This window comes from Lactobacillus helsingborgensis (assembly GCF_003173695.1).
Lineage (GTDB): Bacteria > Bacillota > Bacilli > Lactobacillales > Lactobacillaceae > Lactobacillus > Lactobacillus helsingborgensis.
Window position 1 is genome coordinate 1,038,087 of the sequence record NZ_CP029544.1, and the last position, 817,929, is coordinate 1,856,015.

Consider the following 817,929-nt stretch of genomic DNA (forward strand, 5'->3'; position numbering starts at 1 on the left):
AAATGATGGAGGAAAAAATGACTAAAGCGGATCAATTTACAGATGAAAAATACAACCAAATGAAACAGACAGAAGCAGATTTAATAAGGGATTTGCAAGCTGTAGTCAAAGAACCTGAAAAAGAAGCAGAACTTAGCGCTGAAATTTTTAAAAAGCATCGGAAGTGGCTACAAATCATTATGCCAAATTACTCACCTGAAATACATTTGGGAATTGTTAGTGCTTATGACAATGACACCCGTTATCAGTCATATTATGATGACAAGGCGGGAAAAGGTGCAACCAAAATTTTAAGCAGAATTGTCAAGAAACATTTAGCAAAATAAAAAGTTCTTCCTAACTGATGTGAACCCTAAAATTAGGACACTTTATATTAGCTATTAACTGAGGACTAACTGCCGATATTCAAGCGGAGTTAGTCCTTTTAGTTTGATTTTGATTCTTTTCTGATTGTAATACTCAATGTAGTCTCTGATTGCGTCTTCCAGTTCAGTGAGATTCTTAAACTGCTTTTCAAAGCCATAAAACATTTCTCGCTTGAGTATCCCGAAGAAGCCTTCCATTAACCCATCATCAAGCGAATTGCCCTTGCGTGACATTGACTGGCTAATGCCATGATTTTTCAGCCACGCTTGAAACTGACCATTTTGGTATTGCCAGCCTTGATCGGTGTGGAAGATCAAGCCATTCAGTGCTGGATGCTTGTCCCAGGCCTTTCTTAACATATCCATGGTCTGCTTAAGATTAGGACTGCGGGAAATGGTATAGGAAACAATCTCTTGGGTGCAGCCATCAATGATCGGTGATAAATAGGTCTTTTGCCCCTTGAGCTTAAATTCAGTTATATCTGAATACCATTTGTGATTGGGATAAACCGCACTGAAGCTGCGTTTAATCAGGTCAGGCTTAATCGGACCCTGAGTGCCGCGATAGCTGCTGTATTTGTGCCAGCGTTTACTGACTATGCCGAACAGCTTCAGCTTGTTCATTAGGCGCTGCACCTTTTTATGATTGACTAATAAACCGCGATGCCTAAGCTCTGCAGTAATGCGGCGATAGCCATAGCGGTGCTTGTGTTCTTCATAGATAGCTTTGATTTTAGCCATTATTTCTCGATTATCTCGCTCTTTGTCCTTCTTCTTTAAAGTGTAGTAGTAATTACTACGGGATAGATGGGGCAGATTGGGATTGGCATTAATGGTATCAAGAATAAAAGTTACGCTGACTTTAAGCTCACGTCTTAGTTGGGTAACTGCCTGGGCTATTTCCGCGGCTTGCGGTTCTTGGTCCGCTGGTCGACTAAGGCGCTCAATTTTTTTACGAATTCGTTCTCGATAGTCAGCTTTATGTTCTGCTGGCGTAAGCGTTCGTTCTCTTGCTTGAGTCGATGATTTTCCTGTTTGATCAGCTGTTCTCTTTTGGTCATGGGGCGGTCGTCCTCTCTGCTTGTTAACGATATTATACCCATTTTTACGATATTCGTGCAGCCAGTTGTACAACATGCCACTACTTTTTAAGCCCAAGTCAATAGATACTCGACGGGCAGGCTCATGTTCAACTATGATTCGCTTGAGAGCTTGCTCCTTAAAATTACTTGTATAAGCAGTGAAAGGCTGGTCTAAAATAGCTAGACCGTGACGGTCAATCAAAGCCAACAAGTAACTAATATTAGTCCTGCCAACCTGATAACGCTGACTTAGCTCAGCGGGGTCGATTTGATAATCATGCCAAAGATGATAGATTTCAATTTTATCTTGTTTAGATAATTTAGACATAAAAATGACCCCCAAATTTGTCCTAAATTTGGGGGTCATATCAAACAGAAGAACTTTTTTAATGGAACCAATGTGTGTGCTTATCCGTAAAAGCTAATAAATCATTGCTCAAATACAAAATGTAGGTCAAAAATAATGTCAGATTTGCATCCCCCTGAAAAGCAGTTACGCCCCAAAGTATTATTGCTAAAATCCCCTGAATAGTCCAAAAATAATATTGCTCTCTATAATGCAACATGCAAAGCATCGAACCAGTAATACCGACTGCACCTGCGGTGGCATCAATCCAGGGTCTGGGACTGATAAAAATTCGGGTATCCATTAAATAAAGCAGGCTTAAAACAACAAAGAAAAATAATAAGCTGAAAACCCAATTTTTAAAATTTAAACCGCGAATATGCTTTTCAGCATTTTTCGTCCAAGACGGCAAGAGCAAAACTGGTAAGTCTAAAAGAAAAATATAGATGGCTTGCAAAATAATGTTGGCATAATTTTGCGCAGCAACAGAAACGATAATATAAATAATACTTGAAACTAAACCCAATATGCCGTTAATCGGTCTGGCATTTGTAATAGCAAGAGTGCAAGTAAATCCCAATATGGCTGCTACCATGGTAATTAGTGAAATAAAGTTTAATGACGATGAAAAAGTGGTGCCGATGATAACACCTATTCCCAACATCAATAACATATAAGTTTTAAAACTCCAACCCCGCATTTGGTCGATATACCATTGCAATTTAAAAATTCCAGTATTTAGCTGCATTTTCATTTTTTAAATCTATCCCTCCATCAAAATTGAATGAAAACATGTTTTTAATCATACCATACTTGAAGTGTGGGAAAAGAAATCGAACTTTTATCTGATAAAAATGTGCCACCTAAAATTGGATTATTTACTCTGGCTAATTGCCCATTTTAACAAAAAAGGTGATAAAACAGTGGTCATAATAATAGCTCCAATCACAGTAGAATAAGCAGACGGCGCCAGTAAATGATTGGACAGACCTATTTGTGCAACCACCAGAGCCATTTCTCCGCGAGAAACCATTCCCGTTCCGACCAAAAAAGCGTTTGAATTGGTAAAACCAGCTATTTTTGCCCCTAAGCCAGCTCCAATTAATTTTGAAAGTATGCTCCCTACCGTTAAAAGCAAAAACAGTAAGAAATCACTGGCAATGCTTTTAATGCTCATTTCTAGGCCAATGCTGACAAAAAAGACCGGGATAAAGCTGCTGTAACCAATAGCAGTAAAATTTTGTTTTAAGCTTTTTTGAGCTTGAGTTTTGCTTAAAGCCAATCCAGTAAAAAATGCCCCAATGACATTGCTCAGACCAACCATTTCTGCTCCCCAAGCACTTAAAATGATCACTATCATAGCTATAAGAGTCTCCGAAGCTGGTAAGGTAATTTTTTGACTTAATTTAAATAGTCGCGGTATTATCTTGACGCTGATAAAAGCCAGCAAAAATAAGTAAAGAATTTGCAGGAATATCGTCAATATTAGGTTTAAACCGGCACTATTTTTTGCGGTTGTAGCCCCGATCATGCTTGTAGCAACGCTTAATAATAAAATCGAAAGTAAGTCATCAACCACTGCTGCTCCTAAAATAGTCAGCCCCTCTTTGCTGTTTAATCGACCCATTTCCTGCAAAACAGCCACCGAAATTGAAACAGAAGTTGCCGCAAAAGTTAATCCTAAAAAGATGCTTTCTAATTGTGAAAAATGAAAAAAGATGCCAGTGGCATAAGCTACTATGATTGGTATTATCATTCCGCACACAGCTACCAAAAAACTGGGACGTAATAATTTGACTAATATCTTTAGATCACTTTCTAAACCAGCTAAAAACATTAATAGAATTACTCCTAAATCAGAAAAGATTTTTATCATGTCATTTGGTTGCACAATGTTTAATACTGCCGGGCCTACTATAATCCCAGCAAGAAGTTCACCTATGACCGCTGGTAAATTTAATCTGCTGCTTAACTGGCCGCCAATTAGTGTTGCCAGCAAAATGATAAATAAAGTTTCTAAGAATTGCATTTTAAATCTACTTTCCACATAAAAAAGACCTTCAAAAATCAGACAGGCAACCCAAACCTGAAACTAATTCTTGAAAGTCTATGACTCCAACCTAATACTTATTAGTATTTATATTATAACAAACTTACCTAATAACTGCTAAATTAAGCGGATAACAGCCAATGAAACCATCCCCACTAACACAATAACCAACAATGATTTACTAATAATCGCGGCGGCAAAAGTTGGAATTGATGCTAAAACATACTCCACATTAAATTGGGGTAAGTGTCCCGGTTTTGCGAGCAACAAATTACTGAACCAAAGCGCTGACATAATCACAATTGGCACAAATGAAAGAAAATCAACCAATTTTTCTGGTAAAGAAAAATTTTTTAACAAAATGAAGGGAATTACCCTTGATAACCAGGTCGCAAGACCGCAGCCTAAAATCGTTAACAACGTATAATTAGAAGAAGACATACTTAAGCACCATTCCTAAACTACAACCAATCAGGGTTACCACTATCACAACCATATTTGCTGGTAAGACAATTGTCAGTAAATACGTCAAAACAAAAGTGATTGCTATGACAATAACCTGCAAAAGTTTCTGCAGCTTTTTATCACCAACAACTTGCAAATATAATAAGCCAATAAACATGGCTACAAGAGCAAAATCAAGTCCAAATTTCTCTGGACTAGTAACAAAACTGCCTAGGAGTGAACCAATCAGAGTGGCAATTAACCAAGTTATGTAAGACACGATATTTGCGGTATTAAACCAATCGAAGGTCATTTTGCCGGAAGTATAATTAACCTTATTCATGCTCAAGGCAAAACTCTCATCTGTCAGAAAAGTACCGATCAGAACGCCCTTACCCAACTTATCTTTTTTAAAATACCTTGCTACCGTGGTGCTCATTAAAATCATACGAGAATTGACTAAAAAAGTAGCCAAAATGATTGAAGCAATAGGACTGCCCGCAGCCAACATGCTCACAGTAGTGAATTGGGCAGAGCCAGCGTATATAATTACAGACATCAAAAAGACATTTAAAGTAGAAAAACCACTTGCTTTGCCAATAATGCCAAAAGCCATGCCAATACCAACGTAGCCAAAGATTGTTGGAATTGCGTCTATCACTGCAGCACGTTTAGTTAATGAGCTATCCATCTTACACCTCTTTATCTTGAAACATTAATATAAAATTAAATTGAAGTTAGCTTACATTAGACGATTAAAAAAGTCAAACTCCTTTCAGTCATAAAATATTTCGCCAACTAAAAACTAGCTTGCTAAAAAGTAGCAGCTAGTTTCAGGAATGAGCTTATTTATTTTTATTTGTTTTTGTAAAATCTATTCCGCGGTCTTTAAACACTTCTTTAGCGACAGTAATCGCATTCAGCACTTTGGGAAAGCCCACATAAGGAATAGTTTGAATAAAAGTTTCAATTATTTCTTCCGGCGTTAAACCAACATTCAAGGCACCATTGATATGAACATTCAGTTGCGGTTCGGTATCACCCTGTGTTAACAAAGTTGTGATGGTGATCATTTCTCTTTGCTTTAGATCTAAAACACCGCGATCGTATATATTACCAAACGCAAACTCAATAATGTAGCGCCCAACATCTTCAGATAAGCCAGCCAGTGATTTAATAACGGATTTACCACCTTCGCTGTCAACTTTTTCTAAATTTGCTAAACCCTTTTGATAGCGTTCATCATTTTTCATAGTATCTCTCCTTTTTATTCTGCAAACTTGTTTCAACAGTTATTAGAATAGTTGCTGGAGTGCAGTCCATGTCAACTACTATTTTAAAAATATTACGACATGGTAAAATATAATCATATACTGTTAAGGAAGGAAATCAGATGAAATATTCAATTGGTCAATTTGCCGAACTTAGTGGCTTTTCAATTGACACACTGCGTTACTACGAAAAGCAAAAACTGCTTTTTCCCAGTCGTGATAAAAACAACCGCAGATTTTATACCGAAAAAGATGTGGCTTGGATTAGTTTTATTTCGCGCTTAAAAAAGACCGGTATGAGCATCAAAGAAATGCAAAAATATGCTAAATTGCGCTATGCGGGTGACCAAACTATTCCTGAACGGCTGGTTTTACTGTTCAATCAACTAGATAATTTACATGAAGAAGAAAAGAAAATTAATGATAATATTGCATTTGTAGAACAGAAAATCAAAACCTATCTCAAAACAATCGGAGATTTAAAGGAAGGATGATAATTCTTTTACTTTGACTGCCTTTATAAAAACTATTGATTGACTATGAGCCGGTAAATAGCAAGCTCAGTTTTGACTAGTCTGACTAAATGCAAAGCAAGTACTCTTTTTACCGATTTATGATAAATGTCAAGTTGAAAAAATTTTCAGATACGGTATAATGTTATTCGTTATGGAGAGTTGGCAGAGTGGTAATGCACCGGACTCGAAATCCGGCGAACCAAGTTTTCCTTGGCGCGCAGGTTCAAATCCTGTACTCTCCTTAAATATATGGTCTTAAAACCTGGTATATCAACATTTTTAATTTATGTGATCGCCAAATGTTCGCAACCTTTTAATTAAAGTAATTCATTATTCAAGATAAAAGAGCAGTTTCTATAACTGCTCTTTTATTTACGATCTATCATTGTTTAAATTAAAAGGTTATTGTATTTGATTATTGTCAATGTTACTTGTGGCCGAACCAATTTTTGCCGAGCAAAACATTATAGGATATCTAGATTAAAATGCCAAAGAACAGAGATTATGACCCTATTATTCTTAGTAAAAAAGGCCACGGAAAATACTCGGGAAAGTTGTCCGTGTAGAATATGATGCTCAATAGAACTGAAAAACATATACCAATTTATTCTTTTAAGACATTTATAAAAATGGTAAATTATAAATGTATAGTTACAAGTATAATGGGAGAAGGCAAATGAAATTATTATGGATAATTGCACTAATAATCTTTGTTATTTACATAATTATTAGTGATAGAAAATTAGAAAATAACAAAGATTATAAAGAAGCATCAACGCCAAGTAAAAATCCATCAAAGGAGCTGTTAGTGAAACGTTGGTGGGTATGGGGGTTAATACTAGTTTTAATTTGTGGTTTCTTTGTCTCAAATTCAAAAGATTCCGAAAGTCATAATGAAACATACAAGACTACCACACATCATTTTAAAAAGCCATCACCTATAAAAAAGAGAAAAAAGCTTTCTGCTTATACTACCAAAAAGGTTTCCAAATTTATACCAGTGAAAAACACTGCTAAAGCAGTTACTTTAGGTGCTGGTAAGTATAAAGTCGGCAGAGATATCAAGCCAGGTAGATACGTTATTAAAGCTGTCAAGGGCAGTGGTAATTTATCTAACAGCGATTTCACTATTAACGTTATTTTAGGAAACGATGCTAATGGCGATCGGTTAACTTCTTTTACTACCAACTTAGTAAAAAACGACAAAATCAAGATAGATTGGATAGAGTCTACAAGCTTCACACCAACACCAGATAAATATACATATAAAACAAAAATAAGTGCTGGTATATGGTTAGTAGGACTTGATATTAAACCCGGGAGATATGTCATACGGCCAATAAAAGGCAGAGGTAATTTAATATCGGAAGATGGTTCTGATGATAATTTAAACGAAATATTAGGCAAAAATGCTGAAAAAGGTCAAGTCACCAAAGTAACGGCTGATTTAACTGCTGGAGAAGTTATATTGTCTACTATAGAATTAATTGGCTTAAGTAAAAAATAAGATTTAAATATTTTGAAAATAAAAAACTTCTAAGAATTCATTGCTCGAATTTAGATTTCTTAGAAGTAATACAAATGCAACAGGGGCCCTTTTACATACGCTATTATAGCAGCAAACGAATTGATTTATATGCCATTTCAAAACGTTTAGGACACTCAAGCATGACAATTACTGCAAAAATTATACCTACATGCTTGATGAGTATAAAGCACAGAAGATGATAATATCGAAAAAGTCATCGATAGCATATAAAAATGTTAGCCAACTTTAAAATTAATTTTAATTACTAATACTATCAATAATAAAAATAGACTGTACTCTACTTAATTATATATCTAATTTTATTTTCTTTAACATACAAACAGTTTAATATACATACAGATTTTCTTCAGAAACTGCTAATTGATACAATGAAAGAAAAAATCAAGCTGCTTTATTTTTAAATTTATTTAATATAATCTGTTATCTTACGTTTTTTTACTATTTTTTCCTCCTTTTTTTCCTCCTCTTTTTGCTCATATTTTTCAATTTCAGAAGCAGTAAAATTGTACATATCAAAAAAAGGAACAAATAGTGTCAATATATCAACTAAAAGTTTCGAAAATAGCCTAAATAAATTTTCTGCTGAAAGAATTGAATCAAAACAATTTAATGGAAAAAAATATATAATAACAATCCATGTAGCTAAAGCACTTAATACTGATTTAAAAACTGTAAACAAGTAAATATTTAATGCAGCTTTATTTACTTTTTCTTTAAGCACTTTCCTACAAACAGAATATCCAAAACTCCAAAATGTTAGCATACAAAAAAGCAAAAAATATGGCAGTACTAGATTAAAAGTATTTTGGAAGGCAAAAACAAATATAATTGTGAATAAGAACAAAAAGAAAGAACCAACTACAACCAAAAAATTTATAAATTTAAAAAAAGTATCTTTTGATATTTCATATTTATAAAAAAAGAAGTTTTTTACACTTTTAAAAAAAATTATAAAAGAAATTAACATTAAAATAGAAAGCAAAATTTTTATACAAAACACAGTTTCAAATATATTGTATAGAACGGATAAAAAAATTGCTATAATGCCACTCACAGAGAGACTAATAATATTTCTTTTTTCATATTTCATATTTTATAATATTCCTTTCTATGTATGTAATATAGCTAATAATATTAGATCTATTTTATATTTTTTGTTATTCCTACACTGTCATATAACAATTATACTGCTAATATATAACATATATTTTATCATTATACCTATGTTAAGATACTTAGTCTTTAATTCTATTTTATAAATATTCTGAAAAGAAAATTATTCAAGCAAAAAATTTCTAGCATACTTACTATTTAATAATTACTTAATAATTACGTAAATAATGCAATAAGTAAAAAATCACTTGAAATTGAGAGAAATTTATGAAAGTGTATTAAAAACGTAGAAATTTCATAGTTAAAAAATAATTGCAGTATTTTTTAAAAATTTTTGACTTTTTAAAGTCAGAACTTAAAGTGTTATTTTAAGAAGAATATGTGTTAATTCATTTAGCAATAATATGTAATGCCTCATATAGCTTTTATTTTTTCCATTATCTACTGCAAAAAGAATCAGTTTATTCTATTGTAAGTCAAGAGTTGATTTCCAGTAAAGCATTAAATGCATATATTAAAACAAGCTTTATTTAAATAACTATTAAAACAAAAATCCATTAAGAGAAAATTCTTTTACTAGCTTTTCTTTAGCTGTATATTTTAAAAGACTCCAACTTTTTCTAAATATCTATATTGCGATCCTGTAGCAACTACAGCAACAAATAAGCCTATCAAGTTCACAGCAAGCCAGTTAATAGCATTCCCCGAGAACAAGCATGTAGCAATCCATGGTGCAGCAATAATCAGATAGCCTCGAATTGCAGTCATAATTAAAGAGCCCCATTTAAAGCTTTTACTGATATCCTTTGCAGCAACCTTATTTCGTAAAAACTTTTGAAATACGATTGCTCCCAATGTTACTAAAAGAGTGATTAAGACAAATTGCCAAGCTTCAAATTTAACTAGGACAAATTCCTTATAAGCAATATTGTTTGAGCAAACCACAAAAGCACAAACAATATCAACCAAATAGCCACGGCTAATATAATTTTTTCTGCAACTATTAATAATGAACTTAGTAGCATTTTTAAAAGTCTGCTTAGGCGATTGCTCTTGTCTGTCAATGACTTGACGATTAATTAGATAATGATATTGCCAAGATATTCCAATTATAGCCACAACTAGACCAGCTATAATGGAAATAAAGACATTGAACTGCCCCTTAGTATAGAGGCTATAGGCTAACAAAGGAGCATTACCAATTACAAATGCCCGGACTCCTGTTGAAATCAAACTAGTATTGACAAAAAACGGAGTCATTTTTTTGCAAGTAATTTTATTTCTTAAAAAGTTCTGGTAACGAATTAAACTAATTACGGCTACTAGAGCTAGAAGTACAAAAATCCACTCAAATCTAAGCATATAGGGTTGTAAAATTGCCAAAAGATAAAGTGTGCCATAAACAGCTAGGTCACCAATATGGTTAGTAGAATTATCAGCTAAAGCAAAAGCATGTTCATGATGAGCTATATCACGTAAAGCTTCACCGACAGTTTCCTGTTTAGTGGTTTTATTATCAGCCATTTTTCTCACCTCGTAATCCAGCATATTATTGATATCATCAATTTTAAGTTGTTTTTCATCAAAGTCAAGCTTTAATTTTAAGTTATATTTTACCTTTATCATCATTAATTAAAACTATTACTTATATCGAAAAAGTCTACTAATATTGCAATTCTTAAATTTTATTCAAGAGTAAGTTTTTATTTTTATACCAAACAAAGTTGCTGTTAAAATACAAACGAGTAATAGTTATAGGTAGGGATTTAACTTTGAATATTAACTTCTGGATTGCAATTTTATCTGCAGCCATATTGTTGCTACTTATTTTCAATGTCAGAAATTCTCGTCGGTTCAACTTATTCGATCATTGGCTTCACCATAAACTACTGATTAGAAAGCACGATGGGATTGGCTGGCAGATTATAGCCTTTATAAATGATCCTAAACTACTAGTGGTCTTAGACGTATTTCTTGCTAGTTTCTTAATTAGTAAAAATAAAAATTTACTTGCTTTTTGGGTGCTATTTACTTTAGGCTTTACAGATTTAATAGGAATATTTTTAAAAAAATGGATGCGCAGAAAACGTCCGATTTTGCACTCAGACTTAGAAGAAGGCTATAGCTTTCCCAGCGGTCATGTTTTAGGCAGCACGGTAATGGCATTAATAATCTGGCAAATTTTTGCCAATCAATTAGGAAATCGGCTGTTATTAATTTTAGCTATCATTTGGCTGATGGTTGTGATATCGCGAATTAGTCTTAAAGCTCACTTTCCTTCAGACATTTTGGGAGCTACTTCTCTAGCAGTTTTATGCTTTAGTATTGCACAGCAGCTACTTTTCTTAATTATTTAATCAAAAAACATCTCTGATTTTTATGAATTCAGAGGTGTTTTTAAGTATGAGAAATTTGACTTACAGATTAATCAATATTATAAGTAACTTAACATTTTACCGGCAACAAACACGATAATACACAATACTGCAGTATACCATGCACAGTGAGGCAGAGCTTTCTTAAGAATAACCCCCTCTTTACCTTCAAGTCCGGTTGCACCAGTCGCGATTGCGATATTTTGTGGTGAAAGCATCTTACCAGCGGTAGCACCAACCATGTTAGCTGCTGCCAGCCAATACGGACTTACTTTCAGTGCATGAGCAGCTTGTACTTGTAATTCACCAAAGAGTACGTTAGCTGAGGTATCACTACCAGTAATAAAGATTCCTAGTACACCGATGATTGGTGAAATTACTGGGTAAAATGCACCAGTTAAAGTTACAAGACTAACCGCAATGACGTCAATCATTCCGCTGTAGCCCATGACTTTGGACAAAGCCACAATAGAACAAACAGTGATAATTGTTTTAACCAATTGTTTGATTGTGCTCGTTAATACGGAAAACATTTCCTTAAATGATAAGCCTTGAATAGCACCACCAATGATACTTGAAAGCAGTATTAAAGTACCTGGTGATGATAACCAGTCAATGTCAACCGGTTTGGCATTTGCACCATTGTAGAAATGGAAACTAGTTTTGACACTTGCCAGTGCATTATGAATTGCAGGAAACATTGATGAAGTGAAGATAATAAAGCAAAAGACCAAAATGAATGGTACCCAAGCTTTGATTTTTTCAGCAGTAGAAATTGGCGCTTTTTCTTCCTTTTCATCACTAGAGGATCCTGCTTCATCTTTCTTGCTGTAACCTCTAATAATAATCACCAAAAATAGCAGACAAACTAATGAACCAACAATTGAAGGTAGTTCAGGGCCTAAGTACTTAGTAATGAAAATTTCTGGTACTGCAAAAGTTAAACCAGCTACCAAAGTGCAAACCAATACACCTTTGCCTTTGAATGACTTAAGGCCTTTACCCTCAGTCATCATTACCAAAACGAATGGCACCAGCATCATTAAAACAAACAATTGTATAGCAATTAAATAACCTAATTGAGTTACTCCCAGTCCTGTTACTTTTGCCAGAGTTGTTACAGGTAAACCAACAGCACCAAAGGCTGTAGGAGCAGTATTTGCGACCAAGCACACTACAGCGGCTTTAATTGGGTTCATACCCAGCATTATTAAAATACTTGCAGGAATCGCTACCGCAGTACCGAAACCGGCAATGGCTTCCAAGAATCCGCCTAATCCCCATGCTAAGATTAATACTAAGAATCTCATATCCTTGGTAATTGAAGTTAACATAGACATTATTGTATCCATTCCGCCTGATTTTCTACTGATGTTGTAGATAAACAGAGCCGAGATGATGACATAAATTATCGGCCACAAAGCCATAATTATACCATCAATTCCCGCTGTGATACTGTTTGAAAACGAAAAGTGGAAACCGACAATGCTCAGAATTAATGATAATGCAAAGCCGATTAAACACGCCAAGTCACCCCGAATGTGAAAAACACCCAGGGAAAGTATCAGCCACACGATTGGAATGATCGCAAGGACTGTTTTAACTAAATCCATTATTATTCCTCCAACGAAACTTATTAATATGATTAAACTAAAACCTCTCATTAACTAAAAGATAGATTTTAAATAAAGATAAACTTGATAGCGCAGTTTGGTTTGTGATGAAAGCGCTATCTAATTTCATTATAGCACCATGTTCAGTACTTTAGAAGATGAATTTCATTTCACAATCTATGTAACAAAAGCGCTTTCTTTTTCTTACAAAAATAAGTCCTAACTTTATATTGTTAGGACTTAGGCTACTTTTTTCTAATCTGTTATCTATAGAACAAATAAAATCTGAGCTAAAAATCTTTAGAGGTCATCAAAACCGATCATTAAACTGCCTTCTTCAGCATAAAAGGTACATAATCCCCTCATTGGACGAATAGTTATCGCAGCTTCAGGATAAAGCTCTAAAATTTTTGCTTTTAAAGTTTCGGCATCTTTCATGTTTTTGCATTGGTCAATAATAACATGTCCACCCTGATACTTCATTTCACCCATTAATTTGATGATTTCTTTAAGCGCCCGCTTAATGCCGCGCACTTTTGCCAGTGGCTCTAATTTTCCTTCATCACTGGCAGTCCCTACTACATCAATATTTAAGACTTTGGCCACTTTGGCTACAGCCATATTGACACGTCCATTAAGCGCTAAATTGTGTAAAGATTTCAATACAACGAGCAAATGCGTATGGGTTTTGTAATCTGAAATTTTTTGCTCTAGATCAACAAAACGGGCATTACTATTAACCAACTTTTGAATTTCTTGCAAAATAACCGAAATCTCGGGTCCAGCTGTTCTGGAATCAACCACAATCACGTGGCTGTCGGGATGATCTTTTTCATATATTTGTTTTGCTTGAAACGCGGAAGAAAAGCTGCCACTTAAACCACTGGTTATGGTCATAATGATAGCTCGCTTACTTCCAGATAAAGCTTCAAGCCATTCGTTGATACTGGGACAAGAAGTTTTACCTTCTTCCGTATTCTTCTCCATACTGGCAATAAATTCCTCAATATTAAGATTCTCATTATCGACAAAATCCTTGCCAGAAATAGTCATTGTCAAAGGAACGACAGTCAAATTGCTATTTGCCTGGTCATTTGAACCAGAATCTATAATTAACCTTACTTTTGTCATATTAATATTCCTTTTTGAAATAAACCAATCTTTTTAAAAATTGTATAGCATAATAATAAATCAAACCTGTCAAAAAAGCGACAAAATTATTTTTAATATTTTTTAACATTAGAAATCGGTTACAAATGTTTACATAATCACAAACTTAGGCTAAAATTTGTCATGTAGATATGGAGCCTATGCTCCACTAATGTATGTACTTACACAAAATAGTACAGCATTTATTATTTAGGAGGTTTTTAGATGTTAAAATCAGTCATTGAAAATGTTCATGCACTGGAAATCTATGATTCACGTGGTAACCCAACAGTTGAGGCTTTTGTAACCTTATCAAACGGTGTTGTTGGTAAAGCTGAAGTTCCATCAGGTGCTTCAACTGGTGAAAACGAAGCCGTTGAATTACGTGATGGTGGCAGCCGTGTTGGCGGCAAGGGTGTATCCAAAGCCGTTGAAAACGTAAATACTGAAATTGCCAAGGCATTAAAAGGTTTGGATCCACACGATCAGGCAAACATTGACCGCGTAATGATTGAATTAGATGGTACCCCTAACAAGGCTAAGCTTGGTGCTAACGCTATCTTGGGTGTATCAATGGCTACTGCAGCTGCTGCAGCAAAAGATAGTCACCAACCTTTATACAGATACCTTGGTGGTACTGATCTTGAAATGCCTCAAACTTTCCACAACGTTATTAACGGTGGTGAGCATGCTGACAACGGTATTGACGTTCAAGAATTCATGATCACTCCAGTTAAAAAGACTTCATTCCGTGATGGTTTTGAAAAGATCGTTAACACTTACCACACTTTGAAGAAGGTTCTTGAAGACATGGGTTACGAAACTGGCCTTGGTGATGAAGGTGGTTTCGCTCCTAACATGAAGAACTCGGAAGAAGCTTTACAAGCTTTACACGACGCTATCGTTAAGGCTGGTTACAAGCCTGGTGAAGATATTGCCATTGCTTGTGACTGTGCTGCTTCTTACTTCTACAACAAAGAAGACGGCAAGTACCACTTCGAAGGTAAAGTATTTAACGATGAAGAATTAGCTCAATACTACGACAAGTTACTTGACGAGTTCCCAGAATTAATTTCAATTGAAGACCCATACGATGAAAATGATGTTGACGGCATGATTAAATTTACTCAAAGCCACAAAGACAGAATTCAAATTGTTTTGGATGACTTCATTTGTACCAACCCTAAGCTTTTGACTAAAGCTATTAAGGAAGGTGCCGGTAACGCTTCATTAATCAAGTTAAACCAAATTGGTACTGTTACTGAAACTTTGGAAACTATCCGTCTTTCACGTAAGAACGGATACAACACCATGATTTCTCACCGTTCAGGTGAAACTGGTGACACATTTATCGCTGACTTTGCCGTTGCTGTTAACGGTGGTCAATTGAAGACTGGTGCCCCAGCTCGTTCAGAACGTGTTGAAAAATACAACCGTTTGCTTGAAATCGAAGAAGAACTTGGCAAAGGTGAGCGTTTAGCTACATTCCCAGACAGTGTTGACAAAGACTAATTTGTTAATAAAAAAGCCTGCAATATTGCAGGCTTTTTTAGTGTCAAAATTTTTAAAAATGTGTTTTTAGCATAAATTCAAGATTTAAACATCTATGCTATAATTTAAGTAAACATTTAATTTCTAGAACTGCATTATCAGGACTAGATTAGCTACCTTTTTCCTGATATTGCTGCAAAAACTGGTCGTGTTTCTAATATTATTTGGTTTAATTCAACCATATTATTAAAATTTGATGATAAAACATCGGTTTTAGATGGTTGTTAAATTGATGATGATTAGAACCGATTAAGTTTGCCAACGGTGGAATTACTGGTTTTAGATGGTTGTTAAATTGATGATGATTAGAACTTCCCAACGTGGTACTTTTTTCAATGGAGTGTTTTAGATGGTTGTTAAATTGATGATGATTAGAACGCAAGTGGTGGTAGTGGTGTGCTTGGAACAGTTTTAGATGGTTGTTAAATTGATGATGATTAGAACATATCCTTAGACTGATTTTCATAAGTTTTAGTTTTAGATGGTTGTTAAATTGATGATGATTAGAACCCAACGTAATTAAAGGCTCTACCATTGCCAGTTTTAGATGGTTGTTAAATTGATGATGATTAGAACGAATGGTTTCATTTTTTTGAAACCTTCTAAGTTTTAGATGGTTGTTAAATTGATGATGATTAGAACAAATTCAAAACCAGCTTAATTCCAAAGCTTGTTTTAGATGGTTGTTAAATTGATGATGTTTAGAACTGAGTCTACCAGTGATAAACCTAGCGACTAGTTTTAGATAGTTGTTATGCAAAAGCAAAAAGTTATATTAAAGTCACAATAAAGGGCTTGCTTTTAAAGCAGGCCTTTTTGTTCCACCTATTTAGCTACCATTTAGAAAAGACAACAAATACTAGTCTTTTTACAATTTATTTTACGATATCTGTTCCTTAAATCTGTTCCTTAAATTCTTCATGCTAAATAACCAATGATTTTTAAACTATGATACAGACAATGTGGCAAGATCTGTAAATTTATTAAAACTAATTATTATTTACTTTCTTGTTGAATTCTCTCTTTGAAACATACTGAATTTTCTTAACATACTGACCTCTATGATCAATTTTGATATATTGTTTAGAAGGGTCGTAACCGCCCACTCTTCTGATCCTATATGGAAGTTTCTTACCAGTCTTGGCATCATAAGCTTGAACGTTAAAATACTTTTGCGTATTCTTTTCTACTTGAGCATAACTTTTAGTTTCGGGAATTGTAAGATTGAAACGATCGAAAATTTCATTATGAATAAAAAAGGGAAAACAAAAGAAAACTGCAATTGCTAACACAAAGACAAAAAATATTTTTCTAAAATTCATGATTACTCCTTATCCAATTTGGTTTTATAGATTTAGCAGATTAGCTAAAATAACTGCTTAATTTAAATTCTAAGTGTATTAATACACTGGTATACCTTTATTATACACTTTTCATAATTTTTTACGAGTACAGCAACAATATCTATTTTATTTGCTAGCAAAAGTCAATTATTTATGCTACTTTAAGTGCAGTATTTAAAACTAAGGAAGTAGTAATATGTCTGAAAAATTTAAGGGTCTAAGCCAAGCCGAAGCAGATAAACTTCTTCAAAAAAATGGTTTAAATGAAGTTCCTGAACCTCAATTTAACTTTTTCAAAGAATTTTTATCTAAGTTATGGAATTTATCGGCCTGGATTTTAGAAGCTGCCCTCCTTTTGGAATGCATTTTAGGTAAGTGGATTCAATCATTGTTTGTGCTTTTAATGTTGCTTTTTGCCGCATGGAACGGTGCTTCTAAGAAAAAGCAGTCACGCAAAGTATTAAACAATATTTCCCATAAGCTGACACCTTCTATTTCTGTCCAAAGAGACGGCAAGTGGCAAAATATTGATTCCAAATATTTAGTCCCAGGTGATTTAATCAGCATGCAGGCTGGTGATGTCCTAGCAGCAGATGTGAAATTACTTGAAGGTCAGATTTCTACTGACGAAAGTTCGATTACTGGCGAGGCCAAGACAGTTCGTAAAAATCCGCAGGATACAGCTTATGCAGGTACAACTGTGACTGAAGGAAACGGACTTGCTCAAGTCACAGCCACAGGAGCAAATTCGCGTTCTGGTAAAACAATTAACCTGATTAATAATTCAGCTGCTCCGGGACACCTACAACAATTATTAACCAAAATCATTTATTATCTATGTATTTTAGATGGTATTTTGACACTAGTAATCGTTGTGGCATCCTTTTTCAAAGGTGGCGACCTCAACAATTTAATTAATATGTTGCCATTTTTAGCTATGATGTTCATAGCTTCCATCCCTGTTGCTATGCCCTCAACTTTTGCACTCTCAAATTCCTTTGAGGCTACCCGTCTAAGTAAGGAAGGCGTCTTAACATCAGATCTGACCGGTATTCAGGACGCAGCTAATCTTAATCTGATTTTGCTAGATAAAACCGGAACAATCACACAAAATAAAACAGCTGTTGGTCAATGGACAAATTTTAGTTCATTAGATAATAACCAAGCCCTAGAATTTGCGACTGCTGCCACAGACCAAAGAAATAAAAAAATTATTGATACGGCGATTGATGACTATGTAACTGGTTTAGGACTTGAAGTGAAGACAGGTACTGACTTTACGCCATTTACTTCCAGTACTGGTTATTCAATGGCTAATTATAACGGGCACAATATCAAGCTGGGATCTTTTAAGCAGCTCTCGCTCATTGATCAGAATGCTAATGAAATAGCTAAAGACGTTGATTTTAGTGCGGGACGCTCAGTTGCTGTACTGATTGACGATAAATTAGCCGGGGTCTTTATTTTGCAGGATATGGTGCGTCCCGATTCTAAAAAATCTCTTGGTGAGCTTAAAAAGCGTGGCGTCAAACCAATTATGCTCACAGGTGACAACCAAAAGACTGCTGAAGCCGTAGCTAAGCAAGTCGATTTACAAGGCGATGTCATATCAATTCATGATTTTAATGATGAAACTGATACCAGTAAATTAGCGGGTATTGCGGATGTTTTACCAGAAGATAAGTTAAAGATGGTTAAGTTTTTCCAGAAAAAAGGCTATATCGTCGGCATGACCGGTGACGGTGTTAACGACTCCCCCGCTTTGAAACAAGCTGAAGTCGGAATTGCTGTTTCCAACGCTGCTGACGTTGCCAAACGTTCAGGCAAGATGGTTCTTCTAAATGATGGTTTATCTTCAATTGTTAAAATTCTTGACGCTGGTCACAGGGTCTATCAAAGAATGACAACCTGGTCGTTAACTAAATTGGCGAGAACTGCGCAATTAACTATGCTTTTGACCTTTGGTTATCTTTTCTTTAACTATATCCCTATGGCGTTAAATGCAATGGTTATTTATACAATTATGAATAATATGGTCACAATGATGATTGGTACGGATAGGACTCACATTACCTATAAGCCTGAAAATTGGAATATGGCCCGCTTAGCCAAAATTGCTTTTTCACTTGCTTTCGGATGGACGGCCATCGGCATCTTTGCTATTGCATATCTTAATACTCACGGTTATAGTCACGGTACAGTGTCAACCATGGTCTACGTCTACCTTGTCTTAAGTGCTATGTTTATTATCTTAATCACCAGAACTAAGCGCTACTTTTGGCAGGATTACCCGTCAAAGGCTGTTGGTCTAACTCAGTTAGGTGATGTAATTTTAACAGTAATATTAGCTTTATTTGGCATAGCAATGACTAAAATTACATGGACGAATCTATTACTAACGTTCGCTGCTGCTTTGATTGCCGCTATCATTATTGACCTCTTTTATCAGCCGATAATGAAAAACCGCTAGTTTATTAGTTTAATAACGCAAAAGAAAAACCTGATCTTGGACTTTCTCCAAAATCAGGTTTTTTAAGGTATACCGATGAGTTCCTGAATTTTCCATCACATCGGTAAAAAGGTTTTGTATATGCTATTTGGTATAATAATTTAGAATAGGAAAAAATAGTTAAATTAATCAGGAAAATTAATTTTGGTAAGATGCGAGTCAACAGCAAAAATAAATTTTACTTTACCAATGACCCTCATATCCCCCCTTTCGCTGGTTGTACGTTTATAACAAATGTTGCATAAACATGTAGCAAGGGCTACATTATTTATGCTTTAAATTACATTCGTTATGTTTATCTTAATACATAAAATAACTAATGTAAACTATTTAGTTTTATTTTTTTACTATGAAATCAGTAAAATTTACTGATTTTAAATGTGTTAAATAACGAAATTATTTCTTTAATTCGTACACGTATGAAGTTTCGTCTGGACGATAAACTCCGTGTAACAGACCCACTTTAGTAAATCCCATTTTTGCAATCAGATGTTGCATTGCTTGGTTATCTTCATGAGTATCAATTCTAATCGAATCTATATCAGCACGATTGTCTTTAATATCATTAATAACAGCCCGCAATAACTCAGTAGCGTAGCCTTTACCAGAATGCTGTGAGTGAATTGCCACACGATGGATAACTACATATTTATCAGTGTCGCATAGCCATTCACCATCTAAATGATCATAAATATGATCCGGTCCGTCAACAATTGCAATTGCTCCAACAGTTTCTTTATCTTCAGATACGGCTAAAAACGCCCAGCCATTTTCGATATCTTCTTTAATTTGTCCTTTTGACGGATATTCACCTTGCCACTGGTTAACACCGTGCTCAGCTAATTGATTAGCACCGTCTTTCAAAATAGCGATAATTTGGTCAAAATCGGCCATAGTTGCTTTTCTTAATTGCAAATTACTCTATTCTCCTTTTTTTGAAATACTGTACCATTATATATACTTGACCCCCAGCTTGTAAAAAATTTGCACTTCAAAAAAGAAAAAATTTTCATTTTTCAGTAAACGCTATCAAAAGAGTGTATAGACAGATTAACCCTATTTCAACTAATTTTTACTCAATAAAAAAAGCCTTGCTCTCACAAGACTTTTAACTCAAAAAACTAAAAATAGATCTTCGTTAGGCTTTTAAAAATCACTAAACAATTGATCAATTTCTTGATATTCACTTGGTGACAATTTAACTGACATGGCTTTTGCATTGCTTCTGACCTGATCAGCATTGCGCGCACCTGGAATCACGACACTAATTGCTGGATTAGCCATATACCATGCCAAAACAGTCTGGGTAACCGTTGCCTCGTGCTTGGTTGCTATCTCACGAATACCCGCAATACCCTTGATTGCTCTGTCATACCGGTCTTCGTTAAAATCACCCAGCAGTTTTCCGCCGTCAGTGCTGTTAAACTTGTTCCAGTCATCAGCGCCGTATTTACCAGTTAACAGACCTGAAGCTAAAGGGAAAAATGGTACAAATGAAATATTTTGCTCATGTAAATATTCCAATTCCTCCTTAACAGGAGCGCGACGCACCAAACTATAATGATCCTCAACGATATCAACTTTCCCATTTTTATTTGCTTCTTTAATTTGACTCAAAGAAAAGTTAGAAACACCAATAGCTCGAATTTTACCAGCTTTGCGAATTTCATCTAAAGTTTCAATTGCTTCATCTTTTGGTGTATTCTCATCTGGATAATGTAAGTAAAAAATATCAATATAGTCTGTTTTCAACCGTAAAAGTGCCTCATCAACGGCTTTTTTAATGAAAGCGGCACTATTATTAGGTGCCATATTTTGTGACTTATCTTGGGCAGCCTTAGTAGCAATAATTACTTTTGAGCGATCGTAATTTTGCAAGACATCCCCAATGATCTCTTCGGATCTGCCGAGCCCATAGACATAAGCAGTATCAAAAAAGTTGATGCCCTGCTTAAGAGCCCCGCGCAGTAAATCATATCCGTCTTCTTCATTTAAATTTTTAAATAAGTTATGTCCCCCAACTTTATTTGTTCCTAAACCCAACTTAGTTGTGTAAACATCACTTTTGCCAATTCTTATTTTATCCATATCTATTCACTCCCAAAAAGCTATCATAGCTAACAGCTTATAAACTAGCGTTGTTTTTCTAAACTAATAATGCACTATAGGGCAAGGTAACAAACTTATTAGTATACTTTTTCAGTAAATAAATTATTTAGGTTAAGCCAATTTATATTTTCACTTAGCCACTACCTATCAACTACAAAGTATGGTAACCTTTTTCAACAGAAATTACTAAATTTAGCAAGCGCTTACAGCAATGACAAAATTATACTTTAAGTAAATCTTATATCCTCCTCTTAAAAAAACGCTTTTATTACTACCGTAGTTGTATTCTAACGATTATTACAGCCAACAGTCAAGTAAGTATTCTTTTCTTATTAAAAATAGCGATTTTGTTAGTTGGACTGAGGCTAATAAAAAATTGTCAATTTAGCTACCAAAAAAGTTCCCAGAGATTGACCCTCAGGGAACTTTTTAATTGCATGTTATTCACTTAAGCACCGTGGTATTTAACTAATGAGTAAACATCAAGTCCCGGTAATTTTTCTTTTCCTTTTAGATCAGGTAATTCAATATAAAAAGCAGACCCAACTAATTCTCCACCTAAATTTTCAATTAGTTGCTTACATGCTCTCAGAGTTCCTGCTGTAGCAAGTAAATCATCACAAACTACCACACGTTGACCTGGTTTGATTGCATCTTTATGTATTTCCAAACTATTAGAACCATATTCCAAATCATAAGAAGCACGTTCCACTTCTCTAGGTAACTTATGTGGTTTCCTAGCAGGTACAAAACCAATACCCAATTCGGTAGCTACGGGACAGCCAACTATAAAACCACGGGCCTCGGGACCTACAATGACATCAGCATTTTTGCTTTTAACATATTCTGCTAATTCATGAGTAGCTGCTTGAAACAATTTGCCATCCTGTAAAATAGGAGTGATGTCACGAAAAATGATCCCCTTATTAGGGAAATCCTTAACACTTGCAATATGTTTCTCAAAATCGTTTGCCATAAGAAGAAAAAACCTCCAAAACTTAACTTTCTTGCTAAAGCTTATCCGACCCTAATATTCTAACAGATTTCAGGATTAAAAGCACTAATAATGTAAAAAATTAATGTTGCTTTAATTGCTCATTCACGTACATTAGCAATTTTTTACTAGGCATATTTCTTAATTCACGAATGAAGGCAATTTGTGACCTAGTAGCAAGATAATACCGTGAAGCCGTTAACTTACTTTTAGCAGGGTGTTTAACAGCATAGATTTTATTATCTGCTATTTTAATAAAGTGCAGCTCAGAAAATACACGTAAAATAAATAGAATATGATCATAACTCTGCTGTAGAAAAGGTCCAACCAAGCGATAATCATCAATCGATAAACCAGGATGAGTATATACGTAGCGCAATAATTTTTCAAAATCTGACTTCACAGGCATTTGCGTCACCGGTAATTGATCCAGAATAAACCGTAAGTAAAGCTGAGCATAATTATTAGTCAAGGCTGCATCTAATTCACTTTGATTATGGGGAACGTCAAGAAAGACAGCTACCTCGCCTTCACTATCGTAATCATTAATCAGCGTAATTTTTGCGGGATCAATATCATATTTTGTAGAAGCAGAGATCTTATTTTTTTCGTCAAATAAAAGATACCTATCCGCAAAACCCATTACATATTTTTCAGTTCGTAAATCAATAACTGGTGCAGGAATAGCTAATTTAGGGGCTGCAAAAACAATACCTTTAATTATACCTTGCACTTTAGTTTGATTACGAAAACAATTTTCTTGTAAGCCAATAAAAAGCTGATCAATGTATGGTAACAGGACCCTGGTTAAGTATTTTTTATTGAAACCTACCACATTTAATTTTTTATTGCTTTTACTAACAGTTAGTTTGATATGGTTCTTATCTGCACCCATGTAAAAGCAGCCAGTAATGTCAGGATGCTTAATGCTAAACACCGGCTCCACATTATCTGTGCCAAAAGGACCCGCCAATTTAATTTCCGCAATAGTCTTTAGATCAAGATTAGCAAACGGTAATTCAAAATCGTAATCTCTGATATTCTGGTTGTATGAACCATTAAAATTATTCTCAAAGGCTTTTCTTAAGGAAGGAATTTTTTCTTCAGTCATTGATAATCCGCAAGCAAAATCATGCCCACCGAATTTCAAAAATAGTTTGTCTTTTAAGGGATTTAGCGCATTAAAAATATTATAACCGACAACGGATCTTCCAGACCCCTTGATAATTCCAGCTTCATTTTTAGTTAAAACTAAGGTAGGTTTATGAGTTTTCTCAACCAGCTTATTTGCTACTAAACCCAAGACGCCTTCATGAAAATCAGGTTGATAAATTACCAGAGTTTGACTTCTGTCCCAGCCATTATTTTTAACTTGCTCAAGACATTCCTGAAAAACAGTTGCAGTCAGTTTTTTGCGTTCATCGTTTAATTTTTCAACTTTAGCAGCTATCTCCTCGGCTTTTTCATCAGTATCACATAATAGTAATTCCACTGCCAGAGAAGCATTGGCAAGTCTGCCCACAGCATTTAATCTTGGTGCAATATTAAAGCCAACATCAGTTTCGTCAATATGTCCTAATTGTAAAACTGCTTTTTTTATTAAAGCTCTTAGTCCCGGTCGCTCAGTTTCATTAAGCATTTTAAGGCCACGTTTTACTATTACATGACCTTCTCCTGACACCTTGACCATATCACCAATTGTGCCAATCATTGCTAATTCCAATAATTCAGGCATTGGCTCCTGCATTAACGCCCGACAAATAGTGTAGGCAACACCTGCCCCACAATAATCATCAAACGGATATTTTTGTCCGGGATAATTGCAGTGTACCAAAGCGTAACAGTCAGGAACTTGCTCTTGAAATTTATGGTGATCTGTAATTATTGTATCTACACCTTTACTTTTGGCAAAAGCAATCTCGTTAACCCCAGTAATCCCGTTATCTACAGTAATAATCAGTTTAGTCCCATCTGCTACAATTTTTTTGTAGGATTCAAGATTTGGACCATAGCCATCTTTAAAACGATCGGGAATGAAAAAATGTACGTCGGCACCTAAAATGCCCAGTGTTTCCACCATAATAGTGGTGGCAGTAATACCATCAGCATCGTAATCACCATAGACCGTTATTTTTTCTCCTGCATCAATTGCTTGATTAATTCTGTTAACTGCCTTTTTCATGTCATGCATTAGAAAAGGATCAGCCAAATCAGCTTCAGTGGCATTAAACCAATAATCTATTTTTTCCGCAGTATTTATTCTGCGCAAAGAAAGCAGCTTAGCCGTTATTGGGCTAAGCTGATACTTCTCAATTATAGCAGGAGCTAATTCATCACCTTTACGTTTGCGCCATTCAATCATTAATTTAATTCAGCCTTTTATCATTACTTATCTTTATTTTAATTTAAATCGTCATCATTCATTTTTAAGACAGCCATAAAAGCATCTTGGGGAATTTCTACATGACCCACTGCTTTCATCCGTTTTTTACCCCGCTTTTGTTTTTCAAGCAGCTTTGCCCTTCTATCAGGATCTCCTGTATGAATTTTCCAAGTAACATCCTTGCGGTATGGCTTAACAGTGGCACGAGAAATAATTTTTGCTCCAATTGCCCCTTGAATATCAACTTCAAAGTTCTGTCTAGGAATTAACTTCTTAAGCATTGAGGTCATTTGTCGCGCTCTATTTTGAGCTTCATCACGGTGAGCAATGAAACTAAGAGCGTCGACCACTTGTTTATTCAACAGTATATCAATTTTAACTAAATCAGTTGCCCGATAACCCGTAATTTCATAATCAAGTGAGGCATAACCTTTAGTGGAAGATTTTAAATCATCAAAAAAATCATAAATAATTTCGGCTAGCGGCATATTGTAAATTACGTTAACCCGATATTTGTCTAAATAGTCCATTGTCACAAACTCGCCCCGTTTGCGTTGACATAATTCCATCACAGGACCAACAAAATCATTCGGAACCATTACTTCTGCTTTAACAAAAGGTTCCTGCACTTCCTTATATTCACCTGCAGACGGTAAATCAGAAGGATTATCAATCACTTTGGTTGTGCCGTCATTCATAGTCGCATGATAATCAACAGAAGGGGCAGTCATAATCAAGTCTAAGTCAAATTCCTGTTCAAGTCTTTCCTGCACCACATCCATGTGGAGTAAACCTAAAAAGCCGCACCTAAAGCCAAAGCCTAAAGCAGTTGAAGTTTCAGGTTCAAATTCTAAAGCTGCATCATTGAGCTGCAATTTTTGTAAAGCTTCCTTAAGGTCATCATATTTTCCATTGTCTACGGGATACATACCTGAATAAACCATTGGTGGTATCTGACGATAACCGGGAAGTGGTTCCGCGGTCGGATGTTCTGCGGCAGTGATAGTATCACCAACACGAGTTTCACGAACGGACTTGATGTTAGCCGTTAGGTAACCAACATCCCCAGCAATTAGAATATCTTTTTTAACCGGATGTGGACTGGAAACTCCAACTTCAGTAACTTCATATTCCTTACCGGTATTCATGATTTTTATTTTATCGCCGGGTTTAACCGTACCTTCTTCAATCCGCACAGATAAAACAACACCGCGATAGTCATCATATTTTGAATCAAAAATCAACGCTTTTAACGGTGCTTGGAGATCTCCACTAGGAGCTGGTATATCTTTAACTATGCGTTCAAGCAACTCCTTAATTCCCTGCCCGGTTTTACCGGAAACTTCAACAGCGTCGGAAGCATCTAACCCCAACATTTCTGTGATTTCCTCTTTAGCCTGCTCCGGATTAGCTGAAGGCAGATCAATTTTATTTATAACAGGCAAAATTTCTAAGTCATCATCAATTGCTAAGTATGTATTTGCCAAAGTTTGGGCTTGCACACCTTGCGAAGCATCTACAACTAACAATGCACCTTCACAAGCTGCTAAGGAACGGGAAACCTCATAAGAAAAATCCACGTGTCCTGGTGTATCAATTAGATGAAAAATGTAGTCTTCGCCATCTTGCGCATGATATTTAATTTCTACTGAGTTCATCTTGATGGTGATGCCGCGTTGGCGTTCCAGCGGCATATCGTCTAACATCTGATTTTTTAATTGGCGTTCAGATACCGTATCGGTCAACTCTAAAATTCGATCGGCAATCGTAGACTTACCATGATCAATATGAGCAACAATGGAAAAATTGCGAATACGCTTCTGATAGTTTTGTAATTTTGTTATGTCCATAAATAATTTGCACCCTTTACTCTATCTTTATTATTATAACAAAGTAACTGAAACAGTTAAAAGCAATTAAGTAAAAAGTAAGGGTAGCCTAAACTATTTGATTAATTAGATTTGTTTTTTTTATTTAAACTAATTCTTTTATCAAACTTATTTTTAATTTTCTGAGACAAATTATGCGCTATCATAAAAACCGTGATAGGACTATCAACAATATTGTTAATTATTTCTGCACTACTTTCTTCATCAATTGCCGATGTACCTTCGTCTAATAGCAAAAATTGGTTTTCATGAATTTGAGATCTGGCTAGAACTATTTTTTGCCTTTGCCCCCCAGACACATTTAAATTGTTTAAGTTAATAATTGTTTCTTCTTTTTCAGCAAATTTGCTAAGATCATAATTAAAACAAGTATTTTTAATTACTCGTTTTAGATTTTCTTCTAGATCTTTATTAAACATTGTTATATTATCCTTGATACTAACTGGAAACAAAACAGGTGATTGAGGAATGTAGCCTAAATTTAAGTTTTGCGAATTAAGTTTGTTTTTATTCTGATCAAAAAAATCAACTACACCAGTTGTAGGTTTCAATTCACCTAAAAGCAATTTAAAAAGAGTAGTCTTACCACTACCAGAATCACCCATTAATAGAACTTTTTCATGGGGTTTAATAGTGATATCTGGAAAAGTTAATTTTTGACCGTTAGGAAAAATATAACTTAAATTGTGAGTTTCTAAACATATAGGCTGCATACCTTCAGGTGGACTAGTCACCGGTACGCGCTCTTTTGCAACTTTCTGATTTAATTGACCAGCAGAAGATATCTGTCCAACCTCATTTGTAAGGCTTTGCAATGCTTCTAACAAATTTGCACTAAAATTTTCGACGGTGATAATCACACCAAAAGGAATTATTTTACGAGTAATTAACAAAGCAGTTCCAACAAGTAGTACAAAATTTAACAAAACTGAACTTGCCTTATTCACAACAGATAAAAATTGCGCAGTTTTTGTTCGATTAACATTTGCTTTTTCTAGTTTCTTTGAAGCTCCTGTCATTACAGTTGAAAGTTTTTTTCCAGCCATAAAATTTTGCAATTCAGCTAAGCCATCTAACCAATTTTCTGCGGTATTTAAATATGACGCGTTAGCCAAAGATAAATTTTGCACAGCTTTGCGTAAGGGCTTTCGTAATAGACGGGGAAGCAATAAATTTAGGCTGCCTAAAAATAGTACTATTATTAAAAGGCTCCAATGAAATGACCAAAGTGCCAAAATAACAAAAAGAATTTGCGCAGCATAATAGGGAATATCGGTATAAATGCTCAAAGAAGAAGACTTAATTATATTAAGGTCATTCGTTAGTATATTTTGGACCTTATTTGGACTATGATGGACGTAATCGTTGAAAAAATGGGCAACAATTTCCGCTCTTACTTGATGATTATATTGTTGAATTTGCTTTTCAATTAAGTATTGACAAAAATTCATACCCAAATAACTTGTAAAATATAAAAATAATACGATTAGACAAAACAAAAGAAACTCATTTATCATTCTTTTGCGAATGAAAGAAAAGATATACGTATTGATATAACTTGTACCAATAACTAAGCCAGAAGTAATAAATTCTAGTAGTAAAATGACTATCATTCTAATTTTATTAGTCGCATATAATCCCTTAAAAGTCATGCTTGACCTCACCTCGATTTGTATCAATATTTATCACTCTGTCAAACAATTTTTTAGTATCTTTATTAAGATTATGTGCAATGACAATGATAGTTTGGTTACTATTCAAAAGATTACTAATTATTTTGTTTGTTGCATTTTCATCAATGGCACTAGGATTCATCGGCCAAGATTATAGGCTTGTTTTGAATCTCATTACGCGCCAATACAATCTTTTGTCTTTGGCCTCCCGAAAGGTTGTCTTTGTCAACATCAACTATTGTTTCCAGACCAGCTGAAAAACCAGCTACATCCGACTCGAGTTGAACTGATTTTACATATTTTTCAACAACCTTATTCAATTTACTATTGAACATGGTAATATTCTCTTTGATCGATACTGGAAATAAGAAATTGTCTTGTGCTAGATAACTTATCTGACTGCGGTCAACTTTAACCTTATTACCCTTTTTATCACAAAAATATATTTGTCCACTGGTAGGCTTTAATTCTGCCAAAAGCAGTTTGAATAAAGTTGATTTACCAGAACCACTTCTACCCTGCAATAGAATCTTCTCGCCCTTCTTGATAGTCATGTCAGGATAGGAAATTTCTCTATTATTTGGATATTTATACTTTAAACTTCTAGTTTTTATTACAGAAAAATTTGCTTCATTTGAATATGTGCTTGGAATTTCTCTTTGCTGTTCATTTAGTTGTTGATTGATATTCTTGGTTGATTGCATTCTTGTTAATGCAGTAGTGATAGTCAAAGCTGAATTAAAGATACTAGATGCAAAAGTTCCTGCAGCAATAATAGTACCGAAAGAAACAATTTTAGCAAAAAATAAAATTGTTGCTAGAAATGTCACAGCTACTTGAGAAAAAGAATTTGCGCACCCATTAATAAATTGAGCCAGTCCCATGACTTTTTGCCTGTCAACATAAGATTGCTCCAAATCTGTCCCCTTTTTTGTCAAATAATGACTAAAGGCATCAAATGCCAGGTACCTTCTTAATTCTGCCAGACCGTTAAACCACTGAAAAATGGTATTTAAATATTTTTTATTTTGTTCAGAAATTTTTTTGGTTGCTTTCGTTAGAGCTTTATGCGTTAGTTTGGGCACTAATAAAGTGCTAACAACTAGAGTAATCACTAAAACAGCTATCGACCAATGAAACATGACTAAAGCAATTGTCGAAGTAATCATTACAAAAAGGGAACTAAGTATACGCAAAACTTGATTAGCATATTGATCTGTTAATAGCTGCAAATTATTATTTAAATTATTTATCATTGCTGCTGTAGACACAGATTTACCATGGTAATAGTGCTTAACGAGATTTTCTCTGATCAAGCCAATATATTGTTGCAGTTGTCTACTATAAAGCCACGTTGCCACAGAATTAATTATAAAGGCAACTAATCCTGTAATTAGACTAACCAAAATAAAGTACAAAAATTGAAAGAAATGACTTTTACTCAGGCTATTATAAGCGAACTTAATAACGTATGAGCTGAAGGCAGTTCCACAACCATAGATTACGATTAAAGATACTATTATAATTGAATTTAAAATATTCGTTTTTATTAAGTTGCTTAATTTCATTGTTATTGCCTACAATATTAACATATTATTAAATATTTATTACATTATAGCGCGTAAAATATTAAATTCAATTATATATTTGAAAAATAAAAGAGTCTGGGAAAAAAGTGCTCTTTGAAGTTAAATTAAAAAATTTTACAATTAAAAAGACCGACAAATCAACGTTTTATTGACGTGATTTGCCAGCCTTTTTAGTTAGGTTAGAGTTTTTTCCCAGACTCTTCTTATTACTGTAATTTTTCTTTTAATCTTTCAAAAAAGCCTTTTTCCTGAGGGGTAATTGAGCCTCCTCCAGCTTTAACAAATTCAACTAAAGCCTGCTTTTGTTTTTCGTTAATTGATTTTGGTATTTGTACCTGAACAGTAGTAATTTGATCGCCATTACCACTGCCGCGCAAATAAGGAACACCTTGGCCATGCAAAGTAAATTCTTTATTTGGCTGAGTACCAGCAGGAATTTTTAACTTTTTATTCCCATGAACAGTTTTGACATTTATTTCATCGCCTAATGTTGCCTGGGCAAATGAAATTGGCACTGTGGTATAAATAGTCGTTCCTTTACGTTCGAATTCTTTTGAAGGCTTAATGCGGTAGCTGATATAAAGATCGCCATAAGGACCACCATTTTTACCAGCTTCGCCTTGGCCATCATAACGTAACTGCTGACCGTTATCAATTCCGGCGGGAATATTAACTTCAATGGTATTTTTACCATCAATTACTCCATTACCATGACAGGTTTGACAAGGATGTTCAATAATTACACCTCGACCATGACACTTATCACATACAGTTTGGCGCCGAATTACACCTAGCATAGACTTCTGCGTAACAGTCATATAGCCACTACCATTACACTTATCGCAAGTTATTGGGTGTGTGCCTTTTTCTGCCCCATTCCCTTTGCAAGTTGGGCAAGTTTCACTGCGAGTGTAAGAAACCTGCGTCTTTTTGCCGGTAATAGCATCCATGAAATCAATTGTCAGAGTATAGTCTAAATCTTCACCACGTGTTGGTGCTGTTGGATTAGCACGACGCTGGTTAGCTCCTGTTGCACCACCGAAGAAATCATTAAAAATATCACCAAAGTCGCCGAAGCCGCCAAAATCACCATATCCTTGGCCCGCACCACCAAAGCCGCCTTGACCATTGACTCCTGCAGAACCAAATTGATCATATTGGGCTTTCTTTTGTTTATCGTGTAAGACTTCGTAGGCTTCATTAACCTCTTTATATTTTTCTTCCGCACCCGGTTCGTGATTTAAGTCGGGGTGATATTTTTTGGCAAGTTTACGATAAGCAGAGGTAATTTCTTTATCACTGGCATTACGATCAACACCAAGCACGCTATAGTAATCTTCTTGTGCCATCTATAAGCTCCTTAACTTTACAAAAGAAAAGAACTACTTTTCTTGGCAGTTCTTTTCTAATTTATTCAATTATAAACCCTTTACTTATCTGGGTCTACCTTATGAAACTCGCCTTCACCTGCGGAACCGCTACCTGAATTACCATCTTGTGAACCAGGATTTTGGGGACCCGCTTGTGGACCGGCTTGACCTTGTGCACCTTGAGCCCCACCATTAGCTTGGTACAATTTGACTGCTAGGTCTTGAGCAACTTTGGATAATTCATCTTTCTTAGACTTCATTTCATCCAAATTGTTGTCTTTTTGTGCCTTCTTCAAAGCATCAAGTGCATCTTGTACTTTCTTGGTGTCGTCATCAGATACTTTACCTTTAACATCTTTGAGAGTCTTTTCAGTGGAGAAGATTAATTGGTCAACTTCGTTACGTAGGTCAACTTCTTCTTTCTTCTTCTTATCCTCTTCAGCATGTTCTTCAGCTTCTTTTTGCATCTTCTTAATTTCTTCATCGGATAAACCGGATGAACTCTTGATAGTAATCTTTTGTTCTTTACCGGTTCCCATATCCTTAGCAGAAACATTAACGATACCGTTCTTGTCAATATCAAAAGTAACTTGAATTTGTGGCACACCACGAGGAGCTGCTGGAATATCAGTTAATTCGAAACGACCTAAAGTCTTGTCATCAGCAGCCATTGGACGCTCACCCTGCAATACGTGCACGTCAACAGCTGGTTGATTATCAGCAGCAGTAGAGAAGATTTGACTCTTGGAGGTTGGGATTGTCGTATTCTTCTCAATTAACTTGGTAAATACACCACCCATAGTTTCAATACCAAGTGAAAGAGGAGTTACATCAAGTAAAACAACATCCTTAACGTCACCAGAAATGACACCACCTTGAATAGCAGCACCTAAAGCAACAGCTTCGTCTGGGTTAATTGAGTGATCAGGTTCTTTACCCGCCCACTTCTTAACAGCTTCTTGCACAGCAGGAATACGAGTAGAACCACCGTTTAAAATAACCTTGTCAATATCATTAACTGTTAATTCAGCATCTTTTAACGCATTGTCAAACGGAATCTTAGTCTTATCAACTAAGTCAGAAGTTAATTCATCAAATTTTGCCCTAGTTAAGTCAGCTTCTAGGTGTAATGGACCAGATTCGCCAGCAGAAATGAATGGTAATGAAATATGAGTTGAAGATACACCAGAAAGATCTTTCTTAGCCTTTTCAGCAGCATCCTTTAACCTTTGTAAAGCCATTTTATCTTTAGAAAGGTCAACACCATTTTCATCTTTAAAGTTCTTAATCAACCAATCAATAATCTTGTTATCGAAGTCATCACCACCAAGGTGAGTATCACCATTAGTTGAAAGAACTTGGAACACACCGTCACCTAATTGCAAAACGGAAACATCAAAAGTACCACCACCGAGGTCGTAAACTAAAACTTTTTCGTCTTCAGCATCTTTGTCAAGACCGTAAGCAAGGGAAGATGCAGTAGGTTCGTTAATGATTCTCTTAACATCAAGGCCAGCAATTTTACCAGCATCCTTAGTAGCTTGACGTTGGGCGTCATTAAAGTATGCAGGAACTGTAATAACGGCTTCTGTTACTTTTTCACCTAAATAATCCTCGGAGAATTTCTTGATATACTGCAAGATCATTGCTGAAATTTCTTGCGGAGTGTACGCTTTATCTCCAATCTTCACCTTATAATCAGCTTCACCCATGTGGCGCTTAATTGAAGAAATAGTATTAGGATTGGTAATTGCTTGTCTCTTAGCAACTTCACCGACTTGAATTTCTCCATCCTTGAAAGCTACTACTGAAGGAGTTGTCCGATTTCCTTCTGGGTTAGTAATAATTTTGGGTTCCTTACCCTCAAGAACAGCAACCGCTGAGTTGGTAGTTCCGAGGTCAATTCCGATAACTTTTGACATTGATATGCTTCCTTTCAATTATTGTGCTACAACAACCATTGCTGGTCTTAAAGTACGATCTTTGTATAAATAACCCTTTTGCAAAACTCGCACAACATGATCTTTTTGATCGTCATTTTCAGCAGCAACTGTTTGAACAGCCTGATGTAAATTAGGATCAAATTTTACACCTTCAGCTGTAATTTCACTAATTCCGTGATCCTTCATCGCTTTAACCAGTGAATCAAGGGTCATTTGTACACCCTTTTTAAGTTGCTTTGATGCTTCGTCATCAACTTTGGTAGCTAAAGCTCGTTCTAAATTGTCCATTGCTGGCAGAACATCTTTAGCCAAAGACTGTGATTCATATTTAATAAGTTGTGCTCTCTCGTTATTATAACGATTTTGCATATTTTGCATTTCTGCTTGACTGCGCAAGAACTTATCTTCAAGATCATCTTTTTCCGCCTGTAACTTAGTCAATTTTTCTTTAATTTTTGTTTCTGAAGTTTCAAGCTTCGTTTTCTTGTTAGCCTCAGATTTTGAATCTGTTTTTGGTGACTGGGTTTTCTCAGAATGACGTTGATTTTCATCTACGTCTTTTTTGGTTTTTTCTTCCTTACTCAAGGCTAACCTCCTTTATTTAAATCTACCATAATATTCAAGCAACTTTTTTGCTAACTCGTTTCTAAAGTATTCAAGGAGTCCTATTACTTGTGAATATGGCATGTTATCAGGTCCAAGTAAAGCTATTATGCCTTTGCCATGTGAGCCGACACTGTACTCAGCTGTAAGCAGACTGTAATCTTTTAACAAGTCATTTGAAAGTTCAGAGCCTAAACTTACTTTTACTGGGTACCTATCACTTTTTAAACTTGTTTCACTATTCAAAATACTTGAAATCAAATCATTGTGCTCAATCAACTCATATAATGAACGTAAATTAGAAACATCGCTTAAAGAAATATTATTGAGCAAATTAATCTGACCATCAACGTACATTTGCTCACTAGCAGCATCACTAATAACATCTTTTACCAATTCAATTAATTCGGCAACATGACTAACTTTAAGTTTTTTACCTAAAGTCTGTTCCAGAAATTCAGGTGTTACTTCACTTAGAGTTTTACCTGCCAATTCATCGTTAATCATTCGAACGGCACGTTCAATCTCATCACCATGAACATTATATGGTAACGTATAGACTTGATTATGAACATCACCGTCACTAGTTGCTAGAATGGCCATTATTTGTCTACTAAAAAGCGGGACTATTCTAAATCCTGAAATAGTTAAATCACTATTTTCAGGACCTTCCGCAAAAGCAGTGTAATTAGTCAAATCAGACAAAATTTTGGCAGCTTCCTGCACAATGTCATTTACCTGATGAAATGGCTGATCTAGTTGATTAATGATTCTCTTATAAACAGAAGAAGATATTTGTAAGGGCTCTACCAAGTTATCAAGGTAGTACCTGTACCCTTCAGTAGAAGGAACACGACCACTTGACAAATGGGTTTTTTCGATTAAGCCCTTTTCTTCTAAAACGGCCATTTCGTTGCGAATTGTTGCGCTCGAAACTTTAATTGGCAACTGATTCATGACTGTTTTTGAACCAACAGGATCATGTGTCTGCGTGAAATCATTGATAATTGTTTTTAAAATTAATTCTTGACGTTCGGTCAACATAAATATCGCCCTCACTTTTAGCACTCAATCTTCTCAGGTGCTAACAATTATTATGATACTAGCTTTTAGCAGAATGTCAAGCTGAGTGCTAACTTTTTTATTAAAAACCGTTATCTTTTAAGTCTGATAATATAATTACTTATGATTTACAAAATAATTTTTAATTTCTGACTTGTCCTGACTCATCTGCTCTTTTAATTCCTTCAAACTATCAAACTTAATTTCGCCACGGGTATACTTATACCATTTAATTAGCATTTCCTCATCATAAGCTTCTTGATCAAAACCAAATAAATTTGATTCAATATATAGTTTTTGACCATCATTGATAGTGACATTATAACCAACACTTGTCATAGAGTCATACCATTTTCCTCTAATTTTAGTTTTGGTGGCATAAACTCCTACTTTAGGGACTACTTTTTTGGGCTCCCAAATTAAATTTGCCGTTGGATAACCTAATTTATGCCCATTGCGCAGCCCATGTCCAATATAGCCAGACATTAGATAAGGAAAACCTAACAATTTAGCTGCTAATTCCATTTCTCCAGCACTAATCGCCTTTTTTATTTCCGTTGAACCAATTTTTTCTCCGTCATAAGACTGTTTCGGGACATCAACTATAGCAAATCTGCCTTGAGCAAATTCAGGGAAGTTTTTCATATTGGCTATATTTTTGGGCCCATAGGTATAGTCAAAGCCGGCAACGACAGTATCAGTGCGCAATTTAACAATGATTTCGTCCACAAATTCTTGTGGCGTCAGCTGGCAAAATGCGTTATTAAAGTGCATTACTAATAAATAATCGACATCAAGCTTTTGCATTTTATATGCCTTTTCCGACAAGGTATCAATGTAGGTAACGTTTTTATTTTGATAAATTTCTTTGGGGTGGCGATCAAACGTCATCACAACAAGAGGTAAATGTTTTGCTTGCGCCTTTTTTTTAGCAGCTTTTATTATTTCTTGGTGTCCCCGATGAACGCCGTCGAAAAAACCCAAAGCAAGAACTATTTTCTGGGGGAAGATATTTTTCTTAATGGGATATGTTAAATGGATTATTTCCATAATAAGACCTTCATTCACTTATTCATTTTGTAAAAGCATTAAATAAGGGCGATACATGGTACCATCTTTCTGATAAATTGCCTTAACGCTATTATTGTACCGTAATGCCACCTTTTTTGCATTCGTTTTCAAGGAAATAGCAGCGCCATTTTTGACCTTAGTCCAATCCGTTTCACTGAGATCAGAGTGACTATAGTCCTTGAAAAAAGCATCTAATGGCTGAATAAATTCAGTGACGCGTTCAGGATGCTCAATTATTGTAGACAATTTAACTGCCTGCTCCAAATCAAAACCCGAACTTGCTGTACGCCTTAAAGTCTTCATCACTGCTGGTACACCCAGCTTAGTTCCCAGATCATTAACTAATGACCTTACATACGTACCCTTACTACATTCTATTTGAAAACTAAAAGTTTCTTGACCTTTTTCGTCATCAAAAAATGGTTCCTGTTCAAGTTCATAATTAGTGATATGCACTTTTCTCTTAGGTCGCTCAACACTTATGCCGGCTCTGGCATATTCATAGAGATGTTTCCCATTCACTCTCACCGCAGAGTAGATTGGCGGCACTTGCTCGATTTCTCCGGTAAATTCCTGCATTGCTTTTTTAATTTCAGTTGCCGCAATTTTTTGAGTGAGTTTCTGAGAGCTTAATATTTTCCCACTAGTGTCACAACTATCAGTAGAAAAGCCTAGAATTCCTTGCCCAACATATTTTTTATTTTGTCGATGCATTAGTTCAATCAATTTTGTAGCCTGACCAATTGCAATAGGCAATACGCCTGTAACATCTGGATCAAGAGTCCCAGCATGACCAATTTTTTTAATGTGCAACACCTTGCGTAAATGATAGACAACATCTGCACTCGTCATGCCCTGATCTTTATCTATCACTAAAATACCGTTTATCATTATGTTTACCTTAACCATGAAAAAAGCGCCCAACAGCGCTTTTCTTACTTATTACGATTTGCATCCTGCTTTTTTACTTCAGCGATCAATTGATCAATTTTACTACCATATTTAACCGAATTATCTCTTTTAAAAATCAGCTCTGGAACTTTGTAAACAGTTAGGACTTGACCCAAAAGGTGTCTCATCATTCCTTTAGCCTTATTCAATCCGGCAGCAGCTTCTTCTTCTTTTTTAGAATCTTCTGTAAGAATGCTGTAATAGACAGTAGCATAAGACAGATCATTAGTACATTCAATCGCTGTGATTGTAACATCATTAACTCGTGGATCACGAATATTTTTGCGCAAAATTTTCGTTAATTCACGGAGGATTTCTCCTTCAACACGACCAATTCTGTGTTTCATGTTTTTCCTCCTAGTTAATCTTACTCAGGTTTAACTTCCTGCTTTTCAACCGCTTCTAATTCATCACCGATTTTTATATCATTATAGTTCTCGATGGTTAGACCACAGTCAAAACCCTGTTTGACAACTTTGGCATCATCTTTAAACCGTTTTAGAGAAGCCACTTTACCAGTATAGATAACTACACCATCACGAATTAGGTTAACTGTAGAATCTTTAGAAACATAGCCTGAGTCCACAAAAGCACCGGCAATTGTTCCTACTTTAGAAACCTTCCAAGTCTCGCGTACTGTTAAATTACCGACAACCTTATCTTCATAAGTTGGCTCAAGCATACCCTTCATGGCAGCCTTGACATCATCAATAGCTTTATAAATTATACTGTAAAGACGAATATCAACGCCATCGGCTTCTGCTTGTGACTTGGCAGTAGCTGTAGGTCTGACGTTAAAGCCGATGATGAACGCATTCGAGGCACCTGCTAAAGTAACATCTGATTCGTTAACCGCACCAACGCCGGCATGAATAATATTAACGCGGACGCCTTCAACTTCGATCTTTTCAAGTGACTGTTGCAATGCTTCAGCTGAACCTTGTACGTCAGCCTTTAAGACAACGTCAACTTCCTTCATATTTTCTTTCTTCATGGTGTCAAACAAGTTATCAAGGGTAACATGCTGCACATTTTCACGGGATTGTTGTAATGCCTGTTGTGCCCTTTGCTCACCGACACTTCTTGCCGTCTTTTCATCGTCAAAGACTACAATTTTATCAGCTGATTCAGGCACATCGTTCAAACCAGTAATTTCTACTGGCATTGAAGGAGTAGCTTTTTCAACTTGGCGTCCGCGATCATTAGTCATTACCCTGACACGACCAAAGCGATTACCGACAACAATAGGATCACCTACTTTTAGAGTTCCTTGTTGAACCAAAAGGTCGGCAACAGGTCCCCGACCACGAGAAAGTCGTGCTTCAATAACTGTTCCGATTGCTTTTTGTTTAGGATCGGCTTGCAATTCCATAACGTCTGCTTGCAATAAGATCATTTGCAGCAATTCATCAACATTTTCACCTGTTTTAGCAGAAATATTGACAAAAATAGTGTCTCCACCATAACTTTCAGGAATTAAATTGTATTTCATCAACTGTTCAGTGACGTGCTCTGGATTAGCCCCAGGAACATCCATCTTGTTGATTGCAACAATAATTGGCACCTTGGCACTTTTAGCGTGATCAATTGCTTCAATAGTTTGTGGCATTACACCGTCATCAGCTGCAACAACCAATACCACAATATCAGTTATTTCAGCACCACGTTCACGCATGTTTGAGAATGCAGCATGTCCTGGAGTATCTAAAAATGTAATAGGTTGGTTATCAACTCTTACTTGATAAGCACCAATTTTTTGAGTGATACCACCTGCTTCATGTGCAGAGACGTGCGTATGACGCAAACGATCAAGTAAAGTAGTCTTACCGTGATCAACGTGACCCATAATCGTAACTACAGGTGGACGTTTGGTCTGGTGCTTAGATTCCTTAGAAGCAGCCATTCTCTTATCATAAAGAGTATCAATATCTGAAATATCTTCATGAACTTTTTCTTTTGCATTAATATTGTATTCAGCTGCTACTAATTCAATCGCATCTTTATCAAGTGATTGATTTTGATTTGTCATCACTCCCAACATGAATAGTTTTTTAACTATTTCAGCTGGTTCCCGGTGCAATATCTTTCCTAGATCTTGGGCATTCATCCCTACTTCATAAACTAGCGTTTCTGGTAAAGGACGTTCTTTTCTTTGCGTAGGCTGCTTTTTAGGAACTTGTTCAAACTGCTTTTTCTTATTCTTACGCTTATGTTTCTCTTGGTGCTTAGTATAATTATTTGCACCATAAGCTTGATTTCTACCCTTTCTGCCAGGTTTACCAGAATTACGACCATGACCATTACCACGACGCTTTTCTTCTTTTGCTGGTTCAGGAGCTGCAGTAGTATCTAATACTTTCTCTTTATGAACAGTATTATTATCTTGCTGCTTCTTCATTCTTGCCGGAGAAGGTTTGATAATCTTAGGACCTGTCACTTTAGGAGTGGTAGTTTCTGATTTGACAACTTTATTTTCTTTTTCGGGCTTTGAAACAGTTTTTCTGCCTTCATTGCTGGTCTTTTTATTCTGCTCATTACTATAAGATTTTTGAGCTTTTTCAGTTTGACGGTTTAACGTATTTTCTTCAACTCGCTGTTTTTGTTTTAGTTGTTTAAGCAGGTCTTGTGCGACCGGCTTAGAAACTTTTTGGCTTGGATTTGATCGTTGTTTATTGCGGTCTTGCCCCTGCCTTGTCCGGTTATTTGCTCTATGCTGATTATTTCTTCTATTATTTCTGTTGCCATTATTTTCTTCATGCTTTTTTTCATTTTTGCGTATTGAGGTAACAGAAATTTTAATTTTACTACTCTTTTTTGCAGGTTTTTCTTGCTTTTTCGCGGGAGCGGAGCTACGGAAACTACCCTTTATTTGATTTACCTGTGAATCTTCAAGTGATGACATATGATTTTTAACATCGAAACCAAGTTCTTTAGCTTTATTAACGACAGCTTTATTATCGATGCCTAATTCTTTTGCCAATTCATAAATTCTTGTTTTAGTCATCAAATCACACTCCTTCATTAATTTTTTGTAATAATGCTTTGCAGAAACCGATGTCAGTTATTCCTAAAACCTTACGTTTTTTACCAATTGCTTGTGAAATTTCCGTACTATTAAATTCTGTAATAACAGAAACTTCATATTTTTGAGCCAAATTAGTAATTTTCTTGCTTGTGTCAGTTTGACTGTCTTGAGCGAGAATAACCAGTTTAACTTTTGCGGCTTTAACACCCATTGAAACAACTTCAAAGCCGGAAACTAATTTACCAGCTTTTTGACTTAATCCCAGCAAATTTAATGCTTTTTGTCTATTTTGCAAATTTAATTATCACCAAACAATTCTTTTCTAGCTTTTTGATGATCAACGTATGAATATAGCTCGTCATAAAATTCTGCTGGAATCTTAGTTCCTAAGCTACGTTCAATAAGTCCTTTTTCTTGAGCATTTTTTATTTGATCAGGATCTAGAGAAACATAAGCTCCACGACCCGGTTTCTTACCAGTTGGATCAACCGAGACATTTTTCTCTTTGTCAACTACGATGCGCACCAATTCTTTTTTTGGTTGCATAGTATCTGTTAACAGATCTTTTCTCATCGGAATTTTTCTCTTTTTCAAAAAGCTCACCTCTTATGCTAATCTTCAGTAGAATCTACTGTTTCCTCATCTGTGGCTTCTTCATGTTCATCCGGAACTTCTGCTTCTTCAGATGTCAATTCTTCATTAGTATTTTCATCATCTACAGCATCATCTTGTACTTCAGGTGAAACAGTATCATCAGTGGTAGAATTTTCAGCTTCTTTGTTCTCCTCTTCTGCTTGGGCACTGCTTTCATCAACAAATTCTACTTCAGACTCTGGTCTGATATCAATTTTATAACCAGTTAATCTAGCTGCCAAACGGACATTTTGACCTTTTTTGCCAATTGCCAGCGATAATTGATAATCAGGAACAATGACTAAAGCACTCTTTTCATCATCTTCATCTCCAAATTGCACAGCAATTACTTCCGCAGGATTAAGAGCATTGGCAATATAGTCAGACGGATCATCTTCATATTTGACTACATCAATATTTTCACCGTCAAGTTCGTTCACAACATTTTGTACCCGCGCACCTCTTTGACCAACACAGGTACCGACAGGATCAATATTAGGGTCATTAGATTTTACCGCAATTTTAGTTCTGTCTCCAGCTTCACGAGCAATCGAAACTATTTCAACCGTGCCATCATATATCTCAGGCACCTCTTGTTCAAATAGTCTCTTGACCATATCCGGTGCAGTCCGTGAAACCGTAATTTGCGCACCCTTAGAATCAGAACCAACGTGAGTTACCAATACACGAATTTGATCTTGAGGATTATAAATTTCACCGGGCATTTGATCATTTCGAGGCATTACTGCTTCAACATTACCAATTTTAACATAAACGAAACGATTATCACGTCTTTCAACAGTACCTGTGATTAATTCGTCTTCATATTGAGAATATTCATCAATGATATGATTTCTTTCAGCTTCTCGCAAATGTTGCATGATAACTTGTTTAGCAGTCTGTGCAGCTATCCGGCCAAAGTTTTTAGGTGCGACTTCGAATCTAATTTTATCACCAAGTTCATAAGCCCTATTAATGGTTAAAGCATCCTTTAAACTAATCTCCAATCGTTCATCATGAACTTCTTCAACGACAGTTTTTTCGGTCATTAACTTAAAGTCGCCTCTGCGCTCATCAAACTCAACTATCACATTAGTAGCTTGATTATAATTTTTCTTATATGCCGCTACCAGCGCTGCTTTGATGGCCTCAACAATCACATCCTGTTTGATACCTTTTGTCTTTTCTAAAGTAGCAAACGCCTCAAGCATTTCTTTAGACATAAATTTTAATCAACCTTTCTAAAACTCAATTGCAAATCTAATATTCGCAATTAATTTACGGGGAAGCGATAAAACTTTTTTCCTAGTTTTAACTTTAACAACAAGTTCGATTTCGCTGTCAGTGAATGACTTTAAAGTTCCCTCATATTCTTTTTGTTTTTCAACTTTCTGGTAAAGATTGACATGAACATATTGATTTAGAGCCTTTTGCCAATCGGCTGCAGTTTTTATTGGTCTTTCAATACCAGGAGATGATAATTCCAATACGTATGGATCTGGAAAAGGATCTGGTTGCAGCTGGTCAAGTTTAGCTGAAATTAATTCACTTAAGGCTGCAATTTCATCCATATCAATGCCATTCTCACGGTCAACGTAAATTCTTAAATAGTTTTGACCTTTTTCATTAACGTATTCAGTATCCACAAGTTCATCATTGCGCTTTGCAATAATTGGTCTTATTTCATCAAGAACAAAATCTTTAACTTTCGCCAAGTACTTTCCTCCGTAATAAAAAGAGTGAGCAGAACTGCTCACTCCGAATTATCTATTCGAACTTCTTTATCAAAGTATATCACATTTATATTATTACTGCAAAACTTAAAAGAGTGAAAGCTGATTTTGTTCCGGCATTCCCGCCAATACTTCATTTTCTTCCAAATAATCCATAATTGTTTGAGATACCTTGCCTCGGTTTGCCAGGTCTTCTTTTGACAAGAACTTTTGCTCAGTTCTGGCAGCGACTATTTGTTTTGCAGCATTATTGCCTAATCCAGGGACGGCATTAAATGGTGCCAAAATTGTATGCTGATCAATTATTTTAAAATTAGTGGCTTCAGACTGGTTAATATCAACCATTTTAATTTTAATTCCGCGCTCTAGGCACTCGTTAGCAATCTCAAGGACTGTGAGTAAACTTTTATCTTTTGCTGAGGCATCATTACCCTGATTTTGAATATCAGCCATTGCCTTTTTAACAGTATTTTTACCATGACTCATAGCCACCAAGTCGAACAAGTCAGCCCGAACTGAAAAATAAGCTGTGTAATAAATTTCAGGATAATAAACTTTAAACCAGGCAATTCTTAAAGCCATTAAAATGTAGGCAGTAGCGTGTGCCTTAGGAAACATATATTTAATTTTCAGACATGATGGAATATACCAATCAGGTATTTTATCATTTTGCTCTAATACAGCCATGTCATCGTCACTAATTCCGCGACCATGACGTACCGATTCCATTGTGGAAAAAGCTACTTCAGGTTTAACGCCCCAGTGAATTAAGTCCATCATGATATTGTCCCTACAACCAATAACATCCTTCAGTTTGCAAGTACCATTATTGACTAATTCTTCAGCATTTCCCAGCCAAACATCAGTACCATGTGATAGTCCAGAAATCTGCAGTAATTCTGAAAAAGTAGTCGGCTTAGTTTCTTCCAGCATGCCCCGGACAAATCTAGTACCAAATTCCGGCACACCTAATGTTCCAGTTTCTGACTGAATTTGTTCTGGCGTTACGCCGAGAATTTTAGGACTGGAAAAAAGTGACATCACTCCTGGATCATCAGGTGGGATAGTTAACGGATCAACTCCAGAAAGATCTTGCAACATTCTAATCATAGTAGGATCATCATGACCTAAAATATCGAATTTTAGAATGTTGTCATGGATTGAATGAAAGTCAAAGTGTGTTGTCAGCCATGCAGCATTAACATCATCTGCAGGATACTGAACAGGCGTAAAATCATAGATATCCATATCATCTGGAACTACAACAATACCAGCCGGGTGTTGGCCAGTTGTGCGTTTGACACCGCTGACACCAGCTGCAAGTCGGTCTAATTCAGCTCCACGCAAATTTAATTCTTTCTCCTCATCATAATGCTTGGCGTAACCATAGGCCGTTTTATCGGCTACTGTAGCTATTGTGCCGGCACGATACGAGTTTGCCGGACCAAACATTACGCGAATAAAGTTATGAGCTACCGGTTGATAGTCACCAGAGAAATTCAAATCAATATCAGGAACCTTATCACCATGAAAGCCTAAAAATGTAGCAAACGGAATATCTTGACCATCTTTAACCAACTTTGCGCCACAATCAGGACATTTTTTATCAGGCAAGTCATAACCTGAACCATATTCACCATTTTCAAAAAATTGGGAATACTGACATTGCGGACAACGATAATGTGGTGGTAATGGATTGACCTCAGTAATACCAGACATTGTCGCAACCAAACTGGAACCGACAGAACCCCGCGAACCAACCAAATAACCATCTTTATTTGATTTAGCTACCAATCGCTGTGAAATTAAATAAATGACAGCGTAGCCATTGGAAATAATGGAATTAAGTTCCATATCAAGCCGATCTTGCACGATTTTAGGCAAAGGATCACCATATAGTTCATGTGCTTTATCGTATGTCAAATGCTTCATTTCTTCATCAGCATTATCGATGTGCGGTGGGTAAAGTCCATCTTTTATCGGTGAAATTTCTTCAATAGACGCCGCAATTTTATTAGGATTAGTGATGACAATTTCTTTTGCTACTTCTTCACCTAAAAAACTAAAGGCGTCAAGCATTTCCTGCGTGGTATAAAAATGCATATCAGGCTGTTTTTTGTTACGATCTGGATTACTGCGTTGAGCTGAAATTAAAATTGTCCGGTAAATAGCATCGTGTTCTTCAACATAGTGTGCATCCCCAGTGGCAACAACAGGTTTATTCAGTTCTTTTCCGAGTTTATAGATATTAGTTAAAATTTCTTCCAGCTCTTTTTCATCGGCAATTAAATGATCTTCAATCATAATAGAATAATTAGCTGGTGGCTGTATTTCTAAATAATCGTAAAAACGGGCCTTTTTCCGAGCTTCATCATAACCTTTCTGCATCATTGCCACAAAGACGTCGCCTTCTGAGCAACCAGAACCATAGAGCAGACCATCATGATTTTTTACCAAATCAGATTTAGGTGTGCGCGGAATGCGGTAAAAATCTTTGGTACTGGCAATTGAAACTAAACGGTACATATTCTTTAAACCAGCCTGATTTTTAGCCAGAATAGTCATGTGCTGTGGACGTGCCCTTTTAAACACTTGACCATGAGCAGCATAATCATTCATTTTGCCTAAATCATCTTCATGGTATTTTTTGTTAAAAGCATCTAAAAGCTTAAACATTAAATATCCTGTTGCTTCCGCATCTTGATTAGCCCTGTGGTGGTGCTCAAGGACAACATTATACTTTTTAGCAAGGGAATCTAATGTATGTCTTGTCTGTTCCGGATGAAGCAAACGTGATACTTCCAACGTATCAACCACGGGCTGGATAATTTCTGCTAGATGGGCTCGTCTCAAGGCCGCGTTAACAAAGCCCACGTCAAACTGGACATTATGCCCGCAAAGAGGACGATCGCCATAGAAATCCTGAAATTGCTTAATTACTACAGCTTCATCATCAGCTGCTCCTACCATTTCATCAGTAATTGAAGTCAGGTTAATAGTTTGCTCACTTAACGGGTGATGCGGATTGATAAACTTGTCAAACCTTTCTAACACCTCTCCGTTTTTCATTTTTACGGCGCCGATTTCAATAATTGTATCGTAAACCGATGAAAGACCAGTAGTCTCAACGTCAAAAATAACAAATTCACGATCTTTGTATGTCATCGAAGCTGGATTAATAACCAGCAAAGCGTGATCGTCAATCATATTTGCTTCCACGCCGTAAATTATTTTTACGCCATTTTTTTTGCCCGCATTATATGCTTCCGGAAAAGCTTGTACGTCCGCATGATCTGTTATTGCTATTGCTTTTTGACCAAACTTTTTAGCCGCTAAGACAAAATCCGTTGCAGTATTCGTAGCATCGAGTTGACTCATATTCGTATGTAAGTGCAACTCAACTCTTTTTTCATCACCCTGAAATTTTTCAGTCCTACCTATATGCTTTACCACTTCAAATGACGAAATGTTAAATACAATATCATGGCTATACTGATCCTGTGACGCAGAGCCCTGCATTTTAGCCCAAGTTCCTGGCTTCACATCCCGCATGCTTTGAATCTGCTCATCATCAGAAATAAATTTTTTAAATGAAATTGAGTCAGTATAATCTGTTATTTCTCCAGTAAAAAGTAGTGAGCCGGTTTTAAGTTCACGACTGGAAATGTTAAAAATATTGCCTTCAATAACTACATTTCTACTTCCGTCAGTAACTTCTTTTATTTGAGAAACAGGTATACTTTCATCTAGCTTACGATTACCGTAACGGGTCTTTTTGGTTGGAAAAGAAGTAGGAGCTGGTTTTTCCTGAGGCGGTGCAGCATCATATTTTTCCTGCATATTCTGTTCATGCTGCTGCTGCAATTTTTGCAAACTGGCTAAATTATTTTGTGAATTCTCCTCGTCTACTTTTGTCACAAATTTTAAGTTAAAAAAGCCAAAATTTCTCATTTCTTCAGCTAATTGGTCAAGCATTCCTTGTTCCAACAAGCCGTCAACAATTAGATTGTCTACAGGAATGACCCAGCGACCATTTTCTTTTTCTGGTTTATGACTTGAAATAAATTCACGCGCTACCTGCTGCAATGCGTTAGAGTTTTGTACAGCAAACTGCCAGTAATCAGTTAAGTAGTCATCTGACCCATCTTGAGAACGCACAAATAAACGAGTATTGACAAATGAGGAAAAATTGGCTGTTATTGCCTTATTTAAAGCATTATAAGTTTCAAATTTTAACGGTGTAGTAAAAAGAACATGGATATCCCACCTGTGTTCTTTAGCGTAAACATCCACGTTCTCAATTTCGCCTTTTTGCAGTAAATCATTATCTGCAAATTCTTGCGGAAACTTTATCTGCTGCAATAACCTTAAAAATAGTTTATTTTTATCAGTCACGAAAATTACCTTAACTCTTTATTAATAAAATCGTCCAATTCGGACAATGTCATTTCTGTAGCTTTATCTTCAGTAGGCTTTTTAACCTCGACTACTCCTTCACTGGCTTTTTTACCAACCGTTACTCTCACTGGAGCACCTAGTAAATCAGCATCAGCAAATTTGACGCCTGCTCGTTCATTGCGATCATCATATAATACATCATACTTAGCACTATATTTTTCTTCAAGTTTTTGAGCTAAAGAAGTTTGATCATCATCTTTCATTTTCATTTGCACAATATGCAAATCAAATGGAGCAATTTCTTTTGGCCAAGCAATACCATTTGGAGTCAAATGTTGTTCAATAACAGCAGACAAAACTCTGGTAACGCCTATCCCGTATGAACCCATAATAACTGGTTGCGATTTGCCATTTTGATCCAAAAAGTTAGCGCCCATAGCTTTAGTGTAATAGGTTCCCAGTTTAAAAATGTGTCCTACTTCAATAGTAGTTGTGAATTTTAATGGTAAATGATCAATTGGATCTGGTTCACCTTCATTAGCAACACGAATATCTCCGAATAGGTCTGGAGTAAAATCACGGTTTAAATTCACATTTTTAATTTGGTAACCAGATTTATTTGCGCCTACAACAACATTATATAGATTTTTAACAGTATTATCTGCTACTACTTTATCAGCCCAATCAGCTTTAAGTGGACCAACGCTGCCTTTACCAACGCCAGTTATGTTTGCTAATTCTTCATCAGTAGCAATCCTTAGTGAGTCAACATCAAGTAAATGCTTTAATTTTACTTCATTGACCTCTTTATCACCACGAATCAAGACTAGGATGTTTTCTTTTTCATTAGCAACATAAAGCACACTCTTAACAATTCTAGTTGCTGGAATATTTAAAAATTTAACCAAGTCTGCGATATTCTCTTGTTCAGGAGTTGCAACTTCTGCTAATTGACCCGGTTCCTCTTTTTCTTGCTTGAACGTGTCAATACTGCATGCCATTTCCAAATTGGCTGAATAGGTGCCAGTCTCGTTGGTCGCAATAGTATCCTCACCAATTGCTGCGGGAGCCTGGAACTCAGTTGAGTTCTTGCCTCCCATAGTGCCGGAATCGGCTATCACAGGAGTAACCTTTAAGCCGCAACGCTCAAAAGCGGCCGTAAAAGCTTTTTTCTCATCATCAAATTGCTGATCAAGCTGTTCTTTAGTAGCAGCAAAGCTGTAAGCGTCAAGCATGATAAATTCACGCGATCTTAATAAACCAAAACGAGGTCTATTTTCATCTCTAAATTTAGATTGAATTTGGAAAAGAGCAATAGGCATTTGCTTATAGCTTTTTAAATCTTTAGCAACAATATTAGTAAATGTTTCTTCATGGGTTGGCCCAAGCAGACTTTGACGACCATGTCTGTCCTTCAATTTAAACATTTCCGGACCATACTTTTGCCATCTGCCTGATTCTTCCCATAGGGTAGCGGGTAATAAATTTGGCATTGCCATTTCGGGCACATTAATCTTTGCCATTTCTTCCCGCATTATTTGCTCGGCTTTACTTAGTACTCTGTAGCCTAAAGGCAAATAAGCATAAACTCCAGCTGTAACCTGACGAACATAGCCGCCCCGGAGCATAAGTTTATGACTTTCAGCTACAGCATCTGCTGGTGCTTCTTTTAAAGTCGGCATAAATAATTTAGATTGTCGCATTAAATTTCTCTCCCAAATTAATATTTTTATTTAATAAAGTAGCGATAGATGTCGTTACCCGTAACTGCAATAATTAAAATAAGTAGTAAGCCGAAGCCTATTAATTCAACCATTGCTTCGTGATTTTCAGAAATTGGTTTACCTCTGAAAATTTCTATAATGTTCAGTAAAAACTTGCCGCCGTCAAGACCTGGTATTGGAATTAAATTGACAATGCCCAAGTTAATTGAAATCATAGCTAAGAAAGCCAGAATATAGGTAAAACCCATTTGTGATACTTGCGAAGTCTGTGAATAAATTCCTACTGGTCCTGAGAGTTTATTTAAACTAAAATGTCTAAAAAGCCCTCCAACTGCCTGAAAAATCAAACCAGTAGTCGAAACCGCTGTATCCCAGCCACGCTTAAACTTTGCTCCTACTCTTTCATCACCTTTGGCTCCAATACCAATTTGATAAACTTTTTGTCCTTGAACTTTAACAGGATTTGGCTTTAAGGATACCGTCTTTTTTTGTGCATCTTTAGTTAACGTAACGGTCACTTTTTTCCCTTTGCTGTTATTGATTGCTGTAGAAACTTGGGCAAAAGAATTTATTTTATGACCATTAACTGCCTTTATTTGTGAACCGGGTTCAATTTGGGCATTTGCAGCCGGTGAATTGGGCAAAACTTCCGCAATTGTAGTAGTTGCTGGACCTGGTACTGTAAAAGTCCAAATCAGAAAAACTACAAATCCCAAAATAATATTCATTAAGGGACCAGCAACATTGGTTGCCAGTTTTTGCCAAACATTTGCTTCTTGGAATTGCGTATCTCTGGGTGCAATAATCAATTCTGTTTTAGATTGGTCAATAATGGTGGCATCATGGTTGACATGATAAGTGACCAGCTTATCTTCTTCACCATTTTCATATCCGGAAATTAATAGTGCATCTACCAGATCAACTTTAGTAATTTGCAAAGGAATGCCAGCAATAGGTACATCTGATTCGGATGCATCAATCCTAACTACTTCTTTTTGCTGATTAAGTTGCAAAACCACTCTCATACCGGGAGCTAAAGTTGTGTCATCATCTTTACTTGCCAAACGCACATAACCTCCTAAAGGAAGCCAGCGGATGGTATATGTAGTAGGATTGCGTCGAACTTGAAAAAGTTTAGGACCCATGCCGATAGAAAATTCACGCACTAAAATACCGCATTTCTTTGCGACGATAAAATGCCCAAATTCATGTACAAAGACCAATATTCCAAATACAACTAAAAAGATAAGTATACCTTTCACAAGAACCCTCCTAGTGTATGATTCCTAGTAAAGCTGCAAATACGGGTAAAACAAATAGCATACTATCGAAGCGATCCAAAATACCACCATGACCAGGCAAGATTTTGCCAGAGTCTTTAACACCATAATAGCGTTTATAGGCGGACTCAACTAAATCGCCCATTTGTCCTACAATTGACAAAACAAATGCAAAAATTATCATTTCAACTTGTGGATGGTGCAAGTCAACAAAGTAAACATAAATTGCGGCACAAATTACGGCACAAACTGTACCTCCGATTGATCCTTCCCAAGTTTTGTTGGGACTAATAACAGGCCATAGCTTATGTTTACCTATTTTACGTCCAATCATGTAAGCACCGGTATCAGTCAACCAAACAACTACAAAAACGTAGCATAGTAGCGCAAGTCCATTATTGGAATTTCTAATGCCTGCCATGTAATGAAAACCCGTACCAACATATAGTGAGCCTAACGTATAAACAGCTACGTCATCAAACGAAGTATTATTCTTGGTTAAAACTGTCCAAGTCAGCATCAACATGATGAGAGCAAAATAGATGCCGTATTTAGTCCAATGAAATGGCAGTGAGTTAATAAAACTATCAGGTACTGCCCAGGTTATTGTCGCTAATAAAGCTAATAAAAAGTTTACTGAAACTAATATTTGCTTTTTCATTAAAAAGAATTCACTAATTCCTACGGCTGCAAAAGCAACAGTGAGCCAGTCCATCCAGAGCCCGCCCATAACGACAATAGGAATAAATAATATTAAAGCAATTACTGCTGTGATCACACGTTGTTTCATAAAATTACCTAACTATCTGATTCATCAACTTTACCAAAACGGCGATGACGGTTTTGAAAGTCCTCAACCAATTTTACCAAATCTTCCTTGGTAAAATCCGGCCAATTTTTCTCGCTAAAAGCTAACTCAGAATATGCCAATTGCCAAAGCATGAAATTGGAAATTCTTTGTTCACCCGAGGTTCTAATGAGCAAATCTGGATCACTATATTGCCCAAGACTTGCTGTCATTAATCTTTGAGAAATCATTTTTTCATCAATATCAGCAGCAGAAATTGAACCTGTCGCAACTAAAGTAGCTAGCTCTTTAACAGCCGTCGTAATTTCTCTTCTTGAGCCGTAATTAAACGCAAAGTTTAAAACAAGTCCGCTGTTATTAGCAGTTTCAGCCATCGCTCTTTGCACAACATCATAAGTTTTAGATGGCAATTCATTCAAATAACCCATAATGTTGACTTTGACATTTTCCTTCATCAATGTAGGCATAAATTTATCAAAAAAACGTACAGGTAAATTCATGAGATAAGCTACTTCTTCTTTTGGCCTGGCCCAATTTTCAGTGGAAAATGCGTATAAAGATAAAACCTTTATTCCCAGTTCATTAGCTGCCAAAGTAATTCTTTTAACATTATTCATGCCCTCATAATGACCTGCAATGCGTTTCTTGCCTTGCCTAGTAGCCCAGCGACCATTGCCATCCATAATGATAGCCAAATGGTTCAATTGATTCTTTTTTTCTGCCATCTAATCAGCCTTGAGTAATTTCCTTACGTTTTTCCTCTGCAAGCTTGTCAACCTTTTTGGTTGCATCATCAGTAACCTTTTGTACTTGCTTTTCTAGATTACGTTGCTCATCTTCAGTTATTTCATCGTCTTTTTGCTGTTTTTTCAAGCTCGTCATTGCATCACGACGAACATTTCTAATAGCTATCTTGCCTTCTTCAGCCAATTTATTTACTTCTTTAGCAATTTCTTGGCGTCTTTCACCAGTCAATTGTGGAATTACCAACCTAATGACTTTGCCATCATTTGCTGGTGTTAAACCTAGGTTAGATGCTAACAGAGCATGTTCAATATTATCAAGACTATTTTGATCATAGGGTGTAATTAGTAAAACCCTTGGTTCAGGAATAGTCACACTAGACATTTGAGTTAACGGTGTCGGTGCACCATAATAATCAACTTTAACACCTTCAAGCAAGGCAGCATTAGCTACACCTGCTCTAATAGAGCTCAGGTTTTTCTCAAAGACGGTAATCGACTTTTTCATGTTTTCCTGAGCTTTTTTGATTGCATCATTATTCATTATTTTTTTCTCCTCCAATCATTGTGCCGATATTCTCACCCATGACAACCTTCTTAATATTGCCTTCAGTATTAACATTGAAAACAATAAGCGGTATGTTTGTATCCATTGAAAGTGAGCTGGCGGTTCTATCCATGACTTTTAAGTTTTTAGAGATAATATCTAATTGGGAAAGTTCGCTGTACTTTTTAGCATTAGGGTCAATCTTTGGATCAGCAGAGTAGACTCCATCAACTCCATTCTTGGCCATTAAAATTACATCTGCCCCGATTTCAGCTGCTCTTAAAGCTGCTGTAGTATCAGTTGAGAAATATGGGTTTCCTGTACCTCCACCCATAATCACCACTCGTCCTTTTTCCAAGTGACGAATAGCTTTTCTTCTAATGTATGGCTCAGCAATCTGTCTCATTTCAATAGAAGTTTGTAATCTAGTAGGAACACCAATATGCTCAAGACCATCTTGAAGGGCTAAACCATTCATTATTGTGGCAAGCATACCCATATAATCTGCTTGTGAGCGTTCCATACCTAGTTTGGCACCAGTCTCTCCGCGCCACATGTTACCGCCTCCGCATACGATACCGATGTCAACGCCTAAATCATGCACCGACTTGATTTCTTTTGCCAGATGCCCAATTACAGTAGGACTAATGCCAGTTCCTTCATCTCCAGCTAAAGCTTCACCAGAAATTTTCAAAACTACTCGCTTATATTTAACTTTAGTCATGACAACCTCCTCTATTAACTTTAGTTATTCTACCATATAAAGACTGCAAATGTGGACTTAGAAATAAAAGAGAGAGATTTCTTAAAAAAGGCTTTTGCTAAATCATGAAAGAATAGTAAAAAATCCTGAGGTAATTTAACTTCAGGATTAATTTTTAATAAAAGAGAAATATTAATATTTATTCTCTCTATTAATTTGTAGCAGTAAATTATAAAGAGAACCGTACAAATTCGATTCATTTCTAAAATGAGCAGAAACAATACTTGGTTTAGTCAATGTACTGCCAATTATTGGATTATATTCGTTTACTAATTTATCATACGCTTTATTGATACCATTGATTAAAAGCGGCTGTGCGCTAATTCCGCCACCAATAGCTACTTTATTAATATCAACCACAGTTTGCATATTAAGGATCAGAACGGCAATTTTAAAACAATAATCATGAAAAATTGCAACAGCTTCCGGAACGCCTTCTTTTATAACTTCAAAGGCATGTAGACCATCATTTTCATCTTGATAATTAACTTTTTGATTAACGGCTTTAACAAATTTGACTGCCGAGCCATTAACTCCAAGCGCTCCCTGCATATCTTTAGGAAGAGAAAGGTTGCTAATCATAAAACTTAATTCTCCAGCCTGATAATGCGTACCGCGCAAAAGATGTCCGTTAATTATTATACCGCCGCCAACACCTGTTCCTAAAGTGATAGCGGCACAGTTAGTCTCATCTTTCAAACTTCCGAGCCAATTTTCAGCCAAAACGCTGGCTTTTCCATCATTAATCACGGCTACAGGAATGTGGAATTTCCTGCCATAGATTTCCGCAAAATCAATACCATCTAAAAAAGGTAGTGAACCACCAAATCTAATCTTGGTATTTTCAATCTTGCCCGGGGAACAAAAAGCTATGCCTTTTACTTCATCTATGTGGTTTTTTACAATTTGATCTACATCGCTTAAAAATTGTTCTTTGTTTTGCTTAGTTGGTATCTTACTCTTTTTTATAATATTACCAGCAGAGTTTAAGACAGCAAATTTGATTTCGGTTCCACCAATATCAATAGTTAAATAATTTCTCATATATCCCTTGTAATTCCTTATCTAAAAAGCTCAATGCATTTTTGCAGCAGCAATAAAAATTATATTTTAAAAAAGTATAAATTCCAACCCCCTAATTTTGAAATTGAGATTATCAAAAAATAATTGAATAAGCTTCTTTACTTCTATCATATTTTTTAAAATAATAAATGCAAGACTTAGTATTAAATAAGGATCTGAGTAAATGAAAAAATACCCCTATCCAGCTTATAAAAAGGCTGATATTGGTGATTATCTCAAAGTATTTGCTTGCACAGCAGTCATGACTCAACCAATAATGTCTCTAATTATGGCTGAAGGGCAATCTTACTATACCCAGGACATTTTTGGCATCATGTATAACTTAGTTAAATATACAGCACCAGCATTTATTTTTGGCATACTTTATTCCACTATCCGCACTTGTGATCTAACTGGCAGTTTTTCTTATCAAAAATACCTGCGCTCAAATTGGTCAAATCTTTTTGTTCCAACTATATGGTGGACTTTAATTTACTTACTAGGAATGCCGTGGTTACAACAAGTAAATAAGTTTACCGACTTCTGGTCATTTTGTTGGCACTTTGTTAGCGGCAACGCTGCACCTCATTTATGGTACAACACCATGATGTTGCAATTTATCATTTTAATGCCTTTTTTCTGGGCCCTTAGCCGCTTTATTGGTAAAGATGTCAAACGAGGCATCACTGTAGCCATCATAACTTTTATCTTCTATTTTGTTTGGCTTAGATTCTATGATTATTTTGTTTTTCATGGCCAGCAAGAAAGAAGTTGGTACCTTCTTGATCGTATTTTTATATCATTTTTTATTTATGCGGTATATGGTGTACTCGCTTGGCAACTGCGAGATTATGTTAATGCGCTTTTGCAAAGATTTTGGTGGCTAATATTGATTGCCTTTAGCGGATGCTTTTTTTGGACTAACTTTGAATTACAAAATTTTGGTCACCCGGTACTTTTTGCTAATGCACCATATTATAAACCGTCAATGACTTTTTATTGCTTAGCAGTCATTGCCTTAATTTCGTCTTTTTGCTTGTATCAAGTCAGAAAAAATTCAAAAATTATTCTACAGGTTTTTCACTTTTTAGCCGCTTACGCCTACCGAGCTTACTTATCAAATGTCTTTTGGGACCAAATTATTTGGTATGGCTTAAATATCAAACATTATGCCATTCTCCATCCTTTTTGCAGCTTTTGGGTGACTTGGTTATTAACGTGGCTATTATCTTTTGTATCCGCATATTTTTTACATGTTTTCTGGGCTAATACTAAAAATTATTTACAAAACAAAATAAAAAGGCACTGATTAGTGCCATAAATATTTTTTAAAATGCTTTTATCTAATTAAGTAATTTCCATTACAAATGCTGCGCCTTGCGGAGTAGATAGAAAAATTGCCCCGGCAATTAAGATTAAACCAGTTAAAAAAAGCGTGACCTTAACTGATTGAGACGTGTTTTTGGCAAAACACAAATATATTAAAAATGCCCCTACTGCTAATGAAATTAGCATTACCCAAAATCCCATAAGTTTTCACCGTCCTTAAAATAATCTTAATTACAGAATAGATGATAGTTTTAGTAAGATAAAGGGAATTTGAAAAACTTAATTCTAATTAAATCACTTTTACTTTAACTTAACATTAGCAATAGTTTAATTTGGTGTAAATCTCATAAACGACAAAAAACCTTATCCTAATGGATAAGGTTTTTTATAAAGAATTATCAAAAATTATTTCATTTGTTCTTTTACTTCAGCAGCAAAGTCTTCTTGCTTCTTTTCGATGCCTTCGCCAACTTCGTAACGCGTGTAGCCAACAACTTCACAGTTTTCTGACTTAGCGTATTCAGCAACAGTCATGTCACCATCTTTAACGTATGGTTGATCAACTAAGCATATTTCGCTAAGGTACTTGTTTACTCTACCTTCAACAATCTTAGGAATAATATTTGCTGGCTTACCTTCATTTTCTGTTTCTTTAGTGAAAACAGCCTTTTGACGGTCAAAATCAGCCTTTGGCACAGAGTCCTTATCAAGATATTCCGGATTGATTGCTGCAACGTGCATAGCAATGTTCTTGGCAGCTTCTTCACTGTTACCTTTTAAAGTAACAACAGCAACAATTGCACCGCCGTTGTGCTTATAAGCACCGAAAACTTCATCATCGTTTTTGGTAATCAAATCAAATCTTCTTAAAGTGATTTTTTCACCAATAACGGCAGTAAGGTTAGTAATTTCTTCACCAATTGTGGAATTGCCCATTGGAGATTTTAATGCTTCCTCAACGTTAGCTGGTTTAGCTGCTAAAATCGCCTTAGTCACATCATCAACTAATTTGATAAATTTATCATTTGAAGAAACAAAATCAGTTTCAGAATTGATTTCGACTACAACAGCATTATTTCCTTCAAAAGCATATTCAGCTAGGCCTTCAGCGGCGATACGACCACTCTTCTTAGCAGCTTTAGCAACACCATTTTCTCTTAAAATGTCAATTGCTTTTTCAATATCGCCGTCAGCTTTAACCAAAGCCTTTTTGGAATCCATCATTCCGGCACCGGTACGGTCACGCAATTCTTTTACTTGTTTAGCAGTAATATTTGCCATTATTTATCCTTCCAAATAAAAACTTATTATTAACTAAGACTAGTCTTCATCTGATTCAGAAGTTTCTTCAGCTTCAACTGCTTTTTCAGCATCATTTTCAGCTTCAGCATTTTTATCTTCTGCACCTTTAGCCATCTCTGCTTCAGCACTGTCATCATCTTGACCTTGCTTACCTTCGATAACAGCATCAGCCATAGCACCTGAAATTAAACGAATAGCACGAATAGCATCGTCATTTGCAGGAATAACTACGTCAACTGGATCTGGATCAGTATTAGTATCAACCATAGCTACTACAGGAATTCCAAGAATGTTGGCCTCGTGAACAGCAATCTTTTCCTTCTTTGGATCAACTACGAATAAAACATCAGGGATTCTAGGCATATCTTCAATACCGCCTAAAAATCTTTCTAATTTATCCTTTTCTTTAGTCAAAAGAGAAGCTTCCTTCTTTGGCAATACATCAAATGTGCCGTCTTCTGACATCTTCTTTAAATCTTTTAATCTTTGTACTCGGCTCTGGATAGTCTTCCAGTTAGTCAATGTACCACCTAACCAGCGTTGGTTAACGTAGTATTGACCAGCACGAGTAGCTTCTTCAGCAATTGAATCTTGAGCTTGCTTCTTAGTACCAACAAATAGAATAACGCCACCATTTTGAGCAACGGCTCTAACAAATGAATAAGCATCGTCTAACATTTTAATGGTTTTTTGCAAATCAATGATATAAATTCCATTTCTTTGCGTGAAAATATAAGGAGCCATCTTAGGATCCCATCTTCTAGTTTGATGTCCAAAATGAACACCAGCTTCAAGTAATTGCTTCATAGAAACTACTGACATATTAACTTCCTCCTACGGTTTTATTCTTCTCAAGCGGTCATCTCAGTATCTCACCATTTTGTGGCACCAAAATACTGATTGCTCTTGATGTTTTTTACATATATGCAACATGGCATACGATAAAATAATACTAGATTATGGCTAAAGATGCAAGATTAAAAGTCAACTTTATGCTCTCTTAAAAATTGCTCTTTCCACTGTCGCGAATGATGTTTAAACCAATATTCTCTTTTAAGAGCCAATTTCTTGTCCTGAAATTCTTCGTGGTAAATCATTTTCACGGGTCTTCTTGATTTAGTATATTTTGCTCCTTTGCCGGTATTATGAGCTTTAAGCCTTTTGGCCAAATCATCGGTAAAGCCCCCATAAAAGCTGCCATCATGACAGAGCAGTACATAAAAATAATAAGTTTTATCTTTTCCCCGTTCTGCTTTATCGCTATCTGTTTCGCGGATGATATGTTGAATTGCTGGAAGATAATTTCCTTGCTTGTCGTGAACCTCAATTGCATCTTTGAGCACCAAGCCATCACTACCGGTATGCTTAACGGCCTCAATAATAATCAAATTGCTGTCCTCGCCGCGATGAGAAACATAGGGCTGTACGACTTTAATACTCAAATCATGCTTAAGACAAAAATAAGCAATTTCATTTAAGCGCTCGGGTCGATGCACCATAAACATTTTGCCTTTCATTTTGAGCAGTCCGCTTGCCACCGTGATTATTTCTTCTAAATTTATTAACAATTCATGACGAGCAATAGCTTTAGCTGGATCAGGATTAACCTTGTGATTTTGTGCTACTTTAAAATAAGGCGGATTAACAACGATCACATCATAAGAATCTTTACGCAAAAAGTCTGGAGCATCTTTAACGTTTTTTTGGAAAACCTGAATTCTGTTCTCCATTTGATTTAGGACTATGGAACGCCGAGCTTGTGAAACAACCTCTTTTTGGATTTCAACAGCATCATAATGAGCACGATTAAAGTATGCCATGTACATTGTCGCGGCACAATTGCCAGCACATAAATCAGCAACTTTAGAATTATCTTTAATTGCGTCTTTAGCAGCAGCAGCTAAAAGCAAGGTATCTAAAGAAAAACTAAAAGAAGTGTTATTCTGAATAATTCTCAGGTTATCGCTATACATATAATCAATTCGTTCATTTTTCAATAATTTTTCCATAAAGATTTATCCTCTCTCGCAGCTTTGCTATAATATTTTACATCAATTGGAGGAAATTATGTTTTATCATTTCATTCGTCCGGTAGCAAGATTCATAGTTTGGCTATTAAACGGACATTTACATGTTAATCACAAAGAGAGAATTCCTGACGGCAATTATATTTTGGCTGCCCCACACCGTACGTGGTGGGAACCAATTCTCTTTGCCTTAGCAGCCAGCCCGAAAGAGTTTATGTTCATGGCAAAAATAGAATTGTTCAAAAATCCAATATTAAGATTTATTTTAAAGCATGCTCATGCTTTTCCGGTTGACCGTGACCATCCCGGTCCATCAGCTCTCAAAACGCCTATTAAAGGCTTAAGAAACGGCAATTATTCATTAATCATTTTCCCCTCTGGCACCAGGCATTCTTCTGAAATGAAAGGCGGAACAATTGCAATTGCTAAGCTGTCAAATAAGCCGATTGTACCTGTAGTTTATCAAGGTCCTCTAACATTTACCGGTTTATTAAAGCGGCAACCTTTAGAAGTATGTTTTGGTGAGCCATTTATGGTTGATCGTAAAATAAAATTAACTCATGAAAATGAAGCAATGCTTGATAATAAGTTGAAAAAAGCCTGGGATAAAATTGATCACGAACAAGATCCCAATTTTCACTATCTACCCAGATAAAAATTATAGTACACAATCTCCAAGTCTTTTTTTCAAAACGAGTGTTAGAATATTATTGTAGAAAATCTAGACGGAGGAATTTAAAATTGTTGGAAAAAACTTTTTATAGGACTATGTTAAGCAAATCTTTTCCCTTTCCTGTTAAGGTGACATACTGGGATGGTAAAAGTGAAGTTTACGGAAATGGTACTCCAGATATAGAGATTATTTTCAATGAAAAGATACCGACTAGTGCTATTTCTAAAAATGCTTCCCTTGCTCTAGGCGAAGCATACATGGATAAAAAAATTGAGATCAAAGGCAGTTTGCAAAAATTAATTTGTGGTGCTTATGAAAGTGCCGGTAGTTTTATGCGCTCAAGTAAATTCCGCAAGTTCCTACCAAAAGAAAAACACACTGAGGAACAAAGTGAAAAGGATGTTCAAAGCCATTATGATATTGGTAATGATTTTTACAAGTTATGGCTTGATCCTACTTTAACTTATTCATGTGCTTATTTTGAAGACGGAAACGAAGATTTAGAAGCTGCGCAGTTGGCAAAAATTCATCATATCTTGAATAAACTACATCCTGAAAAAGGAAAAACTTTACTTGATATAGGCTGTGGCTGGGGCACTTTAATGCTAATTGCCGCTAAAGAATATGGTTTAAAAGTAACTGGTGTCACACTCAGTGAAGAACAGTATAAACTAGTCCAGAAGAAAATTTACGATCAAAATTTGCAAGATGTTGCAGAAGTAAAACTGGAAGATTACCGTGAACTGGGAAATCAGCAGTGGGACTACATTACCTCTGTAGGAATGTTTGAACATGTTGGTAAAGAAAATTTAGGAAAATATTTTGCTGATGTGGCCAAGTACCTCAAGAAGGACGGAATTGCTCTTATTCATGGCATTACTCGTCAACAAGGTGGAGCCAAAAACGCCTGGATCAATAAGTATATATTCCCGGGTGGCTATGTGCCCGGTTTGACCGAAAATGTTAACCACATTGTTGAGAATGGCATGCAGATAGATGATTTGGAAATGCTTAGAAGACATTATCAGAAAACCTTGGAAATTTGGGACAGTAATTTTAACAGCAAACGAGACGAAATTCAAAAAAATATGGGTGAGCGTTTTACCCGCATGTGGGATTTGTACTTGCAAGCTTGTGCTGCATCTTTTGAATCAGGCAATATTGATGTAGTACAGTATTTGCTAACTAAGGGTCCTTCTGGTAAAAACTTACCGATGACTCGAAAATATATGCAAGCTAAATAATAAAAAAGCTGATAAATATTTATCAGCTTTTTATTTTGCATTATATTTCAGTTTCTATTTTTAAAACTTAAGGTTTAAAAATCTTACCTGGGTTAACGATGTAGTTTGGATCAAATAACCTCTTAACCTTACGCAGTAGGTCAGTATAATCCTTACCGTAAAAGTCTTCATAGTAGTTTGCTCTAGCATAACCAATTCCGTGTTCACCAGACATATTACCATCAAGAGATTTAGCAGTTTTATAAAGTTCAGAAATAACTTTGTCACTGGTTTTAGCATATTCTTCATCTGTCATATCATCTGAGCAGAGGTAAATGTGCAAGTTGCCGTCTCCAGCATGACCAAAGTTTGGAATACGGATATTTAGTTGCTTTTCTAATTCTTCAATACGGTCCAAAACGACTGGAATATGATTAATTGGAACACAAACATCAATTTCATCCATCTTAGGTGTTGAATTTTGAATAGCGAGTAGCAACTCTTCACGGCATTTCCAAATCTTCTTAGCTTCTTCTGAGTCAGCACTTAAAACAATTGCTTTTTCTGCTTTAAATGGTTTGACAGCTTCCAAAGTTTCATTCAATTCTTCACGCCATTCATTTTCTGTGAAGGAATCTAAGCCGATAATGATAAAACCATCACCATGCTTAATTGGAAATTCATCTTTTGCGTAAGTTTCCCATAATTTAACAACTTTACGTCCCATAAATTCAACTGTAGTTGGTACCACACCTGACTTCAAAATTGCTGGTACAGATCTAATTGCATCATTTAAAGTTGGAAATGGAATGATAGCATTAATTGACTTGTGCGGTCTCGGGTAAAGACGAATTGTTACCTCTGTGACAACGCCTAAAGTACCCTCTGAACCAATAATTAGGTCACGTAACGAATAGCCAGATGAAGATTTAACTGCTTTAGAGCCAAATTTATACAATTTACCGTTAGTCAAAACTACTTTGATTTCACGGATATGTTCTCTAGTAACTCCATACTTGATAGCTTTAAGTCCACCAGCATTGGTTGAAACATTGCCGCCAATAGTAGCCCAGTGCATAGCAGGTGCCGGCATGTACATAAACGGTTTATCTGCAAGGTATTCATCAAGGTCCTTTAAGCGTAAACCTGCTTGCACAGTCATGGTCAAGCTTTCTGGATCATATTCCAAAACCTTGTTCATTTTAATCATGTCAAGTGAAATTCCGCCATCGACTGCTAAGTTAGCACCCATTAAACCAGTTGAATTACCTCTTGGAACTAAAGGTATTTTATTGTCATTGGCATATTTAACTACATGCATAACTTCTTCGTTAGTTACTGGTTGAATAACCAAATCAGGCATGGCTTTTACAGTCCCAAATTGATCATGATCCCAGTGTGTGGTTGGTTTGGTAATAAATCTCTCTGGGTCAGAAATGAATTTTCTTAAGTTATCAAGATCAGTTTGATTAATTTTATGATATTCCATTGTAATTCCCTTCTTAAAAAATCATAATTTAGCTACTGCTAACATGATAAATTTACTCTATAATGTAAACGCTGTCAATAGCTATCATAAAAAAGCACAAAGTTTTATCTTTGTGCTTTTTTTCACTTTTGGCTATTTTGCAAGGTGTATAAATTATAATAATAACCTTTTTGTGAAAGAAGTTTTTCGTGATTACCTCTTTCAACAATTTTACCGTCATTTAAAACAATAATCTGGTCTGCGTCAACAATCGTTGAAAGCCTGTGTGCAATAGCTAAAGTGGTACGACCCTTACGCAGGCGTTTCAGTCCTTGTTGAATTAATGTCTCCGTTTCGGTATCAACATTTGCAGTAGCTTCATCCAAAACTAAAATTTTTGGATCGGTTACTAAAGTTCTGGCAAAAGAAATTAACTGTCTTTGACCCTGACTGAATTCACTACCACCTTCACCAACTTTAGCATGATATTTACCTGGGAGGTTTTCGATAAAAGTATCAGCTTGAACTGTTTCGGCCGCTGCTTTTATCTGCTCATCAGTGATATTTTTGTTGTACAAACGAATATTCGAATTAATATCACCGTAAAACATAAAAGGTTCCTGTAAAACTAAGCCTAACTTTTTACGTAATTCAGCTTTAGGATATTTCTTAATGTCAACGCCGTCTATCAAGACCTCGCCTTTATAAAATTCATAAAAGCGCATCATCACGTTAATAATAGAACTTTTCCCGGAACCTGTGTGTCCGACAATTCCCAACGTTTCGCCCGGATTAACAGTGAATGAAATATCATGTAGTATTTCGTTCTTACCATCATAAGAAAAACTTACATGCTTGAACTCAATCTTACCCTGGTTAATTGTTAAACCCGCTTCAGCATTCTGTTGGGGTTCATAATCAGTATTGTCCAAAATACGAAAAATTCTTTTACCGGCAACAATTCCGTCTTGGAAGAAAGTCATTTGATCCATCATATTTGCAATTGGATTAAAGAACTGCGAAATATATTGTGAAAAGGCATAAACCACACCTGCTGGTACAAAGGTTTCTCTTAAAGGAAAACCAAAGTACATTAGGGTCAGGGCTAAAGCAAGGGAATAAAGCAAACTAGTTAACGGTGAAAGCAAGAGCGAATTAAGGTTGATCATATCAAACCTGGTTTTCATCAAAGCATGGTTTTCATTTTCAAAATTATTAGTCATGCGATCTTCCTGCTTAAACTGCTGAATTAAGGAGACTCCCTCAATCGACTCGTTTAAGTTAGTATTGATACGACTCAGTCTTTCACGATAACTACGATAAAGTTTTGAACTTCTTTTTGAATATTGCCAGATAATCACTAAGAGCAGTGGTAAAAATGCCAATACTATAAAACCGGCCGTCACATTTGTTGAAAACATTGCCACCATGGCGGAAATGATAGAGAAGAATGACATGACCACACTTGACAAAACGGTCAGGAAATTACTCAAAGTCATGGTATCATTTGTCACTCTTGAAACAATTGAACCTGCTGGAGTTTGGTCAAAATAGCGCATCCCTAGTGTGTGCAACTTTTTGTATAATTCAGCACGCAAGCCTTCAAGTGATTTTTCAGAACCTAAAGCAAAAAAATATTCATAAGTAAATTGCAAGATACCTTTAATTACTGAACCGAAGGCGTAAAGAAAACCTGCAAATAAAATGACCTGTGTTGTTACATCAGTTTTAACCAAGAAGTTATCAAGAAAATACTGTAAACCGTAAGGCAATAGCACATTAATAATACTTACAAGGAGAGCACCAATGCCCGCGATTATCATTTCATTTTTAAAATGCAAGACAAAACGCAGAAGTCGTCTAAATATGCTAAGTTGTTCTTTTACCGGAATTTCCTGAGACCAAACAGACTGGAAAGATTTTTCATCATCCATATTTATTCACCCACCTTGTCTTCTAATTCCTGTCTTTGCCACATATCAGCGTACCATCCGTTCAGTTCCAATAAATCATCGTGTGTGCCGCGTTCAACAATTTGACCATCTTTGAGAACCAAGATTAAATCCGCATTCATTACAGAAGTCAACCTATGCGTTGCAATCAATGTCGTCTTACCTTCGCGCTCTTTTCTTAAAGATTTTAATATTGCCATTTCAGTTCTGGCATCAACCGCTGATAAAGCGTCATCCAAAACCAGAATTTGACTTTGCTTAAGAAGCGCGCGGGCAATTGACATCCGTTGCTTTTGTCCTCCAGATAATGAAACACCGTTTTCACCAACTAAAGTATTGTAGCCACCTGGCATTTGTAAAATATCATTGTGCAAATCACTTTTCTTAGCTGCAGATACAATGGCACTCTCATCGCTGTTAGCTTTAGAAAAGGCGATATTTTTTTGGATACTAGTCGAAAAGAGGTAATTATCCTGCGGTACATAAGAAATTTGACGCAATAATACATTAAGAGGAATTTCTCTGATGTCATGACCATTTAAAGTAATTTCACCGTCATATTTGTCAAATTCACGCAGTAGTAATTGAATAATGGTAGTTTTTCCAGCACCGACTTTTCCTACCAGTCCTAAAGTTTGTCCTGTATGCAAAGTAAAATTAACGTTTTTTAATACTGGTACTGTTGGTTCATCAGGATAGGCAAAAGATTTAACGTGATATTCCAAATTGCCGGCAATGTCTTTGGCTGAGAGGCTCTGGTCTGCGTATTTATCCGTAATTTCTGATTTTTCATTTAGCAATTTTTCAACCCTGTCATAACTGGCGCTTCCGCGTTCCAAGATATTGAAAAGGTAGCCAATTGCAAACATTGGCCAAACCATGTTGCCGATATATGCGATAAATGAAACCAGTTGCCCGATTGTCAATACTTTATTTAAAACTAGCAAGCCACCATAAATAATAGTTATTGTGTATGTTAGTCCAATAAGTAGAGTTCCCAGAGGGTCAAACAGTGAATCCCATTTAAATACTTTTTTATTAATATTAATGGTTTCATCAATCATCTGGTCAAAGGCTTCCGTGTCTTCCCTGCCTTGACCAAAAGTTTTAAGTACTTTGATGCCAGAAACAGATTCTTGCGTTTTGTTATTCAGCTTGGAGAAAGCAGCTTGAGATTTATCAAAAGCATCGTGCAGACGATCACCTAATTTCCAAGCACCCCAAGCTAAGAATGGTAAAGGCAGTAAAGCCACAATAGTTAAGCGCCAGTCAACAAAAGCAATCATGGCAACCATGGTGGAAACACTCATAATAAGCGAGTCAACTAGCGTTAAAACGCCTTCTCCTGCAACTTCCTGAATTGCGGAAACATCGTTAGTGGCATGAGCCATTAAGTCGCCAGTCCGGTGACGCTGATAAAACGTGCGATCCATTGCCATAAAATGACTAAACAATTTAGACCGCATTTGCAGCTCCAACTCTGCAGCACCGCCCCAAATTTGCTTACGCCAAAAATAGCGGAAGCCATAAAGTAAAAGTGCGGCAAAAATAATTGCTAAAATAAGCAGTCCGTATTGCTCCCAACTAATATGACCACGGTCTAATTGATCCGCCATCAAACCCAAAATCCGAGGTGGCACTAAATTTACAATAGAAGTAAGTGCCAAAAATGTGACACCAATAAGGTAACGCTTTTTTTCCTTTTTAAAAAACCAACCTAATTTAAAAAATATTCCCATGTTTCACCTGAACATTAACAATAAAAAAACGGAGACATACGCTCCGCCTTTATTTCAATTTAGCAAAAATTTTATTTTTGGTGCTTCATCATGTTCATCACTTGGTTAACCTTCTTGGCTGAAGGTTTTTGCCCCATTTGTGACATCATAGCAACAATCATATCTTCACTAATTGGCGGATTATCCTTAAAGTATTTTTTCATATATGCTCTTGCACCATAAAAACCACCGACTAGGCCTAATAAAAGTGCTATAACAATTAAAAAAATAGCTAAACCCAATTTCATAAAAAATCACCTCAATTTGTCCAATAGGTATATCTTACCTAAAAATTAAGTAAAATTAAAGGTCAAAGTTAATCTTTTCTTAAACCTTTCTGACGTTGTGCTTTTTTGGCTTTTTCAGATGTTATTTCCTTGCCATTTTTATCAATAATGACCAAATTCTCAACATCTTGTTTAAAACCAGCTCTGAAATTTTTAATAAATTCCTGATGTAATTTTTTTCTTTCGTTTTCCTCTGCAGCCGTCAAACCACTGCTTTTTTTCTTATGATAGAGTTCATTAATACGATTAATTAATTTTTGTTCATTATCTTCTGTCATTTTCGCACCTCTCAATTATGAAAGTCTACCTTATTTTTGGTAATAAAAAAAGTTTAAGATTTTTCAGAACATTTGTTTGTAGTATCAAAATAAATCTGCTAAAATAAATAGTATCAAGAAAACGTTTAAAATACTGGAGATTACAATGACGACGAAACAAAATACCAAGCAGTTACAAATTTTACGTTATATTTATGAAACCGTGGCAGATCGCGGCTTTCCACCAACTGTTCGTGAAATTTGCCATGCAGTTGACCTATCGTCAACTTCTACCGTTCACGGACATTTATCTCGTTTAGAGCGTAAAGGATATTTAATTAAAGACGCTACGAAGCCCCGAGCTCTTGAAATAACTGAAGAAGGCAAAAAAGCTATTGGCATCAAGCCTAATGAAATTCCTGTTATTGGTGATGTGGCTGCTGGTCAGCCGATTTTGGCAGTCGAAGATATCGAAGATTATTTTCCTCTGCCGCCTGATTTAGCTAATGATGCTGGTGACCTCTTCATGTTGAGAGTTCACGGTGAAAGTATGATTAATGCTGGTATTTTAAATGGTGATAATGTCATTGTCCGCAAGCAAAGTACGGCAATTAACGGTGAGATAGTAGTAGCCATGACTGATGAAAATGAAGCCACCGTCAAACGCTTTTATAAGGAAAAAGGTCATTATCGCCTACAGCCTGAAAATGATACGATGGATCCAATTATCTTGTCCAGTGTACATATCCTGGGTAAAGTTGTTGGTCTTTATCGGAGTTCCATAGTTTAAGTTAAAAATTTGCACTATTTTTCTCTTGATTCAATAGTGCTTTTTTTCTGTAACATTTCTCCTACTTCTTCCAGTACCTTTTTCTGCATTTTTAATTTGTTAATTTTGGCAGATATAGTAGTGATTTTTTCTGCAATCAATTTTAAGTTTTGCTTACGCTGCTTTTCAGTACTACACGATTCATCGTGTAGTTTTTTTATTTCCTTAATTTCTTGCAGTGAAAAACCCAAGTCTTGAAACTCTTTAACTGCTTCAAAAATATCACATTCGTTTTCAGTAAACCAATAGTTTCTTCCCTTACGAACAGGAGTTATTAAGTTTAAGTAGATATAATGTCTAACTGTATCACGTGTAGTATTTTCCTTTTGCATAAATTCTTTCAAATACATAATTATCTCCTTGACGTAGGGTCGACCCCAGATGATTAAATTTTAGCAGGAGGTATTAAAATGTCATATCTAACAATCTCTTTAACTATTATCTATGGTGCTCTTATGATTAGCGCCAGCTTTCTGCTAATCACTAGTCTGCCAATTTGGCTGATCATGGTCAACGTTTTGTTTGCATTAGGCATTATTGCTGGAAGTATTCTAAAGATACCACTTTTAACTACTATATTTTTAGTAGCACTTTTATTTACCGCTCTAGCAAATGGTTTTTCTCTTCATCACCAAATTACTTGGATTCACTGGTTCATAAGACTCATTTTAACCGTAGCCTTAATCTGGCTAAATTTAAGGTTTCGCTAAGCTAGCAAGTATCTTTTAGTCATTTTTATGACTATCTTAAAACGGCTTAAAATACTCTTACAAAAGGAAAAAAGTAACTTTCCACAAGCAATGCTATATTTGTTTTCACAAATTTTTATAAGTAAAAACGTTGATTATTAGGCATGCATTTAGATAACTTGTGAATTATGCGGCTGTTTCACTTTAGTTCCACAGCAGTATTTTTTCACAAACTTGGTTAAATTTCACTAATGATATTAGCAGCTAAACTAATCGCTCCTTCATGAGCATCCCTGCCCCAGCCTCTTTCATCATGCTTTTCTATGTCTTTAAGAGAATCCGCTGTAAATAATATTTGTGCAAAGTCGACCCCTCTAAATTGTGCACAAGCAGCGAGCGCTGCACATTCCATTTCAACACATGAGGCGCCCAATGCTTTAGCCTGTTTTACTTTCTTGGCAGTTTCTCTAAAAAAACCATCAGTAGTCCACGTAGTTACTTCTTTAACCGTAAATCCATTTTCGTTCATTAGTTTCTTTGTTTTGTCTAAAAATGCAGATTCTAACTCGACAAATGTCCCTGGTTTTAAATAATGAAATGACGTACCTTCGTCTCTTATGGCTTTTGTAGGCACCAGAAAATAACTTTCTGGTAAATCAACCAAACAACCTGCTGAGCCAATTGCTAAAATCTGTTTAACACCATAACCTATTAACCAATCTAACAGTTGTACTGCAGCAGCGGCCCCCATTTTAGCCTGACAAAGGGTAAACTTTGCTCCATCTAAATCAACTTCATAAATGGGAGTTTTTCCTTCAAAACATTCAAAAAATCCCACTTGTTTATGAGGACGACCAACTAAAAATTTGTTGATTGAAGCTGTAGTTAAAAAGGCAAACAGCAATTTAGCTTGAAAATGAAAGTGATTAATTTCTTTTTCGTGCTCTGGTTCTAAAACTGCTTTTGGACTAGTATCAAAATTTAATAAAAATGGTTCATTCATAATTCTACCCTCCATAAAAAATATTTTGCTGAAGATTTTACCATAAACAAAAAAGAGAATCATCCCTTTACGGAATGATTCTCTTATACTTAAGCGTGAATTAGCGACGCTTTTCTGCAATTCTAGCAGACTTGCCGTGACGATCACGTAAGTAGTAAAGTTTAGCACGACGTACACGACCATGACGCAATACTTCAACCTTGGCAACACGTGGATCGTTTACTGGAAAAGTACGCTCAACACCAACACCAGATGCGATCTTACGTACAGTGTAGCTGGCACCAATACCAGTTCCCTTACGCTTGATAACTACGCCTTCAAACATCTGAATACGTTCATGTGAGCCTTCAACAACACGAACATGAACACGAACTGTGTCCCCTGCACGAAAGTCAGGAATATCGTCACGTAATTGTTCTTTGGTTAATTCTTGAATTAATGGATCCATTTTTATTTTCTCCTTCTGCGGCATTCATTAGCGTTTTCTACGTCAGCGGAATACCCCTAACTATTAGTGCAAAATAAATTCACACCTCAGTTATACTAGCAAAATTAACAGCTAAAATCAAGTTTGATCTTCTTCCTGCTCTATTTGCGCCAGCATTTTTTCTTCTTCTTTACTCAAAGTATAATTTTTAAGCAAATCTGGGCGATACAAATAAGTTGCCCGCAAGGCTTCCTTGTGCCGCCATTGAGCTATTTTTTGGTGATTGCCAGACGTTAAAACCGCAGGAACTTTCATACCCTCAAAATCATCAGGTCTAGTATATTGGGGATATTCCAGCAAGCCGTGAGCAAAGCTTTCTTCCACTGGTGAGGCATCATTGCCTAAAATTCCCGGTATCAATCTAACTGTGGCATCAATCATACTCATTGTCGGCAATTCCCCACCCGTTAGGACATAATCACCGATTGAAACAATTTCATCAGCTAGATCATAAACGCGCTGGTCGAAGCCTTCATAGTGACCACAAATAAATGTGAGATTTTCTGCTTGAGACCACTCTTGAGCCATTTTTTGATTAAAAGTTTTACCCTGAGGCGCGGTAATGATTACTTTGCCTTTATTCTTAATTGAGTCGAGTGCCTTTTTGATCGGCATAATTTGCAAGACCATGCCAGCGCCACCACCATAAGGACTGTCATCAACATGGTGGTGAACATCAGTGGTAAAATCACGAAAATTGACTAAGTTGAGCTGCCATTTACCATCCTCAAGACCACGCCCGAGCATTGAAGTCGTCAGCGGAGTAAACATATCCGGAAAAAGCGTCAATACGTTAATCTTCATTGCGTAATCCTTCCAAGAGTTCTACAAAAACTTTTTTATGTTCAACATCTATTTTTTTAACAACTTGATCTATATAGGGAATTAAATATTCATTACCGTTTTCTTCGGTAATTTCCCAGACATCGTTCGCACCAGGAGTTTCAATACCAGTTATTTGACCCAAATTAGCCCCCGATTGATTATCTATCACATCACAGCCCAATATATCGCGATAATAATAAGATCCTGCAGGCAGTTCATGTTGATTTTGCTCGCTGACAACCAAAGTTTCCCCAATTAGCTTTTCAGCACTGTTAATATCAGTAATTTCATTAAATTGAATCAGCCAAAATTGCTTAAAGGGTCTGCTTTTTCTGACTGTTAAAACCGTTTCGGGATCATTTTTGATAGCTAACTTTTTATTCAAGTCAAACCGTTCTTCAGGAAAATCGGTTATTAACGCAACTTTTACTTCCCCTTTAAGTCCGTGAGTAGACAATATCCGTGCAACATCATAAAATTGCATAATTTCTCCTAGTCAAAGAAAAAAGTTTGAAGTAGTCAACTTCAAACTTTTAACAAACGATTCACTATTTATTGAATTTGGAATCATGCAGTTTCTTCATTAAGCCTGCACCTGAAAGAAGTGAACGTACAGTATCTGAAGGTTGTGCACCTTTCTTCAACCATTCAAAAATCTTGTCTTCGTCTAATTTCAATTCCTTAGGAACAGAAACTGGGTTATAGTAACCAACTTCTTCAATAAAACGACCATCACGTGGCATTCTTGAATCAGCGACAACGATTCTATAAAATGGCTTTCTCTTAGCACCCATGCGGCGCATACGAATTTTTACTGACATAAATTTATTCCTCCTAAAAGTTACGTTAAATAATATAGCACTTATTTTTTTAGGTGTAAAGTGTTTTTACTTAACAGGTGCTTTTTTTATGAATGATATCTCTTGACCTTCATCCGTTTTTTCTTATTCTTCTTAAATTTCTTCCCCATGTGACGCATAGCCATTCGTCCCATAGGAGAATTCATTCCCGGTAAATTGTCCATTCCTTTAAAATTACCCTTGGTAATTTTGCTCATCATATCGCGGGCCTGTTTAAATTGCTTAATCATTCTGTTGACTTCAACTACCGGTCGTCCAGAACCTGCTGCAATTCTTCTTCTACGGCTAGGGTTAAGTAATTCAGGGTTCTCACGTTCTTCTTTTGTCATAGAAGAAATAATGGCTTTAACATAAACAATCTGTTTTTTATCAAAATTGACATTTTTAAGTTGCGGATTGTTAGCCATTCCAGGAATCATCTTCATTAATTGATCAAGAGGGCCCATTTTTTCAACTTGTTCCAGTTGATCGACAAAGTCGTTGAAATCGAAAGTATTTTCCTTCATCTTTTCAGCAACTTCTTCAGCCTTTTTGGCATCATAATCTTGTTGAGCTTTTTCAATCAAAGTCAGCATGTCACCCATGCCCAAGATTCTTGATGCCATGCGGTCAGGGTAGAACTGTTCTAAATCTGTTAGTTTTTCACCCTGCCCAGTATAAATGATTGGTTTGCCTGTCACTGCCCTAATTGATAGAGCAGCACCACCACGGGTATCACCATCAAGTTTAGTTAAAATGACACCAGTGATATCTAAGCGGCTATCAAATCCTCTGGCAACATCAGTTGCAGCTTGACCCGTCATGGCATCTACTACCAATAAAATGTTATCTGGCTGCGCCACCTTTTTAACTTGCTCAAGTTCTGCCATTAGCGGTTCATCGATTTCCAGACGACCGGCCGTATCGATAATGACATAATCATTTTTGTTTGTTTCAGCTTGACGCAAACCGTTTTGGACAATTTGAGCCACATCTTTTTGGTCCTTTTCGCTATAAACCGGAACTTTTAATTGGTCGCCAATTTGCTGCAACTGGTCAATAGCAGCAGGACGGTAAATATCGCCTGCGATTAATAAAGGGCGGGCTTTTTCTTTTTGCATTAATAGGTTAGCGAGCTTGCCAACAGTAGTTGTTTTACCAGTACCTTGAAGTCCCACCATCATAATTACGGTTGGAATGTGCTTAGACTTATTTAAAGTTACGGCACTATCACCCATCATCTTAGTCAATTCATCATTGACAATTTTAATAACCTGTTGACCGGGATTAAGACTTTCTTGGACTTCTTTTCCTAGTGCTTCCTGCTTAATTTTCTTAATAAAGTCTTTTACAACTTTAAAATTGACGTCGGCTTCAAGCAAGGCAAGTCTTATTTCACGACTGGCACTATCGATATCATCCTCTGATATTTTTCCTTTACCGGTTAAATTTTTTAAGGCCTTTTGAATCCTCTCACTTAAATTTTCAAATGCCATATATTTATTCTCCCCTTAGTTGTTTTAATAGATTAGTAGACAGCTCCAGAGCCTCATTTGGATTGTCTTCTTTTATTGCGGATATAACATGGTCTAAATTAAGCTCTATTTTATTGTAATCACGCTTCATATGTAAATTATCTTCGTAATTTTTTAAAAGTTTACGGCAGCGACGTAAATTATCGTAGACTGCCTGCCGAGAAACATGATGGTTGGCAGCTATTTCCCCTAAAGATAAATCATTATAATAATAATCCTCAAAATAATTTTGTTGGCTTCTGGTTAAAAGACGACCATAGTATGCGTAAAGGTCACCTAAAATTTCATTTTTTTCGAGTTCGTTCATTACTCTCACCTTGAACCAGTATAGCAAAAATGTTGGTAATTGACGATCTTGAAAACCGGTTTTTTAGTATGCAAAAGACACAAGTTCTTGCTTTTCACTATAAAAATTTGTATCATGGTTTTTAATGAATTTTTTGGATATTTATATAGCGATTATAAATTGAGTTATTCTTAAAATTTATCAAAAAGTCGGTACGAGAATTATTAATTTAGGTACCACTTTTTTTATTGAAATTGTTAATTTGCAAAAAATGTTAGTTTTGATCTTTTAATTTATATTAAAAAAGTTCACACCTTAGTCACTTACTGTGTGAACTTTTTGCTGGTTCGCTGATAAATTAATTTGTAAATTAAACACTAAACTTTAAGGAGCATAAACAGTGAATTTATGGGAAAAAATGAACCGTAAAGAAGATCCTGGCATTTATCAGGAAAAAGACGGTCATTTAGTTAGAACACTTAAAGTGCGTGATTTTTTGGCGCTTGGTGTAGGGACTATAGTTTCAACTTCAATTTTTACTTTACCAGGTGAAGTTGCAGCTTTACATACTGGACCCGCGGTGGCTATTTCATGTGTCATAGCATCAATTGTAGCTGGTTTAGTTGCATTTGCTTATGCAGAAATGGCTGCGGCGATGCCTTTTGCTGGTTCCGTATATTCTTGGATTAACGTGATTTTTGGAGAATTTTGGGGTTGGTTTTCCGGCTGGGCCCTATTAGCTGAATATTTAATTGGAATGGCCTTTATTAGTTCAGGCTTGTCAGCTAATCTGCGTGCATTAATTGCACCCCTTGGTTGGAAATTACCAGCTGCCTTAGCTAATCCATTAGGTGTCAATGGTGGTTTAGTTGATTTAGTGGCATTAATAGCAATTTTATTGGCCGCATTTTTAGTCAGTTTTGGTGTTTCAAAAGCCTCTCGCGTAGAAAATGTGTTAGTAGTAGTCAAAGTTTTAGCAATATTGCTTTTTGTTATTGTGGGCTTGACAGTTGTTAAAAAAGCTAATTTTATTCCATTTATTCCTCATTACCGCGCAACTGCAAAGGGACCTTTTGGTGGCTGGCAAGGTATTTACGCTGGGGTTTCCATGATTTATATTTCATTTTTAGGATTTGATACCATAGCGTCTAACTCAGCAGAAGCTGTTAATCCTCAAAAAACACTGCCAAAAGGAATTATTGGCTCATTGTTCATTGCTGTGGCTTTATTTGTGGCAGTAAGTTTAGTTCTGGTGGGCATGGTGCCTTATCAACAATACCTAAACTCGGCTGAGCCAGTTGGTTATGCTTTGAGAAAAACCGGTTTTACTCACATTGCTACTATTGTGCAATCAATCGCAATTTTAGGTATGTTTACGGCCTTAATTGGGCTTTGTATGGCAAGCTCACGTTTAGTTTACTCACTTGGACGTGATGGCATGTTACCTAAACAACTGGGTAAGTTAAATCGTGAACATCGCCCAGCCAATTCGTTATGGACCATCGCCATTGTTTCAATTATTATCTCGTCTTTTATACCATTTACCTTCCTAACACAATTAGTTTCTGCCGGAACTTTAATTGCCTTTATGTTCGTGTCAATTGGAATTTACCGTTTAAGACCGCGAGAAGGAAAAGACATCGTTGATCCAGCATTCAAAATGCCTTGGTACCCTGTTTTACCGCTTTTAGCATTTTTAGGTTCATTAGCTGTGTTTTGGGGCCTAGATCTTCAAGCTAAGAAATACATGTTAATTTGGTCAATTATTGGCATTATTATTTATTTGGTTTATGGCATGCGCCATTCAACTATGAACAATAACATTAAGAAATAAGAAAAGCCTGGGGCCTCCCAGGCTTTTTATTTAAGTAAAAATTGTCCTATTCAAAAAACTTTTTGGGTATCTGTCGATCATAAGATAATAAATCTTTGTACCAATAAAAAGAATCCTTTTTATATCGCTGATACGTTCCCTTGCCGTAATCATCGAGATCAACGTAAACTAGGCCATAACGTTTAGACATTTGAGTAGTTGAAGCTGAAACCATATCAGTTGTACCCCACATTAAATAACCCATTAATTCAATACCATCATTATTAACTGATTCAAGCATTTGTGCAATATGTTTTTTCAAATAATCAATGCGATACTCATCGTGAACCTTTTGGTCTTTAGTCAAAGTATCTTTAGCACCTAGTCCATTTTCAACTATAAACAAGGGCTTTTGGTATCTATCATATAAATTAATCAATGTTAATCTTAAACCGATTGGGTCTATTTGCCAGCCCCATTCACTGACAGGGAGATATTTATTAAACACTCCTGCGGTTCTGTTAGCCTTCGTGACCTTGAGTCCCTCAGTATTATAAGCAGTGCAAACGGAAGAATAGTATGAAAAGGCAACAAAATCTGCTGTGCCCTTGGCAATGGTCTGTAATTCCTGTTTCGTCATTTTTACATTAAGTTGCAATTTCTTTATTTTTTGCAATAAAACAGGAGGATATTGACCTCGTATCTGCACGTCGCTAAAATTCAAACTTTCCCGCATCACCGCTGTAGCCTGCAGCATATTTTGCGGATCACTGTTATAAGGATAAACCATCGTACTAGTGATCATACTGCCAACCATCAGGTCAGGATAATTTTCATGAATGTAATTGGTAATCGCTGCAGAAGCAGTAATTTGATTATGCAGAGCTTGATAAATTACCTCTTGAAAATTTTTCTGAGGAAACCTATCTCCAACTAAGCCTCCAGAAGAATATGGGTGGCGCAAAATACTATCTATTTCGTTGATGGGTATCCAGTATTTTACCAACCCATGATAGCGGTCAATGACTAATTTAGCGAATTTAACGAAATAATCAGCAACTTTTTTATCATACCAAGCATTATATTTTAATACTAATTGCAGTGGCATTTCATAATGGGACAAAGTGATTATAGGTTGAATTTTTAAAGCCTGCATCTTAGCAAATAAATGATCGTAAAATTTTAAGCCATCTAAATTGGGTTCTTTTTCGTCACCTTGAGGAAAAATTCTACTCCAGGCAATTGAAGTTCTCATAGCACTGATTCCTGTTTGTTTTAAAAGGGTGAGGTCGCTGTCATAACGATGATAAAAATCTACCCCATGTCTTTTACCGTAAGCAGCCGTGTTTTTATCTGCCATTGCTATTTGAATATCACTAGTCGTTATTTGGTTTACTTTTTGATAATCATTTGGGTCTTTAGCTGAATCGTACTTTTCAATATCCGCAATTGAAAAACCTTTTCCACCCTCATTCCAGGCTCCTTCAACTTGATTTGCTGAAGTTGCCAAGCCCCAAATAAAATTTGGGGGAACATTATAATAATCCATATTTTCTCCTAAACTAGTAACATGACGTTGTCGTTATCCGATACATTTTTCTTTGCTGCTTCTTTATCAATTATTGGTAATACTTGCAAAAAGTCTTTAGTATTGGTTACAACCATTAAAACCGTGGGATCATAGCCCGCTTTTTTTATTTCAGCAATATTAAATCTAATCAGCTCTTGTCCTTCTTTAACCTCGTCTCCCTTTTTGACAAACTGCTCAAAGCCGCGACCTTTTAATTCAACCGTGTCTATGCCAATGTGAATTAGAACATCCGCGTTATTTTTTAAATGCAATCCAATCGCATGTTGACTTTCAAAAACGGCGCTAACTATTCCATCAGCAGGTGCAACAATTCGACCTTCTTCTGGTATTATGGCAATGCCTTTTCCCATTACGTTGCTTGAAAATGTCGGATCACTAACTTGTGTAATGTCTTCTAGTTTTCCTTTAACAGGTGCTTTTAAGTTAAAACTTGGATGACGTTGAGAATTAACCTTATCTTGTTTACTTTCTGCCTGCTCTGTCTGAACCGGGTCATCAAACCCAATTAGCCAGGTAGCTATGAAAGTGACAATACTGGCAACTATCATAATAATGATTGCCTGAATGACAAAGTTTTCAGTCTTAGAAACCCACATTGGTAAACTTAAAATAGCGGGAGTAACATAAATAAATGCTTTTAACTTCAAGAAACTGGCTACTAAGCCGGCAATTGCTCCTCCAATCATTGCGCCATACATGGGCTTTTTTAGCTTAAGGTTAACACCAAATAATGCCGGTTCTGTTATACCACCTAAAAAAGCCGTCGCACTTGACGAAAGGGCAAGAGATTTTAACTTTTTATCTTTGCTTTTTAAGCCAACTGCAAGAGAAGCTGCCGCTTGTGAGATATTAGAACAAAGCGCAACGACACGAATAATCGGATCAAAACCCTGTTCTGCCACTAATTGAATACTAATAGGCGATAAAGCTTTATGAATACCAACTGAAACCAACCATGGATATGCGGCAGCTAAAATAGGAATTGCTATGAAGCCGGCATTATGGAATAACCACATTGAAATAAACGCAATACCTTGAGAAATCCAGTTTGAAAGTGGACCAATAAATAAAAATACTAAGGGAGCAGTAATTAACATCGTCAGCATTGGTTCCATGAAAACTTTAACCATCCCTGGTGTGATTTTCCTAACAAGCTTATAAATGTACGACATTATCCACACAGACAGAATTGCTGTGATTAAAGTCGAAGAATATTGAATTAGTGGCACTTGCAACCCTAAAAATTTAAATGGCTTATTTGCTGTTACGATGCCCACCCAATTAGGATTGACGGTAACTAAACCGATAAAGGCACCTAGCATGCTATCCGTTTTAAATATTTTTGCGGCAGAAAAGCCTACATAAGCTGGAATGAAATAATATCCCGTATCAAAAATCAAATTTAAAAGTTGGTATGTTTGACTTTTATCAGACATTACATGGGTAATTGTCAAAATCAAGAGTAAGACCTTACCCATACCAGCACCCGCTAATAAAGGTATAGCAGGGGCAATTGAACCAGTAATCGCACTGATAATAGCATCAAAGATACTTGCTTTTTTCTTCTCACCACTTGGATTTTCGGCATTAGATTGAGAGCCTTCCAGCTTAATATCACTTGCAAGTTGGTCGTATACTTCTCCCACATTATTTCCTATTACAAATTGGAATTGTCCTCCTTTTTGTATTACTTGCAGGACACCGTCAATCTTTTCGGCTTGTTTGGGATCTGCTTTTTGATCATTTTTTAAAACAAACCGCAGTCTAGTTGAACAGTGGACCACAGATTGAATATTATCTGCACCTCCAATTGCAGCTAAAATTTCTTTAATCATCTCTTCGTATTTCATTCTTTTTCTCCGTTTCTGAAGTTATTTTGTTTATGTGAATGGCTAAATACATTACTTCTTCGTTGCTAAGATCATAATTGTATGTCTTAGTGATATATTCTTTGATCTTCAAAGCACATTTATAAGCGGCAACATCACTGTTTTTTATGACTTCAAGAATTTCACTACTCAAGTCACCAAATGATTTTTTATCCTTTTGATAGACCATATATTTCCAAAAAAATTTTAAATGTATTACGAACCGGTTATAACTTAAAGATTGATAATCAATATTTATCTTAAAGTAATAACGAACAATTTTAGTAATTTCCTTAATAAAATCAACTGATTTCTTGAAATCACTAATATCGTTGCCTAACTCTCCACTAATAATATGAACGGCGATAAAACCGGCCTCATCTTCTGGAAAATTTAACTTAAACTGCTTATTTAATAACTTTAAAGCCCAAATTCCATATCTATACTCTTTCGGATAATAATTCTGAATTTCCCACAGAAAACTATTGCTTAAATAAAGTCCCTTCTTTCCCCTTTCTACGCTGGTTGCCAAGTGATCAGTCAATGTAATATAAACACTGTCTGCGAGCTCTATCCCTTCTTCCTTTTTTAACCTATCAACAATTTTTTGTGCAATTTGAAAAAAGATGGGATCTGTTTCGTGAATCGTTTGCAATAAAACTTTTCTTTGTTTATCACTTACCGGAGAAAAAATTTTATAAACTTTGTCTTTAGGAATGGTATCCCCCACCTTTTTGCCAAAAGCAATTCCTTTTCCCAAGACAACAATTTCTGCCCCATTTTTATTAGTGGTCACTACTCCGCCGTTATTCAGTATTTTTTTAATAATCATTTTCATTCCCTTTTGACAAAAAAAGACTCACTCATCCTCAGATTAAGGATAAGTGAGTCTTGCGCCACATTGTAGCTAACAAATCCACTCTTATTCACTTGCCACATTAATAATATCGCTTTCATGAATTATGTTCAAGTTTTTTTAGAGATTTTCATCCATATTAAAGGTTAATTTAGACATATTGATTGAGTCAATCATCATTTGTGCCCACAATTTTTCTGACCTTTTGCGAGTATAAGCCACTGTTTCTTGATTAGCCTTAGTCAAATATGAAGTCAATTCAGCACCAGTTTTGCCTTGAGCTTGAGCAATCACATCTTCTACACGCCTGCGATAATATTGGTTAAGTTCAGTTAAATAGTCAGTATCTAATTGTACGAATTGTGGGTAGTGACTTTCTACTAAAACAGCCAAAGATTTATAATACCACCAAGCATCATCAAGATTATATTCCAAAGAAGTATTGTTGTATGAAGGATCAGTGTCATTCATATTGGCAAAAAATGGCACGAAAGGTGTAAATGTAGGTCCGCCGATACATAACCACATGATTGCAGCCTTATCACTTTCAACATCGTTTCTTATTTGTAAAATATGTGAATTCTGCGTTCTATTCAATCCAATGGGACGGAAACGATGTTTTTCTTCTTCTGTTCCTTTGCCAAAGGGATCATAAGGTGTGTTTTGGTAATGGCTACCGAGCACAAATTCAATGTCTTCTCTGGTAATTTTCTTAGCTGCTCGACGAATAAATGGCAAATCTCCGTCAGTAGGATCTTGCTCAATTTCAGGATTAAAATATTTTTGACCGTACCACACGCGGTTAGTATTATAAAATCGATCTTGCTGACTATAGGTACCAAAAATATGACGGAAATTCCAACCCTGATGATCAACGTTTAAATGATGTTGCGCCACAAACTCTTGAATGCCTTCACTCCACATAAAGTTGTCTGAATCATCAAAGTCCACTTGTTCAATTGATACACGGTTAGCAGCTACGGCATAAGCATCATCTGGAATACGCTGTGCCACCCAATGATGACCGGTAACGATTTCCATGTACCAAATTTCATCCTTATCACCAAAAAGGACTGAATTACCTGCTGGTGAGCCATATTTGGCTATTAGTTCACCTAAATATTCAACACCATTTCTGGCGGAGTGAATATAAGGTAAAACAACAGACTGCATACAATCCTCATCAAGACCGTCTTTTACTAGTGGATCAAAAGCAAGCGCACGTTCATTACCGTATGTTGATTCAGTACATGACATTGCCACGTTTTCTTTATTAATACCACTTTCATCGTAATAACCACGGTTTTTGTAATCAACATTTGGTACAGCCGGAACAGCTTGAGCATTTTCAGGTAAGTCTAATTCAAACTTATTCAACCAAGACTTAATTTTACGACCAGATTCATTTTTAGCAGCAGGTCTGATAATAAACTTTTGCGGTGTAATGGGACGAAAAGTATCATCATTACGAGCAATCATGGTTGAACCATCAATCGAAGCTTTTTTGCCAACTAAAATAGTAGTACATGCACTGTATTCTTTCATTAATATCTCCCCTTGAAATTGTTTTATATTAAATTAAATCATGAAATAGACCCACTGCATAGTTTGCAGCATCAAAGTCGGCTAGATCGCTAGGTTTTTCGCCTAAACCAACTAATTTAACCGGTAGTTTCATTTCGTTTCTGATCGCTAAAACCACTCCCCCTTTAGACGAGCCGTCCAACTTGGTTAAGACCAATCCAGTTAGTTTCGTGGTTTTATCAAAATCTTTAGCTTGTAAAAGCGCATTTTGACCAGTTGAGCCATCCAAAACTAATAAGGTTTCTGTCGGTTCAGCAGGTGCCTGCTTCTTAATAGTGCGCTCGATTTTCTCAAGCTCACTCATTAAATTCTTTTTATTTTGCAGGCGTCCTGCAGTATCCACCAACAAATAATCATAATTTTCTTTTAGGGCTTTATCGGTTGCATCGTAAACTACTGAAGCGGGATCAGCCTGCTGCTGTCCCGTAACAACCGGCACACCAACTTTTTCGCCCCATTGTTCTAGTTGCTCAACAGCTCCAGCTCTAAAAGTATCAGCTGCTGCTAAGAGAACGGTTTTACCTTGGTCTTTGAAACGTTTCGCCAATTTGCCAATCGTGGTGGTTTTGCCTGCTCCATTGACACCTACAAAAAGATAGATGTTAGGTTTACCATCATTATGTACTTTAAGCTTTTCATTTTCAGAATTACCATTTTCGTCATAAAGATTAACTAATTTTTCTACTATGACTTTCTTCAAATCATCACGAGATTTTGCTTTTTGTAATTTTGCCTCATCTCGCAACTCATCAGTTAATTCTTCAGCTGTTTCATAACCGACATCGGATTCTATCAGTAACTCTTCCAGATCATCAAAAAAATCTTCATCAACTGTACGAAATTGAGCAAAAAACCGATTTAGTCTTGCGCCAAAGCCTTGGTTTGTTTTTTCTAAACCCTTTTCGTATAATTCAGTTTCATTCGTGGCTCTTTTTGCATCTGACTCACTCTCACCCAGCGATTCACTAGATGAAGACTCACTCTCACTGTCTTCGCTTTTTGTGATAGCAGTTGCATCCTTTTCTTCTTGTGCTGAATCATCACTTAATTTTGAATCATTTTTTGTCTCTTTGTCTAGTTGAGTTTGATCTCTATCCTGCCCTTCTTTTGAGCCCTCTTTTTCAGTCTGCTTTTTTTCTTCTGCAGTATTCTTTTCTTCATCTTCGCCAAATAAAGACTTTTTAATTTTATCAAATAATCCCAATTTTATTTCACCTCATTTTTTAATTCTTTTAAAGAAACAGACAATACTTGTGATACACCCGATTCTTGCATCACTACGCCGTATAACTGATCTGCCCTTTCCATTGTTCCCCGTCTATGTGTTATCACAATGAATTGCGTGTGCATATCATATCTTTCCAAAAATTGGGCAAAACGAGTAACGTTGGCATCATCTAGTGCTGCTTCGACTTCATCAAGTACGCAAAAAGGTACTGGTTTAACTTTAAGCATAGCAAACAATAACGTGATGGCAGTTAAAGCTCTTTCTCCACCCGAAAGCAAGCTCAATTTTTGCAACTTCTTTCCTGGCGGTTGGGCAATAATTTCAATTCCAGTTGCAAGTAAATCTTCAGGTGCGGTTAACACCAGTTTGGCATTGCCACCACCAAATACTACCGGAAATAAATCTGAAAAGCTCTCTGCCACAGCATTAAATGTTTTGCTAAAACGATTGCAAACTTCTTGATCCAACTCCGACATTGATTTTTCCAAATTATCCCGACCTTTTAACAAGTCGTTTTGTTGTCCATTGAGAAAATCATAGCGTTTTTTAACATTCTCATATTCTTCAATAGATTTCAAATTAACCGGACCAATATCTTCTAAGGACATACGATGTAATTTGACATCCCGCTCGAGTTGCGCCCTATTCTCCTTGTTATTAGTAGTTTTTGCCTGCTCAAGGGCAGCTTCATAAGTTAGGGAATAGTCTTCACTTAGTCTAGTAAGTCGCTGGTCAATTTTACTGTTAAATTGTGCAATTGCTACAGAAAATCTTTCTTGTTCAGCAGCAGCATCTTTACGCAGGTCATAGTTACGGCTTGCTACCTGATCAAGCTGATTGATCTTGGCATCAAATTGACCTAATTTTGAGCTTAATGTATTCAGTTGCTTTTGTAAATCTTGCCTTTGTGTTTCACTCTTAGTTTTTTCAGTTTCATACTTGGTCTTGTTTTCATGATCAAGATTACTGTTTTGCTCAAGACTGTGTAATTTTTCTGTTAAGACGGTAACTTGCTTTTGCTGCCGCTCCAGTTCTCGTTTTTTTTCGGATTCTTGATTAACGATGTTTTCCAGTTTATTGGCATAAACGGCGATTTGGGGGTCAAGCTGACCTAATTTATCTTGCACTTGCTCATTTAATGTAGAGAAGTTCTTGATTTTATTTTGCAAATCAGCAATCAAACCTTTTTGAGTGATTATTTCCTTTTCAAAAGTTGCTTTTTTGGCAGTAGCTGATTCTAATGCCTCTTTGGTAGAAGCAATTTCTTTATTTCTTTCTTGTTCCTGATGCTCAAATAATTTGTTTGCTTCTTTCAGTCTGTTAACTTCTTTTTCTTGATTTTGATAAGAAAGAACGGCTTCTCCTAGGTCTCGACTTAGTTGCTGTTTTTCTTCCTGTTTCTGTGCTATTTCTTTTAACAGGTTATTTTCTTGAGCGTCTATTTTGGTAAATAGTTCTTCTTCACCAGCAATCTTGCTGCGTATTTCTTTAATAGCTGCCTGCAACTTGTTAATTTCAGCAACTGTCTGCAGCGGCGAATTGCTTTTTTGATTGCGAGTACCGCCAGTCATGGATCCACCTGGTGAAATGACATCACCATCAAGTGTGACTATGCGGTAGCGGGCAACGCGCTGCCTAATTGTCATAGCACTTTCAATTGTATCAACGACTATAGTACTACCTAGCAAATAATTAATGGCAGAGTTGATATCTACTCCTGGAATACTGGCAACTAATTCACTCGCTATACCTTGATAACCTTCATAAGCTGATATAATTTTGACAGTTGAAGGGGGTATTGTATATTCTCTAAGGCCATCTAATGGTAAAAAAGTTGCTCGTCCTGCCCCCCGTTTTTTGAGCTTATTAATTGCATCGCGGGCGTCAGTTTTTGTTTTGGTAACTAGGTCTTGCACTCCGCTACCTAATGCAGTTGCCATAGCTGCTTCAAACTTAGCTGGAAAAGAAATTAATTCACCTACGGCACCAATTACCCCGGGATAATCTGCCAAATTATTGAGAACGTTCTTAACACCATAATAGTAGCCTTCATGACGTTTGCGAATATTTTCTAAAGCATCATTACGCGCTTTTAACTGGTTATATTGCTGCTTGTGACTTTCTAAAGCTTGTTTAACAGCAAACAGGCTTTTTTGCTTTTCTGTTTGTTTTTTAGTGAGACCTTCTAATTCTGTTTTTTCAGACTGATATTTTTCCTTCAGTCTCTTGCCTTCATCTCTTAAACGTTTTAGTTCATCAGTCTCATTTGCAAGTTGTTGGGCAACATCTGTAGTTTGATACTGGCTACCATCCGATATTTTCTTCAACTCAGACTTAAGATAAACTATTTCATTGTTATTTGAAGTTTGATCTTGCAACAGTTGAATGTAATCAGTTCTCTTTTTTTCAAGACGGGCATTTAATTCGTCTGGATTATCTTTTAGCTGTTGCGCAAGTTCAGCTCGCTTTTCTTGCAACCTTTTTTGTCTTTCAAGCAAATCGTCTTCTTGTTCTCTTAAAGATGAGCAATCTGTTTTTAAAGTGGTAATTTGTTTTTTTAATTCTTCTAGTTCAGACTGATACTCTTTTTTGGTTGCTTCACTGTATTGCTTGCTCTGCTCAACAACTTGCAGATTAGTATTGATATCAGAAAGTTTCTTTGTCAAAGCCAGCAAATCTTGTTGAATTTGCTCTCGTTGAGTATTTAATTTTTTATACTCTTCCCTTTTAGAGGTAACAGCATTTTGAGACTCTTTTACTTCACGGTCAAGTTTTGACAAAAGAACTTGGTTTTGATCAGCCTTTTCCTGTTCTGCTTGTTTTTGCTTATCTAGGTCCTGTATCTCAAAAGCTAACAAAGCTTTTAGTTTCTCATCTAAACCTTTTTTCTGAAATTGGTATTCCTTAGCTAAAGAACTTTGTTCATGAAGTGGTTCAATTCGTTGCGCCAATTCCTTAACTAAATCGTTTATCCTAATTAAATTTTCAGTCGTTTGCTTAAGTTGAACTGCTGCTTCTTCTTTTTGTTTTTTAAAATGCAAAACTCCTGCTGCTTCTTCAAATAATGACCGGCGCTCTTCCGGTCTGGAATTGAGGATTTGGTCCACTCGACCTTGAGATATAATAGCAAGACTGTCTTGAGAAATACCAGAATCTAAAAACAACGCGCGAACATCTTTTTGTCTGACGTTTCTCTTGTTGATTAAGTATTCGTTATCTCCTGAGCGCAAAATTCGGCGGGTCACGACTACTTTATCATCTTTAAAGTTCAGCTCACGCTTTTTATTGTCAAAAATTAGGGAAACTTCTGCATGATTAGCGGGTTTGCGAAATTCACTGCCGGCAAATATCACGTCTTTCATATTTGAGCCCCGTAATGATTTAGCGCTGGATTCACCCATAACCCAGCGAATTGCCTCAGTGATATTACTTTTGCCACTACCGTTAGGACCAACTATACCAGTAATACCGGTATCAAATTGTATCTTTGTTTTTTCTGCAAAAGATTTGAACCCGTCAATTATCAACTCTGTAAGTGGCACACACTCATCTCCTTAATTGAGTTTAGACAAGGCAAACTTGGCAGCTTCCTGTTCGGCAGCCTTCTTATTATGCCCTTGTCCTTGAGACATTATCTTACCATTAACTACCAATTGAACCGTAAAGTTTGACGGCATTTGTTCTTCTTTTAAAACCTCATACTCAATTTTAACAGGACCATCTTGTTGTAAGAACTCCTGCAAATCGGTCTTGTAATCGCGTGAAGCATCAAATTTGCCCGCATCAATTAACGGATAGACAGTCAAATTCAAAAAATGTTCGACAGCTTCCATGCCTTGATCAAGAAAAAGCGCACCGTTAAATGCTTCAAAAACATCTTCTAAAAGCGTCTTACGTGAGCGCGCACCTGCTTTTTCCTCACCATGACCCAGATTAATTTCCGCTGGAAAACCAAATTTTTGGGCAAATTCTGCAAAGCCTTCTGTATCTACAATATTAGAACGCATTCTGGTTAACTCACCCTCATTTAAACTAGTGAAGTTGCGGTAAAGGTAATCAGAAATTGCTAGCTCAAGAACAGCGTCTCCCAAAAACTCTAGTTTTTCGTAATCACGAATTCCTTCTTCTGGATGTTCGTTAGCATAAGACGAATGGGTAAAAGCTTCCTCTAATAACTTCGGATTATTAAATTTAATTTTATATTTATCATATAGACGATTAATAAATTTAGTACTAACCATTTTGTCATCCCCTTAATACAATGATTATACCAGTTTTTACTAGTAAAAAAGAAAACTATTGTCTCTAATAACAATAGTTTTCTCAACATTAGTTTTTAAGCTTTAGATTATTTCGCATAGGCAACTTTATACCATAATGGGTGGCCATTGTTCATTTCACTAGGACGTAAAGAATAGCCAGTTAAATCCTTATTAATGGCATCGATTTGGTAAGAATTGTATGTTGGAATAACATAAGCTTCATCAATCATGTACTTTTGCCATTCATGGAATTTTACAACTCTGTAATCATGATTAAATGATTTTTGTGAATCCATTTCTTTAATCAATTTGGTATTTTCAGAAGTAACAAAACGAGAATAATTTGACATAGTTCCGGCACTGTACATTTGCGCTTGCGAAGGTTCACTTGAAAGTGACCAACCTGCCATAAAAACATCTATACCTGGTGCATCATGCTGAACTTTATCATAAAATGAATTAAATTCTGTCAAACGACCGCCAACAAGTTTTACGTTTAACCCAATTTTTTCCCATTGTTGGATATAATTTTGCATAATAGGTTGCTGAATCGAATCCCCCGATTTTGCTAAAAGATTGATTTGAAGAGGCTTGCCATTTGGTTTTGTTCTCCATTTACCCTTCTTCTTATAGCCTGCCTTATCTAATATTTGATTGGCCTTTTTAAGGTTATATGAATAGCCAGCTACATCTTTATAAAAATAATCACCAAATTCAGCTGGAACTAAAGTCGGTACTTGAAAACTCAAGCCATCAGTATAATGCTTATATACAGCGTCTGTATTCATAGAGTAGGCCATTGCTTGCCGCAGCGCCTTATCGCCCATTTTGGCATTAGGATTCATAACATTTTTTGATTTCTTAGCATCCCATTTTCCCACCTTAAATGCCATATAATTATAGGCTAAAGGAATCTCTGCCACAAAATTGACCCCACTTGTGTCCTTGACTTCTTTCCACTGACTATTTACAACTCTTGCAATATCAAATTTATGATTCTTGATTGATTGAGATGCTGAATTAGGTGAAACCACTTGATAAATAATTTTATCTAATTTGGGTTGACCGCGCCAATAATATTTATTTGGTGTCCACGTCACGGATTGGCCCTGAACAATCTTTTGCACCTTATAAGGACCAAAAAATAAAGGTTTTTTCCTAATTTGATTAGATGATTCAAGTTTAGCAAAAGGGATATTTTTTAAATAGTGGTATGGGGCAGCAGCTTCCCAAATATAACCGTTACCGCTATAATACATTCCCGGCTTCAATTCTTTACAATGCAAAACTACTTTGCGACCCTCAGGTCCATCCGGCATTTCTATACCAGAAATAGCATCAGCTTTCCCCTCATGATATTCTTTCATACCATTAATAATATTAAATTGAGATGAATATCTTTGTGATTTTGTAGCTTTATTAGCAATAATTTCATAAGCAAACTCAATATCTTTGGCAGATACCTGTTTACCATCGGACCATTTCACCCCATTTTTGATAATAATAGTCACAGTTTTTGCTTTACGATCTAATCTCAACGTCGCAGGACCTTCATCATTAATCTTATAATGATCATCGGTATCAAATAATGATTCTTGACCAGGACTTGAAACATCTGCATCAGTCTGACTCATTTGTAATTCTTCATTAAATATACCGGTAAAAGGCGTATCTGTTTCTTCAGCAACCCTAATAGTGCCACCTTTTTTTGCAGTTTTAACAGGCGTTTGTACTGCAAATTTTTTAGTCGAATTCTTATTTTCGGTTTTACTGCCTTCATTTTTTCCACAGGCAGCTAAAGTCAAAACTGCTGCTGTTATAACACCCATAGAAGCCAAAGCTTTTCTTGTTTTCATAATACGAATCTCCTTAATTGACAAAGTTAAAGGTATTTTGGAAGCAAGTTAACAGATATAAATATTAGCATTTAGTATGAAATTTGCAATACTATGTTAAGCTAAAGCATAAACAAATTAAAATTTTTAGTTTTAACTTTGCGCAATATGATGTTTTAATTAATTGCTCAATAATTAATTTTTTAGAGAATAAAAAAACAGATAAAATGCTTTAATGCGAATTTTATCTGTTTTTATTGTATATAAACTATATTTTTAATTAAATAATACTATTTTACATAACCCAACTTAAAGTAAACGGTGTTGCCGTCAGAAGGCTTTAATGAATAATTTGTCAGCTTCTTGTTAACAGCAGTCACTGAGTACGAGTTCGTAGTTGGAATGACAAATGCTTGATCAAACATATACTTCTGCCACTCGTGGAACTTTTGCACACGATATTTATGGTCAAAAGCTTTTTGTGAATCCATTTCCTCAAGTAGTTTCGTATTTTCAGGTGTCGCAAATCTCTCATAATTAAATGGTGAGCCTTCGCTATAAAGTCCTTGAGGTGATGGCTCGGAAGAAAGGCTCCAGCCAGCTTCAAACATATCAACTGCTGGATCATCGTTATGAACTTTATCGTAGAATGAGTTACCCTCAGTTAATCTTCCTCCGACTAAACTAACATTTAAACCAATTTTATGCCATTGTTGTAGATAGTTTTGAATAATTGGCTCTTGGGTGGCACCACCACTCATAGCCAAAAACTTGATTTTAAGAGGTTTGCCGTTTGGTTGAACACGCCATTTACCCTTCTTCTTATAGCCGGCTTTATCTAGGATTTGGTTGGCCTTTTTTAAATTATAAGTGTAACCTTTAATGTCCTTATTAAAGTAATCACCAAATTGTGCCGGAATAAGAGTTGGCACATGGAATGATATACCGTGAGTATAGTGCTTAGTTACTTCATCAACATTCATAGCATAAGCAATGGCTTGACGTAAAGCCTTATTATTCATCTTTGATTTATGGTTCATCACTACTTTATTGGTCTTCGAGTCAAATTTACCCAATTTGAAACCAACATACCAATATCCTAACCCAATTCTGGCTACAAAGTTAACGCCTTTGGTATTTTTAACCTGTGTCCATTGGGAACTTACAACACTCGAAATATCAAATTTGTGACTTTTAATCGCTTGCGAACTTGAATTAGAAGACACTACCTGAAATACTATCTTATCTAGTTTTGGTTTACCACGCCAATAATATTTATTTGGTGTCCAGGTTGCCGCTTGACCACGAACAAGTTTAGTTAACTTATAAGGTCCAAAGTACAAAGGCTTCTTTCTAACTTTATCAGACTCCATTAACTTGTTAAAAGGCACATCTTTCAGGTAATGATACGGCTCTGCACTTTCCCAGAAGTAGTCATTACCGCTATTTGTCATACCAGGTTTTAATTGAGTAAAGTGCAAGATTACTTTTCTACCATTTTCACCATCAGGCATTTCAATTCCTGAAATGGTCTTTGCTTTACCTTCATGGTAGTCTTTCATTCCCTTAATATTCTCAAGCTGGCTTGAATATCTTTGCGACTTAGTTCCCTTATTAGCTAAAATCTCGTATGGGTATTCAACATCTTTAGCTGTCACTTGCTTCCCATCAGACCACTTGACGCCTTTTTTAACGACAATAGTCACAGTTTTGTTTTTACGGTCAAGCTTAATCGTGGCAGGACCTTTATCATTGAAACGAAATTGATCGTCTGTATCAAACAGAGATTCATTTCCCGGTCCTGAAACTTCGTAGTCTGTTGAAACCGTATATAATTCATTTGAAAAAATCCCAGTAAAGGGTGAATTACTTAGTAAAGCAATTTTTACCGTTCCACCTTGTTTAGCTTCTTTCTTTGGCACTTCTTCAGGGAACTTGCTTGCTGTCTTAGCTCCTTCATTACTGTTATTGTTATTGTTACTCTTACCACAGGCTACTAGAGTTAAAGCTGCAGCAGATAATAACCCTATAGAACCTAGAAACTTTCCTTTTTTCATAAATTCTCTTCACTTTCTTAAATTATTATTTCTGAACTGGAACAAGTTAATAATTTTATAATAACACGTTAAATTAAATTTGCAAGTTGAATATTAATCTTGTTTTAATTAGTTTTATATTTGTGTATATTAAAAATAATTTAATGACTTTTTATTATAACTAATTTTTCAAAACAGCAACACTTCAATGGTTTTTGCATTAACAATTACTTGGCATAACCAACTTGATACCAGAGACTGTTACTTTGCGATGGTCTCTTAGAATAACCGGTTAATGCACTATTAACAGCGGTAATTTCATAGGAATTGCTCAAAGGTATGACATAAGCTTCATCAAACATGTATTGCTGCCATTTGTGAAATTGCTCCACACGATATTTATGATTAAAAGCTTTTTGAGAATCTAATGAATTCATCAATTTAGTATTTTCTGATGTAGCAAAGCGACTATAGTTGGATGGTGCACCAACATCATATAATGCAGCTGGAGAAGGCTCGCTTGATAAGTTCCAGCCAGCAATAAACATATCGACTTCAGGAGCATCATGCTGCACTTTATCATAAAAAGCATTAAATTCTGTCATCCTATTGCCAACTAATTCAACATCTAAGCCAATTTTATGCCATTGTTGAATATAGTTTTGAACTATGGGCTCATCCATAGGAGTACGGCTTTTTGCCAAAAGATTGATTTTAAGAAGTTTACCATTTGGTTGAACACGCCACTTACCTTTTTTCTTATAACCGGCTTTATCCAAAATTTGATTAGCTTTTTTTAGATTATAATTATAGCCCTTAATATCTTTATTGTAATAATCACCAAACTGTGCTGGGATTAATGTAGGAACGTGGAAAGTTAATCCATTGGTATAGTGCTTTGAAACTTGTTTAACATTCATTGCATAGCCAATTGCTTGTCTTAGAGACTTGTTTGCCATCTTAGAATTCTTGTTCATGACATTTTTATTTGTTTTAGCATCCCATTTACCTACTTTTATACCTAAATAATCATATGCTAACGGAATCTTAGCTACAAAATTGACTTTTTTAGTATTTTTAATATCCTTCCAGTAAATATTAATGACATCTATCACATCGAATTTGTGGCTCTTTATTGCCTGTGTGGCTGACTTGGTGGATACAACCTGACAGACAATTTTGTCTAATTTAGGTTTTCCTCTCCAATAATATTTATTGGGAGTCCAAGTTGCTGATTGACCACGAACTAACTTAGATAACTTGTAAGGACCAAAATAAAGCGGCTTTTTTCTAATTTTGTCAGATGATTGTAATTTACTAAACGGGACATCCTTCAAATAGTGATAGGGTGCAGCTGCCTCCCAAAAGTAGCCATTACCACTGTTAGTCATACCCGGCTTGAGCTCCGTGTAATGCAAAACCATCTTTCTACCAGATTCACCATCCGGCATTTCTATTCCAGAAATTGTTTTGGCCTTACCTTCATGAAAAGCTTTCATCCCTTTGATAAATTCAAATTGACTAGTATATCTTTCCGTCTTAGTCGCTTTTGATGCCATAATTTCATAGGAGTATTCCATATCTTTGGCAGTGACTTGCTTACCATCAGACCACTTTACGCCCTTTTTGACTGTAATCGTAACCGTTTTATCTTTTTGATTAATTCTCAAAGTAGCGGGACCTTTGTCATTAATTCTATAATTATCGTCCGTATCAAAAAGAGACTCATCTGCTGGTCGAGCAACATTAGCGTCAATTTGCGTCATGGAAATTTCATCACTAAAAATCCCAGTAAAAGGTGAATCGGTTTCAATCGCAATTTTTACAGTTCCACCCTGCTTTACTGCTTTTTTCGGCACTGTTTGAGAAAACTTGTTGGCATTCTTTGCATCATTACTATTACTTTTGTTATTATCTTTACCACATGCTACTAAAGTCAATGCTGCAACACTGATTAATCCTACAGAACCAAATATTCTTGATTTTTTCATTTTCATAACTCCTTTTATTTATTTATGAAGTTGTAAAACAAACTTATTATTAAATTTATTAAATAATAGCACATAATATTAAAATTTCAATATAAACCTTTTATTTATCTAATTATTTATTATTTTTAAGCTAATGTTTAAGCGAAAAATGACAAAAATATGGATAATCTTAATTGATTCTGCTAGGTTAAATAGTTAGTTTTTCATGTTTTCTCCTTTTTCTTTGTTTACTAAGAATATAAAACCTGATATTGCTTTTGCAACATCAGGTTTTTGTAATAATTATTAATCATAATTGGTGTAATTTCCGGTCTCGGTTGAGTTTCACGTTTTTTCTTAGGAAACCGGTTTTTATTCGAGGTGGTTGTATTAAAAGCTGACCGTATGATACAAAATAAATTACATCTGTAACTGAAAGTTTTTTAATTTACTAATTTAATTTTTATCTAACATAAAAAAGCATTTTTTAACCAAAAATGCTTTTTAAGAATGAATATCTCTTAATTTTCTCTTTGTCTTGCGTCACCTGCTCTTTGAAGTGCACGACCAACATAATTTATGCTTAGTGAGATTGCCAGCAACAGAACCGTAGCAGGAACCCAAAGCCACGGCCGACTAACAACGTTAGTCGGATCATTGGCAAAACCAATCAATGTACCAAGAGACGGAACAGTAGAAGGAAGTCCGTAATTAATAAATGATAGGGTAGTTTCAATACCAATATTTCCAGCAATTGTTAAAACGACATCAATAATTAACATCGAGCCAATATTGGGTAAAACTTCCCGAAACATAATCTTGATATCAGATGATCCAGAAGTCTTGGAAGCTAAAACATAGTCCCTTTCTCTTTGAGAAAGGACAAAAGCCCTAAAATATCTAGCGGTTCCAGTCCAACCAAAAATTGAAATTATCCAAACCAAAGTTACAGAGCTATAGTGAGGAATAACTGTAACCAGTACAATTTCAATCGGCATAGCTGGTAAAACTTGAACAAAATCTACAATTCTCATTATGACAGCATCAATATAACCACCATAATAGCCAGAAACTAGACCTACAATCAGACCCACAGTTTCACAAACGAGGGTCACTCCCAATCCAATTAAAATTGAGTTACGACCACCCATAATTAGAAGTTGTAATATGTCACGGCCCCCATCATCAGTGCCGAGAAAGTGCCCGCTAGTACCCCAGCTGATATAAGCATCAAGGATTTTCGTTTCAGTTACTTGATCAGAGTGCAAAAATAGTGAACCACCAAACGTAAATAGAAATATTATGACAATCACTATAAATGCAGTTAGAGCTACTTTGTCTTTAACAACTTCTCTTGCAATTACTTTAAAACTTGAAGCAGGAGAAGAAACTTGCTGTTTTTCTTCTTTAGCAGAAGTGTCTTTTTCTTTCTTAAACATTGTTTCTTCCTCCCTTATTTTATCCTAATCCTTGGATCAACTATACTCATGATAATATCAGAAAGTAGGTTGCCCAGAAGAGTTAAAATACCAAAAATCAAAATTAATGCTGTAAGTGTAGTGTAATCACGTTGGTCTATTGAATCCAAGAAAAGTTTACCCATACCAGGATAACTAAATACTGTTTCAATAATCATGGACCCACCTAATAAACCAGTGATCACAGTCCCAAATGAAGAAGCAATAGGTAAAAGTGAATTGCGCAGGATATGTTTATTAAATACGACATTTTCTGGAACACCCTTACTGTGCGCCGTACGGACATAATCTTCAACCTTATTATCAACAATCCCTGTTCTCAAGTACTGGACAATACCAGTAGTTGTTATCAAAGCACTCAAGATAGCAGGTAAAATCATATGATAAAGTTGACTGCCGAGTGTACCCCAAAAACCAGAAGCATTAGGGGAAACAGACCCTGAAATAGGGAACCACCCTAAAGTAAAACCAAACAGCCAAATTCCTAAAATGTAGAAAACAAAGCCTGGAATAGCAAATGTCACATAATTAAATATTTGTACTGCTTGATCCTGCCATTCATCTTGATGACGTCCAGCAATGACACCTAGAGGAATAGAAATAGAATAACTAATAATTGTCGTTAATAAAGATAGCCAAAAAGTATTAACTGCCCGATCCGCAATTAACGATGTTACAGGTACGTGCTGAATATAACTGGTTCCTAAGTCGCCTCTAAACAAATTGCCTAGCCAGCGACCATATTGTACTGGTGCTGGATCATATAACCCTGCTGCTCTCTTCAAAGCTTCTATTTGCTTAGGGTCAGTATTTGGATTTATCTGACCACTAAATGGATCACCTGGCATCATTTTTGCCAAGAAGAAGACCAAAATACTTAAAATGATTATTTGCGGAATCATAACTAAAATTCTTCTTAAAACTGTTTTCCACATAATTAGTCTTCCTCCTTTTCATTCATTTGTTCTTGTTTAACCTCTTCTTTGGGAAGAGCTACCCAATGCCTTCCAGATACTTGCTGCAAAGGATATACTCGACCATCTTTGTCGTACCATTTGCTTTGGTCATTTTGAAATTCTTGTTCAACTTTTTCACGATGCTTTTTATGTTCTTCACGATGTTCAACATCAACTTGAGGAATAGCTGAAAGTAATCTTTTAGTGTATATATGAACAGGATGATTATAGATGTCTTCACGAGACCCTATTTCGACTAAACGACCTCTATGCATGATAGCCAAGTTTTCAGACATGTGCTTTACAACACCCAAGTCATGGGAAATAAAAAGATAAGCTATATTATATTGTTGTTGAATATGTTTCATGAAATTTAGCACCTGTGCTTGGACTGATAAGTCCAAAGCACTGGTAGGTTCATCAGCAACTACTAAACGGGGATTGGTGGCAACAGCACGAGCTACACCAATTCTTTGTCTTTGTCCCCCAGAAAATTCGTGCGGATATTTATAAATTGAATCACTTGGCATCCCAACAATATCCAATAATTCTTGTACCCGATCCCTTTCTTGATCTGTCGTTAGATTTTCAAAATTACGGATTGGTTCAGCGATAATATCTTCAATGCGTTTTCTCGGATTAAGACTTGACAAAGAATCTTGAAAAATCATCTGCACATCTTTGTTATAGTTTAATTTGCGCCGATTTCTTGATTTAGTAATGTCAACGCCCTTATAAAAAATGTGCCCACCAGTAACTTTTTCAACACCGACTATTGCTTTACCAGTCGTGGACTTTCCTGAACCGGATTCTCCAATCAGACCATATGTTTCACCTTCGTTGATGGTAATACTGACATCATCAACTGCGCGCACATAATCAGTAATTCTGTTCCAAAAGCCTGATCTGATAGGATAATGAACCTTTAAGTTTTTTACCTGAATAATCTCTTTAGCCATATTTATTCCCCACTTACTTCATCTTGAAAGTGGAATGTCTTCCAACAAGTACATCTTACCCAGTGACCAGGTTCAACTTCGTGCATTACCGGATTCTTTTCATGAGCACTAGCTGGAATCCATGGGATTCTAGCTGCAAACCTGTCTCCTTCTCTAGGCATATTTTGCAATGATGGAACTGTTCCCTGAATAACGTGCAAATCTTCTTCTTCATCCTCAGACTGAGGCATGGAATTAAGAAGAGAGCGTGTATATGGATGCAGAGGATGTTCAAAAATTGTCTTAACATCAGCTTTTTCAACAATTTGTCCACCATACATAACAGCAACTTGATCAGCTGTTTCAGCCACTACTCCTAAATCGTGGGTAATTAAAATAATACCAGATTGAGATTCTTTTTGAATATCTTCAAGTAAATCAAGAATTTGAGCTTGAATAGTAACATCTAAGGCAGTGGTCGGCTCGTCCGCAATAATGATCTCCGGTTTACATGCAACTGCCATAGCGATCACAACACGCTGTCTTAATCCCCCAGAAAGTTCAAAGGGATACATTGCATAAGTTTCTTGCGGCTTGGGCATTCCAACTTGATTGAAAAGTTCGATTACACGATCATGCCGTTCCCTTTCCTTCATATTAGTATGATAATATAGAGTTTCTGCGACCTGATCACCGACACGCATCAACGGGTTCAAACTAGCTAAAGGATCCTGAAAAATCATGCCAATCTTATTACCACGTATTTTATCAAAGAGTGATTCATTTAAGCCTACTAAATTCAATTCATTATAAAGAATATCACCAGTGACTTTCGTGTTTTTGTGGTCATACAAGCCAATAATACTAGATGCAATTGTACTCTTACCACATCCAGATTCGCCTACAATAGATAGAATTTCATTTCGCTTCAATGTTAAATTGATATCATCCGCAGCATCATAAAACTTTCCATTTAAACGATATGCAGTATGCAAATGCTGGATATCCAGTAAGAGATCACTTTGTTTTTCCAAAGGTCATTTCCCCTCTCAAATTTTCAAACAATTTATTAAAGATATTTAATAAATTTATTTAATTTCTAATTATAACCATGAAACTTGTCGTATGCAAATTTATAATTAAATTTTTTGTTTATTTTTTATGTGCAACAATGTAATTAACAGCATCTCCAACTGTTTTTATTTTTTCTGCATCTTCATCAGAAATCTCGGCGCCGAATTCATCTTCTAATTGCAGAATGAATTCTACCAAGTCAATGGAATCAGCGTCCAAATCACTTGTAAAGTTTGTATCCTTGGTAATTTTATCCTTATCTACTTCAAAGTTATCTGCCAACATATCACGTATTTTTGTAAAAATCTCTTCTTCAGTCATTTTAGTACTCCTTGTTAATATTATTCTTTATTTGCAAATTCAGCTTTAAACTCATCAATAATTTTTTCTTGTAGTATTTTATCAACTTGTTTAAGAGTGAAATAAACAGCACGTTCACCTGAGCGTCCATGCGTTTTTACCACTGGTGCATTAACACCAAGCAGAACCGCTCCACCGTATTTATCAACATCAAATTTTGACACTAGTCCTTTTAATGCCTTTTTGATCATTAATGCTCCTAATTTAACAAAAAGACCATTATTTAGCAAACTGTTTTTTAAGAGGTGGATTAAAACTCCCGAAGTTCCCTCAATATTTTTTAAGACAGCGTTGCCAGTAAAACCATCAGTTGCAATAACATCAGCTTTACCATCAAGGAGTTCATTTCCTTCAATATTGCCAATAAAGTTTAATTTACTGTCGAGCAGTAGCTGATAAGCTTTTTGATGAACATCATCGCCTTTATCATTTTCTGCTCCATTATTGAGTAAACCAACTCGGGGATTGTTTATGCCCCTCACCTTTTCGGCATAGTATGAAGCCATTTTGGCCCAATCAAGCAGATATTCCGGCTTGCTCTTAGCATTTGCTCCAACATCTATCATATTAAAACCATCATCAGAATTTTTAACAGGTAAAGTCGGCATTAAACCAGGACGAGCTACACCCTTAATACGGCCAATGATAAATATTCCGGAAGCTAAAATAGCACCAGTGTTGCCCATTGAAAAAAGTGCATCAGCCTTGCCTTGCTTCACAAATTGCGCTGCAACGACAAGTGAGGAATCCTTTTTTTGGCGAATGGCTTTTACGGGTTCGTCCTCATCCTTAATAACTTCAGTAGTATTCACAATTTCTATTTGACTTATATCATTACCTAATAAACTTTTTATTTTAGTTTGATCGCCAAATAAGATGAATTGAGTATGGGGCAATTCTTTCTTGACTCGTAATACTGCTTTTATAACAGCTTCAGGTGCTTTTTCTCCACCCATTGCATCAATTGCAATAGTTTTCATAGTTACCACAATCTTTTCTAAGTTCTTTTTTGTTGTAATTGTTTATATTCTAACACTTGCTTTAAATTTTCATTTGCTGGATTCTTTAATGAAGGATCAGTTCTAATTAATTTTTTAGCTTCTTTTTGCGCAACGACCATCGTTTCGTAATTATTGACTACACTGCCAACTTGAAATTCTGGTAAGCCAGACTGCGCTTTGCCAAATAAGTCCCCTTCACCACGCATCTTCAAATCTTCTTCAGCTAATTTAAAACCATCTGTAGTTGATGCCACGATTTTCATTCGATTTTTACCGGCTTGAGTATTGGGATCGGCCAAAAAAATACAATAACTTTGAGTTTTTCCTCTACCTATTCGCCCCCTTAATTGGTGCAATTGACTGATGCCAAAACGATCAGCATTAAAAATTACCATCATATTCGCATTAGCCACATCAACTCCAACTTCAATCACACTGGTAGTCACTAAGATGTTGATTTTGCCCTCCGCAAAATCACTCATAATTTCATCTTTTTTATTTCCAGGCATTTGCCCATGCAACAATTCAACTTGTTCTTGCGGAAAATCATGTCTTAATTTAGTAAAAAGCTGTTCAGCATTTTTTAAATCAAGAACTTCAGATTCTGAGATTAACGGTGTGACGGCATAGATTTGAAAGCCCTGCTTTAACTGCTCTCGCATCAACTGATATACTTGATCCATTTGTGTACTTGTTTTCCACGAAGAAATTATTTTTTTACGACCAGCTGGTAAATGATGTATTTCTGAAATGGTCATATTACCATAGACAGTTAAAGCAAGTGTTCTCGGAATTGGCGTCGCAGTCATAGCCAAAATGTCTGGGAGATTGCCTTTATTAATTAAAGCTTGTCTTTGATTGACACCAAAGCGATGCTGTTCATCAATAATCACCAATCCTAATTTTTTAAAAATCACATTTGGCTGTATTAAAGCATGGGTACCAATTACTACATTAATTATGCCCTCAGTTAACTCATGATAGATTTCTCTTCGTTCCAAAGTTTTTGTAGTACCCGTTAATAATGCGCAGCGCACACCTAAAGGCTTTAGTAATTCATCAATTTTTTTAAAATGCTGCACGGCTAGAATTTCGGTAGGCACCATAAGCGCCACTTGGTAACCAGCTGTAATTGCGGCAAAAATTGCATAGACAGCCACAATTGTTTTACCGGAACCCACATCCCCTTGCAACAGCCGCTGCATTTGAATTGGGGAAAAAAGATCAGCAAATATTTCATTAATCACTTTTTTTTGATCTGGCGATAATTCAAAGGGCAATGCTTTGGTAAGCTTGGCAATTTCTTTTAAATCGTACTTTTTGGCATATCCCTGATTACGCGGGTTAAGTTCTGTTAATTCTGCCAGTTCGGTTTGAAAAATAAAAAACTCTCGAAAAATGGCACTTCTTTTGGCTAACTTGGCTTCTGTCAGATTTTGCGGATGATGCATCTGCTGCACAATTTTTTGCTCAGGTAACAGCCGATACCTTTGCCTAATTGATAACGGAACAATGTCCGCCACATTGTCAGAAAATTCGGTTAAAGCAATATTTATTATGTCGACTAATTTTTTCTGCTTAATGTAGCGATTTACCGAATAAATTGGCGCCATGCCACTGTCATTTTCTTTAGCAGCGATAAATTTAAACGCTGCCAGACTTTGGCGCGCCACGTTATATTTGCCGTAAATTGCTACTCCTTTACCAACAATGACCTTTTCTTTTAACCACGGTTGATTAAAAAAATTGACCATGACAACATCATGGTCAATTCGTAACTTAAAGCTTAATTTGCTTTTTTTATATCCAAATCGGCTCACAAAAGCTTCAGTCGCTACAATTCCTTTCAACATTACCTTTTGCCCATCCATGATCTGGTCAAGTGGAATTGTCTGCAGTTCATCATAGCGAAATGGAAAATAATATAACAAATCATAAATACTATAAATTCCCAGACTACCCAGTGCGGCGGCGGTTTTAGTACCGACACCCTTCAAGTCAGTCACAGGAGCAAATAGTTCTTTTGCAATCATAATTATTCAACAGAAATTAAAAAGTTGTATACGGGTTGACCACCATCATGAATTTCAAATTCAAGGTCGTCGTGCTTTTTCTTAACAGCATCTACAAGTTGTTGAGCTTCTTTTTTATTAGAATCGCGCCCGTACATCACAGTAATAATTTCCGCATCTTCATCAAGCATTTTCTCAATCATTGTTGAGGTAGCAGTGATTAAATCTGTATTCGCAACTTTAATATCACCGTCTACAATGCCCAAGAAGTCATTTTGATGAATTTCAATATCATTAATAGTAGTGTCGCGATTAGCTTTGGTAACTTCTCCTGAAACAACTGTATCAAGTGCATCAGTCATGTTTGCTACGTTATCATCTAGAGAATCATCAGGATCAAATGACAGCATTGCCGTCAAACCTTGTGAAATAGTTTTTGTAGGAACTATGCCAACTGGTATATCGCTAACTTCTGCTGCTTGTTTGGCTGCCATGATAATATTACCGTTATTAGGCATTACAATAGCTTTCTTGGCACCTGATTTTTTGATGGAGTCAATAATGTCTTGAGTTGAAGGGTTCATTGTTTGACCACCAGAGATAATGCGGTTTACTCCTTCACTCTCAAATAATTTTCTAATACCATTGCCGGAAGCAACAGCAATTACTGCAAAATCAACGCTCTCCTGATTTTCTTCACTGTTGTTAACTATTGTTTCATGCTGGATCCGCATATTATCAATTTTGATTTTTCCCAGCTGTCCGAATTGACTTCCATAAGCAAAAATGGCAGCAGGATGCTCAGTATGAACATGAACCTTAGCTACTTCGTCATCAGAAACAGCTAAAAGTGAATCTCCTAGTTTAGATAAGTGATCTCGAAATTCATCTAAATTGAATGTCTTTTTATTAGGAACATCGGCAGTTAAGTCAACCATAATTTCAGTACAGTAGCCATTAGCAATATCTTGAGTTGAAAGTTGAGATTGAACTGACTGGTGGTGCATTGCATTAATCATTTCATCCATTTCACCTTCATCAGGCTGGTAGCGATCAGCAAATTCCTCACCAAGAAGACCTTCTAGAAAGCCTTCATAAATAAAGAGCAGCCCTTGACCACCTGAATCAACTACGCCAACTTGCTTTAAAACTGGCAATAAGTCTGGTGTAGTCTTCAGCGCCTTTTTTGCACCTTCAACGATTGCTTTCATAACTTCTTCAACATCATCGGTTTCATTGGCCTTATTGGCGCCTTCTTGCGCACCAACTCTAGCAACGGTCAAAATAGTACCTTCAACTGGTTTCATCACGGCTTTATAAGCTGTTGCAACACCATTAGAAAAAGCATTTGCCAACTCCTGTGCATTAAGAGTTTTCATACCCTGAGTTGCTTTATAAACGCCTCTGAAAAGTTGGGAAGAAATAACCCCACTATTGCCGCGTGCTCCCATCAACATCCCTTTAGCAAGACTTTCAGTTAAATCACCGACGCTATTACTTGTGTTTTGAGCAACCGCTTTAGCACCACTTTCAATAGTTAAGTTCATATTAGTTCCTGTGTCTCCATCAGGAACTGGGAAAACGTTCAAAGAGTTAATAAACTCTGCGTTGCGACCAAGTCTATGTGTAGCAACGCGAACCATATCTCTAAATTTCTTACTATCTATTTCCTTTAAAACCAATATTTCTAACCTCCGCTTGAGTTATTCGTCAAGCACTTTGACACTTTGAACGATGACATTGACAGCTTTAGTTTCAATTCCAAGTTGATTTTTCAAATTAAACTTTACACTATCTTGAACGTTGCGGCTGACCTCGGAAATTTTAAGACCATAGCCGACAATTATATAAACATCAACCGTAATCTTATTATCCTCAGATTTAACAACAACTCCGCGTTTATAATTTGCACGATTTAATATTCCATCGAAACCATCACGGATAGCATTTTTTGAAGCCATGCCGACAACGCCATAATTGGATGTAGCTGCGCTACCAACAACAGTTGCAATCACTCCGTTTGAAATATCAATCAAACCATTTTTTGTTTTGATTTTTACAGCCATGTTTACCTCCGTATCATTGTTCTCAATATTATGTATCTATTTTATCATAGTAATCAAGTTTAAATACAAAAATCCCTTCTTAAAAAATACTTTTGCAGTTGCAATGATCTTAAAGTTATGCTATCTTAACTTAGTATGAAAACACAACAAAGGAGGTTTAGCAAATGGCAAAAGATTATATTACTGGCAAAAAGACAACTTTTGGTAATACACGTTCACACTCACTGAATTCATCACGTCGTGCGTGGAAGCCAAACCTTCAAAAAGTTCGTATTCTTGTTGATGGCAAGCCTAAGCGAGTATGGGTTTCAACTAAGACATTAAAATCTGGTAAAGTTACCCGTGCATAATAAGTTTTAAAAAAACTAGCAGAATCAATTCTGCTAGTTTTTTGTTTCTTAAATATTTTGAAAACGATCAATATCTTTTGATTGAATAACAGCAACAGTGCCTTTTTTTAAAGATAGTTCAAGCGGCTTTTTTTCTGATAGAAATTCATTTGAACTGAAAGAAATCGGATAATCCCCGTTAAAGTCAGCTAGAGAGTATTTGGCACCGGCAATATTTAAGTGCTGTACTGCAGTTAAAGTGACAACGCCAAAATAATTGTATTCAGGTTCTTGGTATATCGTGTGTTTGCCGGCATTATAAAATTTAATTGAGTTTTGCTGGTCAATAAGTTCTATTTTTTCAGCAAAAAGATTAAATTCAGGTTTTAATACCATCAGCAAGTTAGACATAAAATGGTCTAATCTGCCCCCTGTTGCTCCAAAAATAGCTAAATGCGATACCTGATAATCACAAAATGCACACCGCATAATGAGCTCGCTATCCGTTAAGTCTTTTTCTGGAAGTGAATACCTAATATCACTAACTTTACTCTCAATTCGCTCTAACTCATCTTTTTGTAGAGAATCAAAATCTCCGACAGCTAAATCGGCAGTTAAACCCAGTTCTTCTAACAGAAGTGCGCCCCGATCGACGCCAATAATTAAATCTTTACTTTTCTTTGCTGCTAAAAGTTTTGCCTTAATATTGCTAGGCCATTGCTTCTTAGGTGCACCTAAAAGAGCCCATGCTTTCATTTTAAAATCTCCGCCAGCTCATCAACTTGCTTATTAATATCTCCCTCACAGAAAAGATAAGAACCTGCCACAAAAATATTAGCGCCAGCCATTTTTGCCTGTTTTGCAGTTTGGGCATTAATACCACCGTCGACTTCAAGCGGAAAATCAGCTTTAACTAATTCTTTAACCTGACTAATCCTTTTGACAGACTCGGGAATAAATTTTTGTCCACCAAATCCTGGATAAACCGTCATCAGTAATATTTGATCAAGTTTAGGGATAAACTTGTTTAGGACAGAAATCGGGGTATCAGGGTTAAGAACAACACCAGCCTTAACGTGATTTTGCTTAAGATAGTCCAACCAGTAATTTAGCTTTGCTTCATTCATTGCCTCATAATGCAGCAGCATTATTTGTGCACCGGCTTTAACAAAAGCAGGCACTAACACGTCTGGATTATTGCTCATCAAATGAATTTCGGCCTCTAAATGAGGAAACTCTTTTTTAAAATCTGAAACAAGCTGAGGTCCAAAAGACAAATTCGGTACAAAATGTCCGTCCATAATATCAATATGAAAACGTGTTATACCAGCCTTAGCTGCTATTTTAATATCATCTTTAAGATCAAGATTATTAATATTTAAGATTGATGGTGCAATCAATTTTTTCCTCCTTATTTTAAATATTCAGGTAATCTGCCATTTTCGATTTCTTTGCGCATTAATAAGTAATTTTCATACCGGGATTTTTTTATTTGCCCTTCTGCAACTAACTGCTTTACTTCACACTTAGGTTCATTTATGTGCTGGCATCCCCTAAACTTACAGTTTTGACTGGCCTTTTTGAACTCAATAAAATAATCACATAATTGGTTTAATTTTATCGGAGTTAGATCAATAGCAGAAAATCCCGGCGTATCAGCTAGGTAGCCGTTACCTAATTTAAAAAGTTGTACCGTCCTGGTAGTGTGTTTACCACGATTTAAACTTGTAGAGATAGCAGCAGTTTTTTGCGCTAAATCTTCCTTGAGAGAATTGATCAAAGTCGATTTACCGGCACCAGATTGACCAGCTAAAGTCCAAATTTGCTCAAAACCGATATTAACTGGTAGTGCTTTACTTACTGCTTCTTGACCTAAGTAAATTTCATAACCGATTTTTTGGTAATATGCAAGATTTTCGTTAATATCTGCAAGTTCTTCTGACTTGGTTAAGTCGCTTTTAGATAAATAGATGCTTACTGCCACATTTTGCCATGAAAAGAAAGTTAAAAACCTGTCTAAAAGTGGCAATGAGAAATCTGGTTCGACTGCTGAAATTACCAGCAGGACATGGTCAACATTGGCTAATGCAGGGCGACCAATCAAGTTTTTACGTGGCAAAACTTTCACTAAATAACTGGTACCTTGGTCATCTATTTGTATTTCAACGTAGTCTCCTACAGTAGGTTTTAATTTATTTTTGCGAAAAACTCCTCTAGCCCTAGTTCTTACAACTCGACTTTTGGTCTGCACATCATAAAAACCGGCGATTAGGCCAGTAATAATTCCTTGAGTATCTTTAGCCATTTTTGACCTTCTCACTTAAAATAGTTTGACCGTCGCGAACAACCTTAAGTGCGCCAGGTCCATCTTTAAGCTGGAACGGAATTGAAAAGTTCATATCTCGTTTAATGTATAAATCGCGATATATGTCGTCAATTGAATGATTGTCATCTGCAATGTAAATTTGGATATGATTGCCACGATTGTTATCAGAATCATCTTCATCATTATTTTCATAGCTGACTGTGAAGTTTTTAATTGCAGTAAGATTGCGCTCCTTTTTCTGCCCTTCGGAAACACTGATAGAAATTGTACTTCCACGTGGTACTTCAGTTCCTGCAGCTGGACTCATTGAAATTATCATACCCTTTTTTACCTTAGACGAGTATGCCGAACTAACCTGCAAGGTAAGTCCATGCTTGTGGGCATATTCTTGGGCATCTTTTAAGGAATAGTCTTTTAAGTCCGGCAATTTAATCATATGGTGCTTGGCACGATCGTTTTTACCTTTTGAAACGGTTAAAGTAATAGTAGTTTGTGTAGGTTTGACTTCAACATCTGCTGCAATACTCTGCCCAATAACATGATTAGGTGGCACGCTAGCAGAAAACTGATTTTCGCGAATTACTTCAAAGCCCATCTTTTCTAGTTTTTCAACTGCAATTTCATATTCATCCCCAGTCACATCTGGTACTTTAACCATGCCGGCACCGTCAGAAACATAAAGATCGATAAATCTGCCCCGCTTTATTTGTGAACCTGCTGGAGGCGTAGTCTTAATGACTTTGCCCTGATCAATACTATCAGAACTTTTATGCTTTATTCGACCAACTTTTAAGCCTACATTTTCAAGCTCATTCCGGGCTTTTTTTTCGCTTAAATTTGTTACATCAGGTATGCGCACATCCTTACGACTATTATTGGTCAGAACAAAAATCATTAACCCAGCAATTAAAACGGCAGCAAATCCGATAAACATCCACCACCATTTATGCTTGCGCATTGCCTGCGTAAAACTGGCTTTTTTGGGGCGAGAATTTTCTGTCATGTTCTCAGTGTTGGTCTGGTCCTCCTTTATTTCCTCTTTTTGCTTAGAATTAGGTTTAAAATTAGGTAAAATAATTGTTTCATCATTATTATTACCATGTGTCGGATTAAAAAGCGGTTCGTTAGCGCGGCTGGGATTAAGGCTAGTATCTAAATCATCCTGCATTTGTTTAGCAGAATGATAGCGATCTCTTGGATCTTTGGCAGTTGCTTTTAAAACAACATTTTCCAGCGCTTGAGGGACCTCGGGATCCTGCTTTCTAATTGAAGGAATTGGCTCCTGAGCGTGTTTTAAAGCTATTGAAACAGCCGAGTCACCATTAAATGGTACATGTCCAGTAATTAATTCATATAAAATTATTCCTAAAGAATAAATATCTGACTGCTTGGTAACCAGCCCGCCGCGTGTTTGTTCAGGAGACATGTAGTGCACTGAACCAATAGCAGAGTTAGTTTGAGTAACTGAATTTTGGTTTAAGGCAACTGCAATACCAAAATCAGCAATTTTAATATTGCCATGCTTATCCATTAAAATGTTTTGCGGCTTAAGATCGCGGTGAATAACATTATGTTTGTGCGCTAAAGACATTGCACTCAAAATTTGATCCATAATTTTAATTACAAGTCTTAAATTTAAGGGCGAATTTGTCCTAATATAGTCCTTTAGATCTGGACCATCGACGTATTCCATAACCATGTAAGGCAGGCCGTGATCTGCTCCAACATCAAGCACCATAACAATATTCGGATGACTTAATTCACTGGTCGCTAAAGCTTCTCTTTGAAAACGTGCTAATGTTTGCGGTTCTTTTTGTAAATCTAAGCGTAATATTTTTACCGCAACTTTGCGTTGCAGGATGATATCTTCAGCAAGATAAACATTAGCCATCCCACCTTCGCCCAACGTATCAATAATCCGGTAACGATCTCCCAGTAGATAGCCTTTATTAATCACTACTCATCACCGCCTTCATTCAAAATTAGGCAAGCAGTGATATTATCCTCACCGCCAACGCGGTTGGCTTCATCAATTAATTTTTGGCAGCGTTCTTTTAGTGATAGGTCTTTTGTAGCTAAAATTTGCTGAATTTGAGGGTCACTTAAAGAGTTGGTTAAACCGTCTGTACATAACAAAATAATATCATTTTCACCTAGCGATACTTGTCTATATTCGGGATCAATCGTACTTGAAACTCCTAGAGATTGAGTAATGATATTTTTTTGAGGGTGGTTTCTGGCCTGCTGCTTAGATATTTGGTGCAACTTTACCAGCTCATTAACAAGAGAGTGATCTTCCATTAATTGGGTAAATTCACCAGCTGAATAGCCGTAAGCACGTGAATCGCCTAAATGTGCAATCAAAGCTTCATTTGTAAAAACGATTGCCAAAACAATAGTAGTTCCCATGCCATTGAGATCTGGAAAACGGTCAGCAGTTTTCAAAATAGTTTCATTTTCACTACTTAGCTGCACGTTAAGCCATTTTTGTGCTCTATCACAGTCATAAAAATCGGTATCAACAAAATTATGACCTAAATGGCTGACAGCCATTGTAGAAGCAACATCGCCACCCTGGTGACCTCCCATACCATCACAAACTATTGCCATTAAAGCATTGTTTTTATTCTTAAAAACCTGTACGGAATCTTGGTTACTTTTGCGTATTCGTCCAATACTAGAAGCAAATGCTGTTTTAATCAAAACTTTAACCTCGCACTATAAACTTTGCAATAAAAAAGCCATCACTATCATAACTATCAGGTAAAATCTTTAACATGCCGCTAGGAGCCGATAATTTACCTGCTGTAAAAGGTTGCAGCCCAAATTGAGAATGTGTTTCTAAAAAAGATTTTACTACATCTTCGTCTTCTTCTTTTGTAATTGTACATGTTGAATAGACTAATTCACCACCAGCAGATATTAAGGAACTAATATGATCCAAAATTTCAAGTTGTATTCTTTGTAAATTAATAAGATCAGACTTTGTTTTAGTATAACGTATTTCAGGCTTGCGCCTGATAAGACCTAGACCAGAACATGGTGCATCAACTAAAATTTTAGCAAATTCACCTTTGTCAAAAACTGTATCAGCCTTTCTGGCATCAAGTGGCTTAACCAGCACCTTAGAAGCGACATTCATGCGCCTGCTGTTTGCCAATACTAAATTTAGTTTTTTCTCATGGATATCTAAAGCAGTAACTTGCCCCTGAGGTAAGTTTTCAGCGATTTGTACCGTCTTTCCGCCGGGAGCACTGCAAGCATCAAGTACTTTTTCATTTCCAGAAAAATTGAAAGCACTTACTGCCAAACTAGCAGCTTCATCTTGAATTGTCAATTTTCCTTCATGAAATAATTGCGTCTTAAAAACTCCACCATGGGCTAAAATCAATTCATCATTGGCTATTTCAGAATCTACAGGGGCAAAACCTAAATTAGTTAAATTTTCCTTAACTAAGTTTTGTTCTGCTAAATGAGAAACTCTCACAGTATTTTTTGCGCTTTTATTAATGCTGGCTAAAATTTTAGCAGCTCTCTGTTCACCCCAGTGACTAATCAAATAACTTACCAACCATTTCGGAGTACTTTCTTTTACACTAAGATAATCAATTTGATCTTTTGCACTTGGCAGAACTGAGCCCTGTCTGATTAAAGAATGCAAAATACCATTCACAATTTTATAGCCCACAGAATGTTTCTTGCCGAATTCTTTGGCTAATTTGTTGGCTTCATTCAAAACTGCCCTGTTAGGAACACTATCCATGAAAAAAATCTGGTATGCAGACAGCAAAAGCAAGGGGTAAAGGTAATTCTCCTTTAGCTTAGTTTTGATTAAACGCCGCAGTTGATACTCTAAATATATTTTCTCTTGAATAGTACCGTAAACTATTCTAGCGGCAAAATTCTGGTCAGCCTGTGAAAGGTTACTTTTTATTAAGTTATTATTCAAACTGATATTGGAATAGGAATTATCATCTAAGACACGGATAAGCGTCTGCAAAGCCACCGCTCGGGCACTTTTAAGAGTCGACAATTTTTTCACCTATCTTAAACTTTTGGCCCTGACCATTTAAAAAGCTTTTAATCGCCATTTTATTCTTACCAGCAGGTTGAACTTCAATTAAATTTAAAACAGTGTTGTCTGCAAAACTGATAGCAAAGCGGTCTTTATTAGCCACTACACAGCCTGCTGGCAAAGCAGTTTTATCTTGGGCAACTTGAGCTTGCCATATTTTAAACCTTTTGTTATCAACTAGTAGATATGCACCTGGATCAGGATTTAGTCCTCTAATTAAATTATTGGCAGCAGCTGCTGTCATATTTAAAGTGATTTGCTCCTGCTTTTTGCTAATATTAGGAGAAAAAACTACTTTACTGGTATCTTGTGCCTTTTTATTTTCCGGATTAGCAATTATTTGAGGCAATGTTTTCAGTAATAAGTCACGCCCCAGTAATGACAGTTTTTCAAATAACGTACCAGCAGTATCATTCTCATCAATATCAATAGCCTCTTGTGCATAAATATCCCCGGCATCCATTTGCTTAACCATTTCCATAATAGTTACGCCGGTTTTTTGGTCACCGTTAATAAGAGCATATTGAATTGGTGCTCCTCCGCGATATTTAGGCAAAAGTGAACCATGAACATTAACAGCAGCAATTTTAGCTGATTGCAAAAGTTTAGTTGGTAAAAATTGCCCATAAGCAGCGGTAATTACCAAATCAGCATGCATCTCAACTAATTGATTAAGTTCGTCTGATTTACTTAATTTTGCAGGTTGAAAAACAGGCAGATTTAACTTTTCAGCCAGTTCTTTTACTGGAGACTGCGTTAGTTTTTGTTTTCTGCCCACTTTTTTGTCAGGTTGAGTTACTACGGCTTTAATTTCGTAATTACTGTCCGAAAGTGCCTTTAATATAGGAACAGCAAAATTCGGCGTTCCCAGAAAAATTATTGATGTCATTAAACATATCCCCTTTACATAATGCGCTCCGGTTCATTGTCAATATAAACAGATAAACCATACTTTTTAACCTTTTGCGCAGAATCTTGAATTTGGTGTAATAATTGGTTGAGTTGATCCTCTTTTTTATATTTTACCAGTATTTGATAATAATATTGATTTTTTAAGCGAGAAATTGCGCTGGGAGTTGGTCCTAATACAATCGTTTGACGGTTTAATTGTGGCTGCAACCAATTCTTTATTTTATATGCTTCGCGAGCAGCATTTTGTTCTTTTTTAGCAGCAACTGAAATTAAAACCGTGTAAAAATAAGGTGGATAATTGCCTGCGTGGCGCACACGCATTTCATATTGATAGAACCGTTCATAATCCTGCGTTTGCGCCAGTTTGATGGCATAGTGATCAGGATTAAAAGTTTGAATGATAACTTCACCCTTTTTTTCGGCTCGGCCTGCTCTACCTGCTACTTGAGTCAAAAGCTCAAATGTTCTCTCAGAGGCATTGTAATCAGGCACCCACAGACCAGTATCAGCATTAATCACTCCTACAAGAGTAACGTTAGGAAAGTCTAACCCTTTGGCAATCATTTGTGTACCCAGTAAAATATCTGCTTCGTGATCACCAAAAGCATCCAATATTTTTTTAAAAGAACCTTTTCGTCTGGTGGTATCAACGTCCATACGTAAAATACGCGCCTCCGGTATTAACTTATTGAGTTCTGCCATGACCTTTTGCGTACCTGTACCCAAAAACCGAATATTTTTACTATGACAATTAGGACACTCTCTTGGAATAGCAGCAGTATAGCCACAATAATGGCACTGCATTTTTTGAGTATCTTTATGCATTGTTAACGATAGATCGCAATTAGGACATTTCATTACGTAGCCGCATTCTCTACAGAGCATAAAGTTGGCAAAACCACGTCGATTTAGCATTAGAATAACTTGTTCTTTATTTGCTATTCTATTTTTTATTGCCGTGACGAGTTCAACAGACAAGTCAAATTGACCGCCAGTAAAGTTGGCTTTTTTTAGGTCAATTAAGTTTACTGCAGGCAAACTTTGTTTATTTGCACGTTGTGGCAGCCGCAGTAATTGATAGACTCCCTTTTGTGCACGTGCTCTGCTCCCAAGTGCCGGCGTTGCACTACCTAATAGTAAAGGGCATGAGTTGTATTTGCTACGCCAAATAGCAACATCGCGCGCATGATAACGGGGATTATCTTCCTGTTTATAGGAAGATTCGTGTTCTTCATCAATCACGATTAACCCGATATTTGTTAATGGTGCAAATACAGCACTACGGGCTCCCACAACAACACGTACTTCACCACGTCTTATTCGGCGCCATTCGTCATATAATTCTCCTTCAGACAAGCCACTATGCAAAACAGCAACTTGTTCACCGAAATGACTTTTGACTTGTTCTACCATTTGTGGTGTTAAAGAAATCTCCGGTACCAGCATGAGTGCATTTTTGCCGATTTTTAAAGTTGCACTAATAGCATTTAAGTATACTTCGGTTTTGCCACTACCGGTCACACCTTCCAGCAGAAAAGTCTGCGCTTGTTTTTCATTAATGATCGGTATAATTTTTCTTAATGCGTTTTTCTGATCAGGATTCAAAATAATCTTTTTATTTTGATTTTCGTCTTCATCATAGTCATCTAGCGGATTACGATATATTTCCACCTGTTTTTTATTAAGCCAACCTTTTTTGACAGCATTAGTTAACGAAACAGTATTAATTTTGGCATCTTGCTCAATCTCGTTTTGTAAAAGAGGAAACTTGACATAATTTTCAATTAAAAACATGACCAGCTTTTTCTGTTTGGTGGCGTTTGAGCGTATCGCTTCATATATATTTACGTAATCTTCTTTTGTTTTTGTTAATAAATATTGGCTTTCAGTTTTAACTTTAGCGCGATTTTCCACCAGGTATTCGACTTTAGCATCATTTGAGCGTAAAAGATGGCGAATTTCAGCAATTTGCTTGTTGTTCGTCACTCTATTTAAGTCAAGTGGCTCTCCTTGAAAAAAGCCTAATTTTTTAGCTTTAGCAGATACTGGAACCAGAATTTTACGATAATTTGCGCGCATAACTCGAGGCAACATAGTTTTTAAAATTGAAATGCGATATGAATAAACGTGATTGGCTAAAGCTTGGGAGAGCGTAATTAATTCTTTGGTTAAAGGCGGCATCTCATCCACCACCAAAAGCAGGTCTTTTAATTCACCTTGATATTTACTTTTTGTACTTAGACCAATTACAAATCCTTGTACTTTCCGCGGGCCAAAAGGCACAAAAACGCGCGAACCAACCTCTACTTCGCCCAGTTCATCAGGGATATGATACTCAAAAACTCGATCTGTTTGCTTAGCAGCAACATCAACAATAACTTGCGCAATCATTAAATCACCTTGAAAAAATGACCTCCATCTCTTTTAGGATGGAGGTCATAAAATTTTATTAATTACTGATTAACCTCGCGATGATTGGGATCAACGGTAACTTTGCCAGCTTCTATTTCTTCTAAAGCTTTGCCAACAGGCTTTTGCGATTTATAATTTTTTAAAGCCTCAGGCTCACCGTCTTCCAACTCATGCGCCCTCTTAGCAGCTAAAACTGATAATGAATATCTTGAATCAACTTGAGCCAACAATTTATCTATAGATGGATATGTAACTCTCAATTTAATCCTCCCTAACCATTTTACGATATGTATCAATTACGCGTTTAACACTTACATGTTCCGCATCGACGATAGCTTTAATGTGATCAACAGCATTAGCCACGGTATCATTTACCACAGCATAATCATAATCCTGCATAACTAGAATCTCATGCCGAGCCTGCTTAATTCTGCCCATGATCACATCTTCGGATTCAGTGCCCCGATTTTCCAACCGCAAATGTAATGTATGCAAGTCAGGCGGTGTCAAAAATATAAAAACACCATCAGGCATCTTCTCACGCACTTTTTGCGCACCGTTGACGTCAATTTCTAGTAAAACATCTTTACCTTCATTAAGCATCTTCTTTACAGGTGCCAATGGAGTACCGTAAAAATTATTTACATATTGATTATACTCCAAAAGTTCACCTTGGTTGATAGCCTGCTCAAATCGCTCTTGAGTGACAAAATAATAATCTTTGCCGTTAACTTCACCAGGTCGAGGCTTTCTAGTGGTCATTGACACTGAATACTCAAACGGAAAGACTTTATTTTCCACAATTGCACTTTTAACGGTACCTTTTCCAACTCCCGAAGGTCCCGAAAGGACAAGTAACAAACCTTTTTCTGCCATGCCATACTCCCCTATCAAAAGCTATTACGTCTAGTTTGCACTAAAATGAAAATATTTTCAAGTTTTGACAATTTTATGTAATTAACTAGCAAGCAGTATATTGGATTTTACCAAAAATATTTGATTTAATACTTGTGTTTTTGAACAAATGTTCTTATAATATTGATAGTCAAACGAATGTTCGGTCTAAATTGAGGCATTTATAATGAAAAATTCACTAAGAAAAATATATCATTATTTTTTTGATTATGATGAAGATAGATTAAGCATATACAGTCAGTACAATTATGAAGTTTTGGCTGCCCTTAACAAAGCATTAATGCAACACTCTTTTGTCTTGATTTCTTATCAAGATGGTCTAAGTGAGATTGGTCAAATTACAGGACGAGTTTCTGCGGGAAGGTATGTTTTGCGCTCAGCCAATAAAAAAATAATCAAAATAATTGATCTTGATTCAATCTTTCGCATTGACTTTGCCTAAAACAACTGGACTTAATAAAAAATTTAGTCAAGAATCTTTATGATTCTTGGCTTTTTAAATACAATGTTTCGCTTAATATTTTAAAACCAGCTTTTTCATAAATATGAATAGCCGCTTTATTGGTGACGTCAGCATTTAAAGCAAAAACTCTGCTACCTTCTTTTTGCAAAATTGCAATCATTTTTTTGATAAAAAAAGTACCAAACCCTTGTCCCCGAAATGGCTTATCAATAAACAATCCGAAAAAGTAATCTTCATTATTACCATGATCAACGGCACAATAGCCAGCAATTTCATTATCTTTTAATAAAATAAAACTTTTAGTATCTTTATCCAACAAGGAATTTTTGATGTATTTAGTAGAGGTGGCAATGGCATCTCCAAAAGCGTTACTGTATGCCGTGGCAACTTGAGCAACGTAGTTCGTTGTTAAAGGCTTAACTGCTAAAACCTGCTTTAATTTGTCAGCCTTTTCAATTGATACTGGCTTTGAGGTTTGCATGTAATAATCAGAATCTTCTTTGACCACTGTTAAGTTACAATTTGCTAAAAAGTCTGGATTTTTTGCTAAAAAAACTTTTTCTGACACAAATTCCCATTTATGATAACCATATTGCAACATAATTTGTTTGGCATGCACCCACATCTTTGTAGCAACATGGTGCCTGCGAAATTCAGGATCAACTACCAAGTGAACTTCTACTTCTTCATTTGGACCGTCATCAGCATATAGCATTGTTAAACCGATTAACTTTTGTTCCTCATAAGCTAAGACAAATGTTGGCATATCACTAAAATAGTTGTATTTATTGCTTAAATAAATTTTTGAGTAGGTGTTATCAGCTTTATTTATTTTTTTATTTAAACCAATAGCCTGTTTGGTCTCCTCGTTATTTAAAGTAATTCTTTCAATAACTTTCATTCTTTTGCCTTTCAATATTATTTTTTCTTTTTTCTTTTAAAGCTCCTCATCAGATCCTTGGCATTTTGTTTAGCTGCCTGCGTCACGTCACTACCAGCCATCATTTCTGCAATTGCAGTTATTGTTTCTTCCTGAGTTAAAGGCCCGATTTGAGTATAAGTAGCACCATCTTTGACTTTCTTGGCTACCAAATATTTCTGATCTCCCGCAGCTGCTACTTGGGGTGAATGTGTAATCGCAATTACTTGTTTATTTTCACCAATTGAATGCAATTTTTGACCAATTGCCGCGGAAACGCGACCGGAGACGCCAGTATCAATTTCATCAAAAATCATTGTCCCCACTGGTTCAACTTTACTAAAAATTGCCTTCAAAGCCAGAATTAACCGTGATTGCTCTCCGCCAGAGACGATCTTAACTAGCGGCATTAATTCTTCACCGGGATTTGGCGCTATTAAGAAGACAATATTATCGGTGCCCTTCTTGGTAAAAGTCTTAGTTTTGGAAAAATCAATACTAAAACGGGCCTTAGCCATATAAAGATCTGCCAATTCCTGTTTTATTTTCTTTTCCAAAGTGGCTGCGACATTTTTCCTAATTTCATGCAAATTCTGTGCTTCAACTTTTAATTTATTTTCTAGTTCTCCCAGCTGTTTTTGCAATTTTTCTTCGTCAAGTCCGCCAGTTTCATATTGTCCCAGTTCCTTTTGTACTTTGGCATAAAATGCAAAAACATCCTCTAATGAAGGACCGTATTTTTTCTTTAAACCGTTAAGCAGATCCAGCCTATTTGAAACATACTGAAATCTTTCTTCATCAAAATCCATATCATCTAAGACATTTGACAGTTCACTACGGGCATCACTAATAGCGAAAACTCCGTCATCAATTGTCTTAGCTATATCTTTAAACTTAGACCCATACTCAGCCAATTCATTTGCAGCATTTTGCGCTTTTCCAAGTAAAGTTTCAATACCGTGATCTTCATCATCGTACATTTGCATTAAATAGTTTGCTGTATCAACAATTTTCTGATAATTATTTAACTCATCATATTCGTCTTCAAGCTCATCATCTTCATGAGGATCCTTTAAATCAGCTTTAGTTAATTCCTCATTTTGAAAAGATAAAATATCCTGCTTTTGTGCCAGTTCCTGTGCGTCTTGATGTAAATGATTAATTTGAGCAGTTAATTTTTGCCAACTACTAAAATCGGTTTGGTATTGGGCAAGCTCCTGCTTAAATTTGGAAGAGGCGTAATTATCCACCAGATCAATTTGCCTATCCTGATCCATTAAAATTTGTTGATCATTTTGACCGTGAATATCAACTAAATAATTACCCAGTTCGCGTAAAACATTAATCGTAGTCAGTTGACCGTTGATGCGCACGACATTTCTTCCTTTAGCAGCTAATTCACGGCTGATAATCAATTGCTCTTCTGAATCTGGTATACCATATTGTTCACAAAGTTCAGTAATCTTTTTAGTTTCATGATCCAGTTCAAACAGACCAGTGACCACAGCCTTTTTTTCACCACTACGGATCATTTCCTTTTGGCCGCGACCGCCCATCAATAGTGAAACTGCATCAATAATAATTGATTTACCAGCACCAGTTTCACCAATTAATACAGTCATATTTTCTTGGAAGCGAACCTTCAATGCTTTAATAATGGCAAAATTTTTAATATCCAGTTCAACTAACATATTCCTCTCCTAAAGATTGGCAACGGCCTGTGCAACAATATCTTCTGGTCTCTTAGCCCAGAGCAATTTGCCGCCATCTTTTTCATCTTTTTGTAAATGAATCAAAAATTCAATATTACCTTTACCACCTTTTATCGGCGAATAATCAAGATCAAGAACGTTAAAACCAATTTCGCGTGCTTTCTCTATGGTATGCTCAATTACGCTGCAATGGACGGCATGATCATGAACTATACCATGTTTGCCTACCTGATCAGGACCCGCTTCAAATTGGGGCTTAATTAGGCAAACAGCATCACACTGGTCTTTTAAGATCTGATACATCGGCGGCATAATTAAATCTAGTGAAATAAATGAAACATCTGTCATGGCAAAATCAGGCAAACCGTGAGTAAAGTCAGCAGGCTTGCTATAGCGAAAATTTTGCTTTTCCATCACTAGCACACGCGGATCATCACGTAATTGCCATGCCAGTTGGTTATAACCAACATCTAACGCATAGACCAATTTGGCATTATTTTGTAAGGCAACATCTGTAAAACCACCGGTAGATGCACCTATGTCTAGACAAATTTTGTTTGTTAAATCAATTTGAAAAGATTTTAAAGCTTTCGCAAGCTTAAACCCACCACGAGAAACATACTTTTTACCTGATTGTTTGACAAAAAAAGTTTCATCTATTGGAAAATTAGTACCACTTTTATCAATTCTTTGATGATTATGATCAGAAACTAATCCTGCCATAATAGCTCGCTGAGCCTGAGTTCGAGAATTAAATATTCCCTGCTTAACTAATAAAACGTCTGCTCTTTGTTTTGTCATTACAGTACCTTTTTATATAAATCAAGAAAGCCGGTCAAAATGTCTGAATCAATGTCTTTTAAGCAGTTTTGAGCATGTGCTATTAATTTATTCAATTCTACTCGGCTTTTGGTAATCCCAAGCAAGGTCAACGTGTTATTTTTACCGCTTTCCAAATCTTTATGTGTCTTTTTACCCGCTTCTGCACTGGTTTCGACTACATCGACTAAATCATCATAAATTTGATAAGAGCGGCCAAAATCTTGAGCAAACTGCAGTAGCAACTCTTTTTGAGAAGGACTGGCATTGCCATGTTCAACAGCCATTTCAACGCAGGCCTTAATTAAACAGCCTGTTTTTAACCATTCCATCTTGTTAATAAAATCAGAGTTATCAGCCACACTTTTGTTATTGGTAGAATCAATATCTAAATATTGACCACCAACCATACCGTTGGGACCAACTGCTTCAGTGATTATTGCCACTAATTTAGCTGAATTGCTTCCTTGTGCTATCCATTTTATGCCCATTGGCAGCAAGGCATCCCCAGCAAGAATCGCTTCGGCTTCACCCCATTTTTTATGGCTAGTTAACTTACCTCTGCGGTAATCATCATTATCCATAGCGGGCAAGTCATCATGAACTAATGAATAAGTATGAATAAGTTCAATCCCGCAGGCAATCCTAATTTCTTCAGCGTTTATTTGAAAATTAATGGCATCTAAAGTTGCCAAAAACAGTAAAGGACGAAGCCTTTTTCCTCCAGCCATTACGGAATAAAACATAATCTGACTAATCTTAGTATCATTAATTTCACTTTTTAAGTGATCTGCTAAATAGCTATCAATAATTGGTGTCCAAGTTGCTTTAAATTCTTTAAAAGTCATAATAATTCTTTTCTATTTTTCTGGTGCCGCAGCGTCATTTGGATCAAGTTTATGTTCAGTACCGTCACTGTCAATTAATTTAGCTACAGTTTCTTCAGCTGCAGTTAACTTTTTATTTAAATCACGACTTAGCTTTACACCAGCTTGAAACTGTTCAAGGGCATCTTCAAGCGGCACATCACCTTTTTCCAAATTATTAACAATTGTTTGCAATTCTGCTAATTCCTCTTCAAAATTATTTTTCTTCGTTGTCATTTTTATTTCTCCTAGTTGAACTAATTATAGCTTTGGCTTGTCCGTCTTTGAAATGGATATTGACTTCATCTTTAACTTTGGTCTGGCTAATTGAACTGATCGTTTTATCTGCTCTATCAGTGACATAGGTGTAACCCCTATTTAAAGTCTTAAGCGGACTATAATCATCTAGTTGCTGAGCAGTTTGTCCCAAAATATTGCTTTTTGCTTGTAAAAAATGCTTGATACTCGTAATTAGCTTTTGTTGACAAAAATCAATTTGCTGCAGTAAAGAAGTTACTTTTTTATTAGGACTAACTGCTATTAACTTTTGGTTTGTCAGCTGAAAATCGTGGCGCCCATTTTCCAACTGGTGCACCATATTATTGTGAAGCCTGTCACGCAGGATATCGAGCGTTTGGGCCTGTTCATCATAAAGTCTGGCAGGTTCGCGCATAATTACAGAATTAGTAATACGAGTTAAAGTGTCACGGCGCACCCTAATAATATTTTGTATACTGGAAACAAGAGCGTTCTGCAATTGCCTAATACTTATTAATTCATCAGGTAAATTTGGTGTAGCATATTCGGCAGCCGCAGTTGGAGTAGCTGCACGCACATCAGCCACTAAATCGCATAGGGTCGTATCAGTTTCATGACCAACTGAGGAAATGACTGGCATCTTCATGTCAAAAACCTGACGAACGACTCGTTCTTCATTAAAGGGCCACAGATCTTCAAGAGAACCGCCACCTCGACCAATAATCATGACATCGTACTTATCTTTGAATTGAGCTATTTGTTTCATAGCAGCCACTAATGAATCCGCGGCAGTATCTCCTTGAACTTGAGCCGGAAATAAATCAACTTCAGCATGAGGAAATCTTCTGTTCACTGTCACCAGAATGTCATGAATAACTGCTCCCGAGGCACTGGTTACAACAGCGATATAATCGGGATAATGCGGCAAAGGCTTTTTATATTGCTTATCAAATAAGCCTTCTTTTGCTAATTTCTGCTGCAACTGCTGTAACTGTTCGTATAACGCGCCCAGTCCAGCCGGTTCCATCGATTCTGCATAAAATTGATAAGATCCTTGCGGACTATAAACGTTTACATATCCAGTCACATAAACTTTCATACCTTCTTCTGGTTTAAATTTCACTTTATCAAAATAGGAGCGAAACATTACCACATTAATCTTAGATTTTTCATCTTTCAGAGAAAAATACTGGTGTGAATTGCGGCGAAAGCGAAAGTTTGATAATTCTCCTTGAAGAAAAACTTTATGTAAATACGGGTCATTTTTAAATTTCTGTGTGATATAGTAATTTAAATCTGAAACCGTAAGATACTTACTATTTTCCATGTTTTCTCCTTGTCAACTGAACTACCTGCTCCATTAAAGATTCAACCGTCAATGGACCTACTCCACCTGGAACAGGAGTGATATAGCTAGCGACATTGGTTACATGAGCATAATCAACATCCCCTACTATTTTGCCGTAAAAGCGATTTATTCCTACATCTATTATAACAGCACCTTTTTTTACCATATCTGCCTTTACCAGATTAGGTTGTCCCGCAGCAGCAACCAACACGTCTGCCCTCTTAGTATACTCGGATAATTTTTTAGTTTTTAAGTGCAGAATTGATACAGTTGCATCCCGCTCAAGCATCAGTGCCGCAAGGGGCTTGCCCACTATACTACTGCGACCAATAATAACCACATTCTTACCCTTCAACTCAATATGATAATAATCTAATAGTGTTAAAATGCCATGCGCAGTTGCAGGTTCAACAAAATGGTCACCGCGCCACAAGCGGCCGACATTTGCGGGAGTTAAGCAATCTACATCTTTTTCAGGGTCAATCGCAGCCAGAGCTTCATTTAAGTCAATCTGCCCGGGTACAGGCAATTGAATCATGATACCATTGACTTTTTCTTCTTCATTCAGACAATTTATCAAACTTAGCAGCTCTTTTTGTGTCACAGAAGATGATAATTGAAACAATTTTTGTTTGATGCCGATCTCTTTTGCTCGTCTTTTTTTAGTTCTTAAATAAATTTTACTACTGGGATCATTACCAATATTAATTACGCAGAATAAAGGTTGTATGCCCTCACTTTTTAAATGGGTTACCTTTTGTTTAAGTTTAGTAGCTCGTAAGTCAGCTAAGTGCTTGCCGTCCAAAAGTTGTGCCATTAAGTCTATTCCTTTTCTAAAAAAATAGCCGGCTTAAAGCCGACTATTAGTTATTTTTGAATAAAATTTGCCAACACACCATTAATAAATGGTTTACTTTTAGGATCAGCAAATTCATCACACAAGTTTAAAGCTTCATTTACTGCAGCTTTGGGCTCAATTTCTTTACTGTACTTTATTTCATATAAAGCAACTTCCAAAATTGCTAACGAAATCTGATTAATCCGATTGATACGCCAGTTTTTTTTCAAAAAACTAGCCAACTCACCTTTTAATTCATCCCGCTTTTCAATTACGCCTTCAATTATTTCTTTGGCATAAGCAGAAAGTTCTTTCAAATCAAGCATTGCAACAGTTTTAGCTTCAACTTCAGCAGCTGAATACTTAACATCCTGATTAGCCAAATACACAGCCTGCATTGCAACTCTACGACTTTGGTGTTGATTCATTTTTACTCTTTTCATCTATGTCAGAAAATAGCTGAGAAGTTCCGCTGCCATCTTCATCGTCATCGTCTGGAAATTCTAAGCCGGTAACATGAACATTAATTTCATTAAGAGTTAAGTCTGTCATCTGCAATACTTGTTGCTTTAAAGATTTTTGTAGATCCATTGCAATCTTAGGTACATTTCTACCCGCCTCAATAGAGACGTAAACATCAGCAACCAAATTGTGTTCATCGTCAATATTTACGGATACACCTTTACCGCGGTCTTCTCTTCCTAAAACGCGATTGATCCCAGACTTGACATTGCCGTGCATTCCAGCAACTCCGTCAACTTTTTCGGCAGCAATGCCCATAATAACTTCAAGAACACTTGGATCTATTTCAATTTCTTCACCGTTATTTTTATCATCTAAGACAATTTTTGAACTATCTGCCATTTTTGTTTACCTCGAATAATTATTTGTTCGCACGAGATACATAAGTACCATCGACTGTATTAATTACTAAAACATCGCCTTCATTAATAAAGAAAGGTACGTTAACGACTAAACCAGTTTCCATAGTTGCAGGCTTACCACCACCAGAAGACGTGTCACCTTTAATATTAGGCTCTGTTTTGCCAACCGTCAATTCAACAGTATTAGGCAACTGAATTCCTAAAGTCTGGCCTTCATGCATAATAACGCTAATTTCCATGTTTTCCTTTAAAAACTTAGCTTCATCTTTTATTTGTTCATTCGGAATTGCTAGCTGGTCATAAGTCTTATTATCCATAAAGACATAACTTGAACCATCATTATATAGATACTGCATAGTTTTTGTTTCAATTTCAGCAGTCTCAACCTTAGCGGTAGAACGGAAAGTATATTCCTGCACAGCACCTGTATTTAAGCTCTTCAGCTTTGAACGCACAAATGCACTACCCTTACCAGGCTTAACGTGTTGAAATTCAACTATACGCCATAAGTCATTATTATACTTAATGGTCAAGCCATTCTTAAATTCGTTAACTGATATCATTGTCATATTGAGTACCTCATCTCCATAATATTATCTTACCAATTAGTAAGCGATTTTACTATAATTATTATTTAACTTTTACAAAGAAATTAAGTTGTCTTTAGGCAAGGTTGACAGTGTTTCAGGAGTTTGATCATGAATCAGAATATCGTCCTCAATCCTTACGCCACCTTTATTAGGCAGATATATTCCTGGTTCAACTGTATGCACCATATTGTTAAGCAATTCTTGTTTGCCAAATGGTAGAGCTGGTTGGCATAATTCGTGAATTTCTAAGCCGATGCCATGACCGATACCGTGACCAAAATATTGCCCGTATCCTTGTTCAGTGATATAACTTCTTGCAGCCTGGTCAACATCACTACCATGATTACCTTTAACCGCAGCGGCAATGCCACGACGCTGTGCTTCGTGAACAATCTGATATATTTTATGCATTTCCTGGTCGACTTTGCCAACGGCCACTGTTCTGGTAATATCAGCAGCATAACCATGGTAGAAGGCACCAAAGTCAATCACTACCATATCACCATCTTCAATCACTTTGTCACTTGCAACTCCATGAGCCCAAGCAGATCTAACTCCTGAAGCAATAATGGTGTCAAAACTAGGCCCATCTCCGCCGTTAATTTTAAAATAGTAATCTAATTTAGCTCCGATTTTCCGTTCTACCGCTCCCGGTTTGATTAGCGGCAATATTTCGTTAAAGCTATCCATTGAAATATCAATTGCTTTGCGTAAAGTTTCTAACTCAAGCCAATCTTTAACGTTGCGTACTTTTTCGACTAATTCTTCACAAATCTCAAAGTCAACCTGCGGATTTAACTTTTGCAACTTGTTAAATTCAACTGCTGAAACAAATTCACCTTCAACCAAGACCTTTTTGAGATTTGCTTTCTGCAACTGCTTTGCAATTTCAACGTCTTGGTCTTCTTTTTTCATTATTACACTAATTTCGCCCGGAGCCTGCGCCTTAATCTGATCATCAAAGCGTGAATCAGAAAGAAGAATACGATCTCCTTGAGTGGTTAAAATTAACTGAGCTTCTTCACCAGTAAAGTTCGTAAGATAACGATAATTAGCCTGATTAAAAATTAGTAAGCCATCAGCATTTTGCTCTTTTATCAAATCAATTACTTTGCTTATTCGCCTATTAATTAAAGTTAATAATTCATCTTCTTCAGCCATAATTATATTCTCCTGTTAATCTTTCGTGTTTCGGTTTTATCTAAATTTTAACCCTAAAGATATTCAAATTACTATCCATTCTTTTGTAAAATAAAGCAGAAAAAAGACGAGAAGCATATGCTTTTCGTCTTCTTATTTAAGAACTAAATTACTTAGCTTCTTCTTCAACGGGAATAACAGAAACTTGCTTTCTGTATTTATCCTTCCGTTCAAACTTAACTACACCGTTAACCAATGCAAATAAAGTATCGTCTCCACCTTGGCCAACATTTTTACCTGGGTGAATCTTAGTACCACGTTGACGATAGATAATTGAGCCGGCGTGAATAGTTTGACCATCTGCAGCTTTGGCGCCTAAGCGACGACCAGCTGAATTACGGCCGTTAGCAGTAGAACCTCCACCTTTGTGGTGGGCAAATAATTTAAGATTTAAAATATTCATCATTATTTCACCTCTAGTTTAATTCAATTTTTTCAACTGTAACCTTAGTATAAGGTTGACGGTGACCATATTTTGAATGTGAGTGCTTCTTTGGCTTGTACTTAAAAGTAACTACTTTCTTTTCCTTGCCCTGCTTTTCAACTTTAGCTACAACTTTAGCACCTTTAACTAAAGGTGTACCAACTTTAACGTCTTTGCCATCAGAAGTAAGAACTACTTCGTCAAAAGTTACTTCATTACCTTCAGCAGCTTCTAGCTTTTCAACAAAAACACTATCGCCTTCAGCAACTTTATATTGCTTACCACCGGTTTTAATAATTGCGTACATTTACTACCCTCCAAAAATTACTTAGACTCGCCAATCGAGGTGCTTAAAAAGACTTATTGCCCCGAAATGTGCGGTTGCAGATGTGGAGGAAACCACAAATACAACTACTTTATAATACTACTCTGACTAATTGTTGGCAATAAAAAATACCTTCATTGTTAAATAAAATTACAATTATATTTGCCATTTACCGCCATGCACTTTAGCAATATTTTCCGTAACAATAAATGCTTCATTATCAATCGCTCGAGCTTTAGCCACCAGTTGACCATATTCATTAGTGTCAACCACAATAACCAATTGCTGTTTATCCTGGTCGCTATAGCCGCCAACCACATTATATACGGTCAGTCCATCATAATCGTGCTGTAACATTTGGCGAATTTCTTCCAACTTAATATTACTCATAATACGCACTTGGTATTTTTTATCAAAACCAGTTTCAGTGTAGCGCATAGTAATAGTCGTAATTATTTGAGAAAAGGCTGCCAATAGAAAAGCTTCAACACCGTCTACGAAAATGTTCAAGAAAATGACTGACATATCAATAACCATTAAGGACAGTGCGGGATCAACAAAGAAATATTTTTTGATGATTAATGGTGGGATTGTTGTCCCTCCCGATGAGGCATTAATCCGGTAAAGCATTGAAACACCAACGCCCATTAAAACGCCACCATAAATTACAGCCATCATATTATTTGAAGTTAATTTAAAACTAGGTGTAATCGCCATTAAAATCGGAATCAAAAAGCTTCCTAATGCTACCTTCTTTAAAGTTTCCTTACCTAAAAACACAGCAGCAAGTATCAGCATTATTGAGTTAACAACAAAAACCGAAACGGAACGGTTAATTCCCCAAACAGCTTCAATTAAGATTGAAATACCTGTAGAACCACCTGCAGCAACATTAATTGGCGCATAAAAAAAGTTAACTGATATTGTAATTATTTCTAATCCAGCTAGAAAGAATAACCAGTATTGCCATGTGTGTGACTGTTTTTTAGCTTTCATCTCATCTTCCTTCCATAAAATTGTTATTTTATATTGTACAGGAAAAACGCCAAATTATGCAAGAAATGTGGGCTTTTTGATTGGTTAAGGCTATACTTGTTATCTGTCAAAAACATAATAGTTAAAACATTTTCTTAAATTATTAAGAAATTATAAAGAAAATTTTTTCTACTTATCTGCTAAGCGATAATTAATTGTCTGGTTACCTTCATAAGCGGGAAGACCATTTTCAGCTCGATATAATGCACGTTCAAATGCTTGGTAACCTTTACTTGAACTAACTGCAAACTTAATATGATATTTATTGGCAAATTCACTGATATTCCAGGTACTGTCATGTGCCGCAAAAGCAGTTACCAATATGACAATATCTAAATCTTTTATTTGGTTTTCAATTACTTTTTTCTTGCCCTGAAAAGCATCAATTGGAATTGGTATACCATGATAGCAATTAACTACACTTTCAAGTACGGCTTCGTTTTGATTATCACCAACAGCAATTCCAACACGTTGATAATGAAGGTCCATTTCAAGTCGCGGTATTTTAGTATCTTTTGTTTCTTTCTTAGTTTTTTTCTTTCTAATTTGCGGATCTTTGGGCTGTTCAAGTTGATACACCCAGCGGATCTGAATTGCTTCTGCAGGATTTTTCTTCAAGCGCACATCACCATCATACCAAGCTAAATCTACGATAGAGCCATCAGTTAGGCGAATATTTTCATCCCAATACTTACTTGAATCAACGGGTAAAAGAATTTGCTTACCGTGAACCCGCAATTTTTTACCTTGTGCATTGCGAGTAATTGCCAAATGTCCAGACCTTCCCTGCACCACAGCGTATTTAAAAGTAGAAATGGCATCGACTTCCATACTGGGTAGATCACGAAACCCAACAACTCGTAAAATAGTCGCATCATAGTGCGAATTTTTATCTTCTGGAATCGCTTCGACAATGTCGCCGCTTTTTAAATTCAAGGAATGTATTTGTGATTCTGTTAAAGTAAAAACCGTACGATTACTATCATTAATTAAGTCACAACCCGTTAGTAAACGAATTACTGTATATCTCTTGCCTTTACGGTAGTCCCTTTGAGGCTTTTTTATGGGCGCTAGTGCTTGCTCAAAAACTTTTTTATCAATCAGGTCTTTTGTAGCCGGGGCTGAGTTGAGAGCTTTTTTTAAAGCAACTAAATTTTGTCTATACTCTTTATTAATGCTGGGAGCAAGAGTTAGTTGCTGAATAGCGGAAAGGGCTGAATTTTTGGCAGAAAGATCTGCAGTATTGCTGATAAAACGCGTCAGACTTTTTAACAGCAAATTAAGTTGTTGGAAATCGACCTCCACGTTGTTTTTAGCACTTTCTGGGCTATTATTTGTATCTGTGTCAGCGGTCATACCCAAGATTAGTTTAATTGCAGCCAGTCCGTTTTTTAAGCTTTTCTCATCTCCAGCCGTCTGATTAAGAATTCTTTTTAAATTATTACGATAATCGAACATGTTTATACCTATCTCTTTTGTAATTTACTTTAGTATAGCAAATGCAAAAAAGCCCAGCGTAGTGCTAGGCTTAAAGTCAAAAATTTTTACTAGAAAGCTCCACCACCTGAACCTCCACCGAAGCCACCGGATGAGCCACTGGAAAAACTGCTTGACCCGGTAGATATACTTTCGTTAAAGCAAGAATCAAAGTTAGCAGAAAAGCTATCTTTGCCGGTATTAGAAACAAAACCATAGTAAAAGTAATCACTACGTGCCAGTTCTTCTTGAGTGAATTCTATTTTCAGTTCTTTCATTACTTTATTGGCTAAGCCAAAAGCAACGGCATAAGGCATGATATCCTCCCACAAAATGAGATCACCAACATCCCTCATCTTAAACTTACCGATATCTTTTAGCATCTTCTTGAAACCACGTATCTTTTCAGTTTCAATTTTTCCTTTTTCTGAATAAATACCAGTCTGCCTGATAATGAAAATCAGCGCCAGCAAACTCAAAATCAGAATCAAAGCCTCGCCAAAAACTATCACTAAGATAAATTTAAGTGAGCTCATGAGAGCTACTACCGAAGCAGCGAAACTGATGACCATCATTAAAATTATGATTGCTATATTTTTATTTTTACGATTTATTAATGAATCGGGCAAATATATTTGCTTTTCTTTACTATCAAAATAATCTCCTGCCCAAAAGTCAAAATCATTGCCTAATCTCTTACCATGATATTTTTTCAAGGCTTGAGTGGTAAAACTAGTTCCATCCCCAATCTTGTTAAAGAGTGTTTTCATTAACCGGCTTTCGTCAACAATACTTTCGTCTATCGCGGTTATCCGATAATAAGTTTTAATATGGGCTTTATAATCTTCAATCCTAATTTTTTTCTGTGCTGCCAGTTCCATCAAATAAGCGGTAAACGCGCGATTATCCGGCTGTTTTGCAGTATCCAAAATCTGCACTAATATGGGATCCACATCAGGTATTTCATAGTTATGGGCTAGTTCGCGAATTTTGCGGGGCATAAAACCAATCTTTTTGGTCCTAAAACCCTTAATGATACCTAAAAGTCCTGCAATTAGACTCACAGCAATTAGCCAGAGACTTCTTCTTACCCCTTTTTTTTGCTTTAATTCCGTATTTCGCGCTAACTCTTTCTCCTGCTTTATCACTGCCTGACGGTGATTCTTATCTTTGACATTTTTATTGTTGGCAGTAATTTTAGGAGGGAAAATAGTATGAACTTCAATACCCATGTCACCAGCGAGATTTTCAGCTGTCATGACAATTTTTCCTTTTTGAGGATTAACTTGCAGATGACCATCGAGTGGTCCGTGGGCCCATGCTTTTAGACCCTTTACAGGCCCTGGAAAAATAACACTGGCTCTGACATAGTCCAAATCCCTATCCCAGCCATTGCCGATAATCTTAAAGTTAAGTTCAGCAACATCACGATAATTGGTAATAGCGTTAGTGATGCGATAAAAATAAGTAACGGTGAAAAGGCGGTTACTTTTTATTTTATGAAATACCTTAAAACGGTATCCCTTTTTATTTCTTTTAAGATCATAATCATCAGTTTTGTGTGCCTTTTTTTGACCGTCCTTGACTGTCACTTTGATATCGTCAATTTTCTGATTTGATTGCAAATTCTGACGATAATAAACACCGTTGGCAGAACTGTTAAATTTATAGGTGATTGCCCTTTTCATCGACAATGAACCATCAGAATTCACTTTAGCAGTAGTAATGTTTTTAGCAATATCATAATCAACATCTGCTTTTACTTCTTGTCCAGAAACAAAACAAAATAAAAGAATTCCTATAAGAGGTATCAGTTTTAGAATTTTATGTTTCATGCTTTTTCCTATCTTTCTCTCTTCACTTTTCTTTATTATACAGATTATAAATCACAATTAACAAATCAATTCTCCTCCTTTCTTTTTTATCATCAATATTAGCTTTAAAAATAAGTTGAACAAAAAAGAAATTTCCGGTTGCAATTGCAAAAACTTTTCTCTATAATAGTTAATGTTCTTGCGCGGGAATACGCAAAACTAACGGTCTGGTAGCTCAGCTGGATAGAGCAACGGTCTTCTAAACCGTGGGTCGTGAGTTCGAATCTCACCCGGATCACTTTGATAATAAAAAGAACTATAACAAAGTTTGTTATAGTTCTTTTTTGTTTTGTACTAATACTAGTCCTTCTTAATTTTTGAAATCAAATTTTTTTGCCGCTTGGGATTTAAACGGTAATAGCCGGAGAATATTCCTAAAAATGTTAAAACAATCGTACCAATGACCAAAAGCAAGATGCTGTCTTCATGAAGTTCGCCGATGAATTCATATAAAGATGAAACCATCTTTAACCAACCACCTAAAGAAACAAAATACCAGGCTGTAGCCTTATCGATAAAGCTCATAGCAGTACGTAAATCAGATTCATTTTTGATAATACTACCAAGAATTCTGACGGCCCGCCTTTTTTCAAGATAAATTTTGACAATAGGTATAATCCAGTACAAAGGAGAAATCTTTGGCTGAGCTTTACTTGATTGATTGAACTCTTTTAAAAACCATTCGTAATCATAAAGTTCCATTAGTCCTTGATATAGAGGAAATGCGAATAATAACCAGTCTCCCAAAAAACTAATGCAGTTGATAAATAGTGAGATAATAAACACTTCTTTCTTTGATATAAACCAATCTTTTTTTACTTTAAGATATTCTAGTCGTTACAAAATAATTATTCAAAAAGTTTATTTTGATACAAATTATCTTGTAAGCATAATATTAAAATTTGAAAAATAAAATTTAAAATTTTTAATAATTAATTTCATTAGCTAATGTAGCGAGAAAGCTTAAGATGCTTATTATCTTCGGCGCTGCCATCAAAAAATAATTTTATTAATAATTAGTCTTGCTTTTACTTCATCATTAATGTATGATATTGCTTAAATATTTATGAGAGGTAGAGATTATGACGACAATTAACAAAATTAATCAACCGCAAGTTAAATATTATTACTGGTACTTCAGTTATTTGATCTGAGTGCCTAGTTTTGTCATTGCCTTAGACACACAGTTCAACCTTCATGACAATTGTGTGTAAAGACTTAAGTACTTTCTTCTCTATGAATTCACACAGTTGTCGTCATCTGTGTGAATTTTTTATTGGGAGAAAATAATGAATACTATTAAAAAGATTACTTTAGACACCTTAAATGGTTTATCCACTGGTATCGTAGTGGCTTTGATACCAGGAGCATTAATTAACCAGCTAGTACAAGCTCTTTTACCTAGCATGCCACAATTAAGTTTTATTTTAGCATTAACTGCTTTTGCCTCAGCCTTGCTACCCGCAATTAGTGCTGTATGCGTCGGCATGACGGCTAAGTTAACGCCAATTCAGACTTCGTCATTAGCTTTAGCATCTACCGCCGGAGCGGGTAATTTTGTGATGAACAAGGGCAAAATTGCAGTTATGGGCAGCGGCGATGTTATCAATACCGCTATTACCATTATGATTGCTTACGGGCTGGTCTTATTTTTTGGTAAAAAACTTAAGGCCTACACAATTCTGTTAGTACCACTATTAGTACTTTTAATTGCTGGGGGAATCGGTTGTCTCACACGTATTCCCGTTGGTCAACTAACTACTTTGATCGGAATGGGAGTCGAAAAATTAACTGCATTACAACCAATTGTAATGGGTATTCTCATGGGAATAGTATTCGGCTTACTTATTGTTTCCCCTATTTCTTCTGTTGGTATCGCTACAGCAATCAGCATTTCTGGAATTGCTTCAGGTTCAGCTAATCTGGGCATCACAGCAGTATCTTTTGCACTGGCTGTTTTTGGCTGGAAAGCAAACAGTTTTGGTACTTCAATCGCGCATTTCCTTGGTTCTCCTAAAATGCAAATGGCTAATTTAATGACCAATCCTAAACTGCTGATTCCTCTTTTAATTAATGCTGGTATCATGGGCGGCTTAGGTGCCGTGTTCCAAATTCAAGGGACGCCAATGAGCGCTGGCTTTGGCTTTTCTGGCTTAATTGGACCCGTCGCAGCGATGGCTAATCGCCCAGCAAATGCAATTAATATTATTCTGATTGCATTTTTGTTCTTTATCCTTCCAATCGCCCTGGGATTATTGATGAATTACTTGTTTAATAATAAAGTTCATCTTTTTACGAGCAAAGATTTCGAATTAGATTTTAGCTAAATAAAAAAGCTTTTGTTTCTATTTTTCAGCCATTTTGTTAGACACTGCTATAATTGAGACAAAGGAGCGTATGAAAATGATAAAATTCTATGGCTATAAACGTTGTTCAACTTCAAGAGCGGCCCAAAAATGGTTGGAGGATCATAATGTCAAGTTTGATTTTCAAGATTTAGTGGAACTACCGCCTAAAAAATCTGACTTGGTTAAATGGCTGACACAGTATCAAGACCGTGGCCTAAAATATTTTTTTAATACTCACGGCCAAGATTATCGTAAATTGCATCTTAAAGATCAGCTGCCCCAAATGACAATAGAAAAAGCAGCCGAAATGATGTCAAAAAATGGTAAGCTAATAAAAAGGCCCCTTGTTGTTGATGATCAAAACCTAACTTGCGGTTTCAATGAAAAAACATACCAAGAAGTTTGGCTTTAAATGAAAAAATAAATTCAGTAAAGAAAGTTTTGTCAAGAAACTTTCTTTTTTATTTTCATAATTAACTTCATAATATTTTAAAGAACAGGTAAAATAATAACCAAAAAGGAGAATTTCATGAAATACAACCAGTATGCTTATGTGAAAACAGATTACAAAACACAAGTTGAAGAATTATTACAAATTAAATTTTTACCATCCGCTTATCAAAAATTATCTTTTGGTGCTCTTTTAGCTGAACTAACCGCCAATACAGTTGCAGTTATTGCGCCTGACGCAAAAAGCGCACGAAATGCAAAATTAGCCGAGTTTGCTGTATCAGATAGTGAAAGGCTCAGCGACTTTTTAGACACAGCTCCAGAAAAAATTGATTGTAGCCAATTTTATAATGTAGCATTGCAATTACTCGGCTACCACGTTGGCTACGATTATCAGTTAAGTGAGCCATTAAAATTTATGCAAAAACAAGGCTTGCCTTATGTTAAGAATATTGGTGACAAAGAACATTTAATTCAGGCGTTTTACCGTTTACTTAATACCCGCGCCAAAAATGGCCAACTTTTAATTGATGTTATGGCTGGTGAAGGTTACTTTTATAACCGTCGAAATCAATTTGCTAAGAATAAATTTCTCTTTTTTAACGGCAAAAGTATGCCTATTTTTGATACCAGTAAGGTAATTAGAGAAGTAGTTTATGTTGAAAGCGATTTGGATACTGACAGAGATGGCAAGAGCGACTTACTGCAGACAACAATTTTTCGTCCAATTGAAAGTGAAAATTTGCCGGTCCCTGCTCTTTATACTGCCAGCCCCTATTTTGGTGGCATGATTGATAACGAGCAACGCAACCATAATGTCGATGAAAATTTAAGCGATGCAACTGAGTGGACCAATCCGCAATACCAAGCTGCTCCTGTGGTAAAAGCTAAAAAACCGCTGGCAGATAGTAAAGAATTGTATAAGCCGGTGGAACAGGCTGTTGGGAAGTCTTCTTATGGCTTAAATGAATATATGTTAGCACGAGGTTTTGCCAGTGTCTCTGCTGGTGCAATTGGTACACGCGGCAGTGATGGTCTCAGAATTACCGGTGCTCCAGAAGAAACTGAAAGTGCAAAAGAAATAATTGAATGGTTACACGGCGATCGCATTGCCTATACCGATAGATCACGCCAGCATGAAACTAAAGCTACTTGGTGTAATAAAAAGATTGGTATGACAGGCAGGTCATATTTGGGAACTTTACAAATAGCAATCGCAACTACCGGTGTAGCTGGCCTAAAAACGGTCATTTCCGAAGCTGCCATTTCCTCTTGGTATGATTATTACCGCGAACACGGCCTGGTAATCGCACCTGAAGATTGTCAAGGCGAAGATTTAGATATGCTGGCAGAAACTTGCCAGTCAAACTTGTGGGATGCCGGTGATTATCTAAAAATTAAGCCTAAATTTGACGAAATGCAAAAAGTATTACTTAAAAAAGCTGACCGTAAAACTGGACAATATTCTGATTTCTGGGAAAAACGCAACTACCGCCATCATACAGCTAATATTAAGTGTTCTTGGATTAGTGTTCATGGCTTAAATGACTGGAACGTCAAGCCTAAGAATGTCTATAAAATTTGGCAAAAGGTTAAAAACCTTCCGATTGAGCATCATCTTTTTCTGCACCAAGGGCCACACTATAACATGAACAATTTGGTTTCAATTGACTTTACCGACTTAATGAATTTATGGCTGGTTCATGAACTCTTAGGTATCGAAAATAATGCCTATGAACAGTGGCCGACGGTATTAGTCCAAGACAATCTTAAAGCTGACAAATGGCATGATGAAGACGATTGGAATAATAGCATCGGCACTGAAACCGTCTACTTCCCAACAGATAACAATGAGTTGACAAAAGATGCAAACGGTATGCAAAAAGTATCTTTTACCGATATGGGAGGAACGGAGTTTAAGAAAGCTAAAATTTCAGAAAATGATTGGCAATACCAATTTATTTGTGGCAATCCCAAATGGGCTAAAGCCAGTTTGCGTTATACCACAGATGAATTTATTCATCCCGTAACCATAGTTGGTCGACCGGAAATAAGAATGCGCGTGTCATCCAGCCTTAACAAAGGACAAATTTCAGTTGCTTTAGTTGAAATGGGCGATCGCAAGCGTCTGACAGCTACTCCTAAAATTTTAATGCCTGGAGAACAAGAACTAGGTTTCCATTTTAAGGTTGATTCTTTACAGGAATTTATGCCAGATAGGCTTACTCACGCCAAATTAATCACTAAAGCACACATGAATTTGCAAAATTACCAAGATATGAAGAAACCTGCCAAAATTAAAGCTGGCGACTTTTGTGACTTACAGTTTGAATTGCAGCCAACTTACTATACGATGCCGGTAGGCAGTAAACTTTGTCTAATTATCTATTCAACCGATCAGGGAATGACAAAAAGGCCGCTAGAAAAGACGGTCTACACAGTAGATCTGGCCAAGACCGCAATTAAGTTTAGCCTCAAATAAAATCGTCCTGCTATTCTCTATCACTATATTTTGTAACAAAAAGACAACTGGATCAAAAACCCAGTTGTCTTTTTTACTTAATAAATTCTTATTTGATGTCTATTGTTGAAAACGACCGATTTTCAAGCGCAGTTAATAGTGCCCGCGCGGTGTCTAAACTCGTAATTAGCGGAATATTTTGTTGAATAGCTGTTTGGCGAATGATAAAGCCGTCAGAAGTTTTAGCTAAATCATGTCCCATCGTATTAATTACTAAATCAATTTTACCGTTTTTAAATTCAGTTAGAATATTTGTGGCACTTTGGTCATGAATTTTGTCAACATGAGTAATATGCAGGTGGTGCTGCTCTAAAAATGCAGCCGTTCCGCTAGTCGCAAAAATCCGGTAACCAATTTGCGCAAATCTTTTGGCAATTGGTAATATTTCTTCTTTATCGCGGTCTTCAATCGTCAATAAAATGTTGCCACTATCGGGTATCTGCATATTAGCACCTGAAAATGCCTTATAAAGCGCCTTAGGAAAACTGAAATCACTGCCCATGACTTCGCCAGTTGATTTCATCTCTGGCCCTAAATAACTATCAACATCCGAAAGTTTGCTAAATGAAAATACAGGTGCCTTGACGCTAATCATTTCTGGTTCTGGCGCTAAGCCGGAGGAGAAGCCTTGATCTTTCAAGCTCTCACCCATAATGACCCGCGTAGCGACTTGCGCCATTTCAATACTGGTAATTTTGCTTAAAAACGGGACCGTTCGACTAGCACGGGGATTAACTTCAATAATATAGATTTCTCCCCCGCGCTCAATTAATTGTAAGTTCATAATTCCGTGACAATTGAGCTTTAAAGCTAATTTTTTGGTAATATCAGCTATTTTTTGCTTTATTGCAGGTGAAAATGTTTGAGCAGGATAAACAGCCATAGAATCGCCTGAGTGAACCCCGGCATGTTCGATATGTTCCATTATTCCGGGAATCAGCACTTCTTCCCCGTCACAAATGGCATCAACATCACACTCGCGCCCATCAAGGTAGTCATCGACCAAAATAGGATGACTGCTGGCAATATCCACATGATTGTGCAGGTAATCTTCAAGTTCGGCTTGATTATAAACTATTTCCATAGCTTTACCGCCCAAAACATAACTTGGTCTGACCAGAACAGGATAGCCAAGCTTCTGCGCCGCCTTAATTACACCATCATGTGTAGTTGTGGTAATTCCTTGCGGCTGTTTTAAACCTAGTTCTTTAACTACTTGATCGAATAATTCGCGGTCTTCAGCTCGGTTGAGGTCTGCTACACTGGTGCCCAAAATCTTGATCCCATGTTTCTCTAACCCAGCAGCCAAATTGATTGAAGTTTGACCACCAAACTGAATGATTACGCCTTCAGGCTGCTCAAGATCACAGACATTTAATACGTCTTCCAAAGTCAAAGGTTCAAAATATAATTTGTCAGATACAGAAAAGTCAGTGGAAACAGTTTCGGGATTAGAGTTAATAACAATAGCCTCATAACCCATTTTTTGCAATGCTTTGACACAGTGAACGGTAGCATAATCAAATTCCACACCCTGACCTATACGAATCGGGCCTGATCCAACTACTAAAACTGATCTCTTTGTCGTCTTTTGGCTCTCATTTTCAGCGTCATAAGTAGAGTAAAAATATGGTGTTTCAGAAACAAATTCTCCTGCGCAAGTATCTACCATTTTGTAAACTGGCACTAATTTATGGTCTTTCCGAAAGTTTCGTACTTCATCTTCTGTTTCGTGCCACAGGTTGGCAATAGTATGGTCACTAAAACCATATCTTTTGGCATTTTTAAGGACAGTTATATCATCAGGATTAGCTGCAATAGTTTTTTCTAGATCGACAATATGCTTTACGATATCTAAAAAATAAAAATTAATTTTGGTTAATTCATGCAAATCAGACATTGTATAACCGCGCCGGCAAGCTTCAGCGAGGTAAAAAAGCCGATCATCTTGGGCTTTAACCAATTTATTTTCCAAATCCTCGTCGCTGGCCTCGTGCGCCTCAAGAGAATAAAAGTCTTTTTGGTCAATTTCAAGCGAGCGCACAGCCTTTTGAAATGCTTCTTCTGCAGTTCTCCCAATTGCCATGACTTCCCCAGTTGCTTTCATCTGTGTACCAAGTTCACGATTTGCTTTAGCAAATTTATCAAAGGGCCAACGAGGTATCTTGCAGACCACATAATCCAAAGCAGGTTCAAATTCGGCAAAGGTGGTACCAGTGACTGGATTTTTAATTTCATCTAAAGTCAGACCTACAGCGATTTTAGCCGCCATTTTGGCAATCGGATAGCCGGTAGCCTTAGAGGCCAGAGCAGAAGAACGGGAAACCCGGGGATTAACCTCAATGACATCATAATTGAAACTATTGGGATCAAGAGCCAGCTGCACATTGCAACCACCTTCAATTTTTAGTGCTCGAATAAGTTTCAAGGAGCAGTCCCGCAGCATTTGATATTCTTTATCAGATAAAGTTTGTGATGGTGAAAAAACAATTGAATCTCCAGTATGGATACCAACCGGATCAAAATTTTCCATACAGCAAACAATCATGGCATTATCGTCATGATCTCTCATTACTTCAAATTCAATTTCTTTATAACCCGCTATTGAACGCTCAATTAAGCATTCGGTAACTGGTGATAGTTCCAATCCGTTTTTAGCTATTTTAGCTAATTCTTCACGGTCATTGCAGATGCCGCCACCGGTACCTCCCATAGTAAAAGCAGGACGAACAATAATCGGATAGCCAATTTTATCTCCAAAATCTAGTGCTTCCTGCACCGTTTTCACACTCGTTGAAGGTGGGACCGGTTCACCCAGTTCTTGACAAAGTTCTTTGAACTTTTCCCTGTCTTCTGCTTGTTCAATTGAATCAAGCTTTGTACCCAGGAGTTCAATATTTAGTTCATCTAGAATGCCACTTTTAGCTAAAGACAATGCCATATTCAATCCCACTTGTCCGCCTAACGTAGGTAAGATTGCATCAGGAAATTCTTTACGAATAATGCGGGAAACTGATTCCAAAGTTAAGGGCTCTATATAAACCTTATCGGCGATAGTCGTATCAGTCATGATGGTAGCGGGGTTAGAATTGACTAACACTACTTCGTAGCCTTCTTCACGTAAAGCTAAACAAGCCTGTGTTCCGGAATAATCAAATTCTGCTGCTTGACCTATAATAATTGGACCTGAACCAATTACCATGATTTTTTTAATATCAGTTCTTTTAGGCATCGTTCTCATTTTCCTTTCTTTGGTCAATCATTTGCATAAAGTAATCAAATATCCCTTCTTCGTCATGTGGCCCCGGTGTACTGTCTGGATGAAATTGCACCGAAAAAGCTGGATATTTTTTATGCCGCAAACCTTCAACAGTGCCATCATTAACTTCAACGTGCGTAACCATTAAATTTTCTGGATCAATTGAATCGCGGCTAACAGCATACCCATGATTTTGAGAAGTAAATCCAATATTTCCTGTAGCAATTTCACGTACGGGGTGATTAAATCCCCGATGGCCGAATTTCATTTTATAAGTCTTAGCACCGTTTGCCAGAGCAAAAACTTGATGACCCATGCAGATACCCATGAGTGGTATATGCTGCTCGACTTCTTGCACCATCTTAATTGCCTTTCCCATTTCCAGCGGATCTCCTGGGCCATTGGATAATAAAACACCATCTGGTTGCAAAGATAAAATCTTGGCAGCCGAAGTAGTATAAGGAAGAACTATGCAATTGCAGCCCCTTTGGCTTAGTTCACGTAAAATACTGTTTTTTATACCAAAGTCAACCACCACAACATTTCGCTTTGTACCAGGTACAGGATAGGATTTTGCTGTGGAAACCCTATCCACTGCACCCCTGGTTATTTGACTGGACTGCAACTCTTTGGCAATTTCTGCCGCGTTCTCCTGAGAATCACAAATTTGACCGCGCATAGTTCCATGACTGCGCAGCTTTTTTACTAATTGCCTAGTGTCTACACCCTGAATACCTGGAACATTGATACTTTCTAAAAACTGGGGTAAAGTGGTTTGCATACGCCAATTATCTGGGTGACGCGCCACTTGATGACAAATTACCCCTTTTATACCCGGTTCAAGTGATTCATAATCAGCCAGTGTAATACCATAGTTGCCAATTAAGGGATTGGTAAAAACTAAAATCTGATCAGCATAGGATTGATCAGTAATCGCTTCTTGATAGCCAGTCATACCGGTAGTAAAAACCACTTCTCCCCTAGTTGTTTTGTCGGCTCCAAAACCTGAACCCGCAAATATACTGCCATCTTCTAAAATTAAATATCTCATTTATTTTCCTCTATTTGAAAGACAACTTTGCCATCAACCATTGTTAATACTGGTTGACTGTAAACCGTGTCACCATTAAATGGGGTGTTTCTTCCCTTAGATTTAAAATCAGCAGTATTAATGGTTATTTTTTTACCAAGATTAAAAATTACTATATCAGCTGGTTGACCAATCGCAATTTTTCCTGCTTTTTTCAGTCCAAAAGACTCAGCTGGTGCGATTGTTAGCCAAGTTAATAACTGACTCAAAGTGAAAATACCAGTTTTAACAAACTTGGTATATAGTTCACTAAAAACTGTTTCGCTACCAACTATCCCAAAAGCTGCTTTAGCAAAACCGCCTTGTTTATCAGCAGCGGTATGAGGCGCATGGTCAGTAGCTATCATGTCAATCGTGCCGTCAAGCAATCCAGCAATTAAAGCTGCTTGGTCTCTTTTCGTTCTTAATGGGGGATTCATCTTAAACTTAGCATCATCGCCAGTAATATTTTCTTCTCCTAACAGAAGGTGGTGAGGAGCAACTTCACAAGTAACATTGATACCCTTGGATTTAGCAATTCTAATTAGTTCAACACTGGTAGCAGTTGACACGTGACAAACATGATAGTGAACGCGAGTTTTTTGCGCCAGTAAGAGATCACGTGCAATTTGTGTGGTCTCAGCTAATTCAGTAATAGGAGCTAAATGTAATTTTTTTGCTTTTTGACCTTCATTAATCACACCATGATTAAATAGTGCATCATCTTGTGCATGTTCAGCAATGATTAAATTATTCTCTTGTGCTTTTTGCATTGCCAAATACATGGTACGAGCATTCTGTACCCCTTTGCCATCATTACTTAGCGCCACACATCCGGCTTTTTTAAGTTGAGCATAATCGGGAATTTCATCAGTATCTTCATCAATAGTTATGGGGCCATATTGCAAAATATGCACTAAACCATTTTGGTCATTATTGTGCACCATTTTGGTCATTAATTCCGGTGTGTTAGGGACAGGTACCACATTAGGCATTGCACAAACCGTAGTAAAGCCACCATGCGCCGCTGCCAGCGAACCAGTCTGAACATTTTCTTTTTCAGTTTGACCTGGATCTCTATAGTGGACGTGAACATCAACTAGACCTGGACTTACCAGCTTATCTTCCGCGTTAATTACGCTGTCGCCGGTTAAGCCGGTCCCAATTGCTGCTATCAAGCCATCTTTAACTAAAAGATCAGCCTGCATAATCTGACCGCCAACAAAAAGATAGCCATTTTTAATCACAGTTGTCATTAAGACAGACCTCCTAATTTACGGCCGCGCATGACCGCTTCAATCATTGCCATGCGCATAAAAACTCCGTTCTCCATTTGCCTTACAAAACGACATTTCGGAGCTTCAACTAAATCACCGCTTAGTTCAACATCATGGTTAATTGGACCTGGATGCATGATAATGGCATCATCTTTCAGTTGGTCATATCGTTTTTGATTAATCCCATATTTTGCATGATATTTTTGAGCATCAAATTGGGCTTCATTTGGATCACCAGCATGCCTTTCATGCTGCACTCTCAAAAGCATCATTACATCCATTTGACTAACCAGATCATCAATCGGCTTATACTCGCCAAATTTGTCAAACTGTCTGTCATACCAATATTCAGGACCCGAGAAATAAACTTTTGCACCCAGCCTAGTTAAAAGATCCATGTTACTTTTGGCAACTCGTGAATTGGTAATATCTCCGACGATAGCTACTTTAAGATTTTTAAAATGACCAAATTGTTCGTGAATTGTCATCATGTCCAATAAACACTGTGACGGATGCTGACCACTGCCATCCCCAGCATTGATTACCCCAATGTTAAGGTGCTGGTTTTGCTTAGGACGGATCAATTGGTTGTAGTATTCGTTTTCTGAATGCCTGATTACTTCAAGATTAATGCCCAGAGCTGCCATAATGAGTGATGTGTCATAAAGGGTTTCACCTTTTTTAGTTGAACTATGTGCTGGATCAAAAGGAATAACCTTTAAGCCTAGTTTTCGTTCAGCCATTTCAAAACTGGTATGAGTTCTGCTGGAATTTTCAAAAAACATATTAGTAACATAGACTGGACAAGTTAAATGCGGGCGGGCACCACCATTTTTAAAATATTCTGCTCGTTCAATCAGTGCCATTACTTCCTCAGCTGTTAGGTTTTCGACGCTAACAAATGATTTTAAAGTGACAAAATTTGTATTTTTCATTTTTACTCTTTTCTAAAAAAATAAACCTGCAGCTTTTCAGCTCCAGGTTTAGCAAAAGGGTTTTTAGTTTAGTCCAAGACTTAACAAAAAGAACTCATACCCTTCTGACCCTCTCTGGAGCCAATTAAACGGTTGAATTGATTCTATTATTGCGGCAATGGCTTTAATTCCACACTGTCTTTATTATCAATTTCTTCAACATGAACCGCTATTTCTTCATGCGAAGATGTTGGGATATTTTTACCAACGAAATCTGCGCGAATCGGTAATTCACGGTGGCCACGGTCAACTAGCACTGCAACAGCAATTGAGCTAGGTCTGCCTTTATCCATTAAAGCATCCATTGCTGCTCTAACTGTCCGACCAGTAAAAAGTACATCATCGACCAAAACAACGTGTTTATTGCCGATTTCAACACCTATTTCCTTAGAATTAACAACAGGGTCTTGCTTTAACGATGCATCATGACGGTCATCGCGGTATAAAGTAATATCAAGTTGACCCAGTGGCACATCGACCCCTTCAAGTTTTTGAATGCGGTCATGGATTCGCTGAGCTAAATAAACGCCACGAGTTTTAATCCCTACGAGTACCAAATCTTCAGTACCTTTATTGCGTTCAATGATCTCATAAGTAATTCTGGTTAGCGCTCTCTTCATTGCTGAAGCGTCCCAAATTTCTTTTGTCATCTTTTTCTCCTATTGCTACTTTACCCATGAAAAAACACTTAATCTACTGAGACTAAGTGCTGTGTAAAAGTCAATACTTAATTGAGCTTTCCTTGCTAGCCTCACGGGACTAATTTTAAAGGACATCTATTTCAATATAATGGTTAAACGAGCAGTTGTCAACACTAAAGTTATGTATCAGGCAACTATTCTGTCTAGCAAAAATTTTTAAGTTTAAAAAAATATTTGCTAGTTATATAAACCAGGTCTAACTTTTATTTTAAAGCCACCACACATAATAAACAAACTAATTCAGTTCAATTTGACCAACAAGATCATTGATATCAGCAACACCCATTTTTGCTAAAATTGCGGGCAACTCATCTGCTATGTGGGGACATATTAATGGATCCTTAAAATGAGCACTTCCCACTTCGACCGCATTGGCTCCAGCTAACATAAATTCAATTACATCTTCAGCTGACTCAATACCGCCCATACCAATTATGGGTAATTTGGTTGCTTTTCTCACCTGATTAATCTGATAAATGGCAATAGGTTTCACTCCCGCACCTGAATAACCACCAAAATTATTACCTAACAGTGGCTTACGTGTCTTGATATTGATGCGCATTCCCATTACCGTATTTATTAGTGACAGACCATCTGCACCACCAGCTTCTGCTGCTCGGGCAATTTCACCGATGGCAGTAACGTTAGGTGTTAACTTAATAAAAATCGGAATTGTGACTGCTGCTTTGATTGCAGCAGTTAGTTTTTCAACTAATTCCGGATGAACGCCAAAACTCATTCCACCTTGAGCAACATTGGGACAAGAAAAATTTATTTCCAGAGCATTAACCATCTTAGAGGCAGCTAATTTTTGGGCCACTTCGACATAGCCGGCACTACTTTCACCACCAACACTGGCAATAATGGGCAAAGCAGGATATTTCTTTTTAATGTCAGGTAACTTGGTACTAACTACTTGATCAACTCCCGGATTAGTTAAGCCGACAGAATTTAATACTCCATTTTCTAAAACTGCAATTTGGGGTTGAGGATTACCAGTCCGCGGTTTAGGTGTAGTAGTTTTTACAACCAGCGCCCCCAATTCATTTAAATCAAATTTCTCAGCCGCAGATACATCACCAAATCCGAAAGTACCACTTGCTGGCATTAACGGATTTTTTAAGCTTAGACCCGGTAATTTTACTTTGATGTTAATCATATTATCCTCCAAAAATTGCTGTTCTTTTGCTCATAAATATTTTTGGGTATATTTTACACGTTTTTGACCATTTTAAAAGTAAAATTTTTAGTTGTATTTTATTAGCAAAAATGTTAATCTCAATGTTAATGAACTTTAAACGGTACAGAGAGACCGCAAGTTGAACATGGCTTAATTTTTTTAAAAGTCTATTTTGATGCACTCTCGTACCAAAATAGGCTTTTTTATATGTGGAGGCGTTAATGAAAAAAGCGGTATTTGTAGCATTGGACTATGACAATCAGAAGGATGTTGAAAATCTGCTTCAGAAATTAGGTGATCCCCAAGAAACCTACTTAAAAATTGGCATGGAACTATATTATCATTATGGTCCGAACTTGGTAAAAACTTTAGTTGAACAAGGATACCATATTTTTCTAGATCTCAAATTACATGATATTCCTAATACAGTTTACCAAGCTGCCAAACAGATAGGAAAATTAGGAGTTTTTTGTACCACCGTTCACGCACTTGGTGGTAGTGCAATGATTGCAGCAGCTAAGAAAGGGCTGGTTGATAGTACCCCTAAAGGTAGCGAAGTCCCTAAACTCTTAGCTGTGACGGAACTGACCTCCATTTCAGCTGCAACTTTGGCAAATGAGCAGAATTGTTCATTGTCAATGGCTGAAGAAGTGGTTAGTCTAGCTCAGACTGCTAAAAGTGCCGGTGCTGACGGTGTAATATGTTCACCGCTTGAAGTACAAAATTTGCGGGAAATAGTTGGCCAAGATTTCTTATATGTTACACCGGGAATTAGATTATCAGCTAAAGCGAATGATGATCAAAAGCGCACTGCCACTCCCTTAAAAGCAAAAGAATTTGGCTCAAGTGCGATTGTAGTCGGTCGACCAATTACCAAAGCTGAGAGTCCCGCACAGGTTTATCAAGAAATTAAAAAGGAGTTTGAATAAATGTATCAGGAACAAATTATCAATAAACTAATCGCCGAAAAAATAATTACATTTTCTCCGCAAAAACCATATCAATATGCTAGCGGAATGCTATCACCCATTTATACAGACTTACGTTTAACTGTTTCTTATCCAGACTTGCGCGACTGGATTGCGACAGACTTGGCAGCGTTAATTAAAAGCAGATATCCTGCTGTAACTGTAATAGGCGGTGTGGCAACTGCTGGTATACCACATGCAGCATGGGTTGCTGCTAAGCTTAACCTGCCCTTGATTTATGTGCGGCCAAAGCCTAAGGTTCACGGCAAAGGCAAGCAGATTGAAGGTCGCTTTAATAAAGAAGACAATATCGTGTTAATTGATGATTTAATAACCACAGGTGGCTCTGTAATCAATGCCGTTGATGCCACAAAAAAAGAAGGTGGTAATGTAATTGGCGTTAGCTCAATCTTTACATACTATTTAAAAGATACGAAAAATAATTTTGCTCAAGCTGGCGTCGATTTTAGTCCTCTACTTTCTTATCCTGAGTTATTGCAAAAAGAAAAAGAGTTGAACTACATCAGCTCTGAAGAATATGAGGCTTTAAAGACTTGGCACGAAGATCCGTGGAAATGGGGCAAAAAGTTTCAGTAAATAAGAACTGACAAAGATTGCTACACAGCAAAAATTTGTCAGTTTTTTTATATTTAAAAGAACCAGCAGCTGATTTCTGACAATTACTCTCAAAAACTAGACAGGAATAATTATTACTCCAGTTACCAGACCAGCAAAAAGTTATTTGCGCCTAAACTTTTAACATAGTTCTTTATTAGGTAGTCACAAAAGGTGTGTGAAACATAAAAATACAGCAACCATTACTAATATTATATCCTTACTGAAAATCGATTGTTCTTCATTCTTAGCCCTCACTTACACTAATTTATTTGAACAATAAAAGTTTACTCAAAATCTCGCCCACGCATCAAAAAAGACTGATTTTTTCAAACCAGCCTTTTTTGATGTGTATATACGATTTAATTATAGATATCATTAGAAAATTGTTTAATTATTATCTACTTCTTTTTTACTATCAACAAAATTGAGAAAACAGTTGCTAATATCAAATTTATTTGAATATTGCCTGATCAATTTTTCTGACATGTAAAAGAATTTAATCACTCTAAACTTTTTCTGTGGTATTATTAATCATAGTAGTGAGAATAAAATTATTTTTATTCTCACTACTACTTTTAAATGTTAAGCAAAAGTCCGAACTTTAGCATAATTCAAAAACCATTGGATTTTTCTTAACATTATTCGACACAACTTCAATGTATGCCAACATCGGAGTTGTGTTTTTTTAATTGACATTAACTATCCTCTCTTTTGCTAATTTTTCGGTAAATACTAGTTTTCCTATATTTATTTTTATTATTTCCAGAAAAGCATTACCCCTTTCATTCATAGCACCTAATTTAAACTATGTGAATTATATAATAATCGTAATCAAATTTTTAAAAATTGTCAATAAACTATTGAATATTTTTTAGTTACTGTATTAAATTATATCTGCTTTCACATTTTGTTATCTAGATTTATAAATAACAATCGAAAAAGCTGTGATTTAAAGGTCTAAGAAATAGGTTCTTTTTCATCTAATTTAAATAACAATTAAAAATACTATTTTGGTTTATATTTTTCGCTATTCAAAATTATTTAAATAACTAAAATATTATAAAGTTGATTGGTTTCTTTCAAAATTACGATTCTTTTCTTTTATTTTAGACTATAATATAACAGTTTTACTTACTGGCACTTTGGAAAGCTTTCTTTCAAATTTTTGTTTAACTATTAATATATTAAAATAAAAAATAGAATGATTAAAATATATAAAAATATTACATTAAGTATTATATATTTTGCTTTCCCAATAAATAAGACCAATAAAAAAAGTAACATAAATTTCTTATGCTACTTTTTTATTTTTATAACTAGATTATTTAATAACCCATATAACGATTTCTTTCCCAATCAGATACTGTTTGGGTATATTGAGACCATTCTAATTCTTTAGAATCAATAAAGCTTTGAGTTAAATGCTCACCTAAAGCATCTTGAATTAATTGATCCTTCTTAAAGGCTTTTAATGCGTTATGCAAGGTTGAAGGAAGTGGTTTAATTCCCATTTCATTACGTTGCTTCTCACTTAAATCAAATAAGTTACAAGTTACTGGCTCCATTGGCATTTTTTCTTCCTTAATACCAGCTAGACCGGCACTTAAACATGCAGCTAAGAGCAAATACGGATTAGCAGTAGGGTCAGCAGAACGCATTTCTAAACGGGTATTCAGTTCTCCTGCAGATGGTACTCGAACCATTGGTGAACGGTTCTTTGAAGCCCAAGAAATATAAACTGGGGCTTCAAATCCTGGAATTAAACGCTTATAGGAATTGACAGTCGGATTACCAACAGCTGTAATTGCACGGGCATGTTCCAAAATACCATTTAAAAAGTACAGAGCTGTTTTTGACAAATGGTACTTATTATTCTTATCATAAAAGGCATTTTTGCTACCTTTAAACAAGGACATGTTAGTGTGCATTCCATTTCCTGCTTGACCTTGCAAAGGTTTAGCCATAAATGTGGCAAATAAACCATGCTGCTTAGCTATTTCACGCACAATCATTTTAAATGTTTGCACACGATCAGCCGTTGTTAAAGCGTCATCAAATCTAAAGTCAATTTCCTGCTGTCCGTCACCTACTTCATGGTGAGCAGCTTCTACTTCAAACCCAATGCTTTCTAAAGTTTCAACTATATCTCTCCTACAACTGGCACTTTCGTCATTTGAGGTTAAATCAAAATATGAGGCATGGTCTGGGACCTGTGTGGTCCAATTGCCATTTTCGTCAAGTTTTAACAAATGAAATTCGGCTTCAAAACCAATATCAAAGGCTGTAAAACCCATATCCTTCATTTGTTCAATTATCCTTTTAAGATTATTGCGTGGATCCCCTGCAAAAGGTTTGCCATCAGTTGTATGAACTGAACAAGTCAGGCAGCCAATTTTGCCGCCTGTAGTATCGCTCCAAGGTAAAACGGACCAAGTCGAAAAGTCGGGGTAAAGTACCATATCACTTTCTTCCAAACGAACAAAGCCGTCAATTGAAGAACCATCAAAGCGTACGTCATTACTTAATACTGTTTCCAATTGACTATTTGGAACTTCAACTGCTTTAAGAGTTCCATTAATATCTGTAAAGGCTAGTCTAATAAATTTGACATCGTCTTCTTTTACGCTTTTTCTAATGTCATCTGCTGAAATTTTCTTTGTCATGATTCTCCACCTAAAAATCTTAAAATAATTGGTATGGTTTAAACTAGAAATACCTTCTTGTCTAAACTAGATTAAAGATTAGCAAATCCTTAAATAAATGTAAAGTGGTCTAACAAAAAAAGTAATAATTTTACCAAAGTTTTACCTTACTTTTATAAATAGTATTACCTATTTAAAGAATAATTCATTGACAGCATTAGTAATCGCAATTTTAACGTGGGCATAAGTCAGACCGCCTTGCATATACAACGCATAAGGTGGTCTAATTGGTCCATCCCCAGAAAATTCAATACTGGCACCTTCAATAAACGAGCCGTCTGCCATAATCACTTGATCTTCATATCCCGTATCGTTACTTGGTATAGGATCCACAAATGAATTAATTGGTGAGTTTTCTTGTAAAGCCTTGGCAAACCTAATCATTTTATCTTTATCATGGAAAATTACCGTCTGAATTAAATCGGTTCTATCTTCATTCCATTTGGGAGAAACTTCTAATCCCATTCTTGCTAAAAGTGCAGAGGAATAAATTGCGCCTTTAATTGCATTACCGGTAACACTTGGCGAAATAAATAAACCTTCGAAATAATCAAGATTGTTATTTAAGCTTGCGCCTTCTTCGCGACCTATTCCTCCAGCAGTGAGTCGTGCAGCCGTATTTTCAATTAGCTCATGCTTACCAACAACATAGCCACCGATTTTAGCTAAACCTCCGCCAGCGTTTTTAATTAACGAACCAGCCATAAGATCTGCTCCAAATTCAGTAGGCTCGTGTTGTTCGGAAAATTCGCCATAACAATTATCAACAAAAACTATACTTTCAGGGGAAACTTCCCTAATCAGCGCAATCATCGGTTTAATCTTGGCGACAGTAAAACTTGCTCTGGTATTATAGCCACGTGAGCGCTGAATAACTACCATTTTCGGTTGATGTTCTCTTAATAATTTTCGTGCCGCTTCAAAATCAACACTGCCATCAGACAACAGCTCTACATAAGAAAATTTAACGCCGTATTGCTTCAAACTGCCTCGACCATCACCAGCAATACCAATAACCTGTTGTAAAGTGTCATAAGGCATCCCTGTAAGATACATCAGTTCGTCACCCGGAAGTAAATTACCAGCCATAGCTGTAGCAAGAGTATGAGTACCAGAGACAAACTGCGAACGCACTAAAGCATCTTCAGTGTGAAAAATTTGGGCATAAATACGGTCAAGTTTATCGCGACCACTGTCATCTGAGCCGTAACCAGTACTGCCAATTAAGTCTGATTCAGCTACAGCCTTATCTTTAAACGCTTGTAAAACCTTATTTTGATTAAAAAGAATATTTTGATCAATTTTTGCCAGTTGTGGTGCAATTTCCTGATCAATTTCTGCTACAATTTGTTGTAATTTTTCTGGCCAATTATTCATTTAACCATTCCCCGACTTTCATTAAAATTTTTTTCATACATTCTGGATCCCTTAGGGGATCAAACCAGTAAACAGGTAATTGATGATGAAAATATGTTAATTGCCTTTTGGCATATCTTCTAGAAGCTGTCTTTAAATTCTTAACGCAACTCGCTAGACTATCTTCTTTAGCAAAATAAGGGAAAAATTCCTTATAGCCAATGGCTTGCAAGATCGTATATTCTTGCGCCCTATTCTGATATACGTATTTTGCTTCATGAAGAAGCCCTTGATCAAGCATCTGATCAACACGTTGATCAATTCTACGATAAATTTCTGCACGGTCAGAATTTAACCCCATAATCAAATAATCATACCGGGGTTTTATTTCCTTTTGTTGCTCGGAAAATTTTTGCCCGGTGCGCATAATTACAGTTAATGCGCGTAAAACCCGACGTGAATTATTTGGGGGGATTTTCCGAGCTGCTACTGGGTCACGACTATTTAACTCAGCCCATAACTTTTTTTTACCATTTTCAGCTAAATAATTTTCCCATTCGGGGGCAACTGCCTTTTGTTTCTTTTTTGGTTCACCCAGTTTCATTTCATTTAGCAATGCATTGACGTAAAAGCCAGTGCCTCCAACTAGCATGGGAATCTTTTTCTTAGCAGTAATTTCATCAACTGCTTTTTCAGCCTGAGTGACAAAGTCGGCAACAGAATATGGTTTAAAAATAGATTGAGTATCAACTAAATAATGAGTAACTAATTCTTGCTCCGCTTTCGTTGCCTTGGCAGTTCCAATGGCTACTTCCTTATAAACTTGCATTGAATCACCCGAAATTATTTCGGCATTAATTTTTGTGGCAAGCTCAATAGCCAGTGTAGTTTTACCAATTGCTGTTGGTCCGACTATTGCTAGCACCTTTTGCATTTTTGTGTCCTTTTTCTGTATTTAATATAGAAAAAACACGTTTGAATGGCTTAACAAACATGTTTTCAATTTAATATTTAGATTTCTTCGTCCGTCCATCCCAGTCCTCAAAACCAGTTTTCAACCATTTGATTGATGAAAAATTCTTCTTTTGTAAGAATCTGGCAGCGCGCAACGTTACTGATAAAGAATCGGAGTACAAATAAACGGGTAAGTCTGTTCTTAACTCCGTATATTGATATTTGAGCATTGTATAGGGCAAATTTCTGGCACCATCAATATGCTTTCTTTTAAATGGTGCTTTTTCACGTAAGTCAACCACTTGCGCTTTCCGCATTCCCTGATTAAATTGCTCATTAGTTAGATCTCCGCCACCTAAAAGTTTTGTTTGTATCTTATGCCATAGCCATACTGCAACAAAGGCTAGAATAACTATAATTAAAATTGCGTCTATAATAACTAAAAAAGATGACATAAATTTTCTTCTCTCCCATTATTAGTTTTTAAACCAAAATAATTCCAAATCGCTCTAAGAGTCGTGTTTGTCCTTATTTTGACGTTCTTCATATTCGTACTCACGTCGCAATATTAGCTTTGCTACTAAATAATCGTGCTGGTCTATTAAATGCGAGTGATTGATGTTATCGAGTTCAAGCGCCATGAGCTCAATATCCCATATTCTTTTACCTACATGAACAAATATACCATACTTTTCTAATAGCTGTTGCACATCGTATAGAGTTTTCATTATAGCTTAATTACCATGCCCATTCTGACAGTTGCTACACAATAAATAATTAAAATGCAGGTAGCAACCACACGTTTTTTAAAAGAATATTTTCTATAAGTTCTATCTCCAATTATCACAGCAATTAAAAAACCAGTCACTAAGCCGCCAATATGCCCTTGAATATCAATATTAGGTGCAAATAGATCTAATGCTATGTTTATTAAAGCTAACCAAAAGGATTGTTTCCCCAAATAGACTAAGACAGGATTATTCCTATTTTGTAATGCTGTCGCTGTCATTGCTCCAAACAAGCCAAATAAAGCAGTAGATGCGCCAGCACTAATAGCACTATCACTACCCCAAGCTAGGCTCAATAAATTTCCTCCGACACCTGAAAGTAAATAAACTACTAGAAAGCGCCAATGACCCAATATTGGTTCCATATAAATACCAAGATAATAGATCATTACGGCATTAGAAATCAGGTGCATAATTCCAATATGTAAGAATTGCGCAGTAAATAAACGCCACCATTGGTTGCCAGCTACAATCGCATAGTTATTCATTGCACCCATTTTAATTAATACATAGGTATTTTGTGAACCACCAATGAAAGTTTCTATTAAAAATACCACGAAAAGAATGACTAAAATACATATTGTTATATAGCTATTTCTATATCTTTGTCGCTGATCCATTATAACCTCATTTATTTGCTAAAACCGCATTAGGAGTGATAATCGTTTGAATTGCAATATCAGTAGGTTCAACTTGCCACGAAGCTGTTTCAAAAATCATTTTCGAATTAACTAAAGCAACGGTTTTTGATTGTGGATGTTTAGCTAAAAAGCGATCATAATAACCGCCACCAAACCCAAGGCGTTGATGAGAGTCTAAAGCAAAAGCCAGTCCCGGAACAATGATCAAATCTAAGTCGTTGTTAATTTGTGCATCTGGTTCACTAACTTCTGCAACCCCGAATTTTGACTTAGTCAGCTTGGTCATGTAGCTATAGTAAATAAAATCCTGTGACCGTTCGGCATTATCATTAGCCCGGGCAAGATATACATCTTTACCCATATCCCATAATTGAGCTATCAATCCTGATGTATCAACTTCATAAGTCAAAGAGGATGTGATTCCTACAGTTTGACATTCATTGAGCCACTGCAAGTTCATTATTTTTTTCAACAAAATTTGATCTTCAGCATCTTTTTCTGGTGTTTCAGCAAAATTGCTCAACTTTTCTATTTGTTGTTGTCTAATTTCTTTCTTTGTCATAATTCTTCCATATAAAAAATAGCAGGAGCATAGGCTCCTGCTATATTGGTTTATTACTTAGTTTCACGATGAAGAGTAGTATGCCTTTCAACTGGGCAATACTTCTTCAAACTTAAACGTTCCGGATGCTTACGCTTGTTTTTCTTAGATAAGTAACTTCTATCGCCACATTCGGTGCATTCCAAAATGATGTTGTCTGCCATTTCTTTCACCACCTACGCTTTTATTCTGACTGTATTATCTTAGCATTTTTCTAATATTATTGCCAGCAATATTGTCACTTTTCTATTTTTTATGTAATTTAAAATAGTTTTGTACCATTGCTTTGGTCATCTGCAAAGTATACGAACCTTCTAGTTCGGGATCAAGTCCTGGAAAAATTACAGCAGTAGCTATCTCAGGATTTTTTGAAGGGGCATAACCGACAAAAGTAGCGTTTACTAACTCAGGCGGATCTTTTTGGTTAGGATTATCCGGATCATAGTAAAATGTCTGCGCAGTGCCTGATTTACCTGATATAGCAGGTTTGACGTTTTTCAACTTATGAGCTGTACCCCAAGAGTTAGTGCCGTGAACAACACGCCAAAACCCTTGTCTGACAATATTGAGTTCAGCTTGAGTCCACGGAATTCGAAGCTGGACGTTAGGCTTTCTATTATAATCAATATAGATTTTTTTACCATTATTTGAGGTTCTGCCAATCGATTGCACGACATAAGGCTGCATCCGGTAACCACCGTTAGCAATTGTAGAAACATATTGCACCATTTGAATTAAAGTGTATGCATCATAGTTGCCATAAGACAAGTCTAATACTGAACCGGGCAATACTAATCCTTGCTCATTAAACGATCTACCTTGAATACCCGATATCTCTCCCGGTAAATCAATACCCGTCTTTTGACCTAATCCAAACATATTGAAATTCTTACGTATTGGTTCAAAGGCAGTTTGCGGCATGTGAATTGATTTTTTAGGAACATAAGATGCCTTCACCCATTTCATTGCCAAGTGCATCATATAGATATTACTGGAAACCTCGAGTGCAGTTTCTGCATCTAATGCGCCAAAAGTACCGATTGGATAGACAGATTTCTTAACAGGTGTACTTGGTAAATATACCGGTGTATCAGGCATCACGTTGTTTGTGGGACTAATAACTTTGTTAATTAAGCCACCACTTACCATTGCTCCCTTAACGGCAGACCCCATAACAAAAGACTGGTTAATAACGCCTAATGCGTTATTAGTAGTTTTATTTTTTTTAGGATCACGGCTAATTCCTGCCATAGCCAAAATTGCACCCGTTTTAGGGTTCATGGCGACGGCATACGCACCGTTTGAATAATGGGCAGCCCCTGAACTAATGGCCGCAGAATAGATTTTTTCTAAAGAATTTTGGACTTCTTTTTGATACTGGGCATCCAGAGTCAAGACTAAACTGGAGCCAGCCTGACCTGAATAAACAGATTTTGACTGTTCAATATCTCCTGAATTTTTAGTCCAAACTTTGCTGGTTGCTTTAGTTCCCTTTAATAATGGTTCATATTTTTCTTCTAAATATGAGGTGCCAACCCGGTCGTTTCTGGAATAGCCGTTAGTTAAATAATATTGTAGATTATCGCTAGGTAAACCTGCTTTTTCGGTAGAAACCGAACCGATAATACTCTGAATTGAGGAACCGTTTGGGTAAGACCTTTGCCAATCAGTACCAATTCCAACGCCAGGCAAATCTGAAAGATGCTCACCTACGCTGGCGATTTCCTTGTCAGTTAAATGATTATTTTTGATATAGATTGTAGAAAGCGTGTACGCTCCAGAGATCTTGTTATAAATTAAAGCCGCAGTTCTTTCCCGCTTATTTAGTTTAATATGCTCAGCACTCACTTGCTGTTGGATTCTCTTATTGATTAATTCATCATCTTGAGTTTGCCGGACAGATTTTGGTACCTTGGCAGACTCCTTGGCACTATTTTTTTTATTAGCTAAATAATAATCAATTACTTGCTGCTCAGTCGGTTTTTCATCGTTAATTGTAATATAACGACTAAGAGCATTAGAAATGGCATAAATATCCTCTGTGGTAGTTGAGACGCTTTTGGTATAAGTAATGGCATTTTTAGCCCTGTTACCAACTAAAACGCGACCTTTAGTATCATACATTACTCCACGAGGAACCTGACTGGAAACCACAGCAGAATTGGATTTTTGGACTTCAGCTTTAAAGCGGGAGCCATAGCCAATTTGTAAATACGCTAGTTGTCCAATTAGAGTAGCAAAAAGCACAAAAATAATTACTAAAATTATTTTCATCCTGACCGGAGTAGAAGCCTGTTTTTTTGAATTATCGTTCTTTGTCTTCAATTTTTTCTTAAAAAAATTCACGTAGCCTCAACCTCACTAAACTAGTGTAATTTTATCAGAAACCAACAGACAATTCTATTGATTAAAAGGCCTTTTGCCAAAATTTTAACAGTTATAAAATAAGTAAAGCAAATAAAGTGTTCGTAAGCACTTTAATAAAAATCTTCTGTATTTTGCTAAAGTGTAATAAAATAATGTTAGTTGATTAAATAGAAAGAAGAAAGGTTATGACACTTAAATATCAGATTGGCGTTGATGCCGGAGGAACGCATACTACCGCTATTGCCTATGATCTTAACGGTGAAGAAATAGAGCGTTCTCAAGCCGGTCCTGGCCAAGTAAACACAAATTATACCAGCGCAATTTCAAATATTACTGAAGCGATTAATAAATTAATAGACCAAATTGATGGTGACTGCCAAAGAATACTTTGTGGTATGGCTGGCTTATCCGTCATTGGACATGCTCCTGAAGTAGCTGCTGAAATTTCTGCTAAAGCCGAAAATCTACCTACTAGAGCAATTACAGATTCACTTCTGGCATTATACAGTGGTCTTGAAGGAGAAGACGGTGGTCTTGTTATTGCCGGCACGGGTTCTGTCTTTAATGGCCTGCAAAAGGGCAGAATAATCACAACTGGCGGTTATGGCTCCATTTTAGGAGATGAAGGTTCCGGCTATGCAATCGCACTTTCCGCACTAAAATCTGCTTTACTCAGTTGGGATAAACGAGAAGATAATGAGTTGATTTCCCTTTTTAATCGACTTTTTAAAGTAGATAATTTGACTGACGCAACTGCTAAATTTTATAAAACCAGCAATGCGGATTTTGCCTCAATGGCAGTAGAAGTGGCAAAATTGGCAGACAAAGGCAATAATTTTGCCATAGCTGTGATCAAGGAGCAAGCTGAATTACTTGCAAGAGATATTATCATCGGTATGGACAGATATGATGAACCTAAGCCAATGAAAATTGCACTGACTGGTTCCGTCTTAGCTAACAATGGCATGTTACGTGATTTCTTGGAGAATAAAGTTCATGAGAAATATCCACACGCACAATTTTCGATTTCCAACGGTGAAAATGCCCGCGGAGTAGTTTTTGATAGAAGTAAAGATTACCGCTATTTCACTAGTCATTAATTTTTTAGAATAAATAAAGACCAGAATTTTGCTTTTTAACAAAATTCTGGTCTTTTACTTGTTACTTAACTAGAGCAAATCTGCTTATCTGACTGTGTTATTCTTCAACTTTATTAATAACTACGTCAAATTTACCGCCAGGTGTCGAAATAGTCACTGTTTCGCCCTTTTTCTTGCCCAAAATTGCTTGAGCAATTGGTGAATCATTAGAAATCTTGCCATTCATTGGATCAGATTCATCACTACCAACAATAGTGTAAGTTTCCGGCTCGTCTTCGCCCACTTCAGTATAGGTAACTGTCTTACCTACAGCTACTTCATCTGGATCACTAGCATTAGCATCAACGACATGAGCATACTTAAGCATTTCTTCAACAACGCTAATACGATCCTCTAAATGACTTTGTTCATCCTTAGCTGCATCGTATTCGGAGTTTTCAGACAAGTCACCATAAGAGCGGGCAACCTTAATTCTTTCAATTACTTCTGGTCTTTTTACTACTTTTAAATTCTTTAATTCTGCCTCTAGCTTTTCTTTACCTTCAGCAGTCATTGGATATGATTTTTCAGGCATAAAATTTTCTGCTCCTTAAAGTTAAAATTCCTTTTGCACTGGTATATGATATTAACTTAATTGTTTAAAGTCAACTATTAACGTATTTCCGCTTTCAGGTGCTTTTCCAAGGCACTATTAATTGAGTTCATAGCTTTGGAAACAGTTTCATCTGTTAGAGTGTCATTTTCATTTAGGAAAATTAAACGATAAGCAAAACTCTTTTTGTTCTCAGCAATATGAGAGCCACGATAGACATCTATAATACGCAAACTATTGAGGTATTTCCCACCATTTGCTTTAATTTCATCTTCAACAGCTTGGTTTGTAATTTCCTGATCTACTAAGATTGAGAGATCACGTTCAACAGCAGGGAACTTCGGTGCAGTTTGTGCTGTGGTATGAGGATTTATGATTAATGGCACCAGGGTTTCAAGATCTAATTCGTATCCGTAAAGCTCACTGCCCCGCATGGCTTTGCTCAAATCTGTTACCGCACGACCGATCATGCCAATCATGCCTACATAATTACCTTTAATGTAAATGCCTGCGGTTCTAGTAGGATGCATATGCACTACTATTTCAGCTTTATATTCAACATCTTTCAAATCAATTCCCAAAGCTAAGAATAAATTGGTCAGTTGCCCTTTAACATAGTAAAAATCAATTTTTTCATTATCATGTTGCCAGTTTTCAAAATAAACATTGCCGCTATACAAAGTAGCAAGATGTTCATGTTCATTATAAGTATTATTCTCAAAATCATAAACGCGGCCCTGCTCAAACATTGCTAATTGATTTTGCTTACGTGCCATATTATAGCTGGCGGCATCAACCAAACCTGTCATTAAATTTTGTCTTAAAGCTGACCGATTGGAATTTAAAGGCATTTGAATTTTAACCAGTTTTTTAGGTTTCTTTGTGAAGGCTATTGCTTTTTCTGGAGAAGTTAAAGAATACGAGATAGCTTCTATTAAGCCTTGTCCTTGAACGATATTTTTAATGCGCCTAATAGTTTCTTCAACTTTAGAATAGCCACCATGTGTTTCTGCCAGCACTGGCTGAGTTGATTTAATATTGTCATAGCCATATAAGCGCCCTACTTCTTCCACTAAATCAGCTGGAATAGCAATGTCCCAGCGACGCGCAGGAACATCAACAATTAAATTATCATGATTAATTTCAACTTTAAAGTTCAGACGGGCAAAAATGGCGGCAATTTCCATTGGAGAAATCGCAGTACCCAATACTTTATTAATATAAGAAATAGTTGTTTTGATTTGAACAGGCTGCCGCTTTTCAGCACTACCGGTAATGACACCCTCATTGATCTCTCCAGCAGCATCGTTTCGTAGAAGTAAAGCTGCCATATCTAAGGCTCTAGTTGTTGCATCCCAGTTAACGCCCTTTTCATAACGACTAGATGCTTCTGTCCGATTAGCGTGACGCAAAGCAGCTTTTCTAATTAAGGCAGGATCAAAAATTGCAGACTCTAACAAAACATCCGTGGTATCAGCTTCTATTTCTGAATTAAGACCACCCATAACTCCAGCCATCATTACTACGTCTTCACCGTTAGTGATTACGATGTCGTTAGGGTCAAGATTAACTTCTTTATTATTTAACAAAGTCAGCTTTTCATCTTTAGCAGCTTTCCTAACAACCAACTTATTTGTATTAAAAGCACGAGCATCATAACTGTGCATTGGCTGACCAGTTAAAAGCATAATATAGTTCGTAACATCGACAACATTATTAATTGGTCTAATGCCCGCATTCCACAGCCGTCTTTGAAGCCAAAGAGGGCTATCGCCTATTTTCACATTACTAATTTTGCGTAAGTAAAATTTGGGTGCCAGCTTCGGATCAACGTCTACTGTAAAATCGTTAGTCCAATCCGGACCATCTTCTTTAAGGGTTACATCTTCAACTTTGACTGGTGTATCAGTAATAGCACCAACTTCATAAGCCGAACCTTCCATAGATAAGGTGTCTGCACGGTTAGGGGTAATGTCAAAATCAAAGATATAATCATCCATCCCTAAAAGCTCAAATGCAGATTGTCCTGGTTTGATGTCTGCATTTTTGGGGAAAACAAAGATGCCGTCAGAGTATTTTTCAGGCACCACGTTATCAGGGAAGCCAATTTCTTGTAAACCACAGATCATCCCATTTGATTCAGTACCGCGTAATTTACTTTTTTTAATTTTAACGTTATCAGCGATTCGGGCACCGGGCAAAGCCACAACCACATCTTCTCCAGCAGCAACATTGGGGGCTCCACAAACAATCTGATGGGGTTCTTCAGCGCCAACATCAACATGAGTAATATTCAGGTGCGTACCAGCTATCGGCTCACAATCAATAATATGACCTACAACCAGCTTTGTCATACCCTCTTGGGGATGATTGACTCCCGCTATTTCAACGCCTGTACGCGTTATTTTTTCAGCCAAATCCTTAGGATCTCGGTCTAACTCAATAAAATCCTTTAACCAATTATATGAGACAAGCATTATCTCTCCTCCTTGCTGAATTGTTCTAAGAAACGAACATCGTTGGTATAGAAATCACGAATATCATCAATACCGTATTTAAGAATGGCAAAGCGGTCTAATCCCACGCCAAAGGCAAAACCACCGTATACATTAGGATCAACACCAGCATTTTTTAAAACATTAGGGTGGACCATTCCAGCTCCTAAGACTTCAATCCAGCCGGTATACTTACAAATGGAGCAGCCCTTGCCATCGCAATTAAAGCAGGAAACGTCCATTTCTACAGATGGCTCGGTAAAAGGAAAGTAACTAGGACGCAAGCGGGTTTCACGGTCTTGACCAAAAGTGTGCTTGGCCATCAGTTCTAAAGTTCCCTTCAAATCACCCATCGTAATGTTCTTGTCCACTACCAGACCTTCCATTTGCATAAATTGGTGTGAGTGAGTGGCATCATCATCATCGCGCCGATAAACTTTACCCGGCCCAACCATTTTCAAAGGGCCTTTAGCAAAATCATGCTTTTCCAAAACGCGTGCTTGGTCTCCTGAAGTTTGAGTACGCAATAAATCTTCAGAATCAATATAAAAGGTTTCTTGCATATCCCTTGCTGGGTGGTCTTTGGGCAAGTTCATCATTTCAAAACAATAATGATCAGTTTCAATCTCTGGCCCTTGAACTACTTCATAACCCATGCCGATAAAGTATTTTTCAAGATCATCCAAAATAATATTAATAGGATGCTTTGTTCCATGGTGCAGCTCACGACCTGGCAATGTAACGTCAATTTTTTCTTTAGCTAATTGCTCTTCAACTAGAGCCTCTACTATTTCATTCTTAGCATCATCAAGTTTATTATTGAAAAGGTCACGCAACTTATTAACGCGTTGACCAACTTCACGTCTGTCACTGGGATCAATATCCTTCATAGAATGCAGAATTTGAGTCAATTCACTTTTACGTCCAGTTAATTTGACCCGAACATCATTTAACATTTTCTCATTCTTAGCTTTGTCGATCTCAACTAGACCTTTTTCACGGAGCTCTTTTAATCTGTCAAATAAGTCCATTATTCTTTCCTTTCAAATCAAACAAAAAAGCTTCATCCCAAAAGGGACGAAGCTTCGCGGTACCACCCTAGTTTGGACATAAAATGTCCACACTTTGAATTTCGCTAACGGTGAATACCGGAATGGATTAGATTCTACTAATAAGATGAAATTCACAGTTCCGTTTAAACTTTTCTCTCAGCTCAATAAAAAAGTTTCTCTGATTAAATGATTGCTGCTACTAGTCTTACTCTTTGTAATTAGTTACTAGAATATATCATTTCTCAAAAACTTGCAAGTGTATACGAAATTTATACCCATTTATCTGCCCAGGTATGAATTTGATCAAAAACAGGCTTTAATTCCTCTCCCTTTTTGGTCAAACCATAAGAAATAATTTTGGTTTTATCATCAACTGAGCGCTCTACAATATCTTCCTTTTCAAGTTCTTTCAGTCTTTCAACCAAAACACGATCTGAGCAAGCCATAACACAACGAGCTAAGTCCTTAAAGCGCATATAATCTCCGGCACAAAGCGAACTAATAATTAGTCCATTCCATTTTTTACCGATAATTTTAAACGCGTTAATGAAATGTTTGCAAGATTCATAATCAGGAGCACCACAATCCGCACAGCGTTTTTCCTTAATACCTTGAGTCATGATACCGTCCTCCCACAACAAAGTGTTTATTTCGTCTTTTATTATATTAAATATACTTACTAAAAACAAGTATAATCGTCTAGGAGAAGTAATAAATGATTATCCCTGCTGCGACTGCCGCATTTAATGATTCTGCTTGGCCCTTGATAGGAATATATAACTTTTCATCGCTTATTTTTGCTATTTCTGTAGTAACACCATGAGCTTCGTTGCCAATAACAATGCCTACTTGCGGTACTTTTTCAAACTCGGGTAACCGTTTGGCATTTTGATCTAATAAACTAGCATACACTGGGATTGCATTATCTTGCATTTCTTTAATAACAGCTGGTAAATTTTCCATGATTAAATTAACATGGAATTGACTGCCCTGCATTGCTCGTTGAGTTTTAGGATTATAAATATCAACGCTTTCTGGCGCGAGCACAACACCGTCAAAACCTGCCGCATCAGCTGTTCTGACAATAGTGCCTACATTACCGGGGTCAGCCAGATGATCCAGTAGAACCCATTTACCGAAATTAAAATGATAATTTTGTGGTTGTGAAATCTTGAGGATCATAAAAATATCCTGCGAATTTTTTGTACTTGTAAGATGACTGGCAACGAGAGTATTAATTTCAAGCACATTTTTACTTTCCAGATTAATAGAAAATTTTTTTGCCAAGTGCAGTAAGGCTTCTTCAGCACCCAAAAGATAGATAAATTTTTCCCCAGCTTTTAATGCTTCTTCAACAAGATGGAAGCCTTCAATTAAATATAAACCAGTTTTTTCACGGTATTTTTTTTGCTTTAATTTAGCTAAATTCTTAATAACATTATTATTTACAGAACTTATTTTTTTTGACATCAAATCAGCTTCTTTCATCTTAATTAATATATTGTTTTAATTTCAACCAAATAAAATGTTAAAATCAAGAAAGCAATGTAAGAAAGGACTATTATGGGATTTTTTAAGCGACACAAACAGGAAAACAAAAATACTTCTCAAAAAAATTCCGCAGAGACTTGGCAGCTAACTGTATCGGGCATTGTTCAAGGTGTTGGCTTTCGCTGGAGTGTATTAAATTTGGCCCAGCAAATGAAGATTGCAGGCAATGTCCGTAATAATAACGATGAAACGGTCACAATTACTTTGCAAGCGGGCTTAAACCAAGTCAATCAGTTTTGCTCTGAACTGCCCCAAAACATTTCACCGTTTGCTAGAATATCAAACATCAAAAAAGAAAAGCTGTCAAATGTAGCCAAAATGAGTGGTTTTCATGTATTATATTAGTTATTGGCAAAAAATAATAATTGGGTGAATTGAATGAAAAAATTTCGTAAATATATTGGATTGATTATAGTTTGTTTGGCAGTAATGTTAATTGTTACTGCCTGCGCTCAAAATGGCAGAAAGCCACCTACAGATTTTCTTTATGGCACAATTTACAAGTTTATCGGCAAGCCTTTACAAAACATTATGCTCTATTTTTCTCACGTAATAGGTGGGGAAAATGGTGCAGGTTGGGCTATTATCCTGATGACCTTCGTAGTCAGAATGGTACTTTTACCACTAATGCTTAACCAGCAAAGAAAAGCCACAACACAACAAGAAAAAATGGCAAGACTGCAACCGCAGATGAAGTTGATCCAGGAGACGATGAAACGCAAAGACTTGACTCAGGAGCAGCAAATGACTGTGGCAGGATGGCAACGTCAGCTTTATTCCCAAAACAACATTTCTTTAACCGGTGGAATGGGTTGCCTACCGTTAATTATCCAATTCCCAATCATGCTGGGAATTTATGATGCTGTGATGTATTCCAACACATTAGCCAGTTCCAGCTTTTTTGGAATTTCATTAAGTAACAGATCGGTTTTAGTAACGATTTTTGCAACGGTCTTTGCTTTCTTGCAAGGCTATATTTCCTTAGTGGGCATCCCTAAAGAACAGAAAAAGCAAATGCAGTCAATGATTTTAATGAATCCCATTATGACTCTCTTTATTTGCCTATCTGTTTCAGGCTCGGTTACCTTATACTGGGCAGCCGGAAACTTCTTTTCCGTTATTCAACAACTGATAGTAACGTTTATTATCATGCCCAAAGTTAAAAAAGAGGTTGATGAAGAATTAAAACGGGAACCTATGACCCAAGTCGTTACTAAAGAGAAAGTCGCTGAATTGATTAATAATCAGGCTGCTAGCCCAGCTCAATCTGAACAGACTAAAGAATTACATGAAAATCTCCGCAATCGTAATAAAGGCAAACAGCAAAAACGTCCATAATTATGAGCGCTAAGCAAAAGACCTTTAAGTCGTGATCATCGACTTAAAGGTCTTTTTGTTATTCTTTGTGCTCTTTTGAGGCTTGTTCATTTTCTTCGCGCTGGCGCAGTTTTTTTGCTTGGGATTCAGACAGTGCAGGAAAGACCATGATAAATTGGCTTCCTTGACCTTCAACAGAGTCGACACTTATATTACCGTGATAACTGGTCACAAGTTTTTGAGCTATTGATAGCCCTAAACCATTACCGCCTTTTTCACGAGTGCGTGCTTTATCAACCCGATAAAAGCGATTAAAGATTTTGCCTTGTTCTTCTTTTGAAATGCCTTCACCAAAGTCTTGGACTATAATATGGACCTCATCTTGGGATAATCCGGCTGAAACATTCATTTCTTTACGATCGGTAGAGTATTTAACGCCGTTATCTATTAAAATTACCAGCAGCTGCTCTAAATGTCCCTGGTAAATCTGAATTTCTGTCTCAGCTGGCAAATCGTCCATGTCTAATCTAATTGTAAAATCTTTGTGAACTAGTGACATATCACCAACAACACGTTTCAGGACTTCAGAAACTTTAGTAACTGCATAAGGATACTGCACATTAATTTGTTCTGCACGCGTTAAGTCCAACATTTCTTGAATTAAGTGCTGCATTCTCTTTGCTTCCTGCAGTGAGGCATCGATTGACTCGTCTAAAATTTGCGGGTCATCTTTTCCCCAGCGCTTTAGCATACTCAAGTGCCCTTCAATTACAGCTACTGGTGTGCGAAGTTCGTGAGAAACATCACCCACAAATTCTTTTTGCTGGTCAATATAACGCTGCATGCGATCAAGCATTTGATTAAAGGAAACAGCTAATTCTTGTAATTCATCGTGCCGGTGAAAATCTCTAATCCTGATAGTACTATTAGGATCGTCATTTACTTCCAAAGCAACGTGCGACATCTCTTTTATTGGTTTCACAATGTCCCTGACAATTATAAAAGCCACTAAAGTGAAAAATATTATTGCAGCAACAGAAATCCGCGCCATCCATTTAAGGAGATTTTTCATCAACCCGTTATAGTAAGTCATTTTATTTGCCACAACTATATAGCCAGTGACTTTGCCTGAACGGGCCGACCGAACTTTTTGATATGTAATCAATTCTTCACGGTGATGTTTAAAAACATGAACTACCTGATGATCACCTTTAATCTTTTTAAAAGGCGGAATTACATTTCCATTATCAAAGACGTCTTCTTTACGCAGATTATAGACTACCACGTTTAGATCTCGATTAGTTAGTGAAGACAGCAGATCGTCATTAAAAGCACTCCTATTGGGCTGATCCGAACTAATTGGCGGATTGCCTTTTAAAACTTCTCTGGTAGAGGGAGTTAATGCGGGTACAACATTAGAGATTTCTAATTGAGTTGGTATTCTATTCAAAGTACTATTGAGTTTAGAAACAATTTCATTTGAGGTCTCTTTTTGTTGCCCCATTGATTGCTGACCAATGAATGAATAAATTATGAATGAAAAAACAATAAAAGAGACCATGATCGTCAATGCAACGACGCTTACCCACCGTACAACAAGTGACGAATGTTTGGTCTCTTTTTTGTTTTTCTTTTTATTTCTTTTCATCATCCTCATCTCTTACCATATACCCAGTTCCACGAACCGTCTTAATATAAGATTGTTTACCTGGAACATCAATCTTGTTTCTCAGATAACGAACATATACTTCTACCACGTTTGTTTCGATATTTGAACCTGGGCCCCAAATCTTTGATAATAACTGGTCACGGCTAACAACGTTATTCTTATTCTTAATTAATGTCATTAGCAAATTGTACTCGCGTTTAGTTAAATCAACTGCTTTACCATCACCACGACGAACAATTCTATTTGCAGTTTCAATAGTAAGGTCTTTAAATTTAACCACTTTCTTCTCAACTGAATCATCGGAAGCATCTTTTTCAATCTTGACACGACGTAAAACTGCACGTAAACGAGCTAGCAGTTCTTCAATGGCAAAAGGTTTAACGATATAATCATCGGCACCATGATCAAGGCCGGAAACCCGATCGATGACTGAATCACGAGCTGTCATCATAATGATTGGTGTACTTTTAACTTGGCGCACTCTCCGGGCAATTTCTAATCCATTCAGATCAGGCAGCATCAAGTCCAATAAAATTGCATCAAAATCTTCTTTTAAAGCTAGATCAAGTGCCTTGCGGCCATTACTTTCGACAACTGTGTCATATTTTTCATGCTTTAATTCCAATTCAACGAAACGAGCCAAATTCTTTTCATCTTCAACAATTAATATTCTTGCCATTTTTGTTCATCCTTTTTTAAAATTTAATTTCGGTTTATTTAATTCATATCTTAATCAACAATTAAAGCATACTTTAAAAATGCTTTTAAAACAAGATTAAAAACCAGCATTTCAACAATACTGATCTCATAACTTATTTAATTATTTTTATTTTCATTATTCAAGTTTTTATTATTTTTCGTAAACAAATCTTTTAATTTAGCAAAGGCGGGATTAACTTGTTCTTTTTGCTCTTTAACGAAATCATCTTCAGAAATTACCGACCAGCCTTTTCCTCGAGGATAAAGATTTTCCTGCTCCTCTTTTTTGGTTAAAATCGTTGTTGGAATGTGTAATAAAATATTATCTTCAATCGCCTTTTGCAAATCAATAATTTCATTTTCTACCTTGACAATGGGGATCTCGCTTTCAGCGCTCTCGTCTTTTGCCACATCAGTATCAGTATAATTCTCGCTAAAGTTAAAGTCTTCTTGGAAATCAACCGGTTCTAGACTGCGACTGGAAGGGACAACTAGCTGGGCTACAACGTGGAAATTCCCTGTAACATAGGGCTGATTATAAAAGACAGCGCCAGATAGCTTAATATTTTTTACCTGATAAACTAAATTCTGGCTACGCTTTAGAAATTCTTTTTCTGGTTGCACCTCACACTCAATATGAGTCAATGGCTCTTTACTATTTTTAATCTGAGCAAAATTAAGTGTTAACATTTTAAACCTCCAGCGGTTTACGACCAAAGTTTTGATCAACTTGCATCAGTTGTTCAAAGAAACGATCAACACGTATTTGCAAATTCAGCGATCCACTTTTAGTGTTTTTTTGATCAACTTTAGAAATCACGTCCGCAGTCGTATCTTTTCTAATTTTCTTAAGATACTTTCGTCCTAGTTTGCTATAACCTAAAAGGAGCAGCGATTCATGGTTAAAACTGTTAACCATATCATCTTGAGTCACATTTAATAACGTATACAGACTAAGCCGGCGCAGACGAGAATAAGTATATCTTTTAGACTTGATCATACGTAAAAATTCGGTAAACGATTGTGCGTTATGAATTTCATGTTTCATTTTATACTCAAGTCCTTCGCTCATTTGGTAAACTTGCTGCAAATCTTCTAAAGAAGAAGATTCAAGCCGATATTTAAGAAATGGAAACAATAGATTCCAATTAGGATAAGCTTTTTGCTTAAAAAGCAGCTGTACCTCTTTTTTCGGCAGCCATTGTTCTAACGTACAATTATTTTCATTATGCAGAATTAAATTACGAATTGCACTGGCACTTTGAACAACCTTGTTATTTTGCAAAACATCATCATGTCCTGCCCCAATACGATTAATTGGGTGTAAAACTAGCGGTGTACCCAAATTATGATTAGCTACAGCATACGCCAGTGCCAAAATAGCATTAGGTTCATTTACTTCATGTCCAACCTCACGAGCCACCATTTGATTATACTGAGTTGAGTATGTTTGACTGTAATCATTAAAATCCATGTGACTTTGAGGTATTTCAGCAATTTTACTACCCAAATAAGCAAAGTTTTGCGTAGCATCTTCAACACCAAAGATTAGATCGGTAACCCCGACTTTAGCTAGTTGGTCAATGCTGCCAAGAGCAAACAAGTCAGCTGGCTCAACGGAAGTTGAAAACGGCAATTCGAATACTAGGTCAGCGCCGCTTTCAAGAGCAGCCTGCGCCCGAGTCCATTTATCCATGATTGCCATTTCGCCTCGTTGGACATAGTTACCGGACATGATCACAACTATTGGGTCTTTATTTCCAGCTATATAGCGCGCCTGATTCATCAGAAATTCATGCCCACTATGGAAGGGATTATATTCCGCGATGATCCCTACAACACTCATAGTCAGTTAATCTTCCTCTAATTCCAATTTTTTACCGTTGGCCCATAATTTTTCTACATTATAAAAATCTCTGGCTTCTTCGGTAAAAACATTTACTACTACATCACCTAAATCAAGTAAAAGCCAATTTGATTCGCTCGTACCCTCAACGCGGTAGTCATAATAATCCGCTTTATGAGCTTCATCTATGATCGCATTAGCTATAGCATGTAACTGTCTATTTGATCCGGCACTGGTGACAACATAATAATCAGCTAAAATACTATGCCCTTGCATATCAAAAGCAGCTGTATTTTCGCCGTGACGATCACTAATTGCTTTTAAGGTAAAACTTAATATTTCTTTACTAGTCATTTTTCTCCTTATTTTTTTATACTCCAAACATTGTAAGCATTTAAAGTTCGTGGATAAATCTTATTCCTTTTTTCAATTAAAAATTCAAGGGTATGTGCTAATTGGTAACCGACACCTTCATTAAGATTAGCATAAGTTATCTTACGCGCTTCTTCAACTCCGGGAAATGATCTGCCGGGTTCAATAAAATCTGCCATATACACAATTTTGTCCAAAGTTGTCATCTCAACGTCAGCAGTAGTATGTCTGCTTACAGCCGTTAAGATTTCCTCATCATTAATTTTTAAATCACGTTGAATAAAATAAACACCAACAATTCCATGCCAAATGCTCCGGTTCCAATTTAGTAAATCTTGATCAAAACCTTGAGTTTTAATTACTTCACGGTATTCAGAAACAGGAACCTGCTTGGCATAATCGTGAACAAAGCCTGCCAAAGCCGCTTTATCCTGATCATAATGGTTAAGTTCAGCCAATCTAACTGCTGTTTGACTAACACCAACGCAATGTTCAAAGCGGTCAGCTGTCATGTTGTTTTGCTCTCTAGCAATTATTTCAGCACTGCTTAGAGGAGAATAGGTTTTTGCAAAAAATAAATCACTCATGATATAGACCTTTTTTCTGAATATAATTTCTGACTGTATCAGGTACTAAATACCTAATTGAACCACCAATTGTAATTGTCTGCCTAATTAGTGTAGAACTAACTTCAATTTCAGGAATATCAACCCAAATCATTGGCAGTTTTGCTTTTTGAGGATAACCTGCTCTTTGAACTCCAACCAGTGTAGCTAATTGTGCTAGCTTGGTTGGTTCCTTCCATTCATTTAAATTATTAACCTGATCACTGCCCATAATTAAATAATAATGATTTTCGGGTTGAGTTTCATGCAAATATCTCAAAGTGTCAATCGTATAGGAAACGCCTCCACGGTATAATTCGAATAATTTCACTTGAAACCGAGGGTTGTCTTGAGTTCCTAATTCAAGCATATTTGCACGATCTTGCGCAGACGCAATTGGCTCATCTTTTAAAGGTGGCACATTAGTAGGGATAAACCAAATTTCATCCAAATGCAATTTGGTTAGTACTTGTTCAGCCACTATTAAATGACCAATATGAATTGGGTTAAAAGTCCCACCAAAAATACCAATTTGACGACCTTTCTGGGGTGCTAATTTTTCTTCAGCTACAGCCACTGTAGGTGTTTTTTGATAATTTTTTGCAATAGCGATCATTATATCCTCTATATTAACGCACGTCTAATTCCCAAGCCAATCTGACCAGGTGTATAAATTTTAACTAAACAATTTGCAGGAACAGTGATAAAACCGATCCCGCCAAAAAGCAAGTCACTTTTATTACTAGTATGATATTCCTGCCCCTTTAATGGCGGCAAATTATCTTCTTTAGTCGGTGGACTCAATAATTCACCAATGTGCTTGGTATAAAAAGCATCAGCATTTGCCGTCTTGGTTCTGTGAATGTATAGACCACGAGCCGCATAAACTGTGAAACTAGCTTTTTCACCTTTTAAGAAGTCTACTCGTCCTAAACCTGCTAGAAAGAGACTATTACCGGGGCTCAACTGAAACGTTACCGGCTTAAGCTGCTTTTGCGGTGATACTACTGCTAATTCTTTGGTATTCAAATGTGTAACCAATTGATTTTGGGTCAATATGCCAGGAGTATCTATTAAGAAATGACCATTTGCCAAAGGAATTTCAATTTTATCTAAAGTTGTTCCCGGAAAACGTGAGGTCGTGATTAGATTTTTAACATCTCCCATTTGGTCAATAATCGCATTCAAAAGAGTTGATTTTCCTACATTGGTCATTCCCACAAAGTAAACATCTTGCTCACGTGATTTCTGATCTAAATACGTTATCAACTCAGTTAGATTTTTCTTGTTTTTAGCGCTGACTAAAAATATTTTTTTAGGAAACAGTCCTGCTCTGTTAGCTTCTTGTCTCATCCAATCCTTAATTTTATTTTGACGAGAATTGTCGGGAAACAGGTCAAATTTATTACCCACCAGTATAAAATCATTTTCACCAATAAAACGTTTAAGTGATGATAGTAAAGAATTAGTGAAATCAAATAAATCAACCACATTGACGACTAAAGCCTTCTTTGTAGCCAAAGAATTCAAGAGCTTTAAAAAGTCATCATTATCGGCATTGACAGGCATAATTTCATTATAATGACGCAGCCGAAAGCAACGTTGACAATAAATATCGTTGCCCTCATCTCCACTTTCTATTGCCTGCTGCAATCGTGAAAGTGGCAGATAACCAGCTTCTTGCGGGTTATCTGATTGAAGAACAGCACCACAACCAATACAAACAATTTGATCATCCATTTTTTAACGTCTCCTTAAATGTAACTGGGTGCGAAAAGTTGAGAAAAAAGAAAATAATTTTTTCAAAAAAACGATTGATACGGGTATTCCATTTATCAGTTTGAATAAGAGGCTCAACCAAGACCGATTTGACACCAGCTAAATTGCCAGCTTGAATATCGGTAATCAACTGATCCCCCACCATCATTACCTGTCCTTTTTCTAAGCCCATTGATTTCCTTTTTTTACTAATCGCAAATGGTAACGGCTTTTTAGATTTAGCAACAAAATCAATGTGATAGGGATTTAAAACTTTTCCTACCCGTTCAGCATTATTATTGGAAATTACCACCAACTTAATTTGAGCTTGTGCTAATTTTTTATTAAAGCTATCCATTTTTTGAGCAGTTTCAAATTCGTTCCAAGCTAAAAGAGTATTATCTAAGTCAGAAAATACAGCTTTAATATTCATTTGCTGCAGCATATCTGGATCTAAATGATAAATCGTATCAATAGTATAGCGTGGCCTGAATAACATCCAATTTACCTTTCATCTATTATTGCACTAGTTTAATATATCAAATTATTAGCTGCAAGTGCTAAATTTTGACATAAAAAAACGGCGCCATAAGCGCCATTTCAAATTAATTTAAAGCCTTTTTAGCAGTTTCTGCTAATTTCGCAAAGGTCTTTGAATCGTTATAAGCAATATCAGCTAACATCTTACGGTTAATGTCAACACCAGCTAATTTCAAGCCGTGCATTAACTTAGAATATGAAATATCATTTTGTCTTGCTGCAGCATTAATTCTGGCAATCCATAACTTTCTGAAGTCGCTCTTACGTCTTCTTCTGTCACGGAACGCATATCTGTAAGATACAAATAATTGAGTACTTGCAGCCTTAAATTGCATATGCTTTGCGCCACGGTAACCCTTGGCAAGCTTCATAATCTTCTTACGACGTTTACGTGTAACTGTTCCACCCTTAACTCTTGGCATCTAAAATTCCTCCTAAATATCGTTTTATTTGTTTAATTAACGCATTTGAGAGAGCATCTGTTTGATGCGCTTCAAGTCGCTGCGTGAAACCATTGCAGCCTTTCTCAAATGACGACGTTGTTTCTTAGTCTTGCCGTGGAAACGGTGGCCGGTAAAAGCGTGATGACGCTTTAATTGACCAGAAGCAGTTCTCTTAAAACGCTTTGCAGAAGCGCGGTGGGTTTTCATTTTTGGCATTTTCTAATTCCTCCAAATTAACTATTTATTTTTGTCACTCTTCGGAGCGAGCATTAAGAACATTGAACGGCCTTCCATCTTAGGCTTGCTAGTAACAGTAGCAATATCAGATGTGGCTTCAGCCATTTTTTCCAACACTTCACGACCCAGTTCCTTGTGAGTGATTGCTCGACCTCTGAACCTGATCGAAACGCGTACTTTGGCACCTTCTTTAGTGATAAACTTACGCGCGTGCTTTAATTTAGTGTTAAAATCGTTACCCTCAATCGTTGGGCTCAAACGAATTTCTTTAACACTGACCGTTTTAGACTTTTTCCGAGATTCTTTAACCTTCTTTTGTTGCTGGAAACGGTACTTACCATAGTCCATGATACGAGCAACAGGTGGCTTGGCATTAGGCGAAATTAGAACTAAATCTAAATTTGCAACACTTGCTTGGCGCAAAGCCTCAGTCTTGGTTACAACACCAACTTGTTCACCATCTTCATTAATTAAACGAACTTCGCGTGCGCGAATTTGGTCGTTTAATATCAAATTCCTTGGAATAATCATTCACCTCCATGTTAATCTGAGGACAAGAAAAAGACGGGTATAGTTCTACCCGCCCATAATCAACAGAAAATATCGATCAGCCCAGAGGTTTACTTAACTTAGGCGAGAAGCGGGAAGCTTCTTCTTGTTCTCAACTAAAACGATTATACTCGCATTTACTATTTGTGTCAACGAGATATATTTTAAATCTCATTGCAAAATTATGCTAACTTTTTGTTCAGTTTATTACCAATTAAAGATAAAGTAAAGCAAACAATAAAATAGAGCAATGTTAGAGCGGCAAACATAGGCACAATATAATTAGCATTTTGCCCGTATATTACCTGTGCGTGTTGCATCAGTTCTGGAACAACAATAATAGTTGCTAAGGAAGTATCTTTAATTAAAGAGACAAACTGACCAATTATAGTAGGTATCATGTGCCGGTATGCCTGCGGTAATACAACGTGCCATAATGCTTGCACAAAAGACATGCCTGTCGATCTTGCCCCTTCAATTTGCCCAATAGCTACTGACTGAATACCAGAACGGACAATCTCTGCAATCATGCTGGATTCAAAAATTGTCATCGCGATAATTGCTGACAAAATTGCACCGGGTCTTAAACCAATATTGGGTAAGCCAAAATAGGTAAAAAAGATAATTAATAGCAAAGGTAAATTTCTAACGATGTCAATAATAAAACCAACAATTGCTGAAATGAATTTAAGTTTAGCATAGCGAATAATTCCGAGAATTGACCCTAAAATGAAACTTAAAATAATTGCAAAAACTGAAATAAATAATGTGACTGCTAAGCCTTTTAACAGAAAACCGAAGTTTAACCAAGATAAGGCATTAACCCATGTTTGCATTTTAGTTCGCCTCCCTATGCCAATTTCTTTTCCAAATGCCGCATATAGTAGCTCAGTGGCATTGTAATCAACAAGTACAAAACACCTATTACCAAATAACTGTTAATCGTATCAAAAGTAACAGAAGCAATGGCGTTTGCTTGGTACATTAAATCAAAACCCGCAACAAAAGCTAAAATTGACGAGTCTTTAATCAAATTGACAAATTGATTGCCTAACGGTGGAATAACTATTTTAAAAGCTTGCGGCAACACTATATAGCGCATTGCCTGCTTATAAGTCATACCTGTTGACCGTGCACCTTCCATTTGACCGGAAGACACCGATTGTATACCAGAGCGAATAATTTCAGCAATAAATGCAGAAGTGTAGAGAAATAAACCAATTGTACCAGCAGTAAAACCATCAATTTGTACAAAATATTTTGGTACTATTAAGTAAAAAAACATTACGATGATTAATAAGGGAATATTACGGAAGATTTCAACGTAAATTCGACCAACTTTATTGGCAAGTTTATTGGGAATAACCTCCAATAATGCTAATAAAACTCCGAAAATAAGACTAAATATTAAAGTTAGCAAGCTTGACAAGATAGTCCAACCAAATCCTGAAAATAATTGACTACTAAAATTATTGAAGATATGGATCATTTAATATACATCTCCTTATAGTTAAATCCAGGAACCTGACCGAACCATTTTTTAATTAAGAGATTGTATTCTCCGCTTTTTTGAATCTTATGAATTGCTTGATTTATGGCTTTATGAAAAGGTCCTTGATTTTTATTTACTGCAATACCATAAGGCTCTTTAGTATAGGTTCCTCCGGTTACTTCAAGGCTTCCAGAACTTTGTGCTGCTAAACCATATAAAATGCCATTATCACTAGTCAAAGCATCACCTTGATGCGACTTTAAAGCAGAGACTGCTTGACCATAGTCTTGCATTGCAACAACTTTGGCTTTGGGAGCCACTTTTTTTATTGCTTCAACAGAATTATCGCCGACAATGCCGATCACAGTTTTGCCGTTCAGGTCGCTTGGCTTTTTAATTTTTGATCCTTTAGGGACAAGAAACGATTTACCTGCCTGAAAGTAAGGCTTAGAAAAGCTAATAACTTTTGCCCGTTCCGGTGTAATTGTCAAAGTTGCGATAACTGCATCCACATTGCCGTTTTTCAACAAGGGTATTCTTGATTGGGAGGTGGCAAGAGTAAAATGAGCTTGACCTTTTGGACCTAAAATTTCTCTCGTAATGGCTTTAGCCATATCGATATCAAAGCCTTTTTCTCTATCATCTCTAATATCTATTAAACTAAATAGTTTTTTGTCACCTTCAACTGCCCAAGTAATGGTATTAGTCGAATGTACATTTTTCAAAGCAGATTGGTCAGTGACTTTATTGCCACAACCCGACAAAAGAAAAATTCCTAAAAATAACGAGATTGAGCAAACAAGTTTTTTCATGATATTTGCCCCTTCCTTAATGTGTAATTATTTTACTTAAGAATTGCTGGGCACGCTCAGTTTTTGGCTGCTCAAAGAAAGACTTGCTGTCGTCATCTTCAACAATCTGACCTTGATCCATGAAGATAACTCGGTTAGCTACTTCTTTGGCAAAACCCATCTCGTGAGTCACAATCAGGGAGGTCATATCACTTGCCGAAGTTATTTTTTTGATTACCTGTAAAACTTCATCAATCATTTCGGGATCAAGTGCTGAAGTTGGTTCATCAAAAAGTAATAATTTGGGGTGCATTGCTAAAGACCGCGCAATTGCCACACGCTGCTTTTGACCACCAGATATTTGTGCTGGCATATTACGTGCTTTATCAGCGACTCCTACCATATCAAGTAAATGCAGTGCCTGCTTTTTATTTTCTTCTTCAGGCATATGACTGACAATTCGAGGAGCAAGCATTACGTTTTCTAAAACATTTTTATTTTTGTAAAGATTAAAATGCTGAAAAACCATGCCCACGTCTTGACGCAATCTATTTGAATCTGTTTTGGGATTGGACAAATCCTGGTTATTAACAATTAATTTTCCGCCTTGGATTGACTCTAAACGATTAATGGTTCTAATTAGAGTACTTTTGCCTGAACCGGAAGGCCCGATTAAGACAACTGTTTCACCCTGATCAATTTGCAAATTGATATTATGCAACGCGTGAAATTTGCCATAAAATTTCTGCACGTCACGAAATTCTACCATTGACATATATATGCTCCTTTTTAGCAGTCTTAATTTAACTATCTAAACCAAGCTTTTTTAACAATTGATTAATTAATCAAAAGTGCATCCCGTCAACACTACATTTTGTTACTCGACGTGCAAATTTTAGCGGTTTCTACATTTAAGGTTTAGCCATTAAATTATTTTGCCTTTTCTATAAATAACAATTTTTATCCTTTACGTGAATATGATTTAACATCTTGATCGATTTCGTTAATGAATTCGTTAAAGTCCTTAGCCACTTCTTCTTCTGTACCATAGCGACGAACGTTGACACTATTGTCCTTGAGCTCTTTATCACCTAAAACAAGAGTGTATGGTACTTTTTGTGTTTGCGATTCACGTATTTTGTAACCTAATTTTTCGTTACGTAAATCTGCTTCTGCTCTGAAGCCGCGCTTATTCAATTCATCGCGAACTTTCTTAGCATAGTCAGAATGGGCATCAAGGTTAACTGGGATCACTTCTACTTGAACTGGCGCCAGCCAAGTTGGAAAGGCACCCTTGTAAATTTCAATCAGGTAAGCAATGAAACGCTCCATAGTACCGACAATACCGCGGTGAATCATAACTGGACGATGTTCTTCACCATCTTGACCTACATAACTTAAGTTAAAGCGTTCTGGAAGCATAAAGTCCAACTGGATTGTGGACATAGTTTCATCAGCACCTAACGCCGTCTTAGTCTGAATATCAAGTTTAGGACCGTAAAAGGCAGCTTCACCTTCAGCTTCGACATAGTCAAGACCCATGTCGTCCATTGCCTTCTTCAGCATTGCCTGACTTCTTTCCCACATCTCGTCATTAGCAAAATACTTTTTAGTATTCTTTGGATCACGGTATGAAAGTCTGAAGTAGTAATCCGTGATATCAAAGTCTTTGTAAACGTCTAAAATCAAAGTCAAAATCTTAGAAAATTCACTTTGTACTTGGTCCAACGTGACAAAGGTATGACCATCATTTAAAGTCATTTCCCGTACACGTTGCAAACCTGATAACGCACCCGATTTTTCATATCTGTGCATCATACCCAGCTCTGCAATTCTAATTGGCAGTTCACGGTATGAACGGATATGGTGCTTGTAAATTTGAATATGTGACGGACAATTCATTGGGCGCAGTTCAAGCATTTCTCCATCGCCCATATCCATTGGTGGAAACATATCATCACGATAATGTGCCCAGTGTCCAGATGTCTTGTATGCGTCAACATTCATTAAAACTGGAGTATATACATGTTGGTAACCGTCAGCCACTTCTTTGTCGATAATATAGCGTTCAACTACTCGGCGAATTGTGGCTCCTTTTGGCATCCAATAAGGTAAACCAGCACCAACCTTAGGATCAACAAAGAATAAATCAAGGTCGCGTCCGATAGTTCGGTGATCACGTTCTTTAATTTCTTCACGACGCTTAATATCTGCATCTAAATCAGCTTTTTTAAAGAACGCTGTTCCGGAAATTCTCTGAAGCATAGGATTTGATGATTGACCTTGCCAATAAGCACCGGCAACCGATAACAACTTAAATTGTTTAATTTTGCCCGTATTTGGCAATAGGGCTTCAAAGCCAAAATCAACAAAATTACCTAATTTAAAGACATGCACTTGATCGTCTTTTTCATCTTTTAGCAATGCACTCTTATACGGGTCATTCTTAAAAATCTCGGCAAGCTCAGCTTTTGGCAAAAAAGAAGATTCAATCTTATCTCCAGCTTTGATTACTTTTTTGATTGCTTTTTCAAGTTCTGGCAGTTCACTAACTTTGATTTGATTTTCTTTGTCAGTGTCAACATAAAAACCATCATCATCTGCTGCGTGCTCACCAAAGTGAATCTCTGGATATGCTTTCTGCGCAACTGCTTCAAAAACAAAGGCTACTGTTGCTCTTAAAATATCTAGACCAGCTTCATCCCTATCAGTAATAATAGCAACACTGGCATCTTGGTCTAATTTGTAATCTAAACCAACAATTTGACCATTTACTTTTGCTCCGAGAGCTGCTTTACCCAGAGATGTACCAATACCATGTGCTAGTTCTGAAACTGTGACTGCCTCAGTAAAATCTTTTTTTGAGCCATCAGGCAATGTAATTGAAAAACTCATTTTTTCCTCCGAAAATTTAAGAAATAAAAAAGTCCCAGTGCAATTAAGCACTGGGACGTTAATTAACGTGGTTCCACCCAAAATTTAGTCCAAAAATCTGGACTATCTCGTTGTAGATTGTTAACGGATCTAACCCATTTTAAAATTTTAGGTACGAATGAGTGGGTTGCAAACGCTAATGGGAGCTTCCAGAATACTGCCCCTCTCTCTGTGGTGCGTAACAACATGTTCATTCATTGCAGTTAATTATAGCCCAATAATTTTTTAATGCAAGTTTATTTTCATAGATTTACAGCAAAATATTCTTATTGGTGTCTTCTATTTGGTCCAGAAATTACTACTTCAGTCGCTAAAGACTGGATTCTTTCCATTAATCTCGCTGCTTTTACAGGATCAATAGAATTTTTGGTTTCTTTGAAATGATCTGCCAGATCGCTCATTGCAAAATTTGACGAGAAAAATGTTGGCAGCACATTATCCATTCTGGCCTGCAGAATTACCGCCAAGACCTCGTCACGCGACCATTGACTCAAACTTTCAGCTCCAATATCATCTAGTATTAAAAAATCAGCGTTAGCAATTTTTTGTACTTCATCCTGAACACTATTATCACTAAAATGACTGGATAAACCTGCAATAAATGTCGGAACATGCAAGAAAACAACATACTTGTCCATGGCAGCAACTTGATTAGCAAGTCCCGCCAATATATATGTTTTGCCGATACCAAAATTGCCCGACAAATAAAGTCCCTTCTGATGAACATCTTTAGCATATCTTGATAAAAATTGCTGAATGCGGGTCATCACTTCGGCTCTTTCCGGGGTCATTTCAATCTGGCTTAAGCGAACATCATGCAACCCATCAGGTAAATTAATCAGGCGCAAATGTCTTTTGATATATATTTCTCTATCATGAATAAGCTTGCTGTCTTCGGGCACAAATTTCAAGCTGATCGCATTTTTATTCATTATCAAATCAGGATAATAGCCTCTGGTGACAGGATCTTTTTTATGCTGGCTCAGATAATAGCCGTAAAGAGTGGGCAGACTTTTATTAATAATGCTGTCATTTAATTGATCTTGATGCTGCGCGATAAAGTTTTGCACCTTAGGTTCAGCCAGTACCCTTTGTTTAATAGCTTCAGGGCTTTGCTCCTCAGCATTACCTGATTGTCCTTTAGCAATATATTTTTTAATGGGTCGCATATATTTCACCTACTTCATGCCATTCTTATTTTCAAAATTCTCAAAAAACTTTTTTAGTTCTTCACTAGAAACTTCGGAATTTATTTTTGGTTTATTTTCAGTCCAATCCGTGCCCTTTTCAATTGACTTACGCGAATTATAACTGCCAAACTGCTTTCTTTTCTGCTCTTGGGCCTTTTTCCTATTGTCCATGTATTCTAAAGCTTGACCACCGGTTTTTACTCCGTGCTGCAGCCAATCATGTAAAATTTTATTTGCCAAACGAAAAGACACATTAGGACCACTTTTCAAGCAGGCATAAGTCAAGATATTGAGTAGTTCTGCTGAAATACCTTTTTCATTATATAAACTATCAAGTACGCGATATTCACTAGCATCCACAAAATCATCCCGGCTGGTCTTAAGCTGATACAAAAATTGTGCCGGTGAGTTCGCTTTTGCGCTTTGTAATAATTCTTGTTCACTGTTACTTAAGTGCTCGTTTTTTACTTCAGAATTGTCCTTTGCACGTGTCTTTTTTTGTAACTGACTTCGAGTAGTTGCTGCATGAATGTTATTAGCAATAGCCTGTTTAATCCGGTTCATATTTAGATGGTAATCACCATGCAAACAGGGCAGTGTTTCATCTACAAATTCCTGTTCAGACAAACCATAAGTTCTCATAATTGCACGAATTGCTTCTCTGTTTTGGTCAATTTCGCTGCCTGCAATTTGGTAAATTTCAAATTGCTGTTTCATAAAGTCCCAGTCAATCTGGCCCTTTTCATTGATAGTGGCAGTATTACGGGTAACAATATTATTTTCTTGGGCAGCCTCTTTAACCTCAATTGAAGGGTCTATTGCTTCTTGGTCTGGTAAGTGAAAGACATCCATAAACGAGGCAGAAATATTTGGTGCTGTTTTCACACCATTAACAAAGTTTTGATTTTGTTTAGTTTCCCGGGCAAAATCATGACTTAATTTATGAAAAGCGCTAATACCCACTTTTTCTTTTAATAAGCTTGCTAACAGCGCAGTCCCAAAAAATTCACTGCTGGACGGGATACTTTTAAGTTCAAAACATAGAATTTTGCCCATTATTTGATTGTCAAGTAGTCGGGTCTCGATTAACCCCACCGCCTCAATCTTGTGCAGAGCCGCAAATAATTTTTTAATATCACAGTCAACTTGTTCTTGCAAACGGTAAATCCCCTGTGAATCTGACAGCATAGCTTGGGCAGAATAATCCTCATTCAGACTTAAATAAAGTGCCACCGCCAAAGAACCAACTAAAGGCTGATATAGCTTAATTAAAACACGCAAATCTGTTGGGTAGAGCTCTACTCTGTTTGTAATATAAAAAGGCTGTTTGGGATTGTTAGTCTCAAACATAATTAATTTCCTTTCTCTCTTCTGGCAATCATATCTTCCATAGTTTTCATGAAGCTAGACATATCTTTAAACTCACGGTAAATTGACGCAAATCGAATATAAGCCACATCATCTATTTTAGCCAATTCATCCATTACCAATTGACCAATTTTTTTGGAAGAAATTTCACTAACTCCTTCCTGCCTGATTTTGTTTTCTACGTGATCAACTAATTCTTCAAATTGCGAACTTGAGATTGGTCTTTTTTGACCAGCTGCCATCACTCCACGCAAAATCTTTTTTCGGTTAAATGGCTCACGTGTGCCATCATTTTTGATTACTAATAAAGGCGTGGTTTCAACACGTTCAAATGTAGTAAAACGAAAGCCACAGTTTTCACATTCGCGCCTACGTCTGATAGCACGATTTTCATCACTCGGACGCGAATCAATTACTTTTGATGCATTTTTATGACAATTAGGACATTCCATTTTAGTCCTCCCCTTTGATTTCAAGTAACAATTCTTCTAATTTAGTCTCAAGGTCTTTTTTTGAACCAGTATTAGTAATCACATAGTCAGCCAATTTTTCCTTTTGCTTAAGTGGCATTTGACTATTGATGCGCTTTAAAGCCGCACCCTGACTAAGGTGATCTCTTTGCATTAGTCTTTCTAGCTGCAATTTTTCTGGTATAGCAATCAGTAAAGTCCGATCACAATATTTTTGACCATTTGACTCAAACAGAACAGGAGCATCAACAACTATTATGGGGCTTTTCTTAGCCTTGTTTAGCGCAATTTTAGCTTGTATTTCTGTAAAAATCAATGGATGAGTAATTTCATTCAAAATTTCAAGTTGTTTTTCATCATTAAAAACTATTTGTCCCAACTTTGAACGATTAAGTGAACTATCCGTATTTAAGACTTCACTTCCAAATTGTTTGATAACTTTTTCATATCCCTGATTACCGGTCTTTAAAATATCATGGGCTATTTGATCGCAATCAATTACTGGAATTTGCATTTTTTCAAAAAAAGCATCTGCAGTGCTTTTACCGCTTGCAATTCCACCAGTCAAGCCTAATATCATTGTCATTTATAAATCACCTGACATTCAGGACAAAAAGTAGTTCCTCGTCCATTGACCTTAATTTTTTCAAGTGGTGTACCACAACGCACACATGGTTCACCTTTATGACCATAAACCTGCAACATTTTTTGAAAGCCACCTGTTTTGCCGTTTGCATCCAGATAGGTATGAATTGTAGTACCTCGTTCAGCAATTGCCAATTCTATTAACGAATTAATGTTATCGTGCAATTGTGCTACCTTTTCTGCGGGAATGGTATTGGCTTGACTTAATGGGTGAATTTTTGTCTCCCACAAAACCTCGTCAACATAGATATTGCCCAAACCTGCAACAACAGATTGGTCAAGGAGTGTGTTTTTAATATTTTTCTTTTTACGTGCTAAACCATTTTGTAAATAAGAAACGGTAAAAGCTGCTGAGTTGGGTTCTGCACCTAATTTGCTAATACCCGTCTTTTCTTTTTCAGTTCCTGTTTTAATTAACTGCATGCGCCCGAACTTACGCACATCATTATAACGCAATGCCGAATTATCACTAAAAACAATTTGCACGTGGTCGTGTTTATCCTTTTTAGTATTTATTTTGACTAAACGATACTTACCCTCCATGCGCAAATGTGACACTACTGTTAAATTGCCGCTAAGCCGAATTAACAAATATTTAGCATAACGATCAATTGTGGTGATTTTTTTACCAACTAACTGCCGTTTAAATTCCTTTGCATCACCAGTTATAATCTTTGGATACCAGACTGTTACTTCTTTGATTGTCTTTCCTTTGATAAGAGGAAGGAGTGTCCGTCTCACAGTCTCAACTTCTGGCATTTCCGGCATTACAAGTTACTCCTTACTTAGCATCAAACCAATTATGACCATATCCGGAATCAGCTACAAGAGGTATGTCTAGTCTTACAGCCGACTGCATAACTTCCGGTACGATCTTTTTAATTGTTTCCAATTCATCCTTTGGCACATCAAAAATCAGCTCATCATGAACCTGGACTACCATCTTGGTCTTAAGATGCATGTCATCTAATTTTTTCTGCATGTTAATCATCGCTATCTTGATAATATCCGCGGCAGAACCTTGAATTGGCGAATTAATTGCTGTTCTCTCAGCAAATGAACGCACATTAAAGTTTTTAGCATGAATATCTGGCAAGTAACGTCTTCTGTGCATAATTGTTTCGGCATATCCTTTTTCACGGGCTACCTGGACTGCTTTATTCATGTAATCTTTAATTTGAGGATATTGCTCAAAATAATTATCTATGAATTGCTTGGCCTGCTTGCGACTAATATTAAGGTTTTTAGATAAACCGTAATCAGAAATGCCGTAAACAATACCGAAATTCACAGCTTTGGCCCTGCGGCGCATTAAAGGAGTGACATCGGCTGTTGATTTTAAGTGAAAAATTTTCATTGCGGTATGAGCGTGAATATCGTAACCGGTTCTAAAAGCTTCCTGCATCTGTTCATCGCCAGAAACTTGTGCCAAAACACGCAATTCAATTTGTGAATAATCACAGGAGAAAATGTAGCCATCAGGTTCACTAGGAACAAACGCTTTTCTAATTTGCTTACCTTCCTCGGTTCTGGTTGGAATATTTTGTAAATTAGGATCAACTGAGGACAAACGACCGGTAGCAGTAAGAGTTTGCATGTATCTGGTATGAACCCGACCGTCTTTTTGAATGACATCCAGTAAACCATTAACATAAGTTGACTGGATTTTAGCAATTTGCCGGTAAGTGAGAATTTGTCCAATAATGGGACTTTCATCTTTTAGCTGATTTAAGACATCAACTGATGTGGAATAACCGGTTTTGGTCTTTTTAATTGGCTTTAAGCCCATTTTTTCAAACAAAATATGACCTAATTGCTTAGGAGAATTAATATTAAATTCTTCACCAGCTTCATCATAAATTTGCTTTTCCATTTTTTTTAGCTCAACTGCAAACTCATCTTGAAGCTGCGTTAAAGTCTCAGCTTGAACTTTGATGCCATTGATTTCCATAACAGACAGAACTCTGGCAACAGGGATTTCAATATTGGCAAAAAGATCGTCTTGCTCGTGTTCTTTTAGTTTAGCTAACAATGTCTCTTTTAAGTTCTCGATTGCTTCTATCTTGCCAGCCAAATGATTAAATAACACCTGATCGTCTTCTGGAATGTGGGCACTTTTACCTTTACCATAAACGTCGTAATCACTTTTAACCGAATTATCACCGTACATCCGACATATCTCGCCCATATCATCCGAATTATTTTCATTATTAATCAAATACGAAGCAAGAAGCATGTCATAGTCAATGCCGCGAGCATGAATACCTAAACGATTTAAGCCAACTGTTGTCCGCTTTAAGTCAAAAACATTTTTAGTAATTTGCTTATTTTCCAGAATATTCTTAAGTTGCGGCTCTTTTAACAGGTCAACATTACGGCTTACATATATTTGCTTATCGATCTTAATGGCAAAACCAACAAAATCAGCTAAGTGGTAGTTCGCGCCCAGCATTCCTAAATAAAAAGTAATAGTTTGACCTTCTTTAACTGCAAAGTTGTTAATGTCATTTTCTTTAAGCTCTGTAAAAGCAACTGCTTTATTATCTTTTACTGGTTGATCCTTTTGCCCAGCAGCACTTTCAGGGTCTAACTGGCTTAAAAACTTGCGAAAGTTCATTTTTTCATAGAATCTGCGCAATTTTTGATAGTCCACATCGCGCCACTTAATATCATCAATCCCAATAGTCAAAGGAGTGTGGCGATCAATAGTTGCCAATTTTTTGCCTAAAAGAGCCTTATCTTTGTCATTGATGAGATTCTCTTTCATTTTTGAAGGTTTCATATCATCTATATGATCATAAAGGTTTTCTACAGAACCATATTCTTGGATAAGTTGTGAAGCCTTTTTTGGACCAATCTTAGTCACACCAGGATAATTGTCAGAATTATCACCCATTAAGGCTTTCATATCAATAAATTCAGTTGGTGTAACACCATTAACTTCCTTCATGTGTTCAGGCGTATAAGCTTCCAAGTTCAATACGCCGGATTTAGTGACCATTACTGTTGTTTGAGGTGAAGCTAGTTGCGTTAAATCCTTGTCGCCTGTAACAACTGTCACTTTGAAACCCTCTTTTTCACCAATTGTAGCAAAAGTACCGATAATATCATCGGCCTCATAATTGTCGAGTTCATAGGTGGATATGCCCAGATCATGTAAAAGTTCTTGAATGTATGGTAACTGTTCAGACAATTCAGACGGTGTTTTCTGTCTACCGCCTTTATAATCGGCATACATATTATTCCTAAAAGTAGTTTTACCCGCATCAAATGCGACTAAAACATGGTCAGGTTTGACATCATTTAAGACGACATCAAGCATGTTTTTAAACGTATAAATGGCATTGGTATGCAATCCTTCAGGATTTCTAAAATTTTCAAGTTGACGGAACAGTGCATAAAAAGCACGAAAGGCAACTGAATTACCATCAATCAAAAGTAATTTTTTATCAGCCATTAGTTCTCCTCATAATTAAACCAAGTTTCTTAATTCAACTACCATTTTAACAGTTTTTGCTCACATCTTGCACAATACTGATTTATTTGCATTCTGAGGTAATTGGTTCGCGTTTTTTTAAGTAAAAAGACCAAGTTTTAAAAACTTGATCTTTAACTAAAAATTGCAATTATTTTAATAACTTTTCCAAAGCGTCTTCATATTTGGTAATATCACCGGCACCCATGAAGACGATCACACTATCTTTATTTTGAGCCAAATCGGCAATATTATCAAGGTCAATTACCTCTGCTCCGGGAATTTTGGCTACTAAGTCATCACTAGTAATATCACCGCTTTTTTCTCTAGCGGAGGCATAGATTGGAGTAATATAAGCCTTATCAACTCCGCGCAAAATTTCTTCAAAATCACTGGCATATTTTTTGGTCCTGGAAAAAGTATGTGGTTGAAATACTACTACCAAGCGTTTATCAGGAAATTTTTGTCTTGCTGCTTGAATTGTTGCCCGCATTTCTGTCGGATGATGGGCATAGTCATCAATGATATTAATATCTTTAAAATCTTTTTCTGAAAACCGTCTTTTGGCTCCTTGATATGTCAATAAACCTTGTTGAATATCTGCTAACGGAATTTTTTCAGTGTAAGCAACAGCTATCACCGCAGTAGCATTCAAAATATTATGATCACCAAAAAGATGAATTGTAAAGTGACCGATATTTTGTCCGTGATTTAACACAGTAAAACTGGACCCTTGAGTTGATCTTGTGATTGCTACGGCTTGAAAATCATCGTCACTGTCAAAACCATAAGTATATTTGGAGCAATCTGCTTTAAGCTGCTTTAAACGGCTGTTTCCGCCCCAGACAAAAAGTCCTTTTTGCGTTTGTCGAGCAGCTGTTTGAAAAGCGGAAGTATAATCTGATTGATCTTTAAAATAATCTGGATGATCAAAATCAATATTGGTCATAATTTGGTAGTCAGGATGATACGCCAAAAAATGACGCCGATATTCGTCAGCTTCATAAACAAAGAAGCGGGAGTTCTTAACACCCTTGCCCTCACCATCTCCTATTAAGTAAGATGTTGGTGCAGCTTCTCCTAACACGTGAGCTAAAAGACCTGTAGTAGAAGTTTTCCCATGAGTCCCCGAAACACCAATGCTAGTGTGCATCTTAATTATTTCTTCTACAGTATCAGGATAACTTTGCCAAGTAACATTTTTACTTTCACAAGCCTGCACTTCAACATTATCAGCTTTAAAAGCGTTGCCCTTAACAATTACCTGACCATTATCCTTAATGTTATCGGCCGCAAATGAAGATATTTTTATACCTGCTTTAATCAGCGGTTCTTGCGTGAAAGTATACTTTGCGATATCACTGCCGGCCACATCAAAACCCAGGTCTTTTAAAACTAGAGCAAGAGCAGCCATTCCAGTTCCTTTAATTCCGATAAACCAAATCTGTTTATTTTTGTCTAACATTTTTCTGAACTCCAAAATCTTTTATCATTGCTATTTATTTTACCATTACTATCGCAAAATGAGCAGGACCATTACAAAACCATGATGAAATTTAAAATTCAATTATATGCGCAAAAAAAGACTTTACCTTTTTGTTGGTAAAGTCTGCTACTTTTATAAAGTGATTTGTCCTTCGGCTAAAAGCTGATCGCACTTTTCCGGATCAAATTCATCGCCAGCATTAAAATCAGCCGGAACTACCAAAATACCCCTTTTTTGCGGAGCATGTTCAAGACCCAATTCACGAGCTGAACAAATCATACCATAAGAATCAACATGGCGTAGTTGACCAGGCCAAATCATTTGACCATTAGGCATCAAAGTACCAGGCAAGGCGACTACGACTTTTTGTCCCTGTGCAATGTTAGGTGCACCACAAACAATTTGGTGTTCTTCGCCGTTACCTACATCAACAGTAGTGACATGAAGGTGGTCAGAGTCAGGGTGTTTTTCACAAGTTTTGACATAGCCGTAAACTAAAGTTGGTTTGCCATATGCCAGTTTATCCGTAAAACCAGCTTCTGCTAATTTTTTATTTAAAGAGGCTAAATCTTCTTCATTTAGTTTAACCTGACCATTAGGCAAACTATCATAATCAATAACTTCGTTGACATTGAAAAAATTATAACCTGTGACATTCCCTTTTTCATCAGTGATACGAGTAATGTCATCTTTTTCCTCATACTCACTTTTACCCTTATCTTGGCCCAAAATCACAATCAGGGTATTAGGATAACTTTCTTTATTAATACTTGTAATCATGAATCACAATCCTCTTTCACTTAGTCAAGCGACCGCAAAAAACTTTCAACCTCATCCTTAGTTTTACGATCCTTATTAACTAGTCTACCAATTTCTGCGCCATCTTGGTAGACCACAAATGAAGGAATGCCCATGATATTCATTTCTTTAGCTATATCCACAGAGCCGTCACGGTCTATTTGATAAAATTTACTATCAGCAAAATCTTTTTCAATTTCAGGCATAAACGGATCCAAAAAACGGCAATCTGGGCACCAACCAGCAGAAAATTCTAAAACAACACGACCATTTTTGGTAATATCTGCTAATTTAGCTTTGTTTAATTCTTTTATTTGTTCCATTTTTGAAAAAACCTCTCTTTTCTCTATCTATTAAATTATTTTACTCCAAAATCAGCATGCAAAGCATAAATCGGGTTGCCCTGAGCCGCAAATTTATGCTCATATTCAGTTTCAATATTAGCTGCAAGAACTTCTTCCTTCTCATTATGAAGGTCCACGGAAACAAAATCAAAATTCATGCCAAAATTATTCATACTTTGAAGAGAATAGGCAAAAAGACCTGCATTATCAGTTTTAAACTCTACTTGACCGTTTGCACGCAAGACCGTTTGGTATTTTTGTAAAAAAGTTTTATAAGTTAGCCGTCTTTTCTCATGTCTGGTCTTAGGCCAAGGATCGCTGAAATTTAAATAAATTTTGCTAGCAATGTGAGCGCTAAAAAATGCGTCAATATTGGCAGCATCCGCACAGAGAATTTGTAAATTAGACAAATCTTTTGCTAGTTTCGTCCGCAAAATCATGCCTGCAGCGGTCATTTGCAACTCAAGAGCAACAAAATTTTTCTCAGGGTGTTTCTCAGCCATTGTGGTAATAAATTTCCCTTTTCCAGGACCTACTTCAATTTCCAGTGGTCTTGAAATATCAGCAAACCGCTTTGACCAATCAATTTTCAGACTTGGATCAGGTCGATCAATCACACTTTCTGGATGCTCATGGACAAGCTTTACAGCCCACGGTTTGTTTCGTAATCTCATCTATTCTACGACTTCCTTTTCTTTACTTTTGCTGGTAAGTATAACCTTAATACGACCCAGCTGAAAACAACTAGGCACCCCATTGCTTCAAACAGGTGCAAATTGGCTGGCAAGGTAAGCAGCCAGGAAATACTGATAATCAACCATTGCATTAACATCATCCCTGCTAAAGCCGAGACCATATCCAAGCCACGGTTAGTGTGCTCAATCGGATAGACTCGATACATAATGTTATCATCAAATTCATCAACCATCGGTACTAATTGGTAAATTGTTAAAAATACTACTAGGCACGATAAACCTAACGCCCAGAGCCAATTTTGCACTAACCAAGAAACCAATACAGCAAATGCAGTCATTCGCACTATTAAATTGATATTTTCAGGATTCCTAAGAACTGAACGGCGATATAAAAACTTATTAGGATTTTCCAATGTCATCTTCTTAGGTAATAAAAAGTCTAAATATTTTCTCCTTTTAACATTGGTTTGTCTTTCTTTGACATCAGTAAACATACTAAAAGCGTTAAAAACAACATTTTTGCGCTTTTGTTCTTGATCGACGGCATATTGCCAGTCAAACAAAGCTGCGTGTTGCGGCTTTAAAACAAAAATTATCAGATAGATAACTAATAAACCGGCAATTATCAGTAAACTTTTGGGCTTAAACATTCCCAAACCAAACAAAAAAAGGAAAAAGATATTTACTAGCGAGATGGAAATCTTACGGTTAAAAAACAAATTATGTTCCATAATTTTAAGCTGCAGCAGCTTAGCTAAAAAAACAGCCAAAACAGCAAAAATATAATCTATTGGTTCAATCCTTGCCTTAATCGTAGCAAAAGGAAATAAAATTCCTGCCGTTAACACCAAGCAAATTGTAGGTACAATCAAGCTGTAATTTAGCATTGGTTTCAAATATAATTTTATATTTTCATCTTCAGGCAGTAAAAATTGTAAATCAGCTGGTTTTAACAAAGTTACCAGTTTGCCTATTAAAAGTGGCAGCCATAGCAAAATACCAACTAGTGGACGGTAGTACCACAGATTTTCAGGCATGGTTTTCATTGTCTGCGCATACCAAAACATGAGTGCTCCAAAAAGAAAAATCAGAGCTAAGATAAAGAAATCATTAAAAACCAATACTAGATATTTTAAAGATTGGCGTAAATTTTCCTGCAGCCTTCTTTTAGCCAAATCACGCATTTTGTTGCTCCTGACTTAAAATTTGGTAAATTTGGTCAAATGAATCTGCTTCCTTTAAACCATAGTGCATTCGAATTTCGGCTAAAGTGCCGGCAGCCGTAATTTTGCCATTATTTAAGACCGCGTAACGTGAAACGGCCTGAACACTGTTAGCTAAAATATGTGTTGACATTAACACCATTTTACCTTGACCAGCAGCGCTTTTGATTAACTGTACTAAATTAGCTACTGCTAAAGGATCTAGTCCAGTAAACGGCTCGTCAATTACGAGTAGTTTCGTATCTGCTAAAAAGGTGGTTACAATCATCACCTTTTGCTTCATACCCTTAGAAAAGTGAATTGGCAGCCAATCGAGCTTATCATCTAGCCTAAACATCTGCAGCAACTCATGAGCTTTTGCCCAAGCCTGTTTTTCATCTAACTGATAGCTAAGAATAGTCAATTGCAGATGTTCCTTCAAAGTCAGTTCTGAATACAAAACTGGTGTTTCGGGAATATATGCAACTTGTCTTTTAAATTTAGTTGGTTGAGTAGCTAAATCAATGCCATTCAGAGTAATTTTCCCTTTTTGGGGTCTTAATAAGCCCAGAATGTGTTTAATAGTAGTAGATTTACCAGCACCATTTAGCCCAATAACCCCTAAAACTTCCCCTGGTTTAATTTCCAAGTTAATATCTTTAATGACCGGCACACCCGTATAGCCACCTGTCAAATGTTCAATTTTTAAAGTCATATTTCCTATCTTTCTTTTAATGAATTTACTCATTTATTATGATAGCATGATATTAAAAGAAACTAAATTTTGAAGTGAAGAGGTTTTAAAATGGAAGATTTAGATAAAGACTGCTTATTCTGCAAAATTATCAGAGGCGAGGCCAGCAGTTACACAATTTTTGAAAACGATGATGTCAAAGCATTCTTGGACTTATCGCAAGTTAATCCCGGCCATACTTTGATGGTCCCGAAAAAACATATTACAAACTTTTTCGATTATACAGCTGCTGATGCTCAGCGCTACTTACAATACATTCCAGCAATTGCAAATGCAATTAAAAAATTCGATCCCAGAATCACCGGTATGAATATTAGCAGCAATAACGGCGCCAGTGCCAGTCAAGTCGTTATGCACTCACATATTCATTTCATTCCCCGCTTTGACGGAGATGGTTTAAAGATTGCCACCCGTAATAATGCGGAAAAATATACTGACGAAGATTATCAAAAAGTGGCTGCCGCAATTAGAGCACAATTTTAAGGTGATAAGATGAAACATTTTAGTATTGGTTTAGCAGTTGGAGCAGGTTTTGGCGTAGTACTTTCATTATTTAAAGATAAAAATGGTAAGCGTTTATTCCCAAAAGTGCAAAAAGGCGTTAACGCTCTTAAAGCTGATATTCAGGATCTTTCTGCTTCTCAAGCCAAGCTGAAAACAGCTCAGCAAGACCTAAAGAATTCTCTGCCACAAGCTAAGAAAGCAATTTCTGAATTACAAAATGAATTAGAATATTACCAGATCAGCGTGAACCGAATCATTCACAAGTTAAAAGCAAAAACTGCAACTTTCCAGCATAATGATAATGAAGAAATGAATAGTTCTAAAAATTAGTAAAGAAACTAAGAATTTTTGGCAAAAAACAAAAAAATAAAAACTAGATTTGCCAGTTTATGTTATATTAGTTGACGGTGACTTAATTTATTAAGGATGTGGAGAATTTATTTTATGAAGAAATATATTAAAAAAGCTGCTGCGGTCATTGCTGTCGCAGGAATCGCGTTGTCAACAGCCGCTTGTTCTAGTGGTAATAAAACTGTTGCTTCTTATAAAGGCGGTAAGATTACTCAGCAAGAATACTATGATGAGATGAAAAAATCTCAGTCTGGTAAAACTGCCTTGGCTAACATGCTTATTAATCATATTCTTGAGCAACAATATGGCGACAAGGTATCGAAAAAGCAAGTCGATAAACAATATAATAATTACAAAAAACAATACGGCAATCAGTTTGAAGCAGTTCTGCAACAAAATGGTATGACCGTATCAAGTTTTAAGCAAAACCTGAAAACAAACCTGCTTTCTGAAGCAGCTCTAAAAGACATTAAAAGGATTTCAAAGAGCCAAGAAGAAAAGGCTTGGAAAGCCTACCAACCAAAAGTAACAGTTCAACACATTTTAGTTTCTAAGAAATCAAAGGCTGAACAAATTACTGCTGAACTCAAAAATGGTAAGAGTTTCAAGAGTCTGGTCAAGAAATATTCTTTAGATACAGGAACTAAAAATAATGCTGGTAAGTTGCCTGCTTTTGACTCAACTGACACTAGTTTAGATCCATCTTTCAAAGCAGCTGCATTTAAACTGAAGACTGGTGAAACCACTAAGAGTCCAATTAAATCTCAATCAGGTTATCACATAATCAGAATGATTAAGCACCCAGCTAAGGGAACATTTGCTTCACACAAGAAGGAAATTGATAATCAAATTTACCAATCAATGTCACAAGATCAACAAACAATGCATGAAGTCATTTCTAAGGTAATCAAAAAAGCTGGAGTTGATATTAAAGATAAAGACTTGAAGGATGTCTTAGCTGCCTATGTTTCAACTCCATCAACTAAAAAATAATTAAACATTATTTTAAAGCGAATAAAAATAACAAAAAAGCACAAGCCCTTAAACAGCTTGTGCTTTTTTTATACATTAGTTTTGAAATAAAAAGAATTTAACTAATATTATGATATTACTCTAACTTGCGCGCTTTACCTAAAGACTCATCGGTCTTAGGACGATAAAACTTACGCCCTCCTTGACTCATGATATTATCCGTAAAATTACCTGGACGAGTATGTTGTAAGGCGTTAGTGATCGCATAAATTGACGCATCTAAATCATCAATACGATGTAATAATTCCGCTTCAAGCAACGCTGGTAATTTAGGCGAACCATATTCAAACTTGCCGTGATGAGATAAAACCATGTGCCGTAAAAGCAGCAAATCTTCAGATTCAAGGTCAATCTTAAGTTGTTGTGCCGCTAACATAATTTGCTCATCAATTAAAACCAAGTGCCCAATTAAATTGCCCTCAGTCGTATACTGAGTGGCAGCAGGTCCAGTTAGTTCCAACACTTTGCCCATATCATGTAGAATGCAACCAGCATAAAGTAAGGAACAATTAATTTGCGGGTAATTAGTGGCTAAGCCCTTGGCATCACGCAACATAGATACCGTATGGTATGCCAAACCGCCACGTACGGCATGATGATTACTTTTGCCAGCAGGAAATTCGAAGAAACGTTTCTCCCATTTTTTTAACAAAAACCGCACAATCCTATTCCACGTCGGATTTAATATCTCAAAAACGTATTGATTTATTTCTTCTTTCATATCCGCGATTTTTTCAGGAGCAGACTTTATAAATTGGCGCAGATCATAGCCTTCTTCTGGTCCCACGACACGGAGACTGTAGATTTTAATTTGCGGTTGGCCTTGATATTCTTCACGCTTACCATTCAACTCGACAATTGTACCGGCATTGAAAGTTGCAGCATCTTGATCATTAGCATCCCAAAAATTACCGCGAATTTCACCCGACGAGTCACCAAAGGACATTGCTAAATATAGTTTGCCTTTCTTGGTATGTCTTAATTGTGAATTTTTGATTAACACCACTAGTTCCAATTCCTCGCCGTCATTGTAATCCAGCAAACGTTTATACATTTTTGGTTCCTTTCGTTAAAGTCAATGGTTTAAGCTGCAATTTATCAACCAGACTCGTTTGTGCGGTAAAAATCATAACTTGATTATTTTGGGCAATTTTATGAAGCAATTTATTTATTTCATCCACCCTAGTATCATCAAAGTTAACGAACGAATCATCAATTAAAATTGGTAAATTGATCTGGTCTTTAATTTGCTGGACAAACGCTAACTTTAAGGCAAAATACAATTGTTCTGATGTTCCGCGAGAAAGATACTGCACTTTAATTTTTTTACCGTCAAAACGGGTAACTGTTAATTTTTTATCAATATCAATATCATTATACCGATTATTTGTTAATAGTCGCAAATATTCTTTTGCTGTAATTAGCATTTTAGGGAAACGCTCATTTGAGGCAAGATCAAGAGCTCGTGCAATCCACTTTGAAACGACGAGATCAGACAAATAGTCTGCACTTAAATTTTTCAATGAAGTTCTTAAATTGGCAAGTTTTTGTTTTTCTGCAAATACAACGGTCGAATTGGCCAAAGCAGTCATTTTTACCTTGATTTCTGCAATAGCTGATTGTGTCTGCTGAATATCTTTTTGAATTAAGGAAAGTTCTTCTGTTAACTTGCTTAATTTTTGAGTGCTCTTTTCTTTATCTTTAGTAAAATCTTCAAGTTGATTTAGGTCATCTTGTAAATTAGACTTCAGAACTGCAATTTGCCTTGCGATTTCTTTCTGTTCCTCACTTTGGTCCTTAATTTGCTGGTATTCGTTAAAGTCGGCCACATGAGCACGTGCAAAAATCATTTTTAATTTGATGTTGCTATCATGCAGTTCTTCTTTACTTTCAGCCAAATTATTTTCCAAACTAATCTGTTCTTCACGCTGTGAGCGAGCAACTTCCAGCTTCTTACTCAGCTGGTCGAGCGCAGCTAACACACTGGTAAAGTCAACAGCCACATTCTGTCCAATAATTTGACTAACTTGTGCTGCCAAATCTGCTAACTCATTATGCACTTCTTTTTTGCGCACTAAAGTACTTTCTAGTTTTTGCTGCTGCACCTGATACTGCCGCCAGTCATTAATTAAACTATTTATATCAAAGTGAGCCAAATTAACATGGTAATAATTTTCAAAAGCTTGGCGCTTTTGCCTAACTTTTTGTATTCTTTGCGCCTGATCACTGTTTTTTTGCTGCTTTTGCTGGAAATATCCTGATAGAAGTAAAAGGGCGCCTAAAGCTAAAGCAAGCAACCCAAACGCACGGGCAATAAATAATAAAACAATACCCAATACAACAGCAGCAATACCAATAAGCATGACGGAGTTGGCCTTACTATTGTCTGGTACTTCCTTTTTTGTTTTGTCGTCCGGTAAATTGCGATAATCATCTTGCAACTTGAGAATTTGTTCTTGTGAAAATCCTGCAACCTGCTTTAAATTGGGATCTAATGTCAACAGCTGTTGCTCATCATTTTTTATTTGGGCTTCTTTTTGAATGCAATTATGATATTCCGTTTGCCATTGCAAAACTTCGGGCTTTTTTTGAATTAAATCCTTTTCATTAGAATCATCATTTTGATTTTGCCTAAACTCACTTAACTTAGCCGCTATTTTTTCCTGCTTTTTACGTAAATTTTCTATTTGCATAGTTAAAGTTTGTGCAGACTGATATTGTTCTGCGTCAAAAGCAATTGGTTTAGCCTGCTGCTTTAAATGTTGCAGTTTTTCATAACTAGGAATGAGCTTTTGGGTCTTTTCCAAGTCATTATACTTGGTTTGGAGTTCAAGTTGTTTTTGTTCTTGCTTATTTAAGGCTTCTTCCTGCTCTTTATAATCTTTACTTAAATCTTGATAAAGCGCAAATTCGTTTTCAGAGGCACGAACATGATTTTCTTGATCTTGCAGCTGCTTTAGCAGTTGGTTAACTGGCGGATTTTTACCTGCTTTTTTAAAGAGAGTACCTGCATTTTTAGCAAAATAATCACGTAAATCAAGCAGTTTATCACTATTAGCAGCTCCGAGATAATAAATACGTTCTAACAAATCGGATTGCTGAATTTGTCCAACCTTTGCTAACATATCTTGATTAAAAATAAAACTGTCTGCGTAAAAACCACCATTAATATTTTTTATTTGATCAAAAAAAACATTCTCTGGAACTACCTGATTATTGCGTTTGACAGTCAAAGTGCCAAGTTTTGAGCCTTTGCCACTAGCATATAGTCTTTCTAATTCATAAAGCTCATGATCATCATTTTCAAAAAAAAGCGACCCACCCATTGGGCTAACTCTTGCTAGTGGTTTATAGTCTTCAAAAAAAGCAGAGCTATGTTTAGCTAAATGAAAGCCAAACATGACTTGCTTAATGAAAGCAACAATAGTACTCTTTCCTGCTTCATTAGCACCGTAAAAAACGTCAATATCTGAATTAGGCAAATCAATAGTAAAATTTGAAAATTGACCAAAATTAACTATTTTGATTTTAATTAATTTCATCGTTAACACCTTTCAATTTACTATTCAGTTTCACTTCAGCTAATTGTTTTACTTCTTCCACAAAGTCATCACTTTGAGCTAAATCATCGGTGTATTTGTCTTTTAAAGCCCAATCCTTACTAATTCGTGCAAACTCATCTGTAGCAAAAATTTCTTTTTCCGCTTGCATAAAATACTTCCGATCATTTTCAGCAACTTCCAAATTGCTATCAGTAATAAAACGCACATCAACTAGCTGAGATTCATGTTCAAGCTTAGCCGAAATCATTTGCCAAAAATCGTTATCTTGAACCAATTCCCTTTCCTTTTCGTTAAGCAAGTCCGCACCTTTAATCCGCAAACAAAAATAAGTAGTTGCGGTAGCCATTAGCTGCGCAACAATTCTGTGTTCTAGTTCAGTTTTTGATAGAGGCTCAGTTAATTCAATTTCTTTTTGCATCCAAGTGATCGGATTAGTTTGCACAAATTTTATTTTCGTTTGCTTAGTCTGCTCATCGATAGTGCCTAAATAACATCCCTTTGGTCCGGTTTCATTAATATGGCGGCCTTGGATATTACCCGGATAAACAATTAAAGGGGATTTGGCTAATACCTGCCGCAAATGAATATGACCCAAAGCGAAGTAATCATAATTAAGATCTTGCAGTTCACTCAACTTGAATGGTGCATATACATTTTGACTATTTTGACTGGTCTTTTCTTGAGCATGCATTATCCCAAAGGTGTAGCAATTTCTTTTAACGGGAAATTTCGCAATTAAGTCACTGGTAATGTGGTTAGCAAAATAAGAAAAGCCGGTAACGTCATACTCAAAACCAGTTTTCGTTGTGAAAGAACAAGTTTCTATTTTTTCGCGGTTACCTAATAGCTTAAAAAACGGACTTTCAGGTACCAATAAGTCCTCTTTTGCCATATGATCATGATTACCAAAAATCATAATTACCTGGATTTGAGCCTGGATTAAACGCTCAATTTCATGAGCAAAGAAAATTTGTGAGCTGGGATTTGGTTGATAACTGTCAAACGTATCTCCAGCAATTAGAACTAAATCGACCTGCTCTTGCAATGCTAAATTTACTATATTGGTTAAAGACTTAAGTGGGGCTTTTTGAATTTGCGCAAAACTATCAGATGGCAAAAAAGATAGCCCGAGAAAAGGACTATCTAAATGTGCATCAGCAAAATGGATGAATTTCATTGTTACTTATTATTTCTAAGACCATCATAGAGGTCATTAATCGGCTTAGTTATTGCTTTTTGAACGTCATCAACAGTTTTATACAGAGCTTGTTCAGCTTGCAAAAGCTTTAGTATCTGTTGGTCTTTTTGGACCTTTTCGTTCAATTTTTGATAGTCATCTTTTAAATCTTTGGGAAAATCTCTGCCTTCAGTTTGAGAATTGATAATTTTAGTTTGCATTTCGTCCATCTGTTTAAACAGAGCAGTACTTTCTTGGTTATTTTTAACTGCCACAATCGCCTCTTGCAAAGCTTTAAATTCGTCCAGTTTTTGCAAATCAGCTGCTACTTGATTTGCTGAATCATAAATATTAATCATGCATTATATCCTCCTTATTAATGACCCAAAAGTCCTTTAAGGTCATTATACCATTCATTGATTTTTTGACCTGCAGAACCCAGACCTTTTTCAATTTTATCTCCAATTCCTTTAGTCCAGTCTGTGCCGGCACCGTTATTTTGGATAATTTGTCTTGGAGCTTGTTCTTTAAACTGATTTTGAGCTGTATAAGGCAAAATACTTTCCATTTCAGCTTTATAAAGTCTGGTAATTTCAGTTTCAGAAACACCGTGCATAAAATGCTGCCGGTTAGTGCGGTCAAAGCCGACCCAGGTAGCAACTACAATGTCAGGTGTATAACCAACAATCCACTGGTCTTTTGTGCCAAAGCCATAAGAATTCGGCACTTCAGTTGAGCCTGTTTTTCCTGCCACACGGTAGCCTGCTGGTTGCGCAGAAGTTCCCGTTCCTCCGGCAAAGACTCCTAACAACATTGTAGTCATTTCTTTAGCAGTATTTTCGGAAATAATGCGGTGAACTCCAGTATCATGATTTTCAGCTATGACATTGCCACTAGCATCAGTAATTTTTTTAATGAAATACGAATTGTTAGGTAAGTTGCCCTTATTAGCAAAAGCAGAATACGCCCGCGCCATTTGCACAGGTGATACCCCTGTTGAAAGCCCCCCTAGAGCCAGTGCCAAGTTTTGATCCTCTTTTGGCACCTTAAGACCAAAATTATTGGCAGATTGAACGCCCTTCGCAACGCCTATACGGTCTAAAAGCCATACAGCAGGAACATTTTTACTTTGTGCTAATGCCATATACATCGGTATTTTATCCGAATAACCATTATCAACGTTATGCGGTTGGTAGCCATTTTTACCAAAACGCTGTAATTGATTTGAAAGTTGGGAATCATAATGATACCCCTGCTGCAGCGCAGGCGCGTAAGAAACTATCGGCTTAATGGATGAACCTGGCTGTCTCTTCATCTGTGTTGCCCTATTATAGCCGCGAAAAACATGTTTACCACGACCGCCAACTACGGCGCGAACTGCACCTGTAGTTGGATCCATGACTACTGTTGCACCCTGCGTTCTTGTGCCATCAGCCGCATTTTGCGGGAATAAATAATCTTGCTCAAAACGTTGCTGTAATTGCCGTTGGTAGTTTTGATTAAGGGTAGTATAAATCTTAAGCCCCTTGTTCATCACGTCTTCTTCTTTTAAGCCATAGCGATTGATTGCTTCATCAACCACAGCATCAAAGAAGTATGGGTAACGATAACCATTTTGATTATGATATGTATCACGCAGAGTTAACCCGATCCTTTGCTCACTTTTGGCACGTGCTCTTGTTAGTTTCTTATTATCCACCATCAAATTCAATATTAAATTACGTCTGGATAAAGCATAAGACATGTGATCAATAGGATTGTATCTACTAGGATTACGGAGAATTCCCGCCAATGTGGCACCTTCACCTATAGTCAGCTCACTGGCATTTTTGCCAAAATATTTCTTGCTGGCATCCTGAACTCCCCAAACGCCATTACCAAAATAGGAATTGTTAAGATACATAGTCAAGATATCTTTTTTGGAATAAACATGATTAATTTCAACTGCAAAGAAAAGTTCTTCAATCTTGCGGGAAAATGTTTGCTTTTGCGTCAATAAAGCATTTTTGGCTAACTGCTGGGTAATCGTTGATCCACCACCGGCAATTTGCCCGTGATTAAGCACTATACCAAGAGCGGCACGACCCATGCCCTTGATGCTAAAGCCGGGATTTTTCCAAAATGTTCTGTCCTCAGTCGAAATGACAGCATTTTTGACGTTAGGAGAAATCTTGTTGTATTCCACAAATGTGCCCTTTTGCGAATACAGCGAGCCTGAATTTTGGTTTTTATCATCGTAAATGCCGGTCGTTGCGGCTAATGATGCTTTTAAATTTGATATATTCGAAGTTTTAACTTTAACGGTATAATAAGTACAAACCAAGAGAGTTACGGTAAGCAAAATCAAAATGATCCAGCGACCGATAAAAAAACGGTGATCAAAACGGTGCCATAAAGCACTCAGCCCGTTTTTCCGTGGTTCATTGTTTTCCATTTGTATCTGCTCCTTTACAAACAAAAATTGTACCATATTAGAAAGAATCGCTTTTATTTTCAAAAAGATTTAATAAATATTTATGAGCTATTATTTTACACTAAATTATCCGCAAAAACTTAAACCGTGTTCTGTGAGCGATTTACTGCGTCTTTTATTAATCCCGCGTAAATGGCGTCATTTCTTACGTACCGAACGCAAAGTATTGATTAACGGTAAATATCACTCATTTAATCAACTGATCTACCCTAAAGACAAAATTGAGCTCTGGCTGGATCACGTTGAAACAAAGCAGAATACATATCCTGCAAGCGGCAATTTACCAGATGTTATATTTGAGAACCAAAATATTTTAATCATTAATAAGCCAGCCGGTCAGAAAACGCATCCCAATTTAGCTGAAACAGATACCGCTTTAAATGATTGCGCCACTTATTTGGGTTATTCACCATTCATTGTACACCGCTTAGACATGTTAACGAGTGGCCTGCTTCTTGTTGCCAAAAATCCTGCTGTTGTCCCAATTTTAAATCGTGAATTAGTCAGTAAAACTTTTCACCGTGAATACTTAGCAGTAATTGATTTTTTAAAACCTCTCCCCCAAAAGGGAACGATTAGTCTACCTATTGGGCAAGACCCACTTGACCAACGCAAACGGATAGTAACTGCATCTGGTCTTAAATCCGTAACTCATTACCAGGTACTAAAAATTCTTACAAGACAGACTGCCTTAGTCCAGTTAGCACTAGAAACAGGTCGCACCCACCAAATTCGTGTTCATTTGGCTGCACTGGGTTGTCCAATAGTAGGAGACCCATTATATAACGCTAATTTTAAGAATGAAGAGTTCTTACATTTAACTGCATATCAAATTTCCTTAATTTCTCCTTTCACATTTAAGCGCATTAATGTCAAGTTGTCTAAAGATCAAATCCCGTTATTTACAGACATAACATAGTTTCAAAAAAGCAAAGAGACCGTTAGTCATTTTAGACTGACGATCTCTTTTTTGTTAATTCGGAGATATTATATCTAACAATTTAAAATTTAGTATATGCCATGATTGCTTGTTTAGTAGTTTCTAAAATCAGTCAAAGCAGTATCATAAAACACAATTTTCACCTGAATAACTAACACCTAAAACCATTAAAAATCGCAAGGCTTACTATTTGCACTAAATTTTAGCAATTTAATCACCCACGAAAGTACCAGCTTCTACTTCACGAATAAAATCTGCTACGTGCTTATAGTAAACTTCAGGATTATCGACCATGTGATGATGTCCAGCATTCGGTGTAATAACTAAGCGTGAATTAGGAATTTCACGTTGCATAATCTTTGCGGTTTCCAAAGGCATAGTATCTTCTTCGCCAAAAGTCAAAAGGGTCGGCATTTTTATTTGCTTTAAGTACTTTCTAAAATGCCAATCTTTTAATTTACCTGTTACTACAAATTCATTATCACCTTGAAAGGCATGGTAAACAGGCAAACCACCGATACGTTTAATATGATATAGCTTACATGGCTGTCGCCGATCAAGAAAATTAATGTTTAATATTTGAACATCCTCTTGGTAACGTTTATTGTCATAGTCGTTGTTTTCTTCACATTCACGCATAAAGTCTATTTCTGATTGGGGAAAAATTTCTTGTCTACGACGGTTAATTGACTCAATATAGTCATCAGTATCATCAACCATTGAAGAAATAATCGTGCCTTTTAAGTGCTGACCATATTTAACAGCATATTCTTGTGCAAGTAAGCCACCCCAGCTTTGTCCAATTAAGTAGCAATTATCAAGACCAAGCTTAGCGCGAACTTCATCAACTTCGTCAAGAAAATATTCATAAGTTAGGTATTTGGCTGCAATTTTAGGATCATCATAATCCGGTTGATCTGAATAAAGTGAGCCTAATTGATCATACATAGTAACTTGAACATGCAGTCCCTGCTTTGCTAATTGGTCAGCGGCGTCTTCCCAATATTCATGATTTCCTCCTGGACCTCCGTGAAGCGTTAATAAATGAATATCACCTTCACCTTGAGTACTTGTCCACAAATGATAGCCATTATCTAAAGTGATAATTTTTGTTCCAGTTCTCATTAAAAATTTACAGCTTCTTTCTATTTAATAAAACCTACTTCATTCCATAAAGGATGACTATTGTTTTGTTTTGACGGCTTAAGCGAATAGCCAGAAATCTTGTCATTAACAGCAAAGATCTGATAAGAATTATCAACTGGGATAACATAAGCCTCCTCATTCATATATCTTTGCCATTCATGAAATTTTTTAACCCGATAATCATGATTAAAAGCCTTTTGAGAATTTATTTCATTCAAAAGCTCGTTGTTTTTTGCAGTTACAAACCTTGTCATGTTAAAGGGTGCTGATTCACTATAATATGGATGGGGCGAAGGCTCAGTTGGTGTTGACCAACCAGCGAGATACATGTCAATATCTTTATTATCATGTTGTAATTTATCGTAGAAAGAATTGTGTTCAATTAAGCGACCTGTGGCTAATTGGACATTAAGTCCAACTTTATGCCATTGCTGTAAATAGTTTTGAACTATTGGCTCTTGCGTAGTATCTCCACTCATAGCAGCAAAGCGAATTACGAGAGGTTTTCCGTTAGGCTGAACGCGCCACTTTCCTTTCTTTTTATAACCCGCTTTATCTAGAATCTGATTTGCCTTTTTTAAATCGTAATTATACCCTTTTTCAGTTTTATCAAAGTAATCACCAAACTTTTCTGGGACTAAAGTTTTGACTCTAAACGTTAAGCCATACGTATAACGCTTATTGACCGCATCAACATTCATAGCGTAACCTATTGCCTGCCTTAAGGCCTTATTATTCATCTTAGCATTAGAATTCATGACATTCTTGCTCTTATTAGCATCCCATTTTCCTACTTTAAAACCCAAATAATGATAAGCAATTGGAATTTGAGCAATGAAGTTCACGTTTTTGGTAGTTTTAATTTGTGGCCACTGGGTGTTAATTACAGGAATAATATCAAATTTATTACTTTTAATTGCTTGAGAGGCAGAATTAGAAGATACTACTGAAATAACAACTTTATCTAATTTTGGTTTCCCTCTCCAGTAGTATTTGTTCGGTACCCACGTTACAGATTGTCCTCTAACTAGTTTCTCCATCTTAAACGGTCCGAAAAATAACGGATTTTTCCTAATCTTATCAGAAGATTTTAATTTTGCGAAAGGAACATCTTTCAAATAATGATAGGGTTCAACTGCTTCCCAAAGTGAACGGCTGCCTGCATTTGACATACTTGGATTTAAAGCTGAGCAGTGTAAAACAATTTTACGGCCATTTTCTCCATCAGGCATTTCAATTCCAGAAATTGTTTTAGCTTTACCTTCGTGGTATTCTTTTAGTCCCCTTAATACTTCAAACTGACTGCTATATCGCGGACAAGCCGTATCTTTGTTAGCCAAAATCTCATATGCATATTCGAAATCTTTGGCTACTACTTGTTTGCCATCAGACCATTTAACCCCTTTTTTTATATTGATTGTGATCGTCTTTTTCTTAGGGTCTAATTTACGTGTAGCTGGACCTTTATTAGTGACACCATATTGATCATCACTATCAAATAAAGTTTCTTGACCGGGAGCTGCAACCATTGAGTCTACATCTTCAGAGGAAAGTTCTTGCGAAAAAATACCTGAAAATGGAGTATCTGCGACAACGGCAACTTTTACAGTTCCGCTATTTTTAATACTTTTTTTAGGCGTCTCAACAGTAAATTTTTTTACTGTTTTGGTATCATCACTATTGTTAGCATTTTTAGCACAAGCCGCTAGTGTTAAGGCAGCAAGGCACAAAATACCAGCAGAAGCGAATTTACTTCTTTTTTTCATAAAAATCACTCATTTCATTATGTTTTACTTATATTATTAATAAATTTATCATTAATGTCAAATTCTATCATCATATATTTTGAAGAACTATTTAAGAGAACTTTTATTTAGTGTAAAAAAGCAAATGTTTCTGTATAATTTTATTATGGAAAAAATAAATATGAAAAGAGTTAGATAATGAATATGAATAAGCAAACAATTGCTGATTTAGCTCAAAAAGTGAGCAACACATTTAGATTACCCAGTTTAGGAATTGGCGTGTATCACAATGGTGAAAGTTTTAGCCATGTTTATGGTGAAGCCGAACAGGACAGTTTGTATCCTTTAGCTTCAATTTCAAAGACCTTTTTTGCCACTGCTGTTTGTCAATTAGCTGATTCTGGTCAAATTAGTGTAGATGAGCCACTTAAGAAATACTGGCCTGACTTTAAACTGGTTGACCAATACGCTCAAGACCATTTAACATGGCGTGATGCATTAAGTCATCAAAGCGGCTTGCCAGCGCATGATCTGATGCGGTTCACCAATATGAATAAACATGATTTAACTTTAAAAGAAAAAGCAGAACACATTGGTCATTTAGAGCCGAATCATGAACTGCGGTATAAAATGCAATACAGTAATTTAATTTATGCCGTTGCTACCTATGCCTTTGAGCAGGCCATTGGTCAAGATTACGGCAAATACGAACGCAGTCATTTGTTAGAACCATTAAATTTAAATCATACCTACATTAATCATCACGAAGCACCAAGGGAAAAGATAGTTAAACCTTATATTGGCGACAATAACATCACCAAAGAAGTTCCTTTTATAGCACCAGGAAAAGTTGGCGGTGCCAGCAGCATGCTTTCAACAATTTCTGATCTGCTTTCATGGGCGAAGTACCAGTTAAAATTGCAAAAAGAAAGTAAAAATAATGCTATGGCTGAACACTTCTTGCCACAGTCCATCATGTCGCCAAGCCGTGAATACGGTGGCGCTAATTTTGGCGCCTACGGCTTAGGCATGATGATGGAAGATTACCGCGGTCATAAATACTTTTATCACAGTGGTTCATATATTGGGTATTGTTCTTTTATGGGCTTTGTTCCCGATCTCGATTTGGCTTTTGTTTCAACCACTAATATGGATTCAACGGATGCTATCTTTGCATTAGCATATCAAACCATTGACAATGCTCTAGGAATAAATGAAACGGATTGGACAGCAAAAGTCAAAAAGGCTGTGGACCAAAAAATAGCAAAGCGTGAACAAAAGATTAGCAGCCTTATGGGAGACGCACCACAAAAGGTTAAAGCTAACAAAGACCAACTAGGCGACTATCACAATCCGGGCTATGGTTTAATAACTTTGAGTGAAAATGATGGTAACTTAATGGTTACTATCGGTAAAAAGGAATACCCGGTAATTGTTAATGAAGATGGTAAGATGTTTGTTGAAGTAAGATTATATCAACATCAACTTTTACCAATTGCATTCCAACAAGACCAGATTTTACTCTTAACAGAGCCAGCACTAAATAAGCCAACTGAATTCAATAAAGTAAAATAAAAAGCTTAACTGCGAAGCTAAGCTTTAGAATTACTATTAACCAGCTTTAATCAAAGCTGGTTTTTTATTTGATATGTGCGCTAATCCACGGGACAACTTTACCAATAACTTCATTTAACTTCGTAAAATCACCTGTTTCAACGTTAAAAGTGTGATTAGCACCTGAAACGGTAAAAGAATCAACATTAGCCATGTGACACGTTTTAATAAAATTCAGGCTAATATTAGGATCTAAAGTAGGATCATCTGTACAACTTCAACCAAGATCGAATTTTTAAAGTTTTTGATGTTATCGTTCACTGTGTCTTTCATATCATCTAGGAATTTTTGATATAAAAGTTCAACGCCGCCACAACTTGTATGAACAAGGCTGTAGCCTAAGTTAGCCATTTCAAATTTATCATAGCCAACATTTATTAACATTTTTGCCTTTTAAATATTAAATAAACAAAAAAGACTATGTATCAGCTACTTGCAAAAGCCGCATTGATAGTCTTCTTGTTATTTTATTTAAATGTTACTAAAACTACTTCTCTCTCTTGCCACCAAATACTGGAAAATGACTGGATGAACCGTAGTCAAAGGTTTTAACAGCCTCCAGAGTTTTCATGTCCTCATCATTAATCACAAAATTTAGTTCTGAGTTTTCTTTCATGTGAACTGGATTAGTTGATTTAGGTAAGACAACGGTGTTTAATTGCCAATCATAACGGATACACAATTGAGCAACCGACACCTGATACTTAGCAGCCATCTTTTTAATGGCTTCATTATTGAGAGCTTCACCGTGAGCAACAGGTGAAAATGACTCAACTACAATACCATTTTGCTGACAAAAATCAATTAAGGGCTTTGGCGTTGCACCAATATGGCACAAAATTTGATTAACCATTGGTTTAACGTCACTATTAGCAATTAAATTGTTTAAGTCTTCTGGTTGAAAGCTGGAAACGCCAATTGCACGTAGTTTGCCGGCCTTCATTGCTTCTTCTAGAGCACGCCATGCTTCCAGATTACCCTCAAAGTGGCGGTCATCAGACTGGTTAACTTCTATCCAGGGCTGTGGATTATGAATGATCATCATGTCCAAATAGTCTAGTTTCATGCGTAAAAGAGTTTCATCAATTGATTTTTTAGCATTAGCATAATCCTTAATTTCTGCTTCAACTTTCGAATTCACAAAAATTTGCTCGCGCTTAACTCCAGATTTTCTTATTCCCTCGCCAACTCCAGCTTCATTATGGTAAGCCTGAGCAGTGTCAATATGACGATAGCCAATTGCTAACGCGTTTTCGACAGCGGCAGAAACTTCATTGTCTGGAATTTTCCATGTGCCAAAAGCTAATTGGGGAATTTCTACGCCATTAGATAGATTCAATACTTTATCAAAAATCATAATTTGCCTCCATTCATCTTTTTCTTGAGTATAACGCTTAAATTCAACTTTAAGTCAAACTATTTTTATTTTTTTAATTTTTTAGTGGTACTGTGCAAATAATTAATACTAGCTATTAAAATTTCTGAAAAAGTTGCTAACAAAAAAGAGCAATCTTTTTGCGATTGCTCCAATGTTAATATTATTTACTAATTATTCTAAGTTCAATGAACTCTTGTCAAAACCAGCTGACTTAATCTTGTCATCAATTGATGGAGTACCAAGCCAAGTGATCATTTCCTTCATTGAAGCTGTAATTGCTTCAGTACCAGGAAGAAGAAGCTTACGAGGGTCATAACCCTTGTTGTCCTTGTCTTCATCCTTGTGGGCTTCAAAGTACTTACGAGTAGCAGCTTGGAAAGCTAATTGGAATTCAGTGTTGATGTTAACTTTAGAAATTCCAAGAGAAATAGCTTTCTTAACTTGGTCTTCAGGAATACCTGAACCACCGTGTAAAACTAGTGGTACAGAAACTGCATCAGCAATTTCCTTTAAGCGGTCAAAGTTTAAGCCTTTCCAATCAGCAGGGTAAACACCATGGATGTTACCAATACCACAAGCAAGCTTGTCAACACCAGCAGCAGCAAAAGCTTTTGCATCTTCAACAGAAGCAAGTTCGCCACCTTCAGCGCCTTGATTTTCACCAATTTTACCAATTTCAGCTTCAACTGAGATGCCACGTTCATGGGCTAACTTAACAATTTCCTTAGTCTTAGCCAAGTTTTCTTCAGTAGATAAAGCGTGACCATCAAACATAACTGATGAATAGCCAAGTGCAATACATTCCTTAGCAGCTTCAAAATCACCGTGGTCTAAGTTCAATACAACTGGAACTGAAATATCCATTGCATCAATTTCATCTTCAACTAAATCCTTAGCAACCTTATAGCCACCCATGTATTTAGCTGCACCCATTGATACTTGGATTAAAACTGGGGTTCTTGTTTCCTCAGCAGCTTGCAAAATTGCACGAGTCCATTCCAAGTTATTAGTGTTATAAGCACCTACTGCATAATGGTTTTTACGAGCATCTTTAAAGATTTGGTTACCATTATCTAAATATGCCATTAAAAATACCTCCTATTAAACTTACAGTCATATTGTATCGTATTAATTAAACATTGAACAATCTTTTATTTGATGTAAACGCTATTATTTAACATTTTTTACATTTCTTTAGGAGCATTGACTCCTAATAGACGTAAAGCCTCAGTTAAAACAATTGAAGTGGCCTGTACCAGTGCTAATCGCCCACCAATTTGAGCGTCATCAACTAAAACTTTGACATTAGCATAGTACTTATTGAATTTTTTAGCTAAATCAAGAGCATACTTTGCAATAACAGATGGTTCGAATTTAGCACCACTGCGTGCAATAATCCGTGGGAAATCGGCTAAAGACTTGGCAACGCCAAAGGACCAATCATCATCAATATTTATATCTGAGAGTTGTGGCTCATGACCTTGCGTCAAAGCTTTACGTAAAACGCTTTGTGCACGTGCATTGGTATATTGGACATAAGGACCAGTATCACCTTCAAAGCGCACAACTTCGTCCAGATCAAAGTCAAAGTTTTCGGTTCTTTCATTTTTTAAATCATGAAAAATAACTGCGCCAACGCCAACGTCATGGGCAACCTGATCTTTATTAGCCAAATCGGGATTTTTTTGCTCAATTTGCTTTTGAGCAAGTTTAACGGAATCTTGTAACACTTGATCAAGAAAGACCACATTGCCTTTTCTCGTAGACAATTTTTTGCCGTTTTGGGTAATTAAACCGAAAGGAACGTGATGGATTTCATCAGCCCAATCATAACCCATTTTTTTCAAAACAGTCTTTAATTCCACAAAATGCTGTGACTGTTCATTACCAACCACATAAAGCATTTTGACGAAGTGGTAAGTTTTCATCCGGTAAATCGCGGCTGCTAAATCACGCGTTAAATAAATACTACTGCCGTCAGACTTAACAATTATGGCAGGATTTTCATCTTCACCCATATCAACAACTTGTGCACCGCGTGATTCATGCAAAAGACCCTTTTCCTTTAGTTCATCAATCACAGGCTGCATTTTATCGTTAAAGAACGCTTCACCCTTATAAGAATCAAAGGTTACTCCCAGTTCCTTGTAAATACGTTTAAAATCAGCTAAAGAAACATCACGGAACCATTGCCATAGTTTTACTGCTTCTGGATCGCCGTCTTCCAGTTTTTTAAACCAAGCACGGCCTTCGTCATCAAGTTCTGGATGTTTTTCAGCTTCTTCATGGAATTTTACGTAGTATTTAAATAAATTCATGATGGGGTCTTTTTTAACATCTTCTTCGACGCCCCAGTGCTTATACGCGGCAATTAATTTGCCAAATTGTGTGCCGTAATCACCTAAATAGTTGATTTTTATTGGTGAATAACCAACTTTTTCCAATGTTTTCGCAATGGAATTGCCAATTACTGTAGAACGCAAGTGTCCCATTGACATTGGTTTGGCAATATTCGGACTGGACATATCAATTGGAACATTGCCTTGGCCTAATTTTTGATCACCATAATGCTCTTTTTCTGATAAAATTTCTGCAAGTGTTTGGGAAATCAACTTACTATGATTAATAGAAAAGTTAACATAAGGGCCAACAGCCTTAATCTCGGCAAAGTCAGGACTCTCAATATTACTTGCTATATCTTGAGCAATAGCAGCAGGGTTTTGGTGCATCACTTTTGCTAAAGCGAATGCAGGAAAGGCATAGTCTCCCATTTTTTCGTTTTTTGGTCGTTCAATTAATGAACTAATTTTATTTTTAGGTAAATCGACCTGTGCTGCTATCAAGTCAACAACTTTATCTTTAAAATCCATTTCAGCCTCCTAATGACAAAAAAAGTCCCTTCCTTAGGATAAAGGAAGAGACGAGTTTTTACCCGCGGTACCACTCTTGTTGATACAAAGTATCCGCTTTGTTTAATTTATTAATTAATCAGTTAGACACGCCTTCAACCATCTTTTTGACCCGACTCACATCAACTCGGGTTCGCTTGTTCAAAAAAATGTCTACTACTTCTAACCACTTTCAAAAAATGATTATAACAGGAAATATCGTTTGCGCCAACTATTTCAGTTATTTTTGACAATTACTTTTGTACCGGCGGGAATTTTTTCTACCAGCCAGCGCGAGTCAGGAACACTCAACCTGACGCAACCATGAGAAGCAGGTTTCACTCCCAGCTTTTCTGCTTCTTTAACATTGTATTTACCGTTATTTTTTGTTGGTACCGAGTGAAATAAATAAACATTATGTTTGTCCCAACTAGTCCAATTATTGGCACCCTCATTTAAATCGGGGTTGTAAAAGGAATCGCCACGGTCATTTTTGATTTTAAAAGTTCCAACTGGAGTTAAAGATTTGCCTTTTTTAAAGAGTCCAGCACTCGCAATCATGGTATATATCCTCTTGCCATTGCGCAGAATATAAACGCGATTACCTTTAAGAGAAACTCTGATAGTCAAATCATTTTCAAGATGCTTAATTTTGGGATATGGTTTAGTTTCGCTGGGCTTTTTCCAGTTAAAAGGAGCACGCAGGTCTTTGGGATCTTGATACGGGCGAAAAGAAGCTGCAGTTTTTATGACAGCAGTTTTCTTATTTGTTGTTTTATGTTCCTCTGTTATCTGAGAAGGCATAGATATTCGAGCCAAGCTGATCGCACAGATTAAAAGAACACAAAAAGCTGTCAATGTTTTTAATAAACTGTTTTTCATGTTAAATTTTTCTCCTCAACCATAATAATTGCAAAATAAGCACTAATTGGCATAATGCCTCATCAGTTTGGGCAATAACGCACTAATTTCTGTAGGACGAACAACATAATTATTTTTCGCCAATTGGTCACCAGCTAAAGAATGGATATAAACTGCAGCTAAAACAGAGTTGATATTACCACCAAACTGTGCTGTAAATCCGCCTATGATACCAGCCAAGGTATCGCCCATACCACCTGTTGCCATACCTGGATTACCAATAGGATTAACGAAAGCTGGCTCAGACTTGGAATAAACGTGGGTGTGATTGGATTTTAAAACCAAAATTGCATTTTGCGTAGGAAAAATCCTTTTTAGCGCATCCACATTGGCACTGTCAGTTTGATACGGTATTCTAATTTGACTTAAGCGTTGCCATTCCATCTGGTGTGGCGTTATAACGACTAAGCCAGCAGTTTGCGGAATTAATTCTGGCTCTTGTCCAATAAAGGTCAAAGCATTTGCATCTAAAATTAAAGTTTGCTTTGCAGAAATACTTTGATTGAGAATGGTCATAATTGTATGAGCAACAGAACCAACGCCTAAACCCGGACCACAAACAATCACATCCATTTGCGGGATCAATTTTACTAAATTTCGGTCACGCCAGTCAACAAACATAATTTCTGGATCGCGAGCGTGAAGTGCATCGAGGTTCACAGCATGAGTGGCCACAGAAATCAGTCCTGCTCCACTGTTAAGTGCACCTTCAGCCGCCATAATAATCGCACCGCCATAGTTTTCACTTCCACCTATTAAAAGGATTCTGCCATAATTGCCTTTATGAGAATCACTTGGTCTTTTTTTAATGACTTCTGGCAAAATGCTTTCTGTAATTGTGCTCATTTTTAACCTCCAAATAACCAGCGCCAGAAACGGACAAAGATATTTACTTTATTAGTTGATTGTAAGGCTTGAGCCGGCAAAAGTAATCCTGCAGGATTAAGTAATGAGATTATTTTCTGATTGCCTTTTTTAAAAATATATGAATTAACTTTTTGGCCCGACTTAATTGGCGCTTCAATCTGTTTCACAGCCAATTCAATCGTAAATTTCTGACCATTTTGCGGTACCCAAATCAAGCTGTCATTTTTCATACCAATATTGATTTGCCTTGCTTGACCATTATGAACAGCCATATTGGTTTTGCCAATAATGACTTCATTACGCTTAAATTTTAATGGTTGATAATTTTGATAAACATAGTCTAATAATTTGGCAGTTTGAATAAAACGGGCCGGGTCTGTATTGGTTTCGTGTTTAGCTCCTAACACTACTGTGATTAATCGACCACCTTTATGTTTAGCAGTTGCGATAAAACACGCACCTGCTGCGTCAGTAGTTCCTGTTTTTAAACCATCTATTTTTAATCTTTTACGATACTGCGGCATTCCTTTCAACATCCAATTAAAATTACTCATGGGTGTTGCGAAATCCTGATCTACAAAGTTCAACTTAGCTATTTTGGTAGTATTAATTACATTAGGGTAGTCTTGCAGCAAATGAAGTCCTACTAAAGCCATATCTTTGGCCGACAACATATTTTCGGCATTTTTACCTGCACCCGGGTAAGCGTCACTTCCAACACTTTTATTAGGTAAACCGCAGGTAGTATAAATACGACCATCTTTAATATCCCATTTTTGCAATTGGCGACGCATTTGTCTTACAAAAGCCGTCTGTGAGCCACTTATTGCCTGTGCCAGCATCATTGCCGCCCCATTAGCTGATTCGATCAATGTAGCTTGATATAGCTGTCTAATCGTATAAGTGTGCTTCATGCGCAGTGGAACGTTAGAATATTCTCTGTTGCTGGCAACAGCAAAAATCTGCCTTGTGGGTGTGACCCTGGTATCCCAATTGATTTTGTTCTCATCTATTGCTTTAAGTGTCAGATAAGCAGTAATAAGCTTAGTCATTGAAGCTATAGGTAAAGGCTGATTAATATTTTTGCCATATAAAACCTGTCCGGTCTTACTATCTATAGCAATTGCGGCTTTAGCATCAATTGCTACTTTGTCTTGATCATAATTATCAGGGGCCTTTTTGGCTGCAGCAACAGTGTTTACCGGTGCCATTAGCAAAAATAAGCTAATAAATATAAGTATGAGTGCTTTAACTTTATGCTTCAAGTAATAAAACTCCCTTTCCAGAATTTTTTTGAATATTTTTCTATTTATGCTTACATTTTACCAAATTTTTGGTATGATTATTACTGTGTTAAAAATGACATGCCCCGATGGCGGAATTGGCAGACGCGCAGCGTTCAGGTCGCTGTTTAGGTAACTAAGTGAAAGTTCGAATCTTTTTCGGGGCATAATTTTATAAGCTAATCCTGCTGGATTAGCTTTTTTTGCACTTAAAGTTGGATAAAATTGAAAAATTATTTAGCTCAATCCTGATTTCTAATATCCTGTAGCCAGATAAAATCATTTTGATTTATCACAAACGAAGTGGATATTGAATTAATGTTATTAGCTGGCGTTTAAAAAAACATCATTAATTTGCTTTTTTAAAAAATAAGTTTATTCTGATCATATCAAATTACTTCTCGAAAGGTACAATAATCGTTTTTATCTAGCAATAACTACATCTTACTATATAGGCAAGATGTATTGTGCTTTAAAAGCAAAGGGGGAATTAGCGTGCAAAAGCGGTTAACAAAATCAGATGATAGAGTTTTATTTGGCGTTTTAGGCGGAGTTGCTGAGTATTTCGGCTGGGATAAAGCTTGGACCAGAATTGGCGGAGCGTTTTTAATATTGTTCACAAATATTGCGGGTTTACTTTTATATCTGGTCGCTGCAATTGTAATGCCTGACAAAAATCGTCATGATGATACTCCTGCGGGTGAATTTCACCACCGTTAACATTGAGATTTAAAAATTTATCTAGTACAATATAGTTCCTTGGCAAGGGCGCGCAGAAATGTTTTTAAACCATTTTTGCAAACAAAGAGCGTTATTATCAAATATGATAATAACGCTCTTTGTTATGCATGAATATGCAATTTTTCTAAAAGAGGTACGATCTTTTCTCCTAAAATCTTTTGTGCAAGTTCAGATTTTATTGCAGCAAAGGCGTAAAATAAACATCCAGCAATTACTGAAAGCAGGACAATTACTAACGATTGCAAACTACTCTTTGGACTTAAGAAAAGTTCTAATGCCCTTTCTAAAGCTAAGACTAATATGAACATCATTACTGAAAAGGCGGTAATGCCAATAAAACGCCGTCTAGTCCGATTTTGATTAAAATTATAGCCGATTTTAAGATGCTTCAGCGCCATAAAGATAATTACCAACATGCCCAAGTTAGTTGCCAGCAGAGGTCCATAAACTTTAAAGAGATAAATCATTGGATATTGCATCAGAATTTTGATAATTAGCCCTAAAACCAAATATTTTATTGCCAACGTATTTTCTGATAAGCCCTGTAAAATAGCCATCAATACAGTAAATAACCCCAAAGAAATAGCAGTAAAAGAAGAAAGGTACAGTACATTTGAACCTAATTGGTCGTAGCCATAAAAAATAGTGTAAACCGGGGTAGAAATTGCTGCCATCCCAAAAGCAGCCGGTATCATGACAAATAAGAACAAATCTAATGTATTACCTATTTGATCCGAAATTGCGTGAAAATCATGTTTCGTATGAGCTGCTGATAATAGCGGTATTGCAGTTACTGCCATCGCACTAGCTAAAGATACAATAATCATGATCAACTTATTAGCATTAAGTGCAAACAAAGCATACCAAGTTTCAATAGTATTATTGCTTGCAGTAATTAAATTAGCAATCATTGGATGGAAAGTATATTGATCTACGAGATAGAAAAGCTGAATGCCAGCATCAATAATAATAAATGGAATAGCTTGGGCAATGATTTCAACAAATAAGGCCGAAGTTGAAACCTGAATTTCATTGTCGGAATTTTCTACCAATTCGTCAAGCATGGTTTTTCTGGAAAACAAAAACCACGCTAAAATAGCAATACCAAAAATCGCACCAATTGCAGCTGCAAAGTTGGACTGCACTACAGCATCCACAAAATTGCCGTGCTGCACCTGCATAATCACGTATGCAGTCAGCAGCATCCAAATAACACGGGCTAGCTGCTCGACAAACTGGGAAATTGCAGACGGCATCATATCTTCATAGCCCTGAAAATAACCCCTCATGATGCTCAATACAGGAATAATTAAAATGGCATACGATAGGCTGCGCATTACTTTTACCTGTCTAGGATCAACTTGGGCACCGTTAGAGGCTAAAAAAGGCGAAGCAAGGTACATGATCCCTGCTGAAATAATTCCTAAAATCACCATAAGAATTAGGCCGCGATGAAACAGTTTACGACCAACGCCATATTCATTAAGTGCATTATATTTTGCTACCTGCTTGGCAACAGCACCAGGAATTCCCGCAGTAGAAATTAAGATAAAAATACTGTAGATGTTGTAACTTCTTGCAGTCAGAGCGTTAGCAATATTACCGTAAGGTGACATCCAATAAAACCACGGAATTATATAGAGGGCACCTAAAATACGTGAAGTAATAGACCCAAAAGTCATCCACGCACTGCCTTTAATAAAAGTGTTTTGCGTATTTTGTTCTGCTGAATTATTTTCTCTCATTAATATTCCCTAAATCTTATTTACTAACTATATTATTGTGAATGAAAAAAGGCAATTAACAACAAATATACTTTGCACTTTAGGAAAAATTAACTTTATTTGGCTACAATATTGACTATTTTATTAGGTACAACAATGACTTTTTTAATTTCTTTGCCGCTTAAGAATTTTTGAACGTGAGGTAAGGACAAAGCTTGTTTCTTAACTTCTTCTTGAGCCATATCCTTTGCAGCTTTAAAGTTTCCTCGTAACTTACCATTGACTTGAACCATTATTTCAACAGTAGTTTCTACCAACTTAGCTGGATCATAGGATGGCCATTTGGCAAATGTAACTGATTCTTCGTGACCAAATATTTGCCAAATTTCTTCCATCATGTGAGGAGCAATCGGAGCTAAAAGCGTAATAAAGCCTTCGGCATATTCTTTAGGAATTGTTTTAGCCTTTTGAGCAGCATTAATAAAGACCATCAATTGTGAAATTGCCGTATTAAAGTGCAGATCATCAAAATCTTCGGTAACTTTTTTAACAGTTTCGTTATAAATTTTATCTAAAGTACCATCATTTTCATCAACGATATTTTCTTGAGGTATTGACTTTAAGTCTAAATCGTTAACAAATAAGCGCCAAACTCTGTCTAAAAATTTCTTTGTAGAAGCTGGACCATTATCATCCCAATCAATCGAGGCATCAAGCGGTCCCATAAACATTTCATACATTCTCAGGCTATCTGCACCATATTCGTCAATCACATCATCCGGGTTAACAACATTGCCCTTTGATTTAGACATTTTGTCATGATCCTTGAGAATAAGCCCTTGATTGTAAAGTCTTTGGAAAGGTTCCTCATTTGGTACAACACCCAAGTCATAAAGGACCATATTCCAAAATCTAGCGTAAAGCAGGTGTCTAACGGCATGTTCAGCACCACCAATGTAGAGGTCAACCGGCATCCATTTCTGCAGTAATTCATAATCAGCCAGTTTATTATCATTGTGCGGGTCAACAAAGCGTAAGAAGTACCAAGAAGACCCAGCCCAGTTAGGCATAGTGTTCGTTTCACGTTTACCTTTGCGGCCATTCTTGTCAACTACATTTACCCAATCCTTCAAGTTAACCAATGGACTTTCAGGAGTACCGGATGGCTTGATATCAGTGGCATGAGGCAAAACAAGTGGCAGTTCATCTTCGGGAACTAAAGTTGTTTCTCCATCTTCCCAGTGAATTACAGGAATTGGTTCACCCCAGTAGCGCTGACGACTGAACTCCCAGTCACGCAATTTGTAATTAACCTTTTGTTCTCCAGCGTGATGTTCTTCTAGCCAAGCCACAATTTTTTTCTTGGCATCTTCAATATTAAGACCATTTAAGAAATCGGAATTAATGTGCGGACCTTCACCGGTATATGCTTCTTGAGCAATATCTCCACCCTTAATTACAGCCTTAATAGGCAAATTGAATTTCCGAGCGAACTCATAATCACGCGTATCATGGGCCGGTACAGCCATTACCGCGCCAGTACCATAGCTAGCAAGAACATAGTCAGCAATCCAAATTGGAATTTCTTCGTTATTTACTGGATTAATTGCATAAGCCCCAGTGAACACACCGGTTTTGGTTTTGTTTAAATCTGTTCTTTCAAGGTCGGATTTAGATTCAATTTGTTTAATATAAGCGTTAACTTCATCTTTATGACCAGCAGTCATAATTTTTGAGACTAATTTATTTTCAGGTGCTAAAACTGCATAAGTTGCCCCAAAAAGAGTGTCTGGCCGCGTACTGAAAACGTCAAAGGTCTCTGTAGAATCTTTAACTTTAAAAGTGATTTGGGCACCTACCGAGCGGCCAATCCAGTTTCTTTGCATCTCCTTAATATTTTCTGGCCAATCAAGATTGTCTAAACCTGCTAGCAGACGATCAGCATATTTGGTAATTCTAAGCATCCACTGCTTCATATTACGACGATATATCGGGTAACCACCACGTTCAGTCTTACCGTCTACTATATCTTCATTAGCGACAACGGTGCCTAAATCAGGTGACCAATTAACTGGCGCTTCTGCTTCATAAGCCAAGCCGTTTTTATACATTTGTTCAAATGTCCATTGCGTCCACTTGTAGTATTTGGGATCGCAGGTTGTCAGCTCTCTATTCCAATCGTAAGAAAAACCCAATTTATTAAGTTGTCTTTTGAAATTAGCAATGTTTTCCTTAGTAACAACAGCTGGATCCTGACCAGTCTGCAGCGCATACTGCTCGGTTGGCAGACCAAACGCATCCCACCCCATTGGGTGAAGAACATTATAGCCCTGACTGCGTTTCATCCGTGCAACAATGTCAGTTGCTGTGTAACCTTCAGGGTGTCCAACATGCAACCCTTTACCAGATGGAAAAGGAAACATGTCTAGAACATAATAATTTTTCTTTTTAGAATCAGTGCTAGTTTTAAATGTTTGATTTTTTTCCCAATAATCCTGCCACTTTTTTTCAACGACTTTGTGATTGTACATATTTTCACCTCATAAAAAAAGCCCTATGAAACAATTCATAGGACGAATAATCGCGGTACCACCTAAGTTCCACACTAAAAAGTGTGACACTCACGCCCCTTAACGCGGATAGCTAACGATAGACTTGTCTTCAGGCTCAGTTCATAACTTGTTTTTCAAGTCTTGCACCAACCGACTCTTCTCTATAGAAAAACAAAATTACTACTAATTCCTGATCTTTCCTTTTTGACCAATAATGATTATAATTTACCACAAATGCTAAAAAAAACAAGGGGAGAAAGTTTTTGAACAAAACAATTCAAACAAAAAGAGATACCATAATACCCGCCACCATATTCTTAATTTTATATGCTGCATGGGCAATTCTAGTTGCTTCAGAAAACCAGTTTATTCATGAATTTGACCGGACTGTAATCAATATTATCTGCAACAATAATCCAATACTTATCAAATTTGCTACTGTTTTTACTAATCTGGGCAATACAAATGTGATTATGGTTGAAACCATTTTGCTGGTAATCGTCTTAGCACTTTTTAAAAAGTTTGCCTATGCGTTTTTTACAGCCGGAACGATGATTGCTGCCAACGGTTATAATTGGATTATTAAACATGCTATTGCTCGTCACAGGCCTTTCACGCATCATCTAGTTGCAGCACACGGTTATAGTTTTCCTTCTGGACATTCTGTTGGCAGTGCTACTTTATTTGGAATTTTAATTGTTTTAACAATTTTATTAATAAAAAATAAAGCGGCCAAAACTGTGTTATGCATTGTTTGGGCCTGCTTTCCCATATTAATCGGATATACAAGGATTTTTAGCCACGTACACTATCCTTCAGATGTAGTTGGCGGCTTTTTAGAAGGGATTGCATTCTTACTAATCGGCTACTCCTTCTTATATCACTATTATTTAGAAATGCGCGCACAAGAAAACAGTTTAGTTTAAAACAAAAAGTTCAAACTTTTAGTAGTTTGAACTTTTTTTGTAGTCAGAATTAATCTTGAGCTAGACGGTCAATGACGTCTTTATATTCTGGATACTTCTTTAACAAATCTGCTTTTTTAAGCAGCTCAAAATCGTGATAATCAAAGCCGGGAGAAACAACACAGCTTACTAGGCAAAAGCTGTCAGGCTCGGTCACTTCCGAAGCAAAGATAGTATATTTTGGCACCCTAAACTGCAGACATTCACATTGCGCAACATTTTTTCCTAATTTAACCGCATAATATTTGCCCTCAGGCGAAATGCAGTGAATAGTAATTGCCTGACCATCGTGATAATACCACATCTCATCATGATTTAAACGGTGAAAATGAGAGCAATTCTTATCATCGAGTAAAAAATAAATTGAGGTGTAGTAGAAACGTTCTCCCTTGCTATCTTCGTCATAAAATTGCTTATCACTGGTATAAACTTGTCTGAACCAGCCACCTTCTTGATGGGGTTCAAGATTGAGACTTTTGATATATTCGTCGCGTTGCATTTTTTCTCCTTTATTCAAATTCTTGTTAGTTTTAATATCATACTAACTAAATTTAGCGCATTTTAGCTGCAAAGTCAGCTATTAAGTTGAAATTAGCAAAAATCAACTTGATAAAAGTTTTACTTAGTTATTTATTTTAATGATGAACATTTTATAAACTTTTAACTACAAATAAGAAGAAATATTTAATTTAGTAATTATAGTTTTACCGGTATTTTTACCTTCATATATTAATTATTTATTTAAAGTTAAACGCTGCATTGAGCATCTTTTTAAAATTGTGACCTACACTAAATAAATTTGGCGCATCTTATCTTTAAAATCAGCTGGTAAATTCAGTCCTTGCATAAGATAATTGTCAAAATCACCAAAGTTGCGCTTGATAGTAGCAAAATACCTTTCTAAATAAGCTTTTTTAACGGTTAGTGCAACCGCAACCTCATCTAGCTGCGCACTAGTTAAATGATCTTGCAAGTAGTCTAAAATTTCTTGATTTTCTTGTTTACGTGCTGGAATAGTTTCAAGGTAGTCCGCATAAATTTCCTCATCACTGACTCCTAAAGTTTTTAATATGAGAGCTGCTGCTACGCCTGTCCTGTCCTTGCCCGCAAAACAGTGAAATGCTGTTGGAGTGGGATCATTGATTAAAGTCAACAAAAATTGCCGATAACCTGTTTGTGCAGACTTCTCCATTACCAGTTCTTCATAAGTAGTTAACATATCTTCTTCCGCACTATAACTACCAGAAATAATCGTTTCCACACTGGCTTGATTGACTTGAGCATCCTTTAACACATCAATTACCACGTAGTCTAGACCTGACCACAAGAAATCTGGAAATTGTTTGCGTTCATCCTGCCCTCTAAAATCGAAAACACGTTTAATTTGATATTTATCTTGTAGTTGTTCTTTTTGAAATGGGGTTAAATTATATAATTGACCACACCGAAAAAGCAAGTCATCTCTAACCTTTTTTCCTCCAGCACCGACATGTCCACCTAAAGAACGCCAATTGGTAATTTGCCTTTCCATGCTATACTTCCTATCTGTAATTTTTTTGATATCGTCTATTATAATTTTTAGAAAGCGACTTTTCTACTATAGAGAAAAGTTAAATAAATAAAAAACCTGCTGATTTGGTTACCAGCAGGTTTTACTCAATATTTATTTTAGTTAGCTATTTTTTTGTTGTTTTTTATAAATGCAGTTAAAAATAATTGAAATTATAATTGCTACTAGAGAAACGCAGTAAACACCTTTTAAAGCGCTAAAGAGCACTGCTCTTAATTGTGGAATTAAGTTAGCGGCAAGCTCCTTTGCTTTAACTGAAGAAACAATTTTGTTCATCATTGATTGAGTTAAATTAGTATGATGAGCAAGTTGGTTTGCAACAACGGTATTAAAGGTAATACCAAAAATTGAAACCATCATCGTTTGCCCTAAATACCGCATCAAAGTGTTAAAAGAAGTAGCAACACCGATATTTTCTTTTGAAACCAGCACCTGTGAGCGAACCTGTGATGCGGTTAAAACGCCACCAAAGGAAAAGCCATTTAATGTGGCAATCACACAGAATACCCAAAACGGCGTGTGTATCGGCACAATTAGCAACATGCAATCTGCTATTAAAAGAATGGTTAATAGTCCGAAGAAGGTTTTTCTTACGCCCCAGCGGCTAAGCATACCACCAATTAAGAATGAGCCAACTACCCACATTACTGAACTTGGCGTTACGGCAAAACCGGCTACAGTAGCAGAAGTACCGTTAATTCCCTGCATCCAGGTTGGAATGTAAAATTCAAAACCAATAACTACCCCTGCGATAAGCAGTGTAATCATATTGACGGCTAAGAACTCCCTGCCTTTGAGCATTGAAAGAGGCATTATAGGATCTTCTGCGCGTTTTTCTTCATAGTAGAACACAATTGCACTAATAATGATTAAAGCGACTAAGGCGGCCAGCATTAGCGGCTTAATTGTCCCTAGATCCTGCAGTGTAAACATTAAGGTCAGAAGTAAAATTACTAACCAAAATGTTCCTTTAACATCAAGTTTGCTTTTCTTCTTATTCTTTGGTTCCTTAAGGAAAAAGATAATTAACAGTAGGGCAATAATGCCAATTGGCACATTAATGTAGAAAACCCAATGCCAAGATAGATTTTGGACAATAAAACCACCAAGCAGTGGTGCAATAACTGATGCTACACCCCAGAAACCGGAATTAAGACCTAACATCTTGGTTCTTTTTTCCAAACTGTATAAATCGGCAATAATGGTCATTGCCACCGGTTGAACAGCTCCAGAGCCTAATCCCTGAATAACACGGAATAAAATTAGTTCAACCATATTTTGTGCTTGACCACAAAGCGCTGAACCAACCACAAAAAGTGCTATTCCAAATAAAAAGATTGGTTTACGACCGAAGCTGTCTGCCAACTTACCGTATAAAGGAGTCGATACAGCAGTCATAAACAAAAATATGGAAACAACCCAATTCATGATTTCTAATCCATTCAGATCAGAAACAATTGTTGGCATTGCTGTAGAAACGATTGTACCTTCAATGGCGGTCATAAACGTCGTCATAAAAATCGCAATCATTACTATTCGTACATTTGTCTTCTTCACAATTACAACCCCTTCATTAGCTGATAAAACTATTTATTTTCGTGAACAAAGTTTAAAAGTTCTTGAACTTTATCGGTTTTTTCCCATGGTAAATCAATATCGGTTCTGCCAAAGTGGCCGTAAGCAGCGGTCTGCTCGTAAATTGGCCGCCTTAAATTAAGCATTTTAATGATCCCAGCCGGGCGCAAATCAAATATTTTACGTACTGCCTTAGTCAATAAATCATCACTAACTCTGCCAGTTCCAGCAGTATTAATCATGACTGAAACAGGATGAGCAACTCCAATTGCGTATGCAAGCTGAACTTCACAGCGATCAGCTAGACCCGCAGCAACAATATTTTTAGCAACATATCTGGCAGCATAACTGGCACTACGATCAACTTTCGTAGGATCTTTACCTGAAAATGCACCGCCACCATGGCGAGCATAACCCCCATAGGTATCAACGATTATCTTACGTCCAGTTAGGCCTGAATCGCCTTTAGGTCCACCAATAACAAAGCGGCCAGAAGGATTAATTAGAAACTTCGTCTTTTCATCCAAGTATTTAGCTGGGATAACTTTTTTTATCACTAAATCAATCATTGCTTGACGGATTTCTTCGTTTGAAACCTGATCATCGGTTTGCGTTGAAATAACCACAGTGTCAACTCTTAAAGGTTTTTGCTGTTCATCATACTCAACCGTTACTTGAGCCTTGGCATCTGGTCTAAGCCAGCTTAAAGTGCCATCCTTGCGTAACTTGGCAACTTGTCTCATTAAGCGGTGAGCCAGTGAGATTGGCAAAGGCATTAATTCTGGCGTTTCATTGATTGCAAAGCCAAACATTAGTCCCTGATCCCCTGCCCCGATTTGGTCAAGCTGGTCTTCGTCAGAGTGATTTTCACGTGTTTCAAGTGAATGATCAACTCCTTGAGCGATATCAGGTGATTGTTCATCAATATCAATTAAAACTGCACAATTGTTGCCGTCAAAACCTAATTCGGGTTTGTCATAGCCGATGCGCAAAACAGTTTTACGGACAATACTCTGAATATCAACATAAGCAGATGTTGATATTTCACCAAACACATAGACAATTCCCGTATTAACAATAGTCTCACAAGCAACGTGTGCTTGGGGATCTTTGGCAATAATTGCGTCCAAAATTGCATCTGAAATTTGATCAGCAATTTTGTCGGGATGTCCTTCAGAAACAGACTCCGAAGTAAATAAACGTTTTTCCATAATAGTCCCCCTATAGACAATAGCTATTCGGTTACAAGGCATCTCCATTACAGGATCCTCTCAGGACTTGAACCGATTTTTTTAAAATTTCGTTCTATATATTGATAATAAAAAAGGCTACCGCAGATTCGGTAGCCATAGAACGATGGAGGATACAGGGCTCGAACCTGTGACCTCCTGCTTGTAAGGCAGATGCTCTCCCAGCTGAGCTAATCCTCCAAAGTGACCCGTACGGGATTTGAACCCATGTTACCGCCGTGAAAGGGCGATGTCTTAACCACTTGACCAACGGGTCATTGTTCTGAATCAAAGCACTTTTAATAGTATACCTATTTTGAAATAAAATGCAAGGATTCAAGTTATTAGTTAATCAATAAATAATGGCGGCGCGAACTTCCCTTCACACCACCATTATTATGGAGGATACAGGGCTCGAACCTGTGACCTCCTGCTTGTAAGGCAGATGCTCTCCCAGCTGAGCTAATCCTCCATTTTTGTTGTCGTCTCTCGACCACTTCTAATAATTTAGCATAAGTTTCTATTTATGTCTACATTTTTTTGAAATTTTTGTTTGATTGAAGTGATGGGTGTTATTTTGAGGGTTGATAATTAATTAAATCAATTGTCCAAAAGTTTTGCTCAAACAAGTGAATCATAGAAAATGTTAGTTAGTTTTATGCAACATAAATACAATAGCATTCTTATCTCTAATAACTCTAAAATCGTTCATTGTTGAAATAAAAGACGATTTATTTGAGACATGTTTTCTCTTTAGCCACTATTTGTCATGTTTCTAATTGTATATCTACCAAAAATAACATAAAACACAGGTAAAATCTTGTACATAAAACTTTTGCTTTATTCTCTTTTGGAACGTTAGAATTGATGTTTACTGTCGTATCGTTGTCATTGTTTTGCTCTTTTGGCCTTTTAAGCAGCATATCACGTGCTTTGGTTTTGTAATAAAACACAATTGTTGCTCCGTCCATGCCTTAAGTAATCTTCTTTATTAATGAAGTATCTACTTTGGCTTTATCCTTGAAATATAAGTAGATAGAAGATTATTGTGACCTACTTGCCATTAATGTCTAATATTGGCTTATCTCAAACAACATTGGTACTCGATTCGTTGACTTTGTCGTCTTTAAAAGCTTTTTAGTCTTTTTCTTTTCAACGATTTTTTCTGATCAACTGCCAAAGTCAAGATAGTTGCCAATGTCCGCTTTGGCTTCTTTAGTAACGTCTTCAATTAAGTCCAACGGCTCAATAACTAGCTCTTTCAGATTTGCTTTTCGGATTTGTTTTATCTGTTTTTGAACTCCAACATTTTCCAACAATCTGGGTCCCGCAGTTTTAGCATTACTATAGTCAACATCGTAAACATTAATGTAAGCCTGCGTTGCATTAAAAAGGCGTAAGTACTCTAGTACAAACGCCTTTTGTTTATCTTTTAAATTACTATTATTGAGTTGGTTTATTGCTGCACCCGTTGGTGTTTTCTGTTGCACATCTTTTTGATTAATGTGCACATCTTTTTTACTTTTATTGCGTAGCCATTTATAACGTGTTTTCCACGATCTGACTGTATTAATAGACACACTATATTTAGCGGCAATGTCCTTATACTTCATTCCAAGCTCATAATCGTGTTGGGCAGCTATTCTTTTTTCAGAATCAGTCACATCATTTCACCACCTCCTAATTAAGTTATTTTAATTACTTCAAAAATTTATACAAATAATATTCTTTTTTCAGTTTAAGATAATCTAAAGTATCTAACATAGAAACTTTTGACTTTTCTAAACTCACTTGATTAGATTTCCCTATTACTACTTTTAAATATTCCTTATCGTCTTCCATAAATTCATCTACAAGTACAGCTAAATCTCCTCTTTTTCCATCTTCAAATAACGAGGTGTTAAGATTAACTAACATAGAAAACTCTGAAATTTCTTTATCTAATTCTTTTTCTGTTTCGCTGATTCTTTTTATAGCTGTTTTCGGTAAACTTCCTGAGGGAAAAAATTTCATAATATTATTCAAATGATTAATGTTTCTATACATACTCAACAGCAAATCATAAAGCCTTTCAAAAGTACGTGAATTTTCCAATTCCCTTTGCCGACTATTTTGATTTCTTGCTATTCGTACATTAGCCTTCACAGAAACAAAATAAGATAATAAAGCCGAAATTACAGCTGGAATAACAATAGGAAACCAATTTTTAGAAATAAAAATTAAAAATTTTTCAACTAATAATGATGGCATCTTTTTACATTTTCTCTTTTCTACATTAATATCGATAAAATCATTTATTTCTTAAAAATATCTCTTCCGGACAAATCCAAGTTCCATACTCACTTTTTTGTAAGTGTATTCTTTTCTTATCAGCATCCCAACATCTAATACAGTAGGGTGTAGTTTCATCTTTATAATAGTATCCTTCCTCTGTTATTCTTAAGCTTTTAGCAAAATCATCATCGTCCTTTTGCTTATTAAGCTTATCTTTAAGATCTGCATTTTCCTGTACTAATTTTAAAGTTTTAACGCCTAACTCATTAATAGCCCTTGTTAGTTTTAAATCTTTAGCTTTATCTGCGAGACTGATAATATTTTCAAACATTTTTATAAAATCTGAATAATTCATGACTTAATCTCTCCTTAAAATTTTAATAACTTTACGAGTATATTATACTCACAAATAACTTTAAGGCATAAAAATATGGATTAGTGATAGGTCTAATCCTTGCATTATAAAATTTGATTACCTTATCAATTAATCCATATTTGATTTGACACACTCGCTTAATATAATTACTAAACTTCAAAACATATTATAGATTATCCAAATAAAGACTTATTAAGGTCATCGCATGTCTATAGTAACGATAGGATTCGAACCTATCGCTGCTTTGTATATACACATTCAAGAATTATCTTTTATTCTTGATGTTACTAATATAACACCTATTCAATCCGACCTTTCTCCGATTCTGACCCGATATTGACCCGATTTTTAAATACCTTAAGTTCTGGAATTTTTACATTATAAATTAGTTTCCAAGTATCAATCGTGTCTGCAAACTGGCACAGAGCATAACGCTTTAAATCACTGTATCTGGAATCACTATACTGCACTTTAGCTGCTACCTGCCAATCAGTAAGTTCTTCAATGTAAAGTGATTTTAAAATTGTTCTGAATGGCTGCTTTGAACTATCAGCGCATTGTTCAATAGCATGATAGACTGCTTGGCATTTATCCTGTGCTTCAAATATTGACGCCATTTTATTCTCAGCTGAGTTGCCACCATGACTCATAATACCAGTAGGATCGAGCTGTGGGCTGCTAAGGTCAGTACGATGATAACCAGCTCTTATTAGGTAGTGTTCAAAATTATATTTGAAAAAGTTACGTACCTTTTGAGCAGTTAACTTTTGATCAATATCGATTGGTAAATCAACGTTTTCTTCCACAGCTCTTTTCCTTTCTATTCTTTGGTATATAATTTGTTTTTACAAAAATACTTATCTCCTGATTTTAGCTTTTTAAAGCGGACAATTTTACGGAATTTTCTTAAATAATATCCTTTTTTATTTAAATAAAGCCTTGCACTTGATATAAATTGTAAAGATTGATGAGTGATAACACGGTATTTGCTAAAGTTCTTACTATATATTTTTTGTTCGGTTTTTCGATTAATTGCCACATATTTAAAATATGGTTTAACTTCTAATCCTAAACGATTAACAGCTGATCGGATTTTATTTTGGCTAAAATTTAATTCAGTTGCTATTTCACTAATTGAATAACCGTCATTAATTAATGCAGTGATTCTAGCGTCAATAATTTCTTCTTCATTGTTGTATAGTGATTTTTGAATAGACTTTAAAGTTAAATTATTATCTGGTACTAATGATAATGTTCCATATTCATTTTCTAATGCATGAATTAAATTATAGGGGATAGCCATACCCCACCAAGCCTCCTTCCACAATCATACGAGCATCTTTTGTACTACGAGCAATTCCATGTATCACATTATGTGATAATAGAAATTCATGAAATCTAATCTGATCATCTCTAGGTTTACCAGTTTTTGATTTTACTTCTATATAAAATACTTGATTGTCTACCCATCTAAAACCATATAGGTCTGGGTGTCCTTTAGGTAGCCCAGTATCAAACCACCTCCCATTTTGCATGAGCACTTTACCAACATTTGCTCTAAAAACAGTACAATGATGCATTGATAATTCACGCATAATTAGTTTTTGAATTTCATGTTCAGACATTATTTACTTGCCTTAACGGATAAAATGTTATTGATGCTTAATAAAACTTCACCTAATTGCGTATCTGTTAGCTGAATAAAATAGTTATTCAATTTATTTGCATTACAAAGAAACATACATATATCATGAAAATCTTCCTTAACATTATATTGAGTTCTACCGTCATTCATTTTTATCGTTGTCATTTACTAGCTCCTTTCAGGCTAATGGTTACCTCAATTCATCTAAACTAATACTTAACGCATCAGCAATTTTACATACTTTACTAAAGCCAGGTTCCTGCCCAGCAAATTTATATTTTTTCAATGTTTCATAATTTACATTAGATTCCTTGGCTAATTTTGCTAAAGACCAATGCTTTTTATTCAAAATAATTTGTATCTTATTCCACAACATCTTGTGTCTTTCGTGTATAATAATACATATATCTAGTATTTAATTGATTTTTTAAAAGGAGATTTTTCATGGATCAAAAAAATCCACTTAATTTTTTACCTCAAAATACTCAAGAACTATTAATGAATCCTACTGTTAAAAATATTGGTGACACCTTGGGTGGTATTTCAGAATTATTATTATCGCCATTAAACATAGGAACAATATGGGCAAATGCACATATAAGAAAATTTAAGCAATCAATTATTGATAATGTAAATAAAATTCCTGAAGAAAATAGGGATTCTTCTAAAATAAACTTAGCTATGAAAACTATAGAGGACTCTAAATATCAAATAAGTGATGATAACTTAAGAGAAATGTTTGCTAAACTTGTTGCTGCTTCTATAGACAAAAGGAATAATCAAGGATTATCACCTAGATTTTCAAATGTTTTATCACAATTTAGTTCAGAAGATGCTAAGTTTCTTATCCAAATTTCGACTAATAATTTTGATTTTCTTCCTATACCTACTGTTATATTTTTTAGCCGAATGGATGATGGCTCAGGCCATAAATATGGAGATCATTTTATTGCTCCAAATAATTCAACAGCTCTTTGGTTTCAAAATGAACTGAGTTTAAATAACCTTGTATCGTTAGGAATAATTAATCAAAGCGATGAACAATATTTGACCAATGATGATATATATACGTCATTCTATGATTCTGCTGAAAAATCAACTGAATTTTTATGCTGGAGTAATTCAACCGAATTCTCAAACACAAGTTCAAAACCAAGCATTAAAAAGGGAGTTATAGAATTCACAACTTTTGGAAAAAAACTAATTCAAATCGTTATACAGAATTAATTAAAAATTTGATTGCTTCGACCTGTTCAGCTGTAAAAACTGTATGTCCATAATTAGAATCTTCCCAAACTAATTCACCATGTTTATCCATTTTAAACGTACCAATCTTGTCGGATTGTGGCGTTTTTTTATTTTCCATTTTCGCTACCTCTCCATCTTTAAATTTCATCTTTATCACTCAACTTCCCATTACATCGGGATTTTTAGCTAAATAACCTTCAATAACTTCCATAATATTTTCCTCAGAGGTGACACTTCCGTGACAGTTACTGTCACGCCTTTAAGCTCTACTCTCACATAAGATAAAAGACTTTTTTCAAAGACGTGACAGTAAAATTTTAAAAAACTTTTTTATAGCTATGGAGGCTATATATTATAAAAATAAAAAGTTTTATCAATATTTACTGTCATACTGTCACACTATCTTCTTTAACTTACTCTCCCAACGGATACAGCTGTGACAGTTACTGTCACACTACCGTTCACAACTGTCACGTCTTTGAAAAGCCACGCTGAACTTTTCCTTCTATTCTTAATCTTGCACTAGTGTCATATCCCATGTGCTCCATATAATATCTAATATCACGTGTTTGCTTATTATTCCGCGAAAGTGCATTGGGATCTTGAAACAAAGCAACTGATAATTCCCGGTTTGGGATAAAATCTCTATTCTTGAACTTATTTTCTAAAACATCCATTAGATTATCTTCAAGACCGGATGTGTATCGGAATTCTTCACGATTTTCTTTCAGTAATTCTTCCTGTTTAGGTGTAAATTTAAATGGATCTTTCGCATTTTTGAATAACCATACTACTTCGCCCCACAGCTGCTGCACCACATCCTCGGTCAAATCGGTCACAGGATTTTTGGTCTGCTTTTTTGGATCAGCATAAATTGATAAAAATCTCCGATCGCCTGAACGGTCACGTAAGTGTCTAACCTCATTAGTTGTTCGTGCGATGACAAATTTTTTCTTAAAATGTAATGGTTTATGACCATAAGGCTTGCGGTATTCGAAGTCTTGCATCGTGATGAATTTTTTGATTTCTTCAAAACTCGCCTCATTGCTGGCAGTCATTTCATCATCATTGACAATCAGAGCATTTTTCATCACTTCAAAATCATCTTTCTTAGTGAATGTATTAAATTGGTCCGTATATAACCCCATAGGTGCAATGTTCTTCAGAATCGAAGTTTTACCGACTCCTTGGCCACCTACTAAATCTAAAACATAATCAAATTTAGTTTCAGGGTTGTATGCTTTGGCCACTGCTCCCATTAACCATGTCCGAGTAATTAATGTTGTGGTCGCATTCTTCTTAGCTCCCAGATATTCAGGAAAGAAATTATCAATCCTGCGTTTTTTGTCCCAATGTTTATATGCATTATCCATATATTCAATAACGGGGTTATAGGAATTCATGTAAGCCACATTATCAATTGCCTGCTCGATAATTACGTTTTTAAAAGTGGCATGCTCATAATCTGATCGAGCTTCGATATAAAGCTCTACTGAGTTAGTAACCTGGTCTGTATATTGACCCTTACTGATTATGACAGTGCCAATATTTTTTATTTCTAATTTACGATTATCAACGACATCAATTTCTTGGGTAAATTCGTTCAATCGAAATAAATTTTTGAGATTGGGATCATGCAATAGAATTAGCACTGCGTTTTTAACGCTAGTAGTTTTAACGGCACCATTATTTTGACGTTCAAGTTCAATGGTGGTTTTTCGTAACTTATCAGCATTTTTTTCATTGATTTTAATAACGTCACTCATTCAATCCCCCTTCTTTTAATCTCTTTTACAATTACTGAATTTACTGTTCGTTCCACTTCATTCAGCGGAAGACTGTCTGTTGTATTAGTATTTGCAATTAATGCTAATTTAGCTGCTGCATCTGGATCAACACCGCGATATAAGAGTCCACCGACAAAACTGGTAAGAGTATCATTGCGCCTGCCGGTATCGCCTAGGCCATTGGCAATTAATTCAAAGAGTTTTGAGGTCTGCGTTTTACTAGCAATTTTATAGTCTAAAATCGTCTTTTTCTCTGGCTTTGACTTGCATTGAATTAATTCCAACAAACCAGCAGGAGCTGGTCTTATTGGTTTGTGATTAAGCCACCGATATGACTTGCCGTCAATTTTACTTGGAGCAACTACCACATAATTATTTTCGTGTGCTTTTAAGTCTACACCTGGCAATAGCCCAATGCATTGCGTCACATTTTCTTTTCTAGGTTTTTGAAAAAAGAAGTGGTAACCATCATGAGCGGTTTTTTCTCGCAAAGTGTCTTTAAACCATTCGTTATGATTAAGATTAAGGATGGATTGTAAGCCATCAACATCACCATGACGGTCAACATCAATCACGAAAAACTTGTCAGTTTTAAGAGCGATGTTAGCCAATGGATAGCGTTGCCAGACCTTTCTAATTTCATCACTAGTAAGTGCTGGCTTATCGGCAAATTTAATCAGCGGTCGTTTATTTGATCCGATTGGAATTACAGAAAATCCGTGAGCTGCATAGCTAATAGCATAATTGACTAGATTTTCTAGTGGCATAATTATTTAGTTTCAGAATCAATCATTTCTAATTGGTTAGACTCAAGTATTACCTGAATCTGATTTTTTGCAATTTCATTTAAACTGTCTAATGATAAATTTTTAGCTGATGTACTGATTTGAATATTCACAACACCATTTTTAGCTTTGAAGTTATCAATATTGCCGTTAAAAATTATTTGTTTAACATTCATTTTGTTTTTCTCCTAGAATGGTAAGTCGTCATCGTTAATGTCAACAGTATCGCCTGTTCCATTAAATGGATCCTTGGCATCGGCTACTTGCGGTTGTTCATGCTTTTCAAACGTATAATTCCTAAATGGATATTGTGGATTTTTCTTATTAGGGGTAGTTTTGATAGTCACTTTTAAGACCTTGCCACATGCTGGCTGCAGTGCTTCGGCAATTGCATCATAAGCCTCGGTTTCATTTTCAAAAGCAAAGCACTTGTCGGGCACTGGGTTATCAAGAGTTTCTCCAATAATTTGAATTTCAGAAATGCTTCTAGCAATAACTGAATTAGGCATTGGATCACCATTAGCTTTTGTTTGCGCAAGTGATGGGAAAATCGATTCTTGCCTGCCTTCATATTCACCCTGGATGACGCTAAAAGTTAACATCAGGAAATCTCGATCGCCTTTGGCATTATGAGTCACATTGTCAAAGCTCATTAAATAAGTATCATCTGGGATCGGCTCGTATGGGTTATATTCCTTACCCTCTTTTGGATTAAAACCTTTTTGCTTTAATTCGTTCATTGCATCTAAAAGACTCATTATTTACTCTCCTTTTTAAAAATTCCGTTGCATGTTTCCAGCAGTTTCAAAATACGATGGTCTGTAATATTTTTCGGATTGTACTGCGTCCTTAGGCTTTTTACTTCTCTGAAATAGGAAGCATTAACACCGTCACCAACTTTTTTAGTTCTAATTTCAACATCACAGTTACCGTTCACAACATTGAAGTACTTGGTTTTCAATGAAGGATGGTAAGTAGTAGCACCAGTGTTGTCATCTGTAATTGAATTTTCTCGGCTAATGTAGATGATGTTCATCGGCAAAGCTTTCAAATCCATTACTAGCTGTTGCAATGCCGTGTTAAATAATGCATAACCTTTGCCGTATGGAATATCACCTAATGACTTAACATTGTTATCCCAGCAAATTGCCTGCTCAAGCATAACGATAATGTCATCTATCACGTCTACTACAATAGTTTTGAATTGCTCCTCTGGTTTTCTTTGTTCGTTTTCTGTTTGTAAAGCTAAGATAATATCGTCTAGCTGTTGGGTAACTAATTGCGTTGGCTTGCCATTTTTATCTCTTAAATTCCTAATTTGAAACGCTGGTGCGGTTCCCTGATCGCTGTTGCCATCGGTATTGAGCACAATTGGATTCGGGAAAAAGCTCGCAAAGTAACTTTTGCCACTCATTGGTGCTCCCCAGATGAAAAAGTTGTGTGGCTGTGCCTTTGGTTCTAATTTTTTTGGTTTAGGTAAAACTATCATTTCTTAATCATTCCTCTCATTTTAAGTTGGTAATAAATCCATCCTGGCTTATAGCCATGCAATTTTGCATAAGTATTAAATTCGGCTGGAGATTTTAATTCACTAACTTTCATGTTTGCGACTTTTTTAAGTAAATCGCTTTTTACTATTTCCGCTATTAATTTTTTACGATTTTTTGCTTCAACTAAATCAACATCTTTAACCTGTTTTGCCTCGTGAACTTTGATTGGCTTTCCGCAGAGTGGACACTTGCCATTTTTAACCTCACTGGTTTTCGCAACTGCAAAGCAATAGTCGCAAGTTATAATTGCCATGCCGTGATCGGTATTTATTTTTGAAACTGATTTCGTGCCACTAACTACTGCCTGTTTCCAATCTCGGTCATCGTCTGGGTAGCCAAATTTCTGCACGTTATTAGCGTGGTCAATAATTATTGCTGTCTTTCCTGGTCTAGGATTTAAGCAGCGCATTGAAAACTGTAAATACAATGCTAATGATGTGGTAGGCCTAGCCATGATTACGCAATCAACGTTTGGTAAATCAACGCCCTCAGTGAACAAATTGACGTTAACCAATATCTTTAAACTCTGATTTTTAAAATCAGTAACAATTGCATCCCTTTCAACTGCTGGTGTTTTGCCGTCAACTTCTTTTGCTTCAATTCCTGCATCGTTAAATTCTTGAGCCACCCTCTTTGCTGATTTAATGGAATAGGTATAAACCACTGCTTGCATCCCTTTGGCAATCCGCTGATATTGCTTAACGACATGTCCAAAAATCTTATTGCTCATTGCCTCATTCATTGATCTATTAGTGTAATCACCTGTCGAACTGCGTTTTAGTAATTTACTATTAAAATCATTTGGTGGTTGGAAATACCTGAATGGTGCTAAAAAGCCCTCATTAGTTAATTCTTTAATTGATTTCCCGACAATAATATCGTCTGCTATCTGATCTAATTGTTTTTGACCAGTTCGCCTAGGAGTAGCTGTGAAGAATAATACATAAGCATTTTTAAATTTGTTTAGTATTTTCTGATAGCTTTTAGCAAGAGCGTGGTGACCTTCATCAATCAGAATCAATTGTGGCTCAGGCAATTTATCTACCCTTCTGCAAAGCGTCTGCACCAACCCCATAGTTGCAAAGTTAGGCTTAACATCTTGTGCTTTGAAAGTAGCCTTAGCTTGATCCAATACTTCTTTTCTGTGAATAACAAACATTACGCGATTGTTTTTAGTTGTTGTTCTCCTAGCAATTTCTGCCATTACCACTGTCTTGCCTGTTCTAGGTGGTGACTGCACAATAATGTGATGGTGCCCCTTCTGCATTGATTTAGTAATTCGCTGAATTAAATCGTTTTGATATGGTCTTAATTCGTACATGTTTATTATTTACCATGTTTTATCTCCTGCAACTGTGCTTCGTCATAAACCATCTTTTTTGCTTCCTCAAACATGGATCTAATCACTGATTGAAACTGTTCGCTAGGTGATCCTTCATGTGCGCATATTGGACTAGGATAATTTATATCAAGGTAATTAATCGCACCTTTATAGGTGTTTTGCTTTAAAGCCTCGTTCTTTAAACGGATAGTCCAAAGCTCAATTGCTTTAAAAGTTTCTTCCTGCCATTTTAAAAATTCGTCATTTATCATAAAAATCTCCTAGCTAATTGTTGTTTTTCTATTGGGTTCTAAATGTGCACCCGGTATATTTTGACCATCTTTCATATCTTGATAGAGTTTTCGTTTGTTTATTGACGAAACTTCTTTGGTTACGATATAAACTTTAGGTAATTTACGTTCATCTGAAATAATGGTTTTTTGCCTATAATTACGTGGCTTTAAAATGTAATGCTTAGTATGCAGCTCTTTAATACCGGCATCATCTATCACTTCAGTCATATAATTTTGCAAATTATTTTTCTGATTTTCGTAATGATGTTTCTGCTCTGTAAGCTGCTTAATTTTGTTCGTCAAAAAATCAATGTTTGCGGTGTCTCGTTCAATTAAGCCAGCTAATCCATCCAGTTTGTCATCTCTAGTTAGCTTCAAAGAATCAAGCGTATCTTTTAATGTTTCTGGATCAATATCATCTTTATCAGCTACCTTTTTGATAGCATCATTTATTTCAAAGAGTTTCATTTTAAAGCATCGCCTATCCTTTCACTCCCGTATGCCCATTCAATTATTGATGAAAAACTATCTCCATCATCAATATCACAAGAATCTGTTAAAAAATCATACGGATCGTAATCTAATTCTTCACACAATTTATCTAGAGAGCCGTGGTTAACTTCTAAACGATGCTTTAGAAATTGTCCTTCATTCTTATAGACTTTTCCTCCAGTTGCTAATCTCGAGATTATTGAGTTCTCTGAATCACCAATTAATGTTGCATCTGGATCTTCTTTAGCAATTTCAGTTAATTCTTCTTGAACATTAATGTCATGGATAGCTTGCTTTAGTTCATTACCATCTTTTACTTCCATATGTTATAATCTCCTTAGTATTACCAATATTTAATAGTCCGATTGCAGTCGGACTTTTTTATGTTCCTGGGATGTATTCTGGTAAGCGGAGAATGTAAATCGTTGACACCAGCCCAACAATAGCTACTATTAATGAGATTAATAATGATCTTTTGCTTTTCAGTTTTATGTCGGTGTATATGTTTAAAAAATGCTGCCATTTTTCTAATATCCTTTCCATAATTTCTACCTCATACACACTCTGTGTTCATCCATTACTTTGTTTAGCTCTTTTTTTGAATAGCGTTTAACTCCTTCTATTAGGCTAAATGGAATTTTTCCTGCTTTTTCCCACCTATAAAAGGTTGCTTTAGAAACATTAAGGTATTTTCTAGCATTAGTTTGATTCATCCAACTCGTGTCTTGACTTTCAGTTAAACCATATTTTTTAAAAATTGATTCAACTGCATGAAGGAGTTGATCATCGGGAATATTAATCGGAACTTTTACTTCCATCTTCATTCACCTCCTTCTAACTAACTATTCATCCCCAAAACCTTATAAACTTTCTTCCTAACAGAAATATCACGTGGTGTAGTCCCACCGTGAATTGCATAGCTAATAGTCGGTCGATTAACATTTAATAGCTCTGCCAAACTTGAAACTGTGTAGCCTTGACGAATCATTTCAATTTTGATAACACTAAAAATCTTTGACTTTGCTTCTGCAAGAGCCTGTTCTGCTGGCAACATAGCTCACTCCCTTCTTCCTAAAACAAAAGTGTAAATAATTTTGTCAATAAATTACGAATTTATATTGACTTTAATTCGCATAAGTGCGAATATAAAAGTATAATAAATAAGCGATTGAAAGGTATCCCCATACTGTTCAATACTTTTTTATTTATTCAAATTTATAAGTAATTTATTTGACAAATATATTATTACGCATTATTGCGAATTTTTCAAGCTAAATTTGCGAATTTTGCGAAATATTTTTGTTGCTTTCCATTGGAGCCTTATATGACAACATTTGAACGCATAAAAGAATTAGCTCGAAAACATGGCTTATCATTAATTGAGGTAAATGATAAAGCTGGTTTAGGAACTAGAACTATATATCATTGGAAAAAACAAGCACCGACAGCTGAAAAGCTTAGAACAGTAGCAAAGGTTTTACATACATCAACTGACTACCTCTTAGGTAATACCGATGATCCTTCACCTACTGTAAATAAAGAAAGCCATCCTTATGTTGACATCACGGATGACGAAACTATTTATTCATATCGTGGCAAACCGGTGCCTAAGGAGTATCTTGATGTTATACGCAACTTAATGGACAGTGATATTAGAAAGGGTAAAGGTGAGTGATGGAAGACTTAGTAAAATACCTTTTAAAATACGCTTTTGACCATGGTATTAGCTGCGCTTTAATTCGAAGAGAGCAAAGTTACCAATCAGTAGCTTTACCTGATAAGAAATTGATAGTTATAAACCAAAACAGTAAAAATAAATTTTAATTGCCTTTTATTATTGGTCATGAAATTGGTCATATTATCAATGGTGATGTTAATGGTGCATTTTACTGTGGAAAACCCATTAATTCAGAAGAACGACTAGCTGATTTATATTCTCTTAATTTAATTTACGAATATGCTTCAAATCAATTTGATACATTTGACGAACCGATACAATTTATTCAACGGTATGGAATACCTGAAAGAATGTTCAAAGATGCAGTTGAATTGTTTGAACAAAAAAATGATCTTGTTTTTTAAGTTATGTAATGTCCATAAAGCCAGCGACAAAAAACCTAAGGTAAATGTTTTTAGGAGGAAATGATGAATAAGAAATTACTAATAATGGCTACTACAATTTTAGCAGCAGTATCATTAACGGCTTGCAGCAGTTCTAATAACGACACTCAAGGCGGAACAAAAGTAACTAAATCTTCAAAGAAAAAAGCACAACCCAAAATTAAGTTCTACAAAAAAGGTGATACTGTAAAAGTTGGTAAGGTGGAATACACACTCAAATCAGCAGCTAAAACTAGTGAACGCAATGAATTTGAGGATAGCAAGCCTAAACATGTAATTAAAATAGTCTACCATGTGAAGAATGATAGCAAAAAAGATCTACCTATTGGTGGCGATGTAGATGCATATGGCCCTGATAATTCGAAACTTAAAGATTATCCAGTAAACGATACTACACTTGATTCAATTGCTCCAGGCAAAGAAGCAGACGTTATAACTGGTTTTGGAACAAAAAAACTTGGTTCTTTTGAGATGCATTTTAAACCGTTAACTGATTTTGATTCTAAATCAGCTAAATTTAAAGTTAATATAAAATAATTTTTTATTGCAATATAAAAAAGCTTCTAAGAGATCGTCTGGAAAACTAATTCTTAAAAGCTTTGTGTAAAACAAGAGAGCAATGCCCTTTTGCATATTTAATTATAACATATTAGAAAGGATAAAAAATGCCTAAAAGAGATCCACATATAAAAGAATATAAAAATAAGCGTGGTGAGCGTTTGTTTAAGTTCCATTTATACTTAGGTTTAGATGCTAATGGCAAACGGGTTAACATTACCCGCCAAGGTTTTCCCAGTTATAATGAAGCTAAAACCACTTACGACCAATTAAGAGCAAACGGTACTCAAGGTTACCAAAAGCCTAAACAAATAAAAACAGATGAAATGTACTCTTTATGGTTTGAAAACTATAAAGGTCAAGTTAAAGAGTCAACAGCAAATAAAACTTGGCAATTGTATAAAAACCACATTAAGCCTATATTTGGAAATCGTTTTATGGATAAAATACAGGTTAAGGCAGTACAAAAATTTGCCAATCAAAAAGCAAAAGAAATTGTTAAATATAAAGATGTTGTTAGATTATTGAGTACACTTTTTGAGCATGCTATTAGATTAGGTTATGTTGAACAAAATCCAATTAGAAAAATTATAATGCCGAATAAAACATCACGTCCCCGTCGAGATATAGAACATAATGTTTATTCTAAACAAGAACTCGAAGAATTTTTAGCTGCCGCAAAAAAATATGATATAACTGCGTACACTTATTTTAAATTATTATCTTCAACAGGATTAAGACGTTCTGAAGCACTCGCATTGACCTGGAAAGATATTGACTTAACTAAAAATACTTTATCTGTAAATAGAACTCTGGCTTATGGGTTAAATAGTAAAACAATCATGCAACCACCTAAAAGTAAGATGTCCAAACGGATCTTGCCTATATCAGCCAATTTACATGAAACGCTAATAAACTACAAAAAATCTCAAAAAGTTATTTATAAATACCTTTTTCACGGAGCTAATGGAAAATGGTGTACATTAACAAAACCTGCTCAATGGCTAAATGCAATTTACAAAAAGAATCCTAATTTAAGGCGAATTACTATCCATGGTTTCAGACATACATTTGCAACTTTGCTAATAAGTGAAACAAACATAAAACCAAAAACAGTTCAAATGTTAATGGGACATGAAGATATTAAGATGACTTTAGACATTTATACTCATCTAAATGATCAAAATAAAATTGATGCCACTAATTCAATTAGAGAGTTAAATATTTAGCTTTTTTATTTTTTATACTTTTATGCCGTGCAAATGCCGTGCGAAAGCATAATAAAAGCTTGTAACAGTTGATATTACAAGCTTTTTATTACTATTAGCGGAGTGTGAGAGATTTGAACTCTCGATACAGGATTAACCCATATACATGATTTCCAATCATGCTCCTTAAGCCACTCGGACAACACTCCAAAATTGAACTCCGGCTGTCAGACTCGAACTGACGACATCTTGATTAACAGTCAAGCGCTCTACCAACTGAGCTAAGCCGGAATACTAAAAGCACGGCAGCGTCCTACCCTCGCAGGCAGTCTCCCACCAACTACTCTCGGCGTGAAGAAGCTTAACTGCTGTGTTCGGCATGGTTACAGGTGTTTCCTTCTTGCTCTTGCCACCGTACTTTTTTCCTTTGAGCTTTTACACTCAAAACTAAATATAATCCGCTTGAAAAACCTTGACTGCTGCTAAGCTCTGGTCAAGTCCTCGACTGATTAGTACTGGTCCGCTCCAAGCCTCACGGCTCTTCCACTCCCAGCCTATCTACCTCTTAGTCTTTGAGGTGTCTTACTACTTTCGTATGGGAAATCTCATCTTGAGGGGGGCTTCGCACTTAGATGCTTTCAGCGCTTATCCCGACCATACTTAGCTACCCAGCGATGCCTTTGGCAAGACAACTGGTACACCAGCGGTATGTCCATCCCGGTCCTCTCGTACTAAGGACAGCTCCTCGCAAATTTCCTACGCCCACGACGGATAGGGACCGAACTGTCTCACGACGTTCTGAACCCAGCTCGCGTGCCGCTTTAATGGGCGAACAGCCCAACCCTTGGGACCGACTTCAGCCCCAGGATGCGACGAGCCGACATCGAGGTGCCAAACCTCCCCGTCGATGTGAACTCTTGGGGGAGATAAGCCTGTTATCCCCAGGGTAGCTTTTATCCGTTGAGTGATGGCCCTTCCATACGGTACCACCAGATCACTAAGCCCGACTTTCGTCCCTGCTCGAGTTGTCGCTCTCGCAGTCAAGCTCCCTTATACCTTTGCACTCTGTGAATGATTTCCAACCATTCTGAGGGAACCTTTGGGCGCCTCCGTTACACTTTAGGAGGCGACCGCCCCAGTCAAACTGCCCGTCTGACACTGTCCCATGCCTCGCTTAGAGGCCCTGGTTAGAGCAGCCATCAAACAAGGGTAGTATCCCAACATTGCCTCTGATAACACTGGCGTGCTATCTTCTCCGGCTCCTACCTATCCTGTACATGTTTAACAGCTGCCCAATATCAAATTGCAGTGAAGCTCCATGGGGTCTTTCCGTCCTGTCGCGGGTAACCCGCATCTTCACGGGTATTATAATTTCACCGAGTCTCTCGTTGAGACAGTGCCCAAATCATTACACCTTTCGTGCAGGTCGGAACTTACCCGACAAGGAATTTCGCTACCTTAGGACCGTTATAGTTACGGCCGCCGTTTACTGGGGCTTCAGTTCGCTGCTTCGCTTGCGCTAACAGCTCTCCTTAACCTTCCAGCACCGGGCAGGTGTCAGCCCCTATACGTCGTCTTACGACTTTGCAGAGACCTGTGTTTTTGATAAACAGTTGTTTGGGCCTATTCACTGCGGCTGGCTCTTACACCAGCACCCCTTCTCCCGAAGTTACGGGGCGATTTTGCCGAGTTCCTTAACGAGAGTTCTCTCGCTCACCTGAGTGTTCTCCACTCGACTACCTGTGTCGGTTTGCGGTACGGGTACGCAGCTTCTCACTAGAAGCTTTTCTTGGCAGTGTGACTCTTGGACCTTCGCTACTTTAATTTCGCTCCTCATCACGCCTTGTGCTTCTCGGATACAAGCATTTGACTCATATCCACACTTGACGCTTAAACATGGCTTCCAGCGCCATGCGTCCTTCGCCTCCTGCGTCCCTCCTTCGCTATTAACGAAGCTGCGCAGTACAGGAATCTCTACCTGTTCTCCATTGACTACGCCTTTCGGCCTTGCCTTAGGTCCCGACTTACCCTGGGCGGACGAGCCTGCCCCAGGAAACCTTAGTCTTTCGGCGGATAGGATTCTCACCTATCTTGCGCTACTCATACCGGCATTCTCACTTCTAAAAGCTCCACTTATCTTCTCAGTTAAGCTTCGCCGCTTTTAGAACGCTCTCCTACCACGTGCATTACTGCACATCCACAGTTTCGGTACTATGCTTAGCCCCGGTAAATTTTCGGCGCAGCGTCACTCGACTAGTGAGCTATTACGCACTCTTTTAATGGTGGCTGCTTCTAAGCCAACATCCTAGTTGTCTACGCAACTCCACATCCTTTTCCACTTAGCATAGATTTGGGGACCTTAACTGGTGATCTGGGCTGTTTCCCTTTCGACTACGGATCTTATCACTCGCAGTCTGACTCCAGTGCTTTGATATCTGGAATTCGCAGTTTATCTGAATTCAGTAACCCCTGACGGGCCCTTCGTCCAAACAGAGCTCTACCTCCATTATCATCCTCGCACCAGGCTAGCCCTAAAGCTATTTCGGAGAGAACCAGCTATCTCCAAGTTCGTTTGGAATTTCACCGCTACCCACAACTCATCCCCGCAATTTTTAACTTACGTGGGTTCGGTCCTCCAGTGCGCTTTACCGCACCTTCAACCTGGTCATGGGTAGGTCACTTGGTTTCGGGTCTACATCAACTAACTCTCGCGCCCTCTTCAGACTCGCTTTCGCTCCGGCTCCGTCTTTTCTGACTTAACCTCGCTAATTAACGTAACTCGCCGGTTCATTCTACAAAAGGCACGCCATCACCCCTTAATGGGCTTTGACTATTTGTAGGCACACGGTTTCAGGTTCTCTTTCACTCCCCTCCCGGGGTTCTTTTCACCTTTCCCTCACGGTACTGGTTCACTATCGGTCACAATGTAGTATTTAGCCTTGCGAGATGGTCCTCGCTGCTTCAATCGGGATTCCTCGTGTCCCGACCTACTCAGGATCCTGCTCAGCGCGCTCCGGATTTCGCTTACGGGGCTCTCACCCTCTCTGGCTTACCTTCCCAGATAATTCTGCTATCCTTTGCGCTGCCTTGTCGCAGTCCTACAACCCCAGATGATAAATCATCTGGTTTGGGCTCTTTCCGTTTCGCTCGCCGCTACTAGGGAAATCGATCTTTCTTTCTCTTCCTGCAGCTACTTAGATGTTTCAGTTCACTGCGTCTTGCCCCAACCGGCTATCTATTCACCGCTTGGTAATGCATCTGCATGCATTGGGTTCCCCCATTCGGATATCTCCGGATCGCTGCGTACTTACCGCTCCCCGAAGCCTTTCGTGGTTCGTCACGTCCTTCTTCGCCTCATTGTGCCCAGGCATTCACCGTGCGCCCTTCTTTACTTGACCTTACTCAAGATACTCTCTCGGTCGCTCTTTAGCAATCTGTTCTCTTTTGATTGTTTCTCGGTTTTTCTTGGATTATATTCAGTTTTCAATGTACTAACTCATTGGATCTGTTTTTACCAGACCCAATGGAGGCTAACGGGTTCGAACCGATGACCTCCTGCTTGCAAAGCAGGTGCTCTCCCAACTGAGCTAAGCCCCCAATGTTTCTTCTCTGTTAGACACGCTTGTTTCTTCTTGCCTATGGGCCTAAATGGACTTGAACCATCGACCTCACGCTTATCAGGCGTGCGCTCTAACCAGCTGAGCTATAGGCCCGTTTCTAGCGTATCTGCTCTTTTCTTTGAGGTATTACCCTCAAAACTAAACAATGTCTTCGCTACTCATGTGCTTTCCTTGCTCTTGCCTCGGCTTCTCTTAGTATTCCTACTCTCCGCCTCGGCCTTTGCTTTTCCTTAGAAAGGAGGTGATCCAGCCGCAGGTTCTCCTACGGCTACCTTGTTACGACTTCACCCTAATCATCTGTCCTGCCTTAGACGGCTGACTCCTTTGCAGGTTATCCTACCGGCTTTGGGCATTACAGACTCTCATGGTGTGACGGGCGGTGTGTACAAGGCCCGGGAACGTATTCACCGCGGCGTGCTGATCCGCGATTACTAGCGATTCCAGCTTCATGCACTCGAGTTGCAGAGTGCAATCCGAACTGAGATTAGCTTTCAGAGATTCGCTTGCCTTTGCAGGTTCGCTGCTCGTTGTACTAACCATTGTAGCACGTGTGTAGCCCAGGTCATAAGGGGCATGATGACTTGACGTCGTCCCCACCTTCCTCCGGTTTGTCACCGGCAGTCTCATTAGAGTGCCCAACTTAATGCTGGCAACTAATAATAAGGGTTGCGCTCGTTGCGGGACTTAACCCAACATCTCACGACACGAGCTGACGACAGCCATGCACCACCTGTCTTAGTGTTCCCGAAGGAAACATCCTATCTCTAGGACTGGCACTAGATGTCAAGACCTGGTAAGGTTCTTCGCGTTGCTTCGAATTAAACCACATGCTCCACCGCTTGTGCGGGCCCCCGTCAATTCCTTTGAGTTTTAACCTTGCGGTCGTACTCCCCAGGCGGAGTGCTTAATGCGTTAGCTGCAGCACTGAGAGGCGGAAACCTCCCAACACTTAGCACTCATCGTTTACGGCATGGACTACCAGGGTATCTAATCCTGTTCGCTACCCATGCTTTCGAACCTCAGCGTCAGTTACAGACCAGAGAGCCGCCTTCGCCACTGGTGTTCTTCCATATATCTACGCATTCCACCGCTACACATGGAGTTCCACTCTCCTCTTCTGCACTCAAGAAAAATAGTTTCAGTTGCACTTCCCCAGTTAAGCTGGGGGCTTTCACAGCTGACTTATTCTCCCGCCTGCGTTCGCTTTACGCCCAATAAATCCGGACAACGCTTGCCACCTACGTATTACCGCGGCTGCTGGCACGTAGTTAGCCGTGACTTTCTGGTTGATTACCGTCAAACAAGAATCAGTTACTACCCTTGTCCTTCTTCACCAACAACAGAGCTTTACGATCCGAAAACCTTCTTCACTCACGCGGCGTTGCTCCATCAGACTTGCGTCCATTGTGGAAGATTCCCTACTGCTGCCTCCCGTAGGAGTTTGGGCCGTGTCTCAGTCCCAATGTGGCCGGTCAGTCTCTCAACTCGGCTATGCATCATCGCCTTGGTAAGCCGTTACCTTACCAACTAGCTAATGCACCGCGGGCCCATCCTTTAGTGACAGCTCGAAAGCCGCCTTTCTCAGCTTGAGCATGCGCTCGTGCTGCTTATTTGGTATTAGCACCTGTTTCCAAGTGGTATCCCAAGCTAAAGGGCAGGTTGCCCACGTGTTACTCACCCATCCGCCGCTCGCGCTTCTGACTTCCTACCGAAGTATTCCGTCAAAATTGCTCGCTCGACTTGCATGTATTAGGCACGCCGCCAGCGTTCGTCCTGAGCCAGGATCAAACTCTCATTTTTTAAATGTTTGTTTGAATGTTTGCTCATTCGTTCCAAGATTCGCATCTCGGATTTATTTGCTTGCGAAATTGACTTCGCTCTTTTGTTTTGGGTTCTTTAAACCCGCACATTTTTGCGAAAACATTGTTCAGTTTTCAAGGTACTACCTGCTGTCTTCTTTAAAACAGCTTTTTCATTTTGCCAGATTCAGCTGCTTTTGTCAAGCACTTTTTTCTGACTTGTTCGAGCCGTCTTACCTGACAGCGTTTATTATCTTACTAAACCTGTCGCTTTTTGTCAACTGGTTTTGCTCGATTTTTTTGTCGCCCCTTGGCTCCTCTTGCCTTGCGGCTCATTGCCCGACGACAGTTATTAATACTAGCAAGTATTTCTCCTTTTTGCAAGTCTTTTTTGTAAAAAAAGAATGTTATTTCTAACATTCTTACAAAAAGGTATAGTTATGAGTGCTTTTTAACGTTTTTTTCTATATGGTAGAGCAGCAAATGAATGCTTTGGTAAATATCTCTGATATCAGCCTTACACTCATTTAGTACCCAATTAAAAATTATGGCATAAACACCATTTGCTACCATTTCGACTTTTCGAACCGAAAATGCGCCCCGCGGTCTCATATACATTTCAATCGCATAGGCATATTCTTTACTTAAGACGCGGCAAAATTCTGCTGGATCTTGTGCAATACGATTTAAATTGGCGTAAAAAATCTTGTTATCTTGAATTTTAGCCAGCATTCTATAAAACATGCGATCCATATTTTCACTACCAATGACGCGAAGGGTCCTTCTTGTTTGCAACGCTAAAACCGAAGTAAACAAATCACAAATATTGCGGTATTTTTTGTAGAAAGCTACACGATTAATTTTTAGTTCTTTACAGAAGTTTGTTACAGTGTATTTGTTTACACTGTACTTCGACAATCCCGTCACCAATACTTCTTCAGCTTTTGTTAGTCCCATTTCCTTCCTCACTTCTACTTATGGTATTATAAATATATCAATGATGACGGTTACACGCAATAGTTTCTGGTAAAAAAATGATTTAATTTTTAAAAGTTTCTGAATTCTGCAAATAAAGCCGTTTTATAAAAATAAGCAATCAAAAAACTAATAAACCAGATTAATAAACACTGATTTATTAGTTTTAAAAGTGCGGCTAATTTTTTATTTAGTCTTTTTTATTAAGATTGGTCTTCACGACGTCTTTTTCTTTGCCTTTTTGCCTTGCGAATCTTATTGCGCTGTTCAATTTTATTTTTCTGGGCTTTATCTTGCTGAATAGCACGTTTAATCTTTTTCTTATAACCAGGTTTGCGCTTCTTTTTCGCTTTATTAACCATGCCCCTCATTTTATTATCTAAACTGTGAGCAGCTGATTGCCTAGAATTACGACTATGGTAGTGCTTTCGTGGTACCAGAGCACCATTTTTAACTTCAACAAAATCAAATTGAATACCCATTCTTTCCAATTTCAGAATGCGATCCATTTCTTCTTCGCGAATTAAAGTAATTGCGTGACCACTCATCCCATTCCGACCAGTCCTGCCAATACGATGGACGACAAATTCTAGTTCACGTGGAATTTCATAATTGACAACCAAACTAACGCCCTTAATATCTAAACCGCGAGCAGCGAGATCAGTTGCCACAACGTATTGATATTGGCCTGCTTCAACCTCGCGCAAAGTCCTTTTCCGTTCACGTTCAGTTATCCCGCCGTGTATTTTAGCTATTTTAAGCCCTTGATTAGTAAGAAAAGCAGCCAATTCGTCTACTGTTTGTTTCGTATTAGCAAAAATCAATGCTAAATATGGCTGACCGAGAGTTAGAACTTGGTAAAGTACTTTCTCGCGTTTTTTAGCGCCAATATCAATTAAATCGTTTTTAACTGTGGGAGAAATAACAGCAGGATTATCAATGATAATTGTCTCTGGTTTAGACATATATTTGCGCAAAAAATTAGCGAGTTTCACTGGAATGGTGGCTGAAAAAGCTGCTAAGACACAATCCCGCATTAGACGCTGAGCAATAAAATCAATATCGCTTAAAAATCCCATGTCCAGCGTCATATCAGCTTCATCAATGACAAAATTTTTAACATAATCTAACGGTAAAACCTTTTTTTCGACAAAATCATGCAAACGTCCAGGAGTAGCAATAATGAGTTGAGGTTTACGGCGGTTAATTTTTTCTATCTGCCTTTCACGGTCAGTTCCGCCAGCTAAATGCGCAACAGAAATATTCAATCCTGCTGCATCCCGCAACTGCCTGGTCACTTGATACAATTGCTGTGCAAGTTCACGGCTAGGCGTTGTTAAAACTGCCTGGGGATATTGCAAGTTTGTGTCAATTTCGTTCATTACCGGAAGCAAAAAAGCGTGAGTTTTACCAGATCCAGTGACAGCCTGTACCACCACATTTTTGTGCGCCAATAAAACGGGAATTACTTTTTCCTGAACTTTTGTCGGTTTAACAAAATTGATCTTTTTTAAACCTTGCCTAATTGCTGGATTTAACTGTTCGTTTTCAAAAATATTATTCATGTTCCTCTTGGTATTCCTTGGTTACTTGAACTAATTCGGCAAAAATTTGCTTAACTTCAGCCATGTCTTGAGCATTAGCACCACTTGCTAAAGCATGCCCGCCGCCATCATGTTTAGCAGCCAGTTCATTAATTACGGGACCTTTTGACCTGTAGTGGACTCTAAAAGTACCATCAGGCTTTTCTACAAATACGTTCCAGGCGATAATGTCTTTTATCCGCCCAGGAGTAGAAACTGTGCAGGAAGCCTGATCAGAGTCAACACCTAATTCATGCAAAGTTTTTTGAGTTAAAACTGCATAAGCAGCACCGCTAGGATCAACTTTCATATAATCCAAAACGATTGCCTGCAATTTTGCCTGTTCAAAAGTAACATCACTAATGTTACGTGCAATTTCATTGATATTGATACCAGTAGCTGCCAATTTAGCTGCAATTTTAAAAGTATGCTCTGACGTTTCTGGGTACATGAACCTACCGGTATCACCAACTATACCGGCATAAAGCGGATATGCTACTTCTTTTGTTAACGGCATTTTTTCACTAATAATAAAATCGGCAATAATTTGTGATGCGGCAGGCGCTTGATCGTCAACATAACTCATATCCGCATACGGTTCAACATCCGGGTGATGATCAATTTTAATCAAAAAAGCACCCTTACTATACATTTTATTTGAAATTCTAGCTGTATTCCCGGTATCAGTGGTAATCACCAGAGCGCCTTGATAATCCTCGGCAGTGACCTGGTCCATTTTATTAATCCAATCAAGATCGCCTTCATCATTTTCACCGGCACATAAAATTTGCTTAGTCGGAAACTGCAATTTTAAAGAACGAGCCAGCCCCGCCTGTGAGCCCAAAGCATCTGGATCAGGGCTAGTATGCCTGTGTAGAATGATGGTGTCATATTGTGTGATTTTTTGATAAATTTGGTCAAAAGTGCTCATATCTATACTCCTTTATTTAGCAAATCATAATATTTAGTTTAACAATAAAATAGCTCATTTAGTAAATAGATTTAAATCCATATTTTCATAATCTGCTTCAGAAAAATCAGTAGCCGTTACTCCTAGAAGCCTAATACCGTCGTTTAAAAAGGAGCTTGATATTGGGTCAAACAAATCTTTAGCAGCATCATAAATTTCCAAAGGATTATTCGTAGCGTGTTCAAGTTTACGTCTTTTAGTAACAGTTTTAAACGCACTATTTCTAATTTTTAAAACAATCGTATTAGCATAAAAATTGCGCTCGCTTAGTTTATCCGCTAAATCATTAACATAATTGCGCAAATTAGTAAGTGCAGTCTGCTCATTATAGACACTGGGTTCATAAGAACGTTCAATGCCAATTGATTTACGGTTGCGCTCATCGTCTGGTATTACCCGTGACAAGTCGATACCATTTGCATGTTCAGCCATCAAATAGCCCATACGGTTGAAATGTTTAATTAAATCACGAACATGTATTTTTTGCAAGCCGCGTCCTGTATAGATACCCATCTCTGCTAATTTGGCTTGGGTCTTTGGACCAATACCATGAAAACGGGCAATTTTTTGCCTAGCCAAAAATTCTTGCGCTTCGTCAGGCAAAATAATGGTGCGACCAAAAGGTTTGGAGTATTCAGAACCCATCTTTGCGAGAAATTTATTGTAAGTTACACCGAAAGAACAGTTCAAGCCTACCTCTTGTTTAATCTTGGTTTGTAAATTAATTGCGATTTGAAGCGCGGAAGAAAGACCCTGCTTATTTTCAGTGACATCTAAATATGCTTCATCAAGCGCGATAGATTGCACCTTATCTGTACTTTCGTGCATTAACTGGTGTATTTCCGTTGAAACCTTATGGTATTTGGTAAAGTCTGGACTCATGAATACCAACTTGTTTTTGGGTATCAGTCTAAGTGCCTTAATTGACGGCATTGCTGAATGGACACCATATTGACGCGCAATATAGTTTGCTGTTGCCACAACGCCATGACCGTGATAGTCACGCGGATCTTGCCCAATTACTAGTGCTTTATTTTTGAGTTCAGGATGATCGCGAGTTTCAACAGAAGCATAAAAAGCATCCATATCAAGGTGAATGATCTTTCTGTGCGTGTCATTTTGTGGTAGCAGGCCATCATCAAATTTAGTCATAAATCCAGCGCTCAGTCGGTGTTTCAAAAATTTTATTTGCTGCTTTAGGTCCCATCCTATATGGCAAATATTGCTCAGGCTCATGACGTTGTTCATTTTCCTTTTGCCAGGCTTCTTCAATCTGGTCAATAAAGTGCCAGTAATTCTTTAGTTCACTCCAGTGGGTGAAATTGGTGGAATCATTGATAAAGACATCATGTAACAAGCGCTCATAGCCATCCGGCACCTGATTTTGCTCTTCTTGCGAAAAAAGATAGCTCATATTTTCCCGTCTAATGCCACTTTCATTGATTTTTTTACCATTAATAGTGATAAAAATTTGCATTTGCGGGTCAATAATAATTGTAATGTTATTAGAATGAGCTCTGCCATATTGATTAGATTTATGCTTTAATACAATGTCAATTCTATTTTTCTTCTCCCTCATTTCTTTACCAGTTCTAAAGTAGATTGGTGTTCCTGCTAATGGACCCTTTTTGAACTTTACTTCTCCAGCGACAAAAGTTTCTGTTTGTGAATCTTCTGCTACATTTGGTTCTTGGCGATAGCCAAAAGTAACATCACTACCTAAGTATTGGCCCCTGACAAAATGAGCGGCAATTTCTTTTTCAGAGGGTATTACCAGGCTGCTTAATAGTTCCTGCTTTGCCTCATGAATACTTCTTGAAGTTAAATCTTTGGGTTCTGGCATAGCCAGTAATGTAATTATTTGAAAAATATGATTTTGAACCATGTCACGCAAAGCTCCTGAAGTCTCATAGTAACCCCCACGAGCTTCAACACCCAGCCTTTCAGCTAGAGTGACTTGGACGTTTTTAATATTTTCATTATTCCAAACATTCTTAATCAATGGATTGGTCAAGCGTAACGGCAAGATATTTTGCACCATTTCTTTACCCAAATAATGATCAATTCTAAAAATATCATCCTCAGCAAATGATGCTGTTATTTGCTTATTTAATTCTTCTGCGCTTGTAAGATCACGACCAAAAGGTTTTTCAACAACAATTCGGTTAAAGCCGGAGCTGGTTAGGTGTTGGTCGTTAATATGTTCGGCAATTGTACCAAAAAATCTAGGAGCCATTGCCATATAAAAGATTCGATTACCTTGTGAACTATAGCGATCGTCCAGTTCCTGAGCTAAATTTTTCAAAGTTTCATAATGTTCTACATTTGTCACATCATGAGATTGATAGTAAAAATGACTGGCAAACTCAGCTAAATTATTTTCATTAACTTCACTGTGAGTTTCGTGAACCGCATCACACACTTGTCCACGCAAATATTCGTGCGACCAAGGCCTACGTGCAGTAGCAATTACCGCAAAATTATCGTGAATTAAACCTTGCTCATACAAATTAAATAACGCAGGATACAGTTTTCTGTGTGCTAAATCTCCACTACCACCAAAGATAATCATAATAACTGGAATATTTTTCATGAGAAAATCCTTTCTGATACCTATATGTGCTAGTATCATTTTATACTATTTTTTTAAAAAACTGACACTTTGCGCAATAATAAACCATTATTAACAAAATAAGCCAATAAAAAAGTGCCCCTTTAAGGACACAATTCTTTGTTATTTTTCTTGATCATCAGCAGCATCAGAAGATTGACTAGCTGGTTTTTCTTCTGTAGGTTTGTCTGCAGGAGCTTCAGGTTTTTGCTCTGAATCTGGTTCTTTTTCAGGTTCACTTTCTGCTTGATCTTCAGCTTTAGTATCGGCTGGAGTTGCGGAAACAGGTTCGGCTGAAGCTGGGCTACTTGGCAAAATTTGCTGAATAGCCATCCTGCTAAACGTCAAATAAATTCCGTCAGCATCAACTACTACTGTTTTGTCTTTTGTATTAACAGAATCAATTTTACCGTGCAAGCCATCAATTAAGACCACATTGTCACCCTTTTTTAATTGGTTCATCATTTCCATTTTCTTTTGTTGCTGCTTTTTTTGTGGCTTAATCATGAAGAAATATGTTACGGCAAAGATAGCAACTATAAATACTATCATCATCAAATTTCCGCCACCAGCATTAGCATTAGCTAAAAATAATGTATTCACTTTTACACTCCTCAATTAATTTTAATTCCTAATTATTCATTATACAAAAAATAACGCATAATTGCATTATTTGTCTGGCAAAGGCAATCCCAGATGAATGTAGGCCTTCTCTGTCGCCATTCTACCCCTAGGTGTCATTAACAAAAACCCGTTTTGCATTAAATAAGGTTCGTAAAGAGACTGAATGGTTTCTACATCTTCCCCTGCATTAGCTGCTAAAGTTCTGATACCCACGGGACCTCCATGATAATTTTCAATAATTACCCGTAAAATTTTACGATCCGTTTGATTTAGGCCTTCATCGTCAACTTGTAATTGCTTCAAAGAATCAGCAGTAGTAGCAAACGAAATAACCTGTTCACCTTTAACTTGGGCAAAGTCTCTGACCCTTCTTAATAAACGGTTCGCTACTCTGGGAGTACCTCGTGATCTTCTGGCTAATTCATGTGCTGCCTTTTGCTCAATTTCAATATTAAAAACCTTGCTGGAGCGGGAAATAATCTTTTCCAGTTCTGCAACAGTGTAATATTGCAAATGCTCAACAATCCCAAAGCGTCCTCTTAATGGTGCTGACAACTGGCCGGCTAAAGTAGTTGCGCCAACTAAAGTAAATGGTGGCAGCGGTACGTGGACGGCGTGGGTAGTTTGTCCTTCACCGATCACAATATCAACATAGTAGTCTTCCATAGCAGAATAGAGCACTTCTTCGATGGGTTTGGCTAGCCGATGAATTTCATCAATAAATAAAATGTCTCCGGGATCAAGATCAGTTAGTAGGGCTACTAAGTCACCAGCCTTTTCAATAGCTGGACCGCTAGTACTCTTTAAATTTACACCCAGTTCATTAGCAATAACAAAAGCTAAAGTAGTCTTACCTAAACCTGGAGGCCCATATAACAAGACATGGTCAAGAGCTTCGTCTCTTTTCTTTGCCGCTTTAATATATACCGCCATCTCTTGTTTCACTCGTTTTTGACCCAAGTATTCAGTTAAAGTCTGCGGACGCAAAGAAAAATCAGCCTGCTCATCTTCTGAGCCCTGAACTTTTCCAGAAACTATTGCGTTTTTATCTTCTGCCACCAATCTCACTTCCCTTTAAAACCTTAATTATATTATAACAAGATTTACTTCTTCAACAGTAGAGCCAAACCTTTTTTAATATATTGATCCGCAGTGGTTTTATCTTCTTTAACTAAAGCCGGTGTAATACGGTCAACTTCTTTTTTAGTATAACCCAACGCCAGTAAAGCCAATAAAGCATCGTTTAATTCCGGTGATACTTCTGGCAAAACAGTTGAATTAGCCTTTTTAACAAAATCTCCCAACTTACCTTTTAAATCCAAGACGATTTGAGAAGCAGTTTTTTTGCCTACACCTGGAAAATGAGTTAAATACTTAACCTCGCCCTTTTCAATTGCTTCGGCAAGTGATTTACTATTTTCGGCCGCCATAATTGCCAAGGCAGATTTGGGACCAATCCCGCTCACGCTCAACAATTTTAAAAATAATTCTTTATCATCTGCCGATTGAAAGCCATAAAGAGTAATCCCTGTATCCCGCACAATTTGTTCAATAAATACACGTGCTTTTTGTCCTTCTTCATAAGCAAAAGGCGTAGGACTAAATACTTTATAACCAATACCTGTTACATCAACCACGATGTAATTTGGTCTAATAAAGGCAATCGTGCCATCTAAATACTCGTACATTAACTATTCATTCCTTTTAAACATTTTACGTATATCATTCTGTTTCAAACGCACAATTACCAAGTTTCCTTGAGCATCATGATACGGATCACTAATTTCTCTTAAACTGGTTAAAATTTCGCCGCAGTCAGCAGTTGTTAATTTTTGGCGACCAGCTATTTTTTTCTGTGCCTCTTGCGCTGCAATTCTTTTAATCAAACTAGCATTACTGCCCTGATCAACATTAATAAAAAAATCTAAAATGCGACGCACAGACTGTTCAACATCTCGACCAAGCCAAGTAGGATAAGACCGTAAAATAAAGGTATCTTGCCCAAATTCTTCCAAGTAGATACCAATTTTTTGAATATCTGCCATCTTGTTTTTTATTTGTAAATAATCCAGATTCCCAAATTCTAAAATTAAGGGAGTTAATAATCCCTGCTGATTAATTTGCGGACTGGCTAGATCGCGCATTATTTTTTTAAAAGCGAGTAATCTTCTCGCTGTCACTTGATCAACTAAGTACAAATCACCAGCATTTGCCGCAATAATATATGTAGCTGTCTGACCAACAAAGGTTAATTCCGGCAGGCTACTTGCTAAAAGTTCATCGCCAGCTGAAATAACGGCGGCAGTCGAATTATTACTACTAAAAGGTGTTAGTTGACACTGCTTTTTAACATTGTCAGTCCAAGTAGAAGTAATTAAGTAACGATCATCATCGCGTGGAATGTTTAGGTCTACATAACGCGTGTGTTTGATATTCTTAATCTTATCTGGCTCATTTTCCCGAATCTCATCGACTTCAGGGGTTCTCTTAGTTTCTACTACATTCTTATTTAAATTAAATTTAAGTTGATCAACCAAAGTCTCTGTTTTAGAGGCGGTCAAATTATTGACAGCATCAACTTCATTTTCGTTAATTAAAAGCGCTGTACTGATTGCATTAGTGATTAAACGACTTAATTCAGTTTCTTTGGAAAGACGGACTTCTCGTTTTGTCGGGTGAACATTCACATCTACTAAAAGTGGATCTGTTTTAATTCTCACAACGGCAAAGGGATAATGTTTATCAGAAAGTTTATTGCCATAGCCATCCATCACTGCACTAGATAATCTAAAATTTTTAATATAACGTCCATTTAACATAATAGATATAAAATTACGGGTTGCTCTAGTCAGTTCCGGCTTAGAAATTAATCCACTAACTTCAAAATCATTATCGCTACTTTTAAATTCCAGCATTTTTTCGGCAACTTGACGGCCATAAACGCTGGAAACCGTCTGGCGTAAATTATTGTTACCAGCGGTTCTAAGTAACAACTTTCCTTCATTCATCAAAGTAAAGGCAATATCTGGATAACCTAAAGCTATGCGGTTTACTATATCAACAATTTTCATAATTTCAGTGCGCGGACTACGTAAATATTTTAACCGTGCAGGCGTGTTATAGAATAAATCTTTGACTGTTATTTGTGTACCTTGTACTGCTGCGGCTTCCTCTTGCCCTTTTTTAATCCCCGCTGAAAATTGGGCACGCGTGCCAACTTTACCGGTTGCGTTGGTTAAAATTTCAACATGGCTGACAGCAGCAATTGACGCCAAAGCTTCTCCCCGAAATCCCAAGGTACTGACGTTAAATAAATCGTGTTCATTTTTAATCTTACTGGTCGCGTGCCTAGTAAAAGCTAAGTCAATTTGATCACTGGGAATACCAGATCCGTTATCTTGAACTACGATCTGTTTTAAACCGGCATCAATAAAATCTATTCTAATCCTGCTACTACCAGCATCAATTGCATTTTCGACCAATTCTTTGACTACGCTTGCTGGCCTTTCGATTACTTCTCCAGCAGCAATCTGATTAGCCAGATTAACTGCTAGCTCATGTATTTGTGCCATGACTAGTTTTCATCCTTTAAATCTTCTTGCCAATTTTCAACTAATTGCATCACTTGCAGCGGCGTTTGGTCTGCTAGATAAAGATTGGAAATTTCATCTAGAATATCCTTCTCCTTAGCAGTTAATTCATTTTCAGCTTCTAATTCAGATTCGCTTGCCGACGATTCTTCAGGCTCATTACTGAATAAATCTAACTGAGTAGAAGCAGGACCTAAACTACTGCCTTGTGCTTCAAGTCTCTTAAGCAATTTAGTTGCCTTGCGCAACACTTTTTTAGGCAAACCAGCTAGTTGGGCTACGTGAATACCATAACTTTGATCAGCTGGTCCAGGTAGAATTTTATGCAAGAAAATCAATTTGCCATTTTCTTCAGTTGCACCTACATGGATATTCTTTAGATGTGATAAGGTATGCTCCATCGCGGTTAATTCATGGAAGTGAGTGGCAAATAGTACTTTAGCACCAACTTCATCATGGAGATACTGGACAATTGCACCAGCTAGAGCCATGCCATCATAAGTTGCAGTTCCACGTCCAATTTCATCAAATAAAACCAGACTACGCTTAGTAGCGTGCTGTAAGGCATCATTTGCTTCAGTCATTTCGACCATAAACGTGCTTTGACCTGAGATCAAATCATCAGCTGCACCTATACGGGTAAATATTTGATCAAAAATAGGCAAATCTGCACTATCGGCGGGCACAAAAGACCCAATTTGCGCCATAACGGCAATAAGTGCCATTTGCCGCATATATGTACTCTTACCCGACATGTTAGGTCCAGTAATTAGAAAAATATCAGTGTCTTCCGTTAGTTTGACATCATTTGGAATATATGAACCGGCCTTCATTACTTGTTCAACTACGGGGTGACGACCTGCGACCACTTTCACATCCTGATTATCGGTATGAAATTCTGGTCTGCAATAATTATTTTCTTCAGCCACTTGAGCAAAAGAACAGAAAACATCAAGTGCAGCAATCTGCCCACCCAATTTTTGTAAAGCAGGAATATATTTTTTAACTTCGTCACGCAATTTCACAAACAATTCATATTCCAAATCTGTTGACTTAGTTTGTGCTTCCAAAATAAGATTTTCATGTTCTTTAAGTTCTGGGGTAATATATCGTTCTGCATTAGTTAAAGTTTGCTTACGCTGGTACCGGTCAAGGGGCACCTTATTCTTATTTGAATTGGTTACTTGAATATAGTAGCCAAAAACCTTGTTATAACCTACTTTAAGGTTATCAATACCCGTTTTTGCTCTTTCTTCCTGCTCCATTTCTGTCAGCCATTTTTTGCCGTTATTCATTGCATCCCGATAACGGTCTAATTGACTGTCAACGCCACTTTTTATCAGCCCGCCTTCAGTGGTTAAAACGGGTGGTTGATCAACAATAGTGGACGTAATTAATTTGGCAACTCCTCTTAGGGGATCAATTTCTTGAGCAAAATTTTGCAGGTTTTTATTATCTGCTTTTTGCATTGCTGCTAATATTGGAGGAACTGCAGCAAGAGAATGTGCTAGTTGTAATAATTCTCTGGCATTAACGCTGCCGAAAGCAATTCTACCTGTTAAACGCTCTAGGTCATATACACCTTTTAGTGCATCAACAATATTTTCACGAGTAAAGTATTCATCAAGTAAAGCCTGCACCATCTCTTGCCGTTGACCTAACTTGGCAACCGATAATAACGGCCTTGCCAGCCACTGCTTGAGCAGGCGTCCACCCATAGCCGTATGCGTTTTATCAAGCACCCAAAACAGTGAACCCATTTTCTTGCCTGTTTTAGCAGAAGCTGTTAACTCCAAGTTATCCCGCACAGTATGAGACATTTGCAAGTACTGACTAACTTCATAGCTTTGAGCAGCTTGAAGGTGAGCCAGACTGCGCCGCTGTGTTTGCAATAAGTAACCCACTAATTGTTTAACAGCAGATTTTTCAGCAGAGTTAGTTAAATTTTGTTCAGCAAAAGAAATTTCTGCATGTTTCCCAGTTAATTCGACTGGCTCTGACACTGTAATATTGGCTTTATGCAGGAAGTCGCTGTCGCGTTCATTCAAATGACCATTAAAAACCACTTCCCGCGTACGAAGTGAAAGCAGTTCGTTAGACACAGCAGCAAAACTCTTTAAATGCGTGGCGTAAATTTCACCAGTTGATAAATCACTATATGCAAGACCAAAACAGCTCTTAGTGGTAACAACTGAAGTTAAATAATTGGACTCCTTAGCTTCACTAGGCTTGTCATTCATCAAGGTTCCCGGCGTAACTAATTGAATGATGCCACGTTTAACCATGCCTTTTGCTTTTTTCGGATCTTCAAGCTGCTCACATAAAGCAACTTTGTATCCCTTCTCAACCAGCGTGTCGACATAAGATTGAACTGCCACGTGAGGCACTCCAGCCATGGGAACAGGATTTTCAGCTTTATTTGAACGGTGAGTTAAAGTCAACTCCAGAATTTGTGCGCCCTTTACCGCATCATCTTCGAATAATTCATAAAAATCTCCGACACGATAAAAAAGAAAAGCATCGGGATACTGCTTTTTGATTTCATGATATTGCTCCATCATTGGCGTTAAATTTGCTTTCACAATTATTCCTCTTCTTTTCTGGTTTACTGTTATTATTATACGCTAAACTAAACGTTAAAAGAAAAAAGACCGTAGTTAAAACGATCTCTTTTGTTAGATTTTTATTTTTGTAATCACTTAAAAGTGCCTTTAAGCAATATGACCTTCAATACTTTGCAAATCTTTTTTGCCATCCATTTTTACAATTGCACCGATAGCAGCTGTGATCCCCTTAACATCATCTGCCAAACTTAGAGAAGGAGTTTCCGGTTTAGCTACAACCTGTTCCGGCAAATAAGGAATATGCATAAAGCCAGCTTTAAGATCAGGAAATTCCTTATCAATCATATATTGAACTTGGTACATAATATGGTTGCAGACAAAAGTACCAGCGGTAGTAGAAACAGAACTTGGTAAACCTGCATCCCGAATTGCCCGGGCCATTGCTTTAACCGGAAGTTGGGTGAAATAAGCGTTTTGTCCGTCTTCATGAATTGGCGTAGCAATTGGTTGGTAACCCTTATTATCAGCAATACGACCATCATCAAAATTGATAGCTACACGCTCAGGGGTCAACGCAAAACGACCGCCAGCTTGACCGATATTTAAAACATAGTCGGGCTTTTCCTTAAGGATTGCTTCGTGGACCACATTAGCACATTCGCCAAAAACAGTAGGAATTTCCAATTTAACTATTTGTGCACCCGCAATTTCATCATCTAATCTTTTTACTGCCTCTATTGCAGGGTTAATTTCGTCTTCACCAAACGGATCAAATCCAGTGACTAAAATCTTCATTATTTTTCTCCTTACTATTTAAAATGCCAGAACATACATTAGAATAATTTGAATAATCAGCATACTAATTGCAATTGGAAATTGCTGCTTAATCACGCCCAACTGGTCTTTCATTTCCATCAGCGCAACTGGCAAAGTGTTAAAGTTAGCTGCCATAGGAGTCAACAAAGTACCACAATAACCTGATGTCATCCCCAAAGCGGCAACAATTACAGGTGAACCGCCTTGAGCCACAACAAAAGGGATACCGATACCAGCAGTAATAACAGCAAAGGCAGCAAATGCATTGCCCATAATTGCAGTAAATAATGCCATAGCAACACAGTACAAGGTCACTCCTAATAAGTGATTTCCAATTGGGAAAAGACCGGAAATGGCTTTAGCAGTTACTTGTCCCACGCCGGAAGCTGTAAATACAACTCCCAAAGTAGCAAGCAATTGCGGCAAAATTCCTGCAGATCCAACCGAACGAACCATTCTTTGTGTATCTTCATAAACAACTTTGCCATTCGATTTGGTTAGAAATTGGGCAACAATTAAAGAAACAATTGCAGCAACGCCAATTCCCACTTGCCCACCTAAGTTAGTAAATTGAGCAATTACTAAAGCCAATACGGCTAATAAAATACTGGGTAAGAAAATCCAATTACCAATACGCTTAATAGTTTTGGTAGCCACTTTTTCATCTAAACTTTTTATATGACCAACACGCACTTGTTTAAACAAGGACAATAAAGCAATCACCAGAATGATACCGCCGTTGACAGCATTTGGCAGCCATTGCCCGGCACAAAACAGTACGGCAAATAAGAACCAGAATGCTCCTGTACCCCAACGAACAGGATTAGTTTCATCACGCCAAGATTCAATAGCAGCAGCTAAAAAGAAGAGGCCGATTAAAATATAGAAGGCTAATAAAATATTATTAATTAAAGTATCCATCTTTTCTCCTATTTTTCTTTATGTTTCATTAACTTTTTGTCAAAAGCGTGATTGTAAAACAAACATAGAATATAGCTGATAATTGCTACTGGAAATGTGTATAAAACTATTCCTGATGGACTAACTGGGTGTCCTAGTGATTTCATCGTACTTGAAATAAGTAAAACACTAGATGAGGCCACAAAGAGATTTTGGGCAAAGAAATTACCAAAATTCTCAGTAGCAGCAGCCCTTCCCTTGATTTTATCCATTTCAAGCGGTGTTAGTTCACCGTTAACTTTTCCAGCAGCTTGCGCCATAGGATTTATCAAGGGTGCTATGAACTGCACATGACCCTGCAGCGAAATACCAAAAGCACCAGCAATTTCACGTATTGCCATGTAAATATCAAAAATGCGTCCAGGAGTTAATTTCTTCATTTTTTGAATGAGGTTAACTGCTGCCTGCTTTAAACCATGTCTTTCTAAAATGCCAATTGTAGGTAATGTTAAAAAGAACAGTGAAACCATTCTGTTATCCATAAAACCTTTACCTAAGATAGTTAAAAAAGAAGTAAAATCTATTCCTGAAACTAATGCAGTAACTAAAGCGGAAATTACGACAACAGCGATTGTATCAAGGCCAAAAGCAAAGCCTACCACTATTACTACAACACCTAATAAACTTAAATATTCCACTAATTTTCCTTTCTAGTGAAAAATCCTGACTAACAATTTAATTTTTAAAACTAATTTTAAAAAATAAAAATCCTATTAGCAAGCCCCACAGGGTTGCTAGTAGGATTTATTAAATAACTAATAAAAACTAGATTACATTACACCTGGATTGCCAGCGCCTGCAGCATTAGGATCAGCAGCAGGTTTATCTTCTGGTATTTCGGCAACAACTGCTTCAGTAGTCAGAAGCAAAGCAGCAATTGAAGCAGCATTTTGTAAAGCAGTACGAGTTACCTTGGTTGGGTCAATAATTCCGGCTTCAACCATGTTTTCCCATTTGCCATTAGCTGCGTTATAACCAACTTCATTATCTTGACCTTCAAGCTTGTTCAAGATAACTGAGCCGTCTTCACCGGCATTGTCAGCGATTTGACGAACTGGAGCAGTCAATGCCTCTAAAACAATGTTGATTCCAGTTTGTTCATCGGCATTATCACCTTTAAGGTCTTTAACTGCATCTTTAACATCTACTAATGCAGTACCACCACCGGCAACGTAACCTTCGTCAACAGCAGCACGGGTTGAGTTCAAAGCATCTTCAATACGGTATCTGCGTTCTTTTAATTCAGTTTCAGTAGCAGCACCAACATGGATAACAGCTACACCACCAGTTAATTTAGCTAAACGTTCTTGCAGTTTCTTCTTGTCAAAGTCTGAAGTAGTTTCTTCAATTTGCTTTCTGATAGAATCTTCACGATCTTTAATAGCTTCATTAGAGCCAGAACCATCAACAATGGTTGTTGAATCCTTAGTAACAGTAATGCGACGAGCTTGACCTAATTGATCAATCTTAGTGTCTTTTAATTCAAGTCCTAAATCATCAGTAATTACTGTACCACCAGTTAAAGCGGCAATATCTTGCAGTTGTTCTTTACGACGGTCACCAAAGCCAGGAGCCTTAACAGCAACAACGTTAAATGTACCACGAATCTTGTTCAAAACTAATGTTGGTAAAGCTTCGCCTGAAACATCGTCAGCAATAATCAGTAATGATTTACCTTGTTGCACAATTTCTTGTAACAATGGCAAAATGTCTTGGATATTGGAAATCTTCTTATCAGTAATTAAAATATATGGATTGTCAAGATCAGCTTCCATCTTGTCGTTGTCAGTTACCATGTATTGTGACAGGTAACCACGGTCAAATTGCATACCTTCAACTACTGACAATTCAGTTTCAATACCACGTGAATCTTCAATAGTAATAACACCATCATTACCAACCTTTTCCATTGCATCAGCGATTAAATCACCAACTTCTTTGGAAGCTGAAGATACAGAAGCAACTTGGGCAATTTGGTCTTTTGAAGAAACAGTGTGACTAATCTTGTGTAATTCGTTAACTACAGCCTTAGTAGCTTTTTCAATACCACGACGAACACCTACAGGGTTAGCACCAGCGGTAACATTCTTCATGCCTTCGCGAATAATTGCTTGAGTCAAAACAACAGCAGTAGTAGTACCGTCACCGGCAATATCATTAGTTTTTTGTGCTGCTTCAGCAACTAACTTAGCACCCATGTTCTCATAGTGGTCTTTTAACTCAATTGCTTTGGCAATAGTTACACCATCGTTTGTAATGTCAGGGTTGCCGTATGATTGCTCTAAAACAACGTTTCTACCCTTAGGACCAATAGTTGCCTTAACAGTGTCAGCTAATTTATCAACGCCCTTTAATAGGGAACGTCTTGCTTTTTCTGAAAATTTAATATCTTTTGCCATATTTTTATGCGCTCCTTAATTACTTAACAATTGCTAAAATATCTTTTTCATGAAGGACTAAATATTTTTCACCATCGTATTTAACATCTGTACCGGAATACTTATCGTATAAAACAACGTCGCCTTCCTTAACAGTCATAGGTATTTTACTGCCATTTTCAGCATAATTACCTTCACCGACAGCAACAACTTCACCTTCGGTTGGCTTTTGTTTAGCATTAGAAGCTAGGACGATTCCGCCTACAGTTTTTTCTTCTTCTTCTTTAACTTTTACGATCACGCGATCACCAATTGGTTGTAACACGTTTGTCCCTCCTACAATTAATTTTTGTTAATTTAATGTGCCGTTAGCACTCTTGCTCATCAAGTGCTAACTTACATCTATGATAATAACCCCTTTTCCCAAAAAATGCAAGAAAAAATTAGCACTTTTTTGTTTAAAGTGCTAATTCGTTTGTTTAATAACTTTTTGGTATGATTACTATTATTTATTGTTTTTATCAGAATCAAGAAAATAAATAAGAGTTTGCAATTCAGTGGCTAAGTCAACGTTTTGAATTCTAATGCCGGAGGGAGCAGATAAACGAATAGGAGTAAAATTCATAATCCCCCTAATACCAGCTTCAACCATGTCATCAGCCGTCTTTTGCGCAGTGGCAGAAGGTACAGTTAAGATAGCAATAGAGATTTGTTGATCACTAAGTTGTTTTTTTAACTCTCCCATTTCATAAACCGGAACGCCACTCAGTATTTTTCCCGTGATCCTTTGATCAATGTCAAATGCGCAAGAGATACGGATATTATTAGTACGTTTGAAATTGTAATTCAGTAAGGCATGCCCCAAATTACCAACTCCAACTAAAGCGACATTAGTCAAAGTATCTTGATTTAAAATCTTCTTGAAAAAAGAAAGCAAGCTCTTAACATCATAGCCATAACCACGCTTACCCAAAGCACCGAAGTAGGAAAAGTCACGTCTAATTGAAGCACTGTCAACTTGAACTGCTTCTGACAATTCAGTCGATGACACTTTTTCTTTACCAGCTTCATTCAAAATAATTAAATAGCGGTAGTATAAAGGCAGTCTTTTAGCCGTTGCTGTGGGTATCTTGATCTTTTCCATTTAAAAGCCTCCAATTGATTAAGTATAGTATATATTTCGTTTTTGTGAATTATTCAGCAATTACTATTATTCTACCTATAAATTTATGCCATTTGCAAATGTTTTTTTCACAATCTACCGTTTTTTAGCTACAAATAACATATTTTGAGCAAAAATCTATACCATGTTATTTTCAGCAATGCTCTCAATAATAGAGAATTTACATAATGACAATTCTTTCTTAGCTTTGTGTCAGCTAAACACAAACAGTAATTCTTTTTATATTAACCTTCAAAACTCTCACACAAGAAATCTAGTCAGTATGCTAAAATGGTTTCTAGGTGAAAAATTATGATAATTGCACAAGGGCACGATTTAGAAAAACAATTTGGTGCCAATACGTTATTTAAAAATGTCAATTTTTCAATTGACGCGAATGCAAGAATAGGTCTTATTGGACCTAATGGTGTTGGTAAGACAACATTACTTAAGATTATGACCGGTGAAGAAGAAGCCACGCATGGTGAATTCACTATCAATAAAAATATCGCTGTGGGTTATATTGCTCAGGAAAATGCTTTAGGCGAAAGTAAAACTATTTGGGAAGAAATGCTCAGTGTATTTGCCCCTTTAATTAATATGAGCCAAAAAATAGCAGATTTACAAAAGAAAATGGCTGCAAGTCCCCAAAATGCAGAATTGTTAAAACAATACGACCAGTTGCAATTCGACTTTGAACAACAAGGCGGATATACCTATCAAGCGGATATTAAAAGTATTTTAAACGGGTTCAACTTCCCAGAAGCAACTTGGTCAAAAAAGATTGGCAGCCTTTCTGGAGGAGAAAAAACCAGACTGGCATTTGTGAAGCTGCTTTTGCGTAAACCACCGTTATTGTTATTGGACGAACCGACCAATTACCTTGATTTAGACACATTAGATTGGCTCGAAAACTACCTAAAAAGCTATACTGGAGCTATCTTGGTGGTTTCCCACGACCAATATTTTTTGGATAATTTAGCAACTCAAATTTTTGAATTGCAGTTTGGCAAATTAACTGTCTTTAAAGGCAATTATTCCGCATATGTAGCAGAACGCCAACTGCGCAACCGGCAACAAGAAGAAGCTTACGAAAAGCAACAAGAAAAAATCAAAAAAGACGAGGAATTTATACAAAAAAATATCGTCAGAGCTAAAACCACCAAAAGAGCTCAAAGCCGCCGTAAACAATTAGAAAAAATGGATAGGATCACTCCCCCGAAGCACAAAAATAAAGTTCGTATTAATTTCACAAGTGAGCGACTTTCGGGCAAAGAAGTGTTAATTTTACGCAATCTAACCATTGGGTATCCGGGAAAAACAATGGTACACGATATTTCCTTACAAATAAATAAAGGCGACCGCGTGGCAGTGATCGGTCAAAATGGTATCGGTAAATCAACTTTGCTCAAAACCATTATGAAAAAGTTAAAGCCTCAGAATGGTGCAATTAAATACGGAGCTGCACTAGACGTTGGCTACTATGACCAAGAATTGCAACTCCTTGATCCTACTAAAACTGTGATTGATACCGTTTGGGACAGACATAAAACGATGCCTGAACGTGATGTTCGTTCAATTTTAGCCAGCTTCTTATTTACCGCAAAAGATATTGATAAAACTGTCGGACAATTATCTGGTGGTCAAAAAGCGAGATTAACGTTAACTGTATTATCACTTGAACACAACAACTTTCTCCTAATGGATGAACCTACGAACCATTTGGATCTTGAAGCCAAGGAAGTTTTGGAAAAAGCATTGCAAGATTTTGACGGAACTTTGTTATTTGTTTCCCATGATCGTTATTTTATCAATCAATTAGCTAATAAAATTGTAGAAATTAAAAACGGCAATGCACAAGTTTATGAGGGTGATTATAATTATTATTTAAACGAGAAAACTAAGCAAACAGTTGTTTCTGCAACTACGTCTGCTAATGAAGACACAACTGTCATTGAACCCGAAAAAAATAAAAACAAATTGTCCTATCAAGAACAAAAGCTCCGTGATTCACAAAAACGTAAATTACAAAGAGCGGTTGAGAGTTCCGAAAACAAGATTGAGGAATTAGAAAAAGAGCAAAAAGATATTCAAAATCAAATGGCTGATCCTGAAATTGCTACCAACTTCGACAAATTAGGCCCTTTGCAGGAGCAGCTTACTGAAGCGCAAAAACAGCTCGCTGAGGCAAATGATGCTTGGGAAAAGGCACTGACTGAACTGGATAGCTTTGACTAAAATAATTCATATTTAGGAAACGCAACAAAAATAGGAATAAATCAGCCTTCTTGTTTACTATTTCTATATTTCAACCTACAGTAAATTACTTTGCTAACTATTAATTAATTTTTTGTTTGCAAAACTTGATAAATTTACTGTTGTTTTCAAAAACTCAGGAGTTTAAAGTTAATAATTTTACTGGCTCTATCAAAAATAAATTGGGAGGTGCATATGGAAAAATTACGTTTCGCTCTTTAATTATTAATTAATTAAGGAGGAATAAAAATGAAATATATAGCTGACAAAAATATCGCTATGGAACAACTTATAAATTTATACACAAGCGTTGGTTGGAGTTCCTATACACAAAATCCTCGGCAACTGCAAAAGGCAGTTGCAAATTCGCTTTTTGCTATTGGCGCTTATGATCAAAACCAGTTAGTTGGATTAATCAGAGTAGTTGGTGATGGTTTGACCATCATTTATATCCAAGATTTACTGGTTAATCCTGCTTATCAAAGACGAGGAATTGGTACGAAATTAATAAACAGAGTGCTAAAGAAATATAATTCTGTCAGACAGAAAGTTTTGCTGACAGAAAATACCGTTAAAACGCGCAGGTTTTATGAGAGTTGTAATTTTAATCCGTGTGACAAATACAACTTGATCGCTTTTTACAAAGATTTTTAAGAGATAATAAAAAAGGCACATCCAAATGATGTGTCTTTGAAGTTAACCCTCTAGATTGGTGAAGTGCTCCATAATAGTTAGACATTAATCTGACTATTAGGAGCACTTTTTTCATGACTAAATATTCAACTACTTTGAAAATGGAAATTTGCAGTAAATACTTATCCCACCAAACCTCTTTAGCTAAACTAGAACGCGAATACGGCATTGATCATACCGAGATTAGGGCCTGGGCAGAACGTGCCCGTAAACATGGCTTAGCCGCTTTAAAGGTTACTCACACCCGACAAACTTATTTGCCTGAATTCAAGCTAAATGTGGTACGCTTCTATCATGAACATCACATGGGAGTACTCCAGGTAGCTGCAGTTTTTAATCTTTCGCGGTCAGTAGTAAGACAATGGCTGGCGGCTTATCAGGCTGCAGGCTACTCTGGGCTGCTCCCAAAATCCAAGGGGAGACCACCAACCATGACTAAAAAGAAGCGTCAGAAGAAGCTTAAACCCACTAAGAAGCTAACCGAAGTAGAACAATTGCGTCGTCAGGTTGCTGAGCTAGAGGCACAAAAAGCCGACTTAGAATTGGATAACTTAATCCTAAAAAAAGTGGCTGCCCGATATCCACGCTCACCAACCGGCAAAAAACCAGAATAGTCGTGGAGATTCGGGCTGAGCGACCTGAGGTGCCGTTAAAGCTTTTGCTTGCCAAGCTGCACCTTAACCGCAAAACTTATTACGACAACCGCAGTCACCGATTGAACCGATTAGATAAATACGCTGCTGTTAAAGGCGTAATCAAGTCTATCTTCTACCAAGAAAGTGATGAGACTTACGGTTATCGACGTATGCATGGTGCACTCTTAGATCAAGGCTTTAGCTATGCGCCCAATACCGTGCGCAAGCTGATGCGGCAGCTGGGACTAAAGACCAGAGTCTACAGTAGGCGCACTGCACGCTACAGTTCTTATGCGGGCCCTGCAGGCGTAATCAAGGAAAACATTTTAAAGCAGCGGTTTAATGAAACCAGACCCTACCACGTCTTACACACGGATATTACCGAATACAAGCTGACCACAGGCAAAAAGGTTTATATTTCACCGGTCATTGATGAGGCCTCACTGGAAATACTGGCTTGTCAAGTCAGCTATTCGCCTAACATGAAGCTGGTTTATGATATGCTGGCAGAGCTTAAGCACAAGCTGCCTAAAACAGCCCAGCCTATTTTGCATTCAGATCAGGGTTTTCAATACCGCCACAGCGGCTATCAGACCAAACTAAGACAGATGAAGATTAAGCAAAGCATGTCGCGTAAGGGCAACTGCCACGATAATGCGCCGAGAGAAGCTCAACCAGGTCAAAATTGCTTCGTTGGCACAAATGAAAGCAATTCTCGCTGAATACGTTTACTGATTCAACCATATTAGAAGATCAAACAAACTAAAATACACGACTCCGATTAAATATCGGAACCGTGCATTGAGTATTGCGTAATGATAAAATGTCTAACTTTTTAGTTGTACTCCATTCGTTGCACAACTGACAGACCTTATTCTTGTATATCTATAATTTTTTGTAATAGTTTTGCGCGCTCTCTAAACGGTAATTGTTCTAGTCATTCATAAAATTTATTATGATAGAAAGTCAATAATACGTTATGTATTTGTATAAACGAATTAAAAAAAATCATTCATACCAAGCATCCAATCAAAACAACACCTTTGTTTCTTTATGATACTTGCATTTAGTGCTAGAAAACCACCCAAACCAGATAAAAAACCTATATCATTTTCTTTTGTTTTATTAATATCAGGTAATATACAATAATTTTTGAATTTAAATAAGGACATATCTAAATGTGAATTATTTAAATAATATTTAGCATATTCTATACTTCCAAAACCATGACATATACAATAAATGCCTTCATCAATAGAATTAATTGAAGATGGAGTAATTTTATTTAAGAACTCTGCTATTTTATATAATATTTTTTTATCTTCCATTATACTGGCTAAGGGTAACAGACCACAAAGTCCATTACACCAAGAGGTTTGAAGTCTATTTCCACTATTTGGTAGAAAATCATAGAAGTCGTAACTATCATTTGTATATCGATCAATACAATTAATTATTGATTTAGATACATCTTTGTACCACAAATATGTATTATTTGTAATATCGATATTGTTTAAAAAACTTAGTTCATACTCTAGAATTGAAAGAATAATGCCACTTGTACCATGTGCCATTCCTAAATTTTTTAAGCTAAAATTATCATAGACTTTAAACTTGAATAAGTCATTTTTACATATATTTTGCACTGCTTTTTTAAACCGCCAATATTTCATTTCATTTTGATGCGCAATCTTACAGTTACAAATATAAGTTAAAACTCCAGGAAAACCAAATATCCAATCCCCTTTAAACTTACTTTGAAGATCATTTATATTCGTTGTTGACCAAAAATCAAGTAGAAATTCAATAGATTTATAAAACCTCTTATTCAACTCATTCCAAAAGATTTTTTCCTCACCAATTTGTGCCCAAATATCTATTACAGCAGATATTCCTAATGGTCCTGTCAATAATCCAGACGTCGAGGAAGAAATATGTATCTCGTAATTGTTTAAGTCATTTAGATAATTGCATGCCAAAAGTTCAATTTTATTTTTTATTTCATTATTGTTTTCTAAGATATAAAATTGTGCTAAAGCTAGCATAACTCCAGGAAAGCCATCTAATATTGTGTAATGTTCTCTTAGATAATCATTTTTTTTGCCTACTTCAGATAAATAAATACCGAGAAGCTCATTTGTTTCCTTCATTATCATTCTCCTGAAGCCAATAATATTGGCGTAATAGCCTAAACTCTTGTGCTCTCATCTCATCTTCAAATCTAGCCGCACCATTTAATCTATTAAAATGCATATGAATTATACTATCCAGCCAATCTTCCACAGTAGTATTAGATACATTACTATCCAATATTCGTTTAGTTAAAATATTATTTATTTGCTGTATCATTTGTTTCGTTATTCCACTAATCTCACTAATTTCATGATAATCAATTTGCGCTATAAAATTTTCTAAAGCTTTAAACTTTTTCTTTAATTCCTTATCTTTTAGGCTTTTTGTTCTCAGAACTTTTAATTTGATATCTGGATTAATTAATACTGATTTTAAAACTTCTTTTAATTGCCATAAAACAATAGTATCTTTTTGAAGATTATTTAATTTTTTTAGCTTAACAGTCTTTAATATTTCAACAATACATATAGAATCTAACATAAACAGCTTTTCCATATTATCATAAATTTCAGCACCACCATATCTTTCTAATTCACGATAATATGGGACTATTTGGTAATCATCTATAATTGCTTTACTCCTTAAACTTTCTATCCATTCTAAGGCCTGGTTAATTATTCTTTTATCACTATATTTAAATCTGAAGCGTATATGAAATTTTGGATCTGTGTATCTAATAAAAAACCAGTATCTAATTTTATTACTGTTAATAAAATTGAATACTTCTGAAGTAATAAAATTGTTTCCTTCCCCTTTTGGTAAATACAATTTCACATAAAACCAATTAGAAGGATATCGCTTTGATTCATCTTCATGATTTGCATGACAACTCTTTTTATTAGTCAAATTATTATTCATATTGTCAGAATGAAAAGGTATAGTTACCTCGAAAAAAGAATTTGCATATTTATCAAGTCTTTCTTCTAAGTACAAATTTTCTTCAATATTATTTTTATCTTTATGATACTTGATTAACAAAAGCACATCTGTATCTGACCTTAAATCTAAAGGTAAAATTCTATCCAAATGTACTAAATTAATTAAATTTGGTACATTAAGCTCTTTTAACGTAGATCGAACTTTATTAACACTATCTTTTACTATAGCTTTGGGAATTTTCCAACAAGCTGGTGCTACAACAATACTGTTATAAACCATTCTTTTTCTGTACAATCCGGAAAAACTTCTTAATTGAGTAATAAATTCTTCTACTTCCAAATTAGGGCATGTTGCGGTAATAATAAAACGCACTATATCATTTTCAAAACTTGGATTTGCCATATTCTGTTGATCAAAAGCAAGAAACTGGCCCTTATCATCAACAAATTCTATCTTATTATTTTTATTCACTGAAATATATATTTTTGATACAGATATATCTTTATTATTATATCCATTAATAATAATATTATTTGTATAGCGTAATTTATTATAATAAATATTAGCAACTTTATTATTTTTAGGTATATACTGGATAGATGAAAAATAGCTTTTTTCTTTTATATTTTTTATATTAGGATACAAAAAGTAACTAAAACGACCATTAAAATCATTGGCTAAAAGAGATGAAGGATTTTGGCCTAAGATAAATAAATCCTGTTTTTGGTACTTGTAATAGTAAAAATTTAAATCAAAAGATGGGTCTGTATACTCTGGATAAGATTTACTTGTAGATAAATTAATATCAGTAAAATTTTCTAGATGTATTTCATTATTCTTTGTATTTAACGCTATATTAGTTGCTATCCAAGCTGACAACCTTTTTTGATAATTTAGATATTTTTGGCTATATTTTACGTCATAATATGGTGATCCCATTTCACTAAAAACTTGAAGAAGCGAAACAAAATGGTCATAATCGTATCTTTCAGCCAATCTTTCTTTAAATCCATTTAAAATCATAGAATCATAGCCCGGTATTGTTTGCGCATTATGATATAAGAAATTTGCCAAATTTTTTATATCTTTTATATTTGAATCGCTTATATTATTAGTTATATTTTCCCTGTTAATTCCTTCGGAATCTACTATGATTTTTTCCTTAGTATCATGTAGATCACTCATAATACAAAATAAATTTATATATCTTTCACTTCCACCCTTTTTTTCATATTCCTCACCTAAAGATAATACTTGCTTTAGATCATCTATTATAGAAAAGCGATTCCCCAATTTTTCTATATTTTGTATATATCTCTCAAATTCAGAAAGGGCAAAACCTCTTAATGGATACAGTTCACCAATTAATAATCGTTCTATCATTAATTGTTTTAAAATCTTTATAGCGCTATTTATATTAATGTTTTTAACTGAAGATAATAATGTAGAAATGATTTGTATAACTGAAGGATGGTCATCAGTATCAAAAATCCGTATAATAGCTTGTATAATAGCATTTTTTTGATATCTGATCTCTTCATGATCCTTAAAAACAGGATTTTCTCCAATAATATAATTTATTAAATAATTTCCTTTTATAATGGCCGACGCACTGAGTGATATCTTTTGTTTAGGAAACAAATAGATTTGATCAATTACATCGCTATAGACTGCAAGTAACCATTCCGGGCTTAATCTAACATGTCTAATAAAATTTTCTTTATTAGCTTTTTGAATATAATCAGCATTTTTATATACGGAAGAAAAAATTCCAAATGGTGTCGCTCTATTAACAGCTCTTTTTAAATACTCATATGTTGAGAAAAAAGTTGATTTTAGCTTTTTATCATTTAAACTATCAACATTAGAAATTGCTTTAAAAAGAGAAGTAGATGCTACCATTATCGCTTCTTTTATATCAGGTAGCATGCTTACTTTCTTTAATAAAGCCTTATACTCATATTCTTTCGCCTCTGAAAATTCATTAAGTAACACCAATGCTCGTTTACTTTTCGAAAAGTTTGCAGCTCTTACTATAAAACCATTGTTTTTCTTTATATACATAATAATCACCTTTAACAAAAAACTGACAACTTTTAATTTGATCTAACCCCCGAATTAGCTTTCTATTATTTCGAGATTCAAATTAATTGTTGTCAGTTCGTTTATAAAGTATCACCATTCTAACATTAGAATTGATATTTTCACTTCATAAATGTGAATAATATAAAATTATTATTGATTTTTACACCCTGCTATATACCTACCATGGCGGAGTACAGTGCTGTATCGAAGAACCACCACCTGACATTCCGCCAGTATGAGCATCATAAAAATCATCATCCTTTTTCGATAAAAGGTTACCATTTCCTTCAAAACGAATTACTAAGGAGACTTTATCTAACTTTACATCATCACGTTTAATACTATCCAACTGTTCTAATAATTGAGTTTCTGACATTTTTACATCCTCCTTTAAATTTAATTAAATTAATATTAGTACATTAGAAACAAATTGTATATAATAAATTTAATTAATATTAAAATTATTATATTTTTAAGGTGGTATTTATGGGACTATTCCATTATTTCAAGAAAGCAAAATTACCCTTTTGCCTGGTTATCTTTCTAACGATTGCCAAGGCCGGGCTTCTAACTTTAAGCGGCATTGCCAGCGCTAATGCCCTTAGTGCTGTTGCGCGCCTAAATGGCAGGCAGTTTTTCACCTGGATAATAGTCATGGGCGGCGCTAACATCTTTTTCGCGCTCGTAGGCTACTTCTGCCAACTGGCTTCGACTTACCTTAGGCAGGATATCGACACGCTCATTAGGAACGATGTCGCCCGCAGCCTGGCTAATTCAAGCTACAGTTCATTTCATCGTCAAACTACGGCGACCTACACATCATGGCTAACTAACGATATTCAGACCATCAACGAATACGGCATCGGTGATCTGCTCATGATTATCCAGCAAGTCAGTGAGATTATCATGGGATCCATAACGCTGGCCTACTTTCATTACAGCCTGCTTATTGTGACCCTGCTTTTGGCAGTCATTGTGCTGCTTCTGCCGCGTTTTTTTGCAAAATCAATGGCCAGCAGGTCGCTGGCGCTAACCCGCGCAAACGAACGGCTCGTTAACACCGTCACCGATATCCTTGACGGTTTTAATACCCTGTTTTTGGTCAATTTGCCGCACAGAATAATTACTAAAATCGACCACGCATCCAGTGACGTTAAGAAACACGCCGCGGCTTACACCAAGGCAGCAGGCAAATCGCAGTGGCTGACCGACTTGGGTTCGGCCCTGAGCCAGGTGCTCATTCTGGCACAAAGCGGGCTGCTGATCCTGCTGCACCTGACACCTATCGGGACAATTAGCGGCGCGCAATACTTTGCCGGGATAATTTTTGCCGAACTGGGCGGGATCAGCTTTAATTGGCAGGAGTTCAAGTCGCTCAAACCGATAATGAATAAGCTGCAAAGTATCAGGCAAAGCAGCCAAAAGGAAGATAATGCAATTACTGCCGCCGACTCCCCCAGCATCAAGCTGAAGAATCTGTCCTATGCTTATCCGGAAAAAGACAGAGCTGTTCTTACTAATATAACTTTTACCTTTAACGCGCATCAAAAATATGTCCTGCTTGGCGACTCGGCCAGTGGGAAAAGCACGCTGTTAAAGCTGATTAGCGGGCTGCTTACTGATTATCACGGTGAATTATTCTTGGACAGACAAAATTATTGCGCATTATCTGACCGGCAACTGCACCAAAAGATCGGCTACGTTGAGCAAGATCCTTATATTTTTAACGCGAGTGTAAAGTGGAACCTAACATTGGGGCAGGAAGTGAGCACCGAAAAGCTTAATAGCATAATCCGCGCCTGCGGATTGGCCAGCATGATCAAAAAGCTGCCGGCGGGACTGGATACTGTCCTAGACGCCAGGGGCACGTCTCTTTCTGGCGGCCAGAAGCAAAAGATTGCTTTCGCGCGCCAACTACTCCGCGACACGCCGATTTATTTACTGGACGAGGCGACTTCATCACTAGACAAGGAAACCAGCAATGCCTTAGAAATGCTGATTCTGAGCCAGCAAAACAAGACCGTGATCATGGTCACGCATCATTTACAGGATGAAACGGCCCGCCTCGCTGATCAAATCATTAGCATTAACGAACTTAACAATGCTGAGTAAGTTAATAGACAATTTTTGCAGGTAATATTAAAAATTAAAAGTTTTAAATAATTAGAGGTAGCAATTTGAAAAATAGAAATGTTGATTTTGGAATAAAAACATTCATTTTAAAAAACAATTTATCAGACAACAAAATTTATCGGGTAATCAACAATTTTAGCAAGAAAGTCATTTTAGCAAACCAGCATGGCGATTTGTTAACTGTTAATTTGGCTCATACAAATTTGACAAAATTAGGAATAGACAAAATAATAGTCGGAGATTACGTTAGTTATTCGCCAATTGAAGGTAAAATCACTAAAGTTTACCCTCGAGATAATATACTCTCTAAGGTAACCAGCAGTGCTGAAAAAAGCTGGCACGTTAAAAGCCAAAAGCAACTCCTTGCATCCAATGTTGACGAAATTTGGGTAATGATTGCTGTTGATCAGCGTTTTACAATAGAAAAACTAGAGCGCTATTTAGAAACATTTCGTATATCTGATCGCGATCCAATAATTTTATTATCAAAAGCTGATCATATAACTGAATATAAGGAGATAAAAAACAAAATTGGTCAAGCTTATCCTACTTTAAAAGTTAGAACGGTTTCTGCATATCTGCCGGAAACTATACAGCAAATTAAAAAAATGCTAATTAAAGGGCATACTATTGCAGTAGTGGGAGCTTCTGGTGTAGGTAAATCAACTTTATTAAATAATTTAGCAGGTAAAGATGTGAACAAGGTTAGTAACGTGCGCAGCGGCGATCAAAAAGGCAGGCATACTACAACAAGTATCACCCTTAATGCACTGCCTGATTTAGATATTTATTACATCGATACTCCCGGATTTAAGGCTATTAACAGTACAGCGCAAAAAAGCAATCCAGCAGTCTTCAATGATATTGAAGCCTTAGCAAAGAATTGTAAATTTAGAAATTGCAGCCACCTGTCAGAGCCAAAATGCGCTGTCAAAGCAGCCGTTCAAGAAGGCACCATAACTGAAGAACATTATCAAAGCTATATCAATTTCGAAAAAAGAAACAAAAAATAATATAATTTATTTTACTAAATTATTACACTAAGAAACAAATTAGACTTTTAGATGATTGGTTAGAAAGGCCGTAATCAAAATGAAACTTAATGATATTGAAGATAGTTTTTCATCAATTCCAGAAGATGAAAAAGTAATTATTGATACTATGGCTGAGCTTTATGCCGAAAGGATTAAACATCACATTTCACAAAAAGAATTTTCTGAAAGGATAAATATAAAGCAACCTCAGCTAGCCAAACTAGAAATGTTGGATTCTGTCCCTACCTTAGTAACACTGAATAGATACGCACTTGGTTTGGGATTGAAATTAAAAATTGGTTTAGTCCCTGCTTAATACATTTACAATATTCCGAATAGTTAGTTGAATTACTTATAAGTCACTTTTACTAAATAAAATAAACCCATAAGATGTTCAAGGCGAAGTTAACCCTCTAGATTGGACCAAAATCCATCTGAAGGGTTTTACTATGGTTAAATTTACCGTCAAACAAAAATTACAGGCGCTTAACTTGCTCAAAGAAGGCTACAGCAGCTGTTCTGTGGCGCAAATGATTGGCACCGGATCACATCAACTAATTGATACCTGGGCTGCGCAATACCAGCACTTTGGTGTTAAGGGCCTAGAAATTCGGCACACCTCGCAAAATTATCGTGGTCAATTCAAGCTCCAAGTCTTAAACTGGAGAAAAGAACATGACGAGACCTATCAAAATACCGCCATTCACTTCAAAATTGCCACACCCAGCTTAATTTGTACTTGGCAAAAACGTTTTGATGAAGGCGGGCTTGATGCGCTCTTTACCAAACGAGGCCGACCACCAATGAACAAATTGCCTAAAAAACCAGTTAAGTATACCAGCAGCGAGTTATCTGAATTAGAGCGGCTGCGCTTAGAAAACCGTCAGCTCCACATTGAGAACGACTACCTAAAAAAAGTCGAAGCCTTAGCTCGGCGCAAAGACGCTCAACGCAAGAAGAACGGACCATCATCCAAGAGCTAAGGCATGAGCACAACTATCAACTGCAAGAACTATTGCACTATAGCTTTTTAGCCAAGAGCACCTACGAGTATCACCCGCGCAGCAGGCGGAAAAAATACAGCGATCTGGCTTTACTGTCGCTGATTAAAGTGGTTAAAAGGCATAATCCCATCGGCTACCTGCCCATGACTGACACGCTAAAAATCAAGTACGGCTTGCAGGTGAACCATAAACGCATTTATCGCCTGATGAAGGAGCACAAGCTGCTGGCCCGCAAATACAACTTGCGTGCAGGCAAGTATGATTCATCAAAAGGTCCGCAAGGCAAGAAGGCGAAGAACCGCTTCCACCAGAAGTTTAAGATCGATCGGCCCTACCAAAAGGTAGTCACCAATATCAGCGAGTTTCGCTATGGCAATAAGAGCATGAGCGAACGGTTATATTTCTCGCCCTTTAAAGATCTTTACAGCGGTGAAATCATCAGTTACACCATCAGTCAGTGGCCGCAGACCAAATATGTTCTAGATGGACTCAAGCAGGTTTTGGCGATCCGGCCCAAACTGCCTTACCGCATGACGATTCACAGCGATCAGGGCATTCAATACCAGTCCAAAGCATATTGTCAGACCCTAAAGCAGCACCACGTTTTTCAAAGTATGTCGCGACGGGCGACCTGCCACGACAATGCGGCCTGCGAGAGTCTCTTTCACATCATGAAGGTTGAGCTAGACTACTACACCTATACCTATCCTACTAAGAAGGCGCTGCAGGAGGCCATGGAAAAATGGATCAAATACTACAATCAAGCTAGAATCAGGCACACGCTAAAAGGCCGCACCCCGATTGAATATCGGAATACGGCCTTAGCAAACATGAATTAATGTTAACGTCCAATTCTAGGGGTTAACTTCACTTTTTATTATTTACTTTATTTCAACATTTCGGATGCGTAAGGTAATTCTAAAGATGGATCAGCATCCAAAGTAAGGTCAGCAAATTTTCCTTCCTGATATAAATTGTATGCCGCTGCACCAATCATCGCGGCATTATCACCGCAAAGCTTTAAATCAGGCAAAATGACTTTAGGTTGCAGATTTTGCGGTAAACTTGCTATTTCACTGTTCATTCTGTCCCGTAAACCATGATTAGCGGCTACACCACCACCCATAATAAAGGTTTGGGGCTGATACTGCTTAATAGCCCTAATCGTTTTAGTTGCTAAAACATCAATTACTGCGGCTTGAAAACTGGCTGCTAAGTCGTATTTATTTAGTTTTTGGTTAATTTGTTCAGCGTGATGACAAGTATTAATGAACGCACTCTTTAAACCAGAAAAAGAAAAATCATAATCTTCTTCTTTAATCATTGCACGGGGAAAATCAAAGGTATCCTGCCCCTGATGAGCCCATTCATCTATTGTTTTACCAGCTGGATAATTAACCCCTAAAACTCGTCCAATCTTATCATAAGCTTCTCCTGCCGCATCATCTCTAGTATCACCAACGATTTCAAAATGTGTCGGATCTTTAAGCAAAACGATCTCAGTATGACCACCAGAAACTTGCAGTGCAAGTGCCGGATAAACTATTTCTTCTTTTAACTGCGCCGCCATAATATGACCCATAATATGATCAACGCCAATTAAAGGGATGCCTGTAGCCATTGAAGCGGCTTTAGCGGCACTGACACCGATTAAAAGTGCCCCAATTAAACCCGGACCATAGGTGACAGCAATTGCATCTATATCTTGCCATGTGGCGTTTGCCTTGCTTAAAGCCTCATTGGTAATTTGAGTAATAACTTCAATGTGATGACGACTAGCAACTTCAGGAACAACACCGCCAAAACGTTGATGACTTTTAATTTGTGTTGCAACAATCATACTCTCTACTACTCTGCCGTTTTTTACAACAGACGTTGAAGTTTCATCACATGAACTCTCAAAAGCTAAAATACGGATGTCTTTTTTATTTGTCACTTCTATTTCCTTTCTTTAATCGTCTGTCAATTTGAGCACCATATTCAGCCCATTTTGATGGGAATCTTGATAGTAATTAGGCCAAATAAAAGTTACTACAAAGCCTAGTTTTTGGTATAAATTTTGAGCAGCCAAATTATCCGCTCTTACCTCTAAACTAAGCTCCTTACATTTTTTATTTTTAGCAATATCAATTGCCAAATTCATTAAATACGTCCCCAACCCAAGTTTCTGCCAAGCTGAATCCACCATCAAGATAGTAATATGAGCTTCACTTCTGTTAAATCTGATACCAATCACTGCTAGCAAAATGTTTGAGTGCGCTACTACTATATAAAGTGCATTAACCTTAGTTAATTCTGTTTGAAAAATGGACATTGTCCAAGGCGTTTGACCTTGATAAAGGCTTTTTTCTAAAACCACTAATGCAGCAATATCTTTTGGTTCAGCTTTTCTAATATCCAAAACGGAATCATTGATGGTAATTTTAGTTGGTGCAAATCTTATTTTTCTTTCTTGTTCTCTTGAAAGTAAAAAAGACCTGAAAAAGTTAAACTTCTTCCACATAATTGTTATCAGGCTCGTAAGCTTTCCCGGTCTTTTTGTGCCAATCAATTTCTGCTTGTGTACGCCGCAAATAGTTTGGCAAAAGTTTATCAGGATCGTCAGCCTCAGCTTTGCAAGCAAGTCGACCGATCAGGCCAGCATGAACGGCATTTTGCTTTTCTTCCGCAAAACTAAATTCTACATTCAGCTTTTTTATATTTTCTTTTTGCTTTTCAAAACCTGAACCTACAAAAACAATTTTGGGGCAATTATTTTTTGCATAGTATTCTTTGATCGCACTCAGCAAAGTATCAATGTGATAGTGACCATCAGGAATTACACAAAGTGGTGAACTACCTGTCATACTATTGACATAAGCACCGGCAAAATAGTTATCATTGCGGGCGTCAATGCCAGCGACAATTAAAGCCCCGCTCTCCTCACAACTTGCTGCCAAAGCTTGTAATGTAGAAACTCCAACCACATCTTTATGAAGTATACTGGCAAACATTTTAGCAGTGGTAACCCCAATACGTAAACCGGTGTATGAACCCGGGCCAATAGCCACAGCAAAACGATCAACTTCGGACAAAGTTAATTTATTTTCTTTTAGAATTTCAGCAATTAACGGGTCTAAGTGCGCACTGTGATTACGGGCATCGTACTCATTTTTTTCCGCAACAATTTTATTGTTGTCATTCAAAGCCACACTAAGATTGTTTGTCGCAGTCGACATACTTAAAATTTTCATTCTAAAATTTTTACTCTTTTCAAAATTACCTTTTGATTTTAACACGCGAAATAGCGTTCAAAACAAAGTAACTAATAATCATCTCTAACCACGGAGTAATTGCCTCTTTTGGTACCCGTTGAATAAGGGCAACGCGAAAGTCCATCCCGTATAAAAGGTGAACCCATAAAGTATTTAACCCAATATTAACAACAACAGTTACTAACAGAGTTGCAAGAATTATCCGCCAAATTTTGACTGGTTTTTGATAAAACACCAAGCCGTAGATAAATGGTCCGACCATTGCACTTAATGTAAAGCCGAGAAAGAACCCACCCTGGTTGCCAAATAGAGCAGATGAAACTAAATCACCTATTCCACCGCCTACACTACCCCAGACTGGACCAAAGAGGTAACCCAGCATCGCACTGCCTATGAAGCCCAGACTAACGTGCACAATATTCGTACCAACTGTAAAACGACTAAGAATAATTTTCATTGCGACAATAATACCCAAAAGTACTAGATCGCGCAATTCAACCTTAAGCATTTCTTTAATAGTCATTTGCAGCACTTTCTTTCTTTAATTAAAATTGTGTATCAACACAAAAATTAATTATATTATAACTTGCGCCAGATTAGTTCACAAACAGCTTTATCTTTTTTATCGTCATCAGCAATTGTATGAAATGTTTTGACACTGTCTCCGTCATCAACTATGCTCACACAAGCATACGGAGTTTGAGCATAGCGCACTTCTAAATTAAACTTGACATCAATAGTTTGGATAATATGCTCTTTTAAAAAGTCCCGATCAAGTGTGTCAAGAAACCAATTAAAATAATGGCCGTTAGTCATATGATGATTAGTGTCCAAGTCATCATATCTTACCCGATACTGCCGCTTTTTCTCGTAATTTTCCTGAACTCGCAGTCTTGGAAAACGAGGCAGCTTTTTTAATAGCGGAATACCAAGCTCAACCATCATTTCCTTGTCAGTTGAAACAAGCTTACGCGTTTTTAAGTCAAATAAAACCCACTCACTTTTGACACTAATCAATTCATTCCCGTTCTGATCCGTAAAAACATAATTACGGTATTCTAAGAAACGGTTATAGCCAACCGGTTCAGTGGTCAATTCAATCATTTCATTCGGCTTGGGCATACGTGTTATATCAACATGATATTGGGTTACTACCCAACCTAAACCCCTTTTGGTCAGAGCGTTAGTACTTCCATTACCTGAGTCCAACTGGTGTTCCGAAACACTCATCATAAGATCAATCATTGCCGGCAACTTTAAATTTTTGTTTTCATCACATTCATAAAAGTTAACCAAATGTTTTTCACTATATTTCATAATATGCACCTACTTTTGATGATAACGATCATATAATTCATTCTTAGATATATGATTATTTTGTGCAACCTCTTTGATGGCTGTCTTCTTGCTTTCACCGTTTGCTACTAATTCATTTACCAAATCTATCAATTCAGCCCAAGATAATTGTTCCGATTGCTGGGTGTTAGGCGAAACCAAAATTACAAATTCGCCTCGTGGTGCTTGCTCTTTAAAGTAAGCAGTAACTTCACTAATTGTGCCCCTGATAAATTCTTCGTGAATTTTAGTTAATTCTCGTGCTGCTACTATTTTACGATCTGAATCAAAGATAGTAGCCATATTAGCCAAAGTTTTAACTAACCTGTGGGGAGCTTCATAAAAAATTGAGGTAGCATGTGCTTTGTTCATTTGCTCAAAAAAAGGCTGTTGCTCACCTTTTTTACGAGGTAAAAAACCATAATAAGTAAATGGCTGGGCGTCAAAACCAGAAGCAATTAAAGCCGTAGCAAATGCAGAAGGGCCTGGAAGTGGAACCACCGGGATATTATTTTTAATACATTCCTGCACCAGAATATATCCCGGATCCGAAATAACCGGCATCCCAGCATCACTAATTTCAGCAATTACCGCACCTTTTTGCATCAAAGAGACTAGTTCTGGAGCCCGTTCTTTTGAATTATACTTATGAAAAGACAACATCCGATTGTGTACGCCAATCTTTTCAAGGAGTATTCCGCTAGTTCTGGTGTCTTCGGCTGCAATATAGTCGGCTTCTTGTAAAATTCTTTTTGCTCTAATTGTAATATCATCAAGATTGCCTATTGGTGTTGGCACCAAATAAAGCTTACCAGCTTCTTGAGCATAACTGCTTTGCCTCTGCATTCAATCAATCCTTTAATGTTTTTTCTTTTTTTCGCCAAAATTATCCAAGATATCAAGGCAAAACATGCAATCAGTATTCGGATCCCTGTGAGAGCCGTAATACATGTTACAAATATGGTAACCTGAACTATAAATTTGGCGTAGAGATTCAAGACCACTTTGAGTTTTAACGGTATTATTGTGGGCATTATTCATTTTGTCCATTTTTTCGCGCAGCAACTGATTCTCTACTTTTAATTCTGTATTTTCTTTTAAAGTTTCTAAAAAACTATTCTCTAAACTTTCGATTGTTTTGGTCATATTGACCATTGAATCGTGAAGCTGCTCCAATTTTGAATAAGAATCCACTATTTACACCTACCGTTTCCATTGCAAGGCAAGATAATCAAGTAAATTGCGCAAGCTAACATTACTATATTGCATCTTATCAAGCTCAAGTAAATCCCTTAACATTCTTGCTCCATCTTGTTGTTTGCCATTCATTAATTCTGTTTGCGCCCATTTTTTCAGTAAGAAAAAAATATATTTTTGTTCATTTTTACTTTTAGCCATTTCTGCCAATTGATGCGCGCTTACTAGTGCTAAAGAGCTACTTTCAAGCATTTCCTGATAAAAATACTTGGTTTTCTGCTCTAACTTGCTAGTATCCCCTAAATCATTAACATCGTTGGGACTAAAACCATTTGCTAAAAGTTCTTCAGTTTTACTATTTATTGCTTCATTAGTCGTAAAATTTATGATTTGAGTACGTGAACGAATTGTGGGTAAAATTTGATCAGTATTATTTGTAATTAAAATTGTAACCACAGGCGCAACTGGTTCTTCTAATAAATTAAGCAAAGCATTAGCCGCAGACAAAGTTAATTTTTGAGTTTCATTTATGAAAAAGAACCGCACACTACTTTGCACAGGACTCTTAGCTAGTTCTTCATTTAATAGACGAACTTGATCAATCCCCAAGCTTTGTTTGCCTTCCGGCTCAACCAGTAAAACATCAGGATGGTTACCCGAAATAATCTGCCGGCAATTTTGACATGATCCATCCGGTTTATTTTTACCAGTACAATTAAAAAGGCAAGCCAGCCAGTATGCTGTGTTTAAAGCTTGAACTTCATTTGCATCAACAAATAAATAACTATGCGCCAATTTGTTTTGTTCAAACGCTTGACGCAAAAATTCAGCCTGCTTCGCACCCTTTTCAGCAATGTTAACAATCATTAGAATTGTTTAAACTCTTCTACTGGCAAAACAAAACAAGTGGCTCCGCCAACAGTAATTTTGATTGGTTGACTGTTCATTTCAAAACCCGTCATTGTCATATTAGGATTCATATATTCTTCACGGGCCTTAGATTCTTCCTTGATAATGCGCAAAACCTGCTTAACATGCTTATCGTCTATACCGATTAGAAAAGTGGTATTACCTTCACTGAGAAAGCCGCCTGTTGTAGCAAGCTTGGTCGCACGAATGCTTTCTTTAACAAATGTATGTTGTAACCTGTTAGCGTCTTCTTTTTGCACAATTGCTACTATTAACTTCATTTTAATCAGTCCTTTAACAAATCTGCTGGTAAATGGTTTGCAATAATTTTAACACAATCTGCTACAACTAAATTTAGGGCTTTATTTGCATCAACTATTTTGATCCTATCAGGATAAGCAGTGTTTACTTCGTGATAGCCTTCATAAACCTTTTGGTGAAAGAGTAATTGTTCTTGCTCTAACCGATCTTCCTGACCTGCCCGCTCCTGAGCAATTCTGGCTAGCCCAATTTGAGGCTTAATGTCTAAAAAAATAGTTAAATCTGGTTCGATTTTACTGGTAGCAAAATCGTTAATTTGTTTGACAGCTGCAATACCTAAATTTCTACCTGCGCCTTGATAAGCTAAAGAGCTGTCAACAAAGCGGTCAGAGAAAACCACTTTTCCTGCTTTAAGCGCCGGAATTACTGTTTCAAACATATGTTGACTGCGCGCAGCTGCATACAACAAGGCTTCAGTTTTGGCAGACATTTCTTCATTAACTGGATCTAAAATCAATTGGCGAATTTTTTCGGCAATTTTTGAACCTCCAGGTTCACGAGTCACTAGATATTGTGTTTTAAGTCTAGGACTTATTTGCTCTACCACTTGCTTTAAAACTGTACTTTTTCCTGAACCATCCGGCCCTTCAAAACTAATAAAATAACTTTTCATAAATCTCTCCATGTCTCTATTTTACAAGAGTTCTTTTTATATGAACACCCCAACGTACTTTTAATTTTTTAGTAAAATAAAAAGCCCTCAAGATAAGGACTTTTATTCAGAAATTGCATTGGTGAAACCACTAAATCTTGTATGCCGCAAACGTGCTTCATCATATAAAAAAGAGTATTTTGCACGTAAAATTTTGCCTGAAATTACATTATCTTCTGACATATCTAGTGTTGTCGGATCGAGATTTTTTTGTACAGCGATTTGTTCTTGTAAATTTTCGATGATAGTCATTAACCACTCATCGCCCATATTTTTAACTTTATTTTTTGCCATTAGATTGATGTTCTCCCCTGTACTGCGCGTTTCAAAGTAATTGAGTTAGCATATTCAATGTCGCTGCCAACAGCTAAACCAGCAGCCAACCTAGTTACTTTAATGCCAGCGGGTTTAATTAATTTACTAATATACATTGCAGTTGATTCACCTTCTGGAGTTGAATTTAAGGCTAGAATCACTTCTTTAACATCATCATGCTTTTGCAAACGAACTATTAATGACTTAATGTTTATTTCTTCTGGTCCAATACCATCCATTGGTGACAAAACACCATGTAAAACATGGTACAAGCCGCTATATTCACCCATATCCTCAAAAGCCATGACATCCTTAGGTTGTTCAACCACCATAATAGTCGATTGGTCGCGAGCAGGATTGCTGCAAATGGAGCAAGGATCTTTTTCAGTAATATTGCCACAAATAGAGCAGCGATGGAGTTTTTCCTTTACTTCGGATAAGGCGGTACTAAAATCTTGAACATCATTATCTGGCATGTCTAAAGTATAAAATGCAAGCCGAGTTGCTGTTTTTTCACCAATACCAGGTAATTTCATATATGAATCAATTAAATGCGCAATTGGTGCTGGATATTGCAATTAAATCATACCCTTCGTGTATTTGCCTAAACTTTTTTGTGTAGCCTGATCGATTTCTTCTAAACCTTTGTTGACTGCATCAATAACTAAATCTTGCAACATGTCAGGATCATCTGGGTCTATTGCATCTTTATTGATAGCAATATTTTTCAATTTTCGATCTCCGCTAAAAGTGGCTACAACTAAATCATCAGCAGACTTGCCCACAAATTCCTGAGCAGTAATATTTTGTTGTTCTTGAGCCATTTGTTCTTGCAACTTTTTAGCCTGTTTCATCATTTGTTGCATGTTCATGCCACCCATAGCGCCAAAATTAGGTCTTTTACTCATATTATTTTCCCCTTTTAATTCTAATCTTTAATATTTACAGTGTCACCGAATAACTCTTTAGCTTTTTTTACTACTTCGTCATTTGCTTCATTATGTTCCTGGTCAGCATCCTTATGCTTTTGTTTATTTAAAAGCTCTTGACCATGTTTTTGCAAAAATTCCTTACGTACGGTAGACCAATCTTCATCGGGTACCAACACTATCTCATAATTGTGCTTAGTAAATTTGGCAATTTCAGCTGTCAACACATCTATTAAATTATCATCTTCACTTGCCTTTTCAAACCAAAGAGCATATTTACATTTCATCACTACTTGATCCGAACTAGCTGCAACAGGCTTAAGAACATCTAATAAAGCACGCTGCGACACACCTAAAACTGATTGCAAATCAGGCCAAACATTTCTAATAGCAAGCAGATTTTCCTTCGTAGCATTTTCCAGAACATGATAAACCTGCTTGCGATTGAGTTCGTTAGCTCTTTTCTTATTACTAGCAGTTTTTCTCACCTTTTTCGGCGGCTTGGCATTAGTTTTCTTATTTTTGTCAGCATTTGACTGATCGGCAACAACGGTATCCAAATGAAAAATTTGGTCGCTGTTCTTAGTTTGATTTTTAGTTAAAATATTAACTTTCTTGACCAAACTAGCAACTTGTTTCTTTAATGCCGCTATTTCTTCTCTTAGCTCCGGTTTTTGAGCACTGCTTTTTTCTTGTTCAGCCGTAATAATGGCAGAGGCAGATTCTTGCTCTTTTGCACTAGTACTTTCAACTAAAAATACTTCTAAAGGAATTTGTTGTTGATTAGTATAGCGCAGATCGTTCAGAGCGGTATTAGCAGCAGCTATTAACTGAAAATAACGTTCAGCAGGAATATCCTTAATTTTTTGAACAAAGTCTTTATTCAAAAAATTGTTTTGAGTGCTATCTTTTGTTTTAACAATCATCAAGGCACTGGTAGCCATTGCTATCAGTTCATCTAAAATGTTTTTGGAACTGGCACCATTTTTGAATTCTGCTTGCGCCAGTGATATTGCCTGAGCTGCATCCCTGTTTAAAATCGCCAGCAAAATCTGCTCAATTTTTTCTTGATCAGCAAAACCGGTAATTTCCAAAGCTGCGTCATATTCAACTTTGTTTTTATCGAAACTTAAAAGCTGATCTAAAATGCTCAGAGCATCCCTCATACCACCATCGGCTACTTGTGCGATTACTCCCAGAGCTTTATCGTCATAGCCAATTTTTTCTTGATCTAAAATATATTTCATACGTTTTTCCATGTCGGCTTTAGAAATACGTTTGAAATTGTAGCGCTGTGTCCGTGAAATAATGGTTGCCGGTACTTTTTGCAGTTCAGTAGTGGCCAGGATAAAGACGACATGCTCTGGCGGTTCTTCTAAAGTTTTAAGCAAAGCATTAAATGCACCCATAGACAACATGTGGACCTCATCTATGATATAAACTTTATATCTACCCTGAGTAGGCGCATACTTCACCTTATCCCGAATATCACGTATTTCGTCAACACCATTATTGGAAGCCGCATCAATTTCTATGATATCCGCCATAGCGCCTTTATCTGCTGCTTTGCAATTCGCGCATTCGTTACAAGGCTCGCCATCTTTAAGATTTGTACAATTTAACGCCTTGGCCAAAATTTTAGCACAGGACGTTTTACCAGTTCCACGAGGCCCAGCAAATAAAAAGGCATGTGAGATTGTCCCACGCTTAATTGCATTTTTCAAAGTTTCCGTAATATCATCTTGACCAATTACACTGTCAAAAGTGCGCGGTCTCCATTTGCGGTATAACGCTTGATAAGCCATAGATCAGTCTTCCCTAGTAAAAAACTCTTAACTCTTGCGAAAGAGTTAAGAGTTTGTAATTGTCTAATAAAAGGCACATGCCCGAGCAACCTTAGTGCTGCTACCTTCCGGTCCTGACACGCTTTGGAGGTCAAACATTGCCCATAAGATATATTAACGTATTTTAAGATATATTTCCACTAATTTGCGAAATTTTTACTGGTGTCTTTTGCTGCTTTCTGCTTTTGTCTGATCTCTTTGAAAAAGCTTTTCAGCATTTGACTGGCTTCTTCTCGGTACAGTCCCCGAACAACATTTGGATGATGATTAAATTTTGCTACTTCAAAAAGGTTAACCACGCTGCCAGCTGCACCAGCTTTAGGATCAAGTGCTCCAAAGTAAACATTTTTAATACGAGAGTTAATGATCGCACCAGCACACATAGGACAAGGTTCCAATGTAACGAATAAACTACAGTCAATTAAACGCCAAGTGCCAAGCTTTAAGCACGCTTGCCTAATTGCTATCATCTCAGCATGTTGAGTCGCGTCTTGGTCTAATTCGCGCCGATTAAAGCCTTCCCCGATAACTTGCCCATCGGGAGCCACCACAATCGCACCAATAGGAACTTCACCTAAAGTTTGTGCTTTTTGGGCCTGTTCAAAAGCCAGCTGCATCAAATTCTTTTTCTCTGCGCTTGAAAATGACATTAATTATTCACCGCCTGCAATACGTAATAGCCTTTATCCCTTTTTAAAATTGTACAGTTCCCAAAAGTTTTAGTTAGCAATTTGCGAGCGCTGGGTTCACCCTGTTTTTTCTGAATTACTAATAATAAAACTCCATCACTGACTAAATGACTTTTTGCACCAGATAAAATATTAGAAACGACTGTTTTACCAGCTCGAATTGGTGGATTAGTCACAATTAAGCCGTATTTTTTCTCTGGAGCAATGTTGCTGTACACGTCAGAAACAAAAATTGTCACATTATCTATATGGTTAAGCTCAGCATTCTTTTTGGCTAGATCTAATCCACGCTGGTTAACGTCTACCATCTCGACAGTTTGCGTTGGCCAAAATTTGGCTGCAAAAAGACCCAGAGGACCGTACCCAGTTCCTACATCCAGAATATTATTTGAGGGAAAATTGACATCAGCCATTTTTTTGATTAAAACGCCAGAGCCATAGTCCACCCGCATTTTTGAAAAAACTCCGGCATCAGTAGTAAATTTTAGATCTATATCATTAACCCGGTAATCAACAACATGTTCATCATGCTGTGAAGTCGGGTTTTCCGCATAGTACATTTGGTTATTTTGTTCAGTCATCGTTTGCTTCATTCCTTAGTACTTTATTTAGATAATTCTAGCGAACATGTCAATTTTTGCAAATATAAAAAAACTAATTATGTTTAAAAGATATTTTCCAGCATAATTAGTTTCTTGGATTTTAGTAAATACCGTAAAGCATGCGAAACTTCACATAGTTTTTATATATTTTAAATTTATCTATTTTAAAGAATATATAATGATAGCCGTAACTGGGATCATTTATCTCAACATCACCAAAACGAACTGTATCCATAAAATCAGCTACGGTATCTTTCATAGTATCAGAGGTATCAATCTTCCAATTCCGATAAAAGTGTTTTTGCTTTTTAGATGCAAGAAAATCTGTTTCGTTACCCTTTTTTAATTTAAAACCCCCTTTTGGGTCAATAAAGTCTTTATAAAAAGCTTTAAGTAAAATATTAGGAGTTAATTTAATTCTTTTGACCTTGATATTCTGCTTTTTCTTAAAAGCTATGCCATGAATTATTGCATTATCCCTAGTTTTATAGTGCATAATGAAGTTACCTTTTGAAAAGTCGGCACTAACCGAGTGAGCCTTTAATTGTTTAAATCTCGGATAATATGAAGATTTAACTGGTTTCATATTTTTAGTGTATTTTGTGTATCCACTATGATCGGTGACAACATAACCATTCATATGAACCCAGGGATTCTTAGCATAGGCTTTTTTAGAGGCCTTTTTTTGCAGTTTATAGCAGTAATCATACTTTTAGGATGTTTTTTTGGAATTAGATGCTTGAGGCTATAATAATTGTATTCATTATAGGATGCCTTTATTTCAGAACTTTTTGCAATAAACGGCAAGTCTAGACTGACTAACCCTATAGTTATGTAAGCCAAAATTTTGGCAGTTTTAAGATGCTTCATTTTTACCTCAAAGGACGTTTAATATTATTTAATCAAATCGCTTATTAAATCAGTCGTATTTCATTGTTATCAGGCAACCTTTGACGAGTCTACATTTTTTTACTTAATATGTAACTCCAACCGATGAATAAATTTGATTGCTGTTGTTATCTACTACTGCACCAAGACCAATTGTTTTATCGTTAGGATCAAGTAAAATATCCCGGTGTCCCCAATTAGATTGCGCATCATTATAAATATATTCATAAAGCATGTTATCAGCAACTAATGCGCTGCTGGCATTATTTTCAGCATTAATCAGTTCGTTATTTGAATGATCTACGGTTGCACCCCAAGGAAAAGCGGCTATACATTCAGCAGTAGTTTTACGCACGACACCTGCTTTATTGAAAAAATCATTCAAAATGAAATTACCGGCAGAATCATTATGCGAAAAATTGGCAGGTAATAATTTGGTTCTTTCTTGAACAATCTCATCAAGCCGAGGATCTTCCATAACTGCACTTAGCCCCCGCTGGGCTCTTTCCTTATTTAATTCTTTCAGAAACTCTTGTCTAAATTCAGTGATTAAAAAATTAGCAATTGTAGGAAATTCATGTTCACTTTGTGCTTGGTTGTCAGAATTAGTCAGTTTATTTGAATTTGGCAGTTTTGTCTGTTTCTTGAGCTTTTTAGCTTTAGATTTTACTTTTGTTTTAGTAACCAATTTTGCCAAGACAAACTTATCTTTAGTCACAAGATAATATTTTTTACCTTTAATCTTTTTAGTTTTAAAGGATACTGCTATTCTTTGCCCCTTTTTTAACACTTTCTTTTTTAGTTTGCGTCCCTTTTTATCGTATAAAGATGTTTTCTTTTTAACCGTAACTGTTTTTTTAGTAGGAGAATTTAAAGCAGCGGTACCAGAAGTATTTTGGGCATTTATTGGTGTTGCTAATGTAGATAAACCTATTGTTAAGCATGATACAGCCGAAAAAATGGTAATAATTTTGCGTATATTAACTTTTTTCATCGTAATTCTCCTTTTACTTTTTATTAGACAGAAATCCGAAGTATTTAAAACTATTGCAGTAAGAAATATTTTACTCACAGTTATCATGGTAAAAACTCATTAAATTTAATGCAATACAAGTTTAATTATATTATAAAATAATAGTCTGGGTTAAAATTTTTTATAAATAGGTTAATGTCTTTATTAATTGTCCTTTCTGCTGCTTTTACTTTCTAAAACAAAAAAAGAACGTATTTGCAACTTGCAAATACGTTCTCTATTTATTAACTTGTCCACTGGGACTACAATTATTTCAATGTAATTGTAGCGCCAACTTCTTCAAGTTTAGATTTAATGTCATTAGCTTCGTCTTCAGAAACGCCTTCCTTAACGTTCTTAGGAGCGCCATCAACAAGATCTTTTGAGTCCTTAAGGCCAAGACCAGTAATGTCACGAACAGCCTTAATAACCTTAACCTTTTCTTGGCCAGCTTCTGTCAATTCAACATCATATGTTGATTTAGCAGCAGCTTCGCCGCCAGCAGCACCTGCAGCAGCAACTGGAGCAGCAGCAGAAACGCCAAATTCATCTTCAATAGCCTTTACCAGGTCATTTAATTCAAGAATTGAAGCACCTTTTAAGTCTTCAATAATCTTTTCAGTATCTAAAGCCATACTTATGTATCCTCCGAAAATTTTAGATATAAATTATATTAATATTCAGCTTTATTCAGCAGATTCATCTTTTGAATCAGCAACAGCTTTAACAGCATATGCGAAATTGCGTACTGGAGCTTGTAAAACAGAAACAAGCATTGACAATAAGCCTTCGCGACCAGGAATGGCAGCAAGTTCCTTGATTTCTTCTTTAGAAGTCAATTTACCTTCCAGCACACCACCCTTAATGTCGATAACGTCATAATCATCTTCGTATTTTGAAACAATACGAGCTGGTTCTGTAATGTCATCAGCATTATCAGTATAAATTACAGCTGTAGGACCAACAAAAGTCTCACTAAGACCTTCAATACCAGCCTTAGCAGCAGCACGTCTTAAGTAAGTGTTCTTAACAACCTTCATCTTAACATCGTTTTCACGAAGTTCCTTACGCATGTTAGTAACTTCTTCAACAGTTAAACCAAGGTAATTAATTACTAAAATTGCTTTAGCAGCCTTAAGTTCATCAGCAAAAGCGTCAACGAACTTTTCCTTTTCAGCAATAGCAGCTTTACTCACACGAATTCACCTCCATCAAATTTATTAATAAATTCCATAAGGCCTAAATAAAAACTCCATGCCAAGAAAGACATGGAGCATAAATTTCTTCATTATCTTCTGGCCTCGGCGGGAAATTAAGGCGTCATGCCACCCGAGTCTTAGGTAGAATTTACTTTAATAATTATATTAGTATTATATCCTAAATGCAAGTTAATTATTTCTTTTTGGGTTTAATTAATTCGAATAATTCACCCGAACTCTTATAGATAACCCAACTTGCTATGTTAACAATATGATCGCTGATTCTTTCAAGAAGTCTGATAATGACAAAATAACTAGCAGAGGCTACAGCAGCATCTGGCTCTTGTTCAACCCCATCTATGATCATTTGTCTGGCATTCTTATAATCCTTAAAGACTTTGGCGTGCCCAAGTACCGTCAATCTGGCATTTTTTTCATCCTCTTGCACATAGGCAGTCAGAACTTGTACCAGCATCTCACGGACTTGATGCGTCATGTTAGAAATAACCTTTTCAACTTCTGGCAGACGTGGATTGCCCTTAACTCTAACAGTTTCAACGGCAATACTATTCGCGTTTTCGCCAATTCTTTCTAAATCAGTTGTAGCTTTTAAGATACTAATAACTACGCGGAAATCAGTTGCCACCGGTTGCTGAAGTGCCATTAATTCCAAAGCCTTCTTCTCAATTCTAACAGCTTCTTTTGCTACTTCCTTATCTTCCGCAATCATTTCCTGTGCTGTTTTTTTATCATGTTCGACGAACGAGCGTGTCCCTTTATCAATCAAATCATTGACCAGAACTCCCATTTCCATAAACTGGGCATTCAACTTTTTCAATTCGTCTAAAAATATTTCGTGCATAATCCACCTCCAAATTTAGCCAAAACGGCCATTAAGATAATTGTTAGTCATTTCCTTTTTAGGTGATAAAAACATCTCTTGTGTTGAGCCTGATTCAATTAGTTCGCCATTCATTAAAAAGGCAACTTGATCAGAAATCCGACTTGCTTGTTGCAGGTTATGTGTCACCATAATAAAAGTATACTTTTGCTTTAATGCCATCAGTGTTTCTTCAATTTCGGCACTTGATATTGGGTCCAAAGCCGAAGTTGGCTCATCAAGCAAAACAACTTCTGGTCTGATCGCCAACGCCCGCGCTATACAAATACGTTGCTGTTGACCACCAGAAAAAGCCAGTGCGTTTCGCTCTAAACTGTCTTTAGTTTCATTCCAAATAGCGGCTTGTTTTAAACTTTCTTCAACTCTCTGCTTAATCAGCTCCTTATCTTTAACACCAGCTATGCGCAAGCCATAAGCGACATTATCAAAAACAGAAAAGGGAAATGGCGTAGGTTGTTGAAACACCATTCCTACTTTCTTACGCAAAGCAACTAAGTCAATATGAGAATGATAGATATCTTTACCTTCCAGAAGAATTTCGCCAGTAATATTAATATCATCAATATCATCATTCATGCGATTTAAACAGCGTAAGAACGTTGATTTGCCACAACCAGAAGGTCCAATTAAGGCAGTCAATTTTTGAGCAGGAAATACCAAACTAATTCCGTGTAAAGCTTCAAAGTTGCCATACTTAAGTTTGACATTTTTTGCCTCCATTACATTTGTCATTAATAACGCCACCTTTATCCAAAACTACCCTGAATGTATTTTTCAGTAATTTCACCTTGAGGATTAGTAAAAATATTAGTAGTAGTATCATATTCTAACGCATGTCCCAAGTGAAAGAACGCGGTATATTCACTAATTCTTGAGGCTTGCTGCATATTGTGCGTTACCATAATCATAGTGTACTTCTTACGCAATTGCTTGAGCGTATCTTCAAGTTTGGCAGTAGACACAGGGTCTAATGCGCTAGCAGGCTCATCAAGGAGTAAAATTTCCGGCTTTAAAGCAATTGCCCGCGCTATACAAAGTCTTTGTTGCTGACCACCAGAAAGTGCCAAAGCACTCTGATCAAGTTTATCTTTGACTTCATCCCATAATGCAGCTGCTTTCAAGCTTTCTTCTACTATCTGGTCTAACTTTTTCTTATTTTGCTGCCCATTTGCTTTTAACGCATAAGTGATATTTTCCTTGATTGATTTAGGAAAAGGGTTCGGTTTTTGGAAAACCATCCCGATAGCTTTTCGTAATTCGTAAACATTAATTTTGCTTTGATTAATATCAAGGTCATGAAACATGATTTTACCATCAACTTTTGCTACCCGGTCGTTCATGCGATTGAGTGACCGTAAAAAAGTTGATTTTCCCGAACCAGAGGCACCGATCAAAGCAGTGATGGTGTTTTTCTTAAAGCCTAAACTAACGTCAAACAGCTTTTGCACAGTACCACCATAAAAAACGCTTAGATCATTCGTAGAAATCGCACAGTCTTCGTCAGCAAAGGTCTTAATATACCTTTTTTGATTTTGCCAATTTTCCATAAAACTTTCCTTACTTAATTTTTGCGGCCGTAAGCCGTTTATAAATCCAGTTGCCAAGTGCACGCGCACCAAAATTGAAAATTATGACAACAATGATTAACAAAGCTGATGTAGCAGCCGAAACTACGTTAACATCTGGGATAATCCCTTCAGTATTTACTTTCCAAATATGTACTGCCAAAGTTTCAGCTGGTCGCATAATATTTAAAAAACTAGTAGGGCTGAACATATTCCAGTTAGAATAATCAACCGTAGAACCACTTTGTCCCGCTGTATAAATCAAGGCAGCAGCTTCACCGAAAACACGCCCGGCACTTAAAATCACACCGGTAATGATTCCGGGGAGCGCAGCTGGCAAAACGATACCATGAATTGTTTTCCAATTTGACAATCCCAAAGCCCAACCAGCTTCGCGCTGAGTTTGTGGCACTCCCTTAATAGCTTCTTCGATATTGCTAGTTAGAGTCGGCAAATTAAAAAAAGTTAAAGCCAAAGCTCCGGCAAGAATAGAAAAGCCTAAACCAAATTGAACCACAAATAAAAGATAACCAAATAAACCCACAACTATAGATGGTAAAGAACTTAAGATTTCAATAGTAGTTCTAATTAACTGTGTAAACCAGTTATCTGGCGCATATTCAGCTAAGTAAATAGCGGCACCCAGTGCAATTGGCAGAGAAATGATTAGGGTAAGCAGCAATAGATATAGTGAGTTGAACAATTGATCTCTGATTCCACCGCCAGCTTCAAACGAAGATGAAGCCGAACTTAGAAAATGCCAAGATAAGTGCGGTACTCCTGAGACTAAAATGTTACCAATAATTCCAACCAGTAACAAGACTACTATTCCCACTAAAAAATAAATTACGCCAGTAGCAATGCGATTAATTCTTTTTGCGTTCATCTTATTACTTACTCTTCTTTCCAATTAAATGTACTAGGAAATTGAACACTAACGACATTATTAAAAGCAAAAGTGCCAAGGACCATAATGCATTATTAGGCAAAGTTCCCATGACAGTGTTACCCATTTGACTAGTTAACTGACTAGTCAAAGTTGCTGCTGGACTTACCAAATTGTATGGCATCAATACAGCGTTACCGATTGCCATTTGGACAGCTAAAGCTTCACCAAACGCACGAGCCATGCCAAATATTATGGCGGTCATAATCCGTGATCGAGCCGCTCTTAAAACAACGTGATAAATAGTTTGCCACTTTGTCGCACCCAAAGCCGCTGATGATTTGCGTAATTCTTTGGGAATAGCTTTAAAGGCATCAGCAGTTAAAGAGGTGATTGTCGGCAAAACCATTACAAATAGGATTAAGGTTGCAGTTAAAATTCCAAAACCAGTGCCACCAAAAATAGTTCTAACAGCGGGGACTACAACCATTAAGCCGAGAAAGCCGTAAACTACAGACGGAATTCCGACTAAAAGTTCCATCACCGATTGCAATAGTTGTACTCTTTTGCCAGATTCATATTCTGTCATAAATAGTGCCACGGCAATCGAAAATGGCGTTGCAATTAATGCTGCCAGCAGCGTTACGGCAAATGAAGTGACAATCATTGCTGCCGCACCAACGTGATTTTTGCCGGCCCCGGGATTCCAATCTGTTGAAAAAAGGAAATGGAAAATATTAACTTTATCGTCAATAAAAGTAGCCAAGCCATGCATCCCGACAAAGCCGATAATTGCCACAATTAATATCCCTATTAAAATAATTGCCAAGAATGTTAGTCCTTTGCCCCACCATTCTTGTCGTGTTTCTTTAGAAGGTTTTGTTAAACGGGCAATATCAATATCTTTAGGATCTATGCCTTTAAATTTAACGTGTGGGACTTTTTGTTCGGCAAGCGCATCTTCAACAACTTGTTGTAAGTCTTGTTCTTTTTCTGCCATTTTATTTACCTATCTTTGTAACTTTATTTTGACTATCGCGTGAAACTTTCATTTCGTGAATACTAATATAGCCAATTTTAGGTACTAACTCTGTTTGCACCTTTTTACCTAATACATACTTGATAAAAGCGGCTGTTGCCTTATTAGGCTTGCCCTTGGTGTACATATGCTCGTATGACCATAAAGGCCATTTATTAGTAGGAATATTTTTATTATCGGGCTTGACATGATCAATACTAATTTTTTGAATATTTTGATCATTAGCATACGGAAAAGAAATATAAGAAATTGTTCCTGGGGTTGAGTTAACTATCTTCTTAACTGTCCCATTAGAATCTTGTTCTTGTGAATTAACAGCATCTTTGCCGTTTAAAATCAAGTCCTCAAAAGTAGAGCGTGTACCGCTACCACGCGAACGGTTAATCACTATAATGGGCTGATTTTTACCACCGACTTCACGCCAATTTTTAATTTTACCGGTAAAAATCGCAGAAAGTTGTTCAACAGATAAATTTTTAACGCCAACGCCCTTGTTGGCAATAGGAACGATTCCTACTACCGCAACGGGATAGTCTTCTAATTTTTTGGCATCAATACCTTTTTGTGTTTCAGCAAAAACATCTGACGTCCCTACTTCAACTGCTCCTGCCTGAACTTGACTCAGACCTGTACCTGATCCGCCGCCTTGGACAACAATGTTGCTACTCATATGTGCCAAGCGGTAATCGTTGCCGGCCTGCTCAACTAACGGCTGTAGGGCACTAGAGCCGACAATAGTAATTTTTTCTCGGCTTTGACTGCAACCTACCAAAAAAAGTGGCACAAATAAAGATAGTAGCAGCAGTTTGCCAAAATTACTTTTTTTCATAATAACTCCCTCAGTCAAATAAAATTCAGCTCTAGTTTATCAAATCTTTTACTATTGACCAATCATAATTACTTAAATATAGATAAAAAAGCAACTTGCCCAAGCAGGCGAAGTTGCTTTTAACACTTATTCATTTTTAGTCCAAGTTCAATGGATCAAGTTTAATTCCAGGGCCAAAAGTTGCAGCTACAGCTACACTCTTAATGTATTGACCTTTAGCAGCAGATGGACGCGCACGCAAAATCACGTCACGCAATGCATCAAAGTTTTCAATTAATTGCTCATCAGTAAATGAAACTTTACCAATAGCAGCATGAATAGCAGCTTGACGGTCAACACGGTATTCAACTTGACCAGCTTTAACGTTCTTAACGGCTTTTTCAATATCCATTGTAACTGTGCCAGTCTTAGGGTTTGGCATTAAGCCTTTAGGTCCCAAGATACGGCCCAAACGTCCTACTTTAGCCATCATAGTTGGCGTAGCAACAACTACGTCAAAGTCCAAGTAACCGTTTTGTACTTTTTCAACTAAGTCGTCAGAACCAACTTCATCAGCGCCGGCAGCTTTAGCTTGTTCAGCTTGTGGACCATCAGCAAAAACAATCACCTTTTGGGTTTTACCGGTACCATTTGGTAAAACAAGTGATCCACGAATTTGTTGGTCAGCTTGTTTAGGGTCAACACTCAAATTGTATGAAACTTCAACTGATGCATCAAAGCCTGCGTATGAAGTTTCTTTAACTAACTTAATTGCTTCAGCAACTGAATATAATTTCTTTGAATCTACTTTTTTAGCAGCTTCTAAATATTTTTTACCATGCTTTGGCATGTGATTTCCTCCTTAATATGTGGTCAAACGAGCTTAAGCTCTCCCACCTAAATTGTTATAAATAACAGGATTAGTCTTCGACTTCGATACCCATGCTTCTAGCAGTGCCTTCGATCATCCGCATAGCAGCTTCGACATCAGCAGCATTAAGGTCCTTCATCTTAGTTTCAGCGATTTCCTTAACTTGATCCTTGGTAACCTTACCAACTTTCTTAGTATTTGGTTCACCGGATGCCTTGTCAATCTTAGCAGCTTGTTTCAAAAGAACTGGAGCTGGTGGAGTCTTAGTAACGAATTCAAATGAACGATCTTCGTATACTGTAATGACTACAGGAATAATCATGCCTTTTTGGTCAGCTGTTCTAGCATTGAAGTCCTTAGTAAAACCAACAATGTTAATACCAGCTTGACCTAAAGCTGGACCAACTGGTGGAGCGGGTGTTGCAGCTCCAGCTGGTATTTGTAATTTAACAACATTTATAACTTTCTTTGCCACGGTCAAAACCTCCTTGATTCCGTGCGTGGTTAAAATGGAAGAGTTACCTACTCTTCCTCCCACAATAATAAAAGTACTTTAATATATTATCATCGTTTTAGTAATTTTGCAATAAATGACTTATTACTAGCTAATTTTCTTTACTTGATCGTAATCTAATTCAGTTGTAGTAGCGCGACCGAACATATCAACGGAAACAAATAATTTGTACTTATCTGGTTGAATTTCAGTAATTTTACCTTCAACGCCGTTAAACGCACCATCAATGATAGTAACGGTTTCCCCAACTTCAAAATCAATTTGTGGTCTTTTAGCAGGCTCTCCTTGTTGACGTAAAAGCCTGTTTACTTCTTCTTCTAACAGTGGCGATGGTTTTGAGCCACCACCGTGTGAACCGACAAAGCCAGTTACATTTGGTGTATTACGCACGACAAACCAACTTTCATCAGTCATCACCATTTCAACCAAAACATAGCCTGGGAAAATTTTTTCTTCAACTTCTTTTTTCTTATTGTTTACTTTTTCAATTTTTTCCTGTTCCGGCACCATTACACGAAAAATATAATCTTGCATACCCATACTTTGTGCACGAGATAAGAGGTCAGATTTAACCTTATCTTCATAGCCAGAATATGTGTGCAGCACGTACCATTGCTTCTTAGTAGTTTCAACCATTATTACAATTTCTCCTTTTATTTTTGGCAAACAAAAAAGCCTCTTGCATCAGAGGACTTTTATAATCAAACTAATTGTACCACAAACAATATAACTGTGCTATTACATAACTATTTGTGTAATATTGGTGAACAATAAATCAAGCAAACCTAAGTAAGCAGCAAACAGAATTGAGGAAACAATTACGATTGCTGTGTCGTGACGGTTTTGTTTTGCAGTTGGCCATGTAACTAACCGCATTTCTTCAACTACACTTTTAAAAAACTTAACCATAATCTACCTCGTTTCCTTATGCAAAGTCATCTTACCGCAATGTTTACAAAATTTGTTTAATTCCAGACGCTGAGTGCGATTTTTACTTGCGGTGATAGAGTAATTGCGCGAGCCGCAGATACTGCAGGCTAATGATGCTTTTTTCACTGCCATAATCTCACTTCCAAACTATTGTATTTTAGCAAAAATATCAGGTATAAGCAATTAATTTAACAATTACTGTATTAATTAATCAAGTGCATCTTCCCATAAATTTTTTTATTAACAAAAACAGCCACCCTTTTGATTCGAGCAGCTGTTTTAGTGGTCAAACAAATGCGTGACCACAGTGCGTAGAACATTGTATTAGTCGGATTTACTTCTTAAGATTTTCATTAACGAAGGATTCGATTTTATCGTCAGAGTCTTTCAGGAATGGAAGCATAGCTTCTTCCGTCTTAATGGTATCTCTACCATTCTTTTCCATAAAATAATCCCAAAGGGCATCTCTTACTGGAATATCTGAATCACTCCAGTCGAAAACTTCTTTCATGTGACGATCTAACAATGCAGTCTTCATAACTTCATCAGCCATCTTAACTACCTCCTAAAATTTATTCTACAATAACAATTATACCCCATTTTTTATATGAGAACTATAAAAAACTAATTGAGTAAGGTTTTACGCATTTTTTGAGCAAGTCTTGAATGAGCTCTTGACAGAGTTAATTCGCTGATATTTAATCTGCACAATATTTCATCCTGATTTTTTAGCCCTAATTCGACTAAAAGAGCATTAATCTCTAAATTTGATAAGTGTGCAGTTAAAATTGCTATATTTTCACTCAGAGGTACCTCAGGGATGGATGTAGAATCTTTTTTCATTGGTGATAGATTGTTTTTTCTTGCAGTTTCTAGTGAAATAGATTGCTTTAAAGCTTGCCTGCGGTATGCATTATCATATCTAACTAGTGACTTGGCATGATTAGTTAACCTAGTTTTATAATAACTGCTAAATTTACCTTTTTTGAGATCAAATTTTTTCGCTGAATCATGACAAATAATCAGGGCATCTTGATCCCAGTCTTGACTGTCATAATAACGTACATGATACATGCTTTTAACTTTATTAATTAATGGCTTATACAAGTAGCAAAGATCAATTAACGCTTCTTCCTCACCATTTTTAATTTGCATTATCAGTTCTGTTTCATTTTTACTTGCTTTCTTTATACTCTTCATCTTAACTACTCCTATTTTTATAGTTGAATGAAGAATACAGAACTTAAAAGCGCTAAAATATCGAACCTTAGTTCATTCTTTGCAGTCAATTTTTAATGTAAATCGGCTAAAAAACAAAGATTTATTTTTGTTAAAAACACATTAAATTAAAAAGATGATATTTTACTATTTCAAACAAAAAAATCATCCTGAAAACTTCAGAATGATTTTCGCTATTTATTTTAGTGGGTTCCGGTTATTAAGCATTTGGTAGAGTAAAATACCGGTAGCCACACTAGCATTCAATGATTGCACGTGACCGACCATTGGTAAAGTTAATGTTTGATCCATTTGCTCTTTTAAAAGCCGAGAAATTCCTTTACCTTCATTACCAATAACCAGAACTGTTTTGCCATTACTGTTCCATTGACGGTAATCTGTTCCGTTCATATCGGTGCCAAATAGCCAGTATCCCTGTTTTTTTAATAATTTTGCCGTTTGCACCAAATTATTTACTCTGGCAACCGGCACGTAATCAATAGCCCCAGTAGAAGTTTTGGCTACGACTGACGTTAGACCGGTCGCCCGCCTTTTAGGAATAATAACCGCATCTACACCCGTAGCATCAGCTGTTCTTAAAATAGAACCTAAATTATGTGGGTCTTCGATCGAATCAAGCATTAACAAGAAAGGATCCTTTTTTATGTGTTCAAATTCTGCTAACAATTGGTTCAGATCAGCATATTCAAAGCTGGCAACTGTCAATACCAAACCTTGATGATTCTCACCCTGGACCAATCTATCCAACTTATTTTTGGGTACAGTTTGAACGACTAAACCCTTTTCCTTAGCTAAAGCAAATACTTCATTAGCAAAATTTTCTTTGATTCCCTGCTGCAGAAATATTTTATTAATATGGTCAGCATCCTGCGTTTGCAAATAATCTAAGCCAGCGTGTCGACCATAAACAAAATCTTTATCACTTGAAGTCATATTTTTCTATGCTCCCATTCTCAACATTTTTAATGCACCAAACGGTTAATTCTCGAATACGCTCTTTTTTATTTAAAAGCTCCAAGTAACCCCAGACTGCTTCAAATCCAGTAGATAATTTATAAGTGGCTAAACTTGTGTTTTTAGCCTTAGTATAGGTTTTCGAATTACGACCGCGATGAAAAGTGGCTACTTCATCTTCTGTTAGCAAACCATCTTCTTGCAATTTGGTAATTAACGCAGCCTGAGCTTTAGCAGATACATAGTGAGTCGCCCTTCTTTGTAATACTTGTGGTTTAACAACCCCGCATTTAATTAAATGCCGTCTAATAAAGATTTCGTATACTGCATCTCCCAGATAAGCTAAAGTTTGCCCGTTCAGTGTATCCGGATTAACATCTTTTTCTATCATTTTGTCAGTTTTATTCACGTAGCCACCTTGTTCCTTGCGGTGTATCTTCAACAATGACGCCCATTTGTTTTAGTTCATCTCTTAAGGCATCACTTTTTGCCCAATCTTTATTTTTACGTGCTTCTTCACGCTCTTGAATTAACTTTTCAACTTGACTATCATCATTTTGTTTATCAGAAGTGGTTAACTTTTCAGTATCTATTCCAAAAATTGCCAGCCATTTGGTTAAATTTTTTTGAACTTGTTTAAGAGCGTTTTTATCAGAATTTTTAGCATTAACATTGTCATTGATTTTTGGCAGTAAATCATAGATTGCACTCAGCGCGTTTTGGACATTAAAATCATCGTCCATAGCACTGATAAATTTTTGCTCAGTTTCCTTAATTGCGGCAGTTAAATCTATTGAGGTCTGACTTTCAGAATTATCTTTTAGTCTATAAGCAACATTAATCAGAGTATTTTTGAACCTTTGCAAAATGACTTGTGCCTGCTTTAAATTATCAGATGAATAATTAATTTGCCTTCTGTACTGCACACTCGCCATAAAGAACCGCAAAACCTGCGGATCAATTTTTTGCAATAGATCATGGACGGTTACAAAATTATGTAAGGACTTAGACATTTTCTCTTGACTTGTGCCCACGGTTACAAATCCATTGTGCATCCAATAATGAACAAACTTTTTCCCAGTTGCAGCTTCACTTTGGGCAATTTCATTTTCATGATGAGGAAATTCTAAATCTTGTCCACCACCATGAATATCAATTGTATCTCCTAAATATTTTGTTGCCATAACTGAACATTCAATATGCCAACCCGGACGGCCTTTTCCCCAAGGTGAATCCCATGCAATTTCATCCGGCTCCTTTTGCCTTTTCCATAATGCAAAATCTATGGGATCTTCTTTGCGCTTTTGCTCCTCAACATTTATATGCTCAGAAGCGCCCTCCTCAAGTTCTGCCACATTTTGACTGCTGAGCTGACCGTAATTTTTAAACTTTTTAGCATGATAATAAACGTCACCGTCTGATTCATAAGCATAACCCTTAGCAATTAGTTTTTGGATAAACTTAATAATTGCACTAATTTCATGAGTAGCGCGGGGATTTGTAGTTGCCTGTTCAACATTTAATGCTTCAATATCTTCACGATAAGCCTTAATATAGCGTTCAGCTAAATCTGGGACAGTTACGTTTTCCGCTTGTGCTTCAGCAATCATTTTGTCATCAACGTCAGTAAAATTAGACACATAGTTGACCTTAAAGCCTTTAAACTCCAAATAGCGCCTTATTGTATCAAATGCAATAACACTTCTGGCATTACCGATATGAATGTAGTTATATACAGTAGGACCACAGACATACATAGTAATGTTACCAGGCGTTATCGGCTTAAATTCTTCCTTAGTTTTGGTTAAAGTATTGTATATTTTCACTGCGGCTAGCTTGCCTTTCTCAAAATATTTTTATCTTCATTCTAACAGAAACAAGAACAGATTCTAGTATATAAATAATCTGTTCTGATCATTTAAACGAGTTTATGATTCAATTTAAAATAAAAACGCATTATCCAATTAATTGAATAATACGTTGTTTTCTATAAGCCGTTTGCGCTCATTTGCTTAAGAGTCAATTCCAAATGTTCCAGTACCCGCTTTTTGCCTAAAAGTTCCATTGCTTCTCCAATTCCGGGACCAACCATTGACCTGGTCGTAGCAATTCGGATTGGCATAAACAAACGTCTACCCTTAATTCCCGTTTCCTGACGAGTTGCTTGAACAGCGTTCATAATTTGCGGAGCCGTAAACCGGGGAATTAAATTAACTTGCTTTTTAAATTCTTCAATTACCGGTCTGGCATCATCGTTACGAATTTCTTCAATTTCCTTGTCACTTAAATCTTTAGGCGCAGCGAAAAATATTTTAGCTAGGTCAACAATTTGCTTGGTGTAAGACATCTGCACAGAATAAATATTCACTAATTGTCTAACCCATTCCATCTTTTCAGGGGTCGGATCCTTTTCAACCAAACCTGCTTCCTGCAAGTTATTAAGTGCCAAATCTAAGAGCGTGTCACGATCAGCCTTTTTAATATACTGGTTATTAATCCACTCCAACTTCTTCTGGTCAAAAGCTGCTGGTGAATTTGACAGACGTGAAGGATCGAATTGCTTGATCAATTCTCTCTGGCTAAAGATTTCGTTTTCACCTACCGGTGACCAGCCGAGTAACGTAATAAAATTAAACATTGCATCCGGTAAATAGCCTAAATCACGGTATTGCTCGATAAACTGTAAAACAGATTCATCACGCTTAGAAAGTTTCTTACCGGTTTCAGCATTAATAATCAAAGTCATGTGACCAAATTTGGGTGGCTGCCAGCCTAAAGCTTCATAAACTGCTAATTGTTTGGGCGTATTTGAAACGTGATCATCCCCCCGCAAAACATGGGTAATTTCCATAAGGTGATCATCAATTACAACAGCAAAGTTATAAGTTGGCATGCCATCCCGTTTTTGAATGACAAAATCGCCACCGATAGTGTCGGATTCAAAACTAAGATGTCCTTTAACAATATCATCCCAGGAATATGTTTCCATTTCTGGAATATGGATACGAACTACCGGTTTTAAGCCCTTCGCTTTTGCTTCTTCTTGCTTTTGCTCAATTTCAGCAGCAGTCATACCTTCATATTCATAAGTGTAGTGCGGTGCAATTCCCATCGCACGTTGTTCTTCACGCTGTTCTTCTAGTTCTTCCTCAGTTTTATATGAATAATAGGCTTTACCCTCATCAATTAGCTGCTTAATATACTTGTTGTATATATCTTTTCTTTCAGATTGACGGTACGGACCATAGTCTCCGCCTTTATCGGGTCCTTCGTCCCAATCAATTCCCAACCAATGTAAGTTTTCCATTTGTGACTTTGAGCCACCTGCAACATTACGTTTCTGGTCAGTATCTTCAATTCTTAAAACAAAAGTCCCCTTATTATGACGCGCAAATAAGAAATTAAATAGCGCCGTCCGTGCATTACCAATGTGTAAGTGCCCTGTTGGACTTGGGGCATACCTTACTCGAATTTTTTGTTTAGCCAAAATTCATGCCTCTTTCAAAAAGTAAATATAAACAATTTAAGTTTACGCGTAATAGCAAAAAAGTTCAATATTCGTTACCCTAAAACCACTTTTAAGGCTTGCGGGATACTTGCAACTGGAATCACTTCAATTCCCGAGTTTTTAAGACTAGCACGCATATTATGTTTTGGAATAAAAATACGTTTGAAACCAGTCTTAGCAGCTTCTTTAATACGCGCATCTATTTGATTGACTCTGCGCACCTCACCAGTTAAGCCGACTTCGCCCACAAAACAGTCCGTAGGCAAAATTTCCTGATTTTTATAACTTGATGCAATTGCCATGACAACTGCCAAATCAACTGCCGGTTCGTTCAAACGAATTCCCCCAGTGGCAGTTAGATAAACGTCTTGATTTTGCAACATCAAGTTGCCTCTTTTTTCCAAGACAGCTAGCAATAGTCCAGCCCTATTGTAGTCAATCCCCGAAGTGGTTCTTTTTGCATAACCAAAAGCAGTCGGTGTCACCAGTGCCTGAATTTCCGCCAAAATTGGCCTTGTTCCTTCAAGCGATACGACTATCGCCGAACCGGTAGATTTGGGCAATCGTTCATCTAGGAATACGGCTGAAGGATTAGTTACTTCTTGCAAACCTTTGTTAACCATTTCAAACATGCCGATTTCATTTGCAGCACCAAACCGATTTTTAACAGAATGTAAAATACGGTAGGCATGATGTTCATCACCCTCAAAATAAAGGACTGTATCTACCATGTGTTCCAGAATTTTAGGTCCTGCAATTGCTCCTTCTTTTGTCACGTGTCCAATAACAAAAACGGTAATCGCATCCATTTTAGCGATTTTCATCAATTCGCTTGTGACTTCCCTCACTTGTGACGCCGAACCGGTCATCGAGTCAAGACTGGGTTCATTCATGGTCTGAATGGAGTCAATCACGACAAAATCGGGCTCTAAATCAGCAATTTGCTGACGAATATCTTCCATATCTGTTTCTGGATAAAGCATCATGTCATTAGCAGGAAGACCTAAACGATCTGCACGGAGCTTGATTTGATTAGCAGATTCTTCCCCTGAAACATACAGCACTTTATATTGATCAGCCAATTCGCTCATGATTTGTAACATTAAAGTTGACTTACCGATTCCAGGGTCACCACCGATTAAAACCAGTGAACCGGGAACAATACCGCCGCCTAAAACCCTGTTCAGTTCCGCCATACTTGTTTTGATGCGCTCTTCTTTTTCAGCCTTCACATTCCCCAATTTAACCGGTTCGCTAATTCCGGTTTTCTTGATGAGCCTGCTGGGACTGCCTTTAGTTGAACGGTTTTGCACTGCTTCAGTTTCTTTTTCAAACTGATTCCAAGCACCACAATTAGGACAGCGTCCTAAATAGCTGGCAGAGATATAACCACAAGAACGGCATTTATATTTTGTTTTCAGTTTTGCCATTTAGCTTCCCTTCTTATTTGTTGAGCCAAAACCACTTATTCTTTGCCTATTAATAGGAAGATCATTATCTGACTTTAGATAATGAACGAAAATTCCTTGTCCTATTCGTTCACCCTTGCGAATTTGAATAGGTCTAACTCCATAATTAATTAATTGAACAAAAATTTCCCCTTCATTTTGATCATTATTATAATAATCTGAATCAATAACTCCTATTCCGTTTGGTAGCGCCAGATTTCTTTTAAAAGTGTTAGAAGAACGATTTGCTAGTAATAATACTTCGTCTTCAGGCATGTATGCTTTTACACCAGTTGGAATTAGAAATGGCTTGAGAACGTGCTCTGCCATTTCATAGTCTTGTTCGTATAACTGGTGACCATTTCTGATTAGACGAAAAATACGCACAAAGTTAAGCCGCCAAATACTGGGAAGCAAAACATCTTTAGCCGCCTCTAAATCATAACCAGCACTGGCAATAGTCTGCCTTCTTGGCAAAGTAATATTTTTATTGTGGTATTTAGATACTACCTCAAAGCCCCTTATTTTATTCATGCTGTCTCCTTTAAAAATCTTCAAACACTATTTTACATTAATTTGCGGATTATATTTTAAATCTAATATAATTAGTTACGTAAAAATTATTCCATTTTTTGAAGGGAGATTAAATGTTTAACATAGATGACCCCCACCAGTGTTTTCGAGAAGACGATGATCAGGGAGAAATGATCTGTCATTGGACGATGGATAAAATTGAGCGTAAAGATGCTACTGTCTGGATCATGAATCATCTTTTTATTAATCCCAATAAAGATAGTAAAAAGATTTTACACGATCAAATGCAAACAGTATTGAATATTGCTCAAAAATCGCAACTTCCTGTGTGGCCGCTTGATCCAGTAGTTATCAATTATTTTGATGAACATCCTGAATTTGCTGGCATTTGGTATCATCGTCCAAATTCAGAAAACAAATCTATTTAGAAACTAGTTTAATGAAATTAGAAGCTTAGAAACAAATATTTTTTTAACGATAATTAAATTTTCAAGGATAGACTACTTTAAATATATAAGTTAAAATAATATTAATTTGTTTAAGGAGGACTTATTTACATGACAAAAGAAATCACAAATGCAGCCATTGATAATTTTACTAAAGACTTAGCAAATCATGCTGGTATTAACATTGCCAGCCACGCTGCGCAAGAGAATGGCATTTTCAAGGCCAGTCAGAATTTACAATCAAAAATTGATTTGACTCCAACTTTTTCCGTTGAAATTAACACAGGCAAGCCGGCAGACCAGAAACAATCAGGTCGTTGCTGGATGTTTTCCGCATTAAACACTATGCGTCACCCATTACAAAAAGAATATAAGATTAAGGACTTTGAATTATCCCAAAATTACACTAACTTCTGGGATAAGTTTGAAAAGTCAAACTTCTTCTTTGAGAACGTTATCGCTTCCGCCAAGAAACCTCTTGGTGACCGTAAAGTAAGCTTCTTATTCGCTACCCCACAACAAGATGGTGGTCAATGGGATATGCTTTGTGGCTTGGTTGAAAAATACGGGATTGTACCTAAATCAGTTTATCCGGAAACTGCAAATTCAAATAGTTCTGGCGCTTTAAACGATACTCTGAATACTCTTTTACGTAAAGACGGTTTGGAACTACGTGCTTTAGTTAATGCTGGTAAAACAGAAGATGAAGTTGAACAACGTAAAGCTGAATTTTTAAATGATGTCTTCAGAATTTTGGCAATCTCATTAGGCGTGCCACCGAAGAAGTTTGACTTTGAATACAAAGATGATGATGGTAATTATCACCGTGAAGCTGGCATTACTCCTAAAGAATTCTTTGACAAATTCGTAGGCATGAACTTAGAAGACCATGTTTCAATTATTAATTCACCTACAGATGACAAGCCATACCACAAAGTATTTTCAGTTGAATATTTAGGTAATGTTGTTGGCGGTCGCCAAGTTCGTCACCTTAATGTCAAAATTTCAGAAATGAAAGATTTAATCATTAAACAACTTAAAGCGGGAGAAGTTGTTTGGTTTGGTTCAAATGTTGGTAAAGATTCAGAAAGACAGCTCGGCTTACTTGATACCAATATTTACAAGCGTGACGAGTTATTTGACGTTGATTTTTCAATGTCTAAGGGTGATAAACTTGATTCTAGCGAAAGCATGATGGATCATGCTATGGTTATTACCGGTGTTGACTTAGTAGATGATAAGCCAACTAAGTGGAAGATAGAAAATTCATGGGGAGAAAAGCCAGGCTTTAAGGGCTACTTTGTAATGAGTGACTCCTGGTTTGACCAATTTGTTTACCAAGCAGTTATCAACAAGAAATTCTTACCTGATGATTTAAGAACAGCTTTTGATGAAGGAGCTAAGGACCCGATCCAATTATTACCATGGGACCCAATGGGTGCTTTGGCTTTTAAATAAATTCATTACCGCTGAAAATTAATTAAAAAGCACTGAGAAAATTTTCTCAGTGCTTTTTATCTATCTTAAGATTAATACAACCTGTATTAATAAAAAATTATTTCAATTACTATAGGAAACTTAATTTAGCCCTACTGCATTAACAAAACGCATAAAGGCTGTTTCACCCTCTGTTGTTTGCTTGAAAACACCGGCATCTGCCAAGACGCTAGCAAAGACTAGTCCTAATTCTCGCTGCAAAATTTGCTTAACGTTTGCGCTATTAATTTGATATTTAGTCTTAATATGACGAGCCCAGTCAAGATGCATTGGGGCAATATCATTAGGTTGGTCGAGTAAATACTTTTTGACCTCAAGTAATTCAGGTTTTAATCGTGGTGGAAAGATTGCCAGACCCATTACTTCAATCAAACCGATATTTTCCTTTTTGATATGTTGCACAGCGGGATGCGGGTGAAAAATGCCATCAGGATATTTGGCAGAAGTTTGATTATCACGTAAAACTAGATCAAGCTCATAAGTCTGGCCGTGTAAACGCGCAATTGGCGTGATTGTATGATGGGGAATGTGCTCTGTAAATGCCCGAATATCTACTTTTTCATCACTATAATTTTGCCATTTGCGCAAGATCTTGTTTGCTAATTCGACTATGCTTTTTGGGTTTTGACCACGTAACCGAATCACAGACATAGGCCATTTGACTATGCCAGCTTCTATATCACTAAAACCAGCAAAACTTAGTTTTTTAATAATTGGCGCCTTTTCCATTGGGAAACTGTGTCTTCCCCCTTGGTAATGCTCATGCGCTAAAATCGAACCGCCGACAATTGGCAAATCAGCATTGCTGCCGGCAAAGTAACCAGGAAACTTGCTGACAATCTCCAGTAAGTTTACAAAAGTCTGTTCACTTATCTTCATTTTTTCATGAACAGGTGCCAAGAAAATACAGTGTTCGTTAAAATAGGCGTAAGGAGAATATTGAAAGCCCCAAGTTTCATTTCCGAGCTTAAAGCGAATAATACGGTGATTTGTCCGAGCAGGGTAATTGCTATGTCCGAGATATCCCTCGTTTTCCATGCACAACTGACATTGAGGGTATGAAACAGTCTTTTTATATCTGGCAGCGGCAATGTCTTTAGGGTCTTTTTCAGGCTTAGACAGATTTATTGTAATTTCCAGATCACCGTATTTACTTCCCGCAGTAAAATATATGTTTCTAGCAATAGCTCTAGTCTTAATGTAGTCACTTGCTCTACTGATTTGGTAAAAATCAGCGATCGCTTTTTGTGGTGAAAGCTGGTAACTTTCCCAGAACTTGTGATTCACTATACTTGGTCTAGGTACAATAAAATTCAATAATTGTGCGCCCAAGATATCGTAAGCAGAATTGCTGTTTGCAATTAACCCATTATTCTGAGCAGCAACAATTAACTCGTCTTTCAGATCAAGCAGATTGTCACTCGTAGTTTCAACTTTCAGTGTTTCATCGCCTACGAGCGCCAAAATTCTGTTACGCAAATAAATACGATCAAGTTCAGTAAAATCGCTATTAGCAATTATTTGTGTGATAAATTCTTCAACTAAATTCTTTTTACCCATCTCAAATCCCGTTTATCGTAAAACTTTCGTACCGTCAGCAGTTTCTGCAATATAAAATGAAGGTAGATAGCCTATTTTTTCTTTATATACGGTTGCGACTTGTTTCTGAAAGTCTTCTACCTGATTTTTAGCAACTAGTGCGATGGCGCAACCACCAAAACCGGCTCCGGTCATACGTGCTCCTAGAACACCAGGTTGTTTCCATGCGGTATGCACTAACGTATCTAGCTCTTTACCGGTTACTTCGTAATCATATTCCAAAGAAACGTGCGAAGCATTCATTAAGTGACCAAATTCAGTTAAGTCACCCTTTTGTAGTGCCTTTTCAGCGTTTAAAGTACGCTCATTTTCCCAGACGGCGTGACGACAACGCTTAAGCAATTTTTCGTTTGGCAAAAGATAACTGTTTTCATCAAACAATAAATCATCTAACTCTCCCAATGATTTAATGTCTAGTTTTTCCTGCAAAAATCGCAGACCCTTTTCGCATTCAGTCCTGCGTTCATTGTACTTTGAGTCTGCCAGAGTACGTTTTTTGTTAGTGTTCATAATGACAATCACATTATTTTTCAGGTCTAAAGGTACTAATTCGGATTTTATTTTATCAGTATCAAGCAAAATGGCATGATCCTTTTTACTCATAGCCACCGCATATTGATCCATGATGCCAGAGTTAACACCGATAAATTCATTTTCGGTTTTAACACCCATTTTCACAATGTCTAATTTGGCAAAAGACAACTGGTATTGATCTTGCAATATGACGCCAATTAGCATTTCCAAGGCAGCAGAAGAAGATAGTCCCGCACCATCAGGAATGTTACCGTTAATATAGATATTTAAACCATGTTCAATTTTGGCGCCACTAGCAAGCATAAAGTATAACATGCCTTTAGCATAATTAGCCCAAGAATCTTCTTTAACAAACTTCAATCCATGGAGGTCTGTTTCAACTACTCCCATATCGGCAAAGTTTGCTGAATAAAAACAAAATCTTTCATCATCACGAGGACTAGCAGCACCATAAATTCCTAAAGAAATGGCACATGGAAAAACGTGACCACCATTATAATCAGTATGTTCGCCAATCAAGTTAATTCTTCCGGGAGAAAAATAACAGCCAGTAGGTGTCTGATGATAGACATTACTAAATTCTTGCTTAAGTTCTTCAATCTTCATTTGTATTCATTTCCTTCTAAAAGCGCTATCAAAATGCTGACAATTCAATTATACTTCATTATAATTCACCAGCAATGTTTGAAAGGAAATTCCCAATATTTAAAAAGAGTTTCGGTTTTCCGAAACTCTTTTCATAGTTGTTACCAAATATGCAATAACCTGTCAGGTTGTAATTTGCTTAGATTGAATTGGTGTACATGTTGCGGCTGACTTTGGGGAAATACCTCCAAAAAGTCAGCGGGATTGACTAGCCCCGTCGAATAGGACCAAACACTTTTTACTTTTTTAATTGGATCAAGCATTTCATTTCTAATAGGATATGCCGAAATTAAAAAGTGCTTGTGATGAAATTTAAATACAAAAAACGGTAACCGAAATTGATTAACAACTTCATCTTGAGTTTTACCAATTGTCACAACATTTCTGTAAGTACCATATTTTTCAGTAAAAAGATCGTTAAAAGAAAAATAAAAGTTAGAAATATGCACATGGGGAAAATCTTCTTCCGCAACCTTGTCTGGCACTGCTACTACATGTGCAAAATGATCTAAATTACTTTCCTTTTGCGAAAGTGCCTTACCTAATTGATTAGGTGTAATAACGTGTGCCCATTCCGGCAGTGTTAAATTTTCCTGATATGATAAATACATTTCTCTAATGACACCAGGCTTAACCCAATCGTATTGCCTGCGAATCTCATTGCGATTAAGCAAATTACGCAAACTCTTATGGTACATTAGATCAACAACAAATAATTCGTAACGATAACGTTCAATCCACGGCTGATAATGCTCAATATTCTCAGGAAAAATATGCGTACTATCTACTATGACCGTTTCGCCACGTTTCATCTTTTCTTCTACAAGGTAATCCACCACTTGCTCCGTGCGTTCATTCGCATAGCGCGGAATTACTTGATGTAAGCAATCGGTATCTTCTTCATAATAATAGGTTAAATTCGCCAATAACAATCTAATTTGATCACGACTAATCGCATATGGCTGTAAGTGATGACGAGAAATAAAAGAAGATTTACCGGAGCCTGGTGCGCCTCGTAATAAAAATATTTTACGCATTCCTCTACTCCAAACTAAGAATGATAATTCAAATGATATCGTAATAAATTTTAACATACATCTGAAAAATTCCTTACTAAGAACCAAAGTCAATGTAAAATCTTTTTATCAATTATTTCCAATTGCGGATTGAAAGTATAGATGATAGGCTCCGCATTGGGTACTTCTAATTTTATAATATCTTGATCATTGATATTTTCTAGTTTTTTGATTAATGCACGCAAGCTTGAACCATGTGCCACAATTAATTGATCTTCTCCCATTTTTAGTCTATTAGCAACGTGATCCTGATAATAGGGCCACACTCTAAGTTGGGTTTGATAAAGACTTTCAGCACGTGGTAACAGGTGATAGTCACAACTGGCATATCGTCTGGAACTAACTTTTTTACCTGCAGGTGGAATTGCATAAAAACCACGTCGCCACTCTAAAACCTGCTCTTTACCAAAAATTTTTTTCGATTCTTCTTTATTAATTCCCCGTAAATTGCCATAATGTCTTTCATTTAAACGCCAGGTCTTGGTAAGCGGTAAATACAAAAAATGACAGGTATCCGCTACGATATTTGCGGTGACAATCGCTCTCATTAAAACCGAAGTATGAATATGCGTAGGGGCATATTGCGGAATCAGATTTATTAAATTACCAGCTGCTTCAGCTTGGGCTCGGCCTTTTGCTGTCAACGCAACATCATTCCAGCCAGTATAGACATTTGACTTATTGGCAAGACTTTCTCCATGTCTTAAAAGCACCAACTTTACCATTTCACTTCACCCAGTGCATTACTATTAAGACCAATCCGCTAATTGTAAAAATTATGCCCAACACCATAAAGGGTGTAGCACCATGGTTATGATTGCGATATCGACGGTTGTATGCATAAGCAATGTCATAAAGTCCAACTATCAAAACGATCACTGCAGTAAAAATACTAACTCTCAAAATTATTTTTTCTCCTAGCTACTCACGACTACGATCAGTTACAATCATTTTATCATTTTTTCCACGGTTACACTCTGCTTGGAAGTTGATATGGTTAATTCCCAAATCTTTTAACTTAGAACTAATTTGTTGCGTTAATTGCTCGAATTTTCCAGCTGTTAAATCGGGATTAACATTGACATGTGCGTCAAGCATGACATAACGGTCGCTATAACGCCACACATGAACATGATGAATATTATTTATTTCAGGAAAAGACAAGACAATCCGATTTACTTCGTCTAAATCAATATCTGGATTAGATTCCATTAAAACATTGGCAGCTTTACCGGTTATTTCAAAAGCTTCATGAAAGACAAAAATAGATACTAATAAAGTCATTAACGGATCAATCCAGCTGATGTGCCAATAGTAAATAAAAATGGCGCCAATAACAACTGCTACACTAGACAGAGCATCGCTTAACATATGGACGAAAGTAGAGCGGACATTTAAATTCTTTTGACCACTTTGTCTCATTACCAGCATTGAAACAACATTAGTAAGAAGTCCAATAATAGAAACAACAAGCATAATTCCGCCACTAATTTCGGTCGGTTGCCAAAACCGTTCAATTGCTTCAATAAATAAAGCAATACTGATTAAAATTAAAATAATACCGTTAGTAAATGCCGCAAGTGTTTCAGCCCTATCATAACCGAAGGTTTTCTTCTTATTCCTGCTTCTATTGCTAATAACATGTGCAATAAATGAAATGACAATAGCACCTACATCACTCAGATTGTGGACCGCATCTGATAACAGCGACAATGAACCCGAAACAAAGCCACCAATAAATTCAGCGACTGTAATAATAATATTTAGTACTGTCACGTAAGCATACCGTTTTGTTGTATGATCCTTCATCTTTTTTCCCTTCAAGTCTTAATAACAAAAAAAGTCCTACTATTAAGCAGGACTTCACATATTTTCAGCATCAACGTTATAATCTACAATCTCAAAATCACCATTTTCATGGAGTATACCACGGGTAACACTGCCATTATTAGGAAAAATGATGTCATGTAAACCATCACTCTGGTTCCAGTATTTAATAGCCAATGTTTTAATAAAATCTCCGTGTGAAACTAACAAAATTCTTTTGTCACCTACTGCTAACTCATGTAACACGCTAATTGCCCGTACCATTCGTTCATCAAGCTCTTTTTTATTTTCAGCCAAATGACGAGGATCAGCTTTTTTAGTAGCTTCCCGAAATTCATATATTCCAACTTGATTGATAATCTTCGTTACATCTGTTTCAGGACCAATACCTGCTGCTAAGGCAATCTGCTTCCAGGTTTCTTCAATGTCATCACCTTCAAAGGAGCCAAAAAATACTTCTCGGAATTCCGGTAACTTTTTAATTTTACCTATTTCTGATACCTGATTAGCAGCTTTCATTAGGTGTACAGTATCTATGGCACGCTTTAAATCGGAAGAATACATATCGTCAAAATGCACCTGACTTAACGCCTGTGCAGTTATCTTCAAGTCATTAATGCCCTTGACAGTCAAAGGAGAATCACACCATCCTTGAACTTTGTTTAGTTGGTTAAACATTGTTTCACCGTGGCGTACAAAATAAACTTCTGTTGCCAATTTGCATTCCCCTTTCTATTATAACGTGCTTTAAACTATAACATATATGCCTTATAAATGAAATACCCTGCTTAAATAAAAGCTAGAGCCACAATAGAAACATGGATGTAGCAAACAAGAAGTGTATGTAAAATATCCATACCAAAATGACTAATATACATACCCACGACTAATCAATGTTGCAGCGCAAAAAGTTTTTGTGATAAAGCTTTTTTCGTATTTATCTAAAACAGTTAACCTATCTTATTTGCCATTCCAGAAAGTGGTGACACATACAAAAAACAACAGTTCTTCTTACTTAGAACTTTATTACCAACTTTAGTTTTACTACTTTTACACCTATTTTAAAATGATTAAGAAACATAAAACCCCACAATATAGATTTCAGTCTCTCATTGTGGAGCTTTTTCATATTTAAATTATGCTACGCGTTTTAATAACCGTTTTTACTAAGCGAATAAGAATAACAAGTTATTAACAAAATATCTATAATTACGACAGCGATAACAATCCAATACATTTCCCAATAAGAGGTTAGAAGCAGAACAATGCCGCTGATAAAAAAGATCCATCCGGCAAAATGGTGCGTTCTGTGCCAATTAGTCGAGTTACGCAAAGTCCATGGTAGTCTAATGCCAACGGAACGATTGGGACTAACTTTAGGTAAATAATTACCAAAAATAATAAAGAACAGGCCCAAAAAAGCACTAAGTATAAAGGAACCTTTTACTTTATGACCCAGTGCATAGGCATAAAGTGACAGATTTACGATATTAGTAATAACAGGAACAAGCCAAAGCGTAATACTAACTATCTTAAAATCAAGATTTTTGGTTTCTTTTTGATTGCGTAAGATCAAAAATACCATTACTTGAAGGATAATTCCCAAAAAAGGCAGACCAATAATGACCCATAATTTATTGCTAAAAGCATTTGGCATATTAGTCATCCCAAAGTGTGTAGCCATTTTTTGCGGCAAACGATTATATAAAAATATTCCGGTCAAAACTGGAAATAAAATTAGCAGAAGCGAGATTAGTTCAGTTTGACAAATACTATTCTTTTTCATCATGATCTCCTTTCAGATCAACCAGCCAACTCATAATTTCTTCTATAATAGAAGTGTTTAGCGAATAATAAATAAAGTTTTTTTCATGTTCTTCTTCAATTAAATCAGCTTTTTTCAGCATATTAAGATGGTAGGAAATAGTAGCTTTTGTCATATTAAAATGATTAGCAATGTCTCCTGCCGACATAGGTCCATTTTTTAAAAGCTGCAATATTTTGCGACGCACTGGATCGGACAATGCTTTAAAACTAGTTTCAAAGCTCACATTAGTTCCTCTTCCTTTCTATTTAGATAAAGTTCTAATTAGATATTTGTCTAAATAGTATCATATTTGTATAAAAAAGCAATGACTAACTATTATAAAATTATGTTTTTTAGTGATGTTTGAAGTAAAAAACAGGTTTGGCGGTTTTTTATTTAGAACACATAAATGATAAAGATTAATCCTCAGCTGATGTTTTAAATAACGGTTTGTCCGTAAAAGTATCATTAAACCCTGTAAGTTTGATTTTAATGAGCTACTTTAAATCGCTATAGTAGATCGCTATAATGCAGATAGGTATTGGGAGAAAGGAAATTAAAATTGGCAAAATTTCAAACATTAATTTTTATTCTTGAGGGCAGTTTATTAGATGAAAAGATTGCTGAACAAAATGCATTAAAGCAAACTTTAAAGTCAACTGGCAGAGATTTTGGTCCCAGTGAACGTTTAAAATATAATTCTGTACGAGAAAATAATAAGTTACTTGGCTTTGAAGACCGCATACAGTTAATTTTACAAACATTTTTTCATGAAAATTGGCAAGCTGCACGGCAGATTTTTATCAAAGAATTACAAAAACAAAATCGTTTGAATAAAGAAGTATTGCCATTTTTAGATAAAGTTAACGGTAAGGTTAAACTAATTCTGCTAGCAAAAGAGAACAAAAAAGTAGCATTGCAGCGCATGAAGAACACAGAGCTGGTAAATTATTTTCCGCTTGCTTATTTTAAAGATGACTTTACGGAAAAATTGCCACATAAAAAAGTTTTGACCACCATATTTCAGAAACAAAACTTGACGTCCGCAACTAGTTTAGTAATCGGAACTGACTTAGCTGATGAAATTCAGGCTGCAGAGAATGCCAAAATACAGTCACTCTGGCTAGCGCCTAAGAAAGTAAAAATGCCTATTAGTCCGCACCCAACTTTACATTTAAATAAATTAAGCGATTTATTATTTTACCTAGAATTAAGCTAGTTTATAATAAAAGAAAAGGATTGTGAGGTAAAACAAATGAAAAAAGTAGCTGTAGTTTTTGCCGATGGCTGTGAAGAAGTTGAAGGATTAAGTATCATTGATGTGTTGCGCCGTCTTGGCGTTCAAGCTGATATGGTCGGGTTAAATAGCACTGCTGTTAATGGTGCTCATAACATCAAACTTACCTGTGACAAAACAGTTGATGAAAGTTTACTTGACTATGACATAGTGGCGTTCCCTGGTGGCGCGACTGGTGCAGAAAATTTGCGTGACAATGAAAAGCTCGCAGATTTAATGGTTAAGCGTCATGAAGAAGGCAAATGGGATGCTGCAATGTGTGCTGCCCCTATTGCACTTGCCCGTTATGGCGTTATAGCTGATGCCGATTACACCTGTTACCCTGGCTTTGACAAACAAACAAAAAAGGATGCTCCCAGCGGACACTTTAAAGAAAACATAACTGTTACAGATGATCAGCATAAGATCATTACCAGTCGCGGCCCAGCAACTGCTTGGGCGTTTGCTTATGCAATTGCTGAGGCGCTTGGCATTAATACCAAAGATTTAAAGGCTGGAATGTTATATGATTATCTGGCTGAGAATATTCAAGACAGTTTGTAAAGTCAAATCTGTGATCATAAAGAGGTGAAGCATTTTGCTTCACCCTTTTATTTTGCCATTAGTATTGCTCAGAACTCAGACCACTATTTGAGTTAATATTAGGAGCAGAATAATTCCCCTTCTAACTACCAAAATTCAGTTATGAAAAGTGTATTGGGGCATTTTATGCAAATAAGTCAAATTCCCTGTGGATACTTCAACTGCAATAAGATACGTAAAATTATGCAAAACAGGTTGGAGGTTTGCTACAGCTAAATTTTAGACAGTTGTCATATCGTTCTCCTTCATATCAGATAGTAGAACGAAATTTTTAATAAAAACTCCGTTCTTTTTCTACATTAAGGCGTCTATCAGCTAGCTTAACCAGCAGGGAGAGATTTTTGCAATAAATTATCATTTGCTAAAACTTTCTTCTTTTAAATAACAAGATCTCCTTAATTTCACATTTTGCAAACTATGCAGCAGTAATAATGTAAATTACCAGCTTTTACAGTCTTTGCATTATTTAACTGGCAGTCAAACCGAGAATAACTCACATAATTTTTTACTTCATTAACTATAAGATTATTCATAAATAAAGGTATTTTTTTAAGCAACATATTAAATACATGATAAAATTAAATTACGCTTAAAAAGGAAAGATTATAGGAGGTATGATTATGTGTACGACTATTGCGATTAAGTCAGATAGTGGTGACGTTTTTTGGGGACGCACAATGGATTTTACGTTTGATCCGTTTAAACCCAGTGCAGATAGTAAAATGACTACTTTTCCCGCTAATTATGAATTGAACGGACTGCATCAAAGCTGGACTACCAAATATCCTTTTATGGGGATTAATGTTAATGACTCACTTTTCTTTAACGATGGTATAAATAGCGCTGGCATTGTCGGAGATGCTCAATTCTTAGAAGAAGCCTCTTGGGATTCAGTAGCCAATCTTAAAAAGCGCGGATTAAAACCGATAATTGGTGAAGAAGTAGTTGCTTACGTCTTAAGTAATTTTGGCAGTATTGCTGAAATTAAAGAAGCATTCAAGCATTTGGGTCAAGAAAAGACCAACTATCCTGATTGGGAGGATGCAGACACCGGCATCCCTACACCAATTCCAATGCATTATACTTTCAGTGACGCCAGTGGTAAGAGCGTAATTTTAGAACCGGTTAATAACGGCGCATTCAAAATTTACGACGGTATCGGTGTAATGACCAATAGTCCGGAATATCCTTGGCATCTTGACAATCTGCGTAATTACCTGCAATTAACTAACCATAATTTAGGTCATCACCAGATTACCGATCAACTAGACATTAAACAAATAGAAAGTGGGTCAGGTTTATTAGGATTGCCTGGAGATTATACCGCACCATCGCGTTTTGTTCGAGGAACATTTATTTCTAAATTCCTAGCACCATTTCATTCTGATCAAGGAATTCCGCAATTATATAATGTCTTTAAATCAGTCATGATTCCACGAGGATTAGAGCATCTTCAAGAAGGTGAGGATAAATGTGATTATTCTGGTTACTGGGCAGGATATGATGTTTCCAATAGAAGTTTATATATTCAACCTGAAGATTGCCCAACAATGACAAAATTTGTTCTGGATTCTGAGACAACCACTAAAATTACACAGCCTATTCAACATGACTTTAAAGTTTTGGAAACTAAGAAACAAAAGGCCTTAGCTTAAATACTTAATTAACGATATTTTAATAAATATAATTATTTTATATTCATAACTTTTAAAAAAGGAATAATTACAGTTTAACTGTAATTATTCCTTTTGACGTTCTCTAAAAAATATATTCTTTAATTAATTTTATTTTGATACAATCACTGATATATACTGTCACATGGTGCGTTAAAAAAGATTCATTTGCTCTCCCTTTTTGCTTGATTTATTCTTCGTATCCTTTTGTAACCAAATTAAGTTTGAATTTTTTTGATCCATTACGGATAGCTTTTTTATATTTTCTAAAGCAACATCTTTTTTATATAGCATAGAATCAGGTAATACAATGCCGTCACAATTTATTTGATTATTTTCCTTTAGCTTTTTCAAATCTAAATAGGGGTTCGCTTCCCAAGCATCGTGTCTATTATTTAAATTTTCTTTTATTTTTTTCAAATTAGAACTATTATTTGTTTCACTATCAGGATGATAAATATGAATATACACAGGTATATCAACTTTTTTTAGATAGGTTTCCATTACTGGTTTTACATCAGCCCACGATAATCCTCCATTTTTTATACCCAATTGAGGAAAAGAAATTGATTTGATGCCTTTTTTCTGATAATCTTTCACAAACTTTTCTAGACCCAATTCTATATACTCAATTTTTGATTTATACCGCCAATTTTTTTTAGTTGGAAAGTTTAAAACCCACCGATACCTGTAATTACCAGTTTCTTTTTTGCGATATATTTCTGGTTCTTCTTTGCTAAGCTGCAATTGACCTACTTTAAGTTTATTATTTTGACACAAATAACGATATTTTCTATACATATCGGGGTAGTATTTTTTAAATTCTTTTGCTAAGCCCTTACCCATTATTCCAACTGTATTAACTGTATTAACTAAAGTTTGTGCTGGAGATAAAAATAAATTTTCATCCGTATAAATAATCATTAAATTCAGCTTTCTATATCTTTTATACTATAGCTTTCTTCAACTTGTTTTAAAATTTCTTTTTCTTCCGGTTTCAAGAAATCTATTGGCTGATCGTCTTTTCCTTTACAATACCAATCATTTTCCCCAACCTTACGATAAATTGTAAAATATTTATTATTATGATAGATCCTAGAATAATATCTGTTATTATCTCCTTTAGACCATTTATTGACGTCTAAAATCCAATCAGGATCATGAAAAACGCCAACTAGCTTTTTTTCATTGTTAATATCATTGACAAAAACTTCGGTTCTCTTTAAGTTATTTACCGTAACATTAAACATTCCTTTGCTTTTGCCGTTGTTCCATTTTTTAGTGTAAGTATAGGTAGAAGGCTTAGTTATTTTATCATTTTTTTCTACCTTAGTTAAACACTTTGGATACATTGTATGTGAAGTAGGTTGAACATTTTTCTTAGTGACTAGCATTCCAGCATCATGGAAAAACAAATCAGGTTTGACAACAATTTTATCCTTATACTTATCAATATCAATTTCTTCATGTTGTTCTTTTTTACTGAAAAGTTTAGCATTATGTTCGGATAACATTGTCAGTAAAGAAAGTTTTTCAATTTCAGTACGAACATATATTTTTTTAATATCTCCAGGAGAAAATTTCAAATAATCTTTCATAATGAATTCTGTCTGTTTAATATAATTTTTGCTGTTATAATCATCATAGATATCAGTAATATTCTGCTTTAAACTTGATAAGTCCTTATCTATTTCATCTATAAAATTTTCACTTATACTACTGCCTGCCAAACTTCTTTTAGTTACAAAACCACCTAATTCCAGAAAATGTTTCAAACTAAAGGTAATAAAAATTGGTACTGGTAAATGGGCTGGCCTTTTCACCCATAATTCTCCGTTTCTTAATAATCGTTTATTTTTTTCTCCTGTCTCACCAAAAATTCCTTCATTACGGTACTGCGTCGGAGTCTTTGGCCGTAAATAGAAGCGAGCATAGTCATGAACCCATTTTTTGGTCAGTGATTCATTTACAAGTGTCGAGGCATTGTCATTTACTGATAAATTATTTGTACGACAATAATTCTTTGATCCAATTTTTGAAAAAGAAAGAATATTGGCCATGTTATTAATATCAGTGAAGTGCCAAATAAGACCCGTAGTATTCCCTTTTTTACTAATATCCATATACCAACTTTTGTCCACATTTTTTTGTGAATTTGAAAGAATTTCAAACGCATCTCGATAATTTTTTAATGCCTGATTAGATAAATGACTATTCATTTTCGTTATCTCCTTCATAATCTATATAATTATTTATATAAATTAAAATTCTAATTATTATTTTACCTAGATTATGATAAGACTTTATACTTCAAAATAGCTTTATTTGTTCGGTATAATGAATAAAAACGTTTTGACAACATAAATAATAGTATTATTTAAATGGTTTGGATTATTGGTAATCATATATTTTTCTTATTTGATCAAAAGTTTTTTCGAAAGCTAATCTAAGTTGATCCAATTCAAAAAATTTAAGAGCAGGGAAAAATACTTGTTCTATTATTCGGTCATCTTTAGTTATTATGTATCGCTTAAGCTCTTTGATGAACTTTAATCGAATCTTTTCGTAAGCAAAATTATTACCTAGGTTTAAATTACTTATTTCTGCAATCAATTTTTTTGCATCTTGAAAGTCATTAAAAAGTAATGAAAAAGCCGCATTAGTAAGTGCTGTTATAGCTGCATGTTGCCACTGATAATCGTTAGTTTTATTGTTAAATTGAGTTATTATTAATTTTGATAAGCCATAAACACGATTTTCAGGCAAAACATAGAGGGTATTTGCAAAATTAAAGATATCCGCATAATGCCAGGCTTGAGTTTCAGACAATAGTTCTATCAGCCTATTTGTATCTTGTTTTGAAAATAAGTTGATTCTTGTATCTGAATTTAGACAACTACAGGCTATCGCTGCTCTAATTAGTAAAGTTTTGTCAAATGGCTTACGCCTACTAGCGTCTAAGTATAAAAGTGACAATCTTTTAAGCTCGCTGTCATCATTACCATTGTATGCAGAAACTATTTTTTTATAGTCAAAATTATCAGTTAAGCTATCTGTAACAAATTCTGAAGGTTTAATTTGCATACGCTCAAGCATAGCTATTACTTTTTCAAAGGACATATTAGCTTTCCCATTTTCCCAATAATACAAAGATGATTTTGATGTAATATCATGAGCTGCCATATCCAAACTAATATGTTTTTGTTTACGCAAATTTTTGAATTTTTTTCCAAATTTATTATCATGCATGGAGGTTCCTCAATTGAAAAGAAAATTATATAGCTTATCTATTATCGCAATATTATTAGAAGGATCATTAGAGTTAGTTCCACTTAACTTTAATGATGTCTTTAATGCTATTTCTCACTTTATAAATTGATTTTACCACAAGTAAAGTCTTGCTTTTGCTACTAGTAAATAGCTATCTAAGTGCTTAATAGCTTAAATTATTCTTTTCATCAAAAAACGGTTAAAAGCTTTCTTACTTTTAGCCGCTTTTTTAATATTAAGATACTAAATCTATTTAGCAACCAATAACGATAGGTAGAATAGCCATAAGATTCTTTACCTGATTTATTACTGGCCGTTGATCATTAGCAAAATTTTCAGCTTTGGTAACGGTTGTAAAAGAAAAAAGACTATAGCGCATAAAGCTGGATTAAAATAGTTCTGTTTCAATTTTTAAAACTCAAAAAACAAATTGTAATAATTATTTACGGAAATCAAAAATATAAAACTAGAATAAAAAGCAGAGATTAACTACTACAGTTAATCTCTGCTTTTTAAATATATATTACAACAATATTATTTAACTATTTTCAAAATTTAACTGCAAATTACCAGTCAGCCGCTTATTTAGTTCTAGGACAAAAATCGGTATTAAACTTCCAAACAGAACAACTAGCCAGCCTTGAATAGGCAATAAAGTTAGATGCAAGAATTGTCTCAGATGCGGTAAAACTGTTAGTGATATAACTAGTATCATACTTAGTAATAAGCCCCAATTAAGCATTCTATTCGTTTTAAAAGTTTGCCAAGATATTGGTTGCGAATCTTTAATCGCATAAATATCAATCATTGAACCAAGAGCTAAAACTAAGAAGACCAAAGTCATCCCTACTTGCGGATTGTTAGCTGAAATAATAAATCTGCCGTAAGCGTAAACGCCCAGAGTTAAAATTGTAAAAGTAATTGCACGGATAATCATTCTTTGCATTAACCCCCGCCCAAGAAGACTTTCGTCATTGCCTATTGGATCTTGAGCCATAATATTTGGTTCGCCAGGCTCTTTGCTGATAAAGAATCCTGGAATTCCGTCAGCAAGAACATTGATAATTAACAATTGTTCTGCTAATAACGGCGCGCCCCAGCCAAAAATTGTGCTAATAACCATTAGGAAAATTTGGGCGAAATTGACACCTATTAAGAATTCTACGGCCTTAATAATGTTTTGATAAACTGTTCTACCTTCTGCCACAGCTTTAATAATTGTAGCAAAATTATCATCAGTCAAAATCATATCTGCCGCTTCTTTTGCTACCTCAGTACCTGTGACTCCCATCGCTATACCAACATCAGCGGCTTTTAACGCTGGTGCATCATTAACACCATCACCTGTCATAGCAACAGTTTTATTAAGCTCTTGCCACATTTGAACTATTCTAATTTTATCACTCGGCGATACCCGGGCATAGACACTGATATTTTGAATGCTTTGTTTCAGTTCAGCATCTGACATTTCACTCAATTCAGTACCAGTTATTGCCGTTTGACCCGAGTCCAAAATGTCAATTTCTTCTGCTATAGCTTTGGCAGTAACTAAGTGATCCCCAGTAATCATTACAGTTTTAATACCAGCTTGTCTAGCCTTGGCAATTGCTGCAGCTACCTCTGGTCGCGGAGGATCAATTAAGCCAATCAGACCCGCAAGTTTTAAGTTTGAATTAATTTCTTTCCAATCTGTTGGATCTGCATCTTCTGGCAATACTTTATAGCCAACGGCAAGTACTCGTAAAGCCGCAGCAGCCAGATCATCATGAGCCTTTTGACCAGCTTCAATTACCTTGCTTTGCGTCAAAGGCAGTCGATCTAAGGCACCTTTTGCAATCACCAACAAGTGACCATTAGGTAAACGATGAACAGTTGTCATCATTTTTTTTGCGGAATCGAAAGGATCCTCTGCAATTCGGGGAGCTTTTTCTTCTAGCTGTCGGCGCGAACTTCCATGCGTTTTTAACCAGTTAACAATCGCAATTTCAGTGGCGTCCCCAACGACTTCTTTTGACCCGTCCTTTTCCATAATTTTAGCGTTATTGGCTAAACCTAACATCTTTAATAAATTTTGACCAGCCTCCGGCAAATCTGCTGCTTTTTTGATATCTGTTTCTGGAGTCCAATACTTAGTGATGGTCATTTTATTTTGAGTTAAGGTGCCTGTTTTATCAGTAGCAATCACGTCAACATTACCAATCGTTTCAACGGCGCCAATGTGTCTAATAATAGCGTTACGGTCAGCCATTCTTTTGACACCACGTGACAGACTGATTGTCACAATAATTGGCAAAGTTTCAGGGACGGCTGCAACTGCTAAAGATAGTCCTATCATCAGGCTATCCGCTAAAGCCTTATTTTGCATTCCCATACTTAAAGCAAAAATTACCACTCCGCCTAATGCAGCAAAAAGAGTCATCCATTTAGATAAACTATCTAATTTGCCCTGCAAAGGAGTTTGCCGTTTCTGGGTTTTATTCAAAAGATTCGCAATTTTACCAAGCTCGGTTGCCATCCCGATTGCAGTAACTTGAGCTAGCGCACTACCACCTACAACAGCAGTTCCAGAAAAAATACGCTCATCGTCAGTTAAATTAGTTTCTGCTTTAAAGTTTGTTTTGGAAACTGCTAAACTTTCTCCAGTTAAAATCGCTTCATCGACAGTTAAGTTAGTTTCTTCTATTATTACCGCATCTGCCGGTACCTGATCACCAGTATTCAGATTGATTAAATCACCAGGCACCAATTCGGAAGCTGCTAAGGTAATATCTCGACCATTGCGTCTACCCTTAGCTGTTGGCAAACTCATTGCTTTTAAAGCAGCTAGAGATTTTTCAGCTGAAGCCTCTTGATATAAGCCGATTACAACATTAATTATTAAAATCAGGCTAATTACAATTGTCTTGGTCCAGCCACCGTTTTGAAAAATAGCCATATATGTTGCTAAGACTACTGCCAGCAATAGTACTAACGACGAAATGTCCTTGAGGTGATGCCATATTTTTCTATATAACGGTACCGGCCGCTGTTCCAGCAGCTCATTAATGCCAAACTCAACACGCTTTTGTTCTACCTCAGCATCAGTTAAACCGGACTTGGGGGTTATTTTGAATAGTAGTTCTGACTTTTGGGACATGCTATCTCCTCCATTATTCGATTAAATTAAATTTACAATTAAGCTGTTTGAATAGAAAAGCAATATTTATCGTAATTAAGCCGATTTTATAAAAAGCTAAACTTGATTAATGCAGTAAAGACAATATTTCTTTTATTTTTAAAAAAGCAGAAAGCCTCTGATATTTATCCGAAGTTTTCTGCTTACATGATTATTAAAAGTTGTTGTTAATTAACAACGTTTTTTCTAAAATTGCCTTTAGTTTAAAAAATTATTTCTAAACTAAACATCCTCTTTCCCATAAAAGCTTAATAATAGTATACAGGAACTGACATTTTTTGGCTATTTTTATGCTTATAATGTTTACATTATATGATTTAAATTTCTTCTTTTCTTTTGTTAAAGCACTCTTTTTGTTATTTAAATTCTGGCAGCAAAATCTTATTTTTAATAGCTCTCGTGGATAAATTAGCTAGCATTTATAAATGCTTGTCACCTGTATTTTATGATGGAACCATCAAAGCTAATAAATTAGTAACTAGCTTTTTATTGTAATTTTTTTTTTCAAAATTTAACTATAAAAATAGCCCTGAAAGTTTTCTAACTTTCAGGGCTATCGATTATAGCTGGCACCCAAGATAGATCTTATTTAATAGTAATAGTTCCCTCTGTTGAATCAGCTAAAAGAAAATTTTTCTTCGAATTCTTTTTGATAAAGTTTTCATAAGGCTTTGAATTTTTGTACCTAATTGCTTTTCCATCCGCTGTGAGCTGGTAACTCAGATTAGGTGCATTTTTAATAACTAAGTTACTACTTTGTAAAGTAAAAGAATTTCTATTGCTGAGTTGTGAATTGGTAATTTTAATATCTGAGTCGGAAGCATCAAGGGTCATTGAGAAGCGAGAATTTAAAAGCTTGCACCAGCCGCCTTCTATCTTAACAACTGCCTCTCCCAGATCAGAGTTATTAAGTGTTGATCTATGGCTGCCCCCAGCTGATAAATTTGTACTTTTGGCCTCAATATTGTCAATATCCAGATAACCGTCTGCACAACTTATAAAATATGCCTTAGCTTTCAGGTCTTTTAACCTGATATTTCCGTGATCACTGTTGCTATCGAATTCAGTATAGTGAACATTTTGAGGAACAGTTACATCAATTCTGGAGCCAATTTTACGCCAATTAATTGCAACAGGTCTGGGCTCGTATATATCCAAACGGTTATTGGCTAATTTTACTTGTACTGCGTCTGGATTAACACCCGTAACTGTAACTTGGTATTTTTTGCCTGAATGCAGAAAAACGTCTGAGGAGTCAGTTTGAACAAAAACTTTATTAAATTTGTGGTTTGAGACGTATGTACGTGTGAGCTTAGTATTATCAATAGCTTTCAAGGTAAAGTGGTTATGGTTAGCGATTATTGGTTTTACACCATTATTGGACCAACCAACGAGCATCATAACCAGACCAACAATTAAAGCCAATCGACATATGCGATAAAACTTTCTCATATTTAATCCTCCTTTACCATCTAAGCATTAACTTTATAGTAACGCTGCTTTAAAATTCTTCTGCCAATATGTTGAAAAAAAGCAGCACATTCTGCAGTTAAGAAACGGATAAACTTCATAGTTATTGGAAATAGCATTAAGCTGACACATGTTAAAACCATGCCTCCTCCGACGTAGAAAAAGCCTGATGCCCAGTTGCCGCCAAAAAGCAGTCCAAACGACCTAACCAATATAAAAACACCAGAGACAAATAGAGACGTAATAACGATAGCAAGAGCAATAAAGACTGCCGCTAAAGCGATCAATACAGCTACCATCACTACTACTGCCGCCAAAGCTAGTGGTATGCCGATTGGCGCTGCCAGAACTCCTAATAAAATAACCCAAATAGTTTTTAAACTAGACTTGGAAGATGTTTTTTGTGTTTCTTCTTTTTCAGGGACCGAAACAGAATAGTCTGCCATAATTTTTCGAGCTAATTGTTTAGGCGTTCCTAGCTCAGTAATTATGTCTGCTTCATTGTGGTAATTGCCATCAAGTAAAAATTCTTGATAAAATTGCACAACGTCTTTTAAATCTGAATTAGGCAGATCAATCAGATATTGTTTTAATTGCAAAATATAATTATCAATTATTCTGTTCATTTTCTTCTCCCATAACTTGATTCATTTTAGTGCTGAAAATTTGCCATTCTTTTTTTATTACTTTTAATTCTGACTTACCAGAGGATGTAATCTGATAATAATTTCTAGTTCTTCCTTGAAAAGGCCTTGAATAAACTGATAAAAATCTGTTGTTTCTTAATCTCTTGAGAACTGGATAGATCGTAGGCTCGGAAATACCAAAGGCCGCTTTAGCTTGCTCTGTAATAACACGGCTATAGAGATTACTTCTTTTGATAAAAGATAAAATGATGCCATCTAATAGACGATTGGGAATTACTATTGCCATAATTATTTCCTCCCATATTATATTATATATAATATTGTAAAGCTTAATTAAGGAGCTTTCAAGTCATTATCACAAGTTTTTAATTTAAGTTGACATAGTTACCATTAATTATTTTAAAAAAGCATTAGTCCAATATTTTTCTAAAACTAAAATCTACAGTTATGGAATCATGGTTTACTTAGGCTGAAAAATTTTTAAAAAAATATTTGCCTTTTTTTAATCATGGTGTACTATATATGTATTACAGTAATACATGAAAGAAGGAAAATCTATGAGTTTACTTAAAACTCGTGAGGTAACTCGCACCTATGGCAAAGGCGCAACTAAGTTTGATGCCTTACGTGGAATTAATTTACAAATTAATCAGGGAGATTCAGTTGCTATCATTGGCAAAAGTGGTTCGGGTAAGTCTACTTTGATGCATATCCTGGCTCTCCTTGACCACCCTACTAGCGGTGACGTCTTTCTAAATAATGAACCCACAAGTAAAATTAAAAATAAAGCATTATATAAGCTGCGAAATGAGACATTTGGCTTTGTTTTCCAGCAGTTTTTCTTAAACGCTCAAGACAGTGTATTAGAAAATGTGATGCTTCCTCTAAAAATAGCTGGCATCACAGGCAGAGAACGCCGTGCAAAAGCTCTGGCAGCCATCAAGGCAGTTGGATTAGAAAGCAAAGTCAAAAATAAAGCCAGTGCTTTATCAGGAGGACAAAAGCAACGGGTCTGTATTGCGCGTGCCTTAGTCAATGATCCCCAAATCATTTTTGCAGATGAGCCCACAGGAAACTTGGATTCAGCTACTAGCGAAAATATTGAAAATATTTTATTTAAACTACATCAAGAAAAAAATATCACTTTAATAATTGTTACTCACGATCCTGATTTAGCAAAAAAGTGTGAACGCCAGATTCAGATTAAAGATGGTCAAGTAGTAGGAGGAACACAGCAATGAGATTCCATGATATTCTTAACTCAGCGGCTACAAACTTATGGCACAATAAAGGTCGAACATTCCTAACCATTATTGCTGTTTTCATTGGCTCCTTAACTATTGCCATTACTTTGGGCATTAATAATGGCGTTAATGATTATTTGAAAAAGCAGGTTGGCAATATTGGTAAAACTGAGCAAATGTCTATTTTGCCTGGGAGTTCCAGTCAAGATACGAATGAGCCTCAAAAATATAATACCAAGAAGAGCAGTCAAAACGCTGATGGTATGATGGACAAAAACGACATTAAAAAAATCAAATCAGTTAAAGGCTTAAAAGATTTTAAAGCGTTAAAGGACTGTGATGTTGACTATGTTCAAGGCCCTAATAAAACTAAATATCTTATAATTGCGCAAATAACGGAAGGGATCAATTATGATTTGAAAGCTGGTCACCAAGTTGCAACTAGTGGGAAAAAGTCCCAGATTTTAATCACTAAACCAATGGTTAAATCTTATGGCTTCAAAAATGCACAAGATGCTCTAGGTAAAAAAGTAACTTTAGTGACAAAATCACCCGTGACTAAGAAAAAAACAAAAATATCTGCTACTGTTGTCGGAGTTAGAAATGATAGTATAGTATCAAAAGGTTTTGCCATTTACAGTAATGACTTAGGACGAAAAATAGTTGCAGCCAACCAAAAAGGTCTTCCGCAAGCATTAAAAGATAAATATGTTAGTGTCATTGCTACCCCTATTAACAAGAGCGCCAGCAGCATTAAGCAAGTTGAGGACAATTTGACTAAAAAAGGATATTCCGGTATGACTCTTAAGGAAGCCGTGAATGAACTTTTCCTAACATTCAACGCAGTCACTGGGGTTTTAATAGTTTTTGGAGCCATCGCATTAGTAGCTGCCAGCTTTGGAGTAATCAATACTCTGTACATGTCAGTGAGAGATCGTACAAAAGAAATTGGTCTTATGAAGGCATTAGGACTCAGCAAGGGTAAAGTATTTTCTATATTCAGCTGTGAAGCAATCTTAATTGGTTTGTTTGGCTCTTCATTGGGATTACTACTGGCAATGGGCTTAGGTAAGGCCTTAAACAATTTTGCTGCTAAGTCATTCTTAAAAGGACTGGACGGTTTTACTTTAATTCAATTCAACTGGTCAAGCAGTTTACTAATTATTGGTCTCATCTGTCTAATTACCTTTTTAGCAGGTACGTTACCAGCCAAACGAGCAGCAAAACTAGATCCAATCACTGCTTTAAGATATGAATAAAAATCAAAAAACATCAGACAAAATCTGATGTTTTTTTTGCTATAGTTTTAATTTACGCTAAATACTAATGAAAGAGATAAGTGTGAACCAATCGTTCTGCCAGATTAGTAGCTACTTAAATAATAACAATTTGAAGACATTCATTTTTTGACTCACTAAATTGACAAAATAATATCAGTAGTTTGCTATTCTAATTTCTGTTTTAGTCACTTTGGATAAGCTTATTAATTCGAGGAGCTATTAAATCTTCCATTACTTCCATATCAACAGGTTTATAAGTATTATCAATACATTCATTCTAATATTCTAAGTGCTTTTGATCAATATAACTGTCTGATTCTTCAACCGCTTTACCTCCTTCTCCTTGTATGGAGTACCAGTAAAAATATGTATAGCCATCAGAACATTCTTCTTTAAAAACTGTTTCCACAAACATTTTTTCTCCAGCCATAGTAGCGACTGTGTCTTGATGATGATTATTAAGAAAATCCATCCATTCTTGTGCTTTTTCTTCCTTACCCTTTTTAATACGAAAACGGGTTAATTCAATTTTTAACATTACTTATTCCTCATACCTACTTAAACAAAAAGGCATCAACTTTGTGTTGATGCCTTTTTTATATTAGTAATTAAAACTTATACGTAATAAGTATAGATTAACGCTTACTAAATTGTGAAGCTTTACGAGCTTTCTTAAGACCTGGTTTCTTACGTTCAACCATTCTTGGGTCACGAGTCAAGAAACCAGCCTTCTTTAGTGGTCCACGGAAATCAGGATCTACTTCAAGAAGAGCACGTGCAATTCCTAAACGAATTGCTCCAGCTTGACCTGAGAAGCCACCACCATTAACGTTAACCTTAACATCGTATTGATTTTCAGTTTCAGTCAAAGTTAATGGTTGTTTCAAATCCTTAACTAAGTTAGGAAAAGGAATGTATTGATCAATATCTTTGTTATTAGCAGTAATCTTACCGCTACCTGGTACTAAACGAACACGAGCAACTGAATTCTTGCGCCGACCGGTACCTGCATATGCAACTTGTTGTGCCATTATTTAACCTCCTAGATTAATTTATTAATGTCTAATTCTTCAGGTTTTTGTGCTTCGTGCTTATGATCAGCATCTGCATAAACATGCATCTTCATGAATTCTTGATGACCAAGAGTGTTTTTAGGAAGCATACCTTTAACTGACAATTCAACTAATCTAACTGGATTATTGGCAAGCAAGTCTCCAGCAGGAGTGGCCTTGATGCCACCACGGTAATCAGAGTGATGGTAGTATATCTTGTCAGTAGCCTTCTTACCAGTTAACTTAAGCTTAGCAGCGTTAATTACGATAACGTTGTCGCCGGTGTCAACATTTGGTGTATATTGAGGCTTGTTCTTACCTCTTAAGATAGTTGCTACTGCTGTGGACAAACGACCTAGAGATACGTCTGTTGCGTCAATAACATACCACTTACGTTCAATTTCATTAGGTTTTGCTAATTGTGTAGTACGCAATTTTATTTCCTCCGTTTTTACGTTGTTTGAATACAATAAGATTCCGGGGCCTATCGTGGACAAACATACTTTAATATAATAAGTCTTTTTAACTCAAAAGTCAATATTATTCCCTGTCAAGACGATATTTTTCCGGCACATCTTCATAAAAAACATGGTATAAAAATAAGCCACTTGCCTGTGCTGTCTCTCTTACCTGCTCACGATCTTTAGTCATTATTACCCGGGGAATATCATCTACAGGGCGTTTGCCTCTACCAATTTCCAGTAGCGTTGCCACTAAAATACGAACCATATTATATAAAAACCCTGAGCAAATAAAGTCAAAAACAATTTCATTAGATTGCTCATTTTTAGCAACGTTTACGTAATACATAGTACGTACTTTATTCTTTATTTGTCCGCCACTTGCAGCAAAGCTAGTAAAATCATGTGTACCTAATAAATCACGGGCTGCCACTTTCATTTTGTCAACATCAACTGGATAAGGATAATGTCCTGTATAAAAACGTTTAAATGGATCAACAAAACGATCCAAACTAACATAATAACGATACCATTTGCCTTTTGCACTGTAGCGCACATGAAAATCGCTGTTAACGATCTCACATTCTTTAAAAACTATGTCTAACGGCATCATTGAATTTAAAGCACATATCATTCTTGCAGGTGGAATTTCTTTATCGGGATAGTCAAAGTGAATGACTTGTCCTAAGGCATGAACACCTGCATCGGTCCGTCCTGAACCTTCAACAATAATGTTTTTACCTTTTGTCATCTTTTTTAATGCAGCTTCAACGGTACCCTGTACTGTTCTTTGATGGGGTTGGGACTGAAAGCCGTGAAATAGATGACCATCATAAGCAATTGTCATTTTATATCTTGTTGTCATTAATGCGTCCTGAATACTAAAAGAAGAATCAATAATAAAATAAAATAGGCTAAGTTAATTAGATCGAGATATGACCAACGTAATACTCTAAATTTTGTTCTACCTTGATCTCCACGATAACCACGTGATTCCATTGCTGTTGACAAATCAATCGCGGTTTCTAATGAATTGATAAATAAGGGAACAAGCAGTGGCGTAATTGCCTTTGCTCTAGTGATTAATCCCCCATTGTTAAAATCGGCTCCCCGAGAACGTTGAGCATTCATAATTTTAAGAGTTTCATCAAATAAAGTAGGAACAAATCGTAAGGCAATTGACATTACTAATGCGATCTTATCAACTGGTACACGAACTATCTTCAGTGGCTTTAGCAACCATTCTATAGCATCAGCAATTTCAAGCGGCTTAGTTGTCACTGTCATCACAGTTGAAATTAAGATTATTACTGTAAAACGAATAAAAATAAACACCGCATTAGTAATACCATAACTTGACAAAGCAAATATCGTCCACTGCCAGTACACTGTTCCACCAACCGTGAAAAACAGCTGCAAAAAAGAGGTAAATAAAATTAACCAAATTAGGGGTTTGACCCCGTCCCAAAAAATCTTGGGCTTCAATTTAGTCGCAGCAACTGCAACAAAACTAAAAATAGTGACAATTACATAGGAAACAGGGTTATTAGCCAGAAAGACAAATAAAATAAAAAGAATAGTTGCAAGTAATTTTCCCCGCGGATCCATTCGGTAAATTATTGAATCGCCAGCCACATAACGACCTATTAAAATTTTACTCACATACTCACCTCTTCAAGTTATTTTCAATTCCGGTAATTAATTCATCAATAGTTAATGGTAACTTTTTAAATTTGAAATTGGTTAGTTTAGCAGCAAACAAAGAAGACTTTGGTTCTTCTAAATGATGCTCCTGCAACCACTTGCGATCTTTGAAAATTTCTTTTGGACTGTCTTCTTTAATCAACTTGCCGTGTTCCATTACTAGAACATTGTCAGCATAATCAGCTACATCGTCCATATTATGTGTAACTAATATTACAGTATGACCTTCATTTTGATATTCAGAAAAAAGGGCCATCATTTGTTTACGAGCAAGTGGATCAAGCCCAGCTGCCGGTTCATCTAAACACAAAATATCTGGCTCATAGGCCATAACACCAGCAATTGCTACACGTCTCATTTGACCGCCAGAGAGTTCAAACGGTGATCTGCCACCTATTTCCTCGGGTAAACCAACTTTTTTCAACCAATACTTAGCACTGGTCAGGGCCTTTTCTTTATCATAACCAAAATTTTTGGGACCAAAGGCAATATCTTCCAGTACTGTGTTTTCAAACAATTGCATTTCGGGAAACTGAAAAACTAAGCTTACGTGCCGCCTTAAATTTTTGAGATTTTTATTGGGAGTATCAGCAGTAATAGTCATTCCCGCTATCTCAATTTGACCATTTGTTGGCTTAAGGAGAGCATTAAAATGTTGCATCAAAGTTGATTTCCCACTACCAGTATGACCGATAATTGCATTAAAAGTGCCATCTTTTAGTTCAAAATTGACTTTATCTAAACCTTTTTTAGCAAGAGGTGTATCAGGAGAATAGGTATAACTTACATTTTCGAATTTAATTGGCATAGGAAATTAATCAACTCTTTTTCTGAATCTACACTAGCAGGAATTTTCATAGAATCATTTAGCAACTTAGCTTTTATTTGCTCAAAAAATGGCACATCTAGACCTAACTTTTTAAGAAGTTCAACTTGACTAAAAACGGTTTTTGTACTTCCCTCTGTTATCAATTTACCGTCATTCATTACCAAAACCTGGTCAGCCATATTAGCTTCATCAATATCGTGAGTAATAGAAATAACGGTTAAATTATACTCGTCCTTCATTTGCCGCACAATTTTTAATATTTTATCTCTACCTTCAGGATCAAGCATTGAAGTTGCTTCATCTAATACAATTATTTTGGGCCTAATAGCAAGAATTCCTGCAATCGCAATTCTCTGCTTCTGCCCCCCAGATAGATTGGCTGGTTCAGAATTGGCATATTCGCTCATACCCACTGCTTTGATAGCTTCAGCAACAGTTTTAACCATTTGCTCATGGGGCACACCACGGTTTTCAAGTCCAAATGCTACATCATCAGCAACTGTGGCTCCTACAAATTGATTATCTGGGTTTTGAAACACAACTCCAACTTTATCACGTATATCCCAAACTGTATCGTCATTCAGTTTAATGCCGTCTACTTCAATTAATGAATTTTCTTTTTCATCTGGTACCAATAAGCCATTAATTAGGCGAATTATTGTAGATTTTCCACTACCATTATGACCGATAATTGAAGTCCATGAACCCCGCTCTACTTCAAAACTAATGTTGTCGATAGCGGGCTTATCAGACTCTGGATATGAAAAGCTCACATTTTTAATTTTAATAATGCTATCAGTTGCCATTTTCTCACCATCCTAAAAAGTCTGACTCAATTGTACCAAAAATTTCAAAAATTCTGAACACCGATCGTTAACGTTATGCCGTTTAATTTAGCATATCAAAATGTCTATCAAGAACTGATAAGCTATTTTACGTTTAGTTGTTAATCAATTTCCAAAAAATTTAAAGAACGTTTTATGAATTATATTCTGCAACATTATCCGCCATAATAACAGTAACTAATTTGTTCGTTATTAGTCTTTTCAACATAGATAGTACCAATTTTACTATTATCTGAAAATTTTGCGTATCATAATAATTCATGCCAGATCTAAAAATTAGGTATTTATATACTTTAAAAATCAGATTTTTGTCCAAACAGATAAAAAGTTCTCAAAGCAAAAAAAATCACCCATGAGGAGGGATAATCGACATTATCTAAGCTAGACTAAACTTTCGTCATCATCTTAACGCTTATTCTCACTCTCACGGATAATTCTTAATAGCTATTAAGTTTGATTATTTGAATTAAACTAATTCTAAAATAACCATTGGAGCTCCATCACCTTTACGGGCAGTAGCAAGCTTCATAATTCTGGTGTAACCACCATTACGGTCTTTATAACGAGGTGCAACGTCGCTAAAAAGCTTTTGTAATGCAGATTTTACAACAACTGCATCTTTTTCTTCATGAATATCTGCAACTTCATCACGTACAAAAGCAGCAGCTTGTCTTCTAGCAGCTAAATCACCGCGTTTGCCTAAAGTAATCATCTTTTCGGCGGTTTTACGAACTTCTTTAGCACGAGCTTCAGTTGTAGTAATGCGTTCCTTCATGATTAATTGAGTAGTCATTTCTCTGAGCATTGCTTTTCTATGTGCGCTATCGCGACCCAATTTACGGTATGCCATCAGTTTACCTCCTTTATTGTTTTAATTAATCTTCTTGACGAAGTGATAATCCCAAGTCAGCTAATTTGTTTTTAACTTCTTCCAATGATTTACGTCCTAAATTGCGTACACGCATCATATCTGCTTCTGTCTTATCAGTTAATTCCTGCAGAGTATTAATGCCAGCACGTTTAAGACAGTTATAAGAACGAACAGAAAGATCAAGCTCTTCAATTGTCATTTCGAGCTTCTTTTCAGCTGTGTCATCCTCTTTTTCAACCATCACATCATTGAACTTAGTATTTGCATCAGCAGTTTCAAACACTTTAAAGTGTGCAACTAAAATTTTAGCTGCGAAACTAAGGGCATCGTTAGGCTTGATTGAACCATCTGTCCAAATCTCTAAAGTGAGCTTATCAAAATCGTCTCTTTTACCAACACGAGTAGATTCAACTTGGTAATTTACTTTATCTATTGGTGAAAATAAAGAATCAACAGGAATGACACCAATTGGCATATCTTCACTCTTATTGTCACTTGCTGCAACATAGCCGCGACCATTTTTAACGGCAATTTGCATGTGCAAGTGTCCACCTTCAGCAATAGTACAAATATATTGGTCAGGATTCAGGATTTGAATATCTGCGTCAGCTTTAAGATCATCAGCGGTTACAGTAGCCGGACCCTCAACGTCTATTTCAATAATTTTTTGTTCATCTGAAAAAGACTTTAATTCAAGTTTCTTAAGGTTCAGGATTATCTTAGCGACATCTTCTCTTACGCCTGGAACGGTTGAGAATTCGTGTAAGACATCATCTATTTGAACGTAAACAAGTCCTGTACCTGGGATAGATGTCAGTAAAACTCTACGTAATGAGTTACCTAAAGTAGTACCAAAGCCTCGTTCAAGTGGTTCAATAACAAATTTACCATATGACTTCTCTTGGTCCACAACGGTAATATTTGGTTTTTCAAATTCAATCATTACTAGGCCCCTTTCAAAACGCAATGTCCTTCATTAAGAACAAAATTAAACACGACGACGTTTTGGTGGTCTAGAACCATTGTGAGGAACTGGGGTAACATCACGAATAGCTGTGATTTCAAGCCCAGTCGCTTGAAGCGATCTAATAGCAGATTCACGGCCAGCACCAGGACCCTTGACAGAAACTTCAATATGTTTCATACCTTGATCCATTGCACTCTTAGCTGCTGCCTCAGCTGCCATTTGCGCTGCAAATGGTGTAGACTTACGACTACCTTTAAAGCCTAATGCACCGGCTGAAGACCAAGCAATTGCATTGCCTTGAACGTCAGTAATCATGACTAAAGTATTGTTAAACGTAGAATGAATATGAGCAACGCCTTTTTCAACATGCTTCTTCACACGGCGTTTACGTGCTGTTTTAGGCATCAATAAACCTCCTTAAATTTTATTTATTTTTCTTACTACCCTTACGAGTACGGGCATTATTCTTGGTATTTTGACCACGAACTGGGAGTCCGCGACGATGACGAATACCACGGTAAGAACCAATATCAACTAACCGTTTAATGTTCATGCTGACTTCTCTACGTAAGTCACCTTCAACACGGTACTTGTCTACTTCCGCACGGAGCTTTTCTTGGTCATCTGGAGTCAAATCTTTTGAACGTATGTCTTCAGAAACACCTGCATCCGCACAAATCTTTTGTGCTGTTGGTTCACCAATACCATAAATATAGGTTAATGCAACAACTATTCTTTTATCTCTTGGTAAGTCAACACCAGCAATACGTGCCATAAATTGCACCTCCTATTTATTTTAACCTTGACGTTGCTTGTGCTTTGGATTTGCAGAACAAATAACCATTACACGACCATGTCTTTTAATAATTTTACAATGTTCACACATTGGTTTAACAGATGGTCTAACCTTCATGTTTCCCTCCGTTATTACTTTATAAACCGATAAGTTATTCTACCTTTAGTTAAATCATAAGGAGAAAGTTCCACAGTAACACGGTCTCCAGGCAAAATTCGAATATAGTGCATCCTAATCTTACCGGAAACATGTGCTAAAATCACAGCTCCATTTTCCAATTCAACTTTAAACATAGCATTAGGCAGGGTATCAACTACCTTACCTTTTACTTCAATGACATCATCTTTTGCCAAAGCCGTTCCTCCGCATTTAAACAGTCATACTTTGAAATTATAACACGGAAAAGTAAATATACAAATTATTGCTTTTTACTTAAAACCGCATCAACACTCTTGAAGACTTCTTCAGGAGTTCGTTCACCATCAACTACAGTTAGTAAACTCTTATTTTGATAATAGTCTTTCAGCGGTGCATTCATTTTTTCGTTAACTTCTAAACGATTTTTAACTACTTCAGGCTTGTCATCCTCACGTTGATAAAAGTCGTGACCACCACAACGATCACAAGTATCCTTAACTTTAGGCATCTTGGTAATCTTATTGTAAGTGGCCCCACATTTTCTGCACATAAAGCGCGCTGACAAGCGTTTTACTAAAGTTTCTTCTTTAACTTCAAGTGAGATGACATTTGTTAAGGGCTTATTCAAACGTTCGGTAATACCTTCTAGCAGTTCCGCTTGAACTAGTGTCCGCGGAAAACCGTCTAAAATGTAACCTTCTTTAATATCAGGTTGGCCCAAACGTTCCTCAACCAACTTAGCTGTAACTTCATCCGGTACCAGATCACCCTTATCAATGTAGCTTTTAGCTTCAAGACCAACTTTAGTCTCATTAGCCATTGCATCTCTAAACATATCCCCAGTTGAAATATGAGTTAGATGATATTTATCTACGATCTGTTCTGATACTGTTCCCTTGCCTGCACCTGGCAAGCCTAAAAGAAATATATTAATCATTTATCTGTTCCTATCTGATGAATCCAACGTATTCTCTCTTCATTAACAATCCGTTAATTTGACGAGATAATTCTAAGACAACCCCAATTACAATCAGAAGGCTAGTACCGCCTAAACCAATCGAACTTGGCAAATCCCAAAAATTAGTAGCTAACTGTGGCAATAACGCAACAAGACCTAAAAATACGGATCCAACAGTTGATAATCTTATCAATACTTTAGATACATAGTCTTGTGTATCTTTACCCGGCCAAACACTTGGAATATAAGCACCTTGTTTTTGTAAATTCTTTGACAGCTTCTCAGGATTAACTTGAACAAAAGCATAAAAGAACGTAAACAAAATGATTAAAACAGTATAAATTATGACTCCAGGTGTAGTTTGCATACTAAAGATATTAGTCATTACCTTGTACCATTGCTGGTCACCTTGAGATCTTTGAAAGGCCATTAAAATAGTCGCTGGTGTAATGATAAATGAACTAGCAAAAATAACTGGAATAACACCAGAAACATTAACTTTTAACGGCAAAAAGCTTTCGGAGCCACTTATTGTTGCTCTTCTTGTATATTGTATTGGAATTCGGCGATCTGCCTGTTCTACCCAGGTAACTAACTGGGTTACGATGAGTATTGCAATGATAATCGCGATGAAGAACAAAATCCCTTGCCAACGATCACTAGCATTATTATTGATTACGCTGTCCTTATATAGCTGCCAGAGGCCGCGAGGAAGACGTGCAATAATACCAGCAAAGATAATTACTGAAACACCGTTACCTAGGCCCTTATCAGTAATTTCATCACCAAGCCAAGTTAGAAGCATCGTTCCAGCAGTCATAATTATTGCAATTTCACAATAAGACTGCCAGGTTTGAGACTTAACTAAGCCCATTTGCGTTAAAGCATTGAAGCCAAGCGTAATTCCGATACTCTGAATGAATGCCACAAACAGGGCAAGCCAACGAGTTACGTTATTAGTCTTACGACGTCCTACTTCACCTTGTTTGCCCCACTCTACTAATGTTGGAACAATGTCCATCTGCAAAAGTTGAATAACAATTTGCGCAGTAATGTAAGGTGAAACACCCAAAGAGAAAATTGAATAATTATCTAGTCCACCACCAGACACAGTATCCAGCATTGGCACTAGACCGGTTTGTGCAACTTGAGTAATCGCTTTTGCGTTGACACCTGGAACAGTAATATTAGCTCCAATTCGGTATATCAAAAGAATAAAGAGAGTGAAATAAATTTTATTTCTAATTTCTTTATCCTTAAAGGCGTTCTTCAAGGTCGAAAACATTAGATCACCTCAACAGATCCGCCTGCAGCTTCAACTGCTTTCTTCGCAGCGGCGGAAACTTTGTTAATCTTTACGTTTAACTTAACTTTTAACTCACCTTTTGCAAGCAATTTAACGCCTGATAATTCTTTCTTTACCAAACCTTTTTCTTTAAGACTAGCAACAGTAACATCGCTGTTATTCTCAAACTTGTTTAAGTCGTTTAAGTTAATGATTGCATACTCTTTGCGGTTAACGTTCTTAAAACCACGTTTAGGCATAGTTCTGAATAATGGCATCTGACCACCTTCAAAACCTAAACGGGTATGACCGCCTTGACGTGACAATTGTCCCTTTTGTCCACGGCCAGAAGTTTTTCCAAAACCACTTGAAGTACCACGACCAACACGTTTTCTAGCATTGCGTGAACCTTCAGCAGCATGTAATTCATGAAGCTTCATTAATTTGGCACCTCCTCAATTAACTATTTATTTATCTCTTCAACTGAAATCAAGTGGGCAATTTTCATTAATGCACCACGAGTAGCAGCATTGTCTGGTAGAGTTGTTGTACTATTAATTCTACCTAAGCCTAGAGCTTTCACAACTTTTCTTTGGTTAGGTAGACGGTGTGCAGCACTTCTAATTAAAGTAACTTTTAATTCAGTCATTTTTCCAGTCTCCCTAATCCAATTCAGCGTGACGAAGCTTTTCAATATCTTCACTTGTTCTAAGCTTCTTTAATCCATCAATTGTTGCACGAACAACATTGATAGGAGTGTTTGAGCCAAGTGACTTAGAAGTAACATCAGCAATACCAGCCATATCCATAACGATACGAACGGCACCACCTGCAGCAACACCTGAACCAGCTGGGGCAGGCTTAATTAAAATGTTACCTGAACCATAGTGACCAATTACCTCATGAGGAATGGTAGTACCAACCTTAGGAACCTTGATCATGTTCTTTTTACCAGCTTCAACAGCCTTACGGATTGCTTCTGGAACTTCTTGAGCTTTACCAGTACCAAAGCCTACACGACCTTTTTTGTCACCAACAATTACCAAGGCAGCAAATCTCATTCTTTGTCCACCCTTGACAACCTTAGTAACACGATTAATTGCGACTAACTGATCTTCAATATCGTCCTTATTTCTGCGATTATTACGAGAATCGTTGCGGTTTGCCATGTATTTTTCTCCTTTCCTAGAAATCTAATCCGTTTTCACGAGCGGCATCTGCCAATGCTGAAATACGGCCGTGGTATAGGTAACCACTTCTATCAAAAACAACATTTGTAATGCTCTTAGCTTTTGCTGCTTCAGCAATTGCCTTGCCAACAGCTTGAGCTTGTTCTACTTTAGTTTGATCTTTTGATACATTATCATCTAAAGTTGAGGCACTTGCTAGCGTTACACCCGCTACGTCATCAATTAATTGAGCGTAGATGTTTTTGTTTGAACGGAAAACGCTTAAGCGTGGGCGCTCAGCAGTACCAGAAATTTTGCTACGAATACGTTTATGACGCTTTAAGCGCAATTTGTTCTTATCTGGTTTTGAAATCACAATTTCACCTCAAAAATTTTTTACTATTTACCTGTCTTACCTTCCTTACGACGTACGTATTCATCAGTATAACGAATACCTTTACCCTTATATGGCTCAGGTGGACGTACATCGCGAATTTCAGCAGCAAATTGACCAACATTTTGCTTTGAAATTCCTTCTACTTCAATATCTGTAGCTGAAGTAGTTTTAACTGAAACACCTTCTGGTGCAGTCATTACAACTGGGTGAGAATAGCCAACATTCAAAGTCAATTTGTTACCTTGTGCTGTTGCACGGTAACCAACACCAATTAACTTTAAAGTCTTTTTATAACCATTAACAACGCCTTCGACCATTGAAGCTAAGTTAGCTCTTTCAGTTCCGTGAAGTGCTTTATCATTTTCACTTGAACGTGAAAAGTTAATCTTGCCATCTTCTTGTTTAAAAGTAATTTTTGGATCGAAGTATCTAGTTAATTCACCTTTAGGTCCTTTAACAGTGATGTTGTCACCCGTCTTGGTAACAGTGACACTATCTGGGACTTCAATTGTTTTTAAACCGATACGGCTCATAGATTGTTCTCCTTTCTGTCAGAATTACCATACATAGGCAATAACTTCGCCACCAACGTCTTTTTGTCTTGCTTCTTTATCGGTAATCACACCGGCAGAAGTAGAAACGATGGCAATACCTAAACCATTTAATACCTTAGGTAAGTTTTCAGCACTAACGTAATTTCTAAGACCTGGCTTAGAAATTCTCTTTAAGCCTGAAATGACACGTTCTCCGTCAGGACCGTATTTCAAAAAGATTTTAATCATGCCTTGCTTGTTATCATCAGTAACTTCGTAATCACGGATGAAGCCTTCACGTTTCAAAATTTCTGAAATAGATTTTTTAATATTTGATGCAGGAATTTCAACAGAATTATGTTTTGCCATGTTGGCGTTTCTAATCCTAGTCAAATAATCTGCAATCGGATCTGTCATGACCATTTATGCTATCCTCCTATCCGTATTACCAACTAGCCTTTTTAAGGCCTGGGATTTGACCCTTGTGAGCTAAATCCTTCAAGCAAATACGACATAAGCCAAACTTGCGGTATACAGAGCGTGGACGACCACATCTCTCGCAACGACTGTATTCACGTGAAGAAAATTTAGCAGGACGATGATTTCTAATTTTTTGTGATGTCTTAGCCATTAATGTCCTCCATTATTTTGCAAACGGCATACCAAACTGACCTAGAAGCTCACGTGCTTCTTCATCTGTGTTGGCAGTAGTAACGATAACAACATCTAAACCCCTAGTCCTATTAACCTTATCAAAGTCAATTTCTGGGAAAATCAATTGTTCCTTAATACCTAAAGTGTAGTTACCACGACCATCAAATGAACGGCTTGAAACACCGCGGAAGTCGCGAACACGAGGAAGTGAAACACTGATTAACTTATATAAGAAATCATACATTCTATCTCCTCTAAGTGTTACCTTAGCACCGATAGACATGCCTTCACGTAAGCGGAAATTGGCAATTGACTTTTTGGCTTTAGTTACCAAAGGCTTTTGACCTGAAATTAAAGTCAATTCTTCAACAGCTTCATCCAAGTTCTTAGCATTAGAAACGGCATCACCGACACCCATGTTCAATACTATTTTTTCGATTTTTGGTACTTGCATAACTGAGCTGTAGCCAAATTTTTCTTGCAACGCAGGAACAATTTTTTCTTTATATTCTTGAGCTAAATAATTTGCCATATGTGTCCTCCCTCCTACTTCTTAGTTTCTTCTTTTTTATCTTTTGCTTTGCTTTCAGACTTAGCAATTACTTTAACATTTGATGCGTGAATTGAACCCTCTGACTCAACTACACCACCATTTGCATTAGTCTGTGAAGGCTTTTGGTGTTTCTTAATCTTATTAACGCCTTTAACAACCACACGGTTTTTCTTAACATTAACAGAAAGAACAGTACCTTCTTTACCTTTGTCTTTTCCGGCAATAACTTTTACTTTGTCACCAGTTTTAACAAACATCAGTGCACCTCACTTAATTATAAGACTTCAGGAGCAAGAGAGACGATTTTCATAAAGTCGTGCTCACGTAGCTCACGTGCAACAGGCCCAAAGATACGAGTACCACGTGGGCTCTTATCTGCATTAATAACTACACCAGCATTTTCATCAAACTTGATGTATGAACCATCTTCACGACGTGCGCCTGATTTTGTTCTAACAATAACTGCTTTGACAACGTCACCTTTTTTGACAACGCCACCTGGTGTTGCTTGTTTGACAGTTGCAACCACAATATCACCAATGTTACCAGTCCTACGTCTTGATCCACCTAAGACTCTAATAACTAAAAGTTCTCTGGCACCTGAGTTATCAGCAACCTTCAAACGGGATTCATTTTGAATCACTATATAATCCTCCCCTCACTAAATCCGCAGTATTAAACAGATTTTTTGACAATTTCAACTAAACGAAAGCGTTTTGTACGAGATAATGGACGAGTTTCCATGATACGAACAGTATCGCCAACTTTAGCTTCATTTTTTTCATCTTGTGCGTAGTATTTCTTTGAATATCTAATACGCTTCTTGTAAACAGGGTGATTCTTATAAGTATCAACAACTACAGTGATAGTTTTGTCGTTCTTATCAGAAATTACTTGGCCTTGATATACATGACGATGATTTCTTTCGATTGATTCGCTCAAGTTAATAACTCCCTTCCACTAATCTTTTTCCAATGCTTTTTCGCTGAGAATTGTTTTAATTCTAGCAATATTTTTGCGGACTTTACCTAGGCGAGCGGTATTTTCTAATTGACCCGTTGCTTGTTGAAAGCGCAAGTTGAAAAGCTCTTCTTTGTATTGCTTTTCCTTGTCTAACATTTGATCAGTGGTTAATGCTCTGATATCTTTAGCCTTCATTAGAATTGCCACCTACTTCCGAACTTTTAGTCACAAACTTACATTTAATCGGTAACTTAGTTGCAGCTAATCTTAAAGCTTCACGTGCTGTAGCTTCATTAACGCCACCGATTTCAAACATAATCTTTTCTCTCTTGACTACAGCTACCCAGCCTGCAGGTGCACCTTTACCAGAACCCATACGTACACCAACACCTTTAGCAGTGTATGACTTTTGAGGGAAAATTCTAATCCAAACTTTACCACCACGCTTCATGTAACGAGTCATCGCAACACGAGCAGCTTCAATTTGTTGAGTAGTAATCCAGTGGGACTCTAAGGCTTGTAAACCATATTCACCAAAAGCAATGGTTCTACCACCCTTAGCAGCGCCACGCATTTTACCACGAAATTCACGACGGTGCTTTACCCTTTTTGGTACTAGAGGCATTATTTGTTTCCTCCCTTCGCAGCTTTTTCGGGCTTCTTACTTTTAGAAGGTAAGATTTCACCCCGGTTAATCCATACTTGAACACCAATTTCACCGTAAGTGGTGAAGGCATTTACCCAAGCATAATCAATGTCAGCTCTTAAAGTTTGTAGCGGTACACGACCTTCTGTGTGCCACTCTCTTCTTGCCATGTCAGCACCGTTTAAACGACCAGAAGTTTGCACTCTGATTCCTTTAGCACCGGCACGCATTGTTCTTTGAGTAGCTTGACGAGTAGCACGTCTAAAAGCAATACGGGCTTCAAGTTGACTTGCAATACTTTCGGCTACTAATTTAGCATCAAGATCTGGCTTTTTGATTTCAACAATATTAACGTGTACTTGCTTCTTAGTCAAAGCATTTAATTCTTTTCTTAATGCTTCAACTTCAGAACCACCTTTACCAATTACCATACCTGGTTTAGAAGTATTGATTGATACGTTGATTCTATTGGCTGCACGTTCAATTTCAACAGTAGAAACAGAGGCATTCTTCAATTTCTTATCGATGAATTTTCTGATGCGCAGATCTTCATTTAAGGTTTCTTTGTATCCTCTGTCAGCATACCATTTTGATTCCCAGTCACGAATCACGCCGAGACGAAAACCATTTGGGTTAATTTTCTGACCCATTAATATACCTCCCTTAATCGTTCTTTTCTGACACTACTACAACTACGTGACTAGTTCTCTTGTTAATAGGAGAAGCCATACCTTTGGCACGTGGTCTAAATCTCTTCAAAGTAGCTCCTTCATTTACATATGCTTCTGATACGTAAAGATTGGCACTTTCAAGATCGTAATTGTGTTCTGCATTTGCAATTGCTGAGCGTAAAACTTTTTCAACGATTGGGGAAGCAGCTCTAGGCGTAAATTGCAAGATTGCCAATGCTTCAGCTACGTCTTTGCCACGAATCAAATCAACGACCAAACGTGCTTTTCTGGGAGCAATGCGAACTGTTCTTGCTTCTGCCCTAGCTGAACTAATTTGTTCTGCCATTTAAGTGTTTCTCCTTTCTTTATTTTGAAGTAGCCTTATCGTCAGATGTCTTGTGTCCACGGAAAGTTCTCGTTGGAACAAATTCACCTAACTTATGACCAACCATGTCCTCGGTAATATAAACTGGAACATGCTTTCTACCATCGTAAACAGCTATAGTCAAACCAACAAAGGAAGGAAAAATAGTTGAACGACGTGACCAAGTCTTAATAACCTGCTTTTTATCTGTATCAGCCTGTGCATCAACCTTCTTTAACAAAGATGCATCAGCAAAAGGCCCTTTTTTAATACTACGGCTCATTAATTTACCCTCCTTTTACTATTTGCTGCCTTTACGGTGACGTACAATTAACTTCTCGCTGGCTCTCTTACTATTTCTCGTCTTAATACCGCGAGCTTTCTTACCCCATGGAGTCATCGGTTGTGGACGACCTACTGGAGCCTTACCTTCACCACCACCATGTGGGTGATCGTTAGGGTTCATTACGGAACCACGAGATTGTGGGCGTCTGCCTAACCAGCGGCTGCGGCCGGCTTTACCTAATTGGATTAATGAATGTTGTTCATTACCCACAACACCGATAGTTGCACGACAAACTGATAAAATCTTACGAACTTCACCACTTTGTAATTTAACTAAAGTGTACTTACCGTCGCTACCTAAAACTTGAGCACTGGCTCCAGCACTCCTTACGAGCTGACCACCTTTTCCTGGTCTTAATTCAATGTTGTGAATTGAAGTACCGGTTGGAATATTCTTTAATGGTAAGGCATTACCTGGCTTAATATCAGCATTTGCACCAGATTCAACTACATCACCAACATTCAAGCCCTTTGGTGCCAAAATATAAGTTTTGTTACCATCAGTATAATGAAGAAGTGCAATATTAGCAGTTCTATTTGGATCGTACTCGATAGCCTTAACAACAGCCTTTGCGTTGTCTTTGTTACGCTTGAAATCGATGATACGGTATTTTTGCTTATGTCCACCACCACGGTGTCTACTGGTAATATGACCATAAGAGTTACGACCTGCTGTATGTGATTGTGACTCAAGTAATGTACGTTCTGGCTTGCTCTTAGTAATTTCCGCAAAGTCAGAAGTAGTCATATTACGGCGACCATTTGTGGTTGGCTTATAAATTTTAATAGCCAATTGACTGACCTCCTATTACTTATTTTCTTCTTTATTTTCGTTATCGTCTTTGAAAATTTTGATGTCGTTTGAATCTTCAGTTAAAGTGACAATTGCCTTACGAGTACGAGCTGTTTTACCAGTATAACGGCCAACACGCTTGTCCTTACCACGAACATTCATGATATTAACTTTCTTAACCTTAACATCAAAAATTTCTTCAACGGCGTCACGAACTTGAGTCTTGGTTGCAGTTAAAAGCACGTTGAAAGTGTACTTCTTATCATCCATTAAGTTCGTTGACTTTTCAGTAATGACAGGTCTTAAAATGATATCATGTGCACTCATTTCGTCGAAGCCCCCTCAACATTCTTTTCAATCTTTTCAATAGCTTCTTTAGTCAAAACTAACTTGTCATAATTGACAACATCTTCAACGTTCAAGCCATTAGCAGTAATCACTTTAACGTTTGGCAAGTTTTTAGCTGAAAGCTGTACGTTCTTGTCTTCAGAAACAACCAGAACCTTACCTTCAATCTTTAAGCTGTCCAATAATGACTTGAATTCTTTTGTTTTAGGAGCAGACATTGTTAACTGGTCTAAAACAATCAAATCTTCATCAAGCAATTTTTGGGAAAGAACTGACTTGATAGCCAAGCGCCGTTGCTTTCTCGGCATTGAGTAAGCGTATGAGCGAGGAGTTGGTCCGAAAACTACACCACCGCCACGCCATTGTGGTGAACGGATAGAACCTTGACGAGCACGACCTGTACCCTTTTGCTTCCAAGGCTTTTTACCACCACCACGAACAGCGGATCTATTCTTAACCTTTGAGGTTCCTTGACGCTTGCCAGCTCTTTGTCTGATAATTGCGTCGAAAACAACGCTCTCATTTGGCTTAATACCAAATACTTCATCATTTAAAGTAACTTCACCAGCATCTTTGCCTTTTTGATCAATAACTTTAAAATTAGCCATTCTAGTCCTCCTTCCTATTTATTATTCTTAACAGCAGATCTAACAGTAAGCAATGAATTCTTAGCACCAGGTACGTTACCCTTAATTAATAATACATTCTTATCTGCTACAACTTTTTCAATTACTAAGTTTTCAATGGTAACTTTCTTCATTCCCATGTGACCTGGCAAACGCTTGCCTTTAGGTACACGGTTAATGATGGAACCCATTGAGCCAGGAATTCTGTGGTATCTTGAACCATGAGTTTCTGGTCCACGTGATTGGCCCCAACGTTTGATGTTACCTTGGTATCCATGACCTCTTGTAGTACCAGTGACGTCAACAACGTCACCTTCCTTAAATGTGTCCACAGTAACTTCTGAGCCGACTTCGTAGTCCTTAAGCTCAACTCCGCGGATTTCACGTATGAAGCGCTTAGGCGAAGTCTTTGCTTTTGCAGCATGACCTTTTTCCGGTTTGTTGCTCAAAACTTCACGCTTATCTTGATATCCTAATTGAACTGCTTCGTAACCGTCTGATTCAACAGTCTTAACTTGCATAACAACGTTAGGAGTTGCTTCAACAACTGTTACGGGCACAAGGATACCATCTTTAGTGAAGATTTGAGTCATACCAACTTTTCTTCCTAAGATTCCTTTGGTCATGATTACACCTCTTTCTTTTTTAAAAATTAAAGTTTAATTTCGATGTCAACACCGCTTGGTAAATCAAGCTTCATTAAAGAGTCAACAGTTTTAGGTGTTGGGTTTAAAATATCGATTAAACGCTTATGTGTGCGCATTTCGAATTGTTCACGTGAATCCTTGTTCTTATGTGGTGAACGCAAAACAGTGAACAATACCCTTTCTGTTGGCAATGGAACTGGACCTGAAATTTCGGCTCCAGTCCTCTTAGCTGTAGCTACGATCTTAGCAGCTGATTCATCGAGAATACCATGTTCGTATGACTTAAGTCTAATACGAATTGATTGACTTGCCATTAAATTACCTCCTCAACGTCTTCTTTAAAAGATGACTAGCTTCCGCAAAAATTCCCGGCACTACCCCTGTGGCAATGCAGCCTGGTGTGCCGCAACCTTTTGCATCAATGCTTTACAACAAAATGCGTTTTAGGGCAGAATATGCCCTAGACGCACAAAAAATAGTATACCTGTTTTAAGCTGAAATATCAAGGATTATAGGATAAATTTTCTTAATATAATGCAAAAAATAGTATTGTTTTTACATAAAATTTGACTGCTAAATTATTAGCGCTGTTTAAAATACTACCTCAAATAAATCTTAGCAAGTTATTTGCCTATTCCTGAGCACAAGTAAAAAACAAATTTATTGCCTAATAAACATATAAAAAAGAGCTATTGGACTTGCCAATAGCTCTTTTTCTAATTAGTCAGCGTTACCGCCGCGTTTTTTAATAATATCTTCTTGAATAGATTTAGGTGTTGGTGAGTAGTGATCAAAGACCATTGTGAATGTACCACGACCTTGAGTTGAAGAACGCAAGGTTGTAGCATAACCAAACATTTCAGCAAGTGGAACCATTGAATTCAATACTTTAGCACCTGAACGATCCTGCATGTTGTCCATAGTACCACGACGTGCAGTAATTGAACCCATAACGTCACCTAAATATTCTTCAGGCGTAATTACCTGAACTTTCATAATAGGCTCAAGAATAACAGCACCAGCCTTAGGAGCAGCATTTCTCAATGCTAATGATGCAGCAACTTTGAAGGCAGCTTCAGATGAGTCGACTTCGTGGTAACTACCATCATAAAGCTTAGCTTTAACATCGATCAATGGGTAACCGGCAAGAATACCGTTCTTCATTGACTCTTGCAAACCAGCATCTACAGCAGGGATAAATTCACGAGGTACGACACCACCAACAATGGCATCTTCAAATTCGTAACCTTTTCCTCTTTCATTTGGTGTAAATTCAATCCAAACGTCACCATATTGACCTTTACCACCTGATTGACGCACAAATTTACCTTGTGCTTTAGCAGGCTTAGTGAAGGTTTCACGGTAAGCAACTTGTGGTTCACCAATTTTAGCTTCAACGTGGAACTCACGCTTCATACGTTCAACCATGATTTGCAGGTGTAATTCACCCATTCCGGAAATCAAAGTTTGACCGGTTTCAGCATTTGTTTCTGCTCTAAAAGTTGGATCCTCTTCAGTCAATTTTTGCAAAGCAACATCAAGTTTGTCACGGTCAGCTTTTGATTCTGGCTCAATTGAAACTTGAATAACTGGATCTGGAACTTCCAAACTTTCCAAAATTAAGGCATGATCAGGATCAGTCAAAGAATCACCAGTTGTGGTGTTCTTTAAACCAATGGCACCCGCAATATCACCAGAAAAGACTTCAGGAATCTCACTTCTGGAGTTAGCGTGCATTTGCAACAAACGACCAACACGTTCACGGCTGTTCTTGGAAGCGTTCAAAACGTATGAACCTGATTCTAGGGAACCAGTATAAACACGAATATAAGTCAAACGACCAACAAATGGGTCAGTAGCAATCTTAAATGCTAAAGCTGAGAATGGTTTGTCATCTCCTGCTACCAATTCAACTTCTTCGCCAGTCTTTGGATCATGAGCAACATAAGGCTTAACATCTAACGGTGATGGCAAGTAGTCAACAACACCATCAAGCATCATCTGTACGCCCTTGTTCTTGAATGCTGAACCGGCAAATACTGGGAAGACTTTCAATTCCAGTGTAGCTTTACGAATAGCAGCTTTTAATTCATCAACGGAAATTTCATCACCGTTAAGGTATTTTTCCATGATGTCATCATCAACATCAGCTACTTGTTCAATTAATTCAGCGCGACGCTTTTCAGCTTCTTCTTTGTACTCGTCTGGAACTGGAATAGTATCCCATTTAGAGCCAAGTTTATCTTCATCATAAACATCGGCTACCATATTCAGTAAGTCAATAACACCTTCAAAGCTTTCCGCAGAGCCGATTGGCATCTGAACAGCCAAAGCATTGGCGTTTAAACGTTCATGCAAAGATGTAACAGATTTGTCAAAATCCGCACCAATCTTGTCCATCTTGTTTACAAAAACAATTCGAGGAACACCGTAAGTTTCAGCTTGGCGCCAAACGTTTTCAGTTTGAGGTTCAACACCAGCCTGAGCATCAAGAACAGTAACAGCCCCATCAAGTACCCGAAGTGAACGTTCAACTTCAATAGTGAAGTCAACGTGTCCTGGGGTATCAATAATGTTTATTCTGTAGTCATGCCATTGTGCAGTAGTAGCTGCAGAAGTAATGGTGATACCACGTTCTTTTTCTTCATCCATCCAGTCCATTTGTGAGTCACCCTCATGGGTTTCACCAATTTTATGGATTTTTCCAGTGTAATAAAGAATACGCTCTGTTGTGGTAGTTTTACCCGCATCAATGTGGGCCATAATACCAATATTACGTGTTTTTTCTAATGGAAATTCACGCTTATTAGCCATAGATTTTTCCTCTCCTTAAAAATTAGAAACGATAATGTGCAAATGCACGGTTGGCTTCAGCCATACGGTGAACATCTTCACGCTTCTTAACTGCTGAACCAGTGTTGTTTGAGGCATCAATAATTTCATTAGCTAAGCGTTCATCCATAGTATGTTCATTACGTAAACGAGCGTATGAAACTAACCATCTTAAACCTAAAGTGGTTTTTCTTTCTGGGCGAACCTCAACTGGAATTTGGTAGTTTGAACCACCGATACGGCGTGCTCTAACTTCCAAAACTGGCATAATGTTGTTCATTGCTTCTTCAAAAACATCAAGTGGCTCCTTGCCAGTCTTTTCTTTAACAATGTCAAAAGCATCATAAAGGATTGAAGATGCCTTAGCTCTTTTACCATCAATCATCAAGTGGTTGATTAACTTAGTTACAAGCTTTGAATTGTATACTGGATCTGCTAAAATATCTCTTTTAGCTACGTGTCCTTTTCTAGGCATTATTTAACTCCTCCTTAATCTTTCTTGGCACCGTACTTAGAGCGACCTTGTTTTCTGCCGTCAACACCGGCAGTATCAAGAGCACCACGAATAATATGGTAACGAACACCAGGAAGGTCCTTAACACGACCACCACGGATTAAAACAACGGAGTGTTCCTGCAAGTTGTGGCCTTCACCTGGGATGTATGCAGTAACTTCAATTAAGTTTGAAAGACGTACACGAGCATACTTACGTAAAGCTGAGTTTGGTTTCTTTGGTGTCATAGTGCCCACACGAGTTGCTACTCCACGCATTTGAGGAGCAGGATTTGCTATAAGCTCCTTCTTCATACTGTTGTAACCGTAGCTTAAAGCTGGTGATTTTGATTTTGTCGTCTTTGAATGACGGCCTTTTCTTACCAATTGGTTAATGGTTGGCATTAAATTTTCCTCCTAAAAAATGATTATTTTGTTCACACACCCAGGAGTTTCTTTTTTAACTCCCAGAGAATTCTTCAAAATACACAAAGAGTATTGTACTCCTTTATCAAAAAATTGCAAATCATTTTTTCTCATGAAAAAAGACCAATATTGCGTACTTGTATATAGGAGGCAAAAATGGACTGGCTTTTTAATATCTGTAATTTTTTAATAGGAACTTGTTTAGCTTCACATGCGTGTGTTGTTGTAGACCGTCTTGGCAAAGAGGATTTTATCTTTTCACGCTCCAAATGCAACTATTGCGGCTGTGAGTTAAGCTTGCTTGATGAAATTCCGTTAATTTCCTATTTATTTTTAAAAGGACGTTGTCGTTATTGTCATTATGCAATTCCAATTGAATACTGGGTAATTGAATTTATCGGTGGCAGCGCCTATTGTACTATCAACTTCGCCGATAAGAACAATATTCTTACAGCAGTTGTGATTTTTTGTCTGCTACTGGCTGCTATTAGCGATTATCAAAAGCAGTCATTTGACGTGATACTAATTCTGCCCGCATTGATCTTGGCTTTACTTCAAGGTAGTAAAACCGTGCCGCAATACACTATTGTTGACTATTTTCAATTATTGCCCATTTTAATTCTCTTTATCTATGAAATATATCGGCAAAAACTGGGTAGCGGCGATTTACTAATCTATCTAATTCTCTCTTTTTATTTCCAACCTGAATTTGCCAATTTTACACTTTTATTAGCTTCAATATTAATACTAATTAAGTTTATTTCAATTCAGGTAGAAGAAAGCGAGCCAATTGCTTTTGTCCCGTTTATCTTTTTGGGATTGACGATTCAATTACTAAGCAGCTAAAAAATACGTGCATACTATTATCACTGGCAAGCCAGTATAATTAAAATATTTTAAAGTCAGTTACTTAATTTTCTTTTTTAGGTAGTATCAATCTATTGGATGCTTCAGCTTTTTTTGGAAAGATTAGATAAAAAAACTGCCCTGTTAATAGTTACTTAACAGGGCAGTTTTTATTTAAATTATTTTATGATTCCTTAGCTTGGTCAGCTTCCTTCATCTTTTTTTCAATATCAGCAATCGAATAAACAGATTTAGGTTTCTTGACATCTGACTCAGGTTCCATATCACGATAAATCGGAAGACCTGTACCAGCTGGAATAATCTTACCAATAATAACATTTTCCTTTAATCCAAGTAGCGGATCATTCTTGCCTCTAATAGAAGCATCTGTCAGAACACGAGTAGTTTCTTGGAAGGAAGCAGCAGACAAGAAACTATTAGTTTCAAGGGCTGCCTTAGTGATACCCAAAATTACGCTTTGCGCAGTTGCAGGAATACCACCAGAAATAATTACAGATGTATTGCGGTCTTTAAATTGACCAATATCCATAATTTCACCTGGTAAAAGATCAGTTTCACCAGGATCAAGGACGCGGACTTTCTGCAGCATTTGTCTGGTTAGAACCTCGACGTGCTTATCAGAAATATCAACACCTTGCATTCTATAAGCTTTTTGAACTTCTACTAGAATATATTCTTCAGTAGTTAAAGTATCAGTAACTTGGATTAACTCCTTAGGATCAATTGAACCCAGAGTCAATTTGTCACCACGACTGACCTCATCACCTTCAGCTACTGCTACAGATGCTGTATAAGGTACGCTATAACTTCTGGTATCAATTCTACCTTTAACAGTAATTTCACGAGTATGTTCTGCAGGGTTTTCTTGAATTGAATCAATCACTCCGTCGACTTCTGAAATTACTGCACGACCTTTAGGATTACGTGCTTCAAATAATTCTTGCACACGAGGAAGACCTTGTGTGATATCTTCAGCGCCGGCAACACCACCGTTGTGGAAAGTACGTAAAGTAAGCTGTGTACCAGGCTCACCAATTGATTGAGCAGCAACTGTACCAACTGCTTCACCAACTTCAACTTCCTCACCAGTAGCTAAGTTCATACCATAACATTTACGGCAGACACCGTGTGGCGTATCACAAGTTAAAATAGATCTTATCTTGACATTAGTTACACCAGCATCACAAATTTGGTGTGCCAAATTCTCGTCCATCATAACGTTACGGCCAACAATAGCTTCACCGGTCTTTGGATCCTTAACTGTTTCTGCTGTAAAGCGACCTAATAGACGGTCATAAAGTGGCTCAATTAATTCGTCACCTTCCATGATTGCATGAACGTCAATACCACGGTCGGTACCACAATCATCATCACGGATAATAACGTCTTGTGCAACGTCAACCAAACGACGGGTTAAGTAGCCAGATTGAGCCGTCTTCAAAGCAGTATCAGTCATTCCCTTACGAGCACCGTGAGTGGACATGAATAATTCCAGTACAGATAATCCTTCCTTGAAGTTGGAAGTAACTGGGATTTCGAACAATCCACCGTTTGGAGTCGCCATTAAGCCACGCATACCTGCAAGCTGGGTAAAGTTAGAAATGTTACCACGGGCACCAGAGTCGGCCATGATGGTAATAGGATTACGTGGATCATAAATCTGAGCAATTTCGTTTTGTACCTGATCCTTACAATCATTCCAAATACTAATTACTCTGTCATGACGTTCTTGCTCAGTGATCAATCCTCGTCTAAATTGCTTAGAAACAACGTCAACCTGCTTGTGCGCTTTTGCTACCTTTTCATCTTTATCCTGAATTTCAGGAACATCAGTCATACCAATAGTAATTCCTGAAGTTGTTGAACTGGTATAGCCCAAGGTCTTCAAATCATCAAGATATTCGGAAGTTCTCTGAACTTTGTAATACTTGTAAATAGTAGCAATAGAATCAGATAAGAATGATTTCTTAAACGGAGTTGAAATTAGATCACCAGCTACGGTGTCAATCTTTTCATGAATATCCTCACCTGGTTCCAAGAAATACTTAGCAGCAAGTGGATTATTCAAATTTTCTTCTGTAGGCTCGTTAACGTAGAAGTAATCTTCAGGGAAAATTTGGTTAAAAATAATACGTCCATACGTTGTGATGAAAATACCATGTTCATAACCCTTAGGCCATGCTTTCTTTGGCATCGAATCGGCAGACATCCCAATGATAGTGTGATAGTGAATATCACCATTGGTATAAGCTACAGTAGCTTCGTCCGGTGAATTGAAAATCATACCTTCACCTTCACGACCCTTTTCAGCTTGGGTCAACCAGTAGTTACCCAAAACTATATCCTGAGAAGGAGTAACAATAGGTTTACCGTCCTTAGGAGCAAGAATATGATGAGCTGCCAGCATTAACATACGTGATTCTGCAACAGCTTCGTCAGAAAGCGGCACGTGAATAGCCATCTGGTCACCATCGAAGTCGGCATTGTAGGCTTCACAAGCAAGTGGGTGCAAACGAATTGATTTTCCAGGTACTAAGACCGGCTCAAAAGCCTGAATACTCAAACGGTGCAATGTAGGAGCACGGTTTAATAATACCGTTCTTTCCTTGATCACATCTTCTAGTACATCCCAGACATCATCATCTTCACGATCAATCTTACGCTTGGCACTCTTAATATTAGTAGCAATCTTACGCTGAACCAATTCGTGCATTACAAATGGTTTAAATAACTCTAAAGCCATTGGTCTAGGCACACCACATTGATAAAATTTCAATTTTGGTGAAACATCGATAACAGAACGACCTGAGTAATCAACACGCTTACCTAGTAAGTTTTGACGGAAGCGACCTTGCTTACCCTTAAGCATGTGTGAAAGTGATTTAAGTGGTCTGTTGCCCGGGCCCACAACTGAACGACCGCGACGACCGTTATCAATTAGCGCATCAACTGCTTCTTGCAGCATTCGTTTTTCGTTTTGCACAATGATATTTGGTGCATTTAAATCTAACAGTCTCTTTAAACGATTGTTACGGTTAATGACTCTTCTGTATAAATCGTTGAGGTCAGAGGTCGCAAACCGTCCACCTTCAAGTTGAACCATCGGGCGCAAGTCTGGTGGAATAACAGGTACTGCATCAATAACCATCCATTCTGGCTTGTTGCCAGAATCCTTAAATGCATCTAAAATGTCGAGTCTTCTAATTGCACGTGTCCGTTTTTGACCGGTAGCAGTTTCCAATTCCTTCTTTAAACTGGCAACTTCTTTATTTAAATCTACTTTTTGCAGTAAATCGCGAATTGCTTCGGCACCCATTTTAGCAATAAAACGATTGCCGTATTTTGCCTTTTGTTCACGATATTCAGCTTCGGTTAAAAGCTGTTTAAACTCAAGGTCAGTATCGCCAGGATCAATCACGATGTACGCAGCAAAGTAGATAACTTCTTCAAGGAGTCTGGGAGAAATATCCAAAATGAGTCCCATTCTTGAAGGAATTCCTTTGAAGTACCAAATGTGAGTAACTGGCGCAGCCAACTCAATATGACCCATGCGTTCTCTTCTGACTTTAGAGGAGGTAACTTCAACACCACAGCGGTCACAAACAATGCCGCGGTATCTCACACCTTTGTATTTACCACATGCACATGACCAGTCCTTTGTTGGCCCAAAAATGCGTTCATCAAACAGACCATCTTTTTCCGGCTTTAACGTACGGTAATTAATAGTCTCAGGCTTTTTAACTTCACCGTATGACCAGCTGCGAATTTTGTTCGGAGATGCAAGGCCAATCTGCATGCTTTCAAATTTATTTACGTCGATCAAAAGTTTAACCTCCTACTTATTGAGAAATCTTGTTATCATCATCGGATTGATCTACAGGAGCATTAGTTTCTTCTGGCTCTGCTTCTTCATCCTCAGAATTTGCGGTTTCTTCGGCTAACTTCTTCTTTTGTTGTTCTTCAGCCATCTTGGATAAGGTATCAATATTCAAATGTTCATTTGAATCATCATCCATATCACGAAGTTCAATTTCCTTATGATTCATGTCAAGAACACGAATATCTAAACCAAGAGATTGCAGTTCCTTAACAAGAACGCGGAATGATTCCGGAACACCCGGTTTTGGAATTCTTTCACCCTTAACAATTGCTTCATAAGCTTTAACACGACCAACAACATCATCTGACTTGTAAGTCAATATTTCTTGTAAAGTATATGCTGCACCGTAAGCTTCAAGAGCCCAAACTTCCATTTCACCGAAACGCTGACCACCAAACTGTGCTTTACCACCAAGAGGTTGTTGCGTTACTAAAGAGTAAGGCCCAATTGAACGTGCGTGAATCTTATCATCAACCATGTGAGTCAATTTCAGATAATGCATGATACCAACTGAAACACGGTTATGGAATGGTTCACCTGTGCGGCCATCGTAAAGAACGGTTTTACCATCTTTATCAATACCAGCTTTATGAACTGTGTCCCAAACATCATCTTCATTGGCACCATCAAATACTGGTGTTGCCACATGAATACCTAAATTAGCTGCGGCACGACCCAAGTGTAGTTCCAAAAGCTGTCCAATATTCATACGTGAAGGGACACCCATTGGGTTTAAACAAATATCTACTGGTGTACCATCTGGTAAGTATGGCATATCTTCTTCAGGAACAACTGCAGCAACAGTACCCTTGTTACCGTGACGACCGGACATCTTATCTCCGACTTGAATCTTTCTCTTTTGTGCGATATAAACGCGGACTAAGGTATTAACTCCAGGAGAAAGTTCATCGCCATTTTCACGTGTATAAACTTTGACATCGCGGACAATTCCGCCACCGCCATGAGGAACACGTAATGAAGTATCACGTACTTCACGCGCCTTTTCACCAAAAATAGCGTGGAGAAGTCTTTCTTCAGCTGATAATTCAGTAACTCCTTTAGGTGTTACTTTACCAACCAAAATATCTCCGTCATGAACTTCGGCACCAACACGAACGATACCTTGACCATCAAGATCCTTTAGCGCATCTTCACCCACATTAGGTAGTTCACGAGTAATTTCTTCCGGGCCAAGCTTAGTATCACGAGCTTCAGATTCATAGTCTTCAATACTGATTGAAGTATAGACATCATCCTTAACCAGACGTTCAGAAAGCATGATAGCATCTTCATAGTTATACATGTTCCAAGTCATAAAGGCGATTATAGGGTTTTGACCTAAAGCTAGTTCGCCGTGATCCATTGTCGGACCATTAGCGATGACCTCGCCCTTTTCAACCTGATCACCCAGCTTAACGTTTGGCGTTTGGTTATATGATTTAGAGTTATTTGAGCGACGGTACTTTTCAAGGACATATTTATCCAAGGTACTGTCAGCACGTCTTACTCTAATTGTATTGGCATCAACATATTCAACTTTACCAGCTGCTTTAGCTAAAACTGCGGCACCTGAATCATGAGCTGCACGGTATTCCATTCCCGTACCTACAAGGCAGCTATGCGGATTAATTAAAGGTGCAGCCTGTCTTTGCTGGTTAGCACCCATCAAAGCACGGTTAGAGTCATCGTTTTCCAAAAATGGAATACATGCTGAAGCAACAGAAACAACCTGCTTAGGAATAACGTCCATGTAATCAATTTTATCTGGACTAACTTCGACGTTATCTTCCTTGTGTCTTGCTAAAACCAGATCATCCTTAAAGGAACCATCTGGATTAAGAGGGGTATTAGCACCCGCAATAATATAATTATCCTCAACATCAGCAGTCAGGTAATCAATTTTGTCAGTAACCTTATGAGTAGTCCAAGAAACGCGACGATAAGGGGTTTCAATAAAACCGTACTTATTGATAATCGCATAAGTAGCCAAGGAGTTAATTAAACCAATGTTAGGACCTTCAGGAGTTTCAATCGGGCACAAACGGCCGTATTGAGTATAGTGAACGTCACGCACTTCATAACCGGCACGGTCACGAGTTAAACCACCAGGCCCCAAAGCTGACATACGACGCTTGTGAGTTAGCTCGCCCAACGGGTTATGTTGATCCATAAACTGTGACAATTGTGATGAGCCAAAGAATTCTTTGATGCTGGCGACAATTGGTCTGATATTAATTAATTGCTGCGGTGTCACAGTTGAAGGGTCTTGAATTGACATTCTTTCCCTTACAACACGTTCCATGCGCGCCAAACCAATTCTAAATTGGTTTTGCAGTAATTCCCCAACACGACGAATGCGGCGATTACCCAAGTGATCAATATCATCAGTATTACCAATTTCATCTTGCAATAAGAAGAAATAATTAATTGATGCTAAAACATCAGCAGGTGTCAGATACTTAACTTTCTTGTCAATGTGACCGTTAGAAATTATCTTGACAACACGCTCTGGGTTAACTTTTGAGTAAACCTTAATTTCCTGCACATTAATAGGATCAGGTAAAACGCCCTCTTTAGATGGTTGATAGGTCACCATCTTAAAGTCATCACGATCAAGGTATTTTTCTAAAGAGTCCATTACTTCGTGGGTAACAACAGTACCCTTTTTAGCAATAATCTCGCCTGTATCCGGATCTGCTAAAGTTTCTGCTAAAGTCTGACCATATAAGCGGCTCTTTAATGATAATTTCTTGTTAACTTTATAACGACCAACCGGCGCTAAATCATAGCGACGTGGGTCAAAGAAACGTGCATAAAGAAGTGAACGTGAAGAATCAGTCGTTTTTGGCTCACCGGGACGTAAACGTTCATAAATATCCTTTAATGCTTCAGCTACACGGGAATCAGCCGGATTCTTATGGACGTCTTTATCCAAAGTAAATTGCAATGTATCACTTTGACCAAAAACATCTAAAATTTCATCATCTGAGCCGATACCAAGAGCTCTGACTAAAACAGTCAGAGGAAGCTTACGGGTGCGGTCAACACGCACATAAGATACATTTTTAGCATCAGTTTCATATTCAAGCCAAGCACCACGGTTAGGAATTACCGTAGTACCAAAAATCTGGCGGCCATTCTTGTCATAATCACCCGAATAATAAACACTAGGTGATCTAACTAACTGAGAAACGATGACTCTTTCGGCACCATTGATAATAAATGAACCAGATTCGGTCATTAACGGTAAATCACCAAAGAAAACATCTTGGGTTTTAATTTCACCGGTTTTTTGATTAGTTAATTTTAAAGTTACGTGCATTGGTGCGGCATAAGTCGCATCGTGATCACGTGCTTCATCGACGGTATATTTAGGTTTTTGCAGCTTATAACCTAAATATTCGAGGGAAAGCTTACCTGAAAAGTCACTAATTGGCATGATATCGTCAAAGACATCTTTAATACCCTCATCCAAAAACCATTGGTATGATTCGGTCTGCACATCTGTCAAGTTAGGCAGGTCCAACACTTCTTTAATGCGGGAAAAACTGCGTCTTGTCCGATGTTTGCCAAAATTCACTACGTGTCCGTTTAACAAGGAGAAAACACCCTTTCTGTCAGAGAAAGCTAATATTACATTTTGATTACAAATTCAAAAAGCCGGAATTTTATGCATAAAAAAGACAAAAACAACAATCGTCGTTTTTGTCCTTTATTATTTTGCTGGACAATAGATCAGCAAAATCCTGAAAATCAGCTTTTTTATCACGCACTACTATAGCAAACTATTAGTAGTGTGTCAATTATTTTACTTTGCGCCTACTAAATTATTTTTATCTTCTTTAATTACATCAAATTTCAAATGATTGCGACTGCAACCAATCTTTAATGTGTCTCCTGCTTGAAGGTCACCCTTAATAAGCATAGAAGCAATCTCATCTTCAATATCTTTTTGAATTGCACGACGCAGTGGACGAGCCCCCATCTCAGGATTATATCCATCTTTAGCAATCTTATCTAAAGCAGCACGGGAAATCTTTAGCTGTATGCCTTGCTTATGCAAACGATTGATTAATCTGCGCGTTAAGAGTGTTACAATCTGACGCAATTGTTTTTGATTGAGCTCATCAAAAATAATTGTCTCATCAATTCTGTTAAGAAATTCCGGTCTAAAGAATTGTTTTAAAGCCTGCCGTACCCGATCCTGACGCATTTTAACCTGACTGGTATTATCGGCATTAAAACCAACAGCTTGTGTTTCAAACAATGAACGTGAGCCTAAGTTAGAAGTCATGATAATAATAGTGTTTTTAAAGTCTACTTTTCGGCCCTTTGAATCTGTTAAGAAACCATCTTCAAGAACTTGCAACAATAAGTTAAACACGTCTGGATGGGCTTTTTCAACTTCATCCAATAATACAACTGAGTATGGGTGACGGCGAACTTGCTCAGTTAATTGACCACCTTCATCATAGCCAACATATCCTGGTGCCGAGCCAATCAATTTACTATTGGCAATCTGATCCATATACTCGGACATATCAATTCTGATTAAATTATTTTCCGAACCAAAGATAGCTGCAGCAATAGCTTTTGCCAGCTCTGTTTTACCAACACCCGTTGGGCCCAAGAATAAGAATGAACCGATTGGTCTATTTTCATCTTTGATTCCGCTGCGGCTGCGGCGCACTGCCCGGCTAACAGCAGTAACTGCTTTATCTTGACCAATTATGCGTTTATGTAAATCAGTTTCCAGGTTGGCCAGCTGTTTAGTTTCGTCCCTATTCATTTGTGTAACCGGAACGCCCGTCCAGTTAGAAACTACTTTAGCTACATCTTCAGGCTGAACCACAGCATCTTTGCTAGTTGCCTGATCAAGTTTAGCAGTTAGCTCATCTTGTCTTCTCTGCAAGCTGTTTTGTCTTTCTTGCAACTGAGCAGCTTTGGCAAAGTTCTGGTTAACAGCAGCACGGTTTTTCTCACTGATTACTTTTTCAATTTGATCATTAATCTGCAATAACTGATTATTTGAACCTTTACCAGACTTAATCTTAACAGCCGCACTAGCCTCATCAATCAAGTCAATAGCTTTATCAGGTAAATACCTATCTGAAATGTAGCGACTAGAAAGATCAACTGCATTTTCCAAAGCTGAAGTTGAAATTTTAACATGATGGAACTTTTCGTATTTAGGCTTTAATCCGTTTAAGATTGCCAAAGTTTCACTTCTAGAAGGTTCATTTAACCTGACAATTTGGAAACGACGTGCCAAAGCCTGATCTTTTTCAACATATTTTTGATATTCATCAAAAGTGGTAGCACCAATCATTTGAATATCACCTCGAGCTAGGGATGGTTTCAAAATGTTGGCTGCATCAATTGAACCTTCAGCTCCGCCTGCACCAATAAGAGTATGCATTTCATCTACAAATAGTATGATATTGCCGTTGACGGTAATTTCCTTAATGATTTTTTTCATTCGGTCTTCAAATTCACCGCGGTATTTCGTGCCGGCAACCAGACCACCTAAATCAAGTGAAATAACCTGTTTTTTGAGCAAATCATGTGGCACTTTTTTAGCGACAATAGCAGTCGCAATAGCTTCTGCCACTGCTGTCTTACCAACTCCCGGTTCGCCAATTAAAACAGGATTATTTTTATTACGCCGAGATAGAATTTCGATTACACGGGCAACTTCGCGATCGCGGCCAATAACCGGATCAATTTCACCGTTTTCAGCACGTTCATTCAAATTAACCGATACTTGATCAAGAGTGGGCGTGCTTGAGTTTCTGTTCGTGCTTTCTTCAGAACCATTAAAGCTTGACCAACTATTATCGTCTTGCTCGTTTTCATCCATATCTTGCTCATCTTCACCTAAACTATGAAGAATATCATTACGTAAACCATCAAGATCGATATTTAAGTTACGCAAAATAACTGATGCCAGAATTTGTTCATTTAAAACCAAACCCAATAGAATATGGCAAGTTTTAATTTTAGAAGAGCCTTCACGTTCTGCCAAAGTGCCAGCATACGCTAAAACCATACTTAAACGAGGAGACATTTGCATAAAACTGGTTTTGCCAGCTGAGCCATATCCCGTATAACGTTCAATTTCCTCACGAATTGCCTTCGGTGTTGCACCCCAAGCCCGCAAATTTTTGCCAGCTTCACCATCAGATTCAATTACCATCGCGAGCAGTACATGTTCAGTACCAATCAAACGATGATGAAAATTCTGTGCCTGCTCTCGTGCAATTTCTAATACTTGGTTTGCACTAGTCGTATAAGATTTTTTCATCATAGCACCACCTTTAAAAATGACGTGTATACACTATAAACCTTTTTGAGAATTTGTAAAATATTCTGTTTGAGGCCAAATGTAAGTGTCATGTCAAAAAACTTTGCAATCATTATATCAAAGACAAGCACTTCTTGCGAATTAACATTCTTCTTTATTTAGTATGCTCCTAAAATGAACCACGGTAACTTGACTATTTGGTTTTAAAATGGGAGATGATTTTACCAACTAATAATGCAAAAAGTACATAAGCAATCATTCTAATTAAATCTTGGATAACTCTATTGGGAAAAACAATTTTTTGATCAATAAATAGACTATAACAGAATCCAAAAATAAAAAACGAAATGCCATAGATCAGGCTTTGTTCAATGCGGCTCATAGTTAAAAATTCTCCTAAAAAATTTATCACCAGATTTTAATAATTTATTTTTATTAGTATATTATTTTCAGTTTTAAAACTCAATTAGCTTTTTTAGTTCTTAAAGCCGGCTTTTCTTTCATGACAACGATTGTTAATTAAAATTGCTAAGAAATATTTGTTATTGCTTTGGTGAAGTATAAAAAAATCTCATACTTGCAAATTTAAAATTACAAGCATGAGATAGCGATAATCGGGAAAACAGGATTCGAACCTGCGACCTCTACGTCCCGAACGTAGCGCTCTACCAAGCTGAGCTATTTCCCGTTTATTAAAAAAACTCACCAAAAGCGGTGAGTCTTTTTCTTGAGAGCGGAAGACGGGATTCGAACCCGCGACCCCCACCATGGCAAGGTGATGTTCTACCACTGAACTACTTCCGCAAGACAAGTATTATTATAGCAAACCAATTTCAATTTGCAACCTTTTTTACCAAAATAAATCGCTGAAATTAGCATTCTAACGGGAAAGCTTGCCAGCTTAGAGTTTATACTCGAAACTTTTTTGGATTTCACGTTTTTTAGCTGCAATTTTTCTTTACAAAGAATACCTGTCGGTATTAGATTATTAAAAAAAGCAATTGATGAAGAAAGTCATAAGGAAACAAAATGCAAGAAGAATTGGAAAAAATGGTTCAGTTAGAGTCAGGTAAACTAAGTTTTACGGATAATCAAATTGACTTCATGTTACAAAATATTGGCAATTTGGATCCTTACTTGCGGGATGACGTTGTTTATACTCTTTTGGCCCGGGGTTTTACTGAGAATTCATTTATACCTGAGCAAAAAGCAAAAATTGTTACAACTTTTATTAGTTCAAGAAATTTATTTAAAGGTATCGAGCAACCACAAAATGACCTAATCTTTCTTAGAACGTTTAACGCATTACTTGGCGAACTTATTTTAGAATCAGATAATGACAAACCAATCTTAACAGATAGTGAACGTCAATTACTTTTTGACTGGAGCATTAGGTATCTAAAGGAAGAAAAAGATTTTCGTGGCTATGTGACAACAAAGGGTTGGGCACATAGTGTCGCGCATGGAAGTGATTTTCTGGGTGCAACTTTGAGTCACCATGATTTCAAGCCTAAGAGTGTAAGTGCAATATTTGATGTAATTACGAGCATTTTCCAAAATTTAAAAAATCCATTTGTTGATGATGAAGAGCAGCGAATAGCATTTGCTTTTTTTCAAGGCGTTCATTTCCAAAAAATAGCTTCAGCAGACTTTAATTCATTTGTTGACGATTTCGATAAGCAAATTTATCAGCAGCTTTTACATGATGATCGTGCTAACTGGTATTGCTTGAGTTCGTGGTTTAGGTTATTACAAAATTGGTATTTTTATTTTTCTACCAATAAGGAAGTTCAAGATAATCTACTTTCGAAAATAACTGCCTACAACGAAAAAATGGGTTTTACATTGTAGGCAAACTAAAAAAGAATCCTTAAAGAAGGATTCTTTTTTAGTAGTGTCATTAGCCAGCTTATTATAGTGCTAGCAAAACGATTATTTATTATTTTCTTTTTTCTTCATGTCTTCTTCGACTTCGCGTTCAATATCTTCAATTCGTTCAGGACGCATTGTTGGGAATAGTAAAACATCCCTAATAGCTGGTGCATCAGTCAATAACATTACCAATCTATCAATTCCGATACCCAATCCACCTGTTGGCGGCATACCATATTCCATAGCACGCAGATAATCTTCATCAATCATATCAGCTTCATCGTTTCCAGCTTCACGTTCTGCCATTTGCGCTTCAAAACGTTCACGCTGGTCATCAGGATCATTTAATTCAGAAAAGGCGTTGCCATATTCTTCACCCATAATGTAAATTTCAAAACGATCAGTAAATCTTGGATCATCAGCATTTTTCTTAGCCAGTGGTGAAATTTCAACTGGATGACCGTAAACAAATGTAGGGTCAACAATTGTTTCTTCGCAATATTTTTCAAAGAAAGCATTGATAATGTGACCCACTTTCCAGAAACTTTCAACTTTAATGTCATGATCTTCTGCAATCTTGGTAGCTTCTGCCACGCTCATTTCTTGCCAGAAATCAACACCAGTCTTTTCCTTAATCATATCTACCATATGAACGCGGCGGAATGGCTTGCCCAAATCAATGTTAGTCCCTTGATAAGTAATTTTACCATCATCAGATACGACTTTAGCAGCTGCGCGAATAATGCCTTCTGCTTCGTCCATGACATCATGGAAGTCCCAGTATGCACAGTAAGTTTCGAGTTCAGTAAATTCAGGATTATGGTGAGTGTCAAGTCCTTCATTTCTGAATACCCGACCAATTTCGTAAACTCTTTCCATATCACCGACAATCAAACGCTTTAAAGGTAATTCCAAAGCTATTCTCATGTATAAGTCAATGTCTAAAGCATTGTGATGAGTAATAAATGGCCGTGCTTCTGCACCACCAGGAATATTATGTAAAACGGGAGTTTCAACTTCTAAGAAGTCCTTGCTGTTAAGATAATCACGAATAGCTTGAATAATTTTGGTCCGATTAACAAAACGTTCATAGCTTTCTCTATTAGTAATCAAGTCAAGGTAACGTTGACGATAAATTTGTTCAACATCTTTTAAGCCGTGATACTTTTCAGGTAAAGGACGCAAAGCTTTTGATAAGAAAGTAACGTGAGTTGCACGAATGGTTAATTCACCCGTGTCAGTTTTCATAACTTCACCATCAATACCTAAAAAGTCGCCGATATCAGACTTTTTAAAGATCTTATAGTTGTCTTCACCCACAATATCCTTACGAACGTAAATCTGTATTTTACCGGTACGATCATATAAATCAGCAAAGCCAACTTTACCCTTGCCTCTCTTAGCTAACATCCTACCGGCTATTTTAGTCTTAGGTAGTTCCGCGTTTAGTTCATCTTTGTCATCTTCAGCATACTTTTCATTCAAAGACCGCGCTAAATCCTGTCGATCAAACTTTCTCATTCCAAAAGGTTCGATGCCATTTTCTCTTAATTCATCTAATTTTTGGCGCCGAACGATTAATTGGTCATTCATTTCACTTTTAGCCAATTACAATTCCTCCATTATTAATTAGTTTCACTTCTAGCAGCTCTTTGTTTTTGCCGCTTTTCATAATCGTCAACGAAGTTATCGAGCAAATCATAAACTTCTTGTGCTGTCCAAACCTCATTTATTTTAGCACGAGTACGAGCCGAACGGGGAACTCCCTTTAAATAGTAAGCAGCTTGTTGCCTAAACTCGGGAACAGCAATTTTTTCCCCTTTTAAGTCAACTAAACCTTTAAGTTGATGCTTAGCTGTGCCAACTTTCTCTCGTACTGTTTGCGGTTTTAGTCTTTCACCAGTTTCTAAGTAGTGTACCATATCTTTGATAATCCAAGGATTACCTAATGCTGCACGCCCTACCATCACAGCGGTAGAGCCAATTTCAGCTAGAGCTTTTTTGGCTAATTCTGGTGTCGTAATATCACCGTTTGCCACAAATGGAATATCAAGAACTTGAGCAACATCATGAAGTGTTTCCCAATCGGCTTCTCCCATATACATCTGCTTACGCGTTCTACCATGCATTGCAATCATGCTGGCACCAGCTTCTTGGGCCGCCAAAGCGTTTTCCACCGCAAAAATATGTTTACGATCCCATCCAATACGCATTTTAACAGAAACAGGTTTTTCAACATTTTGGACAACTTTATGTACCATCTGGTAAATTTTATTAGAATCCAAAAGCCATTTAGAACCCGCATCTGTTTTAGTAACCTTAGGAACAGGACAACCCATATTAATATCAATTATATCGGCTGCGGTATGCTGATCGATATATTGCGCTGCTTCAAGCAAAGTTTCTTCAGTACCACCAAAAATCTGAATACTCATCGGGTGCTCACGCGGATCCACCTTCATCATAGACATGGTTTTTTTATTACGATAAATGATACCGTGATCTGAAATCATTTCACATACGACTAGACCAGCACCAAATTCCTTACAAATCATTCTAAACGCAGAATTTGATACACCAGCCATTGGCGCCACAACAACTCGATTAGCAATCGTTAAATCGCGAATTTTCCAGCTATTATCCACTTAATCACCCTTTCAAACACCCTAATATCTTAACAAAAAGGATCATTTATGCAAAATCAACAGTCCTTTTCATAATAAAAAGGTAAGGCTATTTGATTAAGCAGTTCCATGTTTATCCTCAATAAAAAATTTCCCAGGCGCAATCCTGTTATAATACCGCAAAAATACTTTTTTAGTCTGATCGTCTACAGTTAAATTAATGACAGCTGCATTTTGAATCAAACTGATCTCCGTCATACTGGGAATTCCTAGTAAAGTTTGCACCAAAGTCCGAGATGCAATACCGTGGCAAACCAATAAAACAGATTCATGTTCATGATTATTAACCAATTCATGCCAGAAATCCATTAAACGATCTGCCAGGTGCTGATAACTTTCACCAGTACAATAATCGACATAATTTTCTTTAAAATACCCTAGTTCATCGAATGCTTGGGGATATTTTTCTTGTATTTCTTCAATACTTTGACCGTCCCAATTACCAAAATAAATTTCTTTCAGACGCTCATCGACATTAACCTCAAGCTTACCCTGAGCTAAAATTTCTGCAGTCTGACGAGCCCTGGTTAGTGGACTGGCATAAATATAATCAATCTTGTTAATATCAAAACTATCTCTTAATGTTTCAACTTGTTGTTTTCCCAATTTATTTAAAGGCAAATCAGTGCCAGAACCATTAATAGCTGCCACTTTATTAGTATCTGTTTGACCATGACGCACAATAAATACATTTAGCATTAATATTCTCCTTAAATCTTTATCCAACTTCTTCATTATAGCAAAGTTGGTATGGACATATCGGCTAATTCCTAAGAAAAGCTAATAAAAATGAGTAATATAGGGCAGGCTCACTATTAAAATTGATTTTTAAAATTATGTGGTTGACCAAGTTGAACTACCTCATCATAGTATTTTAATTCGTCATAGCGATGAACCACGCTAATAATAGTAGTCAAGGGTAAATACTTTCTTATCATCTGATAAACAAGAATGATTGTTTTCTCATCCAAATTACTGGTAAATTCATCCAACAACAATATTTGTGGTTTTGAGACAATTGCTCTTAAAAAAAGTATTTTTTGCTTTTCACCACCAGAAATCTTATTTTTGAAATCTCCCGGAGTTTTGACAGTGAGATCAGCAGCAGACTTAATCAAAGTATCAAGGTTAATTTCTTTAATTAAAGTAAGCAACTGTTCTGTTGTAACTTGTTGTTTTGGATAACAAATATTTTCTATAATCGAACGATTAAATAGCTGCGCACTTTGGGGCAAATACAGTAAAGTTGGTTGACTGACAAAAGGCAAAATAATTTGTCCCGACTGTGGCTGATAAAAACCCGTCAAAATTTTTAATAGTGTACTTTTACCAGAACCATTTGGACCTACTAAAGCGGTCAGCTTATTTTTGGGAAAAACTAACTCTAAGTTGTGAAAAACTTGTTGGTTGTTCTGATAAGCATAACTGATAGATTCCAAAGAAATTGCGTTCTTAGTTCCATCAAGTTTAAAAGGCAGATTAGGAGCAGGTGTTTCTTTTCCATATTCCAGTTCATTTAATCCAGCCCGAATTCTATTTAAAAGCTCCTCAATAGCCAGATATTGGGTGCCAAAGCCGGACAAATTAACAATAGAATATAACAGAACCAAAACTAGTGAAAGTGACAAATTTCCTTTTGTTCCCGTTAACACTTGTCCCAGAATCACAATAATACACGCCAAAACAACAATTAAGAATTGCTGAAACAAAGAGGCAATATTAGTAATTTTTTGCACATTGGTAAAAGATTTTTGTTCTTCATTTAAAATGTTAGCCATGTTGTGCTCTTCAAAGTCTTTGGAATCACTTGCTAAAACCGTTTCAACGTTACGGTAATAATCGATAATGTACTCATTGACTTTAGAAGCACTCTTTAGTGAAGCTGCCACGTTACTTCTATTTCGCTTGGCCATCCAAACTGAGACCATCATGTAGCCTAAAAAGAAAAACAAGTATGACATACCAACAACCAAATTTTGCAAGCTGAGCGTTACTGAATACATAATTAGCATTACTGTCATTTGCACAACAACCGCCAAACTGGTTTGTTCCAATTCGCGACAGGCAAACGAAACATCTTTAATATAACTTTGAACCATACCAACCGGCTTGTCTGAATAATATCTAAAAGGTTTGTTAACAACAGACTCCCACAAAATTTGTTTTGAATATTTACGGACAGCCTGAATAAACGAATTATTACAGCTATTAATAATTGGCACCATCATCAGCGAAAGAGCTAATGCGCATACCAATAATATTTGTAAATCACGGTTCAATTTTGGCTCAAATAATTTAGTAATTAAATATGGTTGGGCAAAATACACGACATAACCAGCAAAAAGAAATGCGCTAAAAAGTGCAACTTTGACAATTCCAATTCTGGTTATTATTTTTCGTATATATTTCCAAGCCATAATTTACTTTCCCTTTTCACTCAAAAGAAAACAAGATTTATCTGTCCTTTACCATTTATTTTGCGGACAAAATTGCCTTTAATTCCTCTTCTGAAAATTGATATTTATTACCGCAAAAGTTGCATGTCAACTCAGCACCATGGTCTTCATTGATCATGGCTTTCAGCTGACTGTCCTTTAAAGTTGCTAAAATATTACCATATTTTTCTTTAGAGCAATCACATTTAAAAGCAACTTCATCTTTTTCCAAGATTTTACAATCATCCCCCAAAATCATAGCTGAAAGTTTTTCAGGAGTTAATCCATCTAAAAAGGCGCTCGAAAGAGCAGGTAAATCATTGATACGATTGATAGTTTCAGTAATTAAACTATCGGAAGCCCCAGGCAATGCCTGCAACATAAATCCACCGGCTTCACCAATTGTATTATTAGGATTTACAAAAACTGATAAGCCGACAGCAGACGGAATTTGTTCAGATTTTGTTAAATAATAGGCAATATCTTCAGCGATTTCACCAGATACAATTGGCACTTGTCCTGTATACGGCTTCTTCAATCCTAAATCCTTAGTAACTTCAAGCCAACCTTTACCAACAGCTTTTTTCACATCAATATGACCATTCTTCTTTGGGGGTAATGCAATATGGGGATTCTTAACATAGCCTTTTACCGTTAAATCAGACTTGGCGGTTACAACTGTTGGACCAACAGGACCATCACCCAAAAGTCTGACGGTCAGTTCTTCCTTGTCAGTCAATTCGGCTCCAGCAAGTAAAATTCCTGCAACTAAGGTTCGTCCGAGCACGGCAGAAGAAGCTGACCATGTATCATGACGAGTTTGTGCTTCTTGAACCAAGTTCGTAGCTGTAATTGTTAATAAGCGTAAATTTTTAGTTTTATCTATTGCTTTAACTAAATAATCGTTCATTTCATTCTCCTAAAAAAATAGAGCCTGAAGTAGGCTCTATTAATTTTATCAGTCTTGTGAGTGATCATTTTCACCTTGTGAATGATCCTCGTTATTTTCAGAATTGTGCTCTTGCCCTAAATCCTTATTTTCAGGTTCAAGTTGCTTTTCAGCAGAAGTTTTTTCTTCAGTAGTAAGATCCGTTTCCTTTGGAAATTCAGCTCTTTCTGGATTTTCAGGATTGGTTTCTTCCGCTTCTTCATTTTTTTGTTTAGGTGATTCTAATGAAGTATCTCTTTCTTTTTGAGCCTCATCTGAATTGATTATGTTCTTTTTCTGAGATTGACTTTCTTTCTTTTCCGCAGCAGCTTTAGCTTCTTCATAAGTGGAAGCCTTAGATTCGCTTGGATATTCCTGCTCTGTCTTTTCAGGCATTTTGCCAGTAGTATAAAGAGACATAATCTGCTTCTCATCTAAGGTTTCATATTTCAGTAAAGCCTCGGCAATAATCCGGTGTTTTTCCCGATTATTTTTAACTATTTCAACTGCTTTAGCATGGGCCTCATCAAGTAACTTCTTAACGGCCTCGTCAATCTTAGCAGAAGTAGCTTCACTATATGGCTTAAAGCCGTAAGGATTGGTTTCGCCTTCTTTTTCAAGCTCAACCATTCCCAATGAATCAGTCATACCATAGTTAACAACCATACTATGAGCAATCTGTGTAGCTTGTTCAAAGTCGTTAGACGCTCCGGTAGATTGGTCACCTACTACAACTTCTTCTCCTGCACGTCCTCCCATTAGACCAACAATTTGTTCCATCAACTGTTTCTTAGTTAGCAAGAACTGGTCATCTTTTGGCAGCATCAAGTTATAACCACCTGTTCTGCCATGAGGTACGATCGTAACTTTGCGCACTGTTCGAGAATCACTTAGAACTAAACCACAAATAGAGTGACCGGCTTCGTGAAAGGCTACTCTACGTCTTTCCTTTTGAGAAATTAAGCTATTTCTCTTTGCAGGACCAGCAATCACACGATCTTCAGCTTCATCCAAGTCAGACGCAGTAATATCATTACCGTTTCTTCTGGCAGCAAGAAGTGCCGCTTCATTAAGTAAATTGGCCAAATCTGCCCCAACAAACCCAGGGGTCTGTCTTGCAATTTCTTTTAAATCGACATCATCAGCTAAAGGCATGTTTTTGGCATGAACACGTAAAATTGCTTCACGGCCGCGGACATCTGGGGTACCTACTAAAACTTTACGGTCAAAACGACCAGGACGAAGAAGTGCCGGATCCAAAACATCAGAGCGGTTAGTAGCGGCAATAACAATCACACCTTCATTACCTTCGAAACCATCCATCTCTACCAGTAATTGGTTTAAAGTTTGCTCACGCTCATCGTTGCCGCCACCGCTGGCATTACCACCACGTCTTCTACCGATAGCATCAATTTCGTCAATGAAGATAATGCTGGGTGCATTCTTTTTAGCATTAGTAAACAAGTCACGTACACGACTGGCACCAACACCAACAAACATTTCCACGAAATCAGAACCTGAAATTGAGAAAAATGGTACGTTTGCTTCACCCGCTACAGCACGAGCTAGTAAAGTTTTACCAGTACCCGGAGGACCTTCAAGCAAAACGCCGGAAGGAATTTTAGCACCCAATTTAGTAAATTTAGCCGGATTCTTTAAAAATTCAACGACTTCAACTAATTCCTGCTTTTCTTCTTCTTCTCCGGCTACATCAGAGAACCGTACCTTGTTTTTCTTAGGATCTTCGGGCTTCACATGTGACCGACCGAAGTTCATAATGCCGCCGTTACCACCACGTCCACCACTACTTTGGCTGAACATCATCCATATCATAACGATAAAGAGGATGGTTGGCACAAACATCACAAGTGTAGAAATCCAGTTGCCCGATTGCGACTCACCTTGAGTAGTCATCTTAGCGTCATTTTTTTGCGCTAAGTCCTGAACTTTGGACACACTTGAATCATTTTGTAACATCGTGGTTGAAAAGCGAGTAACTTTTGAACCTGAACTACCGTTAAAAAAGTCAAATGTATTTTTTGACTGTGCTTTACTTTCTTGTGCTTCCTTATAAGTTCCTGAAACGCTGTATACGCCATTAGCAGGCTGAACATTAAAGTTTTTAACTTTTCCGTCGCGCAAATCCTTGACAAATTCGGAGTAGCTAATATTTTCATTGCTGCCTGAATTATCTGATCCGCCAACTGCCCAGTTAATTGCTCCTATTAATAAAAGGAAAACAAGTATATAGAACAAGCCGTTTGAAAACAGCCGATTCCGGTTATTTTTCATAAAAAACCTCCGCAAAGTTTCTAGAGATATACGAATAAAAGTTTATCACAAATTCTATTTATGCTCTAATATTTTAAAATTTCTTATTAATTGTCCTCATACAAAAAATAACATTTTTGTTTAGCAGCAATTTTTTGGTAACAGTATGTTTGTTCTACGAAAACAACATTGTTATTATCATATATCGTTAAGCAATATGGACGCAATATATTAGGGATGCCACTTTCAGCAAATTTTTTCTTGCTTTTAACATGGTCGCCGTTTTTTAATAATAACTTTGTTCCGGTTTTAATGGATCCAACACTAAAATTCGCGCTTGCTGGCGCAAAAAATTTGCCTATTAAACGATGCGATAAATGTTCTGTTAATGAAAGGAAAAAATGCCGCTGACCAAAAGCGAATTCATGATCTAAATGGACTTTTTTGGGGGTTGATAAGGTAGGTAAATCTTTGAATAAATAAAAGTAATCCTGATAGCTGAGTAAAGTATAATTAGCTAAATATTTACTTACCCGCTGATGCCATGTCTCCCAAATAAAATTCTGCCAAAAGGCTGCTTGTTCGCCTTGCGTTAATTCTTTAAGTTCATCTTTTCTTAAACGGTAAGCAAAGCCTAAATACTTTTCAGGCCGCTTAATTCGTGCAAAATTTTGACTTGCTAATTCTGTCAACAAACTAACTTGCTCGTTAAACCTAATAGCATTCTCAGTAATTTGAGGATTTTCTTGTTTTAATAACGGAACCACGTGATGTCGTAGCCTGTTACGTAACGTATCATCATCGTTATTTGTTTGATCAATGACATACTGTATTTCCTTTTTTTGATCGTATAAAAGCAAATCAGCTTTTTTCTGTGTCAAAAGTGGTCTAAGTAATGTAAAACCATTTACTGAACTAATCGCCTGCAAACTATTCATTTCACCAGGATTTCCTGAGCGAATAAATTTCAGCAGAATGTTTTCTAATAAATCATCCACATGGTGAGCAGTCAGTAAATAATCACCGTGATTTTCTTGCAGCACTTGCACTAAAAAATGGTAACGATATTTTCGCGCTGCGGCTTCAATGCCAACATTAGGGTGTTCTTTTGGCGGCCAATACCCATTTACTACCTTGATATCCCTACCTTGGCTATACTTAGCAATCACGTTTTCTTCTTTAAAAGAATCAGATCTTAATTTGTGATCCAAATGAGCCGCTATCAACTTAAATTGATAGCGGCTTTTTAGTTCATATAGTAAATCGAGTAGCGCCAAGGAATCAGGTCCACCACTAACTGCAACAACTAAAGTTTTACCAGTTAGTGGTAAAGCGTGCTTTTTAAAAAAATTATCTATCTGCATAACTAATCAATTCATGTTCTAAATTCTTAATTTCGCTTCTAGCATTTTTAATGGTTTGAGATAGAACCGAATCAAAATCTGCATTTTTTGTGTCAGAAAAAGGGTTAGTATGATCAATTATCTCTGGATCATTAACCCGCTTTTTTGAGAGAGCTATTTTACCTTTATAGTTATGGATAATTACCACTCTAATTTGCTCACCAATATTAAAATTATTTTTTTCGCGCAACCAGTCATTACCAAAATCACTATGGTGAATCAATCCAGAAACGTGATGTGGAAGCGTAACAAAAATGCCTAAATCACTAATATTATTAATAGTTCCTGTAAGTCTTTGACCAACTTGGTATTTCATTAATTATTATTTTTTCCTTCAGGTAAATTGTAAATTGTTTCGTTAGGTTTAGAATAAAGAAATTTAAAACGGACTAACTTGGCCACGTAATCAGGATCCTTTAAATCATTTTTCTTAGCAATTAGTGTTTGCTTTTGAATATTTATTTTTTTAAGAGTTTTTTTCGAAGCTTCTACTTGCCCGTTAATACGGTCAGTTTGTGCGTGGGTGACACCGATTTGCACGCCTAAAAAGGCAAAAATCACCACAAAAGCAGCAATTATCCGATTACGCCGCACACGGTGTACTTCTTTTTCTCTTTTTTCCTGTTTCCGTCTTAGTCGTGCTATTTGTTCTTCCGGGCTAAGTGAATTATATATACGTGGACCGTTCATAATTTCGACCTCTATTACCAAAACAATACTATTTTAATTATAGCAAGACCACCTAAAAATGTCATTAAAGAAAAGACTAATTTTGCAATTCGTATAGTTCACTGGCTTCGGCTTTTTTGGTTGTTTCTTTAATAGCACAAACCTTAGCTTTAACTTGTTTTGACCCATAACCTACTTCAATGATGTCTCCAATCTTGACGTCATAACTGGATTTGACTACGTGGTCATTCACTTTAATTCGACCTTGATCCGCCATTTCCTTAGCCACCGGGCGTCTTTTAACCAAGCGGGATACTTTTAAAAATTTATCAATTCTCATATTTTCTCCTTATCTTTGAATAATATCACTTGCTGCAGTCATAAAAGTAATTAAATTATTGAATAGTTGCCGGTTATTTATATTAGTAGGCAATTCCAACAGCACAACCATTCTCTTAGACGGAGTCAGGTTGATTTTAGCTTTAAATGAAACATGTTCCAGTGCTTTAAAAATATTTGGTCCTTTTAGTTCATCAGAAGCTGCTCTTGCAAATTCGATTTTTATCTGATTGGCACTTATTTTGGTAATATTGCGTACTTGGGCCAAATCAGCCTCGGATTTTAATGCGGAAATTGCCAATAAATTTTCAACCGGTTTTGGATAATTTCCAAAACGATCAATCAATTCATCCTGAATTTGCACTATGTCAGCAGCAGTTGCGGATTTTATCTTCTTATAAAATTCAATTTTTTCTTCTTGATCACCAATATAATTATCTGGAATATATGCTTCAAGACCCAAATCAATTTCAGTATTACTCTTTTTGACTTTCTTCTTAGTCTTACGATTTTTAATAGCATCAGCCAGCATTTGTGAATATAGGTCGTAACCAACACTATCAATGAAGCCATGTTGCTGTGAGCCTAACATATTGCCAGCACCGCGGATAGCTAAGTCACGCATCGCTATTTTAAAACCGGAACCCAGTTCAGTAAAATCACGTATTGCGTCTAAACGCTTTTCTCCAATTTCTGTTAGCACTTTGTTAGGTTGATATAAGAAATAAGCATAAGCTAAACGTGCGCTGCGACCAATCCGACCACGCAATTGGTAAAGTTGACTCAAGCCATAATGATCAGCATTCTCAACAATCATAGTATTGACATTAGGCATATCAATGCCCGTTTCAATTATGGTGGTAGTGACTAAAATATCAAATTCGCGATTTAAGAAACGATATAAAATATCTTCCATCAAATTCTTGCTCATCCGACCATGCACACTGACAATTCTCGCCGTAGGAATTAAGTTTTCTAGTTCAGTAACCACATCATCAATATCCCGCACACGATTATGCAAGTAAAACACCTGACCGCCGCGTTCCATCTCCCGCAAGCAGGCATCTTTAACAACACTTGGGATTTGCTCCATTACATAAGTTTGAATGGGGTACCTATTAGAAGGGGGCGTCTCCATAACTGAAAGGTCGCGCACACCGACCATAGACATGTGCAAAGTCCGCGGAATAGGCGTAGCGGTCAATGTAAGAACATCAATATTAGCTTTTAATTCCTTTAGCCTTTCTTTATGCTTTACCCCAAATCGTTGCTCCTCGTCAACTATCAGCAAGCCCAAGTCTTTGAATTGCACATCTTTTGACAATAACCTGTGTGTACCAACTACTAAGTCAATTTTACCCGTCTTTAAACCTGCAGTAATTTTTTTAGCTTCAGCTGGAGTTTGAAAACGGGACAAGACAGCATAGTTAACAGGAAAATTCTTAAAACGGTCCTGAATGGTTTCATAATGTTGTTGCGCCAAAATAGTAGTAGGCACCAAAAAAGCCACTTGTTTATTATCTTCGATAGCTTTAAAAGCTGCCCTGAGCGCTACTTCGGTCTTGCCAAAACCCACATCCCCTACTAGTAAACGGTCCATGGGTTTATCTTGCTCCATATCATGTTTTATTTCTTTAATTGACCGCAACTGATCCGGCGTTTCCACATAAGGAAAAGCATCCTCAAATTGGCGCTGTAAATCATCATCTTTTGAAAAGGCGAATCCTTTTTCCGATTCTCTCTTAGCATAAAGATCAATTAATTCATCGGCAATATCTTCAACTTTCGACTGCACACGACTTTTAGTCTTAGCCCATTCACTGCCACCGAGTTTGTTGACGTGTGGTCTTTTACCTTCTGAAGCGACATATTTTTGCACAAGCTTCAACTGGTCAGCCGGAACAAATAATTGATCGCCATGTTGATAGGTAATGGTAATGTAGTCTCGTTTGACCCCGTTATTTTCTAAAGTCTTGATCCCTTCAAAGCGACCAATACCATGATTAACATGAACAACGTAATCTCCCGGCTTTAGTTCGGTATAACTACGCAATCTTTGCGCATTTTCTAAAGTTCTAATTCTGCGATTGTGATGAGTTACTTTATTAAAAAGCTCGTGTTCAGTTAAATAAACTAAATTATTATTAGGTAAGGTAAAACCACTAGCGAAAAAGCCCACTGTAATTTGGGTCTGCTTTTCACTTAAATCGGCAGGGTTCACTATTGGAACATCCATACCAAATTCAGCCATTGTTTGACTGATTTGCTTAGCTCTTTTATTATTGTCAGCTTGCAAAATAACGGTCTGACCCTTTTTTTGAAATGATTCGATTTCAGACTTAATCAGGGGCATTTGACTGAAGAACTGTTCGGGTTCTCTAGTTTGCCAGTCAAACAACTGACCCAGTTTTATTCTACCGATACTGCGTTGAAATAATGAAAAATAGATATGATTATGCTCATCTTTGCCCCAGACCTTGTGAAAATCGCTCCTCAAACTCTGTCCGGGAATCATCGCACCAGTCTTTAACTCATCATCAATAAAGCCCTGATTTTGCTGATCCACCGTCTTAACGGCTTGATTTATTAATGGCCAATCGTCTAACATTACCAAGCCAGTATTTGACAAGTAGTCAAGTAAACTGCGCGGCTTGTCAATTAAAAAATCAACTAAAAAAGCGTAATTTTGGGGCAAAAAGCCATTATCTAACTCAGCTAAAGCGTCAGCAAAATGCTCACTGACATTTTTTTCAGGTGCAGGAGCATCTGCCACTGCTTTTCTGATCATCTTAGCAGCGCGCTCAAAGTCGCTTTTAGTAAAAACACGGTCCTGAGCTGCAGATACAAATAAGTGGTCAATTTGTTTTTGACTTCTTTGACTGGCAAGATCAAATTCCTTGATAGTGTCAATTTCATCACCAAAGAATTCTATTCTCACGGGACTTTCACGATCAAGAGGATAAATATCCAAAATATCTCCTCGTAAGGCGAATTCACCTGGCTTGGCAACCAAATTTTCTCGCCGAAAACCCGCTTGGACTAACCAACTTGTTAATTCAGATAAATCGAATTCTTTTCCCGACTTAAATTCACGTCTTGCTGCTTGGTAGTCTGTTGGAGCAGATAATTTATATTGCAAAGCTTGGGGAGTAGCGACCACCACGCCCTTTTCTGCGCTCAGCAAAAAATTTAAAGCCTGAATACGGCTGCTCAACTCATCTGGTGAGGTAACAGCAGTTTGGGTCGCAATTGTAGCATCAACTGGAAAAATCTGCACGCTTTCTTCAGGCAAAAGCTGGACTAATTCACTATAGATTTTCTGAGCCTTATTCTCGTTTTCTTCCAGTAAAATTATCGGTTTTGCCAGTGTCATTACAATCTGGCACAAGAGCATGTCGAAAGCACCGGCATTAGCACCGGTGATTAGTGAATTTTTAACTGTAGTAGTTCTATTAATAAAATCTGTCAGATCATGATCTTTGGCTATTATTTCTGTTAAACGCATTTTAATTGTATTTATTCATCAAATATTGGCTGCTCCTTCCAGCTATGAAATCAGAAATAACTTCACTGGCTGTGGCATAAGCAGTATCCATTAACTTTTGTTGTTCCGTATTAAACTGTGAAAGTACCCAAGAAACTACACTCGCTTCTGTCACGTTATCTGGGTGTCTGATACCAATTTTTAGGCGGTTAAAATCACTGGTACCTAAATCACGAATAATACTCTTAATACCATTATGACCGCCTGACTTGCCATTTGCACGGATACGGATTTTACTTAACGGCATGTCCATGTCATCATGAATTATTAGTATGTCTTGCGGGTTAACCTTAAAGAAACGGGCAAATTGCGCCACCGAACGACCAGAATCGTTCATAAAAGTCTGCGGCTCAAGCAAAATAACATCATTGCCAGCAATTTTTTGCTTGGTATATTTGCCTTCAAACTTTTCCCGTTCTAAAGTTAAAGAATTTTTTTGTAAAAAATAATTTAAAGCCATAAAACCGGTATTATGTTTCGTGCCGTCATATTTTTTGCCTGGATTGCCCAGACCTGCTATAATTTTCATCTAAATTCCCCTTATTTTTAGTCGTATTTAATGATAGCACAATCACAACGCTTGACTTTGGCAAAGACTATTACACTTTAATTTCATTGCATAAAATAAGCTTTTTAAATTAAGTAGCACGTGCTAAAATTTATTTAATTGATGATTTTATTTTCATTTTTATTTAATCATTATTCTTTTTATGATATAATCATTGAGATTTATTTTTTTACGGAGGCAGTTTCATGCTTATCAAATCTTTAGTTATTAAAAAAGATTATTTAACTACAGTTAACGAACACGCTACTCTTGCAGAAGCACTTAAAATTTTAGAGGATTCTGGCTTCAGATGTGTGCCAATTTTAGATGATACTGGTACTATTTTCCGCGGTAATATTTACAAGATGCATATATACCGCCATAAGTCACAGGGTAAAGACATGAACTTGCCGGTAACTTATTTATTAAAAAATGCTACCAAAACAATAAAAGTTAATTCGCCATTTTTTAAAGTTTTCTTCACAATTAAAGATTTGCCCTACATTTCGGTTTTGGATGAAGAAAATAAGTTTTATGGGATATTAACTCACTCAAGATTACTTGATATGTTGTCAGATGCTTGGAATATTAAAAACGGTTCTTATGTCTTAACAGTGTTAACTGATAATTCACGTGGTAATTTAGCTAAAATGACCAGAATTATTAGTAAGTTCTCTGCCATTGCCGGTGTTATGAGTTTAGATGCTTCAACAGCGGGTAAAAGTGATAATTCTGTCAGACGTATTTTATTTACTTTGCCTGCCGGTGTAGGTGAGGACACATTAAAAGAAATCGTTAAAAGACTTGAGCGCAAAGGCTATGTGGTTGCTGAAATTGAAGATCTGCAAGCAGGAATGACATTAATGAGTGATGAAAATCCTGGCGTTTACGTTAACCAAGACGAAAATAACTAATTAAAGACATAAAAAACATTGCAAGAAGTGCAATGTTTTTTTTAATTATAATATTTGCGGGGCAAGCGGTCATCAAGTAGGCAAGCCACTTCATAATGAATACTGTCAACATAATCGGCGGCCTTTTTGATTGAATTAGGCGCTGCCGGATTATTAGAAATCAGAACCACTTGGGTCCCAACTGCCATTTCATAGGGTAATAGCACCATAAGTTGATCCATGCAGACCCTGCCAACAATTGGACAAAATTCGTTACCAACTTTAATCTTGAAGCCTTGAAATTTACGGATAAAGCCGTCAGCATAGCCCACTGGTACCGTGCCAATAATTTGATCCTTATCAGCGATGTAAGTTGAACCATAGCCGACGCCCTGCCCTTGATGTATTGTGTGGACCTGAACTAATTCACTCACAAATGACAGTGCCGGCTTCAATTTAATTTGAACTGGTAAATCAGGACTTGTAGGGTTTGAAGAAGGGTTTAGACCATAAATTCCAATACCAAAGCGTACCAGATCGCTATGAACTTTTTTATTAAAAACACTAGCAGCAGTATTATCAACGTGAATCCATCTTGGTTTTACTTTAAGTAACTTTTTAAAGTGTGTAAATCTGTCAACTTGACCTTGAAAATAAGTATCATCTGCACTATCAGCTGAAGCAAAATGGGTGAACATCCCCTCAACATCAAAATTGGGATTATTTAATAGAAAATCATTTGCTGCATTAAATTCACTATCTTCGCTAAAACCAATGCGTCCCATGCCTGAATCAACTGCCAGATGAATTTTTAACTGTAAATTATTTCCTGCAAGGTTAGTTTGTGCGTCTTTGAGCCATTTTAAACTGGGAACAGTCAAAGAAATACCGTTAGCTGCAGCAAGAGCCGCATACTCAGGTTGGGTCACGCCTAATACTAAAATTGGCGCAATTATTCCTGCCCGCCTAAGTTCTAAAGCTTCGTCTAGTATAGCAACACAAAAGCCGCTGGCTCCTGCTTTTACAGCTTCTTGGGCAATTCTGACTGCACCATGACCATAGGCATTAGCCTTTACTACGGCAAATAATTTCTGCCCAGGCTGCAAGTGCTCAATTTCTTGTTCAATATTTTGTCTAATTGCAGCTAAATCAACATATACAGCTGCCGGTCTATGGAATCCTGGAACCATTTTTACTTCTCCAACACAATTAATGTTACTATTTCATGATGATCGTGGCTGATACTTGGGAAAATCTTGCCGGTAAATTTGCTAGATGTTGTAACTGGGTGTCCGAATTCATCCCACAAGGTTTCAATATCCTGTAAGCCTACACCTTTACCAAAACCTATGCCTAAAGCTTTTACAAAAGATTCTTTAAGGGAAAAACGGCCACCTAAATATTCAACTTTCCGTTTTCCTGCTAGTTTCTCATACTGTGCAAATTCGTTTGGTGTTAGCGCCCTGCGGGCGAAGTTATCACCTTTGGCGACAATTTTTTTGACCCGTTCAACTTCAACAACGTCTACACCGACTCCAACAATCATTTTATTTACCTCTTAGTATAGAAATTTATAATATAAAAAAAGAGTTGTAAATTGTTGCAACCCTTTTTTAGTAAAATCGTTAATCTTTTTTGTTTTTAATCACAAAATTATGACCATTGCCGGATCTTCTTGAATGTCCGCCGCGATAACTTCCACGGCTGCGGCTGCCGCCACGATAACCGCCGCGACTATTCTTACCACGATTATAACGACCACGGCCTCTGCCACCACGACCATTGCCTTTATACGGCAATGGTTTTTCGGAACTAATCTTAACTTCAACACTGGAAGAATCCTTAGACAAGTTTTTAAGAAAAGCAGAAACTAAATCAACCGCAGAATAATTTTCTAATAACTCGTCCGCATCATCAGTATATTTAGATAAGTCCTCTTTCATGATATCTTCAATCTTGGACTTTGCGACTTTAAGTTGACCGCGCAACGCTTGATCATCAGATGGTGGACGCAGCGGTGTCATTTTCTTCTTAGTTAGCTGTTCAATTGTTCTCATGTAGCCAATTTCATTTGGTGTAACAAAAGTAATTGAGCAACCATTTTGACCAGCACGTCCAGTACGACCGATCCGGTGAACATAAGAATCAGGATCTTGAGGAATATCATAGTTGTAAACATGGGTCACACCAGAAATATCCAATCCCCGGGCAGCCACATCTGTAGCAACTAGGATATCCAACTTACCGGCACGGAATCTTTTTAATACAGTAATTCTACGAGCCTGTGACAAATCACCGTGAATACCGGCAGCATTATAGCCACGTGCTTGCAGTCCTCTTGTGACTTCATCAACTCTACGTTTAGTCCTGACAAAGACTACTGCCAAATCAGGACTTTCAACATCAATCAACCGGCACATTATATCGAATTTTTCTGCATCCTTAGCACGGACAAAATATTGGTCTATTAAATCAGCAGTTAATTCCTTAGTTTTAATGCGCACAATTTCAGGATTGTTCATGAACTTTTCACTGATGTTCAAAATCGGCTTAGGCATTGTGGCACTAAACAACAAGGTTTGTTTGCGATTTTTAACGTAACTTAAAATACTTTCAATGTCTTGGATAAAACCCATGTCCAGCATTTCATCAGCTTCATCTAAAACAATGGTATTAACATTTTCTAAATTAATAGTCTTGCGTTTTAAGTGATCGAGCAAACGTCCCGGCGTACCAACTAAAATAGCCGGCACATGATTTTTCAAAGAGCGAATTTGGCGACCAATATCGGCACCGCCATACACAACCTGCACACGCGCATTTTCATCGCGACCCAGTCTAAAAAGTTCTTCCTGAGTTTGAATAGCAAGTTCCCTTGTTGGTTCAATAATTAATGCTTGGATTACCTTATTATGTTTATCCAAATTCTGCAAAATCGGCAATGCGAAAGCTGCTGTTTTACCGGTACCGGTTTGAGCTTGACCAATCACGTCCTTACCAGCTAAAGCCAAAGGAATTGTTTGTTCCTGGATTGGCGTGGCTTCCTCAAAGCCTGAACGCTTAATTGCTTTTAAAAGCTCATCTTTTAAACCTAATTCTGAAAATTTCACTAAATTCTCCTTACCTAAGCCGTTCAACTACTTTTTCAAGGTGCATTCCGTGCGAACCTTTTAAGACTACTATGTCGTTTGGCTTAATATCATTTTTTAAATCTGCAATCATATGTTGCATTTCGTCTTGGGTGTAATAATGCAAATTTTCGGGATCGTAACTGTCTTTTAATGCTTCAGCCAGATGTTTCATTTCTGTACCAAACAGGTAAACTTCATTAATTACCTGCGGGTCTAAACAATCTGCTAAGCCAGCATGAAGAGCAGCTGATCTTGGCCCTAGTTCCAGCATATCGCCCAAAACGGCAATTCTACGGCTTCCAGCAGGAACCTGAATCTGCCCAAAACTGGTTATCACAGCACGCACGGCAGTAGGATTGGAATTGTAGACATCACTCATAATGTCCTCACCTACATCGCCTTTTTCCCATTCCATTCTGTTTGCGGTCGGGGTAAATTTTTCTAAAGCGCAAGCAATTTCTTCATCGCTTTCACCAAAATGACGTCCGACACAAATAGCAGACAGCGCGTTAGAAACATTATGTTTACCAATCATTGGAATGGAAAATTTACGTTCAGAGTTATTGACTGTAAAAGTAGCATGGTGTTTATAGCTGCGATAACCTGTTGCATAAACTGTATCATTTTTTACAAAACCAAATGTAACTTTTGCTTGTTTTATTTTAGCAGCTCTTTCACGTAAAAGCGGTTCATCACCGTTATATATTAATTCGCCGTCTTCACGTAAAAAATCCGTAATTTCCATTTTAGCATCTGCAATTCCAGCACGTGAACCAAGAAATTCAATGTGAGCCTCGCCAATCATGGTAATAACAGTGACATCAGGGTGGGTCAATTCACTCAATTGGTGTAATTGCCCAGCATGATCCATACCCATTTCTAAAACCAGAATTTCTGTATTCGGTTTCATATCTAAGATAGTCATAGGTACGCCAATTTCATTGTTGAAGTTAGCGTCAGTTTTATGGACATTGAACCTTTTAGCTAAAACTGCTGCTGTCATATCTTTAGTAGTTGTTTTACCATTTGAACCGGTAATGCCAACAACAGTAGGATTTACCTTATTTAAATAGTATTGTGCCAATTGCTGCATACTCTTGAGAGGATCTTCTACTTCTAAGACAGCGATATTATCGGGCTTGTTCGGATGACCTTTTTGCCATAATGTCGCACTAGCACCATTACTGATGGCACTATTAATAAAGTCATGACCATCCCGTTCACCTTTTAGCGGTACAAACAAGCCACCCGCAGCGATCTCTCTTGAATCAAAGGCAACAGAAGTAATAACAGTTTGCTCGTTACCCTCACACTTTGAATTAATTGCTTTGGCTATTTCTGCCAGTTGCATTTTCATCTTGTCTCTCCTAGCCAAAAAAGAATTTTTTTGCTAAAGAAGTAATTATACTCCTTAATAAAGTAGTATATCAATTAAGTTTCACATAAAAAAGCAGCCCCAATGGGGCTGCCTTCCACCAGATTGAAGATATTACTTGTTGTTCATGCCATATTTCTTGTTGAACTTTTCGATTCGACCGTCGGCTTGAGCAAACTTTTGCTTGCCAGTATAGAATGGGTGTGAATCTGAAGTAATTTCAACACGGATTAATGGGTAAGTCTTACCTTCGTAATCTACTGTCTCTTTTGATGTTAAAGTTGAACCAGCGACAAATTTTGCACCTGTAGCTGAATCCATAAAGACTACTTGTTGGTAATCTGGATGAATACCTTGTTTCATAATTTATTACTCCTTTGCCATGACTCCTATTGCAAGTCATAGATTAATCGATTAACGTTTAATACCTTATCATCTTTAAAGGTAAATTTCAAGACTTATTTATTATAGCAGCTGGATTAATTTAAAACAATATCGCTAGGTTTAACCTCTTTACCAAAATAAGGTTTTAATTCCTTATTATAATCAGCAATAAAGAACTTTTTCTTAGTTAATTTAGTAATTTCTTTATTAGTCCAGTTTAAAAGTGACTTATTGCCTTTTTTAACTGCGGGTGAAATAAATTGATTAGGCCCAATGTTTTTAATTCCAACCGTGTAATTAGGGTTCTTTTTTACCCAAGCATAGAGATAGGAATTGTCATCCGCTAAAGCAGCAGCACGTTTGTTTTTAAAAGCATTAAACTGCTGCGTTTTGGAATCAAATTTCAACAAGTCCACGCCGCCTTTTTTGGTAAAATAATTTTCTGCTGTTGTACCCTTGTTGACAATTAAGTTTTTACCCTTTAACTGACTTGCGCTAGTAATTGGGGAATTCTTAGGAGCAACTACACCAACCGATACTTTCATGTATGGTTTAGCAAAATCAACTACTTGTTTACGCTCGGGTGTCACCGTGAAGTTGGCTAAAATTATATCGGCCTTATTTGAATTCAGAGTGTCAACGCGGTTGTTGGCATTAACTTGGGTAAATTTCACTTTAACACCCATATCTTTTGCCATTTGACGTGCAAGGCGAACGTCGTAACCCACGCGATTGCCGTGATCATCAACCCAACCATAAGGTGGCAGATCGCCAAATACGGCAACTCGTAAAACTCCCCGTTTTTTAATTGCGCTCACACTGCTTTCGTTTGCACTACTATTGTTACTTGTTCCTGATTTGATACCAAAAAATGCTGCCACAGCTATGATTAAAACTACTAAAATTCCAATGATGATATTTCTATTTCTATTGTTTTTCATTTTTTACTCCTTAAAAATCCATACTCGTGAGAAAATCACGGGCACGATCAGTTTGTGGGTGTGCAAAAAACTCTTTGCCAGAAGTATTTTCTAAGATCTTACCGTCTTCTAAAAATAACACTTGGTCCGCTATTTGCCGCGCAAAGTTCATTTCATGAGTGACGATAATCATAGTCATATGGTCTTTTTTAGCCAAGTCTGCCATGATCTGCAAAACGCCACGAACCATTTCCGGATCCAGTGAAGCAGTCACTTCATCAAAGAGCATGATTTCGGGGTGAAGGGCTAGAGCGCGAACAATTGCAATACGCTGCTTTTGACCACCTGACAATTCTCGGGGGTAGGTATCGACGTATTCGTCTAGTTCCACTCGCTTTAGCAAACTGATAGCTTCAGCCCTAACCTCTTTTTCAGAACGTTTCTGCACCTTGACTGGGGCAAGCATGATGTTTTCAATCACAGTTAAATTAGGAAAGAGGTCGTAACTCTGAAAGACCATGCCAATTTTTTGCCGCAAAGCTTGCCAAGTTTTACCAGAGCCATCTATTTTTTTGCCCTTGAAGTAAATAGCACCACTGCTAAATGTTTCAAGTCCATTTAAACACCTGATTAGTGTACTTTTACCAGAACCAGATGGACCTAATAAAGTCAGCACCTCACCCTTGTGCAATGTCAGGTTAATATCGTGCAGAGCCTGCCAATCACCATAATACTTGTTCAAATTTTCAACTCGTAAAATTTCTTCTGTCATTTTTCCTTACCTCTTTTGCTTGGCAGCTAGGCGCTTAGCCCAAAGGGACAACGGATAATCAATTGCAAAGTACAAAATAAAAATCAAGCCGTAAATCCAAAAAACTGCACTCGGATACTGCTGGTTGTTGGCTTCAATAATCTGCTGACCAATTGCAATCACATCCATGATGCTGATCAGCATTAGTAGCGATGTGGTTTTAATTACCCGCGTAGCTAAATTTATGGTCGCTGGTAATTCTAATTGCATTGCTTGCGGTAGCAAGACATAACGAAATAATTGACTAGCGCTCAAGCCCAATGCTTGACCGGATTCTTTTTGCGTAACTGGTACTGACTCAATAGCTCCGCGCACAATATCACTGAATTCAGCTGACACCCATAATGAAAAGGCTAAGACTGCCATCCAACTAGCCGGCCAATTGATATGCAAGCTCCGCGGCAAAATGTAGTAAACCAGATACAGCAAGACAATAGTAGGAACAATACGGAAAAATTCCAGGTAAGCCCGTAAAATAAAGCGAATTGTTTTATTAGGCAGCGTTCTTAAAATGCCAAGCAAGGTTCCCAGTACTAAACCGATTAATAAACTGAGTGCAGCAATCCAGACCGAAGTCCACAGACCTTGCAGAATCCGCGTAAAATTATTACCAGCAAAGAAGACGTTAATTGCCGAATGTTCCATAACGCACTTTCCTTTCCACAAAATTTAATAGTAAGATTACTGGCACCAAAATAATGGCATAGGCAATGACCAACACGAGAAGATATTCATTTGAGCGATAATACATTCCGATCAAATCCAAAGCGGTGTTAGTCAGTTCAGGAATTGCAATGACTGAAAAAATCGATGTTTCTTTTATCAAAAAAATAATATTAGCCGTTAGGGCTGGCATACTCAAAGCAAAGCCTTGTGGAAAAACAACGTAGCGTGCTAGTTGCAAATCATTCATCCCTAATGCTTTGCCATCATCAATTTGACTTGGACTAACCCCAGCAAAACCACCTGTAAAACCTTCAGCCATGTAGGCTCCGCCCAAGAATACCAATCCGATGATACCGCAAACTTGGGCCGACATTTTTAAGCCGATGACCGGAAAGGCATAATACAAGAAGAACAATTGAATCAAGAGCGGAGTGTTGCGTGCAAGCTCCACGTAAATTGTCAAAACTCTACCCAGTATGGGCACTTTAAAATACTGCACCAAGCTGGTAAGAATACCAACAAGGATTGAGCACACAATGCCTACACACGATAGCCAAAGGGTTAATTCAAAGGCTTTTAAAAAAATAGGCAAACTCTGTGTAATTATCTGCCAACTCATTTTTTACCTCCCACTTTTATGCAGACGGCCTGACCTCAGAAAAAAGAGCATCAAGCACAGTCACAAATATAAAAAATCTACGAACTATTCTTTTCGTAGATTAAATGTCATAATTGCTAGCACTATTGCGACAAGTGAACGACAAAGACCCAACTGGTTTGATCAGGAATAACCATTACTTTTCCTTATTAGTATTTGGTCTCGCCCTTTTTCATTTCACTTCCTTTTTGTTAGCAACTATCAATGTCTCTAATGCTATGCGTTTACTTACTTTTTGTCAATTATTTGAATTGCCTACACTTTCACAACATTCAAGGATTGTTCACAAAAAAAGCGTTAAGCATTCTCAAATAATCTTGAGTTACGCTTAACGCTTTATCAGCAAGATTCTTAGTTCTTTTTTAAAAGACAAAAAACTGCCTTTGTGCTTTGTCAGAATAAAATATTTGTTGCTATCTATAAACTGTCATTATTTAGCAAAACATCAACATAATTACACAAAATATCATTAAAAATGTAGAAAAAGGTGTGGTTGCTAAACAAAAAAGAGTTGTCAACACCGACGTTAGGCAGCACGAAAAGTGCGTTTAACGGTACATCAATGTTTTCATTGGTCGTAACCATGTAGACATTAGCCTTTTTCTCTATTGCACCTCTCATAACAGCATTAGTTAAAATACTGTGACCAGACACTGTATAAACTATAACTACATCATCATTATTAAATAAATACCCGAAATCATTAGCATAATAGATCGAATCCATTATTTGGGCATAAATTCCCAGTGTTTGCAAACTATATTTCAATTGTTGCGCTACCGGACTGGATTTACCAGTGCCAATAATTTTAAGTGGTTTGTGTTCAACAATACTGTTTGCTAACTGCTTAATATCGTTATCTTTTAGTTTTCCTTTTGTTTCAATTTCGCCGATTTTATCTTTATACGTAGTGATTATCTCATGAATAAAATTATTACTGGAAGTGGCCTTATTCCGCATTCTGCGGTTGATAAATTTGATATATTCATATTTAAATTCCGTGTAGCCGCTAAATCCCAGTGCCTTGCAAAACCTTGTAATGGTATTACGAGAAACATTGATGCTCGATGCTAATTTTGCAATGTTTTTTTCAAGAGCAAATCTGGGATGCTTGATTAATTTATCAGCTACCTTTCGTTCTTGTGGTGTCAGTTTTTGGTAATTTAATTTGATCAGGGTGTCTAGGTCAAGCATATTTTTCTCCTAATTGATTTTTTGCACAAAATATTTTTATTTATTGTGCCGTTGCACATGGTTGAATTTAATGATAAAGTTTAGCCATGATGTTAGCGTTAACAAGTATTTGAAAAGTTTAGAGGTTTTTACTATGGAAAGAACAGAGTTATTTCCTAAAAAATTTTTATGGGGCGGTGCCATTTCTGCTAATCAAGCTGAAGGAGCTTGGAATGAAGACGGAAAGGGTCCTTCAACCGCTGATATTATGCAATGTAATGCTACTGATCTGAATCATCTATCAGTTGAACAAATCAATGCGTTTTTAAAAGATCATAATGATCAAAATTATCCTAAAAGGACTGGAATTGATTTTTATCATAGCTATCAGAATGACATTGACTTACTCTCCCAGATGCATATTAATGCTTTTCGCACATCAATTGCTTGGACTAGATTATTTCCCACTGGAAGTGAGTCTAAACCTAATTATAAAGCTGTTACTTATTACCGTAACTTATTTAAAAATTTACGAGATCATAATATTGAACCTGTTGTTACATTATCACATTATGAAATGCCAATTAAACTAGTAGTTGAAAATAACGGTTGGACTAGTCGTGAAGTTATGACAAGTTTTATCCATTTTGCGACAACAGCAATCGATTTATTTCATGACTTGGTGAAATATTGGATACCATTTAATGAAATTGATAGTGTACTGAGGCATCCTTTTGTTAGCGCAGGATTAACATCTAACTTGATTACCAAAAAGAATGAGTACCAAGCTATGCACAATCAGTATGTTGCTAGTGCAAAGATTGTAGAATACGGCAGAAAAATTGATCCCCAAGCACATTTTGGCTGTATGATTACAGGCTTGACTGCGTATCCTTATTCTTGTAAACCGCAAGATGACATGTTGGCGCAACAATTAAGACATTATACTTACTTGTCTGGAGACGTTCAAATAAAGGGACACTATCCTAAATCAACTTATAGGATGTTAACAGAAGATTTAAATTTAGATATCACTAATCAGGACTTAAAAGCAATTGCTACGGGCACCTGTGATTATTTAGCCTTTAGCTATTACATGTCGGTAACAGTTGGAACAGAAAATGATGTAGCCCAAGTAGAAGGTAACACAATTAAGGGTAAAAGCAATCCCTATCTGAAACGAAGCGATTGGGGTTGGCAAATAGATCCTCTGGGATTAAGAATTCTTTGCCAAGATTTATACAATCGTTTTCAAGTTCCCCTATTTATTGTTGAAAACGGTCTGGGAGCACGAGATGTTGTAAATGATGATAAAAAAATTAATGATGATTATCGGATTAGCTATCATCAACAACATCTTGTCCAACTAGAAAAAGTAATTAATGTAGATCACATTGAAGTAATGGGCTATTTAGTATGGGGGCTGATTGATATTGTCAGTTCTTCCACTGCAGAAATGGCTAAAAGATATGGTTTTATTTATGTCGATCGAGATAATAAAGGCAAAGGAACCCAACAACGCTGGCCCAAGAAAAGCTTTTATTGGTATCGTCGAGTAATTGATTCTCAAGGAAAAAATTTGTTTGAGAAAGAAGGAACTAATCATGAATAGCAAAGAAATTGCTCAAGCTTTATTGCCACTAGTTGGCGGGAAACAAAATATAGAAAAAACTTGGCATTGTGCAACTCGCTTACGAGTAATTCCCAAAAACCCAGAATTAATAAATATTGAAAAAATCAAATTAATTTCTGGAGTGCTAGGTGTTGTTAAACAGGGAGACCAAATTCAAATAGTCATTGGAAATCGTGTTGATGATGTCTATAATGCTTTTCAAGAATTGATAGCAAATGAAAATGACACCAATTCCGAAACTCAAGAAGTACCCAGAACAAAAACTAAAGAACATACAAATATAATTTCTAAAGTTTTAAGTGCTATTGTAGGTTGCATTACTCCTTTAATACCAGTACTAGTTGCTGGTGGTATGGGAAAATGTTTGATTTTGATTGCTAAAATGGTACATCTCGTATCTGATAAAGATATGTCTTATCAAATTCTACTGCTAATATTTGACTCTGCCTTTTATTTTTTGCCAATATTTGTCGCCTTAGCGGCAGCAAAACAATTTAAAGCCAATCCTTATCTAGCAGCACTAGTTGGCTGTGCATTATTAAATCCAACTTTTATCAAGTTAGTAGCAAGCGATAAGCCTTTATCTATCTTCGGACTACCAGTAATGTCCATCAGTTATGGCAGCACCATTATTCCCGCAATCATGGCAATATGGATAATGTCATATATCCAACATTTCTTGGATAAACACTTGTGGAACTCCATTAAACCATTTATGTCACCATTATTAACCATTCTAATCATAGTTCCGCTAACATTAGTGGTTATAGGAACGGCAATGACAGCAGTGTCATTTGCTTTATCCAAAATTGTCTTTTTCCTAAGTGGCAAATTAGGACCTTTGTCATTGGCCTTATTAGCATTAGTATATCCTTGGATAGTTACAACTGGTATGCACTCAGCACTGGCAATTGCTGGTATCGAAGCAATTAATAAAAACGGTGTAGATCCATTAACTAGAGCTTTAACGCTTATGCATAATATTACCCAAGCATCTGCAACTTTGGCCATTGCGTTCAAGACCAAGAATCCAGAACTTAGAGGTACTGCAATTTCAGCAGGTTTAACAGCACTTTTTGCTGGTATCACTGAACCATGTTTATATGGTGTCACACTCCGTTTGCGTAAACCAATGTATGCGTGTATGATTGGCGGATTTTGTGGCGGGCTATATGCCGGCTTTAAGGGACTAAACGCCTATGTTTTTATGACGCCGGGACTAATTACCCTACCAATGTGGATTAATCCAGCAAATCCTAATAACTTAAGTAATTTATGGACCGCTATCATTGCCATGATTATTGCCGCAGCTGTGTCTTTTGTTATGACTTTAGTTTTAGGCTTTGAAGATATACCTAGTAAAAATAAGCAAGCTGCTCAGGCTTTAGCTTAATATATAACATTATTTTTAGAGCAGAATTTAATTAAAAAATTAGTAACGATTTGACAATAAATTTATAATGCAGTTGCTAATTTAACCACAATAATACCCCCAATTTGTTACAAATTGGGGGTATTAGTATACAAGCGTGTTTTTAAATTTCAGATATTTAGGCTTGGGATTTTTCCTTAATTGCTTCAGCAGACTTTCGCAGCAATTCTTCTTCTTCGGCAGTTAACTGTAAATCAATTTTGTGAACAATTCCCTCACGCCCAACAATGGCTGGATAAGACATATATGTACCATACTTATCTTGGAAACTTGAAACCGGCAATTCAGTGCGGGAATCTGTCAAAACGGCACGGACAATTCTTACAGCAGCGGCAGAAACACCATAATTAGTGTAATGCTTGCCCATAAAGACAGTTTGTCCACCAAACTTAATTTCATCTTCAAGGTCACTAGGTTTCCATGATTCTGTCTTAACTAATTCTGCTAACGGCTTTTCAAATACTTTAACCGTTGACCAAGCTGTAAATTGTGAATCACCATGCTCACCCAAGGCAAAACCACTTACTGAACGAGGGTCAACATTGAACTTTTTAGCAACAACTTTCTTCATTCTGGCAGTATCAAGTAGTGTACCTGTACCTAAAACATGTTCTTTAGGTAAACCTGTCAATTGTTGGTAAAGACTTGTAATTGCATCTACTGGGTTGGAGATGACAATCAGAATGCCATTAAAGCCACTGCTTTTAATTGAATCAGTAATTGGCTCTAGTTGTTTCTTGTTGTATTCCAATTCTTGGAAACGATCGCCTTTTGTTTCCAAGGATATTTTGCCCAAAGTACTAATAACGATATCAGCATCCTTCAATGCGCTATAATCGTTAACAATAATATTAACGTGATTAGTCAAGTTAGCCATTGCATCTTCAAAGTCAATCGCATCTGCCTTAACTTTACCTTCGTTAACATCAATCATTACCAAATCGTCAACCAAACCCGAAATAATTAACTCATGGGCAACGGTACAACCAACGTGTCCATCACCAATAATACCAATCTTAGTTGTCATAATTAAGAGCCTTTCTTCTTAAAAATCAACTTGCTAACATAGCAGTTAACATAATCTAAACTACATTTATATTATATAGAAATAGGGCTTTCAATAACAGAGGTATATACGTAAAATATTGTAAACTTAATTTTTACCAAAAGAATTGCGCTCACTTAACGAGCCTAATATCTTTAGCAAAAGGGATTGCAGGCTGGGCACCAAACTTTTGCACTGTTAGGGATGAGGCTTTATTTGCAAAAAGAATTGCTTCTTTTAAATTGGTCAAATCCGGTTTGAGGACACTAGTCATAGCTCCAATAAATGTATCTCCAGCAGCAGTGGTATCAACAGCCTTAACTTTAAATGCAGGAATTAATGCACACTGTCCCTGGTAATCGTAAAAAGCACCTTTGGCTCCAATGGTAATAATAACTGTTGCTACACCCTGCTGGTGTAGTTTTGCAGCGGCTTCTTGGGCGGTTTTTTCATCAATTACTTTAATGCCGGTAATTGTTTCGGCCTCAGTTTCATTCGGAGTAATAATGTCGGTCAATTTTAACAAGTCTGCTGGAATTTCAGCCAGCGCTGGTGCCGGATTTAAAATAGTTGTGACGCCTTCTGCATGAGCAATTTCGAACCCTTTAATTGTTGCTTCTAGTGGCGTTTCAAACTGGGCGATGAGAAAATCAGAATTGGCGATTAAAGCCTTGTTTTGAACAACTTCATTGGGCCCAAAAGCATAATTAGCGCCAGCATAGATAGTAATTGAATTTTGGCCATTATCATCAACAGTAATAAAAGCTTGACCTGTAGATTCATGAGACGCAGTAATGATGCCAGAGGTGTTGATGCCTTCTTTTTTGAGCAAATTAAGCATTTCACTGCCTGGTGCGTCATTGCCAACACCACCAATAAAACTAACTTTGCAACCTGATCTGGCAGCTGCTACTGCCTGATTGGCACCCTTACCCCCAGCTGCTGAATAATGACCAGTGGCGTGAACCGTTTCTCCCGGTTTAGGCATTTTCCTTACACGTAAATTGGTATCTAAATTGATACTGCCAATAACAGTGACTCTATTCATTTTTTACTCCTTTAAAGACAATTTTGGACTTTTAAACCAAATAATAACATATTCAAACTGCCTTTCAACCACATCTGGCTATTGCACTTTTTCAGCAAATTTTTATTTAAAATTAGTTAAGCCACCCTAACTGAACTTTTTATTTTAACGGAGAAAGAATATAATATTTCTTATATTTAAATGAGCAAGGTAAAAATATGAAAAGACAACTTAACTTTTTCGCCGCTTTAGCCACAGTCATGGGCACCATGATAGGCGGAGGCGCTTTTTTTAAAATTGCTAATGTATCAGCATTAACACATAATGCTTGGCTAAGTATAATCGTATGGCCTCTTGCGGGTTTTATCACACTGATGGCTGGCTTAACTATAGCCGAGCTGGCGTCAGTTTATCCTAAAGATGGTGGCCCAGTCAGGTATCTGGAAGAAATTTACGGTCCTAAAGTAGCTTTTCTTTTCGGTTGGTCCTTAATAATTATCTATTACCCTGCTAATATTGCAGCCCTTTCGATTGTTTTCGCCACGCAACTAAAGGAAATACCGCACTTTAAGGATTTATCAACTACTGTGATTGCTTTAATTGTCATGTTGACTATTCTGTTAATTAATTGGATAGGATCAAAATTAAGTGGTCAAGTACAAAAAATCACTTTAGTCATTAAGTTACTGCCGATTGCTGCCATTATCATCTTTGCTTTATTTTATAGGGGTCCCAATCAGTTAGCGGGTGCACCGGCACCGCACATTACTTCTTCATCAGGTGCAATGGCTTTTGGCCAGGCATTGCTTGCCGTTCTTTTTGCTTACGATGGCTGGCTAAGTATTGGTAATTTGGCTAGTGAAATTAAGAACCCGGCAAAGACATTAGCGAAAGCTATCATTTGGGGACTTTTTGGCGTCACTATTTTTTATACTCTTCTTAATTGGAGTTATGTCAGGGTTATTCCGTGGTCAAAAGTTGTGGGTAATCAAACAACTGCCTTACTTACTGCAAAGAAACTCTTTGGTAGTGTGGGCGGTACGCTTGTTGCCACTGGAATTCTAGTTTCTGTATTTGGCGCGATCAACGGTCACCTGCTTCTTGGTTCCAGAATGCCGTATGTTTTGGGCAGAGAGAACAAATTACCTGCTGCTAAATTTTTTAGCAAGTTAAATAGTAAAACCATTGTTCCTACAAACAGTATGATTTTTGAATGCGCAATCGCTACAGTAATGATCTTTTCCGGAACGTTTGACTCATTAACTAACATGCTTGTTTATGTTTCCTGGATATTTTCAATCTTATTATTTTTAGGTGTTCTTATTTCACGTAAAAAGCAACCAGATATTTTGCGACCATATAAAATGCCGTGGTATCCTTTACCACCTTTATTAGCCATTTGTGGAGCGTTATTCATCGTCATCACAACCACATTAACTCAACCGGTCCTGGCACTTATTGGCATTCTGCTTACACTGAGCGGTTGGCCGGTATATGTTTATGTGCAAAAAAGAAATCGTACTTAAAACTAACAAATGTAATACTTACTATCAGCTAAAGCATTGTTACTTATATAGAAAAAATTTATTTTGAAAATAAGTTTTTATATCAATCCTACTAGATTAAAAAAGCAAACCACCATTTTAGTGATTTGCCTTTTTGTTTGGTGAAAAAATAATATTTTCCAATATCTTTAGATTTTAAATATTAATACAGTGCAGCTAAAAAAACTTTTATATCTGTTTATTATTTATCAAATTTGTTAAATCTCTTTTTAACCACCAGCAAAATTTTTAATCAATTTTATTTTTTCGCATTCCTCTTTTTAATGCTGGAATTAATTTCCTTCACAATCCGCACTTGCGACAAAATAACGATCAGCCAAATAATAATATAAACTAATATAAATACGCCTATCAACCAAAAATTAATCGGCCACTTATTTATCCAGGACATTAATAACACTAGCAAAAATGTGCCTATGATATGAACACTAAAGGCAATAGCAGGTGGTACATCCATTGCAAAAATCATTGATAAAATGCCTATTAACCCTGAAATAATAAAAACAGAAATAACACCTAAACGGGTAGGAACACTAGGTGATGAAAAAGTGATAATGATCAAATAAGTAGTTGCACCAAAACCCACACCGGTAAAGAAATAGTTAATGAAATTACTCAATTTCCTCATTTTTATAGCCCCAATTCTTTTTTTAATGCCGGCAAATATAATCTGGAAACGTCAGCTTTTAAATTATTTTTTAAAAGTGCGATCATATTTCCTGCAAAGCCAACTTCTATCGATTCCAGAAAATTAATATTGATAATGGCATGTTTTGAAACCTGAATAAACCCATCTCCCAATTTTTCAAGTACCTGATATAAGCGACCAGTGGTTTTTATTATGTCTTTAGTAGTATAAAATGTGATGTCTGTTGTTTGGATTTCTACTTTAATAATCTCAGTAGGTTTAATTGTGACTATGCGGTCTTCTACCTTAATTGGTAAAAGATGATATTTCTTTTCGCCGAATTTATGCAAATAATCTATTAAATTATCAACTACTTCACTTTTTTGAGCTGCCTTAATTTCAACTTCAATGTCTTCTTTGCTTAAAGCAGAATCTGTCTTAAATTCAATCTTCACTTTACTTATTGCGCCTTCTGTCAGTGGTAAACGAAAGTAAAATAATTACTAAAATTAGTATTGCAATCATTAAAAGTAAAACAAACATATTATTTAGTCTATTATTATTAATTTTATACTGTATTCCTAAATAGTTAATTAAATGCCGTTTTACGTTGGTAGGAAAAGTTGCTAGTGTCTGCTTAAGTAAAAAACCTCTTAAAGCAGCTGCTTCATAGCTACTTGGTACTAATTTTACCAAATTTTGTGCTCCAGAAACCAATATACCGTAAGGTAAATAAGTTGCAACAGCGAAACCAGCAGCAGCGCCAAGGACGGCAGAAAACCGACTAAAAGTAGTGCTGGAATGCATGAAAAAAGCGATAACTTCATCTAATAAAGTCGCTCCCAGAGCGCCTAATAAAATAAACAGCAATCCGGGTAAAAGTGCTTTTTGAGGAATCGTCACGTGATCAACTAATGAAAAGTACAATGCCATTACGATAAAAGTAATGATTTGCATAAAAAAGCTGACAACTGTACCTGATAAAATGTAAGCAAAATTTTGTGCAAACTGTGATATGCCTGTTAGCTTAAAATCAGCGTCGGCTCGCGTTTCGCGGTCACTTACTTGCTGCCCCAAAGCCTGAAAAGCAGTAGTAATACCAGAAACCGCAACAATACCAGCTATCATCCACAAATCTAACATTTTAGTAACGTGAGGTAAATTTTGCCAATTGGATTTCAAATTGTTTTGCAAAAAACCAATATAAATGAAGAAAGATATCAACGCACCCAAGCATGACATAATTACACCAATAATGTTAGAAAAATAGATTTTAAAATTTCTGCGAAATAGAGCAATCATTTATTGTATCTCCTTCCCAGTAATCTGCAAAAACGCATCATTGATCGTTCCCTTAGAATAAGTGAAGTCAGTGATATTTGCTTGATTGTTTTTTAATAATTCAACGGTTTTTTGCGCCGATAGAGCATCAATTTCAACTTGCTTACGATTAAGCCGAATAACTTTTTGATTAGTGTTCAAAGCCTGAATGTTATCAACAGTAAGTATTAATTTATTAGGAGCAAATTCGTTCTTGATCGTTGCGGCAGAACCACTAGCTAAGATTTGACCATTTTCCAAAATATACATTTGGTCAGCATTTTCAGCTTCTTCTAAATAATGTGTTGTCAAAAAAATAGTGAGTTCTTGTTGTTGTTGCAGTTTGGTTAATAATTCCCAAATAGCATTTCTCGTTTGAATATCAAGCCCTGTAGTTGGTTCGTCTAGAAACAGTAAATTCGGTTTACTTATCAACGCACGGGCTATATCTACCCTTCTTTTTTGACCACCTGATAAAGTGCCAAACTTTTGCTTTAAAAAGTTTTTGATGCCTATTAAGTCAATCAATTGTTCAAGCCATTCCTGTGAAAATTTGGGGTACATCTTTGCTCTTAAATAAAGATTATCTTTAACTGTTAACTCGTTATCTAAAATGCTATTCTGAAAAACTAAGCCTATTTTCAAATCTGCCGCATATGAAATGACACCTGAAGTAGGCTTTAATAATCCGGTTAGCATATTAATCGTGGTAGATTTACCCGCACCATTTGTTCCTAAATAAGCAACAAGCTGTCCCTCTTTAATTTGAATATTTGCTTTGCTGACAGCAATCTTATTACCAAATTTTTTTGTTAGTTCTTTTGTTTCAATTAACATAGTGACACCCCTTCCTTAATTTGAATTAAGCATACTAGTTCAAATAAAATTTGTAGCGCATTTTATAATAAGAGACAAAATATTAATCACAAAAAGATGAAATTAAGACACAAAAATAAAAAAGGTGTTGATCAAAATTTGGTCAACGCCTTTAGTGTTCAAAATTAACTTATTTACTTAAATGAATCTCGCGGTCAAACAGCAGTTGCAGGTTTTTATCGAAATTATGCGCGATAAAAATGACAGTACTCGGCATTTTAAGGAGTTCTTGCAAGATTGCTCGGGTTCCTGCCTGATCAATTGCACTTGTGCCTTCATCAATTAACAGAATCTTACTGTCATGTATCTGCGCGCGCGCCAAAATAATTTTTTGCCTTTGGCCACCTGATACATTCAGTTTTTGCAAATTTACTTTGGTTTCTATACCCTGAGCAAATTGAGCCAGATCTGGTTTTAACCCAACGGTAACTGCAGCGGGTTCAGCTAGTTGGTTTAACTGAGGGTCAAACATCGTAATATTGTTTTTAATGGTGCTGGGAAATAAAACAGGATCTTGGGCAATGTAGCCAATTTTAGCTAAATCCGGTTTGATCACTTTTCCCTCTTGATCTTTAAATGCTATTTTCCCCGAACTCGGTGGCAAAATCCCTAAAAGCAGCTTAAATAAAGTTGACTTGCCTGCACCGCTGTCACCTGATAGCAAAATTTTTTCGCCATAATTGACCGTGATATCAGGGAATTTTAAAGTTTCACCATTAGGAAAACTAATTGCCAAATCTTTTGTACTAAAAGCATAAGGTGTTGCTAAGTTTTGTTCATCAGTTTTTACCGGTAAAGTCGCTGCAGTAACATTATTTCTTAAAGTTTTGGTGCCCTTAATTAAGCCGAAATAGAATGGCAAGTATTCGATTGCCAGCGAAATATAGTGGCTAAAATTACCGATAACCGCAATCGCACCAAACGTGACTAGTCCGCTTTTAATTAAAATACCCGTCCAGACGAACAATATCAGGATCATAATTTGCGCAACACCATTGGTAATAATGGACAGAACTTGTTGTTCCTGTGTCTGCTTGAGGTTGGCTTTTTCTAAGTCGCGTGCACCTTTATGCATTACGCTAGTTAATTTATCGCCAGCAAGATACCGCTCTAGTTCAGCAATACCGCTTAGCCATTTTTCAATCAGATCCAAATACTGTTTATTTTGATGAGAAACCTTTTCCGTAGCTCTTTGTAGCGGCTTTTCAATTATTTTAGGTAAAACAAGGGAAACGGCTACCGAAATTAAGATGAGCAACAACAAACTCCAGTGCATCGTCAGCAAGGCAATTACTGAGAAAATAACATAGCCCAGAAAATTACAAATGACCGGAATCAAGTTAAAAGACTGATTGTTAACCGTATTAAGATCATTGGTCAAGCGATTTTTAACTTGCGAAGTTTGATAATTTTTATGGTCATGGTAGACGTGGCTTACTATTTTACTTCTTAACGTGTGATTAAATTCTTGAACTTGTCGTGTCAGTAAATATTCAGAGCCCCAGTCAAAAGCATACGATGAGAGATAAGCTAACGTAGTAAAAGCAATGATTAACAGCCACGCTTGACCGTCATGTTGACGCAAGGCGGTAAATTCCCACATATTTAAGTATGATGCGCCAATTAAAACAAAGGGTTGCAAGAGGCTAAAAAGCACCATAAATATGAAACGAATTCGATTGGTATGAAAGAAGTTTTTAAAAGTCATTGTGGTTCTCCTTCTGGCTTGCTAACCGAATCGTTTTATCAAACATATTTTTAACTTCAGAATTAAGATTATGAGCAATCATGATCACAGTCTTATTAGTGTGAACAAGTTCAGCAATAATTTGCTTAGTTGCTTTACTATCAATGGCACTTGTCGCTTCATCCAGCAAAATAATTTCATCAGCGAAAACTTCTGATCTGGCAAGGATAATCTTTTGTCTTTGACCACCGGATAAATTATTCTTATCCAAATCAACTTGGGTATCAGTCCCTTGGGGAAATCTCGCAATGTCGCTCTGCAATTGCACTTTATTAATTAAATTAGGTACTTGATCCAATAACTGCTGGTGAAACATCACGATATTTTCCGCAATCGTTCCTGGAAATAATTGCGGATCTTGAGCAATGTAACTAATCCGGTTTAAATTTGGTTGAAAAATCTGCCCCGCATTATTTCTAAAAATAATTTGACCTTGATAAGGCCTGATCTTACCTAAAAGAGCTTGAAGCAGTGTTGACTTGCCAGTTCCGCTATCGCCTGCAAGTAAAACTTTTTCACTCTTATTGATCACAAAATCAGGGTATTTAATTATTGGACCATTAGGATATTTAAGCGCCAAATTTTTAATTTCAATTTGGGCAATTTGAGTAGATGAACCTTTTTGTCTTGATTTAGTGTTAGAAATCAGGCTAGCCGTAGTTTGATTGATATTTTTAGTGGATTTAATCTTGACGGCAGCACTTGTAATAGAGGATACAGCTGAAAAGATACCAAAAGCAAAAGAAGTCGAAGCTAATGCGGCTCCAATTTTTATTTGACCAGTTAAAAATAGGATACCCGCTAAAAAGGCAATCGACATTTGTCCTAAAGTATTACCAATTCCATTAATTGTATTAGAAGCACAGTTTTTATTGATTTGATTGACTTTAGACTTTTCCAACTTCTCAGCGTAGCTGCTCATTTCTTTATTTAAGATCGTCCAAGCATGATACCGCCGCAGTTCATTTAAACCATTGATCCATTCACCGATACCAGTTAAAAAAGCGCTAGTATTTTTCATCACTTTTCTACTTGCCTCTGAAGTCATGCGCGCCATTATTTTGGGCAAGCTTACATCTATTAGAATAAAAATTGCAGTTAGTAAAACAAAAGACCAATTTAAGCTAAAAAGGACGCCAGCAGAAAGCAAGATAATGAATAAATTGCTAAGAACATTAACCCACGGCAGAGCAAAATCGCTGGTCAAAGTATCGAGATTGCTTTGCAGATAGTTCTGCATTTGCGCCACTGTCGCATCGTTTTCAGTATAAAAATGATCTACCATTTGCCCTCTTATTTGATCAAGATATTCCTGAATCTGTGCGTTAAAAAGGTAAGTCGCTAAAGGTAGAATAAATACACCACAAACTACCGGGATAAATTCAATTAATTGCCAGCGAATGTAAACTGGCAAATTGCCGACGCTTAATCCATTAACTGCAAATTGAAAAAAATATTGGTCAAGTGAGCCGGTAACAGCGAAAATAAAATAAAGTAAAATAATAAAAATTGCTCGTTGTTTATTGGAGCTAATCAGTCCCTTTAATGTCATGTCCTTGCGTCTTTCATTTTATGCTAAATCAATTTTATTAAATTTATCTAATAATAAAATGAATGAGTAAAGGTGTCAAATTAGCAGATGAAATATAGTCGTCGGTTATAAATAAAAAAACTAATTCCTTGGAAGAAATTAGTTTAAAAATGTTTAATTTTGTGGTTTACAGTAATGACGGCAATTAAAAGTTTCTTTTTTTATTTCTTTGGCAAATTCTTACTTTCTGAAGTATATTGCCAAAATTATTAGCTACTCTATTTTTTAAAAATTTGAGTCATTAAAAATGCTTAATTATAGTTTTAACTATAGTTGAACACTCCTTATTTTTATCTTAATAATAAATTTATTCTGACTTCGAAATAACATTATCCAAGTTGCTGGTGTCACTTAAGTTGGCATTTAAAAATTCCTGATTATCAACTGGCAAATGCAATTTAAAGTTTTCTATTGGTTGGATACTGACTACTACACCTTTCATCGTAGCTGTCAAAACATGACCGCCAAAGCTTAAATCATCTGCCAAAAAATGATTGTGAAATCCTGATACCCCAACACCTTGAAAAACAGTTGGTGTGTAATAAGTAATCATTGTGCCTGAAATATTTTCAGCTTCGAATTCAACCTGATTTTCAGCAATTTTTCCCAGAGACGGATATGGCTTATGTGATTTTTTAGAAGACCTCGTACGAATTTTTTGGAAAACACCTTTAGTCAATATTGCAAAAAATTGATTTTGAGCGTTATTTTTGGTTAAAACATCTTTTAGCATTTCCGCCAATTCGATATTTTTGTAGCTTTTGAATTTGTGATAATCTGCAAAGCTAACATCTGCATAAGTAACTTTGAAGTCATCTGGCAGTTTAACAGCTGGACCACTAACATCTATTTTGTAACCGACACCGTCTAATATCACTAATTCACCATCAACGCCATCACCGGTTCCTATGCCAATATTGCCATGTTTTAATAATTCTGACAGCGGTAAAGTACCTTCCAATAGACCTTCAACCAACATTTGCATAGTCCCATGTTGAAATAATGTATTTTTCGTCATATTTGCTGCTCCAATAATTTATACACTTATAATAAAACAAGCTTAATTTATTAATATTTTCTATCTGCTTGATAGAAATTTTCTTCTATCAAGTTTATTCCTTCATTACTAGTTTAATCCAAAATATCCAAAGCTTTTTTATATAATTCAAAATTATTTACACTTAGCCATAATAAAATACCATTTGCTATAAAAGCCTTTATAATATTTGATTGTTTTGGTAATATTTCCAAAAGCATTTCTTGAGGAGTAATTTCAAATTTAGTAATAGTTTTATTTCTGGCATCAACATTTTTTCCTATAAAAGTTGACTTCCTCATACTATACGAAAAATTCAAATGTGCTGAAGCATTTCTAATTCTTTTATCCATACAGTCAATTAGAAAATCCCAATCAGTAGTTGACTGATGCAATCTATTGATTAAACTTCCCGCAGATTCAAAGTATAAATATTCAAGTGAGTATTCTTTATTATTCAATAACCTGTCAATACAAACCAAATTTGCTAATATTTTTTTATCTAGTTCAAAAGAATTCTCCAAATCTGTTATTAACAAATTAGCTAATACCATTTTATGTATTGGCTTTTTATCAATAATTCTTTGAATGTAGTGTCTCACTTCAGTATGCTGATTAATATAAGCATCATAAGATGATCTATTTTCTAAATTTCGATTTTCTTTTGTACCTATTACCCAAGCTCCAATTAAGTCCGCTGTTTTGCTTTCATTTACCATACAAGCTTCATTAATTATTAAAGCCAGTTTTCGAGTAATAGTCTTTAAATGATCTAATCTAGTAGAATCTGGAGCAAAAATAGCTATATAATCTTGATAAAATTCTTCCGGAGTTTTAATCTGGTTCATTTTTCAACCTTCTACAAAAATTACATATCAAATAATAATGATAAGTGTTCGTTATTGATTTCAAAACCATTAATTCAGTTTACTATTTCATTTAACTTTTAACCATTTTTCAACAACTTAGGCATCAACAACTTAGATTTTTTTGGAGAGGTGCATATGTATTCTTGTTAAAATGCCAATCTTTCTTTCATAAATATCAAGAAGGTTAAGCACGAATTTATTTTCTTTTTTATAACTTATAAATGTCTCTTTTAATTTTAAGAATATTATTTTTGCCTTTGCATTGCGATATAAAGACTCACAAATTAAAACATCTTTTTATTAATTATCATCTAAATCATTATCTAACTCAACATTTTTTAATTCAAAAAGCCCTCAGTTTTAACTAAGAGCTTAATCAATACGGTAAACCTTTGATATAAAAAACTTCTAATTTTTTATATGAGATGTTGCCATTAAATATGATTCTATAAAAATTTAATTTATCCTCTTACTCCCACTCAATCGTTGATGGTGGCTTACTGGTAACATCGTAGACGACGCGGTTAATGTTAGGTACTTCGTCGACAATTCGTGTTGAAATTTTTTGCAAAACATCCCATGGCAAGCGAGCAAAATCAGCGGTCATCCCATCAATTGATGTAACTGCGCGAATACCAATGGTATAGTCGTAAGTGCGACCGTCACCCATCACGCCCACGGATTTGATACCGGGTAAAACGGTAAAGTATTGCCAAACTTTTTCCTGTAAACCGGCTTTTTTAATTTCATCCCGCAAAATTGCATCACTGTCACGCACCAGTTTGAGTTTATCCTCAGTTACTTCACCGAGAACGCGAATGCCAAGACCAGGTCCTGGGAATGGCTGCCGCCAAACCAAATCATGCGGAATACCTAATTTTTCACCCAATTCACGCACTTCATCCTTAAATAACTTACGCAAAGGCTCAATTAATTTAAAGTGTAAATCCTTAGGTAACCCACCAACGTTATGGTGCGACTTGATTGTCTGGGCGGTATTTGTGCCGCTTTCAATCACATCGGTGTACAGGGTGCCTTGGGCTAAAAAGTCCACATCTTTAATTTTCTTTGCTTCGTCCGCAAACACCTCAACAAACTCTTTACCAATGATTTTACGCTTTTGCTCAGGATCGGTGACACCCTTCAGTTTATTCAAAAAGCGCTCTTGAGCGTTTACTCGAATAATGTTAACGCCTAAATCACGGTTCAAGGCTGCCATTACTTCATCGCCTTCATTTTTGCGCAACATGCCGTGATCCACAAAGATAGCTGTCAGCTGATTGCCAATAGCTTTGTGTAAAAGAGTCGCGGTAACGCTGGAATCTACCCCACCGGATAGACCCAGAATTACTTTTTTATTACCTACAGTTTTTCTAATCTCAGCAATTTGCAAGTCAATAAAATCGGTCATTGACCAATCAGCCTTAGCGCCGCATACTTTAAAGGCAAAATTACGCAAAATATCAAGACCATATTGCGTATTGCGCACTTCCGCGTGAAACTGAATACCATACATTTTGGCTTGATCGTTAGCAATAGCGGCAATCGGGCAATTCTTACTTGAAGCGACCGTTTCAAAGCCAGCGGGTGCACCTGTGACCAAATCACCGTGACTCATCCAGACGTATTCATCTTTGGGCAAACCAGCAAATAAAACGGAGTTAGTATCTTCAACTTCGATGTCGGCACGACCATATTCAGAATTAGCAGCTTTTTCAACCTTGCCGTTTAAATAAGAAGTCATCAGTTGCATTCCGTAACAAATGCCCAGAATAGGAATGCCCAACTTAAAAATTTCAGGGTCAACTTTCAAGGCATTTTGGTCATAAATACTGTTAGGACCCCCGGAAAAAATAATACCCTTAGGGTTAATCTGCCTAATTTTAGTCATACTAATATCATGGGGCAACAATTCAGAATAAATACCAAAATCCCGCAACCGCCGCGTTATTAGTTGATTATATTGACTACCAAAATCAAGCACAATAATTTCATCAAAGTCACTAATATTCTTTTTCACCGACACCAATACTCCTTCACTATTCATATTTAATACTACATCAACTTTACTAAGAAATACGGTCATGGTCAATAATTTTTTACAGAAAAGCATAGTTTTTACGAACTATTTTATAGCGGCTAGCGTAAATAATTCGTTAATATCTCAAAAAATAATCTTGCACATACTTTGTGACTCTGTTACAATGCTTGCAACAGGAAAATAAAAAATCTATATATTGCCGTAATAAGGTCGGTAGTTTCTACTCAGAACCGTAAATTCTGAACTATGGATAATTTAGCATTTAACGCAGCCGGTTACTGTCTTTAAGGGCTTTTTTTACCATAGTTTTGGTAGAAAAAGCCCTTTTTTGCTATGAAGGAGGAAAAAGTGAAATTATTGGAAGACCGTATTCGCAGTGACGGAGACGTTCTACCAGGTAATGTTTTAAAAATCAACTCGTTTTTGAACCATCAGGTAGATCCCGAACTAATGAAGAAAGTCGGGAAGGAATTTAGTCATTTGTTTAAGGATAGTGGCATCACCAAGGTATTGACCTGCGAAGCCTCGGGAATCGCTCCGGGAGTGATGACAGCTTATGAATTGCACGTACCACTGGTCTTTGCCCGCAAGAAAAAACCGGCTACGCTTAATGACGCAGTTTATTGGGCTGATGTTTATTCTTACACTAAAAAAGTTACTAACCAGATTTGCGTTGAACAAAAATTTTTACATAAGGGTGAGCGGCTACTGATAATTGATGATTTTCTGGCTAATGGAGAAGCAGTTAAAGGTATGATTAACATTGCTAACCAAGCAGAAGCCGAAGTCGCTGGTGTTGGAATTGTAGTCGCAAAAACTTTTCAGGGTGGCAGCGAATGGCTTAAAAATCATGGCTATCGCCTCGAAGCACTTGCTGAAATCGATAGTTTAGCCAATAATCAAGTACATTTTGTGGGAGAGAAATAATGGCAAAAAAAGAAGTTAGCCAACAAAAAGCAGCAGTTTTAGGTTTACAGCACTTACTAGCAATGTATTCTGGTGCAGTCGCCGTACCACTTCTAATCGGTAATGCACTGAAATTCTCTGCTGCCCAAATGACCTATCTTGTTTCAATTGACATTTTCATGTGTGGTCTGGCTACACTGCTGCAATTATTACGTAACAAGTACTTTGGGATTGGTTTCCCAGTTATTTTAGGTTGTGCTATTCAAGCCGTTGCTCCACTGCAAATGATCGGGCAAAAGTTTTCAATCAATGATATGTATGGCGCTATCATTGTTGCCGGCATTTTCGTGGTTCTAATCTCAGGTGTTTTTGCTAAAATCAAAAAATTCTTCCCACCTGTTGTCACTGGCACATTAATCACTACTATAGGCTTAACTTTAGTTCCCGTGGCAATCCAAAACATGGGTGGCGGCAATTCAGCTGCTAAAAGTTTTGGCAGTAGTCAGAACCTCTTTTTAGCTTTTTGCACCATGTTCATTATCTTGGCTTTAGAAATTTGGACCAAAGGTTTTATCAGGTCAATTTCAGTTTTAATCGGCTTAGTTGCTGGAACTGCTATTGCAGCCTGCATGGGACTTGTTTCCTTCACTCCTGTCATGGAAGCATCTTGGTTCCACTTGCCGCAACTCTTTTACTTTGGCGTACCAAAATTTGAATGGTCTTCCAGCCTGACAATGATCATCATTGCTCTAGTCTCAATGGTTGAGTCAACCGGGGTATTCTTTGCAATTGGTGACCTTTTACACCATGACGTCACTGAAGAAGATTTGAAAAAAGGTTACCGTGCAGAAGGTATCGCCCAAATTTTTGGCGGTTTATTCAATGCTTTTCCCTATACCACTTTTTCGCAGAACGTTGGACTTTTACAACTATCAGGCATAAAAACCAAGCGTCCGATTTACTGGGCCGGTGGATTACTCATGGCTATGGGCTTATTACCTAAAATTGGCGCAATGGTAACAATCATCCCTACCCCAGTCTTAGGTGGAGCCATGCTTGTCATGTTTACCATGATTGCTGTTCAGGGCATTAAGACTTTAGCTAAAGTTGACCTCACTGACAACAACAATGTCTTGATTATTGCGATCTCAGTTGGACTGGGACTAGGCGTTACTATTTATCCGCAATTTTTTAAAAACCTGCCGGCAACCGTTCAACTGTTCTTAAGCAACGGCATCGTGATTACCAGTTTGTCAGCAACAATTCTGAATTTCTTACTTAAAGGAGGTGATAGGAAGACAAAACAAGAAACACAACCTGCAAATATCATGTAAATAAAATTGTTTTTACCCTTGAGACAATTTTATTTGCGCCAAAAAAGTATCTTCTTATAAGAAGATACTTTTTTAATTGGTAAATATTAAAGCGTACATGTTAGCCTTGTCGTTATCTTGACTGCCGACACCTAAAAATGAAAAACAAGTTGCCAGCATTTGCTCACCAATTTCCTTAAAAGGTTCGTCCACAATTTTTTCAGTATATTTCATAATACCAATTGCAGTTATAAAAATGAGAAAAGCTTGCGTCAGAGGAGTAACTACCACTTCTTCGCTACATTCCTGATAACCGCTGATAAAGGAAGTAATTAATCCTTGATTTAACCTGAAATCTTGGTAAAAGAGTTTAATGAAGTCCTGATAATTTACCCCCATGCGAGCTCGTTCAAAATCAATTAAACTCAAATGATCTCCAACAATTTTATAATTACGTAAGCCGACATCTCCATGTAAAACTGTAGTTGCATGAGCCGTTAGGTCTTCTGCAATATCCGCTTTTCGCGCTGTGAATAAAGCTAACACTTGCAGCAATCTGCTTTTAATTTCTTCATTCTGCAAACTATTGCTGTCAAATTTTGCTTTCTCAAACAACCGATTATTAAGGTATATTCCAGAAAATGGTTTGACGGTTTGGTGAAAACGAGCTAACTGTACTCCCATCTTAAATGCTAAATCAGAGGTAATTTGTCCTTTAATATCAGTTGGCGCCAAATCTTTCATGACCAAAACAAATTGTTGTGTCTGTGTGACAGCAAAGGAATCTAAGACACGAGTATTTAGTTGATCATTCACAGCTTTTTCAGTTAAAAATTTTCCTCTTTGTGCAAAGACTTTGACAAATATTTTTTGCTTAAACTTTGTACTATCACCAACAAAGGTGCTGTTTTGTGACTCATGCGTGATCTTTGTTAAGTCAGCCTGTAGTTTTTCTTGTAAAAATTTTTCTATAGTCATTAGCCTAATTCTTTCATTTCACCAATATGGGCAATGCCAAAGTAACATTGCATAAAAGTAGTTTAGCGATTTTCTTGCCAATCAAGGCAGCAGTATGAATACGCAAAAGCCCATTCCTTCAAAATAATTATTCCACTAATAACTAAAATACTCAGTAAGGAGAGTGAAATATGAATAACTAGGCATTGTAATGGCAACTTTTCAATAAATAGCAAAATAAAAAGTAAAACAGCAAAGCAGAATAAAGTTACTCTACCACTAATATAGTATGCTCGCAGCATTAAATTCCATTCACGTTCATCATTATGTGACATACCGACTGGATACCTATTTCTTTTCCGATCTAATGTGCGCTTGTGGTTTAAACCTAGCTTTTCAACTTGCGCTCTTTCTAAAACTGAGCACATCAATTCCAATAGGATAATGATTAATCTAAAAAAGAAAGGAAAATTTAGGAAAATCGCAAATAAAACTGGCAAAGTAAACACAAGTGTACTTAAAAACGCACTATAACCCTAAAATTAGGACAATTTTAGTAAAACTTCTTTTACATTTTATGTCAATCATAAATTAGAATTTAATTAAAAGCAATAATTGACAAGAGTAATAAATAATTTAGGTTTAAGTTTACTTATTTTTTTGCAAACAACCTGCTTTTTTTAATACAATATAGGTTAAGTAATTTTGAAAGGACAGATTAAATGAAAAAAGCAGAATGTACGACTATTCTTGTCGGCAAAGCCGCATCAATTGACGGCTCAGCAATGATTGCCAGAAGCGAAGACGGCGGTCGTGAAATAATTCCTGAAGGGTTTGAACTTATTACCCCTGAAAAGCAACCTAAGCATTATGAAAGTGTCATTAGTCACCAAAAGATTGATGATGAAGATTTAGCAGAAAAGCCTTTACGTTATACCAGTGCACCTGATGTTTCTGGAGAAAGCGGCATCTGGGCTGCAGCCGGAATTAACTCAGAAAACGTGGCAATGACTGCTACTGAAACTATTACTACTAACGCACGTATTCAAGGGATTGATCCACTGGTTACTGAGGGTGGACTTGGTGAAGAAGACTTTGTTACTTTAACTTTGCCTTATATCCACAGTGCTCTTGATGGCGTTAAGCGCATCGGCTATTTACTGGAAAAATACGGTACTTACGAAATGAATGGTATGGCTTTTGCCGACCACGATGAAGTTTGGTACCTGGAAACTATTGGTGGTCACCACTGGATTGCACGCCGTATTCCTGATGACGCCTACGTTGTTGCTCCTAACCGTTTAAACATTGATGAATTCCACTTTGGTAAAGATGGTTTCTTAGCTGACGATACCTTAGAAGATTTAATAGCTGAATATCACCTCAACCCTGACCGTGAAGGTTACAATATGCGTCATATCTTTGGTAGTTCAACTATTAAAGACGCCCATTACAATAATCCGCGCGCTTGGTTTGTTCATAATTACTTTGATCCAGAATTTGGTGGCAAGCCGGGCGATCAAGATCAACCGTTTATTTGTCATGCTAACCGCAAGATCAGTATTGAAGACATTTGTTTTATCGAGAGTTCTCACTATCAAGATACGCCATTTGATCCTTATGGCGATCAAGGTACTCCAGAACAAAAGAAGACGTTCCGTCCAATTGCTCTTAACCGGAACTTTGAAACTCATATTCTGCAAGTTAGAAATGACGTTCCTGAAGAAATTGCAGGTGTGCAATGGCTTTGCTTTGGTCCAAATACCTTTAACAGTTTTGTCCCATTCTACACCAACGTTAATGACACACCAGCAAGTTTCCAAACTGGACCTAAATTTGATTTGAACAAGATTTTCTGGTTAAACAAATTAACAGCGCAACTTGGTGATACTAACTTTAGAGTTTATGGTGAACTCGAAAATGACTTTGAGCAAAAATCTTTAGCGCAATGCCACTTTATTCAACACGAAACTGATAAAAAAGCAGCCGGTCTTTCGGGTAAAGAAGTTGAAGCACTGCTAACTGCAGCTAACCAAAAGATGGCTGACCAAGTTTACAAGAACACTATTGAACTGCTGAGTAATATGGTCAATGAAGGCCACAACCTAGCAACACTTAAGTTCGATTTATTAGATTAAACTCTTAGTGTCTTGTAAATAGATTACTTAAAAGCCGCTGACATTAAATAGATGTCAACGGCTTTTTTATTTTTGATAATTCTGACAAAAAAGTGTCCTAATTTTAGGGTTCACATCATTTCGCCCAACACTTTTTTATTATTTACTTAAATCATATTTAAATAAAGCATTACAGCTTACTGTGCTACTTACAAATATCTAGGTACGTCTTGACAATATTATCAACCGTGAACCCAGATTTCTTTATCAGTTCATCACCATCACCACTTTCACCAAAGTGATTAATGCCGATAGCTGCTCCATCTAAACCTACAAATTGTCCCCAGCCATAAGTAGATGCCATTTCAATTGATACACGGTGCTTAATTGATTTAGGTAGAACTTTTTCTTGGTATTCTGGATCCTGTTTCAAGAATAGTTCAAAACTTGGCATTGATACCACGCGGACATTTTTGCCACTTTGTGCCAATTCTTTTTGCGCTGCTAAAGCTAAGCTTACTTCTGAACCGGTAGCCAGTAAAATTCCTTCCGGTGCACCATTTTCTGCTTCCGCTAGGATATAACCGCCTTTTGAAACGCCAGTTTTAACGCTGTCTTGATAATTCAAGAGAGTTGGCAAATTCTGACGACCCAATATAAACGCTACTGGGCGGTCTTTTTGATTAATCGCGTATTGCCAAGAATATATTGTTTCCAAGTAATCAGCCGGACGAAATACTATTAAGTTAGGGATTGCCCTTATTCCCGCTAATTGTTCAATCGGTTGATGAGTAGGACCATCGGGTCCTAAAGAAATGGAATCATGACCAAAAATGAAGATTGACGGTATTTGCATTAAGGCAGACATTCTGATCGCATTTTTCATATAGTCTGAAAAGATAAAGAATGTGTTGGCAAATACTCTGGAACCACCGTATAAAGTAATGCCGTTAATTGCTGCACCTTCAGCAAACTCGCGGATACCAAAGTATAAGTTATTTTTATCGTATGAATTTGGTTGAAAACCCTCATCACAATCAAAGTAGGTTTTGTCGGAACTACCTAAATCTGCAGAACCGCCCCATAGATTTAATTCTGACTTACTAGTTTGCTGTAAAACTTGATGAATAGAATCTCTTGTTGAAAGAGCATCTGGTATTTCTAATTTATTTTCGTCAAAATTAAGTTTGACATTATTGTTAATATTCTTAATTAATTGACCGCCAAGTTCTGGATTAGCTTCAATGTAGTTTTGCAAGAGTTCTGACCATTTTTGGTGAGCTTTTTGTCCTTCTGTTTTAACACTCTCAAAAGCGGCATAAGCTTCTTGAGGAACCTCAAATGGACCATATTCATAGCCCAAGTGCTTTTTAGTGGCAGCAACTTGTTCTGCATCCAAAACCGCACCGTGAGCTAAGTGGCTGTCTGCGAGTGGGGATGCATAGCCTAAAACAGTGTTTACTTCAATTAAAGTCGGTCTTTTCTTTTCATCTTGAGCAACTTTAATTGCCGCATCAATATCATTTAGATTATTGCCGTCAGCAACTTTAAGGTAATTCCAGCCGTACGCTTCAAATCTTTGCGCAACATTATCATCACATTCTTGCGTCATGCTGGCATCCATAGTATTGCGGTTTGAATCGTATAACACAATTAAATTATTCAGTTGCAGGTGTCCAGCTAAACTGGCAGCTTCATGGCTGATACCTTCCATTAAGTCCCCGTCACCAATAATCACATACACCTTATTATCAATTATTTGGTAATTAGGCTTGTTGTATAGCGAACTGAGGTGTTTTTCTGCCATAGCCATACCGACTGCCATACCGAAGCCTTGTCCTAATGGGCCAGTAGCAACATCAACTCCCGGAGTAGTAATTTCTGGGTGACCAGGAGTTTTACTACCTAAAGTTCTAAATCTTTTTAAATCTGCGATTGAAATATCAAAACCAAGTAAATGTAAAGTAGCATATAACATTGCTGACCCGTGACCTCCTGATAGCACAAAACGGTCACGATTGAACCAATGTGGATCAGTCACGTCAAACTTCATATTTTGATAGATAGTATAAATTAACGGAGCAGCACTTAAAGTAATACCACTATGTCCTGAGTTGGCTTTGTGGATTTCATCAATACTTAGGGCCCTAATAGCATTAACTGCTAAGTTATCTTTTTTTGTATATTTCATTTTTGACTCCTTAATTTTTATAAATTTTATTTGGCTGATTTAACTGCGTTCTTTTGCTTTTTATCTAAAATAATTGATACGATAAAGAAAATTACCAAAGCAGCTACCAATGCAGCAATGATTAATGAACGACCGCCAAGTAAACCACTATAGCCTACATAGGAGCCGACAATACCAAAGTCAGCGTCTGCATAACTAGCTGTACCTAAGCCCAAGTGGCCTAACACTGGGATTAAAATAATTGGTACAAAAGAAATTAATAATCCATGAATAAATGAACCAATGATCAACCACGACGACCACCAACTGTATTTCCAATAACGCCGGCAGCACCACCACACATGAAGTGAGCCACAACGCCGGGAATAACGATAGTCGTGTGGCATAAAACCATTAGTAATGTGGCAACCAAGCCGCCTACAAAACTAGAAAAGAAACCAATAATTACGGCATTAGGTGCGAAAGTAAACAGGATCGGGATATCCAAACCGGCTTTAGCATTAGGAACTAATTTAGTTGAAATACCCTTAAAGGCAGGAATTAATTCGTTTAAGATCATTCTTACTCCGGCTAACATAATGTAAACACCGGCAGAAAATGAACCAGATTCAATTAAGGCATATATTATGTAGTTGATTCCACCGCTCAATTTTTCAACATAAACGGGACCTGCAAACAACGCAATAATCAGATATGCCACTGCCATCGTGATTGTAACGGCAATCGTGTTATCTCTTAAAAATGATACTTTCTTAGAAACGTGCAAGTCTTCTGTTGATTTGGATGGATCACCTACAACCTTTGCGACTAAACCGGCAATTAAATACCCAAAGTCACCCGTATGCGCAATCGCAATTTCATCACTCTTAGTCACCTTTTTAACAAAGGGCTGAATTAAAGCCGGCATAATCGTGTCAAACAGACCTAAAAAAGTACCACCAACTATAATTGAAGGTATTTCTGTAAAACCTGCAACTGCAAGCAGAACCGCCAACATACATGACATGTTAATCATGACATGCCCCGAAAGATAAATATATTTAAAGTGCGATATTCTGGCTAAAATGACATTGACTATCATCGCAATCAGCAAGATCATCGCAGTAGCACTACCGTATTTTGTTAATGCAGTGGCAGTAAAAGCTTCATTGTTAGGGACAACGCCTTGAACGTGGAAAGCCTGCATAAACATTTTGCCAAACGGTGTTAAGGCATCTGTAATTACTCCCGAACCACCAGTTAAGACTAAAAAGCCGACAAAAGTTTTCAAACCACCTGAAATTACTTCTGTTGAATCTTTTTTCTGCAGAAGTAAACCTAAAACTGCTACCAGTCCAACTAAGATTGAGGGAGTTCTAGCAATACTTAAGAAGAAGTTTAAAATTTCGTTCATTAGTTATCACCTTCACTTTTCTGATCAACACTATTCAAATAAGCTTGAATCTTTTCCTTTAATTCTTCTTTATCAATGATGCTGTTCAACTCTGTCACGTTATTTTTACCAACAACATTCGCTACAGCATCATACATATCGCGTCCTACAAAAAAATGATCAGCCACGCTCGGATTAAGTCCAGAAAGATCAATGTGAGTAGTTTCTACATCTGACTTTCCTATTTCTTTAAGTACATCTTGCATATTCATGTCTACCATGAAAGATGACCCGACTCCTGTACTACAACATGCTCCTAATTTCATTTTTCGCCTTTCTTAATCAATTCTTCTATTTCACTTGCATTTTTAGCATTCATTATCTTGCTTACATCTTCTTTGTTACCTAAAATTTTGGCCAACTCAGAAAGAGCCCTTAAATGTGAAGTTGAGTCTTGGGCTGCAAGCACAATAATCAGTTTAATTTTGTGTTCTTTATCTACCAAATCAATGTCATGATCCAATAACAACAAAGACATTCCTAATCTGTTAACACCTTGACTTGGTCTTGCGTGTGCCAGGGCAATTTCAGTACCAATATTAATATATGGTCCGTTATCTTTAACGTTGTTAATCATCGCAGTCACATAGGATTTTGTAATGTTACCTGCTGTTAATAATGGCTGGGAACATAATTCGATTGCCTGTTCCCAATTTAGGGTTTTGTCATGACTAAATTTAATTTTGTCTTCTGTTAATACTTCACTTAGCAATGGTCCAGTCCTTTTTTTCTTTTTCTCATGTTTCTTTTTATCTACCAATATCTGCTTAATTCCTTTTTCCAAAGCCTTGCCATGAATAACGTTCGTATTGTCATAGATAGTTTCCATGATTGCTTTAAATTCAGTCTGGAGGTTTTCTGAATTAGTGATACCGTTAAGCTGGAAAAAATTGTCAATATTTTCAAAATCTTTACTGGTTAAGACTGAATTGACCTTTAACCACGGCAATTTTGTGTCAGTCAAAGAAATATTAGTAATAATCGCCCCTTCTTCAATTGGTCTATTTGTTAATTCGGAAGGAGCTATTGGTAAACTAAAATTGACATTAGGGTACTGTTCTACCATCTGGGTCATGAGAAACCCGGCAGAGCCATTGCTACCTGAACTCACTAAAAGTACTTTTGGATCATTTTCATTCTTACGTGAAATTTCTGATGCAAAATAAATTGAAATTAAACCAACTTCGTAGTCGTTTAAACTGGCACCAATAAATCGTTCAAAAGGGTGAATACTCATTTTGGTATAAATATATATATCTGGATAATTTTCTTTGATTGAATCAAAGTCATTATTTTGATATTGCTGCCGGTATTTAACACGGAAGAAAGTAGTTGCCAGATGGACAACCAAATCTTGATGCAATTTATTTTCATCTTTAAAAGCACAATCTGCTAAATTCTTGAAACTATTAATAATGACATAAACAATCTTACTTATTTCTGTGTTAATACTGTCTTTAGGAAGTTTGCGTTTTTGACCTCCTAAAAGAACAGAAGTCAAATAATTATTCTCAAACTCACTGTATCTATCTCCTAAAAGAATGGATAAAAATGAGGAAGAAAATTTATATTCGGGTGTTTCCTGCAATTTTGCACTAATCGGATACTTCTTGCCTTTAAGTACAGCATTATTATTAAAAATTCTTTTTAAAATCAGTGCGTAAAAATTAGCGAAAACATAAATGAATTCATCAGAATAAATGATGTTGTTAGAATTTTCAAATGAGCTCAACCATTGACTGATTAATACCTTTAACTCTTTTATTTCCCGCGTTTCGTAAATACCTGCTAATTCATGATCAGAATAAAGCCATGAAAAAAGGAACTGCCTAATTTTTATTTCTTGTCCCTGCAGAAAATGTCCCCGATAGTTCGAAACTATCGTTATTTCAAAACTTTTCATTTTTTGTTTAAGACTTTGAATATCTTTTAAAATTGTTTGTTTACTGACACCACATCCCTGCGCAATTTTTTGAACACTAAATCTACTGTCAATCAGTAAATTAATAAAAACTATGTACTGCCTTTCTAAAGAACTGTATTTACTTGAACTTTCAGTGGCTAAGTACTTCTGTATCTGTTGTTTGCTTTTTTCGCTCAAATAATAGCCTTGACCATAGACATTGCGTGTTCCTTCAATGTCTAATGTCTTTAATTTCTTATTGAGTGAACTTAGATTTTTATAAACACTCCTTTCTGATACTTTAACTTTTTCAGACATGTCACCAACCGTCATGAAATATTTAACTTTTACAAGGAGATCTATAATTTTAAGTTGACTCTGGTTAAACTGTACCTGCATCTACAATGCCTCCTTGTTATTTTTTATTATGAATAAATCGCTTCCAAGAAAAAAGTTAACAAAGTTCAGTACAAAAACTGAACTAACAAAAAAGCATGAGGATTTTCATCTTCATGCAATTATTAATTATCTTATTACTTTCTGTTTATGCAAAATCAATTCTAAAATATGCACGTTAAACTGCTAAAGTGCCTTTTTTTAGCGCTTTACGAAAAAATATTTACTCTCTTAACAATCTTTTTGCTAAAGCAAAGTCACCGACTGTTGCTGAACCATTATTAATTATTTCGGGCATTGTGATGTATTGTTCTAATGAAGGAACATGGACATAGTCATTTAGCAAGGCCTTAAAATCACGCCGCACTTTTTCTAAGAATTGTTCACTAGTAACTCCCCCACCGAAAACAATTTTGTCTGGGCGCAAAATTAACGTGGCTTGCAAAGCAGCTTGTGCCACATAATAACTCATGATATCCCATACTGGATTTGATAACGGTACTTCCTTGCCTGGCTTGTTAAGGCGTGCCTCAAACGTTGGACCTGAAACCAGGCCCTCCAAACAATCTTGGTGAAAAGGACAAACGCCAGCAAAATTCATATCATCCGGATGACGTTTAACTTTGACATGACCCATTTCAGGGTGACCTAAAGAACCCACTAATTTACCATTAATAATTGCTCCGCCGCCTACACCGGTACCAATGGTGTAATAAACCAGAGAATCAACGTCTTCATTTGCAAGTTGCGCCATGACGTACTCACCATAAGCAGAGCCGTTAACATCGGTAGTAAAGAAAACCGGAACTTTAATTGTCTTAGTCAATCGCCCTACAAAGTCTGTATTAGCCCAACCTTTTTTGGGAGTATCAGTTATATAACCATAATTAGGTGCTGTTTTTCTGACTTCAATTGGTCCAAAAGATGCAATACCAATTGCATCGACAGCAAATTGCTTAAAATAATCTACGGTTTTTTGTAACGTTTCTGCCGGCGTTGTCGTGGGAAAAGTGATTTGATCCTTTATTTGATAATTTTCATTGCCAATAGCACAAACAAACTTGGTACCGCCAGCTTCAATTGATCCTAATAACATTTATAACTCCTTAATTGACCTTTCGTTTCAATTACTTTTTTATTATAACTCTCAATTTTAGACAAAAAAGAATTTTATTAAATAAATGCCTGCCTAACTTTTTACAACTTAAACACCGATTATTAAATTCTATATTAATGCAAAAAAGAACCTGAAGTTGTCACACTTCAAGTTCTTTTTTCACTTAAGCAAAGTTATTTCTATTTTTGGATAACAGGATAAAGACCAATAAGAAGCACAGGGATTTCACCCAAAGTGCCATATTTAATAAATTTCTTCACTTGTTTAATTGAAGTCAGTGCAATTTTCTTCTCTCGGCCAGTTAGTTTATTTGCCAAAGCTGCAGCTTTACCTAACAATTTTGCAGTTGGCCTTTTATTAGCCTTAGCAGTCATCACACTTAGTTCTGCCTTAATTAGGGGCTGCAGTTTCTTATCATGTACATGTTTGTTATAAATACCGTTTAAATAGACGGTAGTGCCCTTATACTTACCACCTTTTGAAACTAAATCAACAAGCATGCCATTGTGAATTGGTCTGACTTTTTTGACCTTAAAAAGAGTATTATTTTTAACAATCTTTTGCAGTACTTTTGGACTATAGGATTTACCATTAGTTTTAATTAGTGCCCCGTCTTCTGCATTAGTCAGTTTAAAAACATAACCTGCACGAGCAAACTTGTTAGTTAACTCCTTATTAGAATGATGGTAAGGAGCAGCCTTAACAATATCTGTTTTTGCAACAACATTATTTACTGCCAAGGTTGAACCTACCGGTACACTTAAGAGTACTGCTGCTATAAAAGTCTTAGAAAGACTGTGTAATTTAAATTTCATTATTGCACCTCGCTATTTAATTAGTAATGACTAAAGTATATTACAATTTAATTACAAAAGAAACAATAATGACATATTTACTTATAAAACAATAAAAAGACTAACCGTAACGATTAGTCTCTTGCTGAATATTAAACTAGCTATTTAGTCTGCCACATCCTGAATTTTTACATCAGCACCTAGCAAACGCAATTTTTCTTGTACTCGGTCGTAACCCCGTAAGATATTGCCAGCATTATTAATTACCGTTTTGCCCTCTGCCATTAATCCGGCAATCATAAGGCAAGCTCCTGCGCGAATTTCTCCTGCAGAAACTGTAGCACCGTGAAGTTTAGCAGTAGGATGAATTAAAATAATGTTATCTTCAACTTTGATGTCTGCACCCATTTTGCATAATTGCTTGATATGGCCAATCCTTTTAGGATATATTTGGTCAATAATCACGCCTTCACCGCTTTTAGCTGATAGTAAAAGAGGTGTAACCGGCTGCTGTAAATCCGTCGCAAATGCGGGATAAGAACCCGTTCTAATCTGTGTCATCTTCAAGTCACCAGCAGGATAGACAAATAAAGAATCTTCAGTAGCATCTATCACTAGACCCATTTCTTCAACTTTGGCTAAATATGAGTCCAAGTGCTCCTCAATAATGTTATGAATGCGAATACCATTTCCAATACAGCCAGCTAATGAAATATAAGTGCCGGCTTCAATCCGGTCAGGGATAATTGTATGAGGTGTCTTGGCTTCAAGCCGCTTGACGCCCTCAATCCTAATCGAATCTGTTCCAGCACCCCTGATAACAGCTCCCATATTATTCAAAAAAGTTGCTAAATCAATTATTTCAGGTTCTTTAGCAGCATTGTTGATAATAGTTTGGCCCTGAGCAGTAACGGAAGCCATTATTATATTCATCGTTGCGCCCACGGAAGGCATTTCTAAATGTATTGTGGCTCCATGCAAACCATCAGCCGGAGCCGTAATTTTTATTTGATCATCTTCATTTTTTACACATGCGCCTAAGGCTTCAAATCCCTTAATATGTTGGTCAATGGGGCGGGGACCGATATCATCTCCACCAGGGAAGCCCACAACAGCCTTACCAAAACGACCAAGAAGAGCTCCCATAAAGTAATAGGAAGCACGTAAACTCTTGATTTTACCACTTGGCAATGGGCTCATCTTAATGTGTTCTGGATTGATACGCAATGTCGTATTATTAAAGTCACTGACGACATCCATTTCACTTAGCAGATCCATTAAGTTGTCAACATCTGCAATTCTGGGAACGCCCTCCAAAATTACTGGTGTTCGCGACAAAATTGAAGCTGGAATCAGTGCAACGGTTGAGTTTTTGGCACCACCAATCCAGACATCACCCTGCAGGGGCTTTCCACCATGAATTATCATTTGCTTCATTGGCGAAAAAATCCTTTTCTATTTCGTTTAGTCATAATAATGTTAAAGGAATTTAACAGAAAAAACAAGAGAAGACCTTCGCCTTCCCCCGTCCAAAAATTTGATTTTGTATTATCTAATTACGCCAATTAAAGCTTTTCTTCAGGAAGACCGCTAGCAGCGCCAATAAATGCCTTGTATAGACCTTCTGGTCTTTGCGGCCTACTTAAAAATTCTGGGTGATATTGTGCAGCGATAAAGAATTTATTTTTAGTCAATTCAATAATTTCAACTAAATGATTATCTGGTGAAACACCAGCAAAAGTCATGCCTGCTTTTTCAAACGCATCACGAAATTCGTTATTAAATTCGTAACGGTGACGGTGACGCTCTTGGATGACATCCTGATTGTCATAAGCAGCAGCTGTCTTTGTGCCCTTCTTCAATGTTGCAGGATAAAGACCCAAACGCAGTGTGCCTCCGATATTTTCTTCATCACGCTTATCAGCCATAATATCAATTACATTGTGCTTAGTTTTAGGATCAGCTTCAGTTGTGTTCGCATCTTTATATCCCAAAACATCACGGGCAAATTCAATAGTAGCCATTTGCATACCCAAGCACACACCCAAAAATGGAATATCATTTTCACGGGCATATTTAATCGCGGTAATCATTCCTTCAAAGCCACGTGAACCGAAGCCGCCAGGAACAATTAAACCGTCGGATCCTTGCATGTAGTCAGCAATATTATCTTCAGTGATATCTTCTGCTTGCACCTTGTTAATTACAACATTGCTGTTATAAGCATAGCCGGCATGTTTCAGCGCGTCGGTTACAGAAATATAAGCATCTTCAAGTTCAACGTACTTGCCAACCAAAGTAATCTTAGTTGTATGTTTAAGATTCTTAACCCGCTCGTCAAGTCGTTGCCATTCTTCCATATCAGCTTCATCTTTAGGACTCTTGATATGTAAGAAATCACAAACTTTTTGATCCATTCCCTGCTTTTGGAAAGCTAGTGGCAAATCAAAAAGCGATGGAGCGTTAATGGACTCGATAATGCGGTCAACCGGTACATCAGTAAAGTTCGAAATCTTATCTTTATGTTCTTGGTCAATTGGCATTTCTGCACGTAAAACGAGCATATTAGGTTGGATTCCGATACTCCGTAATTCAGCTACTGAATGTTGAGTTGGCTTAGTTTTCATTTCTTGAGCTGCGTGGAGATAAGGTACTAAAGTACAGTGAATGTACATCACGTTTTCTTCACCGACTTCACGCCGCATTTGTCTAATAGCTTCCATGAAAGGAGTAGATTCAATATCGCCAACAGTACCACCAATTTCTGAAATGACAACATCAGAATCAGTAGTTAAACCGGCACGCATAATTTTTTGCTTGATCATGTCTGTAATATGAGGAATTACTTGAACGGTCGCACCGTGATAATCGCCCCGGCGTTCTTTTTCCAATACTTCTTTATAAATCTTACCGGTTGTGACGTTTGAATATTTACTTGTCCTTACATCAACGATTCTTTCGTAGTGACCCAGATCAAGGTCCGCCTCAGTACCATCATCAGTGACGAATACCTCACCATGTTGATAAGGATTCATTGTTCCGGGGTCAATGTTAATGTAGGGATCAAACTTTTGCATCGTAACCTTTAATCCGCGGTTTTTTAATAGTCGACCTAAGCTAGAAGCGGTAATTCCTTTGCCCAGTGAAGAAACGACACCGCCAGTAACGAAGATATATTTTGTCATTAGCCAAACTCCTTTGCAAAAAATAAAAATAATCAAAAATAAAAAAAGCTCCCATACGGGAGCTTAAACGCACATAACGTGCCCAAGTAAAATACTATCTATTTTAAGACTCAAAGTCAAGAAAATTATTCGTCTTCTTCTTCATCGTCGTCATCATTTAATTCAGATAACTGACCTTCAATGCCGTCTGGTAAATCTTCATCATCTTCATCATCGGTATTGACATAATCTTCGTCATCGTCAAAGTCATCAGTTTCATCATCTGCGGTGGCGTCTAAATCTTCATCTTCTGGGTCATCATTATCATAATCAATAATATCATCGCTACCAGTAGCAGTTGCTAAGAAGGCGTTAACTTTCTTATGGTGGGTACGAGTATCCTCCTCGTCCTCATCTTCAGGGTGGTTAACTTCTTCATCCACTGATTCATAAGGAAACCATGAACGAAGTGCCCAGACATTTTCACCCATAGAAATGAACTCACCATTAGTGTTCATATCAGTATAAAATTGGGGCAAACGTTCCCTTATTTCTTCATCACTCACGCCTAAGTATTTTTGCACGGCATTAACAATATCAGCGAAAGCCATTCTTTTATTATTGTCTTCCAGAATTGCGCGAGCAACTTCAATCATTGATAATTCATTGCGATTTTTATTTTTAAAGTCGTTTAATCCCACAATTGTATTCCTCTCTCTTAAACAGTCTTTTTTATTTTACTAGGCGTTCAAGTAAAAATCAATGTGATGGTATAGTTACCTATTAAGTATAGACCACTATAAAGGTCATATTCAATCTGAAGTTCACGTGAACCATCATTTTTAGGGAAAAATTTAATAAATTTTGTCGTGCTTTGTAAGTCCATCTGATAACCTTGCGCAATGTAGCGGCAATTCATCCGCTCACCAACAATAAAATGTAATTGCGAGTAATTATTCTTATCAGTTCCACGCCTAATTATTACATTATTTTCTCTAATTAAAATTTTAACTGGAATTTGATTGTCTTCCAAGTATGAAACTCTGACAGCTCCCTCTGATTCAGTTAGATTACCTTGAGCTTGTTTTTTGAAAGTTTCACTTTCTTTACCTTGAATAATTCTACTAGTAAAATCGATTTTTACTTTAGTCATATACTTGATTTCTTTACAATAAAAAAGCTAATCAGGTTGATTAGCTAAAATAGCTCATTATTTTTATATCGTTTTAGCAGACAACATTATAAAATAAATTATTTTATAATGCCAGTAATTACTCTAATTAGTTCTTTTTAGGCACTGACAGCAAAATATTAATACCACCAATTATAATTAGGCTTGTACAAACAACAACAATAAATTTTTCACCAACATGATCAAGAATTATTCCGGCAACAATTGACGCAATTGGTCCACCAATATTGGCGGCGGTAACCCGTTGAGAATTTTTTGCCAATATCTTGTTAAGCCTTCATCTTATTCTCTTTTTCTAACATGATTTTCCTCTAAAGGTTTTCTTTTTAATAATATCATTTCCCATTAATTGCTTAAAATAAGCAATTATTTTTTAATGGTTTGCGTCGCATTTAAGTTATATTTACCAAAAATGGTAATTATTAGTTAACTAAACAGTTATGATTTGGTCAAATTTATTTTTATTTTCTTCGTGTAACTGGTGACTGACAAAAACAACGGTTATTTCGGGCTGAGCTAAGAAGTCATTTTCTACTTTAACTGCGCCTGCTTTGTCCAAGCTGCTGGTCGATTCATCGAGTAAGTATAACTTGCGATTTCTAAGTAACCCACGAGCTAGTGCCAAACGCTGCTTTTGTCCGCCAGATAAACTAGCACCACCTTCGCCAACTGGGGTGTCTAACTTTTGCGGCAAAGAGCTCACAAAATCCCACAAATCAGCCTTTTCCAGTGCTGATTTTATTTCTTCATCAGTAAAATGTTGACCGAGTTCCAGATTATAGCGCACTGTATCATTAAAAAGATATGCAGTTTGATCAATATAAACTATATTGGCGCGTAAGGTACTATTAGCAATGTTTTTATACTCAGTATTATCTAATTCAAGTTCTCCCGTATAATCGGTTAAACGACCAGCCAAAATTTTTAGAAGAATACTCTTGCCACTGCCCGATTCGCCATCCACCGCAATTTTTTGTCCGTTTTCTATTGTAAAATTAAGTGGTTTTTTAAATACTGGTTTATCTGGATGATATGCAATTTGTAAATTTTTAGCTGAAATATTGATAGCAGCAATTTCTCTACCACCTTGAATATTAGCTTTAATCGGTTCACCTAATTGATATTTGCTAAAGATCGGGTTGAGTGCCTGCAACTCAGTCAAAATCGGTGCAATAACAGCTAATGAATTAAAAACATTAAAGGCTAGCGAAGTAGATGAATTAATTACCCCCATAGTTACCTGCTTTTCTAAAATCAGAAAACCTGTCCAAGCCTGAATAGCTACTTGACTAATAACATTGCTGGCACCAGCTATACTGCTATTATATGAACTATACTTTGCTTGCCGAACTTTTGCCCCAATTAACTTTTTAACGGCGCTAGTAATCCGCTTTTCTATTTGCTGTTCAGCGGTAAAAATATTATAAGTGGCAAAGCCTTGCAGACAGTCATTAATAACATTAACTACTTTTTCATTTTCCTTACTAGTAGTGAAGTTGCTGCTGGCAACTTTTTTACGCACAAGCTGTGGCAATCCTAAAGTAAAAAAGGTTAAAATGACTACTAGTGGTAAAAAAGTCCAATTAAATTTGAGCAATGCAATTAAAGAGAAAACTGAATCGCCAAAAATTTGCACCATTGAGAATAAATTGGTAAAACCATTTTCTTCGACTAAATTCATATCATTAGTCAGCCACGAGGTGTAAACTCCAGTATCATGTTGTTCAAAACGTGAAACCGGATAGTTCTCTAAGTGCAAAATAATATCTTGCCGTAATCTTAAACTTAGGAATTGAACTGTTTTTACACTTAAAACCTGCTCACTAATTAGAAAAATGGTCATTACCAAAAAAGTAAAATGTTGAGCAAAATGTACTTAAAAAAGCCTTGAAAGTCAAGCTTTATCAAGCTATTCAAAATAAAAACATTAATTAATGAATTAAGCACCCGAAAAACAGAACAAATCAGTTGTAGAATAACTACCACTGTCACTTTTCCCGGTTCTTGTTTAACGTATTTAAATAGATTTTTCATAGTAATGTGACCTATAAGTTTTTTATTTCATAGTTTATCTGACATGCTGTAGCAAAAGCTGTTTGTAAATAAGTTTATCATGATTAATCCTAAATTAAAATCTCATTTTAAATTAATTTAGGCTGTAAAAATTAGCTAAATTATTATAAAAAAGAAGATGCAAAAAAAGAGCAAAAATACTTTTGCTCTTTTTTTACTCTTTAACAAATATTTTTAAAGAAAACCAAAATATTTGTTATTTAAACTAGGTATAAACTTTCAAATTTGTGCATAAAACATAATTAAAGTTCTATTACTTAATAAATTCAAAGTAAATATCAATTTACCAGTCAGGTTCTGGTAAGATGACAATTACATCTCTCAACAAATCCATAATATATCTCCTTTTATATCAATATCTTTAACACCTTTTATGCTACTACTAATAGCGCCATTTACAAGTATATTTTCATATTTGAAAACTTATTTAACCAGCTTATTAACAAACGTGCTAAATCCTGCTTTATTTAATATGTACCTGATTTCAGTAGCTTCGTTATTCTTTTGCTTAACAAGGTCACTGAAATATAGTCCTAATATTTTTGTAAGAGCTAAATTTATTTTCTCAGGTAATTTTCTCAAAAAATCCAGTGGCTCGTAACAATAATCAATTTTTCCTAATTCAATACACCAATTGACATAATTAACCATTAAAACACTTAAAGCAACTTCAGTTTTATTTTCTCTTTTTTCAGAGCCATTATAGCGTCTAATGACATTTTTAACCAAAAATGTAGCCTCTTCAATGTTATATATACGAATGATATTTGCTAGTATCACAATGCGATAATATTCATTTTCATCAGTGTCTTTTTGGAAAATCATTTTCTTAATCTGATTTTTTTGTTTAGTTGATAATTTTTTGAGAGCTTTTCTATCATGAGTATCAGCAATCAATTTGGCTGCTATTTTAGTAAATTTAATAGCAGGGGTTTGAATTTTGATCTTCTCTAGGTCTTTAATCACATTATTGATTTCGTCATCATTATCTTCAGTTGCAACCTTTATAAATTTATTGTATAAGTCAGTTGCTTTTTTCTGATCATTTTCTTCACTTGTAATGTCTCCGAAGAATTCCTTAGGAGTAACACCATGGCTTTTCAAGATTTCTAAGAAGTCATTTACCCCAATATCATTCAACCCTCGCTCCACTTTAGAGTAAAAGGACACAGAAATAACGCCAGCTGCCATTTCTGTTTGTGTTAATCCCAATTGTTGGCGCAAATTTTTAAGTTTATCACCTATATAATTCATTAACTCACCTATCTCTTTTTGTTTATTTATGCACTTACAATTATGCTCACAATTGCTCAAACTAGCAAAATTTATTATTTAATTTTAATAAAAAACGCGAAAAAGACAAACAAGTTAAACTATACGGCTTAAATTTGCTATAATTTAAGTAATTAATAACATTTTAAGCAGATTTGTTAAATAGCTATAGGGGATATACATGCCAAACTTTCATAGTAATAGACTAGCTAAAGAAGTAGTTTTAAGAGATCCGGTACACGAATACATTCACATTGAAGATCAGGTTATTCTGGACATTTTAAAGACTAAAGAATTTCAGCGCATGCGTCGTATCAAGCAGTTAGGACCGATTGCCTATGTTTTTCCCGGTGCTACTCATACCCGCTTTGAGCATAACTTGGGTGTTTATGAATTAACCCGCCGCATTTGTAATATTTTTGCCAAAAAGTATCCTTCAAGGCGCTCAGGTGATGGGCTTTGGGATGATAATAACAGGCTTCTAGTGGAATGTGCTGGTCTTCTTCACGATATTGGTCATGGCCCCTATTCTCACACTTTTGAACACCTTTTTGGAACTGATCATGAAAAAATCGGGCAAAAAATTATTACGGACCCCAGCACCGAGATTAACCACGTCTTAAGCCAAGTTTCGCCCAACTTTCCTGCCTTAGTTGCCAGCGTGATTGCAAAAACGTACCCCAATCCCCAAGTAGTAAAAATGATTTCGAGCCAAGCTGATGCTGATCGGATGGATTATCTTAAGCGCGATGCCTATTTTACTGGTGTTACTTACGGTGAATTTGACTTGTCCAGAATCTTGCAGGAAATTCGTCCATACAGTGATGGCATTTGCTTCACCATGGCTGGAATGCACGCTGTTGAGGACTACATCGTTTCCCGTTACCAAATGTACCAGCAGGTCTACTTTCACAGGGTCGGACGCTCAATGGAAGTTATTTTGCAGCATTTACTTGAACGAGCAAAAATTGCTTACCAACAAGGCAATTTGCCGGTCACACCTAGCTTAGCAAAATTTTTAGCTGGCAATTGGGATCTTACCGATTATCTCAAATTGGATGACGGCGTGATGGAAACTAATTTTTCAATGTGGACTAAATCAAGTGATCCTATCCTAGCTGATTTGAGTAAACGTTACCTTTTCAGACGACCGCTTGCCAGTGTTTGCATTGATGAAGAAACTAAAAGTTTGTTACCGAAGCTAAAAGCTTTAATAAAACAAGCCGGTTTTGACCCTAATTATTATACTGATACCAACTCTGCATTTGATGAACCCTATGACGCTTATAAACCAAGTGGCAAAAATGCTAACAGTCAAATTGAAATCATGCAGAATGACGGTCAATTAATAGAACTATCACAACTAAGTCCGCTTGTCCGTTCACTTAACGGAACATTGCAGGGCGATGAGAGGTTTTTCTTCCCCAAAGTTATGATGTCTAACAACCTTGAACCCCAAATTTTTGATCCCCTGTATCAAAAGTTTCAACGTTACGTCAAAAATGGTACTCTACGCTACATTAGAAAACCCAAAAAAATAAAAAACTGAATCTGCTAGATTCAGTTTTTTGCTGTTTATTCAAAGACAATTTCACCCTTTAACATTTTTTACCAAGTGAATTTCTCTATCAAACAGCTGTTTCATTTGCTTGTTAAAACTGTGAGCGATAAAAATTACTGTAGCAGGGGTAGCTATAACCTCATGCAAAATTTGCATTGTTGCTTCTTGGTCAATGGCACTAGTGCCTTCATCAATCAAAATAATTTCACTCTGGTGAACTAAAGCTCGTACCAAAACAATCTTTTGCCTTTGACCACCTGAAATATTCAAATTATTAAGATCAATTTTTTGTTCCAACCCATTATCAAATTTGGCAATGTCTCCAGCTAATTGCACTTTCTCAGTCAGAGCTGGTAAAGCACCCTTTAGTTTATCGACAAACATCGTCATGTTATCGGCAATGCTGACGGGAAAGAGAACTGGATCTTGGGGAATATAACCAATTTTACTCATATCGGGTGTAACCACGACTCCGTCTTTATTTTTAAAAGTGACTTGACCAGAACTTGGTTTAATTTGACCTAAAATCAGCTTAAATAATGTTGATTTTCCGGCTCCAGAATCACCAGTTAATAGTATTTTTTCACCGGGTTTCACATTAACATCAGGAAAGAGCAAACTCTCACCATTGGGAAATTTTAGGCTCAGATCATGCGTACTAATTGCAGCAGGCGTTGCTACCTTTTTGGTCTCTACTTTTTCTATCGGTACAGCCGTTTTAGCAATTTCTTTGTTTAAAGATTGGGTTCCCTTCATTTGACCATAGCGACTAACTATAAGTTCAATACTTTGCCTTAAATAGAAATTACAATTGCCTACTCCAGTGATTGCACCAAATGCTACTACTTTAGCTTGGAACAAATAACCTGCCAGTATGAACAAAATTATAGAAAAAGAAATGGATACTAATCCGTTAATAATAGACAGTAACTGCATCACGCCATTTTGCTTAATATTGGCATCTTCTAAATTTTTACCAGCTGCACTAGTTATTTTAAATAGCTTATCTCTGGCAAAATAACGTTGTAGTTCTTCAAGGCCATTAAGCCACTTTTCTAAACAATCGAGATATTGATTATTACTCTTTGAAATCTTGGTCATTGAATTTTGTAGTGGCTTTTCTAATAGTTTTGGTAACAATAACGAAATAGCCACCATCAAAATAATTGTTAGAAGTAAACTCCAGTGTAATGAAATAAGCAGAACAACTACAGATACTAGATTAATAACACCACCAATTAGACTAAAAAATGGTGCAAAATAATTTTCTTGGCTCTGATTCAGGTCATTTGTTAATCGATTTTGAATCTGGGCAACAGAATGCTCTTTTTGATCCGCATAAAAGTGAGATACAGATCTTTTTCTGATATGAAAATTAAATTCCTCTTGTTGTTTTGATAGAAGGAACGCATGCAGTCCTTGTATTATATATTGAAATAGGAAAGGCATAAATGAAATGACATTTATAATTAAAAACTGTTGGAATTTCTGTTGCTGAATTGCTGTGGTTAAAAGCATAATTAATTGTGTAGTTACAATTGGTAAAGTCCATTCTAAAACGGTAATCAAAATTAGTATCATGAAGCGTAAAGGACTTTGTCTGTACAAGTCTTTGATTGTCATAGTGGTTTTTCTCCTTTCTTTTAGTTTATTTTTATTATCTGGGTTAAAAATTCTTAATACGAAAATATAATTTGAGTTGCAAGTCACATTTTTATTTTGTTTGTTTAACTAGGTGAATTTCCCTATCAAAGAGTTGCTTCATTTGTGTATTAAAACTATGAGCAATAAAAATCACTGTGGCTGGTGTTGCTGTAACTTCCCGTAAGATTTGCATTGTTGCTTGCTGGTCAATAGCACTAGTACCCTCATCGATTAAAATAATTTCACTTTGGTGAACTAATGCCCGCACCAGAACAATTTTCTGTCTTTGCCCACCTGAAATATTCAATTTATTTAAATTAATTTTTTGGTTCAAGCCTTTATCAAATTTAGCAATATCACCTGCCAGTTGCACCTTCTCTACCAGTTGAGGTAGAGCACTTTTTAGTTTATCGGCAAACATTGTCATGTTATCGGCGATGCTTACTGGAAAAAGTACCGGATCTTGGGGAATATAGCCAATTTTACTCATGTCGGGGTTAACTATATTACCATTTTTGTTTTTAAAAGTGATTTGTCCCGAACTAGGTTTAATTTGCCCTAAAATGAGTTTGAATAACGTTGATTTACCTGCTCCAGAGTCACCGGTTAAAAGAATTTTTTCACCGGCTTTTACATCAATATCAGGAAACAGCAAACTTTCACCATTAGGAAATTGCAAACTGAGATCGTGTGTAGTAATTGCAGCAGGTGGCGCCACTTCTTTTATTTCTTTTGTTGTTACTGGCGCGGCCGTTTGGGCAATTTCCTTGTTCAGAGCGCCCGAACCTTTCATTCTGCCGTAAGAGGTTACTATAAACTGAATTCCTTGTTTCAAGTAGTTTAGGCAATTGCCTACTCCTGTAATGACACCGAATACAACCAGATGTTGTTTGAACAAATAACCTGCCAGTAAAAATAAAATCAATGAGAAAATTGTTGATACCAAGCCATTAATGATAGTCAATAACTGCATGACTCCATTTTGCTTAACATTGGCATCTTCTAATTCCTTCGCTGCAGCACTTGTTACCTTAAATAATTTTGCACCACTAAGATAACACTGTAGTTCAGCAAGTCCATTCAACCATTTTTCCAACTTGTCAAGATACTTTTGATTGCTCTTTGAAATATTAAGCATTGACTTTTGTAACGGCTTCTCAAGCAGCTTGGGTAAAGCTAAAGAGATTAGCACCATGATTAATATTGTTATGAGCAAACTCCAATGTAATGAGAGCAATAAGACAACAGTAGCAATTATAATGACTATTCCGCCAATTAAACTAAAAAGAGGGGAAAGAAAATTTTGCTGACTTTGAACCAAGTCATGGGTTAAGCGGTTTTGAACTTGTGCTACTGCATGGTCTTTTTGATCTGCATAAAAATGTTTAGTGGTTTTATCCCTGATTGCAACATTATATTGTTCTTCCTGCTGAGACAAAATGTATTGTGACAGCCCTTGCAGTAAATAATCTGACATTGCACAGACAAAAGCACATACAATAGCAATTAAAAACATTTTAAAATTGCCTTGTTGAATTGCGGTTGTTTCAATAATACTGAATACCGTACTAAGAATTAACAGTGCATAGAAACTGACATTGATTAAAAGTAAAATAATAAAACGTAAGGGATTTTGTTGATAAAAGTCTTTAATTGTCATCCGAATTACCCTTCTTTTTATTTGATTGTAAATGAATTTGATAATCAAATTTTTCTTTTAATTCGGGGCTAAAATTATGAGCAATCATTAAAACCGTCTTATCAGTATCAAGTAAATCACCAATGATTGCACTAGTGGCATTACTGTCTATTGCACTAGTAGCCTCGTCTAGTAGCAGAAACGGCTCATCATGAACCTCCGCTCGAGCTAAGACTACCTTTTGTCTTTGTCCACCTGATAAATTGCCCTGATCCAGGTCAACCACAGTATCAATTTGCTTGGGAAACTTGGCTAAATCCGGCACTAATTGAACTCTTTGAATGACTTCTTTGAGCTTGCTAGTCAATTTACGATTAAACATCGTAATATTATTCGCAATAGTGTCAGGAAAAAGAGTTGCATCTTGAGCGACATAACCTAACTGAGCGTTTTGAGGTAAAATTTTGGTGCCGTCTTTAGCAGTGAAATAAACTTCACCTGTTTCAGGTGTAAGTTTCCCCAGTAAAACTTTGAATAAAGTCGACTTGCCTGTACCTGAATCACCAGAAAGTAAAACTTTATCACCTTTGTTGATCTTAAAATCGGGATAGGTAATACTTTCACCATTTTGGTATTGCACTGTCAAATTGTGACACTCTACGCCATAAGCAACAGTACCTTTTTTTCTTTCAGGAATTGGCTTGGTCAATTGCGCAATTTCCTGACGCAATTTTTTGGTGGATCTCATCTGTGTCATTGCACTAATAACCGACCAGAGACCATTAAAAATTGTTGAAGCGAAGCTACCAGCTATAAACCAATCACCTAAAGTAATCACATGTGCAAAAAATAGCAGCCCACTCCATAAGCTTGCACCTATTTGACCAATGGCATTGCCTAAGCCATTAATGCTAATAGAAATTCCTTGCACTTTTCTTCTATAAATATTGGCTGCTGCCAGTTTACGACTGTCTTGGCCAAGTGCTCTGTCCAAGCGAGCCCCCGCACTGTAACGGCGTAATTCTCCTAATCCGGAAAACCAATTTTCAATGGTATTTAAAAGCTGCGCGTTTTTCTTAGCTGCTGCAGCTGTAGAATTCGATAACTTTTTGGTCATAATTTTAGGTAGCATCAGCACAATAATTGCCGCTACAGCAACAAATAAAATTAAAGACCAATGCAGAGTTATCAATGTGCCAATTGCAAAGACAAGACTTAACAAATTGGTCCAAATTTCAATCCAAGGTGTAGCATAATCATCTGTTAAAATCTTGAGATTGTTGCCTAACTCATTTTGCATTTCTGATACTTTATAATCGCCAGAATTGTAATACCGCCGCATTATCTGGGCACGAATGTTGTGCACACATTCCTGAATTTGTTTGTTGAACAAAAAAGTACCTAACGGCAAAGACAAGACTGTGAATATCGAAAAAGCAAAATCAATAAGCATCCACAATACAAATTTATCCCAATTACCTTTAGTTAAATCATTAATTGCATATTTAAAAAGATAGGTCGAGATTGTTCCACCCACGGCATAGGCAAAAAAGATAAACAGAATGAAAATTGCTCGTGGAATATTAGTTTTTAATAGCTCTTTGAGTGACATCGCTTTTCGTCCTTTCATTTTTACTATGATTTTATTAAACTTTAATTTAATTTTAAATGCAATCAAATTTTACCAAAAGGTCATTTTATTGAACTAAGTGGTCATTTGCCCAAACTAAAAGACCTGCTTTAATTAAGCAGATCTTCTAGTTTATCTTTTATTTGTGTTTATCTTTTTCATATCTGGTATTAAATAAAGGACTAAGTGCTTCGTGCTTTTGAATGCACTTGATTGCATCCCCAATAAGTGGACCAACCGAAACTAAAAGTGTTTTTTCCAGTTTCTTTTCAACCGGTTGATTGATGGAGTCCGTTAATACCAAGTTTTTAATCGGAGAATCGTTTAATCTTTGAATAGCAGGACCTGATAAAACTGCATGTGTAGCACTAGCATAAACTTCTGTTGCTCCAGCATCTATTAATGCTTGTGCAGCTAGGGTGATTGTTCCTGCTGTATCAATCATGTCATCAATAATGATAGCACGCTTACCTTTAACGTTACCAATGATATTCATTACCTCTGAAACATTGGCACGTGGGCGACGTTTATCAACAATTGCAATTGGTGTCTTTAAAAACTCTGCTAACTTGCGGGCACGAGTCACACCACCATGGTCAGGAGAAACTACCACGGCATCTTTTTGCAAATTATTCCTTAAAAAGTAATCAGCAAGTAAAGGTGCACCCATTAAATTGTCAACTGGGATATCAAAGAATCCTTGAATTTGTGGGGCGTGAAGGTCGAGTGATAAAACTCTAGTTGCACCCGCTTCTTGCAACATATCCGCAATTAATTTAGCAGTGATCGGCTCACGTGGTCTGGTTTTGCGGTCCTGACGAGCATAACCATAATATGGGATCACAATGTTAATTGTTTGTGCACTGGCGCGGCGCACAGCGTCAATCATGATCAACAATTCCATTAAGTTATCATTAACCGGCACACTGGTTGACTGAATTAAATATACATCTTTACCCCGGACAGATTCATCAATATTAATTTGAATTTCGCCGTCACTAAAGCGTTGAACGCTGGACTTACTTAGGGGCACCCCCACACGTTCGGCAATTTTTTCTGCCAGCGGAACGTTTGAATTAAGGGCAAACAACATCATATTGTCTTTATAAGACATAATTTCCTCCGTATTAAAATTGTTAACAACTTATTATTTTACCAAAAGTTGTCTGAAAAAGTTACTTCCTATATTATTATTCAACTTTAATGAATGACATTCAAGCCTTGAATACTAGATTAAACCGTAAAATAGGACTTTTGAACAAAATAATTCATAATTTATCAAAGAAAAACCTTTCAGTTGGTTTAAATACCATCTGAAAGGTTAGCCAAAATTATTCGCAGCCAAACATTTTATTCTCCCTGTAATACACGGCTAACATTGCCATGATATCTTGTGAGCAACTTGCCAGCTGCATTTTTATCTTTTTTAGTTTTTGCCATTATTATCGCTAAATCAACTTTATTATCGGCTTGTTTTAAGTAAGCTAAAGCCTCCTCAGTGGTAACACTTGTAGTCTCACTTATAATGCGACATGCACGGTCAACTAACTTCGCATTAGTCGGTTGCACATCAATCATCACATTTTGGTAAACTTTGCCTTGTTTGATCATTACACCGGTTGAAATCATATTTAAAATCATTTTTTGTGCTGTACCGGCTTTCATGCGTGTTGACCCTGTGACCACCTCAGGTCCAACAACTGCCTCTATCGCAATCTCAGCTGCTTGGCCAATGACAGAGTTAGGCACGCAAGCTATTGCAATGGTTAAGGCACCTTTTTTCTTGGCATATTGCAGTCCGCCAACAACATAAGGCGTCCTACCACTAGCAGCTAATCCAATAACCACGTCATTAGCAGTTATTTTTATTTTGTTTAAATCAGTACTGCCCAGTACAGTAGAATCTTCTGCACCTTCTACGGCAGAAAACATTGCACCTTTACCACCGGCAATTAAACCAACTGCTCTCTCCGGTTTAATCCCATACGTAGGCACTAATTCTGCAGCGTCCAGTACGCCTAAACGGCCACTGGTGCCAGCACCCATATATACTAAACGGCCACCTTGCGCGTATCTTTTTGCGGCTTCATCAATCGCAAGTGCAATTTGTTTTTCTGTAAGCGCAACAGCTTGAGCTACCTTTTGATCTTCTGCATTAATCGTCTTTACCATATCAAGTGTGGACATGGTATCAATGTGAGTCGTAGCTGGATTACGAGTTTCAGTCACTAAATTTTTTATTTCCATATTATTCCTAACTTATTTTTTAATTGACAGAGTTAAATCTTATTCTGGAAATAGTTCATTAATTCGATTTTGATCAACACCAAAGAACCAAGTACAAATGAAACCACCTAAATATGCGATTAACATGGCAATCACAAATTGTAACTGTTGTCCTGGTTGAATTATTAGTAAACCAAAAATTCCTGAAACGCCCTGAGAAACAGTCCCTAAATGAAAGAGTGAGGCTGCTATACCGCCAAAGCCGGCACCCAAACACGCAGTAATAAAGGACCTGCCTAATGGAAGTGTGACAGCGTACATTAAAGGTTCGCCAACACCTAAAATCGCAACTGGAATTGAACTCATGACCAGTTTCTTAAACCTTTTGTTCTTACTCTTAAAGTATAAAGCAAGTCCAGCTCCAACTTGACCGCCACCGGCCATTGTTAAAATGGGTAATAAATAGTTAATTCCGTGAGTAGGTCCAGTAGGATCATTCAACATAACATGGATAGGAGTTAGAGCTTGATGCAATCCTACAGAAACCAAGCCTAAGAACGTTGAGGATAACAGATAACCACCGATCCAGCTTAATTTGGTATATAAGAAATCAAGGACTACATAAATAATATTTGTTAGCCAATTTCCGACAGGCTGCAGGAAAACTACTGAAATCAAGCAGCAGAAAATCAGTGTCAAAATCGGAGTGAAAAATGTGTCGAATATATTAGGCATCCATGTTCTAATCCATCTTTCCGTCAGTGCGATAAATATACCCATAAATAAAGCGGTCAGTAAGCCACCGACACCCGTAACATAAGGTTTATTTGTGAAAGGCATAGAAATGGCAAGCGAAGCTAAAGGAAATGTTGGTAAACCTAGACTTAAACAGAAGATACCGCCAATACCGCCAAGGATTGGACTACCTTTAAATTCTTTGGCGGCGTACATCCCTACAAATACTGGTAAAAAGGCAAACAGACCCCAGCCAATTGTTTTAATAGCCATGTACCACCAGTCATTAGCAAATGCACTGCCAGTTTGGTAGTCAATAACATTGGTAATACCATTTACCAGTCCTGCGGCAATAATACCTGGTAAGAGCGGTACAAAGACATTAGCAATATGATGTAACCCTCTTTGGAGTGGTTTGTCATGCTTAGCCTTTTGGGCAGCTTTATTTTCCTGGGCTTGTTTTTTCACCTCTGCTAAATCACTGTTACCATCTTCAGTAGTGAGGTTGATATCAGCTAAATTAGCCATTATTTGAGCTACTTTCGTAACTTTTCCGGGTCCTAAAACAATTTGCAGCGTTTCTGATTGTACAACTCCTAAAACACCATCGACTTTTTTCAAAGCATCAATATTAACTAGTGAATTATCTTTGATAGTTAAGCGCAACCTTGTCATACAAGAAACAATTTCACTTATATTTGATTTACCACCGACTAATTCTAATATTTCTTGTGCTAAATCTTGATCAGATTTTTTTGTCATTTTGCTCACCTCACTAGTTCATTTCATCCAAAGCCCAATTATAGGCATTTGGTGCAGCTTTGGCCCAATAAGTCCAGTTGTGATTATCGCCACTGTCTTTGACATATTTAACACTGATATTGTTACTTTGCAGTTTTTTCACAAAGCGGTTAACATCTTTTACCGGTACAGTAGTATCTGATGATGTGGTTTCGACAAAAAACTTGCTTTTGGCTGATTGATCACCAAGGTAATTTGTCGGGAATAAAGACTGGTAAACTTTATCCGACCAGCTCTTTTTTCCATCGGTAAACGCGTGCATGCTCATTTTAATAGGGTTAGTGTTAGGCAGGTTATACCACACTGAAGGTGAAATCAAAACTGCCTTACCAAACAAGTTAGGATATTTCAGGACAAATCTGGCTGCTCCATAGCCACCCATTGAAATCCCACCAATTGCCGTGTGATCAGGATCTGTTTTAGTTTTATAAAGTTTATTAATTGTCGGCACCATGTCGTGAACGATGGCATCTTCCATTGGCAAGCCGTCTTTTTGATTAACATAAAAACTGTTAAACCCATCTACAAAAACCACTATCATTTTCTTATTCTTGCGGTGGACTAAACCATCCAAGATCTGTTGAGAATTAAACCTTTCAAGTAAGTTCCTGTGATTGCCGTTTACACCGTGCAGCATGTATAAAACAGGATATCTTTTATTGCCATTAGGGTCATAACCCGCTGGCAGATAGACATCATAATTCCAGTCCAAGTGCATTTTTTTGGAATACATCGTAGTAGTAACTACTTGACTCTGATTTGGCTTGACAGCAGGATTAGCTGCCTTCTTTTTACTGCCACAACCAGCTAAGAAGAAAACAATCGGAAGTAGCGTTAAAATGGCTAATCCGCACTTTTTAATTTTCATTTTCGACTCCTTTAATAAGATTACAGAAAAATAATTTTAAGTGAATATTTTTATATCCTTAAGGCAAAATATTTACTCAAAACAGTGTCAACACAAAGTAAGTATAATATTAATTATACCAATTTTCAATATTATAAATATAATATCTAAATTTTAGGTAATTATTGCACTATACCAATTTTATGATTAAAAGATTGCTTGACCCAGTATTTTAGCTGTAAAATCAAGACATTCCTGCTAGATGGCTTTTTAATTTACACACAAATACTCCTAGTCTTTTTTCAGCTCCGCAAAATGAATTTTCTGACCTGCACCTATTTGATCTAAAAGCGGTAGGTCTTGAGGCACGACATGTCCTAAAACGTTAACTTTCTTATCTGCTGGTAAATCACGCTTAGTTATTTGTAACTCACTCTGATAACGCAGATATAATTTGTTATCACAGGTAATTGTTCCCTTAGGACGTGCACTTACTTTTGTCTGTGGTTCTGTGTTAAAAAGCTGGCGGCTACGCCCCTCCGTCAACCTAATCACATCTCGCGCCACATCTGGACGATTGCTCCATTCATAATTGAATAATTCAGGCAGGTTCCCATCAACGTGAAGTGTAATAGTCTGCTGTTTGATGTAATTTTTAAAACAGTCAATCATATTCGTGGTTAAAGAACCATCCCCAATAAAGACATGATCGCAACCAAGCTGTTTCAATTCCAATGCGGCAGCTAAAGGATTCTCACCCCTATGTTTTTCAAGAGTTGGCAGTCCAGCATGAATAGGTCCACGCAGAACATCATCGCCCGCAACAAACGCCATCGTTTCCAAATTCATTTGGTGTAACCAATTATTTTTTTGTTCCAACCAATTTGCATCTAGGCCAGTTTCTGGGCGCGGATAAAAGTTATGCCAAGCTTGTAAATTTTCGAAACTGGCGCCGTGTTCTCGTAAAGCTGTGATGTCATCTTCATTTATAGTGCTGGCATTCAGAGCAATGGGCATTTTCTGCGAAAGTTTAGCTATAGTATCTGACGTCACACCATCATCTATTCTTAGTCCAGTTAACCCCAGACTTTCAATCTGCTTTTCGTTATCTAATGCAATACCTAATTGCTCTAATCCCTCCTCAGAAACGTCGGCAATTATGTCTGTTTCTAAATTCTGACACCACTTCGTTAACTCAGCTAATCTTTTCAAAACAACTTTTTGATCATCTTCTGGTATATGCAATGAGGTAAAGACAGTGGTTAAACCAGCATTACGCATTGCCAGCAAATAATTATAATCTGCAGCCGTTAAGTCGCGGTTGAGATATATTGAAAAACCTAGCATGTGTTTCTATTTCTCCCTTTTTATGAAATCACTTACATCAATTATTATACTATTTTATTTACGGTAAAAAATGAGCAAATAAAAAAACCGTGAACAATTTGTTCGCGGTTTTTAAAACAAAACTACGTATTAACTTTCTTGCAAAATGAATGTACTCCACGGCTCAATTTTTTGCAATAAGTCTAAGTCATCTGCACATAAACGTCCAACCAAGTTACGTCTACCATCATTTGGAAAAGGTGTTAAGACAATCTGCAATTCACCTTTATAACGAGGATACTGGTCATTAACAACTACAATATCTCCGCGTTCAAAAGTTGGTTTATTATTATTGTGAGCTGGAATATCTTCCTTTGCATAAATAACACGTGGTTGAGTATCACGTAGTAAGAATTCTGAAGCATCGCCACGGTATAAATGTGGTTCTTTTAAGCAAATAGTTCTTTCAATTGGCTTAGTTCCCTCATCAAATTCCATTGTCAAAGTGGCAAAAGGACTCTTAAAAGCCTTAGCTGCAGCAGCTAATTCATCTTCACTAGCAAAAGCGTTACCAATAATTATATCATCAATCTTTTTGCTCAAACGTAAATGAGTAACTTGACTAAAAATATTGCGTTGGCGATCGCTCTCCATAGTCGGAAGCCCTTCATGAACAGGCCACGGACCAAATTGCGCATTCTTTGATGAAATAAACGCAGCTGTATGCAATCCATAATCACGATATTTCTGCGAATACTCATTAAAAAATTTTTCACTTAATCCAGTGTACTCCTGAGGATAAAAGTTATGACAACCGATCAAATTATCAACTTCAGGATCATAAGCCATAATGCTGTCAAGATAATTTGTACCCCGACTCATATTTAACTCTATCTTAAGCCCATAGGGATTATGAGTCATCGCAGCTTCTTCCATACCGCTGAAGCCTTCATCTAACCTTAAGCCCCAAACTCCTAAGTCCTTGAAAAAGACCAGATCGTTATAGTCAATTTTTAATTCTTTAAATAAAACAGGGTTAATATCTACTACAGTTTTAAAGCCTAGTTCATTAGCATAAGCTACATCTTTCTTTAACTTTGCGAGGATATCTTCTCCACTCGCACTTTTTAACTGCAAAAGTGATGTAAATATTCTGCTATAGCCATAATGATGGGCTAAATCCATATATTCTTTATCCTGTTCAAATGTACTTTGCTCGGGATAAAGTGAAATACCTAATTGCTTCATAAAATTATTGCTCCTTAAACTTTATTAACTTTTTTAGGATCCATGTTATTAGAAGCAATAACAAATGGTACATAAATCAAGAAACCAACGACCATATTGATAATTTGTAAAATAACTGGACGCCAATCAATCGTTGCCATTATTGCATTAAGGAATGGTGGCATTGCCCAAGTTGTCTGTACGGCAACCCGGTTTACCAAGCCAAGACTTAGAGCACCATATGCAATTGATACCATAACTAATGGAGCAAGAATAAATGGAATAATGTAAATTGGATTCAAAACAATTGGCATACCAAACATCATAGGTTCATTAATGTTGAAGATTCCAGGTACGAGAGAAATCTTAGCAACAGCACGTTCATCTTCACGTTTTGAAAAAGCAAGAACGGCTAGAATGAGTAACAGAGTTGAACCTGCACCACCGATCCAAACATAAAGGTCAAAATCACTTCTAGTCCACATATACGGCAATGCTTTTTGCACCTTATGTGCATTAGTATTGGCAATCAGTGCAGTAGTCCAAATACTTTCTGTAACTGGTGCCAATACATTGGTACCATGAATACCAAAGAACCAAAACAGTTGGACTAAGAATACAATCAGTAACAACGAGCCATATCCTTGACCCATCTTCATTAGAGGCTCTTGAATTGTTTTGGCAATCAAGTCAATCACTGTTGTATTTTTAAGAGTGAATAGATAGTCAATAATACCTACAACGAACAAACCAGCAGTCGCAGGAATAATACCTGTAAAGGCATTAGAAACAGCGGGCGGAACACTGTCAGGCATTTTAATAGTAATATGTCTCTTTACTAAAGCAATATATATTGCAACAGAAATAGCACCCATAATCATAATAGTAAAGAAGCCATAAGCACCAAAGTACTTGTTAAAATTAAACCAGCCCCAAGCACTAACATTCTTACCATTAACAGCCATTTGAGCATCAGTTAATGTTTTTATGTCTCCCTTAGTAAGAACATTTTTCAAATCAGCTGAAAAGCTTTGAGGCAAGCTCATGATAAAAGTACCTAATGTCAGCAAACCACCTGCGATTGGTTCAACTTTATATTGGATACACATTTGATAGCCAAATGTGAAAGCAAACAGCAATCCTAAAATTGCAGTTGAACCTGTCCATACCAAGCCATTAATACTAATGAGCCATTGCATTGAATTAACAATGCCCATCCAGCCTAAATTGGTAGGGACATCTCTAAAAATAGCATTTAATACACTAGCCACAGAACCAGCCAACATAATTGGCATAATTGAAATGAAAGCATCACGTAACGCCACAAGCCAGCGAATTGAGCCAATCCTCGCGGCAACAGGTACAAGATGCTTGTTTAGCCAGTTAATTATAGCATTCATAATTATTTCCTCCTACTAAATTTTTACTCCACTTGTATTATACCACATTGTTTGGAAACGCTTTACTTTTTTCACCAAAATTGTTGCGGCCGTAGGTTTTTCGACTTTGGTATACACCAAAATGTGCAGTACGCATAAAGTGTATTTTGATACAATATAAAAGCGGTATATACCATAATTTTTTTGCATTTTTATTTTAATAGATATACAAATTAAAATATAAACATAGTTAAACAAATCAAATGCAATTGAATACTAAATAATTCAAACAAAAGTGTCTGGGAAAAAAGAGCTCTTTGAAGTTAAATTAAAAAATTTACAATTTAAAAAGACCGACAAATCAACGTTTTATTGACGTGAATTGTCAGCCTTTTTAGTTAGGTTAGAGTTTTTTCCCAGACCCTTTTTAAATTTGTTAAAAACTATTTATTAGTTGCAGCGTAGTCTGCAATATTTAAAATTTGCTGGAAACCATTAGCACTCGTAACAGTTAGCATTGAATTATTATTAATAAACTGCACTGCACTCTTGTCTACACCATTCACGCTAGCTACCAAGTTAACAATTTCTTCGGACTCTGCAAAAGACAAATTCTTCAAGTCATTGACAATAACTTTTTTACCGTTTAAAGCAGCTTTCGCAGCGGTGATCTGATTTACAGAATCGGTAATATGAGCAACAGTAGAGATTGCACTGTTAACCTGATTGCCTGTTGCAATTGCACTATCATAAGCATCACGAGCTGATTTAGCAGAAAGCTTATAGGTATCACTTGCTTTTACTGCAGCATCCTGACTTAGTAAATCACTAAGTGCCTTTTTATCTGTGGCTGTGGCAGTGACAGTTTCACTCTTAGCAGTTTCTGGTGTGTTAACCGGAGTTAACTTGGCACCACTTACTAAGCTGATATCTTCTTCTTTAAGATACCCATTCTTATCGCTTTGCAGTTTATAGAATAATTCTGCCTTATTGTCAGCACTTACCCAAATATAACGAAGTTCAGTTACTCGTGCTCTATGTCCTTTAGCAAAAGTTTTGGTAGGTTGAACTACACCCTTGTTGTTATAAACATTTGTATTCCGTGCCAAAGTGACAGTAGTTACATCAGTATCATCTTCCGGCTTGGAATTTGAAGGCTTTAATTGCTTACCATTAACAATTCCTACATTATTCTTCTTTACCCATTGATCAGCACCCGGATAATTTGTGTCATTTAGGTGATAATACAATTTCTTGCCAATGTATTTCAGTTCATCAACTGTAACCTTTTGTCCTGTTCTGATTAAGACTTTAGTAGACTTACCGTTACCATCATATATGTAAGCATTGTGGCTCAAGGTAATTACAGTTGGATCATTTTGGTTGTCACTCGGGGCATTATCGTTTTTACCGGGCTTTTTATTAACAGGTTTTAATTTTGCACCAGTTGTTTTACCCACATTGGCTGCCTTAATAAACTGATTATTTTGACCATTTATTCTGTAGAAAAGCTTTTTACCAATGTAAATTAACTGATCAACAGTAACTGTTTGCCCTTTTTTAATCTTCTTCTTTTCAGTCTTACCTTTAGCGTCATAAATATAGGCATTGTGCTTAATCTTAGCTTTTGCTGTAGGTGCTGATTTAGTAACTTTTTTACCATTAACATAACCTACATTAGCTGCTTTAACGTAGGCATTGCCACCTATATCATAGTAATCTTTATTATTGATCGTAACTTTGGTATTAAAGTTTAGGGTAATTCCCTTGCCAATTTTGGTTCTTTTGGCACTACCCATATAGGTCTTTAACCTCTTACCATTTTTATCATAAACATAAGCATTATGATTTAACTTGATCGTATTTTGTTTGACATTGTTTTTCTTTGCTGCAGGCTTATCAGCAGCTTGCACTACGGCAACTTGACTGCCGCTTAATACTGGGCTGATACCAATTAACGCAGCAGCCGATACCATCATAAATTTATGACTAAATTTCATTTACTCTCTACCTCGTTATTATATTAAAAATCTATCAACATTGTTTATTGTATACTAAAAAATCGTTCGCAAGCCGTCAGTAAAGAATTGCTTACCTTTTCTTAATACAATTGCACAAATGTAAAAATACGGTAAAACTGATCTTTTTCAAGCAAGTTAAAACGCGAATTGCTGGTAGCTTAATTATTTAGCTGCTTCTTTACGCAATTTATTTTCACTGATCGCTGTGTAAAACAGAAAGATTAAAGCAGCAAAGGAAGCAACATATAAGACCGAGTTGCTGGCAATCCAGCCAAACTTGTCAACCAGAATACCAATTAAGGCTGTTGCCAGAGTTTCACCAAAAATATACTGAAAGAAGCCCATGAAACCAGTCGAAGCACCTACAGCATATTTGGGAACAACCTCATTAATCATTAGACCTACAAGAGTCAATGGAGCGTATATTAAATTACCCATAATAATCAGCGCAATAATAATTAAAGTATGATTATTACTGAAAAAGTAAAACGTTAAACAAATTAGCGTCCCAATCACGCATGCAATTGAAACTAGTGCGCGGCGTCCTTTGAGAGCGTCCGAAATAGCACCAATAATGATTACTCCGGGAACTGATGCCAATTCAAAAATACCAATAACCCATTTGGCAGCTGCAGGATCAAAACCTTTATTTTGAACTAAATATGATGGAATCCAGCTTTGAATCCCATAGCGAACAAGGTAAAGCGACATTGACGTCAGGGTAACAGCCCAAACTAACTTATTTTGTAAAATGTATTTGACAAAAATTTGACCAACACTTAAATCCGTTTGATCGGCAGTAGAAACCTGACCGTTATCCAAAATGACTTTATCACCTGTATAAGTAGAAATATCCGGTAAGCCTACAACTCTAGGCCTATCAGCTCCTAAAACCAAAATTAGGATACAAATTAGAAATGAAATTGCAGATGACGTATAAAAGACTGCGGGTATTGAGCCTGAAAACAAGAAAACAGCCAATTGAACAATCGCAACACAAATAAATGATCCGGCATTATGAGCGGAAGACCAAATGGAATACATTGTTCCTCTCATTCTAGGTCCCCACCACAACTGAATCATTTTTTGGCATGCGGCAGCACCCATTCCTTGTGTAACAGCCATTAAGAACATTAACAGCATCATTAAATACAGGTTACGTGTTGAACCTAAAAAGATATTTAATATTGCTGATAACAAAAGTCCCATCATTAAGTAACGGTTAGAATCACATTTATCCGCTAAAACGCCCATAAAAAGCTTTGCGACTCCATAGCCAATACCAAAACAAGATAAAATCAAACCAATATTAGCAGTAGTAAAATGATATTCTTTCATAATATCATTCTGTTCAGTTGTAAAAACCAAGCGAATAATGTAATAACCAATGTAACCTATACATGTTGCTAGCAAAACCCCGAATTGTCTCCACCTGTAGGTACTGGCAATTTTAGCTTGAGGAACCAACCTATCTGAGTCAGGTTGTTTCATAATCCATTTAAACATGATGTAACCTCCTTCTATTAAATTTATGATAGCACTTTCTTGTATTTTACAATAGTGTTGCAATATCAGACTCCTAACAAATCTGCTATTTTTGTTAATCATTTTGCTTAAATCAATTGCTAAATGAAAATTTTATTAAATTTATTTGGTTTTAGTTATAAAAACTTTGTTATCTAAATGATAAGTAGCATTGTATTTTTAAGTCCTGTTATGTATAAACTAATGATATTATAATCGCAATAATTGACATTTATATAGGCATCTACTAAATTGATAATTGTATAGCAGTTGCAAATAAGAAAGGACATTTGTTATGTTAGGAAAGAATAATAACAATGAACGGGTGAAAAAAATGGCAATGCAAGCTAAGCAAGACCATTTCTCAATTCGTAAATTGAGTATTGGCGCTGCCTCAGTATTGCTTGGCTTTACTTACCTAGGACTTAGCAGTAAAACAGTTAGTGCTGATACTGTTATTCCACCCCAACAAATAAGCAAAAAGTCAAAAGTAACAGCAAAAATTGACGCTCAGGCAACTCCCACTCCTACTCCTAGGGATAATGCTGCTCAAAATTCAACTACTGCTACTAATAATATGACCAAAACCACAAAGCCAGAAAGCGAACCAAATTTAGGAACGTTTTCTGGCTTAAGTTCTTTTTTAAGGGAAAATAGCAGCAACAATGAGCAAAGTAATGCAGGGGGCAAAACGGACGGCGAAGACACCAACGCGGTTAAAGATGACAAACAGAATTCTGTCACCGGCAATATGCAAAACGATAATGCGCAAAAAAGCCAAGATGGAATGGTTGATTCTACCGTAGTTAATATTTCGGATAGTATTCAACCTGAGCAAAAGCAAGACAGTTTAACTGCTAAAATCAACAATAGAGATTTAAGAGATGTTGGCGAAAAAAGAAGCGTGGGTAACTGGAAGGACTTTACTGGAGCTCTAGCAGATAGTAATGTAAGCGAGATTGATATCACCAATAATATTAGTGCTGACAAAGAGACAGGTCATAATCGCTATACTTTACAGGGCAGAAATTTATTAATTAAGTCTGCAGGTAATGCTAAATATACCCTTGATTTCAAGAGCAACCACCCTACTCTTTCCAGTAACTCTTCTCTAGATATTACTTACGAGAACTTAATACTTAAAAGTACCGACTACTATGGTGTCATTAATGCCTCTAATATGAATAGAGGACAAACAGCTAAAATCACTTTTAGAAATATTGATTTTTATGGTTCACAATTAACATATACCAAAAATAATACTGATATTATTTTTGAAGGCCAAATTCACGCTGAAACTGTCAAAATTCCAAGCAATATTGGCGGTTGGTTTGACGGTAATAATCAGCAACTTTTAGAATTCACCAATAGCAATAATAGCATTACTTTTAAAGCGGGTTGCCACTTTGACGGTTCAACATTTGGCGGCACCTTGATTGAAATGAGAGGAGAAGGCAATTCTCTTAATGTTGAAGAAGGAGCAGTTGTTAACCTGACCCCACTTAAGACGTATGATGGCTCAAATGGTGCTAATAACAGTGAACACGGCAATCCAGTCAGTGCCATCTTCATTAGTGACGATGCGCAAGTAACTGTTCACGGTCAGGTGAACATTAACATCGGACAAAGTGAAGGAATTAATTATGTGGGCAAACAAAATAATGGTCAAGCCAGAGCTATTTACCTAGATAACGCCAAATCAAAGGTAAATATTAGCAAAAATGGTGCAATTACCGTTAACACGAATGGTAATATTTCAACTAAAAATAAGCAAAACCTGATTTATATTGGGGGCGATTTTGCTATTAACTCTGGCGGTGCTCTCAAGATTACTGGACAAAACATGGGCAATTATACTGGTTCACTAGTGCAAATTGATGGTACAGCTAACGTGCAAAACGGTGGCTTTGAAATCCAATTAGTTGGTGATGCTGGTACTGGTGGAATAAAATTGGTTGATGTGGCCAATACCGGGCAATTGATTGTTAATAACCCTACTTCTCTTGTGTTGGACGCCCATCTGAATAACAATGACCGCACCAGCATTATCGGTGATAATAAAATCACGGTCACAAATGTTCGCCAGTCCTTAAACCTTGGTGAACTGTTAAATGGATCTGCTCTTGGCAGCAACTTAGTCTTGCCGCCTTTTCATGTTTTACAAGTTGAAAAAGCCGCTAAAACTGTTGCAGTTAACAATTTGGAAGTTTTAAACGGTCAAAGAATCTTCGACTTAGAAAAAGCAAAAAAAGATAGTCCACAGCTTAATGCTATTCTCAATAATGCGCCTGAAAACTTCCAGGAATTGCTACAAAAGTACAATCATCAAAGCTATGACCAGCTATTTCGGGCTATCGTCGAAGCAGCATTTTCCGATAAAGACAACCCAAGCTACAATAACATCAGATTTACACCGGCTAATCAAAGCGGCTTCTTAGACATAGACCCAGAAGATGTGACGGTAACTAGTCAGGAAGATGGTTCAAAACTAGTCAAAAGCCATGTATTATACTATGATCCTGCAAAAGATGGTCCTGATAGTGACAGCTTTTTTAAAAATATCTTACCTGGTGGTACCGAAGCCTATGTTTTAGCCAGGTTTAAAGATAGTGGTGTATACAAAAATGGTCAAGCTGTTATTGATTCCACCATAGCTAATCCATACGCTGAAACAGTTGATACTTATCGCGGTGAAGCAAATGATTTGGCAGCATTACCTACCAAATTTGCCGCTAAAGTTGCTCCTGATGGTACCTTCACCATTACCATTCCTGCCGAAATTACTACCAGGATGGCTAAAGACGCCACAATTCAACTAACTCCACATGCGAACTTTATTGAATACAGTCCGTTAGACGTTGCCAGTGGCGACCGACCTACTATAGTTAGTCTGGGAATTAAACCATTTAGTGCAATACAACAAGAAGCCGCTCAGGCAATTATAGCTGCTATTAATGCTGCTAAAACCAATAAGCCAAGTAGTTTGACTGCAGATCAGGAAAAAGCATTCACTGACGCACTGAATGAAGCCGCTAAGTATGCTGCAAATAGTAGGGACAGCAATTATGATTCCGGCAAATCAGTTTACGGGGTGCAACCTTCCAAGACTGCGATTAGCGAAGTAAATAATAGAAAAAAGACGGTTTTAGACTTGGTTGAGAAGGCTATACAAACAGCCCAAAGTCAAGCAGAGTATGAAAATGCCAAAAAGGATGCAAAAGATAAGTTAGCTAGCCAGGCTAATGAGCAAATTTCTAAGTTTCCTTCACAGACAGAAAAAATAAATGCAGCAAAAGATAAGGCAATAAGAACTGTTGATGCTCCGGAAACAAACGCTACCAACATCGATCAGGTTATTAATGACGGTATTAATGCCATTAATCAAGCAGGAAAAGATTACCGAGATAATGTAAAAACTGATATTAACCAGTCAATTACAAAAGTCGAAAATGGTATTGACGCAGTCTCAAAGGATGAGAATGTTAAATCACCGGTAGACGAGTTAATTAACGGTATAAAAGACAAGCTCAAGCGGCCAAAAGAAATTGTTGCTCCTGACGGTGATCTTGATCAAGACGATAATGAAGCGGCTATTAATAACCATCAAAAAGAAGCCAAAGCTCTACTCCCAAGTGTGCAAGATACTATTGATGCAATTGCAGCATTAGAAGCTGCTGCTAAAAAGCAAATAGCACAGTATGGTGATGATCGACCTGAAATTCAAGATGCTTTAAATCAAGCTATCAAAGATATTCTTAACAGCAATAATCCTAAAGATGATCTTAACAATGGTATTGATAAGATTAATGGCACACATACGGATAAAGTAAAAGACCAAGCAGCAAAAGATATTAAGGAGACAGCTGCTCAAGCTAAAGAGCGGATTAAAAACTCTGGTTTACCTGAGGATGAACAAAAACAATATCTTGATGAAATAGACCAAGTGGTTGCTGATACGACAACTACAACTGGTGATACCAGTAAATCTATTTACGGCACTGATGATGACGAAATTATCAATAAGAGAAAAGCTGCTGCTAAAAGTTTAATTAACAAAGCAGCTGCTAAAGCAGAAATTGTTGGTTATACTAAAGTCTATGAAAATGTCCTCGGTCAAGTTGGCAAAGCCGAAACCGCCATGACAGATGCCTTAGCGGCAATTGATAAAATTGAAGATAATGCTGCAAGTAGTCAAAATATTGTCCAAGCAGAAAAAACAGCTAAAGAAAATATCTTAAACGCATTTAAAGAAAATGCTAAAGCACAAGTTAAACAAGATGCAGATACTGCTAAGACCAATTTAGGAGTAACTAAAGAAACTAGTATTGATGATGCAGTCACCAATGCCGGTAACACGATTGACAGTCACAATTCTGCTACTGATATTAAACAGGACATTATTGATGGTAAAAAGAATGTTTTAGACGCTTATAAGACGGCTGCTAAAGCGCAAGTTAAACAAGACGCAGATGAAGCAAAAAGTAATTTAGGGGTTGACCAAGAAACTAATATTGATAACGCGGTCACTAATGCTGCCAACACGATTGCTAGCCATGACTCACTTACCGATATTAAACAAGACATCATTGATGGTAAAAAGAATGTTTTAGACGCCTATAAGACGGCTGCTAAAGCGCAAGTTAAACAAGACGCAGATGAAGCAAAAAGTAATTTAGGGGTTGACCAAGAAACTAATATTGATGAGGCTGTCACTAATGCTGCCAACACGATTGCTAGCCATGACTCACTTACCGATATTAAACAAGACATCATTGATGGTAAAAAGAATGTTTTAGACGCCTATAAAACTGCTGCTAAAAACCAACTGGAAGCAATCAAAAAAGATGTTATTGCTAAAATTCAAAATAACCCTAACTTAACGGCTAAAAATAAAGATGAAGCCTTGAATAAAGCCAATGATTTGCTTACTGGAGATCAGGGATATTACGACCGCATTGATAACGGAAAAACTCCAGCAGACATTGACAAAGCTACCAAAGAAGGTACTGCTGCATTAAACGATTTGCTTAACGAACAGAACATCAAGGGCCAACGCAATCAAGCTATTACGGATATTCAAACTGCTAGAGACAAAGCAATTGCTGAAATTAAGGGCAATAAGAACCTGAGTGATGCAGATAGTACTAAGTATCAAGATCTAATTAACGCTGCAGCCGATAAAGGGATTGCCAATGTTTCTCAAGACGAAGATGAAAATGCAATTGAAACAGATCGAGACAATGCTATTAAAAATATTACAGACTATCAGAATAATGCCGCGAATGCTGCTACCAATAATTTAGATCAACAACGTCAAACTACAATTACAGAAATTGAAAACGCAGCTCAAGCAGCTAAAGACAAAATTGATGGCTTTGCTGACTCCGATTTAAGCCCAGAAGATAAACAACATTTTAAAGAACTGATTGCTAAAGACTTAGCTAATGCCAAGGCAGATATTAATGCAGCTAAAGACACTGATGGTATTAATTCTGCCAAGCAAGCTGCTAAAGATAGTATCAACAAGGACTTGGCAGCTGCTCAATTGGCGGTCGCTAAATCTCAAGCAAATAAAGCTTTGCAAGCCGAGAGAGAAAAAGACTTAGCCACTATTAATCAGGCTTTTGAAGATAATAAAATTAATAGCGAGCAAAAAGGCGCCTTAACAAGTAAGATTAATGGCTTCTACGAAACAGCAACCAACAAGGTTTATAATGACTTTACCATTGACCAAGTAGTTAAAGATAGAGATGACGGCGTTGCTGCTATGGCTAATGTTGCTGGCAGTATTGCAAGCGAAGAAGCAAAATTCTTAGAGCAACAAAAAAATGAGGCATTAACTAACCAAGATAATGGACTAAATTCTTTAGCTGAAACAATTCGTGCGGATATCGAACAAAATCCTAACCTTTCCGGTCAGGAAAAGAATAACTATTATGGAGAAATTGCTACAGCATTAACGACAGCAAAAACTAATATTCAAAATGCCACGACTAAAGAAGAAATTGCTGCAGCAGCTAATGCTAGTCGCGAGGCCTTAAATAAAATTCGCGATAAAGCAGCCCTAGAGTCAACTAGAAATGCTGCCCTGAAAGAATTATTGAGTGTTTACAATGATGTAAACGATAAAATTTTAGGTTTACAAAATGTCAATAGTAGTACAAAAGACGAGCTAATTAAGCAGTTAAACGATGATTACAATGATGCAGTTAACAAAGTTAAGAATGCTCCTATTGATCGAGTTGATACTGAAAAGCAAACAGGCAACGATAACATGCGTAAGGTAATCCGGGATGCTCAAAGCCTTGATACCAATATTAATAACGCCAAGAACGAAATTGATAAAATTGCTACACAAGCAATTGACAACATTAATCAGTCTTCAATGTCTGATGCTGATAAGAGCCAGACTATCTCAAAAATAAATGACGAACGGGATAAGGCTAAGCAAAATATAGAGTTGCAAAAGACTAATGAGGCAGTTGATCAAGCTAAAGGCGACGGCAAAAATGCTATTGACCAAGTAATAGCAGATGCTACTGCTGCAGATTTGGCAGAGGCCAAAAATAACAGCGAAAAAACTATCAACAGCGCTGCTCAAGAAGCAATTAATAGGTTAAATTCTTCCTATAATTCGCTGAGCGAAGAAGAACAGGCTGACACTAAACCCCGATATAATCAGGCAATCACAGCTATTAATCAGGCTGCTGCTGATGCTATCAACAAATTACAAAAAGTCAAAACCAAAAATGACGTCAATAAAATAACTACCGATACTATTACTGCCATTAATAAAGCTGAAGCAAGCGGCAACTTGGCAATTACTAAAGCGCAAGCTAGAAAAACTATTAAAGATGCTGCTAACGAAATCAAGAATAGCCTGAAAGATAAAGCAGATCAAGATAGCGTTGATTCAATCATTGATACTGCTAATTCAGCCATTGATGCGGCCGAAGAAAGTAATTCAGTCTTGGACATTAAAGATACTGCTATTAAGCAGATAAAAGCTATTAAGTCTACTGCAGATGATAAATATGCTCAGGAAATTAAACAGGCTAAAGCCGCTGCTATTAAAAAGCTTACTGAAGAACTCAACGGCCAAACTAATAATCCTGCTGTCCTGGGAATCTTATCTCAAATTGACCAAATTGCAGGTTTAAGCGACGAAGAAAAGGACAAATATAAGAGTCAGGCAACGGATGCTAAAAATTTAGCTGTTAACCAAGTTAATGGTCAACAAACTGAAAACGATATAGATTCTGCTAAGAATACTGGAATTATTAACATTGACAAAGCTTTGAGTGCTGCCCAATTACAAGCTGCTAAGAATAATGCCAATAAATATTTAGAAGATATTGCCGAAACAGCTAAGAATGATATCAATAGTATTGACCAGTCAGCCTTAAATGACGAAGAAAAAGCCAAATTGATTGAACAAATCAATTCAAATAAAGAAACGGCTATCCAAAATATTTATCAAGCGCAAACTCCAGCTGAAGTTGAAAAAGCTAAAGCAGCAGGCGAAGGTGCAATTAATGGTATGGTGCAAAATGCCAAGAATAATGCTGCTTTACTGGAAGAACAAAATGTCGCATACAATAAACTGGTCGAACAAGCGCAGAAATTAAGCGAACGCTTAAACGATGACCTGTTGCAAAATAAACTTGATCAAAGTCAGGTTGACGAATTAAGCAATGCTATTAGCGCAGCTTTAAGCACTGCTAAAACCAAGATTTCTGCTGCAACTGCTCAAGATAAAATCAATGATGCCAGAAGTAAAAGTGAGACTACTCTTAACAACATTGGCAGTGATATTGATAAAGAAGAAGCCTTAACTAAAGCTCTAAACGATCTACAAACTGCTGCCACTAGCGCTAAAGCTAAAGCTGCTAAAACTGAAGACAGCGCTGTCGCTGAAAAAATGAAAGCCCAAATAGACCAAGAGCAAAAGAAAGCTGCTGCTAATATTATTGCCGCTAGAAATAATAAGCAAAACACTATTACGCAAATTCAAGCAGCGGCAAGTGAGGGCATTAACACAATTAGCAAATTAGGTGATGACTTTGATAATAAAAATCAAATAGTTAAGAGCCTGAAAGAATATTCTGCAAGTGCCAAAACTGATATTGATGGTTTAGACTTAGCCGGTAATGATGTCGCTAGCGGATATAATAATATTGAACGAGTTTTAAATAACTTTATTAGTTTAATTTATGCCGGTACAAGTGATAAGCTGTCACAGTTAGAACAAGATGCCAAAACAAATATTGATCAGGCCAAGTTGCCTAGTCAACTGACTGCGGAAAAAAATAATCTGATTAACAAGTTTAAGGAATACCTTAAAAATAAAGGGGAAATTGCCAGTGTGGCAACTAATCTAGAGCAAGAGCAAATTGAAGAACTGCAAAAGCAACTTGATGAAGCCGTCAATAGAACCATAGATAAGATTGCGGGTGTTAAACTTGAGAATACTTACGAAAATGCACTAGCACAAGCTCAAAATGCCCAACAAGGTAAAGCTCAACAGGATGAAATTCCTAATTTCGGTAAAAAGGAAATCGACCGTATTTTCCAAGTTGCGCAAGAAAAAGCCGAAATAGTCAAAGCTAAACAAGAGGCAATCTCTCAAGTCGAACAAGCTCAAAAAGAAGCAAATGATGCAATAGAAAAATCAGGTTTGTCACCAGAGGATCAGCAAAAGCAGAAAGACCAAATAAAAACTATTGTTGAGCAAGCAAAAACTGACATTAATTCTGTTCAACAATCTGAAACAGAGGCTAAAGACCAAATAAATGGCAAACGAGATCAAGCAGTTGACAAGTTCAATGCTATTAAGGATCAAGCTGCCCTAGCTGGTCAAAAGACAAAAGCTGAAGATATTCTAAAGGATAAACAGACTAAGGCCCATAATATAATTGATCAATCTCAGTTAACTGCCGAGCAGAAGAAGGCAGCTAAAGCTGCAATTGATGATGCTTATCAACAGAGTTTCCAGAATATAGAAAAGGCTACAGCAATTAGCGACATCCCAGATGAAGCAAACATTGGTCAAAATATTGATCGTCTGTTAACTAAACCTGAAACCGGCACTGAACCAGAATGGTTTAATGATGAACAAAAAAATGCTTTTGCAGGTGCTAATGGTGTGACTGGACTCAAAAACGCCTACAAGACATTAAAAGACAGATTAAAAGATAAACTGGCTCAAGAAGTGCTAGATCGTATTGATGAACAAATAAAAGCTATTGATGAAGCTCAAAATATCCAGACTGCCAGTGCTGCTTATGATGAGGCTATGACTATTATCAATAAGGAAAATGCTAAAGCTGACATTGACGAAGAAGCTGATAAGATTACTAAAGAAATTGACGGTAATGATAAATTATCAGCTGAATCAAAAGACAGGCTAAAAGAGCAAATTAAAGATGATAGTCAAAAGGCCAAGGACAAAATTGATGCAGTTACTGCTCCTAAAGCTGATACATCAGGCAAAAAGGACCAGATTGATAAAATCACCGAAACCGCCAAAGATGATATTAACAGCGCCGGTAATGCTGCCAAAAATGAATCCATTAGTTTACTTAAAGTAGAGGTAAATAACGATTTGGCTGATAAACACCAAAAAGCAGTTGCTGAACTAAAAGACAAGTTTGGTGAAAATGCCGATACCACCAGCGTTGATCAAGCATACCAGGAGCATTCACGCGTCAATGGTGATTCACCTGCAGATATTGCAGCTGATAAGATTGCAGCTGAAAAAGAAATAGCTAAAGGTTCGGTAATTGACACCGCTACTAACGCTAAAAACCAAGTTGATAAATTAAAACATCAGGATGGCAGCGATTATACTGATACTGAAAAGCAGGCAATTAAAGATTACATTGACCAAGAAGCAGCTAAAGCTAACTCAGATCAAACGGGCACTATTGATCAAGCTCAAGATTCAACTGGCATAGAAACTGCCAGAAAGGATGCAGTTGACAAGATAAGCAGTATTATTATAAGTGATAGTAAAGAACTTGAAGATGTTTTAAACAACAACAGCAAAGTACAAGAAGAAAGACTAACAGCTGCCTATGATTCCGCTGTTAAACTTCTCAAAGACAGATTTAAGGACAAAGCAAATACGACCAGCATTGATCAAGCATACGAAAGTGCCAAAGATGCTCTCAATAATTCTATTAACGCAGATAAGCTGGCCGCAACAGAGTTAACTGGTGAAAAAGAAATAGCTGCTGGAGCTCTGGCAGACGCACAAAATGCAGCTACAAGTGAAATTCAGTCATCAAGCAAATACACTGAGCAAGAAAAGAAAGCTATTATTAACCAAATTAATACTGATCTTAATACTGCAAATAATGCGCTTAATCAGCCTGAGGTTAATGACAGTCAGACAATTACTAAACTGCGTGATGATGCTATTAACCAAATTTATCTTGATGCTACAGATTCTGCTACCATTGACCATATTCTTCATGATAATAGTCAGCACGAAAATAATCATAGCTCTACTACTCAATCTGTCCCTGCCCCAGTTGACAATAAACCTATTGATAATACTGGCAAGGAAGAAAAAGAAGAACCAGAACTTGATTTAAGCCATAGCGAAGAATTAGCTTTAATGCACAATGCCTACCTATATGACGAAAAAGGTCAACGTGCTAACAAAGTTGTCCTTGGTGCCGGTTCAATCATTACTTCGTACGGTATAAAAGAAATTAACGGGAAACACTATTACATTCTGGTTGATAGAGGCAATAAGAACCAGGTCTACTATGTTGCTATTGGCAATGTAGTTTCAACCAGTCGAAAATTAAAACATAATGCTTATGTCTACAATAAACATGGCAAACGAATTAAGAAAGCGGGTGTGTTAAGAAAAGGCAATAATATTAATACGTATGGCAGTGCAGTAACCATTCGGGGCAAGAAGTACTTCATTATTGCTCAAAACCGTTTTGTTAAGGCTACAAATATTGCAATTCAAAAAACTGCAGTTACAGCTGTTACAGCAATCCCGGTCAACGAACCTGTGACTGAAAAGCAGCAACCGGTGGTCGAAAAGACTATTATGCATAATTCATATCTGTATGATCAAAACGGCAAACGTGCTAATAAACTGATTATTCTTGCAGGTTCAACTGTTAATACGGTTAATTTCCAAATGATTAATAATAAAGGCTACTACATGTTAGACGATGGCTTATTCATTGCCGCTGCAAATATTGACGCTAAGAAACTTAAGCTGAAACATAATGCTTACGTTTACAGTCAACACGGTATTCGGATAAGTAAAAAAGTTTTACATAAACATAAAGTTGTCAAAACATACGGCAGCGCAGTCAGAATCAACAATAAGAAATATTATATTATTGCTAAAAACAAATATGTTGAGCAAGCTAACTTTAAATAGTTAACTTAGTTTAAATAAAATAGCCCTTGAGTTATTGAAACTCTAGGGCTATTTATTTGCTTAACAAAATTAAAAAGAGTTGGCAAATTTCATTAGCGTGATTAATTTTTCAGATTAACACATTTATTCCAACTCTTTTTATTTTAAATTATAGCTAACCTATTTCCATTCAGGATCGTTTGCAAGCGGCAATTTATGCCAATAATCAGGCTTATTCACTTGCCGGCCGCGTGCAATTGCCATTTCGTATTTAGCTACGTCTTTAGTAATTGTTGAGTCTGCTGCTACAAAAGCATGATCAGCAATATTAACCGGTGCCACTAAGGTAGCACCCGAACCAATAAACGCATGATCTCCAACGTTAGTGTGTTCTTTTTTAACGCCATCATAATTAGCAAAAATCGTACCACAACCAACATTAACGTCACGACCTAAAGTCGCATCCCCAACATAAGTTAAATGACCAACTTTAGAATCCTCACCAATTTCAGCATTTTTAATTTCTACAAAATTGCCGATATGTACGCCCTTGCAAATAATAGCTTTAGGACGCAAATGTGAATTTGGACCAATATCGGAAAAATCAGCCATTTCTGCTTCTTCAATAGTAGATGAAGTAACAGTGACATGATTGCCTATTTTCGAATCAATTATGCGTGAGCCTGAAGCGATTATAGATCCTGACCCAATCTCTGAATTGCCTTTAATAACCACATTTCCTTCAATTTGAGTATCACAACCAATTTTAACATCTGCATCAATATAAGCTGTGGCAGGATCAATAAAGGTAACTCCATTTGCCATATGCTTTTCGTTAATTCGTTTTTGCATCAGCTGATTAGCTTGAGCTAACGCAGAGCGATCATTGACACCAATGCTTTCAGTAAAGTCACGCATTTTGTAAGCACCAATTCTTTGTCCTTGACGGCGTAAAATTTCCAAAACATCAGTTAAATAATATTCACCTTGGGCATTATGGTTATTGACCTGTTTCAGGGCTTTGAAAAGCTGTTTATTATCAAAGCAAAAAACACCAGTATTAATTTCGTTGATTTTTAATTCATCAAATGTCCCGTCTTTTTGCTCTACAATTCTTAAGACATTATCCTGTTCATCGCGGATAATACGACCATAGCCATAAGGATTAGGAGCCTGAGCAGTTAATACTGTAGCTGCATTGTCCTTACTTTGGTGATAGTCAAATAATTTTTGAAAAGTTTGACTTGTAAATAATGGCGTATCACCAGTTATTACTAAGGTCGCACCATCTTGATCTGCCAGTTTATCTGCAGCAGTTAAGACAGCATCTCCTGTTCCTAATTGTTTTTTTTGCAAAGCAAATTCAGACTTGCCAGCAAGAACTTTTTTTACTTCTTCCGCACCATTACCAACAATCGTAACTATCTTATCTGGTTTAATTGCCTTAGCTGCATCTACAACGTATTCGACCATAGCCTTGCCGCACACTTGGTGTAAAACCTTATATAGTTTTGACTTCATGCGTGTTCCCTTGCCAGCCGCCAAAACAACTACGAATTTTTTCATTAACTTCAGCCTCTTTTATATTCTTGAATAATAATTATCATTTAGTATATCATTTCTTAAACTAAAAGCGGTCAAATTCCGTGTGTGCAACTAATGAACCAGGTTCTGCCATAATGACTTTTTTCTTATCATCTACTCGTTTAATTTTAACTAAAGAAAGGTGCCCTTCAATTAATTTAACATCATCAAAATCTGCTTCGCATAATACACAAACTCCAGCAATGTTGCTATTAAATTCTTTGACTAATTGTTGCATACCAGTCAGGGTACCACCTGCCATCATAAAGTCATCTACTAGCAGAACATTGGAATTTTCTTTTAAAACCCTAGTCGGTAATTCCATTTTGGAAACACGATCAAGCGAAGAAGAAATATAATTTACAGATACAGTTGCCCCCTCAGTCACCTTTGAACGCTTGCGCGCAATAATAAAAGGAACATTTAAGTAACGAGCAACTGCTTGAGCTAGTGCAATTCCTTTAGTTTCGATAGTCATCACAATATCAATATTTGAATAAGCATAACGTGTTGCAATTAATTTGCCAATCTTATCCAAGTCTTCCGGATTACCTAAAATATCTGAAAGGTAAACGAACCCTCCAGCCAAAATACGATCTGGATCTTCAATCCGTGTTGCCAATTCATTTAAATAATTCTGAGCGTGCTTTTTGCCCCAAAAGGGAATGTAACGCACACCTCCTGCTGCTCCTGCTACAGTTTCCAATATGCCGTCTTGATTATTTGCTAATGTATGTTTTAAAATTGCAAGATCCTCTGAAATTGATGATTTTGCTGCACCATACCTTTTTGCAAAAAATGGCAGCGGAATTAAGTCATGTGGTCGTTCCATTAAATATTTAGTCATATCTACTAATCTCTCTGAACGTTTCATAGAATCTCCTTTCTATTGTTTGTCTTTTGCCAGTTACTACTATACACTCAACCGCAAAAAAAGGCACTAACATTTTACCAAATGTTAATGCCAAAAGATATAAATTTTAGACGGTCAGCTTTTAAGCTGATTAATCGAACTTTAAAGTAATGTTTTTGGTTAACAAATCCGTGTAACTGTATGAAACATGTTTAAAATTATTTGAATCTTGATCTAGGTCAACCACAAAAACTGCGGGAAAAGTCTCCTTTAAAACTCCTCGTCTTTTGGTAACCTTCTTACGTCCTGCTCTTGCAACTACAGTTAACGAATCACCTAAATGTGAATCCAGCTTACTCTTAATGGTCATAATAGATGTTGGCAATGAAAACAACTCCTTTGAGTTGTATTTTACCACTTTATTATTATTTTTTCAATTCTTTTTAAAAACAACCCCAGAATATTTTCGTCATTTTTTAACCGGCACATTGCGGGCAATTTCCACAAACTGCTTCAGTGTCAACTGTTCTGGTCGAACCCGCTCATCAACTCCTAAGGAGCTAATTAGGCGCAACCGTTTTGTACTGTCAGGCAGAAGTGTTTTTAAATTATTATTTAATGTTTTGCGTCTTTGTGCAAAACACATTTTAACCACCCAGTTAAAATGTGCGGGATCATCAATTTTTATTTTACTTTCTTCTGGTAGCGGCTTTAATACCACTACACTTGAATCAACCTTGGGTCTAGGAATAAAGGAGCTGCTTTTAACCGTCAAAAATGACTTCACGCTCATTTCCGCTTGAACCGCAATTGTCAACGGACCATAGTCTTTTGTTCCAGCATGTGCGCTCAAGCGCTCTGCTACTTCTTTTTGCATCATTAAAGTTAAGTTTGAAAATTGCAACGAAGAATTATTAAGGAAGAAAATGATGGGCGTCGTAATGTAATACGGTAAATTTGCAACTACTTTAATTGGCTTAGCAAGGTCAAAAAATCCTGCTAAATCTTCTGTAAAGTCAGCTTTTAAAATGTCTTTCATTTTTAATTTAAAAAGCTGGTCAAGAGGCTGCCCGTTGACTTTAGGGGGTAATTCGTTATGCAAAATCTCTTTTAGATTCTCATCCACTTCATAGGCAAAAACTTTGGCCCCTGCAATTAGTAGTTGCTCAGTTAAAGAACCAATTCCTGGTCCTATTTCAATTACCTGATCACCAGGTTGAATTGCTGCTGCTTCGACTATGCCTTGCAGTGCAGCCAAATCAACTAAAAAATTTTGACCCAAATTCTTTTTAGCACGCATGAAATAGCGGTTAATAATTGCCTGCGTTCTAATTGGAGAACCAATAGGAATTTCATTGCTCATTTTTAGCCTCCTCAACTGCTTGTTCTAATGTAGAAAGCGAAACACCGAACGTTTGTAATCGTTGGTAAAACTGCTTAGCATTGCCGTAGCCAATTCGCAGTTTAATCCCCACTTGCTCACGCAATTTACGAGAATTAGAACCACTCGTTAAACCAAGTTTTTGATATTTTTCTTTTGTCAAATCATTACTCGGCTGCTTGTTTTCGTGCAAATCCGATAAGGCTTTGGCAAGAGCTTCTTTAGAGGCATGTTCAACGCCTAAAGAGTTGCCCTTCTTCTGAGGCTCCCCTTCTTTGCGAGAAATAAACGCTTGTTTAGCAGTCGGCACTGCAGCAGTCACCAATCGTCTTATCCGTTCACCATTTAAATCAGGATCAGTCAAAACAATTATTTCTCTTTTGGTTGCTAATTCCCTTAATTGCGTTAGTACTGTTTCTGGTACATCCGACCCGTTTGTCTCAATTGTTTCAATTCCCGGAAAAAATTGCTTAAGACGAATAGTATCATCTTTTCCTTCAACTACAACCACGGCGTTAAAATGTTTTTTAGTTAAGACCATAAACCCTCATCGTATTTTCGTATGTTGCCTGCGCAACTTCATTTAGTGAAATTCCCTTCAATTCTGCTATTGCTTTTGCCACGTAATAGACATTTCCCGGTTCATTTTGTTTGCCGCGATAGGGCTTTGGTGTTAAATATGGCGCATCAGTTTCAACCAGCAAACGATCTAAAGGAGTTTTACGCGCTGCTTCATGAACTTCTACCGCCTTCGTAAACGATACCACTCCGGAATATGAAAAGTAGACATTTAGAGCTAAAAATTTATTCAACCAGGAAACGTCCCCATTAAAACTGTGTAAAACGGCACCATATTCTAAGTTGCTATTTTTTAAAATAGCATAACAGTCTCCAAAAGCATCCCTGGTATGAATATCTACCGGCTTTTTTAGTTCATGAGCCACTTCAACCTGTCTGGCAAAAACTTCTTTTTGGATAGCGCGAGGTGACTCGTACCAATAGTAATCTAAGCCAATTTCGCCCAGAGCCACTACACCGGGCATTTGCAACTGTTCAATTAAAAGATCTTCTGCTTTTTGATCATAATTTTTAGCCACATCAGGGCAGTAGCCAACCATAGCATAGACTTGGTCAAAGCGCTGACTTAAATCAATTGCTCTGTGATTAAAATCTGGATCTTGTCCTGCACAAATCACCTTGGTCACACCAAGCTTCTGAGCACGATCTAAATAAAATTCTTCTTTGCCACGAAATGGTTCATCTTGTAAATGAGTATGGTTATCAATTAATTCCATTAACTTAGTTGGGCCCCAATTTCATGTTCGTCACCGACCAAAGCCAGTTTTACTTCACCATGTTTTTCACTGGAAAGCAGCATGCCTTGGCTCAGATGACCTAACATTTTACGCGGCTTAAGATTAGTGACAGCCAGAACCTTTCTGCCCAGCAGCTCACTGGCATTCGGATAATATTGTCTGATACCACTTAAAATCTGTCTTTCATCGCCGTTGCCAAAATCAAGCTGGAACTGTAGCAACTTTTTAGAGCCTTGAACTGGTTCAACAGATAAGATCTTACCAACTTTAATCTTAACTTTATCAAAATCAGAAATGCTGATTTCTTTGTCCTCACCTTGTTCACTGCGACTTTGTTTCTTAGGCTTTGCCTTAGCCATTTCATCCTTAATATATTTAATTTCTTCTTCCGGTTTTACTCGTGGGAAGATTGGCTTGGGATCAGCAACCACTTTTGTGTTCCATGCGCAAGCGCCAAACTCAAGTTGTTTCAGTTCGTCATTGTGCCAATCAAGTCCCAACTGACGGTACATTTCAACCGGTGTTCTCGTCATTATTGGAGCAATTAATAGGGCAATAATGCGCAGACTTTCTGCCAAGTTTGACATTACCCGCGCTAATTCCGCAGTCTTGCCTTCTTTATTTAGTATCCACGGTGTTGTTTCATCAATATATTTATTTGCACGGTTAATAAACTTCCAGATATCTTCAATCGCCTGGGTAAAGTGCAGGGTATCCATTTCTTTCTTGTAATTGGCAATCACTGTTTGGGCAGTCTGCATCAAGTCTTTACCAAAATCATCCTGATCTTGTGCTACTGGTTTTACTAAGCCATCTTGATATTGATTAATCATTGAAACGGTTCTATTAAGTAAATTACCCAAGTCATTAGCCAAGTCATAATTTACCCGCTCTACAAAATCTTCTGGTGTAAAGACACCATCGGAGCCAAATGGTAAGGCACGCATTAAGTAATAGCGCAAAGCGTCAACACCATAGCGGCTGATTATTGATTCAGGGTAGACCGCGTTACCCTTGGACTTAGACATTTTACCGTCTTTCATTAATACCCAGCCGTGACCAATAACATGCTTAGGTAATGGCAGTCCCAAAGCCATCAACATAATAGGCCAATAAATAGTGTGGAAACGAACAATTTCCTTACCGACTAAATGAATATCAGCAGGCCAATACTTTTTAAATAAAGAGTCATCATCTGACCCATAACCAAGTGCTGTAATATAGTTAGATAACGCATCAATCCAAACATAAACAACGTGTTTAGGATCACTAGGAACTGGAATACCCCAAGAAACTGTCGTTCTAGTAACAGACAAGTCTTCCAAACCAGGCTTAATAAAGTTATTAACCATTTCTTTCTCACGTGTGTGGGGCAAGATAAAGTCAGGGTGTTCTTGATAGTATTGGTAAAGCCGGTCAGCGTACTTACTCATTTTGAAAAAGTATGATGGTTCTTTAACTAGTTGGACGTCGTGACCTGAGGGCGCCTTACCGCCAATCACATTACCATCATCATCTTTATAAACTTCAGCCAGCTGGGATTCGGTAAAGTATTCCTCATCTTCTACTGAATACCACCCAGTATATTCGCCAAGATAGATATCGCCCTGCTTTAAAAGTTGTTCAAATATTTTTTGTACGCCTTTGACGTGCTCTTGATCAGTGGTACGAATAAATTTGTCATAAGAAATATCAAGGCTTTTCCACAACTTTTTATAAGTAACAACCATCTTATCTACAAATTCTTGCGGTTTAATCCCCTGTTTTTCCGCTTTTTGCTCAATTTTTAATCCGTGCTCATCAGTACCAGTTAAAAAGAAGGTATCGTAGCCTTGGCTGCGTTTATAACGTGCCATCACATCAGCTGCGATTGTGGTATATGCATTACCGATAGTTAATCGGCCAGATGGATAGTAGATTGGTGTTGTGATATAAAAAGTTTTTTTATCAGCCATATTCATTTTCTCCTTAATTTTCGCTTAATTATACTATATTATACTACATCACTAAAAAAGGGAATTCCTCTCGGAGTCCTCTTTTTTGTAGTTATTTAGCAATCAAATTCAATTTTCTAAATTAAAAATCTTTCGCCCTTGAGGTAGAAATGCTTAACCAGCGTTGTCAATAAAATATACATTACGAGTATAGCAAAAACTATCCACATAAATGAGATTGGCATTTTGCCAAAGCCCAACTTTTGTGCCAAAAATGAAAATGGGATTAAGCTACCAATAACACCTGCGCCAAATGTTGCCAGCGTGACTCCCGGTGCAGCGTGTTGCTTAATAAACGGCAGACGCGGATCACGTAAAGCATGAATGACCATTTCTTGTGTCCACAGTGATTCAATAAACCAACCTGTGTGAAATAGAGCTACGAAAGCAACCTTTTGTGTTTCACTGATTGCATTGTAATTTCCACCTACAAGTTGTGGACAAATTACAAAGAAAAGCAAAGCAAAGGTTAAGATATCAAATACCGATGATGTCGGACCAAAATAAAACATAAATTTAGGTAATTTTTTAGTAGACCATGTTCTTGGCTCTTTCAAAAACCTATCAGACATATCGTCAAACGGTAGTGCCAAGCAGCTGGTTCCGTAAAGCAGGTCTAAGACTAAGAGCTGCAAAGGCAGCATCGGCAAAAACGGCAAGAAGGACGAAGCCACCATGATTGATAGGATATTACCAAAATTAGATGACAGGGTAATTTTAATATACTTCATGGTGTTACCAAATACCTTACGGCCAATTCTTACGCCCTCTTCTAAGACGTTTAAATCTTTATGAAGCAGAATAATATCAGCAGATTCTTTGGCAATATCGACTGCCGTGTCGACAGAAATTGAAACATCGGCCGCTTTCATCGCTGGAGCATCGTTGATGCCATCACCCATATAGCCTACAGTATGACCATTTTGCTTTAGCAAGTTAATAATTTTAGTTTTATCTTCTGGCGACAATTTAACAAAAATATTGCATTCCTCAACCATTTTTGCTAGTTCTTCAGGCTTTTTACCTTCAAGGTCTGCGCCTGAATAAACTGTGTCAACATTTAGTCCGACTTGTAAGCCAACAGTTCTAGTAACAGCTTCATTGTCTCCAGTTAAAATTTTAACGTTGATGCCATCATATTTAAGCCGTGCCAAAGCATCCTTCGCACTCTCTTTTGGCGGATCAAGAAAAGCCAGATAACCGCATAAGATCAGATCATTTTCATCTTTGACTGAAAACTCACCAACAGGAGCAGGGTTGCGCTTGTAACCCAGCATAATAACACGCAAACCGTCATCGTTCATATCGTTGACTTTAGCCATTACCCTTTCTTTACGCTCAGGAGTCAGCGGCAAAATTTGTCCGTCAACTTCCAGTTTAGTAGCAACAGCCATCATTTCTTCTGAAGCACCCTTAGTTACTAACAAGTGCTTACCATGCTGCTCATCGGAATTTTCTACCACTACGCTCATTCGTCTTCTGGAAAAATCAAAGGGAATTTCGTCAATCTTATTGTAATCACGTTGGATCTCGCTGATGTCTAATTCATCCCCCGCAGCCTCAATAATAGCTTTGTCTATCAAGTTCTTCATCCCTGTTTGATAGTAAGAGTTAAGGTAGCCTAATTCCAAAATGCGTGGGTTTTCTTGTAAATTCAAATCATAATGACGCTCTAGAACTACTTTGTCTTGTGTTAACGTACCAGTTTTATCAGTACACAAGATATCGGCAGACCCAAAATTTTGAATGGAATTCATCTTTTTAACAATGGTGCCCTTTTTCGACATCTCAATCGAACCTTTAACCAGATTAGTTGTTACAATCACAGGCAGCATTTCCGGCGTAAGTCCCACAGCAGTAGCAATTGAGAATATTAGCGCATTTATCCAATCGCCTTTAGTTATCCCGTTAATAATAAAAACTAAGGGAGCAATAATCGCGGTCATGATGATCAATAATTGCGAAACATTTTTGATACCGATATCAAATGTCGTATTTTTCACATCATTATGTGAAATATCATGGGCCAATTTACCAAACATTGTTCTTTCGCCGGTGGCAAAAACAATTCCGAGACCAGAACCTGAAACGATAGTCGTCCCTTCGTATAAAATGTTGGGATAATCTAAATAATCTCTATCAGACCCTAACTTGGGTTTTCTGGTAGCAATTTTTTCTACCGGATTAGACTCGCCATTTAAGGAACTTGACGAGCAGAAAAGGTCCTTACTCGTCAAAAGCCGCATGTCAGCCGGCACCATATCACCAGCAGCTAGGCGAATCACATCACCTACAACTACTTTACTGGTGTCAATTTCTTGGTCTTTGCCATCACGAATAATATCCGTAGTTACAGAAACCATCTTAAGTAAAGAATCTACTGCATTTGACGATCTGACGTTTTGGACAAAACTGGTAATACCCGAAATAAGCACCATTGTCACCATAATAGCAACAGTAGTTAAATCCTTTTCTCCCGCTGGTACAAAAATATAATCAGTAAACAAAGAAAGAGTAGCTAAAACAAGTAACACTAAAGTGAAAGGAGTAATAAAAGCCTCCGCTAAAAAGCGTAACTTAGAATTATGTTTACTGGTGGCGATAGTATTTGAGCCATATTCTGCCCTATTTTTTTCAGCCTGTTCACTAGACAAGCCGTTACTGCTTGCATGCAGCCGTGCTAAAGTTTCCGACCTGCTTTCTTTGGCAATTGCCTTGACTAGGGCCAGATCTTTGTTAGCAGCTGTACCATTTGGTTTTCTCAGCATTTTCCCCACTCCTTTTCCTCACAAAACAAAATCAAACAAACTAAAAAAGGGGCGCCCATGCTAACCGCTTGGCGACCCTTTTTCAACAGGTATTATTGTACTCATCGTTCAGTTTTAACACTACGTGACGTAAGCCTTGCTGCTAGCCATCTGGTTTTCGCCTTATATCGACGATAACTATTTGACCCGTTGGCATCTCTGGATGTTTCCGGGCGATAGCATCTGTTCACGTAGGAGTCTCACCTAACAGTTTATTTTGTTTTTATTCAATTTGCATTGTGAGTTTAATACATTAATCAGTAAAAAGTCAACTATTTTACCTTTTTCGGTAAAGATTATTTTTAAAGAAATAAATTAAACCTCCAACTACTAGGCCTAGAGCTAATGCAATCGGCAATGCCACCTTGTGCGGATGGGTAAGCTGGGCTCTTTCATTGCTGGACAAATCATACTTGTCTAATGAATACTGGTAACGCTGGTCAATTGTAGTTGCACAAGCCCTAAAAACGAAACGCAAACCTTCATTAAATTCTTTTTTATTAGTACTGCGCAACTTGTCGGATTGAGAACGAATTATATTTCCTCTAACATCAGCACTAAAAGCGCTGTGTAAGTCTTTACTGGAATAAATTTGCACATTGCGTTTTTTGTTTTTGGTTCCTACTACAATAAAAACGGTGCGTTTATACTTATTCAATTTAGCAGGCGTTAAATGATCGACACGATTTACCGTTTTAACAATTATTTGTGGCTGTTCACTGGTCTGAAAATAACGATCATTTTTTGCTAAAATTAACTTGCTGGTTTCACGTTCAAGCAAATTGCTATTATCTTTAATGTTGGGACTAGTAAAACCAGTCGTTGTTAGAAAAACACCAATTAATGCCGTAAAAAAAACTAGTTTAGTTTTCAGCATCTTCCAGCTTATGTGCCAATTGCTCCACATATTCGCGATCGATGTTAATTTGTTCATAAGGAACCCCACAGTCTTTAAAAAGTTTGATTGCAAGCGGATTGTCATTATAATCAAAATAATAATTGATTTTTTTAATTCCAGCTTGCACTAATGCCTTAGCACAATTATAACAGGGAAAGTGTGTGACATAAATTTCTGTGTCATCTGTTGAAACACCGTTACGCGCACACTGAATAAGTGAGTTCATTTCAGAATGAATGGTGCGCACACAATGCCCGTCAACTAATTGATGACCCACATCATCACAATGCGGCTGACCCGTAACAGAACCATTATAACCGGTTCCGATTATACGATTCTTTTTCACTAAAACACTGCCGACTAAAGCCCGATCACAAGTGGACCTTTGGGCAATGACCAAAGCCTGCATCATAAAGTACTGCTTCCAAGGAATTCGCTTACGCATTTTAGTTACCTCTTAAAATAATTCAAACCGATGGCGTCCCGCACCTCTTGTAAGGTTTGGTTGGCCACCTCGTTTGCCTTTTTAGAGCCCTCAATCAACATATCATAGACAGCAGACGTATCCTGTTCATATTGAGCACGACGCTCACGTATCGGTGCCAATTCTTTTTCCAACACTGTGTTTAAGTAACGCTTAATTTTGACGTCACCCAAACCGCCTTTTTGGTAATCTTCCTTTAATTGCGCTACCTTATCCTTGTCAGGATCAAAAATATCAAGGTAGGTAAAGACAGTATTGCCTTCCACTTTGCCTGGATCTTCAACATGAATGTGCTGCGGATCAGTATACATTGACATTACTTTTTGTTCAACAGTCTTGGCATCATCAGACAGATAAATAGCATTATTTAAGGATTTGGACATTTTGGCGTTACCATCTAAGCCGGGTAAGCGTCCTTCGCCCTTTTCAGGGAAATAGCCTTGGGGTTCTACTAAAACATTGCGGTTATAAACACGGTTAAAAGTCCGCACAATTTCACGTGCTTGTTCTAGCATTGGCTCCTGATCGTCTCCAACTGGTACTAAAGTTGCCTTAAAGGCTGTGATATCGGCTGCTTGCGACACTGGATAATTTAAGAACCCAACGGGAATAGAATCATTAAAACCTTTCTGCTTAATCTCAGCCTTGACAGTCGGATTACGCTCCAAACGGCTCACCGTAACTAAGTCCATATAATAGGCTGTCAGTTCAAACAAAGCTGGTATTTGTGATTGAATGAAAACTGTAGAAATTTCAGGATCTATACCTACTGCCAAGTAGTCCAGTGCTACTTGGATTAAACTTTTGCGAATTTTTTCAGGATTACGCGCGTTATCAGTTAAAGCCTGCGTGTCGGCAATCATGATAAATGGGTGATATTCACCTGAGTTTTGCAATTTAACCCTGTTTTTTAACGAGCCAATATAGTGTCCCACGTGCAATTTTCCTGTTGGTCGGTCACCTGTAAGGATAACTTTCTTTTTCATCATAATTTACCTTCCTTAAATAATTAAAATCTTTTTAATGTAATAATTATATTAATTCTACCAAAAATCATGCAATGATTAAATACGGAGGAAAAAATGTGCAATCAATTTCAACTGCCAAGTTTAGCAGAAATTAAAAAATACTTAGTAAATGACTTAAATTTGCCTTTAGTAGAACCGGCAAGCAATTTGCCTCAAAACCAGAACATTTTTCCTAAAGGTCTTGCTCCCGTTTTGGTTTATGCTGATAACCAGTTGCAGCTACTGCCCAAATCATGGGGTTATCCTAGTCCGTATGATCAAAACAAAGTCATATTTAATGCGCGAATTGAACGCTTTTTTGAAGAAAAACGGTCAATGTGGGATTCTTCTTTTGCCAAATCTCGTTGTATTATTGTTGCCAGCCAATTTTTTGAATCAGGACATAATACTTATTCTGCTGCAAATGGTCATACATACCATGAACGCTTCAGTTTCAAGAATACAAAGGGTGCATTAACACTAATTGCCGGAATTTATCAAAAGGATCATTTTTCAATGGTTACTACTCAGCCAAATAGGACTTACGCTGAAGTTCATAACCGGATGCCTTTAGTTCTCGAGGCTGCTGAACTGCGCCAGTGGCTATTTCAGAACTTTTCATCTTTAGTTGATCGCAGCCAGTTAAGTCTTGATTCTGTTATGTTACCACCTAAAAAGTAATAACAATAGCTCCAAATTACTTCAAACAGCTCCTCACTCCTATTTATTATTACGCAAAGTTAGATTGGAACTCTTAAAAAAATGATATTACTTTAGGAAATTTTTCTTCTCTTAGCTGCTTACTTGTAAAATTTTAAAAAACAAAACTTGGTTTCGAAAACGAAACATGGTAAACTGTTTGAGTAATGCGGGTATAGTTTAATGGTAAAATGTTAGCTTCCCAAGCTGAAGATGCGGGTTCGATTCACGCTATCCGCTTAATTAAAAAGCAATGACCATCAAAGTCATTGCTTTTTAGCTGCCGAATTATTAGTTACCAGCAATAAATTTAACTTTTAATTATAAGTTATTACAGCTATCTTTTTAAAAGGTAGTTGCACCTTTTCTTGTTAACTGGGTATAAAATGTGCAAGTAAATAGTCAAGATCTACGCTGCAGTCATTAGGATGCAATAACAGTTAACTTGTATTGCAAAAAACAATTTGTAGAACCTAACAGTGTGATAACAACTTTTGAATCGAAATTAGAAAAAGCCAGGAAACATTATTTCCTGACTTTTTCTAATTTCGATTACTTAAGTCATAATCATTAGGAGAACGCCATTTAATACTGCTAAATAAATTGGCATCCATAAAGTTTGCGTATAAAGGTATGACCAAGCAAAAAGGGCTCCAAAAATCACATTAATAAGTAGTAAAGGTAATGAATGCTGCCAATTAAGAAGACTGAATAAGATACCTGAAGTTAGTATCCCTAAAATTGCAGTTGAAACAGTGTTGCTTCTAAAAGCATAGTTAAATAAAAAACCAGTGATTAAAAATTGCTGCAATATCGGCAAAACTACACCAATGGCCACTACTAAAAACCAGTAAGTCGCTACTCCTTCATGGTGTAAATAGACAATTTGAAAATTATATAGTTTAAGCCTGCCATAAGATTGGAGCCATGAAACACTAATTCGCAATGCAGTTACCACAACAGTCAGGCTAATAATTAAGCCAAAGTTGCTAAGCCAAGAACCCGCAAAGCTACGGTCAAAAAAACGTTGTTCCCTATTAAAGCGATAAATAAAAAACAATGAAACCATTAATGAGATAGTTGCAAATAAGATTAGATCCCAAATATGAATTGGTGAATTAGCAGTAACTAGCTTAATCACTCCGGCAACCATTAAATAGCTAATAAAATAAATAAGATAGCGTATTAAGTTGCCTTGCCTTGATGCTGGTGTATTCACAAAAATTACCTCTATAATATTATTTACTCTACAAGTTCCATATTATAGCAAAAAAAGTAGCCTAGATAAAATATCAAGGCAGATTTATTAATCTACACTAATATTATTTATATCCTCCAAAGCAATTTTTTGACCAGCAACAATAATGCCGTCTTCACTATAACCACTGACAAAGCCAACAATATCTGCCGGCAACTGATTGTCGTCATTCATAACCTTAAGCTGCAGGTGAACCATGCGGTGATTACCGTACGCCTTGAGTAGCTGCAAGCTTATATCTTCTATACTCATAGTATCTTTAGCAGGATGCTTTACGCTACGCTTTTGTTTATCTTTATTAATTGCCATAGTATGATCGCTTAAAAAGAAGCCTTGCCACTTTTTCATTTTACGATCTTGGTAGTTTTTAAAAAAATCTTGGACAATTTTATCAAAATCATTCATAAGCATTTCCACCATTATGTCCGCCAACAAGACTGCTGCGTCTTATCGCCGTTGCCCCTTTAGACAGACTTGAGGCTTTGACTAAACTGGTAAAACCGTATTTTTTCCTGATTTTGTCAACAGTTATATTTATTGTGTGCTTTTTAATTTGCTGCGTCGCGGGAACAAAAAAGGTTAATTGCTGACAATTATCTGGTGCCAAGCGGCTACAATTAACCCCTAAAGCACGTACTGTTTCACCACGCCAGTTTTTACGAAAAAGTGCCAGTATTTCTTCAACCAACAAATCATTATCATTAGTGGGACAAATTTTTTGCTGCACGTTAAAGCCCTTGCGACTACCATCTTGTTCATACTTAGAAAAGCCAACAAATAAGCTAAGACAGCCAGCTTGTAAACGATGAGCACGTATTCTGGCACCAACCTGTTCGCCAATTTCACGTAAAACTATTTCAATTTCTCGTTGATTTGTGTAATCACGGTTTAAAATCTGCGAATTGCCATAATTCTTCATTATGGGATAATATTTTTCGCTAATAATGCTGCGATCAACTCCCCAGCTAATCGCAAATAGCTGTTCACCAATTACGCCAAACTCTTTTTTCAAAATTGCCGGATTAGTATGTGCCAGTTCATACATATTATTAATATGTAGGTGATGCAAGCGCCGAGCTATTCTTTTGCCAATCCCCCAAACTTCTTCCAAATCTTTAATTTGCCAAATAGTATCTGGCACATCAATATAATGCCAATAATCAATCATTGAACAGCGGTGCTTGGCTGATATGTCCATTGCCAGTTTAGCTAGCAGGGGATTCTCTCCAATGCCGCAAGTAGTATAAAGGCCTATCTTGTTTTTAATTTCTACTTGCATTTTACGCGCAACCAGATAAGGGTCATCTCCAAACAAACGCCAGGATTTAGTCATATCAATCATGCTTTCATCAATAGAATAGACATGGATATCTTCATCAGCAGCATACTTTTGAAAAATTGCCAATACCTGCATACTGCGCTTGATGTATAAATTCATATGTGGCTCTACCAAAATTAAATCTGGTGCTTCTTTTTTAGTGGGTAGATCCCGCACTCTCATGACGTTAGTCAATCCATACTTTTTCTTCGCTAAAGGTGAGGCCGCCATGATTAGCCCCGAGCCATATTTTGTATGTGGCTGATGCGAGACAACCGCTAATACAGCCTTCATCGGGTTTAGTCCTAATTGCAGGGCCTCACAGCTGGCAAAGAACGACTTGTTATCAATCATGAAAATCAAACGGTGCGGCTCATACCGATAATCATACATTGCTTTCACTTCCTATTGCAAACTCGTGTTCGCTAAAATAAATTATACAAACACAAGTTCGAATGATCAAGCGAAAAATTAGTCAATTTTTTCAATAGTAACTTGATATTCACCAGCCGGTGCAGCAACACTGACGGTTTTACCAACTTCTTTTTTCATGATTGCCTGCCCTAACGGCGAATCAAACGCAACTTTTCCAGCAGCAATATCAGCTTCCATACGACCGACAATTTGATATGTTTCAGTTTCTGGGTCATCAGCAAATTTTAGTGTGACTGTCTTGCCCAAATCTACTTTGCCATCAGCCTTTTTTTCAATGATTTCGGCATATTTCAATTGCTTTTCCAGATAACGCAGGCGACTTTGAAGGTGGCCTAAATCACGTTTTGCTTCCGTATACTCAGTATTTTCCGATAAGTCGCCTAGTGAGCGTGCTTCCTGCAAAATTTTAATTCTTCGAGGTCGGTCCTTTTTCAAATCAGCAATTTCATCTTTAATTTTTTGATAGCCCTGTGGTGTCATTTTTTGATAATAAACCAAAATATTTTTCTCCTATATTTTTGCTGCTAAAATTATCCACATGCTTAAAGCACTGTAATATTAGCTTTTTTATTTAATTTTTAGCACTCATAAAATAAGAGTGCTAATTATTTCCATTTTAAAAATCTGCATACTATAATAATAAGTGTCAGGAAGAAATGAAAGTCTTCTGATACAAATATATAAATTTTGAAAGGAAGTTTTTTACTATGGCAAATGATATGATGAATCGGCACAATGATTTATTCGATGCGATGAACGATTGGTTTGATCTTCCAAGAAAATTTTTTGACGATAACGAAGTAGCAAAATTAATGCAATCAGATGTTGTTGAAAACGACAAAGAATATGTAATTAAAGTTGATATGCCGGGAATGGATAAAGACAAGATCCACCTTAATTATAATAATGGTATTTTGAGTGTATCGGGCTCAAGAAAATCATTCAAGGATATGTCTAAGGACAACAGCATAATTCACCGTGAGAGAAGCGAAGGTCATATTTCACGTAGCTTCAGATTGCCAAACGTGGTTGCAAGTGACATTCACGCCAAATACGACAACGGTGTATTGACTATTACCCTGCCAAAGCAACAAGCTGGCGCAAGTGATAACTCAATTCAAATTGACTAATTGTCTTCAAATCATCAAAATATATTAACTCATTGATATAAGAGAAAGTCTATTTAAATTCATCTGAACTGTTTTTAAAATAAAAATTTTCAGAAACAATAAAATAAGCCAACCAGATTAAGTTCTGGTTGGCTTATTTTGTTTCCAATTACTTTAAATAGTTTTAATCTAAGAATATCAATAATAATTTTAACATAGTTATTCTTGCAGTTCGATTATTACTAATACGCAGTCCACTAGAGCAGAGACCACCTCACCTTTTAATCTTTTTCATTCTCAAGATTATTAACTGCTAAATTCAAATAACCAATGGCGCAACAAATATTTTTCTTAACGATTTAGATAAAACTGCTGCACCAATTTTAGCAGATGCTATTAAAAGCATGTCGCAGAATTACCAATAAAGTATTCAAAGTGCTCCAGCACAAAATGCACCAGAAAATACTCAAGATATGATTGCAGCGTTAAAGCAATTAAAAGAGTTAGTTGATGAAGGAATATTAACTGAAGAAGAATTTTCGGTTAAAAAGAAACAAGTTTTAGGATTATAAAGTCAAAGTGGGTTCAGCTATTGAACTCGCTTTTCTTTTAGCTTAAAATATAAAGTAATTTAAAAATAGATTAAAAAAGGAGAATATATTTTATGGCTCATAAACTAACTGTCCAAGAACTGGAAAAGTTTGCGGAAAACTTTAATAAAAATCCGCAAAATCAGGTTGTTGCTCGAGCTGCTCAAAAAAGTGGTGTTTTAACAGCTGCTTACAATGATCGCGTTCAAAGTGAATTGACCCGTGTATTTTCAACCGAACTTGACACGGAAAATGTTACTAATCAACGCCAATCAGGTCGTTGCTGGGAATTTGCTACTTTAAACATCTTACGCCACAATTTTGGCAAAAAATATCACTGTAAGAACTTTACTTTCTCACAAAGCTACAACTTTTTCTGGGATAAAATCGAGCGCGCAAATATTTTTTATGACAATATTTTGGCTACTGCCGATGAGCCGCTTGATTCACGCACCGTTAAAGCTCATTTAGACGGTGCCGGTGAAGATGGTGGTCAATTCCACATGGGAGCCGCTTTGATTGAAAAATATGGCGTTGTGCCTTCTTATGCTATGCCTGAAAGCTTTAACGCCAATAATACTATGGGCTTTGCCAAGGCTTTGGGTGATAAGCTCAAAAAAGATGCACTAGTCCTACGTAAATTAAAGCAAGATGGTAAAGACGATGAAGTCGAGAAAACCCGTAAACAATTCCTAAGTGAAGTTTACCAAATGACAGCAATTGCAGTCGGTGAACCACCTAAGAAATTTGATTTGGAATACCGTGATGATGATAAAAAATATCATTTGGATAAAGATTTAACCCCACTGGAATTTTTGCACAAATACATGGGCGATGTTGACTTCAATGATTACGTTGTATTGTCTAATGCACCGGATCATGAATATGATAAGTTATATGGTCTGCCATTTGAAGATAACGTTGAAGGCTCTTATCGTATTAAATTCTTGAATGTGCCGATGGAATACTTGGAAACTGCAGCTGTTAACCAATTAAAAGATGGTGAGGCTGTTTGGTTTGGTAATGATGTTGGTGAACAAAGCGATCGTAAAAAGGGTTATCTTGACAGTGACCTCTATCAATTAAGCGACCTCTTTGGCGTAGACCTTAAGATGTCTAAGGCAGACCGCTTAAGAACTGGTGCCGGTGCCTCAACTCATGCTATGACTTTAGTCGGCGTGGATGAGGACGGCGGTCATGTTCGCCAATGGAAAGTTGAAAATTCTTGGGGTGAAAAGAACGGAGACAAAGGTTTCTTCGTCATGAACAACGACTGGTTTAAAGATTATGTTTACGAAGTTGTTGTTCACAAGAAGTACCTGACTCCAGAACAAGTAGCTATTGCCGAAGGTCCTATTACAGACTTACCAGCTTGGGACTCACTTGCTTAAGCTATGCTATAACTAATAAAAAGACGAAATTCAAACACGAATTTCGTCTTTTTTGTTACAAATATTAATTACTTACTTCGTAGTAATAATTCATCAAATTTCTTAAAGAATAGCTTTTTATCAGCTTTAGTAACCAAAGTGATTTCCCGACCATTAGGATCATCTTCCATACGTCCAGCAGCTAATCCTTCCGTAATTACTTTTATTTGGTGCTTTTTACTTTCTAAAATCACTTCAGGATAAAGGACACTAATTATAGTTAAAACGTCCCAGAAGTATAATTGGACACTCTTAGTTGGAGGATTGACTAAAAGGCAATAGCCTTGCGCAACTAAATCAGCAGCTGGATATTCACGTAAGCTGGCCCAATGCATTCTTATCTCATCTGTTAGTGGCAGTTCTTCACTGCTTTCAAGACCTACAATTTGTATTGGAATATTAGATTGCAATACTCTTTCAAGTGCAAATGGATCCCAAAAGGTATTCCAGTCTTGTGTACCATCAGCGTTAACTTGAATAACATTACCATGTCCATCAAGCGCTCCACCCATCCAATACAGTTTTTCAATGTTATCTGCAATTTTAGGATTGGTTTCTAAAGCGCGCGCCAAATCTGTTAACGGCCCAGTCATAACTAAAGTTACAGGTTGACTTGCTGCCATAATTTTTTCGACCATATCTAAATGGGCAGGCTTTTCTGCCATTTTAGTAATCATTTTGCCAGATTGATTTAATAATGGTAAAAAATCAAATGAATAAGCAGCTTTACGCCATTCTTCTGGAAATTGGTTTACAGCCCGTGAATTTGACTTGGCAATTTCTATTTGGTCACCGCGTAAGTTAAATCTGTCCGTCATTTTACGGCATACTTCAACAGCAGGATCAACATAACCGTCAGCATCAATTGCACTGACCCCAATTAATTTAATGTCTGGAGCCAATAAAAGTAACAAATATGACACTAAATCATCAATATTACCGTCATGATTAAAATATATTTCTTTCATTTTTCTACCTATTTCGACTTAATATAATTTTGACCATCCGCTGCTGGAGCAACAGATTTTCCAAAGAACAGAACTAAAACTAAAATGGTAATTACGTAAGGGGCAATTTGCATATAAACAGCAGGGATGTGGCTAAAGAATGGTAATTGATTGCCAATAATGCTGATGCTTTGAGCAAAGCCAAAGAAGAGTGACGCTAGCATTGCACCTAATGGATTCCACTTACCAAAAATCATAGCGGCTAGCGCCATAAAACCTTGCCCGACGATAGTAGAAACTGAAAAGTTGCCTGAAATTGCTTCTGCAAATACTGCACCGCCTATTCCACCTAAAAAGCCGGATATTAACACGCCGGCATAGCGCATACCATAAACATTAATTCCTAAAGTATCTGCGGCTTGCGGATTTTCACCACAAGAGCGCAGGCGTAACCCAAAGCGGGTTTTATATAAAATCCACCATAACAAAATTGACACAATTATTGCCAACCACGCAGGCGCTGAAGTATTTTGAAAGAAGATAGGACCAATGACAGGGATATTAGCCAAGCCAGGAAAGCTAAAGTAACCGAAACTTTGAGTAATATTTTCAGTTTGCCCCTTATCATAAATTGCTTTGATTAAAAACACTCCCAGTGGTGGTGCCATGAGGTTAAGCACTGTTCCGCTGATAATGTGATCAGCATGAAAATTAATGGTAGCAACCGCGTGCAGCAATGAAAAGAGCAAACCTACAATACCGCCGACAAAAAGACCAAGCCAAGGAGTTGCCTTACCAAAAGTAGAAGCAAATGTCAGGTTAAACACAATAGCGGAAAAAGCACCCATTGTCATTATTCCTTCAAGACCAATGTTGGTAATCCCCGAGTTTTCGCTATAAACTCCGCCTAAAGCTGTAAAGATCAGTGGTGCTGAATACACAAAAGTTGATGACACAATTAGCGCTAAAATTGAAACTAAATTCATTAATTTTGTCCTCCTTGAGCCTTAGTGGAACTCATCACCACATTTTCCGACTTTTTTTCTGTGCCCTCAGTTTGTTCTTGAATTGCTTTAGCCTTTTTGGTTTTAAATAAGAGACCAATGACATACTGAATTGCAACGAAGAAAATAATAGCAGCAATTACTATTGAAACAATCTCATAAGGAATACCGGCAATGGTCTGCATCCCTAAGCCACCAATTTTTAAAATAGAAAATAGTAAAGATGCTAAAAGAATACCAACAGCCGTGCCCCCGCCAAGAAGAGCTACAGACAAACCGTCCCAGCCAATATCCAGACTAGTTGTTTGGGTAAAGTAGTTTTGATAAGTACCAAGGCCTTGCACAACACCACCTAGGCCGGCAAAACCGCCAGATAATAACATAGACAGCATGATATTCTTTTTAGCAGACATACCAGCATAGCGACTGGCTGCAGCGTTCGTACCAACCGAACGAATTTCAAAACCAGTAGTAGTTTTCCTCATTAAATACCAGTATAAAAAGACGGCAACCAGAGCAATAAAAATTCCAGCATTAATCCGCGAATCACCAAACATTGAACTGAGCCAATCAATTTTTAAGCTGCCATTAGCAGCAATTGTTTTAGTAGTATCAGTGTCAACCCTTAATTGACCCGGCATAACTTGCTGCATTAAGTACTGGCAAGAATATAGCACAATATAGTTGATCATTATTGTTGTAATTACTTCGTTGGTACCAAATTGAGCGCGCAACCAGCCGGCTACACCGGCAACAAGCGCACCGGCAAGAATACCAGTAAACACAGCTAGCGGAAGCAAAATTACTTTAGGCATGTGCGGGTTGGCAAGAACTACCCAAATGGAAGATAGCCAACCAGCTTGAGCTTGACCGGGTAAACCAATATTGAAAAAGCCGGCAGTTGAAGCAATAGCAAAGCCGATAGCGGTAAAAATCAGTGGCGTAGCTTCACGAATGGTTTCACCAATACCGTTCATGTTACCTAATGCACTAGAAAACATTGAAGCATAAGCTTGAAACGGATTATAGCTCCAAATCAGCATGATGACAGCACCAACAATAAAGCCTGCCAAAATGGAAACAATTGGGACTAGGATTTTCTTAGTTTTTAGTGTTACTTTAAGCAAGTGCGCTGCCTTCTTTCTTAACGCCAGTCATTAATAAACCTAACTCCTCATCACTGGTGTTTTCTGGCCTGACTTCGCCAGAAATACTGCCATCGTGAAGTACAATAATGCGATCGGACAACTGCATAATCTCATCAAGTTCATACGATATTAGCAAAATTGCTTTACCCTGAGCTCGTTCATTTAGAAGTTGATTATGAATGTATTCAATAGCACCAACATCAAGTCCGCGTGTCGGTTGAAAAGCAATAATTAAATTGCTGTTGCGGCTTAGTTCACGGGCAATGATCACTTTTTGTTGATTACCACCGGATAAATCACTGACGGGCACTCTTTCACTTGTCGTTCTAATATCAAATTGCTTAATTAACTTTTGAGCATGTTCATGAATGACATCATAATGCATGACATTGTGGTGTGAAAATGGTTTTTGATAGTAAGTTTGTAACGCCAAATTATCAGAAACAGAAAAAGGTAAAATTAAGCCATATTTTTGCCTGTCAGCAGGAATATATGACACGCCCTTTTCAGTAATTTGACGCACTTTACGGTTGGTCATATCTTCACCGTCGATGATAATTTTGCCAGAATGAACATGCTGCAAGCCCGTTAACACCCTCGCCAGTTCATCTTGACCGTTGCCGTCAATACCGGCAACTCCCAAAATCTCACCAGCATGTAAATCAAAGGACATTCCCTTAATTACAGCAACGTTTTGTTTGTTTTTAACTTGTAAATTTTCAACTTGCAACATTGTCTTACCAACTTTTTCAGTTGGTTTATTAAGCTCCATGTTAACGTGGCGACCAACCATCAATTCTGCCAACCGGTTATTATCAACGTTAGCGACATCAAAAGTCCCTACGCTGCGACCAGCCCGAATAACAGTCACACGGTCAGCTGAACGCTCAATTTCTTCCAATTTATGAGTAATTAAAATAATCGATTTGCCCTCTTTAGCTAGCTCGTGCAAAATTTGAATAAATTCAGTAATTTCTTGTGGAGTTAAAACCGCAGTGGGTTCATCAAAAATCATAATATCGGCACCACGATACAAAACTTTAAGTATTTCCACTCTCTGTTGTTGTGCCACAGTAATTTCACTTATTTTTTTCTGAGGATCAACATTTAAGTTATAGCGTTCAGATAAAGCTTTAATCTGCTGCTGTGCCTTTTTTAAATCTAATTTGGGACCCTTAGTTGTTTCGTGACCCAAAATAATATTTTCTAATACGGTAAAAGATTCCATCAACATAAAATGTTGGTGAACCATGCCTATACCCAAATCTTTTGCGACAGTTGGATTTTTAATGTTAACTTTTTGTCCGCGAACCAAAATAGAACCTGAAGTTGGGGTCATTAAGCCAGATAAAATACTCATTAAAGTTGACTTACCTGCACCATTTTCCCCTAATAAAGCCAAAATCTCACCCTTTTTCAAAGTCAGATTAATATCGTTATTGGCTTTAAAACCATTAAAATCCTTAACAATATGGCGCATTTCTATTACGTTCGTCATATTTTCCATTTTATGTTAATTTCCTTTTTTGTAAAAAACTCTTTGCATAAGAATACACAAAGAGTTTTAATCAATAATTTACTTTATTTCTGCGCTACTTTTATTTTCCCTGAAACTACTTGCTGCTTGGCTTTTTCTACTGCAAGCCAAGCTTTTGATGTAAGATTACCCTTCATAATCGAAACACCGTTGTCCTTTAATGAATAGACAAGATGTTTCCCTCCGGGGAATTTGCCATCAGCAGCATCATCAGCTAAAGATTTGGTCACTACGTTTAAACCCTTTAGAACAGAAGTTAAAGTAAAGTTAGCCTTTTTACCATCCTTGGATTTATAGTTGCCTAAGTTTGTCTGGTCTACGTCAGCTCCAATTACCCAAACTTTCTTACTTTCCGGTTTAGTTTGATTAAGTGCTTTAGCTTCTTGGAAAACACCGTTACCCGCATTTCCGGCAGCTTGGAATATTACATCACATTTGTCGGCATACATTGATTGCGCGATCGACTTTGCCTTATCAGTTGAAGTAAAGTTACCGATATATTGGATGCTGACAGTTATTTTTTTATGTTGAGCTTTAGCAGCATCTTTTACGCCTTGTTTGAAACCTGCTTCAAAAGTATCAATGACAGCTGATTTAGCTCCACCAATGAAACCAACTTTATTAGTTTTGGTTGAATAAGCAGCAGCTACACCACCCAGATAAGATGATTCATTGCTCTTGAAAGTAACAGATGCTACATTTTTTTGACCAGGTACTACATCGTCAACGATTACAAAATTTTTCTTAGGATTTTTCTTAGCAGCAGCCTTAACTGAATCTTTTAACATATAACCGATACCAAAAATAGTTTGGTAACCAGATTTGGCAGCTTGATTAAAGTTAGGCGTGTAGTCAGCTGCACTGCTTGATTGAAAATATTGATAGCCTTTGCCTTGCTTAAGGTTATGTTCTTTACCGTAATCCTTGAATCCAGCCCAAGCATTTTGGTTGAAAGATTGATCGTTAATACCATTACTATCTGTAATTAAAGCAATGCTATCCTTCTTATTTTGATTGCCTGTTCCCTGTTTTTTTCCCGAACAAGCATTCAAAAGCAAAGTGAACGAAGCCACCATTATTCCTAATGACAAAAATTTCGTAAATTTCTTACCCATGATATCACCCTCCACAAAATACGAACTTTTCAATACCAATATTATAATAAAATACGTATTAATTCAAGATATATTTTTTTGTGGTTGTTTATAGGTAAAAATGTTGGCATATTGCGAACTATTTACTTGGATGGAGTGGGACTTTGATATTACCCTTAATAATTTCAGTGCGTGCCTGACGCGAATATTGCCATGCTTTTTCACTAATTTGTCCGCGTTTGATGGAAACACCATTAGTTTTCAAACCGTAAACTAACTGTTGACCACCAGGGAATTTTCCGTTATATGCACGATTAGAAATGTCCCGTGTTGCTACATTTACACCAGTGATAACTGAAGTCAAAACAAAGTTATCTTTTTTACCGTCTTTAGCCTTGTAGTTGCCTAAATGAGATTGGTCAGAATCAACCCCAATAGCCCAAACCTTTTTGGCAGCTGTTCTTGTCTGATTAATTGACTTAGCCTCTTGGAACAGACCATTACCAGCTAAACCAGAAGCATGGAAGATAATATCTGCCTTTTTGGCATACATCGACTGCGCAATTGCCTTCTCTTTATCGGCACTCTTGAAATCACCTACATATTGATTTAACAGCGTAATCTTTTTATGCAATTTTTTAGCTTGGTCATGAACGCCTTTAGTAAAACCGGCATCAAACAAGTCAATAATATTGCCGTGAGCGCCACCAATGAAACCAATGACGTTAGTCTTTGTTTCCGTTGCTGCAACTACACCTGCCAAATAAGAAGCTTGCTCACTCTTGAAATTAGCTGAGGCCACATTCTTTTGCCCCTTAATTACTTCATCAACAATGACGTAGTTCTTTTTCGGATTCTTTTTAGCCGCTGCTTTAACAGCATCTTTTAAGCTATAGCCAATGCCAAATATCGTTTGGTAACCGGCTTTACTTGCCTGATCAAAATTGGGCTCAAAATCTGCTGCGCTACCAGATTGAAAGTACTGGTAACCATTACGCCCGCGATTAAGATGATGATCTTTGCCATATTCCTTAAAGCCTTCCCAAGCAGACTGATTAAAAGAATTATCGTTAACACCCGCGGTATCAGTAATTAAAGCAATTGAGTGCTTGGCACTATTACTTGAATTATTGCTGCCACCTTGTTTTTTTCCTGCACATGCTGTCAGTGCCAGACCAGCTGCAACTGCCGCTAGACTAATGGAAAAGATTTTTTTGATTTTTGACTTCATATTTTGACCTCCTGTAAATATCAACAGTAATAACATACCATATTTAGTGGCTATGTCAAAGATGGGCTACAATATGGAGTGTTGATCTATCAACGTTCTCATTTTTCATGAAAATGAATGTAAACTACATGTTATTCTTTTTTGTATACAACAAAGAAAAAATCCAAAAATTTTCGTATAGAAATGTTTTAATCCATTGTTAATCTAATTTTTCTGAGAGATTATAATCTGCAATGCTATTTCTGATAGCAATTGCTTTTTTAAAATAATAATCCATATTTTTAATAAATTTATTCCACTCGACCACAGTTATATAACTACTATTTCCGTGATAGACTTTTTTACCTGATACAAAGTCGACCATTGGTTCTTTGAGATTAAACATATTCCGAGCAATGATTTTGAAAGTCCGATTAACTGATATGTTGCGTACTAGGTGTTGCTGGTTATTTTGGTCAATATATTTCCAATAGTTAACAAAGTAATTATATTTACCGGAAACATTAGGTAGTACAACTGCGATAATGGCGTTAGGCAAAGTCCTTTTAGCTATTTTTGTCCGCGTTTTTAGTGACTGAGCAATCTCCCACGGTATCCACTGGTTTTTTTCTGCCTGCGCAAGATTAACCATATTGGGAGAAATCAAAACCAACGTAATTGACGAATCCCAAATCTTTTTTGCTAAACATTTTCTGATAGCTTCATCTGTGAGTCCACTGTAATCTTCATTGGCAATTTCTGCTTTATTTACGTCATCCCCGCTGAAACTAATTTTTTGCAAATAATCAACATAATCTCTGGGGGTCTGATTTTTACCGCCTTCTAGTTTGGCAACATCATGATCCTGATATTTATAAGATACAAAAATTTTATAACCCAATTTTTATTTTTCCTTTTAAATTAATCATACAGACAATAATCGTGTAAACCTAAAATTATTATATAGTAATTGAGCGCAACTATCAGTACAATATGATATAGCTAATTTACGAAAATCGACTTTTGGTATATAACCATATTTAACAAGCAGTCTCTTATATGCATAAGAAAATAAAGGATTAAGAATGACACTATATAAAACTCTTTATCAATCTCAATTAGGCAGCATTACGCTATTAAGCAACCAGCATTATTTATTAGGACTATGGTTTAACGATCAAAAATATTTTGGCGCCAACTACCAATTAACCAGCGTTAAAAGTTCTGTTAATAAACCAATTAAACTAGCTTTAAATTGGCTTTCTGCATATTTTGCCGGTCAAAATCCTGACCCACAGACTGTTCCTATTAAGCCCAATGTGTCAGTGTTTTCCCAGCAAGTACTTAAAGAATTACAAAAAGTGCCTTACGGTGAACTGGTTACTTATAAAGAATTATCCGACCGCGTGCAAAAAGGACAAAAAGATAAAGTAAATAAAGCACGAGCTATCGGTGCTGCGATCAAACATAACCCCATTAGTTTAATTATCCCCTGTCATCGGGTAATCGGCAGCAATGGCTCTTTAACCGGTTACGCTGGCGGTTTAGACCGTAAAAGAGCGCTGCTAAAAATGGAAAATCCTCAAATTAAATTTTCTCAGCAATTGGCTTTTTTATAAAAACGCAAAAAAGCTGCATGAGGCTACACGCAGTTTAAACATTCCATTCAGCCATAAATTCTGTCACATAATTACGCATAAATTCTGTTCTTTTTTGTGCTTCTTTTTTTCCACTAGCAGTATTCATTAAGTCAGCCAAATGAAATAATTTTTCGTAGAAATGGTTAATTGTTGTTTCTGTGTGTTCACGGTACTGATCGTGACTTACAAGCTTCTGTGGTTTAATTTTCGGATCATAGATCACATTGCCATGAGCGCCGCCGTAAGTAAAAGCACGAGCAATACCAATTGCACCCAAACTCTCAATGCGGTCAGCATCTTGCACGTATTCTCCAGATACTGGTAACTGATAGTGGTGCTCGATATTAGCGGAAAACGACATATGTTGCATAGTAAATAAAATATCTTTAGTTTCTAACGAGGTAAAACCTGCTTGGGGAAGCAATTCTTTAATATCAGCTAAAACTTGGTCAGGGTTCGCACAAATTTTTTCGTCAATAGTGTCATGCAAATATCCTGCAGCTTGAATAATAGCGACCATGCGGCTATCTGTATGTGCATCGGGATTGTCCTGCAAATACATCTTGCTGGCCAAATGTGCTACCCGTTGACCATGATAAAAATCATGACCGGTTTTTTCATCTTGCAGCTGCTTTTTGACAAATTCAGTAACTTTAGTTAAATCCAAATTAATTTCCTTCCCAATCAATAAATTATTTTTATTAAAACTAGCAATAAAGAAGTTTATATTACAATTTTCTTATGCTCATTGCTTTTAAAATATCTCACTAGTTTTAACTTTTTAGAATGCCACCATATTATTCCTGCTTTAGAGTTGATTTAAAGCAACTATTTTTGTTTTTTTGACTACAAAAAAGATAGACCTAAAGTATAGTAATCAATAGTACTTGCTTAATAGTCTATCCCTTTTTGTTAATTTGACCAAACTTTCTTTCATATTAGTCAAAATGCACTAACAAAGCTTGGTATAAATAATAGTAGAATGCTACATTAATGTGATGTTTTATATCCAGTTTGGCTATTCACAAACTCTGTTACCTGATTCATACCTTCACTGAATTCAGGAGTTGATTTGGAATAAAACAACACTTTACTCCCTGAGAAATAATCTTCAACTGCATGAAAAATAATTAACCACTCGTCTAGATCTATGATTTTTTTATTTTTTGATCTTGTCCATCTATTTTCCTGCCAACTTTTACCCCATTCTGTAATACCACCAAACAGATCATTGTAATCAGTAACAAAAAGTAATTTATGTCTATCTATTTGTAAATTAATTAATCCAGTCATTGCTTGAATAATAGCTTCTAAAGTCATTCTATTTTGTGAAAATCCTTTTAACTCGGTATTGGAATGGTCTTCATATTGCTTATCAGGTGTTTTAATATAATACATCCAAGCAGATTTATCATCACTTTTAGCTTCACTATTTCCATTACTGCAGCCACCCTTAACATATATGATTGCTGCAAAATCTTCATTTTCACTACCGAAACCATCATATGGCTGTAACAAAAAATTTTTTAAACCAATTGATTTTTCGTCTAAGTCCTTTTTTATGACTATTTTCTCGTTCATGGCTTTTTCCTTCTGTTCTTGATAAAGTTCTTACTAAAATTAACTACATATCTAACTTTTTATGAGCCGGTTTAAATTTATGGCTCTTAGTAATTGTGCCAATGTGATCATATTTAACTGTTGCCCGTTTAAATTGACTCAAATCTTCGGTCTTAATATAACTCACAACTAATTCACCATTTGGCACGTAGTTGTATAGCGGATAATAATTTTCGTAGGTATCAGTGCCGTCAACTCTAAATTTTATTGGCGTAAGCCCAATCCAGAAGCCCTTATACTTACCACGTGTCTGCCCATCTTCTTTGAGGGTAACAGTAAAGGTGGCATCTTCTTTATTACTATAAATGACATTTTCTTCGGTAAATGCGCGACCATATTCATTATCTAATTCTGTGTAACCATTCCAGGCGTTTGCCAAAGAACCAAGATAATCATGTACTGTAGCATGACCTTTTTTAAACTTGTAGCCATAAGGCACATGACAATACTCTGCTGGAATCATGTACTTTGTTTTTCCATCTCTGTTTTCAATATTGCTGATGAAATAACGTTTACCAGCAATTGTTCCGGCACCTACAAAAATATCCCAGTCATCAACTCCTGGGTCAGACTTAGTTCCTGTCCTTTTATGTGATTTAAGATAGCGATATGCTTCAACATTATCGCCAGGAACAAAGCTGGCATACCACTTTCTTGCTTTAATATAATGAGCACCAGGTTTTTTAGAGAGCTTCTGTAACTTGTTAAAATCCTTGGTCGTTGCAACTGGTAAAGGCGGTAGCGGCTTGGCAGCAACTGGTTGAGAATTCAAGCCAACTAGCGCAGCAGAGCCTACGGACAGCATCACTCCCACAATTAACAGTTTCTTGATTGATTTGATCTTCTTCATAGCAGATAAACTTCCTTACTTTAAGATATAACTTAATTTTTCCTATATTAGATTACATACCTAACACTATTAGTTATATAATTAACTAGCAATTTAAGCAATATAAAAAAGCAATTAATCACATTTATTTGTACTTTGCCTAACGCATTGTTCATCAAAAGCATTGCTGGCTTTAATTCTACTAAAATTTTTTACAACTTAGTGAAGGACCTAAATAGTTTTGGATAAAGCAATTATTATTAATAAAAAATAACCTTCACTTATCTAAATCATAATTTGATAAATTAAGGTTATTAAAAATTAAGCCACTTCCCAGATTTGAACTGAGGACCTCCTCCTTACCACGGCGGTGCTCTACCTCCTGAGCTAAAGTGGCAAAATCAAACTCAACAAAAAAGTATTCACTCTCGTGAAGTGAATACTTCAAATAATACTATATCTAGTCATTATCTGCAATAAATCTCACAGCTGTACCATAAGCAACAACGGATTGCATGTCGCCACCAATCGAGCCTGAGTCAAAACGCATCATTACGATTGCGTCTGCACCTACATCTGCAGCACTTTGCCGTAACCTTTCCAATGCCTGACTGCGTGAATCTTCAAGCATTTTGGTATAACTCCGAATTTCCCCACCAACCATTGACTTGAGACCTGCGCCAAAATCTTTAACAAAATTTTTGGACTGCGTAGTTAAACCAAATACCTCACCAATAATTTCATATTTTTTACCTGGTATATTTTCGGTAGTCGTTACTAAAATATCACTTCGAGCCATTTTTTACTCTCCTATCAAGATAATTTAAAGTGCTTTAATATCAGAAAAGTATGAAGTTTTAGCACTTCTTTGTCAAATTGCCGTTATTATTTTAGCGGCAATTTCAGGTGGCATTAAATTAATTTGAGTTAAATCAGCACTTGCCACCCATTCTGGCTGATAAACGTTAGACTTACTTGAGCGTTCCTTTTCTTCGCCGCTGATTGCAGGTGCGACTATGTACGGTATTTCAGTGTAAAAGAATTCTTCGTTTGCTTCACTTGTAAAAAAATGCGTTAGAGCAGCTGGCTTTAATTGAAGATCCAATTCCTCTCCTATTTCCCTGATTGCAGTAGCCACCGGAGTTTCATTTTCTTCTGCGCCACCACCTGGAACCACCCAGTAATCACGCCCATTTTTAAACCTGTGGATCAATAAAAATGCTTTATGTTCTGGATTATAAAGTATTACCCGTGCACGCATTTTTCCCTCCTAAATTAAAAAATGATGTGTTTCTTATTATACTCTCTTAATTGAAGTTAAAAAAGGGCAGTTGCGAAAATAGTAACTGCCTCTTTTAAACTAATCTTTAATTGTAACTAAAGTATATTTTCTTTTACCTTTTCTAATAATGACATATTTACCATCAAATGCCTTAGCAGGATCAACTTCAAAATCTACCGACTGCTCACGGTCTCCGTTCACATAAATTGCTCCATTAGTCACATCTTCACGAGCTTGACGCTTGGAAGATTCGATTTGGGTATCAACTAAAAAGTCCACAATATTTTTGCTCTGAGACGATGCCTCAGCCGCTGGTGCGCTCTTTAACCCTTCCTCAATTTGCTTGACCGACAAATTCTTAATGTCACCGGAAAACAGTGCGTCGGTAATCATTTCTGCCTCTTTTAAGCCTTCTTCACCGTGAACAAATTTTGTTACTTCTCTAGCGAGTGTCTTTTGCGCTGTTCGCTTCCACGGCTCTGATTTGACTTGCTCTGCCAGATCGTCTATTTCTTCATGGCTAAGGAAAGTAAAGTATTTCAAATATTTAACTACATCCCGATCATCTTGATTGATCCAGAATTGATAAAATTCATAAGGGCTGGTTTTTTCAGGATCAAGCCAAACAGCTCCACCAGCAGATTTACCAAACTTGGTACCGTCAGCTTTCAACATTAATGGGATCGTTAAACCAAATGCCTGTCTGTCTGAACCCATCAACTTGTGAATTAGGTCAATTCCCGCTGTAATATTGCCCCACTGATCACTACCACCAATTTGCATTTGGACACCATAGTTTTTATTCAATTGGTAAAAATCAATAGCCTGTAAAATTTGGTAAGAAAATTCGGTAAAGGAAATACCATTTTCCAAACGGCTGGCAACTACATCCTTATTAATCATGTTGTTCACTTGGAAGTGTTTACCATATTCACGTAAAAATTCGATTAGACTTAATTTATCAAGCCATTCTGCGTTATTAACGATTTCAAAGTTTTCAGTACCAAACAATTTTTCCATTTGCTTGGTAAGAGCTACTTCGTTTTCATGCAATTTTTCAGCACTAAGAAGTACCCGCTCGGATTTGCGTCCTGAAGGATCACCAATTGTTCCTGTACCACCACCAATAACAATCACAGGGTGATAGCCCGCAAGTTGGAACCTTTTCAAAATCATGAAGGGAATAAGGTGACCAATATGAAGGGAATCACCTGTAGGATCGGTACCACAATATAGTGCCAAGTTATCATGTTCTTGCAAATATTTAGTCAGTCCAGCTTCATCAGTCTGCTGGTTAATAGCTCCACGCCACTTTAAATCTTCTAAAATATCAAAGTTTGCCATCTTTTTCCTCCAACAAAAAAGTCCCTAGATTCAATTGATGAATCTAGGGACGACTAGTTATTTTTAGCCGTGGTACCACCCACATTTACACTATTACTAAGTGCCTTAATTGTGGTCTATACGGGAACCACCCTACTCGTATTTCGCCATGCACGACCTGCCTAGCTCTCACCAACCGCTAGTTCTCTGAACTCTGAATCGTGATACTACTTAAATTTGTTATAAACGATAATACTCATTTTTTCTTAATAAGTCAATATCAATTTGTTACTTGTAAAAGCCTTTAATCTTTAAACCATAAGCTTTACCAGCCGTCATATCGTATTGAACGGTCTCATAATCAGCTAAAATTTCTTGCTGCTTTTTAGTCAGATATTTTGGTTCAATTACCTGACCCTTGCGACCAATTAATTCGAAGCCTTTATCGCCTTTAAAGTTAATGGTAATTGCTGGCAGTCTCTTATGTACCTCAGTCAAAAGTGCCTGGTAAGGCGTCACTTTAGAATCAGTCTGTTCAAGCATCATAGCGATAAAGTCGCTGGAACTGACAAAATTATTTGCCTTACGCGGCAGTCTCTTTTTAGCACCATGTTGACGCGCATATTTGTTGGAATAGATAAAGTAGCGTGTTGAGTGCATTTGTACCGGGTATTTAGCAGTATAACTTTGAGAAAGGATACTTGGATAGTGGTCACCGTAAAAGACTAAAGTAATTGGTTTCTTAATTTGATCAATTTGCTGGATAAACTGCTTAACTGCCTTGTCAGTGTATTGCGTTCCCTTAACGTAAGTAGCCATTTGATCACGAACTGCTGGCGATTTGAATAACTCTCCCGAAATCTTGCCCATGTATTCGTTATTTGGATACCAATTGTTATATGGCATGTGGTTTTGAATTGAAATCAGGTTGATAAACTGTCCGCCATCGCGGGAATTGATTTCTTTTAGACCGTTAGCATAGGTAGTAAAGTCAGAGTTATAACCACTCTTACCCAATTTCTTTTGGTCAATAACCTTATATTTTGAACCAACATAGATAAACTTATCAAATTTAAACCTATGATAATCTTCTTGTCTTGAGTAATACGTACCAATAAATGGGTGGACAGCAGATTTATAATCGAAGTTCATCCCTATTGTTGGGTAAAAATCATAGTTCGGCACAATTTGAACATAAGGAGTCAAAGTAGACTTGAACATACCCATATTCAAACCGGTTAGAGTCTCCCACTCCATGTTGGCAGTACCACCACCATAACCGGCACTCAGCATATTGCCGTATGTGGAACGTGACTTCATCGACTCAATAAACTTAACTGGATTTGGTACATCACGGTCAAACCTGATTGTTGGGAAAGTATTTGGATCAACAAAACTTTCACTCAAGTTAAAGACAATGGTTTGGTCCTTAAGATCGTTTTTACGTTTCTTATTAATCTTAGCCGCTACTTTTTCGTATTTGGTGTTGAGCTGTTTAATACTTTTTTCCGAATAACCCTCGGGTTGATCCATAATTTGCAAGTCAATATAATTCAAGAAATTAAGAACAGGCCCATTTACTTGAATATCTCGTTCAGGGTTACGGAATCTTTGTTTATTATCAAAACCACGGTTGATGTGATAAATAACTCCGCCATCATGATTGAAGCGTAATGGCGTTACAAACAATAGTAAACTGAGCAATGCCCAAATTCCACGTCTCTTCCAAGAGCCGCGCTTTTTAATAGGAACTTTGCATTCCAAGAAAATATCAAGGGCAATTACAATAACTATAGCTACTAAAATCACAATGACAGTAGTCTTGCCAACCATTGGAATTAGGGTTTTCCAGTTAACAATTTCACTGATTTCAGTCGGGTAAATAGGTTCTCCCCGAAGTAGCAGCTTAATTTTATTTGCGACAGCCCAGCCAATGGCAATCAAACTTACTAAAATGTTTGAAGTCCAGTAACGCGTTGTTACAAAGTAAAATACGGAAAACAACGCATCAAGAAAGATAGTCGTCAAAATCATGGCAAAGAATTTAGTGCCGAGAAGGTAAACTATCGCATTAATTGTTGAAGCTGTACTTATTTGAATTCGTAAATTATCTGATTCAATTAGAAAAGAGCCGAAACTTAAGATATAGAACCAAGCCCAAGTAAGTAAGTTGACCCGATTGGTAATAACAAATTTGGTAAAAATTGACCAGATTTTTTCACAAATTTTGGCTAAATTAGGTTCATTATCTAAATAATTAATGATCTTAGCAAATGGCGTAATTTGGAATAAATAGCGTTTTAGCACCATATACCAGAGGACAACGATTACCAACATAACCACTATCATGATCAATTTATTGATAGTAGACGAGTCAGTAAAGCGGAATGCGTTCATAAATCTCGGAGAAATTGGCGCATCCATAATCATAATTACTGGAATAAAGTAGCGGGCTTGCGTTTTAGTAAAAGTTAAAATTACCTTTTTAAGTAATAAAAATGCCGCTACAACTAGTAAAAACATAAACGGCGAAGAAGGGTTGTTGAGAAATTCCCGGTTCCAGTCGCCCCCGCCATTACCTGAAATAATCTGCGACCAATAAACCGCATCAAAGCCTGAAACGCCAATCACCACAATGAAGAAGGAGAGAAAACCGCTGATTAAAGATAGCGTTAATATCTTCTTACTAATGTGGATATGAGCTAAAAACATGCCCCAGGCAAAGAACAAAACAAGATATAGGCCATAAAGTGAGTATTGGAAAGATAGGTTACCAGCACTTAGGGCAAAGCCTAATAATGTTAATAAACTTAGTACCAGCAGGTTTTGTTTAATATTTAATTTATGCAGTAAATCAAAAAGATACGGTTGAATTAACAAGCAAAAAAACAAACCGGAGAATAAAACTGAGGTACTGGTAATGATCGGGAATAACATGCCCCAAACGCGCCACATATTAAAGCGTGTAGGAACTATAAAGAAGAAAAAGATGTAATAAACAATCAAAGTTACACTGGCTAACAACCAATATTTGAAACTTTCACTAACACTCTCTTTTTTCTTGCTGTAAATAGCCCCAAAGACCATGGGTACCAACATTAACGTCGCATTATGCAACATATTAGGCATAAAACGGACAAATGAATAGTGTGCCCTAGCAGCAATACCTTTCAAACTGAACATTTGCACGAGCATGAATAGAGTTGCCACTAATAAGCAAATTATCTGAATAGCTTTTAAAGATTTTTTGTTTTTACTCATATTTCTAGTTATATTCCTCACTAAAAATGTTGCTATTAATTATCGCGTTTAATACCCAATTTCTTTTTAATTGTGTATAAAACATCAACTTTTTTGCCGTTGCCAGTAAAAAAGTCACGTAGATCAGATCTGAATTTGAAAATCATAATCGACGTCATCAGCAATAATACTAATCCGGCTTCTTTGATCTTTATTAGTTCATATAAACTGAACAATATTATAAAAATTATCGGAGGAACCGTCAAATTTTGTAATGTTATTAAAAGAAACAGGGCAACTAATAATGTAATTGCAGCTGTTCTTGTGTCATAAACGGCAGCTACTAAAACAGCTACTGTTACGCCCTTGCCGCCTTTAAAATGCTCCCAAAAAGGAAAGCAATGGCCCAGCATTAAGCCTAAGCCAGCATATACCAGAGCAATTTTGCTTGAAAAAATATGATGCACAATTAAAAGACAAATAAGTGTTTTTAGAATATCACCTAAACAAGTGATTATGCCCCATTTTTTTCCAAACACGGCTCCCACATTTGCCGTTCCAGGATTGCCAGAACCTACTTGGGTAGGATCTTGGTTCAAAGCAAAACGACAAACTAGTACCGCAGCCAATAAGCAGCCAAACGCATAACCAATTATGATCGACCACAAACGCATTATTAATAGTCACCTTCTCCCTGAGAATTTTGGTTTTGATAATCATCATAAATCTGGTAATCTTGACTATCAGGATTTTTAAAATCAAAGCCCGCAATTTTATTACGCTTATTTTGATAAGTTTCATTATTGTTAACCGTGGTCAAAGGTAACCCTAATTCAGCACGTAAATAGTCGGAAACGCGTTGCAGTTCTCTAGTAGATTGCACTTGGTAAGAAGCACCATTTATCGTAGCATTGTGACCATGAAGGTAATCATTTTTGACGTTCTTAGTTGCATCTTGGTAATTAAAAACAATCTGTCTTAGTGCATCAAAGGGTAAGTTGGTTTTAACGCTGCCAGAGATTGATTCTAGGACTGAATCTAGTTTAGTAAGAGTGTTCAGCGATACTGCTTTTTTAATAATAGTTGTAATTACCTGACGTTGACGTTTTTGGCGCCCATAATCGCCTGCCGGATCGTCATAGCGCATGCGCGCATAAGCTAAAGCACCACCACCACCCATATGAGTCAACTGGTTTTTCTTAAAAATATAGCCACCATATTCAAAGCTAAGAGTTGGCCTGATATTGATACCACCAACATAACGGATCAGGCGCATAATACCTTTCATATTAACTAGAGCATAATATTTAATAGGTACATTTACCAACTTTGAAACACTTGCCATTGACATCGCAGCTCCGCCTATAGGATAGGCTGCATTTATTTTTTTTACTTGAAATTCATCTGCGCCCACCATTTCTGCCATTGTATCACGCGGTACAGACATCAATGTATAGCGCTTTTTTTGCGGATTAACTACTGCAATAATAATTGTGTCAGTGTTACCATTTTTTTCTTCGCGGTCAAGAGCGCCTGTATCAGTGCCCATCAGCAATACCGCAAATTTTTTCTTTCCGTCAAACTCACCATTTTTAACTTGAACACGATTACTGCTGTCATAGGCATCATCGACAGCATTTTTTGTTCGAAAATAAATATACGCTGAATATACACCAATCGCCGTAATTAAAAGAGCTGTGATACTTAACACCCAGGCCAGAAGACGTCTCTTTTTATGGTAATCTCTCTCATGTAATTCAACCCGACTTTGACTCGGATGATTATCGTTGTGATCCATAACTTTTTATTACCCAAAATTTAATTACAATGAGTACATTATAGCAAAAAAACAAGCCGCTGTCGGTTTGTTACACACCTTATTAAAAATATTACAATGTTTAACTCAAGGTTAAGGTTAACACTAAATTCTCATCGCTATCACTAGTGAGAATTGAATTGCTGCGTACTGCAGTCACTTCGTTATTTTCTTTAGTAATAATAAAATCCGTTGAAGAAAAGGCCAATTTAGACTTATTTTTAACCACTTCAACTTCATTTGCATTAGCTTTGATAGACCAATCATCAAAAAGAGATACTGTAAATTTTACTGAAAATGGCATATCCTTATGTGAATTATTTTTCAAATAAAATTTAATATCTACCTTGTTCCCATCAATAGCATAAGTTAAAATCACTTCAAAATGAAAGGGAAACTTTTTATAACTAGCAGCATCGTCTATTAAGGCCAAGCTTACACGTGAATCTCCCTTATCAACAATAGTCCACGGCAATAATTCAGCCCAATTTTCTTTTTGGTCCGCTCCTTCAAAGCTGACGTTCAAAGCTTTTTGTTTTTCAGCATCTTTAAAAAAATCTTTTTGATCGTTCTGCGGACTCAGGCTAACTAGCTTTGCACCCTTCTCAGAAACGGCAATCCGCAAAACTGAACTCTCAATTATTTGCATATTTTACTCCCAAACTTTTTCTTCTTCAAAAATAGCACTCAAATAATGCTGCTGTCAATTTGAGTTAAAATCTAAGGCGGTATAATTATGATAAATAAATATTTTATGAAAAAAGATTATACTGCCGCTGGCTTAATAGTGGTATAAAAAATGCTCTTTTTATTTACTTTTCATTTTGAGCTTATTTGAAAGCACTTTTTAATAAAAGAAGCTAAAATTATTAGCAAAATCAATTTAGATATATTATAATTAACTTGTTCCCGAAAATTATAAAAGTTTTTGGAACAAGTTAATAAAAAGAGCATCCCAAGGAATTGGGATGCTTTTTTTGTCTATTATATTTCGTAATTAATACGATCACGCGAGGCTTCAGTTAAGTCTGCAGAAACTGGTGCAACAAAGGAACCATCATCTGGTAATTCAATATCACTAATCTTGCTGACTTTAGGCAAAATCTGTTTGTTGTACAAACGGCTGGCAAGGGTGTCAGCAGCCATCTTCATTGATTCACGTAAACCTTGTCCTTCTGTTATTCCTCCTTTAACATCAGGAAATTTAATCACATATATATCATTTTCCAGTGGCTTAAAAATAGCCGGATACGTCACAACTTTATGGTTCATCCTAAACCTCCTCATTTGCGCTTTCTTCTATCATAATATACCCAAAATAGCCAAAAGAAGAAATAATTATAAAAAAATTATTCTTTTGCACAAAAAAACGCTGAAAAAATGTTCTTTTCAACGTTTTTTACATTTTATTTATTATTCTTTTTAAATAGTCTCCAACCACTTAGAATGACCGTAATAAAGCAAATAATCATTGAAATATTAAAGACTACGTGCATACCATAAATGAAAATCTCCGGCTGCTTAGGCAAGTAAGTCGTGACCCGACTGCCTTTTGCCATACTCATTGCCGCAAATAATACCGTAGTAGCACTAGATATTCCGATAACCATACCTAAATTACGTGACAAGGAATTGATACTGCCGGCAACACCTAAATCTTTCTGCTCAACTGACCCCATTACCAACGAGTTATTGGGTGAACTGAATATTCCACTACCTAGTCCCATAATTGCAATACTTATTATAAAGAGCCAGATGGAAGATTTTAAGTTGCACAGCATGTAACCAATTTGACTGATTAACAGCAAAACTAATCCGATAAAGGTAATTAATTTGGGCCCGATTTTATCAGAAAGAGAACCTGCCACTGGAGCCGCAAACAATTGTACTACAGGTAAAATCATTAAAATATAACCGGTTTGACTTGGAGACAAATGCCGGGCACTTTCTAAGTAAAAAGGTGTAACCACATTAAAGAAAAAATTCGTAATAAAAATTAACAACGCACAAAGCAGGCTAACAGAAAAATCTGGATTTTTAAACAACTTAAATTGTAATAAAGGGTTGGCTGCATGATTTTCGACATACACAAACCAGACAAAACTAACTAGTCCCACTAATAGCATTATAACTACGGGTAATGCGCCAAAACCCAGTTGCTGTCCTAAAAAAATGCCGCCAAACAGTGTAATCATGCCTAAAGCAAAACTGAAAGAACCGGTTTTATCCAGCGCGGTTTTGGTAAATGTAATGTCTTTGGGTAAAAAGATTGCACCAATAACTGCGGCAACCAATCCTACCGGAACATTTAACCAGAAAATATAAGACCAAGACAGGCGACTCAATATCAATCCTCCTAGACCAGGACCTGCAATTGAACCCAGCGCTACAAAGGAGCCAATAGTTCCCAAAGCCTTGCCTCTTTCAGTACTTGGAAAAATTTCAGTAATAATGCCGTTGTTGGTTGCCATAGTCATGGCAGCTCCAAATGCTTGAATAGCCCTTGCTAGCAGCAAAAATAGCAAATTAATTCTGAAACCTGATAATAACGAGCCAGCAATGAAGAAAATTGCGCCTAGACGAAAAATCTTAATCTTACCGTATATGTCACCTAGCTTCCCAAAAAACAGGATAAAACTGCAAACCACAATTAAATATAAGGAAACAACCCATTCTGACTGACTCATAGGGATGTGCAGATCACTACTAATTACGGGTAAAGCAATATTCACAATTGTGCCGTCTAAAGTTGACATAAATGTAAAAAGCCCAACTGCAACTAGTATCCACCACCGATTTTTTTGTACCTTGATATCTGTTTGATAACTAATTTTTTGTGTCATTTATTTATCTCCATTTCAATTTAGTTAGGTACCTTAATAGTTTGAATTATACTCTTTTTTTCTCAGCTGCCAAGTAAAAAACAACTGCATATATTATGCAGTTGTTTTTGCAACATGAAGAATGTCTCGACTTACAGTCAAAATAAAGTTTGGACTAGATTTTGTAATATCTTATTTGGCTAAATTAATAGCTCAAATAAAATAATATTAGTTGAATTTTGTTCAAACACAGTCTCAAATTTTATTAATAGATTTTTAAAAATGATTATTTGTGCAATTATTATTTTTTACTACAAATTAGCACTAAAAACAATTGAAAACTAAGCAAAAATTAGCATTGACTTTAATTAACTACTAATCTATACTCAAAAACATTAGATATTAATTAGCAAATAATAATTATTCTAATAATACGGTGACTATATTGTTCATCATAAACTTATTGTTATTTTAGAAAGAGGAAGTCTATGGCGGAAAAAAATAATAATTCCACAATTGAAGATACATACGATGACTACTCTACACAACGTTTCCCTAAAGACAAACGTGATCCGATGTGGAAAGTGTTAATGGTACAAATCGGAGGATTTGTTGCCTTAAGTCAATTCATGCTTGGTGCAGAGCTAGGATACGGAATGACTTTTCATGACGCTGTACTATCCACTATTTTGGGTAGTGTCATCTTACAATTCATTTCATTTGGTTTAGGTTTAGCCGGTCAAAGAGAGGGCCTACCTACCAGTCTTTTGTCAAAATGGGCTGGATTTGGCACAGTTGGCTCAGCTATCGTTGGTTTAACTTTTGCAATTAGTTTAATTGGCTGGTTTGGCATTCAGAACTCTGTATTTGCTCAAGGCGTGGTACAGATAATGAACACAATTACTCACAGTAATATTAATTACCAGCTGGTTGCTACTATTACAGGGTTGCTAGTTACCTTTTCTGTTATTTTCGGCTTCAAGGGGCTAAGTTGGACCACCAACATTTCAATTCCAGCTTTTATTATTGTAATGGGCTTTGCCACTTACAATATGCTTAAAGGCAACAGCCTCAGTCACTTAGTAACAATGGCTGCTCCCGGTGCCGCAATGGGCATGGGCGCTGGGATCACAATGGTTACAGGTAATTTTATCGTTGGCGCAATCATCATGCCTGATATAACCAGACGTACTAAAAACGGTCGCGATGTTTTTTGGGTTTGTGTAATCGGTACGATTGTGGGTGAATTAGGCGTCAATGTCATTGGCGTGTTAATGGCTCACGCGATTGGCTCAAAAGAAATTATGCCTATTATTTACCAATTAACAGGAGCTTTGGGAATTGCTTTAATTGTGTTGTCATCAGTTAAAGTTAATGACATGAATCTTTATTCTGCCAGCTTAAATGTCGTTAACTTTTTTAGGCAAGTTTTTAAAGTGAGTTTGAACAGATCTGTTATGACTGTCATTACCGGTATATTAGGAACAATTCTTTCAGTTATTGGCTTAATTGATAAATTTCAAGGATTTTTGACAGTACTAGGCGTTGTTTTCCCACCAATAGCAGCCATTATGTTTGTTGACTACTGGCTTTTAAAAACCGACCGCAAAAATTTAGACGAAAGTCGGGCTAAAGGAGAGTTGCCCCAAACTTCTGCTAAGTTACCTGTAATGACGGTTATCGCTTGGATAATAGGAATTTTAGTCGGTCAATTCGTTACATGGGGGGTGCAGTCTTTAAATGTTCTTATTAGTTCAGGGCTGGTCTATTACTTAGGTAGTCTTTTAGTTAGAAAAGTTGATCAGCGAATAGTTAAAAATAAAGGGATAGAGGAATAGATTTTGAGTAAAGAAATAGGAATTAAGGATGTAAAACAAATTGCTATTGGAGCTTCTTTGCTGGGCTCAGGTGGTGGAGGCAATCCGTTTATTGGCGAATTGATGGCAATTTCAGCCATTAAAAAACATGGTCCAGTGACTTTGCTTGCACCAGACGAATTTCCGGATGACGAATTATTTGTTTCAGCCTCAAATATTGGGGCTCCAGCAGTTTCAATGGAAAAATTTCCTAATGGAAATGAGTTCGTGAATGCTTTTAAAATTTTTGAGCAATATTATGGCAAAAAAATTTATGGTACCTTTCCGATTGAAGCAGGTGGTATCAATTCGATGATGCCAATCGTTGCAGCCGCCAATATGGACTTGCCGATTGCAGATGCTGACGGAATGGGACGGGCTTTCCCAGAATTACAAATGTCAACTTTTGTTTTAGCAGGACATTCAGTAACTCCTATGGTTTTGTCAGATGAGCGGGGGAATACTTCACTAATTAATACTCCTGATGCTTTCTGGGCTGAGCGTATCGGTCGTAACTTCACGGTGCAAGTGGGTGCTACTTCTTCAAGCGCCAGTGATTCATTAACTGGTAAACAGATACGTGAAGCTGGAGTTTTGAACATCGTTGATTTGAGTCAAAAAATTGGGCAGTTAATTCAACATGCCAATGATTACGACTCCGTTGACAGTGCGTTAAGTGAATTATTGCATTTAACTCATGGTTATAAACTGATGACAGCTAAAATCACGGATATTTCACATGTCACTAAGGGTGGATTTAACTTTGGTGAAATTACTTTGGGTGGTCTTAATGAAAATGAGGGGCAAACTGGTAAGATTTCTTTCCAGAACGAAAATATTATTATGCAGCTTGACGGCAAAATTTTGGCAACCGTTCCCGATTTAATCACTATGGTTGATATTGACACTTTGCTTCCTATTACAAATGAAGAAGTCCGTTATGGTAAACGGATTATGGTTCTGGGCTTGCCAGCCAATGAAAAATGGCGCACCGAAGCCGGCATAAAACTCGTAGGACCGCGGTATTTCAAGTACGATGTTGATTATGTTCCAATTGAAAAACGTTACGCAGAATACAACAATTAATAGGAGGAAAATTAGGTGTATAAATTAGGAATTGATGTCGGTGGTACAAATACTGATGCCGTAATATTGGATGATAAATTAAACGTACTTGTTTCAGCTAAGACCCATACTACCAAAGATATTGAAACTGGTATTAAAAATGCTATTCATAAAGTTGTCAATGGTAAGAATATTGATGTTCAGCAAATAAAACAGGCAATGCTGGGGACAACTCAAGCCACTAATGCAATTGTTGAACGTAAAAATCTCGGTAAAGTAGGTATCCTGCGAATTGGCTATCCCGCAACCGCGTCTGTCTTGCCTTATACAGAATGGCCTGAAGATATTACGCAAATTCTGTCAAACAAATATGCTTTAATACATGGCGGTTATGAGTTTAACGGCGATCCAATTGTGCCTTTTTCAGAAGAAGAAGTGCGTACTAAGCTCACTGAATGGCAAGGTCAAATAGATGGATTAGCCGTAGTTGGAGTTTTCTCATCAATTAACGATGATCAGGAAAAACGTGTCAGTGCAATAGCTCACGAAATCTTAGGCTCTGACTTTCCCGTTTCTATCTCATCTTCAATTGGCTCCATCGGCTTGATCGGACGAGAAAACGCTACTATTTTGAATGCTGCTTTAAACAAAGTTATCAAAAACGTTACTCATGGTTTTTCACACGCATTGGCAGATGAAAAAATTACTAACGCTACTGTTTACTTATGTCAAAATGATGGTACGTTGATGTCATTAGAATATGCTGCTAAGTATCCTATTTTAACAATCGGTAGCGGACCAACTAACAGCATTCGCGGTGCAGCTTATTTATCTAAAATTAAAAATGCTTTAACAGTTGATATTGGCGGGACCACTTCTGATATTGGCGTGTTAACAAACGGCTTCCCCCGTGAATCTTCAAAGGCTGTAACTGTAGGTGGCGTTCGTACTAACTTTAGAATGCCTGACGTATTATCTGTTGGACTTGGTGGTGGTACAATTGTGCGCGTCAGTGATGATGGCTCAGTTACTGTCGGTCCTGATAGCGTAGGTTATGCTATTACCGAAAAGGCCCTCGTTTTTGGCGGTGATACGTTAACAACAACTGATATTGCTGTTCGTCTTGGACTATGTCAAATTGGTGATCCTAAGTTAGTAGAGTCGATTGATGAAGATACTGCACAAAAAGCTATGAGAAAGATAGCTGCTATCTTAGAAGATGGTATTGATCAGATGAAAACAAGTGCCGAAGATGTGGAAGTAGTCTTAGTTGGCGGAGGGTCAATTATTGCACCTGAAACTCTCAAAGGAGTTAAACACATTACAAAAAGTGATTTTGGCGGTGTTGCGAACGCTATTGGTGCTACAATTGCCAGCATTGGTGGTGAATATGAGAAAGTTTACCAATATGCTCATGTTAAACGCTCGGATGCATTATCTGATGTAGAAAAACAGGCAGGGCAGCAAGCAATAATGGCTGGTGCAAAAGCCGATACTATTAAAGTAGTTGAAGTGACCGAGGTGCCACTTGCCTATGCTCCAGGAGAAACAACTAGGGTTAAAGCTAAAGTCATCGGTGAAATTGATAATGCAAAAGAAGCCTAGACTTTATTATTAAAAATTTTTTTATTTTAAGCTGAATGGTTTTTAAAAACCACTCAGCTTTCTTTTTAGCCTAATTTTGCTATTTGCCTATCTTCAATCCCTACTAGAAAGTTTGGTTAAGCAGCTATTTTGTATTAAAATTAAACTAATAAATGAGCGAAAGAAGAATGAACTATGTGGATTTTTGAATTTTAAAATAAATTTTCCCATAACTATTTATTAATATAGAAAGAGAATTAAATGATTGAAAACACTCCACGTAAAAATAAAGCTTTTATTGCCGGGGTTAACTTAAACGATTCTAATTTTGATTATTATATGACTGAACTTGCTAATTTGACTGAAGCTGCCAATATGGAAGTAGTAGGACAAGCACGGCAAAATGCAGAGCATATAGTAGCTGGAACATATTTTGGTCTGGGTAAAATTAATGAAATAAAAGATATGGCACGCGGCTTAAAGGCAAAAGTACTTATCCTTAATGATGAATTGACTCCAGTTCAAATTCGCAATTTAGAAAAATTGACTAAACTACGTGTAATTGACCGCACCGAACTAATTTTAGAAATATTTTCAAAGCGAGCTCGCACTAAACAAGCAAAATTACAAGTGCAGCTGGCACGGTTGCAATATGAACTGCCTCGGTTGCATCCATCTGAAAATAATTTAGACCAGCAAAGAGGAAACGGCGGTTCCACTGGCGGTGGTTTTGCCAACCGGGGTGCGGGCGAATCAAAACTAGAGTTAAACCGAAGAACTATTGGCAAACAAATTGCCATCATCAAGAATGAATTAAAAGAAATTTCCCAGCAGGAAGAAATAAAAGCCAAAAGGCGTAACCAAAATAATATCCCCAAAGTTGCTTTGGTTGGCTATACGAATGCTGGTAAATCAACCACGATGAATGGGCTTTTACAAGAGTTTTCTAAACATAGTGACAAGCAGGTTTTTGTTAAAAATATGCTATTTGCTACGTTAGATACTAATGTCAGGCGGATAGAGTTAGATAACAATTTTAGCTTTATTCTCTCTGATACAGTAGGGTTTATTTCAAAGTTGCCTCATAACTTAGTTGAGTCTTTTAAGGCTACTTTGCAAGAAGTAAGAGATGCCGATTTACTAATAAATGTTGTAGATGCATCTGATCCAAATATGATTCAAATGATCCGCACTACACAAAATGTTCTGAATGAAATTGGCATCAAAAACACCCCTATGATTACTGCTTACAATAAAGCCGATAAGTCAGAAAGAAATTATCCGCAAATTGAGGGCAGCAATATTCTATATTCCGCAACTGATCCTAAGTCGATTACTACTTTAGCCAATCTAATTACAAAAAGAATATTTGTTAATTACAAAAGAACCAGGTTGCTATTGCCACTGTCAGATGGTAAAACACTGTCTTATCTACATGAAAATGCACAAGTAATCAGTGAAAATTTTCAAAACGACGGCATTCATGTGACTGTTCGTTTAGCTCCAGAACAACAGAATAGATTTTCAAATTATATTGTCTAAATTAAAAAACTTCTTACACACTGTAAGAAGTTTTTTGTTTTAACGACACGTACTGCCAAAGTTATGGGAACTTCTCTTCTAAGCAATTACCCTTTTAGCAACACAAGGATAAAAGTAAGAGCTTATTGTTTGCAAAACCACACCCTGCTCCGGTGTCGCAGCACAGACATATTGATTATTGCCGACATAAATACCGACATGGTAAGGCGCGTCAGCCGACCCCCAATATAGCAAATCACCAGGCTGCAATTGATCCATAGGCACTGTTACGCCTACTTTGACCTGATCAGTTGTCACCCGCGGTAAACTAACGCCACCAACTTGGTTATAAACATACTGCACTAAACCGGAACAATCAAAATTGTCCGGTCCATTGCCGCCCCAAACATAGCCTTTGCCGACCTGGCTTTCTGCCAAGTTGACCACCGCTTGCGTCCTTTTAGAAGTATTAGGAGAAGCAGTCTTATTGCTCAAATGCGTAATGGTTGGAGCTGCAGTAGTTTTGTTACTTTTCTTTTTTACAACATTACTAAGCTGAGGTACTACTACTTTTTGTTTTTGGACTTTTTGCTTTGGTACCTTCTTTACTACCTTCTTAGCTTTGACCTTAGCCTTAGATTTTTTAATTTTCTTTTTGGTAGCAGTTTTTCTTACTTGTTCTTGAGCGGTTTTCGTATTAGATTGTTCTTCTAACTCTTTGGTATAGCGCGCTTCAATCCACTCACTATCACCAATCATGTACCATAATTTACCTTTACGATCCACTGCGGTTTTAGCAACATTCCACTTACTTTTATTTTTAGCGCGAAAGTTAATTAACTGTCCACCCTCATAATTAGTCCAGATTTTGACGCTCTTACTTGGTAAGCAATTTATTTCTATTCTTTTAACTGGAGTTTTTAGCGTAGCAGCATCCACAATTTTCTGTGGTGAAGCCACACCAATTCCGGTGAGTGTCAATGCTGCTGCAAGACCCATTTTCCAAAAATTACGCTTCATCAAATTAATTCTCCTTCAGGTAGTATAATGTGATCAAAAATTAGTATTCAATTTTATTTTAACCGCTTCAGATATTTAATCAAGTTACACTAATCAAACTGCAATAAAAAAACACTTAGAAATTTTCTAAGTGTTTTTTCTCAAATCGTATTCTTAGTCAAGAACACGCTTAGCAACTGATGGATAGAAGTATGAACTCAAATTTTCTTTAACAACTCCTTGAGTTGGTGTTGCTGCATGAACATATTGGTTATTGCCAACATAAATTCCCACATGATAAGGGGCGGTCGATGAACCCCAGAATAAGAGGTCTCCCGGCTTCAAGTTCTGCAATGAAACTTTTTTACCTTCCTTAACTTGAGAATAAGTAGTGCGACTCAAATTCATGCCAGCAGCTTTACTATAAACATATTGAGCTAGTCCTGAGCAATCGAATCCTTGAGGACCATTGCCACCCCAAGCGTAAGCTTTACCCACTTCAGCGTTAGCCAAGTCAACAACTTTTTCAGCTTGTTTGACAGATTTTTTCTGAGGAGAAACTGCCTTGATTTTGGTACCAGGCTTAACTGTGTAGCGAGCTTGGATCCATTGATTTTCGCCAATTTGATACCAAGTATTGCCTTTTTGGTCAATAGCGCTGCTCAAAACGGCAACAGTTTTTCCGTGTTTAATCCGCTCGCCAGTAAAGTTAGGATTTTCATAATTATCCCATATATTAATGCCATAACCAGGGACATAATTGATTTTTACTTTTTTCGTAGCCGCTTTAACAGTCGCAGCTGTAGCATTAGAATTAGCTAAGTTGAAAACGCCAAACCCAGTAACTGCTAGAGCTGCTGCAGTAGTAAATTTTACCCAATTACTTTTTACTTTCAAAATCAATATCCTCCCGTCATCACATTAAATGTTTTAGACAATTCAATTCTACTTCTATGTTACAAAATCAATTTTACTCGTAGATTATTACAAGAAGGTTACAATAATAATACTAGTAAGTAAAAAAGCCCTTCCATCGAATTTATATGATAAAGGACCTGATTTAAAATGTTCTTGTTATTTATAGAAGTAAATATGAATTATTGGTCGAACGGGAAAATTATTAAATTTCTACTCTAGAATTCTTTTAGCAGCCGATGGATAAAAGTACGCACTTAATGATTGCTTTAAAACACCTTGACTTGGTGTTGCAGCATGAACAAATTGATTATCGCCAACATAAATTCCAACATGATACGGAGAAACAGAAGAACCCCAGAAAAGTAAATCGCCCTTCTTTAACTTTTTAAGTGAAACTTTTTTGCCTTGAGTTACTTGTGAATAAGTGGTTCTTGGTAAAACTTTATTACCAGCCTTTTTGTAAACATATTGCACCAGACCAGAGCAGTCAAATGAATACGGGCCGGTAGCACCATACACATAACCTTTGCCAACTTGCTTTTTGGCAAGTGTGGCCACAGCTGTCCTTTTTTTAGTTACCGCACTGGCACTGACTTCTTTAGCTGTAGTTGCAGTCACTACAGTAGCGCCAGCAGCACTTGTAAAAAATAAAACTATAGCAGTTATAAGCTTGATTAAGCTCTTTTGGTGTCCGTGTTTCAAAATTAGGCTCTTTTCTAGACAAATTTCTCCGTACTGAGCAAGTCGTATATAAAATTACTCACTCTTTTTATTCGACATTTTCTATCTTAAACATTTAATGTTACACATTCGTGTCAAACGAGCTACAAAATGTTAAGAATTATATTTTGAAACACAAATATTTTTTACAAAGTGTAATTAAATTCCCCTTAGCTATTTTTTTAAGCTATGAACTATTGTTGCAAGTTCGTTTTTGGTTTCATTCCAATCATCATTAACCAGTATGTGCGCGCTTCCTTTTAAAGAATCAGGTAAGGTATTTAGTTCACTGCCACTTAAACGTTCTTTAATTTTATTCGGATCGTCACCCCGTTTAAGCAAACGCTCTGCCAATATTCTTTGGGAACTGGTTGTAATGTATAAAAAGAAAACTTGTTCTCTAATTGCGGCTAAATATGACGCTGCTCCTTTAATATCAACTATAAGCGACACTATATCGTGATGTTCCCAGGCATTGGTCAATGCTTCTTGACTTGAACCATATTGATAAGAACCATATTGGACATGTTCAAAAAAATGTAACTGACTAAAACTCTCCTCGCTTTCAAAATGATATGACTTATTGGGAATTTCACCCGGTCTAATTGGCCTAGTAGTATGTGTCAGTACACGCGGAATAGCAAACTTTTGCGCTAAATATTCTGAAACAGTCGTTTTACCAGCGCCACTAGGACCGGCAATTAAAATTAATTTTTGCAAAACCCGAGCTTCCTTTACTTGAAAACAATTCACTTTTATAATAATATCTTTCTATTATAATGAAACATGGTTGAGAGAGGAAGTAAATAATATTATGAAAAAAGCAGACGTAAAAGCAGATGACATTCTCAGCGCCAAGTCTGAAGAAGAACTAACAAAGCCTTTTTTAGGTAAAGTCGAAAAAATTTACGAAAATTCTGCTCTCCTATCAATTATTGATTTTGATCCTACTGACAAAACTGCAGTTAGCGACCTTAATCATAAAATAGTAGTCAACTTCAAGAATTTAAAGAGTGTTCCTAAAAAGAAAATCAAGGAAATTCAAGCTTTAGCTAAAAGTGATGTTAAGGTAGAAAAAATTGCCAAATCTGATCAAGATGCTGCAAATGATGCCACTAAAAAGGATTAGCAACAAATTTTAATTAAGAAACAGTGAATATGGTTCACTGCTCTTTTTTTTTGTCTTATTTTTGCCTAAAATTAAATCATGAAAATATTTATGATATGGAGACAAAAGTGAAAGAAAAAGCAAGAACCGTTTTATTCTGGTTTATTCTAATCCAGCCATTTTTAGACTTATATTGGTTTTACCATGGCACTTTAGCCAATATTTTACCCTTTACTCTACCAACAATTATTCGTATCCTAGCCGTTTTTACATTAGTTTGTCTTTACTTTAGTGCTAAAAATTCTTGGCAAAGATTATCACGGCAAAAATGGTTGCTGATTTATATAGTGCTATTAATTCTATACTCGGCTTTGCATTTAGTACATGTGCAACACTTTAACAGTGTTAGTCCCAATGGTTATGGTTACACACCAACTGGTGAAATCTTTTACCTCATCAGAATGGTGCTGCCATTAACAGTTCTTTATTTAACTAATGAATTAGGCTTTAAAGAAAAGCAGCTGCAACATGTTATCGAAGGTATTTCTGGACTTTTTTCCGGGACTATCGTCTTATCTAATTTATTCATAATTTCGCTTAAATCCTATGAAACTGGCACCATTAGCGCCAATATTTTTGAATGGTTTTTTAATCCCAATATTGGTTATTCCCATATGGCGTCTAAGGGCTTCTTTAATTTTACCAATATGATTTCAGCAGTACTATTTATGTTGCTGCCGCTGATGCTTTATTACCTTTTTACTTCATTTAATTGGCTTACTGTCCTACTCAATATTGTACAGGCATTAGCAATGATTGAGATTGGTACCAAAGTAGCAGCGATTGGTTTAATTGGCGGAATAATCGTCAGCGTAATTGTTTTTGCCATCCATAAGTTTTTAATCAAGGACGTTGAAAAAGGAGGCAAGGCTTTTCTGGTTGCCGTTATAATTGAAGCAGGCTCTTTAGTTATTTTGCCTTTTGGACCTGCAATTCAAAGATATAACTACGAAATTTATTTAGCCCAGCAATCTGATCATGACCTGACAGATGAAAAGCAGGAATTAGCTGCTGGTTTAAAAAAATATCCTAAAGGAGAAAAAAGAGCGAAATTTCTACGCTCCTTTATTAAGCAAAATTATCAAGAATATGCACTAAATCCAAAATTTGTTTTAAAAAGCTATCCTTATCAATATGATCCTGAATTTTGGCTAAAAATCATTCGTGAACCCGGTCAATCCCGCATGGAAAACCGTCACATTGAAAAAGCCATGCTTAATCAGGTTGTGAAGACAAACAATAATCCTTTAGACAAGTTTTTCGGTATTTCCTATATAAGAGAAAACAATATTTTTAATTTAGAACGTGATTTTGCCGCACAAATATATTCATTAGGCTGGTTGGGTATGCTGCTATTTGTCGGTCCTTACCTTGTGGTATTGCTTTATAGTGCATGTAGGTGGCTCAAATATAAAACTGCACGCACATACCTGGTAAGTTCTTTAATAGTTTCCAGCGGTTTTATCTTATTAGCTGCATTTTCATCTGGCAACGTAGTCGACTTTTTAACTGCCAGCTTTATTTTGGCATTTATCGAAGGCAATCTATTAGTACAAGTCAATAAAAAAGAATAACAAAAAAGCGTAAATGAAACTGGATTGCTGCACAATGGTTTGTTTAAACCAATAGTTGTGCAAACTTTTCCCAAATTCCCAGCAGTTTCATTTACGTTTTTTATTTTTCCTTAATAAAAGAAGCATCAGGTATCCTGATTAAGTAGTACCGTGTGGCATTATGACCGGCATGCATCCCTATTCCATTTTGCCAAACTTTTTTATAAGTAGCCGTATAAATCGCAACATAAGCGCGCTGATATTTACGATCCATTTTAGTTAATTGTTTTTTGTCATAAGGAATTCTGGCAGCATTTAAGTCTAGCGGGCTTTTGCCGTAAGCCACAGTGGCAAAGTCACTAGATACTTTGATTTTTTTGCCTGGTCGATAATATGTAAAGGTCTGTGTGCTAATTTTTTTCTTTTTAGAATTGATTGTTACATAACTTGAATTACCTTCACCAGTATTCATGACGATTGGCTGGTATGTGATATTCGAGGTAATCTTACTGGTATCATCAAGATCGGGGTTATCTAACATGGTTTTACCGAACAGCCAAACAATACCTACTAATAGAATTGCCACTTCTATTAAATCAATTAAAAAATTAGGCCAGCTAAACTGTCTGTGCTTTTTAATAATCATGGTAATACGACGCTTGCGAATATTTTGCACAACAAAAACCAGGTACAAAATAATAACTACCCATAACAAAACTCCAAGTAGATTCCAGCTAATCATGACGGACCCCCTACACTTTTCTCCATTATATTGTAAAAAGCATTCTTTGAATAGTTGAGTTCTTATATAGTTTAACAAATTAAAGATATTGTAACCATCACAGCTACACTAACTAGAGCAAATTATCCTTTTAGTTAGTACCTTTAGTTTTAGCTGCCTTTTTGGTTTTATTTGAACTCGTTTTAGTCGTTGCTCTTTTTTTAGTTACTGTTTTCTTTTTAGCGGCTGGTGCTGGCTTTTGGTATTCACGAACCTGTTTAATTTTTTCCTGCATAACGTCTGTCAACTCAGCAATTACGGTATCTTCTTTTTGCTTAATATCAGTTTCTGTTGCGATTTGATCAATTCTAAAACCCGAAGCATTTAAATATTCCGATTGAGTTTCAAAATAGATGTTAACAGGGTATTCTTTCTGCTCTTCAAAAAAGTTGGCGATCTTTTTATAGTTGGCATAGGGCAAATTAATAATATTGCTTTCTAATGCAAAAGTAAGCGGCCTTTGCCCCGTTACTTCAACAGCTACATGACTTAATGAATTATGTTTAAGAGCGGCCGCAGTTTCTTTAACTAATTTTGCTGCCAATTCATGCACTTTAGCTTTAGACTTACTGATATCAGCATATTTTACAGTTTCTAAATTCTCAATATAATCTTTTTGTTCTATCTTTGTAGTTAAATCTGTTAAGTTAATTTTCAAATTAAAAACCCTTATCTAAACTTATTAATTTTTATCAGTCTTATATACGATACTCAAATTTGCGTTTAAAAACAATTTATTTTATTTCTTTTAAAAATATTTTTTAAAAAACATTTATACTAGTGAAATTTGCTTTAAAATACTAAAAACTTGTTTTTAATACTAAAATCCTACTTCTTGCGCGCTATTCTTACTATTATTAAATAACATTTTGCTCTTCACAAACTTAAAAAAGCTCTTTTTTATATTAATACTTTAAAAACATGGCTTTATCTACTTTACAAGCGTTTTCACATAGAGTAAATTTAACATGTAACTAAAAATTTTTCACTAAATTTTTTAACTGAAAGGTAGACGAATATGTCAGATAAAGTTTACACAGATTATTTCTATAATTCCGAAGATTTTGATAAAAATCACGAAATGGGATACAAGGATCTTCACATTCCTGAAGGTGTTGAAGCTCAACCTTTAATTGTTCCACCAGTATTAGAGCCTGATAAACAAGAAAACAATGATGTTTGGTTCACAATTGATTCCCAGGAAGGTGACTTCCAATTTTTGCCAGGTAAAAAGACTCATACCTGGGGCTACAACTTCCCAGTTCTTGGTAAAACTATGGTTTTGACCAGAGGGCAACACGTTCACGTAACTTTGAAGAACAGCTTGCCAGAATTAACTACATACCACTGGCATGGTATGGAACTTCAAGGTCCTGGTAATGATGGTGCTTGCCACTCACCAGTTTATCCAGGTGAAGAAAAGCATATTGACTTTACTGTTAAGCAACCGGCAGCCTTAACATGGCTTCACGCTCACCCATGTCCATCAACTGCTATGCAAGTTTGGATGGGACTAGCAATGGGCGTCGTCATTACTGACGCCAACGAAGCTAAGTTGCCAATTCCTAAGACTTACGGTAAGGACGAGTTCCCAATTATTTTGCAAGACCGTATTTTCCACGAAGATAACCAATTTGACTACAAGGCAGACTACAACGCAATGGGTATCTTTGGTGACACTCCAATTATCAATGGTGTTGTCCGTCCATACGTTGATGTCACTACTCAAAAAGTACGTTTGCTCTTCTTAGGTGGTTCTAACCGTCGTGAATGGCGTCTGCACTTTAGCGATGACTTGGTAATGACCCAAATCGCCGGTGATGACTCATTCTTGGAGCACCCAGTTAAATTAACTAAAGTCTTAATCGGACCAGGTGAGCGTCAACAAGTAGTTGTTGATTTCAGTAATTACAAAGAAGGCGATGTTGTCAACCTTTACACTGACGACTTCAAGTTGGTTGAGTTTAGAATTCACAGCTATGAAAAAGATGACAGCGTAATTCCTGACACATTGTTCAAACCATACGATCCAGTTGTTAACCCTAACTCACCAGTTCCTCATGTTACTATGGATAACCACAACATGATCAACGGTAAGTTGTTCTCAATGGAAAGAATTGATATGAAGCAGGAATTGATGAATGCTGAATACTGGGACGTAACTAACACTAACGATAAGGTTAACGGCATGTTGCACCCATTCCACACTCATGGTGCCCACTTCCTGGTTGTATCACGTAACGGTAAAGAACCATATCCAAACGAAAGAGGCGTATACAAGGACACTATCGAAGTAGCACCTCAAGAAACGGTTCGCATAAAGGTTTACTTCCAAAACACTGGTGTCTTCATGTACCACTGCCACATTATCGAGCACGAAGATGCCGGTATGATGGCGCAAATTCAAATTGTTGATCCAAAACACCCAGACAAGAAATATCATTTGATGGATATGGAAACTTTGACTAAGGCATTTGCTGAAGAAAGAGGAGTACCTGAAGACGAAGTCTTCTGCCCAGGAATGGACGTTGAAGGTATGGCAGTTAAAGGTGAAGATCATAGTCTTGATGCTTTATCAAGCGCAACTCATCATTAATCCCTACTTTTACTCAATAAAAAATAAAATTTAGCAAAGTCGCTCATTAATTTGAGCGATTTTTTGCTTTTATCAATCAACCTATGTTTAAATAGCTTTATGAAAAAGAACAGATTTTCCTTTAAAGCTATTTTGATTTTATTCTTTGGGGTCTTCTTACTCGGATTAGTTTTTGCCTTCTGTAACTCGTCTGGTTTTAAAGACCGCTATGATTGGTTAACATTAAAGTCTACTCAAAAATTAGACGTACCGTTAGAGAATCAATATCCTGACCTGCCTAATGGCTGTGAAGTTACCTCTTTATCGATGCTTTTGCGTTACTATGGTATTAAAGTTAATAAACTTGACCTCTCAGAAAACATTAAACACGTGTCTTCATACACTGATAATGGCAAGTACCGCGGTAATCCTCATGTGGGTTTTGTTGGTTATATGAGTCAGGCAAATGCAGGCTGGTGTGTTTATAATGAACCTTTAGAACAAGTTGGACTTAAATATACAAACCGCATTAGAAATTTCACTAACCATGACTTTATCCAAGTAATAAAATTAGTCTCTGATGGTCATCCAGTTTTAATCATTACAACGACCAATTTTAACCATGTAGGCGACATGCAAACTTGGCAAACAGCTCAAGGGGAAGTACACGTCACTCCTTCTTCGCATGCTTGTGTCATCACGGGCTTTGATAAAAAAGCACGTATTGTTTACGTAAATGATCCTTTTGGTCATAAAAATAAAGCAATTCCGTGGAAAAACTTGGAAAGAAGTTTTAATCAACAAGGAAAGCAAGCCTTATATTTAGAGTAAAAAAAGAGCAGATTCAATTAAGAATCTGCTCTTTTTAAATCGAGGCCCATTAATAAAATAATAGGTGACTACTTCTGTTCACATCAGGTTGGTCAACCACCAGCACTTCCCGTGCCTGCCACTTAAGACGGGTGTCCTCATACAAATACGCATCTCGCGTTTTTGTCGACTCGCATTAATTATTATACTTATTTGATTTGTTTTTGTAAAATTTTTTTATCCTAAAAAAGATTTCGACACACATACTGGACAAAAGCATGCCCAAAGCTATTGAGCCGGTTACAATTATTACACGCAAAACCGCATCATTAGCGCCCCTAAGATTGCCTGAAGTCAATTCACGTACTGCTTGATAAGCAGGAACTCCCGGTACAAGAGGAACAATCGCGGGAATGTAAAAAACTGTAGCTGGGCATTTTTTCATTCGCGCAAAAACTATGCCTAAAATACCAATAGCAAATGAGCCTAGCAGATTTGACAAAAGGCGGCCCATCGAAGCGCGCATCGCCAACCAGTAAATTATCCAACTGGTGACACCACTGATACCGGCAAGATTAATTACGCGCCGGGGTACATTGATTGTCAAAGCAAATCCCGCGGAAGCTAAATAGGCAAATGCAATATTAATTAATAATTCAATTCCAAATGACATTTTTATGCTCCCAAAAATTTTAAAACAATACCGACGCCGCCACCTAGTGCAAATGCAGTTAAAAGGGCTTCACAAATTTTGACCATACCCGAAAGAATATCACCTTTAAATAAATCCCGTAGTGCATTCGTTAAGGCTAAGCCAGGAACTAGCGGCATTAGCGCTCCCGTTAAAATATGGTCGATGATCATTTGCGGAAAGATATGGACTAACCCTGCCGCTAACACTGTCATAATTACCGCTGCCACCAATTCAGACAAGAATTTAACATTCGTAAATCGTTTAAAATAATAAAAAGAAATAAAACCGGTTGCACCAACTATTGCGGCCGCCGGAAAGTCAATCCAGTCATAATTATTCATAAACATAACCATGAGAGTAGCACTCAAAATTGCTGCCCCAATAGTCTGCAACCAGACAGGAAAAGTAGGAAAACCACCACTGGCTATATTATTAACTTCGCGTTTAACTTCCTGCAAGGTGATTTTTTGTTCAGCAAATGCCCGTGATAAAGAATTAATCCGATCAACCAGCTCAAGATTGATATTGCGTTCATGAACTAATAGAGTTTGACAATAATTGCCGTGATCTAAGCTCATAAAAACACCGGTAGGTACGACAAACACACGTGGGTCAGGCTCACCCGCGCTCTTAGCAATTCGCATCATTGTATCTTCGACCCGGTACATTTCACTGCCGCCCTCAATCATTAATTCTCCAGCGGTTAGGCAGGTATCAAGCAAATCTTGATAAAAGGTCTCACCTCGTTTAGTAGCATCCATCTTGTTACCTCAAATTTTATTCATAGTTTCAATATCAATAGTTTTATCAATCCAATTGCCCTGGAAAAAGTCGCGTTCATGGCTAACGATAATAACTCCTCCTGGGAATTTGACAATCGCTTGTCGCAAGGCATCTTTAGAATCACGGTCCAAATGATTGGTGGGCTCATCTAAAAATAATAAATTAGCAGGTTCAAACTGCATTTTAGCTAATTTTACCTTTTCCTGCTCTCCTCCAGATAATTTTTTTAAGGGACTCATAGCTTGCTGGGCGCTAACTCCCAACCTTGCTAAAGCACCTCTTAATTCCTTAGGCTTGATGCGGTTAAAATTTTCCTGTAAATATTGCAGCGGCGTCATATTATTATTAGGCCAGGTCAAATCCTGCTTAAAATAAGCAATTTTGGCGGTTTCAGATAATTTAAATGTACCAAATATCGGATCAATTTGATCAAGTAAAGTTTTTAACAAAGTCGTCTTACCAATACCATTAAAACCAGTAATAGCAACTTTTTCATTGCCGCCCACTGAAAAGTTAAACGCCTCTTTGACAAGAGCATGATCATAACCGATTACTAAATCTTGTGTCTGCAAAAGTAAATTAGCAGCTGTCGCAACATAAGGAAACGTAAAGTGAGGCTTATGGTTTCCTTTAGGCGGGGTTAACACTTCCATTTTAGCAAGCTGTCTTGCACGCGATTTTGCACTTTTAGAACGGGTACCTGCCTTATTTTTACGGATATATGCCTCGGTTTTAGCAATTTTGCGCTGCTGGTTGCTATAGGCTTTCATGTATGTCTCACGGTTAGCCTCTTTTTGGCGCATTGCCTGCTTAAGCGAGCCAGTATAACGTGTGATTGTCCCCAGATCGATATCAATAATACAATTCGCAATCCTACCTAAAAAATCATAATCATGACTCACAACAATAAAAGCACCAGTGAAGTCATTGAGATAATCAACTAGCCAATCTATATGAGAAACATCTAGGTAATTGGTAGGTTCGTCTAAAAGTAAAACTTCCGGCTTTTGTAATAATAACTTAGCCAGAATAATTTTCGACCTTTGACCACCAGAAAGCTCACTGACATCATGGTCATATCCTAGTTCTGCTAACCCCAATCCAGCAGCAACACGCTCTATTTCAGTGTCTATGCCGTAAAAATCATTTTCTTCCAAGAAAGTCTGTACTTTGCCTGCCTTTTCAAGCAAAGAATCATCACCAGTTACCGCATATTTTTCATATAAAGAATTAAGCTCTTTCTCTTTATGATAAAGTTGTGCAAAAGCTCTGCGTAAAAATTGGCGGATAGTTACACCCTGCTTTAATTTAGCATATTGATCAAGATAGCCAACCGTTACCTTATTTTGCCATTTTACCTGTCCTTCGTCAGGAAGTATTTCGCCAGTTAAAATTTTAATCAAGGTAGATTTACCAACACCGTTTTGACCAGTAACTCCCATGTGATCTTCTTTATTGAGAACAAAACTGCTGTTTTCGTATAATGTCTTGTCTTCAAAGCCCTGTCCCAAATTTTTAACTGTGAGTAAACTCATCCTACATCTCCCTTGGTTTATTTAAAATATCTCACTTGTATTATAGCTAACCTACTATTGCCCTATATGCGCGCAAATTAAAAAAGATGGGCGATTTACCCATCTTTTACTTTCTTTCTTGTTCATATTTCTGCAGAGCATCCAATATTTTAGGCCAATAACGCTTAGGCAAAATTAATTGCAGTTTATTATTGTAAATTGGAAAGTCGCTTGCTTTCATTCCAGTAATATTAGCTAAATCTTCATTAGTTAAATGAAATTCACGTGTAATCCGTTTGATTTCAGCAGAAGCATGTCCCCGAAACCATGAAAGAATAAAGAAAAATAAGGCAAATACGCTTGCAACCAAAATAGAGATTGACAGATTCCAGTGCAACGTGCGTAAGCAAATGAATATTACGGCAATAAACGCAATAAGTGCTGATATTGTCCCATAAGCAATTAAAAACGTCGATTGCTTACGCATGTTTATTTTCCTCCTTCTTTAAGAAATAACTATTGACCAGTAGTATTATTGCCACCAGTATTTCCCGTAGAATTGTTATTTGTTTCATCAGTTACTACTGAATGATAAATTTGATAATTCGTAAACGGATTAGGGTCCTTCCATTTAATATGGTTATTTTGCTCGTTTAGCTTGTTGAGCTTCGTTTCATCATTATCCAATACTTTCTTTTCCAAGTCAAGATTGGCACGTATCTTGTCAGATGCCTTTTGTAATTGCTGAGTAGAGGCAACTTGAATGGAAGAACCATTGATCCAGGCATCGTGACCTTGAATATAACCGCTAGCAATGTTTTCAGAGCAGCCACGGTAAGTGAGCGCTAGAGCCAACATGTCATTGAAAGTCAGGTTTGTTTTGACATACTTAGAAAAAATATTAACTAGTTTACGGTAATTAGCAATTGAGTCAACAGAAATTGCCTTATGAACGACCGCTGTAATGACTTGCCTCTGGCGCATTTGTCTACCATAATCACCTCGAGGATCATCATGACGCATTCTGACATAAGCAACTGCGTGACGCCCGTTTAAATGTTGTTTTCCTTTATGAAAATCGCACCAATCATAAGAAAAACTAAATGGTACTTTAACGTCGACTCCACCAACCGCATTAACCAAGCTCTTTAACGCCTTCATATTAACTTCAACATAATAATGAATTGGTACGCCAATTAAAGCAGAAACTGTTCTCATAGAAGCAGAGCTGCCGCCAACGCCATAAGCTGAATTAACCCGAAACATGTTGTACTTATTTCCCGGATCACCTAAAATGTTAGCAAGGGTATCACGAGGAATAGAAGTCATTGTCGCTTTATTCTTACTAGGATTGGCAGTAGCTAAAATAATAGTGTCCGAATTGCCTTTATCGTGGCGACCCTCTAGTCCCTGATCGACACCAAGAATCAAAACGGAAATCGGCTGCTTGTTGGCAATTCTAGCAGAAGTGGCATAATTGCCACCATTACCATCTATTGCGCTATGTAAAGCAAAATACATATGAGCTACCCAAGCTAAACCAAAGCTGACACATAGAACCAATAAAATACCAACTATTCGGGCACAAACACTACCTTTAAAAACCTTAGACGGTGCTGCTAAAGCAAGATTACGATGAAGATTCAGAGAAGAACGCTTTTTATGATAGTCCTCTCTGCGTTTTGAGTTTGAATTCATTACTCTATTTAATCCCTTTCGTAGTTTTCCATGTTATATTTTTATCACTTTCAAACTTGAATTAAAATAATATCACTTATAATTAATAATATCTTATTTTTTATTCTTTAGTATAATTTACTTAAATAGATCAAAAAAGGAGAATTTATATGACAATTCCTAAAAGAAAAGACGTCCCTGAGAATCTTAAATGGGACTTAACCAGAATATTCAAATCTGATGAAGACTGGGAAGATGAATATACACGTGTTAAAAAAGAAATACCAGCTTTAAGCACTATCAAAGATAATTTTACTACTTCGGGAACCTCTTTATATGACGGGATTACGCAAATATTTGCAGTTACTCGCCACTTGGAAAAAGTTTATACTTATGCCAGTTTGTCCAGTGATGTCGATACCAAAGATGCCCACTATTTAGGTTTAGTTTCTCAAGTACAAGGACTAGGTAATCAATTTGATGCCGCTACCGCTTTTATGGCTCCCGCAATTTTAAGTCTTTCTCCTGAAAAATTAACCGCCTTTAAACGCGAAGAACCAAGACTAGCTGATTACAATCATTTATTGGATCAGATTACCAGAATGCGGCCATATACTTTATCTGCTCAAGAAGAAAAATTAGTTGCCGATGCTGGAGATGCAATGTCTGCTTCTGAAAACACCTATAATGTGCTGACTAATTCGGATATGGAATTTGGTTATACGCAAAATGATGACGGCGAAATGGTGCAATTATCGGAAGGATTATATTCCTTACTAATCCAATCGCAAAACAGAACTATCCGCAAGGAAGCTTTTGACGCCATGTATGCCACATACGGTCAATACCAAAACTCATTGGCGGCCACTCTTTCTGGAGTAGTCAAAAAGCATAACTATTATGCGCGCGTTCATCATTATAAATCAGCCCGCGATTGCGCGATTAACGAAAACAATGTACCGGCAGCTGTTTACGATACCTTAATTGCAGAGGTAAACAAGCATATAGACTTACTACATGAATATGTGGCTCTGCGTAAACAAATTTTAGGTTTAAAAGACCTGCAAATGTGGGACATCTATGTGCCCCTGACAGGCAAACCATCTTTAAGCTATACATTTGACTCAGCCAAAGCGGAAGCGCAAAAAGCGTTGCAACCACTTGGAGCAGATTATTTAAAACAGGTAGACTATATTTTCAATAATCGGGTAATTGATGTCGTTGAATCAAAAAATAAAGTTACAGGGGCTTATTCTGGTGGCTGCTATGATACGGACGCTTACGAACTCCTTAACTGGGAGGATAATATTGATTCTCTGTATACTTTAGTACACGAAACGGGACATTCAGTTCACAGTATGTATACGAGACAAAATCAGCCTTACGTTTATGGTAATTATCCTATATTTGTTGCCGAAATTGCCTCAACTACTAACGAAAACATCCTGACCGAATACTTTTTAGCCCATGTAAAAGATCCTAAAACACGTGCATTCGTTCTTAATTACTACTTAGATTCATTTAAAGGGACTTTATTCAGACAAGCTCAATTCGCCGAATTTGAACAAAAAATACACGAAATGGATGCTCAGGGTGAACCTTTAACTGCTGACCGGCTAAATAAATGCTATGGTGAACTTAACCAGCGCTACTATGGCGATTGCGTTGAACCGGGCGGAGAAATTGCCAAAGAGTGGACCAGAATCCCGCACTTTTACTACAATTTCTATGTCTACCAGTATGCTACAGGTTTTGCTGCAGCTACAGCTTTGGCTAATAACGTTGTTCATGGCACCGAAGAACAAACGACAGCTTACATTAACTTTTTAAAATCTGGTTCAAGTGACTATCCGGTTGAAATCATGAAAAAAGCAGGCGTTGACATGACTCAACCTGAATATTTGGAAGAAGCATTTGCCACTTTTGCCAAGCGCTTAGCTGAATTTAAGGAAATTGTTCAAAATAATTTCAGTTAATACTTGCAACTTTTAACAACAAATAATATAACAAGTATGTAAAATTATAATTTCTTACATCAAAAAACCCACTTCTGACTCATTCAAGAAGCGGGTTTTATTTTTTATTTATATATTTGAATTCCAGAATTCCCATGCCAATTCTTGATAAAGACGGCACCCATCTATATATGCTGCTATTTCAACAAATTCATTTGGTTCATGGTCCGTTGTTCCTGCTGCAGGTCCTAGAATAATAATAGGAAAATCTCCTGCTTGAATATATTCCGAAGCATCTGTCGCACCGGTTCCAGCTGTAAATTGGCTCGGCCGCCCGATTTTCTGTTCCACCACTTGCCGTGCCAGTTTAGCTAATTTACTTCCGGATTGGTCAGGAAGTGGCACTTCAGGAAAGCTGTAGCGGATATTAAGCTGCGCTCCTTGTTCATTGAGATCAGCAACAATACGTTCAAGTTCAGCGTAAATTTGCTGGTTAGGATATAAAGGTGTCGTTCTAATATTGCCTGATAACCACGCTCTGTCAGGCACTGAATTAATTTGACTGCCACCATGAATTTGACTAATTACGTGTGTTAAAGATCCTAAAACGGGATCTTGCTTTTGGTGACTAGACATTATTTGCTGAGCTTCTTGAGCAAAAGAAATAAGAGGCATAATGGCATTTTTACCCTTTTCAGGAGTTGAAGAATGAACGCACACTCCTTGAGAGTAGACATAATAATCAATTACTCCCTTATGTGTAACGCGAACATCAAAGTTCGAGGGCTCGCCAATTACCAGTCCGTCTAAATCAGAGGCGTAACCTTCTTTAACCAGTTGGGCTGCGCCATATTCTCCGGTTTCTTCTCCCACAGAAGCTAACAGTCTAATACGTCCCGGCAAATCCTTACCACTTTCAAGTAAGTCCAGCATTGCCACTACCATCGCTGCCAGACCAGATTTCATATCACTTGCGCCCCGACCATAAATTTTGTCATCTTTAATAGTGGGTGTAAACGGCGGTGTTTGCCAGTTAGACAATTCTCCTGCAGAAACCACATCTTCATGTCCAGAAAAGCCCAGAAGCGGACCATGATCACCAATCGTAATAACCAGATTATCTCTACCAGCAGAATAAGGCACTCTAACAATCTGAACAGAATGCTGTTCAAACAATGAAGTCAGATAGTCAGCAACCACACTCTCATGGTCATTAGCTGAATTTATCGCCATTAAGTCCGTCAGAATTTTAAGTGCACGCGCTTTTTCCATATTTATCTCCTTTTTATGCTTCTAGCACTCTTGCTAAAAAGTCCTGAGCGCGCTGAGTCTGTGGCTGAGTAAAAAATTGTTGGGGAGCAGCTTTTTCTTGAATATACCCATCCGCCATAAACCATACTTCATCTGCCACATTTTTAGCAAAACCCATTTCGTGAGTTACTACTACCATAGTCATCCCTTTTTGTGCCAAATCCTGCATGACTTTAAGTACTTCTCCTACCATTTCCGGATCAAGAGCAGATGTCGGCTCATCAAAAAGCATCACTTCTGGATCCATTGCTAGGGCACGTGCTATAGCAACACGCTGCTGCTGACCTCCTGACAGACTAGCTGGAAAAGCGTCGGCTTTATCTTCCAAGCCTACTTGCCGCAAAAGCTCAAGTCCCTTAGCTTCAGCATCTTTACTGGACATACCTTTTACTTTCATTGGCGCTAGCTTGATATTTTCAATAATACTCATATGTGGGAACAAGTTAAACTGCTGAAACACCATTCCCATTTTTTCACGTAATTGATCAAGTTGATCTTCACTCAGTGCGGTCAATTCCTTATTTTCAAAAATGACTTTGCCGGATGACGGTTGATCTAACAAGTTCAAGCAACGCAAAAAAGTACTTTTCCCTGCACCAGATGGACCAATTAAGCAAATAACCTGCCCCTCGTTGACCTCTGCATTAATATCTTTGAGAACTTTATTATTGCCAAAGTTTTTTTGCAAATGTTCAACTTTTATTACCGGTGATTTATCAGTCATGATTCATTTTCCTTTCAAATACTTTCATTAAGCTGGACAGGCCAAAAGTAATGATGAAATATAAAATCATTGTAATTACCAATGGCATAACCCCGCGGTATGTATCGGCTTGAACTATCCGTGATTGATAAATTAAATCTTTAACACCAATTACCGAAACAATGGAGCTTTCCTTAATCAACGACACAAACTCATTTCCCAGAGCCGGCCAAATATTTTTCATTGCCTGGGGCATTATGACATAGCGCATAGTGGCAGTGCGAGAAAGTCCGAGAGAACGAGAAGCTTCTGTCTGACCAACAGCAATTGAGCTAATTCCCGAACGAATAACTTCTGCCACATAGGCAGCTGAATTAAGGGAAACCGCAATAATACCAGACAGTAAGGCTGGAATATTGATGATTAAGCCTAGTCCAAAATAAATAAATAATAGTTGTACCATCAAAGGCGTCCCGCGGACAAATTCAACGTATGCGGTGGCAACAGACCGTGCTATTTGATTGCGCCCTAGGCGCATAAATGCCAATATTGCCCCTAATAAAAAGCCAAAAAATACTGAAATAGCAGAAATAAACAAGGTATACCCTACACCAGCAATAAAGAAGTCTTTATATGCCCACATGGAGTTAGAAGCCTTGGCCTCTTTTTTGCTTTTGCCTCCAGCTAAATACTTACCTGCCTTAGGTAAATATTTTTGGTTAATTAAATCTTTTTGCTTAATTTCAGCAATTGATTTATTAGCTTGTTTAACTAAACTCTTAGCTCCTTTATGAAAAGCAATTGCGGAGCCAGCAGAATCCACCCTAAAGCCAGACGGAATGACCATAATCCCCGAAGTATTTTTGGCAAAAGCTTCTGCCGTAGCCTTATCCACGGCGACCGCATCGAACTTGTGCGTTTTTAAACCAAGGACTAAATCATTATCTTTATCCATGGTTTTCAACTTAGATTTCTTAGCCTGCTGCTTAATTAAAGTAGCTTGCATACTGCCAGTTTGGGCACCTATTGCCTTACCAGCAAAAGATTTATAATCGTGGTATTTATCCTGATCTTCAGTCCTGATCAACAGGTTTTGACCACTTTTATAATATGCACGGCTAAAATCTACACTTTGTGCTCTTTTGGGTGTTGCGTCCATTCCTGAAATAACCATGTCTACTTTTCCAGTTTCAAGAGCTACTAATAGAGAGTCAAAATCCATTGTCCGCACAACAAGTTTCACGCCCATATCGCGGGCAACTTTTTTGCCGACTTCAATATCCATGCCCACAACTTTAGATTTGCCATTAACGTTTTTGACAAATTCGTAAGGAGGAAAATCGGGACTAGTTCCCATCACCAATTCACCCTTGCGCTTGACATTTCGCAGATAATTATCAGTTCTTGCTTCCTGCTTGTCAGCTGCACTTGTTTTTTGAGGCACTATAGTTAACATTAAAACTGTCACAAGCAGTGCTTCAATCAATCTCCACGCTTTCTTCATATTTTTCCTCCACATTTATTTTTATGATAGCAATTATAAAGATATAAAAATAAAATTACAAATATTACTTAATGGCTATACTTTTTTAAGCAATAAAAAACCACTCCTTATTTAGTTTAAAAAGCTAAAATATGTGGAGTGGTTTTATTATTTATTTTAATTAAGCTTGTGAAGCACCAGTGACAGCGTCTGAATCATTTTCTTTTAATTGATTTTCAGCAGTTACTGGATAAGGCTTAACTCTTGAAGGATCAGTATTTGACTTCAAGTTGTCAGCAGTGTAATTGATATGAGTAATCTTAGCGTGCTTGACATCTTCAATTGTCTTGCAGCCGGTTAATTGCATATCAATTAATAATTCTTGGTTGAGTTGTTCAATAACTGATTGAACACCTTTAGCACCACCTAATGCTAAACCATAGAGATATGGACGACCAATACCGACCATATCGGCACCAAGAGCTAATGCCTTAAAGACATGAGAACCACGACGAACACCGGAATCAAAGACGATTGGTACACGGTGGTTAACAGCTTTAGCGATTTCAGGCAACATATCAATTGTTGCAGGACCACAGTCAACTTCACGGCCACCATGGTTAGTCACATAAATACCATCGGCACCGGCACCCATAGCCAAGTAGGCATCTTCAGCACAAACAACACCTTTCACAAATACTGGCAAACCAGACATTTCCTTAATGCGTTTAATGTCTTCTGGACCGATCTTTTGTGCAGAAGAAGCATACATTTGAGCAACAGTTTGACCCTCACCCTTTGCTCCTTGATAACGAGTAAAGAAGTCTAGTGGAACAGGGTAAGCAAACTTAGTTCTAAGGTTAGCTTCACGAAAGCCTGATACCAAAGCGTCTACAGTAAGGAAAATTCCCTTGTAGCCAGCTTTTTTAACTGCATCAAAAACCATCTTGTTAAAGCCCCAGTCTTTACTAAGGTAAAGCTGGAAGAAACGCGGAGCATCTGGTGCAGCAGCTGCTATATCCTCAACGCTCTTGTTAGCGTATGTACTTGATGAGAATAATGCACCTGCTGCAGCAGCACCCTTCTGAGTGGCAATCTCCGCATCCTTGTGAGCGATGCCGTGACAAGCAATTGGTGAAATCATCACTGGTGTTTTTAACTTCATACCCATAAACTCAGTATCAAGTTGTGGGTGATCCATATTAGTCAAAGCACGTGGGACAATTTGAAAATGATTAAAGGCAGAGATGTTATTACGCCATGTCCATTCATTTTCAGAACCAGAAGCAATGTAATAATATGCCCCTTCCGGCATGACCTTCTTTGCACGTTCCTCGAGTTCATCGAGATTAATCATATCGATTGCTTCATCACGATCGCTTTGGGGAAAACCGTTATAATATGATGTCATTTTAAAAACTCCTTTTTCTATAATATTTCCACTTCCTATTATACATGTAAATGCTTACAAAAGTTAGTGAAATTTAAAAAGAAATGTTCAAATAACGGCGTTATAACTGTATAATTTTTTCACAAGATAGTGAAAAGCAAACTTTTAAATGAAAATTACTTAGATACCCTATAGTTTATGCTTGATAATATGTGTGAAATAGGTAACAAGATACACTGCAACTTCGAAAACCGCAATAAAAAATGTAACGGGTAAATTAGTAATATAGCCTAAGTATAGTCCCAGCCATACGCCAATCAACGCAAAAAAGACAGACCAAGCGATCATTGCTGGGATAGTTTTACCAAGATAATTGGCAGTTGCCGGCGGTAGAGTTAACAAAATAAAAACTAACAGTGAGCCAACAATTTGGGCACCAATTGAAACGGACATTGCCAAAGCAATTAAAAAAATCACACTGATGAAATTAGTTTTTACCCCGTGCGCAAGAGCACCAATATGGTCAAAAGAATCAAAGTTTAATTGCCGCTGAATGCTAAAAATTAAGAGTAGCACAATAATTGATAAAATTACTAATTGCATTACACCCTGATGATCAACCCCAATGATGCTGCCAAACAAAATATTGGTAGCGTAATTACTATTTGCGCCAGAAATTGCTAGAAAAAGCACACCTAAACCAGTAAATAATGCAGAAATTGCACTAATTGATGATTCTTTTTGCTCACTGTGCAGGGACAGCTCGCCAACACCAATTGAACCAAGCAAAGTAAATAAAAGCATGCCCCATAAAGGTCCAATTCCCAACCAAACGGCAAATGCTGCTCCGGCAAAACCAATTTCTGACAGCGTATGTGCCAGAAAACTAAAATTTCGTGCAACAACATAGACACCGACAGTACCACAGGTTATTGCAATAAACGTACTTGCCAAAAAGGCATTTCTCATAAATCCGTATGCAAACATTATTCGTATGCCTCCTTAAATTGAGACATTTCACCTTGCTCAATTTGACCGTGATTTAAATACAAATAATTTTGCATATACTTACGCGCTAATGAAACATCATGAGTGACAAACAAAACAGTAATTTTATGTTTGCCATTTAAATGCTTGATTAACTTCATTAACTCATCCTTAGCCATAGGATCAAGACTTGCGGTGGCTTCATCCAAAATAATAACATTAGGATTATCAAGTAGAGCCTGTGCTAGATATGCACGCTGCTTTTGCCCGCCAGATGCTTCACCCATACGTGTATTCCTAATTTGATATAAATTAGTTTCCTCTAACTGCTTTTTAATCGCCTGTTTTGTAGCACTATTTTTGATAACCGGAGCATTCAAACCGATAAAAGCTTCAATTGATAACGGATATTCTGCGTCAATATTGCGAAATTGCGGCACGTATCCTAAACGAACCGCATCTGCAAATTTAAATGTACCCGCACTTGGTGTGAGCATATTCATCAGAATATTGATTAAAGTTGTTTTCCCTGTTCCGTTAGGCCCTAAAAGCGCGGTCATTGAACCCTTTTTTAACTTAAAATTCAAGTCTTTGAAAACAGTATACTTGTCAAATCTCATAGTGAGATTTATAACTTCTAAAACATCTGACAATTTATATTCCTTACTTTTTACTTAAAATTGCCCACTTTGATAAATTGATTAACATCAATTGGGTAATACTTACGACCTTTAATTTTTACTCGTCCACCATAGGTGCGGACGTAATTGCCACGATATAATTTACCCGTGCCAATTCGTTGACCAGTACCATCATAAATAAACGCATTGTGACTCAAGCGTTGCAATTTACCTTCTACGTTGCTGGCAACTACATATTGGTTAATGCCGATCTGCAGATATTTTCTCTTTTTAATGGTCTGATTGCCGTAAATAGTTAATTTGGTCCCTGCTTTTTTAGTTGGTAATTTAGTTGCCACGCCATTTTCATCATATACCAATGCATTATGGATCAGAATTTTTGTACCAACCGGCTTTGGCAGTGTATTTGAAACTGGCTTCTTAGCTGGCTTACCAGTTTCAACAGGCTTAGTAACCACTGGATCAGAAGCAGCAATACCAGTATTAGTAGTTGAAGACCCTTGATCATAATAGTATTTAACCAAATCGAAGAAATCATCCATTGAATAACCCCATTTAGCAAAATAGCCATCAGGGTCGGTATGATCTGTTCCTCCTAAGAATGTAGACACAGCATGGTGCGACCATATTGTTCCTTGACCATCATGAACAGCATTATCAGGGACTAAATTGTACCGGTGTAAAATTTGCGCAACATAAATGGCATCATTATTGACGCCTTTAGCAAAATCTGCGAGATTGTTTTCTTCACATAATTCAACCTGGACAAAGCGGTTGTTCGCAACAGGACCAGCACCCCAAACACCATAGTCTGGACTAGTCATTTGAATAACGCCTGTTTTATCTACAAAGGCATGGACATAAGCATAAATATTCATCCACTCTCTATTAAAGTAGATAGCTTCGTTATGCGCTGTAGCATTAGGCGTGGCAGTTTCATGAATAACTACGCCCTCAGGCTTGCCATTACGATAATTAATAGGGTTGGCGGAAGAAAAATCATTATATTGCACGCCTTCTTGAGCCAGCATTTGGTCCAAATATGTCACGCCACCATAAGAATTTTGTTTTGCAGTATCATTGATTGTACTTGCCTGGACTACCAATGACTCTGGAGCTGCTACAGTTGCAATACTTGCACCCAATGCCAAAGCAGCAATTAACTTTTTCATTTTTCTTCCCCCTTATAACTTTATTTTTGAGCGACCTTAATTAAATCTTGGTAGCTATCTTTCATCCAATCGAGATAATTAGTATTATCTGGGATAGTTTCTCTTACCTTTAAAATACGAATATTATTCTTTTCTGCTAACTTAATAAAATTATCAACCGTAGAACTTGAAGTCTGTTCATTAACTACAAAAAATGCAATTTGTTGTTTTTTAAGACCCTCAGACATTTTCTGAACGGCTGCTGGACTAGGATCAGTGTTATTTTGAATTGCCTTTTCGAAATCTTTATTTGCGACTCTAATATTGACGGAAGCCAAAGCATAATCAAACACGGGCTCACTAACGTAAACAGGCTTTTTAACGTGATGGTTTAATTTAGCAGAAGACCTTTGCACGCGAGCTATCTCAGCTAAATACTTCTTACCATTATTACGGTAATAACGTGCATGTTTAGGATCCTTTTGACTGAGCCTCTTAACTAAGTAATTAACATACTTTGTAGGCATAGTCAAATCAAACCAAATATGAGGATTAGCGCCCTTTTCAAGGCCCATCAAATCTTCGCCCACTCTAATTGGCTTTTTGTCAACTGAAGAAGCAAGTTTATCCATCCAGCCGTCATAGCCTAAACCATTTTCTACAACGATATCCGCATTAGATAATCTTTTGGCATCATTAGTCGTAGGCTCAAAGTCATGTGGGTCAGCTGCTGACTTCTTAATAATAGCTTCTGCTTTACCATATTTACCGACTATGTTTTGCGCAATATCTGAATAAACATTCGTCGTAGTCATAATTGAGATTTTGTTACTTTTATGTGGTTTTGGTGAACATGCACTTAACGTTAAAAGAACTAAACCTAATAAGGTTGTTACAGCAAATAATTTTTTCAATTTAACAAATTTCATTATTGTTGTCATTCCTCTTCATTTTAAAGTGTAGTTTCTTTGGATGACAGTATTCTCATCAATTGAGGTACAGCCGAAAGTTACTTACAATTAATAACCATTATACACTAAAAACAGATTGCTTTGAAAGCGACACCTTAAATACTTATATTACAGTTTTATTAATGAAACAAATAAAAAGACTATTTTGTTACTGTGATTAATTCAAATTAAGTCGAGATAATCTAAAAAGCGTGCGAATAATTCGCACGCTTTAGAGTAAGTAAACAGAATATCATAAAACTATTAATTATTAACTTATAACCCAATTACATGAGCAAAAACAGGAACTAACAAATTATCAACTAAAGCCGTTGCTACAACTGCTACAGCAGCAGTTGCTCCTTGAACGGAACCCATTTCCAAGGCAAAAGCTGAACCAATAGTGTGTCCAGCAGCACCAAGTCCCAGACCAGTTCCCAGTGGATCACTATTTAAATTAAACCACTTAACCAGCTGCTTACCTAAAGCGTAGATAACTACGGCATTAAGTATACATGCCATAGCAGTAACTGATGCGTTGCCACCAATAGCTTTTGTCAGAGGCATTGCAACTGCAGTAGTAGCTGACTGGCTAAGCATTGATTTGATACCCACGGCATCAAGACCAACTGCTTTAGCAACAAGTGTTATCAAGACCATTGAGAAAAGTGTACCGAAAACCAAACCTAGAAGAATAACCAACCAATTCTTCTTTACAACATCGTTACGCTTATACAATGGCACTGCGAAAGCAATTGTAGCTGGCGTGATAAACCAGAAAATGATGTCACCACCGGGTTTATAGGCTTTAGCATAAACGGTAGCCGTTGTTACGTCAAAGCACTTAGCTAAGATAATTAGAATTGCTATTCCTAAGACCATAGCCACAAATAATGGTTGAAAAAGGAAAAAACCTTTAGATTTTTTAAATAGCCATTGACCAATTAAAAATACAATCAGCGATAAAAATACGCCAAATAATGGATTAGTAATATATTGCATTACTTAACATCTCCTACTTTTTTATGATCGACTACATGCAATTGGCTATTAGTAACTTTGCTAATAACCCAACTAAAGAATCTTGTAGTGTAGGCAGTAACAACTAATAAAATGATTGTAGATGCAATTACTACTATGATTAGTTGCAATCCCTGCGTTTGCATAATCTTCAAATTTGCAGCTAATGAAATTCCAGATGGAACAAACATAAAACCAATCAGTGAGATTAATGCACTACCAAAAGAATCAACCCATTCAACTTTAATAACATGAAAGGTTAATAAAACATATAGCAAAACTAACCCAATTACTGGAGTTGGGACGGGAAAAGACTTTGGCATTAAGTCAGAAATTATTTGTGCTACAAACAAAATTGCAGCATAGATAAACATCTGAACTAAAATTGGAGCTGATTTTGTTTTTTCTTTCTTCATAAAATCAATTTCCTTTCTCATTTAAGCTTTCTTGCTTTCACATAATACGATACTGGTAAAAGTGATTTTTGTAAGCGATTTACTGGCGAATTGCAAAAAATGGCTGGTGAACTGCATTTAGACAATTTCACCAGCCATTTCAAATATTTTTACATTCCTAAGCGCTCATTTAACTCTTTGCGGTATGACCGCCCCACTTGTATTTTGGCGTCATTAACCATGACTAGCAACAAAGTATGATTAAACCAAGGCTGAATTTCCTTAATATCTTCAATATTGACGATCGCATTCCTATGAACTTGCATGAAACATGAATCTGTCAAACGCTCTTTTAGCCAAGCCAAAGTTTTTCGCGTTTCATATTTTTGCTTATTTGTTTCAATAGTCAAAATACCATTGTTAACTGTTGCTGCTACTATTTCCAGCTTTTTAACAATCACATTACGATCTTCAAGTTCGATACTTAAAACATCGCTTTTCTTTTGTTCACTCTGCTTTAAGTTATTGTCTTTAGTATTTAAAATCTTTACTGCCTTGGTTAACGCTTGATCAATCCGCTCTTGTTCAAAAGGCTTTAACACATAATCAAGCGCGCCAACATCAAACGCTTTAACAGCATAATCATCGTATGCCGTGGCAAAAACAATCATCGGAGAATAACTCAGTTGTTTCAGCTCATCTGCTAATTCAAAACCGTTTTCTTCATTAAGTGAGATATCTAAAAACAATAAATCTACCTTATATTTCAGTAAAATTCCCTGTGCTTCTTTGACATCTTCTGCTTGATAGAGTTTTATCTTCTGCTTTTTTAAAACAGGACTTTTTTTAATTAGATATGACAATTCAGTCCGCGCTAATGGTTCATCGTCAACCACTAAAATTTTCATTTACGTTTCCCCTAACTTTCAAAATTACTTTTTTCCGCTTGGTTTAATGGAATTTCAGTTATAAAAGTTGTTCCTCTGTCACTGGTTTGAATATGCAACTGGCTATTTGTACCATATAATCCTATCAGCCGTTTATTCAAATTATACAATGCCGTTCCGCTACCAGTTGTTTCACTAATCGGCTTTTGACCTAGTCTTTTTAAAATAGCCGGCTTAATGCCCACACCATTATCACTGACTAAAATCTGTAAATAGTCCTCTTTTTTACTTAACTTAATATTGATCTTATTACCGGTTTTTCGACCCTTAAAAGCATGCTTGATGGCATTTTCCACAAAAATTTGCAAGCAAAAAGAAGGCAGCAGGGTATCATCGGGAACATCAATTTCGTAGTTTATCGTAAATTTATGCGGAAAACGCAATTCCTCAATTTCAGTATACGCACTAACGTAGCGCTTTTCTTGTTCGACGGTAATCTCTTTTGCCTGACCATTTTTCAAACTCAGTCTAAAAAATGTACTTAATTCCATCAAGGCTCTGTGGGCCTCATCAACATTTACCCTCATCAACGCACCAATCGTATTAATAGCGTTAAAGAAGAAGTGGGGATTAATTTGGACTTGCAATGCCCGAATTTCAGCCTCGTTGACTAAACTAGTTTGCTGTTCCGCAATACCAATTGCGAGTTGACCTGAAAAAATCATGGCTAACCCACGAACCAAGTTTTCTTCAACAACAGTCATTTCTTGTTCAGCACAAAAATATAATTTTAAAGCGCCAATTGTTTTTTCATTCACCTGCAAAGGGCAAACAATTGCAGATGAAAGTGGGCAGCCTTCATGGGGGCAGCCAATTTCTTTTTTAGAACGGGCCAATTTTTCCTTACCGCTGGCAATCACAGTTTTAGATAAATCAGTTATGACTGGTTCCCCTGCAATATGGTGGTCTTGCCCTGCACCCACATGAGCCAAGACGTTAACACGATCAGTTAAACCTACTGCGTCGAAATTAGTATACTTTTTGATAATTTTACAAACATGTTCAGCAGAATCGTTATCAAGACCGTGACGAAAGTAGGGTAATGTTTTATTAGCCAGCTCCAAGACATCTTTAGTTTGCACGGCTCGTAATTGCCGTTCATTAGATAAATAAGTCTTCAAGATTTCTATAAATAAGCAAGACCCAACTGTATTTAATAAAATCATGGGAATAAAAATTAACTTAATTAAGCCAAAACCATGAAACGCAAAAATAAATGCCATTTGAATTAGTTCTGCTAAAAAAGATAAAACTGCTACCCAAAAAGTTGACGGGTATAAATTATTTTTCTTAACTTTATCTCCTAAAACACCAATTAAATAGCCAATTAAAACTGAACTGACGATATAAAAATAATCTGAAAAGCCACCGAAAATTACCCGGTGCAGACCACCTACCAAACCAACTAATAACCCCACATACGGTCCTGCGGTCAAACTGGCGGTTGTAATGACCAGCATACGTGTATTCGCAATTGAATCCGATTGGGGCAATTCTGTCAGAATAAGGGGGGTGACTATTTCTTTTGAACTCGATATCTCCACGCCTGTTAAATTAGCAATCACCACAAATAATGAAAAAATGATAAACAGCCAAATTTGTGATTTAAGAGTCCGTTTTTCAATTAAATCTCTGAAAAAGCGCATGTTAACAAGGAGAAACGCCAAAATCATAATTATACCCAGGCGTTCTGACAATAATACGAATAAATTAAACACGTTATTCTCCAATTCTAAACTAAGTTGGAATGCACCATTTATACCATATAAGTATCGCAAATTTTTCAACATAAGCAATAGAAATCGTATTCAACTGCGCAAAATAATATTTTAAATGGTAAAAATTGGCTGTTAAATTCACGAATAAAAAATTTAAGTAAGCCCAGATAATACTAAACAAAAAAGCACTAAGCTAGCGAGCAGCTTAGTGCAATTTTTAAAAATAATTGAATTGATTATTTATTCTCTTGTTGATCGATCGGTTTTTTCCACAGACCTAAAATTACGCCTGCAACAATGGAGCCAATAATTGTAGCAACAAAGTAAAGTAAAATATGGTTAGCAAGTGGAGAAACCCAGAGTCCACCGTGAGGTGCTGGAACGCCAATGTGCCACAAGCCCACTAAGGCACCACCAACAGCAGAGCCAATGATGCATGAAGGCAGTACGTGTCCAGGATCAGCTGCAGCAAACGGAATAGCACCTTCAGTAATGAAAGAAAAGCCTAAAATCCAGTTAGTTAAACCAGCACGGCGCTCATCCATAGTGTACTTATTCTTAAAGAAAGTTGTGCCAATCGCAGTCGCAAATGGCGGTACCATACCACCCACCATTACGGCAGCCATCATCACAGCGGCAACAGTTGAGTGCGGGTCGTTGGCAAAGGCGCCTGAAGCAAAGACATAAGCAGCCTTGTTGAAAGGTCCACCCATGTCAATTGACATCATGGCAGCTAAAATAGTTGTCAAAACTACTAAATTGCCTGTACCCATTTGATTTAAGAAATTAGTAATGGCAAAGTTAATAGCACTAAAGATTGGGTTAACAATGTAATACATGATCAGGGCAATGAAGAACAGGCTCAAAATTGGATAAATGAGCATTGGCTTCATCCCTTCAAGTGATTTTGGCAACTTGGCAAATAATTTCTTTAAGCCGACCACTAGATAACCAGCAATAAATCCAGAAGCCAGACCACCTAAGAAGCCCGCAGGTGATTTTGCGTTTGTTACCACATTGGCAACATAAGCACCACCGTAGGCACCACTATAAACTGTGGCCATAAATCCGCCGACAAAACCAGGCATTAAAGCCGGTAAGTCACCGATTGATTCAGCGATGTAACCTGATAGAATTGGCACCATGAACGCAAAAGCCATGTTACCGGCATTGTTCAAGAAAATAAAAGCAGGAGATTTTGGTCCACCAGCATAGTTTTCCACAATAAAGGAAATTGCCATTAAGATACCGCCGCCGATAACAAAAGGCAACATGTGAGAAACGCCGTTCATAAGGTTCTTATAAATTGAACCCCAAACGCCCTCTTTAGAGTTGTCACTATCGTCACTGCTCTTTTCACCGTTTGAATGGTAAACGCTGGCTTTTGATTCTAAAATGTTGTCAATCAATTCATCAGGCTTGTTGATACCGTCAACAACTGGACGAGAGATTAGTGGCTTGCCATCAAAACGAGGCATGTCAACTTTCTTATCTGATGCAATAACAACTCCTTGAGCACGGCTAATCTCATCGGCGGTCAATTTATCCTTGACACCTTCAGAACCATTGGTTTCAATGCGCACATCAACGCCACGTTTTTTGCCGGCTTTAATCAAAGCTTCTTGAGCCATGTAAGTGTGGGCAATGCCGTTAATACATGCAGTAACGCCGACAATTAAAGGTTTTTCTTCCTTCTTACTGTCACTGGTACTTGCAGCTTGTTCTTTCTCAGCTTGTTTAGCGGCATCTTTTTGTTTTTCAGCGTCTTCAAAAAGCTGGATTACTTCTTCAGGGGTTTGCGCTTTTTTAAGAGCGTTAACCAGATCAGGATCAATTAATAACCCGGACAATTTAGCTAAGGCTTCAAGGTGAGTATTATCAGCACCGTCTGGCGCGGTAATCATAAAGAATAAATGAACCGGTTGACCATCAAGTGAATTGTAGTCAATCCCCTTTTCGCTTTTAGCAAAAAGTACACGCGCCTTATTGATTGTTTTATTGCGGGCATGTGGCATTGCAATACCTTCGCCAATCCCGGTAGTAGATTCATTTTCGCGCGCCCAAATTGACTTAATGAATTCATCTTCGTCATTGACGATGCCTGTTTTGACTTCCAAGTCTGCCATTTCCTTAACAGCATCTTCCTTATTAGTCGCTTTAAGCGCCATAATCATGGATTCAGGAGCCAAAATATCTTTAATTTTCATTTTAAATTCTCCTCAAATTACGAAATTTCTTCAACATTAATTTGCGGCAAAACCGCATCAATCTGACTTTTAACTGCAATATCCTTAGTAAAGGCTGTGGCAGCACCACAGGCCATACCAATACGGAAGCTTTGAGCCGGATCCTTTGTTTTTACATAAGTACCAACAAAGCCAGCTATCATTGAGTCACCAGCTCCAACCGAATTAACTGCAGTTCCAACAGCTGCTTTGGCATGATAAAAATGTTTTGGCGTAATCAGATAGCCACCTTTACCAGCCATGGAGACCATAACATTTTGCGCACCCATGTCAAGCAATTTGCGTGCGCACTCAAGCATCTCTTTATCTGAAGCAAAAGTGGTATTGAACAGATCGGCCAGTTCGTGATGATTGGGTTTAATTACCAGCGGTTTATAGCTCAAAGTATCAAGCAAAGCTTGACCAGTGGTATCAATCACAAAGTCTGCTCCTGCTTCCTTAATAGTAGGCAAAAGTTCTTTGTAAAAATCAACTGGCAAACTAGGAGCTAACGAACCGCTTAAAACGACAATATCGCCCTTTTGTAAATCGCTAAGATGAGCTTTAAAAGCAGTTATTTCTTGAGCAGTAATATTCGGCCCAGCTGCATTAATTTCAGATTCTTCTTCAGCGTGAACTTTCACATTAACACGGGTCACATCAGAAATGGTCACAAAATCATTAACAATGTGTCGCTGATTAAGTTGACGTACCAGCTCTTTACCAGTAAAACCACCGACAAAACCCCAGGCTGTATTGTCAATATCCAGCTGATTGAGAATTTGTGAAACATTAATTCCCTTACCACCAGCTAGAAACGAGCAGTTGTCTGCGCGATTAACTTCACCACGGTTAACCTGTTTTAATTGAATTACGTAATCCAAAGCTGGATTAACTGTAACCGTATAAATCATTAGCAAATCTCCTTCAAATTAATTTTGGCTGGCAGTAATTCTTTGTCTTTTGCGCTTAATGCGGTAGTAACGATGGTAACATCCCCAGCTTGGGCAAAAGTCGCAAAACTGCGCTCACCAATTTTAGAAGTATCGGTCAAAATGTATGCCTGATCAGCCCGTGCAATTTCAATTTTTTTAATAGCTGCTTCTTCAGTATCGGGTGTGGTCAAATTGCCGTTAGAGTCAAGTCCGTTAGTCCCAACAAAACTGGCGGAAAAATTCATTTCCTGCAGTTGCTTTAGGGCTGTTTGACCCACTACAGCGTGCGTATTTTCCTTAATACGTCCACCTAAAAGAATAGCCTCGATCCCATGATTAAGAGCACATAGTGCTGTTTCTAAACCATTAGTAACAATCGTCACTCCTGGAATCAGAGCAATAAAAGGAACCATCTCATACGTTGTCGTACCTGCATCAATAAAAATGTAATCTTCTTTATGGACAAAGTTTTTAGCAGCATATTGAGCAATTAGCTTTTTATCACTATGATTCATAGAAAAACGAATGTGTTGTGATACATCATGGGTAAAGCTTTTAACTGATTGCGCGCCACCATGCACTCTTTTGATTAAGCCTTGTTCTTCCATCTGATTAAGATCACGCCTAATCGTTGATTCAGATGTTGAAGTCATTGAGCAAAGATCACTAACTCGGCACAGTCCATGCTGGTTCACGTAGTCTTCAATTACTTTTTGTCTCTCTGGCGTTAACATACATTTAACCTCCAGACAGTATTTTATGCGGTTTAATAATTAAAAGCAATCATTTTCAATCATAACTTGTCATTTTCTAGCAAAATCATGCAAATGCAAGCAAAAAAACTGAAAAGATCAAGTCATACATAACTTACTTTTCAGCTATTTTGTTCTAAATTAGATCAGGAAAACTATACTTTTTTAAATTACAATTAGCTTCTCAAATTTCGATTTAAATTCAATTAAGTCCTTTTTCTTTTTTAGGTAAAATCATTGAGCAACAAAATCCAATTATTGCAAAAGTCAGCATTAGGATAAAACCCCAGCGATATCCAACTGTCAAATTTGTAGTCTTAGCATTTGAAAAACCATTTGCACACAAGCTAATTACTAACATTGATAACGCAGTTCCGAGTGAGCCACCGATTTGTCTAACTGTAGAGGAACCTGCATTAGCATGTGCAGTCATTTGAGGTTCTACCACATTAATACCTGCAGTAAACGTGGTCATCATGGTAAAAGATATGCCTACCATACGTATGGCATAACACAGACTAATTAAAACTAAACTGGTTTTACTATTAAAAACAGTCATTGGGAAAGTACCCAATAAAAGCATAGAAAATCCGAAAAGTGCTAATTTTTTAATGCCAAATTTATCAAATAAAGAACCTGAAACTGGATTGCAAACGATCATTAAAAGTGCTCCAGGCATCATTACTAAGCCAGAGGTTAATGCGCTCTCTTGTCTAGTAGTTTGTAAATACAAAGGTAGCACCAATTCAATCCCTACCATTGAAATATTGCTGATAGTGCTCAATAAAGTACACAAGTCAAATTTTAGATTATGAAAAACACGAATATTAAGCAAAGGATTTTTCATACGCAACTGACGACGACAAAATAACAAAATAATTAGTGTACCAATTGTAAAGAACGCAGCTATTGCAATTGTAATTTTGCCAGTGTTCCCAATATCAGACAGGGAATACAAGATTAAACCAAAGCCAAAAATAGACTCAACAAATGATACTAGGTCTGTGGTGCTTTTACGAGGTTCAGTGATGTTTTGAATACTAAAAACTGCACAAATGGCAACTATACCACTGGCAATACTTAAAATGATAAAAAGCATTTGCCAGTCTGCATACCTTAAGATTAGTCCTGAAATTGTGGGACCAACAGCTGGTCCAAAACCAATTACTAAGCCAGTGATTCCCATCGCCATACCTCTTTTTTCAGGAGGAAACATAAGCAAAATGACATTTTGAATAAAAGGCATTAAACTACCAGCCGCAACTGCTTCAATAATTCTGCCTAACAGCAATACTGCAAAATTAGGCGCAAAAACACAAATAAGTGAACCTGCTAAAAAAATTAGCATCATTGTTAAAAAGTTTTGTCTTAAATTAAATGATTCAAAGATCCACGCTGACATGGGAATCATTAGCCCTACGACCAATAAATAAGAAGTAGTAAGCCATTGAGCAGTAGCCTGATTAACTTTAAAAATAGTCATTATTGTTGGCAGAGCATTATTAAGAAAAGTTTCGGCCAACAGCGAAACAAATGCTCCAAATAGTAAAACAGCCATCATTAAAGTTCTTTTTTTACTAGAAATATTTTTAATCATTTTTATCCTTTCATTATTGTAGCATGCTACACTTTTGCTAATGATAATTAAAAGTTAGCCGAAATCTTGCTCAGAACTTGTTCCAGTTCTGAAATTTCACGATCTGATAAACCTTTAGTAATGCGAGTATTAACATTAGTCATAATCGAACGAATCTTGACAATATTTTTGTCAATTAAATTAAAACCTTTATCCGAAAGCTTCAAAACAATTTGCCTTTGATCATTTTCTAAACGCGAAGTAGCAATTAACTTATTTGCTTCTAAGCGTTTAACTATTCCTCTAATTGTAGGATGACTCAGCACAAAAGCATCTGCCACTTCTTTTTGGGTGATTTGTCGCGCTTTTGATTCATATAAATAAATCATCAAAGAAATTTGGGCACCTGTTAAAGAATAATCTCTAAAGATTTCTGCAAACTGCTTGTTTAATTCCTTTTCAATCAAAGTATTTGCAATTTTAATTTTGGGACCAATTCGATTTAAAAAAGCTGTCATATTATTTCCTTTTGTCACAAACCGTAATACTAATGTTTTATCATACTGTAGTATACTACACATTTTGATGATTAACATGATTTTAAAAACCAATTCTACAAAATTGTTTCAACCATGTGTATGGTAAAATTAAAATATTATAAAAAGAAAGGTGATAAATTCAATTATGAAAGACAGCCAATCTCCAGCATCATATCCAAAGATTTCTAATAAACACCACATGAGAATTCACTGGAAACAATTTTTCAAAAGTCCAGATGATACTTTAGTCAAAGATATCACCTTAGTAGAAAAAGGATCTTTAGTCGGCAGAATTGGCATAATGCTACTTCAATGTGGTACTGGGGCTTGGCGCGTACGGGATTCTATGAATACCATTGCACGTGCACTTAAAATCACTTGTTCAGCAGACATTGGTCTAGTAAATATTAGTTATACCTGTTTCGACGTTGACAACAAGTCTTACTCACAAACCCTTTCCTTACCGGCTACGGAAGTAAATATGAACAAGCTTAATGAAATGGAAGAATTTGTCAGAAAATTTGAAACTGAAAATGATTATTGGACAATTGGTGCAGTTCACCACAAGTTGAATCAAATTGAGCGCCATACTCAAAATTATCCTCTAATCATTTCTGCTTTGAGTGCCGGCTTAGCCTGTGCCAGTTTTATTTTTCTCCTTGGTGGAGGAATACCGGAAATGTTATGTACATTTTTTGGAGCGCTCATTGGTAACTACCTGCAGCAATTATTAGGACAGAAAAAAATCACTCTAGTTGCCAAAATAACTGTTGGTGTGGCTATTTCCTGCGCGGTCTACTTCATCTGCTTTAAAGTAGGGACAATACTTTGTGGTTGGGGAAATAATCATGCGTATGGCTACATTGGGTCAATGCTTTATGTCATTCCTGGATTTCCCTTTATTACTTCTGGTCTTGATATGTCAAAACTTGATATGCGATCAGGACTGGAAAGACTAGCCTATGCAATACTAGTTGTTATGATTGCATCAATGGTAGGTTGGGGTACGGCTACTATGCTCAACTTATCACCGGGTACAATGCCCCAAATTGCTCTTAGTCCGGTGCTATTAACAATTTTAAGAATGATCGCCAGTTTCTGTGGTGTTTTTGGCTTTTCAATCTTGTTTAATGCTAAAGTATCAATGGCGACTGTAGCAGCAGTTATTGGAGCGTTGGCAAATACATTACGCCTTAGTTTAGTTGAATTTAATCACGTTCCAGCTGCATTAGCAGCTTTCATCGGAGCATTGTTAGCAGGACTAATTGCCAGTTTTGTCCGTGATAAAGTTGGTTTCCCTCGTATTGCAATCACTGTACCTGCAATCGTAATAATGGTTCCCGGTTTATACATGTATCGTGCTGTCTTTAATTTTGGCATTACTAACATTAATGTTGGTGCTTATTGGATTATGGATGCTTTAATGATTATTACTGCCCTGCCAATCGGTTTACTAACCGCTCGAATTTTAACAGATTCAAAGTGGCGGCATGCAGATTAAGTTTATTCAAAGATGATTCTTTTTACCTAACTATATTTTTAGTTAGGTATTTTTTGCGCTCAGTTATTCTAGGAACGTATATTTTAATTTACTTAAATTTGTTCGTATTTTACTCTATTTTTATGATAAAAATTATGCTAAACTAAGATAATAGTTTAAAAATAAGAACATTATTAAGGAGGATTATATGAGTTCAGTCGTTACACCAGAATTTACCCGTGGCCTGCCTAAAGCCGAATTGCACTTGCATATTGAAGGCACTTTAGAGCCAGAATTGAAACTAAAATTAGCTAAACGCAATCATGTCGATATAGGTCAAACGACCATTGCCGATGTCCAAAAAACATATAACTATCATGACTTAGCATCATTTTTAGCTGTGTATTATCCAGCAATGAATGTTTTACAAACTGAAGAAGACTTTTACGACTTGGCTTGGGACTACTTAACTAAGGCAGCTGCCAATAATGTACGGCATGTTGAACTCTTTTTTGATCCCCAAGCCCATACTAGCCGTGGCATCCCCTTTGAAGTTGTTCTAAATGGACTTTATCAAGCTACAGTTGATGCCCGTGCTTTAAATGTCGATGCTCATCTGATCATGTGCTTTTTACGTGATTTTTCAAAGGAATCAGCTAGAAAAACACTGCAGGAGGGTCTGAAATACCGGGATAAAATTATTGGCATTGGACTTGATTCTGATGAACATAATAATCCGCCGCTAAAATTTGCCCGTCAATTTGAAGAAGCAGCTTCTGCTGGACTTCATATCACCACTCACTGTGATATTGATCAAAAAGATTCAATCGAACATATCCGTCAGGCATTAGAAATAATGGAAGTTGAACGTCTTGATCACGGTACCAACATTGTGGAAGATCCAGATTTGGTAGAATTAGCAGCCAAAAGAAAGATCGGCTTAACGTCTTGCCCACTGTCTAATAGCTTTGTATCACCAGAGATGAAAGGTCAAGAGGTTATTGAGCTATTAAATGCCGGTGTCAAAGTATCTATTAACTCGGATGACCCTGCCTATTTTAAGGGCTATATTAGTGACAATTACTATGCTCTAGCACAAAAATATGATCTTACCAAAGACCAAATAGTGCAGCTTGCTAAGAATTCTTTTGAAACTTCTTGGATAAGCCAACGTCAAAAACAATTATATTTAGATGAAATTGATCACTTTGTAACAGCAAACGCATAATTTAAAATTTACACAAAAAGGCCAGCTCATATTAAATGAGTTGGCTTTTTCGCTGGTATAATGTTTTATTTTGAAATTATTTTTTTACTATTTTATTTATGAGCTGCAATTGCTTTAATTGCGTTGCGTCCAGAAAAGATGCAATATCCTGCATGCGTGCCAGGAATATTAACACCATAGGTGTCACCATATAAAACGGCTGAACCATCGCCACCAATAGCATACAAGCCCTTAATTGGTCTACCTTTAGTATCCAATACTTCATTATTAGTGTTAACCCGCAGACCGTCACCGGTAGTATAGGCCCCAACGCCTAATTCAATTGCGTAAAATGGACCATCACCATCAACTGGCAACATGTATTTAGCCGGCTTATGGAAATCAGTATCTTCACCGTTGGCAGCCATTTCATTATAGTGTTTGACATAATCAACTAAGTTAGGAGTTTCAATTTCTTGAGCCAATTCTTCCAGCGTTGCAGCTTTATGCAGGTATTCGCGACCTTCTTTTTCAGCTTTGGCAATATCATCACGCAAAGTTGGGTATCTGTCTTCCGGAACAAACGGTTTCATAGACCTTGGATATGACTTATCAGTAAAGTCATCCAAAATCTTTTGGCTAAAGATGCAGAAGACCCGATCCTGACGGTTCATTGAGTTGCCTTCGTTTGCCCAGTTCACTACAGCTGCGCTTTCATCGACAAAACGTTCACCGAGTTCATTGACCCACATTTGTGGTTGATCACAAACTGAACTCCAGATGGCTGTGCCCCAGAGCTTGAAAGAAGGGACAGTCTTATCTTTCAATTGGCCGCCAAACATCATGGCCATTCCCGTAAAGTACTTCTTAGCACCTAACTTCCAAGCTAATCTCAAACCATCTCCAGTATTTTTACCAGAGTTAACTGGAATAATGTTATCAGGATTTTGGTGTGGCGTACTTTCTAATAATTTTTGATCATTTAAGTATCCACCTGTTGCCAAAACAACGTTTTTGGCATTAACTACTTTCGTCACTTTTTCAATGACGTCAGTTAAAGTAACATCATAAGTGCCGTCTGCATTTTTCTTTAAGTCAGTCACTCTCGTTAATGTGGCAATGGTTATGCCCTTCTTTTTAGCATACGGTTCTAGGCCATTATGAATGGCATCATGACCCCTGCCTTTGAACAAATGCCAAGTTCTAGCACCTGAACCTAAATTGGCAACCATTCCAATTTCAGCGCCATGGTCCTCAAGCCATGAAACATTTTTACCGGCATTAGCAATGTACTTTTGCCACATTTTGCCGTCAGCCTTGTAATGTGAATAAGTTAATTCCTCTTTAAGCAAGTCTTCCTTATTAAGAGTGGCATTATCCTTTTTTTGCAATTCAGAGTCGGCGGCAAAAACACCTTCTACATAATTGCCAGTTCCGCCAGTCGTTTTACCTTTTTCAACCAGCAAAGTCTTTAGGTTATTGTCAACAGCTTCATCTGCAGCGGCAAAGCCGGCAAGACCTGCTCCCACAATGACTACATCATATTTTTCTTGTGTCATAATCTATTCCTCAAATTAAAGCTATGCTGAAATTTTTCTTACATAGTCTTGAACTTATCTATTCTATTTTCCAGCTTTGGCAGTTTCAGCCGCATCAATTCCGGCCAGTCTACCCGAAATATAAGCAAAGCCTAAAGTACCACCTTCAAAATCGACATATGCTTTGCCATACATGCCAGAAGCATCTGCACCTGCTACGTATAGGTTAGGTACAGGTTCACCATTTGGTGCTAATGCGTGCATTTTTTCATCAATTGTTGCTCCGCCAAGGGTACCGAGGTTGCGGGCAATAAACTTAACGGCATAAAATGGACCCTGCTCTACCGGTATCATTCTCTTGGTATCTGAGAAGAAGAGATCATCCTCACCTTTCTTCTTAGCATCATTGTATTGCGCAACTGATTTTTGCAAATTAGATTTGTCTACACCCATTTTTTCAGCTAATTCAGCAATTGTATCTGCAATAAATACCACATTGGTTGATGCAAGCTTATTTAAAAGTGCAGTAAAATCTGTCTTTTCGTGTTCATGCTTGATGTTTTCAGCAGTATCAGTTGGGAAATTAAATTCCATGTAAAATTCACGGTGGTTCTTCCACTTGCCATAGTGATCTTCGATTGCGACAGTTCCGCCTTCTTTGATCTTATCCAGCATTGCCTGATCTAAGATGACAAATTCTGTTTGTTGCGGTTGTTCTGATAATTCAGCACCGTGTACGGCAAAGTCTAAGGCGTGTGTTTCACTAGCATAACGTTGACCGCGATTATTTACGCGCAAGTTAGGGAAGTTTGACAAAGCGTTAACAGGCATCCAATTTGGACCAACAAGTTTTGCCATGTCACCAACGTCTTTATTACTGAAAGTTTGCCAGAAGTAGTGCGTTGAGCCGTTAATATGGTGAGCAGTACCAGCGTCCCAAGCCATGTTCAAGCCGTCACCAGTGTTTTGTAAAACCTGTCCTTGTGTGTTGACATCGCCCAAATATTTTTTACGCATTTCAGGATTGCCGCCAAAGCCACCAGTAGCAATGACAACTTTTTTAGCATTAACATGTAGTGATTTGTCATCACCTTCGGCAATTAAGCCAGTAACTTTGCCTGCGTCATCTTGCAGTAATTTTTTACCAGCAAAACCGAAGTACATCTTGCCACCGATTGACTTGAATTTTTCAATCAATTTAGTTACTGCCTTAGTGCCGCCTTCTTGATAACCATGAAGGGTAGCCGGCATGCCAATGTGATCGTAACTGCCGCCAGTACCAGCGTCAACTAATTTCATAATAGCGCCGTTTTCATTTAGCCAGTCGACAGTCTTTCCTGATTCGTCAATAATGCGGCGAACCAAAATTGAATTCATATAGCCTTGAGAAGCATCCATATATTCGTCATAAAGCCACTTCTTGGAAACCACTGCATCTTGGTCTTTTTGCTGTTGACTATCTCCGGCAAACATACCACCGGCAAAAGTACTTGCACCGAGTGGTGAAATGGTCTTTTCAAATAAAGCCACCTCTGCGCCATGTTGACGAGCAGCTAAAGCAGCTGCCACGCCGGCACCACCGGCACCGACTACAGCAACATCAACATTGATTGTTTCTTCTTTCTTGCCAGCGGTTTGTCCACCATTTTCTTTCAGAGCGTTGAAATCAACTCCTGCTTTATTCAGAGCCTCTTTGACTCCTTCAATGATACCGCGTGAAGTTTCAGATGCACCAGAAACCACATCAACATCAACTGATTGTTGGTCAACAATCTTTTGCGCCATTTTCTTAAATGCGTTATCAGCTAAGCTGTCGGGCGCATATTTATCTAGTGGTTTAACGTTAACGATTTTATCCGTGTCAACCTCAACTTCAAGGTTAATCCGGCTCTCTTTACCTTGACCTGAGCCGGTATATTTACCTGGATTTGTAGTTATCTTTTTTGCCATATCTAATAATTCCTTTCATTTATTTGCGTGGGCGACCACCGTTTGCGTCTGGTAAGATTCCAATGATAATAGCGGTGATTGCGAAGAACATGCCTTGAATAATAAAGGTCATTTCATAGTTTCTACCTGCAATTAAACCAATTACAGTTGGAAGACATGACGAAAGAAGCAGTGAAACTGTACTTACAAGACCTCCGGCACTACCGGCATATTTAGGACCAACTTCAGGGAACTGAATTGGCATTGAGTTCATAATTGGGCCGGTCATAGCACCGAACAAACCACCAAGAATTAAAGCAATAGTTAGCGGCAATCCCAAAGGTATATACCAGGTAAGTGCCATTAAGCCACCACCAATCAAAGTAAAGACAATCATCACTGGCTTAGCTTTTTTAGCCTTATTGATAAGACCTGGTCCAAATAAAGAACCACATAAGCTACCAATAGTAGCAATAGCAGCTATCATACTACCTGCAGCAGGTGTCATACCACGAGCGGCAAATGCTTGAGGCAAAATGCCTGAAAAACTTTCACTAGCAGCAACACCTAAACCACCAGCAAGACCAACTAACCAAGTTTTCCCACTACGAGCTACAACTTTAAAGTATTTCATTGCTGATTCAGGTTTAGCTTGTTGAGCCTGTGCAGGCGGAATTTCTTCACCTTCAGGCTTTTCTTTAACAAACAAAATCCAGCAAACAGTTAAGATTAATAACAATGTAGATGAGAAAATGTAAGCTGCTTTAACACTAGGGAACATGTGAGAAGTTAATTGTGTTAGCATGATACCAATACTTGCTGATGCGAAAAATACACCCATGGCTAGTTTAGTATCCTGCTTAAACCAAGACCCAAAAATTTTCAGTGCGTTGGCGTTCAAAAGAGCCATGTAAACACCGAAAAGCAATAGCATAATCATCATCGTAGCAAAATTAGTAGCGAACAAACGACCATAAGCACCTATTATTGAAACAAAGCAACCAACACTGACAATTTTCTTAGCACCATATTTGTCTCCAAGTGAGCCAGCAGGAATGCTCAGAAAAACAGCAATAAACATTGGCGCCATGAGCAAACTCTGAAATTGCGCCGGTGCAATATGTAAAGCCGGCATGACTTGGGTTGCCAAAGCAGAAATCTGATATTGGATATAACTGCTAGTGGCATCCATCAAAGAGATGATGGCTAAAATTACCCACCTATAACTTGAAAGTTTAGGTAACTGTTTTTGATCCATAATTTTATAAAGCTCCTTTTAAATAAAAACTAATTTTCAGCAGCGTTTTGTCCCGCTAAACGACCAAATGTTTGAGCGTGACTGCAAGTGAGACCTGGAACACGATCTGGGTAACTACCCCAGAAGAACCCGCCACTGGCGTTACCAGCCGCATACAAATGAGAAATTGGCTGACCCTTCTTGTCAATGACTTCCATCTTAGGATTAATGCGTAACCCATCAAGCGTTGCCAGAAGTCGTCCGCCCATAATGACACCGTAATATGGCGGCTTATCAACTGGGAACAATCTGAACTTTTCTTTACCGAAATCAGTATCAACGCCTGTGGCACACATTTCGTTATAACGTTTAACACTGTTAACTAAATTATCTTTTGGCAAATTCAATTTTTCAGCTAATTCTTCAATGGTATCTGCTTTTTGCACCATGCCATCATCAATTCTGCGTTGAATTTCAGCCTTGTTTTGTTCAGTATTGTAAATACCAGGCCAGCCCAAACGAGAACAGCCTTGAGTCCTAAATTGTGCCAAGTGATCCATAGTATCTTCTGACCAAATTTGTGCTTCCAAATAGCCAGGCTGTTTAGCCATAGCGTTAATATCAAATTGATAAGGAACACTCTCGTTACCAAAACGTTCACCATTTAAGTTAACTTTAAGCATTGGGTAGGCACCCATCCAGAAATAACCGGGGCCCTTAAAGTCAATTTGATAATGTTCTTCAGCATTGGTGCCAACCGGAACAGCACCACGGTCAAAAATGATTTCAGCTGGTTCTTCGTCACGGGCAGCCCCCACTTTAAGTCCTGCCAGAATACCGGAACCATCATCACGCGGACCATCTGAATAAACATTCTTCTTGTAGCCGAGCGGATCCCATTTCTTCATTAGCTCAACGTTGCCACCGTAGCCACCAGTACAAATAATGACACCCTTGTTAGCTTTATATTCTGTTTTTTCACCACTTGAGCGATCACTGGTAATCACACCGGTTACTGCACCACTATCATCTGTAACCAGTTCTTCAAGTTTAGTGTTGTATTTCAGGGTAACTCCTAATTCTTTGACTTTATCAATTACCCAATCACCATAATGAGCCCAGCCATTATCAGGTGTAGCAATTGCAAGTTCAGTATTAAAAGCGGTGTTAACGACTGTTTCATAGTGAGCATCCTTTTGCGGTCTTAAGACACCGCCATTAGGCTTCAAAATATTATCTTCCAGCCAGTTAGCTGTTTCATCTGCGTGGTTTGCCCAGGTCCAAAGTAGACGCTCATCAACGTTGTCCTGGAAAAATAAGGTCAAGAAGTTCATTAATTTGGCTTTATCAACCTTTATCCCAGCCCGCTTTTGAGCATTGCTGTTTAAAGCGGCAAAGAAAGACCGGTACAGAAATTGTGAACTGCCCTGTTTATCAATTAACAGGACTTTAGCTCCTTTTTCTGCCGCTGCACATGCTGCCATACCACCGGAGTTGCTGGCACCAGCGATAATTACATCATACGTATTTTCCATTTTTATCCCTCACTTTTAAATAAAACCTTTAACCGCTTTCATAATACTATGAAACGGGCAAATCTCTGCACGCATTTAAGAATTGAGGATAACCAAATGGAATACATAACAATATCTTCAATATAAATATGCAGCAAAAAAATACTTGCAATATTAGCAAAGTCGCCTTTACTGCAAGTATTTTTAAATAACAATAATTTTAATTGATAAAATTAATTTTTATCTGGAGCAAACTCTTTGATTGTTTCTCTTAAAATGCTAACAACCTTTTTTAACACTGATTCATTGGTAAATGACTCCATATAAGCAATGCCATAAGGTGAAATATCATGATAGTCAATTGGAACGTATTTAACGTCTTTAGCACTGCCATCGACTATGAAATTAGGTAATACGCCGTAACCCCAACCTGCTTTAACATAAATATCCATTGCTAAAAAATCTTGCACAAATTTAATGTGATCCATTCCCATATTATTAATCAGAATGTCCTGATACCTCATCTGGACATTTAAGGAGCTATTGGGGTCCAATAAAAAGATATTGGTATCTTTGAGATCTTTTAAAGATATTAAACTTTTTTCAGCTAGCGGCGAACCTTTAGGGCAAGCTAGCACAAACTGCCCTTTAATCAGCGGTTTAAACTTTACGTCAGCTACTACATTAACATCGTCCCGGGCAATAGCGCACAAGTCTACATGATGATTAAGCAGTTCTCCGATAGAATTGTTAAGTACAAAAATAAACTGCACATTAAGGTTACTACCAGACTCTCTCAATTTTCTTAAAAAGATTGGCAAAATTTTTTGTTCCAAAGGTGTATCACAAACACCTATCCGTAAAAGAGTCTCAGGATCATTTTTCTGGCTCTGCAAATAAGCAACCGTATAATCCATATCATCCACAACATTGCGTGCAACATGATAGAAGTGTTTACCGGCACTGGTTAACGAAATACGATGATGCGCACGGTTAATTAAAGTGACACCGATAGTATTCTCAAGGTCCTTAATATTTTTAGAAACTGCAGACTGGGAAAAATTTAAGCGCTCAGCTGCAATAGTAAAACTGGAATTATCTATTGCCTTGATAAAACAGCGTAATTGAGTAAAATTCATTTTATTACCTCACTAAAAGTAGTAATTGTTACTATGTATATTATACTAAAAAACAGGTAATATAAAAATAGCATTTTAAATCTATATATTTTGTTTTGGCGTATATAAAAAGACCATTTAGCGCAAATGGTCTTTTTAAAAACAGTTACTCTATCTTACTTAACGCATCATTGACCGCATCTTTGAGACCGCGTGATGAGCTTGAGGCACCGCTGACCGCATCAACATCAACAGTATTTGCCTGTACCATTTTGGCAGGTAAAGTCTTGATAGCTTTCAAGCCATAGTCATCTGATTCAGCTTGCTTCAAAACTTCAATATTCTTTAAGTTCTTTTGTTCATCAACAGTTACCCGGACAACTATTTCATCACCCATACCTTTAGTTGATTTACCAATATATTGGTTTTCTCCTGTTTCATAGGTTTCGTGTTTAAGGTCGGAGGTTAAATGCTTTTCATGCATAGTAGCCCCACTTGCTGCATCGGTTGTTTCATTAACTTTGGGTTTAGCCGCATTTTCTCCAGCAATCTTGCCCCAAATCAAACATTCTGCCAAGTTATTGCCGCCTTGGTATTGGTTAGCACAGATACCGCCAAGTTCACCAGCAGAATAAAGGTTAGGGATGGCTTTGCCTCTGGTGTCCAAAATTTCTGCATTCTTATTTCTTCTTGGACCACCTTGAGTGTTAAGCATTGTCTGTTCCAGTTTGACGGCATAAATTGTGTTACCAGTAAATGCACGTAAAGTTGCTGGATCCCTTCTAAATTCGGGATCATCTTGCTTTTGACAAGCTTGATTGAAACGATTGAGGGTGTCAGACAATACTGCCGGTTCAACACCAATTTTATCGGCTAATTCGGCAGCAGTGTCAGCTTTGATAACATTTTCTGTGTATGGTTTGTAATCGCCAATAATTTTATCGCTATCTAATTCATGCTTTTTAGTTTCATCAAAAATCAAGTATGGGTGCTCTTGGTTTAGCGGCACTTTCCATTGACCATGATTCTTGATATGGCCATGGCGGTTTTCTTCTGCTTCATTAAAGTATCTGGTACCGTCATCACCTACAACAAAGGCACTACCGCTAGAAACAGCTTCATTTTGAGGCCCTAACATTAAGCGACCGCGTTGTCCTGCTGGTACCGCAAAAGCCATACCATGAAGTAGCCCCAAAGACTCAAAGTTGTGCAAATGCCAAAAGTCGGCGCCAACTTCCTGCGCCATTCTCAAACCGTCACCTTTGTTATAAAGAGTACCTAAAGGAGCCAATCTTTTTGCTCCGATGAAGTCTTCAATCATTCTTTGGTTATTTTCAAAACCGCCGGTAGTCATGACAACACCATTTTTAGCCTGAACTTTGAGCAGCTTACCGTCGCGCTTAATCACTACGCCGTAAATCTTTTTAGTTTCCGGATCTTGAATTAGTTCTTGAGCAGGTGTGCTGTACAAAACATCAATTTGGTCTTGCCGCTTAACTACCTGCTCTTTCAAAATTTGCCATAAAGAAGCGTCAAACCAATGTTTAGTAACAGTGGTGAAATCATAAGATTCTGATCCTTCAAACTCAGGAAATTCCCTAAAAGCATAACTTTTATCTGGTGCATATTCTTTAGCACTATTTGGTTTGACACCTAAGTACTGGGAAACATATTGCGGAGTATTAACCATCCCTTGAACATAGGTATCAATCATATCTTCATCAAGTTCCATTGGGGCGGTTAGTTTCTGATAATACTTTTTCAATTCATTAAAGTCATTTCCAGTACCAATTAATTGAGCCGAATAACGAGTATTACCGCCTTCATGTCCTTCTGGAGCAGAATCTACCAGCAGGACCTTAGCGTTATTATCTGCCGCAAACCGGGCCGCAGTGGCACCAGCACCACCAAATCCTAATACAACAACATCATAATTAGCATCCCATGCAAAATTTTTATGATAAATCATGATAGTCTCCTTAATATAAATCGCTTTCATTTAATAAGTTAATTTTATCACATTGTTTTCCTATAAAATACAGCAGTCAAAAAACAATTCCTAATTATTAATAAAATTCATATATTGCTATTTTTAAACGGTAAAGCACTTGACTTAAACTGCACATTAAGGATTAAAGTAACAATAATAAATCATAAAAAGGAGTGTCAAAAATGAAAAAACAGACTGCTGGTAGAGATAAACTAGGTGATTTTGCTCCTAAATTTGCGGAATTAAATGACGATGTTTTATTTGGTGAAGTTTGGTCAAGAGAAGACAAACTATCTGCACGTGACCGTAGTTTAATTACTTGTGCTGCCTTAATGGCACAAGGGGCATTTCCCCAGCTCAAGTCACATATGATTATCGGTAAGAAAAACGGCATTACTAAAGATGAAATGGTTGAATTAATTACCCACCTTGCTTTTTATTGCGGTTGGCCCAAAGCATGGTCTGCGTTCGGTATAGCACAAGAAGTCTTTAAGGATTAAAGTTTTTAAGTTAAGACAGCTGGTCTTTTTAACCAGCTTTTTTGTTCCAAAACCGAAAGCCTTTAAGGGTATCTGCACCCTGCAAATTATGCTAACCTTTAGAAGAACAATCAAATAAAAAACAGGAGTAAACTAATATGAGTAAAAAGATTTTAATTTTACACACAGGTGGCACCATCTCAATGTCAGAGGACGAAACAGGGAAAATTAAGCCTAACAGCCAAAATCCTCTGACTGATCTATCTTTAAACGTTAACGATGATGTCCAATTAGTTACTGAGGAAATTTTCAACCTACCTTCACCACATATCACTCCGGCACGTATGTTGCAGATTTCTTTACGGATACGCCAAGCTGAAGCAGAGGGCTTTTTCGGTGCTGTTGTTACCCACGGCACCGATACTTTAGAAGAAACAGCATTATTTTTAGATTTAACCATCTCCAGCAAAATGCCTGTGGTAGTTACGGGAGCTATGCGTTCTTCAAACGAGATTGGCAGTGACGGTCTGTATAATTTTAAAACTGCAATAATGGTTGCCAGTTCAGATGCTTCTATTGGTAAAGGTGTCGTGGTCGTCATGAACGATGAGATTCATCCTGCCCGCTATGTGACCAAGACCCATACTACAAATGTCGCTACATTTAGGACGGCCACATTTGGTCCGATCGGAATTGTTTCAGAAGGACACGTTAATTATGTCCAAACTATTAATCCACAGCAGCATTTGCCAATTGACCATGTAGTTTCAAATGTCTATTTGGTTAAAGCATACGCCGGAATGGGACCAGAAATTTTTCAAGCTTTAAATAAACCAACTACTAATGGAATTGTGATTGAAGCTTTAGGAGCAGGCAACATGCCCCCGCAAACACTGCCGGAATTGCAAAAATTGCTTGATAACAATATTCCCCTAGTCCTAGTTTCACGCTGTTTTAATGGTATCGCAGAACCAGTTTATGATTATCAAGGGGGCGGTGTCAGTTTAGCTAAAATGGGCATCATTTTCTGTCGCGGACTAAATGGGCAAAAGGCTAGAATTAAGCTTTTAGTAGGTTTAAGTGCTGGCTTTAAAGGACAACAATTAAAGAAATATATTAATAATTAAATTATACGTAAAACCACCTTCTCTTGAGGTGGTTTTTTCTTGCAAAAATTTGTAATTATTTGTAAAATGACCGTTGGTCATTGTTGAATAAAAGGAGTATAAAATAATTATGTATGTCTTATCTCCCCAAGAAAAAGAAGCTAAAAAACAACTGATTGCGGCGGCTGCCAGCAAATTATTTCAAAAAAATGATTTTAACAAAATATCCATGGCCCGCATTGCCCGCGAATCCGGCGTAGCCAAAGGAACGCTGTTTAATTATTTCAAAACTAAAGAAAGCATCTTCATGTACCTGCTGCTTTCTGGATACCAAGACTATCTAAAAGACGTTCTGCTTCGTTTTCAAGCAGCCGAAAATATTACTACTTGGTCAGCATTTTCTTCTTTTTTACTAGAGCAAAATCATTTGTTAATTAGTAAAAGACCTGATCTCTTACGTCTTAACGCTTTGCGTGGTCCAATTTTAGAAACAGCCGCCGACAAAGAACAAACTTTACTCGGTCGCAAAAAATTATATCAGGTAAATCATCAATTAGGGCAAGCCATTGCTAAGCGAATTAATATTTTAGACGATAAGCAGGCCAGTCACCTTTTCATTATTCAAAGTGCCATCATTAGCGGCTTAATGAATATGATGAACTTGGATGAATTTCACCACGATCAATTGCCCGTCGACTTTAAAGGTTTTCAAATCGACCTTGAACAAGAAGCCAATCAATTAATGCTATTTTATTTACAAGGATTAGCACAAAAACTGGGAGGAGCTAAATAGAATGAAACTTGCTAATATTAGAAATTTTGCCATAATTGCCCATATTGATCACGGCAAATCAACGTTAGCCGACAGAATTATGGAACAAACTGATACTGTCAGCAAAAGACAATTAAGTGACCAACTGCTCGACAGCATGGAAGTAGAACAAGCGCATGGAGTAACCGTTAAATCAAGATCTGTCCGCAATTTTTATCAAGCAGACAATGGTCAGGAATACGAATACAATTTAATCGATACTCCGGGACACGTTGATTTTTCTTACGAAGTTTCTAAAAGTCTGGCTGCCAGTGACGGTGCTATTTTATTAGTTGATGCAACCCAGGGCGTACAAGCACAAACGGTAGCTAATTTACGTTTAGCTTTAAAGCACAATCTGACTATCATTCCAGTGATTAATAAGATTGATAATGCAGCTGCCGATGTAGCGGCAACAGAAGCCCAAATACGTGCACTGCGCCCCGAATTTGCTGATGTGGCTATTTTAAAAATCTCTGCTAAAACCGGCGAAAATGTGCACCAAGTCTTAGAAGCAATTTACCAAAAAATCCCGGCTCCTCAAGGAAACCCAGATGAACCTCTTAAGGCGTTAATTTTTGACTCGCAGTATGATTCTTATCAGGGAATTATTGCGGATGTCAGACTAATTGACGGTCAGTTGCAAAGCCAGCAAAAACTACAGTTAATGCAAGGCGGCAGTATATTTAACGCACAAGCAATAGGAATTTTCACACCAAACATGCAGTCAGTGAAAGCCCTGAATGCTGGAGAAGTTGGTTACGTGGTGACAGGAATTAAAGATGTCGCCAGCGTCCAGGTGGGCGATACCCTAACTGCTGCAGACAATCCGACTAAAAATGCGATTCCGCACTTCAAACCCGCGCAATCAATGGTCTATGCTGGTCTTTATCCTAAAGGAAAAACCAGCTATGAGGCGTTAAAGCAGGCTATTAGTAAGTTGGCACTTAATGATTCAGCTTTTCATTACACGCCAGAGCAATCCGAAGCCCTCGATGCCGGTTTTCGTTGCGGCTTTTTAGGCATTTTTCACTTGCAAATTATCCAAGAACGTTTGCGTGATGAATATCACGTGGAAGTGTTGACAACTGCTCCCAACGCCACCTACCATGTTTATCTCAAGCAGCCTGAGCCAAAGCAAGAATACGTCACAATTACCAATCCGGCTAAATTCCCTGATTTTTCCGAAATTGACTATGTGACAGAATCTTACGTTAAAGCAGTAATTACTACGCCCAATGATTATTTGGGTGCAGTCATGAAATTGTGTGACCAGCATTTTGGGGAAATGGTTAATTTAGATAATCAACAAGATTTAGTCACATTAACATATAAACTGCCGGTTTCCGAAATTGCCTATGACTTTTTCAATAGTTTAAAATCAATTACTCATGGTTTTGCGACTCTTGATACTGAATTTCTGGATTATGAACTTGTGGATGTAGTCAAAATTCAAATTCAAATTAACTACGCCGCTGTTGATGCTCTAGATATTATTGTGCCCCGCCAAAAAGCAGATTTGATCGCTCACAAATTAGTTAAAAAACTGAAATATACTGTACCGCGGCGTCTGTATCCGATGCCTGTGCAAGCAATGGTGGAAAACAAGTCAATTGCAAGAGTCGACGTGCCGCCTTTGCGCAAGAATGCGGCAGTTAATGGTGAAAAACGGAGTATTTCAAAGAAACAGCAACTTTTGCGGAGACAAAGTCTAAATAAGAGACAAGCTGTTAAAAGTGATATCAAGTTGCCCCAAAGCGTCTTCGATGCTATTTTAAATATTAACGAGCCAGATTAAAAATAAAAGCAAACTAAAAGCGTGAAAAACGAGATTTTTCACGCTTTTAATAATTTAAATTTTAATTACGAGAATATACTGAACAAGATGGTCGGCAACTTGACGATTTAATCACAAGTGACAAATTAGTTGCAGATACTAAAAAATTCCTAACCCGTGATGGTTAGGAATATTATTTTAGATTCTAAATTAGTCGTCTAACTTTTCTTTGTTAGTGACATTCAACTTTTCATCAAAGGTGTAAACTACTGGTTCACCAGTCTTCATTTCCAAGTTCATAATATCAGCGTCAGAAATGTTTTCGATGTATTTAGTCAAGGCACGAAGTGAGTTACCATGAGCGGCAATAATGACATTCTTACCAGCTAATAAGTCTGGCGCAATGTGGTCTTCCCAAAATGGCATAACTCTTTCCAAACAAACTTTTAAGTTCTCAGTCCGTGGAATAATGTGTGGGTCAAGATCGGCATAACGACGATCATGAACTTGGCTGTATTTTGAGTCATCCTCAATCTTTGGTGGCAAAACATCGTATGAACGACGCCAAATGTGAACTTGTTCATCACCGTACTTATCGGCAGTAGCCTTCTTATTTAAACCTTGTAAACCGCCGTAATGGCGTTCGTTTAATCTCCAGCTCTTAGTTTCGGGAACCCAAAGTTGGTCGCTTTCTGCCAAAGCATAGTGTAAAGTCTTAATAGCACGAGTCAAAACTGAAGTATAGGCTTGGTCAAATTTAAGACCGTGTTCTTTAATTAACTTACCTGCATTCTTTGCTTCTTCAACGCCTTTTTCTGATAAATCTACATCAATCCAACCAGTAAATTTATTTTCAAGGTTCCATTCACTTTGTCCGTGACGGATCAAAACTAATTTTGACATGAAATATCTCCTTTGCAAATTAAATGTTTCACTTACTATTTTACACATTTACATTTTGTTTTCATAGGGTTTAGGACTAAAAATCATTTTTTAAATTTATATTTTACGATACAATAGTTATAATATTGATTATAAGAAAAGAGATAATCTAACTCACTATGAAATTTAAAAAACTAATTTTAGGCTTGAGTATTGCTGCAGCGCTAGTTGTGGGTGGCTGCTCCAAGCCGAAAAAGCAAAGCGAACCAATTCTAACTAAAAGCCAAGTAATCAAATGTTCACAGAAATCATTTAAGAGCGGACAAGCTAAGCAAACAGTGACTTTAGGCACTGATACATCTAAGCAGGTGGTTGCTACTACCGCCCTTTTCGGCGGCAACCCAACTGTTTTTCAGCTTAATTACGAAACACAATCTAAGGGTAAAACCCAGTCCTCACAAGAATGGGTGGATAGTGCCAATCACGTTTATATTAACGGGCAGAGTAAGTGGTACAAAGCCGATTTTAACAAACTGACAGGTCATTCTTATGCTGACTTACTCGACTCATTCACTAATAACGCGATGTTGATGGATCCACCTGCCGTTCTTACTAAAGCTTATAAAATGACCCGCAAAGGTCATACTTATACCTTAAATGCCAAAATCAAGGATCAGCAAACTATGAAAGATGCGCTTGATCCAATTTTTACTACTAATACACAAAGTCCCAAGCAAAAAACAATTTACAATAAATTAGTTAAAATGGGTAAAATTCAAGGCATGACTGCAAAATTAGTAGTCAAAAACAAAAAGCTATACTCTTTTCAATACTTAGTAAAAATTAAAGTTAACAAACTAATGCGCTTTAGTGCAAGACAAAGTTACGGCAATATGGGTAAGCAAGATTTCTTAAAGATCCCTAACAATGCACTTAATGCCCACCCACTACCTAAAGCTGACAAGAAGAAAAAATAGTTATCAATAAACTTTAATTATAAACCTCGAAATTTTAAAATTTCGGGGCTTTTATTATGGCCTGCAAAAGCAGAATTAAAGGAATGACCCGTCAATATTGAGCAAGCAATTAATTAAACGACTTTTTATTATCTGCGTTACAGTCTCTTTTTACAAACACTTGCAGACAATTTTTTTATTATAGGAAATCAGCACTTAAGTTCAATGCCCAAAATTATGATTTATTTAATATAAAATTAACTTAAATAGCTACACAATTTAATTTTTTAATATAGAATATGAGTATCAAAGAAAAAAGGAGATGTTACTTATGAAATTTAAAAAAGTTATTTCAACGTTATTATTATCTGTTGCCCTATTTGGCGGTGGCTTAGCTCATACTCAATCGGTTGATGCTGCCTTAAGCAAAAAGCAGGCTATTTCTATTATCAAAAAAGAAGAACAAACACCAACTAGTTCACAAACTGATCAAATATCAACAACTAAATACAGAAAACAAAAAACAACTATCAAAACAAAGTCAATTTTTAACAGTCAAGCTGGTGTATTGCATAGTATCAGCACAGCTAAAAGTGGTAAAAAAACTCAACAATTGGATGAATGGGTTGATTTAAACAGCAAGCGCATTTATTCAATTCATGACGGCAAGTGGCAATACGATAAACTGCCTGACTATTTGGTCAAAGAACTAAACAACTTAAAAAATGGCAAGTCTTTGCAGAAGTTTAACAAGAGTATTTACCAAGAAATGAGTAAAAAAACCAAAATCACCAGTAAAAATGGTACTTATACTGTCAAAGGCACTTTGAAGGGTCAAAAAATGCTTGATGCGATGCTAAAATTAATGGGCTCAAATAAAGTAGATACTTCTTATTTACACAAGAACTTTAAATTCAGCAAGTGCACCTTCGTATACACTATTAAAGACAAGAAGATAATTGATTCTAAATATGCCCTTAAGGCAACCTTAGCAAAATCAACACAGGTAACTGTTAAAATGAGAAAAAGTCATTTCGGTCAGTTCGATACGTTAACGTTACCTGATGAAGTAAAAAACGCAACTGCCGCCTCACTTAAATAAAAAGTGAAAATTTTTATCATAATATTTAAAAACTATATCCAGCAACTTTGTAATTTATCATAAAAATATTTAAAAGGAGATGCACATAGTGAAATTTAAAAAAGCCATCTTTGCTGTATTATTCGCTACTGCTTTAGTTGGTGGCGGCTTAGTCTATGCCAAAACAGTTGATGCAGATCTTAGTAAGAATCAAGCCGTCTCAATTGTGCAAAATACTAAGACCAACCCAACAAGCGGCAAAGTTAAATTTGAGACTAAATTTAAAGTTGACCATCAGACAGTAATTGGCAAGACGCAAGGCGAATTCAACGTTAAGCCTGAATTATTCCACTCAATTAGTAGCGTCAAATCAGGCAAAAATCAAGCTAATATAGAGCAATGGGGTGACGTGACTTCCAAGCGTCTATATACCAAACAAGATGGTAAATGGCAGTATGGAGCTTTGCAGGATAATGAAGTCCCAGACAAAGAAATACAAAAATACAGCGGTACGATTAAAAAGCTGGCTAAAAGCCTTAACGGCGACGCGAAGAAGAATGCTAAACTTAGCCATAAAAATGGTATTTATACCCTTAAAACCAATGTTAAATTAAGTAAAGCAAGCAAGCTTTTAAATAAAATTTGGCAGGACAACAAAGTAGATACCAAAGAGCTCAAAAAGCGCTTAAAAATTAGTAAATGCTATCTTATTTTTACCATTGAAAAGAAAAAAGTTACTGGCATTAATTGCTCCTTTAAGACGAATTTGGATAAAAAAGCACCAGCTTCTTTCAAGTTAAAAATATTTGATTTTAACAAATATGATGATCTCAAATTACCTGATGAAGTAAAAAATGCCACTCCCGCTCCTGCAAACTAATTTGAACAATAAAGTAAAGGTCTTTATATGAAAACAACTATTTTTAGTAAATATTTAACTATCATAATTATGGTACTTTTAGGTTACTTAATGTGATAAAATGACTATAGAGTTGTTTAAATATTTTCATTAGTAATCGGAGGTCTAGATATGAAATTAGGAATTGTTGGTAGTGGTAAAATTGTCCATGATTTTTTAACAACTGCTGCTAAAATTAAAGGCCTTGAACTTGCAGCAATATCCACTACTAAACGTAGTCAGCCTATTGCCAAAGACTTAGCTAAGCAATACAACATTAAAGAGGTATTTGCTGATAACGATCAGTTATGCCATGACGATAACGTAGACACCGTTTATGTCGCAGTACCCAACTCCTTGCACTATGAGGTGGTTAAAAAAGCTATTGCAGCAGGCAAAAATGTTATTTGTGAGAAGCCCTACGTTGAAACTGTTGCTCAGGCAAAAAAACTGAAGCAATTAGCTGACAGGAATAATGTCATTATCGTTGAAGCTATTACGAATATTCATTTGCCAAATTATAAAGCAATCAAGCGTCAAGTAGCTGAAATCGCCCCTATTCATATTATTTCTCTTAATTACACGCAGTATTCCAGTCGCTATGATGATTTCTTGCAAGGTAAAATCGCACCTGTATTTGATCCGGCTAAAGACGGCGGAACTCTAATGGACTTAAATATTTATAATATTCATTTATGCGTTGGTCTATTTGGTAAACCTGAAAAAGTGCAGTATTATCCGGTAATGCAAAAACAAATTGACACTTCCGGCATACTCAATCTCGTATACCCGGACAAGCAAGCAGTATTAATTGCAGCTAAAGACAGTTACACCACCCCACGTTCGTTTATTGAAGGTGAAAAAGGTACTATCTATTTCGACGGTTCCACGGGAGTAATAGCCAACTTTACGGTTGAACACAAAGACAGCGACAACAGCGAATTTAATTTTAATGAATTTGATCACAGAATGGCTAGCGAGTTTACAGACTTTGTGAAAATTATTGATAGTCATGACGTTCAAAAAGCAAACGAGCTTTATAATCATAGTGTTACTGTCATGGCAGTTTTAGCAAAAGCAAAAGAATCTGTTTCAAACCAGTAAAAAAATATTTAAAAAGCGCAGCTTTATCTCACACGATGAGAGAGCCGCGTTTTTTATTTACAAAAAAGACCAGGAACTTCTTATTCAGACTTCAAAAAATTTCTTGAAGTTATTTACTAAGAAGAAAAACCTGATCTTTTTGTCAGTTATATTTAGTTACTTAATTGTAGAAAACAAAACTTTATTTTACTCTGTACTAGTTCTTTGATGGAGCAGTTGAGCTAGCTGAACTGGATGAATTGGTTGAACCGTTAGAACCTGTTGAGCTAGTTGAGCTACCGTTTGAGCCGTTTGAACTAGCTGAGCCAGATGAACCGTTGGAACCAGTTGAACTAGTTGAGCCTGCTGAACTGCCGTTAGAACCGTTTGAGCCAGTTGAGCTGGTTGAACCAGCTGAGCCATTTGAACCAGTTGAACCATTAGAAATTGGATCTACTGGAGTCTCCTTCTTAGCTAAAGCACTAACTTTAACGTATCCAGCCAAAGTTGAGTAATACTTCTTGCCCTTGATAGTAACAGTACCACCGAAGACTTTAAGTTCTTGACCCTTTTTAACTTTGCCGTTCTTCAAAGCTTTGCCGCTTCTAGTAACCAAAACAGTGTTCTTAGCTACTGTAACGACTTTACCATCAAGATTGACAGCCTTAACAAATTGGTTCTTACCAATCTTGTAATATACCTTGCCTTTAACAGTCTTTTTGCCAAGAACGTTAACTTTTTGACCTACTTTTACTGTCTTCTTGGTTTTAACTAACTTCTTGCCCTTTTGCTTGTAAACAGCAGAATTGGCGCCGACTTTCTTGGTCTTGGTAGCCTTTTTAGCTGCACTGACCTCAGTTGCAGCACTGCCTAAAGCATTGGTTGGTAATTGGTTAACACCAACAGCTAATAAAGTTGCACCTGCAACTGAAACAATCATTTTCCTATAAAAACTATTTTTACTCATTTTGAGCCTTCCTTTTTCGATTGACAATTTCCGACGTCCTTAGTTAAAAACCAGAGCGCTATAACTCTTATAGAGTTACATAGAAGTTATTTTAGCACTATAAGAAAGCAAAAAAAAGAGTATAAGTTTAATAAATTACGTTTTTATATTGCAGTAAATTTCAATAATAATCATTAGCTGATAAAAGTTTTCTGCCTTATTTTTTGTATATTGCAATATTATATTTTATATTTTACTAATATTACTTATTAATTTTAAAAAAATTAATTTTCACACATTTTTATTTATTGCAAAAACTATTTTTCCTCTAAAACTCTCCGAACCCGGTTAGCAGTCTTATATTTAGCTGTAAAAATTATTTCATCCCCAGACTCAATCACAGTATGTCCGTGAGGAACAAGCCATTCGTGACCACGCCTTATCCGGCTGACTGTGATATCAGCAGCTATATCCCAATCCAGCAGTTGCAATCCAGCATATTGCGAATTGCGGACCACGACGGAGTAAACTGCATTCTTGGTGTCAGTCAATACGCTATATACTGCCGGCGATTCAATCAATGCCCGCATTAGCGATGAAGTTACATTGCTTAGATCAAAAACTTCCATACCCTCCTCACGCAATTGGTCGACCCTGCTAATGTCAGCCCGTTTTTGACAAATAATGATGCGCTTAAAATTGCCCTTTTCTTTAGCAAGTTGGCCTAGGCGCAAATTGGTTTCATCTGAGCGCAATGCCGCAACAAAAATATTACCGACGAAAACCCCAGCCTGCTCAAGCTGCTCATCAGTAAGTTCAGGCAATAATTCCAGATCAGGTACCCGACTTTTATAAGTATTGTAGTGTTCACTGCTAGTAGTGAACATCCTAACCGCATACCAGTTTTCGTTAAGATCGTGCATTACGGGAACGGTTAAAGCACTGGTCCCCATAATTACCACTTTTTCTTTAATACGATCTTCCGGTTTTAATTGGAAAATGGCGTTAAACAATATTGGGCACATTATACAAACAATCACAGCAGCTAGGATAAAAACATCAGATTGCAAGCTGGTAATTACCCTTAATTTACGCGCAACAGCCAATGTTGGTAAAACAATGGTGATGGTAGTGGCTGTTAGAAAGCCCCCGGCAAAACCATTTCTAGCGCCGAATTTTTTAGCATAAATCACTGCCACCGGTAATTTTGCCAAAAACAGAAACAATACTAAGACTGGTAACAAAATTAATGAACTAGGATGCGCTAAAAGCGATCTTAAGTTGAGGTTGACCCCCGTCATGATGAAGAAAATGGGGATAAAAAAGCCATAGCCAATTGAGGTTAACTTATCAGCCGTTTGCTGACCGGGTTCTAGCAGTTTCATAACGATACCCGCTAAAAATGCCCCTAGTATATTTTCAACCCCGACCTTTTCGGCAACCGTCACCAAGGCAAAGATTAAGAAGAAGGCTAAACGCACATCCAATTGTGTAGTTGACTTTGTTACCTGAACAAACCATAAATAAGGCTGTTTAAAACGCCAAAGCAGTATGATTGCAGCACCAAAAAGCAAAATAATCAGCCATAACTGCTTGGTATTGCCCCCATTGATAGCGGCATAAACCGTGAGCAGCATTAACGGGATTACCTCTCCCAGCACCGCAGTTAATAGGATAGTTTGACCCACTGGTCTATCCAAAATATCCTTTTCTTTGAGTGTGGCAATAACCACGCCTAAGGCAATTGTCATAAAAATGATTGTTGCCAGCATTGTATCACCAAACAGTCCCAGAGATTTTAAGACTAATGCCAAGCAAACCGATAAGAGTGCTACACCCAGAAAAGCTTCAAGAGCAATTTTAAATGGGGTTATTTGACCCGGCTCTTTTTTCTGCTTTCGTCTTGGTTTCAGTAATTCAAAATTAATTTCCATCCCTGACAAAAACAGCAAAAGAATGACACCCAAATTTGATAAAAATGACAGGTCATGTGTGGGACGAACAATATTAAAACCACTTGCGCCCAGAATAATGCCAATAATAATCTCAGCCACTGCAGTGGGGACGGCATTAACCTGCAATCGTGCCATTAAAATAGGAACGATTAATGCAAATAAAACGACTAAGAATAAAGACAACTGTGCCACTAGGATTACCTCCTCATTTATTCTTAGTCGATTATACAAAATATTGACTGCCAGCGAAAACAAAAAGGATAGTACACATTCTTAGTTTACTGAAACATGAGACGCAAAAAACAGGTCATGACCATTGTCATAACCTGCTGTTCTTGCTGGCATATTAATTAAAATTTGCCACTTTGACGAAACGGTTAGTGTCGATAGGATAGTACATCTTACCACCGATATTAATGCGCCCGCCATAAGTGCGCACAGTTTTACCCTTTAATAACTTTGTAGTACCTAGACGAATGCCGGTAGTATTATAAATATAAGCATTGTGGGTTAAAACACGGTTTGAGCCAACGATATTGCTGGCTACAACATATTCATTTTCCCCAATTTGCATGTACTTTTTACCGTTAATAACTTTTTCCTGAGCAACTGTTACTACAGTCCCAGCAGTTTTTAAAGCAGCCGCGGTACGTTGACCTTGAGCATTATAAGTGTAGGCGTCATGCATCAAAGTTCTTTTGCCGGTAGGCGCTTGTGACACTGGATCGGTATTAGTAGTTTCATCATTACTAGTATCATCTGTAGTCGTATTATCATCAGGGATATTAGAAGTGACCGTCTCTCCTGCCTGCAAGTCATAGTAATACTTCAAAAGGTCGAAGAAGTCATTCATCGAATAACCCCACTTGCTAAAGTAACCATCTGGGTCTGTATGATTGGTACCACCTAAAAAGCGTGATACAGCGTGATGCGACCAGATAGTGCCTTTACCAGTGTTGGAGGCGTGCACCGGCGTAATACCATAGCGGTGTAACAACTTCGCAGCGTATATTGCATCATTATTAACACTCTTAGCAAACTTATTTCTGGTAGTTTCCTGACAAAGTTCAATTTGGATAAAACGGTTGTTGGCAATCGCGCCCGCACCCCAGACACCATAATTTGGCGTCATCATCTGAATAACCTGCTTGCTGTCAACAAAAGCGTGAACATAAGAGTACATATTCTGCCACTCACGGTTAAAGTAAATGGCTTCATTATATGCGGAAGCTCCCGGAGTTGCGGTTTCATGAATTACAATTCCTTCCGGCTTGCCTTTTCTATACTTAATTTTGTTACCGTTGGCATAAAATTTATTATATTTAATATTTTGCGTTTGCAACATTTTATATAAAAACGTAACGCCGACATAACTATTTTGTTTAGCAATTGAGTTAATTGAGGCAGCTTCAACCACCTGAGTACGATTTCCATTAAAAATAGGTGCAACTAAACCTACTCCGATAGCAATAGTAGTTATTAGTTTCTTTATCTTCATCTAACTTTTCATTCCTTATTTCTGTGTGCGAGAGTCTGACTTTGTCTAAAAATTACCTTTCTTAATATATTGGTGAATCCCAATGCGATAATACTTTTGGGCGTAGATGGTAATTGCACCGCCAAACGTGGCAACGGATTGTCCTTTTTTCATCACCTTCAAGTTGTCACGATTACCGTAATCGTTGTAAATGAAGGCATTATGCTTCAGGATTCTCATTGTTCCGTCAATATTGCCACTGGCAATATATTGGTTTTCGCCAATGCGGTAATATTTCTTACCATTAATGGTTTTGGTGCCGTAAGTGGCAATTACCTTGCCGCCGTTTCCTACTTTAAGCGCCTTAGTTTTCTTGACTCGCTTGCCCTTGGAATTATAAATATAAGAGTTGTGCATCAAGGTCTTGTTGACTTTTTTGTCACCTTTTGGTGCTTGAGAAGCTGGTGGTAAGGCACTACCCATGTTTAAAATGGTGTCGTTGACCCAGCCTTTACCAGCGATATACAAACGCTTCTTACCGTTATAAAAAGTAATAGTCTTAGTAACAGTTACAGCATCGCCTTTAGCTACAGAGTCCGTCTTTGCGGATACCGAGTGGTCAGTTGGCCAGGCGTAGGTAGCGCCGGCTTTTTTGACAATATAAGTTTTACTGGTAGTGGAAACGCTAGGATCATATTGGGTTAAGTTACAATTTGTTATTCTAGTATTTAAAATGGTGTTGTAATTATTAGCGGTAGCGTATGTCCCAGTCAAAGCCTTAGTGGCATCCATATAAGAAGCAGCATTTTCAAGCCATGCTCCCTGGTAGCGATCAGGTTGCCAAGTCACGCCCAAGCGCAGCTTTTTACCGTTGTCATCAAACGAGTCTTGGTAGCTATCGTATTTTCTGAATTTGGCAGTAACATAATAGCTCTTGCCGTTCTTGTCTTCTTCTCGAGTTTTAGAAGAATATGTGGCACCCTGCCAACTATCATCAGCCTTCATACCGAAGAGATTGTTGGCATTGACAGCTAAACCTGATTGCCCCCAGTTAGATTCAACAATTGCTTGTGCAATCATAACTGATGGATATAAACCATATTTCTTAGAAACTTTTTGTGCTTGTTTAACGGCAGTGTTTAAAAATGTGGTTTCATCTGCGGTAGCTGCAGAAACTTTCTCAGCGCGTGCTGGAGAATTGGCAATTAGGTTGTTGGTAACCGGTACTATTGCTGCTGCACCAAGCATAGCAGCAGTAATACCAGTGATTAGTCTTTTGTTCATAAATAATAGTTCCTCCTTAACCGACATCTTTATTGTATCGGGCAATTAAAGTATTAACAATAGGTTCTCCTTATTTGTAGTCAAAAAGTAATATTAATAGTTTTATATTACAAATAGTAATTTACCTTTCTAAGACTTCGCGCAAATGGGCTAATAGATTATGCTTCAGTCTTTGCAGTTGCACGCGACTTATTCCAGTTTGCTGGGCTAAAGCGCTGATTGTCTGCCCTTCGATAAGATGATTAAAAAATAACATCCGCTCTAATTGCGACATTTCCGTGAGTTCTTGGGCAAGAATTAACTGATTATCCCAGTTATTTAATTGCTCTATTTGCCCGGAAATTTCTGCTGGTACTTCCAACTCAGCTACTTGTTTATCCTTACGCAATAAATCAATGGTATGCCAGATAATTTTGCGAAAACTCAGGCGATCAACTTCCATTTGGTTCATGCCAGTTAATTTAGTTAACATTTCGGCGTAAACAATGACTCCTTCGAGCAAAAAGTCTTCATAATTAGTATAGTCCAATCTGACATGCGCGGACTTTAATGCGCCTCTTACTAATTTTTGATTTTGCCATGCTCTTAAAAAAGCTTCCTTACTAATCTTCATTTGTGACTATCCTCTTTTTTCTTATGTGTCACAAGCGCTTGTGCCCCTTTAGATTAGCAAGATAAGGCAAATATTAAAAAGCAAGAGTTTAACTGAATTTTAATTACGCTGGTTTTAATCTAATACTTATTATAATTTTTAATATACTAGCTACTGATAGCTTATTTAAAGAGAAATCATGGGTGAAAAAAAGATTAAAAAAATACACGAATTGTGAATTAATTCGTGTACTGTTTTTAAAATAAAGTGTCAGGTCTTGTACTATTCGCATAGGCACTGTGATGCGCGTCTAATAATTGGGGCAGTTCATAGTAGTCTGCTAGATAATTACCATAGCGAATGTGCTTCTTAACCAGTAATTCAGACATTACTGTTTTAAGAGATAACTCTTTAAGAGATTGGTGAGGGTGAAAGTAAGATGTTTGATCAATAAGGGACTTGCCCTGAAAGCTTTTGACCTGCCAACCCAGATTTTGCTCTAAGTGGGAAGTACTTAGAAGATAAAGGGCATGATTGAAAAATAAGCTGTCACTGACTTTATGAGGAATATGACGGCTGCAATCCTCATAGGTAAAGATATAACTAAACTGATTGTGCTTGATCGTTTCAAAAGCGGTGACATTATTCCGCAAGGTCTTGAAGCCAACCATATTATGTAACGCTACCCAATCAATATTACCCGTATTATAGCTGCGTAAGGAAAAATAAGCTAAACGACCGGTCGCAATCACGTTGTGTCCCGCTAAGTTAATATGACGGGCGAATTCTCTTTGAAATTCCAAACCCGCAAACAAACATCTTTGACTGAATGAAGTCAGATGGGCTTTTGTACTGCGACAACTTAGAATTATGCCCTGCTGACAATCAAAAATCACACTTTTATATTTGCCTAAGAGCGGCTGCTTTTGAAATTGATATAAAGCAATAGTAGCAGGATTAACGCAGTAACAATCATCGTTAACCACATACTTGACTACTTCTTTGTCTTCTATTCTTTCTTGCAGTAGTTTTTGCGACCAAATACGATACTTCTTATCTGCCGGTAAATTCCAAATATCACTTTCTTTACTAATCACTGTTTACTTCTCCTTCAATTAAAGTTAAGTAATACAATTATACTAGAATTGTTACCGCTTGCATAGAAGAAAAAGAGTAAACAAAAAACGGGAACGAATAATTCGTTTCCGTTTTTGTAATTAATTAAACAATTAATTAAAAGTTAGCAACCTTAACGTATTGCTTCTTAGGACCACCGATACGGTAGTAAGCCTTGCCATTCTTGAATGTGTAAGGTGAACCGTAAGTAGTAACCTTAGTACCAGCCTTCAATACGCGGCCATCAGCACGCTTCTTGCTGGTCTTGTATACGTAAGCATTGTGAGTCAATGTACGTGAAGTACCGTCAATGTTGTCAGCCATTACGAATTGGTTGTCACCGATTTGGTAAACCAAGCTGCCGTCAGCAAGCTTAGTAGCTGCACCGATTACTTCAACAGTGGAGTAAGCACGTAACATGTCAGTACCAACACGCTTGTGATCCTTGTCGTAGATGTATGAGTTGTGCATAACAGTCTTCTTAACCTTGTCTGCAGGCTTGAATGAACCATCAACATACTTGCTTTCTACGTAAAGGTCTGAATCAGCACTGTTAATACGAACGTAAGTCTTGTCGCCAACCTTGATTGGGTCACCAAAGACAGCAATTTGATCACCGTTCTTAACAGTAGTCTTTGAGTCAGTTACAGTATTACCGTCAATCTTGTAAACTGGAACATCGCCGTCTGATTGAACAGTCTTGTAAGTAGCTCCCTTAACACCTACAGTCAAGTAGAAAGTAACTTTAGAAGTCTTATTAGCAGCATTTGTTGCAGTAACAACTACTGGATATTTACCAGCAACCTTTGTGTTAACCTTGCTTGCATCTACACTTACATTCAGCTTAGTAGCATCATTCTTACTTACCTGAGCAGTGAACAAAGCTTTAATAGCTTCTGTGTTAACAGTGCCATTTACTGGTACATAGTTAACAGCTTCTCCACCCTTAAGTGAATCAATGGAATCAAGATCTTGGTTACCACTTACTAGTGCTTCTGGAGTTTCTTTATCCTTTAAAGTCCAACTAAATTGTGGGAATTCATCACCACCAGTAGTTGAGTTTGGATTTACTTTAACTAGGAAAGTAGTTGACAGACCATTATTTGTAGCAACTTTTACATTAACTGTAAATGGTGTAGCAGGCTTGTCAAAACTACCATCAGCTTTTACAGTTACACCAGCTGCTTTAAGTCCATCACGAACATCTTGTTCAAGACTTGGGAATGAAGCTGTTGAAGCAGTATCTACATGGGCAGGGTCTCCACCCGTTGATCTTGGTGAATACTTAGTTTGAATCTTTGTAGCAACAGAAGAAACTGTGTTAGTTGCATCAAGATCAACTGAGCCTGAACTTACAATCTTAGTACCTTCAACAACGTATGGAGCACCAACTTTAGTAGTATCAGCAACTTGGAATTTTTCACTTACTAAATTAATTCCAGTAATATTACCATAAGTATCTGCTGTATAATTAGATTTAGTTGCTCCAGTACCAACAGTATACTTACCGTTCTTATTTAAACCACTAACTGAAACATTGTCTGAAAATACTACATAATCTGTACCCTTTTTAAGGGTAGTTGCTGGTTCATAAGCTTTTCCAGTAGCGGAATCAGTTTTTACTGATGGAACATTATTTGTTCCAAATTGAATTTGACTAAGTTCGTAAACTTGAGTCTTACCATTAAGCTGTGGTGTACCGTAAGCTGATGAAATTACTGGTGCTAACTTAGTAACAGAATCACCATCAACTAAAGTACCAGAATTAGAAGCAACAACTTTTAATGCCAAATCAGTAACTGTAGCAGTTGAAGTTCCATTTCCTGGAGTAACTGTTGTAGGTAAATCAGCAGCAAATACTGTTGATACACCGGCTGCAGCGACTGGAGCAACAGCTAATAAAGCAGCTGCAGCAGCACTAACAATTCTTAAATTTTTCTTCATGTGGTCTTTCCTCCTTGTGTATATACAAAATAGTAATAGGCTATAGGTTCAGTCGTGATGAGCCTACATTGTTACAACACCCTTCAAGCCGAATTCATAAGTTTATAACTCTTATGAGGTAGCTTTCGAGCTGAAGAACGCGCATGCGTACAGGCTTCGAACCTGAAGCATAGCTATTACTTACCACATTTCTTATTGTACCTACCTTTTGCCTAAATTGCAAGACAAGCAGTTATTTAACATAGTTTTGTAACAAACGCTTACAGATTGCTAACAAAATCTAGGTTTTGTCAGTAGTAAAAAACCCGCTTTACAGCAATACATTCAATGTTCTTTTATCTTAATCAAGTTAAAAAAGATATTTTATTTTACATAAAATTTTACAAAATAATAACAAAAAAATTTGAAATAAAGTAAAAATCACGCCTAACTATTCTTAGACGTGATTTCTTCATTTAAGTACTGGCATTTAACGAAAAATCTGCTTAATCTTAGCAATTATTCTGCTAACTAGCTCCAACAGCTGGAGATTACATTGGCTGAGCCGCAGTATCATCAAACAAACTAGTGACAGTTCGTTCAACGTATGAAGCAGATTGTGGAGTTTGATAGAGATCCACCCCTTCTTGTGCAAACACATTGGCATTTGCTATCGCCGCCATTGCGGCTTTGACTTCTGTTGCCGCAAGGTTATCAGCGGCATTGGGCAAAGACAGACTAACCTTTTTATTTGCACCATTTAAGAATACTAATCGTAAAGTTTTGCTTTTTGTTACCATATTATTTTCTCCCATCTTGAATATTATTTAGCCAATTTTTTATTCTTCATCATCTAACGGAATGCCCTGCTTTTGCACCAGAGTGGCTGCAGCCAGTTCATCGTGTTGCAATTTGGCTAGTGCCGACCCGACTTCTGCCAGTCCACCAGCTGCTGCACCCTTTTTAACGTTCTTCAAAACTCGTGTCTTAATTCCCTCACTACCATATTTAGAATTTAAAAATGTATATTGGACTGATTGTTCTAGTAATTGAAAATTCATCTTAATTTAGCCTTTCATTGCTGCTTTTTTTGTAATCAACTCGCGCGCTAGCTGTCTTACACTATTACTAACGAATTAAAATGGTAAAATGTAACATTTTTTATGGAGAAAATTTTCTAGCCTTATGTGAAAAGCACCATTAAGTAGTCAAATCTACTTAAACAATCTATAATTAAACTAAGTATTAGTAAGGAGGATAATTTCCTATTATGAAAAAAACGACAATTGGTACGATTGTGGCAGTAGTAATTATCGCTATCGCTGGTGGCGCTTTTTACGCAACCCAGAAATCAAATAGTGATAAAGTTAATGCTTCCTATAATAGTGCAATGACCACCGGTAAAAACGCTGTTGCAGACAAGGACTACTCAGAAGCAAGCTCTGCTTTTGCTAAAGCTTTCAAGATCAAAAATACTGACCAAGCCAAAGCCTACAAAAATCAATCTGACAATATGCTTTCTGCAATTAGTGCAACTAAAAAGGGTAAATATGATAACGCATTGAGCAAAACAAGCAGCGTAATCAACAAAGCTAATGGTTATGCTGTCTTAGTTAAACAAGGTAAGAAACTAAAAACTACTATTGAAGATGTCCAAGACAATTATGAACATGAAATTCAACCTATCTTTTTAGCAGCAACTGAAGCAGAAGTTGCTAAGCAATATCTTAAAGCGGCTGATCAATACCAAAAAGTACTGGACTTGCCTTATATTGACGGCAAGTATTACACCCAATACAAGCAGAAAGCCGCAAAAGGACTTGCAGCCAACCAGAAAGCAGCCAAACAAAATAATAATGGCACTTCCAGCCAAGGCTACAATTCTATTTCCGGCAGTGGTCAAGACACCGGTAATGCCGGCAAGACTGGCGCAGGTGCAATGGGTAACCATAAAGTACACGGCAAGACTGTTACCAACAAGCAGATTGCTCAATTGCGTAAACGCGTAGGCAAATTCGGCTATGATTCAATGTCCTGGAGTCCGCAGGACTTAATCGACCTCTATAGAAAATCTGGTCGCACTAAGCCAAGCAAAATTACCAGAAAAGACGTTGAGAATTATCTTAAGCCATAGTTAGTCCTTTTCTTTAAAAGTGATGATTAAAAAGCGCCGTAAATTGATGTTATGGTGCTTTTTTCATCCCCTGGCGCAATTTTTACAAATAGACTAAATGCTCTAAATTGCTAATTTTTGACAAAAACTACTATTATGTAGATAGTAAATTGGTTCAATAGTTGCTTTTATAGGTTAAACTCTGTAAAATGACTATTGACTTTCACGTTTCCTATTTTTATTAAAGGAGTGTCTTGCTTTGACTGAAAAAGAAAATAATAGCACAGATAAAGATAACGAAAAAGAACAAGAAAAAGACAAAAAAGAAGAAATCAAGGTTGTGATGCCCGATGCTGAATGGACTACTATGCCACAGGCAGAATTTGCTGAGCAACCTGACCATTTAACTGTCTTTGCTGATTTTTATATTGCCAAGTTTAATCAAAACGATTTAGAAATCATGAACTTGTACGATGATAACTCCAACATGGTTGATATTAACCACTATCTTCTGGACAACATTCACTTTAGCCGCAAGGAATTAGTTAAGCATGTATTGCAATATCATGCGCAAAACTTCCAAAGTATAATTGATCAAATTGCAGACAAAGATAATGTTGATGCCACTAAGATGACATCATACGATGATTGGGACAACTGGTACGAAGATCGTCGCAATAATATTCCTACTTCTTTATCATAATTTACTTGTGTAATAGCAAAAAAAAGAACAAAATAGATACTTAAAAGAGAATGCCAAGATGACATTCTTTTTTACTTAAAGCAAACTTTAAAATATTGTCTATGGGAGTACATAATTACTATGGATAAAAATAAGAAGCGGATTTCAGCTGCTGGTTTATTAATTACCATCGGAATTGTATATGGTGATATCGGAACTAGTCCGCTCTATGTAATGAAGTCAATCGTTACGGGAAATGGTGGTATTGCCAACGTTAATCGGGAATTGATTTTAGGGTCAATTTCTTTAATTTTTTGGACGGTAACATTATTAACCACCGTGAAGTACGTCCTGATTGCTCTTAGAGCCACTAACCGTGGTGAAGGCGGAATATTTGCGTTATACGCATTAGTACGTAAACGTGCCAAGTGGCTGGTCATGCCGGCTCTAATCGGAGGAGCGGCACTCCTTGCTGACGGCACGTTGACACCAGCGGTCACGGTTACCACTTCGATTGAGGGACTTAAGAATATGCACTTTGGTTCCAGCGTTCCTGTACCTAACCAAAATGCTGTCATTATCATCACGATTGCAATTTTGTTGGTACTGTTTTCAATTCAAATGCTTGGCACCAGCAGTATTGGTAAAGCTTTCGGTCCAATCATGTTTGTGTGGTTTACATTTTTAGGCATAATCGGCGTCTACAATATGACGAATGACTGGTCGATTTTAGAAGCACTTAATCCTGTATGGGCAATTAAAGTTCTGTTTAGTCCCTCCAACAAGGCAGGTATTTTTATTCTAGGTTCTATCTTCCTTGCCACTACTGGTGCGGAAGCCCTCTATTCCGATGTCGGTCATGTCGGTAAAGGCAATATTCGGGGATCATGGCCCTATGTTTTTCTCTGCTTAACCTTAAATTATCTGGGTCAAGGTGTCTGGATACTGCAAAACCCTAATTATCAGCCTCATGGCGGAGAACTTAACCCGTTCTTTGAAGCTGTGCCCGATGATTTGCGTTTATTTGCGATTATCTTAGCTACCATTGCCGCAATCATTGCTTCTCAAGCATTGATTACAGGGTCGTTTACACTGGTTTCAGAAGCCAGTGGTTTAAAGTTTTTACCGCGAATGAATATTAATTACCCTACGACCAAGCATGGTCAAATTTATATTCCATCGGTAAACAAGATGATCTGTATAGCTACTATTGCCATAGTAATTTTCTTCCGGACATCAGAACACATGGAAGCAGCCTACGGTCTGTCAATTACGGTCACCATGTTGATGACTACCCTGCTTTTATTTGAATACTTGGGTTCAAAACATCATCCGCTAATATTGCGTCTGTGTTTCCTACTTGCTTTTGGCTTTATTGAGGGCATGTTCTTGATTTCCAGTCTGACCAAATTTATGCACGGAGGCTATGTTACCGTCTTAATTGCTGGTTTCATTGGTGTCATTATGTTCATCTGGTACTTTGGTAACAAAGTGCGCGATAAGCACGAAGGTGCTCATACTTACGTGCGATTAGACGAATATACTGATATGCTGACGGACTTAAGCCACGATGATGATTACCCCACTTACGCTACCAACTTGGTTTACATGGCCAAAGTTAAATACAATAAATTTATTAAGCGTGAGATTATGTATTCTATTTTGGATAAAAGACCTAAACGGGCAAAGGCTTATTGGTTTGTAACAGTTAACATCACTAACGAGCCGTTCACTGCCAGATATGCCGTTAATACTTATGGCACTAAAAACGTCATTAACGTGCAGCTCTATCTCGGGTTTAAAAAGCAAACCAGCGTTAACGTTTACTTGCGTCAAATAGTTCACGACTTGATCAAAGATGGCACAATTGAAGCACAACCTCAAGATTACACCACTACCCCAGGACGTAAAGTAGGTGACTTCTCGTTTGTAATCGTCAATGAAGCTGTCAGTCCCCTTACAAGATTGAAGGGCTTTGAAAAAGTGATGTTGAAAGCACGAGTCTGGTTACAGAACCTTTCATCTAATCCAGCATCTTGGTTTGGTTTGGAATACACCGACACTGTTGTCGAACAGGTACCTCTTATCTTAGGCAAGCCAAGACATAACTTACATATCAAGAGGGTTGCGCCGCGCGACTATTCTAATCTAAAGAATAAAGAATTTGATTAGTATCTATAGAGACTGGTAAAAATATTATTTCAGTCCAACAAAAAAGCATTGATTTTTATTATTCAATGCTTTTTTATATGCTTTTTTTAGTTCCTAGATTACGTAAAGAAATTAAGAACAGTTCGGATCAGCGACTAACTTTCCTTTTATAAAAGCTGCTCACCTTAAACTGGGCAGCATAATTATTTTTAGACAGCTGAGATGAAGTCAGCTACTACAATTTAAAATATTACATTTGAGCCAAATTTCGGGCGATTACATTTTGTCTACGTTTGCTATAAATAATGAGTAAGGCGATGGCTGTATAGATAGCTACTCTGAAAAAGACCGCCTGCCAGTCGGCCATAGTAGGTTTCACTGCAGATGTAATTGAATCGCCGTACGTGTTAATGCCACCCTGAAACAGAAAGATAATAAAATCGTATAAGCCATGATAGATCATGGTTAAGAGTAGCGAGTGTGTGTATAGGTAAACAGCGGCAATTACAAATCCCCAACTCCCTATTTCAAGCATTTGGTGCAAAGTTGCTAAGAGAGTTTGATGGCCGATATTCGTTAAATGCCACGACCCAAAAATCAGTCCATCAAATAAAACAATTAAGTATATACGATACTTATTGCTTTGAAAAATTTGCGCAAGAAGTGCAATAACAATAAAACGTACCAGCCATTCTTCAGCAATACCCGCCTCGACAGCTGAACCAATAATACCAAGATTGATTTGATCGAAGTAGTAATTTAAAGTATCAGCAATGTTAACAACATTGTCCAAATGAGGCATAGCAATTAAAAGTAAATGTCCTGCTAAAAGCAAAGTTACTAAGCTAGAAAACAGAATTGAGTCATTCCGACTATATACAAAGTGCGGTTTTTGTATTTTCCAACTAGGCATTACCAAGGCAGTAATAATGATTAAAATAGGAATACCAGACAAGCCAGAATTATTTATCTGAAGCAGTACCTTGTTGTACCGTAAGTGCCCAGCAATGAAACTGGCAGTCCACATTATTTGACCATAGACAACAAATATAAGTAGCAAAATTCTTCCCCAATTGTTACTTACCCGACACAAGGCTAATTTAGTCATTGGAATGTACATAACAAAGGCATAGCAAGTAACCAAAAGCATCCAAAAAGTAACATTGATCAAATGATATTGATTTAGTAACTTAGTCAGTAAAGCCAGACTAATAGGCAAAGTGCAACATATCGCTATGGTTTCAACGTAATGGTTGACCAATTGCCATCTTTTAGGCTTTTCACTCTCATTCTGCAACAAAGAAAATTGTAAACAAGTAAGAATAAGAGAGAGTATAATAGCAATCTTTTGGGGTTGATTAAAAAGATTTTTATCAACAAAATTCAAAGTAGCACAAAGCAGTAAGATTAATAATTGAACCACAGTTTGTGCTAAATGAAAAATTTTTATTGTCCTATTTGATTTTAATGTCTTTATTGTTCCAGCATCTTGATTTATGTTCTTCATAATACTTATATTATATTAAATTTAAAGCTTACTTCAATAACTTTTTTAATCTATTTTTAAATTTAATTGAATTAGCCTACTTACATGGTCAAAGAATTATTCCCAGATTAACGCGTTAGCCTTCTTTGATATAATTTGTCTTTTCTTTGGTATCAAAAAGGAATCAAGATATTTCGACTTGCATCTAGTGACTTTTGGCTATCTTTACGCACCAAAAAACCATTGTTCTAACTGATTAGAACAATGGTTTTTGCATTATTACACATAATTACCAGATGTGTACACGTTTTTCAGGGTCTAGCCACATACCGTCTTCCGGCTTAACGTCAAAAGTCTTGTAGAAGTCATCTTGACATTGACTTTGAACGTTAGCACGCAGAGGACCGGGTGCGTGAACATCAACTGCAGTCTGGCTCTTAATTGCCTCAGTCAATTGCTTATTAGCCCAAATCCGCGCGAAGTTTTCAAATAATTTCTTTAAATCATCATTTTCATTCTTAGCGGCTTCAACTGCAGCGGTCAAACCACCTTGATCAGCGATGTTTTCAGAAACTATCTGCTTACCGTTAAGCTTAACTGGACCGTATTCAATACCATCAAACAAGTCAATTTCAGCTTGCGTCCGCTTCTTAAATTCAGCGTAGTCTTCGTCAGTCCACCAATTCTCCATGTTGCCTAATTCATCGAATTGAGCACCATTGTTATCAAAGGCGTGGGAAACTTCGTGGGCGATAACAGAACCGATACCACCAAAGTTGGCTGCTCTATCTTGTTTCAAATCGTAAAATGGTTTTTGCAAAATAGCTGCAGGGAATGTCAAATCATTTCTTTGCGGATCATAGCAGGCATTTACCAAGTTACCTGGCATTGCCCAAACAGTCCGGTCAACTTCCTTGTGGAGTTGCTCAAGGTTGTACTTTTGCTGCTCAATGGTAAATGCACGTTCATTTGAATAAAGGCTGCCACCCTCACTAGCTGGAACCACCTTCAAACGATTATAAATTTCTTCAATCTTACTTGGATAACCGATCTTCAAAACCAGTGCGTCTAGTTTAATAATTGCACGTTTCTTAGTTTGTTCGGAAAGCCAATCATTATTTTGCAGGCGCTCCTTATATACCTCAAGCATACGGTGAATCATATCTTCAACGTCTTTTTTGGCATCTTCACCAAAATAGGTTTGTCCGTAATAGACACCAACTACTTCACTAAATGCTTCATTTGCAATGTGATAAGCCTGCTTTTCACCACTAGACAACTTAGGCTGGCCGTATAAGGCTTGACTAAATGGAAACGCTGCTTCTCGGAAGTCTTGTGACAAGGAGTCAGCAGCCGCGTTAATAAAGATAACAATCATCCAGCCCTTGATTTCATCAAAGTTTTCTTCATTGATAATTTCGTTAATGTGATCCAAGTAGCGTGGTTCTTCAACAATAATTCGTTCCGGTTCTTCACCAATTGCTTCTTTCAAGTAGTAAGCAATCTTGAATTGATCAAACTTAGCTTCAAAGTCCTCAATCTTCATTGGATTGTAAGTAGCAGGATAATCTGCCCACTCTTCTGTAGACTTAACGATCTTAGATAGCTTAGCATCAAACTTAATAGCATCTTCTGCATATTTTTCTGCTTTAGCCTGATCAATACCAGCCATGGTTAAAAGCTTAACTGACTGCTTTTGCAAAGTATCTAACAATTGAGGTGCATCAGGAGTTTGATAAGTTGTAGTGTCAGGTAAAAATGTGCCAGGACCCGAGAAGCATAAAACATTAACTTTGGTATTCTTCATGTCAGGTGAAACGCCAAAGCTAAATGGGAGTAAGGCAAAAGTTGCTAAGTCAGGCGCATTCAAATTAAAATCTGAAAAGTCCTTTAATCCGGCAAGCATTTCCAAATCAGCTTGAATTGGTTCAGCACCGTCTTTATTTCTCTTATCAAAGTCTTTGGCAATTTGATACAACTTAACGGCTTCCGCCAAATTAGGTACATTCGGAATTTCTTTTTTACCAGAAGCAAAATCTGCAAAGTCTTGCATCAAGTTCTTTTCAACTTCAACGTCAATACCGTCAAAAGAAGCCATCCGTGAACGGTCTTCAGGAATTTTGGTTTTTTCAATCCACTCAGAGTTAATTGCTAAATACAAGTTATCTTGCGGACGCGCCCCAACATTGGGTTCGATAATATTACCACTACCGCCGCGAACTGCGAAGTTTTTATTCATTAAAAGAGTCCTCCCTTTTCATTTAAATTAAAAATAGACTAAATTAATATTATCATTTTAATCATGCTGTTAATATTAAAAAGTCTTTACAAATTACTTGTAAAGAGTAATGTACTTACGCAATTTAGCATGGAGTGGCAGTAGAAGCACAATCATCATAAAAATACTGCAAGCAGCAATTATGAAAAAGGGAATATAACCTGCCCGGTCAATCACTAAACCACCAAACAGTGGTCCAAAAGCTTGTCCTATTCCCCGCGCAACATTAATTTCGCCCTGATATTTACCCTTACTGCTAAGAGGTGACAGGTCGTTAATGTAAGCTGGAACAGCTGGAAAAGCAGTCGCCTCACCCAAAGTCAAAACTACCATTGAGAGTGCGAAATGCGCAAAATCTTTGGCAAAAATCAACGTTGCAAATGAAATAGCAAACATAAGCGTCCCAAAAATTATCTGGTGGAAAAGATTTTTAAAAAGATGCGGAAAGCGTGCCAAAATTACTTGCACAGTAACGATAATCGCACCATTTAGCGTCCATAACAAGCTGTATAAATGAAATGGTATTCCAAGCGAAACCATATAAACGGATAAATTAGACTCCCAGTTCATGTACATGAGCCAAGTCACAGCAAGTGAAATCAAAAATCCGATCATGAGCATAAAGTTATACTTAGGCATCGATTCACTTTTAGGTTTCTCGCCCTTTTCAGCAACATTCTTTTGCCGCTTTTTGTGATAAGTACTAATAGGGCGATAGTGAATTGCGGCGTTAATGCAGGCAATCGCAAATAATGACGCTGCCAAAAGGAACAGAAATTCGATTGAAAAATCATATAGATACCCTACTAACAGCGTACCAGTAACCGTTCCTACATTCTGGGCAAAATAGACCAAATTAAACACATAGCGACCTGAATAATTATGCAAACTGGTTGCAATTGAGTTGATTAAAGTCCCATTCCAGCCGCTAATACAGCCAGTAAGAATAAGCCAAAACCAGTATTCCGGCCAACCATGGAAAAATGCCATACAGAATAAGACCAGTGCATCAAGCCCCAGACCAGTAACGATTAACGGGTACGGATTAACTCGGTCATATAGCCGACCTGCTATTAGGGAACCCAAAACGTTACTGGCGCAATTGCAAAATAAAACAACCCCTATTACAGAAAGGCTGATGTGTAATTGCTTGTTTAAATAAACGGAAGTTAAGGGCCAAACAAAACTCGACCCAATCCACGTTGCTAACTCCCCCAGTAAAAGCCAGCGCAACTTAATTTCTGTTTCCTCATTAGAATCATGTTTAAGTTTCATTTATTCAGTCCTTTCTATTTTTAGATTCCATTTACCAGTTTAGCAAGAAGTATTAAAAATGAACACCCTTTTAAATACAAAAAAGACGAGAGATTTTCATTAGTATTCATAACCATGTTGGGGAAAAAGTGGGATTATAACATCCCTGCCAAGCGCAAATAAAAAGACTGCTAAACCCGCTAAACATAACGGCTTATCAGTCTTCTTTATTCATATCTATTAAAGCTGACTTAAATAGTTTTTTATTATTCCCTTCCAAACTCACTTGCTTTTTCACCGGCAATCCGACCTGAATTCCACGCAAACGCATTGCTCAAGCCTTCAATTGTTGGATAAGACGAATCAAACATTCCGGAGGCATTGTTACCAACAGCATAAACTCCAGGAATAACTTTGCGGCTAGCATTTAGCGCTTCAAAGTTTTCATTCACGAGTCCGCCGCCAACAGTACCCAGTGTAGTCGAATTTGCCCGTACAGCATAGAATGGTGCTTTTGCCACCGGAATTGACATAAACGAACTATCTTTATAAAAATCAGTGTCATCATGCTTTGCGACTAATTCGTTGTAGTGGGCAACATTTTGCTGCAGCACTTTAGCATCAACATTCATCTTATCAGCCAATTCTAAAATAGTATCAGCTTTATAAGCTGCTTTTTCCTGCACAGCTTCTTGCAAGTCACTTTCTATCTCGGCAAATGGTCCTACCTTATGTGTCATAGGTTGACCGTCTAATAATCTAAAAGTTCTTTCAAAAGAGCTGGTCCAATTAAGACTGGCAGTTTTCAAATAATCAACTAGAGCTTGGTCTAACAAGAAATAATAGTAGCCACCATTGGCATAAACCGTGTCGCCCCAAAGAGCAAAATCGTATACTAAATCTTCATTGGTAAACCTCTTGCCTTCTTTATCTATCCATAAAAAAGGCAAGCACGTTAACGTAAATATTGTGTCATTATGCCATTTAGGATGAGAGGCTGAAAAAACCGTAGCGGCATGATTTTCAAATATTCGCTTATAATTATTAATTCCGCCAACTTCTTGCAGCATTCTTAAGCCGTCGCCTGTGGCCTTTCTTTCGCCCATTGAATATAAATCATCCGGATCAATTGCCAGACTTTGGGCAATTTCCTGTCTATTACCAACAAAACCGCCATCAGCCAAAATGACTGCCTTAGTTGCTAAAATGCTGGTTTGATTATTTTGGACAACTTCAACTCCAGTGACCCGACCATTTTCCTGAATTATTTTATTACCAGTTGTTTCAGTCAGTAAGACGCCACCAGCTTTTTTAAAGTTGTTCATTACTCTGTCAAAACCATTAAACTTATCTATAAACTGATGATAAGTCCGAGGGTGGTTTTGGTGTACTTCTTGGGTATTGGTTACAAGTTCTGTATCCAAGCCATTTTCTTTGAGCCAGGCAATTGTAGAAGCCGATTTAGTGACAATAGCTTTAGTCATTCTGGCATTGGAAGAATGGTGGGTATAATTTATTATTTCTTCATAAGCGTCTTTAACAGTATAGTTGACGTCTGCTGCCTTTTGCTTTGCACTTTCGGCCGCAAACAGTCCTTGGGCGCCGAACTTACCAGCACCACCAAACTTAGCGCCCTTTTCCAAAAGCGCAACTTTAGCGCCGTTCTGTGCAGCAGCTAAGCCTGCGCCAATTCCTGAAGCGCCAGCACCAATAACAACAATATCAAATTTAGTCATAACGATTCACTCCTTTTTATATCTAACTAAATTATATTATTTTCATTAAAAAGCGCTTTCTTGATTGTGCACATGCAGAGTTAAGGTTAGACTTAACACTAGATGAGGTATAAAAATGTATGACCATGAAATTGACACTTTTTTCACAGTAGCAGAAGCCGGCAGCTTTTCCGCTGCCTCCAGGACATTATATATATCGCCATCAGCCGTAGTGCAACAGATTAATTTATTAGAAAATAAAATGGACTGTGAATTATTTAAGCGTGATTCACACGGTGTTACTTTAACCGAAGCTGGCAAATTATTTTTAAAGCAATGCCGTAAAATTAAACGGGTGTGCTCAGAAACCGAAGAAATAATGAAAAAATACCAGCGCACGCTAGTAGTAGGCACCGGCTATCTAAGCACGACCAACTTACTTGATAAGTTTTGGCTGGATTTTTTACACGCAAATAATGTCCAGCTAAAATTTCAAGAGATTAAAGATTATGAAAAAATCCCGCAAAACATTGACCTTATAGAAAGCCTGTATTCACAAGAGCCCATTCCTAAACAAGGCTTTTTATTCAAAAAGGTAACCACTAGCCCATTGCTAATAGCTATTCCGCCACAAAACAAGCTGGTGCAAAAAGAAAAATTAACGATTTCCGACTTGGATAAGCAAAAAATACTCATTATTAAAAGTTCGGTTTTAAAGCAATCGGGACAGATCAGGCATTTTATTAAAAGTAATTGCCAAAAGACCCACTTGATTAGCTATTCTGTCTTTAACAAGGCACTCATCAACGAAGCTATCATCAAAAACTACCTTATTCTAGTCCATGAAACTTTAGCCAGTTCTTGTTCTCCACTTATAAGTAAAAAAGTCAATTGGCATTTTAACGCAGACGTTGGGTTCTTTTACCGGAGCGATGCTAATATGATTACCAAAAAGCTAATTGCAAAAATCTAACTAACAAAAAAGATGATTACAGCCACTTGCTGCAATCATCCTTTTTCTTTTAATTAGTTTTAAAAAATTGACCCTTATTTTCTTGATAATACTTTTGATAGCGTCCCTTATAGTTATGGAACATATATTTCAAAAGCAGCCAGCGTTTAAAATTACGGTCCTGATCATAAAAGACCGTCGTACCGTAACGACCCTCGTGGATCAATTCTTCTGCCATGTGCTTAGCTTCATTGTCAACCGCGTATTCCTTAAATACCTTGACAGGTAACCCCAGCCATAACACGTGCTTTGATTTTAATTTATTGCCATAAACTGCTTCTTTATCATGCAGGCTATCATAAACGTAGTCATCTACATACCACTTAGCCAAGTTATAGCCGTTAAGGGTAACATAAAAGCTTGAACGCCCTTGGCGCAGGTTAATTTCAAAGAATTTATACTTTCCATCCCGCGTATCATATTTAATATCAAAGTTAGCCATACCAGTATAATTGATTTTTTCCAAAAATGACTCCACTTGTTCGTAAAGCTTTTCATCATATTCCGGTAAAATCGCCATATAATTGCCGATTGACTGAGGTGTTGGGTCTTCTAGCAAAGGGTGTCCCATACACATCATCTTGATATGATGATCCTTGTCAACATAAGCATTTAGCACCCGCATGTATGAATCATCACCGGGAATAAAGTCCTGCAGAATTAGGTCCTCTTGATAACCATTCTCATAAATTTTGCCGACAATATCACGCAATTCAGTTTCATTATGAATGGTAAAAGCTTTTTTGCGACCTTCAAAATGTACGTCAAGCCAAGAAACTGGATCTTCCGGCTTAAGCTCTAACGGGTAACCAAACGGCAATTCCAAATAGTTTTCCGCCTGATAGTCAGCGAGCGTCACAATCTTAGTTTTAGGGTAAGGCAGACCATATTTTTCGGCAATTTGGTAAAAGCTCTCTTTGGAAATTAACTTTTGTAACAGGTCATACTCAATATAAGGAACAATAAAAACTTTTTCCAGTTCACTTTTATGTTTGGCTAAAAGCTCTGAATAACCGTCACCACAAGAAATTAAGATTACTGGTTCCTGATGATCCTGATATATTTTCATTTGCTCGCGCATAACCTCTATAAAGGTCGGATCTTCGCTAAAGCCTTGGTGTAATTCAACACTGACGATTTTGGAGTAACGAGTCGCTGCCAGTTGACTATCAGCCAGTGCTTTTACTTTAATGCCATAAGCCTCGTTAAACGATCGGGCCATGCCATACACGTTAATGTCACTACCAAGTAAAATTGGGGTAAACTCTTGTTTCATTGATAAATTATGCTCCTCATTAAACCAACTTGCCCTGCTCAATTAAGCTGGCAACTTCCGGTTGAACATGCTGGTATTTGGCAACCGTTTTTTCATAATCAACAAAGAACAATTTGTACCATACCAAAAATGTATAGATAGTCCATATTTGTCGACGATGCGAACCGTCACCTTTGTAATTTTCATCTAGTAAGCGCAAGATTTTGTCCTGCTCAAAAATATCCTGCACAAAGTCTTCACTGAAAAGTTCACGCACCTGCTTATAAAAGCGTGGTTCCTGCAACCATTCTTTGATTGGGGTCGGGAAACCTAATTTTGGTCGTTTAGCCCATTCATCAGGAAGGACTTTTTCCGAAGCTTTGCGTAAAGCATATTTAGTATCGTACTTATTAACCAGATAATCGGTTGGAATTGAATTAGCTCTTTCTGCAACCTTTTTATCTAAGTAAGGCACACGCAGTTCAAGCGAGTGTGCCATTGATATTTTGTCCGCTTTTTGCTCAATGTCATTAAGCATAAAGTGGTGCAGGTCAATGTATTGCATTTGCCTGACATTATCAAGATCTTTTACTTTTTTAAAGTCGCTTTGATAAATACCATTAACGGTTAATTTATTGCGATACGATGGTTTTAAAATTTTATTGGCATCTTCTGAAGAAAAGATTGTGGGATAGTCCATATCATAAATAACCGATTGACCAACGTAAAACTCACTTGGTTCAGCCAAATTGGTATACAAATGAACTTTCCCTGGGAAGTTCGGCATCTTTTTAATTTTATGTGCTAACTTAACCCTGGTCTTCTTCGGCAGCTTTTTGCATTGTGAAGTGAATACTTTAATAATGCTGTTATGCGTGTGCATCCCGTAATTAACATAACCGGCAAATAGTTCATCCGCACCTTCACCAGATAGAGCCACAGTAACATGCTTCCGAGCCATTTTACACAAATACCATAATGGAATTATTGACGGATTGGCATCCGGTTCATCCATGTGGTATTGCATTTCTGGAAAATCGTGCATTGCCTCATCAGCTTTTACCTTATCAGAAAAGAAATGCCAGCCCTTAATATCAGCTAAAGCTTTTGCCTTAGATGCTTCATCATAAGTGGCATCGTCAAAAGAAATTGAAAAGACATCATCTGGATTTAAAATGCTGGTAATATAACTTGAATCCACGCCTTCTGACAAAAATGCGCCAACGGGAACATCGGCAATATGATGCAATTTAACTGATTCATGCAAATCTTCGTCAATTTTGTTGACTGTTTCTTCAAAACTTAAAGTATTAGCCTTGTATTCTGCATCCCAGTACTGGTGTATTTTCATTGCGCCATCTTTATATTCAAACCAGTGACCAGCAGGAAAACGGTAAATACCTTTGAAGAATGTTTCGTGCAAATCATTGTACTGGTTCATCAAATATGGCTTGACTGCTTCAATGTTTAAGCGGCGCTTAAAGCCGGGTAACGCCAAAAAGCTTTTAATTTCCGACCCAATAGTTAGGTGACCGTTCTCATCACTGTAGTAAAGCGGCTTAATGCCAAAGAAATCACGGGCACCATACAATGTCTGAGTATTATCATCCCAAATTGCAAAAGCAAACATGCCACGGACTCTCTTAAGCAGACCATCCATGCCCCATTCTTCGTAACCGTGTAAAAGGACTTCTGTATCGGACTTAGTGGTAAATGTGTGCCCAGCAGCAATTAATTCTTTTCTTAATGGCTCAAAGTTATATATTTCACCATTAAAAATAATTGCCCGCGTTTGATCTTCGTTATAAATCGGCTGACTGCCGCCACGTAAATCAATTATTGACAATCTTCTAAAACCCAGAGCGACCTTATCATTGGTGTAAAAACCATCTGAATCAGGACCACGGTGCTTAATTGTTGCCATCATTTTACCAATGGCAGCTTGCTTATCATTTATTTCCGGATTATAAAATGCAACAATCCCGCACATTACTTATCTTCCCTTAATTTATTTTTTTGTATAGTTTTGCTTCTATTTTAACTTTTCCATTATATGCTAAAAACCGGGCAATTTCCAAATTGCCCGTCGCGATTTTACTAAATATAAAAGATTCTGCGTTTGCTGGCTGCACCATAACCAAAGGCCTGAATATAGTGCCGTTGTAAATCAATATTGACAATGTAACCCGCAAATTCAGTTTGATGGTCTATTTGCCGCTTCCAATTTTTATTATATTTGGTAGTCAAAGCATGATTTGGACCCATCAATGCTGAACAATTAAACAAAATATATTGAATACCATTAATACGATATTGATCTTCCCTGTGCCTATGACCGCAAAAGTAAGCGATAATACGGGCATTTTTTACATTAGTAAAATCAAAGTCATTAGCTAAGCGAAATTCAGGTGGTATGCCGCGGCTGGAATGCATCTGGCCCTTTTCACCCTGATTAAACGCGACGAGTAATTCGTGCAAAGAACGACCATTATATTTTAAGGCGTTTGATCCCTTGCGATTAATCGGATTAGCATGGCTCATAAAGATAATATGTTTATTCGAAGATTGCTCTAAAATCTCAATAATTTCTTCGATTTGATCTTCTCTTACTGCCAATGTGAGCTTAACGTCATATTTTTTTCTGCCTTGAGCGTCCAAGTAGTAAGGTATGTCTGAAGTGTTGACGGAAATAAACCGCAAATCATCAACATCATAATAACAGACCCCATGCTGGCGGGTAATATAATGAATGCCATTTTGTTTATATAAAGCAGGCCACATAATTCCCTCAAATTCATTTTCGGGAAAAGACGCCCTTAGGTCATGATGTTCATCAAACTTATCGTTTTCATCATGATTGCCTTTAATCAGCATATAAGGTACTTTGTCAGAAATAAATGAATCACGTAATTTAGTTAATTCACTTTCACCTAAAAAGCCAGCATCTGAGCCATCAATCCAGTCACCCAAATGGATCTTTAGACTAAGAAGACCAGAATCATCAAGATAAGAAAATTCATTAACATGAGTCAGGCCGTTCCAACCATAAAAGTCCATACTGTTACGGTCTTTATAATGGGTATCGGTAATGACGCTCACATTAACCGAATTTTTACCAGTACGAATATGACCTTTGACCCTTGCCACGAAGCGCTCTAAATACTCCTCTACAACGTAGCGGCGCCCATTTTTACGGCTCACAAATGCGCGATAGCGCTGCAGCTCAGGACTAAAGCGACGGACATATTCAGGCTCTAACTTATCAGTGCTTTCCAAACTAAGGGCTTGGTGTAAAATTTTATTTTCATCTTGATAGACGGTCAGAGTATAAGGTTGTTCATTAGGCGTACCTTGTTCTCCATCAACATGGTATTCCCCCACCGTTAAATACTCCTGCATCGGATCCAGCTGTTCGTCTTTTTTCTTGAACACAGCATGTAATTTAGCTCCGTTAATTTTATCTGCTAGTCCTTTAGCATACTTAAAAACACCCATTTTTTTGCCTCAACCAGAAACAAAAAGAGCTGAGCACACTACTCAGCCCTTAACTATAAACTCTTTTCTAAAGCGTGTGCTGCCAAACCAATTGCTAAAAGAGCATCTTTAGACAATACTCCTTGTAATGTTTTGGGCGCTACTTCTTGAACTGCCCCAATTACCTTAAAGCCGTAAGAAACAACGTGAAAATCAACCACTGCATTGTAAAACCCATCTTCATAAGGATTTTCATGATTATAAGTTAGATTAATTTCATTTTTATCAACGAAACCATCAACATGGTTGGTTAAAATCCGATCATGTAAATCGGTCAATTGTTCTGACAACTTGATTAAAGTTAATTTATGATCACTTTCAGTATCATAATACTGTTCTTGCGTCATTTTGAAGTATTCTTTAATCGGCTTATGCAAAACGTGCAAACTGTCAATTACACGATAAACTGCCTCGGCATCAAAATCCGTTTCTTTATTTAAAATACTCTCTTGATTTGCGGCCAAGTCATCGGCCAAAGTCACTATCTCTAACTTCTCCATGGTTTCCTCCTAAAGTTCATTATATATTATACCAAAAAAACTACTATTGCACTTCTTGAAGGAAAAGTTTCTCTATCTTTTCCAACTCCTGATACAATCAAGGTCAATTATTTTATTAATTCTAAGTAATATATTTTTTTAAAAAGAAAAAAATATTTTTTACGTATTTATCTTTAAGCGCTACGATAAGGCAAAGGAGAAAAAGATGAACAATATTACTCGCTGTCCGTGGAGTGATCATGACGACCCCTTAATTAAAGAGTATCACGATCATGAGTGGGGCAAACTTAATTTAGATGAACATTACTTGTATGAGATGCTGCTGCTAGAATCATTTCAGTCAGGTCTAAGTTGGTCGACCATTTTGCATAAGCGGGCCCATTTCCGGACTGCTTTTAAAAATTTTGTGCCAGAAGAAGTTGCGCAAATGTCGGCAAGCGCTATTGAACAATTAATGCAGGATAAAGGGATTATCCGCAACAAGCGCAAAATCACGGCGGCAATTAATAATGCCCGCGCTCTTTTAATTATTGACGCACAGTATGGCAGTTTTGCCCATTATCTACAACAATTTATTAAGACGCCAATTATGCACCATCCACAAACAAGTTCAGAAGTGCCAACGACAAATAAAGTAGCACAAAAACTAGCTAGACAAATGAAAAAAGATGGCTTTACGTTTGTGGGTCCAGTGATTATTTATTCTTTTTTAGAAGGAGTTGGCTTAATCAATGATCACTTAGAAAATTGTCCGTTTAAATATCACGGATAAAAAAAGATTGAATTAAATCAATCTTTTATCTTACTATTTAATTTGCCTGCAAATTTTATAATGTCGAAATAGTTGTTTTGCCAAATATTGATTCCCAGTCAGAAGTAAAGTCTGAAATGGCATCTGTAATAAGGTGTGACTCCAGCCCTTCAGCAATAAAGGTGGGAGCTACAGTAACAGCTTGCGCGCCGTTTGCAATTGCGCTGGTTATTTGACTGACAGTGTGAAAACTAGCAGCTAGAATTTTAGTATTTCGCTGTTCGTGATTAATTACTTGGTTAAGGTCGTTGATAACTTTATTTGCATCAATATTATTATTTTCCATTCTATTATAATAAGGTGCTAAATAATCGGCGCCAGCAGCTATTGCAAGAAAGCCTTGAAGTTCCGTATAAATTGAAGTTGCAGTAATTCGCACATTTTCTTTTTTCAATATTTTAATTGCTGCCAAACCAGCTTGGTTAACCGGAATTTTGATATAAACATCTTTTCCTAACTTAGCTAAAACTGCATGGGCGTCAGCCACTATCCCTTCAGTAGTAGTGGCTACCACCTGAACGTGCAATGAACGTTTATCCCCAATCAGTTGTTTTATTTGTGCTAAACGGTCAAAGAAATCGGCTTTGCCTTCTTTTTTAATTATTGAAGGATTGGTAGTAACCCCAGATAAAGGAATAATTTCTTGGTATTTTTTGATGTCATCAATATTTGCTGTATCTAATAAAAATTCCATTGTAGTTTTCTCCCCATAAACTAAAGTAAATTATATTATTTACCTACATTATACTTTAGTTTTTGTCCTACTTCTCCACCGGGGTGAATTTTTAAGAACTCTTTTTGAGAATAGTGCTTGCTCCGCGCTATCATGACTGAAATCGCGTCAAATACAGAAATAACGGCTAAAGTACTGGAAGTAGCCATCATATGAAAATCATCTGCTTCCTGATCGACAATGACCTGCAAAATGCACTCCGAGTTTTGGGCTAAAAAGGAATCAGCTTTTTCAGTTACACCAATAATTTTAGCTTGACGACTCTTACTAATCTCTAGGACTTTATTAATTTCTTCTGTTTGACCACCTTTAGATATTAAGATAACCACATCATTTTGACTGACTACTCCGCCGCCACCGTGTGGTGTATCAGCTGGCGAAAGATAGAATGCAGGCTGCTCAATTACGTTTAAAGTATGGGCAATTTTTTTAGCAGCCATTCCAGAAGTGCCACAACCAGAAATAATCACTTTTCCCTGACAATTTTTTATTAAGTCAAATACTTGTAAAACCTGATTATAGTCAATATTAGCAGCGACATATTTGAGAGTATTTCCTTCTTTAGTAATAATGTCTTTAAAATCTGCACTTTTAATCTGTTTTTCTACCATAATTATTGTTCCTTAACCCTTTTTGCAATTTCCTGATATACTTGTTCAGCATTGACGCCGGTCAAAAGTGGCACGGCTGAGATTACCTTATCTTTGATGCCTGCCGGAACTACTGTAGTCGATAAAATAATATCGTAATCATCCAAACTGCTCATCTTTTCGCTAATGCTGGCATGTGAAATGCTGACATTGTTTCCCAGACCCTGTTTGTTCAAATATTCTTTAATGCGGTTGGCAACAACAGTTGATGTGGCTATTCCAGTGCCGCACATTACTAAAATCTTTTTCATTAGTTTAATTCTCCAATTTGTATTTAGCTTTCCTTAACAGCTTTTCTCTTATTAAGGAAATATAGTCCTATTAATGAAACAATTAGAATTGCGCCAGTTATGATCCACGGCAGATATTTAGCTCCCCAAACAAAGAGGAAGGTTGACCACAAACCACCTTCTATTAGTGAAGTGATACTGGTTGCGTGCCCAATATTAAAGCTGGCAGCTTCCGCCATCTTGGTAACTAATGGTGCCATCCATGAAGTGACGTATAAAATACTAGTCATATAAACCACGCCACCTACAACGGAGCGAACAATGTTGCCGCCAAATACTGGTACCATAAGACAAACGGCAAATGGGATAGTGGAAAAGTCGCCGAAAGGAATAGTTTTATTTCCTGGAAGAATCACAGCCAGTAAAAGAGTTAACGGAATCATCAAAAGTGAAACAGCTAGAACAGCTTGATCGCCTACGGCTAAAGCTGAGTCCATACCGATATAAAGTTCACGTCCCGGAAAGCGTTTCTTGATAAAGTCATTTGCGGCATCAGAAACAGGTGTCAAACCTTCCATTAAAACCGAAACCATCTTTGGTAACAACACCATAATGGCTGCTGTTTGCACTCCCAAATTTAAAACTTTACCCACATCATAACCAGCAAGAATGCCAACTACTAAGCCGATAATTAAACCCATAACAGAGGTTTCACCTAAAATACCAAACTTTTTCTGGATAGTTTCTGGATTAGCCTTTAATTTGTTAAAGCCGGGAATGCGATCAAATACCCAGTTTAATGGTAGTGCCACCAGATAACCCGGTGCAGAAGTTCCGTGCGGAAACGTAATATTTGGAAAGCCATAGTATTTGTTCAAAACTGGTGCGCTTAAATCGCCTAAGAAGTACAACATTACTTGATACGCTACCATTGAAAAAACTGCTAAGGGAAAACTGTTAGACATACCATAGACTAGTCCACCAACAAAAGCAGCGTGCCAAAAGTTCCAAATGTCAATATTCAATGTTTTGGTTAAGCCAAACAAAAGTAAAAAGATGTCGATTGCAATGCCAATAGGGATTGCTGAAATACCCAAGATCGTACCATAAGAAATAGCCGATGCAGCGGGCCAACCAATATCAAGTGTCACTAATGATAAGCCAAAGCGTTTAACCATTACCTGAGCTGCTTTGCCCAAAGTATCTCCCAGCAAACCGGTTACTAGATTTAAGCCAATAAAGCCGATACCTACAGTTAAACCTGCTACAAATGATTTTTTAAATCCTGCACCCAAAATCATTGCAAAAATAGCAATAATAATAGGCAATATAACTGGAGCACCCCAGTTAACTATAGTTTGTAATGCCTGTAACATTTTTCTTTCTCCTTAAATTTCACTGCGGTCAATGTTATTCACCCAAAATGACTACGTTGCATTTACGTGATCTGGCGCGGTTTTGATCCCAGTCGACAAAATAAACATAGCCCACAGAACCAATTAGCAGCTCATTTTCTTTTAACGCAAATGTTTGGTTAGAACCAAAAAGTGAGCCTTTGATATGTGCATCCCCATTGAGAATCGTATTTTTTTCATTGGGATAATTTTTATCTTTTTGAGCTAATTCTTCCAAAAAGCGCACATGCTCTGGACCGGGATAGCGGTAATTAGAGTTTTCACTCTTTTCTGGTGGAATTATTTTGTCCAAAATATTATTCAAATCTACCTGTAAAAATTCGTCGCCGTTAAAATCATGGTCATGCACATACTCTTCAAATAAAACTGAGCATGTCGTATGTGGAGTTTGAACTAAGCAAATGCCATTTTTGATAGCACTATTTTTGACAATTTGCTTTAACTGCTCAGTGATATTCTGATAAGTGACTCTAGCGGCTGTTTTGATTTTGATTTCATCTTGATAAACTTTCATTTTATTCACCCCTTTGGAATTGCTTCATTGGTTCCAGCATTTCACTTATTTTTTTCTCCCAATCAGCAGCACAAACAATTCCGCTGGTGCCACCTGTACCATCAGCACCCAGTTGCAAAACTTTTTGCACGTCAGCACCTGTACTTACACCTGCTGCTTCTAAAACCATGATGTTTGAATTAATTGCCTTAATTGCCTGAACCGTGCTTGTGATGTATTCGTCATCACTTGTTTGGTGAGTACCAATTAAGCTGGTGGGCTCACAGATCATCATATTCGGCTCAAGCGCAGCTATTGCTCGGCACTCCGCAACGCTATCAGCACAAACAATACTATATAAACCGAGTTCTTTAGCTCTTTTAATAGTGCGTGCTAAGACATTCACCGTCAGCGGATTTTCCGCATGATTTAAAACAACTGCTTTTACACCTGCTGCTTTAAGCCCTTCGGGAAGAACATGCCCCATTCCTCTGCCAGCAACTACTGGATCCATGTGTTGGGCTGTTAAAAGCAAGTGATTAGTAGCAGCTTTAATTGCGGGCAAATCTATAAGTGGTGCAGTAAAAAGGATGTCAATCTGATACTTTTGCGCTAAGTTATCAGCAATTTTGGCTAATTTAACCAATTCTTCACCGTATAAATAAACTTTAGGATTTACCATCAAGAACGGCTTCTGTACTAATTTCATTTCTGCTTTTTCCTCCTAAAAAGAATATTTGGCGGTGTCAAAGACGTCATAATAGTGTTCTGCTAGTGAACACACAGCTTTTTCTTGTGCCGCAAGAAGATCGAATAATGACGGATAATCATTTTCTTTTGCGACGTTTAATGCCGCATTAGCCAAATCGGTGAAGATATTAATCTTAGTAATGCCGCTTGCCGCTGCCTTCTTCAGATTCGCGTCACCTGATGATGAGCCGCCATGACAAACAAGTGGCACTGCAACTGCGTCCCTTAATTCTTTTATTCTGGCAAAATTGAGTTTTGGCGTGCCTTGTTGATAAACACCGTGAGAAGTGCCGATAGAAACAGCCAAAGAATCAACGTTTGTCTCACTCACAAATTTAGTGGCTGCTGCAACTTCCGTATAAATGGTATTGTCATCAGAAGCATTGGTACCAACGTGACCAATTTCAGCTTCCACTACCACACCTAAACTGTGACAATAATCAACTACATCTTTGGTAATCTGCACATTTTTACTAAATTCTTCATTTGAAGCATCAATCATCACCGAAGTAAAGCCATGTGCGGCGCCCCATTTGACCAGTTCGGGATCTGTACCGTGATCTAAATGCAAGACGACGGGCACATGTGCTCTTTCTGCATAAAATTTACCTAAAGAGAGTGCTTCATCAATATCTAAGCGTGATTCATGCTTTTCTGCCCAAGCCAAAATAATTGGCAATTTTTTATTCTCTGCTGCTGCCAATTCGGCCCTAATTGACAGTTCGTCCCAATAATTAAAGTGGGGAAAAGCGTAGCCGCCTTTTTTTGCTGAATTTAAAATTTCGTTTGCTGAAATTAACATTTTTTACTCCTCTATCTCTTAATTTACAATTGCCAAAAATTCAGCCCTCGTGGTTGAATTCTGAATTTTCTTCATCGTCACCGTGTCGGTAAACATGGTCATTAGGCTCTTGAGCATATTGAGTTGCTTATCAGGGCTTTTTAGACACAAGATGAATATCATGGAAACATTCACATAACTGTCTATATCACCCATTTGCCTGAATTTGACCGGCTCCTTCAGTGAAATGAACCCAAGCTGCTCTTTTTCCACCTTATCAGGATCAGTATGCGGAATGGCCACGCCTAAACCTCCTTCAAGTGCCAAACCTGTAGGATATTTTTCTTCACGTTTTAAAATAGCGGGCAGAAATTCTGCATTGACAACATTTTTTCTTTGCAATTCATTTGCCAGAATAGTTAATGCTGCTTGTTTGTTCTTCATTTCTTGCTGCTGCAAAATTACTTGTTCACTAAACAATTTCTTATCTATATACAAATTAATTTCCTTTTTCTACTTTATTTGGTAAATTTCGTTCTTCTCAAGACCAAAATCATGCTCAACTTGTTCTGGTCGACAATTAAAGAATTTAAGCAAAAACTTAAACTCAGGACTTGTAAGTTTGGGGTTAACACACATCACCATGACCTTATTGATGGGATATATTTTTTTACTGTATAAAGATTCCCAATGGGCAATATTTAACAAAAACAGATACAGCCCAAAATCAGCAGTTATTTGTGTACCGATTACATGCAAGATGATGGTTTTATGACCAACATAGGTTTCCCCTAATTTTTCGCGCTCAATTATTTTGCGTTTGATATAACTTGAGCTTAAATACGGCGCTTTTTTTCTGATATATATTTCAGCAAGTTGCAAAATATCTGTTGTTTGCGTAACTACCGCATAAAATTCAGCCGTAGATGGCATTTTTTATCTTCTCCTTGTCTTGTTTATTCAACATGGCACTGACCAAGACATATTTATTCGATATATATGAAGGCAGTTCTACAGTAGAAATAATGAGATCTGTTTTAGAGCCGTTGTTCAGCCGGTAAAGCTGTTCATCAAGCGAGGAAATCACTTTGTCGACAACAATATTGCTAAACTCTTTTTGAATTTTGAGCTTCAATAATTCAGAAGTTCCCACTCCGCTGGCGCAAACCACCCAAACATGATATTTTTTAGTAATCTCCTCGATATTTTTTTCAAAATATAAAGTAATAAACCCCACTTCATTTTTTGAAATTAAGGGTATTTTCATTTGCAGGCATAACTGTTTAGATTCTTGCTCAATCGCCGCAAACAAATCTTTATATTCAACTTGAATATCCGGTAAAAGCTCATTTTCTACTGAAATATTATTTTTAATCCGGTTCATCATTGGCCCAATATGGCTGATCAGTTCCTTCTTTAATACCGGCTCATCGATTTGAGGTTTTATTTTCTGAGCCACACGTTGAATCAACTGGGAGGTAAAGGTTTCAACGCTTTTAGAGTAGAGGGATTTTTGATCCGGTTGACTTGGCTTGCCAATAAAGCGGGAGGAAAGCAAATACTTAAACAAATAATTGATTTCAAATTTCGAAATCTTTTTGACAATGAATTTCTCTACATTTTCAATCACTATTTCCGCAATTCTGTATAAATCATGATTTTGTTTGATTTCATTTGCGGAAACAAAAATTTTATTACTGTAATTTTTATCAATCTGCTTTCTTGCTCTCTGAATTAAAATATATAAATGCGAGCAAATATTAATATCATAGGGATAAGGAATCTTGGTCGCACTTAATTGCTCGATGATATTGATTTGTTCTTGAATGAAAGTTAAATCAATTTCACTGATCCCATCAATTGGCACCCTATTATTTTTTCCCTTATGCCAATGTAATAAGGAATTGATTTTTTCACGAATATCATCTTCTTTGCCCAGCACCGCAACCTTCTTGCTTTTCTGAATTAACGTTAAATTTGACTTGCTGAGAATATTTTTGATTTTGAGCAAATCAGCGTTAATCGTTGACTCGCTGACATACTCATCTTTATACAAGCTGTAAATTGCTATTGGTTGAGGTGAATTAAACAAGATTTTCAAAATTACTTTTTTCCTGCGAAGCTCGGGACTTTCCTTATCAGAAAAAGAAGCATCTTGCTGAAATTTCTTGAGTGCCGTGTTTTTGCTTAAAGTGTAGCCCTTGCTTTTTTCGGAGTTGATAATTCTAACTTTTTTATTCCCGTTAACGCTGTTAACATGGCGATAAACAGTTTTAACAGATACGTCAAAAGCCGCAGCAATCTTGGCAGCACTCGTATATCCAGTTTGTTTTTCTAAAAAATTTAACAGCTCCTTATCATTCATCTTGTTTTTCAACCAAGTACCTCCTTTTCATACCTACATTTTATTTCTGAAATTATTCATAAAAATTATTTGAGTGTCCCCTTTAGCGGACATTCAAATAAACCGCTTACATATAGAAAGTATAATTGCTGAAAAAAGGTGCTATTAAGAGCTAGTTGAAAACAAAAAAGCGTAATAGCAACTATAAAAAGTTGATATTACGCTAATAAATTTATTTTTTGATTTTTATACTAATTTTTTACGAATCCAGCCGGAAATCCAATCAATCACAATAACCATAATAATGATGCCAAGTAAGATTATTCCTACCCGGTTCCATTGCCGGTACTGCAATGCGATGATTAACGGATAACCGATACCGCCGGCGCCAACCAGGCCCAAGATTGAAGCAGACCTGATAGAAACATCAAAGCGGTATAACGTATTTGAAATTAGAGCAGGCATCAGGTTAGGCAAAGTAGAAAACATAATGATATTAGTTTTGGAACCGCCGACCGCAGTTACTGCTTCGTTAGGACCATCATCCAAGTTTTCTATTGCTTCAGAAAACAGTTTGGCAAGCATCCCCACTGAGTGAAAGCCAAGAGCCATCACTCCGGCGGCAGAACCTGGTCCTACTGCCTTAATAAACATCAATGCCAAAACAATTTCTGGAAACGATCTAATTATTGCCAGTATAATTTTACCGGTCCGTGATACATACCAATGCTTGTGTTTAGTATTTGCTGCCCAGAAGGCAAAGGGCAGTGAAATAATAGCAGAAATAAAAGTTCCTAAAAACGCAATGCAGACAGTTTCCCACAGTTGTGAAACCAAATCTTCACCACTACCGTTATAAACATAAGACCAGTCTGGGTGAAAAATGCCGGAGAAAATCGCACCAGCAATTTGACCAGCTGTTTCTTTAATCCCGCCAAAGTCAATTCCAGTGCAGGACCATATTACCAGCCCAATAGTCACAATTGTGATCAGCCAGTGCAAGATACGTTTTTTAACATCGATCGGCCTAGGAGGCAGCTTTTTCATAATTGTATCCATTATTGCATCAACGCCTCCCGTGATTTAGAAGAAACATAATCTATCAGTACCACTACAATGATAATCACAATGATAATTGTGCCCGTCTTAGGGTAATCAAAGACTTGCAGCGTTTGTTGCAGGTATAAACCGATACCACCGGCACCGATATAACCCAAAACGGTTGATGCTCTGACATTTATTTCAAATGCATACAAACAATAAGAAATAAAATACGTAATTACTTGTGGCAGAACTGCAAAAACTATAATTTGCAATTTGTTGGCGCCAACAGCTGTTAATGCTTCAATCGGACCGGGATCAATAGTTTCAATAGCCTCATAAAACAGCTTGACTACAATTCCGAAAGTACAGATAGCTAGTGCCAAGACACCAGCTACAGGTCCAATCCCGACAATAGCAACGAAAATGGCACCTAATAATAGATCAGGGATAGTTCTGATGATATTCATAATTACCCTGAGAATGCCTGTAATCGCCTTATTTTTAACAATATTGCGGGCAATTAATAAAGAATAGATAAAGGCTACAGCAGAGCCAATTACTGTTCCTAAAATTGCCATTTTAATTGTTTCAAGCAAAAGCGGAATTACTGTTGCCATGTATGACCAATCGGGATGCAGCATTTGCAGAAAAATATCAGCAAATTGACCGAAGTTGGCAAATAACGCACCTAAATCTGTTTTAGTTTCATTGGTAGAGATAAATAAACCCGCAATGAAAATTATGACCCACAGTAAATTTAAAATCTTAAACTTTTTCTTAGGCAAAGCCAGCAGCTTTTCCTGTTCCGTGCTACTCATCTTGGTCACCACCGGAATAAATCTGATCAAACGTTGATGCTGGCGTATCGGACATCTTGCCGTCATAAATAATTTCACCAGCACGAACGCCAATTACCCTTTTACCAAATTCCTGTGCGAGCTGAACGCTGTGCAAGTTAATAACAACAGTCATACCATGCTTTTCATTCAGCATTTGTAAGTCTTTCATTACACGGCGAGAGGTTTGCGGATCAAGTGAAGCTGTTGGTTCGTCTGCCAAAATGATATCAGGGTTCTGTGTCAACACACGGGCAATAGCCACACGTTGCTGCTGCCCCCCAGATAGTTCATCAGCACGAGAATAAACTTTATCTGCCAAATCAACTTGCTGTAAAGCATCATAGGCACGCTGTTTATCTTCCTTTGTAAAAAGGTTTAACGACGATTTCCAAGTTGGATAGTACCCTACTCTACCCGTTAAAACATTACGCAAAACACTTGAGCGTTTAACTAAATTAAAGCTTTGGAAAATCATACCGATATGCCTGCGCAACGTTCTTAATTTTTTACCTTTGGCCTTAGTAATAGATTCGCCGTTAATTAAGATATCGCCCTCGGTAATATCAATTAAACGGTTAATCGACCTTAAAAGCGTTGATTTGCCGGCGCCGGATAAACCTACAATAACAACAAATTCACCCTTATTAATAGTTAAATTGACGTCTTTTAAACCAACAACATCTTTGCCATAAACTTTCTTTACGTTTTTTAATTCAATTATTGGCTTAACTACAGAATCTGCCATTATAAACTTCCTTTGTATCCCTTATTTTTTGGTTGATTCGATAATATCTTCATACTTGCGTACAACGTTAAAGTCACTGTCCTTAGTGTGGACATATCCTTCATGAGTATAGATACTCTCGATAATCTTTTTACCCTTTTTAGACTTACCAATATCAATAAATGCGTTAGCCAATTTCTTTCTAAATGACTTAGACATACTTGGAACTACAGAAATAGTATCGTTCGGAATTGGTTTAGTAAAGTAAATTGGCACCACTTGACTCATAATTTTAGGGTTGTCATCTTTAACAATTGTCCGCGCATCTTCAAACACGAAAGCAGCATCAGTATCACCGTTAAGCACATTTAAAACTGCTTGATCTTGACCGGTAACAGTTACTAACTTGCAGCTCTTGCGCACATCAAGGCCTTTTTCCTTTAATTCAGCAATGGGGAAAACGTAGCCGGCTGAGGATGTGGGACTTTGAATAGAGATGGACTTGCCCTTTAAATCTTTCCAGCTCTTAATTTTAGAATTCTTCTTAGCTACAATTTCGGCACGATAGAAGTTAACTAAATCTTTAGTTGGACGTCCGTTTGGTTGCTTAACACCATATCTTTGTGCTTGCAGTAAAACATCTGCAGCACCTTGCTTATGAGCTAAAATATAACCATTTGGCGGTAAGAAACCCACATCAACTTTTTTGGACTTCATGGCCTCAACTACTGTATTGTAATCAGTTGACATAGACACATGAACTGGAATGCCCAGCCGATCGGATAACATTTTTTCCAAAGGCTTTGCCCGTGATTCCAGCTTAGTGGCAGCCTGGCTAGGAACGAATTGCACGTTCAGAGACTTAGGCGTACCGCTATCCTTGCTCTTTTCCTTATTAGAGCAAGCTGCCGTCATGAATGCCACCAAAAAAACAGCAGCAAAAGCTAATATTTTTCTAAATTTTTTCATCATGCCCTCCCAGACATAAAAAAAGACTTTAGCCAAAAACACAAACGTGAATTAAACTAAGTCTTTTAATAACACTTTTACTAAAAAAGCGAACAATACCTTCTTTTTGAAGAAAGTGAAAAGGCTTTTTTGCAAAAAAGTCAATGAACGCTAGGCGCCGTTGATATTTTTGCATTACCTTCACACTCCTTTCAACATACTGTATTTATTCTATCAAATAATAGCAGAAATATTTTATTTAGAAAAGAGAATAGGTTGGAAAAATTATTTTTGCTGATGAAAAATTTTCAAGTTTGTTTTATTGACGCTTTTTTGGGAGTGTTATTTGTCTGGAATTTATTTTTTGGTAGAAGCGATTAACTTATCATACTTTCTGATGATGTTATAGTCACTATCTTTGGCATAAGTGTAGCCTTCGTGACTGTAAATACTTTCAATCAATTTTCTACCATCTTTGGATTTGGCAATTGAAATAAATGCTTTAGCTAATTTCTTTCTAAATGACTTAGGCATACTTGGAAGAACTGAAATGGTATCGTTAGGTATTCTCTTGGTGAAGTAAATTGGCACTACTTTACTCATAATTTTTGGTTCGTCCTTTAAGACATCATTTCTAGCATCTTCATAAACAAAAGCTGCATCAGTATCGCCGTTTAAAACATCAATCACTGCTTGATCTGCACCAGTGACAGTGACTAATTTACATTTTTTAGTTACATCTAAACCTTTTTGCTTTAACTCAGCAATAGGGAAAATATAGCCGGAGTCAGAAGTAACATCGGTAACAGAAATTGATTTGCCCTTTAAGTCTTTCCAACTCTTAATTTTTGAACCTTTCTTGACCAGGATTTCACCACGGTATGAATTAACTAATTCCTTAGTTCTCTTACCATTTGGTTGTGTAACGCGGTAGCGCTCAGCTTGCAATAATAAGTCTGCTGCCCCTTGCTTATGAGCCATGATATAGCCGTCTGAAGGTAAAAAGCCCACATCAACTTTTTTAGACTTCATAGCTTCAACTAGACCATTATAGTTAGTTGACATTGAAACATGTACTGGAATGCCAAGACGTTTAGAAAGCATCTTTTCCATTGGCTTAGCTCTTGCTTCTAGTTTATTGGCAGCAACGCTAGGTACGAACTGAACGTTGATTGATTTGGGTGTATTGCTGCTTGAAGACGACTTTTTATTTGAACAAGCCGTAGCTCCGACTGTTAATAATAGTAAAAAACAGGTTATCAGAAATTTTTTGATTTTGGTCATTTGTTCTTTTACTCCTTAAAAATGATATTTACAATGACTTTATTTTCAGGTTAAATACCAAAAGTTTTACTAAATTTAACGTATTCTTCTTTTCCCTGAAAATATTAAATTACAAACTAACGACCTTCATTAACACCCGTTTTTGTTATTCATTATTTCCTCCAAAATTAACAACTAAAAAAGGGCAGAATATGACCTAAATCATATAAAGCCCTTGATTTCTATTTTATAAAAATGAACAGCTTAGACTGTAAATAATAAACTTATTCTCTATTACTACTAGCCTTTAATTAACACAACTGCGTTCATTCAGTAAATAATATACCAAAAGGTTCGTAAAAATTCAACTATTTAATTTAGGTTAGTCATTTTATTGCTCAGTATAAATAATAATCACGAACATTTTTGAGAGCAAAAAGCTATTGTTAAAAGTCATCCAGCCAACAAAAAAAGCACACAAAGAGTTGTATGCCATTAGCAACTTTTAAAAATATCAAATTTCTAAATTATTTCTTTTTCCGTTCTAGTTTAAGTGGCTTATTGTCAATGTCCGTTCTGACGATCAAAACGTCCGCTAATGCATGCTGGTTAACATACTCTGTTACTGAACCCATTAACATTCTTTCAACTGCATTTAATCCAGTTGCACCCATAATAATTAAATCATTGTGGTGATCTTTAATAAAGTCATAGGAAATAATTGCTTTGGGACTGCCATAACGGATGTGATAATCAATATCATCAAAACCCAAATTATCATGAGCCCATTCAGTTAGACTCTTAAGGTACTTTTCTGTATCCTGCGTCATCTGATAAACCGTGTCCCCAGTAATTAAGGTATCCTGCATTTGTCCCAGAAATTGTCTGGTATCAATTACGCTTAAAACATCGATATGGGCGTTTTCAGTCATTGCAATTTTAACTGCTTTATCAAAGGATCTTTCTGCCGATTCTGAACCGTCGACTGGAACTAAAATATTAGCTTTTTTTGTTTCCATGTTCTCACCCTTTTGAAATATATTATTCTTTTATCCATTTTACCATATTTTAGATAACAACTATGTTTTTTTATAATTGTTTATATACTAGTTTATTGCTAAAATTAGGTGTAATTGTCAAACGCAAAGGTGGAGGTATTTAATGACCCAAAAACTTAAAAATCAACTAATTGGCGTAAAAAGTGGCCGTAATTTTCGCGAATTGGGTGGCTATCAAACCAGTAGCGGTAAAACAGTCAAAATGCATAAATTACTGAGAACTGCTAACTTGGCAACGCTTGATCAAACTGATCTGAAGTTTTTACAAGACTATGGCGTAAAATATGTCGTTGACTTTAGAAGTAAAGACGAAGCTGAAAAAGAACCTGATCGCATTCCTGAAGGTGCTATCTATAACTTCGACCCCGTCTTCAGCGAAGACTTGACGGAATCTTCAAAAGGCATTGACGAAATTCTCAGTCAAAAACAACAAGATCCTAAAGCTGGTTTTGACCACATGTTTTTGGCATACGACGATATGATCAAGAGTGAATCGGCGCAAAAAGCATACCGGCACTTTTTTGATGTACTGCTAGCTAATGATCAGGAAAATCAAAGTGTAATATTCCACTGTACTGCTGGTAAAGATAGAACTGGTTTTGCGGCATTGTTGATTTTATCAGCACTTGAAGTACCTTTTGAAACTATCAAAAAAGATTATCTTTTGACAAACGTTGCTACTAAAGACTTTGTCCAGAAATTTTTACAAAAAGCAAAAGATGAAGGTGCTGACGATGCCACTTTAAACATCTTAAAAGATTTACAAACCGTTCATTCTGAGTATATTGACTTTGTCATTTCAACTATAAATAAAAATTATGGTAGCGTTGAAAACTACTTACATGATATTATGAGATTAACTGATGATGAAATCAGTAAGTTGCGTGAAATATATTTAAAATAGTTTTAAATGGTAAGGAGAAATTTTATGACTAAGACAAAAACTGTTTATTTTGGTGCTGGTTGGTTTAATGATAAGCAAAATGATGCTTATAAGAAGACAATGAAAGCTTTAGAAGAAAACCCAACCATTGACCTAGAAAACAGTTATGTTCCTCTAGATCATCAATATAAAGGCATTAATGTCGAGGAACATCCCGAATATCTGCGTGATCGTGAATGGGAAACCGCTACTTACCGCGGTGATTTAACTGGTATTAAGACCAGCGATATTATGATCGGTGTCTATTTACCAGATGAAGAAGATGTAGGTCTTGGTATGGAATTAGGTTATGCTTTGTCTCAAGGAAAATACATTGTATTGGTTATTCCTGATGAAGACTACGGTAAACCAATCAATTTAATGAGCTGGGGCGTTTGCGATATTGCCCTTAAACTGAGTGAAGTAAAAGACTTTGATTTCAACAAACCTCGTTTTGACTTTTACGATGGAGCTGCTTATTAAACAGAGCCGTGTTTAAACCAAATTAAATAAGACATATAAAAACCGTTTCTGTTGAGACGGTTTTTGTGTGAGCAAGATATGACTGTTCAAGGCAGTTTAGCTTAGTGCGTAAAATTAACTGCATATTGTTAAATTAGCGCTAGCTTTGCAAATTAAAATACCTTGTATTCTTTTACACAATGAATTCTGCTCTTATAATACTTAATTGCAGCATAAAGGTATCCATGCTAAAATACAGGTGTAAGAAAAAGGAAGACTTACGCCGTATGTCTTCCTCACGTAGAGCCGCCACAAAGGACGGTAGCTGCGCTTATATTAGTTTTACATTAAAACCGCCCAGCCAGTCTCTAGGACAGTTTTTGATTTGCTCATTTATCATGATGCTTGTCAATAAAAACCGTTTCTGTTGAGACGGTTTTTGTATGAGCAAGATATGATTCTTCAGGGCAATTTAGCTTAGTGCGTAAATTAACTGCATATTGCTAAATTAACGCTAACTTTGCAATTTAAAAATGCTTATCTACTTTAGCGCTATGAATTCTGCTCTATAATACTTAATTGCACCATAAAAGCATTCATGCTAAAATACAGGTGTAAGAAAAAGGAAGACTTACCTCAATAAGCCTTCCTCACGTAGAGCCGCCACAAAGGACGGTAGCTGCGCTTATAATATTTTTTGTTTAATATTAAAAACCGCCCAGCTAGTTTCTAGGACGGTTTTTGATTTGCTCATTTATCATGATGCTTGTCAATAAGCATTAACAAGGTCAAGATAAACATACCAAAGTTAAGCATTAAACTTAACGCTTCGGCAGTGCTCATCAACTGCTGCTCCCTTCTTTTGGGAGACTGAAGTATGAATCAAGATAGTTCATAGGCCTCACTTCCTTCATGAAAGCGGCAGCTACCGTCCTTTTAACTTTTCTACGCTGATTAAATTATAACAAACCAATCTCAAATATTAACCAGATTTTATAAAATTATCTATAATCATATAGGCCAAGCCATTAAAATGGCTTGGTTTTTATTTTTGAAGGCAAAGTTTGCCAGCGCCAGCTGACAGTTCACTTTTCATTACCAGTGGTATAAGACCAGCTTGTAAATCACCGATTACGTGGGAGATAATGCTTTTGCTTTAAATCTTGGAGAACTGCGGTCAAAATTTACAGTTACCTAGTAGTGATTGCATCACTTTCAAGTAATTTTAAAACAAATTTTCTATATCTAAATTATTTATTCTGTCAAATAATCTAAAATGCGGTACATTGCCCTTTTATTTTCCTTGGGTACAGGATGCTCAATAACCTGCTTAGCTGTTTGTTTAAACACCGAACCGGATAGATATTGCGCATCGTTGACCACAATCTCTTTGATATTATCTTTTTCTGGTTCTAAGTGAAACTGCAAACCCACGGCTTGCTTGCCTAAGACAAAACCTTGATTTTGTAAATTAGCATTAGCAAATAAAACTTCAGCTTCATCTGGTATTTCAAACATTTCTTCGTGCCAATGCAATACTTCTAAACTTTCAGGTAAGCCGGTAATTAATTTGGATTGCAATTTGACTGGCCCCCAGCCTACTTCCTTAACCGGCGCCTTTTTAACCTGATAGCCTAAAGTTTTAACAATTTGTTGGGCGCCAAAGCATACTCCCAAAATAGGCTTTCCCTCCTGAAATAGCTGCTTAATTAACTGGCGCTCTTGCTTAATCCATGGCAGATCGTCATTTGGACTCATTGGACTACCTAAGATAACTAGTAAATCTGTTGTGGCAGCTTCAGGCAAAATGCCAAACTGATAGGGATGATATACATAAAAGCCATACTGATGCAGGTCGGCCCATTCCTGAATTGAACCGGGGCCTTCGTTTGGCGTGTGTTGTAAAACATTAACTCTCATCACTTTGTTCCTTTAAAATAAATTAGCACCACAGTGTTTTTACTAAAATATTCAAATAATAATTTAATATTATTATAATTTAATGATAAAATGAAGTTTAAGTCAATTAAAGCTTTTTATATTCCAATGTACCGGGAGAATGCAATGTCTTTCAAAACTTTTTTTAAAACACTACCTAAGTCGTTATTATTTGGATTTCTAATTGCAACTATAATTTATTCTTTTGATGGCGTGGTTTTATCTTCAGTAGTTTCAAATGTGACGTTTTTCAACTGCCATACACCCGCTATAAAAGCAGTGTTGTATATCATAAGCAGTTTGCTGGCTCTGGGATTAGTTTATTTCGCCATGACCCTAAAGCAAATCTGGATCAATCAGGCAATCAAATTAATGAATATCAAAATAAAAGACAGCTTTGTTTACGGTCAGATAGTTAACCCTGACTTTGCAGCAGTTGCTTCAGATAATGTTTCAAAGATTTTTAATGACTTCAAGCTGATTGAAACTAATTATTTTAAAAATTTTTTTGAATTGTGTGGTGCCATTTTGATGGCTGCAATATCCAGCTTTTATATTCTTTGGCTTAATTTTGCAATTGGGATTTTATTCATTTTGTTTTCACTGCTGCCAATGCTTTCATCCAAAATTTTTGGCAAAGTATTAAGTGATTCCTCTGAAACTTGGCAAAAAAGCAGCAGCACTTATTTAGGCAAAGTAACCGACTTGTTTAATGGTATTCGCACAATTAAAACTTATTTAGCTGAAAAAACAATGTTTGCAGATACCGAAAACTACTTGCAGCAAACAGAAAATTCGTACAAAAAGATGAATGACTATCAAGCTTGGGCAATTTTTCTCAGCGCCATTCTTTCTGCATTGAGTTTTATTCTTCCTCTTGGTGCAGGTTTGTTTTTTGTTATCAATGGTCAGGCTGAACCAGCAGCTATTATCGCCATTTTCTTAGCCAGTGACCGTGTCGTTGGGCCTCTGAGAAATGCCGCACAATGCCTAAATGAGATGAAGACGACAGAAAATATTCGTAAAAGTCTCAAACTGTATCCGCTTGAATTTGCAGAAAACAAGAATAGTCACCTTAATTCTCCTGATATCAAGATAGATGATGTCAGTTTTGCTTATAATAAACAAAAGCCGCTTTTGACAAATTTAAGTTTAACAATTCCATTCAGAACCAAAATTTTAATTACTGGTAAATCCGGTGCAGGCAAATCAACAATCTTCAACTTAATAGAAGGCTTTGTCAAACCTACAAGCGGACAAATTTTTCTTCAAGACGGTTCTCAAGTAGTTAAAAATATCGCTGGTTCTGGTGAACTTGCTTACGTTGCTCAAAGTCCATTCATGTTCAATGACACTTTGCGTCTTAATCTGACTCTAGGTAAAGAGTTTTCGGATGAAGAATGCTTGAAAGCACTAAAAGCAGTCGGTTTATTAGCAGAACTAGGTGATAATTGTTTAGACAAAAAGTATGGTGAAAATGGTGCAAATCTGTCAGGTGGACAAAAGCAAAGAATTGAAATTGCTCGTGCACTGATTTACCGTAAAAAGATTATTTTAGTAGATGAGGCCACTTCGGCTTTAGATAATGAAACAGGTAAAAAAGTGCAACAAGTAATAAACAGGTTGAACTGCACTGTGTTGGAAATTGCTCACCATTACGATGAGCAAATATTTAAAGACAATTACTTTAAACATTACGAGTTAAAAGATAACACTCTTTTGGAACAGAATAACTAAACTCAACACATATTTTTTATTATTCAACTACATAATGTCCTAATAGGTAGTAGTTACAAAAAGATTACTTTTTATTATGTAACCTTATTAAATTTTAATTTTGGAGGGTATCAAATCATGCTGAAGTATAAACTCAATCCGAAAATCGCCTTATTTTTAATGGGTATTTTACAATTTTTAATTGGCATTCTTTTTATTTATTATGACAAAGGTAAAATAGCTACATATACATACTTTTTCTTTGGTGTAATATTAGTGCTAGGCGCTATTTTCATTAAAATCGCCCACCCTGTAAAAATTATTCAAAAGGCTAATCTGGATGGCGGAGAAAAGTTTTTCAAATGCTTATCTTTAGCAACTTTGGCATTTTCCCTTCTAGTATTAATTTTTGATAGGACTAATCTGACTTCGTATATTCCGCAGATTGATGCATACTTATTTCTTATCCTATTTTAACCTGCCGGTTTTAGGGAAAGTAGACCAATGTTCATTTTTAATATTGGAAGATGTTTACCCAACGTCAATCGCAATTATTGTGCTGAATTAAAAAAGTACCTGAAAATTAAAACAAATTTTGAGATGCTTTACTTTTCGATTTAGTAAAAATAAAGCAAACTAAAATGCAAACCAGTACGATCAAAGATAGGAATACTAACATATTGTAATTTAGTTTTAGACCTGCCAATGCCGCTAACTTTTTGTTTTTAAAACCTGTTTGCGCCAAAGTTATTAACGAAGCTGCTAGTGCTGTGCCTATCGCCCCAGAATATGATTGGGCAGTCATAAAAATGACATTCCCATCATTTTTTACATCAGTCGGAATATGGGATAAACAAAAAGTCATGATATTACCGTAGCTAAATCCCAAGCCAAACATAAAGCTGATATAAATAAAGACCATGTTGGTAATATTTGGGTTCAAAAAATTAGCAATTATAAAAGTGAGAAGAATTATTACTACTCCAAATATTATTGGTAATTTTTGATTAATCTTATCGTAAATTATTCCAGCAAACGCTGAAACAACTGCATCTGTGATAGCAGCAGGTAAAACCAGCAACCCAGCTGTGGCCGTTGTTTGTGCAAAAGCTGTCTGTAACACGTTGGGTATCAAAAATGACATGCTCAGTGACATTAATTGCAACAGAAAAAATGCCAGCAAAAAGAAAGTAAACTGCCAGTTTTTAAATAAACTAACTTTTAAAACTGCATGCTGACTATGCTTTTCAACCAAAATAAAGAAAGATCCAGTAATAATAGTGATTAATGCCAGTATTAATTGCAGGTAAATATTATTGCCACTGGTAAAACCCAAAAGTACAAATAAAGCGGACAGGAGAAACGCAATTAAAAGTAAACCGCCCTGAAAATCGAATGGAATTTTTTCAGTTTTAGTAGTTTGAGTGATACTAAACTCGCCTAATACCCAGATCAATATAATTACTGGGATAATAAACAAAAATAAATTCTGCCACTGAAATAGTTTTAGAACTATTCCACCGTATACTGGACCAACTGCAGGAGCAAAAGCAATAACAAGAGTGCCAAGTCCCATAAACATGCCAACTTGCTTTTGAGGTGATTCTCTTAAGATTATTGAAAACATTAGTGGCAAACCAATGCCGGCAGCAACTCCTTGTAAAAGACGCCCAGATAGTAATAAGGCGAAGCTTGATGAAATTCCTGCTAAAAAAGTACCTAGTAAAAAGCATAAAACAGCTATTCTAAATAAAGAAACAACTTTGAATCTCTTTTGTAAATACGAACCAAAAGGAATAATAATCGTAGATACCAACATATAGCCTGTTGTTAACCACTGAACCGTTCTGGCAGAAATATTAAATTCAGTCATTAATTGGGGAAAAGCAATATTGAGTGCTGTTTCTATCACAATTCCCAAAAAACTAAGTATTCCCACTGAGAGTATTGAGCCAATTAGCTTACTATTTTTTACCATTGAAATTCTCAATTCCTTTTATCATTATTTTTTAGATACGATATCTAATTAAATAAGTATATTACAGTAATATGTTGTACCAGTTAAGAAAAAGCGATTGAGTAGAATATTGTTTTATAATACAAAATTTAAATTGACAACTAAAAAAGCAACATAATAAATTGCTGTTAACTTTGACAAAGTCATCTATACTTCTGCTAGAGCAATTGTTTTTGTACTTAAAAAGCTCCAAGCTATATCTAGCTTGGAGCCAAAACTTTAGCAAAAGGATTTTAAAAAATCTGTCAGCTAATTTTGATTAGCAAACGTTTATTTTATTGCCCGACGATCTTTTAAAATATAAAAGAAACCTAATAGAACAAGCAAAACCATTACAGAATAAAAAGACGGCAAAATTTGACCAAATTGAAAATCATATATTACCATTTTATAGGCTAATAAGGAAACGGAGGCTAATATCAACACCATTCCGCGATTAGTTCTAACAAATTTGATTATTGGATTATCTTTATAAGTTTTACCCAAAAGCCAACAAGCATTGATCAAGGCTGTCAATGCAACTATTTCAGTCATGTATTTATCCTCCTTTCCAAATTAACATATAAAAGACAAAATGTTACGTCTTTATAAATAAGTTAACGACTTTTTGATCGACGAAATAAATCTGATGTAATTATTGATTTACCTCTAAAATAAGAATAACATTAAATTATTATTTTTAGTGTGAAAAATCGGCACATTTTTGAGCACAATAAACAAAGAAAGAATACGATCATGAGTAATTTTGGCAAAACCATTCATAATCTTAGAACTAGACGTAAAATGACCCAGCAAGAATTAGCACAAGATTTATTTGATCGCAGTACAATTTCTAAAATTGAAAATAATGAATTATCAACTACTTATGAAAATGAAATTAAATTAATAACGCGGTTGGGCTTAACTCCAAATGAGTTTGAGTATATTAGCAATAGTTATCAAGTTGGAACTAAAAATCAACTTCTGTATCGCTTTTTAAACCTCAATGACAATGTTGATCAAGAAGAAATAAATGGTCTGCTACAAGATTGTCTTTTTGTTAAAAATGATGAAGATATTAAAATGATTGCTATTATCCTAAAATCTCTCTTGCTGGTTAATAACGCAACAGCTCATGCTCATGCTCGCGAGCTTGTTCAACCTATCTGGTTTAACTATCTTCGTAATATCGAAGTTTTTACCATTACAGATATAACAATTCTTAATTCAATTCTATTTGCTTTTGATTATCAAACGGCAAATGAAATTATTGTCAAGATTATTACAAATTTAGACAATCGTAACTCCTTTATGAAAGAATTAAAAGCTAATACTTTAATTAACCAAGCAATAATACAAATGAAGGAGCGTCAATTTAAGTCAGCTGCTAGTATTCTCAATAGCTTGCAGCCTTTACTAAAGAGACTAAGGCAATATGATAAATTGCTGGTTGCTAATGCTCGCATAGCAATTTGTCAAAATGACAAACAAACGGCTCTAGACCAAGTCAGTTTATTACAAAAAATTGGTGCCGCAAAGCTAGCAAAAAGTTTAAAACAGGAAGTTAAACAGTTTTTATGATTAAAGCTCCTCTTTGAATTTAACTGTACTTACTACAGAACTAAAGCCCTTGAAACTAAGAATTTCAAGGGCTTTAGCTTTTTTAGCAACTGCATCATCAATGTAGCAAGTATCATTTTTTAGAATTCATTATAAATAAAATGAGTAGAACTGATACCCAAATATTGATATAAATAAATCAAAAAAAAGATAATGACAGCATAAATAATTATTTTTAAAGTAAAACCTATTAAATTTTTCCAAGAAGTTTGGTGTTTTTTGGTCATTTACCCTTTCACATCCTATTAATCTATCTAATACTTCAACTAATATAATATATTGTATAATATAGTTCAAGATAGTATAATACGTTTATTAATAAGTAATGGTAATTTTTATAATTAATAAATAGTTGTCTTACTGACAGTCCTATAAACATTACAACTTTTTACGCAACTAAAAAGTCTGGCACATTGCCAGGCTATTCCTACGTTAAAAGCTTTATAACGGAGGCATAAAATGAAAAAAATTTATAAAATAGGGATATTTTGTGGAATAATCGGTGTGCTCTTATTTGCCTGTGTGAAAATAAATGGTGCTTTGCAAAAGCCTCAAGTAACAGAAGCCGATACCAATCAAACTACCAAAAGAGTTTACACAGTTAAAAAATTTAATAAAATCAAATTTTCTTCCTATAGACCTAATACTATTGTTACTTTAGGTAATAAATACCGAGTCACAATTAAAGCAAAACGTGGCGGAAATGCACAAAAAATTAAAACTAAAGTTAAAGATGAACAATTGACTATTTATGATAAGCCGGAAAAACATTTTAATGATGGCTATTATGAAGTCACTGTCACTGTACCAAGTAAAAACGCTCTGAAAAAAGTGTCAGGTTATTTGCGTGGTGGCTGCGCACTATTAGAGAAATTAGATATTCCTGTTATCAACCTTAAGTCAAACATTGCTTATTTGGCCCTCGATCATATTTCTTCTCAAAATGTTAAGTTAAAGATCAAACACCAAGTTTTAGACATATTGGATTCAAATTTACAAAATTGTTCCATTAATATCGGTAAAGGCAATATGACTTTTGACGATAGCAAGATCAAAACTAAAGTATTCATTGCTAAAGGCGGCATGCTTATTAATGATTGTACTTTCTCTGGTAATAGCTCATTTACTCTTAATAAGGGAATATTTTCAATGACAGGTGCACCAAAAATTAGTTATGATTTACGCGTTGATCCTAAGCATAAAATTGTAACTGATACTAAAGATTATCATCATCGCTTATCTATTTTCGCAGCGAACAAACCAACTGTTAAAGTAACTAGCAAAAATGCGAATATAGAATTTTACAAATAAATATAGTGGCTTTTTAGCTGTAGTAAAGCTATTGGCCAAAGTACAATTAACCTTAATACCAGTGATTTTAGCATGTTCGATATGTTTGATTGGCCGAAAATTAATTGTAACCTTACAACTGATTCCACAAAAAAATACTATTATCGTCATTTTTCTACCCCTTCTCAAACTAATTCACTGCTTAAAGTTACCTATAACAGTGGTAAGATTTTAGTATCTAAGGATTAAACTTTAGAGTCTACCTTCAAAACTCATACAGCAAAATTAATCAAGTATAAGTTGATGTTTTGTGTACACTCTAAAAGCACGAATTCAAATTACCAAGTCATAATTTAGGAGTCAAAATTGATCATAGATACTAAGAAACTGCAAAAAACAGTCATGGAAAATAAGAAAAAACACGGCTTCAATACCACAGATATTGAGTTTGAATTATTGCGCTTACATGGAGAAGCTAACGAGTTATTTGAAGCCTGGCGCAAAAATGATAAACAAAACATCAATGAAGAATTAGCGGATGTGGGAATATTCTTACTGGGTATTGCGGAAATGCTTGACAGTGATTTGGGTGAAGATATTGTTAATAAAATGAAAATAAACGAAAAAAGAATATACAAAAATGGCGTTAAACTTGGTCCTGCTGATACAGATATATAGACCGATAGCTTTAGTTTAATAACAGCATGGTCAAGCTATCAGCTATTTATTCAATTCTTACAAAAGTTGATGAACAGTATTTTTCTAGCTATTTGAATTAAATCTTGTATTTTTTGGCAACTCTAATTATTAATGAAAAATAGAGTTGCTTTTTTAATTATTAGGATTTAATATATCCAAATATAATATAAATATAGTCTTTGATATTAAGTTATATACAAGATTATTTGATAATAGAGAAAGTGTCATACTGTTATGGTTTTAAAAAAATTATCTTTCACAACCAAAAGTATAATATGCGGTTTTATACAAATTCTACTAGGTTTCTTTGCAATTTTTATTCTAAAAAAAGACTTTAGCTTCCTAATTGTTTTTTCTATTTTTGCACTCATGTGTTTTGCATCAGCTTTTTTTGGAAAAAATTCAAGTACAAAACCAAAGAAATATTCTGAAAGAGTCTATAGAAATAGGAGAATAACTTCTTATGCTATGGGTTTATTTATGATTTTCATGAGTATAATGGGGTTTTTATTTGATCCGAAGCATTCTCTAAATTTAATTTATTTAGATTCTGGTCTAGCATGCTTATTATTTCCCGAATGAAATGTACAGAAACGGCTATTTTTAAAAAGTACAATCTTAACTTGACAAAGGTTCCGAAATTTTCTCAATTTCGGGACTTTTTTATAATACAAAAATGCACCTAATAGCTGATTTTTACTATTAGGTGCATTTAAGTTATGAATTTTTCTCTTAATCGTTCTTACTTAGCAACTATAAACATATTTATGCTGTACTACTGGGCTAATTAACCAAAAATTCTAAAAGTTAGCTTTCTTCACATATCGCTTCAATCCGGTGATGTAATAATAACGACCTTTCCGTTTTACTGCACCACCAAATGTTCTAACTTTGCGTCCACGCTTCAGACTGGCATGTCTTATTTTCTTTACTTTTTGATTATAGATCAGAGCCTTGTGCTTTAACTTACGCTTTTGGCCTGTAATATTAGTAGCCTTCACAAACGTATTATTACCTAAAAGATAATACTTCTTACCTTTTATGTTTTCGGTACCATAAGTAATAATTATCTGGCCTGACATAAATTCGCCTGGTTTCCGCTTACCATTAATATCATAAAGATAAGAATTATGCATTACCGTTCTTTCAGTCCCGTTAAAGTTAGCTTTCTTCACGTAGCGGTTCAATCCGATGATATAGTAATAGCGACCTTTTCGCTTTACTGCACCGCCATATGTTGTAACTTTGCGTCCACGTTTCAGAATGGCATGTCTTATTTTCTTTACTTTTTGATTATAGATCAGAGCCCTGTGCTTTAACTTACGCTTTTGGCCTGTAATATTATTGGCCTTCACAAACGTATTATTACCTAAAAAATAATACTTCTTACCGTTTATGTTTTCGGTATCATAGGTAGTAATTATCTGGCCTGACATAAATTCGCCTGGTAACCGCTTACCATCAATATCATAGAGATACGAATTATGCATTACCATTCTTTCAGTCCCTTTAAGGTAAGTAAAAGTTACAGTCTGAGGCTGGTAGCTGAAGAAACCTGTCGCATTATAAGGCCTTGCCTTTAATAAATAACCAGCAAATTTCAGTTCTTGGGTAATGTACCCATCTCCAACATTACCATTCAAGATTTTATCAGGTGCCAATTTAAGGCCATTTTTATCTTTATACTGAACTCTGACCTCAGCTCCTGCAATCGGCTCTATAGTACCAGATGAATGACTTGGTGGTGTTGGTGTCGGCGTTGGTGTTGGCGTTGGAGTCGGCGGTGTTGGTGGTGTTGGCGGATTGACTGGTGGCTTAGGCTCATCAAAGTGTGTACCCTCGCGAACATAAGTATCGGCATCTTTAGTTGGATCATAATTTGTCATTAACTCTTTTGAGCTCCACCTATTTTTGCCTTTAGGATCATTAAGTGTACCATCAGCAACATTGCGCCAAGTGCCATCAGCATCAAAGCCAGTACCATTGACAATATTATCTTTTCCTAGTTTTAACAAGTTTAAACTTTGCAAATCATTTAGCATATCGGAAATGTATATAATTTTGCTCATATCAAAACCGCTAATATCAAGCCTTTGCAACCGAATATCATACTGAAACATGCCGCTCATATTAAAAACATTCGCGGTTTTAAAATTACTGAGATCAAGCTCTGTGATATTCTCACAGTCATTAAACATGTCATTCATTACAGTTACTTTATCAGTATTAAATTTGCTAACATCAATTTTTGTTAATAACTGACATGAAGCAAACATTCCTGACATAGTCGAAACGTTAGCAGTTGAAAAGCCGCTAACATCTAGGTCAGTTAGGTTCCAACAGTTGTTAAACATCCAGTTCATATCAGTGACATTATCAGTTTTGAAATCTTTACCAAACTTAATACTTTTTAGTGAATAGCAATTGTGGAACATAGTACTGGTATTAGTCACCTTACTAGTTTTAAAGTTGCTTAAATCAATTGCATTTAAACTTCTGCATTCTTCAAACATGCCACTTAATAATGAAACATTTTCGGTATTAAAGGAACTGACATCAATATTTTTAAGACTTTCGCAACCATAAAACATGCTTGTCATTCTGGTAACATTGGCAGTATTAAAGTTTTTTAGATTAACATCGCTTAGATAAATACATGTTGAAAACATGCTTGTCATATCAGTAATTTTACTAGTATTAAGCTTGTCCAAGCCGTCTATATTAGTTATATTACTAAAACCTTTAAATAGATACCTGACTGACCCGCTAAGTGCCAAGGGACCCTGAATAACAATATGGTTAACATTTACAGGGTCAAGCCCTACATTATATAAAGCATTTGCCAGCGGTTTCGGGTCATTAAAAGCTGTGGAGTTACCAGGAATAGTTAACGTTTTACTGGTCGAATCATAGCTAAGTGACAGTTCACTATTATCATCAATATCAGTACTGACCCATGGAACTGTCTTAGTTTCTCTTGTTGCAATTTTCGTTTCTTTTGCTAAATTTGCAGGAGGTGAAGCCGATGCAAATATTGTTTGCGGTTTAATAATACTTAAACCTACCACAGTCATAGCAATAGTAGCTAAGTACGTTGTAAGTTTAATCCTAAAATGGTGTTTATTCATTATTCGTCTCCTTTAAGCAATATACTTCTACTTAACCAAAGTTTAGCATAAATAACCTTTAATATAAAATATATTTTTAGACATATATATGTAATTTATTGTTTTTAGTAGATTTATGTACTAAGTTAAATTTCAAGGACTAACTTATACTGGAACATTTAATCTGTTTTAAAAAATTAATATATAAATGCGTTAGCTATACTGGTGCATCTTTGTATAACTAACGTATTTCTTGTGTTACCATAGAAGACAGTAAAGTGCTACAAGCGCTTTCAGATATTGATAAAAAGGGGATTTTTTCTATGAATCAAAAAGTAGTTATCATTGGTGCTTCCCATCCGGGTCATGAAGCAGCTATCGAGTTATTAGACAGATATCAAGATCTTGATGTCACTATTTATGAAGCAAGTGACTTTGTTTCATTTATGTCTTGCGGAATGAAGCTCTTTTTAGAAGAAAAAACTACCGGACAAGACAATGTACGCAATTTTTCACCTGCTGATTTGGAAAAATTAGGTGGTAAGGTTGTCAATAATTCGCAAGCAGTTGCTTTAAATCCGACAAACAAGCAAGTTACAATTAAAAATACCCAAACTGGTCAGACTGAAGAAGTTAATTATGACAAATTAATCTTGTCTCCAGGAGTTGATCCACTCCAATTACCAATTCCAGGGGCAGATTTAGACTATGTTTATTTAATGCGGGGCTACAGTTGGGCTAAAAAAATCAATGAAGCTCTTCATAATGATGAAATTAAAAATATCGTTGTGGTGGGTGCTGGTAACGGAATTGCTGCCGTTGAAGCTGGTGTTTTAGCTGGTAAAAACATGACCTTGGTTGATGCCAGCAACCATATTTTGGCTAATTATTTTTCAAAAGACTTTACCGATGTTTTTGAACAAGAAATGCGAGACAAGGGAGTCGATTTAAAGCTTGATACAAAAGTTACTGGCTTTACCAATGACCACCTAGTCCAAACTGATCATGGTGATATTAAAGCCGATTTAGTCATTGTTGCTGCAGGCATTGTTGCTAATACAGACTGGCTTAAAGATACTATTAATTTAAACCAACGTGGTTATATTGAAACCGACGAGTATTTAAGGACTAATCAAAAAGACGTTTATGCTTTGGGTGATGCTATTTGGCCACTGTCAATCCCGGCTAATAAAAGAATGCCAATTCCATCGGCAGTTGCTGCTCGCCATGAAGCAAATTATTTAGTACAACATTTGTTTGAAGAAAAACCAAGCCGCCCATTCCCAGGTTTAGTGGGTGGACAATTACTAGAATTTGGTGATGTACATGCGGTAGTTAGCGGCCTCCCACAAAAATCTGCTGAATTTGCCGGCATTAATGCTGCAACCAGCATCTACATCGATCATTTGCGTCCAGACTTTATTCCTGCAGATGATAATCCGTTAGGATATATTTCCTTAACTTATAATAAGGATACTCATCAGATTCTGGGAGGTGCAGTTATGTCCAAGCATGATATCACCGCTCAAGGCAATGTCTTAAGTTTAGCAATTGGTCATAAATTAACATTAGAAGATTTAGCTGAGCAAGACTTCTTCTTCTCACCAAGTTTTGATCGGCAATGGAATATTTTGAACTTAGCCGCACAACATGCGTTAGGTTTACACAAGTTTTAATTAATTTTGGATATTACTAAGCCTTGCTGCGTTCAGTAAATTTAAAAAAGAAGTTTTGTAGCTCTTTAAAATAATTAGCCGCTTGATAAGCGGTAAGTTGATGAAGAAATAAAAGACTGTCCCTAACCTGCTAAAGTGTTATTGGGACAGTCTTTTTTATTCTTAGAGTTACTACTGCTTGAAAATGACCAAAAAAAGAAACCACTTAATACGGTTGCTGAAGCTAAAGCAGATGCGAAAATAGCAACTGCAGCAGATAAAAAAGACCTCCAAAAGGAAATTGATCAGAAAAATGCAGTTCACAATACTGATGGATACAAATTTTACCACTTTAATTTTTACGATGATGCACTAAAAAGAGCCAAAGAAATTAATAGCTCAGATAAGGCAACAGTTTCAGAAATTAAAGAAGCCATGAGACGTTTACAGATGAAAGCAAAACTGGCCTACTTAACAGTTGAAGAATATTCGGCTTACAGCAATTCAAGAAACTCAATGCCAGAAAAATATTAGAAACTTACTAAACAAAATAACTTAAAAGTTGTTCAATTTTGATATGAAACCTACAAGCAAAACACTTTATTAGTTGTTAACGGAGGACTAACTGACTATATTCAATCAAAGTTAGTTCTTTTTGTTTTACTCTAGATTTTTGACTGAGATTTTTGATGACTATCCACTTGCTATTTACAATAAAAACAGAAATTAGCCTTATGATCTCTAAACTTAAAAAAGCCCTTATCATCTAATAGGTTATTTGTTTAGTTTTATGTTGGTTTTTAGATTATTTTGACTTTTAATTATTTATCTGCCTATAATTTATCTATTAACCACAGGCTAGTTATATTAATATGTAATTTTATTTGTAAGGACTTACTTATGGCGAATAATCAGAATAACGAAAAAAATGAGAAAACAAAACAATTTTATGATTTTTTAAAATATACAATAGTCTTATTTGCGATTTTTATTTTAATTAATTTTTTACTGACAAAATATTTAATAGTCAAATGTTCTGTGTCTGGTATCTCGATGCAACCAACTTTTGAAAACCAAGAAAGGGTTATAGCTAATCGCAATAGCAAATTGAAACGAAATGAAATTGTCATTTTAAAGGCTCCGGATAAACGTAATTCTTTTTATATAAAAAGGATTATAGGATTACCAGGTGAAACTATTACTGGAAAAAATAATAAGATTTATGTTAATGGCAAAAAAATAAATCAAGACTATTTAAACCCAGGATTTAAGCTGACGGATAATGAAGACGGTTTTTATGGTACTAAATATTCTTATACTGCTGACTTTTCAATTCGTTCTTTAGCAAGAACAAAAGAATATAAAAGTATTTATTCTCCTTCTCAATTAAAAGAAATGAAAAATACTAACAAAGTTCCCAAAGGTTCGTATTTTGTAATGGGAGATCATAGGAGTGTTTCAAAAGATAGTCGTTATATAGGAGCAATTCCTAGAAGTAAAATTGAAGGTGTTGTTAAGTATCGCTACTGGCCACTTAATAGAATTAAAGTATATTAAAAGGGATTAGGTCCTTAACATTTGGACTTAACCCTTTTTCCTTTCACTTTTTACAGCTCCGCCAAACGTTTCTCATCTAAATGAAACATAATCATACAATAAAGTAATAATATTGCAGTCATAAATACCACCACATAAATGTTAGCAGTTCCAGGGAGTTCACGTAAGAAATCAGCAGGTGAATAACTTATAAAGTATGGCAAATGGATAGTTGCATTCATTAATAATAAAATTATTTGCAAAACTAAACCTGTACACATGGCAGCAAACTTATTTTTAATCCACAAAGAAGTAACCATTGCGAATACAGAAAATAATCCTCCCCAAAGAGAAGAAAATATAATTGACAAAATAGCGTGGACAAATGGATGGGAATAATAAAGGGAAACAAACAGCATAGTAAAATTTCTGGCACCAATATTAATATTAAGTAAATTATCGGGCTTAACATTAGGTAATATCATAAACCAAGATAAGAAGTTAAACAGTAAAGGAACAGCAATTACAATAAAGCCGGTCATAAATGCGATTTTTAGGTATCCTAACAAGATTTGTTTAATGGACTTCTCCATCTTTAATTTATAAAAATAGCCGTTAGTAAAATCTTCTTTTAATAATGTACTGGCAGGTAAACTCGCAATTAACGGTAACAAGATAAAAAATATAGTAGGAACAAAAGTAAATCCATCTATTGACATCCACATAGTATAAGGTGAGTTTGTCGCAAGAATATTTTTAGACGTAGAAACAATGCATTGTAAAACGCTGATACTTAGCCCTATTACCAATGCTAAAAACAACCATAATTTATTCAAACGTGACCACAAAAATTTCATTTTATCCTCTCTATTCTAGCAGAAGCGAATATTTGACATAGTGCTTCTTAGTTGGTACTAAGAAACTGAAACGTAATCTTTGATTGCGCATGTCATATGAATAACGCGGAATGGTAAAAAATATTGTAAAAGGCTGCTTGCCGTGCGCTAATGCTTTATCAGGATTAATACTGTTGTGACTTTTGTCATACAATTTTATTGAGGGATTGCTTGTACCATAAGGATTATTTAGATACATATTTTCTCTAAAATTAGGATTGTTCTTTTTCTCGCCATAGAATGACTGACCAGTTTGACGTATATTAAATTTGACTTTGGCTTGTACAACATACTTACTTTTCTTAACTGCAGCTTCATGAACAATAAAGTTAACATGATAGGCTTTTACCAATTCATTTTTGTGAAAAAGCTGTTCTTTAGTCACACCATACTGCTGAAGATGGGCGTTTACCTGGTTGTAGCGATAAAAGCCCACGCAGCCAACTACAATTATTATTACCACGAAGAAGCTCCATAATAATTTTTTATTTTTCATGATTAATTGTTCCTTCTTGTACATATAGCTTTTGCGTGGCAACTTTGTTCACAAACTCATGATCATGCGAAGCTATAACAAAGGTTGAACCTTTACGGTTATAATCGTCAATCAATCTGATTAATTTAACTATACTTTCATGATCCAGCGCATTGGTGGGTTCATCCAGAACAATTAACGGATAGGCCCCAAGAAAAGCCTGTGCAATTCCTAATTTCTGCTTCATCCCCAGTGAAAATTTCTTAACTTTTTGTTTAGGGAACCTGGTTAAATCAAAGTACGCCAATAAATCATTAATCTGCTTTTCTTGAATATCTGGATCTAATTTCGCTAATAGTTCTAAATTTTTATGAGCAGTAAATTCCTCTATTAAACTGGGATTTTCAATTAAAATTCCCGCTTTAATTGGATAAGGCTCTTGGACCTTCATCTTCTTACCATTAACTATGACTTCTCCACTGGTATTTATTAAACCTAAAATCGCTTTTAAGATTAACGTTTTACCAGAACCATTTATTCCTTCTAAAACAGTAATACTGCCTTCTGGAATATCTGCACTAACATCATGCAATAGTGGCCGTTTTTTCACTATTTTTCCTACTTGCTTTAATTCAATAAAACCCATTTTTTGCTCCTTACTCTACACTAAAGAAATGGTCAATAATCCCATAAACAATCACCATAATCAAAGTTGCCAGCAATAATAATAAAAAACCAGGGAAATTAAATCTCATAATTATCAAGAAATTCAAAGGATTTAATTGCCACTTTAAAAGAGATGTCATTATCAAAAGTGAAGCTGGAATAATCAGACCCAATGCCGAATTAAACTTTCCAATTGTACCTTGCAAAAGAAGCGTCAGATATATTCCCAAAAAATTGTTTATGAAAAGTAGTGGGATCGCCTGCCAGTCAGTTAAATCAAAAAAAGACAAAGAGGGCAATTTAAATAAAGCCGTAACAAGCAACATAACTAAAAGTGTTACAAACACATAGACCAAAGCTATTACTCCCATTAATAACATAGTGACAACAGTAAAATTTTTCGGTGGAATTTGTAATCCTCTTAGGTGCATAATGGTAGTTTGCCAAAGCAGTTTAAAGCTATTTAGCACAATAAGCAGTGGTATTAAGAAATAGACCAGCCACAAAATAAAATTAAAAGATGCACCTTGACTGGTATCGGCAAAGAAAAGATTAAATATAGAAGTATGTGAACTATTAATTAGCTGCGTACTGAGAAAAATAATTGAAAAGCAGATCAAACTTAGCCAGCAAATAAAACGGAAGCGAATTATTTGCCATAAATATAGTAATTGATTCCAAAACAAACGTTTCATAAAGACCTTCTTTTTAAGAGTGGGGGTAGCCGCAGCAATAAAGATAAATTAATTTGACTATTATAAATATCCAGTTTTTGTTTCTTATTTTTTCATTATCGTTTAATTCTATACATTCATAGTACCATTTTAGAATTATTAAAAATAGTAGAATTAGACTTTTAATAATTCGGTTCACTGTAACGGTCAGTAATTAAATAAACAATTAGCATTAATAGCGTTGTAGCTAATAACAGCAGAATATTGTTCTTATTGACTCGCAACAACATTAAACTATTGAGCGGATTATATTTCCAAGTGGTGTAAACAGTCATTATAAGCCAACTAAAAGGAATAATTATGCCCAGTGGAGCATTGAAGCGACCGATAGTGGTTTGAATTATCAACAACAGAAATATTCCTAAAAAATTAATAATGAACAGTACTAATAAAGCTGATATTCCCTGAAATTGCATCAGTTTAAAATTTCTTAGCCAAGAAAAATCAGTCACTAAAGCCATAATTCCTTCTGTTAGTACCACATAAATGATGGTGATCAATCCCATTAACCCAACGTTAACTGCAGCGAAACTTAATGGTGAATATCGCAGCCCTCGCAATTGCATTCCCCTTGCTTGCCACAATTGTTTAAAACCGCTTAAGACTATCAGTAGCGGTACTACAAAATAAACAAACCAAAAAACCGGCAAAATAACTTGGCGTGATTTAACAGCGTTAAAATCAACACCCATGAAAAAAAGAGGAACTATAGCAGAATTAGGCATCAATTTCAACATCAGTATTACAAAGCTGATTAAGCCTAGCCAAAAAAGGAAGCGCGATTTTATTATTTGCCACAAAAATAAAAATTGGTCCCAAAATAAATTTACAAGAGATGCTTTTGAGTTTACTGCTTTATAGTGCAATTTTTTCTCCTTACTCGTTTACAAACGCACTTCTTAAAAACGAAATAGCTTACATCAAGAGTACCACTTGTATAGGATTTAAAAAATACGATCAGTAGAATTAAAATATTAAATTCCTTTAGTTAAAGCAAAAATGCTCTAGGTGTTAATCAACTGATTAACTTTCTAGGGCATTTTCCCATAACTAAATTATCAGCATTAGCAATCAAAATCTGGTCTACTTTATTCCAGTACTTTAACTAATCAGGCTCAGCTTCTTATCTTCCAACTTATAGGAATGAGTAAACTTACTATGCAAGTCCTCTGGAATATGGTGATCAATCTCAACCACTGTCAAGTCGGAAGATAAAATCATTTCATGAATTTCATGAGCAGTTTGTGGGTCTAATGATGCGGTACCCTCATCAATTAATAAAAAGTTGCGATTATATAAAAAGGCACGAGCAATTTCTATACGTTTCTTTTCTCCACCCGACAAGTTAGTGCCGTCTTCTTGAATTACGGCGTCAAGGCCAATCTTTTGCATTAATGGCGTTAAACCCGCTTCTTGGATGGCATGCTCAATCTCTTGGTCAGAAAAGTCACGCCCCAAAGTCAGGTTAAAGCGCAAGGTATCATGAAAAATATTCGAATCCTGATTGACCTCGCCAAAGTAATCAGGCTGAGGAGAAACAGCTTTACCATTTGGTTCAACTAATTCCACTGTTCCCTTATTTGGTTGGATAATATTTGCCATTAATTTGAGCAAGGTGCTCTTACCCTGACCGCTGCGACCAGTCAGCAGAACCTTATCACCACGATTAACCGTCAAGCTGGCATTTTGAATAATAGTCTTATCCTGATAGCCAAAAGTCACATCATTAAGTTGCAAGTCTTTGAAATTTATTGTCGTCATCTCGTCACTGAGAGTAGACTGTGGTAATTCCTTGATATTAGTCAGTTTCGTTAACAAGGGCTTAGCTGAGTTAATCGTTGTCATTGACCGGTTGATTGCTAAGATAGAATTCACGATCCAAGAACTGGAATACTGAACCATAATAAAGGAAGAAAGAGGCAAGCGCTTGTCTAAAACAAATAAAATACCAATCCCAATGGGCAGAAATGATAAGGTATAAGCCAAAATACCAGCCAGTAAATTGCTCATGGCAATCGTATTTTCCCGTTTCTGCTTCGCTTCAGCTGTTTCAGTAATTGCCTTCTTACCTTTCAGTAAAAAGAAAGGCATCGCATTATAATCCAAGATTAGGTCAATGTGCTTGAGATAATCCGACATAAATCCTGTGTACTTACCAACACTAGCACTCCAGGCTTTAGAACTTTCCATAACCCGTTTAGCCATAATTTTTGGGGCAATTGCTGAAATAACTGAAAAAAGCATAAAAACAAGAGTCAGGATAAAGTTCGCATTGATAGCCATAGCCAAACATAGCAGCAGGTTAACAATAGAAGTGATTAAATTAAATACTTCTTTGACGTAATTATTTTCTACCAACTCTAAATCATTGGTGACAAATGACAACTTATCAGAAACTGGTCCTTGCTGTTTAACAAAATCTGAAGATAGCAGATCACTGCGCACGTTTTTATTGAAGAGGTAGATGTTCCGATTTAGTGTCCTCTCGTAAAAGTAGCGGGCAACAGTTAATAAGAAAATAATCAGAACAATCAAACAGACTTCTAGAACTACTCGTCTTTTATCACCAGCTTCAACCATGGCAAAGATTTGCGAATAAGACCACGTATTAAAAGGAGTAGCAAGACCCACGATCAGGGTTAGCAAGAAACATAGTATTATGCTTTTGTTATCAAAATATTTTTTCATAATTGTGGTTCCCTTCATTTATATTTAACTTTTTCCTGCTAAATTAAGCTTGTTGCAAAGATAAAATAAGATTTTTTATGTTCTAAAAAATTTTCATTATTATTTATTATTTAATTAAATCATAATTTTATTTTAAAGTATATAGTTTATCTAAGCAGCCACCGAATTCTTTTACCTAGTTCATTAAATAAAATTTAAAAAGAAGCCCTGTAAAAACAAGACTTCCTTGAAAATAACACTCAATACCCTAGTCAGAAGAATAAAGAAATAAAGTTACTTTCCTAATTTCCCAAACATTATTAAGAGCGTTTTTCTATAGGTTTTAGTAATCACTAATTTGAAAAATTTTGAATATCTCCTAACAACACTTCATCAGCTAATACATGTCATCTTTGGCCACTCTCTATTTTTCCAATAAGGTTCTGCCTTATCTAATAAATTTTTTTACTTAATTACCTGTTTCAGGCTTAATTGAAGGACTCGATTACAAATGTAAGCCAAAAATATATATCAAATTCATTAGTAGTTTTATTTATTATTTTATTGATCTGCTCATAGTTCAAACTTTTAAATTCGTTTTCTAATTGCTTTGAAGTAACCATTATTTATTTTAGATCGTAGTGAAAAAATGTATAATACGTTACTTCGTACTGCTGTATAACAATTTGATTTTATTAACTTTATTATTTTTGTTTGCTTAACCAGTTCAATTAGCAATAAAGTTAGAGTGCAATCATCACTATCTATGCCGTAATTTTGTAACCAGATGAAAAGATTTGGACTTGTAAATTAAGTTTAAGAGTTTCACAATCAATTTATACTATCAACCATACACTGAATAAATCAAAAAAGTACACGCAACAGCGACAATCATATAAGAAATACGACAAATAATATATAATCTCCTTACTAATTTTGCCCGTTTTGCATTATAAATATAGGGAATACTTGTATAATGCTCTCTTGCTTTTTTAGTTAAATCTGCATTCATATACATTTCTGCTAACACAGTAACAATGAAAATTAAATTTCCTATAAATAGAATAACAACTTCTGATGTAAAAAAAGCCCAACTTAATAACAGAACAATAGCCGCAATAAACCGGCTGGCATTTATCATTACCACTTCTCTCTCAATTCCAGGCTTTGCTACAAATTCTACTGTAGAAGCTGCGACTTCTTTTCGTGATTCCAAATTAAGCTTATGCCAAGCTTTTGACTTGAGATAAATCATAGATAGCGATGTTATAAATGCAATAGTAACGAATATTAAAATAATAATTTCGTAAATCAAATCGTAATTCGTAGTATCCATAAAAAGCTCTCCTAGTTTATTATGTTTTGCAAATATTTAAAGGCTTGCGAAATTTTGATTATTTTAGCGGGTTAAATACTATAGACTTTGTTGTTTCATATACTATACACTGCCTTAAGTTTTAGCATATCATTTTTTATCGATATAACAAATAACCATTAAATTAAAATAATTGTAAAAAAGTCTAAGATCGCTAAAACTTCGAGAAATTTTTTGCTCTGCTTTTGTAACTGTTAAAAAGAAGATTATAAATGGCAGCTTTGCAATACCTGACTCAGCCCGTTGTGCAAAATTAATTCAGTCATGATATAATGTGATTGTAAAGAAAAGAGGCCTTGCGCTAACAAGACCTCTTTGAAAACAAGCAGCCGCTCTAAAGGCGGTTAGCTGTCTAGGTAATAGAAGACTATCCTTAACTAGCTAAAGTATGATTGGGACGGTCTTTTTTATTTCTTGTGATTATTGATATAATCCAACAACACAATAATAAACGTGGCGAATGCCAACATTATTTGTAATGCCTGGTAAACGCTCATTAACTGCTTCTCTTTCTAAAAGATTTCGTGCCATAGGCACCATCTCCTTTCCAGATCAACAGCCAACCGCCCTCAAAACAATTTGCTTGAATTCTAAATTAATTATAACAAATACTGTTTGCATATTGAATAACTATAGAGTATTATTGCCAAATCAATGGCTTATTTTGATTATTTCCACTATATAGTATTTTGTTTCCCTCTTTAAAAACTAAAATACATTTTTGACAATGGTAAAAGACGGTTTTACTAACAGTGTACTAAGCCAATCCAAGTTTAAAATGAGCGCATTTTTAAGGTATGTAAATAAGACTTTTTAATCAATGTTGGGAGCGCAAAAATAACTTTAACTCGTAAAACAACAAATATAAGAAAGGAATTTTCATGATTAGAAAATGTGAAGTTGCAGACAGTCCAGCTATTCAAAAAATCAATCAAGTTGAACTAGGTTATGATTATTCTGTGGAAAAAACGGCTGCCAACATTAAAAGGCTGCTAAATGATCCTGCGCATCACTATCTCTGGGTTTTTGAAGATGAAAATAGCAAAAAGGTTGAGGGATATTTGCATGCAGAAATTTTTGAAGAAACCTACTTTGACCCCATGTTCAATGTTTTAGCTTTAGCCGTAGATTCTTCTGTGCAGAAAAAAGGTATTGGCAGTCAGCTTATGCAAGCTTTGGAGAAACAGGCTAAAAATTTAGGCATGAAAGAAATTAGGTTAAATTCAGGAGAATCACGTTTAGGTGCTCATAAATTTTATGAAAAGCTGGGCTATACTAGCAATAAAATGCAAAAACGATTTGGTAAAACACTCAAATAATTTTTGTTTAAACTGCAATTGATTTTAACTTTTTTATAAATGTTTTACTAACAATAATTTAGGTAGTATATTATATGTAAATCTAAATCAATTAACTATACTTTATACATCTAAAGTACTACTATGCATATGAGGTGATCAATAATGCTAAGTACAGAAAGAAGCAAAATTTCGATTTCAGTTAAAGTTAATTCAGAAGATAAAAACCGAGTTACAGAAATATTTAACAGCCTAGGCCTTAATCTTTCGACTGCCATTAATATATTTATAAAGAAAAGTATTGCTGAAGGTGGTTTACCGTTTGAAGTTCGGGATCCATTTTATAGTGAGAAAAATCAAGCTGAACTAAATCAGCGTTTCAAAAAGATTAACAATAATCAGGATATCCATTCACATCATCTTTTAAGTAGTGAGCAGAAGAAAGAATGACAGTAGAATTTTTAGATGAAGCTTGGAATGAATATGTTAATTGGCAAGTCGGAAAAATTAAAATATCAAATTGGTTGGTCAAGAAGAATAAATAATGTTGATAGATTAGTTTACACAGTTAAAAATGAGCGATTAATTATTATAGCTTGCAAAACTCACTATAATTAAAGCTAAAAATCCTCTTAGTTAGATTTCAATTTAATTAAGAGGATTTTTATATGTTTATATGTATAAATCTCTACATTCACGAAACTAGTAATTTCTTTAAATACTATTCATCTAAAAGTCTGATAAATCTATTGGTGCGGACACCTTTCCTTTTTTTAAATTAGCAACAGATTCATCCATTGCTTTTAATGCCTTATCAGAAATATCTTTTGATTTGACTAATTCTCTATGTTCCAATATTAAGCACCCGTTATTATATTCTTTTACATAGTATAATTATATTTTTATTTAAGCAGTGTAACTAGTTTTTGCTATCCGTATGAGCAAAGTAATTGTTAACAACTTGCATAATAAATTTCTCTCTTTTCTATGGGATCCACTGCGAAAAGCATATCATATTAAAATTAATAAAAGAAGAAATAACACAATAAAAATAAAAATTGCAAATATTATTTTCCCAACAAAAACCCGCCTTATCTACATGATCAAAGACGGGTTTTTATAATATAAAATTCTCATTAATTATATTAGTATTTGGGTTATTTCCAAAACCAGTGGTACGACAATTACAAATAAAACTGTGGAGGTGGTCACAACATTGGTAGCATATTGCACATCCCCATGTGATTCACCCACTAAGATTGGCAAAACAGCTAAGGCTGGAGTAGCTGACTGCACTACTAAAGTTTGTTTAGCCAAACTTGTCAAAGTCGGCAGCCAATTTGCACCAACAAAGATTAAAAGCATCATTAAAGCTGGTACTAAGATAAAGCGGCCAAGCAATGCCCAAATGGTATCGCGGTCAAGGTGGATTGACTTCAAACCGGCATCTGCCAATATAATACCAATATAAATCAGTGACATCGGCGTGACGATTCCGCCAACCATGCTTAATACAGCAGTAATCCAGCTGGGAATTGGTACCTCAACCAATAAGCAAATTAAGGCAATTAGAAAACCAACTAATGGCGCTGGCAACAACTTTTTCCAGTTGAATTTTTGCTGCTTGTTCTTTTGCGCGGTCGGATCATCACTCGAAATGAAGAAGACGCCAATTGCCCAAGTAGAAACAGTATTTAACACATAATAAATTAAAAAGTAGGGCATACTTTTTTGCCCAAACAAAGCAATATTTAACGGTAAACCAATAAAAATGGTATTGGCATTCGTAATGGCGTTAATGAAAGTACCGCGGCGGCCTTTGCGGATCCGCAAAACCTTACATAATATCCATGCGAACAAATAGCTGAGAGCAAAACAGATAATGGCATAGATCAATCCGCCTGTTAAGCCAAACAATTTTTGCCGGTTCAAGTATTTTAAGACCGAAACAAAAATTGAAGCTGGCAGAGCAATATTCATAATTAAATAGGAAATATTGCCTTTAAACTGATCGCCCAGCTTGCCACTGGTGCGCAGCCAATACCCTAAAGCAATTACAAGTAACAGCTCAACGACACTAGTTAATGAAGTAATAAAGGCTTGCATTTATTCTCACTCCTGCTCATCTGAATATTCGGGTGCCCAGCGAAGGGCAGCCACTGCCTTATCACCGTCTTGATAATCATTCTGGTTAAGATGATCAGCAATTGCCTTATTAGCCACAGCTTTTGCTACAGTTTGGGAAAAGACATTTAGTTTTTCCACAGGTGGTAACACGGCCGCACCTGGTTTACTGGAATCAACAATACCGCCAAGTGAATGAGCTGCTACACTAATCATTTCATCACTTAAAATCTTAGCATTAACTGCTAAAGCACCAAGACCAAGTCCTGGATAAACCAAAGCATTGTTGGCTTGACCAATTTCGTACTTGGTTCCTTCATATTCAACTGGATCAGCAGGAATACCAGTTGCTACCAAGGCTTTGCCCTTAGTCCAATGAATTAAATCTTCTGCTTTTGCTTCTGCTAATTGAGTTGGGTTTGACAATGGGAAAATGATTGGTCGCTCGGTATGAGTTGCCATTTCCGTCACAATATCTTGAGTAAAAGCACCTGAACGGGTTGAAGTTCCCACTAATATATCAGGATGAACTGCTTGCACAACGCTCTTTAAGTCCTTAAGTTGATCAGCATTACTGAACTCTGAACGTTTTCTAACAAATGGCTTCTGCGCTGGTGTTAGGTCGGGAGTATCTTCAAAGAGCAGACCTTGTTTATCTACTAAGTAGAAATGCTTACGTGCTTCTTCAGGTTGCAAACCTGCTTGCAACATCTCAGAATATACCTGCTCAACTATTCCCGTACCAGCAGTACCAGCACCGAAGCAGACATACTTTTGATCAGTTAGTTTTTGTCCACTAATCTTTAATGCTCCCAAGATACCAGCCAAAACAATGACTCCAGTGCCTTGAATATCATCATTAAATGTTAAGATATGATCACGGTAATGTTTTAAAATATTATCAGCATTATCCCTGCCAAAATCTTCAAAATGTAAATATAGTCCCGGAAACAGCTTTTCTACAGTTTGCACAAAGCGATCAACAAATTGATAATAAGGATCTCCATTCACCCGACGCTGGTGGTTGCCTAAGTAGAGCGAATCATTAAGTAATTTGTCGTTGTTAGTGCCAACATCAAGAACCACCGGCAATACGCACGCTGGGTCAACACCAGCTGCTGCAGTATAAACCATTAGCTTACCTACAGAAATGTCGACGCCTTGTGTACCCCAATCACCAATTCCTAAAATTTCTTCGCCGTCAGTGACTACAATCAACTTAATGTCACGCCCATCTGCCGCATTTTTTAAACTTTCCTCAATTTTATCGGGTTCATTAATTGACAGAAATGCGGCGTTTTGGGGGTTAACAAACAAATGACTGTAATTTTCAATAGTTTCAGCTATTGTCGGATCATACACAATTGGCATAAATTCAGTAACATGTTCACTAAAAATTTTAAAAAACAGTACACGATTAGTATTGAAAATTGTCATCAGAAAAATACGTTTTTCAAGGTTTGAAGACTTTTCCTGATATTGCAAGTAAACTTCACGAGCCTGTTCTTCCAATGTTTGTATCTTTGGTGGCAGCATCCCCACCAAATGATACTTTTCCCGCTGTTCTTCTGTATAAGCAGTACCTCTGTTCAAAAACGGATCATTCAACCTGTCTTGTCCTGTTTTAGCCATTTTTCTCACTCTCCGTCTAGTTAATTATTATTAGCACGTACTATATGATTAGACTATAACCAGCAAGTTAAAAGTGCAAAGAATTTAGCTTATAATAATAGTGTATAGTATATATAAAATATATTTTTTGTTAAATAATTATGCAAATAAAAAACCAGTTTAACTTGATAAACTGGTTTTTCGGTAAATTTAATTACAGAGTATTTTATGCCTTGTAGCGTGATTCGCCATTTAAGTAGGTTTCACTTAAAGTCATGTCTGGATTTAACACCAAAAAGTCAGCATCCTTATCAGGTGCAATTGTACCGCACTTATCTAAAACGTGTGCGCTTTTAGCCGGAACATAAGAAGCCATCATGATTGCTTCTTCCGGTGTAGCAATATTCCAGTCAACCAGATTTTTAACAGCGGTCTTTAACTGCAATATGCTGCCGGCTAAATTGTTACCATCTTTAAGGCGTGCCATACCGTCTTTAACATAAACCGGTAATTCACCTAACATATAATCACCGTCTGGCATCATGCCGGCTTCCATACAATCAGTGATTAGGCAAATATGTTCTGCACCTTTAACTTGAATTAAAGCTTGTACCATTTCTTTTTTGACATGGTGGCCATCACAAATTAATTCAGCCGTAACATTGTGTAAAGCTAGTGCGGCATTAGAAATTGATGAATCATGGTGAGATGGATCCGGCATCCCGTTAAAAGTATGGGTAAACATGGTCGCACCCGCCTCAACTCCAGCTTTGGCTTCTGCAAAATTAGCACTTGAATGACCTAAAGAAACAACTACGCCTTCATTAACAGCAACTCGAATAAATTCTTTAGCACCTTTTCTCTCGGGCGCAAGTGAAATTTTGTTTAACAAGCCCTTTGATTGCTCACGCCACTCATTAAATTGATTAATATCTGGGTCGAGCAAATATTTCGGATTTTCTGCTCCAGCATGTTCCGCAGTAAAGTAAGGTCCCTCAAAATGAAGACCTTGAATTTTAGCACCAGTTTCCTCACCCTTGTGGTTACCAAACATCTGACAAATGTGAGATAAGGTATCAGCACCGGCAGTATAAGTAGTTGGTAGCCAGCTGGTAACACCAGAACGCAGAAAGCCTTCTGACAAGCGGTTAATACCCGTCCAATCGCTTTTCATTACATCTTCTTTTAGCGAGCCGTGAACATGCGTATCAACAAGCCCTGGAGCTATCCATTTGCCGCTATAATCGACAATTTTACCTGCTGGTTTCTCGTCTTCTGTATAATAAAAACCGAACTTACCATTATCTTGAACTTCCAGATAACCTCCTTCTTCTGTCACATTTTTAAGAAAGAATTTATCAGCATGAATATAATAAGTCATAGTTTTTTGCCTTCCTTTTAAAAGAAAAATTGGATATTGCCAGTTTAATTCTAGCTTAATCTACCAATCATTTCCAGTTCAATCTTAATTAGTACAGAAAGTTTTAATTTTTTAGTTATAATAGTGGTATAGGTAACTAATTAGGAAGCAAATATCATGATCCAAAATACGCAAACAAACAAACATCAATTAGGGGCACTTACAGGTGCCAGCAAATGTGAAAACTATTATGAATTACACTTTGCAACTGGCGAAATTGCGCACTTTTACATCTTGGCTAACGGCATTTTTCGTCTCTTGCTTGACCCGACACAAGAATTCAATGAAAATCGGACTGAATTTATTCAATTAGCACAATTTGACCATTCAGCGTTTGAACGTTCGCAAGTTAGAGCTACCAATGATTCATTAATCATTCATTCAGGTAAATATCAGATTATTTGGGCACAAAACCCGGCAGTAATTAGTATTTTTGATGAAACGCTCCACCATAACAGAATGCACCAATCACTGCCTTTAGAACTAAGTAATGACGGTACCACAGAATTTCTGGCAGAAAATAAAAATGAATTTTTCTATGGTGGCGGTTTGCAGAACGGCTATTTTAGTCACAAAGGTCACAGAATAGTAATCAAACATGATCAGATAACCGGAAAAGGCGGCGTCATTATGCCCGTGTCATTTTTCTGGTCAAACGCCGGCTACGGAGAGTTGAGAAACACAAGCCAACCAGGAATTTATGACTTTGGTAAAAATACTCCCGGAACAACTATCCTCACTCATCAGGACAAGATTTTTGATTGCTTTTATTTACTTGGTAGTAACCCACAGGAAATCTTGCAGCATTACTACACCTTAACTGGTAAACCGGTAATGTTACCAGAATATGCCTTTGGCTTAGGTCACATTGGTGATTTCTGTACAACTCTGTGGCAACCAAGCAAGGCGCAGGAACGCAATGCTTGTAAAATTGGCAACAATTATTATATTCGGACAAAAGATCAAGATGCCGCTTCGGGTAAAGCATCATTAAATGGAGAAGAAAATTATCAGTTTTCTGCGCGCGCAATGATTGACCAGTATCATGCGCAGCATTTTCCTCTAAGCTGGTTCATTCCTAACTATGCTGTACAATCTAACAATATCCATGCCTTAGAGTTCTTTAATGACTATGCGCTCAATCAGGATGTTCAACCCGGCTTTTGGCATCAAGGTGAAACCGAACTGCCAGCCAAAACTGCTTTCACTTTTACTGATGCTCAATCTGCTAACCATGATTCTAAACAGCTACAAGCTGAGCCTCACTTAACACGACCTATGGTGCTGGCTGGAAGCGGCTCTACAGGAATGCAAAAATCAGCGGCGCTTATCTTTGGTGATATTGGTGGCAATTGGAATAATATTACTACCCAAATTGCCGGAATGCTTGGAGCAAATCTATCTGGTCAACCCTTAGTCGGCGCAGCAATTGATGGTCTTCAGGGCGGCGGCAATGCCCAAATCAATGTCCGCGATTTTGAATGGAAAAGTTTTACTCCGCTGCTATTTTACTTTGATGATCAAGGCGATTTTTGCAAAAATCCGTTTGCCTATAACAAGAAAATTACGGAAATCAATTTATCTTATCTTAAATTACGTCAACATTTGACCAACTACTTGTGTACACTAAATAAACAAGCCCAAGATGGCGAGCCCATTATGCGTCCTTTATTTAGCGATTTCCCCGATGAAAAAGCCAATTATACTTCCCAATTTGGTAACGAATTCATGCTGGGACACAATATACTGGTAGCGCCAATTACCAATGGGCGTGAAGATGAGCAAGGAAATTCACGCAAGGATAACTTATATTTACCGGGCAAAAAGTCGATGTGGATTGATCTTTTTACCGGGAAGAAATATGCTGGTGGCAAAGTTTACAATAATTTATTATTTCCACTTTGGCATTTACCAGTATTTGTTAAAAGCGGCAGTATTTTTGACTGGGGCAAACGCAATTTTCTCCTTTATCCCCAAGAACAAAGTGAAACTGTTATTTATAATAATACCGCTTCAGCTAATTCTGAAAATGGTGCTTATTTTACTAGAATCACTAGTCAAGTTAAAAACGAGCAGCTACGTGTAACTATTGAACCAGTTGCAGAAGGAGTGCCTGATGCACTTAAAGAGCAGCCCACTGAACTGACTATTATGTGTGATTCCTACCCTGACCGCGTGACCATTAAAATTAATGATCAAATTGTCCCTGTGCAGGAATACGGATCAATTGATGCTTTTAACCATGCTCACGAAGGCATTTTTTATAATGTCAATTACGGCTTAGATGAATTTAAACAGTATCAAAAGAATAAGCAATCTGCTTTGCAAATTAAACTGGCCAAACGTGATATTACAACTACTAAAATAGAAATTAGTGTTCATAATATGCAGTATGGCAAAAATGTTTTAGTTCATGAAATTACTAGTGGCGTTTTGCCATCGCCTAAATTGCCAGCTGTAGATTCAAGTAAAATTTCCGCACACTCTTTCGAACTTGCTTGGCCGCACAACAGCGCCGTTCAAATTGAAATTAATAACCTGCTCTATGTGGGTATTACCGGCAAAAATTTTGCTTTTCATGAATTAACGCCTAATACCCGCTACATCATTAGAATGCGGTACGTAATTGGAAATAAGGTTTCTGAATGGTCTGATCTTTTCGGGGTTATTACTAAGCATGCTGCTAAAGATTATGCCATTGAAAATATTAAAGTTGACTGTAACTATGCCAGCAAAGAAAACCATCCTCTTTCCTACTTAACCGATCTTAAGCTGGCAAGCGAATGGCAAACTGAACAAAGCCCCTCACCTGAACAGCCACTAGAACTAACTTTTACTTTTGAAAAAGTAGAAAAATTAAGCAGGATGGTTTATGTGCCACGTAATATTGACCATAAAGGAGCACCATTGGCTCTCGCAATTGCTGTTTCAACTGATGGCGTTAACTTTACCACTTACGCAGATAATTTACACTGGAAACCTGATACTAAAAACAAAGTAGTGGGAATGCGGGATGTACGCGCCCAAAAAGTTCGTCTCACTATTTACCAGTCATCCCAAGAGATGCTTGCGGCCCGAGAAGTTATCTTTTTTAGAGCAAAAAGGTAGAACTGATTAAAAAATAATATCTCAAAAGAAATTTCCTACATTAAAATTTCCTTTTAAGCAGTGTATTTATTGCACTAACATAAATTAGGGTACTGATAGTAATGAAAAATAAACTGGATAACTTGAGCTCTCCGTTTCATTTTTTGAAATTTATTTCAAAAAAACTGGCACCAATATGGTGCCAGCACTAATGCCAACTAGTTTAGATATTAAACTAAAAACAAGCTGTTTCCCTTAAGTCTACTAGGTAACTATACGAACCTATCCTTTTTAATAACTCGGTAAATAGAAATAACCAAGACTAAAAGCGCGCAAAGCATCGCAACGTAAGCCATTGGTCCTACGCTGATAGCAGCTTGGGCTTGGCTGCTGGCCATGCGATTTTCTACCGCATATTCTACAATCCACTTACTTAGTAAACGCGGGGTTAACACAAAACTTACAGTCGCTATGATTGAAGCTACTAAAGCCGTGTTACGTGAATATGGTTCACGGAAAAATTGTGCTAAAACACAAAATGCTGGGGCAATCATCAAAAGCAATACCCACATAATAATTAGTCGTCCTGCACCACTGCTCATCATTTGGGCACTATTAGTGGCATAACGGTATTTACCCCACAATTGTCCGCCGGTTAAGGTATTCAATAAACTCAGAAAATACGATCCTTGTTGTCCATATACACCGCCACGATTAGACAAAATTCCCTGAATCACCTGCAAGCCGTCAGTCGAGCCAGCTGTAGTGAAATTTACGGTAACTACTTTTTTCATGTAAGTAGCTAAAAACATCACAATTGAGCCGCCAAATTGCAATGCCCGCAACATGCTTAGTTTTCTGGACGACTTCATCTTAAATTCTAAACTTAGTACACGGTCAGGGTGGTGGCTGCGACCAATCACAAAGATACCGATTGCGACAACGATCGCAAGTACAACCAGCAGCCACCACAACTTAGCCATGATCAAAAATATGGCGAGTACCACAATTGCCACCGCAACGTATGGTCGGTCTGCAAATATATCCCAGAAGTTTAGCTTTAAATGACGGTAATCAGCACGAGTTTGAAGGTTGTTATTCTCTCTGAGCGTTACCTTAGAAGTCGCTTTTGCATTAGACCGAGATTTTTGGCTGTGTTTTTGGCGATATTCCTGCCTTGTTATGTGTGAATCTCTTTCCATACCGGCATCTCTTCCTTTCAGAAATAATATCCTATCATGTTTAAGATGAAAATATCATCTATTTAGCAAATTCTTAGCAAATTTATTGTGCTAAAATATAAAAGATATCGTATTTTTTAGGAAAATATTAAAAAGAAAGCGAGGACGTTTTGACAGTTTCCGACAAATTTCCAGCTAGCTGGCACAAGGCATTTGTTACTTTGTGGCTAGGCTGCTTCATCACAGGCATGGGCTATTCCATGACAATGCCCTTCATTTCATTATTTATCGCTGACTTGGGAAACTATAGCAAATTACAGATTAGTATGTATTCCGGCCTTGCGTTTGCTATGACTTTTATTGCCCAAGCAATAGTTTCACCTTATTGGGGCAATCTGGCCGACAGAAAGGGACGTAAATTAATGTGTATGCGTGCCTCCGGTGTGATGGCCTTAACCATCACTGCTACCGGTTTTGCACCTAATGCCCTTTACATTATCGTCATGCGCTTTATTCAAGGTGCCTTTTCTGGATACATTAATAATGCCACTGCTTTAATTGCGGGAGAAACCCCTCATAGAAAAAGTGGCTGGGTCATGAGCCAAATGATGACTGCCGGTACGGCAGGAAACTTGGTGGGCCCACTTTTAGGTGGGGTATTGTCAAACTTCTTTGGCAATTGGCTCGGCGGAGTCTGGGGTTACCGCATTCCGTTCTTTATCACCGGCTTTTTAATGGTACTTGTTTTCTTAGGGTCATCTTTTTTAGTTCACGAAAACTTCACTCCAATTTCTCGAGCAGAAATGAAGCCGATGAAGGAAATTATGCGTTCTCTACCCAACGTTAAATTGATTGTGGTGATGTTCTTTACCACACTTTTAGTTCAGGCTGCCAATATGTCAATTGATCCAATTGTTTCTTTATACGTTAAATCAATGATGCCTAATAGCAAAAACATCGCATTTGTGGCGGGCGTCGTAGCTGCAACTCCAGGTCTCGGAACATTGCTAGCTGCTTCCAAAATTGGTCATAAAATGGATGAAATTGGTCCTCTGAAGATATTACGCCTAGGTTTGATTGTAGGAGCTGTTCTCTTTATTCCTATGGCCTTAACTCATTCGCCTTGGGTACTGGCTGGATTGCGTTTTCTACTGGGAATTGCCAGTGCTGCTATGCTGCCTGCAGCACAGACCGTTTTGACTCTGAACACTCCAGCCGAAAGCTTTGGTCGTATCTTTAGTTATAATCAGTCTTTTCAAGCAGTTGGCTCTGTGTTTGGGTCAATCATGGGCTCCACTATCTCGGGACTGTTCAACTATGCTACAGTTTTCTGGACTACAGGCTTTACCCTACTGATTAACTTTATTCTCATTATCTTTTTCAGTTTAAGAAAAAGTCCTAATAAATAAGAACTAACTTACAACTAATAAAGTATCCTAATTTTGGTGGTCACATCATATTTCGTTCAGGATGCTTTTTTGTTTTGCTTGATCTCCGTAGATAAACATTGTATAATTTTATTACATTTTAGGATATACATTGTTTATTTTTTACAGGGGGCAATTATGATTCGTGCTACTATATCTAAATGGGGTAATTCTAAAGGCATCCGATTAAACCAAGCAGTCTTGCAAGCATTAAACGCTACTATAGGAGATCAGTTAAACTTTAAAATTGAGGACAACAAAGTAATAATGTCAAAGCAAGATGATTCACCTGATTTAACTTTTGAAGAACTTTTTAAAGATTATTCAGGTGAAGAATTTGATACCGAAATTAAGTTACCAGATGAGAGAAAAGGAAATGAAAGATGGTAATTAAGCAAGGATCTATTCTATTAATGGATTTAAGTCCTAAACAGGGGCATGAACAATCTGGCAAACAACCTTATTTATATTTAAGCTATAAAGGGGTTGAAAAATACGCTCATATTGCTGTGTTTGCTCCTATATCAACTACTAAAAGACGCTACCCCTTATATCAAGAATTACCTGCTGCATCTCAAACAAAAGGCGTAGTCATGCTAGATCAGCTAGTTACAATCGATTATCATAATCAATCATTTCAATATTTAGAACAACTACCTGATGACTATTTGGAAAAGATACTCAAAATTGTAAAAGTAGTTTTTCAGAAAGATTAGCCAAGCAGTTGGTGGAAAAATCCCATGAGATTCACACCCGGCCACTAACCTGCTTTAGTAAGATGACTCTATTATTTTTGGAGAACATGATTAACTATCATTTTGATCCCCAACAGCTTTATCTGGATAATAGCGCGAGACAAATAGAAGAATTTTCCTTGATCGGCATGACCGAATTTAGCAAGCAGTTGCAAAAAATTGTGCAGGAAAACACCTGAAAGAATTAAACTAATAACAGCAAAACTGGTATTCAATCTTTATTTGAAACCAGTTTTTTTTATTGTTAGTTAATAATGTTTTCCTTAATTACCTGTTCCAGTGCAGTGCTAATCCAGCCAATATTATGCGGTTTACCGTCTTTAAGATAAGTCAAGCCGTAAGAACAATTACTCTTATATTTTAAAGGACGGTAGGAGACAAAATTAATATTTTTGTTAATGCAAAAATTCGGGATTATCCCAATACCCTGTCTTGCTTTAATAAAATCATACATTAAAAAGTATTCATCCACCCATTTGACCTGATCGGGACCGAGCTTAGTTAAAAAAGTTTGATTTAAGCGGAATATATCAGGCAAAGAACGGTCAGTATATGGCAGAAGAATTTTTTGCTGATAAAGTTGGCTAAAAGTAATAGCTTCGTACCTTTCTAGAGGATGACCGGAAGGCAATGCCACCCAATATTTGACTGGAACGTAGGGTCTGAAAATGACATCGTCTGAGTCTTTAATGACGTCACTAGTTAAAAGTGCCAAATCTATCTTACGCTCTTGCAATTGGGATAAATAATCTACTAGAAAATTAATAATAAAAGTAAAATCATAGTTTTTATATTGCAAGTTAAATTTTTGCAAGAACAAAGGAATGATGTAGTGCTCCAAAGGATTGGCTGACATCCCTATCCTTATGTGAGTGAGATCAGAAGCAACCGACTTATGCTGCATGTAATCTACTGCACTATCTCTCTTTTTCAAAATATCTAAAGCAATTTGATAAAAATATTTGCCGGCAGCAGTCACCATTAATTTATGCGGTGAACGATCTAATAATTTCACATTAACTTCTTTTTCCAGTTCCTTAATGCTTTTAGAAACAGCAGATTGAGAAAAGTCTAACTTACGGGCTGCCACGGTAAAACTTAAATTATCAACAACATAGATAAAGCAACGCAATTGTGAGAAATTCATAATTTATTATTCCTTTTGGTACTACCTTATTCCATTATGCGTTAAGAAAGCGCCTTTAGCAATGATACTATGTGATTAAATTCATTAAGGAGGTAATTTTAATAAATGAAACAGAAAATTTATCCGTGGTTAATCGTCTTATTTTCTGGACTGATGTGCGCTGTTATAGCTAATACCTATACTGTCATGATGAGTCTGTTTTTGGATCCTTTAGTACACGCATTACATGCACCATTATCGGCAGTCTCGTACTTTATGACCATTACTATCATTTCCATGTCATTTGGGTTTGTTTTAGTAGGGCACTTTATTAAAAGAGTTCAATTCAATTGGGCATTGGCACTGGCTGTAATTATGACGGCAGCAGCAGTAGCAATTTTATCACAAGCCCGCAATCTAGTTGTTTTATATTTAACCGCCGTAGTCATTGGGCTAGGCTGTGCCTTCACGGGATACATTGTCCAAGGCATTTTAGTCAATAATTGGTTTATCGCTAAGAAAAATTTTGCTTTTTCATTATGCGCTGTTGTTGTTTCTATTTACCTAATGTTTTCCAGCTCTTTTACTTCTATCTTAATCACTAAATTAGGTTGGCGCTCAGCACTTTTAACACTGGGCGGTATTAGCCTGGTTATCGGTTTACTTGGTGCCTGCATCATGAAATTAAGACCTGAAGACATAGGACTTAAAGCATACGGAGCTGATCAGGTTCAAAGTAATTCCACTGCTGCGCCTGAGCAAGCAGCGCCACAAATTAAAACTAAGACTGTCGTTTTTTCAGCGGCTTTTGTTTTAGTTCTACTATTCTATGCTTTGGTCGAATTTGGAGGCAATATTCAAAGTTTAATTCCGGTTTTCACAACTCGTAGTGGTTTTGGACCTACTGCTGGGGGTTTTATTATTACCCTAGTTAGTGCAACCCAAATCTTCATTACCCCACTTTTTGGAATTACTACAGATAAATGGGGCAGTAGAGCTGTAGCCGTGTGGTTAATGTGCCCAATAGCAGCAATGGTGTTATTCATTCTCGCGGCCAAAACTAAGTCCTTTGTTTTACTATATTCCGCTGCCCTTCTCTCTACTGCTTGTGCTACGGTCATGGGAACTGGTGAACAAGTTTTTGGAGCCGAAATGTTTGGGCCGGCTTTTGATATTGGTTACTCCAATGTTAGTGCCATCACAGGTGTGATAGGCGCATTTGCCACTCCGGTCTTTAGTTACATTTATGAAGGCAGCAATTCATTCATAGTAGTTTTCATTGTAGTAGCAATAATTTATTTCATTGCTTTAATCATCCCTATAATTGGGCCAAAATTCCGCTTAAGATTTGAAAATAAAGGAGAATAATATTATGACTAAAAAATATGATGTGATTATTATCGGTGGTGGTCTTGCAGGTTTCGCTGCAGCCACAGAAGCTGCAGACAGAAATTTAACTGCCCTAGTGCTAGAAAAAGGCAGAACAACTGGCGGAACTGGTAATTATGTTGAAGGTGTTTTTGCGGCAGAATCAAAATTGCAAAAAGAAGCAGGAATTGATATTAAGCGTGAGCAAATTCTCCAGCTGGAAATGGATTATTCACACTACAAGGCTGATCATGAAATGTGGCGCCATTATATTGACCACTCTGCAGAAAATGTTGACTGGCTCCAAAAGCACGGCGTTCAGTTTGACAAAGTTACGGAAATGGGCACTGATTTGCCAACTTGGCACTTATTCACAGGTCATGGGAATAAAGCAATCCATGAAGCTTTACAGCCGTATGTTGAAAAAAATAATATTGCGATTAAAACTTCTACTCAGGCAGTTGACTTAAAGCATAATGCTGACGGCAGTTGGACTGTGATTGCCCAAGACTTAACTGCAGACAAGGACATTACTTTACAAACCAAAAACGTAATTTTAGCTACTGGTGGCTATTTAAACAATCCAGAAATAATGGAAAATGCCAACAAGTTTAATCCTGAACGGATCGTTCCCGTTAATTCCGGCAAGTCAACCGGTGACGGTCTCAAAATGGCATGGAAGCAGGGAGCAAAACACTTCTTTACCGGCATGACAATGAACTTTGGCGGTCAGATTCACGACTCGCAAACTCCGACTTACGAATTTGCAACATGGGATCTGGGTAGTGCTGTTTGTGACGAGCCTATTTTATGGGTAAATGAAAGTGGCAATCGTTTTACCAATGAATATGATTGCGTAAGTAACTGGGCTAACGAGGGTAACGCTATGATTCGGCAAGACCGCGTTTTTGCCATTCTAGACCAAAAGACTATTGATGATTTTACTGATAAAGGTTTCCCGCTAGATTTACACCCATTTTATGAACTGCCAAATTATCCGCACTTACGTGAAAATGTAAAAGAGGCTATCGCTAAGAACTATGACTTTATGAATTCTGCTTCAACGCTGGCAGAACTGGCAGAGAAGATCGCTGCTCCTAATCTGGAAGAAACGGTTAATCATTATAATGATCTTGCTGAAAAAGGCGTTGACACTGATTTTGGTAAGGATAAAAAGTTTCTCCTACCGGTTGTACAAGGACCATTTTACGCAATAGAATTGGGCGTTGGTGCTTTTACTACCGGAGACGGTCTAAAAGTCAACTTGCATAATGAAGTCTTAGACAACAAGAGTCAGCCTATTGAGCATTTATATGCAATCGGCAGTGATGGCTCAGGTGTAATTTATGGCGATACCTATGGAGTTAAAGTTCCTGGTAGTCATGCCGGCTATTGTGTTTACTCAGCCAGAAACGCTGTTAAAAATTTGACAGCTGATTTATAAAATAAGCACTAATTAAGATAATTAGAAAACAAAACCAAACTTTCTTATTGAAAAGTTTGGTTTTTATTTTGAGTAAGCTTATTAAAAATTACCTGTATTTGCTGGTGACAAAGGGATGTAAAAAACTACAGACAGCTAGTCAGAAATATTTTTAATTTTGACAAATTTTAGTTTGAAAACACCTTTCTATGATTCTCAACATCAATAATTAATCTAACTATGATTTTATAATTTTAAAAAATATAACTTTATTTTAAAATATATCTTCCGATTATAAAATGTTTAGCGTATAGTGGACAGATGTAGAGAAATTTAAAATAATTATATATTTTTGATGATGCTTTTTTAAAATAGAGAGGATGTATATATTAATGAAAAGTTTTAAAAAATATGATCACCTTAATTATTCACTGGCAATAATTTTTTCAGCCGTGGTTTACCCGTTAATAAACTTATTGCTGGCTCTCGTATTAAAAAGATTAATTGATGCAGGCATTGCCCGTAATGTAAATGATTTAAAATTGGCAATTTTTGCCTGTTTGCTAGTGTGTATCTTTTTAGCACTGGCAGTCTTTATTAGTGAATGGACCAAAAACAAATTTGTTAATAATTTTAGTAAGAGATATAGAAAATTCATTTTTAAAAGGATTATTGCCAGTGATTTAAATGAATTCAGCGCCAATAGCGTGGGTGATTTTTTAGCAACTATGACAAACACTATTTCAACTATTGAGGAAAAATATATCAAGTCATATTTTAATATCGTGTCTAACTCAGCTTTATTACTTTTTTCAATTGTGGGAATGTTTTTTATTAACTGGAAATTGTCAATAGCCGTGTTAATAATCAGCTTAGCACCAATCTTTATTTTGAATTTATTAGGCGGAAAAATGCAGGCAACGCAAAATGCTGCTTTAACTCAGCAGAACGCCTATGTTTCCAAAGTGAAGGACGCCTTTTCAGGCTTTTTAGTAATTAAAAGCTTTAATATTGCAAAACAGATAAGCACAGAATTTGAAAATAGCAATAACAAGCGTGCAGATAGTGAATTTTCTCTGTCAGAAATAAACAACGTTTCAGTATCAATTTCAAAATTTTCAGGATACTTAGTTTTTCTAGTAGCTTATGGGCTAGGTATGTTCATGGTAATTAACGGAAGTACAAGTATTGGTGCAGTTACAGCAATTGTCCAATTAGTTAATTTTATTGTGATGCCGTTGAGTAAATTAGGCATTGAACTGAACAATAAAAAAGCTGGGTTAGCTGCTACCAAGACTTTAAATCAGTTATTAGAAAATTTATTTACTCCAGTAAAAAATGATAGCAACTACTTGGAATTGAGTAAGTTTGAGCATGAGATTGAATTATCTAACGTCAGTTTTTCTTATCCCCAACAAAATAAAGTAGGAAAAAAGGTGCTGACTAACATTAACTTAGATATTAAGAAAGGCAAAAAATACGCGCTTGTGGGTATGTCAGGCAGTGGTAAAACCACACTATTGAAATTATTAATGAGATATTACAAACCGACTAATAACGGTAGTATTAGCATAGATCATGTGAATATTAATCAAATTAATCTTTCTTCACTTTATCATCTGATAAACATTGTTCAGCAGGATGTTTACATTTTTGATAATTCACTTGCTTATAATATAACTCTGGGACAATCCTTTACAAAGCAGGAGCTAAATGAAGCCATCAATAAATCAGGTTTAAGAAAACTGGTAGACAATAATGCTGCCGGAATTAAAATGAATGTTGGTGAAGAAGGAAAAGAACTATCTGGCGGACAAAAACAAAGAATTTCTATCGCTCGCGCATTGATCAGAAGAACCCCTATTTTACTGATGGATGAAGCAACGTCATCTTTAGATCAAAAAAACACGACGGAGATTGAAAATGCTATTTTAGCAGTCAAAGATCTGACCGCAATTGTAGTTACCCACAAATTAAATCCTAATCTATTGCAAAAATATGATGCAATAATTTTTATGAAAGATGGCACAATAACTGAAGAAGGCTCTTATGATGAATTAATGAAGCAAAAAGGTGATTTATATAATCTGTGCAGCTTAACTATTGATAATTAGTGCATAACATGTGAGTTGTTAGTTCTTTAAGATGAACACTTTTGATTTTAGAAAACATTATTAATTTTCATATTGAACTTAAATAAGTTTATTTCGATAATTGCACTCAGTAAATATAATGACTAAAAGTAATAGATGAACAAATTGACAACTAAACTCCGATTTAAATTTGTGGTTAATTTAGTATAAATAGAAGCTGGTTTCAGGTAAATACTGAAACCAGCTTTTTATTATGCAGTACAATTTAGATTAACTTGGGAATCATTTCATATTAGGGTTATAGGACGGATTTTTGAAAATAATTTTTTGTTGTGCACCATCAATTAATGTTGTTTGCAATAACGTCATGTTTATTTGACCTAAACTATAATCTTTTCTTTTTTTAAAATCTGTTACGCAAACATAATTACCAGGCTGTCTGCGGTATTTATTTAAAAATAAGTAGCCATGATAGCCTTGAACCGTCATAAATTCTAACAGATATTGCCATAAAATTTTACTATTTAAAACATTGATTTTAGAAAATTTAAAAACAAGGTTGTCCTTAGTAAAAATATCATTTATCTGACTTACAATTTCTATTCTTTCAGCAATATCCGGAAAAAATGTAGACTTGGTAATATCATTAATACCTATTTCCCCCTTCAAGATATCATTAAAAACTAATTTGGCGTTTTTCTTGTATACAACTTGTATATCTTTTAACTTATGTAAACCTGCTAAATGATGGAAATCACTAGAGTCAAATACTATTGTTACTTCTTCGCTTCTTCCTTTACGACCTAATATTAATTTAACCTTTTTTCCAATTAGCTTATTGAATTCACTTGCAGCAACTTGTAAAAGATCTTGACCTCTCCTGTGTATGTACATCTATCTTAGATATTTCTTTCAAAAAAAATAGGAACTCCTTTAAAGAGTTCCTTTGTTATTTGCAACAATGAGTGTTTTACTATTGGCTTGAGGTGTTCACACACAACCCTATTAAGACTCCTTGAGTGAGTGCAACTAAGTCCAATCCACCCATCTCAAATCAACATCTAACAGATACTCTAGTTACCTGCTTTCATATATCATGATACATTGCCTTAATTTAATAGTCAACCTTTAAATCAAGGCATTTACGCTAAATCAGCGCCGTTAGTAGTAATTACCTTCTTGTACCAGTCAAATGACTTCTTCTTGTAACGGTTAAAGGTGCCGTGACCTTCATCATCTTCATCAACATAAATGAAGCCATAACGCTTGGACATTTCACCAGTTGAAGCACTAACTAGGTCGATGCAACCCCAAGGAGTATAGCCCATAACATCAACACCATCGTCTATAGCTTGAGAAATAGCCTCGATGTGTTCACGTAAGTAATCAATCCGGTAGTCATCTGCAACATAGTGGTTTTCGTCTGGCTTATCCACAGCTCCCAAACCATTTTCAACAACAAAAACAGGTTTTTGATAGCGATCTGATAGTTGGTTCAGGGCAATTCTTAATCCTGTTGGGTCAATTTGCCAGCCCCAATCGCTGCTCTTTAAGAATGGGTTCTTAACGCCGCCCATCAAGTTGCCGTTAGTAGTTTCTTGGTTTTCATGGGTAACATCAACTACAGATGACATGTAGTAACTAAAACCAATATAATCAACTGGATATTGGGCTAATAATGCCAATTCCTCATCATTGTAGTCAATATCTGCCAACTGTACTCCTTGACGAGTCAATAAACTCTTAGTGTAAGCTGGGTAATGTCCTCTAACTTGAACATCGGCACAGAAGAAGTTATTAGCCTGATTGTCTTGTAATGAAGCCAATTGGTTCTTAGGATTAGAATCGTAGCTGTATGTTGTAGCATATAAAATCATGCAGCCAATTTTCATATCAGGATTAAGTTCATGACCAAGCTTAACAGCCTTTGCACTAGCAACAAATTGGTTATGCCAAGCTTGGTAAACATTCTTCTTGTCGCCAGCACCATTACTGATAGTGAGACCTTGACCCATAATTGGGAAGTGAGCGGCACTGTTGATTTCATTGAAAGTCATCCAGTATTTAACCTTATCTTGGTAGCGGGTTAAAACAGTGCGGGCAAAGCGCTCGTAAAAGTCAATCAGCTTCTTGTTCTTCCAGCTGCCGTATTCAGTAATTAAATGTAGCGGCATTTCGTAATGTGAAATAGTAATTACAGGCTCAATGTCATGCTTTAAGCACTCGTCAATCACTGCGTCATAGAACTTCAAGCCTTCTTCATTAGGAGTTTCTTCATCCCCATTAGGAAAAATTCTAGACCACGCAATTGAAAAGCGGTAGCACTTAAAGCCCATTTCAGCAAAAAGTTCAATGTCTTCTTTGTAATGATGATAGTGATCAATACCAATATGATTAGGATAAACGTAGTCTGGGTTTATCTTAAAATCAAAATCAGGTGAAGCAATGATTTTCATTCTGTCTTTGCCACCAGGTAAAACGTCAGGCAAAGATAAACCCTTGCCTCCTTCTTGGTATGCACCTTCTAATTGGTTAGCAGCGGTAGCACCGCCCCATAAAAATCCTTTAGGAAAATTATTTGTAGCCATGATTTACTCCTCTCATTATTTTAAATCTAACAAAGCTGTGCCTATAGTTATTGTCCCATCGGCAATTGCAGTAATTTCCTGATATTCATTTGAATTAGTAACGACAATTGGAGTTGTCAGCTTAAAGCCGGCTTTTTTAATAGCTTCCATGTCAAACTTGATTAGTGGGTCACCCTTTTTCACAGCTTGGCCCTTCTTAACTAAGGTTGTAAAGCCTTTACCTTCAAGTTCAACGGTATCCATGCCAATGTGAATCATTACTTCTGCACCATTGGTCGATTTAAGACCAATTGCATGTCCAGTTGGGAAAACCATGACTACTTCTCCATCAAGAGGTGAGCAAACCTTGCCTTCTTGAGGTTCAATTGCAATACCCTTACCCATTGAACCGCTGGAAAAGACTTCATCTTTAACATCGCTTAAAGGAACAACTTGACCATTGATTGGCGCAACTAATTCTTCTTCCTTATTATACGAAACTTCTGCCTTAACTGTGTCAGAATTAGCAGAATCATTTGTTGCGGCTGACGTAGCAGTCGCACTCACAGCAGCTTGTTCTGCCAAATTGCCATCAACGCTCTTTTTACCAAAAATCATTTGTAGGGCGAAACCTAAGACGATTGCTACAGCCATACCAATCATTAAGCCATAGACACCCATGTCAATGCCGTTTTTACCCATAGCGCAAGGAATTGCAAAGATACCCATTCCAGCCATCAAATAAGTTTTTGTGCCAAAGAGTCCAATTAAACCGCCACCAACAGCAGAAGCAATACAACTGAGAATAAATGGCTTCTTACGTGGCAATGTTAAACCATAAATAGCTGGTTCGGTAACACCGAAGATACCTGATACGAATGCTGGAATAGCAATACTGCGAGTCTTTTCGTCTTTAGTTTGGAAAATCATAGCTAAAACTACACCAGTTTGTGCAAATGATGCAGCAAATGATAAACCAATAATCGGGTCAAAGCCCATAGCAGCAATGTTAGTCATCATAACTGCCACAAAGCCCCAATGAACGCCAAAGATGACAAATACTTGCCAGAAAGCACCCATTAAGATACCAGCGATCACTGGACTAAAGTTATAAATTGCACTGACAATTTCCGCAACTCCGTTACCTAGCCAAGTTGCAACTGGTCCGATAACAAGGAATGTAATTGGAACAGTAACTAATAAAACGATAAATGGTACTAAGAAAGTTTTAACAACATCTGGAATGATCTTACGAGCAACTTTTTGCACTTTGGAAGCAAACCAGACCGCAATGATAATCGGAATAACCGATGTGGTATAGTTCATTGAAATTACCGGAATGCCCAAAAAAGTCATGTGAACCGGTGCTTCTAAGAAAGTGCCCTTAAATACAGTAAATAATGCAGTTTTACTGCTTGCCATTGACACAATTGAAGGATAACAAAGGGCAGCTCCAATAGTGGCACCTAAATAGGTGTTGATACCAAATTTTTTTGCTGAAGAAATACCTAAGATGACAGGTAGGAAGTAGAACAAGCTGTCACCGATAGCGTTCAAGATGACATAAGTTCCCGAATTTGTTGATAGCCAACCAAAAGCCAAAAACATTGCGTTGAAGCCTTTAATCATACCACCAGCACACATTGCACCTAGAAGTGGGTTAAAAATACCGGAAATCAAGTCAATAAATTTATCAGCTAAGCTCATATTGCTGTTGTCAACGTCATCATCAGAAACGCTGCCGCCATTTGCAAAGCCACCTACTTTAACCAAAGTATCATAGACATCAGCGACATTATTACCAATAACGACTTGGTATTGTCCACCAGACTTGACAACAGATATTACGCCATCAGTAGCTTTTAATTTGTCATCGTTGGCCTTCTTCATGTCCTTTAACTTAAAACGTAAACGGGTAGTACAGTGAACTACACTGACTACGTTGTCTTTACCACCAATATCGGCGATAATTTCACGACTTAGATCTTCGTAAGCCATTTTTCCTCCTAAAAATCAAAACCCGAGAACTTCAAGAAACACCTTAACAAGATAAATTGTCAGGTTGCCAGTTAAAGTTCTCGGGTTAATGCCTGTAAACAGTAACACACCGTTTAAACTAAATATTATTAAAATAAGGTAGAATTAATCCTTTTCTGAATGGGTGTCATTTTGCCTATGCGTGACCCGCCATACATGCAGGGTTAAATATACCTGATCATCAGGCTGCAACTGCCAGCCTGCCTGATTGTATAAGTACGTGTCGATTTTTTGGACAGTATCGTATGCCTTTCGGTATTTGACCTTCATTAGTTCAATTAAAGAATTATCAAGCTCACTACCAGAGTCCTTGTCACATTCACCACACATATGCCGCACCATAAAAGCACGTAAATGTGTCATAAAACGGTTAAAGTTGAATGATTCATTATCAAGCTGCATACCATATTGGTACTGGATAATATCAATTACGCCGCGAATTAACTTAGTAATTTTAATTGTATCCTGCAGTTTGGTTTGACCAGAACCAGCGTTAATAAAGTGATATGTCAGATAAGCTACTTCACTTTTGGGAAATTCCAGCTTGGTTTTTTTCTTTATTAACTCAAGAGCCTCTTGTGCTGTGTTATATTCCTTGGGAAACAATTTTTGCATTTCCCAGCCTAATGTATCTTGGCCTAATTCAATATTTTCATCAGCTCGGGTTAACATAAAATCAATATGATCGGCTAACACCAAAAATTGATAATCGGAAAAAGTTATTTGTAATTTTTGGCTCGCTAAATTAATCACAGCAGTAGTCAACGCCAATGTTCGCTGATCAATATCTCTCACGCTGTCAACCATTTTAATGTTCTTTTCGACAGCGATAAAGCGACGCGAAATTTTGTCCTTATCAATGGGATCGCCTGCTTTTTTGCCAAAGCCAATCCCGTTACCAATCACCACCCAATCTACTCCGGATTCATCTGACACTAAAGCAGCGTTGTTGTTAAAATTCTTAATAAATTTCACTCAACTTACTCCTTTTTTTCAATAAAAAAACCTACAAACAGTACCAGAAATAAGTATTGTTCATAGGTTAATGCCTGATCGAATCAGTAACACGACTACTTACGCTTACATTATAAATCAGTATTAAAGCGATCTCAATACTTATTTGATTATTTTTTATAAGTGTTTCTTTTCAAGATAAATAATTGTGCTTTAAACCGATTTATACTTAAATAGTATCTGAAAGCACTATATAAGTTTAAAGGAAAACAATTCAATGGCAAGTAAAAAGCAAAAACATTCATTAAAAGACCGAGTATGGTCTACAATACGCGTCTTACTTTTAAGTGCCCTTTTTTATATTGGAGTTACCTTAATTTTTTTCGGTTCAGGATTTGGCAACTCCTATGTAGTGCAGCAAAATGCGGAAAAAGCAAATACCACTTTAACACAGAAAAAAGCAGATATAAATAAAAAACGCAAAACAAGTTATGACGCCAGCAAAACCAAATCAGTCAGTGCAGCCAGCGTTCTGAGAGCGAAGCAAATTAAGGCCTATGCTATAGGTCGCATTGCTATTCCTGCTGTTAATATTCATAATCCGCTCTTTGCCGGTTATGGTGATCAAAACCAAAATCTGGAATATGGTGTCGTTACCTGCCTGCCCGATCGCGTTATGGGCGGTGCTAATAATTATGTACTTGCAGGACACTATATGGGCTCATACGGACCGGCAGTTTTAGATAATTTGCATTTGGCCCATCCCGGTGACCTCATTTATGTGACAGATTTACACCATATTTATACTTATGAAATTAAAAGGATTTCTTTTGCGATTAAACCTACACAAGTTGAAGTTGAAAACAACGTGCAGGATAAGAGCATGATTACCCTTATTACCTGTTCTGATTTCAATACTTCTAAGTATGGGTATGGACAGCACCGCACTGTTGCACAAGGTGATTTAATCGGCAAAATGAAGGCTACTAAGCATAATCTGGCGGCTAGCGAATTAATTGCTAAACCAAAGCAAACTAATAAAAAGAAACACGTGACCCTTACGACTAGCAATGGGCGCAAAACAGTTCAAAAGGCTACTAAAGTACGTGCAGAAGCACAGCCTAAATTTTTCCAAAACATGACTTTAATCAGAACAGTAATCATTACCTTTAATATTATTTTTATATTATTTATTTTCTGGCGGCTGGCTCGTATTTGGCTTTTTAAATAAGCTCTTTAGCATCAGTTATATAGGGTAATAAAATTACTTATTTCAAATAGTCAGCTTTTTAAATACATGCTATACTGGGTTAAGATGGTATTATTAGGATAGTATATGGTTGCGGTTACTTTAATACTTAATATTAATATTTGATTTTCACATAAATAATTTTATTTAATCATTATTACGTAAAGGTAAACGCTCTTAAAAATGTTAAATTACTGCTAATTGAATCAGTAAAGAAGATGATGACTAATGACGACCAAAAATCAAAATTCTGCCAGCCCAGAAAAGGCATCTGAACCTGAACTAAAAACTAAAAATTATGATTTTGATATTGGCCCCAACACAATTTCCAATTGGATGCCTGATAGGGCCTTACAAAAAATCGTGGCTGCTAATTTAGGGCGGGAATTAGATCAAGTTACTAAAGAAGACCTTGCCAACTTAACAGAAATTAATCTTATTGCAGCAAGTGAAACTACTATAGTTCAAGGCAAGAAGCAATACGTTATTTCCCCTAGTGAATATCAGTCACGTTTAAAGCTTAAATCACTGGCTGGATTAGAATACGCAACTAATCTGGTTAAACTTAATCTTGCTCCTGACCGGCAGCTTAACCATGAGTGGCTCCACCGTATTTTTAGCAGGTCAAGCTTAATAGATATTTCGGCTCTGCAAAACCTGACTAAACTAGCCCATGTTAATTTAGAAATGTGCAGCATTGCTGATATTTCTGCGTTAGCAAATAAGCCGCAGTTAATGCAACTCAATCTGTCATATAACGCAATAAGTGATTTTTCACCTTTAAAAGCAAATAAGCAATTGCTTGCAAGCGGCAGTATTGAACTGAAAAAACAGATTATAATGGCTGAACCGGTACATATCACAAGCGGAACATTTTCTTACACCTCTGGACCTTATCAGCTGCTAGATCTTAATGGTGCAAGTATGCCGATCAAGATCGAAACTGGGAAGCATATCGGCGCCAGATGCAACATCAAGCAGTATTGCAGCAATTGGGACGAACATGTGGGGCAAGTTAATGGTAAGCAAACTGTGACGTGGGATCTTACAAACTTAAAGCCGGATAGCAATGCAGCAATGACCATTAAGTTTCATAGTAATAGTGCTACACAAAAGCCATTGATTTCCGGCTGGTACGTCATCCCCTTCAGAATTGTTAGCGGACAACCTATTACCTTTCATTTTAAAGATGATGCTGATAATACAATCGCTTGTGAACAAAAGTTGTATGGTGACATTAATAACAGCTGTACTGCTCCAGTTCCTACGTTTAACGGCTATTCGATTGAAGCTAAATTGGTCAATGGGGTTAAAACGCCATTAAATCAAGGTTCACTAACCACTACTATTACCGCTCAACCGCAAGACATTTTTTTGCTTTATAACCGAAATAAAGCAGCAGATATTACCATTCATTACCAAGACGAAAATGGTAAGGCCATTGCTCCCGCAACTACGATTAGCGGTGTTTTTAGTGAGCAAAAAATCGTTAAGCCACAGGAAATCTCAGGTTATACTCCTAGTCGTTATCAGATTGATCATAATGGTATTTCTCATCATCCGGGCAGCGTTGCTATTTTACTAAATAATCAGTCACAGGAAATTACCTTTTATTATAATAGGCAAAAGGTTTCGAATGTGATTGTTCATTATCAAGACATTGAGGGCCAAAAAGTGGCCCCGGATGAAATACTGAGTGGCTATGTTAATGATCAGCAAATGGTTCATACATTAAAGTTACCGGGGTACACTATTCAATCCAAAAATTTAAACGGATTAAGTACTAAAAACGAGCTAAATACCACAGCAATTACCCTTAAGGAAAAGCCACAGAAATTGACCTATATTTATACTAAGGATATTATCGGCGATAAAAAAGTGGCTAATAACAAGCCTTTACCAAAATATAAAAACAGGTCATACCATCATATAACTAACAAGATAAAAACACTTAATAATAGGAAGAAAAAAGTACAGCAGTCGCATACAAAAACAAAAAATAAATGGCAGTTTTTGCTGTTAATATTAGGTTTAGCATCGTTATTTAGCATTTTAGGATTAACGCTAATATACTATAACAGGAAGAATAGAAAATAAAAATTACACTCAATCAAAGTATAAATGCACTCTATTGAGTGTATTTTTATATACTATTTTAGAAAAGTATAGTTGTTACATCTTGAAATTATTATATTATGGATATACAATGATAGTGTAAATTGTTATTGGTTAATAATTTGAGAGGTAAAAATTATGAATAAACACATAGAACTAAGTAAACAAAGCAAGAAATTGCTATTTAGTGGAATTACTGCTGCTGCACTGGCATTAGTTGTTGGTGGCCCACATGCAGTTAAGGCTGACAGCGTATCTGGAAGCACACTGGCTGCAAGCAGTTTAACTGAAGCTGCTACTAAACAGCCTGTAACTGCTTTTGATGCAAAAGGAAAAACTCTCACCCCTTCATTAACACCAAGTAAGAAGGCTAGACCTTTTAAAGCGCCAAATGGAGTTAAAGGTAAAGTTACAACAAAAGCTTCAAACGATGTTGATGCTTGGATGCCTGATAAAAACTTGCAAGAAGTAGTTGCCTATAACTTATATGGTGATGCAAAAAGTGTAGATAAAATTACTAAAGATGACTTAGCTAACCTCAAATATCTTCAAATATTTGAGGGTGGTAGTGAAAGTAAAGAATTTTATGAAGCTGCTTTAAGTATTAAATCTTTGAAGGGATTAGAGTTCGCCACCAGTCTAGAAACTATTGATTTAGGTTCAGATACAAACCTCAATGTCAAATACTTTGGCATGCAAAACATATTATTACACAGTGCACTATCTGATATTAGTGCATTGGCAAATTTGACTAATTTAGAGAGTGTTAATTTCCAACAAAGTAGTATCTACGACATTTCTGCATTAGCTAACAAGCCAAAATTAACTTCAGTATATCTTTCATATAACAATATCACAGACTTCTCACCCTTAGGTAAAGATCCTAATTTAGCTAGTTCCAGAGTTATGGGTTACTTCCAATCTGTAGAAGCTAATGGATATTATGTATCGAAATCAAGTACACCTACACTTACTCTTGCTTACAATAATATTACTGGTATCGACGGTAAACCTATGCAACTTCGGATTGCAAATGATCCTAAAGGTCAAGACAAATATGTTCGTTATTATACAAGTGACTGGGACAATCCAGGCGTAGTAAATGGTCAACAAGTAGCTTGGAATATAAGCGGACTCACACCTAATACTGGTAAAATGCTTTACATGACAGTTAAATACACAGGTTCAGCTGGCGAAGGTGGCTGGTTTATAGTTCCATTCATGGTAGTTGACTAATTTAGACCAACTATTTAGATAATTATAAAATTAACGCTAAAGAACTACTTACTTTTTTAAGTAAAGTAGTTCTTTTTATTTTATATAATAAAAAACACGTAATTTAAGACTCATAAAATATTACTAAAGCTTTAGTTAACCAGAGTTATGTACAAAACTAATGCAAAAGTATTTGACTAAGCTATTTGAGCCCTAAATATAGTGGGGAGAAGTTTGTATTATCAAATACAGAGCGTTTTTTGGTCTAGCTTAGCTTAGTTTGACTTTTAATAAGCTCAGCCATATACTAAACTTATATTAATATGCAGTTTAGAAGAGGAATTATATGAATACACATAAGAATGCTAACAAGCAAGGAGAAAAAATATTGCTCAGCGGCTTGGCCGCAGCTGCTTTAGGCTTAATTAATGCCAAACCCCAAACGGTGAAGGCAGCTAATCAGAATGGCAGCCGTGCCACCAAGAAGGCTGCAAGCAGAGCAGTCAAGACCAAGTTGAACTACCAAACAGAGACCACCGAAACAAATTCAAAAACTGTGGGCGAAGCTGCCACTAACGATGACACTGGTCATCTCAGCGACAATCAAAATATCGTCAGTGACACCAGTGCAGGCCAGTTAAATAATAATATAGACAGTAATACTAATTCCAGAAAAGTTATTTCTAAGGGAAATTACCCAAATAACACTCAAGAACCGAAAACAGGCAAACACGTAATAGCAACAAAAAGTACTGACATTCAGTATGGAAAATGGTATGGAGCTGATGCTACCTTCAGTCAAAATACATTGACCATTAAGGGTAATCAATCTGCTAATATTCCTCAGACCTCTTCCAATGAGTCTGCCAATGTTGCCTCAGGATTCACCGATGACCTTCATAACACCTTAGTGTCAAAAACCGATCAAATTCAAAAAGTAGTTATTGAAGGTCCTGTTACAGTTACAGGTACATTACGAAGTATGTTTTTCAATTTACCTAGGTTAACCACGATTGAAGGATTAGGCAATTTAAACACTTTCAATGTAACTGATATGTCTAGCATGTTTGCTGATTGTCCTAAGTTAACCACGATTGAGGGACTAGACCAATTAGACGCCTCCAATGTAACTAATATGTCCCAAATGTTTGAAAACTGCCCGGGTTTAAAGACTATAGATTTAAGCAAAATGACAATTGGAAAGAAAAAACTAACCAATTTATCGCAGATGTTTATGGGGTGTTCTCAACTTACAAGCTTAATTTTACCAGATAAAATTGATACTTCTGCTGTAACTGATATGCAAAACATGTTTTATGGCTGTTCAAGTTTAACAGAACTAAATTTAAAAAATGTTACAACTGATAGTTTACAAAATATGGATCACATGTTTGCCAAGTGCTCAAGCCTCGAAAAATTAGACCTTTCTAGTTTTTATACTAAAAATGTTACTAGTATGAAAGAAATATTTAGTAACAGTGAGGATAATGTAACTAAATTTCCTGACTGTATAAAATTAGCCGAATTAAATATTGAAAACTTTGATATGTCGCAAGCTATACAGTCTAATGGGATTAAAAATGCTCTAAGTAAGTTACCCGCTCTGAAAAAATTAGTACTGGGTAAGAATTGCAAATTTTACAACAATGATACTAACACTAACGTCGGTCTTGATACTCCAGGAACATGGGTTAATGTTGGTACTGGTACTGAAGAGAACCCACAAATGAGTAAAAAATGGTCTTCCACCGATTTAATGAATAATTATAATGGTGAAACTGATCACGATACTTATATCAGGTTCTATGATGGCTATCCTGTGAAAATTCATTACGTATACCTTGATAAGGAAGGAAAACGACAACCAATTTTAGATAAAGATGGAAAATCCTATGACTATGTAGTTGCCGGTGATAATGGTAAAACCAGCGACCCTATTAATACTAGAAATATATATGGTTATACTATCAATTCCATTTTTGTCAATAATGATAAACAATCTAGTACTGACAAAGTCACAGTCACATTTACTGATCACGAACAAGATGTTTATTTCGTTTATGACAGGGCAACAGGTAAACCTATTACGGTTAATTATTTGTACTTTGTGGACGAAAAAGGTGATACAAAGCCCATTCTTGATAAAAATAATAAGCCTATGACAGAAAAAGTTGACGGTGTACTTTATGGTGATCAGAAAGATATTATTCCAAAACCAATACCTGGTTATACCGTTAAGCAAATTAACATTGATAATGTTAAACAATCTGGAACTGATAAAGCAACAGTTGGCTACTCAGATAAGGAGCAAATTGTCGACTTTATTTATACTAAAAACCCTGTTAATAACGAAAATAAAGTTAAAGCAGCAGATGTAACTGTTCACTATAAAGACGAATTTGGTAATACTATTGCTCCCAATGAGATACTGAGCGGCTATGTTGGCGATGGCTATACTACTGGGGCTAAAAATATTTCCGGCTATACATTAAAGACGAGACCAGATAATGCTACAGGATTCTTTAGCACTTTCCCGCAAGATGTAACTTATATTTATACTAAGATAGGTACAAACAATACACCAAATATTAATGAGCCTAATACCCCTACTAAAATACCTAAGCAGAACAAAAAGAGAAAAGAAAAGAAAAAGCCTGTTAAGCAAACAACAAGCAGCAATTTGTCTAAAAAGCAAGGCAATTCAAGCGTTGCTAAAAGTAAAAAAGCTGCTGCTTTACCACAGACAGGTACTAATAAGCATTCCAGTCTGGCTCTGCTTGCACTGGGAAGCTTAACTTTAGTTGGCGCATTAGGTGCAGCATGGTTTAGTCGTAAGAAAATTAAATAAATTAGAGAACTCATCAGCAAGATACTGGTGAGTTTTTTACTATAAATATCAACAAATATATATTTATTTAGTCTTGATTTAACTCATATATGGTCATATACTAATATTGAATTGTGTATGTTATTAAAGAAAGAATGAGGAAAATGAATAAACACAAAATTATCAAACAAGGTAAAAAGCTGCTATTTAGTAGCATGGCAGCTGCAGTTTTAGGCGTGATTTGTGTAACTACTAAACCCGTTAAAGCTGCCACTGTAAATGGTGATTATACTTCAACCAATAGTGTTAATACAAAAAAAGCTGAATTAAATTATCAGGCTAAAAATAATGCACCTACGGTTAAAAATGATAATGCCAAATTCGATTCTACCAAAGCTGCTAAGAGTGATACTATCAAAACTGGTGAGTGGATGGGTATTAAAGTTTCATTTAATACAGATACCCATACACTCTCTATAGGTGGAGGCACTATTACTAATTACCCAGTAAATATCGGCGGTATGGTTACTGACTTACATCTTTTAAGAGTAGATTGGGATGATCTTACCTACGTTTTCGACGCCAATGATGTACAAACAGTTAACTTTACAGACCATTTAACTATCAAGGGTAGTGCTTCACAGTGGTTTGCACAATACAGAAATTTGAAAACTATTAATGGATTTGAAAATGTTGACTTAACTCAAGTTACTGATATGAGTTCAATGTTTATGTATTGTGAATCTTTGGAAAACTTAGATTTAAATAAGATATTCCAACCGGGTAAAACATACAGTGTCACTGACACTTCACACATGTTCGATGGCTGTGCAAGTTTAACAAACTTAGATCTTTCTAATTTAGACACTTCTAACGTTACTGATATGTCGTATATGTTCAATGGTTGTTCTAAACTGACTCAACTGGATGTAAGTAATTTCAATACTGCTAACGTTAACAATATGGAAAGTATGTTCTCTTTTGATTCTCAGGTAACTGCAATTAAAGGCTTAGACAAATTTGATACTTCTAAAGTACAGAATATGGCGAGAATGTTTTTTAATTGTATAAATTTAAAAGAATTAGATTTATCTCATTTTAATACTTCAAATGTTAGACTGTTCGCCTGGATGTTCAAGAGCTGCAAGAATTTAAATACATTGGACATTAGCAGTTTTGATATGTCTAATGCGATGTTAAAAATGAATATGTTTACTGGACTAAGTAACTTACAAACTCTTGTACTTGGTCAGAAATGTGTGATGGCCAATACTGGTCTTGACACACCAGGAACATGGATGAATAAAAAAGGAAATAACTTTTGGACTTCTGAAGATTTAATGAGTAACTATAATGGTAGTAAAGACTATGACACTTATACCATATTATAATTTTAAAAAGTAAGCAAACAGTATAGGATAAAACTATTTTTCCACACAACAAAAGTTATTAATTTTAATTATTTGGCACCTTTGTTACATTCTGTTGGATATGCTAAAAAGGGAATATACCCACTGTTTAGCAACTTAGTCTTATAGATTAATTTAATAACAAGAAAAACTTTTTAAATCTTATTAAGTAAAAAACGTTCTATATTATCAAATATAGAGCGTTTTTTTGGTCTAACTTAGCTTAGTTTGACTTTTAATAGGGTCAGCCATATACTAAACTTATATTAATATGCAGTTTAGAAGAGGAATTATATGAATACACATAAGAATGCTAACAAGCAAGGAGAAAAAATATTGCTCGGCGGCGTGGCCGCAGCTGCTTTAGGCTTAATTAATGCCAAACCCCAAACGGTGAAGGCAGCTAATCAAAATGGCACCCGTGCCACCAAGAAGGCTGCGAGCAGAGCAGTCAAGACTAAATTAACTTACCAAAATGAAACTGGTTCAGAAACGGAAGGCGAAACAGCTACTAATGATGACCCCATTGGCAGTGAAAATAATGTAGGAACAGCAAGCAGCAACCCTGAAACAGGACAGGGTCAAGCTGGTGCTAATAGCAATCCAGCAAGTGGCAGTAATCAAGATGCAGCTGCAGGCAATACCAGCGCTCCAAGCACCACAGACAATGCAAAAACTGATAAGCAAGAAGCGGGCTCTACACAATTTGACCCTGCTAAAGCTACTCGAGATGGCGCAATTTCAGGTACTTGGGAAGATATACCTGTCACGTTTAATAATGGCGTACTATCAATTGGTGAAAAAGGCAAAACCTACACAATAAATAATTCAGACGATAAAAATATTAGTATTAACAACAATATCAGTAATATTTCTGGAACTGATATTACAGAAATTGATATTAATGCTCCTATCACTATTACCGGTTCAGCAGCACAACTTTTTGCTAGACTCAAAAATTTGTCTAATATTAGTGGTCTGAAAAATTTAAACACTTCCGAAGTGACAAGTATGCAACAAATGTTTATGAGTTGCTCTAAACTTACCAATTTAGACTTATCAAGTTTTGAAACTTCTAAAGTGACATCATTTAATACTATGTTTGTTAACGATTCTAGTTTAACCAATGTTAATTTATCTAGTTTTAAAATTAGTGATAATGCTGAAATGATGGGACTGTTTTTACTATGCCCTAATTTAACTCAGATATATCTAGGTAAGGATTTTAAATTTAATTTAGACAGTAGTGGTAAGCCAAATAATTCCCTCAATTTGTCTGGAACTTGGGTAAATATGGGTGAAGGCGATGGCTCTCTGGCCAAGGGTACTAATCAATGGTCTTCAGCTGACTTAATGACTAATTACCAAGGTGATAGAGACCATGACACTTATGTTAGATATACTGGCGGTACCGTTACTGTCCATTACCAAGACGAAGACGGCAAGCAGCTAGTTGATCAAGATGGTAAACAGATTCCTGATGAAAAACTTTTCGGCAACATTTCAGACCTGGTAACTGTTGACACCAGCAAAGAATTTGCTGGCTACAAGTTCAAAGAAAACAAAAATTCTGATATAACAGCATTTACTTCTGATCCACAAGATATTACCTTGGTCTATTCCAAGAGTAAAACCGATAACACTTGGGAAGGCGTTCCTTTTACCTTTAATAATGGTGTCTTATCGCTAGGTGAAAAAGGTGAAAGTTATACAATAAATAATTCAGACAATAAGGATATTAGTTTTAACAATAATATCAGTAATATTTCTGGAACTGATATTACAGAAATTGATATTAATGCTCCCATTGCCATCATTGGTTCAGCTCAATCGCTCTTCTCATATCTTAACGTTACTAAAATTAATGGCTTAGATAAATTAGATACATCAAAAGTAACAAATATGTCAAACATGTTTTTCGATTCTACAAAAATAGTTTCTTTAGATCTATCCAGTTTCAATACTGCCAATGTTACCAATTTTAATATGATGTTTGTTGCCGATAAAAGTCTTGAAAGTGTAGATTTATCTAGTTTTTCCATTAAAGATAATGCTACAGCACAGAGTATGTTTAATCTTTGTGCAAACTTGAAAAAGTTAGTTTTAGGCAAGAACTTTCAATTTACGCCAAGCAATGGTAAGCCAAATAATTCCCTCAATTTGTCAGGTACCTGGGTAAACATGGGAGTTGACCAGGGCTCTCCAACCAAGGGTACTAATCAATGGTCTTCAGCTGATTTAATGACCAATTACCAAGGTGATAGAGACCACGACACCTATGTTAGGTATACTGGTGGCATCGTAACTGTTCATCGCCAAGATGAAGATGGCAAGCAGCTAGTTGATCAAGATGGTAAGCAGATTCCTGATGAAAAACTTTTCGGCAACATTTCAGACCTGATAACTGTTGACACCAGCAAAGAATTTGCTGGCTACAAGTTCAAAGAAAACAAGAATTCTGATGTAAAAGCATTTATCTCTGACCCGCAGACTATCACTCTAGTCTATTCTACAAGTAAAACTGATAATACTTGGGAAGGTGTTCCTTTTACCTTTAATAATGGCGTCTTATCGCTAGGTGAAAATGGTAAAACCTATCCAATTGACAACTCAGGAAACAAAGAAAGGAGCTACGCACTTGACACTCGAGATATTAGCATTAGCCAAAATATTAAGGGCGTAAATGTTGATGAGATTAAAGAAATTGATCTTAATGCGAATATTAAAATTAAGGGCAGTGCCAACGGACTTTTTAAGAACCTGAAGAATTTAGCTACAATAAAGGGCTTAAGTAATTTAGATACTTCGCAAGTAACAAATATGGAACAAATGTTTTCGAACTGCCCTAAATTGATTGCATTGGATCTTTCAAGTCTCAACACTAATAATGTTACTTCCTATTCTTCAATGTTCAGTGGCGATACAGCTTTAACTAGTGTAGACCTATCCAGTTTTAAAGTTGCAGCTAATACCGAAGTGAAGGACATGTTCAATTCTTGTTCCAGCTTAACTAAGCTAACTTTAGGCAAAGACTTTAAGTTTATTGGCTCCATTGGATTAAATGATTTATCAGGTACTTGGGTAAACATGGGAGAAGGCAATGGCTCTCTGACTAAAGGTACTAATCATTGGTCTTCAGCCGATTTCATGACTAAATACCAAGGAGACAGAGACCATGACACTTACGTTAGATATACTGGTGGTACTGTTACTGTTCATCGCCAAGATGAAAATGACAACCAGTTAGTTCCTGATGAATATCTCTTTGGCAATATTTCAGACCCGGTAACTGTTGACACCAGCAGGGAAATTGCTGGTTACACCTTCAAGGAAAACAAAAATTCTGATGTCAAGACATTCAAATCTAATGAACAGTTTGTTACCCTTATTTATACCAAATCAGATAACAATAATGGTTCAAACACTGTTAATACTGGAACAACTGTGACTAGTCCTGCTGCTATAGCACCTGCAGTCACAGTTCATTACCAAGATGAATATGGCAATACTATTGCTCCTGACCGTGTTGTTCAAGGTCGGATTGGCGATGGCTATACTACTAGTGCTGAGACGGTTTCCGGCTATAGTTTAAAGACTAGACCGGATAATGCAACGGGTTTCTTTAACAACAATCCGCAAAGCGTTACCTATGTTTACAGCAAGAGTGCTGGCAATACTACTGCCACTGTACCAGCGGATAATACGACTACTGCTGAGAATGAGCCTACTCCAATCCCAACTCATAAAACGAAAAAGTCTAAAGCAGTTAAGCGTCATCAGACTGCTAATAAAGGACTTAAAGAAAGGCATCAAGCTAAGCGCCAAATTAGATTGGCAGCGGCAAGCGGCAAGCTGAATAAAGCTGTTAATGACCCGCAAAAAGGCAGGCAAGATAACACCCTGCCGCAAACTGGCACTGAGAAACGCAACAGCCTCGCTATGCTCGCTTTAGGCAGCTTAGCCTTGGCAACCGCCTTAGGTGCTGCTTGGCTTAACCGTAAGAAAGACTAAATAAATTCTGACAAAAAACGTTCTATATTATTAAATATAGGACGTTTTTCGGTCTAGCTTGGCTTAGTTTGACTTTTAATAAGGTCAGCCATATACTAAACTTATATTAATATGCAGTTTAGAAGAGGAATTATATGAATATACATAAGAATGCTAACAAGCAAGGAGAAAAAATATTGCTCGGCGGCGTGGCCGCAGCTGCTTTAGGCTTAATTAATGCCAAACCCCAGACGGTGAAGGCAGCTAATCAAAATGGCACCCGTGCCACCAAGAAGACTGCGAGCAGAGCAGTCAAGACTAAATTGACCTACCAAAATGAAACTGGTTCAGAAACTGAAGGCGAAACAGCTACTAATGATGACCCCATTGGCAGTGAAAATAATGTAGGAACAGCAAGCAGCACAGCAAGTGGCAGTAATCAAAATGCAGCTGCAGGCAATACCAGCGCTCCAAGCACCACAGACAATGCAAAAACTGATAAACAAGAAGCGGGCTCTACACAATTTGACCCTGCTAAAGCTACTCGAGATGGCGCAATTTCAGGTACTTGGAATAATATACCTACCACTTTTTCTGATGGAGTATTGTCTATTGGAGAATCGGGAAACAATTATTCAATTGGTAACAAAAACTACGACTACCAGGTACTTTCATTTAGTGACAATAAGAAAAACTTAAAAATTGATGATTTGTCTACTATTACAGAAATTGATTTTAATGCTCCTATCAAGGTTTTGGGTGGGGTTACAAAATTTTTTGGTGGTTTAACTAACTTAACTACAATTAAGGGACTGCCTAATTTAGATACTGAGAATGTAACTACCATGTACGGTTGGTTTGATGGTTGCAAGTCTTTAACCAGTTTAGATTTATCTCATTTTGACACTTCTAATGTTACTAATATGTCGTATATGTTTGATAAATGTTCATCACTAACATCTATTACCTTCTCTGATAAATTTAAGACAGATCAAACAACTGACATGTCCTATATGTTTGAGGGCTGCCAAAATCTATCAAATATTGACTTATCTACGTTTAAAATAACGATCAGAAACAAAACTGACATGTCCTATATGTTTAAAGATTGCAAGTCTTTAACCAAATTTGACTTTCCTAATTTTTCCTGCAATGGCGATGCGAGTCATATGTTTGAGGGTTGCGATAATCTTGAATACTTAAATTTACTTAACTTTACTACAAAAGATGAATTTGATAATGGTGAAGAATTTGATAGAGCTACTTGCTACTCTATGCTTAAAGATCTTCCTAAACTAAAAGTAATAGTATTAGGCCGCTATACCCATATAAAACAGTCCGATTTTAATACTGAGGGGACTTGGGTAAACATGGGTATTCCGCAAGGGAGTTGGCCAGCCCCCAAAAAAGGTTCAATCCAACTAAGTTCTACTGACCTTACCCAAAAGTATGCTAATATGGATAATGACTTTGGCAAAGCGCTTTATCAAGACACTTATATTAACTTTAAGAATCTCGGTAAGGGAATTACAATTCAATACCGTGACAAAGATGGCAACAAAATTCCTGGTGTTGACGATGATATTCAATTTGGTAATATTGATGATTTTCTCGTAAACAATAATCCCTATACTGCCTTTAAACCACAAGAAAAGTTTACCGATGGTTCAGGGAACGAGTATGATTTTGATAATTTAGCTAAGATAAATGATAGTACGGTAAATTATAATGCTGTGAAGTTTACCCCTAATGACCAAACTATTACTTTCTTCTATACTAAAAAAGCTAATAGTTCTGTCCCTTCCAATGGTTCAGACTCTTCTAATGGCTCTGATACTTCTAATGGTTCAGACTCTTCCAACGGCTCTGATACTTCTAATGGTTCAGACTCTTCCAATGGCTCTGATACCTCTAATGGTTCGGATACTTCCAACGGCTCTGACCCCAGTGATTCTGGTCCTTTTATTTCAAGTACTTGGGAAGGTGTGCCTGTTTTCTTTTATACTGATACTGGTAAATTAAAAATAGGTCTTCCTAATAAGACATATACTGTTAAAAATAATAATACACTTGGCGATATTAGCATTAAGAACAACACCTTAGAAGTAAATCCTTCAAAGATTACAAAAATAGATATAGTAGGAACCATAGAAATCGAAGGGTATGCTCAAAAGCTATTCACTGGGCTTTCTAATTTACAAACTTTTAACGGTTTGGAAAATTTAAAAACAGATAAAGTAACAGGGATGAACAATATGTTCGATGGTTGTTCATCACTAACTTCCCTGTCCCTTCCTAAAAGTTTTAATACAAGTAAAGTAACTGATATGGGAGGCATGTTTGAGGGTTGTACGGCCCTAGAAACTTTAGATTTGTCATATTTTGATACTTCTCAAGTAACTAGTATGTTAAATATGTTTAGCGGGTGTACCAGTCTAAAAAGCTTAAACCTACAAAATTTCAATACCGATGAGATAGATGATTTTAATGGGTTAGGTTCTATGTTTGAAAATTGTACCAATCTTGAAGAACTAGATATCGAAAACTTTAATATTCCATCTGCTAAGTCCGCTATTTCAATGTTTGAAAATGACTCTAATCTACGAAAATTAGTTTTAGGACCTAAGTGCGATATTTCAAATTCTAATCTTAATGTTCAAGGCACCTGGGTAAACATGGGTTTAGGAAAAGGTTCTCCTAAAAAAGGTACATGCAAATGGTACTATCCACAGGCATTCTTAGATGAATTTAATCCTTCGACTCAACATGATACCTATGTATGTTTTGCTGATCTTGGAGGACCAATTACAGTTCATTATCAAAGTGATAATAAAGATATCGCTGATGCAGAACAGCAATTTGGTGATATAGATACTAAACTTGTCAACGACGGCTCATTCACTGCTTTTAATCCCAAAGAAATTAAGGGATATAAATTTGACCACGCAGAATTCAATGGATCGGGAACGGATATAAATAGCTTTCTGTTCACAAGCAAGCCTCAAACCGTTAATCTTATATATAAGAAAACTACTGGTGGTTCTGGTAGTGAAAGCTCAAGTAGTAGTAGTTCTGGATCTACTCCTGACAGTGGAAGTTCTAGCAGCAGTGCTTCTGGATCTACTTCTGACAGTGGAAGTTCTAGCAGCAGCTCCTCTACTTCCACACCTGGAAATGGCAGCACTAGCAGTAGCGCCTCAAACTCTAACTCCAGTAGTACTAGTTCTACGCCTTCTGGCAGCTCTGGTATTTCCAATGGCTCCAATAGTTCCAATGGTTCAGGATCAAACAATAGTAGTGGCAGCAATGTGATTAACAATAATACGCCTACCCCAATTCCGACCAATAATAAGCCAAAAAAGAAATCTACTAAGAAGTCACATAAAAAACACCGGATGGATAAGCAGAATAATTCAAAGACAATTAAGCATCATCAAACAGCTAATAAAGGACTTAAAGAAAGGCATCAAGCTAAGCGCCAAACTAAATTGACAGCGACAAGCGGCAAGCTGAATAACATTGCTAATGACCCGCAAAAAGGCAGGCAAGATAACACCCTGCCGCAAACTGGCACTGAGAAACGCAACAGCCTCGCTATGCTCGCTTTAGGCAGCTTAGCCTTGGCAACCGCCTTAGGTGCTGCTTGGCTTAACCGTAAGAAAGACTAAATAAATTCTGACAAAAAACGTTCTATATTATTAAATATAGGACGTTTTTCGGTCTAGCTTGGCTTAGTTTGACTTTTAATAAGGTCAGCCATATACTAAACTTATATTAATATGCAGTTTAGAAGAGGAATTATATGAATATACATAAGAATGCTAACAAGCAAGGAGAAAAAATATTGCTCGGCGGCGTGGCCGCAGCTGCTTTAGGCTTAATTAATGCCAAACCCCAGACGGTGAAGGCAGCTAATCAAAATGGCACCCGTGCCACCAAGAAGACTGCGAGCAGAGCAGTCAAGACTAAATTGACCTACCAAAATGAAACTGGTTCAGAAACTGAAGGCGAAACAGCTACTAATGATGACCCCATTGGCAGTGAAAATAATGTAGGAACAGCAAGCAGCAACCCTGAAACGGGACAGGGTCAAGCTGGTGCTAATAGCAATCCAGCAAGTGGCAGTAATCAAAATGCAGCTGCAGGCAATACCAGCGCTCCAAGCACCAAAGACAATGCAAAAACTGATAAGCAAGAAGCGGGCTCTACACAATTTGACCCTGCTAAAGCTACTCGAGCAAGCTTTCCAAGTAAATGGCAAGGATTAGACATCAGTTTCGACAACGCAACACGTATACTAACAATTGGTGGTGGAACAATCGATAACAGTGATAATCATACTGTCAGCCTATACTACAACTTAAATGATCAAGATCCAGTGTTAGCTGCTGACATTAAAGAAATTGATATCACTGGCAAACTCAAAATTATCGGTTCTGCTGATAAAATGTTTACTAGCCTTGAGAATCTAGAAACTATCAAGGGTTTAGATAATCTTGATACTACTGATGTTACCAGCATGAAAAACATGTTTGGGAATAATCAAAAACTAAAGAGTATTGATTTATCTAGTTCAACTTCTTTCAAAACAGATAAAGTGACAGACATGTCATACATGTTCTATCGTGATCAAGCTTTAACTAAATTAGATTTATCTTGCTTTGATACGTCAAATGTTACTAACATGACGCATATGTTTGAAAGCTGTGTGGGACTTCATAGTTTTGCATTCCCAGCTACTTTTAAAACAGATAAAGTGACAGACATGTCATACATGTTTGATAACTGTAATCAAGTTTGGTCAATTGACGTAACCAAATTCAACACTTCTAATGTTGAAAACATGGCATATATGTTTTATAACTGTCAAAGTTTTCTTACGTTAGATGTTTCAAGCTTTAACACATCAAAAGTGACGGATATGTCATATATGTTTGGTGCTTGTGTTAATTTGCTTAAATTAAATCTGCCGACTACCTTTGTTACCGACAATGTTCAAAATATGAAGGGAATGTTTAGCGGTTGTGAGTACATAACTGAGTTAGACTTATCACTGTTTAATACTGCTAAAGTAACTAATATGGCCAATATGTTCCGAGGTTGTAGCAAATTGACAAACATTATTGCCTCTGATAATTTTACTACTGCAAATGTTACTGACATGAGTAACATGTTTTCTGGTATCCCAATTACTACTGATAGTATAAACAAATTAATATCTAAATTTGATACTAGCAAAGTCACAGATATGACAGAAATGTTTGATGGCTGCTCACAAGTAACTTCACTTGATTTGTCCAAATTTGATACTGCTAATGTCGGAAATGTTCCTGAAAAACTATCTCGTGCTGGTATGGAAAGAATGTTTAGTGGCTGTGGTAACTTAACTACCTTAGACTTAAGCAATTTTGATACTAAAAATGTCCGTGATATGAGCTGGATGTTTGATAACGATAAAAATTTAGAAAGTATAAACCTTAATCTTTCTCTTTTCAATACCTCTAACGTTATTGACATGAAACACATGTTTGAGGATTGTCATTCATTAACTAGTGTTGATGTTAGTCATTTTGATACTTCAAACGTCCTTGATATGAGTTACATGTTTAATGATTGTGTTAAATTACCTGCAATAGATGTTAGTCATTTTAATACTACCAAAGTAACTGATATGACGAGTATGTTTTCATATTGTGATTCTTTACCAAGTTTAGATGTCACTAACTTTAACACGGTAGCTGTTACTGATATGGTTAGAATGTTCTGGCAATGTTCAAATTTAACCAGTTTGGATCTACACAACTTTAATACCAGAAAAGTTTCTGATTATACTAACATGTTTCAAGGCTGTGACAAACTAACGAAACTTGATCTTAGTAGTTTCGATATGCAAAATTTTGCACCATCTATTGTTAACATGCTTGGCGATCTTCCATCTCTTGAAGTGCTTATACTAGGCAGAAGAAATAATTTGAAATTAGTCGAAGATTATTTGGACGGTGGTTTAGGCAACAATTATAATGACAAAGAAGAAGATGTCTGGGTTAACATGGGAGTTAATAAAGACAACGGTGGTCTTCAGCCTAGAGTTCATTCTTGGACTGGTGCTGATTTAATGAAAAATTATAATGGCAGTAAGGATTATGATGTGTATGTTAATATCAATAAAATTCCAAATCCTTGCAACATTACCATTAATTATCAATTTGAAGACGATAAAACCGCCAAACTCTCGCCAAACGATTATCAATTCGGTACCGCTGGTAAAGACGTGGTTATCCCAATCACAGCCAGAAAGTTGCCTACCTATAAACTTGCCTACGTTGAAATTAATGGCAACAAATACGCCACTGATAAATATGAAGATGCGTTGAGTAAACTAAAGTTTACTAATGATCCTCAAACTGTTACCTTTGGATACGAAAAGAGTAATGCTGGTAAAGGTAATAGTTCTAATGGAACAGGTTCAGGTAGTAATAGTTCCAACGGCAGTTCCTCCGGTTCTAACCCAGGCAGTAACAGTTCCAGCGACAGTTCTTCTGGTTCTAATCCTGGCAGTAACAGTTCCAGCGGCAGTTCCTCTGGTTCTAATCCTGGCAGTAATAATTCCAGCGGCAATTCCTCTGGTTCTAATCCTGGCAGTAACAGTTCCAGCGGCAGTTCCTCTGGTTCCAATGCTGGTAACAATACGAACAATCCTGGTAGTGTCAATAATGGAAGTTCAAATAATTCTGGCGTAACCAGCACTGGACAAAATAGTAATTCATCTAACGCTTCAACTGATAATAATACCGAAAAAACACCAGTCAAGAATGGTGTTAAGAGAATAGTTGCCCACAATGCTTACATCTTTAATGAAAAGGGTCAACGTCTAAAAGGCGAATACTTTATTGGCAATACCATTACTACCTATGGTACTAAGTTCATTAAAGGTAAGAAGTTCTATGACTTAGGCAAGAACCAATTTGTTAAGGCTAACAATATTACTGGCATCAATCGTAGATTAAGACATAATGCCTTTATTTACACTAAGAAAGCTAATAAGAAAGTCAAACGTTATGGTCGTATTGTTCTAAAGAAGAACAAAAAAGTTAAAACTTATGGTGGTACTATTAAAATACACAATAAGTTGTATTACATTGTAGGTAAGAACCAATTTGTTAAGAAAGCTAACTTTTAACAATTAAAAACACTTTTCTCATCAATAAAGAACCTAGCTAGTACTTAAAGTTACTAGTTGGGTTCTTTTTCTCCACTCAAAAATTAAACTATTCCCTAACCGGCTCTAAATTAACAAGCTAAATTTACTGCTTTGTAGCAAATATCATCAGTACAGCAGGTGCTGGTTTAATCTAACTAAATTTAATACCAATTAAAAAGTACTCCGTAAGATGCGATTAGCTTTTGCGGAGTATTTTTTATTCGAATAGTCTCCCTATTATTCAACTGCCAAAGTAAAATTTTTTCACAATTAAAACTACGTTAAATCTGGAAACGCTAACCATAAGTAAAATATTAAGGGCTATTAATAATGGAATCAGCCGAGTTAAATAGCATTATTCTAGTATTTTTAACTTGTTTTTTGGCCTTATTTATTATTTCAGTTAATGCTTGATTTTGGCATAAATAAAATTAGCCTATTCTTAATTAAGTCCATTTTTTATTTGAATAAGCTTATTTTATGAATAATTGGCAAAATTTTGTTTACTAGTAATATGCAAAAGTATTAAATCTATACGAAAATACCAATCACAGTATTGAATTAGACAGGATATATGTATATACTTAATAATGGTATAATGAAATTTAGATGGTATAAATGGAGGAAAAATATGAGTAAGCATAACAATTTTTATCATAAAGGTAAAAAGGTACTATTCACTAGTATGGCAGTTGCTGCGTTAAGCGTAATTGCAGTTAATCCTGTTGCAGCTAAGGCTGCCGAAGCACAGAAAGAGCAACCTGTTAAGTCAACAACAAATAATGATAAGGGCAATAAAAAAGATATAGAGGATCATACTGCCGAAGATGATTCACACAGTCTATGGGCTTCAGCATGGATCAACGGATCTTACAGTTATGACGAAAAGACTAAGACTTTAACTATTGAAGCTCATACAATTGACAATAGTAATTATTATACAAGTGACACAAACCCTATCAATCCTGCTCAAATAGCTTGGAATATTGATGGTGTTGATACAGATGAAATTCAAACCATTGAATTTGCCGGTCCCGTTACTTTTAAAGGCGATGCCAGTTCATTATTTGCTAATTTACCAAACTTGAAGAAAATTGAGAAATTAAATAACCTTGATACAACAAACGTCACTAGTATGAAACAAATGTTTGCCAATGATCCTAAATTAACTTCATTAGACCTGTCAAACTTTGACACTTCTAAAGTAACCGACATGATGGGCATGTTTACCAATGATTCTAGTTTAACCTCATTAGATGTATCAGAATTTAAAACTTCAAACGTGACTGATATGTCATACATGTTTGCTCAGGTTGATGCATCTAATGATGAAGATAAACCAAGTAAAGACGCTGCTCCGAAATTGACTGAAATTAAAGGCCTGGATAAGTTTGATACTGCCAAGGTAAAACGGATGGGCAATATGTTTACTAACCAGAGCGCTTTAACATCTTTGGACATCAGCAGTTTCAAAACTCCAAAGGAATCAGTACCAGTAAAAGATGCAGACGGAAAGACACTTTATAGTGAACCCGCTGAAACTGATATGCTAAAGGGACTGGACAGCTTAACCTCGCTAAAACTTGGTAAAAACAATATTATTAAAAGTTCTGGTCTTAACACAAAGGGTACATGGAACCTGAACGGTAAAAACTTAACTTCCGAAGAACTTATGCGGAAATTTGACGGTTCTAAGGATGCAGGTACCTTATCTTTAACTCCTGCAAGCACTCCTTCAACCCCAAGTACTCCAAGCACCCCTTCAACTCCAAGTACTCCAAGTAACACTACTAACACAGGTAACACCAACACAAATACTACGACTGATAAGCAAGACACTAATAAGACGGATACTAACAAGCCAGACACTAACAAGCCTGCTACTGACAACAAGAAGCCAGCTAAAAAGGCCAAGAAAGGTGTCAAGAGAGTAGTTACCCACAACGCTTATATCTTTAACCAAAAAGGCAAGCGTGTAAAAGCTGAATACTTCGTTGGTAAAACTATTACTACTTATGGTACTAAGACCATTAACGGCAAGAAGTTCTATGCTTTAGGCAAGAACCGTTTCGTTAAGGCTAATAATGTTACTGGTATCAACCGTAAATTAAAGCACAATGCCTTTATTTACACTAAGAAAGCCAATAACAAAGTTAAACGTTATGGTCGTGATGTTCTGAAGAAGAACAAGACAGTTAGAACTTACGGCGGTGCTGTTAAGATGCACAATAAGTTATATTACATCGTAGGCAAGAACCAATTTGTCAAGAAAGCTAACTTTTAACAATTAAGAGATTTACTTTATAAATGAAAAGAACTCAACTAGCAGTTAAAAATGCTAATTGAGTTCTTTTTCTATGCTCAAAAATTAATAAATTACTTCTAAATTATGTGTCTATATTACTACCTAGTGTCATATCTTCCAGCAAATAAGCAAATTGAATTTAAAAATCAAAAATTACCTCTTAGCTAAGGCTAATTATTTATTCTTTTAAAATAAGTTGAAATGTATAGATGGTGCTATTAAGTAAAATGAATTGTATAATAAGTTAAACAAGGTATAAGCTAAATGTTAATCATGTATATGTTTATTTTATCATTTAAGAAAGAATAGTAATATGAGTAAGAAAAAAGATTCTAATCGAACAGAAGCTTCAATAATATACTTTAGTGTTGCTGCTGCAGCCTTAAGTTTATTAGCTATATCCCCCCAAACAACCAAAGCAGACGAAATAGTGCCTTCATCGACTTCTGTAACAAAATCGCCGACCACAACAGGTCAAAACAATAACAAAGATAATCTTGCTATCGCTAAAACTGATACCAAGCAGGAAGTTATTTCTCCAAAAAACTTGCCACCTAAAGATTCAGAACTGCATACTCAAAGTGCCACTAGTTTCAAGTGGGGCAATCTCGATGTTAGCTACAATAATCATGTCATTACCATCCCAAGTGGCAGTGTGGATCAACCGGGGTCTTTAGCTCACATTAACGGCATTAATAGTGACGATGTGCAAGAAGTTAAATTTACAGGTCAACTAAAGATTGGCTCAGCTTCTGAAATGTTTAAAGACTTAACTAATTTAACTAAAATCACTGGTTTGGAAAATCTGGATACATCTGCTACCAGTGATATGCGGTACATGTTTGCGAATTGCCAAAATTTAACCAGCATAGATGGCATTGGTGATTTACAGACTCCCAAAGTTACTAATATGCTTTATATGTTTGAAGATTGCGGTAAATTGACTAATCTGGATTTGTCCAGCTTTGATACCACCAATACACAATATGTAGAAGGTATGTTTCAAGGTTGTGAAAATTTACAGAACATTAAGTTTTCACCTGATTTCACAATAGCCAATGCAAGCAGTATGAAATTCATGTTTAGTGGGTGCTCTAGTTTAACTGCTTTAGATCTTAGTAAGTTTAATACTAGTAATGTTACCAGCATGATAAGAGTTTTTGAAGATTGTTCCAGTTTAACCAAGTTAGACTTATCATCGTTTGACACCTCTAAAGTGAACGATATGATGGGAATGTTTAATAATTGTAGTAGCTTAAAAGAACTTGATCTCAGGAGTTTTATCATAGACCCTAATATTGATAAAGGTTATATGTTAGACGGACTTGCTAAATTAAACACCCTTAAACTAGGTAAAAGTACATATATTAATGAGACAAATCTTAACACTTCAGGAACTTGGGTCAATATCGGCAATGGAAAAGAAGATGCACCACAAGCAAACAATAAATATCTGTCTGAAGACTTAATTGCCCATGCCCGCGACATTCTTGGCGACACTTATATTCGACCAGGTAGTCCTATTACTGTTTCTTACTTGGATACTAGTAAAAGATCACTTACACCTGATATTAGTTTGAAGGGCAAAATTGGCGATGATTATAAGGTGACACCTAAAACAATTCCGGGATATATCGTAAAGGAAGTCCCAGATAATGCCACTGGGGTTTTCACTGATCAACAGCAGAATGTCAAATTTATTTATTCTGTTGACCCCGAATCTACCTCTACCACCACACCAATTAAAGCTGCAGATGTTACAGTCTCTTATCAAGATGAAAACGGCAATCAAATTGCACCTGAAACCATATTACAAGGTAATGTGGGTGATGGCTACACCACTGGTGCTAAGGCGATACCGGGTTATACCTTAAAAGTCAGGCCTGAAAATGCCACCAGCTTTTTTGGCACTGCACCGCAAAGCGTAACCTATACCTATGTTAAAGATGAATCTCAAGCTAATACCAGCCCTGAGCATAGCGATCAAAATAGTTCGACCAACTCGGCTAGTCAAACTCAAAGCAAGGCTAAAAATCCTCATCAAAATAAAAATAACTCTACTTCAAACGGTATTACTGAGAACTATACCATTTTTAAACCAGCTGAAAGTGATCCTGACTCCACCAAGTCAGTGCTGTTCACTGACAATGGTCGCCATGAAAAATTGCCACAAACCGGTGCCAATAAGCATTCCCAGATAACAATGCTTTTATTGGGCTTCATGGCAGTAATTGGCAGTCTATTTAGCAACTGTTTTAGCAAAAAGAAAAAAGATTGATTACAATAGTATGAAAAAGCTCCGTCAATTTACGCTGGAATTTTTTGTCTTGCATAAAAATAACTGAACCGTTTTAATTAAAGAAGAATATTTTTTAAGCAAAAGGAGTAAAAATGGGACTTAATAAACCACTTTTATTTGCGCTTAGCGATACTAAGCCAGGACCAAAAAATTTAATTACAGATGTTGCCGGTGTTACTGTCGGGCATAAAACAGTTGTTACTGATAGACTCAGAACTGGTGTTACTGTGGTCAACCCCTGCCCAGATAATATCTTCCGGGAAAAAATGCCAGCCGCTGCACACGTTATCAATGGCTTTGGCAAAAGCACAGGACTCGTTCAGGTTAACGAACTGGGCACAATTGAAACACCACTAGTTTTAACCAATACTCTCAGCGTTGGTACCGCATCAACGGCTTTAGTTAAGAGAATGTTGGCTGAAAATCCAGAAATTGGTCTTTCCACTGGCAGTGTCAATCCGATCATCATGGAGTGCAATGACAGTTCGATTAACCATATTCGCGATTTAGGTGTCACTGAAGACGATGTGAATGATGCTTTTGCAGCCGCTAGTACAGATTTTGCTGAAGGCGGAGTTGGCGGTGGCACGGGCATGCGCTGCTACGAACTTAAGGGCGGCATTGGTTCTGCTTCAAGACAAGTCGAAATTGACGGTAAGACCTTTACAATGGGCGCGCTAGTCATGTCTAATTTTGGTCTTAGTGCTGATTTGAACATTTATGGTCATGCTATTGGTAAAAAATTTGTGGATAACAAGGACACTAAGGAAAAAGGCAGTATCATCACAATAATTGCTACCGATATCCCGTTTAACTCGAGACAATTAAAACGCATTGCCAAACGCTCCGGTATCGGTATCACTCGCAGTGGCTCATTTAGCGGCAACGGTAGTGGCGAGATTACTCTAGCTTTCTCTACTGCTAACCGGGTAAGTCATTTCCCTGAACACGAGTTGAGTACAATCCAGGCAATTACTGATGACAAAATTGACCGCTACTTCAGAATTACGGTAGATATTGTGCACGAAGCCATTCTCAGTTCTTTGGCTCATGCCCAAACAACGCCCGACCGTGACGGTAAGCCAATGTTATGCCTAAAAGACGCCCTCATGCAGCTTGGTGATGATAAAGAGGCACTGCAATTAATTGCAGACTTAGGTCTTTAAATTAAGCCAAAAATTACACCGCAAAGTTCTACAACTTGTAAAATAATACCAGCTATTAGGTATTAAAATTATTTGCTAATGATGTAGTTCATGAAGTAACCAAATAAAAGCCGTATTTGAATTTAAACTCAAATACGACTTTTTTTATTTGTCCAATACGATATTTTCGTCAAATAAGTCGGCTGTTTCTTTTTGTAAATGGTGTGTTACTAAAACAATGGTTTTATTCTTCAGCGTTAAAATCAGTTTTTCTAACGAAATGCTGGCAGCCTTGTCTAATGACGAGGTCGCCTCATCAAAAAGATATACGGGCGTATCACGCAAAAGCGCTCGTGCAAGCGCAATTCTCTGCTTCTGCCCACCAGATAGATTAGTCCCCTGGTTTGCCAGTATCGTGTTGATACCAGCAGGTAAATGAGCAATTATTTGATCAATGCCACACGCTGTAATGACCTGTTTTAGCTTTGCAGGAGCAACCTCTTGCCCCAAAGTTAAATTCCACTTTAAACTAGCCGTAAAAATATAGGGTGTTTGTTCGACATAAGAAATTATTTGATGCAGCTGAGTGTCAGAAATTTTAGCATAGTCTATGCCACCCAATTTGATCGTACCGGTATAATTTTATAACAAGCCACTAATAATATTAAGCAGCGTTGATTTACCTGCAGCTGAATCACCGAGTAAGAGGTATTTTTTCCCTTCTGCAATAGTCAAATTCAGGTTATCTAAAATTGGTTGCCTCTTTTCCTTATAAGTATACGAAAGGTTCTTAATTTGAATATGTTTAGCAGAAATTTCTTGCTTCTGTTCAGGCTGCGTGGTCGTTTTAATATTTGCCAGCTTATCCATAATTGGTTTAAGTGATTTAAATTCCTGCCAATTAAAGCTGATGCCACTCAATTCGGCAAAAATTGTACCGGCAAAATATTGCGCGCCGCTTATAGTTCCCACTGGAGTAAGATGCCGCAAAATTAAATAACCGCTTTGAGCTAAAACAATCACTTGACTTAAATAGGCAATGCAATTGGTAAAGGCTTGGGTAAAGCCAGCCGCCTTAACGTAATCAACAGCATTTTTTCGGACATCTGCAGATCCTTGATTAATTCTTTTAACAATTACTTGTGGTAAATTTGCTAAAAATAAGGTATTGAAGCCATTCAGGACATCATTAATTTTATTAACCAACCGTTCTTGCGCATGGGAGAGTTCAAGTGAACGTTTAGATAACCATTTTGAAAACAAATTAGGCACTACCGCCATAATTGTAGTTAAGATAACAACAGTAGCAAGTAAACTGACCTGAAAATACGCTAAAGTGACTGCTCCCAACAAGATTTCGCTAATTTGTTGTACAATCATCATCAAATCGTTGACACCAAATTCATTGATCGTATTAATATCATTGGTTAGCCATGAGGCGTAGGTAGCAGTGGTTTGCTGATGAAAAGACTGATAATCCGACTGTGACAACTTTTGGGCCACATCCTGCCGAATCAGCAGATCAATTTGCTGCTTCAATTTTGTTTGATTGACCGAAATTAAATAGGTAAAGTTCGCGTACATGACATAGGCAGCAGCCATAATTGTGACCCAAATAAAAAACAGTTGGGCATGCAGTTTGGTGACCTGAGTTAGGGCATTTGCACTAGCAATTCCTGCAAGTGTTGAAAAGCCGGAATTAATAACAGTTAGGGCAATTACTATACTAAATTGCCACTTAGCTCTTTTAAAATATTTGAATAAGGGCATATTCCTCCTAAAACTTATTTTTTATTAATGTTTTCAATTAATAATATGATCTTTTTCATTTTTATTCAATTTTATTTAGCATAAATGGTTTAATTGCAAATGTTTACTGCAGTGCTATTATTAAAACATGTATTAAACAATTGGACGTATAAATTAATATTAGATTAATAAATATTGTAAAGTGAGCTGTCAAAGAAGCACTTAAAAATGGTAAAATCACCCAAGAGCATTACGACAACTTTCTCAAGTATCAAAATAAAATTAATACTCAAAAAAAGTATTAATATCATCATGTATCATAAACAACGCCTTAAAAATTGTTTTCAATAATTAGCAAAAGATTCTCAGAAAATATTTTCTGGGAACCTTTTTAGTTATATTTGTACTAGGTCGTTTTTCTTTTCACTAATGAAACCGGAATAGTAAATTTATGTTCTAAAATGTCTTCTCTTTTCAGTATTTTTAATAAATTGGTAGATGAAACCCGGGCAATCTCTGAAGTATTCTGCCTAATTGTGGTTAATTGCAGCTTGCTGGCCACTGGGGTATCGTCAAAACCAACTATACTCAATTGCTCCGGTACTCTAATCCCCTCACCTATTGCGGCCTGATAAATATAACTTGCCACATTATCATTGATGGCAAAAATACCCAGTTTTTGATGTTCTTTAAGTAGCTTTTTTATCTGCTTAAATATTTTATCTTTGACTAGATAAATCTCGTCTGAATTAGTTTTAGAATTAATAATTATTGGTTTATTTATGCCGCGGCTTTTGACCGTTTGCGTGAAACCCAGAATACGGCTCTTATTACTGGAAAATTCATTATTTTTGTTTGTAAGCATAATAGGATAACAACCTCTATCAACCAAATGGTTAGCGGCTATCACTGCACCCGCGTAATTGTCAGAAGAAGCTGTAATTGTGTTGTTACTTAGTTTGGGTGACCGATCTATAAATACCGTAGGTAAATCTGCCCGGTTTTTGCTTATTGCTCTTTGAGTAGAGATAACCACTAGCCCATCAACTATATGATTACTCAACTTCGCGATATATTTTTCTTCTATTTCCGCATTTCTTTCTGTATTGCACACAATAGTTAAATAATCTTTTTCAAAAAAATATTGCTCACATTTTTTTACTATAGCAGCATAATAAGCGTTAGTAATATCGGGTACCAAAATACCAATTATTGCAAGGCTACCCTTACGCATCCCTTTAGCAATTATATTCTGTGAATAGTGATTTTCCTTAGCTATTTTTAAAATTTTATCCCTGGTTTGATCAGAAAACCTGCCCGTATTATTTAACACTCGCGAAACTGTTGAAACTGAAAAGCCACTTAAACGAGCAATATCTTTAATTGATTTTACTGCCATTCTGCAATTTATCCTAATTTAAATTCTATTTTTATTTTTCCAATTTTACTTTACATCTTGTCAACAACATTATACAATAAAAATGTAGTTAGCGGAAACGCTTGCATTAATTAACTTTAAGGCCTTTAAATTAGGCCTATAATTTTTACTGTTTGCGCAAACGTTACCGCATTTTTTGTTATCAAAGCAGGAGGAGAAAAAGCGTGAAAATTAACGATTTAAATGTGCAAATTTATGCTGACGGTGCTGTAATCAGTGACATGGTTAAGGCCAAAGAAAGTGGTGTAGTTAAAGGATTTACTACTAACCCCTCATTAATGAAAAAAGCCGGCGTCACTGACTATCTTAGTTTTGCTAAAGAAGTATTAGCAAAAGTAACTGGTCTGCCTATTTCATTTGAGGTTTTCAGCGATGATTTTGACACAATGGCCAAGGAAGCTCGAAAAATTTCAGCTTTAGGCGAGAACGTTTTTGTAAAAATACCAATTACCAATACCAAAGGTGAATCTTCTGTGCCTTTAATTAAGAAATTATCCGCGGAAGGAATTAAGTTAAACGTTACCGCAATGTTTACATTAGAGCAGACTAAAGATGTATTAGCGGCATTAAAACCCGGCTCGCAGAATATTCTCTCAATTTTTGCCGGTCGTTTGGCAGATACTGGCATCGATCCAATGCCGTTAATGAAAGAAGCGGCAAAACTGTGTCATGAAAATGGTAATGGCTGGCTGTTGTGGGCAAGCTGCCGCGAAGTACTTAATATTTTTCAAGCCGAAGAATGTGGCTGTGACATTATTACGTGCACCGCACCCGTTATTGCCAAATTCCCACTAATTGGAACTTCTCCTAAAGAGCGTTCCTTACAGACAGTCCAAGACTTTAACAAGGATGTTAAAGCGCTGGGATTCTCCATTTTATAAGCTACTGAAAATAAGAAAGTTGAGGCGTTAAAATGTTTTTATCTGCGTTGTTAGTAGCTTTACTCGCTATTATTTCCCAATGGTGGTTTTTTGCCCCAATAACAAGATGTTTAACTTATCCATTGACCACCGGCCTTTTAGTAGGTATTTTTATGGGTAATCCAATGCTGGGAATGCTATCCGGTGCCACTATCCAGCTGGTTTATCTGGGCTGGATCAATACTGGTGGTGTAATGCCGAGTAACACTATGGTTGCCGGTATTTTCGGTACCGCATTAACCATCCTTTCCGGAGCAAATCCTAAATTAGCAGTTACCTTTGCTGTACCTTTCTCATTAATCGGACTTCTAATGGTAGAAATCTACCAAAGCGTTAACTCATTTTGGGTTCACAGAGCTGATGCCGAATTGGCTAAGGGCAATGTTAAAGCTATCAGGTTCTTAAATTATGTACCTTCATTCATTGTGTCACTGATTGTCTACGGTATTCCTGCCTTTTGTCTAGTATATTTTGGCAAAGGTTGGGCACAAAGCATGTTACGCATGATTCCTAAGAGCTTAACCACTGCACTTGAAGTCGTTGGTGCCATCATGCCTGCTCTAGGTATCGCAATGTTACTTAATTACTTAGGTAAGAAATCACTAGTACCATACTTCTTTATTGGTTTCTTCTTGACCGCTTATCTTAAACTGCAAATTATGGCTGTTGCTATTTTCGCGGGTTTATTAGCCTACCTACTTTACATCAATGAAAAGTTCAGAACTACCGCTACTAATGCTGCACCGGCAAAGAAAAAGGTTAATAGACTAACTTTGCAAAATAGAACAGGAGCACCACAAACTGTAACTCCTGCTGCAGCTGATAGTACTAGTATTGCTCAAGACATTTCCCCATTAAACTATAAAATTAAATTGACCCATAGCGACTTAGTTAAAACTTGGCTATGGGAGCAATCAGACGAGGCCTGCTATAACTATGAAAGGCTGCAGGCTTTGGGTTTAACCAACATGATGATCTACCCTATCAGAAAATTATATCCGCAAAACAAACAGGCAGACGAACTTAAAAAGTACATGGTATTCTTTAACACTGAACCACACATGGTTGGACCTGTTATTCACGGTATTGCACTTTCGATGGAAGAAGCACGTGCAAACGGTGCGAATGTGAGCGCTGAGGATATTAACGGTGTTCGTACAGGATTAATGGGACCCGCAGCAGGTATTGGTGACACAGTACAGCAGGGTATAATCTTCCCAATTTTGGCAAGTATTGGAGCCACTATGGCACTAGAGCGTAATTACTTTGGTCCAATTATGTTCACTGTCGTATTCGAATTGATCATCTATTCTATTGGTTATTTGATGTTTATGTATGGTTATAAAAAAGGTAAGGCTTCAGTTGTATCCATTCTAAAGAGTGGCTTGCTTGATAAAGTCACAAATGCGTTTTCAATTGTAGGTTTAATGGTTGTCGGCACTATGGCAGCCACGAGAGTAACAATTAAAACACCATTAATTTGGCATGTAGGTCAAAGCGTAATTAAGATGCAGTCCTTATTTAATCAGTTAGCACCCGGTTTAATTCCACTATTAATTACTCTGTTAGTATGGTGGCTTTTAAGAAAGAAAGTTAACGCAAGTATTATTGTTGTCGGCATTTTTGTAATAGGTATTTTATGTTCTTACTTGGGCATCTTGGCAACTATTTAAAGGAGAATTAATTTGATACAAATTATTTTAGCTAGTCATGGTCAATTTTGTTTAGGGTTGAAACAGACCGTGGAAATGATTGCCGGAAAAACAGACTACTTGGAAACAATTTCTTTTAAACCCGGTCAAGATCCTGATAATTATAGGGATAATTTTGAACAAGTACTAAAATCGCAAAATGACCAACCTACATTAGTACTGGTAGATTTAAAGGGTGGTACGCCTTTTAATACGGCAATGTATTTAAAACAAAAATATAATTTAGAAATAGTTACTGGGGTTAATGTGCCTATGCTTTTAAGCATTGTTACTAGTAGAACAGCAAAAAGTTCGATTAGCGATTTGCTCAATATCTGTTTAAATAATGAAAACTGGGGTATTCAAAATAGTAAATTAGGAGGAACACATCATGCAAAACTTAGTCTTAACTAGAATTGATGACCGTTTAATTCATGGTCAAGTCATGACCAAGTGGCTCAAAGAAACCGGAGCACAAAACGTTGTTATTGTGGATGACGCAACATCAAATAATGACTTTATGATCAACGTTTTTGAGCAGGCGGTACCCGAAGATATTGGTATTGGCATATTTAATAAAGAAGACGGCGTCACATTCTTTTCACAACCACTGGAAGCTCCGACCATTATCTTGGTTAAGGTTCCTGAAACTATCGAATATATGGTTGATCATGGTATTGACATTACAGACGTTGACTTGGGAGGTATGGGAGCAAAAGATGGTCGCAGCACCCTATACCAATACATCTCTACCAGCCCGGCAGAAGACGAATGCTTCGAGCGTTTACTAAATAAAGGCGTAAATGTTTACGTGCAAATAGTACCGCAAAACGAAAAACAGCCAATAAAGCCATTGCTCACTAAAAAAGATAAATAAATTACTTTATTACTTTTGCTAATAATTAAGAGGACCAGTTTTCATCATTTTGAGTAAAACTGGTCCTCTTAGTATATTTACAGCAACATTAAATTGACTATTCTGCCAGCTCTTGACGATAAAGCTGAGCAGTTTTAGAATCAAACGCACACATAATAATCTTCATTTGATAGTCGGCGTTCTGTTCCAGCCAATTTTTGACAGCCGCAAAAGCAATGTGAGCTGCCCGTGATGCAGGAAAACCATAAGCTCCCGTAGAAATGGCGGGAAAAGCAATACTGTGTAATCCGCGGCTTTTAGCTAAATTTAAAGAATTTAAATAGCAGTTTCTTAGTAACTCATCGTCTTGGTTAGAACCTGAATAAATGGGGCCCACAGTATGAATGACATACTTTGCCGGTAATTGATAACCATTAGTAATTTTAGCTTGTCCGGTCTCGCAACCATGCAATTGACGACATTCAGCTAATAATTTGGGTCCTGCCGCACGGTGAATTGCACCATCAACGCCTAAGCCGCCAAGAAGCGATTTATTTGCGGCATTGACAATTGCATCGATAGTTAATTTGGTAATGTCACCCTGAACGATTTTGAGATTTTCCATGATTTTAGCCTCTTTTTATTCTATTCTAAACCTAAAGCTATTTTTGCCCAAACAAAAATGCGATCACATTGTGGTCGCATTTTATGCATTCAACTTCATTTTCTTTAACGTTTTTCAGTTAAAAGTAAGACTTGGTACGGTTTTCTTGGAAGATGAAATTTGTCTTTGTTAGTAATTTCAGCCGCAAAGTCTTGTGTTGTTTCTGCCCAAGCGTTAATTAATTTGGCAGTATATTTCTTGTTTTCAGGTAAAAAGTCCAAGATAACAAATTCAGACCCATTGTCGCCAAAGTAAACCAGCCATTTATCTTCTTTAGGATTTGAACCAACCGCATAATCCCAGTGGGGACCGGATGTAGCTTGAGGCTTTACCCAGCTAAAACCGTTATCTTGGAGCAAATCATTTAAGAAATTAATTTTCTTTTGACTTTCTCCGTATAATTTACCTCCATGTGCCCACCAGATCGGTCGGTCAGTATTAGGCTTGTCAATATAAGTTTCGCCGTGTGTACAACCTCCACCACGCAAGATGACCCGCCAGAAGCTGTCCATCATTCCTTGAGCCGTATTATCACCCCAGCCAAATTCAATATTGCCTTCATAGCGACATTCATCAACCACTACCGGCTTTTGGTATTCAGCAATCCATTTAGGCACCATGAATAAATTATCAGTTTGGATACTTAAGTGCGTGATCCACGGCTTAGTATGATCATACCAATTTTTAATTGTGTCTTTATGCTGAGGGGGATCATAAAAGTTATGGATTGATTCCAAGTGGTTAGACGGATCTTTTTCACAAACATACTGTCCGATTACATCCCAATCTTTTAGCGGAATTTGTCCACACATATCCATTAAATCGTACTCATTGGCTAACGACCACCAAACATTCTTATACGATGCCAAACGGGCAACTATATATTTTACATATTCTAAGTTATTCTTCAGCCCCATACGGGCAAAGCCCCAGCGGTCATAGGGGCTGAATAAAATCAGATCAGCTTCTATTCCCAGCTCATCCAGCTTGTCAATATTATTCTCCAGGTTTTGGAAGTACTGGGGCACTGGACGGGTAAAATCAAAGCCTGTATTGGCACCATCAAAGACCCAATCAGTTCCTCCGCGCTTAACATTAGGCTGACCTGCGAATGGATAAATTTCCGGTTCATTATTGTTATAGTCATAGCTTTTCGGAAAAACCAGCATCCTAATTTTATTGAAACTATTCTCCTTTAAAGTTTGAATAGTCTGCTTTTGGATATTTGCTGGTTGAACAGTCCAAGCATAAGCTGTAGTGCCAAACGGAATAAAACCTGTGCCGTCCGCATAGGCGAAATGAGTTTTACCGGCAACCCGAACCGGACCATGATTATTGCCTTCAGCGTTTGCAACTGTAAAATGAATCTCTTTTTTATCAAGAGCAGGTATATTAGAAGCTGTAGTCAGGGTATATTCGCCCACTTGTTCCGGCATATACCTAATCTTGTAAATACCATTGCCATCATAAAAACCGTCAACGGTGACAAAGTGATTGTTATGGTTGATCGTTCCAGTCAAGTTGACATCTCTAAACGGATTACCATTTTTTGGTCCATCTAGGGCTAATTCATATCTGTGCCACTTTTCAATTGTCGTCATTTTAAATAACTCCCCTCTTTAAGCTACGCCACATTTCTAGCTTTATTACTGCCTTTTTTACTTCTAAGAATTGCCATTATTACAAAGACAACTGCTATTATGCCTAATATACCTGCACTAATCTTCATTTGATCAACTGCCGTACTTAAGCCCGTTATTTTGCATAAGATCGAAATAACATAAGGAGAAGCAAATGCACCTAAATTATTACAGACTTGCGCAATTGAAATAATCATATTACTGATTGAGCCGTCAACTTCTCCCAAGATTGTGTCATAAACATAAGGGATAATTAAGTTGGCAATCATCATTAATAGTAAACCGATAAAGAAAATAGCCATATTGCCTGCTTTTGAGCAAACAATAAAACCAACCGCACCACAGGCAACTGCTACTGCCGGGGTAAAGTGCTTTAACATCTTAAAGATTTTGGAATATGCCATAGAAATCACTGCGCCAATTAGGCCCGCGATTGCGATTTCTGTAGAAAGTGCACCCTGATTGGCAAGATGATTCTGTTCAATAACTAAAGCCGAAGCTGTAGCTTCAACCATAAAAGCTGAAAAGAATAGAAACAGCATCAAAAAGGCAACATATATTAAACCGGGTATTTTAACGTGCTTTTTCGTTTGGGTATTATTCACTGCAGCACTTTGCCCTTCAACAGTCGTTTCCTGCTCCATTTTTGGTGTGTAACCCATCATAAAGAGAACTAAGAATGGAATTATAATTAAAAAGTACAAGAAGGTTGCTTGCCATTTGATCCCCAAAAGCAAGCCGGAAACAAAGGTCATCGAGCTGTTACCCAGAGTCCCCATAGCTCCTTGAATACCAATTAAAGTCTTCTGTTCTTCACCGCTAAAGCAGTCGCCAATTAAAGAAACGGCAAGAGATGTAAACAGCCCTATACCTGCTCCAACCAGCAAACGGCTAATCACAATAATAGTAAAATTATTAACAAAAAACGGAATAATACCACCAATTACAGCTACAATCATGCCTATGATTACGGTATTTCTTTTACCAAACCACTTAATGACAGCATTGCTGAACAAGATGAACAACATGATTGTGAATGATGGAATAGTAAATAATGCCTGCACCGAAGTCACAGATTCATGGGGAAAAGATTTGGCAATTAGAGGTATCGCCGCCAGGTTAGAACCAGCAACCTGCAAAAAAAGTGAGATCCCCAAAATTCCTACTTTGAGTTTCCAGTTACCCTTATTTTTCTCCCGCAAATTTTCAACGTTCATAATTAAACTCCTTTCTAAAGTATTAGGTTTGACGTTGATTTACATTTTTATATTATCTTGTAACCGGTTACAAAGCAATAGCGATTTACTTAACTATGACTAAAATAGTATAAATTAATTTATGAGTTATAATAAAAATGTAACCCATTACAGTAATTAAAAAAGGATCAATCATGTCTACTATTAAAGATGTAGCTAAATTAGCCGGAGTTTCTGTAGCTACTGTTTCTCGAATTATTAATGATTCGCCTAACGTCAGCCCTGCTACTAGAAAAAAAGTCGAACGAGTTATCAAAGAAATAAATTATCAGCCTAATCAAGTAGCACGAACTTTATACCAAAAAAAATCGCGGATGATTGGCATCATCATCCCCGACCTAAACAACCGTTTTTATGCCCAAATTATTGACGGCATTCAATCTGTTCTGCAAAAAAAAGGCTATTCTGCGCTAATTTCTTTTAGTGCCAATTCAAATAAAAAAAACTATTTGAATTTTATTAACGAGTTCCAAAAAAATAATATTGACGGCATTATCACTGCCGCTTTTGATATGCCAGCTACTTTAAACCTGGCAACACCTCTTGTAATGTATGATAGCGCTAATATTGATGATAATGTTGCCCGCATAGTTTCAGACAACATCAAAGGTGGCAAAGACTGTATTTCTCTATTGCAAAATCAGGCAACTAGGGTAATGATTCAGCATTGGCCGCTGAGATTGCCAACAGTAAGGGAAAGAGTAGAGTCACTAGTTAACGAGCTAAACAAGCTTAATATTCCCTACATGCTTAAAAAGGTTTCCGAAACCGATCCTGAGAAAGCTGCGCAAGAAGTCTTAAAGAAAAGCAATCGGTTTGACGCTGTAATTGCAGTTAATGATATCTATGCTGCGGAAATTATTAAGGAAGCTCAACGGCGTAATCTTAAAATCCCAGCTGATTTTCAACTTATAGGCTATGATAATAACGTGCTATGCGAATATACTACGCCTACAATTTCTACAATTGATCAACAGCCAAAATTGATTGGTCAAACTGCAGCAAAGCGATTATTAGATTTAATCAATGGAAAGAAATCTAGCCAAAATAGTATTATTAACGTCATTCCTATTAAGAGAAATTCGACATATTAAATAAAATAGGAGCTTAAAGTTAGACTTTAAGTTCCTATTCGTTTTTATTAATAATCTATCAACAATTGGTTTTATTATTTGTTGTAAACTTGCTTCTTAAATGAAGCTACATTATTCTTAGTAATAATCTTGACTGCTACCTTGTCGTTCTTAGGAACCTTCTTATTCTGGTAGTGATCGTAAACCTTTTGGACAGATTCTTGACCTATCTTATTCCATTGCTGACCAACAGTAGCCGTAATTTGACCCTTTTGAATTAAATTCAAGCTGGCAAGAGTACCATCAAAACCAATGATAGTTATTTTCTTGTTAGCAGCTTTAACAGCTCGAGCTGCACCAACTGCTTCTTCGTCGTTTTGGGCAAAAATACCTTTAATATCGCTATGAGCTTGTAAAATGTTTTCGGTAACGGTCAGGGCCTTGGCACGGTCAAACTGAGCGGTCTGCTTAGTCACAATATTTAATTTCTTATCACCAATACTATCAAAACCTTTACCACGTTCACGTGTGGCAGAAGCTCCAGGAATTCCTTGAATTTCAGCAATTTTAGCATTTTCGCCTAATTTTTCAATTAACCAATTAGCAGCTTTTTTACCTCCGGCAATATTGTCAGAAGCAACTGTTGAAACTACTTTACCGGAGTCAGCACTACGGTCAACACAGATTACAGGAATTTTAGCATCATTAGCTTTTTTAACTACTGTAGAAATAGCTGAAGAATCACAAGGGTTGATAATTAAGGCATCTACCTTTTGTGTGATTAAATCTTCAACGTCGTTATTTTGCTTTGAAGTATCATTATTTGCGTCATCGATGATGACTTTTGAACCATGCTTTTTAGCATAGTCACTAATAACATTCTTTAAATTAACAAATGCGGGGTTAGTCAATGTTGAGATAGACACACCAATTTTTAAATCTTTTGGTGCCTTCTTTTCTACTTTAGAAGACGAACCCGAACTGTTGCTTAAGCCTGTGGAACCACAGCCCGCAAGTATTCCCCCTGCTAAAAGCAAGACAGAAGCTGCAGTAGCAATTTTCATCAATCGTTTGGAAAAATTTTTAATATTCATCATTATTTCTCCTCTAAAAATAATTTTATTCCCTGTTCTTTTGTGTTTGGGAATCAATCATAACCGCAATTAAAATTACGACACCTTTAACAATTTGTTGATAGAAACTATTAATCCCGAGTAAATTCATACCATTGCTTAAAGAAGCAATTAACAAAGCACCCACGAGAGTCCCTGCCATTCTTCCTTTACCGCCCATCAGGCTGGCACCACCAATAACAGTGGAAGCAATAGCGTCCATTTCATAAGACATACCTGCATCGGGCTGGGCTGAGCCTAATCTTGAAGTTAGTATAAAGCCAGCCAAAGCCGCAAATAAACCAGAAATCGTGTAGATAATAATCAATAATTTCTTAGTTTTAACACCAGCCACAAACGCAGCTTTTTCGTTGCCGCCTAACGCGAAGGTCTTACGACCAAAAGCAGTTTTATGAAGTAGAACGTAGCAAATAATAAATGCAATCAGAGTAATAATTACTGGAAATGGAATACCAAATAAATAGCCTTGCCCTACAAATTGGAAGAAAAAGCTGGTATTCATTTTACCGCCAGTAATAGGATTGCCACCTGTGAAGACATATGTGGCACCGCGCCAAATAGTCATAGTAGCCAAGGTGGCAATAAAGGGGGTAACTTTGCCCCAGGTGATGAATACACCATTGAGTGCCCCCAATAAAGCTCCGATTGCAAGGCCAATTAATGCGGCAAGCCAAGCAGGTGTGCCTCCTAGAATCAAGCTGGCACTGATAGCACCTGTAAAAGCCAAAATAGAACCGACAGATAAATCAATACCGGAAGTAAGAATAACAAATGTCATTCCAAAGGCGATTAGAGCGTTGACCGATGCTTGACGAAGCAAATTTAATAAGTTATTTGGCGCAATAAATTGAGGGTTTAAAACTGTAATAATAATTACTAAAATTATTAAAGCCACGAGCGCCATGTATTTCGTAAAATCAAATTTCTTTTTTGTTGTTTTTGCCTTGTCCATTCTACTTTCCTCCTGTAGCTAATTTCATCACTTGTTCTTGAGTTGCACCTTGGGCATTAATGACGCCCATTTGTTTACCTTCATATAGCACTTCAATACGATCACTCATACTAAGAACTTCAGGCAGGTCACTAGAAATCATTATGATGGCTACGTGTCTGTCGGTTAACTGATTCATCAGTTCATAAATTTCTTTCTTGGCACCTACGTCAACTCCACGAGTTGGTTCATCCAAAATTAAAATCTTGGAGCCGCTGCCAACCCATTTAGCTAAAACAACCTTTTGCTGGTTACCGCCTGACAAGCTGCCGGCCGTTACTTGCGCATTATTAGCCTTCACTGTTAGCCGCTTAGTCAGCATATCAGCAAATTTATCCTCTGCTTTTTTGTCAATAATGCCATGCTTACGGAAAGTATCAATACTTGGCAGGGCAATATTATCTTCTAAAGATTGTTCAGTAATCAGACCCTCATTTTTTCTATCTTCAGTTAAAAAGCCAATGCCCTTTTTAATGGAGACGCTGGGACTGGTTAGTTTTGTTTCCTTGCCAGCGACATAGATTTTACCGGAGCTTAATTTGTCAATTCCAAATAAGGCTCTCATGGTTTCCGTTCTGCCAGCTCCCATCAAGCCGGAAAATCCTAAAATTTCTCCTTCGTGGACTTCAAAACTGATATCGTGAAACTTTTCTCCTGATAAATGTTCAGCTTTTAATGCCACTTCTCCCAAATGCGGGTGGCGGCCAGGGTAATAGTCACCAATGTCACGCCCTACCATGTCGTGAACAATTTGATTTTCGGCAACGTCTTTGGTCTGATAAGTGTTGACTGATAAGCCATCACGCATAACTGTTACCCGGTCACATATTTGCCAAAGTTCTTCCATTCTGTGCGAGATGTAAATAAAGCCGACGTTATTGGACTTTAATTCTCTAATTGTTTTGAATAAAATAGCAGTTTCATTCTCAGTCAGTGCGGCAGTAGGCTCGTCCATAATAATTATTTTGGCGTTAATCATCAGAGACTTAGCTATTTCCACCATTTGCTGCTGACCTACAGTCAAGTCGCCCATTTTACTGTCAACATCAATGTCTGAACCCAAATTCACCAAATATTGCTGGGCTTCTTTTCTCATTTTCTTTTGATCAACTAGGCCCAGCTTAGTTTTAATTTCTTTATTCAAAAACATATTATCGACAACGCTCATTTCGGCAAAGTTGTTCATTTCTTGGTGAATAAAACTAATGCCATGATGTTCCGCGTCTAATGCGCTGGCGTAGGTAGTGTCGTGGTCATCAACTTTAATTGAACCCGCGTCTTTTCTTAGTAAGCCAGTTAAAATATTCATTAAAGTAGACTTGCCGGCGCCGTTTTCGCCCATTAACGCATGGACTTCGCCAGAATGAACGTCAAAATCCACGCCCCGTAAAACTTTATTGGTTCCAAAAGATTTTTCAATCCCTTTCATTTCAATTTTCATGAAAAGGCTCACCTCCTAAAAAATCACACCACTTTCGAGAATTACGTTTGAGAAAGGCGTCTCTTCTCCTGTTCGAATAAAAGCTTTTGCCCTGCGTAAATCCTGCTTTAATTCACTGTGAGGAATAAACTCAATTTCAACGTTTGGCAAAATTGCTTTAATGTTTTCTAACTGCTGTGGGTTCTGTTTCTTAATTTCCTCAGCAACATAAACTTTTTGCACAGCCAATTCTTTAAGAACTTCTTTTAAAACTTGCGTAAATGAGGGAAGGTTGGCAGAAACTGCCAAATCAATTTTTTCTGTTTCTGGCGGTACGGGCGTACCCGCATCACCAATTCCTAGCCAATCCATGTGCCCCATATCAGCCACGACACGAGAGATATTAGAATTTAAAATACCTGTTTTCTTCATATTAATCTTCTTAATCTTCCTTTCCGTACACCTGCTCAACCTTTTCTCTGGTAGGAATTGAAGGTTGCGCACCCATAACTTCAATGGTGATTGATGAAGCTTTTTGACCATAATCAATCGCTTCAAAAATATTTGAAAAATCCGGTTTTAATATGGATGCCATTGCACCAACGAAAGTATCTCCGGCTCCCGTAGTATCTACTACATGGACTTTGTGTGCAGGAACTAATTGGCTGATAGAGCCAATCGAACAGTGTACTCCGCGCGAACCTAAAGTAATTAATGTTACTTTTACTCCCTTTTTCTTAAAGTACATATCTGTTTCGTGCATTGCATTTTGGTCTTTGACTTTGATGCCTGTAATAAAGGCACTTTCTGTTTCGTTAGGAGTAATAATGTCCGTTAATTCCAATAGTTCATCACTAATTTTTGCAGCTGGAGCAGGATTTAAAATAGTTATCACGTCATGTTTTTTAGCAATCTTAAAAGCCTCAAGAGTTGCTTTAATTGGCGTTTCAAACTGCGCAATAATGTACTGAGACTTTGCAATCACATCTTCTGCTTTAACTATCTGCTTATGACTAATTAAACTGTTAGCTCCGGCATAAACCAAAATACTATTTTGCCCATTCTTATCAAGCAAAATTGTAGCCGCCCCTGTTTGCTCGTTTTCTTTAACTTCGACGTTAGCTAAATCAATGTTTTCCTTGCCCATTGTTTCTAGCATGAATTTTCCTGCAGTATCGTTGCCTACTGCGCCGATAAAATGAACAGTAGCACCGCTACGCTGTGCAGCCACTGCTTGATTAGCTCCTTTCCCGCCACCAGCATACGTTTTCTTATTTACTTGGAGCGTTTCACCAGGTAACGGGATATGAGTAATGTGATAAGTAGTATCTAAATTGATACTGCCAAGAACCGAGATATTAATACTCATGTTTTCCCCCTCTCACTAAAAACAAGTATTAAGCTTTATCTGACTTAAGGCTTTAATATACAGAGCCTTACACAAATTTCATTATCCCAGTTAATGCAATCGCTTTCAATAGCAGTTGATAATAAAATTTTATTTTAGTTTTGGTTTAGTTACCGTTAGAGCACAAAAAAAGCAAGAATATAGGAATATTCTTGCCTTAACAAATACTAACTTTAAAAAGTAATTTTTATTTTTCAGTTAAAATTGATTCATAGTCGCCGTACCAATATGCTGCAACTTTATCTTTAATCGGGTCAAAATAATCTGGCTCAACGTTAATGTACTTTCCTGCTTCAGCAAGAATTGGCACAACGTCGGCACGGACGCCAGCCATATGGTGAATATAAGGCCCATAGACATATTTTGCTTCAAAACGGTTTAGATCATTAAATTCAAACCAAGCATAAGTTCCTTGTTCATACGGACCCGCACAAGTTTTAGCATTGCCCAGCAGCATAGAATACTTGCCGTGGTCACCGTCAAAACGAACTAAGGTATAAGTGCCGTCTTTAGCCTGAAAAGCAGCTGAACCGGGATAATCAAATACAAAGTGCGATGGTGGCAAAACCGGACGGTTTTTAGCCGTTTGGAAAGCAAATGTACCCAGATGCTGCAGCAATTCGCCGTTTTCATTTTCAGGGTGGCGGCAGTTAACGTCAGCAAATAACGCTCTTTCATCCCCAAGCGTAGCAGATTCTGCCAAGACTTCTGAAATTGCCCCGTTAATATCAGTCTCGCAAGTTACCGGCAGTCCTTCTGTTTGGAGCAAAGCCTCAGAAGCATACGGCAAAATTCCGATTTCACGCTGCAGCTCCGTCCAGCATTGAATAGTGCCACAGTTGCAACCATATTGTTTCATTTTATCTTGCATAGCCAATTTCAAGGCAGCAACTTTAGTAAAATCATCTTCCTTAATTTTAATATCTGCCCATTTTCTAAAAGTATCTTTAGTCTCTGAAATGCGCGGATCGTTTTTCTTAATTAAATCATTCATATATGAAGTAAGCTCACCTAAAGGGATTGGTGAAAGTTGAATACCGAATTTTTCCAATAATTCGCCTTCATTGACAATAACTGACCAAAAATCAAAGGGACGAGGACCTATCTGCAAAACGCGGGTATTCCTAAAAGTTTTAACAACATTGCATACCTTCACAAAATCAATTACTCCGCGGCTGAATGACGGATCAGCAATATCGCTGTTTCTAATATAGGTAAAAGGAACATTAAAGTGACGCAGAACTTTACCAATAGCAAATAGACCACATTGCGTATCGCGCCTCCTTGAACCGTCGGTAGCCGGTGCCTCGTCTTTTGGCCCCCATAAAAGAACAGGTACGTTGAATTTAGCTGCCAGACGTGCAACTTCATACTCGGTACCAAAATTTTCGTTTGCAATAAACAAACCATCAATAGCCGCCGCTTTAAATTTCTGGGTTATTTTTTCGAGTCCGTCATCATCATAAAGAAGTCCATCATCATTAACTTCTTTAATATCAACGTAGTTAATTCCCAATTCATCTAATTTTTTACGGGTTTTATCTGCAAATTCAATCGCTGCTGTTGCTGAGAAAATGTTTCTTCTAGTTGGTACAAAGCCAATTTTTATTTTTTGTAAACTTTTATTATTAACCATTAAAAAAGAGCCTCCTAATTTTTTATATTTGTATTCGCTTCCAAAGCAAAATATAAACTAAACTAGAAGACCATTCAATACTGTTTTTACTTAATTAGACTAAACTATTTTTATAATGATTCCCTCTTAACCAATTTGGTTGAGATAAAGCACTTTTGGGGCAGCCAATTGTGGTCAGCAGCTTTGTTTTGTAATTGATTAATTGCTTGGCTGACAATCTGCGTTATCGGGACGTGAATCGTTGTTAATTCCGGCGTAACCATCGTGTCTTCAAAAATATCATCAAAGCCCATGATTGCTATATCTTGGGGCACTCTAATTTTTTCTTTGGTAAATTCTTTGACCAAACGCAGGGCCATATAATCATTTTCACAAAAAAGCACTTCAGGAAAAACTTTGCTCAAATGGATAAATTGCGGCAAGGCTCCTCTAAGTTCAGTAGGATTTAAGCTAAAAATAAATTCCGGAGGAATTTCAATGTTTTTCTCTTTTAGGGCTTGGGTAAAGCCTGCCCGTCTTTGCGCAAAATTGGGAATACTATGGTTAGAAGCAACATAGCCTATTTTCCGATAGCCTTTAGCCAAAATATATTTACCTGCTAAATATGCCCCCTGAAAATTATCAATTGAGATAAAATCGGCATTTACATCTTTAAAATACGTATCAATAAAGATCACATTTTTTAGTTTTTGATTTATTAACTTAACTTGCTTTTTATTCAGATCGGTTGCCAGCACAATTGAAGCCTTAGACTGCAGCAATGCTGTATTTTCATTCAGATTATCTTGCAAGTGATTGATATCCAGTTGCACAATTTGGACTTGTCCGCCAAAACCGCCAATATTTTGCGTTAAGTTAGATATTAAGGTATCAAAAAAGGGCAGGCTGGCATAGCTCCGATTCATCATTCCAGCTCGATCGCGAATAATAATCAGACTGATACTGGCTAATTTGCGAACCCCGCCTTTTTTATGTTTGCGTAGCGGCTCATAACCTTGATCTTTAATAACCTTAAAAATCTTTTTTCTGGTTTTTTCGCTTACGCCCGGCTTGCCATTTAGAGCAAAAGAAACAGCGGCTTTAGAAACGCCCGCTATCTTTGCAATATCACTCATTTTTAGGTTCAAAAAATCATCTCTTCAATATTATTGTTTACTAATATAAGCTAAACTAACTAATCAATATAACTAAACTAGTTATAAGCATGATACTCTATCAGTGTAAGCAATTACAAGTAATTATTTTTGATAATGAGGTGTTTTCATGAATATTCTTGAATTAAAAAAGAAGGCTGTTGCACTAAGAAAAAGAACGTGGCAGCTAATCTATAATCACCAAAACGGTCACACCGGTTCTGACTTATCCTGTGCTGATATCTTAGTTGCTTTATACTATGCGGTTATGAACCAAAACGCAGAAAATATTGGTCAAAAAGATGTTGACACGTATATTCAAAGTAAGGGTCATGCTGTTGAAATCTGGTACGAAATTTTAGCTGATAAAGGTTATATAGATCGCGTTGACCTTGAAAAAAGGTACTCTACTTTTAACAGCCCCTATATTGGCCATCCGACTACCGAAGTTAAAGGCATGGAATTTCATACCGGTTCACTGGGTCATGGGCTAGGTTTAGGCGTTGGCGTCGCTCTTGCAGCTAAGATGAAGCAATCACGCAAACACATTTACGTTTTAATGGGTGACGGTGAACAAGCTGAAGGATCAATTTGGGAAGCCGCAATGGCAGCTGGCAATTATAACTTAGACAATCTCACGGCCATTATTGACCACAATGACCTGCAAATTTCCGGCACTACCGATTCAGTGATGCGCTCAAACCCGCTAAGTACCAAATACCGCGCATTCAACTGGGAAGTTTTGGAAGTTAATGGCAATAATATGGGCGATGTGGTTAATATTTTAACCAAACCAAATGACACTAATAAGCCACGCCTGATTATTGCTAATACGGTCAAAGGCAAAGGTATTTCAGCAGCCGAAAACAGAGCGGATTGGCACCATAAAATTCCTACTGCAACTGAATACCAAGCAGGACTACAGGAATTAGATGCACAAATGGAGGCGTTAAATAATGAATAAGTTGGATGAAAAATTAACTGCAAATGCAGTCATTGCAAAAACGCTCGACGAGGCAACTACTAGCGATCCAGATTTAATAGTGGTCACATGCGATTCTCGGGGATCGGCAGGACTAGTTCCTTTCACTAACGCACATCCCGACAGAACCATAGAAATGGGCATAGCTGAGCAAAATGCCGTAACTGTAGCCGCAGGTATGGCTCATGAAGGTAAGCATCCCTATGTCTTTTCTCCAGCTTCATTTCTGGCCATGCGAGCAATTGAACAAGTCAAAGTTGATGTAGCATTTAACCGCAATAACGTTAAACTCATTGGTATTTCTGGCGGTAATTCATACACTTGGCTGGGCAATACGCACCATTCACTTAACGATGTGGCAATTACGCGGGCAATTCCTGACCTAGAAGTCTACCAACCATGTGATAAATACCAAATCAAAGCACTATTCAATTATCTGCTTAAGTCAGATAAACCTGCTTATGTGCGCATTGGTAAACGTAAACTGGACAATGTTTACCATGAAGACTTCCATTTCACTCCCGGCAAGGCCAAAGTAATTCTCCCCGGTAAAGACGTTTGCTTAATCTCTACTGGCGAGACATTATACTTTGCCCTTCAAGCCGCTAAAGAACTGGCTAAAGACGGCATACAAGCTGCTGTGGTTGATCTTGCTTCAATCAAGCCGCTTGATACCGAAACGATTGCCGACTTAGCACAAAAATTTAATTATTTAGTAACTATAGAAGAACATGACGTTATTAACGGCATCGGCGCCGCCGTAGCATGTGAAGTGGCAAAGTACGGCCATGCCAAACTTAAAATTTTGGGCTTTCCAGACGAACCGGCAATTCAAGGAACACAGGACGAAGTCTTTCATTATTATGGACTTGACACTGCCGGCATCAAGAAGTCTGTCAAAAGTTTTTTGTCTAAATAGAAGCCGGTAATTTATGCCTGAAGAATATATTTTAACAATTGATCAGAGTACGCAGAGTACAAAAGTTCTTCTGATTGATCAAAATAACCAGATTTTTTGGAAAACCAGCTTGCCTCATAAACAAATAGTCAGCAAGAACGGATGGATTAGCCACGATTTAAGTGAAATCAAGGCCAATTTGAAAAAGCTCTTTGAAGCTGCCCTTATGCAGGTCAAACCAGACCAACTGACAGCCTTAGCAATCACAAATCAACGTGAATCTGCAGCTGCCTGGTCGAAAAAAACAGGTGCGCCCCTTTGTAACACAATAGTTTGGCAGGACAATCGTGCTGAAAAACTGATCAAATCTATCTCTTATCCAAAATTAGCAGAAACAGTCAAAACAAAAACTGGCCTGGCGCTCTCGCCCTACTTTACCGGAGCTAAATGGGGCTGGATGCTGCTTCATGAGCCCAAAGTAATTCAAGCCCAGGAAAAAGACGATCTCTGCTTAGGGACTATGGACAGTTGGTTAATTTACCAGTTGACTAATAAAAAGAGTTTTAAAACAGAACCTTCAAATGCCTGCCGGACCCAGTTAATGAACATCCATACGGGAAAATGGGATCAAGAGTTAGGAGCTATTTTTGGTATCGCAATTGAAAGCCTGCCTGAAATCGTTGACTCTAATTCCCACTTCGGTAATACGAATTTATTCGGACTACTTAACCACTCTATCCCGATCACGAGTGTTCTGGGTGACTCACAAGCTGCGTTATATGCTCATGGCTGTTTTAATGCAGGAGATTTTAAGGTTACCTTTGGGACAGGTTCTTCCGTGATGCTCAATATTGGCAGCAATCTGCCGCGAAGTATTCAAAATAAGCTTAATACTTCGATTGCCTGGTCTTTAAATGGACAAACTTCCTATGTGCTTGAAGGTAATATTAATTACGCTGGCGCCTGCATTTCTTGGCTAAAGGATAACTTAAAGCTGATTAGTTCACCTAAAGAAACCAGTAATTTAGCATTGGCAGCTAATCCCAACGATCACACCTGTTTAATCCCAGCCTTTGCTGGACTAGGCGCACCCTACTGGCAACCGGATATGAAAGCGGCTTTTGTCGGAATGACGACTATCACTGGTAAAAACGAACTGGTAAAAGCGACCTTAGATTCATTAGTTTACCAAATTAGCGACACTATTAGTGAACTGAAAAAATTATTTCCGCAAATTAACCGGGAACTTAACGTTGATGGCGGGATGATTCAAAATCAATATTTAATGCAATATTTAAGCGATATTACCCAAATGCAAGTTAAACTTGCTGCTGTTTCAGAATTGAGTGCCTTAGGAACAGCTATGAATGCCATGAACCATAATAATAAAATAGCAGCAGTTAAGGTTTATTCACCTAATATGAAGTTTTCACAAGCCCAACTATACCGCAAGGACTGGGAAAATTGGCTTAATATCCTTTCAACAAACCAAAGCGCATTATAAAAAGAGCACATTTTCGCTAATTTAATTAAGACAATTACAAATCTTATTATGAAAACGTTAAGATAGTTGGCACACATGCAATGCAATTGTCGTATACTAAAAAGAGATGGGTTCAGTAAATCATTAGTTTAATTAGTAATTCTGAATCAATATTCTTACTCGGAGTTATTTTAACGATGCGCAATGATATCTTTATTTATGTCTATGACGTTATTTTCATACTTCTTTTTATGAGCGTAGTTTGTAACTGCGCCGTTGTTTATAACTTATCAAAAAAGAAGCTCTTTTTACTGTTGAAATGGCTATTTATCTCTTTTATTTTTGAAAGTACTTTTGAAACAGGTTATGAGTTTGTAACCCGCAGCATTATTGCTGTTGGCAGTCGAAAAATAATCTTAAACTACTGGTATTTGCTGGTGGAATTTACCATTACTTTTGGTGAAAATATTATCACTATCTTCTGTCTTAACGAACTAACTAATATGAATAAAAAGTTACCTGTGATCCCAATAGCCAATATTTTGGCGCTAACTTCTTTAATCCTAGAAGTAATTTTTCTTACTACCCTCAATCCAGCCGATTGGTATATTGCAGGTAAAAGCACTAATCAAATCTGCCAATTCATTATTTTGCTGCTTTTTTGTCTGCCCTGGAAAAAACTGCCCCAGAATCAGCAAATATTTTATATTTGTTCGTTTATCGCGCTGGGATTGTCTTTAATTGAAATTGGTACCTTCTCAAAATGGCAAAGACTTATCGATGTTAAATTCCCGTTTTACGAAAATCACGTCAACTTAATTGAAGACGGTTATTACTTTGTTTTAGCTATTGTTATTTTATTTATTACAAAACACGAACATGAAGAATATACCCACAGGCAAGTAGAAAATTTGGTGCAACAGCGGCTTAGTGAATATACTGTGCAAAAATATGAAAACAAAGATTTATCTTTTCAAAAAGCAGAAGTTCACGAATTCTGTGATCATTATGGCTTGACCAAAAGAGAAGTTGATGTCTTGCTGTTAGTTTTGCAAGGTGAAAGCAACCAAGCAATTGCAGATAAACTATATATTACCGTTGGAACTGTTAAGGCTCACGTCCACAATATTTTAAATAAAATGGAAGTATCCCGCAGAAGCCAACTGATTAATAAATTTTTGAATTACCACTAGATAATCATTTTGCTTTGTAACGCCGCTATAGCGGCTAAATCCAGGCTCATTTTGAAATATGAGCCTGGATTTTTTAATGCCCGTTAAGCTTAAGCTCATAGTCCTTGTAGCCCAAAGATATAGAGAAATATATCTTTAGGTTAATGTGAAAACAGTGTTTTTGCGGATAATGAATTGTAGCGCATGTGTTATTAGTCACATGGGTAAATTTAGTGAAAGAGATGGGAATTATGGAAGCAGATTATGTTTTAACAGGAAAAATTTTTACTGCTGCTCAAAAGCATAAATATGTTGAGGCAGTTGCTGTTAAAGATGGTAAATTTGTTTATGTAGGCTCTAAAGACGGAGCGAAATCTTATATTGGTCCTAAGACCGAATATATTGTTAATAACGACGGACTATTTATCCCGGGAATGACAGATAGCCATATGCACTTTTCATCTGGTGCAACTGAAGGAATGTATAAGATTCAGTTAGCTGGTGGTAAAAGTGTCGATGATTACACGAAGATTATCAAAAAATACGTTGATGAACATCCAGATCGTGATTATTACATGGGTACCGGCTGGGAAAATGCTATTATTGCCGAAAGACCCGACAAATCATGGATTGATGCTGCATGCAGCGATAAGCCGGTATTATTGCAATCAGTTGACGGACACTCTTATATTGTTAACAGTAAAGCTCTTGAAAATGCCGGCATCGGCAAAGGTTATGTTTCCAAAGAAAAAGGTGAATTCGTTCTTGATCCTAAGACCAAAGAGCCAACTGGCTTAGTCCGCGAATGGGCAATGGGCGATATCTTAAAGACAGTTCCGGATTATACGGTGGAAGAAATTAAAAAAGCCGTTTTATGGCTGCAAGATCGTTTATTATCAATGGGTTTGACTTCAATCTACGAACCAATTTTGCGTGATGAAACAAGGGCACAACAGGCTCTGGAAGAATTGGATATCGAAGGAAAATTAAAATTAAAGGTCGTATCAGGCTTTCACATTAGACCTGAGCACGATAGTCCCGACAAATTAGACGATTTTGCTGCTATTCGCGATGCTTACCATGGTAAACATTATAAGTGCAACAACCTGAAGTTTGTCGTTGATGGCGTGGTTGAATCAGCCACGGCTTACTTCTTTGACGACTATGTTCATAAACCGGGATACCGGGGTAACTTCAACTGCACACAAGAGCAATTAAACAACATGATGCGGCGGGCTAAAGAGAAGGGCTTCCAAGTTCACTGCCACGTTATTGGAGATGCCGCAATTGATGCAGCTTTGACTGGAATTGAGTATGCACAAGCCAAAAAGCCTAAAAAAGATTGGCGCCCAACTCTAACTCACCTGCAGGTCATTCGTGAAAGTGACATTGCCAGAATGGCTAAAGACAAAGTCATTGCTGCCTGTGATCCAGCTTGGTTCTTCAAGGACCCAATTTACTTTGACGCTTTGGAAGTTAAGTATTTGGGCTTAGAAAGAGCCTCACGTGAATACAAGTTAAAGTCATTTTGGGATCAAGGCGTTCTGGTATCTGCCGCAACTGATTTCCCAGTGACTAATCCTGATCCAATGGAAACCATCGAAGTTGGCGTTACCAGATGTGCTCCCGGCGATAAGAGTGAAAAGACTGTCTTGGACCCAACTGAAAGAGTTAGTGTCGAACAAATGCTCACCAGTTACACGATTAATGGTGCTTTCCAAAACTTCCGTGAAAAAGAAACGGGTTCAATCGAAGTTGGTAAAGCCGCTGATATGGTTCTACTTGATCAAGACTTATTTACAATTAATCCACATGACATCCACAATACTAAGCCAATCTTCACGATGATTGACGGTAAAATGGTTTACTCGAGAGGTAAGAAGTAGCATGGCAGAAGAAAAAACTAACCGATTAGCACGCGATTTTACCTTTTTCGCCCTTTTCATGTTTGGTGTACCCTCCATTTTGCTGCAATTATGGACAGGTATTTATCAAATCTTTGATACGGCCATCGCGACAAATTTCAATAGTACGGCTACTCTATCTGCTATCAATATTATTTACCCGGTACAGGCGGTAATTGAAGCCATATCATTTTTGATTTCCGGCGGTTCTACTGCCGTATTAGGCAAAATGATGGGTGAAAAACGTGATAAAGAAGCCAACCAGCTGTTTACTTTTATGCTTATTAGCTCAGTTTTAATTACTTTGGTTTGGGTAATTATCGTTACATTAATGGGCAATAACGTCTGGCTCATGCTTGGGGCTGATGCCAAACTGGCTCCTGTATGCGCAACTTATTGGTCAGTACATAAGTACTTTATGATTGTTTATTGTATTCAGCTCGACTTCCAAATGTGGCTATTGGTAGCTGGTAAACCAACTTATTGTATGGTTATCACAATTGCCGGTGGTCTGGTTACTCTAGCAGCCGACTTTCTTTACCAGGCTGTTTGGCACATGGGCACAGCCGGTGCAGCACTTGGCTTTAACACTGGTGTAGCTTTCTCAGCCATCTTGTCACTGGTTGCCGTTATTTCTCACAAAAATTCATTGCACTACGCAGCGCCAAAGGCAACTCCCGGTGAAATTTGGGAATGTTTCAAATTAGGTTTGGCTGACTTTGTCTACAGTGCCGCTACCGCTGTCATGACTGCCGTCTACAATATTCAGGCAATGAAATTTTACGGCGAAAAAGGCGTAGCTGTTGCCGCCATTTACCTCTACGCACAGTTCTTATTCTTAGCACCATTCTTAGGTTACGGTAAAGGCGTTGGTCCTATTTTCAGTTATCTGATTGGTGAAAAGAATTACGTCAAAATTAAAGATATTTTCAAGAAGTACGTCAAAGCCTGCCTCGTTTTATTAATCTTATTCGGAGTTGGATCATGGTTTATGGCTTATCCGGTGCTGCGCATTTACGTATCACCTAACTCACCAGAATTTATCTTGGGTAAGCAAAAATGGCTGCTCTTTGCGACATGCTTTGTTTTTGTGGGTATAAATATTTGTATTCAGGACATGTTAACAGCATTCAATGATACAATGATGCCTTTAGTTATCTCAATTAGCCGGTCATTAGTAATGCCAATTCTTTGTTTAATTGTCTTACCAATGATCTTCGGCGGTAATGGTATTTGGATCGCTTTAACAGTTGCTGAAGCATTTACTGCAATTATATCCGTCTTCTTCTTATTTAAGGCACGTACGAAATATCATTACATGTAAAAATTATTTGTCCAATTTAAGCTTCAAATAAAAAAGTCGCACATAATGTGCGGCTTTTTTGCTTGGTCTAAAACTTTACTGGCTATTTTTGCTATTCCAAATACATGCGCTGCAGTTGGGCTAGGTCTTCAGCACTAAAACCCAGAACTTTGGTAAAAAAGGTGGGGAACCCGCCCCAACCGCCGCGAACAGTTTCTGTAATACCGCGAATGGCAATACCTTCTCCTTTAGTGACATTCATCTTAGAAACCATTTGGGTAATTTCATCATTACTTGGCAGTTGTCTTGAAACAGCAAAATCATAAAGTTCGTTAGTTAATAAATAATCGCGGGCAATCGTATCATCATCAATACCCAGAGCCATTAAAATCAATGCTGAAACCATACCGGTTCTATCTTTTCCGGCACTACAATGATAAACTAAAGCCTCATCTGCCGGCAATTCCAGTAGTTCCGCAAAAACACGCGCAAACATTTCCTGACTATGTGAACTTAATAAAGTTTGCTGGTATATACGCCCAATAAAGTTATTTTGCATATTGGGAATATGATGCAAAAAGCGGTAGACCCGATTATCCTGCCTGTCACTGATGCCGTCAGAATATATTGGTAAATCAACGTATTCCACCTCAGGCCAAGGATTATCAGGCGAGGAAGATTTTTCATATTCAGAGCGCAAATCACAATCGACAGTGACCCGCAACTTGGCTAATTTAACCTGATCTTTTGCCGTTAGCGAACTAAGCGAATCCGAACGATAAATTTTATTCCATTTAACTGTTTTGCCAGCCGCATTTTGATAGCCGCCAACATCCCGAAAATTCATTGGGCCGTCTAATGCAACTATGCGATCGTGTGCCAATCTTCTTACCTCCCTATGTTTTTATTTGTCATGCGCAAATAGTTGAGTAGCTTTAACTGCTTTCTTCCAGCCATGATAGAGATTTTCTCTTTCACTCTGTGACATTTGCGGAGCAAAGGTTTTACCTACAACAAAAATATCCTTTAATTCCTCAACGTTTTGCCAATAACCAACAGCTAGTCCAGCTAAGAAAGCTGCACCCATTGAGGTTGTTTCCAATACTTGAGCACGTTCTATTTTGATTCCTAAAATATCAGATTGAAATTGCAACAAATAATCGTTATTTGATGCACCACCGTCAACGCGTAAAGCAGGAATTGTAATGCCTGAATCTTCTTGCATTGTGTCAACTACATCACGTGTTTGATAGGCCAGCGATTGCAACGTTGCCTTGATAAAATCGTAGTTGTTTGTTCCCCGTGTGATGCCAAAAACGGCGCCACGTGCTTCCGAATCCCAGTATGGTGCGCCCAAGCCGGTAAATGCCGGAACAACATAAACTTCATTTTCAGATTTTGACTGCTTAGCCGCTTTTTCTGAATCTGCAGCTGTCTTGATCATTTTCATGGAGTCACGCAGCCACTGGATCGCACTGCCGGAAACAAAAATAGAGCCCTCTAAGGCATAAGAAATTTTACCATTTAAACCATAAGCAATAGTTGTCAACAGATTATTATCCGATTCTGTCGGTTCATTTCCCGTATTCATCACAATAAATGAACCAGTGCCATAAGTATTCTTTACCATACCCTTCTTCAAGGCCAGCTGACCAAATAAGGCTGCCTGCTGATCTCCAGCAATGCCGGCTATCGGCACTTTGCCCCCGAAAAAAGTATAAGACTTAGTATAACCGTATATTTCAGAATTAGACTTTACTTCCGGTAACATTGCTTGAGGGATATTGAGCAGCTTTAAGATGTCATCATCCCATTTTAGATCATGAATATTAAAAAGCATGGTTCTGGAAGCATTAGTATAATCGGTCACATGGACTTCGCCATTGGTCAAATTCCATAAGAGCCAACTATCAATGGTGCCAAAAAGCAATTCACCTTTTTCGGCCCTTTCTTGTGCTCCTGCAACATGATCTAAAAGCCAGCGAATCTTGGTTGCACTAAAGTACGGATCAATAATCAGCCCTGTTTTCTGATGGATCAGGTCACTAAAACCGTCATTTTTTAATTTTTCAGCCAGCGCGGTAGTTTGACGCGACTGCCAAACAATTGCGTTATAAATAGGCTTGCCGGTTTTTTTATCCCAAATAACTGTGGTTTCACGCTGATTAGTAATACCAATAGCCGCTATCTGCTCTGGTCGCACACCAGAATTAATCATGGCATTAGCAATAGTGCTTTGTACTGCATGCCAAATTTCTTCGGCGTTGTGCTCTACCCAACCAGGCTGGGGAAAATACTGGGGGAATTCTTTTTGTGAAGACGCTATTTTTTGACCCTGATGATCAATGATCATTGCTCTGGTTGAAGTAGTCCCTTCATCAATTGCCATAATATATTTTTTTACCATACGTATCCTCTCCAAAAGAAAGCGATTTAAGTTAATTTTACTACCCAGCAGTGCTTTTACAAGAAATAATTATAACATTATAGTTATTTTAAGTTATACTGGTTACATAGAGCTTTTATTAAAATGAGGATACATAATAATGAGAAAAGAAATTATTGCTTTAACAATTGCCGGCAACGATAGCGATGGCAGTGCTGGTATGACTGCTGACCTACATTCATTTTATGCCCGCCAAGTATATGGTATGGGCCTTTTAACAGCTGCTGTAGCTGGAAACACTACTGGAATTTATGCTCAAGAAGTCATGCCTATTTCTTTTATTCAAAAGCAATTTGACGTTTTAAATGATGATTTTAAAATTAGTGCGCTTAAAACCGGTATGCTGGCTAACAAGGAAGTCATTGCCTGTGTTGCTGCTAATCTGCGCAAATATGATATGGGTAAGATCGTGCTTGATCCGGTGATAATGACCAAACATGGTGACACCCTGCTGGATGACGATGCCTATAATGCCTTTCTCGAGCAGTTAATGCCGCTTGCCGACATTATCACACCTAACTTTTACGAGCAGCAAAAACTGACTGGTTTAAATTTGAATAGCAAAGATGAAATTTATGCAGGCGCTAAAAAGCTGCACAATATGGGTGCCAAAAATGTATTGATGAAAGGCCGCCACGACAACTCCAGCCAGACGCAAGTAACTGACATATTACTTACGGCAGACGGCAAATTCCATGAATTTTCCAAGCCTTTTATCAATACAGACAGAATTAACGGCACTGGTGATACCCTTTCTGCCGTGATTGCTGCTGAACTAGCCAAGGGGCAGACCATTATTGACAGTGTGCAAACTGCTAAGGACTTCACGTACGAAGCTATTGCTCATCCCATTGAAGTTGGCTCAAAATATGGACCAATCAATCATTTTGCAGCGCAGCAAAATCTTAAATAACTATTCTTTGCCCACTTCTAGCTATTAAGATATACTTTAAACAAGATAATAGAGGTTGGTGCATGATGACGAATAAAACAATCAAAGTTGCATACTTATACGAAGACCTGATGAATACTTATGGTGATTCAGGCGATGTTAAAATTATTAGTTTTTTGCTTAAAAAGCAAAACTACCATACACAAGTTGATAATATTTCTCTTGGCGCTAAATTTAATGCCTTTGACTATGACTTTGTCTTTTTTGGCGGCGGACAAGATTTTGAACAGACAGTTGTTGCCAAAGATTTACCGCGTCATAAGGAAACATTAACCAAGTATATTAATGAAGGCAAACCTATGTTAGGTGTCTGTGGCGGCTATCAGCTCGTAGGCACTTATTACAAAACTAATGCCGGCGTCACAATTAAAGGGTTAGATATTCTACCATTTCATACTGTCTTTAAAGCAGATAAACGCATGATTGGCGATACCCGCTATATGAGTGAATGGGGTGAAGTCAAAGCCTTTGAAAATCATTCGGGCCAAACCTATTTTGATGACAAAGACAAGCTGCATCCTCTTGGCGAAATGATTGAAGGCTATGGCAACAATCCCCAAGACCACGTTGAAGGTTTGCGTTACCGCAATTTTATTGGAACATATTCTCATGGCCCAATATTAAAAAACTTAAATGTTGCGAATGCCATAGTCAAAATGATTTTAGAATGGCATAATGAGCGGGTAAATGCTCAGTAACAAATAGCTATCCGCAAACTATTTAAAATCAAATATTTAATGTGTGAGTATTGGACTTGTATAGGCCAATACTTTTATTATGTATTTAGAAATGCGGATTATTTTTTAACTAACTTAATTTTTATATTTAAATCATGAATGTAATAACAATTTTATTATTCTAACAGTTTTAAAAGAGGTCATAAAAGTGGCAACAGTTAAAGATGTGGCAACATTAGCTGGTGTATCAATTGGCTCGGTTTCAAATTATCTCAACGGTAAACAGCAAAAGAAAGTCACAGCTCAACGCATAAAACAGGCTATGAAAGAATTAGATTATCATCAAAATATTATAGCCAGCGGTTTAAAGAAAAATAAAACCATGTCAATCGGAATTGTCATTAATCAATTAACCGATTATTTTTCCATGTCAATCGTTTCTGCGATTGAAACTTATGTGGAACAATTTGGCTACAGCATCATTGTCTGTGATTATCATGATGATAAAAAACGCCTTGAGCAAAAAATTGATTTTTTAATTAACAGGTCAATAGATGCCCTAGTCGTTTTCCACCAAGATAAAGTGACGCCGATGCTCAATAAGATTAGCAAAACGAACATCCCCATTGTCGCAATTGACGCCCCGATTAAAGGGCTTAAATCAGATGCGGTAGTAGTTAATAATTATGAATCTTCTAAAACCGGTATTAATTATCTAATTAAAAAGGGTTACCGCAATATTGGCATCATCACTGGTTCTGCAGATAATTATATTACCCAAAAAAGGCAGCAAGGCTATGAAGACGCCTTATTGCAAAATAATATACCCCTGCGTAAAAAGTACATCTGGTCTGGCGATTATACCATCAAATCTGGTTATGACGGATTTAATTATCTCAGCAATCAAAATAAAGATTTAGATGCAGTATTTGTTATTAATTATTATATGTCTTTAGGTGCAATCAAAGCTTATTACCAAAAAGGATGTAATAAAAATATCAAATTTTTGATTTATGATCACTTTTTTATTAATGATATTTTTTATCCCGGTATCAGCTCAATTGAACAGCCTCTAAATCAAATTGGCAACACTGCCGGCAGGCTATTAATTGGTAGATTGACCAAGTCAATCCAAGCTAATTTTCAAACAATCTATTGCGACAATATTTTTCACAAAATGTAGAAAGCAATTGCGATAAGCGGAATATGGTAATATAATTTACCTATAATTTGAAATGTTTCATTTTGATCTAAATATTAATTTATTAGTGCAACATTTATTAGTTTTTAACTAATTTGAAACGATTCATTATAAGGAGGAAAATTATGAAGATATTACTAGCATGTGGTGGTGGTATGAGTTCATCCCTGTTAGCAACCGCATTACAAAATGAAGCAGCTAAACATGGGCAAAATTGGACAGTTCATGAAACCAGCATTGATAAAGTGCCTGACGACTTGAATGAAGAAGATTATCAATTTATTCTTCTAGCCCCTCAAGTTTCCTTTAAGAAAAAAGACTTCGAAGAAGAAGCTGCTAAGAAAAATACCAAATTTATTCTTATTCCCATGACCATGTACACGCCAGCAAAAATCAACCAGTTGTACGAATTAGTTAACCAGGAGGCTGAAAAATGAGTTATGATGCCATTTCCGCAAAGATGGGGCAAATTGCCAACAACCGCTATCTAACTGCTATTAGAGACGGAATGTCGGTAATCATCCCTGTTTCAATTATCGGCTCCTTCTTTACTATCCTGTTAAACTTGCCAATTGCTTCATGGAATAACTTTATTAAGCCTTATGCTGCCATGCTTTCGGTGCCAATGTATTTTTCCATTAACCTAATGGCTATTTACTGTGTTTTTTCAATCACATCTCATTTGTCAAAATATTACAAAGTTGATCCAATATCAACCAGCGTTTTAGCTGAAATGTCTTTTTTCATTTTAGCTATTGAACCTATGGTTTTAAACAAGCCTAAAGCTGGTTTGGCAGCCGGTACCTATGTTTCTATCGGCAACATGGGCGCTCAAGGTTTGTTTACTGCTATACTTTGTGCTATTTTTGCTACTGAAATAGTGCGGTTCTTTAACCAGCACAACTTAGTTATTAAGATGCCTAATGGTGTTCCGGCGGCTGTCGGAAAATCTTTCAGTGCCCTGATACCAGGTGTTTTAATCATTGTCGTTTCGTTTATTCTGAAAGAAATATTCAAATTAGATATCAATAAGATTTTGACTTGGGTTTTCTCCCCAATTGGGTACTTTGGCCGTGACACTTTCCTATCAGCTATTATCCCAGTCTTACTGATTACAATTGTTTGGCTGTTTGGCGTTCACGGTATGGTTATCGCAACCCCTATTCTTTACCCATACTGGTATGCCAACCTTAATGCTAATGTAACAGCAATTGCCCACGGCCAAGCTCCCGTACACTTTATGACCGAGCAATTCTTCCAATGGTTTGTCTGGATTGGTGGTGCAGGCGCTACCCTGTCATTATCTATACTCCTACTTTTCTTTAGTAAATCAAAATTCAGTAAAGCAATGGGTACAGTAACAATTCTTCCTGCTATTTTTAACATTAATGAACCGTTAATTTTTGGTATTCCAATCATCATGAACCCGTATTTTGCAATCCCATTTGTCTTAGCCCCTACTGCAATGGCGGCAGTAACCTATGGCGCAATGAAATTGCACCTAGTGGCATACACTAGAGCTGTAGTTGCTTGGACGCTTCCAGGACCTATTGGTGCCTGGATGTCTACCGGCTTTGACTGGCGCGCAATAGTTTTGTGCATAATCAATATCTTGATTTCGCTTGCCATATACTATCCATTCTTCAAAATGTTTGACAACAATCAATTAAAATTAGAAAAGGAAGGCAATGATGAAGGGGATATCAGTCTATCCGAACAAAAGTAGTGTCGCTGATTGCATTAATTATATTGATAAAGCGGCTGATTTAGGCTTTAGCAGACTTTTTACCAGTCTGTTGGAGCTGACAGAAGATCAGTCAAAAACTCTTAATAAATTTAAAACGGTATTAACCCACGCCCGAACAAGAAAAATGTGGGTTAGCTTAGACGTTAATCCTGCTTTATTTACCAGTTTGCATGTCAGTTATAATGACCTTTCTTTTTTTAAAGAATTAGGAGCTGATATTGTACGCCTAGATTCCAGCTTTGACGGACTGCCTGAATCAGTCATGACCTACAATCCCGAAGGACTAACCATTGAAGTCAACATCAGTAATGACACCAAGAACTTGGAAAACATCCTTAGTTATAGCCCCATAAAAGACAAAATTATTGGTTGCCACAACTTTTATCCCCAGCGCTACACTGGCTTAGACACAGAATACTTTTTGAACACAACCAAAAAATATCATGACCTCGGGTTAAGGACAGCAGCTTTTATTTCTTCAAATTTTGGCAAAATTGGGCCACATCCATACAATGCCGGTCTCCCTACTTTAGAAATTCACCGCGGAATTCCAATTGAAAAGCAGGCGCAATATTTGATTAATACTCAACTGATCGACGATATTTTAATTGGTAACGCATTTGCCAGCGACGAAGAATTACAAAAGGTGGCAAAGTTAAGCTCGAATATTCCCCAATTTTTTATCGACTTCGTTCCTACAGCCACTGAACTTGAAAGAGAAATAGTGCTTAAAAATCTACACTTTAATCGTGGGGACATTAACAGCTATGCTATTCGTTCTACTTTTGTTAAATTAAAATACAATAAGCAAAACATTCCTGTGAATAACCCTGTAGCTACCCTAAAAAGGGGAATGATTACAATCGGTAATAATGATTTCAAGCAATATAAGGGTGAATTGAATATCGTTAAACAGAACATGGATAATCATGAACATTTAAAAAATGTTGTTGCTCAGATAGTCCCTAGTGATTTGCAATATATCGACTTTATCAAGCCGTGGGACAAATTTAAATTTATTGAGCTTGCTAGTTATTAAAGGAAAAACTATGAAAGGTTTAGAAGAAAGCAGTTTTGAAATTATCAGCCATTCCGGACAGGCAAAGACAGAAATAATGGCGGCAATAGCTGATTCCAGAGATACAGTAAAGGATCCTCAGCCATTGCTTAAGGATGCAAAAGAAGAACTGAAAAAAGCACAAAATGTGCACTTAAAAGTGATATCAGACTTTGCCAAAACTGGTAAAAGTAATATTGATCCCTTATATATGCACGCTGAAGACCAAATGATTACAGCGGAAACTTTTCTTGATTTAGCTACTGAATTAATTAAAACTAATTTAGAAATCAATAAGTTGAAACAAGAGAAACGAAATAATAAGGATTAATAATTTACTATTAGTTAGTCCACCAATTGGTCCGAAAGAAAAATAATGGAAATAGCACCTAAACTGATAAATTTTGAAAAAATGGGTATCGGTCTCTTTGTTCATTGGGGACTATACTCAAGATTTGCTAAGGGAGAATGGTCACAAAATATTTTAAATATTACCAATTATCAAAACGCTTTTAGCGAATTTAATCCCATTGAAGATAATATTCATAACTTAGTAAAGCTGGCTAAAGAATGCGGTTTTAAGTATATTGTATTGACTGCTAAGCACCATGATGGCTTCTATTTATTTGATACCAAGGGCATCCACAATTTTGATAGTGTTCACACACCCTTTGGCAAAGATGTAATTAAAATATTTACACATGAGTGCCATGAGCAAGGAATTGCACCTTTTATTTACTACGCTACTTATGATTGGCATAATAAAAAATATCAGGCAGATTTTAACGGGTATTTAAAGGAATTACGCCAGCTAATCGGAATTCTCTGCACTAATTATGGCAAAATTGGCGGTTTCTGGTTTGATGGTAACTGGAACAAACCCAACGCCGATTGGCAGGATGAGCAGCTTTATCAGGAAATTAGAAAACTGCAGCCACAAGCTATTATTACCAACAACACCGGATTAGGAAAGCAAGGAATAAGTGACGGACGAAAAGTGGACGTCCTGACTTTTGAAAGAGGCAATCCTCAAGTAATCAACCATTTTCAAAATAATCGTTACTTTGCTGCTGAAACCTCATTGACTCTAAACAGACATTGGGGCAATGCCCAAAATGACCTTAATTATGTTTCGGCGCGTCACTTAATTGAACAAATTTGTCACACTCGCAAAGTGGGGGCAAATTTATTAATTAACGTGGGCCCAGAATTTGATGGCTCTTTAAATATTCATTGCCTGTCGTTACTAGAAATTATTAAACAATGGATGGCAATTAATAAAGAAGCAGTCTATAACACCAATAATTTTGAGCATAAAACTTATACCGCTGCTGGAAATGATAATGATTTTATTAAAGGTAATTATTTATTTGTGGATAATCTGGGTAATGTTGGCAATCAGAACGTAGTACTGGGAGGAGAAAAAATGCGAGAAATAGTATTTAATAATTTTCCGCCCCAAAAGATCGAGCGCATTGTTTGGCTGGATAATGGCACCAATGTGGCGTTTAAACAATTGCCAGAAAAAAGCCAACTGATAGTTAAAGCAGACGGATTCGAGTACGGAACCAACTTGGTAGAGCGTGTAGCCAAGATTTATTGAACTTCATTTAAATAAAAAGACTAATAAATTACCATAATAAGGTGGTGAGCCCCAAAAGTTAGACAACTTTTGGGGCTTTTTCACCTGTGGCGACATTAGTATCATTAAAATGGTGGCATAGTTTATCGGATCCGGCTTACTACTGTTTGTATCATATTCTAATTTAGCAGTCTTTGATGCTTTGACTTTCCCCTTTTTACCAATGTTAGTCACGATTAGCACAAGAATGACCCCTGTGAAAAGAACCTCTTGTAGTTAATAGTCACAGGTTCTTTAAAGAATTTGTTTCACCATTCAAACAAGTGCTGATTTACTGGACTTTTTTGTATTTAAATCTCAGAAAATTAAGTTAAAACTGTCTTACAAAATTACTTTTAAAATTTGTCCTTATCATGTTTTCTCTTGTACCAATCATGTATTTCAAAAAATGTACATATTGCGAAATAGAGCAGCACAACAACAAAAACCACGGTAATCACTTTAACGAAAATAGCAAAATTAAACAAAATTGATAACCATAAAAAGGCCACAAACACTGCTGCAATAGGTAAAAATATTTTATCAATTTTATGTTCTATAAAAAGTGTATGAAGCGCGTTATTTCGATCTGTATTTGTAATTTTCTTTTTCATCATGACCGCTCCTTTCGCCTAACATTAAAAATTAATTAATTTTATTTAGTATAATATAGCATAAAAATTTAGGCAGCGAGTAATTGGCTAATTTTTTTGATCTAAAAAAAGCGGCTACTATAATTATTTGCTTTACTTGACAAAATACTTGGTTAGATTATGTAAAGAAAGCTTGAAATTATAAGCAGAATCATATTAAGCAGCAAAACATGACATTGTAATCTAGCATTAATTTCGTTATAATTGAAAGCGATAACACGAGGGGTGCCTTTTTGGCTGAGATGAAAATTATTTCAGACCCTTTGAACCTGTAAGTTAACACTTGCGTAGGAACGTGTCGAACCTGTTAGGCTTTGGCATTTTCACATGCTAAAGCTTTTTTTATTAATCAAAATTTTAAAGACAGTTAATTAGGAGAATATAATGCAGTTAGAATTATTAGACAAATTACGAGCGCAAAATCCGGTTATTTTCAACATTGCCAATTTTGTATCAGTTCAAGATGTGGCAAATGCTGTTAATGCTATTGGTGCTTCACCAATTATGAGCAATGAAGTCGCTGAAGCTGAAGAAATAGTGCGAATGGCTTCCGCGGTGGCAGTTAATATTGGCTGTTTAACCAAGCAGCAAATCAATCATATTAAAAAAGTGGAAGATTTAGCGCGCCAATATAATAAACCGATAGTGTTTGATCCCGTAGCTGTTGGTGCAGTTGAATATCGCTATAAAATTGCAGATAAACTTTTATGGGATTTTCATACTAGTATTATTCGGGGCAATATTGGTGAGATAGCTGCTTTAGGTGGCTTTGATTGGAGCTCAAAGGGGATTGATGCAGGCTCCGGTTCTGGTGATATTGATGAAATTACTGCAAAAACAGCGCAGAAATACCACTGTACAGTTATTGCCAGTGGCCCAACAGATACAATCAGCGACGGTAAAAGAATAGCCCATATCCATAACGGCTCGCCCCTTTTTAAAACCCACGTGGGCTCTGGTGACATGTTGACTAGTATTGTTACAGCATTTACTGCAGTCACTGACGATCCTTTTGAAGCAGCTCAAATAGGTGCTTTAGATTTCAGTTGCGCTGGTCAATTAGTAGTTCAAGAGCACCCCAATGTCGGACCAGGTACTTTTAGCATGTATCTCATGGATTATTTATATAAAGTAAAAGTTGCTGATATTGAACAAATTGCAGATTTTGATTAAGGAACTTTATGATGACTGAAAAAATTAATTCTTTTCCCCAAGTTTTAACTATTGCCGGCACTGATTCAGGTGGTGGTGCTGGAATCATGGCTGACTTAAAAACTTTTCAAATGCAAAAAGTATTTGGGACAGCAGTGGTCGTAGCAGTGACAGCACAAAACACTTTGGGCGTCCAGAAATCTTTTTTACTGCCCTTAGAAATGGTCGATGCCCAATTCGCCTCTCTGGCAGAAGATTTCCAGATCCGTGCTTGTAAAACAGGAATGTTGGGCGATGCGGCTCACGTTCACCAAGTTGCACTTAACCTGCAAAAGTATGACTTGGGCCCTATTACCATAGATCCCGTGATGATTGCTAAGGGGGGCGCACCATTATTAAGTCAAGATGCTGTTGCCACCGTTAAAAACGAATTGCTGCCTTTAGCCGATCTAATAACACCCAACTTGCCAGAAGCAGAAACTTTAACTGGCATCAAGGTACAAGATCAAAGCCAATATCCAGAATTAGCTCATAAATTACAAGATATGGGTGTTAAAAATGTGCTAATTAAAGGCGGTCATGCAAGTAGCGCAGAAGTAAAAGATTATGCTTTATTTGCTGATGGTTCCGATCTTTGGGTCAGCAGTTCCAGAATACATACCGAACGCACTCACGGTACAGGTGACACCTTAGCTGCAGCAATTACAGCTCAACTGGCTTTAGGTCAAAGTTTACCTGCGGCAATTAAAATTGCTAAAAAGTACGTTACTAAAACAATTAAGGAAACCATTCAAGTTGGTCATGGTCATGGCCCTTTAAATCATTGAGCTCAGTAATTTAGGAGAAATAATGAAAGACTTTAACACTGATTTTTTACATGCTTACTTTATTTGTGGCAGTCAAGACGTGCCAGAAGGTAAAACATTACCGGGCTTAGTCGCAGAAGCACTTGCTGCAGGTATTACAGCTTTTCAATTTCGGGACAAGGGTTCTAATTCAACTTTAAGTGAAGCCGAGAGACTCCCTATGGCGCAAAAGCTGCACCAATTGTGTTATGCATATCACGTGCCCTTCTTCATTGACGATGATGTTCAGCTTGCACAACAAGTTCATGCCGAAGGCGTTCATGTTGGTCAAAGCGATGAAGAAATCAGACAGGTCATTAAAGAAGTTGGCGCTCAAATGATTATCGGCTATTCCTGCTCGAATTTAACGCAAGTTGAGCAAGCCAATAAAATTAGCGGAATTGATTATTATGGTAGCGGTCCAATTTATGCCACCCAATCTAAAAGTGATGCCGACCCCGAAATTGGTATTACCGGCTTAAGCAAACTGGTCAAAAGCACAACCAGGCCAATTGTTGCTATTGGTGGGATTACCGCTAGCGACTTAAGCGCAATCGCTAAAACTAAGGCAGCTGGGGCTGCAGTAATTTCTTTGATTGCCCAAAGCAATGATATTAAGCAAACCGTTAGTCAAATGCTTACAGCACCATGGATGAAAAATGACTAGCACATTTTAAAAGCACAAAAAATGATTCTGCACTTGGCAGAACCATTTTTTATTGATGATAAACAGTCTTTAATTGTAAAAATATGAGTTATATTGATAATTAACCTAACTGGGCAATCTTTTGCAGTGTTCTAATCATTTGAGCTACAAAACCGGACTCATTATCATACCAGGCGTAACCTTTGACTAGTTGTACCCCATTATCTCCAGTTTCAACTTGGGTAAGAGTTGGATCAAAGACCGAACCAAATTCAGTGCCAATAATATCTGATGAGACAATTTGGTCGTCATTATAGCCAAAAGAAGCATTGCCTTCGGTATGCTTTTTAATTCTAGCGTTAAATTCTTCAACCGTAACTTTTTCTCTTAAAACGGCAGCTAGTTCAGTAATAGAACCAGAAATAACCGGAACTCGTTGAGCAATACCCGTAAGTTTGCCATCCAGTTCAGGTATAACTAGTCCAATAGCTTTAGCTGCTCCAGTTGAATGCGGAATAACGTTAGCCACTGCAGCACGGGCATTACGGATATTGCCACCACGATCAGGTCCATCCTGTAACATTTGTGAAGCAGTATAGGCATGCGTTGTAGACATAATGCCCACCTGAATGCCAAATTCATCGTTCATTGCCTGTGCTAATGGTGCTAAACAATTAGTGGTACATGAGCCTGCGGAAATAATTTGATCAGAGTCAGTCAATTGATCATCATTTACGCTATAAACAATAGTTTTCATATTGCCTGCAGGAGCAGAAATTAATACTCTTTTAACACCGGCATCAAGGTGAGCTTGGGATTTTGCAGTTGAAGTATAAAATCCAGTGCATTCAAGTACTATTTTAACTCCACCGTTTTTAACCCACGGAATTTGACTGGCATCTTTTTCCGCATAAACCGGAATATTTTTACCATCAATTACAATACTATTAGTTGTAGCAGTTACTTCATGATTAAATTTGCCGTGTGCAGTATCATATTTTAATAAATGTGCTAACATAGCTGGTGAAGTTAAGTCGTTGATTGCGACAATTTCGATGTCATCACTGGCCACTTCATAAATGCGCCGTAAAGCAAGCCGACCAATGCGACCAAAACCATTAATACCAATTTTTGTATTCATAATAAGTTCCCCCTTTAGATTACAAAATTAGTATATTAAAACAAATTCACTCTGCATAATCCGAGATTGTAATAGGGTTATCACTTTTAATGATATGGAGTATTATGAATTTTAACGATTTATATATTTACCAAACAATTTATGAAACTAGATCACTGAATAAAGCGGCACTAAAATTGGGCTACACTCAATCCAATATTACGGCCAGGCTCAAAGCACTGGAGCGAGAACTGAAAGCGCCACTTTTTGTGCGTTCTAATTTAGGGGTTAGACCAACTAAAAATGGGCAAAAAATGTATCATTTTGCGACTAAGGCACTACAAAACTATCAAAACTTAAAAGACGATTTAACCAGCAACAAACCAAAAGTTTTAATCTCCGAATTGCTTTTTGGCTATATTATCACCCAAAAGAAACAGTTTGCACTTGATCAATATGAAGTCATCATTAAAAGTACTAATGAAATTCAAGAATTATTGACTAAACATCCCTATGACATGGTTTGGGCCTTTACCCCGATCACTTTACCCCAATATTCGTTAATCAAGAAAAGTCATTTACAAGCCTGTTTTTTAAAAGGCAAAAAGCAGGAAAATAAAAGAGTACCGGTTGCCATAAACGCAGACATAGATTGTCCGTTTCGTAACTTGACTCTCAAATTAACGCAGAATAAAAACAGCGTCACTGAAATTGATTCACTGGAAATGATTTTAGAGCTAGTCAAAAAAGGCCAGGCAACTGCATTATTGCCTAAATACTTAATGAATGATGATTTAGTTGCAGCTGATTCGCAAAGTTGGAATATCCCCTATTATTTTTACCGTTATCAATTATAAACAAGTAAAAGACACCATTATTTGAATAACGGTGTCTTTTAAATTTCTAGTTCAGTTCCTTTAAATACGTTTCATAAACTGGACACAGATTAAACGCATACTTTCTGTAAGTCCGCGTTGCTAATGGGTCTGTAGAGTCAAATTCACCACTTAAAGTTTGATATTTTGCTTGTGCCCAATTTAGCAATTGCTGTTGCAATTGGTCTAATAAATTAGGCTTAACAGCACCCATCCATCCTAAAGTCAATTGTTGAGGGGTATCCTCAAAAGAAAAGCAATAAGCCTTAATTTGTCCAGCAGCAATTAGCGCTAAGGGAGCGTGTTCAAGTTGATCAGTGAAAATGGTTTTGCTCCACTCACTAAGAGGTATCTTTGCAACCGGATTTGCTAAATGATTTTTTTGATAATCTGAGAAGCTCACTTGTGCCAGCCTATTCATTATTACAGAATCTTTTTTTATTTCATGTAGAGTGACCATCTGCAAATCAGTATCAATTAGAATATTTTTCAGTGCCCTTTTCAAAGGCATCTGGGGTTCTACAGTAGTTCTGATTAATTTAAAACCATTTTTTTGACCAATGGCATTAAAGAGTAATTGCGGTGCATAATCATAAGTAATTAATGCGTTTTGGTGATTTTTTTGGGCTTTTGCCGTTAAATCCGTCAGTATTTGCTCATAAGCCTTAATTTGTTCCACGCTGGTTAATCTAGGTTCAAGATAACCCGCAAAATTTAAGGAATAAGGGTGAAAAGCATTTTGCCAACAGGTCATTAATCCGACTGGCTTATTTTCCAGATAATAGGCTTGTGTATGTTGAGGAAATTGTTCTATAGTTTCCTTAATTTTTCTATCTGAACTTACATTGGCTAATAATGAGCCATACATAATTAATAATCTCCTTTATGGACTATTTTTTTCGCCCGTAAAATTTTGGCCTTGGCATCATTGTAGCCGTCAATGTAGCGTTCTATTTCAATTGCTTTATTCTGGGTAACACGATTAACTAAGTTAACACCTTTTTTAGGAAAATCCTTGAAAGAATGACTCTCTGCATAGTCCTTTTTGGCTTGTTCATAACCCATTTGATAATCACTGAGAGAACTCTTTTTCACAGCAGTTTTTGCTGCATTATAGGTATAATCAGTGGTATCACGCCATTTTTTATAGGCTTTTTCAGCTTCTTTATAGTTTCCGGCTTCATAATTTTCTTTGACATAATCATGTAATTGTTTTAAATTAACCATTTTATTTTTCCAAAGTTAAACATAATTAACTTCCACATCACCCATGCTGAAATGGCCTGTTAACATTAATGTAGGACCGCCACCGGTAGATCCGTCATCAATATCTAATTCTCCCAGAGCTAAGTCTAAGTTATCACTATTGACTCTCCATGAAGTTGGAACGTAAATTTCAATCTCACCCATAGTGCCACTAATGTCAACAGTCACTACATCGCCTGCAGCTTTAGCTTGATCAAGGTAGACTTCAACTTCACCCAAAGAAGAATTAATTGTTATACTGCGTAAATTTTGTGAATGAACGTAACGCGAAACTGATGACAAGCGCTGATTAATTACTATGTCTTCGCCATCAACGTTTCCAGTACCGCCACTGAATACGTTATTATCAGTTCTTGAATGATTATTGCTAAAGTTCTTCCATTTGCCGTCTTTTTTCTGATTAAAATAAACTATTCTGGGAAACCAGCTTCTCTTAAAAATCAGCGTTAAACCTAAATAAATTAATAACGCCGCCACTAAGACCGTCCACGGTACAATTTGAGTAATATGCAACGGTTCAGCGTAAACAATTAACAAAAAGGCAATGGAAAAAGTTGTACCAAACAAACTCTTATCCGCCACGCTTTCGATCAGTGCCGCTCCGAAGATGATAGTCCAAATAATCATGCTGACTTTTAGATGAAATGAAAGCAGATGCAGCTGATTAAGGACTAAGAACACGGCAGCAGCAACTAGAGCAATGCCCCAAAATATTTCTCTGAGTTTAAATCTTTTCATTATGATGACCTTCTCTCGTTTAACCTATCATTCAAATTATGATAGTAGTGACGTGAAACATAGACAGTTTTATAAGAATCGCGAAAATTAATCTTACAGTTAGAAATCGAACGTGTTAACGCATAGATTTGATTTAAATTTAAAATTGTTGACTTAGATACCCGCATGAACTGGTTACTTAACAAGTTTTCCAATTCATAGAGCTTATAATCTACCGTAAACGCATCCCTGGCAGTATGTGCAATTACCTGTTTATCTTCTGTTTCAAAAAATAAAATTTCATTCATACTCAAGTAATAGGACACATTTTCTTTTTTGCCTTCAATTTGATCTGGATGTTTATTAATACCTTGAAGTTGATGGTAAATTTGTTCAACTTCTGGTGTCACGGCTTTAGCATGAATTGTGATACTGGTATCATCATCGTCCAGATCTGGATTTAGTTCTATTTTTATTTTCACGCTTCTCACCTGCCCTTCATCACTTGATGATTTAATTAAACGCTTATTTTAATTTAAAATCTAGCACTTTTGACTAAGTGGCAATTATAAGAAACCAAGTGGCATATTTTTTTGATTTAGAAGAAGCCAAAAATTTAAAGTCAGTTTTACTATAGTATTTTATTTAAGACAATTTTAGACTAAAATATACAAAAATTACCTACAATATGCTATTTTAGGTAATTTTATGATATTATTTATGTAATAAAATGATTTTGGGAGGCAAATTATGGCAACTAAGATTGTTACTAAAAGATATTCTGTTAATATAGACAAACAAATAGCGGATACAGCAGAGCTAGTTATTAGAAAAATTGGTCTTAAACCTAATGATGTGATTTCAATGATGCTTACACAGATTGCGGACAAAGGTAAACTACCCGTAGCATTTTCAGTTGATGACTATGACCATCTAAAAGATGAAATTATTGCAGCTAGTCGTAAAATTCCTGCACAAAAGGTTGAAACCTCCGAAGAAATAGCTGACTTTTTCGCAGATTAAGGAGACCAGTTAATGAATTTGGGCGATATTTTTATAACATACCTTGAATACGAAGATGTACCAAATGGAAAAAGTCGGCCAGTTTTATACATTGAGCAGGATGATGAATTTTATTATGTATTTAAAATTACCAGTAAATATCAAAATAAGTCAAAACGCATTCGCGCAAAGTATGCTAAAATTACCGATTGGCAAAAGTCTGGCCTTAACAAGGAATCATGGATAGACTGTAATAAACGTTATCAGCTCAGAATTGATAAAACTCGACTAAAAGATATAGGTAACTTAACGGTAACTGATTTGAATAATCTTAAGAAATTTATGTGGTAACCAGCAATCTTACAGGCATTTATGCCTGCAAAGTTGCTTTTTGATATAACCAAAAAGTGGCCATTAATCTGAAAAAGAAAGCCAATTACAAATTAAGTAATGGCTGCCTCATCACTGGTATGCCACTGATTAGTGATGATTGATCTCTAATCTATTAAAACCAGTAAACAATATCAGAAACCAAAAATGCATTGAGTAATGAATCTCAATGCATTTTTGGTTAGTCTAATAGCAATAATTTTTCCCTGACTGCTTTACTAATTATTTATTCTAAACCAACTTTTTTAAAGATTTCGTCAACATGACGCAAATGGTAATGATAGTCAAAGGCATCGGCTACATCTTCTTCAGAAAGATAATCCATAATTGAACTATTTTCAACTAATTTTCTAAAAGAAATGCCTTCATTCCACGATTTGGCGGTCAATTTTTGGACCATGTCGTAGGCATTTTCACGAGAAAGACCAGCCTCATCAATCAATTTTAATAATAAGCGCTGGGAATAAATCAGGCCATAAGTTTTATCCATGTTCTTAAGCATTGTTTCTGGAAAAACATCTAGATTTGTCAAAATACGGTTAAAACGATCAAGCATATAATCAATACCAATTGTCGTATCCGGTAAGATTATTCTTTCGGCACTGGAATGGGAAATATCGCGCTCATGCCAAAGTGATACATCTTCATAAGCAGTAATAATATGACCCCGTAGAACCCGCGCCATTCCGCAAAGATTTTCTGAGCCAATAGGGTTGCGTTTATGAGGCATTGCCGACGAGCCCTTTTGTCCCGCACGGAAGTGTTCCTCCACTTCGTGGATTTCAGAGCGTTGCAAGCTTCTAATTTCGGTAGCCCAGTTCTCAATACTGGTAGCTATTAGCGCCAAAGTCGCAATATATTCAGCGTGTAAATCACGCGGCAAGACCTGGCTGGTAATAGGCTGCTGGGTCAGGCCCAATTGTCTTAAGACACTAGTTTCAACAGCTGGTGGGACGTTAGCAAAAGTCCCAACGGCACCAGAAATTTTCCCTGATTCTACACCTTTTGCTGCATGTTCAAAGCGTTCAATATCCCGAGTAATTTCTGCATACCAGCGAGCGAGCTTCAGACCGAAAGTAGTGGGCTCAGCTTGCACACCATGCGTGCGTCCCATTTCCACCGTATTTTTATATTTACGTGCTTTATTCGCAATCGTCTGTTTTAAATCTTGCAAATCTTGGCGAATAATTGCATCAGCCTGTTTTAAAATATAACCCTGCGCCGTATCAACCACATCTGTTGAAGTCAAACCAAAGTGCACCCATTTTTTCTCCGGGCCCAGACTTTCAGAAACTGTTCTGGTAAAAGCTACTACATCATGGTGCGTTATCTGCTCTAATTCAGCCACTCTTTTAGGCGTGAAGCTGGCATTTTGGGCAATTTTAGCAGCATCTTCTTGAGGCACTTCCCCTAATTCGCTCCAAGCGTTGGTAGCAGCTATTTCGACTTTAAGCCAAGCTTCATATTTATTTTCATCAGACCATATTTTACCCATTTCTGGGCGAGTATAACGTTCTAACATAAATTACATTTCCCACGGATCTTGTAAAACTATCGTTTGTTCACGGTCAGGACCCACTGAAACAGTAACTAGAGGTATACCCACAAGTTCTGACACACGATTCAAAAACTTCTGTGCATTCTCTGGCAAATCAGACCAGGTCTTGGCATTCGTAATATCTTCTTTCCAAGCCGGTAATTCTTCGTAAACAGGTTGACAGCGGTCTAATTCTTTTAAACTAGCTGGGTAGTAATCAATTTTTTGACCATCAAGTTCATAAGCAGTTGCAATTTTAATGGTGTCAAAGCCGCTGAAAATATCAAGTAGGTTAAGACTTAACCCGTTAATGCCAGAAACGCGTTTGGCATGACGTAAAGCGACTGAATCAAACCAACCTACGCGGCGCGGACGACCGGTAACTGTCCCATATTCATGAGCAGTTTCACGAATACGGTTACCAGTTTCATCTAATAACTCAGTTGGGAAAGGGCCGGCACCAACACGGGTCGTATAAGCTTTGCAGACACCAATAACAGTTTTTAACCGATTAGCACCTACTCCCATGCCACTGGCAATGCCACCGGAAATGGTATTTGATGAGGTAACAAATGGATAGGTTCCTTCATCTATATCAAGCATAATTCCCTGTGCACCTTCAAATAACACTTTTTCATCATTATCTAGGGCATCGTTAACTAACACTGATGTATCAGTAACATATTTCTTCATTTTTTGACCATATTCATAATACTTAGTGAAAATGTCATCAAATTCAAGTGCCGGTTTGCCATAAATTTTAGTGAAAATGTCGTTTTTCTGAGCCAAGTTAACACGTAATTTTGCTGCAAAAGTATCTTTTTCAAGAAGATCACAAACACGAATGCCTATTCTGGAAGCCTTATCCATGTAGGCAGGTCCAATACCATTTTTAGTAGTGCCGATTTTCTGATCGCCTTTTGCTTCTTCTTGGTACTCATCTTGCTTAATATGATATGGCATGATGATATGAGCACGATTGGAAATTTTTAATTTGCTAGTATCAATTCCCTTTTCTTCCAGATTTTTTAATTCGCCAAATAAAACGTCGGGATTGATAACTACGCCATTACCAATTACCGCACCCTTATCTGACGCAAAAATACCAGATGGAATTAAACGCATCTTAAAGTCTTGACCATTTATCTCAATAGTATGACCAGCATTATTACCGCCATTTGAGCGCACAGTGTACTCTGCTTTGTTACTTAAAAAATCGGTAATTTTACCCTTTCCTTCGTCGCCCCATTGACTACCAACAACTGCAACTGCTGTCATTTTTATTCACCTCATTAAAATTCTACAAATATCACGTAAATAGTCTAGCAATTTACCAATTTTTAGTCAAATTTAAATGCGAATTATTATAGCTGGTACATTTTTGATAGTTCGATTTTTATGTTGACAAAAAAACTTTTATTGATTATAGTTACTTCGTTTGCAAAGAGATTTTATTTAGGAGCCGATTTATTTATGAGCAATTATTTCAGTATGGAAGCCTTTGATTATGATGATATTCAACTTGTGCCCAACAAGGGAATAATTAAAAGCCGTCATGACGCGGATACAAGTGTTAAGTTTGGAAACCGAACATTTAAAATACCGGTTGTTCCGGCAAACATGGAAAGCGTCATTAATGATGATTTAGCTGTTTGGCTGGCACAAAACGGCTACTACTATGTCATGCACCGCTTCCAACCGGAAAAGCGACTCGCTTTTATCAAAATGATGCACGAAAAAGGCTTATTTGCCTCAATATCTGTCGGTATTAAAAAAGGTGAATACGACTTTATTGATCAATTAGTTAATGAAAACATTAAGCCTGAATATATCACGATTGATGTGGCTCACGGTCATTCTATCTATGTTATTGATATGATTAAATACATTAAAGAAAAATTGCCAGATACTTTTTTAACAGCGGGCAATATTGCGACCCCGGAAGCAGTTCGTGAATTAGAAGGTGCAGGAGCAGATGCCACAAAAGTTGGTGTTGGCCCTGGTCGTGCATGTATTACAAAACTCAAAACTGGTTTTGGCACTGGTGGCTGGCAATTAGCCGCTTTAAGAATGTGCAGTAAAGTAGCTAGCAAACCATTAATTGCTGACGGCGGTATCCGTTATAACGGCGATATAGCGAAGTCCATTCGTTTTGGTGCCACCATGATTATGATCGGTTCAATGCTTGCAGGGCATGAGGAGTCACCCGGTAACGTTATTAAAATTAATGGCAAAACTTACAAGCAATATTGGGGGTCAGCTTCTGAAGTGCAAAAAGGGGCGTATCGTAACGTTGAGGGCAAGCAAATGCTTGTTCCTTATAGAGGGCATATTGCCGACACTTTAAGAGAAATGCAGGAAGACTTGCAATCTTCAATTTCGTATGCCGGTGGTAAAGACCTTAGTTCAATTAAGTTGGTTGATTATGTAATTGTCAAAAACACGATTATGGATGGCGATAAATAAATTCAGCTAATTTGAGATAAATTATGTAATTTATATGGTAAAACGGAGTTATTTTCGATAAAATGAGATTTATCTCAGTATTGTTAGGTAGGCAATGCTGAGATTTTTATTTTCTTCTAATTTTCATCACAATTGATAGCAATAACACAAAAACACACAATAGTCCTCTTTTGACCAAATTGTGTGTATCTCATCTAATTTAAAAACATCACTATCTTTAAAAGCGTTATGCTAACTTCTGATAGTCCTTTTTATCCGATATTCAAGTCTTAATTAAACCCTTCACTTGTCACTTGTATGATTTAAAATGTTAAATTTAGTAGTTTTATCTAAGTTAGTCATTACAACTATAATCGTATCATCTATTCCTTTTTTCTTTAGATAACCTAGATCCACTTGCGCTATATTAGTTTTGGGGGTAACAGAATCTCCTTCATTAACCAATATATTAAATCCTTTTCCATTTAATGAAACTGAATCTATACCTAAATGTATCAAAAGTTCTATACCATCATTGGTTTTCATTCCAATAGCATGTTTTGTAGCGGCCACAGTGATTATTTTTCCTGAAGCAGGTGCGAAAATTTCACCATTTTCTGGTTTTACTGCAAAGCCATTACCCATCATTTTTGAAGAGAAAACATCATCAGCAACATTTTCAAGAGGTAATATTTCCCCTTTAACTACTTTGTATAAATTAATGGACTTTTCTTTTTCAACAGTAATTTTTGTAGTTTTGGAGTCTTCTTTTTCGTTTGGAATTATCATGTAGGCAATCATAAATGAAGATGAAAGTGCAATAATTATTCCTAAAATGGCAAAAACAAAATATTTCCCAATATATGCTGGCAAACTAAAAATACTAGACAAAATATAGCCATAAATCCTAACCCCAAAAAATGTTATAAATGCAGATGCCAGACCACTACCAATAGTTGCGGCAATAAAAGCTTTTTTATATTTTGAAAGAACACCGAATAATGCAGGTTCCGTAATGCCTAATAATCCAGAAATTGCCGAAGAAGCAACCACACTTTTTTCTGACTTTGATTTAACTTTAAAGTAAACTGCTGCTGTGGCTCCTGTAATAGCCAAATTAGCCATAAACATAGTTGGCATCAATCTATCATAACCAAGATTGGCAAAGTTCTGCAGAGCTATTGGCGTAAAAGCGTGATGTAATCCCGTAAAAATAGCAGCAGGTCTAATTGCACCTAGTACAACTCCAGCAAGGATAGGTGAAATCTTAAATAAGGAGTTAACTGAAGTTGCCAAACCATCACCTAAGTAAATGCTTATTGGTCCTATTAATCCCAGCGCAATTATACCTGTAGCAAATAATGATACAGTTGGACTAAAAACCGTCCTTAAAGCTTGTGGCATATATTTATCAACATAGCGATAAACATACTTAAGAGCAAAAACTGAAAAAATAATTGGAATAACTGTTCCACCGTAATTAAAGACTGGTATTGGAATGAAGCCAAACAACGTGAACTGCTTTATTGCCCCTTTCGTAGCCGCATCTACCATTGTTGGAAATTGCATAGCTGCTGCAATTGCTACTGCTAAGTAGCGATTAGTTTTAAATATTTTAGCAGCTGAGTCTGCAACGAAAAAGGGTAAAAATGTAAATACACCACTTGCTATCATATTAAGTACAATAAAAGTGTCTGTTTTATCAGAAATTACATTTAAAGCTACTAGACCTGACATTAGTCCCTTGATCATGCCTGCACCAGCTATAGCAGGTACTATAGGACCAAAAACGCCAGAAACAGTATCCATAAATAAAGAAATAAAGCCCTTTCTCGCTTTTTTATTATCTACTGCTTTCTCATCACTAGAATTATCTAGCCCAAGTTGCGTAGCAATAGCTTCATAGTAACTCGATACGTCAGTACCAATAACAACTTGCAATTCTTTGTTTTGATATTTTGTACCAACGACTGCTGATAAATTATTCAGCTTATCATACTGAATTTTACTATCGTCTTGCAAATTGAAACGTAATCTCGTCATACAATGCCACACATTATTAATATTTTTTTGTCCTCCAACAAAGATAATAATCTGTTGTGCAAGTTTCTCATACTTATCACTCATAATCTTTCTCCCTTTGACTTCTGTAAGCGTTTACTGATGTGCTTCCAACGCAATACTATCATTGAAAAAATTTTTTGCCAAATCTGGCTTTTACCCACGTAAATTATTTAAAATCTCTTTAAATCAGCATTTATAGCCACAAAATTATAAAAATTGGACTGGTTTTTAACCTTTATTAGCACTTTTTAAATACCAAATTGACTTTTATTATTTATACATGCTTCAATATGGTTATTAATGATTTAACAAAATTGAAAAAGGAGAGACATTGTGGAAAAGACAATAATCACTGACGTTAAAAGTTTTGGCGTTAAGCCTGACCGTCATAATTTGGTTGTAGTCAAAGTAGAAACAGATCAGGATGTTTCCGGTTATGGATGCGCTACTTTTCAGTTTAGACCACTTGCTGTAGAATCAATTGTTGAAAATTATTTAAAGCCTTTACTTATAGGTCGAGACGCTAATCAAATTGAAGATTTATGGTACCTAATGAAAGTAAACTCATATTGGCGAAACGGACCAGTTATAAATAATGCAATTTCTGGTGTTGATATGGCTTTATGGGATATTAAAGGAAAGTTGGCAAATATGCCGCTTTATCAACTTCTTGGTGGAAAAGCAAGAACAGCAATTCCAGCGTATACTCATGCTGAAGCAGAAAGCTTAGATGATTTATATAAAAAAATTGATTCTTTTTTAAATGAAGGATACAAATATATTCGTTGCCAATTAGGTTTTTATGGCGGCACTCCTAAAAATTTGGCTACACCAAATAATCCACTTCCTGGTTCATATTTTGATCCCGAACAATATATGACAACAACTTTAAAAATGTTTGAAGCAATTAAGCAAAAGTACGGCTCTAAATTTCAACTAATTCATGATGTCCATGAACGGCTAGCTCCTAATCAAGCACTCCGCCTTGCTAAAAAAGCCGAAAAATATAATCTTTACTTTTTAGAAGATATCCTTCCACCTGATCAAAACGAATGGCTGAAGCAGCTTCGTAGTCAGTCTGTCACTCCGCTTGCAACCGGTGAACTATTTAATAATCCAATGGAGTGGAAAGACTTAGTTGCCAATAGACAGATTGATTTTATGCGAGCTCATGTTTCTCAAATTGGTGGTATCACACCTGCTATTAAGCTTGCAAATTTTTGTGAGATCTTTGGCATACGTATGGCGTGGCATACTCCACCAGATATCACACCTATTGGAATTGCTGTAAACACTCATTTAAATATTCATCTTCATAATGCTGCCATTCAAGAGAATGTTCCTGTTCCCGAAAATACCAAAAAATTATTTGGTGGCATCCCAGAAGTAAAAGGTGGCTATTTTTACCCAATTGAGCGCAGTGGAATAGGCGTTACATTCAATGAAGAACTAGCAAAAGAATTCCCTATAACTTATAGACCACACGAGTGGACACAAAGCCGTATACCAGACGGAACTATAGTTACTCCTTAACATAATTATTTTAATATTTAAAAATACGATTCTAAGATCCTAGAATCGTATTCGCATATAAAAATGTTATTTGAAAATTTAATATAATAGCTAAAAATGAAAAAAACTGATTTTATTGTACAAGACTTATTAAGTAAAATTTATCAAGGAGCTTATAATTTAAATAAGTTACCAAATCAAAGAAAACTAGCATCTTCTTATAAAGTTTCCAGATTCACCATACAAAAAGCAATTGCTGATTTGGTTGACATGGGAATTATCTCAACCATTCAGGGTTCAGGTATTTTTATTAATAAAAAGGCTCTTAAAAATCCACTAATTTTCAATTCCTTAACTAAAACTCCTTATAAACGTCTTAAATCAAAAATGCTAAGCTTAGAAAAAAGAAAAGCTAATTCTAAAGATCAACAAATTTTTCAGATTGAACCAAATAGTAAGGTTTGGGTTTTTGAAAGAATACGAATTGTTAATTATAAAATTGAACAATTAGAGTATTCAGTGATGCCTTGTTCTTTATTTTTTGATCTTAATCAATCAGTGATTGAAGGCTCAATTCAGCAATATGTTGAAAGTAAAGGGCTTAAAATTTCTCATCATATAACCAGCTATATACCTACAATATCTGATGAACATACTTCTCATATTTTGTTATGCCGTAAAGGAACACCAATGATGAAAATAATAAATCGATCAGTTTTAAATACTGGTAGAGTTTTTGAATATAGTGAAATAGCTGCAATTGATTACTCAGTTACTTACATAAGACCATATAATCGTGAGGGACAAAATTTCAGGGCTCTATAAAACAAAGAAAAAACTAAAAAGCGCGTCATATTAAGATTTCTTGGTCTTAATACGACGCGTTTTGAATTTAATTAAACTTTTTATCTTAATACACGCATATTACCTTGTTTAGCCATTACCGCTTGAATTTCTGCATCACTAACTAAGTTAAAATCACCGCTAATAGTTAATTTTAAGACGCTGGCTGCTAAGGCATAATTAAGCATCTTTTCCTTAGAAAAATTATGCACCAAGCCATGAACTAAACCGGCACCAAAAGCATCACCAGAAGCTACACCTTCCCAGACATGCATTTGATAGACTGGTGCTTGAAAAACCTCACCATGATCAACCATCAAAGCAGTCCACTTTGAATCTTCAACTGAATGAATATCTCTTAAAATGCTGGCTACTGTCTGACATTTAGGATATTTACGCGAAATTTCTTTCATCCCTTGAATAAATGTTTCTCTTTGCTCAATACCATGACTCATATCGTTATCAAAAGCTTTGATCCCTAAAGTCGCTTCAAAGTCTTCATCATGCGCAAGACAAATATCTACATAAGGCATTAATTTTGCCATTGCTATCTGTGCATCCTTAGGCGACCACATTTTTCCCCTATAATTAAGGTCACAGATAACCTTAATATCATGCTTTGCGCAATATTGACAAGCCGCCAAAAGTGCTTTTTGCAATGCAGAAGAAATCGCGGGCGTAATTCCTGAAAAGTAAAAATAACCTGCATCTTGCAAAATTTGGGGCCAGTCATATTCTTCAGCCGGCGCCACAGCAAAAGAACTTCCTGCCCGATCATAAACTACACTGGTATTGCGGATGCTGGCTCCCTTTTCGAAAAAATAAATGCCTAAGCGTGGTCCGCCCCGATGAATTTCACTGGTATCTACCCCATAACGACTTAGCGCTCCTAATGCTGCCTGACCAATAGCATGAGCTGGTACTTTAGAAACAAATTGAACACTATCACCTAATAGAGCCAGTGATACGGCTACATTTGCTTCTGCTCCTCCATATAGACCAGAAAAGCTATCTGTTTGAATGATACGCTCGTTTTCACGCGGCTTTAAACGCAACATAATTTCACCAAAAGTGACAACCTTTTGCATACCCATCACCTATTTTCTTTAATTCGCAGATATTCTTTGCGATATAACTTAGCCTGCTCAGTTACTGCCGCATAATTTCCTTTGGCAGCAGCTGCAGTCAAATTGCTGCCCGCACCCACTACAGTGACACCAGCTTCGAACCACTCGTGCATATTGCTTAAGTTAACACCACCAGTCGGCATAATATTAGCTTGGGGTAAAGGTGCTTTAACAGCCTTAACAAAGCCAGGTCCCATGGTACTTCCCGGGAAAACTTTAACAATCTCTGCACCATAGCGCATAGCCGTTTGAATTTCACTCACAGTCATACAACCTGGTATATAAGGTACCTGATACTCATTACACAAAAATGCGGTATTCTGGTCGAAAGTAGGAGCTACAATAAATTTGGCTCCTGCCAAAAGTGCAATTCTTGCTGTTACTGCATCTAAAACTGTGCCGGCACCAATCACAACATCTGTGTCTTTAGCATATTTTGTACTTAGTTTTTGTATAATTTCTGAAGCATTAGGCACAGTAAAAGTTAATTCAATCGCTTTAATTCCACCCTTAATACAGGCATTGGCAGTTTTCTCAGCTTCTTCAGGAGAGTTTCCTCTAACTACTGCAACTATTCCTGCATTTTTGATAGCTAAAAGTGTTTCTGATTCTTGCATTGTAAGTCCTTTCATTACTCTTTTTATCTTATGGTAAACCTTTACCTAAAATAATTCAATGACGTTTTTCGCGGACCCGTCAGTTTTTGGTTATTTGCTATAATAAACTTAGTACAATTATTCGAGGGTATTATGAAGAAAAAAACAGCAAGTATTAAAGATGTTGCCAACTTGGCAAATGTCTCTATTGCAACAGTTTCACGTTATTTACATGGTCAACTTAATCGAATGTCAGCTGAAACAGCTGATCAGGTTAAAAACGCAATTGTTAAACTGAATTATGTTCCTAATGCTGCAGCCAGACAGCTAATAACTCACAAAAGTAAAATGATTGCGATTATTGTTGTTAATATAGCTGATTCGTTTTCTACTGAATTATATAAGGGAGCGAATTCCGTCTTAGAACGCGCTGGCTACGCCACCGTAATGCTTGATACTGATTCTCAACAAGCTAAAGAAAAACAGCTAATTAATATGGTGGGATTAAATACTTATGACGGGTTAATATTACAGCCTTTAAGTAGTGATGTTGCTAAAATCAAATCTGAAGTCCGGAGAGATTTGCCAATTGTAATTCTTGACCGTCAATTAAAGGACTCCTCGTGGCCCCAAGTAATAAGCGAAAATTTTGCAGCTAGTAAAAAAGCTGCTCAGTATTTTTATCAACATGGATTTACACAAGCAATTGTTTTTTCATCCGCAATCGCAATTGCCTCGACTAGGCAAAAGCGTCTTAAAGGTGTTAAAGCTGTTTATCCGCAAGTTACCATCTTTGAACTTGACGAAAAAATGCTCCAACATAAGGAAATATTTGCTAAATTAGAAAAAATTTTGGCCGAAAAAGCAGAAAAAACCGTGCTTTTCTTTTTAGAAGAACGGTGGCTTTTGTTATTTTTACCAGATTTAATCCATGCTAACCTTTTACCCAACAAAAATATAGAAATTTCTGGTTTTGCGGATTCCAGCTTAATTTCGTCTATTTGGCCCTCTGCTAAGATGATATTGCAAGACCCTTACAAAATGGGGCAAAAAGCTGGTGCAATCATGCTTAATTTATTGGCAAACAAACAAAACATACCTCATACTTCAATGGTTAAAACCAGTTTTATTAAAAAAGACTAAAAAGGGGCAAAATCTAACTCAAAAAATAAAGCGTTGAGAACTTATCTTCTCAACGCTTTTTCAGATTGAATATAATATTGGTTTTCGTTAATTTATTCTGACTAATTTACACTATAAAAGCACAGTACAAAACATTTTTTAGCCTGCTAATATAAATAGCTACTTAGGAACATGAACCAGGTTGTCACGTACCAAGCATTCTGCAATCTCAACAGTATTGCTAGCGGCGCCTCTTAATAAGTTATCGGCTACGACCCACATATTGAATGCGCCGGGATTTTCTTGGTCTGGACGAATACGCCCAACAAAAGTCTCTTTTTTGCCCGCTGCTAACAAAGGCTGTGGATAAATCTGGTTTTGGGGATCATCTTGTAGAACCAGTCCTGGAGTCTTCTTAATTTCCTGCTGGATAGCAGCAGCAGTGACTGATTTGTCTTTAAGGACGAAATAAACCGTTTCGCCATGACCAATTTCAACTGGCACCCGTACGCAAGTAGCAGTAACTTTTATCTGCTGTGAATCTTGATCATTATACAAAATCTTTTTTGTTTCATGAATCATTTTCCATTCTTCGTGTGTATAACCATCATCTTCAAATACATCAATTTGCGGTAATAGGTTAAATGCCATCGGATAATGCTTTTTAGCAGATGCAGTTGGCAATATTTTGGCTTCAGTCTCTTGATTATTCAGCCTATCTTGTGCTTGTTGAAGCAGCTCATCCCAAGCTGCCTTACCGGCACCAGAAACGGCTTGATAAGTCGAAACAATAATTTGTTTAATTCCCCACTTAACGTGCAGTGGATAAAGCGCAGCCACCATTTGTATTGTTGAACAATTGGGGTTAGCAATAATTCCGTGATGGTTAACTAATTGGTCATCGTTAACTCCTGGCACAATTAGCGGAACATCATCAGCCATACGAAAAGCACTGGTATTATCTACACACACTGCTCCTCTTTTAACCGCTTCAGGCAACAATTTTTGAGACACCGCACCGCCGGCAGATGATAAAACCAAGTCTACGCCATTAAACGAGTCCGGCCGTGCTTCTTCTACTTTAATTTCTTGATTTTTAAATTTTAGTTTTTTACCTGCTGAATTCTTAGAAGCCAGCAATTTAACTTCTTTAACAGGAATTTGTGCATGTTCCAATTCACTAATTAAGCGTTGACCCACTGCGCCTGTAGCACCTAAAATTGCAACTACATATTCTTTCATTTAATATCGCCCTTTTCTGCTAAAAATTTTTGAATACGCTTCATAGCTGTATGCAGATCTTCATCGCCAGCAGCATATGAAAAGCGAATATATCCTTCTCCACCAGCACCAAAAGCACTTCCGGGAGTACCACCAACTTTAGCTTCATGTGCTAAATCTAAGGCAAAAGCTTCGTCATTTTGACCGTAACTTGCTGGTATTTGGGCAAAAACATAAAATGCGCCCTCACTCTTATGCGTTTTTAAACCCATTTTATTCAAAGCAGCAACAATATAGTCACGCCTTTTTTGATAAATTATTCGTGCTTCGACAGGATCCTGATCGCCATTTTCAAGGGCTTCTGCAGCCGCGGCTTGAGCAGGATTAGAAGGTGCGGTCACCAAAAAGGCGTGCATCTTGGCAACTAAACTAATTAAAGCAGCTGGACCTGTCACATAACCTATTCTATAACCCGTCATAGCATGAGATTTTGAAAGACCGTTAATTACTAAAGTGCGTTCAGGTAAATATTGAGCTATTGAAATATGGGCAAAATCATACGTCAATTCACTATAAATTTCATCAGAAATCACATACAGCTGGTGCTGCCTAATAATTGGAGCTAGTTGACCTAAAACTGAGGCTGGGCACTCCCTACCAGTAGGGTTAGTCGGGTAATTCAGTAAAATGGCTTTTGCTTTAGGATACTTAGTTAGAGTTTTTTCCAGAACTTGCGGAGTTAAAACAAAATTTGTGTCTGCAGTATTAATGGCAATCAATTCGGCTTTAGTATACCCAATTAACGGAAAATAAAGAGCATACGATGGCGTTGGTACAATAATTTGATCTCCCGGTTGAAACAATGCCAACATAGTTGCAGCTATGGCTTCAGTTGCACCAACAGTAGCAATAATTTCAGTTTCAGGATCATACGAAAGATTTTGTTTACGTTTTAAATACTTGCTGATTGCCTTCCGCAGTCTTAAAGTTCCCTTTTGAGCTGAATAGTGTGAATCATTATCTAAAATGCTTTGAGCAGCCGCTTGTTTAACATGTTCAGGTGTATTCAAATCTGGTTCTCCCAGAGTCAATTTGATTAAATCAGGTACATTTTCAATTTTTTGAGCAAAAGCCCGGATACCAGAAGCAGGAATTTGTGCCAAAGGTATGTGGGTAATTGAAGTTAAATCAGCAGCTAATTGTGGCATTCATTATTCTCCTTATAAAATTTGGTCCAAACCGACCACTAATTTCGATAAATTCATTATTTGATCTAAAGCAACTTTCACGCCTTGCATAAATGAAGAACGTGAAAACGAGTCTTGTCTAATAGTTAAAGCTTCGCCAGGACCACCAAAAAGCACCTGCTCGTGAGCTATATAGCCGGGTAACCGCACAGAGTGAACGGGAATGCCATCATAATCCGCACCGCGAGCTTGAGAATCATTTGCTGTTTGAGAGCAGTTTTCTGAATTACGATTAGCAGCAATTAATTTGGCAGTGGTGATAGCCGTAGCACTCGGAGCATCCTTTTTGTCAGCATGATGCATTTCAATGACTTCAGCATCAGGAAAGTAACGGGCTGCTTTTTGCGCAAATTTCATTAATAACACGGCCGACAAGCCAAAATTAGGAGCAATAATACCGCCTAACTTTTCTTTTTGTGCAATTGCTTGTAATTTCTCAGTTTGTTCAGTAGTTAAACCACTAGTGCCAATAATAGGACGTATATGGTGCTTGAGTGCAAATTCGGTATTTTCATAAACAGCTTGTGGAGTAGTAAAATCAATCCAAACATCAGCAGCAACATCAACCATTGCTAAATTATCAAATCGCTTAACGTCAGGCTTGAAATCCGAACTGCTAGAGACTGTGGGTGCTAAAACTGCTACCAATTGGCAATCCGGTAATTTTTCAACTAATTGAACTGCTTGTCTGCCCATAGATCCTGTGGCACCAGCTATTAAAATTTTTTTCATTAATCTACTCCTAATTCTAGTGGCAGTTCATGCAATAAAGCCGCTTCATCTAAACCTAAATGAATAGCTAATTGCCGTTTTTCTGTCTCATTTAAATCTACAATCGGTAACCGGCAGCCACCAGCAGGTAAACCCTGAGCGTTTAAAACTGCCTTAACCGGTGAAGGTGAGGGGTACATAAATAATGCTTGCATTTTCGGCATTAGTTGTCTTTGCAATTTACCCGCTGCAGCAATTTTGCCCTGATCTAATTCATCATACATTTTCCGCATAGCTTTGCCATAAATATGAGAAGCTACCGAAATTACTCCTTTTGCTCCCAAGACTTTAGCCGTTAAAGATTGTAAGTCTTCGCCTGTATATACCAAAAATTCATTGGCTGCATGTTCAACAATATATTCCAAGTCTTCTAAATCTGAGCACTGCTTAACACCAGCAATTTTTGGATTACGCGATAAATCAACCAGAGTTTCCTTGCTAATCTTAATTCCTGTTCGTCCCGGAATATTATAAATAATGATTGGTACAGGTGAATTTTCAGCTACTTTTTGAAAATGAGCTGTAATTCCTCTTTGATTCGGCTTGTTATAGTATGGCGCAACTACTAATGCCATATCAATACCGGGAATTTGTCCTACTTCTTGCGTAAACGCAACGGTTTGGGCAGTATTATTGCTGCCTGTGCCGGCTATCACAGGTACACGGTGATCAACTATTTGAGCGAATTTAGTGTACAACGCAATTTTTTCATCATGGGTCATGGTTGCTGTTTCACCAGTCGTACCGCCAATAACGAAACCATTGCTACCTGTATTGAGTAAATGCTCGGTTAATCGTTTCAGACCAGGATAGTCAACTTCTCCCTCCTTATTAAAAGGGGTAATTATCGCGGTCATTAAATCTGCCTTATCAAAATTAGTCATGTTTTTTCTCCTTTTGAGCTACATGTGACTCAGTAAAAAACCCACCATTGCTTTAATTCCTATTACTATTGCTTCTTCGTGCGGATTAAATGTTGCAGAATGAAGCTGGGAATTATCATTTACGCCCAGCCAAAACATGGTACCAGGTATTTGTGCCAGTAAATAGCCAAAGTCCTCTCCTGTCATAGCCGGCTGCATCTCTTGGTAATTAATTTGAGTATTTTCCTTCATATAATTAATGAACTCGTTTGTGATTTGAGGATTATTTTCAACTGGCCAATAGCCGCCTTGATTAAGCTGTAAATCAACCTTAGCATTATAGCTTTGTGCTATTCCTTGAGTTACCTCCCGCAGACGCTGATCGATTCTTTCGATCATTTTTTGAGTTAGCCCGCGAATAGTTCCTTCTAAATGAGCATGACCGGCAATCGCATTTCTAACTGTTCCAGCCCTAACTTTTCCTATTGTAATAACACCACTTGCAATTGGATCAATACTGCGAGATATAATTGTTTGAATTTGTTCTATTAAAGCAGCAGCGGCCACTACCATATCATTAGCCTGCTGTGGATATGCGGCGTGACCATCTTTACCATATAAGTCAATATTGATTTCAGTTGTGCCCGCAAATAATGTTCCTAAACGGCAGCCAATTGTGCCGGTGGGCAAGTCGGGAGTAACATGCAAGGCGAAGAATTCATCTGGATGCCATTTACCAGTAAAAACCCCAGCTTCATAAGCTTTTTTACCACCACTTTCACTTTCTTCAGCAGGTTGAAAAAAGAACAACAAATTGTCCTGTGGTTGGTGCTCGCAAAAATAAGCCAAAATTCCCAGCGCTACTGCCATGTGGATGTCATGACCACAGGCATGCATTTGACCATGATTGTGGGAAGCAAACGACAAACCAGTATTTTCTTGAACTGGCAGACCATCTATATCTGCTCGATAACCAATTGTTTTTTGTGGTTTACTTCCCCGAACCAGAACTAATATAGCTGTAGGCAGTTCAGGACATTTACGTATTTCAATATTTTTCTGGTTAAAATTACCAATGACTTGTAAGAGATATTTTTGTGTTTGATATTCATGCAACGCTAATTCCGGTATTTGATGCAAGTCACGGCGAATTTTAATAAGTTGCGCAAAAGTTAACATTAATTCACAGCTTTCTTAGTCCCTGTTCAATTCCTGTCTTAGAGGCAGTTTTTTGATCACGCATTTTAACAATTTTTGCTGGTACTCCGGCAACGACGCTGTTTGCAGGTACATCTTTTGTTACTACCGCTCCTGCCGCTACTACCGCATGGTCACCAACTTGGACTCCTTCTAAAACTACTGCATTAGCACCTATCAAAACATTTTTGCCTATTTTTACAGGTTGTGCTGAGGCTGGTTCCACGACTCCGGCAATTACCGCTCCTGCTCCTATGTGGCTGTTCGCACCAACGATTGCTCGGCCGCCCAAAACAGCATTCATATCAATCATGGCATTTTCGCCAATTTCTGCTCCAATATTAATGACGGCCCCCATCATAATTACCGCATTTTTGCCTATTTCAACATTTTCACGAATAAGGGCACCCGGTTCAATTCTGGCAGAGATGTTCTTCATGTCTAGCAGGGGAATAGCAGAATTCCGACTGACATTTTCCACTTGATAATATGTTATCTTCTCGGCGTTTTTTTCTAAAAAAGGACCCAAGTCTTGCCAATCTCCAAAAATGACCCCGGTATGAGTTTCACTAAAAATTTTGCAATTTTCAGGCCACTTTAACTTAGACATCTCAGCCTTGATATATACTTTCACAGGTGTTTTTTTGGTTGAATTAGCAATGAAATCAATAATTTCAGTTGCCGACATTTTTTTCATATTTTTAATTATCCTTTCGGTTGATAAAAGCGATCATGACTAATTAAATCCGCATAAGTTTCACGTGTAACTACTACCTGTGCTTGACCATTTTCTGCAAATACGACTGCTGGCCTTGGAACACGATTGTAATTCGATGCCATGCTATAACCATAAGCGCCAGTAGCTAGTACTGCTATTACATCGCCTGGTTTACTTTTGGGGATTTTCAGTTTGTTAATAATAATATCGCCTGATTCACAATAACGTCCCGCAAGTCTAACCGTTTCTACTGGTTCTGCATGTGGCTTTTCTGCTAATACTGCCTCATATTGTGCTTGATAAAGTGCCGGTCTGATATTATCACCCATACCGCCATCAACTGCTACATAAGGCAGCAGTCCCGGTACTTCTTTGCGAGCACCGATTGTATATAAGCTATAACCGGCTTCACCGACAATTGAACGTCCTGGTTCAATCCAGATAGCCGGAATTTTTAAGTGGCTTATTTGCGCACACTTTTTAACTGTCCGCATTATTTGACTGATGAAGGTTTGAGCAGTTAAAGTATCATCCTGTTCGGTATATCTAATACCAAAGCCGCCCCCTAAGTTTAAAACACGCGGCTGGTAATCATATTTTTGCTCCCAGTCCTTGACTAATTGCATAAGTCTTTCAACTTCCAGCTTAAACCCGGCTGTCTCTAGAATTTGTGAACCAATATGTGCGTGCAGACCAATTAGTTCCATTTGCGTGTTAGCTTTAACCTGTAAAAAGGCCTGCTCGGCTTGACCCGAACGAATATCAAAACCAAATTTACTATCTTCTTGACCAGTTTGATCATATTCGTGAGTATGTGCAGAAACTCCTGGTGTTAGCCGCAACATTACCTGCATCTGACTATTTGTTTCTTGCAAAATCTGGCCTAACAACTTAATTTCAGTAAAATTATCTAAAATAATGACGCCAACATGATTTTTCACGGCCATTAATAACTCAGCTGCAGTTTTATTATTACCGTGAAAGCTAATTCTTGCTGCAGGAAAACCTGCTTGCAGCGCGGTATATAATTCACCCCCAGAAACAACATCCACATGTCCGCCCAGCTCATTAATTACCTGGTAAATTGCTATCGTAGCAAATGCTTTACTGGCATAACTAATCGCATAATTCACATTTTCTTTTGCAAAAGCGTTTTGGAAAGCCCGAAATTGCTGTTTGATTTTTTGTACGTCATAAACAACTAATGGAGAACCAAACTCTTTTGCTAATTTTAGTGCATCAACCCCACCAATTACCAAGTGACCTTGAGCATTAGTTTGATAATAATCATTAGCAGCCATTTAAGTCTCTCCCTTTTTCTTAAAATAAAAAGGGCTCTTTTGTCGTGCCTAACAAAAGAGTCCTTCAAGTTATTATCTGGTATCAATTTTGTCGATAGCGCTCCGCGAATATAAAATTGCGACAGTCCGTAACCTGTTAGATTACGTCCCAGCTAATTAATTACCGCAATAATTAATGCTTCGGCAACCGCCCCTTTCACTAGTTTCTCAGCCTTTGCAGAAACTCCACCAGCTACTTTTGTTGGTTGCAACCTCTTCGATTTATTAAAATATTATTATTAATTAAAATCATTGTCAACCATTTTCAGTCAGAATTATTTTTTGTTTTTAAAATAAAGACAATGATTTTAAAAATTTGTCATTTTAGCTGCAAGCAAAAAAACTTCTAGTAGCAATGTTTTTTGGCTTTTTACAGCTTAAAAATAGTTAATCAAAATGGCTCATTTTCAAAAGTCCTCTTTTGATTTTTGATTGAAGATTAAAATTTTAATGATAAAATGCAATACTAATTACTTAAAATTAAATTTAATTGTGAAAGGTATTAACATGAAAGTCGTTAAATTTGGTGGCAGTTCCCTTGCAGACGGGGAGCAATTTGAAAAAGTAGTAAATATTATTAAAGCTGATCAGACTCGTAAAGTAATTGTAGCTTCTGCTCCAGGAAAAAGATTTGCAAATGACATTAAAGTAACAGATTTATTAATTGAGTTTGCACATAAAACAATTAATAAAGAGGATTGCAGTTCAACTGTAAAAACAATTTGGTCTAGGTATCATGATATTGCTGCTTACTTTCAAATATCTGAACAATTATTACAACCTTTACTGCAAGAACTAATTGCTTTGCCAAAAGCTGATTACCCTAATCAAGACTATTTAATGGCTAGCTTTAAAGCTCACGGTGAAAAACTTAACGCACAACTTTTGGCTTTAGTTTTACAAAATTATCATTTACCAGCTTACTTCCTTGACCCCCAAGAAGCGGGCTTTTTGGTTACTGACAACGCTAATGACACCCAAGTGATGCCAGAAACTTACAAAAATTTAGAAAAGTGGTCTAACAAAGATAACGTGTTGGTTGTTCCCGGCTTTTACGGTATTACCAAAGACGGCTTAATTGCTACTTTTTCCCGTGGCGGATCAGATATCACTGGCGCAATTTGGGCACGGGGGATTAAAGCAGATTTATATGAGAACTTTACCGACGTCGACGCTATATATGCCGCTGATCCCAGAATTATTACTCACCCCCACGCAATTAAAGTTATGACATATCGCGAATTGCGGGAGCTGTCATACGCTGGCTTTTCGGTTTTCCATGATGAAGCGATCATTCCTGCAATTGAGGGTCAAGTACCCATAAATGTCAAAAATACTAACCACCCTGATTTACCAGGAACAATGATTGTTCCCGAGCATGATTTTCATCCCCAAAGCATAATTACTGGGGTCGCAAGTTCTAGTCATTTTGCTGCATTATATTTACATAAATATTTACTAAATAAAGAGGTTGGATTTACACTTAAATTATTACAAATTTTCTATAAATTTAATATTTCATACGAACACATGCCATCAGGAATTGATGATCTGACTGTTATTTTTGACAAAAGACAATTTAATGAGCAAATCCGCCAGCAAATGTGTTTTGAAATTCAACAAGCATTGCAACCTGACCAACTAGAATGGTTTGATGATTATGCCATCATCATGGTAGTAGGAGAAGGAATGCGCAACAAGATTGGCGTAATGAAGAATATTACAATGCCGTTGGCGCAGAAACACGTCGCAATCCACATGATTAATCAGGGTGCCTCACGTATTTCTATCATGCTGGGCACTAAAAGAGCTGACGCAGCAGCGGCAGTTAAAGAAATTTATCAGCAATTTTTTAAGTAAATATTTAAAGGAGAAACTTTATGGTACAACTACAAAAAGTTCATGGCTCGCAAAACCAATTTTTTCTGCTTGATCAAACCCAATTAAAAGCACCATTAACTAAAGAAGAACTAGTCAACTTGGCACAGCAAATAACCAGACGCAACACAGGTTTATTAAATGGCGCGGACGGTTTGCTTGTAGTCAGCAAGTCACACCATCCCCAAGTTTTAGGTAAAATGCAGGTCATCAATGCTGACGGCTCTTTTGCTTCAATGTGTGGTAACGGCCTAAGGACAGTCGGCCGCTATTTAGCACAAAAATATCATAAAGAAACATTTAAAGTTGAGACTATGCAGAGTGATTTGCGTGTCAGCTGCAAGCTGGATTGGGCTCAAGACGTTAAGGCAGTCAGTGTTGAAATCAGCCCTGTCAGTTTTCAGGCAAGTGATCTCCCGTTTACCAATTTAGGCGCTACTGAGTTAATTAATCAAAAGGTTCCCGAATTTGCACCTAATTTAAAATTTTCAGCAGTTGCTGTTCCCAACCCACATTTGATTAGTTTAGTGCCAAATAACATTTTACAAAGTAACTTATTGGAAAAACTAGGAACAAGGTTAAATCAGAAAAACCCTTATTTTCCAGACGGCGTAAACGTTAGTTTCGCTCAAGTTTTGAATACGCATCATCTATTTGTGCGCACTTTCGAACGGGGTGTGGGTTTTACCAATGCTTGTGGCACTGGCATGTCTGCCGCAAGTCTGGTTTACGCATTAACTTGTCCGCAGGAACACCTTTTTGGGCAGTTACTAACTATCTCCAATCCCGGAGGATTTGTTCAAACTAAAGTGCATCGGAGTGCACATAGCTATTGGATAGAATTAATAGGTAATGCGACAGTTACGCACTATATTGAGGTTACAGAAGGTGAATTACACGAAAAACAGCCGGACTTTAGTAACTTTAAGATTACATCAACTACAGAAAATGAAGCTTACCAGAAATTTATGGCAACACATCACAAGTAAAGGGTAATTTTGGTAATAAAGTATTGTACTAAAATAAAAATTTGAGCTGCTTAATAGCCATTTTGAAGTGACTTTATAGCCTTTCTTTTTCATAATAGTGAAGTAAAATATATTTGTTAAAGCGATTTCACAAAAAGGAGTGCTGTAAAATGGCAGAACCAGATTATTTAAAATTAGTGCAGGAAATGCGAAAAGAATTTAAAAAAGGTGATGACCAGCGCGACGCTGATTTGCCAACACAAATACCTGAAGTAGAAAGATTTGATAATGTGCCTTACGGTCAAGATCAACAATATCAGATTCTTGATGTGTATTTACCCCAAAAAAGAATTGATGCTAAACTGCCGGTTATTATCAATATCCATGGTGGTGGCTGGGTATATGGCACTAAGGAAACTTACCAGTTTTATTGCTTAGCTCTAGCTAAAGCAGGCTTTGCAGTCGTCAACGCCAATTATCGCTTGGCACCCGCCGTTGTTTATCCGGGCGAATTAGATGATGTTAACCGTGTATTTCATTGGGTAGCCAAAAAAGAAAATGCGGCTAAATATCAGTTTGACTTAGACAATGTATTTATAGTTGGTGACAGTGCAGGCGGTCAAATGGGTGAACAAATTTTAGCAGTTTACACTAACAATGAATACCGTAAATATTTTGGCTATTCTGTTCCTAACCTGACCATTAAAGCAGCAGCTTTAAACTGTGGCGCTTACTTCTTAACGGAAATTAATTCCATTGCCGGCGCACCCGAGGCTTATTTCAGACCCGAAATTCGCATGAATAAACACGAAGAATTAAATGTAGAACAATTTCTAACTTCTGCATTGCCGCCTTTATTTATCATGACCTCTACCGATGACTTTTTGCGTGATAATGCCTACATGCTTTCCGGATACTTACATGCCAAAAATATTTATCACGAACTACATTTTTATGGTGACAGTAATAATCCTCGCGGACATGTTTTCCACATTAACCAAAAAGATGAGTTGGCAAAGCAATGTAACGAAGATGAGCTGGACTTCTTCCGTAAATACCTCAATTAAATAATAATTACCAAAACTGGTTGAACTAGTAGCTTTTTTAGTTCGACCAGTTTTAGTAAAGGAGAAAACATCATGGCAAGTGACAAGCATGAGTTGGTGCAGCTAGATGAACTGCCTGTTTTTATTAAGGTTCATCAATACCCGGGCTCCTCAGAAGTACCTCCCCACTGGCATCAAAGTATTGAACTGAGCTTTACATTAAAGGGAAAAATTGACCATTTTATCATCGGCGGTGTAGATTACCAAACCCAACCGGGCGAAATTTTAATTATTAATACCCAAGTTGTTCACAGCGTGCGCAATCTTAACAGCACTAAAAATGATTTGGCTTTAACCCTGCTTTTCCCTTATTCTTTAGTATTACAAATGTTTCCTGAAATGGATCATTATCAGTTTGAAGTAAAGCCGATTGAAGAATTAAGCGTAGAACAAGCAACACAATATCATCATCTGCAAACTTTACTAAGTAAAATTATTGCAACAAAATTAGCACCTGCTGCAACTTTTAAAAATCTTGATTTAACTATTCTTAGCTATAAGGTTTTAAAGATATTGCTCAAATACTTTTTAAAGCCACGTGATAACAAGTGCCAAATATCACGTAACTTAATTATTACAGGACATTTGCGTAATGCGTTAGATTATATTCAAGACCACTATCAAGAACCGATCACGCCACAAGATATTGCAAACAGTTGTCATTTATCACGACAATATCTGCAAAGAGTTTTTCACCAAAATATGGGAACTACTATCGGAAAATATCTCAAGAATTTTCGGGCGCAAAAAGCCTATCAGGACTTGCGTCACACTGCCAATACTCTTACAGCAATTGCAATGAATAATGGTTTTAGTGGCATTCGCTCATTAAACAGGGCAATGGTTGATTATTACGGACAAACTAGTATGCAAATCAGAAAAAGTTCCTCAGCGCCATATTCAAGCTACTGAAAGCGCTATTTTATATGCAAAAAAAGAGTAATATATTACTAAACTAATATTCAGTAAAAAAGAGGCAAGTTAATATGAAAAAAATTAATCCTAAATCTGGGTTATTCAAATGCGCTTTATTATCAATATCGCTATTGCTAATGATAGCGCCACAAATTTCTTCAGTATTGCCATTGATGTACTCATCATTTCCACAAGTTTCAAGAGCAGCTGTCGAAACATTAAGTACGATTCCTAATATTGGCATTGTCGTTGGTCTTATTATAAGTCCATTTTTAATTAAACTAATCGGCACTAAGCCAACAGTTATGGCTGGGCTAGCAGTTGCCCTGCTGGCAGGTACTTACCCAATATATGGCACAAGCTATACACCAATTTTAATTTCCCGTTTTCTTTTAGGAGCTGGGATTGGGCTATTTAATTCTTTAGCAGTTAGCCTTTTGTCCAAATTCTATCAAGGCGATGAATTATCAACTATGCTTGGCTTTCAAAACTCGATGGGTAGTGTGGGTGCTGCAGTATTTTCCTTTTGTGTTGGTCTGTTAGCCGTATTGGGCTGGCATGCAACTTTTGCAATCTACCTAGTATCATTACCAATCATACTCTTGTTTGGTTTAGTGGTATCATTGCCTGACGAAAAAAGTAGTGAAACAAATACTGGAGCCCCGGCAGCTAAAGAAGAAAATAAGATTAACGGTAGCGTAGTGGAGATCTCTTTAATCATGTTCTTTATGTACGTCTTCTTTATGCCAATGACTTTTAAGTTGCCGCAATTGGCTACTACACAAAGAATTGCCAATGTGAGCCAAATTGCTTTTGTTTCGAGTGTGGCAACTCTTGTTGGTATTCCTGTTGGTATGTGCTATGGCTATTTAAAAAAGAAACTGCAAAATTTGATCTTACCAATTGGCTTATTACTACAAGTTGTTGGTCTATTGGCTCTTGCTTATGCTTCTAACCTGCCAGTATTGGTGATTGCTGTTATTGTTTTAGGCACTGGGTTTGGTCTATCCGTACCGTATATTTTTAATTGGCTAGATGAAGCAGCACCGCAAAATTCAGTCAACTTTGCTACAACTATTACTTTAGTTCTTGTAAATGTTGGCTGCGCCGCTTCACCAACAATTATTGATTGGCTGGGCAGCAGTTTAGGCAATGGTTCACCTCGTGCCGATATGACAATGGCGGGTGCCGGTATGGCTATTCTATTTTGCTATAGCTTAATCCACTACTTTAAAGTCAAAAAGCACTAAGAAATAGCTAGATTAAAAAAGAGTTGACGCGCTCTTGCACGTTCAACTCTTTTTTAATTGCATAATTTTTTGTTGCAAATTATTGTTGCTCATTTCTTTCTTTTCTGGAGAACCAAAACATGAATAACGGCAAAATGACGAAGCCGAAAATCATCATAATGATTGCATACCAGTTTACACCAACGACTTGACCATTCTCAATAATGCCGAATTGCGCCTGCCAATTATATTTAACCAGCAAAAAGATTACTAAAACTATTGACAAAATTGGTACAAAGATGTCAGTTACAACATTTTTAGGGGCTGGTAAAATTGGCTGCTTATTTTTACCATAATAAAAGCAAATTACTGCTAAAGGAACAATAATGAACCCTAAAAATCTGACCATTGCACTCAAAGTAATCAGGTTTGTCATATTAAATTGAAATGATAAAGGTACTAAGACTGCCAGTGCTTCAGAGATAAAAAATGTCTTAATGGGAAAATTATTTTTAGTCCTTTTTGTTAAAGTTGCCGGTAGCTGGTGCTCACGCGCCATTGCTTCCAGAATGCGCGGTGCATTAAAGCTAGAAGCGACATTTATTCCCAACATAGAAATAAGCGCACCCACTAAAATTATATCCCGCAAGACTTCATTTTTAAAAATTGCACTAATGGCTACTACTTGTTTAGTTGTCATGAGGGACTTGGGATCTAAAACCATTGCCACGGCTACTACTCCAATATAAATTGCGGCAATAACTAGAATGGCTAACGGGATAGCCTTAGGTAAATTCTTTTCTGGTTCCTGCATGTCTTCAGAACCGGAAGCAACTGATTCAAAGCCCGTAAACGCATAAAAGGCAGAAACAACAGCCATCACAAAGCCTGTAGTAGTTAACGCGGGTACGATTTTGTGGCCGTTTTGTGTAATTTGATCAACAGATGATAGGCTGTGTGTAGCTCCCGTTGTAATTAATAAAACAACGCCAGCTACGATAATCAAAATTAATGCAGCTAATTTCCCTACTGTTGCCATATTCATCACAAATTTCACAAATTTTTGCCCGAATAAATTAATTACTGTAACGAGCAGCATTAGTATTAAGAAGCCGATAGTAACATTTAAAAAATTATCCGGATTGCCGCCGAAAATAGAAATAGTTGATTTGATAACACCGACAGCCATCACACCCCAAGCAACACTGGCGGAAAAGTAACGCAAAATGCCGACGTAAAAACCCATATTATTGCCAAAGGCAGCCTTAGAATAAGCATAAGACGCACCAGATTTAGTGACATATTTAGCGGCTGCTGAAAATGAAATAGCTAAGACTGAGGCAAAAATTGCAGCAATGAAGTAGACAATTAAAGCTTTACTCCCTGCCTGACTAACTACACTACCAGGTGTTAAAAAGATACCGGAACCAATAATTGAGTTAATAGCTAAAAGAACAATCGACCAAAAGCCAAGTTTGTCTCCTGCGTTTTTGTTTTGAGTCATATTTACTCCCTACTTGGCATTTTCAACCACAAATTTAAATAAATTATTCATATACTTAGTATTAGGATTGTTATGTAGCATTTCTGGGTGCCATTGAATCGCCAAAACAGTACCCTGTTTATTTTCAAGTCCTTCCGGGACGCCATCGCTTGCATCCGCAACTTCAAGTAAATCAGGAGCAACCTTCTTAATTAACTGATGGTGAAAAGAATTAACCATACATTCGGTTACACCCAATGTTTTAGCTAATAAACTATTTTCTTTGATAGTTATTTTATGCGTAGGTAAATCTGGTGTATGCCCCTGCTCATGCTTTAATGTCTGCTGAGTGCGATAGCTAACATCTTGGTAAAGACTGCCGCCGTGCGCCACATTAATAATTTGCGCTCCTCGGCAAACTCCCAAAACTGGTTTATTAGTTTCTTCTGCAATTTTTAATAAAAGCATGTCAAAATGATCCCGCTCGGGCCAAATTGGACCAATTTTAGGCATTAGTTCCTCACCATATAAATGGGGATCAACATCATGACCACCAGATAAAATCAGTCCTTGAACTTGAGCCATTTGGCTTTTAATAACTTCATCATCAGCAGTAAAAGGGATAATAAAGGGAACGCCGCCGTTTTTAACAACAGAATCCACATAGTCTTCATTCACATAACTACGCCGATAACCAGGAAACATTCCACCAGAATCAATCATTTCCGATCCCGCAATACCAATAATTGGTTTAGTCATTTTTCCTCCTTAATCAAACTTATACTATTAGTTATTAACATTATAATAGTTATTAGCAATTTGCGTGTGCCATTTGTTTTTAATATTGACCCCTTAATTTGCTTTACAGTAAAATACTTAAAGTAAAACAAGCCATCCATAATTTTTGCTACTGTTGTCCCAATTAATAAAACTTAGTTCTCTTTAGAGATTTTATGTTTGAGATTATTTATTTCCCGGGAAATATTTTCTATCTCTTTAAATGAAACATTGGGGTCGGTAATTAGTTTATCTAATTTAAATTGAAGCAAATTAATCTGATTATCAATGTTGGTATTCTTATGACTGGAAAAATCACTAGCCGTAATTAATTTATGATTTTTTATTTCCCAGATTGCAAAATTCAAATTTTTCAGCAAGTTCTGATCATGAGATACCAGAATAATAGCAAACGGATAATTTTTTAGAAATGTCTCAAGAGCATTAATAGCCGAAATATCTAAAAAATTATCTGGTTCATCAAGTATCAGTAAGTTATGTTCACCTAATAGCACCTTTGCCAATTTATAACAAACTAGCTGGCCTCCACTTAAATCACAGACTTGGTTATTCAGAAATCTTCTTAAATGTAAATCACCTAAAAGTTGCATAGTAGTTGTTTTATCAAAAACACTGATTTTAGAAATTGTTTCTATCACTGTCTCCCTTTCCGCAGCTTCTTGAGCAATATTCTGTTTAACATAACCGATTTTTAATTGCGGATTAAACCAAGCGTTAAGTTTTTGATGAAATAATTTTGCTAAAAAAACTGATTTTCCGACACCATTTTTGCCAGTTAATGCAATTTTTTCTCCTCCCTTTATCTGCAATTCTTTTGTTATACTGAACAAATTATTTCCGTGTAAGACAACGTCTTGAATGCCTAATCTAACTAAACTACTTTTTTGTGATAGATCTAAGTTTGTGGTCTTAACGTTACTTAATGTAATTGTATGATGGACTTGTGGTTTTCCCAGTAAAGCTTCTTCGCTAGTTATACGTTTTTTTAATTGAGTACTAATTCGGCTAAGCCTTTTCTCTATCTTGCTGCTGTCTTTTATTTTCCAATCCGACCAAGACATATCTTTCTTTTTCTTGGTAGCCTTTTGAGACTTTATTTCAGCGTCTCTTTGATCTTTCTTTAGTTTTTTAATTTTAGTTAGTTTTTCATGGTATTCTATGTTTTTTCTTTTTTCTTCAGCTGTGAGAAATCGACAATATTCACTATATGAACCCTTAAATTCATGAACTTGATGATCTTTAATGTGCCAAATAACATTAACAAGTTTCTGTAAAAAAGACTGATCATGACTAATTATCAAAATTGGTTGTTTTAAACTACTTAAGGCTTTAATTAGCCATCTTTGTTGCTCAATATCTAAATTAGAAGTTGGTTCATCCAGAATCAACAAAGAATCTCTGGCTTGACCCAATCTGATTATTGCCTGAGTAATGGCTTCTTTTTCTTTTTCCCCACCACTTTGCTCATCATTATTTAAAAGTTGTGGCACCAAAACAATGCGACAGTGGCGCTGAATTTGTCCCGTTACTCTAAAAATTGTGGATACTTGAGCTATAGTATTAATCAATGTGGTTTTACCTACACCATTATCACCTATTAAACCAATTATTTGATGGTCTTGAATGTTCAAATGTGGGGCATAAAACAAAGTTCCGTCTCGATTTTCAACGGTGAGATTAGTTATTCTAATATATTCCATACTAGCACCTGCTTTTTGCTAAATAAAAAGCACTGATAACCAAATTGCCCATAATTTGATTAGCAGTGCACAAAAAGCGGTGAAATTAAAGTGCCACCTTGCATAGAGAACAGTACTAATTTCTGATTATCGGCAAAAATGCATGATAAAAGCATTGGTTATCAAACTTTTTTGCTTACTAATAAAACCAGAAATTAATTCTCCATTTTTTGCAATACCTTCTTTTCCTAAATTGTTTCAACTATATCATATTTATTTAATTTTTCAACAGCCTAATTACTCAACTTTTTCAAAAATTTCACATACCATTGGTGCCTGAGGATAAAATTTTTGACCATTGGCTTTAAATTCTTCCTCAAAGAATTGATCATGAACTTTGCGCCAGTACTGATAACTACGGTCTCCTTCACCTTCATGATAAGCATGTTCTGCAGAAATTTGATTATAAGGAATAATTTCTACAACTTTATCTTGAACAACGCAGACAGGTTCACCCTGACCATCAAGAATTATGTTCCAATCGCCAATATTTTAAATATCTTCATAGCCAGGTACATATTCCGAAGTTGTTGCAGTTTTGATTCCCTTGTCAACTAGTTCAGCCAATTCATCTGCATCTTCTTTACTAGAACCAAAAGCCCAGGCATCAACTTTAGTATCAAGAGCCAAATTGTGTTTAAGACAAAAGTTATACCAGAATTGTTTTACTTTCTCGTCCATTATAACCACCATTCTGGAGTCAGTTCACCCATCGTAGCGACCTTCCCACTTTCATAATCCAGCATCACTTCAACATGGCGATAATCTTTTTCCATTAGTTGAACAATAAATTCGCGACAGGCTCCACACGGCGCACCATTTTTACCATCTGCCATTAATGCTAAAACTCTGCTAATCCTTGTTTCACCGTTAGTAATCATATTAAAAAGAGCATTTCGTTCTGCGCAAACACCTAATCCGCAAGCCGTGTCAACACAAACTCCCGTATAAATATTTCCTGACTCTGTCATAACTGCAGCAGCGACACCACCAGCTTCCATATGGGGACCAATCGCGGTGAATCCTTGTACTTTCTTAGCTGCTTCATACATTTTTTGCCATTTTTCATCCATCTTTTTCCCCTCATTTTTTATAAATTGTCTATAGATTACGTTCAAATTTTCTTTGACATAATATTGAATTTATAGATGCCGCCATTTGAATGAACCATTTCTGTCCCTGTGTTGACATAACCGGCCTTTTGGTAGACTTTAATTGCACGCAGGTTGAATTCAGCTACCGCTAAAACAATTACTTGATAATCATAGTTATTTTTAACATAATTTTCGATAACCGTCATAAATTCGCTGCCTAAACCACGACCAGTTAAATTTGGAGCCAATCCCAAGCCAACTTCAACTTGTTCTTTTTTCTCCTTATCTGGATCAAGACAAAAGAAGGCGACTAAATTATCATCTTCATCCAAAACCTGAAAGTAATTATTTTTACGCAATTGGGGAGAAATTATTTCATCATAATCTTCTTGATCATTTTTCATATCATAAAAAGCGTATTGTCCGTTGTAATGCCATTTATCCGCAATAATCAAGGCATTTTTTTGCGACAGCATTGCTATTTTTTGAAAAATACTTTTATTCATTTCCTCACCTCTATTCTTTTAAATATTAAAGACTAATTAATTATTTAATATACGGAAACCCCATTCAAAAAGCAAATTTACGACAAAAAATCCGTTTTTACTTATTACACTAAGTAAAAACGGAAACTAAATTTTATTTGTTACCCTTTAATTAATAGCTGGTCCACCTGTAGCACCATAGACTTGACCTGTGACATAACTTGCCAAGTTTGAAGCTAAGAAAATATAAACATGAGCTATTTCATCTGGTTGTCCTGCACGTTTCAAAAGTACTTCTTGACCGAAAGTAGCAAGAGCCTCAGTTGGTTGACCGCCGCAAACTTGTAAAGGTGTCCAAACTGGGCCAGGAGCAACACTATTAACCCTAATACCCTTTGGAGCAAGACTTTGAGCTAAATTAATAGAGAAGCTGACGATTGCCGCTTTAGTTGCGGCATAATCAAGCAATATTGGTGATGGACTAAATCCTTCTAAAGAAGTCGAGGTCAAAATTACACTGCCCGGTTTCATATGCGGCACAGCCGCTTTAGCCATTTCAAACATGGAGATGATGTTAACTTCAAAGGTATCGTGAACTTGATCCATTGACAAATTCTCTAAACCATCAGCATTTTGTTGGATAGCTGCGTTCATGACCAGTAATTCTAAGCTGCCAAATTCTTTGACAGCTTTTTCAACAACTTTTTCTGCTTCGCCGCGTTTACGGAAATCAGCTGGCAGCAAAACTGCCTTACGTCCAGCCTTTTTAATGAGTTCAGCTGTATCTTTAGCATCGGATTCTTCTGCCGGTAGATATTGAATTGCTACATCGGCTCCTTCTTTGGCAAAGCCAATTGCGACAGCACGACCAATACCAGAATCACCACCAGTAATAAGTGCATGGCGATCTTTTAACAAGCCGTGTCCTTCATAGTCAGCCATGTCGCCACTAGGCGTAGGATCCATTTTACTTTGCACGCCTGGATATTCCTGCGATTGCTTAGGAAAATCATCATGATGATAACGTTTTAACGGGTCTGATAAATTATTGTCCATTTCTACTTTCTCCCTTCAATAAATTCAATTTCAAGATACCGCTTTTATAATAATAAAACAAAAATATTGCTTATTAATTAACAAAAAGTCATTATCTTTGCCCAATTAAATGCGATGCTATATTATGAATTTATTAGGTGTAATAGGAGGATGTACTTAATGTTTAAATCATACAAAAAATTCTGGCAGAATATCTTTAATTTTTCTGGAACTGCTAGTCGTTCAGAATACTGGTGGCCGGTGATTATTAATTGGGTTCTGGCTTTTATCTTAATACATTTAGTTGAGAGTCTTTTAGGCCATTCAATTAATGATATTTATACTTGGGGCGACTGGAGTATTAAGACTAGTTCTCTCATTATTTCCTTCGTTGTCTGGATTGCAATGCTATCTCTGCGTTTTCGCCGTTTACATGATAGCAATCACTCTGCTTGGTGGATTCTAATTATGATAATCCCAATCATTGGCGACATTTGGTTTGTCATTTTAATGCTGTTACCATCCAAGGCAAATAATTACGATTAAAATGTAATTCCTTTTCTAATATAAATCACGTGCAATAATGTACTTTTAGTGCAATTATTGCACTTTTTCTTTCGTAGCCAATACTTACGCTAGCAACATAACCAAGATTGGATACGGCTTGCATTATACTACTTTATGTTTACCCTCGGCTCAATGATCGTAATGAAATGAATCTCATATTGGTGTATCAGGTTCACGCAAAAGCAATGCAGATGCAATTTTAAAAATCGACAAGCAATCCTGAATTATAGTTAAATCGCCACATAGATTTTAATATAACTAAACTCAGTAACCAGAAAAAACTAGACCAGAAACTTGGAGAATTTGCTAGCATGATTGCAAAACAAAATATGGAAAAGTCAGATGAAAGTTTAGGGCTTTAATTCAAAAATTGTAAGTATTTTTACCATATTCGGTAAATTAATTGTCCTATTATGGTATAATAGATCTAAGAGTTTTAGGAGTGAAAATACTATGGAGACAACAATTAATAGACTATTGAAGAGTAAAAATATTAGTATTGTAGAAGTTGCAGAAAAAAGTGCAGTTTCCGCTAGTACTTTGAGAAAAGCAGCAACTAAACCACTTGAAAACTGGTCGGTAAGGGTGCTTAATGCTTTTGCAACTGGTTTAAATGAAAGAGCGGGCGATCTACTAAATATGTTACAACCCAAAGAATATAAACTTGATATTAACGATAAAAATCAAACTATTCAGGGCGTTTATGTGTCTGATAAAGCTATGTATCTTGAGCTAAGAGGAGTTATTGAGGCTAGTCATTTGGAAGGTTGGAACCCAACTAAAAAAGATGTTGAGAGCGTATTAGATGGAGTTCTTAACCCAGACCCAGAGGAAGTTAAAGAAATTATGGAAATTTGGGAGGGCAGCGATGAGTGACTGGATTAAAGATACACTATATGACAATGGTGTAATGAAAAATAAGCAAAATATCAAAAATCAACAAAAGCTAGAAGATTTAGAATACCTCCAGTCTTCAAGAAGGGCTTTTGTTTTTTTGAGTTCTAAGCCTAAAATTTCTGATATTCGCGACTTAAAAAAAATACACAAAATTATGTTTGGCCAATTATATGATTGGGCAGGTAAATATCGTCCGGGTAATTTTCAAAAAAATGGCTATGAATTTTTTGATCATTCACGCTTTGGTTACGCAGAGAAAAATATCAACGATATTATTCATGGACAACCCAAACAAGCAGGCTTAGCAGCAACAGACTATGCTAAATTACTGGATGAAATAAATTTTATGCACCCATTTAGAGAAGGGAATGGTCGAAGTTGCAAGGTATTTTTACTTGCTTATGCAGCTAATCATGGGCAAGTAATTGATTATCCACGCAAGAATGAGGAAATGATTGCTGCCCAGGAAAATGCCGATGTAAAGCAAATTTCTAGTTTAATAAAAATTCAAAACTTACCTAGTCGTGACGCTGCGTTCAAACTTCTAACTAAACAGATGAAAACGTCTAAAGACCTCAATCAAAATGAATGATTATAGCCTTTTAAATAAGCATAAAAGTGATATGATCCCCAAATTTAACCTAAATTCGGGGATATTTTTATGGCTAAATTATCAACTAAAAACTGCATTTATAAACCAAACTTTTACCAGTATCTACTGAAATAATTAGTTGAATGATATTAGTTAATTTAGTAACAGTTTTAATTATGAAAGTGTTTTAATTATTTGCTTTAAATTGGATATTAGCTTGATGTAGTAGCAGCAGTAGCAATACTTATAATATACAATTTTTTAAATGTATATAAAATATTGATATAATTGTCACAGAGTTAATGATATTTGTATGAAATTAATCACTTGCCTATGATTAAAATTTTCATATAATTTAAAAATGTACCGGTACTAAAAATTTAGCAGCAAAGGGATGATTAATTTAAAATTCAAAACTAGCAATTTCAGGAGTGACTAATTTAGCTTTAAGTCCAATTGCAACTTTTATCTTTTAAAAAATAGAGTGTTATTATGGAAACAAATAAACAAAAATTAACGGTAAGTCAAAAAAGATCTAGAAGTAAGCCCAAACACTTTAAACTTTATCAGTTTTTTGCATACTTTTTCTCCATAATGATAAGCAGCATTTTGACTGAAAAGTTTTTCCCAAACTGTTGGCCATTTTGGTCTAGTGGCAGAAATCTTCTGATGTTTTTAATTAGTCTTGCAATATATTTTATATTTTTTACTTTTACGGATAAAGCTCTTGACTATTTCTGTTCTAAAAATAATAACTAAACTATAATTACGAATGCAGATAAACCTCTCGACTATTTCTATTCTAAAAACAATAATTAAACTATAATTTCGGGTGCAGATAAATCATTAAATTGTGATTTATCTGCTTTTTTTGTGATTTCATTGATCTACTTTTTTACTTTTTCAAAATAAAAAAAGCAGTTCATTGTGTATTCAATAAATTCAACTATCTATTGTCGAAATTTTTAAAAGCCAAACAAAATAATGAGGTGTAAGCATGGCTAGGTTGTAATTAGTATTAGATAATCCAACCTGATAACGCGGACCTAATTCACCAGAAACAATTTAATAATCATGCTAAAGCTGATAGATTTCAATTTTATCTTATTTAACGATAAAAATACCCCCAAATTTGTCTTAAATTTGGAGATCACATCATTTTGTAGTTGCTTCATCTTTTCGTTTAAACATTGCTACCTGCCTTCTAGTAACATATTTTGCTAGAAAAATATAAAATACGAACTTTAATAATACAACCCAATCTTCTTGTTCTTGCATAGTTTTTAATTTTATTTTATTCTTATTATTGTCACATTCGATAATAAGAAAGCAAAAAGTGAGGATCTAATGTCAAGTTTTCAAAAATATTACGCTAAACTATCTGAAATTGCTGATTTTTTACTTCATAATCCAGAACTTGGTTATAAAGAATTTAAAACATCTAGCAAGATTGAAGCTGAAATTAACAAAATTAGTCCCGAGTTAAAAGTCGAACATTATCTCAATACAGGTTTAAAAGTAACGTTAACTAATGGTAGCCAAAAAACCATTGGAATTATTGCCGAAATGGATTCACTCTATCAGCCTAATCACAAAGTAGCAGATACGAGTACTGGTGCTGCTCAAGCTTGTGGTCATTACACACAAATCACTACCGCACTAGCAATTATGAATGAAATAATTACCAATCACCGACTTAAAGATTTTGGTGCTAATCTAGCATTTATTTTCACTCCATCCGAAGAATTTGTTGATCTTGCTTGGAGAAAACAGCAAAAAGAAGCAGGAAAAATAGATTACTTTGGTGGCAAACAAGAGGCTATTAAACTCGGCATTTTTGACGATATTGACTATTGTGTTTCAGTTCATGCAATAGGTGAAGACTTTGATGAACGAACTATCGAAATTAATTGTGATCTCGCGGGCTTTAATTTTGAATATTTTGATTTTTATGGCAAGGCCAGTCATGCGGCTTTCGCTCCAGATGCAGGTATTAATGCTCAAAGCATAGCAACATTATTTAATACCGCTTTAGCTCTGCAGCGTCAGCAAATTAAGGATCCCAATCGTATAAGATTTAATCCCGTAATTGTTGGTGAAAATCATGAATCAATTAACGTAATTCCTGATCACATTAAGATGGGGACAGATTTAAGATTTTTCGATATAGATAATGCTCAAAAATTAATGAACCGTTTTAAACAGGCAGCAGAAGGCTGTGCATCAGCACTTGGTGGCTCAGTTGAGTCTGAAAGGCAAGTTGGCTACCTACCTTTGATCTCCAGTAAAAGTATGAGCGCTATTGTGAAAGATGTCTTCTCTGCAGATGAAAAAATTACCGGTTTAATCGAAAATCGGGGCTACACAATGGCGGCAGGTGATATTGGGGATGTCAGTTTTTTAATACCAACCATCCAAATCGGTTATGGTGGTTGGAACGGAACTATTCATGGTGATGACTTTACCCTAGTTGATCCTGAGTTTGTTCTAGCAATTTTCCCTGAATTTGTCTTTAACAGTATTCTTAAGATTTCAAATAACTTGGATCAGGTAAAAACCTATAAGAAAACAAAAGAAGAATATTTAACTGAATTAGAAAAGATGGCAAAATAAAATGAAATATTTAAAAGCATACGGCCCGCTAATCATTTTAGTGTTGTTAATAGATACAGTTTCTGAAATGATTAGTACCCAAGTATTTAAAATCGGCAAAATTGAAATCTCTATCTTACCTCTAGTATTTGCGGTAATTATTGCTATTTTAGTTTATTTAATCCCAGCAAAACCTATTAAGAAACTTTACAATGATAAACGGGTGAAATTTGCCGGTAAATACATGATTCTTATCATGTTGCCTTTAATGGCACGTTATGGAGCGAATGTGGCCCCTAAAATCAATGAAATTATTTCTGTTGGTTGGGTTTTTCTAGTCCACGAATTAGGTAATTTAGGCACGATTATCTTCGGTTTACCTGTGGCACTATTACTTGGTTTAAGAGAAGAAGCTATAGGTTCAACGTTAGGCTTAGGCCGTGAAGGTGAACTAGCATATATTAGTGAAAAATACACGCTAAATTCCCCTGAGGGTCGTGGCGTACTCGGAATTTATTTAATTGGTACCATTTTTGGTTCAATTATCTTTTCAATCCTTGCTCCACTTCTTCTAGGGATGGGCTTTAACTATAAAGCTGTCGCAATGAGTGCTGGTGTTGGTTCTAGTTCAATGATGACTGCAGCTTCATCGTCTTTAGCAGCTTTGGTACCAAAACACAGTGACACTATTTTGTCCTTTGCCGCGGCCAGTCAGTTACTAACTAGTTTTATTGGTACTTATATCATGTACTTCTTGGCAGTGCCTCTGCAAAGATTCATGTACACACACATTACCAGCCTGCTAGACAAAAAGAAAGAAGTTTATCCAGATCATGACTAAAGAAAACAATTTATATGAATTATTTAAAGATGCTGTCATTCTTTTACTCAGTATTAGCTTAGTATTATTTGTTCAATGGGTTAAGTTAATTAGAAATCCCAAAAGCACACCAATTACTATTGACACATTCATTGGTTTGGGTATGTTATGGCTTTTTTCACTACTAGGCATAGTTATTAGTATGCTGATGAAAAAAGTACCTTGGAAAATCATTCAGGGCTTCCCTATTCTAGGCTGGGTTTCAATTGTTTCTCTAATTTTTTGTTTGCTTAGTCCCTACTGTGTTCGTGTTATTAATGCTGTAGACTTTCTTTCACTAACAACCTCTGTTCTAGCATTTGCTGGAATATCAGTTACCCATCGTTTGAAAGAACTGACTAAAATATCTTGGAAGATTTTAATAGTAGCAATTTTTGTTTTCTTTGGTATGTACTTTATGGATACCTTAATCTCACAAATTGCTCTCAATCTTCATTAAAAGTAGTTTTAAAGAGCTAAAAGTCGCGCTAACTTTAATTAGTTTAAGCGGCTTTTTTGTATTGCATGTTATAAAATAGGATAAGTTTATTGCCAAAAAAGCAAATACTTTTAATAGCTTTAATTCACGTATCAGTCTATACGTTATTATTTCCCGGGAAATATCATATAATCTTCTACTCTAACTATTTGGCTCATTACTTTTCCATTTTCACATGAAACAATACAATTTTTTATTATGCTTAAGCAGAATATTTTGTTAGTCCTGCTCTTAACCGTTCTAAGCCATCTTTAACTGTTGTTAACGGACAGGCAAGGTTCATCCGCAAGAATTTATTACCATTGCCGCGATAAATACTTCCCGGTGATAAAACCAGTCCTGTTTCCTTTTCTAAAAACTCTGCTAATTTTTGTGAATCTGTACTAATCCGTTCCACATCAAACCAAATTAAGTATGTTGCATTTCCTGCAACCACTTTAACTTGCGGTAGATTTTTACTGATAAATTCTTGAGCATAAGCAAAATTAACATTTAACTGTTTAATCAATGCTTGCAGCCAGTCATGACCATGTTCATAAGCAGCAATTGTTCCCGGAATGGCGAGCAAATTTGGTTCAGCCACTTCATCACTATTAAGACCACGATTAACCATAGCGCGCAAATTACTATTTGGCACAATCGCAGTCGCTGCATGTAAAGCAGCAACGTTAAAAGTTTTACTTGGTGAAACTAACGAAATAACATTGTCACGTGCAGAGCCATTAACCGAAAAGCTTGGAGTATAACTTGGGCCTTGCCGCACCAAGTCACCATGAATTTCATCAGACAAAAGTACCACATGATGTTGATAACACAAATCAGCAATCCTTTGAACTTCTTCTTGAGTCCATACCTTGCCAATGGGATTATGCGGATTGCAAAAAATCATGAGTGTTGTTAACGGCAGGGCCAATTTCTGTTCAAGATCTTCCCAGTCGACTGTATAATTTGAACCATTAAATTGCAAGTCGTTGGACAAAACATGCCGACCATTATTTTCAATTGAATTGTAAAAGACATTATAAACCGGCGCTTGCACTAAAACATTGTCACCAATATGCGAAATTCGCCGCACAATTGCTGAAATTGCTGGTACCACACCTGTGGTGAAAATCTCCCATTCTTGCTGCGGGCGATGACCATGTTCCTTTTCCAACCAATCAGCCACGGCTTTAAAATAATCGTCTTCAGGCCATTCGTAGCCAAAAACACCTAAATTAACCTTTTCCTTCATTGCCGTAATTATTTCCGGGGCTGTTTTAAAATCCATATCAGCAATTGACATTGGCAATTCGCCTTTTTTAACGTGCCATTTGACTGAGTCCGTGCCGCTTCTATCTGGTGCATTAACAAAATCATATTTAGCCATTATCTTTAATCCTTCGCTTTCTGATTTTGATCTGAACTATTAACTTTCTTGTCAATTTTAGCACAGATAATTTCAGTTTTAGCGGGGGTAATTTTTTGCGGATCTAAAATTAACTTGCCAATTGCCGGAGCAGAAATCTTACCGGAAATTGGATTTTTTACACTGTCAATTTTAGTTGAAACAGTAGCATCAATATCAGAAACATATTCGAAAGCTAAATCGGTATGAATTAAACTGGTATTTTTCAGTTCCAGATGATCAATATAATTAAGTCCCTGATTGCTTTCAATTTTACAGTTGATAAACTTGATATTTTGTCCGTTCCAGGCCAAATATTCACCATCTATTAGCGAATCATACACAGTAACATTTTCACAGTTCCAAAAGGCATCTTTAGAAATAAAAGTAGAATGATGGACTTCAACATTTTTAGCGCCATCAAAGACGTAATTACCAACCACGCTAACATGATCAAGGTAGATATTCTGGCTATCTTTACCAAAATAATCACCATTAACTTGACTGTTCGTAATTCTAATATCTTTACAGCTCCACATTGTTTCTGCAGCGTTAGCAAAGTGAACATGATCCAAGTTTATCTTTTCTGATCTTCTAAATAGTTTCGGTGCCTGCAGAGCCGAATTTTTGATAGCAATGTTTTTGGTATACCAAATACCGCTACGAGCCATAGTTTCAAAAACAGTACTCTCTACAGTAACGTCATTGTCATACCATAATGGATATTTCCATTTAAAAACAGAGTCTTTAATATTGATTTTACTGGCTTCCTTAAGTGGCGATTCACCTTCGCCAAAAGTAATCCCTACCAGCTGCGAATCTTTTAGTCCAAAAAGAATTCTTTCGCCTTCAAAAAAATGATCTTTGATAATTTTCATTCTGATCTCTTTTCTTTTAAACCAAACACTGTTTTTTGCTAATAGCGGTCAACTATTAAAATTAAAGCTTCTTTTTCTATCAATTATCCGCTGAATTGACTGCAACTTAAAATACTATTTTATTAGGTCTTTTAATTACAAATAGTTATACCAGTTTTAGTATTCATTAATAATTTTAAAATACTTTTCTTCAAAGTGATTAATAAAATTTATATACAAAAACTATTTGCACATGAGGATGTCAACGGACACCCTTTTTTTGCACATCAATGTATTTGCTTTTTTAAATATGCCTTTTATAAGATTGGCACCCTCTTAACCCTAAGCAGAAAAAACTAGCAGGGTTATTCTTAAAAATGTCTAGTACAACGGACATATTCTTGGAAGGGCTTTCGCAAGTTCAAAATTATAATCAGTTCTAGGGGGTAGTAAGCAAATGCTAACAGACAATGAAGACAACATTATCAATTTTTTATTAAACAGCAACTCTTTTGTGACAGCTAAAGAAATTGCAAACCAGTTTTTGATGTCAACTAAAACCGTTTACCGCACAATTAAACATCTTAATTCCCTGACCCCCTCAGGCGAATTGATTAACAGTAAAAAAGGAAGGGGGTTCAAAATAAACTACGATAACTACTTAAAGGAAATGAATTATCAACAAGATTCCAACACTTTTACGGCAAAAGATCGTCAACAGGCTACTTTGACTAAATTATTGATGATTGCACCCAGATCACTAAAATTATCTTCATTATTCAGCCAATATTATTTAAGTGAAACCAATATCAATGAAGACTTGAAATCAATTAGATCCCAATTAGCATCATATTCTCTAAATTTAGTAAGAAAAAATCATCAATTAAAAATAACTGGAAGTGAAACGAATATTCGTCATGCGTTACAGGATATATTGATTAAGCAAAATGTCTCCAATACTTCTTTATCCAAAAAAGGCGGTTTAAATTTCTATTCGCTGCAGTTCTGCATTAAGCAACTAAATTTTATTAATGAAAAACTAGACAGTGAAATTACTTATCCATACAACGTAAACATTATTTCTCACATTTATATTTTGATTACCAGATACCAAACACATGCAGTGGCCAAAAGTGTCTTAACCAAATTAAATAGCTATGATCAAATGATTATTAAAGAGAATAAGCAACTATACTCCATAGCGGCAGAAGTAATTAAGCATATTGAAAATTACTTGGACATGGCTTTAGAACCTAATGAAATTTATTTTTTATTACAATATTTAATTTCTTCACGTCTAGATGTAATGGATAAAATTGAAAATTCTGCTTTTCAGTCTAATCTCGTCCAAAAAGTGACTAATTTTTATATCTCTAATGTGGTTGCCAAGTTAAATTTAGGAACAATTAATAATGATTTTAAAGCTGACCTAGCAAATCATATTCGACCAATGATAAATCGCTTATATAACAAAATAAGTTTGAATAATGCACTGCTGCCCGAAATAAAACGTGTGTATTTAAAATTGTTTAAAGTGATTGAACATACTTCGGATAAATTAACTAAAGAATTGGGGCTACCTCCCATTTCTGCAGACGAAAGTGGATTCATTACGATTTATTTTGCTCGTTATTTAGAACAAAATCGTCAATATATTAGAGCTCTTGTTGTTTGTACAACTGGCGTAGCTACTGCACAACTGATAAAGGTTAAAATTCAAAGTTACTTTAACAATATCATTGTTGTTGCTGATGCTGCCAGCAGCAATGTTCAACAGCAAATTCACAAATACGCTCCCATTGAATTAATTATTTCAACGATTCCACTCAATAATACGTTTGAAATTCCAGTAGTTGTCGTAGGGGCATTATTAACCAATCAAGATAAAAAAAGAATAGAAGACAGTATTAAGCGAAATTATCATTTTCAGGGAAGTGAAAAGATGTTAAGTGAAGTTACTAATGAATCGTTAATTAGGCTCAATATTGAAGCTGTAAATTGGAAAGATGCAATTAGAAAGAGTGCGAATCCATTAGTAAAAAATGGTTATGCGACTGAGAATTACGTTAACGGTATGATCAAAACCACAGAAGAATCAGGACCGTATATCGTTATTAGTAAAGGTGTGGCATTGCCACATGCCCGTCCCGAATTAGGTGCTAAAAAAATTGGGATAACGGTTACTACTTTAAAGACGCCAATTAAATTTGGCAATAAAAGCAATGATCCCGTTCAGTTCATCTTTGCTCTGTGCGCAGTTGATAATAAGTCACATTTAAAAGCGATGTCTGAGTTAGTAAATTTTATTAGTGATCAAAACTTTTTAAAAAGCCTAGTTAAAGAAACTAGGCCTGCTAATGTCTATACATTAATAAAGAAGTTTGAATCGAGGTATAGCGAAAATGAGTAAAAAATATTCTATTTTGGTAGCTTGTCGAACAGGAATGGGATCCTCAATGATGCTCAAAATCAAAATTAATCAGGTTGTACGAGAGAACAAATTTCCCTTCGAAGTCTCTCATGACGTAATCGACGCAGCAAAGGGACTTGATCCTGATCTATTGATAACGATGGAGGATTTAGTACCTGATGTTAAAGATGACGTCAGAAATATTATTGGGATAAAAGACATAATGGACAAGAATGAAATAAAAACGAAGTTGCAAAATTTTCTCGATCAACAAAATCCTGCATCTTAAAAAGGAGAGTGAATAATAATGAATGCCATTCTATCTCTATTGGTAGATTTATTAAGTACAGCTTCAATTATGATTGGACTGATATCTTTTATTGGTCTGGTCTTACAAAAAGAAAGTCCCACTAAAATTATCAATGGTACTTTGAAAACTATTGTTGGTTTTCTAGTTTTTACTATTGGTAGTTCTGCTGCAACAGTTGCTTTAAACGATTTTCAGGCACTATTTGCTAAAGGATTTCATCTTCAAGGGGTTTTACCATTAGCAGAAGCCGTTACCGCTCTAGCACAACAGCGTTTTGGCACTGTAGTTGCATTGGTGATGACTTTAGGCTTTGTAGTCAACTTAATTGTTGCTAGATTAACGCCAATGAAATATATCTTCCTTACCGGACAACACAATTTGTATTTGGCAGCACTATCTACCATCATGCTTAAATCAGTAGGTTTGAGTAATCCCTATATAGTAGTAATTGGAGGAATAATAGTCGGCTTTATGTCCGCAGCAATGCCTGCAATCGCCCAGCCAGGAATGCGTAAAGTTACTGGCGGTGATGATATTGCATTAGCTCACTATGTATCAATTGGTTATGCCCTTTCCAGTTGGATCGGAGGGAAAGTGGGCAGTCCGAAAGAAAGTACAGAAAAATTGAAGTTACCAGGATGGCTTAGTATTTTCAAAGATTATGTCATTGGAGTTTCAATTACGATGGTCATTTTCTATTACATTGCTGCTTTATTCGCCGGCAAGGCACAAGTTGAGCAATTATCAAAAGGAGTTAATTGGCTAATTTATCCTTTATTACAAGGACTACAATTTGCTGCGGCCTTATACGTAATTATTACTGGGGTGAGATTACTTTTAGGCGAAATTGTTAATGCCTTCGTTGGTATCTCAGAAAAACTGATTCCTAATGCAAAACCAGCTTTAGATGTTCCCGTTGTTTTCCCTTATGCCCCAACAGCAACAGTTATTGGCTTCGTATCTGCTTATGCAGCGGGATTGTTGATGATGCTGGTATTTGCAGCTCTACATATGCCCGTAATCATCCCAGTTGCAGTACCTTATTTTTTCATTGGTGCTACAGCCGGCGTTTTCGGCAATGCTACGGGCGGCTGGAAAGGCTGCGTTATTGGTTCTTTTATCGTAGGAATTTTAATCGCAGTAGGTCCATCCCTAGTATATCCAGTATTATCGTCAATTGGCTTAAAAGGAACTGCTTTTCCGGAAACAGATTTCAACGTCGTTGCCTTAATTATTAAATTTATTGGTCAAATAGTACACAGTATTTTTTAGCAATATTAAAGGAGTCAATATAAATGAATTCAGAATTAGACCAATTATCAGTTGATACAATTAGAAATCTAACTCTTGATACGGTTCAAAAAGCTCATCATGGTCATTTAGGAATGCCTTTAGGAGCAGCTCCTTTAGGCTATACTTTATGGCGGTATTTTCTTAAGGTTAATCCGGCAAACACAGAGTGGTTTGATCGTGACCGCTTTGTCTTGAGTGCTGGTCACGGATCAATGCTTCTATATTCACTACTACATTTAGCAGGCTTCCCGCTTTCTATAGCAGATATTAAGCAGTTTCGTCAATTACACAGCCTGACCCCAGGCCATCCTGAATATGGCAAAACAGCAGGAGTCGATGCCAGCACAGGTCCACTAGGGCAAGGATTTGCCATGGGAGTGGGAATGGCGATTGCGGAAGCTCATTTGGCAGACAGATTTAACAAACCTAATTTCCCTGTTATTAATCACTATACGTATGTAATTTCAGGCGATGGTGATTTTGAAGAAGGCGTTTGCCAAGAGGCAGCATCTCTTGCCGGTAATTTAGGTTTAAATAAACTAATAGTCTTATGGGATGCTAATAAAGTAACTTCGGACGCCGATTTAACAGCTTCGAATACTGAAAACGAATTACAAAAATTTGCTGCTATGGGCTGGAATACACTGGAAGTTGCTGACGGCAATAATTGCCGTGAAATTTATAATGCTCTTAGCGCAGCTAAGCGCTGTTCAGACAAACCAACTTTGATCAAGGTTAATACAATCATCGGTTATGGTTCGACCCTTCAAGGTACCAATGCTATCCACAGCGATCCTGTTTCAGAGCAAGAAGCAGAACATATGAAAGAGCAATTTGGCTTTACTGATAAAGAAGCTTTTTATGTGCCCGAAGAAGTAAAACAGTGGTTTTCCGCTGTTAAAGAAAGAGGAGCTAAAGCCGAACAAAATTGGCTTAGTTTAAAACAAAATTATTTAGAGCAGTTTCCGCAACTGGGTCAACAATTAGAACAAATTATGACTAATGAGCTTGCCCTACCTGATTTTACTAATATTAAAATCACAGGAGAATTAGCTACGAGAGCTGCTTCTGGTAAAGTTCTTAATGACATTTATCAGCAATACCCTATTCTAGTAGGTGGGAGTGGTGATTTAGGCACATCAAATAAAACCACAATTAACAATAAGTTTTTTATGTCTAAACATCGTTATCAAGGTCCAAACATTTACTTTGGCATTAGGGAATTTTCTATGGCAGCAATTGCTAACGGAATAACACTGCATGGTGGGTTACGTGGCTATACCGGAACATTCTTAGTCTTTTCAGATTATATGAGGAGTGCTATCAGGCAAGCAGCAATTATGAATACACCTACAATTTTTGTTTTTACACATGATAGCCTTTATGTAGGGCAAGATGGACCTACTCATCAACCTGTTGAACAATTAATGTCACTAAGAGCCATGCCTAATATTACAGTTTTTCGACCTGCAGATAATAATGAGGTTAAAACTGCTTGGCAATTAGCCCTAAAGTCTGCCACAACCCCAACTGCAATTATTTTAAACCGTCAGCCTGTACCACAACTTGCTGGAAGTGACAGTATTAAAGCTGAAAAAGGTGCCTATATTATTTCCGAAGCTGCTAATAACAATCCTACTGGGATTATCATTGCAACAGGTTCAGAAGTAAGTTTAGCAATTGCGGCCCAAACTATTTTGGCAGATCAGGGGGTTTATGTGAGAGTTATTTCAATGCCATCATGGGAACTATTTAGCGAGCAAACTCCAGAATATCAAACTAAAATTCTGCCTGTTAATATTAAAAATAGGATGTCTATTGAATTGGGAGCTACAATGGGCTGGCAACAATATGTTGGTCTGGACGGCGTTCGCATGGGTTACGATCATTTCGGCGAATCTGCTCCAGCTTCTGACATTATTAAGATGATTGATTTCACTCCCCAACACGCAGCACAATTATACTTAAATTCTTTTCCAAAATAGGTTAGGATTTAGAGATAATTTAAAGCAATAACAACTAAATACGCGTTTTTAACACCAGTTTAAAAACGCGTTTTTTATTTATATTTTCCCCTGTAAAAACTACATTGGCGGCTTGCGGTAATTACGCTTACTCATTGCTTCTCTCTTGCCTTCTGCTTTGCGGCTCAATTTTTTGGCGGTTTTAGCATCAAGATAGCCCTGTGTAGATTGGCTTTCTTCCTGCAGCTGAAGAAATTGATCATAAGACTTGCGCTCTAGCGTACCATTCTTCACGGCAGCTTTAACTGCACAACCCGGTTCGTCAATGTGCTTACAATTACGAAAATGACAATTTTGGGCCAATTGTACAATCTCAGGAAAAACCTGCGCCAAGTCACTAGCGCCCACACCAACACTTTTTATTCCCGGGGTATCAATCAAAACAAAATCACCCTGTTCAATCAAAATTAGCCGCGAACTAGATGTGGTATGACGTCCCTTATCTGTTTTGCCACTAATATGACTAGTTGCCATTACCTCTTTTTGAGCAACGGCATTTACTAGGGTTGATTTGCCTACTCCAGAATTGCCATAAAAAGAAACTGTTTGTCCTGGTAAAATACTGGCTCTCAATCCTTCGATTCCCTCTGTTGTCACACTGGAAGTAGCAAAGACAGCAATATCAAACTCATCTGCAAGTTGTGCAGCTATCTCTGCGCTTTCCGGGTTGAGATCTGATTTTGTTAAAACTAGGGAAGTTTGATACTCATCATCTTTTTGAAAAGCATACAAATACCGCTTAATACGGCTACTTTTAAAATTCTTATTCATGGAGATACAAATAAACAATTGGTCTATATTGCTGGCAGCATCTTTTTCCTGAACATGATACCCTTCACCCGTTAACCTGCCTAATGTACTGTATCGTGGCAAACGCTGATTAATTAAGTCAAAATCAGCTTGGGGTTCTAAGGCTACCCAGTCGCCTACTAAAAATTGTTCGGTTCTATTTTTAGGAATAGCATTTATTTCAGCGCCATTTAAATGCATAACTTTATACATCCCTGCAGAATTCAGCGATATACGGCCCAAAGTTACATTATCATCAACTTGCTCATGTTGTTTATACGTGTTTAATCCTAATTCCATAGTTATCTCCTAATAGCAATGGTTAAAATTATTAATCAACTTTTTATCATTTTCTCACTATTCAACCTAACTCGCAATTAGGTTTTTAACAGAAAAAAACGAGACCTCAGCCTCGTTTTTGTTCCCGAATTTCCAACTTATTCTATTGTTTGGACCCAGCCATCTGGTCCTTTCTTATTACCATATTGAATATCAACTAGTTCATTATAAAGCTTAGTAGTAATCGGACCCGTTTCTGTTTCACTGTAAATAACGTGCTTTTTACCTTTATAAGTAATTGAGCCCACAGGAGAAATTACCGCAGCTGTCCCCATCGCACCAGCTTCTTTCATGTTAAAGGCTTCTTCTAAAGTAATTTGCCGTTCAACCGGGTCTAGTCCTTGCCACTTAGCGACTTCCAAAAGTGAGCGCTTAGTAATCGAAACCAAAATTGATTTTGACTTCGGTGTGACAAATTGACCTTCTTGGGTAATACCATAAAAATTGGCACCACCAAATTCATCAACATATTTATGTTCACGTGGATCAAGGTACAAGCAATCGGCATAACCATTTTGATGCGCATCAACAGCTGGAAGCAGGCTGCTGGCGTAGTTACCTGATGTCTTTGCTCGACCCGTACCGGCATAAGCGGCACGATCATAATCACTAACAATGTAATCTGCAGGGTTCAATCCTTTAATATATGCACCAACGGGAACCGCAAAAATGCGGAAAGTATATTCATCGGCTTTTTCAACGCCCAAAACTTTAGAAGTTCCCACCATAAGTGGTCTTACATACAGAGTTGCGCCGCTATCATAAGGTGGCACAAATTCTTTATTTGCTAAAACCACTTGTTTCACTGCGTCAACAAACCTATCTTCTGGAAATGGCGGCATGGCTAAACGCTTTGCTGAAAGAGCAAAACGATGGGCATTTTCATCAGGTCTGAAAAGATTAATCTTACCGTCTTTTCGCCGATACGCTTTTAATCCTTCAAAAATTTCTTGACCATAGTGCAGTACTTCCGCACCCTCAGAAAAAGTCATGGTTGAATCTTCAGTCAGTTTACCTTCCTGCCATTCACCATCTTGAAATTTAGCCTCATAGCGATAAGGCAGATCACGATATTTAAATCCCAGATTCTTCCAATCCAGGTCTTCTACTCGTTGTTTCATATGAATTGTCCCCTATATACAAAAAACACAAAGCTGAAAATCTTTCAGCTTTTTAATATTAATTTAATTGCTAACTAATTTAAACTAAATTTTCACTGCTGTCAATAGCTTTACCCGTTCTTTTTTTATATTACCATTATTCTATTTTTATATTGATTAACTGCTGTTTCACGTGAAATAATATTAACCAAAAAAAGGGGTCATCCCTTTACGAGATGATCCCTTTTTAAAATTAGTCTTATTTTGCTTTAGCTTTTGGTTCTGGTTTTTCGGCAATATCTAAAATAGCAGCATCATTTAAGTAAACATGCTTGTTATCAGCTGTAAACTTAACTTCTTTAGTGTCAGGCTCCTTCATTAATAATTTAGCAATCGGTGTCTCCAAGTCTTGCTCAACTACTCTGCGTAAAGGTCTTGCACCAAATTTCTTATCATAACCTTTTTCAGCCAGATAAGCTTTAGCCTCATCAGATACTTCAACTTTCACATTCTTTTTAGCTAAAACATGTGCCATCTTCTTTAAGTAAATATCAATGATCTTATTCATATCATCTTTAGTTAATGAATTAAACGGCACGATCGCATCAAGCCTATTCAAAAATTCAGGTCTGAAGTATGCTTCCAGAGCTTTAATCAGCTTATCATGATCAACCTTGCCGTCTTTTAATAAATGGTCAGAATAACCAGCATTAGAAGTCATGATTAAAATTGTATCCTTAAAGGAAACAGTCCTGCCTTGAGCATCAGTTAAACGACCATCGTCCATGATCTGAAGCAAGGCATTAAATACTTGTGGATTAGCTTTTTCAATTTCATCGAACAAAATTAAGCTGTATGGTTGGTGACGAACCTTTTCCGTCAATTGACCGCCCTCACCATAGCCAACGTAACCAGGAGCAGAGCCAATCAGTTTATTAACAGCCATCTGATCTTGATATTCAGACATATCAAGTCTAATAAGATGATTTTCCCCACCAAATAATTGAATGGCCAATTGTTTAGCTAATTCTGTCTTACCTACACCGGTAGGGCCAGTTAATAAGAATGTGCCAGTAGGACGATCATTGTCTTTGAAAACTTGTTTACGGGCAATTGCGTCAGTAATGACATCAACCGCATTATCTTGATCAATAACCACTTTCTTTAATTTCTGAGCCAAATCAAGGTTCTTTTGTCCTTCACTTGCGTGCAGTTCGCTCATTGGAATTTTTGTCTTGGCTTCAATCAAAGCGTAGATATCCTCATCGGTGACATGCGGCGTTGCTTTCTCATCTACATGATTAGCTTTGTCGCGTAAGTCTTCAATCTGCTTCTTCAGCTGGCTTGCTCTACTGTAATCTTCTTTTTTGGCAGCAGCTTCTTTTTCACTTTCCAGCTTTTTAATCCGCTTCTTTAAAGTTGCTTCATCATCAGGAATTGTGTCGAGACCCTTTTTGGCACCTGCTTCATCCATTAAATCAATGGCTTTATCAGGTAAATAACGTCCCTGAATGTAGCGCTGTGATAATTCAACCGCCAGCTTTAAAGCACTGTCACTGTATTTTACATGATGGAAAGCTTCATATTTATCTTTTAGACCTGCCAAAATTTTGACAGTCACTGCAGCAGATGGCTCAGGAACTTGCACTGGTTGGAATCTACGTGCCAGTGCCGCATCATTTTCAATTCTCCGATATTCACTCGTGGTCGTTGCACCTATTAAGTTCAAGTCACCACTAGCTAAAGCCGGCTTCAAAATATTAGCGGCATCACCGTTATTGTTTTCAGAATCTGTAGAACCTGCCCCAACTATATTGTGCAATTCATCAATGAATAAGATAATATTGGGGTTCTTCTTAGCTTCATCAATTACTTTTTTAAGACGTTCCTCAAAACTACCACGGAGACTAGATCCGGCAACCATATCATTAATGTTGATTGCAATAATATGCTTATCCTTCATTTTATCTGGCACATCGCCTGTAGCAATTTTTTGTGCCAAGCCTTCAACTATAGCAGTTTTACCAACACCAGCCGGTCCAACTAAGACTGGGTTGTTCTTTTTACGCCGACTCAAAATTTCAATTACTTCCTGAACCTGTTCGTCACGACCAATAACAGGATCGTATTTATTCTTTTTAGCCTGTTCAACCAGATCAACGCCAATTGGTTTTTGACCTTGCTTTTGTCCGCCTTGTGCATTTTGTTGAAAATCCTGGGGAGAAATGTTCATGCTACTAGAATAGTGAATAGGAATAGCACCGCCGTTATCATTAGTATTGTTAAAGAAAGAATTGTTTAATTCATTAAATAAATCGTCAAAATCGTTATCAAAATATGCCATATGTAAACACCCCTTTGATAGGTTATAAATTTGTAATTAGCACTCGAAGAGTTCGACTGCTAACTGCTTACATATTATATTATAGCAGGTTATCCACAGAAAGCAACTTTTTTACTTGTTTTTTCCACAATTATTGCTTATTTTTCCACAGCAGCAAAAAAGCCTAGTATAGCACCACTTCATTTGGACTATCAGGCTCTGGTTAAGATTATTTTTGATATAATTTAAATTGTTTTCTTAGATATTTACCGGTTAAACTGGCAGATTTTTGAGAGATATCCACAGGAGTACCGCTTGCTATAATTTTTCCTCCTTGAAGTCCACCTCTTGGTCCCATATCAATCATATAATCACTGTTAGCCATAATATCTAAATCGTGGGTAATAGTGATAATCGTTCCTTTTTGATCAAGTAATTTCTGAAATACTTTTAACAGCGTTCTGACATCCTGTGGATGTAACCCAACTGTAGGCTCATCAAAAACAAACAGAGTGCCCTTTTGTCTTTGATGAATATGACTAGTTAATTTCAAGCGCTGCGCCTCTCCACCCGATAAAGCTGGAGTTGATTCTCCTAAATGAAGGTAGCCCAAGCCCATGTCATGCAAGGTACGAATAGTTTTATTAATTTTAGGTTCTTCTTCAAAAAGTCCTTCTTTTAATGCATCATCAACTGAATAATCCAATACATCCGCAATACTTAGATTATGCCATTTTACTTTTAAAACTTCTTTGTTAAAACGATGCCCTCCGCATACTGAACAAGTTTCGACCATATCTGGCAAATATTGTATATCAAGTGAAATCACTCCCGTACCATTACATGCCGGACATGCACCTTCTTTATTATTGTAGGAAAAATGAGCAGCAGTATATTTTAATTTTTTTGCTAATGGTTGTTTAGCAAATAGTTTGCGCAAATTATCCATAATGTCAGTATAAGTTGCAACAGTTGAGCGTTGATTTTTGCCCACGGGTGAAGAATCAACACTAACAATATTTTTAATACCAGGATTGACTAAATTTTTTACCCACTCTGGTCCATGATTATTTTGTGCCTTAAGGGCAGGGATAAGAGAATCAAGTATCAAAGTTGTTTTACCAGCACCAGAAAAACCGGTTACTGACGTTAAGCGGTTAATAGGAATCTGAGCATGAATATTTTGTAAATTAAACCGATCCGTTACAGTAAATTCTACTTTACCCTGATCAAAAATATGATCTGCACCCGCTCTTTTGCGAACAAGTAGGGCTGCTTTTCCTGTTAAATATGGACCAATTAGTGATTTATCATTATGCTTTATATCTTGAGATATTCCCTGGGTAATAATTTCTCCACCTTGACTTCCAGACCCTGGACCAATTTCAATTACCCAGTCAGCTGCATTGATAATGGCAGTTTCATGGTCAACCACAACCAGAGAATTTCCTTGATTAACCAGTTCATGAAAAACTTCAATTAGTCCCGCCACATTGTCAGGATGTAGTCCCACAGATGGTTCATCTAAAACATACAGCACACCAGTTGTTTCTGTGCGCAAAGTTCTCCCCAGCTGGATTCTTTGAAGCTCACCTGTGGACAAGCTGCTGGCTTGCCGATCTAAGCTCAAGTAGTTTAGTCCTAATTTTAATAGCGGCCTCACTTGGTGCATTAACTCGTCAATTAAATTTTTAGCTAGATCATACATATTTTGCGGCAATGTTGCTAAAATTTCTTTCATATAATGACCTAATTGACCCAGAGTCAATTGTTCAGCTGCTACAATATTTTTACCGGCAACCATTTGTTGCCACCTGCTAGGATCAATACGATAGCCATGACAACGTGGACAAGTGCTAAATTTATAAAAAGAGTTTATTCTTTGCAAACCCCGCTCCGACTTGGTGGTTTTGCGTGAGTTAGCTACAGCATTATAAGCATTTTCGTATAGTGCATCTAAGTGATAGACCCTACCCGTTGAAGTTGGCAGGTCAATCGGTACCTTGCGCTCTTTTCCATGCAGCACAATTTCTTTTTCTTTGGCGTTCAATTTTTTATACGGTATATCTGTGCGCACTCCCAATTCCCGCGCAATCCGCCACATCCAATTACGACCTGGAATTTGCCAAGTAGCAACTGCCCCTTTTTCAAGAGACAAATTTTCATCAGCAATAATTTTACTGTCGTCAATTTGCTCAACAGTTCCCAGTCCCTGACACTTTTGACAGGCACCATCCGAATTAAAGGCGAAATCCTCTGCACTATAAGCATAAAATTGCACGCCACATGTTGGGCAAGTCAGCCGGCCCATTGCATCTCCGGTTAAATCCATTGCCTCAGCAATTTTAATAGTCGGTGGCACTCTGTGGCCGTTGGGACAAACCGGTGAACCTAAACGCGAAAAAATTAGACGTAAAATATTAAAGACCTCGGTAACAGTGCCTACCGTTGAACGTACACCTGGAATGGCCGGGCGTTGGCGCAAAGCCAAAGCCGAGGGAATGTGTTTTACTTCGTCAACTTGTGCACGTCCAACTTGACTGATACGTCTCTTAGTGTATGCTGCTAAAGAATCAAGGTAGCGTCTTGCTCCTTCAGAATACAAAATGCCCATCGCTAAGCTTGATTTACCAGAACCACTTAAGCCCGATATAGCTACAAATTTATGTAAGGGAATATCAACGTTAATATTTTTCAGATTATTAACTCTGCCACCAATTACTTCAATATGCGTGGGCTGTTTGTGATACTTCATCAATGATTTTCCTTTCTTTTATTTGGTTTTAAAGGTCTTTCTGGTTTCTTTAATAGATACTGGCGAATAGCCTGAATAACTTGTTTGTTTTGAGGCAGGTCTGAGTGATCCGCTTTTTCACCAGTTACTGTTATGGCTGTATAATTCTTAACTTGATTTTGAAAAATAAATTTTCCTGCTGCCACACTCGTTTCAGGAACAATGCCGTCTGATTCGTAATTTTTTCCTCCTGAAAGAGAATAGACTTTCAAATACGTAGGCAATTTAGACCGGTTTTTAATAAAATCTGCCAACATTTGGGTACGGTTATTAATATTACTTTCATTAAAATTATACGGCGTACCAAGTGTCATTAATTTTTTTATTTTGATATCGCCAGAATATTCAGCATAATAGTGTTCCAGCCAATATGTCCAAATTAATCCGCCATTAGAATGGCCAAAAGCTTTGAAATTGTTAAATTTATAATTTTGCGCTAGTGACTTAAATGCTGCATTTAACCATTTCGCCTGCTTCTTAATATTAGTATAACCATCCTTGTTATTGTCAAATCCGATAATAATTAATGGCTCCAAGTCATTTTTACCAATAGCACCGCTGTATGTCAATTTTGCTTCACGTGAAACTGTAATTTTGATTACGCTGTGTCTTTTAAAAGTGGTTTTATTCAGCTCATCAATTAACTGGTTAAAGCGCTCAGTAGTAGCACTGGAACCCGGTACCATGATTACTGGCGAAAGAAGGGATTTACTACGTTCTGCTCTTGCATTATTATCTTTTCTCATCCAAAAGAAACTGGGAATAGACAACACAGTTAACATAATTACTACCAGCACCAGCCATTTATAATTGGTCTTTTTGTTCATTTTGCCTACCCTTTCTTTTGGTTATTTATCCTTGTTACCATTTTTTCATTAAAAATAACCACAGGTAACAATAAAACTATATCCAGCAAAAATAATAGTATTGTAAAAATTAGCGCTGCCCAATTGCCGTTTGTGCCGAAAAATGAAACTAATAATCCTGGAGTTCCCTTTAAAATCTGGTAAACGCATACTGGAATAACATGTAAGCTAATTGCTGCTGCAGCTAGCGTCATGTTAATAAGCGGAATCACTATGCTAGGGATCAGGAACACAGGATTTAAAATCAGTGGTAAACCAATATTAAAGCCTAATGTAGAACCAAAAGTTGCAGGCAACAAATTAACTTTGGCATTGACCTCATTTTCTCTATTACTCCTTATTAGCAACATTAGTACTATGATGGCTAAAACTACGCTGGCTCCACCCATAGTGCCGTAAGTATTAATAAGAGAACTGCCCAAAAATTTGTAAGGAACATTCCAAGAATTCCCATGCCTTAACGTGTAAGTCAGGTTTTCAGCAGTATAGGCATTATTGACTGTTCCTGACAAAGAATGCAGCGGGAAGCCTATACCCAACCAATCTAAGAATGTAATTGCAACCGAAAGGACTAAAACTTCAGCAAAATTATTAGTAGTTTGCATGCGACTGACAATTTCGTTAAAGCTGGCAGAATTAAGTAATTTCAATTGTAATTCATAAATAATAATACCTAATAAGATGCCTGCCAAAAGTGAAACGAAACTTGGTAAAGCTGCAGCCCCCGCCCTTTTTTGTAAAACTTTTGTGCCCTCATCTTTTACATAAGAATAATTTTTGCCTAACAAATGAAAAACTTGCCCCACACAGTAACCCACAATTAATGCAATAAATAGCGCATTAACTTGTAATAAACTTGCTGTAAACGGCATGCGGGCGTCACGACCGCTACTAGACGCATAGGAACAAAAAAGCATAATTGATACGGCAGTTAAACCCGCCATTGTAGAGTCTTTATGATAAAGGCGGGCAGTATACCGTGCCATAAAATAGCTGGCGTAAACGCCAAAAACGCCAAAGGTAATCTCAACCATACCCCGACAAACAAAAGAACCGGCATACCATATATGGTCTGACAATATTTTGTCTAAGCTAAAAATGTTATAAATTAACCCATTAGGTGTAAAGACTAGATCATTGAGAACTTTAAAGTATGAACCAACCACAGCGATTGGCATTAGCATCGCCATCGTGTGTCGTGCCGCACGAAAAAAGGAGTATTCTTGTATGCGCACCAGGAAATTAAAAGTAAATTCTTTCATTTTGCAGAACCTTATCTTTATTATTTTATTTAAAAGAAAATAATACTCTAATTTTTTAGTACTAGCTATTTTTATACTGTCCTTTTTCGTTTTTAAATATTTAATGTTGTAAAAATGTTATAATGAAATTGAGTTCTAGAAGGCGATAAAATGAGCAGAAGAAAAATCGAACTGAATGAAAAAGTAGCAAAACTGACGGCAAAGTATATGGAAGTCACCGATACCGATTTTAATGATCTGATTAACGAGGCACTTAAAATGTATCTTTTTGATCGCTTGAATTCCAACCAGATTAAAGATGCACTTAAAAAGTCTGATGATACAAGTTCTGAATATACCAGCAGATTATTTAGAGAGCGTATTGATGACTTAAATCGCTTTGAATAAATACTACTATATAATTAAAAAGAGTGGGATTTTTAATAACCTCACTCTTTTTATTTATTATTAATAGTTACTTTTTTAAGAACTGATCTCCAGCTAAATTACGGTAAAAGTTGGCTTTTGTTGTCTGTTCGTATGGCAATAGCCAGATATAACCGATGCCGAAAGTAATAACGGAAAGAATGTACCAGCCAATAAAGCTTAAATTCAACACAAATAATTCCCATTTATGCCCGTCCATCAATTGCCGACTCGCTGTTATGGCAGTGGTTGCATGCACTTCTTGTCCACTTTCCACTAAATCATTAACTATATAGGGTGTCATAGCATAGGAATAAGATTTTATCAGACCAGGAATTACCAGCAACAAGGACCATAAAAATTGAAAAATATAGCTTAACAGAAAGTTCAGAAACTCGGGCACAAAACGACTATCCATAAAAACAGAAAAAATGCTCTTGAAAAAGCCCATCCTTTCCCCACGGGTAAAGTGCAAGAACGTCACCACTAAACTCAATAGGAAAAAGCTGCCGAGAAAGTTTACTCCTGTGTTAATACCTAATTGTCCAGCCCAAACTCCGGGCTTAAATACTGAATCAAGCGAACCGCTACCCATAGCGTCATTCATATTATTCATAGTTCTTACAGTGGTATCAAACACGGGTTTACCAAAAAAGATACCAACGAACACAGTCATTACTATACCAACAGAAATTGCCCAGCCCCAATTATGCCGTAACTGGTTTTTGGCTTCTGCTTTTAATTCTGCTCTAGTCATAACCTATCTCCTTACCTAATATATATTAATTTTATTTTACACTTCATTAGTAATATTTAGCAAAAAATATACCAAAAAGCATAGATTTATCAGCATTTAATCTATGCTAATACTATGTCTGTATTGATTTAATACCCACATTATAAAAACTAATTTTTATTCATTATCTTTATCTATATGCTTTTTATGCTGGTTGCTTTAGGCTAACGAGTTTTTTACCTGCATGATTAATATCTGCAGTTTGTTTTGGCTTGGGAGCCAATCTTCACAACTCCCAGTATTTACGGCTAGTATAGCTGCACATTTCACGTTGCAGAGTGCTGCTAAAACTGCGTCTTTACTTTAAAAAAATATTATGACTTTATTTATCAATATTTTGAGGCATACAAAAAGCCTAGTTCCACCAACATCGGAACTAAGCTCACACAGTGTTTGTGCCGTCATTACTGACCACATTAAAGAAATTTACATTTTCGCTACCGGAGAAAATGATTACTTTCCTATGGCGACACAACAGAATTTTAGCATGCAATTATATAAAAAACAAGTTTTAACCAAACATATTTGCACTTCTAGCCTTACGGCCAAGCAGTTCTAGCATAATTTGATTGATTTGCCCTTTTAGCTGGTCAAACTCGCCTTCACGGGTTTTATTTGACTGAATAATTAATATTGTTTGAGCATTATTACTGCTGCGCATGAAAGTATAATATCCCTGCCCAGCACCGTTAGCTGTTTTAGTTTGCAGCTTATTATTATTATAAAAACCGCCATTATAATAAGCAGGTGGTCCGGCCCGATATAGCAGCATACGACTCTTTTTAGTCAGTAATTTGCCCACCAGGAGATAATGAATTACTTTGGCCAAATCATGATTAGACATCACTACCGATCCTGCACCCAATTCATTATGGGCATCTTTTAAAGCAGCCTTATGCTTAACCACATCATAACGACCCTTGCGGTAAATCATTCCCGGTACTAGGTGACTGGCAATTATTTTTCCCGGTTTAGACCATAAAAACTCGGTCTGTCTCAGCCTTAAAGGTTTAACATAAGTTTGACGAAATAGCCGTTCATAACTTTTTTTAGTAATCTGACTGGCAATTCCGCAGAGATACACATAGTTGAGTGAACTATAGTGCCATTTATTCAATAGACGTGGCTCAAAAATAGTTTTAGCCGCATCACAACGAATATTATCATTATCTGAGATAAAATGCTTACGCCCTAACTTTGTTCCCGGCTTAAGATCCAGTCCTGCTGTCATTGCCAGCAGGTTTTTTATTTTAACCTTATTCGCGCCCGGAATTTGCGGATAAAATTGACTAAGCTTATCCTGCAAGCTTAACTTGCCTTCTTGTACCAAACGCATAACGATTGCAGCAGTCATAGACTTCTGCACAGAATTGATTAAATAACTAGTGTCAGTATTATTGCCTAAAGCATAGTTAAGCATAATTTTGCCATTTTTAATGACTAGAATTGAGCCTTTAATTCCCAGGGCATCAACTTGCTGGCGCACTACTTGCCTTTTAAAGATTCTTTTGAATTGCTTTTTAATGGATTTTCATTAGTTAAACTAATCTGATATGGCTTATTCTGCCATTTGCGACTGTAAAAGTAATTATGGATATTATAATTACGTGGCAGATCACTTTGCGCCATAAACGGCTTTACTGCCTGGTCAACAGCTACCCAGCCGCGCCAACCTATATGAATAGTATCCTCCATGAAATACTGTTCACCACCACGTTTGGATAAGTCAGTGACGTTATCAAAACCTTGGCTCGCCAGCTGGTATTTAATTTTAGAAACGGCCTTTTGGTACATCTTCTGGGATAAGCCCGTATAATTAGACCATTTTTCATTAATCGGCGGGATAATGAACAACACATTGGTATGCTGATTGGCAAACTGGTGTAACATCAACTCGAAATCGCTGTATTCCACCGATTTAGTGTAATTAAAATGACGCTGACTATTTTTTAATTTAGCTAGTACTCTCTTATTTAAGCGCTTCTTATAAAAACGATTATTAATACCAAAGTTATTAGAATTGGTGTTTATAGCAGCCTGCTCACTTGCCACTTCATTTAAAGCTTTAACTGAATAGGTAGCTGGTAGCAGCTTGGCCCGATCGTTAATTTTTTTGATACGGTCACGCAACTGAAAGGTACTGAAAAACTTATCTTCATTGTTAAGTATGCGCCGCTGGTTTTCGAGATAAAAACGTTGAAAACCGGTTAGCTTTTGCCCGTGAGCAACTCTTTTCATCCCCTGCCTGACAAAACTATTCACTTCTGGCATTTGCAAGAAACGCTTAGCTGCATAACGGTTTGTCGGTGTATCTTTTTTAATCTCTAACAGAAAATTACAGGCTTGTAGTGGTGAATAATACAGCGCGAAGGCATCGGGATTTTGCCCCATCTTGGTAAACCATTGCGGTGAAACAATAACCACGGCCTTTTTGCCCTTAAGCTGCTCGGGCGTGCTCTGCATTTCCAAAAAGTGCGCTAAGGATTGACTGCCTGGCCCGCCTAACAAAAATGGCCGGTAATTGCGGTGATATTTTTGCGCAATTACACTGGGATGCAGCGGATCAAGCCGGGACAATTCACTTGAACCATAAAAAGGCACATAACCCTCTTTATAAGCATCTTGTTTCATTAAGGAGCCCTTAAAAATGGTCGTGGTCTGCGAATTCGCAGCTTGATAGATCGCACCTTGCGAAAAAGTCCGCTCCCACGGCAATAAAAAGATGACCAGTAACAGGACTGCAGCGCAAAGTACCGGGCCAAAAATCTGCCACAGCCGGCGTTTGTTACTCATTTTCTAAATTTTCCACCTTTGCCACAATTTTATTAGGCGTGTCCCATTCATTTCTGTCAAATTCAGAAACAGGTACATCAATTTGGAATTTTTCCTGCAAATTTAACAACATTTGCACACTGGCCATTGAATCCATTAAACCATTGGCAAAAATATTTTCATCCATTCTGTCTGTTAAATCTTCACCAGTTAAATCTTGTAAAATTGCTAAAACTTCTTTTTTGGTATCCATGATAAAAACTCCTTAATAATTCACTGCTTATTTCCAGCCAAACCATAATTGACTGAGGAACCCTGAAAAAATCAGGAAACTGAAACAAACAACATTAAAAGTAACAAAAATTGCCAGCCATTTCGTATATTTGTTCGATGGCAATTTATCTTTGTGCTTCTTTTTAAACCGCAACCAACAATCATTGATGATGATAGCGAAAGCATGGAATAAGCCGTAAACAATGTAGTACCAGGTTAACCCATGCCAGAAGCCCATCACTAAGAATAATAACAGATAAGCTGCTTGAGATAGTCTAACGGGATTTTTGAACAGCTTTTTCTTCATCGCAAAGAAGGTAAACCGCATATAGATGTAGTCGCGGAACCAGAAGGACAAGGTCATGTGCCAACGATTCCAGAATTCTTTGATGTTTTGCGCAATAAACGGCTTATTAAAGTTCATTGGAGTGTGAATGCCCATAAAATAGGAAATCGACACGGCAAACAAGGAATAGCCCGCAAAGTCAAAGAATAAATACATACTGTAGCAGTACATGTAGGCGACTACCCACCACGACAGTTTCAAACCACCATTAGCCGTACCTGTTATCATTGCTGCTCGCGTAATTCTAGGTAGCCAGTGGGTACCAAAGAACCAGCCCAAGACAAATTTATATAAGAAGCCTTGAAACAAATAACGTGTCGCTAGTTCTAAATCGTTTAGATATTCGCTGCGTTTAGGAGCCATATCACATTCCTTAGCAAACCTACGGTAGCGATCAATTGGGCCCGATGAAATAGTGGGAAAGAATAAGAGAAAGCGTAGATACGTTCCGAGATTAAGCTCTTTAATGGCACCATCGCGGACCTCCATTACAACTTGAACAGTCTTAAAAGTTAGGTAAGAGATGCCCAAAAATGCCAAAACGCCGGGTATCTTAGCTTGCGGAAAAGCAGTTTGCACTTTAACTAAAATCAGAGGCACAATTGCTAAAATGACGGCCAGATAGAAAACCCAGGTTTTATTTTGACTATTTTTACGCCTCCGATAATAAAGGTAGCCGTAGGTGACTAGCAACTGAAACAGAACGTAAATAATCAAACTAACACCCTGTTGCCACTTTTCCGCATCAAAAATAAGAAAAAGAAAAACTAATGAGAACACAACTTCATAGATTTTTAAGCGGCGTCCCCAATACAGCCCAATAATGATTGGAATTAAACCAATCAACAAATACACAAAGTAATGCGGATTAGAGTACGGCTGCAAGTTAATGAAATTAAAATTCACTACTCGTTAACCTCCTTGATAACCGCTTTAATATCAACCTTACCATTTTGGGAGACAGGTAATGTTTCACGGTAAACATAGCGCTGCGGAATCATGTACGGCATCAGATTTTTAGTCAAATCTGCTCTAATCATCTTAGTGATTTCTGCTTCAGAATAGCGGTCTTTCACACCATCTTTCAGCTTAATTTCGGCGACGATTTGCTTGACCGTATGATCTTGGTTGTATTTAGGTGCGGCTACTCCGTGATCAACCAACTTATTCATCCCGATATAATGGTTAATTTCTTCCAGTTCAATACGGTAGCCGTTAAACTTGATCTGAAAATCAATCCTGCCCCGATAAAAGAGCATGTCGTGATCAAAGAAACCCTCATCACCTGAACGATGACTCAGATATTGATCACCCGGTTTTTTAAAGAAAGCCTTAGCAGTTTTTGCAGGATTATTCATATAACCCTTCGAAGTACTTGGTCCGGTAATGATAATCTCGCCTTCATCAGGTTGATCACCCTTAGTTTTATCAATGGTAATTTTGGTATCAGCTTTAACTTTGCCTATAGGCAGACGGTCATATTTTTTTAAAACAGCATCAGTAATTTCTACTTGAGTGACTGCGACCGTAGTTTCAGTTGGCCCGTAAGTGTTAAAAATACGCGTCTGGGGAAATTTCTTTTTTAACATTACCACTTCGTTATGTGGCAATTCTTCACCGCAAAACATAAAATGAGTCAGGTTTGGATGGTGCTTTTCGTCAAAAGTTTTATCCAGAAAACACATTTGCGCAAATGAAGGTGTCGAAACCCAGACGTTAAATTGCAAATTGGGCAGCGTCTGAAACAGCTGGGCAAAATTTTGCGTGACTTCATGTGGCAGAGCAACTAACTTCCCTGCTCCAACTAAAGCGGGATAAAGACTCATAACTGAAAGATCAAATGAATATGGCGCTTGGGATAAAAATGCTGGATGCTCTGGCAGAGCAAAATCCGTCATTTCCCAATTGATAAAGCTAAGCAGATTATTATGACTAATTTGCACCCCTTTAGGCTTGCCACTGGTGCCTGAAGTAAAAATGATGTAGAAGTTGTCATCACCTTGAACAAAGTTCGCAGGGTCAGATTCAAAGTCTCCTTTTTCTACATCAGCAGAATGCACTACTTTAATAGGTGGTAAATCAATTTCAGGCAGATCGTCAATCGCTAAAAGCGCTTCAGCGCGGGAAACCTCTTGGATCATAACTATCCGTTCAGCATTAGAGTAACTGGCAATGGGAATATAAGCATGCCCCGACTTGACACAACCCAAAAAACTGGCAACAATTTCGAAGTCTTGGCCGCCCCAGATCATAACTGGGCTTTGGGGCGAAAGACCTAAATTGGCAATTTTATGTGCCCACTCATCTGAACGCTTTTTTAAATCACCATAGGTATTGGTTTTACCCAAATAATCATAGGCTATACGCTCAGGTTCTTTTTGGGCAACTTCATCAATTTTTTCAATTACATTTTTAATCATATTAACGTACCATCTTAAAATTCATTATAAATAAAGTGAACGGAAGTAAGGCCGCTGTATTGATACAAATAAATTAGTACCAGTAAAATGACGCAATAGATAATTGTCGTCAAAATAAACTTACCCACACGTTTACCACGTGAATCAGTTTTTTCTTTTTTAGCCATAATTTCAGATCTCTTTCAAATATCAATAAAATGTACTATCGAATATAGTACTACTAAAGATTTCCAACTAAAAAAATCGTCATCAACTTTTACCAAATTTAAATATTTTCCTAATACTATTCGCTATTCAGTTTACGGCAAGCGTGATATGCAAAACCTAGCGGAATTGCCACAATAATCGGTCCAAATAACAATGCGATAATTATCAGAATAAAAATATTTTTTTCTTTGAGCCAGCGCTCACTTAACGCAGTGGTCAGAATATAGACCGCAAACAAAATTGTGAAAACCAGTTCCGCTAAAAAGAGATATCTCAAGGGACTTTGACCAATTCGCTGGTAGAACAATAATAAGTTGGATGCTGGTAGTAAACAAAACCAACCTGAAAAACGTAACCAGAAAGTAATTTTTTTACGGTAATCTTGCTTTTTCATATTTCTCCTTAGGCTTTAATTCTATTATTTGAAATAAAGTAAGTCCAATTATAGCAATGAGACTTGTAACAAACAATTTTGCAGTAATCTAAAATTTGCATTTTTCCTACTTTCGTCATACTTTTTTCACATTTTATAGTTATACTGAAAATGTGATATAGGAAACATTTGCTTTTTTCTTATATCACACTCAACTTTTTGTTTTTCATTCATACTCCTCCAAGTATAATAATGAAAAAACCGAAATGACTTTACAGGTCATTTTCATATCTATCCCTTTCGACTCACGTGCGTTACGTGAGTTTTTCTATGGTCTTAAACAGTTCTAAAGAAATTCTTTACTCTTTTATAAGAGATTTTCTAACTTAACTTCATATTTTAGAGATATTATTTTTTATGTAGTAAGCGATAGCAAAACTTACTACATACTCCCACTTTTTTATTTCATTCATTCTTACTCCTTCAAAGTAGATGAAAACTAACAGGCTCGCAGATCTTGCGGGCCTTTTTTCTTTGTTATAGGATTAAATTTGAACAATTATTATTTTTCATGATGAAAGGTTTATATTTAATGTTTTCACCCACAATCAAACACTTATTGGAAGAAAAATCAGGTTCTTTCATTATTCCTGCCTCTCGCATCGCTTTTGTTGAAGACGACAATCCCTTATATCACGCATTTATGATTCTGACGCGTGTCAAATATTCAAAAATTCCGGTTCTTGACCGTCAAAGCCGTGTTGTTGGACTTTTAAGTTTGGCAATGATTACAGATAAAATGATGGAAACAGACAGCATCTCACTTGAACCACTAAATAAATTGCAAGTGCGCGATGTCATGCAGACAAAATTTGACAAAATTAACTTCGTGCAAACGACTTTAGAAACACAATTGCACTTACTTGTTAACAACGCCTTTCTACCCGTTGTTGATGATTATGGCGTTTTTCAGGGGCTGCTAACTCGAAGAGAATGGATTAAGGCTTTTAATTACATTGCCCACAATTTTGAAAGCAAGTATCAAGTTACTCCTATTAATAAAAGCAAACAATTATAAAATATACTGTTAATTTATGATTATTTATTACTTTTTAGTGTACTTTATTCTAAACTAGACTATAATAAAAAGTAGCAGGGAACAACGTGTTGTTATTTCCTTATATGGCTATTTGGTTGATATGATATTAAAATTTCAATCAATTTTTGTATGTATTTTTAAATATATACACAATTACAAATATTCTTAATTTTTATTAGGAAATAAATAACACTTTGCTAAATTAGTTAATAAGTTTTATTGGTAATCCTAAAGTATTTGGAAAAGAAGAACACTAATATGGCAAGTAAAATGATTTCTGAGCAACTAACTTTTTTGGTAAGCGCAATTATTAAAAACTGGACTTATCCTAATGGTCAAGAATTATCGTTAAAAGAGCGGTCTGAATTGGTTGCTCAGCTAAAAAAACTGACCGCAAATTCAAAAAATATGGATGAAGTAACAAAAATTACTGAGGCTTTTTATAGAGATAAGGTAAGTAAAAGATTCAAATCAGTGGATTCAAACTTTTCTTGGATCTTTATGATCTTGCAGCATGAATTAGTATCAGCTACCCGGTTGCATGCTCTTTTGCTAGACTTGGCACGTGAAGAACACTTTTCGGAAAAAGGAATAGAGAAAATTAACCACTACTTTGCTGAAACCGATGACTACGGCGATAATGACAACTTTATTACCATGTCTTCTTCTGACATAATTGATTCAATCGGGAGAACAAAAATCTTTCAAATCACCCCAATAAATGATGACGATAAAAAATCTTCAAAAAATCTTCATCTTGAAACTAACTCAAAACAAAATAAACAAAGTAAGCAATTCAATAAGATTATTAAACTTAAAGATTATTAAATTAATGAAGGTGTTTAGTTCTCCACCTTCTTTTTTTATGCTAAAAATTATATTCTAATTTAGACTTATTCTAAATTAGTGTTAAAATAAAAATTATACTGTTTTAGGAGGAAGCAATTAATGAGTTTAAAACGTCAATGGAAATTTATCCTGGTGTTAGTCGTTGGAATTATTGGTTTGTTTTGCCAATTTGGTTTGAAAGCAAAAAGCCTGTTTCAGTTAGGCAGTTTACAGTTCCCCATTCAAGCAATTTTGATTGATATTATCGGTATTATGATGGCAATTTCTTTATTATGTGAAATTGCTAGCGACTTTAAGTCAGGGCGTTATGGTGTTGACATTTTAGCCGTGATTGCTGTCGTTTCTACAATACTAATTGGAGATATTTGGGCCGAATGGATGATCTTGGTCATGATGACGGGTGGTCAAACACTGGAAGATTATGCCACTGGTCAAGCAGATAAAGAATTGCGCTCCCTTTTAAGCAATTCTCCAACAATTGCCAATAAAATAGTTAATAAAGAATTGGTTTCTGTTGATGTTGACCAGTTAACAATTGGTGATCACGTTCTGATTAAGCCGGGTGAACAAGTTCCAGTTGATGGTAAAGTAGTTAGCGGAGAATCAAGTTTTGACCAGTCATCATTAACAGGAGAATCAGTACCTGTTAATAAAAAAATTGGTGATGAGCTCATGTCAGGCTCAATTAATGGTAGTGTTGCGGTAGAAATGACCGTTACTAAAAAAGCCAGTGATTCAGAATATCAAACAATTGTTTCACTAGTTGAATCTTCACAAGCACAACCAGCAAAATTTGTTAAAATGGCTGACCGTTACGCTGTGCCTTTTACTATTATTTCCTTGGTAATCGGAATTGCTGCCTGGATTCACTCTGGCAATCCTGTTAACTTTGCAGAAGTTATGGTTGTTGCCTCGCCTTGTCCTTTATTAATAGCTGCACCTGTAGCCTTAGTATCAGGCATGAGCTCAATGTCAAAACACCACATCATAGTTAAGTCTGGACCTACTTTAGAAAAATTAGCTACGGCTAAAACATTTGCGTTTGACAAAACTGGCACACTAACAGAAAACCAGCTGGTAATTGATAAAATCATTCCAGCAAATAAGGGTGCTGCTTTTAGTCCTGAAACTTTGCAAAGCTATGCTACAAGTGTAGAACAACAGTCTAGCCACATTATTGCCAATTCATTAGTAAATGTGGCTGATAAAAAGCTTTTAAAGCCTGCAACAGATATCAAAGAAGCTACCGGACAAGGAATTAGTGGTACGGTAGAAAATCATTTAGTTAAAGTTGGTAAATTACAATATGTTAGCCCTGAAACGACAACTGCTCCGATTAACGCTACTGCTGTTTACATTTCCATTGACAACAAATATGCTGGTTGCATTACCTTTAAAGATCAAGTTCGTCCGGAAAGTGCAGAAACAATAGCACGCTTGAAACGTCAAAGCGGTGCTCATATCATGATGCTAACCGGTGATCATAAAGATGTCGCTGATAAAATTGGTCAGTCTGTAGGTGTTACTGATATCCGTTACGACTTATTACCAGCAGAAAAAATTGCTGCTATTAGAGATGTTAAAAATGAAGATAGACCCGTAGTAATGACGGGTGATGGTATCAACGATGCACCTAGTTTGTCAGCTGCTGATGTTGGTATTGCTATGGGGGCAAAAGGCGCTTCTGCTGCCAGTGAAAGTGCGGACGCCATCATTATGGTTAATGATTTATCAAAAATTAATGATGCAGTGGCAATATCCAAGCATACTATGAAAGTTGCTAACATTGATGTTTTAACCGCTATTACGATAGTAGTTATCATCGAATTGATTGCTTTTACCGGTATTATTCCTGCCTTTTGGGGAGCAATTCTACAGGAAGTTGTTGATATGATTTCGATCAGCCTTGCGCTATTAGCAAAAACCACTCCCAAAAATCCTGCACAAACCGGCATTAAAGCCTCTAAGTAAACTTTAAAATTTTTTCAACTAAAAAGCCTGATAAATTGCATTTAATATCTGATGCAAACTTATCAGGCTTTTTTATACAAAACCCAGTGAATTAAAAAGCATGTGCGACAGCATTGAATAGCGCAGATCCCTGGTGGTTGTGTAGACCCATGCTAATACACAGCCTAATGCCCAATAAACTAATATGTATTTAGTTAGTCCGGGATCATGAACATAGCCAAAAATAAAACCACTTAGAATTATCCCCAGCCACTTATTTAATTTGTTATTTTCTTTAAAGAAAGTATTAAAGAATAATCCCCGAAAGATGAGTTCCTCAAACATCGGTCCCACTATAATAACCATTACCGGATAGAAATAACCTGACTGATGGGAAATTTGATCAAGCAAATTTTGATTGGTGGAAGTTTGTTCAAGACCTAGTCCCAAAGCAAACTGAACGACCGCACTAGCAATAATCAGCATGAATGTTCCTAAAAGGGCAATCAATATTTTCTTGAAATGCCAGTGTGGCCTGCTATTGTAGTTCCATTTGTTACTTTGCTTTAATTGCATGCGATACAGGAAAAAGATTAATAACAAAGTTATAATTGTAATTGCCAGTACCAGAATAACAAAAGAAGAACTAGTTAATCCCAGTCTTTTTTTTAATTTAAAAGGGTAAAAGTAAAATTGTTGTACGAAGCTGTAGATTATAAAAGCAGCAATCATAGTAATTATATTGCCTAAGAAATAAAAAATTTTCTTCATCATGTTTACACCCTTTTCATATTAAAATCAGAATAGTCAGCTACCAGCAAGTTTCCGTGGCATGTGCTACTAATTCATTAAAACCAGTTTGAAACAAAATATTGCCTACTAGATTATTTCCCGGGAAATAACTTTATTATTTTATCATATTTTAATTTACTAGGACTTTTTATTCATCTTTATTATAATAGACTTAGTTTTAACATCTAAGGTAGGATATTATGATCAGAATTTTTGAAATATTAAACCAGAACCGCTCTTTTATAATTCTATCGCTTATTATGCTGACATCTTTTGCAGTCTTTTTAATTTCATGGTTAAAAGAACCACGCAGATTACTTAATGGCATTTTATTTACCATTTTTTTACTGATGCTGGGTGTTTGGCTGACAGTGATGATTTTATCTACCAGTATTCGGCCGCTCATATTAGCTTATGAAATTATAATAGTGCTGTTTATAGCGGTAATAACTTTGATGGCGGCTTTTTCATGGCTGTTTTTCTTGTGGAATGCCTACATTGTATGGAAAAGGGAAAGTCATACTCTATCTAACCTTTTAACTTTATTTATTGGTATCGGAATAATAGTTATTTGGCTCATTGCATTGATTGGTCCCTTTAGAAATCTGCCTTCTTGGGTAAGAATTCTGTTGTATGCCCCTACTGGTGTCTTAGATTATTTACTTTTTGTTGCCTATGATTTTTTAGTCAATCTCACGCTTTATCAAATTGTACCGAGGCAGTATGATCAAGACTACCTAATTGTCTTAGGAGCAGGACTTTCACACGGTGAAACTGTTACACCATTATTAGCAAGTCGCATTAATCGCGCCATTGAATATGCTCAAAAGCAAGTTACTAAGGGAAGAAAAATGCCTAAACTGATCATGTCCGGTGGTAAAGGCGGAGATGAAAAAGTTTCTGAAGCTCAAGCTATGACCGAATATGCTATCGCAAGGGGAATTGAGCCTAACCAAATCTTACTTGAAGATCGTTCCAAAAATACTTTCCAAAACATGAAATTTTCTGCCCAAGTGGCAGCAAAAGATTTTGGTAGTAAAGACTATAGAGCTAAGTTTTTCAGTAATAACTATCACATTTTCAGGGCTTCTCTTTATGCTAAAGCAGCAGGTTTAAACGCAAATGGCGTAGGCTGCTATACTCGTTTCTATTTTCTACCTAATGCTATTGTGCGCGAGTTTGCGGCAGTTTTACTCTTAAAAAAGAAAAGGCACATTGTTGCCATCCTCTTAATTATTCTCTTCTTCATTATTTACGCTTTATTTGATTTAACTGGTCTTATTCATTAAAAAATTTAATTAGCAGAATTATTATCATTAAAAAAATAAAGTTTGGTCTTAAAAACAACTTCTTTTGGCTTTGCGATTTTATAAATGTTAAACTATCTCTTATTAATTAATTATTAAAAAGAAAGAGAAAAAGACATGCTGCAGTTAAAAGATTTACGTAAATCATATCATGTCGGTGATACCGTCACCCATGCACTTGACGATGTTTCTATATCTTTTCGTAACCAGGAATTCGTCGCAATATTAGGACCTAGTGGTTCTGGTAAAACAACGCTCTTAAACGTTGTGGGCGGACTCGATCGCTATGATAGTGGTGATCTAGTTATCAATGGTAAATCCACTAAGAATTTTAAAGAAACAGATTGGGATGCTTACCGGAACAATTCCGTTGGTTTTGTTTTTCAAAATTATAATCTGATTTCACATTTATCAATCATTGCTAACGTCGAATTAGGAATGAATCTGTCTGGCGTTTCAGCTGCGGAAAGACATCAGCGGGCAGTCAATGCCTTAACGCAAGTTGGATTAAAGGATCATATTTCTAAAAACCCTAACCAGCTTTCTGGTGGACAAATGCAAAGGGTTGCTATCGCCCGTGCTTTAGCAAACGATCCTGATATTCTGCTTTGCGATGAGCCTACGGGTGCTCTTGACACCATAACTTCTGAGCAAATCATGAAATTAATCAAAGAGTTGTCAAAAGACCGCCTAGTAGTTATGGTTACCCATAATTCCGAGCTCGCTCAAGAATATGCAACCAGAATCGTCAATTTTAAAGACGGCAAAATTTTAAATGATTCCAACCCCTTCACTCCTGAAAAAGAAAAAGATACTTTTAAATTAAAGCGGACAAAAATGTCCTATTGGAATGCTATTAAATTAAGCTTTACCAATATCATGACCAAAAAAGGTAGAACCACCTTAACCGCCTTTGCTTCAAGTATCGGCATTATTTCCATTGCAGTTGTATTAGCTTTGTCTAATGGTTTTCAAAAACAGATTGACACGACGATGAGCAAAGCACTGGCTAAATATCCCGTTACCATCAATCAAACTGCTACGGATGCCAGCAGTGTGCAAGACCGCAATGAATCTGATAAAAATGTCAAAAATCACGGCTATATCACAATTGAAAAAGATAGGCTGCAAGAGTCAACTCACCAAAACAAAATTGATCAAAAATACGTTAATTACGTTAAAAAGATCAATCCTAATTATGCCAACAGCATTTCATATCAGCGCGGCGTTAATTTAAATATCTTAACGCGTAAAAACCACAAAGTTAAGCCTGTGCAATTTTCGCCAATCTCCGCTGATTCAAACGGCTCACAGGCTGCTGCTCAGATGCGCATGCAGGCAATTAGTGCCACTGGTCTGGGCTCTTCCGTCTTTCCTACTACTCTAAGAAAAAGCAAAAACAATTTTTTAAAAGAAAATTACCAATTATTGTCTGGTGCTTGGCCAGATAAGTCCACTGACCTGGTTTTAGTGACTGACAACAAAAACAAGCTAAATATTAACATCCTTAAAAACCTTGGTTTAAAAGTTAAAACAGGAGAAAGGTTAAAATACCAGAAGCTAGTTGGGCAAAAATTTAAAATTGTTGCTAACGATGATTATTACCAAAAACTGCCTACTGGAATGTTCATACCGCAAAAAGTAAGCAATTCTATGTATGAGAATAGTAAAACTACTCTCCGAATTGTTGGTGTCATCCGACCTAAAAACGAAAATTCGATGGCTCTTTTATCCTCTGGAATTGCTTACAGTGATCAGCTGGCACAAAATATTATTAAGGAAAATAAGAATTCAGCAATAGTAAAAGCACAAAAGAAAACCACTCAAAATGTGATGACTGGTCAAAATATGAATTCACGGGAAAAGAAGCAAATGATGCAGTCAATTGGTGGCTCCACTATTCCAACCAGTATCATGATTTATCCTAACGACTTTGATGCTAAAGACAAAGTACTTGATTATTTAGATAAGTGGAACAAGGGCAAAAAGAAACAAGATAAAATTATCTATACTGACATGTCAAGTGCTGTAACTTCAATGACTGGCGGTTTGCTAAATGGTATTACTACCGTCTTAGTTGCTTTTGCCGCTATTTCTTTAGTAACCTCAATGATCATGATTGGAATTTTAACTTATACTTCTGTTTTGGAAAGAACCAAAGAAATTGGTATTTTGAAGGCCTTAGGTGCACGCAAAAAAGATATCACCCGTGTCTTTGATGCAGAAACATTTATATTAGGCATCTTTTCCGGCGTGTTAGGCGTATTCATTGCCTGGCTGCTGGTATTCCCGATTAACTCTGTTCTCTACTCCATTACGGACCTATCTAATGTTGCACAGCTAAATCCGGTGCACGCAGTGGTATTAGTTATTATTTCCACTATTTTGACAATGATTGGTGGACATTTGCCTGCACGTATGGCAGCTAAAAAGGATGCAGCAATTGCATTGAGAAGTGAATAATTAATAATTACTAATGAGTTCAATTAACGTGTGTTTCACATGTAACATTAATTGAACTCTTTTTATATTTAAAAAATAGTAATTAATGCACTTTATACCAGTTGACAAATTGGCATATACCAATTTATAATTAAGGTAACAAACATGGAGGCGTAAATAAAATGAAAGTAATTATTACAAGTGACAAGTCTAATGGTAGTAAAAAGGGCTTTGAAATTTTTGAAAAAAGTATCGCTAATGGTGCCAAAGTTATTGGCTTAGCAACTGGCTCTACTCCTGTTGCTTTATACCAAGAATGGGTTAAGAGCGACATGGATACGAGTAACCTAACCAGCATCAACCTTGATGAATATGTTGGTTTAGCTCCTGACAATGACCAAAGCTACCATTACTTTATGCAAAAATACTTATTCAATGAAAAGCCATTTAAGAAGACTTATGTACCAGATGGTATTAAAGCAATCAAGGATCCTGAAGGAGCTTCAGACGATTACAACAAGATAATTGCAGAGAATCCAATTGATATCCAGTTATTGGGCATTGGTAGAAATGGACATATTGCCTTTAATGAACCAGGAACATCATTTGATTCCGTTACCCATGAAGTAAAACTGACAGACAATACTATTAAAGCTAACTCACGTTTCTTTGATAACATTGATGATGTGCCAAAGACTGCAATCTGTATGGGAATAGCTAACATTATGTCTGCAAAAGAAATTGTGGTAATGGCATTTGGCGACAATAAAGCTGATGCTGTGGCTAAAATGGTTGAAGGCCCAGTAACAGAAGATGTACCTGCTTCAGTTTTGCAACAACATCAAAATGTCACTGTAATTGTTGATCAGGCTGCAGCAAGCAAGTTAAGTGCTAAATATCAAAAATAATCAGTTCGTTTTTGCAAATAAAGGCGGTGCTTTACGGCACCGCTTTTTGTGTGTAAAAAAGCGCAAACTGTTAATGTATATATATGGAGCATATTGTTAGTCTGTTAAAATAATCAGTATTATTATTAAGGTGAACACTGAGAGGATGGTGATAAGTTGAAAAGAATTAAGAAATGGCTATTAGTACTATGCATAATATTATTGCTACCAATTCCCGTTTACCTATTATGGGAAACCAGCAGTTTTTGGCAAAAATATTTAAGGATTAAATTACCGCATTTAGGTTCTCTTAATCCCATCTTTACATGGTACTTAATTGGTATTAGTGCAATTATCTTTATAATACTAATTATCAGTTTATTTGTCATCCTATTCTGGCCAGTCCAAAGATACTTTAATCTAATTCACAAACGTGATGGTCAAGTTAAAGTCACCTCAAAAGCTATCAACAGCTTTGTAATGAATTCACTTGTTGATTTACCTTACCTAAATAATGCTAAAGTTAGTTCCAAGTTAACAAAACGCCATATTAAAATCAAAATTGGCGGTGACCTTGGTGCAGGTGAAAACATTTCTGCTCTACTTGATGAATACCTTGAAGAATTGAAAAAGAATCTAAAGCAGTTGCTGGGAATTGAACAAAAGCCAAAAATTAACATCAAGTTTACCAATTATCACAAAGGGGCTAAACCTGAGAAGCGCGTTCAATAAAGGAGGTTAAGATGAAAGAAGAATATAAAAAATACCTCCCAGAAATAAGCGGTGCTGTAATTGGTTTGTTACTGGCATTTTGCTTTTTGGTACTGGGATTTTTCAAAACTATTTTCGTCATTGTAATGTTAGTCTGTGGCTTTTTAGTTGGTCATTACTGGCCGATATTTAAAAAGATGTTGCAGAATAAATAATTTAATATAAGGAGTATATGCAATATGGTACAATCAAGTTCAAATCAAGGAAGTTCAAAACCTGAAGTTAAAGGCGATCTAAAATATGATTCAAAGGTGATTCAAAAAATCGTGGGTATTGCCTTATCTGACATTAAAGGTCTTTTAACAGTTAACGGCGGCTTTTTCTCAAATATTGCTGATAAAATAGTTAATAGCGATGACGTCACTTCAGGTGTAAATGTTGAAGTAGGCAAAAAGCAAGTAGCCGTTGATATTGAGATCGTTGCAGAATATGGCGTAGACATTACCAAACTATATGATCAAATTAAAGAAAAGATCCAAGAAAAAGTCAAAGAAATGACCGGTCTTGATACAGTCGAAGTCAACGTTACTGTAGTTGATATTAAAACTAAAGAGCAGCATGAAAAAGATTCTGTCAGCTTACAGGACCGTATCACCGGTGCTGCTAACGACACTAAGGAAAAAATGAGCGATCAAAAAGACAAGGCTCAAGATAAAGTTGAGGAAAAGAAGAAAGAATCTAAAGAATCTAGAGTTAAATAATAAATATAATTTCAATCTGCAAGCACAAGCTAATTTATAAATTGCGTGTCTGAGAACAAATAAACTATGAACTTATGAAAAAGAAGGTAACGTGCAATTTTGATGTGAACCCTAAAATTATGACAAATTTGGGTATCATATCATTTGACTGCTTTACCTTCTTTTTATCTCTATTATTAAATTATAAACAATAGCTCAATTTTCTCTCAGGTCTAACTTCTTTGCCAATATTTGTTCAAAAGCACTGACAAATAAAACTCGCTGCCTTTTTATTGGCTTAAGGGATTGTTTATCTCAAATTCATTTAATTGAGAATAAAAGATATTCAAATTCCAATTAGCCTAATTCGATTATTCGATCAAACTGCTTTTTAATTTCCGGTCGCAAGTGATGGGAAATGTAAATCAAGGTCACTCCTTGCAAGTCAAGTAAACTTTGTTCAATCTTTTGACCATCTTGTTCATCAATGGCCGAAGTGATCTCATCTGCCAAAACAACTTTAGGTGAAGTAAGTAAATTACGTGCCAGCGCAATCCTTTGCTTTTGGCCACCTGAAATATTGTTACCAGCATGCTTTAATGGTGTATCAAGTCCTTGAGGACTATCAGCAATAAAGTTTTCTAATCCTGCTTGTTCTATCACCTTATCAAGGTCTGTCTGCTGAACTGACCGTCCCAAAGTAATATTGAAGCGCAAACTGCCATCAAAAATGTATGATGATTGGTCAATATAAGAAAGTTGCTGGCGCAATGAATTTTTATCAATTGTCCGGTATTCAGTGCCATCCCAGGTGAGTGAACCTTCATAATCTGTAAGTAAACCCGCTAAGAGTTTAACTAATGTGGATTTGCCACTGCCAGAGGCGCCAATGATTGCAATGTGCTCACCTTGTTTAATTACTTGAGTAAAATCAGACAAGATTGAATGTTTGTTTTGATCATAACTAAAAGACAAATCATTTATTACAATTTCATCAGTTAGGGGTCCGACTGGCTGACCAGGTTCATTATCGCCCTTTACTAACTTGTTATATTTATCAAAGATTGGCTGAACGGCACGAATCGCTGTTAGCTGAAAACTAATGTTAGTCAATCCACTGAATACTTGCCCAGCCATTGAACCAACGATTAAAATGGCCCCAATAGGTAATTCGCGTTGGAAAGCTAAGTAGCCAGTTTCTACAGTCAAAATAATTTGTGATGCAATGCTAACTAAATTAATTAAAGCACCTGAAAAACTGCTCTCTGATTGATAGGCAACCATTGCTTGGCCAGCTTTTTCTGAAGCTTTTAGGACAGCTTTTTTAATTAAGTTGCGTTGACCTAACATTAATAAATTAGTAAATCCTTCGAGTACGTCAGTTAACTTCGTAGTTAGTTGTTGATTCTTTTCACTTTGGGCAACAGACAATTCACCAAGCTTTTTTTGAAATATTTTGGGAAATGATACCATGATGACGGCTAAAACCAGTGTAGTTACTAATAATAAAGGATGATAAAACAACAATACCGTTGAAGATAATATTGCTAGTACTGTACTACCAAAAGCACTATTTATTGCTTGGTAACCACTTTGGTTAAGTTGGTTAATGTCATTGGTAAACCATGACAAGTAGTCAGATTCATTATTGTGATTGAATTCTTCATATTCTTGATCAGCAATGGTTTGGGATAAGTCTCCCCTAATTAGGTTATCAACTGTCTTTATAACAATAGCTCCGTACTTGGAAGTGATAAAATAAAATAGTAGAAATACGACCCAACCAAGGGCAGATATTGCTTCATTAATAAAAAAGCCGGATAAACTGCGGTTAGTTAATGAAGTTAATGCGTTCCCACTGTAAATGTTAGCAACTATTTGTCCTATTTGCCAGATTACCAGAGCAATAGCTAAAATTAGGTATTGCTTCCAATTGCGTCTAACGTATAGCCACAGATTAAATTTCATTTTTCCAATTTTCAAAGCGGCTCCTTTCATAATAAAAAATGTTCCTATGAAATGGCAGGAACATAAACTAATTTATAGTATGATTTTTTACTGATCGACGGTTGTAGCACCTGCTACAGTACAATAAATTGGGCCAGACATCGCTTTGGTAGCTTCATCATAAAAACTATTAGTGGCTTCCATTTGATCTAATGAACTAATTGGGATAGCAAAACCCTTAACGACAACGGCTTTTTTGTTTTCAATGTTGTAGCAACCATAAAAATTCTCCTTTACTAAATATATTATTTTGATTACACTTTAATTATATGATATTAATATTAAAAGTCAATAATATTTTTTAAGAAATTTGAGGAAATAATTATGTTTGTGGATTTTAATTTAATTAAACTCGTAAAAAAAACTAATAATTATCATGTTCATAGTGATGATAATTGGATTTATTTTATTTCTAAACTTTACCCTCTTCCAAATCAAGGCTGGAAAATCCATATTTCTTGTTTACCCAGTGAACTTGCACCAATCGCAAAGATTAGCTTTTGGCGGAGCAGGTTATTTGAGTACAGGAAAACAAGTAACTATTTATCTTCCAATGACTTTAAATGAAGCTGAGTTAGAAAATTTTTGTATAAAGTTAAATGAAGTTTTATCTATCAAAAAATTTCCTAAAGTTATCACAGATATTCAGTATAAAAACACGCCACTTTTTTTAAGATACGGAGGCTTCAAAAGCCACTATCGTTTAAGTGAAAGTGGTACTAAAATATTACAAATTCAAGATGAGAATGGCAACTGGACAGATGATGTTAGACAAGTAGGCCACTATGCACCTGCATGGATTAAGATTCCTCAGTTTTTGCAAGCTAACTTTGCTTCTAATAAAGAAGGTGAACAAGCTGTTCAAATTGAGCAAATAAATTTGATTTCACGAGGTACGAAAAGTTTAGTATTCTCAGCGGTTTTTAGAGGAGAAAAAGTAATAATTAAGAGGAGCATAAAACAAGCTATTATTGATGAAGCTGGACGAGATTCTACTATTCGCTTACAACATGAAATTGATATTTTGAAGCAATTACAAGACTTATCTAATATTCCACATATTGTTAATGTCATTAAAAATGATTCTAGCTTAACCCTTATTGAAACTTTCGCAAAAGGCATGCCATTAACAGAGCTGTTTAACAATTCACCGATAAATGTTAATCAGCGGGATCAATTAATTACGAAAATTGTCAAATCATTGGAAAACACATTAGACAAAATACACAACCATAACTTTGTATTTAGAGATTTAGCACCGCAAAATATTTTTTATACTTCGACAGGAGATGTCTTTTTGATTGACTTTGAGTTAACGGAAAAGATTAATCAAGCTAATCCATTACAAGGTGCTACTCCTGGTTTTGCAGATCTACGACACGGAAAAAAGACAAAAAGTTTTGCAGTTCTTAATGAAGATTTATTTGGATTAGGTGCAATAGAATTTTACTTAGCTACAGGTATTCGTCCAGCATTTCCTGAAGCACTTTCTACAATTGATGGCTATAGTCTTGTTAGTAAGCTAATTACTGCAGCTGATAATATCTGTAAAACTGTCGTAACCCGGCAAATAGCTCAATCAGGGATTAAAAAAATTGGGACTGCTCTAAACTATAATTTTTCATCAGAATTATCAGAAAATAATCAGTTGAAAAATAGTGACTTATCTAAAGAAATTATAGATAACGCTGCACGCTATTTTGGAAATAAATTACGAAATCAAATTTCTAGTAATCACTTTAATAGTTCATTAGATAAAGGACTATCTGGCATATTGATAGGTACCAGTGTACTAATGAAACATACTAATGTAGAACCGTATATTATGTCTCTTTATAGTCAGGGAATGGATAATTTAATCAAAAATACTGATAGTTATGAAAATATTTCTTTAATCAATGGCTCTATTTCAAATATGATTCTATTTGGTATCAATAATTGTCAAGACGAGTTAACTACATGTCTTAATTCTCTACTATTATATCCTCTTTTTAAGGTTCCGTTAGGATTATTTCATGGGTTGGCTGGTATGTTATTAACCTGTTCTATAACTTTTAAATATGCTAGCGACAAAAGTAGAGACAAGTTATCGCGTCTAATTAAAAAAATAATTACAGAAATTACTCAGCGTACCTATCGTTCCGATCAATGGCCACTCTCATTTGACGTTGGTCCTAAAGGTAAACCTCAGCTTCAGATAAGCCCTAATTTAGGATTTGGATTAGCAGGATTACTCATAGGATTAACTTATGCAAATGATCTTTTAGACAATAAAAAAGTTTATGCTATTTCTAATCAAATTTATCAAGAATTGTATTCATTCATGGATCAGAACAAAATGTTATCATATTCAGGATCATTAAGTCTTTCGCATGGTTTTTGGGGGATATGGTTATCATTTTTGTTATTTGATATAAATGATAGCTCTCATTCAGCTAATCTCTTAGGTAACCTACCTTTGATTAATGAACGAAAGGACTTACGTCCTGATAATTTTAGTTTAAAAACTGGATATGCGGGTTATTTATACTTTGAACATTTGTTAAAGCAATTTCCTCAAAAAGGTCTTATAACCAATGAATTAAATATCAAAAAAATAATTATAGGAAGTTCATCTACTATGTCAGGAAGATATACCTGGACTAATGGAATCACATATCTAAATAAAGAAGACAGATTATTAACCGGTGATTTAGGAATTTACCTAAGTTTGCTTTCCACGCTAGATAAGTAATGTTTGTCTTAATTATGTCGCAAGAATAGCAACATTCTTTGTTATCTATTAAATATTGAAAAACCCTCTAGATTAAACCAAAAGCCACCTAGAGGGTTTACTATAGTTATGTTTCCAAAAAATTACAGGCACTTAACTTGCTTAAAGAACGCTACAGCAACTATTTCTTTGGCCCAAATAATTACCACGGGTTCACATTATCCGTGCTACACAATTCCAGCACTTTGGCCTATAGGACTTAGATATTAGTTGCTTTTGCCGTTAACACCTCATTTTGACTGCTTTGTTTTTGCGATAACTCCTCCAACTTTTTCTTAAAAAGACGGGGAAATAAAATCATAACAACAGCAAAAACCAAAGTGGTGACAAATAAGAGCGGATGATAAGAAAGCAGGATGACACTGGCAATAATACCTAAGAGTGCACTGCTATATGTTTGCTCTAAACTGAAAAAGCCATCTTGATTAATTTGGTTAATATCATTAGTAAACCAAGAAACATAGTCAGCTTCCGTGTGTTTATTAAAGCTTTCATATTCTTGACGACCAATTACATGGGCTAATGAACTCCTAATGGAATTATCGACAGCCCTGATGATTACAGCGGAATACCGTGAACTACAAAAAAAGAAAATTAGGAAAAAGCCCCAGCTAAGCAAGTTTAAACCTGTATCAACAATAAAACCCTTTAAACTGTGCTGTGTCAAAGCAGTAAGTGCATTACCTTGAAAAATGCTGGCACCAATTTGCGCTAAATTCCGCCCAAAATATAAAATAGCCAGAATGACATACATACCTGAATTACGTTTAACGTAGGTCCAAAGCGAAAATTTTGCTACAGTGTTGTCCATGATTTACTTCCTGTCTAAATCCCTATTTTCAGGGTTAATACTAAAATGACATATCTTCTTGAGAGAAACAGTTTGCAAAGAACATTAATCTTTGACCTATTTCAAAGCTGCAGACTCTTAAATAATTTAATTATTATTGGAAGTTTTAATAGTTTTTGTATTCTTCCTAAAAAGCCCGTCGTATCATTTACAGCATGAAACATATCAGCTTACCTTTGTATTTGAAGTATTCGCTGTTTCTTTTATAATCTACTTATTATTTTATTTTTTTACTAACATAAATGCAATTTATTTTTAATTTTTTAGTTTAGAGTTGTCTCATCACGGCAGTATATAAATATTACGAACAATTTTTTGGGACTGAAAAAAGGCAAAATATTCTGCTTTATAAGCGCAAAAACACTTATCATAATTAAATCAATTTAAACCAGGAATTATTGTTTATTACAGCATTAAAAGAATCAAAGTACGGACTAAAGGGATTGATACCAAATAATATCGCTAACATGCCCTAGCAAATTAAGACTTTCCAGTCCGAAATTTAAAATTTGCTTTCTTAATTTTTAATTTTAGTTCCACGTGTAACATTTAACTTAAACAACAATTTAGTTACTTTATCAAAGCTTAATTTTTTATTCTGTATTATACAAAATCACTTGACTTTTAAGACACAATTTAAATTTACTTTTTGCTTGTATACCACTATATCTCGTATTAAACTAGATAAGAATCTATATGTTGTATTTAATATTTAAGAAAGAACGTGATCCAAGTTATTGTTTTAAGTGGGCCAATTGGAGCCGGTAAATCCAGTTTAACTAGTATTTTAGCTGAGCACTTAGGTACACAAGCTTTTTACGAGGGAGTAGATAATAATCCTGTTCTTCCTTTATATTACCAAGACATGAAACGCTATACTTTTTTGCTTAACATTTACTTGCTTAACCACCGTTTAGCACAAATTAACCAAGCAATTCGAGAAAAAAATAGTGTTTCAGACCGTTCAATCTATGAAGATGCACTCTTTTTCAAAATGAATGCAGACAGCAAAGTGGCTGATCCAACTGAATTTAAGATATATGATAGTCTACTTGAAAATATGATGGAAGATACCCCCGGTAATCCCAGCAAAAAGCCTGATTTACTGATTTACATTCACGTTTCTTTAGACACTATGCTTAAACGCATTAAAAAACGTGGACGTTCATTTGAACAAATCAGTACTGATCCTAGTTTAAAAGACTACTATGCCAGGTTAATTAAGTATTATGAACCATGGTATGAAAATTATGATGCATCTCCTAAGATTAAAATCGACGGGGATAAATACGATTTTATCTGCGATGAAGATGCCAAAAAAGAAGTTTTACGTCAGATTGATGACAAATTGCATGCAATAGGCAATTTAGAATAGAGAAGGAACGTGATGACAGTTATTGTTTTAAGCGGGCCAATTGGAGCCGGTAAATCCAGTCTAACCAGTATTTTAGCTAAATATTTAGGAACCAAACCATTTTACGAAAGTGTCGACAATAACCCAGTTTTGCCACTCTTTTACGCTGATCCTAAAAAATACGCATTCTTACTTCAGGTGTTTTTCCTTAACACTCGTTTTCGTAGCATCAAAAACGCACTAACTGACGATAACAACGTTCTTGATCGTTCAATCTATGAGGATGCCCTTTTCTTCCAAATGAACGCTGATATTGGGCGCGCAACGAGTGAAGAAGTAGATACATATTACGAACTTCTCAACAACATGATGGGTGAACTTAAGCACATGCCAAAGAAAAACCCAGATCTGCTGGTTCACATTAATGTTTCATACGATACCATGATTAAAAGGATCCAAAAACGTGGTCGACCATACGAACAGCTGAGCTATGACGCGACGCTGGAAGATTACTATAAACGGCTTTTGCGCTATTACAAACCATGGTACGAAAAATATGATTATTCTCCTAAAATGGAGATTGATGGTGACAAGCTGGACTTCATGACTGACGAACATGCCAGAGAAGTTGTACTAGATCAAATTGTTACTAAGCTAAAAGAAATGGGTAAATTACCCAACTCTTGGGACAAACCAACAGATATTCAAATAGAAGAACAATAAACAAAAGTTAGCTTACTCAAAGAACCCCTAGTTATTACTCTAGGGGTTCTTTTTCACTTAGTGTTATACTATTTTTTATGTCATTTAATAATCAAGCCTCAAATTGACCAAATACAGGCTTTAAATTGTTTAATCAAAAGTAATAAGGCGCTAGATTTGTGTTATTATTAAATCATATCTTTTTTCACATATTTTTTTAATTATGTTATGTAGAAATATTTTTACCAACTTAAACTCGGTCTCAGCTAAATACAAAGGAGAAGAAAATGGACTATATCATCTCAATCATGCCCTCTTTAATCACAGGCGCAAAAATGACTTTGATCTTGTTCTTTTGGACTTTGATCGTTTCTATTCCTCTGGGAATCATCGTCAGTTTAGGTTTACTTTCTCGCTTTAAGCCACTGCGCTTAATACTAAAATTCTATATTTGGATTATGCGTGGAACTCCACTGCTTTTACAACTAATTTTTATTTTTTATGGTCTGCCAATCATTGGTATTATATTTCAACGATACGATGCTGCTCTTTTTGCTTTCATCTTAAACTACACTGCTTATTTTGCGGAAATATTTCGTGGTGGCTTTCAATCAATACCGGTGGGTCAATATGAAAGTGCTCGGGTTTTAAGGCTAAGCTATTGGCAAACTTTATCGCACATTATTATTCCTCAGGTTAGCAAAATAGTTATTCCCTCTATTGGCAACGAAGTCATTAATTTAGTAAAAGATACTTCTCTGGTTTATGTTATCGGTTTGGGAGAACTATTACGAGCTGGTAATGTCGCCACTGCTAGAGACGTAACACTGGTTCCATTAGTAATAGTAGGAATAATATATTTAATGATGACTGGTATTGCATCATTCTTACTGAAAAAAATCGAACACAATTTTGCTAAATGGAAATAATGCAAAGGAAATATTATGCTAGAACTTAAGAACATTACTAAAAAATTTGGTTCCCGCCTTATACTCAATAAATTAAATCTCACTATCCCCGACAGACAAATTCTAGCTATTGTAGGACCGTCAGGTGCGGGAAAAACCACGCTACTACGTTGTTTAAGTGGGTTAGAAAAAATAGATTCCGGTAAATTTCTCTGGAACGGACAAGAATTTAATCCAGCTGAGCCTGATAGCAAAAACCACATTATTGGTGTCGTTTTTCAAAGTTACGAACTTTTTCCCAACCTAACCGTCATTGATAACATAACTCTTGCGCCTACGTTAGTTTTAAAAGAAACAGCTAGTCAAGCTGAAAAGCAAGCCCGTAAATTATTAAAACAGCTTGATTTAAACGGAAAAGAAAGCCTTTATCCGTACCAATTATCAGGTGGCCAGCAACAAAGAGTAGCTATTGTCAGGGCATTAGCAATGCAGCCTCATATATTATGTTATGATGAGCCCACATCTGCTTTAGACCCTGCATTGCGGACAAAAGTGGGCGAAATAATTTTAAAATTAAAAACCGACAACCAAATGACTCAAATTATTGTCACTCATGACATGGAATTTGCACACCAAGTGGCTGATCAGATTTTTACCGTTAAAGCTCTAGATGATAAGAAGGTAATGTAAGTGAAAATTAAGCGCCTTGCGGCTTTATTAATAACTCTAATTTGCACCTTATTCATTTCTGCTTGCAGCGGCGTATCAGTGAATAGAAAAGCGAATATGGTAGACAATTGGTCTCACATAAAGCAGCGTGGTTACATTACTGTTGGTGTTGATGATACTTTTGTACCGATGGACTTTAGGCAAAAGAATGGTCAGTTAATTGGCTATGATGTCGATCTTGCTAAAGCCGTTTTTGATCTTTATGATATCAAAGTTAGTTTCCAGACTATTGATTGGTCAATGAACACCACTGAACTCAAAAACGGCACTATTGACCTCATTTGGAATGGCTTTAGTAAAAATCCCGAACGGAAAGCTAAAATTAATTTTAGTAAAACTTACCTATATTCCACCCAAGTTTTAGTAAGCCTTAAAAAAAATAAGATAGATCAGATCGCTGCCATGAAAGGTAAGACGCTGGGTGTACAAACAGGTTCTTCCGGCTACAATGATGTAATGCAATATCCACAGGTTTTTAAAAAGCGAATTAAAAACCATGAGCCAATTCTCTATGATTCTTTTACAAATGCCTTTATTGACCTTAATGCCGGTCGTATTCAAGGTTTATTAATTGATAGTACTTATGCCAACTATTACATTTCACGGCAAAAACATCCAGAAGACTATACTCAAATTAATAGTCCATTTCCTAAAGAAGAATTTGGTGTGGGTATGAGAAAAAGTGATATAACTTTAAAACGCAAAATTAACCACGCTTTGACCAAATTAGCTAGAAATGGCACTATTACAAAAATTGACCACAAATGGTTTGGCAAAAAGGCCGAATCTCCATTACTTTATAAAAACTAGTTTAATTGATTGAGTATTAAGGCAATACCATCGTGATTATTATCTAATGTAGTTCTAAATTTTTTCTTCAAATTTTCAGGAGCATTTCCCATTATTACTGGATGACCAACCGCTTCAAGCATCTTTTCATCATTATAATTATCACCAAAAGCCCAGCAGTCCTTTAAATCTACTCCAAATTCCTGTGCTATCGCTCTAGCACCTTGTCCTTTAGAGACCCCTTTAACAACGATCTCTAACAAGTTAGACGCAGATTTTACTATATAAAACTCGGGATACAAACCCTGTAAGTCTTTCTGCGTGGCATCTAATAATTCTGGAGCCCCCATGAGCAAAATTTTATGCACACCCTTAAGTTTTTTGACTTCAGCAATAGAACTCGGTTGTGCCTTAACTCTTACTATTGCTTCTTCATTTTTAACTCGCCTATTATTATTTCCCGGGAAATAATACCAGTTATAGCCACTATATACGTTCCAAACGACACCATTATTTTTACTTTCAATGTATGTGCATATTTCTGCTGCTTTAGCAGCCGTCATAAAATAGGAGTTCAGTGGTTGTCCCATCTCATCTAGCACTAAAGCACCGTTGTAAGCGACCATTGGACAAGACTTGGTAATTTGTCCTGCGACAGTCATGATTGCTTGTGGCATACGTGCAGAAACTGGAATAAAGACGTTGCCTTTAATAATTTGCTGACGGATAGCAAGTTTGGTTTTCGGGGTAACTTCTTGCTTTGAATTGATTAAAGTACCATCAATATCCGAAAAAATCAGTTTAGCCATTTTTCCTCCTTATGGACTGCAATATCTATGATATTTATTTTCATTTTACCGATTATCCTATCGTGCGGTCAACTTGCGGTTTTGGCTTATAGTTGAGAATAATTGCTTTTTGCTATACTTTTACCTCTTATAATTCGTGTTTACATTTATTTTCATGAATGGTAAACTATAATTGTTGTCTAATTAATATTAAAAGACGAACAATAAATTTGGGAGAGGTTAGATGAATTTTATAAAGAGTTATTTTCAACTCGATAAATATAAAACCAACGTTAAAATTGAATTTCTCGCTGGTCTAACAACTTTTATCAGCATGTCATACATTTTATTTGTTAATCCTAGTGTTTTGGGCGCTAGTGGCATGGATAAAGGTGCTGTTTTTACAGCAACAGCCTTAGCTAGTGCATTAGGTACAGCAATAATGGGTATAGTTGCCAATTATCCTATTGGCGAAGCCCCAGCTTTAGGCATCAATGCTTTCTTTGCTTATACAGTCTGTGTAGGTATGCATGTTTCATGGGAAACAGCTTTGGCGGCAGTTTTTGTTGCTTCAATTATTTTTATTCTGATCACTATGTTTAAGTTAAGGGAAAAGATTATCAACGCTATCCCTTCTGACCTAAAATTCGCAATTTCTTCTGGAATTGGTTTGTTCATTGCATTCTTAGGAATGCAAGACGGTGGCTTAATCGTAGGAAATAAGTCTACTTTAGTTGGACTAGGTTCCCTTCATGATCCAGCCGTTTGGATTACCATTTTTGGCTTAATTGTCACTGTTATCTTAATGATTTTAAATGTACCCGGTGCTATTTTTATCGGTATGGTCTTAGCTGCCATTTTTGGTGTAATAACTGGACAGATTTCTTTGCCAACCAAAATAGTTTCAGTAGCGCCAAGTATTGCTCCTTCATTTGGTCAAGCAATTTTTCATGTGAAAGATATTAATACTTTACAAATGTGGGTAGTTGTATTGACTTTTCTCTTGGTTACATTCTTTGACACTGCTGGTACCTTAATCGGTTTAGCACAACAAGCCGGTTTTATGAAAGATAATAAAATGCCACGTGTAGGTAAAGCCTTAGCTTCTGACTCAACAGCCATGATGGTTGGTTCAATTTTGGGAACTTCACCAGTCGGTGCTTTCGTTGAGTCAAGTGCTGGTATTGCGGTTGGCGGACGAACCGGTTTAACAGCTGTCTTCGTAGCCATCTTCTTCTTAATATCAATGATATTCAGTCCACTTTTAGGCTTATTTACCACCCATGTGACCGCACCGGCATTAATTATTGTTGGTGTCCTGATGGCACAAAATACAGCACACATACATTGGGATAAAATGGAAATTGCCGTGCCGGCTTTCCTAATTCTAATTGGTATGCCTCTTACCTACTCCATCTCTGATGGTTTGGCATTAGGATTAATAACTTATCCAATATGTATGGTAGCAGCTAAACGTGCTAAAGAAGTTACCCCAATGATGTGGATACTGTTCTTCGTATTTATAGTCTTCTTATGGGTTTTGAACTTCTAAAATTAATATCTAAAAAGCAAATATATTTAAAATATATTTGCTTTTTTAACACATTTTTTATAAGAGTTACTAACTATTTATCTAATCTCAAAACTAGATTTATTGCACACTAAATTTTGGTGGAGCCTTATTTTAATAATTAAGCAATGATTTTATTTTAACCAATCACAAAGATACTAATCAAAACTAGCCAATAGCAAGTATTTCCTGGGAAATATTCTCTATTCGGGTAACTCACAGTACAAATAAGTTATATACTAGATATATTAGTTTTTTGTAATTTAAATATTTTTGGAGGAAAAAATGACGACATTAGACAAAGTCTTTCATTTAAACGATGCTCATACCACTGTTAAACGTGAATTGATAGCTGCATTAACCACGTTTGTCAGTCTCTCCTACATCCTTTTTGTTAACCCTAACATTTTACACGCAGCTGGTATTGATAAAGGAGCAGCGTTTACTGTCACAGCAATTTCAATTGCAATTGGCTGTTTCATTATGGGTTTGGTAGCAAATTATCCTGTAGCTTTAGCGCCAACATTAGGTAGTGCTGCGTTTTTTGCTTACAATGTCTGTGGTGGCATGCATATTAACTGGCAAACAGCTTTAGCTGCAGTTTTAGTAGCGTCTATCTTGTTTATTTTGATAACAGTCTTGAAATTGCGTGAAATAGTAGTTGATGCTATTCCACAAGATTTGAAATATGCTATTTCAGCTGGAATCGGTTTATTTATCGCATTCATTGGTTTGCAAAATGGTAAATTAATCGTAAACAGTGACTCAAATTTAGTTACTCTAGGTAAGTTTAATTCACCAGCTGTTTGGATTACCCTCTTTGGTTTAACCTTAACAGTAATTTTAATGGCTATGAATATTCCCGGCTCAATCTTTATCGGCATGGTGGTAACAGCTGTGTTCGGGGTTATTATCGGTCAAGTCGCTGTTCCTAAAGGTATTATTGCCAGTGCTCCCAGTATTGCTCCTACCTTTGGGCAAGCTGTTTTTCATTTAAAAGACATTAATACCCCACAATTGTTTATGGTAGTTTTAACTTTTCTTTTAGTTACATTTTTCGATACCGCAGGTACCCTGATTGGTATGACAGAACAAGCCGGTATGGTCGATGAAAATGGTAAGATTCCACGTATCGGCAGGGCCTTTATTTCTGATTCTTTAGCAATGGTTGAAGGAGCTGTCTTGGGTACAGCACCACTCGGGACTTCTGTAGAATCAAGTGCGGGAATTGCAATGGGAGGCCGTACCGGATTAACTGCCATTTTTGTAGGAATCTTTTTCTTGATTTCAATGATTTTCAGCCCGCTGTTAGCTGTTATTCCTACCACTGTAACTGCACCTGCATTGATCATTGTCGGTGTGCTAATGGCAGGAAACCTGAAAAAAATTAACTGGGACAAATTTGAGATTGCTTTTCCAGCATTTTTAACTGTAGTTGGCATGCCACTAACTTATAGTATTTCAGATGGTTTGGCTCTTGGTATGATTGCCTACCCGATTACTATGATCGCTTCTAAGCAAGCCAAAAAAGTTTCACCAATGATGTACGTCTTACTAGTTGTGTTCGTGCTCTTTTTCTTAATCACCAATATGTAAAAATATTAATTTAATTATTAAGGATCACTTCTTTAGAAGTGATTTTTTTGTTTTCTACATAATTAATAAATATTTATTTTTTGTTTGTTTAGTATTATAATGCAACATAATATTTTAACTAACAGCGAAAGAAGCGAAATTACTATGCCCAAAACTGCCAAAAAATTGCTTAATCAATATACCGGTACCACTACTTTCTTTATTGTTGCTTTACTAACCAGTTTCAATTCTGCCTTTTTCCCCTATTCTATTACTGGAAGACTCTGTGCCATTTTATGGCTCATCACTTTTAGCTTTACACTATTTGCTGGGGAATATTTGATCAATCATATTAGCCTTGATAACAAAAATACCGCAAAAGCAGTGGTAAATTTCAGTATCTGGCTTTTAGCAGCTTTAATATTGGTATTATTTGGCTTAGTTTTTCAAAAATAACGAGTAACCAGCGCTTAAATTTCAAGCTACCTTTCCCCAGTCTTTTTGCACGAACACTAAAAATTTGTTATGTTAGATAACAGTTAAGTCATTTATTGAAAGGGATGTTATAAAGTAGGTTGAGCAGTGATTGCTTAATTTATTACTATGCTAGAAAAAAGGCAAAATTAGCCAAAAAAGATTATAAAAAAGCGCCACTTTCAAAAGTTCATTTGCGGGTATTAACTGCCATTATTTTGGGCCAATTTACCTGCGGTTTTTCATTAGGAATTACTGGCGGCGCGCTAACTAATGCTACAAAATATATTCAAATTAGTGATATGTGGATCGGATTTATCGGTGCTGGTGGACTAATTGGTTTATCTAGTAGCGCACTTATCGGTCGTTTATCCGATAAAATTGGCCGTAGCCAATTATTGATGAGCAACATGTATATATTCTTTCACTTTTACATCCCCTTACAAGCAGTTTAGCGCTGACTTTTTTAATTAGGATTGGCATTGGACTGATGATGGCAATTGATTATACAGCGGAAAATGCTTTATTTACTGGATGTCTGCCTAAAGGTGAGGATAGTAAACGGCAAAGTCACCTATTAATCTACTGGGTTTTAGGCTTTATTGCTTCGTATTTAACCGGGACTTATCTTGAAGGATATGGTCAACATACCTGGCAAATTATTTTAGCAACCCGGTGCCATACCAGCATTGCTCACAGCTCTTTTCCGTAGTTTCTTTCCCTTGCCGCCTTCTCCTTGATGGTTAGCAAGTAAGGGTAAAATTAAAGCTGCAAACAGATTAATTGGTAGAATTTTAGGTCATAAATGGGGCATCTCTTGTCACTTTAAACGCTCTAAAAAGCAAGGACAAGTTTCTTGGACAATACTTTTTAGCAAAAAGTATATCAGAAGTACACTAGTAGGCGGCAGTTTTTATGCTTGTCAAACCTTTGCCTTCTTTGGAATTAGTATTTTCTTGCCTATTTTGCTACAGGGGATGAATATTACTAATCCTAAGATTTCGGGAAATTTATACAACATTAGCATGTTAATAGGTATCTTTTGGGGGATATATCTTTTCAATCACTTAAGTCGACGTTTCTTTTTGATTAGCAACTTTTTGTTATCTGCAATATTAATTAGCGTTCTTGCACTATTACCACAATCTTCATCCTTGGTTAAAATAATTGTCTTTTCTATTTTTGCAATTGTTTTATCTTCGGGGCTAGTACTGGATTATCCTTATCCCACTGAATTATTTGATACCAAAGTACAGGCTAGTGGCGTAGGAACTTGTATCACAATCAGCCGTATTGGTGCTGCTGCCGGTACCTTTTTATTAGCTATCTTGACAGAAATTGGTGGTTCGAATTTAGCAATGCTAGTTTGCGCCGGCGTTTATTTGCTGCTTTCATTATTTGCCTGTTTTGGGCACCAGAAACTGCGCCAAAATACCAAAAGAAATAAAAGACACGCTATTCTACTAGCGTGTCTTTTTTAGCCGTCGTAGCGCACTTTTTGCATCCGTTTAATTTGGCTAAATACGGCCCCTCGGCGACCTGCATCTAAGGTCAAAATCAGAGAATCACCTGCTTTAATTTTAGTCTGACCATTGGGAATAATAGACTTACCATCGCGATAAATTGCTTTAACTAAAGTATGTTGAGGCCATTTGATTTGCATAATCATTTTACCGTTTAATTGACTATCTTCATAAATAGGCACAGTCAATTGATCAGTTTCACCAGAAATTTTAACCTGCTGCTTTTTACTGTTTGTCAACATTGCACGTGCCAGCGTACCATATATTGGCTCTCCATTTAAAAATTCATCGACTAGCAGCGCCACAAAAGCCACCACGGCGAGTGGCATTAAATGTAGTAATGAGCCAACCATTTCCGTAATGAGCATTATGGCGGTAAAAGGCGCCCGTATTACCGCAGCAAAAAACCCCGCCATAGCAAAAATTACTAGATTAATAACCAATTTTGCTGGTAATAAATGAAGCTGCACTAAAGTTAAGCCATAGACTGCACCAATTAAAGCCCCCATTGTCAATATTGGCAGAAAAATTCCACTGGGCAGTCCTGAATCATAGGAAATAATGGAAAATACTATTCTAATAATAAAGAAAATACCCAAAATGCCAATTACCTTCCAGCCACTGTGTTTAATTATTTGTGGTAAAGCTAAAATCAAACGATTACCTGGACCGGTTATTAGTGGCCAAAAGTAGGCAATTGGGATTAACAAAAATAGTGGGATCAACCCGTAGAGCCAGCTAGGTAAGAAAGTAATTTTTGTGTATAACTTTTTACCCTTAAAGAGTCCAGTTTTATATAAGTGACCTAATAATCCTAAGAGCAAACCTAAAATGAGCAAATAACCATATAACTTTACGGGAAAGGAATGACGATAAACAAGAGATAAAGATGGCTTCTGCCCAAAAATGTTGGAAACAACAAAATCTGCTACTAAAGCACCTGCAAGTGCGTTCATCCAGACGCGGGGAGAAAAGTTGTGAAAAACTTCTTCAAGTACGAACAAGGCTCCACTTAGCGGGGCTCCAAAAGCCGCGGCTAAACCGCTAGCCGCTCCCGTTGCTAAAAGCACGCGAGCGTTTGTTTTAGACTCTTTAGCGCTTTCTCCGACACCTTGACCTATAGTTGAACCGATTTGTAAAGAAGGGCCCTCAGGTCCTAAAAACAGCCCTGTACTTATAACTAAAATGCCTCCTACTACTTTACGCCATAGTGTCGGCCACCAGCTTAAAGTCAGGTTCCCTGCCAATTGCAGTTTTACTTCAGGTATGCCTGAACCACCAACATGCGGGTATTTTTTAACAAAATAGCCTGCAATTATTCCTACCGCCATCAGACCAAGAATAATGGGCATAAACCAGAGAAAGTTTTTATGTGCCACGTGAAACAGAGTCAGCCATAGCTTTGTCATTTTGGCGATGCCAAAGCGAAAAAAGCCAACTACTATGCCACTACAGAGTCCTACCACCATGGCTAGGACCAAAAGTTTTATTTGCGCTTTTTTATTTTTCATAGTACCTCCACTCTTTAGCTAAAATATTTTTCACACTAGCAAAAAACCAGTCAAAGCTCGAACTTAACTGGTTTCAGTTGTTACACGTGTAACAAAATTATTTTTCTTCATACCATTGAGTGTGGTAAACACCGTCACGGTCATTTCTGAGATAAGTATGGGCACCAAAGTAGTCTCGTTGCCCTTGAATGAGATTTGCCGGCAAACTCGGGTTAAAGATTGATTCTAAGTAATTTAGCGATGCGCTTAAAGTCGGTGTTGGAATGCCCGCTTCAGTTGCCAGTTCAATTACAGCCCGTAATGCTGGAATATTCTTGTTCATCAAGTCTTTAAAGTATGGATCTTGGAACATATTATCAAGCTTTTTACCCTCAGCAAAAGCATTTTCAATATCTTTTAACATTGATGAGCGAATAATGCAGCCTGCTTCCCATGATTGTGCAATTGCTGGGTAACGTAAGTCCCAATTATAAGCATCCGCAGCCATTTTTAACTGTTGGAAGCCTTGAGCATAAGCTACAGCTTGGCTCAATTGCAAAGCTTGACCGAGATTATCAACCAAGTCGTCAGGTACAGCACTACTCCACTTTACTTCTGCACCTTCACGTGTAGTTGCCTTAGACATAAAACGGCTAATAACTGCTTCAGCGATTACGCTAATTGGCGCACCTAAATGCACACCATCTTCAAGCATCCAATTACCAGTACCCTTGTAAGATGCAACATTCAAAATATGATCAATCACATGGTCAGGGGTCAACTCATCTTTTTGCTTTAAAACTTCAGCCGTTATTTCACTAAGATACGCCTTGACTATCCCCTTGTTCCAGTCAGCAAAGATAGCCGACATTTCATCATTTGTTTTGCCTGCAACTTTTCGCAGTATATCATAGACTTCAGAAAATTCCTGCATGATGCCATATTCGATACCATTATGAACCATTTTGACATAATGTCCGCTACCTTCTGGACCAATAAAGCTGACACATGGCTGACCTTCCTCATTTTTAGCTGCAATCGCCTCTAGTATAGGTGCGACCTCATTATAGGCTTCTTCATCACCACCCGGCATGAGCGCAGGGCCATTTAAAGCACCTTCTTCGCCGCCTGAGACACCCATTCCAATAAAATGAATACCATGTTTTTCCATTTCATGAAAACGACGATTGGTATCATGAAAATTAGAATTGCCACCATCAAGCAAAATATCACCCTGATCAAGCAAAGGTAATAATTTTTGCAAAGTTTCATCAACGGGCTTACCCGCTGCTATTTGAATTAAAATTTTGCGCGGCTTTTCCAGTGAATTAACAAATTCCTCCCAAGTATAAGTTGGTTTTAGTTTAGCATCCTTATATTTAGCAAAAGCATCAACTTCTGGCTTATCAATAGAAAAGCCAGAAACGGAAAAGCCATTATTTCTAATATTTAAAGCCAGGTTCTTACCCATAACCGATAAGCCTATAATACCGAATTGTTGCATTGATAGTCCTCCATCATTAAAAATCATACTTTATTATTATACTTGTAAGACAGCAAAAAAGCGAAACTTTCAAAAAGTTCCGCTTTTTTCATTCTAATAATTTAGCTTATTAGTGAGCTGAAGCACCTGAAGTTGTATCAGGTTCTTCTTCTGGTTCTGGCTCTGGCTCTTCTTCAGCTTCTGAAGCGCCTGAAGCAGTATCTTCAACCAAGCCATACTTTTCAGCAAAGTAGCTAAATGGTTTCAAACCTTCAGCTTGATACTTCTTAACGAATTCTGGGTCATCAAGAGTATTCAATTCAGTTGAGTAAGGCATGTCATGAGTGAACTTGATGTCGATTAACATTGGTCCATCCATTTGCTTGAATTCCTTAACTGCGTCTTCGAATTCCTTCTTAGTACGTACAGTTACACCCTTCACGTTCATACCTTCAGCAACTTGAGCCCATTCGTTATTAGGCATAATAACACCTGATAATGGTTGGTGTGATTCGTCAACTTGCTCAGCTTCAATGAAACCTAAAGTATCATTTGTGAAGACAACATTCAAGATATGCATGTTGTAACGAGCTTCAGTCAACAACTCTTGACTCATCATAGCGAAACCACCGTCACCGCTCAAGTTCCAAACTTCGCGTTCTGGGTGAACAGTTGCTGCTGCAAGTGCAGCTGGAGAACCGAAGCCCATAGTTGCGTATAAGCCTGAAGTTGCCCAAGTTTGTTCATCATGCAAGTTTACTAAACGTTGGAAGTCAATGTTGATGTTACCAACATCAATAGCAAATTGTGCATCGTCATCAGCGTATTTGTTAATAATGTCAAAAATTGGTTCACGACGAATTGGCATTTCGTCTGAATCGTCAAAGCTGTGCTCCCATTCTTCCCAGTTCTCACGGTCTGCAATAGCAGCTTTGTAGAGTGGTGACTCTTCACGAGGTTGACCTGCATCAATCATAGCTTGCAAAGTCTTAGCACCGTCAGCCAAAATTGGAACATCAACTGCGTGACGCTTACCCAATTTTTCTGAGTCAACATCAATTTGTACTACCTTAGCCTTAGGGTCAAAGAAGAACAATGAGAATGGTGAGTCATTACCAACCCAGATAACTGCATCAGCATGGGTTTGAATGTCATCACTTGGCTTAGGTGCAACACGACCAATTGAACCCATATAAGCTGGGCATCTATCTTCAACAACACCTTTAGCCATAACTGAGGACATCAATGGGGTCTTGAATTTTTCAGCAAATTTTTCTAAGACATCGCCATGACCCTTCATACCTAGACCGAAGTAAACAACTGGGTTCTTTGCTTCTGCAAGAAGCTTAACAGCTGCTTCAACTTCTTCTTTTTTAGGAGCTGCATAGTTTGGAACAGCTTGCATTGCATTGTAATTTACACGGTAGCTGTCACTAATCTTGTCCCAACCGAAGTCCTTAGGAAGAATTAATACGGCTGGACCCTTCTTTGCATAAGCTTGACGAATTGCTTCATCCATCATTGAAGGAATTTGTTCTGCACGCTTAACTTGGTGGTTCCAAACAGCAACCGGATCAAACCAAGGCTTTTCGTCAAAAGCTTGGAAGAAATCCATATCCTGACGGCTAGTTGGAACGTTAGCTACGATTGCTACCATAGGAACCTTGTCGTATTTTGCGTCATACAAACCATTCATCAAGTGAACAGCACCAGGACCAGCTGAACCAAAACATACACCAAGTTTGCCAGTGAGTTTATATTCAGCTGAAGCTGCCAAAGCGCCAGCTTCTTCGTGACGAACTTCAATGTACTTCAACTTACCCTTAAAGTCATGGATAGCGTTCATTGTTGAGTCAAATGAGCCACCCGGAAAACCATAAATATGATCAATATGCCAGTCCAATAAAACTTGGAGCATGGCATTTGCGCCATTAATTTTTGCCATTTTAAGTGCATCTCCTTAAATACATGTTTACTTACATATTGTATTAAAACATATAATTTCACAATTTCAAGTGAGCAAAATTTACGATTATTGCAAGGTGTAAGCGCTTTGTAAAAATATTATCTTCACAATGTTGTACAATTAATTTATAACTTTTTGATAATAGCAATAATCAATACTTGTGATTGTTTGATCATTACCATAAAATTTGTGCATTTTTTGGGCTAGATTAGTCAGCAAAAATATTTTTTATAATTTTTAAATTTTTACTAAATTTATTTGTTAATTTTGGTATAGCGCCCATTTTGCACGTAAACGCTTAGAATTGCCATATCTGCTGGATTAACTCCAGAAATACGTTCAGCCTGGGCAATTGTTTCCGGTCTGATTTTGGCAAACTTTTCCCGTGCTTCTGTTGCCAGCCCATCAATTGCATCGTAATCAATATCAACTGGTATTTTCTTTGCTTCTTGGCGATGCAATTTGTTAATTTGCTGCTGTTCTTTCTTAATATAGCCCGCGTACTTGACGTTAATTTCAATTTGTTCTCTCACGTAGCGCTCGTTTGAAATACTCATTCCCGTCAAACGTTCAATGTCAGCAACTTTAACTCGCGGTCTTCTAAGAAAAACGTCGGCTTTGACACCCGCTTTTAATTTTTCTTCACCAATACTTGCAAGATAATCCTGTACTGCGGGTGTGGGGTGAACCGTAATATTTTTAACAGCATTAGCAGCTTGTGCAATTTGTTCTTTTTTTGCTAAAAATTTGGAATAACGCTCTTCAGAGATTAAGCCAAGCTGAAAGCCGTAATCAGTTAAACGTAAATCAGCATTGTCATTACGTAAAATCAAACGATATTCTGCTCTTGAAGTTAATAAGCGGTAAGGTTCTTCAGTTCCCTTGGTGACCAAATCATCAATTAAAACACCAATATATGCTTCGTCACGGCCTAAGGTAAATCCTGGCTGACCAGCTGAGCGTAAAGCAGCGTTAATACCAGCGATCAGTCCCTGCCCAGCAGCTTCTTCATAGCCTGAAGTACCATTCATTTGCCCCGCTGTGAATAAGTTTTTAATATTTTTGGTTTCTAAAGTATGTTTTAATTGCCACGGATCAATCACATCGTATTCAATAGCGTAGCCTGGCCGCATTAATTCTGCATCTTCAAGCCCAGCTACTGAATGCAACATTTCTAGCTGAATTTCTTCTGGCATGGAGGTTGAAAAATCGCCGACATAGACTTCCTTAGTGTCTTTTCCTTCTGGTTCCAAAAAAATCTGATGACGCGGCTTGTCCGCAAAGCGTACTACCTTAGTTTCAATTGACGGGCAATAACGCGGCCCTACGCCTTTAATTTCTCCTGAAAACATAGGAGAACGGGCCAAATTCTGATTGATTATCTTGTGTGTAGTTTTATTAGTATAAGTCATCCAGCAAGAAACTTGATCCTTGAGATAATCTTCATCTTTAGTTTCATAGGAAAAGTGTCGCGGAATTTTGTCACCGGGTTCTTCCTCTGTTTTAGAATAATCAATAGTATTGCTATTAACACGTGGTGGCGTTCCCGTTTTAAAACGGCGCAGTTTAAAGCCCAGCTTTTCTAGATCTTCTGATAGTTTAATTGCAGGAATAGTATTATTGGGACCAGATGAATAATTCAATTCGCCAATAAAAATGCGTCCGCGAGCTGATGTTCCGGTAGTTAAAACAACACTTTTAGCATGATATTTAGCGCCTGTATTAGTAATTACACCTGAGCAAACTCCATCTTTAACAATTAGTTCATCAACTGTCGCCTGCCGCAAAGTTAAGTTTGGCGTGTCCTCAATCACTTTTTTCATCTGCTCGTGGTATTGCCATTTATCAGCCTGTGCACGTAATGCTTGCACGGCAGGACCTTTACCAGTATTTAACATGCGCATTTGAATATAGGTAGCGTCAATGTTTTTACCCATTTGACCGCCTAGGGCATCAATTTCGCGTACCACCGTTCCTTTAGCAGGCCCACCTACTGAAGGATTGCAGGGCATAAAAGCTACCATATCCAGGCTAATAGTTAAAAGCAGTGTCTTTTGCCCCATTCTGGCACTTGCTAGGGCCGCTTCACTACCAGCATGTCCCGCACCGACTACAATGACATCATAATCATTTGAATCATAACTTTTAATCATTAATTTTCACACCTATTTTCCTAAACAAAATTGACTGAATAGTTCATTAACCAACTCATCCGGACTGCTTTCACCTGTTATCTGACCTAAAGTGTCCCAAGCACCATTGAAGTCAATTTGCGCAATATCCAGCGGCACCTCGTCTTTTAGTGCTTGAATAACGTCTTGGAGCTGCTTTTTAGCCTTTTCTAATAGTCCAACCTGTCTTTGATTGGTTACCATTACTTGATCATTAGAATTCTCAATACCCTGGAAAAATAGTTCTTTAATTGTCTTTTCTAATTGCTCAAGATTTTGTTTCTGCAAGATTGAAATAGCGATTACGGGGCTCTTAGTCAGCTGTTTAATTTGAGCAGCAGTAATTTTTTGTCCTAAATCCGTCTTATTCAAAATAGCAATCCGCTTTTTCTCCGCTGTTGCAGCAATTAAAGCATTATCTTCTGCTGATAGTTCCTTACTTGAATCAAACAAAAGCAAAACTAAGTCGGCTTTTGCCAAAGCCTTCTTCGAGCGCTCGACACCGATTTTTTCTACCTTGTTTTCGGTATGCCTAATACCTGCAGTGTCAATTAATTTTAAGGGGACGCCTTTAACCGAAACATATTCTTCCAGCGTATCCCGCGTTGTGCCCGCAACATCCGTTACGATAGCCGTATCGCTTTGCGTTAGATAATTAAGCAAGGATGATTTTCCGACATTTGGTTGACCAATAATCGCGGTAGCCAAGCCGTTACGTAACGCCGTTCCTTCACTTGCCGTTTTGAGCAAGCGATCTATTTTCTTAATAACTGATTGAGAAACACTCGTCATTTGTTTAGCCGTTACGGTATCAGCATCATATTCTGGATAATCAATATTAACTTCTACATTAGCCAGCGTATCCAAAATTTCCTGCCTCATTGCCCTTATTTTTTCAAGCAAGCCACCTTCCAGCTGCTTTTCTGCTATTTGTCTAGCCTTATCAGTTTTGGCACGCACGATATCCATCACGCTTTCAGCCTGTGTCAAATCAATCCGGCCATTAACAAATGCCCTTTTAGTAAATTCGCCGGGATCAGCCATCCGCGCACCATTTTTCAATAACAATTGCAAAATATGGTTGGTAACAACAATACCACCATGACAATTGATCTCAACAATGTCCTCACGGGTAAATGTTTTAGGAGCAAGCATCACAGAAACCATAACTTCATCAATGACTTGCCCGTTTATTGGATCAACTATGTGCCCATAATGAATAGTATGTGTTGGTACCTTAGTTAAATTAGCACCTTTGAAAACCTGATTGGCAATTTTAACTGCATCTTCACCAGACATTCTGACAATAGAAATGCCACCTTCACCAATTGGTGTTGAAATTGCTGCAATCGTATCAAACTCCGTTAAAGTTTGGGCCATGATTTTCTCCTTTTTCAATAAAAAAAGCGCATTATTCCACCATGAATAATCATGATGGATAAAGCACTTTGACTACTTTATCTAAATCAATACTTTAGATTAAAAATTATTTTTTGCGTTTCAGCCGTTTATAAGTCTTTCTCAACTGCCGTTTGCGTTCACGCTCTTGGCGTGCCTTTTCCTCCTGCTCACGGCGGTATTTAATCGGGTTCTGCAAGATGAAGGTCTGGATTACTTGGAATAAGTTTGAAACTACCCAGTAAATTACAATAGCTGATTGGAAATAAATACCCATTACACCAACCATGATTGACATACCATAAGTCATTATTTTAGATGACAGAGTTTGTGATTCCTTCGGTGTTGACAACTGACTGATATATGTCGATAAGAAGGTTAAAACCATAGATAAAATCGGCATAATATAGTACGGGTCGGGTACACCCAAATCCATCCACATGAAATGTCCGGTCATAAGCTGCGGTGTTTGAGCAATTGCTCCGTATAAAGCAAGCATAACCGGCATTTGGATAATTAAAGGCAAGCAGCCAGCATAAGGATTAATTCCAGCCTCTTTATATAATTTGTTAGTCTCCTGCGAAAGCAAAGTACGCGATTCTGTGTCGCTACCAGGATACTTTTTACGAAGAGCGTCCATCTCAGGCTGAATTTTTTGCATCTTAGTAGTGCTTTTAATTTGGATGGCACTAAGAGGATACAAAATAAGCCGCACAATAACAGTAAAGATGATAATTGCCCAACCGTAGTTGTTACCAATTAATTTAGACAGCCAAAGTAAAAACGTGGACATATAATAAATAACCCAGCGATTCCACCAGCTGCCGCTTGTATGTGAAACGGGTTCTGTATTGTTAGATGACGCACAACCTGTTAAAACAACTGCTAAAGCAACTACTGTCAGCAGCACAAGTAGACGCTTGACATTCTTTTTGGTTAAAATGTCTTTCACTCTAATCTTCCTCAACTTTATTCGGTATCTCTTTAATTATATTGGCTAAAAAGAGTGCATGCAATAGGTTCTTACGAACGTCCACCCATTTAAAGTTACGCACATAAGGTCTAGCGATTACTAAAAAATCAATCTGGGGATTGATTAAAGACCTGTTTTCCGTAAGAACAGCACGAATATAACGTTTGAGGCGATTGCGGACTACAGCAGTGTGACCGACTTTTTTACCAACGGAAATACCAACACGAAAATGTTCATTTTCCGGTTTATCTAATTGATAAATAACGAAGGCCCGATTGGCTACTGAATTGCCCGACTTAAAAACTGTTTGAAAATCATTTTCTGTTTTAACGCGATAAGACTTTCTCAAAACGTTTCATTCCACTCTTATAAATTAAAAAAACCACTGGGATTTCAGTGGTTTAAGCAGATAAGACTTTTCTACCCTTTGCACGGCGTCTAGCCAAAACCTTACGGCCATTAGATGTACTCATCCGTTTCATAAAGCCATGAACTCTTGAACGGTGACGCTTTTTAGGTTGGTAAGTTCTTTTAGTTGTCATTAAACTACACCTCCAATTTTTGTATGCAGACTGCACAATTTAATATCTAGAATACCATGATTAAAGTAAAAAACCAAGCAAAAAGACAAAAAATTGCGAATTTCAAAACTAAAAAGAATTTAATTATATTAAAATTAGCTGGAGCAAAAAGCACAAATCTCAATGTGAACAAACTTTTTTTTAGTTTTAAATTGTAGATAAAATTTTTTCGTTTTTGTTGATTTAATCTAGTTAATACTCTAGTTAACACTTTAGTTACTATTATAGTTATTATTTTAGTTTATACGCATTTTTTTTCATAACTATGATGAATTTATCTAACAGCTTGATTGGTCTTATTTGGAAAAAATGTTCTTGCAAATAATCTTAATTCATAATATAATCACATTAACTAAACAAAAGTAGTTTATTACTTTGGTTTAGAAATAAATTTAAAAAAAGCCATCTTAATAATAAGATAGCTTTTGGAGGTGATCCTTTCCAAATATTTTAATAACTCCGACCCGTACCTAAGTGCACCTTAGGTGGAATAAGGAGTTATTGTGATACTTTTACGGGTCTGTATTCTAACCTCTCCAGTCAGAGATAGTGTATCACTAATTTTAACGCATAGCAATAGTGTAGCTATTGCTATGCGTTATTTTTAAATAAATTTTTATTACATAATAATTGAAATTCAAGTTTTATAGGAGTGAAAAATGATAGATCATGCAAAAATAGGATTAGGTTTTTTAGATAAAAAAAAAGCTAGTAATAAAATAAAATATAATTATCGAAAATGGAAAGAATTTAATCATGGCATTAAATCTCCCTTTTTTAAAGCTGAAGAAAAACTATTGGATTACTTACCTTTTATGACAACTGGTGCAATAAGACTTTACTTATACTATGGATTTCATTCAAAAAATGATACTGGCGATTGCTGGCCATCAATAGCTAAGATTGCAAAAGATTTAGACGTTAGTCAAAGAAGTATTAATAATTGGAATTCTCAGCTAATTGATCTAGGGCTAATTATACGAAGATATGATGACCATCCTAGTCAAACTACCTACTTACTTCCTATATCAAGTTTTATAGTCTCATTTGATGACTATGATGATAACCCCAAAAATGATAAACGAAATTTGTCAGAAATAATAGATAAAATTAAAAGCATTAATCGCAATGCTAATAGAACTTTAACTAAAGTAATTCAACTATTTCAGTGGAACGATAATTCTAAAAAATCTCAAAATTTCTTCAGTAGTATTTTGTTTTGTTCAGAAAATAAAATTAATAAAAACAGTAATACTAAAAACTATATGATGATTAATGTCATGACTTCTTTAATAGATGAAAACAAATTGGAAGGAAAAATAGATAAAGAATCAAATAAATTCATAAAAGATGAACATCTACAATTTGATCCTCCAATAACAATTATTGACGGTATACCTCAAATAGGAATTGCTGTTAATCCAAAATTTAATTTGTCGGAGATGTTTAAAGATAAGCAGATATTACAAATATTATATACTTTAGCTAAAACTAGTAATCAAGAGCTGAATGATGGTTTAAATACATGTCATTGGATACAGTAACCATATAATTATATTTTATAAAATATAGTATATTGATTACATTAAATAACAAGGCTGCACCAGGGGTTAACAGCAGAAAAGCAACTTTAGCGAGACGCAATGACATCAATTACCTCTTTCAGACGTTTGCGCTCGTTTCCAACATGACCGTGCGACAGAATCTCAAGTTAGCCCTAAACTTTAGCCACGCTCCCAAAAATAAAACCGACAAACAAATTACAGACATTTTGGCAGAAGTCGGATTGCAAAACCGGCTGGATGATACGATTGCAACAATGTCAGTTGGCGAAAAGCAACGCGTTGCGTTAGCACGTGCATTTTTAAAACCCGGTAAGCTAATCCTTGCCGATGAGCCGACTGGCTCGCTTGATCCGCAACTTGCTCTTCATGTGCTGAAACTGATCCAAAAATTGCAGCACGAGCACCATAAAACTATCATCATGGTCACTCATGATATGAAACTGGCCCAGGCAGCAGACTACCAAATTGTACTCAAAAAGGGGCAATAATTAACGAAAGTTAATGCAGAATGCCGTAAAAAATTAACTAACCAAAAAGACATATTTGCTATTTTTCAAATATGTCTTTTTGCACTTCTGCT

General features: G+C 36.7%; 743 protein-coding genes, 14 tRNA genes, 3 rRNA genes, 1 other RNA gene, 6 pseudogenes, 1 CRISPR repeat array, 5 riboswitches and 5 other annotated features. Of the genes and pseudogenes, 192 read left to right on the forward strand and 575 right to left on the reverse strand.

The annotated features are described in order from the left end of the window. Positions 1-17 precede the first annotated feature (17 nt). Positions 18-326, forward strand: a complete 309-nt coding sequence (locus tag DLD54_RS04930; protein ID WP_158593322.1) for a TipAS antibiotic-recognition domain-containing protein — start codon at positions 18-20, stop codon at positions 324-326. A gap of 54 nt (positions 327-380) precedes the next feature. Here the strand turns inward: DLD54_RS04930 and DLD54_RS04935 are convergent, their stop codons facing one another. The 6 genes from DLD54_RS04935 to DLD54_RS04960 form a co-directional block, all read right to left on the reverse strand. Next, the gene (locus DLD54_RS04935) at positions 381-1,775 is read right to left on the reverse strand and encodes an IS3 family transposase (RefSeq protein ID WP_304485485.1); all 1,395 of its coding nucleotides are present in this window, start codon (positions 1,773-1,775) and stop codon (positions 381-383) included. A gap of 58 nt (positions 1,776-1,833) precedes the next feature. After that, positions 1,834-2,547, reverse strand: coding sequence for a nicotinamide riboside transporter PnuC (gene pnuC, locus DLD54_RS04940; RefSeq protein ID WP_233559195.1), 714 nt, complete (start codon positions 2,545-2,547; stop codon positions 1,834-1,836). Between the two features lie 120 nt (positions 2,548-2,667). Beyond that, on the reverse strand, positions 2,668-3,822 hold the full coding sequence (locus tag DLD54_RS04945) for a cation:proton antiporter (RefSeq protein WP_109918450.1): 1,155 nt from the start codon (positions 3,820-3,822) through the stop codon (positions 2,668-2,670). Between the two features lie 138 nt (positions 3,823-3,960). After that, positions 3,961-4,284 (reverse strand): AzlD domain-containing protein, encoded by a 324-nt coding sequence (locus tag DLD54_RS04950; RefSeq protein ID WP_109918451.1) that lies wholly within the window; start codon positions 4,282-4,284, stop codon positions 3,961-3,963. Continuing rightward, a complete protein-coding gene (locus DLD54_RS04955; RefSeq protein ID WP_109918452.1) occupies positions 4,271-4,978 on the reverse strand; it encodes an AzlC family ABC transporter permease in 708 nt (235 codons plus the stop codon). The genes DLD54_RS04950 and DLD54_RS04955 overlap by 14 nt, the downstream gene beginning before the upstream one ends. Positions 4,979-5,132: 154 nt before the next feature. Further along, entirely contained in the window at positions 5,133-5,540 is a 408-nt protein-coding gene (locus tag DLD54_RS04960; RefSeq protein WP_109918453.1) for a carboxymuconolactone decarboxylase family protein, read from the reverse strand. 140 nt (positions 5,541-5,680) lie between these two features. On the opposite strand from DLD54_RS04960, the gene DLD54_RS04965 reads away from it, so the two are divergent. From DLD54_RS04965 to DLD54_RS04975, 3 genes are all read left to right on the forward strand, one after another. After that, positions 5,681-6,052: a MerR family transcriptional regulator gene (locus DLD54_RS04965; protein WP_109918454.1), complete on the forward strand. Its 372-nt coding sequence runs from the start codon at positions 5,681-5,683 to the stop codon at positions 6,050-6,052. Between the two features lie 174 nt (positions 6,053-6,226). Beyond that, a tRNA-Ser gene (locus DLD54_RS04970) sits at positions 6,227-6,315 on the forward strand. 434 nt (positions 6,316-6,749) lie between these two features. Continuing rightward, positions 6,750-7,580: a hypothetical protein gene (locus DLD54_RS04975; RefSeq protein WP_109918455.1), complete on the forward strand. Its 831-nt coding sequence runs from the start codon at positions 6,750-6,752 to the stop codon at positions 7,578-7,580. 445 nt (positions 7,581-8,025) lie between these two features. On the opposite strand, the gene DLD54_RS04985 is transcribed toward DLD54_RS04975, so the two are convergent. Continuing rightward, positions 8,026-8,712: a hypothetical protein gene (locus tag DLD54_RS04985; protein WP_109918456.1), complete on the reverse strand. Its 687-nt coding sequence runs from the start codon at positions 8,710-8,712 to the stop codon at positions 8,026-8,028. A 623-nt stretch (positions 8,713-9,335) separates the two neighbouring features. Beyond that, positions 9,336-10,364, reverse strand: coding sequence for a hypothetical protein (locus tag DLD54_RS04990; protein ID WP_109918457.1), 1,029 nt, complete (start codon positions 10,362-10,364; stop codon positions 9,336-9,338). Between the two features lie 149 nt (positions 10,365-10,513). Between DLD54_RS04990 and DLD54_RS04995 the strand changes: the two genes are divergently transcribed. After that, complete coding sequence (locus tag DLD54_RS04995) at positions 10,514-11,092, forward strand: phosphatase PAP2 family protein (protein ID WP_370448315.1); 579 nt, start codon at positions 10,514-10,516, stop codon at positions 11,090-11,092. A gap of 77 nt (positions 11,093-11,169) precedes the next feature. Here the strand turns inward: DLD54_RS04995 and DLD54_RS05000 are convergent, their stop codons facing one another. Then, on the reverse strand, positions 11,170-12,723 hold the full coding sequence (locus DLD54_RS05000; protein WP_109918458.1) for an L-lactate permease: 1,554 nt from the start codon (positions 12,721-12,723) through the stop codon (positions 11,170-11,172). A 300-nt stretch (positions 12,724-13,023) separates the two neighbouring features. Beyond that, positions 13,024-13,854, reverse strand: a complete 831-nt coding sequence (locus DLD54_RS05005) for a DegV family protein (RefSeq protein ID WP_046327209.1) — start codon at positions 13,852-13,854, stop codon at positions 13,024-13,026. Positions 13,855-14,097: 243 nt separating this feature from the next. On the opposite strand from DLD54_RS05005, the gene eno reads away from it, so the two are divergent. Beyond that, positions 14,098-15,384, forward strand: coding sequence for a phosphopyruvate hydratase (eno, locus tag DLD54_RS05010; protein WP_109918459.1), 1,287 nt, complete (start codon positions 14,098-14,100; stop codon positions 15,382-15,384). 249 nt (positions 15,385-15,633) lie between these two features. Next, positions 15,634-16,131: a CRISPR direct-repeat array (repeat unit 36 nt; unit sequence GTTTTAGATGGTTGTTAAATTGATGATGATTAGAAC). 281 nt (positions 16,132-16,412) lie between these two features. Here eno and DLD54_RS05015 read toward each other — a convergent pair. Further along, a complete protein-coding gene (locus DLD54_RS05015) occupies positions 16,413-16,745 on the reverse strand; it encodes a YxeA family protein (RefSeq protein WP_109918460.1) in 333 nt (110 codons plus the stop codon). A gap of 217 nt (positions 16,746-16,962) precedes the next feature. On the opposite strand from DLD54_RS05015, the gene DLD54_RS05020 reads away from it, so the two are divergent. Beyond that, positions 16,963-19,236 (forward strand): HAD-IC family P-type ATPase, encoded by a 2,274-nt coding sequence (locus tag DLD54_RS05020; RefSeq protein ID WP_109918461.1) that lies wholly within the window; start codon positions 16,963-16,965, stop codon positions 19,234-19,236. Between the two features lie 435 nt (positions 19,237-19,671). Here the strand turns inward: DLD54_RS05020 and DLD54_RS05025 are convergent, their stop codons facing one another. From DLD54_RS05025 to DLD54_RS05155, 27 genes are all read right to left on the reverse strand, one after another. After that, positions 19,672-20,190, reverse strand: a complete 519-nt coding sequence (locus DLD54_RS05025) for a GNAT family N-acetyltransferase (protein ID WP_109918462.1) — start codon at positions 20,188-20,190, stop codon at positions 19,672-19,674. A 231-nt stretch (positions 20,191-20,421) separates the two neighbouring features. Further along, positions 20,422-21,363 carry an aldo/keto reductase gene (locus DLD54_RS05030; protein ID WP_109918463.1) on the reverse strand — a complete coding sequence of 314 codons (942 nt, stop codon included), beginning with the start codon at positions 21,361-21,363 and terminating at the stop codon, positions 20,422-20,424. A gap of 469 nt (positions 21,364-21,832) precedes the next feature. Beyond that, positions 21,833-22,360 (reverse strand): adenine phosphoribosyltransferase, encoded by a 528-nt coding sequence (locus DLD54_RS05035; protein ID WP_038522915.1) that lies wholly within the window; start codon positions 22,358-22,360, stop codon positions 21,833-21,835. 100 nt (positions 22,361-22,460) lie between these two features. Next, positions 22,461-24,737, reverse strand: a complete 2,277-nt coding sequence (gene recJ, locus DLD54_RS05040; RefSeq protein WP_109919012.1) for a single-stranded-DNA-specific exonuclease RecJ — start codon at positions 24,735-24,737, stop codon at positions 22,461-22,463. 41 nt (positions 24,738-24,778) lie between these two features. Further along, entirely contained in the window at positions 24,779-26,611 is a 1,833-nt protein-coding gene (lepA, locus tag DLD54_RS05045; RefSeq protein WP_109918464.1) for a translation elongation factor 4, read from the reverse strand. A gap of 101 nt (positions 26,612-26,712) precedes the next feature. After that, a complete protein-coding gene (locus DLD54_RS05050) occupies positions 26,713-28,302 on the reverse strand; it encodes an ATP-binding cassette domain-containing protein (protein WP_109918465.1) in 1,590 nt (529 codons plus the stop codon). Positions 28,303-28,454: 152 nt separating this feature from the next. Then, positions 28,455-29,891 carry an ATP-binding cassette domain-containing protein gene (locus DLD54_RS05055; RefSeq protein ID WP_109918466.1) on the reverse strand — a complete coding sequence of 479 codons (1,437 nt, stop codon included), beginning with the start codon at positions 29,889-29,891 and terminating at the stop codon, positions 28,455-28,457. Positions 29,892-30,118: 227 nt separating this feature from the next. After that, positions 30,119-31,261, reverse strand: a complete 1,143-nt coding sequence (dnaJ, locus tag DLD54_RS05060) for a molecular chaperone DnaJ (RefSeq protein ID WP_109918467.1) — start codon at positions 31,259-31,261, stop codon at positions 30,119-30,121. An 80-nt stretch (positions 31,262-31,341) separates the two neighbouring features. Next, the gene (gene dnaK / locus DLD54_RS05065) at positions 31,342-33,204 is read right to left on the reverse strand and encodes a molecular chaperone DnaK (RefSeq protein WP_046327220.1); all 1,863 of its coding nucleotides are present in this window, start codon (positions 33,202-33,204) and stop codon (positions 31,342-31,344) included. 18 nt (positions 33,205-33,222) lie between these two features. After that, the gene (grpE, locus tag DLD54_RS05070; RefSeq protein WP_109918468.1) at positions 33,223-33,810 is read right to left on the reverse strand and encodes a nucleotide exchange factor GrpE; all 588 of its coding nucleotides are present in this window, start codon (positions 33,808-33,810) and stop codon (positions 33,223-33,225) included. 12 nt (positions 33,811-33,822) lie between these two features. Further along, on the reverse strand, positions 33,823-34,872 hold the full coding sequence (hrcA, locus tag DLD54_RS05075) for a heat-inducible transcriptional repressor HrcA (protein ID WP_109918469.1): 1,050 nt from the start codon (positions 34,870-34,872) through the stop codon (positions 33,823-33,825). 135 nt (positions 34,873-35,007) lie between these two features. Then, the gene (gene ribF / locus DLD54_RS05080) at positions 35,008-35,940 is read right to left on the reverse strand and encodes a riboflavin biosynthesis protein RibF (RefSeq protein WP_109918470.1); all 933 of its coding nucleotides are present in this window, start codon (positions 35,938-35,940) and stop codon (positions 35,008-35,010) included. Positions 35,941-35,958: 18 nt separating this feature from the next. Then, the gene (gene truB, locus DLD54_RS05085) at positions 35,959-36,852 is read right to left on the reverse strand and encodes a tRNA pseudouridine(55) synthase TruB (protein WP_109918471.1); all 894 of its coding nucleotides are present in this window, start codon (positions 36,850-36,852) and stop codon (positions 35,959-35,961) included. A gap of 44 nt (positions 36,853-36,896) precedes the next feature. Next, the gene (locus DLD54_RS05090; protein WP_109918472.1) at positions 36,897-37,259 is read right to left on the reverse strand and encodes a ribosome-binding factor A; all 363 of its coding nucleotides are present in this window, start codon (positions 37,257-37,259) and stop codon (positions 36,897-36,899) included. A 20-nt stretch (positions 37,260-37,279) separates the two neighbouring features. Further along, on the reverse strand, positions 37,280-39,916 hold the full coding sequence (gene infB, locus DLD54_RS05095; protein ID WP_109918473.1) for a translation initiation factor IF-2: 2,637 nt from the start codon (positions 39,914-39,916) through the stop codon (positions 37,280-37,282). Between the two features lie 4 nt (positions 39,917-39,920). Next, positions 39,921-40,232 (reverse strand): ribosomal L7Ae/L30e/S12e/Gadd45 family protein, encoded by a 312-nt coding sequence (locus tag DLD54_RS05100; RefSeq protein WP_046327224.1) that lies wholly within the window; start codon positions 40,230-40,232, stop codon positions 39,921-39,923. 2 nt (positions 40,233-40,234) lie between these two features. Continuing rightward, positions 40,235-40,531 (reverse strand): RNase P modulator RnpM, encoded by a 297-nt coding sequence (gene rnpM / locus DLD54_RS05105; protein ID WP_109918474.1) that lies wholly within the window; start codon positions 40,529-40,531, stop codon positions 40,235-40,237. A 17-nt stretch (positions 40,532-40,548) separates the two neighbouring features. Further along, positions 40,549-41,793, reverse strand: coding sequence for a transcription termination factor NusA (gene nusA / locus DLD54_RS05110; RefSeq protein ID WP_109918475.1), 1,245 nt, complete (start codon positions 41,791-41,793; stop codon positions 40,549-40,551). 18 nt (positions 41,794-41,811) lie between these two features. Continuing rightward, the gene (gene rimP / locus DLD54_RS05115; protein ID WP_046327226.1) at positions 41,812-42,285 is read right to left on the reverse strand and encodes a ribosome maturation factor RimP; all 474 of its coding nucleotides are present in this window, start codon (positions 42,283-42,285) and stop codon (positions 41,812-41,814) included. Positions 42,286-42,390: 105 nt separating this feature from the next. After that, positions 42,391-46,698 carry a PolC-type DNA polymerase III gene (locus tag DLD54_RS05120; RefSeq protein WP_109918476.1) on the reverse strand — a complete coding sequence of 1,436 codons (4,308 nt, stop codon included), beginning with the start codon at positions 46,696-46,698 and terminating at the stop codon, positions 42,391-42,393. Between the two features lie 5 nt (positions 46,699-46,703). Further along, complete coding sequence (locus DLD54_RS05125) at positions 46,704-48,404, reverse strand: proline--tRNA ligase (protein WP_109918477.1); 1,701 nt, start codon at positions 48,402-48,404, stop codon at positions 46,704-46,706. A gap of 26 nt (positions 48,405-48,430) precedes the next feature. Further along, positions 48,431-49,687 (reverse strand): RIP metalloprotease RseP, encoded by a 1,257-nt coding sequence (gene rseP, locus DLD54_RS05130; protein ID WP_109918478.1) that lies wholly within the window; start codon positions 49,685-49,687, stop codon positions 48,431-48,433. Between the two features lie 10 nt (positions 49,688-49,697). Further along, complete coding sequence (locus DLD54_RS05135; RefSeq protein WP_109918479.1) at positions 49,698-50,495, reverse strand: phosphatidate cytidylyltransferase; 798 nt, start codon at positions 50,493-50,495, stop codon at positions 49,698-49,700. A gap of 8 nt (positions 50,496-50,503) precedes the next feature. After that, the gene (locus DLD54_RS05140) at positions 50,504-51,238 is read right to left on the reverse strand and encodes an undecaprenyl pyrophosphate synthase (protein ID WP_038522970.1); all 735 of its coding nucleotides are present in this window, start codon (positions 51,236-51,238) and stop codon (positions 50,504-50,506) included. Between the two features lie 4 nt (positions 51,239-51,242). After that, positions 51,243-51,800 carry a ribosome recycling factor gene (frr, locus tag DLD54_RS05145; protein ID WP_109918480.1) on the reverse strand — a complete coding sequence of 186 codons (558 nt, stop codon included), beginning with the start codon at positions 51,798-51,800 and terminating at the stop codon, positions 51,243-51,245. Then, positions 51,793-52,527: a UMP kinase gene (pyrH, locus tag DLD54_RS05150; protein ID WP_038522975.1), complete on the reverse strand. Its 735-nt coding sequence runs from the start codon at positions 52,525-52,527 to the stop codon at positions 51,793-51,795. Before pyrH ends, frr begins: the two co-directional genes overlap by 8 nt. A 171-nt stretch (positions 52,528-52,698) precedes the next feature. Then, positions 52,699-53,610 carry an ROK family protein gene (locus DLD54_RS05155; protein ID WP_109918481.1) on the reverse strand — a complete coding sequence of 304 codons (912 nt, stop codon included), beginning with the start codon at positions 53,608-53,610 and terminating at the stop codon, positions 52,699-52,701. Between the two features lie 202 nt (positions 53,611-53,812). Here DLD54_RS05155 and DLD54_RS05160 point away from each other — a divergent pair, with 202 nt between their 5' ends. Beyond that, positions 53,813-54,937, forward strand: a complete 1,125-nt coding sequence (locus tag DLD54_RS05160; protein WP_109918482.1) for an acyltransferase family protein — start codon at positions 53,813-53,815, stop codon at positions 54,935-54,937. A 38-nt stretch (positions 54,938-54,975) separates the two neighbouring features. Here the strand turns inward: DLD54_RS05160 and DLD54_RS05165 are convergent, their stop codons facing one another. From DLD54_RS05165 to DLD54_RS05180, 4 genes are all read right to left on the reverse strand, one after another. Next, positions 54,976-55,158, reverse strand: a complete 183-nt coding sequence (locus tag DLD54_RS05165; protein ID WP_109918483.1) for a hypothetical protein — start codon at positions 55,156-55,158, stop codon at positions 54,976-54,978. A gap of 204 nt (positions 55,159-55,362) precedes the next feature. Continuing rightward, positions 55,363-56,238, reverse strand: coding sequence for a translation elongation factor Ts (gene tsf, locus DLD54_RS05170; RefSeq protein ID WP_109918484.1), 876 nt, complete (start codon positions 56,236-56,238; stop codon positions 55,363-55,365). A gap of 39 nt (positions 56,239-56,277) precedes the next feature. After that, complete coding sequence (rpsB, locus tag DLD54_RS05175) at positions 56,278-57,081, reverse strand: 30S ribosomal protein S2 (protein WP_038522991.1); 804 nt, start codon at positions 57,079-57,081, stop codon at positions 56,278-56,280. Between the two features lie 155 nt (positions 57,082-57,236). After that, entirely contained in the window at positions 57,237-58,268 is a 1,032-nt protein-coding gene (locus tag DLD54_RS05180) for a GIY-YIG nuclease family protein (protein WP_109918485.1), read from the reverse strand. A 58-nt stretch (positions 58,269-58,326) separates the two neighbouring features. Here DLD54_RS05180 and DLD54_RS05185 point away from each other — a divergent pair, with 58 nt between their 5' ends. Together DLD54_RS05185 and DLD54_RS05190 are read left to right on the forward strand one after the other, a co-directional pair. Then, entirely contained in the window at positions 58,327-58,941 is a 615-nt protein-coding gene (locus tag DLD54_RS05185) for a lysophospholipid acyltransferase family protein (protein WP_046327236.1), read from the forward strand. An 86-nt stretch (positions 58,942-59,027) separates the two neighbouring features. Next, on the forward strand, positions 59,028-60,203 hold the full coding sequence (locus DLD54_RS05190; RefSeq protein WP_109918486.1) for an SAM-dependent methyltransferase: 1,176 nt from the start codon (positions 59,028-59,030) through the stop codon (positions 60,201-60,203). Between the two features lie 67 nt (positions 60,204-60,270). On the opposite strand, the gene DLD54_RS05195 is transcribed toward DLD54_RS05190, so the two are convergent. The 5 genes from DLD54_RS05195 to DLD54_RS05215 all read right to left on the reverse strand — a co-directional run bounded on the left by DLD54_RS05195 (position 60,271) and on the right by DLD54_RS05215 (position 65,945). After that, complete coding sequence (locus DLD54_RS05195; protein ID WP_038523003.1) at positions 60,271-61,671, reverse strand: FAD-binding oxidoreductase; 1,401 nt, start codon at positions 61,669-61,671, stop codon at positions 60,271-60,273. Between the two features lie 122 nt (positions 61,672-61,793). Next, complete coding sequence (locus DLD54_RS05200) at positions 61,794-63,584, reverse strand: ABC transporter ATP-binding protein (RefSeq protein ID WP_109918487.1); 1,791 nt, start codon at positions 63,582-63,584, stop codon at positions 61,794-61,796. A 2-nt stretch (positions 63,585-63,586) separates the two neighbouring features. Next, complete coding sequence (locus DLD54_RS05205; protein WP_109918488.1) at positions 63,587-65,341, reverse strand: ABC transporter ATP-binding protein; 1,755 nt, start codon at positions 65,339-65,341, stop codon at positions 63,587-63,589. A 71-nt stretch (positions 65,342-65,412) separates the two neighbouring features. After that, positions 65,413-65,628, reverse strand: a complete 216-nt coding sequence (locus tag DLD54_RS05210; protein WP_038523011.1) for a YneF family protein — start codon at positions 65,626-65,628, stop codon at positions 65,413-65,415. Between the two features lie 68 nt (positions 65,629-65,696). Beyond that, entirely contained in the window at positions 65,697-65,945 is a 249-nt protein-coding gene (locus DLD54_RS05215) for a DUF896 domain-containing protein (protein ID WP_038523014.1), read from the reverse strand. 145 nt (positions 65,946-66,090) lie between these two features. Between DLD54_RS05215 and lexA the strand changes: the two genes are divergently transcribed. Continuing rightward, on the forward strand, positions 66,091-66,714 hold the full coding sequence (lexA, locus tag DLD54_RS05220; RefSeq protein WP_038523018.1) for a transcriptional repressor LexA: 624 nt from the start codon (positions 66,091-66,093) through the stop codon (positions 66,712-66,714). Positions 66,715-66,728: 14 nt separating this feature from the next. On the opposite strand, the gene DLD54_RS05225 is transcribed toward lexA, so the two are convergent. Beyond that, a complete protein-coding gene (locus tag DLD54_RS05225) occupies positions 66,729-67,103 on the reverse strand; it encodes a MerR family transcriptional regulator (RefSeq protein ID WP_109918489.1) in 375 nt (124 codons plus the stop codon). A 60-nt stretch (positions 67,104-67,163) separates the two neighbouring features. Between DLD54_RS05225 and DLD54_RS05230 the strand changes: the two genes are divergently transcribed. Then, positions 67,164-67,463, forward strand: coding sequence for a hypothetical protein (locus DLD54_RS05230; RefSeq protein ID WP_046327241.1), 300 nt, complete (start codon positions 67,164-67,166; stop codon positions 67,461-67,463). A 217-nt stretch (positions 67,464-67,680) separates the two neighbouring features. Here the strand turns inward: DLD54_RS05230 and DLD54_RS05235 are convergent, their stop codons facing one another. The 7 genes from DLD54_RS05235 to ylxM form a co-directional block, all read right to left on the reverse strand. Then, a complete protein-coding gene (locus tag DLD54_RS05235) occupies positions 67,681-68,445 on the reverse strand; it encodes a nucleoside phosphorylase (RefSeq protein WP_109918490.1) in 765 nt (254 codons plus the stop codon). Positions 68,446-68,545: 100 nt separating this feature from the next. Beyond that, a complete protein-coding gene (rplS, locus tag DLD54_RS05240; RefSeq protein ID WP_038523030.1) occupies positions 68,546-68,893 on the reverse strand; it encodes a 50S ribosomal protein L19 in 348 nt (115 codons plus the stop codon). Positions 68,894-69,010: 117 nt separating this feature from the next. Then, positions 69,011-69,736 carry a tRNA (guanosine(37)-N1)-methyltransferase TrmD gene (gene trmD / locus DLD54_RS05245; RefSeq protein ID WP_109918491.1) on the reverse strand — a complete coding sequence of 242 codons (726 nt, stop codon included), beginning with the start codon at positions 69,734-69,736 and terminating at the stop codon, positions 69,011-69,013. Then, positions 69,726-70,241, reverse strand: a complete 516-nt coding sequence (rimM, locus tag DLD54_RS05250; protein WP_109918492.1) for a ribosome maturation factor RimM — start codon at positions 70,239-70,241, stop codon at positions 69,726-69,728. The genes trmD and rimM overlap by 11 nt, the downstream gene beginning before the upstream one ends. Before the next feature lie 64 nt (positions 70,242-70,305). Then, positions 70,306-70,578 carry a 30S ribosomal protein S16 gene (rpsP, locus tag DLD54_RS05255; RefSeq protein WP_038523039.1) on the reverse strand — a complete coding sequence of 91 codons (273 nt, stop codon included), beginning with the start codon at positions 70,576-70,578 and terminating at the stop codon, positions 70,306-70,308. A gap of 86 nt (positions 70,579-70,664) precedes the next feature. After that, complete coding sequence (gene ffh, locus DLD54_RS05260; protein ID WP_109918493.1) at positions 70,665-72,092, reverse strand: signal recognition particle protein; 1,428 nt, start codon at positions 72,090-72,092, stop codon at positions 70,665-70,667. Between the two features lie 4 nt (positions 72,093-72,096). Further along, a complete protein-coding gene (ylxM, locus tag DLD54_RS05265; RefSeq protein WP_109918494.1) occupies positions 72,097-72,438 on the reverse strand; it encodes a YlxM family DNA-binding protein in 342 nt (113 codons plus the stop codon). Between the two features lie 379 nt (positions 72,439-72,817). Between ylxM and DLD54_RS05270 the strand changes: the two genes are divergently transcribed. Then, positions 72,818-74,251: an APC family permease gene (locus DLD54_RS05270; protein ID WP_162542260.1), complete on the forward strand. Its 1,434-nt coding sequence runs from the start codon at positions 72,818-72,820 to the stop codon at positions 74,249-74,251. Positions 74,252-74,297: 46 nt separating this feature from the next. Here the strand turns inward: DLD54_RS05270 and DLD54_RS05275 are convergent, their stop codons facing one another. The 19 genes from DLD54_RS05275 to DLD54_RS05365 form a co-directional block, all read right to left on the reverse strand. Further along, complete coding sequence (locus DLD54_RS05275; RefSeq protein ID WP_109918495.1) at positions 74,298-75,779, reverse strand: glycoside hydrolase family 1 protein; 1,482 nt, start codon at positions 75,777-75,779, stop codon at positions 74,298-74,300. Positions 75,780-75,787: 8 nt separating this feature from the next. After that, positions 75,788-77,671, reverse strand: a complete 1,884-nt coding sequence (locus DLD54_RS05280) for a beta-glucoside-specific PTS transporter subunit IIABC (protein WP_109918496.1) — start codon at positions 77,669-77,671, stop codon at positions 75,788-75,790. Beyond that, a complete protein-coding gene (locus DLD54_RS05285; RefSeq protein WP_109918497.1) occupies positions 77,649-78,521 on the reverse strand; it encodes a PRD domain-containing protein in 873 nt (290 codons plus the stop codon). Before DLD54_RS05285 ends, DLD54_RS05280 begins: the two co-directional genes overlap by 23 nt. Positions 78,522-78,665: 144 nt before the next feature. After that, on the reverse strand, positions 78,666-80,090 hold the full coding sequence (locus DLD54_RS05290) for a C69 family dipeptidase (RefSeq protein WP_109918498.1): 1,425 nt from the start codon (positions 80,088-80,090) through the stop codon (positions 78,666-78,668). 28 nt (positions 80,091-80,118) lie between these two features. Beyond that, the gene (gene ftsY / locus DLD54_RS05295) at positions 80,119-81,333 is read right to left on the reverse strand and encodes a signal recognition particle-docking protein FtsY (RefSeq protein ID WP_109918499.1); all 1,215 of its coding nucleotides are present in this window, start codon (positions 81,331-81,333) and stop codon (positions 80,119-80,121) included. Positions 81,334-81,335: 2 nt separating this feature from the next. Beyond that, positions 81,336-84,899 carry a chromosome segregation protein SMC gene (gene smc, locus DLD54_RS05300; RefSeq protein ID WP_109918500.1) on the reverse strand — a complete coding sequence of 1,188 codons (3,564 nt, stop codon included), beginning with the start codon at positions 84,897-84,899 and terminating at the stop codon, positions 81,336-81,338. 12 nt (positions 84,900-84,911) lie between these two features. After that, a complete protein-coding gene (rnc, locus tag DLD54_RS05305; protein ID WP_109918501.1) occupies positions 84,912-85,598 on the reverse strand; it encodes a ribonuclease III in 687 nt (228 codons plus the stop codon). Between the two features lie 107 nt (positions 85,599-85,705). Next, positions 85,706-87,475 carry an oligopeptide ABC transporter substrate-binding protein gene (locus tag DLD54_RS05310; RefSeq protein ID WP_109918502.1) on the reverse strand — a complete coding sequence of 590 codons (1,770 nt, stop codon included), beginning with the start codon at positions 87,473-87,475 and terminating at the stop codon, positions 85,706-85,708. 269 nt (positions 87,476-87,744) lie between these two features. Then, positions 87,745-89,511: an oligopeptide ABC transporter substrate-binding protein gene (locus tag DLD54_RS05315; RefSeq protein WP_109918503.1), complete on the reverse strand. Its 1,767-nt coding sequence runs from the start codon at positions 89,509-89,511 to the stop codon at positions 87,745-87,747. 206 nt (positions 89,512-89,717) lie between these two features. Then, entirely contained in the window at positions 89,718-91,481 is a 1,764-nt protein-coding gene (locus tag DLD54_RS05320; RefSeq protein WP_109918504.1) for an oligopeptide ABC transporter substrate-binding protein, read from the reverse strand. Between the two features lie 500 nt (positions 91,482-91,981). Further along, positions 91,982-92,899: an ABC transporter permease gene (locus tag DLD54_RS05325; protein ID WP_109918505.1), complete on the reverse strand. Its 918-nt coding sequence runs from the start codon at positions 92,897-92,899 to the stop codon at positions 91,982-91,984. Positions 92,900-92,913: 14 nt separating this feature from the next. Then, the gene (opp4B, locus tag DLD54_RS05330) at positions 92,914-93,873 is read right to left on the reverse strand and encodes an oligopeptide ABC transporter permease (protein ID WP_109918506.1); all 960 of its coding nucleotides are present in this window, start codon (positions 93,871-93,873) and stop codon (positions 92,914-92,916) included. A gap of 2 nt (positions 93,874-93,875) precedes the next feature. Continuing rightward, the gene (locus DLD54_RS05335) at positions 93,876-94,853 is read right to left on the reverse strand and encodes an ATP-binding cassette domain-containing protein (protein WP_109918507.1); all 978 of its coding nucleotides are present in this window, start codon (positions 94,851-94,853) and stop codon (positions 93,876-93,878) included. Between the two features lie 2 nt (positions 94,854-94,855). Continuing rightward, positions 94,856-95,866 carry an ABC transporter ATP-binding protein gene (locus tag DLD54_RS05340; RefSeq protein ID WP_038523088.1) on the reverse strand — a complete coding sequence of 337 codons (1,011 nt, stop codon included), beginning with the start codon at positions 95,864-95,866 and terminating at the stop codon, positions 94,856-94,858. 118 nt (positions 95,867-95,984) lie between these two features. Next, on the reverse strand, positions 95,985-96,227 hold the full coding sequence (acpP, locus tag DLD54_RS05345; RefSeq protein ID WP_038523089.1) for an acyl carrier protein: 243 nt from the start codon (positions 96,225-96,227) through the stop codon (positions 95,985-95,987). 20 nt (positions 96,228-96,247) lie between these two features. Next, complete coding sequence (gene plsX, locus DLD54_RS05350; protein ID WP_109918508.1) at positions 96,248-97,246, reverse strand: phosphate acyltransferase PlsX; 999 nt, start codon at positions 97,244-97,246, stop codon at positions 96,248-96,250. 17 nt (positions 97,247-97,263) lie between these two features. Then, positions 97,264-99,300 (reverse strand): ATP-dependent DNA helicase RecG, encoded by a 2,037-nt coding sequence (gene recG, locus DLD54_RS05355; protein WP_109918509.1) that lies wholly within the window; start codon positions 99,298-99,300, stop codon positions 97,264-97,266. 2 nt (positions 99,301-99,302) lie between these two features. Then, complete coding sequence (locus DLD54_RS05360) at positions 99,303-100,961, reverse strand: DAK2 domain-containing protein (protein ID WP_109918510.1); 1,659 nt, start codon at positions 100,959-100,961, stop codon at positions 99,303-99,305. 21 nt (positions 100,962-100,982) lie between these two features. Next, the gene (locus DLD54_RS05365; protein ID WP_034981534.1) at positions 100,983-101,345 is read right to left on the reverse strand and encodes an Asp23/Gls24 family envelope stress response protein; all 363 of its coding nucleotides are present in this window, start codon (positions 101,343-101,345) and stop codon (positions 100,983-100,985) included. Between the two features lie 164 nt (positions 101,346-101,509). Between DLD54_RS05365 and rpmB the strand changes: the two genes are divergently transcribed. After that, positions 101,510-101,695, forward strand: a complete 186-nt coding sequence (rpmB, locus tag DLD54_RS05370; protein WP_038523104.1) for a 50S ribosomal protein L28 — start codon at positions 101,510-101,512, stop codon at positions 101,693-101,695. Between the two features lie 48 nt (positions 101,696-101,743). On the opposite strand, the gene DLD54_RS05375 is transcribed toward rpmB, so the two are convergent. The 10 genes from DLD54_RS05375 to gmk all read right to left on the reverse strand — a co-directional run bounded on the left by DLD54_RS05375 (position 101,744) and on the right by gmk (position 112,275). Next, complete coding sequence (locus DLD54_RS05375) at positions 101,744-102,430, reverse strand: thiamine diphosphokinase (protein WP_109918511.1); 687 nt, start codon at positions 102,428-102,430, stop codon at positions 101,744-101,746. Continuing rightward, the gene (gene rpe, locus DLD54_RS05380; RefSeq protein WP_233559196.1) at positions 102,427-103,074 is read right to left on the reverse strand and encodes a ribulose-phosphate 3-epimerase; all 648 of its coding nucleotides are present in this window, start codon (positions 103,072-103,074) and stop codon (positions 102,427-102,429) included. The genes DLD54_RS05375 and rpe overlap by 4 nt, the downstream gene beginning before the upstream one ends. Positions 103,075-103,085: 11 nt before the next feature. Beyond that, the gene (gene rsgA / locus DLD54_RS05385; protein ID WP_109918513.1) at positions 103,086-103,979 is read right to left on the reverse strand and encodes a ribosome small subunit-dependent GTPase A; all 894 of its coding nucleotides are present in this window, start codon (positions 103,977-103,979) and stop codon (positions 103,086-103,088) included. After that, positions 103,972-105,957: a Stk1 family PASTA domain-containing Ser/Thr kinase gene (gene pknB / locus DLD54_RS05390; protein ID WP_109918514.1), complete on the reverse strand. Its 1,986-nt coding sequence runs from the start codon at positions 105,955-105,957 to the stop codon at positions 103,972-103,974. The genes rsgA (DLD54_RS05385) and pknB overlap by 8 nt, the downstream gene beginning before the upstream one ends. Further along, complete coding sequence (locus tag DLD54_RS05395; RefSeq protein WP_109918515.1) at positions 105,957-106,703, reverse strand: Stp1/IreP family PP2C-type Ser/Thr phosphatase; 747 nt, start codon at positions 106,701-106,703, stop codon at positions 105,957-105,959. The genes pknB and DLD54_RS05395 overlap by 1 nt, the downstream gene beginning before the upstream one ends. Positions 106,704-106,707: 4 nt before the next feature. Then, entirely contained in the window at positions 106,708-108,033 is a 1,326-nt protein-coding gene (gene rsmB / locus DLD54_RS05400) for a 16S rRNA (cytosine(967)-C(5))-methyltransferase RsmB (protein WP_109918516.1), read from the reverse strand. Further along, positions 108,020-108,964, reverse strand: coding sequence for a methionyl-tRNA formyltransferase (fmt, locus tag DLD54_RS05405; RefSeq protein ID WP_109918517.1), 945 nt, complete (start codon positions 108,962-108,964; stop codon positions 108,020-108,022). The genes rsmB and fmt overlap by 14 nt, the downstream gene beginning before the upstream one ends. 14 nt (positions 108,965-108,978) lie before the next feature. Next, positions 108,979-111,378 (reverse strand): primosomal protein N', encoded by a 2,400-nt coding sequence (priA, locus tag DLD54_RS05410; protein WP_109918518.1) that lies wholly within the window; start codon positions 111,376-111,378, stop codon positions 108,979-108,981. A 62-nt stretch (positions 111,379-111,440) separates the two neighbouring features. Next, entirely contained in the window at positions 111,441-111,659 is a 219-nt protein-coding gene (rpoZ, locus tag DLD54_RS05415; protein WP_038523130.1) for a DNA-directed RNA polymerase subunit omega, read from the reverse strand. Position 111,660: 1 nt separating this feature from the next. After that, complete coding sequence (gene gmk, locus DLD54_RS05420) at positions 111,661-112,275, reverse strand: guanylate kinase (RefSeq protein WP_038523133.1); 615 nt, start codon at positions 112,273-112,275, stop codon at positions 111,661-111,663. Between the two features lie 205 nt (positions 112,276-112,480). Here gmk and DLD54_RS05425 point away from each other — a divergent pair, with 205 nt between their 5' ends. Further along, the gene (locus tag DLD54_RS05425) at positions 112,481-112,756 is read left to right on the forward strand and encodes a hypothetical protein (RefSeq protein ID WP_038523135.1); all 276 of its coding nucleotides are present in this window, start codon (positions 112,481-112,483) and stop codon (positions 112,754-112,756) included. A 37-nt stretch (positions 112,757-112,793) separates the two neighbouring features. Here DLD54_RS05425 and DLD54_RS05430 read toward each other — a convergent pair whose 3' ends face one another. The 16 genes from DLD54_RS05430 to DLD54_RS05505 form a co-directional block, all read right to left on the reverse strand. Beyond that, complete coding sequence (locus DLD54_RS05430) at positions 112,794-113,678, reverse strand: GNAT family N-acetyltransferase (protein WP_147442458.1); 885 nt, start codon at positions 113,676-113,678, stop codon at positions 112,794-112,796. Between the two features lie 17 nt (positions 113,679-113,695). Continuing rightward, positions 113,696-115,387, reverse strand: a complete 1,692-nt coding sequence (gene recN / locus DLD54_RS05435) for a DNA repair protein RecN (RefSeq protein ID WP_109918520.1) — start codon at positions 115,385-115,387, stop codon at positions 113,696-113,698. Between the two features lie 9 nt (positions 115,388-115,396). Next, the gene (locus tag DLD54_RS05440; RefSeq protein ID WP_109918521.1) at positions 115,397-116,209 is read right to left on the reverse strand and encodes a TlyA family RNA methyltransferase; all 813 of its coding nucleotides are present in this window, start codon (positions 116,207-116,209) and stop codon (positions 115,397-115,399) included. Next, positions 116,209-117,075, reverse strand: a complete 867-nt coding sequence (locus DLD54_RS05445; protein WP_109918522.1) for a polyprenyl synthetase family protein — start codon at positions 117,073-117,075, stop codon at positions 116,209-116,211. The genes DLD54_RS05440 and DLD54_RS05445 overlap by 1 nt, the downstream gene beginning before the upstream one ends. Positions 117,076-117,087: 12 nt before the next feature. Continuing rightward, positions 117,088-117,330 carry an exodeoxyribonuclease VII small subunit gene (locus tag DLD54_RS05450; RefSeq protein WP_038523150.1) on the reverse strand — a complete coding sequence of 81 codons (243 nt, stop codon included), beginning with the start codon at positions 117,328-117,330 and terminating at the stop codon, positions 117,088-117,090. Then, a complete protein-coding gene (gene xseA, locus DLD54_RS05455) occupies positions 117,311-118,678 on the reverse strand; it encodes an exodeoxyribonuclease VII large subunit (RefSeq protein ID WP_109918523.1) in 1,368 nt (455 codons plus the stop codon). Before xseA ends, DLD54_RS05450 begins: the two co-directional genes overlap by 20 nt. Continuing rightward, positions 118,668-119,516, reverse strand: a complete 849-nt coding sequence (locus tag DLD54_RS05460) for a tetrahydrofolate dehydrogenase/cyclohydrolase catalytic domain-containing protein (RefSeq protein ID WP_109918524.1) — start codon at positions 119,514-119,516, stop codon at positions 118,668-118,670. The genes xseA and DLD54_RS05460 overlap by 11 nt, the downstream gene beginning before the upstream one ends. 50 nt (positions 119,517-119,566) lie before the next feature. Continuing rightward, complete coding sequence (nusB, locus tag DLD54_RS05465) at positions 119,567-119,965, reverse strand: transcription antitermination factor NusB (RefSeq protein WP_109918525.1); 399 nt, start codon at positions 119,963-119,965, stop codon at positions 119,567-119,569. After that, positions 119,943-120,401, reverse strand: a complete 459-nt coding sequence (locus tag DLD54_RS05470; protein WP_038523163.1) for an Asp23/Gls24 family envelope stress response protein — start codon at positions 120,399-120,401, stop codon at positions 119,943-119,945. The genes nusB and DLD54_RS05470 overlap by 23 nt, the downstream gene beginning before the upstream one ends. A gap of 19 nt (positions 120,402-120,420) precedes the next feature. Continuing rightward, positions 120,421-120,990 carry an elongation factor P gene (gene efp, locus DLD54_RS05475; protein ID WP_109918526.1) on the reverse strand — a complete coding sequence of 190 codons (570 nt, stop codon included), beginning with the start codon at positions 120,988-120,990 and terminating at the stop codon, positions 120,421-120,423. A gap of 72 nt (positions 120,991-121,062) precedes the next feature. Next, the gene (locus DLD54_RS05480) at positions 121,063-122,172 is read right to left on the reverse strand and encodes a M24 family metallopeptidase (RefSeq protein ID WP_109918527.1); all 1,110 of its coding nucleotides are present in this window, start codon (positions 122,170-122,172) and stop codon (positions 121,063-121,065) included. Between the two features lie 148 nt (positions 122,173-122,320). Beyond that, positions 122,321-122,620, reverse strand: a complete 300-nt coding sequence (gene rpmA, locus DLD54_RS05485; RefSeq protein WP_276308982.1) for a 50S ribosomal protein L27 — start codon at positions 122,618-122,620, stop codon at positions 122,321-122,323. A gap of 7 nt (positions 122,621-122,627) precedes the next feature. Next, positions 122,628-122,942, reverse strand: a complete 315-nt coding sequence (rplU, locus tag DLD54_RS05490; RefSeq protein WP_038523174.1) for a 50S ribosomal protein L21 — start codon at positions 122,940-122,942, stop codon at positions 122,628-122,630. A gap of 13 nt (positions 122,943-122,955) precedes the next feature. Then, positions 122,956-123,028: a sequence feature (ribosomal protein L21 leader region), on the reverse strand. A gap of 88 nt (positions 123,029-123,116) precedes the next feature. Beyond that, on the reverse strand, positions 123,117-123,956 hold the full coding sequence (locus DLD54_RS05495) for a YitT family protein (protein WP_109918528.1): 840 nt from the start codon (positions 123,954-123,956) through the stop codon (positions 123,117-123,119). A 168-nt stretch (positions 123,957-124,124) separates the two neighbouring features. Next, on the reverse strand, positions 124,125-125,453 hold the full coding sequence (locus tag DLD54_RS05500) for a DUF2325 domain-containing protein (protein WP_109918529.1): 1,329 nt from the start codon (positions 125,451-125,453) through the stop codon (positions 124,125-124,127). An 89-nt stretch (positions 125,454-125,542) separates the two neighbouring features. Further along, a complete protein-coding gene (locus DLD54_RS05505; RefSeq protein ID WP_109918530.1) occupies positions 125,543-127,306 on the reverse strand; it encodes a DUF2207 domain-containing protein in 1,764 nt (587 codons plus the stop codon). A 203-nt stretch (positions 127,307-127,509) separates the two neighbouring features. Between DLD54_RS05505 and DLD54_RS05510 the strand changes: the two genes are divergently transcribed. Next, a tRNA-Arg gene (locus tag DLD54_RS05510) sits at positions 127,510-127,583 on the forward strand. 62 nt (positions 127,584-127,645) lie between these two features. Here the strand turns inward: DLD54_RS05510 and DLD54_RS05515 are convergent. Further along, positions 127,646-128,047, reverse strand: a complete 402-nt coding sequence (locus DLD54_RS05515) for a hypothetical protein (RefSeq protein WP_052059662.1) — start codon at positions 128,045-128,047, stop codon at positions 127,646-127,648. A 584-nt stretch (positions 128,048-128,631) separates the two neighbouring features. On the opposite strand from DLD54_RS05515, the gene DLD54_RS05520 reads away from it, so the two are divergent. The 3 genes from DLD54_RS05520 (at position 128,632) to DLD54_RS05530 (ending at position 132,625) form a co-directional block, all read left to right on the forward strand. Beyond that, positions 128,632-129,672 carry a PTS sugar transporter subunit IIC gene (locus DLD54_RS05520; RefSeq protein WP_370448316.1) on the forward strand — a complete coding sequence of 347 codons (1,041 nt, stop codon included), beginning with the start codon at positions 128,632-128,634 and terminating at the stop codon, positions 129,670-129,672. A gap of 76 nt (positions 129,673-129,748) precedes the next feature. Further along, positions 129,749-130,105, forward strand: a complete 357-nt coding sequence (locus tag DLD54_RS05525) for an arsenate reductase family protein (RefSeq protein ID WP_046327286.1) — start codon at positions 129,749-129,751, stop codon at positions 130,103-130,105. Positions 130,106-130,222: 117 nt separating this feature from the next. Continuing rightward, positions 130,223-132,625 carry a Xaa-Pro dipeptidyl-peptidase gene (locus tag DLD54_RS05530; protein ID WP_109918532.1) on the forward strand — a complete coding sequence of 801 codons (2,403 nt, stop codon included), beginning with the start codon at positions 130,223-130,225 and terminating at the stop codon, positions 132,623-132,625. 88 nt (positions 132,626-132,713) lie between these two features. Here the strand turns inward: DLD54_RS05530 and carB are convergent, their stop codons facing one another. From carB to DLD54_RS05560, 6 genes are all read right to left on the reverse strand, one after another. After that, positions 132,714-135,896 (reverse strand): carbamoyl-phosphate synthase large subunit, encoded by a 3,183-nt coding sequence (gene carB / locus DLD54_RS05535; RefSeq protein ID WP_109918533.1) that lies wholly within the window; start codon positions 135,894-135,896, stop codon positions 132,714-132,716. Then, positions 135,889-136,974 carry a carbamoyl phosphate synthase small subunit gene (locus DLD54_RS05540; RefSeq protein ID WP_109918534.1) on the reverse strand — a complete coding sequence of 362 codons (1,086 nt, stop codon included), beginning with the start codon at positions 136,972-136,974 and terminating at the stop codon, positions 135,889-135,891. The genes carB and DLD54_RS05540 overlap by 8 nt, the downstream gene beginning before the upstream one ends. After that, entirely contained in the window at positions 136,971-138,248 is a 1,278-nt protein-coding gene (locus DLD54_RS05545; RefSeq protein WP_109918535.1) for a dihydroorotase, read from the reverse strand. Before DLD54_RS05545 ends, DLD54_RS05540 begins: the two co-directional genes overlap by 4 nt. Next, positions 138,248-139,204: an aspartate carbamoyltransferase catalytic subunit gene (locus DLD54_RS05550; RefSeq protein WP_109918536.1), complete on the reverse strand. Its 957-nt coding sequence runs from the start codon at positions 139,202-139,204 to the stop codon at positions 138,248-138,250. The genes DLD54_RS05545 and DLD54_RS05550 overlap by 1 nt, the downstream gene beginning before the upstream one ends. Positions 139,205-139,350: 146 nt before the next feature. Further along, a complete protein-coding gene (gene pyrR / locus DLD54_RS05555; protein ID WP_046327292.1) occupies positions 139,351-139,893 on the reverse strand; it encodes a bifunctional pyr operon transcriptional regulator/uracil phosphoribosyltransferase PyrR in 543 nt (180 codons plus the stop codon). A gap of 286 nt (positions 139,894-140,179) precedes the next feature. After that, entirely contained in the window at positions 140,180-141,103 is a 924-nt protein-coding gene (locus DLD54_RS05560) for a dihydroorotate dehydrogenase (RefSeq protein WP_109918537.1), read from the reverse strand. A 242-nt stretch (positions 141,104-141,345) separates the two neighbouring features. Between DLD54_RS05560 and pyrF the strand changes: the two genes are divergently transcribed. Both pyrF and pyrE read left to right on the forward strand, forming a co-directional pair. Further along, the gene (gene pyrF / locus DLD54_RS05565) at positions 141,346-142,053 is read left to right on the forward strand and encodes an orotidine-5'-phosphate decarboxylase (RefSeq protein ID WP_109918538.1); all 708 of its coding nucleotides are present in this window, start codon (positions 141,346-141,348) and stop codon (positions 142,051-142,053) included. Beyond that, on the forward strand, positions 142,054-142,689 hold the full coding sequence (pyrE, locus tag DLD54_RS05570) for an orotate phosphoribosyltransferase (RefSeq protein WP_109918539.1): 636 nt from the start codon (positions 142,054-142,056) through the stop codon (positions 142,687-142,689). It begins immediately after the preceding gene. 1,346 nt (positions 142,690-144,035) lie between these two features. Here the strand turns inward: pyrE and glnA are convergent. From glnA to DLD54_RS05615, 9 genes are all read right to left on the reverse strand, one after another. After that, complete coding sequence (gene glnA / locus DLD54_RS05575) at positions 144,036-145,373, reverse strand: type I glutamate--ammonia ligase (RefSeq protein ID WP_109918540.1); 1,338 nt, start codon at positions 145,371-145,373, stop codon at positions 144,036-144,038. Positions 145,374-145,541: 168 nt separating this feature from the next. Further along, entirely contained in the window at positions 145,542-146,789 is a 1,248-nt protein-coding gene (locus DLD54_RS05580; protein WP_046327297.1) for a methionine gamma-lyase family protein, read from the reverse strand. Then, a complete protein-coding gene (gene miaA / locus DLD54_RS05585) occupies positions 146,782-147,702 on the reverse strand; it encodes a tRNA (adenosine(37)-N6)-dimethylallyltransferase MiaA (protein ID WP_109918541.1) in 921 nt (306 codons plus the stop codon). The genes DLD54_RS05580 and miaA overlap by 8 nt, the downstream gene beginning before the upstream one ends. A 70-nt stretch (positions 147,703-147,772) precedes the next feature. Continuing rightward, positions 147,773-148,177, reverse strand: a complete 405-nt coding sequence (locus DLD54_RS05590; RefSeq protein ID WP_046327299.1) for a rhodanese-like domain-containing protein — start codon at positions 148,175-148,177, stop codon at positions 147,773-147,775. 54 nt (positions 148,178-148,231) lie between these two features. Then, positions 148,232-148,450, reverse strand: coding sequence for a YqgQ family protein (locus tag DLD54_RS05595; protein WP_046327300.1), 219 nt, complete (start codon positions 148,448-148,450; stop codon positions 148,232-148,234). After that, positions 148,450-149,130: a rhomboid family intramembrane serine protease gene (locus DLD54_RS05600; protein WP_038523231.1), complete on the reverse strand. Its 681-nt coding sequence runs from the start codon at positions 149,128-149,130 to the stop codon at positions 148,450-148,452. Before DLD54_RS05600 ends, DLD54_RS05595 begins: the two co-directional genes overlap by 1 nt. A gap of 7 nt (positions 149,131-149,137) precedes the next feature. Continuing rightward, positions 149,138-149,713: a 5-formyltetrahydrofolate cyclo-ligase gene (locus DLD54_RS05605; RefSeq protein ID WP_038523234.1), complete on the reverse strand. Its 576-nt coding sequence runs from the start codon at positions 149,711-149,713 to the stop codon at positions 149,138-149,140. A 53-nt stretch (positions 149,714-149,766) separates the two neighbouring features. Continuing rightward, positions 149,767-149,916: a 50S ribosomal protein L33 gene (gene rpmG, locus DLD54_RS05610; RefSeq protein ID WP_081945351.1), complete on the reverse strand. Its 150-nt coding sequence runs from the start codon at positions 149,914-149,916 to the stop codon at positions 149,767-149,769. Between the two features lie 82 nt (positions 149,917-149,998). Then, positions 149,999-152,026 (reverse strand): peptidoglycan D,D-transpeptidase FtsI family protein, encoded by a 2,028-nt coding sequence (locus tag DLD54_RS05615; protein ID WP_370448317.1) that lies wholly within the window; start codon positions 152,024-152,026, stop codon positions 149,999-150,001. Between the two features lie 278 nt (positions 152,027-152,304). On the opposite strand from DLD54_RS05615, the gene DLD54_RS05620 reads away from it, so the two are divergent. Further along, on the forward strand, positions 152,305-153,219 hold the full coding sequence (locus tag DLD54_RS05620) for an N-acetylglucosamine kinase (RefSeq protein ID WP_109918543.1): 915 nt from the start codon (positions 152,305-152,307) through the stop codon (positions 153,217-153,219). Between the two features lie 97 nt (positions 153,220-153,316). Here the strand turns inward: DLD54_RS05620 and greA (DLD54_RS05625) are convergent, their stop codons facing one another. The 5 genes from greA (DLD54_RS05625) to DLD54_RS05645 all read right to left on the reverse strand — a co-directional run bounded on the left by greA (DLD54_RS05625) (position 153,317) and on the right by DLD54_RS05645 (position 158,828). Then, entirely contained in the window at positions 153,317-153,793 is a 477-nt protein-coding gene (gene greA / locus DLD54_RS05625) for a transcription elongation factor GreA (protein ID WP_038523243.1), read from the reverse strand. A gap of 77 nt (positions 153,794-153,870) precedes the next feature. Next, on the reverse strand, positions 153,871-156,288 hold the full coding sequence (pheT, locus tag DLD54_RS05630; protein WP_109918544.1) for a phenylalanine--tRNA ligase subunit beta: 2,418 nt from the start codon (positions 156,286-156,288) through the stop codon (positions 153,871-153,873). Continuing rightward, positions 156,288-157,337 carry a phenylalanine--tRNA ligase subunit alpha gene (pheS, locus tag DLD54_RS05635; protein WP_046327304.1) on the reverse strand — a complete coding sequence of 350 codons (1,050 nt, stop codon included), beginning with the start codon at positions 157,335-157,337 and terminating at the stop codon, positions 156,288-156,290. Before pheS ends, pheT begins: the two co-directional genes overlap by 1 nt. Before the next feature lie 39 nt (positions 157,338-157,376). Beyond that, positions 157,377-157,580 (reverse strand) — a binding site (T-box leader). 47 nt (positions 157,581-157,627) lie between these two features. Next, on the reverse strand, positions 157,628-157,978 hold the full coding sequence (locus DLD54_RS05640; RefSeq protein ID WP_038523253.1) for a winged helix-turn-helix transcriptional regulator: 351 nt from the start codon (positions 157,976-157,978) through the stop codon (positions 157,628-157,630). Between the two features lie 79 nt (positions 157,979-158,057). Next, positions 158,058-158,828, reverse strand: a complete 771-nt coding sequence (locus DLD54_RS05645; RefSeq protein ID WP_109918545.1) for a TrmH family RNA methyltransferase — start codon at positions 158,826-158,828, stop codon at positions 158,058-158,060. A 93-nt stretch (positions 158,829-158,921) separates the two neighbouring features. Between DLD54_RS05645 and DLD54_RS05650 the strand changes: the two genes are divergently transcribed. Beyond that, positions 158,922-159,254: an acylphosphatase gene (locus tag DLD54_RS05650; RefSeq protein WP_046327306.1), complete on the forward strand. Its 333-nt coding sequence runs from the start codon at positions 158,922-158,924 to the stop codon at positions 159,252-159,254. 33 nt (positions 159,255-159,287) lie between these two features. Continuing rightward, positions 159,288-160,247 carry a membrane protein insertase YidC gene (yidC, locus tag DLD54_RS05655; RefSeq protein WP_109918546.1) on the forward strand — a complete coding sequence of 320 codons (960 nt, stop codon included), beginning with the start codon at positions 159,288-159,290 and terminating at the stop codon, positions 160,245-160,247. A 58-nt stretch (positions 160,248-160,305) separates the two neighbouring features. Here the strand turns inward: yidC and DLD54_RS05660 are convergent, their stop codons facing one another. The 29 genes from DLD54_RS05660 to DLD54_RS05800 form a co-directional block, all read right to left on the reverse strand. Continuing rightward, positions 160,306-161,883 (reverse strand): HAMP domain-containing sensor histidine kinase, encoded by a 1,578-nt coding sequence (locus tag DLD54_RS05660; protein WP_109918547.1) that lies wholly within the window; start codon positions 161,881-161,883, stop codon positions 160,306-160,308. Then, a complete protein-coding gene (locus DLD54_RS05665) occupies positions 161,861-162,574 on the reverse strand; it encodes a response regulator transcription factor (protein WP_038523265.1) in 714 nt (237 codons plus the stop codon). Before DLD54_RS05665 ends, DLD54_RS05660 begins: the two co-directional genes overlap by 23 nt. Before the next feature lie 137 nt (positions 162,575-162,711). Continuing rightward, a complete protein-coding gene (locus DLD54_RS05670; protein ID WP_109918548.1) occupies positions 162,712-163,284 on the reverse strand; it encodes a DUF177 domain-containing protein in 573 nt (190 codons plus the stop codon). 1 nt (position 163,285) lies between these two features. Further along, the gene (locus tag DLD54_RS05675; protein WP_109918549.1) at positions 163,286-164,440 is read right to left on the reverse strand and encodes a nucleotidyltransferase; all 1,155 of its coding nucleotides are present in this window, start codon (positions 164,438-164,440) and stop codon (positions 163,286-163,288) included. A gap of 6 nt (positions 164,441-164,446) precedes the next feature. After that, a complete protein-coding gene (rsfS, locus tag DLD54_RS05680) occupies positions 164,447-164,794 on the reverse strand; it encodes a ribosome silencing factor (protein ID WP_038523274.1) in 348 nt (115 codons plus the stop codon). Positions 164,795-164,802: 8 nt separating this feature from the next. Next, on the reverse strand, positions 164,803-165,399 hold the full coding sequence (gene yqeK / locus DLD54_RS05685) for a bis(5'-nucleosyl)-tetraphosphatase (symmetrical) YqeK (protein ID WP_109918550.1): 597 nt from the start codon (positions 165,397-165,399) through the stop codon (positions 164,803-164,805). Next, positions 165,392-166,033 (reverse strand): nicotinate-nucleotide adenylyltransferase, encoded by a 642-nt coding sequence (locus DLD54_RS05690; RefSeq protein ID WP_046327312.1) that lies wholly within the window; start codon positions 166,031-166,033, stop codon positions 165,392-165,394. Before DLD54_RS05690 ends, yqeK begins: the two co-directional genes overlap by 8 nt. Before the next feature lie 8 nt (positions 166,034-166,041). Beyond that, complete coding sequence (yqeH, locus tag DLD54_RS05695; protein ID WP_109918551.1) at positions 166,042-167,157, reverse strand: ribosome biogenesis GTPase YqeH; 1,116 nt, start codon at positions 167,155-167,157, stop codon at positions 166,042-166,044. After that, positions 167,150-167,674: a YqeG family HAD IIIA-type phosphatase gene (locus DLD54_RS05700; RefSeq protein ID WP_038523286.1), complete on the reverse strand. Its 525-nt coding sequence runs from the start codon at positions 167,672-167,674 to the stop codon at positions 167,150-167,152. Before DLD54_RS05700 ends, yqeH begins: the two co-directional genes overlap by 8 nt. 106 nt (positions 167,675-167,780) lie before the next feature. Further along, entirely contained in the window at positions 167,781-168,137 is a 357-nt protein-coding gene (rplT, locus tag DLD54_RS05705) for a 50S ribosomal protein L20 (protein WP_034980161.1), read from the reverse strand. Positions 168,138-168,173: 36 nt separating this feature from the next. Next, the gene (gene rpmI, locus DLD54_RS05710; RefSeq protein ID WP_034980158.1) at positions 168,174-168,374 is read right to left on the reverse strand and encodes a 50S ribosomal protein L35; all 201 of its coding nucleotides are present in this window, start codon (positions 168,372-168,374) and stop codon (positions 168,174-168,176) included. 21 nt (positions 168,375-168,395) lie between these two features. After that, positions 168,396-168,926: a translation initiation factor IF-3 gene (gene infC / locus DLD54_RS05715; protein WP_082229344.1), complete on the reverse strand. Its 531-nt coding sequence runs from the start codon at positions 168,924-168,926 to the stop codon at positions 168,396-168,398. A 19-nt stretch (positions 168,927-168,945) separates the two neighbouring features. Further along, positions 168,946-169,058: a sequence feature (ribosomal protein L20 leader region), on the reverse strand. 68 nt (positions 169,059-169,126) lie between these two features. After that, on the reverse strand, positions 169,127-169,780 hold the full coding sequence (locus tag DLD54_RS05720; RefSeq protein ID WP_109918552.1) for an amino acid ABC transporter permease: 654 nt from the start codon (positions 169,778-169,780) through the stop codon (positions 169,127-169,129). A gap of 14 nt (positions 169,781-169,794) precedes the next feature. Further along, positions 169,795-170,433, reverse strand: coding sequence for an amino acid ABC transporter permease (locus tag DLD54_RS05725; RefSeq protein WP_109918553.1), 639 nt, complete (start codon positions 170,431-170,433; stop codon positions 169,795-169,797). Beyond that, a complete protein-coding gene (locus DLD54_RS05730; protein ID WP_038523297.1) occupies positions 170,430-171,248 on the reverse strand; it encodes a transporter substrate-binding domain-containing protein in 819 nt (272 codons plus the stop codon). The genes DLD54_RS05725 and DLD54_RS05730 overlap by 4 nt, the downstream gene beginning before the upstream one ends. A gap of 16 nt (positions 171,249-171,264) precedes the next feature. Next, a complete protein-coding gene (locus DLD54_RS05735; protein ID WP_109918554.1) occupies positions 171,265-172,002 on the reverse strand; it encodes an amino acid ABC transporter ATP-binding protein in 738 nt (245 codons plus the stop codon). 185 nt (positions 172,003-172,187) lie between these two features. Then, positions 172,188-174,122: a threonine--tRNA ligase gene (thrS, locus tag DLD54_RS05740; RefSeq protein ID WP_109918555.1), complete on the reverse strand. Its 1,935-nt coding sequence runs from the start codon at positions 174,120-174,122 to the stop codon at positions 172,188-172,190. Positions 174,123-174,427: 305 nt separating this feature from the next. Beyond that, positions 174,428-175,330, reverse strand: a complete 903-nt coding sequence (dnaI, locus tag DLD54_RS05745) for a primosomal protein DnaI (protein WP_109918556.1) — start codon at positions 175,328-175,330, stop codon at positions 174,428-174,430. Positions 175,331-175,339: 9 nt separating this feature from the next. Continuing rightward, positions 175,340-176,701 (reverse strand): DnaD domain protein, encoded by a 1,362-nt coding sequence (locus DLD54_RS05750; protein WP_109918557.1) that lies wholly within the window; start codon positions 176,699-176,701, stop codon positions 175,340-175,342. A gap of 2 nt (positions 176,702-176,703) precedes the next feature. Continuing rightward, positions 176,704-177,171, reverse strand: coding sequence for a transcriptional regulator NrdR (nrdR, locus tag DLD54_RS05755; RefSeq protein WP_038523311.1), 468 nt, complete (start codon positions 177,169-177,171; stop codon positions 176,704-176,706). Position 177,172: 1 nt separating this feature from the next. Continuing rightward, on the reverse strand, positions 177,173-177,775 hold the full coding sequence (gene coaE / locus DLD54_RS05760; RefSeq protein ID WP_109918558.1) for a dephospho-CoA kinase: 603 nt from the start codon (positions 177,773-177,775) through the stop codon (positions 177,173-177,175). After that, positions 177,772-178,602: a bifunctional DNA-formamidopyrimidine glycosylase/DNA-(apurinic or apyrimidinic site) lyase gene (gene mutM / locus DLD54_RS05765; RefSeq protein ID WP_109918559.1), complete on the reverse strand. Its 831-nt coding sequence runs from the start codon at positions 178,600-178,602 to the stop codon at positions 177,772-177,774. The genes coaE and mutM overlap by 4 nt, the downstream gene beginning before the upstream one ends. A 13-nt stretch (positions 178,603-178,615) precedes the next feature. Further along, on the reverse strand, positions 178,616-181,291 hold the full coding sequence (gene polA, locus DLD54_RS05770; protein ID WP_109918560.1) for a DNA polymerase I: 2,676 nt from the start codon (positions 181,289-181,291) through the stop codon (positions 178,616-178,618). A gap of 169 nt (positions 181,292-181,460) precedes the next feature. Beyond that, on the reverse strand, positions 181,461-182,774 hold the full coding sequence (murC, locus tag DLD54_RS05775) for a UDP-N-acetylmuramate--L-alanine ligase (protein WP_109918561.1): 1,314 nt from the start codon (positions 182,772-182,774) through the stop codon (positions 181,461-181,463). Between the two features lie 153 nt (positions 182,775-182,927). Next, positions 182,928-183,575 (reverse strand): YtpR family tRNA-binding protein, encoded by a 648-nt coding sequence (ytpR, locus tag DLD54_RS05780; RefSeq protein ID WP_038523327.1) that lies wholly within the window; start codon positions 183,573-183,575, stop codon positions 182,928-182,930. A 20-nt stretch (positions 183,576-183,595) separates the two neighbouring features. Further along, positions 183,596-183,916 carry a thioredoxin family protein gene (locus tag DLD54_RS05785; protein WP_038523330.1) on the reverse strand — a complete coding sequence of 107 codons (321 nt, stop codon included), beginning with the start codon at positions 183,914-183,916 and terminating at the stop codon, positions 183,596-183,598. 35 nt (positions 183,917-183,951) lie between these two features. Continuing rightward, positions 183,952-184,611: a tRNA (guanosine(46)-N7)-methyltransferase TrmB gene (gene trmB / locus DLD54_RS05790; RefSeq protein ID WP_109918562.1), complete on the reverse strand. Its 660-nt coding sequence runs from the start codon at positions 184,609-184,611 to the stop codon at positions 183,952-183,954. A gap of 5 nt (positions 184,612-184,616) precedes the next feature. Continuing rightward, a complete protein-coding gene (locus tag DLD54_RS05795) occupies positions 184,617-185,816 on the reverse strand; it encodes an ABC transporter permease (protein WP_109918563.1) in 1,200 nt (399 codons plus the stop codon). After that, complete coding sequence (locus DLD54_RS05800; protein WP_109918564.1) at positions 185,809-186,549, reverse strand: ABC transporter ATP-binding protein; 741 nt, start codon at positions 186,547-186,549, stop codon at positions 185,809-185,811. The genes DLD54_RS05795 and DLD54_RS05800 overlap by 8 nt, the downstream gene beginning before the upstream one ends. 90 nt (positions 186,550-186,639) lie before the next feature. Here DLD54_RS05800 and DLD54_RS05805 point away from each other — a divergent pair, with 90 nt between their 5' ends. The 3 genes from DLD54_RS05805 to DLD54_RS05815 all read left to right on the forward strand — a co-directional run bounded on the left by DLD54_RS05805 (position 186,640) and on the right by DLD54_RS05815 (position 188,436). Next, positions 186,640-187,071 carry an HIT family protein gene (locus DLD54_RS05805; protein ID WP_038523342.1) on the forward strand — a complete coding sequence of 144 codons (432 nt, stop codon included), beginning with the start codon at positions 186,640-186,642 and terminating at the stop codon, positions 187,069-187,071. Positions 187,072-187,080: 9 nt separating this feature from the next. Beyond that, entirely contained in the window at positions 187,081-187,422 is a 342-nt protein-coding gene (locus DLD54_RS05810; RefSeq protein ID WP_109918565.1) for a hypothetical protein, read from the forward strand. A gap of 114 nt (positions 187,423-187,536) precedes the next feature. After that, positions 187,537-188,436, forward strand: coding sequence for a peptidylprolyl isomerase PrsA (locus DLD54_RS05815; protein WP_109918566.1), 900 nt, complete (start codon positions 187,537-187,539; stop codon positions 188,434-188,436). A gap of 115 nt (positions 188,437-188,551) precedes the next feature. On the opposite strand, the gene DLD54_RS05820 is transcribed toward DLD54_RS05815, so the two are convergent. The 5 genes from DLD54_RS05820 to DLD54_RS05840 are packed head-to-tail and all read right to left on the reverse strand — an operon-like array spanning position 188,552 to position 195,649. Continuing rightward, positions 188,552-189,529: a 3'-5' exoribonuclease YhaM family protein gene (locus DLD54_RS05820; protein WP_109918567.1), complete on the reverse strand. Its 978-nt coding sequence runs from the start codon at positions 189,527-189,529 to the stop codon at positions 188,552-188,554. Further along, positions 189,522-192,017 (reverse strand): ATP-binding protein, encoded by a 2,496-nt coding sequence (locus DLD54_RS05825; protein ID WP_109918568.1) that lies wholly within the window; start codon positions 192,015-192,017, stop codon positions 189,522-189,524. The genes DLD54_RS05820 and DLD54_RS05825 overlap by 8 nt, the downstream gene beginning before the upstream one ends. After that, positions 192,004-193,215 (reverse strand): metallophosphoesterase family protein, encoded by a 1,212-nt coding sequence (locus DLD54_RS05830; RefSeq protein ID WP_109918569.1) that lies wholly within the window; start codon positions 193,213-193,215, stop codon positions 192,004-192,006. The genes DLD54_RS05825 and DLD54_RS05830 overlap by 14 nt, the downstream gene beginning before the upstream one ends. Before the next feature lie 2 nt (positions 193,216-193,217). Beyond that, positions 193,218-193,574 (reverse strand): YlbF family regulator, encoded by a 357-nt coding sequence (locus tag DLD54_RS05835; RefSeq protein ID WP_109918570.1) that lies wholly within the window; start codon positions 193,572-193,574, stop codon positions 193,218-193,220. A 17-nt stretch (positions 193,575-193,591) separates the two neighbouring features. Further along, positions 193,592-195,649, reverse strand: a complete 2,058-nt coding sequence (locus DLD54_RS05840; RefSeq protein ID WP_109918571.1) for a PBP1A family penicillin-binding protein — start codon at positions 195,647-195,649, stop codon at positions 193,592-193,594. A gap of 82 nt (positions 195,650-195,731) precedes the next feature. Here DLD54_RS05840 and DLD54_RS05845 point away from each other — a divergent pair, with 82 nt between their 5' ends. Beyond that, complete coding sequence (locus DLD54_RS05845; RefSeq protein WP_109918572.1) at positions 195,732-196,607, forward strand: RluA family pseudouridine synthase; 876 nt, start codon at positions 195,732-195,734, stop codon at positions 196,605-196,607. A 231-nt stretch (positions 196,608-196,838) separates the two neighbouring features. Here the strand turns inward: DLD54_RS05845 and DLD54_RS05850 are convergent, their stop codons facing one another. Continuing rightward, positions 196,839-197,753 carry a proline-specific peptidase family protein gene (locus tag DLD54_RS05850; RefSeq protein WP_109918573.1) on the reverse strand — a complete coding sequence of 305 codons (915 nt, stop codon included), beginning with the start codon at positions 197,751-197,753 and terminating at the stop codon, positions 196,839-196,841. A 20-nt stretch (positions 197,754-197,773) separates the two neighbouring features. Beyond that, complete coding sequence (locus tag DLD54_RS05855) at positions 197,774-199,540, reverse strand: oligopeptide ABC transporter substrate-binding protein (protein ID WP_109918574.1); 1,767 nt, start codon at positions 199,538-199,540, stop codon at positions 197,774-197,776. Between the two features lie 177 nt (positions 199,541-199,717). Between DLD54_RS05855 and DLD54_RS05860 the strand changes: the two genes are divergently transcribed. Next, a complete protein-coding gene (locus DLD54_RS05860; RefSeq protein WP_109918575.1) occupies positions 199,718-201,094 on the forward strand; it encodes a serine hydrolase domain-containing protein in 1,377 nt (458 codons plus the stop codon). Positions 201,095-201,158: 64 nt separating this feature from the next. Here the strand turns inward: DLD54_RS05860 and DLD54_RS08915 are convergent, their stop codons facing one another. From DLD54_RS08915 to DLD54_RS05895, 8 genes are all read right to left on the reverse strand, one after another. Continuing rightward, complete coding sequence (locus tag DLD54_RS08915; protein WP_255409535.1) at positions 201,159-201,287, reverse strand: hypothetical protein; 129 nt, start codon at positions 201,285-201,287, stop codon at positions 201,159-201,161. A 38-nt stretch (positions 201,288-201,325) separates the two neighbouring features. After that, positions 201,326-201,517 (reverse strand): hypothetical protein, encoded by a 192-nt coding sequence (locus tag DLD54_RS05865; protein ID WP_109918576.1) that lies wholly within the window; start codon positions 201,515-201,517, stop codon positions 201,326-201,328. Between the two features lie 103 nt (positions 201,518-201,620). Beyond that, the gene (locus DLD54_RS05870) at positions 201,621-202,490 is read right to left on the reverse strand and encodes an aldo/keto reductase (RefSeq protein ID WP_199692040.1); all 870 of its coding nucleotides are present in this window, start codon (positions 202,488-202,490) and stop codon (positions 201,621-201,623) included. A 192-nt stretch (positions 202,491-202,682) separates the two neighbouring features. Further along, positions 202,683-203,597, reverse strand: a complete 915-nt coding sequence (fba, locus tag DLD54_RS05875) for a class II fructose-1,6-bisphosphate aldolase (protein ID WP_038523383.1) — start codon at positions 203,595-203,597, stop codon at positions 202,683-202,685. Between the two features lie 98 nt (positions 203,598-203,695). Continuing rightward, entirely contained in the window at positions 203,696-205,381 is a 1,686-nt protein-coding gene (argS, locus tag DLD54_RS05880; RefSeq protein WP_109918578.1) for an arginine--tRNA ligase, read from the reverse strand. 255 nt (positions 205,382-205,636) lie between these two features. After that, on the reverse strand, positions 205,637-206,281 hold the full coding sequence (locus DLD54_RS05885) for a L,D-transpeptidase (RefSeq protein ID WP_109918579.1): 645 nt from the start codon (positions 206,279-206,281) through the stop codon (positions 205,637-205,639). A gap of 42 nt (positions 206,282-206,323) precedes the next feature. Beyond that, positions 206,324-207,166 (reverse strand): NAD(P)H-hydrate dehydratase, encoded by an 843-nt coding sequence (locus tag DLD54_RS05890; RefSeq protein ID WP_109918580.1) that lies wholly within the window; start codon positions 207,164-207,166, stop codon positions 206,324-206,326. Between the two features lie 2 nt (positions 207,167-207,168). Continuing rightward, entirely contained in the window at positions 207,169-208,398 is a 1,230-nt protein-coding gene (locus DLD54_RS05895) for a serine hydrolase (RefSeq protein ID WP_109919014.1), read from the reverse strand. A gap of 155 nt (positions 208,399-208,553) precedes the next feature. On the opposite strand from DLD54_RS05895, the gene DLD54_RS05900 reads away from it, so the two are divergent. After that, positions 208,554-208,637, forward strand: a tRNA-Leu gene (locus DLD54_RS05900). A gap of 328 nt (positions 208,638-208,965) precedes the next feature. Continuing rightward, positions 208,966-209,190: a PspC domain-containing protein gene (locus tag DLD54_RS05905; protein WP_038523398.1), complete on the forward strand. Its 225-nt coding sequence runs from the start codon at positions 208,966-208,968 to the stop codon at positions 209,188-209,190. 122 nt (positions 209,191-209,312) lie between these two features. On the opposite strand, the gene DLD54_RS05910 is transcribed toward DLD54_RS05905, so the two are convergent. Further along, positions 209,313-210,956 (reverse strand): putative polysaccharide biosynthesis protein, encoded by a 1,644-nt coding sequence (locus DLD54_RS05910; protein WP_109918581.1) that lies wholly within the window; start codon positions 210,954-210,956, stop codon positions 209,313-209,315. Between the two features lie 95 nt (positions 210,957-211,051). Then, on the reverse strand, positions 211,052-213,466 hold the full coding sequence (gene leuS / locus DLD54_RS05915; protein WP_109918582.1) for a leucine--tRNA ligase: 2,415 nt from the start codon (positions 213,464-213,466) through the stop codon (positions 211,052-211,054). Positions 213,467-213,501: 35 nt separating this feature from the next. After that, positions 213,502-213,694: a binding site (T-box leader), on the reverse strand. A gap of 56 nt (positions 213,695-213,750) precedes the next feature. Here leuS and DLD54_RS05920 point away from each other — a divergent pair. Further along, the gene (locus DLD54_RS05920; protein ID WP_109918583.1) at positions 213,751-214,413 is read left to right on the forward strand and encodes a phosphatase PAP2 family protein; all 663 of its coding nucleotides are present in this window, start codon (positions 213,751-213,753) and stop codon (positions 214,411-214,413) included. Positions 214,414-214,462: 49 nt separating this feature from the next. Here DLD54_RS05920 and DLD54_RS05925 read toward each other — a convergent pair whose 3' ends face one another. The 15 genes from DLD54_RS05925 to DLD54_RS06000 all read right to left on the reverse strand — a co-directional run bounded on the left by DLD54_RS05925 (position 214,463) and on the right by DLD54_RS06000 (position 223,497). Then, positions 214,463-214,951: a cupin domain-containing protein gene (locus DLD54_RS05925; protein ID WP_109918584.1), complete on the reverse strand. Its 489-nt coding sequence runs from the start codon at positions 214,949-214,951 to the stop codon at positions 214,463-214,465. 285 nt (positions 214,952-215,236) lie between these two features. Continuing rightward, positions 215,237-215,983 carry a tyrosine-protein phosphatase gene (locus tag DLD54_RS05930; RefSeq protein ID WP_109918585.1) on the reverse strand — a complete coding sequence of 249 codons (747 nt, stop codon included), beginning with the start codon at positions 215,981-215,983 and terminating at the stop codon, positions 215,237-215,239. 141 nt (positions 215,984-216,124) lie between these two features. Then, positions 216,125-217,579, reverse strand: coding sequence for an MDR family MFS transporter (locus DLD54_RS05935; protein WP_109918586.1), 1,455 nt, complete (start codon positions 217,577-217,579; stop codon positions 216,125-216,127). A 29-nt stretch (positions 217,580-217,608) separates the two neighbouring features. Continuing rightward, entirely contained in the window at positions 217,609-218,808 is a 1,200-nt protein-coding gene (gene metK, locus DLD54_RS05940; protein WP_109918587.1) for a methionine adenosyltransferase, read from the reverse strand. Then, a riboswitch (SMK box riboswitch) is annotated at positions 218,806-218,886 on the reverse strand. (Overlaps the previous gene by 3 nt.) Positions 218,887-218,954: 68 nt before the next feature. After that, positions 218,955-219,027 (reverse strand) — tRNA-Val (locus DLD54_RS05945). Positions 219,028-219,031: 4 nt separating this feature from the next. Further along, positions 219,032-219,103: transfer RNA gene (locus DLD54_RS05950), tRNA-Glu, on the reverse strand. A 122-nt stretch (positions 219,104-219,225) separates the two neighbouring features. Next, positions 219,226-219,298: transfer RNA gene (locus DLD54_RS05955), tRNA-Val, on the reverse strand. A gap of 697 nt (positions 219,299-219,995) precedes the next feature. Continuing rightward, the gene (locus DLD54_RS05965) at positions 219,996-220,490 is read right to left on the reverse strand and encodes a terminase small subunit (RefSeq protein WP_109918589.1); all 495 of its coding nucleotides are present in this window, start codon (positions 220,488-220,490) and stop codon (positions 219,996-219,998) included. A 34-nt stretch (positions 220,491-220,524) separates the two neighbouring features. Next, positions 220,525-221,076: a hypothetical protein gene (locus DLD54_RS05970; RefSeq protein ID WP_109918590.1), complete on the reverse strand. Its 552-nt coding sequence runs from the start codon at positions 221,074-221,076 to the stop codon at positions 220,525-220,527. A 40-nt stretch (positions 221,077-221,116) separates the two neighbouring features. Next, a complete protein-coding gene (locus DLD54_RS05975) occupies positions 221,117-221,455 on the reverse strand; it encodes a hypothetical protein (protein WP_109918591.1) in 339 nt (112 codons plus the stop codon). A gap of 320 nt (positions 221,456-221,775) precedes the next feature. Further along, the gene (locus DLD54_RS05980) at positions 221,776-222,282 is read right to left on the reverse strand and encodes an ArpU family phage packaging/lysis transcriptional regulator (protein ID WP_158593323.1); all 507 of its coding nucleotides are present in this window, start codon (positions 222,280-222,282) and stop codon (positions 221,776-221,778) included. A gap of 14 nt (positions 222,283-222,296) precedes the next feature. Then, the gene (locus DLD54_RS05985) at positions 222,297-222,779 is read right to left on the reverse strand and encodes a hypothetical protein (RefSeq protein ID WP_109918593.1); all 483 of its coding nucleotides are present in this window, start codon (positions 222,777-222,779) and stop codon (positions 222,297-222,299) included. Next, the gene (locus DLD54_RS05990; protein WP_109918594.1) at positions 222,763-223,101 is read right to left on the reverse strand and encodes a VRR-NUC domain-containing protein; all 339 of its coding nucleotides are present in this window, start codon (positions 223,099-223,101) and stop codon (positions 222,763-222,765) included. Before DLD54_RS05990 ends, DLD54_RS05985 begins: the two co-directional genes overlap by 17 nt. Further along, positions 223,101-223,286, reverse strand: coding sequence for a hypothetical protein (locus DLD54_RS05995; protein WP_109918595.1), 186 nt, complete (start codon positions 223,284-223,286; stop codon positions 223,101-223,103). Before DLD54_RS05995 ends, DLD54_RS05990 begins: the two co-directional genes overlap by 1 nt. A gap of 25 nt (positions 223,287-223,311) precedes the next feature. Then, the gene (locus tag DLD54_RS06000; RefSeq protein ID WP_109918596.1) at positions 223,312-223,497 is read right to left on the reverse strand and encodes a helix-turn-helix domain-containing protein; all 186 of its coding nucleotides are present in this window, start codon (positions 223,495-223,497) and stop codon (positions 223,312-223,314) included. A 68-nt stretch (positions 223,498-223,565) separates the two neighbouring features. On the opposite strand from DLD54_RS06000, the gene DLD54_RS06005 reads away from it, so the two are divergent. Next, complete coding sequence (locus DLD54_RS06005; RefSeq protein WP_109918597.1) at positions 223,566-224,348, forward strand: DUF4393 domain-containing protein; 783 nt, start codon at positions 223,566-223,568, stop codon at positions 224,346-224,348. Here DLD54_RS06005 and DLD54_RS06010 read toward each other — a convergent pair. From DLD54_RS06010 to DLD54_RS06065, 12 genes are all read right to left on the reverse strand, one after another. After that, complete coding sequence (locus DLD54_RS06010) at positions 224,335-224,517, reverse strand: hypothetical protein (protein WP_109918598.1); 183 nt, start codon at positions 224,515-224,517, stop codon at positions 224,335-224,337. The genes DLD54_RS06005 and DLD54_RS06010 overlap by 14 nt on opposite strands. A 322-nt stretch (positions 224,518-224,839) precedes the next feature. Continuing rightward, positions 224,840-226,135 (reverse strand): virulence-associated E family protein, encoded by a 1,296-nt coding sequence (locus DLD54_RS06015; protein WP_109918599.1) that lies wholly within the window; start codon positions 226,133-226,135, stop codon positions 224,840-224,842. Next, complete coding sequence (locus tag DLD54_RS06020) at positions 226,132-226,923, reverse strand: bifunctional DNA primase/polymerase (protein WP_109918600.1); 792 nt, start codon at positions 226,921-226,923, stop codon at positions 226,132-226,134. The genes DLD54_RS06015 and DLD54_RS06020 overlap by 4 nt, the downstream gene beginning before the upstream one ends. Before the next feature lie 2 nt (positions 226,924-226,925). After that, positions 226,926-227,117 carry a hypothetical protein gene (locus tag DLD54_RS06025; RefSeq protein ID WP_109918601.1) on the reverse strand — a complete coding sequence of 64 codons (192 nt, stop codon included), beginning with the start codon at positions 227,115-227,117 and terminating at the stop codon, positions 226,926-226,928. Positions 227,118-227,129: 12 nt separating this feature from the next. Beyond that, on the reverse strand, positions 227,130-227,699 hold the full coding sequence (locus DLD54_RS06030; protein ID WP_109918602.1) for a single-stranded DNA-binding protein: 570 nt from the start codon (positions 227,697-227,699) through the stop codon (positions 227,130-227,132). Next, positions 227,699-228,430: an AAA family ATPase gene (locus DLD54_RS06035; protein ID WP_109918603.1), complete on the reverse strand. Its 732-nt coding sequence runs from the start codon at positions 228,428-228,430 to the stop codon at positions 227,699-227,701. Before DLD54_RS06035 ends, DLD54_RS06030 begins: the two co-directional genes overlap by 1 nt. Beyond that, a complete protein-coding gene (locus tag DLD54_RS06040) occupies positions 228,427-229,812 on the reverse strand; it encodes a DEAD/DEAH box helicase (protein WP_109918604.1) in 1,386 nt (461 codons plus the stop codon). The genes DLD54_RS06035 and DLD54_RS06040 overlap by 4 nt, the downstream gene beginning before the upstream one ends. Positions 229,813-229,817: 5 nt before the next feature. Beyond that, complete coding sequence (locus DLD54_RS06045; RefSeq protein ID WP_109918605.1) at positions 229,818-230,084, reverse strand: hypothetical protein; 267 nt, start codon at positions 230,082-230,084, stop codon at positions 229,818-229,820. Positions 230,085-230,093: 9 nt separating this feature from the next. Beyond that, positions 230,094-230,573: a siphovirus Gp157 family protein gene (locus DLD54_RS06050; protein ID WP_109918606.1), complete on the reverse strand. Its 480-nt coding sequence runs from the start codon at positions 230,571-230,573 to the stop codon at positions 230,094-230,096. Continuing rightward, entirely contained in the window at positions 230,570-230,920 is a 351-nt protein-coding gene (locus DLD54_RS06055; RefSeq protein ID WP_109918607.1) for a hypothetical protein, read from the reverse strand. The genes DLD54_RS06050 and DLD54_RS06055 overlap by 4 nt, the downstream gene beginning before the upstream one ends. A 225-nt stretch (positions 230,921-231,145) precedes the next feature. Next, positions 231,146-231,415, reverse strand: coding sequence for a helix-turn-helix domain-containing protein (locus tag DLD54_RS06060; protein WP_158593324.1), 270 nt, complete (start codon positions 231,413-231,415; stop codon positions 231,146-231,148). A 20-nt stretch (positions 231,416-231,435) separates the two neighbouring features. Further along, positions 231,436-231,651, reverse strand: a complete 216-nt coding sequence (locus DLD54_RS06065) for a helix-turn-helix domain-containing protein (RefSeq protein WP_109918609.1) — start codon at positions 231,649-231,651, stop codon at positions 231,436-231,438. 270 nt (positions 231,652-231,921) lie between these two features. On the opposite strand from DLD54_RS06065, the gene DLD54_RS06070 reads away from it, so the two are divergent. The 4 genes from DLD54_RS06070 (at position 231,922) to DLD54_RS06085 (ending at position 234,505) form a co-directional block, all read left to right on the forward strand. After that, positions 231,922-232,272 carry a helix-turn-helix domain-containing protein gene (locus tag DLD54_RS06070; protein ID WP_199692041.1) on the forward strand — a complete coding sequence of 117 codons (351 nt, stop codon included), beginning with the start codon at positions 231,922-231,924 and terminating at the stop codon, positions 232,270-232,272. Positions 232,273-232,421: 149 nt separating this feature from the next. Continuing rightward, positions 232,422-232,679 carry a hypothetical protein gene (locus DLD54_RS06075; RefSeq protein ID WP_109918610.1) on the forward strand — a complete coding sequence of 86 codons (258 nt, stop codon included), beginning with the start codon at positions 232,422-232,424 and terminating at the stop codon, positions 232,677-232,679. Positions 232,680-232,742: 63 nt separating this feature from the next. Then, the gene (locus tag DLD54_RS06080) at positions 232,743-233,255 is read left to right on the forward strand and encodes a hypothetical protein (RefSeq protein WP_109918611.1); all 513 of its coding nucleotides are present in this window, start codon (positions 232,743-232,745) and stop codon (positions 233,253-233,255) included. Positions 233,256-233,383: 128 nt separating this feature from the next. Then, positions 233,384-234,505 carry a site-specific integrase gene (locus DLD54_RS06085; protein ID WP_109918612.1) on the forward strand — a complete coding sequence of 374 codons (1,122 nt, stop codon included), beginning with the start codon at positions 233,384-233,386 and terminating at the stop codon, positions 234,503-234,505. A gap of 98 nt (positions 234,506-234,603) precedes the next feature. On the opposite strand, the gene DLD54_RS06090 is transcribed toward DLD54_RS06085, so the two are convergent. The 23 genes from DLD54_RS06090 to DLD54_RS06200 form a co-directional block, all read right to left on the reverse strand. Then, positions 234,604-234,693 (reverse strand) — tRNA-Ser (locus DLD54_RS06090). 9 nt (positions 234,694-234,702) lie between these two features. Then, positions 234,703-234,775 (reverse strand) — tRNA-Asn (locus DLD54_RS06095). 9 nt (positions 234,776-234,784) lie between these two features. Beyond that, positions 234,785-234,901: ribosomal RNA gene (gene rrf / locus DLD54_RS06100) — 5S ribosomal RNA — on the reverse strand. 72 nt (positions 234,902-234,973) lie between these two features. After that, positions 234,974-237,882, reverse strand: a 23S ribosomal RNA gene (locus tag DLD54_RS06105). Positions 237,883-238,008: 126 nt separating this feature from the next. Beyond that, positions 238,009-238,081, reverse strand: a tRNA-Ala gene (locus tag DLD54_RS06110). A gap of 42 nt (positions 238,082-238,123) precedes the next feature. Further along, positions 238,124-238,197, reverse strand: a tRNA-Ile gene (locus tag DLD54_RS06115). A 141-nt stretch (positions 238,198-238,338) separates the two neighbouring features. Next, positions 238,339-239,904 (reverse strand): 16S ribosomal RNA (locus DLD54_RS06120). Together the 16S, 23S and 5S rRNA genes with 4 tRNA genes alongside form the textbook arrangement of a ribosomal RNA operon. Positions 239,905-240,341: 437 nt before the next feature. Then, positions 240,342-240,860 (reverse strand): TetR-like C-terminal domain-containing protein, encoded by a 519-nt coding sequence (locus DLD54_RS06125; protein ID WP_109918613.1) that lies wholly within the window; start codon positions 240,858-240,860, stop codon positions 240,342-240,344. A 221-nt stretch (positions 240,861-241,081) separates the two neighbouring features. Continuing rightward, positions 241,082-242,443, reverse strand: coding sequence for a DEAD/DEAH box helicase (locus DLD54_RS06130; RefSeq protein ID WP_109918614.1), 1,362 nt, complete (start codon positions 242,441-242,443; stop codon positions 241,082-241,084). Beyond that, positions 242,436-243,392, reverse strand: a complete 957-nt coding sequence (locus tag DLD54_RS06135) for a DHH family phosphoesterase (protein WP_109918615.1) — start codon at positions 243,390-243,392, stop codon at positions 242,436-242,438. The genes DLD54_RS06130 and DLD54_RS06135 overlap by 8 nt, the downstream gene beginning before the upstream one ends. Before the next feature lie 54 nt (positions 243,393-243,446). Continuing rightward, positions 243,447-244,583, reverse strand: coding sequence for a DNA polymerase IV (gene dinB / locus DLD54_RS06140; RefSeq protein ID WP_109918616.1), 1,137 nt, complete (start codon positions 244,581-244,583; stop codon positions 243,447-243,449). After that, the gene (gene zwf, locus DLD54_RS06145) at positions 244,576-246,024 is read right to left on the reverse strand and encodes a glucose-6-phosphate dehydrogenase (RefSeq protein WP_109918617.1); all 1,449 of its coding nucleotides are present in this window, start codon (positions 246,022-246,024) and stop codon (positions 244,576-244,578) included. Before zwf ends, dinB begins: the two co-directional genes overlap by 8 nt. 141 nt (positions 246,025-246,165) lie before the next feature. After that, entirely contained in the window at positions 246,166-246,645 is a 480-nt protein-coding gene (gene yajC, locus DLD54_RS06150; RefSeq protein WP_109918618.1) for a preprotein translocase subunit YajC, read from the reverse strand. A gap of 66 nt (positions 246,646-246,711) precedes the next feature. After that, entirely contained in the window at positions 246,712-247,734 is a 1,023-nt protein-coding gene (gene ruvB, locus DLD54_RS06155; protein WP_370448318.1) for a Holliday junction branch migration DNA helicase RuvB, read from the reverse strand. Between the two features lie 35 nt (positions 247,735-247,769). Continuing rightward, the gene (gene ruvA / locus DLD54_RS06160; RefSeq protein ID WP_109918620.1) at positions 247,770-248,354 is read right to left on the reverse strand and encodes a Holliday junction branch migration protein RuvA; all 585 of its coding nucleotides are present in this window, start codon (positions 248,352-248,354) and stop codon (positions 247,770-247,772) included. Between the two features lie 3 nt (positions 248,355-248,357). Further along, positions 248,358-250,238 carry a DNA mismatch repair endonuclease MutL gene (gene mutL, locus DLD54_RS06165; RefSeq protein WP_109918621.1) on the reverse strand — a complete coding sequence of 627 codons (1,881 nt, stop codon included), beginning with the start codon at positions 250,236-250,238 and terminating at the stop codon, positions 248,358-248,360. Positions 250,239-250,240: 2 nt separating this feature from the next. Next, complete coding sequence (gene mutS, locus DLD54_RS06170; RefSeq protein WP_109919016.1) at positions 250,241-252,817, reverse strand: DNA mismatch repair protein MutS; 2,577 nt, start codon at positions 252,815-252,817, stop codon at positions 250,241-250,243. Positions 252,818-252,967: 150 nt separating this feature from the next. Continuing rightward, positions 252,968-253,615, reverse strand: a complete 648-nt coding sequence (gene pcp, locus DLD54_RS06175) for a pyroglutamyl-peptidase I (RefSeq protein WP_109918622.1) — start codon at positions 253,613-253,615, stop codon at positions 252,968-252,970. Positions 253,616-253,633: 18 nt separating this feature from the next. After that, complete coding sequence (locus tag DLD54_RS06180) at positions 253,634-254,557, reverse strand: DUF979 domain-containing protein (protein ID WP_109918623.1); 924 nt, start codon at positions 254,555-254,557, stop codon at positions 253,634-253,636. 8 nt (positions 254,558-254,565) lie between these two features. Next, the gene (locus DLD54_RS06185; RefSeq protein ID WP_109918624.1) at positions 254,566-255,234 is read right to left on the reverse strand and encodes a DUF969 domain-containing protein; all 669 of its coding nucleotides are present in this window, start codon (positions 255,232-255,234) and stop codon (positions 254,566-254,568) included. Between the two features lie 132 nt (positions 255,235-255,366). Beyond that, a complete protein-coding gene (groL, locus tag DLD54_RS06190; RefSeq protein WP_109918625.1) occupies positions 255,367-256,995 on the reverse strand; it encodes a chaperonin GroEL in 1,629 nt (542 codons plus the stop codon). Between the two features lie 19 nt (positions 256,996-257,014). Next, the gene (gene groES / locus DLD54_RS06195) at positions 257,015-257,299 is read right to left on the reverse strand and encodes a co-chaperone GroES (protein ID WP_038523480.1); all 285 of its coding nucleotides are present in this window, start codon (positions 257,297-257,299) and stop codon (positions 257,015-257,017) included. 180 nt (positions 257,300-257,479) lie between these two features. Further along, positions 257,480-258,118, reverse strand: coding sequence for a redox-sensing transcriptional repressor Rex (locus DLD54_RS06200; protein ID WP_038523483.1), 639 nt, complete (start codon positions 258,116-258,118; stop codon positions 257,480-257,482). Positions 258,119-258,448: 330 nt separating this feature from the next. On the opposite strand from DLD54_RS06200, the gene DLD54_RS06205 reads away from it, so the two are divergent. The 3 genes and pseudogenes from DLD54_RS06205 to DLD54_RS06215 all read left to right on the forward strand — a co-directional run bounded on the left by DLD54_RS06205 (position 258,449) and on the right by DLD54_RS06215 (position 262,536). Continuing rightward, positions 258,449-260,374 (forward strand): ABC-F family ATP-binding cassette domain-containing protein, encoded by a 1,926-nt coding sequence (locus tag DLD54_RS06205; protein ID WP_109918626.1) that lies wholly within the window; start codon positions 258,449-258,451, stop codon positions 260,372-260,374. A gap of 267 nt (positions 260,375-260,641) precedes the next feature. Then, entirely contained in the window at positions 260,642-261,046 is a 405-nt protein-coding gene (locus DLD54_RS06210) for a GNAT family N-acetyltransferase (protein WP_109918627.1), read from the forward strand. Positions 261,047-261,159: 113 nt separating this feature from the next. Next, positions 261,160-262,536: pseudogene (locus DLD54_RS06215) on the forward strand (IS3 family transposase). Between the two features lie 182 nt (positions 262,537-262,718). Here DLD54_RS06215 and DLD54_RS06220 read toward each other — a convergent pair. The 3 genes from DLD54_RS06220 to DLD54_RS06230 form a co-directional block, all read right to left on the reverse strand. Next, positions 262,719-263,870, reverse strand: a complete 1,152-nt coding sequence (locus DLD54_RS06220; RefSeq protein ID WP_038523494.1) for a lanthionine synthetase LanC family protein — start codon at positions 263,868-263,870, stop codon at positions 262,719-262,721. After that, a complete protein-coding gene (locus DLD54_RS06225) occupies positions 263,854-266,796 on the reverse strand; it encodes a lantibiotic dehydratase (RefSeq protein WP_038523497.1) in 2,943 nt (980 codons plus the stop codon). The genes DLD54_RS06220 and DLD54_RS06225 overlap by 17 nt, the downstream gene beginning before the upstream one ends. Before the next feature lie 199 nt (positions 266,797-266,995). Then, positions 266,996-267,193, reverse strand: coding sequence for a hypothetical protein (locus DLD54_RS06230; RefSeq protein ID WP_038523499.1), 198 nt, complete (start codon positions 267,191-267,193; stop codon positions 266,996-266,998). A gap of 110 nt (positions 267,194-267,303) precedes the next feature. On the opposite strand from DLD54_RS06230, the gene DLD54_RS06235 reads away from it, so the two are divergent. From DLD54_RS06235 to DLD54_RS06255, 5 genes are all read left to right on the forward strand, one after another. After that, entirely contained in the window at positions 267,304-268,929 is a 1,626-nt protein-coding gene (locus DLD54_RS06235; protein ID WP_038523502.1) for an ABC transporter ATP-binding protein, read from the forward strand. Positions 268,930-268,994: 65 nt separating this feature from the next. Then, a complete protein-coding gene (rsgA, locus tag DLD54_RS06240; RefSeq protein WP_052059664.1) occupies positions 268,995-269,963 on the forward strand; it encodes a ribosome small subunit-dependent GTPase A in 969 nt (322 codons plus the stop codon). A gap of 79 nt (positions 269,964-270,042) precedes the next feature. Continuing rightward, positions 270,043-270,300, forward strand: a complete 258-nt coding sequence (locus tag DLD54_RS06245) for a helix-turn-helix domain-containing protein (protein WP_046327432.1) — start codon at positions 270,043-270,045, stop codon at positions 270,298-270,300. A 133-nt stretch (positions 270,301-270,433) separates the two neighbouring features. Beyond that, a complete protein-coding gene (locus DLD54_RS06250) occupies positions 270,434-270,967 on the forward strand; it encodes a helix-turn-helix domain-containing protein (protein WP_038523504.1) in 534 nt (177 codons plus the stop codon). Further along, a complete protein-coding gene (locus tag DLD54_RS06255; protein ID WP_240596468.1) occupies positions 270,955-271,827 on the forward strand; it encodes an IS3 family transposase in 873 nt (290 codons plus the stop codon). The genes DLD54_RS06250 and DLD54_RS06255 overlap by 13 nt, the downstream gene beginning before the upstream one ends. A 47-nt stretch (positions 271,828-271,874) precedes the next feature. Here DLD54_RS06255 and tsaD read toward each other — a convergent pair whose 3' ends face one another. From tsaD to DLD54_RS06460, 40 genes are all read right to left on the reverse strand, one after another. Next, the gene (tsaD, locus tag DLD54_RS06260; protein ID WP_109918628.1) at positions 271,875-272,924 is read right to left on the reverse strand and encodes a tRNA (adenosine(37)-N6)-threonylcarbamoyltransferase complex transferase subunit TsaD; all 1,050 of its coding nucleotides are present in this window, start codon (positions 272,922-272,924) and stop codon (positions 271,875-271,877) included. A 15-nt stretch (positions 272,925-272,939) separates the two neighbouring features. Further along, positions 272,940-273,491: a ribosomal protein S18-alanine N-acetyltransferase gene (gene rimI, locus DLD54_RS06265; protein WP_038523512.1), complete on the reverse strand. Its 552-nt coding sequence runs from the start codon at positions 273,489-273,491 to the stop codon at positions 272,940-272,942. Continuing rightward, complete coding sequence (tsaB, locus tag DLD54_RS06270) at positions 273,475-274,221, reverse strand: tRNA (adenosine(37)-N6)-threonylcarbamoyltransferase complex dimerization subunit type 1 TsaB (protein WP_109919017.1); 747 nt, start codon at positions 274,219-274,221, stop codon at positions 273,475-273,477. Before tsaB ends, rimI begins: the two co-directional genes overlap by 17 nt. A 25-nt stretch (positions 274,222-274,246) precedes the next feature. After that, positions 274,247-274,765, reverse strand: coding sequence for a folate family ECF transporter S component (locus tag DLD54_RS06275; RefSeq protein ID WP_109918629.1), 519 nt, complete (start codon positions 274,763-274,765; stop codon positions 274,247-274,249). 56 nt (positions 274,766-274,821) lie between these two features. Beyond that, positions 274,822-275,559, reverse strand: a complete 738-nt coding sequence (locus DLD54_RS06280) for an acyl-[acyl-carrier-protein] thioesterase (protein WP_109918630.1) — start codon at positions 275,557-275,559, stop codon at positions 274,822-274,824. Between the two features lie 9 nt (positions 275,560-275,568). Continuing rightward, the gene (gene rsmI / locus DLD54_RS06285; protein WP_038523521.1) at positions 275,569-276,423 is read right to left on the reverse strand and encodes a 16S rRNA (cytidine(1402)-2'-O)-methyltransferase; all 855 of its coding nucleotides are present in this window, start codon (positions 276,421-276,423) and stop codon (positions 275,569-275,571) included. A 12-nt stretch (positions 276,424-276,435) separates the two neighbouring features. Further along, positions 276,436-276,771: a DNA replication initiation control protein YabA gene (gene yabA, locus DLD54_RS06290; RefSeq protein WP_038523524.1), complete on the reverse strand. Its 336-nt coding sequence runs from the start codon at positions 276,769-276,771 to the stop codon at positions 276,436-276,438. A gap of 9 nt (positions 276,772-276,780) precedes the next feature. After that, positions 276,781-277,638: a DNA polymerase III subunit gene (locus DLD54_RS06295; protein WP_109919018.1), complete on the reverse strand. Its 858-nt coding sequence runs from the start codon at positions 277,636-277,638 to the stop codon at positions 276,781-276,783. A gap of 2 nt (positions 277,639-277,640) precedes the next feature. After that, entirely contained in the window at positions 277,641-277,964 is a 324-nt protein-coding gene (locus DLD54_RS06300) for a cyclic di-AMP receptor DarA (protein WP_038523527.1), read from the reverse strand. Between the two features lie 5 nt (positions 277,965-277,969). After that, positions 277,970-278,617: a dTMP kinase gene (tmk, locus tag DLD54_RS06305; RefSeq protein ID WP_109918631.1), complete on the reverse strand. Its 648-nt coding sequence runs from the start codon at positions 278,615-278,617 to the stop codon at positions 277,970-277,972. 102 nt (positions 278,618-278,719) lie between these two features. Further along, a complete protein-coding gene (locus tag DLD54_RS06310; RefSeq protein WP_038523532.1) occupies positions 278,720-278,950 on the reverse strand; it encodes a YaaL family protein in 231 nt (76 codons plus the stop codon). Next, complete coding sequence (gene recR, locus DLD54_RS06315; protein WP_109918632.1) at positions 278,950-279,549, reverse strand: recombination mediator RecR; 600 nt, start codon at positions 279,547-279,549, stop codon at positions 278,950-278,952. Before recR ends, DLD54_RS06310 begins: the two co-directional genes overlap by 1 nt. Continuing rightward, positions 279,550-279,879: a YbaB/EbfC family nucleoid-associated protein gene (locus DLD54_RS06320; protein ID WP_038523538.1), complete on the reverse strand. Its 330-nt coding sequence runs from the start codon at positions 279,877-279,879 to the stop codon at positions 279,550-279,552. Positions 279,880-279,899: 20 nt separating this feature from the next. After that, the gene (dnaX, locus tag DLD54_RS06325) at positions 279,900-281,705 is read right to left on the reverse strand and encodes a DNA polymerase III subunit gamma/tau (protein ID WP_109918633.1); all 1,806 of its coding nucleotides are present in this window, start codon (positions 281,703-281,705) and stop codon (positions 279,900-279,902) included. 57 nt (positions 281,706-281,762) lie between these two features. After that, positions 281,763-281,856: signal recognition particle sRNA small type (gene ffs / locus DLD54_RS06330), an RNA gene on the reverse strand. Between the two features lie 28 nt (positions 281,857-281,884). Beyond that, positions 281,885-282,394 (reverse strand): tRNA adenosine(34) deaminase TadA, encoded by a 510-nt coding sequence (gene tadA / locus DLD54_RS06335; protein WP_223894379.1) that lies wholly within the window; start codon positions 282,392-282,394, stop codon positions 281,885-281,887. After that, a complete protein-coding gene (locus DLD54_RS06340) occupies positions 282,394-283,014 on the reverse strand; it encodes a class I SAM-dependent methyltransferase (protein WP_109918634.1) in 621 nt (206 codons plus the stop codon). Before DLD54_RS06340 ends, tadA begins: the two co-directional genes overlap by 1 nt. A gap of 121 nt (positions 283,015-283,135) precedes the next feature. Beyond that, positions 283,136-283,675, reverse strand: a complete 540-nt coding sequence (locus tag DLD54_RS06345) for a hypothetical protein (RefSeq protein ID WP_109918635.1) — start codon at positions 283,673-283,675, stop codon at positions 283,136-283,138. A gap of 333 nt (positions 283,676-284,008) precedes the next feature. Continuing rightward, on the reverse strand, positions 284,009-284,917 hold the full coding sequence (locus DLD54_RS06355) for a CAP domain-containing protein (RefSeq protein WP_158593326.1): 909 nt from the start codon (positions 284,915-284,917) through the stop codon (positions 284,009-284,011). Positions 284,918-285,204: 287 nt separating this feature from the next. Beyond that, the gene (gene rplL / locus DLD54_RS06360; RefSeq protein ID WP_038523551.1) at positions 285,205-285,570 is read right to left on the reverse strand and encodes a 50S ribosomal protein L7/L12; all 366 of its coding nucleotides are present in this window, start codon (positions 285,568-285,570) and stop codon (positions 285,205-285,207) included. Positions 285,571-285,621: 51 nt separating this feature from the next. After that, the gene (gene rplJ / locus DLD54_RS06365) at positions 285,622-286,131 is read right to left on the reverse strand and encodes a 50S ribosomal protein L10 (RefSeq protein ID WP_038523553.1); all 510 of its coding nucleotides are present in this window, start codon (positions 286,129-286,131) and stop codon (positions 285,622-285,624) included. Positions 286,132-286,170: 39 nt separating this feature from the next. After that, positions 286,171-286,294: a sequence feature (ribosomal protein L10 leader region), on the reverse strand. Positions 286,295-286,327: 33 nt separating this feature from the next. Next, on the reverse strand, positions 286,328-286,996 hold the full coding sequence (gene phoU / locus DLD54_RS06370; RefSeq protein WP_109918638.1) for a phosphate signaling complex protein PhoU: 669 nt from the start codon (positions 286,994-286,996) through the stop codon (positions 286,328-286,330). A 15-nt stretch (positions 286,997-287,011) separates the two neighbouring features. Further along, positions 287,012-287,767, reverse strand: coding sequence for a phosphate ABC transporter ATP-binding protein PstB (pstB, locus tag DLD54_RS06375; RefSeq protein WP_109918639.1), 756 nt, complete (start codon positions 287,765-287,767; stop codon positions 287,012-287,014). A 14-nt stretch (positions 287,768-287,781) separates the two neighbouring features. Continuing rightward, positions 287,782-288,582 carry a phosphate ABC transporter ATP-binding protein PstB gene (pstB, locus tag DLD54_RS06380; protein ID WP_046327446.1) on the reverse strand — a complete coding sequence of 267 codons (801 nt, stop codon included), beginning with the start codon at positions 288,580-288,582 and terminating at the stop codon, positions 287,782-287,784. A 10-nt stretch (positions 288,583-288,592) separates the two neighbouring features. Beyond that, positions 288,593-289,486: a phosphate ABC transporter permease PstA gene (gene pstA / locus DLD54_RS06385; RefSeq protein ID WP_046327447.1), complete on the reverse strand. Its 894-nt coding sequence runs from the start codon at positions 289,484-289,486 to the stop codon at positions 288,593-288,595. Positions 289,487-289,490: 4 nt separating this feature from the next. Then, positions 289,491-290,486, reverse strand: coding sequence for a phosphate ABC transporter permease subunit PstC (gene pstC, locus DLD54_RS06390; protein ID WP_046327448.1), 996 nt, complete (start codon positions 290,484-290,486; stop codon positions 289,491-289,493). A gap of 1 nt (position 290,487) precedes the next feature. After that, on the reverse strand, positions 290,488-291,354 hold the full coding sequence (locus DLD54_RS06395) for a phosphate ABC transporter substrate-binding protein (RefSeq protein ID WP_109918640.1): 867 nt from the start codon (positions 291,352-291,354) through the stop codon (positions 290,488-290,490). A 136-nt stretch (positions 291,355-291,490) separates the two neighbouring features. Further along, the gene (gene rplA, locus DLD54_RS06400) at positions 291,491-292,183 is read right to left on the reverse strand and encodes a 50S ribosomal protein L1 (protein ID WP_038523574.1); all 693 of its coding nucleotides are present in this window, start codon (positions 292,181-292,183) and stop codon (positions 291,491-291,493) included. Positions 292,184-292,253: 70 nt separating this feature from the next. Beyond that, entirely contained in the window at positions 292,254-292,679 is a 426-nt protein-coding gene (gene rplK / locus DLD54_RS06405; protein ID WP_034980336.1) for a 50S ribosomal protein L11, read from the reverse strand. A gap of 126 nt (positions 292,680-292,805) precedes the next feature. Further along, complete coding sequence (gene nusG / locus DLD54_RS06410; RefSeq protein WP_038523578.1) at positions 292,806-293,354, reverse strand: transcription termination/antitermination protein NusG; 549 nt, start codon at positions 293,352-293,354, stop codon at positions 292,806-292,808. 102 nt (positions 293,355-293,456) lie between these two features. After that, on the reverse strand, positions 293,457-293,627 hold the full coding sequence (secE, locus tag DLD54_RS06415; protein WP_038523581.1) for a preprotein translocase subunit SecE: 171 nt from the start codon (positions 293,625-293,627) through the stop codon (positions 293,457-293,459). 3 nt (positions 293,628-293,630) lie between these two features. After that, on the reverse strand, positions 293,631-293,780 hold the full coding sequence (gene rpmG / locus DLD54_RS06420; RefSeq protein WP_082229351.1) for a 50S ribosomal protein L33: 150 nt from the start codon (positions 293,778-293,780) through the stop codon (positions 293,631-293,633). Between the two features lie 202 nt (positions 293,781-293,982). Continuing rightward, positions 293,983-294,201: a P8 family protein gene (locus DLD54_RS06425; protein ID WP_045928407.1), complete on the reverse strand. Its 219-nt coding sequence runs from the start codon at positions 294,199-294,201 to the stop codon at positions 293,983-293,985. Positions 294,202-294,272: 71 nt separating this feature from the next. Continuing rightward, positions 294,273-294,848, reverse strand: coding sequence for a sigma-70 RNA polymerase sigma factor region 4 domain-containing protein (locus tag DLD54_RS06430; RefSeq protein ID WP_109918641.1), 576 nt, complete (start codon positions 294,846-294,848; stop codon positions 294,273-294,275). Between the two features lie 216 nt (positions 294,849-295,064). Continuing rightward, positions 295,065-295,820 (reverse strand): 23S rRNA (guanosine(2251)-2'-O)-methyltransferase RlmB, encoded by a 756-nt coding sequence (gene rlmB / locus DLD54_RS06435; protein WP_109918642.1) that lies wholly within the window; start codon positions 295,818-295,820, stop codon positions 295,065-295,067. Beyond that, positions 295,807-296,250 (reverse strand): Mini-ribonuclease 3, encoded by a 444-nt coding sequence (locus DLD54_RS06440; RefSeq protein ID WP_109918643.1) that lies wholly within the window; start codon positions 296,248-296,250, stop codon positions 295,807-295,809. Before DLD54_RS06440 ends, rlmB begins: the two co-directional genes overlap by 14 nt. Further along, positions 296,243-297,667, reverse strand: a complete 1,425-nt coding sequence (gene cysS / locus DLD54_RS06445; protein WP_109918644.1) for a cysteine--tRNA ligase — start codon at positions 297,665-297,667, stop codon at positions 296,243-296,245. The genes DLD54_RS06440 and cysS overlap by 8 nt, the downstream gene beginning before the upstream one ends. A 161-nt stretch (positions 297,668-297,828) precedes the next feature. Beyond that, positions 297,829-299,328 (reverse strand): glutamate--tRNA ligase, encoded by a 1,500-nt coding sequence (gltX, locus tag DLD54_RS06450; RefSeq protein ID WP_109918645.1) that lies wholly within the window; start codon positions 299,326-299,328, stop codon positions 297,829-297,831. Positions 299,329-299,402: 74 nt separating this feature from the next. Beyond that, positions 299,403-300,779: a DNA repair protein RadA gene (gene radA / locus DLD54_RS06455; protein WP_109918646.1), complete on the reverse strand. Its 1,377-nt coding sequence runs from the start codon at positions 300,777-300,779 to the stop codon at positions 299,403-299,405. Continuing rightward, positions 300,780-301,331 carry a dCTP deaminase/dUTPase family protein gene (locus DLD54_RS06460; RefSeq protein ID WP_046327456.1) on the reverse strand — a complete coding sequence of 184 codons (552 nt, stop codon included), beginning with the start codon at positions 301,329-301,331 and terminating at the stop codon, positions 300,780-300,782. It abuts the gene before it with no gap. Between the two features lie 113 nt (positions 301,332-301,444). Between DLD54_RS06460 and DLD54_RS06465 the strand changes: the two genes are divergently transcribed. Together DLD54_RS06465 and pepC are read left to right on the forward strand one after the other, a co-directional pair. Continuing rightward, positions 301,445-301,759, forward strand: a complete 315-nt coding sequence (locus DLD54_RS06465; protein ID WP_109918647.1) for a hypothetical protein — start codon at positions 301,445-301,447, stop codon at positions 301,757-301,759. Between the two features lie 129 nt (positions 301,760-301,888). Then, positions 301,889-303,235 (forward strand): aminopeptidase C, encoded by a 1,347-nt coding sequence (pepC, locus tag DLD54_RS06470; RefSeq protein ID WP_038523607.1) that lies wholly within the window; start codon positions 301,889-301,891, stop codon positions 303,233-303,235. Positions 303,236-303,355: 120 nt separating this feature from the next. On the opposite strand, the gene galT is transcribed toward pepC, so the two are convergent. From galT to DLD54_RS06515, 9 genes are all read right to left on the reverse strand, one after another. Beyond that, the gene (gene galT / locus DLD54_RS06475; protein WP_109918648.1) at positions 303,356-304,834 is read right to left on the reverse strand and encodes a UDP-glucose--hexose-1-phosphate uridylyltransferase; all 1,479 of its coding nucleotides are present in this window, start codon (positions 304,832-304,834) and stop codon (positions 303,356-303,358) included. A gap of 12 nt (positions 304,835-304,846) precedes the next feature. Continuing rightward, positions 304,847-306,013, reverse strand: coding sequence for a galactokinase (locus tag DLD54_RS06480; RefSeq protein WP_109918649.1), 1,167 nt, complete (start codon positions 306,011-306,013; stop codon positions 304,847-304,849). Between the two features lie 140 nt (positions 306,014-306,153). After that, the gene (locus DLD54_RS06485) at positions 306,154-307,089 is read right to left on the reverse strand and encodes an AAA family ATPase (RefSeq protein ID WP_038523616.1); all 936 of its coding nucleotides are present in this window, start codon (positions 307,087-307,089) and stop codon (positions 306,154-306,156) included. An 89-nt stretch (positions 307,090-307,178) separates the two neighbouring features. Next, on the reverse strand, positions 307,179-307,853 hold the full coding sequence (locus tag DLD54_RS06490; RefSeq protein WP_109918650.1) for a 2,3-bisphosphoglycerate-dependent phosphoglycerate mutase: 675 nt from the start codon (positions 307,851-307,853) through the stop codon (positions 307,179-307,181). Between the two features lies 1 nt (position 307,854). After that, complete coding sequence (locus DLD54_RS06495; protein ID WP_222711717.1) at positions 307,855-308,031, reverse strand: hypothetical protein; 177 nt, start codon at positions 308,029-308,031, stop codon at positions 307,855-307,857. An 18-nt stretch (positions 308,032-308,049) separates the two neighbouring features. Then, positions 308,050-308,937, reverse strand: coding sequence for a cation diffusion facilitator family transporter (locus DLD54_RS06500; protein WP_109918651.1), 888 nt, complete (start codon positions 308,935-308,937; stop codon positions 308,050-308,052). Between the two features lie 54 nt (positions 308,938-308,991). Further along, on the reverse strand, positions 308,992-309,672 hold the full coding sequence (locus tag DLD54_RS06505; protein WP_038523624.1) for a histidine phosphatase family protein: 681 nt from the start codon (positions 309,670-309,672) through the stop codon (positions 308,992-308,994). Between the two features lie 433 nt (positions 309,673-310,105). Continuing rightward, positions 310,106-310,744 (reverse strand): SdpI family protein, encoded by a 639-nt coding sequence (locus DLD54_RS06510; protein WP_109918652.1) that lies wholly within the window; start codon positions 310,742-310,744, stop codon positions 310,106-310,108. Further along, positions 310,728-311,006 carry an autorepressor SdpR family transcription factor gene (locus DLD54_RS06515; protein WP_038523630.1) on the reverse strand — a complete coding sequence of 93 codons (279 nt, stop codon included), beginning with the start codon at positions 311,004-311,006 and terminating at the stop codon, positions 310,728-310,730. Before DLD54_RS06515 ends, DLD54_RS06510 begins: the two co-directional genes overlap by 17 nt. A gap of 318 nt (positions 311,007-311,324) precedes the next feature. Here DLD54_RS06515 and DLD54_RS06520 point away from each other — a divergent pair, with 318 nt between their 5' ends. The 3 genes from DLD54_RS06520 (at position 311,325) to DLD54_RS06530 (ending at position 314,296) form a co-directional block, all read left to right on the forward strand. Further along, positions 311,325-311,981 carry an HAD family hydrolase gene (locus DLD54_RS06520; protein ID WP_109918653.1) on the forward strand — a complete coding sequence of 219 codons (657 nt, stop codon included), beginning with the start codon at positions 311,325-311,327 and terminating at the stop codon, positions 311,979-311,981. Positions 311,982-312,017: 36 nt separating this feature from the next. Then, positions 312,018-312,602: a DJ-1 family glyoxalase III gene (locus DLD54_RS06525; RefSeq protein WP_109918654.1), complete on the forward strand. Its 585-nt coding sequence runs from the start codon at positions 312,018-312,020 to the stop codon at positions 312,600-312,602. A 659-nt stretch (positions 312,603-313,261) separates the two neighbouring features. Continuing rightward, entirely contained in the window at positions 313,262-314,296 is a 1,035-nt protein-coding gene (locus tag DLD54_RS06530) for a linear amide C-N hydrolase (RefSeq protein WP_158593328.1), read from the forward strand. A 171-nt stretch (positions 314,297-314,467) separates the two neighbouring features. Here the strand turns inward: DLD54_RS06530 and DLD54_RS06535 are convergent, their stop codons facing one another. From DLD54_RS06535 to DLD54_RS06565, 7 genes are all read right to left on the reverse strand, one after another. After that, positions 314,468-315,238: a macro domain-containing protein gene (locus DLD54_RS06535; protein ID WP_109918656.1), complete on the reverse strand. Its 771-nt coding sequence runs from the start codon at positions 315,236-315,238 to the stop codon at positions 314,468-314,470. Between the two features lie 5 nt (positions 315,239-315,243). Continuing rightward, positions 315,244-316,533, reverse strand: a complete 1,290-nt coding sequence (locus tag DLD54_RS06540; protein ID WP_158593329.1) for a DarT ssDNA thymidine ADP-ribosyltransferase family protein — start codon at positions 316,531-316,533, stop codon at positions 315,244-315,246. 172 nt (positions 316,534-316,705) lie between these two features. Beyond that, the gene (locus tag DLD54_RS06545; RefSeq protein ID WP_109918658.1) at positions 316,706-317,563 is read right to left on the reverse strand and encodes a helix-turn-helix domain-containing protein; all 858 of its coding nucleotides are present in this window, start codon (positions 317,561-317,563) and stop codon (positions 316,706-316,708) included. 559 nt (positions 317,564-318,122) lie between these two features. Next, positions 318,123-320,720 (reverse strand): cation-translocating P-type ATPase, encoded by a 2,598-nt coding sequence (locus DLD54_RS06550; protein WP_109918659.1) that lies wholly within the window; start codon positions 320,718-320,720, stop codon positions 318,123-318,125. Between the two features lie 624 nt (positions 320,721-321,344). After that, on the reverse strand, positions 321,345-322,211 hold the full coding sequence (locus tag DLD54_RS06555) for a DUF4097 family beta strand repeat-containing protein (protein WP_109918660.1): 867 nt from the start codon (positions 322,209-322,211) through the stop codon (positions 321,345-321,347). Between the two features lie 20 nt (positions 322,212-322,231). Continuing rightward, entirely contained in the window at positions 322,232-322,855 is a 624-nt protein-coding gene (locus DLD54_RS06560; RefSeq protein WP_109918661.1) for a DUF1700 domain-containing protein, read from the reverse strand. After that, the gene (locus DLD54_RS06565) at positions 322,839-323,162 is read right to left on the reverse strand and encodes a PadR family transcriptional regulator (protein ID WP_109918662.1); all 324 of its coding nucleotides are present in this window, start codon (positions 323,160-323,162) and stop codon (positions 322,839-322,841) included. The genes DLD54_RS06560 and DLD54_RS06565 overlap by 17 nt, the downstream gene beginning before the upstream one ends. Before the next feature lie 271 nt (positions 323,163-323,433). On the opposite strand from DLD54_RS06565, the gene DLD54_RS06570 reads away from it, so the two are divergent. Both DLD54_RS06570 and DLD54_RS06575 read left to right on the forward strand, forming a co-directional pair. Then, a complete protein-coding gene (locus DLD54_RS06570; protein ID WP_109918663.1) occupies positions 323,434-324,117 on the forward strand; it encodes an ABC transporter ATP-binding protein in 684 nt (227 codons plus the stop codon). Next, positions 324,114-325,379 carry an ABC transporter permease gene (locus tag DLD54_RS06575; protein WP_109918664.1) on the forward strand — a complete coding sequence of 422 codons (1,266 nt, stop codon included), beginning with the start codon at positions 324,114-324,116 and terminating at the stop codon, positions 325,377-325,379. The genes DLD54_RS06570 and DLD54_RS06575 overlap by 4 nt, the downstream gene beginning before the upstream one ends. A 202-nt stretch (positions 325,380-325,581) precedes the next feature. Here the strand turns inward: DLD54_RS06575 and DLD54_RS06580 are convergent. The 39 genes and pseudogenes from DLD54_RS06580 to rpsL form a co-directional block, all read right to left on the reverse strand. Beyond that, a pseudogene (locus tag DLD54_RS06580) lies at positions 325,582-325,938 on the reverse strand (DUF6176 family protein). A 97-nt stretch (positions 325,939-326,035) separates the two neighbouring features. Next, complete coding sequence (rpsI, locus tag DLD54_RS06585; protein ID WP_034980394.1) at positions 326,036-326,431, reverse strand: 30S ribosomal protein S9; 396 nt, start codon at positions 326,429-326,431, stop codon at positions 326,036-326,038. 11 nt (positions 326,432-326,442) lie between these two features. After that, complete coding sequence (rplM, locus tag DLD54_RS06590; RefSeq protein WP_038523686.1) at positions 326,443-326,886, reverse strand: 50S ribosomal protein L13; 444 nt, start codon at positions 326,884-326,886, stop codon at positions 326,443-326,445. Between the two features lie 106 nt (positions 326,887-326,992). Beyond that, the gene (gene truA / locus DLD54_RS06595; protein WP_109918665.1) at positions 326,993-327,778 is read right to left on the reverse strand and encodes a tRNA pseudouridine(38-40) synthase TruA; all 786 of its coding nucleotides are present in this window, start codon (positions 327,776-327,778) and stop codon (positions 326,993-326,995) included. Further along, positions 327,778-328,575 carry an energy-coupling factor transporter transmembrane component T family protein gene (locus DLD54_RS06600; RefSeq protein ID WP_046327480.1) on the reverse strand — a complete coding sequence of 266 codons (798 nt, stop codon included), beginning with the start codon at positions 328,573-328,575 and terminating at the stop codon, positions 327,778-327,780. Before DLD54_RS06600 ends, truA begins: the two co-directional genes overlap by 1 nt. 4 nt (positions 328,576-328,579) lie before the next feature. Next, positions 328,580-329,425, reverse strand: coding sequence for an energy-coupling factor transporter ATPase (locus DLD54_RS06605; RefSeq protein WP_109918666.1), 846 nt, complete (start codon positions 329,423-329,425; stop codon positions 328,580-328,582). Further along, positions 329,401-330,252 carry an energy-coupling factor ABC transporter ATP-binding protein gene (locus DLD54_RS06610; protein WP_109918667.1) on the reverse strand — a complete coding sequence of 284 codons (852 nt, stop codon included), beginning with the start codon at positions 330,250-330,252 and terminating at the stop codon, positions 329,401-329,403. Before DLD54_RS06610 ends, DLD54_RS06605 begins: the two co-directional genes overlap by 25 nt. 505 nt (positions 330,253-330,757) lie before the next feature. Next, positions 330,758-331,141, reverse strand: coding sequence for a 50S ribosomal protein L17 (rplQ, locus tag DLD54_RS06615; protein WP_038523699.1), 384 nt, complete (start codon positions 331,139-331,141; stop codon positions 330,758-330,760). Positions 331,142-331,166: 25 nt separating this feature from the next. Next, complete coding sequence (locus DLD54_RS06620; RefSeq protein WP_038523702.1) at positions 331,167-332,105, reverse strand: DNA-directed RNA polymerase subunit alpha; 939 nt, start codon at positions 332,103-332,105, stop codon at positions 331,167-331,169. A 45-nt stretch (positions 332,106-332,150) separates the two neighbouring features. Then, a complete protein-coding gene (gene rpsK / locus DLD54_RS06625; protein WP_038523704.1) occupies positions 332,151-332,534 on the reverse strand; it encodes a 30S ribosomal protein S11 in 384 nt (127 codons plus the stop codon). 19 nt (positions 332,535-332,553) lie between these two features. After that, positions 332,554-332,904, reverse strand: a complete 351-nt coding sequence (rpsM, locus tag DLD54_RS06630; RefSeq protein WP_109918668.1) for a 30S ribosomal protein S13 — start codon at positions 332,902-332,904, stop codon at positions 332,554-332,556. Positions 332,905-332,925: 21 nt separating this feature from the next. Further along, positions 332,926-333,042, reverse strand: coding sequence for a 50S ribosomal protein L36 (gene rpmJ, locus DLD54_RS06635; RefSeq protein WP_003647815.1), 117 nt, complete (start codon positions 333,040-333,042; stop codon positions 332,926-332,928). Between the two features lie 14 nt (positions 333,043-333,056). Further along, on the reverse strand, positions 333,057-333,278 hold the full coding sequence (gene infA / locus DLD54_RS06640; protein ID WP_034980408.1) for a translation initiation factor IF-1: 222 nt from the start codon (positions 333,276-333,278) through the stop codon (positions 333,057-333,059). Positions 333,279-333,343: 65 nt separating this feature from the next. Further along, the gene (locus DLD54_RS06645; protein WP_038523710.1) at positions 333,344-334,000 is read right to left on the reverse strand and encodes an adenylate kinase; all 657 of its coding nucleotides are present in this window, start codon (positions 333,998-334,000) and stop codon (positions 333,344-333,346) included. A gap of 10 nt (positions 334,001-334,010) precedes the next feature. Then, positions 334,011-335,306: a preprotein translocase subunit SecY gene (secY, locus tag DLD54_RS06650; protein WP_038523712.1), complete on the reverse strand. Its 1,296-nt coding sequence runs from the start codon at positions 335,304-335,306 to the stop codon at positions 334,011-334,013. Beyond that, the gene (gene rplO, locus DLD54_RS06655) at positions 335,306-335,746 is read right to left on the reverse strand and encodes a 50S ribosomal protein L15 (protein WP_109918669.1); all 441 of its coding nucleotides are present in this window, start codon (positions 335,744-335,746) and stop codon (positions 335,306-335,308) included. The genes secY and rplO overlap by 1 nt, the downstream gene beginning before the upstream one ends. 23 nt (positions 335,747-335,769) lie before the next feature. Then, positions 335,770-335,955, reverse strand: coding sequence for a 50S ribosomal protein L30 (rpmD, locus tag DLD54_RS06660; protein WP_038523718.1), 186 nt, complete (start codon positions 335,953-335,955; stop codon positions 335,770-335,772). Positions 335,956-335,968: 13 nt separating this feature from the next. Then, entirely contained in the window at positions 335,969-336,475 is a 507-nt protein-coding gene (rpsE, locus tag DLD54_RS06665) for a 30S ribosomal protein S5 (RefSeq protein ID WP_038523721.1), read from the reverse strand. 16 nt (positions 336,476-336,491) lie between these two features. Continuing rightward, on the reverse strand, positions 336,492-336,851 hold the full coding sequence (gene rplR, locus DLD54_RS06670; protein WP_038523724.1) for a 50S ribosomal protein L18: 360 nt from the start codon (positions 336,849-336,851) through the stop codon (positions 336,492-336,494). A 23-nt stretch (positions 336,852-336,874) separates the two neighbouring features. Next, positions 336,875-337,405, reverse strand: coding sequence for a 50S ribosomal protein L6 (gene rplF / locus DLD54_RS06675; protein ID WP_109918670.1), 531 nt, complete (start codon positions 337,403-337,405; stop codon positions 336,875-336,877). Positions 337,406-337,429: 24 nt separating this feature from the next. Continuing rightward, complete coding sequence (gene rpsH, locus DLD54_RS06680; RefSeq protein WP_038523731.1) at positions 337,430-337,828, reverse strand: 30S ribosomal protein S8; 399 nt, start codon at positions 337,826-337,828, stop codon at positions 337,430-337,432. A gap of 22 nt (positions 337,829-337,850) precedes the next feature. Further along, a complete protein-coding gene (locus DLD54_RS06685) occupies positions 337,851-338,036 on the reverse strand; it encodes a type Z 30S ribosomal protein S14 (RefSeq protein WP_038523734.1) in 186 nt (61 codons plus the stop codon). A 12-nt stretch (positions 338,037-338,048) separates the two neighbouring features. Then, positions 338,049-338,591, reverse strand: a complete 543-nt coding sequence (gene rplE / locus DLD54_RS06690; protein WP_038523737.1) for a 50S ribosomal protein L5 — start codon at positions 338,589-338,591, stop codon at positions 338,049-338,051. A 14-nt stretch (positions 338,592-338,605) separates the two neighbouring features. Further along, positions 338,606-338,869: a 50S ribosomal protein L24 gene (gene rplX / locus DLD54_RS06695; protein WP_038523740.1), complete on the reverse strand. Its 264-nt coding sequence runs from the start codon at positions 338,867-338,869 to the stop codon at positions 338,606-338,608. A 17-nt stretch (positions 338,870-338,886) separates the two neighbouring features. Further along, on the reverse strand, positions 338,887-339,255 hold the full coding sequence (rplN, locus tag DLD54_RS06700) for a 50S ribosomal protein L14 (RefSeq protein ID WP_109918671.1): 369 nt from the start codon (positions 339,253-339,255) through the stop codon (positions 338,887-338,889). Positions 339,256-339,287: 32 nt separating this feature from the next. Beyond that, a complete protein-coding gene (gene rpsQ, locus DLD54_RS06705) occupies positions 339,288-339,554 on the reverse strand; it encodes a 30S ribosomal protein S17 (RefSeq protein WP_038523743.1) in 267 nt (88 codons plus the stop codon). Between the two features lie 18 nt (positions 339,555-339,572). Then, positions 339,573-339,770: a 50S ribosomal protein L29 gene (gene rpmC, locus DLD54_RS06710; RefSeq protein ID WP_034980443.1), complete on the reverse strand. Its 198-nt coding sequence runs from the start codon at positions 339,768-339,770 to the stop codon at positions 339,573-339,575. After that, positions 339,760-340,200 (reverse strand): 50S ribosomal protein L16, encoded by a 441-nt coding sequence (gene rplP / locus DLD54_RS06715; RefSeq protein WP_038523747.1) that lies wholly within the window; start codon positions 340,198-340,200, stop codon positions 339,760-339,762. The genes rpmC and rplP overlap by 11 nt, the downstream gene beginning before the upstream one ends. Continuing rightward, entirely contained in the window at positions 340,200-340,871 is a 672-nt protein-coding gene (rpsC, locus tag DLD54_RS06720; RefSeq protein ID WP_038523750.1) for a 30S ribosomal protein S3, read from the reverse strand. Before rpsC ends, rplP begins: the two co-directional genes overlap by 1 nt. 13 nt (positions 340,872-340,884) lie before the next feature. After that, the gene (rplV, locus tag DLD54_RS06725) at positions 340,885-341,238 is read right to left on the reverse strand and encodes a 50S ribosomal protein L22 (protein WP_038523752.1); all 354 of its coding nucleotides are present in this window, start codon (positions 341,236-341,238) and stop codon (positions 340,885-340,887) included. Between the two features lie 19 nt (positions 341,239-341,257). Continuing rightward, positions 341,258-341,539 carry a 30S ribosomal protein S19 gene (gene rpsS / locus DLD54_RS06730; RefSeq protein WP_038523755.1) on the reverse strand — a complete coding sequence of 94 codons (282 nt, stop codon included), beginning with the start codon at positions 341,537-341,539 and terminating at the stop codon, positions 341,258-341,260. An 18-nt stretch (positions 341,540-341,557) separates the two neighbouring features. After that, a complete protein-coding gene (rplB, locus tag DLD54_RS06735) occupies positions 341,558-342,394 on the reverse strand; it encodes a 50S ribosomal protein L2 (RefSeq protein WP_109918672.1) in 837 nt (278 codons plus the stop codon). Positions 342,395-342,409: 15 nt separating this feature from the next. Next, positions 342,410-342,721, reverse strand: a complete 312-nt coding sequence (gene rplW, locus DLD54_RS06740; protein WP_038523761.1) for a 50S ribosomal protein L23 — start codon at positions 342,719-342,721, stop codon at positions 342,410-342,412. Beyond that, the gene (gene rplD, locus DLD54_RS06745; protein WP_038523763.1) at positions 342,718-343,350 is read right to left on the reverse strand and encodes a 50S ribosomal protein L4; all 633 of its coding nucleotides are present in this window, start codon (positions 343,348-343,350) and stop codon (positions 342,718-342,720) included. Before rplD ends, rplW begins: the two co-directional genes overlap by 4 nt. A 14-nt stretch (positions 343,351-343,364) precedes the next feature. Next, complete coding sequence (rplC, locus tag DLD54_RS06750; protein WP_034980468.1) at positions 343,365-343,994, reverse strand: 50S ribosomal protein L3; 630 nt, start codon at positions 343,992-343,994, stop codon at positions 343,365-343,367. 26 nt (positions 343,995-344,020) lie between these two features. Continuing rightward, positions 344,021-344,329: a 30S ribosomal protein S10 gene (gene rpsJ, locus DLD54_RS06755; RefSeq protein ID WP_046327486.1), complete on the reverse strand. Its 309-nt coding sequence runs from the start codon at positions 344,327-344,329 to the stop codon at positions 344,021-344,023. A gap of 406 nt (positions 344,330-344,735) precedes the next feature. After that, positions 344,736-346,829: an elongation factor G gene (gene fusA, locus DLD54_RS06760; protein ID WP_038523769.1), complete on the reverse strand. Its 2,094-nt coding sequence runs from the start codon at positions 346,827-346,829 to the stop codon at positions 344,736-344,738. Positions 346,830-346,851: 22 nt separating this feature from the next. Further along, entirely contained in the window at positions 346,852-347,322 is a 471-nt protein-coding gene (gene rpsG / locus DLD54_RS06765; RefSeq protein ID WP_038523771.1) for a 30S ribosomal protein S7, read from the reverse strand. A gap of 14 nt (positions 347,323-347,336) precedes the next feature. Next, complete coding sequence (gene rpsL / locus DLD54_RS06770; protein ID WP_038523774.1) at positions 347,337-347,744, reverse strand: 30S ribosomal protein S12; 408 nt, start codon at positions 347,742-347,744, stop codon at positions 347,337-347,339. Positions 347,745-347,921: 177 nt separating this feature from the next. Here rpsL and DLD54_RS06775 point away from each other — a divergent pair, with 177 nt between their 5' ends. Further along, positions 347,922-348,611 carry a prepilin peptidase gene (locus DLD54_RS06775; protein ID WP_109918673.1) on the forward strand — a complete coding sequence of 230 codons (690 nt, stop codon included), beginning with the start codon at positions 347,922-347,924 and terminating at the stop codon, positions 348,609-348,611. Positions 348,612-348,795: 184 nt separating this feature from the next. Here the strand turns inward: DLD54_RS06775 and rpoC are convergent, their stop codons facing one another. The 6 genes from rpoC to DLD54_RS06805 all read right to left on the reverse strand — a co-directional run bounded on the left by rpoC (position 348,796) and on the right by DLD54_RS06805 (position 359,620). Beyond that, complete coding sequence (gene rpoC / locus DLD54_RS06780) at positions 348,796-352,455, reverse strand: DNA-directed RNA polymerase subunit beta' (protein ID WP_046327488.1); 3,660 nt, start codon at positions 352,453-352,455, stop codon at positions 348,796-348,798. A gap of 16 nt (positions 352,456-352,471) precedes the next feature. Beyond that, on the reverse strand, positions 352,472-356,110 hold the full coding sequence (gene rpoB / locus DLD54_RS06785; RefSeq protein ID WP_109918674.1) for a DNA-directed RNA polymerase subunit beta: 3,639 nt from the start codon (positions 356,108-356,110) through the stop codon (positions 352,472-352,474). Between the two features lie 210 nt (positions 356,111-356,320). Further along, entirely contained in the window at positions 356,321-358,816 is a 2,496-nt protein-coding gene (locus DLD54_RS06790) for an ATP-dependent Clp protease ATP-binding subunit (protein WP_109918675.1), read from the reverse strand. Between the two features lie 193 nt (positions 358,817-359,009). Then, positions 359,010-359,198 carry a hypothetical protein gene (locus DLD54_RS06795; protein WP_046327491.1) on the reverse strand — a complete coding sequence of 63 codons (189 nt, stop codon included), beginning with the start codon at positions 359,196-359,198 and terminating at the stop codon, positions 359,010-359,012. Positions 359,199-359,430: 232 nt separating this feature from the next. Next, positions 359,431-359,504 (reverse strand) — tRNA-Pro (locus DLD54_RS06800). Positions 359,505-359,548: 44 nt separating this feature from the next. After that, positions 359,549-359,620, reverse strand: a tRNA-Gly gene (locus DLD54_RS06805). 225 nt (positions 359,621-359,845) lie between these two features. Here DLD54_RS06805 and DLD54_RS06810 point away from each other — a divergent pair. After that, entirely contained in the window at positions 359,846-360,667 is an 822-nt protein-coding gene (locus tag DLD54_RS06810) for a DUF2785 domain-containing protein (RefSeq protein ID WP_109918676.1), read from the forward strand. Between the two features lie 81 nt (positions 360,668-360,748). On the opposite strand, the gene lysS is transcribed toward DLD54_RS06810, so the two are convergent. From lysS to pth, 12 genes are all read right to left on the reverse strand, one after another. Next, complete coding sequence (lysS, locus tag DLD54_RS06815) at positions 360,749-362,296, reverse strand: lysine--tRNA ligase (RefSeq protein ID WP_109918677.1); 1,548 nt, start codon at positions 362,294-362,296, stop codon at positions 360,749-360,751. 17 nt (positions 362,297-362,313) lie between these two features. After that, a complete protein-coding gene (gene dusB, locus DLD54_RS06820) occupies positions 362,314-363,333 on the reverse strand; it encodes a tRNA dihydrouridine synthase DusB (protein ID WP_046327494.1) in 1,020 nt (339 codons plus the stop codon). 96 nt (positions 363,334-363,429) lie between these two features. Continuing rightward, the gene (locus DLD54_RS06825; protein WP_046327495.1) at positions 363,430-364,071 is read right to left on the reverse strand and encodes a histidine phosphatase family protein; all 642 of its coding nucleotides are present in this window, start codon (positions 364,069-364,071) and stop codon (positions 363,430-363,432) included. A 116-nt stretch (positions 364,072-364,187) separates the two neighbouring features. Then, positions 364,188-365,789 (reverse strand): ATP-binding cassette domain-containing protein, encoded by a 1,602-nt coding sequence (locus DLD54_RS06830; protein WP_109918678.1) that lies wholly within the window; start codon positions 365,787-365,789, stop codon positions 364,188-364,190. Between the two features lie 55 nt (positions 365,790-365,844). Further along, a complete protein-coding gene (gene hslO / locus DLD54_RS06835) occupies positions 365,845-366,717 on the reverse strand; it encodes an Hsp33 family molecular chaperone HslO (protein WP_109918679.1) in 873 nt (290 codons plus the stop codon). Positions 366,718-366,765: 48 nt separating this feature from the next. After that, positions 366,766-369,027 (reverse strand): ATP-dependent zinc metalloprotease FtsH, encoded by a 2,262-nt coding sequence (gene ftsH / locus DLD54_RS06840; protein ID WP_109918680.1) that lies wholly within the window; start codon positions 369,025-369,027, stop codon positions 366,766-366,768. 86 nt (positions 369,028-369,113) lie between these two features. Continuing rightward, positions 369,114-370,370: a tRNA lysidine(34) synthetase TilS gene (gene tilS / locus DLD54_RS06845; protein ID WP_109918681.1), complete on the reverse strand. Its 1,257-nt coding sequence runs from the start codon at positions 370,368-370,370 to the stop codon at positions 369,114-369,116. Next, complete coding sequence (locus tag DLD54_RS06850; protein WP_046327500.1) at positions 370,357-370,725, reverse strand: S1 RNA-binding domain-containing protein; 369 nt, start codon at positions 370,723-370,725, stop codon at positions 370,357-370,359. Before DLD54_RS06850 ends, tilS begins: the two co-directional genes overlap by 14 nt. Further along, the gene (locus DLD54_RS06855) at positions 370,725-371,102 is read right to left on the reverse strand and encodes an FtsB family cell division protein (protein WP_162542268.1); all 378 of its coding nucleotides are present in this window, start codon (positions 371,100-371,102) and stop codon (positions 370,725-370,727) included. Before DLD54_RS06855 ends, DLD54_RS06850 begins: the two co-directional genes overlap by 1 nt. Before the next feature lie 73 nt (positions 371,103-371,175). After that, positions 371,176-371,418, reverse strand: coding sequence for an RNA-binding S4 domain-containing protein (locus tag DLD54_RS06860; RefSeq protein ID WP_038523812.1), 243 nt, complete (start codon positions 371,416-371,418; stop codon positions 371,176-371,178). A gap of 9 nt (positions 371,419-371,427) precedes the next feature. Next, positions 371,428-374,922 carry a transcription-repair coupling factor gene (gene mfd / locus DLD54_RS06865; protein ID WP_109918683.1) on the reverse strand — a complete coding sequence of 1,165 codons (3,495 nt, stop codon included), beginning with the start codon at positions 374,920-374,922 and terminating at the stop codon, positions 371,428-371,430. 1 nt (position 374,923) lies between these two features. Continuing rightward, complete coding sequence (gene pth / locus DLD54_RS06870) at positions 374,924-375,490, reverse strand: aminoacyl-tRNA hydrolase (RefSeq protein WP_109918684.1); 567 nt, start codon at positions 375,488-375,490, stop codon at positions 374,924-374,926. A 224-nt stretch (positions 375,491-375,714) separates the two neighbouring features. Between pth and cbpA the strand changes: the two genes are divergently transcribed. Beyond that, complete coding sequence (gene cbpA / locus DLD54_RS06875) at positions 375,715-376,422, forward strand: cyclic di-AMP binding protein CbpA (protein WP_109918685.1); 708 nt, start codon at positions 375,715-375,717, stop codon at positions 376,420-376,422. A 41-nt stretch (positions 376,423-376,463) separates the two neighbouring features. Here cbpA and alr read toward each other — a convergent pair whose 3' ends face one another. From alr to DLD54_RS06925, 10 genes are all read right to left on the reverse strand, one after another. Beyond that, complete coding sequence (gene alr, locus DLD54_RS06880; RefSeq protein ID WP_109918686.1) at positions 376,464-377,591, reverse strand: alanine racemase; 1,128 nt, start codon at positions 377,589-377,591, stop codon at positions 376,464-376,466. A 2-nt stretch (positions 377,592-377,593) separates the two neighbouring features. Next, positions 377,594-377,947: a holo-ACP synthase gene (gene acpS / locus DLD54_RS06885; RefSeq protein ID WP_109918687.1), complete on the reverse strand. Its 354-nt coding sequence runs from the start codon at positions 377,945-377,947 to the stop codon at positions 377,594-377,596. Between the two features lie 79 nt (positions 377,948-378,026). Then, on the reverse strand, positions 378,027-379,511 hold the full coding sequence (gene cshA, locus DLD54_RS06890) for a degradosome RNA helicase CshA (protein ID WP_038523829.1): 1,485 nt from the start codon (positions 379,509-379,511) through the stop codon (positions 378,027-378,029). 10 nt (positions 379,512-379,521) lie between these two features. Beyond that, on the reverse strand, positions 379,522-380,889 hold the full coding sequence (locus DLD54_RS06895) for a UDP-N-acetylmuramoyl-tripeptide--D-alanyl-D-alanine ligase (protein WP_109918688.1): 1,368 nt from the start codon (positions 380,887-380,889) through the stop codon (positions 379,522-379,524). 132 nt (positions 380,890-381,021) lie between these two features. After that, positions 381,022-381,270 carry a type B 50S ribosomal protein L31 gene (locus tag DLD54_RS06900; RefSeq protein WP_038523835.1) on the reverse strand — a complete coding sequence of 83 codons (249 nt, stop codon included), beginning with the start codon at positions 381,268-381,270 and terminating at the stop codon, positions 381,022-381,024. A gap of 116 nt (positions 381,271-381,386) precedes the next feature. Next, positions 381,387-382,232 carry a transporter substrate-binding domain-containing protein gene (locus DLD54_RS06905; RefSeq protein WP_109918689.1) on the reverse strand — a complete coding sequence of 282 codons (846 nt, stop codon included), beginning with the start codon at positions 382,230-382,232 and terminating at the stop codon, positions 381,387-381,389. 10 nt (positions 382,233-382,242) lie between these two features. Then, on the reverse strand, positions 382,243-382,983 hold the full coding sequence (locus DLD54_RS06910; protein WP_109918690.1) for an amino acid ABC transporter ATP-binding protein: 741 nt from the start codon (positions 382,981-382,983) through the stop codon (positions 382,243-382,245). 6 nt (positions 382,984-382,989) lie between these two features. Beyond that, the gene (locus tag DLD54_RS06915; RefSeq protein ID WP_109918691.1) at positions 382,990-383,667 is read right to left on the reverse strand and encodes an amino acid ABC transporter permease; all 678 of its coding nucleotides are present in this window, start codon (positions 383,665-383,667) and stop codon (positions 382,990-382,992) included. Beyond that, complete coding sequence (locus tag DLD54_RS06920) at positions 383,648-384,307, reverse strand: amino acid ABC transporter permease (RefSeq protein WP_109918692.1); 660 nt, start codon at positions 384,305-384,307, stop codon at positions 383,648-383,650. The genes DLD54_RS06915 and DLD54_RS06920 overlap by 20 nt, the downstream gene beginning before the upstream one ends. 456 nt (positions 384,308-384,763) lie before the next feature. After that, entirely contained in the window at positions 384,764-385,540 is a 777-nt protein-coding gene (locus DLD54_RS06925) for a MurR/RpiR family transcriptional regulator (RefSeq protein WP_109918693.1), read from the reverse strand. 133 nt (positions 385,541-385,673) lie between these two features. Between DLD54_RS06925 and DLD54_RS06930 the strand changes: the two genes are divergently transcribed. Beyond that, a complete protein-coding gene (locus DLD54_RS06930) occupies positions 385,674-387,131 on the forward strand; it encodes a glycoside hydrolase family 1 protein (protein ID WP_109918694.1) in 1,458 nt (485 codons plus the stop codon). Next, entirely contained in the window at positions 387,124-388,545 is a 1,422-nt protein-coding gene (locus DLD54_RS06935; RefSeq protein WP_109918695.1) for a PTS transporter subunit EIIC, read from the forward strand. The genes DLD54_RS06930 and DLD54_RS06935 overlap by 8 nt, the downstream gene beginning before the upstream one ends. Positions 388,546-388,702: 157 nt before the next feature. Here the strand turns inward: DLD54_RS06935 and DLD54_RS06940 are convergent, their stop codons facing one another. Beyond that, positions 388,703-389,611, reverse strand: coding sequence for an L-lactate dehydrogenase (locus DLD54_RS06940; protein WP_109918696.1), 909 nt, complete (start codon positions 389,609-389,611; stop codon positions 388,703-388,705). A 151-nt stretch (positions 389,612-389,762) separates the two neighbouring features. Further along, positions 389,763-390,677: a ribokinase gene (rbsK, locus tag DLD54_RS06945; RefSeq protein WP_109918697.1), complete on the reverse strand. Its 915-nt coding sequence runs from the start codon at positions 390,675-390,677 to the stop codon at positions 389,763-389,765. 197 nt (positions 390,678-390,874) lie between these two features. Between rbsK (DLD54_RS06945) and DLD54_RS06950 the strand changes: the two genes are divergently transcribed. Beyond that, positions 390,875-392,182 carry an APC family permease gene (locus tag DLD54_RS06950; RefSeq protein WP_109918698.1) on the forward strand — a complete coding sequence of 436 codons (1,308 nt, stop codon included), beginning with the start codon at positions 390,875-390,877 and terminating at the stop codon, positions 392,180-392,182. Between the two features lie 277 nt (positions 392,183-392,459). Here the strand turns inward: DLD54_RS06950 and DLD54_RS06955 are convergent, their stop codons facing one another. The 9 genes from DLD54_RS06955 to guaA form a co-directional block, all read right to left on the reverse strand. Continuing rightward, positions 392,460-392,849 (reverse strand): DUF3021 family protein, encoded by a 390-nt coding sequence (locus tag DLD54_RS06955; RefSeq protein WP_109918699.1) that lies wholly within the window; start codon positions 392,847-392,849, stop codon positions 392,460-392,462. Positions 392,850-392,851: 2 nt separating this feature from the next. Then, positions 392,852-393,304, reverse strand: coding sequence for a LytTR family DNA-binding domain-containing protein (locus tag DLD54_RS06960; protein ID WP_109918700.1), 453 nt, complete (start codon positions 393,302-393,304; stop codon positions 392,852-392,854). A gap of 1 nt (position 393,305) precedes the next feature. Further along, positions 393,306-394,151 (reverse strand): multidrug ABC transporter permease, encoded by an 846-nt coding sequence (locus tag DLD54_RS06965; protein WP_109918701.1) that lies wholly within the window; start codon positions 394,149-394,151, stop codon positions 393,306-393,308. Beyond that, positions 394,152-395,006 (reverse strand): ABC transporter ATP-binding protein, encoded by an 855-nt coding sequence (locus DLD54_RS06970; RefSeq protein ID WP_109918702.1) that lies wholly within the window; start codon positions 395,004-395,006, stop codon positions 394,152-394,154. It abuts the gene before it with no gap. Between the two features lie 169 nt (positions 395,007-395,175). Further along, positions 395,176-396,753 (reverse strand): ATP-binding cassette domain-containing protein, encoded by a 1,578-nt coding sequence (locus DLD54_RS06975; protein ID WP_109918703.1) that lies wholly within the window; start codon positions 396,751-396,753, stop codon positions 395,176-395,178. Continuing rightward, positions 396,743-398,344: an ATP-binding cassette domain-containing protein gene (locus DLD54_RS06980; RefSeq protein WP_109918704.1), complete on the reverse strand. Its 1,602-nt coding sequence runs from the start codon at positions 398,342-398,344 to the stop codon at positions 396,743-396,745. Before DLD54_RS06980 ends, DLD54_RS06975 begins: the two co-directional genes overlap by 11 nt. Positions 398,345-398,690: 346 nt before the next feature. Then, positions 398,691-399,401, reverse strand: a complete 711-nt coding sequence (budA, locus tag DLD54_RS06985; protein ID WP_109918705.1) for an acetolactate decarboxylase — start codon at positions 399,399-399,401, stop codon at positions 398,691-398,693. A gap of 113 nt (positions 399,402-399,514) precedes the next feature. Further along, the gene (locus DLD54_RS06990; RefSeq protein WP_109918706.1) at positions 399,515-400,267 is read right to left on the reverse strand and encodes a hypothetical protein; all 753 of its coding nucleotides are present in this window, start codon (positions 400,265-400,267) and stop codon (positions 399,515-399,517) included. Between the two features lie 490 nt (positions 400,268-400,757). After that, positions 400,758-402,335, reverse strand: coding sequence for a glutamine-hydrolyzing GMP synthase (gene guaA / locus DLD54_RS06995; RefSeq protein WP_199692042.1), 1,578 nt, complete (start codon positions 402,333-402,335; stop codon positions 400,758-400,760). Between the two features lie 163 nt (positions 402,336-402,498). Next, positions 402,499-402,596: riboswitch (purine riboswitch) on the forward strand. Positions 402,597-402,677: 81 nt separating this feature from the next. On the opposite strand from guaA, the gene DLD54_RS07000 reads away from it, so the two are divergent. Together DLD54_RS07000 and DLD54_RS07005 are read left to right on the forward strand one after the other, a co-directional pair. Continuing rightward, the gene (locus tag DLD54_RS07000; protein ID WP_109918708.1) at positions 402,678-403,256 is read left to right on the forward strand and encodes a xanthine phosphoribosyltransferase; all 579 of its coding nucleotides are present in this window, start codon (positions 402,678-402,680) and stop codon (positions 403,254-403,256) included. Then, positions 403,256-404,569 carry a nucleobase:cation symporter-2 family protein gene (locus DLD54_RS07005; protein ID WP_109918709.1) on the forward strand — a complete coding sequence of 438 codons (1,314 nt, stop codon included), beginning with the start codon at positions 403,256-403,258 and terminating at the stop codon, positions 404,567-404,569. The genes DLD54_RS07000 and DLD54_RS07005 overlap by 1 nt, the downstream gene beginning before the upstream one ends. A 72-nt stretch (positions 404,570-404,641) precedes the next feature. On the opposite strand, the gene DLD54_RS07010 is transcribed toward DLD54_RS07005, so the two are convergent. Then, positions 404,642-405,526: a phosphotransferase gene (locus DLD54_RS07010; protein WP_109918710.1), complete on the reverse strand. Its 885-nt coding sequence runs from the start codon at positions 405,524-405,526 to the stop codon at positions 404,642-404,644. 62 nt (positions 405,527-405,588) lie between these two features. Next, positions 405,589-405,933: a hypothetical protein gene (locus DLD54_RS07015; protein WP_109918711.1), complete on the reverse strand. Its 345-nt coding sequence runs from the start codon at positions 405,931-405,933 to the stop codon at positions 405,589-405,591. Positions 405,934-406,227: 294 nt separating this feature from the next. Here DLD54_RS07015 and DLD54_RS07020 point away from each other — a divergent pair, with 294 nt between their 5' ends. Then, positions 406,228-407,643, forward strand: a complete 1,416-nt coding sequence (locus tag DLD54_RS07020; RefSeq protein WP_109918712.1) for a C69 family dipeptidase — start codon at positions 406,228-406,230, stop codon at positions 407,641-407,643. 184 nt (positions 407,644-407,827) lie between these two features. Here DLD54_RS07020 and tkt (DLD54_RS07025) read toward each other — a convergent pair whose 3' ends face one another. The 13 genes and pseudogenes from tkt (DLD54_RS07025) to DLD54_RS07080 form a co-directional block, all read right to left on the reverse strand. Then, on the reverse strand, positions 407,828-409,813 hold the full coding sequence (gene tkt, locus DLD54_RS07025) for a transketolase (RefSeq protein ID WP_109918713.1): 1,986 nt from the start codon (positions 409,811-409,813) through the stop codon (positions 407,828-407,830). Positions 409,814-409,839: 26 nt separating this feature from the next. After that, positions 409,840-411,206: pseudogene (locus DLD54_RS07030) on the reverse strand (PTS ascorbate transporter subunit IIC). Then, positions 411,206-411,511, reverse strand: coding sequence for a PTS sugar transporter subunit IIB (locus DLD54_RS07035; RefSeq protein ID WP_109918714.1), 306 nt, complete (start codon positions 411,509-411,511; stop codon positions 411,206-411,208). Before DLD54_RS07035 ends, DLD54_RS07030 begins: the two are co-directional and overlap by 1 nt. After that, positions 411,508-413,547 carry a BglG family transcription antiterminator gene (locus DLD54_RS07040; RefSeq protein WP_109918715.1) on the reverse strand — a complete coding sequence of 680 codons (2,040 nt, stop codon included), beginning with the start codon at positions 413,545-413,547 and terminating at the stop codon, positions 411,508-411,510. The genes DLD54_RS07035 and DLD54_RS07040 overlap by 4 nt, the downstream gene beginning before the upstream one ends. Positions 413,548-413,767: 220 nt before the next feature. Further along, entirely contained in the window at positions 413,768-414,640 is an 873-nt protein-coding gene (gene scrK / locus DLD54_RS07045; protein WP_109918716.1) for a fructokinase ScrK, read from the reverse strand. A 200-nt stretch (positions 414,641-414,840) separates the two neighbouring features. Beyond that, complete coding sequence (locus DLD54_RS07050; RefSeq protein WP_109918717.1) at positions 414,841-415,476, reverse strand: hypothetical protein; 636 nt, start codon at positions 415,474-415,476, stop codon at positions 414,841-414,843. Positions 415,477-415,620: 144 nt separating this feature from the next. Beyond that, positions 415,621-416,892 (reverse strand): UDP-N-acetylglucosamine 1-carboxyvinyltransferase, encoded by a 1,272-nt coding sequence (locus tag DLD54_RS07055; protein ID WP_109918718.1) that lies wholly within the window; start codon positions 416,890-416,892, stop codon positions 415,621-415,623. Positions 416,893-417,020: 128 nt separating this feature from the next. After that, the gene (locus DLD54_RS07060) at positions 417,021-418,640 is read right to left on the reverse strand and encodes a CTP synthase (protein WP_109918719.1); all 1,620 of its coding nucleotides are present in this window, start codon (positions 418,638-418,640) and stop codon (positions 417,021-417,023) included. 125 nt (positions 418,641-418,765) lie between these two features. Continuing rightward, the gene (gene rpoE / locus DLD54_RS07065; protein ID WP_109918720.1) at positions 418,766-419,320 is read right to left on the reverse strand and encodes a DNA-directed RNA polymerase subunit delta; all 555 of its coding nucleotides are present in this window, start codon (positions 419,318-419,320) and stop codon (positions 418,766-418,768) included. A gap of 47 nt (positions 419,321-419,367) precedes the next feature. After that, the gene (locus DLD54_RS07070; protein WP_038523927.1) at positions 419,368-419,772 is read right to left on the reverse strand and encodes a DUF1934 family protein; all 405 of its coding nucleotides are present in this window, start codon (positions 419,770-419,772) and stop codon (positions 419,368-419,370) included. Between the two features lie 127 nt (positions 419,773-419,899). After that, on the reverse strand, positions 419,900-420,073 hold the full coding sequence (locus tag DLD54_RS08815) for a hypothetical protein (protein WP_158593330.1): 174 nt from the start codon (positions 420,071-420,073) through the stop codon (positions 419,900-419,902). Between the two features lie 168 nt (positions 420,074-420,241). Continuing rightward, positions 420,242-421,654, reverse strand: coding sequence for an ATP-binding cassette domain-containing protein (locus DLD54_RS07075; protein ID WP_233559199.1), 1,413 nt, complete (start codon positions 421,652-421,654; stop codon positions 420,242-420,244). A 653-nt stretch (positions 421,655-422,307) separates the two neighbouring features. Next, the gene (locus tag DLD54_RS07080) at positions 422,308-423,138 is read right to left on the reverse strand and encodes a helix-turn-helix domain-containing protein (RefSeq protein ID WP_109918721.1); all 831 of its coding nucleotides are present in this window, start codon (positions 423,136-423,138) and stop codon (positions 422,308-422,310) included. Positions 423,139-423,337: 199 nt separating this feature from the next. On the opposite strand from DLD54_RS07080, the gene DLD54_RS07085 reads away from it, so the two are divergent. Continuing rightward, entirely contained in the window at positions 423,338-424,705 is a 1,368-nt protein-coding gene (locus tag DLD54_RS07085; protein ID WP_109918722.1) for an HD domain-containing protein, read from the forward strand. 42 nt (positions 424,706-424,747) lie between these two features. Here DLD54_RS07085 and DLD54_RS07090 read toward each other — a convergent pair whose 3' ends face one another. The 12 genes from DLD54_RS07090 to DLD54_RS07145 all read right to left on the reverse strand — a co-directional run bounded on the left by DLD54_RS07090 (position 424,748) and on the right by DLD54_RS07145 (position 441,698). Further along, a complete protein-coding gene (locus DLD54_RS07090) occupies positions 424,748-426,340 on the reverse strand; it encodes an ATP-binding cassette domain-containing protein (RefSeq protein ID WP_109918723.1) in 1,593 nt (530 codons plus the stop codon). 91 nt (positions 426,341-426,431) lie between these two features. Beyond that, positions 426,432-428,021: an ATP-binding cassette domain-containing protein gene (locus DLD54_RS07095; RefSeq protein WP_109918724.1), complete on the reverse strand. Its 1,590-nt coding sequence runs from the start codon at positions 428,019-428,021 to the stop codon at positions 426,432-426,434. Then, positions 428,011-429,612 carry an ATP-binding cassette domain-containing protein gene (locus DLD54_RS07100; protein ID WP_109918725.1) on the reverse strand — a complete coding sequence of 534 codons (1,602 nt, stop codon included), beginning with the start codon at positions 429,610-429,612 and terminating at the stop codon, positions 428,011-428,013. The genes DLD54_RS07095 and DLD54_RS07100 overlap by 11 nt, the downstream gene beginning before the upstream one ends. 157 nt (positions 429,613-429,769) lie before the next feature. Then, a complete protein-coding gene (locus DLD54_RS07105; RefSeq protein ID WP_109918726.1) occupies positions 429,770-430,744 on the reverse strand; it encodes a ribose-phosphate diphosphokinase in 975 nt (324 codons plus the stop codon). Between the two features lie 236 nt (positions 430,745-430,980). Further along, positions 430,981-431,877, reverse strand: coding sequence for an N-acetylmuramic acid 6-phosphate etherase (murQ, locus tag DLD54_RS07110; protein ID WP_109918727.1), 897 nt, complete (start codon positions 431,875-431,877; stop codon positions 430,981-430,983). A gap of 39 nt (positions 431,878-431,916) precedes the next feature. Beyond that, entirely contained in the window at positions 431,917-433,353 is a 1,437-nt protein-coding gene (locus DLD54_RS07115) for a PTS transporter subunit EIIC (RefSeq protein WP_109918728.1), read from the reverse strand. A 13-nt stretch (positions 433,354-433,366) separates the two neighbouring features. Continuing rightward, entirely contained in the window at positions 433,367-434,260 is an 894-nt protein-coding gene (locus DLD54_RS07120) for an alpha/beta hydrolase (RefSeq protein ID WP_109918729.1), read from the reverse strand. Between the two features lie 270 nt (positions 434,261-434,530). After that, the gene (locus DLD54_RS07125; protein WP_109918730.1) at positions 434,531-435,586 is read right to left on the reverse strand and encodes a DUF871 domain-containing protein; all 1,056 of its coding nucleotides are present in this window, start codon (positions 435,584-435,586) and stop codon (positions 434,531-434,533) included. Between the two features lie 129 nt (positions 435,587-435,715). Further along, the gene (locus DLD54_RS07130; protein WP_109918731.1) at positions 435,716-436,813 is read right to left on the reverse strand and encodes a DUF871 domain-containing protein; all 1,098 of its coding nucleotides are present in this window, start codon (positions 436,811-436,813) and stop codon (positions 435,716-435,718) included. Positions 436,814-436,827: 14 nt separating this feature from the next. Continuing rightward, positions 436,828-438,192 (reverse strand): PTS sugar transporter subunit IIC, encoded by a 1,365-nt coding sequence (locus DLD54_RS07135; RefSeq protein WP_109918732.1) that lies wholly within the window; start codon positions 438,190-438,192, stop codon positions 436,828-436,830. 422 nt (positions 438,193-438,614) lie between these two features. After that, positions 438,615-440,171, reverse strand: coding sequence for an SLAP domain-containing protein (locus DLD54_RS07140; protein WP_109918733.1), 1,557 nt, complete (start codon positions 440,169-440,171; stop codon positions 438,615-438,617). A 183-nt stretch (positions 440,172-440,354) separates the two neighbouring features. Beyond that, positions 440,355-441,698, reverse strand: a complete 1,344-nt coding sequence (locus tag DLD54_RS07145) for an MFS transporter (RefSeq protein WP_109918734.1) — start codon at positions 441,696-441,698, stop codon at positions 440,355-440,357. A 313-nt stretch (positions 441,699-442,011) separates the two neighbouring features. On the opposite strand from DLD54_RS07145, the gene DLD54_RS07150 reads away from it, so the two are divergent. Further along, positions 442,012-453,129: an SLAP domain-containing protein gene (locus DLD54_RS07150; protein ID WP_109918735.1), complete on the forward strand. Its 11,118-nt coding sequence runs from the start codon at positions 442,012-442,014 to the stop codon at positions 453,127-453,129. 159 nt (positions 453,130-453,288) lie between these two features. Here DLD54_RS07150 and glmU read toward each other — a convergent pair whose 3' ends face one another. The 11 genes from glmU to trpS all read right to left on the reverse strand — a co-directional run bounded on the left by glmU (position 453,289) and on the right by trpS (position 465,411). After that, entirely contained in the window at positions 453,289-454,674 is a 1,386-nt protein-coding gene (glmU, locus tag DLD54_RS07155; RefSeq protein WP_109918736.1) for a bifunctional UDP-N-acetylglucosamine diphosphorylase/glucosamine-1-phosphate N-acetyltransferase GlmU, read from the reverse strand. A 61-nt stretch (positions 454,675-454,735) separates the two neighbouring features. Beyond that, on the reverse strand, positions 454,736-455,566 hold the full coding sequence (gene purR, locus DLD54_RS07160) for a pur operon repressor (RefSeq protein ID WP_109918737.1): 831 nt from the start codon (positions 455,564-455,566) through the stop codon (positions 454,736-454,738). Between the two features lie 130 nt (positions 455,567-455,696). Continuing rightward, positions 455,697-455,930 (reverse strand): Veg family protein, encoded by a 234-nt coding sequence (locus DLD54_RS07165; RefSeq protein WP_038524013.1) that lies wholly within the window; start codon positions 455,928-455,930, stop codon positions 455,697-455,699. Positions 455,931-456,014: 84 nt separating this feature from the next. Then, positions 456,015-456,908: a 16S rRNA (adenine(1518)-N(6)/adenine(1519)-N(6))-dimethyltransferase RsmA gene (rsmA, locus tag DLD54_RS07170; RefSeq protein WP_109918738.1), complete on the reverse strand. Its 894-nt coding sequence runs from the start codon at positions 456,906-456,908 to the stop codon at positions 456,015-456,017. Next, the gene (gene rnmV / locus DLD54_RS07175) at positions 456,898-457,467 is read right to left on the reverse strand and encodes a ribonuclease M5 (protein ID WP_109918739.1); all 570 of its coding nucleotides are present in this window, start codon (positions 457,465-457,467) and stop codon (positions 456,898-456,900) included. Before rnmV ends, rsmA begins: the two co-directional genes overlap by 11 nt. Beyond that, positions 457,454-458,221: a TatD family hydrolase gene (locus DLD54_RS07180; protein ID WP_109918740.1), complete on the reverse strand. Its 768-nt coding sequence runs from the start codon at positions 458,219-458,221 to the stop codon at positions 457,454-457,456. Before DLD54_RS07180 ends, rnmV begins: the two co-directional genes overlap by 14 nt. Then, the gene (gene metG, locus DLD54_RS07185; RefSeq protein WP_109918741.1) at positions 458,221-460,197 is read right to left on the reverse strand and encodes a methionine--tRNA ligase; all 1,977 of its coding nucleotides are present in this window, start codon (positions 460,195-460,197) and stop codon (positions 458,221-458,223) included. Before metG ends, DLD54_RS07180 begins: the two co-directional genes overlap by 1 nt. Positions 460,198-460,313: 116 nt before the next feature. Continuing rightward, positions 460,314-463,004, reverse strand: coding sequence for a magnesium-translocating P-type ATPase (gene mgtA / locus DLD54_RS07190; protein WP_109918742.1), 2,691 nt, complete (start codon positions 463,002-463,004; stop codon positions 460,314-460,316). 92 nt (positions 463,005-463,096) lie between these two features. Further along, a riboswitch (M-box (ykoK) riboswitch) is annotated at positions 463,097-463,262 on the reverse strand. Positions 463,263-463,320: 58 nt separating this feature from the next. Beyond that, the gene (locus DLD54_RS07195) at positions 463,321-463,920 is read right to left on the reverse strand and encodes a hypothetical protein (protein WP_046327571.1); all 600 of its coding nucleotides are present in this window, start codon (positions 463,918-463,920) and stop codon (positions 463,321-463,323) included. Next, positions 463,907-464,386: a deoxycytidylate deaminase gene (locus tag DLD54_RS07200; RefSeq protein ID WP_038524032.1), complete on the reverse strand. Its 480-nt coding sequence runs from the start codon at positions 464,384-464,386 to the stop codon at positions 463,907-463,909. The genes DLD54_RS07195 and DLD54_RS07200 overlap by 14 nt, the downstream gene beginning before the upstream one ends. A 5-nt stretch (positions 464,387-464,391) precedes the next feature. Further along, positions 464,392-465,411, reverse strand: a complete 1,020-nt coding sequence (trpS, locus tag DLD54_RS07205) for a tryptophan--tRNA ligase (RefSeq protein ID WP_109919020.1) — start codon at positions 465,409-465,411, stop codon at positions 464,392-464,394. 96 nt (positions 465,412-465,507) lie between these two features. Here trpS and DLD54_RS07210 point away from each other — a divergent pair, with 96 nt between their 5' ends. Both DLD54_RS07210 and DLD54_RS07215 read left to right on the forward strand, forming a co-directional pair. Further along, on the forward strand, positions 465,508-466,113 hold the full coding sequence (locus tag DLD54_RS07210) for an SOS response-associated peptidase family protein (RefSeq protein ID WP_109918743.1): 606 nt from the start codon (positions 465,508-465,510) through the stop codon (positions 466,111-466,113). 187 nt (positions 466,114-466,300) lie between these two features. Continuing rightward, positions 466,301-466,371, forward strand: a tRNA-Gly gene (locus DLD54_RS07215). A 316-nt stretch (positions 466,372-466,687) separates the two neighbouring features. Here the strand turns inward: DLD54_RS07215 and DLD54_RS07220 are convergent. From DLD54_RS07220 to greA (DLD54_RS07235), 4 genes are all read right to left on the reverse strand, one after another. Beyond that, positions 466,688-467,350: a CPBP family intramembrane glutamic endopeptidase gene (locus tag DLD54_RS07220; RefSeq protein WP_109918744.1), complete on the reverse strand. Its 663-nt coding sequence runs from the start codon at positions 467,348-467,350 to the stop codon at positions 466,688-466,690. Positions 467,351-467,437: 87 nt separating this feature from the next. After that, a complete protein-coding gene (locus DLD54_RS07225) occupies positions 467,438-467,794 on the reverse strand; it encodes a hypothetical protein (RefSeq protein ID WP_109918745.1) in 357 nt (118 codons plus the stop codon). After that, entirely contained in the window at positions 467,787-469,100 is a 1,314-nt protein-coding gene (locus DLD54_RS07230; protein ID WP_109918746.1) for a Y-family DNA polymerase, read from the reverse strand. Before DLD54_RS07230 ends, DLD54_RS07225 begins: the two co-directional genes overlap by 8 nt. Before the next feature lie 78 nt (positions 469,101-469,178). Then, on the reverse strand, positions 469,179-469,640 hold the full coding sequence (gene greA / locus DLD54_RS07235; RefSeq protein WP_109918747.1) for a transcription elongation factor GreA: 462 nt from the start codon (positions 469,638-469,640) through the stop codon (positions 469,179-469,181). A gap of 209 nt (positions 469,641-469,849) precedes the next feature. On the opposite strand from greA (DLD54_RS07235), the gene DLD54_RS07240 reads away from it, so the two are divergent. From DLD54_RS07240 to DLD54_RS07250, 3 genes are all read left to right on the forward strand, one after another. Then, the gene (locus tag DLD54_RS07240; protein ID WP_034978036.1) at positions 469,850-470,272 is read left to right on the forward strand and encodes an Hsp20/alpha crystallin family protein; all 423 of its coding nucleotides are present in this window, start codon (positions 469,850-469,852) and stop codon (positions 470,270-470,272) included. A gap of 452 nt (positions 470,273-470,724) precedes the next feature. Then, on the forward strand, positions 470,725-470,823 hold the full coding sequence (locus DLD54_RS07245; protein ID WP_109918748.1) for an SHOCT domain-containing protein: 99 nt from the start codon (positions 470,725-470,727) through the stop codon (positions 470,821-470,823). 92 nt (positions 470,824-470,915) lie between these two features. Beyond that, complete coding sequence (locus tag DLD54_RS07250) at positions 470,916-472,232, forward strand: C1 family peptidase (RefSeq protein ID WP_109918749.1); 1,317 nt, start codon at positions 470,916-470,918, stop codon at positions 472,230-472,232. A gap of 68 nt (positions 472,233-472,300) precedes the next feature. Here the strand turns inward: DLD54_RS07250 and DLD54_RS07255 are convergent, their stop codons facing one another. The 7 genes from DLD54_RS07255 to DLD54_RS07285 all read right to left on the reverse strand — a co-directional run bounded on the left by DLD54_RS07255 (position 472,301) and on the right by DLD54_RS07285 (position 480,112). Beyond that, positions 472,301-473,239 (reverse strand): nucleoside hydrolase, encoded by a 939-nt coding sequence (locus DLD54_RS07255; protein ID WP_109918750.1) that lies wholly within the window; start codon positions 473,237-473,239, stop codon positions 472,301-472,303. 8 nt (positions 473,240-473,247) lie between these two features. Continuing rightward, positions 473,248-474,204, reverse strand: a complete 957-nt coding sequence (locus DLD54_RS07260) for an ABC transporter permease (protein WP_038524064.1) — start codon at positions 474,202-474,204, stop codon at positions 473,248-473,250. After that, positions 474,204-475,349, reverse strand: coding sequence for an ABC transporter permease (locus tag DLD54_RS07265; RefSeq protein WP_109918751.1), 1,146 nt, complete (start codon positions 475,347-475,349; stop codon positions 474,204-474,206). Before DLD54_RS07265 ends, DLD54_RS07260 begins: the two co-directional genes overlap by 1 nt. Then, positions 475,342-476,877 carry an ABC transporter ATP-binding protein gene (locus DLD54_RS07270; RefSeq protein ID WP_109918752.1) on the reverse strand — a complete coding sequence of 512 codons (1,536 nt, stop codon included), beginning with the start codon at positions 476,875-476,877 and terminating at the stop codon, positions 475,342-475,344. The genes DLD54_RS07265 and DLD54_RS07270 overlap by 8 nt, the downstream gene beginning before the upstream one ends. 74 nt (positions 476,878-476,951) lie before the next feature. Beyond that, positions 476,952-478,022, reverse strand: coding sequence for a BMP family lipoprotein (locus tag DLD54_RS07275; protein ID WP_038524069.1), 1,071 nt, complete (start codon positions 478,020-478,022; stop codon positions 476,952-476,954). A gap of 118 nt (positions 478,023-478,140) precedes the next feature. After that, positions 478,141-479,232 carry a BMP family lipoprotein gene (locus DLD54_RS07280; RefSeq protein WP_109918753.1) on the reverse strand — a complete coding sequence of 364 codons (1,092 nt, stop codon included), beginning with the start codon at positions 479,230-479,232 and terminating at the stop codon, positions 478,141-478,143. A gap of 199 nt (positions 479,233-479,431) precedes the next feature. Further along, entirely contained in the window at positions 479,432-480,112 is a 681-nt protein-coding gene (locus tag DLD54_RS07285) for a TIR domain-containing protein (RefSeq protein ID WP_109918754.1), read from the reverse strand. Positions 480,113-480,296: 184 nt separating this feature from the next. On the opposite strand from DLD54_RS07285, the gene DLD54_RS07290 reads away from it, so the two are divergent. Further along, positions 480,297-480,830, forward strand: a complete 534-nt coding sequence (locus tag DLD54_RS07290; protein WP_109918755.1) for a methylated-DNA--[protein]-cysteine S-methyltransferase — start codon at positions 480,297-480,299, stop codon at positions 480,828-480,830. Positions 480,831-480,864: 34 nt separating this feature from the next. Here the strand turns inward: DLD54_RS07290 and DLD54_RS07295 are convergent, their stop codons facing one another. The 13 genes from DLD54_RS07295 to DLD54_RS07355 form a co-directional block, all read right to left on the reverse strand. After that, positions 480,865-481,518 (reverse strand): HD domain-containing protein, encoded by a 654-nt coding sequence (locus tag DLD54_RS07295; protein ID WP_109918756.1) that lies wholly within the window; start codon positions 481,516-481,518, stop codon positions 480,865-480,867. Between the two features lie 323 nt (positions 481,519-481,841). Continuing rightward, complete coding sequence (locus tag DLD54_RS07300) at positions 481,842-482,432, reverse strand: RNase H family protein (protein WP_109918757.1); 591 nt, start codon at positions 482,430-482,432, stop codon at positions 481,842-481,844. Positions 482,433-482,475: 43 nt separating this feature from the next. Continuing rightward, positions 482,476-483,321 carry a hypothetical protein gene (locus tag DLD54_RS07305; protein ID WP_109918758.1) on the reverse strand — a complete coding sequence of 282 codons (846 nt, stop codon included), beginning with the start codon at positions 483,319-483,321 and terminating at the stop codon, positions 482,476-482,478. A 303-nt stretch (positions 483,322-483,624) separates the two neighbouring features. Next, positions 483,625-483,697 (reverse strand) — tRNA-Thr (locus DLD54_RS07310). 63 nt (positions 483,698-483,760) lie between these two features. Beyond that, positions 483,761-484,099: a heavy metal-binding domain-containing protein gene (locus DLD54_RS07315; RefSeq protein WP_109918759.1), complete on the reverse strand. Its 339-nt coding sequence runs from the start codon at positions 484,097-484,099 to the stop codon at positions 483,761-483,763. A gap of 72 nt (positions 484,100-484,171) precedes the next feature. Then, positions 484,172-484,561: an NUDIX domain-containing protein gene (locus tag DLD54_RS07320; RefSeq protein WP_109918760.1), complete on the reverse strand. Its 390-nt coding sequence runs from the start codon at positions 484,559-484,561 to the stop codon at positions 484,172-484,174. Between the two features lie 99 nt (positions 484,562-484,660). Then, positions 484,661-485,926: a tyrosine--tRNA ligase gene (tyrS, locus tag DLD54_RS07325; RefSeq protein WP_109918761.1), complete on the reverse strand. Its 1,266-nt coding sequence runs from the start codon at positions 485,924-485,926 to the stop codon at positions 484,661-484,663. Between the two features lie 267 nt (positions 485,927-486,193). Next, positions 486,194-489,166, reverse strand: coding sequence for an LTA synthase family protein (locus tag DLD54_RS07330; RefSeq protein WP_109918762.1), 2,973 nt, complete (start codon positions 489,164-489,166; stop codon positions 486,194-486,196). Between the two features lie 35 nt (positions 489,167-489,201). Continuing rightward, the gene (locus tag DLD54_RS07335; protein ID WP_109918763.1) at positions 489,202-489,822 is read right to left on the reverse strand and encodes a glycerol-3-phosphate acyltransferase; all 621 of its coding nucleotides are present in this window, start codon (positions 489,820-489,822) and stop codon (positions 489,202-489,204) included. Then, the gene (locus tag DLD54_RS07340; protein ID WP_109918764.1) at positions 489,822-490,943 is read right to left on the reverse strand and encodes an LCP family glycopolymer transferase; all 1,122 of its coding nucleotides are present in this window, start codon (positions 490,941-490,943) and stop codon (positions 489,822-489,824) included. The genes DLD54_RS07335 and DLD54_RS07340 overlap by 1 nt, the downstream gene beginning before the upstream one ends. Positions 490,944-491,043: 100 nt before the next feature. After that, complete coding sequence (locus DLD54_RS07345; protein ID WP_109918765.1) at positions 491,044-491,610, reverse strand: aldose epimerase family protein; 567 nt, start codon at positions 491,608-491,610, stop codon at positions 491,044-491,046. A 335-nt stretch (positions 491,611-491,945) separates the two neighbouring features. Further along, positions 491,946-492,233, reverse strand: coding sequence for a type II toxin-antitoxin system HicB family antitoxin (locus DLD54_RS07350; RefSeq protein ID WP_046327593.1), 288 nt, complete (start codon positions 492,231-492,233; stop codon positions 491,946-491,948). Positions 492,234-492,367: 134 nt separating this feature from the next. Further along, a complete protein-coding gene (locus DLD54_RS07355; protein WP_109918766.1) occupies positions 492,368-493,804 on the reverse strand; it encodes an MFS transporter in 1,437 nt (478 codons plus the stop codon). A 467-nt stretch (positions 493,805-494,271) separates the two neighbouring features. Here DLD54_RS07355 and DLD54_RS07360 point away from each other — a divergent pair, with 467 nt between their 5' ends. The 4 genes from DLD54_RS07360 to hflX all read left to right on the forward strand — a co-directional run bounded on the left by DLD54_RS07360 (position 494,272) and on the right by hflX (position 499,830). Then, positions 494,272-495,621 (forward strand): purine-cytosine permease family protein, encoded by a 1,350-nt coding sequence (locus DLD54_RS07360; protein ID WP_109918767.1) that lies wholly within the window; start codon positions 494,272-494,274, stop codon positions 495,619-495,621. 3 nt (positions 495,622-495,624) lie between these two features. Continuing rightward, positions 495,625-496,725 carry an S-methyl thiohydantoin desulfurase family protein gene (locus DLD54_RS07365; protein WP_046327595.1) on the forward strand — a complete coding sequence of 367 codons (1,101 nt, stop codon included), beginning with the start codon at positions 495,625-495,627 and terminating at the stop codon, positions 496,723-496,725. A gap of 15 nt (positions 496,726-496,740) precedes the next feature. Continuing rightward, the gene (locus tag DLD54_RS07370; protein ID WP_109918768.1) at positions 496,741-498,309 is read left to right on the forward strand and encodes a hydantoinase/oxoprolinase family protein; all 1,569 of its coding nucleotides are present in this window, start codon (positions 496,741-496,743) and stop codon (positions 498,307-498,309) included. Between the two features lie 240 nt (positions 498,310-498,549). Then, positions 498,550-499,830, forward strand: coding sequence for a GTPase HflX (gene hflX, locus DLD54_RS07375; protein ID WP_046327597.1), 1,281 nt, complete (start codon positions 498,550-498,552; stop codon positions 499,828-499,830). Positions 499,831-499,908: 78 nt separating this feature from the next. Here the strand turns inward: hflX and DLD54_RS07380 are convergent, their stop codons facing one another. The 4 genes from DLD54_RS07380 to DLD54_RS07395 all read right to left on the reverse strand — a co-directional run bounded on the left by DLD54_RS07380 (position 499,909) and on the right by DLD54_RS07395 (position 503,166). Beyond that, positions 499,909-500,829 carry a C40 family peptidase gene (locus DLD54_RS07380; RefSeq protein ID WP_109918769.1) on the reverse strand — a complete coding sequence of 307 codons (921 nt, stop codon included), beginning with the start codon at positions 500,827-500,829 and terminating at the stop codon, positions 499,909-499,911. Between the two features lie 153 nt (positions 500,830-500,982). Next, on the reverse strand, positions 500,983-501,705 hold the full coding sequence (locus tag DLD54_RS07385; RefSeq protein WP_109918770.1) for a C40 family peptidase: 723 nt from the start codon (positions 501,703-501,705) through the stop codon (positions 500,983-500,985). Between the two features lie 231 nt (positions 501,706-501,936). Continuing rightward, a complete protein-coding gene (locus tag DLD54_RS07390; RefSeq protein WP_109918771.1) occupies positions 501,937-502,428 on the reverse strand; it encodes a C40 family peptidase in 492 nt (163 codons plus the stop codon). A gap of 192 nt (positions 502,429-502,620) precedes the next feature. Continuing rightward, positions 502,621-503,166, reverse strand: a complete 546-nt coding sequence (locus DLD54_RS07395) for a guanylate kinase (protein WP_109918772.1) — start codon at positions 503,164-503,166, stop codon at positions 502,621-502,623. Positions 503,167-503,260: 94 nt separating this feature from the next. Here DLD54_RS07395 and DLD54_RS07400 point away from each other — a divergent pair, with 94 nt between their 5' ends. Beyond that, positions 503,261-503,575, forward strand: a complete 315-nt coding sequence (locus DLD54_RS07400; RefSeq protein WP_109918773.1) for a DUF2187 domain-containing protein — start codon at positions 503,261-503,263, stop codon at positions 503,573-503,575. Between the two features lie 107 nt (positions 503,576-503,682). Next, entirely contained in the window at positions 503,683-505,188 is a 1,506-nt protein-coding gene (locus DLD54_RS07405) for an O-antigen ligase family protein (RefSeq protein ID WP_109918774.1), read from the forward strand. A 100-nt stretch (positions 505,189-505,288) separates the two neighbouring features. On the opposite strand, the gene DLD54_RS07410 is transcribed toward DLD54_RS07405, so the two are convergent. Both DLD54_RS07410 and DLD54_RS07415 read right to left on the reverse strand, forming a co-directional pair. After that, positions 505,289-505,909 (reverse strand): LVIS_2131 family protein, encoded by a 621-nt coding sequence (locus tag DLD54_RS07410; RefSeq protein WP_038524142.1) that lies wholly within the window; start codon positions 505,907-505,909, stop codon positions 505,289-505,291. A 130-nt stretch (positions 505,910-506,039) separates the two neighbouring features. Next, the gene (locus tag DLD54_RS07415; RefSeq protein WP_109918775.1) at positions 506,040-506,606 is read right to left on the reverse strand and encodes a hypothetical protein; all 567 of its coding nucleotides are present in this window, start codon (positions 506,604-506,606) and stop codon (positions 506,040-506,042) included. Positions 506,607-506,966: 360 nt separating this feature from the next. Here DLD54_RS07415 and DLD54_RS07420 point away from each other — a divergent pair, with 360 nt between their 5' ends. Both DLD54_RS07420 and DLD54_RS07425 read left to right on the forward strand, forming a co-directional pair. After that, positions 506,967-508,544 carry a multicopper oxidase family protein gene (locus tag DLD54_RS07420; protein ID WP_109918776.1) on the forward strand — a complete coding sequence of 526 codons (1,578 nt, stop codon included), beginning with the start codon at positions 506,967-506,969 and terminating at the stop codon, positions 508,542-508,544. A gap of 99 nt (positions 508,545-508,643) precedes the next feature. Next, a complete protein-coding gene (locus DLD54_RS07425) occupies positions 508,644-509,354 on the forward strand; it encodes a C39 family peptidase (RefSeq protein WP_046327607.1) in 711 nt (236 codons plus the stop codon). Between the two features lie 175 nt (positions 509,355-509,529). Here the strand turns inward: DLD54_RS07425 and DLD54_RS07430 are convergent, their stop codons facing one another. From DLD54_RS07430 to DLD54_RS07450, 5 genes are all read right to left on the reverse strand, one after another. Then, the gene (locus DLD54_RS07430) at positions 509,530-510,006 is read right to left on the reverse strand and encodes a threonine/serine exporter family protein (protein ID WP_046327608.1); all 477 of its coding nucleotides are present in this window, start codon (positions 510,004-510,006) and stop codon (positions 509,530-509,532) included. Positions 510,007-510,008: 2 nt separating this feature from the next. Further along, positions 510,009-510,788, reverse strand: coding sequence for a threonine/serine exporter family protein (locus DLD54_RS07435; RefSeq protein ID WP_046327609.1), 780 nt, complete (start codon positions 510,786-510,788; stop codon positions 510,009-510,011). Between the two features lie 9 nt (positions 510,789-510,797). After that, the gene (locus tag DLD54_RS07440; RefSeq protein WP_109918777.1) at positions 510,798-512,345 is read right to left on the reverse strand and encodes an ABC-F family ATP-binding cassette domain-containing protein; all 1,548 of its coding nucleotides are present in this window, start codon (positions 512,343-512,345) and stop codon (positions 510,798-510,800) included. A 106-nt stretch (positions 512,346-512,451) separates the two neighbouring features. Continuing rightward, a complete protein-coding gene (locus tag DLD54_RS07445; RefSeq protein WP_038524162.1) occupies positions 512,452-512,811 on the reverse strand; it encodes a hypothetical protein in 360 nt (119 codons plus the stop codon). 29 nt (positions 512,812-512,840) lie between these two features. Beyond that, entirely contained in the window at positions 512,841-514,022 is a 1,182-nt protein-coding gene (locus DLD54_RS07450; RefSeq protein ID WP_109918778.1) for an LCP family protein, read from the reverse strand. Positions 514,023-514,171: 149 nt separating this feature from the next. Between DLD54_RS07450 and pepF the strand changes: the two genes are divergently transcribed. After that, positions 514,172-515,977 carry an oligoendopeptidase F gene (gene pepF, locus DLD54_RS07455; RefSeq protein WP_109918779.1) on the forward strand — a complete coding sequence of 602 codons (1,806 nt, stop codon included), beginning with the start codon at positions 514,172-514,174 and terminating at the stop codon, positions 515,975-515,977. Positions 515,978-516,085: 108 nt separating this feature from the next. On the opposite strand, the gene DLD54_RS07460 is transcribed toward pepF, so the two are convergent. From DLD54_RS07460 to DLD54_RS07540, 17 genes are all read right to left on the reverse strand, one after another. After that, entirely contained in the window at positions 516,086-517,228 is a 1,143-nt protein-coding gene (locus DLD54_RS07460) for an ArgE/DapE family deacylase (RefSeq protein WP_109918780.1), read from the reverse strand. Between the two features lie 13 nt (positions 517,229-517,241). Then, positions 517,242-517,991 carry an amino acid ABC transporter ATP-binding protein gene (locus DLD54_RS07465; RefSeq protein WP_038524174.1) on the reverse strand — a complete coding sequence of 250 codons (750 nt, stop codon included), beginning with the start codon at positions 517,989-517,991 and terminating at the stop codon, positions 517,242-517,244. Continuing rightward, positions 517,984-519,474: an ABC transporter substrate-binding protein/permease gene (locus tag DLD54_RS07470; protein ID WP_109918781.1), complete on the reverse strand. Its 1,491-nt coding sequence runs from the start codon at positions 519,472-519,474 to the stop codon at positions 517,984-517,986. The genes DLD54_RS07465 and DLD54_RS07470 overlap by 8 nt, the downstream gene beginning before the upstream one ends. Before the next feature lie 160 nt (positions 519,475-519,634). Beyond that, positions 519,635-520,864 carry a lactate oxidase gene (locus DLD54_RS07475; protein ID WP_046327617.1) on the reverse strand — a complete coding sequence of 410 codons (1,230 nt, stop codon included), beginning with the start codon at positions 520,862-520,864 and terminating at the stop codon, positions 519,635-519,637. 168 nt (positions 520,865-521,032) lie between these two features. After that, positions 521,033-521,830 carry a metal ABC transporter permease gene (locus tag DLD54_RS07480; RefSeq protein ID WP_109918782.1) on the reverse strand — a complete coding sequence of 266 codons (798 nt, stop codon included), beginning with the start codon at positions 521,828-521,830 and terminating at the stop codon, positions 521,033-521,035. After that, positions 521,830-522,450 carry a metal ABC transporter ATP-binding protein gene (locus DLD54_RS07485; protein WP_046327855.1) on the reverse strand — a complete coding sequence of 207 codons (621 nt, stop codon included), beginning with the start codon at positions 522,448-522,450 and terminating at the stop codon, positions 521,830-521,832. Before DLD54_RS07485 ends, DLD54_RS07480 begins: the two co-directional genes overlap by 1 nt. Positions 522,451-522,500: 50 nt before the next feature. Further along, complete coding sequence (locus tag DLD54_RS07490; protein ID WP_109918783.1) at positions 522,501-523,643, reverse strand: SLAP domain-containing protein; 1,143 nt, start codon at positions 523,641-523,643, stop codon at positions 522,501-522,503. A gap of 20 nt (positions 523,644-523,663) precedes the next feature. Then, complete coding sequence (locus DLD54_RS07495) at positions 523,664-524,551, reverse strand: metal ABC transporter solute-binding protein, Zn/Mn family (protein ID WP_109918784.1); 888 nt, start codon at positions 524,549-524,551, stop codon at positions 523,664-523,666. Between the two features lie 297 nt (positions 524,552-524,848). Further along, on the reverse strand, positions 524,849-525,574 hold the full coding sequence (locus tag DLD54_RS07500) for an LrgB family protein (protein ID WP_109918785.1): 726 nt from the start codon (positions 525,572-525,574) through the stop codon (positions 524,849-524,851). Next, a complete protein-coding gene (locus DLD54_RS07505) occupies positions 525,574-526,008 on the reverse strand; it encodes a CidA/LrgA family protein (RefSeq protein ID WP_038525050.1) in 435 nt (144 codons plus the stop codon). The genes DLD54_RS07500 and DLD54_RS07505 overlap by 1 nt, the downstream gene beginning before the upstream one ends. A 149-nt stretch (positions 526,009-526,157) precedes the next feature. Beyond that, positions 526,158-526,895, reverse strand: coding sequence for a LytTR family transcriptional regulator DNA-binding domain-containing protein (locus tag DLD54_RS07510; protein ID WP_109918786.1), 738 nt, complete (start codon positions 526,893-526,895; stop codon positions 526,158-526,160). A gap of 11 nt (positions 526,896-526,906) precedes the next feature. Next, positions 526,907-528,607, reverse strand: a complete 1,701-nt coding sequence (locus DLD54_RS07515) for a LytS/YhcK type 5TM receptor domain-containing protein (RefSeq protein ID WP_233559204.1) — start codon at positions 528,605-528,607, stop codon at positions 526,907-526,909. A gap of 281 nt (positions 528,608-528,888) precedes the next feature. Beyond that, positions 528,889-530,859 carry a PTS fructose transporter subunit IIABC gene (locus tag DLD54_RS07520; RefSeq protein ID WP_109918788.1) on the reverse strand — a complete coding sequence of 657 codons (1,971 nt, stop codon included), beginning with the start codon at positions 530,857-530,859 and terminating at the stop codon, positions 528,889-528,891. 17 nt (positions 530,860-530,876) lie between these two features. Continuing rightward, positions 530,877-531,791 carry a 1-phosphofructokinase gene (gene pfkB, locus DLD54_RS07525; RefSeq protein WP_109918789.1) on the reverse strand — a complete coding sequence of 305 codons (915 nt, stop codon included), beginning with the start codon at positions 531,789-531,791 and terminating at the stop codon, positions 530,877-530,879. After that, positions 531,791-532,546 carry a DeoR/GlpR family DNA-binding transcription regulator gene (locus DLD54_RS07530; RefSeq protein ID WP_109918790.1) on the reverse strand — a complete coding sequence of 252 codons (756 nt, stop codon included), beginning with the start codon at positions 532,544-532,546 and terminating at the stop codon, positions 531,791-531,793. Before DLD54_RS07530 ends, pfkB begins: the two co-directional genes overlap by 1 nt. Positions 532,547-532,766: 220 nt before the next feature. Next, complete coding sequence (locus DLD54_RS07535) at positions 532,767-534,161, reverse strand: MDR family MFS transporter (RefSeq protein WP_109918791.1); 1,395 nt, start codon at positions 534,159-534,161, stop codon at positions 532,767-532,769. 47 nt (positions 534,162-534,208) lie between these two features. Continuing rightward, positions 534,209-534,658, reverse strand: a complete 450-nt coding sequence (locus tag DLD54_RS07540) for a MarR family winged helix-turn-helix transcriptional regulator (RefSeq protein ID WP_046327627.1) — start codon at positions 534,656-534,658, stop codon at positions 534,209-534,211. Between the two features lie 166 nt (positions 534,659-534,824). Here DLD54_RS07540 and DLD54_RS07545 point away from each other — a divergent pair, with 166 nt between their 5' ends. Continuing rightward, complete coding sequence (locus tag DLD54_RS07545; RefSeq protein ID WP_109918793.1) at positions 534,825-536,180, forward strand: threonine/serine exporter family protein; 1,356 nt, start codon at positions 534,825-534,827, stop codon at positions 536,178-536,180. A gap of 187 nt (positions 536,181-536,367) precedes the next feature. After that, entirely contained in the window at positions 536,368-537,387 is a 1,020-nt protein-coding gene (gene add, locus DLD54_RS07550; RefSeq protein ID WP_046327630.1) for an adenosine deaminase, read from the forward strand. 92 nt (positions 537,388-537,479) lie between these two features. Here add and DLD54_RS07555 read toward each other — a convergent pair whose 3' ends face one another. The 6 genes from DLD54_RS07555 to DLD54_RS07580 form a co-directional block, all read right to left on the reverse strand. After that, a complete protein-coding gene (locus DLD54_RS07555) occupies positions 537,480-538,925 on the reverse strand; it encodes a vinyl phenol reductase (RefSeq protein ID WP_109918794.1) in 1,446 nt (481 codons plus the stop codon). 63 nt (positions 538,926-538,988) lie between these two features. Further along, on the reverse strand, positions 538,989-540,854 hold the full coding sequence (locus DLD54_RS07560) for an FAD-dependent oxidoreductase (RefSeq protein WP_109918795.1): 1,866 nt from the start codon (positions 540,852-540,854) through the stop codon (positions 538,989-538,991). Positions 540,855-540,873: 19 nt separating this feature from the next. Continuing rightward, positions 540,874-542,091 carry an MFS transporter gene (locus DLD54_RS07565; RefSeq protein WP_046327634.1) on the reverse strand — a complete coding sequence of 406 codons (1,218 nt, stop codon included), beginning with the start codon at positions 542,089-542,091 and terminating at the stop codon, positions 540,874-540,876. Positions 542,092-542,120: 29 nt separating this feature from the next. Beyond that, entirely contained in the window at positions 542,121-543,605 is a 1,485-nt protein-coding gene (locus tag DLD54_RS07570) for an FAD-dependent oxidoreductase (RefSeq protein WP_109918796.1), read from the reverse strand. A 212-nt stretch (positions 543,606-543,817) separates the two neighbouring features. Continuing rightward, on the reverse strand, positions 543,818-544,723 hold the full coding sequence (locus DLD54_RS07575; RefSeq protein WP_109918797.1) for a LysR family transcriptional regulator: 906 nt from the start codon (positions 544,721-544,723) through the stop codon (positions 543,818-543,820). A gap of 145 nt (positions 544,724-544,868) precedes the next feature. After that, positions 544,869-546,671 (reverse strand): FAD-binding protein, encoded by a 1,803-nt coding sequence (locus DLD54_RS07580; RefSeq protein ID WP_109918798.1) that lies wholly within the window; start codon positions 546,669-546,671, stop codon positions 544,869-544,871. Positions 546,672-546,874: 203 nt separating this feature from the next. On the opposite strand from DLD54_RS07580, the gene DLD54_RS07585 reads away from it, so the two are divergent. From DLD54_RS07585 to lepA (DLD54_RS07600), 4 genes are all read left to right on the forward strand, one after another. Further along, positions 546,875-547,192 carry a carboxymuconolactone decarboxylase family protein gene (locus DLD54_RS07585; RefSeq protein ID WP_109918799.1) on the forward strand — a complete coding sequence of 106 codons (318 nt, stop codon included), beginning with the start codon at positions 546,875-546,877 and terminating at the stop codon, positions 547,190-547,192. A gap of 137 nt (positions 547,193-547,329) precedes the next feature. Continuing rightward, positions 547,330-548,298 (forward strand): asparaginase, encoded by a 969-nt coding sequence (locus DLD54_RS07590; RefSeq protein ID WP_038524237.1) that lies wholly within the window; start codon positions 547,330-547,332, stop codon positions 548,296-548,298. 109 nt (positions 548,299-548,407) lie between these two features. Further along, on the forward strand, positions 548,408-549,070 hold the full coding sequence (locus DLD54_RS07595; RefSeq protein WP_046327640.1) for a TetR/AcrR family transcriptional regulator: 663 nt from the start codon (positions 548,408-548,410) through the stop codon (positions 549,068-549,070). A 1-nt stretch (position 549,071) separates the two neighbouring features. Then, positions 549,072-550,886 (forward strand): translation elongation factor 4, encoded by a 1,815-nt coding sequence (gene lepA, locus DLD54_RS07600; RefSeq protein WP_109918801.1) that lies wholly within the window; start codon positions 549,072-549,074, stop codon positions 550,884-550,886. Between the two features lie 189 nt (positions 550,887-551,075). Here the strand turns inward: lepA (DLD54_RS07600) and DLD54_RS07605 are convergent, their stop codons facing one another. Continuing rightward, entirely contained in the window at positions 551,076-551,768 is a 693-nt protein-coding gene (locus DLD54_RS07605; protein ID WP_046327646.1) for a 2,3-diphosphoglycerate-dependent phosphoglycerate mutase, read from the reverse strand. A 158-nt stretch (positions 551,769-551,926) separates the two neighbouring features. Between DLD54_RS07605 and DLD54_RS07610 the strand changes: the two genes are divergently transcribed. From DLD54_RS07610 to DLD54_RS07625, 4 genes are all read left to right on the forward strand, one after another. Beyond that, entirely contained in the window at positions 551,927-552,724 is a 798-nt protein-coding gene (locus tag DLD54_RS07610; protein WP_109918802.1) for a hypothetical protein, read from the forward strand. 310 nt (positions 552,725-553,034) lie between these two features. Then, positions 553,035-553,805 (forward strand): hypothetical protein, encoded by a 771-nt coding sequence (locus DLD54_RS07615; protein WP_109918803.1) that lies wholly within the window; start codon positions 553,035-553,037, stop codon positions 553,803-553,805. An 88-nt stretch (positions 553,806-553,893) separates the two neighbouring features. Continuing rightward, entirely contained in the window at positions 553,894-554,664 is a 771-nt protein-coding gene (locus tag DLD54_RS07620) for a hypothetical protein (RefSeq protein ID WP_109918804.1), read from the forward strand. Positions 554,665-554,814: 150 nt separating this feature from the next. Beyond that, on the forward strand, positions 554,815-555,786 hold the full coding sequence (locus DLD54_RS07625; protein ID WP_109918805.1) for a Gfo/Idh/MocA family protein: 972 nt from the start codon (positions 554,815-554,817) through the stop codon (positions 555,784-555,786). A gap of 196 nt (positions 555,787-555,982) precedes the next feature. On the opposite strand, the gene DLD54_RS07630 is transcribed toward DLD54_RS07625, so the two are convergent. The 9 genes from DLD54_RS07630 to DLD54_RS07670 form a co-directional block, all read right to left on the reverse strand. After that, positions 555,983-556,732 carry an SLAP domain-containing protein gene (locus DLD54_RS07630; RefSeq protein ID WP_109918806.1) on the reverse strand — a complete coding sequence of 250 codons (750 nt, stop codon included), beginning with the start codon at positions 556,730-556,732 and terminating at the stop codon, positions 555,983-555,985. Positions 556,733-557,028: 296 nt separating this feature from the next. Next, positions 557,029-558,858 (reverse strand): cation:proton antiporter family protein, encoded by a 1,830-nt coding sequence (locus tag DLD54_RS07635; RefSeq protein WP_109918807.1) that lies wholly within the window; start codon positions 558,856-558,858, stop codon positions 557,029-557,031. A gap of 154 nt (positions 558,859-559,012) precedes the next feature. Beyond that, complete coding sequence (locus tag DLD54_RS07640; RefSeq protein ID WP_109918808.1) at positions 559,013-560,164, reverse strand: SLAP domain-containing protein; 1,152 nt, start codon at positions 560,162-560,164, stop codon at positions 559,013-559,015. Between the two features lie 45 nt (positions 560,165-560,209). Continuing rightward, entirely contained in the window at positions 560,210-561,427 is a 1,218-nt protein-coding gene (locus tag DLD54_RS07645; RefSeq protein ID WP_109918809.1) for an SLAP domain-containing protein, read from the reverse strand. A gap of 121 nt (positions 561,428-561,548) precedes the next feature. Then, positions 561,549-562,040 (reverse strand): sigma-70 RNA polymerase sigma factor region 4 domain-containing protein, encoded by a 492-nt coding sequence (locus tag DLD54_RS07650; RefSeq protein WP_109918810.1) that lies wholly within the window; start codon positions 562,038-562,040, stop codon positions 561,549-561,551. Between the two features lie 236 nt (positions 562,041-562,276). Then, positions 562,277-563,116, reverse strand: a complete 840-nt coding sequence (locus DLD54_RS07655; protein WP_109918811.1) for a hypothetical protein — start codon at positions 563,114-563,116, stop codon at positions 562,277-562,279. A gap of 136 nt (positions 563,117-563,252) precedes the next feature. Next, entirely contained in the window at positions 563,253-565,079 is a 1,827-nt protein-coding gene (locus tag DLD54_RS08820) for an SLAP domain-containing protein (protein WP_158593331.1), read from the reverse strand. Positions 565,080-565,609: 530 nt separating this feature from the next. Beyond that, a complete protein-coding gene (locus DLD54_RS07665; protein WP_046327666.1) occupies positions 565,610-565,858 on the reverse strand; it encodes a DUF2922 domain-containing protein in 249 nt (82 codons plus the stop codon). Positions 565,859-565,897: 39 nt separating this feature from the next. Further along, complete coding sequence (locus DLD54_RS07670; protein ID WP_109918812.1) at positions 565,898-566,119, reverse strand: DUF1659 domain-containing protein; 222 nt, start codon at positions 566,117-566,119, stop codon at positions 565,898-565,900. 209 nt (positions 566,120-566,328) lie between these two features. Here DLD54_RS07670 and DLD54_RS07675 point away from each other — a divergent pair, with 209 nt between their 5' ends. From DLD54_RS07675 to DLD54_RS07685, 3 genes are all read left to right on the forward strand, one after another. Further along, entirely contained in the window at positions 566,329-567,192 is an 864-nt protein-coding gene (locus tag DLD54_RS07675; RefSeq protein WP_109918813.1) for a hypothetical protein, read from the forward strand. 238 nt (positions 567,193-567,430) lie between these two features. Next, positions 567,431-567,874: a hypothetical protein gene (locus DLD54_RS07680; RefSeq protein WP_109918814.1), complete on the forward strand. Its 444-nt coding sequence runs from the start codon at positions 567,431-567,433 to the stop codon at positions 567,872-567,874. Positions 567,875-567,994: 120 nt separating this feature from the next. Continuing rightward, complete coding sequence (locus DLD54_RS07685) at positions 567,995-570,025, forward strand: KUP/HAK/KT family potassium transporter (RefSeq protein WP_038524291.1); 2,031 nt, start codon at positions 567,995-567,997, stop codon at positions 570,023-570,025. Positions 570,026-570,254: 229 nt separating this feature from the next. Here the strand turns inward: DLD54_RS07685 and DLD54_RS07690 are convergent, their stop codons facing one another. The 4 genes from DLD54_RS07690 to DLD54_RS07705 all read right to left on the reverse strand — a co-directional run bounded on the left by DLD54_RS07690 (position 570,255) and on the right by DLD54_RS07705 (position 576,758). Further along, a complete protein-coding gene (locus DLD54_RS07690; RefSeq protein ID WP_109918815.1) occupies positions 570,255-571,511 on the reverse strand; it encodes a CPBP family intramembrane glutamic endopeptidase in 1,257 nt (418 codons plus the stop codon). Between the two features lie 268 nt (positions 571,512-571,779). Beyond that, on the reverse strand, positions 571,780-573,729 hold the full coding sequence (locus DLD54_RS07695; RefSeq protein ID WP_109918816.1) for a M13 family metallopeptidase: 1,950 nt from the start codon (positions 573,727-573,729) through the stop codon (positions 571,780-571,782). A 93-nt stretch (positions 573,730-573,822) separates the two neighbouring features. Continuing rightward, positions 573,823-575,043 (reverse strand): MDR family MFS transporter, encoded by a 1,221-nt coding sequence (locus DLD54_RS07700; RefSeq protein ID WP_109918817.1) that lies wholly within the window; start codon positions 575,041-575,043, stop codon positions 573,823-573,825. 245 nt (positions 575,044-575,288) lie between these two features. Continuing rightward, on the reverse strand, positions 575,289-576,758 hold the full coding sequence (locus DLD54_RS07705; RefSeq protein ID WP_109918818.1) for an FAD-dependent oxidoreductase: 1,470 nt from the start codon (positions 576,756-576,758) through the stop codon (positions 575,289-575,291). A gap of 115 nt (positions 576,759-576,873) precedes the next feature. On the opposite strand from DLD54_RS07705, the gene DLD54_RS07710 reads away from it, so the two are divergent. Next, positions 576,874-577,710, forward strand: coding sequence for a LysR family transcriptional regulator (locus DLD54_RS07710; RefSeq protein WP_109918819.1), 837 nt, complete (start codon positions 576,874-576,876; stop codon positions 577,708-577,710). 49 nt (positions 577,711-577,759) lie between these two features. On the opposite strand, the gene DLD54_RS07715 is transcribed toward DLD54_RS07710, so the two are convergent. From DLD54_RS07715 to DLD54_RS07730, 4 genes are all read right to left on the reverse strand, one after another. Beyond that, positions 577,760-579,025: a carboxylate--amine ligase gene (locus tag DLD54_RS07715; RefSeq protein WP_046327675.1), complete on the reverse strand. Its 1,266-nt coding sequence runs from the start codon at positions 579,023-579,025 to the stop codon at positions 577,760-577,762. Positions 579,026-579,044: 19 nt separating this feature from the next. After that, complete coding sequence (gene asnB, locus DLD54_RS07720; RefSeq protein WP_046327676.1) at positions 579,045-580,994, reverse strand: asparagine synthase (glutamine-hydrolyzing); 1,950 nt, start codon at positions 580,992-580,994, stop codon at positions 579,045-579,047. A gap of 107 nt (positions 580,995-581,101) precedes the next feature. Beyond that, a complete protein-coding gene (locus tag DLD54_RS07725) occupies positions 581,102-582,499 on the reverse strand; it encodes a metallophosphoesterase (protein WP_109918820.1) in 1,398 nt (465 codons plus the stop codon). 53 nt (positions 582,500-582,552) lie between these two features. Then, positions 582,553-583,038: a hypothetical protein gene (locus DLD54_RS07730; protein ID WP_038524317.1), complete on the reverse strand. Its 486-nt coding sequence runs from the start codon at positions 583,036-583,038 to the stop codon at positions 582,553-582,555. Between the two features lie 205 nt (positions 583,039-583,243). Here DLD54_RS07730 and DLD54_RS07735 point away from each other — a divergent pair, with 205 nt between their 5' ends. Beyond that, complete coding sequence (locus tag DLD54_RS07735) at positions 583,244-583,810, forward strand: DNA-3-methyladenine glycosylase I (RefSeq protein WP_109918821.1); 567 nt, start codon at positions 583,244-583,246, stop codon at positions 583,808-583,810. A gap of 55 nt (positions 583,811-583,865) precedes the next feature. On the opposite strand, the gene DLD54_RS07740 is transcribed toward DLD54_RS07735, so the two are convergent. The 16 genes from DLD54_RS07740 to DLD54_RS07815 all read right to left on the reverse strand — a co-directional run bounded on the left by DLD54_RS07740 (position 583,866) and on the right by DLD54_RS07815 (position 597,082). Continuing rightward, a complete protein-coding gene (locus DLD54_RS07740) occupies positions 583,866-584,543 on the reverse strand; it encodes a fructose-6-phosphate aldolase (protein ID WP_109918822.1) in 678 nt (225 codons plus the stop codon). 35 nt (positions 584,544-584,578) lie between these two features. Continuing rightward, on the reverse strand, positions 584,579-585,193 hold the full coding sequence (locus DLD54_RS07745; RefSeq protein WP_109918823.1) for a KpsF/GutQ family sugar-phosphate isomerase: 615 nt from the start codon (positions 585,191-585,193) through the stop codon (positions 584,579-584,581). Positions 585,194-585,195: 2 nt separating this feature from the next. After that, positions 585,196-585,483, reverse strand: coding sequence for a PTS sugar transporter subunit IIB (locus DLD54_RS07750; protein ID WP_038524326.1), 288 nt, complete (start codon positions 585,481-585,483; stop codon positions 585,196-585,198). A 23-nt stretch (positions 585,484-585,506) separates the two neighbouring features. Then, positions 585,507-586,838: a PTS galactitol transporter subunit IIC gene (locus tag DLD54_RS07755; RefSeq protein ID WP_109918824.1), complete on the reverse strand. Its 1,332-nt coding sequence runs from the start codon at positions 586,836-586,838 to the stop codon at positions 585,507-585,509. 34 nt (positions 586,839-586,872) lie between these two features. Continuing rightward, entirely contained in the window at positions 586,873-587,391 is a 519-nt protein-coding gene (locus DLD54_RS07760) for a YjbQ family protein (RefSeq protein ID WP_109918825.1), read from the reverse strand. Position 587,392: 1 nt separating this feature from the next. Beyond that, the gene (locus tag DLD54_RS07765; protein ID WP_109918826.1) at positions 587,393-588,079 is read right to left on the reverse strand and encodes a triose-phosphate isomerase; all 687 of its coding nucleotides are present in this window, start codon (positions 588,077-588,079) and stop codon (positions 587,393-587,395) included. 15 nt (positions 588,080-588,094) lie between these two features. Beyond that, positions 588,095-588,922, reverse strand: coding sequence for a class II fructose-bisphosphate aldolase (locus DLD54_RS07770; RefSeq protein ID WP_109918827.1), 828 nt, complete (start codon positions 588,920-588,922; stop codon positions 588,095-588,097). 18 nt (positions 588,923-588,940) lie between these two features. Further along, positions 588,941-589,399, reverse strand: a complete 459-nt coding sequence (locus DLD54_RS07775; protein WP_233559200.1) for a PTS sugar transporter subunit IIA — start codon at positions 589,397-589,399, stop codon at positions 588,941-588,943. A 15-nt stretch (positions 589,400-589,414) separates the two neighbouring features. Continuing rightward, positions 589,415-589,834, reverse strand: coding sequence for a PTS sugar transporter subunit IIA (locus DLD54_RS07780; RefSeq protein ID WP_109918828.1), 420 nt, complete (start codon positions 589,832-589,834; stop codon positions 589,415-589,417). Continuing rightward, positions 589,818-591,278 (reverse strand): BglG family transcription antiterminator, encoded by a 1,461-nt coding sequence (locus DLD54_RS07785; protein WP_109918829.1) that lies wholly within the window; start codon positions 591,276-591,278, stop codon positions 589,818-589,820. The genes DLD54_RS07780 and DLD54_RS07785 overlap by 17 nt, the downstream gene beginning before the upstream one ends. Positions 591,279-591,491: 213 nt before the next feature. Then, positions 591,492-592,304 (reverse strand): phosphonate ABC transporter, permease protein PhnE, encoded by an 813-nt coding sequence (gene phnE / locus DLD54_RS07790; RefSeq protein ID WP_109918830.1) that lies wholly within the window; start codon positions 592,302-592,304, stop codon positions 591,492-591,494. Then, a complete protein-coding gene (gene phnE / locus DLD54_RS07795) occupies positions 592,304-593,107 on the reverse strand; it encodes a phosphonate ABC transporter, permease protein PhnE (protein ID WP_046327685.1) in 804 nt (267 codons plus the stop codon). The genes phnE (DLD54_RS07790) and phnE (DLD54_RS07795) overlap by 1 nt, the downstream gene beginning before the upstream one ends. Then, the gene (phnC, locus tag DLD54_RS07800) at positions 593,100-593,873 is read right to left on the reverse strand and encodes a phosphonate ABC transporter ATP-binding protein (RefSeq protein WP_046327686.1); all 774 of its coding nucleotides are present in this window, start codon (positions 593,871-593,873) and stop codon (positions 593,100-593,102) included. Before phnC ends, phnE (DLD54_RS07795) begins: the two co-directional genes overlap by 8 nt. Before the next feature lie 21 nt (positions 593,874-593,894). Next, entirely contained in the window at positions 593,895-594,821 is a 927-nt protein-coding gene (gene phnD / locus DLD54_RS07805) for a phosphate/phosphite/phosphonate ABC transporter substrate-binding protein (protein WP_046327687.1), read from the reverse strand. A 336-nt stretch (positions 594,822-595,157) separates the two neighbouring features. Further along, positions 595,158-596,084, reverse strand: coding sequence for a phosphate/phosphite/phosphonate ABC transporter substrate-binding protein (locus DLD54_RS07810; RefSeq protein ID WP_046327688.1), 927 nt, complete (start codon positions 596,082-596,084; stop codon positions 595,158-595,160). Positions 596,085-596,590: 506 nt separating this feature from the next. Further along, positions 596,591-597,082 carry a universal stress protein gene (locus tag DLD54_RS07815; protein WP_046327689.1) on the reverse strand — a complete coding sequence of 164 codons (492 nt, stop codon included), beginning with the start codon at positions 597,080-597,082 and terminating at the stop codon, positions 596,591-596,593. A gap of 142 nt (positions 597,083-597,224) precedes the next feature. Here DLD54_RS07815 and DLD54_RS07820 point away from each other — a divergent pair, with 142 nt between their 5' ends. Next, the gene (locus tag DLD54_RS07820) at positions 597,225-598,025 is read left to right on the forward strand and encodes a tyrosine-protein phosphatase (protein ID WP_109918831.1); all 801 of its coding nucleotides are present in this window, start codon (positions 597,225-597,227) and stop codon (positions 598,023-598,025) included. A 24-nt stretch (positions 598,026-598,049) separates the two neighbouring features. Next, positions 598,050-598,526, forward strand: a complete 477-nt coding sequence (locus DLD54_RS07825) for a nucleoside 2-deoxyribosyltransferase (RefSeq protein WP_046325572.1) — start codon at positions 598,050-598,052, stop codon at positions 598,524-598,526. Between the two features lie 729 nt (positions 598,527-599,255). Here DLD54_RS07825 and DLD54_RS08990 read toward each other — a convergent pair. Then, complete coding sequence (locus DLD54_RS08990; protein ID WP_109918832.1) at positions 599,256-599,348, reverse strand: putative holin-like toxin; 93 nt, start codon at positions 599,346-599,348, stop codon at positions 599,256-599,258. 411 nt (positions 599,349-599,759) lie between these two features. Next, entirely contained in the window at positions 599,760-600,425 is a 666-nt protein-coding gene (locus DLD54_RS07835; protein WP_109918833.1) for a type 1 glutamine amidotransferase, read from the reverse strand. A 144-nt stretch (positions 600,426-600,569) separates the two neighbouring features. Between DLD54_RS07835 and DLD54_RS07840 the strand changes: the two genes are divergently transcribed. Continuing rightward, a complete protein-coding gene (locus tag DLD54_RS07840) occupies positions 600,570-602,180 on the forward strand; it encodes an ATP-binding cassette domain-containing protein (protein ID WP_158593332.1) in 1,611 nt (536 codons plus the stop codon). 117 nt (positions 602,181-602,297) lie between these two features. Then, on the forward strand, positions 602,298-602,636 hold the full coding sequence (locus DLD54_RS07845; protein ID WP_109918835.1) for a hypothetical protein: 339 nt from the start codon (positions 602,298-602,300) through the stop codon (positions 602,634-602,636). A 106-nt stretch (positions 602,637-602,742) separates the two neighbouring features. On the opposite strand, the gene DLD54_RS07850 is transcribed toward DLD54_RS07845, so the two are convergent. Continuing rightward, positions 602,743-604,137: an MFS transporter gene (locus DLD54_RS07850; protein ID WP_233559201.1), complete on the reverse strand. Its 1,395-nt coding sequence runs from the start codon at positions 604,135-604,137 to the stop codon at positions 602,743-602,745. 309 nt (positions 604,138-604,446) lie between these two features. After that, on the reverse strand, positions 604,447-604,710 hold the full coding sequence (locus DLD54_RS07855; protein WP_109918836.1) for a hypothetical protein: 264 nt from the start codon (positions 604,708-604,710) through the stop codon (positions 604,447-604,449). 201 nt (positions 604,711-604,911) lie between these two features. On the opposite strand from DLD54_RS07855, the gene DLD54_RS07860 reads away from it, so the two are divergent. Then, positions 604,912-605,736 (forward strand): helix-turn-helix domain-containing protein, encoded by an 825-nt coding sequence (locus tag DLD54_RS07860; protein WP_109918837.1) that lies wholly within the window; start codon positions 604,912-604,914, stop codon positions 605,734-605,736. Between the two features lie 119 nt (positions 605,737-605,855). On the opposite strand, the gene DLD54_RS07865 is transcribed toward DLD54_RS07860, so the two are convergent. Continuing rightward, positions 605,856-606,002, reverse strand: a complete 147-nt coding sequence (locus tag DLD54_RS07865; protein WP_109918838.1) for a teichoic acid D-Ala incorporation-associated protein DltX — start codon at positions 606,000-606,002, stop codon at positions 605,856-605,858. Positions 606,003-606,234: 232 nt separating this feature from the next. Here DLD54_RS07865 and DLD54_RS07870 point away from each other — a divergent pair, with 232 nt between their 5' ends. Both DLD54_RS07870 and DLD54_RS07875 read left to right on the forward strand, forming a co-directional pair. Beyond that, positions 606,235-607,086 carry a GIN domain-containing protein gene (locus DLD54_RS07870; protein WP_109918839.1) on the forward strand — a complete coding sequence of 284 codons (852 nt, stop codon included), beginning with the start codon at positions 606,235-606,237 and terminating at the stop codon, positions 607,084-607,086. A 345-nt stretch (positions 607,087-607,431) separates the two neighbouring features. After that, on the forward strand, positions 607,432-607,743 hold the full coding sequence (locus DLD54_RS07875; protein WP_109918840.1) for a MazG nucleotide pyrophosphohydrolase domain-containing protein: 312 nt from the start codon (positions 607,432-607,434) through the stop codon (positions 607,741-607,743). An 821-nt stretch (positions 607,744-608,564) separates the two neighbouring features. Here the strand turns inward: DLD54_RS07875 and DLD54_RS07885 are convergent. Continuing rightward, positions 608,565-610,892 (reverse strand): BspA family leucine-rich repeat surface protein, encoded by a 2,328-nt coding sequence (locus DLD54_RS07885; protein WP_109918841.1) that lies wholly within the window; start codon positions 610,890-610,892, stop codon positions 608,565-608,567. Positions 610,893-611,194: 302 nt separating this feature from the next. Here DLD54_RS07885 and DLD54_RS07890 point away from each other — a divergent pair, with 302 nt between their 5' ends. The 3 genes from DLD54_RS07890 (at position 611,195) to lepB (ending at position 614,083) form a co-directional block, all read left to right on the forward strand. Then, complete coding sequence (locus tag DLD54_RS07890) at positions 611,195-612,547, forward strand: FAD-dependent oxidoreductase (RefSeq protein WP_109919024.1); 1,353 nt, start codon at positions 611,195-611,197, stop codon at positions 612,545-612,547. Between the two features lie 141 nt (positions 612,548-612,688). Continuing rightward, positions 612,689-613,060: a hypothetical protein gene (locus DLD54_RS07895; protein ID WP_109918842.1), complete on the forward strand. Its 372-nt coding sequence runs from the start codon at positions 612,689-612,691 to the stop codon at positions 613,058-613,060. A 366-nt stretch (positions 613,061-613,426) separates the two neighbouring features. Beyond that, complete coding sequence (gene lepB / locus DLD54_RS07900) at positions 613,427-614,083, forward strand: signal peptidase I (RefSeq protein ID WP_109918843.1); 657 nt, start codon at positions 613,427-613,429, stop codon at positions 614,081-614,083. Positions 614,084-614,133: 50 nt separating this feature from the next. Here the strand turns inward: lepB and DLD54_RS07905 are convergent, their stop codons facing one another. From DLD54_RS07905 to DLD54_RS08995, 8 genes are all read right to left on the reverse strand, one after another. Beyond that, complete coding sequence (locus DLD54_RS07905) at positions 614,134-614,919, reverse strand: hypothetical protein (protein ID WP_109918844.1); 786 nt, start codon at positions 614,917-614,919, stop codon at positions 614,134-614,136. 10 nt (positions 614,920-614,929) lie between these two features. Further along, a complete protein-coding gene (locus tag DLD54_RS07910) occupies positions 614,930-615,454 on the reverse strand; it encodes a hypothetical protein (protein ID WP_109918845.1) in 525 nt (174 codons plus the stop codon). Next, entirely contained in the window at positions 615,444-616,079 is a 636-nt protein-coding gene (locus DLD54_RS07915) for an ATP-binding cassette domain-containing protein (RefSeq protein WP_109918846.1), read from the reverse strand. Before DLD54_RS07915 ends, DLD54_RS07910 begins: the two co-directional genes overlap by 11 nt. Before the next feature lie 10 nt (positions 616,080-616,089). Next, entirely contained in the window at positions 616,090-616,794 is a 705-nt protein-coding gene (locus DLD54_RS07920) for a rhodopsin (protein WP_109918847.1), read from the reverse strand. A gap of 161 nt (positions 616,795-616,955) precedes the next feature. Continuing rightward, positions 616,956-617,558, reverse strand: a complete 603-nt coding sequence (locus DLD54_RS07925; protein WP_147442460.1) for a rhodopsin — start codon at positions 617,556-617,558, stop codon at positions 616,956-616,958. Between the two features lie 376 nt (positions 617,559-617,934). Continuing rightward, positions 617,935-619,521, reverse strand: coding sequence for an ATP-binding cassette domain-containing protein (locus tag DLD54_RS07930; protein ID WP_158593333.1), 1,587 nt, complete (start codon positions 619,519-619,521; stop codon positions 617,935-617,937). A gap of 823 nt (positions 619,522-620,344) precedes the next feature. Next, positions 620,345-620,836 (reverse strand): hypothetical protein, encoded by a 492-nt coding sequence (locus DLD54_RS07935; RefSeq protein ID WP_109918850.1) that lies wholly within the window; start codon positions 620,834-620,836, stop codon positions 620,345-620,347. Between the two features lie 446 nt (positions 620,837-621,282). Then, complete coding sequence (locus DLD54_RS08995) at positions 621,283-621,372, reverse strand: putative holin-like toxin (protein WP_081945396.1); 90 nt, start codon at positions 621,370-621,372, stop codon at positions 621,283-621,285. Positions 621,373-621,756: 384 nt separating this feature from the next. Between DLD54_RS08995 and DLD54_RS07945 the strand changes: the two genes are divergently transcribed. From DLD54_RS07945 to DLD54_RS08900, 3 genes are all read left to right on the forward strand, one after another. Next, positions 621,757-622,194 carry a GNAT family N-acetyltransferase gene (locus DLD54_RS07945; protein ID WP_109918851.1) on the forward strand — a complete coding sequence of 146 codons (438 nt, stop codon included), beginning with the start codon at positions 621,757-621,759 and terminating at the stop codon, positions 622,192-622,194. Positions 622,195-622,338: 144 nt separating this feature from the next. After that, positions 622,339-622,623 (forward strand): type II toxin-antitoxin system RelB/DinJ family antitoxin, encoded by a 285-nt coding sequence (locus DLD54_RS07950; protein ID WP_109918852.1) that lies wholly within the window; start codon positions 622,339-622,341, stop codon positions 622,621-622,623. A gap of 87 nt (positions 622,624-622,710) precedes the next feature. Next, the gene (locus DLD54_RS08900) at positions 622,711-622,791 is read left to right on the forward strand and encodes a type II toxin-antitoxin system RelE/ParE family toxin (RefSeq protein WP_233557734.1); all 81 of its coding nucleotides are present in this window, start codon (positions 622,711-622,713) and stop codon (positions 622,789-622,791) included. 111 nt (positions 622,792-622,902) lie between these two features. On the opposite strand, the gene DLD54_RS08920 is transcribed toward DLD54_RS08900, so the two are convergent. From DLD54_RS08920 to nagA, 4 genes are all read right to left on the reverse strand, one after another. Continuing rightward, positions 622,903-623,028: a hypothetical protein gene (locus DLD54_RS08920; RefSeq protein WP_255409547.1), complete on the reverse strand. Its 126-nt coding sequence runs from the start codon at positions 623,026-623,028 to the stop codon at positions 622,903-622,905. A gap of 285 nt (positions 623,029-623,313) precedes the next feature. Next, on the reverse strand, positions 623,314-624,279 hold the full coding sequence (locus DLD54_RS07960) for an AEC family transporter (protein ID WP_109918853.1): 966 nt from the start codon (positions 624,277-624,279) through the stop codon (positions 623,314-623,316). 6 nt (positions 624,280-624,285) lie between these two features. Beyond that, on the reverse strand, positions 624,286-625,929 hold the full coding sequence (locus DLD54_RS07965; RefSeq protein WP_109918854.1) for a malolactic enzyme: 1,644 nt from the start codon (positions 625,927-625,929) through the stop codon (positions 624,286-624,288). A gap of 205 nt (positions 625,930-626,134) precedes the next feature. Then, positions 626,135-627,289 (reverse strand): N-acetylglucosamine-6-phosphate deacetylase, encoded by a 1,155-nt coding sequence (gene nagA, locus DLD54_RS07970; protein ID WP_109918855.1) that lies wholly within the window; start codon positions 627,287-627,289, stop codon positions 626,135-626,137. Positions 627,290-627,445: 156 nt separating this feature from the next. On the opposite strand from nagA, the gene DLD54_RS07975 reads away from it, so the two are divergent. After that, positions 627,446-630,436 carry a TIM-barrel domain-containing protein gene (locus DLD54_RS07975; RefSeq protein ID WP_109918856.1) on the forward strand — a complete coding sequence of 997 codons (2,991 nt, stop codon included), beginning with the start codon at positions 627,446-627,448 and terminating at the stop codon, positions 630,434-630,436. Positions 630,437-630,687: 251 nt separating this feature from the next. On the opposite strand, the gene DLD54_RS07980 is transcribed toward DLD54_RS07975, so the two are convergent. Further along, positions 630,688-631,617 (reverse strand): cytochrome C5, encoded by a 930-nt coding sequence (locus DLD54_RS07980; protein WP_109918857.1) that lies wholly within the window; start codon positions 631,615-631,617, stop codon positions 630,688-630,690. Positions 631,618-631,766: 149 nt separating this feature from the next. Here DLD54_RS07980 and DLD54_RS07985 point away from each other — a divergent pair, with 149 nt between their 5' ends. The 4 genes from DLD54_RS07985 to DLD54_RS08925 all read left to right on the forward strand — a co-directional run bounded on the left by DLD54_RS07985 (position 631,767) and on the right by DLD54_RS08925 (position 633,957). After that, positions 631,767-633,005 carry an MFS transporter gene (locus tag DLD54_RS07985; protein WP_109918858.1) on the forward strand — a complete coding sequence of 413 codons (1,239 nt, stop codon included), beginning with the start codon at positions 631,767-631,769 and terminating at the stop codon, positions 633,003-633,005. Positions 633,006-633,161: 156 nt separating this feature from the next. Next, the gene (locus tag DLD54_RS07990; RefSeq protein ID WP_109918859.1) at positions 633,162-633,413 is read left to right on the forward strand and encodes an AbrB/MazE/SpoVT family DNA-binding domain-containing protein; all 252 of its coding nucleotides are present in this window, start codon (positions 633,162-633,164) and stop codon (positions 633,411-633,413) included. Further along, on the forward strand, positions 633,407-633,739 hold the full coding sequence (locus tag DLD54_RS07995) for a type II toxin-antitoxin system PemK/MazF family toxin (protein ID WP_109918860.1): 333 nt from the start codon (positions 633,407-633,409) through the stop codon (positions 633,737-633,739). The genes DLD54_RS07990 and DLD54_RS07995 overlap by 7 nt, the downstream gene beginning before the upstream one ends. 86 nt (positions 633,740-633,825) lie before the next feature. Further along, entirely contained in the window at positions 633,826-633,957 is a 132-nt protein-coding gene (locus tag DLD54_RS08925; RefSeq protein WP_255409548.1) for a hypothetical protein, read from the forward strand. A gap of 65 nt (positions 633,958-634,022) precedes the next feature. On the opposite strand, the gene DLD54_RS08000 is transcribed toward DLD54_RS08925, so the two are convergent. Then, complete coding sequence (locus DLD54_RS08000; RefSeq protein WP_109918861.1) at positions 634,023-634,925, reverse strand: LysR family transcriptional regulator; 903 nt, start codon at positions 634,923-634,925, stop codon at positions 634,023-634,025. 105 nt (positions 634,926-635,030) lie between these two features. On the opposite strand from DLD54_RS08000, the gene DLD54_RS08005 reads away from it, so the two are divergent. From DLD54_RS08005 to DLD54_RS08015, 3 genes are all read left to right on the forward strand, one after another. Beyond that, the gene (locus DLD54_RS08005; RefSeq protein ID WP_109918862.1) at positions 635,031-636,272 is read left to right on the forward strand and encodes an MFS transporter; all 1,242 of its coding nucleotides are present in this window, start codon (positions 635,031-635,033) and stop codon (positions 636,270-636,272) included. A 4-nt stretch (positions 636,273-636,276) separates the two neighbouring features. Then, on the forward strand, positions 636,277-637,716 hold the full coding sequence (locus DLD54_RS08010; RefSeq protein WP_109918863.1) for a vinyl phenol reductase: 1,440 nt from the start codon (positions 636,277-636,279) through the stop codon (positions 637,714-637,716). A gap of 371 nt (positions 637,717-638,087) precedes the next feature. After that, positions 638,088-639,809: an ABC transporter ATP-binding protein gene (locus DLD54_RS08015; RefSeq protein WP_158593334.1), complete on the forward strand. Its 1,722-nt coding sequence runs from the start codon at positions 638,088-638,090 to the stop codon at positions 639,807-639,809. Between the two features lie 261 nt (positions 639,810-640,070). Here DLD54_RS08015 and DLD54_RS08825 read toward each other — a convergent pair whose 3' ends face one another. The 4 genes from DLD54_RS08825 to DLD54_RS08035 form a co-directional block, all read right to left on the reverse strand. Further along, positions 640,071-640,682 carry a PBECR4 domain-containing protein gene (locus DLD54_RS08825; RefSeq protein ID WP_158593335.1) on the reverse strand — a complete coding sequence of 204 codons (612 nt, stop codon included), beginning with the start codon at positions 640,680-640,682 and terminating at the stop codon, positions 640,071-640,073. A gap of 248 nt (positions 640,683-640,930) precedes the next feature. Then, complete coding sequence (locus DLD54_RS08025; protein ID WP_109918865.1) at positions 640,931-642,376, reverse strand: glycoside hydrolase family 1 protein; 1,446 nt, start codon at positions 642,374-642,376, stop codon at positions 640,931-640,933. A 15-nt stretch (positions 642,377-642,391) separates the two neighbouring features. After that, complete coding sequence (locus DLD54_RS08030; protein WP_109918866.1) at positions 642,392-644,353, reverse strand: beta-glucoside-specific PTS transporter subunit IIABC; 1,962 nt, start codon at positions 644,351-644,353, stop codon at positions 642,392-642,394. 144 nt (positions 644,354-644,497) lie between these two features. Then, complete coding sequence (locus DLD54_RS08035) at positions 644,498-645,367, reverse strand: PRD domain-containing protein (protein ID WP_109918867.1); 870 nt, start codon at positions 645,365-645,367, stop codon at positions 644,498-644,500. Positions 645,368-645,623: 256 nt separating this feature from the next. Here DLD54_RS08035 and DLD54_RS08040 point away from each other — a divergent pair, with 256 nt between their 5' ends. The 11 genes from DLD54_RS08040 (at position 645,624) to DLD54_RS08090 (ending at position 671,122) form a co-directional block, all read left to right on the forward strand. Beyond that, on the forward strand, positions 645,624-646,577 hold the full coding sequence (locus DLD54_RS08040) for a class A sortase (protein WP_109918868.1): 954 nt from the start codon (positions 645,624-645,626) through the stop codon (positions 646,575-646,577). A 246-nt stretch (positions 646,578-646,823) separates the two neighbouring features. Next, the gene (locus tag DLD54_RS08045) at positions 646,824-648,692 is read left to right on the forward strand and encodes a MucBP domain-containing protein (protein ID WP_109918869.1); all 1,869 of its coding nucleotides are present in this window, start codon (positions 646,824-646,826) and stop codon (positions 648,690-648,692) included. 156 nt (positions 648,693-648,848) lie between these two features. Then, positions 648,849-649,946 (forward strand): leucine-rich repeat domain-containing protein, encoded by a 1,098-nt coding sequence (locus tag DLD54_RS08050; protein ID WP_109918870.1) that lies wholly within the window; start codon positions 648,849-648,851, stop codon positions 649,944-649,946. A gap of 325 nt (positions 649,947-650,271) precedes the next feature. After that, positions 650,272-652,773 carry a BspA family leucine-rich repeat surface protein gene (locus tag DLD54_RS08055; protein WP_109918871.1) on the forward strand — a complete coding sequence of 834 codons (2,502 nt, stop codon included), beginning with the start codon at positions 650,272-650,274 and terminating at the stop codon, positions 652,771-652,773. Positions 652,774-652,916: 143 nt separating this feature from the next. Next, positions 652,917-654,143, forward strand: a complete 1,227-nt coding sequence (locus tag DLD54_RS08060; RefSeq protein ID WP_158593336.1) for a BspA family leucine-rich repeat surface protein — start codon at positions 652,917-652,919, stop codon at positions 654,141-654,143. 312 nt (positions 654,144-654,455) lie between these two features. Then, entirely contained in the window at positions 654,456-658,172 is a 3,717-nt protein-coding gene (locus DLD54_RS08065) for a MucBP domain-containing protein (RefSeq protein ID WP_109918873.1), read from the forward strand. A 134-nt stretch (positions 658,173-658,306) separates the two neighbouring features. Beyond that, entirely contained in the window at positions 658,307-661,819 is a 3,513-nt protein-coding gene (locus DLD54_RS08070; protein WP_109918874.1) for a BspA family leucine-rich repeat surface protein, read from the forward strand. Positions 661,820-661,953: 134 nt separating this feature from the next. Continuing rightward, positions 661,954-665,331, forward strand: coding sequence for a BspA family leucine-rich repeat surface protein (locus tag DLD54_RS08075; protein ID WP_109918875.1), 3,378 nt, complete (start codon positions 661,954-661,956; stop codon positions 665,329-665,331). 652 nt (positions 665,332-665,983) lie between these two features. Further along, on the forward strand, positions 665,984-667,636 hold the full coding sequence (locus tag DLD54_RS08080) for an SLAP domain-containing protein (RefSeq protein ID WP_158593337.1): 1,653 nt from the start codon (positions 665,984-665,986) through the stop codon (positions 667,634-667,636). A gap of 334 nt (positions 667,637-667,970) precedes the next feature. Beyond that, complete coding sequence (locus DLD54_RS08085) at positions 667,971-669,935, forward strand: MucBP domain-containing protein (protein WP_109918877.1); 1,965 nt, start codon at positions 667,971-667,973, stop codon at positions 669,933-669,935. A 113-nt stretch (positions 669,936-670,048) separates the two neighbouring features. Further along, on the forward strand, positions 670,049-671,122 hold the full coding sequence (locus DLD54_RS08090; RefSeq protein ID WP_109918878.1) for a P1 family peptidase: 1,074 nt from the start codon (positions 670,049-670,051) through the stop codon (positions 671,120-671,122). A gap of 144 nt (positions 671,123-671,266) precedes the next feature. Here the strand turns inward: DLD54_RS08090 and DLD54_RS08095 are convergent. Further along, positions 671,267-672,871 (reverse strand): annotated as a pseudogene (locus tag DLD54_RS08095) (ABC transporter ATP-binding protein). A gap of 385 nt (positions 672,872-673,256) precedes the next feature. After that, complete coding sequence (locus DLD54_RS08100; RefSeq protein WP_046327736.1) at positions 673,257-674,249, reverse strand: LacI family DNA-binding transcriptional regulator; 993 nt, start codon at positions 674,247-674,249, stop codon at positions 673,257-673,259. Between the two features lie 209 nt (positions 674,250-674,458). Here DLD54_RS08100 and DLD54_RS08105 point away from each other — a divergent pair, with 209 nt between their 5' ends. Genes DLD54_RS08105 through DLD54_RS08120 form a run of 4 tightly spaced genes read left to right on the forward strand, consistent with a single transcriptional unit; the run spans position 674,459 to position 677,776 of the window. Further along, positions 674,459-675,169 (forward strand): transaldolase, encoded by a 711-nt coding sequence (locus DLD54_RS08105; protein WP_199692044.1) that lies wholly within the window; start codon positions 674,459-674,461, stop codon positions 675,167-675,169. A 32-nt stretch (positions 675,170-675,201) separates the two neighbouring features. Beyond that, entirely contained in the window at positions 675,202-676,881 is a 1,680-nt protein-coding gene (locus DLD54_RS08110) for a PTS system mannose/fructose/sorbose family transporter subunit IID (RefSeq protein WP_109918880.1), read from the forward strand. A 12-nt stretch (positions 676,882-676,893) separates the two neighbouring features. Continuing rightward, entirely contained in the window at positions 676,894-677,313 is a 420-nt protein-coding gene (locus tag DLD54_RS08115) for a PTS sugar transporter subunit IIA (protein WP_158593338.1), read from the forward strand. Then, on the forward strand, positions 677,291-677,776 hold the full coding sequence (locus tag DLD54_RS08120) for a PTS sugar transporter subunit IIB (RefSeq protein ID WP_109918882.1): 486 nt from the start codon (positions 677,291-677,293) through the stop codon (positions 677,774-677,776). Before DLD54_RS08115 ends, DLD54_RS08120 begins: the two co-directional genes overlap by 23 nt. Positions 677,777-677,873: 97 nt before the next feature. Here the strand turns inward: DLD54_RS08120 and DLD54_RS08125 are convergent, their stop codons facing one another. The 3 genes from DLD54_RS08125 to DLD54_RS08135 all read right to left on the reverse strand — a co-directional run bounded on the left by DLD54_RS08125 (position 677,874) and on the right by DLD54_RS08135 (position 681,276). Further along, a complete protein-coding gene (locus DLD54_RS08125) occupies positions 677,874-678,380 on the reverse strand; it encodes an O-acetyl-ADP-ribose deacetylase (RefSeq protein ID WP_109918883.1) in 507 nt (168 codons plus the stop codon). 104 nt (positions 678,381-678,484) lie between these two features. Next, entirely contained in the window at positions 678,485-680,020 is a 1,536-nt protein-coding gene (locus tag DLD54_RS08130; protein ID WP_109918884.1) for a DUF5060 domain-containing protein, read from the reverse strand. A gap of 23 nt (positions 680,021-680,043) precedes the next feature. Continuing rightward, positions 680,044-681,276, reverse strand: a complete 1,233-nt coding sequence (locus DLD54_RS08135; protein WP_109918885.1) for an MFS transporter — start codon at positions 681,274-681,276, stop codon at positions 680,044-680,046. A 173-nt stretch (positions 681,277-681,449) separates the two neighbouring features. On the opposite strand from DLD54_RS08135, the gene DLD54_RS08140 reads away from it, so the two are divergent. After that, positions 681,450-682,409 (forward strand): LacI family DNA-binding transcriptional regulator, encoded by a 960-nt coding sequence (locus DLD54_RS08140; protein ID WP_109918886.1) that lies wholly within the window; start codon positions 681,450-681,452, stop codon positions 682,407-682,409. 74 nt (positions 682,410-682,483) lie between these two features. Here the strand turns inward: DLD54_RS08140 and DLD54_RS08145 are convergent, their stop codons facing one another. The 7 genes from DLD54_RS08145 to DLD54_RS08175 all read right to left on the reverse strand — a co-directional run bounded on the left by DLD54_RS08145 (position 682,484) and on the right by DLD54_RS08175 (position 690,103). Beyond that, the gene (locus tag DLD54_RS08145; RefSeq protein ID WP_370448321.1) at positions 682,484-683,476 is read right to left on the reverse strand and encodes an ABC transporter substrate binding protein; all 993 of its coding nucleotides are present in this window, start codon (positions 683,474-683,476) and stop codon (positions 682,484-682,486) included. 31 nt (positions 683,477-683,507) lie between these two features. Next, positions 683,508-684,473 carry an ABC transporter permease gene (locus DLD54_RS08150; protein WP_038524535.1) on the reverse strand — a complete coding sequence of 322 codons (966 nt, stop codon included), beginning with the start codon at positions 684,471-684,473 and terminating at the stop codon, positions 683,508-683,510. A 1-nt stretch (position 684,474) separates the two neighbouring features. Next, positions 684,475-685,953, reverse strand: a complete 1,479-nt coding sequence (locus tag DLD54_RS08155; RefSeq protein ID WP_109918887.1) for a sugar ABC transporter ATP-binding protein — start codon at positions 685,951-685,953, stop codon at positions 684,475-684,477. 15 nt (positions 685,954-685,968) lie between these two features. Then, the gene (rbsD, locus tag DLD54_RS08160; RefSeq protein ID WP_038524542.1) at positions 685,969-686,364 is read right to left on the reverse strand and encodes a D-ribose pyranase; all 396 of its coding nucleotides are present in this window, start codon (positions 686,362-686,364) and stop codon (positions 685,969-685,971) included. Between the two features lie 10 nt (positions 686,365-686,374). Continuing rightward, positions 686,375-687,301 carry a ribokinase gene (gene rbsK / locus DLD54_RS08165; RefSeq protein ID WP_109918888.1) on the reverse strand — a complete coding sequence of 309 codons (927 nt, stop codon included), beginning with the start codon at positions 687,299-687,301 and terminating at the stop codon, positions 686,375-686,377. A gap of 226 nt (positions 687,302-687,527) precedes the next feature. Beyond that, positions 687,528-688,976: an L-fucose/L-arabinose isomerase family protein gene (locus tag DLD54_RS08170; RefSeq protein WP_109918889.1), complete on the reverse strand. Its 1,449-nt coding sequence runs from the start codon at positions 688,974-688,976 to the stop codon at positions 687,528-687,530. Between the two features lie 110 nt (positions 688,977-689,086). Beyond that, the gene (locus tag DLD54_RS08175; protein ID WP_038524550.1) at positions 689,087-690,103 is read right to left on the reverse strand and encodes a LacI family DNA-binding transcriptional regulator; all 1,017 of its coding nucleotides are present in this window, start codon (positions 690,101-690,103) and stop codon (positions 689,087-689,089) included. Positions 690,104-690,239: 136 nt separating this feature from the next. On the opposite strand from DLD54_RS08175, the gene DLD54_RS08180 reads away from it, so the two are divergent. From DLD54_RS08180 to DLD54_RS08205, 6 genes are all read left to right on the forward strand, one after another. Further along, a complete protein-coding gene (locus DLD54_RS08180; protein WP_109918890.1) occupies positions 690,240-691,073 on the forward strand; it encodes a transketolase in 834 nt (277 codons plus the stop codon). Next, a complete protein-coding gene (locus tag DLD54_RS08185) occupies positions 691,066-692,010 on the forward strand; it encodes a transketolase family protein (protein ID WP_109918891.1) in 945 nt (314 codons plus the stop codon). The genes DLD54_RS08180 and DLD54_RS08185 overlap by 8 nt, the downstream gene beginning before the upstream one ends. A 13-nt stretch (positions 692,011-692,023) precedes the next feature. Further along, on the forward strand, positions 692,024-693,493 hold the full coding sequence (locus tag DLD54_RS08190) for an FGGY-family carbohydrate kinase (RefSeq protein ID WP_109918892.1): 1,470 nt from the start codon (positions 692,024-692,026) through the stop codon (positions 693,491-693,493). Between the two features lie 176 nt (positions 693,494-693,669). Then, positions 693,670-694,665, forward strand: coding sequence for a response regulator transcription factor (locus DLD54_RS08195; protein WP_109918893.1), 996 nt, complete (start codon positions 693,670-693,672; stop codon positions 694,663-694,665). Between the two features lie 230 nt (positions 694,666-694,895). Then, on the forward strand, positions 694,896-696,530 hold the full coding sequence (locus DLD54_RS08200) for an amidohydrolase (RefSeq protein WP_158593339.1): 1,635 nt from the start codon (positions 694,896-694,898) through the stop codon (positions 696,528-696,530). 1 nt (position 696,531) lies between these two features. Next, on the forward strand, positions 696,532-697,872 hold the full coding sequence (locus DLD54_RS08205) for an MATE family efflux transporter (protein WP_109918895.1): 1,341 nt from the start codon (positions 696,532-696,534) through the stop codon (positions 697,870-697,872). 91 nt (positions 697,873-697,963) lie between these two features. On the opposite strand, the gene DLD54_RS08210 is transcribed toward DLD54_RS08205, so the two are convergent. Then, positions 697,964-698,734 carry a tyrosine-protein phosphatase gene (locus DLD54_RS08210; RefSeq protein ID WP_038524568.1) on the reverse strand — a complete coding sequence of 257 codons (771 nt, stop codon included), beginning with the start codon at positions 698,732-698,734 and terminating at the stop codon, positions 697,964-697,966. 21 nt (positions 698,735-698,755) lie between these two features. Further along, on the reverse strand, positions 698,756-700,258 hold the full coding sequence (glpK, locus tag DLD54_RS08215; protein WP_109918896.1) for a glycerol kinase GlpK: 1,503 nt from the start codon (positions 700,256-700,258) through the stop codon (positions 698,756-698,758). Positions 700,259-700,397: 139 nt separating this feature from the next. Between glpK and thiD (DLD54_RS08220) the strand changes: the two genes are divergently transcribed. The 8 genes from thiD (DLD54_RS08220) (at position 700,398) to DLD54_RS08255 (ending at position 707,534) form a co-directional block, all read left to right on the forward strand. Then, positions 700,398-701,210: a bifunctional hydroxymethylpyrimidine kinase/phosphomethylpyrimidine kinase gene (thiD, locus tag DLD54_RS08220; protein WP_233335807.1), complete on the forward strand. Its 813-nt coding sequence runs from the start codon at positions 700,398-700,400 to the stop codon at positions 701,208-701,210. A 65-nt stretch (positions 701,211-701,275) separates the two neighbouring features. Beyond that, positions 701,276-701,947: a type 1 glutamine amidotransferase gene (locus DLD54_RS08225; protein WP_109919027.1), complete on the forward strand. Its 672-nt coding sequence runs from the start codon at positions 701,276-701,278 to the stop codon at positions 701,945-701,947. Between the two features lie 187 nt (positions 701,948-702,134). Further along, entirely contained in the window at positions 702,135-703,109 is a 975-nt protein-coding gene (locus tag DLD54_RS08230; protein WP_109918898.1) for a LacI family DNA-binding transcriptional regulator, read from the forward strand. A 143-nt stretch (positions 703,110-703,252) separates the two neighbouring features. Continuing rightward, on the forward strand, positions 703,253-703,564 hold the full coding sequence (locus DLD54_RS08235; protein ID WP_046327757.1) for a PTS sugar transporter subunit IIB: 312 nt from the start codon (positions 703,253-703,255) through the stop codon (positions 703,562-703,564). Next, positions 703,561-704,853, forward strand: coding sequence for a PTS sugar transporter subunit IIC (locus DLD54_RS08240; RefSeq protein WP_109918899.1), 1,293 nt, complete (start codon positions 703,561-703,563; stop codon positions 704,851-704,853). Before DLD54_RS08235 ends, DLD54_RS08240 begins: the two co-directional genes overlap by 4 nt. Further along, on the forward strand, positions 704,819-705,913 hold the full coding sequence (locus DLD54_RS08245) for a DUF871 domain-containing protein (RefSeq protein ID WP_109918900.1): 1,095 nt from the start codon (positions 704,819-704,821) through the stop codon (positions 705,911-705,913). Before DLD54_RS08240 ends, DLD54_RS08245 begins: the two co-directional genes overlap by 35 nt. Positions 705,914-705,923: 10 nt before the next feature. Beyond that, a complete protein-coding gene (locus DLD54_RS08250; RefSeq protein ID WP_109918901.1) occupies positions 705,924-706,262 on the forward strand; it encodes a PTS sugar transporter subunit IIA in 339 nt (112 codons plus the stop codon). A gap of 45 nt (positions 706,263-706,307) precedes the next feature. Beyond that, positions 706,308-707,534: an alpha-L-fucosidase gene (locus DLD54_RS08255; RefSeq protein ID WP_109918902.1), complete on the forward strand. Its 1,227-nt coding sequence runs from the start codon at positions 706,308-706,310 to the stop codon at positions 707,532-707,534. Positions 707,535-707,908: 374 nt separating this feature from the next. Here the strand turns inward: DLD54_RS08255 and DLD54_RS08265 are convergent, their stop codons facing one another. Further along, the gene (locus DLD54_RS08265) at positions 707,909-708,169 is read right to left on the reverse strand and encodes a hypothetical protein (RefSeq protein ID WP_162542263.1); all 261 of its coding nucleotides are present in this window, start codon (positions 708,167-708,169) and stop codon (positions 707,909-707,911) included. Positions 708,170-708,416: 247 nt separating this feature from the next. Further along, a riboswitch (TPP riboswitch) is annotated at positions 708,417-708,516 on the forward strand. Positions 708,517-708,589: 73 nt separating this feature from the next. On the opposite strand from DLD54_RS08265, the gene thiM reads away from it, so the two are divergent. Genes thiM through thiE form a run of 3 tightly spaced genes read left to right on the forward strand, consistent with a single transcriptional unit; the run spans position 708,590 to position 710,869 of the window. After that, complete coding sequence (thiM, locus tag DLD54_RS08270; protein WP_109918905.1) at positions 708,590-709,378, forward strand: hydroxyethylthiazole kinase; 789 nt, start codon at positions 708,590-708,592, stop codon at positions 709,376-709,378. Between the two features lie 11 nt (positions 709,379-709,389). Continuing rightward, entirely contained in the window at positions 709,390-710,184 is a 795-nt protein-coding gene (thiD, locus tag DLD54_RS08275; RefSeq protein ID WP_109918906.1) for a bifunctional hydroxymethylpyrimidine kinase/phosphomethylpyrimidine kinase, read from the forward strand. Between the two features lie 19 nt (positions 710,185-710,203). Beyond that, entirely contained in the window at positions 710,204-710,869 is a 666-nt protein-coding gene (thiE, locus tag DLD54_RS08280; RefSeq protein ID WP_370448322.1) for a thiamine phosphate synthase, read from the forward strand. 100 nt (positions 710,870-710,969) lie between these two features. Here thiE and gap read toward each other — a convergent pair whose 3' ends face one another. Beyond that, a complete protein-coding gene (gap, locus tag DLD54_RS08285) occupies positions 710,970-711,989 on the reverse strand; it encodes a type I glyceraldehyde-3-phosphate dehydrogenase (protein ID WP_109918908.1) in 1,020 nt (339 codons plus the stop codon). 104 nt (positions 711,990-712,093) lie between these two features. On the opposite strand from gap, the gene DLD54_RS08290 reads away from it, so the two are divergent. After that, entirely contained in the window at positions 712,094-712,825 is a 732-nt protein-coding gene (locus tag DLD54_RS08290) for a LysR family transcriptional regulator (RefSeq protein ID WP_158593340.1), read from the forward strand. A 46-nt stretch (positions 712,826-712,871) separates the two neighbouring features. Here the strand turns inward: DLD54_RS08290 and DLD54_RS08295 are convergent, their stop codons facing one another. From DLD54_RS08295 to DLD54_RS08310, 4 genes are read right to left on the reverse strand one after another with little or no spacing between them, the layout of a single operon-like run. Beyond that, positions 712,872-713,711, reverse strand: a complete 840-nt coding sequence (locus tag DLD54_RS08295) for a hypothetical protein (RefSeq protein WP_109918910.1) — start codon at positions 713,709-713,711, stop codon at positions 712,872-712,874. 2 nt (positions 713,712-713,713) lie between these two features. Beyond that, entirely contained in the window at positions 713,714-714,070 is a 357-nt protein-coding gene (locus DLD54_RS08300) for a hypothetical protein (RefSeq protein ID WP_109918911.1), read from the reverse strand. A 15-nt stretch (positions 714,071-714,085) separates the two neighbouring features. After that, the gene (locus DLD54_RS08305) at positions 714,086-714,847 is read right to left on the reverse strand and encodes a LiaF transmembrane domain-containing protein (protein WP_109918912.1); all 762 of its coding nucleotides are present in this window, start codon (positions 714,845-714,847) and stop codon (positions 714,086-714,088) included. Further along, on the reverse strand, positions 714,847-715,308 hold the full coding sequence (locus DLD54_RS08310) for a LytTR family DNA-binding domain-containing protein (RefSeq protein WP_109918913.1): 462 nt from the start codon (positions 715,306-715,308) through the stop codon (positions 714,847-714,849). Before DLD54_RS08310 ends, DLD54_RS08305 begins: the two co-directional genes overlap by 1 nt. A 268-nt stretch (positions 715,309-715,576) precedes the next feature. Here DLD54_RS08310 and DLD54_RS08315 point away from each other — a divergent pair, with 268 nt between their 5' ends. Continuing rightward, positions 715,577-715,849, forward strand: coding sequence for a type II toxin-antitoxin system RelB/DinJ family antitoxin (locus DLD54_RS08315; RefSeq protein WP_038524621.1), 273 nt, complete (start codon positions 715,577-715,579; stop codon positions 715,847-715,849). Positions 715,850-715,861: 12 nt separating this feature from the next. Next, complete coding sequence (locus tag DLD54_RS08320) at positions 715,862-716,179, forward strand: type II toxin-antitoxin system PemK/MazF family toxin (RefSeq protein ID WP_038524623.1); 318 nt, start codon at positions 715,862-715,864, stop codon at positions 716,177-716,179. A gap of 265 nt (positions 716,180-716,444) precedes the next feature. On the opposite strand, the gene purB is transcribed toward DLD54_RS08320, so the two are convergent. Both purB and DLD54_RS08330 read right to left on the reverse strand, forming a co-directional pair. Further along, the gene (gene purB / locus DLD54_RS08325) at positions 716,445-717,740 is read right to left on the reverse strand and encodes an adenylosuccinate lyase (RefSeq protein WP_109918914.1); all 1,296 of its coding nucleotides are present in this window, start codon (positions 717,738-717,740) and stop codon (positions 716,445-716,447) included. Positions 717,741-717,743: 3 nt separating this feature from the next. After that, positions 717,744-719,033 carry an adenylosuccinate synthase gene (locus DLD54_RS08330; protein ID WP_109918915.1) on the reverse strand — a complete coding sequence of 430 codons (1,290 nt, stop codon included), beginning with the start codon at positions 719,031-719,033 and terminating at the stop codon, positions 717,744-717,746. 195 nt (positions 719,034-719,228) lie between these two features. Here DLD54_RS08330 and DLD54_RS08335 point away from each other — a divergent pair, with 195 nt between their 5' ends. After that, positions 719,229-720,221, forward strand: a complete 993-nt coding sequence (locus DLD54_RS08335) for a GMP reductase (protein WP_109918916.1) — start codon at positions 719,229-719,231, stop codon at positions 720,219-720,221. Between the two features lie 282 nt (positions 720,222-720,503). Here the strand turns inward: DLD54_RS08335 and DLD54_RS08340 are convergent, their stop codons facing one another. Further along, on the reverse strand, positions 720,504-722,327 hold the full coding sequence (locus DLD54_RS08340) for a glucose PTS transporter subunit IIA (protein ID WP_109918917.1): 1,824 nt from the start codon (positions 722,325-722,327) through the stop codon (positions 720,504-720,506). 270 nt (positions 722,328-722,597) lie between these two features. On the opposite strand from DLD54_RS08340, the gene DLD54_RS08345 reads away from it, so the two are divergent. Together DLD54_RS08345 and DLD54_RS08350 are read left to right on the forward strand one after the other, a co-directional pair. Continuing rightward, positions 722,598-723,797 (forward strand): enolase C-terminal domain-like protein, encoded by a 1,200-nt coding sequence (locus DLD54_RS08345; protein WP_109918918.1) that lies wholly within the window; start codon positions 722,598-722,600, stop codon positions 723,795-723,797. 96 nt (positions 723,798-723,893) lie between these two features. Beyond that, complete coding sequence (locus tag DLD54_RS08350; protein WP_109918919.1) at positions 723,894-724,601, forward strand: GntR family transcriptional regulator; 708 nt, start codon at positions 723,894-723,896, stop codon at positions 724,599-724,601. An 80-nt stretch (positions 724,602-724,681) separates the two neighbouring features. On the opposite strand, the gene DLD54_RS08355 is transcribed toward DLD54_RS08350, so the two are convergent. Then, the gene (locus DLD54_RS08355) at positions 724,682-725,707 is read right to left on the reverse strand and encodes a sugar kinase (RefSeq protein WP_109919028.1); all 1,026 of its coding nucleotides are present in this window, start codon (positions 725,705-725,707) and stop codon (positions 724,682-724,684) included. A 5-nt stretch (positions 725,708-725,712) separates the two neighbouring features. Then, positions 725,713-726,363 carry a bifunctional 4-hydroxy-2-oxoglutarate aldolase/2-dehydro-3-deoxy-phosphogluconate aldolase gene (locus DLD54_RS08360; protein ID WP_109918920.1) on the reverse strand — a complete coding sequence of 217 codons (651 nt, stop codon included), beginning with the start codon at positions 726,361-726,363 and terminating at the stop codon, positions 725,713-725,715. A 132-nt stretch (positions 726,364-726,495) separates the two neighbouring features. Here DLD54_RS08360 and DLD54_RS08365 point away from each other — a divergent pair, with 132 nt between their 5' ends. Beyond that, on the forward strand, positions 726,496-727,485 hold the full coding sequence (locus tag DLD54_RS08365) for a LacI family DNA-binding transcriptional regulator (RefSeq protein WP_109918921.1): 990 nt from the start codon (positions 726,496-726,498) through the stop codon (positions 727,483-727,485). Positions 727,486-727,644: 159 nt separating this feature from the next. Here DLD54_RS08365 and DLD54_RS08370 read toward each other — a convergent pair whose 3' ends face one another. The 7 genes from DLD54_RS08370 to lysA are packed head-to-tail and all read right to left on the reverse strand — an operon-like array spanning position 727,645 to position 734,782. Then, complete coding sequence (locus tag DLD54_RS08370) at positions 727,645-728,706, reverse strand: aspartate-semialdehyde dehydrogenase (protein WP_038524637.1); 1,062 nt, start codon at positions 728,704-728,706, stop codon at positions 727,645-727,647. After that, entirely contained in the window at positions 728,703-729,893 is a 1,191-nt protein-coding gene (locus tag DLD54_RS08375; protein ID WP_109918922.1) for an aminotransferase class I/II-fold pyridoxal phosphate-dependent enzyme, read from the reverse strand. The genes DLD54_RS08370 and DLD54_RS08375 overlap by 4 nt, the downstream gene beginning before the upstream one ends. Positions 729,894-729,905: 12 nt before the next feature. Further along, positions 729,906-730,664, reverse strand: a complete 759-nt coding sequence (gene dapB, locus DLD54_RS08380) for a 4-hydroxy-tetrahydrodipicolinate reductase (protein WP_109918923.1) — start codon at positions 730,662-730,664, stop codon at positions 729,906-729,908. Then, the gene (gene dapA, locus DLD54_RS08385) at positions 730,664-731,587 is read right to left on the reverse strand and encodes a 4-hydroxy-tetrahydrodipicolinate synthase (RefSeq protein WP_109918924.1); all 924 of its coding nucleotides are present in this window, start codon (positions 731,585-731,587) and stop codon (positions 730,664-730,666) included. The genes dapB and dapA overlap by 1 nt, the downstream gene beginning before the upstream one ends. A gap of 18 nt (positions 731,588-731,605) precedes the next feature. Continuing rightward, positions 731,606-732,745 (reverse strand): N-acetyldiaminopimelate deacetylase, encoded by a 1,140-nt coding sequence (locus tag DLD54_RS08390; protein ID WP_109918925.1) that lies wholly within the window; start codon positions 732,743-732,745, stop codon positions 731,606-731,608. A 4-nt stretch (positions 732,746-732,749) separates the two neighbouring features. After that, positions 732,750-733,460, reverse strand: a complete 711-nt coding sequence (gene dapD / locus DLD54_RS08395) for a 2,3,4,5-tetrahydropyridine-2,6-dicarboxylate N-acetyltransferase (protein WP_046327785.1) — start codon at positions 733,458-733,460, stop codon at positions 732,750-732,752. Positions 733,461-733,468: 8 nt separating this feature from the next. Then, complete coding sequence (lysA, locus tag DLD54_RS08400; RefSeq protein WP_109918926.1) at positions 733,469-734,782, reverse strand: diaminopimelate decarboxylase; 1,314 nt, start codon at positions 734,780-734,782, stop codon at positions 733,469-733,471. Positions 734,783-734,868: 86 nt separating this feature from the next. Further along, a riboswitch (Lysine riboswitch) is annotated at positions 734,869-735,047 on the reverse strand. Between the two features lie 281 nt (positions 735,048-735,328). Between lysA and DLD54_RS08405 the strand changes: the two genes are divergently transcribed. The 5 genes from DLD54_RS08405 (at position 735,329) to DLD54_RS08425 (ending at position 740,938) form a co-directional block, all read left to right on the forward strand. After that, positions 735,329-736,681 carry an aspartate kinase gene (locus tag DLD54_RS08405; protein ID WP_109919029.1) on the forward strand — a complete coding sequence of 451 codons (1,353 nt, stop codon included), beginning with the start codon at positions 735,329-735,331 and terminating at the stop codon, positions 736,679-736,681. A 20-nt stretch (positions 736,682-736,701) separates the two neighbouring features. Then, a complete protein-coding gene (dapF, locus tag DLD54_RS08410; protein ID WP_109918927.1) occupies positions 736,702-737,688 on the forward strand; it encodes a diaminopimelate epimerase in 987 nt (328 codons plus the stop codon). A gap of 149 nt (positions 737,689-737,837) precedes the next feature. Next, positions 737,838-738,734, forward strand: coding sequence for an alpha/beta hydrolase (locus tag DLD54_RS08415; RefSeq protein ID WP_109918928.1), 897 nt, complete (start codon positions 737,838-737,840; stop codon positions 738,732-738,734). A gap of 72 nt (positions 738,735-738,806) precedes the next feature. Beyond that, positions 738,807-739,685 carry an AraC family transcriptional regulator gene (locus DLD54_RS08420; RefSeq protein ID WP_109918929.1) on the forward strand — a complete coding sequence of 293 codons (879 nt, stop codon included), beginning with the start codon at positions 738,807-738,809 and terminating at the stop codon, positions 739,683-739,685. Between the two features lie 74 nt (positions 739,686-739,759). Then, on the forward strand, positions 739,760-740,938 hold the full coding sequence (locus DLD54_RS08425) for an MFS transporter (RefSeq protein WP_109918930.1): 1,179 nt from the start codon (positions 739,760-739,762) through the stop codon (positions 740,936-740,938). Between the two features lie 79 nt (positions 740,939-741,017). On the opposite strand, the gene DLD54_RS08430 is transcribed toward DLD54_RS08425, so the two are convergent. The 7 genes and pseudogenes from DLD54_RS08430 to DLD54_RS08460 all read right to left on the reverse strand — a co-directional run bounded on the left by DLD54_RS08430 (position 741,018) and on the right by DLD54_RS08460 (position 747,572). Further along, positions 741,018-742,421: an APC family permease gene (locus tag DLD54_RS08430; RefSeq protein WP_109918931.1), complete on the reverse strand. Its 1,404-nt coding sequence runs from the start codon at positions 742,419-742,421 to the stop codon at positions 741,018-741,020. A 9-nt stretch (positions 742,422-742,430) separates the two neighbouring features. After that, positions 742,431-743,159, reverse strand: coding sequence for a gamma-glutamyl-gamma-aminobutyrate hydrolase family protein (locus tag DLD54_RS08435; protein ID WP_109918932.1), 729 nt, complete (start codon positions 743,157-743,159; stop codon positions 742,431-742,433). A 173-nt stretch (positions 743,160-743,332) separates the two neighbouring features. Continuing rightward, positions 743,333-744,898 carry an ATP-binding cassette domain-containing protein gene (locus DLD54_RS08440; RefSeq protein WP_109918933.1) on the reverse strand — a complete coding sequence of 522 codons (1,566 nt, stop codon included), beginning with the start codon at positions 744,896-744,898 and terminating at the stop codon, positions 743,333-743,335. A 276-nt stretch (positions 744,899-745,174) separates the two neighbouring features. After that, positions 745,175-745,618: pseudogene (locus DLD54_RS08445) on the reverse strand (ASCH domain-containing protein). Next, positions 745,618-746,010 (reverse strand): cytidine deaminase family protein, encoded by a 393-nt coding sequence (locus tag DLD54_RS08450; protein ID WP_167390942.1) that lies wholly within the window; start codon positions 746,008-746,010, stop codon positions 745,618-745,620. Before DLD54_RS08450 ends, DLD54_RS08445 begins: the two are co-directional and overlap by 1 nt. A 41-nt stretch (positions 746,011-746,051) precedes the next feature. Further along, entirely contained in the window at positions 746,052-746,537 is a 486-nt protein-coding gene (locus tag DLD54_RS08455) for a GNAT family N-acetyltransferase (protein WP_109918934.1), read from the reverse strand. Between the two features lie 147 nt (positions 746,538-746,684). Next, positions 746,685-747,572, reverse strand: a complete 888-nt coding sequence (locus DLD54_RS08460; RefSeq protein ID WP_109918935.1) for an SDR family oxidoreductase — start codon at positions 747,570-747,572, stop codon at positions 746,685-746,687. 159 nt (positions 747,573-747,731) lie between these two features. Between DLD54_RS08460 and DLD54_RS08465 the strand changes: the two genes are divergently transcribed. The 6 genes from DLD54_RS08465 to DLD54_RS08495 all read left to right on the forward strand — a co-directional run bounded on the left by DLD54_RS08465 (position 747,732) and on the right by DLD54_RS08495 (position 753,518). Continuing rightward, the gene (locus DLD54_RS08465) at positions 747,732-748,097 is read left to right on the forward strand and encodes a DUF805 domain-containing protein (RefSeq protein ID WP_109918936.1); all 366 of its coding nucleotides are present in this window, start codon (positions 747,732-747,734) and stop codon (positions 748,095-748,097) included. A 474-nt stretch (positions 748,098-748,571) separates the two neighbouring features. Further along, complete coding sequence (locus DLD54_RS08470; protein WP_109918937.1) at positions 748,572-748,994, forward strand: helix-turn-helix domain-containing protein; 423 nt, start codon at positions 748,572-748,574, stop codon at positions 748,992-748,994. Continuing rightward, entirely contained in the window at positions 748,987-749,607 is a 621-nt protein-coding gene (locus DLD54_RS08475) for a Fic/DOC family protein (protein ID WP_109918938.1), read from the forward strand. The genes DLD54_RS08470 and DLD54_RS08475 overlap by 8 nt, the downstream gene beginning before the upstream one ends. A 1,347-nt stretch (positions 749,608-750,954) precedes the next feature. After that, complete coding sequence (locus DLD54_RS08485) at positions 750,955-752,220, forward strand: M20/M25/M40 family metallo-hydrolase (RefSeq protein ID WP_109918940.1); 1,266 nt, start codon at positions 750,955-750,957, stop codon at positions 752,218-752,220. Position 752,221: 1 nt separating this feature from the next. Then, positions 752,222-753,040 carry a DUF3100 domain-containing protein gene (locus tag DLD54_RS08490; protein WP_034978475.1) on the forward strand — a complete coding sequence of 273 codons (819 nt, stop codon included), beginning with the start codon at positions 752,222-752,224 and terminating at the stop codon, positions 753,038-753,040. Then, a complete protein-coding gene (locus tag DLD54_RS08495; protein ID WP_038524699.1) occupies positions 753,033-753,518 on the forward strand; it encodes a hypothetical protein in 486 nt (161 codons plus the stop codon). The genes DLD54_RS08490 and DLD54_RS08495 overlap by 8 nt, the downstream gene beginning before the upstream one ends. A gap of 241 nt (positions 753,519-753,759) precedes the next feature. On the opposite strand, the gene DLD54_RS08500 is transcribed toward DLD54_RS08495, so the two are convergent. Both DLD54_RS08500 and DLD54_RS08505 read right to left on the reverse strand, forming a co-directional pair. Then, positions 753,760-754,926: a MalY/PatB family protein gene (locus tag DLD54_RS08500; RefSeq protein ID WP_109918941.1), complete on the reverse strand. Its 1,167-nt coding sequence runs from the start codon at positions 754,924-754,926 to the stop codon at positions 753,760-753,762. Between the two features lie 5 nt (positions 754,927-754,931). Continuing rightward, the gene (locus DLD54_RS08505; RefSeq protein ID WP_109918942.1) at positions 754,932-755,822 is read right to left on the reverse strand and encodes a DUF3737 family protein; all 891 of its coding nucleotides are present in this window, start codon (positions 755,820-755,822) and stop codon (positions 754,932-754,934) included. Between the two features lie 436 nt (positions 755,823-756,258). Between DLD54_RS08505 and DLD54_RS08510 the strand changes: the two genes are divergently transcribed. Genes DLD54_RS08510 through tkt (DLD54_RS08525) form a run of 4 tightly spaced genes read left to right on the forward strand, consistent with a single transcriptional unit; the run spans position 756,259 to position 761,799 of the window. Beyond that, positions 756,259-758,211 (forward strand): BglG family transcription antiterminator, encoded by a 1,953-nt coding sequence (locus DLD54_RS08510; RefSeq protein WP_109918943.1) that lies wholly within the window; start codon positions 756,259-756,261, stop codon positions 758,209-758,211. After that, the gene (locus DLD54_RS08515) at positions 758,204-758,500 is read left to right on the forward strand and encodes a PTS sugar transporter subunit IIB (protein WP_109918944.1); all 297 of its coding nucleotides are present in this window, start codon (positions 758,204-758,206) and stop codon (positions 758,498-758,500) included. Before DLD54_RS08510 ends, DLD54_RS08515 begins: the two co-directional genes overlap by 8 nt. A gap of 18 nt (positions 758,501-758,518) precedes the next feature. Continuing rightward, positions 758,519-759,793 (forward strand): PTS ascorbate transporter subunit IIC, encoded by a 1,275-nt coding sequence (locus DLD54_RS08520; protein WP_038524712.1) that lies wholly within the window; start codon positions 758,519-758,521, stop codon positions 759,791-759,793. 23 nt (positions 759,794-759,816) lie between these two features. Next, positions 759,817-761,799 (forward strand): transketolase, encoded by a 1,983-nt coding sequence (tkt, locus tag DLD54_RS08525; protein WP_109918945.1) that lies wholly within the window; start codon positions 759,817-759,819, stop codon positions 761,797-761,799. 99 nt (positions 761,800-761,898) lie between these two features. Here tkt (DLD54_RS08525) and rsgA (DLD54_RS08530) read toward each other — a convergent pair whose 3' ends face one another. The 6 genes from rsgA (DLD54_RS08530) to DLD54_RS08555 all read right to left on the reverse strand — a co-directional run bounded on the left by rsgA (DLD54_RS08530) (position 761,899) and on the right by DLD54_RS08555 (position 771,311). Then, positions 761,899-762,927: a ribosome small subunit-dependent GTPase A gene (gene rsgA, locus DLD54_RS08530; RefSeq protein WP_109918946.1), complete on the reverse strand. Its 1,029-nt coding sequence runs from the start codon at positions 762,925-762,927 to the stop codon at positions 761,899-761,901. A 137-nt stretch (positions 762,928-763,064) separates the two neighbouring features. After that, positions 763,065-764,087 (reverse strand): branched-chain amino acid aminotransferase, encoded by a 1,023-nt coding sequence (locus tag DLD54_RS08535; RefSeq protein ID WP_109918947.1) that lies wholly within the window; start codon positions 764,085-764,087, stop codon positions 763,065-763,067. Positions 764,088-764,325: 238 nt separating this feature from the next. After that, positions 764,326-766,410, reverse strand: a complete 2,085-nt coding sequence (locus DLD54_RS08540; protein WP_109918948.1) for an ATP-dependent Clp protease ATP-binding subunit — start codon at positions 766,408-766,410, stop codon at positions 764,326-764,328. Between the two features lie 208 nt (positions 766,411-766,618). Then, positions 766,619-769,144: an AAA family ATPase gene (locus DLD54_RS08545; protein ID WP_109918949.1), complete on the reverse strand. Its 2,526-nt coding sequence runs from the start codon at positions 769,142-769,144 to the stop codon at positions 766,619-766,621. Further along, a complete protein-coding gene (locus DLD54_RS08550) occupies positions 769,144-770,010 on the reverse strand; it encodes an alpha/beta hydrolase (protein ID WP_109918950.1) in 867 nt (288 codons plus the stop codon). Before DLD54_RS08550 ends, DLD54_RS08545 begins: the two co-directional genes overlap by 1 nt. Before the next feature lie 5 nt (positions 770,011-770,015). Continuing rightward, positions 770,016-771,311: a PTS sugar transporter subunit IIC gene (locus tag DLD54_RS08555; protein WP_109918951.1), complete on the reverse strand. Its 1,296-nt coding sequence runs from the start codon at positions 771,309-771,311 to the stop codon at positions 770,016-770,018. 150 nt (positions 771,312-771,461) lie between these two features. On the opposite strand from DLD54_RS08555, the gene DLD54_RS08560 reads away from it, so the two are divergent. After that, positions 771,462-771,698: a hypothetical protein gene (locus DLD54_RS08560; RefSeq protein WP_109918952.1), complete on the forward strand. Its 237-nt coding sequence runs from the start codon at positions 771,462-771,464 to the stop codon at positions 771,696-771,698. A 67-nt stretch (positions 771,699-771,765) separates the two neighbouring features. Here DLD54_RS08560 and DLD54_RS08565 read toward each other — a convergent pair whose 3' ends face one another. The 8 genes from DLD54_RS08565 to DLD54_RS08600 all read right to left on the reverse strand — a co-directional run bounded on the left by DLD54_RS08565 (position 771,766) and on the right by DLD54_RS08600 (position 778,924). Next, complete coding sequence (locus DLD54_RS08565) at positions 771,766-772,473, reverse strand: DUF975 family protein (RefSeq protein ID WP_046327817.1); 708 nt, start codon at positions 772,471-772,473, stop codon at positions 771,766-771,768. A 550-nt stretch (positions 772,474-773,023) separates the two neighbouring features. Further along, the gene (locus DLD54_RS08570) at positions 773,024-773,998 is read right to left on the reverse strand and encodes a serine hydrolase domain-containing protein (RefSeq protein ID WP_109918953.1); all 975 of its coding nucleotides are present in this window, start codon (positions 773,996-773,998) and stop codon (positions 773,024-773,026) included. Then, entirely contained in the window at positions 773,998-775,305 is a 1,308-nt protein-coding gene (gene dltD / locus DLD54_RS08575) for a D-alanyl-lipoteichoic acid biosynthesis protein DltD (protein ID WP_109918954.1), read from the reverse strand. The genes DLD54_RS08570 and dltD overlap by 1 nt, the downstream gene beginning before the upstream one ends. Then, positions 775,298-775,537, reverse strand: coding sequence for a D-alanine--poly(phosphoribitol) ligase subunit DltC (gene dltC / locus DLD54_RS08580; protein ID WP_038524744.1), 240 nt, complete (start codon positions 775,535-775,537; stop codon positions 775,298-775,300). The genes dltD and dltC overlap by 8 nt, the downstream gene beginning before the upstream one ends. A gap of 27 nt (positions 775,538-775,564) precedes the next feature. Then, positions 775,565-776,809 (reverse strand): D-alanyl-lipoteichoic acid biosynthesis protein DltB, encoded by a 1,245-nt coding sequence (gene dltB, locus DLD54_RS08585; RefSeq protein WP_109918955.1) that lies wholly within the window; start codon positions 776,807-776,809, stop codon positions 775,565-775,567. Continuing rightward, positions 776,809-778,323 (reverse strand): D-alanine--poly(phosphoribitol) ligase subunit DltA, encoded by a 1,515-nt coding sequence (dltA, locus tag DLD54_RS08590; RefSeq protein ID WP_109918956.1) that lies wholly within the window; start codon positions 778,321-778,323, stop codon positions 776,809-776,811. Before dltA ends, dltB begins: the two co-directional genes overlap by 1 nt. A 14-nt stretch (positions 778,324-778,337) precedes the next feature. Further along, complete coding sequence (locus DLD54_RS08595; RefSeq protein ID WP_038524754.1) at positions 778,338-778,490, reverse strand: teichoic acid D-Ala incorporation-associated protein DltX; 153 nt, start codon at positions 778,488-778,490, stop codon at positions 778,338-778,340. A 116-nt stretch (positions 778,491-778,606) separates the two neighbouring features. Beyond that, on the reverse strand, positions 778,607-778,924 hold the full coding sequence (locus DLD54_RS08600) for a hypothetical protein (protein WP_109918957.1): 318 nt from the start codon (positions 778,922-778,924) through the stop codon (positions 778,607-778,609). 571 nt (positions 778,925-779,495) lie between these two features. On the opposite strand from DLD54_RS08600, the gene cbpB reads away from it, so the two are divergent. The 3 genes from cbpB to DLD54_RS08615 all read left to right on the forward strand — a co-directional run bounded on the left by cbpB (position 779,496) and on the right by DLD54_RS08615 (position 782,822). Continuing rightward, on the forward strand, positions 779,496-779,981 hold the full coding sequence (gene cbpB, locus DLD54_RS08605) for a cyclic-di-AMP-binding protein CbpB (RefSeq protein ID WP_109918958.1): 486 nt from the start codon (positions 779,496-779,498) through the stop codon (positions 779,979-779,981). Positions 779,982-780,260: 279 nt separating this feature from the next. Then, a complete protein-coding gene (locus DLD54_RS08610) occupies positions 780,261-780,830 on the forward strand; it encodes a hypothetical protein (protein ID WP_109918959.1) in 570 nt (189 codons plus the stop codon). 120 nt (positions 780,831-780,950) lie between these two features. Beyond that, the gene (locus DLD54_RS08615; protein WP_109918960.1) at positions 780,951-782,822 is read left to right on the forward strand and encodes a heavy metal translocating P-type ATPase; all 1,872 of its coding nucleotides are present in this window, start codon (positions 780,951-780,953) and stop codon (positions 782,820-782,822) included. A 72-nt stretch (positions 782,823-782,894) separates the two neighbouring features. Here DLD54_RS08615 and DLD54_RS08620 read toward each other — a convergent pair whose 3' ends face one another. Continuing rightward, a complete protein-coding gene (locus DLD54_RS08620; RefSeq protein ID WP_233559202.1) occupies positions 782,895-783,575 on the reverse strand; it encodes a CPBP family intramembrane glutamic endopeptidase in 681 nt (226 codons plus the stop codon). Positions 783,576-783,790: 215 nt separating this feature from the next. Between DLD54_RS08620 and DLD54_RS08625 the strand changes: the two genes are divergently transcribed. The 6 genes from DLD54_RS08625 to DLD54_RS08650 all read left to right on the forward strand — a co-directional run bounded on the left by DLD54_RS08625 (position 783,791) and on the right by DLD54_RS08650 (position 789,701). Beyond that, positions 783,791-784,882 carry a YdcF family protein gene (locus tag DLD54_RS08625; protein WP_370448323.1) on the forward strand — a complete coding sequence of 364 codons (1,092 nt, stop codon included), beginning with the start codon at positions 783,791-783,793 and terminating at the stop codon, positions 784,880-784,882. A 135-nt stretch (positions 784,883-785,017) separates the two neighbouring features. Next, positions 785,018-787,363, forward strand: coding sequence for an ABC transporter ATP-binding protein/permease (locus DLD54_RS08630; RefSeq protein ID WP_109918962.1), 2,346 nt, complete (start codon positions 785,018-785,020; stop codon positions 787,361-787,363). Between the two features lie 161 nt (positions 787,364-787,524). Further along, positions 787,525-788,250: a glucosamine-6-phosphate deaminase gene (locus tag DLD54_RS08635; protein ID WP_046327829.1), complete on the forward strand. Its 726-nt coding sequence runs from the start codon at positions 787,525-787,527 to the stop codon at positions 788,248-788,250. A gap of 156 nt (positions 788,251-788,406) precedes the next feature. After that, positions 788,407-788,961: an alkaline shock response membrane anchor protein AmaP gene (gene amaP / locus DLD54_RS08640; RefSeq protein ID WP_109918963.1), complete on the forward strand. Its 555-nt coding sequence runs from the start codon at positions 788,407-788,409 to the stop codon at positions 788,959-788,961. An 11-nt stretch (positions 788,962-788,972) separates the two neighbouring features. Continuing rightward, complete coding sequence (locus DLD54_RS08645) at positions 788,973-789,155, forward strand: DUF2273 domain-containing protein (RefSeq protein WP_109918964.1); 183 nt, start codon at positions 788,973-788,975, stop codon at positions 789,153-789,155. Positions 789,156-789,170: 15 nt separating this feature from the next. Beyond that, positions 789,171-789,701 (forward strand): Asp23/Gls24 family envelope stress response protein, encoded by a 531-nt coding sequence (locus DLD54_RS08650; RefSeq protein WP_370448324.1) that lies wholly within the window; start codon positions 789,171-789,173, stop codon positions 789,699-789,701. 336 nt (positions 789,702-790,037) lie between these two features. On the opposite strand, the gene DLD54_RS08655 is transcribed toward DLD54_RS08650, so the two are convergent. After that, on the reverse strand, positions 790,038-791,663 hold the full coding sequence (locus tag DLD54_RS08655; protein ID WP_158593341.1) for an ABC transporter ATP-binding protein: 1,626 nt from the start codon (positions 791,661-791,663) through the stop codon (positions 790,038-790,040). A 348-nt stretch (positions 791,664-792,011) separates the two neighbouring features. On the opposite strand from DLD54_RS08655, the gene DLD54_RS09000 reads away from it, so the two are divergent. Together DLD54_RS09000 and DLD54_RS08660 are read left to right on the forward strand one after the other, a co-directional pair. After that, positions 792,012-792,254, forward strand: coding sequence for a class III lanthionine synthetase LanKC N-terminal domain-containing protein (locus DLD54_RS09000; RefSeq protein WP_476703149.1), 243 nt, complete (start codon positions 792,012-792,014; stop codon positions 792,252-792,254). Beyond that, entirely contained in the window at positions 792,205-794,421 is a 2,217-nt protein-coding gene (locus tag DLD54_RS08660) for a class III lanthionine synthetase LanKC N-terminal domain-containing protein (RefSeq protein ID WP_158593342.1), read from the forward strand. The genes DLD54_RS09000 and DLD54_RS08660 overlap by 50 nt, the downstream gene beginning before the upstream one ends. 238 nt (positions 794,422-794,659) lie before the next feature. Here DLD54_RS08660 and DLD54_RS08665 read toward each other — a convergent pair whose 3' ends face one another. Continuing rightward, positions 794,660-795,271: an ABC transporter transmembrane domain-containing protein gene (locus tag DLD54_RS08665; RefSeq protein ID WP_109918968.1), complete on the reverse strand. Its 612-nt coding sequence runs from the start codon at positions 795,269-795,271 to the stop codon at positions 794,660-794,662. Positions 795,272-796,034: 763 nt separating this feature from the next. On the opposite strand from DLD54_RS08665, the gene DLD54_RS08670 reads away from it, so the two are divergent. The 5 genes from DLD54_RS08670 to DLD54_RS08690 all read left to right on the forward strand — a co-directional run bounded on the left by DLD54_RS08670 (position 796,035) and on the right by DLD54_RS08690 (position 799,813). Then, a complete protein-coding gene (locus tag DLD54_RS08670; protein ID WP_038524784.1) occupies positions 796,035-796,685 on the forward strand; it encodes a deoxynucleoside kinase in 651 nt (216 codons plus the stop codon). A 12-nt stretch (positions 796,686-796,697) separates the two neighbouring features. Continuing rightward, on the forward strand, positions 796,698-797,387 hold the full coding sequence (locus DLD54_RS08675; RefSeq protein WP_046327831.1) for a deoxynucleoside kinase: 690 nt from the start codon (positions 796,698-796,700) through the stop codon (positions 797,385-797,387). A 266-nt stretch (positions 797,388-797,653) separates the two neighbouring features. Beyond that, positions 797,654-798,295, forward strand: coding sequence for an amino acid ABC transporter permease (locus tag DLD54_RS08680; RefSeq protein ID WP_038524791.1), 642 nt, complete (start codon positions 797,654-797,656; stop codon positions 798,293-798,295). Positions 798,296-798,310: 15 nt separating this feature from the next. Further along, positions 798,311-798,964, forward strand: coding sequence for an amino acid ABC transporter ATP-binding protein (locus DLD54_RS08685; RefSeq protein WP_109918969.1), 654 nt, complete (start codon positions 798,311-798,313; stop codon positions 798,962-798,964). Further along, positions 798,965-799,813: an amino acid ABC transporter substrate-binding protein gene (locus DLD54_RS08690; RefSeq protein ID WP_233559203.1), complete on the forward strand. Its 849-nt coding sequence runs from the start codon at positions 798,965-798,967 to the stop codon at positions 799,811-799,813. Here the strand turns inward: DLD54_RS08690 and DLD54_RS08695 are convergent. Beyond that, positions 799,810-800,601, reverse strand: coding sequence for a Cof-type HAD-IIB family hydrolase (locus tag DLD54_RS08695; protein WP_109918970.1), 792 nt, complete (start codon positions 800,599-800,601; stop codon positions 799,810-799,812). The two genes, DLD54_RS08690 and DLD54_RS08695, sit on opposite strands and share 4 nt — an antisense overlap. Before the next feature lie 223 nt (positions 800,602-800,824). On the opposite strand from DLD54_RS08695, the gene DLD54_RS08700 reads away from it, so the two are divergent. From DLD54_RS08700 to DLD54_RS08715, 4 genes and pseudogenes are all read left to right on the forward strand, one after another. Further along, the gene (locus DLD54_RS08700) at positions 800,825-802,132 is read left to right on the forward strand and encodes an NCS2 family permease (RefSeq protein WP_046327835.1); all 1,308 of its coding nucleotides are present in this window, start codon (positions 800,825-800,827) and stop codon (positions 802,130-802,132) included. Positions 802,133-802,435: 303 nt separating this feature from the next. Beyond that, the gene (locus tag DLD54_RS08705) at positions 802,436-803,746 is read left to right on the forward strand and encodes an NCS2 family permease (RefSeq protein ID WP_109918971.1); all 1,311 of its coding nucleotides are present in this window, start codon (positions 802,436-802,438) and stop codon (positions 803,744-803,746) included. Positions 803,747-803,890: 144 nt separating this feature from the next. Beyond that, positions 803,891-804,181 (forward strand): hypothetical protein, encoded by a 291-nt coding sequence (locus tag DLD54_RS08710; RefSeq protein WP_109918972.1) that lies wholly within the window; start codon positions 803,891-803,893, stop codon positions 804,179-804,181. 137 nt (positions 804,182-804,318) lie between these two features. Beyond that, positions 804,319-805,646 (forward strand): annotated as a pseudogene (locus DLD54_RS08715) (MFS transporter). 30 nt (positions 805,647-805,676) lie between these two features. Here DLD54_RS08715 and DLD54_RS08720 read toward each other — a convergent pair. The 8 genes from DLD54_RS08720 to rpmH form a co-directional block, all read right to left on the reverse strand. Beyond that, complete coding sequence (locus DLD54_RS08720) at positions 805,677-807,233, reverse strand: ClC family H(+)/Cl(-) exchange transporter (RefSeq protein WP_109918973.1); 1,557 nt, start codon at positions 807,231-807,233, stop codon at positions 805,677-805,679. A 97-nt stretch (positions 807,234-807,330) separates the two neighbouring features. After that, a complete protein-coding gene (gene gndA, locus DLD54_RS08725; protein ID WP_109918974.1) occupies positions 807,331-808,716 on the reverse strand; it encodes an NADP-dependent phosphogluconate dehydrogenase in 1,386 nt (461 codons plus the stop codon). A gap of 109 nt (positions 808,717-808,825) precedes the next feature. Next, on the reverse strand, positions 808,826-810,640 hold the full coding sequence (spxB, locus tag DLD54_RS08730) for a pyruvate oxidase (protein ID WP_109918975.1): 1,815 nt from the start codon (positions 810,638-810,640) through the stop codon (positions 808,826-808,828). 275 nt (positions 810,641-810,915) lie between these two features. Further along, positions 810,916-812,814, reverse strand: a complete 1,899-nt coding sequence (gene mnmG, locus DLD54_RS08735; protein WP_109918976.1) for a tRNA uridine-5-carboxymethylaminomethyl(34) synthesis enzyme MnmG — start codon at positions 812,812-812,814, stop codon at positions 810,916-810,918. A 12-nt stretch (positions 812,815-812,826) separates the two neighbouring features. Further along, on the reverse strand, positions 812,827-814,212 hold the full coding sequence (gene mnmE / locus DLD54_RS08740; RefSeq protein WP_109918977.1) for a tRNA uridine-5-carboxymethylaminomethyl(34) synthesis GTPase MnmE: 1,386 nt from the start codon (positions 814,210-814,212) through the stop codon (positions 812,827-812,829). A 106-nt stretch (positions 814,213-814,318) separates the two neighbouring features. Beyond that, on the reverse strand, positions 814,319-815,182 hold the full coding sequence (locus tag DLD54_RS08745; RefSeq protein WP_046327842.1) for a membrane protein insertase YidC: 864 nt from the start codon (positions 815,180-815,182) through the stop codon (positions 814,319-814,321). Position 815,183: 1 nt separating this feature from the next. After that, a complete protein-coding gene (gene rnpA, locus DLD54_RS08750; RefSeq protein ID WP_109918978.1) occupies positions 815,184-815,552 on the reverse strand; it encodes a ribonuclease P protein component in 369 nt (122 codons plus the stop codon). Positions 815,553-815,604: 52 nt separating this feature from the next. Continuing rightward, positions 815,605-815,745: a 50S ribosomal protein L34 gene (gene rpmH, locus DLD54_RS08755; protein WP_003549412.1), complete on the reverse strand. Its 141-nt coding sequence runs from the start codon at positions 815,743-815,745 to the stop codon at positions 815,605-815,607. Positions 815,746-816,443: 698 nt separating this feature from the next. On the opposite strand from rpmH, the gene DLD54_RS08760 reads away from it, so the two are divergent. Further along, on the forward strand, positions 816,444-817,328 hold the full coding sequence (locus tag DLD54_RS08760) for a helix-turn-helix domain-containing protein (RefSeq protein WP_038524833.1): 885 nt from the start codon (positions 816,444-816,446) through the stop codon (positions 817,326-817,328). 32 nt (positions 817,329-817,360) lie between these two features. Further along, the gene (locus DLD54_RS08765) at positions 817,361-817,837 is read left to right on the forward strand and encodes an ABC transporter ATP-binding protein (protein ID WP_158593343.1); all 477 of its coding nucleotides are present in this window, start codon (positions 817,361-817,363) and stop codon (positions 817,835-817,837) included. Positions 817,838-817,929 lie beyond the last annotated feature (92 nt).

Excerpts from the sequence above, each read along its gene's own strand:
- DLD54_RS08155 (WP_109918887.1), bottom strand. The coding sequence starts at position 685,953 with ATGAAAATTGAAATGAAAGGGATTGAAAAATCTTTTGGAACCAATAAA.
- DLD54_RS06280 (WP_109918630.1), bottom strand. The coding sequence starts at position 275,559 with ATGAAATATAGTGAAAAACATTTGGTTAACTTTTATGAATGTGATGAA.
- DLD54_RS08045 (WP_109918869.1), top strand. The coding sequence starts at position 646,824 with ATGACGACCAAAAATCAAAATTCTGCCAGCCCAGAAAAGGCATCTGAA.
- DLD54_RS07910 (WP_109918845.1), bottom strand. The coding sequence starts at position 615,454 with ATGAAAAATAAAAAATTATTATGGAGCTTCTTCGTGGTAATAATAATT.
- rpsP (WP_038523039.1), bottom strand. The coding sequence starts at position 70,578 with ATGTCAGTAAAAATTCGTATGCGCCGCATGGGTGCTAAGAGAAAGCCA.
- DLD54_RS08350 (WP_109918919.1), top strand. The coding sequence starts at position 723,894 with ATGAAAAAAACTGATTTTATTGTACAAGACTTATTAAGTAAAATTTAT.
- lepA (WP_109918801.1), top strand. The coding sequence starts at position 549,072 with ATGAAACTTGCTAATATTAGAAATTTTGCCATAATTGCCCATATTGAT.
- DLD54_RS05225 (WP_109918489.1), bottom strand. The coding sequence starts at position 67,103 with ATGTATTTGAAAGAATTTATGCAAAAGGAAAATACTACACGTGATACA.
- phoU (WP_109918638.1), bottom strand. The coding sequence starts at position 286,996 with ATGCACGAAATATTTTTAGACGAATTGAAAAAGTTGAATGCCCAGTTT.
- DLD54_RS08430 (WP_109918931.1), bottom strand. The coding sequence starts at position 742,421 with ATGACTCAAAACAAAAACGCAGGAGACAAACTTGGCTTTTGGTCGATT.
- gmk (WP_038523133.1), bottom strand. The coding sequence starts at position 112,275 with ATGGCAGAAAAAGGTTTGTTACTTGTCCTTTCGGGACCTTCGGGAGTT.
- ffh (WP_109918493.1), bottom strand. The coding sequence starts at position 72,092 with ATGGCATTTGAAAATTTAAGTGAGAGGATTCAAAAGGCCTTAAAAAAT.
- DLD54_RS08110 (WP_109918880.1), top strand. The coding sequence starts at position 675,202 with ATGTTTTTATCTGCGTTGTTAGTAGCTTTACTCGCTATTATTTCCCAA.
- DLD54_RS07180 (WP_109918740.1), bottom strand. The coding sequence starts at position 458,221 with ATGGAATTAATTGATAACCATACTCATTTACAAGATGAACCATTTCGT.
- DLD54_RS05750 (WP_109918557.1), bottom strand. The coding sequence starts at position 176,701 with ATGTTTGAGACTAACAATCCCAAACAGCCTTTTTATATTACAAACAGA.
- DLD54_RS06535 (WP_109918656.1), bottom strand. The coding sequence starts at position 315,238 with ATGATTATTTATACGGATGAAAATTTATTTTTATCTCCAGCACAAACT.
- pstA (WP_046327447.1), bottom strand. The coding sequence starts at position 289,486 with ATGAACGCAAAAAGAATTAATCGCATTGCTACTGGCGTAATTTATTTT.
- DLD54_RS06310 (WP_038523532.1), bottom strand. The coding sequence starts at position 278,950 with ATGGCAAAAAATAAAGTTAAAAATATGGGCGATGAGTGGTTAATGACT.
- nusG (WP_038523578.1), bottom strand. The coding sequence starts at position 293,354 with ATGGTTGAAACTACTAAGAAGCAATGGTACGTGCTGCACACATATTCT.
- DLD54_RS07945 (WP_109918851.1), top strand. The coding sequence starts at position 621,757 with ATGATTAGAAAATGTGAAGTTGCAGACAGTCCAGCTATTCAAAAAATC.
- DLD54_RS06900 (WP_038523835.1), bottom strand. The coding sequence starts at position 381,270 with ATGAAACAAGGTATTCATCCAGATTACCAACAAGTAGTCTTTATGGAT.
- ruvA (WP_109918620.1), bottom strand. The coding sequence starts at position 248,354 with ATGTACGAGTATTTAGATGGCACGATTGCCTTTATTAGACCAAATTAC.
- DLD54_RS06555 (WP_109918660.1), bottom strand. The coding sequence starts at position 322,211 with ATGAGAAAGTTTTATCGCATATGTCGATTGGCTTTAATTGTTGGTCTG.
- DLD54_RS08490 (WP_034978475.1), top strand. The coding sequence starts at position 752,222 with ATGAAATATTTAAAAGCATACGGCCCGCTAATCATTTTAGTGTTGTTA.
- DLD54_RS08455 (WP_109918934.1), bottom strand. The coding sequence starts at position 746,537 with ATGAATAAAAGTATTTTTCAAAAAATAGCAATGCTGTCGCAAAAAAAT.
- DLD54_RS06070 (WP_199692041.1), top strand. The coding sequence starts at position 231,922 with ATGACAACATTTGAACGCATAAAAGAATTAGCTCGAAAACATGGCTTA.
- nagA (WP_109918855.1), bottom strand. The coding sequence starts at position 627,289 with ATGACTTATTATATTCATGCTGATAAATTCTTTCTTAAAAATGTGACA.
- purB (WP_109918914.1), bottom strand. The coding sequence starts at position 717,740 with ATGTTAGAACGTTATACTCGCCCAGAAATGGGTAAAATATGGTCTGAT.
- DLD54_RS08695 (WP_109918970.1), bottom strand. The coding sequence starts at position 800,601 with ATGGCTAAACTGATTTTTTCGGATATTGATGGTACTTTAATCAATTCA.
- DLD54_RS05445 (WP_109918522.1), bottom strand. The coding sequence starts at position 117,075 with ATGACTTTTAAAGAATTTAAAGCAACTTGGACACCAATTATTGATAGC.
- pyrH (WP_038522975.1), bottom strand. The coding sequence starts at position 52,527 with ATGACTAAAGTTAAATATAAGCGAGTAGTTTTGAAAATTTCTGGTGAA.
- alr (WP_109918686.1), bottom strand. The coding sequence starts at position 377,591 with ATGGTTCCAGGATTCCATAGACCGGCAGCTGTATATGTTGATTTAGCT.
- DLD54_RS08295 (WP_109918910.1), bottom strand. The coding sequence starts at position 713,711 with ATGTATGGCTCATTATTAGCCAATGTAAGTTCAGATAGAAAAATTAAG.
- DLD54_RS07595 (WP_046327640.1), top strand. The coding sequence starts at position 548,408 with ATGTATGTCTTATCTCCCCAAGAAAAAGAAGCTAAAAAACAACTGATT.
- DLD54_RS05235 (WP_109918490.1), bottom strand. The coding sequence starts at position 68,445 with ATGAATGAACCATTTTTATTAAATTTTGATACTAGTCCAAAAGCAGTT.
- truB (WP_109918471.1), bottom strand. The coding sequence starts at position 36,852 with ATGATAAACGGTATTTTAGTGATAGATAAAGATCAGGGCATGACGAGT.
- tkt (WP_109918945.1), top strand. The coding sequence starts at position 759,817 with ATGAATTCAGAATTAGACCAATTATCAGTTGATACAATTAGAAATCTA.
- DLD54_RS06275 (WP_109918629.1), bottom strand. The coding sequence starts at position 274,765 with ATGACTATTAAAGAAATGCTTAAGGTTGAATTGCGCGATCTAGTACTT.
- DLD54_RS06975 (WP_109918703.1), bottom strand. The coding sequence starts at position 396,753 with ATGACTTTTAAAAACTTCTTTCATACCAATCGAATTCGTTTCATATTT.
- DLD54_RS07815 (WP_046327689.1), bottom strand. The coding sequence starts at position 597,082 with ATGGAAACAAAAAAAGCTAATATTTTAGTTCCAGTCGACGGTTCAGAA.
- DLD54_RS08500 (WP_109918941.1), bottom strand. The coding sequence starts at position 754,926 with ATGGCTAAATATGATTTTGTTAATGCACCAGATAGAAGCGGCACGGAC.
- rsgA (WP_109918513.1), bottom strand. The coding sequence starts at position 103,979 with ATGGCTAAAGATACTCAAGGAATTATTACTGGCCTAATCGCCGGTTTT.
- DLD54_RS08335 (WP_109918916.1), top strand. The coding sequence starts at position 719,229 with ATGAGCAATTATTTCAGTATGGAAGCCTTTGATTATGATGATATTCAA.
- rpsK (WP_038523704.1), bottom strand. The coding sequence starts at position 332,534 with ATGCCTAAAACAGCACGTAAACGCCGTGTGAAGAAGCATGTTGAAAAA.
- DLD54_RS07640 (WP_109918808.1), bottom strand. The coding sequence starts at position 560,164 with ATGAAGATAAAGAAACTAATAACTACTATTGCTATCGGAGTAGGTTTA.
- rpsL (WP_038523774.1), bottom strand. The coding sequence starts at position 347,744 with ATGCCAACCATTAACCAATTGGTAAGAAAAGGCCGTCATTCAAAGACG.
- DLD54_RS06530 (WP_158593328.1), top strand. The coding sequence starts at position 313,262 with ATGTGTACGACTATTGCGATTAAGTCAGATAGTGGTGACGTTTTTTGG.
- rpsE (WP_038523721.1), bottom strand. The coding sequence starts at position 336,475 with ATGGCAAACCGCAACGATTCTCGTAATAATCGCAGAAATAAGGACGAT.
- DLD54_RS05000 (WP_109918458.1), bottom strand. The coding sequence starts at position 12,723 with ATGGATTTAGTTAAAACAGTCCTTGCGATCATTCCAATCGTGTGGCTG.
- DLD54_RS07020 (WP_109918712.1), top strand. The coding sequence starts at position 406,228 with ATGAAAAAAGCAGAATGTACGACTATTCTTGTCGGCAAAGCCGCATCA.
- DLD54_RS08680 (WP_038524791.1), top strand. The coding sequence starts at position 797,654 with ATGGACTATATCATCTCAATCATGCCCTCTTTAATCACAGGCGCAAAA.
- DLD54_RS07040 (WP_109918715.1), bottom strand. The coding sequence starts at position 413,547 with ATGCAGGTACAGTTTAACCAGAGTCAACTTAAAATTATAGATCTCCTT.
- DLD54_RS06200 (WP_038523483.1), bottom strand. The coding sequence starts at position 258,118 with ATGGAAAAGATCAAGATACCCACAGCAACGGCTAAAAGACTGCCTTTA.
- DLD54_RS04965 (WP_109918454.1), top strand. The coding sequence starts at position 5,681 with ATGAAATATTCAATTGGTCAATTTGCCGAACTTAGTGGCTTTTCAATT.
- DLD54_RS06645 (WP_038523710.1), bottom strand. The coding sequence starts at position 334,000 with ATGATTAATATATTTCTTTTAGGCTTGCCAGGTGCAGGCAAGGGAACA.
- DLD54_RS08415 (WP_109918928.1), top strand. The coding sequence starts at position 737,838 with ATGGCAGAACCAGATTATTTAAAATTAGTGCAGGAAATGCGAAAAGAA.
- DLD54_RS05495 (WP_109918528.1), bottom strand. The coding sequence starts at position 123,956 with ATGAAAGCTAAAAAACAGTCACACACATGGCAATACTGGTTATTCTTT.
- DLD54_RS08225 (WP_109919027.1), top strand. The coding sequence starts at position 701,276 with ATGACGAATAAAACAATCAAAGTTGCATACTTATACGAAGACCTGATG.
- pcp (WP_109918622.1), bottom strand. The coding sequence starts at position 253,615 with ATGAAGATTTTAGTCACTGGATTTGATCCGTTTGGTGAAGACGAAATT.
- rplO (WP_109918669.1), bottom strand. The coding sequence starts at position 335,746 with ATGAAGCTTCATGAATTACATGCTGCTGAAGGTTCACGCAATGCTAGA.
- DLD54_RS07765 (WP_109918826.1), bottom strand. The coding sequence starts at position 588,079 with ATGAAATTAGTACAGAAGCCGTTCTTGATGGTAAATCCTAAAGTTTAT.
- DLD54_RS06935 (WP_109918695.1), top strand. The coding sequence starts at position 387,124 with ATGAATAGCAAAGAAATTGCTCAAGCTTTATTGCCACTAGTTGGCGGG.
- DLD54_RS08675 (WP_046327831.1), top strand. The coding sequence starts at position 796,698 with ATGACAGTTATTGTTTTAAGCGGGCCAATTGGAGCCGGTAAATCCAGT.
- pyrE (WP_109918539.1), top strand. The coding sequence starts at position 142,054 with ATGTATCAGGAACAAATTATCAATAAACTAATCGCCGAAAAAATAATT.
- polA (WP_109918560.1), bottom strand. The coding sequence starts at position 181,291 with ATGGCTGATAAAAAATTACTTTTGATTGATGGTAATTCAGTTGCCTTT.
- rpsG (WP_038523771.1), bottom strand. The coding sequence starts at position 347,322 with ATGCCTAGAAAAGGACACGTAGCTAAAAGAGATATTTTAGCAGATCCA.
- DLD54_RS05165 (WP_109918483.1), bottom strand. The coding sequence starts at position 55,158 with ATGGGATTTTGGGTAATGCTAATTTCATTAGCAGTAGGGGCATTTTTA.
- DLD54_RS05310 (WP_109918502.1), bottom strand. The coding sequence starts at position 87,475 with ATGAAAACAAGAAAAGCTTTGGCTTCTATGGGTGTTATAACAGCAGCA.
- acpP (WP_038523089.1), bottom strand. The coding sequence starts at position 96,227 with ATGACTGAAGAAGAGATTTTTACAAAAATACGTGATATGTTGGCAGAT.
- DLD54_RS07060 (WP_109918719.1), bottom strand. The coding sequence starts at position 418,640 with ATGACAAAATATATCTTCGTTACTGGCGGTGTCGTTTCTTCACTGGGC.
- DLD54_RS06965 (WP_109918701.1), bottom strand. The coding sequence starts at position 394,151 with ATGATTGCTCTATTTCGCAGAAATTTTAAAATCTATTTTTCTAACATT.
- DLD54_RS07920 (WP_109918847.1), bottom strand. The coding sequence starts at position 616,794 with ATGAAACGTTTGTTTTGGAATCAATTACTATATTTATGGCAAATAATT.
- DLD54_RS05460 (WP_109918524.1), bottom strand. The coding sequence starts at position 119,516 with ATGGCACAACTTTTGGACGGCAAGCACTTAGCTGACTTACGAGCTACT.
- murC (WP_109918561.1), bottom strand. The coding sequence starts at position 182,774 with ATGTTAGACAAAAATAAACAGATTTGGTTTATCGGAATTAAAGGAACT.
- DLD54_RS07425 (WP_046327607.1), top strand. The coding sequence starts at position 508,644 with ATGAAAAAGAACAGATTTTCCTTTAAAGCTATTTTGATTTTATTCTTT.
- DLD54_RS08515 (WP_109918944.1), top strand. The coding sequence starts at position 758,204 with ATGAGTAAAAAATATTCTATTTTGGTAGCTTGTCGAACAGGAATGGGA.
- DLD54_RS05050 (WP_109918465.1), bottom strand. The coding sequence starts at position 28,302 with ATGACTTTTAAGGGATTATATGCGACTAATAAAATTAGAATGATAGTC.
- DLD54_RS07675 (WP_109918813.1), top strand. The coding sequence starts at position 566,329 with ATGAAAAAAACGACAATTGGTACGATTGTGGCAGTAGTAATTATCGCT.
- DLD54_RS08240 (WP_109918899.1), top strand. The coding sequence starts at position 703,561 with ATGAGTTATGATGCCATTTCCGCAAAGATGGGGCAAATTGCCAACAAC.
- lysA (WP_109918926.1), bottom strand. The coding sequence starts at position 734,782 with ATGGCTGCTAATGATTATTATCAAACTAATGCTCAAGGTCACTTGGTA.
- DLD54_RS07225 (WP_109918745.1), bottom strand. The coding sequence starts at position 467,794 with ATGAATGATTTTGATAAAATTGTCCAAGATTTTTTTAAAAACTACCAA.
- rlmB (WP_109918642.1), bottom strand. The coding sequence starts at position 295,820 with ATGACTTCAAGTGATAAAGATTTTGTTTATGGTCGACACGCTGGCTTA.
- DLD54_RS07105 (WP_109918726.1), bottom strand. The coding sequence starts at position 430,744 with ATGTCTTATAAAGACAATATGATGTTGTTTGCCCTTAATTCAAACGTT.
- galT (WP_109918648.1), bottom strand. The coding sequence starts at position 304,834 with ATGGGTAAAAAGAATTTAGTTGAAGAATTTATCACACAAATAATTGCT.
- DLD54_RS07695 (WP_109918816.1), bottom strand. The coding sequence starts at position 573,729 with ATGAATAAAAACTTCGCAGTTCGCGGCGGTAGTGGTAATATTATCGAA.
- DLD54_RS07715 (WP_046327675.1), bottom strand. The coding sequence starts at position 579,025 with ATGAAACAAGAGTTTACCCCAATTTTACTTGGTAGTGACATTAACGTG.
- lepA (WP_109918464.1), bottom strand. The coding sequence starts at position 26,611 with ATGGACATAACAAAATTACAAAACTATCAGAAGCGTATTCGCAATTTT.
- rplL (WP_038523551.1), bottom strand. The coding sequence starts at position 285,570 with ATGGCTTTAGATACTGAAAAGATTATTGAAGACTTAAAAGGTGCTTCA.
- DLD54_RS08710 (WP_109918972.1), top strand. The coding sequence starts at position 803,891 with ATGCCCAAAACTGCCAAAAAATTGCTTAATCAATATACCGGTACCACT.
- add (WP_046327630.1), top strand. The coding sequence starts at position 536,368 with ATGAGTTCAGTCGTTACACCAGAATTTACCCGTGGCCTGCCTAAAGCC.
- DLD54_RS06775 (WP_109918673.1), top strand. The coding sequence starts at position 347,922 with ATGGACTGGCTTTTTAATATCTGTAATTTTTTAATAGGAACTTGTTTA.
- DLD54_RS07315 (WP_109918759.1), bottom strand. The coding sequence starts at position 484,099 with ATGGCTCGAAGTGATATTTTAGTAACGACTACCGAAAATATACCAGGT.
- DLD54_RS08520 (WP_038524712.1), top strand. The coding sequence starts at position 758,519 with ATGAATGCCATTCTATCTCTATTGGTAGATTTATTAAGTACAGCTTCA.
- DLD54_RS06060 (WP_158593324.1), bottom strand. The coding sequence starts at position 231,415 with ATGGAAGTAAAAGTTCCGATTAATATTCCCGATGATCAACTCCTTCAT.
- DLD54_RS05885 (WP_109918579.1), bottom strand. The coding sequence starts at position 206,281 with ATGAAAAACAGTTTATTAAAAACATTGACAGCTTTTTGTGTTCTTTTA.
- DLD54_RS07245 (WP_109918748.1), top strand. The coding sequence starts at position 470,725 with ATGATTGCAGCGTTAAAGCAATTAAAAGAGTTAGTTGATGAAGGAATA.
- mnmG (WP_109918976.1), bottom strand. The coding sequence starts at position 812,814 with ATGATTAAAAGTTATGATTCAAATGATTATGATGTCATTGTAGTCGGT.
- DLD54_RS07870 (WP_109918839.1), top strand. The coding sequence starts at position 606,235 with ATGAAAAAAATTTATAAAATAGGGATATTTTGTGGAATAATCGGTGTG.
- DLD54_RS08085 (WP_109918877.1), top strand. The coding sequence starts at position 667,971 with ATGAGTAAGAAAAAAGATTCTAATCGAACAGAAGCTTCAATAATATAC.
- DLD54_RS07690 (WP_109918815.1), bottom strand. The coding sequence starts at position 571,511 with ATGAAGAACATAAATCAAGATGCTGGAACAATAAAGACATTAAAATCA.
- DLD54_RS05795 (WP_109918563.1), bottom strand. The coding sequence starts at position 185,816 with ATGCGTGATTTGGCTAAAAGAAGGCTGCAGGAAAATTTACGCCAATCT.
- DLD54_RS06550 (WP_109918659.1), bottom strand. The coding sequence starts at position 320,720 with ATGTCCCAAAAGTCAGAACTACTATTCAAAATAACCCCCAAGTCCGGT.
- DLD54_RS08305 (WP_109918912.1), bottom strand. The coding sequence starts at position 714,847 with ATGAAAAGATTTAAACTCAGAGAAATATTTTGGGGCATTGCTCTAGTT.
- DLD54_RS06910 (WP_109918690.1), bottom strand. The coding sequence starts at position 382,983 with ATGACAGAAGAAATTTTACGAGTTGAAAATTTGAACAAGTATTATGGT.
- fba (WP_038523383.1), bottom strand. The coding sequence starts at position 203,597 with ATGGCATATTTAGATAATGGTAACCAAATCTTTAAAGATGCTCGTAAA.
- rplF (WP_109918670.1), bottom strand. The coding sequence starts at position 337,405 with ATGAGCCGTATCGGTTTAAAAACAATTGAAGTCCCAGATAGTGTCACT.
- DLD54_RS07780 (WP_109918828.1), bottom strand. The coding sequence starts at position 589,834 with ATGCCATCTACGGCTGAATTTTATGCGGTAGTTACGCAAACAACAGAT.
- DLD54_RS08080 (WP_158593337.1), top strand. The coding sequence starts at position 665,984 with ATGAGTAAGCATAACAATTTTTATCATAAAGGTAAAAAGGTACTATTC.
- DLD54_RS06810 (WP_109918676.1), top strand. The coding sequence starts at position 359,846 with ATGCAAGAAGAATTGGAAAAAATGGTTCAGTTAGAGTCAGGTAAACTA.
- DLD54_RS07150 (WP_109918735.1), top strand. The coding sequence starts at position 442,012 with ATGTTAGGAAAGAATAATAACAATGAACGGGTGAAAAAAATGGCAATG.
- rpsC (WP_038523750.1), bottom strand. The coding sequence starts at position 340,871 with ATGGGTCAGAAAATTAACCCAAATGGTTTTCGTCTCGGCGTGATTCGT.
- tmk (WP_109918631.1), bottom strand. The coding sequence starts at position 278,617 with ATGAAAAGTTATTTTATTAGTTTTGAAGGGCCGGATGGTTCAGGAAAA.
- DLD54_RS08025 (WP_109918865.1), bottom strand. The coding sequence starts at position 642,376 with ATGGCTACAAATAATTTTCCTAAAGGATTTTTATGGGGCGGTGCTACC.
- DLD54_RS05090 (WP_109918472.1), bottom strand. The coding sequence starts at position 37,259 with ATGAAACACAGAATTGGTCGTGTTGAAGGAGAAATCCTCCGTGAATTA.
- DLD54_RS06850 (WP_046327500.1), bottom strand. The coding sequence starts at position 370,725 with ATGAAATACCAAGTTGGTCAAAGACTTACAGGAACTATTAATAATATT.
- DLD54_RS07410 (WP_038524142.1), bottom strand. The coding sequence starts at position 505,909 with ATGATTAGCTGGAATCTACTTGGAGTTTTGTTATGGGTAGTTATTATT.
- pstC (WP_046327448.1), bottom strand. The coding sequence starts at position 290,486 with ATGGCAGAAAAAGAACAAGACTTACAACAAGTTGTTGAAGATGCGCTT.
- rsmA (WP_109918738.1), bottom strand. The coding sequence starts at position 456,908 with ATGAGCAATGAAATTCCTATTGGTTCTCCAATTAGAACGCAGGCAATT.
- ylxM (WP_109918494.1), bottom strand. The coding sequence starts at position 72,438 with ATGAACGAACTCGAAAAAAATGAAATTTTAGGTGACCTTTACGCATAC.
- DLD54_RS07460 (WP_109918780.1), bottom strand. The coding sequence starts at position 517,228 with ATGGAAAAAGCGCGTGCACTTAAAATTCTGACGGACTTAATGGCGATA.
- DLD54_RS07360 (WP_109918767.1), top strand. The coding sequence starts at position 494,272 with ATGGCGGAAAAAAATAATAATTCCACAATTGAAGATACATACGATGAC.
- DLD54_RS05660 (WP_109918547.1), bottom strand. The coding sequence starts at position 161,883 with ATGAGGATGATGAAAAGAAATAAAAAGAAAAACAAAAAAGAGACCAAA.
- DLD54_RS08075 (WP_109918875.1), top strand. The coding sequence starts at position 661,954 with ATGAATATACATAAGAATGCTAACAAGCAAGGAGAAAAAATATTGCTC.
- carB (WP_109918533.1), bottom strand. The coding sequence starts at position 135,896 with ATGCCTAAAAGAACTGATATTAAAAAAATCATGGTAATTGGTTCAGGT.
- rpmB (WP_038523104.1), top strand. The coding sequence starts at position 101,510 with ATGGCAAAAGATTATATTACTGGCAAAAAGACAACTTTTGGTAATACA.
- asnB (WP_046327676.1), bottom strand. The coding sequence starts at position 580,994 with ATGTGCGGGATTGTTGCATTTTATAATCCGGAAATAAATGATAAGCAA.
- infC (WP_082229344.1), bottom strand. The coding sequence starts at position 168,926 with ATGATTATTCCAAGGAATTTGATATTAAACGACCAAATTCGCGCACGC.
- DLD54_RS05005 (WP_046327209.1), bottom strand. The coding sequence starts at position 13,854 with ATGACAAAAGTAAGGTTAATTATAGATTCTGGTTCAAATGACCAGGCA.
- trpS (WP_109919020.1), bottom strand. The coding sequence starts at position 465,411 with ATGAAAAAGAAAGTTATCCTTACAGGTGACCGACCAACAGGAAAATTG.
- DLD54_RS05375 (WP_109918511.1), bottom strand. The coding sequence starts at position 102,430 with ATGAAAGCATGGGCTCTTTTAGGTGCACCTAAGAAGCAATGGCCTAGC.
- thiD (WP_233335807.1), top strand. The coding sequence starts at position 700,398 with ATGAGAAAAGAAATTATTGCTTTAACAATTGCCGGCAACGATAGCGAT.
- DLD54_RS08665 (WP_109918968.1), bottom strand. The coding sequence starts at position 795,271 with ATGGACAACACTGTAGCAAAATTTTCGCTTTGGACCTACGTTAAACGT.
- DLD54_RS05230 (WP_046327241.1), top strand. The coding sequence starts at position 67,164 with ATGTCATATCTAACAATCTCTTTAACTATTATCTATGGTGCTCTTATG.
- DLD54_RS08055 (WP_109918871.1), top strand. The coding sequence starts at position 650,272 with ATGAATACACATAAGAATGCTAACAAGCAAGGAGAAAAAATATTGCTC.
- DLD54_RS06430 (WP_109918641.1), bottom strand. The coding sequence starts at position 294,848 with ATGAAGAGTATAAAGAAAGCAAGTAAAAATGAAACAGAACTGATAATG.
- budA (WP_109918705.1), bottom strand. The coding sequence starts at position 399,401 with ATGACGAAAAATACATTATTTCAACATGGGACTATGCAAATGTTGGTT.
- DLD54_RS07255 (WP_109918750.1), bottom strand. The coding sequence starts at position 473,239 with ATGAAAGAAATATATTTTAATCATGACGGTAATATTGATGATTTAGTG.
- DLD54_RS05505 (WP_109918530.1), bottom strand. The coding sequence starts at position 127,306 with ATGAAACATAAAATTCTAAAACTGATACCTCTTATAGGAATTCTTTTA.
- DLD54_RS05725 (WP_109918553.1), bottom strand. The coding sequence starts at position 170,433 with ATGATCCATATCTTCAATAATTTTAGTAGTCAATTATTTTCAGGATTT.
- yidC (WP_109918546.1), top strand. The coding sequence starts at position 159,288 with ATGAAAAAATTTCGTAAATATATTGGATTGATTATAGTTTGTTTGGCA.
- mutS (WP_109919016.1), bottom strand. The coding sequence starts at position 252,817 with ATGATGGAGCAATATCATGAAATCAAAAAGCAGTATCCCGATGCTTTT.
- DLD54_RS07930 (WP_158593333.1), bottom strand. The coding sequence starts at position 619,521 with ATGAAAAAATATTTTGATAACAAAAGCATAATACTATGTTTCTTGCTA.
- DLD54_RS05515 (WP_052059662.1), bottom strand. The coding sequence starts at position 128,047 with ATGGAACTTTATGATTACGAATGGTTTTTAAAAGAGTTCAATCAATCA.
- DLD54_RS06010 (WP_109918598.1), bottom strand. The coding sequence starts at position 224,517 with ATGAAATTTAAAGATGGAGAGGTAGCGAAAATGGAAAATAAAAAAACG.
- xseA (WP_109918523.1), bottom strand. The coding sequence starts at position 118,678 with ATGGAAAATAGTAAGTATCTTACGGTTTCAGATTTAAATTACTATATC.
- DLD54_RS08250 (WP_109918901.1), top strand. The coding sequence starts at position 705,924 with ATGAAAGGTTTAGAAGAAAGCAGTTTTGAAATTATCAGCCATTCCGGA.
- zwf (WP_109918617.1), bottom strand. The coding sequence starts at position 246,024 with ATGAAAAATATTCCAGTTATTATGATTATCTTTGGTGGTAGTGGAGAT.
- DLD54_RS05595 (WP_046327300.1), bottom strand. The coding sequence starts at position 148,450 with ATGAAAACTCTATACGATGTGCAACAGCTATTAGAAAAGTATGGTATA.
- thrS (WP_109918555.1), bottom strand. The coding sequence starts at position 174,122 with ATGAGTTTTTCAATTACATTGCCTGATGGCTCAAAAAAAGATTTTACT.
- DLD54_RS07810 (WP_046327688.1), bottom strand. The coding sequence starts at position 596,084 with ATGACCAAAATCAAAAAATTTCTGATAACCTGTTTTTTACTATTATTA.
- DLD54_RS05735 (WP_109918554.1), bottom strand. The coding sequence starts at position 172,002 with ATGTCAATGGTAGAATTTCGTGACGTGCAGAAATTTTATGGCAAATTT.
- DLD54_RS06575 (WP_109918664.1), top strand. The coding sequence starts at position 324,114 with ATGAGATTCCATGATATTCTTAACTCAGCGGCTACAAACTTATGGCAC.
- DLD54_RS08005 (WP_109918862.1), top strand. The coding sequence starts at position 635,031 with ATGAAACAGAAAATTTATCCGTGGTTAATCGTCTTATTTTCTGGACTG.
- rbsD (WP_038524542.1), bottom strand. The coding sequence starts at position 686,364 with ATGAAGAAAACAGGTATTTTAAATTCTAATATCTCTCGTGTCGTGGCT.
- DLD54_RS05805 (WP_038523342.1), top strand. The coding sequence starts at position 186,640 with ATGGAAGATTTAGATAAAGACTGCTTATTCTGCAAAATTATCAGAGGC.
- DLD54_RS05990 (WP_109918594.1), bottom strand. The coding sequence starts at position 223,101 with ATGTCTGAACATGAAATTCAAAAACTAATTATGCGTGAATTATCAATG.
- DLD54_RS07630 (WP_109918806.1), bottom strand. The coding sequence starts at position 556,732 with ATGAGTAAAAATAGTTTTTATAGGAAAATGATTGTTTCAGTTGCAGGT.
- DLD54_RS07925 (WP_147442460.1), bottom strand. The coding sequence starts at position 617,558 with ATGCCTAATTCTGCTATAGTTCCTCTTTTTTTCATGGGTGTTGATTTT.
- DLD54_RS08405 (WP_109919029.1), top strand. The coding sequence starts at position 735,329 with ATGAAAGTCGTTAAATTTGGTGGCAGTTCCCTTGCAGACGGGGAGCAA.
- DLD54_RS07845 (WP_109918835.1), top strand. The coding sequence starts at position 602,298 with ATGCTGAAGTATAAACTCAATCCGAAAATCGCCTTATTTTTAATGGGT.
- dnaI (WP_109918556.1), bottom strand. The coding sequence starts at position 175,330 with ATGCGACCCATTAAAAAATATATTGCTAAAGGACAATCAGGTAATGCT.
- DLD54_RS08200 (WP_158593339.1), top strand. The coding sequence starts at position 694,896 with ATGGAAGCAGATTATGTTTTAACAGGAAAAATTTTTACTGCTGCTCAA.
- DLD54_RS05325 (WP_109918505.1), bottom strand. The coding sequence starts at position 92,899 with ATGTTTAAGAAAGAAAAAGACACTTCTGCTAAAGAAGAAAAACAGCAA.
- DLD54_RS08550 (WP_109918950.1), bottom strand. The coding sequence starts at position 770,010 with ATGAACAAAAAGACCAATTATAAATGGCTGGTGCTGGTAGTAATTATG.
- DLD54_RS06230 (WP_038523499.1), bottom strand. The coding sequence starts at position 267,193 with ATGTCAGAAACTCAATTATTAGAACAGTTGGATAGTATTAAACGTGAT.
- DLD54_RS07520 (WP_109918788.1), bottom strand. The coding sequence starts at position 530,859 with ATGAAAATTAAAGATATTTTGGCTCCTGAATCCATGATTATGGCGCTT.
- DLD54_RS06355 (WP_158593326.1), bottom strand. The coding sequence starts at position 284,917 with ATGAAAAAAGTTAATATACGCAAAATTATTACCATTTTTTCGGCTGTA.
- DLD54_RS07480 (WP_109918782.1), bottom strand. The coding sequence starts at position 521,830 with ATGTTTGCATACGGATTTATGAGAAATGCCTTTTTGGCAAGTACGTTT.
- phnD (WP_046327687.1), bottom strand. The coding sequence starts at position 594,821 with ATGAAAAAATTTAGAAAAATATTAGCTTTTGCTGCTGTTTTTTTGGTG.
- rpsH (WP_038523731.1), bottom strand. The coding sequence starts at position 337,828 with ATGGTCATGACAGATCCGATTGCAGATTATTTGACTAGGATTAGAAAC.
- pfkB (WP_109918789.1), bottom strand. The coding sequence starts at position 531,791 with ATGATTTATACGGTTACAGTTAATCCAGCTTTGGATTACGTAATTCAA.
- DLD54_RS08615 (WP_109918960.1), top strand. The coding sequence starts at position 780,951 with ATGAGTTTAAAACGTCAATGGAAATTTATCCTGGTGTTAGTCGTTGGA.
- hslO (WP_109918679.1), bottom strand. The coding sequence starts at position 366,717 with ATGAACGATTATTTAGTTAAAGCAATAGATAAAACTAAAAATTTACGC.
- DLD54_RS06915 (WP_109918691.1), bottom strand. The coding sequence starts at position 383,667 with ATGGAACATTCGGCAATTAACGTCTTCTTTGCTGGTAATAATTTTACG.
- hflX (WP_046327597.1), top strand. The coding sequence starts at position 498,550 with ATGATTGAAAACACTCCACGTAAAAATAAAGCTTTTATTGCCGGGGTT.
- DLD54_RS05820 (WP_109918567.1), bottom strand. The coding sequence starts at position 189,529 with ATGTATAAACGTTTGCTGGATTACAATGACGGCGAGGAATTGGAACTA.
- DLD54_RS05890 (WP_109918580.1), bottom strand. The coding sequence starts at position 207,166 with ATGAGCACAATTACAGAAAGCATTTTGCCAGAAGTCATTAAAAAAAGA.
- tadA (WP_223894379.1), bottom strand. The coding sequence starts at position 282,394 with ATGTCATTTTCAAGCGCAGAGAAAAAGAATTTGATGCAGCTGGCTTTT.
- DLD54_RS08825 (WP_158593335.1), bottom strand. The coding sequence starts at position 640,682 with ATGTACATACACAGGAGAGGTCAAGATCTTTTACAAGTTGCTGCAAGT.
- pth (WP_109918684.1), bottom strand. The coding sequence starts at position 375,490 with ATGAAAATTATAGCAGGTCTGGGCAATCCAGGCAAAAAATATGACGGC.
- DLD54_RS08610 (WP_109918959.1), top strand. The coding sequence starts at position 780,261 with ATGGCAAGTAAAATGATTTCTGAGCAACTAACTTTTTTGGTAAGCGCA.
- rplC (WP_034980468.1), bottom strand. The coding sequence starts at position 343,994 with ATGACCAAAGGAATCTTAGGAAGAAAAGTTGGTATGACTCAAATCTTC.
- dnaJ (WP_109918467.1), bottom strand. The coding sequence starts at position 31,261 with ATGGCACAAGAAGATTACTATAGCGTGCTTGGTGTTGATCGTAATGCC.
- rplD (WP_038523763.1), bottom strand. The coding sequence starts at position 343,350 with ATGGCTAATTTTAAAGTTATTGATCAAAAAGGCAAAGATGCTGGTGAA.
- mfd (WP_109918683.1), bottom strand. The coding sequence starts at position 374,922 with ATGCGTTTAACAGAAATAATAGCCAAAGATCATGATCTGACAGATTTT.
- DLD54_RS07755 (WP_109918824.1), bottom strand. The coding sequence starts at position 586,838 with ATGTTACAGGCATTACAAACTATAGTTAACTGGGGTGCTCCAGTTATA.
- DLD54_RS08720 (WP_109918973.1), bottom strand. The coding sequence starts at position 807,233 with ATGAAAAATAAAAAAGCGCAAATAAAACTTTTGGTCCTAGCCATGGTG.
- DLD54_RS06860 (WP_038523812.1), bottom strand. The coding sequence starts at position 371,418 with ATGAGAATTGATAAATTTTTAAAAGTATCCCGCTTGGTTAAAAGACGC.
- DLD54_RS07545 (WP_109918793.1), top strand. The coding sequence starts at position 534,825 with ATGAAAGACAGCCAATCTCCAGCATCATATCCAAAGATTTCTAATAAA.
- DLD54_RS08420 (WP_109918929.1), top strand. The coding sequence starts at position 738,807 with ATGGCAAGTGACAAGCATGAGTTGGTGCAGCTAGATGAACTGCCTGTT.
- DLD54_RS05160 (WP_109918482.1), top strand. The coding sequence starts at position 53,813 with ATGAAAAAATACCCCTATCCAGCTTATAAAAAGGCTGATATTGGTGAT.
- DLD54_RS07010 (WP_109918710.1), bottom strand. The coding sequence starts at position 405,526 with ATGACTATAGAAAAATTTTTACAAGAAAAACTACAGGCTGACTTAACA.
- DLD54_RS07625 (WP_109918805.1), top strand. The coding sequence starts at position 554,815 with ATGAAATTAGGAATTGTTGGTAGTGGTAAAATTGTCCATGATTTTTTA.
- DLD54_RS05620 (WP_109918543.1), top strand. The coding sequence starts at position 152,305 with ATGACACTTAAATATCAGATTGGCGTTGATGCCGGAGGAACGCATACT.
- DLD54_RS07200 (WP_038524032.1), bottom strand. The coding sequence starts at position 464,386 with ATGCGTAAGCGAATTCCTTGGAAGCAGTACTTTATGATGCAGGCTTTG.
- DLD54_RS08995 (WP_081945396.1), bottom strand. The coding sequence starts at position 621,372 with ATGAGCGTTTACCAGGCATTACAAATAATGTTGGCATTCGCCACGTTT.
- DLD54_RS05645 (WP_109918545.1), bottom strand. The coding sequence starts at position 158,828 with ATGTCAAAAAAAATAAGTTCTGTAAATAATAATGTTATTAAGAATTTA.
- tilS (WP_109918681.1), bottom strand. The coding sequence starts at position 370,370 with ATGCAGATAGATAATTTTTTTAAAAAGCACGCTTTACCACTAACTGGT.
- DLD54_RS07950 (WP_109918852.1), top strand. The coding sequence starts at position 622,339 with ATGCTAAGTACAGAAAGAAGCAAAATTTCGATTTCAGTTAAAGTTAAT.
- DLD54_RS07665 (WP_046327666.1), bottom strand. The coding sequence starts at position 565,858 with ATGGTAACAAAAAGCAAAACTTTACGATTAGTATTCTTAAATGGTGCA.
- pstB (WP_046327446.1), bottom strand. The coding sequence starts at position 288,582 with ATGGAAAATTGGCAAAATCAAAAAAGGTATATTAAGACCTTTGCTGAC.
- rplS (WP_038523030.1), bottom strand. The coding sequence starts at position 68,893 with ATGGATCCATTAATTCAAGAATTAACCAAAGAACAATTACGTGACGAT.
- rpmC (WP_034980443.1), bottom strand. The coding sequence starts at position 339,770 with ATGAAGGCTAAAGATATCAGAGCATTAACCACTGATCAAATGTTAGAC.
- dltA (WP_109918956.1), bottom strand. The coding sequence starts at position 778,323 with ATGATTAAAAATGTAATTGAAAAAATTGATGAAGTTGCCCAAAAAGAA.
- DLD54_RS08190 (WP_109918892.1), top strand. The coding sequence starts at position 692,024 with ATGCCTGAAGAATATATTTTAACAATTGATCAGAGTACGCAGAGTACA.
- DLD54_RS08000 (WP_109918861.1), bottom strand. The coding sequence starts at position 634,925 with ATGAATTTCTCACAATTGCGTTGCTTTATCTATGTTGTTGATAATTTA.
- DLD54_RS07300 (WP_109918757.1), bottom strand. The coding sequence starts at position 482,432 with ATGAACGAGAAAATAGTCATAAAAAAGGACTTAGACGAAAAATCAATT.
- DLD54_RS06950 (WP_109918698.1), top strand. The coding sequence starts at position 390,875 with ATGAAAAGACAACTTAACTTTTTCGCCGCTTTAGCCACAGTCATGGGC.
- DLD54_RS08255 (WP_109918902.1), top strand. The coding sequence starts at position 706,308 with ATGGAAATAGCACCTAAACTGATAAATTTTGAAAAAATGGGTATCGGT.
- DLD54_RS06940 (WP_109918696.1), bottom strand. The coding sequence starts at position 389,611 with ATGACAACTAAGATTGGTATTATTGGTGATGGACACGTTGGTTGTACC.
- DLD54_RS07440 (WP_109918777.1), bottom strand. The coding sequence starts at position 512,345 with ATGAGTTTACTCACAGTTAAAAATTTGGGACAGGGCTTTGAAGACAAG.
- DLD54_RS04960 (WP_109918453.1), bottom strand. The coding sequence starts at position 5,540 with ATGAAAAATGATGAACGCTATCAAAAGGGTTTAGCAAATTTAGAAAAA.
- plsX (WP_109918508.1), bottom strand. The coding sequence starts at position 97,246 with ATGAAAACTATTGCAATTGATGCAATGGGTGGAGAAAAAGCACCTGAA.
- mgtA (WP_109918742.1), bottom strand. The coding sequence starts at position 463,004 with ATGCTGAGAAAACCAAATGGTACAGCTGCTAACAAAGATCTGGCCCTA.
- secE (WP_038523581.1), bottom strand. The coding sequence starts at position 293,627 with ATGGTTAAGTTTTTTAAAAGTGTAGTTGAAGAAATGCGGTTAGTTACA.
- DLD54_RS08365 (WP_109918921.1), top strand. The coding sequence starts at position 726,496 with ATGAAGAAAAAAACAGCAAGTATTAAAGATGTTGCCAACTTGGCAAAT.
- DLD54_RS04945 (WP_109918450.1), bottom strand. The coding sequence starts at position 3,822 with ATGCAATTCTTAGAAACTTTATTTATCATTTTGCTGGCAACACTAATT.
- metG (WP_109918741.1), bottom strand. The coding sequence starts at position 460,197 with ATGGCTGATAAAAAAACTTTTTATATCACAACACCAATCTACTATCCA.
- rplE (WP_038523737.1), bottom strand. The coding sequence starts at position 338,591 with ATGGCAAATTATTTAGCTCAAGAATATAAAGAAAAAATTGTTCCTGCG.
- pheT (WP_109918544.1), bottom strand. The coding sequence starts at position 156,288 with ATGCTTGTCTCATATAATTGGTTAAAGGATTTTATTGAGTTAGACCGA.
- DLD54_RS07860 (WP_109918837.1), top strand. The coding sequence starts at position 604,912 with ATGAGTAATTTTGGCAAAACCATTCATAATCTTAGAACTAGACGTAAA.
- DLD54_RS04990 (WP_109918457.1), bottom strand. The coding sequence starts at position 10,364 with ATGATGATAAAGGTAAAATATAACTTAAAATTAAAGCTTGACTTTGAT.
- mutL (WP_109918621.1), bottom strand. The coding sequence starts at position 250,238 with ATGGCACAAATACATGAGCTAGCAGTTAATCTGGCTAATCAGATTGCT.
- DLD54_RS06525 (WP_109918654.1), top strand. The coding sequence starts at position 312,018 with ATGAAAAAAGTAGCTGTAGTTTTTGCCGATGGCTGTGAAGAAGTTGAA.
- DLD54_RS08205 (WP_109918895.1), top strand. The coding sequence starts at position 696,532 with ATGGCAGAAGAAAAAACTAACCGATTAGCACGCGATTTTACCTTTTTC.
- phnE (WP_046327685.1), bottom strand. The coding sequence starts at position 593,107 with ATGAGTAGCACGGAACAGGAAAAGCTGCTGGCTTTGCCTAAGAAAAAG.
- DLD54_RS06795 (WP_046327491.1), bottom strand. The coding sequence starts at position 359,198 with ATGAGCCGCATTGAACAAAGCCTGATCTATGGCATTTCGTTTTTTATT.
- argS (WP_109918578.1), bottom strand. The coding sequence starts at position 205,381 with ATGGATTTTAAAGATAAAGTTGTTGACTTGATAGCAGCACAGGTCGAT.
- nusB (WP_109918525.1), bottom strand. The coding sequence starts at position 119,965 with ATGAATCAACACCAAAGTCGTAGAGTTGCAATGCAGGCTGTGTATTTG.
- DLD54_RS07890 (WP_109919024.1), top strand. The coding sequence starts at position 611,195 with ATGAATCAAAAAGTAGTTATCATTGGTGCTTCCCATCCGGGTCATGAA.
- ribF (WP_109918470.1), bottom strand. The coding sequence starts at position 35,940 with ATGGAAATAATCCATTTAACATATCCCATTAAGAAAAATATCTTCCCC.
- DLD54_RS07260 (WP_038524064.1), bottom strand. The coding sequence starts at position 474,204 with ATGAATTTAGTTTCAATTTTAGCGCTAATTGTGTCATCAACTTTTGTG.
- DLD54_RS07555 (WP_109918794.1), bottom strand. The coding sequence starts at position 538,925 with ATGACACAAGAAAAATATGATGTAGTCATTGTGGGAGCAGGTCTTGCC.
- DLD54_RS07710 (WP_109918819.1), top strand. The coding sequence starts at position 576,874 with ATGTATGACCATGAAATTGACACTTTTTTCACAGTAGCAGAAGCCGGC.
- dapD (WP_046327785.1), bottom strand. The coding sequence starts at position 733,460 with ATGAAAAAAATGTCGGCAACTGAAATTATTGATTTCATTGCTAATTCA.
- DLD54_RS08180 (WP_109918890.1), top strand. The coding sequence starts at position 690,240 with ATGAATATTCTTGAATTAAAAAAGAAGGCTGTTGCACTAAGAAAAAGA.
- DLD54_RS07960 (WP_109918853.1), bottom strand. The coding sequence starts at position 624,279 with ATGCAAGCCTTTATTACTTCATTAACTAGTGTCGTTGAGCTGTTACTT.
- DLD54_RS05800 (WP_109918564.1), bottom strand. The coding sequence starts at position 186,549 with ATGACTTTAAAAATTGAACATTTGACAGGTGGCTATACGGGTGTGCCG.
- glpK (WP_109918896.1), bottom strand. The coding sequence starts at position 700,258 with ATGGTAAAAAAATATATTATGGCAATTGATGAAGGGACTACTTCAACC.
- opp4B (WP_109918506.1), bottom strand. The coding sequence starts at position 93,873 with ATGTGGAAAACAGTTTTAAGAAGAATTTTAGTTATGATTCCGCAAATA.
- DLD54_RS05730 (WP_038523297.1), bottom strand. The coding sequence starts at position 171,248 with ATGAAAAAACTTGTTTGCTCAATCTCGTTATTTTTAGGAATTTTTCTT.
- DLD54_RS08630 (WP_109918962.1), top strand. The coding sequence starts at position 785,018 with ATGCTGCAGTTAAAAGATTTACGTAAATCATATCATGTCGGTGATACC.
- DLD54_RS05580 (WP_046327297.1), bottom strand. The coding sequence starts at position 146,789 with ATGAATAATTGGCCAGAAAAATTACAACAAATTGTAGCAGAAATTGAT.
- DLD54_RS05285 (WP_109918497.1), bottom strand. The coding sequence starts at position 78,521 with ATGATTATTAAAAAAATACTGAATAACGGCGGAGTAGTGACCACTAAT.
- rpmH (WP_003549412.1), bottom strand. The coding sequence starts at position 815,745 with ATGACAACTAAAAGAACTTACCAACCTAAAAAGCGTCACCGTTCAAGA.
- pyrR (WP_046327292.1), bottom strand. The coding sequence starts at position 139,893 with ATGACAAAAGAAATTTGGGACGCTTCAGCAATGAAGAGAGCGCTAACC.
- DLD54_RS04985 (WP_109918456.1), bottom strand. The coding sequence starts at position 8,712 with ATGAAATATGAAAAAAGAAATATTATTAGTCTCTCTGTGAGTGGCATT.
- DLD54_RS07500 (WP_109918785.1), bottom strand. The coding sequence starts at position 525,574 with ATGCAATATATTACTAATCCATTATTTGGCGTATTTTTATCGCTGATT.
- DLD54_RS06245 (WP_046327432.1), top strand. The coding sequence starts at position 270,043 with ATGAAACTTAATGATATTGAAGATAGTTTTTCATCAATTCCAGAAGAT.
- rpmG (WP_081945351.1), bottom strand. The coding sequence starts at position 149,916 with ATGGCAGACAACATCATTTTGGAATGCACCGAATGTGGCGATAGAAGT.
- radA (WP_109918646.1), bottom strand. The coding sequence starts at position 300,779 with ATGGCAAAACTGAAAACAAAATATAAATGCCGTTCTTGTGGTTATATC.
- DLD54_RS05280 (WP_109918496.1), bottom strand. The coding sequence starts at position 77,671 with ATGAAATACGAAGAGATGATTAAAGAAATTTTAGCTGCAATTGGAGGT.
- DLD54_RS05870 (WP_199692040.1), bottom strand. The coding sequence starts at position 202,490 with ATGATTTTTGATAAAGTATTGAATCTATCTAATGGCGTAGAAATTCCC.
- DLD54_RS05690 (WP_046327312.1), bottom strand. The coding sequence starts at position 166,033 with ATGATCGCTATTGCAAAAAATTATCAAAAAACACCTACAGTGGCTGTA.
- DLD54_RS07125 (WP_109918730.1), bottom strand. The coding sequence starts at position 435,586 with ATGCTAGGTTTTTCAATATATCTCAACCGCGACTTAACGGCTGCAGAT.
- DLD54_RS06345 (WP_109918635.1), bottom strand. The coding sequence starts at position 283,675 with ATGAATGGTTATGTTGTCACCGATCATAGTGGATACACAAAATACACT.
- coaE (WP_109918558.1), bottom strand. The coding sequence starts at position 177,775 with ATGACAATGATATTAGGCTTGACTGGTGGAATTGCAAGCGGTAAAAGC.
- rnc (WP_109918501.1), bottom strand. The coding sequence starts at position 85,598 with ATGGTTAGTACTAAATTTATTAATCGTCTATATGATAAATATAAAATT.
- frr (WP_109918480.1), bottom strand. The coding sequence starts at position 51,800 with ATGAATAATGATGCAATCAAAAAAGCTCAGGAAAACATGAAAAAGTCG.
- hrcA (WP_109918469.1), bottom strand. The coding sequence starts at position 34,872 with ATGTTGACCGAACGTCAAGAATTAATTTTAAAAACAATTATCAATGAT.
- DLD54_RS07290 (WP_109918755.1), top strand. The coding sequence starts at position 480,297 with ATGACACTATATAAAACTCTTTATCAATCTCAATTAGGCAGCATTACG.
- DLD54_RS06015 (WP_109918599.1), bottom strand. The coding sequence starts at position 226,135 with ATGAGTGACGTTATTAAAATCAATGAAAAAAATGCTGATAAGTTACGA.
- fmt (WP_109918517.1), bottom strand. The coding sequence starts at position 108,964 with ATGACATCAATAATTTTTCTGGGAACGCCGAATTTTGCTGTTCCTATA.
- fusA (WP_038523769.1), bottom strand. The coding sequence starts at position 346,829 with ATGGCTAATAAGCGTGAATTTCCATTAGAAAAAACACGTAATATTGGT.
- DLD54_RS05205 (WP_109918488.1), bottom strand. The coding sequence starts at position 65,341 with ATGGGAATATTTTTTAAATTAGGTTGGTTTTTTAAAAAGGAAAAAAAG.
- DLD54_RS06000 (WP_109918596.1), bottom strand. The coding sequence starts at position 223,497 with ATGTTGTGGAATAAGATACAAATTATTTTGAATAAAAAGCATTGGTCT.
- DLD54_RS07705 (WP_109918818.1), bottom strand. The coding sequence starts at position 576,758 with ATGACTAAATTTGATATTGTTGTTATTGGTGCTGGCGCTTCAGGAATT.
- dinB (WP_109918616.1), bottom strand. The coding sequence starts at position 244,583 with ATGACTAAATTTGATGATGGCCTGCTACCACAAAATGACACGCACAGA.
- DLD54_RS05560 (WP_109918537.1), bottom strand. The coding sequence starts at position 141,103 with ATGATTAACATCAAAGTAAAATTACCGGGTCTAAGCTTAAAAAATCCG.
- DLD54_RS08320 (WP_038524623.1), top strand. The coding sequence starts at position 715,862 with ATGAATTTGGGCGATATTTTTATAACATACCTTGAATACGAAGATGTA.
- DLD54_RS08375 (WP_109918922.1), bottom strand. The coding sequence starts at position 729,893 with ATGCCACAATTAGCTGCTGATTTAACTTCAATTACCCACATACCTTTG.
- DLD54_RS05665 (WP_038523265.1), bottom strand. The coding sequence starts at position 162,574 with ATGGCAAGAATATTAATTGTTGAAGATGAAAAGAATTTGGCTCGTTTC.
- DLD54_RS07435 (WP_046327609.1), bottom strand. The coding sequence starts at position 510,788 with ATGGATGCTACTAAACGAGGTGAGACCTTTTATCAAGATTTGCTTGAT.
- DLD54_RS05860 (WP_109918575.1), top strand. The coding sequence starts at position 199,718 with ATGAATATGAATAAGCAAACAATTGCTGATTTAGCTCAAAAAGTGAGC.
- DLD54_RS05020 (WP_109918461.1), top strand. The coding sequence starts at position 16,963 with ATGTCTGAAAAATTTAAGGGTCTAAGCCAAGCCGAAGCAGATAAACTT.
- DLD54_RS06225 (WP_038523497.1), bottom strand. The coding sequence starts at position 266,796 with ATGTATATAAAGAAAAACAATGGTTTTATAGTAAGAGCTGCAAACTTT.
- DLD54_RS05675 (WP_109918549.1), bottom strand. The coding sequence starts at position 164,440 with ATGAGTGTTGTAGGGATCATCGCGGAATATAATCCCTTCCATAGTGGG.
- DLD54_RS07350 (WP_046327593.1), bottom strand. The coding sequence starts at position 492,233 with ATGAACCATAAAGTTGTGACGTATCCGGCTATTTTTAAGCCACTGGAA.
- dnaX (WP_109918633.1), bottom strand. The coding sequence starts at position 281,705 with ATGGCTTATCAAGCGTTATACCGCAAATGGAGACCGCGCACTTTTGAC.
- dnaK (WP_046327220.1), bottom strand. The coding sequence starts at position 33,204 with ATGTCAAAAGTTATCGGAATTGACCTCGGAACTACCAACTCAGCGGTT.
- DLD54_RS07120 (WP_109918729.1), bottom strand. The coding sequence starts at position 434,260 with ATGAAAATTAAAAAGTGCGGATTAGCCATTTTAACGCTACTTCCGATT.
- DLD54_RS08120 (WP_109918882.1), top strand. The coding sequence starts at position 677,291 with ATGCAAAACTTAGTCTTAACTAGAATTGATGACCGTTTAATTCATGGT.
- DLD54_RS06930 (WP_109918694.1), top strand. The coding sequence starts at position 385,674 with ATGGAAAGAACAGAGTTATTTCCTAAAAAATTTTTATGGGGCGGTGCC.
- DLD54_RS07465 (WP_038524174.1), bottom strand. The coding sequence starts at position 517,991 with ATGACTGATAAATCACCGGTAATAAAAGTTGAACATTTGCAAAAAAAC.
- rpsS (WP_038523755.1), bottom strand. The coding sequence starts at position 341,539 with ATGAGCCGTAGTATTAAAAAAGGGCCTTTTGCTGATGCATCTTTGTTA.
- DLD54_RS06465 (WP_109918647.1), top strand. The coding sequence starts at position 301,445 with ATGTTTAACATAGATGACCCCCACCAGTGTTTTCGAGAAGACGATGAT.
- DLD54_RS08300 (WP_109918911.1), bottom strand. The coding sequence starts at position 714,070 with ATGGTTAATTTAAAACAATTACATGATTATGTCAAAGAAAATTATGAA.
- DLD54_RS05970 (WP_109918590.1), bottom strand. The coding sequence starts at position 221,076 with ATGCCATCATTATTAGTTGAAAAATTTTTAATTTTTATTTCTAAAAAT.
- DLD54_RS07050 (WP_109918717.1), bottom strand. The coding sequence starts at position 415,476 with ATGAAATTTAAATTACACAGTCTTTCTAAGACTTTTATAGCAGCAGTA.
- trmB (WP_109918562.1), bottom strand. The coding sequence starts at position 184,611 with ATGAGATTACGAAACAAACCGTGGGCTGTAAAGCTTGTCCATGAGCAT.
- rbsK (WP_109918697.1), bottom strand. The coding sequence starts at position 390,677 with ATGAATAGAGTCACTGTTATTGGCAGTATCAATTTAGATACCAATTTA.
- DLD54_RS06895 (WP_109918688.1), bottom strand. The coding sequence starts at position 380,889 with ATGAAAATGCAACTGGCAGAAATAGCCAAAGCAATTAATTCAAAGTGT.
- DLD54_RS07855 (WP_109918836.1), bottom strand. The coding sequence starts at position 604,710 with ATGACTGAAATAGTTGCATTGACAGCCTTGATCAATGCTTGTTGGCTT.
- DLD54_RS08140 (WP_109918886.1), top strand. The coding sequence starts at position 681,450 with ATGTCTACTATTAAAGATGTAGCTAAATTAGCCGGAGTTTCTGTAGCT.
- DLD54_RS05030 (WP_109918463.1), bottom strand. The coding sequence starts at position 21,363 with ATGGATAAAATAAGAATTGGCAAAAGTGATGTTTACACAACTAAGTTG.
- DLD54_RS07305 (WP_109918758.1), bottom strand. The coding sequence starts at position 483,321 with ATGAAGAAGATCAAATCAATCAAGAAACTGTTAATTGTGGGAGTGATG.
- DLD54_RS07835 (WP_109918833.1), bottom strand. The coding sequence starts at position 600,425 with ATGAGAGTTAATGTTTTACAACACACGCCAAACGAAGGCCCCGGTTCA.
- DLD54_RS08545 (WP_109918949.1), bottom strand. The coding sequence starts at position 769,144 with ATGAAGTATCACAAACAGCCCACGCATATTGAAGTAATTGGTGGCAGA.
- DLD54_RS05540 (WP_109918534.1), bottom strand. The coding sequence starts at position 136,974 with ATGAGATATTTAATTTTAGAAGATGGCAGTATATTTGCGGGTTCAGGT.
- DLD54_RS06460 (WP_046327456.1), bottom strand. The coding sequence starts at position 301,331 with ATGAATAAAATAAGGGGCTTTGAGGTAGTATCTAAATACCACAATAAA.
- DLD54_RS07005 (WP_109918709.1), top strand. The coding sequence starts at position 403,256 with ATGGCAAAAAAAGAAGTTAGCCAACAAAAAGCAGCAGTTTTAGGTTTA.
- DLD54_RS08925 (WP_255409548.1), top strand. The coding sequence starts at position 633,826 with ATGATTAACTATCATTTTGATCCCCAACAGCTTTATCTGGATAATAGC.
- DLD54_RS07505 (WP_038525050.1), bottom strand. The coding sequence starts at position 526,008 with ATGAAGAAAGAAAAAACAAAATCAGCTCCAATTTTAGTTCAGATGTTT.
- DLD54_RS06490 (WP_109918650.1), bottom strand. The coding sequence starts at position 307,853 with ATGGTAAAGTTGGTGCTTTTAAGACATGGAGAAAGTCTTGCCAATAAG.
- DLD54_RS06340 (WP_109918634.1), bottom strand. The coding sequence starts at position 283,014 with ATGACTGAACAAAATAACCAAATGTACTATGCGGAAAACCCGACTTCA.
- leuS (WP_109918582.1), bottom strand. The coding sequence starts at position 213,466 with ATGTACAATCACAAAGTCGTTGAAAAAAAGTGGCAGGATTATTGGGAA.
- DLD54_RS05180 (WP_109918485.1), bottom strand. The coding sequence starts at position 58,268 with ATGGAAAAATTATTGAAAAATGAACGAATTGATTATATGTATAGCGAT.
- DLD54_RS06220 (WP_038523494.1), bottom strand. The coding sequence starts at position 263,870 with ATGAAGGAAACAAATGAGCTTCTCGGTATTTATTTATCTGAAGTAGGC.
- DLD54_RS05530 (WP_109918532.1), top strand. The coding sequence starts at position 130,223 with ATGAAATACAACCAGTATGCTTATGTGAAAACAGATTACAAAACACAA.
- DLD54_RS08390 (WP_109918925.1), bottom strand. The coding sequence starts at position 732,745 with ATGTTAACTTTTGCGCAACTTATTAAAATTCGCCGTGACTTGCATCAA.
- DLD54_RS07195 (WP_046327571.1), bottom strand. The coding sequence starts at position 463,920 with ATGCTGAAAACTAAACTAGTTTTTTTTACGGCATTAATTGGTGTTTTT.
- DLD54_RS06130 (WP_109918614.1), bottom strand. The coding sequence starts at position 242,443 with ATGAATAATATTTTTGAAAACGAACAGTTAAATCCAGCAATTAGGCAA.
- guaA (WP_199692042.1), bottom strand. The coding sequence starts at position 402,335 with ATGAATAGTGAAGGAGTATTGGTGTCGGTGAAAAAGAATATTAGTGAC.
- dltC (WP_038524744.1), bottom strand. The coding sequence starts at position 775,537 with ATGGATACCAAAAAAGAAGTTTTAGCAATTTTACAAGATTTAACTGGT.
- dltD (WP_109918954.1), bottom strand. The coding sequence starts at position 775,305 with ATGAGTAACAAACGCCGGCTGTGGCAGATTTTTGGCCCGGTACTTTGC.
- DLD54_RS08065 (WP_109918873.1), top strand. The coding sequence starts at position 654,456 with ATGAATACACATAAGAATGCTAACAAGCAAGGAGAAAAAATATTGCTC.
- DLD54_RS08915 (WP_255409535.1), bottom strand. The coding sequence starts at position 201,287 with ATGGCTAATGTTGATTCTTTTACCGTTTCAGGTGCTAATCACACTTTT.
- rimI (WP_038523512.1), bottom strand. The coding sequence starts at position 273,491 with ATGTGGAAGAAGTTTAACTTTTTCAGGTCTTTTTTACTTTCAAGAGAA.
- rpmJ (WP_003647815.1), bottom strand. The coding sequence starts at position 333,042 with ATGAAGGTTAGACCATCTGTTAAACCAATGTGTGAACATTGTAAAATT.
- DLD54_RS08030 (WP_109918866.1), bottom strand. The coding sequence starts at position 644,353 with ATGGCTTACGAAGATCTAAGTCGTGAAATTATCGCCGATATTGGTGGT.
- DLD54_RS05995 (WP_109918595.1), bottom strand. The coding sequence starts at position 223,286 with ATGACAACGATAAAAATGAATGACGGTAGAACTCAATATAATGTTAAG.
- DLD54_RS07080 (WP_109918721.1), bottom strand. The coding sequence starts at position 423,138 with ATGAATTATATAGGTGATAAACTTAAAAATTTGCGCCAACAATTGGGA.
- DLD54_RS07590 (WP_038524237.1), top strand. The coding sequence starts at position 547,330 with ATGAGTAAAAAGATTTTAATTTTACACACAGGTGGCACCATCTCAATG.
- DLD54_RS08125 (WP_109918883.1), bottom strand. The coding sequence starts at position 678,380 with ATGGAAAATCTCAAAATCGTTCAGGGTGACATTACCAAATTAACTATC.
- DLD54_RS08015 (WP_158593334.1), top strand. The coding sequence starts at position 638,088 with ATGAAAAGTTTTAAAAAATATGATCACCTTAATTATTCACTGGCAATA.
- DLD54_RS05850 (WP_109918573.1), bottom strand. The coding sequence starts at position 197,753 with ATGAGAACTGGAACAAAAATTATCACTTTAGATAATGGCTATCATTTG.
- DLD54_RS06025 (WP_109918601.1), bottom strand. The coding sequence starts at position 227,117 with ATGAATGTTAAACAAATAATTTTTAACGGCAATATTGATAACTTCAAA.
- DLD54_RS07825 (WP_046325572.1), top strand. The coding sequence starts at position 598,050 with ATGACTAAGACAAAAACTGTTTATTTTGGTGCTGGTTGGTTTAATGAT.
- rplP (WP_038523747.1), bottom strand. The coding sequence starts at position 340,200 with ATGCCTCTAGTACCAAAAAGGGTAAAGCACCGTCGTGAATTTCGTGGT.
- DLD54_RS07570 (WP_109918796.1), bottom strand. The coding sequence starts at position 543,605 with ATGGAAAATACGTATGATGTAATTATCGCTGGTGCCAGCAACTCCGGT.
- DLD54_RS05525 (WP_046327286.1), top strand. The coding sequence starts at position 129,749 with ATGATAAAATTCTATGGCTATAAACGTTGTTCAACTTCAAGAGCGGCC.
- DLD54_RS05015 (WP_109918460.1), bottom strand. The coding sequence starts at position 16,745 with ATGAATTTTAGAAAAATATTTTTTGTCTTTGTGTTAGCAATTGCAGTT.
- DLD54_RS08315 (WP_038524621.1), top strand. The coding sequence starts at position 715,577 with ATGGCAACTAAGATTGTTACTAAAAGATATTCTGTTAATATAGACAAA.
- DLD54_RS05600 (WP_038523231.1), bottom strand. The coding sequence starts at position 149,130 with ATGGATCAGCGACAAAGATATAGAAATAGCTATATAACAATATGTATT.
- DLD54_RS05720 (WP_109918552.1), bottom strand. The coding sequence starts at position 169,780 with ATGCAAACATGGGTTAATGCCTTATCTTGGTTAAACTTCGGTTTTCTG.
- DLD54_RS06610 (WP_109918667.1), bottom strand. The coding sequence starts at position 330,252 with ATGGCAACTGATAGCATTATTAAAATTAAAAATGTGAGCTTTTCATAT.
- DLD54_RS07250 (WP_109918749.1), top strand. The coding sequence starts at position 470,916 with ATGGCTCATAAACTAACTGTCCAAGAACTGGAAAAGTTTGCGGAAAAC.
- DLD54_RS06080 (WP_109918611.1), top strand. The coding sequence starts at position 232,743 with ATGAATAAGAAATTACTAATAATGGCTACTACAATTTTAGCAGCAGTA.
- DLD54_RS06395 (WP_109918640.1), bottom strand. The coding sequence starts at position 291,354 with ATGAAAAAAAGTAATTTTGGCAAACTGCTGCTACTATCTTTATTTGTG.
- DLD54_RS05985 (WP_109918593.1), bottom strand. The coding sequence starts at position 222,779 with ATGGCTATCCCCTATAATTTAATTCATGCATTAGAAAATGAATATGGA.
- DLD54_RS05670 (WP_109918548.1), bottom strand. The coding sequence starts at position 163,284 with ATGTTAACACTTAATTTTGCTCAGATTAAAAATAGTAAAGAGCCATTG.
- phnE (WP_109918830.1), bottom strand. The coding sequence starts at position 592,304 with ATGGATACAATTATGAAAAAGCTGCCTCCTAGGCCGATCGATGTTAAA.
- DLD54_RS07495 (WP_109918784.1), bottom strand. The coding sequence starts at position 524,551 with ATGAAATTTGTTAAATTGAAAAAATTATTTGCTGTAACAACCTTATTA.
- DLD54_RS07740 (WP_109918822.1), bottom strand. The coding sequence starts at position 584,543 with ATGGAATTTTTATTAGATACAGCAAATATTGATGACATCAAAAAATAC.
- DLD54_RS06970 (WP_109918702.1), bottom strand. The coding sequence starts at position 395,006 with ATGTTAATTGAAACAAAAGAACTAACAAAAAAATTTGGTAATAAGATT.
- DLD54_RS05910 (WP_109918581.1), bottom strand. The coding sequence starts at position 210,956 with ATGAGAGAAAATAATTCAGCAGAACAAAATACGCAAAACACTTTTATT.
- DLD54_RS06955 (WP_109918699.1), bottom strand. The coding sequence starts at position 392,849 with ATGAGGAAATTGAGTAATTTCATTAACTATTTCTTTACCGGTGTGGGT.
- DLD54_RS05450 (WP_038523150.1), bottom strand. The coding sequence starts at position 117,330 with ATGACAACGAAGAAAAATAATTTTGAAGAGGAATTAGCAGAATTGCAA.
- DLD54_RS06500 (WP_109918651.1), bottom strand. The coding sequence starts at position 308,937 with ATGAAGGATCATACAACAAAACGGTATGCTTACGTGACAGTACTAAAT.
- DLD54_RS06685 (WP_038523734.1), bottom strand. The coding sequence starts at position 338,036 with ATGGCTAAGACATCACAAAAAATTAGAAATCATCGTCCTGCTAAATTT.
- DLD54_RS07445 (WP_038524162.1), bottom strand. The coding sequence starts at position 512,811 with ATGCGTAAGCAATCGACGTTTTTAATTGCTTATGGGACAATATCAGCA.
- DLD54_RS05215 (WP_038523014.1), bottom strand. The coding sequence starts at position 65,945 with ATGACAGAAGATAATGAACAAAAATTAATTAATCGTATTAATGAACTC.
- eno (WP_109918459.1), top strand. The coding sequence starts at position 14,098 with ATGTTAAAATCAGTCATTGAAAATGTTCATGCACTGGAAATCTATGAT.
- DLD54_RS05785 (WP_038523330.1), bottom strand. The coding sequence starts at position 183,916 with ATGGAACAAATAAAAGAATTAAACAAAGCTAAATTAGCAGATATTACC.
- DLD54_RS05125 (WP_109918477.1), bottom strand. The coding sequence starts at position 48,404 with ATGCGACAATCTAAATTATTTATGCCGACTTTAAAAGAAGCACCAGCA.
- DLD54_RS06030 (WP_109918602.1), bottom strand. The coding sequence starts at position 227,699 with ATGAGTCTTTTAGATGCAATGAACGAATTAAAGCAAAAAGGTTTTAAT.
- rnmV (WP_109918739.1), bottom strand. The coding sequence starts at position 457,467 with ATGGTCTTAACTAAAAAACATTTTAACGCCGTGGTTGTAGTTGAAGGA.
- rplW (WP_038523761.1), bottom strand. The coding sequence starts at position 342,721 with ATGAGTGCACATGATATCATTTTAAGACCTGTCATTACTGAAAAGTCA.
- rpsB (WP_038522991.1), bottom strand. The coding sequence starts at position 57,081 with ATGTCAGTAGTTTCTATGAAGCAATTACTTGAAGCTGGTGTTCATTTT.
- murQ (WP_109918727.1), bottom strand. The coding sequence starts at position 431,877 with ATGGAAATAAAAAATTTAGTGACTGAAACTCGTAATCCAGCTACGACT.
- DLD54_RS05335 (WP_109918507.1), bottom strand. The coding sequence starts at position 94,853 with ATGGCTAAAGAGATTATTCAGGTAAAAAACTTAAAGGTTCATTATCCT.
- mnmE (WP_109918977.1), bottom strand. The coding sequence starts at position 814,212 with ATGGCCCAAACTTTAACGGAGTTTGATACGATTGCAGCAATTTCAACA.
- pyrF (WP_109918538.1), top strand. The coding sequence starts at position 141,346 with ATGAAAAAAGCGGTATTTGTAGCATTGGACTATGACAATCAGAAGGAT.
- DLD54_RS08040 (WP_109918868.1), top strand. The coding sequence starts at position 645,624 with ATGGCAAGTAAAAAGCAAAAACATTCATTAAAAGACCGAGTATGGTCT.
- DLD54_RS08340 (WP_109918917.1), bottom strand. The coding sequence starts at position 722,327 with ATGAGTGATAAGTATGAGAAACTTGCACAACAGATTATTATCTTTGTT.
- DLD54_RS07565 (WP_046327634.1), bottom strand. The coding sequence starts at position 542,091 with ATGGATCAAAAACAGTTACCTAAACTTTCAAGTTATAGGTGGGTAATT.
- cbpA (WP_109918685.1), top strand. The coding sequence starts at position 375,715 with ATGCTTATCAAATCTTTAGTTATTAAAAAAGATTATTTAACTACAGTT.
- DLD54_RS05835 (WP_109918570.1), bottom strand. The coding sequence starts at position 193,574 with ATGATTAATATTTATGATTCAGCAAATCAAGTAGCAGCTGATTTGCAA.
- priA (WP_109918518.1), bottom strand. The coding sequence starts at position 111,378 with ATGATTGCGCAAGTTATTGTTGATGTTGCTGCTAAGCAAACAGATCGA.
- DLD54_RS05430 (WP_147442458.1), bottom strand. The coding sequence starts at position 113,678 with ATGAAAGTTATTGAAAGAATTACTTTAAATAACGAGGAGACCAAACAG.
- DLD54_RS07540 (WP_046327627.1), bottom strand. The coding sequence starts at position 534,658 with ATGACAGCTTTTTTAAATCGAATTGGTCCCAAAATTAAAATTGCAAAT.
- DLD54_RS05320 (WP_109918504.1), bottom strand. The coding sequence starts at position 91,481 with ATGAAAAAATCAAGAATATTTGGTTCTGTAGGATTAATCAGTGTTGCA.
- DLD54_RS07670 (WP_109918812.1), bottom strand. The coding sequence starts at position 566,119 with ATGAATTTTCAATTACTAGAACAATCAGTCCAATATACATTTTTAAAT.
- DLD54_RS05815 (WP_109918566.1), top strand. The coding sequence starts at position 187,537 with ATGAAGAAATATATTAAAAAAGCTGCTGCGGTCATTGCTGTCGCAGGA.
- DLD54_RS05930 (WP_109918585.1), bottom strand. The coding sequence starts at position 215,983 with ATGGAAAGGCAAATTACCAATTGGCGTTCTTTAGGTGGACATGTCGGT.
- DLD54_RS07645 (WP_109918809.1), bottom strand. The coding sequence starts at position 561,427 with ATGAACAAAAGACTAATCACTGGTATTACTGCTGCTATGCTTGGTGCA.
- DLD54_RS05650 (WP_046327306.1), top strand. The coding sequence starts at position 158,922 with ATGGGATTTTTTAAGCGACACAAACAGGAAAACAAAAATACTTCTCAA.
- lexA (WP_038523018.1), top strand. The coding sequence starts at position 66,091 with ATGACGACGAAACAAAATACCAAGCAGTTACAAATTTTACGTTATATT.
- DLD54_RS06540 (WP_158593329.1), bottom strand. The coding sequence starts at position 316,533 with ATGAATAGTCATTTATCTAATCAGGCATTAAAAAATTATCGAGATGCG.
- DLD54_RS07485 (WP_046327855.1), bottom strand. The coding sequence starts at position 522,450 with ATGAGATTTGACAAGTATACTGTTTTCAAAGACTTGAATTTTAAGTTA.
- DLD54_RS07015 (WP_109918711.1), bottom strand. The coding sequence starts at position 405,933 with ATGTGCTCAGTTTTAGAAAGAGCGCAAGTTGAAAAGCTAGGTTTAAAC.
- DLD54_RS05210 (WP_038523011.1), bottom strand. The coding sequence starts at position 65,628 with ATGAAATTGGGTTTAGCTATTTTTTTAATTGTTATAGCACTTTTATTA.
- miaA (WP_109918541.1), bottom strand. The coding sequence starts at position 147,702 with ATGCAAAAGGTGCTAGCAATAGTCGGACCAACAGCAATTGGTAAAACT.
- DLD54_RS08185 (WP_109918891.1), top strand. The coding sequence starts at position 691,066 with ATGAATAAGTTGGATGAAAAATTAACTGCAAATGCAGTCATTGCAAAA.
- pheS (WP_046327304.1), bottom strand. The coding sequence starts at position 157,337 with ATGGACTTATTTGACAGATTAAAAGAGCTCCGTGAAAAAGGTCTAGTT.
- DLD54_RS08990 (WP_109918832.1), bottom strand. The coding sequence starts at position 599,348 with ATGAGCACTGCCGAAGCGTTAAGTTTAATGCTTAACTTTGGTATGTTT.
- rpmD (WP_038523718.1), bottom strand. The coding sequence starts at position 335,955 with ATGACTGAATTAAAAGTTACTTTAATTAGAAGTGCTGCACACCGTCTA.
- DLD54_RS05545 (WP_109918535.1), bottom strand. The coding sequence starts at position 138,248 with ATGACAACTGTGATTAAAAATGGCTATCTTTTTGTTGGCGGTCAGATT.
- DLD54_RS07085 (WP_109918722.1), top strand. The coding sequence starts at position 423,338 with ATGCCAAACTTTCATAGTAATAGACTAGCTAAAGAAGTAGTTTTAAGA.
- DLD54_RS07535 (WP_109918791.1), bottom strand. The coding sequence starts at position 534,161 with ATGATTAAAAATATTTCTAGTAAAAAAAGAACTTTAATGATGGCTGTT.
- dapA (WP_109918924.1), bottom strand. The coding sequence starts at position 731,587 with ATGACTAATTTTGATAAGGCAGATTTAATGACCGCGATAATTACCCCT.
- DLD54_RS05155 (WP_109918481.1), bottom strand. The coding sequence starts at position 53,610 with ATGAGAAATTATTTAACTATTGATATTGGTGGAACCGAAATCAAATTT.
- DLD54_RS07095 (WP_109918724.1), bottom strand. The coding sequence starts at position 428,021 with ATGACAATTAAAGACTTTTATCAACAAAATCCCTTACGTTTTATTATT.
- DLD54_RS07510 (WP_109918786.1), bottom strand. The coding sequence starts at position 526,895 with ATGAAAATTTTAGTGGTTGACGATGAACCATTAGCGCGGACTGAATTG.
- DLD54_RS08150 (WP_038524535.1), bottom strand. The coding sequence starts at position 684,473 with ATGGACAAGGCAAAAACAACAAAAAAGAAATTTGATTTTACGAAATAC.
- DLD54_RS07560 (WP_109918795.1), bottom strand. The coding sequence starts at position 540,854 with ATGGCAAAAAAGATAACTACAAATCCAGGTAAATATACCGGCTCAGGT.
- DLD54_RS07865 (WP_109918838.1), bottom strand. The coding sequence starts at position 606,002 with ATGACCAAAAAACACCAAACTTCTTGGAAAAATTTAATAGGTTTTACT.
- DLD54_RS05135 (WP_109918479.1), bottom strand. The coding sequence starts at position 50,495 with ATGAAACAACGTGTGATCACAGCAGTAATTGCTTTAATATTATTTATT.
- DLD54_RS06485 (WP_038523616.1), bottom strand. The coding sequence starts at position 307,089 with ATGCGTAAAATATTTTTATTACGAGGCGCACCAGGCTCCGGTAAATCT.
- DLD54_RS05590 (WP_046327299.1), bottom strand. The coding sequence starts at position 148,177 with ATGTCATCTTTTTTAGTTATTATAGACGCAATTTTAATTATAGTTATT.
- DLD54_RS07915 (WP_109918846.1), bottom strand. The coding sequence starts at position 616,079 with ATGGGTTTTATTGAATTAAAGCAAGTAGGAAAAATAGTGAAAAAACGG.
- truA (WP_109918665.1), bottom strand. The coding sequence starts at position 327,778 with ATGACAACAAGATATAAAATGACAATTGCTTATGATGGTCATCTATTT.
- DLD54_RS08470 (WP_109918937.1), top strand. The coding sequence starts at position 748,572 with ATGGAGACAACAATTAATAGACTATTGAAGAGTAAAAATATTAGTATT.
- DLD54_RS06020 (WP_109918600.1), bottom strand. The coding sequence starts at position 226,923 with ATGCCACTAGAAAATCTAGTCAATTATGCTATTAGCTATGCAGCTCAC.
- DLD54_RS07240 (WP_034978036.1), top strand. The coding sequence starts at position 469,850 with ATGGCAAATGATATGATGAATCGGCACAATGATTTATTCGATGCGATG.
- DLD54_RS06045 (WP_109918605.1), bottom strand. The coding sequence starts at position 230,084 with ATGATAAATGACGAATTTTTAAAATGGCAGGAAGAAACTTTTAAAGCA.
- rpmG (WP_082229351.1), bottom strand. The coding sequence starts at position 293,780 with ATGGCAGTGAAAAAAGCATCATTAGCCTGCAGTATCTGCGGCTCGCGC.
- DLD54_RS07650 (WP_109918810.1), bottom strand. The coding sequence starts at position 562,040 with ATGAAGATTAGTAAGGAAGCTTTTTTAAGAGCATGGCAAAATCAAAAA.
- DLD54_RS08485 (WP_109918940.1), top strand. The coding sequence starts at position 750,955 with ATGTCAAGTTTTCAAAAATATTACGCTAAACTATCTGAAATTGCTGAT.
- rimM (WP_109918492.1), bottom strand. The coding sequence starts at position 70,241 with ATGCAATTTTATGATGTTGCACGGATATTGTCTACTCACGGACTTAAA.
- DLD54_RS07515 (WP_233559204.1), bottom strand. The coding sequence starts at position 528,607 with ATGATTTTGGCGTTTCTCCTTGTTAACATGCGCTTTTTCAGAGATTTA.
- DLD54_RS08265 (WP_162542263.1), bottom strand. The coding sequence starts at position 708,169 with ATGATGAAAAAGAAAATTACAAATACAGATCGAAATAACGCGCTTCAT.
- tyrS (WP_109918761.1), bottom strand. The coding sequence starts at position 485,926 with ATGGCAAACTTTGATATTTTAGAAGATTTAAAGTGGCGTGGAGCTATT.
- DLD54_RS08505 (WP_109918942.1), bottom strand. The coding sequence starts at position 755,822 with ATGAAAATTATCAAAGATCATTTTTTTGAAGGCGAAAGAATTCTTTTT.
- DLD54_RS08560 (WP_109918952.1), top strand. The coding sequence starts at position 771,462 with ATGAGCAGAAGAAAAATCGAACTGAATGAAAAAGTAGCAAAACTGACG.
- DLD54_RS05480 (WP_109918527.1), bottom strand. The coding sequence starts at position 122,172 with ATGGCTGAAGAAGATGAATTATTAACTTTAATTAATAGGCGAATAAGC.
- DLD54_RS06135 (WP_109918615.1), bottom strand. The coding sequence starts at position 243,392 with ATGAGCACTTTTGACCAAATTTATCAAAAAATCACACAATATGACACC.
- DLD54_RS06545 (WP_109918658.1), bottom strand. The coding sequence starts at position 317,563 with ATGCATGATAATAAATTTGGAAAAAAATTCAAAAATTTGCGTAAACAA.
- rsmI (WP_038523521.1), bottom strand. The coding sequence starts at position 276,423 with ATGCAGAGGCAAAGCAGTTATGCTCAAGAAGCTGGTAAGCTTTATTTG.
- infB (WP_109918473.1), bottom strand. The coding sequence starts at position 39,916 with ATGACTAAAACAAGAATTTATGAATTGGCAAAAGAATTAGGCATCGAT.
- DLD54_RS08235 (WP_046327757.1), top strand. The coding sequence starts at position 703,253 with ATGAAGATATTACTAGCATGTGGTGGTGGTATGAGTTCATCCCTGTTA.
- DLD54_RS06300 (WP_038523527.1), bottom strand. The coding sequence starts at position 277,964 with ATGAAGTTAATAGTAGCAATTGTGCAAAAAGAAGACGCTAACAGGTTA.
- thiD (WP_109918906.1), top strand. The coding sequence starts at position 709,390 with ATGACTGAAAAAATTAATTCTTTTCCCCAAGTTTTAACTATTGCCGGC.
- DLD54_RS07090 (WP_109918723.1), bottom strand. The coding sequence starts at position 426,340 with ATGACAATCAAAGACTTGTACAGACAAAGTCCTTTACGCTTCATGATA.
- scrK (WP_109918716.1), bottom strand. The coding sequence starts at position 414,640 with ATGTTATTAGGATCAATTGAAGCTGGCGGTACCAAGTTTGTTTGTGCT.
- secY (WP_038523712.1), bottom strand. The coding sequence starts at position 335,306 with ATGTTTTCGACCTTGAAGAACGCCTTTAAGGATAAAGAAATTAGAAAT.
- DLD54_RS08565 (WP_046327817.1), bottom strand. The coding sequence starts at position 772,473 with ATGACTAGAGCAGAATTAAAAGCAGAAGCCAAAAACCAGTTACGGCAT.
- phnC (WP_046327686.1), bottom strand. The coding sequence starts at position 593,873 with ATGGCAGATTCTGTAGTTAAGCCAATAATTGAATTAAAAAACGTAAAG.
- DLD54_RS08635 (WP_046327829.1), top strand. The coding sequence starts at position 787,525 with ATGAAAGTAATTATTACAAGTGACAAGTCTAATGGTAGTAAAAAGGGC.
- DLD54_RS07750 (WP_038524326.1), bottom strand. The coding sequence starts at position 585,483 with ATGAAAAAGATTTTAGTAATGTGCGGCACTGGAATAGCCACATCAACT.
- trmD (WP_109918491.1), bottom strand. The coding sequence starts at position 69,736 with ATGAAGATTAACGTATTGACGCTTTTTCCGGATATGTTTACTCCGCTG.
- rplX (WP_038523740.1), bottom strand. The coding sequence starts at position 338,869 with ATGTTTGTTAAAACTGGTGACAAAGTAAAAGTTATTGCCGGAAAAGAC.
- DLD54_RS07965 (WP_109918854.1), bottom strand. The coding sequence starts at position 625,929 with ATGGCTAAAACAGGACAAGACAGGTTGAATGATCCGTTTTTGAACAGA.
- DLD54_RS07820 (WP_109918831.1), top strand. The coding sequence starts at position 597,225 with ATGACCCAAAAACTTAAAAATCAACTAATTGGCGTAAAAAGTGGCCGT.
- DLD54_RS04930 (WP_158593322.1), top strand. The coding sequence starts at position 18 with ATGACTAAAGCGGATCAATTTACAGATGAAAAATACAACCAAATGAAA.
- DLD54_RS07270 (WP_109918752.1), bottom strand. The coding sequence starts at position 476,877 with ATGGAAAATATGACGAACGTAATAGAAATGCGCCATATTGTTAAGGAT.
- DLD54_RS07885 (WP_109918841.1), bottom strand. The coding sequence starts at position 610,892 with ATGAATAAACACCATTTTAGGATTAAACTTACAACGTACTTAGCTACT.
- DLD54_RS07490 (WP_109918783.1), bottom strand. The coding sequence starts at position 523,643 with ATGAAAAAGTTAATTGCTGCTTTGGCATTGGGTGCAAGTATTGCAACT.
- DLD54_RS07380 (WP_109918769.1), bottom strand. The coding sequence starts at position 500,829 with ATGAAGCGTAATTTTTGGAAAATGGGTCTTGCAGCAGCATTGACACTC.
- recG (WP_109918509.1), bottom strand. The coding sequence starts at position 99,300 with ATGATTGCAAAAGAACTATTTGCTCCTGTGACTGACTTGAAGGGTGTC.
- DLD54_RS08645 (WP_109918964.1), top strand. The coding sequence starts at position 788,973 with ATGAAAGAAGAATATAAAAAATACCTCCCAGAAATAAGCGGTGCTGTA.
- rsfS (WP_038523274.1), bottom strand. The coding sequence starts at position 164,794 with ATGACTAGTAAAGAAATATTAAGTTTTACCTTAAAAGCAATTAGTGAT.
- DLD54_RS06005 (WP_109918597.1), top strand. The coding sequence starts at position 223,566 with ATGGATCAAAAAAATCCACTTAATTTTTTACCTCAAAATACTCAAGAA.
- DLD54_RS09000 (WP_476703149.1), top strand. The coding sequence starts at position 792,012 with ATGTTTGTGGATTTTAATTTAATTAAACTCGTAAAAAAAACTAATAAT.
- DLD54_RS06320 (WP_038523538.1), bottom strand. The coding sequence starts at position 279,879 with ATGAGTAAAAGACCTAATTTTGGCGCTATGGGTGGCATGAACATGCAA.
- DLD54_RS06980 (WP_109918704.1), bottom strand. The coding sequence starts at position 398,344 with ATGACATTAAAGGGACTGATTAGCTCCAATAAACAACGAGCAATTTTT.
- cbpB (WP_109918958.1), top strand. The coding sequence starts at position 779,496 with ATGTTTTCACCCACAATCAAACACTTATTGGAAGAAAAATCAGGTTCT.
- DLD54_RS05640 (WP_038523253.1), bottom strand. The coding sequence starts at position 157,978 with ATGACTCAAGGTATTAAGGAAAAACGCTGTGCGGATTGTGGTGCTCCT.
- DLD54_RS07530 (WP_109918790.1), bottom strand. The coding sequence starts at position 532,546 with ATGTTAACGCCAGAGAGACAAAAAGTAATTGAAGACTACGTGAACCAG.
- groL (WP_109918625.1), bottom strand. The coding sequence starts at position 256,995 with ATGGCAAAAGATATTAAATTTTCAGAAAAAGCAAGACGTTCCCTATTA.
- DLD54_RS07725 (WP_109918820.1), bottom strand. The coding sequence starts at position 582,499 with ATGGGTGTTTTTAAGTATGCTAAAGGACTAGCAGATAAAATTAACGGA.
- DLD54_RS07615 (WP_109918803.1), top strand. The coding sequence starts at position 553,035 with ATGAAATTTAAAAAAGTTATTTCAACGTTATTATTATCTGTTGCCCTA.
- tsaB (WP_109919017.1), bottom strand. The coding sequence starts at position 274,221 with ATGAAAATTTTAAGTATGTCGACTGCGACAAACAATCTTAGTGTGGCT.
- DLD54_RS06925 (WP_109918693.1), bottom strand. The coding sequence starts at position 385,540 with ATGCTTGACCTAGACACCCTGATCAAATTAAATTACCAAAAACTGACA.
- DLD54_RS08425 (WP_109918930.1), top strand. The coding sequence starts at position 739,760 with ATGAAAAAAATTAATCCTAAATCTGGGTTATTCAAATGCGCTTTATTA.
- DLD54_RS08130 (WP_109918884.1), bottom strand. The coding sequence starts at position 680,020 with ATGACGACAATTGAAAAGTGGCACAGATATGAATTAGCCCTAGATGGA.
- DLD54_RS07135 (WP_109918732.1), bottom strand. The coding sequence starts at position 438,192 with ATGAATGCTATAATTAACTGGCTAAACAAGCATCTTGTACCTGTTGCC.
- DLD54_RS08595 (WP_038524754.1), bottom strand. The coding sequence starts at position 778,490 with ATGGCTAAAAAAGAAAAAACTGATTCACGTGGTAAACGTGTGGGTAAG.
- DLD54_RS07980 (WP_109918857.1), bottom strand. The coding sequence starts at position 631,617 with ATGGAAAGAGATTCACACATAACAAGGCAGGAATATCGCCAAAAACAC.
- DLD54_RS06570 (WP_109918663.1), top strand. The coding sequence starts at position 323,434 with ATGAGTTTACTTAAAACTCGTGAGGTAACTCGCACCTATGGCAAAGGC.
- rsgA (WP_109918946.1), bottom strand. The coding sequence starts at position 762,927 with ATGGAATTAGGATTAAACACGTATAAACAACATGAGCAAGTTGATGAT.
- DLD54_RS07760 (WP_109918825.1), bottom strand. The coding sequence starts at position 587,391 with ATGAAAGTTTATCAAGATGAAATCAAAATCAAAACAGCCGCTAGAGTC.
- DLD54_RS06250 (WP_038523504.1), top strand. The coding sequence starts at position 270,434 with ATGGTTAAATTTACCGTCAAACAAAAATTACAGGCGCTTAACTTGCTC.
- pepF (WP_109918779.1), top strand. The coding sequence starts at position 514,172 with ATGACAATTCCTAAAAGAAAAGACGTCCCTGAGAATCTTAAATGGGAC.
- DLD54_RS06425 (WP_045928407.1), bottom strand. The coding sequence starts at position 294,201 with ATGGCTGATGAAGTTATGAAGACTGCATTGTTAGATCGTCACATGAAA.
- DLD54_RS04975 (WP_109918455.1), top strand. The coding sequence starts at position 6,750 with ATGAAATTATTATGGATAATTGCACTAATAATCTTTGTTATTTACATA.
- DLD54_RS08685 (WP_109918969.1), top strand. The coding sequence starts at position 798,311 with ATGCTAGAACTTAAGAACATTACTAAAAAATTTGGTTCCCGCCTTATA.
- DLD54_RS08460 (WP_109918935.1), bottom strand. The coding sequence starts at position 747,572 with ATGGACAATAATTTATCAGACCCGTTAAAACGTTATCATCATGATGAT.
- DLD54_RS07745 (WP_109918823.1), bottom strand. The coding sequence starts at position 585,193 with ATGGTAGAAAAACAGATTAAAAGTGCAGATTTTAAAGACATTATTACT.
- DLD54_RS07995 (WP_109918860.1), top strand. The coding sequence starts at position 633,407 with ATGGTAATTAAGCAAGGATCTATTCTATTAATGGATTTAAGTCCTAAA.
- DLD54_RS05200 (WP_109918487.1), bottom strand. The coding sequence starts at position 63,584 with ATGGATGATGAAAAATCTTTCCAGTCTGTTTGGTCTCAGGAAATTCCG.
- DLD54_RS07580 (WP_109918798.1), bottom strand. The coding sequence starts at position 546,671 with ATGATTTATCATAAAAATTTTGCATGGGATGCTAATTATGATGTTGTT.
- DLD54_RS07475 (WP_046327617.1), bottom strand. The coding sequence starts at position 520,864 with ATGACATCATATTATAACGGTTTTCCCCAAAGCGATCGTGATGAAGCA.
- DLD54_RS05035 (WP_038522915.1), bottom strand. The coding sequence starts at position 22,360 with ATGGCAAACGATTTTGAGAAACATATTGCAAGTGTTAAGGATTTCCCT.
- DLD54_RS05605 (WP_038523234.1), bottom strand. The coding sequence starts at position 149,713 with ATGACAAAGAAAGAAATTAGACAACAACAAATAGAAAAGTTGAGCAAT.
- DLD54_RS07730 (WP_038524317.1), bottom strand. The coding sequence starts at position 583,038 with ATGGAGAAGTTAGAGATAGTGACTTTGGCCGATGACTTGGCCGCAAAT.
- DLD54_RS06035 (WP_109918603.1), bottom strand. The coding sequence starts at position 228,430 with ATGATAGTTTTACCTAAACCAAAAAAATTAGAACCAAAGGCACAGCCA.
- DLD54_RS08465 (WP_109918936.1), top strand. The coding sequence starts at position 747,732 with ATGTTTAAATCATACAAAAAATTCTGGCAGAATATCTTTAATTTTTCT.
- DLD54_RS07420 (WP_109918776.1), top strand. The coding sequence starts at position 506,967 with ATGTCAGATAAAGTTTACACAGATTATTTCTATAATTCCGAAGATTTT.
- yqeK (WP_109918550.1), bottom strand. The coding sequence starts at position 165,399 with ATGAGTGATTTATTTTTTGCAAAAACCTATTCTCCTCTAAGCAGTGCT.
- DLD54_RS05195 (WP_038523003.1), bottom strand. The coding sequence starts at position 61,671 with ATGGAATATCATAAAATTAATCAAACTGATCTTGATAACTTAAGAAAA.
- pnuC (WP_233559195.1), bottom strand. The coding sequence starts at position 2,547 with ATGAAAATGCAGCTAAATACTGGAATTTTTAAATTGCAATGGTATATC.
- DLD54_RS07400 (WP_109918773.1), top strand. The coding sequence starts at position 503,261 with ATGAAAAAAGCAGACGTAAAAGCAGATGACATTCTCAGCGCCAAGTCT.
- DLD54_RS06180 (WP_109918623.1), bottom strand. The coding sequence starts at position 254,557 with ATGGATACTTTAATTAATAATATTTTATTAGCCTTCTATATTTTAATC.
- DLD54_RS08195 (WP_109918893.1), top strand. The coding sequence starts at position 693,670 with ATGCGCAATGATATCTTTATTTATGTCTATGACGTTATTTTCATACTT.
- DLD54_RS07770 (WP_109918827.1), bottom strand. The coding sequence starts at position 588,922 with ATGTTAATTTCAGCAAACGAAATTTTAAATTCAGCAAAAAAAGGCGGC.
- DLD54_RS07700 (WP_109918817.1), bottom strand. The coding sequence starts at position 575,043 with ATGAAACTTAAACATGATTCTAATGAGGAAACAGAAATTAAGTTGCGC.
- thiM (WP_109918905.1), top strand. The coding sequence starts at position 708,590 with ATGCAGTTAGAATTATTAGACAAATTACGAGCGCAAAATCCGGTTATT.
- DLD54_RS06210 (WP_109918627.1), top strand. The coding sequence starts at position 260,642 with ATGAAATATATAGCTGACAAAAATATCGCTATGGAACAACTTATAAAT.
- DLD54_RS08600 (WP_109918957.1), bottom strand. The coding sequence starts at position 778,924 with ATGAAAAAGCAAGATTACCGTAAAAAAATTACTTTCTGGTTACGTTTT.
- ytpR (WP_038523327.1), bottom strand. The coding sequence starts at position 183,575 with ATGATTACAAGTATTAATAAAGAAAGTTATCCTAATACCCTGATTGTG.
- spxB (WP_109918975.1), bottom strand. The coding sequence starts at position 810,640 with ATGGCAAAAATTAATGGCGCAAATGCCATGCTCCAAGTTTTATTGGAC.
- DLD54_RS06905 (WP_109918689.1), bottom strand. The coding sequence starts at position 382,232 with ATGAAAAACAATAGAAATAGAAATATCATCATTGGAATTTTAGTAGTT.
- DLD54_RS07975 (WP_109918856.1), top strand. The coding sequence starts at position 627,446 with ATGATCCAAAATACGCAAACAAACAAACATCAATTAGGGGCACTTACA.
- DLD54_RS05425 (WP_038523135.1), top strand. The coding sequence starts at position 112,481 with ATGAAAAATTCACTAAGAAAAATATATCATTATTTTTTTGATTATGAT.
- DLD54_RS05185 (WP_046327236.1), top strand. The coding sequence starts at position 58,327 with ATGTTTTATCATTTCATTCGTCCGGTAGCAAGATTCATAGTTTGGCTA.
- DLD54_RS08435 (WP_109918932.1), bottom strand. The coding sequence starts at position 743,159 with ATGACTAAACCAATTATTGGTATTGCGGGATCGGAAATGATTGATTCT.
- DLD54_RS06125 (WP_109918613.1), bottom strand. The coding sequence starts at position 240,860 with ATGGGACTAACAAAAGCTGAAGAAGTATTGGTGACGGGATTGTCGAAG.
- DLD54_RS06510 (WP_109918652.1), bottom strand. The coding sequence starts at position 310,744 with ATGATGAAAAAGAATAGTATTTGTCAAACTGAACTAATCTCGCTTCTG.
- DLD54_RS08330 (WP_109918915.1), bottom strand. The coding sequence starts at position 719,033 with ATGACAGCAGTTGCAGTTGTTGGTAGTCAATGGGGCGACGAAGGAAAG.
- lepB (WP_109918843.1), top strand. The coding sequence starts at position 613,427 with ATGGCGAATAATCAGAATAACGAAAAAAATGAGAAAACAAAACAATTT.
- acpS (WP_109918687.1), bottom strand. The coding sequence starts at position 377,947 with ATGATTGTTGGAGTCGGTGTAGACGTTGTTGAAGTTGAACGGGTCAAA.
- DLD54_RS08555 (WP_109918951.1), bottom strand. The coding sequence starts at position 771,311 with ATGAAAGAATTTACTTTTAATTTCCTGGTGCGCATACAAGAATACTCC.
- DLD54_RS07145 (WP_109918734.1), bottom strand. The coding sequence starts at position 441,698 with ATGTTTAAATGGATTATGAAACAACCTGACTCAGATAGGTTGGTTCCT.
- DLD54_RS07735 (WP_109918821.1), top strand. The coding sequence starts at position 583,244 with ATGAACAATATTACTCGCTGTCCGTGGAGTGATCATGACGACCCCTTA.
- DLD54_RS07100 (WP_109918725.1), bottom strand. The coding sequence starts at position 429,612 with ATGTCACTCAAAGAGCTATTAAAAACTAATATTCCACGAGCAATTTTC.
- DLD54_RS08760 (WP_038524833.1), top strand. The coding sequence starts at position 816,444 with ATGATAGATCATGCAAAAATAGGATTAGGTTTTTTAGATAAAAAAAAA.
- pepC (WP_038523607.1), top strand. The coding sequence starts at position 301,889 with ATGACAAAAGAAATCACAAATGCAGCCATTGATAATTTTACTAAAGAC.
- gndA (WP_109918974.1), bottom strand. The coding sequence starts at position 808,716 with ATGCAACAATTCGGTATTATAGGCTTATCGGTTATGGGTAAGAACCTG.
- rplQ (WP_038523699.1), bottom strand. The coding sequence starts at position 331,141 with ATGGCATACCGTAAATTGGGTCGCGATAGCGCACATAGAAAAGCAATG.
- DLD54_RS08705 (WP_109918971.1), top strand. The coding sequence starts at position 802,436 with ATGACGACATTAGACAAAGTCTTTCATTTAAACGATGCTCATACCACT.
- DLD54_RS07605 (WP_046327646.1), bottom strand. The coding sequence starts at position 551,768 with ATGTCAAAATTAGTTTTGATCCGTCACGGACAAAGTGAATGGAACCTT.
- ftsH (WP_109918680.1), bottom strand. The coding sequence starts at position 369,027 with ATGAAAAATAACCGGAATCGGCTGTTTTCAAACGGCTTGTTCTATATA.
- DLD54_RS06790 (WP_109918675.1), bottom strand. The coding sequence starts at position 358,816 with ATGAAAAAATCTTATACGACTAGTGCAAACCAAGTATTAGAAATTGCA.
- mutM (WP_109918559.1), bottom strand. The coding sequence starts at position 178,602 with ATGCCGGAAATGCCAGAAGTTGAGACTGTGAGACGGACACTCCTTCCT.
- DLD54_RS07840 (WP_158593332.1), top strand. The coding sequence starts at position 600,570 with ATGTCTTTCAAAACTTTTTTTAAAACACTACCTAAGTCGTTATTATTT.
- DLD54_RS08495 (WP_038524699.1), top strand. The coding sequence starts at position 753,033 with ATGACTAAAGAAAACAATTTATATGAATTATTTAAAGATGCTGTCATT.
- DLD54_RS06620 (WP_038523702.1), bottom strand. The coding sequence starts at position 332,105 with ATGATTGAATTTGAAAAACCAAATATTACCGTTGTGGACCAAGAGAAG.
- DLD54_RS05275 (WP_109918495.1), bottom strand. The coding sequence starts at position 75,779 with ATGGATTATTATAATGTTCCCCCAAATTTTATTTGGGGCTTGGCAACT.
- DLD54_RS05470 (WP_038523163.1), bottom strand. The coding sequence starts at position 120,401 with ATGGCAGATAGTTCAAAAATTGTCTTAGATGATAAAAATAACGGTGAA.
- DLD54_RS05140 (WP_038522970.1), bottom strand. The coding sequence starts at position 51,238 with ATGGCAGAAAAAAAGAATCAATTGAACCATTTGGCTATCATTATGGAT.
- DLD54_RS08090 (WP_109918878.1), top strand. The coding sequence starts at position 670,049 with ATGGGACTTAATAAACCACTTTTATTTGCGCTTAGCGATACTAAGCCA.
- DLD54_RS06560 (WP_109918661.1), bottom strand. The coding sequence starts at position 322,855 with ATGAACAGAATAATTGATAATTATATTTTGCAATTAAAACAATATCTG.
- rpsM (WP_109918668.1), bottom strand. The coding sequence starts at position 332,904 with ATGGCACGTATTGCTGGTGTTGACTTACCAAGAGATAAAAGAATAGTT.
- DLD54_RS07035 (WP_109918714.1), bottom strand. The coding sequence starts at position 411,511 with ATGAAATTAGGAGCATGTTGTAGTACAGGAGTCGGGTCATCTTTCATG.
- DLD54_RS08060 (WP_158593336.1), top strand. The coding sequence starts at position 652,917 with ATGAATAAACACAAAATTATCAAACAAGGTAAAAAGCTGCTATTTAGT.
- DLD54_RS07575 (WP_109918797.1), bottom strand. The coding sequence starts at position 544,723 with ATGAATTTTACTCAATTACGCTGTTTTATCAAGGCAATAGATAATTCC.
- DLD54_RS08510 (WP_109918943.1), top strand. The coding sequence starts at position 756,259 with ATGCTAACAGACAATGAAGACAACATTATCAATTTTTTATTAAACAGC.
- DLD54_RS08355 (WP_109919028.1), bottom strand. The coding sequence starts at position 725,707 with ATGCAAAAGGTTGTCACTTTTGGTGAAATTATGTTGCGTTTAAAGCCG.
- DLD54_RS08070 (WP_109918874.1), top strand. The coding sequence starts at position 658,307 with ATGAATATACATAAGAATGCTAACAAGCAAGGAGAAAAAATATTGCTC.
- gap (WP_109918908.1), bottom strand. The coding sequence starts at position 711,989 with ATGAATACAAAAATTGGTATTAATGGTTTTGGTCGCATTGGTCGGCTT.
- DLD54_RS07355 (WP_109918766.1), bottom strand. The coding sequence starts at position 493,804 with ATGACACAAAAAATTAGTTATCAAACAGATATCAAGGTACAAAAAAAT.
- DLD54_RS08290 (WP_158593340.1), top strand. The coding sequence starts at position 712,094 with ATGAATTTTAACGATTTATATATTTACCAAACAATTTATGAAACTAGA.
- tkt (WP_109918713.1), bottom strand. The coding sequence starts at position 409,813 with ATGAAATATACAAAAAAAGATAACTTAGCAGTTAATGCTATTAGGGCC.
- DLD54_RS07070 (WP_038523927.1), bottom strand. The coding sequence starts at position 419,772 with ATGACTAAAGTAAAAATCGATTTTACTAGTAGAATTATTCAAGGTAAA.
- purR (WP_109918737.1), bottom strand. The coding sequence starts at position 455,566 with ATGAAACGTTCAGAGAGATTAGTAGATATGACTAAATATTTAATGGAA.
- DLD54_RS05840 (WP_109918571.1), bottom strand. The coding sequence starts at position 195,649 with ATGGAAAACAATGAACCACGGAAAAACGGGCTGAGTGCTTTATGGCAC.
- DLD54_RS07340 (WP_109918764.1), bottom strand. The coding sequence starts at position 490,943 with ATGGATCACAACGATAATCATCCGAGTCAAAGTCGGGTTGAATTACAT.
- DLD54_RS04935 (WP_304485485.1), bottom strand. The coding sequence starts at position 1,775 with ATGTCTAAATTATCTAAACAAGATAAAATTGAAATCTATCATCTTTGG.
- DLD54_RS08535 (WP_109918947.1), bottom strand. The coding sequence starts at position 764,087 with ATGAAACAACGAGTAGAAGACCTGGATTGGAAGAATCTGGGATTTAAA.
- DLD54_RS07075 (WP_233559199.1), bottom strand. The coding sequence starts at position 421,654 with ATGACCATTTTTCTAATTAGTGAGCAGGTTTTAAGTGTAAAAACAGTT.
- efp (WP_109918526.1), bottom strand. The coding sequence starts at position 120,990 with ATGACAATGATATCAGTTAACGAATTTAAGAATGGCTTGACCATTAAG.
- DLD54_RS05615 (WP_370448317.1), bottom strand. The coding sequence starts at position 152,026 with ATGAAAATAATTTTAGTAATTATTTTTGTGCTTTTTGCTACTCTAATT.
- DLD54_RS06920 (WP_109918692.1), bottom strand. The coding sequence starts at position 384,307 with ATGAGTTGGCAGATAATTACACAGAGTTTGCCTATTTTTTTAAAAGCC.
- pstB (WP_109918639.1), bottom strand. The coding sequence starts at position 287,767 with ATGACAAATGTAATGGAGGCAAAAAATGTCAAACTTAAGTATGGCAAC.
- DLD54_RS06055 (WP_109918607.1), bottom strand. The coding sequence starts at position 230,920 with ATGGAAGTAAAAGATGGTAATGAACTAAAGCAAGCTATCCATGACATT.
- DLD54_RS06605 (WP_109918666.1), bottom strand. The coding sequence starts at position 329,425 with ATGCCAATTAAATTCGAAAATGTAAGTTATACCTATTCTCCTGATACA.
- rbsK (WP_109918888.1), bottom strand. The coding sequence starts at position 687,301 with ATGAGTATTAATATCTCGGTTCTTGGCAGTATCAATTTAGATACTACT.
- DLD54_RS08540 (WP_109918948.1), bottom strand. The coding sequence starts at position 766,410 with ATGGCATATTTTGATAACGATTTTGACGATTTATTTAATGAATTAAAC.
- DLD54_RS04950 (WP_109918451.1), bottom strand. The coding sequence starts at position 4,284 with ATGTCTTCTTCTAATTATACGTTGTTAACGATTTTAGGCTGCGGTCTT.
- yqeH (WP_109918551.1), bottom strand. The coding sequence starts at position 167,157 with ATGGATGATCAAATTGTTTGTATTGGTTGTGGTGCTGTTCTTCAATCA.
- DLD54_RS07430 (WP_046327608.1), bottom strand. The coding sequence starts at position 510,006 with ATGTCATTTGGAATTGAATTATTAATTAATATTGCATTTGCCTATTTA.
- DLD54_RS06990 (WP_109918706.1), bottom strand. The coding sequence starts at position 400,267 with ATGAACCAGATTAAAACTCCGGAAGAATTTTATCAAGATTATATAGCT.
- dapF (WP_109918927.1), top strand. The coding sequence starts at position 736,702 with ATGGTACAACTACAAAAAGTTCATGGCTCGCAAAACCAATTTTTTCTG.
- DLD54_RS08700 (WP_046327835.1), top strand. The coding sequence starts at position 800,825 with ATGAATTTTATAAAGAGTTATTTTCAACTCGATAAATATAAAACCAAC.
- nrdR (WP_038523311.1), bottom strand. The coding sequence starts at position 177,171 with ATGGAATGTCCTAATTGTCATAAAAATGCATCAAAAGTAATTGATTCG.
- rplT (WP_034980161.1), bottom strand. The coding sequence starts at position 168,137 with ATGCCAAGAGTTAAGGGTGGAACAGTTACACGTAAACGTCGTAAGAAG.
- rplU (WP_038523174.1), bottom strand. The coding sequence starts at position 122,942 with ATGTACGCAATTATTAAAACCGGTGGTAAGCAATATAAAGTTGCTGAA.
- DLD54_RS08620 (WP_233559202.1), bottom strand. The coding sequence starts at position 783,575 with ATGATGAAGAAAATTTTTTATTTCTTAGGCAATATAATTACTATGATT.
- DLD54_RS06205 (WP_109918626.1), top strand. The coding sequence starts at position 258,449 with ATGATAATTGCACAAGGGCACGATTTAGAAAAACAATTTGGTGCCAAT.
- rpsI (WP_034980394.1), bottom strand. The coding sequence starts at position 326,431 with ATGGCACAACAAGTTGCATATGCAGGTACCGGTCGGCGCAAGAATTCA.
- DLD54_RS05440 (WP_109918521.1), bottom strand. The coding sequence starts at position 116,209 with ATGACAAAACAAAGAGCAGACGTTTTATTAGTTAAGCAGGGAATATTT.
- rplA (WP_038523574.1), bottom strand. The coding sequence starts at position 292,183 with ATGCCAAAGCATGGTAAAAAATATTTAGAAGCTGCTAAAAAAGTAGAT.
- DLD54_RS07990 (WP_109918859.1), top strand. The coding sequence starts at position 633,162 with ATGATTCGTGCTACTATATCTAAATGGGGTAATTCTAAAGGCATCCGA.
- tsf (WP_109918484.1), bottom strand. The coding sequence starts at position 56,238 with ATGGCAAATATTACTGCTAAACAAGTAAAAGAATTGCGTGACCGTACC.
- DLD54_RS08475 (WP_109918938.1), top strand. The coding sequence starts at position 748,987 with ATGAGTGACTGGATTAAAGATACACTATATGACAATGGTGTAATGAAA.
- recN (WP_109918520.1), bottom strand. The coding sequence starts at position 115,387 with ATGTTAGTTGAACTGGATATTAAAAATTTTGCCATTATTAAAGCATTG.
- DLD54_RS08135 (WP_109918885.1), bottom strand. The coding sequence starts at position 681,276 with ATGAACGTTGAAAATTTGCGGGAGAAAAATAAGGGTAACTGGAAACTC.
- DLD54_RS07470 (WP_109918781.1), bottom strand. The coding sequence starts at position 519,474 with ATGAAGAAAGCGTGGAGATTGATTGAAGCACTGCTTGTGACAGTTTTA.
- DLD54_RS07935 (WP_109918850.1), bottom strand. The coding sequence starts at position 620,836 with ATGGATACTACGAATTACGATTTGATTTACGAAATTATTATTTTAATA.
- rpmI (WP_034980158.1), bottom strand. The coding sequence starts at position 168,374 with ATGCCAAAAATGAAAACCCACCGCGCTTCTGCAAAGCGTTTTAAGAGA.
- DLD54_RS07345 (WP_109918765.1), bottom strand. The coding sequence starts at position 491,610 with ATGCAAATAATTGAGAGTTCAGTTTTGCGGATTGCCGTTTCTGAGAAG.
- rpsJ (WP_046327486.1), bottom strand. The coding sequence starts at position 344,329 with ATGGCAAGTCAATCAATTCGTATTAGACTTAAGTCATACGAACATGGT.
- DLD54_RS06235 (WP_038523502.1), top strand. The coding sequence starts at position 267,304 with ATGGGACTATTCCATTATTTCAAGAAAGCAAAATTACCCTTTTGCCTG.
- DLD54_RS05895 (WP_109919014.1), bottom strand. The coding sequence starts at position 208,398 with ATGGCACCGGTAAACACTGTTGCTGCAGCCAAAAAGGCCCCTGATAAT.
- DLD54_RS08100 (WP_046327736.1), bottom strand. The coding sequence starts at position 674,249 with ATGGCAGTAAAATCAATTAAAGATATTGCTCGTTTAAGTGGCTTTTCA.
- DLD54_RS08050 (WP_109918870.1), top strand. The coding sequence starts at position 648,849 with ATGAATAAACACATAGAACTAAGTAAACAAAGCAAGAAATTGCTATTT.
- DLD54_RS07230 (WP_109918746.1), bottom strand. The coding sequence starts at position 469,100 with ATGTATGATTATCGGTATGAGCCGCACCGTTTGATTTTCATGATTGAT.
- DLD54_RS05500 (WP_109918529.1), bottom strand. The coding sequence starts at position 125,453 with ATGTTCGATTATCGTAATAATTTAAAAAGAATTCTTAATCAGACGGCT.
- DLD54_RS08245 (WP_109918900.1), top strand. The coding sequence starts at position 704,819 with ATGAAGGGGATATCAGTCTATCCGAACAAAAGTAGTGTCGCTGATTGC.
- DLD54_RS05810 (WP_109918565.1), top strand. The coding sequence starts at position 187,081 with ATGAAACATTTTAGTATTGGTTTAGCAGTTGGAGCAGGTTTTGGCGTA.
- DLD54_RS07140 (WP_109918733.1), bottom strand. The coding sequence starts at position 440,171 with ATGAAATTTAGTCATAAATTTATGATGGTATCGGCTGCTGCGTTAATT.
- glmU (WP_109918736.1), bottom strand. The coding sequence starts at position 454,674 with ATGAAAAAATTCGTAGTTGTTTTGGCGGCTGGCAAGGGAACACGCATG.
- DLD54_RS06050 (WP_109918606.1), bottom strand. The coding sequence starts at position 230,573 with ATGAAACTCTTTGAAATAAATGATGCTATCAAAAAGGTAGCTGATAAA.
- DLD54_RS05825 (WP_109918568.1), bottom strand. The coding sequence starts at position 192,017 with ATGAAATTAATTAAAATCAAAATAGTTAATTTTGGTCAATTTTCAAAT.
- DLD54_RS05055 (WP_109918466.1), bottom strand. The coding sequence starts at position 29,891 with ATGAAATTAAGCAACTTAATAAAAACGAATATTTTAAATTCAATTATA.
- DLD54_RS06825 (WP_046327495.1), bottom strand. The coding sequence starts at position 364,071 with ATGCTAAATGTATTTATTGTGCGTCATGGTCAAACAGATACTAATAAA.
- DLD54_RS07130 (WP_109918731.1), bottom strand. The coding sequence starts at position 436,813 with ATGAAGCAATTAGGTATTTCACTTTATCCCGAGCAAAGTACATTTGAA.
- DLD54_RS05700 (WP_038523286.1), bottom strand. The coding sequence starts at position 167,674 with ATGTTATTCAGGCCACGCTATACTATTGATACGATTTATCATTTAGAT.
- DLD54_RS08820 (WP_158593331.1), bottom strand. The coding sequence starts at position 565,079 with ATGAAGAAAAATTTAAGAATTGTTAGTGCTGCTGCAGCTGCTTTATTA.
- DLD54_RS07275 (WP_038524069.1), bottom strand. The coding sequence starts at position 478,022 with ATGGGTAAGAAATTTACGAAATTTTTGTCATTAGGAATAATGGTGGCT.
- metK (WP_109918587.1), bottom strand. The coding sequence starts at position 218,808 with ATGGAAAAACGTTTATTTACTTCGGAGTCTGTTTCTGAAGGACATCCC.
- DLD54_RS08450 (WP_167390942.1), bottom strand. The coding sequence starts at position 746,010 with ATGGATGAAAAATGGCAAAAAATGTATGAAGCAGCTAAGAAAGTACAA.
- DLD54_RS07850 (WP_233559201.1), bottom strand. The coding sequence starts at position 604,137 with ATGGTAAAAAATAGTAAGCTAATTGGCTCAATACTCTCAGTGGGAATA.
- DLD54_RS08370 (WP_038524637.1), bottom strand. The coding sequence starts at position 728,706 with ATGAAAGAATATGTAGTTGCAATTTTAGGTGCTACAGGCGCAGTGGGT.
- DLD54_RS05550 (WP_109918536.1), bottom strand. The coding sequence starts at position 139,204 with ATGAAAAATACAAATTTTGTCACTTTAAAATCATTTGTTAGCGTCGAA.
- DLD54_RS05830 (WP_109918569.1), bottom strand. The coding sequence starts at position 193,215 with ATGAAATTCATCCATTTTGCTGATGCACATTTAGATAGTCCTTTTCTC.
- DLD54_RS05845 (WP_109918572.1), top strand. The coding sequence starts at position 195,732 with ATGAGCTATTATTTTACACTAAATTATCCGCAAAAACTTAAACCGTGT.
- DLD54_RS06040 (WP_109918604.1), bottom strand. The coding sequence starts at position 229,812 with ATGTACGAATTAAGACCATATCAAAACGATTTAATTCAGCGAATTACT.
- dapB (WP_109918923.1), bottom strand. The coding sequence starts at position 730,664 with ATGAAAAAAATTTTAATAGCTGGTGCCACAGGATCTATGGGCAGACAA.
- DLD54_RS07685 (WP_038524291.1), top strand. The coding sequence starts at position 567,995 with ATGGATAAAAATAAGAAGCGGATTTCAGCTGCTGGTTTATTAATTACC.
- greA (WP_038523243.1), bottom strand. The coding sequence starts at position 153,793 with ATGCCTGAAAAATCATATCCAATGACTGCTGAAGGTAAAGAAAAGCTA.
- DLD54_RS08170 (WP_109918889.1), bottom strand. The coding sequence starts at position 688,976 with ATGGTTAATAATAAAAGTTTACAAAAAATAAAAATTGGCTTTGTACCA.
- DLD54_RS07585 (WP_109918799.1), top strand. The coding sequence starts at position 546,875 with ATGAAAAAACAGACTGCTGGTAGAGATAAACTAGGTGATTTTGCTCCT.
- DLD54_RS04955 (WP_109918452.1), bottom strand. The coding sequence starts at position 4,978 with ATGGATAGCTCATTAACTAAACGTGCTGCAGTGATAGACGCAATTCCA.
- rplV (WP_038523752.1), bottom strand. The coding sequence starts at position 341,238 with ATGGCAGAACAAATTAGTTCAGCTAGGGCAGAAGCAAGAACAGTTCGC.
- DLD54_RS07210 (WP_109918743.1), top strand. The coding sequence starts at position 465,508 with ATGTGCAATCAATTTCAACTGCCAAGTTTAGCAGAAATTAAAAAATAC.
- glnA (WP_109918540.1), bottom strand. The coding sequence starts at position 145,373 with ATGACAAAGAAAATTTCAGCAGATGACATTAGAAAAAGCGTAAAAGAA.
- DLD54_RS08440 (WP_109918933.1), bottom strand. The coding sequence starts at position 744,898 with ATGGAATATATTAGAATAACTAATCTCACCGTTGAAAATCGAGACGGA.
- DLD54_RS08360 (WP_109918920.1), bottom strand. The coding sequence starts at position 726,363 with ATGCAAGAATCAGAAACACTTTTAGCTATCAAAAATGCAGGAATAGTT.
- DLD54_RS07905 (WP_109918844.1), bottom strand. The coding sequence starts at position 614,919 with ATGAAATTTTTGTGGTCACGTTTGAATAAATTATGGTTGTTTTTAGCA.
- DLD54_RS07320 (WP_109918760.1), bottom strand. The coding sequence starts at position 484,561 with ATGCGTGCACGGGTAATACTTTATAATCCAGAACATAAAGCATTTTTA.
- DLD54_RS06065 (WP_109918609.1), bottom strand. The coding sequence starts at position 231,651 with ATGTTGCCAGCAGAACAGGCTCTTGCAGAAGCAAAGTCAAAGATTTTT.
- DLD54_RS07330 (WP_109918762.1), bottom strand. The coding sequence starts at position 489,166 with ATGAGTAAAAACAAAAAATCTTTAAAAGCTATTCAGATAATTTGCTTA.
- DLD54_RS07055 (WP_109918718.1), bottom strand. The coding sequence starts at position 416,892 with ATGAAGCAAATGATAATTCATGGTGGAAAGCCCCTGCAGGGTGATGTC.
- DLD54_RS06830 (WP_109918678.1), bottom strand. The coding sequence starts at position 365,789 with ATGGCTTGGAAATATATACGAAAAATAATAACCAGAATTGGAATTGTC.
- DLD54_RS05975 (WP_109918591.1), bottom strand. The coding sequence starts at position 221,455 with ATGAATTATTCAGATTTTATAAAAATGTTTGAAAATATTATCAGTCTC.
- DLD54_RS07280 (WP_109918753.1), bottom strand. The coding sequence starts at position 479,232 with ATGAAGTCAAAAATCAAAAAAATCTTTTCCATTAGTCTAGCGGCAGTT.
- DLD54_RS07450 (WP_109918778.1), bottom strand. The coding sequence starts at position 514,022 with ATGAATTCAAACTCAAAACGCAGAGAGGACTATCATAAAAAGCGTTCT.
- nusA (WP_109918475.1), bottom strand. The coding sequence starts at position 41,793 with ATGTCTAAAGAAATGCTTGAGGCGTTTGCTACTTTAGAAAAGACAAAA.
- DLD54_RS05315 (WP_109918503.1), bottom strand. The coding sequence starts at position 89,511 with ATGAAAAAAGGAAAGTTTCTAGGTTCTATAGGGTTATTATCTGCTGCA.
- DLD54_RS06565 (WP_109918662.1), bottom strand. The coding sequence starts at position 323,162 with ATGGCAATAGTAATTCCCAATCGTCTATTAGATGGCATCATTTTATCT.
- DLD54_RS05925 (WP_109918584.1), bottom strand. The coding sequence starts at position 214,951 with ATGCAACGCGACGAATATATCAAAAGTCTCAATCTTGAACCCCATCAA.
- DLD54_RS08010 (WP_109918863.1), top strand. The coding sequence starts at position 636,277 with ATGACTAAAAAATATGATGTGATTATTATCGGTGGTGGTCTTGCAGGT.
- DLD54_RS06480 (WP_109918649.1), bottom strand. The coding sequence starts at position 306,013 with ATGAAGATTGAAGAACTTAAGCAAGAATTTAGTAATGTCTATCATCAG.
- DLD54_RS07115 (WP_109918728.1), bottom strand. The coding sequence starts at position 433,353 with ATGACAAAAAAATCTGATCAAGATTTAGCACAAGAAATATTAGAATTA.
- DLD54_RS05865 (WP_109918576.1), bottom strand. The coding sequence starts at position 201,517 with ATGTTAATAAATGTTGGCTATGATAAATTTGAAATGGCTAACTTAGGC.
- DLD54_RS07610 (WP_109918802.1), top strand. The coding sequence starts at position 551,927 with ATGAAATTTAAAAAACTAATTTTAGGCTTGAGTATTGCTGCAGCGCTA.
- DLD54_RS05290 (WP_109918498.1), bottom strand. The coding sequence starts at position 80,090 with ATGAAAGAATACAGTGCATGTACTACTATTTTAGTTGGCAAAAAAGCT.
- DLD54_RS05855 (WP_109918574.1), bottom strand. The coding sequence starts at position 199,540 with ATGAAAAAAAGAAGTAAATTCGCTTCTGCTGGTATTTTGTGCCTTGCT.
- DLD54_RS05365 (WP_034981534.1), bottom strand. The coding sequence starts at position 101,345 with ATGGCTGTAAAAATCAAAACAAAAAATGGTTTGATTGATATTTCAAAC.
- DLD54_RS06085 (WP_109918612.1), top strand. The coding sequence starts at position 233,384 with ATGCCTAAAAGAGATCCACATATAAAAGAATATAAAAATAAGCGTGGT.